Source organism: Methanobacterium sp. SMA-27, assembly GCF_000744455.1.
GTDB lineage: Archaea > Methanobacteriota > Methanobacteria > Methanobacteriales > Methanobacteriaceae > Methanobacterium_B.
Map to the genome: position 1 here is coordinate 518,790 of NZ_JQLY01000001.1, position 922,746 is coordinate 1,441,535.

General features: G+C 31.5%; 1000 protein-coding genes, 6 tRNA genes, 14 pseudogenes and 1 riboswitch (2 of these 1021 running past the window's edge). Of the genes and pseudogenes, 545 read left to right on the plus strand and 475 right to left on the minus strand.

What is annotated here, in order from left to right; genetic code table 11:
• A protein-coding gene (locus DL91_RS02640) for a hypothetical protein (protein WP_048190137.1) crosses the window boundary here: on the plus strand, positions 1–199 show its 3' portion. Its footprint begins 14 nt before the window's first position; 199 of the gene's 213 nt are visible here — the last part of the coding sequence; its start codon lies off the left edge, out of view; the stop codon is at positions 197–199.
• A 337-nt stretch (positions 200–536) separates the two neighbouring features.
• Here DL91_RS02640 and DL91_RS02645 read toward each other — a convergent pair whose 3' ends face one another.
• Positions 537–869 carry a hypothetical protein gene (locus DL91_RS02645; protein WP_156095896.1) on the minus strand — a complete coding sequence of 111 codons (333 nt, stop codon included), beginning with the start codon at positions 867–869 and terminating at the stop codon, positions 537–539.
• Between the two features lie 726 nt (positions 870–1,595).
• Between DL91_RS02645 and DL91_RS14325 the strand changes: the two genes are divergently transcribed.
• A complete protein-coding gene (locus DL91_RS14325; RefSeq protein ID WP_255343914.1) occupies positions 1,596–1,724 on the plus strand; it encodes a hypothetical protein in 129 nt (42 codons plus the stop codon).
• 179 nt (positions 1,725–1,903) lie between these two features.
• On the opposite strand, the gene DL91_RS02650 is transcribed toward DL91_RS14325, so the two are convergent.
• Positions 1,904–2,110 carry a hypothetical protein gene (locus DL91_RS02650; protein ID WP_048190139.1) on the minus strand — a complete coding sequence of 69 codons (207 nt, stop codon included), beginning with the start codon at positions 2,108–2,110 and terminating at the stop codon, positions 1,904–1,906.
• A gap of 801 nt (positions 2,111–2,911) precedes the next feature.
• Here DL91_RS02650 and DL91_RS02655 point away from each other — a divergent pair.
• The 3 genes from DL91_RS02655 to DL91_RS02665 all read left to right on the plus strand — a co-directional run bounded on the left by DL91_RS02655 (position 2,912) and on the right by DL91_RS02665 (position 4,348).
• On the plus strand, positions 2,912–3,388 hold the full coding sequence (locus DL91_RS02655) for a GerW family sporulation protein (protein ID WP_197050581.1): 477 nt from the start codon (positions 2,912–2,914) through the stop codon (positions 3,386–3,388).
• Between the two features lie 39 nt (positions 3,389–3,427).
• Positions 3,428–4,012: a DUF2953 domain-containing protein gene (locus DL91_RS02660; protein WP_048190141.1), complete on the plus strand. Its 585-nt coding sequence runs from the start codon at positions 3,428–3,430 to the stop codon at positions 4,010–4,012.
• An 84-nt stretch (positions 4,013–4,096) separates the two neighbouring features.
• On the plus strand, positions 4,097–4,348 hold the full coding sequence (locus tag DL91_RS02665) for a hypothetical protein (protein ID WP_048190142.1): 252 nt from the start codon (positions 4,097–4,099) through the stop codon (positions 4,346–4,348).
• Positions 4,349–4,655: 307 nt separating this feature from the next.
• Here DL91_RS02665 and DL91_RS02670 read toward each other — a convergent pair whose 3' ends face one another.
• Together DL91_RS02670 and DL91_RS02675 are read right to left on the minus strand one after the other, a co-directional pair.
• Positions 4,656–5,147 (minus strand): rubrerythrin family protein, encoded by a 492-nt coding sequence (locus tag DL91_RS02670; protein ID WP_048190143.1) that lies wholly within the window; start codon positions 5,145–5,147, stop codon positions 4,656–4,658.
• A 249-nt stretch (positions 5,148–5,396) separates the two neighbouring features.
• Positions 5,397–5,603: a histone family protein gene (locus DL91_RS02675; protein ID WP_013645503.1), complete on the minus strand. Its 207-nt coding sequence runs from the start codon at positions 5,601–5,603 to the stop codon at positions 5,397–5,399.
• Positions 5,604–5,756: 153 nt separating this feature from the next.
• On the opposite strand from DL91_RS02675, the gene cofH (DL91_RS02680) reads away from it, so the two are divergent.
• From cofH (DL91_RS02680) to DL91_RS02690, 3 genes are read left to right on the plus strand one after another with little or no spacing between them, the layout of a single operon-like run.
• Entirely contained in the window at positions 5,757–6,872 is a 1,116-nt protein-coding gene (gene cofH / locus DL91_RS02680; protein ID WP_048190144.1) for a 5-amino-6-(D-ribitylamino)uracil--L-tyrosine 4-hydroxyphenyl transferase CofH, read from the plus strand.
• Positions 6,873–6,886: 14 nt separating this feature from the next.
• Positions 6,887–7,369: a MarR family winged helix-turn-helix transcriptional regulator gene (locus tag DL91_RS02685; RefSeq protein WP_048190145.1), complete on the plus strand. Its 483-nt coding sequence runs from the start codon at positions 6,887–6,889 to the stop codon at positions 7,367–7,369.
• Between the two features lie 35 nt (positions 7,370–7,404).
• Entirely contained in the window at positions 7,405–7,950 is a 546-nt protein-coding gene (locus tag DL91_RS02690; RefSeq protein WP_048190146.1) for a GNAT family N-acetyltransferase, read from the plus strand.
• Between the two features lie 36 nt (positions 7,951–7,986).
• Here DL91_RS02690 and DL91_RS02695 read toward each other — a convergent pair whose 3' ends face one another.
• The 4 genes from DL91_RS02695 to DL91_RS02710 all read right to left on the minus strand — a co-directional run bounded on the left by DL91_RS02695 (position 7,987) and on the right by DL91_RS02710 (position 11,938).
• Positions 7,987–8,337, minus strand: coding sequence for a cyclophilin-like fold protein (locus tag DL91_RS02695; RefSeq protein ID WP_048190147.1), 351 nt, complete (start codon positions 8,335–8,337; stop codon positions 7,987–7,989).
• A gap of 41 nt (positions 8,338–8,378) precedes the next feature.
• Positions 8,379–9,053, minus strand: coding sequence for a deoxyribose-phosphate aldolase (deoC, locus tag DL91_RS02700; protein ID WP_197050583.1), 675 nt, complete (start codon positions 9,051–9,053; stop codon positions 8,379–8,381).
• 40 nt (positions 9,054–9,093) lie between these two features.
• The gene (locus tag DL91_RS02705) at positions 9,094–10,725 is read right to left on the minus strand and encodes a tRNA uridine(34) 5-carboxymethylaminomethyl modification radical SAM/GNAT enzyme Elp3 (RefSeq protein ID WP_048190148.1); all 1,632 of its coding nucleotides are present in this window, start codon (positions 10,723–10,725) and stop codon (positions 9,094–9,096) included.
• A 157-nt stretch (positions 10,726–10,882) separates the two neighbouring features.
• Entirely contained in the window at positions 10,883–11,938 is a 1,056-nt protein-coding gene (locus DL91_RS02710) for a CBS domain-containing protein (RefSeq protein ID WP_048190149.1), read from the minus strand.
• Between the two features lie 144 nt (positions 11,939–12,082).
• On the opposite strand from DL91_RS02710, the gene DL91_RS02715 reads away from it, so the two are divergent.
• The 3 genes from DL91_RS02715 (at position 12,083) to DL91_RS02725 (ending at position 13,546) form a co-directional block, all read left to right on the plus strand.
• A complete protein-coding gene (locus tag DL91_RS02715; RefSeq protein ID WP_048190150.1) occupies positions 12,083–12,322 on the plus strand; it encodes a PRC-barrel domain-containing protein in 240 nt (79 codons plus the stop codon).
• Between the two features lie 43 nt (positions 12,323–12,365).
• Complete coding sequence (locus DL91_RS02720; protein WP_048190151.1) at positions 12,366–12,698, plus strand: DUF2098 domain-containing protein; 333 nt, start codon at positions 12,366–12,368, stop codon at positions 12,696–12,698.
• Between the two features lie 359 nt (positions 12,699–13,057).
• The gene (locus tag DL91_RS02725; protein WP_048190152.1) at positions 13,058–13,546 is read left to right on the plus strand and encodes a hypothetical protein; all 489 of its coding nucleotides are present in this window, start codon (positions 13,058–13,060) and stop codon (positions 13,544–13,546) included.
• Positions 13,547–13,767: 221 nt separating this feature from the next.
• Here DL91_RS02725 and DL91_RS02730 read toward each other — a convergent pair whose 3' ends face one another.
• Positions 13,768–14,079, minus strand: coding sequence for a hypothetical protein (locus DL91_RS02730; protein WP_048190153.1), 312 nt, complete (start codon positions 14,077–14,079; stop codon positions 13,768–13,770).
• Positions 14,080–14,607: 528 nt separating this feature from the next.
• Positions 14,608–15,138 (minus strand): hypothetical protein, encoded by a 531-nt coding sequence (locus DL91_RS02735; protein WP_048190154.1) that lies wholly within the window; start codon positions 15,136–15,138, stop codon positions 14,608–14,610.
• A gap of 454 nt (positions 15,139–15,592) precedes the next feature.
• Here DL91_RS02735 and DL91_RS14080 point away from each other — a divergent pair, with 454 nt between their 5' ends.
• The 5 genes and pseudogenes from DL91_RS14080 to DL91_RS14470 form a co-directional block, all read left to right on the plus strand.
• Positions 15,593–15,928, plus strand: coding sequence for a hypothetical protein (locus tag DL91_RS14080; protein ID WP_231551359.1), 336 nt, complete (start codon positions 15,593–15,595; stop codon positions 15,926–15,928).
• Positions 15,877–16,389 carry an EFR1 family ferrodoxin gene (locus tag DL91_RS14085; protein WP_231551360.1) on the plus strand — a complete coding sequence of 171 codons (513 nt, stop codon included), beginning with the start codon at positions 15,877–15,879 and terminating at the stop codon, positions 16,387–16,389. The genes DL91_RS14080 and DL91_RS14085 overlap by 52 nt, the downstream gene beginning before the upstream one ends.
• A gap of 278 nt (positions 16,390–16,667) precedes the next feature.
• On the plus strand, positions 16,668–17,027 hold the full coding sequence (locus DL91_RS02745; protein WP_048190155.1) for a DUF488 domain-containing protein: 360 nt from the start codon (positions 16,668–16,670) through the stop codon (positions 17,025–17,027).
• Positions 17,028–17,083: 56 nt separating this feature from the next.
• Positions 17,084–17,389, plus strand: coding sequence for a DUF488 family protein (locus tag DL91_RS02750; protein WP_048190156.1), 306 nt, complete (start codon positions 17,084–17,086; stop codon positions 17,387–17,389).
• A 211-nt stretch (positions 17,390–17,600) separates the two neighbouring features.
• Positions 17,601–17,735, plus strand: a pseudogene (locus tag DL91_RS14470) (Ig-like domain-containing protein); the annotation flags it as partial.
• Between the two features lie 59 nt (positions 17,736–17,794).
• Here DL91_RS14470 and DL91_RS02755 read toward each other — a convergent pair.
• A complete protein-coding gene (locus tag DL91_RS02755; protein WP_048190157.1) occupies positions 17,795–18,121 on the minus strand; it encodes a hypothetical protein in 327 nt (108 codons plus the stop codon).
• A 151-nt stretch (positions 18,122–18,272) separates the two neighbouring features.
• Here DL91_RS02755 and DL91_RS02760 point away from each other — a divergent pair, with 151 nt between their 5' ends.
• Positions 18,273–18,512 carry an MTH865 family protein gene (locus DL91_RS02760; protein WP_048190158.1) on the plus strand — a complete coding sequence of 80 codons (240 nt, stop codon included), beginning with the start codon at positions 18,273–18,275 and terminating at the stop codon, positions 18,510–18,512.
• 40 nt (positions 18,513–18,552) lie between these two features.
• On the opposite strand, the gene DL91_RS02765 is transcribed toward DL91_RS02760, so the two are convergent.
• Positions 18,553–18,900 carry a hypothetical protein gene (locus DL91_RS02765; RefSeq protein ID WP_048190159.1) on the minus strand — a complete coding sequence of 116 codons (348 nt, stop codon included), beginning with the start codon at positions 18,898–18,900 and terminating at the stop codon, positions 18,553–18,555.
• A gap of 1,079 nt (positions 18,901–19,979) precedes the next feature.
• Here DL91_RS02765 and DL91_RS14475 point away from each other — a divergent pair.
• Complete coding sequence (locus tag DL91_RS14475) at positions 19,980–20,195, plus strand: peptidoglycan-binding protein (protein ID WP_369792063.1); 216 nt, start codon at positions 19,980–19,982, stop codon at positions 20,193–20,195.
• 128 nt (positions 20,196–20,323) lie between these two features.
• Positions 20,324–20,458 (plus strand): hypothetical protein, encoded by a 135-nt coding sequence (locus tag DL91_RS14330; protein ID WP_255343915.1) that lies wholly within the window; start codon positions 20,324–20,326, stop codon positions 20,456–20,458.
• Here the strand turns inward: DL91_RS14330 and DL91_RS02775 are convergent.
• The 13 genes from DL91_RS02775 to DL91_RS02825 all read right to left on the minus strand — a co-directional run bounded on the left by DL91_RS02775 (position 20,450) and on the right by DL91_RS02825 (position 30,339).
• The gene (locus DL91_RS02775; RefSeq protein WP_156095898.1) at positions 20,450–20,806 is read right to left on the minus strand and encodes a hypothetical protein; all 357 of its coding nucleotides are present in this window, start codon (positions 20,804–20,806) and stop codon (positions 20,450–20,452) included. The genes DL91_RS14330 and DL91_RS02775 overlap by 9 nt on opposite strands.
• A gap of 137 nt (positions 20,807–20,943) precedes the next feature.
• The gene (locus tag DL91_RS13300) at positions 20,944–21,114 is read right to left on the minus strand and encodes a hypothetical protein (RefSeq protein WP_156095900.1); all 171 of its coding nucleotides are present in this window, start codon (positions 21,112–21,114) and stop codon (positions 20,944–20,946) included.
• 71 nt (positions 21,115–21,185) lie between these two features.
• Positions 21,186–21,542, minus strand: coding sequence for a hypothetical protein (locus tag DL91_RS02780; RefSeq protein ID WP_048190162.1), 357 nt, complete (start codon positions 21,540–21,542; stop codon positions 21,186–21,188).
• 335 nt (positions 21,543–21,877) lie between these two features.
• Positions 21,878–22,054 carry a hypothetical protein gene (locus DL91_RS13305; RefSeq protein ID WP_156095902.1) on the minus strand — a complete coding sequence of 59 codons (177 nt, stop codon included), beginning with the start codon at positions 22,052–22,054 and terminating at the stop codon, positions 21,878–21,880.
• Between the two features lie 107 nt (positions 22,055–22,161).
• A complete protein-coding gene (locus DL91_RS02785; RefSeq protein ID WP_048190163.1) occupies positions 22,162–22,689 on the minus strand; it encodes a DUF2115 domain-containing protein in 528 nt (175 codons plus the stop codon).
• A 35-nt stretch (positions 22,690–22,724) separates the two neighbouring features.
• Entirely contained in the window at positions 22,725–23,288 is a 564-nt protein-coding gene (locus tag DL91_RS02790; RefSeq protein ID WP_048192335.1) for a DUF2115 domain-containing protein, read from the minus strand.
• Positions 23,289–23,321: 33 nt separating this feature from the next.
• Positions 23,322–25,403, minus strand: coding sequence for a DEAD/DEAH box helicase (locus DL91_RS02795; RefSeq protein WP_197050659.1), 2,082 nt, complete (start codon positions 25,401–25,403; stop codon positions 23,322–23,324).
• Between the two features lie 47 nt (positions 25,404–25,450).
• Positions 25,451–25,918 carry a cyclic pyranopterin monophosphate synthase MoaC gene (gene moaC, locus DL91_RS02800; protein ID WP_048190165.1) on the minus strand — a complete coding sequence of 156 codons (468 nt, stop codon included), beginning with the start codon at positions 25,916–25,918 and terminating at the stop codon, positions 25,451–25,453.
• Between the two features lie 226 nt (positions 25,919–26,144).
• Entirely contained in the window at positions 26,145–27,239 is a 1,095-nt protein-coding gene (gene cbiD, locus DL91_RS02805; RefSeq protein WP_048190166.1) for a cobalt-precorrin-5B (C(1))-methyltransferase CbiD, read from the minus strand.
• 16 nt (positions 27,240–27,255) lie between these two features.
• Entirely contained in the window at positions 27,256–27,525 is a 270-nt protein-coding gene (locus tag DL91_RS02810; protein WP_048190167.1) for an MJ0307 family thioredoxin, read from the minus strand.
• Positions 27,526–27,574: 49 nt separating this feature from the next.
• Positions 27,575–28,516 carry a signal peptide peptidase SppA gene (gene sppA, locus DL91_RS02815; RefSeq protein ID WP_048190168.1) on the minus strand — a complete coding sequence of 314 codons (942 nt, stop codon included), beginning with the start codon at positions 28,514–28,516 and terminating at the stop codon, positions 27,575–27,577.
• A 551-nt stretch (positions 28,517–29,067) separates the two neighbouring features.
• Complete coding sequence (locus tag DL91_RS02820) at positions 29,068–29,403, minus strand: hypothetical protein (protein ID WP_048190169.1); 336 nt, start codon at positions 29,401–29,403, stop codon at positions 29,068–29,070.
• A gap of 123 nt (positions 29,404–29,526) precedes the next feature.
• Positions 29,527–30,339, minus strand: coding sequence for a tetratricopeptide repeat protein (locus DL91_RS02825; RefSeq protein WP_156095904.1), 813 nt, complete (start codon positions 30,337–30,339; stop codon positions 29,527–29,529).
• Positions 30,340–30,657: 318 nt separating this feature from the next.
• Between DL91_RS02825 and DL91_RS02830 the strand changes: the two genes are divergently transcribed.
• The 10 genes from DL91_RS02830 (at position 30,658) to thsA (DL91_RS02875) (ending at position 39,249) form a co-directional block, all read left to right on the plus strand.
• A complete protein-coding gene (locus DL91_RS02830; protein WP_048190171.1) occupies positions 30,658–31,563 on the plus strand; it encodes a shikimate kinase in 906 nt (301 codons plus the stop codon).
• On the plus strand, positions 31,556–31,849 hold the full coding sequence (locus tag DL91_RS02835; protein WP_048190172.1) for a chorismate mutase: 294 nt from the start codon (positions 31,556–31,558) through the stop codon (positions 31,847–31,849). Before DL91_RS02830 ends, DL91_RS02835 begins: the two co-directional genes overlap by 8 nt.
• A 4-nt stretch (positions 31,850–31,853) precedes the next feature.
• Positions 31,854–32,042: a 30S ribosomal protein S17e gene (locus DL91_RS02840; protein WP_048190173.1), complete on the plus strand. Its 189-nt coding sequence runs from the start codon at positions 31,854–31,856 to the stop codon at positions 32,040–32,042.
• 100 nt (positions 32,043–32,142) lie between these two features.
• On the plus strand, positions 32,143–33,363 hold the full coding sequence (locus tag DL91_RS02845) for an aspartate kinase (protein ID WP_048190174.1): 1,221 nt from the start codon (positions 32,143–32,145) through the stop codon (positions 33,361–33,363).
• Complete coding sequence (dapA, locus tag DL91_RS02850) at positions 33,360–34,250, plus strand: 4-hydroxy-tetrahydrodipicolinate synthase (protein WP_048190175.1); 891 nt, start codon at positions 33,360–33,362, stop codon at positions 34,248–34,250. The genes DL91_RS02845 and dapA overlap by 4 nt, the downstream gene beginning before the upstream one ends.
• 138 nt (positions 34,251–34,388) lie before the next feature.
• Positions 34,389–35,210, plus strand: coding sequence for a 4-hydroxy-tetrahydrodipicolinate reductase (gene dapB, locus DL91_RS02855; protein ID WP_048190176.1), 822 nt, complete (start codon positions 34,389–34,391; stop codon positions 35,208–35,210).
• A 39-nt stretch (positions 35,211–35,249) separates the two neighbouring features.
• Positions 35,250–36,296, plus strand: a complete 1,047-nt coding sequence (asd, locus tag DL91_RS02860; protein WP_048190177.1) for an aspartate-semialdehyde dehydrogenase — start codon at positions 35,250–35,252, stop codon at positions 36,294–36,296.
• Between the two features lie 45 nt (positions 36,297–36,341).
• The gene (locus DL91_RS02865) at positions 36,342–36,899 is read left to right on the plus strand and encodes a phosphatase PAP2 family protein (RefSeq protein ID WP_048190178.1); all 558 of its coding nucleotides are present in this window, start codon (positions 36,342–36,344) and stop codon (positions 36,897–36,899) included.
• 14 nt (positions 36,900–36,913) lie between these two features.
• Complete coding sequence (locus DL91_RS02870) at positions 36,914–37,426, plus strand: hypothetical protein (protein ID WP_048190179.1); 513 nt, start codon at positions 36,914–36,916, stop codon at positions 37,424–37,426.
• A gap of 188 nt (positions 37,427–37,614) precedes the next feature.
• Positions 37,615–39,249 carry a thermosome subunit alpha gene (thsA, locus tag DL91_RS02875; protein ID WP_048190180.1) on the plus strand — a complete coding sequence of 545 codons (1,635 nt, stop codon included), beginning with the start codon at positions 37,615–37,617 and terminating at the stop codon, positions 39,247–39,249.
• A 55-nt stretch (positions 39,250–39,304) separates the two neighbouring features.
• Here the strand turns inward: thsA (DL91_RS02875) and DL91_RS02880 are convergent, their stop codons facing one another.
• The 6 genes from DL91_RS02880 to DL91_RS02905 form a co-directional block, all read right to left on the minus strand.
• A complete protein-coding gene (locus DL91_RS02880) occupies positions 39,305–40,348 on the minus strand; it encodes a radical SAM protein (RefSeq protein WP_081882574.1) in 1,044 nt (347 codons plus the stop codon).
• 237 nt (positions 40,349–40,585) lie between these two features.
• The gene (gene mmp10 / locus DL91_RS02885; protein ID WP_048190181.1) at positions 40,586–41,836 is read right to left on the minus strand and encodes a methyl coenzyme M reductase-arginine methyltransferase Mmp10; all 1,251 of its coding nucleotides are present in this window, start codon (positions 41,834–41,836) and stop codon (positions 40,586–40,588) included.
• Positions 41,837–41,898: 62 nt separating this feature from the next.
• On the minus strand, positions 41,899–42,312 hold the full coding sequence (locus DL91_RS02890) for a hypothetical protein (protein ID WP_048190182.1): 414 nt from the start codon (positions 42,310–42,312) through the stop codon (positions 41,899–41,901).
• Positions 42,313–42,325: 13 nt separating this feature from the next.
• Complete coding sequence (locus tag DL91_RS12625; protein WP_052374038.1) at positions 42,326–43,654, minus strand: serine/threonine-protein kinase; 1,329 nt, start codon at positions 43,652–43,654, stop codon at positions 42,326–42,328.
• Positions 43,655–43,689: 35 nt separating this feature from the next.
• On the minus strand, positions 43,690–44,592 hold the full coding sequence (locus tag DL91_RS02900; protein WP_048190183.1) for a DUF4350 domain-containing protein: 903 nt from the start codon (positions 44,590–44,592) through the stop codon (positions 43,690–43,692).
• 107 nt (positions 44,593–44,699) lie between these two features.
• Complete coding sequence (locus DL91_RS02905) at positions 44,700–44,948, minus strand: hypothetical protein (protein ID WP_048190184.1); 249 nt, start codon at positions 44,946–44,948, stop codon at positions 44,700–44,702.
• 195 nt (positions 44,949–45,143) lie between these two features.
• On the opposite strand from DL91_RS02905, the gene DL91_RS02910 reads away from it, so the two are divergent.
• From DL91_RS02910 to DL91_RS12635, 6 genes are all read left to right on the plus strand, one after another.
• Entirely contained in the window at positions 45,144–45,887 is a 744-nt protein-coding gene (locus DL91_RS02910; protein ID WP_048190185.1) for an immune inhibitor A domain-containing protein, read from the plus strand.
• A 25-nt stretch (positions 45,888–45,912) separates the two neighbouring features.
• Positions 45,913–46,875 (plus strand): immune inhibitor A domain-containing protein, encoded by a 963-nt coding sequence (locus DL91_RS12630; protein ID WP_369792064.1) that lies wholly within the window; start codon positions 45,913–45,915, stop codon positions 46,873–46,875.
• Positions 46,876–47,106: 231 nt separating this feature from the next.
• The gene (gene acs, locus DL91_RS02920) at positions 47,107–49,008 is read left to right on the plus strand and encodes an acetate--CoA ligase (protein WP_048190186.1); all 1,902 of its coding nucleotides are present in this window, start codon (positions 47,107–47,109) and stop codon (positions 49,006–49,008) included.
• A gap of 43 nt (positions 49,009–49,051) precedes the next feature.
• The gene (locus tag DL91_RS02925; RefSeq protein ID WP_048190187.1) at positions 49,052–49,633 is read left to right on the plus strand and encodes an acetate uptake transporter; all 582 of its coding nucleotides are present in this window, start codon (positions 49,052–49,054) and stop codon (positions 49,631–49,633) included.
• A 390-nt stretch (positions 49,634–50,023) separates the two neighbouring features.
• Positions 50,024–51,469: a histidine kinase dimerization/phosphoacceptor domain -containing protein gene (locus DL91_RS02930; protein WP_048190188.1), complete on the plus strand. Its 1,446-nt coding sequence runs from the start codon at positions 50,024–50,026 to the stop codon at positions 51,467–51,469.
• On the plus strand, positions 51,462–53,081 hold the full coding sequence (locus DL91_RS12635) for a histidine kinase dimerization/phosphoacceptor domain -containing protein (protein ID WP_052374040.1): 1,620 nt from the start codon (positions 51,462–51,464) through the stop codon (positions 53,079–53,081). The genes DL91_RS02930 and DL91_RS12635 overlap by 8 nt, the downstream gene beginning before the upstream one ends.
• A gap of 85 nt (positions 53,082–53,166) precedes the next feature.
• On the opposite strand, the gene DL91_RS02940 is transcribed toward DL91_RS12635, so the two are convergent.
• Both DL91_RS02940 and DL91_RS02945 read right to left on the minus strand, forming a co-directional pair.
• Positions 53,167–54,366 (minus strand): GMC family oxidoreductase N-terminal domain-containing protein, encoded by a 1,200-nt coding sequence (locus tag DL91_RS02940; RefSeq protein ID WP_048190189.1) that lies wholly within the window; start codon positions 54,364–54,366, stop codon positions 53,167–53,169.
• A 30-nt stretch (positions 54,367–54,396) separates the two neighbouring features.
• Complete coding sequence (locus DL91_RS02945) at positions 54,397–54,831, minus strand: hypothetical protein (RefSeq protein ID WP_048190190.1); 435 nt, start codon at positions 54,829–54,831, stop codon at positions 54,397–54,399.
• Between the two features lie 402 nt (positions 54,832–55,233).
• Here DL91_RS02945 and DL91_RS14095 point away from each other — a divergent pair, with 402 nt between their 5' ends.
• From DL91_RS14095 to DL91_RS02955, 3 genes are all read left to right on the plus strand, one after another.
• A complete protein-coding gene (locus DL91_RS14095) occupies positions 55,234–55,455 on the plus strand; it encodes a metal-dependent transcriptional regulator (protein ID WP_231551362.1) in 222 nt (73 codons plus the stop codon).
• Between the two features lie 8 nt (positions 55,456–55,463).
• Complete coding sequence (locus tag DL91_RS14100) at positions 55,464–55,679, plus strand: iron dependent repressor, metal binding and dimerization domain protein (protein WP_231551363.1); 216 nt, start codon at positions 55,464–55,466, stop codon at positions 55,677–55,679.
• Positions 55,680–55,873: 194 nt separating this feature from the next.
• Positions 55,874–56,587, plus strand: coding sequence for a HEAT repeat domain-containing protein (locus tag DL91_RS02955; protein WP_048190191.1), 714 nt, complete (start codon positions 55,874–55,876; stop codon positions 56,585–56,587).
• Positions 56,588–56,655: 68 nt separating this feature from the next.
• On the opposite strand, the gene DL91_RS02960 is transcribed toward DL91_RS02955, so the two are convergent.
• Positions 56,656–57,696, minus strand: coding sequence for a B12-binding domain-containing protein (locus tag DL91_RS02960; RefSeq protein WP_048190192.1), 1,041 nt, complete (start codon positions 57,694–57,696; stop codon positions 56,656–56,658).
• A gap of 282 nt (positions 57,697–57,978) precedes the next feature.
• Here DL91_RS02960 and nucS point away from each other — a divergent pair, with 282 nt between their 5' ends.
• The 4 genes and pseudogenes from nucS to DL91_RS02980 all read left to right on the plus strand — a co-directional run bounded on the left by nucS (position 57,979) and on the right by DL91_RS02980 (position 61,914).
• Positions 57,979–58,752: an endonuclease NucS gene (gene nucS / locus DL91_RS02965; protein WP_048190193.1), complete on the plus strand. Its 774-nt coding sequence runs from the start codon at positions 57,979–57,981 to the stop codon at positions 58,750–58,752.
• A gap of 89 nt (positions 58,753–58,841) precedes the next feature.
• A pseudogene (locus tag DL91_RS14105) lies at positions 58,842–59,777 on the plus strand (ABC transporter substrate-binding protein).
• Between the two features lie 387 nt (positions 59,778–60,164).
• Positions 60,165–61,295: an ATP-binding protein gene (locus tag DL91_RS02975; protein ID WP_081882575.1), complete on the plus strand. Its 1,131-nt coding sequence runs from the start codon at positions 60,165–60,167 to the stop codon at positions 61,293–61,295.
• A gap of 355 nt (positions 61,296–61,650) precedes the next feature.
• Entirely contained in the window at positions 61,651–61,914 is a 264-nt protein-coding gene (locus tag DL91_RS02980; protein WP_048190194.1) for a hypothetical protein, read from the plus strand.
• Positions 61,915–62,093: 179 nt separating this feature from the next.
• On the opposite strand, the gene DL91_RS02985 is transcribed toward DL91_RS02980, so the two are convergent.
• Positions 62,094–62,315, minus strand: coding sequence for a hypothetical protein (locus DL91_RS02985; protein WP_048190195.1), 222 nt, complete (start codon positions 62,313–62,315; stop codon positions 62,094–62,096).
• Between the two features lie 570 nt (positions 62,316–62,885).
• On the opposite strand from DL91_RS02985, the gene DL91_RS02990 reads away from it, so the two are divergent.
• From DL91_RS02990 to DL91_RS03020, 6 genes are all read left to right on the plus strand, one after another.
• Entirely contained in the window at positions 62,886–63,125 is a 240-nt protein-coding gene (locus DL91_RS02990) for a PRC-barrel domain-containing protein (RefSeq protein WP_048190196.1), read from the plus strand.
• A 189-nt stretch (positions 63,126–63,314) separates the two neighbouring features.
• A complete protein-coding gene (locus tag DL91_RS12650) occupies positions 63,315–63,968 on the plus strand; it encodes an Hsp20/alpha crystallin family protein (protein ID WP_052374049.1) in 654 nt (217 codons plus the stop codon).
• Positions 63,969–64,039: 71 nt separating this feature from the next.
• On the plus strand, positions 64,040–64,564 hold the full coding sequence (locus DL91_RS13775; protein WP_052374050.1) for a DUF5518 domain-containing protein: 525 nt from the start codon (positions 64,040–64,042) through the stop codon (positions 64,562–64,564).
• A 288-nt stretch (positions 64,565–64,852) separates the two neighbouring features.
• Positions 64,853–66,301, plus strand: a complete 1,449-nt coding sequence (locus tag DL91_RS03010; protein WP_231551364.1) for a B12-binding domain-containing radical SAM protein — start codon at positions 64,853–64,855, stop codon at positions 66,299–66,301.
• 58 nt (positions 66,302–66,359) lie between these two features.
• Positions 66,360–66,509 carry a hypothetical protein gene (locus tag DL91_RS03015; RefSeq protein ID WP_048190197.1) on the plus strand — a complete coding sequence of 50 codons (150 nt, stop codon included), beginning with the start codon at positions 66,360–66,362 and terminating at the stop codon, positions 66,507–66,509.
• A 48-nt stretch (positions 66,510–66,557) separates the two neighbouring features.
• Positions 66,558–66,890 (plus strand): DUF5518 domain-containing protein, encoded by a 333-nt coding sequence (locus tag DL91_RS03020; RefSeq protein WP_048190198.1) that lies wholly within the window; start codon positions 66,558–66,560, stop codon positions 66,888–66,890.
• Positions 66,891–67,035: 145 nt separating this feature from the next.
• On the opposite strand, the gene DL91_RS03025 is transcribed toward DL91_RS03020, so the two are convergent.
• On the minus strand, positions 67,036–67,635 hold the full coding sequence (locus tag DL91_RS03025) for a hypothetical protein (protein ID WP_052374051.1): 600 nt from the start codon (positions 67,633–67,635) through the stop codon (positions 67,036–67,038).
• Positions 67,636–67,814: 179 nt separating this feature from the next.
• On the opposite strand from DL91_RS03025, the gene DL91_RS03030 reads away from it, so the two are divergent.
• Both DL91_RS03030 and DL91_RS03035 read left to right on the plus strand, forming a co-directional pair.
• Positions 67,815–68,165: a Rieske 2Fe-2S domain-containing protein gene (locus DL91_RS03030; RefSeq protein ID WP_048190199.1), complete on the plus strand. Its 351-nt coding sequence runs from the start codon at positions 67,815–67,817 to the stop codon at positions 68,163–68,165.
• Positions 68,166–68,272: 107 nt separating this feature from the next.
• Positions 68,273–68,773: a TIGR00288 family NYN domain-containing protein gene (locus DL91_RS03035; protein ID WP_048190200.1), complete on the plus strand. Its 501-nt coding sequence runs from the start codon at positions 68,273–68,275 to the stop codon at positions 68,771–68,773.
• A gap of 176 nt (positions 68,774–68,949) precedes the next feature.
• Here DL91_RS03035 and DL91_RS03040 read toward each other — a convergent pair whose 3' ends face one another.
• Entirely contained in the window at positions 68,950–69,459 is a 510-nt protein-coding gene (locus tag DL91_RS03040) for an MFS transporter (RefSeq protein ID WP_048190201.1), read from the minus strand.
• 273 nt (positions 69,460–69,732) lie between these two features.
• Here DL91_RS03040 and DL91_RS03045 point away from each other — a divergent pair, with 273 nt between their 5' ends.
• Positions 69,733–70,518, plus strand: a complete 786-nt coding sequence (locus tag DL91_RS03045; protein WP_048190202.1) for a metallophosphoesterase — start codon at positions 69,733–69,735, stop codon at positions 70,516–70,518.
• 24 nt (positions 70,519–70,542) lie between these two features.
• Here DL91_RS03045 and DL91_RS12655 read toward each other — a convergent pair whose 3' ends face one another.
• The 3 genes from DL91_RS12655 to DL91_RS03060 all read right to left on the minus strand — a co-directional run bounded on the left by DL91_RS12655 (position 70,543) and on the right by DL91_RS03060 (position 73,674).
• Entirely contained in the window at positions 70,543–71,085 is a 543-nt protein-coding gene (locus DL91_RS12655) for an FHA domain-containing protein (RefSeq protein WP_197050586.1), read from the minus strand.
• A 573-nt stretch (positions 71,086–71,658) separates the two neighbouring features.
• Positions 71,659–72,804 carry a VWA domain-containing protein gene (locus DL91_RS03055; protein WP_048190203.1) on the minus strand — a complete coding sequence of 382 codons (1,146 nt, stop codon included), beginning with the start codon at positions 72,802–72,804 and terminating at the stop codon, positions 71,659–71,661.
• 21 nt (positions 72,805–72,825) lie between these two features.
• Complete coding sequence (locus DL91_RS03060; RefSeq protein WP_048190204.1) at positions 72,826–73,674, minus strand: MoxR family ATPase; 849 nt, start codon at positions 73,672–73,674, stop codon at positions 72,826–72,828.
• A gap of 133 nt (positions 73,675–73,807) precedes the next feature.
• Here DL91_RS03060 and DL91_RS03065 point away from each other — a divergent pair, with 133 nt between their 5' ends.
• Positions 73,808–74,746 (plus strand): hypothetical protein, encoded by a 939-nt coding sequence (locus DL91_RS03065; RefSeq protein ID WP_052374058.1) that lies wholly within the window; start codon positions 73,808–73,810, stop codon positions 74,744–74,746.
• Between the two features lie 38 nt (positions 74,747–74,784).
• On the opposite strand, the gene DL91_RS03070 is transcribed toward DL91_RS03065, so the two are convergent.
• Together DL91_RS03070 and DL91_RS03075 are read right to left on the minus strand one after the other, a co-directional pair.
• Complete coding sequence (locus DL91_RS03070; protein WP_048190205.1) at positions 74,785–75,189, minus strand: TIR domain-containing protein; 405 nt, start codon at positions 75,187–75,189, stop codon at positions 74,785–74,787.
• A 40-nt stretch (positions 75,190–75,229) separates the two neighbouring features.
• Positions 75,230–75,496, minus strand: coding sequence for a ferredoxin (locus tag DL91_RS03075; RefSeq protein ID WP_048190206.1), 267 nt, complete (start codon positions 75,494–75,496; stop codon positions 75,230–75,232).
• Positions 75,497–75,666: 170 nt separating this feature from the next.
• On the opposite strand from DL91_RS03075, the gene DL91_RS03080 reads away from it, so the two are divergent.
• Entirely contained in the window at positions 75,667–75,951 is a 285-nt protein-coding gene (locus DL91_RS03080) for an antibiotic biosynthesis monooxygenase (protein WP_048190207.1), read from the plus strand.
• 55 nt (positions 75,952–76,006) lie between these two features.
• On the opposite strand, the gene DL91_RS03085 is transcribed toward DL91_RS03080, so the two are convergent.
• Together DL91_RS03085 and DL91_RS03090 are read right to left on the minus strand one after the other, a co-directional pair.
• A complete protein-coding gene (locus tag DL91_RS03085; protein ID WP_048190208.1) occupies positions 76,007–76,246 on the minus strand; it encodes a hypothetical protein in 240 nt (79 codons plus the stop codon).
• Between the two features lie 237 nt (positions 76,247–76,483).
• A complete protein-coding gene (locus DL91_RS03090; protein WP_048190209.1) occupies positions 76,484–78,568 on the minus strand; it encodes an acetate--CoA ligase family protein in 2,085 nt (694 codons plus the stop codon).
• 529 nt (positions 78,569–79,097) lie between these two features.
• On the opposite strand from DL91_RS03090, the gene DL91_RS03095 reads away from it, so the two are divergent.
• Positions 79,098–79,940 carry a carbon-nitrogen hydrolase family protein gene (locus DL91_RS03095; protein WP_048190210.1) on the plus strand — a complete coding sequence of 281 codons (843 nt, stop codon included), beginning with the start codon at positions 79,098–79,100 and terminating at the stop codon, positions 79,938–79,940.
• Positions 79,941–80,173: 233 nt separating this feature from the next.
• On the opposite strand, the gene DL91_RS03100 is transcribed toward DL91_RS03095, so the two are convergent.
• The 6 genes from DL91_RS03100 to DL91_RS12660 form a co-directional block, all read right to left on the minus strand.
• On the minus strand, positions 80,174–80,389 hold the full coding sequence (locus DL91_RS03100; RefSeq protein ID WP_048190211.1) for a hypothetical protein: 216 nt from the start codon (positions 80,387–80,389) through the stop codon (positions 80,174–80,176).
• 61 nt (positions 80,390–80,450) lie between these two features.
• Entirely contained in the window at positions 80,451–81,029 is a 579-nt protein-coding gene (locus DL91_RS03105; protein ID WP_048190212.1) for a HEAT repeat domain-containing protein, read from the minus strand.
• Positions 81,030–81,298: 269 nt separating this feature from the next.
• Complete coding sequence (locus DL91_RS03110; protein ID WP_231551365.1) at positions 81,299–81,751, minus strand: 4Fe-4S ferredoxin; 453 nt, start codon at positions 81,749–81,751, stop codon at positions 81,299–81,301.
• Between the two features lie 120 nt (positions 81,752–81,871).
• Complete coding sequence (locus tag DL91_RS03115) at positions 81,872–83,056, minus strand: ABC transporter permease (protein WP_048190213.1); 1,185 nt, start codon at positions 83,054–83,056, stop codon at positions 81,872–81,874.
• A gap of 5 nt (positions 83,057–83,061) precedes the next feature.
• Positions 83,062–84,072, minus strand: a complete 1,011-nt coding sequence (locus DL91_RS03120) for an ABC transporter ATP-binding protein (protein WP_048190214.1) — start codon at positions 84,070–84,072, stop codon at positions 83,062–83,064.
• 12 nt (positions 84,073–84,084) lie between these two features.
• On the minus strand, positions 84,085–84,636 hold the full coding sequence (locus DL91_RS12660; protein ID WP_052374065.1) for a PadR family transcriptional regulator: 552 nt from the start codon (positions 84,634–84,636) through the stop codon (positions 84,085–84,087).
• Positions 84,637–85,147: 511 nt separating this feature from the next.
• Between DL91_RS12660 and DL91_RS03130 the strand changes: the two genes are divergently transcribed.
• Both DL91_RS03130 and DL91_RS03135 read left to right on the plus strand, forming a co-directional pair.
• On the plus strand, positions 85,148–85,885 hold the full coding sequence (locus DL91_RS03130; RefSeq protein ID WP_048190215.1) for a metallophosphoesterase: 738 nt from the start codon (positions 85,148–85,150) through the stop codon (positions 85,883–85,885).
• Positions 85,886–85,948: 63 nt separating this feature from the next.
• On the plus strand, positions 85,949–88,534 hold the full coding sequence (locus DL91_RS03135) for an ATP-dependent helicase (protein ID WP_048190216.1): 2,586 nt from the start codon (positions 85,949–85,951) through the stop codon (positions 88,532–88,534).
• A gap of 184 nt (positions 88,535–88,718) precedes the next feature.
• Here the strand turns inward: DL91_RS03135 and DL91_RS03140 are convergent, their stop codons facing one another.
• Positions 88,719–88,949 carry a hypothetical protein gene (locus DL91_RS03140; protein WP_048190217.1) on the minus strand — a complete coding sequence of 77 codons (231 nt, stop codon included), beginning with the start codon at positions 88,947–88,949 and terminating at the stop codon, positions 88,719–88,721.
• Positions 88,950–89,276: 327 nt separating this feature from the next.
• On the opposite strand from DL91_RS03140, the gene DL91_RS03145 reads away from it, so the two are divergent.
• From DL91_RS03145 to DL91_RS03155, 3 genes are all read left to right on the plus strand, one after another.
• Positions 89,277–91,970: a PAS domain S-box protein gene (locus tag DL91_RS03145; protein ID WP_052374066.1), complete on the plus strand. Its 2,694-nt coding sequence runs from the start codon at positions 89,277–89,279 to the stop codon at positions 91,968–91,970.
• A gap of 187 nt (positions 91,971–92,157) precedes the next feature.
• Positions 92,158–92,343: a hypothetical protein gene (locus tag DL91_RS03150; protein ID WP_048190218.1), complete on the plus strand. Its 186-nt coding sequence runs from the start codon at positions 92,158–92,160 to the stop codon at positions 92,341–92,343.
• A gap of 4 nt (positions 92,344–92,347) precedes the next feature.
• On the plus strand, positions 92,348–92,665 hold the full coding sequence (locus DL91_RS03155) for a hypothetical protein (RefSeq protein ID WP_048190219.1): 318 nt from the start codon (positions 92,348–92,350) through the stop codon (positions 92,663–92,665).
• A gap of 98 nt (positions 92,666–92,763) precedes the next feature.
• Here DL91_RS03155 and DL91_RS03160 read toward each other — a convergent pair whose 3' ends face one another.
• On the minus strand, positions 92,764–92,949 hold the full coding sequence (locus tag DL91_RS03160) for a hypothetical protein (protein ID WP_048190220.1): 186 nt from the start codon (positions 92,947–92,949) through the stop codon (positions 92,764–92,766).
• Between the two features lie 314 nt (positions 92,950–93,263).
• Here DL91_RS03160 and DL91_RS14110 point away from each other — a divergent pair, with 314 nt between their 5' ends.
• The 8 genes and pseudogenes from DL91_RS14110 to DL91_RS03190 all read left to right on the plus strand — a co-directional run bounded on the left by DL91_RS14110 (position 93,264) and on the right by DL91_RS03190 (position 99,695).
• The gene (locus tag DL91_RS14110; protein WP_052374067.1) at positions 93,264–94,046 is read left to right on the plus strand and encodes a hypothetical protein; all 783 of its coding nucleotides are present in this window, start codon (positions 93,264–93,266) and stop codon (positions 94,044–94,046) included.
• Between the two features lie 125 nt (positions 94,047–94,171).
• Positions 94,172–94,348: a hypothetical protein gene (locus DL91_RS13315; protein ID WP_156095908.1), complete on the plus strand. Its 177-nt coding sequence runs from the start codon at positions 94,172–94,174 to the stop codon at positions 94,346–94,348.
• 538 nt (positions 94,349–94,886) lie between these two features.
• Positions 94,887–95,405 carry a PAS domain S-box protein gene (locus tag DL91_RS03170; RefSeq protein ID WP_048190221.1) on the plus strand — a complete coding sequence of 173 codons (519 nt, stop codon included), beginning with the start codon at positions 94,887–94,889 and terminating at the stop codon, positions 95,403–95,405.
• The gene (locus tag DL91_RS03175; protein ID WP_081882579.1) at positions 95,312–95,638 is read left to right on the plus strand and encodes a PAS domain S-box protein; all 327 of its coding nucleotides are present in this window, start codon (positions 95,312–95,314) and stop codon (positions 95,636–95,638) included. The genes DL91_RS03170 and DL91_RS03175 overlap by 94 nt, the downstream gene beginning before the upstream one ends.
• A gap of 11 nt (positions 95,639–95,649) precedes the next feature.
• Positions 95,650–96,003, plus strand: a pseudogene (locus DL91_RS14335) (PAS domain S-box protein); the annotation flags it as partial.
• 168 nt (positions 96,004–96,171) lie between these two features.
• Positions 96,172–97,137, plus strand: coding sequence for a sensor histidine kinase (locus tag DL91_RS12670; protein WP_255343955.1), 966 nt, complete (start codon positions 96,172–96,174; stop codon positions 97,135–97,137).
• Between the two features lie 499 nt (positions 97,138–97,636).
• A complete protein-coding gene (locus DL91_RS03185; protein ID WP_255343956.1) occupies positions 97,637–98,701 on the plus strand; it encodes an NAD(P)/FAD-dependent oxidoreductase in 1,065 nt (354 codons plus the stop codon).
• Between the two features lie 76 nt (positions 98,702–98,777).
• Complete coding sequence (locus DL91_RS03190) at positions 98,778–99,695, plus strand: prenyltransferase (protein WP_048190223.1); 918 nt, start codon at positions 98,778–98,780, stop codon at positions 99,693–99,695.
• A 78-nt stretch (positions 99,696–99,773) separates the two neighbouring features.
• On the opposite strand, the gene DL91_RS13320 is transcribed toward DL91_RS03190, so the two are convergent.
• The 4 genes and pseudogenes from DL91_RS13320 to DL91_RS14480 form a co-directional block, all read right to left on the minus strand.
• Positions 99,774–99,929 carry a hypothetical protein gene (locus DL91_RS13320; protein ID WP_156095910.1) on the minus strand — a complete coding sequence of 52 codons (156 nt, stop codon included), beginning with the start codon at positions 99,927–99,929 and terminating at the stop codon, positions 99,774–99,776.
• A 71-nt stretch (positions 99,930–100,000) separates the two neighbouring features.
• Positions 100,001–100,159, minus strand: coding sequence for a hypothetical protein (locus DL91_RS13325; protein ID WP_156095912.1), 159 nt, complete (start codon positions 100,157–100,159; stop codon positions 100,001–100,003).
• Between the two features lie 53 nt (positions 100,160–100,212).
• Positions 100,213–100,434, minus strand: a complete 222-nt coding sequence (locus tag DL91_RS03195) for a hypothetical protein (RefSeq protein ID WP_048190224.1) — start codon at positions 100,432–100,434, stop codon at positions 100,213–100,215.
• 2 nt (positions 100,435–100,436) lie between these two features.
• Positions 100,437–100,610, minus strand: a pseudogene (locus DL91_RS14480) (DUF2769 domain-containing protein); the annotation flags it as partial.
• A gap of 864 nt (positions 100,611–101,474) precedes the next feature.
• Between DL91_RS14480 and DL91_RS03200 the strand changes: the two are divergent.
• The 6 genes from DL91_RS03200 (at position 101,475) to DL91_RS03215 (ending at position 104,613) form a co-directional block, all read left to right on the plus strand.
• The gene (locus tag DL91_RS03200) at positions 101,475–101,714 is read left to right on the plus strand and encodes a PRC-barrel domain-containing protein (protein ID WP_048190225.1); all 240 of its coding nucleotides are present in this window, start codon (positions 101,475–101,477) and stop codon (positions 101,712–101,714) included.
• 76 nt (positions 101,715–101,790) lie between these two features.
• A complete protein-coding gene (locus DL91_RS13780) occupies positions 101,791–102,327 on the plus strand; it encodes a DUF5518 domain-containing protein (RefSeq protein ID WP_048190226.1) in 537 nt (178 codons plus the stop codon).
• Between the two features lie 56 nt (positions 102,328–102,383).
• A complete protein-coding gene (locus tag DL91_RS14485) occupies positions 102,384–102,473 on the plus strand; it encodes an archaellin/type IV pilin N-terminal domain-containing protein (protein WP_156095914.1) in 90 nt (29 codons plus the stop codon).
• 140 nt (positions 102,474–102,613) lie between these two features.
• Positions 102,614–104,056 (plus strand): B12-binding domain-containing radical SAM protein, encoded by a 1,443-nt coding sequence (locus DL91_RS03210; protein WP_231551367.1) that lies wholly within the window; start codon positions 102,614–102,616, stop codon positions 104,054–104,056.
• Positions 104,057–104,104: 48 nt separating this feature from the next.
• Positions 104,105–104,215, plus strand: coding sequence for an LEA domain-containing protein (locus DL91_RS13335; protein ID WP_156095916.1), 111 nt, complete (start codon positions 104,105–104,107; stop codon positions 104,213–104,215).
• Positions 104,216–104,268: 53 nt separating this feature from the next.
• Entirely contained in the window at positions 104,269–104,613 is a 345-nt protein-coding gene (locus tag DL91_RS03215) for a DUF5518 domain-containing protein (RefSeq protein WP_048190227.1), read from the plus strand.
• Positions 104,614–104,755: 142 nt separating this feature from the next.
• Here the strand turns inward: DL91_RS03215 and DL91_RS03220 are convergent, their stop codons facing one another.
• Together DL91_RS03220 and DL91_RS03225 are read right to left on the minus strand one after the other, a co-directional pair.
• Positions 104,756–105,355, minus strand: coding sequence for a hypothetical protein (locus tag DL91_RS03220; RefSeq protein WP_197050587.1), 600 nt, complete (start codon positions 105,353–105,355; stop codon positions 104,756–104,758).
• Between the two features lie 193 nt (positions 105,356–105,548).
• Positions 105,549–105,770: a PRC-barrel domain-containing protein gene (locus DL91_RS03225; protein WP_231551368.1), complete on the minus strand. Its 222-nt coding sequence runs from the start codon at positions 105,768–105,770 to the stop codon at positions 105,549–105,551.
• A 248-nt stretch (positions 105,771–106,018) separates the two neighbouring features.
• Between DL91_RS03225 and DL91_RS14340 the strand changes: the two genes are divergently transcribed.
• From DL91_RS14340 to DL91_RS13070, 4 genes are all read left to right on the plus strand, one after another.
• Positions 106,019–106,153 carry a hypothetical protein gene (locus DL91_RS14340; RefSeq protein ID WP_255343916.1) on the plus strand — a complete coding sequence of 45 codons (135 nt, stop codon included), beginning with the start codon at positions 106,019–106,021 and terminating at the stop codon, positions 106,151–106,153.
• 331 nt (positions 106,154–106,484) lie between these two features.
• Entirely contained in the window at positions 106,485–106,886 is a 402-nt protein-coding gene (locus tag DL91_RS03230) for an ATP-binding protein (RefSeq protein WP_231551369.1), read from the plus strand.
• Positions 106,887–107,242: 356 nt separating this feature from the next.
• Entirely contained in the window at positions 107,243–107,506 is a 264-nt protein-coding gene (locus DL91_RS03235) for a hypothetical protein (RefSeq protein WP_048190194.1), read from the plus strand.
• Between the two features lie 1,038 nt (positions 107,507–108,544).
• Positions 108,545–109,294: a PAS domain S-box protein gene (locus DL91_RS13070; protein ID WP_081882582.1), complete on the plus strand. Its 750-nt coding sequence runs from the start codon at positions 108,545–108,547 to the stop codon at positions 109,292–109,294.
• Between the two features lie 126 nt (positions 109,295–109,420).
• Here the strand turns inward: DL91_RS13070 and DL91_RS03245 are convergent, their stop codons facing one another.
• On the minus strand, positions 109,421–110,140 hold the full coding sequence (locus DL91_RS03245; protein ID WP_052374071.1) for a hypothetical protein: 720 nt from the start codon (positions 110,138–110,140) through the stop codon (positions 109,421–109,423).
• A 273-nt stretch (positions 110,141–110,413) separates the two neighbouring features.
• Between DL91_RS03245 and DL91_RS03250 the strand changes: the two genes are divergently transcribed.
• A tRNA-Glu gene (locus DL91_RS03250) sits at positions 110,414–110,488 on the plus strand.
• 84 nt (positions 110,489–110,572) lie between these two features.
• Here DL91_RS03250 and DL91_RS03255 read toward each other — a convergent pair.
• Positions 110,573–111,250, minus strand: a complete 678-nt coding sequence (locus DL91_RS03255; RefSeq protein ID WP_048190229.1) for a cyclase family protein — start codon at positions 111,248–111,250, stop codon at positions 110,573–110,575.
• A gap of 523 nt (positions 111,251–111,773) precedes the next feature.
• On the opposite strand from DL91_RS03255, the gene DL91_RS03260 reads away from it, so the two are divergent.
• Genes DL91_RS03260 through DL91_RS03270 form a run of 3 tightly spaced genes read left to right on the plus strand, consistent with a single transcriptional unit; the run spans position 111,774 to position 113,663 of the window.
• A complete protein-coding gene (locus tag DL91_RS03260) occupies positions 111,774–111,995 on the plus strand; it encodes a sulfurtransferase TusA family protein (protein ID WP_048190230.1) in 222 nt (73 codons plus the stop codon).
• A gap of 23 nt (positions 111,996–112,018) precedes the next feature.
• Positions 112,019–112,453 carry a DsrE/DsrF/DrsH-like family protein gene (locus DL91_RS03265; protein WP_048190231.1) on the plus strand — a complete coding sequence of 145 codons (435 nt, stop codon included), beginning with the start codon at positions 112,019–112,021 and terminating at the stop codon, positions 112,451–112,453.
• A gap of 43 nt (positions 112,454–112,496) precedes the next feature.
• A complete protein-coding gene (locus DL91_RS03270; RefSeq protein ID WP_048190232.1) occupies positions 112,497–113,663 on the plus strand; it encodes a cysteine desulfurase family protein in 1,167 nt (388 codons plus the stop codon).
• Between the two features lie 85 nt (positions 113,664–113,748).
• Here DL91_RS03270 and DL91_RS12680 read toward each other — a convergent pair whose 3' ends face one another.
• Entirely contained in the window at positions 113,749–115,791 is a 2,043-nt protein-coding gene (locus tag DL91_RS12680; protein ID WP_052374073.1) for a histidine kinase N-terminal 7TM domain-containing protein, read from the minus strand.
• Between the two features lie 95 nt (positions 115,792–115,886).
• On the opposite strand from DL91_RS12680, the gene DL91_RS03280 reads away from it, so the two are divergent.
• Both DL91_RS03280 and DL91_RS03285 read left to right on the plus strand, forming a co-directional pair.
• The gene (locus DL91_RS03280) at positions 115,887–116,600 is read left to right on the plus strand and encodes a class I SAM-dependent methyltransferase (RefSeq protein WP_231551370.1); all 714 of its coding nucleotides are present in this window, start codon (positions 115,887–115,889) and stop codon (positions 116,598–116,600) included.
• A 134-nt stretch (positions 116,601–116,734) separates the two neighbouring features.
• Positions 116,735–118,441 carry an ABC-ATPase domain-containing protein gene (locus DL91_RS03285; protein WP_048190233.1) on the plus strand — a complete coding sequence of 569 codons (1,707 nt, stop codon included), beginning with the start codon at positions 116,735–116,737 and terminating at the stop codon, positions 118,439–118,441.
• A gap of 80 nt (positions 118,442–118,521) precedes the next feature.
• On the opposite strand, the gene DL91_RS03290 is transcribed toward DL91_RS03285, so the two are convergent.
• A complete protein-coding gene (locus tag DL91_RS03290) occupies positions 118,522–118,920 on the minus strand; it encodes a hypothetical protein (protein ID WP_048190234.1) in 399 nt (132 codons plus the stop codon).
• A 254-nt stretch (positions 118,921–119,174) separates the two neighbouring features.
• Between DL91_RS03290 and DL91_RS03295 the strand changes: the two genes are divergently transcribed.
• A complete protein-coding gene (locus DL91_RS03295; protein ID WP_048190235.1) occupies positions 119,175–119,702 on the plus strand; it encodes an RQC domain-containing protein in 528 nt (175 codons plus the stop codon).
• A 58-nt stretch (positions 119,703–119,760) separates the two neighbouring features.
• Here DL91_RS03295 and DL91_RS03300 read toward each other — a convergent pair whose 3' ends face one another.
• From DL91_RS03300 to DL91_RS13340, 3 genes are all read right to left on the minus strand, one after another.
• The gene (locus DL91_RS03300; protein WP_048190236.1) at positions 119,761–120,957 is read right to left on the minus strand and encodes a low temperature requirement protein A; all 1,197 of its coding nucleotides are present in this window, start codon (positions 120,955–120,957) and stop codon (positions 119,761–119,763) included.
• Positions 120,958–121,222: 265 nt separating this feature from the next.
• Entirely contained in the window at positions 121,223–121,510 is a 288-nt protein-coding gene (locus DL91_RS03305) for a winged helix-turn-helix domain-containing protein (protein ID WP_048190237.1), read from the minus strand.
• Between the two features lie 463 nt (positions 121,511–121,973).
• Positions 121,974–122,138, minus strand: a complete 165-nt coding sequence (locus DL91_RS13340; protein ID WP_156095918.1) for a hypothetical protein — start codon at positions 122,136–122,138, stop codon at positions 121,974–121,976.
• Between the two features lie 245 nt (positions 122,139–122,383).
• Between DL91_RS13340 and DL91_RS03310 the strand changes: the two genes are divergently transcribed.
• Together DL91_RS03310 and DL91_RS03315 are read left to right on the plus strand one after the other, a co-directional pair.
• Positions 122,384–123,049: a nitroreductase gene (locus tag DL91_RS03310; RefSeq protein WP_048190238.1), complete on the plus strand. Its 666-nt coding sequence runs from the start codon at positions 122,384–122,386 to the stop codon at positions 123,047–123,049.
• Between the two features lie 71 nt (positions 123,050–123,120).
• Positions 123,121–123,633, plus strand: coding sequence for a nitroreductase family protein (locus DL91_RS03315; RefSeq protein ID WP_048190239.1), 513 nt, complete (start codon positions 123,121–123,123; stop codon positions 123,631–123,633).
• A 608-nt stretch (positions 123,634–124,241) separates the two neighbouring features.
• Here DL91_RS03315 and DL91_RS12685 read toward each other — a convergent pair.
• The 3 genes from DL91_RS12685 to DL91_RS03330 form a co-directional block, all read right to left on the minus strand.
• Complete coding sequence (locus tag DL91_RS12685; RefSeq protein ID WP_052374074.1) at positions 124,242–125,111, minus strand: Ig-like domain-containing protein; 870 nt, start codon at positions 125,109–125,111, stop codon at positions 124,242–124,244.
• 167 nt (positions 125,112–125,278) lie between these two features.
• Positions 125,279–126,874, minus strand: coding sequence for a bifunctional aspartate transaminase/aspartate 4-decarboxylase (locus DL91_RS03325; RefSeq protein ID WP_048190240.1), 1,596 nt, complete (start codon positions 126,872–126,874; stop codon positions 125,279–125,281).
• A gap of 32 nt (positions 126,875–126,906) precedes the next feature.
• Positions 126,907–129,003, minus strand: a complete 2,097-nt coding sequence (locus DL91_RS03330; protein WP_048190241.1) for a tetratricopeptide repeat protein — start codon at positions 129,001–129,003, stop codon at positions 126,907–126,909.
• 325 nt (positions 129,004–129,328) lie between these two features.
• Here DL91_RS03330 and DL91_RS03335 point away from each other — a divergent pair, with 325 nt between their 5' ends.
• Complete coding sequence (locus DL91_RS03335; RefSeq protein ID WP_048190242.1) at positions 129,329–129,640, plus strand: hypothetical protein; 312 nt, start codon at positions 129,329–129,331, stop codon at positions 129,638–129,640.
• A gap of 27 nt (positions 129,641–129,667) precedes the next feature.
• Here the strand turns inward: DL91_RS03335 and DL91_RS03340 are convergent, their stop codons facing one another.
• On the minus strand, positions 129,668–130,000 hold the full coding sequence (locus tag DL91_RS03340) for a hypothetical protein (protein ID WP_048190243.1): 333 nt from the start codon (positions 129,998–130,000) through the stop codon (positions 129,668–129,670).
• 264 nt (positions 130,001–130,264) lie between these two features.
• On the opposite strand from DL91_RS03340, the gene DL91_RS03345 reads away from it, so the two are divergent.
• Positions 130,265–131,302, plus strand: coding sequence for a serine protease (locus DL91_RS03345; RefSeq protein ID WP_048190244.1), 1,038 nt, complete (start codon positions 130,265–130,267; stop codon positions 131,300–131,302).
• Between the two features lie 59 nt (positions 131,303–131,361).
• On the plus strand, positions 131,362–131,703 hold the full coding sequence (locus DL91_RS03350) for a hypothetical protein (protein ID WP_048190245.1): 342 nt from the start codon (positions 131,362–131,364) through the stop codon (positions 131,701–131,703).
• 54 nt (positions 131,704–131,757) lie between these two features.
• On the opposite strand, the gene DL91_RS03355 is transcribed toward DL91_RS03350, so the two are convergent.
• On the minus strand, positions 131,758–132,483 hold the full coding sequence (locus tag DL91_RS03355) for a SagB/ThcOx family dehydrogenase (protein ID WP_048190246.1): 726 nt from the start codon (positions 132,481–132,483) through the stop codon (positions 131,758–131,760).
• A gap of 85 nt (positions 132,484–132,568) precedes the next feature.
• Here DL91_RS03355 and DL91_RS03360 point away from each other — a divergent pair, with 85 nt between their 5' ends.
• Complete coding sequence (locus DL91_RS03360) at positions 132,569–132,886, plus strand: hypothetical protein (RefSeq protein WP_052374077.1); 318 nt, start codon at positions 132,569–132,571, stop codon at positions 132,884–132,886.
• A 124-nt stretch (positions 132,887–133,010) separates the two neighbouring features.
• Here the strand turns inward: DL91_RS03360 and DL91_RS14115 are convergent, their stop codons facing one another.
• On the minus strand, positions 133,011–133,205 hold the full coding sequence (locus tag DL91_RS14115) for a hypothetical protein (RefSeq protein ID WP_231551371.1): 195 nt from the start codon (positions 133,203–133,205) through the stop codon (positions 133,011–133,013).
• Positions 133,206–133,387: 182 nt separating this feature from the next.
• Here DL91_RS14115 and DL91_RS03365 point away from each other — a divergent pair, with 182 nt between their 5' ends.
• Positions 133,388–133,744, plus strand: a complete 357-nt coding sequence (locus DL91_RS03365) for a VOC family protein (RefSeq protein WP_048190247.1) — start codon at positions 133,388–133,390, stop codon at positions 133,742–133,744.
• A gap of 121 nt (positions 133,745–133,865) precedes the next feature.
• Here the strand turns inward: DL91_RS03365 and DL91_RS03370 are convergent, their stop codons facing one another.
• A complete protein-coding gene (locus tag DL91_RS03370; RefSeq protein ID WP_048190248.1) occupies positions 133,866–134,801 on the minus strand; it encodes a class E sortase in 936 nt (311 codons plus the stop codon).
• A gap of 475 nt (positions 134,802–135,276) precedes the next feature.
• Between DL91_RS03370 and DL91_RS03375 the strand changes: the two genes are divergently transcribed.
• Positions 135,277–136,872, plus strand: coding sequence for a glycosyltransferase family 2 protein (locus tag DL91_RS03375; RefSeq protein ID WP_048190249.1), 1,596 nt, complete (start codon positions 135,277–135,279; stop codon positions 136,870–136,872).
• Between the two features lie 82 nt (positions 136,873–136,954).
• On the opposite strand, the gene DL91_RS03380 is transcribed toward DL91_RS03375, so the two are convergent.
• Together DL91_RS03380 and DL91_RS03385 are read right to left on the minus strand one after the other, a co-directional pair.
• A complete protein-coding gene (locus tag DL91_RS03380; RefSeq protein ID WP_048190250.1) occupies positions 136,955–137,647 on the minus strand; it encodes an ABC transporter ATP-binding protein in 693 nt (230 codons plus the stop codon).
• Complete coding sequence (locus tag DL91_RS03385) at positions 137,640–138,800, minus strand: ABC transporter permease (RefSeq protein ID WP_048190251.1); 1,161 nt, start codon at positions 138,798–138,800, stop codon at positions 137,640–137,642. The genes DL91_RS03380 and DL91_RS03385 overlap by 8 nt, the downstream gene beginning before the upstream one ends.
• A gap of 508 nt (positions 138,801–139,308) precedes the next feature.
• Here DL91_RS03385 and DL91_RS12690 point away from each other — a divergent pair.
• Entirely contained in the window at positions 139,309–141,432 is a 2,124-nt protein-coding gene (locus DL91_RS12690; protein WP_052374079.1) for a sensor histidine kinase, read from the plus strand.
• 1 nt (position 141,433) lies between these two features.
• On the opposite strand, the gene DL91_RS12695 is transcribed toward DL91_RS12690, so the two are convergent.
• The gene (locus DL91_RS12695; RefSeq protein WP_052374081.1) at positions 141,434–142,210 is read right to left on the minus strand and encodes an Hsp20/alpha crystallin family protein; all 777 of its coding nucleotides are present in this window, start codon (positions 142,208–142,210) and stop codon (positions 141,434–141,436) included.
• A 321-nt stretch (positions 142,211–142,531) separates the two neighbouring features.
• Between DL91_RS12695 and DL91_RS03400 the strand changes: the two genes are divergently transcribed.
• From DL91_RS03400 to DL91_RS03410, 3 genes are all read left to right on the plus strand, one after another.
• Entirely contained in the window at positions 142,532–143,083 is a 552-nt protein-coding gene (locus tag DL91_RS03400) for a LemA family protein (RefSeq protein WP_048190252.1), read from the plus strand.
• A gap of 10 nt (positions 143,084–143,093) precedes the next feature.
• A complete protein-coding gene (locus tag DL91_RS03405; protein WP_048190253.1) occupies positions 143,094–144,905 on the plus strand; it encodes a DUF2207 domain-containing protein in 1,812 nt (603 codons plus the stop codon).
• Positions 144,906–145,164: 259 nt separating this feature from the next.
• On the plus strand, positions 145,165–145,812 hold the full coding sequence (locus tag DL91_RS03410; RefSeq protein ID WP_048190254.1) for a hypothetical protein: 648 nt from the start codon (positions 145,165–145,167) through the stop codon (positions 145,810–145,812).
• 75 nt (positions 145,813–145,887) lie between these two features.
• On the opposite strand, the gene DL91_RS03415 is transcribed toward DL91_RS03410, so the two are convergent.
• Genes DL91_RS03415 through DL91_RS03425 form a run of 3 tightly spaced genes read right to left on the minus strand, consistent with a single transcriptional unit; the run spans position 145,888 to position 147,016 of the window.
• Positions 145,888–146,109 (minus strand): hypothetical protein, encoded by a 222-nt coding sequence (locus tag DL91_RS03415; protein ID WP_048190255.1) that lies wholly within the window; start codon positions 146,107–146,109, stop codon positions 145,888–145,890.
• 32 nt (positions 146,110–146,141) lie between these two features.
• On the minus strand, positions 146,142–146,831 hold the full coding sequence (locus DL91_RS12700; protein ID WP_156095922.1) for a succinylglutamate desuccinylase/aspartoacylase family protein: 690 nt from the start codon (positions 146,829–146,831) through the stop codon (positions 146,142–146,144).
• Positions 146,831–147,016, minus strand: a complete 186-nt coding sequence (locus DL91_RS03425; RefSeq protein ID WP_048190256.1) for a hypothetical protein — start codon at positions 147,014–147,016, stop codon at positions 146,831–146,833. Before DL91_RS03425 ends, DL91_RS12700 begins: the two co-directional genes overlap by 1 nt.
• Positions 147,017–147,798: 782 nt before the next feature.
• Here DL91_RS03425 and tfe (DL91_RS03430) point away from each other — a divergent pair.
• Entirely contained in the window at positions 147,799–148,293 is a 495-nt protein-coding gene (gene tfe / locus DL91_RS03430) for a transcription factor E (protein WP_048190257.1), read from the plus strand.
• 115 nt (positions 148,294–148,408) lie between these two features.
• Positions 148,409–148,747 (plus strand): hypothetical protein, encoded by a 339-nt coding sequence (locus tag DL91_RS03435; protein WP_197050589.1) that lies wholly within the window; start codon positions 148,409–148,411, stop codon positions 148,745–148,747.
• 169 nt (positions 148,748–148,916) lie between these two features.
• On the opposite strand, the gene DL91_RS03440 is transcribed toward DL91_RS03435, so the two are convergent.
• On the minus strand, positions 148,917–150,443 hold the full coding sequence (locus tag DL91_RS03440) for a CARDB domain-containing protein (protein ID WP_052374084.1): 1,527 nt from the start codon (positions 150,441–150,443) through the stop codon (positions 148,917–148,919).
• A gap of 383 nt (positions 150,444–150,826) precedes the next feature.
• Between DL91_RS03440 and DL91_RS13350 the strand changes: the two genes are divergently transcribed.
• Entirely contained in the window at positions 150,827–150,994 is a 168-nt protein-coding gene (locus DL91_RS13350) for a hypothetical protein (protein ID WP_156095924.1), read from the plus strand.
• A gap of 1 nt (position 150,995) precedes the next feature.
• Here DL91_RS13350 and DL91_RS12705 read toward each other — a convergent pair whose 3' ends face one another.
• The 3 genes from DL91_RS12705 to DL91_RS03450 form a co-directional block, all read right to left on the minus strand.
• The gene (locus DL91_RS12705) at positions 150,996–152,342 is read right to left on the minus strand and encodes a BPL-N domain-containing protein (protein WP_052374085.1); all 1,347 of its coding nucleotides are present in this window, start codon (positions 152,340–152,342) and stop codon (positions 150,996–150,998) included.
• 287 nt (positions 152,343–152,629) lie between these two features.
• Positions 152,630–152,776, minus strand: coding sequence for a hypothetical protein (locus tag DL91_RS14120; protein WP_231551373.1), 147 nt, complete (start codon positions 152,774–152,776; stop codon positions 152,630–152,632).
• Between the two features lie 26 nt (positions 152,777–152,802).
• Complete coding sequence (locus DL91_RS03450) at positions 152,803–154,533, minus strand: YhgE/Pip domain-containing protein (RefSeq protein ID WP_231551374.1); 1,731 nt, start codon at positions 154,531–154,533, stop codon at positions 152,803–152,805.
• 310 nt (positions 154,534–154,843) lie between these two features.
• Here DL91_RS03450 and DL91_RS03455 point away from each other — a divergent pair, with 310 nt between their 5' ends.
• Positions 154,844–155,257, plus strand: a complete 414-nt coding sequence (locus DL91_RS03455) for a hypothetical protein (RefSeq protein WP_048190259.1) — start codon at positions 154,844–154,846, stop codon at positions 155,255–155,257.
• Between the two features lie 243 nt (positions 155,258–155,500).
• On the opposite strand, the gene DL91_RS03460 is transcribed toward DL91_RS03455, so the two are convergent.
• Positions 155,501–155,758, minus strand: coding sequence for a hypothetical protein (locus DL91_RS03460; protein WP_048190260.1), 258 nt, complete (start codon positions 155,756–155,758; stop codon positions 155,501–155,503).
• A gap of 361 nt (positions 155,759–156,119) precedes the next feature.
• On the opposite strand from DL91_RS03460, the gene DL91_RS03465 reads away from it, so the two are divergent.
• Positions 156,120–156,341, plus strand: a complete 222-nt coding sequence (locus tag DL91_RS03465; protein ID WP_048190261.1) for a TRAM domain-containing protein — start codon at positions 156,120–156,122, stop codon at positions 156,339–156,341.
• A gap of 656 nt (positions 156,342–156,997) precedes the next feature.
• On the opposite strand, the gene DL91_RS03470 is transcribed toward DL91_RS03465, so the two are convergent.
• Positions 156,998–157,207 carry a TetR family transcriptional regulator gene (locus DL91_RS03470; protein WP_052374087.1) on the minus strand — a complete coding sequence of 70 codons (210 nt, stop codon included), beginning with the start codon at positions 157,205–157,207 and terminating at the stop codon, positions 156,998–157,000.
• 168 nt (positions 157,208–157,375) lie between these two features.
• Complete coding sequence (gene nudC, locus DL91_RS03475; protein WP_048190262.1) at positions 157,376–158,212, minus strand: NAD(+) diphosphatase; 837 nt, start codon at positions 158,210–158,212, stop codon at positions 157,376–157,378.
• Positions 158,213–158,494: 282 nt separating this feature from the next.
• Here nudC and DL91_RS03480 point away from each other — a divergent pair, with 282 nt between their 5' ends.
• The gene (locus DL91_RS03480; protein ID WP_048190263.1) at positions 158,495–158,923 is read left to right on the plus strand and encodes a PepSY domain-containing protein; all 429 of its coding nucleotides are present in this window, start codon (positions 158,495–158,497) and stop codon (positions 158,921–158,923) included.
• 310 nt (positions 158,924–159,233) lie between these two features.
• Here DL91_RS03480 and DL91_RS03485 read toward each other — a convergent pair whose 3' ends face one another.
• Complete coding sequence (locus tag DL91_RS03485) at positions 159,234–160,844, minus strand: right-handed parallel beta-helix repeat-containing protein (protein WP_081882584.1); 1,611 nt, start codon at positions 160,842–160,844, stop codon at positions 159,234–159,236.
• 53 nt (positions 160,845–160,897) lie between these two features.
• Complete coding sequence (locus DL91_RS03490; RefSeq protein ID WP_052374090.1) at positions 160,898–161,482, minus strand: C39 family peptidase; 585 nt, start codon at positions 161,480–161,482, stop codon at positions 160,898–160,900.
• Positions 161,483–161,922: 440 nt separating this feature from the next.
• On the opposite strand from DL91_RS03490, the gene DL91_RS03495 reads away from it, so the two are divergent.
• Together DL91_RS03495 and DL91_RS03500 are read left to right on the plus strand one after the other, a co-directional pair.
• Positions 161,923–162,699 (plus strand): hypothetical protein, encoded by a 777-nt coding sequence (locus tag DL91_RS03495; protein WP_048190265.1) that lies wholly within the window; start codon positions 161,923–161,925, stop codon positions 162,697–162,699.
• A 75-nt stretch (positions 162,700–162,774) separates the two neighbouring features.
• Positions 162,775–163,422: a hypothetical protein gene (locus DL91_RS03500; RefSeq protein ID WP_048190266.1), complete on the plus strand. Its 648-nt coding sequence runs from the start codon at positions 162,775–162,777 to the stop codon at positions 163,420–163,422.
• A 3-nt stretch (positions 163,423–163,425) separates the two neighbouring features.
• Here the strand turns inward: DL91_RS03500 and DL91_RS13355 are convergent, their stop codons facing one another.
• A complete protein-coding gene (locus tag DL91_RS13355) occupies positions 163,426–163,599 on the minus strand; it encodes a hypothetical protein (protein WP_156095926.1) in 174 nt (57 codons plus the stop codon).
• A 474-nt stretch (positions 163,600–164,073) separates the two neighbouring features.
• Here DL91_RS13355 and DL91_RS03505 point away from each other — a divergent pair, with 474 nt between their 5' ends.
• Both DL91_RS03505 and DL91_RS03510 read left to right on the plus strand, forming a co-directional pair.
• The gene (locus DL91_RS03505; RefSeq protein ID WP_048190267.1) at positions 164,074–164,589 is read left to right on the plus strand and encodes a DUF308 domain-containing protein; all 516 of its coding nucleotides are present in this window, start codon (positions 164,074–164,076) and stop codon (positions 164,587–164,589) included.
• Positions 164,590–165,100: 511 nt separating this feature from the next.
• Positions 165,101–165,547, plus strand: a complete 447-nt coding sequence (locus DL91_RS03510) for a universal stress protein (RefSeq protein WP_048190268.1) — start codon at positions 165,101–165,103, stop codon at positions 165,545–165,547.
• Positions 165,548–166,272: 725 nt separating this feature from the next.
• Here DL91_RS03510 and DL91_RS13365 read toward each other — a convergent pair.
• The gene (locus DL91_RS13365) at positions 166,273–166,428 is read right to left on the minus strand and encodes a hypothetical protein (protein ID WP_156095928.1); all 156 of its coding nucleotides are present in this window, start codon (positions 166,426–166,428) and stop codon (positions 166,273–166,275) included.
• Between the two features lie 166 nt (positions 166,429–166,594).
• Here DL91_RS13365 and DL91_RS03515 point away from each other — a divergent pair, with 166 nt between their 5' ends.
• The gene (locus DL91_RS03515; protein WP_048190269.1) at positions 166,595–167,023 is read left to right on the plus strand and encodes a pyridoxamine 5'-phosphate oxidase family protein; all 429 of its coding nucleotides are present in this window, start codon (positions 166,595–166,597) and stop codon (positions 167,021–167,023) included.
• A 478-nt stretch (positions 167,024–167,501) separates the two neighbouring features.
• On the opposite strand, the gene DL91_RS03525 is transcribed toward DL91_RS03515, so the two are convergent.
• The gene (locus tag DL91_RS03525; protein WP_048190271.1) at positions 167,502–168,311 is read right to left on the minus strand and encodes an alpha/beta fold hydrolase; all 810 of its coding nucleotides are present in this window, start codon (positions 168,309–168,311) and stop codon (positions 167,502–167,504) included.
• A gap of 219 nt (positions 168,312–168,530) precedes the next feature.
• Here DL91_RS03525 and DL91_RS03530 point away from each other — a divergent pair, with 219 nt between their 5' ends.
• Complete coding sequence (locus tag DL91_RS03530; RefSeq protein WP_048190272.1) at positions 168,531–169,313, plus strand: alpha/beta fold hydrolase; 783 nt, start codon at positions 168,531–168,533, stop codon at positions 169,311–169,313.
• 168 nt (positions 169,314–169,481) lie between these two features.
• On the opposite strand, the gene DL91_RS12710 is transcribed toward DL91_RS03530, so the two are convergent.
• From DL91_RS12710 to DL91_RS03545, 3 genes are all read right to left on the minus strand, one after another.
• Positions 169,482–170,822, minus strand: a complete 1,341-nt coding sequence (locus DL91_RS12710; RefSeq protein ID WP_052374092.1) for a pseudomurein-binding repeat-containing protein — start codon at positions 170,820–170,822, stop codon at positions 169,482–169,484.
• A 1,050-nt stretch (positions 170,823–171,872) separates the two neighbouring features.
• On the minus strand, positions 171,873–172,193 hold the full coding sequence (locus DL91_RS14130) for a hypothetical protein (RefSeq protein ID WP_231551375.1): 321 nt from the start codon (positions 172,191–172,193) through the stop codon (positions 171,873–171,875).
• 241 nt (positions 172,194–172,434) lie between these two features.
• Positions 172,435–173,352: a hypothetical protein gene (locus tag DL91_RS03545; protein ID WP_048190273.1), complete on the minus strand. Its 918-nt coding sequence runs from the start codon at positions 173,350–173,352 to the stop codon at positions 172,435–172,437.
• 730 nt (positions 173,353–174,082) lie between these two features.
• Here DL91_RS03545 and DL91_RS03555 point away from each other — a divergent pair.
• Complete coding sequence (locus DL91_RS03555) at positions 174,083–174,940, plus strand: bile acid:sodium symporter family protein (RefSeq protein ID WP_048190275.1); 858 nt, start codon at positions 174,083–174,085, stop codon at positions 174,938–174,940.
• Positions 174,941–175,039: 99 nt separating this feature from the next.
• Here the strand turns inward: DL91_RS03555 and DL91_RS13370 are convergent, their stop codons facing one another.
• From DL91_RS13370 to DL91_RS03565, 5 genes are all read right to left on the minus strand, one after another.
• Positions 175,040–175,180 carry a hypothetical protein gene (locus DL91_RS13370; RefSeq protein ID WP_156095930.1) on the minus strand — a complete coding sequence of 47 codons (141 nt, stop codon included), beginning with the start codon at positions 175,178–175,180 and terminating at the stop codon, positions 175,040–175,042.
• 4 nt (positions 175,181–175,184) lie between these two features.
• Positions 175,185–175,346: a ribbon-helix-helix protein, CopG family gene (locus tag DL91_RS14490; protein ID WP_156095932.1), complete on the minus strand. Its 162-nt coding sequence runs from the start codon at positions 175,344–175,346 to the stop codon at positions 175,185–175,187.
• Between the two features lie 255 nt (positions 175,347–175,601).
• The gene (locus tag DL91_RS13380) at positions 175,602–175,742 is read right to left on the minus strand and encodes a hypothetical protein (RefSeq protein ID WP_156095934.1); all 141 of its coding nucleotides are present in this window, start codon (positions 175,740–175,742) and stop codon (positions 175,602–175,604) included.
• Between the two features lie 845 nt (positions 175,743–176,587).
• Positions 176,588–176,968, minus strand: coding sequence for a DUF5518 domain-containing protein (locus tag DL91_RS03560; RefSeq protein WP_048190276.1), 381 nt, complete (start codon positions 176,966–176,968; stop codon positions 176,588–176,590).
• A 52-nt stretch (positions 176,969–177,020) separates the two neighbouring features.
• A complete protein-coding gene (locus DL91_RS03565) occupies positions 177,021–177,650 on the minus strand; it encodes a hypothetical protein (RefSeq protein ID WP_048190277.1) in 630 nt (209 codons plus the stop codon).
• Between the two features lie 749 nt (positions 177,651–178,399).
• Between DL91_RS03565 and albA the strand changes: the two genes are divergently transcribed.
• Positions 178,400–178,678, plus strand: coding sequence for a DNA-binding protein Alba (albA, locus tag DL91_RS03570; RefSeq protein WP_048190278.1), 279 nt, complete (start codon positions 178,400–178,402; stop codon positions 178,676–178,678).
• A 370-nt stretch (positions 178,679–179,048) separates the two neighbouring features.
• Here albA and DL91_RS13790 read toward each other — a convergent pair whose 3' ends face one another.
• The 3 genes from DL91_RS13790 to DL91_RS03585 form a co-directional block, all read right to left on the minus strand.
• Positions 179,049–179,549: a CPBP family intramembrane glutamic endopeptidase gene (locus tag DL91_RS13790; protein WP_052374094.1), complete on the minus strand. Its 501-nt coding sequence runs from the start codon at positions 179,547–179,549 to the stop codon at positions 179,049–179,051.
• A 412-nt stretch (positions 179,550–179,961) separates the two neighbouring features.
• Positions 179,962–180,044, minus strand: a tRNA-Leu gene (locus DL91_RS03580).
• Between the two features lie 43 nt (positions 180,045–180,087).
• Positions 180,088–180,297 (minus strand): histone family protein, encoded by a 210-nt coding sequence (locus DL91_RS03585; protein WP_048190279.1) that lies wholly within the window; start codon positions 180,295–180,297, stop codon positions 180,088–180,090.
• 150 nt (positions 180,298–180,447) lie between these two features.
• Between DL91_RS03585 and DL91_RS03590 the strand changes: the two genes are divergently transcribed.
• Positions 180,448–180,684, plus strand: a complete 237-nt coding sequence (locus DL91_RS03590; protein WP_048190280.1) for a hypothetical protein — start codon at positions 180,448–180,450, stop codon at positions 180,682–180,684.
• A 98-nt stretch (positions 180,685–180,782) separates the two neighbouring features.
• Positions 180,783–180,989, plus strand: a complete 207-nt coding sequence (locus tag DL91_RS03595) for a hypothetical protein (protein ID WP_048190281.1) — start codon at positions 180,783–180,785, stop codon at positions 180,987–180,989.
• 123 nt (positions 180,990–181,112) lie between these two features.
• Here the strand turns inward: DL91_RS03595 and DL91_RS03600 are convergent, their stop codons facing one another.
• The 5 genes from DL91_RS03600 to DL91_RS03620 all read right to left on the minus strand — a co-directional run bounded on the left by DL91_RS03600 (position 181,113) and on the right by DL91_RS03620 (position 183,686).
• Positions 181,113–181,445, minus strand: a complete 333-nt coding sequence (locus DL91_RS03600) for a hypothetical protein (protein ID WP_048190282.1) — start codon at positions 181,443–181,445, stop codon at positions 181,113–181,115.
• A gap of 61 nt (positions 181,446–181,506) precedes the next feature.
• Positions 181,507–182,016: a transcription factor gene (locus tag DL91_RS03605; protein WP_048190283.1), complete on the minus strand. Its 510-nt coding sequence runs from the start codon at positions 182,014–182,016 to the stop codon at positions 181,507–181,509.
• Between the two features lie 38 nt (positions 182,017–182,054).
• Positions 182,055–182,252, minus strand: coding sequence for an ATPase domain-containing protein (locus DL91_RS03610; RefSeq protein WP_048190284.1), 198 nt, complete (start codon positions 182,250–182,252; stop codon positions 182,055–182,057).
• Positions 182,253–182,551: 299 nt separating this feature from the next.
• Positions 182,552–183,268: a tyrosine-type recombinase/integrase gene (locus tag DL91_RS03615; protein ID WP_081882588.1), complete on the minus strand. Its 717-nt coding sequence runs from the start codon at positions 183,266–183,268 to the stop codon at positions 182,552–182,554.
• Entirely contained in the window at positions 183,240–183,686 is a 447-nt protein-coding gene (locus tag DL91_RS03620; protein ID WP_048190286.1) for a phage integrase N-terminal SAM-like domain-containing protein, read from the minus strand. Before DL91_RS03620 ends, DL91_RS03615 begins: the two co-directional genes overlap by 29 nt.
• Positions 183,687–183,934: 248 nt before the next feature.
• On the opposite strand from DL91_RS03620, the gene DL91_RS03625 reads away from it, so the two are divergent.
• Positions 183,935–184,267, plus strand: coding sequence for a zinc ribbon domain-containing protein (locus DL91_RS03625; RefSeq protein ID WP_048190287.1), 333 nt, complete (start codon positions 183,935–183,937; stop codon positions 184,265–184,267).
• Between the two features lie 91 nt (positions 184,268–184,358).
• Here DL91_RS03625 and DL91_RS03630 read toward each other — a convergent pair whose 3' ends face one another.
• From DL91_RS03630 to DL91_RS03640, 3 genes are read right to left on the minus strand one after another with little or no spacing between them, the layout of a single operon-like run.
• Complete coding sequence (locus DL91_RS03630; RefSeq protein ID WP_156095936.1) at positions 184,359–185,087, minus strand: restriction endonuclease; 729 nt, start codon at positions 185,085–185,087, stop codon at positions 184,359–184,361.
• Positions 185,068–186,504 carry a B12-binding domain-containing radical SAM protein gene (locus DL91_RS03635; protein WP_048190289.1) on the minus strand — a complete coding sequence of 479 codons (1,437 nt, stop codon included), beginning with the start codon at positions 186,502–186,504 and terminating at the stop codon, positions 185,068–185,070. Before DL91_RS03635 ends, DL91_RS03630 begins: the two co-directional genes overlap by 20 nt.
• Positions 186,505–186,524: 20 nt before the next feature.
• On the minus strand, positions 186,525–186,893 hold the full coding sequence (locus DL91_RS03640; protein WP_052374098.1) for a helix-turn-helix transcriptional regulator: 369 nt from the start codon (positions 186,891–186,893) through the stop codon (positions 186,525–186,527).
• A gap of 285 nt (positions 186,894–187,178) precedes the next feature.
• Between DL91_RS03640 and DL91_RS03645 the strand changes: the two genes are divergently transcribed.
• Positions 187,179–187,751: an arsenate reductase ArsC gene (locus tag DL91_RS03645; protein ID WP_231551376.1), complete on the plus strand. Its 573-nt coding sequence runs from the start codon at positions 187,179–187,181 to the stop codon at positions 187,749–187,751.
• A 49-nt stretch (positions 187,752–187,800) separates the two neighbouring features.
• The gene (locus DL91_RS03650; protein ID WP_048190290.1) at positions 187,801–188,460 is read left to right on the plus strand and encodes a DUF166 domain-containing protein; all 660 of its coding nucleotides are present in this window, start codon (positions 187,801–187,803) and stop codon (positions 188,458–188,460) included.
• Positions 188,461–188,580: 120 nt separating this feature from the next.
• Here the strand turns inward: DL91_RS03650 and DL91_RS13390 are convergent, their stop codons facing one another.
• From DL91_RS13390 to DL91_RS03660, 4 genes are all read right to left on the minus strand, one after another.
• Positions 188,581–188,736 carry a hypothetical protein gene (locus DL91_RS13390; RefSeq protein WP_156095938.1) on the minus strand — a complete coding sequence of 52 codons (156 nt, stop codon included), beginning with the start codon at positions 188,734–188,736 and terminating at the stop codon, positions 188,581–188,583.
• A 148-nt stretch (positions 188,737–188,884) separates the two neighbouring features.
• Positions 188,885–189,820: a transcription initiation factor IIB gene (locus tag DL91_RS03655; RefSeq protein WP_048192411.1), complete on the minus strand. Its 936-nt coding sequence runs from the start codon at positions 189,818–189,820 to the stop codon at positions 188,885–188,887.
• 194 nt (positions 189,821–190,014) lie between these two features.
• The gene (locus tag DL91_RS13795; protein WP_197050591.1) at positions 190,015–190,164 is read right to left on the minus strand and encodes a hypothetical protein; all 150 of its coding nucleotides are present in this window, start codon (positions 190,162–190,164) and stop codon (positions 190,015–190,017) included.
• A 104-nt stretch (positions 190,165–190,268) separates the two neighbouring features.
• Positions 190,269–190,436 carry a ribbon-helix-helix protein, CopG family gene (locus DL91_RS03660; RefSeq protein ID WP_048190291.1) on the minus strand — a complete coding sequence of 56 codons (168 nt, stop codon included), beginning with the start codon at positions 190,434–190,436 and terminating at the stop codon, positions 190,269–190,271.
• Positions 190,437–191,220: 784 nt separating this feature from the next.
• Here DL91_RS03660 and DL91_RS03670 point away from each other — a divergent pair.
• The 9 genes from DL91_RS03670 to DL91_RS13395 all read left to right on the plus strand — a co-directional run bounded on the left by DL91_RS03670 (position 191,221) and on the right by DL91_RS13395 (position 196,490).
• Positions 191,221–191,451, plus strand: coding sequence for a TRAM domain-containing protein (locus DL91_RS03670; protein ID WP_048192414.1), 231 nt, complete (start codon positions 191,221–191,223; stop codon positions 191,449–191,451).
• 80 nt (positions 191,452–191,531) lie between these two features.
• Complete coding sequence (locus tag DL91_RS03675) at positions 191,532–191,750, plus strand: TRAM domain-containing protein (protein WP_048190293.1); 219 nt, start codon at positions 191,532–191,534, stop codon at positions 191,748–191,750.
• 699 nt (positions 191,751–192,449) lie between these two features.
• Entirely contained in the window at positions 192,450–192,983 is a 534-nt protein-coding gene (locus DL91_RS03680; protein WP_231551377.1) for a hypothetical protein, read from the plus strand.
• Positions 192,984–193,217: 234 nt separating this feature from the next.
• Positions 193,218–193,802, plus strand: coding sequence for a PH domain-containing protein (locus tag DL91_RS03685; RefSeq protein ID WP_048190295.1), 585 nt, complete (start codon positions 193,218–193,220; stop codon positions 193,800–193,802).
• A gap of 24 nt (positions 193,803–193,826) precedes the next feature.
• Complete coding sequence (locus DL91_RS03690; RefSeq protein WP_048190296.1) at positions 193,827–194,252, plus strand: zinc ribbon domain-containing protein; 426 nt, start codon at positions 193,827–193,829, stop codon at positions 194,250–194,252.
• 231 nt (positions 194,253–194,483) lie between these two features.
• A complete protein-coding gene (locus DL91_RS03695; protein WP_048190297.1) occupies positions 194,484–194,867 on the plus strand; it encodes a hypothetical protein in 384 nt (127 codons plus the stop codon).
• Between the two features lie 167 nt (positions 194,868–195,034).
• The gene (locus DL91_RS03700) at positions 195,035–195,739 is read left to right on the plus strand and encodes a DUF169 domain-containing protein (protein WP_048190298.1); all 705 of its coding nucleotides are present in this window, start codon (positions 195,035–195,037) and stop codon (positions 195,737–195,739) included.
• A gap of 85 nt (positions 195,740–195,824) precedes the next feature.
• Positions 195,825–196,097, plus strand: a complete 273-nt coding sequence (locus tag DL91_RS03705) for a hypothetical protein (protein ID WP_048190299.1) — start codon at positions 195,825–195,827, stop codon at positions 196,095–196,097.
• Positions 196,098–196,325: 228 nt separating this feature from the next.
• On the plus strand, positions 196,326–196,490 hold the full coding sequence (locus DL91_RS13395; RefSeq protein WP_156095940.1) for a hypothetical protein: 165 nt from the start codon (positions 196,326–196,328) through the stop codon (positions 196,488–196,490).
• Between the two features lie 238 nt (positions 196,491–196,728).
• On the opposite strand, the gene DL91_RS03710 is transcribed toward DL91_RS13395, so the two are convergent.
• The 8 genes from DL91_RS03710 to DL91_RS12725 all read right to left on the minus strand — a co-directional run bounded on the left by DL91_RS03710 (position 196,729) and on the right by DL91_RS12725 (position 203,337).
• The gene (locus DL91_RS03710) at positions 196,729–198,489 is read right to left on the minus strand and encodes an MFS transporter (protein ID WP_255343917.1); all 1,761 of its coding nucleotides are present in this window, start codon (positions 198,487–198,489) and stop codon (positions 196,729–196,731) included.
• 110 nt (positions 198,490–198,599) lie between these two features.
• Positions 198,600–199,061: a universal stress protein gene (locus DL91_RS03715; protein WP_048190300.1), complete on the minus strand. Its 462-nt coding sequence runs from the start codon at positions 199,059–199,061 to the stop codon at positions 198,600–198,602.
• A 508-nt stretch (positions 199,062–199,569) separates the two neighbouring features.
• Entirely contained in the window at positions 199,570–200,268 is a 699-nt protein-coding gene (locus DL91_RS03720; RefSeq protein WP_048190301.1) for a DUF4013 domain-containing protein, read from the minus strand.
• Between the two features lie 225 nt (positions 200,269–200,493).
• Positions 200,494–200,859, minus strand: a complete 366-nt coding sequence (locus DL91_RS13400; RefSeq protein ID WP_156095942.1) for a class I SAM-dependent methyltransferase — start codon at positions 200,857–200,859, stop codon at positions 200,494–200,496.
• A gap of 13 nt (positions 200,860–200,872) precedes the next feature.
• Positions 200,873–201,244 carry a hypothetical protein gene (locus tag DL91_RS13405; RefSeq protein WP_156095944.1) on the minus strand — a complete coding sequence of 124 codons (372 nt, stop codon included), beginning with the start codon at positions 201,242–201,244 and terminating at the stop codon, positions 200,873–200,875.
• Positions 201,245–201,324: 80 nt separating this feature from the next.
• Positions 201,325–201,549, minus strand: coding sequence for a hypothetical protein (locus DL91_RS12720; RefSeq protein WP_052374100.1), 225 nt, complete (start codon positions 201,547–201,549; stop codon positions 201,325–201,327).
• A complete protein-coding gene (locus DL91_RS03730; protein ID WP_052374102.1) occupies positions 201,512–202,690 on the minus strand; it encodes a flavodoxin family protein in 1,179 nt (392 codons plus the stop codon). Before DL91_RS03730 ends, DL91_RS12720 begins: the two co-directional genes overlap by 38 nt.
• On the minus strand, positions 202,687–203,337 hold the full coding sequence (locus DL91_RS12725; protein ID WP_081882590.1) for a TetR/AcrR family transcriptional regulator: 651 nt from the start codon (positions 203,335–203,337) through the stop codon (positions 202,687–202,689). The genes DL91_RS03730 and DL91_RS12725 overlap by 4 nt, the downstream gene beginning before the upstream one ends.
• Positions 203,338–203,748: 411 nt before the next feature.
• On the opposite strand from DL91_RS12725, the gene DL91_RS03740 reads away from it, so the two are divergent.
• Together DL91_RS03740 and DL91_RS03745 are read left to right on the plus strand one after the other, a co-directional pair.
• Entirely contained in the window at positions 203,749–204,162 is a 414-nt protein-coding gene (locus DL91_RS03740; protein WP_048190302.1) for a hypothetical protein, read from the plus strand.
• Between the two features lie 198 nt (positions 204,163–204,360).
• Positions 204,361–204,579, plus strand: coding sequence for a hypothetical protein (locus DL91_RS03745; protein ID WP_231551378.1), 219 nt, complete (start codon positions 204,361–204,363; stop codon positions 204,577–204,579).
• A gap of 203 nt (positions 204,580–204,782) precedes the next feature.
• Here DL91_RS03745 and DL91_RS03750 read toward each other — a convergent pair whose 3' ends face one another.
• From DL91_RS03750 to DL91_RS03775, 6 genes are all read right to left on the minus strand, one after another.
• On the minus strand, positions 204,783–205,148 hold the full coding sequence (locus DL91_RS03750) for a response regulator (protein WP_048190304.1): 366 nt from the start codon (positions 205,146–205,148) through the stop codon (positions 204,783–204,785).
• Between the two features lie 538 nt (positions 205,149–205,686).
• Positions 205,687–205,998, minus strand: a complete 312-nt coding sequence (locus DL91_RS03755) for a hypothetical protein (protein WP_048190305.1) — start codon at positions 205,996–205,998, stop codon at positions 205,687–205,689.
• 186 nt (positions 205,999–206,184) lie between these two features.
• Positions 206,185–206,424, minus strand: a complete 240-nt coding sequence (locus DL91_RS03760; protein WP_048190306.1) for a hypothetical protein — start codon at positions 206,422–206,424, stop codon at positions 206,185–206,187.
• Positions 206,425–206,629: 205 nt separating this feature from the next.
• On the minus strand, positions 206,630–207,163 hold the full coding sequence (locus DL91_RS03765) for a hypothetical protein (protein WP_048190307.1): 534 nt from the start codon (positions 207,161–207,163) through the stop codon (positions 206,630–206,632).
• A 732-nt stretch (positions 207,164–207,895) separates the two neighbouring features.
• Complete coding sequence (locus DL91_RS03770) at positions 207,896–208,336, minus strand: Hsp20/alpha crystallin family protein (protein ID WP_048190308.1); 441 nt, start codon at positions 208,334–208,336, stop codon at positions 207,896–207,898.
• A gap of 119 nt (positions 208,337–208,455) precedes the next feature.
• Complete coding sequence (locus tag DL91_RS03775; protein WP_048190309.1) at positions 208,456–210,129, minus strand: AarF/ABC1/UbiB kinase family protein; 1,674 nt, start codon at positions 210,127–210,129, stop codon at positions 208,456–208,458.
• Positions 210,130–210,207: 78 nt separating this feature from the next.
• Here DL91_RS03775 and DL91_RS03780 point away from each other — a divergent pair, with 78 nt between their 5' ends.
• Positions 210,208–210,921 carry a trans-aconitate 2-methyltransferase gene (locus tag DL91_RS03780; protein ID WP_048190310.1) on the plus strand — a complete coding sequence of 238 codons (714 nt, stop codon included), beginning with the start codon at positions 210,208–210,210 and terminating at the stop codon, positions 210,919–210,921.
• 134 nt (positions 210,922–211,055) lie between these two features.
• On the opposite strand, the gene DL91_RS03785 is transcribed toward DL91_RS03780, so the two are convergent.
• Positions 211,056–211,418 (minus strand): VOC family protein, encoded by a 363-nt coding sequence (locus DL91_RS03785; protein ID WP_048190311.1) that lies wholly within the window; start codon positions 211,416–211,418, stop codon positions 211,056–211,058.
• A gap of 416 nt (positions 211,419–211,834) precedes the next feature.
• Here DL91_RS03785 and DL91_RS03790 point away from each other — a divergent pair, with 416 nt between their 5' ends.
• Together DL91_RS03790 and DL91_RS03795 are read left to right on the plus strand one after the other, a co-directional pair.
• Positions 211,835–213,253, plus strand: a complete 1,419-nt coding sequence (locus DL91_RS03790; protein ID WP_048190312.1) for an MFS transporter — start codon at positions 211,835–211,837, stop codon at positions 213,251–213,253.
• A gap of 56 nt (positions 213,254–213,309) precedes the next feature.
• Positions 213,310–214,125, plus strand: coding sequence for an ion channel (locus DL91_RS03795; RefSeq protein ID WP_048190313.1), 816 nt, complete (start codon positions 213,310–213,312; stop codon positions 214,123–214,125).
• 20 nt (positions 214,126–214,145) lie between these two features.
• Here the strand turns inward: DL91_RS03795 and DL91_RS03800 are convergent, their stop codons facing one another.
• The 4 genes from DL91_RS03800 to DL91_RS03815 all read right to left on the minus strand — a co-directional run bounded on the left by DL91_RS03800 (position 214,146) and on the right by DL91_RS03815 (position 219,192).
• Positions 214,146–214,541: a DUF5518 domain-containing protein gene (locus DL91_RS03800; protein ID WP_048190314.1), complete on the minus strand. Its 396-nt coding sequence runs from the start codon at positions 214,539–214,541 to the stop codon at positions 214,146–214,148.
• 149 nt (positions 214,542–214,690) lie between these two features.
• Entirely contained in the window at positions 214,691–217,612 is a 2,922-nt protein-coding gene (locus DL91_RS12730; RefSeq protein ID WP_052374109.1) for a PAS domain S-box protein, read from the minus strand.
• 110 nt (positions 217,613–217,722) lie between these two features.
• Complete coding sequence (locus DL91_RS03810) at positions 217,723–218,373, minus strand: hypothetical protein (RefSeq protein WP_048190315.1); 651 nt, start codon at positions 218,371–218,373, stop codon at positions 217,723–217,725.
• A 189-nt stretch (positions 218,374–218,562) separates the two neighbouring features.
• Positions 218,563–219,192 (minus strand): DUF4013 domain-containing protein, encoded by a 630-nt coding sequence (locus DL91_RS03815; protein WP_048190316.1) that lies wholly within the window; start codon positions 219,190–219,192, stop codon positions 218,563–218,565.
• A 422-nt stretch (positions 219,193–219,614) separates the two neighbouring features.
• Between DL91_RS03815 and DL91_RS13410 the strand changes: the two genes are divergently transcribed.
• From DL91_RS13410 to DL91_RS03835, 6 genes are all read left to right on the plus strand, one after another.
• Positions 219,615–219,791 carry a hypothetical protein gene (locus DL91_RS13410; RefSeq protein WP_156095950.1) on the plus strand — a complete coding sequence of 59 codons (177 nt, stop codon included), beginning with the start codon at positions 219,615–219,617 and terminating at the stop codon, positions 219,789–219,791.
• A gap of 479 nt (positions 219,792–220,270) precedes the next feature.
• Complete coding sequence (locus tag DL91_RS03820) at positions 220,271–220,753, plus strand: isoprenylcysteine carboxylmethyltransferase family protein (RefSeq protein WP_052374110.1); 483 nt, start codon at positions 220,271–220,273, stop codon at positions 220,751–220,753.
• A gap of 248 nt (positions 220,754–221,001) precedes the next feature.
• Positions 221,002–221,160, plus strand: coding sequence for a DUF1622 domain-containing protein (locus DL91_RS14495; protein WP_369792065.1), 159 nt, complete (start codon positions 221,002–221,004; stop codon positions 221,158–221,160).
• Positions 221,161–221,369: 209 nt separating this feature from the next.
• Positions 221,370–221,726, plus strand: coding sequence for an STAS/SEC14 domain-containing protein (locus tag DL91_RS03825; protein WP_048190317.1), 357 nt, complete (start codon positions 221,370–221,372; stop codon positions 221,724–221,726).
• Positions 221,727–222,424: 698 nt separating this feature from the next.
• Positions 222,425–224,182, plus strand: a complete 1,758-nt coding sequence (locus DL91_RS03830) for a histidine kinase dimerization/phosphoacceptor domain -containing protein (protein ID WP_048190318.1) — start codon at positions 222,425–222,427, stop codon at positions 224,180–224,182.
• 218 nt (positions 224,183–224,400) lie between these two features.
• A complete protein-coding gene (locus DL91_RS03835) occupies positions 224,401–225,072 on the plus strand; it encodes a hemerythrin domain-containing protein (RefSeq protein WP_048190319.1) in 672 nt (223 codons plus the stop codon).
• Positions 225,073–225,328: 256 nt separating this feature from the next.
• On the opposite strand, the gene DL91_RS03840 is transcribed toward DL91_RS03835, so the two are convergent.
• Complete coding sequence (locus tag DL91_RS03840) at positions 225,329–225,940, minus strand: TetR/AcrR family transcriptional regulator (protein ID WP_052374113.1); 612 nt, start codon at positions 225,938–225,940, stop codon at positions 225,329–225,331.
• A 151-nt stretch (positions 225,941–226,091) separates the two neighbouring features.
• On the opposite strand from DL91_RS03840, the gene DL91_RS13800 reads away from it, so the two are divergent.
• The 11 genes from DL91_RS13800 to DL91_RS03895 all read left to right on the plus strand — a co-directional run bounded on the left by DL91_RS13800 (position 226,092) and on the right by DL91_RS03895 (position 240,299).
• Positions 226,092–226,610, plus strand: coding sequence for a DUF5518 domain-containing protein (locus DL91_RS13800; RefSeq protein ID WP_052374116.1), 519 nt, complete (start codon positions 226,092–226,094; stop codon positions 226,608–226,610).
• Positions 226,611–226,898: 288 nt separating this feature from the next.
• A complete protein-coding gene (locus DL91_RS03850) occupies positions 226,899–228,347 on the plus strand; it encodes a B12-binding domain-containing radical SAM protein (RefSeq protein ID WP_231551380.1) in 1,449 nt (482 codons plus the stop codon).
• Positions 228,348–228,405: 58 nt separating this feature from the next.
• Positions 228,406–228,570, plus strand: a complete 165-nt coding sequence (locus DL91_RS03855) for a hypothetical protein (protein ID WP_048190320.1) — start codon at positions 228,406–228,408, stop codon at positions 228,568–228,570.
• A gap of 84 nt (positions 228,571–228,654) precedes the next feature.
• The gene (locus DL91_RS03860) at positions 228,655–228,987 is read left to right on the plus strand and encodes a DUF5518 domain-containing protein (RefSeq protein ID WP_048190321.1); all 333 of its coding nucleotides are present in this window, start codon (positions 228,655–228,657) and stop codon (positions 228,985–228,987) included.
• 776 nt (positions 228,988–229,763) lie between these two features.
• Complete coding sequence (locus DL91_RS12740; RefSeq protein ID WP_052374118.1) at positions 229,764–232,688, plus strand: PAS domain S-box protein; 2,925 nt, start codon at positions 229,764–229,766, stop codon at positions 232,686–232,688.
• Between the two features lie 13 nt (positions 232,689–232,701).
• The gene (locus DL91_RS12745; protein WP_052374120.1) at positions 232,702–234,339 is read left to right on the plus strand and encodes a sensor histidine kinase; all 1,638 of its coding nucleotides are present in this window, start codon (positions 232,702–232,704) and stop codon (positions 234,337–234,339) included.
• 289 nt (positions 234,340–234,628) lie between these two features.
• A complete protein-coding gene (locus DL91_RS03875) occupies positions 234,629–235,783 on the plus strand; it encodes a PAS domain S-box protein (protein ID WP_048190322.1) in 1,155 nt (384 codons plus the stop codon).
• A gap of 264 nt (positions 235,784–236,047) precedes the next feature.
• Positions 236,048–236,911, plus strand: a complete 864-nt coding sequence (locus tag DL91_RS03880) for an alpha/beta fold hydrolase (RefSeq protein WP_048190323.1) — start codon at positions 236,048–236,050, stop codon at positions 236,909–236,911.
• A 227-nt stretch (positions 236,912–237,138) separates the two neighbouring features.
• Positions 237,139–239,154 carry a PAS domain S-box protein gene (locus tag DL91_RS12750; RefSeq protein ID WP_052374123.1) on the plus strand — a complete coding sequence of 672 codons (2,016 nt, stop codon included), beginning with the start codon at positions 237,139–237,141 and terminating at the stop codon, positions 239,152–239,154.
• Positions 239,155–239,336: 182 nt separating this feature from the next.
• Positions 239,337–239,804, plus strand: a complete 468-nt coding sequence (locus tag DL91_RS03890) for a hypothetical protein (protein WP_048190324.1) — start codon at positions 239,337–239,339, stop codon at positions 239,802–239,804.
• A gap of 96 nt (positions 239,805–239,900) precedes the next feature.
• Positions 239,901–240,299 carry a hypothetical protein gene (locus tag DL91_RS03895; protein ID WP_231551381.1) on the plus strand — a complete coding sequence of 133 codons (399 nt, stop codon included), beginning with the start codon at positions 239,901–239,903 and terminating at the stop codon, positions 240,297–240,299.
• Positions 240,300–240,359: 60 nt separating this feature from the next.
• On the opposite strand, the gene DL91_RS03900 is transcribed toward DL91_RS03895, so the two are convergent.
• Complete coding sequence (locus tag DL91_RS03900) at positions 240,360–240,800, minus strand: SRPBCC domain-containing protein (RefSeq protein ID WP_048190325.1); 441 nt, start codon at positions 240,798–240,800, stop codon at positions 240,360–240,362.
• A gap of 214 nt (positions 240,801–241,014) precedes the next feature.
• Between DL91_RS03900 and DL91_RS03905 the strand changes: the two genes are divergently transcribed.
• The 3 genes from DL91_RS03905 to DL91_RS03915 all read left to right on the plus strand — a co-directional run bounded on the left by DL91_RS03905 (position 241,015) and on the right by DL91_RS03915 (position 244,066).
• Entirely contained in the window at positions 241,015–242,004 is a 990-nt protein-coding gene (locus DL91_RS03905) for a transglutaminase family protein (protein WP_048190326.1), read from the plus strand.
• 129 nt (positions 242,005–242,133) lie between these two features.
• Positions 242,134–242,373 carry a PRC-barrel domain-containing protein gene (locus DL91_RS03910; protein WP_048190327.1) on the plus strand — a complete coding sequence of 80 codons (240 nt, stop codon included), beginning with the start codon at positions 242,134–242,136 and terminating at the stop codon, positions 242,371–242,373.
• 664 nt (positions 242,374–243,037) lie between these two features.
• On the plus strand, positions 243,038–244,066 hold the full coding sequence (locus tag DL91_RS03915; protein WP_048190328.1) for a hypothetical protein: 1,029 nt from the start codon (positions 243,038–243,040) through the stop codon (positions 244,064–244,066).
• A 142-nt stretch (positions 244,067–244,208) separates the two neighbouring features.
• On the opposite strand, the gene DL91_RS03920 is transcribed toward DL91_RS03915, so the two are convergent.
• Entirely contained in the window at positions 244,209–244,565 is a 357-nt protein-coding gene (locus tag DL91_RS03920) for a hypothetical protein (protein ID WP_048190329.1), read from the minus strand.
• A gap of 525 nt (positions 244,566–245,090) precedes the next feature.
• On the opposite strand from DL91_RS03920, the gene DL91_RS03925 reads away from it, so the two are divergent.
• The 3 genes from DL91_RS03925 (at position 245,091) to DL91_RS03935 (ending at position 246,931) form a co-directional block, all read left to right on the plus strand.
• Positions 245,091–245,642 carry a nitroreductase family protein gene (locus tag DL91_RS03925; protein WP_048190330.1) on the plus strand — a complete coding sequence of 184 codons (552 nt, stop codon included), beginning with the start codon at positions 245,091–245,093 and terminating at the stop codon, positions 245,640–245,642.
• 80 nt (positions 245,643–245,722) lie between these two features.
• On the plus strand, positions 245,723–246,208 hold the full coding sequence (locus tag DL91_RS03930) for a GbsR/MarR family transcriptional regulator (protein ID WP_048190331.1): 486 nt from the start codon (positions 245,723–245,725) through the stop codon (positions 246,206–246,208).
• Between the two features lie 42 nt (positions 246,209–246,250).
• Positions 246,251–246,931, plus strand: a complete 681-nt coding sequence (locus DL91_RS03935; RefSeq protein WP_048190332.1) for an MBL fold metallo-hydrolase — start codon at positions 246,251–246,253, stop codon at positions 246,929–246,931.
• A gap of 4 nt (positions 246,932–246,935) precedes the next feature.
• Here DL91_RS03935 and DL91_RS03940 read toward each other — a convergent pair whose 3' ends face one another.
• From DL91_RS03940 to rd (DL91_RS13085), 3 genes are all read right to left on the minus strand, one after another.
• Entirely contained in the window at positions 246,936–247,751 is an 816-nt protein-coding gene (locus tag DL91_RS03940) for an Fpg/Nei family DNA glycosylase (RefSeq protein ID WP_048190333.1), read from the minus strand.
• Between the two features lie 231 nt (positions 247,752–247,982).
• Positions 247,983–248,681, minus strand: coding sequence for a flavodoxin family protein (locus DL91_RS03945; RefSeq protein WP_052374125.1), 699 nt, complete (start codon positions 248,679–248,681; stop codon positions 247,983–247,985).
• A 576-nt stretch (positions 248,682–249,257) separates the two neighbouring features.
• Positions 249,258–249,419, minus strand: coding sequence for a rubredoxin (gene rd / locus DL91_RS13085; protein ID WP_081882594.1), 162 nt, complete (start codon positions 249,417–249,419; stop codon positions 249,258–249,260).
• Between the two features lie 155 nt (positions 249,420–249,574).
• Between rd (DL91_RS13085) and DL91_RS03950 the strand changes: the two genes are divergently transcribed.
• Positions 249,575–249,820: a hypothetical protein gene (locus DL91_RS03950; RefSeq protein WP_048190334.1), complete on the plus strand. Its 246-nt coding sequence runs from the start codon at positions 249,575–249,577 to the stop codon at positions 249,818–249,820.
• A gap of 127 nt (positions 249,821–249,947) precedes the next feature.
• On the opposite strand, the gene DL91_RS03955 is transcribed toward DL91_RS03950, so the two are convergent.
• Positions 249,948–250,799, minus strand: coding sequence for a prenyltransferase (locus DL91_RS03955; RefSeq protein ID WP_081882595.1), 852 nt, complete (start codon positions 250,797–250,799; stop codon positions 249,948–249,950).
• A 187-nt stretch (positions 250,800–250,986) separates the two neighbouring features.
• Positions 250,987–252,744, minus strand: coding sequence for a DNA-directed DNA polymerase (locus DL91_RS03960; protein WP_048190336.1), 1,758 nt, complete (start codon positions 252,742–252,744; stop codon positions 250,987–250,989).
• Between the two features lie 132 nt (positions 252,745–252,876).
• Here DL91_RS03960 and DL91_RS03965 point away from each other — a divergent pair, with 132 nt between their 5' ends.
• From DL91_RS03965 to DL91_RS03975, 3 genes are all read left to right on the plus strand, one after another.
• Positions 252,877–253,254 (plus strand): hypothetical protein, encoded by a 378-nt coding sequence (locus tag DL91_RS03965; RefSeq protein ID WP_048190337.1) that lies wholly within the window; start codon positions 252,877–252,879, stop codon positions 253,252–253,254.
• A gap of 29 nt (positions 253,255–253,283) precedes the next feature.
• Positions 253,284–253,799 (plus strand): hypothetical protein, encoded by a 516-nt coding sequence (locus DL91_RS03970; RefSeq protein WP_052374127.1) that lies wholly within the window; start codon positions 253,284–253,286, stop codon positions 253,797–253,799.
• A 109-nt stretch (positions 253,800–253,908) separates the two neighbouring features.
• Positions 253,909–254,718: a HEAT repeat domain-containing protein gene (locus tag DL91_RS03975; protein WP_156095952.1), complete on the plus strand. Its 810-nt coding sequence runs from the start codon at positions 253,909–253,911 to the stop codon at positions 254,716–254,718.
• 20 nt (positions 254,719–254,738) lie between these two features.
• Here DL91_RS03975 and DL91_RS03980 read toward each other — a convergent pair whose 3' ends face one another.
• Entirely contained in the window at positions 254,739–255,089 is a 351-nt protein-coding gene (locus tag DL91_RS03980; RefSeq protein ID WP_048190338.1) for a VOC family protein, read from the minus strand.
• A gap of 163 nt (positions 255,090–255,252) precedes the next feature.
• Here DL91_RS03980 and DL91_RS03985 point away from each other — a divergent pair, with 163 nt between their 5' ends.
• From DL91_RS03985 to DL91_RS03995, 3 genes are all read left to right on the plus strand, one after another.
• On the plus strand, positions 255,253–255,549 hold the full coding sequence (locus DL91_RS03985; protein WP_048190339.1) for a hypothetical protein: 297 nt from the start codon (positions 255,253–255,255) through the stop codon (positions 255,547–255,549).
• Positions 255,550–255,661: 112 nt separating this feature from the next.
• Complete coding sequence (locus tag DL91_RS03990; protein ID WP_048190340.1) at positions 255,662–256,168, plus strand: GNAT family N-acetyltransferase; 507 nt, start codon at positions 255,662–255,664, stop codon at positions 256,166–256,168.
• A gap of 179 nt (positions 256,169–256,347) precedes the next feature.
• Positions 256,348–258,030 (plus strand): SulP family inorganic anion transporter, encoded by a 1,683-nt coding sequence (locus DL91_RS03995; protein WP_048190341.1) that lies wholly within the window; start codon positions 256,348–256,350, stop codon positions 258,028–258,030.
• Positions 258,031–258,052: 22 nt separating this feature from the next.
• Here the strand turns inward: DL91_RS03995 and DL91_RS13415 are convergent, their stop codons facing one another.
• From DL91_RS13415 to DL91_RS04005, 4 genes are all read right to left on the minus strand, one after another.
• Complete coding sequence (locus DL91_RS13415; protein WP_156095954.1) at positions 258,053–258,223, minus strand: hypothetical protein; 171 nt, start codon at positions 258,221–258,223, stop codon at positions 258,053–258,055.
• A gap of 172 nt (positions 258,224–258,395) precedes the next feature.
• The gene (locus tag DL91_RS04000) at positions 258,396–258,989 is read right to left on the minus strand and encodes a hypothetical protein (protein WP_048190342.1); all 594 of its coding nucleotides are present in this window, start codon (positions 258,987–258,989) and stop codon (positions 258,396–258,398) included.
• A 445-nt stretch (positions 258,990–259,434) separates the two neighbouring features.
• Positions 259,435–259,611 carry a hypothetical protein gene (locus tag DL91_RS13420; protein ID WP_156095956.1) on the minus strand — a complete coding sequence of 59 codons (177 nt, stop codon included), beginning with the start codon at positions 259,609–259,611 and terminating at the stop codon, positions 259,435–259,437.
• Positions 259,612–259,850: 239 nt separating this feature from the next.
• A complete protein-coding gene (locus tag DL91_RS04005; RefSeq protein WP_048190343.1) occupies positions 259,851–260,423 on the minus strand; it encodes a TetR/AcrR family transcriptional regulator in 573 nt (190 codons plus the stop codon).
• Between the two features lie 118 nt (positions 260,424–260,541).
• Here DL91_RS04005 and DL91_RS04010 point away from each other — a divergent pair, with 118 nt between their 5' ends.
• The 4 genes from DL91_RS04010 (at position 260,542) to DL91_RS04020 (ending at position 263,607) form a co-directional block, all read left to right on the plus strand.
• Positions 260,542–261,003, plus strand: coding sequence for a hypothetical protein (locus DL91_RS04010; protein WP_048190344.1), 462 nt, complete (start codon positions 260,542–260,544; stop codon positions 261,001–261,003).
• Positions 261,004–261,274: 271 nt separating this feature from the next.
• Entirely contained in the window at positions 261,275–261,394 is a 120-nt protein-coding gene (locus DL91_RS14135) for a rubredoxin (RefSeq protein ID WP_231551486.1), read from the plus strand.
• 31 nt (positions 261,395–261,425) lie between these two features.
• Positions 261,426–262,988 carry a thiamine pyrophosphate-binding protein gene (locus DL91_RS13095; protein ID WP_156095958.1) on the plus strand — a complete coding sequence of 521 codons (1,563 nt, stop codon included), beginning with the start codon at positions 261,426–261,428 and terminating at the stop codon, positions 262,986–262,988.
• Positions 262,989–263,028: 40 nt separating this feature from the next.
• The gene (locus tag DL91_RS04020; protein WP_081882597.1) at positions 263,029–263,607 is read left to right on the plus strand and encodes a GAF domain-containing protein; all 579 of its coding nucleotides are present in this window, start codon (positions 263,029–263,031) and stop codon (positions 263,605–263,607) included.
• A gap of 322 nt (positions 263,608–263,929) precedes the next feature.
• Here DL91_RS04020 and tnpB read toward each other — a convergent pair whose 3' ends face one another.
• The 4 genes from tnpB to DL91_RS04040 form a co-directional block, all read right to left on the minus strand.
• Positions 263,930–265,069 carry an IS200/IS605 family element RNA-guided endonuclease TnpB gene (tnpB, locus tag DL91_RS04025; protein WP_048190345.1) on the minus strand — a complete coding sequence of 380 codons (1,140 nt, stop codon included), beginning with the start codon at positions 265,067–265,069 and terminating at the stop codon, positions 263,930–263,932.
• A gap of 478 nt (positions 265,070–265,547) precedes the next feature.
• Entirely contained in the window at positions 265,548–266,033 is a 486-nt protein-coding gene (locus tag DL91_RS12755) for a plastocyanin/azurin family copper-binding protein (protein WP_052374129.1), read from the minus strand.
• Positions 266,034–266,255: 222 nt separating this feature from the next.
• Positions 266,256–267,179: a prenyltransferase gene (locus DL91_RS04035; RefSeq protein WP_048190346.1), complete on the minus strand. Its 924-nt coding sequence runs from the start codon at positions 267,177–267,179 to the stop codon at positions 266,256–266,258.
• 25 nt (positions 267,180–267,204) lie between these two features.
• Positions 267,205–268,158: a prenyltransferase gene (locus tag DL91_RS04040; RefSeq protein WP_156095960.1), complete on the minus strand. Its 954-nt coding sequence runs from the start codon at positions 268,156–268,158 to the stop codon at positions 267,205–267,207.
• 657 nt (positions 268,159–268,815) lie between these two features.
• Between DL91_RS04040 and DL91_RS04045 the strand changes: the two genes are divergently transcribed.
• On the plus strand, positions 268,816–269,232 hold the full coding sequence (locus tag DL91_RS04045; protein WP_052374132.1) for a hypothetical protein: 417 nt from the start codon (positions 268,816–268,818) through the stop codon (positions 269,230–269,232).
• Positions 269,229–269,432 carry a helix-turn-helix transcriptional regulator gene (locus tag DL91_RS04050; protein ID WP_048190347.1) on the plus strand — a complete coding sequence of 68 codons (204 nt, stop codon included), beginning with the start codon at positions 269,229–269,231 and terminating at the stop codon, positions 269,430–269,432. The genes DL91_RS04045 and DL91_RS04050 overlap by 4 nt, the downstream gene beginning before the upstream one ends.
• Positions 269,433–269,454: 22 nt before the next feature.
• Here the strand turns inward: DL91_RS04050 and DL91_RS14500 are convergent.
• From DL91_RS14500 to DL91_RS04070, 5 genes and pseudogenes are all read right to left on the minus strand, one after another.
• Positions 269,455–269,673, minus strand: a pseudogene (locus tag DL91_RS14500) (PIG-L family deacetylase); the annotation flags it as partial.
• Positions 269,674–269,872: 199 nt separating this feature from the next.
• Positions 269,873–271,045 carry an NAD(P)/FAD-dependent oxidoreductase gene (locus DL91_RS04055; RefSeq protein WP_231551382.1) on the minus strand — a complete coding sequence of 391 codons (1,173 nt, stop codon included), beginning with the start codon at positions 271,043–271,045 and terminating at the stop codon, positions 269,873–269,875.
• A gap of 547 nt (positions 271,046–271,592) precedes the next feature.
• Positions 271,593–271,979 carry a cupredoxin family copper-binding protein gene (locus DL91_RS04060; RefSeq protein WP_081882599.1) on the minus strand — a complete coding sequence of 129 codons (387 nt, stop codon included), beginning with the start codon at positions 271,977–271,979 and terminating at the stop codon, positions 271,593–271,595.
• Positions 271,980–272,004: 25 nt separating this feature from the next.
• Positions 272,005–272,358, minus strand: coding sequence for a Rieske 2Fe-2S domain-containing protein (locus tag DL91_RS04065; RefSeq protein ID WP_048190349.1), 354 nt, complete (start codon positions 272,356–272,358; stop codon positions 272,005–272,007).
• 594 nt (positions 272,359–272,952) lie between these two features.
• Complete coding sequence (locus tag DL91_RS04070) at positions 272,953–273,384, minus strand: hypothetical protein (protein ID WP_048190350.1); 432 nt, start codon at positions 273,382–273,384, stop codon at positions 272,953–272,955.
• A 606-nt stretch (positions 273,385–273,990) separates the two neighbouring features.
• On the opposite strand from DL91_RS04070, the gene DL91_RS04075 reads away from it, so the two are divergent.
• The 3 genes from DL91_RS04075 to DL91_RS04085 all read left to right on the plus strand — a co-directional run bounded on the left by DL91_RS04075 (position 273,991) and on the right by DL91_RS04085 (position 275,110).
• Positions 273,991–274,287 (plus strand): hypothetical protein, encoded by a 297-nt coding sequence (locus tag DL91_RS04075; RefSeq protein ID WP_048190351.1) that lies wholly within the window; start codon positions 273,991–273,993, stop codon positions 274,285–274,287.
• Positions 274,288–274,340: 53 nt separating this feature from the next.
• Positions 274,341–274,625 carry an antibiotic biosynthesis monooxygenase gene (locus tag DL91_RS04080; RefSeq protein ID WP_048190352.1) on the plus strand — a complete coding sequence of 95 codons (285 nt, stop codon included), beginning with the start codon at positions 274,341–274,343 and terminating at the stop codon, positions 274,623–274,625.
• 179 nt (positions 274,626–274,804) lie between these two features.
• Positions 274,805–275,110, plus strand: a complete 306-nt coding sequence (locus DL91_RS04085) for a cupin domain-containing protein (RefSeq protein WP_048190353.1) — start codon at positions 274,805–274,807, stop codon at positions 275,108–275,110.
• Positions 275,111–275,170: 60 nt separating this feature from the next.
• On the opposite strand, the gene DL91_RS04090 is transcribed toward DL91_RS04085, so the two are convergent.
• The 4 genes from DL91_RS04090 to DL91_RS13430 form a co-directional block, all read right to left on the minus strand.
• The gene (locus DL91_RS04090; RefSeq protein WP_052374134.1) at positions 275,171–275,536 is read right to left on the minus strand and encodes an isoprenylcysteine carboxylmethyltransferase family protein; all 366 of its coding nucleotides are present in this window, start codon (positions 275,534–275,536) and stop codon (positions 275,171–275,173) included.
• Positions 275,537–275,995: 459 nt separating this feature from the next.
• On the minus strand, positions 275,996–276,508 hold the full coding sequence (gene tfe / locus DL91_RS04095; RefSeq protein WP_048190354.1) for a transcription factor E: 513 nt from the start codon (positions 276,506–276,508) through the stop codon (positions 275,996–275,998).
• Between the two features lie 40 nt (positions 276,509–276,548).
• Positions 276,549–276,836: a hypothetical protein gene (locus tag DL91_RS04100; protein WP_048190355.1), complete on the minus strand. Its 288-nt coding sequence runs from the start codon at positions 276,834–276,836 to the stop codon at positions 276,549–276,551.
• 88 nt (positions 276,837–276,924) lie between these two features.
• Entirely contained in the window at positions 276,925–277,095 is a 171-nt protein-coding gene (locus DL91_RS13430; RefSeq protein WP_156095962.1) for a hypothetical protein, read from the minus strand.
• Positions 277,096–277,532: 437 nt separating this feature from the next.
• Between DL91_RS13430 and DL91_RS04105 the strand changes: the two genes are divergently transcribed.
• Both DL91_RS04105 and DL91_RS04110 read left to right on the plus strand, forming a co-directional pair.
• A complete protein-coding gene (locus tag DL91_RS04105) occupies positions 277,533–277,826 on the plus strand; it encodes a DUF2769 domain-containing protein (RefSeq protein WP_048190356.1) in 294 nt (97 codons plus the stop codon).
• A 558-nt stretch (positions 277,827–278,384) separates the two neighbouring features.
• Positions 278,385–278,606, plus strand: a complete 222-nt coding sequence (locus DL91_RS04110; RefSeq protein WP_048190357.1) for a hypothetical protein — start codon at positions 278,385–278,387, stop codon at positions 278,604–278,606.
• A gap of 154 nt (positions 278,607–278,760) precedes the next feature.
• On the opposite strand, the gene DL91_RS04115 is transcribed toward DL91_RS04110, so the two are convergent.
• Positions 278,761–278,985, minus strand: coding sequence for a tetratricopeptide repeat protein (locus tag DL91_RS04115; RefSeq protein ID WP_048190358.1), 225 nt, complete (start codon positions 278,983–278,985; stop codon positions 278,761–278,763).
• A 227-nt stretch (positions 278,986–279,212) separates the two neighbouring features.
• Between DL91_RS04115 and DL91_RS04120 the strand changes: the two genes are divergently transcribed.
• The 6 genes from DL91_RS04120 to DL91_RS04145 all read left to right on the plus strand — a co-directional run bounded on the left by DL91_RS04120 (position 279,213) and on the right by DL91_RS04145 (position 283,117).
• A complete protein-coding gene (locus tag DL91_RS04120; RefSeq protein ID WP_048190359.1) occupies positions 279,213–280,373 on the plus strand; it encodes an ABC transporter permease in 1,161 nt (386 codons plus the stop codon).
• Positions 280,366–281,049 (plus strand): ABC transporter ATP-binding protein, encoded by a 684-nt coding sequence (locus DL91_RS04125; protein WP_048190360.1) that lies wholly within the window; start codon positions 280,366–280,368, stop codon positions 281,047–281,049. The genes DL91_RS04120 and DL91_RS04125 overlap by 8 nt, the downstream gene beginning before the upstream one ends.
• Before the next feature lie 151 nt (positions 281,050–281,200).
• Positions 281,201–281,464, plus strand: coding sequence for a winged helix-turn-helix domain-containing protein (locus DL91_RS04130; RefSeq protein WP_048190361.1), 264 nt, complete (start codon positions 281,201–281,203; stop codon positions 281,462–281,464).
• A 62-nt stretch (positions 281,465–281,526) separates the two neighbouring features.
• Positions 281,527–281,862, plus strand: a complete 336-nt coding sequence (locus tag DL91_RS04135; RefSeq protein ID WP_048190362.1) for a hypothetical protein — start codon at positions 281,527–281,529, stop codon at positions 281,860–281,862.
• A gap of 420 nt (positions 281,863–282,282) precedes the next feature.
• On the plus strand, positions 282,283–282,552 hold the full coding sequence (locus DL91_RS04140; protein WP_048190363.1) for a hypothetical protein: 270 nt from the start codon (positions 282,283–282,285) through the stop codon (positions 282,550–282,552).
• A 482-nt stretch (positions 282,553–283,034) separates the two neighbouring features.
• Positions 283,035–283,117, plus strand: a tRNA-Leu gene (locus tag DL91_RS04145).
• A 661-nt stretch (positions 283,118–283,778) separates the two neighbouring features.
• Here DL91_RS04145 and DL91_RS12760 read toward each other — a convergent pair.
• The 3 genes from DL91_RS12760 to DL91_RS04160 form a co-directional block, all read right to left on the minus strand.
• A complete protein-coding gene (locus DL91_RS12760; protein WP_052374136.1) occupies positions 283,779–284,873 on the minus strand; it encodes a right-handed parallel beta-helix repeat-containing protein in 1,095 nt (364 codons plus the stop codon).
• Positions 284,874–285,002: 129 nt separating this feature from the next.
• The gene (locus DL91_RS04155; protein WP_048190364.1) at positions 285,003–286,163 is read right to left on the minus strand and encodes a hypothetical protein; all 1,161 of its coding nucleotides are present in this window, start codon (positions 286,161–286,163) and stop codon (positions 285,003–285,005) included.
• A 6-nt stretch (positions 286,164–286,169) separates the two neighbouring features.
• A complete protein-coding gene (locus DL91_RS04160; protein WP_048190365.1) occupies positions 286,170–287,603 on the minus strand; it encodes a hypothetical protein in 1,434 nt (477 codons plus the stop codon).
• 646 nt (positions 287,604–288,249) lie between these two features.
• Here DL91_RS04160 and DL91_RS04165 point away from each other — a divergent pair.
• Positions 288,250–288,543, plus strand: a complete 294-nt coding sequence (locus tag DL91_RS04165) for a DUF2769 domain-containing protein (RefSeq protein WP_048190366.1) — start codon at positions 288,250–288,252, stop codon at positions 288,541–288,543.
• Positions 288,544–288,627: 84 nt separating this feature from the next.
• Here the strand turns inward: DL91_RS04165 and DL91_RS04170 are convergent, their stop codons facing one another.
• Together DL91_RS04170 and DL91_RS04175 are read right to left on the minus strand one after the other, a co-directional pair.
• On the minus strand, positions 288,628–289,020 hold the full coding sequence (locus DL91_RS04170; protein WP_081882600.1) for a cupredoxin family copper-binding protein: 393 nt from the start codon (positions 289,018–289,020) through the stop codon (positions 288,628–288,630).
• 178 nt (positions 289,021–289,198) lie between these two features.
• Positions 289,199–289,417: a hypothetical protein gene (locus tag DL91_RS04175; RefSeq protein WP_048190367.1), complete on the minus strand. Its 219-nt coding sequence runs from the start codon at positions 289,415–289,417 to the stop codon at positions 289,199–289,201.
• A gap of 241 nt (positions 289,418–289,658) precedes the next feature.
• Between DL91_RS04175 and DL91_RS04180 the strand changes: the two genes are divergently transcribed.
• The gene (locus DL91_RS04180; RefSeq protein ID WP_048190368.1) at positions 289,659–289,883 is read left to right on the plus strand and encodes a hypothetical protein; all 225 of its coding nucleotides are present in this window, start codon (positions 289,659–289,661) and stop codon (positions 289,881–289,883) included.
• A 284-nt stretch (positions 289,884–290,167) separates the two neighbouring features.
• Here DL91_RS04180 and DL91_RS13435 read toward each other — a convergent pair whose 3' ends face one another.
• From DL91_RS13435 to DL91_RS12765, 4 genes are all read right to left on the minus strand, one after another.
• A complete protein-coding gene (locus DL91_RS13435; protein WP_156095964.1) occupies positions 290,168–290,311 on the minus strand; it encodes a hypothetical protein in 144 nt (47 codons plus the stop codon).
• 170 nt (positions 290,312–290,481) lie between these two features.
• Positions 290,482–290,841 carry a VOC family protein gene (locus DL91_RS04185; RefSeq protein ID WP_048190369.1) on the minus strand — a complete coding sequence of 120 codons (360 nt, stop codon included), beginning with the start codon at positions 290,839–290,841 and terminating at the stop codon, positions 290,482–290,484.
• Between the two features lie 135 nt (positions 290,842–290,976).
• A complete protein-coding gene (locus tag DL91_RS04190) occupies positions 290,977–291,165 on the minus strand; it encodes a hypothetical protein (RefSeq protein WP_048190370.1) in 189 nt (62 codons plus the stop codon).
• A 349-nt stretch (positions 291,166–291,514) separates the two neighbouring features.
• Positions 291,515–293,587, minus strand: a complete 2,073-nt coding sequence (locus tag DL91_RS12765; protein ID WP_052374138.1) for a PAS domain S-box protein — start codon at positions 293,585–293,587, stop codon at positions 291,515–291,517.
• Between the two features lie 507 nt (positions 293,588–294,094).
• On the opposite strand from DL91_RS12765, the gene DL91_RS04200 reads away from it, so the two are divergent.
• From DL91_RS04200 to DL91_RS04210, 3 genes are all read left to right on the plus strand, one after another.
• Entirely contained in the window at positions 294,095–294,724 is a 630-nt protein-coding gene (locus DL91_RS04200; RefSeq protein WP_048190371.1) for a TetR/AcrR family transcriptional regulator, read from the plus strand.
• A gap of 271 nt (positions 294,725–294,995) precedes the next feature.
• Positions 294,996–296,141, plus strand: a complete 1,146-nt coding sequence (locus DL91_RS04205; RefSeq protein WP_048190372.1) for an FtsX-like permease family protein — start codon at positions 294,996–294,998, stop codon at positions 296,139–296,141.
• Positions 296,142–296,174: 33 nt separating this feature from the next.
• The gene (locus DL91_RS04210; RefSeq protein WP_048190373.1) at positions 296,175–296,903 is read left to right on the plus strand and encodes an ABC transporter ATP-binding protein; all 729 of its coding nucleotides are present in this window, start codon (positions 296,175–296,177) and stop codon (positions 296,901–296,903) included.
• 122 nt (positions 296,904–297,025) lie between these two features.
• Here the strand turns inward: DL91_RS04210 and DL91_RS04215 are convergent, their stop codons facing one another.
• From DL91_RS04215 to DL91_RS04225, 3 genes are all read right to left on the minus strand, one after another.
• Entirely contained in the window at positions 297,026–297,601 is a 576-nt protein-coding gene (locus tag DL91_RS04215) for a polymer-forming cytoskeletal protein (protein WP_255343918.1), read from the minus strand.
• Between the two features lie 121 nt (positions 297,602–297,722).
• Positions 297,723–298,409: a YhbD family protein gene (locus DL91_RS04220; RefSeq protein WP_231551384.1), complete on the minus strand. Its 687-nt coding sequence runs from the start codon at positions 298,407–298,409 to the stop codon at positions 297,723–297,725.
• Between the two features lie 155 nt (positions 298,410–298,564).
• A complete protein-coding gene (locus DL91_RS04225; protein ID WP_048190374.1) occupies positions 298,565–299,230 on the minus strand; it encodes a zinc dependent phospholipase C family protein in 666 nt (221 codons plus the stop codon).
• A 625-nt stretch (positions 299,231–299,855) separates the two neighbouring features.
• Between DL91_RS04225 and DL91_RS14345 the strand changes: the two genes are divergently transcribed.
• The 6 genes from DL91_RS14345 (at position 299,856) to DL91_RS04245 (ending at position 304,347) form a co-directional block, all read left to right on the plus strand.
• Positions 299,856–299,990, plus strand: a complete 135-nt coding sequence (locus DL91_RS14345) for a hypothetical protein (RefSeq protein ID WP_255343919.1) — start codon at positions 299,856–299,858, stop codon at positions 299,988–299,990.
• 285 nt (positions 299,991–300,275) lie between these two features.
• Entirely contained in the window at positions 300,276–300,434 is a 159-nt protein-coding gene (locus DL91_RS13440) for a hypothetical protein (RefSeq protein WP_156095966.1), read from the plus strand.
• 287 nt (positions 300,435–300,721) lie between these two features.
• Positions 300,722–301,282 (plus strand): TetR/AcrR family transcriptional regulator, encoded by a 561-nt coding sequence (locus tag DL91_RS04230; RefSeq protein WP_048190375.1) that lies wholly within the window; start codon positions 300,722–300,724, stop codon positions 301,280–301,282.
• A 62-nt stretch (positions 301,283–301,344) separates the two neighbouring features.
• Positions 301,345–302,562 carry an aldo/keto reductase gene (locus tag DL91_RS04235; RefSeq protein ID WP_048190376.1) on the plus strand — a complete coding sequence of 406 codons (1,218 nt, stop codon included), beginning with the start codon at positions 301,345–301,347 and terminating at the stop codon, positions 302,560–302,562.
• Between the two features lie 768 nt (positions 302,563–303,330).
• Entirely contained in the window at positions 303,331–303,939 is a 609-nt protein-coding gene (locus DL91_RS04240) for a TMEM175 family protein (protein ID WP_048190377.1), read from the plus strand.
• Between the two features lie 165 nt (positions 303,940–304,104).
• The gene (locus tag DL91_RS04245; protein WP_048190378.1) at positions 304,105–304,347 is read left to right on the plus strand and encodes a hypothetical protein; all 243 of its coding nucleotides are present in this window, start codon (positions 304,105–304,107) and stop codon (positions 304,345–304,347) included.
• Between the two features lie 141 nt (positions 304,348–304,488).
• Here DL91_RS04245 and DL91_RS04250 read toward each other — a convergent pair whose 3' ends face one another.
• The 5 genes from DL91_RS04250 to DL91_RS04265 form a co-directional block, all read right to left on the minus strand.
• The gene (locus DL91_RS04250) at positions 304,489–305,577 is read right to left on the minus strand and encodes a trypsin-like peptidase domain-containing protein (protein WP_048190379.1); all 1,089 of its coding nucleotides are present in this window, start codon (positions 305,575–305,577) and stop codon (positions 304,489–304,491) included.
• 528 nt (positions 305,578–306,105) lie between these two features.
• Positions 306,106–306,351, minus strand: coding sequence for a hypothetical protein (locus DL91_RS04255; RefSeq protein ID WP_048190380.1), 246 nt, complete (start codon positions 306,349–306,351; stop codon positions 306,106–306,108).
• A gap of 188 nt (positions 306,352–306,539) precedes the next feature.
• A complete protein-coding gene (locus DL91_RS04260; RefSeq protein ID WP_048190381.1) occupies positions 306,540–307,022 on the minus strand; it encodes a DUF6790 family protein in 483 nt (160 codons plus the stop codon).
• A gap of 156 nt (positions 307,023–307,178) precedes the next feature.
• Positions 307,179–307,337 (minus strand): hypothetical protein, encoded by a 159-nt coding sequence (locus tag DL91_RS13445; RefSeq protein WP_156095968.1) that lies wholly within the window; start codon positions 307,335–307,337, stop codon positions 307,179–307,181.
• Positions 307,338–307,657: 320 nt separating this feature from the next.
• Positions 307,658–308,794 carry an aldo/keto reductase gene (locus DL91_RS04265; protein ID WP_048190382.1) on the minus strand — a complete coding sequence of 379 codons (1,137 nt, stop codon included), beginning with the start codon at positions 308,792–308,794 and terminating at the stop codon, positions 307,658–307,660.
• A 193-nt stretch (positions 308,795–308,987) separates the two neighbouring features.
• Between DL91_RS04265 and DL91_RS04270 the strand changes: the two genes are divergently transcribed.
• The 5 genes from DL91_RS04270 to DL91_RS04290 all read left to right on the plus strand — a co-directional run bounded on the left by DL91_RS04270 (position 308,988) and on the right by DL91_RS04290 (position 312,245).
• On the plus strand, positions 308,988–309,239 hold the full coding sequence (locus DL91_RS04270; RefSeq protein ID WP_048190383.1) for a hypothetical protein: 252 nt from the start codon (positions 308,988–308,990) through the stop codon (positions 309,237–309,239).
• A gap of 119 nt (positions 309,240–309,358) precedes the next feature.
• Entirely contained in the window at positions 309,359–309,733 is a 375-nt protein-coding gene (locus DL91_RS04275) for a DUF5518 domain-containing protein (protein ID WP_231551385.1), read from the plus strand.
• A gap of 276 nt (positions 309,734–310,009) precedes the next feature.
• Complete coding sequence (locus DL91_RS04280) at positions 310,010–310,495, plus strand: SRPBCC family protein (protein ID WP_048190384.1); 486 nt, start codon at positions 310,010–310,012, stop codon at positions 310,493–310,495.
• Positions 310,496–310,535: 40 nt separating this feature from the next.
• On the plus strand, positions 310,536–311,414 hold the full coding sequence (locus DL91_RS04285) for a VOC family protein (protein ID WP_048190385.1): 879 nt from the start codon (positions 310,536–310,538) through the stop codon (positions 311,412–311,414).
• 72 nt (positions 311,415–311,486) lie between these two features.
• Entirely contained in the window at positions 311,487–312,245 is a 759-nt protein-coding gene (locus DL91_RS04290) for a nuclear transport factor 2 family protein (RefSeq protein ID WP_048190386.1), read from the plus strand.
• A gap of 131 nt (positions 312,246–312,376) precedes the next feature.
• Here the strand turns inward: DL91_RS04290 and DL91_RS04295 are convergent, their stop codons facing one another.
• Positions 312,377–312,976 (minus strand): transglutaminase-like domain-containing protein, encoded by a 600-nt coding sequence (locus DL91_RS04295; RefSeq protein ID WP_197050592.1) that lies wholly within the window; start codon positions 312,974–312,976, stop codon positions 312,377–312,379.
• Positions 312,977–313,156: 180 nt separating this feature from the next.
• Positions 313,157–313,431: pseudogene (locus DL91_RS04300) on the minus strand (MFS transporter); the annotation flags it as partial.
• Positions 313,432–313,634: 203 nt separating this feature from the next.
• Here DL91_RS04300 and DL91_RS12770 point away from each other — a divergent pair.
• The 3 genes and pseudogenes from DL91_RS12770 (at position 313,635) to DL91_RS14140 (ending at position 314,398) form a co-directional block, all read left to right on the plus strand.
• The gene (locus DL91_RS12770) at positions 313,635–314,009 is read left to right on the plus strand and encodes a hypothetical protein (protein ID WP_052374141.1); all 375 of its coding nucleotides are present in this window, start codon (positions 313,635–313,637) and stop codon (positions 314,007–314,009) included.
• Positions 314,010–314,092: 83 nt separating this feature from the next.
• Positions 314,093–314,170 (plus strand): annotated as a pseudogene (locus DL91_RS14505) (4Fe-4S binding protein); the annotation flags it as partial.
• Between the two features lie 27 nt (positions 314,171–314,197).
• Positions 314,198–314,398, plus strand: a complete 201-nt coding sequence (locus DL91_RS14140; RefSeq protein WP_052374143.1) for a hypothetical protein — start codon at positions 314,198–314,200, stop codon at positions 314,396–314,398.
• Between the two features lie 62 nt (positions 314,399–314,460).
• Here the strand turns inward: DL91_RS14140 and DL91_RS04310 are convergent, their stop codons facing one another.
• A complete protein-coding gene (locus DL91_RS04310) occupies positions 314,461–314,667 on the minus strand; it encodes a tautomerase family protein (protein ID WP_048190389.1) in 207 nt (68 codons plus the stop codon).
• A gap of 201 nt (positions 314,668–314,868) precedes the next feature.
• On the opposite strand from DL91_RS04310, the gene DL91_RS04315 reads away from it, so the two are divergent.
• Together DL91_RS04315 and DL91_RS04320 are read left to right on the plus strand one after the other, a co-directional pair.
• Positions 314,869–315,273 (plus strand): DUF3795 domain-containing protein, encoded by a 405-nt coding sequence (locus DL91_RS04315; protein ID WP_231551386.1) that lies wholly within the window; start codon positions 314,869–314,871, stop codon positions 315,271–315,273.
• Between the two features lie 491 nt (positions 315,274–315,764).
• On the plus strand, positions 315,765–317,096 hold the full coding sequence (locus DL91_RS04320) for a transglutaminase domain-containing protein (RefSeq protein ID WP_052374145.1): 1,332 nt from the start codon (positions 315,765–315,767) through the stop codon (positions 317,094–317,096).
• Between the two features lie 327 nt (positions 317,097–317,423).
• Here DL91_RS04320 and DL91_RS04325 read toward each other — a convergent pair whose 3' ends face one another.
• Complete coding sequence (locus DL91_RS04325; protein ID WP_048190391.1) at positions 317,424–317,972, minus strand: flavodoxin family protein; 549 nt, start codon at positions 317,970–317,972, stop codon at positions 317,424–317,426.
• A gap of 230 nt (positions 317,973–318,202) precedes the next feature.
• Here DL91_RS04325 and DL91_RS04330 point away from each other — a divergent pair, with 230 nt between their 5' ends.
• The gene (locus tag DL91_RS04330; protein ID WP_048190392.1) at positions 318,203–318,631 is read left to right on the plus strand and encodes a MarR family winged helix-turn-helix transcriptional regulator; all 429 of its coding nucleotides are present in this window, start codon (positions 318,203–318,205) and stop codon (positions 318,629–318,631) included.
• A gap of 21 nt (positions 318,632–318,652) precedes the next feature.
• Positions 318,653–320,278, plus strand: coding sequence for a helicase C-terminal domain-containing protein (locus DL91_RS04335; protein WP_048190393.1), 1,626 nt, complete (start codon positions 318,653–318,655; stop codon positions 320,276–320,278).
• Between the two features lie 86 nt (positions 320,279–320,364).
• On the opposite strand, the gene DL91_RS04340 is transcribed toward DL91_RS04335, so the two are convergent.
• The 3 genes from DL91_RS04340 to DL91_RS04350 form a co-directional block, all read right to left on the minus strand.
• Positions 320,365–321,753, minus strand: a complete 1,389-nt coding sequence (locus DL91_RS04340; RefSeq protein ID WP_048190394.1) for an MFS transporter — start codon at positions 321,751–321,753, stop codon at positions 320,365–320,367.
• A 52-nt stretch (positions 321,754–321,805) separates the two neighbouring features.
• On the minus strand, positions 321,806–322,264 hold the full coding sequence (locus tag DL91_RS04345) for a MarR family winged helix-turn-helix transcriptional regulator (RefSeq protein WP_048190395.1): 459 nt from the start codon (positions 322,262–322,264) through the stop codon (positions 321,806–321,808).
• 232 nt (positions 322,265–322,496) lie between these two features.
• Complete coding sequence (locus DL91_RS04350) at positions 322,497–323,564, minus strand: Fic family protein (RefSeq protein ID WP_048190396.1); 1,068 nt, start codon at positions 323,562–323,564, stop codon at positions 322,497–322,499.
• Between the two features lie 386 nt (positions 323,565–323,950).
• On the opposite strand from DL91_RS04350, the gene DL91_RS13455 reads away from it, so the two are divergent.
• The 3 genes from DL91_RS13455 to DL91_RS04360 all read left to right on the plus strand — a co-directional run bounded on the left by DL91_RS13455 (position 323,951) and on the right by DL91_RS04360 (position 325,823).
• Positions 323,951–324,100, plus strand: a complete 150-nt coding sequence (locus DL91_RS13455; protein ID WP_156095970.1) for a hypothetical protein — start codon at positions 323,951–323,953, stop codon at positions 324,098–324,100.
• Positions 324,101–324,160: 60 nt separating this feature from the next.
• Entirely contained in the window at positions 324,161–324,808 is a 648-nt protein-coding gene (locus DL91_RS04355) for a DUF998 domain-containing protein (RefSeq protein ID WP_048190397.1), read from the plus strand.
• A gap of 229 nt (positions 324,809–325,037) precedes the next feature.
• Positions 325,038–325,823, plus strand: coding sequence for a hypothetical protein (locus DL91_RS04360; protein ID WP_048190398.1), 786 nt, complete (start codon positions 325,038–325,040; stop codon positions 325,821–325,823).
• 176 nt (positions 325,824–325,999) lie between these two features.
• On the opposite strand, the gene DL91_RS12780 is transcribed toward DL91_RS04360, so the two are convergent.
• Entirely contained in the window at positions 326,000–327,520 is a 1,521-nt protein-coding gene (locus DL91_RS12780; protein ID WP_369792066.1) for an ATP-binding protein, read from the minus strand.
• Positions 327,521–327,608: 88 nt separating this feature from the next.
• Between DL91_RS12780 and DL91_RS04370 the strand changes: the two genes are divergently transcribed.
• Positions 327,609–327,857 carry a hypothetical protein gene (locus tag DL91_RS04370; RefSeq protein ID WP_048190399.1) on the plus strand — a complete coding sequence of 83 codons (249 nt, stop codon included), beginning with the start codon at positions 327,609–327,611 and terminating at the stop codon, positions 327,855–327,857.
• Positions 327,858–328,026: 169 nt separating this feature from the next.
• Here the strand turns inward: DL91_RS04370 and DL91_RS04375 are convergent, their stop codons facing one another.
• The 3 genes from DL91_RS04375 to DL91_RS04390 form a co-directional block, all read right to left on the minus strand.
• Complete coding sequence (locus DL91_RS04375; protein ID WP_048190400.1) at positions 328,027–328,620, minus strand: hypothetical protein; 594 nt, start codon at positions 328,618–328,620, stop codon at positions 328,027–328,029.
• A gap of 84 nt (positions 328,621–328,704) precedes the next feature.
• A complete protein-coding gene (locus DL91_RS04380) occupies positions 328,705–330,084 on the minus strand; it encodes a hypothetical protein (protein WP_048190401.1) in 1,380 nt (459 codons plus the stop codon).
• A gap of 561 nt (positions 330,085–330,645) precedes the next feature.
• Entirely contained in the window at positions 330,646–332,121 is a 1,476-nt protein-coding gene (locus DL91_RS04390) for a pyridoxal-dependent decarboxylase (RefSeq protein ID WP_048190403.1), read from the minus strand.
• A 901-nt stretch (positions 332,122–333,022) separates the two neighbouring features.
• Here DL91_RS04390 and DL91_RS13460 point away from each other — a divergent pair.
• The 3 genes from DL91_RS13460 (at position 333,023) to DL91_RS04395 (ending at position 334,027) form a co-directional block, all read left to right on the plus strand.
• Complete coding sequence (locus DL91_RS13460; protein ID WP_156095972.1) at positions 333,023–333,199, plus strand: hypothetical protein; 177 nt, start codon at positions 333,023–333,025, stop codon at positions 333,197–333,199.
• Entirely contained in the window at positions 333,196–333,366 is a 171-nt protein-coding gene (locus DL91_RS13465) for a hypothetical protein (RefSeq protein WP_156095974.1), read from the plus strand. The genes DL91_RS13460 and DL91_RS13465 overlap by 4 nt, the downstream gene beginning before the upstream one ends.
• A gap of 433 nt (positions 333,367–333,799) precedes the next feature.
• Positions 333,800–334,027 carry a hypothetical protein gene (locus DL91_RS04395; protein WP_048190404.1) on the plus strand — a complete coding sequence of 76 codons (228 nt, stop codon included), beginning with the start codon at positions 333,800–333,802 and terminating at the stop codon, positions 334,025–334,027.
• Positions 334,028–334,065: 38 nt separating this feature from the next.
• On the opposite strand, the gene gshAB is transcribed toward DL91_RS04395, so the two are convergent.
• From gshAB to DL91_RS04415, 4 genes are all read right to left on the minus strand, one after another.
• Positions 334,066–335,061: a bifunctional glutamate--cysteine ligase GshA/glutathione synthetase GshB gene (gshAB, locus tag DL91_RS04400; RefSeq protein ID WP_048190405.1), complete on the minus strand. Its 996-nt coding sequence runs from the start codon at positions 335,059–335,061 to the stop codon at positions 334,066–334,068.
• A 12-nt stretch (positions 335,062–335,073) separates the two neighbouring features.
• Complete coding sequence (locus DL91_RS04405) at positions 335,074–336,531, minus strand: glutamate--cysteine ligase (protein ID WP_048190406.1); 1,458 nt, start codon at positions 336,529–336,531, stop codon at positions 335,074–335,076.
• Positions 336,532–336,724: 193 nt separating this feature from the next.
• Positions 336,725–337,384: a hypothetical protein gene (locus DL91_RS04410; RefSeq protein ID WP_048190407.1), complete on the minus strand. Its 660-nt coding sequence runs from the start codon at positions 337,382–337,384 to the stop codon at positions 336,725–336,727.
• Positions 337,385–337,752: 368 nt separating this feature from the next.
• Positions 337,753–338,547, minus strand: a complete 795-nt coding sequence (locus DL91_RS04415) for a slipin family protein (protein WP_048190408.1) — start codon at positions 338,545–338,547, stop codon at positions 337,753–337,755.
• Between the two features lie 376 nt (positions 338,548–338,923).
• Between DL91_RS04415 and DL91_RS14145 the strand changes: the two genes are divergently transcribed.
• Positions 338,924–339,100, plus strand: coding sequence for a hypothetical protein (locus DL91_RS14145; protein WP_231551387.1), 177 nt, complete (start codon positions 338,924–338,926; stop codon positions 339,098–339,100).
• Between the two features lie 545 nt (positions 339,101–339,645).
• On the opposite strand, the gene DL91_RS04420 is transcribed toward DL91_RS14145, so the two are convergent.
• The gene (locus DL91_RS04420) at positions 339,646–341,373 is read right to left on the minus strand and encodes a PAS domain S-box protein (protein ID WP_048190409.1); all 1,728 of its coding nucleotides are present in this window, start codon (positions 341,371–341,373) and stop codon (positions 339,646–339,648) included.
• A 525-nt stretch (positions 341,374–341,898) separates the two neighbouring features.
• Here DL91_RS04420 and DL91_RS04425 point away from each other — a divergent pair.
• The 5 genes from DL91_RS04425 to DL91_RS04445 all read left to right on the plus strand — a co-directional run bounded on the left by DL91_RS04425 (position 341,899) and on the right by DL91_RS04445 (position 345,905).
• A complete protein-coding gene (locus DL91_RS04425; protein ID WP_048190410.1) occupies positions 341,899–342,471 on the plus strand; it encodes a histidine kinase in 573 nt (190 codons plus the stop codon).
• 460 nt (positions 342,472–342,931) lie between these two features.
• Positions 342,932–343,237, plus strand: coding sequence for a hypothetical protein (locus tag DL91_RS04430; RefSeq protein ID WP_048190411.1), 306 nt, complete (start codon positions 342,932–342,934; stop codon positions 343,235–343,237).
• Positions 343,238–343,282: 45 nt separating this feature from the next.
• A complete protein-coding gene (locus tag DL91_RS04435; RefSeq protein ID WP_048190412.1) occupies positions 343,283–343,516 on the plus strand; it encodes a hypothetical protein in 234 nt (77 codons plus the stop codon).
• A 291-nt stretch (positions 343,517–343,807) separates the two neighbouring features.
• The gene (locus DL91_RS12785; protein ID WP_052374150.1) at positions 343,808–345,622 is read left to right on the plus strand and encodes a PAS domain S-box protein; all 1,815 of its coding nucleotides are present in this window, start codon (positions 343,808–343,810) and stop codon (positions 345,620–345,622) included.
• Positions 345,623–345,644: 22 nt separating this feature from the next.
• A complete protein-coding gene (locus DL91_RS04445; RefSeq protein WP_048190413.1) occupies positions 345,645–345,905 on the plus strand; it encodes a hypothetical protein in 261 nt (86 codons plus the stop codon).
• Positions 345,906–346,099: 194 nt separating this feature from the next.
• Here the strand turns inward: DL91_RS04445 and DL91_RS04450 are convergent, their stop codons facing one another.
• The 4 genes from DL91_RS04450 to DL91_RS04465 form a co-directional block, all read right to left on the minus strand.
• Positions 346,100–346,483, minus strand: coding sequence for a hypothetical protein (locus tag DL91_RS04450; protein WP_048190414.1), 384 nt, complete (start codon positions 346,481–346,483; stop codon positions 346,100–346,102).
• A 94-nt stretch (positions 346,484–346,577) separates the two neighbouring features.
• Positions 346,578–346,763, minus strand: a complete 186-nt coding sequence (locus tag DL91_RS04455; protein WP_048190415.1) for a hypothetical protein — start codon at positions 346,761–346,763, stop codon at positions 346,578–346,580.
• A 69-nt stretch (positions 346,764–346,832) separates the two neighbouring features.
• Positions 346,833–347,126, minus strand: a complete 294-nt coding sequence (locus DL91_RS04460) for a zinc-ribbon domain-containing protein (protein WP_048190416.1) — start codon at positions 347,124–347,126, stop codon at positions 346,833–346,835.
• A gap of 539 nt (positions 347,127–347,665) precedes the next feature.
• A complete protein-coding gene (locus tag DL91_RS04465) occupies positions 347,666–348,265 on the minus strand; it encodes an acetate uptake transporter (protein ID WP_048190417.1) in 600 nt (199 codons plus the stop codon).
• A gap of 629 nt (positions 348,266–348,894) precedes the next feature.
• Here DL91_RS04465 and DL91_RS14150 point away from each other — a divergent pair.
• The 7 genes from DL91_RS14150 (at position 348,895) to DL91_RS14510 (ending at position 351,108) form a co-directional block, all read left to right on the plus strand.
• Complete coding sequence (locus DL91_RS14150) at positions 348,895–349,050, plus strand: hypothetical protein (RefSeq protein ID WP_231551388.1); 156 nt, start codon at positions 348,895–348,897, stop codon at positions 349,048–349,050.
• A gap of 36 nt (positions 349,051–349,086) precedes the next feature.
• Complete coding sequence (locus DL91_RS14350; protein WP_255343920.1) at positions 349,087–349,263, plus strand: hypothetical protein; 177 nt, start codon at positions 349,087–349,089, stop codon at positions 349,261–349,263.
• Positions 349,264–349,292: 29 nt separating this feature from the next.
• Positions 349,293–349,850 carry an ABC transporter substrate-binding protein gene (locus tag DL91_RS04470; RefSeq protein WP_255343921.1) on the plus strand — a complete coding sequence of 186 codons (558 nt, stop codon included), beginning with the start codon at positions 349,293–349,295 and terminating at the stop codon, positions 349,848–349,850.
• Positions 349,851–350,063: a hypothetical protein gene (locus tag DL91_RS04475; RefSeq protein ID WP_048190418.1), complete on the plus strand. Its 213-nt coding sequence runs from the start codon at positions 349,851–349,853 to the stop codon at positions 350,061–350,063.
• Between the two features lie 146 nt (positions 350,064–350,209).
• Positions 350,210–350,386: a hypothetical protein gene (locus DL91_RS13475; protein ID WP_156095978.1), complete on the plus strand. Its 177-nt coding sequence runs from the start codon at positions 350,210–350,212 to the stop codon at positions 350,384–350,386.
• 426 nt (positions 350,387–350,812) lie between these two features.
• Complete coding sequence (locus DL91_RS04480) at positions 350,813–351,034, plus strand: hypothetical protein (RefSeq protein WP_048190419.1); 222 nt, start codon at positions 350,813–350,815, stop codon at positions 351,032–351,034.
• The gene (locus tag DL91_RS14510) at positions 350,998–351,108 is read left to right on the plus strand and encodes a DUF3892 domain-containing protein (RefSeq protein ID WP_156095980.1); all 111 of its coding nucleotides are present in this window, start codon (positions 350,998–351,000) and stop codon (positions 351,106–351,108) included. Before DL91_RS04480 ends, DL91_RS14510 begins: the two co-directional genes overlap by 37 nt.
• A 302-nt stretch (positions 351,109–351,410) precedes the next feature.
• On the opposite strand, the gene DL91_RS04485 is transcribed toward DL91_RS14510, so the two are convergent.
• Positions 351,411–351,797 (minus strand): hypothetical protein, encoded by a 387-nt coding sequence (locus DL91_RS04485; protein WP_048190420.1) that lies wholly within the window; start codon positions 351,795–351,797, stop codon positions 351,411–351,413.
• Between the two features lie 277 nt (positions 351,798–352,074).
• Between DL91_RS04485 and DL91_RS04490 the strand changes: the two genes are divergently transcribed.
• Positions 352,075–352,314 (plus strand): hypothetical protein, encoded by a 240-nt coding sequence (locus DL91_RS04490; protein WP_048190421.1) that lies wholly within the window; start codon positions 352,075–352,077, stop codon positions 352,312–352,314.
• A gap of 209 nt (positions 352,315–352,523) precedes the next feature.
• Here the strand turns inward: DL91_RS04490 and DL91_RS04495 are convergent, their stop codons facing one another.
• Positions 352,524–352,937, minus strand: a complete 414-nt coding sequence (locus tag DL91_RS04495; RefSeq protein WP_048190422.1) for a hypothetical protein — start codon at positions 352,935–352,937, stop codon at positions 352,524–352,526.
• Positions 352,938–352,978: 41 nt separating this feature from the next.
• Positions 352,979–353,650, minus strand: coding sequence for a hypothetical protein (locus DL91_RS04500; protein WP_048190423.1), 672 nt, complete (start codon positions 353,648–353,650; stop codon positions 352,979–352,981).
• A 534-nt stretch (positions 353,651–354,184) separates the two neighbouring features.
• On the opposite strand from DL91_RS04500, the gene DL91_RS12790 reads away from it, so the two are divergent.
• Both DL91_RS12790 and DL91_RS12795 read left to right on the plus strand, forming a co-directional pair.
• Positions 354,185–354,883: a pseudomurein-binding repeat-containing protein gene (locus tag DL91_RS12790; protein ID WP_052374152.1), complete on the plus strand. Its 699-nt coding sequence runs from the start codon at positions 354,185–354,187 to the stop codon at positions 354,881–354,883.
• A gap of 134 nt (positions 354,884–355,017) precedes the next feature.
• Complete coding sequence (locus DL91_RS12795) at positions 355,018–355,227, plus strand: hypothetical protein (protein WP_052374153.1); 210 nt, start codon at positions 355,018–355,020, stop codon at positions 355,225–355,227.
• A 1-nt stretch (position 355,228) separates the two neighbouring features.
• Here DL91_RS12795 and DL91_RS13485 read toward each other — a convergent pair whose 3' ends face one another.
• Positions 355,229–355,390, minus strand: coding sequence for a hypothetical protein (locus tag DL91_RS13485; RefSeq protein ID WP_197050593.1), 162 nt, complete (start codon positions 355,388–355,390; stop codon positions 355,229–355,231).
• On the opposite strand from DL91_RS13485, the gene DL91_RS13805 reads away from it, so the two are divergent.
• Together DL91_RS13805 and DL91_RS04510 are read left to right on the plus strand one after the other, a co-directional pair.
• Positions 355,374–355,925, plus strand: a complete 552-nt coding sequence (locus DL91_RS13805; RefSeq protein WP_255343959.1) for an Ig-like domain-containing protein — start codon at positions 355,374–355,376, stop codon at positions 355,923–355,925. The genes DL91_RS13485 and DL91_RS13805 overlap by 17 nt on opposite strands.
• 106 nt (positions 355,926–356,031) lie before the next feature.
• Complete coding sequence (locus DL91_RS04510) at positions 356,032–356,622, plus strand: DUF2284 domain-containing protein (RefSeq protein ID WP_048190424.1); 591 nt, start codon at positions 356,032–356,034, stop codon at positions 356,620–356,622.
• A gap of 167 nt (positions 356,623–356,789) precedes the next feature.
• On the opposite strand, the gene DL91_RS04515 is transcribed toward DL91_RS04510, so the two are convergent.
• The 8 genes from DL91_RS04515 to DL91_RS04550 form a co-directional block, all read right to left on the minus strand.
• Complete coding sequence (locus DL91_RS04515; RefSeq protein WP_156095986.1) at positions 356,790–357,578, minus strand: HEAT repeat domain-containing protein; 789 nt, start codon at positions 357,576–357,578, stop codon at positions 356,790–356,792.
• Between the two features lie 144 nt (positions 357,579–357,722).
• Positions 357,723–358,580, minus strand: coding sequence for an EFR1 family ferrodoxin (locus DL91_RS04520; RefSeq protein ID WP_048190425.1), 858 nt, complete (start codon positions 358,578–358,580; stop codon positions 357,723–357,725).
• Between the two features lie 69 nt (positions 358,581–358,649).
• Positions 358,650–359,177 carry a flavodoxin family protein gene (locus DL91_RS04525; protein WP_048190426.1) on the minus strand — a complete coding sequence of 176 codons (528 nt, stop codon included), beginning with the start codon at positions 359,175–359,177 and terminating at the stop codon, positions 358,650–358,652.
• A 10-nt stretch (positions 359,178–359,187) separates the two neighbouring features.
• Positions 359,188–360,120 carry an NAD(P)-dependent alcohol dehydrogenase gene (locus tag DL91_RS04530; protein ID WP_048190427.1) on the minus strand — a complete coding sequence of 311 codons (933 nt, stop codon included), beginning with the start codon at positions 360,118–360,120 and terminating at the stop codon, positions 359,188–359,190.
• Between the two features lie 35 nt (positions 360,121–360,155).
• Positions 360,156–360,854, minus strand: a complete 699-nt coding sequence (locus DL91_RS04535) for a DUF4386 domain-containing protein (protein WP_048190428.1) — start codon at positions 360,852–360,854, stop codon at positions 360,156–360,158.
• Positions 360,855–360,909: 55 nt separating this feature from the next.
• Positions 360,910–361,794 carry a hypothetical protein gene (locus DL91_RS04540; RefSeq protein WP_048190429.1) on the minus strand — a complete coding sequence of 295 codons (885 nt, stop codon included), beginning with the start codon at positions 361,792–361,794 and terminating at the stop codon, positions 360,910–360,912.
• A 284-nt stretch (positions 361,795–362,078) separates the two neighbouring features.
• Entirely contained in the window at positions 362,079–362,411 is a 333-nt protein-coding gene (locus DL91_RS04545; protein WP_052374158.1) for a hypothetical protein, read from the minus strand.
• A gap of 39 nt (positions 362,412–362,450) precedes the next feature.
• A complete protein-coding gene (locus DL91_RS04550; protein ID WP_048190430.1) occupies positions 362,451–362,735 on the minus strand; it encodes a winged helix-turn-helix domain-containing protein in 285 nt (94 codons plus the stop codon).
• A 728-nt stretch (positions 362,736–363,463) separates the two neighbouring features.
• Between DL91_RS04550 and DL91_RS13495 the strand changes: the two genes are divergently transcribed.
• Entirely contained in the window at positions 363,464–363,637 is a 174-nt protein-coding gene (locus DL91_RS13495; protein ID WP_156095988.1) for a hypothetical protein, read from the plus strand.
• Between the two features lie 112 nt (positions 363,638–363,749).
• Positions 363,750–364,565: a hypothetical protein gene (locus DL91_RS04555; RefSeq protein WP_048190431.1), complete on the plus strand. Its 816-nt coding sequence runs from the start codon at positions 363,750–363,752 to the stop codon at positions 364,563–364,565.
• Between the two features lie 102 nt (positions 364,566–364,667).
• Here the strand turns inward: DL91_RS04555 and DL91_RS04560 are convergent, their stop codons facing one another.
• On the minus strand, positions 364,668–364,877 hold the full coding sequence (locus tag DL91_RS04560) for a hypothetical protein (RefSeq protein WP_048190432.1): 210 nt from the start codon (positions 364,875–364,877) through the stop codon (positions 364,668–364,670).
• Positions 364,878–365,030: 153 nt separating this feature from the next.
• On the opposite strand from DL91_RS04560, the gene DL91_RS04565 reads away from it, so the two are divergent.
• The 4 genes from DL91_RS04565 (at position 365,031) to DL91_RS04580 (ending at position 369,020) form a co-directional block, all read left to right on the plus strand.
• Positions 365,031–366,419, plus strand: a complete 1,389-nt coding sequence (locus DL91_RS04565; protein WP_048190433.1) for a sensor histidine kinase — start codon at positions 365,031–365,033, stop codon at positions 366,417–366,419.
• A gap of 467 nt (positions 366,420–366,886) precedes the next feature.
• Positions 366,887–367,117 carry a hypothetical protein gene (locus DL91_RS04570; RefSeq protein ID WP_048190434.1) on the plus strand — a complete coding sequence of 77 codons (231 nt, stop codon included), beginning with the start codon at positions 366,887–366,889 and terminating at the stop codon, positions 367,115–367,117.
• Positions 367,118–367,128: 11 nt separating this feature from the next.
• Positions 367,129–368,298 carry a PAS domain S-box protein gene (locus DL91_RS04575; RefSeq protein ID WP_048190435.1) on the plus strand — a complete coding sequence of 390 codons (1,170 nt, stop codon included), beginning with the start codon at positions 367,129–367,131 and terminating at the stop codon, positions 368,296–368,298.
• Positions 368,298–369,020: an ATP-binding protein gene (locus DL91_RS04580; protein WP_052374161.1), complete on the plus strand. Its 723-nt coding sequence runs from the start codon at positions 368,298–368,300 to the stop codon at positions 369,018–369,020. The genes DL91_RS04575 and DL91_RS04580 overlap by 1 nt, the downstream gene beginning before the upstream one ends.
• 224 nt (positions 369,021–369,244) lie before the next feature.
• Here DL91_RS04580 and DL91_RS04585 read toward each other — a convergent pair whose 3' ends face one another.
• Positions 369,245–369,628, minus strand: coding sequence for an iron chaperone (locus tag DL91_RS04585; RefSeq protein WP_048190436.1), 384 nt, complete (start codon positions 369,626–369,628; stop codon positions 369,245–369,247).
• Between the two features lie 578 nt (positions 369,629–370,206).
• On the opposite strand from DL91_RS04585, the gene DL91_RS04590 reads away from it, so the two are divergent.
• A complete protein-coding gene (locus tag DL91_RS04590; RefSeq protein ID WP_048190437.1) occupies positions 370,207–370,842 on the plus strand; it encodes a flavodoxin family protein in 636 nt (211 codons plus the stop codon).
• Between the two features lie 601 nt (positions 370,843–371,443).
• Here DL91_RS04590 and DL91_RS13815 read toward each other — a convergent pair.
• The gene (locus DL91_RS13815) at positions 371,444–371,869 is read right to left on the minus strand and encodes a class I SAM-dependent methyltransferase (protein WP_197050595.1); all 426 of its coding nucleotides are present in this window, start codon (positions 371,867–371,869) and stop codon (positions 371,444–371,446) included.
• A 202-nt stretch (positions 371,870–372,071) separates the two neighbouring features.
• Between DL91_RS13815 and DL91_RS04600 the strand changes: the two genes are divergently transcribed.
• Positions 372,072–374,810 carry a cation-transporting P-type ATPase gene (locus tag DL91_RS04600; protein ID WP_048190438.1) on the plus strand — a complete coding sequence of 913 codons (2,739 nt, stop codon included), beginning with the start codon at positions 372,072–372,074 and terminating at the stop codon, positions 374,808–374,810.
• A gap of 92 nt (positions 374,811–374,902) precedes the next feature.
• The gene (locus DL91_RS13820) at positions 374,903–375,049 is read left to right on the plus strand and encodes a hypothetical protein (protein WP_197050596.1); all 147 of its coding nucleotides are present in this window, start codon (positions 374,903–374,905) and stop codon (positions 375,047–375,049) included.
• Positions 375,050–375,126: 77 nt separating this feature from the next.
• Here DL91_RS13820 and katG read toward each other — a convergent pair whose 3' ends face one another.
• Positions 375,127–377,301 (minus strand): catalase/peroxidase HPI, encoded by a 2,175-nt coding sequence (gene katG, locus DL91_RS04605; RefSeq protein WP_048190439.1) that lies wholly within the window; start codon positions 377,299–377,301, stop codon positions 375,127–375,129.
• 663 nt (positions 377,302–377,964) lie between these two features.
• Between katG and DL91_RS04610 the strand changes: the two genes are divergently transcribed.
• Both DL91_RS04610 and DL91_RS14355 read left to right on the plus strand, forming a co-directional pair.
• Positions 377,965–378,408, plus strand: coding sequence for a hypothetical protein (locus tag DL91_RS04610; protein WP_048190440.1), 444 nt, complete (start codon positions 377,965–377,967; stop codon positions 378,406–378,408).
• A gap of 265 nt (positions 378,409–378,673) precedes the next feature.
• Positions 378,674–378,808 carry a hypothetical protein gene (locus tag DL91_RS14355; protein WP_255343922.1) on the plus strand — a complete coding sequence of 45 codons (135 nt, stop codon included), beginning with the start codon at positions 378,674–378,676 and terminating at the stop codon, positions 378,806–378,808.
• A 205-nt stretch (positions 378,809–379,013) separates the two neighbouring features.
• On the opposite strand, the pseudogene DL91_RS04620 reads toward DL91_RS14355, so the two are convergent.
• Both DL91_RS04620 and DL91_RS04625 read right to left on the minus strand, forming a co-directional pair.
• Positions 379,014–380,237 (minus strand): annotated as a pseudogene (locus DL91_RS04620) (MFS transporter); the annotation flags it as partial.
• 343 nt (positions 380,238–380,580) lie between these two features.
• Positions 380,581–380,850: a hypothetical protein gene (locus DL91_RS04625; RefSeq protein WP_048190442.1), complete on the minus strand. Its 270-nt coding sequence runs from the start codon at positions 380,848–380,850 to the stop codon at positions 380,581–380,583.
• 704 nt (positions 380,851–381,554) lie between these two features.
• On the opposite strand from DL91_RS04625, the gene DL91_RS13510 reads away from it, so the two are divergent.
• The 6 genes from DL91_RS13510 to DL91_RS04655 all read left to right on the plus strand — a co-directional run bounded on the left by DL91_RS13510 (position 381,555) and on the right by DL91_RS04655 (position 385,732).
• Positions 381,555–381,875, plus strand: coding sequence for a hypothetical protein (locus DL91_RS13510; protein ID WP_156095994.1), 321 nt, complete (start codon positions 381,555–381,557; stop codon positions 381,873–381,875).
• A gap of 53 nt (positions 381,876–381,928) precedes the next feature.
• The gene (locus DL91_RS04635; RefSeq protein ID WP_048190444.1) at positions 381,929–382,540 is read left to right on the plus strand and encodes a V4R domain-containing protein; all 612 of its coding nucleotides are present in this window, start codon (positions 381,929–381,931) and stop codon (positions 382,538–382,540) included.
• A 154-nt stretch (positions 382,541–382,694) separates the two neighbouring features.
• On the plus strand, positions 382,695–383,072 hold the full coding sequence (locus tag DL91_RS04640; protein ID WP_048190445.1) for a roadblock/LC7 domain-containing protein: 378 nt from the start codon (positions 382,695–382,697) through the stop codon (positions 383,070–383,072).
• A gap of 5 nt (positions 383,073–383,077) precedes the next feature.
• Entirely contained in the window at positions 383,078–384,253 is a 1,176-nt protein-coding gene (locus tag DL91_RS04645) for an ATPase domain-containing protein (protein ID WP_048190446.1), read from the plus strand.
• Between the two features lie 2 nt (positions 384,254–384,255).
• Complete coding sequence (locus tag DL91_RS04650; RefSeq protein ID WP_048190447.1) at positions 384,256–384,957, plus strand: RAD55 family ATPase; 702 nt, start codon at positions 384,256–384,258, stop codon at positions 384,955–384,957.
• Positions 384,958–385,012: 55 nt separating this feature from the next.
• Positions 385,013–385,732, plus strand: a complete 720-nt coding sequence (locus DL91_RS04655; protein ID WP_048190448.1) for an RAD55 family ATPase — start codon at positions 385,013–385,015, stop codon at positions 385,730–385,732.
• Positions 385,733–385,763: 31 nt separating this feature from the next.
• On the opposite strand, the gene DL91_RS04660 is transcribed toward DL91_RS04655, so the two are convergent.
• On the minus strand, positions 385,764–386,324 hold the full coding sequence (locus tag DL91_RS04660) for a PAS domain S-box protein (protein WP_048190449.1): 561 nt from the start codon (positions 386,322–386,324) through the stop codon (positions 385,764–385,766).
• A 202-nt stretch (positions 386,325–386,526) separates the two neighbouring features.
• On the opposite strand from DL91_RS04660, the gene DL91_RS13515 reads away from it, so the two are divergent.
• Entirely contained in the window at positions 386,527–386,703 is a 177-nt protein-coding gene (locus tag DL91_RS13515) for a hypothetical protein (protein ID WP_156095996.1), read from the plus strand.
• A 470-nt stretch (positions 386,704–387,173) separates the two neighbouring features.
• Here the strand turns inward: DL91_RS13515 and DL91_RS04670 are convergent, their stop codons facing one another.
• Positions 387,174–387,536 carry a hypothetical protein gene (locus DL91_RS04670; protein WP_048190451.1) on the minus strand — a complete coding sequence of 121 codons (363 nt, stop codon included), beginning with the start codon at positions 387,534–387,536 and terminating at the stop codon, positions 387,174–387,176.
• On the minus strand, positions 387,533–390,913 hold the full coding sequence (locus DL91_RS04675) for a DUF11 domain-containing protein (protein WP_156095998.1): 3,381 nt from the start codon (positions 390,911–390,913) through the stop codon (positions 387,533–387,535). Before DL91_RS04675 ends, DL91_RS04670 begins: the two co-directional genes overlap by 4 nt.
• 55 nt (positions 390,914–390,968) lie before the next feature.
• Here DL91_RS04675 and DL91_RS14360 point away from each other — a divergent pair, with 55 nt between their 5' ends.
• Positions 390,969–391,103, plus strand: a complete 135-nt coding sequence (locus tag DL91_RS14360; RefSeq protein ID WP_255343923.1) for a hypothetical protein — start codon at positions 390,969–390,971, stop codon at positions 391,101–391,103.
• A gap of 52 nt (positions 391,104–391,155) precedes the next feature.
• On the opposite strand, the gene DL91_RS04680 is transcribed toward DL91_RS14360, so the two are convergent.
• Complete coding sequence (locus tag DL91_RS04680) at positions 391,156–392,388, minus strand: right-handed parallel beta-helix repeat-containing protein (protein WP_048190453.1); 1,233 nt, start codon at positions 392,386–392,388, stop codon at positions 391,156–391,158.
• 188 nt (positions 392,389–392,576) lie between these two features.
• Here DL91_RS04680 and DL91_RS04685 point away from each other — a divergent pair, with 188 nt between their 5' ends.
• A complete protein-coding gene (locus tag DL91_RS04685) occupies positions 392,577–392,840 on the plus strand; it encodes a class I SAM-dependent methyltransferase (protein WP_052374164.1) in 264 nt (87 codons plus the stop codon).
• Here the strand turns inward: DL91_RS04685 and DL91_RS14515 are convergent.
• Complete coding sequence (locus tag DL91_RS14515) at positions 392,801–392,902, minus strand: TetR/AcrR family transcriptional regulator (RefSeq protein WP_081882681.1); 102 nt, start codon at positions 392,900–392,902, stop codon at positions 392,801–392,803. The two genes, DL91_RS04685 and DL91_RS14515, sit on opposite strands and share 40 nt — an antisense overlap.
• A 312-nt stretch (positions 392,903–393,214) precedes the next feature.
• On the opposite strand from DL91_RS14515, the gene DL91_RS04690 reads away from it, so the two are divergent.
• Together DL91_RS04690 and DL91_RS04695 are read left to right on the plus strand one after the other, a co-directional pair.
• Complete coding sequence (locus DL91_RS04690; RefSeq protein WP_048190454.1) at positions 393,215–393,529, plus strand: hypothetical protein; 315 nt, start codon at positions 393,215–393,217, stop codon at positions 393,527–393,529.
• A gap of 332 nt (positions 393,530–393,861) precedes the next feature.
• The gene (locus tag DL91_RS04695) at positions 393,862–394,947 is read left to right on the plus strand and encodes a DUF362 domain-containing protein (protein ID WP_048190455.1); all 1,086 of its coding nucleotides are present in this window, start codon (positions 393,862–393,864) and stop codon (positions 394,945–394,947) included.
• A gap of 82 nt (positions 394,948–395,029) precedes the next feature.
• On the opposite strand, the gene DL91_RS04700 is transcribed toward DL91_RS04695, so the two are convergent.
• Both DL91_RS04700 and DL91_RS04705 read right to left on the minus strand, forming a co-directional pair.
• Complete coding sequence (locus DL91_RS04700) at positions 395,030–395,395, minus strand: DUF5518 domain-containing protein (RefSeq protein ID WP_048190456.1); 366 nt, start codon at positions 395,393–395,395, stop codon at positions 395,030–395,032.
• Between the two features lie 280 nt (positions 395,396–395,675).
• Complete coding sequence (locus DL91_RS04705; protein ID WP_048190457.1) at positions 395,676–396,800, minus strand: hypothetical protein; 1,125 nt, start codon at positions 396,798–396,800, stop codon at positions 395,676–395,678.
• Between the two features lie 769 nt (positions 396,801–397,569).
• On the opposite strand from DL91_RS04705, the gene DL91_RS04710 reads away from it, so the two are divergent.
• Both DL91_RS04710 and DL91_RS04715 read left to right on the plus strand, forming a co-directional pair.
• Positions 397,570–397,812, plus strand: coding sequence for a hypothetical protein (locus DL91_RS04710; protein WP_048190458.1), 243 nt, complete (start codon positions 397,570–397,572; stop codon positions 397,810–397,812).
• Positions 397,813–398,335: 523 nt separating this feature from the next.
• Entirely contained in the window at positions 398,336–398,554 is a 219-nt protein-coding gene (locus DL91_RS04715) for a hypothetical protein (RefSeq protein ID WP_048190459.1), read from the plus strand.
• Between the two features lie 248 nt (positions 398,555–398,802).
• On the opposite strand, the gene DL91_RS04720 is transcribed toward DL91_RS04715, so the two are convergent.
• Positions 398,803–399,483, minus strand: coding sequence for an endonuclease/exonuclease/phosphatase family protein (locus DL91_RS04720; protein WP_048190460.1), 681 nt, complete (start codon positions 399,481–399,483; stop codon positions 398,803–398,805).
• 266 nt (positions 399,484–399,749) lie between these two features.
• On the opposite strand from DL91_RS04720, the gene DL91_RS04725 reads away from it, so the two are divergent.
• The 4 genes from DL91_RS04725 to DL91_RS04735 all read left to right on the plus strand — a co-directional run bounded on the left by DL91_RS04725 (position 399,750) and on the right by DL91_RS04735 (position 402,198).
• On the plus strand, positions 399,750–400,286 hold the full coding sequence (locus tag DL91_RS04725) for a hypothetical protein (RefSeq protein ID WP_048190461.1): 537 nt from the start codon (positions 399,750–399,752) through the stop codon (positions 400,284–400,286).
• 208 nt (positions 400,287–400,494) lie between these two features.
• The gene (locus DL91_RS04730; RefSeq protein WP_048190462.1) at positions 400,495–401,031 is read left to right on the plus strand and encodes a PepSY domain-containing protein; all 537 of its coding nucleotides are present in this window, start codon (positions 400,495–400,497) and stop codon (positions 401,029–401,031) included.
• A gap of 366 nt (positions 401,032–401,397) precedes the next feature.
• Positions 401,398–401,541, plus strand: a complete 144-nt coding sequence (locus DL91_RS13115; RefSeq protein WP_081882605.1) for a 30S ribosomal protein S14 — start codon at positions 401,398–401,400, stop codon at positions 401,539–401,541.
• A 126-nt stretch (positions 401,542–401,667) separates the two neighbouring features.
• Entirely contained in the window at positions 401,668–402,198 is a 531-nt protein-coding gene (locus DL91_RS04735; RefSeq protein ID WP_048190463.1) for a transcription factor, read from the plus strand.
• A 14-nt stretch (positions 402,199–402,212) separates the two neighbouring features.
• Here the strand turns inward: DL91_RS04735 and DL91_RS04740 are convergent, their stop codons facing one another.
• From DL91_RS04740 to DL91_RS04760, 7 genes are all read right to left on the minus strand, one after another.
• Positions 402,213–402,425 carry a hypothetical protein gene (locus DL91_RS04740; RefSeq protein WP_048190464.1) on the minus strand — a complete coding sequence of 71 codons (213 nt, stop codon included), beginning with the start codon at positions 402,423–402,425 and terminating at the stop codon, positions 402,213–402,215.
• Between the two features lie 567 nt (positions 402,426–402,992).
• Positions 402,993–403,271 carry an antibiotic biosynthesis monooxygenase gene (locus tag DL91_RS04745; protein WP_052374170.1) on the minus strand — a complete coding sequence of 93 codons (279 nt, stop codon included), beginning with the start codon at positions 403,269–403,271 and terminating at the stop codon, positions 402,993–402,995.
• 23 nt (positions 403,272–403,294) lie between these two features.
• Positions 403,295–403,579: a hypothetical protein gene (locus DL91_RS04750; RefSeq protein ID WP_048190465.1), complete on the minus strand. Its 285-nt coding sequence runs from the start codon at positions 403,577–403,579 to the stop codon at positions 403,295–403,297.
• 135 nt (positions 403,580–403,714) lie between these two features.
• The gene (locus DL91_RS14365) at positions 403,715–403,843 is read right to left on the minus strand and encodes a hypothetical protein (RefSeq protein ID WP_255343924.1); all 129 of its coding nucleotides are present in this window, start codon (positions 403,841–403,843) and stop codon (positions 403,715–403,717) included.
• Positions 403,844–404,852: 1,009 nt separating this feature from the next.
• The gene (locus tag DL91_RS13525) at positions 404,853–405,005 is read right to left on the minus strand and encodes a hypothetical protein (RefSeq protein ID WP_156096005.1); all 153 of its coding nucleotides are present in this window, start codon (positions 405,003–405,005) and stop codon (positions 404,853–404,855) included.
• Between the two features lie 212 nt (positions 405,006–405,217).
• Positions 405,218–407,680, minus strand: coding sequence for an AAA family ATPase (locus DL91_RS04755; RefSeq protein ID WP_048190466.1), 2,463 nt, complete (start codon positions 407,678–407,680; stop codon positions 405,218–405,220).
• 13 nt (positions 407,681–407,693) lie between these two features.
• Positions 407,694–407,882: a hypothetical protein gene (locus tag DL91_RS04760; RefSeq protein WP_048190467.1), complete on the minus strand. Its 189-nt coding sequence runs from the start codon at positions 407,880–407,882 to the stop codon at positions 407,694–407,696.
• A gap of 625 nt (positions 407,883–408,507) precedes the next feature.
• Here DL91_RS04760 and DL91_RS04765 point away from each other — a divergent pair.
• Positions 408,508–408,906 carry a CcdC protein domain-containing protein gene (locus DL91_RS04765; protein WP_231551390.1) on the plus strand — a complete coding sequence of 133 codons (399 nt, stop codon included), beginning with the start codon at positions 408,508–408,510 and terminating at the stop codon, positions 408,904–408,906.
• A 355-nt stretch (positions 408,907–409,261) separates the two neighbouring features.
• Here the strand turns inward: DL91_RS04765 and DL91_RS04770 are convergent, their stop codons facing one another.
• From DL91_RS04770 to DL91_RS04785, 4 genes are all read right to left on the minus strand, one after another.
• The gene (locus DL91_RS04770) at positions 409,262–409,513 is read right to left on the minus strand and encodes a hypothetical protein (protein WP_156096007.1); all 252 of its coding nucleotides are present in this window, start codon (positions 409,511–409,513) and stop codon (positions 409,262–409,264) included.
• A gap of 20 nt (positions 409,514–409,533) precedes the next feature.
• Positions 409,534–410,757, minus strand: a complete 1,224-nt coding sequence (locus DL91_RS04775) for an ATP-binding protein (RefSeq protein ID WP_048190470.1) — start codon at positions 410,755–410,757, stop codon at positions 409,534–409,536.
• Positions 410,758–411,217: 460 nt separating this feature from the next.
• Complete coding sequence (locus DL91_RS04780) at positions 411,218–412,885, minus strand: SulP family inorganic anion transporter (RefSeq protein WP_048190471.1); 1,668 nt, start codon at positions 412,883–412,885, stop codon at positions 411,218–411,220.
• Positions 412,886–413,105: 220 nt separating this feature from the next.
• Positions 413,106–413,687, minus strand: coding sequence for a hypothetical protein (locus tag DL91_RS04785; RefSeq protein WP_231551391.1), 582 nt, complete (start codon positions 413,685–413,687; stop codon positions 413,106–413,108).
• Between the two features lie 1,350 nt (positions 413,688–415,037).
• Here DL91_RS04785 and DL91_RS04790 point away from each other — a divergent pair.
• The 3 genes from DL91_RS04790 to ppk1 all read left to right on the plus strand — a co-directional run bounded on the left by DL91_RS04790 (position 415,038) and on the right by ppk1 (position 419,733).
• Positions 415,038–416,324: a HEAT repeat domain-containing protein gene (locus DL91_RS04790; RefSeq protein ID WP_048190472.1), complete on the plus strand. Its 1,287-nt coding sequence runs from the start codon at positions 415,038–415,040 to the stop codon at positions 416,322–416,324.
• A 369-nt stretch (positions 416,325–416,693) separates the two neighbouring features.
• Positions 416,694–417,605, plus strand: coding sequence for a phosphatase (locus tag DL91_RS04795; protein ID WP_048190473.1), 912 nt, complete (start codon positions 416,694–416,696; stop codon positions 417,603–417,605).
• A 7-nt stretch (positions 417,606–417,612) separates the two neighbouring features.
• Complete coding sequence (ppk1, locus tag DL91_RS04800) at positions 417,613–419,733, plus strand: polyphosphate kinase 1 (RefSeq protein WP_048190474.1); 2,121 nt, start codon at positions 417,613–417,615, stop codon at positions 419,731–419,733.
• A gap of 548 nt (positions 419,734–420,281) precedes the next feature.
• On the opposite strand, the gene DL91_RS04805 is transcribed toward ppk1, so the two are convergent.
• From DL91_RS04805 to DL91_RS13530, 5 genes are all read right to left on the minus strand, one after another.
• Positions 420,282–420,674 carry a hypothetical protein gene (locus DL91_RS04805; protein WP_048190475.1) on the minus strand — a complete coding sequence of 131 codons (393 nt, stop codon included), beginning with the start codon at positions 420,672–420,674 and terminating at the stop codon, positions 420,282–420,284.
• A 15-nt stretch (positions 420,675–420,689) separates the two neighbouring features.
• Positions 420,690–421,304 (minus strand): hypothetical protein, encoded by a 615-nt coding sequence (locus DL91_RS04810; RefSeq protein WP_231551392.1) that lies wholly within the window; start codon positions 421,302–421,304, stop codon positions 420,690–420,692.
• A gap of 646 nt (positions 421,305–421,950) precedes the next feature.
• On the minus strand, positions 421,951–422,214 hold the full coding sequence (locus DL91_RS04815; RefSeq protein ID WP_048190476.1) for a hypothetical protein: 264 nt from the start codon (positions 422,212–422,214) through the stop codon (positions 421,951–421,953).
• Between the two features lie 430 nt (positions 422,215–422,644).
• A complete protein-coding gene (locus DL91_RS04820; protein WP_048190477.1) occupies positions 422,645–422,992 on the minus strand; it encodes a hypothetical protein in 348 nt (115 codons plus the stop codon).
• 264 nt (positions 422,993–423,256) lie between these two features.
• The gene (locus DL91_RS13530; RefSeq protein ID WP_156096011.1) at positions 423,257–423,394 is read right to left on the minus strand and encodes a hypothetical protein; all 138 of its coding nucleotides are present in this window, start codon (positions 423,392–423,394) and stop codon (positions 423,257–423,259) included.
• A gap of 393 nt (positions 423,395–423,787) precedes the next feature.
• Here DL91_RS13530 and DL91_RS04825 point away from each other — a divergent pair, with 393 nt between their 5' ends.
• From DL91_RS04825 to DL91_RS04835, 4 genes are all read left to right on the plus strand, one after another.
• Positions 423,788–424,132 carry a hypothetical protein gene (locus DL91_RS04825; protein WP_052374180.1) on the plus strand — a complete coding sequence of 115 codons (345 nt, stop codon included), beginning with the start codon at positions 423,788–423,790 and terminating at the stop codon, positions 424,130–424,132.
• 150 nt (positions 424,133–424,282) lie between these two features.
• On the plus strand, positions 424,283–424,483 hold the full coding sequence (locus tag DL91_RS13825; RefSeq protein WP_048190479.1) for an MEDS domain-containing protein: 201 nt from the start codon (positions 424,283–424,285) through the stop codon (positions 424,481–424,483).
• Between the two features lie 20 nt (positions 424,484–424,503).
• Entirely contained in the window at positions 424,504–424,581 is a 78-nt protein-coding gene (locus DL91_RS14520) for a hypothetical protein (protein ID WP_369792067.1), read from the plus strand.
• 254 nt (positions 424,582–424,835) lie between these two features.
• Positions 424,836–425,156 carry a carboxymuconolactone decarboxylase family protein gene (locus DL91_RS04835; RefSeq protein WP_048190480.1) on the plus strand — a complete coding sequence of 107 codons (321 nt, stop codon included), beginning with the start codon at positions 424,836–424,838 and terminating at the stop codon, positions 425,154–425,156.
• Positions 425,157–425,708: 552 nt separating this feature from the next.
• Here the strand turns inward: DL91_RS04835 and DL91_RS04840 are convergent.
• Together DL91_RS04840 and DL91_RS04845 are read right to left on the minus strand one after the other, a co-directional pair.
• Positions 425,709–426,017 carry a hypothetical protein gene (locus tag DL91_RS04840; RefSeq protein WP_048190481.1) on the minus strand — a complete coding sequence of 103 codons (309 nt, stop codon included), beginning with the start codon at positions 426,015–426,017 and terminating at the stop codon, positions 425,709–425,711.
• Between the two features lie 83 nt (positions 426,018–426,100).
• A complete protein-coding gene (locus DL91_RS04845; protein WP_048190482.1) occupies positions 426,101–426,745 on the minus strand; it encodes a hypothetical protein in 645 nt (214 codons plus the stop codon).
• Positions 426,746–427,827: 1,082 nt separating this feature from the next.
• On the opposite strand from DL91_RS04845, the gene DL91_RS13835 reads away from it, so the two are divergent.
• Positions 427,828–428,001, plus strand: coding sequence for a hypothetical protein (locus tag DL91_RS13835; RefSeq protein ID WP_197050599.1), 174 nt, complete (start codon positions 427,828–427,830; stop codon positions 427,999–428,001).
• A gap of 40 nt (positions 428,002–428,041) precedes the next feature.
• Positions 428,042–428,311: a 4Fe-4S dicluster domain-containing protein gene (locus DL91_RS13840; protein ID WP_369792048.1), complete on the plus strand. Its 270-nt coding sequence runs from the start codon at positions 428,042–428,044 to the stop codon at positions 428,309–428,311.
• A gap of 176 nt (positions 428,312–428,487) precedes the next feature.
• Here DL91_RS13840 and DL91_RS04855 read toward each other — a convergent pair whose 3' ends face one another.
• Positions 428,488–430,011, minus strand: coding sequence for a hypothetical protein (locus tag DL91_RS04855; protein WP_052374184.1), 1,524 nt, complete (start codon positions 430,009–430,011; stop codon positions 428,488–428,490).
• Positions 430,012–430,321: 310 nt separating this feature from the next.
• Here DL91_RS04855 and DL91_RS13535 point away from each other — a divergent pair, with 310 nt between their 5' ends.
• The 6 genes from DL91_RS13535 to DL91_RS04880 all read left to right on the plus strand — a co-directional run bounded on the left by DL91_RS13535 (position 430,322) and on the right by DL91_RS04880 (position 438,417).
• On the plus strand, positions 430,322–430,483 hold the full coding sequence (locus DL91_RS13535) for a hypothetical protein (protein ID WP_156096013.1): 162 nt from the start codon (positions 430,322–430,324) through the stop codon (positions 430,481–430,483).
• Between the two features lie 115 nt (positions 430,484–430,598).
• Positions 430,599–431,033, plus strand: coding sequence for a GtrA family protein (locus tag DL91_RS04860; RefSeq protein ID WP_052374186.1), 435 nt, complete (start codon positions 430,599–430,601; stop codon positions 431,031–431,033).
• A 26-nt stretch (positions 431,034–431,059) separates the two neighbouring features.
• Positions 431,060–432,688 (plus strand): NAD(P)/FAD-dependent oxidoreductase, encoded by a 1,629-nt coding sequence (locus tag DL91_RS04865; protein ID WP_048190483.1) that lies wholly within the window; start codon positions 431,060–431,062, stop codon positions 432,686–432,688.
• A gap of 1,541 nt (positions 432,689–434,229) precedes the next feature.
• On the plus strand, positions 434,230–435,045 hold the full coding sequence (locus DL91_RS04870; protein WP_156096015.1) for a C39 family peptidase: 816 nt from the start codon (positions 434,230–434,232) through the stop codon (positions 435,043–435,045).
• Positions 435,046–435,740: 695 nt separating this feature from the next.
• Positions 435,741–436,886 carry an alcohol dehydrogenase-like regulatory protein ErcA gene (gene ercA / locus DL91_RS04875; protein ID WP_048190485.1) on the plus strand — a complete coding sequence of 382 codons (1,146 nt, stop codon included), beginning with the start codon at positions 435,741–435,743 and terminating at the stop codon, positions 436,884–436,886.
• The gene (locus tag DL91_RS04880) at positions 436,876–438,417 is read left to right on the plus strand and encodes a sensor histidine kinase (protein ID WP_048190486.1); all 1,542 of its coding nucleotides are present in this window, start codon (positions 436,876–436,878) and stop codon (positions 438,415–438,417) included. The genes ercA and DL91_RS04880 overlap by 11 nt, the downstream gene beginning before the upstream one ends.
• A gap of 160 nt (positions 438,418–438,577) precedes the next feature.
• On the opposite strand, the gene DL91_RS04885 is transcribed toward DL91_RS04880, so the two are convergent.
• The gene (locus DL91_RS04885; RefSeq protein WP_048190487.1) at positions 438,578–438,859 is read right to left on the minus strand and encodes a hypothetical protein; all 282 of its coding nucleotides are present in this window, start codon (positions 438,857–438,859) and stop codon (positions 438,578–438,580) included.
• 186 nt (positions 438,860–439,045) lie between these two features.
• Here DL91_RS04885 and DL91_RS13125 point away from each other — a divergent pair, with 186 nt between their 5' ends.
• The 4 genes from DL91_RS13125 (at position 439,046) to DL91_RS04905 (ending at position 442,143) form a co-directional block, all read left to right on the plus strand.
• Positions 439,046–439,543 (plus strand): DUF4389 domain-containing protein, encoded by a 498-nt coding sequence (locus DL91_RS13125; RefSeq protein WP_081882608.1) that lies wholly within the window; start codon positions 439,046–439,048, stop codon positions 439,541–439,543.
• Positions 439,544–439,634: 91 nt separating this feature from the next.
• A complete protein-coding gene (locus tag DL91_RS04895) occupies positions 439,635–439,871 on the plus strand; it encodes a hypothetical protein (protein WP_156096017.1) in 237 nt (78 codons plus the stop codon).
• A gap of 217 nt (positions 439,872–440,088) precedes the next feature.
• The gene (locus DL91_RS04900) at positions 440,089–441,174 is read left to right on the plus strand and encodes a DUF362 domain-containing protein (protein WP_048190489.1); all 1,086 of its coding nucleotides are present in this window, start codon (positions 440,089–440,091) and stop codon (positions 441,172–441,174) included.
• Positions 441,175–441,570: 396 nt separating this feature from the next.
• On the plus strand, positions 441,571–442,143 hold the full coding sequence (locus DL91_RS04905) for a hypothetical protein (protein WP_048190490.1): 573 nt from the start codon (positions 441,571–441,573) through the stop codon (positions 442,141–442,143).
• 413 nt (positions 442,144–442,556) lie between these two features.
• On the opposite strand, the gene DL91_RS04910 is transcribed toward DL91_RS04905, so the two are convergent.
• Positions 442,557–443,027: a helix-turn-helix domain-containing protein gene (locus tag DL91_RS04910; protein WP_052374188.1), complete on the minus strand. Its 471-nt coding sequence runs from the start codon at positions 443,025–443,027 to the stop codon at positions 442,557–442,559.
• A 330-nt stretch (positions 443,028–443,357) separates the two neighbouring features.
• Here DL91_RS04910 and DL91_RS04915 point away from each other — a divergent pair, with 330 nt between their 5' ends.
• Positions 443,358–443,597 carry a hypothetical protein gene (locus tag DL91_RS04915; RefSeq protein WP_048190491.1) on the plus strand — a complete coding sequence of 80 codons (240 nt, stop codon included), beginning with the start codon at positions 443,358–443,360 and terminating at the stop codon, positions 443,595–443,597.
• 419 nt (positions 443,598–444,016) lie between these two features.
• Here DL91_RS04915 and DL91_RS12805 read toward each other — a convergent pair whose 3' ends face one another.
• The 3 genes from DL91_RS12805 to DL91_RS12815 all read right to left on the minus strand — a co-directional run bounded on the left by DL91_RS12805 (position 444,017) and on the right by DL91_RS12815 (position 446,771).
• Positions 444,017–445,624 (minus strand): ATP-binding protein, encoded by a 1,608-nt coding sequence (locus DL91_RS12805; RefSeq protein ID WP_052374191.1) that lies wholly within the window; start codon positions 445,622–445,624, stop codon positions 444,017–444,019.
• A gap of 200 nt (positions 445,625–445,824) precedes the next feature.
• The gene (locus tag DL91_RS12810) at positions 445,825–446,412 is read right to left on the minus strand and encodes a hypothetical protein (protein WP_052374193.1); all 588 of its coding nucleotides are present in this window, start codon (positions 446,410–446,412) and stop codon (positions 445,825–445,827) included.
• A gap of 14 nt (positions 446,413–446,426) precedes the next feature.
• On the minus strand, positions 446,427–446,771 hold the full coding sequence (locus tag DL91_RS12815; RefSeq protein WP_052374196.1) for an ATP-binding protein: 345 nt from the start codon (positions 446,769–446,771) through the stop codon (positions 446,427–446,429).
• A 378-nt stretch (positions 446,772–447,149) separates the two neighbouring features.
• Between DL91_RS12815 and DL91_RS12820 the strand changes: the two genes are divergently transcribed.
• The 12 genes from DL91_RS12820 (at position 447,150) to DL91_RS04980 (ending at position 461,803) form a co-directional block, all read left to right on the plus strand.
• Positions 447,150–449,336, plus strand: coding sequence for a HEAT repeat domain-containing protein (locus DL91_RS12820; protein ID WP_052374198.1), 2,187 nt, complete (start codon positions 447,150–447,152; stop codon positions 449,334–449,336).
• A gap of 134 nt (positions 449,337–449,470) precedes the next feature.
• A complete protein-coding gene (locus DL91_RS12825; RefSeq protein ID WP_052374199.1) occupies positions 449,471–450,331 on the plus strand; it encodes a nuclease-related domain-containing protein in 861 nt (286 codons plus the stop codon).
• Between the two features lie 278 nt (positions 450,332–450,609).
• The gene (locus DL91_RS04940) at positions 450,610–450,792 is read left to right on the plus strand and encodes a ribbon-helix-helix domain-containing protein (protein ID WP_048190492.1); all 183 of its coding nucleotides are present in this window, start codon (positions 450,610–450,612) and stop codon (positions 450,790–450,792) included.
• A 191-nt stretch (positions 450,793–450,983) separates the two neighbouring features.
• Positions 450,984–451,643 carry a hypothetical protein gene (locus DL91_RS04945; protein ID WP_048190493.1) on the plus strand — a complete coding sequence of 220 codons (660 nt, stop codon included), beginning with the start codon at positions 450,984–450,986 and terminating at the stop codon, positions 451,641–451,643.
• Positions 451,644–451,952: 309 nt separating this feature from the next.
• The gene (locus DL91_RS04950) at positions 451,953–452,735 is read left to right on the plus strand and encodes a hypothetical protein (RefSeq protein ID WP_048190494.1); all 783 of its coding nucleotides are present in this window, start codon (positions 451,953–451,955) and stop codon (positions 452,733–452,735) included.
• A 196-nt stretch (positions 452,736–452,931) separates the two neighbouring features.
• Positions 452,932–453,006, plus strand: a complete 75-nt coding sequence (locus DL91_RS14525; protein WP_081882682.1) for an SHOCT domain-containing protein — start codon at positions 452,932–452,934, stop codon at positions 453,004–453,006.
• A gap of 157 nt (positions 453,007–453,163) precedes the next feature.
• Positions 453,164–454,228 (plus strand): endonuclease NucS domain-containing protein, encoded by a 1,065-nt coding sequence (locus DL91_RS12830; RefSeq protein WP_197050601.1) that lies wholly within the window; start codon positions 453,164–453,166, stop codon positions 454,226–454,228.
• Positions 454,229–454,461: 233 nt separating this feature from the next.
• On the plus strand, positions 454,462–456,237 hold the full coding sequence (locus DL91_RS04960) for an ATP-dependent endonuclease (protein WP_048190495.1): 1,776 nt from the start codon (positions 454,462–454,464) through the stop codon (positions 456,235–456,237).
• Between the two features lie 23 nt (positions 456,238–456,260).
• A complete protein-coding gene (locus tag DL91_RS04965; RefSeq protein WP_048190496.1) occupies positions 456,261–458,042 on the plus strand; it encodes an ATP-dependent helicase in 1,782 nt (593 codons plus the stop codon).
• Between the two features lie 388 nt (positions 458,043–458,430).
• On the plus strand, positions 458,431–459,306 hold the full coding sequence (locus tag DL91_RS04970) for a hypothetical protein (protein WP_048190497.1): 876 nt from the start codon (positions 458,431–458,433) through the stop codon (positions 459,304–459,306).
• Positions 459,307–459,494: 188 nt separating this feature from the next.
• On the plus strand, positions 459,495–460,043 hold the full coding sequence (locus tag DL91_RS04975) for an EVE domain-containing protein (RefSeq protein WP_048190498.1): 549 nt from the start codon (positions 459,495–459,497) through the stop codon (positions 460,041–460,043).
• A gap of 488 nt (positions 460,044–460,531) precedes the next feature.
• On the plus strand, positions 460,532–461,803 hold the full coding sequence (locus DL91_RS04980; protein ID WP_052374202.1) for a hypothetical protein: 1,272 nt from the start codon (positions 460,532–460,534) through the stop codon (positions 461,801–461,803).
• A gap of 182 nt (positions 461,804–461,985) precedes the next feature.
• On the opposite strand, the gene DL91_RS04985 is transcribed toward DL91_RS04980, so the two are convergent.
• Positions 461,986–462,558 carry a hypothetical protein gene (locus tag DL91_RS04985; RefSeq protein ID WP_048190499.1) on the minus strand — a complete coding sequence of 191 codons (573 nt, stop codon included), beginning with the start codon at positions 462,556–462,558 and terminating at the stop codon, positions 461,986–461,988.
• A 105-nt stretch (positions 462,559–462,663) separates the two neighbouring features.
• On the opposite strand from DL91_RS04985, the gene DL91_RS04990 reads away from it, so the two are divergent.
• Positions 462,664–463,545, plus strand: coding sequence for a hypothetical protein (locus tag DL91_RS04990; RefSeq protein ID WP_048190500.1), 882 nt, complete (start codon positions 462,664–462,666; stop codon positions 463,543–463,545).
• Between the two features lie 279 nt (positions 463,546–463,824).
• Here DL91_RS04990 and DL91_RS04995 read toward each other — a convergent pair whose 3' ends face one another.
• Entirely contained in the window at positions 463,825–464,163 is a 339-nt protein-coding gene (locus DL91_RS04995; protein WP_048190501.1) for a hypothetical protein, read from the minus strand.
• 64 nt (positions 464,164–464,227) lie between these two features.
• On the minus strand, positions 464,228–464,731 hold the full coding sequence (locus DL91_RS05000; RefSeq protein ID WP_081882609.1) for a thermonuclease family protein: 504 nt from the start codon (positions 464,729–464,731) through the stop codon (positions 464,228–464,230).
• Positions 464,732–464,969: 238 nt separating this feature from the next.
• Here DL91_RS05000 and DL91_RS05005 point away from each other — a divergent pair, with 238 nt between their 5' ends.
• Positions 464,970–465,368, plus strand: coding sequence for a PepSY domain-containing protein (locus DL91_RS05005; protein WP_048190502.1), 399 nt, complete (start codon positions 464,970–464,972; stop codon positions 465,366–465,368).
• 137 nt (positions 465,369–465,505) lie between these two features.
• Here DL91_RS05005 and DL91_RS05010 read toward each other — a convergent pair whose 3' ends face one another.
• From DL91_RS05010 to DL91_RS14155, 6 genes are all read right to left on the minus strand, one after another.
• Positions 465,506–465,910, minus strand: a complete 405-nt coding sequence (locus DL91_RS05010) for a PepSY domain-containing protein (protein WP_048190503.1) — start codon at positions 465,908–465,910, stop codon at positions 465,506–465,508.
• A gap of 56 nt (positions 465,911–465,966) precedes the next feature.
• Complete coding sequence (locus tag DL91_RS05015) at positions 465,967–466,506, minus strand: hypothetical protein (protein ID WP_048190504.1); 540 nt, start codon at positions 466,504–466,506, stop codon at positions 465,967–465,969.
• Between the two features lie 515 nt (positions 466,507–467,021).
• Positions 467,022–468,470: a hypothetical protein gene (locus tag DL91_RS05020; protein WP_048190505.1), complete on the minus strand. Its 1,449-nt coding sequence runs from the start codon at positions 468,468–468,470 to the stop codon at positions 467,022–467,024.
• 203 nt (positions 468,471–468,673) lie between these two features.
• A complete protein-coding gene (locus tag DL91_RS05025; protein WP_048190506.1) occupies positions 468,674–469,174 on the minus strand; it encodes a hypothetical protein in 501 nt (166 codons plus the stop codon).
• A 174-nt stretch (positions 469,175–469,348) separates the two neighbouring features.
• The gene (locus DL91_RS05030; RefSeq protein ID WP_048190507.1) at positions 469,349–469,966 is read right to left on the minus strand and encodes a hypothetical protein; all 618 of its coding nucleotides are present in this window, start codon (positions 469,964–469,966) and stop codon (positions 469,349–469,351) included.
• A gap of 217 nt (positions 469,967–470,183) precedes the next feature.
• Entirely contained in the window at positions 470,184–470,330 is a 147-nt protein-coding gene (locus tag DL91_RS14155; RefSeq protein WP_231551394.1) for a hypothetical protein, read from the minus strand.
• Between DL91_RS14155 and DL91_RS05035 the strand changes: the two genes are divergently transcribed.
• The 3 genes from DL91_RS05035 to DL91_RS05040 all read left to right on the plus strand — a co-directional run bounded on the left by DL91_RS05035 (position 470,312) and on the right by DL91_RS05040 (position 472,828).
• Positions 470,312–470,782 (plus strand): metal-dependent hydrolase, encoded by a 471-nt coding sequence (locus tag DL91_RS05035; protein WP_304412460.1) that lies wholly within the window; start codon positions 470,312–470,314, stop codon positions 470,780–470,782. The two genes, DL91_RS14155 and DL91_RS05035, sit on opposite strands and share 19 nt — an antisense overlap.
• Before the next feature lie 16 nt (positions 470,783–470,798).
• Entirely contained in the window at positions 470,799–470,963 is a 165-nt protein-coding gene (locus DL91_RS13540; RefSeq protein ID WP_156096022.1) for a hypothetical protein, read from the plus strand.
• Between the two features lie 164 nt (positions 470,964–471,127).
• Positions 471,128–472,828, plus strand: a complete 1,701-nt coding sequence (locus DL91_RS05040) for an ATP-dependent endonuclease (protein ID WP_048190509.1) — start codon at positions 471,128–471,130, stop codon at positions 472,826–472,828.
• Between the two features lie 50 nt (positions 472,829–472,878).
• Here DL91_RS05040 and DL91_RS13545 read toward each other — a convergent pair whose 3' ends face one another.
• Entirely contained in the window at positions 472,879–473,046 is a 168-nt protein-coding gene (locus DL91_RS13545) for a hypothetical protein (protein ID WP_156096023.1), read from the minus strand.
• Between the two features lie 147 nt (positions 473,047–473,193).
• Between DL91_RS13545 and DL91_RS05045 the strand changes: the two genes are divergently transcribed.
• The gene (locus DL91_RS05045; protein ID WP_048190510.1) at positions 473,194–474,498 is read left to right on the plus strand and encodes a hypothetical protein; all 1,305 of its coding nucleotides are present in this window, start codon (positions 473,194–473,196) and stop codon (positions 474,496–474,498) included.
• A 334-nt stretch (positions 474,499–474,832) separates the two neighbouring features.
• On the opposite strand, the gene DL91_RS05050 is transcribed toward DL91_RS05045, so the two are convergent.
• Both DL91_RS05050 and DL91_RS05055 read right to left on the minus strand, forming a co-directional pair.
• Complete coding sequence (locus tag DL91_RS05050) at positions 474,833–475,351, minus strand: hypothetical protein (RefSeq protein ID WP_048190511.1); 519 nt, start codon at positions 475,349–475,351, stop codon at positions 474,833–474,835.
• Between the two features lie 67 nt (positions 475,352–475,418).
• Complete coding sequence (locus DL91_RS05055; RefSeq protein WP_048190512.1) at positions 475,419–476,195, minus strand: hypothetical protein; 777 nt, start codon at positions 476,193–476,195, stop codon at positions 475,419–475,421.
• 384 nt (positions 476,196–476,579) lie between these two features.
• On the opposite strand from DL91_RS05055, the gene DL91_RS05060 reads away from it, so the two are divergent.
• The 3 genes from DL91_RS05060 to DL91_RS12835 are packed head-to-tail and all read left to right on the plus strand — an operon-like array spanning position 476,580 to position 482,108.
• Positions 476,580–479,282: a type I restriction endonuclease subunit R gene (locus DL91_RS05060; protein WP_048190513.1), complete on the plus strand. Its 2,703-nt coding sequence runs from the start codon at positions 476,580–476,582 to the stop codon at positions 479,280–479,282.
• Between the two features lie 38 nt (positions 479,283–479,320).
• Entirely contained in the window at positions 479,321–480,871 is a 1,551-nt protein-coding gene (locus tag DL91_RS05065) for a type I restriction-modification system subunit M (protein ID WP_048190514.1), read from the plus strand.
• Between the two features lies 1 nt (position 480,872).
• Complete coding sequence (locus tag DL91_RS12835) at positions 480,873–482,108, plus strand: restriction endonuclease subunit S (protein WP_052374206.1); 1,236 nt, start codon at positions 480,873–480,875, stop codon at positions 482,106–482,108.
• A gap of 227 nt (positions 482,109–482,335) precedes the next feature.
• On the opposite strand, the gene DL91_RS05075 is transcribed toward DL91_RS12835, so the two are convergent.
• Both DL91_RS05075 and DL91_RS05080 read right to left on the minus strand, forming a co-directional pair.
• On the minus strand, positions 482,336–482,578 hold the full coding sequence (locus tag DL91_RS05075; RefSeq protein ID WP_048190515.1) for a tyrosine-type recombinase/integrase: 243 nt from the start codon (positions 482,576–482,578) through the stop codon (positions 482,336–482,338).
• The gene (locus DL91_RS05080; protein WP_048190516.1) at positions 482,575–483,300 is read right to left on the minus strand and encodes a hypothetical protein; all 726 of its coding nucleotides are present in this window, start codon (positions 483,298–483,300) and stop codon (positions 482,575–482,577) included. The genes DL91_RS05075 and DL91_RS05080 overlap by 4 nt, the downstream gene beginning before the upstream one ends.
• Positions 483,301–483,740: 440 nt before the next feature.
• On the opposite strand from DL91_RS05080, the gene DL91_RS05085 reads away from it, so the two are divergent.
• The 4 genes from DL91_RS05085 to DL91_RS05100 all read left to right on the plus strand — a co-directional run bounded on the left by DL91_RS05085 (position 483,741) and on the right by DL91_RS05100 (position 487,316).
• The gene (locus DL91_RS05085; protein ID WP_231551395.1) at positions 483,741–484,262 is read left to right on the plus strand and encodes a hypothetical protein; all 522 of its coding nucleotides are present in this window, start codon (positions 483,741–483,743) and stop codon (positions 484,260–484,262) included.
• A complete protein-coding gene (locus DL91_RS05090) occupies positions 484,259–484,897 on the plus strand; it encodes a metal-dependent hydrolase (protein WP_048190518.1) in 639 nt (212 codons plus the stop codon). Before DL91_RS05085 ends, DL91_RS05090 begins: the two co-directional genes overlap by 4 nt.
• Before the next feature lie 837 nt (positions 484,898–485,734).
• Positions 485,735–486,325 (plus strand): zinc dependent phospholipase C family protein, encoded by a 591-nt coding sequence (locus DL91_RS05095; protein ID WP_048190519.1) that lies wholly within the window; start codon positions 485,735–485,737, stop codon positions 486,323–486,325.
• A 580-nt stretch (positions 486,326–486,905) separates the two neighbouring features.
• The gene (locus tag DL91_RS05100) at positions 486,906–487,316 is read left to right on the plus strand and encodes a hypothetical protein (protein WP_048190520.1); all 411 of its coding nucleotides are present in this window, start codon (positions 486,906–486,908) and stop codon (positions 487,314–487,316) included.
• Between the two features lie 40 nt (positions 487,317–487,356).
• Here the strand turns inward: DL91_RS05100 and DL91_RS05105 are convergent, their stop codons facing one another.
• Together DL91_RS05105 and DL91_RS05110 are read right to left on the minus strand one after the other, a co-directional pair.
• Positions 487,357–488,175 carry a hypothetical protein gene (locus DL91_RS05105; protein ID WP_048190521.1) on the minus strand — a complete coding sequence of 273 codons (819 nt, stop codon included), beginning with the start codon at positions 488,173–488,175 and terminating at the stop codon, positions 487,357–487,359.
• Positions 488,176–488,537: 362 nt separating this feature from the next.
• Positions 488,538–488,906: an iron chaperone gene (locus DL91_RS05110; RefSeq protein WP_048190522.1), complete on the minus strand. Its 369-nt coding sequence runs from the start codon at positions 488,904–488,906 to the stop codon at positions 488,538–488,540.
• 503 nt (positions 488,907–489,409) lie between these two features.
• On the opposite strand from DL91_RS05110, the gene DL91_RS05115 reads away from it, so the two are divergent.
• The 14 genes from DL91_RS05115 to DL91_RS05185 all read left to right on the plus strand — a co-directional run bounded on the left by DL91_RS05115 (position 489,410) and on the right by DL91_RS05185 (position 504,479).
• Positions 489,410–489,700, plus strand: coding sequence for a helix-turn-helix transcriptional regulator (locus DL91_RS05115; RefSeq protein WP_048190523.1), 291 nt, complete (start codon positions 489,410–489,412; stop codon positions 489,698–489,700).
• An 85-nt stretch (positions 489,701–489,785) separates the two neighbouring features.
• The gene (locus tag DL91_RS05120; RefSeq protein ID WP_156096026.1) at positions 489,786–490,064 is read left to right on the plus strand and encodes a hypothetical protein; all 279 of its coding nucleotides are present in this window, start codon (positions 489,786–489,788) and stop codon (positions 490,062–490,064) included.
• Between the two features lie 40 nt (positions 490,065–490,104).
• On the plus strand, positions 490,105–492,009 hold the full coding sequence (gene lonB / locus DL91_RS05125; protein WP_048190525.1) for an ATP-dependent protease LonB: 1,905 nt from the start codon (positions 490,105–490,107) through the stop codon (positions 492,007–492,009).
• Positions 492,010–492,262: 253 nt separating this feature from the next.
• A complete protein-coding gene (locus tag DL91_RS05130; protein WP_048190526.1) occupies positions 492,263–492,682 on the plus strand; it encodes a hypothetical protein in 420 nt (139 codons plus the stop codon).
• A 93-nt stretch (positions 492,683–492,775) separates the two neighbouring features.
• The gene (locus tag DL91_RS05135) at positions 492,776–493,279 is read left to right on the plus strand and encodes a hypothetical protein (RefSeq protein ID WP_048192509.1); all 504 of its coding nucleotides are present in this window, start codon (positions 492,776–492,778) and stop codon (positions 493,277–493,279) included.
• Between the two features lie 234 nt (positions 493,280–493,513).
• A complete protein-coding gene (arsM, locus tag DL91_RS13845; RefSeq protein ID WP_081882613.1) occupies positions 493,514–495,187 on the plus strand; it encodes an arsenite methyltransferase in 1,674 nt (557 codons plus the stop codon).
• A gap of 69 nt (positions 495,188–495,256) precedes the next feature.
• On the plus strand, positions 495,257–495,646 hold the full coding sequence (locus DL91_RS05150) for a putative zinc-binding protein (RefSeq protein ID WP_048190527.1): 390 nt from the start codon (positions 495,257–495,259) through the stop codon (positions 495,644–495,646).
• A gap of 175 nt (positions 495,647–495,821) precedes the next feature.
• Entirely contained in the window at positions 495,822–496,007 is a 186-nt protein-coding gene (locus DL91_RS05155) for a hypothetical protein (RefSeq protein WP_048190528.1), read from the plus strand.
• Positions 496,008–496,187: 180 nt separating this feature from the next.
• Positions 496,188–496,553: a helix-turn-helix transcriptional regulator gene (locus tag DL91_RS05160; protein ID WP_048190529.1), complete on the plus strand. Its 366-nt coding sequence runs from the start codon at positions 496,188–496,190 to the stop codon at positions 496,551–496,553.
• Between the two features lie 14 nt (positions 496,554–496,567).
• The gene (arsB, locus tag DL91_RS05165) at positions 496,568–497,659 is read left to right on the plus strand and encodes an ACR3 family arsenite efflux transporter (RefSeq protein ID WP_048190530.1); all 1,092 of its coding nucleotides are present in this window, start codon (positions 496,568–496,570) and stop codon (positions 497,657–497,659) included.
• Positions 497,660–498,089: 430 nt separating this feature from the next.
• Positions 498,090–499,793 carry a potassium-transporting ATPase subunit KdpA gene (gene kdpA, locus DL91_RS05170; RefSeq protein WP_048190531.1) on the plus strand — a complete coding sequence of 568 codons (1,704 nt, stop codon included), beginning with the start codon at positions 498,090–498,092 and terminating at the stop codon, positions 499,791–499,793.
• A gap of 12 nt (positions 499,794–499,805) precedes the next feature.
• Positions 499,806–501,854 carry a potassium-transporting ATPase subunit KdpB gene (gene kdpB / locus DL91_RS05175; RefSeq protein ID WP_048190532.1) on the plus strand — a complete coding sequence of 683 codons (2,049 nt, stop codon included), beginning with the start codon at positions 499,806–499,808 and terminating at the stop codon, positions 501,852–501,854.
• Positions 501,855–502,427, plus strand: coding sequence for a potassium-transporting ATPase subunit KdpC (gene kdpC / locus DL91_RS05180; protein ID WP_052374208.1), 573 nt, complete (start codon positions 501,855–501,857; stop codon positions 502,425–502,427).
• Positions 502,428–502,505: 78 nt separating this feature from the next.
• Complete coding sequence (locus DL91_RS05185; protein WP_048190533.1) at positions 502,506–504,479, plus strand: DUF4118 domain-containing protein; 1,974 nt, start codon at positions 502,506–502,508, stop codon at positions 504,477–504,479.
• A 45-nt stretch (positions 504,480–504,524) separates the two neighbouring features.
• On the opposite strand, the gene DL91_RS05190 is transcribed toward DL91_RS05185, so the two are convergent.
• Complete coding sequence (locus tag DL91_RS05190; RefSeq protein ID WP_048190534.1) at positions 504,525–504,914, minus strand: DUF488 domain-containing protein; 390 nt, start codon at positions 504,912–504,914, stop codon at positions 504,525–504,527.
• Between the two features lie 422 nt (positions 504,915–505,336).
• Between DL91_RS05190 and DL91_RS13560 the strand changes: the two genes are divergently transcribed.
• Positions 505,337–505,489, plus strand: coding sequence for a hypothetical protein (locus DL91_RS13560; RefSeq protein ID WP_156096027.1), 153 nt, complete (start codon positions 505,337–505,339; stop codon positions 505,487–505,489).
• A 79-nt stretch (positions 505,490–505,568) separates the two neighbouring features.
• On the opposite strand, the gene DL91_RS05195 is transcribed toward DL91_RS13560, so the two are convergent.
• The 5 genes from DL91_RS05195 to DL91_RS05215 form a co-directional block, all read right to left on the minus strand.
• The gene (locus DL91_RS05195) at positions 505,569–506,771 is read right to left on the minus strand and encodes a sodium:proton antiporter (RefSeq protein WP_048190535.1); all 1,203 of its coding nucleotides are present in this window, start codon (positions 506,769–506,771) and stop codon (positions 505,569–505,571) included.
• An 83-nt stretch (positions 506,772–506,854) separates the two neighbouring features.
• A complete protein-coding gene (locus tag DL91_RS05200) occupies positions 506,855–507,106 on the minus strand; it encodes a hypothetical protein (protein ID WP_048190536.1) in 252 nt (83 codons plus the stop codon).
• 190 nt (positions 507,107–507,296) lie between these two features.
• Positions 507,297–507,557, minus strand: coding sequence for a hypothetical protein (locus DL91_RS05205; protein ID WP_048190537.1), 261 nt, complete (start codon positions 507,555–507,557; stop codon positions 507,297–507,299).
• 263 nt (positions 507,558–507,820) lie between these two features.
• A complete protein-coding gene (cysK, locus tag DL91_RS05210; RefSeq protein WP_048190538.1) occupies positions 507,821–508,807 on the minus strand; it encodes a cysteine synthase A in 987 nt (328 codons plus the stop codon).
• A 328-nt stretch (positions 508,808–509,135) separates the two neighbouring features.
• Positions 509,136–509,678 carry an isoprenylcysteine carboxylmethyltransferase family protein gene (locus DL91_RS05215; RefSeq protein WP_052374210.1) on the minus strand — a complete coding sequence of 181 codons (543 nt, stop codon included), beginning with the start codon at positions 509,676–509,678 and terminating at the stop codon, positions 509,136–509,138.
• Between the two features lie 211 nt (positions 509,679–509,889).
• On the opposite strand from DL91_RS05215, the gene DL91_RS05220 reads away from it, so the two are divergent.
• Both DL91_RS05220 and DL91_RS05225 read left to right on the plus strand, forming a co-directional pair.
• Complete coding sequence (locus DL91_RS05220; protein ID WP_048190539.1) at positions 509,890–512,331, plus strand: heavy metal translocating P-type ATPase; 2,442 nt, start codon at positions 509,890–509,892, stop codon at positions 512,329–512,331.
• A 540-nt stretch (positions 512,332–512,871) separates the two neighbouring features.
• A complete protein-coding gene (locus DL91_RS05225; protein ID WP_048190540.1) occupies positions 512,872–513,444 on the plus strand; it encodes a PadR family transcriptional regulator in 573 nt (190 codons plus the stop codon).
• A gap of 78 nt (positions 513,445–513,522) precedes the next feature.
• Here the strand turns inward: DL91_RS05225 and DL91_RS05230 are convergent, their stop codons facing one another.
• The 4 genes from DL91_RS05230 to DL91_RS05240 form a co-directional block, all read right to left on the minus strand.
• A complete protein-coding gene (locus DL91_RS05230) occupies positions 513,523–514,353 on the minus strand; it encodes a methanogenesis marker 8 protein (protein WP_048190541.1) in 831 nt (276 codons plus the stop codon).
• A gap of 345 nt (positions 514,354–514,698) precedes the next feature.
• On the minus strand, positions 514,699–514,857 hold the full coding sequence (locus DL91_RS13850) for a hypothetical protein (protein ID WP_197050602.1): 159 nt from the start codon (positions 514,855–514,857) through the stop codon (positions 514,699–514,701).
• A gap of 345 nt (positions 514,858–515,202) precedes the next feature.
• Positions 515,203–515,805, minus strand: coding sequence for a prenyltransferase (locus tag DL91_RS05235; protein ID WP_231551396.1), 603 nt, complete (start codon positions 515,803–515,805; stop codon positions 515,203–515,205).
• 239 nt (positions 515,806–516,044) lie between these two features.
• Entirely contained in the window at positions 516,045–517,217 is a 1,173-nt protein-coding gene (locus DL91_RS05240; RefSeq protein WP_048190542.1) for an NAD(P)/FAD-dependent oxidoreductase, read from the minus strand.
• 369 nt (positions 517,218–517,586) lie between these two features.
• On the opposite strand from DL91_RS05240, the gene DL91_RS05245 reads away from it, so the two are divergent.
• Positions 517,587–518,228 (plus strand): flavodoxin family protein, encoded by a 642-nt coding sequence (locus DL91_RS05245; protein WP_048190543.1) that lies wholly within the window; start codon positions 517,587–517,589, stop codon positions 518,226–518,228.
• A gap of 155 nt (positions 518,229–518,383) precedes the next feature.
• A complete protein-coding gene (locus tag DL91_RS05250; protein WP_197050603.1) occupies positions 518,384–518,959 on the plus strand; it encodes an HXXEE domain-containing protein in 576 nt (191 codons plus the stop codon).
• Between the two features lie 157 nt (positions 518,960–519,116).
• Here the strand turns inward: DL91_RS05250 and DL91_RS05255 are convergent, their stop codons facing one another.
• A complete protein-coding gene (locus DL91_RS05255) occupies positions 519,117–520,067 on the minus strand; it encodes a 4Fe-4S binding protein (RefSeq protein ID WP_052374215.1) in 951 nt (316 codons plus the stop codon).
• A 520-nt stretch (positions 520,068–520,587) separates the two neighbouring features.
• Between DL91_RS05255 and DL91_RS05260 the strand changes: the two genes are divergently transcribed.
• The gene (locus DL91_RS05260) at positions 520,588–521,028 is read left to right on the plus strand and encodes a hypothetical protein (RefSeq protein ID WP_048190544.1); all 441 of its coding nucleotides are present in this window, start codon (positions 520,588–520,590) and stop codon (positions 521,026–521,028) included.
• A gap of 75 nt (positions 521,029–521,103) precedes the next feature.
• Here the strand turns inward: DL91_RS05260 and DL91_RS05265 are convergent, their stop codons facing one another.
• Positions 521,104–521,676, minus strand: coding sequence for a flavin reductase family protein (locus DL91_RS05265; protein ID WP_048190545.1), 573 nt, complete (start codon positions 521,674–521,676; stop codon positions 521,104–521,106).
• 373 nt (positions 521,677–522,049) lie between these two features.
• On the opposite strand from DL91_RS05265, the gene DL91_RS14370 reads away from it, so the two are divergent.
• The 4 genes from DL91_RS14370 to DL91_RS14530 all read left to right on the plus strand — a co-directional run bounded on the left by DL91_RS14370 (position 522,050) and on the right by DL91_RS14530 (position 523,593).
• Complete coding sequence (locus DL91_RS14370) at positions 522,050–522,184, plus strand: hypothetical protein (protein WP_255343925.1); 135 nt, start codon at positions 522,050–522,052, stop codon at positions 522,182–522,184.
• A gap of 350 nt (positions 522,185–522,534) precedes the next feature.
• Positions 522,535–522,687 carry a hypothetical protein gene (locus tag DL91_RS14160; protein WP_231551397.1) on the plus strand — a complete coding sequence of 51 codons (153 nt, stop codon included), beginning with the start codon at positions 522,535–522,537 and terminating at the stop codon, positions 522,685–522,687.
• Positions 522,688–523,289: 602 nt separating this feature from the next.
• Positions 523,290–523,481 carry a hypothetical protein gene (locus DL91_RS13855; protein ID WP_197050677.1) on the plus strand — a complete coding sequence of 64 codons (192 nt, stop codon included), beginning with the start codon at positions 523,290–523,292 and terminating at the stop codon, positions 523,479–523,481.
• A complete protein-coding gene (locus DL91_RS14530; RefSeq protein ID WP_081882614.1) occupies positions 523,423–523,593 on the plus strand; it encodes a PAS domain S-box protein in 171 nt (56 codons plus the stop codon). The genes DL91_RS13855 and DL91_RS14530 overlap by 59 nt, the downstream gene beginning before the upstream one ends.
• 181 nt (positions 523,594–523,774) lie before the next feature.
• Here DL91_RS14530 and DL91_RS05280 read toward each other — a convergent pair whose 3' ends face one another.
• The 5 genes from DL91_RS05280 to DL91_RS05290 form a co-directional block, all read right to left on the minus strand.
• Positions 523,775–524,053 carry a PRC-barrel domain-containing protein gene (locus DL91_RS05280; RefSeq protein WP_048190547.1) on the minus strand — a complete coding sequence of 93 codons (279 nt, stop codon included), beginning with the start codon at positions 524,051–524,053 and terminating at the stop codon, positions 523,775–523,777.
• 189 nt (positions 524,054–524,242) lie between these two features.
• Entirely contained in the window at positions 524,243–524,488 is a 246-nt protein-coding gene (locus DL91_RS14165) for a hypothetical protein (RefSeq protein WP_231551398.1), read from the minus strand.
• A gap of 11 nt (positions 524,489–524,499) precedes the next feature.
• The gene (locus DL91_RS14170; protein WP_231551399.1) at positions 524,500–524,715 is read right to left on the minus strand and encodes a hypothetical protein; all 216 of its coding nucleotides are present in this window, start codon (positions 524,713–524,715) and stop codon (positions 524,500–524,502) included.
• A gap of 147 nt (positions 524,716–524,862) precedes the next feature.
• Positions 524,863–524,994, minus strand: a complete 132-nt coding sequence (locus DL91_RS14175; RefSeq protein WP_231551400.1) for a hypothetical protein — start codon at positions 524,992–524,994, stop codon at positions 524,863–524,865.
• A gap of 185 nt (positions 524,995–525,179) precedes the next feature.
• A complete protein-coding gene (locus DL91_RS05290) occupies positions 525,180–525,515 on the minus strand; it encodes a hypothetical protein (RefSeq protein WP_048190548.1) in 336 nt (111 codons plus the stop codon).
• Positions 525,516–526,292: 777 nt separating this feature from the next.
• On the opposite strand from DL91_RS05290, the gene DL91_RS05295 reads away from it, so the two are divergent.
• A complete protein-coding gene (locus DL91_RS05295; protein ID WP_231551401.1) occupies positions 526,293–527,432 on the plus strand; it encodes an MFS transporter in 1,140 nt (379 codons plus the stop codon).
• A gap of 179 nt (positions 527,433–527,611) precedes the next feature.
• On the opposite strand, the gene DL91_RS05300 is transcribed toward DL91_RS05295, so the two are convergent.
• Entirely contained in the window at positions 527,612–528,550 is a 939-nt protein-coding gene (locus DL91_RS05300) for a metal-dependent hydrolase (protein WP_048190550.1), read from the minus strand.
• 485 nt (positions 528,551–529,035) lie between these two features.
• Here DL91_RS05300 and DL91_RS05305 point away from each other — a divergent pair, with 485 nt between their 5' ends.
• Both DL91_RS05305 and DL91_RS05310 read left to right on the plus strand, forming a co-directional pair.
• The gene (locus DL91_RS05305) at positions 529,036–529,383 is read left to right on the plus strand and encodes a rhodanese-like domain-containing protein (RefSeq protein ID WP_048190551.1); all 348 of its coding nucleotides are present in this window, start codon (positions 529,036–529,038) and stop codon (positions 529,381–529,383) included.
• An 18-nt stretch (positions 529,384–529,401) separates the two neighbouring features.
• Complete coding sequence (locus tag DL91_RS05310) at positions 529,402–530,265, plus strand: pirin family protein (protein WP_048190552.1); 864 nt, start codon at positions 529,402–529,404, stop codon at positions 530,263–530,265.
• An 81-nt stretch (positions 530,266–530,346) separates the two neighbouring features.
• Here the strand turns inward: DL91_RS05310 and DL91_RS12840 are convergent, their stop codons facing one another.
• Positions 530,347–530,850 carry an isoprenylcysteine carboxylmethyltransferase family protein gene (locus tag DL91_RS12840; RefSeq protein WP_052374217.1) on the minus strand — a complete coding sequence of 168 codons (504 nt, stop codon included), beginning with the start codon at positions 530,848–530,850 and terminating at the stop codon, positions 530,347–530,349.
• 215 nt (positions 530,851–531,065) lie between these two features.
• Between DL91_RS12840 and DL91_RS05320 the strand changes: the two genes are divergently transcribed.
• Positions 531,066–531,614, plus strand: a complete 549-nt coding sequence (locus DL91_RS05320) for a manganese efflux pump MntP family protein (protein ID WP_048190553.1) — start codon at positions 531,066–531,068, stop codon at positions 531,612–531,614.
• Positions 531,615–531,793: 179 nt separating this feature from the next.
• Positions 531,794–532,000: a hypothetical protein gene (locus tag DL91_RS05325; protein WP_048190554.1), complete on the plus strand. Its 207-nt coding sequence runs from the start codon at positions 531,794–531,796 to the stop codon at positions 531,998–532,000.
• A gap of 369 nt (positions 532,001–532,369) precedes the next feature.
• Here the strand turns inward: DL91_RS05325 and DL91_RS05330 are convergent, their stop codons facing one another.
• The 5 genes from DL91_RS05330 to DL91_RS05350 form a co-directional block, all read right to left on the minus strand.
• Positions 532,370–533,605: a PQQ-binding-like beta-propeller repeat protein gene (locus DL91_RS05330; RefSeq protein ID WP_048190555.1), complete on the minus strand. Its 1,236-nt coding sequence runs from the start codon at positions 533,603–533,605 to the stop codon at positions 532,370–532,372.
• A 40-nt stretch (positions 533,606–533,645) separates the two neighbouring features.
• Complete coding sequence (locus DL91_RS05335) at positions 533,646–534,815, minus strand: ABC transporter permease (RefSeq protein ID WP_048190556.1); 1,170 nt, start codon at positions 534,813–534,815, stop codon at positions 533,646–533,648.
• The gene (locus tag DL91_RS05340) at positions 534,808–535,827 is read right to left on the minus strand and encodes an ATP-binding cassette domain-containing protein (protein WP_231551402.1); all 1,020 of its coding nucleotides are present in this window, start codon (positions 535,825–535,827) and stop codon (positions 534,808–534,810) included. The genes DL91_RS05335 and DL91_RS05340 overlap by 8 nt, the downstream gene beginning before the upstream one ends.
• A gap of 84 nt (positions 535,828–535,911) precedes the next feature.
• Entirely contained in the window at positions 535,912–536,373 is a 462-nt protein-coding gene (locus DL91_RS05345) for a PadR family transcriptional regulator (RefSeq protein WP_052374222.1), read from the minus strand.
• Positions 536,374–536,955: 582 nt separating this feature from the next.
• A complete protein-coding gene (locus DL91_RS05350; RefSeq protein WP_081882615.1) occupies positions 536,956–538,230 on the minus strand; it encodes a chloride channel protein in 1,275 nt (424 codons plus the stop codon).
• Between the two features lie 309 nt (positions 538,231–538,539).
• Between DL91_RS05350 and DL91_RS05355 the strand changes: the two genes are divergently transcribed.
• Together DL91_RS05355 and DL91_RS05360 are read left to right on the plus strand one after the other, a co-directional pair.
• On the plus strand, positions 538,540–538,866 hold the full coding sequence (locus tag DL91_RS05355; RefSeq protein WP_048190558.1) for a YbjQ family protein: 327 nt from the start codon (positions 538,540–538,542) through the stop codon (positions 538,864–538,866).
• 44 nt (positions 538,867–538,910) lie between these two features.
• Entirely contained in the window at positions 538,911–539,735 is an 825-nt protein-coding gene (locus DL91_RS05360; RefSeq protein WP_231551489.1) for a YbjQ family protein, read from the plus strand.
• 121 nt (positions 539,736–539,856) lie between these two features.
• Here the strand turns inward: DL91_RS05360 and DL91_RS05365 are convergent, their stop codons facing one another.
• Complete coding sequence (locus tag DL91_RS05365; RefSeq protein ID WP_048190560.1) at positions 539,857–540,102, minus strand: hypothetical protein; 246 nt, start codon at positions 540,100–540,102, stop codon at positions 539,857–539,859.
• A 418-nt stretch (positions 540,103–540,520) separates the two neighbouring features.
• Between DL91_RS05365 and DL91_RS12845 the strand changes: the two genes are divergently transcribed.
• Genes DL91_RS12845 through DL91_RS05375 form a run of 3 tightly spaced genes read left to right on the plus strand, consistent with a single transcriptional unit; the run spans position 540,521 to position 543,470 of the window.
• Positions 540,521–541,363: a chemotaxis protein CheB gene (locus tag DL91_RS12845; protein ID WP_052374224.1), complete on the plus strand. Its 843-nt coding sequence runs from the start codon at positions 540,521–540,523 to the stop codon at positions 541,361–541,363.
• A complete protein-coding gene (locus DL91_RS05370) occupies positions 541,294–543,198 on the plus strand; it encodes a CheR family methyltransferase (protein ID WP_081882617.1) in 1,905 nt (634 codons plus the stop codon). Before DL91_RS12845 ends, DL91_RS05370 begins: the two co-directional genes overlap by 70 nt.
• 41 nt (positions 543,199–543,239) lie before the next feature.
• The gene (locus tag DL91_RS05375; protein ID WP_048190561.1) at positions 543,240–543,470 is read left to right on the plus strand and encodes a hypothetical protein; all 231 of its coding nucleotides are present in this window, start codon (positions 543,240–543,242) and stop codon (positions 543,468–543,470) included.
• Positions 543,471–543,562: 92 nt separating this feature from the next.
• Here DL91_RS05375 and DL91_RS05380 read toward each other — a convergent pair whose 3' ends face one another.
• From DL91_RS05380 to DL91_RS05400, 6 genes are all read right to left on the minus strand, one after another.
• Complete coding sequence (locus tag DL91_RS05380) at positions 543,563–544,525, minus strand: alpha/beta hydrolase (protein WP_048190562.1); 963 nt, start codon at positions 544,523–544,525, stop codon at positions 543,563–543,565.
• A gap of 446 nt (positions 544,526–544,971) precedes the next feature.
• Positions 544,972–545,463 carry a tetratricopeptide repeat protein gene (locus DL91_RS05385; RefSeq protein ID WP_048190563.1) on the minus strand — a complete coding sequence of 164 codons (492 nt, stop codon included), beginning with the start codon at positions 545,461–545,463 and terminating at the stop codon, positions 544,972–544,974.
• Positions 545,464–545,521: 58 nt separating this feature from the next.
• Positions 545,522–545,914 carry an FxLYD domain-containing protein gene (locus tag DL91_RS05390; protein ID WP_048190564.1) on the minus strand — a complete coding sequence of 131 codons (393 nt, stop codon included), beginning with the start codon at positions 545,912–545,914 and terminating at the stop codon, positions 545,522–545,524.
• A gap of 286 nt (positions 545,915–546,200) precedes the next feature.
• Positions 546,201–546,374 carry a hypothetical protein gene (locus DL91_RS13565; RefSeq protein WP_156096029.1) on the minus strand — a complete coding sequence of 58 codons (174 nt, stop codon included), beginning with the start codon at positions 546,372–546,374 and terminating at the stop codon, positions 546,201–546,203.
• Entirely contained in the window at positions 546,371–547,048 is a 678-nt protein-coding gene (locus DL91_RS05395; protein WP_048190565.1) for a metallophosphoesterase, read from the minus strand. Before DL91_RS05395 ends, DL91_RS13565 begins: the two co-directional genes overlap by 4 nt.
• A gap of 45 nt (positions 547,049–547,093) precedes the next feature.
• Positions 547,094–547,663, minus strand: a complete 570-nt coding sequence (locus DL91_RS05400; protein WP_052374227.1) for an undecaprenyl-diphosphatase — start codon at positions 547,661–547,663, stop codon at positions 547,094–547,096.
• Positions 547,664–548,031: 368 nt separating this feature from the next.
• Here DL91_RS05400 and DL91_RS05405 point away from each other — a divergent pair, with 368 nt between their 5' ends.
• Positions 548,032–549,114, plus strand: coding sequence for a hypothetical protein (locus tag DL91_RS05405; protein ID WP_048190566.1), 1,083 nt, complete (start codon positions 548,032–548,034; stop codon positions 549,112–549,114).
• Positions 549,115–549,268: 154 nt separating this feature from the next.
• Here the strand turns inward: DL91_RS05405 and DL91_RS05410 are convergent, their stop codons facing one another.
• The 4 genes from DL91_RS05410 to DL91_RS05425 all read right to left on the minus strand — a co-directional run bounded on the left by DL91_RS05410 (position 549,269) and on the right by DL91_RS05425 (position 552,493).
• The gene (locus DL91_RS05410) at positions 549,269–550,045 is read right to left on the minus strand and encodes a SagB/ThcOx family dehydrogenase (protein ID WP_048190567.1); all 777 of its coding nucleotides are present in this window, start codon (positions 550,043–550,045) and stop codon (positions 549,269–549,271) included.
• Positions 550,046–550,325: 280 nt separating this feature from the next.
• Positions 550,326–550,835, minus strand: coding sequence for a DUF308 domain-containing protein (locus tag DL91_RS05415; protein ID WP_048190568.1), 510 nt, complete (start codon positions 550,833–550,835; stop codon positions 550,326–550,328).
• Between the two features lie 136 nt (positions 550,836–550,971).
• The gene (locus tag DL91_RS05420; RefSeq protein ID WP_048190569.1) at positions 550,972–551,919 is read right to left on the minus strand and encodes a flavodoxin domain-containing protein; all 948 of its coding nucleotides are present in this window, start codon (positions 551,917–551,919) and stop codon (positions 550,972–550,974) included.
• 196 nt (positions 551,920–552,115) lie between these two features.
• A complete protein-coding gene (locus DL91_RS05425; RefSeq protein WP_081882683.1) occupies positions 552,116–552,493 on the minus strand; it encodes a HEAT repeat domain-containing protein in 378 nt (125 codons plus the stop codon).
• 223 nt (positions 552,494–552,716) lie between these two features.
• Between DL91_RS05425 and DL91_RS05430 the strand changes: the two genes are divergently transcribed.
• From DL91_RS05430 to DL91_RS05440, 3 genes are read left to right on the plus strand one after another with little or no spacing between them, the layout of a single operon-like run.
• Complete coding sequence (locus DL91_RS05430; RefSeq protein ID WP_048190571.1) at positions 552,717–554,216, plus strand: DUF2193 domain-containing protein; 1,500 nt, start codon at positions 552,717–552,719, stop codon at positions 554,214–554,216.
• A 59-nt stretch (positions 554,217–554,275) separates the two neighbouring features.
• Positions 554,276–554,488, plus strand: coding sequence for a DUF2180 family protein (locus DL91_RS05435; protein ID WP_048190572.1), 213 nt, complete (start codon positions 554,276–554,278; stop codon positions 554,486–554,488).
• Complete coding sequence (locus tag DL91_RS05440) at positions 554,488–555,246, plus strand: MIP/aquaporin family protein (protein ID WP_048190573.1); 759 nt, start codon at positions 554,488–554,490, stop codon at positions 555,244–555,246. The genes DL91_RS05435 and DL91_RS05440 overlap by 1 nt, the downstream gene beginning before the upstream one ends.
• 44 nt (positions 555,247–555,290) lie before the next feature.
• Here the strand turns inward: DL91_RS05440 and DL91_RS14180 are convergent, their stop codons facing one another.
• The 3 genes from DL91_RS14180 to DL91_RS12850 form a co-directional block, all read right to left on the minus strand.
• Positions 555,291–556,220 (minus strand): histidine kinase dimerization/phosphoacceptor domain -containing protein, encoded by a 930-nt coding sequence (locus DL91_RS14180; RefSeq protein ID WP_231551403.1) that lies wholly within the window; start codon positions 556,218–556,220, stop codon positions 555,291–555,293.
• A gap of 4 nt (positions 556,221–556,224) precedes the next feature.
• A complete protein-coding gene (locus DL91_RS14185) occupies positions 556,225–557,700 on the minus strand; it encodes a PAS domain S-box protein (protein WP_048190574.1) in 1,476 nt (491 codons plus the stop codon).
• 306 nt (positions 557,701–558,006) lie between these two features.
• Entirely contained in the window at positions 558,007–558,534 is a 528-nt protein-coding gene (locus DL91_RS12850; protein ID WP_052374229.1) for a PsbP-related protein, read from the minus strand.
• 141 nt (positions 558,535–558,675) lie between these two features.
• Here DL91_RS12850 and DL91_RS05460 point away from each other — a divergent pair, with 141 nt between their 5' ends.
• Complete coding sequence (locus DL91_RS05460; protein WP_048190575.1) at positions 558,676–559,632, plus strand: ribonuclease H-like domain-containing protein; 957 nt, start codon at positions 558,676–558,678, stop codon at positions 559,630–559,632.
• 46 nt (positions 559,633–559,678) lie between these two features.
• On the opposite strand, the gene polX is transcribed toward DL91_RS05460, so the two are convergent.
• Positions 559,679–561,379 (minus strand): DNA polymerase/3'-5' exonuclease PolX, encoded by a 1,701-nt coding sequence (gene polX, locus DL91_RS05465; protein ID WP_231551404.1) that lies wholly within the window; start codon positions 561,377–561,379, stop codon positions 559,679–559,681.
• A gap of 309 nt (positions 561,380–561,688) precedes the next feature.
• Here polX and msrA point away from each other — a divergent pair, with 309 nt between their 5' ends.
• Positions 561,689–562,174 carry a peptide-methionine (S)-S-oxide reductase MsrA gene (msrA, locus tag DL91_RS05470; protein ID WP_048190577.1) on the plus strand — a complete coding sequence of 162 codons (486 nt, stop codon included), beginning with the start codon at positions 561,689–561,691 and terminating at the stop codon, positions 562,172–562,174.
• Positions 562,175–562,245: 71 nt separating this feature from the next.
• Here the strand turns inward: msrA and DL91_RS05475 are convergent, their stop codons facing one another.
• Positions 562,246–562,944, minus strand: a complete 699-nt coding sequence (locus DL91_RS05475; RefSeq protein WP_048190578.1) for a hypothetical protein — start codon at positions 562,942–562,944, stop codon at positions 562,246–562,248.
• Positions 562,945–563,118: 174 nt separating this feature from the next.
• Here DL91_RS05475 and DL91_RS05480 point away from each other — a divergent pair, with 174 nt between their 5' ends.
• The gene (locus tag DL91_RS05480; RefSeq protein WP_048190579.1) at positions 563,119–563,529 is read left to right on the plus strand and encodes a PaaI family thioesterase; all 411 of its coding nucleotides are present in this window, start codon (positions 563,119–563,121) and stop codon (positions 563,527–563,529) included.
• Between the two features lie 164 nt (positions 563,530–563,693).
• Positions 563,694–564,101, plus strand: a complete 408-nt coding sequence (locus DL91_RS05485) for a ferritin-like domain-containing protein (protein ID WP_048190580.1) — start codon at positions 563,694–563,696, stop codon at positions 564,099–564,101.
• A 121-nt stretch (positions 564,102–564,222) separates the two neighbouring features.
• Here the strand turns inward: DL91_RS05485 and DL91_RS05490 are convergent, their stop codons facing one another.
• Positions 564,223–564,705: an HIT family protein gene (locus DL91_RS05490; protein ID WP_231551405.1), complete on the minus strand. Its 483-nt coding sequence runs from the start codon at positions 564,703–564,705 to the stop codon at positions 564,223–564,225.
• A 138-nt stretch (positions 564,706–564,843) separates the two neighbouring features.
• Here DL91_RS05490 and DL91_RS05495 point away from each other — a divergent pair, with 138 nt between their 5' ends.
• From DL91_RS05495 to DL91_RS05505, 4 genes are all read left to right on the plus strand, one after another.
• Positions 564,844–565,194 carry a hypothetical protein gene (locus DL91_RS05495; RefSeq protein WP_048190582.1) on the plus strand — a complete coding sequence of 117 codons (351 nt, stop codon included), beginning with the start codon at positions 564,844–564,846 and terminating at the stop codon, positions 565,192–565,194.
• A gap of 71 nt (positions 565,195–565,265) precedes the next feature.
• Entirely contained in the window at positions 565,266–565,523 is a 258-nt protein-coding gene (locus DL91_RS14190) for a hypothetical protein (RefSeq protein WP_231551406.1), read from the plus strand.
• A complete protein-coding gene (locus DL91_RS14195; RefSeq protein ID WP_231551407.1) occupies positions 565,514–565,930 on the plus strand; it encodes a hypothetical protein in 417 nt (138 codons plus the stop codon). The genes DL91_RS14190 and DL91_RS14195 overlap by 10 nt, the downstream gene beginning before the upstream one ends.
• A 1,033-nt stretch (positions 565,931–566,963) precedes the next feature.
• Positions 566,964–567,323 (plus strand): hypothetical protein, encoded by a 360-nt coding sequence (locus DL91_RS05505; protein WP_048190583.1) that lies wholly within the window; start codon positions 566,964–566,966, stop codon positions 567,321–567,323.
• Positions 567,324–567,541: 218 nt separating this feature from the next.
• Here the strand turns inward: DL91_RS05505 and DL91_RS05510 are convergent, their stop codons facing one another.
• The 4 genes from DL91_RS05510 to DL91_RS05525 form a co-directional block, all read right to left on the minus strand.
• Complete coding sequence (locus DL91_RS05510; RefSeq protein ID WP_048190584.1) at positions 567,542–567,967, minus strand: hypothetical protein; 426 nt, start codon at positions 567,965–567,967, stop codon at positions 567,542–567,544.
• A gap of 418 nt (positions 567,968–568,385) precedes the next feature.
• Positions 568,386–568,877: a hypothetical protein gene (locus DL91_RS05515; RefSeq protein ID WP_048190585.1), complete on the minus strand. Its 492-nt coding sequence runs from the start codon at positions 568,875–568,877 to the stop codon at positions 568,386–568,388.
• A 211-nt stretch (positions 568,878–569,088) separates the two neighbouring features.
• A tRNA-Lys gene (locus tag DL91_RS05520) sits at positions 569,089–569,162 on the minus strand.
• Positions 569,163–569,369: 207 nt separating this feature from the next.
• Positions 569,370–569,978 (minus strand): 5-formyltetrahydrofolate cyclo-ligase, encoded by a 609-nt coding sequence (locus DL91_RS05525; RefSeq protein ID WP_048190586.1) that lies wholly within the window; start codon positions 569,976–569,978, stop codon positions 569,370–569,372.
• 331 nt (positions 569,979–570,309) lie between these two features.
• On the opposite strand from DL91_RS05525, the gene DL91_RS05530 reads away from it, so the two are divergent.
• The 3 genes from DL91_RS05530 to DL91_RS12855 all read left to right on the plus strand — a co-directional run bounded on the left by DL91_RS05530 (position 570,310) and on the right by DL91_RS12855 (position 573,617).
• Positions 570,310–571,359 (plus strand): hydroxymethylglutaryl-CoA synthase, encoded by a 1,050-nt coding sequence (locus DL91_RS05530; protein ID WP_048190587.1) that lies wholly within the window; start codon positions 570,310–570,312, stop codon positions 571,357–571,359.
• A gap of 113 nt (positions 571,360–571,472) precedes the next feature.
• Positions 571,473–572,624 carry a thiolase domain-containing protein gene (locus DL91_RS05535; RefSeq protein ID WP_048190588.1) on the plus strand — a complete coding sequence of 384 codons (1,152 nt, stop codon included), beginning with the start codon at positions 571,473–571,475 and terminating at the stop codon, positions 572,622–572,624.
• A 375-nt stretch (positions 572,625–572,999) separates the two neighbouring features.
• Positions 573,000–573,617, plus strand: a complete 618-nt coding sequence (locus tag DL91_RS12855) for a TetR/AcrR family transcriptional regulator (protein WP_052374234.1) — start codon at positions 573,000–573,002, stop codon at positions 573,615–573,617.
• On the opposite strand, the gene DL91_RS05545 is transcribed toward DL91_RS12855, so the two are convergent.
• From DL91_RS05545 to DL91_RS05560, 4 genes and pseudogenes are all read right to left on the minus strand, one after another.
• Positions 573,614–573,961, minus strand: coding sequence for a rhodanese-like domain-containing protein (locus DL91_RS05545; RefSeq protein ID WP_048190589.1), 348 nt, complete (start codon positions 573,959–573,961; stop codon positions 573,614–573,616). The two genes, DL91_RS12855 and DL91_RS05545, sit on opposite strands and share 4 nt — an antisense overlap.
• A gap of 294 nt (positions 573,962–574,255) precedes the next feature.
• Complete coding sequence (gene thsA / locus DL91_RS05550; protein ID WP_048190590.1) at positions 574,256–575,887, minus strand: thermosome subunit alpha; 1,632 nt, start codon at positions 575,885–575,887, stop codon at positions 574,256–574,258.
• A gap of 244 nt (positions 575,888–576,131) precedes the next feature.
• Positions 576,132–577,517 carry a cyclic 2,3-diphosphoglycerate synthase gene (locus DL91_RS05555; RefSeq protein ID WP_048190591.1) on the minus strand — a complete coding sequence of 462 codons (1,386 nt, stop codon included), beginning with the start codon at positions 577,515–577,517 and terminating at the stop codon, positions 576,132–576,134.
• A 231-nt stretch (positions 577,518–577,748) separates the two neighbouring features.
• Positions 577,749–578,077, minus strand: a pseudogene (locus tag DL91_RS05560) (UPF0058 family protein).
• A gap of 313 nt (positions 578,078–578,390) precedes the next feature.
• Here DL91_RS05560 and hisD point away from each other — a divergent pair.
• The 4 genes from hisD (at position 578,391) to DL91_RS05580 (ending at position 583,194) form a co-directional block, all read left to right on the plus strand.
• Positions 578,391–579,686: a histidinol dehydrogenase gene (hisD, locus tag DL91_RS05565; RefSeq protein WP_048190592.1), complete on the plus strand. Its 1,296-nt coding sequence runs from the start codon at positions 578,391–578,393 to the stop codon at positions 579,684–579,686.
• A gap of 133 nt (positions 579,687–579,819) precedes the next feature.
• Positions 579,820–580,170: a cupredoxin domain-containing protein gene (locus tag DL91_RS05570; RefSeq protein ID WP_052374236.1), complete on the plus strand. Its 351-nt coding sequence runs from the start codon at positions 579,820–579,822 to the stop codon at positions 580,168–580,170.
• A gap of 311 nt (positions 580,171–580,481) precedes the next feature.
• Complete coding sequence (gene aspS, locus DL91_RS05575) at positions 580,482–581,801, plus strand: aspartate--tRNA(Asn) ligase (protein ID WP_048190593.1); 1,320 nt, start codon at positions 580,482–580,484, stop codon at positions 581,799–581,801.
• A 142-nt stretch (positions 581,802–581,943) separates the two neighbouring features.
• Complete coding sequence (locus DL91_RS05580) at positions 581,944–583,194, plus strand: NAD(P)/FAD-dependent oxidoreductase (protein WP_048190594.1); 1,251 nt, start codon at positions 581,944–581,946, stop codon at positions 583,192–583,194.
• Positions 583,195–583,428: 234 nt separating this feature from the next.
• Here DL91_RS05580 and DL91_RS05585 read toward each other — a convergent pair whose 3' ends face one another.
• The 4 genes from DL91_RS05585 to DL91_RS05600 all read right to left on the minus strand — a co-directional run bounded on the left by DL91_RS05585 (position 583,429) and on the right by DL91_RS05600 (position 587,523).
• The gene (locus tag DL91_RS05585; protein WP_369792049.1) at positions 583,429–583,851 is read right to left on the minus strand and encodes a universal stress protein; all 423 of its coding nucleotides are present in this window, start codon (positions 583,849–583,851) and stop codon (positions 583,429–583,431) included.
• A 144-nt stretch (positions 583,852–583,995) separates the two neighbouring features.
• The gene (locus DL91_RS05590) at positions 583,996–585,345 is read right to left on the minus strand and encodes a DASS family sodium-coupled anion symporter (protein ID WP_048190596.1); all 1,350 of its coding nucleotides are present in this window, start codon (positions 585,343–585,345) and stop codon (positions 583,996–583,998) included.
• Between the two features lie 411 nt (positions 585,346–585,756).
• Positions 585,757–586,590 (minus strand): hypothetical protein, encoded by an 834-nt coding sequence (locus tag DL91_RS05595; RefSeq protein ID WP_231551408.1) that lies wholly within the window; start codon positions 586,588–586,590, stop codon positions 585,757–585,759.
• A gap of 315 nt (positions 586,591–586,905) precedes the next feature.
• Positions 586,906–587,523: a hypothetical protein gene (locus DL91_RS05600; protein ID WP_048190598.1), complete on the minus strand. Its 618-nt coding sequence runs from the start codon at positions 587,521–587,523 to the stop codon at positions 586,906–586,908.
• Positions 587,524–587,735: 212 nt separating this feature from the next.
• On the opposite strand from DL91_RS05600, the gene DL91_RS05605 reads away from it, so the two are divergent.
• From DL91_RS05605 to cofH (DL91_RS05640), 8 genes are all read left to right on the plus strand, one after another.
• Complete coding sequence (locus tag DL91_RS05605; protein ID WP_048190599.1) at positions 587,736–588,275, plus strand: SAM-dependent methyltransferase; 540 nt, start codon at positions 587,736–587,738, stop codon at positions 588,273–588,275.
• A 12-nt stretch (positions 588,276–588,287) separates the two neighbouring features.
• On the plus strand, positions 588,288–589,088 hold the full coding sequence (locus DL91_RS05610) for a 2-amino-3,7-dideoxy-D-threo-hept-6-ulosonate synthase (protein WP_048190600.1): 801 nt from the start codon (positions 588,288–588,290) through the stop codon (positions 589,086–589,088).
• Between the two features lie 58 nt (positions 589,089–589,146).
• Positions 589,147–590,271 (plus strand): 3-dehydroquinate synthase II, encoded by a 1,125-nt coding sequence (locus DL91_RS05615; protein WP_048190601.1) that lies wholly within the window; start codon positions 589,147–589,149, stop codon positions 590,269–590,271.
• Positions 590,272–590,286: 15 nt separating this feature from the next.
• Positions 590,287–591,228 carry a hypothetical protein gene (locus tag DL91_RS05620; protein WP_048190602.1) on the plus strand — a complete coding sequence of 314 codons (942 nt, stop codon included), beginning with the start codon at positions 590,287–590,289 and terminating at the stop codon, positions 591,226–591,228.
• 4 nt (positions 591,229–591,232) lie between these two features.
• Positions 591,233–591,781, plus strand: a complete 549-nt coding sequence (gene thpR / locus DL91_RS05625; RefSeq protein ID WP_048190603.1) for an RNA 2',3'-cyclic phosphodiesterase — start codon at positions 591,233–591,235, stop codon at positions 591,779–591,781.
• Between the two features lie 115 nt (positions 591,782–591,896).
• The gene (gene cca, locus DL91_RS05630) at positions 591,897–593,282 is read left to right on the plus strand and encodes a CCA tRNA nucleotidyltransferase (RefSeq protein ID WP_081882618.1); all 1,386 of its coding nucleotides are present in this window, start codon (positions 591,897–591,899) and stop codon (positions 593,280–593,282) included.
• A gap of 284 nt (positions 593,283–593,566) precedes the next feature.
• Complete coding sequence (locus DL91_RS05635) at positions 593,567–594,559, plus strand: pseudomurein-binding repeat-containing protein (protein WP_156096030.1); 993 nt, start codon at positions 593,567–593,569, stop codon at positions 594,557–594,559.
• Between the two features lie 296 nt (positions 594,560–594,855).
• Positions 594,856–595,899, plus strand: coding sequence for a 5-amino-6-(D-ribitylamino)uracil--L-tyrosine 4-hydroxyphenyl transferase CofH (cofH, locus tag DL91_RS05640; RefSeq protein ID WP_081882619.1), 1,044 nt, complete (start codon positions 594,856–594,858; stop codon positions 595,897–595,899).
• Between the two features lie 5 nt (positions 595,900–595,904).
• On the opposite strand, the gene DL91_RS05645 is transcribed toward cofH (DL91_RS05640), so the two are convergent.
• The 4 genes from DL91_RS05645 to DL91_RS05660 all read right to left on the minus strand — a co-directional run bounded on the left by DL91_RS05645 (position 595,905) and on the right by DL91_RS05660 (position 599,720).
• The gene (locus tag DL91_RS05645; RefSeq protein WP_048190606.1) at positions 595,905–596,255 is read right to left on the minus strand and encodes a PepSY domain-containing protein; all 351 of its coding nucleotides are present in this window, start codon (positions 596,253–596,255) and stop codon (positions 595,905–595,907) included.
• A gap of 73 nt (positions 596,256–596,328) precedes the next feature.
• Positions 596,329–597,306 (minus strand): DNA primase catalytic subunit PriS, encoded by a 978-nt coding sequence (gene priS / locus DL91_RS05650; RefSeq protein WP_048190607.1) that lies wholly within the window; start codon positions 597,304–597,306, stop codon positions 596,329–596,331.
• Between the two features lie 83 nt (positions 597,307–597,389).
• Positions 597,390–598,751 (minus strand): DNA primase, encoded by a 1,362-nt coding sequence (locus DL91_RS05655; RefSeq protein ID WP_231551409.1) that lies wholly within the window; start codon positions 598,749–598,751, stop codon positions 597,390–597,392.
• Positions 598,752–598,886: 135 nt separating this feature from the next.
• On the minus strand, positions 598,887–599,720 hold the full coding sequence (locus DL91_RS05660; RefSeq protein ID WP_048190609.1) for a DUF4013 domain-containing protein: 834 nt from the start codon (positions 599,718–599,720) through the stop codon (positions 598,887–598,889).
• Between the two features lie 221 nt (positions 599,721–599,941).
• Between DL91_RS05660 and DL91_RS05665 the strand changes: the two genes are divergently transcribed.
• The 5 genes from DL91_RS05665 (at position 599,942) to DL91_RS05685 (ending at position 604,798) form a co-directional block, all read left to right on the plus strand.
• Positions 599,942–600,136, plus strand: a complete 195-nt coding sequence (locus tag DL91_RS05665; protein WP_048190610.1) for a hypothetical protein — start codon at positions 599,942–599,944, stop codon at positions 600,134–600,136.
• Positions 600,137–600,260: 124 nt separating this feature from the next.
• A complete protein-coding gene (locus DL91_RS05670; protein WP_048190611.1) occupies positions 600,261–600,443 on the plus strand; it encodes a hypothetical protein in 183 nt (60 codons plus the stop codon).
• Positions 600,444–600,778: 335 nt separating this feature from the next.
• The gene (gene metG, locus DL91_RS05675) at positions 600,779–602,755 is read left to right on the plus strand and encodes a methionine--tRNA ligase (protein ID WP_048190612.1); all 1,977 of its coding nucleotides are present in this window, start codon (positions 600,779–600,781) and stop codon (positions 602,753–602,755) included.
• Entirely contained in the window at positions 602,752–604,323 is a 1,572-nt protein-coding gene (locus DL91_RS05680; RefSeq protein ID WP_048190613.1) for a DUF530 domain-containing protein, read from the plus strand. Before metG ends, DL91_RS05680 begins: the two co-directional genes overlap by 4 nt.
• Positions 604,324–604,339: 16 nt before the next feature.
• On the plus strand, positions 604,340–604,798 hold the full coding sequence (locus DL91_RS05685) for a helix-turn-helix domain-containing protein (protein ID WP_048190614.1): 459 nt from the start codon (positions 604,340–604,342) through the stop codon (positions 604,796–604,798).
• Between the two features lie 37 nt (positions 604,799–604,835).
• On the opposite strand, the gene DL91_RS05690 is transcribed toward DL91_RS05685, so the two are convergent.
• The 7 genes from DL91_RS05690 to DL91_RS12860 all read right to left on the minus strand — a co-directional run bounded on the left by DL91_RS05690 (position 604,836) and on the right by DL91_RS12860 (position 610,508).
• The gene (locus DL91_RS05690) at positions 604,836–605,771 is read right to left on the minus strand and encodes a tetratricopeptide repeat protein (RefSeq protein ID WP_048190615.1); all 936 of its coding nucleotides are present in this window, start codon (positions 605,769–605,771) and stop codon (positions 604,836–604,838) included.
• Positions 605,772–605,877: 106 nt separating this feature from the next.
• Positions 605,878–606,606: an RAD55 family ATPase gene (locus tag DL91_RS05695; protein ID WP_048190616.1), complete on the minus strand. Its 729-nt coding sequence runs from the start codon at positions 606,604–606,606 to the stop codon at positions 605,878–605,880.
• Positions 606,607–606,657: 51 nt separating this feature from the next.
• Entirely contained in the window at positions 606,658–607,359 is a 702-nt protein-coding gene (locus DL91_RS05700) for an RAD55 family ATPase (RefSeq protein WP_048190617.1), read from the minus strand.
• Positions 607,360–607,361: 2 nt separating this feature from the next.
• Complete coding sequence (locus DL91_RS05705) at positions 607,362–608,537, minus strand: ATPase domain-containing protein (RefSeq protein WP_048190618.1); 1,176 nt, start codon at positions 608,535–608,537, stop codon at positions 607,362–607,364.
• A 3-nt stretch (positions 608,538–608,540) separates the two neighbouring features.
• Complete coding sequence (locus tag DL91_RS05710; RefSeq protein ID WP_048190619.1) at positions 608,541–608,918, minus strand: roadblock/LC7 domain-containing protein; 378 nt, start codon at positions 608,916–608,918, stop codon at positions 608,541–608,543.
• Positions 608,919–609,515: 597 nt separating this feature from the next.
• Complete coding sequence (locus DL91_RS05715) at positions 609,516–609,968, minus strand: hypothetical protein (protein ID WP_231551410.1); 453 nt, start codon at positions 609,966–609,968, stop codon at positions 609,516–609,518.
• 93 nt (positions 609,969–610,061) lie between these two features.
• Complete coding sequence (locus DL91_RS12860; RefSeq protein ID WP_052374237.1) at positions 610,062–610,508, minus strand: hypothetical protein; 447 nt, start codon at positions 610,506–610,508, stop codon at positions 610,062–610,064.
• A 79-nt stretch (positions 610,509–610,587) separates the two neighbouring features.
• Here DL91_RS12860 and DL91_RS05725 point away from each other — a divergent pair, with 79 nt between their 5' ends.
• The 8 genes from DL91_RS05725 (at position 610,588) to DL91_RS05760 (ending at position 618,663) form a co-directional block, all read left to right on the plus strand.
• Positions 610,588–611,127, plus strand: a complete 540-nt coding sequence (locus DL91_RS05725; protein WP_048190621.1) for a THUMP domain-containing protein — start codon at positions 610,588–610,590, stop codon at positions 611,125–611,127.
• Between the two features lie 452 nt (positions 611,128–611,579).
• On the plus strand, positions 611,580–612,065 hold the full coding sequence (locus DL91_RS05730) for a methyl-coenzyme M reductase family protein (RefSeq protein ID WP_048190622.1): 486 nt from the start codon (positions 611,580–611,582) through the stop codon (positions 612,063–612,065).
• A gap of 40 nt (positions 612,066–612,105) precedes the next feature.
• Positions 612,106–612,315, plus strand: a complete 210-nt coding sequence (locus DL91_RS05735; protein ID WP_048190623.1) for a hypothetical protein — start codon at positions 612,106–612,108, stop codon at positions 612,313–612,315.
• Between the two features lie 109 nt (positions 612,316–612,424).
• Positions 612,425–612,754 carry a DUF131 domain-containing protein gene (locus DL91_RS05740; RefSeq protein ID WP_231551411.1) on the plus strand — a complete coding sequence of 110 codons (330 nt, stop codon included), beginning with the start codon at positions 612,425–612,427 and terminating at the stop codon, positions 612,752–612,754.
• A 79-nt stretch (positions 612,755–612,833) separates the two neighbouring features.
• The gene (locus DL91_RS05745; RefSeq protein WP_048190624.1) at positions 612,834–613,961 is read left to right on the plus strand and encodes a glycosyltransferase family 2 protein; all 1,128 of its coding nucleotides are present in this window, start codon (positions 612,834–612,836) and stop codon (positions 613,959–613,961) included.
• A gap of 19 nt (positions 613,962–613,980) precedes the next feature.
• Positions 613,981–615,114: a glycosyltransferase family 4 protein gene (locus DL91_RS05750; RefSeq protein ID WP_048190625.1), complete on the plus strand. Its 1,134-nt coding sequence runs from the start codon at positions 613,981–613,983 to the stop codon at positions 615,112–615,114.
• A gap of 49 nt (positions 615,115–615,163) precedes the next feature.
• The gene (locus tag DL91_RS05755) at positions 615,164–616,279 is read left to right on the plus strand and encodes a glycosyltransferase family 4 protein (protein ID WP_048190626.1); all 1,116 of its coding nucleotides are present in this window, start codon (positions 615,164–615,166) and stop codon (positions 616,277–616,279) included.
• Positions 616,280–616,494: 215 nt separating this feature from the next.
• Positions 616,495–618,663, plus strand: coding sequence for a DUF2206 domain-containing protein (locus DL91_RS05760; protein WP_048190627.1), 2,169 nt, complete (start codon positions 616,495–616,497; stop codon positions 618,661–618,663).
• A gap of 142 nt (positions 618,664–618,805) precedes the next feature.
• Here the strand turns inward: DL91_RS05760 and DL91_RS05765 are convergent, their stop codons facing one another.
• The 6 genes from DL91_RS05765 to DL91_RS12865 all read right to left on the minus strand — a co-directional run bounded on the left by DL91_RS05765 (position 618,806) and on the right by DL91_RS12865 (position 625,870).
• Positions 618,806–619,771: a glycosyltransferase gene (locus DL91_RS05765; RefSeq protein ID WP_048190628.1), complete on the minus strand. Its 966-nt coding sequence runs from the start codon at positions 619,769–619,771 to the stop codon at positions 618,806–618,808.
• Between the two features lie 129 nt (positions 619,772–619,900).
• Positions 619,901–620,896, minus strand: coding sequence for a glycosyltransferase family 2 protein (locus DL91_RS05770; RefSeq protein WP_048190629.1), 996 nt, complete (start codon positions 620,894–620,896; stop codon positions 619,901–619,903).
• 18 nt (positions 620,897–620,914) lie between these two features.
• The gene (locus DL91_RS05775; protein ID WP_048190630.1) at positions 620,915–622,144 is read right to left on the minus strand and encodes a GDP-mannose 4,6-dehydratase; all 1,230 of its coding nucleotides are present in this window, start codon (positions 622,142–622,144) and stop codon (positions 620,915–620,917) included.
• A gap of 115 nt (positions 622,145–622,259) precedes the next feature.
• Positions 622,260–623,507, minus strand: coding sequence for a glycosyltransferase family 4 protein (locus tag DL91_RS05780; protein WP_048190631.1), 1,248 nt, complete (start codon positions 623,505–623,507; stop codon positions 622,260–622,262).
• Between the two features lie 168 nt (positions 623,508–623,675).
• A complete protein-coding gene (locus tag DL91_RS05785; protein ID WP_048190632.1) occupies positions 623,676–624,713 on the minus strand; it encodes a glycosyltransferase family 2 protein in 1,038 nt (345 codons plus the stop codon).
• A gap of 17 nt (positions 624,714–624,730) precedes the next feature.
• Entirely contained in the window at positions 624,731–625,870 is a 1,140-nt protein-coding gene (locus DL91_RS12865; protein ID WP_052374239.1) for a glycosyltransferase family 4 protein, read from the minus strand.
• A gap of 460 nt (positions 625,871–626,330) precedes the next feature.
• Here DL91_RS12865 and DL91_RS05795 point away from each other — a divergent pair, with 460 nt between their 5' ends.
• Positions 626,331–627,452 (plus strand): glycosyltransferase family 4 protein, encoded by a 1,122-nt coding sequence (locus tag DL91_RS05795; protein WP_052374240.1) that lies wholly within the window; start codon positions 626,331–626,333, stop codon positions 627,450–627,452.
• A gap of 49 nt (positions 627,453–627,501) precedes the next feature.
• Here DL91_RS05795 and DL91_RS05800 read toward each other — a convergent pair whose 3' ends face one another.
• The 3 genes from DL91_RS05800 to DL91_RS05810 form a co-directional block, all read right to left on the minus strand.
• The gene (locus tag DL91_RS05800) at positions 627,502–628,926 is read right to left on the minus strand and encodes a flippase (RefSeq protein WP_048190633.1); all 1,425 of its coding nucleotides are present in this window, start codon (positions 628,924–628,926) and stop codon (positions 627,502–627,504) included.
• Between the two features lie 50 nt (positions 628,927–628,976).
• Entirely contained in the window at positions 628,977–629,900 is a 924-nt protein-coding gene (locus DL91_RS05805; protein ID WP_048190634.1) for an SDR family oxidoreductase, read from the minus strand.
• 70 nt (positions 629,901–629,970) lie between these two features.
• Positions 629,971–630,396: a DUF1616 domain-containing protein gene (locus DL91_RS05810; RefSeq protein ID WP_048190635.1), complete on the minus strand. Its 426-nt coding sequence runs from the start codon at positions 630,394–630,396 to the stop codon at positions 629,971–629,973.
• 449 nt (positions 630,397–630,845) lie between these two features.
• Between DL91_RS05810 and DL91_RS05815 the strand changes: the two genes are divergently transcribed.
• A complete protein-coding gene (locus DL91_RS05815) occupies positions 630,846–633,056 on the plus strand; it encodes a DUF2206 domain-containing protein (RefSeq protein ID WP_231551412.1) in 2,211 nt (736 codons plus the stop codon).
• Between the two features lie 152 nt (positions 633,057–633,208).
• Positions 633,209–637,420 carry a PAS domain S-box protein gene (locus tag DL91_RS05820; protein ID WP_048190637.1) on the plus strand — a complete coding sequence of 1,404 codons (4,212 nt, stop codon included), beginning with the start codon at positions 633,209–633,211 and terminating at the stop codon, positions 637,418–637,420.
• A 97-nt stretch (positions 637,421–637,517) separates the two neighbouring features.
• Here the strand turns inward: DL91_RS05820 and DL91_RS05825 are convergent, their stop codons facing one another.
• On the minus strand, positions 637,518–638,363 hold the full coding sequence (locus DL91_RS05825) for a carotenoid biosynthesis protein (RefSeq protein ID WP_052374241.1): 846 nt from the start codon (positions 638,361–638,363) through the stop codon (positions 637,518–637,520).
• Positions 638,364–638,892: 529 nt separating this feature from the next.
• Here DL91_RS05825 and DL91_RS12870 point away from each other — a divergent pair.
• The 32 genes and pseudogenes from DL91_RS12870 (at position 638,893) to cysK (DL91_RS05985) (ending at position 663,581) form a co-directional block, all read left to right on the plus strand.
• On the plus strand, positions 638,893–640,083 hold the full coding sequence (locus DL91_RS12870) for a transglutaminase domain-containing protein (protein WP_052374243.1): 1,191 nt from the start codon (positions 638,893–638,895) through the stop codon (positions 640,081–640,083).
• A gap of 327 nt (positions 640,084–640,410) precedes the next feature.
• Entirely contained in the window at positions 640,411–640,713 is a 303-nt protein-coding gene (locus DL91_RS05835; protein ID WP_048190638.1) for an energy-converting hydrogenase A subunit A EhaA, read from the plus strand.
• Positions 640,710–641,213: a hypothetical protein gene (locus DL91_RS05840; RefSeq protein WP_048190639.1), complete on the plus strand. Its 504-nt coding sequence runs from the start codon at positions 640,710–640,712 to the stop codon at positions 641,211–641,213. Before DL91_RS05835 ends, DL91_RS05840 begins: the two co-directional genes overlap by 4 nt.
• Positions 641,214–641,294: 81 nt before the next feature.
• Complete coding sequence (locus tag DL91_RS05845; protein WP_048192544.1) at positions 641,295–641,546, plus strand: DUF2109 family protein; 252 nt, start codon at positions 641,295–641,297, stop codon at positions 641,544–641,546.
• Positions 641,547–641,600: 54 nt separating this feature from the next.
• Positions 641,601–641,891, plus strand: a complete 291-nt coding sequence (locus tag DL91_RS05850; protein WP_048190640.1) for a DUF2108 domain-containing protein — start codon at positions 641,601–641,603, stop codon at positions 641,889–641,891.
• The gene (locus DL91_RS05855) at positions 641,884–642,144 is read left to right on the plus strand and encodes an EhaE family protein (protein WP_048190641.1); all 261 of its coding nucleotides are present in this window, start codon (positions 641,884–641,886) and stop codon (positions 642,142–642,144) included. The genes DL91_RS05850 and DL91_RS05855 overlap by 8 nt, the downstream gene beginning before the upstream one ends.
• Complete coding sequence (locus tag DL91_RS05860) at positions 642,141–642,620, plus strand: EhaF family protein (RefSeq protein WP_048190642.1); 480 nt, start codon at positions 642,141–642,143, stop codon at positions 642,618–642,620. The genes DL91_RS05855 and DL91_RS05860 overlap by 4 nt, the downstream gene beginning before the upstream one ends.
• Entirely contained in the window at positions 642,621–643,295 is a 675-nt protein-coding gene (locus DL91_RS05865; protein WP_048190643.1) for an EhaG family protein, read from the plus strand.
• A gap of 6 nt (positions 643,296–643,301) precedes the next feature.
• Positions 643,302–643,982, plus strand: a complete 681-nt coding sequence (locus tag DL91_RS05870) for a membrane protein (protein WP_048190644.1) — start codon at positions 643,302–643,304, stop codon at positions 643,980–643,982.
• A gap of 11 nt (positions 643,983–643,993) precedes the next feature.
• Positions 643,994–644,209, plus strand: a complete 216-nt coding sequence (locus tag DL91_RS05875; RefSeq protein WP_048190645.1) for a hypothetical protein — start codon at positions 643,994–643,996, stop codon at positions 644,207–644,209.
• A gap of 115 nt (positions 644,210–644,324) precedes the next feature.
• The gene (locus tag DL91_RS05880; protein WP_048190646.1) at positions 644,325–645,185 is read left to right on the plus strand and encodes a respiratory chain complex I subunit 1 family protein; all 861 of its coding nucleotides are present in this window, start codon (positions 644,325–644,327) and stop codon (positions 645,183–645,185) included.
• Between the two features lie 54 nt (positions 645,186–645,239).
• Positions 645,240–645,500, plus strand: coding sequence for a hypothetical protein (locus DL91_RS05885; RefSeq protein ID WP_048190647.1), 261 nt, complete (start codon positions 645,240–645,242; stop codon positions 645,498–645,500).
• 13 nt (positions 645,501–645,513) lie between these two features.
• Complete coding sequence (locus tag DL91_RS05890; protein ID WP_048190648.1) at positions 645,514–645,837, plus strand: DUF2104 domain-containing protein; 324 nt, start codon at positions 645,514–645,516, stop codon at positions 645,835–645,837.
• Positions 645,834–646,244 (plus strand): DUF1959 family protein, encoded by a 411-nt coding sequence (locus DL91_RS05895; protein WP_052374250.1) that lies wholly within the window; start codon positions 645,834–645,836, stop codon positions 646,242–646,244. The genes DL91_RS05890 and DL91_RS05895 overlap by 4 nt, the downstream gene beginning before the upstream one ends.
• Before the next feature lie 18 nt (positions 646,245–646,262).
• Positions 646,263–646,712, plus strand: a complete 450-nt coding sequence (locus DL91_RS05900; protein ID WP_048190649.1) for an NADH-quinone oxidoreductase subunit B family protein — start codon at positions 646,263–646,265, stop codon at positions 646,710–646,712.
• Positions 646,709–647,851: a nickel-dependent hydrogenase large subunit gene (locus DL91_RS05905; protein ID WP_048190650.1), complete on the plus strand. Its 1,143-nt coding sequence runs from the start codon at positions 646,709–646,711 to the stop codon at positions 647,849–647,851. Before DL91_RS05900 ends, DL91_RS05905 begins: the two co-directional genes overlap by 4 nt.
• Positions 647,852–647,857: 6 nt before the next feature.
• Complete coding sequence (locus DL91_RS05910; protein ID WP_048190651.1) at positions 647,858–648,889, plus strand: 4Fe-4S binding protein; 1,032 nt, start codon at positions 647,858–647,860, stop codon at positions 648,887–648,889.
• 4 nt (positions 648,890–648,893) lie between these two features.
• Positions 648,894–650,258 carry a 4Fe-4S binding protein gene (locus DL91_RS05915; protein WP_048190652.1) on the plus strand — a complete coding sequence of 455 codons (1,365 nt, stop codon included), beginning with the start codon at positions 648,894–648,896 and terminating at the stop codon, positions 650,256–650,258.
• Between the two features lie 41 nt (positions 650,259–650,299).
• A complete protein-coding gene (locus DL91_RS05920; RefSeq protein WP_048190653.1) occupies positions 650,300–651,325 on the plus strand; it encodes a hypothetical protein in 1,026 nt (341 codons plus the stop codon).
• Between the two features lie 160 nt (positions 651,326–651,485).
• The gene (locus DL91_RS05925) at positions 651,486–652,391 is read left to right on the plus strand and encodes a formylmethanofuran--tetrahydromethanopterin N-formyltransferase (protein ID WP_048190654.1); all 906 of its coding nucleotides are present in this window, start codon (positions 651,486–651,488) and stop codon (positions 652,389–652,391) included.
• The gene (locus DL91_RS05930) at positions 652,388–653,368 is read left to right on the plus strand and encodes a carbohydrate kinase family protein (protein WP_048190655.1); all 981 of its coding nucleotides are present in this window, start codon (positions 652,388–652,390) and stop codon (positions 653,366–653,368) included. The genes DL91_RS05925 and DL91_RS05930 overlap by 4 nt, the downstream gene beginning before the upstream one ends.
• 220 nt (positions 653,369–653,588) lie before the next feature.
• Positions 653,589–654,347 (plus strand): 4Fe-4S binding protein, encoded by a 759-nt coding sequence (locus DL91_RS05935; protein WP_048192547.1) that lies wholly within the window; start codon positions 653,589–653,591, stop codon positions 654,345–654,347.
• Positions 654,344–654,979: an HPP family protein gene (locus tag DL91_RS05940; RefSeq protein WP_048190656.1), complete on the plus strand. Its 636-nt coding sequence runs from the start codon at positions 654,344–654,346 to the stop codon at positions 654,977–654,979. The genes DL91_RS05935 and DL91_RS05940 overlap by 4 nt, the downstream gene beginning before the upstream one ends.
• A 228-nt stretch (positions 654,980–655,207) precedes the next feature.
• Positions 655,208–656,340, plus strand: a pseudogene (locus DL91_RS05945) (trans-sulfuration enzyme family protein).
• 146 nt (positions 656,341–656,486) lie between these two features.
• Positions 656,487–656,681 (plus strand): MoaD/ThiS family protein, encoded by a 195-nt coding sequence (locus tag DL91_RS05950; RefSeq protein WP_048190657.1) that lies wholly within the window; start codon positions 656,487–656,489, stop codon positions 656,679–656,681.
• A gap of 100 nt (positions 656,682–656,781) precedes the next feature.
• The gene (gene thiI / locus DL91_RS05955; protein ID WP_048190658.1) at positions 656,782–657,942 is read left to right on the plus strand and encodes a tRNA uracil 4-sulfurtransferase ThiI; all 1,161 of its coding nucleotides are present in this window, start codon (positions 656,782–656,784) and stop codon (positions 657,940–657,942) included.
• An 82-nt stretch (positions 657,943–658,024) separates the two neighbouring features.
• Positions 658,025–658,849 (plus strand): sulfide-dependent adenosine diphosphate thiazole synthase, encoded by an 825-nt coding sequence (locus DL91_RS05960; RefSeq protein WP_048190659.1) that lies wholly within the window; start codon positions 658,025–658,027, stop codon positions 658,847–658,849.
• 140 nt (positions 658,850–658,989) lie between these two features.
• Complete coding sequence (locus DL91_RS05965; RefSeq protein ID WP_048190660.1) at positions 658,990–659,448, plus strand: MOSC domain-containing protein; 459 nt, start codon at positions 658,990–658,992, stop codon at positions 659,446–659,448.
• A gap of 309 nt (positions 659,449–659,757) precedes the next feature.
• A complete protein-coding gene (gene pdxS, locus DL91_RS05970) occupies positions 659,758–660,639 on the plus strand; it encodes a pyridoxal 5'-phosphate synthase lyase subunit PdxS (RefSeq protein WP_048190661.1) in 882 nt (293 codons plus the stop codon).
• 93 nt (positions 660,640–660,732) lie between these two features.
• Positions 660,733–661,941 (plus strand): MalY/PatB family protein, encoded by a 1,209-nt coding sequence (locus tag DL91_RS05975; protein WP_048190662.1) that lies wholly within the window; start codon positions 660,733–660,735, stop codon positions 661,939–661,941.
• A 54-nt stretch (positions 661,942–661,995) separates the two neighbouring features.
• The gene (locus tag DL91_RS05980) at positions 661,996–662,346 is read left to right on the plus strand and encodes a NifB/NifX family molybdenum-iron cluster-binding protein (RefSeq protein ID WP_048190663.1); all 351 of its coding nucleotides are present in this window, start codon (positions 661,996–661,998) and stop codon (positions 662,344–662,346) included.
• Positions 662,347–662,594: 248 nt separating this feature from the next.
• The gene (cysK, locus tag DL91_RS05985; RefSeq protein ID WP_048190664.1) at positions 662,595–663,581 is read left to right on the plus strand and encodes a cysteine synthase A; all 987 of its coding nucleotides are present in this window, start codon (positions 662,595–662,597) and stop codon (positions 663,579–663,581) included.
• A gap of 178 nt (positions 663,582–663,759) precedes the next feature.
• On the opposite strand, the gene DL91_RS05990 is transcribed toward cysK (DL91_RS05985), so the two are convergent.
• The 11 genes from DL91_RS05990 to DL91_RS06040 form a co-directional block, all read right to left on the minus strand.
• Positions 663,760–664,548 carry a trans-aconitate 2-methyltransferase gene (locus DL91_RS05990; protein ID WP_048190665.1) on the minus strand — a complete coding sequence of 263 codons (789 nt, stop codon included), beginning with the start codon at positions 664,546–664,548 and terminating at the stop codon, positions 663,760–663,762.
• A gap of 930 nt (positions 664,549–665,478) precedes the next feature.
• Entirely contained in the window at positions 665,479–666,270 is a 792-nt protein-coding gene (locus tag DL91_RS05995; protein WP_338038041.1) for an ABC transporter permease, read from the minus strand.
• The gene (locus tag DL91_RS06000; protein WP_048190667.1) at positions 666,228–667,217 is read right to left on the minus strand and encodes an ATP-binding cassette domain-containing protein; all 990 of its coding nucleotides are present in this window, start codon (positions 667,215–667,217) and stop codon (positions 666,228–666,230) included. The genes DL91_RS05995 and DL91_RS06000 overlap by 43 nt, the downstream gene beginning before the upstream one ends.
• Before the next feature lie 156 nt (positions 667,218–667,373).
• Positions 667,374–668,030 carry an MBL fold metallo-hydrolase gene (locus tag DL91_RS06005; RefSeq protein ID WP_197050607.1) on the minus strand — a complete coding sequence of 219 codons (657 nt, stop codon included), beginning with the start codon at positions 668,028–668,030 and terminating at the stop codon, positions 667,374–667,376.
• 283 nt (positions 668,031–668,313) lie between these two features.
• Positions 668,314–669,207: a PAS domain S-box protein gene (locus tag DL91_RS06010; RefSeq protein ID WP_048190668.1), complete on the minus strand. Its 894-nt coding sequence runs from the start codon at positions 669,205–669,207 to the stop codon at positions 668,314–668,316.
• 4 nt (positions 669,208–669,211) lie between these two features.
• Positions 669,212–669,655 carry a response regulator gene (locus DL91_RS06015; RefSeq protein WP_048190669.1) on the minus strand — a complete coding sequence of 148 codons (444 nt, stop codon included), beginning with the start codon at positions 669,653–669,655 and terminating at the stop codon, positions 669,212–669,214.
• 40 nt (positions 669,656–669,695) lie between these two features.
• The gene (locus tag DL91_RS06020; protein WP_048190670.1) at positions 669,696–670,166 is read right to left on the minus strand and encodes an ATP-binding protein; all 471 of its coding nucleotides are present in this window, start codon (positions 670,164–670,166) and stop codon (positions 669,696–669,698) included.
• On the minus strand, positions 670,159–670,347 hold the full coding sequence (locus DL91_RS06025) for a PAS domain-containing protein (RefSeq protein ID WP_048190671.1): 189 nt from the start codon (positions 670,345–670,347) through the stop codon (positions 670,159–670,161). Before DL91_RS06025 ends, DL91_RS06020 begins: the two co-directional genes overlap by 8 nt.
• A gap of 53 nt (positions 670,348–670,400) precedes the next feature.
• Complete coding sequence (locus DL91_RS06030) at positions 670,401–670,763, minus strand: PAS domain-containing protein (RefSeq protein ID WP_048190672.1); 363 nt, start codon at positions 670,761–670,763, stop codon at positions 670,401–670,403.
• Between the two features lie 168 nt (positions 670,764–670,931).
• Positions 670,932–671,447: a type 1 glutamine amidotransferase domain-containing protein gene (locus DL91_RS06035; protein WP_048190673.1), complete on the minus strand. Its 516-nt coding sequence runs from the start codon at positions 671,445–671,447 to the stop codon at positions 670,932–670,934.
• Positions 671,448–671,487: 40 nt separating this feature from the next.
• Positions 671,488–671,805, minus strand: coding sequence for a hypothetical protein (locus DL91_RS06040; RefSeq protein WP_048190674.1), 318 nt, complete (start codon positions 671,803–671,805; stop codon positions 671,488–671,490).
• Positions 671,806–672,265: 460 nt separating this feature from the next.
• Here DL91_RS06040 and DL91_RS06045 point away from each other — a divergent pair, with 460 nt between their 5' ends.
• From DL91_RS06045 to DL91_RS06055, 6 genes are all read left to right on the plus strand, one after another.
• Positions 672,266–672,502, plus strand: coding sequence for a hypothetical protein (locus tag DL91_RS06045; protein ID WP_048190675.1), 237 nt, complete (start codon positions 672,266–672,268; stop codon positions 672,500–672,502).
• Between the two features lie 124 nt (positions 672,503–672,626).
• Positions 672,627–672,764, plus strand: coding sequence for a hypothetical protein (locus DL91_RS13875; RefSeq protein ID WP_197050609.1), 138 nt, complete (start codon positions 672,627–672,629; stop codon positions 672,762–672,764).
• 340 nt (positions 672,765–673,104) lie between these two features.
• Positions 673,105–673,485, plus strand: a complete 381-nt coding sequence (locus DL91_RS06050; protein ID WP_048190676.1) for a hypothetical protein — start codon at positions 673,105–673,107, stop codon at positions 673,483–673,485.
• A gap of 441 nt (positions 673,486–673,926) precedes the next feature.
• Entirely contained in the window at positions 673,927–674,061 is a 135-nt protein-coding gene (locus DL91_RS14375; protein ID WP_255343927.1) for a hypothetical protein, read from the plus strand.
• Positions 674,062–674,146: 85 nt separating this feature from the next.
• On the plus strand, positions 674,147–674,317 hold the full coding sequence (locus DL91_RS13580) for a hypothetical protein (RefSeq protein ID WP_156096031.1): 171 nt from the start codon (positions 674,147–674,149) through the stop codon (positions 674,315–674,317).
• 151 nt (positions 674,318–674,468) lie between these two features.
• Positions 674,469–675,047 (plus strand): hypothetical protein, encoded by a 579-nt coding sequence (locus DL91_RS06055; RefSeq protein ID WP_048190677.1) that lies wholly within the window; start codon positions 674,469–674,471, stop codon positions 675,045–675,047.
• A 26-nt stretch (positions 675,048–675,073) separates the two neighbouring features.
• On the opposite strand, the gene DL91_RS06060 is transcribed toward DL91_RS06055, so the two are convergent.
• Together DL91_RS06060 and DL91_RS06065 are read right to left on the minus strand one after the other, a co-directional pair.
• Positions 675,074–675,865, minus strand: a complete 792-nt coding sequence (locus DL91_RS06060) for a hypothetical protein (RefSeq protein WP_048190678.1) — start codon at positions 675,863–675,865, stop codon at positions 675,074–675,076.
• Positions 675,865–676,161: a hypothetical protein gene (locus tag DL91_RS06065; protein ID WP_048190679.1), complete on the minus strand. Its 297-nt coding sequence runs from the start codon at positions 676,159–676,161 to the stop codon at positions 675,865–675,867. The genes DL91_RS06060 and DL91_RS06065 overlap by 1 nt, the downstream gene beginning before the upstream one ends.
• A gap of 221 nt (positions 676,162–676,382) precedes the next feature.
• On the opposite strand from DL91_RS06065, the gene DL91_RS06070 reads away from it, so the two are divergent.
• From DL91_RS06070 to DL91_RS06090, 5 genes are all read left to right on the plus strand, one after another.
• Positions 676,383–678,827, plus strand: coding sequence for an Eco57I restriction-modification methylase domain-containing protein (locus DL91_RS06070; RefSeq protein WP_081882621.1), 2,445 nt, complete (start codon positions 676,383–676,385; stop codon positions 678,825–678,827).
• Positions 678,803–679,468 (plus strand): TaqI-like C-terminal specificity domain-containing protein, encoded by a 666-nt coding sequence (locus DL91_RS06075; protein WP_255343962.1) that lies wholly within the window; start codon positions 678,803–678,805, stop codon positions 679,466–679,468. The genes DL91_RS06070 and DL91_RS06075 overlap by 25 nt, the downstream gene beginning before the upstream one ends.
• On the plus strand, positions 679,461–680,384 hold the full coding sequence (locus DL91_RS06080) for a toll/interleukin-1 receptor domain-containing protein (RefSeq protein ID WP_048190682.1): 924 nt from the start codon (positions 679,461–679,463) through the stop codon (positions 680,382–680,384). Before DL91_RS06075 ends, DL91_RS06080 begins: the two co-directional genes overlap by 8 nt.
• 137 nt (positions 680,385–680,521) lie before the next feature.
• Positions 680,522–680,734, plus strand: coding sequence for a histone family protein (locus DL91_RS06085; RefSeq protein WP_048190683.1), 213 nt, complete (start codon positions 680,522–680,524; stop codon positions 680,732–680,734).
• Positions 680,735–680,868: 134 nt separating this feature from the next.
• Positions 680,869–681,111 (plus strand): DUF2769 domain-containing protein, encoded by a 243-nt coding sequence (locus tag DL91_RS06090; RefSeq protein WP_048190684.1) that lies wholly within the window; start codon positions 680,869–680,871, stop codon positions 681,109–681,111.
• Between the two features lie 69 nt (positions 681,112–681,180).
• Here DL91_RS06090 and DL91_RS12875 read toward each other — a convergent pair whose 3' ends face one another.
• The 5 genes and pseudogenes from DL91_RS12875 to nifU form a co-directional block, all read right to left on the minus strand.
• Entirely contained in the window at positions 681,181–681,813 is a 633-nt protein-coding gene (locus tag DL91_RS12875) for a peptidoglycan-binding protein (RefSeq protein ID WP_052374252.1), read from the minus strand.
• Between the two features lie 968 nt (positions 681,814–682,781).
• Positions 682,782–683,615 carry a hypothetical protein gene (locus DL91_RS06100; protein ID WP_156096032.1) on the minus strand — a complete coding sequence of 278 codons (834 nt, stop codon included), beginning with the start codon at positions 683,613–683,615 and terminating at the stop codon, positions 682,782–682,784.
• Positions 683,616–684,170: 555 nt separating this feature from the next.
• Positions 684,171–684,575, minus strand: a pseudogene (locus tag DL91_RS14535) (tyrosine-type recombinase/integrase); the annotation flags it as partial.
• Between the two features lie 8 nt (positions 684,576–684,583).
• Positions 684,584–685,120, minus strand: coding sequence for a hypothetical protein (locus DL91_RS06105; RefSeq protein WP_048190686.1), 537 nt, complete (start codon positions 685,118–685,120; stop codon positions 684,584–684,586).
• A gap of 78 nt (positions 685,121–685,198) precedes the next feature.
• A complete protein-coding gene (gene nifU, locus DL91_RS06110; RefSeq protein ID WP_048190687.1) occupies positions 685,199–685,582 on the minus strand; it encodes a Fe-S cluster assembly scaffold protein NifU in 384 nt (127 codons plus the stop codon).
• Positions 685,583–686,062: 480 nt separating this feature from the next.
• On the opposite strand from nifU, the gene DL91_RS06115 reads away from it, so the two are divergent.
• The 4 genes from DL91_RS06115 (at position 686,063) to DL91_RS06130 (ending at position 689,271) form a co-directional block, all read left to right on the plus strand.
• Positions 686,063–686,248, plus strand: coding sequence for a PRC-barrel domain-containing protein (locus DL91_RS06115; RefSeq protein ID WP_052374253.1), 186 nt, complete (start codon positions 686,063–686,065; stop codon positions 686,246–686,248).
• 256 nt (positions 686,249–686,504) lie between these two features.
• Positions 686,505–687,239 carry an Hsp20/alpha crystallin family protein gene (locus DL91_RS12880; protein WP_052374254.1) on the plus strand — a complete coding sequence of 245 codons (735 nt, stop codon included), beginning with the start codon at positions 686,505–686,507 and terminating at the stop codon, positions 687,237–687,239.
• Between the two features lie 284 nt (positions 687,240–687,523).
• Positions 687,524–687,589, plus strand: a riboswitch (Fluoride riboswitch).
• 22 nt (positions 687,590–687,611) lie between these two features.
• On the plus strand, positions 687,612–688,754 hold the full coding sequence (locus DL91_RS06125; RefSeq protein ID WP_048190688.1) for a cation:proton antiporter: 1,143 nt from the start codon (positions 687,612–687,614) through the stop codon (positions 688,752–688,754).
• A 256-nt stretch (positions 688,755–689,010) separates the two neighbouring features.
• Positions 689,011–689,271 carry a hypothetical protein gene (locus DL91_RS06130; RefSeq protein ID WP_048190689.1) on the plus strand — a complete coding sequence of 87 codons (261 nt, stop codon included), beginning with the start codon at positions 689,011–689,013 and terminating at the stop codon, positions 689,269–689,271.
• 79 nt (positions 689,272–689,350) lie between these two features.
• On the opposite strand, the gene DL91_RS06135 is transcribed toward DL91_RS06130, so the two are convergent.
• From DL91_RS06135 to DL91_RS06150, 4 genes are all read right to left on the minus strand, one after another.
• A complete protein-coding gene (locus DL91_RS06135; protein WP_048190690.1) occupies positions 689,351–689,851 on the minus strand; it encodes a hypothetical protein in 501 nt (166 codons plus the stop codon).
• 592 nt (positions 689,852–690,443) lie between these two features.
• Positions 690,444–691,604, minus strand: a complete 1,161-nt coding sequence (gene nifS, locus DL91_RS06140; RefSeq protein ID WP_048192553.1) for a cysteine desulfurase NifS — start codon at positions 691,602–691,604, stop codon at positions 690,444–690,446.
• Between the two features lie 332 nt (positions 691,605–691,936).
• A complete protein-coding gene (locus tag DL91_RS06145; protein ID WP_048190691.1) occupies positions 691,937–693,406 on the minus strand; it encodes a homoserine O-acetyltransferase in 1,470 nt (489 codons plus the stop codon).
• A gap of 148 nt (positions 693,407–693,554) precedes the next feature.
• Entirely contained in the window at positions 693,555–694,925 is a 1,371-nt protein-coding gene (locus DL91_RS06150; protein ID WP_048190692.1) for an O-acetylhomoserine aminocarboxypropyltransferase/cysteine synthase family protein, read from the minus strand.
• 384 nt (positions 694,926–695,309) lie between these two features.
• Between DL91_RS06150 and DL91_RS06155 the strand changes: the two genes are divergently transcribed.
• The 7 genes from DL91_RS06155 to DL91_RS06185 all read left to right on the plus strand — a co-directional run bounded on the left by DL91_RS06155 (position 695,310) and on the right by DL91_RS06185 (position 704,209).
• Entirely contained in the window at positions 695,310–695,705 is a 396-nt protein-coding gene (locus DL91_RS06155) for a pyridoxamine 5'-phosphate oxidase family protein (protein WP_048190693.1), read from the plus strand.
• Positions 695,706–695,944: 239 nt separating this feature from the next.
• Positions 695,945–696,015, plus strand: a tRNA-Cys gene (locus DL91_RS06160).
• A 158-nt stretch (positions 696,016–696,173) separates the two neighbouring features.
• A complete protein-coding gene (gene cysS, locus DL91_RS06165; protein ID WP_048190694.1) occupies positions 696,174–697,577 on the plus strand; it encodes a cysteine--tRNA ligase in 1,404 nt (467 codons plus the stop codon).
• A 157-nt stretch (positions 697,578–697,734) separates the two neighbouring features.
• Positions 697,735–699,090 (plus strand): FAD-dependent oxidoreductase, encoded by a 1,356-nt coding sequence (locus DL91_RS06170; RefSeq protein WP_048190695.1) that lies wholly within the window; start codon positions 697,735–697,737, stop codon positions 699,088–699,090.
• Positions 699,091–699,213: 123 nt separating this feature from the next.
• Positions 699,214–700,230, plus strand: a complete 1,017-nt coding sequence (locus DL91_RS06175; protein ID WP_048190696.1) for a ThiF family adenylyltransferase — start codon at positions 699,214–699,216, stop codon at positions 700,228–700,230.
• Between the two features lie 333 nt (positions 700,231–700,563).
• Positions 700,564–701,751: a helix-turn-helix domain-containing protein gene (locus DL91_RS06180; protein ID WP_048190697.1), complete on the plus strand. Its 1,188-nt coding sequence runs from the start codon at positions 700,564–700,566 to the stop codon at positions 701,749–701,751.
• A gap of 526 nt (positions 701,752–702,277) precedes the next feature.
• Complete coding sequence (locus DL91_RS06185; protein ID WP_048190698.1) at positions 702,278–704,209, plus strand: UvrD-helicase domain-containing protein; 1,932 nt, start codon at positions 702,278–702,280, stop codon at positions 704,207–704,209.
• A 378-nt stretch (positions 704,210–704,587) separates the two neighbouring features.
• Here DL91_RS06185 and DL91_RS06190 read toward each other — a convergent pair whose 3' ends face one another.
• The 5 genes from DL91_RS06190 to DL91_RS06210 form a co-directional block, all read right to left on the minus strand.
• On the minus strand, positions 704,588–705,835 hold the full coding sequence (locus tag DL91_RS06190) for a hypothetical protein (protein ID WP_156096033.1): 1,248 nt from the start codon (positions 705,833–705,835) through the stop codon (positions 704,588–704,590).
• A 111-nt stretch (positions 705,836–705,946) separates the two neighbouring features.
• The gene (locus DL91_RS06195; protein WP_048190700.1) at positions 705,947–709,003 is read right to left on the minus strand and encodes a type I restriction endonuclease subunit R; all 3,057 of its coding nucleotides are present in this window, start codon (positions 709,001–709,003) and stop codon (positions 705,947–705,949) included.
• Entirely contained in the window at positions 709,000–710,679 is a 1,680-nt protein-coding gene (locus DL91_RS06200; protein ID WP_048190701.1) for a DUF262 domain-containing protein, read from the minus strand. The genes DL91_RS06195 and DL91_RS06200 overlap by 4 nt, the downstream gene beginning before the upstream one ends.
• Positions 710,680–710,681: 2 nt before the next feature.
• Positions 710,682–711,992: a restriction endonuclease subunit S gene (locus DL91_RS06205; protein ID WP_048190702.1), complete on the minus strand. Its 1,311-nt coding sequence runs from the start codon at positions 711,990–711,992 to the stop codon at positions 710,682–710,684.
• Entirely contained in the window at positions 711,982–713,505 is a 1,524-nt protein-coding gene (locus DL91_RS06210; RefSeq protein ID WP_048190703.1) for a class I SAM-dependent DNA methyltransferase, read from the minus strand. Before DL91_RS06210 ends, DL91_RS06205 begins: the two co-directional genes overlap by 11 nt.
• A gap of 369 nt (positions 713,506–713,874) precedes the next feature.
• On the opposite strand from DL91_RS06210, the gene DL91_RS06215 reads away from it, so the two are divergent.
• From DL91_RS06215 to DL91_RS06240, 6 genes are all read left to right on the plus strand, one after another.
• Complete coding sequence (locus DL91_RS06215; protein WP_048190704.1) at positions 713,875–714,609, plus strand: hypothetical protein; 735 nt, start codon at positions 713,875–713,877, stop codon at positions 714,607–714,609.
• Positions 714,610–715,275: 666 nt separating this feature from the next.
• A complete protein-coding gene (locus DL91_RS06220; RefSeq protein WP_048190705.1) occupies positions 715,276–715,473 on the plus strand; it encodes a hypothetical protein in 198 nt (65 codons plus the stop codon).
• Positions 715,474–715,488: 15 nt separating this feature from the next.
• On the plus strand, positions 715,489–718,779 hold the full coding sequence (locus tag DL91_RS06225) for a hypothetical protein (RefSeq protein WP_048190706.1): 3,291 nt from the start codon (positions 715,489–715,491) through the stop codon (positions 718,777–718,779).
• A gap of 88 nt (positions 718,780–718,867) precedes the next feature.
• Entirely contained in the window at positions 718,868–719,302 is a 435-nt protein-coding gene (locus DL91_RS06230; RefSeq protein ID WP_048190707.1) for a hypothetical protein, read from the plus strand.
• Positions 719,303–719,437: 135 nt separating this feature from the next.
• Positions 719,438–719,719 (plus strand): hypothetical protein, encoded by a 282-nt coding sequence (locus tag DL91_RS06235; RefSeq protein ID WP_048190708.1) that lies wholly within the window; start codon positions 719,438–719,440, stop codon positions 719,717–719,719.
• Between the two features lie 2 nt (positions 719,720–719,721).
• Complete coding sequence (locus DL91_RS06240; protein ID WP_048190709.1) at positions 719,722–720,318, plus strand: hypothetical protein; 597 nt, start codon at positions 719,722–719,724, stop codon at positions 720,316–720,318.
• A 277-nt stretch (positions 720,319–720,595) separates the two neighbouring features.
• Here the strand turns inward: DL91_RS06240 and DL91_RS06245 are convergent, their stop codons facing one another.
• Positions 720,596–721,813, minus strand: coding sequence for a site-specific integrase (locus DL91_RS06245; protein WP_048190710.1), 1,218 nt, complete (start codon positions 721,811–721,813; stop codon positions 720,596–720,598).
• 54 nt (positions 721,814–721,867) lie between these two features.
• On the opposite strand from DL91_RS06245, the gene hdrC reads away from it, so the two are divergent.
• The 5 genes from hdrC to DL91_RS06270 all read left to right on the plus strand — a co-directional run bounded on the left by hdrC (position 721,868) and on the right by DL91_RS06270 (position 728,337).
• On the plus strand, positions 721,868–722,458 hold the full coding sequence (gene hdrC, locus DL91_RS06250) for a ferredoxin:CoB-CoM heterodisulfide reductase subunit HdrC (RefSeq protein ID WP_048190711.1): 591 nt from the start codon (positions 721,868–721,870) through the stop codon (positions 722,456–722,458).
• Positions 722,455–723,465, plus strand: a complete 1,011-nt coding sequence (gene hdrB / locus DL91_RS06255; protein WP_048190712.1) for a ferredoxin:CoB-CoM heterodisulfide reductase subunit HdrB — start codon at positions 722,455–722,457, stop codon at positions 723,463–723,465. The genes hdrC and hdrB overlap by 4 nt, the downstream gene beginning before the upstream one ends.
• A gap of 33 nt (positions 723,466–723,498) precedes the next feature.
• Positions 723,499–725,829 carry a ferredoxin:CoB-CoM heterodisulfide reductase subunit HdrA gene (gene hdrA, locus DL91_RS06260; protein WP_048190713.1) on the plus strand — a complete coding sequence of 777 codons (2,331 nt, stop codon included), beginning with the start codon at positions 723,499–723,501 and terminating at the stop codon, positions 725,827–725,829.
• Positions 725,830–726,510: 681 nt separating this feature from the next.
• Positions 726,511–727,500 (plus strand): ATP phosphoribosyltransferase, encoded by a 990-nt coding sequence (locus DL91_RS06265; RefSeq protein ID WP_048190714.1) that lies wholly within the window; start codon positions 726,511–726,513, stop codon positions 727,498–727,500.
• A gap of 69 nt (positions 727,501–727,569) precedes the next feature.
• A complete protein-coding gene (locus DL91_RS06270) occupies positions 727,570–728,337 on the plus strand; it encodes a hypothetical protein (protein WP_048190715.1) in 768 nt (255 codons plus the stop codon).
• Positions 728,338–728,698: 361 nt separating this feature from the next.
• Here the strand turns inward: DL91_RS06270 and DL91_RS06275 are convergent, their stop codons facing one another.
• Both DL91_RS06275 and DL91_RS06280 read right to left on the minus strand, forming a co-directional pair.
• Complete coding sequence (locus DL91_RS06275; protein WP_048190716.1) at positions 728,699–729,517, minus strand: hypothetical protein; 819 nt, start codon at positions 729,515–729,517, stop codon at positions 728,699–728,701.
• A 519-nt stretch (positions 729,518–730,036) separates the two neighbouring features.
• Positions 730,037–730,399 carry a hypothetical protein gene (locus tag DL91_RS06280; RefSeq protein WP_048190717.1) on the minus strand — a complete coding sequence of 121 codons (363 nt, stop codon included), beginning with the start codon at positions 730,397–730,399 and terminating at the stop codon, positions 730,037–730,039.
• Positions 730,400–730,888: 489 nt separating this feature from the next.
• Between DL91_RS06280 and DL91_RS06285 the strand changes: the two genes are divergently transcribed.
• The 3 genes from DL91_RS06285 to DL91_RS06295 all read left to right on the plus strand — a co-directional run bounded on the left by DL91_RS06285 (position 730,889) and on the right by DL91_RS06295 (position 732,418).
• Positions 730,889–731,563, plus strand: a complete 675-nt coding sequence (locus DL91_RS06285; RefSeq protein WP_048190718.1) for a stage II sporulation protein M — start codon at positions 730,889–730,891, stop codon at positions 731,561–731,563.
• 78 nt (positions 731,564–731,641) lie between these two features.
• A complete protein-coding gene (locus tag DL91_RS06290) occupies positions 731,642–731,902 on the plus strand; it encodes a hypothetical protein (protein WP_048190719.1) in 261 nt (86 codons plus the stop codon).
• Between the two features lie 225 nt (positions 731,903–732,127).
• Entirely contained in the window at positions 732,128–732,418 is a 291-nt protein-coding gene (locus tag DL91_RS06295; RefSeq protein WP_048190720.1) for a putative quinol monooxygenase, read from the plus strand.
• 64 nt (positions 732,419–732,482) lie between these two features.
• On the opposite strand, the gene DL91_RS06300 is transcribed toward DL91_RS06295, so the two are convergent.
• The 3 genes from DL91_RS06300 to DL91_RS06310 form a co-directional block, all read right to left on the minus strand.
• Positions 732,483–733,082, minus strand: coding sequence for an NAD(P)H-dependent oxidoreductase (locus DL91_RS06300; protein ID WP_048190721.1), 600 nt, complete (start codon positions 733,080–733,082; stop codon positions 732,483–732,485).
• Between the two features lie 267 nt (positions 733,083–733,349).
• Positions 733,350–733,892, minus strand: a complete 543-nt coding sequence (locus tag DL91_RS06305) for a THUMP domain-containing protein (protein ID WP_048190722.1) — start codon at positions 733,890–733,892, stop codon at positions 733,350–733,352.
• A gap of 157 nt (positions 733,893–734,049) precedes the next feature.
• Positions 734,050–734,949, minus strand: a complete 900-nt coding sequence (locus tag DL91_RS06310; RefSeq protein ID WP_048190723.1) for an ABC transporter substrate-binding protein — start codon at positions 734,947–734,949, stop codon at positions 734,050–734,052.
• 232 nt (positions 734,950–735,181) lie between these two features.
• Here DL91_RS06310 and DL91_RS14380 point away from each other — a divergent pair, with 232 nt between their 5' ends.
• From DL91_RS14380 to DL91_RS06320, 3 genes are all read left to right on the plus strand, one after another.
• Positions 735,182–735,307 carry a hypothetical protein gene (locus DL91_RS14380; protein WP_255343928.1) on the plus strand — a complete coding sequence of 42 codons (126 nt, stop codon included), beginning with the start codon at positions 735,182–735,184 and terminating at the stop codon, positions 735,305–735,307.
• 182 nt (positions 735,308–735,489) lie between these two features.
• A complete protein-coding gene (locus DL91_RS12885; protein ID WP_052374256.1) occupies positions 735,490–736,476 on the plus strand; it encodes a transglutaminase family protein in 987 nt (328 codons plus the stop codon).
• Between the two features lie 14 nt (positions 736,477–736,490).
• Positions 736,491–736,874: a PepSY domain-containing protein gene (locus tag DL91_RS06320; protein WP_048190724.1), complete on the plus strand. Its 384-nt coding sequence runs from the start codon at positions 736,491–736,493 to the stop codon at positions 736,872–736,874.
• 141 nt (positions 736,875–737,015) lie between these two features.
• On the opposite strand, the gene DL91_RS06325 is transcribed toward DL91_RS06320, so the two are convergent.
• From DL91_RS06325 to DL91_RS06335, 4 genes are all read right to left on the minus strand, one after another.
• Positions 737,016–737,513 (minus strand): hypothetical protein, encoded by a 498-nt coding sequence (locus DL91_RS06325; RefSeq protein ID WP_048190725.1) that lies wholly within the window; start codon positions 737,511–737,513, stop codon positions 737,016–737,018.
• A 204-nt stretch (positions 737,514–737,717) separates the two neighbouring features.
• On the minus strand, positions 737,718–738,497 hold the full coding sequence (locus tag DL91_RS06330) for a hypothetical protein (RefSeq protein WP_231551413.1): 780 nt from the start codon (positions 738,495–738,497) through the stop codon (positions 737,718–737,720).
• Positions 738,498–738,771: 274 nt separating this feature from the next.
• Positions 738,772–738,915 (minus strand): YHS domain-containing protein, encoded by a 144-nt coding sequence (locus DL91_RS13155; RefSeq protein WP_081882625.1) that lies wholly within the window; start codon positions 738,913–738,915, stop codon positions 738,772–738,774.
• A gap of 240 nt (positions 738,916–739,155) precedes the next feature.
• The gene (locus DL91_RS06335) at positions 739,156–739,431 is read right to left on the minus strand and encodes a MoaD/ThiS family protein (protein ID WP_231551414.1); all 276 of its coding nucleotides are present in this window, start codon (positions 739,429–739,431) and stop codon (positions 739,156–739,158) included.
• 229 nt (positions 739,432–739,660) lie between these two features.
• On the opposite strand from DL91_RS06335, the gene cysK (DL91_RS06340) reads away from it, so the two are divergent.
• The 17 genes from cysK (DL91_RS06340) to DL91_RS06420 all read left to right on the plus strand — a co-directional run bounded on the left by cysK (DL91_RS06340) (position 739,661) and on the right by DL91_RS06420 (position 755,926).
• Positions 739,661–740,650, plus strand: a complete 990-nt coding sequence (gene cysK / locus DL91_RS06340; RefSeq protein ID WP_048190727.1) for a cysteine synthase A — start codon at positions 739,661–739,663, stop codon at positions 740,648–740,650.
• A 104-nt stretch (positions 740,651–740,754) separates the two neighbouring features.
• Positions 740,755–741,468, plus strand: coding sequence for a serine O-acetyltransferase (gene cysE / locus DL91_RS06345; RefSeq protein WP_048190728.1), 714 nt, complete (start codon positions 740,755–740,757; stop codon positions 741,466–741,468).
• Between the two features lie 213 nt (positions 741,469–741,681).
• A complete protein-coding gene (locus tag DL91_RS06350; protein WP_048190729.1) occupies positions 741,682–742,074 on the plus strand; it encodes a transcriptional regulator in 393 nt (130 codons plus the stop codon).
• Positions 742,075–742,344: 270 nt separating this feature from the next.
• Positions 742,345–743,892: an asparagine synthase (glutamine-hydrolyzing) gene (asnB, locus tag DL91_RS06355; protein ID WP_048190730.1), complete on the plus strand. Its 1,548-nt coding sequence runs from the start codon at positions 742,345–742,347 to the stop codon at positions 743,890–743,892.
• Between the two features lie 103 nt (positions 743,893–743,995).
• The gene (gene gatC / locus DL91_RS06360) at positions 743,996–744,211 is read left to right on the plus strand and encodes an Asp-tRNA(Asn) amidotransferase subunit GatC (RefSeq protein ID WP_048190731.1); all 216 of its coding nucleotides are present in this window, start codon (positions 743,996–743,998) and stop codon (positions 744,209–744,211) included.
• Positions 744,171–744,701 (plus strand): amino acid-binding protein, encoded by a 531-nt coding sequence (locus DL91_RS06365; RefSeq protein WP_231551415.1) that lies wholly within the window; start codon positions 744,171–744,173, stop codon positions 744,699–744,701. Before gatC ends, DL91_RS06365 begins: the two co-directional genes overlap by 41 nt.
• An 89-nt stretch (positions 744,702–744,790) precedes the next feature.
• Positions 744,791–745,804: a homoserine dehydrogenase gene (locus DL91_RS06370; protein WP_048190733.1), complete on the plus strand. Its 1,014-nt coding sequence runs from the start codon at positions 744,791–744,793 to the stop codon at positions 745,802–745,804.
• 77 nt (positions 745,805–745,881) lie between these two features.
• Complete coding sequence (locus DL91_RS06375) at positions 745,882–747,087, plus strand: cofactor-independent phosphoglycerate mutase (protein WP_048190734.1); 1,206 nt, start codon at positions 745,882–745,884, stop codon at positions 747,085–747,087.
• A gap of 212 nt (positions 747,088–747,299) precedes the next feature.
• Positions 747,300–748,682 (plus strand): Mur ligase family protein, encoded by a 1,383-nt coding sequence (locus DL91_RS06380; RefSeq protein ID WP_231551416.1) that lies wholly within the window; start codon positions 747,300–747,302, stop codon positions 748,680–748,682.
• A 13-nt stretch (positions 748,683–748,695) separates the two neighbouring features.
• Positions 748,696–749,427 carry a type 1 glutamine amidotransferase gene (locus DL91_RS06385; RefSeq protein ID WP_048190735.1) on the plus strand — a complete coding sequence of 244 codons (732 nt, stop codon included), beginning with the start codon at positions 748,696–748,698 and terminating at the stop codon, positions 749,425–749,427.
• 229 nt (positions 749,428–749,656) lie between these two features.
• A complete protein-coding gene (pyrG, locus tag DL91_RS06390; protein ID WP_304412455.1) occupies positions 749,657–751,237 on the plus strand; it encodes a glutamine hydrolyzing CTP synthase in 1,581 nt (526 codons plus the stop codon).
• Between the two features lie 195 nt (positions 751,238–751,432).
• The gene (locus tag DL91_RS06395) at positions 751,433–752,608 is read left to right on the plus strand and encodes an A24 family peptidase C-terminal domain-containing protein (RefSeq protein ID WP_048190737.1); all 1,176 of its coding nucleotides are present in this window, start codon (positions 751,433–751,435) and stop codon (positions 752,606–752,608) included.
• 98 nt (positions 752,609–752,706) lie between these two features.
• Positions 752,707–753,135 carry a hypothetical protein gene (locus DL91_RS06400; protein WP_048190738.1) on the plus strand — a complete coding sequence of 143 codons (429 nt, stop codon included), beginning with the start codon at positions 752,707–752,709 and terminating at the stop codon, positions 753,133–753,135.
• Between the two features lie 73 nt (positions 753,136–753,208).
• Positions 753,209–754,129 (plus strand): DUF2101 family protein, encoded by a 921-nt coding sequence (locus DL91_RS06405; protein WP_048190739.1) that lies wholly within the window; start codon positions 753,209–753,211, stop codon positions 754,127–754,129.
• A 120-nt stretch (positions 754,130–754,249) separates the two neighbouring features.
• Positions 754,250–755,002: a 4-phosphopantoate--beta-alanine ligase gene (locus DL91_RS06410; protein ID WP_048192561.1), complete on the plus strand. Its 753-nt coding sequence runs from the start codon at positions 754,250–754,252 to the stop codon at positions 755,000–755,002.
• Positions 754,999–755,607 carry an AAA family ATPase gene (locus tag DL91_RS06415; RefSeq protein WP_048190740.1) on the plus strand — a complete coding sequence of 203 codons (609 nt, stop codon included), beginning with the start codon at positions 754,999–755,001 and terminating at the stop codon, positions 755,605–755,607. The genes DL91_RS06410 and DL91_RS06415 overlap by 4 nt, the downstream gene beginning before the upstream one ends.
• On the plus strand, positions 755,552–755,926 hold the full coding sequence (locus DL91_RS06420) for an RNA-binding domain-containing protein (RefSeq protein ID WP_048190741.1): 375 nt from the start codon (positions 755,552–755,554) through the stop codon (positions 755,924–755,926). Before DL91_RS06415 ends, DL91_RS06420 begins: the two co-directional genes overlap by 56 nt.
• Before the next feature lie 58 nt (positions 755,927–755,984).
• On the opposite strand, the gene DL91_RS06425 is transcribed toward DL91_RS06420, so the two are convergent.
• The 7 genes from DL91_RS06425 to DL91_RS06455 all read right to left on the minus strand — a co-directional run bounded on the left by DL91_RS06425 (position 755,985) and on the right by DL91_RS06455 (position 762,717).
• Positions 755,985–756,665 carry a TIGR00289 family protein gene (locus DL91_RS06425; protein ID WP_048190742.1) on the minus strand — a complete coding sequence of 227 codons (681 nt, stop codon included), beginning with the start codon at positions 756,663–756,665 and terminating at the stop codon, positions 755,985–755,987.
• 103 nt (positions 756,666–756,768) lie between these two features.
• On the minus strand, positions 756,769–757,572 hold the full coding sequence (locus DL91_RS06430; RefSeq protein WP_048190743.1) for a hypothetical protein: 804 nt from the start codon (positions 757,570–757,572) through the stop codon (positions 756,769–756,771).
• Between the two features lie 105 nt (positions 757,573–757,677).
• A complete protein-coding gene (locus DL91_RS06435; RefSeq protein WP_048190744.1) occupies positions 757,678–758,085 on the minus strand; it encodes a hypothetical protein in 408 nt (135 codons plus the stop codon).
• A 46-nt stretch (positions 758,086–758,131) separates the two neighbouring features.
• Entirely contained in the window at positions 758,132–758,566 is a 435-nt protein-coding gene (locus DL91_RS06440) for a hypothetical protein (RefSeq protein WP_048190745.1), read from the minus strand.
• 7 nt (positions 758,567–758,573) lie between these two features.
• On the minus strand, positions 758,574–759,689 hold the full coding sequence (locus tag DL91_RS06445) for a hypothetical protein (RefSeq protein ID WP_048190746.1): 1,116 nt from the start codon (positions 759,687–759,689) through the stop codon (positions 758,574–758,576).
• A 12-nt stretch (positions 759,690–759,701) separates the two neighbouring features.
• Positions 759,702–761,798, minus strand: coding sequence for a hypothetical protein (locus DL91_RS06450; protein WP_048190747.1), 2,097 nt, complete (start codon positions 761,796–761,798; stop codon positions 759,702–759,704).
• A 13-nt stretch (positions 761,799–761,811) separates the two neighbouring features.
• The gene (locus DL91_RS06455) at positions 761,812–762,717 is read right to left on the minus strand and encodes a hypothetical protein (protein WP_156096036.1); all 906 of its coding nucleotides are present in this window, start codon (positions 762,715–762,717) and stop codon (positions 761,812–761,814) included.
• A 306-nt stretch (positions 762,718–763,023) separates the two neighbouring features.
• On the opposite strand from DL91_RS06455, the gene DL91_RS12890 reads away from it, so the two are divergent.
• The 3 genes from DL91_RS12890 to DL91_RS06470 all read left to right on the plus strand — a co-directional run bounded on the left by DL91_RS12890 (position 763,024) and on the right by DL91_RS06470 (position 764,823).
• On the plus strand, positions 763,024–763,455 hold the full coding sequence (locus tag DL91_RS12890) for a class III signal peptide-containing protein (RefSeq protein WP_081882626.1): 432 nt from the start codon (positions 763,024–763,026) through the stop codon (positions 763,453–763,455).
• Positions 763,456–763,496: 41 nt separating this feature from the next.
• Positions 763,497–763,730 (plus strand): hypothetical protein, encoded by a 234-nt coding sequence (locus DL91_RS06465; protein ID WP_048190749.1) that lies wholly within the window; start codon positions 763,497–763,499, stop codon positions 763,728–763,730.
• Positions 763,731–763,797: 67 nt separating this feature from the next.
• Positions 763,798–764,823 (plus strand): M42 family metallopeptidase, encoded by a 1,026-nt coding sequence (locus DL91_RS06470; RefSeq protein ID WP_048190750.1) that lies wholly within the window; start codon positions 763,798–763,800, stop codon positions 764,821–764,823.
• Positions 764,824–764,980: 157 nt separating this feature from the next.
• Here DL91_RS06470 and DL91_RS06475 read toward each other — a convergent pair whose 3' ends face one another.
• Together DL91_RS06475 and DL91_RS06480 are read right to left on the minus strand one after the other, a co-directional pair.
• Positions 764,981–765,670, minus strand: a complete 690-nt coding sequence (locus DL91_RS06475; RefSeq protein ID WP_048190751.1) for an ATPase domain-containing protein — start codon at positions 765,668–765,670, stop codon at positions 764,981–764,983.
• Positions 765,671–765,761: 91 nt separating this feature from the next.
• The gene (locus DL91_RS06480; protein WP_048190752.1) at positions 765,762–767,027 is read right to left on the minus strand and encodes a methanogen output domain 1-containing protein; all 1,266 of its coding nucleotides are present in this window, start codon (positions 767,025–767,027) and stop codon (positions 765,762–765,764) included.
• Between the two features lie 244 nt (positions 767,028–767,271).
• Between DL91_RS06480 and DL91_RS06485 the strand changes: the two genes are divergently transcribed.
• The 4 genes from DL91_RS06485 to DL91_RS06495 all read left to right on the plus strand — a co-directional run bounded on the left by DL91_RS06485 (position 767,272) and on the right by DL91_RS06495 (position 770,231).
• A complete protein-coding gene (locus tag DL91_RS06485; RefSeq protein WP_048190753.1) occupies positions 767,272–767,688 on the plus strand; it encodes a phage integrase N-terminal SAM-like domain-containing protein in 417 nt (138 codons plus the stop codon).
• A gap of 8 nt (positions 767,689–767,696) precedes the next feature.
• Positions 767,697–768,398 (plus strand): tyrosine-type recombinase/integrase, encoded by a 702-nt coding sequence (locus DL91_RS06490; protein ID WP_048190754.1) that lies wholly within the window; start codon positions 767,697–767,699, stop codon positions 768,396–768,398.
• A gap of 643 nt (positions 768,399–769,041) precedes the next feature.
• Positions 769,042–769,197, plus strand: coding sequence for a peptidoglycan-binding protein (locus DL91_RS13585; protein ID WP_156096037.1), 156 nt, complete (start codon positions 769,042–769,044; stop codon positions 769,195–769,197).
• A 725-nt stretch (positions 769,198–769,922) separates the two neighbouring features.
• Positions 769,923–770,231: a hypothetical protein gene (locus tag DL91_RS06495; protein WP_048190755.1), complete on the plus strand. Its 309-nt coding sequence runs from the start codon at positions 769,923–769,925 to the stop codon at positions 770,229–770,231.
• A gap of 640 nt (positions 770,232–770,871) precedes the next feature.
• Here DL91_RS06495 and DL91_RS06500 read toward each other — a convergent pair.
• The 3 genes and pseudogenes from DL91_RS06500 to DL91_RS14210 all read right to left on the minus strand — a co-directional run bounded on the left by DL91_RS06500 (position 770,872) and on the right by DL91_RS14210 (position 772,825).
• Positions 770,872–771,261, minus strand: a complete 390-nt coding sequence (locus tag DL91_RS06500; RefSeq protein ID WP_052374260.1) for a response regulator — start codon at positions 771,259–771,261, stop codon at positions 770,872–770,874.
• Between the two features lie 165 nt (positions 771,262–771,426).
• The gene (locus DL91_RS14200; protein ID WP_231551417.1) at positions 771,427–772,119 is read right to left on the minus strand and encodes an amino acid permease; all 693 of its coding nucleotides are present in this window, start codon (positions 772,117–772,119) and stop codon (positions 771,427–771,429) included.
• Positions 772,076–772,825, minus strand: a pseudogene (locus DL91_RS14210) (amino acid permease). Before DL91_RS14210 ends, DL91_RS14200 begins: the two are co-directional and overlap by 44 nt.
• 503 nt (positions 772,826–773,328) lie before the next feature.
• Between DL91_RS14210 and DL91_RS06510 the strand changes: the two are divergent.
• On the plus strand, positions 773,329–773,547 hold the full coding sequence (locus tag DL91_RS06510) for a hypothetical protein (RefSeq protein ID WP_048190756.1): 219 nt from the start codon (positions 773,329–773,331) through the stop codon (positions 773,545–773,547).
• Between the two features lie 182 nt (positions 773,548–773,729).
• Here DL91_RS06510 and DL91_RS06515 read toward each other — a convergent pair whose 3' ends face one another.
• From DL91_RS06515 to DL91_RS06540, 6 genes are all read right to left on the minus strand, one after another.
• Positions 773,730–774,215 (minus strand): transcription factor, encoded by a 486-nt coding sequence (locus DL91_RS06515; RefSeq protein WP_048190757.1) that lies wholly within the window; start codon positions 774,213–774,215, stop codon positions 773,730–773,732.
• Positions 774,216–774,376: 161 nt separating this feature from the next.
• Positions 774,377–774,883 carry a hypothetical protein gene (locus tag DL91_RS06520; RefSeq protein ID WP_231551420.1) on the minus strand — a complete coding sequence of 169 codons (507 nt, stop codon included), beginning with the start codon at positions 774,881–774,883 and terminating at the stop codon, positions 774,377–774,379.
• Between the two features lie 34 nt (positions 774,884–774,917).
• Positions 774,918–776,471, minus strand: coding sequence for a phenylalanine--tRNA ligase subunit alpha (locus DL91_RS06525; protein ID WP_048190759.1), 1,554 nt, complete (start codon positions 776,469–776,471; stop codon positions 774,918–774,920).
• 55 nt (positions 776,472–776,526) lie between these two features.
• Positions 776,527–777,438 carry a triphosphoribosyl-dephospho-CoA synthase gene (locus DL91_RS06530; protein ID WP_048190760.1) on the minus strand — a complete coding sequence of 304 codons (912 nt, stop codon included), beginning with the start codon at positions 777,436–777,438 and terminating at the stop codon, positions 776,527–776,529.
• Between the two features lie 64 nt (positions 777,439–777,502).
• Entirely contained in the window at positions 777,503–778,474 is a 972-nt protein-coding gene (gene hemB, locus DL91_RS06535; protein WP_048190761.1) for a porphobilinogen synthase, read from the minus strand.
• A gap of 161 nt (positions 778,475–778,635) precedes the next feature.
• The gene (locus tag DL91_RS06540; protein WP_048190762.1) at positions 778,636–779,331 is read right to left on the minus strand and encodes an endonuclease III domain-containing protein; all 696 of its coding nucleotides are present in this window, start codon (positions 779,329–779,331) and stop codon (positions 778,636–778,638) included.
• A gap of 114 nt (positions 779,332–779,445) precedes the next feature.
• Between DL91_RS06540 and aroC the strand changes: the two genes are divergently transcribed.
• Both aroC and DL91_RS13880 read left to right on the plus strand, forming a co-directional pair.
• Complete coding sequence (gene aroC / locus DL91_RS06545; protein WP_048190763.1) at positions 779,446–780,549, plus strand: chorismate synthase; 1,104 nt, start codon at positions 779,446–779,448, stop codon at positions 780,547–780,549.
• 11 nt (positions 780,550–780,560) lie between these two features.
• Positions 780,561–780,716, plus strand: a complete 156-nt coding sequence (locus tag DL91_RS13880) for a hypothetical protein (protein ID WP_197050613.1) — start codon at positions 780,561–780,563, stop codon at positions 780,714–780,716.
• 453 nt (positions 780,717–781,169) lie between these two features.
• On the opposite strand, the gene DL91_RS06550 is transcribed toward DL91_RS13880, so the two are convergent.
• Genes DL91_RS06550 through DL91_RS06560 form a run of 3 tightly spaced genes read right to left on the minus strand, consistent with a single transcriptional unit; the run spans position 781,170 to position 782,599 of the window.
• Positions 781,170–781,937: a CPBP family intramembrane glutamic endopeptidase gene (locus DL91_RS06550; protein WP_048190764.1), complete on the minus strand. Its 768-nt coding sequence runs from the start codon at positions 781,935–781,937 to the stop codon at positions 781,170–781,172.
• Positions 781,938–781,982: 45 nt separating this feature from the next.
• Positions 781,983–782,177: a helix-turn-helix transcriptional regulator gene (locus tag DL91_RS06555; protein ID WP_048190765.1), complete on the minus strand. Its 195-nt coding sequence runs from the start codon at positions 782,175–782,177 to the stop codon at positions 781,983–781,985.
• Between the two features lie 11 nt (positions 782,178–782,188).
• Positions 782,189–782,599 carry a DUF2178 domain-containing protein gene (locus tag DL91_RS06560; protein ID WP_048190766.1) on the minus strand — a complete coding sequence of 137 codons (411 nt, stop codon included), beginning with the start codon at positions 782,597–782,599 and terminating at the stop codon, positions 782,189–782,191.
• Positions 782,600–783,907: 1,308 nt separating this feature from the next.
• On the opposite strand from DL91_RS06560, the gene DL91_RS06565 reads away from it, so the two are divergent.
• From DL91_RS06565 to DL91_RS06575, 4 genes are all read left to right on the plus strand, one after another.
• Complete coding sequence (locus DL91_RS06565) at positions 783,908–785,194, plus strand: Ig-like domain-containing protein (protein ID WP_048190767.1); 1,287 nt, start codon at positions 783,908–783,910, stop codon at positions 785,192–785,194.
• Positions 785,195–785,895: 701 nt separating this feature from the next.
• The gene (locus DL91_RS13595; protein WP_156096039.1) at positions 785,896–786,066 is read left to right on the plus strand and encodes a hypothetical protein; all 171 of its coding nucleotides are present in this window, start codon (positions 785,896–785,898) and stop codon (positions 786,064–786,066) included.
• Complete coding sequence (locus DL91_RS13600) at positions 786,063–786,215, plus strand: hypothetical protein (protein WP_156096040.1); 153 nt, start codon at positions 786,063–786,065, stop codon at positions 786,213–786,215. Before DL91_RS13595 ends, DL91_RS13600 begins: the two co-directional genes overlap by 4 nt.
• 49 nt (positions 786,216–786,264) lie before the next feature.
• Entirely contained in the window at positions 786,265–786,462 is a 198-nt protein-coding gene (locus tag DL91_RS06575) for a hypothetical protein (protein ID WP_048190768.1), read from the plus strand.
• A gap of 281 nt (positions 786,463–786,743) precedes the next feature.
• Here DL91_RS06575 and DL91_RS06580 read toward each other — a convergent pair whose 3' ends face one another.
• The 3 genes from DL91_RS06580 to DL91_RS06585 form a co-directional block, all read right to left on the minus strand.
• On the minus strand, positions 786,744–788,264 hold the full coding sequence (locus tag DL91_RS06580) for an LA2681 family HEPN domain-containing protein (RefSeq protein WP_048190769.1): 1,521 nt from the start codon (positions 788,262–788,264) through the stop codon (positions 786,744–786,746).
• Between the two features lie 14 nt (positions 788,265–788,278).
• Complete coding sequence (locus DL91_RS13885; RefSeq protein ID WP_255343963.1) at positions 788,279–788,431, minus strand: hypothetical protein; 153 nt, start codon at positions 788,429–788,431, stop codon at positions 788,279–788,281.
• A 205-nt stretch (positions 788,432–788,636) separates the two neighbouring features.
• Positions 788,637–790,052, minus strand: a complete 1,416-nt coding sequence (locus tag DL91_RS06585; RefSeq protein ID WP_156096041.1) for a zinc ribbon domain-containing protein — start codon at positions 790,050–790,052, stop codon at positions 788,637–788,639.
• Positions 790,053–790,798: 746 nt separating this feature from the next.
• Here DL91_RS06585 and DL91_RS06590 point away from each other — a divergent pair.
• Both DL91_RS06590 and DL91_RS06595 read left to right on the plus strand, forming a co-directional pair.
• A complete protein-coding gene (locus DL91_RS06590) occupies positions 790,799–791,050 on the plus strand; it encodes a hypothetical protein (protein ID WP_048190771.1) in 252 nt (83 codons plus the stop codon).
• Complete coding sequence (locus DL91_RS06595; RefSeq protein ID WP_048190772.1) at positions 791,031–793,247, plus strand: hypothetical protein; 2,217 nt, start codon at positions 791,031–791,033, stop codon at positions 793,245–793,247. Before DL91_RS06590 ends, DL91_RS06595 begins: the two co-directional genes overlap by 20 nt.
• Before the next feature lie 624 nt (positions 793,248–793,871).
• Here the strand turns inward: DL91_RS06595 and DL91_RS06600 are convergent.
• The 4 genes from DL91_RS06600 to DL91_RS06615 all read right to left on the minus strand — a co-directional run bounded on the left by DL91_RS06600 (position 793,872) and on the right by DL91_RS06615 (position 797,051).
• The gene (locus DL91_RS06600; protein WP_048190773.1) at positions 793,872–794,978 is read right to left on the minus strand and encodes a tyrosine-type recombinase/integrase; all 1,107 of its coding nucleotides are present in this window, start codon (positions 794,976–794,978) and stop codon (positions 793,872–793,874) included.
• Between the two features lie 30 nt (positions 794,979–795,008).
• Positions 795,009–795,082, minus strand: a tRNA-Thr gene (locus DL91_RS06605).
• Positions 795,083–795,201: 119 nt separating this feature from the next.
• Entirely contained in the window at positions 795,202–795,975 is a 774-nt protein-coding gene (locus DL91_RS06610; RefSeq protein ID WP_369792050.1) for an MBL fold metallo-hydrolase, read from the minus strand.
• Between the two features lie 125 nt (positions 795,976–796,100).
• On the minus strand, positions 796,101–797,051 hold the full coding sequence (locus DL91_RS06615; RefSeq protein ID WP_048190775.1) for a DUF2121 family protein: 951 nt from the start codon (positions 797,049–797,051) through the stop codon (positions 796,101–796,103).
• 172 nt (positions 797,052–797,223) lie between these two features.
• Between DL91_RS06615 and DL91_RS06620 the strand changes: the two genes are divergently transcribed.
• Positions 797,224–798,657: an MFS transporter gene (locus tag DL91_RS06620; protein ID WP_231551422.1), complete on the plus strand. Its 1,434-nt coding sequence runs from the start codon at positions 797,224–797,226 to the stop codon at positions 798,655–798,657.
• A 48-nt stretch (positions 798,658–798,705) separates the two neighbouring features.
• On the opposite strand, the gene DL91_RS06625 is transcribed toward DL91_RS06620, so the two are convergent.
• From DL91_RS06625 to uvrB, 7 genes are all read right to left on the minus strand, one after another.
• Positions 798,706–799,623 (minus strand): DUF362 domain-containing protein, encoded by a 918-nt coding sequence (locus DL91_RS06625; protein ID WP_048190776.1) that lies wholly within the window; start codon positions 799,621–799,623, stop codon positions 798,706–798,708.
• Between the two features lie 97 nt (positions 799,624–799,720).
• Entirely contained in the window at positions 799,721–800,575 is an 855-nt protein-coding gene (locus DL91_RS06630; protein WP_048190777.1) for a methanogen output domain 1-containing protein, read from the minus strand.
• Positions 800,575–801,978 carry a sensor histidine kinase gene (locus DL91_RS06635; RefSeq protein ID WP_048190778.1) on the minus strand — a complete coding sequence of 468 codons (1,404 nt, stop codon included), beginning with the start codon at positions 801,976–801,978 and terminating at the stop codon, positions 800,575–800,577. Before DL91_RS06635 ends, DL91_RS06630 begins: the two co-directional genes overlap by 1 nt.
• Positions 801,965–802,426 (minus strand): response regulator, encoded by a 462-nt coding sequence (locus tag DL91_RS06640; RefSeq protein ID WP_048190779.1) that lies wholly within the window; start codon positions 802,424–802,426, stop codon positions 801,965–801,967. The genes DL91_RS06635 and DL91_RS06640 overlap by 14 nt, the downstream gene beginning before the upstream one ends.
• Positions 802,427–802,455: 29 nt before the next feature.
• Positions 802,456–803,340, minus strand: a complete 885-nt coding sequence (locus DL91_RS06645; protein WP_231551423.1) for an ATP-binding protein — start codon at positions 803,338–803,340, stop codon at positions 802,456–802,458.
• 318 nt (positions 803,341–803,658) lie between these two features.
• Complete coding sequence (gene uvrA, locus DL91_RS06650) at positions 803,659–806,580, minus strand: excinuclease ABC subunit UvrA (RefSeq protein ID WP_048190780.1); 2,922 nt, start codon at positions 806,578–806,580, stop codon at positions 803,659–803,661.
• Positions 806,580–808,532: an excinuclease ABC subunit UvrB gene (gene uvrB, locus DL91_RS06655; protein WP_048190781.1), complete on the minus strand. Its 1,953-nt coding sequence runs from the start codon at positions 808,530–808,532 to the stop codon at positions 806,580–806,582. Before uvrB ends, uvrA begins: the two co-directional genes overlap by 1 nt.
• A 267-nt stretch (positions 808,533–808,799) precedes the next feature.
• Here uvrB and DL91_RS14385 point away from each other — a divergent pair, with 267 nt between their 5' ends.
• The 3 genes from DL91_RS14385 (at position 808,800) to uvrC (ending at position 811,470) form a co-directional block, all read left to right on the plus strand.
• Complete coding sequence (locus tag DL91_RS14385; RefSeq protein ID WP_197050615.1) at positions 808,800–809,132, plus strand: DUF169 domain-containing protein; 333 nt, start codon at positions 808,800–808,802, stop codon at positions 809,130–809,132.
• Complete coding sequence (locus DL91_RS06660) at positions 809,042–809,587, plus strand: DUF169 domain-containing protein (RefSeq protein ID WP_197050616.1); 546 nt, start codon at positions 809,042–809,044, stop codon at positions 809,585–809,587. The genes DL91_RS14385 and DL91_RS06660 overlap by 91 nt, the downstream gene beginning before the upstream one ends.
• Before the next feature lie 110 nt (positions 809,588–809,697).
• Entirely contained in the window at positions 809,698–811,470 is a 1,773-nt protein-coding gene (uvrC, locus tag DL91_RS06665; protein ID WP_048190782.1) for an excinuclease ABC subunit UvrC, read from the plus strand.
• Between the two features lie 903 nt (positions 811,471–812,373).
• Here the strand turns inward: uvrC and DL91_RS06670 are convergent.
• Together DL91_RS06670 and DL91_RS06675 are read right to left on the minus strand one after the other, a co-directional pair.
• Entirely contained in the window at positions 812,374–812,586 is a 213-nt protein-coding gene (locus DL91_RS06670) for a hypothetical protein (protein ID WP_048190783.1), read from the minus strand.
• Between the two features lie 297 nt (positions 812,587–812,883).
• Entirely contained in the window at positions 812,884–813,996 is a 1,113-nt protein-coding gene (locus DL91_RS06675; RefSeq protein WP_048190784.1) for a glycosyltransferase family 1 protein, read from the minus strand.
• 432 nt (positions 813,997–814,428) lie between these two features.
• Here DL91_RS06675 and DL91_RS06680 point away from each other — a divergent pair, with 432 nt between their 5' ends.
• Entirely contained in the window at positions 814,429–814,683 is a 255-nt protein-coding gene (locus DL91_RS06680) for a hypothetical protein (RefSeq protein ID WP_081882630.1), read from the plus strand.
• Between the two features lie 163 nt (positions 814,684–814,846).
• Here DL91_RS06680 and DL91_RS14215 read toward each other — a convergent pair whose 3' ends face one another.
• Entirely contained in the window at positions 814,847–815,029 is a 183-nt protein-coding gene (locus DL91_RS14215) for a hypothetical protein (protein WP_048190785.1), read from the minus strand.
• Positions 815,030–815,063: 34 nt separating this feature from the next.
• Here DL91_RS14215 and DL91_RS13160 point away from each other — a divergent pair, with 34 nt between their 5' ends.
• Positions 815,064–815,519 (plus strand): DUF4013 domain-containing protein, encoded by a 456-nt coding sequence (locus DL91_RS13160; protein WP_369792069.1) that lies wholly within the window; start codon positions 815,064–815,066, stop codon positions 815,517–815,519.
• A 54-nt stretch (positions 815,520–815,573) separates the two neighbouring features.
• A complete protein-coding gene (locus DL91_RS06695) occupies positions 815,574–815,909 on the plus strand; it encodes a hypothetical protein (RefSeq protein ID WP_048190786.1) in 336 nt (111 codons plus the stop codon).
• Here DL91_RS06695 and DL91_RS06700 read toward each other — a convergent pair.
• From DL91_RS06700 to DL91_RS06730, 7 genes are all read right to left on the minus strand, one after another.
• Positions 815,906–816,133: a hypothetical protein gene (locus tag DL91_RS06700; RefSeq protein WP_048190787.1), complete on the minus strand. Its 228-nt coding sequence runs from the start codon at positions 816,131–816,133 to the stop codon at positions 815,906–815,908. The genes DL91_RS06695 and DL91_RS06700 overlap by 4 nt on opposite strands.
• A 166-nt stretch (positions 816,134–816,299) precedes the next feature.
• Positions 816,300–816,509, minus strand: a complete 210-nt coding sequence (locus DL91_RS06705; RefSeq protein WP_048190788.1) for a histone family protein — start codon at positions 816,507–816,509, stop codon at positions 816,300–816,302.
• 256 nt (positions 816,510–816,765) lie between these two features.
• On the minus strand, positions 816,766–817,497 hold the full coding sequence (locus DL91_RS06710; RefSeq protein ID WP_048190789.1) for an ABC transporter permease subunit: 732 nt from the start codon (positions 817,495–817,497) through the stop codon (positions 816,766–816,768).
• A gap of 1 nt (position 817,498) precedes the next feature.
• Complete coding sequence (locus DL91_RS06715) at positions 817,499–818,416, minus strand: ABC transporter ATP-binding protein (RefSeq protein WP_048190790.1); 918 nt, start codon at positions 818,414–818,416, stop codon at positions 817,499–817,501.
• A gap of 161 nt (positions 818,417–818,577) precedes the next feature.
• Positions 818,578–820,146, minus strand: a complete 1,569-nt coding sequence (locus DL91_RS06720; RefSeq protein WP_048190791.1) for a lipocalin-like domain-containing protein — start codon at positions 820,144–820,146, stop codon at positions 818,578–818,580.
• 438 nt (positions 820,147–820,584) lie between these two features.
• Positions 820,585–820,800 (minus strand): hypothetical protein, encoded by a 216-nt coding sequence (locus tag DL91_RS06725; RefSeq protein ID WP_048190792.1) that lies wholly within the window; start codon positions 820,798–820,800, stop codon positions 820,585–820,587.
• Positions 820,801–821,386: 586 nt separating this feature from the next.
• Positions 821,387–821,674, minus strand: coding sequence for a ferritin family protein (locus tag DL91_RS06730; protein WP_048190793.1), 288 nt, complete (start codon positions 821,672–821,674; stop codon positions 821,387–821,389).
• Positions 821,675–821,809: 135 nt separating this feature from the next.
• Here DL91_RS06730 and DL91_RS06735 point away from each other — a divergent pair, with 135 nt between their 5' ends.
• A complete protein-coding gene (locus DL91_RS06735; protein ID WP_048192571.1) occupies positions 821,810–822,151 on the plus strand; it encodes a rhodanese-like domain-containing protein in 342 nt (113 codons plus the stop codon).
• A gap of 73 nt (positions 822,152–822,224) precedes the next feature.
• On the opposite strand, the gene DL91_RS06740 is transcribed toward DL91_RS06735, so the two are convergent.
• From DL91_RS06740 to DL91_RS06760, 5 genes and pseudogenes are all read right to left on the minus strand, one after another.
• Positions 822,225–823,595 (minus strand): MFS transporter, encoded by a 1,371-nt coding sequence (locus DL91_RS06740; protein WP_048190794.1) that lies wholly within the window; start codon positions 823,593–823,595, stop codon positions 822,225–822,227.
• Between the two features lie 100 nt (positions 823,596–823,695).
• On the minus strand, positions 823,696–824,085 hold the full coding sequence (locus DL91_RS06745) for a hypothetical protein (RefSeq protein ID WP_048190795.1): 390 nt from the start codon (positions 824,083–824,085) through the stop codon (positions 823,696–823,698).
• Positions 824,086–824,117: 32 nt separating this feature from the next.
• Positions 824,118–824,618: a hypothetical protein gene (locus DL91_RS06750; RefSeq protein ID WP_048190796.1), complete on the minus strand. Its 501-nt coding sequence runs from the start codon at positions 824,616–824,618 to the stop codon at positions 824,118–824,120.
• Positions 824,619–824,638: 20 nt separating this feature from the next.
• Positions 824,639–825,668 (minus strand): annotated as a pseudogene (locus tag DL91_RS06755) (M42 family metallopeptidase).
• A gap of 251 nt (positions 825,669–825,919) precedes the next feature.
• Complete coding sequence (locus DL91_RS06760) at positions 825,920–827,296, minus strand: hypothetical protein (RefSeq protein ID WP_052374268.1); 1,377 nt, start codon at positions 827,294–827,296, stop codon at positions 825,920–825,922.
• Positions 827,297–827,462: 166 nt separating this feature from the next.
• Here DL91_RS06760 and DL91_RS06765 point away from each other — a divergent pair, with 166 nt between their 5' ends.
• Both DL91_RS06765 and arcC read left to right on the plus strand, forming a co-directional pair.
• The gene (locus DL91_RS06765; RefSeq protein WP_048190797.1) at positions 827,463–828,764 is read left to right on the plus strand and encodes an arginine deiminase family protein; all 1,302 of its coding nucleotides are present in this window, start codon (positions 827,463–827,465) and stop codon (positions 828,762–828,764) included.
• Positions 828,765–828,837: 73 nt separating this feature from the next.
• Positions 828,838–829,779 (plus strand): carbamate kinase, encoded by a 942-nt coding sequence (gene arcC / locus DL91_RS06770; protein WP_048192574.1) that lies wholly within the window; start codon positions 828,838–828,840, stop codon positions 829,777–829,779.
• Between the two features lie 86 nt (positions 829,780–829,865).
• On the opposite strand, the gene DL91_RS06775 is transcribed toward arcC, so the two are convergent.
• Positions 829,866–830,105, minus strand: a complete 240-nt coding sequence (locus DL91_RS06775) for a hypothetical protein (protein ID WP_048190798.1) — start codon at positions 830,103–830,105, stop codon at positions 829,866–829,868.
• A gap of 46 nt (positions 830,106–830,151) precedes the next feature.
• A complete protein-coding gene (locus DL91_RS06780; protein ID WP_048190799.1) occupies positions 830,152–830,451 on the minus strand; it encodes a DUF2769 domain-containing protein in 300 nt (99 codons plus the stop codon).
• Positions 830,452–830,931: 480 nt separating this feature from the next.
• Here DL91_RS06780 and DL91_RS12895 point away from each other — a divergent pair, with 480 nt between their 5' ends.
• The 3 genes from DL91_RS12895 to DL91_RS06795 all read left to right on the plus strand — a co-directional run bounded on the left by DL91_RS12895 (position 830,932) and on the right by DL91_RS06795 (position 834,089).
• Positions 830,932–832,731: an ATP-binding protein gene (locus DL91_RS12895; RefSeq protein WP_052374269.1), complete on the plus strand. Its 1,800-nt coding sequence runs from the start codon at positions 830,932–830,934 to the stop codon at positions 832,729–832,731.
• A 342-nt stretch (positions 832,732–833,073) separates the two neighbouring features.
• On the plus strand, positions 833,074–833,463 hold the full coding sequence (locus tag DL91_RS06790; protein WP_048190800.1) for an SRPBCC domain-containing protein: 390 nt from the start codon (positions 833,074–833,076) through the stop codon (positions 833,461–833,463).
• 215 nt (positions 833,464–833,678) lie between these two features.
• Complete coding sequence (locus DL91_RS06795; protein ID WP_052374270.1) at positions 833,679–834,089, plus strand: response regulator; 411 nt, start codon at positions 833,679–833,681, stop codon at positions 834,087–834,089.
• A gap of 62 nt (positions 834,090–834,151) precedes the next feature.
• Here DL91_RS06795 and DL91_RS06800 read toward each other — a convergent pair whose 3' ends face one another.
• Positions 834,152–834,421 carry a hypothetical protein gene (locus DL91_RS06800; protein WP_197050617.1) on the minus strand — a complete coding sequence of 90 codons (270 nt, stop codon included), beginning with the start codon at positions 834,419–834,421 and terminating at the stop codon, positions 834,152–834,154.
• Positions 834,422–834,772: 351 nt separating this feature from the next.
• Between DL91_RS06800 and DL91_RS06805 the strand changes: the two genes are divergently transcribed.
• On the plus strand, positions 834,773–835,399 hold the full coding sequence (locus tag DL91_RS06805) for an exopolysaccharide biosynthesis protein (RefSeq protein ID WP_052374271.1): 627 nt from the start codon (positions 834,773–834,775) through the stop codon (positions 835,397–835,399).
• Between the two features lie 470 nt (positions 835,400–835,869).
• On the opposite strand, the gene DL91_RS06810 is transcribed toward DL91_RS06805, so the two are convergent.
• On the minus strand, positions 835,870–836,394 hold the full coding sequence (locus DL91_RS06810) for an Hsp20/alpha crystallin family protein (protein ID WP_052374272.1): 525 nt from the start codon (positions 836,392–836,394) through the stop codon (positions 835,870–835,872).
• Positions 836,395–836,606: 212 nt separating this feature from the next.
• On the opposite strand from DL91_RS06810, the gene DL91_RS06815 reads away from it, so the two are divergent.
• Both DL91_RS06815 and DL91_RS06820 read left to right on the plus strand, forming a co-directional pair.
• Positions 836,607–836,972 (plus strand): metalloregulator ArsR/SmtB family transcription factor, encoded by a 366-nt coding sequence (locus DL91_RS06815; RefSeq protein ID WP_048190801.1) that lies wholly within the window; start codon positions 836,607–836,609, stop codon positions 836,970–836,972.
• Between the two features lie 5 nt (positions 836,973–836,977).
• A complete protein-coding gene (locus DL91_RS06820; protein ID WP_048190802.1) occupies positions 836,978–837,892 on the plus strand; it encodes a cation diffusion facilitator family transporter in 915 nt (304 codons plus the stop codon).
• 296 nt (positions 837,893–838,188) lie between these two features.
• On the opposite strand, the gene DL91_RS13605 is transcribed toward DL91_RS06820, so the two are convergent.
• The 4 genes from DL91_RS13605 to DL91_RS06840 all read right to left on the minus strand — a co-directional run bounded on the left by DL91_RS13605 (position 838,189) and on the right by DL91_RS06840 (position 839,225).
• A complete protein-coding gene (locus DL91_RS13605) occupies positions 838,189–838,356 on the minus strand; it encodes a hypothetical protein (RefSeq protein ID WP_156096042.1) in 168 nt (55 codons plus the stop codon).
• A gap of 128 nt (positions 838,357–838,484) precedes the next feature.
• Positions 838,485–838,739 carry a hypothetical protein gene (locus tag DL91_RS06830; RefSeq protein WP_048190804.1) on the minus strand — a complete coding sequence of 85 codons (255 nt, stop codon included), beginning with the start codon at positions 838,737–838,739 and terminating at the stop codon, positions 838,485–838,487.
• Positions 838,740–838,741: 2 nt separating this feature from the next.
• Complete coding sequence (locus DL91_RS06835; RefSeq protein WP_048190805.1) at positions 838,742–838,921, minus strand: hypothetical protein; 180 nt, start codon at positions 838,919–838,921, stop codon at positions 838,742–838,744.
• 31 nt (positions 838,922–838,952) lie between these two features.
• Positions 838,953–839,225: a hypothetical protein gene (locus DL91_RS06840; RefSeq protein ID WP_048190806.1), complete on the minus strand. Its 273-nt coding sequence runs from the start codon at positions 839,223–839,225 to the stop codon at positions 838,953–838,955.
• A 581-nt stretch (positions 839,226–839,806) separates the two neighbouring features.
• Between DL91_RS06840 and DL91_RS06845 the strand changes: the two genes are divergently transcribed.
• Positions 839,807–840,118 carry a DUF4326 domain-containing protein gene (locus tag DL91_RS06845; RefSeq protein WP_048190807.1) on the plus strand — a complete coding sequence of 104 codons (312 nt, stop codon included), beginning with the start codon at positions 839,807–839,809 and terminating at the stop codon, positions 840,116–840,118.
• 145 nt (positions 840,119–840,263) lie between these two features.
• Here DL91_RS06845 and DL91_RS06850 read toward each other — a convergent pair whose 3' ends face one another.
• Positions 840,264–840,671, minus strand: coding sequence for a hypothetical protein (locus tag DL91_RS06850; RefSeq protein WP_048190808.1), 408 nt, complete (start codon positions 840,669–840,671; stop codon positions 840,264–840,266).
• 255 nt (positions 840,672–840,926) lie between these two features.
• Between DL91_RS06850 and DL91_RS06855 the strand changes: the two genes are divergently transcribed.
• Positions 840,927–841,583, plus strand: coding sequence for a TrkA family potassium uptake protein (locus DL91_RS06855; protein WP_048190809.1), 657 nt, complete (start codon positions 840,927–840,929; stop codon positions 841,581–841,583).
• Between the two features lie 21 nt (positions 841,584–841,604).
• Positions 841,605–843,086, plus strand: a complete 1,482-nt coding sequence (locus DL91_RS06860) for a TrkH family potassium uptake protein (protein ID WP_048190810.1) — start codon at positions 841,605–841,607, stop codon at positions 843,084–843,086.
• Between the two features lie 90 nt (positions 843,087–843,176).
• On the opposite strand, the gene DL91_RS06865 is transcribed toward DL91_RS06860, so the two are convergent.
• From DL91_RS06865 to cbiM, 5 genes are all read right to left on the minus strand, one after another.
• The gene (locus DL91_RS06865; RefSeq protein WP_048190811.1) at positions 843,177–843,623 is read right to left on the minus strand and encodes a universal stress protein; all 447 of its coding nucleotides are present in this window, start codon (positions 843,621–843,623) and stop codon (positions 843,177–843,179) included.
• 169 nt (positions 843,624–843,792) lie between these two features.
• On the minus strand, positions 843,793–846,261 hold the full coding sequence (locus tag DL91_RS06870; RefSeq protein ID WP_048190812.1) for a plasma-membrane proton-efflux P-type ATPase: 2,469 nt from the start codon (positions 846,259–846,261) through the stop codon (positions 843,793–843,795).
• A 184-nt stretch (positions 846,262–846,445) separates the two neighbouring features.
• Positions 846,446–847,243: a cobalt ECF transporter T component CbiQ gene (cbiQ, locus tag DL91_RS06875; RefSeq protein ID WP_048190813.1), complete on the minus strand. Its 798-nt coding sequence runs from the start codon at positions 847,241–847,243 to the stop codon at positions 846,446–846,448.
• A gap of 62 nt (positions 847,244–847,305) precedes the next feature.
• Positions 847,306–847,611 carry a PDGLE domain-containing protein gene (locus tag DL91_RS06880; RefSeq protein ID WP_048190814.1) on the minus strand — a complete coding sequence of 102 codons (306 nt, stop codon included), beginning with the start codon at positions 847,609–847,611 and terminating at the stop codon, positions 847,306–847,308.
• Complete coding sequence (gene cbiM, locus DL91_RS06885; RefSeq protein WP_048190815.1) at positions 847,608–848,279, minus strand: cobalt transporter CbiM; 672 nt, start codon at positions 848,277–848,279, stop codon at positions 847,608–847,610. Before cbiM ends, DL91_RS06880 begins: the two co-directional genes overlap by 4 nt.
• A 362-nt stretch (positions 848,280–848,641) precedes the next feature.
• Between cbiM and DL91_RS06890 the strand changes: the two genes are divergently transcribed.
• The 3 genes from DL91_RS06890 to DL91_RS06900 are packed head-to-tail and all read left to right on the plus strand — an operon-like array spanning position 848,642 to position 851,744.
• Positions 848,642–849,382 (plus strand): metal-dependent transcriptional regulator, encoded by a 741-nt coding sequence (locus DL91_RS06890; RefSeq protein WP_048190816.1) that lies wholly within the window; start codon positions 848,642–848,644, stop codon positions 849,380–849,382.
• Between the two features lie 14 nt (positions 849,383–849,396).
• On the plus strand, positions 849,397–851,409 hold the full coding sequence (gene feoB / locus DL91_RS06895) for a ferrous iron transport protein B (RefSeq protein WP_081882632.1): 2,013 nt from the start codon (positions 849,397–849,399) through the stop codon (positions 851,407–851,409).
• A gap of 47 nt (positions 851,410–851,456) precedes the next feature.
• Positions 851,457–851,744 (plus strand): hypothetical protein, encoded by a 288-nt coding sequence (locus DL91_RS06900; protein ID WP_048190817.1) that lies wholly within the window; start codon positions 851,457–851,459, stop codon positions 851,742–851,744.
• A 15-nt stretch (positions 851,745–851,759) separates the two neighbouring features.
• Here the strand turns inward: DL91_RS06900 and DL91_RS06905 are convergent, their stop codons facing one another.
• Positions 851,760–852,182, minus strand: a complete 423-nt coding sequence (locus DL91_RS06905; protein WP_197050619.1) for an Hsp20/alpha crystallin family protein — start codon at positions 852,180–852,182, stop codon at positions 851,760–851,762.
• A 213-nt stretch (positions 852,183–852,395) separates the two neighbouring features.
• Between DL91_RS06905 and dmpI the strand changes: the two genes are divergently transcribed.
• The 3 genes from dmpI (at position 852,396) to DL91_RS06920 (ending at position 855,810) form a co-directional block, all read left to right on the plus strand.
• On the plus strand, positions 852,396–852,578 hold the full coding sequence (dmpI, locus tag DL91_RS06910) for a 4-oxalocrotonate tautomerase DmpI (protein ID WP_048190819.1): 183 nt from the start codon (positions 852,396–852,398) through the stop codon (positions 852,576–852,578).
• 275 nt (positions 852,579–852,853) lie between these two features.
• Positions 852,854–853,618, plus strand: a complete 765-nt coding sequence (locus tag DL91_RS06915) for a V4R domain-containing protein (RefSeq protein WP_048190820.1) — start codon at positions 852,854–852,856, stop codon at positions 853,616–853,618.
• An 86-nt stretch (positions 853,619–853,704) separates the two neighbouring features.
• Entirely contained in the window at positions 853,705–855,810 is a 2,106-nt protein-coding gene (locus DL91_RS06920) for a thioredoxin domain-containing protein (protein WP_048190821.1), read from the plus strand.
• A gap of 60 nt (positions 855,811–855,870) precedes the next feature.
• Here DL91_RS06920 and DL91_RS06925 read toward each other — a convergent pair whose 3' ends face one another.
• Positions 855,871–856,254, minus strand: a complete 384-nt coding sequence (locus tag DL91_RS06925) for a CopG family ribbon-helix-helix protein (RefSeq protein ID WP_048190822.1) — start codon at positions 856,252–856,254, stop codon at positions 855,871–855,873.
• A 101-nt stretch (positions 856,255–856,355) separates the two neighbouring features.
• Here DL91_RS06925 and DL91_RS06930 point away from each other — a divergent pair, with 101 nt between their 5' ends.
• The 3 genes from DL91_RS06930 (at position 856,356) to DL91_RS06940 (ending at position 858,880) form a co-directional block, all read left to right on the plus strand.
• Positions 856,356–857,228, plus strand: coding sequence for a metal ABC transporter solute-binding protein, Zn/Mn family (locus DL91_RS06930; RefSeq protein ID WP_048190823.1), 873 nt, complete (start codon positions 856,356–856,358; stop codon positions 857,226–857,228).
• Positions 857,229–857,271: 43 nt separating this feature from the next.
• Positions 857,272–858,018, plus strand: a complete 747-nt coding sequence (locus tag DL91_RS06935; RefSeq protein WP_048190824.1) for a metal ABC transporter ATP-binding protein — start codon at positions 857,272–857,274, stop codon at positions 858,016–858,018.
• 70 nt (positions 858,019–858,088) lie between these two features.
• Entirely contained in the window at positions 858,089–858,880 is a 792-nt protein-coding gene (locus tag DL91_RS06940) for a metal ABC transporter permease (protein ID WP_048190825.1), read from the plus strand.
• Positions 858,881–858,937: 57 nt separating this feature from the next.
• Here DL91_RS06940 and rpiA read toward each other — a convergent pair whose 3' ends face one another.
• From rpiA to DL91_RS06960, 4 genes are all read right to left on the minus strand, one after another.
• Entirely contained in the window at positions 858,938–859,606 is a 669-nt protein-coding gene (gene rpiA, locus DL91_RS06945) for a ribose-5-phosphate isomerase RpiA (protein ID WP_048190826.1), read from the minus strand.
• Positions 859,607–859,624: 18 nt separating this feature from the next.
• The gene (locus tag DL91_RS06950; protein WP_048190827.1) at positions 859,625–860,056 is read right to left on the minus strand and encodes a UPF0179 family protein; all 432 of its coding nucleotides are present in this window, start codon (positions 860,054–860,056) and stop codon (positions 859,625–859,627) included.
• A 267-nt stretch (positions 860,057–860,323) separates the two neighbouring features.
• Positions 860,324–860,503, minus strand: coding sequence for a hypothetical protein (locus tag DL91_RS06955; RefSeq protein WP_048190828.1), 180 nt, complete (start codon positions 860,501–860,503; stop codon positions 860,324–860,326).
• A gap of 158 nt (positions 860,504–860,661) precedes the next feature.
• A complete protein-coding gene (locus DL91_RS06960; RefSeq protein ID WP_048190829.1) occupies positions 860,662–861,705 on the minus strand; it encodes an NAD(P)-dependent glycerol-1-phosphate dehydrogenase in 1,044 nt (347 codons plus the stop codon).
• A gap of 438 nt (positions 861,706–862,143) precedes the next feature.
• On the opposite strand from DL91_RS06960, the gene proS reads away from it, so the two are divergent.
• The 5 genes from proS (at position 862,144) to DL91_RS06985 (ending at position 866,714) form a co-directional block, all read left to right on the plus strand.
• A complete protein-coding gene (gene proS, locus DL91_RS06965) occupies positions 862,144–863,556 on the plus strand; it encodes a proline--tRNA ligase (RefSeq protein ID WP_048190830.1) in 1,413 nt (470 codons plus the stop codon).
• A gap of 12 nt (positions 863,557–863,568) precedes the next feature.
• The gene (locus tag DL91_RS06970; RefSeq protein WP_048190831.1) at positions 863,569–864,252 is read left to right on the plus strand and encodes a hypothetical protein; all 684 of its coding nucleotides are present in this window, start codon (positions 863,569–863,571) and stop codon (positions 864,250–864,252) included.
• 84 nt (positions 864,253–864,336) lie between these two features.
• The gene (gene cofC, locus DL91_RS06975) at positions 864,337–865,017 is read left to right on the plus strand and encodes a 2-phospho-L-lactate guanylyltransferase (RefSeq protein ID WP_048190832.1); all 681 of its coding nucleotides are present in this window, start codon (positions 864,337–864,339) and stop codon (positions 865,015–865,017) included.
• Positions 865,014–865,766: a bifunctional hydroxymethylpyrimidine kinase/phosphomethylpyrimidine kinase gene (thiD, locus tag DL91_RS06980; protein WP_048190833.1), complete on the plus strand. Its 753-nt coding sequence runs from the start codon at positions 865,014–865,016 to the stop codon at positions 865,764–865,766. Before cofC ends, thiD begins: the two co-directional genes overlap by 4 nt.
• A gap of 54 nt (positions 865,767–865,820) precedes the next feature.
• On the plus strand, positions 865,821–866,714 hold the full coding sequence (locus DL91_RS06985; protein WP_048190834.1) for a zinc ribbon domain-containing protein: 894 nt from the start codon (positions 865,821–865,823) through the stop codon (positions 866,712–866,714).
• 83 nt (positions 866,715–866,797) lie between these two features.
• On the opposite strand, the gene DL91_RS06990 is transcribed toward DL91_RS06985, so the two are convergent.
• On the minus strand, positions 866,798–867,229 hold the full coding sequence (locus tag DL91_RS06990) for an ACT domain-containing protein (protein WP_048190835.1): 432 nt from the start codon (positions 867,227–867,229) through the stop codon (positions 866,798–866,800).
• Between the two features lie 75 nt (positions 867,230–867,304).
• Complete coding sequence (locus tag DL91_RS06995) at positions 867,305–868,603, minus strand: phenylacetate--CoA ligase family protein (protein ID WP_048190836.1); 1,299 nt, start codon at positions 868,601–868,603, stop codon at positions 867,305–867,307.
• Between the two features lie 318 nt (positions 868,604–868,921).
• Here DL91_RS06995 and DL91_RS07000 point away from each other — a divergent pair, with 318 nt between their 5' ends.
• Positions 868,922–869,089, plus strand: a complete 168-nt coding sequence (locus DL91_RS07000; RefSeq protein WP_048190837.1) for a rubredoxin — start codon at positions 868,922–868,924, stop codon at positions 869,087–869,089.
• An 88-nt stretch (positions 869,090–869,177) separates the two neighbouring features.
• Here DL91_RS07000 and DL91_RS07005 read toward each other — a convergent pair whose 3' ends face one another.
• The 11 genes from DL91_RS07005 to DL91_RS07050 all read right to left on the minus strand — a co-directional run bounded on the left by DL91_RS07005 (position 869,178) and on the right by DL91_RS07050 (position 875,591).
• A complete protein-coding gene (locus tag DL91_RS07005; RefSeq protein WP_048190838.1) occupies positions 869,178–869,795 on the minus strand; it encodes a superoxide dismutase in 618 nt (205 codons plus the stop codon).
• 55 nt (positions 869,796–869,850) lie between these two features.
• Positions 869,851–870,537, minus strand: coding sequence for a peroxiredoxin (locus DL91_RS07010; protein ID WP_048190839.1), 687 nt, complete (start codon positions 870,535–870,537; stop codon positions 869,851–869,853).
• 215 nt (positions 870,538–870,752) lie between these two features.
• Positions 870,753–871,271: a ferritin gene (locus tag DL91_RS07015; protein WP_369792070.1), complete on the minus strand. Its 519-nt coding sequence runs from the start codon at positions 871,269–871,271 to the stop codon at positions 870,753–870,755.
• Between the two features lie 53 nt (positions 871,272–871,324).
• Positions 871,325–871,486 carry a rubredoxin gene (gene rd, locus DL91_RS07020; protein ID WP_048190841.1) on the minus strand — a complete coding sequence of 54 codons (162 nt, stop codon included), beginning with the start codon at positions 871,484–871,486 and terminating at the stop codon, positions 871,325–871,327.
• Between the two features lie 74 nt (positions 871,487–871,560).
• Positions 871,561–871,719: a rubredoxin gene (locus DL91_RS07025; RefSeq protein WP_048190842.1), complete on the minus strand. Its 159-nt coding sequence runs from the start codon at positions 871,717–871,719 to the stop codon at positions 871,561–871,563.
• Positions 871,720–871,871: 152 nt separating this feature from the next.
• A complete protein-coding gene (locus tag DL91_RS07030) occupies positions 871,872–872,309 on the minus strand; it encodes a pyrimidine dimer DNA glycosylase/endonuclease V (RefSeq protein WP_048190843.1) in 438 nt (145 codons plus the stop codon).
• Positions 872,310–872,416: 107 nt separating this feature from the next.
• Complete coding sequence (locus tag DL91_RS07035; protein ID WP_048190844.1) at positions 872,417–872,722, minus strand: hypothetical protein; 306 nt, start codon at positions 872,720–872,722, stop codon at positions 872,417–872,419.
• Between the two features lie 80 nt (positions 872,723–872,802).
• Entirely contained in the window at positions 872,803–873,204 is a 402-nt protein-coding gene (locus tag DL91_RS07040) for a universal stress protein (protein WP_048190845.1), read from the minus strand.
• A 105-nt stretch (positions 873,205–873,309) separates the two neighbouring features.
• Positions 873,310–873,483 (minus strand): hypothetical protein, encoded by a 174-nt coding sequence (locus DL91_RS14220; protein WP_231551426.1) that lies wholly within the window; start codon positions 873,481–873,483, stop codon positions 873,310–873,312.
• On the minus strand, positions 873,471–873,857 hold the full coding sequence (locus tag DL91_RS07045; protein WP_231551427.1) for a flavin reductase family protein: 387 nt from the start codon (positions 873,855–873,857) through the stop codon (positions 873,471–873,473). The genes DL91_RS14220 and DL91_RS07045 overlap by 13 nt, the downstream gene beginning before the upstream one ends.
• Positions 873,858–875,591: an ATP-binding cassette domain-containing protein gene (locus tag DL91_RS07050; protein ID WP_048190846.1), complete on the minus strand. Its 1,734-nt coding sequence runs from the start codon at positions 875,589–875,591 to the stop codon at positions 873,858–873,860.
• A gap of 255 nt (positions 875,592–875,846) precedes the next feature.
• Here DL91_RS07050 and DL91_RS07055 point away from each other — a divergent pair, with 255 nt between their 5' ends.
• Together DL91_RS07055 and DL91_RS07060 are read left to right on the plus strand one after the other, a co-directional pair.
• Positions 875,847–876,056 (plus strand): hypothetical protein, encoded by a 210-nt coding sequence (locus DL91_RS07055; protein WP_048190847.1) that lies wholly within the window; start codon positions 875,847–875,849, stop codon positions 876,054–876,056.
• Positions 876,057–876,115: 59 nt separating this feature from the next.
• Positions 876,116–876,484, plus strand: a complete 369-nt coding sequence (locus DL91_RS07060) for a hypothetical protein (RefSeq protein ID WP_048190848.1) — start codon at positions 876,116–876,118, stop codon at positions 876,482–876,484.
• A gap of 108 nt (positions 876,485–876,592) precedes the next feature.
• Here the strand turns inward: DL91_RS07060 and hcp are convergent, their stop codons facing one another.
• Positions 876,593–877,897 carry a hydroxylamine reductase gene (hcp, locus tag DL91_RS07065; protein WP_048190849.1) on the minus strand — a complete coding sequence of 435 codons (1,305 nt, stop codon included), beginning with the start codon at positions 877,895–877,897 and terminating at the stop codon, positions 876,593–876,595.
• A gap of 166 nt (positions 877,898–878,063) precedes the next feature.
• Here hcp and DL91_RS07070 point away from each other — a divergent pair, with 166 nt between their 5' ends.
• The 8 genes from DL91_RS07070 to DL91_RS07105 all read left to right on the plus strand — a co-directional run bounded on the left by DL91_RS07070 (position 878,064) and on the right by DL91_RS07105 (position 883,613).
• Positions 878,064–878,831 carry a V4R domain-containing protein gene (locus DL91_RS07070; RefSeq protein ID WP_048190850.1) on the plus strand — a complete coding sequence of 256 codons (768 nt, stop codon included), beginning with the start codon at positions 878,064–878,066 and terminating at the stop codon, positions 878,829–878,831.
• 162 nt (positions 878,832–878,993) lie between these two features.
• On the plus strand, positions 878,994–879,515 hold the full coding sequence (locus DL91_RS07075) for a nicotinamide-nucleotide adenylyltransferase (protein WP_048190851.1): 522 nt from the start codon (positions 878,994–878,996) through the stop codon (positions 879,513–879,515).
• Between the two features lie 65 nt (positions 879,516–879,580).
• On the plus strand, positions 879,581–880,018 hold the full coding sequence (locus DL91_RS07080) for a molybdenum cofactor biosynthesis protein MoaE (RefSeq protein WP_048190852.1): 438 nt from the start codon (positions 879,581–879,583) through the stop codon (positions 880,016–880,018).
• Positions 880,019–881,176 (plus strand): HD domain-containing protein, encoded by a 1,158-nt coding sequence (locus DL91_RS07085; protein WP_048190853.1) that lies wholly within the window; start codon positions 880,019–880,021, stop codon positions 881,174–881,176.
• Between the two features lie 82 nt (positions 881,177–881,258).
• Positions 881,259–881,816, plus strand: a complete 558-nt coding sequence (locus tag DL91_RS07090; RefSeq protein ID WP_048190854.1) for a UbiX family flavin prenyltransferase — start codon at positions 881,259–881,261, stop codon at positions 881,814–881,816.
• Positions 881,817–882,380 (plus strand): precorrin-6Y C5,15-methyltransferase (decarboxylating) subunit CbiT, encoded by a 564-nt coding sequence (cbiT, locus tag DL91_RS07095; protein WP_048190855.1) that lies wholly within the window; start codon positions 881,817–881,819, stop codon positions 882,378–882,380.
• A gap of 91 nt (positions 882,381–882,471) precedes the next feature.
• Positions 882,472–883,245, plus strand: coding sequence for a hypothetical protein (locus tag DL91_RS07100; protein WP_048190856.1), 774 nt, complete (start codon positions 882,472–882,474; stop codon positions 883,243–883,245).
• Positions 883,246–883,376: 131 nt separating this feature from the next.
• The gene (locus DL91_RS07105) at positions 883,377–883,613 is read left to right on the plus strand and encodes a pseudomurein-binding protein (protein WP_048190857.1); all 237 of its coding nucleotides are present in this window, start codon (positions 883,377–883,379) and stop codon (positions 883,611–883,613) included.
• 149 nt (positions 883,614–883,762) lie between these two features.
• Here DL91_RS07105 and DL91_RS07110 read toward each other — a convergent pair whose 3' ends face one another.
• The 6 genes from DL91_RS07110 to DL91_RS14390 all read right to left on the minus strand — a co-directional run bounded on the left by DL91_RS07110 (position 883,763) and on the right by DL91_RS14390 (position 888,911).
• A complete protein-coding gene (locus DL91_RS07110; RefSeq protein WP_048190858.1) occupies positions 883,763–884,413 on the minus strand; it encodes a thymidylate synthase in 651 nt (216 codons plus the stop codon).
• An 87-nt stretch (positions 884,414–884,500) separates the two neighbouring features.
• Positions 884,501–885,106, minus strand: a complete 606-nt coding sequence (locus DL91_RS07115; RefSeq protein WP_048190859.1) for a molybdenum cofactor guanylyltransferase — start codon at positions 885,104–885,106, stop codon at positions 884,501–884,503.
• A gap of 89 nt (positions 885,107–885,195) precedes the next feature.
• Positions 885,196–886,683 carry an IMP dehydrogenase gene (gene guaB, locus DL91_RS07120; protein ID WP_048190860.1) on the minus strand — a complete coding sequence of 496 codons (1,488 nt, stop codon included), beginning with the start codon at positions 886,681–886,683 and terminating at the stop codon, positions 885,196–885,198.
• A 144-nt stretch (positions 886,684–886,827) separates the two neighbouring features.
• Positions 886,828–887,541, minus strand: coding sequence for a (5-formylfuran-3-yl)methyl phosphate synthase (locus tag DL91_RS07125; RefSeq protein WP_048190861.1), 714 nt, complete (start codon positions 887,539–887,541; stop codon positions 886,828–886,830).
• Between the two features lie 218 nt (positions 887,542–887,759).
• Positions 887,760–888,758, minus strand: a complete 999-nt coding sequence (locus tag DL91_RS07130; protein ID WP_048190862.1) for a hypothetical protein — start codon at positions 888,756–888,758, stop codon at positions 887,760–887,762.
• A gap of 30 nt (positions 888,759–888,788) precedes the next feature.
• Complete coding sequence (locus DL91_RS14390) at positions 888,789–888,911, minus strand: hypothetical protein (RefSeq protein WP_255343932.1); 123 nt, start codon at positions 888,909–888,911, stop codon at positions 888,789–888,791.
• 291 nt (positions 888,912–889,202) lie between these two features.
• Here DL91_RS14390 and DL91_RS07135 point away from each other — a divergent pair, with 291 nt between their 5' ends.
• Both DL91_RS07135 and DL91_RS07140 read left to right on the plus strand, forming a co-directional pair.
• Positions 889,203–890,624 carry a M48 family metallopeptidase gene (locus DL91_RS07135; protein WP_048190863.1) on the plus strand — a complete coding sequence of 474 codons (1,422 nt, stop codon included), beginning with the start codon at positions 889,203–889,205 and terminating at the stop codon, positions 890,622–890,624.
• A gap of 112 nt (positions 890,625–890,736) precedes the next feature.
• Complete coding sequence (locus DL91_RS07140) at positions 890,737–891,447, plus strand: hypothetical protein (RefSeq protein ID WP_052374273.1); 711 nt, start codon at positions 890,737–890,739, stop codon at positions 891,445–891,447.
• Positions 891,448–891,526: 79 nt separating this feature from the next.
• Here the strand turns inward: DL91_RS07140 and DL91_RS13610 are convergent, their stop codons facing one another.
• The 4 genes from DL91_RS13610 to DL91_RS07155 form a co-directional block, all read right to left on the minus strand.
• On the minus strand, positions 891,527–891,682 hold the full coding sequence (locus DL91_RS13610; RefSeq protein ID WP_156096044.1) for a hypothetical protein: 156 nt from the start codon (positions 891,680–891,682) through the stop codon (positions 891,527–891,529).
• Positions 891,683–892,202: 520 nt separating this feature from the next.
• Positions 892,203–893,405, minus strand: a complete 1,203-nt coding sequence (locus tag DL91_RS07145) for an LUD domain-containing protein (RefSeq protein ID WP_048190864.1) — start codon at positions 893,403–893,405, stop codon at positions 892,203–892,205.
• The gene (locus tag DL91_RS07150) at positions 893,392–894,120 is read right to left on the minus strand and encodes a (Fe-S)-binding protein (RefSeq protein ID WP_048190865.1); all 729 of its coding nucleotides are present in this window, start codon (positions 894,118–894,120) and stop codon (positions 893,392–893,394) included. The genes DL91_RS07145 and DL91_RS07150 overlap by 14 nt, the downstream gene beginning before the upstream one ends.
• A 143-nt stretch (positions 894,121–894,263) precedes the next feature.
• On the minus strand, positions 894,264–895,265 hold the full coding sequence (locus tag DL91_RS07155; protein ID WP_048190866.1) for a glycosyltransferase: 1,002 nt from the start codon (positions 895,263–895,265) through the stop codon (positions 894,264–894,266).
• Between the two features lie 176 nt (positions 895,266–895,441).
• Here DL91_RS07155 and DL91_RS07160 point away from each other — a divergent pair, with 176 nt between their 5' ends.
• Complete coding sequence (locus tag DL91_RS07160) at positions 895,442–896,407, plus strand: class I SAM-dependent methyltransferase (protein ID WP_048190867.1); 966 nt, start codon at positions 895,442–895,444, stop codon at positions 896,405–896,407.
• Between the two features lie 53 nt (positions 896,408–896,460).
• Here the strand turns inward: DL91_RS07160 and DL91_RS07165 are convergent, their stop codons facing one another.
• Positions 896,461–897,897, minus strand: coding sequence for a flippase (locus tag DL91_RS07165; RefSeq protein ID WP_048190868.1), 1,437 nt, complete (start codon positions 897,895–897,897; stop codon positions 896,461–896,463).
• Between the two features lie 378 nt (positions 897,898–898,275).
• Between DL91_RS07165 and DL91_RS07170 the strand changes: the two genes are divergently transcribed.
• Positions 898,276–899,310, plus strand: a complete 1,035-nt coding sequence (locus tag DL91_RS07170; protein WP_048190869.1) for a glycosyltransferase family 2 protein — start codon at positions 898,276–898,278, stop codon at positions 899,308–899,310.
• A gap of 102 nt (positions 899,311–899,412) precedes the next feature.
• Here the strand turns inward: DL91_RS07170 and DL91_RS12900 are convergent, their stop codons facing one another.
• The 6 genes from DL91_RS12900 to DL91_RS07200 form a co-directional block, all read right to left on the minus strand.
• Positions 899,413–900,183, minus strand: coding sequence for a class I SAM-dependent methyltransferase (locus tag DL91_RS12900; RefSeq protein WP_052374275.1), 771 nt, complete (start codon positions 900,181–900,183; stop codon positions 899,413–899,415).
• On the minus strand, positions 900,184–901,347 hold the full coding sequence (locus DL91_RS07180) for a glycosyltransferase family 1 protein (protein ID WP_048190870.1): 1,164 nt from the start codon (positions 901,345–901,347) through the stop codon (positions 900,184–900,186).
• An 80-nt stretch (positions 901,348–901,427) separates the two neighbouring features.
• Positions 901,428–902,618, minus strand: coding sequence for a glycosyltransferase family 4 protein (locus DL91_RS07185; RefSeq protein WP_048190871.1), 1,191 nt, complete (start codon positions 902,616–902,618; stop codon positions 901,428–901,430).
• An 81-nt stretch (positions 902,619–902,699) separates the two neighbouring features.
• Positions 902,700–903,089, minus strand: a complete 390-nt coding sequence (locus tag DL91_RS07190; RefSeq protein ID WP_048190872.1) for a DUF2304 domain-containing protein — start codon at positions 903,087–903,089, stop codon at positions 902,700–902,702.
• A 104-nt stretch (positions 903,090–903,193) separates the two neighbouring features.
• Complete coding sequence (locus DL91_RS07195; protein ID WP_048190873.1) at positions 903,194–903,868, minus strand: glycosyltransferase family 2 protein; 675 nt, start codon at positions 903,866–903,868, stop codon at positions 903,194–903,196.
• Positions 903,869–904,008: 140 nt separating this feature from the next.
• Positions 904,009–904,590, minus strand: coding sequence for a flavodoxin family protein (locus tag DL91_RS07200; protein ID WP_048190874.1), 582 nt, complete (start codon positions 904,588–904,590; stop codon positions 904,009–904,011).
• Between the two features lie 203 nt (positions 904,591–904,793).
• Here DL91_RS07200 and DL91_RS07205 point away from each other — a divergent pair, with 203 nt between their 5' ends.
• From DL91_RS07205 to DL91_RS07285, 18 genes and pseudogenes are all read left to right on the plus strand, one after another.
• Entirely contained in the window at positions 904,794–906,095 is a 1,302-nt protein-coding gene (locus DL91_RS07205; protein ID WP_052374277.1) for an MnmC family methyltransferase, read from the plus strand.
• A gap of 367 nt (positions 906,096–906,462) precedes the next feature.
• A complete protein-coding gene (tgtA, locus tag DL91_RS07210; protein ID WP_048192590.1) occupies positions 906,463–908,469 on the plus strand; it encodes a tRNA guanosine(15) transglycosylase TgtA in 2,007 nt (668 codons plus the stop codon).
• Positions 908,469–908,822 carry a nascent polypeptide-associated complex protein gene (locus DL91_RS07215; protein WP_048190876.1) on the plus strand — a complete coding sequence of 118 codons (354 nt, stop codon included), beginning with the start codon at positions 908,469–908,471 and terminating at the stop codon, positions 908,820–908,822. Before tgtA ends, DL91_RS07215 begins: the two co-directional genes overlap by 1 nt.
• The gene (locus tag DL91_RS07220) at positions 908,823–909,575 is read left to right on the plus strand and encodes a metallophosphoesterase (protein WP_048190877.1); all 753 of its coding nucleotides are present in this window, start codon (positions 908,823–908,825) and stop codon (positions 909,573–909,575) included.
• Positions 909,576–910,604, plus strand: coding sequence for a Zc3h12a-like ribonuclease (locus DL91_RS07225; RefSeq protein ID WP_048190878.1), 1,029 nt, complete (start codon positions 909,576–909,578; stop codon positions 910,602–910,604).
• The gene (locus DL91_RS07230) at positions 910,605–911,813 is read left to right on the plus strand and encodes a hypothetical protein (RefSeq protein WP_048190879.1); all 1,209 of its coding nucleotides are present in this window, start codon (positions 910,605–910,607) and stop codon (positions 911,811–911,813) included.
• A 53-nt stretch (positions 911,814–911,866) separates the two neighbouring features.
• On the plus strand, positions 911,867–912,178 hold the full coding sequence (locus DL91_RS07235) for a hypothetical protein (protein WP_048190880.1): 312 nt from the start codon (positions 911,867–911,869) through the stop codon (positions 912,176–912,178).
• Between the two features lie 116 nt (positions 912,179–912,294).
• Positions 912,295–913,491, plus strand: a complete 1,197-nt coding sequence (argJ, locus tag DL91_RS07240) for a bifunctional ornithine acetyltransferase/N-acetylglutamate synthase (RefSeq protein WP_048190881.1) — start codon at positions 912,295–912,297, stop codon at positions 913,489–913,491.
• A 137-nt stretch (positions 913,492–913,628) separates the two neighbouring features.
• The gene (argB, locus tag DL91_RS07245; protein ID WP_048190882.1) at positions 913,629–914,510 is read left to right on the plus strand and encodes an acetylglutamate kinase; all 882 of its coding nucleotides are present in this window, start codon (positions 913,629–913,631) and stop codon (positions 914,508–914,510) included.
• Between the two features lie 289 nt (positions 914,511–914,799).
• Positions 914,800–915,519, plus strand: coding sequence for a DUF4012 domain-containing protein (locus DL91_RS07250; protein WP_048190883.1), 720 nt, complete (start codon positions 914,800–914,802; stop codon positions 915,517–915,519).
• A 621-nt stretch (positions 915,520–916,140) separates the two neighbouring features.
• Positions 916,141–917,151, plus strand: a complete 1,011-nt coding sequence (gene argC, locus DL91_RS07255; protein WP_048190884.1) for an N-acetyl-gamma-glutamyl-phosphate reductase — start codon at positions 916,141–916,143, stop codon at positions 917,149–917,151.
• Positions 917,152–917,361: 210 nt separating this feature from the next.
• A complete protein-coding gene (locus DL91_RS07260; protein WP_048190885.1) occupies positions 917,362–917,856 on the plus strand; it encodes a flavodoxin in 495 nt (164 codons plus the stop codon).
• A gap of 31 nt (positions 917,857–917,887) precedes the next feature.
• Complete coding sequence (locus DL91_RS07265; protein ID WP_048190886.1) at positions 917,888–918,733, plus strand: protein translocase subunit SecF; 846 nt, start codon at positions 917,888–917,890, stop codon at positions 918,731–918,733.
• Positions 918,730–920,031, plus strand: coding sequence for a preprotein translocase subunit SecD (locus DL91_RS07270; RefSeq protein WP_048190887.1), 1,302 nt, complete (start codon positions 918,730–918,732; stop codon positions 920,029–920,031). The genes DL91_RS07265 and DL91_RS07270 overlap by 4 nt, the downstream gene beginning before the upstream one ends.
• Positions 920,032–920,228: 197 nt before the next feature.
• Positions 920,229–920,324 carry a helix-turn-helix domain-containing protein gene (locus tag DL91_RS14540; protein ID WP_197050620.1) on the plus strand — a complete coding sequence of 32 codons (96 nt, stop codon included), beginning with the start codon at positions 920,229–920,231 and terminating at the stop codon, positions 920,322–920,324.
• A gap of 27 nt (positions 920,325–920,351) precedes the next feature.
• Positions 920,352–921,395 (plus strand): annotated as a pseudogene (locus tag DL91_RS07275) (RNA-guided endonuclease TnpB family protein); the annotation flags it as partial.
• Between the two features lie 129 nt (positions 921,396–921,524).
• A complete protein-coding gene (gene pyrI, locus DL91_RS07280; RefSeq protein ID WP_048190888.1) occupies positions 921,525–921,992 on the plus strand; it encodes an aspartate carbamoyltransferase regulatory subunit in 468 nt (155 codons plus the stop codon).
• A gap of 56 nt (positions 921,993–922,048) precedes the next feature.
• Positions 922,049–922,447 carry a secondary thiamine-phosphate synthase enzyme YjbQ gene (locus DL91_RS07285; RefSeq protein ID WP_048190889.1) on the plus strand — a complete coding sequence of 133 codons (399 nt, stop codon included), beginning with the start codon at positions 922,049–922,051 and terminating at the stop codon, positions 922,445–922,447.
• A gap of 47 nt (positions 922,448–922,494) precedes the next feature.
• Here the strand turns inward: DL91_RS07285 and pheT are convergent, their stop codons facing one another.
• Positions 922,495–922,746 carry the 3' portion of a phenylalanine--tRNA ligase subunit beta gene (pheT, locus tag DL91_RS07290; RefSeq protein WP_048190890.1) on the minus strand. It continues 1,434 nt past the right edge of the window, so the window shows 252 of its 1,686 coding nt (coding positions 1,435–1,686); its start codon lies off the right edge, out of view; the stop codon is at positions 922,495–922,497.

Below are 922,746 nucleotides of genomic sequence, written 5' to 3' on the forward strand. Positions count from 1 at the left end.
GATTTTAATGACATTTGTAGATAGATCGGAATTACTATTAAAAAGAAGTGGGGAATTTGAAGATAGTCAAATTACTGGTCTTGAAATAAATGAAAAAAACAATCTTATCAAAGTATCAGTAGCTAATAAAACAATTGTAAGTTACCCTATGGCAAATATAATTAGTTATACTTATTCTCAAGAAGATGAAATAAAATAATTTATACTTTTTTTTAATTTTAAAATACCTTTCCATTATTCGAATAAAGGTACTATTATTTTGTGTATTGAAAATAAGGAATTAAATATTCAAAATTAAATTTTAAACCATTTTTTACATTTAGGACAATAGTACTCGGTAACTAGAATAGTTTATTTACTTTGCTTTGGTTCTGAATTTTCATCTTTGGAACTTAGAGGACGAATAAATCGGTTCATTTGTCCTTTAAATCCGCAACGGGACATTTGATATTTTCAGCCATTTTGCTTCAAAATTAAGTAATTGGAACTATGATTTAATAGTTACTATTTTATTATTATATTTAAAAAAAAGTAAATTAACATCCTGAAGCTTTTGACAATGACTTATCAAATATTAAACATTGTGCTTCATAAAAATTTTCAAATGTTCCCAGATGGTCCATAAATATCTTTATGGCACTCTCAAAGTCTTTAGGCATAAGGTGTTCTGGAGTTAAAATAGTGACTTCAATTATCATTTGTTCATAATATTCATCATATTGAAGTCTAAGTCTGATAGAATAATCATTATGCATATAACAGTTAAGATTTTCCAATCTACCTTCTAAAAATGAGTATTTTTCCTTGATAACTTCGTTATCTTTAAATTTCAGCAATATCTTGGTACAACCGGGCTTAATTTCATTCATTTTAACATCTAAGAATTTTAACAATTTATCGCCTCTGTTGTAGTATTATGATTTTGATAATGGATATATTTTATTGAAAAAAGCAGGGAGTTTGTGACTTGTATCACTAAAAACCAGTCGTAGATTGCAAGTGTAAACAAAAAATATCTATCTATTTAATTATTATATAGATTTCATGGTTTCATTTACCCCAAAAACTAAAAATAACAATCCAATACCCATTATTGAATAATATACCTGATTATGAGTGGTATAGACAAGTATTACTCCAATTAAAATTAATAGGAGCCCTATGAAATAATATCTTATATAATTTTTAGTTAATTTCATATAAAAAAATCCAATTTAATTATTCAAAAAATGTTAGATCAATAGATCCTTTGAATGGGATTAGTTTTATTCTTCTCTTATTTTCATAATTAATTTCAATTATTCTTTTTAAGAGAATCTATTTCTATGTTTTACCTCTTCTTTTCAACCTCAAAATATATTAGATCATTCACACCAGGCATTGTAAATTTTTTTCATGTATATCATTTTGATATAACCAATTCATATCTTAAATCTTCATCACAAATATTTTTTATGGAAAATTAACCATAATTATTTGGACTTCATAAAAACTAACTATTTTTTTAAGAAGTTATATTACGTTAGAAAGAGAATATAGTTATATAATAATGGTAATTCATTTTTTAGAGGATATAATTTGGGAGTCAAAGGTAAATGTCAAGGGAAACTGAAGACCATCTTAGGAATGAAATAGTTGAAATGAAAAAAGAAATATTAAAATGTAAAAAAGCCTTTATAAAAAGTGAAGAACGTTTTAAAACTGTTGGAAATTCGTCATCATAAAACATTAATGTTTCTATTATGTCTTTATCATTATCTCTTATCGGTTTAGCTTTAATTCCGGGTTGTTCAGCTATTTATCCTTTATAATGTAACATCTATTTTTTCCTAAATAATGTTATATTTAATCCATTATTGCAATCCAATTATATTATTTAAAAAAAATAAAATATTATAAAATTTTATTTTTTCTTTTTGCTCTTTAGTTTTTGCCCACCTGAATCCTGAGGGTTAACTTTAGCCTCACCATATTCTTTTTTATAAAGTTCTGGATCTTCTTTTTTAAGGAGATCAGGTGGTGCCCTTTCCTTCATGTCTTCTTCTGCTGAAGACCACATGTCCTCGCCCATTTCTTCCTTACTCATTTTCTTCTTTTTCTTTTCATCCATTTTAGATCAACTCCTTTTCACCAAATAAATAACTAAAAAAATTCCAATTTTTTGTAAAGTAAAATTTTTGCAAAAAATAACAAATATATTACAAATTCAGCTTAACTATATATATTACAATATATTACATTCTAAAACTATATAATTTTCGGTAGGAAAGTTATAACAAAAAATTAAAAAACTTGCTATCATTTTTGAAAAAGAGATTTGGGTTAATCCTCAACTTTTACCCAGGTTTAACATTTAGAACAATAATATTCAATATTTAATACAAGTTTAGAATTAATACGTTTATATTGGCGATAATTATTCATAGAACCATTAAAGCCACACTTTGGACATTTAATGTGTTCCGTCAAGATAATCACTAATCATACCTACTTTAAAATTAGTATTTAAATATTGTTATTTCAAATAAAGATTAATCAAAATTAGTTTATGCTATGAAGATCTCATTCAAAATAGAGAAAAAGTGATAAGTCCATCTGTGAATGAAGCTATTCATATATAACCTTTTCCACTATGGTATTGAAAATCTGTATATAATCATCTTATTTTGATAATATTTAATAAAAAATGAGGGTTATATGAAAAAACCATTTAAATTCGTAAATTTATTAAAAATACTTTATAATCTATTTTAATATATCTTTTAAAGATAAAATAATTGTATATTGCGCTAAAAACCCTTTTAAATAATGATAAAAATGATTTAAGTTCTTTATAAATTATTTGTAATAAATTATATATGCTTTCGCATACATAAATATGATTGTAGAAAATCCTAAAGGGGGAATTAATTTGAATATTGGAGATCCGATTAAAACTACAGTAGAAGAAATTCGTAAAGTTTTGAATATTGAGAATGTGATTGGTGAGACTATAGAAACAGATGAATTTTTATTGATTCCTGTTACAAGAATGGGTATGGGATTTGGAGCAGGAATGGGTGAAGGTAAAGGTTCTAAAGATATGGGATCAGGAACAGGGGCTGGAGCTGGTGGTGCTGCAGGTATAGAACCTATAGCAATGGTAGTTGTACATAAAGGAGTAAAAGGCCCAGAGGGTGTAAAAGTAATGTCTTTAAAGAATCCAGATCATTTATCAAGGGCCATAAGTGAAATTGGTAATGCTGCCGTTGAGATTATGGGGCAGGGAAGTAAAATGATGAAGGAAAAGGGTCATAAAAAGAAAGAAGTAAAATATGAAGGTAAGAATAAAGAGGCTAAATTCAAAGATACAAAGGATGAAGTCAGTTTAGATGTGAAAGACAAATAATAACACTCTTTTAAATAATAAAATTTTGGGAGACCCTAGTTGATCAACATTCTAATCATCATAGTACTACTTATAATACTTTTTTTTGTAAGTATTATGATGATCCCTTTTCATATTTCCCTAATATTGAGTAACAGTGGTTTAGAATTTAAGGGATATTTTAAAGTAACATGGATGAGGATCAGGTTATTTAAACGGGATATACCCTCCAAAGAAGAGGAAGAAGAGAAAAAGGAAGAAAAGAAAAAAGAAAAATCTAAATGGACTATTGAAAGGGTCCAAAAGGTTTTCAATCTTTTTTTGGAAGCTTTTCCACATTTTCAAAAGGTTTTCTATGCTGTTATCAATTCGTTTACTCTGGAAAAATTGATTATTCATATTAAAATGGGAATGGATAGTCCGGTGGATACTGCTCAAATTGCTGGTATATTCTGGTCAATATCTTCATGGGTGAATCTATATCCAAATGTTTCATTGTATATTCAACCAGAATTTATGAAAACCACATTAGAGGGAGATATAGAACTTGAATTGAAATTAAAGCTTTTATGGATAGTTATTGAATCATTAAAAGCAATTACTAAAAGGCCTGTGAGAAACTTTATAAATGAAATCAGAGCATGATAATTTAATTTTTAAAATATTTTAGTTATCCAATAAAAAAAGTATTCAATATCTACTATATTACATATATTTTAGGGCAATACAATGAATTTTAAAAATAAGAATGTCAAAGAAATTGGAAAGGAGTTTAAAATAGGAGAAAGAACATTTTATCCTGTGGTAGAAATTTCAACCATAGAAATGGATAGTTCTTTTTCAGAACAGATTTCTCCAATTGCTTTATTGGTTATTGAACCCTCAATAAAATATATTTTACCATTGACAGAAGAAAAAGTTAATTCAGAAGAGATTATTGACCTTTATCAAAATAGAATCTTAAGTGGAAATAAATTTTAACAAATTTTTTGCATTTGTATTAAAATTAACATTATTCTTGTAAGTGTTAGCATTTTTAATAGTAGACACATTTTGTATATCTTATTAATTAAAAATTTATATTATTTAGATATATGTTTACATCTACATAGGGCTCATGGTAGCAATTTTAGTTGAAAAACTATTGTTGTTTAAAGAGATGCACAGGAAGAATAAGTAAATGTTTACTTGATTTGTAGTATTAGTATTAGATGGCATCATGACCAGCATAAATTGAGTGAAATTGAAACACTCCATGTGATTAAAAAAAAATAGAAATAAAATATTTTTAGTCAATTTTCATAAATTCTGAATTGGATGCTCCACATATTGGACATTTTTCAGGGGCATTGTCTTCAACTGTATTTCCGCAAAGGGCACAGACATAATAATCTACTTCAGGAGTGTCATCAAGATTTTCAAGGGCCTTTTGATATAACACGGCATGTATTTGTTCTACTTTGTTAGCAACTTCAAATGTCCATCTAGCTGCGTCATCTTTCTCTGCTTTTGCTTCAGCAATAAAATTAGGATACATTTCAGTGAATTCTTCGGTCTCGCCTGCTATGGCTTCAAGGAGATTTTCTTTTGTTTCGTTTATTCCACCTGCTATTTCAAGATGGTTATGTGCATGTACTGTTTCTGCTTCAGCAGCTGCCCTAAACAATTTTGCAACTTGTTTAAATCCTTCTTTGTCTGCTTTTTTAGCAAATGCTAAATATTTTCTGTTTGCCTGTGATTCACCTGCAAATGCTTCCATTAAATTTTCTTTTGAACTCATATTGTTACCCTCACAAATTTATCAACATAAAATCTTATAAATCTATTATAACTCCATTACTAAAATTTGTTTTGTAACAGAATATCGGTTATAATTTCTAAAAATATTTTATAAGTGTTGTTTAAAGATTAATTTCCCTTAAAAATAGATATAATTCAATATTATGTGGTTTAATTTTAATAATTAATTTCATACTAGTACATTAAGATTTGGTAATTAAAAATAAAAACAAATAAAAAAGGAAGAAAATTAGGCTGTTTTAACAGCCATGTCTATATCATCTGCTTTGACAGTTTTTCTTCCAGCGTGTTTTGCAAGCTCTACGGCTTTTTTAGCTATTTCTTCACCTTTTTCTTCGAGTGATTTGGCTAAAGCCTCTTTTGCATCATCACTTATTCTTTGAGCACCAGCGTTTTTTATGATCCTTCCAACTGGAGCAATTGGTAATTCGGCCATAATTTCACCTCCTATTTAACCTAGGGATAATTAATATTTAAATTTATCGGTTTTACTCGGATTTTTAGCCATGACTTATACAATAATCAATCATTCGATGAGATCATTATGTAACCAAAACTTATAAGGTTACTAAGTAAAATATCAAATTCCATGTTTGAGCTGTTAAAAATTGACACCCATATAGAAGAGATACTAGAAAAATCTTTAGAAACCCCGATATCTAATGAAGATGCACTTATACTCATGAATACCACTGGAAGAGAATTTCAAGCTCTTTTAATTGCTGCAGATGCACGACGCGAAGAGATTGTAGGTGATAAAATTACTTACATCCAGAACTGGAACATTAATTTCACCAATATATGTACAGGAACCTGTGGTTTCTGTGCATTTAAAAGGGAAGAAAAAAACAGTGAATCATATTTTTTAAGTACCGATGAAATTGTTAAAAGAGCTGAAACCGCTTGGAATAATGGTGCAATTGAAGTATGTATACAAGGTGGACTTCACCCCAAAGTTGATGCATACTACTATGAAGAACTTTTACAAAAATTGAGATCAAAACTTCCTGACATATACATACATGCATTTTCTCCAATGGAAATTTTATATGGGGCAGAAAAATCAGATATATCCATTTCAGAAGAATTAAAAATGTTAAAGAAAGCAGGGTTAGATTCAATCCCCGGAAATGCAGCTGAGATATTAAACGATGATATCAGGAAAATTCTGTGTCCAAGTAAGATGAACACTGCCAAATGGATTGAAATTGTTGAAACAGCGCATAAAACTGGGATACCAACAACTTGTACCATGATGTATGGACATATTGAAGAAATAAAACATAGAGTTGAACATATAGACATCCTAAGAAGTATACAGAAGAGAACTGGTGGATTCACAGAATTTGTGCCATTAACATTTATGCATAAAAATACACAAATTTACAAAGATGGAAAAGCTGCACCAGGATCAACCGGAATTGAGGATCTAAAGGTATATGCAGTTTCAAGATTAATGTTTGGAAATATTCTGCCCAATATTCAAGTTTCATGGGTTAAACTAGGGTTTAAATTTGCACAAGTTTGTTTAGGTGCCGGTGCAAATGATCTAGGAGGTACATTAGGTGAGGAAAGTATATCCAAATCTGCCGGGGCCCAGCATGGGGTGAGAACAAATCCTGCCAATTTTCAAAGGGTAATCCGGAATATGGGAAGAATACCTGCAGAAAGGGATACTTTGTACAAAAATATTCATGTTGTATAATTTCAGTGGTTAAAATGGAAAACACACAGATCAATCATGAAGTTACATTTAAAATTATGATTCTTATTTTGCGAATTACAAAAAAATTCAATGAATTAGAAAAAATGTCCATTGATATTGGTTCAGATGAGAAACTTTATCCTTCTGAATTGCATGTTATAGATTCTGTTGCAAATAACTATGGTAATAGTGTAACAGAAATGAGTAAAAAATTTGGTATTACCAAAGGAGCAGTTTCACAAGTTGTAAACAAACTTTTTGATAAAGGATTTCTTAAAAAAGATAAAAAACACGGTAATGCTAAGGAAATTGTTCTGTCACTCACTGAAAAAGGTGAGAAAGCATTTTACATTATGGATGAAGTACATAAACAAATGGAAGAGGGATTTTTCGGTTATATGGAGGGTATTGAAGAAGAAAAATTAGAATCATTCATTGAAATTATGGGTAAGATTGAAGAATTCATCGATACTTTTTTAAAACATGAATTATTATAACATAGTTTAGCTACTAAACTTTATGAGGTTATACTATGTCTGTTAAATCTATTGTTATAGAACATTTTACACATGGACCAATATCTGAACATTTTAAGAAACATGGAACAATTTTTTTAGATAAAAGTTCAACAAATACTGGTTCAACGTATTATGGAACTGCTGAAATAAAGAAATTCACACTAGGGGATATCGAGGAATGTGTTGAATTATACAAAGATGTATTCTCTTCAGATCCCTGGAATGATGATTGGATATCCATTGATCAAGTAAGAACTTATTTTATTGAACTAATTGAAAATCCTGTCTTTGAGGGTTTTGTTGCCTATGAAAAATCCAGATTGGTTGGAGCATGTTTTGGTCATAAACGTTCATGGTGGACTGGAAATGATTTTTTTATAGACGAATTATTTGTTGCGAACGAAATGCAAGGAAACGGAATTGGAACTAAATTACTTGATTATATTGAATGCAACCGAGCAACCGATGATTGCAATCGTTTAATCCTGTTGACCAATATAGATTTACCTGCAAAAGAGTTTTATCTAAAAAAGGATTTAAGACCAATAATAATAGGATAATAATGGACAAAAAAATTGTATAAAGTATTTAAATAATTAAAATTTTCTTATAACAATTTTATCATCATTTTCAACATCAAAAAAGAGTTCAAGATTATCTGTTATCTTTCCTATGTTATTTACATCTGATGCAGGTTGTGATCCACCATAAAATATACAAAACGCAGATCCTGGAGGCCAATAGGATAGATCTCCCTTTTCAGTTGTTGAACTAGGATTTTCATAGTCCAATTTTAATGGAACATCGAAATATATTTCATGGAGCCATAGATTAGCTTCCCCTTCAAGAGGGAGGTTTTCATAGATCATTCTTGCAGTATATGGGTTTCTGTTATCAAGAATAGCTTTAACTTTTCCTTTTCCAATCACTTCTATTTCTATTTCCATTGTATTCCTCCCATATAATTTCTGTAATAATAATTTAGAAATTATTTATGTATATTCTTTTCCAGTTCTTTCATTATTGCTGGTCCAGTGGAAGTCCCAATTTTTGATGCTCCTGCATTAATCATATCAAGTACAGTATTAAGGTTTCTAATCCCTCCTGATGCTTTAACGCCCATATCCTGCCCTACTGTTTCTCTTATAAGTGATATATCTTGGATATTTGCTCCAGGATATCCAATCCCTGTAGATGTTTTAATATAATCTGCTCCAGCTTCTTTTGAAATGTTACAAGCCCTTATTTTTTCACTATTTGTTAATAATGCTGTTTCTAATATAACTTTCACAACCATCCCATCTGCTGATTCGACAACACCTTCGATATCTCTTTTAACAAGTGAATCTGCACATGATTTCAATGCCCCAATATTCATGACCATGTCCAGTTCTACTGCGCCATCTTCTACGGCTACAAGGGCTTCGAATGCTTTTATTTCAGATTTATTTGCTCCAAATGGAAATCCAATTACGGAACAGACATTTACATCAGTTGATTCCAGAATTTCATGGGCTAATGCCACATTTGTTGGTGTAACACATGCAGATGAGAAATTGTATTCCATAGCATCATTACAAAGGTTATTTATATCTTTTACACTTGCATCTGGTTTTATATTTGTATGGTCTATCATTGAAGCCAATTTTTCAGGGGATATCAAATAGATCAACTCCTTAATTTTGGTTTATAAGAGAATTATATTACTTAATTATTTTGGACATGTAAGGGCCTTCCCTTTCGTAACCAAATTTTCTGTAATAGTTACGGGCCCCAACACCACTTATTATGAGCATTTTATTCTTATCATAATTTTCTGAAGCTATTTTTTCAGCTTCAAATAGTAATTCTTCTCCATATCCCATATGTTGCCATAGTTCATTTTTTTTCTGACCTAATTCAGCCATTTGACCGTAAACATGAAGTTCTCTAATAATGGCCGTTTTCGAGGTTACTTCCATTCTATGGGCTTTAAGAGAAGGTATTCTCAACCTTAGAAATCCAATTAATATGTCATTTTTAGGATCTTCCTTGGATAAGAAAATTTCAAGACCCTCACCAGCATTATATTCCTCTTTCATAAGTTTTATTTTTCCAAAGTCGGGATTAATACCTAGAATATCTTGATGACCCACTTCCCTGCATCTTATGCACTGACATTTTACATTTTCTAGGGCTAGTTTTTGGTAAACAAGTTCACCAAGATTAGATTTTTTAACACCCGCCTCAATTAATTGTGAAGGTATGTCGCGCTGAATCCTCATAGTTCTAACCCATTTTGGAAGCATTTTTTTAACATTAACAATTAGATCAACAGCTTCCTCAGTTGTGTATGGTGTGTAATCACCTTTCTGCCATAATTCATGGATTTTAGATCCTTGGGTAACGAGACACGGATATATTTTTAACATATCCGGTTTGAAGTTCTCATCTTTGAATATCCTACGAAATATCCTCAGGTCTCTTTCAGGGTCTGAGTATAATCCGGGCATTAAGTGCATTGCAACTTTAATTCCAGAATCTCTTAATATTCTAGAAGATTCAATAACATCATTAATCCTATGTCCTCGTTCGATACGTTTGTAAATAAAGTTATAGATGGTTTGGACACCAAGTTCTACCCTTGTAACTCCCATCTGGAGCATTCGATCAACATCTTCAATTTTAGCATAATCTGGACGGGTTTCAAATGTCATACCCACACATCTTACAGGAGACTGTTCATTGGTGATTTGTGCTTCTTCCAAGTATTTGAATTTTGAGGGGATCTTTAAATCTCCATTCTTACGAATTTCAATATGTCTATCTAGATTTTCAATTCCAAAATCGTTCATTGCTTCAATACAACGTGTTACAAACCATTCCTGGTAGCATAGGAAATAGGAGGGGAATGTTCCACCCATGATTATGAGTTCGATCTTATCCAGTGGATGTCCAATACTTTCAAGTTGTGACAGTCTATTGTAAGTCTGTTTGTAGGGGTCGAAATCATACATACGAGCTCTAAGTGCGGCAGGTTCTTCTCCAGTATAACTTGGAGGGGCAATATCACTTTCAGGACAGTATGTACATCTTCCATGGGGACATTTATGTGGTTTACACATTACTGCAACTACTGCAACTCCCGAAATTGTTCTAGTTGGCTTTTTACGAATAATAGGAGATATTGCCGTTCTTTCAGCAGGGGTAGCATTTTCAAGTATTAAAGAGTTGCTCATAAATTCCATTAGTTTAAAATCTCGACAAGCCTTCAACTTAAGCTTTTCTAGGTCTTTTTTAGTTTTAACTCTCCCCTCCATTATTTCGTTGATTATGAACCTACAAGCATCTTTCATATAAAAATCTCCTTATTTAGTATGGTTTAAATTAGATTATAATAATGGTAAGTATTTAATTAACTATTTTTCTATTCATCTATTATCAATAAATTTTTTATTTAGTTAAAGAAATTTGGATTCAGATTATTATTTAAAAATAAATTTAGATTAAGTATTAATCTAATTTAGGTTCTTTCTTATCGAGTATTTTTGTTATATCAGTTTTTGATATTATTCCTACAAGCTCGCCATTTTCAATTACAGGCAAACGTCCAATATTATTTCTATTTAGTTTTCCAATTGTTTCAACAAGATTTTCATTTGGATCAGATATTATCAGTTCGGTGCTCATTATTTCTTTGATCAGCATGTCCCGATTATTTTCTGGTATCTTTGATACATCATGAAATGTTATAATTCCAATTAACTTTCCATCCTCTGTTATTGGATATCCCATATGTTTTTCACGGAACATTATTTTCAAAGTTTCTTGTACAGAATTATCTGGATTTAATGTATGGACATCTGATGTCATTATGTCTTTTACCTTTTCATCTCCCAAAAGTGTAGAAACCACAACCGATCTATACTCTCCTTCAGCACCTAGATAAACAAATATAGCTACCAGTATTAATAGAAAATTAAAAAAAACTCCAATAACCGCCATTATTATGGCAAATTGTTTACCAATAGTTGCAGCAAGTTTTGTTGCTTTTATGAAATCCATTCTTTCAGCTAAAAATGTTCTTAAAATCCTTCCACCATCCATTGGAAATGCAGGAAGAAGATTAAACAAACCTAGAAGTAAGTTGACAACTGTGAAATAGTACAATGCTCCTGAAAGTATAGTTGAAAGAAAGGTTCCAAATATTATGAGGATAGCAAATGTAATTACAGCAATAATTAAATTAGAAACAGGACCTGCCAGGGCAATTCTCAATTCTTTTGCAGGTTCTTTAGGTATTTCTTCCATTTCAGAGATACCACCAATTGGAAGCAAAACTATCCTTTGAATTTTAATACCATAACGTTTTGCAATATAAGAATGGCTCAACTCATGTATTACTACTGTAGCAAAAATTAAAGTTATTAATACAGCGGTTAAAATATTTACAGAAGGAATTAGATTAAAAAGAGCTATAATGTAAATTAACAACATGAGGACTAGGAATGATATGTGAAGTTCCACGGGTATTCCAAATATACTAAATATCTTAAATGAGTACTTCATTTTTCACGATCCAAAACTTTAAGACTGATATTATTATTTGTAAAGTTAAACTATTAATATTAGGAACATCATCAATTAACTTTTTAAGAATTTCCTTAAAAAATTAAATAAAACAAAAAATAGATAATAAATAAAGGTGTTTTAATGAAGGTTAGTGAATTTCTAGAAACAAAGGTTTTAGATAAAAACGCTGTAGAAATAGGTAAAGTTTCTGATATGATTGTGGATCCTCTAGCGGGTCAAATAAATATTATAATCATATCGGCTGGTGAATTTGGCATAAGAAAAAAAGATATTGAGATTAAACCCAATGAAATAGCTGTACTTGGCGATTATCTTCTCCTAAATATTGAGAAATCAAATATAGATGTTGATAAATTGTAAATAATTAAGATCATAATTTTTTAACAAAATATGAGGTGATCTTTTGCAAGTAAAAGATGTAAGGGGAAAACCTATTTTAAAAGGTTTTCAAGTAAGATATGCTGGTACTGGAAGTGCAGGGGAGGCAGTTGATTTTAAATCTGATGATAATGGAACATGGGTATTAGTGAATACAACTGATTTATGGTATAATAGCGAATCACTTGAAGTTATGGGCGAATCAGAACACGAAAAACTAAATAAACAATCCAATTATCAAATAAAAGAAAAACAAGATGTTGATGAGAAAGAAGACATCAAAGGAAAAATCAAAAGATCTAAAGGTAAATTTGAAGATGTTGACATGAGCAACGAATTATGTGATGGCGGAGGTTAATTAACATTACAATCTATTAATTTGTTGATTTAGTATTCTATGTTCTTTTAGGAGACAAAAAATAAGCCCAAATTTTTACTTAGGATTATCTCTAAATGTGGAAAGAAAAAAGATATAACGAACCAAACAAAACCAATTTAATTTAATGTTTTTTGCAAAAATACACCCTTATGTCAATTTAATAGGGGATTTTTATTATCTTAACTTTTTGAATAAATCTCGGGGTACATTGTATCTCTGATGGTAGTTTATAATGAATTTAAATAATTTAAATTTTAAGTCCTGATGAAATGGAAGAGTTAATCCAGTAGGTTGATCAAGTTAAAATAAACTGAACCTAATACTTTGTAGTGATTAAAATGGATGAAGAAACTAAAAAAAGATTTCCAAAAGAATTTAGTATATTAAAAACTAAAAATTCTTTAATAAAAGAACCTGTATATCTGGATGATAGTTGTGCTCCATTAGGAATAGGATTGCCAGATATATACAAAAAAATGGAAAAAGAGAAATATTCATTTCCAAAAATTAAAGATATACAAATGCGAATTGATATTTTAAAAACACAAGAAAATGTTGACCCAGATATCATTGAACTTTTAGAGGAAATGAAAAAAGCTTCAGAGGTTCAAATGAGAGCAGATTTAGATCCTATGGAAGAGATTAAAGGATTTAAAAGTGTTCATGATATGGTAAGAGATGAACAGAATGCAGTGGCAAAAGGAATTCAACAAACTCTTTCTAACGAATCTATGCAAATAATAAATAAACAAATCGAATTAGATCCAAGAATATTTAGATCAAAATATCCTGAATTATTTGATTATATGAGGGCACTTGAAGATTAATATTTAATTTTTTATAAATTTTAATCTTATTAGGCTAATAATTATATTAATAAAATACGTATATTTCATTGAAATATTGTAAATCTATATGTGCATTGGATTTTAATATCAAATTTACTAGAAAAAGGAAAAATACAAAGTCTTATTCTAACAGTAGGATCGAAACATTCTAACCAAATTCCCATTCATCTCAATTATCATATTTTGTTTCTAATAAGTTCTTATTCATTTATTTTATTTGGTTTGGAGCTCAAATTTAATGAATCTAGAGTATCTATATGTTTTAATTCCCCTCCACATTGACAACTCTCGAAATTAGAAGCAGATTCCCCCGGTTGGAGTTCATAATATCCGTTACAAGTTTTACAAAATAAATATCCTCTATTTTCACTTGGGACTTCTTTTTTTTGCTTAAATTTCCTTTTGATTTCTTCACTTGATGGAGTCCTATCTCCTGCTAAATTCTTTTTTATTTGTTTTTTTCCTTCCCTTTTATCGGATAATTTCTTCTTTATCTCATCATTCGAAACCATCAAATCACCCCAATGTTATTGTTCAACAATCCCAAATATAGTTTAATTCTATTATTGATTATTATTCAAATTATTGCTTGCAATTGAAATTTATTAACATAACACATTGTTTAAATTTTTAAAGTCATTAACTTTTTTTTGTTAACATAGGATTAATTTTATTATCTTAATTTTCTTTTCGCACAATAAAACGATAAATATACCATAGGATTAAAAAAAACCAATAATTATTGTTGTTATTCATATGATTATATTGATAAAAAGAGAATTTCATAATAAAGCATAACTATGTAAAGAGGAGGTTATTGGGATACTAAAATAAAAAAGCAATTAATTCAGAATTCATAATAAAAACTAAAAACATATGTTCTGTATATTCGTTATCAAGAGTCTTATATTCCTTTTAAAATAAACATATTAAAATTATTTAAATAATAAAACTTATGGAAATACTCTATAAAATCCCTAAGGAGTCAAAAACAGAATAAAAATAGGAAAAATAAATCTCTAGTAATAATTAGATAATGGTTAAATTAACCTTAAACCATAATTTTTATATACCATCATCTTAAGGTTCATCATTTTACGCTCTAAATCATGTTTTTTTGCCCTTTCTTGGGTGTATAACTCAACATAACGAGCATGTTCTTTATCTGCTTTTTGATGTTCCTTTTTCATTGTTGAATGTAATATCATCAAACTTTTTTTAACTAGTTCATCTCTTTCAGTTTGCAATTCATCCTTTTCGCTGGTTTTTTCAGAGATACTAATTTCTAGTTCGGATATTGAGACTAAAAGTTGTTTGAGATCTTTATTTTCCTTTTCGATTATACCTTCAACACCATTATTGGAACCTTTAAGTTTATCTTTGAGTTCCTGGAGTTTATCCTCGGCTTCAGATACTTTAAGCTGAGAATTAATTCTTTCTGATTCTAGAGTATTCAATTCATTTTCATAATTGATAATTTTTTCGTCAAAATTGTTTATTTCTTTAATTTTGCCCGAAGCCTCTAAAAAATCGTTTATATCGCTTATATTATCCTCTCCAATATATATCATTTAAAAAAATGGACTATGTCCATTTAGAAATAGAAATTTAAAATTGAGACTTTTATTATTATTTCCTATGAATAATTTCTCTAAAATTTTAACTTCAAGTTCCTATTGTTCTTACTATGGTATATACTTTGGTAAAAAAAATTATATAATTGATTTAAAGAACGGATAGCAACTTATAACGATGAAAACATGTTTTTACATTCAAATAATTAATTTATATACTAATTTTGGGCTTAGGCTATTTATATTATCTTATATTTAAATATTACTTATTAAATAATTATATACAAAAAGATTATAAAACTTTACAATATTAATGTTGTAACCAATTTTTAGGCAGAATCTTAAAAAAAACCGAATTTATGTTTTAATTGTTTGTGAATGCTATAGAAAAATAAATAAATTAGTTGAAGAGAATTCAAATATTAATTAGAAGAGGTATGAGTTGTAAACCATGAATAATAACATAGATTTCTATTACTTTTCTGGAACTGGTAACACAATGTTAGTTGCCCGTAAAATGACTGATACATTTATCAAAAATGGATGCCATGTTAATTTGAAAAGAATGGAATTATCAAATGGTACAGAAATAGATATTGAAAATACAATTGGATTGGGATTTCCAGTGGCAATACTATCCACCTACACTCTAGTATGGGAATTTATAAAAAGTTTACCCAATGTACAAGGAACTGAAATATTCATGGTCGATACATTGGGGGCTATTCCGGAGGGTTGGTTGGTCCTCTTCGGAATATCTTGGAAAAGAAAGGATACAAACCTATAGGGGCTTGTGAAATCATAATGCCTATTAACATCTTTTATATACAAGATAAAAAAACAAATGATCTTAAGATTAGAAAAGGACTTGAAAAAGCAGAAAAATATGCAGAAGCATTAATTGAAGGAACAACAAATTGGGGTAGAGTTCCATTTTTTTCAGATATTATGTATTTAATTTCAATTGGAGGATTTAAACTTTCGGCAATTGATATGCACCAAAAATACTTTAAATTTAAAACAGACAAGTCCAAATGCAATAATTGTGGGATATGCATCAATATCTGTCCTTTAAATAATATTGTCTTAGATAAATACCCTGTAACACAGAATAAATGTGAATACTGTATGCGATGTGTTTCAATGTGTCCACGACATGCAATAAAATCAATACTAACATATAAAGGAAATACTTACAGTGCCGTTAAAGTGAATGACTTTGTCAAAAATAAGACTGATAGTATTTGATAAGAATAAAGAGTTAAAACAGGAAAAAAGGATTTAATATAGATAAAAATTTAATATACAATTTAATTTACTCAACTTATGAAAAAAATCTAATCAAAATAAGGTACGATCAAATTCAAATTAAATAATCAAATGTTGGATCAGACAATATTCCAATGATGTAACATAAATGTGGATAAATAGGAATAAATTCTCTATATAACTACTAATTCTCTAATATTATGGATAATACACCAATAAAATAATAAACTATAACAAAGATATTAATATTGGTTAATATGTTTAAAATCAAAAGAGCTTACCAAGATCCAGAAGATGAAGATGGATATAGAATTTTAGTTGATAGGTTATGGCCTCGGGGAGTTTCAAAAGAAAAGGCCAAATTTGATTTATGGATGAAAGAGATTGCGCCTAGCAATGAACTAAGAAAATGGTTTGGACATGAACCTGAAAAATGGGGAGAATTCAAAAATAAATATATTGATGAGCTTGCAGAAAAGAAGGAATTAATTAACCAACTGTGCGATATGGAAAAAATTAACAAGATAGTGACTATGATTTACTCTGCAAAGGATGAAAAGCATAATAATGCAGTTGTTCTTTTAGAATTGCTAGAAAAATCATCAAAAACAAGTTAACAACTGCTGAAGGGTGCAAGAATAATAATAGAAACTAAAATTTCTTTGGTTATAATATGATTAAAATAAAAAAGGCAAGTCAGATTCTTGATAAAGAAGAAGGTGCCAAAATCCTTGAAGATAAAATATATCCATCACAGAATAAGATGGAACAATTAATATTAGATACTTGGCTGGATGATATTGGCAGTAAAACTAGGGAATTGTCTTTTAATGATAATGATAAATGGATTGAATTCAAAGATAAATATGGGGATGAATTTGAGGATAAATTAGAACTCATGGATAGTATAATGGTCAAAAAAAAGGAAAAACTCAAAGTAACATGGATTGCTGTGTTTAAGAAAACTTTTGCTGAATAATATCTATTCAATTTTAAAAATAATGGAAAAACTACTCCTTTTTATTAAAAAAAATTAATACAAAAATTAATGAACTATTTTTATTAGATATCCACAATTATATTAAATTCTTTGAAAACATCAAAGCAAGTACTTATTTCAAGAAAATAACTATCAAAAACACTACCACACATAAAATATTAAAAATAAGCAATAAAATAATAAAGGAAACACAATCTATATCAAAACCACTAAAAGAACAGCAAACACATGGTACACAGTAACTATACCAAAAGCAGCAATTAAAGACAACGCAAGCAACAACCTAAAAGCAACATACACCTTCAAATTCAAAACAGGAACATAAATACTATTTTTTCCTTTCTTTTTTATTTTATATATTCACTACATGACATTTGAATAAATTTAAATCCTGTATTCATAAAATGTTTCATTATAATATTCTTCGAATGAGGACTTGAATTTAGAAACTAGTTTGGGTATATCGTCTTTTTTGTTGAAATATTTAGTTATTTCAATTATTGCATAGTTTTTATCTTTTTCATAGTAGACATGTATTAAAGCATCTCCACCATAATGTTCTTGTAATTCTTCTCTTATCCTGTTACAAGAGTTTTCAGGAAGTTCATCATCATAAAAGCCTAATGTTTCTGTTGTATTCATATCAGTATCTTTTAATGGTTTGATTGTTATCCAAGGTTCTGGATGTATCAATCCTTTATAGTGTAACATGACTGACCTACCTCTAAATAATATTTATATGTATTGTGGCTTATTTAATTTTTCATAAAAAATCATTAATTACAGTCAATTATATCATCTTTGATAAACAAATAATTATGTAAGGGATTTGTTTTTTAAATTTAGGAGGGATTATAATAAAATGAGCGTTAAAGAAGATATACGAACGCAGATAATTAGGGAACTTAAGCATGCCAAGTTTCCAATAGACACACCTGAAAAACTTTTAGGATCCTTTCCAGATGGTGGGCAAACCACATGTAGATCTGGCGATGTTGTATTAACCGTACAAGATGCTAGTAAAATTATTAAACCAAATGACTTCCCATTTAAATCATCCCAAGAAGTAGCAAAGGTAATAGTAGATAGAGTAGGTTTATAAAACCACTTATACCTACTTTTTTATAACTTAAAAGTTTGGATTAATCAGTGATATATTTTGTTCTTTTAAATATTTCAGTTTGTGATTCATAGTAGTTTCTAAATAGGTTTATTTTATTCATGATTATCTCTACGGATTTATCTAGTTCTTTTGGCATGATTTTAACTGGGATTATAATAGTGATTTCGATTGTTAATGTTTCAATATGATTATTATATTTTATTTCAAGTTTCGTGGAGTAATCGTTATTTGTATATAATTTGAATTTGTCTAATTGTTCTTTTAGATAGGTGTATAATTCTTTGTTTACAGTGTTATCTTCGAATTTAAGAAAAATATGGGTAGATGTTTGGTTCTCATTTGTTTTAATATCGACAATTTGTATCATTACATAATCTCCCTAGTTATATATTGAACTTAGAAATGGATATATTTATCGAAAATAAGAAAAATCAGAGTTTTAATTAAAAAAATAGTACTGTTCGTTTGATATAAAACAAAAATATTATTTTTTAAGTAAGATATTTGGAACATTAAAAATAGAAAGGGATATGTAAACAATATCATAACGAATTATTGATTATTTAATGGGGGTCTATAGAACGGAAAATTCGAAGATCTTAATGTAGAAGATGAAATTATAGTAGCAACATATACATCTTGGTACTTTATATTATTGAGTAAATTCTTCGCATAAATAATTGGAGGCATATTCTACCTCTAAATCTAGTACGATTTAACAGTCTAAGTAGAGAAATAATGAATTAAACCCTTTTTTTTGTTATGAGGAGCAGGGAGGTATTTTCCACATATTTGGGGGACCAATTCGTGGAGGAATTGGTAAAAAATTAGAGAAGAAAACACCATCCCATACTCCTATTTATTAAATAGGGTGAATGTTCTATTTGATAATTTGGTTTATTATATAATTATCATGCGGGCAGGGATAAATTTTAGAAAACTAAAAAATAAGTGTTGAAAGGCGCTTATTCCCTGCCCATATTATATTATGGGTACTGTCCTATTTGATAATTTGGTTTATTTTATTTTATAATTATGAGGCGGGCAGGGATGTGATTTTTATCAAATTTCATAGACACAAAAAAATTAAAGAGATAGAGTTTTTTTGAGCAAAAAACTGAGGTATACAACCCCTACCCTATTTATTATATTGGGTGAATGTTGTACTTGAAATTTTGTTTTATTTTGAAGTGGACAATGTTTGGGTTTTCCATTTCCTTTTTTCTGTGATACGATTTGGTGAATAATATCTAGTAGAGAAAATCGGAAGAAGATCCCCATATCCAATTTACTTTTTTGAATTTGAAGTGATTAATAACTTTTTATTTTTAGTTAGTGTAAACAATGGAGGTATAAATTATGGCAATAACAGAAAAAACAGTCTTAAAATAGGAAGTACAGAAACCAAGGACATAAAAAATATTACAAAAGAAAATAGGAATAAAAATAGATGGATTTTACTGTCCAGTAACAAGAGACACAGTAAAAGCAAAACAAAAAGCTTTAGGATTATATGTTGATGGAATTGCAGGTCTAATAACATTAAGGGCATTGGGATTAATAGCTGGAAGTTCTTTACCTAAACCCGCATGTATGACATCACCAAGATGGTTAGAAGATAACGACCTAAAACAGAACACCATAATACTATTGTGCATGTAACTCAGCCAACAATCATTATATGAACTCTTTGGTATCCGTGTACCTGAAAGTGAATTAGCAGGACATGGGAGAAAAATAGGAATACAACTTGCAATGATGGCCTATATGCCATAAAGGAGGTGTTTACAATGTGCACCCCTCAATCAATAGTAACATGCAGTAAATGTGGTGAAATCTACAATACAGAAGTATTTGAGTTCTGTCCAAATGTAGTTCAACTGAAGACGTTAAACCTTCTCATGAATTGTGAATGTTCAGGATAATATGTAAGAAGGGTTTAAATCTGATCCTTTTCTATTTTTATTATTTAAAAATTGAATGCTTCGTTCATAATATTTCTGAAATCCTTCTATTAAACCCTTACATAATTGTGTAAATTCATCTTGGTCTTGAGGTTTAAGACGATCTGGAATTGATATTATAAGATCAATAGACAATTGTTCATCAGATTCATCATATAGTGAATCATATGTCATGGTACATCCACGATCAAAATGTAAATTATAATTACCCAAACGATCCTCAATAAAGGCACAGTGTGCTTTGTTAACTTTATTATCCTCAAATTTCAGCAATATATCAGTTGCAAAAGGTTTTGTTCGATCTAACATTTCAAATTTGATAAATTCTAAAATATATATCACCAATTTATAATTAACATTCATTATAGATAAATCTAATGAAAATAGTATATTATAGTGACATATATCACAAAAACCAGTCATATGGTTCAAATTAAATTCCAAAATTAAATTTTAAACCACTTTTTACATTCAGGACAATAGTACTCAGTAACAATGATAGTAAGATACTTATTACCCTTTGATTCTGAATCTTTGTCTTTTGAATGTACTGGATGGATGTAACGGTTTTTTTGACCTTCAAATCCACAACGGGGACATTTGATATTTTCAGCCATTTTACTTCAAAATTAAGTAATTGGAACTATGATTTAATAGTTACTATTTATATTATATTAAAAAAAATTAATTAACATCTTAAAGCCTTTGAGCATGACTTATCAAATATTGAGCATTGTGCTTCATAAAAATTTTCAATCGTTCCCAGATGGTCCATGAATATCTTCATGGCACTCTCAATGTCTTTAGGCATAAGGTGTTCTGGAGTCAAGATGGTAACTTCGATTGTCAATTGCTCATAATGTTCATTATAATCCATTCCAAGTTTAATGGAATACTCATTATTCATATAACATTCTAGATTTTCCAATCGATCTTTTAAAAATAAGTATTTTTCAGGGCTAACTTCACTATCTTTAAATTTAAGCAATATCCTAGTACAACCAGGCTTAATTTCATTCATTTTAATATCAAGAAATTTTAACAAAATTAAAGCCCCTGTTATATTATTATGAATTTGATAATAGATATATCTTATTAAAAAACAGGGAGTTTGTGATGTTTATCACTAAAAACCAGTCATAGAGTGCAAGTGTAACAAAAAAATATCAATCAGTTTAATTATTATATAGATTTCATGGTTTCGTTCATCCCAAAAACTAAAAATAATAATCCAATCCCCATTATTGAATAATATACCTGATTATGAGTGGTATAGACAAGTATTGCTCCAATTAAAATTAATATGATCCCTATGAAATAATATCTTAAAGAATTTGTAGTATATTTTGTGCGTTTCATAAAAGGCTGTTAAATTTATTTTTAATAACGTTTACGTTCTTTTCCATGCTTAGTGAGGAAAACATTCAGCAAAGGAGGATCTCCATCTAAACACATTTCAAATTCCAATAGTGTTCCATCTGTGAATAATATTTTAGCATTATCATTTTCAAAATCACATTCTTGAATTGTGTTACCTTCAACTTTTGTTAACTTCATGATTATAATAATTATTTTTTGTAATTGTTAAATTATAGGTTTCAGTAAAAATTGAATATCCTAATTTAAATTATAAAAAAATTTGATATTAACTTTCAAAAAGTGTGTCAGTGAAGTAATTGTTGTTCAGATACACAGAATCTGCATAGTGCATTTGGATTTTTTAATTGACGTTTTTTTACTGGGCAGAAATATATTCCATTCTCACTATGTAATACAAATCCTCCAGGAAATCGTGTTCCAATGGGATGTATAGGTTCTTCACGCACAAATGTTGTATAGGTAGCTATTATCCTAGCTATTCTAACAAAACATCTTTCATTATTTCCTTCAGCATCAATATTCTGTTGATTTAATACTTTTAAAAATTCTTGAAGCTTTTCTACATCAACATATCCACAATAATCATTTTTATCCTCTTTTAATTCCTTTATCCTCAAGAAAAAAGCCTTGGAAAATCTTTCAATATAATCTTCTCTGTAAGACTTTGGCATGTACTTTGCATCTTCCCTAAGAAATGCTGCTGCAAGCATTATATCTTTCATATGAATATTTTTTGCTTCAGCTTTTACTATATCCCTGAGCTGGTTTCTTGATAATTTTTCTAGATCAAGTATCTCAAATTTTTCTAGCATTTTAAAGCTCCAAATACAAAATTGATATAAAAAAATCAATTTTCAGATTGAGTTATGTCCTCAAATAGTTCAGGGTCTTGTTCTGCAATGCAGAAACCACATACAGCATTGGGATTTGTTTTTTGTTTTTCTTTGACAGGGCACAAATATTTCTCTCCATCAAATTTGACTTTAAAACCGCCTGGAAACTCTGTTCCCACAACATGTATAGGTTCATCCAATACAAAACTGGTGTAAATAGATATAATTTGGTATATTATTGGGAAATAGGGATCTTTAGGATAAATTTCCATCATTATTTTTTCTTGTTCTTCAAGTAGTGTGAATGACTCTTTGAGTTCATCCATATCCACTGTATCTGAATAAATATTTTTATCTTCTTTAATTTCCTTTATTCTTAAAATAAAACTTTTTATGTAAGCATCATAGAATTTTTTCCTGTAACCTGGTTGAACATATTTACCTTCTTCAATAAGATAGTTACAAGCTTTCATAATATGTGTTATATGAATTTTAACTGCCTCAGATTTCAGTAATCTTAGTAGTTCCCGTCTGGTTATGTCAATATTATCTTCTAGCTTATCTCTGTTCAAGATCATTTTTATCATATTCTTTAATATTTATTAATTACATTAATCGCCAAAATATTTATTTAATATGGCTTCTGCTGTCTTAGGGCCAATTCCATCTATTTTCAAAAGTTCATCGCGGGTTATGTATCTCAAATCTTCTCCAAAAACTTTTACAAGAGATCTGGCCCGTTTTCTTCCTAATCTTTTTATACTCACAACTAATGGAACAATATCAGGTTTTACACCATAATAAAGACGCGCAGATAACATGTCGAGTAGGTCTAATCCTGAATAGAAGTTCATAATATTACATATGTTTTTGTAAAATTTTACAAGCAGTGATGCCTCGTATGCAGACCTTCGTGTTGCAGCGGCATAGACATTAAATGCATTTTCAATTTCATATTCATTCCTTTCATCCATCCATTCCATTAATGTTGCAGCTGTTGCCTCATTATTACCTATATCTACAACAAAAACTCCTGCTTTGTTTAATTTATCCCTAACAGGTTCTTTACTTTTCCGACCTTTGAAACTTATTCGTGGCATATCTGGTGTTTTAGTTAATTCGTAGATCAGCTGGTTTGGATCAATTTCATTGGATCTACTTGCAAACTCTCTTAGTCTAACAGCAGTTTCTACAGCATAGTTACTCTTTGCAATGAGCATTCCAAATTCAGTGGTTTTAAGCCCATCTGGTGTTGGTTTGATAATACCATTTTTTATAAGGAATTCAAGTGCATTATTCACCTCATACTCCATTGAATCTGCACAATATGAATTTAAATATTCATTGTTAGCCATTTGCCAACCATAAAATGTTTCAGAAAAAAATTCAAGTATATCTGCTGGTTTTTTTGCAAGGGTGGATGCAATTTGTGTTATTATCTGTTTGTATACTGCATCTTTATTTTCTATGAGTTTAGAATTGGTTGATTCTATTTCTCCATAAATATAATGATCTTTAAGGTTGTAAGCTTCATCGATACTCTTTGCAATAAGGTAGGAATATCCTTCTGTATCATATCCAGGTCTGCCAGCACGACCAGACATCTGCTCGTAATCAAATACAGGTATTGGCTGAGGTCCTTGACTGGTCCATCGGGTGTAATCTCTAATTACAACATTTTTTGATGGAAGATTAACACCATACATGAGGCTTGGGGTTGATGTAATCATTAAAAGGTTCCCTGCCCTAAATTCATCTTCGATTATCTCTTTTTGTTTGTCGAATAGACCTGCATGATGGAATGCAACTCCATTTTCAATGCATTCAGCAAGTTTTAGACATACAGCTGTTGGTAGAGACCCACGTTTTTTTGGAACATCAAGTATTTTCTGGCTTACCTCATGGAATCTAGTTTTTTGTTCACTGGTAATTTTCCTTTTGATCTTTCCTGATGTGTAATTTGCAAGTGATTCTGTAAACCTTCTTGTCGATACAAAAACAAGAGCTTGTGATGATTCTTTTATAGAAGTGTTGAGAATTTTCACAATAACATCATTTTTGTTCTTTATTTCCATTTCTTCAGTTGCCAGCACATCTTTATAAAGTGGGACTGGACGATAATCATGTTGAACAACATGAGCATCTAACCATGAAGAAATTTCATTCATATTTTTTAGAGTTGCTGAAAGTGCTATGATCCTCATACTAGGATTCAATATTCTGGAACGCGTTATTGCACATTCCATGGTTGGACCCCTTGAGTATTCCCCAATCATATGGAACTCATCAACAATTAGTAGATCAATGTCTCTGAGGGTATTCCATGAAAACCTGGTGATTGCATCAAAGGATTCAAATACCATAACTGCTAGATCAGAGGATGAAGGATGCTTTCCAACTTTTATCCCAAATTTCTCAAACTTTTTAAATTCCTTAACCTTTTCATTCTGTATAGAAATGAGTGGAACCGCATAAACAGCTTTACCTCCATTTAAAATAGCATTTAATGCTGCCATAACTCCAAGAACTGTTTTTCCACTGGCTGTTGGTATTGCAATTATGTAATTGTTTTTGTCTTCCAAAAATCCTGAATCTATAACTGCTTTCTGGGCAGGATTAAATTCTTTAATATTTGGATAACTTTCCTTTACAATTTCCTTAATCTCAGAATCTTTAGAATCCATAAAAATCAGTTTACCTCTTTAATCTATACACAATAATCTTTTATTATTTAAAATAATTATTCTTTCCTCTTCTCAGAAACAACAATATCAGATATTCTTGTTGATGGATATTGTCCATTTTCGTCTTTTTCAACACTTTTTACCATATCCCACACAGTTAAAAGAGCCACACTAACTCCGGTTAGTGCTTCCATTTCAACACCTGTTTTTCCATTGCATCGAACTGTAACATTTGTTTCAATAAAATCATCTCCAAACTCAAAATCAACATCCACTCCTGTTATTGTGAGAGAATGACACAGAGGGATTAGATGATGGGTTGATTTGACAGCACTTATTGCTGCTATCTGGGCAGTTGTGAGAACATTTCCCTTCTTAATTTCTTCTCGTTTAATCAAATCAATTGTAAATTTTTGTAAATGTATTTTACCTTGTGCAGTTGCAGTTCTTTTTACAACGGCCTTATTACCAACCTCTACCATCTTTACTCCTGTATTTGAGAGGTGTGTGAATTCTTTAGCCATAATACTCTTCTCCAGGTTATGTTAATTTAAATTGGAATTTTCTATATTATTTCTGAACATTATGTAAATATGGTATTTAAGTTAATTAATATTCTTAAGTTTTCTAAAATATCTAAAAATTTTGATCTAGATATATATAAATAAAGTGAAAAGATGAAATTATTCTTAGCAATTTTAAAATAAGATTTTCTTTGTAACGTTTGAATCACTTTGAATATTTTAATAATTATGATCTTGTTGCATGGTTGTTGTTTAGAACATCACCATTCATGTTAACTATCATGCAGTCAAATTCCATTTTAAATCTTTCAGAACAAATATGTTTAATGCTTTCGGCAATGCTGTTAAATACAGGTATAACCAAGTTCTGTTTTTCTAGGAGACTTATCATTTCTTCTGTTGTGTTGGATTCATAAATTTTCTTAATAAATTCTTTATTTGCACCTGAAAGAGCAGAATGAACCGATATTACTTCCCTTCTCCCATCAGCTATGGAATGTTTAGTATTAAAAATACTTGCAGAGATTTTTATGAGCTTTCCAGCATGACCTAATAATGTTATTCTATTTACTCCCTCTTTTGATGCTTCTTCAAGCATGTATCCAACAAAGTTTCCCATTTGGATTATCTGATCGCTATTAACATCTAATATTCTTTTAGCAATTTTCTCACCAATATTTCCAGGTACAAAAACAAGATCTTTATACCCTTCAGCCACAGCAACATCAATTTGACATCTGTAGGATGTTTTATAACTTTTCAAGTTCATTGAACGAGCAAAACCAGTTGTGCCAAGTATGGAAATACCATCCACAATACCCAGTCGGGGATTAAGAGTTTTTTTTGCGAGTTCTATTCCTCCAGGCACTGTAATAATTACTTCTGCACCTTTACCTTCTGGTAAATTCTTTAGAAGGTTTGATATTATCATTTCCCGGGGAGTAGGATTTATTGCAGGTTCTCCAACTGGAATTTGTAAACCTGGCTTTGTAACTGTTCCAACCCCATTTCCACCTTTAATGATTACACCAGAAGTATCAGTTATAATTAGATCAGCAAAAATTTCAATGTTCTTTGTAACATCGGGATCATTATATGGAAATTTAATTACAGAAGCTCTTCCAGAATAAGTATTTAATCTTTCAGAATGTTCAACAAGAACATTCAGATCTCCAAGGGGTGTTTTTATTTCAACTTGAGTTATGCTTCCCTTTATAGAGAGAAGGGCTGCAAGTGCAGCTGCAGTAGCTGCACTCCCTGTGGTTATCCCATATTCAGACTCTTTTAAGTGAAATCTGCCTGAAACTGCCCCTTTAGCCATTTTTATTAAACATCTTTTAAGCTTTTTTTCCTGCCATCTCTTCTTTGATAGCTTCTAAAAGTTCTTCTTTACCGGGAGCACCAACAAATCTAACAACACCGTTTAGTGCAACAGCAGGAACAGCCATTAGGCCGTATTCTCTGGCTTTTTCTTGATCAACCATTATGTCTATTTTTTCAACTTCTATATCATTCGGCATGTCTTTTTTAACATCTTCCACCAGTTGAACAGCCATAGGGCAGTATGGACAAGATGGGGATGTAAACACTTCAATTTTAACTACCATATTTTTCACCTCGGAATATTAAAATCTAGCTTTTCTGTTACTTAATTATTCAATAAATTGAAGGCATATTAACATTGTTTTCGGTACCGTTCTTTAAATTGTTTCCAATACCCAATCCAATTGAATATGCAATTTTTGATGACAAACTATTGAGCAGGTCTAAAAGCCCGGATGTTGTTGATATTGTAACGGTATTATAACTTCCTTTTATACCGCCGAGTTTTGCAGCTATATCTAGTGCATGAGTTTTTCCACCAGTGTCATCTACCAGTTTTAAATCTTTAGCTTGTGTTCCTGTATATATTTTACCCTCTGCAATACTGCTTGTATAATTTTTGTCTAGATGTCTATTATCTGAAACAATTGTAATAAAATGATCATAATCTTGATCAACCATTCCTTGAAGCATATTCTTTTCATTGGTGGTTAAATTTCTATAGTCCGCACCCATATCTTTGTACTGGCCTGCTTTAATGGAATATTTGTTTATACCATTCATCTGGTAATATTTGGACAGATCTGTTAGTTCCATTATTACACCTATACTACCCACCATGGATGATGGACTTGCAACTATCTTATCTGCCGAAGAAGCTGCTAGATACGCTCCAGAAGCCCCAACGTCACTAATCCATACAACTACTGGTTTTTTACTATCTTTAATAATTTCCATTATTTCTTCACTAGCAACAGGAGATCCTCCGGGACTATTAACATCTAGAAGTATTGAACTAACACTGCTATCTGCTTCGGCCTTTGAAATTGCATCTTGCACTGTTTCTGGAGTGATAACACTTCCTCCATTAATAACGGATGATCCATATCCAATCTCTCCTTGTAAAGGTATAATTGCAACTGTATCCCCATTTGGACTCATATTTATCGTACTGTTAGAACTTCCAATTAAAGCTGAAATTCCTAATATTAAGATTATTATAAAAAATAATCCTCCAAAAACTATAGATAAAACGATTTTGCTGTCTCTTTTCATCAATATCACTCAATTAATGAATAAATTTTAAAGGTGTATTATAAATTTAAATATTTTATTCATAAATTATATTTCACCAAATTTGTTATAATATTGAACTAAGAATTTTTATTTGATATACCATCAATATTCTGTTAATAAAACCATATATATCTAATCTCTTTGAAAAAATCTTAATACATCTTATAGAATGCCCTCACATGTCACAAAAATCATACATTCAAGTTTATTAAGCCATTTAAGTTGGAATTTGTATTGTTTAATCATAACTTCAAAATTGGTATAATATTATAATTTTTATAATCAACTTATTTATTCCATCATTAAATAAGGTTATTTACTAAACCTAAGTAAAAAACTACATGATTAAATAATTTATTTAATTTTATATCCTGAAAATATTTATTAGATATTAATTTTAAATAAACATCAACCTAATAATGCCGTTTTACATTAATTTTTTAATATCTTTGAAATATGAAATCCTTTAATATCATATTTGAAATCTACTTCAAATATGTAAATATTTTGTCAAATAACTTAGGAATAGTTTAAAGATAATAGATTATGTAAATGGATAATATTAGATAGATTATTATACCAATTCCTAAAGCTGCAAATAATCCGAGTCTGGGAAGTAAATAAACTAAGCAAAATAGGAATAAGATCCATACTGGTGTTAAAATCAGAAGCCCTTTAACATAATTTAATACAGGTAAACTTCCTGTTTGGCTATAGATGGTTATAATACTCATGGCGGTAACAATTGGAAACATTGCAATGAATGCAGCTAGTATTCCCTTATCACGAGTCCCGTAATAAGTGACAAGTGTTAGTATAGAACCTCCTATTATAAAATAGATTATGAATTTTAAACCTTTTCCCATGGTAGTTCATATCTCCTTATTATGGCATATGTAATCATATATGGAGTTATAAGGTTATTATAAGTTCAATATTCGTTTACAAATTTAAAATAGATTAATATGTATTTTATTTTTAATTATGGATTATTTTTGACTGTTTTTGTTTCGATTACAAATATAATTCTTTGTATCATTTTTATTTTCTTTCCAGGATTTAAATGGGTTTTCTTCTAGACCGTATTCCAAAATCTTCTCATCCAATGCAACTGCTTCATCACGACATCTTAAAGCTTCTTCATTTCTGTTCAAGATTTTAAGGATAAATAATTTACAATATATTGCATTGATATTTTCTGGATCTAATTTCAATAGCCTGTTAAATATTTCCAATGATTTGTAATATTCTTCAATTTCTGCCAGTGCAAATCCTTTACTGTAAAGAATCTTTGTATTTTCAGGATATGATTTTAATATTTTGCTAAATATTTTAATTGCTTTATTATATTCTTCCAATTCTAATAATGCAAGTCCTTTACTGTATAGTACTTTAGGATTTTCAGAGTCCAATTTAAGGGATTTATTGTATAAATCCAATGCTTTTTTATATTTTTCTAATTTTAAAATTGATCCTATCATCAGTAAAATTAAAAGCAAAGTTCCTATAACCAATGTATTTATTGAAAGTGTACTTAACCCATTTACAATGTAATTGGAGTGTATAACCATGTTATGGGGAAATAACGGAGAAAAATACAGAATTGACATTCCTAACACAACTACAGTTACTATTATTATATAGGTAGTTTTGTTGTAATATTCCTTTAAAAAGAATGTTGTATCTAATATGGCCATAAAACCATAAATACCTAAATAAAAACTTAGATATGTTTTATAAGTTAAAAATGCCAATGAAATAAGAATTATTCCCAATATCATTGTTGGTATTGATTTTTTCATTTTTTTTATCCTTAATTCCTTTGATTTATGGAATATCAAGGATTATTTATCACTTTATTTTATCTAATCAATGATATGAGTATTAATTATTTAAATATTTAAACTTTTACATGTAAAATTTAATCAATAATACAAGTGAAATAAATTGAACAATTCACAATTTTATAAATACTTAAAAATCTATAATTACCATAGTTATCAAAACTTAATAAAAATAATAAGCATTCCACTATTTATTTCTTAAATTAAGATTTTAGTGTATTTGTCAACATTATTTTTGGTTAAAATTATAAATAATTCTTAAGATACGGTGAAATAATGAAAACCATTGTAAAATCTCCGGGTTCTGCCACAATCATAAATGCAATAGCAACAGGATATGGTTCTGCATTTGGTATAAAACGTTATGTTACTGCTGAAGTTCAATTAAAAGGACCAGATTCATCAATAATTTGCAGTGCTGATAGGGACGTTGACATGTCTCTAATGGAGATCTGTGTGAAAATGGTGATTAACAAATTTAAAGAAAATTATAGTGATATTGAAGTTGATACAGGATTTTCAGTAAAAACAAGTTCAACACTTCCTGTTTCATCTGGCCTTTCAAGCAGCAGTGCAACATCAAATTCTATTGTAATGGCAACAGCAAAGGCTTTAATGAAGGAATATGATATAAAATCCGATAAAATTGCTTTTAATGATCTTGAACTCTTGAATATTGGGGTTGATGCATCTTTAGAAGCAGGAGTTACCATTACAGGTGCATTTGATGATGCAAGCGCATCATTTTATGGGGGTCTGACTGTTACAAATAACAACACTAGAGAGATCCTAAAGATGCATGATATGGAGCAACAAAATATATTAGTGTATATGCCTAATAGAATTTCACCCACTGCACAATCAGATGTGAGGCGTATGAAACTCATTGCCCCACAAGTTAAACTGGCTTTTAATGAGGCTCTGCATGGAAATATATGCAATGCAATGACTTTAAATGGAATATTGTACTGTGCTTCGTTGGCATTTGACCCAAATATAGCCCTTGATGCTTTGGACGCTGGAGCAACTGCAGCCGGACTTTCAGGAACTGGGCCTGCATTTGTTGCAATGGCATCAAATGAAAATGTTGATAAGGTTAAGGAAGCATGGAGTTCCCTACCAGGACAGATCTTTTGTACAGAAGTTGATAATGAAGGTACCAGGGTGATTGACAGTGGATAGGGAAGAAGCTTTAAGATTACTTCAAACATCAAGAAATAAGATAGATGAAATGGATGAATTGTTAATTGATCTCATAGAGAAAAGAACATTACTTGCCCGTGATATTCTTAATGCCAAGTTAGTACTTGACATAGAAATTGAAGATAAAAAACGGGAAGAATATATCCATACTAAAATTAAAGAAATAGCAAGAGAAAAGAATATTGATGAGGTCAGTCTTACCCGTATAATAAAAATATTAACTGATATGAGTAAAGAAGAACAAAAGAAAATTTTAAGGAGGTAAAATTATGGGAAATATTAGAACATCATTTGTTAAAAGAACATCCAAAGAATTAATTGAAACTTACGAGGGTAAATTCACAACAGATTTTGATGAGAACAAAAAATTAGTTGAAGAATTCACTACAGTCAGCACCAAACATTTAAGAAATAAAATAGCTGGATATGTAACAAGATTAGTAAGGAATCAATCTTAAGCAAAGTCTTAAGCAACCTTAAACAAGAATTTCTTATTTTTTTTCCAAAAATTCTTAATTCTCACAATAATTAGGGTTGAATTTAAAGGTGTGTATTTTAATGGAAATAATAGTGGCCAAATTCGGTGGAACTTCTATAGGTAATGGAGATAGAATAAAAAAAGCTGCAGAATCTGTTGTTAAAGAATATATGAAGGGAAAAAAGGTAGTTGTTGTTGTATCAGCAATAAACAAAACAACAGATGAGATTCTTAAGACAGTTGACGATGCAATTGGAGAATCCATTACAGAGAAACAACTTGCAGACATAGTTTCAATGGGTGAAATTACAAGTGTGAGAGTATTCTCATCAACAATAGAGTCTCTTGGTGTTAAATCCGAATACTTGGATCCTTATATGGATAACTGGCCTATTATTACCGATAGCAATTATTTAAATGCTAATATTAACTTTGAAATAACAGAAGCTAAAACAAAGGAACTTATAAAGATACTAGATCAGGGTATAATTCCTGTTCTGTGCGGTTTCCTTGGTAAAGATGAGGATGGTACATTAACCACCCTAGGACGCGGTGGAAGTGATATTACTGCCTTTTTACTTGGACATTGTCTCAAGGCAGAAGAGGTTGTTATTGTAACAGATGTTGGCGGTGTAATGTCAACGGATCCAAACAAACTCCAGTCTGCAAAAAAACTGGATAAAATATCAGTTGAAGAGATGAGAGACCTTGCAACACATGGTGCAAAGGTTTTACATCCCCATGCTTTAAGATACAAGGATCCGCTCATAAACGCCAAGATTATAGGATTTGAACACGGCGATCTATCTGCAATTGGAACCGAAATCATAGGGCCAGCAGGTAACCACATGTTGAAAACCACAGCACTAAATGTGGAACCTATATCTGTTATAGCAGTAGTTGGAGAAGAGATACTAACCAAAATTGGAGTACTTTCAGCACTCACCGATGCACTCGCAGAGAACAAAATTAATATCTATGGTATATCAACGGGTCAAAACTCTGTAACCCTATTCATTGACAAATCATTAGTTGACAAAGCACATGAAATACTACACGATGTAGTGGTACAATGCAATGATCTAAGTTCATTATCGGTTGGAACAGACATAGCAATGATAACAGTAGCGAGTCAGGACTTTATAGATACTCCTGGAATAATTACAAGGATAACTGAACCTTTACGTAAAAATAAGATAAATATCGTTGAAATCTCTTCAAGTCAAACTTCTGTAGTAATTTTTGTAGAATGGAATGATGGTAAAAGAGCTTATGAACTTGTAAGGAGCGTCTTAGAATGAATTTGAAAGGTACAACAGTTGCCATGATAACCCCATTTACTAAAGAAGATGGGGTTGATGAGGCAGGAATGCGTGAAAACATAAACTATCTAATTGATAGAGGAGTTGATGGATTATTGGCCGCAGGTACAACCGGTGAATCTGCCACAATAACCCACGACGAACAAAGAAAAATGATCGACATCCTAATTGACGAGGTTAATGGAAAGGTAAATACCATTGCCGGTGCTGGAAGTAACTCATCAAAGGAAGCCCTAGGACTTGTTCAGTACGCTGAAAATGCAGGTGCAGATGCTGCCCTGGTAATAACACCATACTACAACAAACCTCAGCAACATGGACTTTATGAACATTATAAAATGCTCGAAGAATCAACAAATATCCCTATAATAGTTTATAATGTACCTTCAAGAACAGGCACAGACATAGATGTTGAAACCATTATAAATGTTGCCAAACTAGATAAAATCGTAGCCATAAAAGAGGCAAACCCTAATCTGGACAAGGTTTCAGCAATAATAAAAGGGATTCAAGATCAAAACATAGAAAACTTCATGGTTCTATCTGGAAACGACGACCTCACACTACCAATGATCTCACAAGGTGCAATGGGTGTTATTAGCGTTGTTGCAAATGTTGATCCATTAAGAATGAGTCAAATGGTTAACGCAGCGCTCAAAGGAGACTTTGAAAAAGCTGGAAAACTCCATTATGAACTTTATGACTTAATGAAGGTTCTTTTCATAGAATCAAATCCTGTACCTGCAAAAGAATCCTTAAATATGATGGGACGGCCCTCAGGACATGTTAGAATGCCACTCGCTCCAATGATGGACGAAAGTATTTCAAAGTTAAAACAGGTCTTAAAGGACCTAGATTTAGTTTAAGGATTTAAATCTAACTAAACTCAACTTTTTTAGATTTATCCCTCTTAAACTCATAAAACTAATTTTTAAGCTTATAAAATGGGATTCCAATTGGAATATCAATTTTTTTATTGTTTCAATCATTAGGAGATGAATAAAATGATAAATGTGGCTGTGACAGGTGCATGCGGAAGAATGGGTTCAAAGATAATAAAAACGATACTTGAACAGGAAGACATGGATGTTGTGGCAGCAATAGAAGTTCCCAACACTCCTCTAGAAGGTAAAGATGTTGGAGAAGTAATTGGAATAGGAGAAATAGGTGTTGAAGTTAACGGGGCAGAAAAACTTCAAGGCGTCCTTAAAAGTAAAAAACCAGATGTATTGGTTGACTTTACCATAGCCAATGCTGCAGTGGATACCATAAAAACTTCTTCTGAATGTGGTGTGAACCTTGTAGTAGGAACAACGGGATTTTCAGACGAACAAATGTCCGAAATATTAGACTCAATTAAAAAATCCCAAGTAAGCGCAGTTATAGCTCCTAACATGGCTGTAGGAGTAAATGTATTTTTCAAGGTCTTAAAAGATCTTGCAAATATTCTAGGAGACTACGATGTGGAAATTATTGAAGCCCATCATAGACACAAGAAGGATGCACCATCCGGCACAGCAGTTAAAGCTGCGGAGATCATTGCAACAGAACTCAACCGCAATATGGATGAAGTAGGTGTTTATGGGCGAAAAGGTATTGTTGGTGAAAGAACAGCTGAAGAAATAGGAGTTCACGCTGTAAGAGGGGGCGATATTGTTGGGGATCATATGGTTCTCTTTGCAGGTGAGGGTGAACGTCTTGAAATAATTCACAGAGCCAACAGCAGACAAGCATTTGTAAATGGCGTAATAAAAGGAATTAGATATGTTATAAATACCGATAAAGGTAACATATCCGATATGGGCGATGTTTTGGGATTGAAATAAATTATTGAAAGGTTAATAATATAATTAAAGGTGGTTAAAATGGTAAATGTAGGAATACTAGGAGCAACTGGAATGGTTGGGCAACGATTCATTGAATTGTTGGCAAATCATCCTGATTTTGAGGTAACTGCACTAACAGCTTCCACAAGATCTGCTGGAAAAAGATACGAAGATGCAGTAACATGGAATCTTGAAAGTAAAATACCAGAATCAATAAAAGATATTACAGTGGTTGAAACAGACCCCCAGCAAGTAAAAGATGTTGAAATAGTATTTTCAGCCTTACCCTCAGAAAATGCAGCAGTGGCTGAACCTAAATTTGCAAAGGCAGGCATGAAAGTTGCATCCAATGCAAGTGCAATGCGAATGGAACCAGATGTGCCATTAGTAGTTCCAGAAGTAAACCCTGAACATTTGGATCTCATAGAAATTCAGCAAAAAAAAAGAAGATGGGATGGATTTATAGTCACAAATCCAAATTGCTCTACCATTGCCCTGGTAATGACATTAAAACCACTTTATGACCAGTTCAATATAAAAAGAGTATATGTATCCACCATGCAAGCAGTCTCAGGAGCAGGTTACAATGGAGTACCATCCATGGCCATAGTTGATAATCTTGTACCATTCATAGGTGAAGAAGAAGAGAAAATGGAAACAGAAACACTCCATCTCTTAGGAGACTTTGATGGGGAATCAGTTACAGATGCGAACTTTGGTGTAAGTACATCTTGTCATAGAGTTGCAGTTCTTGATGGGCATACAGAAGCGGTTTTCATAGAAATGCAAGACGACTTTGAAGTTGTTGATGTAAGACAATCATTTTCAGACTTCAAGGGTCTGCCACAAAAATTAAATCTTCATTCCGCTCCAAAGAATCCTGTAGTTATTCGGGAAGAAGAAAACAGGCCACAGCCACGTATGGATAGAATGGAAGGTAATGGGATGGCTGTATCTGTAGGAAGGATTCGTAAAGACGATGTTTTTGACAAAGGTTTAAAGTACATATTAGTGGGTCATAACACCATTAGAGGCGCTGCGGGAGCGTCTATTCTTAACGCGGAATTGATAAATGAGATAATGTAAACTAATTACTTTTTTTATTTTTAAGAAGTTGAAGGATAAGACAAAATGTTGGATTTAATTGGTGCGGCTAGCAATGTTGATTTGATTATATTTTACTTTATCAATTCAAATCTCCAGAATTCATATTTCAATTTTATAATGCCATTAATTACAAATGCAGGACTTTATTTATTCTGGTTGGGCGTATGTGCAATACTTGCAATCTTTGGTGGAGATAAAGGTAGAAATGTGGCATTAATTCTTTTAATAGCTATTGTTATGGGTTATATTCTTTCAGAAGCTTTAAAATATATTTTCATGAGACCAAGACCATATCAGGTTTTAACAGGTGTGCACCAATTAGCAGCCCTTAATAGTCCTTCATTTCCATCAGGCCATGCAACACAAGTATTCATAGCATGTGTAATCCTTGGCAGAAAGTATGGGTACATTTTATTGTTTCTTTTACTTGCAATTGTAGTATCATTTTCAAGAGTATATCTTGGTGTTCACTATCCTAGCGATGTTATTGCTGGTGCGTTACTTGGTATTGGAATTAGCATAATAGTCCTCCATTTTGAAGATGATATCTTAAAGCTTAAAAACAGGTTAGTACATAGATAATTGTAGTGATAAGAATGCCGTTGTTAAAGGACACAGAGAGGGAACAATTGAGGCAACTTGTAAAAGCATGCCTATTAGAGATCAGCAAGTTGAAGATAGAACTTAAAAAATGCCAGAAGGAATCTTCCAAATCAACAGATACTGAGAGCATTCATATAAAAGCAGTTAAAGATGAACTGCAGAATAAGATAAGGGGAAGAGACGAAGAAATAGCCAGATTAAAAACAATTATTAATGGTAAAGAAGAAGAAATTATTGAGTTAGAAAAGATTAAAGTTTATTTTGATGCTATTATATCCCGGCCTAAAAAGGATCTTACTTCATTTCAATCCCAGATCTATGAGTTATTACCTTACAAAGAAGATTCATCAGAAAATCTCTATTTACAACTGAAAACAATGGGTTTCAGTGAACTTTCAAATGAGAATTTTGAACACGCTCTAAGAAATCTTGAAAGAAAGGGATATTTCCAATCAAGAAATAATGGTAAAATAAACTTATGGAAGAAATTGGATAGAAATGATTAGTTCTAATTAACTAGGATTTAATAAAAAAATTAGTTAAACACCTGATTTAATTCATTAATATTATTTATTTTGTACTTACCAAATAATTTAGAGGAAATCATTGAAAACAGTTTAATAAAACACGATCAAAAACTATTTATAGAACCTCTAACCCACTAATGAATTACATATAAAAAAGAGGTGATACTGTGGCACAATTAGGCGGCCAAGGCCAACAAGTTTTAATTTTACCTGAAGGTACCAACAGGTTTTTAGGAAGAGATGCTCAAAGAATGAACATAATGGCAGGTAAAGTACTTGCAGAAACAGTTAGAACAACCCTAGGTCCTAAGGGAATGGATAAGATGCTTGTTGATTCATTAGGAGATATTGTTGTGACTAATGATGGTGTAACCATACTCAAAGAGATGGATATTGAACACCCAGCAGCAAAAATGTTAGTAGAAGTTGCAAAAACCCAGGAAGATGAAGTAGGGGATGGAACAACCACAGCAGTTATTATTGCAGGCGAATTACTGAAAAAAGCAGAAGGACTGCTCGACCAGGATATACACCCAACAATCATTGCAATGGGATACAGACAAGCAGCTGAAAAAGCACAGGAAATCCTCAACGTCATATCAATAGATGCAGACGACAGGGACACTCTTTTGAAAGTTGCAATGACAGCAATGACAGGCAAAGGAACAGAAAAAGCCAGAGAACCTTTAGCAGAGCTTATTGTAGCTGCTGTGAAACAGGTTGAAGAAAATGGTGAAATTGATATTGACCATATCAAAATAGAGAAAAAAGACGGCGCAATTGTCGACGAATCAACTCTAGTTCAGGGTGTAATCATAGATAAAGAAAGAGTACATCCCGGAATGCCTAAAAAAGTAGAAGACGCTAAAATAGCTCTTTTAAACAGTGCTATTGAAGTGAAAGAAACAGAAGTTGATGCTGAAATAAGAATCACAGACCCAGCTCAGATGCAGGCCTTTATCGAACAAGAAGAGCAGATGATAAAGGACATGATCACCAAGATAGAAGACGCAGGTGCAAACGTTCTCTTCTGTCAGAAAGGTATAGATGATCTTGCACAGCACTACCTAGCTAAAGCTGGTATAATGGCTGTCCGTAGAGTTAAAAAATCCGATATGGAAAAACTCTCAAGAGCAACTGGAGCAAAAGTAGTTTCAAATATTGAAGACATGAGCTTTGATGATCTTGGAGATGCAGGATCTGTTGCAGAGAAAAGAATATCTGGCGAAGAAATGATCTTTGTTGAAGGATGTAAAGATCCTAAATCTGTAACCTTACTTGTAAGAGGTTCAACAGACCATGTTGTCGATGAAATCGAAAGAGCAGTTGACGATGCAATAGGAGTAGTTGCAGCAACAATTGAAGACGGTAAAGTAGTAGCTGGTGGTGGAGCAGCAGAAATATCAATAGCCAGAGGCTTAAAAGAGTACGCAGACACCATAAGTGGAAGGGAACAATTAGCAGTAGCTGCATTTGCAGAAGCACTAGAAGTTGTACCAAAAACACTTGCTGAAAACGCAGGACTCGACAGCATAGACTCACTTGTTGACCTAAGAGCAGCACACGAAAAATCCCTTTACATGGGGCTCGATGTATTCAAAGGCGAAGTACGCGACATGTACAAAGCTGGAGTAATTGAACCACACAGGGTAAAAAAACAAGCTATCCAGTCAGCAGCTGAAGCAGCTGAAATGATCCTTAGGATTGATGATGTAATAGCATCAACTACACCAAGGGAACCTGATATGGGTGGAATGGAAGGAATGGGCGGAATGCCTGGCGGAATGCCCCCAATGATGTAAATTAAATTTACATCTTTTTATTTTATTTTTTTTTTATTTAAAAATTAAAATTTGTTTAAGAATTTATTAAATTTATTAAATTAGTAAAAGCATTTAATTCAAAATCAACTGCTCTTTCTTTTATAATTGTATTTTCTTCATTTATTGGAGTTAAGGCATTAGGTCCTCGAATAATTCTTTTTAATCTACCATCCTTACTTAATAATTTTCCTGCTTCATCATCACGCATTAATGCATTACCAGGAATTATAATTTTATTTTTCAAATCATCTAAGTTAACTGTAGAAAAATCCTCAGGCCTTATTAAATCTCCTAATTCCTTATCAACGCTAATTATATTGACCAAACCATTTTTATCGATATTACTAAAAATTTTTTGAAGATATTTTTTTGATAATTTACTAGTTATTATGGTTGCTTTTGAAGTTATTTCAGGCAAAAATTTAAGATATGAACTGTAATTACTATTGGAGAGAATATATGGAATATCATTTTCAGGATAAAATGTAGGTATTCCTATTACAGTAAAATTAAATTCTTTATGAAGAGCTTGGACAATTTCTTGAAATTCTTCAAACGAATGTGGAATTATATCATCAATAACAGGTCTATTATTAAATATATTACCCTGATTTTGGAAATTACCAAATCTAAGTAAATGAAATGTTTTTACACCCCATTCTTCCAGAGTGTTTCCAGTATTATATAGATCTTCAAGATCAGTAACACCTGGAATAACCACAGATGATGCATTAACATCAATATTTTGTGAAAATATCTCAAAAGCCTTTAAAGACATCTCTGGAGATTTATCACCCATCCATTTTCTTCGAAGTTCAGGATTACTAGAGAAAATAGAAACATTCATCTCATCTACTCCCAAATTTAAGATATTTTCTATCATCTTGAAGTTCTTTATACCTTTGCCACTGGTGTAGTTTAGAATTATAGGAAGACCATATTCTTTTAATTTTCCAATAAGTTCTTCAAGATAGGGATAAAATGTTATATCGCCAACACTAAATAGGTTAATTTTAAGATCATAGTAATTTAGTTTTCCGAATAAATTATTCCATAACAATTCTTTATTAAAATCCATAATAACATTTTGAGGATGTTTAAAATCACTTATAACATCTTTTAATTAATTGCAGTAATTACAACCTTTTTGATTTGGAGGACAATATCTACATGTTAACTCTTCTAATTTCCTGAATAACAGAATTTACAGAAGCCGCCACAATCTTTTCCCGGAGTTCCCCCAACGTATGCTTTTATTTCCATAAAAAAAATCCCATTTATATAAACTTTTTATTATACTCAACATTTTTTTAATTTAAGAATTAATTGTATCAATTAAAGCATTAAATGAGTTTAATTCAAATTTAATTAATTCCTCTTTATCAGTAAGATGTACGCCCTCATAATAAGGATAAGTAAGTACATAGGGACCCCTTATAATTGATCTATTTTTACCATCTTTAGTTAAAATTTTTTTAGAATAATTATTATGTACAAAAGCTCCTCCAGGGATAATAACTTTGCTTTTCAATTTATTGAGATTTATAGAATTTAAATCTTCATGAGTGATTAAATCAGCGATTTCTTTATCCACACCAATTATATTAACAAAATTAGCTTTGTCAATTATTCCAAATATTTTCTTTAAAAACGGTTCTGTTAATTTACTTGTTATGATGGTGGCTTCCGATTCAATTCTCTTTAAATCTTTAAGATAATGTAGATTATCTTTTTTTGAAATTGTAAAAGGGCTATCATTTTCAGGGTCATAGAAAGGATATCCTATCACATTAAAAGAAAATTCATTATTTATTTTTTTAACTATATCCTTGAATTCCTCATAGGAATGAGGGTTTATACCCTCTATTACGGGATTATTGTTTAATATCAACCCTTGATTTTTAAAATTAGCGAATCTTCTCAAAGCTAAAGATTTTACACCCCATTTTTCCAGATCAATACATGTTTCAAAAATCTCATCCATATCATTAATTCCAGGAATTATTACAGCTGAAGCATGAAGATCAATATTTTCACAAAACATTTTTAATCCCTTAATTGACGCATCAGGATTTTGATCATTCATCCATCTTTTTCTTATCTCAAGATTGGTAGAAAATACTGAAAAGCCCACTTCATCTACTCCCAGAGAAATTAATTTCTTTGGCAAATATTCATCTTTAATAGGTTTACCACTGGTATAACCTAAATTTAATATTAATGAAGATTGCTTTAAAATTGAAATAAGCTCATACAAATAGGGATAACTAAATATATCTGCTCCCCCACCAACAATAATCCTAAAATTATATTTATCAAATGAGTCCGTAATATTTTCATAAAATTTTATTCTTATATCTTCTAAGACTTGAGAAAGAGGTTTAAATTTTGTGGATACTCTATCAATAAAATTTTGGCAATAATTACAGCCAATTTGGTTTGGAGGACATTTCATACATCCTATTGGTTCTAAATTATTAAAATTAACATTTTTATAAAAACAGAATTCACAATAACCACCACAATCAATACCTGTTCTTCCGCCAACATCGGTAAATATTTCCATAAAAATCACATATTTTCCTAAAAAAGCTCTTTTTTTTATTATTTCAGTATTTAAATAGCCATTTATGGATTATTGCCATAATACATTTTCAAAAAGTCTTTGGGTTTTTGAATTTCACTTAAAAACTGTTCTTTATTAATATCTCTATTTGCAAATTTTTTATGAGCATCATCATATTGGGCTATCATTCTCATTTCATCATTATAACTTTGAACAAAAGGTGCAGAGTCACTCTTATTAATATTTTTAGCTACCGTCTGAGATTCTAAACGTCTTTGAGCATTTAATTTCATTTTTTCAGTATCTTTATCAATTTGGGGAATCAATTTATCAGCAGGAACTCCACTATCAACTTGATTTATTAATTGTTGATCAAAATCAGAATTATTATAAATAATAAAAATTAGAGCGATAATAAAGACAATTAGTCCACCGCTAATTCCAAGAATTAGTCCCATATTTCGCCTTATTTCCAATTAATAGTTCCTCCTAGTGGTTTTCAAAACGTATTGTTTCATCTGGGGATCTAAATTTTTCTAATTCTTTAATCAATTCACTCATAGTAGAGTATCTATGATCCTTATTCTTAGCTAAACATTTCATAACAATATCATTTACTGGTTTGGCATTTGAATTTATTTCTGCAGGACTCACTGGCTGAGTTGTTAATATGGAACTGTAAATCTGTGAAAGATTTCCTTCAAATGGTAATCTGCCTGTTAAAAGTTCATAAAATACATTACCCAATTGATATATATCAGTTCTTTCATCTGCTTTACCATATTCCATTGATATTTGTTCTGGAGCACAATATGAAGGTGTAGCCCCTGATAGTGTAACTGATTCCTCAATTTTCAGCTTGCTTAAACCCCAATCAGAAATTTTGTAAACTCCATTTTTTATGAGTATATTAGATAATTTAACATCTCCATGAATGATATTTTTATTATGAGAATATTCTAAAGCCTTAGCAATATCATAAATTATTGAAACAGCTTCATCTAGAGTTCTCATTCCCTTTTCAAGTACCCCCTCACAAAACTCAGTTTCAATGTATGGGATTGGAAGAATCTTATATCCCTTAAGTTTCACAATGTGGGGATGATCTAAATGGCTCCAATTGGAAACTTCAGTAATAAAACTCCTCTCAGCTCTTTTATCAAAACTTTTTGGTATCTTAATGGCCACTTCATTACCTTTCATATTGATAGCTTTAAAAACTATTCCAAATCCACCTTCTCCAATATAAGAAGCATCAGTATAAAATGGCTGCAATTCAAAAGGTAATGCGTTGGAAGATACTTTTTTTAGACGATTAAATTCTTTACCTTCAATAATTAGATCTTGACCATAACCTCTACGGATCCATAAATTAGTTGCAAGAGGAATTAGAAGAATTAGACCGGCTAAAGTAAATATTTGCATTGTGGGAAAGCCAAATATATCTTCTAAAATTACTGTTGCACCGATAAATAGAAGAGCTATGGCCATATTAAAGTATGAATAAGTTGCTAATAATCTCTGCCTGGTAATGAGATTGAATAATATTACTATCATAAAGAAAAGGAAAAATGTTCCAGTTATTAATAATGTGTATCCTAAGTTGGGATCATATATTGTATATTGACTAAAGTCATAGAGATAAAAATTAATAGGTATAAATATTGCTGCTGCTAAAATTGCGAAAAATCCATTTATTCCTATTAAACCTTTATATTTCCAATTTTTAATAGTTTTTATGGGTTTTATTTTCCTATTTTTTTCTCTTCTAGACGTATAGAGTAATCCTGAAAATACAAGTGCACTGAATATAAGCATTGCTATGATTTCAGTTCCTATAAGATTAAAAGATATTATCCTGAAGGCTTATATGTAGTGGGGTTAGGATTGTTAGCTAACCAGTTTACTGAGTTTAATCCTAATTTCCATTCATCTGATCGATATATTACTGCATTAATGTATGTATAAGCTGCTGCCATAAAAACAACTTTTCCGTTTCCATATTGCATCTGGGAAACTACTGGAAATGGGCCACTTGTTTCATCTGTATCTTTTTGATAATTACTAGTAGTTGTTCCATCGGCTGCAGGATGACCCTTGTCAGCCCAAGTATAAGAATCTGTATATGCTACAACAGTAGAAGACCCAGGGTCTTTTAGGTAAGTTCCCATCATATAAATAAAATTTGTAACATTGTTAGTGATTGGACTGGGTCTTATATCTTTTATTTCTATCATGGGAGAGAAAAAAACGTAATCTTTATCATTAACTAATATTTCGTTATTGGCATATGATACTCCAAAACTTCTAGCTATTTTATTATATGAATAGTTTTGATCTCCATCAGTATTTCCCCAAGTGCTACCAATTATAAATAATCCACCACCGTTGTTAACAAAGTCTTTTATTGCGTTAATTTCATCATCGGTGTAATTACGAGTTTGATCCATAATTACTAGAACGCCGTAATCTTTAAGTAATTCGGGTGTAATGGGTTTATCTTTATATACTGTAGTGCTATAACCATAATTCTGTAATAAGTTAGCAAATCCCGATGATCCGTAAGTACCTATGCTATGAATGTTATTGAATTTTCCCCAATTAGAGCTAGATTCATCAAATAGAATTTTATTGTTATTAGGTTGTGCTGAGGCAATATGTAAAGATGAGAAAAATAATATTGGAATTACTAAAAAAAGAATAAGTAATATTTTATATTTTTTGGCCGCAAAATTAAATTTTAGATTACGACTCATTCTTTATTCACCTTCATGCCCCCAAAAAGTCATAACTTAGATTATTAAGTTAATAAAATGCGAAATCTAATATGTTTCCTCTTAATAAAAATTTTTTAATTATAAAATTACCACCATGGTCCCCATCCTGCAGGTTGAGCACCCTCTTCAATTTGCTTTTTAATTTCTGGAGGCATTTGGGTAAGCATTATTTCCTTAATTTCTTCCCTTGCTGAGTTATAACCATCCTGAAAACCGGATTTATACCCTTCTGAATACATTTCTAAGCATTCAGGATTTTTCATTTGTTTTTTACACTCTGCTTTACCGTCTTTTACTCCATCATCATATGTTTTTATAGTACTCTTTTCTACCATAATATCCCCTCCCTTGAAATCTCCCTATTTTTATGATCTATAATGTATTAACTTATTATTGATAAATTTTTTGGTATGATTCTTAAGATGAGATTTTTAAAGATATTCTTTTGGAGAAATTTAAAAAAAGACTTAAATATTAACCAGATATAATATTTTAACAGATAGAAATATTATCCAAGGGGGGTTTAATGATTGATATTAAAAAGCTTGGAAAAAAATTGCAAGGAAAGACACCTTCATCCATCCATTTATGAAAAAATGGAATTAACAGAAGCTCTACTTGAACAAAACACAGATAAAAAAGATCTAGAATCTAAAGGAGGATTAGATTTTGAAACTTACGAAGCCCTACAACGTAGAGGTGAAGTACATCTACAAAATTTAATGGGATATAAACAAGAAATTAAATCATTTTATGGATCTTTAAAAAATGCCCCTAAATCTGTTGGACCATGCCAGAGAATAGACCCTGTAATTGGCACTAAAAATGCAATTGTACTTTTAGCTGAATTTAAAGATGTAAAACATTCAAACGAAGCAAATGCATTTAATGATCTATTTTTTAATAAAGATAATAAGCAAAGTTTAAGAAATTATTATTTAGAAGCTTCCTGGAATCAACTAGATATAAATGGTGATGTAAATGAGAAATGGTACACTTTAAATGATAATAGGGCCGATTATTTGGATGATCCGACCAATTTTCATTATCCTAAAGCCCAAAAATTAGTTATAGAAACAATTGAGATGGCAAAAGATAGTGGGAATATTGATTTTAGTACCTATGCTAAAAATGGTAAGATTGAAATTCTTGTTATAGTTTATTCAGGTATAGGACAGGATACAAAACTTAATATAAACTACATTCGACCACATCATTATCATTTACTTGAACCATTGGAAGTTCAAGAAGGAATCTTTGTAGATAATTCCTGAACTTCCAATTTATGATGTTGGATGTATTTGTCATGAAATAGGACATATTTTGGGACTTCCAGATCTATATTTGGACAATTATGGGCCAATAGTTGGAAGCTGGTGTTTAATGGGTGTAGGTTGCTGGAATAATGAAGGCAGGACACCTGCACATCCCAGTGCATGGTGTAAATTACATTTAGGTTGGACTGAACCTAAATTATTAGATAATATACCTCAATTTCAAAATATACCTGCTGTTATTGATGATAAAACCATCTATAAAGTAAATGTGGAAGGTTCTGATGGAAATGAATATTTTCTTTTGGAAAACCGTCAGCAGAAAGGATTTGATGAATATTTACCAAGCAATGGATTGTTAATCTGGCATGTTGATGAAACAGCGTGTATAAAACAGAATCCAAATTTTGACCCAAAACATTTTTTCATGACCCTTAAACAGTCTAACGGAAAGAATGATTTAGCAGAGAATAGAAAAGAGATTATTAAAAGAGCAAAAATAGGTGATAAACCACCTAAAGGTGCAGGTGGTGATGATGGTGATCCTTTCCCTGGAATAACCATTAATAGAACATTTAATGATTGTTCGAAACCTAATAGTCGAACTTATAAAGGTAATAAATCTTTTGTGGAAGTTGTTTCTATAAGTGACTCTGATGAATTAATGAAAGCTCAAATTGGAACCATTTTAAAATCTAATAGCCTAGAAATGCAATATAAGCCAGAAATTTTTTCTGAAACGACTGATAATGAATTAAAACAGCAAATAATAAATTCATATTTCATTAATTTTCTGTTATCTAAACCAAAGGAAAAAAATTCTTATGATAATGGAGTAGTAGATGGCGGAAAAAAATGTTTAGAGGAATTAATAGAAAAGGAATATCTAGATTTCTATCAACATGGACATTGTCGAGGATACAATCAGGGTTATGAAGAAGCCAGAAAATTTTATAAAAAGTTTATCCAAGAGTTTGTCCAAGAATAAGTTAAAACAAGTCATAAAGATTAGGTTAATATTAATTTAAGATTTATTTATTAACTACCTAATTATTACTCGATATTATTCTTATTAACTTTTTTTAATTATCACATATTTATCATGATTAATCAATATTTATAATGATTAATAATAGATAAATATATATACCAAATTCAACTTAATATGTATTATAAGACTAAGCGTAAAAAAGAGGATAAAAAAAGTGGTGGGAAAGAAATGAAACGCGATACAACCGTTTTACTAGATGAAAAAAGGATTTTCAAGCCGAATGTTGAAACGGTGGAAAGAGCCCATGTTAAAAATTGGGAAACTGAAATTGAGAAGGGAAAGAACTTTGAGAAATACTGGGAAGAGAAGGCAGAAGATCTTGACTGGTTCGAAAGATGGGACCAAGTACTTGACGAAAGTAACAAACCATTCTTCAAATGGTTTGTAAACGGAAAGATAAACCTGGCCTACAACGCAGTTGATCGGTGGATCGATACCGAAAAAAGAAACCAAGTAGCAATCCTCTATGTAAATGAAAGAGGGGATGAGAAAAAATTAACCTACTACGAACTCTACCGTGAGGTCAACAAAATGGCCAACGGTCTAAAAAACCTAGGAGTAAAAAAAGGAGATACCGTCTCAATGTATCTTCCAATGTGTCCCGAGCTACTTATTTCAATGCTAGCATGTAACAAAATTGGTGCAGTTCACAGTGTTGTATACTCCGGATTAAGTGTAGGAGCATTTGTTGAAAGGATGAACGATGCAAAGGTCAAGATCCTAATTACTGCCGATGGAACATACAGAAGAGGAAAGATAATCGATCTGAAAAAAATATCAGACGAAGCAATGCTCCAATGTCCCACCATAGAAACTGTTATAGTTGTAAAACACACAGGAAGTAAAATAGACATTTCTGACTTGAGTGGAAGGGAAATATTCTATGAACGACTAATTGAAGGGGAACCAGCAGAATGTGAATGTGAACCTATGGACTCAGAAGATCCACTTTTTATATTATACACCTCTGGAAGTACTGGAAAACCCAAGGGAGTTCTCCACACAACAGGTGGGTATATGGTGGGTGTGTCAACAACACTCAAAAACATTTTTGATATCCATGAAAATGATATGTGGTGGTGTACAGGGGACATAGGATGGATCACAGGTCATAGTTATGTTATATATGGACCTCTACTTTTAGGAACTACCACAGTAGTCTACGAGGGAGCACCTGACTATCCCGACCCCGGTGCATGGTGGAACATAGTTGAAAAATATGGTGTAACCAAGTTTTATACAGCACCAACAGCAATCAGACATCTAATGAGATTCGGTAACAAATACCCCAACCTATACAATCTTTCCTCACTTAAAATACTTGGAACAGTTGGGGAACCCATAAATCCAGAGGCATGGATGTGGTACTATAAAAATGTTGGAAAGGAAAAAGCCCCAATAATGGATACATGGTGGCAAACAGAAACTGGAATGCACCTAATATCTCCTTTACCTTCGGCTTACCTGAAACCAGGATCAGCAACCAAAGCGGTACCTGGTGTAGATGCTGACGTAGTGGATGAAAATGGTAACCCTGTACCTCTGGGAAAGGGAGGATATCTGGTAATTAAAAAACCATGGCCCGCAATGTTCAGAACACTTTACGAAGACGAAGAAAGATACAAAGATGTTTACTGGAATCAGATACCCGGATATTACAAAGCAGGAGATTTGGCCAGAAAAGACGAAGATGGTTACTTTTGGATACAAGGCAGATCTGATGATGTTTTAAAAATAGCAGGGCACAGGGTAGGTACATCTGAAGTTGAATCGGCATTTGTTAGCCATCCTGCAGTTGTAGAGGCGGCTGTAATTGGAAAACACGACCCAATTAAAGGCCAAGTTATTAAGGCATTTGTAATACTCAGAGAAGGATATAAACTCAAAACCAAACTCATTGAAGAACTCAACAAGCATGTAAGATACGAATTAGGGCCTGTAGCAGTTATAGGAGATATTGAACAGGTTGAATCTCTTCCAAAAACTAGAAGCGGAAAAATTATGAGAAGAATACTTAGGGCAAGAGAAAGGGGTGAAGATGTAGGAGATACATCAACGCTCGAAGAATAAAAGATAGGAGAAAAATTATTAAAACCATAAAGGGAGTATAAAAATGGTAGAAGAAACTGAAAATGAAGTTGTATTAAAAGATTTAACAGCAAATCCTGCACCTTTAGGACTTTTGGGATTTGGATTAACAACTGTGCTGTTAAATATACATAATGCAGGTTTTTATCCTATGAATAGTATGATACTTGCTATGGGCTTGGCATATGGTGGAATTGCCCAGATACTTGCATGTTGGATGGAATATAAAAAGGGCAATACATTTGGAATGGTTGCATTTGGATCATACGGATTGTTCTGGTGGAGCTTTGTATTTCTGCTCATACTTCCAAAGATGGGTCTTGCAACAGCACCAGATCCAGTTTCTCTAGCAGCATATCTATTCATGTGGGGAATATTCACATTTGTTATGTTCTTTGCAACATTGAAACACAACAGAGGTTTACAGGTAGTATTCATGAGTCTGGCAATTTTATTCTTCCTCTTAACTGCAGGAGAATTAACTGGCAACTCAACTATAACACAAATAGCAGGATATGAGGGAATATTCACAGGATTATCTGCTGTGTATGTTGGTCTTGCATTTGTAATAAATGAAACCTACAAAAGAGATGTTCTGCTTGTATAATAACCATTAAAAATTATTTAAATAGTTATCGCCTCCTTACTAGCTATTTAAGTAATAGTTATCCAATGAAATTTTGGATATAATAACTAAACTTTAGTATTATATCTTACTGAGGATAGCTTCAACTCTTTTTTTACATAAAAACCAAATGGAACATATAAATACTATATTTATTTTAAATAATAGATAGAATAATGTTATTAATATTAAATTAATGAGTTATATTGATAATTAAACAATTAAATGAATTAATCAAATATAAAAATATCTGCTTTAAACAATCTTTACATAAACGGAAATATAAATTAAATTTCTATAAATTAGTAGTATATTGTCCATTTTATTGATAAACGCTATCAAATAGTTTAAGAAACTGAATGAAGGTTTAACATGGTAGAAGACCTCAAAATATTAATACTTGAAGATGTTCCTTTCGATGCTGAGCTCATAAATAGAGAATTGGAAAGAAGTGGAATGAAATTTTCTTCTAGAAGGGTAGAAGAAGAAAAAGAATATTTAAATGAATTAAATGAGTTTAAACCCGATATAATTCTAGCAGATCATTCACTTCCTCATTTTGATGGTATTTCTGCTCTGCGTATAGCGAAAAATAAATGTCCAGACGTACCTTTTATTTTTGTTAGCGGTAAGATGGGAGAAGACTTTGCCATAGAAGCCTTAAAATGCGGTGCAACAGATTATGTTCTTAAAGGCAGCCTATCCAAGATAGTACATGCAGTAAATCGTGCACTAGAGGAAGTTAAAGAACATTCAAAACGTAAAATGGCTGAAGAGGCATTAAGAAATAGTCTAAGACAGCTGAAGGAAGCACAGAAAATTGGACATATTGGTAGTTGGGAATGGGATTTAAAAGCCCGTGAATTGAATTGTTCCGATGAATTTTATAATATAATGAGTTTAGAACCAACAGAATTTGGAAAAAGTTACAAAGCAATGATGGACATAATACATCCCGAAGATAGACAAAGTGTTAAAAAAAGTATAATGGGTGCCGTAAATGAACAGAAGCCCTTTTCAAATGACTACAGATTAATAAGGCCGGATGGAACTGTTAGGATACTTTCATCTAAAGGTGAAGTAATTACAGATCCAAATGGAAAACCTCTAAGAATAGTAGGAACTGAACAAGATATAACCGAACATAAGATTGCAGAGGAAAAAATTAAATCATCATTAAAAGAAAAGGAAATGCTGTTACAAGAGATACACCACAGGGTAAAAAACAATTTACAAGTAATTTCAAGTCTTCTACGTCTCCAGTCAAGATTCATTAAAGATCAAAACTCAATTGACATTTTCAAAGAAACTCAAAACAGAGTTAGAAGCATAGCAATCCTACATGAAAAACTCTACCAGTCAGACAACCTTGCAAAAATTAAAATTGATGAATATGTGAAGATCCTAGCAGAAGACTTGATGTACTTTTATGAACTAGAAGAAAGCAACATAAACATGATTCTAGATATTGATGATGTATCACTTAATATTGAAACAGCAATTCCCTGTGGACTTTTGATAAATGAGATGGTAGCTAACTCATTAAAATATGCATTCCCAAATCAAAAAAATGGAGAAATAAAAATTGAACTCCATTCAAATAATGAAGATCAATTTAACTTAACAGTCGGCGATAATGGAGTGGGTATTCCTAAAGAAATTGATCCAGAAAAAGCTGAAACATTTGGAATGCAACTCATTAAATATCTTACCAAACAATTAAAGGGTACAATAGAACTGGACAACAACAATGGAACAAAATATCAGCTTAAATTCAACGAATTGAAATATAAAGATAGGGTAAATTCAAATGGTTAATGAAAAAATATTAGTTGTTGAAGATGAAGAACTCATAGGCCAAGACATAAAAATACTCCTGGAAGATCTGGGATACGAAGTTGTTGACCTTGTACCTTCAGGTGAAGAAGCCATTTCTCTTGCAAGAGAAGCACATGCAGATCTAGTTCTAATGGATATTATGTTAGAAGGCGACATAGATGGAATAGAAGCTGCTCATCATATCAATAACGATCTTGGCATACCAATTATTTACCTGACAGCATATAGAAATGAAGAAATTCTTGAACGAGCAAAATTAACCGAACCATATGCTTACATAGTCAAACCATTCGAAGAAAGGGAACTTCGTACAAATGTTGAGATAGTACTCAACAGACACAAAGCAGAAAAAGAGAGAATAAAATTAACAGAAGTAACAGCTAAAAATGAATTCCTGAAAAAATCATTAAAGGAACAAGAAACACTACTTAGAGAGATACATCACAGAGTCAACAACAACATGCAGATTATATCAAGCCTCTTGTCTCTTCAATCAACACAGGTAAAGGATAAAAGAGATTTAGATCTTTTTATAGACAGTCAAAATCGAGTTAAATCAATGTCAAAGATACATGAACGATTATATCAGTCAAATGATCTTTCAAGCGTCCAATTTGCAGAATATGGGATGAGTCTTTTAAACGATCTTTTCAGTTCCCATAGGGCCCCGCCAGGTATCAGACTAAAGGCAGACATAGAAAATATTTCATTCAACATGGAAACAGCAATTCCATGTGGATTGATCATCAATGAACTAGTTTCAAATGCTCTAAAATATGCATTTCCCAATGGTCAAGGCGAAATTTATGTAAGTTTAATGCATAACAATGACAACAAATATTTATTAACTATCAAAGATAATGGTATTGGATTACCAACAGATATAGACTTCAAAAACACCCAATCACTTGGATTCAGACTAATAAACAATCTAACAAATCAGCTCGATGGAAAAATTGATTTGGATGTTAAAAATGGCACTAAATTCAGTGTATTATTCGAAGAATTGAAATATGAAACAAGGGCAGGAATTAAAGAAACAATTGTGACTGCATATCAATCAAGAGAACTCAGAAGACACGCCAAAGAACTGTTCAGTAATAATATTGATAATTGGGGAGATATGCCCAAAGATTTAAGAGAATTGATACAGGATCTTCAGGTACAACAGATTGAAAATGATATGCAGAAGGAAGAATTAAAACGATTAAGAAAAGAGATCATTGATACTAAGAAAAAGTATTTGGACCTTTACAATTCCGCCCCGATAGGATACTTCACAATACTAAAAAATGGATTAATACTCGATGTAAATAATACTGGAGCATCAATTTTAGGCATTTCAAAAATGGGATTAATTAAAACTTCCTTCATCAGTTTCCTTAAACCAGATTCAAGGATAAAATTTAATCAAAATAATAAAACTGCAATTGAAAACAGACAAAAAATGGGATACGAACTCGAAATTGTAAGGGCCGAAGGAGATTCATTCAAATCTTATATTGAAACCAACCCAGTATATGATAAAGAAGAGAAATTTAAAGAGTTTAAAGTATCAATAATAGATGTGAAACGTTTCATAAATGATTAAACAAAAAAAATATTTCAATATTAATTTTAATAACTCTATTTAAAAGATATATTCCATAAAAAAGAAAATTTATTTAATTTTTCCCTTAAAATTCGTTTCCAAGATATTTACCAAGTCTCCTTGCTAGAGCAACAATTGTAAGAACAGGAGGTGCTCCTGGAGCCTTTGGGAAAACGCTGGCATCTGCAACAAATAGATTGGACAATTCAGTTTCAAGATTTTTATCAATTACTTGCCCAATTGCAGCAGTTCCTCCGGGATGGGCTCCTCTAGCAGGGGTAGATGTTAAAGTGGTAGGATCAACGCCTGCCTCTGTTAATATGGCTCCTGCGACAGCAGATCCTTTGGCAAGAAGACTTACATCATTGGATGTACTATACTTTTTAACACTATTCTCAAGAACATTTCCACTTGGTTCATCAGCTATTTTAATCATTAATCCTATTATATCTCCTTCACTGACGTTGAACTTCATGAGTTTATTATTGAGTATGCCGGAGTAGTGTGGAGATAAAATAACGTCATCTAATGTAATTAGAGCATTCATTGTTACTTCGGTGTTAAAATTTATTTTCCCTAGTATCCCACCTACAGTTACAAATGTGTCAACAAAAAGATTGTTACCAGCATCTATGCCTGATCTGTTTAATATTCTAGAAGTTTCAATACCACCTGCAGACAACACAACACAATCAGCTAAAAATTCTTTGTCTTTACTTTTTACGCCCTTTAATTCACCATTTTTAATGATAATTTCCGTGATAGCTGTGTTATCAATAACTTTTGCACCAAAATCTACTGCTTCATCCACATATTTTCTGCTTGTCCATTTAGAATCCCTTGGACATCCAAAAGCACATTTACCACAGGGTTTGCAAGTTTCATGATTAATAAATTTGGGCATTTTTTGTGTTTTAAAACCAAGTGATTCTGCCTTATCCATTATAAGTTTTGTGCCAGGTCCAAAATGTGAATCTGGAAGTGTTGATATACCCATTTCAATTTCAATTTCTTTGAAGTGATCTTCTAGATCAATACCAATATTTTTTAACTGTTCTTGACATGTTCGAACAGCATTTCCTGCAGTTACCAGTGTTGTTCCACCGATGCAACTAGTTTTTAATAGCTCAACACCAACTTCAGCATTTTCATAGTGTTTAAAAGCATCTTTAATTTTGGTATACGGTCCCTTTTCTATTATGGTAACATTTTTTCCTTTTTTTGCTAGTTCCCTAGCAACTGTTGCGCCACCTGCGCCCGATCCAACGATAATAAATTTTTTCATAAAATCATCAACAACAAATTTAGATTAAAATTAAGCTCTTTTCAGTGTTCTACGAGGTTGGCTTGGCTTAAATTCCTGTTTTTTCTCTTTTTTTTCCATGAAGAATCTAACTGCTAAAAATCCTCCCAATAAACCAAATCCTCCATATATTATTAGCGAAACAATTAAACCGAGTATAAGATTTAATATGCCGCTGAATGCAACTAAAATACCGAGTGAAAGTGGATTTGGAAGAACATATGGTAATGTTGGTGGGGTTATAAATCCGAAAAAGAAAAAGAATATGCAGAAAATGCCCGTTGCAATACCTCCAACCTTATAATTTGTATCTTCAGGTCGAGTAAGATAAGTAGCAATAAATCCCATAATTATTAGAGAGATAACCCCTCCAATACCAACTAAAGGTAGGATAATACCTAATATGAAGCTAATAATTATTGCAGTTTCAATATTGAAATTTGGCATTTGATACTCCCAAAATAAATATAGTAATACTTATTAAAGTGTGAACATTATGACATAAAATTATTTCTACGGATAGTTATCATTTTTGATTACAGTTAAATGTTACTAAAATATTTTTATTGAATTTAACTCTATTGATTATTAAACTTCTTAATCGTTAATATTTTTTAAAAATTACATTATTATTATTTTTAGAGTTCATTATTTGCCAAATACAAATAAAACAGATTTATGTAGGTTTTAATAATTAAAATGGTAAATGGAATTTGAATTTTTGGATTGTATAACAGGTTCGTCTAAGTTGGTTAATATAATTTTATAGAGGAATATAATAAAAAAATAAATGTTATATAATTATTGAAATTAAATTGTTTATATCCAAATCTTTGAAGAGATGATATTATGGAAAATTCCTTAAAACTAACCGAAAGTGTTGAAGATTACCTTGAGGTTATGTATAATCTTGAAAAAGAAAAAGGAAATATAAAAATCAAAGATATTGCACATAAAATGAATGTTAAACCTCCCAGTGTGGTTGAGGCTTTAAAAAAGTTAGCTGAACGTGATATTATATCTTATGAACCATATAATGACATCCATTTGAAAAAAAAGGCGTTGAAATAGCTGAAGATATGATATACAAACATAAAATTCTTAAAAATTTTTTGCATATCATTGGTGTAGATATGGCAACAGCAGATGAAGATGCTTCCATGGAACATGTTCTAGACGTTTCAACAATAAAAAAATTAAAAAAGTTCGCAGAATTTACTGAAATTTGGCCAAATACAGATGAATTCTTATATTCATTTAAATATCATGGGAAAAATGGGAAACTACCACCATAAAAACCATTTAACATATCTCTCAAAATTTTTATAGATCACATCCAATTATCAATCTAAAGAAATCCAAGAATTTTTATTGGTTTAAAACCAAAATATACTTAATAAAACAATAGAAACTACGTAAATAATTTTGTGAAACTATTTTATAAAAATTAATTTATAAAAAAATATATTAAAGGTTTAAAGGTGTAAGCATGGGTTTTTTGGACGGTATTAGGAATAAAGATCTTGAAAAACTTGAAAAGGATCGAAATATAAACGTTATTCTTAAGATTCTTAAAAATGGAGATGAAAACACTAGATGTGATGCTGCAAGAGCTCTTGGGAGACTTAAGGATAAAAAAGCAGTTACTGGCCTATTAGAATCTTTGAAAGATGAAAGTGGGGATGTAAGATGGAATTCTGCTAGTGCGCTTGGCAGGATTAGGGATAAAAGAGCAGTAAAACCTTTAATAAATACACTTAAACATGATAAATGGTATGTAAAGGTTCATGCAGCTGATTCACTGGGTATGTTAGGTGATATTAGTGCTGTTGAACCCCTAATTGGAGAATTAAATTCTGAAAAAGTTAGAAACCACGCGGCATTAGCTTTAGGAAAGTTGGGTGATGACAGAGCCGTGAAATATCTAATAAATGCTCTTAAAGTAGATGATTTCACTTATAGAACAGCTGCAGAGGAAGCATTGGGTATTATAGGAGATGTTAGTGCAGTAGAACCATTGATCAAACTTTTGAATGATAATGATGTGAGTGTAAAAAGACATGCTGCAGGAGCACTTGGAAAAATCGGAGATGAAAAAGCTATAAAACCACTTTTGGATGCTCAGAAAAATGAAAAATGGTATGTTAGGCTTCAAATAGAAGAAGCTGTTAAGGATATTCAATCAAAAGAATCAGAAAAATAAAATGTTTATCTTATGAAATCGCACTGACTTTTTTTGTATATATTATTTACCAAAATTTATATTTTATTTTAAAATTCATTATAATTTTCCATTACGAGTTTTTCACCCATTTCAACTGCAGTTTCAGCATCTTCTGCCTGTCCATCAGCACCAACTTTTTTCCAAAGATCCATATCTATTCTAAAAGGATATCCTCCAACAATTATCTTGGGATCACTACATTCACTACATCCACGAACAGATCTTATAAGATCAATTACCTCACCAATATGCGAACCAATGGTAGCAGATATCAAGACCAGATCGGCCTTTTTACTTATTATGGTCTGTATAATACTATCTTTTGGAGTGTTAGCTCCTAAATAAAATGTATTCCAACCATCCATTTCAAAGAAATCTGCAACCATCCTCACACCTATTTCATGAAGTTCTCTACTCACACTCATGGCAACAAGAACTTTGCCTGTTTTTTCGTTCATTGATATATAGGGATAAAGTTGAGACATTATTAGCTGAGTAGCTGCTGTAAAGTAATGTTCTTGACCTACTGTAATCTTATTCTCCTGCCATAACCTACCAATTTCATAGAGTGAACTTTGAAAAACATGAAGATAAATATCTTTAACACTTATTCCATTATCAACAGCTTCTGTAATCATTTTTCCTGCGGAATGGCGATCACCATCAAGTAGTAATTTTAAATACTGTTCAAGAAGTTTTACAAGTGGTTTATCTGCATTCACAAAGGATGCGTAATTTGAGGGTATGGCTAAATTATCAATACTTTCCTCAATATACTTAACTGCAACACTGCTCTTTTTGGGAGGTAAATTTTTAATAATCACATCTTCCATAATTTCCAATCTCTCTTTTAGACGTTCTTCCGGAAAGCCTAAATTAACAAGGAAGATTCTTTCCCAGGATATGTAATCTGCAAATAAATCAGGACTTGAAGCATCAATTGCCTCAAAAAGATATGATAGACTATATTCAGTATCTTCAATGTACTTTTTAAATTCAGATTCTCCATAATAATTGTTGAATTCACCCTGAGATTTAAATTGTTTAGTTACAATTTCTTTAGCAAGTAAATACGCATCTTTATTCATCAATTAAACCCCTTTAATCAGTTAAATACCTAGGTTCATAATATTATGATATTGTATTGGAGGATATAAGTTTACCTTTGCATTTTTTATTTCCTAAAACTATATGGTTTTTGAAAATATTAAATATTCTTTAATATTATTTTAATTTAATTCCAAATTATTATTTTAAGAGTAAGTATACTTTTTTAAATTATAATGTCAAGAACAAATTTAGTCTTCTAAAATTTAATGAATACAATGTATGGGTGAAATATTTGTTATAGTTCGTTTAAACAGATATTTATGAAATTTTTATCTGAAAAGAATCCAGATCAACAACGCACATTTGAGATAATAAATGAAGGATTATCCAAGAAAGCAGTGATTGTGTTAATGGTATGCTGTAGAGTTATTTATGAAGGAAGAGCGAGGAGCAAGCTAGCTTCTGGCGACAGAATGATTATTATAAAATCAGATGGTTCGTTCATGATCCATCAAGATAGAAACCTTGAACCAGTTAACTGGCAGCCACCAAAATCACAGTGCAAAGCTAGTTTAAAAAAAGGAATTATGTATATTGAAGGAAAGCGACGAAACCCTCCTGAAAGGCTTGAAGTTGAAATACACAACACGTATATTGCATCCTACTTTAATGGAGAAGATTCTAAGGACCTAGAGTTAACGGGTTACGAAGAAAATATGAGAGAACTGGTATTTGAAAACCCGGAAATAATAGAAGAAGGTTTCAGACCATCAAATAGAGAATATTCAACACCTAATGGATTTATTGATGTTTTGGGTAAGGACAAAAACGGAAATTTGATGGTTATTGAATTGAAAAGTAGACGTGCAGGTATTAATGCTGTTAAACAACTCAAAAAGTATTTGGACTGTTTTTCTGATCATAAAGAATTTGTTAGAGGTATTCTAGTAGCTCCAAGCATCACTGGGGATGCCGAAGAACTTCTTGAGGAATATAAACTGGAATATAAATCTTTGGAACCGCCAAGGGAATTTGGAAATGATAAAAATTTAACATTAGATTTTTTCAATCATGCTGATTTAAAAAACTATTGAGTTTAGTATGTTATAATTATTTATCAATGTTGAATTAAGAATTTTTTAAGGGGAACAAATGAAAAAAAAAATTGTTAGCTGCTGTGGGAATGGTTATTTTAGTAATATTATTGGTATTTGGAACATACAATTATTATACAGTTACACAGGATACTATTGTTGTGGGATACCTACCAAGTAACCATGACTCTGCTTTATTTGTTGCGGACGCTTTGGGAATGTATAAAAAGGAGGGTCTTAAGGTTCTATTGGTTCCTTTCAGGACAGGCTCTGAGATAACCACTGCAGCCAATCAAAACATGATTGATGTTGGATACTGTGGAATCACTCCTGTAACTAGTGCAATAGATCAAAATTCAACTGTAAAAATTGTTGCAGCTATAAATCAGGAAGGTAGTGGAATTGTTGTTTCTGAAAATAGTAATATAACCAATGTTAGCCAATTTGTTGATAAAAAATTTTTAATACCCCAGGAGGGAGGAATGCAGGATGTTCTTTTTAGATATCTACTTATGAACAATAATATAAGTTAATCAAGCATTAACATAACAGAACTTGAAACTCCTCTTATGCAGAATGCACTGGCTGCTGGAAAGGTTGATGGATACATTGCTTGGGAACCATACGTATCTCAAGCCGATTTCATAGGAAATGAAGATGTTTTCATGTATTCTAAGGATATTTGGCCAAATCATCCATGTTGTGTTGTTATTACAACAAATAAATTTATGAAACAAAAGCCAGATCAACTTAGAAAATTCCTTAAGATACATGTAGAAGCAACTGATTATGTTAACACCCATAGAAATGAAACAGCAGCAATTTTATCAAAAAAATTAGGTACAAACATCAATGTAGAACAGGAAGCATTAAAACATGTTGAATTTATAGCAATACCTACACCTGAATTTGATGCTAACATACTTAAATTAATTGATGTTCAAAAAAAGTTGGGTTATATAAAGAGTAATGATACAAATATGTTACATTCAGCTATAGATTATTCATATTTACCATCAACATAGTATTATTACAATTAATAAAAATTAATTGTTTAAATTAATCTTCGAAATTGTAAAAAAATATATATTAAGTTAGTGTGCAGGCAACACACCTTTATGATCTGGTTAGTATCCACTTATCGATCATATATTTAATTTTTATTTGATTCCAACACCTTTTTATAGATTACTCGCTTAATTTAAATCTTTAATGTTTTCAAAATTCGATTCAAAGGAATCATAAAACGAATTTAATCGAACAAAGGCAAACATTGAGTCTTTGTAGTTTCCTTTATTACTATAGGGGAAATGGAATAGCGGATAAATAAAAATTTTTGTCTGTGAATAGGGATCATACACACACTACTTTAAGTATTATGTCAGTCAAGATACTTCAAAGGTGAATTTTTTATGCAAGTAAATATTGCTCAAGATTATCAAAAAGATTCTAAAAAAATAAAGAAAACACTCTTAGGATCTGAAAAAGGGTGGGAGCTTACAGTTGACGCGATCCCGGATTTAATTGCCATACTCGATACTGATCACCAAGTGGTTAAGGTTAACAAGGCGATGGCAAGAAAATTAAACACATTACCTGACGCTTGCATTGGTACAAAATGTTACCAAGTAGTGCACCAAACAGAAACCCCACCAAAAAACTGTCCGCATGCAAAACTCTTAAAAGACGGGTTAGAACATACCTCAGAGGTGGATGAGAAAAATCTTGGAGGATACTTTGTTGTAACGGCATCACCAATCAAAGACGTCGATGGTAACATACTTGGAAGCATTCACATAGCCCATGATATAACAACACAAAAAAAAATTGAAGAAACAGTTAAAAAACGTACAGATGAGCTTGCAAAATCTAACGCTGACCTTGAACATTTCGCTTATGTAGCATCTCATGACTTGCGTGAACCATTAAGGATGATCAGCAGCTTTTTACAGTTACTAGAACGAAGATATAAAGACCAGCTTGATGAAGATGCTAATGAATTCATTGGATTTGCTGTTGAAGGAGCAAAACTATTAGACGATATGATAAATGATCTATTGGAATACGCCCATGTAACCCACAAAGAAATAGATTTAAACCCAGTTACACTCGAAAACGTTTTGGAACAGTCATTACAAAATTTAGTAGTTCAAACAGAAGAGAATAATGCAGTGATAACGTATGATCCATTACCTACCGTTAATGGGGATGAAAAATTATTAGTTCAGCTGTACCAAAACCTCATAGGAAACGCCATCAAATACCGCAGTCAAAAAACCCCCAAAATCCACATATCTGCCAAAAAAGAGAAAGATCAACACGTTATCTCAGTAAAGGATAATGGAATAGGAATCGATCCAAAACAAACAGAACGAATCTTTACAATATTCCAACGCCTCCATAGCAATGATGAATATACAGGAACAGGAATAGGACTTGCAATAGCACAAAACATTATTTATCAACACCACGGAAAAATCTGGGTCGAATCAGAACCAGGGAAAGGCTCAACATTCTATTTTACAATACCAATCAATGAATAACCTTTGAATTATTTCTAGTTTTTAAAATTATATTTAATTTTGTTCTCATAAGCTCTATCTCAATAGGGATATACTTCTGATTTTCATACATTTATTTCAACAATACAGGAGTTGATGTTATATGAGAGTAAGTGAAGGAGTACCTAAAGGAAGAATTGTAGAAATGTATAACCCTGAAATGTTTAAGGAACATGAATAAGTCACTGTATTTACAAGGGCCGAATTCAGTAGATTTTATAATTCAATGCAGCAGCAAATAGACTATAAACAATATAGACTGATAGATTATAGAATACAATTTGTTAATTTTACATAAAAATATTTAGTAAGAAAATAAAGTATTAATGGTGATAAAATGAGTGAAGAAACAATTAAAAAAATAAAAGATCCGACCATGCTCTTAATATGGGAAATAAATGGAAGAATAGCAGTTGCTAATAGATCAATTAGAAATGGTAGATCGATTGGTAAAAACAATATTAAAATGTTTGATATTGATAAAAAATCTTTAATGGAAATTGAAGAAGAACTCAAAGACGTCTCTAATCAATCATTAAGAATCTGGGCAACGAATCTGCGTGAAAAATTAGAAATCCTTTTAGGAGAAAATGAGGATTAATTCTATAAATGAAAAAGATTAGAACCCAAAAAATTAAGTTAGGATCACACTGAAAATCGCATGGAACGATTTAAATCCAGCCAATTAAATACTAATTTTTTTTTTAATAAGAAAATCTCATTCATATATAAAAAAAAATTCAAGATTCATAAATAAAAAGAAAAAAATAAATATTTAACTTATGTAGCACTAGCAGTTGTGTAAGCATCGTACATACCGTAAAGCCAAACAATGATGTAGAGTATATACGCAATGATTCCCAATAAAAAGATTGTTGCTAAGGCTCCTAATATCACTGCTACGATGAAGATTATTATTCCCTTCATTATATTTCCAGCGTACACCGTACCAATACCCGGTAAAAAGAAAGATATAATCAGGGCCAATATAGGGTTTGCCATTTTTTTTCCACCTCCGATACTTTATATATTACAATTGGTGTATCTAATTAATATTTTTTTACTTTAATCCTAAAACTGAAACTACTAAATGATGATTTTTACAATAATGGCCGAATATTAAATAATTATAAATTAGGTCACCAATTACTCTGTAAAATTACTTGAAACTAATTTAAACAACCGTTTAATACTTCTTTTAAATTAACTATTGAAAACATTTTCATTTGGGGCTTTTTAATTGATAATATCGAAACAAAGCAATAATTTGCTGAAAATATAGAAATCTATAATAATAACGATTGACATATAATGTTATACAGTGAAATACATTTCAATTAAATGAAATTGAATTTAGATTTGTTTTAGTTATTAGATTGTGATTAATGTACCAACCGTAGAGGTGAAAATATGAATGGAGGCAGACCCAGTCTGTTATATATTATAGTAGTTATAATTGTGTTAATTATCCTTTTAAGATTATTAGGAATATTCTAAACTGATAAATACTGACTTAAATCAATTATAGAGAAAATTGGATTACAAATAAAAAAATTGGGGGAATGGAAAAGTATGAAAATATCTGATGAATTGATTGGTAAGGATGTTATTGACGAATCTGGAGACCAAATTGGTATAGTAAACGATGTGGAATGGGATTTTGAAGAGAACAGAGTAATATCTATTCATTTGAAGGAAGCAGGAATATCCGCAAAAATTGGCCTAGGCGATAAAAAAATAGTACCCTATGAAAAAATTGAAGCAATAGGTGACAGTGTTCTAATTAAAGGCAAAATATTCAAGAACGAATAAAGGGGCATTTTAATTTAAGTCCTTTTTAACCCCTTATTTTTTCGAACTAAATTTAAGTCGAATTACAAACGAGTTGAAAATATTTGACAAATTATTGGTATTCAAAGTTTTAATTAAGGAATATTCAGATGAAATAAAAAATTTTGGTATTAAATTTTAATAATATTATCATATAAATTGGTGATATAAATGGGAACTAAAAAAGAAATGAGCAGCAAGATGGAAGATGTTAAAAAAGGCGCTTCAGAGAAAAAAGAAGATATTAGCAATCAAATAAATGAAATTAAGGAAGGCGCTTCAGAGAAAAAAGAAGATATTGAAGAAAATGTTGATAAAGTGAAAAAAGAAGTTGAAGAAAAAAAAGAAAAGCTCGAAAAAGATAGTAAAAAAGAAGGAATGACCCCTGCAGAAAAAATATTAAATGACCTTGTAAAAAAATTCCAACAAGGAACAGGGCAAATTAACGAAGCCATAACAGATTATACAACTGAACCTGAAACTTCAAAAAAACCAAAGATGGCGTTAAAACCATTAGTTGATGTTCTGGAAACCAACGATACTATAACATTAATAGCAGATATTTCAGGTGTCAAAAAAGATGATATAGACATTGGAATATCAAAAAACAGTGTAGAAATCACAACCATGTACAAAGAAGAACCCGAACTTGAAGATGCAAAGTTCACCCAGAAAGAAAGAAGCTATGGTAAAACACATCGTACAATACCACTATCTACAGAAATAAAAGTTAAAGAAGCTAAAGCTAAATACAAAGCTTGTACACTGACCATTACGCTACCTAAAAAAGTAAAAGATATAATTAAAGTAAAGATCGAAGATTAAAAAACTATACGATGTTTGAAATCTACTTTAATTTTTTTTTTATAAATAATAAAATTTTGGAGGAGTTTAAGATGGTAAGTGTTGGAGCTATAGTTGAAGGTTTTATTTTGGCAATTATAATTACTGTTGTTTTATCTATTTTGGGTGTTGGATCAGTTATTGGATTGCCAGTTGCAATATTTGGTTTTCTAATCGCAGGTATAATTGTTGGATACATATCATATGGTGATATTATTGATGGTGTGATTAATGGAGCACTTATGGGAGTTGCAGGTGCAATAATCTTATGGATACTAAGCTTATTCAAAGGTCAGATAGCTGCATTCTCTTCACAATTATCAACCTTTGTCCCATTAAACTCAGCACCAGAATTAATTCTTGTAATAGTCGCAGGCGCAATAGGTGGTTTAATCGGCTCTCTAATATTATTATTAAACCGCAGAAACCGCAGAAACTATGGCGGCCGAAGGGACGGAGATCGAAGAGATGATGATCGAAGGGATGACAGAGATCGTAGAGATGATAGGGATAGAAGGGATGACAGAGATCGTAGAGATGATAGGGATAGAAGGGATGATAGGGATAGAAGAGACTAAGATAATAACTAACGTGTGAAAATAAGTTAAAAAAATGAAAATTTAGAGGAGTGATATAATGGATAATAAAGGACAGACTAGTTGGATATGCCTCATTGTATTCATAATAGTAGTAATAATCTTATTAAAGATATTAGGGTTGTACTAAGATTTTTAAGGATTTTTTAGGGATAACGAGAGTTATCCCCTGTGTTTATGCCATAAACATAGAGAAAATTTCAGATATGATAAAAAAAGTTTTATAAATTTCAGATAGGCTCTTGATTGATAACTAAAAAAAGGTATAAAATGAATAAAAAAATTGATATACTGCTTATAAATCCATATGATGAGAATGCATTGAAGAATGCTCTTGGTTTCATTACCCCTCCTACAAATCTTATGTACTTGGCATCATCACTTGAGAAAGAATCTTACTCAGTCAAAATTGTAGATGATGATCTTCTTCAGATGGGCTACGAAAAGGTTTCTGAACTGGCAGAAAAGCTCAATCCACAAATAGTAGGTGTTACAGCAACCACATCTACTATAAAAAGCGCCTTGAAATACGTGGAACTAGTCAAAAACATTCTACCCAATTCATTAACTGTAATAGGTGGACCCCACACTACTTTCATGCCATATGAAACCTTAAAAAATTCAGAAAACCTAGATGTAGTAGTTATAGGTGAGGGAGAAGAAACAATGGTAGATTTAGCCAACCATTCCACCGAAACTATCCAAGATCTTGACGACATTAAGGGAATTGTTTACAGGGATTTAAAGAATGGAAATTTTAAAACTACACAAAAACGGCCTTTGATAAAGGATCTTGACGCATTACCGTTCCCTGCAAGACATCTTGTACCTTTTGATTCATATGGTGCTTCTAAAGAACAGACTGGTGGAATAATAACCAGCAGAGGTTGTGTGTACAACTGTAACTACTGCTCATCATCATTAATCATGGGTAAAAAGTTCCGCTCACGCAGTCCAGACAATGTAGTGGACGAAATTGAAGAATTAATAAACCAATATCAAATAAGAGATATAGGATTCATGGACGACACATTCATGCTCAATAAAAGAAGAGCTAACGATATAGCAAATGAAATCAAAGCCAGAGATCTAGATTTAAGCTTCGTTGCATCATCCCGAGTTGACAGTGTAGACCAGAATTTACTTCAAAATATGAAAAGTGCAGGATTAAAAACAATCTACTACGGTGTAGAATCAGGGTCACAACGTATATTAGACCTTATGAAAAAGGGTATAACATTAAAACAAGCTGAAGACGCTGTTAAAAGTGCTAAAAATGTGGATCTAGAAGTTTTAACCTCTTTCATTCTAGGATATCCTGGAGAAACCGAAGAAGATATGAATAAGACCATAGATTTCTCAACAAAACTTGACTCAGACTACTCACAATATTCTATACTTACACCATTCCCTGGAACACCTATCTACAATGAACTCAAAGAAAAAAATTTAATAGACAATGATGACTGGGATGAATACACAGTACTCAAACCAGTTTTGAAATATGATGAAATGGGTTTAAACAAGAAGATGGTGGAAAGAAAACTGGCCATGGCATATTTAAAATTTTATGCAAGACCACGATATCTCATGAACCATCGTCACATGTTCAAGGTTATGTTCAAAACAGTTATGCGAAGTTTTATACTCCCAAAACTCATGGGAGGCACCGGTAAAGGTTGGTATCAAAACCTAGACAACAACACATCATCAAAATAGAAAATATAAATATAATATTAGGAATTAGGAATGTAAAACATATTATGGAGGAATTTTTATGAGTGAAAAAACAGGTGAAATTAAAGGAAAAGCAAAGGAAATGAAAGGAGAAATAAAAGGAAAAGCTAAAGAAATGGAAGGAGAAATAAAAGGGAAGACTAAAGAAGCCGAAGGAAAAATAAAAGGAAAAATTTCAAGTAAAAAATAGATTAAGATATTGGATTAAGAGTATATATCAATTTGGAGGTTTCGTAAGATGGTATATGTAAGATGGAATACTGTATTAATTGGTGTTGTAATTGCAATAGTTCTTGGTTTTATACTAGGGTTAGTATCACCATCGGGAGCAATCATCGGATTCTTAATAGCCACTATATATGTTGGTTACATGATAGGAGGGGACTACGTAAATGGTGCTATCCATGGGGCGCTTGTTGGTATAATTGCAGCGATAGTATTATTTATACTGGCTTTAATTGGATTTGGAGTTGGAGCAGGATTAACTGACATCATAATTCTTGCAATTATCGGTGCAATAGGTGGAGTAATAGGCGTTTTAATTGGAGGAAGGGGTAGGGGTAGATTCTAAACTTGAATTTAATCTTTAATACTTTTTTTATAGAATGAAAATGACACTTTTTATAGATATCGAACATTATTATTCAGTTTTGTAAAATAGTAAACTAGAAAGAAATAGAAATTTAAAAAAAAGATTTTAAGAATAGTAATTATGTTTACATTCGTTGCCAGAAGTGTTTTTTCTTCATTTCGAATTTTTCAGGGAATTGCATGATTATTCCGTGGGAAAATCCATCGGCCATCATTCTTGCTTGCTTTTCTATTTCATCGTAGGTAGATATGTCTTTTGTATAGTCTTTGGTTATTCTGGCCATTGTTTCTTCTTTGGTTAGTCTTAGATGGTCGTATAACATATTTTTCATTTCTTTTTCTTCCCAGTTGGGGTTTAGCATGTTTAAAGTGGCTGCAATTTCATCTGCATTTTTGTACCATCTTTTTTCAGAATCATCCTCTTTTGTATTATCCTCTGCGACTGCTGCTTGCACAAGCTCTGCAGCTGTTGTAAGGTGTTCGGTCATTAATTCATCGAATTTAGTTGCAGCTTGTTCACCATAAAACATTCTACACACTTCTGCCATGTCTTTGGTGTTTCTTAATAACCGATTTTCAGTGGCAATAGTCTCTGTTGCGTCTTTGATGTCCACTAAACTTATGATAGTTAGTCTGGTCCAGGCAACATGTTCTTCCCAGAGTCCCATCCATTTTTTATCGAAATCTCCTTCATGCATCGTATCCATATTTTCTTCCATTGCCATCTTGTATCACCTTATAACATTATGTTTACCATAAATGATAAACCCTTTGACATAATATAATAAACTAGGATAATATCTACAAAATTTAAGCTAAACTTAGACCTATATATCCCTATTTGTAATTTAAATAGAATTAGAGTTAATTTCAGGAAAATTTGAAGTAATAAGAGGTAGAAAAAATGAGTTTTTACGAAATTTTCAAAAAGGATGAGTTAAATGATGGTGAAATGAAAATGAAAGAAATAAACGATCACGAATATATGATTGCCCGAGTAGGAGATAACTACTACGCATCTGATAATCGTTGTCCACATATGGGAGGAAATTTATCCAATGGCAAATTAGATGGAAACGTTGTTACATGTCCAAGACATCACAGTCAATTCGACATCACAAATGGACACGTAATACGATGGACAGACTGGTCCGGAATCAAATTATCATTAGGCAAAGTATTGAAGTCCCCAAGAAATCTAAAAACATATGATCTAATGTTAGATGGTGATACAATCATGATTGATTTAGTATAAAATTAAACTCTCAAAAAACATATCAAAATCAATTATTATTACACAACTAAAATGCTAATATACAATCAAAAGCTAAAATTATTTTTTTTAGCCCATTTGGAGATAAAATGCATCGTTTAGACAAATTAACATCAGTTAAAAATTATATTCCCCTTATAAGGGAAAATTCCCCCGGGAAAAATATCGGCTTACTTGTAGATGGTCCAAATATGCTTCGGAAGGAATTTGGCTACAATTTAGATACAGTAAAAGATTTACTAGCAGAACATGGAAATGTAAAGATAGGTAAAGTTTTCCTTAACCAGTACGCTTCAGACAAGCTTATAGAAGCTGTCGTAAACCAAGGATTCTCACCCATGATAGTTGCCGGAGAGACGGATGTCCAGATGGCTATAGATGCATATGAACTTATTCACAACCCTAACATTGACATAATTGCGCTAATGACCCGTGATGTTGACTTTTTCCCATTGATAAACATTGCCAAAGAACACGGTAAAAAAACTATTATTATTGGAGCAGAACCAGGGTTCAGTGTAGCTTTGAAGAATTCAGCAGATATTTCGATTACAATGAAGAAATACCAACCACCTAAGAATACAACTTAAATACAAATTTTAGACTTTGAAACTTTTGATTTTCAATTAGATTTTATAAATAAAATACTTACAAAAAGGTATGGGCCTCAAATCAACAGCACCTACGACTAACTGACATAGTCAATATTAAACTATATGAATAGATGCATGTATCTATGAGTAAACGCTAAGATTTATAAGTAAAATCATATGTCATATGTTTGGTCTATATCAACTAAACATAATAACACTCTAAAAGACATTTTCATCCTTTCAAACTCAACCAATTTTAACATATCCCTATCAAAAAAATAGTAGTATGAAATAAAGAGACCTCCATTTGAAGGAATAGTATCTAAGAACAAATTAACATAGAAAAAAATTAATACAATAAGAGAATAAAATATAATGTGAGTATTATAATTGGGGAATAAAAATGATCCAACGGTAAATAAGAATAATCCTCCTAAAAAAATCTTCTTATATCCCACATAATCTCCTATTTTTCCAAATATCAAGAGAAAACTTGTCAAAACCAGAAGATGTGCCACAACAACCCAAGAAACAAGCGAAGTGCTAACGTCAAGATATTGGGAAATTGTTGGAAGTGCTATAGTAACAATACCTGCACTAAAAGACCATATAAAGACCCCAAAAGACATTATGAATGCTACCAAATTTCTATTGGTCTTTTTAATAGGTATATACTTGTACATAAGATTCTTCCATTATAAATAATGAGATAATGTATTTTAGGGGTCAAACTAGCTAATTATAATAGTAGGTTTAGATTAATATATATCCTTTTTCAATTCATTATGTTATTATGAACATCAATATTTTATTGTAGTTAAATTTGATAGATAAAGATGGTTTAATGGTTGTAAATTAATTTTTTTTCTTAAAATCAATATTCTTTTTCAATAATTTTGTTTCGATCATTGTTTATTATTCATAGGTTATATACTAAAAAATTGATAATTAATACTATGAATATTTACAATGGAAAACTTGTTGAACTTCCAAATGAGGGCAAGGCCATTGTTGTAACTGATCTTCATGGAAATTTAAAAGACTACAAGAAATATTTAGATATATGGGAGAAATATGAGGAGGAAAATATTCATTTTATCCTTACAGGTGATTTTATACATGCTATGGGGAGAAAGAATGATAGATCTATAGATATTTTAGAATCTATCAAACAAAAATGTGAAATTAATGAAAATTTCCATCCACTATTAGGTAACCATGAATGGTCAACCATATCTAGAACATCAGTGTACAAAAGAGGAGTAAACCAGTCTCTTAATTTTGAAGCCCTATTAAAGGAACGATTTGACAAAGGATGGAAGAATAAACTAGAAGAATATAAAAAATTCTTCAAAAAACTTCCAATAGCGGTTAAAACTGATAATAAAGTTTTCATAAGTCATGGTGGGCCACCAAAAGATATTAATAATCTGAATGAAATAATCAACATTGCAGATGAGGGATATATTTCAAATGATAAACTCTACCAGATTCTATGGAACAGGGAAGGTGATTACACTGAAAATGATCTTCAGTCTTTCCTTAGAGCAGTTGGTTGCAACGCAATGATAGTAGGACACACCCCTGTAAATGGTACCAAATTAATTGGTTCCAAACAGCTCATTGTTTCATCAAGTTATACAAAAGGTAAAAAAGCTTATGTGCTATTGGATCTTGAAAAAAAGATAAATAATGCCGAAGATATTCAGGATATGGTAAAAAAACTCAATTGGTTTAGTTAATTTTATTCAATTCCCTTATTTTAATCAATTGTTTTTTTCAGTGTATTTAATTTTAAGAGTCTTTCCAATAAGTAATTCATCATCAGTATTTAATAGTAATTTTTTGTTAGCAACCTCTTGACCATTCAACTGAGTGCCATTTTTTGTCTTTAGATCTTCAATATAAAATCCATCTGGTTCTTTAGTGATTCTAAAATGATCTTTACCTATAAAAAGAAGTTTGTCTGTTGACACAACACCTACAAAATCTTCTCTTCCAATTGTTTTTTCTGCACCATTAACAATGATATTGTTGTTATTGGGTAGAATAAGTTTTGCAAATGACACGTTATTGTGTGGATTGTGGGTGACAGTTGTTTTTAAAATCTTTGATTGTGGTGAATATTTCTTATACAATTGATCTATAATTAATCCTGCAATAGCTGCCATTATAATTGCCAAAATAAGGTCAACAGACATTTTCTGAATTCCTTGAAAAATATTATTAAAACTGAAAAATATTAAAGTCGCAATTATTATAATTGCAGTTATTGAAAGTATAATGGCCATAATTTTATTTATAATCATTTTAAACATTTCTCTCCGATACTTTGTTTAGAAATATAATGTTTTTTCTAATTTTAATATCTAAAAATATTTATCTGGGTTGTTTATAATAGGTTTTACTATTATGTAAATCATAGAAAGTTTTATATCCTAAAAATGTTTACCATTATATTTTATAGAGATTATTAATACGGATTTAAGAGAGAATAAATTGTTTTATGCCTTAATAATTCATTATTCATATTAAAACATTTTATGGAAATTCTGGGCATAAAAAAGAGAAAAATTGATTTAATTTAATATATTTATTCATTAATTTTTTAATTTAAATCATTATATGATAAAGTATTGATATTATTGTGAATTGAGGTATCTATCAATATCTTAAAAACTTGTTTGATGAGAACACTTGATATTATTGGGCACATAATAATTTAAATAGATAGAAAAGTTGTTTTCGTCCGTAATATATATGCATCTGTTAATATTTGACAAGCAGATTTCAATAGAAATTATCGTTAATTTAAAAAAATAGATTTTTTAATTGAAATAATTTTAATCCGTTGTTTATCAAAAACAATTATTAATGCACCATTATATTGTTGAGATAAGTTCTGCAAGTTGTTCGAGGTTTCTTACTTCGAAGAATTCCGCACCAGAGTCTTCATAATATGAAACACAGCTATCAACAACATTCCATTTGTTTAGCGGCTCAGGATTTAGAATAATCACTTTTTTGGATTTATCTACTATATACTCCATACTATCAGAACTTAATGGTCTTTTACCGGATTTAGGGCCTGCCCAGTCACGACAGTCACTTAAAATCAAAACATAAGATTTATTGTTAAGATCAGCCTGTTCTTTGAAACTTTCAAAAGCACTGTGCATGTTTGAAGTTCCATGTATCATCTGATTTTTTTGACGAATATCCCTGACCCTAATAAAAGCATCTAAAAGATTTGGTTCTTCAAGGGCAGATGTTGTTTCTACTGTTTTATTATCAAATTCGAAAGTTTTTGCCTTTTTAAATGAATTTTGTGCTGCATAAACCATTAAGAAAAACCAGTTACTTATCCAATCACAGGATCCACTAACATCGTTAAGAAAGAAGTGTCTGTTTTTTTTCATTCTAGGTTTTGTTTTAATAATCTCAATCAAAGTGTTACCATATTTAAGATTCTTTCTAAGTGTTTTTCTTATATCTGGACGCATATTTTTGGATTGTTTACGTCTTCTAACCCTTTTATTTGCAATTTTATTCCCGAGCTTCTGGCAGAGATCCAATAGTTCGGGTTCAAATGTTGTTAAATGGTTAATATCTTTTCTAAGGAGTTCAGATTCATCCATATTTCTGTTTAAATCATCAAGTGGAGGTCTGTAACTTGTAATATCAGATTCAGATACATGTATTTTGGTTTTAGAAGGGTCTAAAATTTTGAAAGAATAGTTGTAACCCTTTAAAAGATTTTTATTATTAGATGTTTTTGATTTAGAAGAACCATCTGATCCATCAGATTCATCACTTTCATTTCCATCACCAAATACCGATCTAAAAACTTTATCAAATTTAGCACGCTGCTGATTATTTTTTATGTACACCGAAGCTAGAGCATCATTCAAAATTTCTTCATTGTCTTTGAACATTTGCATTGTTTCATGAGCTGTTTGGGTGCTTCTTAAACTGGCAGGTATATTATTTTCCCGTAGAAGCCTTGAAAACTTAACTATCTTTTCCATATTAATTCACTCGGCTATCCTTCACTTAGAAAATTTTTTCAAAACCTTTTTTTTATCTGATTCGTTTTTTAAAACCACTGAAACTGTTTTTTTGAAAGTTTCATCGTCCAGTTTTTCAGAATTAAATTCCAGTAGTGTTTTAACCCAATCAACAGTAGCTCTAATTGATGGTTTTTTAAGGAGATTCATTTCCCTTAAATTATTGATCATAGTAACTACACTTTCAACTAGTTCATTGGAAGCTGCAGGTACATTTGCACTTACGATCTCCACTTCTCTATCAAAAGAAGGATAATCAATGTAAAGGAATAAACAACGATCTTTAGTTTCATCTAAAAGGGATCTCTGGGAATTTGATGTCATTATAACCATCAAATCATTTTGAATGTCAAATGTTCCAAGGTCGTTAACTGTGATCTGTCCCTCTCCCAAAGCTTGGAGTAAAAAACTTTCAACTTCCTCATCAGCCTTATCTATTTCGTCTATTAAAATTACTGATGGATTTTTATTCATAAATCCCTGTAAAAGCGGTCTTTTAATAAAAAACTCTTCGTTGAATATGTCTTGATCAATTTCTTTTATCCGTGACATTTCCAGGTGAAGTAGTTGTTTTTGATAATTCCACTCACCGACTATCTGTTCGAATGTTATACCCTCATAGCATTGTACTCTGAAAAAATCCATTCCAAATGACCTGCTAACAGCTTTTGAAAGTTCTGTTTTACCTACACCCGGAGGACCTTCTACAAGAACAGGTTTTTTTAATTTAAAAGCTAGATAAATCGTAGTAACCGTACTATTATCAGGTATATAATGGTTTTTAATTAAGTTATTTTTAAGTGATTCCATAGTAATTTCACTATCTTTCATAAGTATCTGTATTGTCCAAACGAAATTTATAAATTTTCCCAAATATGAGGAATTATATCTATATGAACATTTTAATTATAATTATAAAAAAATATTTTAAATGAGTAAATACAATTAATAGATAGTGGATTAAATGCCATATTTGATATGTGACAGATGTAATGGCTATTATGAGCTCCAGGAAGGAGAATCAAAGGAAGATTTTCAAGAGTGTCAATGTGGTGGAAATTTAACATTTTTCAATGAACTTGGAGATAATGCTAAGAAACAATCAACAATGGCATTATCCAATGATATTATCAATGATAATGAAGTAGATTTAAGACATTCTTCTGAAAACGCATTGAAAGATAAAAATCCGATTAGAGGATATAAATTCACATTTTTAGTATTATTCATTTTCATGATTTCGTTAGTTGCAGCAGCATCATTCAGCAGTTTTATTGCTACAGACAACAACAGCATTTCCAATCAATCCACACTTGGACACGATACAAAGGGTTATGTAACCAAATACATTTATCAATCTTCTGAATCAAACAAAACTTCAAATAAAATAGCTATTGTTACAGGAATACATCCCAGGGAACATCTTTCAAAGACTGTTTGGACCGATCTATTGAAGAATTATAATGTGCCACCAGGTATTGAAATTGTTCAATATGATATCAACGTTGTTGCTGAGCCTGATGATTTTACATTTGGAAGAAATAATGGTGAAACCCTTGCAGCCACATATATACTCCCCGACATAACTAAATCAAATTATAAAATGGTAATAGTATGTCATGACCATGAGCCAGGATATGGGCAAGGATTTTATTTTGCAACCCCTGAAATGGATGCTAACTCTGTACAATTTGCTGAATCATTGAAACAGAAAATTCCAGATTTTAACTACTACAAAAATAATAATAACTCTGAGAAAGGTACTTCTAATATCCATTTCACAGATCCACTTGTAAAAAAGGGATATAGGGCAATTGTTTATGAAATGCCCGGATTATCAGGTTATAATGAAGCTTATAATAAAACTTTAGAACTTCTAGATATGTCAATACAGAATATGTGATTTGAGTTAAAACATTCAGGTATTTACTTAGGATAATTTTAATCATCATATCCTTCTTCATCTAAACTTTCATGTATTGAATCAACAATACATCCAGCATTCCAACCAATAACTTCTGATGCTTTTTTTTCAATGTTTCCTGGAACTGTTTCTAAACCATATGGTCTTATCATAACAATGGGTTTGCCAAGTTCCACAGCAACGTCTATTTCACGTTGAATCAAATCTTTATCCGCTGAATATAGGCCAGATAATATTACAACAACATCAACAGATTTCATCTGTTCTTTTAAATCTTCTTTATCTGTTTTATCTGCAATACTATGATTGATGTATTGAAAATCATTAACAGATTCCAGTTTACCAATTAATTTATCATATTCATAAGTTGATTCTTCTAGTTGACTTAAAAATAAATTATAAGTTATTGATTCATTTTCCATTATTTTTACTTCCCTATTTTTTCAATAATTACTATATATTTTATAGGAGTTCCACATCATCTTCGTATACATGGATGATCATAACTGGACAGCTTTCTGCTGCATCAACACTACAGTTTTCTTCTTCCATTTCAAGTTCATCATTATTTTCTACCCTTTCTGAACCAATGATATGTGCTATGCCACCTTCATCTAATTCAAAAAGTTCTGGACATAAATCCTCACATGAACCACATGATGTACACTTGTCCCTTTTAACAACCACCTTAAATTTTAAATGTTGTTTCTCATCCACATTTTTTGTCATATGGTTATTATATTGATTTTTCTATATAGATTTTTCAGAAATAACAAAATGAAATTTTTTTTATAAAGTCTATTTATTTCCTATATATTTCTATAAAAATTAAAATGACACCTAGAACAGAAATATAAAATAGATATTTTAGAATCCAATGAAATAGGAGTTGATAGAATATGACATTTGTTTTGGTGATACACAGAGTAGAGGATTATACTAAATGGAAACCAGTATATGATGAAGATGGTGCTACACGAAAAGCCAAAGGTTCTAAAGGTGCTTCTGTTCTTAGAAATACAAAAGATCCCAATCATTTAGTAGTAATAACCGAATGGGAAAATTTGGAAAAAGCCAAAGATTTTACTGAATCTGATGATTTGAAAAATACAATGTTAAAAGCAGGTGTAGTTGGTAAACCCGCTGTTTTTTATTTAGAAGAGATTGAAAAAACACCATACTAATTACAAATATTTATTCATTTCTTTAAAATATTTTTTATCCAAATGGTAGTTAGCATTATTCAGATGTTCTATTGTCTAATGAATCATTCACTGTTTTTATAGACTGGAATACTGCCTTATTTTTAATTGCTTCAACAATAAATTCAATTTCATTATTATTTGCTTGTGTCCATTCCATTCCATTATTTTCATATAGTGTTCTAAAATATTTTTTTAAAAGAGCCTTGGACAGTAAATAATTTTTAGTTACTCCCTTTTCTGCAGCTTCAAGTAGTTTACTTTTTTCTTCATCCATAAACAGACCTCCTAACATTTAAAGAAAAAAAATGAAGATTTTTGATCATCCTAAGATAAATATTATTTACTTATAATAGATTACTTTGTGGATTCAATCAAATGAAATTATCTTTAATTATACTGTAGACTTTTTTTACATACATTATTTATCTCAATTTATCTTATTTAACCCAATAAATACATATTTTCCATTTAGGATATATCGAAAATTTTAAAAAAAAATTATTAAAGGAGTTTAATCTTCCTTCAGTATTAACCTCATATCGACGGCTAATGCTCCTTTTCCTTCCTCAAAAACCATCAATGGATTGATTTCAAATTCATTGATCTCAGGGAAGTCTGTTACCAGCTGTGAAATCCTCAATATTATATCTGAAATAGAATCGATATCGCTTGCTTTATCTCCTCTTGTTCCTTCAAGCAGTTTATGGGTTTTAATTCCAGTTATCATATTATTTGCTTCAATTTCACTTACAGGTGCTATTGCAAATTTAACGTCCTTTACTATTTCAACGTAAATACCACCAAGTCCAAACATCAGCATAGGTCCAAAAGTAGGATCTTGGATCATACCTATGATTACTTCTTTACCTCCAGACAACATTTGTTGTAATTGCACACCTTCAAGTTGTGCTTCTGGTTCCTTTTTAGGTATGTTTTCCATCATGTCTTCGTAGGCTGTTCTGATTTCTTCTGCATTATTCAAATAAAGTTTTATTCCACCAACATCAGATTTATGGGAAATTTGTGGAGAAACTATTTTCATAACCAAAGGATATCCAATTTCTTCAGCAGCTTTCACAGTTTCCTCAACTGTTGTGGTAATAGCAGTACCTACGGTTGGAATTCCATATGCCTTTAGTATATCAAATGATTCAAGACCAAATGTGTTAACACCCTTTTTCTTTGCATGATTGATTATATTCCTAACTGCATCTTTATCAACATCAAATTTAAGATGTTTTGGATATTCCTGATTTTTTATAATGGAATAATCATACAATCTTTTCATGCTTTTAACAGCTCTTTTAGGATACAAATAATTTGGAACCCTTTTTTCTGCAAGAAGTCTTTCAGCACCTTCAAAACGTGTTCCACCAAAGAAACTACATAAAACGGGTTTTTCAGATTTTGTTGCCAGTTCAATTGCTACATTAGCTGTTCCTTCAGGATCTGTTACTGACTGGGGTGTTACCAGATAAATTACTCCATCAACGTTTGGATCTTTTAAAACAATTTCAAGTGCAAATCTAAACCTATCTGGACTTGCATCACCCAACACATCCACAGGATTTTTAACATTAGCTGTAGAAGGTAATCCTGCTTTTAACTTTTCTTGGGTATCACATGTAAGCTTTGAAAGTTCAAGACCGGCCTTAATCGCAGCGTCTGTTGTCATAATTGCAGGACCGCCAGCATTTGTTATTATAGCTATTCTATTCCCCTTTGGAAGTGGTGATAATGCAAAAGCACTACTATAATCCATCATTTCATCAAGAGAAGTTACACGTATAATTCCACTTTGTGAGAATGCTGCATCGTATGCTGAATCAGAACCTGCAATTGTGCCTGTATGGGAAGAAACAGCTTCAGATCCCTTGGCTGTTGTTCCAGATTTTATAAGTAGGATTGGTTTTTTCTGGGATGCTTTTCTACTTGCTTTTATAAATCCTTGACCATCCACAATGCCTTCAAGATATCCAGTTATAACTTCAGTATTTTCATTTTCCATAAAATCTTCGATACAATCATTTTCATTGATACCGGCTTTATTTCCGAGGCTAATGATCCGAGAAAAACCTATATTCTTTTTATCAGCATAGTCAAGTATTGCTGCCATTATAGCTCCTGACTGACTCATAAAAGCTATTTTGCCTTTATGTGCAATATCAGATGCAAATGATGCGTTCATATCATTGTATGTATCCATTATTCCCAAACAATTTGGACCAACAAGTTTAATATCATAATTTTCGCATATTTCAACCAGTTTTTTCTCAAGTTTGAAACCTTCCTTATCAACTTCTTTAAATCCTGCTGAGATAACAACAATATTTTTGATTCCGGTTTCTCCACATTCTTCAACGGTTAATGGAACTAAAGATGCAGGTATAACTATTACTGCAAGATCTACGCGACCATATTCCTTTATTGAACTAAAAGCAGGAATCCCTAATACTTTGCCGACTTTAGGGTTGATTGGGATAATTTTTCCCTTATAATTATTTAAAAGAGATGTCATTAAATCGTATCCGATTTTACCTTTCGTCTCAGATGCACCTATTACTGCAACTGATTTAGCATTAAACATATCAAGCATGTCTTATCACCTATATCACTGATTACTTTGTTATAAATTCTATATTTGGATTTCTTTTGAGCATCATTTGAAAAGAAAATTTCAAAATAAACATTTTAACATCACTATTAAGAATATTTAAGTATTTTTATTTTGTATTTACGATAATTAGTTGAAAATTTATTAATTAATCAAAAATACTTATTTATATGCAGTTATTTATAAAATCAAGTTTAAAACATTCCAATCCAGAAAATGTTATTTTAAATTGTTTTATATAATGTGTTTATATTAACATATTTTTTTGAATGTTTATTCTATAAATCAAGACTATAATATCCTTTCATTTAATTTCTGCTTTATTTGTTTGTGCAATAATATTGAAATTAGAATAAATGCTATCCATGGGGCAAGTGTTGAATTATTTATAATTTTGTTAATTATACAAACTTGTAAATCTCTAAAAAATTATATTGATTAAATGATTATTTAAGCATTAATTTATTGTTTTCGAGGTTAAGGATTTTAATAAAAAAAAATGGAAATAAATATGAAAAATAATTTTAGGATTGCTGTATGTCAGATGAATGTTGCGGATGATAAACAGCTTAATCTGGATAAGGCAACTAAAATGATCTGTGAAGCTTCTAAAAATGGGGCAGAAATGGTTGTATTACCCGAAATGTTTAACTGTCCCTATGATACCAACAAATTTCTAGCCTATGCTGAATCTATGGATAATAGTATATCATTGAAATCAGTTTCTAATGCTGCAGCAGATAATGGTGTTTATTTAGTGGCGGGATCTATACCCGAATTACTCGATGGAAAACTGTACAACTCGAGTTTCATCTTTGACAAGAAGGGTAAAGTTATTAATAAACACCGGAAAATGCATCTCTTTGATATAAACGTTCCAAATGAGATAACATTTAAAGAATCTGAAGTAATAACAGCCGGAAATAATATAACCGTTTTAGAAACGGATTTAGCCAAAATTGGAGTGGCAATATGTTACGATATGAGGTTTCCAGAACTTTTCAGATTGATGACTTTAAAAGGAGCAGAATTAGTAGTTGTACCGGGAGCATTTAACAAGACAACAGGACCAGCCCACTGGGAAACTACAATACGTGCTAGGGCAATAGACAACCAGACATATATGGCTGTTGCGTCACCATCCCAAAATATTGACATGGCATATATAGCATACGGTCATTCAATGGTGGTGGATCCCTGGGGGAATATCATTGCACAAGCAGATGAAGATGAAGAGATAATTTACGCAACCATAGATAAAGATTATATCTACAAAGTACGTAAAGAACTGCCACTTTTAAAAAATAGACGTACTGACATTTATGATTTAATTGAAATTATTAAAAATAAATAAAAAAAATAAATCTTTGTATAACTACAATTTTCCTGATTACATTAAATAAGTGATTCTAGAGAATTTTTTCCGCTTAATTCGTGATATGTACGAGTATACATTATTGTCATATTATTTTGTATTGAGTTTTAATTACTAATTTAGTTAATTTTAAGACACTTTTAGATGTCTCTAATTTGATATGAATGACACATATCGATCAAATTTCAATAAATATTATTCATGATATAATATCAGAAGTTCATTAAATTTGATTGAAGTTCTTGCTTCTTTTGATTATCATTAAGCCAGATTTTTACCTCTTTCCATACCTCGTTACATTTATCTGTACTTTTTTTACCTATAGCATTCCTAATGGCCAAATCTACTTCTTTGCGTTCTTCTTTAGTTTCAGGTTCAATATTTAGGTCTGAAAGAAAATCTTTCATTTGCCTGATGTAACAACTCATTTAAACATCTCCGGGACAATTAATAAAAAATGAGATAGGAAATTATGAAGGTGGATAGTTTTTATCCTATTTTCTTAAGTGCCTTGGTAGCAACTTTTTTAAATTCTTTATCTCCTTTTGCAGCTCTTCGGGCTTTTTTAACAGGGTCTATTGCTTTTTCATCACCTATGTCTCCCAATGCTTTGGCAACTGAACATCTGACACCCCAATCATCATCTTGCAGTGCATCTATAAGGGGTTCTACAGCTTTCTTACTGCCCATTTCACCTAAAGACTTTGCAGATGTTTTCCTGACACTCCAGTCTTCATCCTTCAATGCCACTATCAAGTGTTCAACTACATTATCATCACCCATATTTTTTAGGGCAAATGTGGCATACCTTTTTGTATTGCCTTCCTCACCTTTTAATGCTTTTACAAGGGGTTCAACCGCAGGTTTTCCTATTTCTGCCAGTGATTTTGATGCTTGAAATCTTACATCAGGATTTTCATCGTTAAGAGCCAGGATTAAAGGTTCAACAGCAGATTTCTGGCCGGAGGTTCCTAGTTCTAATGCTGCATCTGTTCTTACCTCGGGATCTGAGTCTAATAATTTTTCAATTAAAGTTTCAATTTCAGCTGATTGTTTAGTTTCATCCATTTATAACACCATAATCACAATTTATTAAATTTAACTCCAAGTTAATATTCAAATGAAGTCTATTTCATATTTTAATTTTTCAATATCTTGAATGTTTACTTTGTTAGTATAATTTCACACTAAATAACTATAAAAATATATCTTAAAATAAATTTAAGAAATATTTATCATTTTATAATAGCGGAAATAATAAATTGACTATGAATATTTGAATATCCTTAAAAAAAAGATTATATGAGCGTATAAAAAGTAAGTAGTTTGGTGTTATTTTATTTTAATTGGTGCATCAGTAAGTACTGTTCCCAATTAACTGCTGAACCTACTTCTGGTGTTGTGAGCAAACCGTTTTTTTCAATCTGTCCAAGATTGGCCTGATTTGCTGCAATTAAATTCAAAGATATAAATGTGTTGTCTTTTGTTTTTTCTGATTTAGGAAAAGGAAATGCATTATAGCCTTCAGCTTCTAATAAATTACTTATATGTTCTGTAATCTTGTTTAATTTCCGATCTGTAAAGTTATAAACTTTTTTATTATCACTCATCAATCCATCTTTGGTTAAAGGTAGAGTAATCCCTATTGAGATGGCTTTTGGATATTCATCAAACAGCGCACTATATTGTTCTATAATTGAATTTTGTACGTGAGATAAATTAGCAATGCCAAAGAGATAGTCTTCACATTCCTTTTCAATAATCATCCTTGCTTTATCTTCAAATTCCATATATTTACTTCCTCATTTCATTTTTTTTATTTTACAAACATTTTATTTAAGAAAATGATAACTAGTGGAATTAAATCCACTATTTATCTAAAATATTTTATTTTTTCAATAAAACACTATTTACCTAGTCATTGACTTTCTGAAGAGCGGTACTGCAATTGCCATTGTAACAATACCAAATGCCACAAGTATTAAGATCTGGTAGAATACATCCCCAATACCTGCATTTAATAGCATTATTTTACGCATTGCATCAGCAGCATATGTCAATGGTATGAACTGTGAGATTGTCTGCATGAACCATGGCATCTGTTGGATCGGGTAGAAAACACCTCCCAAAAACATCATTGGGAACATTAAAAGGTTCACAAGCATGGTGCTTGATGCTTGATCTTCAGACATTGAAACTGCTACAATTCCAATTCCCACAAAACTGAATATTCCCAGTATTAGCATGACAAATGCTAGCATAATACTTCCCTGGATTGTAACTCCAAAGAATAGCATGGCCAGCACTAATATCAGAATACACTGAGCAAATCCTCTGACACATAATGCTGTTGTTTTGCCTAGAATAATGGAAACCTGATTTATTGGTGCAGACAACATTCCATCAAAAGTTCCCATTTCCTTCTCTTTTGAGATGGCCTCTGGAATTCCAGTCATAACCGTCATCATAACGATCATGATCATCAGTCCGGGTGCCAGGAAGTTGAAATAATTTGTTTGACCTGGTATTGTGGTTTTAACATTTGGTGTGTATGGGAACACAACTGCCTGCGCATTTACAGTTTGGTTTGTTGATTTGCCCATTTCCATAACGTTATTTTCTGCTTGCATACCATTCAATCCAGTTATTGTACTTGTTGCAACACTTTGGATCTGTGTAGCAACCTGTGGATTGCTGTTATCCACATATACAATTACATTGGCAGATTGTCCATGTGTCATATTATATGAAAACCCGGACGGTATAATGAATGTCCCATAGAGCTTTCCTCTGTTGATCTGTGTTTTGGCGTCGTCAAGAGTAGAAAAATTTTCAAAGCTCATATAACTGGCGTTTTTATTCAGAGTATTAAGCTGTGTTGTAAATGCTGTTGCACTTGGTCCTTGATCAAGGTTGACAATCCCAACTGGCATGTTTTGTTGTGTGTTACCACTTGGGAAAATGAAACCAAACATAACAAGGAAAGCTATGGGCATTATAACTAAAGCTGCGAGTGACATGCGATTTCTTTTAAGCGCAAGAAGGTCCTTGGCCATTATATGATAGCTATCTTTTAATATTTTTATTATATCCATAATACTCATCTCACCCTAGCCTTTGGTGCATGTCCATGCTGTACAGGGGCTGGTTTTTCAGTAGCCTGGTCACGCATTTCCTTACCTGTTACAGTCAGGAAAACATCTTCAAGTGTTGATTCGTTACTGTTAACAATTGAAAAGATATCGCCGCCTTCTAATCTGATCTTGTCAATAATCTGATTAAGAGCATCTTTACCCTTAGCACTGATTTTAATATGGTGATCATCCTGCTGTGCAATAGCAGTTACAATTTTCAATGTTTTCAACTGTTCAATCAGTTTAGATGATAAATTCATTATCTTCATTGTGAATATGGTTGTTTCACTGTTTACCAACATATTTTTCAAGTTCTCAGGAGTGTCTAAAGCTGCTATTTTACCATGGTCAATAATTGCAACACGATCACTCAGCGCTTCTGCCTCTGTCATAGCATGTGTTGTGAGTATCACTGTTACTCCGTTGTTGTTGATGTTTCTGATAATTTCCCGAATGGAAAAAGTTGTCTGAGGGTCAAGTCCGAGTGTTGGTTCATCCATGAAAAGTATTTTAGGCTCGGGTAAGAGTGCTCTGATTACATTTATACGCTGTTTCATACCTGTTGAAAACTTGTTGATCTGTGTGTTTTTCCATTCCTGCATATCAACAAGTTCGAGTAATTCATCAATACGTAATTCAATTTTTTCTTTCGGCATATCGTAAAGTTTTCCGAAGAATCTAAGGTTTTCAGCCGCAGTAAGTGTGTCGTACATTATCATCTTCTCTGCAACTAGTCCAATTTCCTTACGGACTTTCGCTGAATCTTCAACAAGATCATAACCTGAAACAAGTGCAGACCCTGATGTTGGTTGAGCAAGGGTACAAAGCATCCTTATTGTAGTGCTTTTACCTGCACCATTTGGGCCTAAAAAACCGAAGATCTCACCCTCTTCAACATGAAGGGATAAAGTATCCACAGCTGTGAAATCACCAAACTTTTTAGTGAGATTATTTAATTTAATAGCTTGTTCAGTCATATATTCCTCCAATTAATCGTCATTTAATGATTCTTTTAAATTTTTGAGTCTTACACTTAAATCATTCAACATTTCTTCGTATGAACTTAATTTATCCTTTTTTATATCCTCTAAATAAGATATGTAACTGTCAATTTCTGCTATTGCATGTTCAACTGCATATGCACTACGATCCATTTGTTTTCCATGAAGTTGATAGTGTCCAAATACTTTACGGGCAATTTCCTGTCCTTTGCCTGTTAATTCATATTTGCCATCTTCCTTCTTTAAGATCAAATTTTCATCAACCATCTTTTTAAGCATAGGATAGATTGAGCCGGGTGAAGGACGTTGAGTTTGGTGTTTCATTTTATGCAGTATGCGTCGATCGATCTCATAATTTTCTTTCATATGACGCATTTTGATAGCATTATGGTGCTCTTCAATGGAGTCCATTATTTCAACCCCATTTTTGGACCCTTCATCTAGAACATGAATTATCCAGATTCTTAAACCACCAAGTCTTTGCATTTCTTCTATTCTTTCATGAAATTTTTCATGAAGATTTTTAAATGAGTCCCACAATTGTATCCATTCCTCCTTATCGATTTATCGAAATAATATCTGTTAGTAGATATTGAATAAGGGACAATAACTCCCCTATATTAAATATTAAAGATTTAATCATAAATCAATATCAAATATCCGATATCGATTATTCGATATTATAACGATTCTTATATAAATACTTTTTGGAAATCTTTGAATTAATAAGTAATAAAAAAATATAAGGACTTATTTGTGCACACTTAATATCAGGTACAGAACTCTTAAATTGAAATAATAACCATATTTAACTAATAATTGATTGAATATCAGTTTTTATACATGATTTTCATATTTTTGATCAGCTTTATATATACGGCGATACTCTTTAGTAACATTAGAAATATTCAAATTAATACACTGTATTTTCATTGATTGCTACTTATTTTCATATACAAAAAAAATATTGAAATAGAAAATCAAGAAAATTTATAATTCAATTAATTATCTTAAACGAATTTGTTACTTAGTTTAATATTTAGACGATAAAATGGAAGAAAAATTAATTTATAACGCTGAAATTGCTGATCTCGGGCTTTTCATAGATAATACTTTGATCATATCTGACCTTCATATTGGATATGAACAATCCCTTAACCGGGAGGGTATTATGGTTCCAAGATTTCAGTATAAAATGATCCTAAAACGGTTACATGAAATACTCAAAAGGTACAACGTGACAAGGGTTATTGTAAACGGAGATCTTAAACATGAATTTGGAAGAATAACCCGGCAAGAATGGATGGAAGCCAAAAACTTCATAGAATTTCTACAGGAGAATTTTGACGAAGTCATTCTTATAAAAGGTAATCATGATAACTTCACCAAGTTCATTGCTGAAAAATCAGATCTAGCAGTATACGAAACATATTCACTCGGTAATTACATTATAATGCATGGGGACAAGATTACTGATGATATAATGACCAAAGATAATTCAACAATAATAATAGGACATGAACACCCATGTATAGGTATTAGAAACGGTGAAAGACTCGAGAAAATTAAATGTTTCCTTAAGGGAACTTACAAAGAGAAAAATCTCATTGTAATGCCTTCATTCAATTTCGTAACAGAAGGATCAGACATACTGCATGAAAAACCGTTATCCCCCTTTCTAAAGAATAGATCAAAAGAAGAATTTGAAGTATATGGTGTAGAAAACTTTGAAGTGTTATATTTTGGAAAAATTAAGGATATTCTGGCGGTTAAAGATAAATTTTACTAAAAATAATAATCAAATCAGAAATTATATAAAAAAATTTACTTACATTTTAATTTAGGGAAATATATGATAGAAAAACAGGAAAAAGCCTATAAAGACGGAGAAATATATAAGATACTCCATCCGTGGGTTAAAAAATGGTTTAAAGAAAAATTTGAAACATTTTCTGAAGCACAACATTACGCTATAATGGATATTCATATTGGTGAAAATGTACTGGTTTCCTCTCCAACTGGTTCTGGAAAAACTTTAACAGCATTTCTATCAATAATCAGCGAATTAACACATCTGGCAGAACGAGATGAACTCGAAGATAGGGTTTACTGTCTTTACATATCCCCATTAAAGGCTCTTGACAATGATATTGAAAAGAACCTGGAAGAACCATTGACCGAGATAGAGGCAATAGCAGGAAAAAAATTGGGAATCAGAAAAGCTGTCAGAACAGGAGATACAAGCCAGTATCAACGTTCTAAAATGCTTAAAACTCCTCCACACATTCTCATAACCACACCAGAAACACTTTCAATACTTTTATGCGCACCTAAATTCCGTGACAAACTCAAGGATATTAAATACTTAATTGTTGATGAAATTCATTCACTTGCTGACAACAAACGTGGTGTTCACATGAGTCTCACACTTGAACGCTTGCAGAGCCTTACAGGGGGATTCACAAGGATAGGTCTGAGTGCTACAGTACATCCTCTGGGAAAGATAGCCAGTTTCCTTGTGGGATATGAAAATGGTCTTGTTAGAAATTGTAAAGTAGTTGATGTCAATTATATAAAACAGCTCGACATGAAAGTATTATGCCCGGTTGAGGATATTGTGATGTCTGATCCTGAAGATGTGAATACAGCACTCTACAACCTCTTGCACGATCTTGTAAATGAACATAAAACCACACTTATCTTCACCAATACACGGAGCGGAACAGAGAGTGTTGTTTTTAACCTTAAAAAGAAATTTCCAGATTTTTACAGCCATGAAAACATAATGGCACACCATTCATCCCTATCAAAGGAGCTTAGATTAGAAGCGGAGAATAAATTAAAGGATGGAGAATTAAAGGTTGTTGTATCATCAACATCACTGGAACTTGGTATAGACATAGGGTACATTGATCTGGTAGTTCTTGTAAGTTCACCTAAATCTGTTTCAAGAGCTCTTCAACGTATTGGTAGAAGCGGTCATAAACTTCATGATAAGTCCAAGGGAAGGATTATTGTTGTTGAGAGAGATGATCTTGTTGAATGTTCACTCATTCTAAAAAATGCTATTGAAGGTAAAATTGATGAGATACATATACCTCAAAATTGTCTCGATGTTTTATCCCAGCAGATATATGGAATGGCTATTGAAGGAAAATGGGACATAGATAATGCATACAATGTTATTAGGGGAAGCTACAACTACAGAAACCTTACCCAAAACGATTTTATAAGTGTTTTAAGTTATCTGGCCGGTGATTATACCAGTTTAGAGGACAGATATGTTTATGCAAAGATATGGGTTGACTACAAGGAGAAACAGTTTGGGAAACGTGGAAAACTTGCAAGGATGTTGTATTCAACTAATATAGGCACAATCCCTGACAGATCTGCAGCCAGAGTCAAGTGCAATGGAGAAGTTATCGGCCGTATAGAAGAGGACTTCATGGAAAAACTCAGGAAAGGTGATACATTTGTGCTTGGGGGAAAAATATACAGATTCAACTATGCTAGGGGAATGACAGTTAATGTAACTCCTTCATCAGGGCCACCAACAATTCCTTCATGGTTCTCGGAGCAGCTGCCACTTTCATTTGACTTGGCAATGTCTATCCAGAACTTCAGGGCCATAATGGATGTGAAGTTTAAAAGCAAGAAGGATAAGGATGAAATAATCAAGTTTATCCATGAATTTCTCTACGTAGATTACAATGCCGCTAATTCAATTTATAGCTATTTCAGGGAACAATACATGTTTGCACAGATACCAAGTGCCAGAAATTTACTCATAGAATTTTACAAGGGATATGGGGGAAGAAAATTTGTTATTTTCCATGCATTATTTGGTAGAAGAGTAAACGATGCACTTTCGAGGGCTGTAGCATATTTAATAGCAGAAAAATATAAACGCGATGTAATGATATCTGTTTCAGATAATGGTTTTTATCTGAGCTCTGATGGTAAGGTAGGTGGATTAGATGTATTTAATGAACTCCAACCTGAAAATATTGAGGAAATTTTAATAAAAGCAATTGATAAGACAGAAACATTAGCTGCAAGATTCCGTCACTGTGCTGGAAGATCTCTTATGATACTTAGAAAGTATAAAGGAAATGAAAAGAGTGTTTCAAGACAACAGATAAAGGGTAAAATACTTCTTAAGTTTGTTAAAGATCTTGACGATAACTTTTCAATACTTAAAGAAGCTAGGCGTGAAGTAATTGAGGATTATATGGATGTGAAAAATGCAAAAAAAGTACTTAAGATGATCCAAGATGGCCGGATGAACATAACCAAAATTGATACTAAAATACCCTCACCATTTGCATTTAACCTGGTTGCACAGAGCTATCTGGATGTGTTAAAATATGAAGAACGTATAGAATTCATAAGAAGGATGCATCAGGCCATAATAAAAGAAATAGGGGAAGATATATAGGAATAATATTTAACATATTTAAGGTAATTCATATATTTTCGATTAAAAAGATTATTCTATCATAGTTTTAGGTAAACCCTCTTCCCTACAGTTGTCCAATATTTTTTTAAGCTTAGCCCTGTTTGATGGTGTTAAAAGCTTTAACATGCTTTTAATTTTAAGAATTGCAGATGCAGATGGTTTTCTAACCTAGTAGATGTGTCATTGCATAAGCTTCCAAGGGGTGTAGTGATTGAGAATTTTCAATAAATTTATTATAACGATTTTTATAACTTGGAGTAAATGAATCTGGATTTTTAAGCAAATCTTCAAGACGGTACTTCATTCTATTTGCAAACATTTTAGGACTGGTTTTTTCGCTTAGAATACATTTAAGTACATCTTCAGGAATTTTATCAGCATCAAATTTACTCATCCACAGAACCAGTGCAATATTGCCTTTGGTTGTATCATCTAGTTCATTTAATCGATCATTATCAATTATTCTTCACTCCAGATTATTTTTATGCCCCAAATTAATTTATTATAATAGAAATTTCCATTAAAAAAACGGATATCATTTTAAAATTAGATTTATCCCCATATAATATTAATTTTTTTTTATTTAAAATATTTACAAAGTACAATAAATTATTATTTTAAATGAATTTTTGCATTAAAAATTTAGTTGTATAAGATTTTCTATTTGGCTTGAATAGCAAATAATAAGTCTATTCTTATTACATATCGATATGGTAAAAACATGTATAATCTTGAAACCCTATTAATAACAGACGATGTTATAGAGGCCAGTAAAATTACAAGATGGCTTGATTCATGGGATTATAATGTAAAAACAACAAGATTTTCAAATAACCAATTTTTCAGTGATGATTTATTAAATAATGACTTAATTTTAGTTGATATAACTATTGAGGATGAAAATATTGGAAGGGAAGTCCTTGAAATTATTAAACAAAATATTAAAGTTCCTGTTATTTATTTTACCTCCCCTACAGATGAAAAATTATTGAATTTACCCAAAAGTTTGTCATGTATTAGAAAACCGGTTAATTCAAAAGAACTGAAATTAACAATGGAAATGGAGTTATACAAAAGCAAAATGGAAAGGGCACTTCATCAAAGCGAGAAGAAATACAAGCTCCTAGTCGAAAATGCAGATGATCCTATAGCAATTATAAGTAAAGATGGTGAATTTGTTTTAGTTAACCCTAGTGCAGCACGATACTTTGGGGGAATTCCTGAAGATTTGAAAGGTAAAAATATGTGGGATATTTTCCCAAAACAATATGCTGATTCCCAGATGAAATCAATAGAAAATGTAATTGAGTCGGGTAAGGGTATTTTAACTAATGAAAAAACCAAAATAAATAACAGGGATAAATGGTTTAGTTCAAAAATACAGCCAATAAAAGATCCTGATGGTTCAATATCGAGTATTCAAATTATTGCACATGATATTACCCTTCAAAAGAAAATTGAAAAAGATCTTATTGACAGGGAAAACTTTTTTTCTGGAACACTAAATGATATGCAAACATTTGTAGCTGTTTTAAAACCAACAGGAGAAGTTATTTTTGTAAATAATACTCCATTGGAAATTATAGGAAAAAAATTTAGTGATGTTGAGGGGCTATTGTTTTATGAAACACCTTGGTGGGATTATTCTGAAGAAGTTAAATCATCAATAAAACAAGACATTGAACTTTGTGCTATGGGAAAGACAATTGGACATGAAATCCAAGTGAACTCCTTAAACAGGATGATCTGGATAGATTACAGCATGCACCCTATTTATGATTCAAATGGGAAAGTTAAATATTTGGTTCCAGAAGGAAGGGATATAAGTAATATTAAAAAAGCTAAAAAAGCTCTTAGTGCAGAAAAAAACAGATTTATGAGTCTTACCGAAAATGCACCATTTGGTATGGTGTTAATAGATGAAAATGGTGTTTACAAATATATAAATCCTAAATTCATAGACTTGTTTGGCTATGATCTAAATGAAATTCCTAATGGTAAAGAATGGTTTAAGCGAGCATTTCCTGATGTTGAAAAGAGGAGAGATGCAATTTTAACATGGAAAAATGATTTTAAAGGCGCTGAACCCGGAGAAAAACGGCCAAGGACCTATGAAGTTTATTGTAAAAATGGAGAAAAGAAAATAGTGGACTTTGTACCAGTTTTGCTTGAAAACAATGAATATTTAATGACTGTTGACGATATAACCGAAAGACAAATTGCAGAAAATGCACTCCAACAGAGCGAAGAAAGATTCAGAACCGTTGCTAGTTCTGCAGTTGATGCCATAATAATTACAGATCTAGAAGGTAGAATAGTATTTTGCAACGACAGTCTTCAGAGAATATTCGGTTACCATGAACATGATATTTTAGGAGAATCTGTGGACATGCTTATTCCCGGTCGTTACAAAGAAGAGTTCGTAAGAAGACAGGAAAAATTCAAGTTAACAGGTAAACATATGCTATCTGGAAAATTATTCGAGTCTTACGGTCACAGAAAGGATGGAAGTGAATTTCCAATTGAGATATCTATAACAGCATGGGATGTTGATGGTGAAAGGTTTACAACATCCATAATCAGGGATATAACAGAGCGCAAACTAGTTGAATATGAACTTAAAAGCAGTGAAGAAAAGTTCAGACAGATGACAGAAAATATTGAAGAGGTTTTCTGGATAATAGATCCAAAAATGAGTCAATTACTCTATATAAGCCCGGCTTATCAGAAGGTTTGGGGATGTAGCAGGGAAAGTCTTTTCGATAATCCAAGATCATGGATCGAATCAATACATCCTGAGGATAGAAAAGAGGTAATAGATACCATATTCAGAACATCACATGATATAAAAACAGAGAAAAAAAATGGGATAGAATATAGGATAAGACGGCCAGATGGCAGTATTCGGTGGATATGGGGAAAGGCTTTTACACTCAGAAAAGAGGACCCTAAAATTCAACGTATTGCAGGTGTTGCAGTTGATATAACACAACGAAAAAAGGCAGAAGAGAAGTATAGAAACCTTTTTGATAACATTAGTGTTGGTGTTTACAGATGTACAGTAGGGCCCCATAGTAAGTTTGTAGATGCAAATCCCGCACTTCTTGACATGTTCGGATATAAAAAAACAGAGATCCTTGCAATCAAAGCTTCATATCTTTTCCAGGACAGTGAAGACAAAATTAAATTCGATTATAAAATAATGAAATTTGGACATGTTAAAAATGAAGAACTTAGATTTAAGAAGCACGATGGCACACCATTCACAGCATCGGTATCTGCTTTTGTTATTAAAGATGATTTTGGAAATATAAAGTATTATGATGGAGTTATCCAAGACATAACCAAAATCAAAGAAATGGAGAAAACAATTAAGATTACAGATCCAATTGCACTTTTCAACAAATCCGAATAAAAAAAAACATATGTTCGGTTTAAATATATTTAAAATGTTTTTTAAGACTAATTTTCAACTAATTCCTTTAAATTTTTGATAATATTATATTTTTCCTTTTCAAATTAAAAATTTTACATTAACATTATAAACAAAGGATTTCATATTGAGAATTGTAATTAAATTAAGAATTAAAAAGAGGTATTCTATGGGCTGCGTTACTATCTGTATATCAGACGAACTTGAAATTGCATTTAGACGACTTGTAAGATTAAAATATGGGGAAAAACAGGGTAAAATATCTCGAGGTGCCACGGAAGCAATATTTGACTGGTGTCAAAGAGAGAGAATTAAACTTCTGGACGAAGACCAGTTATTTGAGGATGAAAGGTGATAATATGGTAAATGATAACTATAAAGATCCATCCGACCAAGGGCTTGATCTCGAGGGCATATCCAAAGAAGTGGATAAATTTCTTGAAGAGAAGGAAAAATACATAAAAGAATCAATAATTGGAACCAGAACAATTGAAGAACTAGAAGATTTTACTCTAGATGTTGGTATTAAAAAAACCTATTTGTGTACAAAAAATAGTAAAAAAGCCTATCCTGTACTTGCCAAGGTGGTTGAACTCTTTATACAGGTTTACGGGGCAACTGTTACAATGTACCCTAAAGGTGAGAGGGTTATTCTTAACGATAACCTTTTGACATAATTTCATGAATATTTCTATTTGTTAGATTGATAGTTTTTAGACAGAGGTTTCATCTTAACGATAACATTTTTTTTTGAATGGAAAAAAACCTGTCTATCCTATATTCTTGGTTCTGGCATGAGATAATATTCATTTCTCATTTTAATCAGTTGCTTCATCATTTTAGAATTGAGTTCCAACATTTCATTGTAAAGTTCATCATATTTCTGGCTTGAAGGATCATCTTTAATTAACATAATCTCATTGAATTTAATGTCAAATTCTTTTTTAAGTTCAATTAACATTTTTTTACCCCATTTATATAATTTAAAAACTTCTATTGTATTAGATAGTTATGTTATATAATTGGAACGAGGTTTTTAAACTTTTGAAAGTATCGATATGAAAATAATGGTAATTCCTTCAAGTTTCGTATTTGAAAACCAATTTTAAGAGTTTAAAATCTTAATAAAAGCTTTTTTATTGTCTATTTTCTTAAAATAAATCCAAAACGTTTATATATTAAATCTCTTATAAATGTACTATATGACATAAAATTTTAGATAGGAGGCATTAAATCGTGAATGGCGGTAACATAATCAAAAGTCTGGGGGTGTTGGTGACTCTGTTGATTTTTATCTCTGCATCATATGCCGCGGATCCAACAGATTTATCCACCACAAACACTCCAGCACAGGGAACAATTGATCAGACAGATTCCGGATTAAATGACGGTACTGGAGTAGATGACGGTACTGGAGTAGATGACGGTACTGGAGTAGATGACGGTACTGGAGTAGATGACGGTACTGGAGTAGATGACGGTACTGGAGTAGATGACGGTACTGGAGTAGATGACGGTACTGGAGTAGATGACGGTACTGGAGTAGATGACGGTACTGGAGTAGATGACGGTACTGGAGTAGATGACGGTACTGGAGTAGATGACGGTACTGGAGTAGATGACGGTACTGGAGTAGATGACGGTACTGGAGTAGATGACGGTACTGGAGTAGATGACGGTACTGGAGTAGATGACGGAAACAATATAGTTGACCCTATAAACGATGGCACCGACCCTCTGTATTATACAATGAGTATTGAAACAACAGGAAATCTTGACGCAGCAAACGATGATGGAGTTACAGATTCTGGGTCTAGTGTTGATGATAGCTCTGATGTAAATGATGGTGTTTACACTTTAACATCTGGAGATAGTAAACAATACAAAACTAACTTACAGAAGGAAACAGGAATAAGTTCCGCACAAAACAACTCAACAGACCCACAACAAGTAACAGATACAATACCTATGCAAAAAACTGGATCACCTATTCTACCCGGATTAGTAGGTATACTATGTATAATGGGCGGTTTAGTAGCAAACAAAATAAGACCATAAAAATTTCTTATTTTTTATTTTTTTCTCATTTTTACACTTGCACTTAATAACAAGTTTTTTGGTGATATTATCACTTAATTTTAATAAAAAGTATATATATTAATGGATTTTTAAAACAAATAATCATGAAGTTAAAAAAAGTTGAAGGTAAAACAATTCAAGAATGCGATTATGAAAATGATAATGCTAAAATATTATTCACAGATGGAACACTATTGGAATTTGAAATGTGTTTAGATGGAGATCCTCCTTTGCTGAATGTTTTCCTTACTAAGCCTGGAAAAGAACGTAAACGGTATTAAAATAAATTAACAGCTTTTTAATGAAACATACAAAGTATACTAAATTTCTTTAAGATATTATTTCATCGGTATTATATCAATTTTAATTGGAGCAATACTTGTCTATACAAATCATAATCAGGTTTATTATTCAATAATGGGGATTGGATTATTATTTTTAGTTTTTGGGATAAATGAAACGATGAAATCTGTATAATTATTATATGGGTTGATATTTTTTGTTTACACTTGCAATCTATAACTGGTTTTAAAGGTGAGAAGGTATTTCTTAAGGATAACCTTTATTTTTATTTTACATAAATTCATTTAATAATATTTTTTAATATTATTAAAAAAGTTGCAACTTTAATACAAAATCTGAAAAATTAGATATTTAGATTCATTTTTAAATATATAGATATGCAGGCAACACACTATTATGATCTGGTCAGTATCCACTATTTTTATCATTTTTTTTATTTAACAATTTATATTAATGTTCACTAACAAAGTTATTAATATAAATAATTGGTTTTTATTTTTTTTAGGTGTGGATTGGATGGATGAAGAAATTCAATTGTTGGCTAATGTTGTGGAATCTTCAGATGATGCGATTATTAGTAAATCTCTTGATGGTATTATAACTTCTTGGAACAAAGGGGCAGAACACATATATGGATATTCAGCTGAGGAAATTATAGGAAAAAATATATCTATATTGGCGCCGCCTCAACTTAAAGATGAAGTAAATCAATTAATTAATAAAATTAAAGATGGAAAAAAAGTTTATCATTATGATACTTTCAGAATTACTAAAGACTCTAAAAAAGTAAATGTTTCAATTAGTTTATCTCCAATTTTTGATAACTCTAAAAATCTGATTGGAATCTCAACAATCGCAAGAGATATCACCAAGCAAAAGAAATCAGAGTTAGCTTTAAAAGAAAGTGAAGAGAAATATCGGTCTATTTCTTTGAAAATAGTATGGACGCTGTTTTACTTACAAAACCTAATGGTACTATTTTGGATGTTAATCCTGCAAGTGAAAAATTATTTGGATACTCCAAAAAGGAAATGATTGAATTGGGTAGACAAGGAATTATTGATTCTGATGATCCTAGATTACCCGGATTGATAGAAGAAATAGAACATAAAGGGAAAACAAAAGGTGAACTCATCTTTGTAAAAAAAGATGGGTCAAAATTCCCTGCTGAAATATCATCAAACATATTCCGAGAAAAGGATGGAATTGAAAAAACAATTATGGTGATAAGTGATATTTCAGATCGTTTAAAAGCCGAAGAAACCTAAAAGAAAGTGAACTAAAGTACAAAGAGATATTCAACAATGCAAATGACATGATAAGCCTAAATCTAATAAAAGATAACGGTCTTCCCGGAAAATTCATCGATATAAATCAGATTGGCATAGAAAGGTTAGGTTACTCTCATAATGAATTTTTGACCATGACTCCTGCAGATATAGTATCCCCTGAAAAACAATCTGAACTCCCAAAAAATGCATTAAAACTCTCTGAAAAAGGGCATGCTGAATTTGAGATAATTCACCAAACCAAAGATGGGAAAAAAATACCTGTTGAAATTAGTAATCATCTTTTTGAAATTAAAGGAAATAAAGTTGCACTTGCAATCTCTCGAGATATTACCGAACGTAAGAAAACCGGACAATTACTTGAAAATGCTTATATATCTGTTAAAAAACAAGCGGCAGAAGTGGTGGCTGCTAATATTGTTCTTAAAGCGGAAATTAAAGAACGTAAAAGAATGGAGCAAATTATTCGTGATAATGTTTTAAGAATGAATCTTGCTTTAGAATCGGCTGATATGGGTGCTTTAGATTTGGATATATTGAACGATACTTCAATCAGAACATTGGATCATGATATAATATTTGGTTATAATTCGCTTTTACCAGAATGGGGTTTAAAAATATTTTTTGAGCATGTTTTACCTGATGATCTTGAATATGTCCATGGAAGATTTGAAAAATCTTATGAAACTAACAAATTATATTTCCAATGCAGAATCATCAGAGCTGATAAAGAAATAAGGTGGATTGAAGCATATGGAAATGTTTATAAGGATGATGAAGGCGTACCCATCCGAATTTTAGGAGTTATTAGTGATATTACAGAACGTAAAGAAACTGAGACCCAATTGTTAGCAACTGTAAAAGAAAAAGAGCTTTTATTAAGGGAAATACATCATCGGGTTAAAAATAATATGCAAATTATTTCCAGCCTATTAAATCTCCAATCTTCCCAAGTTTTTGATAAAAGAGATACTGACCTTTTCACTGTAGTTCAGGACAGGGTTAAATCAATGGGCCTTATTCACGGAAATTTATATCAATCTAAAGATTTATCAAGTATCAATTTTAACGATTATTCAAATACTTTAATATCTGAACTTATAGCAACATACGCAGTCAATTCTAACATCAATTTGGTAACCAATATTGTGGATATTTCACTCAATATAGAAACAGCCATACCCTTAGGTCTGATCATAAATGAACTAGTTACCAACAGTCTTAAACACGCCTTTCCAGATTCTAAAGGTGAAATATCAATAACTGTACATGTTAAAGGTGAAGAACTTGAACTAATATTCAAGGATAATGGTGTGGGATTACCCGAAGACTTTAATATTGAAAACCCGAAAAAACTGGGATTAATACTAGTAAACAACCTAGTAGAACAAATTGAAGGCACAATCAAACTAGAACAGAGGCACGGAACAGAATTTAAAATCAAATTTAAAGAATTAAAATACAAAGAAAGGGTATAGAAATTATGATATCCTTAAAATTCGTTTTTATGTCCTAAGAAGTGGAATTAACCCAATCCCTATCCTAAACCCCGCATTTTTTATATCAATTTTAATATTTTAGTATTACTATTTATTTGAAAATTCAAAAATTTAGTTATTTCAATTAGAATCCATGGTTAGTATGCAGGCAACACACCTTATAAATCTGGTCAGTATCCACTTATTCATTTTTTTTATTTCTAAGAATTTTACTATTTTTTAATAATAATTCTTGCATAGTATTCCAATTGAATATTCAATGATTCAAAACAAAGTATCAGTGTTAAAAAGGATATTCCCTCTAAACTTATTTTGCATAATAATAAAAGATATTAAGAATATTTGTTTACAATAACTGTTGGAGATAGAAATGAAGTATGATGTAGTTGTAGTAGGTGGTCGAGTAGCTGGATCTACTTCGTCTCTTTTTGCATCTAAAGGTGGTTTAGATGTATTAATGATTGAAAAAAGACAATAAATTGGAACTCCAGTCCAATGCGGTGAAGCTACAACGACTGATACATTTAAAACCCTTGAAATGAAACCTTCCGAGAAATACTTGTGCACAGAATTAAAGGGTGCAGATATTTACGCCCCAAATGATACTCACTTCCGAGTTAGTGGAGAAAATGTATACAAATTCAAAGAAGGTTATGTATTAGAAAGGAAAATTTTCGATAAAGAGCTTGCAATAGAATCAGCTAAAGCTGGAACAGACATAATGGTTAAAACTACGGTTAAAGATCTTATAAAAAGGGATGGGCAAGTTTGTGGAGTTGTTGCAAAGCATCTAGGAAAAACATTCGAAATAAAAGCAGATATTGTGATAGCGGCCGATGGTCTTGAATCCACTACAGCAAGAATTGCAGGACTTAAAAATGTTAATAAAGTTGGAGATATAGGATCTTGTGCCCAGTATGAGATGGTTGGTATTGATACAGATCCAAACTATATGCAATTACATTTCGGCAAGCATATTGCTCCGGGAGGATTTTTATGGATATTTCCTAAGGGCAATGGAGTTGCAAATGTGGGTTTAGGTGTCAGGAACACAAAGGAAACAGCATATCATTACCTAAATACATTCATAAAAAAATTGAAAGCAACACCTGTTGAACTTAATATTGGAGGAGTACCAATTTCAGGACCTATAGACAAAACCTTTTCATCCGGAATTATGGTAGTTGGAGATGCAGCAGGACAAACAGACCCAATAACAGGGGCAGGTATAGAAAATACGGTTACATGTGCTAGAATTGCTGGAGAAGTTGCTGTAGACTCTATTGAAAATGGAGATACATCAAGTAGTTTTCTTAAAAGATATGAAGATCTGTGGAGGTTAGCCATAGGTAATAATATTGAAAATTCGCTGAGATATAGGAAAATTTTTGATAAACTCACAGATAATGATTTTAATATTCTAGCAGAATTTTTAAAAAATAATGATCCAAACTCAATTTCAAAACTATCAATACTTAAATTTCTAAAGAACAATCCACATCTTATAACACTTTTATTAGGCATTTTTATCCAAAAAACATGACAAAATATTTAATCATAAAAAACTAATATAATAACATTAGACTAGTATTTGACTTAATAATATTCTTCTGATTAGAATGAAATTTGACACTCTCACAAAAATAGTTAGATTAGGGCGCTTCCAATTTATTATTGGAGGATTCTTATATTTCTGTGCTGGAGCATTGCTTGCTCTACTATTAAATGCTGAATTTAGTCTGACAAAATTTGTACTAGGTTATACAGCATTATTGGCTGCACATTTATCAGTTTCCTATAGTAATGATTACTTCGATGTTGAGGCTGATAAATTTCAGAAACCAACCCGATTTTCTGGTGGTAGTGGTGTCCTCATTACCAATCCCGAACTTCGAAAATTTTCTAAAAACTTCGCATTGGCCCTTATAGGAGTATCTATAATACTAGCCACTATCACCACACTAATATTCCACTTACCAATTATCTTCTTCCTCTTGATACTATCTGGAAATATCCTTGGATGGTACTACTCTGCTCCTCCAATTAAATTATCTTATAGAGGATTAAGCGAATTTGCAACGGTTTTAACAGGTTTTATAATACCCGGGATAGGTTATGTAATTTTGATGGGAAGAATAGACCTACCTTTCCTTATTTTTACCATACCCTTGATGTTATACGAGTTATTATTTATTATAAATGTGGAAATACCAGATATGGAAGCAGACAGTATAGGTGGCAAAAAAACTATAGTGGTTGCTTATGGACGTAGAATAGGATTTATTGTGGGAGTAATAGCCGCAGTAATGGCTACTTTATCCTATATTTTCATTTCTCAAACTAATCTATACCCATCAGATATCAATTGGTTAGTGATTGCCATATTCTCCTTAATTCCTTTAAGTATTGGAATAATAATAGCCACAAAAAAAATGATTAACAGGACAAATGCCATTAAATGGGTGAATTATAATCTTATATCATTTTCTATTTTCATAATCTTGATTAACAGCTATTTAATTTATATCTTAAAGTAAAAATAATTATAAATTTAAAAATAAAATAATTGGATCAGAAATTTAATCTCATCCAAATAAACCATTTTATATTCTATATCAGTATTTTATTCCAGATCCAGTTGATGTAGATTGGTTGTTGCTAGATTGGGCTGGTGCACTCGTCGAAACTACTATCGTACCCGTCATTGAAGGGTGTATTGCACAATGGTAAGGGAAAGATCCTGTCTGGTTGAAAGTGTAGTTGTAACTCATTCCATTAGTTAAATTACCACTATTAAATACTCCTGAGTCACTAACAACATCAGGGGTGACTGTGTCTTTGTTTATCCATGTGACTGTGTACCAACTTGAACATTTAGTGTTGATGGGTTAAAAGCCATATTTTGTATAGTAACAGTAGTTCCGCTGGATGAAGTACATCCTGATATTGCTACAACCCCTAAAACAACTAAAATCCCCAAAACTAAAAAATTTCTATTCAATTTATATCACCTCTATCTTTTTATTAAAAATAATTTTTGCATGTTTTTTGTATTTAGTACTGGAAATAGATGGATAATGCGAGAGTTCCATGTGTTATTCCGAGTAATATTGATATTCCTGCCATTGTGGGATGTATTTTAAATGGGATGTTTTTTCCTCTATAAATCAATAGACCAAGTGTTGCAGTGGTCATGAATGATAAAAAGGTGATTACCCCCAGATAAAGGATTAATGGCTTTCCAAGAATTTGGAAATATGCTATACTGCTTAACATGATTATTTTTCTGCTCCTTTTTCACAATAGAAAAGACTAATTAATTCATATTTTATCCATATGGGACAAGTAGGACAATTACATCCAGTTTTTTTAAAATCACATTCACTCAATCCTCTAGAACAAAATAAATGTTCATTATTTTCTTCCATACATGTATTGTAGATAGGACATTCGGGACATTGACATTTTTCACTGTTTTCGTGGTATTAGGTACTCTCATATTATCAAACATCAATAAAAATCACCAGGAATTAGATGCTATTTAGCTGCTCCATTTTCGCAATAGGAGTAATATTCTTAAAGATACCTTTCTCTCACTTTTTTCATTAACATTTTTATGATTAGTTTATCTTAGGTCTACAAAATAAATAAACTTTATGAGTTTAACATTAAAATTCTAGATACAAAATTATAGTGTCCCGATTCATGAATAGAGGCATTATTTCATGAATTGATTTTTTGTCCTGAAATTTGTTATAAACAAAAATTCAGTTTAGTATGCAATAAACTTTCATGATTTGGTCAGTATCCATAATCAAGATCAAGTCAATAATTTTCATAATATTTCTAAGTAACTATTGAGTAAGTAACCAACTCCCTATAAAATCACTTGAAAATATTTTAAACAACCGTTTAATACTTCTTTTAAATTAACTATTGAAAACAATTTCACTTGGGACTTTTTAAATGATAACAACATAGCAATAATTTGCTGAAAATATAGAAATCTATAATAATAACGATTGAAATAGAATATTATACAGTGAAATACATTTAAATTAAATTAAATTAAATTAAATTAAATTAAATTAAATTTAGATTTGTTTTAGTTATTAGATTGTGATTAATGTACCAACCGTAGAGGTGAAAATATGAATGGAGGCAGACCCAGTCTGTTATATATTATAGTAGTTATAATTGTGTTAATTATCCTTTTAAGATTATTAGGAATATTCTAAACTGATAATACGGACTTAAATCAATTATAGAGAAATAATTGGATTATCTAGATAAGTGAATTTGGAGAGTGGAAAAGTATGAAAATATCTGATGAATTGATTGGTAAGGATGTTATTGACGAATCTGGAGACCAGATAGGTATCGTAAATGATGTTGAGTGGGATTTTGAAGCGAACAGAGTAATATCTATTCATTTGAAGGAAGCAGGAATATCCGCAAAAATAGGTCTAGGCGATAAAAAAATAGTACCCTATGAAAAAATTGAAGAAATAGGAGATAGTGTTCTAATTAAAGGCAAAATTTTCAAGACCGAATAATCCATATAATTTCAGTTCTGAAAATTTAATATATTATTTTTTTTTTTTATTAATAAAAAATTTTGAAGGGGATAGAATGGTAAGTGTTGGAGCTATAGTTGAAGGTTTTATTTTGGCAATTATAATTACTGTTGTTTTGTCAATTTTGGGTGTTGGATCAGTTATTGGATTGCCAGTTGCAATATTTGGTTTTCTAATCGCAGGTATAATTGTTGGATACATATCTTATGGTGATATTATTGATGGTGTGATTAATGGGGCACTTATGGGTGTTGCTGGTGCAATAATCTTATGGATACTAAGCTTATTTAAAGGTCAGATAGCTGCATTCTCTTCACAGTTATCAACCTTTGTCCCATTAAACTCAGCACCAGAATTAATTCTTGTAATAGTCGCAGGCGCAATAGGCGGTTTAATCGGCGCTCTAATATTATTATTAAACCGCAGAAATCGCAGAAACTATGGCGGCCGAAGGGACGGAGATCGAAGAGATGATAGAAGGGATGATGATAGAAGGGATGATAGGGATAGAAGGGATGATAGGGATAGAAGGGATGATAGGGATAGAAGGGATGATAGGGATAGAAGGGATGATAGGGATAGAAGAGACTAAAATAGTAACTAATGTGTGAAATAAGTTAAAAAGATGAAATTTAGAGGAGTGATATAATGGATAATAAAGGACAGAGTAGTTGGATAGGTCTCATTGTATTCATAATAGTAATAGTGATCTTATTAAAGATATTAGGGTTGTATTAAGATTTTTAAGGATATTTTAGGGATAACGAGAGTTATCCCTTGTTTTTATGCCATAAACATAGAGAAAATTTCAGATATGATGAAAAAAAGTTTAATAAATTTCAGATAAGCTCTTGATTGATAACTAAAAAAGGTATAAAATGAATAAAAAAATTGATATACTGCTTATAAATCCTTACGATGAGAATGCATTAAAAAATGCACTTGGTTTCATAACCCCGCCCACAAATCTTATGTACCTGGCATCATCACTTGAGAAAGAATCTTACTCAGTCAAAATTGTAGATGATGATCTACTTCAAATGGGCTACGAAAAGGTTTCTGAACTGGCAGAAAAACTCAATCCACAAATAGTAGGTGTTACCGCTACCACATCTACTATAAAAAGCGCGTTGAAATACGTGGAACTAGTCAAAAACATTCTACCCAATTCATTAACTGTAATTGGTGGACCCCATACGACTTTCATGCCATCTGAAACCTTAAAAAGTTCAAAAAATCTGGACGTAGTAGTTATAGGTGAGGGAGAAGAAACAATGGTGGATTTGGCCAACCATTCCACAGAAACTATCCAAGATCTTGATGAGGTTAAAGGAATTGTTTACAGGGATTTAAAGAATGGAAATTTAAAAACAACACAAAAACGTCCTTTGATAGAGGATCTTGACACATTACCTTTCCCTGCAAGACATCTTGTACCCTTTGATTCATATGGTGCCTCTAAAGAACAAACTGGCGGAATAATAACCAGCAGAGGTTGTGTGTACAACTGTAACTACTGCTCATCATCACTAATCATGGGCAAAAAGTTCCGCTCCCGCAGTCCAGACAATGTAGTGGATGAAATAGAGGAATTAATAGACCAATACCATATAAAGGATATAGGATTCATGGATGACACATTCATGCTTAATAAGAGAAGAGCAAATGATATTGCCGATGAAATCAAAGCCAGAGATTTAGATTTAAGTTTCGTTGCATCATCTAGGGTTGACAGTGTAGACCAGAATTTACTTCAAAATATGAAAAGTGCAGGATTAAAAACAATCTACTACGGTGTAGAATCAGGGTCACAACGTATATTAGACGTTATGAAAAAAGGCATAACATTAAAACAAGCAGAAGATGCAGTTAAAAGTGCAAAAAATGTGGGTCTAGATGTTTTAACTTCATTTATATTAGGATATCCTGGAGAAACCGAAGAAGATATGAATAAAACCATAGATTTCTCTACAAAACTAGATTCAGACTACTCACAATATTCTATACTTACACCATTCCCGGGAACACCTATCTACAATGAACTCAAGGAAAAAGATTTAATAGACAATGATGACTGGGATGAATACACTGTACTTAAACCAGTTTTGAAGTACGATGAAATGGGTTTAAATAAGAAGATGGTTGAAAGAAAACTGGCTATAGCATATTTGAAATATTATGCAAGACCCAGTTATCTCATGAACCATCGTCACATGTTCAAGGTTATGTTTAAAACAGTTATGCGAAGTTTTATACTTCCAAAACTAATGGGCGGTACTGGTAAAGGTTGGTACCAAAACCTAGACAATTCATCAAAGTAGACAATATGAATATTATGACATTTAAAAAAACAATTTGGAGGGATTTTTATGAGTGAAAAAACAGGTGAAATTAAAGGAAAAGCTAAAGAAATGAAAGGAGAATTAAAAGGTAAAGCTAAAGAAGCCGAAGGAAAAATAAAAGGTAAAATTTCCAGGTAAAAAATAGATTAGATTAAAATTAGAGTATATATCAATTTGGAGGTTAGGTTAATATGGTATATGTAAGATGGAATACTGTAATAATTGGTTTAGTAATTGCAATAATACTTGGGTTTGTCCTTGGATTAATAACACCTTCGGGCGCATTCATAGGATTCTTGATCGCAACTATATATGTTGGTTACATGGTTGGCGGAGACTACATCAATGGAGCTATTCATGGAGCGCTCGTTGGTGTCGTTGCAGCAATAATACTAGGTATACTTGCTTTAATTGGATTTGGAGTTGCAGCAGGGGTAGCTGTACTAATCACGACCATAATCATTGCTGGAATTATCGGTGCCATAGGTGGAGTAATAGGAGTTTTAATTGGAGGTAGGGGTAGGGGCAGATTTTAAACCTGAATTTAATCTTTAATACTTTTTTTATGGATTAAAATGACACTTTTATAGATATCGAACATTATTATTCAGTTTTGTAAAATAGTAAACTAGAAAGAAATAAAAATTTAAAAAAAAGATTTTAAGAATGTAATTATGTTTACGTTCGTTGCCAGAAATGTTCTTTCTTCATATGGAATTTGTCAGGGAATTGCATGATTATTCCATGGGAAAATCCATCGGCCATCATTCTTGCTTGCTTTTCTATTTCATCATAAGTAGATATGTCTGATGTATAATCTTTGGTTATTCTGGCCACTGCTTCTGCTTTGGTTAGTCTTAAATGGTCGTATAACATATTTTTCATTTCTTTTTCTTCCCAGTAGGGGTTTAGCATGTTTAAAGTGGCTGCAATTTCATCTGCATTTTTGTACCATCTTTTTTCAGCATCATCGGCTTGTGTATTATCCTCTGCGACTGCTGCTTGCACCAGCTCTGCAGCTGTTGTAAGGTGTTCGGTCATTAATTCATCGAATTTAGTTGCAGCTTCTTTACCATAAAACATTCTACACACTTCGGCCATGTCTTTGGTGTTTCTTAACAACCGATTTTCAGTTGCGATAGTCTCTGTTGGGTCTTTGATGTCCACTAAACTTATTATAGTTAGTCTGGTCCAGGCAACATGTTCTTCCCAGAGTCCCATCCATTTTTTATCTAAATCTCTTTCATGCATCGTATCCATATTTTCTTCCATTGCCATCTTATATCACCAGTTTATCTAAATAATATATTAATCAAAATTTAATACCATATCCTAATTCCATCTAATATTCCTTAATTAACACTTTGAATACCAAATAATTTGTCAAATATTTTTTCAACTCGTTGTAATTCGACTTAAATTTAGTACAAAAAAATAAGGTGTTAAAAGGACTTAAATAAAATATGCCCCTTTATTCGTTCTTGAAAATTCTGCCTTTAATTAGAACAGTGTCACCGATGGCTTCAATCTTTTCATAAGGTACTATCTTTTTATCGCCTAGACCTATTTTTGCGGATATTCCTGCTTCCTTCAAATGAATAGATATTACTCTGTTCGCTTCAAAATCCCACTCAACATCATTTACGATACCTATCTGGTCTCCAGATTCGTCAATAACATCCTTACCAATCAATTCATCAGATATTTTCAATTTTTTACACTCTCCAAAACAATATTTAAAATCTCAATTTCATCTAAATTGGGTCTAATTCACCGTATTATATTATGTAAATCTATATACTTAAAAATTTCTATTAATTTTATTCTCATATGCACTCTAATCTAAACAGGTTCTGTTAACTTACTGTGTATGCGGTTTTGTCTTCCAAAATTTTATATGAAATAATAATAAATTATTATTAATAATAATGGAGGGATATAATGAGCCATGTAAAATATAAATTCGAAATAGAAAATGTGAATGATATTATTCTATTAGATATGAAAGAGCAAGTTGAAAAAGCATTTAAGAAAATATTCTCAGATATCGTTGGAAAATTAACGAAATGGATATAGAGGAATTAAAAATCTATAAAGAAACACTAAACTCATTAACTATAAGAAACAGCCCAAATTATATCTCAATTAAATACTTAATAAATAAAATAAATTATATTCTTAACATTCTTGAAGAAGAATAACCTAATTTTTTTTAAATTATGGGCATTTATCTCTTATAAAATCAAGTAATTCCTTAATGGTCTTTGGATTTGTATCAAATTGATACTTAATTTCACCAAAACTAATTTCATCATCTGTGGAACTTACTGAATAAACATCTTTAATAATTTGGGGAGAATTTAGTCCCATAAATTTTGAAAAAATTTTAGAAGAGACATTAATAAACTTGAAAGTCTCTATAGCTGAAAATAATGCGGTTATCACTCATGATCCTTTACCAACTATTTATGGTGACGAGAATTTAATGGTTGAGCTGTTCCAAAACCTTATATATAACGCCATTAAATATCGCAGTCATGAGACTCCCCAAATCCATATATCCTCCAAAAAAGAACAAAATCAATACATTTTCTCAGTAAAGGATAACGGAATTGGAATAGACCCAAAACACCTAGAACGCATCTTTACAATCTTCCAACGTCTGCACGGAAATGATGAGTATGAAGGAACAGGAATAGGACTATCCATAGCTCAAAAAATCATAGAAAGACACAATGGACGAATATGGGTAGAATCCCAACTCGGAAAAGGAACAACATTCTACTTTACAATACCGATCAATGAATAACTTTTGAATTATTTCTAGTTTTTAAAATTATATTTAATTTTGTTCTCATAAGCTCTATCTCAATAGGGATATACTCTGGTTTTCATAGTTTACTTCCAATAGAATGAAGGATTAATGAGTATATGAGAGTAAGTGAAGGAGTACCTAAAGGAAGAATTGTAGAAATGTATAACCCTGAAATGTTTAAGGAACATGAATAAGTCACTGTATTTACAAGGGCCGAATTCAGTAGATTTTATAATTCAATGCAGCAGCAAATAGACTATAAACAATATAGACTGATAGATTATAGAATACAATTTGTTAATTTTACATAAAAATATTTAGTAAGAAAATAAAGTATTAATGGTGATAAAATGAGTGAAGAAACAATTAAAAAAATAAAAGATCCGACCATGCTCTTAATATGGGAAATAAATGGAAGAATAGCAGTTGCTAATAGATCAATTAGAAATGGTAGATCGATTGGTAAAAACAATATTAAAATGTTTGATATTGATAAAAAATCTTTAATGGAAATTGAAGAAGAACTCAAAGACGTCTCTAATCAATCATTAAGAATCTGGGCAACGAATCTGCGTGAAAAATTAGAAATCCTTTTAGGAGAAAATGAGGATTAATTCTATAAATGAAAAAAATTAGGACCTAAAAAATTAAGTTAGGATCCTAAAAAATTATTTTTGTATTCTGATTTTACAAAGAAATTTTTTGTTCATTTGAAAGAACAATAGCTTATAAAGGGTTGTTCAGTAGAAAGAACAACAATTATTTATTTACTATAAAAATATTTTAGTATGAAAAATTAATATATCAATTGTTATATTAATTGAATTTAATAAATGATTCAATATATAAAAAAAAAGGATAGGAGTCAATAATAATTGAAAGAATCGAAAAAATGTCCTAATTGTGGTTTGAAGGCCTAATGGGATGCTGGGGAGCAATGGGATGCACTGAAATGAACTGTAAGTGTCCTAATTGTAAATTTACATTTGGTAACCTAAAAGAAAAGTAAATAAATGATTTCTAAAAATAATCTAGAATTTTTTTCCTTAAATTTAATAATTTTTTCAAGTTTTTGATTAGTTTAATAAATATTACACTTAAAGTATACATCTTAAATTAACTGCACCTATCTTAAATGACATAGTAACTCTATAACTATATGAATGAGTGAAGCTATAAATGATTAAACGCATAACTTTATATATAAAGTCATTTATGTAGAGTAAGATCTAACTGATACAAATGCATTGAGAAAGTAAGTATGCAGGCAAGATACTATTTTAAAGTCAATAGTTTATATAATATCTTTCGTAATAATAGCTTAAGTCACCAACTAATCTTTTAAATTACTTGAAAATCTTTTTAACAACATTAAATACTTATTTTATTATAAAAATCACAAATTTAACTCTATAGGCATGTTAATGATTCACTAACAAAAATGAATGTTTGTAAAAAATATTCTCCTGTTATCCAAATCAAGTAATTAATGTCCTAAAAAATTTTTCCAAAAATATTTTGTTATATACAACTACAATACGAAGGGGTTTTAAATAAAAACAAGGATTTTGTAACTTTTTTCACATCAACTGATTTACAATCCCAAAAAAACAAATAGGGTTATTAACATATAATATTATTGGTTATTCATAATGGTAGATGTTAAAATACTATTAGTAGATGAAAGCATAGAAGCCTTGGATATTAAGCGAACATTGGAATCTTTTGGTTATGAAGTTCCATATGTCGCATCCAGTAGCGAAGAAGCTGTAGAGAAAACTTTAGAGATAATGCCAGATCTTATTTTGATGGACATAATTCTCAAAGGAGAATTAGATGGTATTGAAACTGTTTCTAAGATTAAAGACTTAAATATTCCTGTTATTTATTTAACTGCTCATTCTGAAGAGTCCACAATTGAAAGAGCCAAACTCACAGAACCCTATGGATATATAATAAAATCCTACGACCGTACAGAACTTAAATATACAATAGAACTCGCAATCTACAAAAACCAGATGGAAAAAGAATTAAAAGAAAGTGAAAAAAAGTTTTATCTGCTTTTTGAAAATAGTCCACTCCCATATCAATCTTTAGATGAAAATGGATTTTTATTAGATATTAACCCTGCTTGGCTTGGTATGTTAGGATACTCCAAAGATGAAGTTATTGGCAAAAACTTTGCCGATTTCTTAGCACCAGGATATACAGAACATTTTAAAAAGAATTTCCCACATTTTAAGAATGCTGGAGAAATACATGAAGTCGAATTTGAAATGAAACGTAAAGATGGTTCAAATATCCTTGTTTCATACGAAGGTAAAATTGGATACGATGAATTGGGAAATTTCAAACAAACACACTGCATTTTCCACAACATCACCCAAGCAAATAAAAAATGAAAATCAATATTTTTTATAAAAACAACTATTTTGTTTAAATGTAATATTATTTTCACTAAAAGTATCTATTTACAACTCTTCATATAATTATCGTATAATAACTGATAAAAATCCATATGATTTAAACTATTTTACTATCCTGAGCATTTCATTGCCACCCTTTCTAAACTCATAATCAACCTTCACAATTTCCACATCAACATCAGTGAGGTCATTAATTATCTTTTTAACAAATTCAGATTTTTTGCCCCTATTTTTTACAAGAGGATAAATCCTAAGTTCGTTGGAAGACACTCTAAGCATTTCTTTTATGGCATTTAAATGAAAATTATAATCCAATCTATGATCATAGATAAAAAGTAAATGTGAGCACAGAACAATTGAGAAACTATTATTCTTAAATGGAAGACTCTTTAAATCCGCACCAATATACCTTTGCCCTTTATATTTCCTGTAATCATCAATAAATTCTCTACAAGCTTTATTTCTTTGTTTTTTCAGATCTTCAATATTACTAAAAAAACCCCAAACAAAATGATCAACTGATTTCAAACCCTCAATAAGCAGTTCCAAATGTTCTTTACATTTAGCTGAAAGAGCTTCTGGAGTTTCATTATAGATTATATCAACAGCTTTAATATCAAATCCTTTTTTTGACATCATGGCTGTAAATGAACTGGCACCAGCAGCACAGTCAAGTATTTTTTCATCTGCAATATTTTCTGGATCAAGATTGAACATCTTAATATACTCTGTCCATGTTCTTCCAATGAATATTGGACCCTCCACATTTCGGAAATGGGCTTTGTTAGCATTATTTATTGGGGAAATATCTTTATTGTTCATATTTATTAACCTTTAAACTTTAAAAAACAGAACGAAGTCCAATCAATGAAAAATATTTTCAGGAAATTCTTTTTTCAGATTTTATATGATACATTTAGAAGTTAAATATTTCTAAAAAAAAATACAATTTCCAAATTCATAGACTTTACTTCATTTTGTATATTGATAAATAAATTTTGTATACAAATTTGAAAAAAGAAATGGTGTTAACTTAAACAAGAATTATATTAGCAAGATTTATAAGTATGAAATTAGATCATTTAATATTCACTTGCTCCGGTAGTGTAGTCCGGCCAATCATTTCGCCCTCTCGAGGCGAAGACTCGGGTTCGAATCCCGGCCGGAGCATCAAAACTTTTTCTATTTTAACTTTTAATAATCCATTAAAATTTTTTAAAACCATAAAAATTTTAATTCTAAACTATTGATACACTATTCTAAATCTGCAATAACGGTACATGGTGCACTATCAATTCCTTTCACCTGCCATGGCACAATAACAACTCTTATGAGATGGTCCTCCACCTCTAGCAATTCAAAGTTCATATCTTCAATGAGTAAAAGAGGATCCCCATAATTTTCATCTTCAATAAAAGCATTAACATGGGCCTCTTTAAGCATTTCGGCATCACCATATCTAGTTATGGAGATTATATCAATACCAATACATTTTATATTTTTATAGGTTTTCCTGATCCATCGAACTAATTCAGGAGTTATACAAGGATAATCAGTTAAATATAGGTTAAGATCATCATCCCTATTCCTACCAAAACCAGTCTTGATCAACAAACAATCATATCCACTAAGATCAATTTCAGAAAGATCATCAATGGTGATAAATTCCCCTGGACCCTTTTCACAATCTAACAGAAAAGGATCTTGGAATGTAAGTTCCATTATATCATAATCAGATATGGATTTACCAGAGGATATGAAATGTCTTGGAGCATCCACATGAGTTCCACAGTGATTACCCACTTGAATAATGTATGTGTTGTAATCTTCACCCCAGGTTATCTGATTGTTGGGTTTTATAACCGGTTTGGTTGTTCCAACGTAGTAAGCTGAATTGTTATCAATATAGTATGAAAGTAGTACAGTTTTCATATAGATCCTCCAATTATTTCTTTCTAAAATAAGCTTAATAAGTTTTTTTATAGTAAAATTTATCTAAAACCTTTTTTTAAAGTAATTATCAGAATAAACAATAGGTTCTTGCTTTAATGATCCTTTTTCATGTTAAATGACTCTGTTATAAGCTTTTAAAAAAGATGCCGAACTTGTAACTATTAATAATATCCATAAAAATTCTGGACTATTATAATATTAGAAAATAACCAGCTTTAGGATGTCCAACACTATTAAAATGAAAAAACATGTTTCATTTAGTAATAGCTGTTCATTTAATCCTGTTTTAGGTTTAGAGAAAACTATATAAAGTTTATATAACAATTGTTATATAGGGTGGAGGGGGAGTAAAGCAAATTACAGGACAAATTTCAGGTTTAGAAATAGAAATTAATTATATAATGACGCAGAAACTACTACAAAAAATTTTATCATTCCTGAACAACATATGATATATTAATAATTAATAATTTTTTTAAAATATTAATAAGAGGTGGATTCAATGGCAGAAGTGAAAGTTGATGTTAAAGGGGAAACATGTCCAGTACCACTAGTTGAAATGAGAAAGGCAGTAAGAAAGGCATCACCCGGAGAAATTATTGAAGTAACGGGTACCCATCCCGCATCCAAAAAAGAAATACCCATGGCAGTTGAAGCTCTGGGATTAGAATTGGTTGATATCCAAGAAAAGGATGGAATATGGACCATCAAAATTCGCAAATAAAAAAAATTGAGGAGTAAAAAAAAATGGTTGAAGAAAATAAACCAGATAAGGCAACCATTATTGTGCACAGCGGAGACATGGATAAAATATACAGCGCACTCATAGTTGCCAATGGAGCCCTATCAATGGGAATGGAAGCATCACTATATTTCACGTTTTGGGGACTGCAACGACTTCAAAAAGGCGGACTTGAAAAGGGACCTCTATCAAAAATGCACTTCCTAGGACTTGGAAAATCCATGATAAAAAGCAGGATGAAAAAAGCCAATGTAGTCTCCCTTGAACATCTATTTAAGGATTTCAAGGAATTAGGTGGTAAAGTAATAGCATGCGAGATGACCATGGAGATCATGGGAGTGAGCAAGGAAGACCTGGATCAAAATTTGATAGATGAATACGGTGCAGTGGGAACCTATATCAACGAAGCAAGAGATTCAAAAATAACCCTCTTCATTTAATTTATAGTACTAGAATTTCTTTAAATAAGGAGGAATAATCAATATGTCAAATAAGTATATCTATCTTGACAATGCATCGGTTACAAGAATGGATGAAAGAGTATTGGAAGTAATGAACCCTTATTTTTTCGAATCCTACGCAATACCAACATCAGAAACAGGATATTCAATGGGTATCGAAGCAAGAGAAGCCCTTGAAAAAAGCAGAGGAAGAATAGCCACAGCACTGGGTGCTAATGAAAACGAACTCATATTCACATCTGGCAGTTCAGAATCAAGTAACACTGCTGTTAAGGGTGTTGCAATGGCATTGATAAACAAGAAAGGTAAACATATCATAGTATCGGCCATAGAAGATTTTCCAGTATTAAACAGTGCGAAAGCCCTGGAAAAATATGGATTTGACGTAACCTACCTCGAAGTTGACAAATATGGAATAGTTGATCCTCAAGTTTTAAAAAATTCCATTAGAGACGATACAATACTGGTATCTATTCAACATGCAAACCAGGAAATTGGAAGCGTACAGGACATAAAAGCAATAGGTGAAATCTGCAGAGAAAAAGGAGTAATATTCCACACAGACGCCACTCACACATTCACCAAGGTACCTTTAGATGTGAGTGTACTGCCGGTTGATCTTGTAACAATCTCAGCACATACAATACATGGACCCAACGGAATTGGGGCACTCTATATCAAAAAAGGAACACCCATGATGAAATGGCTTGACGGTGGATTTCAGGAGTTCAACAAACGAGGCGGTCTTGAAAATATTCCGGGTGCAATTGGCTTTGCAAAAGCAGTTGAACTCGTAACCAATGAGGAAAATACGAAGATACAGGACATGCGTGACCATCTGATTGAAAGAGTACTGTCAGAAATACCTCAAACAATACTGAATGGTCATCCATTACTTAGAACACCTCAAAATGCCAATATAACATTTCAATATGTGGAAGGAGAATCAGTAACACTACACCTAGACATGCGCGGTTTCGCTGTAAGCACAGGCTCTGCATGTTTCAGCAGATCCCTACAGGCAAGCCATGTAATACTGGGAATAGGGGGAGACCCTGAAAGAGCACATGGATCGCTCAGAGTAACATTGGGACGTTTCAACAAAATGGAAGATGTAGATGCAATTACCGATGCGTTAATAGAAGTTGTAACCAATTTAAGAAAGATGAGCCCGCTAGGTAAAACCTAAAAAAGTTTTTTTACTATTTTTTTTAATCTAAATTATCTATTTTTTTTATTAAAAACAAAATATGCATTAAAAAAATGCATTAATCTTAATCTCCATCATCTTCATCATTAATCTCTTTAAAAGTCAATTTAAAAGTGGTACCATTGTTACTATGAACCTCAAGAAGGGCTTCAAGTTGTATTGAAAGACTAGCTACAAGTTTGAGCCCTAAAGAAGATGCTTCAAATGGATCAATATTACTTGGAATTCCAATACCATCATCAAAAACTGTTAAAATATATTCTCCACTATCAAACTCGAGCTTCACATTAATATTACCATTTTCATCAGGAAATGCGTGTTTAATAGAATTTGAAACCATTTCATTAACAATTAAACCCATTGGGAGGGCAGTATCAATATTTAAATAAATTTCATCTGCATCCACTTCTGTTTTAATATTACTTGAAACACGTGAATATGAAGTTATAATATCACGAACAAGACTATCTAGGTATTCATACATATTGAGCTTACTCATGTTGTGTCTATGGTAAAGCTTTTCATGGATCATAGCCATGGATTTAACACGGCCTCTGCTTTCTTTAAGAACTTCAGAAGCCTCTTCATTCTCAGTATTTTTAGCTTGAAGAGATAAAAGACTTGAAATAATCTGCATGTTATTTTTAACCCTATGATGAATTTCCTGTAAAAGCACGTCCTTTTCATTTAAAGATGCAACGAGTTTATCTTCAACATTTTTTAACTCAGAAATGTCAATAATTATCCCCCTGAAACCTTCAGGAACACCATTGTGGGTTATAGGGTTAGAATAGAGTATTATGGGAAATTTAGTCATGTCTGTACGCAGGGCAGTATATTCATCTCCAGTAACCTGCCCTTCAAGAACATTTTGAATTCTTGCCTTTGATAACGGTCTATCTTCCTCAATTAACAGTTCTAAAATATTTAAACCATTATCCAGATCCGCCTGGGAATAACCAAACATTATAAAGGCATACTTATTCATAAATGTAAGATTACCATTTAAATCTGTTTCAAAAACTGTTTGGGGAAGAAGATCTGCCAGATCTCTGTACTTCTTCTCAGACTTTTTTATATGTTCCTCAGCATTTTTACGACTAGTTATATCTTCAAAAATATATATCCAACCTGTAAAAAGCCCCCCATTATAAACAGGGGCAAATTGAATTTCAATCCATTTAACATCAGATTTTTCAATTTTTAAATTAATATTACCCTCAGCTTTCCCCTTTGGTGAGATTTCATTCCATATTTCAAGTTTTTGACCTGCACTTTGACCAACACATGTATTATCCAATTTAAGAAGTTTCTCTGCCTGGGGATTAATATCCATAATCCTCTCCTGTGTATCTAACACCAAAACCCCATTTTTCATACTGTCAAAGAGGCTTTTATATGCTGGAGGCATAATATCCAGGAGTTTATAACCAACAATACTCCATAATATAAGAATTCCTGAGGCTGTGAGAGCCAGAGGTGTGGGATCAAAGAAGAATGGGATAAGACCTGCAGAATAAAAAGAATTGCTTAATAACGGTATTAATGCTGCTAGAAAAACCATCATTGCCTGACGTTGGTAGATGCGAGATGTTCTAAATAAATTCTGTCCAATTAAGACCAATCCTGCCAGTAAGAGTATATATGAATAAATAGCTGAGGTTATAGCTGCTGGTCCATGAGCGTATAATACCATTAAACCTTCAGATGTCATCACAGGAATGATAAGAGGCCATACAAGTCCGTGCAATTCATTTGTAAATGTCAAGTAGATAGTTGCAACAGGAATTAAAAAAAGAAATATAACTCTGGGTCTTTTTATAACCTCTTGATTCTGAGTGTAATCTAATGTAAAAAGAAACCAAAACGGTGCTGCAGCACTGATCCCAATATAACTGAGTTTAGCCCATAAAATTTTTGAAGCCAAATCTGCAGAAGCAAGCTCCATAGCACTGGTTAACGACCATTCAGCTACAAATAAAAATAATAATGAAAGATACAATGCACCGCTAACTCCCCGTCTTTTCCAAGCCCTCCAAGATAAAAGGAGACTTATTAATGAACTGATAATTAAAATTCCAGAGTAAGCAGTGTACTGTATTTCCATTTTGTATCCTCAAATGTTTTTTAAACCATCTGTTTCTGATTATAAATAGTTTTATTCCTCAACAATATATTCACATACTTTCAAAAGAATTTTACATGTTAAAACCAAAAAATATGATCATGGAAAATGAAAAAACCTGGAAACAGTTCAAGGGAAAGGAAACACCATCTTCCGTTGAGATCAACGAACTCTTCTTTAACAATATTCCTAAAGGTTCTGAAATACTGGATTTTGGTTGTGCATGGGGCAGAATAGCATTCCACCTTCAAAAAAGAGGTTACAATGTAACAGGCTTCGATCTAAACCAAAATGCAGTTGAAACAGCATTAAAAGAAGCAGAGAAAACCAACAAGAAAAATATTTTCCAGGTGCAATTCCATACAGCAAATGCAATGGAATTACCATACCCTGACAAGTCCTTTGATGCATGTATTTTACAGGCATTCCTTACAACCATAATCAAACCAGAACACAGAACCCTGATATTAAAAGAGGCAAACAGAGTACTAAAAGATGAAGGAATTATATATCTGGCAGATTTTGGCCAAAACTGGGAAAATCCCTACTACAGCCAGAGATATGAACGTGATTTTGTGAAAACTGGTGAAATGGGAACCTTTATCGTGACCAAAAAAGGAAAACCCCAGGGCAAAGAACTTTTCAAAGCACACCACTATACAAAGGAAGAATTAATGGTATTATTTGAGCAGGTTAAAAAATTCAAGGTAGAAATAGTACATGAAACAGTCTTCACAACATTTCAAGGTAACCAAACCAAAGGATACATCATAATTGCAAAGAAAATATAAAAAAAAATAATGAATAAAATTAGTTCAGTTAAAATAATCAATTCAAATATAACTTAAAAGATTTCCACCTACAACAATCTAAATTAAACATTTCCACTTAACTACAATTTATAAATAAATTTATAGGAAATAATATGAAAGATAAAAAAGAACTTCAAAAAATACTCAAAAGAATAGATGGAAAGGGTTACAAGGCATATAATGATATTAAAGGCATTTATAATTTTGATTTTTTTATTTTACATATAGACCATGTTCAGAGGGACCCCTTTGCAGGTCCATCACTTTTAAGAGTTGAGGTGCAGGGCGCATCATTTCCAAGAGAATTAATTGACAACCATGAAAAAAGGGATGCAGTATCCGACTTTATTGCAAGAGCATTAAATGGATCAATAAAAAAACATACAGCAGGAAGAAGTGGAAGTGGAAAAAGTGGGATTATAACAATAGACAGTGGAGATCAGGAGATATTAGAAAGGAGCTGTGTTAATATTCGGCCAGGTAATTTGGAGGTTAGATTTTCTTTAGGCCTTCCGGCACGGGGAAGAAGGATAATAGGTAGAGAAGCTTCCAGAATATTGATGGATGTACTTCCAGTAATTGTTAATGATTCATGTTTCTATAAAAATATAGATTCAGATCATCTAACAGAAGAAGTGGAACTTTTTGAAGATGCAAATTTTATACGGAACCAGCTAAAAAGCAGAGGTCTGGTTGCATTTGTAAGGGATGGTTCAATACTTCCAAGGGGAAGCGGTGTAACAGACAAACCATTGAAAAATGCAGTTCAATTTAAAACACCAAAATCCATGGAAGTTATGTTTGAAACACCTAACCATGGATCTGTAAAGGGTATGGGTATCCCTAAGGGCGTTAACTTGATAGTTGGTGGAGGCTATCATGGTAAATCAACACTGCTACAGGCAATAGAGAGGGGTGTTTACAATCACATATATGGAGATGGAAGAGAATGGGTTGTAACAGATCCAACAGCTGTCAAGATCAGAGCAGAAGATGGCAGAAGAATAGAGAATGTTGACATAAGTTCATTTATACACAACCCACCTTTAAATAAAAACACCGAAGAATTCTCAACAGAAAATGCATCGGGTTCAACATCCCAGGCAGCAAATATTGTAGAGGCAGTTGAAGCAGGGACACATCTAATACTATTCGACGAAGACACATCAGCAACCAACTTCATGATACGCGATGAAAGAATGCAGAGACTGGTTTCAAATGAGAAAGAACCAATAACACCATTTATAGACCGGGTCCGAGAACTGTACGAAGACCATAACATATCCACCATCATGGTAATGGGAGGATCAGGGGACTACTTTGAAGTCGCAGACACAGTTATAATGATGGACAACTACATACCAGAAGACGTTACAAAGGATGCAAAGAAGATAAAAGAAGAGCTTCCAATAAACAGAATGCAAGAAGTAGAATTCAAATTTCGATTCAAGGAAAGATACCCACTTCCTGAAAGCATTAAAACATATAAAGGTCGGAAAATAAAACTCGATATACGTGGAAAATCAACCATACTACTGGGCCTGGAAACCATAGACCTTTCACAGGTTGAACAGTTAATCGACACCAGCCAGACGCGTGCAATAGCCTATGCAATAGCCTATGCTGCCCAAAACCATATGGATGGTAAAACCAACATGAAAGAAATAGTTAAGATGGTAGAACACGATATTGAAACAAAAGGACTTGACATACTGGCACCAAAGGGTCGAAAGAATCCTAATAATATTGTAAAACCAAGAATATTTGAACTTACAGCTGCACTCAACAGACTCAGAAGTTTAAAAACTAGAAAATATTAAAACAATGATCCATCATAAAACTTCATATCTCATTGAACCTTCATATTACAAATCAGCTTCACATCATTTATTTAGAAGATTTACTCCACTTCTAACTCATAAATAATGCCATTTTTTTTAAAAAGTTCCTTTAAACAATTATAATTATCCTCTTTAAGGGCATATACTTCCTTCTTCTCATTACATGTAAAGCTGAATCTTTTTATAGGATGTCCAAATTTAATATCCTTTATTTCTGCTATAAAGTACTTTTTAACTTTACCCGTTCTTCTAGTTCTGTAAAAATTTTTCCTGTATTCAATCAGCAACTCACTGGTTAACTCCATATCATAAAATTCATCTTCAAAAAAGAGTAAAGTTTCACTAAGATCCTTATCACATACAATACAACTATCTGCTTCTTCCGGGTTTCCAACACCACACTCTGGACATATCCTGTTAAAAGATATTCTGTCGTTGTATTCTTGGTTCACAGTCATTTTTTACCATCACAAATTCGATCTTACATAGTATGTATCATTAATCTGTTTTCTATATGAAAGTAGATATAAATTATTATTTTTAGTTAGAGATATGAAACTTAATCTTGTCAATCGATAATTTTTGGTGATGATCATCACATAAAACTTCTTAATTATTTTTTAGACTGTGAATAGAAATCAAAATTAAAATTAATTTCAGAAAGATTTACGATCAAACACGGGATTATAATTAAAATTACAACGGTGTACAAATGCCATATATGATATGCAAAAAATGCGATGTTTACTATGAAATAGCCGATGAGAATGCAGAGAAAGATTTAAAAACATGTCAATGCGGCTCTAAAATGAAGTATTACGAAAAACTTGAGGATTTTCTTAATTCAAAAGAACGCAAAACCAATGGAAACTCTATTCCAGTAATTGAAAGACTGGTAATAGATTATGAATCGGCAATCTCAAGGATAATACTCCAATGTATGTTGGAAATTCCAATTGAACTGGGAATAAAACGTTTCATGCTAATTTTAAATGGAAAAGAATCTCCATTCATTACAAAATACAAGCTGTACAAACTTAAAACCTATGGAATGCTTTTTAACTATACAGAAGAACAATTAAGAATTATTATTGATTCTATTATTGAAAAAGGGTTTCTAAAAACAGAATATAAATCCGAATATGAGGGTTCTTATCTTGAATTAACAGATAAAGGTAAATTCTTCTTAAATGTTGGAGATAACATTGAAATGGGTTTTTTGGAAAAAGTAATTAAATAATTTTATTAAATATTTTTTTTAAACAGTTTCAAGACTATAAAAATTCAAACAATTTGTTTTACAAATTGCAGATCTCATCGGGAATTTCTCTAAGTGAAATCAGATCTTTTGCAATGCACAGAACAGTTAAAATCACCAGCACCAGGAATCCTGGTAAAATTGTACCTAAAAAGCCGGTTAATAAAACCAAAATTATTATTAGATAATATGGAATTCTAAATACCAGAAGTAAACGGCTTTTACAGTCATCCCATCTAAATGAGGAAATGAATATAAGGCTCAGTGATAAAAGTGCAACAGCTAGTGATATGCACATAATCCATGTATCAGTGCTTGAAAGTTCACTTCCATACGGTAGCATTAAAACATGTTTTATACCTGCCGCAGCTCCAACAATTCCAAGAAGTAATGGAAAATGGGAGTATATCCAAAGCTGATATTTGGCAATTTGATCTCCACGATCTTGTACTCTGGCTTCAGCCCCTCCTGCCTCTTCAAAGTACCCCCACCATATGCTGAATGATATTAAAAGACCCATTAACCCTATAAGTGCGGTGTAAAGATTGAATCCTACATTGCTAATAGCCACAACAACACTCACAATTGCCTCTCCAATAATAATTATGGTGAAAAGACCAAATCTTTCAGGTAGATGAGTTGGATGTGTTGGAAAATTTATATGAAGATCCCCAGCTCTAAAAGGTGTAAGGAAATCAACAAACAACGCAACTCCCCAGAGCACAAAACGATAAGGAGCAGGTATAAATGCAGATATCAACCATATAGTTGCTGCAATACCAAAACCAATACTGTAACGGCGGGTTAATGGACGTGCATCCGGTAGATTTCTTCCAACCCTAATATACTGAGCAACTAAAATAAATCTCAACACAGCATAAGAAATAGCAAAACCCTCACCTGTGGTTGTCAAAGCATTTCTAACGTTAACCGCCAAAGAAGCAACAACAACCATCTGCAACATTGTCAAGGCCCTATTTAATATGTCGTCGGTTCCAAAACGGTCCAAATAAAATGTATGACCCGACCAACCCCACCAGATAGCAAAAAATAGGGGAATCGATTCTAAAAAAGTAATGGGTGTGTAATTAGCACTTAAATTTAATGCAATCTGTGAAATGGCAGCAACAAAAATCAGATCGTACAGTAGTTCCAGCCAGTCAGAATGTTTTTCTAAACTCTGATCATCATTGGATCGTAAAGTTGGTAGTACAACAAAATCTTTTCTAAGCTTCATGTGCCCCCACAATCATCATAAAATATGAATATAATCTACTATAACATTTTTTTATGATTCAATAAATAAATACACTATACTATTAGACTTTAAAAAATTTATAATTACCGCTACCCGCCAACTAAACTCCACCACTAATTAGAAGTCAAAGTAAAGTTTTAAACCAAAATTTTCAATTACCCTTCTTATCTTAAAAAAAATATGTAAAACTATTAAATACAAAAAATTATTTCCACATTTTAATGAATTTTATTTAGTCATTAAATTAACTATTAACCTTCAATTTTTCTTTGATCTCTTCAAATAATTCAATATGGTCCTTCATATCTTCTGTAAGAAAATAAACAGCACCATACTTATTATCAACATGTGTTGCAATGATATTATGTTCTTCCAAAAGTTTTAAATGATGCCTAACGGTTTTATAATTTAATTCAAGAATTTCTGATAAGTTATAAGCATTATATGATTCCGTTTTGAGTAAATCCATAATCCTCACTCTGTTAAACTCGCCTTTACTTCCTTTGAATAACCACCACAACAAGCTTTCCATTTGCATCCCTTATGATATTACTAAAGAAAAGTATTAATATTAAAACCTTTACTTTTAAACTTTAAAATTAATTTAAGTTGAACAAGTATTTAAAATTTAACATTAATAATCATTTTTTTTCAGAACTGCAGATGATAAATCAAGATTAACTAAACAAAATTGTAAAACTCATTACTTAGTAGGTGTTAATAAAAAAAATAATAAGCACCAAAAAAAGATATCTAAAAAAATTCTTCCAATAAAAATCAAATAATATATTTCATTTTAAATAAAAAAATATTCAAAAATCACAAAAAATCATAAAAATATATAATAATTAAAAATAGCTATCGCTAAAACCTCCCCAAAAATAGTATAATTGTTCCTTATTATATGTTTTATGCATAAATTAGGAAATAATTAAAAATTAATTAAAATTATCAAAAAAGCCTAAAAAATTTTTAAATCTATAATATTCAATTGTTTATACTATGCTGATATACAGAGTACCCAAACCAACAACAAAACATAATACAGCAGTTATATATGTGGATGTTCTGGAACCTTCCATCAATTTGGTTGAACTGTAAAGTAATAGAGGTACGAGTAAAAGTAGAATAATAGCACCTGCAAGATAGAATATACGCATTTGAATAAAACCTCCACACCATTTTATCATCAATAATACTCTTCTGATTAAATCAGATATTTCCAATTAAATTTAAATTCATTTCTATTTAAGATTAACCCCACTGAAATAAATGGATATCCTAAGTTAAGCAAAATTATTTGGTAACAGCGGTTAATACTATAATAAGAAGATCATTTTTTGAAGATTTTTCATATATAAAGAATGGAATGAATTGTTAAAAAATAATCTGGAGGTGGATATCAATGGATGTTGTTAAAGCATTAAATTCCCGTTTTACTTGCAGAGCATTTAAACAGGATCCAGTAACAAAAGAGACAATTCTTAAAATAATGGAAGAAGCAACACATTCCCCTTCATGGGCAAATACACAACCATGGGAAATATTTGTAGCGGGTGGCGATGCATTAGAAAGGATTCGAAGAAATTTTATGGAGTCCTATGCAAATGATGAACCCAAAACTCCAGAAATACCCTGGGTTGAAAACTGGCCAAGTACCATGGAAGAACGGATAAAAGAACTTGGAATAGGCCGATTTAAACATTTGGGAATTTCAAAGGACGATAAGATAGCTAAAAATGCGAATTGGAGATTAAATTTCAAATTTTTCGATGCACCCTCAGTTGTATATCTATGCATGCATGAGAGCCTAACTGAATGGTCAATTTTCGATCTTGGTTCATTATCACAGAGCATAATGCTGGCTGCACTGGAACATGGAGTAGACTCTGCACCAGCAGTAAATCTTGTTGCATATCCCAATTTCATAAGAAAAGAACTTGAAATTCCAGAAGAATTCATGATAGTCTTTGGAATTGCACTGGGATATAAAGATGAAAAAAGCCCTCAAAACACATATAAAAGCTCAAGACGCCCAATAGAAGAAGTAGTCAGAACAAAAGGATTTTAAAGTAATTTTTTTAAAAAATTATATTCTAAAAATATTGTTTTAATCTAAAAAACAATGGGGGAAATTATATCATGGATGTAAATAAAGCCATAGAAGTTAGAAGAAGCATTAGAAAGTACAAACAAGTTGATATTGAAGAAGATAAGTTGGATAAAATTTTGGAATCAGCTAGAATTGCGCCATCAGCAGCCAACCGTCAACAATGGAAATTTGTGGTTGTAAAAGATTCAGATATAAGAAAAAAACTTGTAGATGCATGTCATAGCCAGGTATTTGTTGGAGAAGCCCCGGTAGTAATAGCTGCATGTTCAACAGAATCTGATCAGAAAATGCCCTGTGGACAATATGCATATACAGTTGATCTTTCAATTGCACTATCATTTATGATACTACAGGCAACAGAACTTGAACTTGGAACCTGCTGGTTAGGTGCCTTCAACGAAGACAACGTGAAAAATATACTGAACATACCCGATAACATCAGAGTTGTTGGAATGATAACCATAGGATATTCAGATGAGAAACCCGACCCAAGACCACGAAAAACAATGGGCGAAATAGTATCAAACAATGGATGGATGTAAAAAATAAGAACTAAATAAAAAGATTAATTAATACTGAGGATGAAGCAATCAATGGGATGGTCCTAGTGAAATAACTCTTATTTCCTCACTAATTCATGCCTCCATCAAAAATCTCATCAAATTATTTCCATATATTTTTAATCATAAATATCACACAAAAATCCAATATTACAAAATTAAATTTCAACAAATTGAAAATTTCTATATAATATTAAAATATTTTAAAAGGGCAAACATTTGATTACATGATTTATTAATCCTATTTTTATTTAAGGTCCCGTGAAGTGCAAGTACTTCACATGTAACTGCAGGCACACCATTTAAATTACAAACATCTTCCAGTGCACCAGGATATTTTACTCCTGCTTTATCATCGGCAATTAATTTAGACCCTGATTTTTTGGCAATGTATCCAGCAATGTTATCTTAATGATGGAGAATACCCTCTGTGTGAGGGTGGGGATGAATCTAACCACTATATATAAATAATAGTTTAACAATAATTAATAGTATCGTATGCGATAACCAAGCATACTACACTTAATCTAATCAGTACCGTAGGAACTACGGAAATTAAAGCTTCTCTGAAAAAAACCACATTAGTGGATTTAATGAAGGAAGAAGCTCCTTCCGAAAGGGAGGGGTAGTTCACAACTCTTTAAAATGGGTATCCTGGTACAAAGAGCACTATCCCTGCCTGGAACACCTCCTGGCATTGATGAATGGAAATCTCCCAAAGCATCAACATGCAATCTCTTTGCAAGTTTCATTATAATGTTGGTGGGATTTCCTGTTTTATTTGCCAGCCTATTGGGATTGGTATGATTCCAGTATCTATGAGTATGTGATGTACAGTAGGGAATTGCAAATGGAATAATATAAATTGTTCCTTTGATGGTTTTACCATTAAGATAATTTATCAACTTCATTGCTGCTGCAGGGGCAGGTAATTCATTTCCATACACACCAGCAACAATTAATATTTTAGGCCCCTTACCGTTCCCAAAGGTAACCATGGGAGTTCCAGTTTTTGCCTTAGAAATTATCTGATCGCTAAGAACTGTCTTGGGAATATATTTGTATAGTAAAGAATTTTTTTTGATGTCCCCACCTGTTGCCCCGTTAATAATATCTATCTTCACAACAGTTGTAAAGCTCGAGCAATAATATGCAACACCCTTACCTGAAATATCCTGAATACTGTTGTAATGTAAAATAAGAGTATATTTTGTTCCATTTTTTAATTTTTTAGACGGTGTAATAATTAAGGTATTATCGTGGATAGTTTTCCTAAAAGGAGTTAATACACCATTTACAAGCAGTTCTATCCATTTATTCCCGAATTTCACATGTTTATTAAATTTAATATGGATAACTTTATTAGTTTTCACATTCAAGGAATTTCTTTTGGGATCTGAACTTTTAACAACAGGAGAGTTCAGATATGAATTTGAAATTGTTATGGGATGAATTAACATTTTTCTGAGTAATTAAATTTGAATTATTATCAGCAGCAGAAACCATGCCACATGTTAGCAATCCAAAAATACAGGGTAATAACAGAATTAATAAACGTTGATCCATTTTTCCAACTCACCTACATGTTCACTATTATTAAAATTTTGTTTACCATTTAGAAATTGCCTTATTTTTTATTCAAAGTCATACTGTAGTCTTCAAAGGCGGTTTCTAATGTTTCCAACATTTTATTACCAATTTCTTCATATGCTTCATATCTTAAATTAGCCAATGAAACTCTCACAGACCAGCTGGGAGCATCAAATCCTGCTCCTGGAAGGATAACTATAGATTCTTTATCTGCCAGTGCAAATACAAATGAAAGTGCATTATACGATTTTTCCATCCATTCTGCAAACAACATGCCATACCTATCGGTTGCAAGTTTAAGAAGATCTATTACTGCATAGTAATTGGTTGCAGTAGTATCATAATCTAAAGGCAGACCCAGAGACTTATAGAGCACATGTATACGCTTGTTAAGAGCATTTTTAGTACCTTCAATATAATTGATATCATCCTCAATTATAAAGAACAATGAAAATAGGGTCATTTGAGTTTGCTGAGGTAGTGATAAACCTGCAGTATGTTTAAGAGCTACAGATCTGCTGTCAGCAACCATACGGTCTATGAATTTAATTTTAGAGGGATCAAGACTTATGCTTTCATACCTTTTTATTAACTGATTTTTTATTTTTTCAGGAAGTGAACTCAACATCTTATCTATTGCATTGTCTTCATAAAGTGCCACCACACCCAACCTCCATCCTGTACATCCCATATGCTTACTGAATGAATAAACACAGATGGTATTTGATGGTATTTCCGACATAATGGAACTAAAATCTTCAACAAAGGTTGCATAGACATCATCAGATATGATGATAAGATTGGGGTTATCATTTTTTACTATGTTTGCAATTCTTTGGATGGTTTCATCTCTGATTGCTCTTGCCTGGGGATTTCCCGGATTAACAACAAAAAATGCTTTAATAGATGGATCTTTGAGTTTATCTATTTCACTATCAGGATACTGCCAATCATCATCCGGATCTGCTTTAATCTCAACTTCAACCAGATCATAGTCGTTTAAATGTGGTATTTCAAGGTAAGGGGTGAATATGGGAGATCCAATTGCTATTTTATCCCCTTTTTTAATCAGCTTATTTTCAATTAGCGAGTTAAAAACATATATGATTCCACCTGTACCTCCTTCAGTTGCAAAGAGATCGTATTTGCAAGATTTTAATTGGTTTTTACATAGAAATTCAATTAAAAATGAGTGTACAACCTTTTCAGCATGGGGTAACATTCTGTCTGGTTCCGGATAGAAATCTCCAATACAACCGATCACGAGTTCATACACCCAGCTATCCGGATCGAAACCCATTTTGTTGATTCCATAATCAACAGAACTCTTAAGAAATTTTATACCCGGTGCATCAGGATTTTTCTTAGCATAATCCTGAAATCTCTCTGATATTCCTTCCTTTTCAGCATGAAAACCAGTATGTACATATTTACAGTTGCATTTAGTTTCTTCCATCGCAAAATTACCAAGAGTAAAAAATGCCTGTCTAGGGGTGGTGGCAATCCAATTAGGATTACCTCTACCCGCATTTAGAAGTGTGCGATCACGGAAATTTCCTGCAATATTGGTCAGTGCAAATTGAACCTCAAAAGGACTCAGTTCCATATAGCTCTTTAACTCTTTATAATCCATAGTTTTCTCCTGATTCAACTTTGAATATTTATTTATGAATTACCTGATTCTTTATCCTGATTAATATACTCCAGAGTGATTTTTTTAAAGTGGAGTGCATCAGGATTGTCTGGATCTTTAAATAATACCTCATCAAAACAGTCGAGTGCTTCTTTATACTGTTTAATTAGCCCCAAGGTAACGCCCTTTTCAAGAAGTCCCAGAACAAAATTTGGATCGATATCCAATGCATTGTCAAAAGATTCTAATGCATTTTGATAGTTATCAATTTCTTTATAATTCAAACCAATCTGTAGCCATGCCCATGGATTCTCTGGTTCGGCTTCAACTATGGTTTTAAAAACATTAATGGAAGATTCAAAATCCCCCATATGTTTCAATGCAATACCCTTGTAGTTCATTGCATCCATATTATCGCTATTAATATTTAAAGCCTGTTCAAAACATTCCAATGCCTTATCGGCCTCTTCAAGGAAACCTAATGACTGGCCTTTTTTTATGAGTGCCTCTTCACTGTCAGGGTTTAAATTTAAGGCACTATCAAAATTTTTAAGTGCTTCCTTGTATCTTCCAAGTTCCAGCAACAGGTTACCCATTAAATTGAAAGCTTCAAAGTTATCTGGATCCATAATTGTAACCATTTCAAAGCTTTTTATTGCTTCTTCAGTTTTACCTAAAAACATCAAGGATCTGCCTTTGAAGTACCAAGCCCCAATATTTTTGGGGTCAATGTTCAGTGCATTATCAAAAGATTCGAGTGCATCTTCCTGTTTATTTTGATATTCCATCGATATTCCCCTTAAAAACCATGCTTCATCATTTTCAGGGTCAATTTCAAGTAAATAATCCAAGGTTCCAACAGATTCCTCGAACTTTTCAATTGTTTGAAGTGTTCTTACTTTCAAAAAAAGGGCAGGTAAAAGCATTGGTTTTATTTTCAAGGCCTTATCACAACAATCTATTGCATTTTCAAATTTTTCAAGACGTATGAGTATGGTTGCCTTGTTCATCAATGCATTATGATCATTAGGATTCAAATCCAAAGCCTTATCAAGACATTCCATTGCTTTATCATTCATACCTATAGTTAAAAATGTTGCACCTTTATTGGTCCACGCCTCAGAATAATCAGGTTTTATTTCAAGGGCTTTATCATAACACTCTATCTCTTCATGGTGCTCACCCATTTCATACAAAGAAAGCGCCTTACCATTCCATGCCTCAGCATAATTTTCATTGATTTCAATCGCTTTTTCATAGGATTCAATCGATGCAGGGAAAATTTTCAGATCATATAGCACAACACCCCTACGATACCATGCTTCGGTAATGAGTGGATTGATCTCAAGAGATCTATCGTAACATTCCAGGGCATCTGCAAATTCACCCATAGCAGAAAGTGTTTTTGCCTTTAAAAACCATGCTCTATCATCATTCGGGTCAAGATCAATTGCATGGTCAAAACATATTACTGAATCATCATAGCACTTCATTATACCATATGTAACTCCTTTAGAATTCCATGCTTCAATAAACATAGGATCTATTTCCAATGCACGTTCAAAAGATTTTAATGCTTCATCTGTTCTTCCTATGCCTCCAAGCGCATTACCTCTTTTGAAGTACACATCAGGATCATCCTTTTCAACTTCAAGAATTTCTTCCAGGCAAACAAGAGCCTCAGCATATCTTTCAAGGTTTAAAAGACAGTTAGATTTTTCTTTTAACACCGATACCTTGTTCTCAGTTCTATCTAGTATACTATCAAATATTGAAATTGCTTCCTCAAACTCTCCAATGGATGACAATAAAAATGCTTTGTTATTAAGCAGTACTTCATCTTCTGGATTGATTTCCAGTGCTTTATTAAAACAGTCTAACGATTCTTCATACCTCTCACACAGTAACAACGCCATACACATGTTGTCAAGAGCCCATACAAAATCAGATTTTATTTTTAAAGCTTCATCAAAACTTTTAACAGCATCTTCAGCTTTTCCAAGTCCCATTAAAGCCATTCCTTTACGAGTCCATAATTCAGGATCATCGGGATCTTGTTTCAAAAGCTTTTCACAGGATTCAACAATATTAACAAATTCCTCTTCATTAACATCACCATATTCTTCCACAAACAATCCCTCCTGTTTTATATTATATATCATGGATAGTTGATTTAATTATCCATTTAACAACAACTTAAATTTAAACCCGGATTATTACAAATCCCAATGATTATTGGTTGGAATTAATAAATTATTTTAAAACAGTTTATTTGTCCTAAAAATAGAATCAATACCTTGTGGTATAATTTTATTAATGGATCAATCAACAGAATCTTGATGTTTAATGTCCCTTAAATTATGAGAAACCTATATTGACTAGGAATAACAAATAAAAATCTAAGAATTATAAAAATTTAAACCAAATTAATGATTGAATATGAGGAGATGTAGTATGACCGATAACAATGAATTATCAGCTATAGAATCAAAGGCAGGTGAGATACTGAAGGGCCATAATGGTGTTTATCTTGATAAAAGATTATACACAGTCTTAAAAAAAGGTTTTCCTGGCTTAACACGTAAGGATTTTAATAAAGTATTGGATTCACTATTAACCAGCGGATATTCAATGGAACGTGGACTTATAAGGCCTTTAACTGCAAACGAAGTGGAAAAACAGCAGAAAGAAGAGCATGAAAGCGGTAAAAAAGCAGGAAAAGGTGCTTCTGAACGTCCAAGACTTTCTACCAAACGTGGAATTTAATAAAGGATAAGTGAATTGGGAGATAATTTATCTTTTAATTCCATAAATATCCTCAAAAACCTTTTCATATAGATCTAAAAATTCAATTAATTTGTTAAATACATACTTAACAATATCAACAGGGCTTTTAGACGATTCTGGAAGGGGTACTGATACATAAACATCAATTTCAGCTTCTTTTTTTTCATTACTGTAAACCATTTCAAAATGTCTTGTTGGTGTCAAACGTCCTAATTTCCAGCTAACCAGACGACTTATCATTTCTTCACAGTCATCTTTGGACATTTCAGCATCAACAAATCTTAGTTCTCCATTTAGCGAAGATTCATATTTTTTTATTTCTATTTTTTCAACTATCATGGACTTTTCCCCATCATATAGAATTTTCACATTTTAAATTTGTACTACAAGTGTTATATTTTTTTAGATTTTTCCAAGTCCAAAACTTACGAGTAAGACATTGATTGCAGGCCAAAAAACCATCTATTTAATAAAACCCAGTATTGAAAAAAATAATTAATTCTTTTTATTTTATAGAAATGTTTTTCTAAAATCTGCTCCAATATATACACTAACGTTTATAAAAATGATTCAATTTTTAATAACACAATTATAGGTTTTGAAATGAGAAAAAAAATATCTCTGCTAATAATAGCCGTATTCGTGGTAATTATTGGGGTTGTTGGCCAAAACATTATTGGAAACTACTACTCCCAATCAACAAGTTTAAATTCTCAAACTGCAGCTTCTGTTGTTTACATTGAAAATGGAGTAACAGGTGTAGTTACAATTAATGATCCAGTTCTAAACAGATCAACAGATATTACTGTGATCTATGCACCATTGGATTCAGGATCTGGATTTATTGTCAACAATCAGGGCTATATTATCACAGCTTTCCATGTAGTTGGAGACCCTGAAACTTTAAAGAATCAGATGGTAATTAGATTAATGAACAGCGCCGATATAAAGAAATACATTGAAAGAGCAGCTGTAGCAGGTTATGTGTCTAAATACAACCCTCAATTGGGTTCAGAGCTTATGAACACTAATTCAACTGGAAGTCCTCCCATAATCCAAGCACAGCCAGATATTAACACCACAACAGATATGCTCGATCAAAATAACCTCATAACAGTTGGATCATCACAACAGCAGATCAGAGTAAAATTACCAGGCACAACCAGTACAAATGCAGTAAATGCCAATTTAGTTGATGTTGGAAATTCGGGTGCAGATGATGATGTGGCACTCATAAAGATCGATCCATTCTTAAAAACCCTCACACCTTTGGCAGTAAACTCAAAAACACCTACTATTGGTGAAAATATTCAGATATATGGATATCCGGTATTAAATGGGGGAATGTACTCTGATACCAATCAAACAACAATAAAACCATCCTCAACCACAGGAGTATTAACAGCAGAAGTACCAAACAACGGTAGCATCTACTATCAAACAAATGCTTTAGCATCTCACGGATACAGTGGAGGTCCAGTAGTTGACTCACAAAATAGTGTACTTGGAATATTAATTTATAGTATTGAATCAATGCAACAAGTCAATCAAACAGCAACACCAACATCAAGTTTATTCCTATCATCACAGTATATAATACAGATATGCAATAAAAACAATGTTTCAATACAGACTGTTTAATAAAATATAAAAATCTGGAATAAAAACAGTTTAGATACAGAAAAAGGTAGGATCTAGATATGGAAGATGTAAATATTACAGAAGAAGATGTTATGGAAATAATGGATCAATTTACCAAAGTTCCAAACCTCATACTAAAGAGAATGGTATCCAGAAATGTAAATGTCATTAAAAAATTTGAAAACCAAATACTCGACCACAAAAGCAAGTTACTTGACAATGAACTATTAAAAATAAGAAAAGTCATAGAGATGCAAGTACCCGAGCTTCAGGAGATACTGTTAAATGTATATAAAAATACCAATAAAAAACAGTTGAAAACTTTGGCAGATCCCAAAGCACAGCCCTTTATTGAAACGAATTTAAACTATCTTGATATGATATATTTCAATGAAACATAGTATAGTTTAAATTTAAGACCTTCTAAACAGCATTAATTTTTTTTTACAAGTATTTTATGTGGGATGACCAATAGGGAAAATATATATTGGATTTTCATTTTCAGGAAGCTTGAAACTCTGTATTAACTGTTCTTCATTCATTGAACCTAATGACACAGTAACCAAACCTAAAGCCTCAGACTGGAGATAAATATTTTCACCTGCATGGCCTGCCTCAAGATCAACAAATCTGGTGCTTAACTCTTTATCAGTATATTTATTGATCATTTTACGATAATTTCCAGTGATCAAAATGTCAACTGGAGCCTGTTCAACCCATGGCTGATTATTGGCAATTCCTGAAAGTTCTCCCCGCAGATCACCATTCATAATTTTTTCAAGGGAGTTGTTGACTGGAACATAATGATAAACACCCTCCTGAAGTCCAGAAACCCCATTAGTCCCTACAAAAACATAAATTTCCAGCGGATAAACCTGACCTGCAGAAGGTGTTGCTCTTAAACCCTTTTCAGAATCAGTAATTCCCTGGGCAGACCATAAAATTTGTGATAAATTATCCAAAGTAATTGAATCGTTTGAAAATTGCCTAATAGAACGTCTGTTTTCAATGGCCTGTTCAACAGAGACATTACCATTTAACACCGGTGAAGGAAGAGTTGTAACACTTATAACATTTCTAGTTGTATAAACAGTTCTTTTTTCAGAAAAATATAACACACCCACTACAGCAACAAATAAAATGCTAAGAATAACCAGAACAGCTATTTTCTTTTTTTCCATAAACATTCCCACTAGTAATCTTTGATAAATCTTATTTAATTTTTCCTACAAAATTTTATATTTTCACTAAATCATAATATGAATAATGTCAAACGATATTGTTTTAATCGGGACCATCCTGATAATTGCATACATTTCTAGCTATGCCCTTTACAGATATGGAATAATGGATAAAAAAGTTCATAATAGAATTTGGAACATTATATTTTTACTGATTTTTCTAATTGCAATGGGTGTGGGCTATTTACTAACTGCACTTACAGATTTAGGTATTACCGCTATACCAGACATTAATCTTATTTCCTGGCATAGCGAATTTGGAATATTCTTCTTTTTCATATTATTCTTTCATCTACAAATTAACTGGATTTCATTAAAGAAATTAATATTACAAACAGGTTAAGTAAATAATAACTATCGATAAGCATGATATCTCAATACAACCTACTTCCAATTACCATATTCCTAATAATCCTCTATCTTTTGAGCTATTTTTTATATACAGATAAAACTATCACCGCCAAAATCTACAAACTGCTTTGGATCATTGTTCTTATTACCAGTTCTTTGATCGTTGGAATAATTGGAATTACCATGTTAATTTTAATAAATTTTAACATACTGCCTATAGACAATACACTAATATTATTGCATGTTGAAGCAGGTATTATAACAGCTGTAACAGGAATTTTCCACTTACATATCCACTGGAAATCCTTCAAAAAAATCTTCTAAAAAAAAAGAAATCCCAAAATGGTTATTATATTGGTGCCTAAGTGTACTGGAGAACTCTGTTTAGATAAAAAAAAGAGATATAAATAATTGGATATAATTTTTCATTATACTCGGGTAAGTATAAAAATATTCAAGATTAGTATAAAGAATAGGTAAGGAGGAGATAGCTATGAAAGTTAAATACGCTACAATTGCAGTTGCTAATATGGAAGAATCCATTAAATTCTACACCGAAGTCATGGGGTTTGAAATAGACAATCAAATAACACCTTATCCCGGTATGAAAATTATTTTCTTAAAGGATGAAGGAGATGCAATGATAGAACTCGTAGAAAATGCAGATGAACCAGATAAAAAAGGAATATTCTTAGTTGGAATGGAAGTTGAAGACATGGACACAACAGTTAAACAACTCATATCCAACGGCGCAAAATTCACAAGAGGACCAATGGAAGTGGGTGATGGTGCCAAACTTGCCTTTTTAACGGATCCAAACGGTGTTGAAATCGAACTCATCCAGCACTAGAAATTGGGCCCTAATAATTAAATTTTTAAGAAATGTATTTTCAAATCAAAAAATAATTCAATTATCTTAATTATCTCAATTAACTCCACTAAGCCCAATTTACAAAAAGTATTTTTATAAATTATATAGGTTCAACAGCTATTAATTTACAATGGGTCATATAAGCCGCCGACATATATCCTGGAGGATAACATGTTACCAGTGTCAATTCAAAGGTTCCTGCAGAGAAAGTAACAGGATTGGTTTTGTAATCTCCTTTTATATCTCCATTGCTAGTTACTTGGTAAACATATCTTTTCTGGGTAAGATAATCGGTTATTATTACCTGATCACCATTGTTAAGAAGGTTTATATTGGCAAATGGTGCTGAGAAGTGGGTATGGTGGCCTAGAAGTCCAACTGTACCGTTTTGGTTGGGATAAAAACTATCAGAATAATGGTAAACAGATCCCAGGGCATTAACTGTATCTCGACGAATATCCCAGTTTACACCCTGACTAGGTATTGAAACTTTCCCCCATACTTCGGTGTTCGGAACAGTTGTATTGGTAACAGTGAAATTTTTGGTTAAAGCCTCAATTTCAGGACTTTTTTCATCCAATTTCAAGTTGCTGGTAGTGTAGATAATGCTATAGAGTGCATCATTTTTACCAATCCACATCTCTGTCCTTTGAACAGTGGTTCCATTCATATCCATTTGATAAACATTTTCATGAACAGCAGTACCATTAAAATCCAATGTTTTATGTGAAATAAATTTCATACCTGTTTGATCGGATATATTCGTAGAAAAATTCTCTGGTGGGTTATAACCTGCCGCTAATAGCTGCCTATTTATTGTTACATTTAAATCTGACTGTGGATCTGTGAATGCCATAATTTCAGAAGGCGATGTTTGATTTAAATTTAGCCATGTTTCAGGATAATCAAATGATATTTCATCCTTCTGGAAGTGACTGGTTTTAATTTCCTTTCCTGAGAATACCACAGCAGTAAAAGCCACACCAATAAGAATAACACATAAACCAACCATTAAATATTTAAATTTAATTTCCATCTAACACATTTCCTCCAATCATATTATCAAACTAATTCATCACCAAGTTACATTAAGAAACAGTGATAAATTTTCCCGAAATTTTATTAATAAAATTTAAAATTCGAATAAACTTAATAAACGTACATTGTATTCTTCATGTCATTCTCATCTTATAAACTTTTCTTTTACAATATAAGGGAAAAATAATATTATTAATATCTGTTCTCCATGGTGTAAATCACAACAAAATAAATATTTCAGGTGCTAAATGTTGGTTGAGTAAAAAATCTGTGAATTTATTGATAATAGAATTATATTTGATAATATTTCTAAGAATTGAAGTAGTAAAATTAATTAATAAAAAAAATATTGTGATTAAAAGGATTGTTCTATAATATCAAAATTATATTTAAAAATTAATAATCTTTAAAATACAGAAAATAATTTATTTTACAAAAATAAGATATAATAACAAAAATAAGATATAATATATATGAAATCACTATTTTCTGATTATAAATTTCCAAATAAATTCAAATTTAAAAATAATTTAAATTCATTAATTACCTTTTTTTCCATTATTTTGTTCACAACCATATTTGTATTAATTACATCCAATTTTTCTCCAATAATTAACAACAACAATTTAAATCCATTAGAAAAGGGAATTTCAATTATTCTATTATTATCATTCATCTACAGTGGACTGCACTGTGTAGGTTATCTAGATCATCTAATAAAATCATTGACGTTGTATAATAATAATTTAATATTTAAATTGAAACTCAAAACAAATACAAAATCTCCTCCTGTATCCATTATAATTCCAACCCTTAATGAAGATCCTGAAATGGTCAGAAAAACTATTTTAAAGGCTAAAAATGTTAACTATGATAATTCTAAGGTTACATTAATAGATAGTTCCACAGACAGAGATATTCAAAATAAAACAGCTACAATGTGTAATGAATTGGATATTAACTATATTTATCGTGATACTCTTCGAGGGTACAAAGCAGGTTCCATAAATGATGCAATAGAAGAACTTAAGGATGATTATCAATATATTTTAATTCTAGATTCAGACCACAGGTTAAAAAGTTCAATACTCCATGATTTGATCCCAATCATGGAAAACGATCCAGATTTAACCTTTATTCAGACACCACAATATTTTCACAAACAACCAAATGATCATCTGTCAATAGCCTACTCATTTCAACAGCATATTTTTTATAAACATATCTGCAGGGGACTATGTGTGAATGGCTCTTCTTATATATGTGGAACCAATGTTCTGATTAAATTAGAACATTTAAATGAAATTGGGGGTATGGATGAAAGTTGTATAACAGAAGACATTGCCACATCCTTTATTTTTCATAGTAATGGATATAAATCCCTTTATATTGATAAGGTATATGCTGAGGGGCTGGCTCCACCTTCTTTATCAGCCTACTATGGACAGCAAATGAGATGGTCCTATGGAACATTTCAGAACACTAAAAAGGTCTTAAATAAATTTATCAAAGAACCTAAAAGCCTGAAGTCTTTGCAATGGTGGGAATATCTTATATTAAACGGGAGCTGGTACTTTATTGGGGTGGGAATATTTATCTGGCTACTTTACCCTATTACTGTGCTTTTATTTAACATGAAACCCTTAGTTTTAGGTTATTTAAACGTTCCATTCTATTTGTTCCTCATCATGATAATGAGTCAAACCTTTACCAGTTTCAGGGAAAGAAGATACCCTCTTAAAGAATTAATACTGGCACAGGGATTATTTTTCAGCCTTTTCCCAGTTTATACCAAGGCATTTGTTTATGGCCTGCTAAATAAAAAGTTAGAATTTAAAGTAACACCGAAAAAAGAGGTTTACAAAATTCAATTAAAAGAAATTCTACCACAACTAACAGTAATATTCCTTTTAATTATAGCAATCATAGTTGGTACCTACAAGGTGATTAATGGAGAAAACACCAGCACATACCCATCAATCATATTCTGGGCAAGTTACAGTCTCATCATGTTAACAATATTCATGCTATATTTTTATAGAGAAGATAAAAACAAGTACAATGATTAAATTAACAGATAAATACACTAAACTAAAGAGCAACCCTTTTTAAGCAAACTAAAAAAAAAATAAGAAATGATAAAGTTTTATATTAATCTATGGGTGTAGGGTTATCTGATTGAACTTTACCATCAAGAACAGTTACGAGCCTTTGGGCCATGTTACCAACGTATGGTTCGTGTGTAACCATTACAAGAGTGACATTTTCTTTTAAATGAAGATCCTTTAGAAGGTTGAGTATAACTGCTCCTGTTTTTGAATCTAAAGCGCCTGTAGGTTCATCTGCTAGTATTATTGAGGGGTGATTAACCAATGCCCTGGCAATTGCCACTCTCTGCCTTTCTCCTCCAGAAAGTTTGGTTGGTTTTTGATCAATTTTATCTTCAAGATCTACAGATTTTAACAGATCAAAAGCCCTGTCATGCATCTCTTTAGAAGATGCTTTGGTTTCAAACATGGGTATCTGAACATTCTCAATCACACTGAGGTTAGGTATTAAATTATGCATCTGGAAAACGAATCCAATCTCATTTGATCTGAATTTATTCAGTTTCTTGGTTTTCATTAGATCTATTCCAGCAACCTCAATTGAACCTTCATCTGCAGTGTCAAGAGCTCCAATCATGTTAAGAAGAGTTGATTTTCCCGATCCTGAAGGTCCCATTATGGATACAAACTCCCCCTTCTTAACTTCCAGGTCCATTCCATTCAATGCTTTGATCTTTCCATTATCATAACTCTTTTTTAGACCATTTATTTTGATGATAAGGTTATTATTATTCATAGCGCAGTGCCTCCGTTGGTGATAGTCTACTTGCCCTGTAAGCAGGATACAATCCTCCAATAACCCCTACAAGGAAGGCAACTACAAATGCCCTCAAGAATATATCGGGTGCAAAGGAAGGATTAATAATTCCACCCACAGATGGACTCACTGTTAAAAGGAGTTCCACTCCTACAACAGCTATCACAGTACCTACAACAAAAGCTATGAGTGTGAGCACAACAGATTCACCAAGAATCATTCCAAGAATTCTTCTGTCGGTCCATCCCACAGCTTTAAGAACCCCTATTTCTCTGGTTCTTTCATAGACAGACATTATCATGGTATTTATAACACCAACTGCACCAATAAATATTGCCAAGAGCGAAATTGCCCAGCTAGCTGTATCAATAAAACTAAGTCCCTGATTGATTCGACTGGCAGTTGCTTCGGCAGTGGTTGTTGTGAGTTCATTTGGATAAGCATCTTCAATAGACTTACTTACAGTGGTGACATTTGCATTGTCTGTTACCTTAACCAGGATGTTACTAACCTTTCCTTCATTACTAGTTAGATTCTGTAATGTTGAAAGCGGCATCATGATACCTGCATCTGTAATGAAATTTCCTGTTTCGTAAGTTCCAGTTATTGTAAAATCTTTACCATACAGATTTATGGTATCTCCAACAGTTTGATTAAGACTTTCTGCTACGGTCTTTCCTAATATAACCTGATCAGCACTGTCATTTGAGAAAACAGTACCATTCACACTGTCAACACCGATAAGACTTAACTTACCAGTATCAATACCCGTTACTGAAATACCACCTGGACCGAAACTCTCTGAAGAACTATTCGAAAGTTGACCACTTGTTGAAGTATTACTGGCCCTTAAAATTCCGGTGGTATCTTTAACACCGCTTATATTTAACAGATCTGAGACAAATGTATCGTTAAGTGTACCGCCCTGTCCAAAACCATTTGAACCAGCCTGTACAACTGTTATTTCTGCCGCACCCGCCTTAAGAGTACTCTGCGTGGAGTTTTTAAGGCCTCCTGTAACCATTCCCAGGGCCACGATGACCATTATACCAATTGCTATTCCAACAATAGCAAGGGAACTTCTAGTTTTGTTTCTGAATGGATTTTTCACCACCAGCGATAAAAATGACATATAACTTCCTCTTTCTAAACCTTTTATAATAACTATGCACAATTCATGCCAAAATCTTACAAAAATCCGGGATAAATCAAGCCATATATCTATTAAATCCTAATTTGCCTCTTTAACATATTAATAACTGTAAATTTAATGAATTAGATATTTAGGACTTGATTTAATATTATGTGGTAATTATAATTTATTTTTATTCATCAAAACAAAAAAAACATTTGTAAAATTGATTTCTTTAAATGTATTTAACAAGCCAAATAAACAGAGAGAGGAGTTAAATTTTATTCTAAGTGATGAAATTCACAAATTAGTTTGTAAATTATAATATGTTGTGATTTACAAGTTTCTATCAATTCTATTAGGAATATATACAAAATCTTGGACAGTATGAACAAATTAATAATAATTAACATATATCGTGATTAAATTGGTACAGTGTTATGGATTATTGGAAAAATTCGAATTAAAAGGTAAAATAGTTATATGAAATAATTTAGAATGGTATTAAATGAAAATAGAAGATGAGATTCCGGACCCCCAATTAAAAATGACTTTAAAATTATCCTTTCGTAATGCTTTGGTCATTGGAATATCTTTTTTAGTTATCTTATTCTTGGTATTGAAATTACTTACAAAACAACCCGAAATCAGTGCTATTTTTAGTTATAGCATGATGATAATACTTTATGTGGGTGTTGCCGTAAGTTTGTACCTGGCAAGTAAAGCATCGCAGATTTATGGAAAAAGAACCGAGACTGCATGGGCAATTTTATCATTGGCAGTGGTAACATCAATTATAGCGAGTATTATTGGGGGAATTTTAGTTGTTTACTTCAATCAAAGTCCTTCAAATTCGCTTGCCGATATATTTTATCTGTTATTTTTTCCTTTATTCTTTATTGGAATCATAATTTTTCCTTCTTCAAGCTCAACTACAAGACAGAGATTCAAAAGGTTCTTTGACATACTCATAATCATGTTCTCGGTGAGCCTGGTATTATGGATATTTCTAATTACACCTGCCCTTAACAACTTCCATGGAAACTTCAATTCACTAATAATTAAATTAACCTATGTTCTTGGAGGGTTTTTACTTCTGCTCTCGCTGATAGACTTGATTTTCAACAGAATTAAAGCGGATAGATATGCTCCATTTTTGATATTGGCCCTCGGAATTTTAGTTTTGATAATTACAGAATCAGTCTATGTATATCAGATAGTACATGGAACATATGTTGAGGGAAGTTCAGGGGACCTTGGATGGATCATAGGATATTTAATAGTGGGACTGGCAGGTATATCACAGTATAACCATCAAAAATTGAATCTGGACAATTTTATAGATAAATATTTATCCTGGCATAAAAATTATAGCATAACTCCATATTTAGCACTAGCAGGAGTTACAGCCGCTTATATATCATTAATATGTGCATATAATACTTTTAATTCCAATTTAATATTTTTAGAATTTGGTGTGGGCATACTAATCTTTCTAGTTGTGTCACGTCAAATAATATCGGTTAGCGAGAACAAAAAACTTTACTGGAAGGCGCAGGAAGAAATAGCACTGAGAAAAGAGATTTCAAAATCTCTTAAAGACTCTGAATCTGCATATAGAACAATATTCGAAAATACAGGAACTGCTACAGCTATAATAGATGAAAATAACATAATAACATTGGCAAACAGCGAGTTTGAAAAACTTTCAAGCTACTCTAAACAGGAAATTGAAGGAATAAAACCCTGGACAGATTTTGTTGTTAAAGAAGACCTGGATAAAATGGTGGAGAAAAACAATTTAAGAGTTTCAGAAAATGAGTCCAATTCAAGGAATTATGAATTCAGGTTAAAAGATAGATTAGGTAATATAAAGAACATATATGTTGTAGCAGTGATAATACCAGGTTCAAATGATAGTTTACTTTCCCTATTAGATGTTACAGAAAGTAAAAATGCAGAAGCCGAGATAAAAAAATCCCTTGAAGAAAAAGAAATTCTTTTAAAAGAGATACATCATCGTGTGAAAAATAATTTAACTGTGATTTCCAGTCTTCTCAATCTACAATCACGATATATAAAAGATAAAGAAGATCTAATGATGTTTAAAGAAAGTCAAAGTCGTGCTAAGTCCATGGCACTCATACATCAAAGACTATACGATTCATCAGATCTTAAAAGAATTGATTTTGGTGACTATATTAAAACCCTTGCAAATGATATGTTCCATACCTATGTTCCAAATTCCAACATGGTGAAATTAAATATAAATGTTGAAGATGTAATGCTGGATGTAAATACCGCCATTCCATTGGGACTTATATTAAACGAACTACTATCCAACAGCATGAAATATGCATTTCCAACAGAGCTTTCAAATAACTTTACAAATGGAAATATCGATGTAAATTTGTATAAGAGTGAAAAAGGTTATACATTAAGTGTTGAGGATGATGGAATAGGTTTTCCAGAGGATATAGATATTGAAAATACAGATTCACTGGGTTTGCAACTAATACACAGCCTTACAAATCAGATTGATGGAACAATCCATCTGGCCAGAACCAATGGAACTTCTTTTAAAATAGAATTCAGTGAACCAGAATTTCAAAAAGAAAAAAAAAGAAATTAAATTAGTCAATTTTAACTTTTATCTTTTCCTCTTGAACCTTAGGAAGTTCAACAGTTAATACAGCATCTTCGAATTTTGCAGAAGCCTTTTTAACTTCGATTTTTTCTGGCAGAGGAATGATTCTACTGGTATCGCCATAGCTCCTTTCCTTTTTAATGAACTCAAGAGTTTCATCCTCTTCATCGAATTTAGCTTGGATCTCAACAGAATCTTCTGTTATGTTAACATTGATATTTTCCTTTTTTATGCGTGGTAAATCCACTTTGATTATATAAGAATTTTCTGTTTCAAGAACATCGGTAAGAGGTTTTTGTGAAGTATAATCCGATATGGTCTTTCCAAATTCTTCCTGTTTATCCTTAAGAGTACTTATAAATTCATTTATCTTACGTTCTGCCTGTTTTCGGGTTTTTTCAGCATTTTCTCGGAATTCTGCAGTTTTATCTGATGTATCTGCCTTTATTTCGGCGGTTTTTTCGCTGGCATTTTCTTTAATTTCGGATGTTTTCATAAGAGCACTTTCCTTTGCATCTGCTGTTTTCTCTAAAGCGCCTTTTTTAACTTCAAGGGCTTTATCTTGGAGATCTGATTTTTTTTCCAAGGCAATTTTTTTAACTTCAGATGATTTATTCAATACATTGTCCTTCATTTCATCTGTTTTCACTTTAGCTTCTGCCTGCTTTTTTGAAGTTTTTTCTTTCAGTTCTTCTGCTTTATTTTTTGCTTCCAATGTTTTTTTCTTTATTTCATCCCTAACTAGATCATTTTTCTCTGCCATCCAAGTCACCTCTTAATATTCTCCCCGATATAAATTGATCCTAGATATGAATTAAGTTTTCGATTTTGTACCCCATTCCAAAAACTCATTTCCATTTACAATCCAAAATTATATATAAATAGGAATAAAAAAAATTTTAAAAGAATATAAAAACCTTAAGATCAATTATTAATTTTTATAAGCCTAATAAACCAATTATTTTCCATTAATTCATAATTTATACCCGTTCTCACAAACTTTTTTTAAGATATAATGATTCCAATACCTAAGTAATAAATACTAGATAATAATATTATAAAGGATTTAGACGGAGGAAATTAAATGATAATAGAAATTATAATATTAATTATAGTTCTAATACTGGTTATTTACATTATCTACCAGTATAACGGCCTGGTACAGCTTAGAAACAGGGTAAAAAATGCATGGTCACAGATAGATGTTCAGCTTAAAAGAAGAGCAGATCTTATTCCAAACCTCGTTGAAACTGTAAAAGGCTATGCAAAACATGAAAAAACTGTCTTTGAAAATGTTACCAAGGCCCGATCAAGCCTTATGAATGCTACAACTGTTAAAGAAAATGCAGAAGCTAACAACATGCTAACAGATTCATTGAAATCTTTATTTGCTGTTGCTGAAAATTATCCTGAACTCAAGGCAAGTAAAAATTTCAGACAGCTTCAAGCCCAGTTATCAGAAACAGAGGATAAAATTGCATATTCCCGGCAATTTTACAATGATACCGTGCTTATGTTCAACAACAAGGTTCAAATGTTTCCAAGCAATATACTGGCCTCACTATTCCACTTCACCGAGGCAGAATATTTCGAAATTGCCGAATCAGATCGTGCAGTTCCAGAAGTTAAATTCTAGGTGGTAAAAGATGGATAAAAAGGTTTATTTAACTTTAATCATCTTTTTTTCTCTATCGGTAATGGCTGGTGCAGGAGTATCCTTTGCAGCGGATCGAAGTTATACAATCCCTATTTTAAATGAAGATCTATTTGTACAGAGCGATGGAACACTACATGTGGTTGAAACAATCCATTACTCCTTTAGTGGGACCTACAATGGAATATACCGGGATATACCTGTAACATCACCGCAACAGTTAACCAACATAAAAGTATCGGCAGATGGAGCATATACCAGCTATAAATTAATTGATCAGGGAACAACTAAACGTATCCAGGTATATCTCTATTCTGATGCAGCAAAAACCACGCCTATCACAAATAGGAATGTGAATGTTACAGTTGAATACGATTTTCTACATGGAATAAAATCTTACAACGATATAGCCGAACTACAGTACCAGCTGGTTGGTACCAGCTGGGCTGTTGACATTGGACAGGTTGTAGCCAATATACATTTGAACTCCAGTACAGGAGTGCAGTACTGGCTTAATCCGCCCTACTTTGCAGCAGGTTCTTCATGGGATAACAACACATTACATGTAACAAGTACCAATGTTCCATCTGGACAGTACTTTGAAGTAAGAATGGTCATACCCAAAAATCAATTTGCAGCCAATCCAGTTAACGCCAATATAATAAACCAGAACGGTTTAAACGAAATATTGAAGATTCAAAATGATTACCAGAATTCACTGAACTTCAAAACAGCTATGTACGAGATTCTTGCAGTGTTAATGTTTTTAGCACTTTTCATACCGTTTTTCATATATCTGCGGTTTGGAAGAGAACCTAAAATAGATTACAGGGCAGAATATGAGAGGGACATTCCAACAGATGATCCTCCTGCAATTGTAAATGCCATATGTGGTCCTGGATTTTCCAAAAAAGTGGGTGTACCAGATATGGATGGTTTCAAAGCAACCATAATGGATCTAATCAACAGAAAATACTTCATCCTCCAAAACCATCCATCTGATAAGGATGGATACGGAGCGGATGGTTCAATGTTTTTGAAGGTTAACCCTGAACAGGATTCCTCAAAACTTAAAAGATTTGAACTGAATGTTATGAATTTCCTTACACAGTTTGAGGAAGATGGTGTAATTTCAATGGATGCTATCTCTGATGACTTATCCAACCGTGAATCAGCAAAATCTTTCCGAGAAACCTATATGGGCTGGGTTGATAACATCAAAAACCAGTTTTTAAATGACAGCGAACTCAACAACTTCTTCAACAAGAAAGGTGATACATACATTAAAATCTTTGGAGGACTAGGTTTAGCAGTCTCTATAATAGTCTTCATCTTTGCATTGATGGATTCACTACCTGCAGCAGATATTGCACTTGTAATGTCAATTGTCCTGGGTGTGGTGGCAATTATTTCACTAATCCTACCAGAAAAGATAGCAGGACAGTGGACAACCTACGGCGAAGAATACGATGCTAAGTGGAATAACTTCAAGAAGTACATCCAAGATTTCAGTTTGATAAAGGAATATCCTCCTGAATCAATTGTTATCTGGAACAAATATCTTGTATATGCAACAGCATTAGGTGCTGCCGATGCAGTTAGAAAGGCCATGGAATTATATGTTCCAAAAGATGAATTACAGGGCAGTGATATCTACATGTTCCACTACTATGGAGGATACTTGCTTTTATCCAATGCATTTGACACAGGAATATCAACAGCAAATGCAGGATCAGGCGGAGATTTTGAAGGAGTTGGAGATGTGGGCGGAGGATTCGGTGGAGGTGGAGGAGGAGCATTCTAATATCAAATTGGAATACTCTAATTAGAACATCACCACCTTCCTTTTTATTTATATTAATTTTTTTTTACCCAACTTCCATAAATTTTCTGAAGAAGTTATCTCATTTTTTTTTAGAAACTAAATTTTCAAAGATTTTTTATTTTTATATAGCTTAAAATTGATAATAATAAAATAAATTATGTTTAAATTATTATTCAATAATTATAGGTTGATCTTAAAATCATTAATTTCAGTTTAACCAATTAATCGAGGTTTGAGCATGGAAGATCCAGATATAAAATTATATGATGATCTCATAGACTTTGTACTCTACAGATTTCAAGTTGATAACAGAAATTATAGGATATTTTTATTATCTGACCCTGAATTTGAGGTCTTTAATTATGAATTCGATATTGTTAGAAGCTTCTATTACATGATAACCCAACAGAATGAATCTGGTAATAACAGCTACAAAAAATATTTAAAAATGATAACCAAAGAGTATGGCGAATTCTTTTATCAAAGTGAAGATGATTCCTATATTTCTGCAGCTTTAATCCATGTCAATAAAGTGTATAATACCATTACACCAGTTTATGGTGCCATTGAAATTTTAAATGAAAATAACGGCACAGAGAAGGATGTAACATTTCTACACACCATGTTAACTGAAAATTCTGGATATGATTATTTGATATTATTGAGAAAAACAAGACATATAGACGTGCTAAATGAAGATTTGGAAATTAATAATATATATTTAGATGTGATACACGAGGCATTACATATGGTTGAACATGAAAAAAACCCTGTATGGTGGAAATTTTGGATTAAAGAACATAAAGACTCACAGGAAATAGAAGAAATTTCAAACGAACTTTACAATGAATGGGCAACAGGAATTTTATCGCATAAAATCTATTAAATATAATAAGAATTTAATTGATTAAAAAATGGATTTATGGAAATCTAAAGTATCTGCATGTGGCCATAATCATTTTTAAACTGTTTCAGATGCAATTGACATGTAAGTATTATCCCTTTCAACTTCCAGTGTAATGGTGTTAATACCCAAATTGTAAGCTTCTGTTCTCAACATACCTGTTCCAAGCGGTTGTACTTTTTTTGTACAACCAGAAACATTTGCTATATAAGAAGTCAATTTATCTTCCTTTGATCCTGTGGTTGATGGGTTTAAATATAAATAACCTTCCGGAGTCACCCCTCCGCCTGAATGAATATCTAAAATGTATTTTATTCCCTTATTTTTTGCGAATTGAGCAATTTCCAGGCAGGAGAACCTTTTACATTTGCAATTCTATTTGGATCAATGCCCTTGTAAAATCTGGTATTAAGTTCAGTATCTAATGGAATTGCAAATGGTAAAACATAAAGTGTTCCATGGATATTTTCGTCCTTAATATATTCTAAATACTTCATAATTCCAATATTTGCTGCTGTTTCATTACCATGAATACCAGCTGAGATAAGAAGTATGGGACCATGGCCATTTCCAAATTTCAACATTACAGATCCCTTTTTCTCCAGACTAAAAATTGTTTTTGCAAAATCTGTCTTGGATATATTAGAATCGATCTGAGAGTTCCGGGTAACATCTCCACCAATTTTACTGTTAAATATGATATATTCCGGTCCAATAATTTTGATCTTCTTTTTAGTGTATCTATAATTATTTCCAATATTATACTTTGAAACAATTTTTTTAGTACTTACAACCGTTAATAAATAATAATTACCCACATTTATTTTGGGACTGATGTAAAAAGAAGTTAATTGATGTTTAGAAGCACCAGCAGCCAAATTTGATGAGTGATTGCTCCCTAGATAAGTAATTGCGTGGCTGTGAATATTTTTAAGGTAATAATTAAACCAGATACTGTGATAGGAGATATTTCCCCTATTTTTTATAGTGTTAGACACCACTATCTTACACCTTTAATACCCTTCAAAGGAACAGATAAATGGTTAACAATTAAATTTTTATTGGGAACATGTGAAACCACTTTATGAATAGAACTTATTCCAGGGGTTGCAGCTGAACTAGAACTTTGAATGATTAATGGAACTACAATTAAAATCATTAAGATGATTAATAGATTTTTTTTCAAAATTTTACCCCGATATAAATGATTCCATTTTTAGAATATTTATTTTTAATTTTAAAAGTTTAACTTATACTTTTTAAATGTATATATTTTAGGTTGATTCAGGGTACTTATAATATTAATTCAAACACTTCTCAATCATCCAATTTAAAAATTTCTAAAGAGTTGTAAAATTTGGAATTTATGGAAGGTTATAGAATTAAAAATAGAAGAAATGGAATTTATGAATGAAAAATTGTTAAATATAGACGGAATAATAAATGATTTACACACACAAAAATAATTACTTGAATATTCTAGTTTCTGGCAGTTAAAATCGTAATTCATACCATGATTTTTATGTTTTTTAAACCGAAACATATAGACTAACTAAAATTCAAATATATTTATTAGATAGTTTGAAATTTATATAAATTTAAATAGATTTTTATAGTAAATTACAAAAATAAACCGCAAAGTATATATGCTATAAAAACATATATAAAACAGTACAGAAAAGAAGACTGTTCCTTTTTTAGTTTTCAAATTTTAGAAATTCAAATAGATAAATAATAAATTTGTTTATTTTACATTGGTAGAATTGGGTATAATAAATTTGCATTGAAGAATAATTCAGATGAAAGAAATTTAATTTAAAAAAGTTTATTAAGAAATAAGTATTCCACATTCAATTATTATTCGTAAAATTCTCAAAAACTTGATTGGAGGATATAACGGCAATTGAATGTATATGCAGTATTTTTTAACTGTCAAATAAAAATATTGAATGTAAAAGGGGGATAATTATGTTAAGCGATCCAATAGTCCAGGAAATATTAATGGATATAACCAACGATGAAAAAAGCAGTGTTTCTATAATTGAATGTATACAGAAGGGTAAAACATTCGACGAAGAAATTGCAGAAGAAACTGAAATAAGATTGAACATCGTAAGGAAAGTACTCTATAAACTTTACGATGCAGGCATAGCCTCCTATAAAAGAAGCAGAGATCCTGAAACTAACTGGTACATATACAGTTGGAAATTTGACCAGGATAAAATTTCTGAAATAATAAGCAAGAAATATGAAAAGTTTTCTGAAGAAATTGAAAAATCTCTTGAATTCGAAGAAGAAAACATGTTCTTTGCATGTAATTTAAATGGCCACAGATACAAATTTGACGAAGCATCAGAAAACAACTTTTCATGTCCAAAATGTGGTGAATCTCTGGAATTTCAGGATAATAAAACCATAATTGCAGAATTGAAACAGATTATGAAGAAAAATAACCAAGCATAATCAATTATTTTTTTAAATTTATTTTTGTTAAATAATTTATTTAAATATTCTAGGGAATAAGCTCATATTAACCCTGAATACAGAATTCAAAGTATAAGGAGTGATTTATATCTTATTGAAAAACGAATTAAAGGGTTTAAATAATGAACTTATTTTGAGGGCTCGTGCAGGTAAATGTGGAGAAATTAACATTCATGAGATGTTAAAGGCAATAAGTGTACTGGATAAAACCGCAGAAGGTCAAACATATCTATTAGATCATCGATGCGATGAAAAATTTGGTGAGTTAATGGGAATGCTCAACGAGATAACTGTGGATATGCGAAATGGGAAAATGAATATTGAGGATCTCACAACCAAGTACATGGACAAAATACTACCAGTAGAAGTTGATGAAATACCACCAACAGATCTGGACAATCAAACAGACATGGACAAAATATCATCTACATAATACTATTATCTTTTTTTAAATAAAAATTCATAAACAACTAAGAATTAAATTTATATTAAATTCCATTCTATTACTCATTTAAAGTAATATTCCTTTTTTACATAGTTATATGGGCCATTATGTCTCTTCCAAATCGTATTTATATGGATTTGGTGTAAAAATCATAATTTCATACGCTTTTAATTGTACTAAACTTGTAATTGTTGTTTCCATTGGATTCTGATACAGTTTTATGGGCATCTGCATATGCTGAAATATAATAATTCTTAGCAACAATAGAACTAGATAATTTTATTGTGGAATTCAAAGTTTTACTTTTACCTCCACCTAGCCCATTGAAGTAATGCTGGCCTATATATTTATTCTGGGCATTTCCCTTCTTTTTAAGGTAATAATGCACCCAGAAGCTACTTGTGCTGATTGTTCCAATATTTTTAATGGTGTTGGTTACATATAATTTGTTTCCACTGTAACCATTAATTTTGGCACTAATTCCAGTTACAACCAGATCCCTGTATGCACTGTGAATGGTTATCCTGGTTGAACCTAACTTGTAATTGTTATTTTTATTTGTTTCAGGATTGGTTTTATAAGGGTCTGCATAGACTAAAATATTATAATTAGCTGTAGCTATGCTTGTTGGTAATGTAAGTGTTGTATTTAAATGTTTAGTTGACAGTGAACCAATACTTGTTATGAAAGACTGTCCAATGTAGATATTTTTGCTTGTTGAATTCTTTTTAAGGTAAAAATTCACGTAAAAACTGCTGGATGTAGCATTAACCAAATTTTTAATAGTGCTCAAAACATTAATTTTATGCCCTTTAATACCATTCTTTGGATTAATAACCTCTGATACAGTTAAATCAGATTGATAAGGGTTTTTTGATCTGTCGCTGTTGTACCATAACTCTGCCGCATTAGCATTGTATTTGGTTGTTTGTTGAAGTGTTGGGAAAGTACCAAGCCAGTTACCAACAAATGCAGAATATCCTCCGGAATTTCTCCAAACCTTTGTACTATTGTATGATGTTGATTTAACAATCTTTTCATATTCGTTTTTACTATTGTATTCTGCAAAATTTTTGGTTCCCTCACTAATAAAACTCTTGACAAGATCCAAACCTTCTCCAGTCCAAGCACTTGTATAATAATTAGCTCCAGAACCTCTAAACATATTTGCAAAATTGTATATTGTGCTGGTTGGATTTGAAACTTGGTAATTGTCCACCCATCCCGTTGAAAAACAGGATTCTAGCAGGATTACAGGAATACTATTTTTTACTGGGGCTGTAAACAGTTTTCCATCCCATCCTTCACGCATTCTATTTCCAATACCCCATATAAAATTATTAGAACCAACCAATGCAAAGGGAGGAGTTGCAGATCCTCCTTTCAAATTGTAATTACCCGACTGATATCCACCATGACCTGCATATATTATTGCATCTGCTCCGTACATACCCTTTAATATATTCTTGGTGGTAGCATTTCCTTTATAAAGTTCTAAAACAGAATATCCTTTTGATTTAAGTAGAGTGGCAATACTTTTTGCTTCGGTGTATGTTGATGGTATATCATTGGTAGAATCCCCTATAATTAATATATGGGCCTCTGAATAGGGTAAAATGCTGCAAATAAATGTCAATGATACTGCAGTTACTAATAAAATCTTAAAAATCCTTTTTATATCCAAACCAGCACACCTTTATATTTTTTAGGGATAAATATCTGCTATATGAGAATTTAATTCCCAATATTTTTTTAACTCATTTAATAATATATATGGAATATCCTTCACCAGAATATATAATTATTCATGTTAAAAGTGCAGATCCTCACCCATCCAAATCAAATATAATAAGATCAAGAAAAAAACAAGAATATATTTTTAATCAACTTTTTTCTGAATCTTCATACAACTCATACTTTTTTGAATTCAAATTTTTATCTTCTTAAAAATGATGTAAAATCCCGACAGTACATAAAATTGATAATATAATAAGGGACACTTTCATAATCATAAGCAATGCTGCATGATTAGCTAATGCAAGATTAATAGGGACTAAAAACTTAGAAGTGGCTAAGAAGACTATTCCCATTCAAAACACCTGGTCTATAGCTTTTTTATCGCTTAAAATAGCACTAGCAACTCCAAAATGCTTTTTATCAGCAGAACTAATTAAAGATTTGGACAATGATGTAAGATTTTCCCTTATTGAACTTTATTTTGGGCTTAAAAAATAATTTAATAATTTATTTTCAGCCCATATGCTCCTATTATGGCTTTGAACTTATTTATCAATATTTTTTTGGTACCAAATGTAACATAAGCTGGTAGTCTATGGTTTGTAATGTAGAATTTCTGAACTCGGGAAATACCATCCTTCATCTGTGCCATGGTCAAAGAAGAAACCCTAAAACTGGTTGAATAGTGTGAAATCGCTTTACCTGATAGGTCTGTCACACTTCCAGAAGCCAATGTAATAATATATTTAACTCCTTTGCTGAGTAATTTATGTCTTAAAGTGAGCACATTACTGATGATGCTTTTGGTTGTTGCTATGGAATTTCCAGAACTGTTTTTAAGTGTTATCAATTTGTTTCCAAATTTTACAGGTTTGCTGAAGGTGATCTTTAAAACTTTGTTGGGTGAAACATCCACAGCACCACTACTTGGATTGGACATTGTAACTGCAAGACCATTTACCACAGGTACCTTTGCTGTCCAGGCAACAAGACGTGCCAATATACTTGGATGTTGTGGGTCTAATTCTGGATGAGGTCCACTTAAGATCGATCTTCCATGGTAGTAATAATCACCTACAATGGCTCCATAATTTTTATACCCAATTTGATTGTCTGCATACACAGCAAATGTAACAGCTTTACCACCTTTAACATACATTGCAGGACCATTGTAATGGGCCATGGTAACTGTCCCGCCAGATCCAAATAAATTAATTCCAGCATTTAATATTTTTACCTTTAAAATACCTTCATGATAAGGATGTTTACAATAAACATGAGGGGCAACACCCCAAGCCCTATACATCCCATCAACATTTCTAGAACCAGAATATGCACCTGCACAAATTCCAAGGTAGCCATGACCATTTTTAACGAAATTTCGTATGGCACTACTGCTCACAGCGTTTATATAATTTTTACCACTTGTACCCCCGGGCATTACAAGTACATTGTAATGGGATAGAATTGAATAATTTATTGTTTTTGTTGTTGAATATGAGAAACAATAACCCTTCAATAGATGTTTAGTGTTTGCAGTGTGAAGACCAGTTTTTACCCCAGAGACACAGCTACTAATTGCACCCCTTCCATTGTATATAACTACTTTAATAACCTTCCTTGAAGAAGATACAGTTTTAGAAACTGGTTTCGAACTTGTACTTTTTAAACTTGTCTGACTAACAATTTTTGCATTTGATCCTTCAAAATGGCTTAAACTTATATTTTCCGTGCTTCCAGTCCCAACATTAGTTGCTGAGACACCATATGTGCCTAAACTTAATGTTATTCCAAGAATTAATAAAGCTAAAACTAAATACTTCTTGATAGTAAAACGCCCCCCCAATGATGTCCAATTAAATAGATTTCAATTGGTTTTAATTGTTGAATAATTAAAATAAATAAAAATAATCTTAAAACTGTTGTAATGTTTATATTTAGTTATCAGAGGTTTATTAAAGTTTTGATATAATTTAAATTTAAAAATAATTAAATAAAAATAATAGGTTTCATAATATAATTTTATCAAATTCAATACAACTCGCAAGATCAGAAAATTAAGAATTTATGGAAAATATTTTGGGATTTAAATGATATGGGGTTTGATCGTACCCAACTATGGTATCAATCCACTTAAAATAATCCACTCTTTTTCAATCTGGTTTCAATTATCTGTGCACCTTTATCCATCTTCTCCTTGATGAGCATGGTTAAAACAAATGCTATTATAGGGAATACAGTTAAAATCGCCATATCATACCAATAGCTGGTCCAAATCACACCTGCAATTACCTCACGCAGTGCTCCTATACATATGACAATGGTAAATATGGATGTATTGTCTGGAAAAATGGTGGCAAAATTTCTACAGGGAAAGTTCCACCGGTAGCAGTGATCTGCAAAACCAGGATAATAATGGCCAAGGCCTTACCAGCATTCCCAAATGTGGATGTCATTGAATACACAATTATCATTGCACACACACCAATGTACACAGTGGTCAATGTGAACAACAATGCAGAGGTAACCTGGATATGCAGTAACAATGCACCAATTGAAACCAGCAGCGCCTGTAAAATACTTATAATTAAAAACAATCCCATTCTTCCAATATAAACACTTGCTGTGTTGTATATTTTGCGCGTTTTAATTCTCATGGTGATCATGGCAACAGCAATAATACAACCGATCCATAGCGATATTGAAATATAAAATGGAGCCAGTGCAGATCCATAATTAGCAATAGGATAAATGTGTTGCTTTTCAAGTGTTACAGGAGTTTTAAAGTAATTTTGAACATCACCCTGGTCCATATAAGAGAATGCAATTAATTTATCCAGATCATCAACACTTATTGAGTTGAGTTTAGCAGCTGCAACAGGAATTTCAGATTTAATTAGAGGCCATTTAGAATTGGCTAAACTCAATTTAGAGGACGCCTCATTAATTTTCTGGTTAATATTATCCTTATTACTTACAAGTGAATTAACACCATCGTCCAGTTGATCAATTAATGTTTTTAATTCATTTAACTTACCTGTTGGATTAGTACCGTCCTTTATATCGGCTTCTATCTCCTTCAAGACAGTCAGTACCTTATTTGCCATTCCAATATCATTTTCAACTTCTGCTATAATAGGTTTTAACTGTTCATCACCAGTTGCATCGTATAAACTGGTTAAAATAGCATCAATATATTTTAAAGAAACAATTGAAGTGTTAACCTTTAACTCCATATCCTGAACCTTTGTCAGGGCACCTTTTGGATCGGATTCTATTTGATTATACAGTGAATCATAGGAGTTTCTAACTTCATTGGAATATTTCTGTATTTCTGGCAGGGCTGCACTGACTTTAGGCCAGATATCATTTAAAGTATCCATATCAGAATTAGCTTCTCCAAGTGTTGCATCTATTGCCCCTATTTTTCCATTCAGTTCGTTAACAAACGCACTTGTTTTTAAAAATTGTGCTTCATTTTCCTTGACTATCTGCCCCACATCACCTAGTTTGCCAAAAATTATACCGTCAACAGTTTTAACAACTTCATCATTAACCTGTGACTGTACAGCATCTACACCGGCATTTGTAATCCTTGGTGCAATTGGATTGGTTTTATCGTTTACAATATAAACTATTTTAGCCTGTTGGGGTGTTGATGTTTCAATGGAAAGCAGATCCTCGCTGAAATTATTTGGAATTATGAGTGCAGCATAATAATCTCCATTTTTAACACCATTCATTGCATTATCCCTATCAACAAACTTCCAGCTGAAATTTGTATTATTCTTCAACTCATCAACAAGCATATTTCCCACATTATAACTTGTCCCATTGGTAGAGTAACCCAGATCCTCGTTAACAACAGCAATTTCAATATTTGAAGTTCGAGCATACGGATCCCATGTGGCCTGGATATTTAGTAATGCATACAACGATGGAATAAAAATAATAACAATCAAAACAAACATAACAACAGGATTCTTAATAACCGCCTTAACATTATTTCTAAATATTTCTCTTACTCCCTTTATCATTAAAACCATCCTTCTCCTTAAAGGCTTAAATTTGTGTATAATAAATAATGAATTACAATAAAGCTTGAAATAATAAAGTTTAACAACTTCATATAAAAATGTTACTCTTTTAGTTACAATCTGTAATTAATCTTTACTGGATAAGAAAAATAGATAAAATAATTTCCATCTAGATCCATATAGTATAACATGGAAATAACATGAAAAATAAATATGGAAAATATACATTGAAAATAAATTAACTAAAATTTTCAAATAATGTTCATTGGACTTTATCATAACATTTCTAAAAAAATAGGGTGAATATTTAATGTCGGTTTTAACCAGAAAACAATTTTTAAAGCGAAGTAAAACTTGTATTAATGAAACAGGTAATCAGGCCCTGTTAATCAGCGAATTAATTAACCTTGAAAAAGAGGAAAAAATTGATAATCAGGAAGCTTACAAAAAAATAAAGGGGATTATGAAAGGTGTTGAAACTGCATTTTTCAGATACGAAGTTTTAAGTCCTCCAGATAATTGTGTATCCCTACATTTAAAGATCCTTCACAGTTTAATAACTTTACAAGAATCTATAGCTGCCAACTATGATTTTGTTGTATTCTCGGACGATCATGAGAAAGAAAAGGCTGAGAAACTGGAAGAGTCAAGAACTCTGCTGGATAAATTCAGGTTGGAGTTTAGACCAATAACAACCGAAGTAGACAGTTTATTAATAAAATAATGGATTTTAAGAAATAGAGAATTATTAGGCTAGGGGATTTATTAAAAAATAATTAAAATAAATATATTATTCTTTAGCACAGTTTATTTTTAACCTGAAAGTTAGTTCTATTTTAAATAATTAGAACTCCTCTTAACTCCGATTATAATAATATTGATCTTTTTGATGATTAATATATTTTTTGTTATAAAAAATAAAATAATGTCCTATTTTTAAGATGTGATAACAATTGGATATGAAATGTTATATTGAACATTCGTGTGGATCATAAATTCTAATTAACTGATAGGAGGAAGTATCTTCTGTTACAAAAATTTCAAGGTCAAAAATCTTCTTACTGGATATATTTTCAGATTTCATAACTTTCTTTAAAATAGAATAACAACTTGGATTTATTAATATGGCGTTAGGAAATTGGGCTTTGCTATGGAATAACTTTCTTTTATCACTTATTGATTTTAATAACTGTTCACCAGTTAGATTTTCATTTTTTATATCCATATAATCACCCTCCAACATCATTTTTTTAATCTATCTAATATTATGGTTTGCTTTTCACTTTAACTTTTCTAAAAAATACCAATCATAAAAGTATATAAAAATTTACAATCTTTAATTAAAAAACTGAAAATATTAGTATTGATATAATATTTTTGGGAAAAACTGAATTTTGTAGGGAAAATAAATTCCTTATTCTAAAAAATTGATCAGTTTACAGCTTTTTAGCCTTATCCAAATAATTTTTTCAAATTTCAAAATAAATTATTAAATAAAAGAATGAAAACTTCCAATTACTTTATAAGGTGTTAAAATCAATAGTGAATAAGCCTATTTTATAGGCTAAAAATTGGAAGTGATAAATTTGTTTGGAAATAGTTACGGTAATGATAAAAGAAATGATGCTCCTATTCAAGAAGGCGGAGAATACGATGTTAAAATTGAGGATACTGGCAGAGACGGAGACGGAATTGCTCGTATAGAAGGTTTTGTGGTTTTTGTTTCAGGCGCTAAAGTTGGCGACGAAGTAAAAATTAAGATTAATTCAACAAGAAGAAATTTTGCATTCGCTGAAATAGTCGAATAATCTCAATTTTGAATTGTTAAAGCAAAGTTTTCTTGAAAATTGTTAATCTTATAAGTTTACAAAGTTTATAATTTTATTAATTTTCTCGAATTTCTATTTGTTAATATCTAAAATTTTAGGATGTGAAATTTATTTCATATTCTAAAAACATTGATATCAATATTTTTTTTAATATAATTTTTATACTCTTTATTTTCAGCTTATTAGATAAATAACTTTTAAAATTCTGATAAATTATTAAATTCAATTATTTACTCTTTAAAATCAATTTTATCTATCCATAACTATTTCCATAGAAATTTACTGCTCTAATTTTTTTATATATAAAAAAAAGATTAATCTAGTGATTTAATAATATTTTATACAACCTCTGCATGAGCAAAGTATAGAAGATTACAAACTTCCCTGTTTACATTTTTACCTGACAATAAAGCTTTTTAAAGTCAGCACTGCTTACATTATGAATATTTTTAAATCCTCTATTTGAAAGGAATTCTTCTAATTTTCCATCTTCAATTCCAAATTGAAGTGGTTCACCTTGATCTATAACAAAATTACTTCACTGGCAAAAAAATAGTAAGCCTTCCTAAACGCAGCTAACTTTTCAATCGCAGTATCTACATCTTTTAATTCTTCTTTAACCAATTTATGTAACATTAAAGCCCCTCTAAGCACGATGGCAAAAAATAGTTCTTCTTTATTCTCAAAGTATAAATAGAGTGTTGATCTGCCAGTTGTAATTCTTTAGCAATGTCATTCAATGAAACATTTTCAAATCCTTTTAAGAAGAAAAGTTGTTCTGCGGTGTTCAGGATGTCGGTTCTTCGACGTTCTTTTTCCAATTCTCTCCTTTTAGCAGCGGACATTTCATTCACCTTTCAATCTAAAACCGATTATTGAATCAGATTCATTTAACTCAAAATCATCTTAATATATTCTGTATGTGATTAAATATCAAATGGTAAGGAAACCAAAGAAACTGATAATTAAGAATTTTAGATGAACTATCTTAATCTATACTTGGATTATAATCTTCATTTCGAATAATTACCAATATACCAGTTAATTAAATCGCTTGCAATACTCATATTAGAATGAGTTCTTGGAACTTCGTCAATATCAAACCATTTTGCTTCTAAAATTTCGTTTCCATCCACTTTTATCTCTCCACTTTCGTATGTGGCTGTAAAACCGATCATAAGAGAGTTGGGAAATGGCCATGGTTGACTTCCAAAATATTTAATATCTTTAACTTTCAAACCCACTTCTTCCATAATTTCCCGTTGAACACCTTCTTCTAAGGTTTCACCTGCTTCTATAAATCCGGCAACTAGGCCGTACATATTTTTCAAACCATAGGAATGTTTGGCCATAAGAAGCTTTTCATCCTTTATAATTGCAGTTATCACTGCAGGAACAATACGTGTATGGCTTATAAAACCACATTCTGGACAAATTTTGGCCATTTCAGTGTCCATGATTTCAGTATGGGTACCACATTTACCACAGAAACTATGATTTTTATCCCAATTCACTATTTGAATTGCTCTTCCAGCTAAAAGAAACAAATCTTCCTCTAAAATTTCATATAAATGCCGTAAATCCATGAAAGCCATTGATTCTGGAGCATTTGTTTCTGGTGCAACTTCAGCGGAATAACATGCATGTCCTAGAAAGGTTCCCATATACAGTGTTCTAATAGGGAGAATATTCAAAACTTTAAGATCTTTTATAAAAGGAATTTTGCAGTTTTTTTCAAGATCAATAAGCAAGTTATCAGAGTTAAAAACAAACCAGAAAATATTGCTATCTTCATTAACTTCAGGTGCAAAAGAGGGTACATACCTCTTGTAAATACTTTCTCTGGACATATTAATAATTGATCTAAAATCTTTGATAAATAATTAACCCATCCATTTTCTATTCCATCAAATTGTATCTGGATTTCAAATTAATCATGGACATATTAGTTAAAAGTTGTTTTGGGATTTGTAAGACTGTTTACATTTACAAGTTTCAAATAAGAAATTATATTAATGATGTTGTATTAGTATGTAATTGAGTGTAATTAGATAATTTAGTAATTTAATATCGATGTTAAAAATATGAATTAGATGGTAATATTAGATTTGGATAATTTATGGGGCAAAACAATGTTTAAAAGAGCAACTGTGACTTTATTAATTTTGGTATCTATCTCTGTTTTTGTAATTGCTGCTTTTGCAATTTCAGGAAATAATAATTCTAATAATAATATAGCCTCTGATGTGGCGGCACCCTTATCTTCGATCTCTAACAACAGTCCTAGTACATTCCCGGAGTCTTCAAATAATGCTCCAGTTCATAACATGGTAACCAACGTTAAGGTTGAAATAATATCTCCTACGGCAGCCAAAATACTGGCAAAAAAATATATAGAAGAACCGGGAGCAATACCAGGCACTCCTAAACTAGTAAAACAGGATGGTAAAAAAGTTTACATAGTTCCTGTAATTGATAAAAAGAAAAATGTTGGAGAAATATATATTGATGCACACAATGGAAAGAATTTAGGTGGGGCTGGAGGAGCACCTTCAAATTAAATTATTAAATATTTTTCCCTTTTTTTCATCCCCCTCAAGATATTCTAAATTAATTAAATCAAATTTTGAAGTTATTTATTAATCTTATAAAGCTTTGGAGTTTGATTTATCAATATTTTAGCTTTAACGAGACTAAAAATATTTACAAGCTGTTCGAGATGTCAATAATGAATTATTAGGGTATATCTGCGTTGATCATTTATTTAAATTAATATTAGAAAATCTTAGGAATAAATCAAGATAATTTCGAAGATTTAGAAATTTCCATTTGTGAGGGCATTAAATGTAAATAGTATTTAAAAAACATCTATTAGTTTCTTGTTTTGAAATTAGATGTGTATAGTGATAATCCATGATTTAAACTGTCCTTAACACATCCGCTGTGTAAAATAATCGTGTATCTAGTTGTCTTGGATAGTAATATTCTGGGTATGATTGTCAGTATATTACCTTTTAATGATTTTGAAATGTTAACTGAATTTCCATTATCTGTTTTAAGTTCTATCCATCCGCTCCCAAATTTTAAGTATTTATTGAAAGTTATCTTAATAATAGGGTTTCTTATGATATTTACAGCATTTTTAGAGGGGGTTATTGATGTAACCTTGGGTAAGGCATTATTAAATACATATTCATACGCCCCAATATCATATCCATTACCCTGAGGTCTTTTAATACTTTTTATGTCGTAGTCAGAAGTTTTAATGGATGTTGCACTGTCAATTGCAATGCTGCCTTTTTTAAGGGAGAAATCGTTTGCAGAGGGATTTGAAAATATCTGGCTTGAAAATGCTCTTTTTGAATGCTTATCGAATCCTGCTGTCTGCCATGCTTTGAATGAGGGATAACTTGTATCATCATCTGGAGTGACAGGGTGTGAGTTTGTGGTGATTATATTGTAGTCTGATTGAAGTCCTTTGGTACTATCGGTACTGATACTTCCGTGTGATGGATTATTGTTAAGTAGGATATTATTGTAAATATAATTCTGGCTGCTACCATCCTTAAGGTTCAGGGCCCATCTTCCATTTGAAGCAACAACTACTGTGTTTTGGTAAACATTATTATAATTGGATTTTCCCCCACCATCTATACGATAGAGTGATATGCCACTTGCATGGTTGTTGTAGAGAAGATTATTTCTAATTGTGGAGTATTCCACTCCATCACAATTAATTCCAGAACCTCCGTTAACTCCATTATTGTATATAATGTTGTTTTCAACCAGTGCTCCTTTAATTATTCCATCTCCACCCATACTAATGTCTCCATTCATATGAAGGCCACAGTTAGCATTATCATGGATTTTATTATCACGGATTACTGGATAATCTCCGCTGTTACTTATGTAGATACCATGCTGAATTTTTGAACCGAAACAGTCATTATGTTCGATCAGGAGGTGATTGCTGAAATCGGTAAATATACCCCAATAACCGTTGTGGTATGATTTAACATGCTTTACTGAAACATAATCCGATCCACTTACCCTGATTCCTGCACGGTAAGCATTTTTCACCACCAGATTTTCAATTTGTATGTAATTTGCATTTTCAATAAAAATTCCATCCCTTCTAAAATTATCTGAACCATCAAGTGCTGAAGAATCGATTATAGTACCGTTTCCAGCACCAATAAATTTTATGGGCAGGGTTTTAGTTCCACTTGTGGTGATGTGGATATTCTGGCGGATTAAATAATTTCCGCTTGAGATATGTACTGTGTTTCCCGGTTTTACCTTTAATGCAGCATGGTTAATGGATTTCCATGGATGGGTTAAAGACCCTGCACTTTGGTCATTGCCATGATTTACATCCACATAAAAATTAGAGGTGCTGTTGCTTGCTGAAGCTGTACCAGTAAAAGTCAGCAGGAAAATCAATGAAACAAATAATAAAATTAACTTTTTTATTTTTAACACTCCTTTAAATGTAATAATTAGATAAGAATTTGATTATTATGCATAATTTTTTTTTAATTAATTTTTACTATCAATGGAAAAACAACAGGTGTTCCTCCTGTTATTACAATTCCTGAATGGTATGCAGTAATATTATTACCTGAAGATGGGTCCTGGTAGGTATAGTTCCATCTGTCAAGGAATTCTTGATTGGTTAGATAGCCTCTGCTTCCCAAAATTGCCGGGTCTTCCATGTAGACATTTTCGTTATCTATTCCAATTACAACCATGTAATGCCAGTATAATGGACTTACTGTACCATTTTGATTGCTGATATTAGTTGCATTCAATGCAGGTATATTTATTATAACTGGAATACCCTGATCCATATTCTGTTGCAGATCTTTGAGGGTCATATTGTCTTTTATTTCTGCATTGACCCCTAAACTTTGTGCAGTTTGTGCAATGTTGCGGGGTAATGTCCCGTTTTCTGGTGTGGTATTTGTTATATTTATCAGTTCATCCACCATTACATCTGTTCCATAGTAATCTAAAACAGCTTCTAGAGATGCAGGTCCCGAGGAATAATTATTAGGCTGTTTAACATTAGGAACATCCAACAATTTGGTGCTGTTCTGTGATAGATTGTTATTTTCCATGATCGAAACATTATTTGTAGAATTAGTAATATTTGAGCTATTGTTGTTTAAAACTGCAGAATAAACACTTAGAGGTACGAAAATTATAAGAATAATTAAAACCAAGATTTTGAATTTAAGATTCATATTAGAAAATAGGTATTGATGATATTAATTTTTTTAGGTTTTTAGAAAATTATCCTAACCAATAAACATATCAGAAAAAGAAATAACAAGAAATTATTACAAACTATTTGTATAATATTACCACATAAAGTCTTAGTAAAGATCAAATTGGAATATAATTATTTAGCAATTAAGAACATACATTAGAACCACATAAAAAATTATCAATAATACTTTTTTAAAATCAATAGCTTTTACTTAAATTGACAAAAGTTATTTATATTAACAGTCATATCAAGTTAAGAAGATATTATGTATGTTTTAGGTGTAAAAATATGAGATGGTCGGTTGTATTAGTAGCTGTTTTAGTAATAATTGTGGGTTATTCTTTTATTGTGGTAGCTATTGGTCCCGTAGAACCATTGGGAAGACTTTCATTTGTTAAACTAGAAAATCCCGATATGTTCCCTGGTCATCCTCATTCTTCTTTATTAGCCCAATATGCGAATAAAAAGAACTCTAAATGTGCACTGGTTCTACATTTCGCGGGTAGCTCAACATATAGTAGTTACCTAGAAGAAAATGATAGAAATAAGAAAAATGACAATGTGTACATAATAGAAGTAGCATTTATTGACACCCAGGGAGGAGGTTCAACAGGATTGGGCCAGATCAATATCTGGGATTCGATTAACGTTGCCCTATTCGGTGTACCCGATGGCAGATACAAGTATATGTCAGATGGTGTGGTATACAATACCTACGACGATATGATGAAACATGTTATAAGTTTGGCCAAACAACACGGCCAACAAGGCGCCATACCGATGGTTTATCATGGAACAGTGCGAACTGATAATCCTATATTAGCTCCTGGCTGTGGATTCCCACTCTACTTCCAAATATTAACCAAAACTTATGGAATAATTCCGGCTTACATATACACATTCACTGGAATGCTTTTCCCATACCTGGAAAGTCCTTACAGGAATTTTGAATTAATGCATTCATCTGAACTCCAGTATTACTACAATAATGGATTCATAAACATTGATTACAGTAAAAGTGGTGTGAATACAGCTAAATATTACGGTGGCAGTAGCACAGACTAAACATTAATATCATTAAATTTATAATATTAATTGAATTGGGTAAACGATTTGAATTAAAATGGGGAGGGGGAAATCGTGGAAAGGGGTAAATTACTCAAAATTATGGGTGTTTTTATAATTCTGTCTGTTTTCATATCTGCATCATATGCATCTGATCCAACAGATATCTCTGCTGGAGACGGTTCTGATCAGAATGATGTAAATATTGGAACTGATCTGAATGATCCAAGTTTGGATGATTCTGGTTGGGATGATTCTGGTTGGGATGATTCTGGTTGGGATGATTCTGGTTTGGATGATTCTGGTTTGGATGAAATATCACTGGATGACCCAATGAATAAAGATATTCTATTAACTTCATTTGCTACGGCATCTGATGATGGTACAGCTGCACCTGCTGCTGCAACAGGTAGTGATGTGGGTGATAATGGGGCAACTAATGATGGTACAGTTTCACCTGCTGCTGCAACAGTTAGTGATGTAGTTGATAATCAGACATCTGGAGAGGACGGTGTAGTATTAGATGGCTTAGAATTGCAGTTTGATCCTGATGAAGTAAGAGAAACTTATGGTACCGAACAGAATAAAACAGTTAAAAACGATCCAGAACAAGTAAAAGAGGATACAATACCAATGCAAAAAACAGGGATTCCTGTACTTCCTGCATTATTAGGTATACTCAGTTTAATGGGCGGTTTTATTGTAAGCAGGAACAAACAATAAAATTCATTTCTTTATTTCTTTATTTTTATCTGTACTGTTTTCTTTAGCTTTTTCTATTTTTTCAAAACAGCTTGAACAGTAACTTGTCTCATGACGCTTTCGTTGTGTTTGAGTTGGAGTAAATGAAGTATAACAACATTTACATATTCTCATTGCACTCCATTTATTAAATCGCATGAACTTCAACCCCAAAAAACAATTTCCAACACTTAAATGATTAAAATTACTTTCTATTTTCATTAATTTAATCAGGATTATTATGAAAACATAGTTTGTCTTAATTTAATTATTATCAACAGATTCTGTTAATCTTTTGGTGTAATCTTTTGGTGTAATAAAGAATTCAAATCCAATAAAAATAAAAATATAATTAATAAATAAATTATTATTTTTACTGAACCGTACCCTCGTCAAACATACAATTAATCTTCAAATCATTTATAATAACAAATTTAATTAACAAATGGTCATCTTATTATAATACAAAGATAATGGTTAAATTAGAAAACATAGCAGTGGTTTGTAACTCCATAATATTAAGTTAAACATTTACTATCAAGAATTTATTGTCAAATATAAATAGATATATCTTCATGTATTTCATGAAATCTCATTTGTTGGGGCTTTAAAAAACTATTGGGAGGAATAAATTTGGCAAAAGAAGGAAATGTACTTTTAGGTATTTTAGCCATAATTTTAGGTATTTTAGTTCTGATATTCCCTTTATTCAGTGTTTTCACTGTAAGTATACTAGCAGGTCTGAGTATACTATTCTTAGGTATTTGGCTTTTAATACAGAGCTTTGCAGTTTGGGAAAGTAATAAAGGAGTTAGTATTGCCTATTTAATACTTGGTATTCTTGGTATAATTGTTGGAATAGGTCTATTTGGTAATATAGTAGCGTTCAGCTTCCTGGTCAGCTTTTGGCTCTATCTTGCAGGATTTTTCCTTATATTCTCTGCAATAATGTCATTGTTTGCTAAAGAAGGAACTGCTGGTAAAGGTTCAGGTATTGTAGGAGTGATATTAGGTATACTTTACATAGTACTAGCTGCATACGCATGGAACCCATATTACCTTGCAATATTAATTGCAGTATGGTTAATTGTTGATGGAATAGCTTTGTTTTTTATAAATCCATCTGAAATAGTAAAAATGGAAAATTAATCTTCTTTTATTGATTAATAAAAGAATTAAAGCCCCAATTTTTTTCCATTATTTCAATTTTTTTATGGGTCATAAAAATTTCCAAAATTAAATTCAATAATTTTTAATGATAGAAAAATAAGAGCCAGCAGATAAGAAATATCTGCAACTTATAGTAAAAATACCGGACTAATTATCCTATCTTCTACAACCAATTACCCTATGAAAATAATATGGATAAGGACTGTCTTAAATTGTTTAGGGGATGCAATGAAATGAATAGTAGTGGTGTTAATAATTATAAACTTCCTTGGAAGAATCTTGATAATTGCAATATTTTTAAATTTTTTTACTTGGGCATTTTTGTTTGTTACACCTCCATCAACCTATCTCGAACTCAGTCAGTATTAAAATAATCTTCACAATTTCACCTATAATGGGCTTTGGAGCTATATTCGCATCATTAGCAAGGAACTGATAAAATTTTATCTGCAATAAAAAATAGATAGTAAGTATCAAGGAGGTAATAACTGTGTATAAAAAAATACTGTTACCAACCGATGGTTCTGAAAATTCTAAAAGAGCAGGAAAACATGCTATATGGATTGCTGATAAAAGCGGAGCCGATATAATAGTTTTAAATGTGGTTGAATTTTATTATCCTCAAATATCTGCCTTACCCAATTACAGGGAGGGTTTGTACGATGATATAATGATGGAGGGAGAAACTGCTGTTGAATCATTTAGAAAAGAATTAGAATTAAATCAGTGTAATGGTGTTTGTAAAACAGTTAAACTAACCACAAAAATTAAAGAGGGCAAAGCTCATTTGGAAATACTTGAATCAATAGATGAGGATGATGTAGATCTAGTTGTTATGGGTGCATCCGGCAGACATGGTCTGGATAGATTTATGCTGGGAAGTGTCACTGAACGGGTGATTAGAGAAGCTAAATGTCCTGTACTGGTTGTGCATTAATAGAATATTTGAAAAATATGTCTTAAACTCATTTTATTTAATGATTAAGAGGAATAATAAAAATTAGATTAAATCATTTATTTTTTATCATTTTCAAATATAAATATATCATCAATCTTTCCCCCTAGAATCATGGCTATGTCATGTGTTAATTTTTAGGGAAGGATTGTACTTACTTTCTCCAAGAAAACAATTGTTTCCATTCTAACTCCAACTTTTTCAGCTAGTATAATTTTCATCAATATAACAACATAGTGACCTATTTGGATATATGCTTGATTAAAGCACCTATAAACACTCATGGAAATAGAATAGGACAGTATTAATAATTTGTTCCCAAATTCTTCTCTTAATTATTTAATGCTCTTTAATCTACTTTTAAAGATTGCCAAAATAAATATGTATTATTATCATTATCTATGAGTTCAATTTCAGGTTTTTGACGTTCTAAATACTGAACCTGTTTTAGATTAAATAACGAGATTAAAAAATATAAGTTGAACAATCAATGATTATTATCACGAAAAACTAGTCATATATTGCAAGTGTAAAATTAGATTTATTCATTTTGTTTATTATTAAACAAATTTGCTACAAGGATGAGTAGATTTTCAATTTATTGTAGTGAGTTGAGATTATAATATCATATTTATTTTTAATATGTCCCATCTCGTTAAGATTAAAATAATAAATAAGAAAAAAAATAAAATAAGTTCAATTTAATATTATTTTTTAATAAGCCACATATATAGACCGTATACTATTAAGATAATTACCACGATCCAAAATAGCCAAAAGAATAATCCTGGTACTGCAAGGGCTAAAATTGCCAGAACCACACCCAAAACGAATGTAATTGCTCCCATTGTGCTTTCATTCATATTATCACCTAAATATATAATATGTACTGCAAATTATTTAAAATTTGCTCAAATTGTAATAATCCCTAAAAATCTTTAAAAATTTCAAAGAGTAATGATGAAAATATTCATCAAAGCGAATTAACATAATAGTAAATGGAACTTTTAAATTAAAGGGAGTGATACATTGAATTTTGAAGACTGCATAAAATTTGCTAACGACACACCTGTATGTTATCTTGCAACTGTAGACGGAGACCAACCTAGAGTAAGGGCACTGGGATTTTGGTTTGCTGATAAAAATGGATTTCACTTTCAAATAGGTGATGTAAAGGATATGTATGGACAACTCAAGACAAACCCCAAAGTTGAAGCATGTTTCTGGCAGCCAGACGAACAAACAGGAACAATGATGAGGGTTGCAGGTGAAATAGAATTTGTAGATGATATTGAACTTAAAAAGAAGGTACTGGAAGACAGACCATTTCTTAAAGAGTTTGGAATGACATTTGACCATCCGGGATTGATAATTTTCAGAATTGCAAAGGGTGAAGCCTATTTCTGGACAATGAAAACCAATTTTGAGCCTAAAAAGATGATTAAATTCGGTGATTAAACTATAATTTAAGACGGGCATAAGAGCGGATAATCCATTTTATAATGGCGTTATCCCCATATTTTTTTTATTAAATTTTTATAATATTACTATCTGGTCCTATAGTATGGGGTAATTTTAAATGGATCAGAATGATGAAATTTTATTCGAAAATTGGTTTTAAAAAGAAATCTAAGCGAAAAATCTCAACTCTTATATCGTAAAGCAATTAAGTTTTATATTCAATTAACCGGTTTGAGTTTAAATGAACTTAAAAACGAAGCAAAAAAAGAAGAACAAGAAAATATTTGGGTAGATGATAGAAAAATCCAGATACTTTACTTAGATTTAAGAAATATTAGAAGAAACAAATAGGGCACCTAACACCCAAAACTCTTATTTTAACGCAGTTAGATCATTTTACCGTTCCCCATGGATACAAATTTATGAGTTGAAACTGGTATTCATTTTAACTTCGGTGAAGACGAAAATTGAGAATTTACTTCTCAAGTTTTTCTAAAAACTTCTTCATCACTTTATTAAAGAATTCAGGATTGTCTTGATTTGAACAATGTCCTGCATCAGGTATGACAATGTATTTACTTTGTTTGTCTCGTTTTGACCATTCTTTCATAGCTTTCTTGATATTTCCTGTTTTATCATATACTCCATATATTAATAATAAAGGTGTCTGCACATGATAATCATGTTCATAGTGTAAACATTTGGATAAACCCGTCCAGATTTTTAAAAATTCTTCTTTGGGTAATTCGTTAAATTTTTCTTTTAAATACTGTTTTGTATCTTTTTTAATAGCAGATGCATTAATCATGGCTTTTTTTAGGTTTTCATATGGCCAGAGCTTGAATATGAGCGGAGATAATCTTACTGATCTAGATTCAATAAATGATAATTTTTCAGTGATGCGGGTTCCATCAATCACTATTATAGCTTTTACCCTTTCTGGATACATGAATGCAAACTCTTGAATCACATAGGTTCCCGCAGATTGTCCAATTAATATAGCTTTATCAACACCAATAACTTCTAAAATATTTAACATATCATCTGCAGCATCTTTCACACTGAAATGTCCAACCAGTGGTCTAGATTTACCATGTCCTCGCATATCCCAACGAATGATCTGATAATCCTCATTTAATACAAGCATTTGTTGATTGAATTGTTCATGATCAACAAGAGCTCCATGTGCCAAAAATATTAAAGGTTTTTCAGAGTTACCAGTGATCCAATACTTAAGTGTGCAACCAGGTCGCATAATAGAATATTCTTCTTCATTCAAAATCATAATAATCCTCTTAAGATATTTATTAAACAATATTACTGTCTAAACATTACTTATATATTCCTTTGAAATAAATTCAATTCATCAAATCAATGGTTAATATTTAGTTATATCAAAAAAAAAACATAAAATGATTAAATTGAGAATAAACCGTAAATTTAATGAATTTTAAACTGGTTAATGATCTTTGAATACTTATAGAATCTTTTAAGGAGTTTAACAATGGATTTATATTTCAAAGAGACAGGTAACTGTGACAATGAAACTATCATATTTCTTCATGGCGGAGGAATATCTGGCTGGATGTGGGATAAACAATTAGATGCTTTAAAAGATTATCATTGCTTAGTTCCTGACCTTCCTGAACATGGGCGAAGCATAGAAATGAAACCATTTACAATAAAAGGTTCAGCAAAAATGATTATTGATCTTATTAAAGAAAGATCATGTAACGGAAAAGCTCATGTTATTGGATTATCGCTGGGCGCTCAAATAACTGTCCAAATATTAACCAAGGCCCCTAAAACTGTGGATCATGCGCTAATCAGTGGGGCATTGGCTCGCGAATTTTACGGCCCTAAAACTTTAAAAATGCTGAATGTTTTGTTTAAAGCTTACATGCCATTCAAAGATATTGATCTTTTGATAAAATTGAATATGAAAAGTAATGGAGTACCTATGAAGTATTTTGATGAATTTAAAAAAGATACAAAAACACTTACTTTGAGTTCTTTAAGAAATGTTATTAAAGAAAATATGTTATTCAGAATACAAGACGTACTATGCAAAGCTAAAACCCCTGTGCTGATAACTGTTGGTAAAAAAGAACAGAAAATCGCTTATAAATCCGCCATAGATTTGAATAAATGTCTTCCAAATTCTAAAGCTTATGAAGTAACTAATTTAGGACACAATTGGCCTTTAGAATCACCAAAACTTTTTAATAATGTTTTAAGAGCATGGATAAATGACAAACCAATACCAAAAGCTTTATCAAAATTCTGATTTATATTATGGAAATAAATACAAAGACACAGGCGAAAGCCCAAAAGAAAGATACTGGAATTATATAGATAAAATGCTTTGAAAATTTTCTAAAAAAAAATAAATTATAAGAAGTTTATTCCAAGTTTTTAAACTTTAAAAACTTCTCAAACTTTCAATTTTTATCTTTTAAGATCCATACGTCCATTTTGTCATTGAAACATAGGTAGGCAATCTACCATTGTTGTAATAGAATGCCATAATCTTTGAATACATGTAGATTAGGTTTTCAAATCTAATATTTCCAAGTTTACTTGATACGAAGGCTGGAGCCCGACCATTGGTACCAATAAAGCTAGTTATTCTACTTGCAATGGATAAAAACTCAGATTTCTGTATAGTTCCGGTTTTAACTGTATCTGTAGCTGTACCTGGACTTACAACTGTCTTAATGGTCACTGCTGATGTTGATCCACTGTTAACTCTCTGAAGACTTGTAGTTAAGAAGTATAAAAATTGACCTCTCGTGAATAGTGTACTACCAACAGTTATGTAAACTGGTAATTTATGGTTGTTCTCAACATAGGCTTTAACATCTTTAGCTGCTTTATTTATCTGGCTTATTGTTACAGAGGTAGTTGAAGGCGTACTAACATTAGCTGCCCATACAATAAGTTGATCCAGTAAAGTATAATTTGTTGGACTTAATTCTGGGTGTGGTCCGCTTAAAACGGTTCTTCCATTTCCATATGTGTCTCCAACAATGGCCGCATAACTATTATATGCACCACCTGAGTAACTAGCAAATGTTGTATAACTAGTACCATACAGTGCAGGCCCATTGTAGTGAGCAAGGGTCAATGTACCGCTGGAACCTAAAAGCTGAGTGGCGCTACTGGTCAATAAAACCTTAAGACTTCCTTCATGGTTATATACCTTTGAACTAACATGAGGGGCAACTCCCCATCCATTGTAACTGACTCCACTTCCACCTACATATTTAGATCCTGCATATGCCCCTGCACAAATTCCTAAAAATCCATGACCACTGGAAATGAAATTTTTAATGGCAGAAGAGCTTATACTGTTACTGTTAATGTAAGTGTAGCCGCTTGTACCGCCGGGCATTACAAGTAAATCGTAATTAGCCAGTATGGACGAAGTGATTGAAGTTGATTTTCCATAGGTGAAATAGTATCCTGGGACAAGATTATTACTATTGGCTGATTTTAATGCGTTAACAACACCATTAACACAGCTAGTAATGGCACCATTTCCATTATATACTAGTACTCGAATGGTTTTGGCACTGGTTGTACTGACTGGGGAACCTGCTGCATATTTAGTAGTTTTTGAGGTAGTTGATGTTGTTGCTAATTTGGTAGTTGTTGCTACTTTATTAGTTGAAGTTGTTGCTAAGTTGGCAACACTTGAAGTCTGTGTAGTTTGAAGATTTTGTGTTGTGTTATTAGAACTATCTGTTGCGGATACAAGACCAAAATTTAAGGTCAATGCTATTCCCAATAACAACAGCACACTAAGAAATAATTTTCGATTAATGTTAACAGCTCCTAAACTTATAATAATGTATTTTCAATTTTATTATAGTGAATCACGTCACTAAAAAATTATCAATTTTTTATTATAAAAGCATTGTTATCTAAAATTGATGTTAATTTTTGTTGTAATTAAAGAAATTCGGTAAATAAAGTCTAATTGCAAATGAAAAAAGAGTATATAATAGTGGATAGCAGTTTTCGTTCTTTTATATACTCATGGGTATTAGACTTTCCAATGGCAAACTTTTTTGATAGCATACTGAAGGAAAAGTCAGATCATTAGTTTGAATGAATATTCAATATCGAAAATTTGATTGTCAAGAATTTAAACTCATAAAAACTTTATATATAATGTAATTCTATGAATTTGTATGGTTTTATTCAATTTTAGTATCATATCGAAATAATAAATTTTTTATATGAAAATAGTTTTAGGTCCAAAATTAAACAAATATATAAAGTATTTATAGAAACTAAATTAAAGAATAGACATAGGAGATCTTTAGTAGTATTATTTAAGATCATAAATCAAAACCATAAAAAGAAGCTATATTAACTTTATTCGGGTTAAAAAAGCGTTTTTTGTACTGTTACAAAGGTGTATCAGTGCTGAATTTTCTAAAAAATTAAAATTAACAAATAGGAGTTGAATTAAATGGCAAAGATATCAGGAACTAACAAGAGAACCAGACAAAAGAAGGGTTATAAAAAGGCGGGAAGTAAAAGGGGAAGAGGAGTTAAAAGATAAAACTTTGAGGATTAAACCCGTCCAAGGGTTTCCAATCCAAAAACTCTAAATTCCAATTATTCTTAATAAAATAAAAAAAATATTTAAAATATGGTTATAAAACAAAATTTATTATCTAATTAATTGACTAAATTCTATAAAATAACCAATTTTAATCACTTATTTTTCTAAAACTTATTTTTCAAAATTTTTCTAATATATATTTGAAGTGAATTTTTTATATTTTTATTTTGAATAGCCTTGACAATTTCATGTTGGCCAATCGAAGCAGCGCTATTTTATTGGTTCTTGAGAGAAATTCGCAGCTGGTTGTTGGTTCTTGGCGTAGACACGTGGTCCGTAAAGCATGTATCCTATGCCCACGAAGATCAGAATGAACTCACCAGCGGTAACTGCAGGCGGGGGAGAGACCGTGAAGAAGAACAGTGCCTGATCTGCAGGTGGTGTGATGAACATGAACACAGCATCGATTACTGCGAAGACTCCAGCGAGTCTAGGTCTTCGTAGCCATATCGAAACCAGCCCTGCAAGTGGAAGCAATAGCCCCACGGTTATGAAGAACCCTGCGAAAGCCAGGGTCCGTAGTTCAGGCATACGAGGTTCAACTCCTAATGGAGTCAAAAGAAAGCCTAAAATGAAACCAAAAGCAAGTAATGCCGCCAATACGCGCTCTGAACTTGTTAGAGATACGCGACTACGGTGTTGTTCAGGTCCATCTTCTTTGTTTGGTGGCCGGGATTTTGTTGATTGAGAGTTGTTATTTTTCATAAATTACCTCTTAATTTATTTTTCATTCAAAAGCAGATGTTAAAAATAAATAAAGGTTTATTAACCTTTATTTAAGTTCTAGTTGAATTCCACCTATTCTTGGGGCTAGGAAGTTGTAGAGTATGGTTATAATTGCAACCATAATAAATGTCCCTATGAACGCTCCTATTATATTACCAATTAAACCTCCAACAGCCATTGAAGCGGATCCAGCCATAATGCCATTTACAAGGCTAAATAATCCTTGAATAATTCCAAATATTGTTGCAACTACTGCAAGGGCCAGTGCAGCTGCTACTACTGGTATTGAAGTTATCTCATGTGCGTTTCCAGCTGGTGCAAACAATAATCTAACTCCTCCCACTCTAGGAATTAAGAAATTGTAAAATATTGCCCATAATGCATTACCAATGAATCCTGCTACAAATACAAATATTGGTAAGCCTATGATTAACAATAAAGCAAGAACTACTCCTCCAGTTCCTACTGCTGAACCTGTAGGGAGAGTTGCAGGGGTCATATTTGTTGCATTGGCTGTTATATTTGCTATGAGCGGAATTAATGTGCTTGTCAATGTTGTTAGGGGTACAATAAAAGCTGCAAGTAAAAGCCCTATTATAAATGCCCATACTGCCCCAACACCGGATGTTATTAATGCAAAGGATACAACCGGCAAGTTTTTAACTTCATCGCCTTCAAGACCTAACTTTATACCGCCGAGTCTAGGCACTAACATGTTGTAAATGAGTGCAGTTACAAATGATAGTGTAATATAAACAAGGAAGCTTCCAATCGGGAAAATAACGATCATTGAAAGACCAAAACTGGCAAATACTAATCCTGCATTTGGTATAACTGCTGCTAATGCTCCAAATGTAATCAACAGTATTATTGCATATATGAAGGCCAGAATGGCACTAACAGTAGATGTCATCAATGTAAAAGGCACAAGTTCAATAGATTTTATTTCTTTAAAGTCGACCATATTTTTTCACCTCTTTTATCAATTACCATAATTATACTTATTACACTATTATGGACCTTAATGCAGTTATAATTTTCATAATTTTTAAAAAAAATGTATTGTAATAATTAAAATAGAGAATAATATCGGACTGTTGAATTAAACCCAAGAACAAATTATCAAGGAAAAAAAATTGTTACAATAGATTAAGTATCATATGCCGCTAGGGGTATACATAATAAAAAACATAAAGTATAACGAAAAAGTAATACTAACTATTTAATCATTTATCTAAGAGCATAACAAAAGAAATTTAGTATAATTAACTAATGTCATAGTGAAGTGTGAGTAATTATTTCTATGGTATATAGTATGCCTCATTTTCAATGCAATGATCATAATTCTATAGGTCAATCAGAACGCTTGATTATATTGATGCTTTACTTTCAAATTATGGATGCTCCGCTCCAGTTCTTTAACTAATGTAGAATAGGTATGTATCAAAGATGCTGGGTACGAAAATAATGATTTTAATCAATATAAGTTGGAATGATCATGGGATGTTAATGATGCCACAACAAAAATGTCTAAGTCTGAAAAAAATACTTCTAATTCCAATTAATTTACAAAATAATATGAAAGATTTAATCTTTCTTTTTCCAACTCGATTTTACGGGGATGTCGTCATAGATAGGTTTACATAGCCTTTTCTGCATAATAATCAAATATTACAGTATTGGGAGATATTTAAATGGAAGTTATTCTTCAACAATTTGCTAATCTCAGCATTTTAATATATATTGTTACAACTATGCTATCTATGGGCCTTAATTTTTTCCCTAAACAATTTTTAGAACCATTAAAAGATAAGAGTCTCATATTAAAGTCTTTAGCTGCAAATTTCATATTATTGCCAATCATAACTTACATTATATTGCAAGTGATCCCATTAGAACAAGGTCTTGCTATTGGCTTAATTTTAATGGCTGCTGGTGCAGGATCACCCTTCATGCTAAAATTGGTTCAATTCATGAAAGCAGATATAGCATTTGCTGTAGGATTGATGTTAATATTATCCATAGTAACATTATTTTACATGCCATTGGTACTTTCTATTTTATTACCGGGTGTTTCAGTGAATCCCATGTCTATAGCAAGTTCGCTCTTGGTTTTGATATTTTTACCCTTGATTATTGGAACCTCTGTAAAGTCACGGTATGGTAATATAGCTAAAACCATTCAACCAACTTTTAACCAGATATCTAACATATTCATAGTTATAGTGGTAGTTCTTTATCTTGGCCTTAACTACAAGGACTTTTTGGCAGTATTTGGAACCGGTGCATTGATAGCTTCTATGATATTCATATTAGCTGCCTTTTTAATCGGATATTTACTAGGAGGTCCTTCCAAAAATACAAAATCGGTACTTGGTATGGGCACTGCCATAAAAAACTCATCTGCCGCATTTGTGGTAGCCGTAACAAACTTTAGCTCAGAATACGACGTCATGGCCATGATAATTGTAGTTTACATGCTAAGCATAATTATAATGATGATTATTTCAGGAGAAATGGGGAAAAGATCAAAAGTTTCAGAAATAGTATAGTATGCAGGAACCACACCTTATTAATTTGGTATATCCACATTACGAATATCCATAATTAAATATTAAAGGAGATTTTCATCCCACTTATCCTAAATCAAATCACCAACTATCATTTAATTGCTTACGGTCTCTGTTTTCAAGTATATCACAAAGATGTTCCACTGCCATTACCAATCTTTCTCCGAATGGTTTAGTTTTTCTTGCTTCTAATAATTCACGCTTGGTGGGATATTTATACATATATTTACGCTCCTTTTAATATTAAATCATGCTCAGATTCCTTTCCTATCCACATCAGAATCAGACGCCTAAGCATTTCACTACACGATATGTCTTTCTTTTCACAGAATGTTCTGAATTGCTCCTTCAAATTTTCATCGATTCTAAATGTCATTCTGTTCAGCATATACTCACTCCTGTTACAACTGTCATCATAACTACCTGTAACGCTTATGTCCTACCATTACGATTCTAGTGAACTGAGAACAGTTTATTGTTAATTAGGCATTTTAATGTGTTTAATTCCATTAAATAACTTCCAATATAATTATCAATTAAGAAAGGATCTGGAGAACTATTTCAGTAATACTATAAAAAAAATTTATATCATGTGCTACTTTCCTGCTTAGCTCTCTTAAGTAATTCCGGTTTCCTTTATTATTTACAGAAGTTTTTCAAGTTTCAGAAGTTCTTCAATGTCTTTCAGGTATGATGGAGGATTTTTAAGATCCTTTTTTTCATCATAAAGTGCATGTATTTTTGCAATGAATTTAGATATATATACCACCTCAAAGACTTTCATTTAACTGATTGTCCATCCTACTGAATTTTTTACTCGAAATTTAAAATTATACAGATGTAGTGTTAACTGTAGAATTACTACCAAGCATAAAACTAATAGAGAACATAGGATTCACACAGCTGGAATTAGTATCAGTCAATTGTACTGTAACGCAAACTTCCATCACGTAGGTATAAGGCCATTAATCACAGGTTTCGCTAAAATCAGAATTTTAATGACTTTGTTCCTGAAAATTATTTTCTATAAATAAAAAATGATTAAGTTCTATTACTAAACTTTTCTTGGAATCTGGAATATTATATTCAGATACGAAAATAAAAAAAATTATGGATTAAAAAGGGATACTTACCATATTATAAAGGTATGTGGCCTGTATACTAACTTTGAAAAAAATAAAATTAACTAGCTTTATGAGGGCAAAATACTGTGTGGTTTGTAATCTAAAATTTTTCTTTTCCCTGAGTTAGCAAATGATGTAGTTATATTGCAAAAAAACTTAAAATATCATGCTTAAATTTTTTTCTTTCATAATGCTTCCTTCTGGTTCAAAATTCTATTTCACAATACCATTAAAAATCAAAATTCTTCAAAAATAACTTCATCATAGTGCCATATGACGAAGTTATAATACTATTATTTCTTTGATATGGATATGTTATTATTAGTTGAATTCAACGGATGAAAGGGTCTTTTAGAGCGTTTTTTAAGGAGGACTATGAGAGGAGAACATTTATTGTATTTTGAATTTATTCCATGTAACAATTTGGATAATTAATAATTGAATAAAAATGATAAAACAATAAAATTTCCTTGGAAAAAAAATATGGAGTAAATTTAAGTTTAAGTTAACCCCAGGCTTTTACTAAAACCCCTATAATCCCACCGATTACTCCTATGATTACATAAACAATTATGCCTATTACTAATGCTAATAAACCGATTGCAGCCCCTGAAGCTCCAGATAAAGTTAATCCTAGAATTATACCGATTATACCAACTACTATTCCCATAAATATGCCTACAAGTGCTCCATGGATAGCCCCATTTTTGTAATCTCCACCTACAGTGTAACCAACATAAATAGTTGCGATTAAGAAACCTATGGCACCACCAAATAAACCTACTATCATTCCTGCAAATAATGTTATTAACATTTCAATTGTAGCACTAAGTAATACTCCTAATACCAGACCAATTAGTACAGTTTTCCATTTCACTTCTACCATCTTTTCACCTTCTTTCAAACGATTATTTTCATACTCCAATTCAGACTTTTGTTTAGTCCATTTTTTTCATTAACCCGATGGTTAGCATGATTATGTTGTCGATGTATTTTTCCATGTTTTTGTAAAGATGTGTTTTGTATTTTAATGCTTTTAAATTAGTAATTTGTTCATCTGGCACACCATAGAAATTGGGGATTGCATAATAAAATTTGATAAATGCCTCGATTTCATCTTCTATTTGGAGTAAATCAGAAAATATTTTTGGTTCAATCTGGTTTGCAAATAGAAATAAATCGACTATTCTTACTATCTCTTTTTGAAGTACCTCAATATTTTTAGCAAGCTGATACCATTCTTCTTGGTTCATATTATTAATATTTGAACTTATAACCGGTCTTAAAACGTTTTCTCCAATGTTAGTGATTTCTTCACATAATTCGGGTGAAACATCAGTAAATGTATCTGTTAAATCAAATGTTTCCATAAAATTTGAAGAATAAACATCCATATCAAAACCAAAACTTACACGAAATGTTATAATGGTGCCAATTAGGTATCTTTTAATTCTGTTGTGGATACTAATCTGAACATCTTTCCATTTTTTATTTTCATGTTCATTTAAAATCCAGTTAACATAGCTTAGTGTTATTATAATACCTATAGAAGTGACTCCCAAATTCAAAAATAAGCTTTTCCATGTAACATAAAAACTTTGCTTTATAATAAAAAAACTTACAATAAGAGTAATAATCGCCAAGATTCCTAATGGTAAAACAAGTCTTTTTAAGAGAAATTCTGAATCCTTTATAAAAAAACCTCCAAGAAATTACTTTTATATAATTTTTTTTTTACATTATGTTTCTTTTTGATCATTTTTATTACTATAATAAATGATTTTTTTTACAGATAAAACTTTCAGGTTTTATTAATTATTAAATTATATCACTTATAACCATATTTTCTCATAGAGATAATAAGTATCTATCATGGTCATCATAATTGTTTATATACTCACCATAATTACATTGATTTTAATTTCAGGAGAAAAGAGAAAGATTCCAATGGTACAGAAACAGTATAGTATACAGGCAACATACATTCCTAATCTGCTAAGTATCCACTCAGTTGATTTTTTAATTATTTTATACTATTCTAAGATTCATCAAATCGTTCGCATTATTAAACGCTTTTAAGCTTTTGAAATGGAAAGAAGGTACGAGAGCAGTTATACCATGTATAGTAAACCAGTGCAAAAATACGGGATAGAATTTCTGAAAGTTTTATTACATTATGATTAGTTAATTTATCCTTTTTATAATTTGATTCATCGATCGCAATAAGTTTTTTCTGGTTAGATAATTCAATAGATAATTGGATATAAAACTATAAAAATAATGTTATGTGTAATGGATTTCTTGGAGGTTTAAGTGAATGTCAGATGAAAATGTCGTATACATTGGAAATAAACCAGTAATGAACTATGTATTAGCTGTAGTAACTCAGATGAATACTGGAGTCCCCGAAGTAATGTTGAAAGCAAGAGGAAGAGCAATCAGCAGGGCAGTAGATGTTGCAGAGATTGTAAGGAACAGATTTATGACCGATTTAGAAATAGGTTCCATAGCTATCAGCACAGAAGAAATGACAAGCAGAGAAGGATCAAACAGCAATGTTTCATCCATTGAAATACAACTCTGCAAGACAGAATAGATAAAAAATCCATTCAATCCACTTTTCATTTTATAATAGAGAAACTTCGTTGAATAAAATTATTAATATTACTAATTAAGTATAATATAATAAAAACTTCCTGAAAAATCAATCGCATTTATGAGGGCATTCAATATTTAAACTATAAATTGGGGCTAAATATTGTTTGAGTACTTATTTGCTTTGTTGAATTGTTTAATAAACCATAGTACTAAAATTCCCCCCCCCCAGAATTAATCCAAAAATACCTTCTCCATTGATAATAGGGATATTGCCGATTATTATACCAGATTTATTGGTATAAATATCCCCTAACATTAGGACATTTAATACATTCCATGTTGAATGGAGAAATAGAACTGGGATTAAACTACCACGGGACAAGTATTAGGAATAAGAAAATGCAAATGTTATGAAGAAAACACCAACAGCTTGTAATGTGGCTATTAATTAAGGGTTGCCAATTCCTGTAGTCTTTGCAAGTAAATAAAACGACAGGGAAGTGGTATAACGCCCAGACTGCACCTAAAATTATGGTTCCCCTAGTTTTTCCACTGGCCTTGGTTAACTTTGGTAGTAGATAACCTATCCATCCATATTCTTCACCAAATGCAGGAATCAAGTTTACCAAAATTAGAATAATAGATGAAATTATTATGTAGGTCAAAGTTAAATTTCCAGTATTTAGATGACCAAAACCAATTATTAAGACAATTATTCCACATGTAGCTATAAATATTATAGGATATCCTACACTGAATACCATGGACTTTATATTTGGTTTTTTAACTACACAACCCAACATTGATTTGATAGATTTTCGATGAACAAAACGATTGAATATCAAGGCAACAATAGCTGGAAAGAACATTATCAATACAAACAGGCTTAAACCCAAATTTGGCTTTGAAAATATCAGAAAAGTAAATATCCAAGAAGATAGGAGGACAACTACGGTATAAATGATTAAGATTCGATTATCTCTAACATATTCAATATCCGAAAGTTTCCTCTCCCTGTTTTTTTAAATAATCCAATTTGTTGTTATTAATATCCTCATTAGCTATCCATATTATCCTCAATCATTTGAATCTCTACTGTTGCTTATAGATTAATCACTACATATGTGGGCTTATTTAAATAAATAAATTCATTTACTTATATATACATACATTTATTTATATGTTTACATAGTTACTATATTATTTACTCATAGGTGCTGTTAATTTAAGATGTATGTTAGTATCTGAATATTCTAATTTAATTCTATTTTAAGACTGGAGTGCAGGGGACGGGATTCGAACCCGCGAAGGCCTACACCAATAGGCCCTGAACCTATCCCCTTAGTCCACTCGGGTACCCCTGCTAGATATTTAAAAATCAAAAAAAATAAGAGAATATAATATAAATTATTCAAGTTCTTTAACAGCTAGTTCAATATCAGACGCGTTTACAGTTACTCTTCCAGCGTGTTTTGCAAGTAGAAGTGCTTGTTTGGAGATATCTTCCCCACACTGTTCTAAAACTTTTCCTAAAGCTTCTTTTGAACCTTCACTGATTCTTTGTCCACCTGCATTTTTTATTATTCTTCCTATTGGAGCTATTGGTATTTCACTCATATTTATCACCTAATTATAATTATTAACTCTATTTTATTTAAATTCATCGAATTAAGTGGCAGATCATGTTCTTAATCTATTAGATGGAATATTTTTTGATAGTAAAGTTTAGTTTAACTCAAAAACATATCTAAAAATATGGAAGATTTTATGATTGAAAAAATTAACGAAAAAGATGAAATACATGTTTGTGAATTCTGTAATAATAATGTCGATATACAAAAAAATTTCAGGATACACAACGGAAAATACTGTCATATTCATTGCTTTGCTGATAATATTGGATATGAAAACTGGATGAATCCTAAAAAGAAATACAAACAAAAAAACAAGTTAAATAATAAAGATAAAAAATCAAAAACAGACATGGATGGAAACTATTTTTAAAGGATTTAACAGTTTATTGTGGAAGTCCGATGAAGTTTTGGAGCTTAGATCACATTTACTAAAATATCTACTAAATTAAAATAAAGGGATTGTACATCATGAAATTCAGAAAACCCGCCGAAAACAAAAATACTACAAATGAACTCTTTAAAGAAGTAAACAAATGTAAACCAGAAGAATTGCATAACCTACTACACAAAATTGAAATAGAAATTGAAAAATCCGAAGTTAAAGATGAAGATCTTTTAAGCGCAAAAAGAATAATTACAAGTAGAATAGCCTCCATGAGAAGTAAAAATCTATAAATAATATTTTTTATTTTATTTTACTAAAACTTATCATTTAATTAAGTTTAAAAAAATTTCAAGGTGTTATTACATATCCCATCTCAGATAAATTCAGATATTATTAATCCATTCTTGATAGTTTTATATTCTCGTTTGGGTTATTGAACTAGCAGAGCCTTTTAGAATATGTTTATGGTCTAGAATACAGCCTTCCAGTATTTTGGGATATTCCTCTGGTTTGGAAATAATTATTTTAAATTGTTTTCCATCTCTGCATTTTCTCTTTAATTCTTCCTGAATTTTTTCATTTATAGGGTGTATAAATTCAAATTTAATAACTGGAGATGTGAATGATGAAGTATTAGGGTCATAATAACAATTTAATTTTATTAAGATCTCAGTAAAAAGGGAATTCATACCTATCATTTTAATTTCTGCTTCACCTTTCTCCTCAAAACTAATTTGTTTTCTCATATTCTTATTTTCCTATTAACAAATTCCTCATGTTTAGTAAAAACAAAAAAAATATTTGATATTATTCTCCCTTTGATAGTATTTGGTCACATGCTATTTTTTCTTTTAATAATTTCTCTATTACTATCGTATTGTCTTGGTATTCAAGTGTACTATTGCATTTTGGACATACAAAGTTGTATTCAGATGCTTTTTCAAATATGTATCGATGACCATAAGTATTACAGGAAAAGAACATGTTTTCTTCCTCATATTTGATAGATTTTTTAATTTCTTCTGAGATATTTCCATATTTTTTTGTTATAACTTGGGATACATTTTCTTGCTCAAATTTCCATATGTAAATATCATAGTTGGTTTCAGGATCTTTGGCTTTCCTGTAAGAAATTATACTAGCATCATTCAATTTATATAGAACTTTCCTTACCGTATTCAACGGTAGTTCAGTTTCTTCTACAATATCTAAATCAACCGTTTTACCCGCCAATAAACATTCAATAATTGTAGTACTGTTTTTTTCATCGCTAGTTACATCTACTAATAATTCCTGAACTATTGGATCGTTTAACATTATTTTTTTCCACCTATTTTATTAAAATAAAAAAATAATCAGAATAAATTCTTATCCCTGATTGTGTATGTGAAGTAGAATGTTGAACCTTTTCCTAGCATTGTTTTACCACAACCTGCTGACCCACAAATCAAAGTAGGCCTACCCTTAGGTAACCCGCCTTCAGTAATCTCATCTAAACCTTGTATTCCACTTGAACATTTTTCTAATGTTATTTTATTTAAATTAGAGCTCATTTTGTCACCTGAATTAATAATAAATTTAAAATATTTGATAAGATCCTATTTTTCATTATAAGATATTCAGTTAATAAATATTGTTATACAAATAAAGAATTTTCAAAAATAAAAAGATGATTGAAGTAGTTTTACTATAATAAAATAATGGAATTATTAACTATTTCGGTAAAGTTATGTTAAAAATAGCTTTAAAGTATATTTATTAATATGAAGATTCCCAATATCCTCCCCATGATAATCTATCCCTAAATGTAACAAAAGTTGGGATAAGTAAATAAAAAATTTAATTAGTTAGATTATTTAGCTATATCCCTTTGAAACTCTTCATTTTCCATCAAGTTCTCGTAAGTTTCTTTAAAATGAATTAATTCACTAACTTGCTTCTCAAGCTTTACCAACTCTTCACTAGTTATATCCTTAACTTTAACTCCATCCAAAGAAATAAAAGGATATGCTTGTTCATAACGTTTTAAATAGCTTTTTTCATCAGGTATTAAATATGCCCTCGACACTGCATCTGGAACGTGACCTACCAGATAATCTGCTAAAGTATTATCCACGGTACTATTACAAATTGTTGATATGAAATATTTTCTAAGTCCATGACTCCTGTGCTTTCTGAAACTGCCTTCTTCATGAGAGAACTTGTTTGTTTCTCCTAATTTTGTGAAAATTTTGATGATACCTCTTGTAGTTAATAAATCACCAAATCTATTTACAAACACCAATCCATCCATTCTAGGGTGGATTTTAGAATTTCTACTTTCCAATCTAGTTTTTAAATATGCAAAAATTCTTTGATGTGCTTCAGGAGGTAAAAAACTAAAATGCGCGTGGTTAGATTTATCTCGTTTTAAAAACAATGTTAGGATAGTACTTTTTATTTCCCTTTCGCTATTAAATAGCTCATCTAAATTCAGGATAGGCCTTTCAATCTTTTTTTCGATACAATCTGCAAGCTTACGCATAGATAAATTTCTAATTTCATTTTGCGCAAGCCCAGTGAGAGCCATAGTATAGATAATAGCCTGATCTCTCAGACTGGCCACGTCTGTTAATTAAAATTTCTTCTCTAGTAAGAATAGCACCTTGATTCTTTTCTAAAACAGTATTCCCTTTTTTCTTCTGTATATATGGAATTGTAATATCCATAGTTTCATAGAATGATTTAATAGCTGCAATCCTATTATTAATAGTTCCTGGAGAGTTTTCAATCTCTTCCATATGATTTATAAAACTAATTATATGTTTGTTTATTTTACAGTATCTTAACAGCTCCCCACTGCGTTCATCAGCTTCAGCTTCTTTTAATAATTTTTCAAGTGTGTAATCTGCACCGTTTCTATTTAAATAATTTATATATTTATTTATTGAGTCTGTATATCCATCACGAGTTGTTTTTGCAAGATTCCGTTTTGTATACCATTCCATTAAAAGGGTGTCGCTTGTTCCATAGTTTTACATTGATCACACTGCTTATTATATACCCCACGGGTAACTAATTATAAGTATAATGTGATTATTGGGGGTTACCATCCATATTTAGATGTGCACCTGCTTTACAAACAGCTTTATTTAATCTCATTTCATAAATATGGTGAAACAGGGGTTAAAATCTAATTTTTTTTAATCAAATGATTTATCAATATATAAATATAAATATTAAATTGGTGATTGCAATGGTTTACTGCCATAAATGTGGAACAAAAAATGAGGATGATGCAGAATACTGCTCCAAATGTGGATCTTCACTTAAGGACAGTGATGATGATTACAGGGATAGGCGACATCGTCGTCGAAGAGATGATGGATACCCTCCAAGAGGCGAATGTTTTGGACTGCCACACGGAGGTTTAATAGTAGGATTAATAGTAGGAATTCTTTTAATACTGTTCGGAATTTCATCTATCTATGGATTTGGTTTCTGGCAGTATATATGGCCTATAATAATAGTTATTATCGGAGTTTTATTTGTTGCCGGGGCAATATACAATTACTCACGCAGAAGATAGAATCCACCAATATAATTCATTTGAAAATTGTTTATGACCATATAATAACAAGTAAATTAAAATGTGTTTAGTGATCTAACTATTTGATGATCTATCTGTAGCTACAGTAAGATCTCTTATCACATTTTTCGCATATATCGCCATGTTTTTTTTCAGAATTGGATATCCTGGCCATAATCCAAATAAAAACCAGTAAAAGGAAATATATTTGTACAAAGATGCTGCCAGTTATTTCAGTAATGCCAATGAGCATCAGAAATGCACCCACAACCAGTATCAAGTTAAAAATAAATTTTCCTGTATTAGAATTGATATTTAACAGAAAACTCTGAAGCAAACATGTTAAAACAAATAGAAATCCTATGACAAATATTAGATATGGATTGAATACTGGAATTCCATGGAAATAATATATAATTATAACTATAACTGCAATCAATGCACCTGTAAAAAGGCCACTGCAACCAGCACAGTATTTTTTACCCATTAAAGTGTAGGTATGGTTCTTAAAATTATCACATTCTGGATGATGGCCCCTGAACTCTTTCTCATCAGATTCCTTGTCAACTGAATTGTCAACTTGAATATGTTTCTTAATCTTTAGCAGACCCATGCAATTAGTAGGTGATATAGCTGCAACCATTCCCATGATACAGATAATAATAAAAATCAAGAGTATCAATGGTTTCTGGAAATTGTACTTAATTCCTGTTGGTGGCAGATAAATTACCAAAACAGCAAGAATGATGAGACCTGCAATTCCTATAAATGAAAAATAAAGGTTTTCAAGGTTGAATTTATTAGGGTTGTAAATCAACAAGATCCCTCATATACTCTAAAAGCCCCTGACTGGCCATGTAACGATATGTCTTCCTTTTAAACATATTTTTAGAAAATATTCCTGTTATTCTCCTTTTCATACTGCCATAGAAATCCCTGTAACATTTAAACAATTCCTCTTGAACTTCGGAGATTGTTAAGTGTTCTGTGGGCATTACAGCGTGTATCATATCGTAGTTGGCCCAGTTATCCTCCTGGAGCCATCCTTTTCCCCTGGCTGTTTTATAGAGATCTGTACCTGGAAACGGTGTTAACACCATGAATATGGCCAGATCAGGATCAACGTAGTTAACATATTCTCTAAAATCCTGCATTGAGGAGTGAGAATCTTTTCTATCTCCCATTATCATGGTTGCCTGGGAAAATATTCCATTTTCCTTTAATAAATCCATTGAAAGCTTTGAATTTGAAGGTTTGATACCCTTTTGATATTTGTTCAGGGTGTTATCATCATGGCGTTCAAGTCCAGCCATTATCCAGTAGTTACCAGCCTTTCGAAGTTTGGGTAGAATCTTTGCATTTTTAATAATATCATCGCTTCTGGCCTGGAAAAACCATGTTAAATCATCGGTGATATCTTTTTTTATTAATTCATCACATATTTCACTTGTTTTCTTTCCCAGTCCCAGGTTATCATCGGTGAGCCATAGAAAACTGATATCGTATTCATTGTAGATATGTGCCATCTCATCTGCAATTCTTTCAGGGGATTTGCTTCTCCATTTACCACCCCAGTATGGCCACTGGGAACAGAAGGTACATTTGTGTATACATCCCCGGGAAGCTTCCACCATGGCGTAACCAGCATTTGGACCGGCCATCATCTTGAAATGATATTTATCAATATGATCTTCAACAAAGTGGTAGCCTGGAAATGGAAGATCATCCAGATTATCAACAAGAGGACGATCAGGATTGTGTATTACTTTACCGTTGTGTCTGAATGATATTCCCCGAACCTTCAGAGGTACTTTCTCATATTTAAGGGTTTGAACTAGATCGAGTAGTGTGAGTTCACCTTCACCCCTTATTATAAAATCTATTTCAGAATAATCTTCCAGACTTTCCTGGGCAAGGGCAGTGAAGTGCTGTCCACCAACAACAGTTTTAATATTGGGATCAATTTTTTTAACTGTATCAAGGGTTCTTAATATGGTGTAGGTGTTACAGGTTGCAAGGGCACTGGAAACAACTATATCTGGTTCAAAATTTTCTATACGTTTCGCAAATTTATTCCAACCAACTGATTCAGCCTGGCAGTCAAGAACTTCAATATCAATTTCTGGCATTCTCGATTCAAGAAATGAAGCTAACTGGAGAATACCCAGTGGTGGGGGAGTATATTCTCCCATTACAAACCATAAATCCTTAGGGGGCTCAACAAATAAAATTTTCATGGTTACACATCCGTTAAAATTTATTTAACAATTAATTTTTCATTAATAAAATTCAGGAGTAGTAATGCATTTTCATTTGAACCCAGTTTATAGTACTTATCCTTGGAACGGTTGTAGGATTCAACTATTTCATGTTTTTTAAGCAGACCCAGATTGTATGAGATCAGATTTTGTTTTTCATTCAACAGGTACACCAATTCACATACGCAGTAATCTTTTTTTAGTAAATGCATTATTATTTGCAATCTGGTGGGATTGCTTATTATTTTGAGTAATAATGCTATTTCTTGGATATTAGAATTTTTTAGAAAATCTGATTCCCTTTTAAGTTCACTTTCCCAGATCAATTTCATTTCAGTATCTGTTGGACAGCAACGATTTTTTTCCATAAAAAAACTTTTGTATATTTTATTATAAGTATTTTGGATTTATCTTTTGGTTACAAACTGAATTTTTAATAGGTCAATAATATTATTGAATTCGAATTTTTTCGAATTCAGTCTTCTCTACTTAAGTTATTCAAAAGTATAGAGTTAAGCATGAAATGATTTTATAAACAATAATTATTCAATAAACATCTTAAAACATAAAATAGTAAATCTCGATGGAAGTATAAGACAAAAATAAATTTGTATTAATAAATTTCAACTTTTAAGTAGATGGAGATGAGTATTTTGACAAGGGAAAGAATATTATTCATGTGTATACACAATTCTTCAAGATCTCAGATGGCAGAAGGATTTTTTAGAAATTTCTATGGGGAAGACTATGAAGTTTTCAGTGCAGGCAGTGATCCGGGAGAAATTAATCAAACAGCGGTTCAGGTTATGGATGAAATAGGAATAGATATTTCTAAACATACCACAAACAGTTTAAAAGACTATGAAGGCCAGGAATTTGATTATGTTGTCACTGTATGTGGAAATCCCTACAATGCATGTCCATTTTTTGTTGGAGGAAAAAAATACTTCAAAAAACCATTTGAAGATCCATCGATATTTGAGGGAAGTGAAACAGAAAAAATTGAATATTTTAGAGGGATAAGAGACGAAATAGGGGATTGGATACAAGACCTGTTTAACTATCAGATTAATGGAAAAGTTAATGGCGAAGGAAATATCTGTTGTGATCTGGATGATGAAGATATTTGTTGTGATTCGGATGATGATAACTGCTGTGAACCACAGAATAAAAGAACAGAGGATATTGGATGCTCTACAACGGATAATGTTTCAAAATTAAGGTAGAGATACAAATAAAAAATTTGATTTAAAAAAAATTTCTAAGGGTGATTAGTTGTTAAAAGTAGTGATAGTTACAGACGGCAAATATGGCGACAGGGCATTTGAAACAATTAATGAATTGTTTGATACAGCATTTATTGAACTTGAAAAACCAGAGGCAATATTCATAGATGAAATTGTAATTCCTGAAAGGGATTTGAAAATTATTGAAAGTGCTGATATTTTAATAGCATACACCAACCATCCAGATTTAACTTTAGAACTGGTTGATATGTTTCACAACCAGGTTGAATGGATAATTGTTGCATCGTGGAAGGGTGATGGATTCAAAAATCAGTTAATGTCCCATGGAAATGTTACATGTCCATATATAATGTGCGAACTTGAAGAAAATGGTAACCCTAAATTTGATGAGTTTGTATCAAAAATAGGGAAACCCAAAATAGTATTAGAATATGATGATGATATGATCAGTGACATAACAGTTTTAAGGTCTTCTCCATGTGGATCAACAGCATTTGTTGCAGGATACCTCAAGGAAAAATATATTGGACAAACACCGGATATTGAAGATTTTCCAAAAGAAGCCGGGCTTAAATTACAACACTATCCATGCAGAGCAGCTAAGGTAAGGCTTTTCTCAGATGAAGAATGTAAAAAACAACTGGCCTCAGGATTACATAAAGATGCCTTTGAAGATGCAATGAAATAATGTAAAATAATAATTATAAAATAATTAATAGTTGGAATACAAGAACAAAAAGGAATATTTTAATGGGGGAGTATTTCCCATCTAATTTCTACTCCAACATTTTTGTAAATTTTTTTAATGTTAATTCAAGTTATTTCCACAACCGCAGCCACAATCTTCATTCTTTTTAGGTTCTGGTTTTTTTTCAGTATTACAGCCACAATCCTCTTTTTCTTCGGTTTTTACGACTGGTTTTTTGATTTCTTCTATTTTACACCCACATTTTTCGTTGCTCATAGTATACATTCTCCTTTTAAGATTTATCTTCGAATTTTTAATGGTTATAAATATCAAATTATTGGATTTATTGTCCATTGAAATAAAAAAAATTGATTTTATATTAATTTTAGAAACATCAGTTCAAAATAATTTTAAAATGGGTTGATTATAATGTTAAACCCATTTCAATTTCTTCGCTGATTTCTTTGTACCTGTTACGGATGGTTACTTCTGTAACCCCAGCAACTTCAGCAACATCTCTCTGTGTTTTTCTTTCACCTAAAAGTACTGATGCTATGTAAAGTGCTGCTGCTGCAACTCCTGTAGGTCCTTTTCCAGATGTGAGTCCCTTATCCATTGCCATACCAATAATTTCAATGGCTTTAGACTGTACTTCACCTGAAAGGTTTAAATCACTTGCAAATCTTGGAACATAGTCAACTGGTGATGTTGGCGGTAATTTGATGTTCAATTCTCTTGTAAGGAACCTGTAAGTCCTTCCAACTTCTTTTTTACCTACCCTTGAAACTTCTGCTATTTCATCCAGTGTCCTTGGAACTCCGCATTTTCTGCATGCTGCGTATAACGATGCTGCTACAACTCCTTCAATACTTCTTCCACGGATTAACTTGTTTTCAACAGCATTTCTGTAAACTACTGATGCTGCTTCCCTAACACTTCTTGGAAGTCCCAGTCTTGAAGAATCCCTGTCCAGTTCGGATAGTGCAAATGCAAGGTTTCTTTCGGTTGCACCGGATATTCTGATCTTTCTCTGCCATTTTCTGAGCCTGTACCACTGTGCACGATTTCTGGCAGGTATGTCACGACCGTATATATCTTTATTTCTCCAGTCGATCATGGTTGAAAGTCCTTTATCGTGTATTGTATAGGTCATAGGAGCACCAACTCTGGTTCTCTTATCACGCTGTTCACTATCAAAGGCTCTCCACTCAGGACCCATATCCATTATACTGTCGTCTATAACAAGACCACATGCTCCACAAGCAACTTCACCACGACCCTGGTCGTTTATAATATTTTCAGACCCACATTCGGGGCATTTGGTTTCATTTGCTTCGATTTCTGAAACTTCCTGTTTCATCTGCTCTTTTCCAGAAACTTCTTGTTTCATCTCTTCTTTTACTGAAACTTCCTGTTTCATCTGTTCTTTTCCTGAAACTTCAGGTTCATGAGTTTTATCCATACCTTTCATCCCCTCATCTTAAACTGTGAATAAGATTTAAATTTAAAATATTCATATGTATTATCTTTATATTACTTTTTAGAATAATATTATTATATTGGTATCTCTAGGATACCTTCCTGATATTTGTGGTGTATCTGATTTTTACGTACCATAAAACCGCATTTACTGCATCTAAAGGAGTCTTTATGTTTAGTTGGTTTCATAACACCTCTATCTTCTATATGAATTAATTCGCTCATAATTTATCACTTTTTAAAAAAATCGACTAATAAAAATTTAGTTAAATATTCAAATATTAGTTGTTAAATCTGACATTTACCTAAAATAAAATCTGTTAATATGATCATTGTATTATATGTTCGTCCCAGTTATCATATTTTTCTAAATATTCTGCTATTGCAATCCGAATATGATGGCTGACTGGACTTCCGCCTTTACGTTTAGAAAAACTTTTTAGCTGATCTAATTGTGTTTCATCTAATCTTAAACCTACAGCTATCTTTTTAGACATAATAATCTACCTCAACTATAAAAATAGAAGTGTCAAAGAATTTGCAGTGAAAACCTTATATTTGCACTACCCCTAGAATAGTAGGTCTTAAAAGACTGTATTAAACTATTGGGAAAAGTTTAAATAATATATTTAACATCTTCAAACTATATATATGTATGACATAGTATATAAAGTGATCGTTTTTGTTATACAAAAGTTATACAAAACCGATTTGTATATATACCATAATATTTTCAACTATAAAAAGCTTTCTATAATTTAAAGAAATAAATTATAATTAACAACTTTATATACTATGAGTCACATATTATAATTACATATAAATACAGAGTTGGAAAAATTACTGGCTTTTACAATAAAACTAAATTGAAAATGAATGATTTGATGCAGGATTACTACTATTTTAGGATTACTCTTAAAAATACAGATTCTTTTTTTGAATTTTTAATTTCAAAAATGTTATTCCATCTAAAATTTTTCAGGTTAGGAAATTACAAAGCTGATCTTAATAAGAATAATATAAAAATGATTCAACTCTATAATAAATTTTACTTTGGTAAAAAAATTAGTTATTGAGAGGTGAAAAAATGATGGTAAAATTTGATTTACAACACTTCTGCTGTGGCCCGAAAGGTTGCGAAATAGAAATTGAATACGGAATTATGTCAGATGTTGAAGAATAATAGCATTAGGTATATAAATAAAAAGAATTAAATAAATTAATTGAATAAAATATTGAATCGGCCTTCGGGCTAAAAATTGGAAGTGAATTAATATGAGTATGTTTGGAAATTACGGAAATGATAACAGGAATGATAAAGGAAACAACGCACCTATTCAGGAAGGCGGAGAATACGAAGTTAAAATCGAAGATACTGGCAGAGACGGAGACGGAATTGCTCGTATAGAAGGTTTTGTTGTATTTGTTGCTGGTGCTAAAGTCGGTGACGAAGTAACTGTAAGAGTTAACTCTGTTAGAAGAAACTTTGGTTTTGCTGACATAGTAGAATAAAATTAAATTATTTAATAAAAATAATTTGAATAAAATATTTGAATTTTGGGCCCAAGGCCATATATTGGAAGTGTATAAATATGTTTGGAAATTACGGAAATGATAGAGGAAATGACGCACCTATTAAGGAAGGCGGAGAATACGATGTTAAAATTGAAGATACTGGCAGAGACGGAGACGGAATTGCACGTATCGAAGGTTTTGTTGTTTTTGTTGCAGGCGCTAAAGTCGGTGACGAAGTTACAATCAGAGTTAACTCTGTAAGAAGGAATTTTGGTTTTGCTGACATAGTAGAATAAACCCCAAAAATCTTTTTTTAAATTTATCAATTTTTGCATTGAAAATTAATTTAATTTAATTTTCACAAAACTTTTTTTTATTTTATTCTAAATTCATAATTATATTATCTCTGATCTACCTACATCTCTCTATTATCACTCTGCAAATGATCCAACTGGAAAAGATTCATTTCTCAATAGGAAAAGATCTATAATTCTTATCAGATTGATACAAAAAATTATTTTTTTTACTAATTAGAATAAATTTTACTGAGTGACTAAATTATTTTTATTTTTGATTAAACACTACACAGACATTTCCAATACAGAATATTGAGAATAATATCAAAGTTCATAATAATGCCCCAATTATTAATAAAAGAGTAAATATCCATATTTTAAGGATTAAAAGGATATTATAATCATAATAACTGTATCAATCCCGATTAATTGGATTATTTACTATTGGGGTGTTTTCTACCATTTTTATAGTTTTAATGGTGTGAATGGGCTTAGTCAATACGATTGAAACTGATGTTTTTTGTGTAAAGGGGTTTAAATAAGTTTAATTTATTGAAAATACTCAGTTATCGGGCTCTTCTTGAATAGGCTAATATCATACCATTAAAAAGAGCTTTAAATTAAAAACAACACGCATATTGGGTGTTTTTATCGATTTTAAACCATAACCTTTATAAGTGATCATGAAGGTACAAATTAGTGTCCAAGTTCCAGAAGTATATTTGGAATTTGGGAAACGGAGGCGAGATTAACATGCGAAAAAACCTTTTAGCAGTATTTTGTGTACTCACAATATTTGCTAGTACAGCACCAATATTTGCTGCAGATACAACAACAACTACACCTGTAGTTTTAACAACAGATCAGCTTGCAAAATTAACTGCTGCACAAACAAAATTAACTGCTCTAATAACTAAGATTGAAGGACTGAAAACAACATACACTGGTAAAAAGAACACCAAAGGACTATTAACATCATTGAACCAATTTGAAAAACAGGCAAAAAGACTAAACACAGCAATAACCAACTACAAAGCTAATCCAACAGCAAATGCTAACCAGAAAATAAAGGCATTCCAGTACAAAACCAAAACACTCGAATGGAAAGTAACAGTAACAGAGAAAATACTTAAAAAAGTAACAACACCGAAAAAACACCACCCAATCAAAAAACCAGTTAAACCAATTAAACCACTAAAACCAGTACACACAACAACAACTGTCAGTGCATAAATAAAAAAATATTGTTAAAATAAAATAGGGGAAATTAAATAACCCCATCACTTACTTTTTTTAGGATAATACAGATATTACAATACAAGATATTCAATTCAACATATACTATCAATCTAACATATTTTTTCAATCATTCACATTCATTCATCATTATCATATAATTCATGAAAAATTATTTTACCGATACAATTCAGTAAAATATTTAGTTATTCAAATGGAGATGTATTTAGTATGAGCAGAAACAATCAACCAAGACATCCTGGAGAAAGAATTTTATTCAAAACAAGACCAAGATTTATTTCAGCATTAGAATCTGCTTTATTTAGATTCATTGTACTGCTACTTTTACTTTTCTTCTTCACAACATTAATTGGATATGCTGCAGTTGTACAGGGAAAGATCACATATTTAACCACTATTCCATTTGTTGAATGGTTTACATATGGTCTGATTTTGATCATAGCACTAATATTTTTATCCATACTATGGAGTTTCCTAGCATGGAGATTCACATGCTACATACTCACCGATAAAAGGGTAATGATAAAAAGTGGTGTAATAAGTAAACAAAGTGTTTACATGCATTACAATAAAATACAAGATATAATTGTTTCACAAGGCATTGTCCAGAGGGCTTCAAACTCTGGTGACATACAAATTTACAGTGGCCATGACAGAACATCTCTATTACTTGAAAACACTCCAAAACCAAAGGAAATTGAAAATATGATCAACCAGAAAATTGAAGGCGATGGTGAGGAATACAACAGAGATTTCAAAGAGGGACAGAAATTCGATCGAAGATACGGAGTATAAAAATATAATTTACGGAGAAACTGAATGTTCTGTCCAGAATGTGGAACACAAAACCCATCAAATGCTAAATTTTGCAATGAATGTGGTATAAACCTAATAGAAACTCTAAAGGAACTATCAGAAATTCCTGAAGATAACAAAGATAACAATATAGAAAATCCAGAAATAGAAGATTCAACACAGAATTCAGATAATACAGAAAACATCAATGAAATTGAAACAGATAATCCAGAGGATCGCTGCATCATATGTAAAACCGGTGTAATGATACCAACCACCCACAAAGGATCGTTGGGTATTGGAACCAAAAGCATATTGGAATGTAACAACTGTGGTGCAGTATTTGAAAAAAAAGGTACAAAATATAAATTAACAAATATTTCAGATACCAGCCAACCAGTATGGATCAAATACAACCATCAAACCCTCACAGACCGAGAATGGATATGAATAGGAGATGATGGTGTATCAGACCAGGAACAACAAAAAATAAATGCAAAAAATAGGGCAATAGAATTACAGAAAATTAAGGCACAGGAACAGACAGATCTTAACCAGTTTTTAACGGGTCTACAAAATGGATCAATAAATATCATCAAAGACCCTTCACCAGTAATTTTAAAGAAAAATGAGCATTTATCTATGGTCATGAACAACATCTCACTACAGGAGCCACGGTCCGTGAGACAAACCAGGGCAGCCTACGGAGGACCAACCATAAGAGTTGCCAAAGGAGTTTCCTTTAGAATGGGTGGAGCATCTGCAAGAAGCGAATCACACGAGGAAATAAAGGTCATTGATCAAGGGTCCCTGATTCTAACCAATAAAAGAATGGTGTTTATTGGATCCAAAAGAACAACCAACATAGACCTTAAAAAAATCATGGCCATCACAGCCTACAGCGATGGAATTGAATCGCAAAGGGAAAATAAACAAAAGGCAGAATATTTTACAGGCACCAATAAAAACAATCTGACCTTCACAGTAAATGGCAGACAGAGAAATATGCCCATAAATGGAGTTATTCTAAAGGCATTAATAGAAGGTACCATTAGACAGCTTTAAAAATCAAATTTAAACTTACTTCAAATATCTTTTTTAATTTAAACTAATATTTTTTTTACATTTGATAATCGCTTCAAAAATAGGAAATCAATTTCTACAAAAATTTTATTGTTCATGGTCAACATAATAAGATAAGAAATTAATTATTTTTTCTATGAGGTGTAAATATGGATTTCAAAGAACAATCAAAACTTTTTAAACAAACTTTTGGATTGAAATATGAACCATTGGCAATATCATTTACCAATGATGAAGTAACAAGTGGTAAATATGAAAAAACATCCATCTGCAGAGCTTTAAAACTTGCAGCAAAGGGAGAAAGTTTTTTAATCGATGAAAATGTTTCAACATGTCCCGGTGGAAGCAAGTACTGTGGATTCACCGAGGTAACTTCCCATGACCAGAAAAGGAGACTGCAAAAATTCTTAACCAAGGGAGAGAAACTCACAGGATCCATAGTATCATTTGAGAGAATGCAGAAACTCACAACAGAACCGCCCACAGGACTTGCAGATAGGATTGTAATGACTCCATTAGATAAAGCTGAAATGAGGCCGGATATGATACTTTTCCAATGTAACCCTGAACAAGCATGTCGACTCATATCATTAGACACATACTGGGATGGAGTATCACCAAAACAACAATTGATCGGTGCATTATGCAATACAGCAATCTCATACACCATCATGACAGGAAATACCAATGTATCCATGGGAGATTGGACAGCAAGAAACCACCAAAAATTCGATACAGACATTACCTTTGTATCAATACCATACGAACGGATAAACAACTTAATAGAAGCCATACCTCTATGCTCAGCTGGAGAAGCAGCAGCAGTCATCCCAGAAGAATTCCAACCAGATTGAAACATAATAGTTTAAAAGGCAGTAACTAATACAAAACTAGAACAAACTTCTAAATCTCTAAAAAAACCATTGAATGTGAAACATAATGAATTCCAAAAAAAAGAATTTAAGGTCAACAACAGGAAGAGTTGTGGATTCAAACACAATTAAAACCATTGAAGCAATGGAATCATTCAAACCAGATGATGTAGTTGTGATTATCCATGCAGATGATTACAAGGAATCATTTGAAAAGATGATGCAGAGAATTAATGAAATGGATGAAACAGTGAACGAACACAGCACCTACCTCAATGAAAATATCAAACCTGCAAATAAAGGATTTTTAGGAAGATTTAGAAAACCCAAAGACAAATAGGGGTTGTAAAATAGCTTGTATTGAATTATTTTTTTTAAATTTTTTTGTCGGACTAATGTATAATAAAATGTTAATTTAAGTGATATAAATCCTCTTTTAAAAAAATATAAATATAAGATCTTCAAATTGAATACTACAAGATGCATATAAATATGTATCGATATATATACAATAAAATAAAAAATTAAGGTGTTTGAAATAATTTGAAAGTACAGGAGAGAATATATAATGAGAAAAATTAAAAAATGTCCAAAATGTGGATATAATGGACTAATGGGTTGTGTTAATTCAATGCTACCAAGTGGAGAAATATGCAACTGTCCTAAATGTGACAATCGGTTTGGAAAAGGAAAAAATAATATACCCAACTATAGCAACAATTTGACAATCTAGAACAGTACTACCATTACTTTTTATTTCTATTGTCAAAATAAGAATTTAATGGCCTCAGAAGAAGTAAGCCTAATCTTAAGACGTTTCAATTTTTCCCTACTAAAACTAAAAATGGAAAACTGCACAAAAAACTCTAAAAAATTCAATATACAATAATTACTTCTCGATAACTAAAAAAAAGAAATAAAAAAAAATTAATTTATTAACTAATTTTTCTATTTTTAATGCATCTATTATTTTACTTACCAACCTTTTTTGAATCCTTGAATTCTTCAACTTCTTCAGGATCTTCCATTCCATGAATATAGGTTCCTCCACGAAGCCATGATAACAAAGCTGCCACAGCACAGAAAGCCGCACCAATATAAAATGACAGTTTAAGTGCCGGCATAAATGCAGTTGCAAAGGTCGATGGGAACCACGTTGTTCCTGTAATAGTGGTCTTAGTTGCAGCTGGTATTGAAGCCACAACTGATGGTGGAAGATTTGCCAATATGCTTTCAACTGGGTTGTAACCAAGGAAAGCTGAAAACAGAGCACCTGTAGGTGGTATATTACTCAGGACTGGTGCAAGTTTAACAGCTCCAATTGAAACCAGAGAAGCTGTCATTGCCTCAGGGAACCGTTGGGTAATTCCAACTATGAGTATGGTGAAGAACATGGCCATACTGGCTGTAAAAGCGGTGTTCATAACAGTTGTCATCATTCCAGAGGCAACACCTCTATCTTGGGCAGGTACAGAGTTCATAATAGAAGCACTGTTGGGAGATCCAAACATACCATTACCAACACCCATCATAAAGAGTGCCAATCCAAAATACACATACTGGAAGTTGTAAGGAAGATCTGCAAGCACAAGGAATGAAAGGGTGGTTATAATCATTCCAATAGTTGCAATCCATCTTGGACCATATTTATCAGAGAGCCAACCTGAAATTGGGCCCATAATTATCACACCTGCAGTGAGTGGAAGCATGTAAATTCCAGCCCAGAAAGGTGTTGAAGCATAACTGTACCCATTTAATGGCAGCCAAATACCCTGCAATAGAAGTATAAGCATGAACATCATACCGCCTCTTCCTAGGGCATTTAAAAGTGCAGCTGCATTGGCATAGGTGAACATCTTGATCTTAAAGAGATCCAAACGGAACATTGGAGATGGAACACGTCTTTCAATGAAAGGAAATATAACCAGAAACACAAGACCTGCAACCATGGATGCAATTACCCATGGATTAGCCCAGCCCATGGGATCATTTCCATAGGGCATTAAACCGTAGGTAACTCCAACAAGCAGCAATGTAATTCCTAACACAAATACTGCATTACCCCAAATATCAAGTTTGGTTTTCGGAGCCTTAATAGATGTTTCTTTAAGCTTCCATGAGGACCAAACAGTACCAAGAATACCAAATGGCACACTCACAAGGAATACAAATCTCCAATCGAATATTGCAAGTATTCCTCCCAGGATCAGCCCTATAAATTGACCTGACATCAATGCAACCATGTTTATCCCAAGAGCTTTACCCCTTTCAGTGGAAGGAAATGCATCGGTGAGTATTGCCGAACTGTTGGCCATAAATAAAGCACTTCCAACAGCCTGCACAATCCTAAATATGATAATTTCCAGTGCACCAGCATCTCCAGTAGAAGGAGTAAGATAGAGAAGTATAGATCCTACAGTAAATATTAGAAAACCCAATTTAAATAGCTTAACTCGTCCATAAATATCTGACAACCTACCAAAACTAAGGAGTAGCGTAGCTGTAACCAGACCGTATCCCATCAATATCCAAAGAAGGTACTGAAAAGATGTTAAAGGATCGATATGAATTCCATTGAAAATAGCAGGAAGCGAAATGAGAACAATACTCATATTTATCATTCCCATCAACGATGCTATAATCACATTAGAAAGGGCTATCCATTTGTAATCTATTCCCCGCCCACCTTTACCAACTGAATCATTACTTGTACCATTATTATTTCCATTCAAAGTCTCACACCTACATATAAACTTATTTTAAACCAAAGAACAATATATAAGAATTAAATTTAATTAAAGATTATTAATTATAATTATAATAAACTATTAAGATCTTAAAGTCATGGAATCACTAAAACAGGTTTCTTAGTTTCCCTAACAACCCTTTCAGTTACACTTCCCAGAGTATATCTATCTAGACCATGTTTACCTGAAGCACCCATTACAACAAGATCAAAGTTTTCAGATTCTATCATATTGAGTATTGCATTGTAAGGTCTTCCCTCTTCAATAACAGCGGTTATTTTAATGGTTTTATAACCTTCCTCAGCTTCAAGTGCTTCTAATTTTTCTTTAAACTCATAGGCATATTTTTTTCCTTCTTCCTTCAAGGGTTCGTATAATGTTTCGTTTGAACCAGGTACTATTGATAAAGGTAAAACACCAATTCTTGGACTGTAAAGTTCATAAACATATAAAACTACAATTTCGGCGTTACTGGTATTTGCTAACCATAAAGCATGTTTACCTGCCTTTTCTGCATTTAATGAACCATCTGTGGGTAATAAAATTTTTTTGTACATATATCTTGCTCCACTAATATTATTTGTTTTTGAACATAAAAAATTTAATATATCAAGATGTTTGGAGGGGAATATCTAAATTGTAAAAATATATCCCAGTAGTTTTATTTTAAAACAACATGATCTAGGAAAGATTGCCACTACCGAAACTTAGTTAATTATTGTATAGATTAAACTGGAATTTCCTCTGTTAAAACGACCAAGACCAGTTTAGATCGCAATAATATCATACTTTTCAACAAATATGAAGGAACAACCAGCACCAAAACCCAATGACATCAGACTTGGTGGTGATGCAACACAATCAAAACGCTACTTAATATAAATTAAAATTATTAATTCTAAAAAAGATTAATATTTCAAATTTTAATAAGCAAAGAATACTCCTTACATTAATTCGGTATTTTTATCTTTTATAACTTTGGTATTTTAATAAGGCTAAGGGATCTAAAAAAGAAAAAGAATAATTAAATGGTTTAAAAAAAAATTGAAAAGGTTAAATTTTTGTTTATTCACATTCTTTAATTTCTAAAGGATAAATTAACCCTTTAAATCTACTTCCAAAGATACGGCTATAAGAACTTAATATAATGTTGATAGCAGTAAAAATTAGGTAATAAAAGATATTTCCTAACGATCCCGGATTAATGGTTGGCACTAACAGCGTTAACGTGAAAAGGCTGATTATGTTTACAATTAAAGAGTATACTAATATATATGCTAAGTATTTCTTCCATCCAATTTTATTTATTAATTGAAATATTTTTTTAAAATCAAATGCAGCCATAAAACGTTTTTCATAGACCATATTCGCTAATCCTATGATAAAAACAATACTAACCAAAAATCCAACTATCATAAGTAGGATCATATTTATTGGATTTGTTAATGTGAGAGTTGTTGAAAGAGCGGTTAGATCTAATCTGTTTAAGAGTAAAAAAGCAATAATTAGGGATGGAATTCCATAAATTAAATTGATCACATAATATTTTATACCGGGCACTATTAAATCACCAGCTTTATCATAATCTGGTAGGCCGCTCTTGCCTTTCATAGTATGATCTATAATTTTTAATAAATATCCATAGCCAATCAAAGCGGGAATAAGTAAAAATGATCCCAAAAATAGAAGTAATAATACTATAAATCTTTTTAAATCGGTAAATGGATAACTAAGTGAATCTATGAATACATCTTTAAAATTCATACTTCATAACCTCCTATTAACAACAAATAATTGTTCAGTATTTAAATATTTATACTTATGTCCTATTCCTATCTAAAAAGCAAAATTAGACATTTTAATCAAATAAGAAATTATATTTGTTCCATATAATTGGTTGTTACAATGGTTTAGAAGAACCAGAACCATAAAAAAGATCCTAATTGAGTATATAGTTATTTTTAAAAAAAAATTAATTCTGAGATATGATTATTTTTTACCATAGATAATTCCAATGGTACCTACCATAAATGGTAATTTCAAAGCTTTAGGAATGAATTTAGAATCTTTGGTACTTGAAAACTCAACACTTTCAACTCCCCAGTTTCTGATTGTCTCCAATAGATCCTCAATATCACCATATATTCTCTTCTCATGGAAAAGATCTTGAAATGCGAATGTGCCACCTTTTTTTACCACTCTTAAAGCTTCTTTAATAACATCTCTCTTATCCTTAGTGTCTTGTACTTCATGAAAAACAAGATTACTGACTGCAGCATCAAAATAATTATTTTCAAAGGGCAAATCAGATGCTGTGGCTTTTTGGAAAGTTATTCTGTCCTGGACACCCTCAATTTTAGCATTTTTTTCACATACTTTTTAGTGAATACTCCCACATTCCACCCCAATAATCAATACCTGTAACATGGGCTTTAGTATATTTCTTTACAGCTTTAATACTAAGCGGAGCATTTCCACATCCTATATCAATTAATTTACCGTTACCATCCCAGTTTAAACAATCTAAAACTAGTTCATATATCTTAGACTGTAAATTCCCCCCATTTGGAGAGAATTTATTCCTTGCATAAATTAAGTACACTGTACAAATAAAGAAGAAAATCGCCCCAATTATGGATAAAAGGAATAAAAATGAGGATAATAATAAAATAACCCTGATAAATCCTGTAATGTAAATATATTTTAAAGGCACCCAATTACCATAGTCTGGTTGTTCCATATTTAATATCTCCTTATCCCATTTCATAAAATAACATTAAATTTAATATTTCATTTAATTATTTTAGGAAAGCATTATTTTTATATATTTTCAAATGCCCGAATCATTTCTTGTTTAAGTTTCTTTTGATAGATATCCTTCCGTATACTGGGTATTTTGGATATTAGAATAAGTATCATGTTTTGGACTCTTATTTTCATATCTTTTTGGGGAAAATCATACAATCCATTTTCACTGTAGTACTTGTGATCAGCCTGGAATGGAAATCTAAGCCTTCCATAGATAGCATCCCTGAATATTTTCATTCGCACCCACACCAAGGAAAGTCGAAGGTTTAACATAATTGGAACTAGCAGACCTAATAACTTGCCTTGCAAGGTTTTGTAATGCCATGTCAATGTTATTTGAATCCTCAGATTCGTCTGTTACAAAGTCCACAAGATTGGCTTCCTGCCACTGGCTGTAACCATCCATAATCTCGCGCAGATTTGAATTTTGATTCAATGGTCCTGAAATAATGAATCCCAACTGTTTATCTTTAAAAATTGGGATATGAGTGTTGAAAAATCCCCTGTCAAAGAACTCTTTCCACTTACTTGATAAGTAACGATCTTCAATGGAACCAGCAAAGATAATAGCATCAAAATCCTTTAATTTATTGTAAAAGTCAATAAAATCATCTTTACCCTCATATACACATACATTGTTATAACCACACTGTAAACATCCTAGACAACTGCCTTTAATATCGATATCATTTAAATTGAAGTACGCGACATTATCTAATGAGTTTTTAAAGGTTTTAACCATTGAATTTAAATTAGAATCATCTTTAATTGAATCTGAAATCACAACAACCTTTTTGTTATAATTATCTATTTTTTCGGGTCTTAAACTGGGTTTGTATTGGAATTCTTTTTTAGATATTGGTAAATAATTTTTAGATGTAACCACGCCAGATTTGATATCTTCAAAGAAGTTTCTTGCAAAGGTTGTTAAATTTTTTCTTTCACTTTCTTTGAACAAGTCTTCCATATCTGCAGAGTAATATCCAAGATATTTCATATCAAGGTCATCACATATAGCATTCATGTAATTATGTGCTGTATGGTCATAGAAATGTATTGAAGTTGTTAATACATTAGTATACTTATTTTTAAAAGCATATTGTACTTGCTTTTCTGTTATCATTTCTATAAATCTTTTGTATTGGGCTGCAACTAAGAAAACGTAGAGTGGAAATGCCCATAAAATTCCATCGGCACTGTCTATTTCACTTATAATTTCTTTAAAATATGCTTCGTTCCTTTCAATTTTTTTTATTCTTTCAGATATGTTTATTATTTTCAATTCATGTTCTGTAAACGTTTCCTGTATATACTTAACATACTGCATTGTTACGCTAACATTCCCCTTAGGACTTCCATTTAATACAACTATTTTCATATATTATTCTCCTTTTCATTATTTTCTATTGAATTGCCCATTAATTTAAAGGAGTGGCGTAAAAATTCTTCTTTGTTTATTCCCCTGGACTTAATTACAAATTCAGTGTTCTCTGATAATTGCAGTATGGCGGTTGTTGATTCTATCAGGTATAAAGCGGTCATGAACGTATCAATATCTGCCCTTATTGTTCCATCTTTCTTTCCTGTCTCAATTGCATTGCACATTATTGTTAAATGTTTTGTGCTGTATTCAATCAGTTTTTCAAGGTTAATACTATCTTTAACAGGACTAAAATCGGCTTTTGCTTCCAGCAAAACCTTTGTGTAGTCTGGATATTCTCTGTAGAACTTACAGTATGCTAAACCTGTTGCATAAATTTTTTTTATGCCTGTATCTTGTGATTCAACATAATTATCCATCATATTTGCTAATATAATTGTACCACGAAGCACAACAGCATAATAAAGGTCATTTTTATTTTTAAAATATCTATACAAAGCAGGTTTGGTTAATTCGAGTTTATCTGCTATAGATTCCATTGTAGTTTTTTCATATCCATTTGAAAAGAACTCATTTTCAGCAGCATCAACTATTTCATTTGTCTTTCTTTCTCTGTCCCGTTTTCTTCTTGGTGAAATTGAAATTTAGACCCCCTCCTTAAATTTTATAATAGGTTACTCATGGTAATTTAAGTTACCCTTAGTAACATGTTACCATTGGTAACTTTTCACTTATAAAGGTTTCTGAAAAATACAAAAATATTATTCTAATGTTTAATGGCCTTGAAATAATCAGGGATGTCATGAAAATTAGTGATCTAATGATAAACAAATCCAAAGAAACTACTTTGGGAACAAATACGAAATTATTAAAAAAATTTCTTAGTGACAAACTTTATTAATCCCAAATTCATAATATAATCAGAAAGTAATAATAAATATACAAAATTTATTAATTAAATTGGTGGTGATAAGAAGAGTGGAAATGGAACAAATTCATTAAAGAAGCATGACTTGAATTTGGTAGACAAACAAAAACATGGGAGAAGTGATTAAATGAAAATAATAAACAATAAAATTTTTATTTTAGTATTCCTTGTTGGAATAATTCTGGCATTATCAATGGGTAATAACAACATCTTGCAAGCAGGATATAGCACAGTACCAACCGGAACTAATGGTATACCCACAGATCTAACAGTTAACAATATTCATGGATCAACTCATCATTATGCTTTTATTAAAGCATATCTCACAGATAACCATGGCAAACCACTGTCTAATAAAATTATAGCATTTAATATTGATGATGATTCGAATATATACATTACAGTAACAAGCACAAGTGGATATGCCTTATTATATTATTATATATATCAAAGTAGTGGAACATATCCAATTAATGCAAAGTTCCAGGAGGATCAAACTTATTCTGGAAGCACAAGCACCAGTATGTTAACAATAGAATAATTATCACTCCTAAAAATAACATGATAAAACAGTTCTATTAAGCTCAGATCAATTAAATACCGATTTAAATAATTTCAAGCATCTTTTTTAGCTCATACATACACTACATTATAAAATACAGTAGTAGTTGACATATAAGGTTGTTATGTGAGTAATTTGATAATTAAAAATTATATAATAAAATTTAATTTGAGTATATTGGGGATTATAGGAATTGTGGTTTTAGTTGTTTTTGCTTCGGGCTGTACTAGTAGTTCTAATAATACATCAACGTCTAATTCTTCATCTCAAAGTCAGCCTGTTAATTCTAATCAAGCTGGTAGTGGGTCTTCTTCTAAAAATAATATTGTTCAGGTGAATTATGCTGGATCATTTACTGGTAGTATTGCTGATAGTGGGGGCAGTAGATCTGTATAGGGTAAAGGTCCACAATCATTTCAGTTAAGTCAAAATCCTGGAAGTGTGGGGTTGAGTTTTCAAAAGTCTGATAATAGTACTGGTACTTTAACTATTAGTATTCTTGATATTAACGCCAAAATTTTAACAAGTAATAGTACTTCTGCACTTTTGGAGTTGTTAGTTTAGGTTACGCATTCTAAAATTTCCTACTTTTTATTTATTTAAGAAACTTTGGGAGTTTTAATTGCCTTTCTTATTGCAGAGTTTAATTCTATATCGTCATATGGTTTGATTAAATAATTAACTGGATTGGTTTCTTTTGCCCGTTCGAATAACTTTTGATCACTATAGGCTGTTAAATATATTATGGGAATATTTTGGAAGCTTTGTATTTGTTTAACTGTTTCTATTCCGTCTATATCTCCTTTTAGTATTATGTCCATTAGTATTAAGTCGGGATTTGTTTCTTTACATTTTTTTATGGCGTATTTTCCTTTGTTTACTATCCCAACTACTTTATAGCCCATCTGTTCTAATTGTTGTTTTAAATCTGTGGCTACTATGATTTCATCTTCAACTATTAAGATCTTTGAATTTTCCGTTTTAAAAGACCCCCATTAAATAATCAATACATTTGCGTTATGAAATTTTTACATATCTCTATCTATTTTTAATGTTCCAAATATCTTTACCTAAAAAATAATATTTTTGTTTTATATCAAACGAACAGTACTATTTTTTTAATTAAAACTCTGATTTTTCTTATTTTCGATAAATATATCCATTTCTAAAGTTCAATTTACAACAAGGGAGATTATGCAATGATAAAAATTGTCGATATTAAAACAAACGAGAACTAAACATCTACACATATTTTTCTTAAATTCGAAAATAACATTGTTAACAAAGATTTATCTCTATCTAAAAGAACAATTAGACAAATTCAAATTATACAAATAACGATTACTCCACTAAACTTGAAATAAAATATGAATTACTATTATAATCCCTTTAAAATCATGCCTAAAGAACTTGATAAATCCGTTGAAATAATAATGAATAAAATAAACCTATTCAGAAACTACTACGAAACACAAAAAAATGGAAAACCAGGATAAATTTTTTTTAATGATTTTCCACTTTAGGAGTTAAAAAAAACTTAATCTTTAAACCATTTTCTTCTGTTTTGAATGTATAATGCATTGTTAAAATTGATGATAATTTATACATTAAATGTTCTCGTTGTTTTAATTCGTTAGGGATTAACCCTTCTAAAGAGTATAAATCACTTAATAAAATTTTAATTGTTTTAATGTTATTTTCATTTAAAATTAGATTATCATCTTTTAACTCAGCGAAATTATCTTCAAGAAAACTATCAATTCTTTTAAAGGCTTGAGAAATGTCATCATGTAAACCATAAATACTTGATCTCATTATAAAAAACTCCATTTAAATTAAAAAAATACTTTTTCAACTATTTAATACAAATAAAAATAACTATTGTTATATAGCTATATAAATGGAATACTAAATCACACCCATAAATACATTCATGAAATTATTGTGAAAATGGCCCGGTAAAATGATTTTACTGCATTTAGATATATTCTAATTGTATGTTCAGATTTGTCTGTTTCTGTTAAGTGTTTTTTTAAATTTAGTGATATATAAAGAATATTTACGTTTGTTTAATTTTACTGCAGTTTCTTCTTCCTTGTCTGCTTCATCATATAATTCTTTGATTGTTTTTCCTAGAAATTCGGTGTATTGTTGCAGAGCTCGGCTGTAGATATCTCTTGTTGATGTGCTTAGGTTTCTTTTTTCAAACCAGTAATCGAGTATATCTTCATCTGTTTGCATAAATTATTTCAGCTCCCAAACCCACTATATTTTATAAAAATATTAGGTCTATTCTGAGAGAGCATTTGATAAGAACGACTGTAAAAAAAGGTACACTAGTATACATTACTAATTATTAGAATATATAAAAAATTCTAAATAAAAAATTTATATTATAACCTCAATTCTAGTCCTATTAAAATAAAAAGGGAATAAATGGTGGATATTAGAAATATCCTCCATTATTTATTAATCCTAGAGCAATCCTCCAGTAGTATTTTGCTGGTGTTAAATTCGTACTTACATAAGATGTTTCTGATGGATGTCCTGAATAGAATTTGACTTCTGGGCTTGTGTTAACAATTTTTAGTCTGTTTTTAGATACTTTGGTAATTGAATATATTCCGTTCCATGAATTGGTTTTTGTCATGTAATGAAGTTTAACAATAACCCTGCCCGAAGTTGATTGATATGTTTTCCAAGAATATGAGAATATACCACCGCGTTCTTTCCAATATACTTTATTGGCTCCAGAATTTATAAGACGATATTTAGCTGTTGTTGAAACAGATTTTTTGACTGTACTTTTAACATTGCTTACAGAGTGGGTTACGGGTGTAGAAGATAAAACATTAATATCAGTATTTTTAACTAATTTTTGAGTAGAAATTGAATTAACATTAGTTGCAGCAGATGCTGAACCAACTAATAAAATTATAAGTGAAATAAAAACTATTATTAAAACCATACCATTTTTCATGACTTCTCCCTCCTATACAAGTTAATACAAATTTTGATACAAGTGCACATTCACCCTATTACACTCTAATTCATCTCTGTTCAACCAAGTATATTAAGTTATGTATTACAACCAAGAAGTAATAAAAAAGAAAAATATCCTCCTATTAACCAAAATAACCATAAATATCCAAAATCTGGAAAAATAGGGGAGAATTATCAGTAATAAAAGAAATTTAACATAAGATGCCATATTTAGCAGTTAAAAAAATCTTAGTTCTCTTGGCAAATTCCTTGAAATTTTTTAACAATTCAGTTTTTTTTGAAATGTAATAATTATTTTGTTGCATGAGAAACACCTAAAATAGAATTTATTATTATCCTTGATTAATGTTATCCCCAGGCAAAAAACTAAATAAATAGGAGGTGATTTTACCTGGGGAAACAAAATCGGGGTTTTAATATTGGGGGTTGTTGTGGTTTTAAAAACACACAACACTATCTACATACTCAATTGTTACTTAAGTGGATTTTCCCAAATCACACCCAAATCATGCACAAATTGTTTAATATTCTCTTTAATTATAAAATAACAAGTTGATATTACCTTAATTTTTATGGGGATGAATAAAATTGTAAATAAATATAAAATTAGATATAAATGTTTATTTTTAATCAAAATAGCGAAGTAATGATCAAATTTAATAACACTGAATAAAGAAAATTGTTGTTATTAAAAAAGGAGGAATAATTTTTATTCAATATGGACTCTGTGTCTTTCTTCCTTTTCTAATTTAGATACCTCGACTTTTAGAACACCATTTTCAAATTTAGCAGATGATTCCTTTGGAATAACCTTTTTAGGTAATTTTATATTTCTCTTTACTACACCAGTCCTTTTATCTGTTAAGGTAACATAAGATCCCTGTATATTCTGTTCAGTGTCGAATTTTGCTTCAATTTTAAGATATTTTCCTGATAGATCCAGGGCAATATCTTCTTTCTTAATACCAGGCAGTGCAATATTTACTATAATTTCATCATATGTCTCTATAATATCCCTGCCAGGTACAAATGTATAGTCGACAATCTTGGTTTCAACTTCACTTCTCATACCTTCCAAGGTTGCAGCAGTATCATCCATCATCTTCTGAATAAAATCTTTCATTTCCAAAACATGATCTCTTTTTTTCATTTTATTACACCCCATATCATTCTATTTTTAAGATAATATTAATTATGTAACTACAAATTTATAATAATTTCCCATATTCAAAAAGAATGCAAACGAAGTAGAATGTGTAATTACTTTTATTATCTTCTTAAGATATTAACAACGAGAATCACAGCTAGTATGGTGGCGATTATAAAGATTATAGATCCAATTGTTGAAAAACCAAGAGCCGAGATGGGAATACCCCTTCCAGACTGGAGAACTAACGATGAACCAACAATCAAAGACGAAATAATCAGTGCTATTGATATCCTGTCAACCATTTTATCGAGTTTTATTGAAAATTTATCCAGGCTTTCAAGCCTCATTTCAATTCCAATTTCACCCTTTTTAGCCTTAAGAAGTGTTTGGCTAATTGTTCTAGGCAGATCTTTACTGATATGCTGCAATTCAAAAAGGTACTGTGTTTTATAATTTAAAATATTCAATGGATTCAAACGCTTTGCCAATAACTTTTTAATTAAAGGTTTTGCAACATCTACCAAGTTGAAATTAGGATCCAGACCGAGACCAATATCATCCAACTGGTTTAAAACCTTACCCAGCAATATAAAGTCCTTTGGAAGCTGGATCTTATATTTTTCTATTAGATCTGGAGCGGAAAATTCATTGATAAATCCACCTATATTCTGAATTTCAGCACCATAAAATTCGTCTAAAAGATCGATTAAATCATACTTCAAACTCTGAATGTCAACTGTATCATCAATAATTTCCATATAGAGCAGCTGATTAATTATCCCGTTAACATCGTTGTCAAAAATATAAACAAACAATTCCATAATGGTACTAATAAAATCCATATCTAAATGGCCCATAATTCCAAAATCAATGAAACACAGAACATTCCCATCTTTAACAAGTAAATTTCCTGGATGTGGGTCTCCATGGAAGAATCCATACTTAAAGATCTGTTTGAAATAACATTCAGCTCCTAATTTGGCAAGTGTTGGGCCATCGGCCTTAACATCCGATCCCTCAATTTCAGTGATCTTAACTCCTTTGATATACTCCATAGTAAGAACCTTAATGGTGGAGTAATCTTTGTAGTTTTTAGGAACACATATATGGCTGTTATTTTCAAAGAAGGAACCGAATTTTTCCATGTTACGGGCTTCAAGTTCAAAGTCTAACTCCTTGATAAGAGCCCTTTCAAATTCATCAATAACACCGCTGATATTGTAATATCTTAGATTGGAGATTCTTCTCTCGAGTAAACCTCCAAGATACCGCATTATTATCAGATCTTTTTTTACGTGGTCTATGATGTTGGGTCTTTGAACTTTAACTGCAACCTTGGTGCCGTCATGTAATATGGCCATATGTACCTGAGCAATGGATGCAGAAGCAATGGGAACCTCGTAGAATTTTTGAAATATTTCGTCTAGAGGTCTTTCTAATTCGTTTTCAATTTCCTTTTTAATGGATTTAAAAGAGTCTGGTGGCACTTTATCCTGTAATTTAGCAAGCTCATTGGCTATGTCAACACCAACAATATCAGGACGCATGCTTAATATCTGTCCAAATTTAATGAATGTTGTTCCCAATTCTTCAAAAACAAGAAGAATCCTTTCTGGAGCCGAAGCATCTAACTCTTCTACAAAATTTTTTCTGGAACGAAAAATCCGACCGAAGGTATTTTTAAGGCCAGTTTTTTTTACAATATCAATAAATTCATACTTGGCTAAAACAGCAAAAATTTCTTCAAGTCTTTCAAAATCAGGTCTTTTATTATCGAACCGCCTGAAGTTCATTATATTATATATTGGAGTTAAATCATATAAAATTTATTAAACTTTAAATAATCCCTTTTTACATTCGAAGATGACTTTATGAACAAACTTTACAAAGAACTTTCAAACGACTGGTACAGGCTGTTAACTCCGCTGGAGGAATACAGGGAAGAAGCAGAATTTTTCCATAAAATATTTGATAGAAATTTAAAACCAGAAACCATGCTGGAATTGGGATGTGGCAGTGGACACAATGCATTTTATCTAAAGAAATGGTATGATCTAACATTAGTAGATATGTCAGAAAATATGCTCAACTTAAGCAGGGAATTAAACCCGGAATGCAGTCATATTTTAGGTGATATGCGTACAATACAATTGGATAAGAAATATGATTCCATTTTTATACACGATGCAATCATGTACATGAACAATGAAATAGATCTCAAACTTGCATTGGAAACTGCATATGTACATCTAAATCATGGTGGAGCTGCATTAATCTGTCCTGACTTTATGAAAGAAACATTTAACAGTCTCACAGAACATGGTGGAAGTGATGGACCTGAAAAAGCAGTGAGATACCTGTTATGGCAGTGGGATCCTGATGAATCAGATACACAGTACACAGCAGACTATGTATACATACTCAGAGATGCAAACGGAAAAATAAAAACAGAACATGAAAGACATATATTAGGCCTGTTTGGGCGAGATAAGTGGGTAGAACTAATTAAAGATGCTGGATTTGAATCTAAAACTTTTAAAGACCAGTTTGGAAGGGAAATCTTCTACTGTAAAAAATCTGAATAAAAAAAAGAAATTGGAAAATGATTCTACATATTTGTGTCATTATTTCCCTTTGAATCGATATTCCAAGTTTATCAAAAAAAAGAGATATAGTCATAATTCAAAATTTTTTTCATAGCTTCAATTGATTGTTTTTTCTAATCTTTTTTCTCGGGTGCTATAATCAGAAAGACATTTCCCTCAGAATCTTTAAATGCAGCTGTGTCTCCAATACCCGGTACATTCATCTTATCTGTTAACATTTTACCGCCTGATGATTCAATATTCCCAACTGCTTCATCGTATGAATCCACACTTATGGCATTTCTGACTTTTGGATACATATCCCTTGGAAGGATTGCACCATTAATACCAGGCTCATCATCTTCACCAGTTGTTACAAGCCAGTAATCCAAATCACCCCATCTTTCTATTTTCCAGCCAAAAACATCTTCATAGAATTCAATAGCCCTTGCAGGATCATCTACAGGTATCTCAAAATGTACAACCTTTGACAACACAATACCCCCCCTATGGTTTTAGAAAATACTAATCCAAAAATTTTTATCAACCAGTCACTGGTTAATGCATTCATTACCATTATTCTTATAATCTGATTTTTAAAATTAAAATTTTTACCCATAAAACCAACCATATAATATTTAATATAATATTCCAAATTCATCTAAAAACTTCCATATATCAAATTTAAAGGGATTTACAAACTGGAATTATATAAAATTCCTGTGTAATATGATAAGAATTGAAATTTAATGTTTAGTTATTTGATAAATAATTCTAAAGATAGTTAATTCATAATAATAATTTATTTAAATATTTAATGCTAAATATAACTCTCAAAGAAGAGATTCCCACCAAATAAATGTCATACACAAATAAAAATTACACCAAGATATATGAATCGGAGGATAAGTAATTGTTTGAAAAATTTCGAAATAATCGAAGATTAACCATATTAATTATCTGTCTTGCCTCTTTCATGGGCTTTTTTGATATTTCAATAGTGAATGTCTCACTTCCAACCATGGCAACATATTTCAATGTTGATATCAGTCTTGTTACATGGGTTGTGCTGATCTATGTTCTGGCACTTGCCAGTTTTCTAATAGCCTTTGGAAGCCTGGCTGAAAGAGTGGGATTTAAGAAAATATTTTTAACAGGATTTTTAATATTCGTGATAGGATCATTTTTAAGCGGACTTTCAACCAATTTTAACGAACTAATATTCTTCAGGTTTATCCAGGCCACAGGTGCCGCCATGTTCAGTGCATTAACCGCAGCAATGGTTGCCAATTATCTTCCATCTAACAACCGAGGTCTTTACATGGGATATGTTGCAACATTCGCCTCGCTTGGATTTGCATTTGGACCGGTAATTGGTGGTTTCATAACGGAATATATTAATTTTCACTGGATATTCTTTATAAACGTACCTGTAGGGATAATTGGGATAATTCTGGGTATGGGAGTGCTTGAGGAATTGAAGAATCCAGATATAAAAGATCCATTCGATTATTTGGGTGTGATTTTATTATTCATTGCACAGGCAGCTCTAATATTTGCTCTTAACCGTGGACTTGCACTGGGCTGGACATCGGTATTGATCCTTGGAAGTATTGTAGCATCTGTGATATGCTGGATACTGTTCATATGGAGAGAATCTAAATATATAAGCCCCTTACTCAACCTCAACCTTCTTCGAAATCGGAATATAAGCCTACCCACAGCCAGTAATTTCTTTTTCAACATGCCCAATGCAGGAGTGCTTGTTTTATTCCCATTCTATTTAGAATTGGTTAAAGGATTCCAAGTAAGTCAGGTTGGTATAATCTTGGCAATATTACCCCTTGCAGTTCTTATAATAGGACCTATAGCTGGAAAATTATCTGACAGGATACAACCAAATAGAATATCTGCATTAGGTGCCCTAATAGGAGTTATATCCCTTTTATTACTATCAACACTGAATGTTTCAACAAGCCTTCCCTACATAGCAGTTACACTTTTCATACTGGGAGCATCTGTTGCACTTTACAACCCACCCAACATGAAATTCATAATGGGAGAAAGCCCCAAGGAAATGCGTGGGGTAACTTCTGGTATTGTAACAACAGCAAGAATGACAGCCAATGCATTTGGAGTGGCCATACTTCAAACTGCAGCTGTGGTTGGAATCTATCTCTATGCTGGGGGAGTAATCAACAAAATCAACATACCTCCTGACCAGATTGTAAACGGTTTCCATGTTGCATACCTTGTAGGGGCAGGGATTATAGTTATTTCATTAATATTGATACTTCTAGTTAAGAAAGACAATAAAATAGTTACAAAATAAGAGATAAAACATATAAATATGAAATTTATTGATTGGTTTCATAGGGTGAAATAAAAATGGATAGACACTATAAAATAATATTTGAAGCTATATTATCAATTTTAATACTGCTGGAACTTTTATTTCTGATCCTGATATCCATAGGATTTGTAGCAGGCATAACAAGTACTTCTGTATACACTTTTGGTATCTGGGATGTTGCAATTGGAATTTTAATCATCTTTGATCTGGTGTTTTTCAGGATAATCAAAGGGGATCAGGGAAAGGGAAACTTCCTTAGAAATAACTGGGCATTCATCATAGCAGGAATTCCATTGTATTTCATAAGCTTCAATTTGTTACAGTTATTTGACATTAACATAATCATTGGACTGATAGGGATAATAAGGATTTTTGCACTGATAAAAGTCCTTCAAACAACATCAAGGGGAGTTCGAAGATATCCCCAAAAAACAAAATTGGACTATGCAACAGTTATACTCTTTTTAATCTTGATACTGGGCTCCTACATATTTTACTTAGTTGAAAAAGGAGTGAACCCTACTGTCACAAGTTATGACTCTGCAATATGGTATTCAATTGTTTCCATGACCACCACAGGCTATGGGGACATAGTTCCAGTAACAGCAATAGGCCACATAATTGGGGTTATAGTAATATTAACTGGAATGTCATATGTGAGTCTTGTTACAGCCACACTTGCATATTCATTCATAGATCTCTTTAGAAAGGAAAGCAGAAAGGCCATTGAAAAAGTTGGAAAGAATACCGAGGGATTCAAAACAAGATTCGACAACTACGAAGAAAAACTCGACAAGATCCTGGAGAGAATGGATGAAATCGAGAAAAAAATTGATGAAAACAAAAAATAAATACTCACCCGAAATTTTGATCAACTCAATATTTCCCAAATAATTTTTCTTTCCTTAATTGCAAAACCTATAAGTCCACCAATTACTCCCATTACAAAATAAAATAGAAAACCTGCAAATATCGCGCTAATCAAGAGTTCTACATGTGATACATTGTAAATTTGAGTATTCAAAGTTGTGGTGTTTCCATTAATAGCCAAAATTCCAGTAGAATATACGAGTCCGGCTAAACCTACAGGAATTCCTCCATTAACAATGCCATCGGTATAATTCCCACCAACCAAATAACCTGCAATTAACCCGCCAGCTATTGGTCCAAAAAAACTAACACCATTCGGTAGGTATGTTCCAGTAAGCATTACAATGATTAATGTAACCACAAATACAATGCCCATTACCATCCAGTTTAAGTTCATTTCAACACCAGAATATTTTATTTAAAAAATAAAAATATATTAAGGTCCTTTGAATTTAAGTATAGTTTTACTATTAAGTTGTTTCAAGTGATGCTTATTTTGGAGTGCAAAACCTGTTAAGGTAAATATTGGTTCGAGATAAAAACGTACTAAAATCTTTTTTTATACACCAACTCTTTAAAAATAATTTTAAATTTTGTTCCTTTAATAGTATCAAGTGTGATTTCACCGTCTATTTGGTCAACCAGATTATTAACAAGCTGAAGACCTAGAGAATCTGTATTTTTAAAATCTAAGTCTTCAGGAAATCCTATTCCATTGTCAATGACTTTTAACTCGTATTTCTTGGAACATTTTTTAAGTGATACCTTTAATTTGCCAGTTTTTCCTTTTGGAAATGCATATTTTAGGCTGTTAGATACTAATTCACTTATTATAAGGCCGCATGGTACTCCAGTTTCAATATTTAGTCTAACATCGTCCACTTCTATTACTGGTTTAATATGATCTTCTTGTATGTTATATGAATAAAATAAATCTGTAACCAATCTTAAGATGTAATCATCAAACTTAATATTAATAAAATCATTGGATTGGTACAGTTTTTCATGTATCATTCCCATGGTTTTAACCCGGTTTTGGCTCTCCCTTAAAACATCCAAAGCAATTTCATCGTCTATATAATTAGTTTGTAAGTTAAGCAAACTTGAAATTATCTGCATGTTATTTTTTACACGGTGATGAATTTCTTTAAGTAGTATATCCTTTTCTTTGAGTGAAAATTTGATCTTATCTTCGGATAGTTTGCGCTCAGTGATATCAATGGAAATAACTAAGAAATGAGATGGTTTATCACCTTTAAAAATAGTAGTTAATACTGTCTCGAGTCTACGGATATTACCATTTTTATCAAATATTTTAGATTCATAATGCTCAGATATAGATTCTTGTTTTAGTAATTTTGAAAACATTTCACGATTAATTTCCATCTCTTCTTTAGGAAAAATAGTTACTTGTTCAAAGTTTTTCCCTACAATTTCATCCTTTGATATGCCAATAATATTGAGAGCTGCTGTATTAATATCTAAAATAATACCATCTAAACTTATGAGAATAGTATAATTAGGTTCTGATTCAAACAGAGTCCTGTATATCTCTTCACTCTCACGCAATGCATCTTCTATTTTTTTACGACCACTTATATCCTCAAATATTGTGACAAAGGTTCCTTTTCCTGGTGAAAATACTGATATGCTAAAATGTTTATCCATAGGTTCAAAGTAGGTTTCAAAATGGTTTGATTTACCAGTTTTCGCCATTTCAAAGTAAATTTCTAGATAAGGAGCTTTTCCCACACCATACACTTCAGATGCTTTTTTTCCCAAAACATCTTCTCTTTTAATTCTTAGAATTTCTTCATATGACTTATTAACATCAACTATTTCATAGTCAACAGGTGTATCATACTTATCATAAATAACTCTGTGAATTGCTACTCCTTCATTCATTGAAGAGTAAAGTGTTCTGTATCGTTTCTCACTTTGTATAAGGTTTTCTTCAACTTTTTTCCTTTCGCTGATGTCTCTGGAAATTGCCAGTGCAACTGTTTTACCTTTCATTTTGAATAGATGGTTGTTGACTTCCACATCTATTCTTTTTCCTTCCTTAGTTAAATGGGTAATTTCAAATTGAGCATCACCATATTTTTGAAATTTTGTAGCATTAATAATCATTTCTGAATGATTATCAGGAGCAACAATGTCTTTAGGGGTCATATTTAAAAATTCATCCCTACTGTATCCCAATCTTTCAATTCCAACTTGATTCACTTCAATAAACTTTCCAGGTAAAATATTTTCATTGAATTCATTTAATGTAATCATGTCGTTGGCATTTTCAAATACTTCTCTGAATTTATTTTCACTGTCCAATAATAGTTCTTCTGCTTTTTTACGCTTACTAATATCTCTTATTATTGCCCATTGACCAGTTAGTTGTCCTTTTTCATCTTGAATTAGATATGTTCTTAATTCAACTGGGAAGATGGTACCGTCTTTTCTACGATATTCCTTTTCATAAATATCTGAGAACCCTCTAATGAATACTTGATTCTTCAGAATTTCTGCCTCATAATCATGCCATTTTGTTGGTGTTATATCTTTATAGGTCATTTTAAGCAGTTTATCTGAATCATATCCTAGCATTTGCCTAAAAATTTCGTTGAATTCTATAATATTCCCTTCAATATCTACACTTGCAAATGCATCCATCATGCTTTCGTACAACTTACGATATTTAAATTCTGAAGATCTAATTCCATCTCCAACTTTTTTATGCTCGGTTATATCCCTAGTTACAGTTACAATAGATTCAACATTACCATTATGATTAAATTCTGGATATACGCGAGCTTCAGCATAAATCAGCCCATTAGGTCCGGGAATAGAAAAGTTGACATCAAAGGATTTTTTGGTATGTATGGCATTGAGAAGATTTTTATCAAAAAATTTTGCCTTATCCTGTGGAAATCCTGCTTCTAAATGTGTTTTTCCAATAAAATCTTCTGATTTGATACCTGTAAATTCTTCAATATTGGGGCTCACATATTGATAGCGGAGATTCAAGTCATAACGAACAAAAACATCTTCCACATTTTCAACTAGACTCCTGAACCTACCCTCACTCTCTTTTAATTCGTTTTCCACTTGATTTTTGTAAATTGTTAGTTCAATAGCACATTTTAGTTCAATTGGATCGTGCGGGTTATTTACATATCCATGAGGTTTTTTATTTTTTATATTTTGTGTTTTAGATTCTTCAAAAGGAGCATTTAAATAAATAATGGGTATATTCAATTTTTTAATCGTAGAAGCAAGTTTATTTGCAGTATTATCTCCATTCTGGACAGTGTCCAACAAAATAAGATTGGGTATAATGTTGAAGAATTCATCTATTACTTCTTCATGTGATTTAATGATAGAAACTTCGTAATCTAATGATTCCAGTATATGTTTAATATCCAATGCCTCAATTTTGTCATCTTCTATTAGGAGAATTTTAATATCTGCCATCATTATCAACCAGTTACATTGTATGTAATTGGTAGGATTAATTTTTTATTAATTTTCCTATATTCAATAATTAATATAGAAGATGATGGTAGATGAATCAATTGTATGATCTATTCTAAACCATTGAAGTTGGATAATCCATACCGGAATAGGATTACTCCATGAGTATATGGTTGTACAGCTTTGATTTCTGCTGATAATGTAGTTGCATTCTTGGGAGTTGCATTTTTATCAGATTGGTATGTTTCAAGTCCTGCAACAATTTTTCCTGGAAAAAGGATATTGTAGATGTTGTAGATTTGGTTGTAGATTATAATCCTGTTTGTTAGATTGGTTATTCCCTTTTGGTATTCACCTACATAGAGTTGGGGGACTATGTAGTCGCATAAAGGCGCGATTAGATAGTAGTATTGGGTTCCGTCCCATCCATCGGGTTTAACAGTAACTGAAAATGTTTCTCCATAGGTGTCCAATCTCATGGCTAGAATTTGTAAAAGATATTTGGGCATATTATATGTTTCCACATCTAATTGAACTCCTATATTCATCTGAGCGACTTTTGAGGCATAATTGAACCCTGGATATACCCAAGCGTTCGTCCTTATTCCCACAGCGTTAGATTTTTGTTGGGCTTCTGATAGTACTGGTGAGTAATTTTTATTTGTTACTAAAACGTATATATCTGTTATTCCTGCGCTTTTTAAGGCGTTGAAATCGATTTCTGATATGGGTGTTACATTGGGGTTAATATAATAACCCACGATATAATTTGAACTAGTTTGAGCAGTGGTTGAATTCGCTGTTGCAGCTACACATCCCGAATTTAAACCTAATATCGTAGTAATTATTAGAAGTAATAATATCCATTTATATTTAATTTAAACACCCCCCCATATAAGAAATCATTACAAAACTGATTTAATTATTCAACCGTGCCTGGTTCTTTTTGTTCATATATCCTGTATTTTCTCTTGATGCAATATCAATGCAATGGATCTTGCTTGGAATATTGTTAAGTAGCTATATCCCAATAAAAAGACAAGGAAACCCCAGACAAAGAATAAAAGAATTCCGCCTAATATACCAATGATAGATCCTGCAACTGTTATAATTATCATCAGTATAATCCACCAAAGCATGTATTTTCCCCATCCAATTGCTGTAATTCTATCCAGTATTTCAAGATATCTCAATGCTGCACTTATTTCACTGTTATAGTAAGCCATGTTAGCTATGCCCATATATGCAAATATGCTGATTATTATGACAGAAATAACAGCCATTATGAGAAATACCGAGCCTGGAAAGGCAAATGAAAGTGCATAGAAGATTAAAGGCACAATTGCGTAAATTATACCGACCATTAAAAGTTTTATACCGTCAATAAATAGTTCTCCTACACCTACAAAATATGGAAGTTCATCTAAACCAGCCAAAGTTGATTTTATAATTCTTAAATAATATCCCAGGCCAATAAAATTCACGATTGGAATTATCAAAATTATTCCTAGTATGATCATCTTCACCCAATTTTTAATGGGAAATTGCAGAGAATCACTTATGTTTCCAATTATATTCATTTTCTCACCTTAATGTTAATTATAATATAAAGTCTCTTAATATTTGAATATAATGAAGTTAGATTTAGGTTAGAGAAGCAATATCATCTGTTAAATTGAATCTTTAAGGCTATTAATTTTATATTTTGCATACAAATATCCCCATATACTATTTGTTTTGATACAAAATGATAATTATTTACTTCAAAGTGAGATATAAAAGTAATATAGGTTCATTATTCCCTTTTTAAAGGTGATGACTCATCTATTAAAAAATTCCTGTAACAATTTGATTAATAACTTAAATCTGATAGAGATAAAAATGATTAACTGGAAAGAATAGGATTTGGATTTATTGTTACGTTGTTTTTAGCATATCTGGGAAATTATATACCCTATTTAGACATACCACTAGCACCATTAGTAGGAGGACTCATAGCTGGTTGTGTGGTGGGGGAAATCATAAAAATGGAATTATTAATGGAGGACTTTCAGCAGGTATTGTAGGTTTTATATACACTCTGATGATTATAGTTTTTACTTCAGGAAGCACTATAACTGCTGCTGTTAATAATGCTCTGCTACCACAGCTCTCAATGGTAATTCTAGGATTGTTGTAGTAGCTATTATAATTGTAGGATCAATTGTAGCATTTGTTATATACTTTTATATTAGGTTCAATTGGTGGAATCATTGGAACGACCATCAATGAAAGAGTAACAGCAAAACCAACAAAAAAATAATAACGATATTTACATAAATAACTAGTATGCAGGCAAAATACTATTTACAAGTCAATAATTTATATAATATTCTGAGTAATCATATTATGTCACCAACTAATCTGTAAAATTACTGGAAAATCTTTTTAACAACAGTATACTTCCCAACAGAATTAGTTTATAATTATAAGAACTAGGGCAAAATATATCCTACATAATAACGACCAATGTATCCTATCAATAGAGTTATGCTGTAGTATTTAATTCATTCAATCAAACATCTGATAAGAAGGTACTAGTGGTATTTATCTCATTATAAAGATAAGAAAAAGCTTTACAGAATGGAATAGTATTCATTTTTTAGGAGGATTTAATTCATGAAGTTATTTCTAAAAGCATTATTTACTGTGATTTTCGCAATTACTGTTACAGTAGTAGTGTCATTACTTATTGTAATTATTTCTAATAATCATTTATTGGCTTTTAATTCAGTTTTATCCGGAGTTATGTTAACTTTAGGGGCTTTATTGATAATTTTAGGATTAGGATTAATAATTTATACCAATAAATCATTTTTGAAAATAGGCAAAGGCACATTGGTACCTTTGGACCTCCCAAAGAACCTTATAATTGCTGGTGTGTATAGATATGTTAGAAATCCAATGATTATCGGTGCTTTAACACTCATTTTTGGTGAAGCTTTGATATTTGCTTCTATTGGGTTATTCGTATTGTTTCTCATGATTTTTACTGTGAATCATATCTATTTTGTTTATTCAGAAGAACCAGGCTTAACAAAAAGGTTTGGCAAAGTTACATTGAGTATAAAAATAATGTTCCAAGATGGATACCTCGCTTAACCCCATGGGAAAAGGATAATAACACGGAATAGGACTTGCAATTGCCCGAAAATAGTCCATCAACAAGGCGGACAAATATGGGCCGAATCAAAACCAGGATAATAAACTTCTTAATATTTTTAAATCGGGGGTTGAGACCATTAATTGATATGAATTGATTATAACATGGGTTACAACAGTTTTTTCAGTAGTAGGTTCGATAATATATATGGTGGCATATTAGCAACAATCAAACGTTAGTATCAGAAATAAGAAGAAAACACTTTTATTATGCAGAAATTCGGTTTATATCAAAAATTACCCTGGGACTAGAATTTTTCATAGTAGGAGACCTTATAAAAACCATCACCGAACCAAAATTCTCTCAAATCACCACACTAGCCGTAATCGTCTGTATACGAAAGTAATCGGATACTTCATGGACAAAGAATAATAAGAACCCAAAAACAAATTCAAAAATAGGTTATTATTAATTCTTCGAAAATTGTAATTCATCAAAAATCTAGAATAGTACTATAGATGTGATTTATTTTGACCATGCTTTAAACCAGGATATGAACTAACTTAATGACAAATCCATGAATCTGTTGATCAAAGAATAAAAGGAGGAAAAAAAATGATTACAAAAATGAGTGAAAGTAAAGGAAATGTATTAGGCTTCAAACTAATAGGTGACGTTACTAAAGAAGATTACAAAATATTAGTGCTTGAAGTGCAAACACTAGTAGACAAAGAAGGATCAATTTCCATACTTTCCGATATGACACAATTCAAATGGGTAGATATAGATGCATGGGGGGCTGATTTTAACTTTAGCCGTACATACCGCAAGAAGATAAATAAAATGGCCATCATTGGGGATAAAACTTGGGAAAAGTGGCTAACAAATCTTGTAGAACTTTTTTTATCCATAGAAACCAAGTTTTTCGACCCGATTGATATAGAAGCTGCATGGAAATGGTTAAAAGAATAAAACCTCGCAAACAGACAACCCTAGAGATACTTCTACGAGAGACGGAGAATCAAAATAGAAGCATCATATATTTCCTTTAATTTTGATTCTTTATTTGTGCTTCTCAAATTAACAGCAGCTATGGGTAAATAACATAGTCAACATATAACTATATGAATAAATGAATCTGTCTATGAGTAAACACATAGATTAAAGATATTAGGTTGCCGCAAGTGGGAACTCAACTAAAAAATGGTGTATTTTTTAGACTTAAACGATCTATTTTAATACTCTAAACCACTTTTTGTATTACCCTATTCCGTAACATACTTTGATGAATGTATACTAAAAGTAACTATATTTAGAGTCATTTTTAACATAACTTTATTTATAAAATTATTACTAATTATTTTTTTATTAAAATTTGTCAGAATAAGAATAGAATGAGTATGCAGGCAACACACCTTTATGATTTGGTTAGTATCCACTTTCCATCATTTATTTTAAGAAATTTATTATTTTTGATAATTATTGACGACACAATTGATTATATAGGAATGTTAATGATTCCACAACAAAAATGTCTAGGTTAAGTTAAAGGTTACTTCCAAATACAAAATTAAAATAACTAGTGATTTATTACAGTAATCTTCGTTTTTTATCTTTTCTCAACATAGAAACAAATAGGGTTATTAACATATAATAGATTGGTTATTACAATGTCAGATATTAAAATTTTACTGGTAGAGGATGAAAGCGTTGAAGCTATGGAACTCAAACGTACATTAGAATTTTTAGGTTATGAAGTCCCATATATCGCTTCCGATTCTGAAGAAGCTGTAAATAAAGCTTTAGAAATTATGCCTGGACTTGTTTTGATGGATATAATTCTTAAAGGAGATAGTGATGGTATTGAAGCCGCTTCCAAGATTAAAAAGCTTAATATTCCCCTTATATATTTAACTGCCCATTCTGAAGAGCCTACAATTGAAAGAGTTAAACTTACAGAACCCTATGGATATATAATTAAACCTTACAATATTAATGAACTTAAATATACTATTGAACTCGCACTTTACAAAAATCAGATGGAAAAAGTTTTAAAAGAAAGTGAAAAAAACTATCGTGAGTTGGTTAATAACTCAATGGTTGCTATTTATAAGACCAATTTAAAGGGAGATATACTCTTTGCTAACTATGCTATGGTTGAACTGTTTGATTTTGAAAGTATTGAAGCATTAAAAACCAAAACAGCACTACAAATCTATAAAAATCCAAAAGACCGTAAAAAGCTCATTCAAAAACTACAAAAAACTGGCAGGTTCAGACATCAGAAAGTTGAAATGGTTTCAAAATGTGGTGAAACAATTACCATCCTTCTCAGCGCACATTTAGAAGATAACATCATATCTGGAATGATGATGGACATCACTGAACAAAACAAAGCTAAAAATGAACTTCTTGAAAGTGAAGATTTTTTGAAAAATATTGTAGAAAATATTCCAAACATGATTTTTATTAAAAGTGCTGACAAACTTAATTTTGAAATGGTTAACAAAGCCGGAGAAGAATTGATGGGACATTCCCGAGAAGAATTAATTGGCAAAACAGACTATGATTTTTTCCCAAAAAAGGAAGCGGATTTTTTCACACAAAAAGATAGAGAAGTTCTTCAAAACAAGAAATTAGTAGATATACTTGAAGAAACCATTGAAACCAAGGATTTAGGTCAAAGAATATTACACACCAAGAAAATTCCCATACTCGACAAAGAAGGAAATCCCCAATATCTCTTAGGTGTGTCTGAAGACGTCACCGAACTAAAACAAGGCGAAATAAAAATCAGAAAATCTTTAGATGAAAAAGAAACTCTTCTCCGAGAGATTCACCACAGGGTCAAAAACAATCTCCAGATAATCGCTAGTTTGCTCCATCTACAAGAATCTACCGTAAATGATGGGGAATTGGAGAATATTTTGAAAGAAAGTGAAAGTCGAGTCAAAAGCATGGCCATAGTTTACGACAAACTCTACCAATCACCCAATTTCACCGATATCAATTTCAAGAAATACATCGAAAAACTAGTATACGACATACTATACACTTACGGAATTAAAAAAGGAACCATCAAAGCACAAATGGATATTGAAGACATACTTCTTAACATTGACACAGCCATACCACTAGGACTCATAATTAACGAATTAATCACCAACAGCGTCAAATATGCCTTCCCCCAAAAAAAAGGGACCATAACCATACAACTCAAATCCTTACCCGAAAAAATGGAAATCACCATTGCAGATGATGGAATAGGAATACCAGAAGACATCAATCTAGAAAATCCAGAAACACTCGGCCTGCAACTAGTGAAAAATTTAGTTCGTCAAATTGATGGTGAAATAGAACTCGACAGAAACCACGGAACAGAATTTAAAATTAAGTTTAAAGAACTAGAATACAAAGAACGAATTTAAGGTGGTATTTTTGACTGAAGATGATTTTCCAAAGGATTCTAAGAAATCAGTTAATTTTAATGAAGATTACTCTAGACTTGTTAATCGACATCGTAAGTAAGTAATTATATAAATAAATGAACCATAATGAGTAAACGCATCGGTTTATAAATAATGGAATATATGTTAATCATGATCTATAACAACTGATACAAATTATTAACATAAGAGGTTTTTAAATGTCTAATGAGAATCAGCCCAACATAGGAGAGGACTATATCCGTTTTCACAAAGTTATGACTCGTGGTCTTGCAGTGTCCCTTCAGAATATTAATGAGTTTTTGCAGATAGGAGCATTAGAAAAATTAAATCGTGAAGGTTTCATTAAATATGTTCAGAGCTTTTCATCAGTCTTACATGGACATCATCAGGCTGAAGATGAGAAGATATTTCCTTACTTCAAAGACAAATTACCTGAAGTACCATATGAACGATTAATATCAGAACACGAAGTATTTAATGACGGATTACAGGAAATAAACACTGGAATTGATCATTTAACGTCAGAAAACGACGAATTGGACTCACTAAAACTATTAAAATCAGGTTTCGATAAGATAGATCAGATATGGCATCCCCATATACAGATTGAGAATAAACAATTATATGAAAGAATACGAAGTTTGAACATAGATTTGGAAGAGATGATCAGATTACAAAAAGAGGATAAAAAGTTCTTTCAAGAACACACTGGCCCCGCATACTTGGTGATGCCATTTGTATTATATAACTTATCTCCCGAAGATCGAGCAATATTAACTCAAGGATCTCCAGAGATTGTAGCAAAACAACTCTTATCCATTGATTGGAAAGATAAATGGACACCAATGCAACCATTTTTACTTAAATAATACATTGATGTGAATTCAACACTCTCTTTATGGATTGTTTGATTGAAAGCTTAATTGTTCTTTAAATCCTTGAAAAGGAAACAAAGCACCATATTAATCTAGTAAAATGGTGCACATTGTAATTATTGAGATTCGTAACTGAGAAAACGTTTCATAATTGAAACAATCTATAAACAAGCCCCCAGCTTGCGATACCATAATCAATCATAAAAAACATTAATGAAGTTATAGATATCGCTTAATGGTTATTTTCTACTTAATTTGTATATTTTATTCCATCAAAAAATGTCTCAAAAAATATTTTTCTTTCTTTGGTTTTTGTCGGAATAATGTATTCAACTGTAAATGTGACATGAGCTGAAAAAAACTTAGAAATGTATTTAGGAGGTAAATCTTTCAATATTTTATTTTTAATTCCATCTTCTATTAAATTTAACAATTTTTTTTCATGATCAGGGATTTTAAGTTTGGGATTTTTAATATTATATGGTGATGATTTGAATTGTTTCATGAATTTATATTTATCAGGATTATTCACTCCCCACTCTACTCTTTCGAGCCAGAACTTTTCTAAAGATTCATAACCCACTGAAGATTCTATTAGATCCGGAAAGCTTTCTAAACTTTCTTCTTGTATAGAGGTGCCTAATTCAATGATCAAATCTACCTTAGTTTCAAAATGTAAATAGAGAGTCCCTGTTGCAATGCCTGCTTCTTTAGAAATTAGAGAAGTTGAGGTATTATCTATACCTTTTTCGTTAAATAGCTTCAAAGCTGATTCAAGAATTTTCTTTTTTTTATTTTCACAAAACCAATCTGAAACTATTAAAATAAATTTTGTTGCATTAATTCTTGTAAAGAAGCTCATTTAGGTTATTTTCCAATTAGCTATTTTTATATTCAATTTAAGTAAGTGTAGAAATTTTTATATGATTATAGCAACATATAATGTAGTAGAATGCAATAGGGTGTAAGATTCAGTTAACACTATATATTTAATTATTGGAGGAATGTAAAAGATGGTAAGTGTTGGGGCGATAGTTGAAGGTTTTATTTTGGCAATTATAATTACTGTTGTTTTATCTATTTTGGGTGTTGGATCAGTTATTGGATTGCCAGTTGCAATATTTGGTTTTCTACTCGCAGGTATAATTGTTGGATACATATCATATGGTGATATTATTGATGGTGTGATTAATGGAGCACTTATGGGAGTTGCAGGTGCAATAATCTTATGGATACTAAGCTTATTCAAAGGTCAGATAGCTGCATTCTCTTCACAATTATCAACCTTTGTCCCATTAAACTCAGCACCAGAATTAATTCTTGTAATAGTCGCAGGCGCAATAGGCGGTTTAATCGGCTCTCTAATATTATTATTAAACCGCAGAAACCGCAGAAACTATGGCGGCCGAAGGGACGGAGATCGAAGAGATGATGATCGAAGGGATGACAGAGATCGAAGAGATGATAGAAGGGATGACAGAGATCGTAGAGATGATAGGGATAGAAGGGATGATAGGGATAGAAGAGACTAAGATAATAACTAACGTGTGAAAATAAGTTAAAAAAATGAAAATTTAGAGGAGTGATATAATGGATAATAAAGGACAGACTAGTTGGATAGGCCTCATTGTATTCATAATAGTAGTAATAATCTTATTAAAGATATTAGGATTGTACTAAGATTTTTAAGGATTTTTTAGGGATAACGAGAGTTATCCCCTGTGTTTATGCCATAAACATAGAGAAAATTTCAGATATGATAAAAAAAGTTTTATAAATTTCAGATAGGCTCTTGATTGATAACTAAAAAAAGGTATAAAATGAATAAAAAAATTGATATACTGCTTATAAATCCTTACGATGAAAATGCATTAAAAAATTCACTTGGTTTCATAACCCCACCCACAAATCTTATGTACCTGGCATCATCACTTGAGAAAGAATCTTACTCAGTCAAAATTGTAGATGATGATCTTCTCCAGATGGGCTACGAAAAGGTTTCTGAACTGGCAGAAAAGCTCAATCCACAAATAGTAGGTGTTACAGCAACCACATCTACTATAAAAAGCGCCTTGAAATACGTGGAACTAGTCAAAAACATTCTACCCAATTCATTAACTGTAATAGGTGGACCCCACACTACTTTCATGCCATATGAAACCTTAAAAAATTCAGAAAACCTAGATGTAGTAGTTATAGGTGAGGGAGAAGAAACAATGGTAGATTTAGCCAACCATTCCACCGAAACTATCCAAGATCTTGACGACATTAAGGGAATTGTTTACAGGGATTTAAAGAATGGAAATTTTAAAACTACACAAAAACGGCCTTTGATAAAGGATCTTGACGCATTACCGTTCCCTGCAAGACATCTTGTACCCTTTGATTCATATGGTGCTTCTAAAGAACAGACTGGTGGAATAATAACCAGCAGAGGTTGTGTGTACAACTGTAACTACTGCTCATCATCATTAATCATGGGTAAAAAGTTCCGCTCACGCAGTCCAGACAATGTAGTGGACGAAATTGAAGAATTAATAAACCAATACCAAATAAGAGATATAAGATTCATGGACGACACATTCATGCTCAACAAAAGAAGAGCTAACGATATAGCAAATGAAATCAAAGCCAGAGATCTAGATTTAAGCTTCGTTGCATCATCCCGAGTTGACAGTGTAGACCAAAATTTACTTCAAAATCTCAAAAGTGCAGGATTAAAAACAATCTACTACGGTGTAGAATCAGGGTCACAACGTATACTGGACCTTATGAAAAAGGGTATAACATTAAAACAAGCTGAAGATGCAGTTAAAAGTGCTAAAAATGTGGATCTAGAAGTTTTAACCTCTTTCATTCTAGGATATCCTGGAGAAACCGAAGAAGATATGAATAAGACCATAGATTTCTCAACAAAACTTGACTCAGACTACTCACAATATTCTATACTTACACCATTCCCTGGAACACCTATCTACAATGAACTTAAGGAAAAAGATTTAATAGACAATGATGACTGGGATGAATACACTGTACTTAAACCAGTTTTGAAGTATGATGAAATGGGTTTAAATAAGAAGATGGTGGAAAGAAAACTGGCCATGGCATATTTAAAATTTTATGCAAGACCACGATATCTCATGAACCATCGTCACATGTTCAAGGTTATGTTCAAAACAGTTATGCGAAGTTTTATACTCCCAAAACTCATGGGAGGCACCGGTAAAGGTTGGTATCAAAACTTAAACAACAACACATCATCAAAATAGAAAATATAAATATAATATTAGGAATTAGGAATGTAAAACATATTATGGAGGAATTTTTATGAGTGAAAAAACAGGTGAAATTAAAGGAAAAGCTAAAGAAATGAAAGGAGAAATAAAAGGAAAAGCTAAAGAAATGAAAGGAGAAATAAAAGGAAAAGCTAAAGAGATGGAAGGAGAAATAAAGGGAAAAGCTAAAGAAGCCGAAGGTAAAAATAAAAGATAAAATTAGGAGACGCAGTGAATATTTATTAAAAATTTTATTAATATATTATCTTCTTAATCATAATAAAAATAATGGAGGATGAAGATGGTTTATGTAAGATGGAATACTGTAATAATTGGTGTAGTAATTGCAATAATTCTTGGTTTTGTCCTTGGTTTGATATCAGCATCTGGTGCATTCATAGGATTCTTAATAGCTACTATATATGTTGGTTACATGATAGGCGGGGACTATGTAAATGGAGCTATACATGGGGCGCTTGTTGGTATCGTTGCAGCAATAGTATTATTTATACTTGCTTTAATTGGATTTGGTGTTGCAGCAGGTTTAAGTGACATAATCATTCTTGCAATTATAGGTGCAATAGGTGGAGTTATAGGAGTTTTAATAGGGGGTAGGGGTAGAAGTAGATTCTAAAACCCTGAATTTAATTCCTAATTTTTTTTAGGATGGAATGATACATTTTTTAGCTAAAAAATTATTATTATGAATATTTTTAAGATTAAATTTAATTTTATAGATGAATTTAAAGCATAAAATTTTAGTATTAACATATTAAAGAGTAAGAAAACTCCTAAACTATTCCAATGTTCTATTTTTGCAGGAATCTATAACTAACATCCAAATTCGTGCATCTAAAATTTCTTAAAATCAGTCCATTTTTTTCATAGGAGTAATATTCTTAAAGATACCTTTCTCTCACTTTTTTCATTAATATTTTTATGAATAGTTTATCTTAGGTCTACAAAATAAATAAACTTTATGAGTTTAACATTAAAATTCAAGATACAAAATTATAGTGTCCCGATTCATGAATAGAGGCATTATTTCATGAATTGATTTTTATTGTAATGAAATTGTAATAAACTAAAATTCAGTATTAGTATGCAGGCAACACATTACATTGAAGTCAATAGTCTTCATAATATCTTAAGTATTTACAGTTAGGTCACCAACTAATCTGTAAAATTACTGGAAAATCTTTTTAACAACAGTTGCATACTTATTTTATTTCAAAATGTCAAAAAGTTCACTCTACAGGCATGTAAATGATTCCATAATAAAGAAATGTCTAGTCTAAGAAAAAAAATACTTCCAAATACAAAATTAATATAACAAGTCAATTTTCATTTTATCAATTCACTATAATAACAAATAGGAGATTGTACATACAATATAATAGGTTATTTACAATGGCAGATGTTAAAATTCTATTAGTAGAAGATGAGAACATAGAAGCCATGGATATTAAACTAACATTGGAATCCTTTGGTTATGAAGTTCCATATATCGCATCCAGTAGCGAAGAAGCTGTAGAGAAAGCTTTAGCTATTATGCCTGATCTTATTTTGATGGACATAATTCTCAAAGGAGAAATAGATGGTATTGAAACTGTTTCTAAGATCAGAGATCTAAATATTCCTGTTATTTATTTAACTGCTCATTCTGAAGAGTCCACAATTGAAAGAGCCAAACTCACAGAACCCTATGGTTATATAATCAAACCATACGACCGAATAGAACTTAAATATGCCATAGAACTTGCTATTTATAAAAACAAATTGAAAAATAAATTAAAAGATAGTGAAACTAAGTATCGTACTCTTTTTAATCAAGCTTCTGACGGTATACTCCTAATGGAAGGAGATAAATTCATAGAATGCAATGATAGGGCTTTAGAGATTTATGGTACTAATAGGGAACAATTAATAGGAAAAACACCTTATTCAGTATTTTCACCCAAAGTACAGCCAAATAAGGAAATATCTGAAGATATGGCAATTGAATATATTAACAAGGCCCTTGATGGCCATCCACAACATTTCGAATGGAAACATCTTAAGTATAATGGCACACCTTTTTACACTGAAATATCTTTAAACAGACTAAAAATAAAAGGCCAATACTTGCTCCAAGCTATTGTAAGGGATATTACTGATCGAAAAAAGGTTGAAGAATTATTTCAGGAAGAAGATGATAAGTTTAGAAGCATATTGGATGCTATGCCTGATGGTGTTTGCATTTTTAATTCGGATTACGAAGTTGAATATATTAATCCTGTGATTAAAAAGGATTTTGGACATGTGGAAGGGAAAAAATGTTTTGAATATTTGCATGAAAGCAATGAAATTTGCCCCTGGTGCAAAAATAAGGAAGTCTTCCAAGGAAAATCAATTCAATGGGAATGGAACTCAATTAAAACCGGTAAAAGTTATGAACTTTTGGACAAACCACTTAAAAATCCAGATGGAACCATATCCAAACTAGAAATATTTCACGATATCACCAAACGTAAAATAGCGGATAAAGCACTAATTGAATCACAACAACGTTTATCTGAGATTATAGATTTCTTACCTGATGCAACATTAGCAATTGATGTGGAAGGGAAAGTTATTGCTTGGAATCGGGCCATGGAAGAAATGACAGGGTTTAAAGCAGAAAATATTATTGGAAAGGAAAATTATGAATATTCATTACCATTTTATAGAAAACGGAGACCTATATTAATTGACTTAGTATTAAAATTTGATAAGGAAATAGAGAATTATTATCGTTTTATTAAGAGAGAGGGGAATGCTCTTTTGGCCGAAACGGAAGTAAAATTAAATGATAAAAATTTTATTCTATGGATAAAAGCAGTACCATTATATGACCGTGACGGTAACATTAACGGGGCCATTGAGTCTATTCGTGATATTACCCAACATAAACTGGATGAATCTGCACTTAAAAGAAGTGAAGAGAGGTTTCGTGCAGTTGCAGAATCAGCCGTGGACGCCATTGTCACAACTGATGCAAATGGAAATATCATCTTCTTTAACAACAGTTTAACAAAAATCTTTGGATATACCAAAGAACAGCTGAAAGGAAAGCCCCTAACCCTCCTAATGCCAGAAAGATTCAAAAAAAATTATCTAAACGAACTCGAAAAGTTCAAAAAAAGTGGCCAACATAGACTTATGGGTAAAACAGTAACTACCACCGGATTAAAAAAAGACCAAAATGAATTTCCCTTTGAAATGTCACTTTCTGCCTGGAAGTCAGAGGGAAAAACCTATTTCACATCCATAATTCGTGACCTAACTGAACGTAAAAAAGCTGAAAATGCAGAATTACAATATCAATCACTTTTCGATAACATGTTAAATGGATTCGCTTATTGTAAGATGATTTTCAAAGAAGATCGGCCAATAGACTTTATATATCTTGACGTGAATCAAGCTTTCGAATCATTAACTGGACTAAAGGACGTTACTGGGAAAAAAGTAAGCGAAGTCATACCATTAATACAAGAATCAGATCCAGAATTGCTCGAAATCTATGGGAGAGTATCCCTCACAGGCCAGCCAGAGACCTTTGAAATCTATGTAGAATCCCTCAAAATGTGGTTCTCTATTTCAGTATATAGTCCACGCAAAGAATTTTTTGTAGCAGTATTCGACGTCATTACAGAGCGTAAAGAAGCGGAAGAAAAAATTAAATCATCTCTTAAAGAAAAGGAAGTTCTTCTCCAAGAGATACATCACCGTGTTAAAAATAACATGCAGATCATATCCAGTTTACTTAATCTGCAAACTAAATACGTGGATGCGGAAGAATCTGTGAATATCTTAAGGGAGAGTCAAAACCGAGTTAAATCTATGGCAATGATCCATGAAAAACTGTACCAGTCTGACGATTTAACCCATATACAATTTGTTGATTATATTCCAAGTCTAGTTTTGAACTTATTTTATTCATATAATGTTGAAATCACCCAAATTGAACCAATATTCGAAATAGAGGATATAAGTTTGAATATGGAAACTGCAGTACCTTGCGGTTTAATAATAAGTGAACTCGTATCTAATAGTTTAAAATATGCTTTTCCCAATGGAAGGAAAGGAGAAGTCCGTGTGTCACTTAAATCAGAAGACGATAAATATGAACTGATCATCAGTGATAGTGGCATAGGATTACCAGAGAAACTTGACTTTGACAATTTAGAATCCCTTGGTCTTAGTCTGGTAAATAGTTTAACAGAACAAATTGATGGTGAAATAACAATCAACATAAGCCACGGAACAGAATTTAAGATCACTTTTAAAGAGTTATCGTATAAAGATAGGATTTAAAGTGGTGGTAGTAATGGTCGGTGGTTCTGATTTGATTGAACGGTTTAGATATTTTCCTGAATTATCCAGTATTTTAATAGTGATAGCTGGGTTTCTGGTTCTTTTGGGTTGGGCTTTTGATATTTCAATCCTGAAAAGTCCAGGCACAGGGTTTTCCACTATAAAAACTAATACGGCGGTGGCCTTGATTTTCTTCGGGGTTTCGTTGTGGTTATTGCAAACCAATAGAACCAATGGAAGTATGCGAAGCATAGCTCAGATAAGTGCTATCATAGTAACATTGATAGGAATTTTAACCCTGATTGAATATTTATTTGCTATAAATTTGGGTATTGATCAAATACTGTTTAAAGAGCTTCCTGGTGCATTATACGCATCCAGTCCTAATAGGATGGCATTAGCTGTTGCTGTTGCTTTTATTCTTATAGGTCCTTCTTTGCTATTTTTGAGTAAAAATACACCAAAAACTGTTAACGGGTCTCAAATTATGGCACTTATTGTCGTTTTTGTTGTGGCTTTACCTTTAATTGGATTTCTTTATGGTGCTTCTCAATTATATTACATTCCTAATTTCACGGGAGTGGCCATTTATGCTGTGTTATTATTGTTATGGGCTAGTTTAAGCATTTTATTTGCACGGCCTGATCAAGGATTTGTTTCTAATCTAACTAGTAATCAACTTGGTTCATATTTCGCACAACGTATTCTTCCAATTCTAATAATTTTTACAATTATTATAGGGTTTATCACATATTTAGGTGGAAAAGTAGGATTATACGATAATTCATTTGGACTTTCAATACTTATTTTATCTACGTTATTAGTTTACACCATAATATTCTTGTGGTTTGCCATTAAATTGAATAAAACAGATTTTGAACGGGATAAGGCCGAAGAACATCTGAAAGAAAATTTGGATAATCTTGAGATAACAGTAAAAAAACGAACAAATGAGTTAACTAATGCTAATGTCCTACTAAATGAGGAAATTGAAGAACGTAAAACAATGGAAAAGGAGATAAAAACCTCTCTTGAAGAAAAAGAAATGCTCCTTAAGGAAATCCATCACAGGGTCAAAAATAATTTGATGATCATAAGCAGCCTATTGAATCTGCAGTCGAGTTATATAAAAGATAAAGAATCCCAGGATATTTTTAAGGAAAGTCAAAACCGTGCACGGTCCATGGCACTTATACATGAACGATTGTATCAATCAACTGATCTTAAAAGGATAAATTTTGGTGACTACATCACTTCACTAGCCAATGAACTTTTCCATACCTACATTGCTGATCCAAACTTAATAGAACTAAAAATTAATGTTGATGATATTTTTCTGGACATCAACACTGCAATACCACTAGGATTAATAGTGAATGAACTCATAACAAACAGTTTAAAATATGCCTTTTCAGATGGTATGGATGGAGAAATTGTTATAGATTTCAATTCATTAGATGAGCACTACGAATTCGCCGTAATAGATAATGGAATAGGATTTCCCGAAGATTTAGATTACAAAAACACAGATACGCTAGGTTTACAAATAGTAAACAGTTTAACCGACCAAATTGATGGTGAAATTAAGCTTGATAGAAATAATGGAACTGAATTTAAGATCACTTTCAAAGATTTAGACTATAATGGTTAAGATGGAATCAATAGGCACATCGGATGCGAATTTGTTGAGTTTTTATCCAAACATCAAATGTGGTATATTTTTTTGCTTAGAGTTTGATTTCAGGGTTTATTTTTTTCCAGAATTTGATGTTAAAACATTTAATTTAATTTCGGAGCAATTTAAAGGAATTATATGCATATACTTCAACTCTGTTCTTGTATATATTTTTTTAACAAGTTATATTACTTTATAAAAATATATTAATAGTAAAACTTGTAAATTAAACTGTTTTTGAGAGTATATGGGGGTTTATTCAAAAATGTCAAGGGAAACTGAAGAGCAATTCAGTGATGAAATAATTGAAATGAAAAAAGAAATAATGAAATGTAAGAAAACTAAAATTGCTCTTAAAAAAAGTGAAGAACGTTTTAGAACTTTTGCAGAGTCTGCAACTGATGGAATTGTTACAACAGATGACAATGGGAATATTTTGTTTTTTAATAAAATTTTAAAACAGATATTTGGTTACTCTACTGATGAGTTATCTGGCAAAAGCCTAACAATGTTAATGCCAGCTAAATTTAGGAAAGGGTATCTAAATGAATTGGAAAATTATAAATCAAGTGGAAAACACAGACTTCTTGGAAAAACAGTTCAAACAACAGGTTTAAGAAAAGATGGTAAAATATTCCCATTTGAAATGTCACTTTCAGCGTGGAAATCTAATAAAACAACATATTTCTCAGCGATAATCAGAGACATCACCGAAAGAAAACAGGCCGAAAGTGAAATCAAAAAATCCATTGTAGAAAAGGAAAATCTCCTAAGAGAAATCCATTACCGGGTTAAGAATAATATGCATATCATTTCCAGTTTACTTAACCTACAGATTCAACATGTACATGAAGAGGAATCCGAAAAGGTTTTAAAGGATACCCAGGGCAGATTGGATACCATGGCTATGGTTCACAAGAACCTATACGAATCATCCAGTTTCACTAAACTCAATTTCAAAGATTATGTGGAGAAACTTGTATTTGAAATATTATCTTCTCATCGAGTCAATTCTGGAACCATTGAAACAGAATTAGATATTGAAGATATAGAAATGAACATGGAAACTGCCATCCCCTGTGGTCTAATTATTAATGAACTGGTTACTAACAGTGTCAAACATGCGTTCCCTGAACTCAAAGGAACAATAAGAATAGAATTAAAATCATTCCAGGACGAATTAGAACTCATTGTAGCAGATAACGGGATAGGACTTCCAAAAAATATTCATCTAAAAATAACTGAAACAATTGGCCTGCAATTAGTATATAGTCTTGTTAATCAGTTAAATGGGAAATTAAAGCTGGATATGAGTAATGGAACAGAATTTAAAATCACATTTAATGAGTTAGAATATGAAAGAGACTTTAAGAGTAGTTCCAGTTATAATGGAAGAATGGTCACAAAAAACAAATATTAATAATAAATAAAAATTTTGAATTTTTTTTATATGAGGGTGAGTTAATTGATGGATAAGATGATTTTTGGAAATATTATGCAATAATATTGTCTTAAATTAACAGCAGCTCTGAGTATATGATATAGTAAGTAGGTACTTGCAAAGATAAAAATATTCTATAGGTCATTGTTTCATTATTTGCGAATAATATAAATTATTATTTTTTTCTTAATTATACAATTATGACCAAATTTATTTCTGTGAACTGGACAATATATTACAATTATGAGTTCAAAACAAAAATATACTAAAGGTTTTGTTACGTCTGAAGATGGTACTATCGTTGGTTACAGGCAAATGGGCAGTGGTCCTGGCATTGTTCTTCTTCACGGAGGTGTGAATGCATCTCAAAATCTTATGAAAATGGGCAAATTACTCTCTGATGAATTCACCGTCTATATTCCTGACAGACGGGGCCGTGGCATGAGCGGCCCATTTGGGAGTGATTACAGTATCGAAAAAGAAGATGAGGATTTAAATGTCCTGTTAAATAAAACAGGAGCGCATTATGTATTTGGAACTGCAGATGGAGCATTATTTGCATTGCATGCTGCAATTTCTTTACCTTCGATCCATAAGGTCATAGCGTATGAACCTCTTATCTTCGCAGGACAGCCCGGGCTTGATGAATTTAAAGTCACTATAAAACATTTAGACAAAAATATAGCCGATAATAATATTGCTAAAGCTACTGTAGAGATTACAAAAGATTCTGCTGCCCCCGTCAGGGCCATACCTGATCTTGTACTAGTACCTCTTGTTAAACTTATACTCTGGATCAACCAAAGAAATGTTAAGGGCGATGAAGTACCCTACCAGGATCTTATCCCTGTATTGGGTCCGGAGTTACATGTTGTTGAAAAAACCGAAGGAACCATTGATGAATACAAGGCTGTATCTGCAAAGGTTCTGCTACTTGAGGGAAGCAAAACCCAGTCTTTATTAAAAGACAGCATGACCAAACTTTATAATGTATTACCCTGTTCTAATCTCGTTGAACTTAAAGGCCTTAACCATGACTCAGCACAGGACTATGGCAAACCTGAACCAATTGCAAATGAGATCAAACGATTTTTAAAGGGAAAATAGTATTTATCATTTTGAAAAAATTTACTCAAATTATTTTTTTAATTAAGACTTAGTTCATTTTTATAATTTTTTAATTAAACAAGCAAAATATTTTTTAAAGTCAATAATTTTTACTTATTTTAGAATATTAGAAAAATTTTGGGAATTAAATAAATTTAATTAAAAGATAAGTCCATATAATATCTATCATATTTTAATTATGATAATTCAAATTTTGGTGTATTATAATGGTCAGAGATGATGATAACATAAAATTCGCCGATGAAAATCAGAATAAACCCACATCGGAACGAATACAAGAATTTGCTGAAGATTTAGAAATTTCAAGCAATGATACAAGAACTAATGAAGTTCTGCACCAGATTCAAAAACGTCCATGGTTGAATTTGACGTTGCGCTACTTTGGAGCAATTCTCGTGGTGATATTGGCATTCTGGCTATACTTGGCACTTACGGCATTGTTTGGTCCTGGACTACCAACGTACATCTTGTTTTATCCGGCAATTATAATAGTGGCTCTATTAGCTGGCTTAGGGCCTGGTTTACTTGCTACAATTGTTTCAGTAATGATAGCAGTAATCTGGATTCTACCACCGTTGGGACAATTTACATTCAAAACACCAATAGAAGAGATTGGAGTTGTACTTTTTACAAGTATTGGAATAATGATAAGTAGCGTGTCAGAACTTTATCGTAGAAACCGAAACAAAGCAGCTGCATATGACAAGGAAAAAGCCCTGCGTGAAACACAACGTGAGAAGGAATTTTTAGCCGATATACTCGAACATGCATCTCAACCTTTTGCTGTAGGTTACCCCGATGGAAGACTTGGATTACACAACCATGCCTTTGAGCAACTCACTGGCTACACAACAGAAGAACTTCATACCATTGACTGGTCAACTAACCTCACACCCATAGAGTGGAGGGAAATAGAAAAGCAAAAATTAAATGAACTCAATCGTACGGGCCAGCCAGTCATTTATGAAAAAGAATATATTCGAAAGGATGGTTCGCGAGTACCCATCGAGCTTTTGGTCAACATAGTCTTAGATCTGAATGAAAATCCTGAATATTATTATTCATTTATCACAGATATAACTGAGCGTAAACAGATTGAAACAGCTTTAAAAATGAGTGAACGAAGCCTTGCCGAAGCGCAACATATAGCTCATATTGGAAGTTGGGAGTGGAATCTCAAAACTGGTGATATAAACTGGTCTAATGAATTATATTCAATATATAGAGTAGATCCAAATACTTTCACTCCTACTCTAAGTTCATTTGCTGATTATATGCATCCAAATGATGAGAAATACGTAAACCAACATGTTGATCTATTATTATCTGAAGGTAAATCTCAAAACTTTGATTTTCGAATAGTTTTAGATGATGGTTCAATACGAGTTTTAAATACATTAGCTGAAGTTGCAGAATTTGATAAAAATGGAAAACCTGGTATAATAGTGGGAATTAATCAGGACATAACCGAGCGAAAAGAGATAGAATTAAAATTGAATGAGAACATAAAAAAATTGGCTCAATCTAATAAAGAGCTAGAACAGTTTGCCTATATAACATCCCATGACTTGAGGGAACCATTAAGGATGATAACAAGCTTTTTACAGTTGTTAGAAAGGAGATATCAGGATCAGTTAGATCAAGATGCAAATGAGTTTATTGGATTTGCTGTTGATGGAGCTAAACGTTTGGATGCCATGACAAACGATCTTCTACAATATTCAAAAATATCAAGTCAAAAAAAGGAAATCGTACCTGTAAATTTTGAACATGTATTAAAACATGCTTTAGAAAACTTGAAAGTACAAATAGAAGAAAGTAATGCCATTATAACCCATGATCCATTGCCTACAATCAATGGAGATGAGCAGTTAAAGGTTCAGCTGTTCCAAAACATTATAGGAAATGCCATTAAATACCGCAGTGAAAAACCTCCAAAAATTCATATCTCTGCAACCAAAGAAACAAACCAATATCTCTTTAGTATTAAAGATAATGGAATTGGAATGTCGTCTAAACACTTGGAAAAGATATTCACCATATTTCAACGACTTCATACCCAAGAGGATTATGAAGGAACTGGAATTGGACTTGCAATTGCTCAGAAAATTGTGCATCAACAAGGTGGACAAATCTGGGTTGAATCAGAACCAGGAAAAGGTTCAACATTCTATTTCACCATACCATTAAAGAATGAATTTAGGAATGTTAAGAATGATTAACTGGAAGCAATTGTTTTTGGATTTATTATTACGATAGTGCATATAAAATACATTCAAGAGAGTTAACATGGGATTGTAATCATAAAAAAGTTTCAAAAATTTAATGTAGGAAGTAATTCATATATATAGATTAGAAAAACTTTTGTAAAATAAAATAATAAATTTTTTAGAGGTAAACTATCATGGTAGCAATTCCGCAAATTCCACCAATCTCACAAAAAATGTTTTACATAATCATAGCAATCATAATTATAGTTGGATTGATATTCGCACTCCTACAGTTTAGACGTATCAGAAAAGCACAGAAAAATCTGGATTCATTGACAAAGGAGACAGCTCAAAGGAAAATAGATCTTGTAAGAAGAGATCTTAAATCACATGGAATAAAGAGTGATCTAGTGTTGCCACCGGAATTTCCAGGGTCAACAACAGAAAATAAATCCACTATATCTGATATGGGAGGATCCTATAGTTACGATATAAGGGAGAAGATAAGGGATTTTGAATCAACAACAGGATTCAAAAAAATCCAAAAATCACTCGGTGCAATAGAAAATAGGGAAATGCAATTCGAGAGGAAAGAAGATAAATTTGAAATGGATGAACAGGAATTTAAACGGAGAATAAGTAAATTTAATGGAGATAAATGATAAGGAGTTCATAATAAATCATTATTAAATTCATTATTAAATTCATTATTAAATTCCAGTAAATTTTGAATGAATTATAGTAGGGGTTGGTTTGTAATGGTTGAAAAATCTTCTGGTGCTGAAAAATCCATGGGTATAGGTGACAAAGTAGGTACAACAATTTCTGGTGCAACTGATAGTAGTATGATAAACAATGTCAGTGAAAAGGTATCTGGTGTAGGTGAAAAACTAAAAGGTACGGTTAAAGGTGTTCCAAAATCTACAGACACACTTTCAAATAAAATAGACCTGTTTTTAAACGATAAAAGTGACCAGTTAATAAAAGACTGGGAACTAGCAACCAAAGAAGATATTATAGACATTGAAAAGAGGTACTCAAAAATATCGCGCGATATGGGCGAACTCGACAGCAGATTCAATGAATATAGAGGATTCACCGGCAAAAAACTCAAAAAAATCGAGGACAGACTGGACAAACTGGAAAACAATGAATAAGAATAAACCCATAACCAATAAATCTAAAATTAACACTAAATAATGCGTATTTATTGAAAATTAATACATTTCTTTTTGTTCTGCTTCTCTCTTTAATTCTTTATTCATCGATTCAAAACCCGTTTTCGTGTCATTTAATAGTCCAGATATAAATGGTACCAACAATCCACTGAATGTTTCTTTTTGAACGAACAGAACATTCTCATTATCCAGTTTTTTAATACTTAGACTGTGTTCCCCATCTACCAATTTGGGGAGGTAAAATTTTCCAATCCATCTTATTTCTTTTTCAGGTTCATATTTCAATAGTTTAGGTTTAAATTTCATTGCATTTGAATTTGGAGGTTTAATATACACATAAATTTGAGAACCTACTTGAGTTTTACCTGTAATTTCCTTAATAAAAGGATTCCACCTGCTAAAATCATCAAAATCAGTAAGTATATTCCACACGGTAGTGGGAGATGCATTTATCTGAATTTCAGTATAGATTTCCTTCATAACTCTATATATCTATTTGATCACACAAAAAAATTTCCTAAAAAATAATAAATTAATATTCTATTTTTTTATATGATTGAGATATTGATCAATTAAATTTGTATCATTATTAAGACAAATTACCAGTTTTATATAGAAATATATAAATATTAAAACTTTTAGATTAGGGATAATACTAATGGTATACAATACTTTTTTTGGAGTAATACTATTTATGAAATTTCTAAAACCAAGCTTATCAATTATTTCCATAATTATGTTTTCAACAACCATGATAATAGGAGCATCTGCTTCTAATTTTGCTGATCATAAAACAGGTAATTCTGGGGCATTGTTAGACACCCATCCCATTTCATCTTCGTATATATTGGCATTCGGAAATATAATGAAGGAAGAACAGAATAAAAAAAATTTAAAATCCGATATGGATAAATATAACGATTTTATAGGCAATTTTTACAACGAAAATCTGATTGCTAAGGGAGTTAAAAAAACCAGAAACAAACTTGAACCCGGTGACATTGTACAAATAAAAAACAACAAAACCCCATTTTTACTGTACTTGGGGAAGGATGCAGATGGGAATATACACCTTGAAAATTCATACAATGAGTTAACATACACAAAAAAATTCTTTGATTCAGTATACGCGGGAAAAGCTATAGAATTAACCGAAAACTCCTCAAATATATCTTCAGTACAAGCAAAAACAGTTGAAAAATCTTTAAATATAAGTACACCTGTCCAGGAACAACAAAATCAATATAACTGGGACAACGCATACCAAGATCCGAGGATAATTGAACTTGCTGAATCAATAACAGAAGATAAAGAAACATCATGGGATAAATGCCAAGCAATTTTCTGTTATGTCCAAACAAATTACAAATGGCACGATCACGACAACACAGAGTGTTCTCTTAACGAGGTACTGAACAATAAGACTGGGAACTGTTGTGAACTATCCCGACTCGAAATAGCCATGGTAAAAAGCCTGGACATTGATGTTGAAACAAGGTACAAACATTCAAATGATTACTTTTATTATTCACATGTAACCCATGGCCACTTAGCAGCACAATTTAAGATAGATGATAACTGGGTAGATGCCGATGCAAGTACTGATGGTATCATTTTTGGACAGGAAAACCTCATATACAGAGAAGACTTAGTGGTAGCATACTATGATGAACTACCATTTTAAACATACCAAACAAGAATGTTTAATAAATCTCTAACTTCAAAATTTTATCAATTTTCTTTTTAAAAAATTTCATTTAGAACATCAATCATATAATAACATACATAAAAAAAATCCTAAAGGAAAAATACCATGAAAGTAAAAGAAGAAATTATTGGCAAAGAAGTTGTGGATATTTCAGGTAATGTAATTGGCCGTGTAAAAGATCTGGATGTAAATTTTGAAAACCAAACATTGGAATCCTTTGTTGTTGGTGACGCGGGAATCTTTGACAACCTTGGAAGTTCAAAGGGTGAAATAATAATTCCATACCATGAGATCAAAATAATAAGGGATAAAGTACTCCTTAACAACGAAATCCACAAACAATAATAACAATATCCAAGAAGATATAAACAGAAATTTTATTAGAGTATTCAATAAAACAGCCTTTAATCTTATTTTTTGCATTGAATATAAAAAAAGATTGAGAAATATGGCTTAAAACTCCTATCAACCTACCTTGGGGATTATTTTTCTTAATTAATTTCAATTAGTTCTATTTTTAAACCAAACTAATATATGAATTAAATAATTCATTATTTCTTAAATTAAATAGCCCATAAGTGGGTTGTATTTTTTTCATCATCATATCAGATCTAAATTTCCAAGTTCTTGGACATATTATAGATAGAATACTAAAATTTTTCAGGAATTTTTAGTGGATCACTATTTAAGTGGAAGTTAAATTGTATTTATTATTTATCAAAATAATATAAACTTGAATATGGATTTAGATTAAAATATAAATAGTATTATCAATATTATTATGATTAAAGGGAAATTTCAAAAAATCAATAAGTTACATTTAGTTGTACTTTAAAATTATATGAAATGTGATTAAAACAATATAATTAACATTCATATCTCATTTAAAGTGAATTAAACTCCAATGAATAGTAAATTTAAAAAAATATTCAAACATTTTTTTTGGAATTTCAAAATAAAAAATATATCTTTAAAATAAATTTTGGGGAATTTATTTGGAGCAAAGAAAATGAAAAGTAAAATATTAATTTTGTTGATTACATTGGGGGTTGCATTTATTTTTTGCGGGGCAGCATCAGCAGCAACAACCCAAACAAGTCATGTTAGCACGGTTAAAATAGTTAAATCAGCAGATGATATTGGCCAATTTAATCCAGCCATAGATGGGAGCAGGATAACCTGGGTACAGACAGATTCATCAGGGTTTTCTATTTATTATAAAAATCTTGCAACTGGATTTAAATCCAAAGTATGTTCTTCAAAACAAATCCTTGATAACCCTGATATTTCAGGTACTAGAGTTGTATGGGAACAGTATGATTCCTCCAACAGATCATCAATTTTCTATAAGAATTTAGCAACCGGAGCAGGAGGAAGAGTATTCCAATCGTCATTAAATCAGAGTGAAGTTAAAATCTCAGGTACTAGAATAGTCTGGATGCAGAACATAGCACCGGAATACAATGCTATTTATGAGAGAAATCTTGCAACAACTTTTATAGGTAAATTATATGCATCATCATATGATCAGGAATCCCCCAGTATTTCCGGAACCAAAGTTGTATGGGAACAGACACTTTCATCGGGTCAACCACTAATCTACATGAAAAACCTTTTAACTGGACATGTTGGTAAACTCGTAGCATCAACAAACCTACAGATGTTCCCTTCTATTTCAGGATCAAGGGTTGTGTGGATGCAGATAGATATGTCCGGTGTCAATACTCTTTACTACAAAAATTTAGCAACAGGATTCACATCAAAACTCGCAAGTTCTACAAATACATTATTTATAGCTGCAATAGATAGTACAAGAGTAGTTTGGATGGCTATAGGAAATATTGAACCATATACTTCATCATTATACTATAAAAATCTTGGTAGTGGAAAAAATAGTAAAATTGGTACACCAAATATATCTGTATTCCCAGATATTTCAGGTACAAATATTATATGGAATCAGATTGATTCATCTAACCATTATTCAATATACATGAAGGATCTAGTAACTGGTGTAACCAAGAAACTGAACCTGTAATTAAATAATATAGTCCACCTGGATGTTAAATAAAAATTGACCCATTCAGGAATTTTATATTTTTTTTAAAAACTAACAAGATAGATAAATAACTCAATCTATTAAATAGAATGTCATTATTAAATTAGAGTTTAATTCTTATTCATATGTTATTGGATTTACTTACACTGTTTGTTTTAACAGTCTTTGGAGAGGTATTGTTGATTTTAGCAGTATTTGTATGTGTTGAGGTTTTTGTTTTATTCTTATCAGACTTTGTAGTGTCCTGTACATTGGTGGGTGTTGAAGACGCAGGAGTGTAAGTCGTGTTATTTGTGGCTAAATTCATTGATATATCTGCGGGTTGTGCGCTTGGTAATAATGGAAGCAGTAAATATCCGCCAGTTGCTCCTAACATAATAATTAAAACTACTGTCAATCCCGCTAATTTAGTATTTACATTATTATTTAAATCCGATTTTCTGGATTTCCTTTGCTGTTCAGGCAATTTAGCAAGCATTTATAATTCACCTATCCCCCAATAATTAATACCAAATAATTCAATAATATTAATTTTTATTATTCCTGCAAATTAAACCACCTTAATGCATCCTAATACAATTTAGATCAGTATGATTAATAAATTTTGTTATCCAAATCAATATTTTCCTTTCAAAAATAGTAAAATAATTAAAAAAAATATTAATAATTTCTATACAATGTCCAGATTATACCATTTTTTTGGTTATATTATATATTATTCATATTTACACACAGGTCATAACTCATGAAATCAAAGGTAGGTCTAATAATTTTAAACCCTATTGTTTATGATTCAATTTACAACCAGTATTATCTGATTTATAGCATCATCTTTTGAAATTAAAACATTTTCTCAGGTTAGATATAGTTAGCAATACACTAGGAATAATCCCAATTATTTCCCACAGATCAAAAACTTTATAAATCATGAAACAATACTATTTTTAACTTTCAGAATATACAGAAAGTTCTGAAACTTAAAATAGTTTAGGTGGATAAAAAAATGAATCAAACAATAGAAACAATAAAAAATAGAAGAAGTGTGAGACAATACCTTCCAGACCAGATTAAAGACCAGGAACTTGAAGACATTCTTGAAGCAGCTATATACGCACCAACGGCTCATAATGACCAGCCATGGAAGTTTACCATAATACAAAACAGCGATCTTATAGATGAAATTAACGAAGGTGCCAAGGAAGCAATGAAAGAGATGGACATTGAATGGATATCCAAACTTGGGGCAATGGAAGGATTTAACATATTCCACGGGGCACCCACAGTGGTAATTATATCTGGAAGAAAAGATGCAATATCTCCAATGGTAGACTGTTCAGCTGCAATTGAGAATATGCTGCTTGCAGCAGAAAGCATGGATATTGGGTCCTGCTGGATTGGATTTGCCAAGTTCTACTTCCTAAACCCAGAATCCTATAAGAAATTTGATATACCCGATGACCATGAAGTCTACTACGGAGTTGCACTAGGCTACAAGGTACGGGAAAATTCAGAAGCACCAGAAAGAAACAGGAACGTGTTCAAGTACTTCAGATAATTATCAAATAATTATCAAAAAAATTTATTTCAACTAAAAATCGCACAAAAAATTGAAAATTGTTTCGGGATAATAAAAAAATGAAAAATGAAGATTCTCCAACACAAGAATTCAGAGAAATAGTCTACGAATCATGCAAAGCAATAGGATTAGATGATTTTCCATCTAGACTAATATCCGTTCTTCAAACTGAAAAAAAAGGTATATCATTTGGTGAACTTTCAGAAATTACAGGGTACAGTCTTTCCAATCTCAGCACAACCATAAAGGGTATGGAAGAAAGGCAGATGGTTAAAAAGTTCAAGAAACCCAGATCCAGGAAGGTCTTTGTTGTGATGGACAAGGACATAACATCCTTCTTTATTGAACTTCAGAAAAAACGATACAAGCAGAGTATAGAACCATCCCTTAAACAAATCCCAGAAATAATCAAAAAATACGAAGATAACGAAGAATTTCAAGAAGAACTGACCATAATAAAGGATTACTATAAACAAACCCTTTTCATGTCAGAAGAAACAAAAAAGTTCATAAGAGCTCTTGAAAACCGTGAAGCATTAAAATAAAATGATAATGCTAAAAAGCAAATTTAAGGAGTTTTAGATATAATGGAAGTTGCAGATGGAATTTACGAGTTCAGTGGAGTTTCAAACTTTTACATAGTTCTTGACAAGGAAGTATTCATTGTTGATACAGGAATGCCTGGAAATGCAGGTAAAATCATCAAGTACCTTGAAAAGGAACTTCATCATGAACCTAAAGATATTAAAACCATAGTGATAACACATCACCACTTTGACCATACAGGAAGCTTGGATAAACTTAAAAAGATAACAGGAGCCAAGGTTGCAATAAGTGGAGAGGATGCAGAATATTTGACAGATGAAAAATCTCAGGCAGGTTCTGCACTTATGGTCCCTCTAATAAAGCTGTTAAATTTTATCTACAGGATCAAACCTGTGAAACCAGACATAATACTTGAAGAAGGAGACCATGTAGGGGATTATCAGGTGATTCACACCCCGGGACATACACCTGGAAGTATATGTCTTTATAATCCTATAAACAAGGTGATCTTTACAGGGGATAATCTTCAATATGCCAATGGAAAAATTAAAGGACCAGGATCTAGATTAATACCAGAACCTGAACAATATAAAAAATCCATTGAAAAATTGGGTGAACTGGATATTGACTTGATTTTAACTGGACATGGAACGCCTGTCACATCAGACGCAAATAAAAAATTAGATGAGTACATAGATAAGCTTAAAAGTGAAATTGGGTAATTTTTCACAGCTGCTGACACTGTGGACAGATGTAAGAGGATGTACTGCCTGTTTTTATCTTTTCAATGATGGTACAGCAAACAGGGCAGGGTTCTCCTTCTTTATAAGCCACCAGGAAATCTTCAGTGGTGTATCCTCCTTTAATTCCATAAAAATCCATCTCATATGCCAGACCACCTTTATCAAGGGCATTTTTCAAATTTTCCCCCATTATTTTGTAAATATCATTTATTTCTCCCGGTTTTAAAGTATTTGCTAATCTTTGAGGGTGTATTTTAGCTTTAAAGAGGATATCCTGTATATATACGTTTCCAATGCCTCCAATTTTTTCCTGGTTTAAAATAAGGTTTTTTATCTGGGAACGTCCCTTAATTAATTTGGTGAAATATTCATTTGTGAAATTGGGATCTAGAGGAGAAAGTGCTATGTCCCTGGTGGGTTTGTGTTCGTTTAATTCTTGAGTTGGAACAAATTCTACGTGGCCAAACCACCAGAACCTGCATGTAAATCCTGATTGGTCATTAAATTGAAAGCGGTATTGATACTTCTCAGGCAAATATTCCCTGGTATTATAAAACAGAATATCAGCACCCATTCCAAGATTAAGCAAAAGATTAGAATTTCCAGATAATTCTAAAAATATCCATTTTCCCTTATTATATGCACCGGTAATTTTTTTAGATAGGATATTCTCTACAAAATCCTCTTTTTCCATGTTTAAACTTTTTTCTTGGGTTATTTCCACAAATTCAAATTTTTTATCTTTGAGTTCATTGGATATCTGTCTGATTAATATCATAATTTCGGGTAATTCTGCCATATAATCCCTCTATTTTCAATGATTAAATAATTTAATCTACCTTCTCAATGTATTAATTTTCCTGTTAGAATAATATATTTGCAAAGTTCAAATTAAGAATAAATCTCAAATACCAATAAAGGGATTAAAAAATAAAAATAAAGAATTTTAAGTCTGTTGCTTTCCAATGGTGCATGAATAGTAAATTACGTATAGGTCTGACGATTATATGGACTTTACATTTTCTTTTAGTTATTTTTCTACAAAATTGTCCCTCATTGTGTAGAACCCTATTTTAAGCATTATTTTACCCATTAGTTTTTTAAATATACTTATTTTTGTATCGTAATAGTAATTTTCTAATTTATTGTAAAAGTGGTAGTCTGCCTGTAAATATCCGTTCAAACGGCGTGACATTTCTTTAACTATTCTAAATCTCATGTAATCCATTAAACTTGGCTTTGGAAGCTCAGAAGATTCAAGTGACTTGTAGAAGATCTTTGCTGTTTTTTGGATCTTTTTAATATTTTTCATGTCTGAACTGGAGGTTTTGGGCCATGGTGGTGTTTCAATTCCAAGTTTATCTACAATATTCATTCCCCATCCACCTGCAACCAACCCAATATAATTAAGGGTTTCTTTAAGTCCTATTCCTCCGGTTGTTGAAATTGCAATGGCATTTTGTTTGAAAAACTCTGGTCTGTGGCATAGGTAGGCCAGACGATCAACAAGTATTTTCATTAGCCATGTAACCTGCATAACATATACTGGTGAGGCTAAAATCACACCATCTGCATCCATAATCCTATTTACAATTTCATCTCGATCATCATCTTTTAGGGGACAACGATCTTCACCCTTTGAAATACACACGAAACATCCTTTACATGGCTTTAGATTAACATCTTGAAGGAATAAATATTCAAATTCAACCTTTCCAAGAGCTTTCATCTCTTCTTCTAATTTTCTTGTTAATTTATAGGTGTTACCTTTTTTCTTGGACTTCCCATAATTGCTAAAATCTTCATTTAAATTTCCCCTTACCCCTAATTTTTAATATGTACTGTTTTGATTTCAATAAAATTACTATATCATAAAATATACTAACGATTGTTCGTTAATTGTAATCATGCAGCATAGTATATAAAACTAACGTTCGTTCGTATAAATTTAATGTTTTTATTAGGTAAAAATGAATGCGAATATGGTTATCTACAATAAATTAATTGAAAATATAAGCATTTATTATAATCTTGATTAGGAGTAATTTTGATGGATTTTATAAAAGTGATTATGGGAACATTGGTAATTTATTTAGGTTTGTTTTGGGTAATTTTAGATTATTATAATAATATAAACTACAAAAACCAGTTTCAAGAAAAAAAAGATTTATATAGATAACAATTTTATGTTAGGATTCATTTTTATCTTCTTTGGATAAATTTCTAATTGATGATCATAGGTCGAATTTTAGTAAATTCATCTAAAAGATCATGGAAGTTTGAGTAAAAATAAAAAAAGAGAATTTTATTTAATTTCTTCAAATAGGTCTTTATCAAGCCCACACAATGGACATACCCAGTCATCTGGTAAATCTTCAAAGGGTGTTCCTGGTGCTACTCCTTGATCTGGGTCTCCTACTTCAGGATTGTAGACATACTGACAACCTGAACATTGATATTTTTTCATTTAACATCTCCCCAATTTTTTTATTCCATAGTTATTTTTGTAAATTTTTTTTGGAAAAGTGTAGTCTTTCTATAAATTAATATATTGTCCAAGATTTTTTTTATGAAAAGTTAATTAACCTTTAGGGGAATAATATTATTTTGAGGGGATTTTAAATGGATGAAGAATATAAAGAAGTCTTGAAAGTTCTATATGATTCATATAAGGAAAATCCAAAATATCAGGTAGATAATAACGATTTAAAAGAAAAATTAGATATTAAACCCGATGAATTAGTTGTTATCACGAATTATTTAGAAGGAGAAAGATATCTAACAATTGAGCCATATCTAGATGGTTTTGAAGTAAATATCCTTCCTCGTGGAATAAAATTAGTAGAAAAATGGAATAAAAAAGAGTAGGATATGGGTGTTTATAAACCTGTCTTCTTCTACATATCAAATCTGCTACTTCTTTTGATGATTTGAATGGGAATCATTTAATTTAATGATTATAAAGGCATGATTGGATATATTGAAAGTAATTCAATTAAGCTAATACATAAACGAAGTAACAATTTACTAGGATTATAACTACGAAAACCGTTGCAACATTGAGTGTGGCTAGTTTTGTAGCTGGTATTTTAGCTATAGGTCTTTTAATTATTGCAACGATCCCTAAACTTAATGAAATAACTGAAATTAGGGCGAGTATTAGAAAATTAATGCTTTGAGGAAATAGATTAGTGAATGATAAAACTATAAATGAAGTTGTGGTTAGTATTGCTAGTATTCCAAGTAATTTAAAACTGAATTCACGTCCTTTAATTACTGTCCATGTAATTTTATTGCCTAATTTATCCCCTTCCAGATCAGGAATTTCAACTCCTACAGTAAACATTAGTTGTAAAAACACAAAGGGTATTGAGAAAATTAGGAATGGGAGATCAATTGTACCCATTACAACAAAATAACCCATTGCGGGCATTATAAAGCCGTTTATTGCATTTGCAAATTCTCCTAATCTGCGATATGATAATTTGATGGGAGGAGCGGAATAAAACCATACTAGAGCGTTTCCAACTAACACGAACAAGAAGAATGAAATTGGATATGAATAAATAACCGTGAAAAATGCTCCAATAATTATGGATATGATAATAAAAAATATTGCTAAATTTTTTGATATTCCTCTTAACTCTGGATTTTCAACTAAGATACCACTTCCACCTGTGAAGGTAGTAGGAGTGCCATAATGGTCGACTTCAAAATCAAAATAATCATTGGCATAATGGATAGCCATACTGGCCATAAACAGAATCAAATATCCCCAAATAAATTTAGATAAAACGAATTGTGCATTTAATAGAAGAGCAAATAGGGCTCCTATTAAAAAGTACATAAAAATACCAAAGGTGAACTGAGGTTTTCCTAATTCTATAATTTTTTTTAAAGTATCCTTATTGTAATTTATAGTAATTTCAAATACCCCAATCTAATTATATTGCCCTACAGTAAAATAAATTTAATCTTTAAACATGAATAAATGTAAGGAATAAATTTTAAGATTAATTTATCTAATTGTTACATTAGTTATCCTCATCTCTATCGAGTATAGCATAGAATCCATCAGTATCAGCATATACCGGTTTGAATCCATGTTTTTCAGCCCTTTTCATTGTTTTCTGAAGAAAATCTCTTCCCCATGCAGTTATGGCTTCCGAGCACTCAATGCTGTACCATCTAAATGTGCTGTGATTGTAAAGTCCATAAATAGTGCTGGCGAGTCTTTTAAATGCTTTTTGTTGATAATTTAACACCTGACGTTCTCTGTAATCTGTGGATTCTGCTATGAGAGATTTAATTTGCATTCTATTTTCTAACACTTCGCTGACAACCGATGGAATAAATCCTTGGGGAGATTTCCTGAATTTATACCCGAATTCTGGTGCTATGTGGCATTCTTCACTATCATATTCAACCAGTGTTTCGGGTGAAATATTTTTAGAAATTATTATGCTGGGATAGAGGCTTCTAAAGTCGAAGTAATAAATATTCGTGTGTAATCCCTTAACAGGTTCTTCAACATAGCCACCCACCACATCTCTTAAATAATTTCCAAATTTGTTAGGTGCTATGTCCCCGTATTCAAAGGCTTTCCTTATTAAATACCATTCTACCTGTTTTCCCGAGCCCATACGAGCCACATCAAATAAGGGCTGGCCAACAATTCGTGTTAATTCCATACTCAATGGCAGCATTTTCTCTCCGATTTCGGTGACTGCCATTACATCTCCCAGTGAATATCTAAAGAGTTTCTCTAATTTTTCACCACCATCGTTCCAACAGGTGTATACCTCGTGTCCGGGGATATCAATTTTATTCTTCCCAAAAAGTTCTTTATACACCCTTTTCAGCGAATGATGCTCCAGTGGCAAGTTACGGTGCATGTTGGAATAGAGATCGATATGAATTCTTCCCTTTATCTGTGTGGCATTTCTAAGGCCATTATTAGTGATTCTAAGGTATGACCCATCAACTCCTAATTTAAGGGGTACACCCAACTTCTCTGCCCTCTCCTTAATATAGGGAAAGTCAAAACGGTCTGAATTGTATCCGAGAATAATATCTGGGTCTTCTGATTGTATGGTGTCAACATATCTTTCAATTAACTCTTTCTCGCTGGGCAAGGTTTTTACAAAGTCCAGTGACGATTTTTTGGTGGAAAATATCTTCTGATAGCCCTGGTTACTTGAGAAGCTTACCATGATTATGGGATCTTCCTTTACCTGGGGCATGCCCTTGGGATTGCATGCTTCAATATTAAAACTAAGCATATTGAGTCCCTCTAAATCAGATTCTAGATTTTTAGGTTCGCCATGTATTTCAAATAAGCATTTTCCACCACGCGAGGAATGGGTGGAATTCAATACATTACCCTCCGCTTCTATGGTGTTCATGGGGAATAATCCGTTATCTATGAGATATCTGCGGTAAAATGGTATATCATACTCCCTGATATTTTCAACGGATTTCAATTTCAGTATTTTATCTTTTAACTTGTAGATATCCTGGGGATGATTAAGGGTTACCTTAAGGAAATCTTTCAATAGCCCATTATCTCTTTTTTGGAGTTTTTCTACTTTAAGAAGCTTCAATTCACTTAAATCATTTATACAGTTGTCCATATCATGCGGTTGAACATATATGTATGGTCTGAAACTTTTATCCAGGGCTATTATTGATCCTTCATTTTCTCCAATGAATCTGCCAAATAATCTTATCACTGCAACATGGTTCTTGGTGATGTAATCAATGTCTAAGAGTACGAATTGTCTAGTCTCCATATAAGATTTAATTTATTATGCGTGGGTTATATACTTTTTAAATCATTATTACTTCTCATATGCTCTCTACCTCAATTTCCATGACCTTTGGATGATATAGTAATTAACCCGGTAGGGGAGGTGAAAATAGATATGAGAATGAGTGAAGGGGAACCCCAAGGGAGAATTGCAGAACTATATAATCCTGAAATGTTCCAAGAACGTGAAGAAGTCATTTTATTTACCAGAGATGAATTCAATCGCACTTACACATCTATGAGGGAACAGATCGACTATATTAATAAACCTGATCTGCATCTGTGTAGAAGTGAAGAATGGAAGTTAATAGGATACTGGCCAAAAATTCTGGGTAGAGTACATATCCTGGATATGAACATGGATGCAATATTGAAAAAAGAACCATTACAATGCTATCTTGATGCATGCCTATACAATGCAGTTGGAAGTTTAGAGAAGAATGTTGCAGTATCTAAAAGGAAGGTACCAGCACAATCACAACTTCCAATTTAACTCTGCTAATTTTAATGGACTGATATAATATGCGTTACAGCTACGGCATCATGGACAGAAGAAAGATATTGTTGTACGAGCCACAAATATTTCTAAGTGGGGATGACATTCTAGTCTTCCCCACCAGAGACTTCCATAAATGGCAGGGTGATATAAAGGAATATATAGATGGTTTATACCAGATCAACTCCACAAATATGAAGAAAACCAAATCCTTCAACATAGCAGAGTTTAACCTGGCAGTGGGTGTGCTTAACAACATTACAGAAGAACTTGAACACCTTTTTGACCCGAATAGGGTAACTGATTATTCCTATCATTACATATCAACTTTGGATGAAAAGTACAAGAAACAGATAGGAAATAGTTACACCAGTGATATGCGGAGATGCGACATCAAAATACTTGTCAAACCCAAAATAACACCCAGACTGAAATACCATAACATGATGGAAATAGTAAACCAGGTAGCAATAGATTTTGCAGATGCCAGTGGCCAGAAATCTAAGAAAACTGTGACCCCTCAAAGTTTTAGAATGTTATAATAATTTCAATAAATATAAATTAATTAGAATAATTTCCAATTATATTAAGATATCGTTTGTAGATATGTGGTTTTAGCAGTGTTCTAAAAGAAAATAGGGTGTTAAACTAATGATAAATAGTTCTGAAGAGAAAAGAAATTTGGATCTAAAAAGAAGGGGACAGATTTCACCGGAAGATCTTAAAGCATATGCTGAATTTTCAACAGAACATTTAATCAAAATGTTAGATGATAGTAATCCTCAAAAAAGAACAATTGATGCGACTATTTTAGGAAATAAAAGGGACAGTAAGAGCATTAGAAATCTATGCGCTTCTTTGAAGAAAGAAAATGCACTCTATCCACGAATTGCCATGTCTGAAGCGTTAGGAAAAATGGGTGAAGCATCAGTTCCACCATTAATCAAATTATTGGGTCAAATTGGGAAGAATCAAGAAGTTGAATTACCAAAAAAATATTTTAACAAGAGAAGTTTCCCATTAGCACGTGATATGGCCGCAAGAACCATTATAAAAATTGGAAAACCAGCTACACCTTATCTAATCAAAGTAATGGAAGAACAAGATGATTTTATCATGCAACAGGCAATTGATGCTATAGGGGGAATAGCAGCTAAGACAGATGATAAAAGTGCATTGTCTGTTATGATTGATGGCCTTGAAATACATTCAGATAATAAAATTAGTTTATGGAAAATAATAAGAGCTTTAAGTGGATTTAAACATAATGAAGAAGCATTAACCCCATTGGTAAGTATATTAAAAAGTAATTATGATGCTGCAATTATATGGGAGTCAGCAAGAACCCTAGGTCAAATTAATATTAGTAGACCAGATGTTATAACTGCACTTCATGAATTAGAACAAACTGATAATCCTGAAATTAAAAAAGCATCGAAAAATGCCTTAATTAATTTATAACCGCTATGATTTGATGAGGATTAATGATGTTGAATTAGCACTATTGTGGCCCCATTTGGATCTTCTAAGAATGCAAGGGTTCCAATTGTTATTGGCATGGGTTCTTTGGTGATTTTGGCACCTTTGGATTTGAGTTCTTTTACCGTGGTGTTTATGTCTTCAACTTCCATTCCCACTGAAAATAGGCCAGTTTCATTTTCTGTATTTTTTATGAGTTCTATCATAGCATCTCCTTCCCCTTTCAATAGTGTGATTGTTAATCCGGGGTAAGGGTTGTGTTGGCTATCTATTTTAAGTCCCATAACATCTGTGTAAAATTTAGTTGACTCAGCCATATCCTCAACTATGATGGTAGCGTATTTAACTTTCATATTTGTCACCTGTATGAATAATTGTTGTAATTAATAATTTAATTTTTCCCATTTGGTAATTTTTTTTCATTATCAAAATTAGTTTATACCTTAAATCCTTATATCCAATAATAAGAAACTTTTCTATATTCAAAGCTGATTTGATAGAAAGAGGTGTTATATAATGGTTGAAGTGAAAATATTGGAGTTTGGGTATTCCTTGGAATCTAATATGGCCATAATGAAATTTTTTATCAAAGGATTGGATAAGAAAACCAAAGAGCAAATGTTAAGTATGCTTGAGAACATTCCTTTAGGCGAATTAAAACGTTTTGAAGTAACATCAGATACAGATAATGGTATAATACTTCTTGAAAGATTCAGTGAAGAAGAATATCCATTCCAACTTAACATTCCATCCGAAGATGAGGTTGTATCGGTGGAGAATATGGTTAAAAAATTCATGTCAAAGGGTGGGTAAATTAGTTTATAGACAGTATTATTTCTTTATTTTTCCCCATAAATTGAATTTATTTACTAGTATAATGCAATGTAAGTGTATAAACTATCAATAAAATCAAGAAGTATATTTTATGATTATTCGTATGGAAAAAACAGATTATCATTCTGCAATCAGGGAAGTGAATCTCAAGGCATTCCCTAGTGATGTTGAAGCAACTCTCGTTGAAAGAATCAGAAATTCTATGGATGTTATTTCAATAGTTGCAATTGTTGAGGGTAAAGTGGTTGGCCATATACTTTTCAGCCCCTTAACCATTGAAAATGATAAGGAATCATTTCCCGCACTTATACTTGCACCCATTGCTGTTCTACCTGAATATCAAAATCAGGGTATAGGATCTAAACTTGTTGAAAAAGGGATTGTTGAATGCAGAAATCAAGGACATTCAATTATAATACTAGTCGGGCATCCTGAATTCTATCCTCGTTTTGGATTTAAACCAGCAGAACAAAATGGCATCCAACACCCATTTGAAGTTCCTGAAGATGTCTTCATGGTATATGATCTAATACCAGATGCTCTTTGTAGAGTAAATGGTGTACTTAAATATTCTATGGCTTTTGATGATCTACTGTAGACCAAAATATACTTGCTGATATGTTACAAGTGTTGTTAAATTTTACTGGAAAACCTAATCTTATTAACTGAAATCAGTAATATTATTCTATTCTAACACCCCGAGATAGATTAATTTTAATTAAAATGATTCACAGATTAGAGTATTATTATATAATACGTTTATTGGAATAAAAAATTATGAAAGACTTTTCATCGTACCTCCCAATTACCAAATGGGCCAGATCTTACAATAGAGACTGGTTGCGGCCAGATATTATTGCAGGAATTACATTAGGTGCTTTTACAATCCCTGAGGTCATAGCCTTTGTTTCTCTGGCAAATTTACCACCTGAAGTGGGTCTTTATTCTGCACTGATTGCACTCCTGGTTTATGTTATATTTGGTTCTTCCCGTCAGTTATCTGTTGGACCAACTTCTACAATTTCCATACTTGTTGGTTCTACACTGGGTTCTTTACTGATTGTAAATGCAGCTCAGTATCTCATGATGGCTTCACTGATAGCTGTAGCAGCAGGTATACTAGCATTCATCTCATGGACTTTTAGATTAGGATTCATAGTTAAATTCATATCAAAAACTGTTTTAACTGGATTTTTAGCAGGTATAGCATTATTTATTGCTTCTGGACAGCTTCCAAAACTATTTGGAATTACTGGAACCACAGGAAACTTTTTTGAGCGAATGTACTACCTCTTTATGCATATAGGTCAAACAAACCTCTATACTCTTGCCATTGGTGTGGGTGGGATCATATTCCTATATGTGGCCACTAAAAGGTTTCCTAAACTGCCCAATACACTATTTCTGGTTTTAGGATCAATACTTCTTATTACTTTGACCAATCTGGCTTCTTTAGGTGTTCACTTAGTGGGATACATTCCCCCGGGACTTCCAGGTGTAATTATTCCTGATCCCAATCTAATTGATATTAATGTTCTTTTGACACTGGCTGCTACTGTCTTTTTGGTAAGCTACATTGAGGGTTATTTATTTGCAGAGGAATATGCAGCTAAACACAGATATAAAGTTGATGGAAACCAGGAATTACTTGCTTTAGGATTATCCAACATTGCTGTTGGTCTTTTCCAGGGATTACCCATCGGGGGAAGTTTATCCCGTACAGCAGTAAACGAAGAAAGTGGTGCGAAAACACAGTTAGCTGGAGGAGTATCTGCACTGGTTATTCTTTTAGTCTTACTTCTTTTCACAGGCCTTTTCTATAACTTACCCGAAGCCATACTGGCAGCAATTGTACTTTATGTTATAAAAGCTCTGGTGGATATTCCACATTTAAAAACCATATATAAATTTAGTAAGATAGAATTCACTATTGCCATTGCAACACTATTATCTGTACTATTTTTAGGAGCGCTACAGGGAATTGTAATTGGTGTGATACTGTCAATAATGGGATTACTCAGAAACATGTACAATCCCGATGTTGTAATATTAGGACGTATACCTGGTACTGATCAGTTTTTAGATGTTAAACGCCATCCTGAAAGTGAAATAATATCCCATACCCTTGTTGTAAGAGTTGATGGATCCCAGATATTCCTTAATACAGACAGTGTAAAAAATACCATTATAGATCTTGTGGATAACAAATTTAAAGATACAAAATTATTTGTATTGGATTTTGAAGCTTCAGCATTCATTGATTACTCTGGAATCCAGATGTTGGAGGAATTAAATGACGAACTTAAGCTTCGAGGAATTAAAATTAAAGCAGCAAACATGCACGGACATCTAAGAGACTCCATAAGAAAATCCAGGCTCGAACAGGAAATAGTGGATTCTACAATCTGTTTAAGTATTGAAGATTGTATTGAAAAATGGGACACAGAAAATAAGAAATAAGTTTTAGAAGGATGTCACAAAATTAAAGTTTAAACCATTTTTTACATTTTGGACAGTAATTCTCTGTAACAAGAATGGTTCTATATTTACTCTGTTTTGGTTCTGAATTTTCATCTTTGGAACTTAAAGGACGAATAAATCTATTCATTTGACCTTTAAATCCGCAACGGGGACATTTGATATTTTCAGCCATTTTGCTTCAAAATTAAGTTAATTGGAACTATGATTTAATAGTTACTATTTTATTATTTTATTAAAAAAAGTTAATTAACATCCTTTGAGCTTTTCATATGAATTACCAAATATATACATAGGCCCAATAAACAGAGCTTATATTTGGTTCCCATTTCCTGTTTGATGTTTTTTTATCCGCCTAATTGGTTTATTATTTTTTGTAGTTGGGTTTTTAAATCTTCCATTACCTTATTATATTGCTTCAGATTATTGGCACTACTTCTCAAATCTTCAGCATATGCTTTATCGTCTCCATTTTCAAAGTCATTGGCACTTTTTTGATCTATAGCTGCTGATTCGTTTGTTAAAGACGTTAGGTTATTAGTGATACTTGATAGATTACTTATTTCATTAGCAAGAGTTCCATTTCCTATTAGTTTATATGCTAAAACACTGCTAGTATAAAAATTATTATAATCGGTAAAATTTTGATTTAAAAATCCTATTGGTGGAGAATTAAGATGTCGCATTTGATTAGCCATTTCGGATCTTTGGCTCTGAGACATATACTTCAATGAAGGGTTATTCTCAATAATATCTGCAGAATTTTCTAGATCATTAATAGTAGAATTATTATTTACTGGAAGTTGAGGCATTCCATTTAAATCATTTTTAAAACTATCTAGTTCCATTGGCATTAGAACATTTGTTACTGCAACATAAAACAATCCATAAATACCAATTATAGCTACTAAAATAATCAATATTGAAATCTTTTTGTTCATACTTTCACACCATTTATATCTCACTTTGATTGAAGTTTTGTTGAATATTCCATGGAAATTTGATTAAAGAGAATATTCATCATTATAAAATCATCTATTACATTTTAATTAAATAAATGTTTTCAAACAAATGTTATTCAGTGTTGATATGGAGTTAACATGGACAGATACATCAAAATTAGCATATTTGAATAAATTAATTTAGGTAATCCTTGAACCTAAAAGATATGATTCCTCCTAAAAAGATATAATTTATAATATTCAATACTTTATACAAGTAGATAATAAGTGGGGTTATCATCATTTTAATCCCCATTTTGAGTAATATATCTGATTGTAATTATTATAGAGAAGTATTTTCCAATTAAAATTAATAGGAGCCCTATAAATAAATCTTAGGGAATTCTAACTATTTTGTGAGTTTCTTAAAAAGGCTTAAATTTGATTAATAAAGTTTACGTTCTTTTCCAGGCTTAGTGAGAAAAACATTAAGTAAAGGAGGATCTCCATCTAAGCACATTTCAAATTCTAATATTGTTCCATCTGTAAATACAATTTTAGATTTATCATTTCCAAAATCGCATTCTTGAATTATTTTACCTTCAATTTTTGTTAACTTCATGATTATAATAATTGTTTTTTGTAACTGTTAAATTTTAGGTTTCATGAATATAACCAAATTTATTTGGGTAACCATGTTGAAACCAATTATCACTAAAACATAGTTTAGCGAACTATGTAAAAATACAATAAAATTTGTAAAATTAGTCAAATAGGTAGTCAAATAATAGTCAAATGTATAGTCAAAATGTTCTGAATCCTAATTTCAAGAATGATTGGATTATTGGATAAAATAACAGTTTAGTGTTTTAATATGGCTTTTATTGATTTTATCCATTTTTCATGAACTTCTTCATTATCAAGTCCAATTAATAGCTGTGCTGCTACATCTGTGTATAAACCAGTTAAAATCTGAGCTAATAAATCAGCATCTAAATCATTTCTAACACTGCCATTTTCCTGGTGATCCTGTATAAATATCTTCAATGATTCCAATTTTGATTTATAGGATTTCTGATTGATTTTTTTTATCTTTTCGTTTTGCTGTGATATTAATGTTACTTCAAAGGATAACTGCAATCCTGGTGATTCAACCATCATAACATATAATTCTTCGAGTACATCTATGAAATCTCGTCCTTTATAGGTATTTTTCAGATCTAAAATATTTTGACTGGACAATATCCATATTTCGTTTAGTATGTCTTCTTTACTTTGGAAGTAAGTGTATAATGTTCCCTTGCTAACACCTACTTCCTTGGCGATCTCATTCATTGTGGCTCCATGAAATCCATTTTTAGAGAAAACTTTGATGGAAGCCTTTAAAATATTAGATCTAGCTATTTCCTTGTAATCTGGTACAACTCTTGTCATTGTATCATTTATTGAACGATAGTATATTTAAAAGTATCTACATTAAATTTATTAACCATTAATACATATTAATTGACTGCCGGTCAACAAAATTATTTTATTCAAAAGGAGGGATAAAATGGCAGATTATGCATTGTTTGGTCTTAAGATATTGTTAATATTCTTCGTTGTGTATTCGTTGATCAAATTTTACGTTTTCTTTTTTATAAAGTACGAAAGAAGGCGTAAATTGCTTGATTCATCTTACAATGGGGAAACTAGTGCAACCAAAGTACAGGATATATTTCTCCTAGTTATGGCGTTAATTTTATTAGGTCTCCTGTTTATATCTGGAGGAATGCAGTATATCAGCTTCATTACTGGACTATTTGTTGGAATGTTACTTATTCAACTGTATTTCCACAGTTTTTCAAAGCCATTGAAAACAGAAGAATCACCAGAACCACCAATATCACCTATAAAAATAATGTCTTATGCAATAGAAGCAAGTCCTGGAAGAGCATGGAAGGAATTGGTAATTCTTACAGTCATATTGGTTTGGGCTCTGTATATGCTGCTGACAGCAGGTTTTGGTTTATAATCTATAAATACGAATATTAAAATATTCTACCAAATCCAAGACAATTAAAGCAGGAAGAAAACTTATTTTCCCATTTATATTTTTTAAAGCTTTAATTTAATCTGAATCTATCAGACTAATATTGCTGAAATAACTTGTGAATCATTTTTATTTTTTTATTTTAGTAAATTTATTCTGTGCTTAAAGAAATAAATAACAATTAATTGCTATCTAAATTTTTAGGGGTATTATATGGCAGAGTATAGATGTACTGTTTGTAATTATATCTATGATGAGGATAAGGAAGAGGATAAATTCGATTTTACCTGATGATTGGAGATGTCCAGTTTGTAATTCACCAAAAAGCGTTTTTGTGGTATTAGACGAGGAAAAAGAAGAATTATTAAATTGAACATAATGTTTCTGAAATAATCATCGAACAAATGGCAGAATGGGGTGTAAGATTTGTATTTGGAATACCTGGAACTTCAGCTTTAGGATTGGTTGATGCAGTAAAGAATAATGAAAAAATAAAATATTTTCAGGTAAGACATGAACAAACTGCAGCATTTATGGCTTCAGCATATGGTAAACTCACGGGCCATATAGCAGCATGTCTAACAGTAGCAGGACCAGGGGCAACAAATCTAGCAACAGGGTTATATGATGCAAAATTAGATCACGCACCAGTACTTGCTTTAACAGGACAAGTAGAAAGACATAGGATTGGTACAGGTGCTACTCAAGAAATAGATCAGCACCCATTCTTTGAACCAATATGTGTATTTAACAAAACAGTTATGTCCAAAGAACAAGCAACAAGTCTCGTAACTCGTGGTATTAAACACGCATTAATGGAAAGGGGGGTTTCTCACCTGGGTATACCTAATGATATGCAGAAATTACCATACAATACAAAGATAAAAGATTTTGCAGGAAACCTTGCCAATCGTGCAGTTTCACAATCACCAAGACATCTAATCAATGCAGTAAAAGTCATTGATAAATCCAAAAGGCCGGTGATAATTGCAGGATTTGGTTGTATGGGTCAAGGTGATAATCTAATACACCTAGCAGAGAAAATAACCGCACCAATAATAACTACTTTCAGAGGGAAAGGTTTGGTAGATGAACATCACCATCTATACATGGGAAGTCATGGATCAATAGGATCCACCGCAGCTTCTGATCTTGTACAAAAATCCGATCTACTGATTGTTATAGGTGCATCATACTCTGATCAAAGCCAGATCCCAGAAAAACCAACAGTACAAGTAGATATTGATTCAATGATGATTGCCAAAAAATACCCGGTTAAAGTTGGATTGGTTGGAAATAGTACTGAAATAGTACCTGAATTATTAAATCTTGTTAAAAAACGTGAAGACAACAATTATTTAAAAGAAATGGAAAAATTGAAACAAGATTGGATCAATTTACTTGAAGAAGAAATAGACACAGAAAGTTCACCCATAAGGCCTCAGTTTATTATAAAAACCCTTAATGATCAGTTAGATGATGATGCCATCATCACTCTGGATGTAGGAGAAAATGCATGGTGGTTTGGTCGTAACTTCTGGATGACTAACAAACAAAAAATGTTATTGTCCGGGTACCTGGGTTCTATGGGTTTTGGTCTACCTGCTGCTATGGCTGCACAAATAACATATCCTGATCGACAAGTTGTATGTATCACTGGAGATGGTGGATTTACAATGGTTATGGGAGATTTTTTAACGGCAGTAAAATACGAACTCCCAATTAAAATATTTTTATTCAATAACAAACAATTAGGAATGATAATGCAAGAACAAAAGGTAGAAAACTATCCTAACTGGCAAACCGAACTTCAAAGCTGCGACTTTAAAAGTTATGCCGAAGCTTGTGGGGGAATAGGAATCAAAGTAGAAAATCCTAATGAATTGCCTGAAGCAGTTAAAAAAGCCCTTGCAACCAATAAACCAGTAATAGTAGATATCAACACAGATCCACAAAGATTTATTTAATATCAATGATAAAATAGAAATAATAATTAGGAGGACAGTTATGAGCAATCAAGAAAGTGGAAAACAAGAGAAAGCTGATTTTGGAATGGGTACAGGGATTAAAATAGATAATCAGGATATTATCTCCTTAAGAGAAAGGATCAATAATATGTTGCCTGGTTCTTCACTAAAAGAAATTTCAGATATTATTATGGATGAATCTAAACGATTGACAGGTAGTGAGAACTGTTACATTGCATATGTTGATCCTATAAACCAAGACAGTGTGGGAATTTCATTCTCGCATATGACTGATGGTTGCCAGATGTATGCAGATAAAGGTGAAGCACGTTTTAAGATTAGAAAAGATGGTACATATGGCGGTCTTCTCGGTTACTCTTTGGATACTGGTGAATCATTTTACATCAATAACCCAGAAGTTCATCCTGCAGCTCACGGTCTTCCAGATGGTCATGTACCTGTTTCTCAATTTTTATCAGTCCCTGTCATATATAATGATATTATAATTGGTCAGATTGTTCTGGGAAACCCTGAAAAAGATTACACATCGAGGTATGTTGACATAACAGATGCAGTGGCAGATATTTATTCATATGCTATTAAAAAATTAGTTTATTGAGAAATAGATTGAATTTGTGCAATTATTACAAGAAATTAATGGAAAATGTTATCAGAATTGTAATAGTTAAACTGATATAAAAAAATCCATAATAAATATAACAGTTAACTTAGTCATCACATTGTTAATAACACAAATAGGGATTTTAAATACTTTTTATCTCAATTGTTCCAATGATTATCAATTAAAAAAGTAATACAAGCCCTTTCCTTCAAAATAGAATAATCACATTAAAATATAACCTTACACGTATAACAAGAGTGAACTACCCCTTCTTTTGGAAGGGGTTTCTTCCTTCATTGAATCCACTTTTGTGGTTTTCTCAGAGAAGCTTAATTTCCGTAGTTCCTACGGTACTGATTAAATTCTGTTTATCCAAAGCAAAATCGCGAATATTAACTGCTGCATTGATATCACGGTCATGTCTCTTTTCACAGTTTGGACAAATCCATTCACGTTGATGTAATTTTATTCCATTGTTGTGGTATCCACAATTACTGCAAATTTTAGTGGATGGCTCAAACAGTCCTAATTGGAGTAAAGTTTTACCGTACCACTCACATTTATATTTCAGTTTTTTCATGAAACTAGACCATCCTACATCACTAATACTCTGTGCAAGGTAATGGTTTCGTATCATGCCTTTAATGTTCAGTTTCTCTATTGCTATTACTTGATTCTCGCATACAATAGATTTACTAAGTTTATGCTGAAAATCCTCACGAACATTACATATTCGTTCATGAATTTTTGATATTTTTAATTTTTGTTTATTCCAGTTATTACTGCCTCGTTCTTTACGTGAAAGTTTACGTTGTTCACATTTAAGTCGTTTTAGCTGTTGTTTTAATGGTCGTGGATTATCCACCTTAACACCATCACTAGTAGTTAAGAATTGAGTTAAACCCATATCCAACCCGATAGTAGTTCCTTTACTGAAACCCATCTTAACTGGAGGTTCTTCTCCGTCATCCACCAATATACTTATATAATATTTATCTGTATTTGTCATTGATACAGTTGCTGTCTTTAATTTGCCTTTAAAGGTGCGGTGTAGCTTTGTTTTAACCCATCCAATCTTAGGTAAACGTATCATGTTGTTATCGAAATCGACTTTATAATGTTGTGGAACGTTGAATGATTGTACCCTATTTTTCTTTGATTTGAATCCGGGGAAATCGTTTTGTTTACGGTAGAATCTTTTAAAGGCATCTTCAAGATTAAGAGTAGCTCCTTGTAATGATTGACTATACACTTCATTTAACCATGTATTTTCTTTTTTAAGGGTTACTAATTCATTGTTAAGAGCAAAACGACTAATTGCTTTATCATTTTCTTTATATGTTCGGATTTTCTGTTCTAATCCCCAATTATAGACGAATCGAATAGCACCAAAAAATTTAGTGAAGATATCCTTCTGCTCCCGTTTAGGGTACATCCGATATTTGTATGCTCTAAACATAATTATTATTTATTGTTAAATTATTATTAATATATTGTGGTTGGATTCATCCCCACCCTCAGGGATGGGGTATTCTCCAACCTTTCGATAAACATCTTCAAAAATTTTAAGTATGTGTCTGACTAAAAAAATAATATATAAAGCAGGGATTGTACTTAAGGTATTTTTCATAAATTTCTTTCTTATCAGAATTTCTTGAAGTCCAACAACTTTCTAAGAGATTAAAATATCCAGTCTATTGTTGATTATTATGAGGAATAAGCAGAAGTTAGGATTAGGAATTATATTTTGTATGTTAGGTGTGATTATTTTAATCAGTAGTTTTTTATATTCTATAGTTATCCCTGGAGGACTTATATCATTGGCTGTAGGGATACTCTTAATATCGGATTCAAAGAAAAATTAGTAAACATTCAAACTAATAATTAGCTAATTCTGAATTAGAATTTTAACCGTAATAAAAAAGGAAAATAAATTTTTAGTACCCTAGTCCACTTGTTCCAGATCCACCGGGATTACTTGGGGCTGGTGCAGGATTATTTGGTGCAGGATTATTTCCTGGACTAGATGGTATCGGTGAACTCGGTATTGGGGTTACTGTTGATGTACTACTGTTGTTAGTACTGTTTACCATAGATGATGAAGAAACAACAATAATTCCGACCATAGATGGATGAATTGCACAATGGTAAGCATAGTCACCTGCTTGATTAAATGTATAATTGAAACTCTCACCAGGGGCCAGAACACCGCTGTCAAATAAACCAGTATCACTGACAACCTCGTGTTCTATGTTATCTTTATTAATCCAAATAATTGTAGTACTGCCAGTAATATGTACTGTAGAAGGATTAAAAGCCATATTCTGTATAGTTACAGTACTAGATTGTGAAGTACACCCCGAAACTGCAACGATACCTATAGTTAATAAAATCCCTAAAAATATAAAATTTATATTTTTCATCTATTTTATCCCCCAAATTTTTAAGAATATTACAAATCCTATTTCACCATATATTATCTTAATACACCCTAATTAATAAATTTTCCATTAAATTGTATTTTTTTATATAGAAATAGGAAGTTAAAATATCATAAATCTATGAATTTTTCATTTAAGAAGGAAATATATATTTATGCCTGTTAAAGATCTCAATAATGCTCTTTCAATTAAATAATAATTGTATTACTGAATGAGTTTAATGAAATACAGATCTATTAGTAATGAAATAATGAAAAGAGCTGCTACATTAAGAATAGCTAATTTTGTTGCTGATTCCCTATTAACTGGTTTTTTTATTATTCCAATAATTCCCAACGATAGAGATATGAGTGAGATTAAAGCGAGTACACGGAAATCTATTATCGATGGAAATATGTTCGTAAAAGGAAAGATCAAAAATGAAACTGTTGCTAATAATCCGGATATTGCAATAATTTTGAATCCAAATTCACGACCCTTGAGAACAATCCAAGTAATTTTACCTCCTAATTTGTCACCTTCCATATCAGGAATTTGAAAGCTAACTATAAATATCAAATTTAAAAAAATAATGGGAATTGAAAATAAAAAGAAAGATAGATCTAATGTTCTTTGTAAAGCAAAGTAACCCGTTCCAAGGAATATAACAACTGCTATAATATTTGCAACTTCTCCTAACCTTCTATAAGATAATTTGATTGGAGGTGCAGTGTAAAACCATGCTAACAAGTTACCAAATAATAAGAATAAGAAAAATGTTATGGGATATTTAAATACAACAGTAAAAACCGCTGTAAGAATAATTGATAGGCTCATTATAATTATTGAAAACCATTTTGCAAACTCTTTTAATTCGGGGTTTTCAACTAGGATACCACTACCACCAGAAATTAATGTTGGTGGAGTATGTTGATCTACATTGGAATCAAAATAGTCATTACTATAATGTACAGATAGATGGGCTGTAAATAAAATAGCATATCCGAGTACAAACTTGCTTAAAACAAATTCGGCATTAAACAAAATAGCTAATAATGCTCCCATTGTAAATAAAAGGAAGTCTCCAAGTAAATATTGGAACCTTCCAAGTTTAATAATTTTAGATACTGTGATAAGATTATATTCCATTGTATTTCCAAATATGATGGAAGTATTATATTATTTTTATGAGGTAAATGAAGTACGCATTAATTAGTATAACAGCTGCAAATATTGATGCTAGGTTGTAAATACAGTATTTTGTGGCAGTGAATTTGTCTAATGGTTTTTTTATTAGTTCAATTATTCCTAAACTCAATGGAATTAATGATATAAGGGCAACTATACGGAAATCGATTATTGGGGGAAATAGATTTGTGAATGGTAGTATTAGAAATGAAATAGTTGCCAATAATCCTGATATTGCCATGATTTTAAATCCAAATTCACGACCTTTAGAAGCAATCCATGTCATTTTACCCCCTAATCTATCTCCTTCCATGTCAGGGATTTCTACGCTTAGTGTAAATAATAATTGTAAAAACAACATTGGAATGGCAAAAACAAAAAAGGGAAGGTTTAACGTTCCAATTAGGGCAAAGTAACCTAAACCTGGAAATAAAAGGCCGATTGCAGTATTTCCAAATTCACCTAAGCCGCGATAAGACAGTTTAAATGGTGGAGCAGCATAAAACCATGCTATAAGATTTGCAACAATAACAAAGAGGATAAATGTTATTGAGTAGGAAAATAGGTATGTAAAAAGTATGGAAATGCCAATGGCTAATCCAATTAGTGTGATGCCCATTATTTTAGATTTATTTCTCCATTCAGGATGTTCAACTAGTACTCCGCTACCACCAGAAATAGCTGTTGGAGTGCCAAAATGATCTGAAACAAAATCATAATAATCGTTATGATAGTGAACTGCCCATGTTGATAAGAATATAATAGCAAATCCTAGTATAAATTTGCTTAAAACAAATTCAGCATTAAAGAGAACCCCAAGTAGAGCACCAAGACTGAAATAAAAGAACAATCCTATAGCAAATTGCGGTTTTCCCAGTTTGATAAATTTCAATAAATTATTAACATTGTTATTAGGTTTAACAGTGATGGTTTCAGACAAAATAATCCCCCTAACCTTAAATTTCTTTTTAGATAATTAATATCCATAATACATGGTTTTACAGTATTGTATCTAGTTTTATTTTTGATTTTCACAATTTATTTACAAAATAGGATGATTTATAGTAGTAAATCATATGCAACTTATTTCACCCTATTACAATATTATACAACATAAGAAATATATTTTACTATAATTAATTAATTTATCCTATTCTGATATGATTATACATTTATATTATATTCAATCAGAAAGATACAAGTATCTATTTAAGTCTTAATTGTAGAATATATTTGTTATATTAATGATTATAGGTCTAAAAACTTAATAATTCATTCATTGAAGTTATTTTCTTTTGTATTTAGTGACCTAGTATATATTGATACATATTTGTTTTTTTGGCAATCTTTTGAAATTAGATTAAGATATTACATTATTTAGCGATAAATTTCAGAGACAAATTATAATAACGTCTTATTATAACTTTCATGAGATATAAGCGATTCTTTAATAGGTGTGTATTAGATAAACCGATATGCTGTGATATTGATAATTAATTACAACTAAAAGTTTAAATAGTATATGTTAGAATTATATAATATAATGATAGAATTTTATATCATTATGTTAGAATTATATATTTGAAGGTGGGAATTAATGAATAAAAATAAAATAATTGATAAAAGCAGTGACTCATACAAATTAAACAGAGGATTAATGTGGATAGGATCTGCAATATTATTGATAAGTGCAGTTTACATGATAATTTTGAAAACATTAAACGATTACATTACTATAGCAGTACTTTTAGGTGCATTAATTATTATATCTAGTTTCTTTTCTTACATTGGAATGTATAACCCCAAAGATGAACGACTATTGAAGATAGGAACCACATCCGCTACATGGTCTTGGTTTACCACTCTAGGATTTATTTGCTTCCTTCTGTTCAGTGGATTTTATTCTAATCGTCAGTTCCAATCTACTGAACTCTTTGGACTGGTGATTTTTGTCATGGTCAGCACCATGCTAGTTGCGAATACTTACTACAGCTTAAAGGGCGATGTGGAATGAAAACTCGGATGAAAGAATATCGAGCAAGATACAATCTTACTCAAGCCCAGTTAGCCGAAAAAGTGGGAGTAAGAAGGGAAACCATTGGTTTTTTAGAGAAAGGAAAGTACAATCCTTCCCTAAAATTAGCACATGATATAGCAATGGTTCTCGGGGAAAAAATCGAAGATATATTTATCTTTGAAAATGACGAAAAATAAGGGATTAAATAATCTAATTTCATCATTTAACCCATAAATCTAAATCTACACCATGAGTATAATCAAAAAATGTGATGTTATTAAGTGGAAGACCCAATATTTTAGTTGATTTAAGAGTCTCGTGATATCTTGTTATGCTCAGTTCTGAATTTCCACCGTTAGTAACAACGACCACATGTATGGGGATATTATTTTTATTACAGTATCTTATTATACCTGTGCTTGCAAGAGTTTCATCATCAGGATGAGGTGCTTACAATGAGGACTCTGTCAGAAGAGGTTATATTAGGGCCTTGAGGATAATTGGTGATACCATTATTATAATTGTACTCATAGACGCTTAATCCAATAATTAAAATAAAACTAAATGTCAACGTAAATAATATTTTCCTATTCATGTAATCACTTTTGTACAAAATATTAAAAAAAAAATGATATTTTCATGGTTTTCGGATAAAAATATCGATTAAAAGAGTTATAAGATGAGGATAATTCTTCAAGAATTTAAGTATTGAGAGTTTTGAAATTGATTCTGGATCTTTATTTTCTAAAAATGTTGCAAGTGCATTGAAATCATCATCTGTGAGTTTATCAACTATTTTCCTGTATTTAAGGGAGGTTTCAATATTTTTTCCAATAGCTAACTTCCAAAGGTCCTGATATTTTTTTAGATATGGGGACGATGTATCTTCCTCTTCAATTGATTCTACTGCTACTTCTGCTGCTATTTTAGCACATGTTACGCTGTTTTCTATACCTGCACCATTTACTGGATCAGCATGTCCTGCAGCATCTCCAACAACCATAAGTCCAGAAGAATAGGTTTGATCCATGGGTCCTGAAATTGGTACTCCTCCTATATTAAGTTCTACAGGAGTTGCATCCAATTTACTTATGAATTTTGTTAAGTAATGATATGCTGTTTCTTTTGAGTTTAATACACCCAAACCAACATTTGCAACCCCCTCACCTTTAGGAAACATCCATAAATATCCTCCAGGAGCAATTTTATCACCAAAATATAATTGCATATAATTTTGGGGAATATCAACGCCTACCATTTCATATTGGGCACAGGAACCTATATCATTCACAGTATTAACAGTTTTAAGGCCAGCTAATCGGGATATATTAGATTCAAGACCATCAGCTGCTATCACAATATCTGCTTTAATATCGAATGTCTTTCCAAGGTGCTTAGCAACGACTCCACAGACCTTTCCATCTTTTATTATAAGATCTTTGACTGTAGTCTTTATCATTATGTCTGTTCCAGCTTTGGCTGATTTTATTGCTAGCTCTTTATCGAAAATCTTTCTCTCTACTACATATCCTTCCATGAATCCGTGTATTTTGTTACCTTCCACTCGAACATGCTTACCATTGGGAGCATGGACATCTGAACCTTTTAGTTCTGCTCGTATATATTTTTTAGATGGCTTTATTCCAAGAGTTTTATAAGTAGCTTTAGTCGTAGCTTCACCGCATTGGACAGGGGTTCCAATTTCCTGTCTTTTTTCAATCATTAATACATCTAAACCACCTTTAGATGCAAAAAGAGACGAAGCAGATCCAGCTACTCGACCACCTACAACAACCACATTATACTTCATGATTCTTCTCATTGTTCACAAATAAATATCTTGAATATACATTTTGATTGTAGATATTAAATCATACTCATTGTTATATTGGCTTAAACTATTTTTAGTTAAGTTTTATTTGTATCTAATCATAATAATATTATGTAAATTGGGTTTAATTAGGGATAAATATTTGGGCAATAAATTCAAGTATTAAAGGTCAAAAGAAAGTGAAATGACAGAGAAGATGAACTAAATCATTTAAAGATTTTTTATCTTAATGTTGGAGAATACCCCATGTGTGAGGGTGGGGATGAATCCAACCACTACATATAAATAATAGTTTAACAATAATTAATAATATCGTATGCGATAACCAAGCATACTACACTTAATCTAATCAGTACCGTAGGAACTACGGAAATTAAAGCTTCTCTGAAAAAACCACATTAGTGGATTTAATGAAGGAAGAAGCTCCTTCCGAAAGGGAGGGTAGTTCACTAATCTAAATTAAAATAAAATGTAAGGTTTGGAAGATTTTGCAAACCAATATTTTCTTGAGTAATTATTTTTTTATTCAGTATTTTATACCAGATCCACCTGAGCTGTTTGAACTACCCGTACTAGTAGGTGCTGAAGTAGAAACAACAATAGTACCAGTCATAGATGGATGTATAGAACAATGGTAAGGGAAGCTTCCAGTTTGATTGAAAGTGTAGTTGTAGCTCTGTCCTGTAGCTAAATCTCCACTATCAAATACTCCTGTATCACTTACAACGTGATGAGTGGTTGAATCTTTATTAATCCACATAACAGTTGTGCCAACCTGAACATTCAACGTTGAAGGATTAAAAGCCATATTCTGGATGGTAACAGTACTACCAGATTGACTAGATGTACATCCAGAAACTGCGACAACACCCAATACTAGAAAAACACCAAAAACTAGAAAGTTTCTATACATATATTTTCCCCCCTTTTTAAACAAGTTATACGGTATAATCAATTTTGATCATATCGTCTTCGATCATGACTTCATATGTTTTAAGATTTCTTGGAGACTTCAATACTTTACCTAAAGATAATTTGATTCCAGTCCAGTCTGTCCATCGAATTACATGTCCATCTATAAGATCAAATTGACTGTGATGCCTTGGACAAGTAATGACTGTTCCATCCAATTTGCCCAGGGATAAGTTGCCTCCCATATGAGGACAACGATTATCAGATGCATAGTAATTGTCTCCTATTCGGGCTATCATGAATTCATGACCACCAATCTCTTTCATTTTCATTTCACCATCATTTAACTCATCCTTTTTGAAAACTTCAACAAAACTCACTTTTTCTACCCCCATATCTAGGCCCAAATTTCCTAAAATTAACTCTAAATATTATTTAAATACAATAAGCACAATATAACCGATGTTTTATTCACAATATCCTCCATAATAATTTTGTATTACTGTAGTTTATTATATTATATCAAAAAGACTTATAATTTATGGTGAACATGACTGTTATAGGATGAATTAAGATAGAATGGAAGAAAGTATAGATCTATGCATGAGTGAGATTTCGATAAAAAATAGATGGGACATGTGAAAAACATATTGCAGGGAATAGACTTGCAATTATAAGTATAGGTATATATTAAAGAGCAAATAGTAACAGATGCAACTATTAGGCCGGTTTTAAAGGGAATACAAAAGACATTTAAGAAATATGTAAAATATTTTTTGGAAAGATGCAGAAATCAAATTTTGATGAATTGATGAAGAACACATTAAAACAGCCGCAGAACTAGTTCAAGCAGCAATTGCGGGTGATAATGACAGAGCATAATATCAAAGAATATAAAAATACTATTAGTAGTGAATAAGTATTAAAACAAATCCATTTTTTTAAAAATAGAAAAAATAAATAAATGGGTTAAGTTATTCTGGTTTTAAGACTTCAAAGAACAATTTTTTAAATTCATCTAAGAGTTCTTTTGGGAAGGTTAATCCTACACATATAACAAGTACACCTGTACCTAGAACTTCATCTTCATTGTTTGGGTCTTCCATGAGTTCTTCATCAAAAACCAGTTTTACTTTTACTTTTTCTTGAAGGAAATCCCAGAGAGTGTCTTGTTTATGGTCTGCACCATTGATTTCAATGTTGTTTCGTAAGGCTAACTGTAAAAATTTCTTCCAATCCTCAAAGTCGCAGAATTCTATCCACACTGATCCACGGTAATCAATGCAGGAATTGCAGGTTTCAATTTCCCAGAGAAAAAAGTTTTTAACAATATCTTCCATTCCATTATCAACCATAATAATAAAGTCATCATCAATTTTTACTTCAACTTGTTCATGTTCTTCCATATTTTAATATCTGTTTTTTCAACTATCTACTATTTTCCCAGTTCAATATAAACTGAGACTTTTTAAAAGGAATTGATGTTGTTCCCGAATTCATGTTCTTTGCCAATTATTTATAACATAAATTCTCAATACAGAATAAGAAATAGTTTAAAACTTGTATATTCTCATTTTAATAGAATTTCTATATTACCTCTCTATTCGGATGAATTTATGAACAATATTTATAAAATAAAGGAAAAAATGAAGTAATTACATATAACATAATTTCCTTTGGTAGCTTTTGATCTAGAGCAGATATATGGAAAATTAATATATAAAAAAATTTATTACGCTATAAATATAAAATATAATGTAATTAGGTGAAATTAGGTGCAACACACAAAAAAAATAATTAGGGATAGAATGGAAAATAAACAATTGATATGGAGTGATGTTAATATTTTGGTGTTATCGCATCGTAATTGTGTAAATTCCTGCGTTTATAATATACGCTTGGAAAGTGGTAATACTACTGATAATTGGGGGCCTTGTTAGCTTTAATCAGCGGAGAATACACTCCAGTAAAATTCATTAAAATAAATTAACAAATGTAGGGGGGTGAGAATTATGCCAATTTTTGCAATTCAATTGATGCATTCTGTTGAATCCTGCCCATTATACAATGCAGATAATAAGAAAAAACTTAAGCAACTTTCCAGCAAAAAAGAAGAACTTAAAGTTAAATATCAAATCAATATATTAACTGAAGTTGTTAACAAACTAGAACATTTAATTACAATTGTACTTGAAGCACCAGGCTATAATGCAGTTGAATCATATCTAAATGATGTAGGTTATGCCTTCTATAATAAAATCGAAGTTCGAGAAGTAGAATTCGTGGATAAAGTGATAAAAACCCTCTAATTCTACATTATTTAAAACATTTTAAGAATTATGGTAAATAGGGGTGATGAGAAATGACTTATGTTTTGGTTATACATAAAGTTGAGGACTATGATAAGTGGAAGTCTTTATATGATGAGAATGGTGCTATGAGAAAAACCTACGGTTCGAAGGGTGCCTTTGTATTTCATAATTCTAATGATCCTAACCATATGGTTGTAATAACAGAGTGGGAAAATATGGAAAAGGCTAAAAACTTTGCTGAATCTGAAGATTTAAAAATTACAATGCAAAAAGCGGGCGTGATTGGCCAACCAGCAGTTTATTACCTGGAGGAGATTGAAAGAACACCGTACTAAAGAAATTTTGAGGTGAATTAGGGGGGGTAGCGATTTTTAATTGATAAGGTCAATGATTATGATGAATGGGAACCCAATTATGGAAGATATATCTCTACTAAAACCAACGGGGCCAAATTTGTTATATCCCAATAGATCTTGTAGATCATTGTTATTAAAATAAAAAGAGGTGAATTCTAATGTCAAATATTTTAGATGTTTTAGAAGTGCCAAAAAGTGGATACAGTTTGATTATGGAAAACAAAAAAGTTAGGGTTATGGATATGAAATTGAAACCTGGAGATAAATCACCTATGCATAACCATCCTAATGACCATGTAGTTTATGTTTTTAATAATGCAAAGTTTAAATTAAGTTTTCCTAATGGAAATAGTGATGAATTTGAACTCAAAGCAGGACAAGCTTTATGGATAGATGCTGGACCACACGAAACAGAAAACATTGGCAATACTAATGGTCATAACCTAGTAACAGAAATAAAATAACTCCATGAAATCCCTAAATTATGTTTAATTTTGGTACTGTATGATAACATAATAGATCTTTTATTCTTTTTCCCAAGGGGTTAAACGAGGTATCCATCTTGGCACATTTTTCTTGTATTCAATATACTCATTTCCAAACCTCTTTTCTAACCCGGGTTCTTCTGAATAAACAAAATAGATGTGATTAAAAATAACTACGAAAATAAAAAATCCAAATAATTCAATAGAAGAAAAGATCATTGACTCACCGAGAATAATCATTGAAAGTCCACTTATCATGGGGTTTCTAACATATCTGTAAAGATCACCAACTACCAACCTCTTTGGAGGATCCCACGGTGCCAGAGTGCCTTTACCTACCTTAAAAAATGATTTATTAGTATAAACTACAAATCCCAATCCTAAAAGAATTAAAAATATTCCCAAAAACTAAAATAACTCCTGAAATAACTGAATTAGGAGCCAATAAATGATTATTAAACTTAAGAATAAATATTGTAGGTACTATAACAGTAAAAATTAAAGGTAAGATTAATGAGAATAAAGATCTCGCAAATAATTTCATACATTTATCCATAAAATTTTCTAAAGTTTATAATTAATGAAATTTGACTTTATCTTCAATTCCATTATATGATATTGATCATTATTATTAGTATTCCCTAAATTATAATTGCAATAGCTATTATCCAATGTAAAGAAGAGTCTATACCATATTTATTCACTGAGAGCAGATTTTCGTTTAATTCTAATTCAATTCATTTTTCTCTTTTTGCCAGCTCTTTCTAAGTTTTTTTGTTCTGGTTTTAAGATCAATTCTAGATTCCGTTAATTAATTAACTCCCCATTTTTTCTATTTTAAGTTCCAGAGGAGGGATATACTAATTATTTTCCATTTGATTTTGCGAGGGATACTAAATCTGCTTTTTCTTTCAATAGTTCGCTTATTATGATGGAGTTGTCATAATGCTCTAGTGATTCTCCACATTTTGGGCATGAGAAGTTGTGTTCAGATGCTTTTTCAAATTTGTATCGGTGGCCATTAGATTTACAGGCGAAAAACATATTTGCTTCTTCGTATTCAATGGATTTTTCAATTTCTTCTGATAATCTTTCATATTTTTTGGCTATTACATCGAATACATTTTCCTTCTCAAATTTCCAACTGTAAATGAACCATTTAGTCTCAGGGTCCTGGCTTTTCTTATAAGTAGCAATGCCTGCTTCATTTAATTTATATAGAACTTTTCTAACGGTATTTAGCTTTATATCGGTTTCTTCTGCTATTTCTAAGTCAAATGTTTTACCATTTAATATACATTCAATAATCGAAATACTGCCTTTTTCATTATTGGTTATATCCATTAACATTTCCTGAACAACTGTATTGGTTAGCATGGTTCTTAGTCCTCTTCATCGATAAAAAAATATTAAAAATTTATAATGGTTCTAATGTTCTGATAAGTCTTTCTGCAGCATTTTTTATTTCGGGATCCTTTATTTTATCACTTCTTGCTATTTTAAGTGCCATTTCTAGTATTTTTGGAACATCTTCTGTTGAAATGTTTTCAACCATATTGGTATAGGTCTGTCCAGATTCATCTTCCATTTCAACCCTTTTCTCTACCATAGTATCTAACATTACTTTACATTCTTTCATTAAAGCCGGATCATCCTTCATTGCTTCACATTTAACCATAAGTTCATTGGTTTTTTTATCATCCATTTATAAACACTCCTATTTGTTAATGATATAATCTCTAAATGAAAATAATTATAAAATAAAATTACTTTAGTTCTTAATTATTTTTTTTTTACATAGTCATTTTTGCAGGTCCTGAAAGGAATGGTAATGATATTTTCCCATGTAGATATGCAGATGTGATTTCGTTTTGTTTTAAAAAGTAACCACAATGTTGGCATTTAACTCCTTTGTTTTGTTTTTTCATGAATCCACCATCTGTTTTATGGATTAAATTGCTCATTTTTATCACCATCTTTCTAAATCAGTTTGTAATTTTGATTTACGAGAAAATTAGTCTTATAAGTATTTTATAAAACTGGATGTGTACTATTTGGGATGTATTGAGGGATTTACTTTTTTAATCGAAAATTAAAATAAAGGGATATTTGTAAGTTTTTTATAATCGGAGGCGAGCAGGGATATATTGCTTTTTTTTCACAAAAAAAATAAAGCGGTATATTTTTGGTAAAAATAATAAATGTTAAGTGAGTTTTCCCTACTCTATTAAATATATTAGGTGTACGTACTATATACAATTTATCATTTTTAATAATAAACTTTTTATATTTATAAATTTTTTTAAATATTTTCTGAACAATCAAATATACTTTTTCTAAAAAATTGATATGATGTGAAGTTCAAAATATATTAAAGTGAGAAAAAAGGAGCTGATATGTTATGGATAAATTTGAACAATTAATGAATGATGTTGGTAAAATGTCACCAGGTGATCAAAACAAAGCCATAGAAGAATATAAAGCTTCATGTATCTGTCCCACTTGTCCAACATGGAATAAATGTGCTGATGATGCCAATGAAAAACTTTTCTGTGTAACAGGAAAAAGTGTTAGTTGTATCACAGAACCCAAAGGTTGTATGTGCCCTACATGTCCATTAGCCCAATCTCTTGATGTGGGAATGGAACGTAACACATATTGTTTAAAAGGCTCTGAAATGGAACAAAGAGGATAAAAAGAATCAATTAGTGGATTGCAATTTTTTACAACTAAAATATTTTAAAGGTTTAATTTGAGGAATTTCAAAATTATCGAAAATGGGCATAAGCTATTTGATACTACAGAATTAATTTTTTTTCAGAAATTAACTAAAAACAGATAATATATAGCAACAGCTGCCAAAACAATCAATACATTTACAATTAACCGTTTCAGAAGGTCATTGCTAAAATATTTAAAATCTAAAAAGACTATGATAACCACGAATAAAATTACATATAATATATTTACTATTAGATTTGCCATTTTAAATCACCAATTTTTTTATATCATTTATACAGACTACATGCTCTGATTATTGTAGATGATTACTTCATATAAATATGTTTAAGGCATATTTCCAATCCTTTCCTCTGGTGTCAAGTATCTAAACTCAGGGCTGCAGATCGGCTGAACAAAATAAAACTCAAATAAAGCATTACTATACAATAGTTCCTTTCTAAGGAGTGAAGAAAAAAACTATTAATTGGTTAAACCAATAGTAATATTGATAAAGTATCTGAGGTGAAAAAAAATGGCAAACCCTATATTAGCCCTGATTATATCTTTCTTTTTGCCGGGTATCGGTACGGTATACGCCGGAAATATAATGAAGGGAATAATAATTTTCATTGTAGCAGTGATATTAGGAGCATTGGCAACAGTCTTTTTATTGGGAATCGTTGCGTATATACTCTACGTCATTGTATGGCTTTACGGTATGTACGATGCTTACACAACTGCTAGTGCCACGTAAGTTAAATATTTCTTTTTTTATTTTTTTACTAAATTCGTATCAATTCAAGTTGTTTAAAAGAAATTAATTGTTAAATCTATCAGCCTACTTTAGCATTAATAACTATTTATACATAGTATTAATAAATAGGATTAATATTAAAGGGGGAATAAATTTATGGATTTAAATATTCTGTGGTTTGTACCTTTAGCTCCAACTTGCCAAGCTCTTTTAGAACAACACCTTTATTATGTAAAATTTCAATATTTTCAGGTTCCAATTTCAAAACCCGATCCAAACACTTTAAAGCATGTTCATACTCTAATCGTTCTATAAATTCATAACATTCATTAATCAATTTATCATTATTTCGATTTTTTAACTTGTCAAATACAGCCATACTTACCTCATAAATTATTTTAAAACATCAAACAAGTATTAATTTAATTTCTTTTAATTAATTGGTTATGATTTTTTTTATTAATATAATTCTTTAATAAATTTTTTTTTGAATATTTCTTAATCTACATCTTTGCTGAATTTGGGCGTGATTTGGGCGTAAATAATGAATGAAATACGCATGAATTGTGTATAATGCTTTATATAATGTTTAATAGAGGGAGTTTTATGTCATTTTTATCGCTGGTGGTTAAAAATCCATTCAGAAACAAGACTAGAAGTGCCCTTGCCATTACTGGTATTGCAATTGGAATAATTGTAATAGTGGCTTTAGGAATGGTTACGGGAGGCCTTAAGAACTCAACGCAGAGTACGCTTAAGGCAGGTTCAGCTGAAGTGACAGTCGTTCAAGCTGGATCAAACGGAATGGGATCAAGTGGTAGTTTAAACGAAAGTTATGTTACATCTCTACTTAACGTAAGTGGTGTTAAAAGTACAGCTGGAATTTTAAGGGCAACTAATACCTCAACTGAAAGTGTAAGCTCAAACACTAGTCAAGGAGGCGGTTTTGGTGGTGGTCTTACAATAACGGGTATAGACTCAAATATGTTAAGTCTGGAAGGTATTGATAGTGTTAATGGAACACTATTCACAAATACCAGTACTGATCAAGTTATAATAGGAAAAACTGAAGCTCAAAGTCTTAACAAAACAGTAGGAGATACAGTAAATCTGTTAGGGCAAAATTTCACAATAACTGGAATATTTGAAACAGGTAATTTCATGACGGATAATGGAATTTTGATGCCTCTTTCAACATTACAAAATCTCACAAATAATAATGGAAAAGTCAGCAATATACTTGTAAAAGTAACAGACAATGCAAATGTCACCTCAGTAAGCAATTCAATAACTTCTGCTTATCCTAATGAACTTTCTACAACAACTGCTGCCTCTTCAGCTGATAGAATAAACCAAGGATTAAGTTTCATAGACACGGCTAGCTGGGCAATATCACTTTTAGCCATTTTTATCGGCGCTGTTGGAGTTATTAACACAATGGTAATGACGGTTTATGAAAGAACAAGAGAAATAGGAGTATTAAAAGCAGTAGGATGGAAGGATAGTAGAATATTAGGGATGATACTTGGAGAATCAATTGTGCTCACACTCTTGGCATTTGTTATTGGATCAATAATAGCTGTCGTAGGGGTAGAAGTTCTATTAACTATAGTTCCATCTGTAGGAAGCGTGATTACACCCTCCTTTTCAATCGATATATTCCTCAGGGCATTTGGTGTTGCGGTAATTGTCGGTGTCATAGGTGGATTATATCCAGCTTACAGGGCAAGTAGATTATCCCCAACGGAGGCACTGCGCTATGAATAAAAACGAAAACATCATAGAAATAAGAGATCTGAAAAAAAGCTATGATAATGGAAAAATAAAGGCTCTAAATGGCATGAATTTGAATGTGAAAAAGGGAGAATTCATATCTATAATGGGTCCTTCTGGTTCAGGAAAATCCTCTTTACTTAACATGATAGGCGGATTAGACGTGGCAGATGAGGGAACCATAAACGTGGCTGGTATTGATATGATGAGTAGCAAAAACCTGAACAAATTTCGATCAAAAGAAATAGGGTTTGTCTTCCAAATGCACAACTTGATACCAAACTTAACTGTGGTTGAGAACGTGGAAATTCCAATGTATGAAACCAATACAAATTCTAAAGACATGCGAAAAAGAGCATTGGATATTTTAAAATCAGTTGGTCTAGAAGATAAAGTAGATCAAAAACCTACTAAACTATCTGGTGGACAAAGGCAAAGAGTTGCAATAGCTCGTGCTCTTATAAACCACCCATCAATTATTTTAGCCGATGAACCTACAGGATCTTTGGATTCTAAAACTGGAGAAGTTATCCTTGACTTGTTGAAAGATCTTCATAAAAAAGAGAACGTAACATTGGTCATGGTTACACATGAACCATACGTAGGAAACATGGCTGAAAGAATTATCACAGTATTGGATGGAAAATGTCTAACAGATAACAAAACATAAACAAAAATCTCTTTTTATTTTTTTTTGAATTTATTTAATTGAAATCAAAAAAAATATTGTAAGAAATTTGATGGGGGTGGCCACTGTAAAAGTTGAAAAATTCTATGTCTTAAATTGATATATTTTAAGAAGAAATTAATGGAGTAAAAATATGAATAAAGAGATTTGGTGGGTATTTGCTGGTACAGCAGGGGGACCTAATCGTGCCAGGATTGTTAAGATGTTAAATGAAAGACCTTGTAACGCCCATCAACTTGCTGAAAAACTTGATCTTGATTATAAGACTATACGTCACCATTTGAAAATATTAAAAAATAAAAATATGATTGTCGCTGGGAAAACCAAATATGGGACTTTATATTTCCTTTCAACTAAAATGGAAGAGAATTATAACATTTTAAATGAAATTTTTTGAATTTATGTTAAAAAATTAAAAAGTGAAAAAATAGAAAATTAATAATTTAATAGGATTAAAAAATGGTAACAGAAATAGGGCCTACAGTGATAATATTAATTTACTTAGCATTTGCAATGGGCCTTGCAAATGTTTGTTTATTATTAGGACTCCTTAATTCATATTGGAAAACATATAAAGAAATAAAATCACAATTCACCATAGGTCTATTGTATTTTGGATCTTTTCTCATTATTCAAAATATTTTAGTTACAATTGCATTGGTGGTTCCATTAATAGTACATCTAGTGCCGTTTGCAATATCCAATTCCGAATTTGGACCCCAAATTGTATTCATCTTAATCAATATGATCCAACTAGTTGCACTTAGTATCCTTTACAAAATAACCAAAAATTAGTACCTATGGTTCTTGAACTTTTACTCTTTGAATAAGTGTTAATCTTTGATTTTCATTGTTATTTTGGAATTTAAATTAGATACTAATTTACTCCTGATTGGAATAATAAAGAAATTATATTGGCTATAGGTATAAAGTAGATATATCCCCCATAAATACTTCTTATTTATAATAAGCAAGATAAACAATTGAAAATCATTTTTTAAATAAATAACAGTTAGATTATATTAACGTTAAAAAATGTAAGGCCAAAAAATAAAAGAAAGCCACATTAAAGAAAGATTAATTTCAATAAAGGATATAAAATTGTAATATTTCTTTAGAATGATTTGCATTTAATTTTTAGGTTATAATAATATATACCAGTTAATAGAAAATATTAATTAATAAATCCTACAAATATTCTATGGAGAGAGATATATGTCCAGAATGTCTTCAGTTTATTTAGAGATAGATGAATTTGAAATTACTGACGTTACTCGTCATTATTATGCAGATGGAAAAGCACATTTTAAGTTTAACAGAAATACTAGAAATACTAGAATATACATTCATCTAAAAAGTAAAGAAGATCAACGGATGAAGTTAATTTATAAAGATGAAAATGGTACTTTACAGGTTGACTCACATCTCGCTCTAACTTCAATAACTTGTAAAGATGGGGTTATAACAGTAAATATGGAAAGATAGCTTGTTTTCCAAATGATCTATGACTAAAATATGTATTCTTTAGATTTAAGGAAGTTCTTTAAGATGTATATCATTTTTTTTATTTTATTTGAATAAATTCATATAATTTTCATATCAACGGAAAATAATAGATAAATTTATTTCGTCATACGGTACTATAACGAAGTAGAGTATTTTCATCGAAAATTTAATGGCTCCATAGCCTATTGATGTAAAAATATAACTAAGTCAGATGAAAATATCTTTTTAATAGATTTAGAAATTAGAAAAAATATCTGATCTTTGAGATAAATAAAAAAAATCTACGAAACATACCAATTTGATATGCGGAGTATAGATGTACCAGTTAATTTATTATGCTTTCGGTGTTTTTTATATTTTCAATTAAAAATTAACATTTAAAAACTCATTATTTGAGTGTTATTCATCAATATTCTTAAAACAATAAAAGTTATATAATCTGCAAACAATCATGGTATATTGCAGGGGTACCCGAGCGGTCAAAGGGGGTGGACTCAAGATCCTCTGGCGCAGGCCTACAAGGGTTCGAATCCCTTCCCCTGCACTTATTTTAAGTTTTTTTATATTATTCTCCAATATCTATTAGTCTTTTATAAAATAAATTATCTTATGTTTTTTTAATAACCTTATATGATAATTACGGTGTATTGTTAAGAATTAACTCTTTCACAATTCAATAGGCATTAAGTGGCATTTTTAATTATTAATTAACATTTTAGCCCAATATTTACTTCCAGTGCACAACCATAATAATTGTTTCTTTCAAACTTTTCCCTTCATTTAATGTTTAAATTCATAAACATAAAGTTTAAATACTTAAATGTTTACATTTAACTTTAAATTATCATAAGAAATTGTCTAAAAACCCTAAAAATTATGTTCAATAATTTAATAGAAAATTTAGAGGAAAAGTATGATGAAAAATACCTATTACTACCATTATTTGGTGTATTAATCTGTTTTTACATTAATTTGTAAAATAAATGATAATAGCCTAGATTTTGATTTGAAAATAGATGACCCAATAAAATTTTTAGTAACTGAATTAAAATTTTTAAATAGGAATTTTAATAAAAAATACTTCAGAGCAACTGGAACCCTTAAAAAAGGAATGAATTAAGTGCAATCAAAAAATGAATACATAAATAACATTTAAAATTAGAATCCTTGTAAAAAAAAGAAAAAAAGAAAGTTCACAGTATATCTTAGGCTGGTATGAAAGGGTTACCTCCCACATTGTTTGGTCTATTATCTCCCATTAGACCTACAGTTATATCATCTAAATAAGCCCTACCTCCATTATATATTCCTCCACCATCGCGTGCCATGTTATTGATGATTGTTGACCCATATACAGTTAATAAGTTCGTATTATAGATCCCAGCGCCTATGGGGGCAGTATTATTTCTAATTGTTGAATCTTCAACAGTTAATTCACCATTATTACAAATTCCTCCACCATCATATTGGTCTGCGTGGTTATTGTTGATTGTTGAGTTTTCTATGGTGCAATGTTCATAATTACAAATTCCTCCACCATTATATTTTGCAATGTTGTTTGTGATTGTTACTCCTCTTATGGTTACTGTGCCATGAACATTACCAATTCCCCCACCATTTAATTCTGTTGAGGTGTTGTTGGTGATTGTTGAGTTTTCTATGGTTAACGTGCAATGTTCATAATTACAAATTCCTCCACCATTATATTTTGCAGTGTTGTTTGTGATTGTTACTCCTCTTATGGTTACTGTGCCATCATTATAGATTCCGCCACCAAGACGTGATGAACTGTTGGTGATTGTTGAGTTTTCTAGAGTTAATATGCCATCATTATATATTCCCCCACCATTAACTTCCAACCTATCATCCCACAGGCCCTTCTCGTTTTTTAAGGTTAAATTGACAATTGTAACCCTAACCCCTGAGATGTATATACAACTATTCCCTGTTTGTCCGTCGATTAGGGTGTTGTTTTGATTATCCCCAATTAATGTGATGTTTTTATTGATTCGAAGATTAGTATTGTATATTCCAGGCCCTAATCTTATAGTATCACCGGAATTTGCAATTTCAAGAGCGACTTCGATGTTTCTTTTTGGTGTTTCTGGTGTGAGTCCATCATTTCTATCTGTACCATTTTTAGCAACATATATTGTTCTGGTATTATCTGTATCATTGTTGTTTTCACCAATATTCACATTATCATGTTGTGCTATGTTTATGGCATAGATTCCAGGAAAGCTTCCCAAAATCATTAAAACCATCAAGAATATGTGTAGTTTAAAATATTTTCTCATCATTAAAAACACCTCCTACCTCAATAAATTATTTTTATTTATACATTCTCTCTTTTTTTACTCCTTTTTAAATAAGTACAGAGTTTTAAATAATAACAAAGTGGGGGATAGAATCATATTTTTTTCTTTTTTTTATCCCCATTTCTCTAAATGTGCTCTTTCGTTGTCATATTCGGTTTTTAAATTGTACGAGTAATAACTTAAGGCTCCGCCGGTCGCCACTATGGCTATTCCTACTCCTATTAATAGTGATGGTGTTAAGTATTTTTTCAATCCTGGCTCGTTTTCAACTTTTTGTTTAAAAGACCCATATCTAAGCACAGGTATGTTCGCTTCTCCGTTTTTCCCAACTTCTTCTCCACCTTCTTCTACATCTTTTCCTTCATATTCCGAAATTGTTATTTTCTTTATTTTTGTTTTACAAGCTCCACGAATTTGAATCAAGCCATTAACTATCAGACTAACACCAGAACCTATTGCCACACCGCATGCACTTATACCTGCAACATACCAATTACTATGCGTGATAAGATCGTTTCTTTGTATTCCATATATTGAAGTTAGTATATCCTCTCTATCAGGCTCTGGAGGGACAATAATTATATTTAAATTCCCATCGGCTGAATGATAATTCTTAAATACATCAGCACTATATTTTATATCTTTTTGTGAAGTTTTTATAGATATTTCATTGTAATTGATGTTTATAAGCTCTGCATACACCAAATAACCACAATCTTTTATGGGCACAATCACTGTACTCTTATCCAAAGTGGGATTATTTCCATCCACTCCATTCACCGCATCTGATAGAGCTGTGTAGTTGGTGGTTGTGTTGTTTACTAAAATGTCTTCCTTTTTTAATTCCGTTTTTATGTCTTTCATGCTGGTTGTAGCTTCACTAGCTGTAGCACTCACATGAGTAGCACCTACATTAGTAGCGCTCAGAGGCGTGTTTTGAGTGTTTGTGGGGTTTGTGTTATATTTATATTCACTGAGTTCTTTGTTTATGTAGTCCATATATGCTTGTAGTTGATATAAGACGCTTTCTCCTTTGATTTGTATTCTGTCTTGGTGTGTTTCTACGTATGTTTCTTGTTCAAGTGTTAATTCAGTGTCTTCTTGTCCACCCATTACATCCAAAGATAGTTCTACACCTTTAATCCATACATCCCAATCAGATATATCTCCATTAGTGTTTGTTTCTCCGTTTTGTATGGCTGTTGCAGGTGTTATGCTGCATACAAGGATGATTATGAGGGATAGTAGGATTCCTTGTTTTGATTTATTCATAAGATATCAAGCCTCCTTGGGTATTGGAAATACAGGTATGGGATCTATATGAATATTTACAGTCATATGACCTAGTGTCCCATCTTTGCCTCTAAATTCGAATTCAAAACTGTCTTCACCGGTATATCCTTCGTATGGTCCGTATAGGAATTGTAAACCTGGTCCGGGTAATAAGTCACTGTGTTCTGGATTTTTCACCAACATAAATGGAAGTTCTTTCCAATCACTAAGTGGCGGGTGTTTTACAACAAATATTCCATCAAAAGTAGTAATATTCATAATATATGGTATTCTTGGCTCTATTTGAGTGTAAGTATTTAGATCACATTTATTAGCATTAGCTGAATCATATAATTGATCAGACTTATCATCCAAACTATGAACTGTCTTATCTATCGTTGGGATTATAATTGTGTCTATTAAAGTAGAATAACCTATAATAACCGTTCCAAAAGCTATCATTCCTGCACCAAACGGAGCGAATGGAGTTATCAGTAAACCAAATCCAATTGCTATTATGGTTCCTCCAATGGGATAAAGATAATTAGATGTTTTACTTAGTTTACCACTAACCTTTTCTAATCTTTGGTCTTTGTTTTGTAGTTCTTGGGCCGTCTCTTTGGTTTTGTCTATGTCTTCTTGTTGTACTTCCACTGTATTTTGAAGTGTGGCTCCTGTATCTACTTCATTTCTAGTGTATACTTGTATACATTTATTTATACTTGGTACTTCAATTAATTTATCACCAGAACCTTTTAAGACAAGCATTGGCACATCAATAGGTATGTTACCTAAAAGTCCTTCGGTATTATTCTTTATATCTTGGACAACAAGGTATCGAGGATATTTTCCTTGGCTTAAATACTGGACAATATCACCCTTTTTTAATTCACTAGCATCAACATCCTTTACTGTAAAATTAGTGCCCAAGCGTTTAGTTAATTCCTGAGCCATGATGCTAGCATCTTCCTCACACTCTGGATTGCCTACATTATTAATATAAGAATCACCATCAACCTCAAAACTTGATCCTAGGCTCTCTACTTGATCATTTAACTTATTTGTTAGATTCTCTAAGTTTTGAGCTTTAGTTTTGATGTCTTTAGCTATTGGTTCTATTTCTTTTGCTTTATTAAGAAGCTTGAAAATCCTCCATTTAGGAATATTGTTAAATTCATCAATTTTTACAGTCAATTTATCTGAATCATTATTTATTTCTTCATTTAATCGATCTATTTGGTATTGATAAAATTCTGTCTCGTTGATATTTGCAACAGTATTGTTGTTTCCTGTCCATTCATTTAGGAAGTCGGTTAACCAGAGAGTACTATTGTTTCCATTTGCCTCTCCCATTTGTGTTGCGCATGCAGGGGTTATACTCACAATCAAGATGATTACTAAAAATATTACTAATTTTCCTTTTTTATTATTTAAAATCATTATAAAAGAACTCCTTATAACTAAAATTATATTAGTTAATGTATAACTTTAATTTAAAATGTAAAAGTTTTAATATAAAAAGTTACCTAAATAGAATTGAAAAAGTAATAATTAAATTGTATATAAATTTTTACTACTTGATTGAATATAATCTAAAAATAAAGTTAAAATGATGGAATAAAGCAAATAATTCAGATAAAAAAGTTAAAGCTGCAATTAAACAGTTAAAAAAGTTAAAGCTGCAATAATCACAGTTGGAATGCAAACTACAGGAGCACCTATAGCATCATTGGCCTTAGCCGTTCTCAGTATATTAGGAGGATAAGTAGGAGCTGGGAAAAACCAATAAAGTTTATTTAATTCATTTTCCCCATTTTTTTATTTTTCTTTAAACCAATCATAGAAATCTAGGAAATAATGATGTAGAATTTTTTTTTAAATCTTCTGCAGGTCATGGCGCACCTCATGAGCAATATTAAATTATCCACAAATTATTGTATTTTCTTCAGATTCCTTTTCAATCGATTTAAGAAAAATATTTATTATAAATTTGCATATTTTATGAAAAATAATATTGTTATTGGAAAATTAATTAAAATTTAGAGATCATAATATAAGATGATAAGAAAAAAGGGGTTGATAATGTATGGATAAATTTGAGCAATTAATTCACGATGTAATGGAACTATCAGAAAGTGATAGAAATAAAAAAATAGAGGAATATAAAGGCTCATGTATATGTCCAACATGTCCAACATGGAATAAATGTGCAGAAGATGCTAATGAAAAGCTATTCTGTGTAACTGGGAAAAGTGGAGATTGTATCAAAGAATTAAAGGGCTGTATGTGTCCTACATGTCCATTGGCCATATCTCTTGATGTGGGAAAAACATACAATTCTTACTGTTTAAATGGCAGTGAAATGGAACAAAGAGGATAAAAAAAAACTTTAAAATCGATTTATAAAAAATTATTATTTAGGTTTGCAAGATTAGCAAACCTAAAAAATTTCTATTTTTTTTATTTAATAACCAATTCCAGATCCACCAGATGTACTATTTGAACTACCAGTACTTGATGGTGCATTTGTCGAAACAACTATGGTACCGGTCATGGATGGATGGATCGCACAATGATATGGGAAACTTCCAGTCTGATTGAAAGTATAGTTATAACTCATTCCATTAGTTAAATTACCACTGTTAAACAAGCCAGTATCACTCACTACATCGTGTGTTACTGAATCTTTATTAATCCAAGTAACTGTAGTTCCAACTTTAACATTCAATGTTGATGGATTAAAAGCCATATTTTGTATTGTTACTGTATTACCTGAGGTTTGATTTGATGTACACCCCGAAACTGCAACAATACCTAAAACCAAGAAAACCCCAACAAATATTAAATTTCTATCCATCTTAAAAATCTCCCCCTAAATTTTATAACGAAATATACAACTTCTTTCAGTATATATTATCTTATTACACCTAATTAATAAATTTAATTAAAATTTATTTCTATTAATTTCTTTAATTTCTTTAATTTGTCAGATGTAAATAATAAAAAAAAATAAGAATTAAAAAAAATATTTAGTATTAAAAATATGCAAGTATTCCTAATGTTCCATGTATTAAAGCTAAACTAATTGCTATTCCTGCCATTGTTGGATGCCATTTGAATTTAATATTACGTAAACCTTCATGAATTGATATTCCAATTGAAGCTGTAATTATAAATGCAATTAAAGTTACAATTCCAAGGTATAGAATGAATGGTTTACCTAAGATTGGATAATATGTAATGTAGTTTAACATTGTTATTGATCTCGTTTTTTTAATATAATAATTTATGGAAAATTAACAAAATGTTATTTCTTTTGATACCATGTTTTTCTTTTAAATTCTAATTGAACTTCAATTACTAATACTTCAATTACTAATTAATTATTGGGTTTTAAAGTATTGTCAAAAAAATTTAAAATAGCATATAATTTTAAACATGTTTGATAAATATTGTCAATAAATAAGCTCGTAACTAAAATAGGAGTGATTAAAATTGGAAGAAAATGAAATGAAAATCTTGAAGATAGTAAATAAATCAAATAATGGTGTAATATCCGAGGAAGACTTAGCAGATAAATTAAAGATTAAGTGTCCAATTTTAAGATCTTATATTAAAGATCTAAGACATAAAAGACATATTAAATATAGTGGATCAACGGATAAGGGCCACATTATAGAACTCACTCGTGAAGGAAAACAATTATTAGAAAAAATTTAGTTGATGAATAAAATTTGTACATTGCTGAGAGTCGAAGAAGTTTGATTTTTTGGTTAATTAATTAATAATAATTTTTTTTTTAATTGACACTTTGACTTATATGTCATGAAATTGGGCACATTAACTATTTTGTATAATGTTGTTATTGAGTTAAGTTAATAAAATTTAAGTAGATGTACGCTTTTATTCTTCACATTTAATAATTTATTTTCAGTCTTATACTATTTAAGAAGGGATCGTTTTTTATAAAAAAATTTTCTAAGGATTTTATTTTATTTTATTGTTCATGTTGGTAAATATATATTATCTCTCAAATATTCTGATGTTATTTCACTTTGTTTCAAATAATATCCACATATACTGCATTTGATGCCATCACCGTGTTTTTTCATTTTACCATTATCTTTTTTGTGTTTAATTTCGCTCATTGCAGGTCCACTCGGTAATTTTTTAAAAATAAATAAATTAAACTATATTCGGAATTTTAAAAAAAAATTAGATTTAAGTCAAATATTGGATCTGAAATCTTAAAATCCAATTGTATACATTATTTTACTTTTCTTACAAATAATAAAAAAATTAATCAGAGTTTAGTAATTTAATCCATTTTAGGTTCCATTATTGCAAATATGTTGCCTTCTGTATCCTGAAATGACCCTATTATGCCCATCATAGGAATCTCCATTTTTTCAGTCAACATTTTCCCGCCTTCCTTCTCAATTTTCTTTGCAAAATCGTCGTAGGAATCCACACCAATTGTATCTCTGACCATGTTTCCCATTTCTTTAGTCATTATAGCACCATTAATGCCAGGTTCTTTGTCTTCTCCGGTTGTAATTAACCAGTAATCAAACGGACCATCCCATTTTTCTATTTTCCATCCGAAAACGTCTTTATAAAATTTAGCAGCCCTACCAGGGTCATCAGCAGGTATTTCAAACCATATCACTTTAGACATATTATTTCATCTCCTTTTTGCTAAAACAATAAAAAGATATCTAAATTCAATTTACAAATTACAAAAAAACAAATTCATACAAAAGGGAAAATATTGATAGCTCTAAATCAAGCTATTATATTCACCATTTACAAATTACATTTTAGATTTTAACATATCACGAGATTTTTTTAGATATTTGAGTTTGAGCTCTAACATTTCGATTTTTTCATCCATTTTCATGGCTGCCATCATCATCATATCTTCCTTACTCATCATTTCCATCATTTTCTCACTCATCATACTCATTCCACCCATCATATGTTCTTTGTGTTGTCCCCACATAATATCTACCTCTTTTTTTTAATTCACGAAATTCGGATGATTTTTTTCAAGCCTAATTAAATCAACTTATTTCATCCTATTACACTATTATACACCATGATGAATATATGTTGTGATCAGATGAATAAATTAATTAATTACAAAAATTTCATGAAATCTGTAATAAAATTTAGATAAATGTGTATTGATTTAATATCCAAGATCAAATCTAAGATATATATATAGACGGTCTCCAAAGCTTTGGAAAAAAAAGAAGAACAATTACATAAAATGGTCAATAATTCAAATCATAAATTTTCTTAAAATTTAAAAAAATATAATAAAAAATGTTTCTGATGATTTTATAGGTTTATTCGGGTAGTGTGAAGTAGAATACTGTACCTTTACCTGGTTTTGATTCGGCCCAGATCTTTCCTCCATGTTGTAGAACTATTTTCTGGGCAATTGCAAGCCCAATTCCAGTTCCTTCATACTCATCCCGGGTGTGAAGCCGTTGGAATATAACAAATATCCTTTCGAGATCTTTTTTGGAGATCCCAATACCATTATCCGTTACAGAAAAAAGAAATTTACCTTCCTTCTTCTGAGCTGATATATGGATCTTTGGATTTTCAACATCTCTATACTTTATTGAATTACCTATCAGGTTTTGGAATAATTCGACCAGCTGATTTTTATTACCAGTAATTACAGGCAACCCTTCGTATGTGATAACAGCATTATTTTTATCTATTGAAGATTTTAAATTTAGTAAAGTCTTTTCTAATACTTCTTCACAATCCACTTCATAATACTTTATTTCTTTACGGCCAACCCTTGCATAATCTAATAAATCAATTATCATGGAATCCAGATGTTTAGCACCATCCACTGCATAGTTTATATATGATTTTGCTTCTTCATTAAGTTGGTCTGCATATTTATCTTCTAATAATTCAAGGAAACTTTTTATCATACGTAAAGGTTCCCTTAGGTCGTGTGAGGCAACAGAAGCGTACTGTTCCAGTTCAGCATTTGATCTTTTTAATTTTTCATTGAGTTTTTTTAGCTTTTCTTCATTAATTTTATGTTCTGTAATATCCACAACAGAAGCAATTAACTGTTTAGTACCAGGTATGAGTTCTACGGTAATATGAGCATATCCAATGCTTTTGTTTTTCCTAAAAAACTTGAATTCATAAGTATTGGGGGCATTATCATGTGCATTGTATCGGAGGTTACGATAAACCCAAATTTTTTTTGCATCTTCCCCTACCACCAAATTTGTCCAGCTTTTACCTTCTACTTCCTCTCGGGAATAGCCACTTATATTTTCAAACTCAGAATTTATAAGCGAAATAGTAGTGTCTTCATCAACAATCACCGTTCCAGCTCCAGTATTTTCAAATATAGTTCTGTACTTGTCCTCTGATTCTTTAAGAAGCTTTTCTGTATGTTTTCTACTTGTGATATCCTGAACAAAGCCTTCAAAGTAGATTGGGTTATTTTCCTTATCCCGAACAACTCTTATGCTCAGATCTGCAATCCATTTCTCCCCATTTTTTCGAATGAACTCAGTTTCAAATTTGAGAATCCCATCGCTGGCGCTGATTCTTTTAATGATATTCGTGCGATGTTCTTGGTCTCTGTAAATATGTTCATTAATCTTATCATTGGATTTTATCATGTCTTCTGGGGATTCATAGCCAAACATCTGTGCCATGGTGCTGTTGACATTTTGAAACTTTCCTTCGGGTGTGGATTGGAATATACCTATTCCTGCATTTTTAAAAATATTTCGATAGTTCTCTCGTGACAGTTTCAATTTCCTGTCTATTTCTTTCCTTTTTTCTATCTCAATTTGAAGCTGTTTATTTATTTTTCTAAGCTCATCAGTTCGCTTTTCAACCAAATCTTCAAGGTTTTCACGATATTGTTTAAGCTCTTTTTCATCCATTTTTTTAGATGTTATATCCCTAATGGATTCAATTGCACCTACAATCGTACCTTTTTTGTTGTACAATGTGGTGGCTTTACCCCATAAATAGATAGGCTTTCCATTAAGTGATGGAATGTAAATTTCGGCTGTAATAGACTTTCTTTCCCTAGAGATTGAGTAGAATTCACTTTCTAATTTCTTGCTAGATGATAATGCAAGATCGATTAAAAGTTTTCTTCTTTTACCGTAGAAAGGTATTGAATATTCATAACGGCCCTTTCCAAGTATCTTCTCTGCTTTAATATTTGTCATGTCTTCCATGGCATGGTTCCATGCAATTACATGTCCCGAAGAATCTATTACAAAAGTAGCATCGGGTAAAAAGTTAATGATATCATATAAACGCTCTTTAGAATCAATAAATTCTTCAGCAATGATTTTAGGATGAATTTTTCCTTCAAGTTTGGTAGGGGATGTAACCTGCTCCCCATCTTCATGGATCATGTTATCCCAAATATGAACATTTTATATAATAAATAAAATTTATTATTTATATAATATACTATAATTTTGTGTTAGTTTGTAACCTATGCTTATAGTTTATTGTTTATTAACGATCATTAACATTGTTAATTTAAAAATCAGTGAAAAATATACCAATATTTGTTTTAAAAAATATTTTTATTACAAAATTATGTGATGTCCTTTAATTAACAGTTTCATGGGTATAATTTATTAATTTCAGATAAAATAGTTATACATCTTTTAATAATTTTATGATATTATTTGGATATAATTATTTATTCTATTGTTTCTTGATTTATGAATTTTTATTGGTATAGTAAAAAGATTTATATAGTAAAATGACACATGTTCTATTACCGTGACAGTATGTTCATTTATAAAATCATATGTAATTATTTAAAACATTGTGTATAATAATTTGGCAATGTGTTGGGGTCAAAATACAATTTTATCCTTGAAAAGATAATTTGTATGGAGTGATAATTAGTGACTAAAGCGATTAGAAAGGAAAGAGAACGTGAAATACGCAGTAATGATATTATAGCTACCGCTGAAAAATTATTTTTCACGGAAGGTTACGATAACGTTGCAATGAGCGACATAGCCCGTGAAACAGAAATGGCAAGGGGCACATTGTACAAGTATTTCAAAAACAAGGATGATATCTACGCTGCCATTGCAATAAGAGCATCAAAAATCATCAGTGAAATGTTTAAACACATCGATCAAAAGAACCAGACAGGAATAGAAAAAATAAAGACTATCTGTATAACATACTACGAATTCTACAAAAAACACAGGGGATACTACGAAGCCTACTATCATTCAGGAATGTTTGAAAATAAAGAGTCTCCAAATCTCGAAAATCTTAGAAAAATAAGGATAAATAGCTTTCAAGTAGTCATAGATGCATTAAACGAAGGGATCAAAGATGGATCCATTCGAAAAGAAGTAGATCCAGCTCCAACAGCATTGATTATGCTCTGCATGTCCAATACTGTAAATAATCTAGTTCCAGTCACCAAAATGTACATGGAAAATTATGAGATGACACAGGATGTGCTCTTTGAAAACACTTTAGATCTGGTAATGCGTTCCATTGAACGCATAAAATAAAAGTTCAGACAATAGGTGGATTGTAAAATGGGGGAAATTATATTTTAGATTAGCGATAGTTAACTAAGACAGAATTGAAAGTTTTTAAATTATGATTTAATATTTGGGGATCAATTAAATTGAAGAAATAAAAATTATTATTTTTATATTTCTAATTTTATATTCAATAAAACCCTTTTACGCTGCTCATTCGGCATCAAGAATTTTTAGTCATATTAGTTTGGGGAATTAATAAATATATAATAATTATTAATAATCGGGGGAAAATTTAATGTTAGATATAGCTTTTAAAGATTTTAAAGCCAAAAAAAGTCGTGCTGCAATGTGTATAATAGGGGTTATGGCCTGTGTTTTATTAATTGGCGTTGTAAACATTGTAATGTACGAAATGCAGTCGGGTCTAAAGGGAGATCTGGGTACTGTTAAAGATAATTTGTATTTTGAGCAGAATGGGACCAGCTTTCCACCTGCAGGAAGTATCATCGATGAAAGCATTGGTAACGAAGTGCTCGATCGTAGCGAAGTAGATACACAGAAAAGCACAAAAGCACTGTTTGCACCGTTACAGGGGAGCACAACAGGCAGTGATGAAAGTCCTGCAATGGTTGTAGGTCTGACACCAGGAAAAGAACAGGCATTTATTGGAAACAATACAGTCAATGGATCAAGTTCACTGGTAGGTGCTAGTGAAAATGCAGTAATTATAGGATCAGAAATTGCCAAAAAATACAATGTAACAGTTGGTGGAACATTCAAAGTCAGTGATGACGAATTTAAAGTGGTTGGAATCATCAACAAGGTTGGAACTGGATGGCCGTTAACAATAGACAATTCCATTGTCACATCATTATCATATGCTCAGACAGTATCTGACAGGCCTAATCTTATATCAACGGTTATAATATCGCCTAACAGCCAGTATACAGCAGACACTGTTGAAACCAATTTACAGGATGCATATCCTAAATATGATATATACTCTCAAAAGGATACACAGAAAACCATCGACAAAAATTTAAAGGGAGTATTAACCTTTATGAACATGATAGTTGTCATGATCTTTGCTGTTTCAATGGTTCTCATAATGAACGTTATGATGATGTCTGTAAAAGAGAAAACCAAAGACATAGGTACAATGCGAGCAATTGGAACCAAGAAAAGGTCAATTATGCTATTGATAATATATGAATCATTAATTCTAAGTACCATAGGTGGATTAATAGGTATACTGCTTATATCTCCAATTTATAATGTTCTTGGAATATTTATGGGTGCCACTAGCTTCAATTTCACCATACCATCAGCGGTTGTAATTCAAGTTGTGTTGATTGTACTGGTTATTGGAACATTCTCAGGATTACTACCCGCTTACCTGGCCAACAGAATCAGTCCAATAGAAGCTTTAAGACATGAATAAAAAAAATTTAGGGATTTTAAAAAGGTGTTATAAATGGAAAATTTGGTTAATGGTAATGAACTTTGGAAAACCTATGATCTAGGCGGTATACAGGTTAATGCTCTAAGAGGTTTGAATATAACGGTAGAAAAGGGTGAATTTGTATCTATAATGGGTCCTTCAGGATCTGGTAAATCAACACTTATGAATATGATAGGATGTCTTGACACACCATCACAGGGAGAACTCTTAATAGATGGAAAGAAAACATCATCCATGTCAGAATCTGAACTCACCAAGTTAAGAGCTGAGAAAATTGGTTTTATCTTCCAGACATTCAATCTGCTCCCTGCATTGAGTGTACGTGATAATGTAGAGTTTCCAACAAGAAACTTGAGTGGTGATAAAAAGCTTGGTAAATCTTCAAGGAAAAAAAGAGTGGAGGAATGTCTGGAAAATGTTGGTTTAGGCCATAGAATGGATTACTTACCTGCAAAACTTTCTGGAGGAGAAAGACAGAGGGTGGCAATTGCACGTGCACTTGTAAATAAACCAAAATTTATATTAGCAGACGAACCAACAGGAAACCTTGATTCAGAAGCAACAGAAAATATAATGAACCTACTGCACGATGTAAACATGGAAGGAACTACAGTTATCATGGTAACACACGATGCAGAAACAACAGACAAAACAAGGATCCTTAAAATAAGAGACGGTGTAATAGAAAGGAGTAAAATAAATGAAAAGGTTTTTACTGTTCCAACAGCAAATCTAATTTAAATGGATTTGATAGGGACACATCTAATAAAACCATTCTTAAATGAATAAGGAAAAATACTTATTTATTTATTTATTTTATATTTTTTTGAATCAATTCAAAATTCATTATTAATTATGTATTTTTATACATTACTACAGTCACCAACTGTGGCTTCTTTATCCTGTTTGAAATCATTTTTATATTCAACAAGTGCAATTTCACAGCCAGGGCCTAATGTGATATAATTTCCTCGAACAACCTTTGCATGAGTATTTTCAAGATAGATATCGTCACCTTCAATAATGTCTGCAACGAGTTCGCTATGACCACTTGGAGTGAACATATTTTTAAGACCCAAGAAGCTCAATCTTCCATCTCTTTTAACTGTAATTTTAGAACCACCAATTTCATTAACTTTACACTGCCAGTGTAAGTTTATTTTTAAAACATCTGCATTTAACAGCCCATCAATTGTAAATCCACCTTCTAAAGTTAGAACTTCTGCATTACAATCACCATCTATATTAATATTACCAGTGATAACAGCTTCGTCTGCAAAAATTTCACCACCAACATCAATCTCACCTTGAACTTTAACTTTGTTTGCTTCCAAATTACCGTTGATTGTTGTCTGGCCTTTTATACTCGCAGTATTCGCTGTTTTTACATTGCCGTCAATATTACCTTCTCCATATATCTTAAGATTCAAACAATCCACATCACCATCTATTCTCCCTTATCCCATGATAATAACGGTGTTAAATTTACCACCTGATGAGCTACCCTGGCCATTAATCCTCAACTCTGCACGTTTATCGTTATCCATACAAATATCCTCCTTAAGCTAATTTAATCTTTAATTCTTCGATTAAATCTGACATATTAAACTTTTCAATTATTTTAATGCTGTTTTCAAAAAATACTTTGCTTGGTTTTGAAATCAAACAGCAGGTAGATATCCCGAATTTACGTAGGAACATAAATTCACAATTTTTCCCCTTGTATTTAGGATAATCTTCTTCTAACAGATTTAATATGATTTGTCCTTCTTCAAAATTGATTTTTCCCGATTGGAACATGTTATCTAAAACATGGAGGTAGAGAATTTTTTCAAAGGCATAACCTTTTGTTTCTCCCTTTTCACTAGTGTAGAAATCTATTGTATTTTTTGAAACAATGTTCTGCTGAATCAACTGGTTCTTTGGCATTGAGATCTCCATCAAGTTTGGAGAAAGCATGTTGGCAAGTTTATCCAGTGAAATATCTCCCTTCATATTCTTGATTTTATCAATTCTATCAAGTATTCTTTCCTTTGGAAAAAAGGTTTCCTGTCCTGTAAATGTGGATTTCCTAATGAACCAATCCTCAGGTATCAGATTTTTTCTCTTCCACCGATATAATTGGCCATAGGATATTTTGGTTAATTCTAACAGTTCTTTCTTTGATATTAAATCGGATTCCATAACAAAAATCATTCCTCCATTTTTTGGATCCTTAAAATTTACTAATCCTATTTTTTTAATCATATTTTGAAATAAATTCACGTAACATAACACTGTTCTACTGTTTATTTTTTTAGTATATAAATCTTTGTCAAATTATATTCAATAACCAAATTTGCTAAATTTAAGTAGATTAACTTATAAAATGAATATTAAACCAATAAATAAAAAAAATTAATTTAAAACAAGTTTTTTAACAGTTTAATAATGTTATCAATAAAAGACTCCTTAGAAGTATTGCTGCTGGTGCTGTTTATACTATCTTTTATTGCAGATAATGATGCTGATGCACCTTTATTTAAATCATTCTGTATTATTGAATCATCATGGGATTGAAGCCAGCTATTCCAGCTAACGGCTGCTTGATTTTTACCGTCCTGCATTATAGTATTTAAATCCCCATTAACAGCGGTTGCAATAGGGTTAAATTTTTTAGCATGGTTCTCATACTTACTATGGTCTGCATAGTTTTCTCCACTTACTGCATGGGGTGCTGAGAAAGTATCTGATATGTAGTGACTTGCAACACCATAATCATAACTCGCATTACTATAATCTCCCTTATCATAGGCAGCTTTACCCTGGTCAAGCCACATTTTTGCTTTGTCATAACTTTTAGGATAGCTATGGTATGTGAAGTCATGAAACTTTTCATCAGGATCATTAGAACCATCACGCATTGCATTTAAATCCAATTTCTGCTGAACATCAACCGGTAAACCATAATAAACTACATCAACAATATCTGAATGTGTTTTTGAGGTCCATGCATCACTAACAGGCATTAAAATTAGTGATAATATACTCATAACCAAAATAAGATTCATAATTTGTTTTAGTTTCATTTTATTCCCATTTAATAAATTATAATTCGATATAATAATTTCTTTCCTACAAAGTATAAAAAAGAATCTATTAAACTACCAATTATTTGTTTAAATAAATGAATATGGATTGTTAGAATAAATAAGGGTTATAAAACCTATAATTTTCCTAAAGCTTTAGATATGATAAATTATACAGTATTTCAATTGTAAACCATGATCATAACTTAAAAACTTATTTTAAACCAAGAATTAATTTAACAATAACAAATAGAGCAGTTGAAAGGCAAGTACACGGGATATGTGTTAATCGGACAGTTGAAAACATTCAACTTTAAAATACCCAAATAAATTAATGGCTTATATTGTACAATTCCTAATAATCAAATATTTATGCTCAATTCAAATAAATTTTGAACCATCAAATATCTACGGGGCTCATATCTCACATCATGAACATTGGTATCGATTATTTTTTTATTTCTACTTATAAACTTGACACATTTTATGATATGGTTCTAGTTATAAGTTGAGTCTTGATTTACAATAAAATGGATGACCAATAGAAAAGTTTAAGCTATGTTTAAGAAATAAAATATATTATCTCATATAACTAGTCTAATATCAATTTAGTGAGAATATAAAAATGTGCGAAACGAAAATAGAGTTTAAATGTTTGTACTGTGGAACGTTATACGATCCTAAAGAAGAGCTGGATTGTCCAGAGTGTGATGGTAAGGATAAAATTGTAGATAACATAAGTTCTCCATTACATCAATAAAATCAAAATTAATTCTGGATTCAAAGCTAAGATAGAATATTTAAGCGATCTTTAATTTTAAACATCTAACTTTTTATCAATTTATCCAAAAATACATTATTTTACATTAAAATACTTTTTAAAAAAAAACAGTTTTTTATTTAAATAAATATTTGAATAGTTAACTATAAATATCCTGATTTTTAACATCTATCTTAATTAAAAAATTTTTTGAACAATTGATATTAATTATATATTATATTATTAATTATTCAAGACAACAATCGTAACCTTGAGAAAGATAAAATGTGGAAAACCAAGATAGAGTTTAAATGTATACACTGTGGCGCATTATACAACCCTAATGAAGAGCTGGATTGTCCAAAATGCAATGATAAAGATAAAATTGTAGACAAGATTAATTCTTCGTTTACAACAAAAAACAAGAATTTAAGCGGTTCTTGAATCAAGATTATGAATGTTGCAGTGATTTTTTATTAAATCAACATATAAATTTTCAAATATAAATTTTAAACATTTTTTTGAATAAACTTGCTGAAAAAATATAAAAAATAATAAATAAATATTAATATATAAAACCATTATTTTTTTTTAAATATTTTAAAATTTTTACTATTTTTGAACGAATATCCTAACTTGATCTTGGATGATCACAAGTATTAAATATGTAAATTGACTAATCAGTCTATAGTTATGTTTAGGGGTACAATAAAAATTATCAACGTGATACCATGAACGATAAAAAGCAGAGCATATTAGATGTATCACTTAAGTTGTTTGTTGAACGCGGGTTCCATGGAACATCAACAGCAGAAATTGCAAAAACAGCTGGAGTGGCCACAGGAACATTATTCCATTACTTCAAAACCAAGGAAGATTTGATTAACACCCTATACCTAAACATCAAGGGTTGTTTGTTGAACGATGTTAAGGGAAACTACAATGATAAAGAATCATTTAAAGAAAATATAAAAAAATTATGGCTAAAATTCATCAACTTCGGCATCAATAACCCTTATAAATTCCAATTTATCCTAATTTTCCACAGTTCACCATATATTACTTCACTTACCAAAGAACAAGCTGAAACCAGATTTGTGGAAGTACTGGAAATCTACAAGAAGGGTATAGAAAAGAATGAAATCAAAATGGTGTACAATGAAATGGTAATGGATTATTTCTGGGGCAATATCTTTGGAACTGTAAGCCATTTCACCAAGTATCCAGAAAACTTGAATGAAAAAAATATCAATTTAGCATTTGAACTTTTCTGGGATGGAATATCTAAATAAATAATTTAAATTTTGTTAAGGGTAAAATGATTAATAGATATATTGTGGGGGGCTAAAATACAATGTTATACAGAAAAATAGAAAAAAATGGGGATGAACTATCGGTTTTAGGGTATGGTGCAATGAGATTGCCATCTAAAAACGGAAGAACAGACGAAGAAAGATCCATTAAACAGATAAGATACGCTATAGACCATGGTGTAAATTACATAGACACAGCAATAGCCTACATGAACGAACCACTGGTTGGAAGAGCACTTCAAGATGGCTACAGAGAGAAAGTTAAAATAGCAACCAAACTTCCACCTTGGAATGTGAAAAATAAGGAAGACATAGAAAATGTTTTCAAAGTCCAGCTTGAAAATTTCAACATCGAATACATAGATTACTATATGCTACACGGCCTCCACGCAACAAACTGGAAAAAGATGATTGAACTGGATGTATTAACATTCTTAGATAAAATCAAAAAAGCTGGAAAAATCAAAAATGCAGGTTTTTCATTTCACGGAGATAAAGACACTTTCAAAGAGATTGTAGATTCATACGACTGGGATTTTTGTATGATCCAATATAATTATCTTGACGAAGAAAACCAGGCAGGAACAGAAGGTTTAAAATATGCTGCAGAAAGAGGATTGGGAATAATAGTTATGGAACCTTTTAGAGGAGGTAACCTCACACGGGCAATACCTCCCGAAGTTCAAGAAATATGGGACAAATCAGAAGTAAAGAGAACACCTGCAGAATGGGCCTTAAGATGGGTTTTAAACCATCCTGAAGTAACATGTGTTCTTTCAGGAATGAATGAAGAGGAACACATCGAAGAAAATCTCAAAATTGCGGATGAAGCACTACCAAATTCACTTTCAGAAGAAGAATTGGACATAATAGGACAGGTCAGGGATAAATATAGGGAACTTATGAAAATAGGATGTACTGGATGCCGCTACTGCATGCCATGTCCATCTGGAGTTGATATTGCCAAATGTTTCGAGATGTACGATTCCTCAAAAATATTTCCTAGTAATAAAATAGAAACACAGATCATGTATGCACTGAGTTTAGGAGTAATCCATGGTAAACCCGCTTACGCCTCTAATTGTACCAAGTGTGGGAAGTGTGAAAGACATTGTCCTCAGGAATTACCAATCATGGATCTTTTAGACGATGTATCAGGTGATATGGAAGGTGTTATAACCAAAATATTCCCGCCAATATTCAAGACATACCTACGTTTTGATAAATACCGGACTGACAGAAGAGCAAGGAACATGTAAAGAATAGGAAGAATATTACTAACTAAATTACAGTTTTTGGGATTATAACCCATTTTTTACCACCATCATAAATTTAATCTCTCAATTTATGCATAATTATGGCCTAATTTATGAAGAATATATATCCTCTTCATCAAATAATAATACACATCAAATGATATTTAAAATATTATTTGTGGAATTTGAATTGTGGAACAAATAATATATATGATGGTCTGTTTTCAGTTCTCCCCAATTTTTGATTTGGAGTGATAAAATGGCAATAACAATTAATATTCCCTTTGAATTGGAGGTAAAATTTAGGAGAATGGCCCCTAGACAAATTCGGAGATAAAAAGGGTAGATTATCAAAGGGTGCAATAGAAGCCTTGGAAGAATGATGCAATATTGATACTTAAAGATTCTAAACATTTATTAAACAAATTTTATTATTTTATTTTTAAATTTACATATTCCCCATAAATTTTTGGTGTAGGAGAAGTATCATAATTTTTTTTATTTATTTTATTTTATACCGCTGTGAGTTAATTCAATTTCCAATGGATTATTGTTATTCATTTTTTAGGAATGTTTGTTATGGTTGTGTGTTGGCCTAATTTATACTCTTGTTTGGATTTTTGTTATCATAATCATTTTTTCATTTCTAAAAATCCTCTATCTCTAAGCAAAACCTTTATAAATAAAATGCATTGAATTAAATAAATAGAATAAACTTATTAGTTACTGATATGATTGTTATGTTTTGAATTTTATTGTGGGGTGGTTAAAATGGTTGAATCTGAAATTTCTGGTACAATGGACACTAAACGTCTTGAAACTCTTGTTGATGGTATATTTGCCATTGCTATGACTTTGCTGGTTTTGGGGTTAGCTGCTCCTCAAATCTCTGGCCCTTTAACTAATGCAGCTGTGACAAATGCTATTCTTAATATTATACCAAATCTTATATCGCTTATAATTAGTTTCATACTTCTTGCTGTTTTCTGGAAAATACATCATCGTATTTTTAAACAGATAGATAGGATGGATGGCACATTGTTGTGGATAAATGTTATCTGGCTGCTGTTTATTGTATTGGTTCCATTTTCATCAACATTAACAGGTGATTACGGCCAATTTCCAGTAACACATGTCGTGTTTAATTTAAACATGCTGGGTATAGCAGTACTTCTCTTCTTAAACTGGGAATATGCAACTAGACACAATTTTATACTTGATACAGTAGACAAAGCACAGATTACCTTCACAAAAAGGATTAATATCGCATTTATCGGTCTGGTGTTTCTGGCAATATTGCTCTCCTATTACATTCCATCATATGCGGAAGTAGTTTATTTAATTATCTTCCCATTAGAACAGGTGTTGCAGCGGTTGTAACGAATAATAAAAAATTTATTTATTTTTTTTCTTAAATTATTTCTTGCACTACCCAATTTTTATTCATAAAAGCAGTTTTTAAACTGTAAAATCTATCATTAATTTCATTAATGAAAACCAACATAATAAAGTTAGATTATAATTTGTTACAATGGGGATTCAAACATGGAATTTAAATTTCTTAAATCTGACAACAAAAGGATAGAAAAAAAGTTAGAACAATTAAACAAGGAATATCTGGAAATTGAACATCAAAAAGAACTAGATAAAATTGAGGAAAGATGTAAAGAAATAAAAAAACAATCGGATAATAATTTAAAAGCAGAAATATGGGCTGATATTTACCAAGATGTTCTTACACTTGAGAAAAAATCGGATGAATATAAAAAATCTGAAAAGAAGAAATAAAATAGATGAATAATACCTAAAAATAAAGATTAATTAAAAAATAAATACATAATCTATTAACCCCTAATTATTATTTACCCCTTATTATATTCTAATTATAAACTGTTTGTAGATAATTTACGCTCAAATGGCTAAATTGATTTAAACAACATTTACTGAAACATTATTCTTTTTACAGATCTGTACAATGTAATCTGAAGACATGAAAAGACTGGATGTTATTTTGATTTGCTGTTTGAATAAGTCACTTGATTCCACACCAAAAATTGTAATCCCCAATACCTTATCCTGTGAATCCATAACAGGACCTCCACTTTCACCCTTAGTTGTTTCGGCAGTGGTACCATAATATATTGAGCTATTTGCGACAGTCTGTGATGTTAATGATATTGTAAACCAGTTGACAAGATTTTCAAATATGGATTGAATATTGAAATTGTTGTTGGAGTTTGTGCCATTTTTAGCTGTTTCGGTGGTTAAAAATCCATTAGAAATTGATGGTTTCAGCTCCTGCTGATTAAAACTTGAATTTGTGCTGTTCGAACCAGGATACCCATACATATGGACTTTTTCTAGAATCGTAGGCTTTTTTGAACTTATATTAAGTGTGGGTAAATTATTAAGATTTGTGTTGAGCTTTAAAAGTGCAACATCTTCACCTATATTAAGATTTCCCACATCCACAAGTGTTGCAGTAAAGTTCTGGTCAATATTTGGTACTTTGACTTTTATAACCTGTTTTGTAGAACTAACAGATAGAAGACCTCTCTGAATTAATGCATTGGTTGTGCTGTTTGGATCGGCAGAGGAAGTTCCAAGTTCAGATACTAACTCCGGATTGTACTGGTCAATATAACCTTTAACAGCTGCCATTTCGGTATAACGTTCTATGTCGCTGCTACTCAATATTTTAAGCTGCTCTTTATCGAGTGCTTCAAGATCACCTACCACGTGGAGTGCTGTTATAATATAACCATTGTTGGTTACAATAAAACCCGTACCTGTATCCAGGGGATAGTATATCACAGTGATTGATGTAGTTCTGTTAAGGAATGGATCATTGATTGTAACCACACCTGAAACACCATTTTCAATATAAACAACGGATCCAGCTGGTTGGGAATTATAATTAGACTGGGAATTACCTCCAGTAAAGTATTGAACAGTAAAAACAACTGCAATTATAATCAAAACAGTTAATATTAAGAGTGATAATTTTTTAAACTTCATTATTTCATTCCCTAGGATTTTTATTTGGATATCTTAAACAGATTTATAATATATTTGTTTTGAATATATCAAATTATTTTTATATGTATATACATTTTTCATTAACTAAAAGAAAATGTTAAAGCTAAATAATGTAAAATAAATAAAAACAAAAAAATAGAATTAATATTTATTTTAATTTTACACATGTAATTATCTTGATCTTAATTAGATATCCTATAATATGAAAAACAGAGATTAAATGAATTTATCACAACAAAATACCTATTTTAAGTTTAAAGACTTAAATCGGTCATATTATTCTATTTTTATATTATTTAGGGAACTCCCCGAGCCCTAAGTTCTGCCCCACCAGCAGAACAAATCATACTATGTTGTCATTATTTATTAATTCTTCTAGTTAATTGTCAAACAAAGGTATTGATATACATCAGAAAATTTTTATTAAAAGGGATGGAAATAAATTGAATCAATATATCAATATAATATAATTTGTAAAAAAATAATTAACTAATTTAATTTAGTGATTTATTCCTCATCTTTTAGAAGGGCAGCACACCTTCGAACCTGGTGGAATGGAATAACATCAACAGTAACATATTTTGTTTCAATATACTCACGGTAAATAAAAATTGCAGAAGAAACTTCAATTTTTACAATTTCTTGGTCATTCTTTACAGCACCTACAATCTCTTTTAAAACAGATTGTCCATATAACTCATATGAATCTTCAAAATCTAGTTCAAGGCTTTGTATTTCTTTTTCAATTGCCATACAATTCCACCTCTATTTATTTTTAAGTAATACAACATTATAACTCTGTTACTAATTAAATTTTTCTTTAAAAAAAGAATATCAATTTAAATTTCAGTTTTAAAATCTATCATCTTATAATGAAATCAAATAACCAAAATTTGTATGGTAATGTGTTCATCCAGATTCATTGGGTTTTACATTCTTATCTAAGTTAAAGGGTAGTAAATAGAATTTAGCATGAAGAACAAAAGTATTACAATAAATACAATGGTCATAATTGGACGCGACATATTTTTAATGCTGCGGTTGCCTTCTTTAATAGCACTGTACGCATGGTTTGTTCCAGAGAGGGCCAGGAATATTATTAAAACCGACATAATGGCTAGCTGAGCAAAGTAACCCCATCCTAACAGATATACAAGTATAGCTGTAATTGCAAGTGCAAGGTTATTTGCTCCAGATTGTCGTTGATAACCCTTTCCACCGGTGTATCCTGATTGCTCAGATGCACTTTCACCAAAGAATATACTTTCAATACCTGTTAAACCTGCAATAAAGATTACAGCAAATGCTGTTATTATACTGAACTGCTGTATCGGGTTGTTTCCCCAATAAATAGCCAGAAATATTCCAATGGCAATACCTGCCAATCTGCTTATCTCCAAAATATTGTTTATTTTAGTGTTCATTTTAAATCTCCAACAAAAGTCTAAATAAAGTAATTTTAACTATAAACATATTATCTTCAAGGATATTAATATGTCAGGCTATTTGAGTGTATTTGATTATAATAAATTGATATTAAAAATAAATAAACCAAGGAATTTAAAAAAAATATAAAATTATTACCAGCCTGTAAATGGACACCACCATTTACCATAAGATGGACAGTCGGTTCTGTCACATAAAGCTGAATTAGCTGAGTTTGTTGCACAATTTGCGTTCATTTTACAGTCTATTGGTCTACTTTTAACTTCTATGTTCATTCCAAATCCATTATCCATAATATCCACCTCAATTGAAATTTCTTCTAACCATTATATGATATATACTAAACTTTAAATATAAAAACTTTTAGCTTTTAATGTAAAAATTAGGAAGAAAATGAACAAATATCCATTATTAATACATTATGAGGATATTATGTTAAAATAGTAAAATATTGAAACATTAAACAAAGTTGAAATTCTCAAGGATTATTCTAAAATTAAATAAATAGATTCATATTAAAAATAAAGAATTTTCTCTAATTATTCACAAAAATATCTCAATATATTAATAAAAAAAAAGGAATGAAGAAAAATAATAAGATACTTCCTGATTATTAGTTCTCAAAGGTTTCAACAGTTTCTTTAAGATATTTCCTTATGTTAATATTTTGTGTGCATTTATCCTCACACTCACCGCATTCATCACAGAACGATGCACTCATCTTTTTGGCCTTGAGAAATGTATAATTTCCTTTAGGTTTTTTCATGTTATCGTAAATATAAATATCATTTAATAGATTCAGGTTTAATGGGATATCAACCCCTTTCTTACAAGGCATACAGTAATTACAGCCTGTGCATCCAACATGAATCTTTTCTGTGTAAATCTCTCTTACTTCATCGTACAGATTCAACTCATCATCTGTAAGACTGTGGATATGGCCTTGCTCTGCTGTTTTGAGGTTTTCTATGACCTGTTCCATGGCGGTCATACCGCTTAAAACCACATCAACTTCTTGCTGGTTCCAGAGGAAACGAAAAGCCCATTCTGCAAGACTTCTTTTAACTTCTGCCTTGTCCCATATTGCCTGCACTTCAAATGGAATATTTGTTGTTAAACATCCCCCTCTAAGGGGTTCCATTATAACTGTTCCCAGACCTTTAGATGCTGAATATTCAATTCCTGCTTTGCCTGCCTGGAATTTCTGGTCCATGTAGTTATCCTGGATCTGAGAAAAGCTCCAGTCATAAGAATCAACAACTTCCTTGAAGAAATCAAATTCATCATGGAAAGAAAAGCCAGCATATCCAATTTTTTCATCTTCAATTGCAGAGTCAAGAAAATCAAAAACATCCATATCTGTTAATGTACCCCAAAAATCCCTGTGAAGACCATGGAGAAGATAGAAATCTATTCTATCGGTTTGAAGTTTTTCAAGCTGTTTATCCAGAAAATAATTTAGGTCTTCCTTTTTCTGGACTAACCAGCTTGGAAGTTTAGTTGACAGATACACTTCATCTCTGTACCCATCTTTTAGAGCATTTCCAACGAATATTTCACTCATACCGCCATGGTATGGGAAGGCTGTGTCAATGTAGTTTACACCTTCATCTATTGCATGGTGTATCATCTCGGTTGCAAGGGGTATGTTTATCTTTTCAGGTTTTTCATCTACTGTTGGAAGTCGCATACATCCAAATCCGAGTATTGAAACTTTTTTACCTGTTTTTCCAAGGGTTCTGTATAACAAAATAATAATCCTCCTAAATAAAATATATTACATACATTCAAATTTGAGTTATAAATCTGAATATTAAAGAATTCTATATGATCCTCATTTTAATTATAATCTAAGGTAATATGTTATAATCCTGTTACATTAAGACTCAATAGTTGGTAGATATGGTCAGTTTCAGCTTTCACAAATAATATTCGATGTGAACATGCCGGTTATAGGCATTGTATACTATGCTATAGGGACATATGCAACCCAAAATGACCTCGTTATTGATAAAATGGTAAAATATTCCGAAAGTATCAATCAATCTAATCTTTTATTCATTGTATTGGTTTTGATTGCCATTACTGTTCCATTTATAAGTCCATCTGCAAGTATTTTTATATTTTCTGATGCTTCCTATCGTGTCTACAGTTTAATGATAACTAGGAAAAGGGCTTCAAAGAAAACAAAGTAAAACAGAAATTAATTGTAAACTATAAATTAGTTCAAGATATTAAAAAGGATTAGGTTTAGTTATATAAATTCTAAATTCAAAATATAAAGATTGATAAAAACTATTTGAGATGATTAAAAATGGATTGGAAAATTATAGGAATAGGTGCTCTAATTAATGCTGCTTTAACTATTATCTTATCATGGATATTCTTACCCTTATTTTTTTTAGGCCCAATTGCTGGAGGATTCATAGCATCTTATCTCAGTAAAGGATATGAAGATTATGATGAAATGGATACAAAAGACGGGGCAGTTTTAGGAGCAATTTCTGGAATAATTGGTGGTTTAATAATAGGTTTACTATTGGTTCTAGGTGCGAGTGATATATGCCATCACAGGATTAATATCTACCAAAATAGGATTAATATTAACTGGATATATTATAATTCAATTATCAGTAATTATGAGCTTTATTTTAGGATTATTAGGAGGAGTATTAGGGGTTATTCTTAAAAAATAATTTTAGGGCTTGAATTAATTACAAAATATTCAGGAATTTCCTCAATTTTTAAAAAGTATGGGTTTTTGTATTACATTGTATAGAGTTTTTTAATTATTTTTTCAAGTTATTATCTACTATTTTTTTATTTTTTTCAATAATTATTTCTAATACAAATTATTATTAATTTCAAAAACCTATAGTATACTGTATTAGTCTGCAATAGGGTATTTGGATGGAATTGAATGCAAATAATAAATATGATAATTTAACTTAAGGGGAGAATATAAATGGCAAAAGTTGATATTACAGCAGAACCGGGGAAACTTGAGATATTAATAATTCGTGAGTTTGATGCTCCACGAGAACTTGTTTTTAAAGCATTTACAGATCCACAGTTATATGTACAGTGGATTGGTCCACGTGGCATGAAAACAGACCTTGGAAGGTTTGAACAGAGAGATGGTGGATCATGGAGATACATTCAAACAGATGAACAAGGGAATAAATTCGCATTTCACGGGGTAAATCATGAAATCAAAGCTCCTGAGAGAATTATAAGTACATTTGAATATGAGGGATTGCCAGAAAGCGGTCATGTTATATTACAAACAGCTAGATTTGAAGAATTACCAGGCGACAGAACAAAACTAATATCTCAATCTGTATTCCAGTCTGTAGAGGATCGAGATGGTATGCTAGCTTCGGGCATGGAAATGGGGGTAAATGAATCGTATGAACGGCTCGATGAAGTTTTAAAAAATTTGAAGAAATAGACCTTACAGAATTATGAATAAATTTTATTTGAGGTAAAATATGCAAAAAATTATTCCATTCCTATGGTTTGATGGTAATGCAATCGAAGCAATGAATTTTTATACATCCATTTTTCAAAATTCAAAGATTATGAATATAATGTATTATGGTGAAGCAGGCCCAGAACCCGAAGAAAAAGTAATGTCTGCTACATTTAAACTTGCTAGACAACAATTTACTGCATTAAATGGTGGACCAGAATTTACTTTCACACCTGCCATATCATTTTTTGTTAACTGTGAAACAATCGAAGAAATAGATGCTTTATGGGATAATCTCTTGGATGATGGAACAGTATTAATTGAACTGGGCAAATATCCTATCAGCGAAAAATTTGGATGGATTCAAGATAAATTAGGTGTTTCATGGCAGCTGAACCTAACAAAGATAGAGCAGAAGATCTGTCCGTTTCTAATGTTTGTTGGGCAACAAAAATGGAAAGCAGAGGAAGCAATAGAGTTTTATATGTCAATATTTGACAATAGCGAAATCATAGAAATGTTACACTATGGTCCAGGGGAAGAAGAACCAGCAGGCACTGTTAAACGTGCCAGATTTTCACTCAATGGCCAGGAGTTTATGGCAATAGACAGCAACAGAGAACATGAATTTGATTTCACACCTGCAATATCTTTCTTTGTTAACTGTAAAACACAGGAAGAAATAGATATATTATGGGAAAAACTATCTGATAAGGGAGAAAAACAAAGAATGGGCTGGCTCACTGATAAATATGGAATATCCTGGCAGGTTATCCCATCTATACTTGATGAAATGTTAAAGGATAAGGATCCTGATAAATCTAAAAGAGTTATGGAAGCAATGATGAAAATGGATAAAATGGATATCAAAAAATTCAAGCAAGCATATGAAGGATAGTAAACGTATAGAAAAGCACATCTAATTTGATTAAAAAAAAAATGTATTTATTTTTATTTTGGAGGATGAATAATGGCTTCAATATCCAATAAAGAAAGGGCAATAGCATTTATAATAAGTTTTGAAACAGGGAATAGACAGATCATTGAAAATTGGGTTTCTGAAGATTATACACCCCATTATCCTGATGTTAGAGATGGTAAAGATGCACTTTTAGATTATTTTGATACTCTACAAAAAATTGATATCATCATTGATATTAGAAGAGCAATTGAAGATGGTGATTATGTTGCTGTACACAGTGAATACTCAGGGCCATTGGTAGTATTTGATGTATTCAGATTTGAAGATGGGAAAATAGTTGAACATTGGGCAACTGGACAGGAAAGTGTACAAAAAACAGTCAATGGTCACAGTATGATAGATGGACCAACAGAAATACACGATCTGGATAAAACTAGTGAAAATAAAACATTGATTAAAGAATGGGAAAATGTGCTTATTAATAGGGATTATGGTAAGATTAAGAATTTCTTTGATGATGATAATTATGTACAGCATAATCCATTGTTTAAAGATGGGCTTTCAGGACTCCGTAAAGGCCATATAGAACTGGGTAAACAGGGCATGGATATGGAACTAAATAAAAATCATATGATTATAGGTGAAGGAAACTTTGTATTATCTGTAAATGAAGGAAACTGGAGAGGAGAACATGTTTCATTTTTTGACCTTTTCAGAATAGAAAATGGGAAATTTGCAGATTATTGGGATGTAATCGAGACTATCCTACCTCCAGAAGAATGGAAAAATCAAAATGGTAAATTTTAATCCTTAAAATCATTTAAATAAGTAATTTGGTATTAATCGTGGGCATTAAGAATTATTAAATAAATATATTTATTAAAAAAAGACTTTGAGAGGGGGTTTTACGAAAATGGTAAAAAAAAATGCCACTTTAATTACAGTTTCAAGTCATAACTTTCAGATATTGAACCTTTATTTTTCCATGTAGGGTGTCCAAATGTGCTACTTTTAGAGGAGGTATCACAAATTATTTGGGATCCGTTTTCCAGAGTTACTACGGGCCATACATGTCCATATATATTTTCCCCTGCAAATTGAACAGCGCCTGAGTAATTAAATTCTATTGCATTATGGGGTATTCCAGCTGCCCTGCAAAGTGCAATAAATAACCTTGCCTGATCACAACAATTTCCCCGGCTTAACTTAGCTGTTTCCACTGCGTAATGTTTAGAATTAAAATACATGGGTTTTTCATACACTACATTGTTGTGCATCCATATAAAAACAGCTTTACAAATCTCAAGCCGGGTAGGATTTTTAAGGTTTTGGATGAATTTAAGGTTTTGGACGATTTTAATTTTTTTGGTGCCTTTAATATTTTTTGTGATGTTTTGAGCCAGTTCCTGAATAAATGGATGTTTATATTCATAGTAACCATCCACTTTAACTCCATTATCTATATTTTCATCCATGACACCAAAAACAACATTTGTACCACTTGTACTGATAATGAATATTCCACATATAAAAATCACAAAATAACTCCTTTTTAAAGTTAACCATTTGCTAATCCTCATAATTCATCCCCTTTCAGAAAAAAACAATTTATTAAAGTTCTTTACAAATTATTATAACTTTAATTTAAAAGTTTAACTATATAACCTTTTCGGTCACGATGATTTTAAGTTAGGAAAAAAGCAATTAAAACTACATGCAGTAGCTGGTGTCATCAGAGCCGCTCCAATACCCTCAAGGATTGACAAACCAACGATTAAAATTGCTGCATTAATACTCAATGCAGCTATGGCTGTCCCTATACCATTAATAATGGCACCAATAAGGAAAGACTTTTTCTGCCCATTACATCCTGCATTTTACCTCCTAGAAGCATTAATGAAGCCATTGTCAGGGCGTATACCGTAATAATTATCTGTACAACCGATACAGTTGTGTGAAGATCAATAATAAGATTGGTAATTGCAACGTTCATAAAGGTTGAATCGAGTGCAATTATGAAGGATGATAAAGAAACAAGTATAAGGGCGGTCCAGCCTATTTTAGTAACATCAAGATTATTTTCCAATGAGTATTCTTCCTTTCATTAGAGATATGTTGAGGTTATTATTATTTAAAAGAATAGTAAAATGGAGTTTAAATTGTTTAAAAAATATATTCTCTAAGTGGAGTAAAATAATGAAATATAAGATTAAAAATTATGCCAAAGAAGTAGGGGTTGACGATATAGGTTTTGCATCAATAAATAATTATAAAAGCCCAAATACATCTCCTATTAAAGATATTTATCCCAAAGCAAAAACCATTATAGTTTTAGCCTTTCAACAGCTCGATAATTTTGAAAGTAATAATGAACAGATTGCATCTGTTGGAAATAAGATAACAACAGAATTTGCAAATTCAAGTACCTATAAAATAGCTCGTTTTATAAAACAAAAATTCAAAGCCACAGTAATAAGCATACCTGTTCTAACACCTGTAAACAGGGATATTAAAACAGGCTTACCATATGCAGATGTTTCATTAAGACATCAGCTGTTGCTGCAGGATTAGGAAGCTTTGGCGGTCATAATCTGGTAATTCACCCCGTATTCGGAAGCAAAGTAATATTTACAGCAATTATCACAGATCTGGATATACAACCCGACACACCTGTTGAAGAGAATATATGTACAGACTGTGAAGTATGTGTAAATCAATGTCCAGTTAATGCACTGGCCAAAGAAGGAAAAACAGATGTTATGACATGTATGGTAAACAGTCAGCCCCATGGATTTGTTGGAAATTTAGTTTTCTGGACAAAATTTGCTGAAAGAACACCCGATGAACAAAAAAATATGCTTAAAGATAAGAAATTCAAGAAAATATACGATGCAATGACATTAAGCACGCAATATGTATGTTTCAACTGCATTAAAAAATGTCCTGCAGGTGATTATTAAATATTACTTAGAAATAAAAGGTTTTTAATTTAAAAGGAATAATATTAAATTGGTTTTTTGATTCATTCCTTTGGACCTATATCCTTAAATTTTATTGAACATGATTCTCCACCAACACCCCAGTGAGATTTTGGTACTTCATATATTAGGATTTCAACAGCTTCTGCAGGAACATCAACCTCAGTAAACACTTTAGTTATATTTTTAATTAGATAGTCTACCTTATCTTGTTCAAAACCTTTCCACACATTTATTTGTACCATAGGCATTTTACCACATCCTAAGTTTTATTAAATAAACAATATTACTATGTTTAAATGGAAATAAATAATTTCCTTATGAATGAATTATAATCAACACTATAATTTCTGAAGTAATATACTAAGATAAAGTTAATTTTTATGGTTTTATAAAAAAAAATAAGTAAAAAATAGGTACATCTATAATTAAAGATGGGGGAACGTGAAAATTTGGATAAGGAATTTCAAAATAAATCTCTCATAGCGCCATGTGGAATAAATTGTGCTGTTTGTATGCGTTATTTAAGAGAGAAGAATAAATGTCCGGGTTGCAGGGCTGATGATACAAATAAATTAATTACTTGTATAAGATGTATAATTAAAAATTGTGAATTTTTTAAAGATGAAAATGCAGATTTCTGTTTTGAATGTAATGATTTTCCATGCGATAAAATGGAACATATTGACAAGAGATACAGAAACAGGTACAACACGAGCTTGATAGAAAATCTTGAAGATATTAAGAATTTCGGAATAAAAAAATTTTTAAAAAATGAAAATGCAAAGTGGACTTGTTTGGGGTGTGGTGGCACAATTTCTGTTCATAAAGGATATTGTAGTAATTGTGGGCTTTGATCAGATAATTAAGTAGAAGAGAATATATCACATAGAATTAGCTTAAAAATTAAATGAATACAAGTTAAATTTACCCAAAATATATTCTTTTTTTAATATTGGAATTAATAAATAAATCTTTTTTTGACTTATTTTTACCAATCCCTTAAATGTTCCATCAGTTCTTTGGGAAACCTGTCTATTATTAGATTAAATTTTTGCCATGTCTAAAATAGTCTCAAAAACAGATATGAAAGGGCATCAAATTCAACCCAAATTTTGAATTTAATGGGCATATCTAACTCAAATTTTTCAGATGCCTTTATTACATTTAATTTAAAAAAATATATAAATAAATTATAATGGCTTTTTACATTAAAAAACGGACAATTTAACCTTCTTTTATCAGACTTTTTATCAATAAATTTATATGTTCTAAACAACAATTTAATTAATTGTCAGAACCTAACGGTGTTCATCTGACATTGCTGAAAACATAGGGAGGCAGTATAATGAAGCGACATTTGTTGCTTGCAATGTTACTGTTATTTAGCATAACATTGCTGAGTACGGATTATATATATGCCACCACACCAAACCAGCAAAACTCAGATATAATCGCGAATACCAATATTGTCGGTGAAATTACAGCGGACGTCCAGCAAGACGTCAAAAGTACAGCGAATATTCAACAAACAACTGTTGGAACTCTTAATGATGTTCAAGCAGTTAGTAATACGGTAACAAGCCAAAAAGCGACCAAAAATGCAGTAAAAACAGTCAGTAGCAGTGTAACTTCTTATAAAAGCAGTAAAAATTCAGTTAAAATTCAGAGCGCATCAGAGGCAGCAGGAGATGTAAATAATAATAAAGCTGCGGGGACTCAAACTACTGTCAAAAGTACGACAGTAACGTATACTTTGAGTAATATTAAAGATGCAGCTTCAAGGGTAAAAATCTTTGTTGAATCTAAAAAGAAATTACCAAAATATGTGCAGATGGGTACAAGACAGATAACAATGCCACAGTTCTTGCAGTTGTTAACAGCAGGATTAACCCAGGTAAATAGGGGATCAACAGGATCAATAACGCTGAAAAGTGTAGAAACCTCGTTGAAACCAACACAAAACCTGAAAAGTGGAACCATTAAAAAATCAGAGTATCTTGTAATAGCAGGGAGGATAAATTCATTCATTAATTCGAATGGAAGGATTCCGAACTTTGCATCAAGTTCTCTAGGGAAAATTCAGTACGAATCGCTTGTGTACATGTATTCAAGAATAATGAATTACCAAAGCGTTAATAAAGACCTGCCAAATTATGCAACCATGCAACCATGGCAAAAATCTGCAGATACACCGGATACACCAGTCACACCAATACCAGCAGAACTACAAAAATATCTGCTACCAACTAACAATTGCCAGTCAACAGATTCAAGTATAATAGCACTTGCATCGTCAATTACACAGGGATCAAGTTCGGCAAAGGACCGAGCAACCAAACTGTTCAATTGGGTAAGGGATAATATTGGTTATACCTTTTACTACGACACCAACTATGGTGCAGTGGGAACCCTAAATTCAAGAACAGCTAACTGTGTTGACACATCACACCTACTTGTGGCACTTTCAAGGGCCTCAGGAATACCAGCAAGATATGTGCATGGGGTGTGCAAGTTCAGTAGTGGAACATGGTACGGACATGTATGGGCTCAGCTCTACGTGGATGGAACATGGTACAATGCAGATGCAATAAGCTACAGAAACTCTCTTGGAGTTATAAATAATTGGAATACAGCCTCGTATACTTTAAAGGGCATCTATGCAGCATTGCCTTTTTAAATTATTTTTTTTCTTTTTTTTAAGGAATTATCAACATATATGAAAAATTGCCCTGAAAGTCTCTTAAAATAGAGAATGGAATAGCATCTAAAAACAGATCTATGCAATTGTATAGCATGCCTGAAATGTGAACTGTCATGTCCATAAAGGATGTTTAAATTTGATAAGTTCTTGGATTAAAACAATAGAATATTAAAATGATACAAGTATTCTTTTTTTTCATAAAAGTATATAGTTGCATCCACATATCCAATTAAATTGTACAGCTATTCTTTGAAAAACTAGGAAAAAAGAGGAATAAAGAATAAAAAAAAATATTTTTAAGTTTTATTTAACCAGATCTTTACCTATTTCTCTGGCTTTTTTGAGAATATCATCCTTATTTTTAACATCTCCAGGGCTTTGATCTCCTGCTGAGATAAGTACACCCTTAACAGTGTAACCTAAAAGGTCGAACACTTGTTTTGTGGAATTTATATATGCCTCAAAACTATCTATATCAGGGTTACCCTGTGAAAAAACCAGTGCAGATGATGTTTTACAGAATTTTTCCTCAAAACCCATTGGTGCATATAATCTGTCTGTGAATAGTTTTGCCTGAGCTGACATCTGCCACATATAAATTGGTGATCCAAGTACAAATGCATCGCTTTCCATTATTTCTTTATAAATTGACTGCATATCATCATCGGTTGCACATTCACCTTCGTTACTTTTACAGTGCATACATGCCTGACATGGTTTGATATTGAGTTTATTCAGATTGAAAATTTCTGTTTCAGCTCCACTTTCCGAAGCTCCTTTTAATATTTCTTTAACCATAATTTCGGTGTTTCCACCCTCTCTTGGGCTACCTACAAATCCTACTACTTTCATGTTATACCTCCAAAAATATTATCCACAACATAGTTGTATGTACAAACATATATAATATTTTTTTCATAATAGTATCTAGAAATATAAAAATGTTGGTATATACTTCAATAGATGTTACAACTGTTCAATAAAATTTTTAAAAATTTTAATATCAATAACAAACATAAACACTTTAAACCTAAAAGAATATTTTTAGGATATTTACAACCTTTAAAATTAGGAAGAAAAACATGAGCAAAGGATCTTTATGTGATTGTCTATATTTAACAAGCAACAGATTATCGAGAGTATTAACCAAAATGGCCGAAGAGGAGTTCAAATCAACAGGACTTTTCCCATCACAAGCCCTGGCATTAATGATTATCAATAAAAAACCGGGAATATCCCAAAATGATCTAAGTAAGGAACTGGATATAAAACCATCAACAACATCACGTTTTATAGACAAACTAGAACATAAAAACCTTGTTAAAAGGAAAATCGTGGGAAAATCATCCTTCCTTTATCCAACTGACAATGGAATAGCACTAATGGAAAAAATAGATGCCTCATGGCAAAATCTATTTAAACGGTATTCGGAAGTTTTAGGATTAGAAGAAGCAATAAAATTGACAAACTCTGTTCACAATGCAGTAAACAAACTTGAAAAAGAGTTATAAATATTATGGGGCAATTACAGGATGCGGAATATAGCAAAAGAAGTACATAGAAGTGATTTTCGTGAGAACCAGATACATTTCTTTGACTATTTCATTGAACACAAAAATCAAAATATTATTGCAGATGCACCCACAGGTATTGGTAAAAGTTTAATTGCAATGCAAATTGCAATCAATCTAGAATTACCTGGAACAGTATTCATTGTTACACCTACAAAAGATCTGATGAAACAATATGAAAGAGATTTTGGAAAGTTAGAAGATGTAATGTTACTTGCAGGTAAAAGTGAGTATAAATGTCTGGCCAATACAGATCATACAGCAGAATTATGTACACACAGTCTAAAATCACCATGTAAACATCATTACAGTTTAACCAACGATCCTTGCGAATACAGTAAAAAAATCAGCACATTTATGGATTATAAAGTAGTTGTAACCAACTACCATATGATGCTTGCATTAATTAACATACGTCCTGCATTACCATGGGGTTGTCCACTAATAATCTGGGATGAATCACATAAATTCCAGGATATAATCAGAGAAATGACCGGTATTGAATATAACCATACACGTGCATGTAGAATAATCGATGAAAAGTTGTCAAAAACAATATTTAATTATTTTAAGGATGTTCAAACACCTATAGAGGAAATAAAAACAGAATTAGAATCATATAAAGATAAATACAACACCAAAGATGATATAAATAAAAGAAGATGGATCGAACGACTTGAAACACAGATTCATTACCGTATCCAGTATGAATATCTGCCTGCTGAAGAATATGATAAATTTATCTCCAAAGATGAATTAGAAAGATGTGTAAGGGTAATTCCAGTTGACTACACTAGTCTTAGCAGATCAACATTCATGGAAGCAGCACCACAACATCTGATGATGAGTGGAACAATTCATTACCCTCACCACAGTGAAAGCAGGAGATTAGAATTAATTGGAAAAATTACTGGAATGAAAATGGATTATATATATGAAACACCCAAAAAATATCGTTTTGATGACAGTAAAATAGTTAAAAAAGCCCCAATAAAACTTAGCAGAATTAATTATACTAACAGTCGCAATTACAATGATTTTAAACGTATTTATAAGCCATTATTAAATTTTTTAGTCAAAGAAGATCGTAACATTATGATACATTTTAATGCAAAATGGCAGTGCGATAATATGGTACGTGCATTAAAAGATTCGGGTTATGAGAATCATATATATAATTTTCATGAGGGTAAAAATAATACAGAAACAAAACAGCACATTAAAAAGAGATTTGTATCAACCGGGGGATGTATTATTGGAAGCAGTTTACACGAAGGAATCGATTTCCCTGGAAAGGAATTGGAAGTTGTTGTTATTGGAAGATCTCCATATGTACCAAAAAGTGAAGAGGATAAATATTATCCTGGTACCAAGAGTAGAATACCTAATAAAATACGTAAAACATGGAATGGTCTAGAACAACGTGGTGTACATGGTATTGAACAAGAAGAATATAGACTTAAAACATTACAACAAATAGGAAGACTGCAAAGAACATCTCATGATACCGGTACAGTTATTCTATGCAATCAATGGACAATACACAAGGATATTTTAAATGGCTTTGAAGCGTGTTCTAACATATAATTCTAAAATATTTCTTAAAATAAATAAAATAAATAAAAAAAAATTTGAAATTATTCATTAGACTTTCTTTTTTACATTTCTCTGTTTTATCTTCTGGCAAATGATGCAAATATACCAATAAAACATAGAATAGTGCAGATTAAAAATACAGTATTTATACTGGTTAAAAGTGCAGGATAATTACTTGGTTCAATCATAACATTACCAATAAACACTGAAAATACCAGTAAAGCTATTCCCATACTCAACATTTGTCCTATCAAACGCATTGTACCAACTGTGGCTGATGCAATACCATAAAACTTTTTTTCAACAGATCCCATGATTGCATTTGTATTTGGTGATGAAAACATACCCAGTCCAAATCCAAGAACTAATAAAACTGTTATAATAAACTCAAAGCTTGTGTTTGCTGTTAGGAATGTTAAACTTAAGAGGCTGATGGCTGTAATTGTCATTCCAATTGTTGCAATTAACCCTGGTGAAAATTTATCCGACAATCTACCTGCTACCGGTGATGTAATTGCCATGACAATCGGCTGTGCAACAAGGATAATTCCTGCCATCTGAGGATCCAGACCCTTAATGTACTGCAGGTAAAGACTTAAAAGGAAAACCACAGCAAAGGTTGCACTGTAATTTATTAGCGCAGCTAAACTTGAAAATCCAAAGGTTACATTTTTAAAGAGTCTTACCTCAAATACAGGATTTTTAACCCTTAATTCAAATAGAGCAAATGTAATTATACCAATAACACCTAAAATTACGAGTATTATTCCAAGTTCACCTGGAAGTATTGAAAATCCATAAATCAGAATTACAAGGGCTATACTGTAGATAATAGACCCTTTTATATCAAATTTCTCACCTATACATTCTGCCCATTCACCTTTCAACTTGAAAACAGTGAGTGCAAGTACCAGTAATCCCAGCGGTATTACGGCAATGAAAATGCTTCTCCATCCAAAGTATTGTGTTAATATTCCACCCAATACAGGGCCTAATGAAAGCCCAATATAAACACTTGCTATATTTATTCCTATGGCTTTTCCCCTTTCTCTAGGCGGATAGGCAGATGTAATAATGGCAAGACCCGTCACAAATATCATTGCAGACCCTACTCCCTGTAAAACCCGGAACATAATGAGTGAAAGTATGGATGGTGCAATGGCACATAACAATGAAGATATAGTGAAAATTATTACACCATAGGTGAAGATTTTTTTCATCCCATATATATCAGCAATCCTACCAAATGGAACAGCAAAAACAGCTGCAGCTAACAGATAAACTGTTGGTATCCAGCTTAATAAAATAACATCTGCTGCAAACTGTGAACCAATTGCTGGGATGGCTATGTTTACTGCTGAGGCCATGAAAGGTGTGAAAAATGAGGCTAATGTAGCCACAATCAATGCTATTGTTCTGTTACTAATACTATTTTCTGGTTTACAAGATTTTTCGATACTCAACATTTATTCCCCATAACATTTATCAAAAATATAAATTCTCATAAAAAATTTAATTCTAATTATCCAAATTTTCCCTGATTAATTCATTATTTAACTGTTTTAATCCATTTAACAGGTTTTCTAATGAGGGTTCATCCATTTTTTCGAGAGCCTTATATATAAAAATGTTTCCTGCTTCATTTTTTATCTTGTTGATAATATTTTGACCTTTATCTGTGAGCATAACTCGAACAACTCTTAGATCATTATCATCTCTTCTCTTTTTTACGAGACCTTTTTTTTCAAGTCTTTTAATCCTTTCAGACAGTGTATGTGGGGCATTACCCATATCAAATGCAACTTCTCCGATTGTGGGAGGTTGAACATCGGCAGAAATATTTAATTCTGAGTGATGGTCAAGTTCAATTAAGAGATGAAATTGTTCAAATGTAAAACCATACTTCTGTGCTGTTTCGCGATGTTTCAATCTTATTTGTTTATTAATGGCTTCCCAGTATTTCCAAATTTCAATCATATTTTTCAGTTTAATCAAGTCCATTGAAAATATATATCGTATTACGATATGTTTTGATTGTAGATATAATTTTAGGTGATTCAAAAGAAGTTATTAAGAACTTATTCTCAAGGATTTACGGTTTATTATTTGAATATAAAAACATTTAACCAATTTAATTCAAGACAAAAGAAAATAAATGATTAAAATAAATTAAATAGAAATTTAAAAGATTTAAAACTGGGATATAATGTTAAACTTTTTTTTGACTAATGTTTTGACTACATTGTTTATGGAATGGGTTTTTTAGGACGTAATACGTTGAACGACTACTGCCTTTTTTATCGATTATGGCCTTATCCATTAAATATCTTAAATCTTTGTAAGCTCCTTGACGGGAAATATTTAAAAGGGTTTGAACCTCTGAATTAGTGATATCTCCCTTTAAATGTATATGTTCCAGTATTTTTCTGTGTTTATTTGACAGTTTAATCTTTCTTTTTCCAGATTTTGCAGGTAAGAATAGTATTATATGATCCTTAATTTCAGTGATTGAGATCTTGAATCCTTCTAAAAAATAATCTAACCATTCATTTAAATTTTGAGTCTTTACATCAACTGAATTTAGGGCATTGTAGTAGGATTGTCTATCATTATCATAGTATTCATCGAGTGTAAAAAATTTATCCATATCAAATTTTCTAAGATAAAGAAAAAGGGCAGCCAAAGCTCGAGCTGTTCTTCCATTGCCATCTACAAAAGGATGTATCCTCACAAGTTCATAATGTATGATTCCCGCAGCAACAACGTGATTTAATTCTATTGTCTGGTTCATCCATTCAATAAAGTTCTCCATCTCTTTTGGAACCAAATTCACATGTGGTGGTGTAAAAACTATTTCTCCATTTTTATTAACAACATGAACTGGTATGGTTCGGTATTGGCCTTCGAGATAAGTGTAATCTAATGTGTAATGAGTTATATCCTGATGAAGTTTTAATATGGTTTTTTCTGTGATTTTTCCATTTTCTGTATAATTATCTAAGTTTTCAAGCACATTTAAATAATTTAAAACTTCTTGTTTGGCTTTTTTTTGGGCATCTATTTTCATGCCTTTGACAAGTTTATCCACTTGGGTAAATGTTAGAGGATTCCCTTCAATTGCTGTTGAGTGATGTGCAGATTTTAATAATGCATCTCTTTTAAGAGAAACTTCCATTTCCACAACTAAGGGTGCATTTCCTATAAAATCTTTTATGGATTGGATTTCAATCAAATTATTTACCATTTCATTGGTGTAACTAAAATTTGGTTTAAACATTTTTCATTATCCTCACACACTATATACAATTATTATCATTGAATGTCATAAAATATATATTTGACTATTTTTTGACTACTATAAGTAATGTTATTCTAAGGATTCATTTTTTCTAAATTCATTTTATTAAGATTTCGGGCTATGTTTATTTTATATCCGGATGGGTAATGTGTATTAAATGAATCAAAGCAAACACACTAAAAAAATTAAAGCCATAAAAAATATTTAATAATATATGTTAAAATTTGATGAATTTTCATTCCTTTTTTTATATTATAGATCATTTCTAACTCAGATTTTAATAATTTAAATACGATGTATCTAAAAATAGAAAAGATAATGTGATATCCCGATAATATTTTGAAGTAATAAACAGGTGAATAGTCATGGTAAAGGAAATAGTTGCTAAATTAAATGATGAAAAAAATATTATAAAAATAGAAAATACCTGTACTGGTACATTTTTACTATTAAACAAAGAAGAAGCACTTAAATTAAAAACTGATCTAAATAATATTTTAGAATTAATGGAATAAATGGAAATTATTTTAATAGATTGGGTTAACTTTATATTTTTTTAATACTATGGTGGTTAAATGTCTAATAACAATGATATTATTGAGCAACAACCAAAAAAACTAGAATTTTATGCTTTGTGCGGTATAATTGCACCATTATTATTCTGCTTTATGGTAATAATTGAGAGTCTTTTAAGACCAGGATATAGTCAGTTCTACAATTATGTCAGTGATCTGGGAGTAGGTCCATTAGCAATACTTCAAAATATTAATTTCATAATCTTTGGATTTTTAACAATAGGTTTGGGTTTAGGTCTTCGAATTGGACTACCTACACAGCAAGGAAAAACTCTGAAACTGGGTGTATGGTTTGTTTTAATCTTTGCCTTTGGGGTATTGTTTGCAGGAATATTTCCTGAGAATTATCTTTCACAAGTTCCACATAACATTGTAAGTGCCACTGCATTTGTAGCTATTATTGTAGCCCAACTACTAATATGGCAGGGATTAAAAAGGGAGAATAATTCAATTTGGGGAAATTATCCAAAATATTCATTGGTAAGTGGTTTATTATCACTTATTTTAGTAATTTGGCTTAAAGTCGCAATGAACTATGGTATTTATCCTGGACTTTCCCAGAGGGCATTTTTATTGGTACCATGGATCTGGATTGGAATAACTGGAATAAAGCTATATTCATTATCCAAGAACAAACTATCAAAATGAAATGACAGATAACCTAAATATAGTTCTATATTTGAATTGACTTATGATGGAATGTTTTATATAGTTTTTAAGACATTTTTATTAGATCAATGAATAGTATATAAATAATATCGAAACAAAAAAATCAACTAATAATCTTAAAATGGAGGAATAGTCTCTGCTATTATCAAAAAAAACTCGAATTTATGTTGAAGACCAGATAGTTCCATCTCCTGCTCGACGTGTTAGGATGGTAATGGATCTCTTAACCAATGAAAACTTCATTAGATTTCCCATGAATAGGGGTTTAATTGAAGATATTGAAATTTTTGGAGTGAACAGAGACTGGTTTATTCCATTTTTAGAAGAAGAAAACGATATAATTGTTAATCTAGGTGATCTGAATCAATGGATCGGATTGGAAGATGAGAGCGGCCTCAAACACGTGAAACTTGAGATCAAATTTGTAATCGTGAACCCTAAATTTGAGCTCATTCGATTTAATCGAGGTTACAGTGCCCTGGTAGATATAATCGAAGCCGAAGAGATGGAACTGCACGTCACACTTCCCCTGGGAACTAAAATGGCCAATAACAAAACATCTGGTGAAATAACTCTTTCAAAGGAAGATGATAAAAATAAATCCGTTTCCATACTTGCTTGCAGCGTTCTGAATATAGATCGCAAACGCAGATACGACTTTCTGGTGAATACCAACCATCTGAAAACCATTCTAAATCTTGAAAACCCCGACCAGTTAGTTAATTTGAATTATAAAGTAACTAATGAAAGAGAATATTATGTTATAACTGTAATTGGGCTGGGCTTATTCATTTTTGCCATTTTTCGCTTTATAGTTCTCATATTGGGGGACGCTGAAGAATTTGATATTCGATATTTGGCTGCTGTCGTAGCTTTTATAAGCCTTTACATAACCATACTCCGGGAAAAATATGAAATACCCTTCAGAAAAGTACTCATTAACACCACAGTTTTTATAGGTATTGAACTGATTATTGAACTCATATCGACTTGAACTTTCATTCAAATTATATTTATAAAAGAGAATGTATAGGTACATTTATGAGTAGATCTTATGCGAAATAGTTGGAGCGGTTATAATACCTCGTATATGGCGTGTTGGGTCTGTTGTAAATCGTAAAGATGTTCTAATGAACAAAACGAAATATACAAACGAAAACATGGAAATATTTAGTTTTCAGCTTGGATTCGTATAGTAAAATAAAATGTTGAACCTTTCCCAAGTACGGATTCAACCCAGATTTGTCCACCTTGTTGATGTACTATTTTATGGGCAATTGCAAGTCCAATACCAGTTCCTTCATACTCCTCATGAGTGTGAAGTCGTTGGAATATAGTGAATATTTTTTCCAAGTGTTCATGAGACATTCCAATTCCATTATCTTCAATACTAAATAGATATTGATTTTTTTCTTTGGTTGCAGATATATGAATTTTTGGATTTTCTTGGCTTCTATATTTAATAGCATTTCCGATTATATTCTGAAATAACTGGATCTTTAACTGTTCATCCCCTATGATAGTGGGTAATGGATCGTGAGTGATAATCGCATTATTTTCTTCTATTTGAACTTTTAAGTTTGTTAAAGCATGTTCCAATACATGTTCGAAATTTACTGGGATGAGTTCTCTTTTTTTGTTAGATATTTTAGAATATTGTAAGAGATCGTTTGTCATTGCATCTAATCTTTTAGCTCCATCCGCTGCAAATCCTATAAATTCATTTGCATCTTGATCTAACTGATCTTTATAGCGTCTTTCTAATAGTTGTAAGAAGCTGGTTATCATTCTTAATGGTTCTCGAAGATCATGAGAGGTTATATAAGCAAATTGTTCCAATTCTTTATTAGACTCAGTCAGTGCTTCAGTACGTTTTTTAACTTCTTCTTCAAGAGTATCCTGATATTCTCTTAATTCTTTTTCTAGTTTTTTAAATTTTGTAATGTCTTTGAAAAGAATAGCAACTTGCCTACTTTCAGGACTTCCAATCTTAAATGCATAAACATCATACCATCTATTTAACTCCTTTGCAGGGTTTACAAAACGCATCGGCTTGCCAGTTAAAGCTATTTTGCCATAAATTTCAAACCAATGCTCCTCATGATCAGGAGCAAGATCCCGCATCAATTTACCACCTGCATCTTCTAGTCCAGTTTGCTTTGTAAAGGCAGGATTAATCTCTAAAAATTGATAATCAATAGGATTATTATCAGAATCGAAAATAACTTCGATAGTGCAGAAACCTTCATCAATAGAATTAAATAAAGTCAGATAATGTTCTTCACTTTCTCTTAGAGATTTAATAGCATCTTCAAGGTCAGCTGTACGGGCTATTACTAATCTCTCCAAATTTTTTCTATACATATCTAGTTCTGCTTCAATTGTCTTTCGATCTGTGATATCACGAACTACTGCCACTGCACCTGTTATTTTATTGTTATTGTCATTAATTGGGGCAGAAGTAACATTTCGATAACGTTTTTTACCAGTACTAGGAAAAACAACAATTTCTTCAAAATCTAAGAGTATTTCACCATTTAATGCACGAATCAAAGGTGAATCTTCCCTGGAACGAGCAGATCCATCAGCATTGTACACTTCCACACTTGAAATTAAATTATCTAAAGATTTGAGATTTTCTTGTTCAGTTTCCTTTTCAAATTTCCGTGCTGCAGCATTGGCCAATATTATATTTCCATGCTAAATATAAAATTGGAATATATAAAACATATAATTATTAATAATAGAATCTAATTTAAAAATTGGAGATGTTTTTATTATGGGTACAGAGAAAGATATTGAGTTTAAAAGATATGAAGAATGTGTTAATGAATATAAAGAGTTATTGGAAGATCTTACGTCGATAAAAGAAGGTAAAGATCGACCTGTTTCTGAGTTTGAAAGGCGTTGTAATGATTTAATTGAAAAATTTAAAACCATTGAATATTTAGGTATTCTAGAAGAACAGGCCCGAGCAATGGCAATTAATGATCTTTCAAAATTTATATCTGAAGCTAAGAATATCTAAAATAAAGATTTAGATTTTTGAAAATATTTTGAGAGTTAATTCTCAACAATTTTTTGGGATTAATATTTTCATCTATGTATTCACCTATCTTTTATTGAAGGCTCCAGTTTTTAAATTCATCCATTTTCATAGTTATATTTATTTAGTCAGCGCTTAAATGGATATGTATTTAGAAAATTATGTATTGGTTGTTTGCATGACATTGTATTGATTTTATCATTTTTTTCATGTCTTCGGTTTGGTTGGTTGTTATCATTCCAGTTGCAACAAATGTTAGATTTGATTTTTCACAGTACCATGATGCATAGAATTTTGCGAGTGATAAATTAGGCATATCATAATTTTCAAGCTGTGATATCTCATTGGCCATTTCTTTCACATTTATATCCATACTATGAACCTCAAAAAGAACAATATGTCCATTTACTGTTATATTTTCTTTTGTTTTGTTTATATAATTTGGATCTTCGTCAAATGGATGAAATAATTCTTTTAAATCTGCATTGCTTGTGTTTTTAACTACTCCAACCCAGAAAGTTCCATTACCGCTATATTCAAATATTCTTTCGTTATTGTTTGTGTGATTTTCAGTATTGTTAAATCCTGAGGGAATATAACTTGGACCATTAAAACTTGTGAATTTAAAAGTTTCACCAGAAAATGAAATTAATAGCATTCCTGCCACAAAAACAATTAACAGTACTAATAAAAACTTTTTTATCGTCCCTAATCTAGATCTACTATTTTTTTTGTCACCAACCAAAACAATCACCGCCTGTATTAAATGATACTAATATTTTATAAGTTTTCAAATATGGATTTTAAAAAATAAAAAATTGCCAATATTTTAAACTATGCTTTTAAATAATGGCGTTTTATTCAAGTTGAGGCTTTGATTGTCCATTTTTATTCCGATTTTTTGATCGGTCATATTTGTTTGATTAGTGCTATTTATCCATGTGTTCATATCAATGTTGTCTTGTTTTAGATCACGGAGGATAGCATTATAGCGTAACCATCCAATTACATTTTTAATTCCTATTACTAATCCTGCTGTAATCAAACCAAGGCCACATATTAATAGGATTATACCTACAATTCCTAAAACTACGTTAACCCAATTACATGAAGCAACATTAACAGCCAAATCACTAGCAGCCAATGGTATCAGTATAACACCTGTGGTGGCAATTGTTTCAATAGTAAAACCCTTACTTAACAAATTTTGGGTTCCTTCAATCACACTGTTCATTGACCCATGCATTTCTTGATCAAAAGAATCTGTTGTCATAAGTGAATATTGTTGGCCTTGATAACTTACTGTTTCTCCTGTTCGTGCGGCTTGAGGTGCAGCTGCAGCTTTTGAATAGATTATTGCTATCAGTACTGCTAAAATTAATAGTACTACTCCTACACCTGTAAGTACAGATCCAATTATAGTGTTTGTTTTGGCTTCCTTTTTGAGTTTTTGCACATTTTCAGTATCTTTTTGTATATTGTCCTTTTGCAGTTCATTTATTTTGTTGATGATGAATTTAGAATCTATTAAATCACCATTGGAAAGTACGACACCAGTGTATGATTTTTTAAATTCATCCATCTCCATGGTTATTTCTTTCTCATCATTGGTGATAAGAGTTAATTTATTTTCATCCATACTTTTAACGTACAGATATCTTAGATGCCCGTTATTATCAATTATTTGAACTATCTTTCCTGTCAGTGTATTTGATACTGATTGTTCTGTTGATAGTGCAAGTGTAATGTTGAGTGCTGCAAGTTGTGTTATAATGTTATTGGCATCGTTGAAACATTCTTTAGGAATAGTTGTTTCATTACTAGTTTTATTATCGGTATCATTGCTAGTTATATTTCCAGGTATTGTGGCTATTTCTGTTTTTTTAGCATTTTTAAAAGCTAACAAATTTTTAGTTTGTTGCTGTTGGTTGTTGTTCCATTTAGAATCATAAGTACTTGCATCTGATTGGTTAGTCTTTTGTTTATCATCTTTTGAATCTTTTTCAGCATTTTTAGCTTTAGATATTAAATGAAATCCCTTAACCGTAAATTTGATCTTACCAAAAAAACCCATTTTTTTATGACTTTCATCATTATAATCTTTAGCATCATCCGCAACCTGCTCCATCTGAACAGCAAAGGAAGGAATGATGTTAACCACTACGACGATGAAAAACAAAACGCAAATCCATCTCATATTGTCATCCATTAAGTACCTCCTAACATGTGTATATATACTAAGACTTTTAACTGTTAAATATATTACTATTTTTAAATAAAAGTATTAAATCTAAAAAATTTAATTAAAAGAACAATAAGGAAGTAAAAATTAGAAATGGGACTTAGACTATTTTTAATTAAAAAAAAATCTCCACATATAAATTAAATTAAATTAAAACATTCATATAGAATCTTTTTAATTATAATCAATGTGGGTATCATAGAATTTTAGTTATCCAAAAAACAAATTGATTAAAATTTTGAATCAGACTTATGGAAGTTTATTTCAATTATATTTTACCAGTATACAAAAACAAGAACAGCTTAAACCGGTTTCTGACCATTTTCAGGTTTTTTTTAACTGGGCTGTATTTCTAGTATTTAACTTTGAAAAATATTTGAGAGTTAATTCTCAACAATTTTTTGGGATTTACTACTTTTCTCAAGAATTTTGCAGGGGTTCAAATAACCCGCAAAATCAATAACTTATACATTTTATAGCATAAATTAAGATGATATTTGTGTAAATATCATTATAATTGAATATATTTTAGTAAAGTAATGTAGGATTTTCTTTTCCATCTATGTACTTTATCTTCTCTTCTGTTGATTGCTCCAGTTTTTTAATTGAGTCCATTATATCATTAAAAAGCATTTCAACCATATCTTTACTGAAACTCTCTTTTACAACCATTCTTAAAACGGCAATGTCTTCAGCATTTGCTGGAAGTGTATAGGCCGGTACTATCCATCCTTTTTGTCTGAGTTTTTCAGATAGATGGAAGACACTGAATTCACAGTTTTGAAGTTGCGCGGTTACTATTGGAAATATGATGCTCTTGTTAATAACTTCAAACTTCTTTGTTCCATTTAATTTGCTTGCAAGATAATGTGCATTTTCCTGCATATTTTCCATTATCTGCTTATAACCTTTCATTCCAAGTCTTATTAAGTTGTAGTACTGTGCTATAATTGTACTGCTTCCTTTTGAGAAATTTAAGGAGTAGTTGGGCATTATTCCACCAAGATAATTTATATTGAATATAAGTTCTTCTGGCAGGTCAGTTCTGTCTTTAAATATTAACCATCCAACACCAGGGTATACTAACCCATATTTATGTCCAGATACATTGATGGATCGTACCTGTTCCAGTCTGAAATCCCATTTAATATCAGGGTACAGGAATGGTAGAATAAAACCTCCACTTGCACCATCAACATGAATTGGGATATCCCATCCTTTAGTTTCCTTAATTTCTAATAAAGCTGTGTTAATTTCTTCGATAGGATCCATTTGTCCTGTAAATGTTGTTCCAACCACCGCACCCACAGCTATGGTATTTTCATCTACCTGGGCTATAATGTCCTCGGCAGATACCGTGTATATATCCTCATTCAAACCACTTATACAGCTGAATGAAGACATTACCTTGGTAATTTCAGTTTCTGTTGTTTTACAGACATTCTTTTTTAGAGGTATGAGTTTGAGTTCAACATCGAAGTACAGAGCAAATTTTTCCCATACAGTATGTACATCAGCACCCATCACAATGTTGGGTTTGTCGGTTGGTTTGCCTTCGGCTTCTCTACGTTTTTTCCATGTCCATTTATGGGCCAGAAGTCCCAGCATAATAGATTCAGACGAACCTATAGTTCCGCTTCCAATTGAATTAGCTTCTTTTGGTGCGTTAAACAGTCTTGCAAGCATATTAACAACCCTGTTCTGGATTACTTCGGTTTGTGGATATTCATCGTTGTCAACGTAGTTTTTGCCAATGCTTTCCATTATAAGTTTATCTGCTTCGGGTTCCATCCAGGTTGTTACAAAGCTTGCTAAGTTTAAAGATGGATTACCATCTAAATTCAGTTCATCATGTATTATCTGATAGGCTGCCCTTGCAGGCATACCTTCTTCTGGCATTTCATATTTGGGAACGGGTTTAGTAAAGTAACGACTACCATAGGTGGTTGTGTGTTCCCTTTCTATTTTACTCATGTGATCCAAATTTTTCTTATCTGATAACAATTCTAAATCCCCCTAAATTTTATATAAAAAAATTCACTACCAATGAAAAAGAATTCATTTGTTTATTTTAAATCAACTTAAAAACTATGAAATAATTCAAAAATAAATAATTGACATTTTTTTTATGGTTGTTTTATGAAATACTTACTTGATATTAATGAAATGAATAAAAAAATATTGAATAAAATATGAATCAATTCCTTTTTGAAATCTATTTCTAAGTTATTCTTTTGGTCTTTAATAGCTATATATCTTGTTCTTTCTAATGGTTCCACAGATATATAATTAACTGAAATCATTGGAAATAGAACTATTGGTCAGTATTTTTTGATTTAATATGATATTATATCTCCAACTGGAATTCTAGCATAAAATTTAAAGAAAGCATAAAAAAGGTTCCAGTATCATAAAGTGTATATAGACCCTCAACCTAATATAAAGATAGAGCAGGGAAAGGTTTCATTTCAAGTTTACAATTTTATCAAAAAGGTATATCGCTTTATTTTTTTGTGAAAAGAAATCTCCCTGCTCGCCTCCGATTTATAAACAAAAAATTAAAGTAATTATTATTTCCCAAAGTATTAGATTTTAAAATTTATTATAGTTTTAGTGCTCTATACAATTATTTTTATTAAAATTTAAATAATTTTTATTATATAACATAATAACGATTCAAAATAGAATTATAAAAAAAATTGAATATATGTGTTTATCCAACCCAACAACTTAATAAAGATTATATTGAATAAAATTGAGGGAACATAGTCTATTTTAATGTTTAAAATGTCAGATGTAGATATAAATTATTTCTTATTAAAAAAAAATGGTTGGATAAGAATAACAGTTGATAATTTTTTTATGAATGAAAAATTCTTATAAAGATAATATAGGTGGGTAAATTATGAATGAAAACTTAAAAACTGCTTGTTGTTATAATTGTAGATACTTAGATGAAAATGATCATATTAAGAAAATCAGTTTACCCAAGTACATGTGCAGTCTACAAAAAAGTTACAAATATAAATATTCTCGTTGTGACAACCATCAAGAGAAGTTACCAGGAATGGTGATTAAATGAGTAATTTAGTCCATAAAACTGATGGTGGATTTATGGAAAAAAAGGATAACGGAGTTAAATGCCAAAAGTGTGGCTATTTTTTAAAAACAAGCGAAATTACAGCGGCATATCTCTATGGAAAAATTCTTTTACCTTTCAATTCAGGTCAATGTAAAATGAATATGTAAATATATTCAAGTTTAAACGAGGCTATGAAATGAAGTGCACTCGAAGGTTAGTATATTGTAACGATCAATTCCATGTGATACTACCAGATAAGTGGGTGAAAGCTGTAAATATACATAAAGGCGATCATGTAACATTAGAAATTGATGATAACGATTTTCATAAGCTTATAATAAAAAAAAAGTGATAATTGTTTTCAATATTTTTATAACTTTAACATATCTAAAAATAAGAATTAGGGATAATCTTATTACTGATTTTTTTGGAAATTTATTTGATTTAAATAGTGGAAAACTTGTTATGGAAATTTTAAAAACATTATTACACATTCTAATTACATGTTGAAGGAATCAAGCTTAAGATAAATTAATAATAAGATTAGAACCATAATATAATTAAAAATTCATTAAAATACCATAAAAAACGGTGATTTATTTGAACAATTTTGAAGATACCAATGAATTTAGGCCATCAATTAATACATTAAATAGAGTTTTAAATGGAACTTTGGATAATAGAAATGATTATATTGTTGCGTATGATGGAAATTTACCTAGATTAGCAAATTATTTAATTCAACATAATATCCCCTTTGAGTTTGTTACAAAAGGTAGGGAAATAAAAATACCAATTGGAATGGTACATATTGAAAAAACTGAATAAAATAATTTTAACTTTGGGAAATCAAAAAAAAAATTAACTTAAAATCCTAATAAATCAAGTAACTTCCTTTCAACATATCTGTTCTGGCCTTTATATGGAAAATCATGTGCATATAATATGGGATTGAAATTTAGTTCGATTATGCTATGGTTGTTTTTATCGGGTTTTGCTTTTACATCCTTGATGATTATATCTGCACCACAGATTTTTGCACCAACTGCCTTAGCAGAGTTTACAGCAATGATCTTATACTCATCTAATATCTCATCTGTAAAATCAATGCTGTCACCACCAGTGCTGATATTGGAATTTTCTCTAAGATATACAATTTCACCATTATTTGGAACATAATACATGTCCTTATCTTGAGTGGCCAGATAATTCTCTTCAATTAATCCGATAATGATTTTTTCTAGCGGAGTCACATGTCCCTTACCCCTTTGTGGGCTTTTATTTTTTTCATGAACCAGTTCTTCTATATTTTGTACTCCATTTCCAACAACATTTGCTGGGTCCCGGTTCAGTATTGCAACAACTTCCTCTCCAATTACTAAGAACCTATACTCTTTACCCTCTATGAATTCTTCAATCATAACCGAGTTATCATATTTTAATGCATGGACAATTGCATTATTGTAGTCTTCCTTGGATTTCAGGTCTTTCAATATTAATACACCCTCACCAAAATTAGTTGATTTAGGTTTTATCACAATATCCTTACCAACAAAGTCAGGATATTTTTCCATTGCATCGTCAACATGCTTAAAAGTTACACTCATGGGCACATTAATGCCATGTTCCTTAAGAACCATTTTTGTTACTTCTTTGTTTTCCATGATTAATGGGGCTATATATGTGTCAGCAGAAGTTTTGGTTGCCTGTTTCACATATTCAACTTTATTCCCTTTTTTTAAACGGATAAAATTATCATCCATGTCAAGTACATCGATCTCTATACCCCTTTTCAATGCTTCCTTGATAATAAGTTGAGTTGAAAGTTCAAGCCCTACATAGCTTTCTTTTAAAATAATCATGTCCTCCTGATACTATTGTATATTTAAATTATTTATAGCACATCTAGTTCCGAATTCTAGAAAGTCTTCCTTATTATTCTCCATTTCCCTGTGAATCCTTTCAGAAGGTAGAAAAGATATATCAAAAAGCTTTTTATGTTCATTTTCAACACTATTTCGATATTTAACATCTCCTGTAGCATTGGACATTAAATCTGCTATCATTTTGAGCTTTACAAATATTTCCTCTCCCCATTGTTTCAATGCAATTGCTCTTCCATTATATTTTTGGAGTACTAAATTCTCTTTCCTTCCGAACAATGTTATTAAATGGTGATTTAAATTTATTCTATCATATTCATCTTCGGTGATGGGGTTGCTTTGTTCAAACAAACAGAAAAGCATAAACACTTGAATGAAATACATCTGTTCAAGGCTTAAACCCAACTTTTCAAATGGATTCAAATCAAGAATCCTCACTTCTACATATTGAACTCCTCTTTTTTCCAGAGCATCCAGTTGGGTTTCGTCTTTACCTATATTTTGCTTAAGTCTAATTGCGGAGTAAAATTCGCTTTCATTTTGCAAAATATTCCCATTCAATTGTATTTGAGAATTATTCTTATATATTCCAAGCTTAGAATAGTCGTCATTCCGAGTTGTCATGAGTTTACGGAGCTTTTTTGAATATTCGTCCAGACTATTAAAATATATATTTTGATTGTGTTTAAGGATATTTGAATAACCAAATCTGCTTACACGTAGGGATGTTGCGTATTGATTGAAATTTTTAATACTTTCCACACAGCTAGAACAGGATTTCTGAATGATTTTAATTTCTTTGTATATTACAGAATAATATGTAGGATGGCAGAATGGTGATGCTCCAAAAAGGTAAATCAACATCCAACGGTAACGTAGAAAGTTTCTTGTAAGGGCAAAATGTATTTCATTAATAAATGAACGTTTATCATTTTCATTTCCAAAGAGATCATATAAATAATCAACCATTTCTTCGTCAAATGAAAAATTATAGTGAATGCCTGATATCATCTGCATTTTCTTACCATATCTCAGTGCCAGTCCCTTTCGATATATTTCTTTATATATTCCCTCCTCTGAATCTGGAAAGCTTGCAATGGGAATGTTATTTTCATCTGGAAGTTTGGGCGGCATACTAAGGGGCCAGAGTAGTTCATCTCCGATACCATTTTCAACCTCGGTACATATGGTATTTAATTCTTCATATGCTTCTTCAATTGTCTTAAAGGTTGGTGTTATCATCTCGATATGACTTTCAGAAAAATCAGTTGTGATACGTTGATTTTCTAATTTATCTCCAAAAACTGGCGGGTGAGGAGTTAATGCAAGATCACCTGAGGATATGATCCTTTGTGACTCTCTTTCAAAGCCGAAATTTCCTTCTGCCAACAGTTTTCCTTTTCCATCTTTTAAAAAAGACGTTAATATTTCTGAAAAGTCCCAGTTCATAAAAATCATCTTGTTTTTAACAAATAAATATTTTCAATTCATGCCATCCAAAGCAATTGAATAATCTTAAACATTCAATGCCATATCTTCAATTAAATGACCCATTTTTTTATGAATTTAAAAATAGGGCATTCATGATTAAAAAAAATCTTAATGATAAATTTATTATAAATGTTCTTAATATTTTCCTGATTTATGTAGTATTCCATATCTCTTCGGCTTCATCTTTCCCTTCAGCTTCTTTTTTTTGTTTTTCAATGTCTTTAACTTCATTAATCAATCCAGCTAATTCTTTATCCATTTCTAGGTAAATTTTTAAAGAAGTTTTCATTTCAGGGGTACATTCAATACTTCCTTTATACTTGAATTCTTCATCTTCAGACATTTTCCACTCAGAATACTTTCCTGTCTTAATATAACCATATTTTAATAATAAATCCCCTAAGTATCCAAGTATGTGTCTTAAAGATTCTATTATTCTTTTATTAGAATCTGATACATTATAATGGGTGGAAAATGCAGGATATACTTTACATTCTTTTTTTAAATCGTTTATAGGGCATTTATGGCTCCAGAACTTATCAGTGCCTAGATGCATTTCAACAATTTCGGGAATCAGTTTAATTAATTCTCTACATTCATATTTTAAGTCCCGTATACCATCTTTACCATATTTCTTAGTAATATCTGGATGTGATACAACATATTCCTTGATTGTATCCTTATAAAATTTAGTAACATAAATTTCAGTCTCATTTAAGAAAGTAATTAAAACAGGTGCCATTTTCTGACGAGTCTTATCTATTTTAATCGTCAGATCTTCAATTTTTCCATCATATACAGATTTATCCATTTATTATTGTCCCCTTAAATGAATTGAATTAAATTTTAATCTAAATTTTATTTTTAGTAATTTTTGTTTTATTTAAAGTAAAATAAATATTTTTTTCATTCGAGCTATAACCTATCACTTAATAATATTAGTTTGTAATCTTTTTTATGCTTATTTTTGATAACTAATGAGAAAATTTAGGGATCTTCCCTTGTAATTTATTATAATTCTATAACATTTAGAAATGGAGTTACAATATATTTTTAGGATTTATATTTTAGGAATTATGAGATTAAAAAAAAGTAGGGATATTTGAGTTAAAAATAAAATATTATAATTTTAACTCATTGGTAATTTAATACATCCTTTAGAAACTAAATCTGGTTTTCCTATTTTTTTTCTTTAGGTTTTGTTGCTTCCATATTTTCTGTTTTTAGGAAGTTTGAAATATCTGTTATGCTGTTCATTAATGGTGCTGGGAATATTATTGTTGAATTTTTCTCTACAGCTATCTGGTTGAGTACCTGCATAATTCTGAGCTGTAATGCAATTGGATGTTCAGATATGATGTCTGCTGCATCTCCTAATTTAGCAGCTGATAGGAATTCACCCTCAGCAGCAATAATTTTAGCTCTCTTCTCCCTTTCAGCCTCTGCTTGTAATCCTATCACACGTTTCATGTTCTCTGGAAGTGTAATGTCTTTTATTTCAACGGTGGTGACATTGATTCCCCATGGTTCGCTGTGTTCATCTATGATCTCCTTGATTTTGGCGTTTATTTTAGGTGTTACAGAGAGTATCTCATCCAAGTTGAACTGTCCAACCACACTTCTAACTGTTGTTTGTGATATCTGGTTCACAGCGCGGGTATAATTTTCAACTTCAACAACTGCTTTGTATGGATCAATAATTTTAAAATAGGCTACAGCAGCCACATCTATAGATACATTGTCTTCTGTTATGATTTTCTGGGATTGTATAGGCATGGTAATTATCTGAAGTGAGGGTTTAACCATACGATCCACCAGAGGAATTAGTAGTCTCAACCCGGGTTCTTTAATACCAATTACCTTTCCAAGACGGAAAACAACACCCCTCTCATATTGATTAACTATCCTAATAGATAATCCTAGAATAATCAAAATAACAATGACAACAATGAATAAAGTTACTAAATCAACCATTTTTATTACCCTCCTAATTTTTTGAAATATTCTCTAATGTGTTGTTAATTCATACCTAATATTTCTGACAACTTAACTCATCTTTTATCATTTATGTTCACCAATAATTATAACCTTTTTGAATATAATGATAGATTCCAGTTGATAATATTTTAAAACAAATTTTATGATTATAAAATCTTTGATATTATTTGTGAATTAAAAATGAGTCTTTATTGAGAGTATACGAGACAGATAATTAAGGATGGTTCCGAATGAAATGGGTCATAATAAAGGTCCTTTAAATCAAAATCGACACGGGTTGAATAAAAATAATTATTATATGAATTGAATAAATTATGATAAAGTTTGTTTAATATTTGGAGGCCGATAACTAATGAAATTGTCGAAAAAAATGTTATTAGGGTTAGTTGTTGTTTGTTTTGTTGTTGTAGTATCTGGATGTACTTCAAGTAATAACACGAGCGGTACAAACACTTCCAATTTAAATACGACTAGTACAAACACTTCGAGTTCAAACGCGTCAAGTTCTAATGATGTTATTGTTGTGTAAAATATCCCGGTAGTTGGGCTGTTGATGTAAGTGGGACATTCGGATTTCGTTCACTATCAGGTACTGGAGATCAAACAACAAGTATAGGTGATGTATCTGGAGCTTTAACTGCAGCTGCCCGTAAAATAGAGGGCGGTAATGGTGTTCTAACAGTTTCAATAACTAAAGGTGGAAAAACACTCGCTTCACAAAGTACCTCTGCTCCATTTGGAGGGGCTACAGCAGTCGCAACAGGGATCTAATATTCATTCTCCCTTTTTTTTATTTGCATGAATCTATTAATCGAAATTATACTGATGAATATTTTTTTAATAAAATTTGAATAGTTATTTTAGAAATATTCATATATATCGCAGTTAGATTTTGTTATTTTAATGAAAAAAAAGTTATTTTTGTTAAAAATTTTTTCAATTGATCATAAGATTAATTTGGTTTCTTAATCCATAATATAGAATTTTGCAGGGTATACTTGATCAATACAGTTTAAATAGGATTTGCAGTTAATTGCGAACGGAATTAAGTGAATTGTTGTGATTTACCAAGGATTATTGTAATTTGATAATCTCATTATTGGTTTTAAATGGTATGGACAAATTGAATGTTGAGCCTTTTCCAGGTTCGGATTCTGCCCAAATTTTTCCTCTATGTTGCTGTATTATTCTAAGTGAAATTGCCAAACCAATACCTGTTCCATCATATTCCTCACGTGTATGTAGACGTTGAAAGATGGTAAATATTCTTTCTAAGTGATCTTTATCTATTCCAATCCCATTATCTTTAATAGAAAATACATACTCCTTATCTTTTTTAACTGCAGATATATGGACTTTAGGGATTTTGTTGTTGTATTTAATAGCATTGCTTATGAGATTTTGAAAGAGCTGTACCATTTGATATTCACTTGCATAGATTATTGGCAGCGAATCATATGTTACAATGGCATTTTTATCTTGTATTTGTGTTTTTAAATTGGTTAAAACTGTTTCTACAATTTTTTCACTGTAAATATATTTGAATTCTCTTACTTTACTTCCGACTCGAGAGTACTCTAATAAATCATTGATCATTATATCAAGACGTTTAGCTCCTTCCACCGCAAAGTTTATGAAGTCATTGGCATCTTTATCAAGATCATCTGCATATCTTCTCTGTAAAAGCTGAAGAAAACTAGTAATCATACGTAAAGGTTCTTTCAAGTCGTGAGATGATACATAAGCAAATTGTTCCAGTTCTTTATTTGAAATTTCTAATTTACTTATCAGGTTTCCCAATTTAATTTCAGCCTTTTCATGATCGTCTATCTCAATATTTAACATTTGATTAATACGGGCATTACGTTTTTCTAGTATTTTCTCTGCTTTTTTTTGAGCAGTAATATCGTGAATAACAGAACAAAGTACATTTTTACCTTTATAAGGGATTAAACCGCTATGAATATCTACATCACTGATGGTTCCATTGGATAAAAGATGTTTAAATATAAAATGGTTTTCTTGTTGGGCCATTGCCTTTTGCATTTTATCCTCTATTAAATCCAGATCCAAAATATTAATATCCGATATTTTCATTTTAAGTAATTGTTCATAGTCATATCCATAAAAATTACAAGCTGCAGGGTTTGCTTCTATTATATTTAAATTAACTGGATCTATTAAGATCATGATTGTATGATTGTTGTAAAAGATCTCACGATATCGTTCTTCACTCTCTTTTAAAGCCATTTCAGTACTTTTAAGATCGCTAATATCTGTTACGGCTGATCTGAATTCTTTGAAATTTCCATTCCCATGTGGAACATACATGGTTTCAAGATGGGCGTAAAATATATTATTATCCTTTTTAATGAGTTTGATGTCGATTGTATCATTAGTTCTCGTTTCCAGAACTTTCTGTAGGTGATGATAAAACTTGTTTTGATTATCTGGAGCAATATATTGAATAAATGCAGTTTTATTGAGGTTAAGCCTTTCAACACCTAATAATGATGCTCCTTTAAGATTAACCTCTAAAATAATCCCTTCTTTATCTAATGTAAAATATCCATCGGGTGCAAAGTTATACAGATCAAAATATTTGCGCTGAGAATCTTCCAATTTTATCTGGGCTTGTCTTAATTCTTCGTTTTGCATCTCCAATTCGACTTGGTGAACATGTAATTCATGAAATAATTCATCAGTATCTTTATACTGATTTATTTTATGATCATATTGTTTTTTAACTGTTTCTTCTGCTTTTTTACGCAGTTTTTCGAGTTTTATCTTGTCATCATCCATTTATTCTTCCCCATTACCTAAAATAAGAATAAATATCTTATTTAGATATGTACAAATTAGTATATTACTTTTTCTAATTTAAATTGAATAAATAATTCAAATCTCTAAAAAATTAGTTCCAATATAATTTGATGGTTAATAAAAGAGAACATTTTCACATATTGAATTATATACACATTATTCTACCATATTGTACAAATAATTTTTTAAAAATATTTAAAGATCAGTATTCAGGCTAATATACTAATCTTAGTGCCCCTACATTCTATTTTAATAATTACAATTAAAAAATACGGTTTTTTATTAACAATCTATGTATTTTACTTTTTATTAATATAGAAATTATTAATAATAATTATCAACATAAGATTAATTGGTATAGTCTAATCATTGATGGAATCATAAATGTATAAAAGGGATTATAATAAGATGGTCCGGCAGGATTTAAACCTAAATTTATCTTTAACTTTAAAGAATTAAAACTATTTTTTTAGCTTTTAAATGATACTAGGGAGTAGGATATCCATGAGCGGAACAGATGAATGGAAGTTAGTTGAAAAAATATTGGGTAATGCATTAAATAAAGAGGATACTGAAAAATTGGTAAATGCATTAAAAAACTCTGTAAAGCACGATTTTGAACAGATTTTAAAAGAATTTGTACAAAAGATAAATGAACCAGTTGAAATCCTGCTAATAGGAAACGATCCAAAAATTATGCAGGAATTAATAGCAACATTTGGAAGATCAAAACTCACTACCAGCATCCGCTTTACAGGGAGTGTTGAAGAAGCCAGTAACATGATATTCCAACAAGGAGTTTACAGTGATTTTCCTATAGCAAATATTATAATATTTGATTTTGCAACACTACGTGGTGAGAGTGGATTGGAAAATTTAGAAAATATCATGGAAAAAAAGAGTATCATAAAAAATGTACCTGTGATTATTTTAACCGATGATTATGAAAAAGTGAAACATCTAGAGAAATATCATCCAGACCTATTCTTAACCAAACCCAATAATTTCAAGGAATACCAAAACATTGTTGAAACAATAAAAGAATTCTGGCTCACTTATACCTACAACAAAGAATAGAATCTCATAAGATGTTTTATTAATGTGAATACTAGCCTATTTGTATCTAAAACAGTTACTGTACTAAGTAATGGTGGAGGTGTTGGAAATAAATACCGCAAACACTGTTAATGCAGAAACGAAAACCTATACAAAAAACAGGTGTACCAATAACTATCTAGTTTATTGAAATATATGAATTAGACATATGGAGGAAAACCAATCAAATCCTTTTTTATTAGAACAACTACAAGAATTAAACAATATTGTTCCATCTAAATCATTCAAATAAATATGTTTGGATTTAAATCCATTCAAAAGCATGTAAACTACAGTCAAAAGTATATTCTTTTATTAATTATTTTATCAATTTTCCGTACTGTTATATTGGTTATGTGATATACTTAATAAGTAGTACTAAACTCTTATGAAAATATATTCAAAAACCAATTAAAAATAATAAATTGGGGGATGATAATAAATGACAGACTTTTATATTATGGTTAATGAATCAGAGAAAGAATTTATTGACCCTATGAGAGTTGGTGACTACTCAAGAGATCGTGAACTAGATTTTATAGAAAGTTCAACCATTTTCTGGTATCTCATGGGTGCCCATGAAAATAAAGAACCCGATAACAAAGATACAGTATATCACGGTAGATGGAATGGTAAAAAAATTCGATTAATAGGTAAAAAACACGACAAAGACCAGTATAACACCATAATAAATAACAATGAATATACAGACATCACAATTGAAGCACATAACGAAGTTGAGATCTGAGGGTTAATACAGAGTTTATACGTAAGTTAAATGGGGAAAACTAAAATGGATGAAAACAAAAAGAAGAAAATCTTAAAAATGTTATCTAATGCAAAGAAGGAAAATCCAGAAAATCCTGTAGTATCGTCTAAAGATTTGGAAGAAAGTTTAAATATTGAGTATAATGAGTTAGATTCATATATCCGAGACCTGAAATGGAGAGGATACATAGAATACGATGGTCCTGAGACCTATGATGGTCAGGATATTAAAATTACTCCTAAAGGGGAAAAATATTAAAAAGATTTTTTTTAATATTTTTTTAAATTTCATACTACTAGGATTTAAAAAAATAGAATTTTATAATGGAATGTAAATACTAATCCATATGGTATTTGCTCTTATTTTGTAATAAAAACTAATCATCATAAATAATATTATTTGTTTTAGAATTATCTGTTTTTTTAGATTTAGATATGGGTTTAATAATAGTACAATTCCCATTAAATCTTCTTTATTCTGAAAAACATAAGTTTTACATATCTGTTTAGCACAATTAATAATATATATTTTAAATTATGGGTAAAATCAATGTCTGTTAATTCTGGATCAGATCGAGTATATAAATCTATTTTTGAAAGTAGTTTGGAAGCTATTTTATTAACAACCCTTGATGGTACTATTTTGGCTGCTAATCCCAAAGTCCAACAGATTTTAGGATATTCCAATGAAGAATTACTCAAACTTAGTATATATGCTATTGTTGATACCGGTGAAACAAAATTAAACTTTATCTTCGAAAAATCTGGAATTGCAGATAAATCAAGCCGTGAAATAACAATTATACAAAAGAACGGTGAAAAATTTAATGCTTTAATATCTTCCAATAATTTCAGAGATGAAGAGGGTAATGAACTGGTCAGTGTGGTCATTAAAGAAATAAAAGAAATAAAAAAACTGGAATTAGCCTTAGAAGATAGTGAAAAACAGTTTCATAAATTATTTGAAAATATGATAGATGGCTATGCCTATTGTAAAATGCTTTTTGATGAAAAAGGACGTCCAATTGACTGGATATATTTGGAAGTAAACAGAGCATTCGAACAATTGACTGGACTTAAAAATGTTAAGGATAGAAGAGTCACAGAGGTAATTCCACAACTTAAAAAATTAAAACCAGACTTATTTGAAATATATAGAAGAGTAATATTGACCGGTATTACAGAGTCATTCGAATTATATATCAATCCATTAAAAATTTGGTTGCATATATCAGTGTACAAATCTGGTGGTGATCAATTTGTAACGGTATTTAAAAATATTACCCATCGTAAAGAGGCTGAAAAAGAATTAATAGAATCTAAAAACCGTTTATTTGATATTATTGATTTTTTACCCGATCCAACATTTGCCATTAACAGTAGGGGAGAAGTTATAGCTTGGAATCGTGCCATTGAGGCTATAACTGGATTTAGGGCCGAAGATATGTTGGGAAAAGGAAATTATGAATATGCTCTGCCAATTTATGGAATTAGAAGACCAATATTAATTGATCTTGTAACCGATCCCAATAAAGTCATTGAAAAGCAATATAGTAAAATTAAAAGATGGGAAGATGGTATTTATGGTCAGACAAACGCACCATTAAAGGGGATTAATCGTATCCTATGGGGAAAAGCAGTACCTCTTTATAATGACAAAGGCATTATTACTGGTGCTATAGAGGTAATTCGTGATATAACTGAAAGTAAAAAAGCAGAAAAAGAAGTTATAGACTCTCTGCATGAGAAAGAATTACTTATTAAGGAGATCCATCATCGTGTTAAGAATAATATGCAAATAGTTTCAAGCTTACTTAACCTGCAAACAAATTATGTAGATGAAAAGGAAACTGTGGATGTCTTAAAGGAAAGCCAGAATAGGGTAAGATCTATGGCCATGATACACGAAGAACTGTATCGATCTGGAGATTTAACTCATATTAATTTTGTTAATTATGTTCAAAATTTGATCCAAAAATTGTTATATGCGTATAATATCGATGCTACCATAATTAAACCGATACTAAAAATAGAAAATATAAATTTAAATATGGAAACTGCTGTTCCTTGCGGGCTTATAATAAGTGAACTTGTATCTAACAGCTTAAAATATGCTTTTCCTAATGGAATGGCAGGAGAAATCTATATTTCACTCAAATCAAAAGAAGACAAATTTGAACTTGTAATACGTGATAATGGTATAGGACTACCTGAAAATTTTGACTTTAATAAACTAGATTCATTGGGTCTGCTACTTGTAAAGAATTTAACAGACCAGATTGATGGTGATCTTACAATCAACGTTACAACTGGAACAGAATTTATTATAAATTTTGAAGAATTAGAATATAAAACACGTATATAAAAACTATTTTGGAGTTAATAAAATGGTAATAAAGCTAAAAAGTTTTAGAATATTTAATGGTAAAGATGTAATATATGCAGTTGATAAGGCTGATAAAGAATTCCATGACTCATATAGTGGATTTTTTTCAAAGGATGACCCTAATGAAACTATAATAGATTCCTTGTTATTACACAGAGGAAATGATCAATTATTAGAAATAATTTATAAGAGTGGAAATAACAGGTTTTTAAATCTTAGACTAATACAAAGCTACAGCTATCAAGAGTTATCAAATAAATAAAAAATTTAATATCAAAATTGTTCAAATATTTTGATTTTGAATATAAGTTTTTTAATTAAATTGTATTAGATTGTATTTTTTTAAAAATAATAAATGAAAATAAAGATTTAGGGTTTTAAAAGTTCAATAAATTCTTTTTTAATAAAAAAAAAATACTCTTTAAATTATAAAAGTTAATTAATTTTATCCCAACTCTAATAATTCCGGGTTTTTTCTTCTGAATATTTTTGAATGATGGAAATAGCAATATCTACAACATTTTCACCATTTTCAATTCTATTATTGAATATTGGGAATTGTTTGAGATATCTCCGTAACCTATCAGTATTTTCACTTTTGGGTAAATCTTCTAAATTTGATTTGCTTTCACTATTTTTAATTTCAGGTTCACAAATCATTTGGCCGTTACTATTCTTTTGAATAACGAACTCAACATCCTCTGGTTTAACATTGTTACGTTTTACTGCCATTAGGAAACTGTTTAAACCATTTTTTCTCATTTCATACCATTCTGATGGGTTTACCCATTGTTTAATAAATGATTCTAATTTATTTATCTGTTCATTTGGAATTTTCATATTAACTCCTTTTATAAAATTATAATAACTTTCAATGATGTTTTTTTATATTAAATATTTCTTAAAAATCTCATTTCAATCATTTTTGTGCCCCTCAAAAGATTATGTGTTCTTCTATTTCATAATACGTTTTAATAGGGTCATTTGGATTTTCTATACTGTCATCCAATTTATTTTTTCTTTTTCCTGCTTCGATTTTAGTTGAATGTATTTCTAGTATATGTGGACATTCATTTGAATGTAAATTTGAATATGCCATAATTATATAACATAATTTCAATTAAAATCCCTCTTTTTTACAGTTAAAAACAAAAATATATAAAAAAAATGTTTTATCGTGAAATTAATATTATTTTGAGGGTTTATCACAAGAAAAATCTTTACATTTTTGATCTAAACTGATATAGATTTTATGTAATTTGCATTTTCCTGAACATTCATAGCCCCAATCATTTGAATGTTCACAATTTCCACAGCATTCTCCAGGACCTAAATTAATCTCTTTTTCAATTTTTATTGTTCTTATTTCATCGTCATAAAGAGGATCAGGGTTCTCAATAGTATTACCTGTTAGAATGCCGCACTCTGGACAGAATTTCTGATTTATTTCAATTTCGTTCCCACAGTTTTTACAATTAGACATCTTATCAAATCTCACTTTTTTTATTATTCCTTCCTTTAATCTAAGGATTTTGGGTTAACTCATAGATTTTTACCCATATTTTTAAAAGAAATACGTCAATAACTTATTCATCTTTTGATAAAATTAAGGGGGACAATTATAGATCCTTAAAGAATCTTTTTGTTGTTGCAATTGAATAATATTAAAAATTGTTTAATTCTAAAAATTTACAAAAATATTTCAGAATTTATCTTGAATCATTTTATTTCAAATCAGATTTGGTTATGGGAAAAAAATCTATATTTATTATATAGTTTTTAAAGTATTTAATATTCACCATATTTTTTTTAATTTAATTTTAAGAATTTGGATAAAAGTAAAGATTTCAATTAGATATTTAGTAATTGTTCTAACCTCTAAAAATTTACATTTTAAATCAAAGTAGTTTAGGAATTATTAGTTAAAAAATAAAGAGGGCAATTAAATAAAAAATTTTTGAGTTAAATTCCAATAAAAAAAAAGGAAAAAAAAATTAAACGTTTTTGACTTTTGACCAGTAATTAAACCGGTAAAACTTTTCTATCGTATAAATCGTTTAACACTTCTGCAAGACCTATATATACACCACTTGCACCGCATATTATTCCTTCATAACCAGCAATTAATGTTATTGCCGGATTTCCGGTTAATGTAGATGCAGTTAATAGGAAGAAGAGTATTGCGAGAGTCAGGAAAAAGAATTGTAAAGCCCTGCTTATTTTAAGAGTTCCTACAAATATTCCCACTGTAAATATTCCCCATATTAAATAGAATATTGCATATGCATTAACATCTGGAGCTATTCCCCAACCTAGTTTTGTAAATATTAATATAAGAACATCTGAAATCCAAAATATTCCGTATAATCCAAATGCGACAGTTCCAAAGGTGTTACCATTTTTATATTCCATAGCACTGACTATTAATAGAGTTATACCTCCATAAACTAATCCCAAAGTTAATATCATACTGTTTAGTGCATAAAATCCTGCAAGATAGAAACCAAGAAAAACAATTGTTAATCCTACGGCTATAAATCCCAAAGGTGCAGGGTTTGCAGGAGTATGTTTTGATAACGTTCTTCCATCTATTGTTATCGTTGCAAATTCATCTTCTACCATTTTTTTCCCTCCATATTTTAACACATCAACTCTAATGATCGCTAATATATCCAAAAATGATTAATTAAGATTTAAGGGCTTAATACGGAATATTAATTAATATTAAGTTCATAAATCCCATATTATTTATAATATCATTATTAATAATTACAATTATTCACATTAATATAATGCTAATATTACAACCAAATAGGAAGATTTAAATATAAATAAATAATTTAACACGTATTCCAAATTAGAAAACTAAATATAACCCTATTCAATCTTTATAACTGTAATTGCAGTTAATAATGCTCCTAATTGTGGATAAAAAGAAATACAGCATATTTTCATTGATCATTTAGCAATCAAATATAATATCATTAGAGTAGTTATATTTGGTATTGCAATATTCACCATGAAACAATTAAAATCCAATGACTGGAAATTGGGTAGAACGGTAAATGTATAAATTATGTAATCATAGGAGATTTATAACCTAAATATTTTCACTTTAAATCAAACTCAACTACATACAGAATATTTAGAGAAAATTTAAACTTTGTATAAAAAACAGCTGTTTTGGACAGAATATATTTCAATTTGGAAATATAAGAAATAAATCCATTTAACATGGATGGAGAATTTTAATGAAGAGAAATCAAACAATTTTAATCATTATTGGTGTTATAATTGTTTTATTTGTTTTAATCAATTCTAGTTATTCAAATAACAACTCTAATGATATTAGAGTTGCTTATATTCCTTGTGACCATGAATCAGCCCTTTTTGTTGCTGAAGCATAGAATATATATAAAAATGAAGTATTAAATGTTACAACTATGACCATATCCACAGGTTCAAGCATTGTTTCAGCAGTGGCAAGTGGAGATATAGACATAGGATATATAGGAATAGCTCCAGCATTGCAGGGAATAAGTGAGGGGGTGCCAATAAAAATTGTTGGTGCAGTTAATCTTGATGGCAGCGGAATAGTTGTGGATCCAAAGAAAATATAACCAATACCACAGATTTAAAGGGGAAAAAGGTGGCCACACCCGGAGTAAGTTCCATACAACAAGTTCTTCTACTTTATCAACTTCAGAAATATAATTTAACCACTAGTGAGGTTGATATTTCTTCGGTGGACATTTATATGCTACCCAGTACATTGGCTTCCAAAAAAGTGGATGCATATATACCATATGAACCATATGTCTCCCTTGCCCCTTACAGAGACATTGGAAATGTGATGATGTACTCTGATGAGATAATGCCGGGGCATCCATGTTGTGTTATAGTTGCACGTCAGGATTTTATTGATCAGCATCCGCAGGAACTCCAAAAATTCCTGGATATACATAAAAACACCACAGAATTTGTTAACAACAATCAAAATGTGACAGCTCAGCTAATTTCAACAGAATTAACAACCAATCCTCAATTGGAAATGATGTCACTTCCTCATGTGAAATTTGTATCCCAAGTAAACAAAGCATTCCAAGATAAAGTGATTAACTTCATGAATATTGAGCTCCAAATGGGATATCTGAAAAAAAACATGACCGTTGATCAAATTTTTGATACCCAATTTTTAGGTGATTAAATGAGAAAAACACTAATTTCTTTAATAGTACCAGTAATTATTGTTATATTCTGGGCATTGCTAACAACTTACACGGGAATAATACCATCATATTTAATTCCAAGCCCTCATGATGTTTTTGCAGCATTTGAAGAGCTTTTAGTTAACGGCTCTCTTGTTTCTGATACACTCGATACACTTACCCCTGTTTCTGTGTTAGCATCATCAGAATAATGTTAAACTATTTATTATTTTTTTTAGTTCATAGTTTTCTGGTAATGATTTTAGATTTAGTTTTATCAAAATAGATTATTACTTTTCATACGCTCTAGGATTAGCGTAACATATTATAAAGACACCATTTAGTATTAGGTGATAAAATGGAATCTTTCAATGGGTATAATAAAAATAGTCAAAAAGAATCAACCAGCTATTCACTTCAAGCTATAAAGTTTATGGATCCGGGCATTAAATCCTTAGACTGTGAAACTGATGGATTATTGGATTTTGAAGTACAGATAACTTTAGATTCATTCCAAAAAACCAAAAGACAATAATTATTTAGTAAATAGGACACTAAAATTAAAAGTAGTATCAGATCAGGGTTATAATATTTTTCTTCCAATTATAACCCAATTTTATTTTTATACCATGTAAAATTGAGTTTAACAATTATTAATGGGAAAATATTTTGAATTTTGATTTAAAAAAGTATTTAACTTGTCTGTATTATTAGTTTTGTTATATCACACCATTGGTTGCTTATTATATAATTTAGATATTATTTTATGATAGAAATAACTGAATCAATCTACTAAAAAACTTAATATTTAATTCCAGAAATTATAATTGAAAAAATTTTGTTATTATATTAACCAGATGAACGATAATTCATATTTTAGTATAATAATTGAATTATTTCGAAGAAACATATCTGTATATCAAGACAAATATAAATATAATTCTGAGTAGGAGGGATATAATTGGTAGATAAAGTTCACTATTGGATTTCAGAAGTTTGTTACAAGGATAACCATATCGAATCTGTCAGAATATATAAAGATAGCGAAGTTGTATATGGGTTAGAAAAAACATGGACTGTAACAGCAGTTATCGATACTATAAATAAAGGTTATAACATTGGTACTATGATTAAAAAAGAGGGTAGATGGTGTGCAGGGGCCATAATAGAAGTAGTAACATAGACGGAACAGAGTATATCTGGACCGACAGGGATTCATCAGCGGAAGATAATCTAGAAAATCTTCCAAGATTCTAAAAAGGAAATATATTCCCAATTCTTTTTAAAATTTAGAAATATTCTATATATCAAAAATTCTGTTATTATGTCATTAGCTTTGCCACAAATATAATGGATTTCTATGTGATATAATGAGAATAAATACAGTTAAAATGCATTAAAATTCAAATTCTTAACTAAATAAATATTACTTCTAAAATACTAAAATCCAGAATAAAACAATAGAAAAAAAGTATTATATTAATTAAATCGAATTTTACAGAGGGGGTAATTATATCCCAAAAAGTAAGAATGGTTTAGCTGTATATAAACCGGCTAATTCACTTCTTAAACGGAATATAAACCCCGGAACTGAATTGAGAATAAGTTTCTTTATCAAATTTAGGGTAATCTAAATCTGCATCGTTGAAAATTCCCACATAAGCTATATAAAAATATTTTTTAGAAATTAAAAATATTGCCGAATAATCATTTAAAATGTCTTCAAAATTTTCTTCATTACATTTTATTTCAAGATCATCCATTTCCTTAGTTATTTTATCTTTTATTTCAAGCATCCTGAAATAAATTTCATCCTCGTTTTTATCAATTACTTCATTAAACTTTTCAATAAATTCTTCGCTACGATCACCACTCAATCCTTCAATATTATCAAAATTATTAAAAACAAAATTTTTTATATAATCTGATACAACATACTTTTCCATAAAATACCACCAATATCAGATTTGTTTTTAAACACATTTAAGTTAATCTAACAACATAAAATCTAGAAATTGTTCATAATCTTTCTAATTACACTTTAATTTCAAAAAAACGATGGAATTAATCTAATTTTATCCTAAAATAATTTTGAAAACATTTAAATTAAATCCATAGGTAATATAGGATATATAAAAATAAAATTTCATTATTTTCAAATAGAATTATTCATACTACCAGGATAAATTTTACTTAAATGCATAACAAGGGGGAATATGATTTATGGACTTAAAGGAAGATAATGAATATGAATTAGAACTAAAAAAAGCAAAAAAAGAATATTTAATAGCCGCTGATTTTTTAAAAGGATATTTCAGGTTCATTTATGAAAATGCAGGCAAGAAATGGACTGAAAAAGATGATGCTGAAATTGAAAAAGTGATGTGTGCTATAAAAAATTTAGCATATTGGGAATCTGTAAAAGCAACACGTATCATGACAAAAAGACAAAAACCAGAATAGAAAAAAAAATTAATTCTAACTAATCAATTGGATTTGTATTATATTAACAAAATAAAGAGAAGAAAACAAAAATCTCTCCTCAAAAAAAGGATAATTGAATTAGAAATAAGTTAAAAAATATTTGGAAAGAAATTATTTACAATATTCAAAGAATATTTAGTTCATTTATAAAATTTCTCCCGAACTAAAACAGGTCCAATTATTCTATCCTAATCTATTCCGGTGAGATTTAAGATGGTGAGTGTTAATTCATTGTTCTCTGTTTTACCATTACCATATACTATGGAAACTGTTATTATATGATTTTCCTGGGAGACATCTGGATTTATAATCCTATTATCCTCGCTTGTAAGTGCTAATTCATAAACCGAATCATCCGGGGTGAAACTTGTAAAATCCCTAATAATTTTTCCTGTGGACTGGTCAATAATTTTATACTTGCCTGCAATGGTTTTTAACAGATCATCAGAAAGAGGGTTGTTGTTCTGGTCTAAGAAATTTATTGATAATATTCTACTCGACCTTTCTGTAATGGTTTTCTTTTTAGAAACCAGATTTAAATCTAAATTTACCTCTGTGAATGAATAATCCATCTTTGGAAATCCTAAACCAAATGGTATCATTGGAGATCCATTTAGACAGTAATTTGGACCGTTAATGCCTATTACTGTCGAAATCTCGTTGTAAATGTCTGAAAGTTTTCTTGGTTTGAGATTACAGCAGTATCATAGGTTAATAATTCTATAACCATTCTCTTTTGAGTTTCTTCAATAAGAGTTTTAATAGCCTTAGAAAGGGGTATGCCATTGGTGTGGCTAATATTGATTTTTGGGATTATAAAATCAAGTTCTTCAGCAGTTGTTTGAAGTGTTTGGGCTTTCCAGTTTAGTGAAGCAGAAACTTCCACAGAGGGATTCAGTTTATGTATGGTTCCTGACATATCCTTTGCAAATTCTGCCAGTATTGTTGATTTCTGATCATCGGTATAACCATCCCATGCATGCCAATGGAAGTCATCGAAGGAAATACCCATAATAACGGGAAAGTCTTGGAGTAACTGTAAAAGTGCCTGTTTTAACGTGTTTCTGTGTTGATTGTTAGTTGGATCCACTAGGGATGATTGATCCGAAGCTTTGAATCCATTTATGTTAATTATCAATTTTAGATTGGTATGTTCTAAATCGCTTATCAGTTTGTTCAAATTTTTTTTACACACTGTATAATCCTTCAACAAGAAACTGTCTTTATAAAACACAGTTGTTAATCCTCTATTTTCCAGCTCAACAAAATCTGGGTTAGGATTGCCCTCGATAAGATATAAACCTCTGATATCCATAATTTTTAAACCTCTTGATCTTTTGTTTAATACAAGTTAAAATCTGATTCATCACTTACTATATTCTATACTTCAAATGACATAAATTTTTCAGAAAAATTATTTTTTAAAGAATAATTAATCAATTAAATACAGATGAGATACGGCATTTAATTAATTCATATACAACAACAGCAACGATATTATTTCAATTCCATTCAAATCTACTATTAACCTATTAAAATGTGATTTAAACTGATAAAAAATGATATAATAAATTTTAATGAATAGGTTTTGATTATAATTTGAACTTTATAATTATTTAGTAAAAAAAAATGGAATTTATGTTCAATATTAAATTAATTTGGATTTAGAATGGAATACTAAATAAATTATTGTTATTCCATAAATCAACATGTAATAATAAAAAGAAGTTGGTTCACCCCGATTATTCTACCATCCCTTCTCAAAACAAAGAATATATATGCTTAAGATCAAGATTGTATAAGTAATATATATTAATATAATATTTTAACAAAATTGATAGTGATTGAAGTGAAGAAATCATTTATTATTTCGATATTATTTTTAATCTTTTTGCTAAGCGTAAGCAATGTATCTGCAGCAGATCCTATAACATTTACTTCTGATCAAGTGATCAATGCAACAGGCTTCATACTATCCTATGTGGACACAAATCAAACACTTCCAGTAGATGTAAATATATCTGGATGTATGGTGAGCATGTCACAATTATTAGAACTGTTAACATCAGTTGTATTAAATATAAACAATACTTCATCCGATACAATTGCTCTTGAAAATTATGATAATCCCCCCAATCCTTCAGAAAACATCACAAATAGTATTATAAATTCAACAGAATATCTGGAAATTGCAAATCGAGTAAAGTCTTTTATGGATTCTAATAAACGTGCACCTAATTATGCTACTCAAACAAGTACTGGAAACACAATCCGTTTTGAATCATTAGTTTACATGTATTCACAAATCTTGAACTCTTACAACCAAACCAGTGTTCTACCAGATAATGTAAATGTCACATCTTGGTACTATGTTACAAATAAAATAAACATCACTAATCTAATTGGTAATACAAGTTATGGATATGTTGAAAAAGAAATATATGGAAATCAAAGCTCGAATCAGACAATAGTTCTCATAGTTGGAGTACACCCTCAAGAAAATGGTATACACACTGCCATTGCCAATGCCTTAGAAACCAGACATTAGATCTCACAAAGAGGTATATTATTTATAAAGTACATGTAACTCAAGATGCTGATGATTACAATAAAGGACGGTTAAATGGACAATTACTAGCACAAGAGTTCGTAGTACCCGATGTTCCTAAAGAAAAACCAATTTTGGCACTGGATATTCATGAAAATCAATACCAGAATAGTGGTTATGCTTATTCCAGATTTTTATATCCAATTTCAAATACAAATGTTACAACTACCTATGCAAATGAAATAATCAGTCAAATGCCATTTTTAGTTATATACACTCCTCCAAACCATACTAGTCCAGAATATGTTACTGTTCCAATTGCAAATATGGAATACCAACAATAATCTATGAAACATTCATAAATGACGAACAAAACAAAAAAGCTTCCGATGCAACTGCATTTATAAATGCATTAAACACTGCAATCGGGACCACCCCTATAGTAGACCCTATTGTTGATCCTGTAGGCCCTATTGAAGATATAATAAACATCACAGCAGAGGCCAATTATAAAACTGGACTATACAACACTGATAAAAGAATTATTCTTTCAATGAATATAAATGGATCTATTTATTACACTACAAACAGCACCACCCCTACTAATAATAGCAAAAAATATACAGGTCCATTTATAATATCATCCACATCTACATTGAAGTTTATTACAATTAAAAATAGTAAAAAATCCCCTGTTTATACAGAAAGGTATAACATTGATAAAATATCTCCAAAAGTAACTATAACTAATCCTAAAAATGGTGCAAAAGGATTTTCAAAAACAGCAACAATATCAATAAAATTCAGTGAAAATATTAAAACAAGTAGTAAATGGTCTAATATTTATATTAAAAACTTAAATACAGCAAAAAAAGTTGGAATCAGCAAATCAATAAAAAATAACATACTCAATATCAAAATGACTAAAAAAAGATTTGGATATAATACATACCAAGTTTATATTCCTGCTGGAGCAGTAAAGGACAATGCAGGAAATAATATTGCTACTACAACCAGTTTTAAGTTTAAAACCTGCAAATAACTCAATTTATATTGATATTAGATGAAATGAAATATATTTAAGACAATATCAAACTTTTATTATAAGCTTGAAGGAAGAAAATATTTAATTTTTAATGGTGTGTTTTATGGTGAAATCATTCAATATTTTAGAAGCAGAAATAAAAAATATGGCACTTAAAGATGGAGCAAGCATAGTTTTACCCATTAATCCCGAAGAAGTTGTGGTTGAGAATTGGGTTAGATTAAAATGTCAGTTTGGATGTCCTAATTACGCTAAAAAATTATCATGCCCACCTTACAGTCCAAAACCAGAAGATACCAAAAAAGTGCTTAATGAGTATTCTAAAGCATTTTTAATTGGATACAAGGGATCAACCCTATTTAACAGATATGATACTGAAAATATGGATGATTTATTTCCTAAAGTTTTAAAAGATATACGCAGATCCTTGTTTGAGATAGAAAAACATGCATTTTTATCAGGATATTACAAGTCATTTGTATATGGGTTTTGTGGCCCTTGTACAAGTTGTGATAAATGTGTAGTTGAAGATGGTATTTTATCTTGTAAATATGCTACTGAATCCAGACCTTCAATGGAGGCATCGGGCATTGATGTCTTTAAAACAGTTAAAAATGCAGGATTAGAATTAGAGGTTCAAACCAGTAAAAATCTCAATGAGTTACGCATGTTTACTCTATTATTAATAGAATAAATTTCACCCCGAAATCATTGCACAAGAAATAAAACAATTCCTTAAAGAGGAATAAAATCCGAATTGGGGACAAATACAAGATTATTTCAAGGATTAAATTTATCCTCTATTAGCTTTAATTTTTATGCTAACCTTTATTATATCACTTATATAACCTCTTGATATTGTTATCTGAGAAGTTTGTCAAGAGCTTTGGCAGCTGTTATTTGAACATCATTGACTTTATCGTTTAATACTTTTTGGAGTGGTTCTATTGCACGAGCATCCCCAATATTACCAAGAGCATTGGCAGCAGACATTCTCACCCACGGATTTTCATCTTTTAATGTGCTTATGAGAGGTATAACTGCATTTACATCTCCTATTTCGCCAAGTGTTTCTGCAGCATGCCCTTTCATTTGCCATTCTTTATCTTTTAATGCATTAATGAGAAGTTCCACTGCAGGTTCTCCTATTTTAACAAGAGAAATAATAGAATTACTTCTAACACCATTATTTTCATCATTTAATATGTTTATGAGAGGTTTGATTGCACGTACATCTCCTATTTCGCCAAGTGTTTCTGCAGCCTGCCATCTTACACGCCACTCATCATCTTTTAATGCATTAATGAGCGGTTCAACTGCAGATTGACCCATTTCGCTAAGAGCCTTGGCACCATTCTTTCGCACATTCCAATCTTCATCTTTTAGTGAATCTATGAGCTTTTCAACCGAAAGTTCTCCAATTTCTCCCTTATATTCGCTTTTACTTGGTAAATCTGAATTTTCTTCGTTTAAATTGGGATGTTCCATTATACTTGAATCAGTAATTTTACCAATAGCAAAAGCAGCGTCCCTTCGAACTGACTCATCATTTGTGTATTTAAGCAAATTCATGAGTCCTTTAATGTCTTTATCCTTTTCCATTTTTTTAATATCTGGTTTACCCATCCCTAACAACTTTTTTATATCCATTAAAATTTTACCCCTTTATAATTATCAATATTTTTAATTAGAATAGATGGTTACGGTTCATACATAAATTAATATTTTACTAAGTTAATTTATTTTTTAAAAGTATAATATTGTTTTAAAAACTATTTAGGATGATTTGAAATATTATTTATTCTGCTGCATGTCTGAAATCATTACATCAGGGTGATGATAACTTTTAGGAAATTCACCATATCCATGGATAGCATTTTGCGGGCACCATTTTATGCATGCTAAGCATGTTTCACAATGATGTTGCCATACTGGTTTACCCTCAACTAATTTAATATTATGTACGGGGCAAATCTTGGCACAGGTAGTGCAGTTTTTACAGTTCTCGTCTGTATGATAACTGTTGTCCATTAGGTGTATTATTTCCTCTGCTGGGAGATTAGGATTTTTTTTAAATCCTGCTGTATTGGACATTGATTTTAAGAATATGGGTTTAAAAATAGCAGTTTTCATAATTCGTTCTAAAATGTTAACCACTGGTTTGATTAGAATACTATCAGTGTCAAATTTGTATTCTTGCTTGGCCAGAACACATTCACAAATTGTGGCAAGTTTCTCCTTTTTCCAGTCTTGATATAATTTCTCTTTGTTTTCAAAAGGCTTGGTGAAGGCGTTTTGGGGCATATGAACTCCAAATCCTGATGAAAGCCGACCGCCGCGTGAATTGATCATTTTATCCAACAGTTTTAATGTTGTGCCAAATCCGCCGCCATATGTACAGACTGCAAAGATATAAGGTTTATTAATGTTTTCGAGTTTCATAACAAATCTCTGGACAATAAGTGGGATATTAATAATTCCTGTGTAATAAACCGGGAATATAATCCCGATCACATCTGCATTGGTTGTTATATGGTCGTGATTCATAACTGTAGGGATGGGTATCAGTTTACCATTGGTTTTTTCAGAGATTTCCCTTGCTACTGCAAATGAATTACCAGTTCCAGAAAAATAATAAATTTCAATATTCATGATAAATTCCTTTTGGATTATTTTTGAACCTGATTGTTTGTGATATAACAAGAACTTTTACTAGAACTATTATTTTCTACCTTGATTACCATTTGGGTTGTTTTCTATCACTTTCAATGCAAAGTCTTCTGCATTTTTAAGGTCTTTATCATTGGGTCTGCCCTTATTCATTCCCCCAAAAAGCTTAAGAAAACTATTGGTGTTAAAACCTTTACATTGAAATTCATCAACAATTAGGTAGCCTTTAGATTCTAATTTTTTCCTGAGAGTCGCGTGATCGTTAGAAGCTTTAGATTTTCCTGTAATTCCTGCTGTAGAGAAAATGAATGCTTTTTTGTTAGTAACTTGGGGTAGTGAATCTGCTAGGTTAAGCAGAGACTCCTCGTGTTTGGCACTATATATTCCTGAGCCAAATCCTATGAAATCATATTCTTGAAGTTCTTCAGGTTTAATTTCCTTTGGCGTTTTTATTTCTGCATCAAGAACTTTAGCGATTACTTTAGCTACCTTCTCGGTGTTATGATGATGATATGAATACAATAATAAGAGAGATTTCATTGGTAACGATTCTTTGAGCCCATTTACATTATTTTCCATTTTTTCACCTCTATTGTTCAAAGATAATGACTACATTTCCCTTTTTATGTCCTTTATCGACATATCTGTGGGCCTCGACAATTTGATCTATGGAATAAGATCTATCAATAACTGCTCTTATCTTCCCTGCCTCAATAATCTCTTTAAGGTCCTTGAGAAGGGAGATTACATTTTTTGTTTTTATTTTATCTGAAGAAATATGTATGTTGAGATAGATTCCTGTTTTCTTCAGAGATTTTTTGGCCTGTTTAGGTGGAATCTTAGCTACAGCGTCAAATATAACATCATATTTTTCACTTTTTTGGGTAAAATCGTCTTCCGTATAATCAATTACCTTATCTGCTCCTAATGATTTTACCATTTCCAAATTAGTGGTACTACAAACTCCTGTAACTTCTGCTCCCAGTGACTTGGCAAGCTGTACTGCAAATGTCCCCACACTACCTGAAGCACCATAAATAAGAACTTTCTGTCCACTCTGGATATTTGCCGTTCTAATAATACCCAAGGTTGTAATTCCTCCTGAAGGGATAACGGCAGCTTCCTCAAATGTCATGTTGGCCGGTTTTATTGCCAGTGTTCCGTCTTCAGGCATACATTTGTATTCGGCATATCCTCCAAAACCTGCCCAAACTGTTGATGCAAAAACTTCGTCTCCTTCCTTAAACAGCCTCACATCTTTGCCTAAAACTTCAATTTTCCCAGATAACTCCATCCCCAGTATAGCTTTTTTAGGTTTTCTAATCCCTAAAAATATCCTTGCAAGAAGCACTTGCCAGCGACGACCAGGGATATTTAAACTACGCATTCTCGTATCCCCCCTATGCACTGTTGTCGCATAAACTTTTATCAGTACTTCATTATCCTTGGGAACAGGTTTTTCCACTTTTCTAAGTTGAAGAACTTCTGGTGGGCCGTATTTTGTACATATAACTGCTTTCATGATTTTCACACTATTCAAATGTACCTTTTTTCTAGTTAATTATTTTGTAAATCTGGAGCAATTGCAGATTTATTAAATCCTTTAACTATAAGCCATACTGCAAATACCATTTCCTGCACAGCTATGGGAATGGCTAATACTGCAAATGGGGAAGTTAATCCCATTCCAAGACCAAAAATACCAAGTGATCCATATAATAATACTAATGCAGCTCCAATTAATCCCCAGACTGATAACCATCGAGGAATTAGTTTGGATTGATACAATACATAATTGAGAGTCATACTTCCTAAACCAAAGAAGATTAAAGTTCCAATCAACACAGACCAATTTTGTAATGCCAGCAGTAATGTCCCTAAAGATTGGTAATATGAAGCATCAACTGCACCTGCCACATATTTCTGGCTTACTGTTAACATTATGAGAAGACCTATAGTACCAACAATATAGAAAACGTTCTCAAATAGTCTTAAACTAACATAACCCATAGCTAAACTTTCAATGTGCCTTCTAAGTACTGGATACAACATAAATGAAGTAGCAAAAGCAGAAGTTGCAGCTATTAAGAAAAATATCACTGCTATTATCATTTGGTTTCCATGCGCAGAAACGCTAATAAGATAATTGGGAGCGTCTAAAATCGAGCCTAAAAAAACCGAGCCTAATATAGATGCAACCGTCGCAACTATAAATAATACTCCCACAATTATTGCGGTCTTTCTGTAAGTATTCATTTTTTCACCTTTTTTATTTAACTTTTTAAAAAAATAGATAAATCTAGAAATAAAATTATTCTAGATTTAATTTAATTGAGCCAATCTTAGGTGCCAGGTAGTTGTATAGAAGAGCGATTAATGCGGTTTCTATGAAGTACAATACAAAATTAGATATGAATTCTGTATAGTTTCCGGATATAATACCAGATATAACTCCTAATATGGTATATACAAGTGCAACTGCAAGGGCGGTTGGCAGTACAGGTATGTGTTTAAGTTCGTGCAGGGTTCCGCTAATTGCTGCGAATTCTAATTTGATTTTAGCTACTCGGGTGACTATGTAGTTATAGAATATTGCAAATAAAGCGTTCCAAATAAATCCGAATACAAATACCATTATAGGCAGTCCGATTACTAAAGCTACTATAACAATAGCTCCTATTGCCCCAAATTGTGCTCCTGTTGGTAAGGTTGATCCAGTAGCAGCAGTTATATTAGCAGTTATATTAGCTGCTTCAGGCAGTGTACTAATTAATGAAAATAATGGTGAAATCACCGCTGCCAATACTAACCCTGCGATAAAGGCCCATATAGCACCTATAGCTGCCAGTATCAGAGCAAAGGGGACAACAGGAATTTTATTTACATCATTACCTTCTAATTCTAATTTTACACCACCTAACCTTGGTACTAGTGCATTGTAAAGAATTACAGTGAAAAAACTTGCCGCAATTGTAGTGAAAAATGCAACTACAGGTAAAATAATTATTAGCGGTATTCCCAATCCTGTTACAAGATTAAACTGCCCAAATTGAGAAGCAACCCCTGTAGCTTGTACTATCCCAAGGGCTATTAGCACCACTACTGCTGCAATTAACCCTAAAATTCCATATATTGACGCTGACATCTTAGTAAAAGGTGTCAGTTTAACTGACTTTATTTCTTTGACATCGACCATTTTTTTAACCTCCAATTTTAATTCAACTCAAAGGATTGATTTTTTGCTATTTAGATTTGAGCATTCCTTTGATTCTTTTTTAATCATTTTCTTGATTACTTAATTGTAGTTTAACCCCTTAAAAGTAGTTTTTCCAAAATTTACTCAGCTTTTCCCCTCTTTTCCCTCCAAATTCAATCCAAATTAGTAGATCAATCAGAGTAATTTTAAAAGTAAAAACAAAATTTAAACCCTTTATTAGTAAATTAATTGGTAAAATGATTATAAAAAAAGAATATTACAGATTATTCCCTTGTTATCATTAAAAGCAGAGCTAAAGCTGTGAATTCAAGTCCTAAAAATACCAAAGGTAGAACAGCATTAATAGGGATTTCTGGAACGTTAAATACGAAATATATTGAGAATAATATGTTTTGAACTAGGAATAGCAAAGAGACTAAAACTAGTGTTGTTGTGAATTTAGATCTCACCTTCAAGTATCTTTCCAAGTAAACATAGAGCATTCCAACTAAAAGGCAAATATTGGCAATACTGGTTATTAAAGGTGAATATTTAACCAATATCAACAAAGTAGACATTATACTCTGTAGTCCCAATAAATTAGATTCCAACACCATTTTTACACCTTCTATCCTCTGAATAAATTATAATAATTCTTATTCTTCCGTAAATTCTTCCCACATCGAAAGGAAGACGTTGTAATTTTTTTCCATTTCATCAGAGAGGAAATATAATGCACCATACTTCTCTCCAGTTGATTTAACTAAGTTATTTTCTTTCAAAACACCTATATGGTGTCTGATAGTTTTATAGTCTAATGAAAGCTTTTCTGCGAGTTTATTAGCATTATATGGTCTTTTATTAAGTTCAAGTATTATTCTGCCGCGATTTTCTCCACCCTTACTCCCAGCAATTAACCACCATAAAAATACTTTCTTCATAAGAGGGTAACTCCTAACGATAACTTTCCTTCATATTTTGAGACCAAATTTGAGGCCTTATTTTTTTCCCATTATGTATGTTTTTGATGTTAAACTCTTAAACTTTTCTTATTATCAAATGATTTATCTTTCTCATGAATCTATCAGGCTAGCCCACCACCTTTATAATCTTGTTTTAATTTAAAATTGTTTCTAATATTTCTCATGGGATCTATCTCAATTGGGATATGTTCTGATATCCATATAGATTTGTTTATTGATAGAAGTGAAGATTGGAAGTTAATAGGATATTGGCCTAAAATTCTACAAAAGTATATTGTTAAAGGGTGTATTAAGAGGTATTAGCAATATTAAGTTTATGAACGTAACCACAAAATGTTTTAGTGTATTACTATTCTATACTTATCCTATTCTATTCCATTTGTATGTACTTAGGTTATGGTGACTTATTTTAGTAAAATTCAGTATAATTTTGGTTTTTTTATGGATATTAGCGCTGATTTTTGTTAGTTTTTAAATCAAATGTGAAAAACGTCACATTTTAAAATTTAATATGTTATAGTTGTGAAAAGAGTATATCTATTAGAATAATATTCCATCTTTATTTATATTTCTCCATTTAAATATTCTTAGACTATTTCTCCATTTAAATATTCTTAGATTAGTCGAATATTATTTCTAAACTAATATTCTTAGAAAGATAAGAAATAAATGGAGTGAAATATAAAATGGAAAATTTGAAAAAAATATTAACTTTTGTATTGGGGATGGCAATGGTTTTAGGCGTTGCACCAGCATTTGCAGCACAAGATGGAACAAACACTGCAACAGTAACTCTTGGTGACGTAGTATCTATAGTGGTTACAGGGGCTGCTGATTTTACTGATATATCAGCTAAATAGTAATATAGAAAGTCTTATCATGTTATCAAAGAATTATTTAAAAATTGCATGGATCATAGGTTTAATTCTAATCTTATTAACAGCAACAGCCTAGGCAAGCAGTGGACTTTCTGTGAGTCCCGGAAAAATAGATATTAAAATGCAATCTCCTCAAGTGTTTACGGGAGAAATTTCAGTTTCTAATATTGGTGACTCCCCTCTGAATGTTAAGGTGAACAAAAAAAGGATGATGAAAAACGCTACTACAACCTTGTATGCTGATGATGGAATAGCAACATGGATAAATGTAGATCCAGCAGAATTCACCTTGGCACCCAATGAAAAAAAGAATATAAAGTACACCATAACTGTTCCCACAAATGTCAATTATTATGATGCCATGGGTGCACTCCAAATAGTAGGAACACCTACAAATTCAGCTAATAATCAGACTGGCAGTATTACAACACAAGTAAAACAGGCTACTGCAGTTGTGGTACCCATAACACTTGGTTTTCCGGGGCAGATAATAGAATCACTATCTCTGATTAGTAACAATGTCCCATCGGTACTCATATCTCTCATGCCATCTAATTTAGCATATAACGTTAAAAACAATGGAACTGTACAGGCCAAGATGACTAATAATGTGACTGTAACAGGTTTGTTCGAAAATCAAAAAATACAAACCAATGGAACAGTCTTCCCCGGAGACAGTTACACATTAAAAACACAATGGACTCCCGGATTTTTTGATATGGGCCTATACAATGTTGAAAGTAACATTAAATACGGCAGAGATCAACAAACCCAAAATCTACAAACCAAAAACACAATCTTAGTTTCCCCCGTGTGGATCATCATACTTATACTCTTAATAGTCACAATATGGATTATACGCAAAAAGGATATAAAATCTCCTCTCCGAATTAAAATAGAGAAAAAATAATTTTAGTTCTAACTGAAAATATTCCAAATGATCTTATTTAATATTAAGGATCATTTAAAACAAGAGTTACTTCTTCCACTTTTTTTTAAAGAATAATATCTCTTAGATTAGGCTATGTGTGTCTGTTTCGTATGTAAAATATTTCATTGTGTCGAATGGTATTACAATCTGGTCAAATTTAGAGGTATCTTGTGTAATTTCAATTATTCTATCTGTAGTATTTACGTTAATTGCTTTTATACCATCTTTTCCTGTTTCATAAACTTTTTTACAATTTAATGTAGAAACTTTCAATTTAAGAGCCCATGTCATTAATAATCACCAGTAATAATTTATCAGAAATACTAAATAAATTTTTATAAAAAAATCAGAGAAATTATGCATTATATTTAATACATTATAAGGGTTAAAAGTGAGAAAAAAACTAATAGGAATAATAATATAAAATAATTTTGGTTATACAATATGGCAAATAAACAAATTTTACTAGTAGAAGATGAAAGTATAGAAGCCATGGATATTAAGCGTACATTAGAATTTTTTGGTTTTGAGGTCCCATATATCGCTTCCAGTGGTGAAGATGCTGTAGAGAAAGCTTTAGAAATAATGCCAGATCTTATTTTGATGGATGTGGTTCTTAAAGGGCATAGTGATGGTATTGATGTTGTTTCTAAGATTAAAGACTTGAATATACCTGTTATTTATTTAACTGCTCATTCTGAAGAGAGTATAATTGAAAGAGCCAAATTCACAGAACCCTATGGATATATGATTAAACCATACGATCGTAATGAACTCAAACATACTATAGAACTCGCATTATACAAAAATAAAATAGAAAAGGAATTAAAAGAAAGTGAATATAATCTTCGTTTAATACTTGATTCAACGGCAGAAGGAATTTTTGGAATAGACCTTGAGGGTATTTGCACATTTTGCAACGTTTCTGCAGTTAATCTTTTAGGGTATGATAATCCTGATGAATTAATTGGTAATAACATACATGACCTGATTCATCGCCCCCATCAACAAGGAACTCCTTATATGAGCTTTAAAACTGGGAAACGTGTATATATGGAGGATGAAAAGTTTATTAGAACTGATGGAACAAGTTTCAGTGCGGAGTACTGGAGTTATCCCCAAATTAAAGACAAGAAAATTATTGGAGCAGTAATTACATTCACAGACATCACCGAAAGAAAAAATGCGGAAATAGAAATCAAAAACTCTTTGAATGAAAAAGAAGTTCTTCTAAGGGAAATTAATCATCGAGTCAAAAATAATCTTCAAATAATCGCGAGTTTACTCCACCTACAAGCAGATAGTATAGACGACAAAAGAATAGCGGATATTTTAAAGGAAAGCGAGACTCGAGTGAAGAGCATGGCGATAGTACACGAAAAACTATACCAATCACCTAATTTCAATGACATCAATTTCAAACAATACCTTGAAAAACTTGTATACGATATATTATACACTTATGGAATAAAAATAGGGCCTATCAAAGTCCAAATGGATATTGAAGATATTAATCTCAACATTGACACAGCCATACCACTAGGACTCATCATAAACGAATTAATCACCAACACTATTAAATACGCCTTCCCACAAAACGAAGGAACCATAACCATACAACTTAAATCCCTAACAGAACACATGGAAATCACCATAGCCGATGATGGAATAGGACTACCAAAATACATCAAACTTGAAAATCCAGAAACACTCGGCCTTAAACTAGTACAAAATCTTGTAAAACAATTAGACGGAGATCTAAAACTGAATCTCGATAACGGATCCGAATTTAAAATCACATTCAAAGAATTAAAATATAAAAAAAGGTCATAATGGAATTACTATGCAAATGCCATATACCTAAATTATCAGCAGCTCTGTGTAAATGACATAGTAAGTAAATATATAAATAAATGAAGTCATAAATGAGTAAACGCATAGGTTTATAAGTAATGTAATATAGGGGATGTAGGACCTATAGTAACCATAGCAGATACTTAGAATCCTTAATTTAAATTATTACATCCTGAGTCATAATATTATGCGACTTTCCATGCTTTCAAAATTTTTGTCATGTTATGTCTTGTGATTAGTACCCTGCCCAACATAACTCCTGCGAATACGCTTAGAACTAAATCTGTTTGCAGATAATGTATTTCAGTTACTAAGAATAAACATAGGTGAGGAAATAAAGTTTGTATAAATTATACAATTCCAAAAATAACATATCTATTTATATTCTAATACGAAATCACAATTATAATTAAAATTCAGTATTTTTTTTAGTTGAGGTATAACTGATGGACTCTGGGAATATAAATGATAATAAATTGCGTGAAAAGGCTGAAGAAATTCTTCAAAACCGATTTAACAAGATAGACAATCAGTCTGCTGATATTGATGAGGTAATTCATGATTTACGTGTTCATCAGATAGAATTGGAGATCCAGAATGAGGAGCTCAGAGAAGCTCAAATAAAGTTGGAAGATTCAAGCGTAAATATTTGGATTTATACAACTTTGCACCTGTAGGATATTTTTCATTGGATATAAATGGAATTATTTTAGAATCAAATCTTACAGGAGCATCACTTTTAGGTATAGGCCAAGCTAACCTTCAAAAAACCGCGTTTATTCAGTATATTAGTCCAGATTTTAGAAATTTGTTTCATGATATCATTAAGAAGGCTAAGAGCACTGGAACAAAACAGACCATTGAATTAAAACTCCTAAAACCAGATAATTATTCATTTTATGTATTTTTAGAAATTATAATATCTCATGATAAAATTGGGAACTTTCAAAAGATTAGAATAACTGCAACAGATATCAGCGAACTTAAAAATGCAGAAGCAGCCTTGAATGAGAGTGAAGTTTATCGTGAGATTTTTGACAACGACCACACTGTGATGATATTAATTGATCCTAATGATGGGAATATCATAGATGCAAATCCAGCAGCAATTAAATTTTATGGATACAATCATCAGGAATTAGTTAAAATGAAAATTTCCGATATTAATGTTTCTGATGTAGATTTTGTAAATGAAGAAATGCAGAAAGCAGCATCACGGATAGAAAATCACTTTATATTTAAACATCGTTTATCCAATGGAAATATCCGCGATGTAGATGTTTATAGTGGTTTAATACATCAAAAAGGTAAAAATGTTCTTTATTCTCTTATTCATGACATAACTGCTCAGAAAAAAAATGAGCTTAAAATCAATCGACATGCTAAAGTGTTAGAGGCTATTAATCAAGTTTTCCAAGAATCTCTAATTTCTGAAACCGAGAAGGATGTTATTATTAAATGTCTTGAGGTAGCCGAGAAACTAACTGGAAGTGAATTTGGGTTTTTCGGTGAAGTAAATGAAAATGGGCAATTAGATGATAGGGTATTAAGTCCTCCTGCATGGAATGTATGTGAAACAGTTAATACTAATAAGTTATTAAAGAATATGGAAATTCGTAGTTATTGGGGAAGGACTATTATTGAAGAAAAATCTCAAATAGTTAATGATCCTAAATCTGACCTTGATTATTTAGGCTTGCCAGAAGGCCATCCTCCAATAACATCATTTTTAGGTGTTCCACTTAAAGAAGGTGGAAAAACAATTGGAATGATAGGATTAGCCAATAAAAAAGTAGGTTATAACGAAGAGGATAAAGTAGATGTAGAAACGATATCAGTAGCCTTGTTGAAGCTTTAATGCGTAAAAGAGCTGAAATACAATTAAAAGGAAATATAAAAAACTTAGCACAGTCTAACAAAGAACTTGAACAATTTGCATATGTTACATCCCATGATTTACGTGAACCTTTACGAATGATATCAAGTTTTTTACAGTTATTAGAGCGCAGATATGCAGATAAATTGGATGAAGATGCCAATGATTTTATTGGGTTTGCGGTTGATGGAGCTAAACGCCTTGATGATATGATAAATGATTTACTTATTTATTCCCAAGTAAATAGCAAAAGAAGAGAACTTAGCTCTGTTAAACTTGAAGAAATATTAGAAGAAACATTAATTAATTTAAAGGTTGCAATAGACGAAAATAATGTAGTTATAACACATGATCATTTACCTATTATATATGGGAATGACCAGTCCATGATTCAGCTATTCCAGAATCTAATTGGAAATGCAATAAAATATCGAAGCGAAGAAACTCCAAAGATCGACATATCAGTTAAAAAAGAAGATAAACACTATCTTTTCTCTATAAAAGATAATGGAATCGGTATAGAACCAAAACACTTGGAAAGGATTTTTACAATATTCCAGCGTCTACACTCAGATCGTGAATATGAAGGAACAGGAATAGGACTTGCAATTGCACAAAAGATAGTAATTCAACACGGTGGAAAGATATGGGCTGAATCAGAACCTGGAAAGGGTTCAATATTCTATTTCACTATACCCACCTAATAAATCATAATTTACAAGAAAATAATTTAATTTTTAAAAATATAATTAAAATGAGAGTGTTTATGAATGAATGTAATAATTCTATTTCAATATCCAATCTATTTGAACTTGAATCATTTCTATATCTTATAAATTTTATTCTCATAAGCACTTATTTCATTAGGTTATTCTGTTTACTATTATTATTTCACAATTTATCATATGCCCCCATAATGAATAGACCATCAGCTCACAGCTTTCTTCACAAGAGCGGCGATGATTGCTACTTCATGGTCAGTTAACTCCATTAATGCATATGAAGTTGGCCATAAGTTGCCTTCGTCGAGGTTTGCCTTGTCACTGAAGCCTAACGTTGAGTACCTTGTTTTGAACTTCTGTGAGTTTTGGAAGAAACAGATGACATTTCCGTCCTTGGCATATGCAGGCATCCCGTACCAGAGTCGTGGCGTGAGGTCTGGCGCATTTGTTTTGACTATTTCATGGATCCTCTCCCCCATGGCGCGATCTTGTTCTGACATCTCGGCTAACTTCTCGAATACTGCTGTTTCCCCGTCCACTTTGTCCGCTCTCGGTCTGGTCTTTCGTTTATTTTGAATTGTATTTTTCATAAAATTACCTCTAATAAATTTTTATGATATTATATATACTTAGAAACACAATAATTTTTATCATTTCTTCAAGATTTTTGTCTTATGAAAAAGTTTAAAATTTTTAAATTTTCTTTATAAACAAACATTTTATTTAAAGTCGTTTATTGTGATATGATCATCAATTTGAATCTATATTCTGAATTTAAATTAAAAGAATCTAATTCTAATGAGCAAATTATTGGAATTATAAACGGAACGGTTATTGCAGCCATATTTACTATCTACATTGGATAGAAATGGAATTTATTTAAATGAAGTAAAACATTATATTGTAATGAAATCTGAGTTGAATCAGAACTAGGAAAAGGTCCAACTTCTATTTTACAAATAGCTGAAACTCTATAATGCAAGGCGAAATACTATATTAAAGTTAATAGTTTTCTTATATTCAGGTTAAACCGTTTGGAAGAAAACATAGTGGATACTGAATGAACTGAAGATTTACATTATTATATGAAGCAAAACAAATATTGAAATTGCTGGATAGACTTTATAGAATTACAAAATATTTATTTAAATAAAATGAGGTAATGAGAATGAAAGTATTATTAGTAAATGGAAGCCCACATAAAAAAGGCTGCACATATACTGCCCTTATAGAGGTAGCAAAAACCTTAGCTGAAGAAAACATCGACACAGAAATTTTTTGGATAGGGACAAAACCACTTGCAGGATGTATTGCGTGCATGAAATGCGCTGAAATAGAACGCTGTTCCTTTGATGATAGTGTCAACGATTTTCTTGACATTGCAAATGATGCTGATGGATTTATTTTCGGTTCTCCCGTGCATTATGCTGCCGCAAGTGGGGCTATAACCTCTTTTATGGATCGTGTTTTCTATTCTGATTTAGTGGGAGGCAGACAGTCATTTTATCTGAAACCAGCGGCAGCAGTTATTTCTGCAAGGAGAGCGGGAACTACAGCTACTTTTGACCAGCTTAATAAGTATTTCACCATCTCACAGATGCCCATTATTTCTTCCCGCTATTGGAACATGGTTCATGGATCAAAACCAGAAGATGTGAAAAAAGATTTGGAAGGATTGCAGACCATGCGCGTGCTTGCAAGGAATATGGCATGGTTTCTGAAGTGCAAAGAAGCTGGAACAAAGGCCGGGATACAACTCCCCGAGAAGGAAGAAATCATCTTCACCAATTTTATTAGGGAATGATCATATCTCTTATAATTATGAATTGTAAAATGTAACTAGAAATTTACAGACATCGTCATGAAAAGCAATCAAGAAATTTAATTATCTAAGATATAATGACAATTTTGCTAAGATAATGAGTTTAACGAATATTAATTGTCCAAACCAGTATACAGGCAACACAGCTTTATTATCTGGTTAGTATACTATTTTTGATTACGATTAATTATTTTATCATAAATATATTCTTTGCTTAAAGTAATTAAATTTTAAATTCATTTTAATTGTCTATAAGAATTACAAATTATTCTAAGATTAATCAGATTCAATTCATAGAAGGATATTACCAGAGTTTCTCACTTTATACAATAAAATCCTGCTTGCATGTAAGACATCCAAAACATTTCAACAACTTTAAAACCAATTTTTTCCAATAATAAACGGTGTTCATCAACTTTAATAGGAAAGTATTCAACATCAAATCTCTTTAAATATTTATTGACGGTTTCTGTATCCTTACCCCTTGAAATCTGAAAGTTTTTCACATAATGTTTTACAAATTCAACTCCTTCCTTGGTTGCCGGGCGAATATTTTCAAATGTAATGTAAACACCATTATCATTTAAAAGATTGTAACAATTTTTGTGGCCTTGAATCTATCATCTCGGGACATGTAATGGTGGGCCTGAATTGCTGTGATTACATCTGGTTTTAAATCATCATCAAGAGAAATTTTACTTGTTACTATGGGTTGAAGAAATTTTATTTTTTCCTGTTGTTGTTTTGAAAGTTTTGATCTGGCTAAATTTAACATTTCAACAGATGGATCTGCCAGTATGAAATTAGTATTATTAAAATGTTTAATTGCCTTTTTAACAAGTGTTCCTGTACCGCAACCCGTATCCAACCAAATTTTCGGCTCTTTTAATATTGTTTTTATTATATTTATTGTTTCATCATGAAATGATTCATAATAAGGAATTGTGTCGTTTATTTGTAGATCGTAATCTTCTGAACTATGAGATGAACTATTGTCATTATCCTGCATTCAATACCTCTTAAATTATTTATATAATTTATTTAATTCCATAACATCTTTACAAAAATCAAAAGTTGATTCTGCATGTTTTGAATTAAAAACTTCAGGATGTACATGTAACGGTTAATTTTATAATCTAATATTTATTTCAGAAACTCTATAAAATTTGTTAACAACATCATTTTATTTAAGTTATACAAGTTTTAAAAAAATGAAATTTAAAACATTACCTCCGGAAGATATTTACAGTGAATTAAACACTTCAAAAAGTGGTTTAAATCCTGAAGAAGTCGAAAAACGTTTAACAGAGTATGGGTTGAACCAGATCGAAGAAGTTAAGCAAAAGCCTTTAATTTTGAAATTTGTTGCTAATCTATATCAGCTACTAGCCTTACTCTTGTGGGGTGCCAGTGCCCTTGCATTTATTAGTGGAACACCCCAGTTAGGATTTGCAATTATTGCTGTGATAATAATTAATGCTATTTTTAGTTTTTGGCAAGAATTCGAGGCAGAAAAAGCTGTTGCTGCCCTAAAAAAAATTTTACCATCAACTGCAAAAGTGATAAGACAGGGCAAAGAGATGGAAGTATTAGCTTCACAATTGGTTCCCGGGGACATACTCATCCTTGAAGAAGGGGACAATATTTCAGCGGATGCCAGATTAGTTGAGGCGTATCAAATGAAAGTTGATAGCTCAACTCTAACCGGTGAATCTAAACCTGTTAGAAAAATTGCAGATCCAGAAGAAAATGATGATGAATCCATAGTTAACTCGTTTAATTTGGTTCTAGCAGGTACAAATGTTTCATCTGGATCCGGTAAAGCTGTTATATTTGCTACTGGTATAAATACTGAATTTAACAAGATTGCATCTTTAACTCAAGAGGTCAAGGAAGAACCAAGTCCTCTTCAAAATCAGCTAGCCCGTTTAACTCAAATAATTGCACTTATCGCGATTTTAATGGGTGTTGTACTTTTCTTTCTCAACATTTATGTTGTTAAACTTAGCCTTTCCATTGCCTTTTTATTTGCTATAGGTCTTACAGTGGCCAATGTTCCTGAAGGTCTTCTTCCAACAGTTACCCTGGCATTAGCGGCTTCTGTGAAGAAGATGGTTGGTAAAAATGCGTTGATAAAACGTCTTTCAAGTGTTGAAACTCTCGGCTCAACAAATATCATATGTACAGATAAAACAGGAACGCTCACCAAGAATCAGATGACCGTACGTAAGATATGGATACCCTACGATGTTATCGATGTTTCTGGAGCGGGTTATGATCCTGAAGGAGATTTTCTTCAAGATGGTGGCGAAGTATGTCACAAAGATGTATTAGAACTCAAACTTTTAATGAGATCAGCCACATTTGCAAACGATGCTAAATTAGTTTCTCCATCAAAACCTGGTGAAAGTTGGAAAATATATGGTGATCCAACGGAAGCATCATTACTTGTTGCTGCACGTAAAAATGGTTTTGACTGGGAGAGTGAATTGGAAAAAAATCCACGAATATTTGAACTTCCTTTTGATTCCAAACGAAAATCAATGAGTTCAATACATAATGTTGATGATAAAAAGGTAGCGTACATCAAAGGAGCCCCAAAAAAGATTATAAGACTCTGTAATGAAATTTCTGTTGAAGGAGCTCCAATAATCTTCAGTGAAGAAGTAAAAGAACAAGTAATAAATGAACATGACAAACTTGCTGCATCTGGACTTAGAATTCTTGGAATGGCCTATAAAAATCTTCCATCAGATTTTGATGATTATAATCCGGATTCTGTTGAAAAAGATATGATATTTCTTGGGATGATGGCAATGCAAGATCCTCCCCGTCCAGAAGTACTTCCTGCCGTTGCTGACTGCCACAAAGCAGGTATAAGAATAATAATGATTACCGGTGATTATGGCCTTACAGCCCGTTCAATAGCCCATGAAGTAGGAATTGTGGATAATAAAACTTGTAGGATAGTTAAGGGTAAAGAATTAACAACAATGAGTGATGATGAGTTGAAAGAACTTTTAAAATCTAATGAAGACATTATATTTGCACGTGCAGTACCAGAGCATAAGATGAGAATAGCATCTGTATTAGAGGACATGGATGAGATTGTTGCTATGACTGGTGATGGTGTAAATGATGCACCAGCATTAAGAAAGGCAGATATAGGTGTTGCAATGGGTATAACAGGGACAGATGTAGCAAAAGAAGCATCTGACATGATACTTACCGATGATAATTTTGCAACCATAGTCTCAGCAATTAAGGAAGGAAGAACAATATATGAGAATATCAGAAAGTTCATAACCTATATTTTCGCTCATGAAACTGCTGAAATTATCCCATTTATTCTTCTGGTAATCTTTAAAATACCACTGCCAATAACTGTAATGCAGATTCTTGCAATTGATCTGGGAACAGATACTTTACCTGCATTAGCACTAGGGATGGGTCCTTCAGAGTCTGATGTTATGGATAGACCACCTAGGCCAAGAAATGAAAGACTTCTAAACTTTGGAGTAATTTGGAGAGGTTACATATTTTTGGGGCTAATTGAAGCAGTACTGGTAATGTCCGGATATTTCTGGGTTTTGTTTTCTGGAGGATGGACTTTAGGACAGTCCCTACCATTCACTGATCCACTTTACTTAGAAGCAACTACCATGGTATTTGTTGGAATTGTTACATCTCAAATAGGAAACTTACTTGGATGTCAGACAACAAGAACCTCAACTTTTAAGGTGGGTGTTTTTAAAAACAAGTGGATAATTCGTGGAATAGTATTTGAAGTCGCTGTAATGCTTTCAATAGTGTACATCCCATATCTCCAGGGCATATTCGGAACAACGACACTTGGAATTTATCAATGGTTGTATGTTATAAGTTTCATACCTATAATGTTCTTTGCAGAGGAATTAAGGAAGTATATAGTGAGAAGAATTAATAAATAATTTTTAATTTAATTTGAACCAACTTTTATCTTTATTTTGAAATAGTTTTTTTTAAATCATTTTATTTATCTGTTAAAATATAAAATAATTATATGGTAGATGAAGAATTAAAAAAGAAGAAAGAACTTGAAAAGGAAATGGAAAGAAAGATTAATCGTATGATAATCTTGGGTGTTGTTATTCTTCTTCTAGTTGTAATTCTTGTCGGTATTCTGATTCGTACACGGCCCTTTCTCTAAAATAATCATTTCACCCTATTTTTTAGCGCGAAACACCATTGACACTAAAAGACCAAAACAATATCATGCCCTTATTTTCATGATAAGTCCAGGTCGAACCGGTCCAGGTTCATGACCTTGTTCCATGCAGTTATAAAGTCTTGCAGGAACTTCTCTGAGGAATCCTCACATGCGTAGAACTCCGATAACGCCCGAAGCTGAGAGTTTGAACCGAAGATGAGGTCGACACGAGTACCAGTCCACTTGAGTTCACCTGTTACCCGGTCATGCCCCTCGAACAAATTATCGTCTTCCGCGGATGCATTCCATACTGTTCTCATTTCAAGCAAATTCACAAAGAAATCATTGGTAAGCGTTTCGGGATGTTTAGTAAAGACACCATGCTGAGATTGTTCAAAGTTAATATTCAGGACACGTAAGCCACCAATGAGAACCGTCATCTCAGGAACAGTCAATGTCAACAATTGTGCTTTGTCCACCAGCAATTCTTCAGGCCTAACTGTGTTTCGATTCTTCTGATAGTTACGGAATCCGTCTGTTTCTGATTCAAGTACAGCAAATGATTTCACATCGGTCTGTTCCTGCAAAGCATCCATACGTCCAGGTGAGAATGGTACAGTTACATCATGACCAGCATTTTTCCCTGCATTCTCAACACCAACACAACCAGCTAAAACTATTAGATCAGCCAGCGAAACCTTTTTGTCTCCCAACTGGGCTTTGTTAAATTCCCTCTGTATGCTTTCGAGCATCTCGAGCACTTTGGATAGCTGGGCTGGTTGGTTGACTTCCCAATCCTTCTGCGGTGCAAGACGAATGCGGGCCCCATTGGCACCACCACGCTTGTCCGAACCGCGGAAGGTAGACGCCGAGGCCCAAGCAGTTGAAACCAACTCTGATACTGACAGACCAGAATCCAATATCCTGTCCTTAAGGGTGGTGATGTCTTTTTCATCAATCAGTTCGTGATTAACTGAGGGGATGGGGTCTTGCCAGATGAGCTCATCATCCGGTACTTCTGGTCCGAGATAACGTGTCCGCGGACCCATATCACGGTGGGTCAGTTTGAACCATGCACGGGCAAATGCGTCATCAAGTTGATCTGGGTTCTCATAGAAACGCCTTGAGATCTTTTCGTAGATAGGGTCGAACCGTAAAGAGAGGTCCGTGGTCAGCATGCCGGGCGCGCGACGCTTTGACTGGTCGTGTGGATCTGGCACTGTATCAGAGCCTTCGTCCCCCTTCGGTGTCCACTGGTATGCACCGGCTGGGCTCTTTGTCAGCTCCCATTCGTAGTTGAATAATATCCTGAAATAGTTGTTGTCCCACTTTGTTGGTGTATTGGTCCAGATGAGTTCAGGACCGGCGGTAATTGTGTCGTTGCCTTTACCTTTGCCGAAGCTGCTCTTCCAGCCCAAGCCTTGCTCCTCAATGCCTGCAGCTTCAGGCTCCGGACCCACATGTGAAGTGTCACCTGCGCCGTGAGTCTTACCAAAAGCATGGCCACCTGCAATTAGAGCAACTGTTTCCTCATCGTTCATTGCCATACGACTGAAACTCTCTCGGATATCTTGTGCCGCAGCGATTGGATCAGGTTTGCCGTTAGGGCCTTCAGGATTTACATAAATCAACCCCATCTGAACCGCGGCGAGGGGATTTTCGAGTTCACGATCACCGGTGTAGCGCTTGTCTCCAAGCCATTCGCTTTCGGAACCCCAGTATATGTCTTTTTCTGGTTCCCAGATGTCCTCACGCCCACCACCGAAACCGAAGGTTTTTAAACCCATTGATTCCAAGGCGACATTGCCTGCGAGAATCATCAGGTCGGCCCAGGAAATTTTCCGGCCGTATTTTTGCTTGATCGGCCAGAGTAGTCGGCGTGCTTTGTCGAGATTGGCATTGTCAGGCCAGCTGCTGAGAGGTGCAAGGCGTTGGCTGCCGTGACCTGCGCCTCCGCGGCCATCACCGATTCGATATGTGCCTGCGCTGTGCCATGCCATACGAATTAATAGAGGTCCATAGTGGCCGAAGTCTGCTGGCCACCAATCCTGTGACTTCGTCATCAGTTCAAGGAGGTCCTTTTTCAGGGTCTCGAAGTCAAGGCTCTTGAATTCTTTAGCGTAGTTGAAACCCTCACCCATAGGATTGGACTTCGAGGAATGCTGACGCAGGATATCGAGATTCAACTGGTTCGGCCACCAGTCAAGATTCGTCATGCCGCTTCTAACAGTTTGTTTACTATTTTCATCCATAATTACCCCTCTCTTTTTTCCATTTTTAATTAATCTATTTAATTTTACAAAACCTTCTCATAAATCTCTAATTGTGCTATTCGTTCGGTTCTTGATAGGGATTCATATTATAATTTCAGTTATTTGCATAGACTCGTAGTCCATAAAGTTTTCTTTTATATTTATATAGGCTTAGAGAATAATAAATTTACCGTTTTAAAGAGTTTGGCATCTAGAAAAGGTTTTAAATTGGTCTGACTCTAAACTTAACTGAATATATAATTTAATAGCTTATATTCCTCTTATCCCGTTCAATAACATTCTAACTGACATTTTCAACCTATATTTAATTGAAACAAATTTAATTAGCATTTCAAAATTCCTTAGTATTATATACAAAGAATAGTTTGGTATATTATATGTACAAAGAATTAAAAGGGGCTACACTGCTTTGGCATCAATAATTTGCAGCAAAAAAAATAATAAGAAAAAATGAAATAAAAAAATAAATAGAAACATATAAATATTTAAACTTTTACATTATAAAGTACAAATGTAATGAAGGAGTTTGAATCGTGACAAAAGAATAAATCTTGATTATATCTTTCTGTTTATTAGTACAACCTCCAATAAACGCTATTAAATCGCTTGAATTTTAATATAAAACGTGAGATGTGAATTAGTATGAACAAAATAATGAAACTCGCACCAATATTATTGTTTTTAATAGTGATATTTGCTATAACACCAGCATCAGCAACTATTCATGAGAGTACCAACATAAAGGGTTTAAAAGATGTAACAATCCATCAAGGAGAAAATTTTACAGAAAATCTACAGGTAGTTTTTGATGGTATTTTAGGGGAACGTGGCATACGTTGTATGCCACAATATTCCGTTCATATAAGTATTTATCATCAAAATGGTGTTGAAGCATACTACAAATTTATACAAAAACCCCGAGCTTGGGGGAATAAATTAAATATCTATTCTGATCTCTTATCCGAAGGAACGTATCTTATGACAGTAACATTTGACGGAGATAATAGTCCATATAGATTTAAGGTTTATGATCCTTGCAATGAATCACCAACACTCACAGTTTTACCAAAGGAAAGCAAGACATAGGAATCAAAAAAAAAACTATTAAAATATAGTCTGCAGATATTCTTTTTTAATCATTAAATATTGAGTGAAAATTAAATTAAAAATAAATTGATAAGTGAAAAAGATATGAAAAAGATATAAAAGTTGTTCCAATAATATTGATTTTGGCGATACTGTTGTTATAACCCCAGTATCAGCATCATTTCCTCATTATAAGACTACCCATATACACGGCATGAAAAATGTAACAGCACATAAAGGGGAAAAATTCACCCTGAGCTTAAAGGTGGTATTTAAAGGTCTTGGAGAACGTGGTATAAGTATTGTCGATAGGGATGCCTTTTATTTGGATATTTATGATAAATTTCCTTTTCCAATACACTATCCCATATATATCCAAGTGCCATTGGAACAGATGTAACAATTGATACTTCCGACTTTAAACCAGGAACATATAGAATAACAGCATCTTTCGGAGGAGAAAAGTGGTTATTTAAGGGTATTCGACCCATCCTTTAAAAAACTTATCTCACAGTTTTACCATAAAAAAAGCAATTCAATAAAACGCTTTTCCCATCGTATAATAAACTCATATAGTAGCCCGGTAAAAATTAATTTTTATTTTTTTAATCTTTAAATATTGATGTGAAAATTCCAATTGCACTTAAAACAGCAATTGCAACCAAGGAAAATCTAAGGCTTATAATTAGTTCTGGATAATTAGATGGTATAATTTGTGCATTTCCTATAATAGTAGAAATAATTATCATTACTATGCCCATTGCGAATATCTGTCCAGTGGATCTCATATTACTTAAAGTAGCGCTTGCAACTCCAAAATACTTTTTATCAACCGAACTCATGACCATCTTAGTATTTGAAGAATAGAATAAACCTATACCTGTTCCAAAAATTATAAGAGAGATTGCTCCTAGATATGAAGCATTTCCAAAATTAATTAATGTCATAAGGGCTACACCCATGGTTGTTATCAACATCCCGATAGTTGATACATTTCCAGGATCGATTTTATCTGCTAATCTTCCTGCAAAAGGAGATACAATAACCATCATAATTGATTGAATGGATACAATTAGACCAGCAGTAAGAGGGCCATAACCTTTTAAATACTGTAAATAGAGGGATAGAATAAAACCTACCGATACAAATGCACCGTAATTTATGAAGGCAGTGATGTTTCCAAAGGTGAAACTTTTACTTTTAAATAAATCTAAATTAATCAAAGGAAAAGTAACTCTTTTTTCCACTAAATAAAACAATGAAAGTCCAATTATTCCCCCAACTACAAGAAACAGACTGTACTTGTTGGTAAAATCTGAAAAACCATAAATTATGGTTATAAAAGATATACCTAACAGAAATGATCCTAAAATATCTAATTTTTCCCCATCTGCATCTATCCATTCATGTTTAAACCTTGTGATGGAATAGGCTGCTATTATTCCAATAACAGTATCTAAATAAAATAAGGATCTCCATCCCAAAATTTCAGTAATAGCCCCTCCAAGTATTGGTCCAATTATTAATCCTACAAATACACCCATTGATGTTAGTCCAAATGCCCTGCCTCTTTCATTTTCGGGAAAGGCTGATGATATCATGGCATTTAAATTGGCGAATATCATTGCGTTTCCTATAGCTTGAAAAATCCTGATAAAAAGGAACATTTCTCCAGAAGTAGAGAAAGCGGATATAAATGAGCTTGCAGTGAAAATGATTAATCCATATTGAAAGATTCGTTTTCGCCCATAGATATCCCCAATCCTACCAAATGGAATGTATAGTATGGCATTAACAAGCAGATAAATTGTTGATATCCATGTTAAAAATACAGCAGATAAATCAAATTCAGTGGCTAAAGAGGTAGTGCCAAATTAATGGATGAACGAACAAACGGTGTAAGAAACGATACTAAAATTCCCACTATTAACAAATCTTTTTTAAGGTCTTTGTAATCCATAGATTTAACCCGCTAACAAAAAAATTTTAACTGAAATTGATTAATTATTAGGTGATTTTTATTATATGTTTTTTTCCAATTTGTTATTGGGGATGTTGTATTTCATCTTTATTCGTACATCATTGGTTTTTGTTTTAATAAATAGCGTCTAATTAGCCAGTGGATACTTCAACTAGTGGGGGATAAATACAGTTACTCTATTTTAAGTTATTCTATTTTAATTTCCATGTTCTATAAATGAACAATGTACCAATTACAAAGTTTATTATTGCAACTAGAATTAGTTCAGGTCCTTGAGCTGAACTTACAGTAATTCCTAGAGGTCCTGTTAAATTAAATAGTTCTACTATTCCTATAATCCATAACAATATTCCAACTATATATATTGCTATAAAACTTTTTGTTAAATATATTGCAATTGCAAATAGAATAAAAATTACTCCAATTTCAGGAAGAGAAAATAAAAGACTTAAATTCCCCATATTGCCACAATAATACTGGTTCTTTTTATCCATTTTTGACGTTCATCAACTGGTTTTACTGTTCGGTTATTATTTTTAACATCATCTTCCAAAAATATTCCTCCTAAGTTTTTATTAATAATATATAGATCAATATTAATAAACTTTAAACTTTAAGAAACAGTTATTAAGAGATTTAATATTATTTTCTTCAATTGGGGAATTTGGGACTTATTTTGAATGTAAATCCCTTATTGAAAAAATTCAAGTTTATAACCTGTTTGAAATTATAAATAAAAACAATAAATATGCTATTAACAATATATATAACAATATATCAGGGGGGATAGAATTGTGACCATTGAAATATTTATCATATTCCTAGTAGTTCATTTGTTGGCTCTTATTATAGGAATTTTGTTACTTTATTATTCATTGTTGCTATTGCGACGATTGAAAAGTGAAGATTTTGCTCTTTCAATGATCTTAAAATGAAAAAAAAATAATTAAAATCCTATTTGTACTGGTAATAGGTTCCCTATTATTCTTTATTGGACAGATATATTCTAGTTATGTCAATTATTTCGCGCTCAGTGACCTAACTATGGCTGTCACCCCCTCATTATCAATAAAATATGTTTTGGTGAATTTGGTTAGAATTATATATTCAATTGTGCTACTGTATTTTGTTTATGGACTACAAAATATACTAAAAGGGGAGAACAATGATTAAATATTTTATATTTTTTACTTTATTGCTGTTTGCTTTGATGTTTATTTTCCCATTACTGCTCTATTTAAATGTTTTAAAATATAAAAGGGCAGCATTAGGGCTTTTAGTATCCCAAAAAGACCAGAGTATTAGAACATTCAAGTTCTTTGCATTTGCTATGATTTTATATGTTGTCAGTGTGTTCATTTTGATTTTAGTCGATATATCCCCACTGGTATTTTTAAGTATTATTTTCGTCATTGTCAGTACTATCCTGGCCATAATCTTAATTTATGTTTACTACAAACTTTACAAAATTACAAAAATTAGATAAAAATAAATAGGAAGAATATTTTAAATAAAAAGATAGAATTCTGGAGTATAACCATGAAGGAAATGGAATTTGAGAAAGCAATTGATTTTTATCGTTTACTAGCAAAAGAAGAGATGAAGAATGAAAAAATCGTTAATGGAACAATTATTGGTCCAAGATCTAAAGTTAAAATGAAAAATTTGGATATGAATGACATACTCCATCCTTCAAGACAGTTTCTAGGTAAAGATGCCGGTGAAAATTTAGATAGTGTGTATGTGAGCACTTTTAGGATAGGGCATTTTAATCTGCCTGAGCAACTGGCTTCTAGGGGTCAGGGAACAACATTTGTTGGTGGAATGGAATTTGGATCCAATTTGGTTAAGCAGAATATAATTAAAAGTTTAGAAGACCTTAGATTATTATTAGCTGATTACAAGATGGGTATTGTTGATGTATTTAATGAAAAACAGGAAGATGGTGAAAAAACTATGGATATAAGGGTTTATGAGTGTATTGAATGTGTTGATTTACCCAATATAGGCAAACCCTTATGTTATTTCGAAGCAGGTATTATTACAGGTGTTCTTAAAGAGATTACAAAAAAAGATGTGATAGCTGAAGAGAAACGATGTTGGACTAGTGGGTTTTCTTTCTGTCAATTTGATGTAAAAATTAAGGACTAAAATTAAACATAATTCCGATTAGATAATGTAATATATCTATTTATATAGCTAATAGATTTATTCAAAACAATTTGTCTAATTAACTATCCAAAACAGTCAGATTTAAAATAATTCCAAAAATTTATCTTGGAAAAAAATTTATGAGGTAATAAATATGGGCAAAACTAAAAAGGATAGGTTGGATGATGTGCTTACAGGTCTCATGCAAGTAGGCCAGATTAAAGCTTGTGGTATTGTATCTAAGGAAGGTCTCTTAATTAATTCAAGGACACCTCCTGATGTTGATGCCAGAATATTTTCTGCACTTTGTTCAACAATAATGGGTGCTGGAGAGGCAGCATCAGGACAGCTTGGAACAGGAATAGTTAGTCAAATTTCTGTTACAACTGAAAAAGGAACTATTGTACTCATTCCTGCAGGTTCAAAGGCTATATTAACAGTTTTAACTGATCCTGAAGCTCAACTTGGACTTATATTCATTGAGATTGAAACACGTGCTGCGCAGGTAGATGAAATCCTACGGGAGATGTAAGAGTTATGAAAAAAACTCACATTCCAAAACTTGACGACTTCCTAGGTGGTGGAATTCCCAGTGGATCATCCATACTATTTTGTGCTGTTCCTGGAGTCGAATGTGAAGCCTTTGGATATCAAATCCTCAACGGGATAATAGAAGATGGAAATAAAGGTTTTATATTTACCAATGTGGCTGAACCACACAACATAATATATGAATTCAGCAGATATGGATGGAACCTTGAACAGTATATTGAAGAGGAAAAGGCTTTCTTTGTTGATGGAAGTTCACAATTTTTAGGAGTACCGCCCATGGGTAAATATTCTATTGATGAATTATCCCATATAGAAGGAGTTGTCCTTAAAGCGATAGAAGATGTTCCCTATGGTGTTGGAGTTATAAATAATTTATCAACACTCATTGATTATCTTGATGAGGATAAAGTATTAGAGGTCATGGGCATATGGAATGAATGCGCAAGGCAAAAGGATGTTATTTTAGTCTATATTTTCACCAAATGGGACTACAATCCAAAATTCATAGATTCAATAAAGAATAGTGTGGATTGTGTGGTTAGTTTAAAAAGTATAGAAGAAAGGGTTATAATAGGTCAGGGATTCATGGTTACAACTGCATCATGGACACAGCCTCAACATAATTTGGTTCTATTTTTCGTTTTACAGCCTGGTGGCGTAAAAATATATATTCCCAAAATTCTTGTCACAGGCCCATACAACGCGGGAAAATCGAGTTTTGTTAAAGCAGTATCAAAAGAATCTGTATCTGTTGATAGAATGGCTTTAGAAAAGTTTCCAACTACCATTGCCATGGATATTGGCCATATTGATCACAAAGGTTTCATTGCAGATGTATTCGGCACTCCCGGTCAGGAACGTTTTGATTTAATGTTGGATGTCCTGGCCAAGGAATCTGTTGGTGCATTTATTTTAGTTGACTCTACTGCACCACAAACATTTGCAAGGGCTAAGGAAATGATAAATAAAACCCAGGCCGAAGCCATTCCCAAGGTAATTGTAGCCAACAAACAGGACTTGCCAGATGCCATGGAACCTGAAAAAATAAGAGAAGCAATGAAGCTTGATAGAAGCATTCCAATAATCCCCACTGCAGTAAAAATGAATAAAGGTGTGGAAGAATCATTAGACACTCTTTTAAATCTTTTATACGGAGATTAATAATGATACCTTGTATTGAATCTGGAATCCCGGGTTTTGACGAACTTACAAGTTCGGATACATTAACCGGCGGAATACCGGAGAATTCCTCAACTTTAGTATACGGGCCTCCAAAAACAGGTAAAACAATATTCTGCAACCAATTTGCATACAAAGGACTTTTTATACAAGAACCATGCCTATATATCACTACAGACCTTGGGATTAAACAGTTAGAAATTAATATGCTGGAATTTTTATTGCCCATCGAAAAATTCATTGATGATAATAGTCTTTATGTAATTGATACTATAACCGATGTGAGTAATGGATTGCCAATAGAATCTGAAACAATTATATTTTCACACAACAACAATCCAACAGATATTATGGTTAAGGTTGGTTCTGCAGTAAATTATGTCACCAAAGAAAATTTGAGATTCAGATCTGTATTAGATTCTTCTGTGAGTCTCCTTGGATATAACGATTACATGTTGATAGTACGTGTTTTAAAGGCTTATTTAATGAGAATTAATGAATTTGGTGGGACTCCAATAATTACTTACACAGAAGACGCAGTTGATAAGAGAGTGGAAACAATGCTCAAATCCTTGGTTGACAATATTATAAGGTTAGATGGGAAAAATTTAACTGTTGAAGCTATGAAAGGTATTGGAAAAAGAAGTTCACCCTACCAAATAACAAGCAAAGGTATTGAGTTATGAATAAAATTTTAGAATCAATTAAAACATAAATTTACTCTTAAAGAGGTTACAATCCATGATTGAAGTTATTGAATCTGGAATTCCAGGATTTGACGAAATCACAGTTTCAAAAAGTATATCTGGGGGAATTCCCAAAAATGGAACCACTTTAATATATGGTCCTCCAAAAACAGGTAAAACAATATTCTGCAACCAATTCACATACCATGGACTTTCAAAAGAAGAACCTTGTCTTTATATAACAGTTGATTATGGTATAAAACAACTTAAAAGTAATATGATGGACTTCCAGTGGTTAATACAGAACTATATCCAAAATCAATCATTGTATATAATAGATGGAATTTCAAAACTTTCTGGTGCAAAATTGGATGATACTAACAACTATAAAGTCTCATCAGCAAATAATCCTGCTGATATAATGGTTAAAGTTGGTATTGGAACAAGATCTGTATACAAAAAATCTAAACATTTCAGATCAGTACTAGATTCAATAAATACACTGATTGAATTCAACCCGGAACAGATGGTTTTACGAGTCTTAAAGGCATATTTAAGACGAATCAGCGAAGCAGGTGGTACGGGTATCATTTCTTACACAGAGGGTGTTGCGGATCCAGAAACAGAAAATCTGTTGAAATCACTTTTTGACCACACAATAAGGTTAGATGGTGAAAATTTATTGATAGAATACACTTTAGAAGATTATGAAGTTCATACCTTTGAATCATCCTACAAAATAACAGATAAAGGACTTGTAGTTGGTAAAATATAGTTGAATAAGATTGAATGAATAATAATATTTTTTAGGGTTTGTTCATTTCTTGTAATATTTCATTTGAGACTTTTAGGAACTTTTCTACAATATATCGATATTTTTCTTCACTTTTTTTAACTGCTTCTTCTGATTTTTTTCTTTCGCTTATGTCTCTGATTATTGCTGAGAAATATGTTGTCTCATTGGATTTCCAGGTAGAAAGTGACATTTCAAAGGGGAATGTTGTTTCATCTTTTTTTAAACCCGTTGTCTGGACAGTTTTACCAAGAAGTTTGTGTTTTCCGGTTGTTTTATACTCTTTTAATTGTTTTAGATAAGGTTTTTTAAATCTATCTGGCATTAATATTGTTAAATTTTTTCCTGTTAACTCGTTTGTGGAGAATCCAAACATATTTTTTAAAATTTTATTAAAAAACAAAATATTTCCTTCATCATCAGTTGTAACAATTCCATCATTAGCAGACTCTGCAAAGGTTCTAAAACGTTGTTCACTTTTTTTAAGAGCCCTTTGTGTGGTCTTGCAACGTTCTATTTCTTTTTTCATTTCAGCTATTTCGCCACGGAGTTGATCTTCAGTTTCCTTTGACATTGTTATATAACCCCAAACAATAAATTCTTTAAATAATTTTGAACTAGTTTATTATATGGTAATAGGTTAGTAATAAAATATTATAAATTACTATAATTAGGACTAATTCTTTACCAAATAAGTTATATTATACCATTATGTAATATTATTTGATATGGACCTATAAATATTAAAAACTACTACTACACTCAAAATATAGCAATTGACGATGCTGGCAACCAATACCAATATACATTCAGAACTAACAATAGACACAATACCACCTAAGGTATCTCTAACAACACCAACAAACCTTAAGACAGGAATTAGCAAAACGGGCACCATAATCCTTAAATTGACCGAAGACATCAAATCCTATTCATTTAATAAAATACCATAAATAGATGAAGAATTGAAAGATAATTTAGGAAATATATAATATTGTGTGATATGGAGGTTAAATTGTAAAAACTGGAATGACTATTCCACTTTTATCATCTTGTCTCTAGATTACATGAAACTACCTAAAGGATCTTCAACTAGGAGGTTCATTTAATGGTTTCAAAATTAGATTTTTTAATATCTATGTTCATATAATTTATTAAAATAGTAATTTTCAATCAAAGATAACATAAATATTAAAACACATTTATGATTGGGTAAGTATCCAGATTCAGCAATTATTTTTTTAAGCATTGTTATTTTTTTAATCCTCAATTGAAAAAGGTTTAAGTTGTATAAATCATAGGGAGCGTATAATGTTTCTTTAAACATAGTATCATATCTGCGATCAATCTGTTTACCTTGAATCATGCTTAAATGTTCATTAAAAAAAAATGGGGAAAAAAGATTTTTAAAAATATTCTGATCTTAGTTTTTCTTTTTTGGTAGTAATATTCCTCCTAATATCATGAGTCCTGCCAGGATTAATGCACCAATTGGTACTCCAGTTTTTTGCATGGGTACTGTTTTTCCACTATGGAGTTTGACTTTGTTATGAGCCTTTTTATGAGCCTTCACAGTTACTGCAGATACAATTACCTGTTGCCTAGAAGTTGTACTGCTAACGAGTTTAGAAGATATTAAAAATGTTCCTGCTCTTAGAGCTTTCACATTTAATTTTAGTATAGGATCCCCTACCTTTACATCTCCCAAATTCCAAGTCAATTTTCTTGTAGCTGCGTTATAAGATGGTTTAGCACAATCCTTTGAGAATACACTTACAAACTTCAAACCTTAGGTATTACAAAGGTCATAACCACGTTATTTGCTTCATCAGGTCCTTTATTACCCACCTTGTAGGTAATGGTAAATGTTTTTCCCACTCGAGTGTTGATAAGGGTTGGACTGACTTTAACGTATAGGCTGCACTTTTTGACATGTACACTTGAAGTTGCTGAAACAGGATTTTCCATTTGTTTATCTATAGCCTGTATTCTGTTTTTCAGTGTTTTTCCACCCTGCGTTTTTATCTTTGCTGTTACCATTGCTGTGAAATGAGCACCTCTTGCAAGGTTATCTATGTTCCATGTAATTGTTCTCTTTGCAGAATCCCATACTCCACCTCTTGTAGAACTAACAAAGGTCATTCCAGTAGGTAAGGTATCGGTTACAATTATGTTTGTAGCTGTGTCTGGGCCGTTATTTTTCACATCAATATTATAGATAACAGAGTTTCCTGTATTGTATTTTGTTTTGTTTGATGTTTTTTTGATGGATAATACTGCCTTGTTCACCTTTATATTTGCAGGCGTAGATATTATCGGTGTTTTTATTTCATTGTTATATGCAGATACTGTGTTTGTAATGGTGTGTCCTTGTGTACCTTTATTCACAGTTGCTGTGAATGATGGAAGGAAATGAAGACCACTAGTTAAACTTGCTAAGTTCCAGGTTACAGTTCGAGTTAAAGCATTGTAATGTCCACCTAGTGTAGAACTCACATAAGTAAGTCCTGATTTTAAGGTATCGGTTACAATTAGATTTTTAGCTGTATCTGGGCCGTTGTTTTTCACATCAATATTGTAGACAACTGAGTCTCCTGCATTGTAGTTTGTTTTATTTGATGTTTTTTTGATGGATAATTTTACATTGTATATGTATAGTGTTGCGGTTTGTGGTGTTATTGGTGTTGGGTTGTAGGTTGCTTGTGTTTCAGATGCAGTATTGGTTTTTGTTGTTCCACCATCATCAGTTATCATAACTCTGTTAAATGTTAGAGTTGCAGATTCACCGTTAGCCAGTGATGGAATAGTCCATATGTTACCGTCATAGGTGCCCATTGATAAACTACCTAATTTGAAACCTGAAGGTATTGCATCGGTCACTTGCACATTTTGAGCAGAGTTGGGTCCATGGTTGGTTAATGTTATGGTGAATATTCCTGTTTGTCCAATATTTACTGGGCCGTTGCTTGTTTTTGTCATGATTACATGTGCTGTTGGGCTTATGGTTAGGTTTGCTGTTTGTGGTGTTATTGGTGTTGGGTTGTAGGTTGTTTGTGTTTCAGAGGCGGTGTTGTGTATTATTCCAACATCACTTCCTGCCATATGTTTGCTTATGGTTAATGTTGCTGTTGCTCCATTTGCCAGTCTAGAAATGGTCCATATTCCAGTTTCACGGTTGTATGTTCCAATTGACGGTGTATAAGTAAAGCCTGTTATGTATGGATCGCTTACTAAGACGTTTGTTGCTTCGTTGGGTCCATTGTTGGTTAGTGTTATGGTAAATGTACCTCTTTGACCAACATGTACTGGGCCGTTACTGGTTTTTGTCATGATTACATGTGCAACGGGGTTTACGACTAAATTTGCGGTCTGTGGTGTTATTGGAGTTGGGTTGAATGTTGTTTGTGTTTCAGATGCTGTGTTGTGTATTGTTCCTACATCAGTTGGAGACATTACCTTGGTTATGGTTAATGTTGCTGTTGCTCCATGTGCCAGTCTTGAAATGGTCCAGATTCCTGTTGCAAAGTTGTATGATCCAGTTGATGGTCTATAAGTAAAGCCTGCTATGTATGGATCGGTTATCAAGACGTTTAATGCTTCGTTGGGTCCATGGTTGGTTAGTGTTATGGTGAATGTACCTGTCTGTCCAACGTGTACTGGGCCGTTGTTTGTTTTTGTCATGATTACATTTGCTGATGGGTTTACGGTTAGGCTTGCGGTTTGTGGTGTTATTGGTGTTGGGTTGTATGTTGTTTGTGTTTCAGATGCTGTGTTGTGGATGATTCCAATGTCATTTGTAGACATTACTTTATTTATGGTTAATGTTGCAGTTGCCCCATTTAACAGTCTTGAAATGGTCCATATTCCTGTTCTAGGGTTGTATGATCCAATTGACGGTGTATAAGTAAAGCCTGCTCTGAATGGATCAGTAACTAAGACATGTGTTGCGTCATTTGGTCCGTTGTTGGTTAGTGTTATTGTAAATGTACCTGTCTGACCAACATGTACTGGGCCGTTACTGGTTTTAGTCATGATTACATGAGCAACCGGGTTTACAGTTAGGCTCGCTGTTTGTGGTGTTATTGGTGTTGGGTTGTATGTTGTTTGTGTTTCAGATGCTGTGTTGTGTATTATTCCTTCCTCGCTTGGTGCCATAGTATGTTTGGTTATGGTTAATGTTGCTGTTGCTCCATTTGCCAGTCTAGAAATGGTCCAGATTCCTGTTGCAAAGTTGTACGATCCAGTTGATGGCAGATAAATAAAGCCTGTTATATATGGATCTCTTACTAAGACGTTTGTTGCATCGTTGGGTCCGTTGTTGGTTAGTGTTATGGTAAATGTACCTGTCTCTCCTACATGTACTGGGCCGTTGCTTGTTTTTGTCATGACTACATGTGCAACTGGGTTTACGGTTAAACTTGCGGTCTGTGGTGTTATTGGTGATGGGTTGTAGGTATCTTGTGTTTCATATGCTATGTTGTGTATTGTTCCTACATCAGTTGGAGACATTACCTTGCTTATGGTTAATGTTGCTGTTGCTCTATTTGCCAGTTTGTCTATGCACCATATTCCTGTAGCACGGTCGTATGATCCAATTGACGGTGTATAAGTAAAGCCTGCTCGGAACGGATCTCTTACCAAGACAAATGTTGCATCATTGGGTCCATTGTTTTTTAATGTTATGGTAAATGTACCTGTCTGTCCAACATGTACTGAGCCATTACTAGTTTTGGTCATGCTTATTTCTGCAGCAGTTCTGGTTTTTATAAGTGAAGTTTGTCTTGTTATTGGTTTTGGATTGTGCGTAAATTGTGATTCAGTTACATTGTCGTACCAATTGAATTTTAAATCTTCTTTGTTCATAATTCTGTATGCGGTTAATGTAACTGTTTCTCCATTTTTCAGTTGAAATACGGTCCATCTATGATGGAAAATATCGTAACATCCCTCTGATAGTTCATGTATAAAGTCTGGTAAAAGATTGTGTTCTTGAACTATTATTCTATATGCAATGTCAGGTCCGTAGTTGGTTAGTGTTACGATGAATTGTCCTATTCCGCCAACATGTGCGGGGGAGTTACTCTTAATGGACATTACAACTCTTGCTTGTGGTTTAATGTAAATTTCTGTAGTTACTTGTTGATGATCTACTGTTGCACTCACATTTTGTGCATTAGGGTCGTTTGCTGTAAAGACTATAGTTGAAACACCACCAACAGTGGTTCGTGTAAATGGTTCTGTAAGACGTCCATATGTACCATTGATCAGACTGAAAGTTACTGTAGTTCCATTTGGAACAGTTCCAGGTGCTAAGTTGATCTTGTTATCTTTTCGATTGTCTCTTGTGAAGTAAGCTGTTACAGTTGAATTATTTCCATTGTATATGGGACTATTACATTTTATCCTTAGATACAGGTAAGGATTCCATGAAACATGTTGTTTACCAGAACTCTCATATTGTTCAAATATATCCTTAGGATAATTGGATCAAGAATTTGGCGTACATAGTTTGGACTATTGGTTCCCCACCAGTTGTGAATAGCATTAACATAGACATGATTTACTACGTGTAATCCCCATTTTCCATTGTCCACTATACTGTTGTAATGGATATTGAGTTTATTACTGTTTGAGTTGTCTTTTGAAGATCTATCTATATGTATTCCATCCTCAGAATTGTTTCTAATGTTATTACTGGTAATTACCGGATTACCACCATTTATCCAAATACCATCACCATTACGAGTACCATGGCCGTTGTTGTGTATGTTGTTGTTTGATATAACAGCATTTCCACCCTTAATGTAGATGCCTCTCCAAAAATTACCATATATGTTGTTACCTGTGATGGTTGGGTTTCCGCTTTCAACAGTTATTCCTATACCGTCTTCATTAACATTATTGAAGATGCTACTGTTTCTAATGTTAACTATGCCTGAACCAGCAGTATATAAACCTGATCCTCCGAGGTTGTTATTTACAAGGCATCGATTCATGTAAAGGCTACCATTGTTGTAAATAACTCCACCATACTTTGCGGCTTGACTATTTACAAAGACACAATGGTTTAGAGTAAGAGTACCTCTATTATTTTCTAAAGCTGCACCATTGATAGGTTTAAACATGTTTTGGAATATTATGTTGTTAAAAGTTGCTTTAAATCCGGGATTTACTACAAATCCCCATCTAATTCCATGACCGTCAGTGATGGCCCTTCCTCCATAGAAAACGTCAAAATTCAAGTTTTTACTTAGAGTAATTTGAGTGTTACCATCCCCAGAGAATGTACATCCATTTTCCAGCATTATGGTATCACCAGATAATGCATTGTTTACTGCGTTTTGTATTGTTCCCCAATTATATCCTGCAGAATGTCCTCCCCTAGATACAGGAACTCCATTATTCCATATTTGAGGATCTTTTGAAGTATTTGATGATTTTGTTTTGTTAATTGATTGATTTTTGCTTTTTTTCGCCACATTTGTTATGTTCTGAGTATTCTGTGTAAATGTTGTATGATTTATACATGTTACAGAGTTATCTGATAAGTTATCAGCTGCAGAAACCGTTCCCATAGCAATCAGTGTAAATATGAGCATAAATACAATCAATTGAGCTTTTTTAATATGTTTTTGCAATTTTTCACCTCCTTTTATATGAATACAAAATTTAAAAAAACCATGGAAATTGGCAAAATAAAAATTTACCAACCACTAGGTTCTTTTATAATACTAATAGAAAGCTTTATATATATAAAATTTTACTTTATAAAGTAAAAATGAAATAATATAAGTTGATTTAGATATTCATAAAGGAGATATCATAGGTGATATTGGAACAGGAGGAGGATATTTTTACCTTTGAATTTTCAAAAGTAGTTGGAAAAAATGGTAAAGTTTATGCTGTTGATACCAATCAAAAATCACTGGATTTTATAAATCATAAATCTAAAAAAGAGGGAATAAATAACATAAAAACTGTGTTAGCAAAGGATAATGGTTTAATTTTACCAGAAAAGGTTGATTTATTCTTTTTGAGGAACGTATTTCATCATTTTCCAGAACCTGTCTTTTTATCTTCAAAGTGGTAATAAAATTTGCCTTTGCTAATACTTGCATTTTTGATGATTTTATTTAAAGAAGCATTTTGAATCTATATCTGATATCTGGCTGAAATTGAGCTAAATCTCGAATTTTGAATCGTAACTATAGTTGGGCCTGAAATATACGGGCAAATTATTTTTTATAAAATATATTTCGAGTGCTATAATAACAAAAAACCAAATTATTTTTATGAATTTCAGATAGACTTAAATATTTAAACTTTTAAATTATAAATGAGAGGTGAAAACAATGAATAAAATAATGAAATTCACACTTATATTATTGTTTTTAGTTTCGTTTGTATCAATTCCGCCAGCTTCAGCAACTAGTCATATAACCACACACATAGATGGATTCAATAGTGCATCAAGGAGATAGTTTTAATGAAATCCTACAAGTTTCTTATTATTGTTATCTAGGTAAGTGTTTTCTAGGTGAATTTGGTATATGTGGTCTTGATGATAATTCTGTTTATTTGAATATTTATGATGCAAATAAATTAGAAGTAGCCCATTATATTATAAAACATCCCCATGGTTATGGTGATTGTTTAACAATTAATACTTCCAACCTAAAACCAGGAAACTATCTAATGACTGTATATTTTACTGGAGAACATAAAAAATACAGAACATTTGAACCAAGCAAACAGACACTTGAATTAAATGTTTACTAGAACAAATTAGCGTAGTTAATGGCTTAGAAAACACTAAAAAAGCAGAAATTGTTTTAGTTTGTGTTGGTTGATTATAACACCATTTGACATAGGTATACTCTTCAGTCATTTCTATATATGCCTCCACTAATGACTTAGAAAGTAATTAAGTCACAACACAACTATGAAATAAAATTACTTATTAAATAGTTCGTTTTAAATCACAAAATCTAATATTAAAATTAATGACTTATTTCTAAGAGATTTAATGTAAGTTAAAAAAATAAGTATTAAGTTCAATAGATTAACATCTAATCATTTTCTGTATAGAGGATGGGGAGAGTTGTTTTATAATGGATGAAAGAACAGTTTTTGTAGAGGGTGTATTACCAAATTTTGAATCATTAGGTGCTTCAATTAAGAAAGTGTTATTAAAATCTACAAATAATTTGGAATGGCTCTCTAAGGGTGATCTTGTTCTTTTAAAACCTGCCCTGAATTCACCTAACCCTTACCCATCCACAACACATCCACTATCAGTAAAGGTTGTCAAGGAACTTCTAACAGAAAGGGGTGCAGAGGTAGTTGTTGGAGATCAATCAGGATTAAAGGATGTTCTCCACGATTCATCTGGTGTTATACATGGAAAAACTCAGGACAATTATATCAAATCAGGCATGGGTACAATAGAGGACAGATTCATAAGTTTTGAATCTGAAGGTTGGGAAGAAGGATTTATCCACCACCAATCAGAACATACCACATCATGGCCAAAGGGTTTTTATGTAACCAGATGGATTAAAGAAGCTGATCATATTATAAATTTGCCAAGATTAAGTACACACAGTCAGGCAGGTGTTACCCTGGGTTTTAAGAATATGGTAGGTATATTAAGGGATGATAGCAGGATGGATTTCCATGCAAACGGTCCATTTAATAATTTCATAAAAAATGAAACCCACGGAAGCAATCTTAAATCCATGGATGATGGATCTGATACTTTTATTGAAAAGATAGTGGAAATAAATGATGCCATAAAAGAAAAACTTCGTACAACACTTTTTGTTGCAACAAAGGCACAGACAACATTCGGACCAAACACCAATTCCCTTAAAATTGGAAAATTAGAAATAGGTAAGGCACATGTTGTTGAACTCAAACCAGGACTAGTATTTGCAAGTAACGATCCAGTTTCAACAGAATCATTCGCAATAGCAATATTAAAAGAATTAAGAAAGAACTTACCTTCTTTACTCCGACTTTCTTCCGGATTACTATTATTTTCCAACAGTAACGTTACTAAACTTAACGAGACACCCATCAAGGATATGATATTTATTCGCCATGCAATAGATATAGGACTAGGAGAAATGCCCACCCAACTACTTTATAACAATGTTCCAGAAAGTTTAAAGGAATGCTTGAAAAAATACATTTAAAAAAAAACACTAAATTTATGGTAGTATTATATAAATTAATAAAATTAGAATAAATCTTAAATCATGAATATTTTTTGTATTATTAACTTTTACTTTTTATTAAACCCCCTATTATTCCACCTATAACACCAATGATTCCTCCAATAATTATAGCTATGATTAGTACTGTAACTATTGCTACTAATCCTGATACAACTGCAACGTCAGCAAACAGGGTACTTAATCCAATTAAACTAAGTATAAGCACAATTACAGCTGCAACAGCACCAACTGCCGCTCCGTGGATAGCTCCATTCATGTAGTCTCCATTTACTGAGTAACCAACATATATTGTTGCAATTAAGTATCCTAATATGTCTCCCCATGATGTTAGAATTCCAAGGATTAAACCAAGTATTATTGCTATCACTAAACCATTTATTATATGCGTCCATTTTACTTCTACCATTATTTTCAACTCCTTAATATTTATTTCATTTAAATATTCTTTTTCTTTGGATTATATAGAATAATTAGTATAATGAGTATTTTTGTTTATCGAAGACTTAAAAAGATTCAAAATCGTAATTTAGTTGAACAGTGGGTTAAGAAATTTCTCTTTATAACGAAGTAAATCTACTTTGCCATAGTTCCCTTAACTAAAAAAATCAGCATAACACATAAAAAAATTTCTTTGAAATAATAAAGATTCAATTATTTGATGAATTAAGGGTTTTAATATGATATTTTTACCATGCGGAAGTTATTATTATGGCATTTATGATTATATAGATTGTAAATAGTGTGATAAATGAAATTATGTCTAGTTTTCTTGATAATTTTTTTTCACCTTTGACATCATAGATATATAGTGAAATAGTAGATTCAATAATTGTTATAAGAATCAGAAGCAGTCCTATGTCATTTACCATGTCTGCCAAGGTTAGGGTACCGGTTTTTGGTATTAAACCGGATGTTATGATGTTGTTTGCTATTGCTACAAATAAAGCACCTGCTCCAAGTCCAAAACGTGGCTCAGCTTGGGTTGGTTTGATAAATAATGCTACTAAAGCCGCTGCAACTGCTATGAACAATCCTATGAATATTCTGAAGTAAAATCCCAGATCTGGCCGGAATATATCTATACCAGCTCTTAGTTGTGAATATGATGTTCGTCCCTGTTCTAGGCGTGGGTCTCCGAAATTTGAATTGTATATGTGTGGTTTTTCTATAACTAAAATGTTACCAGTACTATATCCATGAACCTGTACTTTAGGGTTTATATCAGAAGTTCCATTTTCTTGGACATAGATTAGGTTTTGTCTTTCAGTTTTTTTATCCTCAATTTCTATGTTGAGAATGTGATTATCGACAGGAAACCTTGTGATGTCAAAAAATTTGGTAATTTTTGATGTGACATAGTAAATTTCGTAATGTATAGTTCCATTGGTATAATTATCTACCAATTCTTTGTTTTGTATGTCGCCATCGATAACCTGGAAGTTTTCACCAGGATTTACATCACTACCATTCCATTTGAACCATAAATAAAAATCAACATCCCATGTACTGTCTGATAAAGAGACGTCTTTGATACGATCCACATAAATTCCTGATAGAACTTTAGTAGGTGTACTATTTGAGGGGAGATTAAAGTCTTCTGCAATAAGCCCGGATTCTGTAAGATTAGGACTCATCCGCTCCATATGTTTTATTATGGATGATTGTTTATTTTCATATAGAGTTCCTGCTGTATAACTACCTACTAATAAGAAAATAAGTATAATCCCTATTATCCACCATTTAAGAAATCTATTTCCTTTAGACTTAATTTCATCATCCTTTGATCCTTCCTCATTATTTTTATCAGACAAAAATTACCACCATTTATTAAATGACCCAAAATACTTAAAAGGACAATATTTAATTATCTAATATAAATGTATATTACCATTTATTACTATATTTTTCTATTTGTTTATATAAATTAATAGAAGATCTAAATATTTCATATATTTTAATAAATATAGATTATTTAAATGATCTCAATACTGAGATATTTTATTATTGGTTTAGTTTGAAAAATGAAAGTGTATTTTATTAATTTTAGGAGTTATTATAATGGTTGCTATAAACTAAACCTACAACAAATGACTTTACTTATAAATAAAATATGTTTACCTATAGATACATGCATTTATTCATATAGTTAAATATTGAATGTGACACTTACACGTATGTGCTGATAATTTAAGCTTGTGTTGATAGGTAATTCTATTATAATCTTTTTTTATACTTTAATTCTTTGAATGTGATTCTGAATTCTGTCCCATTATCCACATTAAGTTTTAATTCACCGTCTAACTGTTTCAATGAAAATGTAATACTAGTTCACATTTTTATACTTCAATTTCATAATATAACCATGGTTTTTGAGTATGAGTATAATCATTTTCAATGTTACAATTTAAATAAAAAAAATAGGAAAAAATAGGAATTCTGATCTATATCCTAATCTAAATTAGGATTTGGTTGCCATATTTAACTCCTGATTTTTTATGGGGCTCTCAAATGTTAGAATAATATATTTCAGATTCAAGTATTATATTAAGTGTTGACTAAATTTTTAAGAGGAGTATTAATATGGATGATATCGAAGAATTGAAACTATTAGAAAAAATATTGTTGCTTATTAAGGATTATAATGAAACGTATAAACCTGAAATATATGATTCTAAAGTAGATTTAAAAGCTGTAAAACGAAGTTGGATTAAAAATGAAGATTATGGAACAATGGAACTAAGACATTGGGAGATAAGTTTAGAAGAAGTTCAAAATCAAATAAAAGAAATAGAAGGTCTCATCAACAGAAAATCTGTTGTTTAGAGATTTTTGTAACTTTTTGACAAAATTTAAGGTTATATGGACTTTAGAATTAATAAGGGAGCGGGGCGATCCCACTCCCAAGTGTTTGACTAGAACACAATCATAAACTTTGTTTTGATTGTATTTAACTCTTAGTGATACTAAATATTTATTTCGTGATACTTCTCTATTGTTAACCCAATGGTCGAAATATTTCAAATTTTAATTTCATGAGAATATTAGAGTATAGAAGATAACAACCTTGTACAAATAAATATAAGCTGTTATTTTTTTTGTTCTGCTTTAATTGATAGAACTTTGAGAATTAATTAGAATATATTAATAATAATCAAAGATTATATTATTTTAATCTTAATAATTGCTTTAGTGGGGGTAATATCGTTTTCTTCAGCATATATGTTGGCATCTCAACCTAAGAGTATTGTTTCTAATAATTCAAGTGTTAATTTAACTTCAAATAATACACAGATAAATAAAACAGTACAAAGCACAAAGGCTCCTGGAATTACACCGACACAAAGCTATGTCAATAGCAAAGAAATATGAAAAATCATATAGGGCAGAACCTACAGGTGTTGTAGATTATGTAAATGGTAAAGGGGATTATAAGGGTGCTGATGGAGATCCTTTCTATCATGTAGATTTAAAATGGATAGACCCAAAAAGAAGTGTAGCAGAATATGGTGAAGCAGGATATATTGAGATAGATGCCATTACTGGGCAAATATCTCCCAGAAATTAAAGAACAAATGAAATGAGTTTAATTTCTAATTATTTTTATTAGTATTCATGAAAGCAATATATGGTGAATGTTACCTAGGATTCTTAAGATAATGTGAATTAATTCATTCATGTATAAATGATATTTATTCTAAAATGTAAAAAAAAGAAAAAAAATGAATTTATTATTTTACAATTTTTTCTCCCGTATTTTTATTGTAAGGTAAATTTGAAAATATTTAAAAAAAAATTATATAGATTTCATTTTATTCAGATAACTACTAATGGTGAATGGTCTGATATTTTAGATTCCCTGATTTGAGAATCTGAATAAACCGATACATCTTCTAATGTTTCAGCAAGCTTTGATGAAACGAAAGCATAGTCCAATCTGAACCCAGTTCCAGAGTAGTGAAACCAAGTATATCCTTCACCATCTCCTCTTGCATTGTACTTCCACAAGTCAATGTATCCTAATTCTTCTAGTTTCATTAAATCCTTGGCATTGTATTCTGTTTTATTTGAAGAATCTGCTTTGGTGCAACTGTTGAAGTCGCCTGTTATCAACACTTTATTATCAACATGCTTTTCTGCATAATCTAATATTTTCTTCCAAAATAAATTCTTTTGAGATCCTGACTTGTCTGGTACATACACTCCAAGCACATAGAGATCCATCATAGGGATATATACTTCAACCCATCTATCCTCAACATTTTTAGTTATAAATTCCTCTTTACTCGCAATAAATGAACCTAACTCACCATTTTCATTGGATGGTTGAGTTTTATACCCTTTCTCAACTAATTTAGCTATAATTTCCTTGCCGTTATCATTTTTAATAAATTCTGTAAGTACAATCATATCAAAATCATTGTTCAACAAGTAATCCACTATTTTGTAGGTTCGTTTCTCCCCACCGAATCGAATATTGAAATTTAAAATTCTCATTCATCTCTCCCCTAATCCTGAAAACAAAGTTAAAAACAATTATTTAAGCATATAATTCGATTATTATTTAGTAGCAAATAATATTGATATGTTTCACATAAGTTAAAAGGGAGACCATTTATTTACAAGGAACTTTTCTATAAAATATTATTAAATAACATCTTGATATAGATCAAATAAGTAGAATTTTCGTATTTTGGGTGATTTAAATTTTTGTTACCAGAAATTTTGATAATTTAATTAAGTTTGTGCTGGACGAGTATGAGGTGAATGCTAGTTGGAGGGTTATTGTTTTTGATGATGAAGAATGGATGTTATTTCTTGATGGAAGAAACCATTTAAATTGTTATAAAAATGAATTTTTTGAATTTGCTGATGTAATAGAGGAGTATGATGAAGAAATAGATACTCATAATGCATATGCCCATGTTTGTTCGTGCCCTGTAAATAAAGAGTATATTAAATTGGTTACTGAAGCATTAGATCAAAAACGTTTGGAAACTTTTAATTCTGAAATTAAATTTATTCAAAGGCTTTACACATCTTATGATGTAGATCATCTAATCCTAATTAATGATGAAAGTTTTTCTATGCTTCTAAATGTGAAAAGACCCGAAATTTTAACTCATGAAACTTTTCATATAGTCGAAGACGAATTATTTGAACAATATCATAAATTTGAAGAAGTCCATGAAAATGCCATAAAACTTGCTGAACAATACATTACATCTTTACAGAAGAACAGAGAAAAAGAGAATTTAAAAAAATCTGCTCACATAGAAAAGGAAGAGGAAAATATGTAGATTAAGAATCATTACCAAATTCAGATAAAAATTAGGATGTTGTTATTATATTATGGTCATAGATGCAGTTTTTTTGTATATAATTAATATAATGTTATAGAAGTGTTAATCTTCTTGGAAATAAGAATAGTATATACTAATTTTATCTTTTATGATATAATTAAACGATAATTTTACCAATATAAACGGAAATCCGGATGGTGATAAAGTGGAAAAATTGAATGTAGTCCTAATTATTGTTGTAATAATTTTAGTAGGCATGTTAGGTACTGCATTTGGATATATGTTCTTAACAAATAATAAGAATGGGAATAATACTACATCAAACCTAACACTCGGAAATGAAACCAATATCACAAATCAAACAGGTAGTAAAATCCCTTATAGTCCAGACTACATAACATTCAGTAAGGCAAAATCAATAGCTAAAAGTCACGCTGATAAAGGAGTAGTAACAAGCGATCCGATATTAATAAAGGCTAAAAACGGAGATGCAATTTATTATAGTGACTATTCTTATAATGGGGTTATTATTGGAGGCATAATACTAAATGCTAAAACTGGTGCAATTCTAGGTATACAACAAAATATTCCAACTACAACAACAACTAATGACAATACAAACTACGATAACAATTATGACAATAGTAACTCAGGTTATTATGACAATAACTATGATAACAGCTATGATAACAGTAATGACTACCAGGAACCTAGTCAAGATAATTATAGTTCAAGCGGATAAAAAACCTTTTTTTCTCTTTTTATTCACAATAGTTCATATCAAAACACAGAATAACGATTTCTAAAATTTTCAATACAAATATTATCATGAAATTAAATACATTGGTATAATTTAATCAATATTAACCTGTACTGTTATATAGTTAATCTTTAGTTTCATTTATTATAAGGATTATTAGGTGAATTTATAGGAATGTTGGAGTAAACGAAGATTTTACTGGATGTATTGTTAAAAGCAGGTATTTATGCATGGAATATAGTATTCTGATACGTAGCTCTATATAATGATACCAAAAGTATCGGTGCATTATTTTTTATTTTAGTATTTATTTTAATTATTCGCTGTTTTAAAAAAATAGGTGACAAATTGCCAAGAAAATACGGAAAGGGTTCAAGAAAATGCAGCAGATGTAGTGATCATTCATCTTTAGTTCGAAGATACAATCTTATGTTATGCAGACAATGCTTCAGAGAAATTGCAGCTAGAATTGGATTTAAGAAATATAACTAGAAATTCATTTTATGAGCTTTCAAAAATGGAAAAAATTGATTTTAATATATTTTTTTAGTTGTAATTGATTTTTCAATTCTATTTAATTTATTATTTTAGATATTTAATTTTTATAAGGAGGTTTATATGTTAAAAGATTCACAAGTTCAAGAATTATTAATGGACATCACAGATGATGAAAAAAATTGTGTTACGATTATTAAATGTTTATTAAATGGTAAAACATCGGATGCAGCTATTGCTGAAGAAACTGAAATAAAGTTAAATACAATAAGAAAGATCCTTAATAAATTATACGACGCAGGTTTAACTTCATATAAAAGATCCAAGGATCTTGAAACCAACTTTGAAATTTATAATTGGAAATTTAACCAGAAAAAAGTAAATGATATAATTAGCGATAAACACGAAGATTTATTGAAAGAAATTGAAAGATCACTGAAATACGAAAAAGATAATATGTTCTTTGGATGCAAGCCCAATGGTCACAGATACATTTATGAAAATGCTTCAAAATGCAACTTCGTATGTCCACAATGTGGTAAATCACTTGAATATCAAGACAATACTTTAATAATAGGGGATTTATTAAATAAAAAGGCCAAATATGAATCTATGAGTAAATCAAAAATAGAAAACTTACCTTACATACATTAAATTAATTTCTAAAACTATATATTTTTGCTACGCATTGAAGCTAGTCTTGACGTTATAATGGTTTTTGCCATTAAAAGATCCCCATCCCCATCTTTATCTGTAGATTTTTCTAATTTAGCTTGAATCTGGTTGAGTAAAGATTCTAATTCATCAGGTTTACAGTTATTCACTTGCTTTAATATTTCTTCTGAAGTTTTTTCTTTTCCTTTAGATTTTCTGAAATTCATTAAGCGACGTCCTTAAGTTTGAATAGGAGGTGGTCGAAGCCCATTTTAAATTTTTTTTGGAACTTCGACAATTCATTTGATATTAATAAAAGTTTTAGAACAGATTTCGAAGTCCAATAAAACCTATTCCATATTATATATCTTGATATAACAAACATATAAATTTAATCATTTTAGAATAGAATTAAAGGACCATAACAAATCTATGATTTTTTTTAGCCCATATTTAACTAATAAGTTAAAATTAGAATAAAATATAATCAATTGGACTATCCTAAATTAAACAGCAGTCCTATTAAATAACGCTACATTGAGTAAAGCCATGTCTTTATAGAAAAGCATGTTGTGGGTCATGATCAGTAATTGATACAAAGCATTAAAAAAGTAAGTATAGATATCAAACATCATTATCGTAAATAATTTAAAAGAAGAGAACATAAAAATTAAAAAAAAAAGTTAATTTGTTTTTATTTTCTTTGTCAGAAATGTTATTTCTCATATGGAATTTATTAGGATATTTGATATTTAAAATTCACCTCTTTTTATTTTAATAACAACTATTAAGGTTTAAAATACCTTTTTTTCCTCTACGAAATAGATTTCAGGCTTACCAATAACTCCACCTGCTTGCATTCGGTCATGTAACTCGTCAGATTCCGCGAATTTTTTAGCATGTTCAAGATTTTCAAATTCAGTAGTAACAATGATCCTATTAGGATCATCAATATCTCTAAGAATACTAGCAGATATTGCCCCATTGGCCTTAAGTAGAGGTATATCTTCCATAATTGTAGGTTCCCATTTATCATAATCTTTGACTTTAGCAATTAAAACTGCAAGACCCATTGTAATCACCTCAAAATTTTTCTTCAGAACGGTGTTCTTTCAATCTCATCCAAGTAATAGACTGCTGGTTGACCAATCACGCCTGCTTTTTGCATTGCAAGTTTCAATTCTTCAGATTCAGCAAAACCTTTAGCCTTTTCCATATTTTCCCACATAGTTATTACAACCATATGTTTAGGATCATTAGAATTATTAAAGACAAATGCGCCCTTAGAACCGTATGCTTTTCGCATAGCACCAAACTCGTCATATAAAGACTTCCATTTATCATAATCCTCTACTTTATGCATAACCAAAACATAAGTCATTTCTAACACCCCTAGTTCCATTTTATTTTTTTTAAATTTATTTATATAAATTACTCAATCTGATTTAATAACAAATACTAAAAAATTTATATTATTGGTAAATAATGAGTTATAATCTAATGTTACGTCTCTAAATTATCCTCCTGTCATTAAGCTAACAAGACCACCTATTATAAGTAATATTGCTGCTATCCATGCGTATATATAGATAAACGCTGGAATTAATACTATGACGATTGCAATAACTATACCAAGCACCAACATCGCTCCACCACTCAATTGCACATTTTCCATTTCACATCATCTTCATAATTTTTTATTCTATTACACCTAATTTCACTAAAAGAAAAAAAATCAATATATTTTTTAGTATAAAAGATAATGATATGGAAAGTCCCCTGAACACTTAGAACGAATATTTACAATACTTAACTAAGTGAAGAGTATGAAGGAAGTGAAATAAGACTTGCAATTGCCCCTAAAATTTGTTCATAAATAAAAGAAACCCAATATTTGCTCATAAATTTAAAAAAAAATAAAAACCAAATTGGCATATAGTTTGTCATTTTTACTTGAAGAAAGGTATAAAAATTATTCCTCTTCATTTAGGCGAGAATAAGTATAACTAATCATATTTGCCATGGGATAACTTATAATATTTTCATTATCTACTGCAACTTTGATAAGATTATTTTTTCGTTTATTTCAATACCAATAACAATGTTATCATTAAATTTCCCACTTCTTTTCAATAATAATTCAGACTGATCCATATATGAAATTAAAACCCAATCTACAAACATTTCTTAACATACCCTGATACTTTTATGTAACTATCTTCTTAATTTATTTTTACACGTATCGGAATTCATCATTTACTAGGGATGTTCTTGGGATTATATTTTTTTATAACATTATTAATTTCATTCGATCCTATTTAAAAAAAATAATTCAATATATAATCTATAATTTAATTTTGTTTTATCATTCAACTTCCCAAATAAATATGTTTTCCTGCTGTTTTGCCCTTTTTAGCTAATTGTTGTTTTTCAAGTAGTCTTTTTTGTTTTTTCCTGTGATTATATACTTTGTTATGGATTAACATTTTTTTTCTCCCTTAATTTTTTTTATGTAACTACTAGAATAAATTTTTGACTCCTATTCCTATAAAAAATAAGCCTGAGTAAGGATTGTTGTTATTTAATTGTTCAAATTTATCATACTTTCCAACTATTTTTTTATCACATTTATTAATATGTTCTATATAATCACATTATATATCAAAACACTTGGATAAGATGATATAACAACGATCTCCATCCATTCCAAAGGTTTCAAGGTGGATATACCATCCATTGATCTTGTATTTATCCAGTTCATCATAAAATTTTTCTTTGTCTGTTGTTTCTAATATTTTCCATTGCATAAATTTTCCTCAATTTAATTTTTTATAGGATTTATTAATTTTTAATTGAAATCAACTTCAACAAAATTATTATTCGTTCATTAAATAAATTTCACTCTTCCATTCAAGGAGATTGGAATATATGTATTGAGCGCTGTCTGCTGGACCCTAATTAACTTTTTACATCATCATGAGGTCACTAGTTATTTTTTTAGTTTGACTTGACCAATTCTTCATATATTTTTATTATTTTTATCCATTAAATTCCATGTAATGTTTCCACAATTGCATTTAACTGCTTCTGCACGGGGGCCGTTGATAACCAAGTGTATAAAAGTACCGCATTTATCACATTGGAAAATTGAAAAAAGGTCTTGGAATGTTTCAACAACTGGTTTGAAGTCTTCGAGCGTGAAATCAGCCCCTTCATTAAAATGTACTGCAGGATTTACAACCCATCTTTCTGAATTTATTTTTTCGAATACTATCTTTGAAAACTCATCAATCTCTGTTAATCTATAAACTTCCTCACTATTTCCCCAAGAATTGGCGGCGGTTTTAGCATGTTTAAGTTGGCTTTTATATTCAGACATTGCTCCACTTAACAAATCACCCAACTCATACTGGCCATTAAATTTGAACCTCACAGGGGCTTGTAATGATGCGCAAACTTGGCTGAAATATTCTTCTGAACCTCTTCTGAGTTTGGCAGCAGCTGAAGGTATGTCATTTCTATCAAGATCATCTTCTATTACTTCCCATATATCTCCTAATATATTCATTGAGGGACCGTTTTCAATAGTCCAGTTGGAGAATTCAATCCTATTTTTGGATGTGATAACACCTTCTGATTGCAGTTGCCTGGCCCATGTCTGGTCATGGGTGGTAATAAAGAATTGTCTTCCCTTGAAGAAATTAGCTAGAAGATTGCAGATTTCTCGTCTGTGTGGTGCATCAACACTCATCATCACATCATCTAAGATTATGAGATCAATAAATCCTTGTGTGAGTCTTTCTGCAAGTGCAAGATACAAGCAGATACCCATACTATCCTGATGTCCTTCACTGTGAAGTGCATGTGGAGGATTTACTCCTCTACCATGAAAATCAACCTTAAAATCAACTCCTGCACCTTCTGAAACTAAAAGTGCATTAAACTCCATTTCATCAAATCCATGAAGTTGCCTGTAAAGTTCAACAAAACGATCTTTAATCTCAGCGAATAAATTATTTAAAATGGAATTTCTAGATTCTAAAAAAGTGTTTAAAAGAATTTCCCCTTTTTTATATGATTCAAATGATTTTAAACAATCATTTGTTGACTTTTCATAATTTTTGAGGTTCTCCTCGAGCTTAGTTAAATTATCCCAAGCAGTTTGTTCATCAGATGGCTCTGGAGAAATTTCAACAGTAGCAGAATAAATATTATCTAAAATAACCTCTATATTTACTGGTGCTAGAATAACCTCTATTAAATGACTATTAAATTGGGGATCAGGATAGTTATCATCCTCAAGAACTGATAAAAGTATTTCTAAATCATTAATCCAATTCTTCAATATGTTTATTTCTTCCTTTAATTCTAATATTTCAGCTGATTTTATTATTTCATTCAAACTTGCAAGTACATTATTAACTTCTAGGATTAAATCATTTGATAATTTAATCATTCTATCCAAATTTTCTGCTGCATATGTTAGAACTTCTATCTTATTTTTTAAATGATCTTTAAGATTATCGGTTTCCCATGGAGTATCACAAAGTGGACAGCTACCTTCAGGACCTAATAAATCCAATCCTAATCTTGTGAGTCTAAGATGATCTAATGCATCGCCCATATTTAGGTCAGAAGATATTTCAGCCTTTAAGTCACGCAATTCAAGGTCAATATTACGTATATTCTCTTTATTTTTAGTGGATTTTATGTTCTGAAATTTATCAATATCATTTTTTAATAAGCGAGTGTTTATTCCCATATCTGAGGGTAAACTTTGAGGTTCTAGATTTTCTTTTAATTTATCTGATTTAAGTTCTTCTATGGGTGTTCCGCCTAAAATTTTCCTTTTTAGATTTACAAAATCAAGTATTTTATCCTCATCAAAGTTGATTATTCCAACATTAGAATTAATAGCTGCAGATATGGTATTCTGGGAACTTTTAGATGCCTGATAATTACTTTTTAGAGTATTTTTGACTTTTAATAGTTTCGTACGTGTTTCTTCAACATCTGTAATCTTAAGAAGAGATTGTATCTGCTTACCACGTGTACCAGAGTCGGCATTGACGTAGTTAAGTATTTCGCGCCGGGTTAAAACATGCTGACCTCTACTAGCCAATTCTAAAACAGGGTTTATCACCTCTTTGACAGAATCATCACATATCAATTCATTAGGTCTATCAAGGTTTCGTTTAATTTCAATCGGTTCTTCAACACCATGAATCTTAACCAATGCTTTAACATCCGTATCTTGGGCAGAATAATCTATATGGTGGCCATGTTTTTTTAATGTAATACCCTTGGTTCCCTTACCGGTCATACGGGATATCTGTCCGGTTAGTAGAAAATCAAGTGCATCCACTACAGCACTTTTGCCGGATCCATTAGGACCGTAGATCAAGAAATTTTTACCTTCTGGCTTAATTGAAAGGTTTCTAATCCCTCTGAAATTATGAATCTCAAGCTCTAAAAGTTTCATAAAAAAACAACACCTAACCCGTTAAAAGTTCAATAATGTCGTTAGGATTTATTATCTCTTCTTTAACCATGGATTCTATCTTTTCAACCGTTTCCAAGTTAAAATCTGGATTATCCTTAAGTTTCTTTAAGGTTTCTGCCCAAATATCCTCTAAAACAGTTTTTGGAACCTTTAAACTTTCTTCTATAATATAAACCCCCATTATATTTAGAAATAAATAAAAAATAAATCCCAATTATACAAATTGTTATGATGCAACTTTCTAATAAATTTTATTATATTTTAAATATTCTAAAAATGCTATTTATTAACTTCACTTTTTGTTAGGGGGATGTGGAAATATTAAATCATTCAAATTTATTTTTTTTACATAATTTAATTAACTAGATTACCTCAAAGATGAATTGGTGTTGTTATAATCCTAAGAAAGCGACTAAAAAGAATCCTATGTATATTTTGTCTTTAAACTAATAAAAAAAAGGCATTTTTATGATATGTAAAAGTTTAGTAGATATCAGTAGGTTATTCTTTATAATCTTCTATTATTTAGATACTATAATTTTTCTACCAATTCTTTATTTTTTGCGCATTATTACTTTAAGCCAACATGGGGGTGCATGATCTATATAGATAAGCTCGATTTGAAATTTTATATAGTAATGAATTTTTAATAAATTTTTAACAAGGTATAAATACGATTATTTCAAATTAAATTCGAGTTGATAAGAATGGTAGTGGTTAGTCCCGATGTATTTTTAAATAGTGATGCTTTTCTATTTTTGATCCTTATTATCCTGTTGCTTCAATTGAGGGAGAGAAAAGTTTCTATGGCGCGGCTTTTGATAATGCCGATTATTATGACTATATTATCAATACCCTTCTTTAGTGTTACAGCAAGTTCGGGCTGGTTTGGATTTTCTCTTGTAATTCTTGGTCTTTTGGTTGGCTTGATATTGGGAGTGTTTTTGGGTTCATTGATGGAAGTAAAACTCCGGGAGGAAGATGGGAAAATTGTTATGAAAGGTTCGATTCTGGTTGTTTTATTATGGGGTATCATAATCCTCATCAAGATTCTGAGCAAGAATTACCTCAGTGAAAACCATATCTTAGGTCTGGACATTCTAACCTCGATTTTCCTTGCAATAACTCTTGGAACCATGATCAGCCGTCGTTTAATCATATATCAGAGATACCTTAAAAAGAATAAATTCAACTCCCAAACATAAATTCTAATGAAATGATTACCACTTTAAGTCCATTTCAGATATATTAATCATGAAAATATTTTATTACATTTTTTTTTATAATTCTTTATAATTTGAGAATTATGCAGGGCAACACATCTGCATGATTTGGTTAGTATCCCATTATATGATCATAATTTTAGATAATAAATTAATATAATTAGTACAATTTAAAAATAAAAGAAGGAAATAGAATTATTTAGAAATTCAGATGAGATTCAAAGATGTTAAAATGGTATTGTACGCAGTTTGAGTCGATTTACACCTGCTTCACTTACTAATCCTCTGTAATGTAAAAATAGGATTCCTCTAATAAATGACATTCTTTCTCATTCTCTTAAATCATGGTTATTATTTTTTCTATTCCTTTAAGTGTAATATTGGCTTCAAAGTCGGCACCGAAAAATTCTTTAAATTCTACATATCCTTCTCTTTTTAAATATTTAATATCCATCAATAATTCATTATATTCAATATCTACTAATAATTTTAAGTCATCGCTACTTATTGGATTTTCGGGTTCTTGTTTCTCAATTTCGTATAGAATTTTACATATACAATAATTGAAGTTTGATAGTTCCATAGACATCTGAAAATATCTTAATAGTTTCAATTAGGTATAGTGAAGGAGAATGTTGTTCCTTTCCCCAGTTCTGATTCAGCCCATATTTTTCCGTGGTGTTTTTGTAATATTCTTTGTGAAATTGCTAAACCTATGCCTGTTCCATCATATTCTTCCCTTGAATGTAAGCGTTGAAATATTGTGAATATCTTTTCTAAGTGTTTTTTGTCTATCCCAATTCCATTATCTTTTATTGCAAAAATATAGTCATCATCTACATTTTCTGCTGATATGTGTATCTTTGGGGTTTCTTTACTATGGTATTTGATAGCATTACCTATGATATTCTGGAATAATTGGATCATCATTTGTTCATTAGCATAGATTATAGGTAATGGATCGTGGTTTATGAGGGCATTATTTTCATCAATTAAGGGTTTTAAGTTTTGTTGGACTGTTTCTAATATTTTATCGCTCTGTAAATATTCAAATTTTCTTTCAGTGCTTCCGATACGTGAATATTCTAAAAGGTCATTGATCATGATGTTCATACGTTTTGCTCCTTCAACAGCAAAATCTATGAAATCATTAGCATCTTCGTCTAGATCAGCTGCATATCTCTTTTGTAGAAGCTGAAGAAAACTTGTGATCATACGTAGAGGTTCTTTCAAGTCGTGGGAGGATACATAAGCGAATTGTTCAAGTTCTCTGTTAGAATTTTTTAAATTCTCAACTAGTTTTTCTAATTTGATTTCACCCTTTTCATAATCATCAATTTCAACATTTAATATTTTATTAATTTTTTCATTACGAATACGTAAGGTAGTTTCAGCCTTTTTTTGTTTAGTTATGTCTGTAAGTCCTATTCTAAATTCTTTGAAATTTCCATTTTCATCTAAGACTTTTATTGTTTCTAGATGTGCGTAAAATGAGTTGCCATCATTTGTTAAGAGTTTAAGTTCGGCGGTTTCTTTATTTCCGGTTTCCTGAGCTTTATTAATATGATGATGGAATTTGTTTCGATTATCAGGATCAATAAATTGAATAAACGCTCTATTGAAAAGGTTGAGCCTTCCAACTTTTAAAAGTGATGCACCTGCAAGATTAACATCGGATATAATACTTCTTTTATCGAGAGTAAAATATCCCATAGGTGCATAATTGTAGAGATCAAAATATTTGTGTCGTGAATTTTCTAACTTTAACTGAGCTTCTCTGAGTTCTTCATTCTGGAGCTCTAATTCAATCTGATGAACATTTAACTCATAGATAAGTTCATCAAGATCCCATACTTATCATTTGGATTATTTTCCCTATTTTTAAATAATTCCTCAGCTTTTTCACAAAATTTACTATATTTTACTTTCTCAGAATCCATCAGCCAAACCTCAACTGAAATAAATAATATCCGAACTCGTTAATTACCATATACTAATAACTACTTAAAAATATATGTAAAAAAAGAAAAGCAATATTACATGATTAATCGCTTGCTCGTTAGTTTGTTGGATGTTGTTTGTTATCCTAACTAAATTTTTAGTTACAACAATCTCAGAACAAAAAAAATCGATTCATTCTTTATCCAGAATCTGAAGATTCAGATAAATAATTTATTAATCTATTTCTAGAGAGCTACTCTTCCTTTAAAAATTCTATTGAACAAATTATATTTTCCCTGTATAATGAATAATTGTGTACTTTGTCCCAATTAAATAGGCCCTAAATCACTTATTATTCAGTTTGCCAATTTTTTATACAATCTCCAACGTTTATGCAAACGTTAATTTCACCGATTTCTAGTTCTGTTTTCATGAAAGCATCCCTTGCGGGATTTGAGATGTTGGCTGCTTTGATGATGATTCCTCTACTTTTCAATTCTTTGATGAGTTCATCTAACATTTCAATACCAGATATATCAATAAATGATGTGGACTCCAAATCTAATACAAGGAGTTTAGTATCCCTATATTCATGATCTAATAGATTAACTATTTTGTTTTTAATATTATCTGCATGTAAGAATATTTGAGACCCATCTAACTTAATAATGAGCACTTCTGGAATTTGGATGCTTTTAGGGTGGCTTTTTATGTCTTTATAGTTATCTGTACATGGAACTTGGCCTAATATAGATATATGTGGTTTTTTTATATTGTTAATGAGCACCAAAATGGATAATATAATGCCGATTATTAATCCTTGTATAGTTCCAAAAATAAGAACGGATAATAAAGTTAAAATGGCAATGGCAAACTCTACGTGACTAAAATTATATATAAATCGGAAATGGGGAATATCAAAGAGTCCTCTTATTGCAAAAATTACTATGGCTGCCAGTATGGTCTCTGGTAGATTGAAAAATAAACTTGTAAAGAAAACTAAAACTACCAAAATGAATAATCCGGATATTCCTCCCGCAAGCGGAGTTTTAGCTCCGCTCTCATTGTTTACTGCGGTTCTAGAGACGCTCCCTCCAACGGGAAATCCATGGAACAGACCTACAGCAACATTAGATGCTCCTAAAGCTAACAATTCTCTATTGGCATCAATTTTGTACCGATTTTTTATAGCGTAGTTAGTAGCTACACCATAACCCTCACTGTAACTTAAAATAAAAACTGCCACTGCTAAAATTATAAGTGTATTGAAATCAATTAAACTTGTTTCTGGAAAAACAAGTGTAGGTAATCCTTGAGGTATTGTTCCCACCACCTTAATCCCTAAATTAGTCAGATTGGGGACTGTTAGGAGTATTATTGATCCTAATACTAATATTAGGGTGTTGGGTAGTTTTGGAAACATTTTCGTTGCAATAATTAAAAATAAGAGCCCTCCCACTCCAACGACCAATGTGGCAAGGTTGGTTTGATCAATATGCAATATCAAATATGAGATACGCTGGAAAAAATTACCAGAAGCTCCACTTATCCCAAATAGTATAGGTAACTGCCCTGATGCGATAAATAAAGCTAAACCTGCTACAAAACCAATCAAAACAGTTTTTGATATATATCTAATAATAAATCCCAAATGTAACATCCAGGAGATGATGGCAAAAACACCAACCATAACTGCTAATAAAGATGTAATAAGAGCATATTGTCCAGCATTTACTATCAAAAGTGACCCTAATGTGGAGCCGATCAATATGGAAAGAGCGGAGGTAGGTCCCATTGATAATTGACGCGAAGTTCCAAAAATAACATAAACTAATAAACCAATCATTGCTGAATACAAACCTGCTTCAGGAGGTAAACCAGCTAAAGATGCATATGCAATGGCTTCAGGAATGGTGAAAGCAACTACTGTAATACCAGCTAAAATATCAGGACGAAGCCAATTCTTATTATAAGATCTTGCCCATTCTACTACTGGAAAGATAGATAAAATATTAAACATGCGGTTTCTTATTTGTAATTAGAAACAATAAAATATTGGGTATAATGGTGGATACTTTAAAATTAAAAAAGATGAATCTAACTTAATGATATGAAAAATTAATATATCAAAGCACGAATTAAGTAGAATAGTTTTCTGGGTTCATTCTTATGTAAACAATTAAAAATAAATTAGATTAAGAAAAATAGAATCATAATATATTCATAATATTATCACTATTTTATTTCTTTATATTGTTATTTTTCCTGTAATACTTCATTATTTCAATTTCTTCGTCTAAAAGAGACTTTTTATTACCTTTTTCGTGTCTGATTAAAATCCATACTCCAAAAACCGCACCAATAACTGCTCCTACTATATCAAACATTAAATCAGTCATAGTATCTGTAAATGGATCTAATATTGAAGATCCTTGAGTTAAAGCACCTTGAGTAATATAGAAATTGGTAGCAGGACCAATAAAATGGTCATAACCGTATTCTATCACCTCAAGCACAGCACCCAGCCCGATTGTAACAAATACAATTATTATCCCTGCCATTAAGTAGCTTGCCTTAAATTTATCAAACCTATAACCAATGTACACTAGCAATACGCCCATAAATGAGGTAATTGCGGGAATCATGGTATGTTGGAACTTATCATAGTAACCAAATCTAGCATATAAACTTAGAGAATCAGCTACCACATATTCGAGGACAATTATTATAAGAAATAGAATTTCAAATTCAAGTGGAATAAATATATGTTGACGTGTTAAAATAGCCGGAAGCAAAATAAGACAAACTGCAACCAGGATCATAAAACCATAAACTGGAAAACCAAATATAATTTCATAAATTCCAAACAATATTAGGAATATCCTTAAGGTCCATGCAATAATGACACTTATTTTGTGATCTTTAAAAAGTAAATCATCAGTTTTAAACACCATAGTAACCAATAATAAGTAAGTAATATTAATATATATCATTTATGACCTTAGAGGAATATGAATCTCTTCTATAAGTCAATGTATCCTAATCTTCTGTTTCTGATTAAAACGGAAGGATTTAAGGTAAATATTAGATTTTCAGATTTGAATAAAAAATTCCAAAATAAATAGAACAATAATTTCTTTAAACTTCTCTATTGTTAGCTAAGTGGTTGTAATATTACAATTATATAGCTGTTACAATTCTACCCTTTTGATCTTCAAATTTCCAAACTACATCGATTTGATGGTTCGGTCATTTTTCTTATTAATATCTCGTCATGCTTTACATTTACATTAGTGACCAAACACATTTATAATTGGGATCAATAACATATCATTGGTTTATATGGTTTTTCCAACCACGTTTTCAATGTTAAGAACTTTACTTATTTCTTCAACAGTTGTTTTAATAGGATCTCCAATATCCAATCAAATTCCTCCTAATATGTATTAATTAACTCTTTAAACTTTGTTTACCAGTTTTAAATTTTAATTTCCAATCTGGATTTTGATATATATTTAGAAATTTTTATATTAATCTTTTCAAAGCTTCAAATAAAGAGTAAACAAATAACTTGTTTATTTATATTTCCATTCAATATTCTTATTTAGAAACACAATAACATTGTAGCGAAGTATTTCGACTATAGGGTAATATGAGGCCTATAATTTATTTCAACTCTAATAATATATTTAATATTATTAATAAATTGATACTTCATTATCTTAACTTAATGGTCGATTATAAAAATTATTCAATTATTTTAAAAAATTTATAATCTGAAATTTATCTCAAGATTATATGTATGCCCTGTAAAATCCTATTTCAAAGTCAATAAATTTTAAATTCTAAAAAAATAAAGGAATTAATTATCAGTTTTGAAGAGTTAGCTATATCTTCCTATAGTAACAATAGTTATATAATGAATGGGTAGTTAAATTTGGGATTATTACAAAATGAGCGTAAAAAGAAGAAATAAGAGAACTGATTGTGTAATAGCTATTCTTTCTAATTTACAATATTGATGATTCAATTTTAAAATAATTCATAAAAATTCTGATTAATTCTATATATATAATTTAGAAATTTGAATTATTATTAATAAATTTTTTTTGAAGTAAATAATATCCTAATTAATCAAACATTTACATTAGTAATTCAGGAGGTCCCTGGATATGGGTTATAAATTTAATAAATTAGATATAGAAAAATTAAGGGCAAAAAATGATATTAAAGGGCTAATTAAAACACTTAAACATGAAGATAGCAATATTCGAATGTTTGCAGCAATTTCTTTAGGGGAAATAGGTGATAAAAAAGCCATAGTTCCTTTAATCCAATCCTTAAAAGATGAAGAAGAATGTGTCCGAAATGAAGTCTTAAATTCTCTTGTTAAAATTGGAGACCCTGCCGTAGATAATCTTATAGTGGCGTTGAAAGATGAAAAACTTGAGGAAGGAGTAAAATTCGCTCTTATTAAAATTGGGGAACCCTCATCAAGGAATTTAATGTTTAAGTACAATAATCAAAATAGGGATACTAAGATTTATTATATTAATCTTATGGGTGAAATAGGAGATAAAAATTCAATTGAACATTTAATACACATTTTAAAAGATATAAAAAGCAATGAAAAATATGATCGTGAAATATTAATTTCAACTATTAAATCACTCGGTAAGATTGGAGATGAAAGAGCTAGAGATATAATACACGATTTATATTTTAGGTTTTGCCGTAGCCAAAGTGATAGATACTTAACAGAATTATTTATGGATGTTATTATTAATGTAGATAGAAATGGTTCTGATTTTTTAGTACAAGAATTATCAAGTAATGATTGTAAGGTAAGGGAGGAAGTTGCAGATGCCCTTATTAAGATGGAATATCAAATGGCAGTGGATCCTCTAATCCTGGCTTTAACAGACAATAACGGGGATATTTTCCGAAAGAGGGCATCAGAGATACTTTCTAGGATAGGTAAACCTGCAGTTATCCCTCTTATCCAAGCCTTAAGAGATGAAGATAGATATCTTAGATGTGGGGCAGCAGATTCTCTTGGTAAAATTGGAGATGAAAGGGCAGTAAACCCCCTTATTAATGCTTTAAAGGACAAAGATAGTTATATCAGATTAGAAGCAGCAAAGGCTCTAGACAAGATTGGTTGGAAGTCTAGAGGCGGACAAGAAAATGTATATTATTTAATTGCAAAAACAAAATGGATTGAAGTATCTAAAATAGGAAAACTTGCAGTGTTCCCTCTTATTCAGACTTTAAAATACGGAGAGTTGGATCTTCGATTTAACGCGGCTGAGACACTTGGTGAAATAGGAGATGAAAGGGCCTTAGAACCTTTAAAACAAACTTTAAAAGACGAAGATGAGGATGTTCGTAAAAAAGTATCGGAAGTTCTGGTTAATATGGGTTGGAATTCTAAAACTGATATGATATCCATTAGTTAAATGTAAAAAAAGATGAGGATTAGTTTAATCCTTCAGTTCTTAATAAAGTTCTTAAATGGATCTTCTTTATATCCTTCATAGTCAGATTCCTGTTATCAATCTAGAAAACAATAACAAAGGGGCATCTAAATATTAAACAGTAACTAGAGGTTTCCAATGGAATTCGGGATATAAAGTAGTAATAGTAAGTTTAAAAAAAATGAATCATTTGCTATTTTAATATTAATACAAAAATTTATTTTCAATTAATGCTATAAATTAATATATCTATGAAAGAGTTAGTGATAAGTCATGGTATTTGTACAGTAAATTAGAACAAACTTAGAATTTGTTTAATATTTCGAATCTTCTTAATATGAGGTTATATTGATGTTGTATGGAGTCGTAGATATAGGTTCAAACACTGTAAAATTAAATGTTTACAAGTCCCAGGATAATGATATAAGTATCGAATTTTCAGAAAAAGAAAATTTAGGTTTAATATTTTATATAAACAACGGAAAACTAACAGATAACGGCATTGAAGAGTTAGTAACTGTTCTTAAAAAAATGAAAAATGATCTAGACTATTTAAAAATAGATAATTACAGTTTCTTTTCTACAGCATCGTTGAGAAATATTGAAAACAGCGATGAAGTTATACAAATTATTAAGAATAGGGTAAATATAGAAATTGATCTATTATCTGGTGAGGAAGAGGGAGAATTAAGTTTTTTTGGATCTATACCCACCATCAAAGAGGATGATGGAATTTTAATTGATTTAGGAGGGGGTAGTGTAGAAATTGTACTTTTTAAGGATAGAAAAATATATGAAAAATACAGTATTCCTATTGGTTTTCTAAAAATGTTCAATGATTATGTTTCTGATATAATACCCAATAAAAAAGAGTGCAAACTGATTCAAGAAAGAACATACTCTGAATTGGATAAAATTGGTCTTAAAAATAATGAAAAAATTCCTTTTATGTGTGGTGTAGGGGGAAGTATTCGTGCTATTAAAAAATTACTGGTAAATTTAGATTTACAGAAGAAGAAAGACAATTTAGTAGATGTTAAATTGTTAAAACAGTTAAAAGAAGAACTTAAACTCGATGAATCAAATCATAATAACTATATCTATTACAAAATATTACATGTCAAACCATCTAGGGTCCATACTTTAGTTCCTGCTTTGTTGATAGTCGAATCAATTACTTCCTATTTTAGCTGTGAAGCAATACAGATCAGTAAATTTAGTGTTAGGGAAGGATATTTACTTAGAAAAATGTTAAAGGGGTAAACTAAACATGTCTAAAGAGGATTATAGTTTTACCCAAAACCGTGAATTGTCCTGGTTAAACTTTAATGAACGTGTTTTAGAAGAAGCAGAGGATGCTTCTGTTCCTTTATTAGAACGTTTGAAATTTGTATCTATTTTCTCAAGTAATTTAGATGAATTTTACATGGTTAGATGTGGAAGTTTATATGATCTATCCCTTATTGATGAGGATTATCGGGATAATAAAACCGGTTTGAATGCACAGGATCAACTTGCAGATGTCTTTGAAAGGACTAAATTATTATACAAACGTCGAGATGACGTATATAAATCTATAAATTCTAGTTTAAAAGAGGAAGGTATCTATGATCTCGATTTTGAAGATCTGACAAAGACTGAAAAAAAATTTATAAACAAATTTTTCTTTAACTATATTTTCCCAGTTTTATCCCCACAAGTTATTGATGTTCACCATCCATTTCCCCATTTATTAAACAAATCCCTGAATGTCATGTTGATGATAAGGGATAAAGATGTAATTTTGTATGGGCTTATCCCAATCCCATCAACTTTACCCAGTATAATCTATTTTCCAAAGGATGAAATGCGTTTTATATTATTAGAAAAAATAATATATGAATATGTTAATGAAATCTTTTCAAATTACGACATAGAATTTAAAACCATAGTTTCTGTTACGAGAAATGCTGATATAACCCTATCTGATTCCCAAATTGATGAAGATGAAGATTATAAGGGGTACATGAAAAAAATTTTAAAGAAAAGAACTCGATTAGCACCCATCAGATTAGAGTTCTATAAATATTCTAACTCTAAATTAAGCAATTTTCTATGTGAACAGTTAAATACCCAACAGAGTCAAGTACAAATCTCTGATACTCCTTTGGATATGGATTATGTATTTAAATTGTACAGTCATATAGAAAAGAAAAATGAACTGGTCTACCATAAACTATCATTTAATCCATACTATCCTAAAATACCAAAAACTGTAAGGGAAGGAAAGATTATACCACAGCTAAAAAAGAGGGATTTTTTATTATTCTATCCATATGATTCAATAGAACCATTTTTAAGATTATTAAAAGAGGCAGCTAACGATGAAAATGTTGTATCTGTTAAAATTACCCTCTACAGACTGGCGAGATCTTCTTCGATTATAAAATATCTACTGGAAGCAAGTGAAAATGGGAAAGAGGTAACAGTTTTAATTGAACTAAGAGCTAGATTTGATGAAGCAAATAATATTCACTATGCTGGTTTATTAGAAGAAGCAGGTTGTAGGATTTTGTACGGTTTTGAAGATTACAAGGTCCATTCAAAGGTTTGTTTGATTACACGGAAAGAGAAGAACAACATCAAATATATCACCCAACTGGGGACTGGTAACTACAATGAAAAAACCAGTAAATTATACACAGATTTTAGTTTTATTACACGAAACCATGCCATTGGAAGAGATGCCATGTTGTTCTTTAAAAATATGGCAATTTCTAATTTAAATGGTGAGTATGAAAAGTTGTTAGTTGCACCATTTGGATTTAAAAACAAAGTAATTGAAAAGATCAACAATGAAATTGAAAATGCAAAGAATAACCGTCCAGCCAGTATTTTCATGAAAATGAATTCCCTAACAGACAGGGAATTGATTGATATGTTATCTAAGGCATCTAATGCAGGTGTGAAAATTAAATTAATAATTAGATCCATCTGTTGTTTACTCCCAGGAATACCTGGTAAGACTGAAAATATTGAGATCATCAGCATAGTTGGCAGGTTTTTGGAACATTCAAGGATATACTGTTTTGGTACAGAAGAAGATGCCACAATATATTTATCTAGCGGAGATTTAATGAATAGAAATACTGAAAAACGTGTTGAACTTACTTTTCCTATTGAAAAACCTATCTTAAAGAAACAGTTAATGAATATAATAGATACTATGCTTAATGACAATGTCAAAGCTCGAAAAATTAATGATAAAGGAGAGTATGAGAGAGTTATTAGAAGTATAGATCTAATTGATTCACAAATTTATTTCATGAATAATGATTTCTCAGAATGTGGTAAAGAGGAAGTGGGGAATGAATCATTTTTCACTAAACTGAAACATTTATTGAAAAGATAAATTACAATCCATAAATTAGATCTTATAAGTTAACTTCGTATATTTCTCATAACAGAGTAATTCATAGAAAAAAGAATATAATTTTTATAAGTATTATTAATTAATTACTTCGTGATAATTCTCTATTGTTAGCCAAGTGGTTGGAATACTAAATTTATAGAATCTAAAAATAGTATGCAGGCATACACACATTTATGATCTGGTAAGTATCCACTTATCAATCTTTTATTTTAATGATTATTCCATAATCTTACTATTTTTAATATTAGCTGAAGGATCCAATTGTAGATTTACTATGAAATGAATAATGATGCCACAACAAAAATGTCTAAGTAAGAATATTCCAAACTAATGGATTAATTAGAACATATCTGATGACTGTAGCTATATCTACATTTCCATGATCAGGATCATAATCCTAAAGACAAATTAGGATGTTTGAATTTCTCTGTGCAATCTTAAAGATGTTGTAATCCGCTCTTAAAACTTACATTATTGGATAGGTATGCATTAAAATAAACTTATTACATCCAGTGCGGATATATGTTTTATCGTTTTTCTGATTCAAATAAACTTATTGAACTATCTAAACCGTCTTTACTTGATTCTATGATGTCTATTGCAGATTGTAGTTCATCAATTTTATATTTTTGATCAACAATTAAACGATGGATAATGAATCCTATAATAGATAAGATCGCCATGAAAATCAGAGTATAGAAAATTAAAACTAATACATATTGATAAAATGTTAAATTATCTAATGTAGTAGCTGATAAAATGAAAACTACTAAAAATGCGAAGATAAAACAGCTGGCTATGATCAATAATAATTTTTGGTCATCATTCCTATCCTTAAATGATGAATAAGCTGCTATAGACAAGGAAGATCCTGCTAAACTTAAAACTAGAAATTCTGGTATTAAAGCAATAATATCCATTTTTTAGCACCTTTTTTAATAACATTCTTGATTCAATACTTCTTCTTTCGTTAAAGGACGGGCATATTTCTGCATTTTACTAAAAGCCTGATTATATATTTTTATTAATTCTGGTTGTGCCTTTTTTATCCCTACAGATCCACGAATTTCGTTGTGTCTATCAGGTTTTTCAATGTACAAATGACTTTTATTAAAAATCATAAAATGTTTGGTAGGTCTTTTTGGCAAGACTAAATATTCAACACTCTTATATTTATCAAGAAGAGTGTAAATTTCCATCCTATCCTCACAAAATACTTTAGGACCGCCAATGATTGTTATTGATTCAAATTTATGATTTGCGGCGTGTTTAATTATCTCTTGTACACCTTCGCTGAATTCTCCCACAATTACTTTAAGTTCCAATTCATCAACAATTTTTCCTTTAATTTTAAGATTTTTCAATCCTTCAATCAGATTAAATCTCCACACTCTTCTTTTATATCTTTCTGAACTGTGAAAAAGAACTATTTCATTCCCATACAACTTATTATAATGGGGATTATGCCTATAAATTAATTTAAGTAAGATGATAATTATTAATGTCGATAAACTCATTAATATCAAAATTACTCTATAATCAAATTGCATCATTTATCCCCTCAAAAAATCATTTCTCTGGTCTCTTGTTGAAGCATATAATAATCCCTAGATTTTATTAGAGATAAAAATAATCCATTAAAAACAAACCCTCTGAACTAATATTATCTTTATTAGGGTTTATTAACTTTTCATTAAAATACAATTAAATTTAATTACAATATGGTTAAGCATTGCATTTATCTTCTCTATTTATTTCTAACCAGTAACGTTTTATCATATTTATGGGCTTTATAAACACATCCAGCTTACGTATTATCGAACACTACTGTGTGAATTTAGAGAGAAGTAGAAATGACATCATGTTCCAGAAAATATACTAAAAGTTGGATAAGATGACTATTATCATCATCACCAATCCATCTTAAATTAACAACAGCTATGATTAAATGATATAGTGACTATCTAGACTATACAAATACATGAATGCATAAGATTAAACACTCATTTATATATAAACTCATATTTGTGATGCTTGATCTACGATTACAGATACTTAGTTAACCATAATTACTTGATTGAAGTCTATAAATTTGGAAATAATTCTTGTAAAGCAATAGAACTTTCAATTACAAAATTTATTCCAAATTCAATCTTTTTTATTCACTTTTGCTTTTATACAATCGTATTATTATTTTTAATCGTCTGTAAAAAGTTTCCAACCGTTTTTAACTAATTCTTGGATATATTGGTCAAGATGGTCTACAACAGATCCATCTGCTTTCTTTAAATGTATTTTAACAAACCCTTTTGAGGGATAAGAAAAGGTTCTTCTTATTACTTCGTATTTTTTATCATCTAAGATTAACCAGTCTCCAGAAACAGGATAATCAAGTAATTCTATGGTTTTTGCCAAATATTTGTTTTCATCAAAGACTAATACTAATCCTACTTTTACCATTACAACCACCTCTGATTTAATTCAAACTCCCCTCTATAATCTTGTTTCATCTACTGTCAAACCATACAATTCATAAACTAATTTATCTGTAGCATCTAAAATTTTCTTAAAATCAATCCATTTTTTTCATTAGTCTGACTGGTAATGTGATTATGTTGTTGAGACATTAACTAATTTTATTGAGTATTCGTTCTGTTTCCAGTTATGGTAAGTTCGGTGTATAAGATAGGATGGGGAGTTTTTTTTGACAGATTATGTAATGGGGAAAAGTCTTCGCCGTATCACCACAAATCAAATACCGACATATAAGTCAATGAAGCTTATAAGAAACTTCCATGAACATCACGACATTCATCAAAAACTAAAAATGGAAAAAATAAAGAGTAAATCTACCCAAAAATAAATTTTTTTGCCAATTAAAAATTTATTGTTAAAAAAATGGACCTAATTTCAATTCTATAATTTTTTGGTTGAAAAACGTAGCAAAATCTTGTTTAGTTTCTTCTATTAATGTATCTACAATTTCATCGTTTAGATATGTAGGGTAGTCGAATTCAATTGTTATGGCAAAATAAGTTTTATCACCCTTTTCTATTGCTTTACTAAAATAAGTTTTTGCATTTGGATTTTCGATATTCCAAACTTTTAAATATTCCTCAAGCATTGCAAAATTCTCACCAAAGCTTTTCTCTATTGAAAAATATATAAACCACCTAGCTTCAAAAGGTACATCTTTAACTAATTCCGCATGTTCATATTTTAAAACAATATCTACCATTTTTACCACATCTTTGATCCTGTTTAATTAATTAAACTCCTGATCTCCTTAAAAAAGAAGACCCGGAACTTTTTAAAAAAGAATACGGAGACGCTAAAATTAACCCTCCGGGTTCAGGTGGGAAAAAACTGAAGAGCAAAAAGAAATAAAATTTTATAATATTTTATTTTTTTTAAATAATATAATTGGATTGCGATAATAAACTGAACCAACAAAAATTATTAAACATGAGGAAAAAAATTCTAAATTATTTTTGAAAATCATTTATTTCTTTTCTTTTAGGTTTCCAAATGTAAATTTACAATTTGGACATTTGCAGTTCATTCCTGTGGATCCAATTGCTCTCCAGCATTCCATTAGGCCTTCAAAACCGCAATTAGGACATTTTTTAGATTCTTTCAATTCTTATTGACTCCATTTTTTTTAAATCTATTATATATCAATTGAAATATTAATTTTTCATATTAATAAACTATATGGGGAGAGTTAATTGTCCTGATACCTTCTTTTTAGATACTGCATCGTTTTTATGAGAACTTCTAATAGTGTTCTACAAGGATGTATCGAGATAACATTGTGATGATGGTTCTTTTTTGTGTAATTAATCCATAATTATCCAAAAATTTTAACAAACAGAATAACTCATAATAATAATAGGGTAGGGATGGTATTTTCTTCTCTTTTTGCCAATATGGTTACATATTGGTCCCCCAATATGTGGAAAGTACCTCCCTGCTCGACTAAAAAATAATTATATTTCCCATGACTCCATCTATTTTAGGAGATGTTGAAATTTTGATTAGTGACGGTTTAAAATTCTTATTGTATTTTATAATTGGGGGTTTTATTCTAACACTTGTTACATACTTTGGAAGTAAGGATAAAGGTATATTGGCAGCTTTCATTGCATTGTTCCCTTTGGTAAGCCTCATGAGTATTTTAACCATCTACAGCGAAGCAGGTAGTTTACCTGTATTGGATTATGTTAAAGGGCTTTTGATATTAACACCAGTATGGATTATTTTTTTATTTTGTATAGTATATTTACTGCCTAAACAAGGATTATTTGTTGCTATAGTTATTGGATTGGCAATTTTTATCATTATATCTGTTTTATTGATAAATTATCTCAATTATTAGAAAATCGAATTAACTTAATTAAAATTGGGATTAATGATAATAAAAAAAATTATAAGATTGTAAATTAATAATTTATGATATAAAATTTTTAAAACTATTTTTTGGGGTAGAATTATTTTTGATGATGAGTTTAGAAAATCGGGTATAAATTTGATTGGAGATGTGCCTTGGGGGACGCATTTCTGTCAATTTTATCAAACAAAAGATGATTTAATTGATATACTTGTTCCATATTTTAAAGCAGGTTTGGAAAATAATGAATACTGTATGTGGGTAACCTCAAAACCATTGGAAGTTGATGAGGCAAAAGAAGCACTGAAGGATTCTGTAGAAAATGTTGAAGATATTTAGATAGTGGTCAAATTGAGATTATTTCCTATGAGGATTGGTATGTAAAAGGAGGAAGTTTTAATTCTGATCAAGTTCTAAATGGATGGGTTGATAAATAGTTGTACTTCGGCTTTCTTTTTAGATGTGTAATTTTTTATTTGAACTTTTAACTGTGTTATAGATGGATGCATCGAGGTAGCATTGTAATGGTTTTCTAAACTCATTTAAAAGATTAATGGAATATTAAAGAAATAATAAGATAACAAGCCGTTTATTATGACTCAATAACCTAATTAACATCTTAAGTTAAATTTATATGAACTTAAATCATAATAAATATGTAGATATTATCAACATTTTTGAGGTGTTAGTTATGAAAGATGAAGTGTTTTTTAGTAAAGGTATGAACCCTATCAAGGAAGATTATCCAGATCTTTACGATATAAGTGTCAGTTTAAATGATGTTTGTTACACAGGTAAATCATTAGATTATAAAACTCAGAAACTTGTAGCCATAGGAATCGCTGCAGCTGCATCCGACAATAGAGCAGTTAAAAAACAGATACAAAGTGGTATGAAGGAACTTGATATAACCAAAGATGAAGTGGTGGATGTTTTAAGAGTTGTTCTTCTATTAGCAGGAAAACCTGGATTTATGAAGGGTATTAATGCATTATACAATATAAAAGAGTAGAAATTTTTAAATATTCCTTTTTAATACCTGAATTTATGTTGCCAGTGTTATTTAATAAGAATTTTACATTCGTTCTAGATTTATCTCACATATGGAACTAGATCCTTTGTATTTTTTCCTTTTTTTTAATAAATTTTGATGGATTTAAATGTTAATTGTTAGCAGATTTTCCATGATATGTTTAAAATAAACTTAAAAATAATAATACTTTTTTACAATTTCATACTCAATTTTATAATATTACCATACGAGTTTGCGTATGAGTATAACCATTTTTCAGGTAAAATCAAAATAAAGAAAATATAAGGAGGCATCACCAATTATATACTCATATTATATTTTATGATCTTATTGTATTAATTTTTTTCTATGATAATTTGTTCTTAGGAGTTATTCCATCATAAATATGCATTCTATCCATTGATTGAGAGGTAAATAATTTGATTTTGGAGATAGTGATAGATAAAAGTGTCTTTAATCAATTTTAGAGCCTAATATAATGGGATTGATATAGACTAAAGATGCAAAATTAATTTAATACTATTTTTTCGATTAAATGATGCTCAGAAGGTAACCTACCAGTGCAGTTGCAGTGTTAGCTACTGCTGAGATTAGAATGGCTTTCGGATATTTTATTTTTAATAGAAACATCAGTGCTACACTTTCAGCGATAATCACAGATATTTCAATGAGATAAATATTGGAAAGTAGGTTGATGTAACTGTAGGTTGCTATTGGAAGTGTTAATGAATTTATAACCACAGAATAGAATAGGAGCAACCAAGGCCTGTCCCTTACCATGAGCCATATAATTATAAATTCAATTACAACCGTTAAGAACCATACAGTTAAATATCCCATTATTTATTACCCGTTTCTAATTTAAAGGAAGCTTCATCATATTCTGTTGTACATTTTGAATACTTTTTATAATTTAGTTTGTTCTATGGTTCTCCTCTTCTTCTGTATAGGAATATGCCTATGATGGCTATTGCAGACATTAATGGTAGCACCAGGTACCATAAGTAGAAGATCGTGGTTCCGTCTTTGGTTTTTGATGGAACTGGTGTGATGTTATCAGCTTCAAAAGTCTTTTCCTGGGTACTTCCATCTGTAAAGCTGAAGATAATCTTTGATTTTTTAATTTCAAGTGCAGTATCATTTACCGCTACTATCTCAAGAACAATTAGTGCCCCATCAAGCTGATTGTTAGTATAGACAGTTCCATAGCTACCTTCAAGTTCTAAATTTGAATGGATAACATTAGAATTATTGTTGAAATAATCTACAACTGCACTTTGATTGTTCTGGTTTAAAATGTCCGTGTTAAATACGGATCTTTTAACGGTGTATATAGAAGCTGTGCTTAGTTTATAAAAACTGAATTCACGGGTGTTTAAAATTTCATAAGGCGGAGATGGACTGCCATGAAGAAGAAAAACGTACATTGGGAAATTGTTGATATTGGATATCTGGTAGGATAGTTTGATCTCCTTTTTTCCAGGTTCAATAACATCTGCATATGCAGATGAAATATTAAAAGCTAAAATAAGCACTATTATTATTAAGAGAGATATTTTAGATTTCATATTTTAGTATCTGTTTTTACTTTTTATTTAAAATTTTTATCAAACTTAATACCATAAAAAAACTGAGAAAATTTTCTTTCTCAGATATAATTTAAAAATAAAAAAAAAGTAGATAATAACCAGATTATAGTAGTGTGTTGCCTGCATACTAACTTAATAGGTCCACAATAGAGTGGGTGATTCCTAAATTTCTTAATTTGATGGATTTAAATGTTGATTGTTAGCAGAATTTTGCAGGATATGTTTACAATAAACTTAAAAATAATATACTTTTTTACAATTTCATACCTCAATTTCAATATATATCCATGCACTTGTAGGTATGAGTATAACCATTTTTAAGGAATATACAGTCTAAAATAAAAAAAGTAGATTATGCTTTCTGTTTTGAATTTAAATTGTAGTTTTCGAGTAAGTTGTTTCATAGAATACAACACCTAACCCGTTAAAAGTTCAATAATGTTGTCAGGAATTATTATCCCTTCTTTAACCATGGATTCTATCTTTTCAACAGTTTCCAAGTTAAAATCTGGATTATCCTTAAGTATCTTTAAGGTTTCTGTCCAAACATCCTCTAAAACAGTTTTTGGAACCTTTAAACTTTCTTCTATAATATTAAACCCCCATTATATTTAGAAATAAATAAAAATAAATCCCATTTATTAAAAAGTGTTATGATGCAACTTTCTAATAAATTTTATTATTTTTTCTATGAGTACTGAAGTTTACTATTTTTCAGGGACTGGAAATTCATTACATGTGGCTAAAGAATTACAAAAACGAATTCCAGAAACAAATCTAATAGCAATAGTTGGTCTTTTAATAATACAGTTATAGAAACCAGTTAAGAAACAGTAGGTATTGTATTTCCCATTCATCTCGCTATGGCTCCAGCCCCTGTAATAGGAATTTCTTAAGAAACTTGATTTAAAATCAGCTGAATATATTTTTGCAATATCTACACGGGCTGGTAACCCTCATAGAGCATTTATTGACCTGGATAAAATATTAAAGAAAAAAGGAAAAAGTTTAGATTCATTTTTTACTATAAATATTGCAAGTAACGATCCAAAATTTGAAGATTGGACCAGGCAACAGAAGAAGAAATTGCAGATTGGGAATCTAAAGTTCAAAATAATCTAGATTCCATTAAAACCATAATAATAAACAAAGAAGAAAACAGGGAAAAGGACACTAATTTCACGGTTTCTATGCCTGTATTTTCACTTCTTATCTCCTGTTCTTCCTATTCTTAATAAAATATTTAATGTTGATTTTTATTCAGATTCAAATTGTGTGGGTTGTGGGACCTGTGAACAGGTTTGTTTGTCGGGAAAGATAAAAATGATTAATGGAAAACCAAATTGGCAGAAAGATGTCCAATGTTTTTCCTGTCATGCATGTCTCAATTACTGCCCGGAACAGGCAGTTCAAATCAAATCCACACGTTTATTAAAATCATATACTGACAAAAACGAAAGGTATCCACATCCTTATGCAACAGATGATGATCTTGCTGGACAAAAAATGAGAAATTTGAAAGAGAGTGAAATAATTGGGGAATAAAATTGCTTCAAAAGATGAAAGGGTTCGAATTTGAACCATGTTGTTCGTCAGATTGGATTTTACTCCTCTGTCCTGACAGCAATAATCGCGGCAGTATTTTTTATAGCAGGTATCTTGACGTATGCTAGAATTTGATAGAATTATAAATAATTTAAAAAATATAAATTAAATCTATATTATCTTCCGTTTATTGCATAAACTTTTAAACCAGCTATTGTCCCATTAGTTACTTCCTTATATTTGGATAAAAGATTAATATTAGCTGTTGAATTATCCCAAAGAAGATAATAATCTATTTTATACTTTATGAAGTTATTTTCTAATTCGCTATCGCTGCTAATTTTCCAATTAATCAAATTTGTACCATAATACGGGCTATTTAGAAAGTATGCTACACCTTCTGATGTGTAATATTGACTATTTTCCCCATTTGATGCTAGATTACCATGTATGTTATACTGATTACTCAAAATATTACTCAGATTATAAATATACATTCCCTCATTAATCTCTTGAGTTATAGAGGTTACTGGTAACAAAATGAAAGAGGATATAAATAATATTATTAAAACTATTTTTCCAATATCTGTGAGTGATGTTTTCTTAAATAATTTATTAATCAAATAACCTCCCATCAAAATCAGCAAAATGTTTACAAGAATTAGATACCTAAATTCTACAAAAACAAGAATGTATCCTCCAATAAATAGCAATATCGTTGTTAAAGGATATAAATAATCAGTATCCGAGATGAGTTTCCGCGGTGGTTGAATACAAACAACAATATACGCTATAAGAATCAATATTGCAAAGATAGAAAAAGTTTGGATAATTCCTATAGTTTTGATGATATTGTTGCCTATTATCGTTAGTTGAAATATAAAATTTTTTACTGAGTGGAAAGGACTCCATTTTATGAGTTTATCATAGGATGGATCTTCCCAAGTGGTAATGGCTTTATCATTAGTTGGTTTCATAAATCCATTCCACATAGGAATCCCTTGAGAATCTGGCCCTACTAATTCGTAGTTATATTGTCCAGCAGTTCCTGTTGTTATCTTTCCATATTTGTCACTTATAATAGCACTCCAAGCTCCAGCTATGATAAAAAAAACTACAATCCCAATAGCAAAGTTTTTTAATATTTTTCTCCTTTTTACTCTTGAAATATCATTTACATAGTGAAACATATTAAATAATACAAAATGAACAATAAAAAAGGGTAAAGCATATTCTTTAGTCAAATAAGCCATTGCACCTAAAATTCCACACACAAACCCGTTAAATAATTTATCAGAGTAATTTGGGTCAAATATAAAATATAAGTAGTAAACTAAGAAACATAATAATAACAAATCCATAGGAAAAAAAGATGGTATTAATGAAAAATACAACACAACAAAAATCATTAAAAATAAGATTGATAACCTAATTTTCTCATCCATCTCAAATCGATAAGATAAAAATCTTATCCCAATTAAAGTAAAAAAACCTATAATCAAAGATAAAATTTTTGTTGAATATAAAGCAAAAGATTGTGATGATTTAAATAAGAGAAATGGTACTAACAACCATGAAAAAAGTGGGCCCCAATAACCATTAATTGCATTATGCAAATCTCCTTCAGCATATAACTGACCTATTGAGATTACACTAATTAAGTCTTGACCTGATATCGAATACTGGTAATATTTAAGCAAATAAACCCCTAATATCCAAAAAATGACTAGGAACATTAAAAAAATAATATTATGTTTTTTGGAACTATTCTTCAAAATAGCCATGTAACTTTGCATAAATTAACTTATCTATTAATTCATAAAAAGCCTTGTATTAATTCAAAATACATGTGATAAACAATTATATTTGGGGTGAGACTCTAAATAACCAACATGATGTTAGTGGTAATATTGCATCAAAATGGAAACTTGTTTGATGGGTATTATGATGAAACATTAGCACTTTCATATTTTTTAGGTTACAAGTTAATATGGATTCTCAAAACCTAACATGACCGATAATGATCTTAATGCAGAATTTAAGAAATATGGAATAGATTATTATTTTGTTTGGGGAAATTCGAGCAATGGGGCATTATTAGCTAGATTTCCACAAGTGAACAATGGTAATATAACAAATTTAAGGATTTATAAAGTAAAAGGTGGATTATAAAATATTAATTTAATTCTCTTAATTATTATATAATTAATTTTTTTAATAATTAAATCAAAATATAATTAATTATAACCCGATAATTCATTAAAAAAGCTATTTAATAAGGTGGAAAATGAAGCTTGCAATTAAAAATATAAGTAAAAAGTTATTGAAAGATGAAACTAACAAAACTCATATCCAAATGTTTAGATACCTCTTTGTGGGAGGAGCTGCTTTCATAGTCGATTTTTTATCTTTATTTATATTAACTGATTTTTTTGGCATTTATTATCTGATTTCTGCAGGAATAGCATTCATTTTAGGATTAATAGTTAACTACTTCCTTAGTATAAGCTGGGTTTTTAACAAAAGGAAATTAAAAAAGAGACACATTGAATTTGGAATTTTTGCACTTATTGGGATAGTAGGACTCGGATTAAACGAAATATTTATTTGGTTTTTTACACAGGATCTTCAAATATATTATTTAATATCCAAAATATTTGCTGCAGTTATAATATTATTCTGGAACTTTTTTGCAAGAAAATTCGTTTTATTCAGAGATTAAAAGTATTTTTTTAATGAGGAAGATTAATGCTTAATAAACAAGAAAATCAAAAAACAGCGATTATTATAGGTGCAGGTCCAGCAGGACTGACAGCAGCCTATGAACTACTCGATAAGACAGATATAAAACCAATTATTTACGAAAAAAGTAATGATATTGGAGGTATATCAAAGACTATTAATTACAAAGGTAACAGGATCGATATTGGAGGTCATAGATTTTTTTCTAAATCAGAAAGAGTTATGGATTGGTGGATGAATATTTTACCACTTCAAGGTGCTCCTGCAAAGGATGATCTTGCAGTTGGAAGGGAAATACCAATATCAAATGAATCTATTAAACATGATATAGGGTCTGTTAAAACAAAAACGTTCCCTGCACCAGATCCTGAGAAGATTGATGAAGTGATGCTTAATCGTAGCAGGTTGTCACGGATTTTTTTTCTTAGAAAATTCTTTAACTATCCTATATCCTTAAATTACAATACATTCGCTAATTTAGGAATTAAAAGAACTGTTAAAATAGGTTTAAGTTATATTAAAACATCATTTAGTCAAATAAAACCTGAAAAATCCCTTGAAGACTTTTTTATAAATAGATTCGGTGTTGAATTGTATCGTACATTTTTTAAGGATTATACAGAAAAGGTTTGGGGTGTTTCATGTAACCAAATTACAGCAGAATGGGGATCTCAACGGATAAAAGGCCTTTCTATAACAAATACAATATTGCATGCTTTCAAAAAGCGATTCACACGTGATAGTTCTATATCTCAGAAGAATGTTGAGACAAGTTTAATAGGTCAATTCATGTATCCAAAACATGGTCCTGGCCAGTTGTGGGAGGAAGTTGCAAAGCTCATTATAGAAAATGGTGGAGAAATACATCATGGAAATAAGGTTGTAGGAATAGAAAGCAAAGAAAATGAGTTAGATGCGATTAAAGTTTTGGATGAGTTTACAGGTGAATTTAAGAGGATTGAGGGGGATTACTTCTTATCAACTATGCCAGTTAAAGATTTAATAAATTCTTTTGAAAAAAAGTTACCTTATGATGTTTCCGAAGTTGCACAAGGTTTAATGTACCGTGATTTCATAACAGTAGGCCTCCTTCTAAATGAATTGAAAATCAAAAATGAAACCAAAATGATTACGGTTAACGATTTAGTTCCTGACAACTGGATATATATTCAAGAAAGGGATGTGAAGATAGGTAGACTTCAAATATTCAATAATTGGAGCCCATATCTTGTAAAAGATGACTCTAAAGTATGGATAGGTCTTGAATATTTCTGCAACGAAGGGGACGAAATGTGGAACATGTCTAATGAAAATTTCACAGATTTTGCTATCAAAGAATTAGAAAAAATTGACATCATAAATGCAGACGAGGTAATTGATAGTGTAGTCATAAAAGTCCAAAAGACTTATCCTGCATACTTTGGAACCTATAAAAAGTTCGATATCATTAAAAATTTCACGAACCAGTTTGAAAACCTTTTTCTAATAGGAAGAAATGGAATGCACCGTTACAACAATATGGACCATTCCATGCTCACAGCAATGACCGCAGTAGAAAACATAAAAAATGATATAAAATCAAAAGAAAATATCTGGAACATAAATGCAGAAGAAGAATATCATGAAGAAAAATGAAAAATAGTGTAATCTTATCACAATAATCAAAAATGCAATCAAATACTACGCAGGCAACAACCTAACAGCTGCATGCACATTCAAATTCAAAACAGGTTCCTAAAATACTTTTTTTTCTCTTTCTTGATTGCTAGCTTGCCGGATGAAATTTTCAAATAGCAAATGAAATTTCTGTATAAATTAGCACCTCTGAAAATAGCGTAACCTATGATTAAATGATGTATATACTATAGATTATACCAAATTAATTAACGTAAATATAATAAAACAGTATACCTTTAAATAAAACCTATAGAACAAAGACTTAGTCTATAGCAACAATAATAGATATTAAGTTAACCCACTATTTTATAATTAATTTCTTAATTAAGCGAGTGATAGATTAAGTGAACGTTTTCTCCATTGCAATTTTTAATTATTATAAAGATGCAATAGTTTAAATATGCAAAAAAAAATATCATCTGTGCTTCCTTTCCAAATTAATAGCGAACAAAAAAGCGAAGTATTAAGAGATTAAAACAAAAGAAGGGAGATAATGACATATTATATCCATAATTTTGAAAGGATTTCAATTATAAAAAAGAAAAATAGTTTAATTCTTAAATACTAGTCTATGAATAGCCAAAAAATATAAACTATTGACTTTGAAATAGTATTTTGCCTGCATACTAATCTGATACACTTTAAATTTGGTAATTTGTTCTAAAAAATATTAAAAAGACTGTATTACTTTTTTGTTAATTATATTTTTCATTATGTATACCCCCCCCATCTGCATATGATACTTAGCATATCCAATTCATTTTTTGTATTAATCAGTGGTTTTTTATTTTCATTGTTAATTAAATTATTATTTATTTTATCGTATTCGTAACAAAAATTTTTCTAAAAAATTGGGGACTAAAAAAGATTAGATAACTTCGTAAATGATGCTATGACGAAAAAAATTTTTAGTGGAATTTTTCAATAAAATTGTAACCACTTTCTATCAGAGCTAAAAAAGAGTAATTATACGATTATGTTTTGTCAGCTGAGTAAACAGCAATGTCTAATTTTCTCGCTAAAAAATTTTCAATTGCCACACCAAATGCTTTGAAATGTTCAGTTTGCATATGCGTTTCTAATACTTCTAGATTTGCCAAAACTGTATTTTCATGTTTAAATGGAAAAATAATGTACTATTATACGGATGTTTAATGATCCAAGTTGGGGATCCTATCAATAAATTGAGCAAAGTGACATTTTTTGTTAATTAATGTTTTAAATGACCTGATTTATTTGAAATAGGAGCAAAGGGGGGTTATTGATTACAAATACATTAGGCAGATTTTAATCGTGTTTTAAGGTCATAAAAACCTTTAATAACGTTTTTATCCGATTTTCATGATCGAATTGTTTAAATGTGATTGTAATCAATTTATAAACGGAATTAGTTATAACTTCGAAAATTGCTTATTATTTGATTTTTGGACATCGGGGGCGGTATAATCAGTAGGAAATTATTTTTATCGGTGTTATTATTATTTGGATTAGCACTGATTATGAATTTTAGTAGTGTAGCTGCTATTAATAGTAGCACTTCAAATTCGACAATCAATCTAAACAAAACAAACAGCACTTCAACAACTTTAATGACCACTACAAATACTGTAACAACAACCCAGACGATAAAAACAGTAGCGGCTGTAAATAAATATGGTTTAACACTTACTCAGATAAAAGATGGACAATATAGGGCTCAAAAATTCTATTGTACATACAATAGATTACCAAACTATGTAAGTTATGGAACTACAAAAATACCGATAACTACATTTAAACAAATTTTAGCGGCATATGGCTTAAAATTGATTTACAATACTTGGGTCACTGATACAAAGGTTGTATACGATCATCAGGACACATCATACACATGCGGCCCATCGTCACTTAAGATGGATTTTTCAAATTATGGTATGAACCTAAATGAGATGGGGCTAGCTTCTTATGCAGGATCCAATTCTAACATAGGCACTACACATGTTGGACTGATCAATGCTGTTAGTAAAGTAAATTTAAAATATGGGACCCATTTCAGAGCATGGGATCAATCCTTCTCTTCAGTAGGATGGACTGGACTTTACAGTTACATATCCCACAACAATCCAGTAATACTACACATAAGATCATTTTTAAATCCAAACTCGGGACATTATGTGCTTTTAACCGGAATAAACCTTTATTTAAAACAAGTAAAGATAGCAGATCCATCATATGGATATAGGACTCTTTCATTCAGTTCACTGCTAACAAAAATGAACTGGGTAGTTTCAACAGGAAGAACAACTAAACCTTTGATATTCCTCACTAATACTTAAAAAATTAAAAAACAGGGATTATTAAACGATATATAATCGATTTAAGAGGATTTAGACCTCTTAATTTTATTTTTTTTTATCTATATATACGAAATATTCTTCTATTATTAATATTAGAATTTGAATTAATTGGAATAATTATATAAGGCTTAATAATTCATGGAGGCATGATAAAAAGCTGTGATAGTAAATGATATTCCATAATAGGTTGAATGATGAGGGCCTACCTCTGTAAAAATTACTTAATTGGGGTTGTTATATTCTCCATTAAACTTTAAGAATATATATAATTATTCTGAAAGTATGCAGGCAAAATACTATTTCAAAGTCAATAGTTTATAATTTTTGGTTATTAATAGGCCAGTATTTAAAATTAAACTATTATTCCTCTTTTACAGTTGAAATTCCTTGAAAATGAGGAGTACAATATATCATATTCGGCAATCTTTTACTCTAAACTCTCAATACTATTACATTGGTATTAATCCAAAACTTTTCTATTGTAGTCCCTCCAATTATTCAAAATAATCCTAATAATGATATTTTTATATGATCATGACCTTATGAAATATTATGGACTATAATCATTTGATAATTATTTCAATGGGATTTATATTTTATTTGGAATAATTTTTGTAATTAAGTTCAAGAATCTATATTTAATTTTATATTTGATTCATTTGGGGTGGATGTGATTGGATAATGAATTTGAACTGAGAAAGTTTGTTGCACCTGAATTTGTATTTGGTTCTGGTGCTAGATTTTTGTTGGGAAGATATCTCAAGAATTTCGAAGCAAACAAAGTTCTTTTAGTAACAGATCCAGGTATAGTTTCTTCAGGGTGGCTTGATGAGATTATTGGGGCTTTAAAATCTGGGGATTATGAATATGAATTATATTCCAATATTAAATCAAATCCCCGAACAGAAGAGGTTATGGAAGGGGCCCGAGTTTACGAGAGTAAAAGATGCGATGTGATAGTGGCTCTTGGTGGTGGTAGTCCAATGGACTGTGCAAAGGGTATAGGAATTGTAACTTCAAATAAAAAACATATAAATGAATTTGAAGGTGTAGATAAGGTTAGTATACCATCACCTCCTTTAATATGTATACCAACCACTGCAGGTAGTTCTGCAGATGTATCCCAATTTGCAATAATATCCGACAGAGTGAGAAAAGTTAAAATTGCAATTATCAGTAAGAAACTTGTTCCAGATGTTGCATTAATTGATCCGGTTACTACTACAACCTTAAATCGGTACATGACTGTTTGTACGGCATTTGACATATTAAGCCATGCTATGGAGGCTTATGTTTCTAATGCAAGTTCACCTATTACAGATATCCATTCTATTGAAGCAATAAACCTTTTTTCATCTAATATAATACCTTGCATCAATGATCTTGATAATATACAATTCCGGGGTAATTTAATGCTTGCAAGTCTTCATGCTGGTTTGGCATTTTCAAATGCTAGTCTTGGCCTGGTTCATGCAATGGCCCATAGCCTAGGTGGTCTTAAAGATCTGCCTCATGGAGAGTGTAATGCCATTCTTTTAGAACATGTTGTGGATTTCAACTTCTCTTCTGAACCAGAAAGATACATTAAAATTGCTAAAACCCTTGGATTTAATGATTTAAATGATAAATACGGTCTTATAAAGGGTATAGTAAATCTTAAAATTGAAACTGGAGTGAATCGTACGCTTAAAGAGATCGATGTTGATGAGGAGGATATTCCAGAACTTGCAAAAAGGGCAATGCAAGATCCATGTATATTAACCAATCCACTTATACCTAAAATAAGTGATGTGGAGGAAATATTTAAAAATGCCTTATGAAACTGATGATTGGGATTCATTACGTGATAAGATTATAGGTCTTGGTGAATCTTCCATACAAAAGAGTTATTATCCTGAGTTACAGAAGAGATTGGGTGAACTTGAAAGATTTCGTGCTTTGCTGGATCAGAGTAATGATCCAATTTTTCTTCTAGAAATTTCCTCAGGACGTTTTACTGATGTTACTAAATCTGCATCTGAGCAATTAGGATACCCCCATGAAAAAATGCTTGAGATGACCTTGAAAGACCTGGTGAATAATGATGAAATGATGAGAATTCAACTAATTTTAAATGAAATGGTTGAAAACAAGGAATCAACTGGTAAAAAAACCTTTTCGTCGGTTTTCAATACTGTTGAAAGTCAAAAAATTCCTGTTGAGATAAGTGCAAGTGTTGTTAATTTCAGCGATGTACTTTATATTGTTATGGTAGTAAGAGACATTACCGAACGTGAAAAGGCAGAAAAGGCTTTTGAAGAATCAGAACAGCGTTTAACGGATATTATAGATTTTTTACCCGATGCAACTTTTGCAATCGATCAAGATGGAAAAGTTATAGCTTGGAACAGAGCCATTGAAGAGATGACCGGTACCAAAAAAGAAGACATCATTGGTAAGGGAGATTATGCCTATTCTGTACCATGGTATAATGAACATCGCCCTGTTCTAATTGATCTTATAGGAAATAATGATTCAGAGTATATTTCAAAGTATAAATACGTCAAAAAAGATGGCAAAACAATTTATGCAGAAGTCTTTGTACCTTCAGTATACAATGGTCTAGGCGCTTATCTATGGGTAACAGCATCACCACTTTTAGACAGTAATGGGCAACAATATGGTGCTATTGAGTCTGTAAGAGATATATCTGACCGTAAAAAAGCAGAAGACAAAATAAAAAAATCTTTAGATGAAAAAGAAACTCTTCTTCGAGAGATCCATCATAGGGTCAAAAATAATATGCAGATTATTTCTAGTTTATTGAACTTGCAAATACAATATGAGAACTTAGATGAGAGAGTAGGAGTTTTAAAGGAGAGCCAAGGCCGGGTGAAAAGCATGGCAATAATCCATGAAAAACTTTATCAGTCTTCAAGTCTTAACTACATCAATTTCAAAGAATACATTGAGAAACTTATTTTGGATATATTCTATTCTTATGGAATCACATCAGGCGCCATTGAATCTGTATTAGATATTGAAGATATTCATTTAAACGTCGACACTGCCATACCACTAGGACTCATCATCAACGAATTAGTAACTAATAGTGTCAAATACGCATTTCCCAAATGTAAAGGAAAAATAACCTTAAAACTCGTCTCAAACAAAGACTTAATAGAACTCACTATCACTGATAATGGAATAGGAATACCAGAAGACCTCAATATAGAAAATTCAAAAACTCTTGGCCTGCAACTAGTACAAAATCTTGTTAACCAATTAGAAGGAAAATTAGAATTGGATGTGAATCATGGAACAGAATTCAAAATCATATTTAAAGAATTAAAATACAAAGAAAGAATTTAAAATATATTTTTTTTTAAACCCTCATTTAAAAGTCATTATATTTCATGATATAATTCAGTTATTACTATCCTAATTAGATTAGATTTAATTAACATTTCCATTGAAGTTTAGAGCATTCAAAAGGTTATCATATGATTTATTCAATATAGGATTTTGTTAATCATTCTTCGTTTGAATATTCCTGATAGTGGTAACTATGAATGAGTCTAAGATTTAAAAACCTGTTCTTTCCGCTTTTATAAATTATTTCTAATAATTGATCAGTCCCTTTGTGTAATATCAAATTGTCTATTATGGTTTCATTAGGGTCATCATCTGAAAAAAATCCACTATATGAGTCATGGAATTCTTTATCCTCCTGCCCAACGACAAATATTATATCCCTACTATTCCTCAAGTCTATCTCGCCAAATCTTCTAAAACTTTTTAGCCTTATCCCCATTTAACACCCTCCATAGTTACTTTAGTCTAACAAGTCTATATATTTCATAACATATTCAGTTATTGTAATCCTAATCAGATTGGATTTACTAACATTGCCATGTTGTGTTGGATAGATTTTTAAGATCATCGACCATATTTTATTATCGAAAATAAAACAAATAATAAGTTACTGGAGGTTTTTATCATGGTGATTGCAAAGTGTGAGAAATGTGGAGAAGAGTATCAACTAAAATCTAATGAGAAACCTTCTGACTTTCAGTGTGAATGTGGGGGAGGATTATCCTCAAAAGAGGTACTAGTTGAACCTGTAAAACCCACAAAACCTAAAAAAACGTCTGAAAGTTGGAAAGAACAGAATAATGGTGTTAAAACTGGTGAATTTGAATTAAATGAACTCTTTGAATATGAGGAAAAAGCCAGTCGAATAGAATTATTTGTTAGGATATTTTATGCTATTCCTGTTGGCATAATACTCTTTTTATATGGTATTATAGTGGGTATACTTTTAGCTCTACAATGGATAATAATATTACTCCTCGGACAACGAAATGAAGGTTTAAATGATTTCATTAGAGGATATTTAGAATATTATGTCCATTTAATAAGCTATTTTGCTTATATGACTGATAAAAGACCAGGTGTGACTCCAAAAAAGGTTAAAATATACGAAGTTATTGAATAGAATGTTTAAATGTCTTGTAAAGAATGTGGAACTGAATTTGAAGGTGGAAATTTTTGTCATAAAACTATATGAACTTTTAGGTGGGTTAAATATGGGTTTAATAGAACGATATAATGAATACGCTAAAACCAAAAGCAAATACAGATTAATATTAATGATAGAAGAGTCAAGGTTACCCAATATCCACAATATTGATAAATTGTTGGACTATTTACCATACTTTAAAGATACAAAAAATCATTACTCTGAACTAATTAACAAACCACCCCAAATACCATTTTACAGTTACTCAGATATGGTAATGAAATTTTACAAATCTCTTTATTAAAGCAAATACTCCACCTAAAAGACCAAATATTCCACTTAATATTCCTAAAACCAATTCAACTGTTCTAGAAGTTTTTTTTAATTCTACAGTTTTACTAGATTCTCCCCTAATGACTTATTTCTAAGAGATTTAATGTAAGTTAAAAAAATAAGTACTAAGTTCAACAGATTAACATCTAATCATTTTCTGTATAGAGGATGGGGAGAGTTGTTTTAAAATGGATGAAAGAACAGTTTTTGTAGAGGGTGTATTACCCAATTCTGAATCATTAGGTGCTTCAATTAAAAAAGTGTTATTAAAATCTACAAATAATTTAGAATGGCTCTCCAAGGGTGATCTTGTTCTTTTAAAACCTGCCTTGAATTCACCTAACCCTTACCCATCCACAACACATCCACTATCAGTAAAGGTTGTCAAGGAAGTTCTAACAGAAAGGGGTGCAGAGGTAGTTGTTGGAGATCAATCAGGATTAAAGGATGTTCTCCATGATTCATCTGGTGTTATACATGGAAAAACTCAGGATAATTATGTCAAATCAGGCATGGGTACAATAGAGGACAGATTCATAAGTTTTGAATCTGAAGGTTGGGAAGAAGGATTTATCCACCACCAATCAGAACATACCACATCATGGCCCAAGGGTTTTTACATAACCAGATGGATTAAAGAAGCTGATCATATTATAAATTTGCCAAGATTAAGTACACACAGTCAGGCAGGTGTTACCCTGGGTTTTAAGAATATGGTAGGCATATTAAGGGATGATAGCAGGATGGATTTCCATGCAAACGGTCCATTTAATAATTTCATAAAAAATGAAACCCACGGAAGCAATCTTAAATCCATGGATGATGGATCTGATACTTTTATTGAAAAGATAGTGGAAATAAATGATGCCATAAAAGAAAAACTTCGTACAACACTTTTTGTTGCAACAAAGGCACAGACAACATTCGGACCAAACACCAATTCCCTTAAAATTGGAAAATTAGAAATAGGAAAAGCACATGTTGTTAAACTCAAACCAGGACTAGTATTCGCAAGTAACGACCCAGTTTCAACAGAATCATTCGCAATAGCAATATTAAAGGACTTAAGAAAGAATTTACCTTCTTTACCCCGAATTTCTTCGGCATTACTATTATTTTCCAACAGTAACGTTACTAAACTTGACGAGACACCCATCAAGGATATGATATTTATTCGCCACGCAATTGATATTGGTCTTGGAGAAATGCCTACCCAACTAGTTTATAACAATGTTCCAGAAAGTTTAAAGGAACGCTTAAAAGAATACATTTAAAAAAAAAAGTTATAGATTAAGAATAATTATTCTTTATATAACCGGGATTATTAGATATGTCACTGTTACAATTGTCTCTTTTATTCCATGAAAAAACATGCTCTGCATTTTGTGAATTTGGGTAAATCTTATTTCCTTGAATGGTTTCATCAATAACCTTGAAAAGATACCTTGCCTCTTAAAAAAAATTGAAGAAGAAAACTAATAGTGTTTCTACTCAATAACGAAAGTAAAAAATATCTGAACTATCTAAAACGTCAAGTAAAACTATGATAAATTAAAATCAGAAATAATAAGAAGATTAGAGGATTTTAGAGAATTTATGTATCTATTTTATGTAAACTATATATAGTATGGCGACTATATTGTATTATAGGAATATATGGGAGGTTATAGATGAAATGGATTGATAATAATGACATATATCCAATTTTGAAGGAGTTGGATTTGAATAGGAAATTCCGGTATTTCTGGTTGAAATATGTTACAAACGTTAATTTGAAACGTCATTGTGCACCTGGTTTAACTGGGCCATATGATAAACGGATATCTATTTATCAGAGTCGACAGGATCAGTCACATTGGGAGGATATAACATTAGATCAAGGTGAATCTGATTTTTATTATATCTGCGGAGTAGCTACACCATATAAGTGGGATGAGAATTTTCATTGTGTATTACGATGTGTACCTGGTGAAACATTACTATTAAATGAACAAAGTGTTACAGGTACAATTGAGAATGCAGTTCGTGTACCTATACATGAAATGGATCGTATAAACAGTACTAATCCACATAAAGATGATCCAAAATATTATACTTGTAGAAATTATCAGTTCGCAGTGGAATTTGACAATTTAACATTAAAATATGGAAGTAAACGTAAAAGATTCGTACAACGTAAACTAGAACAAATTGAACGTAAAAATCCTACTAAGGCCACGGAAACTCAAATAACATTATTATAAAAATTAACCTTTTTTTGTAGAGCTAGTGATGATTAACAAGGTAAAATTGTATAAAATTGTACATTTTTCTTACAATTATTTACTTTTAGGGTGTATTTGAGTGGGGTTTTCCAAGTTATTTGTATGCCATCTCCTTGTTGATTATGTGATTTAACATACTTATTAAGGTTATAATATAATATAGGTGGTTATTAATTGTTTAATTATATATTGTATCTTGTATTATTGTTTGTTGTTAATTTAATGTTGTTAATTTCTTGTTATTCAGAATATTATTCCAACGCTAGAAGGGGTTTTATAATATATTATTATATTTTTATATTAAGTTATTACTTATCATTTTTTAGGGATAACCCCTTATAAATGAGAGGAGGAATGGGTTATTCCTTCCATATATTATCTAAGAATAATTATTATTGTTTACTTTGACTTGTAACTGAGTCCAATACTTTTTTGATGATAGCCAACTCTTCCTTAGATATAATTACAGGATTTTCATCTAATTCATCAATATCTAGATCAAAATCTTCATGTATCTTCTTACCCCATTTATCAGGATGTTTACGTGACAACATCCATGCAGCAGCTCTCCAGTTTTCTTCACTATGTTTGGTTATGAGGGCCACGTTCCTTGCTTCACTCCAAGCCATAGCCTGTTCTACAGCTTCATGAAATTTCCTGTATTTATTTTTGGGATGTTTAGATTCTTTCCCCTTATTATTCCAATCATAAAATGTGGATTTGTTAATACCCACAGTTCCACAAATTGTTTCTATAAAATTTCCCGCTTTAAGTAATAATACTATTTCAGCTTGTAATTCAGGTGTTAATTTAGATGGCCTACCTTGCTTCTTTTTAATTTTACTTTTTTTATTCTTTGTCATAGTACTCGAAAACCTCCGCCAAAATTATTTTTACTAACAAATTTTTTTTATCCTTACCCTTACTGTAACGCAAATAAAAAAATATTTTTATCACTGAAAATCGATTATTTCATTAAAATATTGGATTATCATCAGTTTTTTAGTTATAAAAGCTTTTTAAATTATTATTTTTTAAAAATAAACAATATTAGACCTTAAAGTATATAATAGGGGAGTTACATATTATAAATTACACCATGGTCTTTGTATTTGTCTGCTTTAAGGTTAGTAAGGTATAAAAATAAGAATAAAAAAAAATATCAGAGTGAAAAAATTTGAAGGTGAGAATGTATGTGTGAATCATACTTAGAAGAATTTGAAGAAGCTTTAAAAATGAAAATGTTATTAGATGCTACATATTTACTTAAATCCACAAATGATCTTTTAAATTTTAATATAAATTATCATCATCTATCCTATGTAGATAGTGAACAAATTAAGACAACAACATATGAACATTTCCAACATATTGCAAATGAATATGATTTCCAATTCCAAATAGGATTCCTAGAAATGAATATGGTAGTATAAAATGGTATTACGACGTATAATAGAATATTCCCAATTAACGGTGTAATAAAACCATTTAAAAAGAAAAAACTAGTAAAAGAAACCCCATCAACACTGCTCTTCGACATGAAGTACTAAGAAGAGATGGTTACAGATGTCATGAATGCGGAGCATCAAATAAAGGAAACAAGTTTTAGAGGGACAAAATAAAATATGGATATAAAAAGAGGAATACTGTATAAATGGAATATATAAATCAAATTTATAATATTTTTAGAAGAAAGGGATATTATATTATTAATCTAAAATTCAACTAATGATTAATATGTATTTTAAAAAGAGTATTAATAGTTTTTATAATATACTTCCAGGACCATAGTCAATCCTTCATAAAAACACTGAAAAAGTAATCATAAAAAAATAATAATTAATTCAAAGGGTTATTCATTGATAGGGATCGTAAAATAGAATGTTGAACCTTTTCCTGGTTCTGATTCTACCCATATTTCACCTGCGTGTTGATGTACGATTTTTTGAGTTATTGCTAGTCCTATTCCTGTTCCTTCATACTCCTCTTTAGTATGTAATCGTTGGAATATGGTAAATATTTTTTTTAAGTGTTTAGGAGACATTCCTATTCCATTATCTTTTACAGTAAAGAGGTATTGATTTGATTCTTTAATAGCGGAGATGCTTATTTTAGGTATTTCTTCTCTGCGATATTTGATGGAGTTACTTATGAGGTTTTGAAATAGAAGAATCATTAACTGTTCGTCTGCAAAGAGTGTAGGCAATGCATCGTAGGTTATTTCTGCACTACTATCATCTATAGCTGATTTCAAATTTAAAATGGTATATTCTAATACTTTATTAACATCTACTTTGCTGAATTCTCTTTTGGTGTTAGCTACACGGGAATACTCTAGAAGGTCATTAATCATATAATCCAAACGTTTAGCCCCATTTACAGCAAATCCAATGAATTCATTAGCATCTTCATCTAATTGATCATAATATCTCCGCTCGAGTAACTGTAGAAAACTTGTGATCATACGTAGTGGTTCTCGAAGGTCGTGAGATGCAACATAGGCAAACTGTTGTAAATCTTTATTAGATTGTTCAAGTTCTTTAGTACGATCTTTAACGTTTTCTTCAAGAGATACTTGGTATTCAATTTCCAATAATCTACGATCATCATCGATTTTTTTAATAGAGATAATTGTTATCCAAACTATTATAGTGAGGAATATGATAATAAAAAAAAGAAATAAAATATCAGCAAGTTGTTCATTATAAAGACCAATATTTACACCATACCGGGATATCAACCCAAATATTATTGGTAAAATAATAATTAACGGCAATAAACGTCTTGCTAATACACCACTAATGTCATTACTATTGATTATTGACATGATCCCTGTGTCAGGACGTGCTAATAATATTGCCCCAAAAAGAAGAATAAAAATAATTGTAGCATAGATTGATATTGCTGTAAATTGTGGAATGTGATAAAATAGTGAAGCATTATAGATATACGCTAGGAATCCTATAAGTGAAATAAACCCTCCAATAATTGCAAAAATTTGAGTGGGTCTGTAAACACGGGGAGTTTTCACATCCCATAACAAAATACATATTCCGGCTAAAATAAAGTTTATAACAGTAGTTAAAGCCATTCTATTAGGTGAAGACGTATTTAAAGCTCCAACAGCTTCTTTGAAAAGTATCTGATCAATGCCAATGTTTAAATTAAAAATATATTCCATAAGAGTAAGAAATCCAATAATTAACACAATAAAAGCCAATATTTGTGCTATCCCTTGATTGTGGAATTTAATTTTTTTAGTCTGGACAAACCAAAGGGAAACCCCAATTAATAGAAAAGCTAAGCCAGCATTGGATTTAATAGCAGAAAATCCAGACCCGGGATGTAACAATAAAGGAATATTAAACATCCATCCAATAAGAATTAAAAGACCTAAAAAAGCGATTAAAATTGATAAAAATTCAGAAACTACTTTTATTAAATCCGATCTGCTATTCATAGTTCTACCTAAAATAATTTTTAATTAAGATATCATAAAATGTCATGAAATCAGTTCATTTTGTATATAGTTTGCTAATTTAAATATTTATTTAATTAGAAAACATTGGTGAGATAACAAATAACCTTTTGAATCATTCAAATTCATCCAAACTTCATAGTAACACCTTAATCAATCAACCAAACAAAATTAATTTAAGACTAAATAGCACAAAGTGGGCAGCTTCCATCAGAACCTAATAAATCAAGACCTAATCTGGTTAGTTTAAGCTGTCCGATAGCATTTTCCATATTATGGTCAGAAGATATTTTAGTCATTAATTCATGTAATTTGAGGTCAATGTTAACAATATTTTCCCTATTTTTATCTGATTTTAAATCCTCTAGTTTATCCAAATCATTTTTTAGTAATTGAGTGTTTATTCCCATATCGGATGATAAAGATTGAGGTTCTATTCCTGTTTTCAATGTGTCTGAGGTAAGATCTAGTATTATATTTCCACCTAAAATTTTCCTGTTAGAATTGACAAAATCTAATATTTTTTCTTCATCATAATTAGTTATTCCAATATTGGAATTGATAGCTGCAGATATGGTATTTAAAGAACTTTTAGCAGATAAATAATTATTTTTCAGGATATTTCTGACTTTTCCCAGTTTTAAACGTGTTTCTTCAACATCTGTAATCTTTAAAAGAGTTTGTATTTGTTTACCACGTGTACTGGCATCAGCATTGACGTAATTAAGTATTTCACGACGAGTTAAAACATGCTGGCCACGACTTGCCAATTCTAGAACTGTTTTTATGATTCCTTTATGGAATCATCACATATCAATTCATTCGGATTATCAAGTGTTCTTTTAATTTCAACTGGTTCTTCAATTCCATGTATCTGGACTTTTGCTCTTATATCTGCATCTTTGGCAGAATAATCAATATGTGGGCCGTGTTTTTTTAAAATAATACCTTTCGTTCCTTTACCAGTCATACGGGATATAGAACCAGTTAGAAGAAAATCTAATGCATCAACAACTGCACTTTTACCTGAGCCATTAGGGCCGTGAATCAGGAAATTATTTCCTTTTGGTTCAATTTTAAGGCTCCGAATTCCCCTGAAATTATTAATTTCAAGCTCAAACAGTTTCATAAAAAGCACCTACTCAGTTAATAGTTCAATAATTTCTTCAGGGATTATTATCCCGTTCTTAACTATGGATTCAATTTTTACTACTGTTTCCATGTTAAAATCAGGATTATCATTAAGTTTGTTCAAGGTTTCGGCCCAAACATCCTCTAAAACAGTTTTTGGAACACTAACACTTTCTCCTATAATAAAACCCCCATTTATATTTAGAAATACATTAAATGAAACCTATTATACTCTAATTAAGATTTAGCTTTCTAATAAATTTAATTATTATTGAGAGATTGATTCAGATTTCATTAGAAAAGTATTGATGTGATGTGTTGTTTAAATATAATTGTTCTGGGAGTGCCAGATTAATGTGTGTGGGGGTTTGTTTTTGTGGGTTATTTGATCTGTAATAAATGTGAGGGATATTATGAGCTTCAACCTGGAGAGTCTGTTGAAGATTTTATTCTCAAATGTAATTGTGGTGGAGAATTAAAGGTTCATAACAGCTTTGATGAGTATTATAATTCTAATACGGTTGATAATTTAGATTTACAGGATATATTACTTAATGATCCAGAAGGAGCTAAACGAGCTCATGTAGCATATCTTCTGGGCGAAACTAAAGACCCGAAATATGTCGATGTATTATGTGAGGCAACTAATGATAAAGACGGTAATGTAAGACGCTTATCTGCTTCTGCATTGGGCAAAATAGGCAATATTAAAGCTGAAGATGCACTTATAAAACTCCTAAAAGATCTGAAACCCCAAGTAAGACAATATACGGTCAAGGCTTTAAGAAAAATTAAATCTGAGAAAGCAGTAGAACATCTAAGAAATATGAAGAATGATAAAAATCGTTATGTTGTCCAAGAGGTTGAATTAGTATTATCTAATTTTGTAAATGATACTAATTTACTTAATCAAAAAAATAGAGATAGATTAATAAGAAGTAATTTGAAGCGAAATATAGCTAAAGAAGTATATAACAGTGATTTCCGTGAAAACCAAAATCATTTCTTTAAATTTTTTAATGAACACGAAAATCAAAATATTATCGCAGACGCACCTACTGGAAGTGGGAAAAGTTTAATCGCAATCCAAATAGCTATTAATTTAGAACGGCCAGGTACTGTATTCATAGTTACACCTACAAAAGATTTAATGAAACAATATGAAAGAGATTTTGGGCATTTAGAAGATGTAATGTTACTCGCAGGTAAAAATGAATATACTTGTAAGGATTATACTGGTTTTTCAGCTGAACAATGTACCCACACTAAAGAAACTCCATGTAAACATCATTACAGTTCAACCAAAGATTCGTGTGAGTATAGTAAAAAAATTAGCACGTTTATGGATTACAAAATTGTTGTAACTAACTATCATATGATGCTTGCATTAATTAAAATACGACACGCTCTAGAATGGGGTAGTTCATTAATTATTTGGGATGAATCACATAAATTCCAAGATATTATAAGAGAAATGACAGGTGTTGAATATAATCATACCCGAGCATGTCGAATAATTGATGAAGATCTATCTAACATAATATATTATTTTTTTAAGAACGTTCAAACACCATTAGAACAAATAAAAACTGAATTAATACCATATATAGAAAAATATAACACAAAAGAAGATGTTAACAAAAGAAGATGGATTGAACGTCTAGAAACACAAATGGAATACCGTAATCAATACGATTATTTACCTGCTGAACCATATGAAAAAATTAATTACAAAGACGAACGAGAAAGATGTATACGGGTAATGCCAGTTGATTATACAAGTTTAAGCAGATCAACATTCATGGAAGCTGCACCACAACACCTGATGATGAGTGGAACAATTCACTACCCTAAATATTCTGAAACCAAAAGATTGGAATTAATAAGAAAAATCACTGGAATGAAAATGGATTATATATATGAAACACCTGAAAAATACCGTTTTGATGATAGTAATATAGTTAAAAAAGCTCCAGAAATCCTAAGTAGGATTAATTACAGTAATAGTCGCGTTTATAATGATTTTAAACACACCTACGGATCTTTAATTAGTTTTTTAGTTAAAGAAACCAGGAATATAATGATACACTTTAATGCAAAATGGCAATGTGAAAACATGGTGCGTGCACTAAAAGAATCTGGCTATAAAAGACCAGTATATAATTTCCATGAAGGCCAAAATAACACTAAGACAAAACAAATAATAAAAAAAAGATTTGTAAAAACTGGTGGGTGTATTATAGGAAGCAGTTTACATGAAGGTATTGATTTCCCTGGAGAAGAATTAGAAGTAGTAATTATAGGAAGATCTGCATACGTTCCTACAGAAGAAGAGGATAAATATTATCCCGGCACAAAACGCAGAATCCCTAACAAAATCCGTAAAACCTGGGAAGGTCTGGAAAAACGGGGGGTATATCGTATTGAACAAGAAGAATATCGACTCAAAACATTACAACAAATTGGTAGGCTACAAAGAACCTCTACTGATACTGGTATAATCATTCTATGTAATCAATGGTCAATTCACAAAGATATTTTGAAGGATTTTGAATTGTGTTGAATGAAATCAAATTATTTTTTAATTTAATATTGAAGTAGTATTAATGCTTTTAGGATAACAAAAATTGAATATATAAAGAAATTATAATGACTTATTAAAGTAGATTTTTTTTGTTTGGGGGGAGTTGTTTTTAAATGGGCTATTTGATCTGTGATAAATGTGAGGGAAATTATGAGCTTCAACCTGGAGAATCTCCGGATGATTTTGATCTCACATGTAATTGTGGTGGAAAATTAAAGGTTCATAACAGCTTTGATGATTATTATGATGAAAATACTATACCCCACAGAGAGAGCATAGTTGGAGCTAAAGGCTATGCTCAAAAAATGCGCTCTGAATACGATAGCATGATCATTTTGGGGGCAATTTTAAGTTTAATTGGTATAGTTGGATTAATAATAAGCCCTTTGTCAATTATTATATTATTTATAGGTGCTGGACTGGCTGTTAGTGGTTATAATAAAGGTAAAACATGGAATAAAGGAATAAAAGGAGAAAACATAGTTTCAGAATATTTAAAACAATTACCGGATGATTATTTTATTTTTAATGATGTTAAGTTTCCTGGAAGCTATGGAAATCTTGATCATATTGTAATAGGCACTAATGGAATTTTTGTAATAGAAACTAAAAATATCAAAGGTTTTTACATAGTCAAAGGCAATCAATGGTTTTATAATAAAAGAAAAGCACTCAGTCAACCTGGAAAACAAGTAATAAGTAATGTTGTATCTTTAAAAAAATTTTTAATTGACAAAGACATTAATATGGATAAAGTTTGGGTTAATGGTATTGTTACACTTCTGAATAATAATTTTAAGATAGAACAAAAGCCAAAGTACTATAATATTTTATTCCCCTCTACTATACCTGAATTTATTCTGAATTATAATAAAAAGAGTGCTAAAATGGATATTACTATTCTTAAAGAAGTAGCTTATTTAATTGGGCCTCATTCTAAAGAATTATCATATATTGAATCTTCAACGAGATGATACCAAGTATATCTATCAGTGTCCTCATTTGGATTATACTTCCATAGGTCAATATCCTAATTCTTTCTAATTTGATTAAATAATTAGATTTGTATTCTGTTTTCAAGGGTTCCAGATTCTATGATAGAATCTGAATTAAATATACCCTAAGTAAATATACAAATAAATATACTACTTCTTTAAATTCCTATATTACGAAGTTTAAAAAATATTTAAAAAACTTTAATAAATATCCATAAACTTTTATAACAATCTAAATATACTATATAAGTGAAACCATGCCAGAAACAAAAATTAGAGGCAGACCCAAAGCAAAAGCGAAAATGGAACAAATAACTATAAAGCTACCTCCAGGGATGATAGATGAGTTAAGGGATTTATCAGGAAAGAGCTACAATCCCATGAGTTACCATATTCGCCAGGCAATAGTAGAATATTTAGAAAAAAATAATAAAAAATAACATTTAGGTTTTGGCTGTGATAGTAAACAATATTATCTTAAAGTTTAACTGAAATATTAATGGGGCTTTATTTTGGATTAAAAATGTAGCAATTCAGGTAATAAATTAAATGTTTGATAAATTTTAAAAAAGTAAGAGATAATGAGTCTTAAATTAAGTTTATAGTCTTTTATTAGATTACAGGTGATTAAATGGGTTATTTAATTTGCGGTAAATGCAAGAGTTACTATAAACTACAATCGGGTGAGTCTGCAAACGATTTTGTTGATTACTGTGATTGTGGCGGTAAATTAAGATATGTTGAAAATTTGGATATTGTTGATCCAAATTGGAAACAAGTCCCAATCAGGAAAAAAAGTACAAAAAGAGAAATTCTAAGAAACAAAATACAATCAGTGCTTTCTGTCCGAAATGTGAATCTAAAAACCCGCTTGGTTCAATTTTGGAATAACTGCGGAAAACGAACCCAAAATGCCCAAAATTGGAATAAAAATTATAAAACTCCTTATGAGATGGAAACAGGCTTTATAAATTCTATAAAAAATGAGCTTAATTTCGATAATATTCGATGGACTTTAATAATACCTGTAGCAATGGCAATAACTATAATATTAACCATTACACAAGGTATTCTAACTCTATTAATTTTCATAATGTTAGCAGCTGTTGGTTACCTATTCAAAGACCAAATAATTGGAACTAAAAATGCTATAGTTACTGGTGCTATTTCTTTCTTTTTAGGAAGTCTCCTTACAGGCACATTTCTCTATTTAATACCATTAACCATATTAGGAGCTATTAATGGAGCTGTTTGCGGATGGATAGGGGGATACATAAAAACAAAAATATGATTAATCTCGTTAAATCCCCATAAACCCTTTTTTTGACTTAATTAGAACATAATCCTGGTATTGTTGATATAAAGGTCATGAATTGATATCTTTAATAAATAAAAATCTGGATACTACCTTTTAGAATTAATAATAGCTTGAAAAACATAAATAGAAGATATAATATTGGAATGATTATTGTATAAATTAAAGAGAATTTCGATTAACTTTGTTTTTTTTTATTTTTTTATTGTGAATTTTTATGCCCGAATATATTTATTATGTGAAATATAAAAAATTATTATCTTACTTAAATTTGGGGAATTGTTAATGAACGAAAAAAGTGTTGTTGGGGATTTAATCAATTTTAGGGGTTTGGTGTATAGTCCCATGAATGAAAATGGGGTTATTTTTCTTTTTGGTAAAGTAATGGATGAACTGAATATGTATGTAGAAGAAATTAAACCCGGTTTTCCAGATTGTATTGGAAGGCGTTTTAATGGTAAAGGTTGGGAAAGAATTCGGATTGAATTTGAATATGTTAGTAGTAACTTTAAATTACATAAACACGATCCCAAAAAATGTGATATGATAATATGTTGGGAACATGATTGGGATGATTGTAAATTAGAAGTGATAGAACTCAAAGATTTTATTAAAAATCTTAAGGATATAACAATTAAAAGACCAGCTGAAGACTTAGAGGATGAAAAAGAGTTGGAGATAGTAACTGATGAATTTGATGTTAACGAATTACATAAATTTAAAGAAAGTAATTATGATGTTGTAAAAATATTAAAAAAACTAGATTATAACTTGAAGGGTATAAATGAAAAAATATGGTCAAAAATCGGGAAAAGTGGCATATCGTATTATTCACCTGAAAGAGTCTTCATTTCTGCTTTCCCGCAACCTGATAAAATTTTATTATATATCTTTGTAGGTAATGGAAATATTGTTGGAATTGATAAAACCAGGTTAAAAACAATGGCTAAATATGGAGTAGCGGAAATTAAAGATGAATCAGAGATAGATAAGTTATCGAACGCCTTTAAAATTTCTCATAAAAATATTATGAAAGCCATAAAGAACAACGAGCCATTAAACGCTTAATAATTATTCAAACTTGATTTTAGGTTTATCAGAAGACTAGGCAATGAAATAAGTTATCCACAAGTTGCTTCTAAGTTGAGACTTCACCTCTGTTTATAGATGAAATTAAAAGCACTATAGAAAAGAAAATGAGAGAATATAGAAATCAAAAAAACTTCAAAATAACAATAACTCATTAAATGACTTAGAAAAATTAATGGAACTCAAAAATAAAGGTATTATTAATGATGAAGAGTTTGAAGCTAAGAAAAAGCAGATTTTAGGGTTATAAAAATTGATTTTAACTTTCATTTGGAATAGTATATCTTTTATATTTATTATCACCTAAACTTTTCAAAATACCATAAATTTATTTAAATAATTCAATTATTTATTAACGCATGAAGTAACAAATATTTTATTAATTGGAGGTGTTTGAGGTGATTATGTTGATTAATAAAGATTTAGAAGTTGAAGAGATAATTGATGAGTCTGAATTTTCTAAATTTGGGATTGAGGAACGAAAACATATGGAAGAATGGATTACAAAATATCCTCAAATCTTAGGTGAAGAGTTACTAACTATCACTACTGAATATGACAAGTTTGATAAAACCAGTAACAGATTAGACATATTAGCAGTAGATAAAAAAGGAAAAATAGTAGTTATTGAATTAAAGAGGGATGTTGCTGATAGATTTGTTGATTTACAAGCTATCCATTATGCATCTTATTGTTCTAACTTGAATTTAGAACAAGTAGTGGATATGATGGCTGAATATAAAGATGAGTCTAAGGAGGATATGGAATCTGAACTAAAAGAATTTATTTCTAATGAAGATTTTGAAGATTTTGACAATCAACCGAGAATTATGTTAGTCGCAAATGATTTCCGAGAAGAAACTTTAGCAGCAGTATTATGGTTAAGAGGCAATGATATCGACCTAACTTGTATAAAACTTGAACCATACAAGATTGAAAATAAAATAGCAATTAAGCCAGAAATTATCATGCCATTACCTGAAGCTAAAGACTTCATAATACAAGTAGAACAAAAAAGTAAATCCTTCACAAAAAAATATCAAAGAAGGATATCATTAGAAGAATTTTTAAAATCTTTAGATCAACAAAATAAAGAATTTTTTGAAGATTTAATAGAATTTGTTAATGAGAATGACTTAAAAATTAATATGGGTACCGTAGGATTTTCAGTGAATGTTAAATTAAATGGAGAACCAGTAAGTATATTTGAATGTTATCCTCCACAGAACAAAAAAAGAAATGGTATAATAATCACTTATACTAGTATATTAAACAAAGTTAAAGACGCTGAATCTGTAATAGAACTATACAAAGGATTAAATAGCTTTGCTAAAAATACTGGAAAAGGTTTCATATGGAATATAAATACAAATGAAGACAGGGAACATTTACAAGAATTCAAAGAAGTTATCCTAAATATTATAAAAAAAATTGAGATGAATGGACTATCAGACAATAAGTTACTCATTTGAATATTAATCATAATGAAATAACAATTTTTGTTTGAATACATTCTAAAATTATAAATTAAACAGTTTTATCCATCAATTTATAATTTTCAATTTTTTTAGGACTCGAATCCCTTACGATAAATTGAATATAGTTGGAATAAGAAGGGGCGGTCATATTCAATTTTATTAAGAAAATAAAAAGTAATTTATCAATAATTTATTTAAGCTTAGATAATAAAGTAATAACGGTTTTTATGTATCTGGAAAAATTAATAATTAAGAATTTTCGTGCAATAGAAAGATTAGAACTTGATTTTGATAAAGGACTAAATATTCTTATCGGAGAAAATAACTCCGGAAAAACTGCTGTTATTGATGCTTTAAGATTATGCTTAGGAGATTTTAAGCAACCAAGAGATATTTATTGTTCTCAATCGGATTTTAGAATTGATAAATCTAAAATAGATAAAAAAATACAGAATATTGAGTTTGATTTAATTTTTAAATGTGAAAATGAAATTGAAACAGCTTGGTTTAATAGTCTACATGTTTTAGATGCTAATGGAAATCATAGCCTCCAATTACATTTTAAATTTGAACTCCTTGATTTCAAATCTGATAAAAGAGTAAAGAGAAGTGTATGGGGTGGTAAATACGAAGGAGGAAAAGTTCCTTTTGAAGTACGATCGGCTTTGCGTAATATTTATTTAGGTGCTTTGAGAGATGCGAATAATAAATTAAGACCTACACAGTCTAATATTTTAGGAAATCTTTACTCAAATATCATCATAAATGAAGATAAAGAAGAAAATCAAAAAGAGAAAGAAAAATTACTTCAATTAATCACAGATACTTTAGATGAAGAGGAATGGAGTAGGTTTATTAAAAAAGGTAATGAAAGTATTTTGGAACATTTAAATTACTTATCTTATTTGACACCCGATAAAAAACAAGATGTTAAAATAAGTTTTGCACCTCTTGAATTTGGTAAATTTGTCCAAAAATTAATTATGCAATTACCTGTATATTCCGATGAATCAATTGATGAAAATCACAAACAGCAATTCTTTGAAATATGGCAAAATGGTTTGGGTTTAAATAATTTGATTTATACAGCCACTGTTTTAGGTGATATTAAACAAAAAAATAAGGTTTATAGAGAAGAATATAATTTATTGCTTATTGAAGAACCAGAAGCACATCTTCACCCACAACTTCAAAACACTTTTTTTAATTATTTAAAAGAGCTCGATGAAAATGAATTTCAAATAATCGTTACTTCACACTCACCTACTATTGCTGCTAAAACAGATCTCAATTTATTAACTATTTTACAAAATGATCACAATAATATCTCTTCTACCCAAATTAAAGACCTAAAACTTGAAGATAAAAGTTTAAAATATCTTCAAAAATTTTTAGATGTCACAAAATCACAATTATTTTTTGCAAATGGGGTAATTTTAGTGGAAGGGATTTCAGAAGCCATTCTTATTCCTATTTTCAGTAAAATACTGGCAAAAAAGATATCAGAAAAATATGATATCGAAAGAAATGGTATTGAAGTAGTAAATATTAATGGGGTTGCTTTTGAACATTTTGCAAAGTTATTCAACTCTCAAGATGGAAATAGGTTAAAATGTAGGTGTGCTTTAGTAACGGATGATGATAAGGGTAAGGCCCATGCTGAAGCAAGAATTGAAAAAATAATGGCTTTAGAAAGTGATAATTTGAAACCTTTACTTGGTGAAATAACTTTCGAATATGACCTATTTAAATCTAACAAAGATAGTAAAAAAGTTATTTTAGACGTATTCCATGAAATTCATAGAAATCTTCATTCACAACTGATTCAGATTGAGGATCTTAATGAACAAGCTAAGTTTTTTGCTGAAAAATTAGAAAGTAACGACACCAAATCAGAGTTTGCTTATTTATTAGCAATTGAATTAGAGAAAGGTAAAAATTTACAAAATTTTAAGGTTCCAGATTATATTAAAAAATCGATTCAATTTGTAATTGATGACTAATAATCTTTATTAAAGTGTTTTATATGATTAAACTAACAGAAACGCAAAAAGAGATATGCAAAGCAAAAGATAAATATATTATAGTTAGAGCTTGTCCCGGAAGCGGGAAAACATTTACAGTTGCTGCTAAAATGGCACAATTATTAAAAGATTGGCCATATTCATATCAAGGGGTAGCTGTGATATCATTTACAAATGCTGCATGGGAAGAAATTGAAAAAGAATTAAAAAAATCATTTTATACTAATATCCCAATCAAATATCCTCATTTTTTAGGAACTATTGATAGTTTCATCAATCAATTTATATTTTTTCCATATGGTCATTTAGTCATAAATTGTAAATCTAGACCCGTATTAGCAGGAGAACCTGCATATCCTTGGAAAACTAAGAAAAATGATGGATTCCATAATCAATTTTTTGATAAAATAAGTTATGACATCAACGGAAATCTTTCAAAGATTAAAAAAATTCATGTTAGCCTAGCAATACAAAGCCAATATAATTATGTAAAAAACATGAAAAATAGGCTCTGGAGAAGTGGATTATTTAATCAATCTGATGCTAACTATTTTGCAATGAAAATAATTGATAATTATCCTTCAATTGCTAAATTAATAGCATTAAGATTCCCTTTTATAATAATTGATGAAGCTCAAGATACCTCTGAGATTCAAATGAAAATAATTGATGCTATAACAAATTCTCAATTGGAAAATATAATGTTAGTTGGAGATCCTGATCAAGCCATATTCGAATGGAATTCTGCGAATCCAGACCTATTTAATGAAAAATGTAATCAAGATGGATGGAATTGCATTACTATGAATGAAAGTTTAAGGAGTTCACAAAAAATTTGCAATTTCACTCACTTCTTGACAAAGCTAAAAGAACCTTCCACTTCAATAAATAACGATAAAAATATAGTAAATTTTAAATTTAATCCTGAAATATGGGAGTATAACCCTAATAATAATGATTTTGATGATGAATTAATAAATCCATTTTTGAAAATCTGTGAAGAAAACGAAATCACACTAACTTCATCGAATATTGCAATTTTAGCCAGAAGTAACAATTTGATTGATGAAATAATATTATCACGACAGGATAATATAGAAATTAGTAATTTACCAAGTAATACTCTTGATAGTGTATGGATACAAGAAAATTTTACTAAAGAATTAGCCAAATCAAAATATTTATATGATAAATCAGAATTTCAGAAATCGTTTCAATTACTAGAAAAAACCTATATTAGTTTACTAAGCAACACTCCAGTCTACTCTGATTATAAATTGTCTGAAATAATTAGAAAAATAGGATATTTTGATTTTAAAAATGAAATATTTAATCTTATTAAGTTAATGCCCAAAACTGATGTTTCAATTGGTAAATGGATTGAGAGATTTAATGAAAATTTACATAAGGATGGTAGATTTCTTAATTATATAGATTTAGAAATCAAAAAAGGATATCATGATATGGCTTTTGATGATCTATTCAGTTATAACATAATTGATAATGAGATTCCTTATAATCTAAGCACAATTCATAAAGTAAAAGGCGAAACCTTTGAAGCTGTATTATTAATCCTTAAAAAAGGTAGTGCAGGCCCAATGTATCGTACCCTATTAACTAATAATAAAAAAACTGAGGATCATGAAGAGTTAAAGAATGTTTATGTTGGGATCACAAGACCAAGAAAAATTTTGGTTTTAGCAGTACCATCTGAAGATATAGATATTTGGAAGCAATATTTTTCTAAAACAGCTCAAACATCCTTAGATAATCTTTTTAAATAATATTTGAAGTTTTTTTTAGACTCGAATCCCTCAAAAAAATCTGAATAAAGTTGAAATAAGAAGGGGTGATCCCTCTGATTCATTATTGAATTCTTATAGAATAATTCCCTATAGTTTGAATTAAATTAATAATACTCATTAGTATTCTTAAGCAGTTCAAGTTGCTATTAGTATCTTAATCGTACCTTCAAGTATTTTAATAGACGAACATAATTAATAGAAAATCGGATACAAGGTTATTCAAGTTAGAGTTATATCATATTAACTGCTTTAAAGTTAGGCCAATAATTCTTTTTAACTAAGATTTGTAGACCTACTAAAGATTGAAATTAATTTGGAAACAATATTAGAAAAAAATTATTTAAAATGATCTTAAATGAGGTTTTCTATGAACAAAGATAATTCTCGAGCTATAATTCGAAATGCAGTTGAAATAACCAGACCAACATGGACAGGATTTGATGAACGATGGGATAACTCCGAAAAGGTTTTTATCAGCAGAGCATATGACCAAATGGGCTTTGATGACTGGATTTTTGTTTATTTTTTAGAAAAACATAACATCTATTCAATTGAAAAAATTGGGAGAATATTGGACAATTTAGAATTTGAGAGAAAATACAATAGAAAATTGGCAGGATCATTAGAAGCTCCATTATATGAAGAAATGGAAAAAGGAACTTATGGATCAGAAGGAAAAAGTTTCTATAAGTCTGTGAAAGAGTTCAATGGACGTAAAGGAGCTGCATATTACAAGTTGTTATGGTATATGCTTGTAACATGTAATTATCTCAAAGAAAATTATAATGCTAGTTTCTCAAACTATATCAAAACACAATATGCCAACTATAAAGGTTTAGATTATATATCTGATAATAAATTTCTAGAAATCTCCTCTCAGGAGTGGGAAGACTTCAAACAGGAACATAAACCTTGGACCGAACTTTACGGTGTTGGAATCAACGTTTTTGATTATATTGTAGGAGACATTATAGAACTTAAATTCGTAACCGAATCTTATAAACTTGACGCTGCCAACGAAAGATTCTTAAAAATTACTGGAATAATTCCAAAAAATGAAATGAACCATGAAAATGTAAAAAAATATTTATTAAGCTTTGATTTACCTTACACACTAAGAGAAATAAATAAAGGACTCTACACCTACGCATCAGAACTAGGAAAGGACAAATATGGATACTGCCGAACTCCACAAAAATGTAAAGACTGCTCGGTAAACGATATTTGTGAAAAAAATTTCTAATTGATAATAATCTTAATTAAAGAGTATATATTCCTTTTTTTACTTTTTAATTAATTATTTTATCTAAATTAACTATTAATCTAATAATTATTTTTCTAGTCATTAATATATATTAGTATCTTTAGATATTTTTAGTAGAAAAAGATATCTTTATATAGTATAGATACCAATGTATAGTTGGTGATGATATGAAAACCCAAATAAACCTAAAACTTAATGAAAAAACAATAAAGAAATTAGATAAAAAAGTTGAAGAAGAAGGAAGAACCCGTACAAACATAATTGAAAATATATTAAAAACCTATTTAGGAAAAAATTATTGGTTATGGGTTAATAGTGGGCAAATGGACATTGGAGACGATGAAATAGAAGGAAGCGAAGGATATTGGGACGGATGTCATAAAGATAGTGAAAAAGGAGATAAAGTCTTAATTTATCGTACAAAACCATATAAACATATAAAGTATCTTGCAGAAATTACAGAAGATGCCAAACAAAGTAGCATTACCACCAATAAAGGCATAAAAGAGGGACATAACTGTAGTTTTGTAATCCTAAAATCATTTGAAAATCCACTAGAAATCAGCGAAATGAGAAACTATGAAAGTTTAAAAGAATGGCTACCCCTTAAAGTTAGTTTCATCAGAATGGTTTTTGAAATTCAAGAAAAATATTGGAATACTTTAAGAGACATCATAATAACCAAAAACCCTAATTCAAAGGATCACTTCCGATAAACAACATTTTTTTTTTCTACACACAAATTTTAAAATACTAATAATATCTGTGGTTAAGGCATAAGATAAAAAAAATAATTGAAACTAAATATATCTAATAATTATTAGTTTATTTTTAATTTAGAAATAAAAAAGGACTCTGTTTTAGAAAATAATGATAAATAGGCAGATATTATTTATAATTATAATTATTTATTTATCATTATTATCCATATAAAATTCTTTTTATTTGGTTAACTGTGCAAAACTGATTTAATAATCAGTTTTCTTAATATTTATGTCGAAATTTTCATATTTTTCAGTATATGATATCCGTATATCTCCCATAGGGCTTTATCATGTAGAATTAAGGCCTATAAAAATTTTAGTGAGTTCTAAAGGCTTTAAATAAAATATTTTATTAAGGTGATTTATTTTTATAGCTAACTTCTCAAAATTTTTATATTATTGAAGATTTAAGTTTAATACAAGGATTATTAGGTGTTAACATGCAACAAAATGATTCCAAAAAAACTAGAATTAGTGACAATCCTTCTCATGTAAAAATAAGAAAGCAAATAGAAGATGCAAAGAATTTAATTAATTTTCTTGATAATTTGGGAATAGACACTACAATACTTTCAAAAGAGTATTTAAAATTGGAAGAATTATCTAAAATAGTAATTTATGACATTCATGATAGATTTAATGATCATTTTAGTGAGAAGGGTTGGATTGCATATGAATCTATGAATCAAACCAAGATCATAAAAGCTGTTGAATTTGCTGATGCTAATAAATTTGAAGAAGCTGAAAGACTTTTAATTGAATATTATGATGAAAATATTTTAAAACTTTTTATTTCAAGATTGAGTTTTATCGATGTATTTAAACCACGTGTGGTGCTCATTGAAAAAGCATTTGAAGATCATTTGGAAGAACGTTACCATGCTACAATACCTGTAATTTTAGCTATGATAGATGGAGTAGTCTCTGATTTAAAACCAGGAGATCAAAGAGGGTTTTTTGCTGAAGGGGCTGATGTTGAAGCTTGGGATGCTATCGCGGCGCATGAAAGTGGTCTTAACGCATTACAAAAAGTTATGTCTAAAGTTCGTAAAAAAACACAGACAGAAAAAATTACTTTACCTCTGCGTAATGGTATTATTCATGGACGTGATTTAGGTTATGCAAATAAAACGGTTGCAGTGAAAGTTTGGCATACACTATTCGCTTTAGCTGATGGCATTAGATCCATGAAAGATGAAGAACAAAGAAAATCCACTTCCAATGACACAAGTGAAGAGATGCCAGAAAAAACTTTTTACGAAAACATGGCCAAAATAGAATCTTTTAAACCTAGAAAATTGGATATTGATTATATAAAATCTTTGGATTATGATGAAGAAACCCCTGAAAAAGTATTAGTAGAATTTCTGGATTATTGGTCGAAGGATAAACCCAATTTCTATGAAATGACCAAAAAAATAGATTTAGAAGAAAGAAATTTAAAGCAAATGGTAGGAATTTTAAGAAAAAAAGTCTTTGAGAATAAAAGACTTACTGGATACGAAATTTTAGCTATAAAAGACGAAACAATTGGAGTAACTAATATTGAAGTAAATCTTAATTTTAAAGATGAAAATGGAGAAATATCACCAAATACCACCTTTAAACTATGGTATATTGATTCTAAAGGGAAATTAAATATTAGAGGTACAAAAGGTTGTTCTTGGAAAATTTTAACTGGTTATGGAATAGAAAATGTATTTAATGAATAAATTATTTGTGATTTCTTCTCTAATATGGATATAAAGATTCAATAGTTAGTTAGCTTTCATTAATAACTCTCTTGCTTTTCTAAGTAACGTAATCCAGAAAGATCTATAAATGAGTTTATTTGAACAGGTATACGAATAAATTTGACTAAATTAAAAGGTAACAAATTAAATCTTATAATGAACTACTTGGGTAAATAAAGACCATATAAACTTACTATAATCTGAATTAAAGGCAGTATTGTCCAATTAGCATTTACTCTTAGCCAACCTACAGCATCGTTAATTTTAGATGTATTGATATTATCTTTCTTTAACATTTCTTCAATCATTAATATTCTTTTCTCAACTTCATCTGAGTTGTCATGAATCTCAATGTCTTCGTAAATACTATTAAAAGTTGCTTTTATATCAATACTTTCATCAATTTTGATATCTACATTATTAGAATCTATCACTATGCCTTTACTATTAATTATATTTTGTACATTTATTAGAGGAAATTCTTTATTAAATTCTTCTTTATTCTCAATTAAGTTAATACCACGGTTAGTAATTAACGAAAGAAAAGTTTGGGGTAGCCAGTCTACTTTTACATAACCTTCGCCTTCTAACCATCTAATATTAGATTTAATTTGTTTATAATCTATATCCAATTTTTCTTTTATATGACCTCTATTTACTTTTCTTCCAGGATCATCTTGTTCAAATTCATATAATACTTCTAGAATTTCCCTTCTAATTTCATTATTATCCATTGTTTTGCCCTCCAAATTATTATTATGATAATAAAATTATTATATTTAATTCAAACAATAATATAATATTATACTTAAAAACATTAAATATTTGAATGGGATAAAATGCATGAAAATAAAGTAAAAGAAATTATTTTTACTTATCCTAATATTGGAATATTTCATACATCTGAGAATCGAGATAGCTTGAAAACTCGTTTAATGAGTCTTGAGGATATAAATTCTAAATATAAAACAAGAGACTTTAATTTAATAGAAATGCCCGCTAATTTTCTTAAAAATGATTCAATGGTTAATCCAAAAACTGTTAGTGATTATTATTCCATAGAACAATTAGATGATAATGAATTAAAATATATGTTACATACAGAACCTGTTGAAAACAATAAAAAGCAACTCAAATGGTATGATCCAAGGTGGATGAACCAATTTTTGAAGCATATCTTTAGCATAATAGATTTTTTAGGGATAGAACCCTACGCAATCGAACTTCATCCTGGAACATTTCTAGAAGGCCAAAATAATATTAAAGTATTTTCAGAAGGAATAAATACATTATATACTACATTTTTTGAAAAATACCATAAAAAAGTAATAATTTTTGTAGAAAATAGGATTAGGCAGTTTATAGCCAGTGGAGAAGATTTAAATGAATTTTGGGAATTTTTTTCTACTAAATATCCTCAATTAGCAGATAAAGTTGGAATAGTACTTGATATTCAACAATTATACACAAATTCCAAATTTTTTGGGGAGAGTTTCACTGATGAATTCGATAAAATCCCAAACAACAGCCTATACGGAGTTCATATACACCATAATCATGGAACTCCATCAATAGAAGACGATATCCCTTGGAAATATGTTGCAGATAACTTAGATTCAAAAATTAAATCAGATAGACCTTTTCATGTTTTACCTGAAGTTCATAACCCTACACAAGTAGAAGAAACTTACAACTTTTGTAAAAATATCCTTAATCTTTGAAGAAACAATAAAATAGTTATTTTATGAGTGGCTTTTGATTTTGTAAGATCTTGAAGTAATTGAAACCAAAGGTAAAGGTCTAGTACTCATTATGTTTTAGTAACCTGATGATTAACCTGATGATTATATCATTAAGAAATATTTTTCTTAATCCTATTGGAAGAACAGCTCGCTTGATTTAAAAGTATTAGTATAAGGTAATGTTTACATTATATACTTCATTGATCGTGTTAGGTTCATGATTATTGTATGCGCATTTTTATGATTCCATTAATATTTTTATGTTGTTTCCTCTTCCCATTGCTTTCGGAGTTCGGGACTATTTAAACAAGCATCACAGTAATAAGATTGTTCGCCATTTCGAGGTACTTTGAAAGTCTTTCCACATCTGCGGCAAACTTTGTTAATGTATTTACTTTCTGCGTTTGCTGTTGTAACATTCTGTTTAGGCACCCCAACAGTAGAATTAGTACTATTATTTTGAGATATCAGAGTAGTATTAATGTTATTACTATCACCATTGGAAAAGAAATTTGTCAAAATAAAACCTACTGTAACTCCTAATGCACCTACTAAGACGATACAAGCTACTATTAATATTTTTGTTGTATTATCCACAAAGAATACCCCCTAAACATTACATTATGCTATTTTCTGATGAATTAAAATATAAAGTTCATTATTAGCTGTTTGCCCATGAATAAGGATTAAATTCTGAAGGAGGAATATACATAACTTCTGCGTAGCCTTTTTTTAGTAATTCTGCATTCACATTAGTATCTCCTGCATAAACGACTGCGAGAATTCTTCCATATTTATCATAATGTTTAGCATCGTCAATGTCTAAACCTACTGTTTTTCCAAGACATAAACTTGATACAAAATCTTTTGCCTCTTGATATCCTGGCTGGCCTCTTTCAGGAGTATTTACTCCGACAAATCGTATCCTACCAACACCATCTACATCGATTGTATCTCCATCAACTACATATGGACAATATCCACTGGCTTCATAATTTTTAGTAGTTGTAAGACTGTTATTTAGATTTGATAGAGTATTAGAGGAGTTATTATAATTTGAAATTGAACTTGTATTATAAGAATTATTATTTTGGCTTGTACAACCAGCAATTGCTACAATAAATGCTATTAATACCAAAATAAAAATTATTCTCGTTATTTTCAAAGATCTATCTCCATATTATTATTTTGATCTACTTATTAAAAAAGATAATGAAACGTGTATAACCAATTCTCATTTAAATTGGTAGAAACTAATGTTTCTAATCTTTTTCTTAAATTATTTTGCTTAGATTAAGAATTTTTCGGCCCTTAGCTATATTCTGTTTAATTTTAGGCATAAAAATGTAAAAATAGAAAGTTTTATTGTAGATTATAACAAACATTTGTTTTGGGGGATAGTGTTGGATAAGTTAACTAAGATATTGATTGTTGTGGTTATTATTTTAGTCGCAGGACTGAGTTTAACTGTTGGTTTATTGTTCGGTAACAATTTAAACAAACCTTTAATGATAAATAATATAACAAATTCAACCAATACTTCTACACAAAGTAATCAAACAAATTCTACTAATCAAACCAAGATAAGTAATACTAAAAATAAGTATATAGGTGAAAGTCAAGCGATAAGGATAGCTAAGGCAGCATGGCCTGTACCCAAAGCCACATATTATATAGACACTTATCCTACATCCAAGTCACCTTACTACTGGGTTACAGTTCAGGATAATCCTAATATCGGTCCTGGCGGGTTTGTTAAGATTAATGCAATCACTGGTGAGGTACTAGAGGCGGGTACATAATATTATTTAATTATCCTAACCTAAAACTGTCTACTATCTGTTTATAAGTATTCACACCTTAGTTATCCAATATAGGGAGGTTAGAGTGTTTAGAAAGATGTTGATGTATAATAGGGGAAGTTTAGATTGTTTTAATTTTAATTTTTTACCTTTCCAGTTACGGCATCTATAAATACATATTCTCGTTTAGGTTCTCCGTTAGGGTTTTTATTTTTTAAATCCACTTTCCAGTATGGATTGCCCGGTAATCCTCTTGCTGGAGCATCAATATAATTAATAATACCTGAAGCGGTAAAATTAAATTTTGCTGCGTATTTGTTTGCTATGGTTGTAGCTTGAGACTCACTTATAGTATTTTTTTGGTTTGATTGTATATTTTCAGTAGTATTATTAACTGTATTCTGTTTAAGTGTCGTATTATTTGTTGTAGTTAATACTTGTGGTGTATTGGATTGCATTTCAATAAACAAACCTATAATTAAACCTAATCCTACCAATAAAGTCACACATACAATTAAAAGTATTTTGGTATTTTTTTCCATTTCAAACCACATTTTAATTTATAATTATATATCATGAATTCCAAAAAATTTTATTGTTAACTGTCTGTAAAGTTCCAATATTTATGCATATGTTGTTTAATATTGGGGTTAGTTGCTTCAAAGGTTGTAAAATCATTAGTTATTTTAGTCATCTCACCAGTCACTATATCTTCTTGTTTTTTGATATTTGCTGTTTCAACAAGGTTATTTTGTTGTATGAATTGTATCCTCTGTTTCCATAACTCTAATTCAGTTATATAATAGTTAGTTGAGTTAAGATTCATAGCGATAGCATCCTTGTAAGGACCATCTGCATATTGATATGCTGTTTCCTCATAAGACTTGGCTTGATTTGATTTATTTATCATATCATCAATATTATTATACATCTGATCGTAATTGATTGGTGTTGTATTAGCAATTTTGTTGGTTTGATCATATTCTGTACCAACGCCTAACATTACTACATGGAAATTCAGCATATTAACATCCATTTGTTGCGTTTTATAATTTTGATAAACAAAAGTACCTGCTACAATGATTAAAACAGCTAAAATTACAATAATTATAATTAAAATGTTGTTTTTCCTTTCCAAAAACATCCCAAATCTTATTATATATTTTATATAAATAAATATGATCATTTAATTTTAGTGAAAAATATCACATATTGCTAAGAAAAGAAAATAACATGAAAAAAAAATTGATGAACTGCGCACAAAAATTGATGAATTCATAATAAATGCAGAGACCTTAGTAAATTCATGGAGCAGAAATACAAATTTTTCGACCCTCCGGGGGAAACCTATTACAACGAGCGTTAAATCGGTATATAACGAATTTATTACATTACGAACTCTATCGAGAAGCTTAACCAAAAAATAGAGAAATCCCCCAACACCAAATATTATAGGAATCCTACCAGCTCACCATTGTTCGCAGGATGCCGTCCATTTACTTTTGTTGGGTCCCGGATTTCTGATCAATTTTTTGGAGCCGGTTCACGAACGCTATCGATGAATTCGCTATATACCCAACGATTTAACGAAGTTGAATAGCTTGAATTGTTGAAAATTATTAAGTAAGTTATAATATTTTATAATATTAAGATTTATTCTGGATTATGTACTAAATTTTCACTAAGAATACGTTTAGCTAAATCTAAACATTTTTTAGATTCTTCCTTAGAACAATCTTGACCTTCATGAACAATTTTATCTCTTTTCCTTTTGAGTTCCATAAAAGTTTTATATTGTTCATTCTTTATTATTCCTAAAAGATTCAGCGTTTCAATTATGTAGTATGCTGACCAGCGACCTGGATTCTTTAAATCATTTTCTCTATTTTTGTCTTGTTTATTATCCTCTTTAATTTTATCAATTATTTTTTCTTTCCAAAGATTTGATAAATAACGTTCAAGTATTAACCAGCTAATAATAAATGATTGAGAATATAAATAGTTTGTAAAATGTGTATAACTTTCTAAATAAAAAATTGAGAAATCTTTAAAAATTTTATCGTTTTTAATTTTTTCTGCGATATTGAATAATTCATATATTTTATTTTCGGATACTTTTATTCTGTTAAATTCTATATTTATTGGAATATTCCATTGTGCATTAATTAAATTTGTTCGCATTGAGTTTATAGGCATAGATTGACTTCCGATCCTTCTATCTTCAGGATCTATCTCTACTGTACCCAGTTCAGATTCATTTATTATAGATACTGGAATATCAAAAAGAAGTGCAATTGCCATTATTTCATTTAATTTTTTAATAGCTTTTTTTTTATTAGATTCTCCAATAGCAATAAAGCCATCACTTTTGATTATTAAGATTTTGTTCTTATAATTGATATCTTGAATCGTTTTTGTAAATTGCACTAGTGGTTTTTTATTTAATATATCTTTCAATGAAGGTATAGGGAATTGATCACCAATCCAAATTGGTGGATAAAAAAATGTTCCAAATCCATCTATTAAATTTTTTTCTATTTTCGCTTCAGGCGGTTTATGGGAGTTTTGTTTAGGTTTTAACTTGATTTGGGTTATAATATTAAATACTTCATTTTTTGGCTCAATTTCTTGAATTTTGCCTAAATGGACCCAACCAAATGCATCTAAATTTATTCTGCATTTCATTAAGCTTGAATTCGTTCTTTTTCTATCTGAATGTAATGTTTGAACATAATTTTTAAACATTTCAATTCCATTAATAAGAATAATCTTAATTTCATCTGAATATTTTCTATCTTTTATAAAAGGTATAGATTCATCTTTATGCAATAGTTTATTCCATTTTTTCTTTTTTAAATATTCATTGAGAAAATCAATATAATCTCTAGAATCTAAGAGTTCTACTTTAATATCTAAATCATTTTCATCTTTAAAGTGTGTAAAAAAATGGAATTGGAGATCAATATCCAATTCATCATTTTTAATCCATACTGATTCAACTTGAAGAGGTTTATTCAAATCTTCAAGATTAGTTATTAGTTCCTTTTCTTCATCAGATAATTTATCATATTCTTCTCTGAATGTTAAAATAAAGTTTTTCATCCAAGTACTCAATTTATCTTTAGAATTCATAATTATCAAAATTAGTTTGTTTTATTCCATATAAATAATATTTATCCTGAAGTTGAAATGGACTTAAATGGCCATGAATTGTTTTTTATGTTAGTAAAATTTGATGTAAAAATTGTGAGATGGTTTATTTGTAAAAGGTAAAATTTAAGACAAAAATTTTAATATTATATATTTTAAAATTTTTCACTCGGAAACCATTTCAAATCTTTAATTGTTGCTTTCTTATCAGTTTCAAAATTTATAAATACACCATATTTATATCCTAATTCATTTCTGAAAGCTTTGATCTTATCTTTATCTGACTGTCCAGTATCATTATTAGAAGATTTTTTTACTTCTATTACTAATAAATTAGATCTAGTTCTCCTTTGATGGACAATAATATCTGGAAAAACATTTTTTATCTTTTCTTTGTCTTTATTAATTTCTTCTTCATAGATTACTTCCCAATCCTTCAATTGTTTAGGTAATTCATGACCTTTACGATTGTACTCACAGTCCACATTCCATTCTACAAATTCGGATTGTAAATATTCAGCTAATTTATGAGTAATAGATCGTTCATGAGCATCAGAATACAAAAGAAAATCATCATATTTTAATAATAATCTAATTGACTTTTCAACTTTGTTTTTTATTTCAGACGGTTTAACCGGTTTAAATTCATAACCCATAAAATATCTCCTCTTCAAAATATTAACATCTCATTTTCAAGTAATTATGATAATTATAGATTTAATCCCAAATTAATCTTTAGAACCGAGTTAGGCGTTCTTTTTTCTTCCATTTGCATATCCTTCTATCATTTTGGTTGCATTTACTTTATACTGTTGATGTAGTTTAGATGATCATTCATATTTCCATATATTATTTATCTTATTTTGACATTTTTTACAAAATTCCGGAGGAATGCAATTAGATTGCATAACACAATTAGGATGGTGATTATTTATCCCAATCATGTGTCCAAATTCATGTTTCGTGGCTATACCGATATGTTTCCTTTTTATTACAATTAGTCCTTGATTGGATGATGATATCCCGTATATTGCAACTTCATGATTGGATTGTTTAAAACTATATGATTGATTAACTACAATTACTACACCATAAGGCAAAAATTTAGTTTCTTTCCTTCTTCTGTTTAGGGCTTTTTCCAAATATTCAAAATCAATTTCATCTGTGTAAGAACATAGTTTCACTAGTTGTTCAAGATCATCTTTTTTATCGATATTTCCCTTTTTTACTGATAACGGTAATGAGAATCCATTTATTACTTCGGTTATAATCTCGATAACTTTTTCTATTTCGTTATTAGATACTCCTGATAAACCATACACGTGGATTTTACCAGTTTCTTCCCATCCCCAAGGTTCCGGTCCATCTAAACTCCAATAAGATTTAATAATATCATCTCCATTATTAAGTCCAAGACAATCAGATCTAATAAGTGTAATTCTATTCAATATTATATTTATTTTGCCTTTTTGAAAGATATCCAGTTATTCTAAATTTAATTAAACGCTTTATTCATAATGTAATTTCCGATAAACTATTAATAGAATATAATAATTTGTGTTTTTTTATTCTTGTTTAATTGATGTAATGTTCCTTCGTCGCAAGCTCATCAGTCACAAACACAAACATGTGGTTTATAATGTTGATTAACTTATGAGAATTATTTCATATCATTTTCATACCTAATAAACCTAAACAATCTATATCTTGGCCTTTTCGTTGCAGGTTGGATATCACTATTTCCTGACATCCGGGATAGAATATTAGGGAAACATAGAGGTTACGGCCATTCGATATTCTGGTTGATCCCATTTATATTAATTTCATTCTTTAATATAACAATAGGAGCTGGGCTTGTTATGGGGATCATATCACACGCTGTTTTAGATATACTTACAACCCATGGATCTCCCTTATTGTACCCATTGTCTAAAACAAATTTTGTCGTCTTAAACGAGAAAAAAAGAATCAAAACGGGTACAAAACAAGACAAAGCAGTTTTTATAACTCTCATGTTCCTATTAATTCCCATTTTTGTTTTTTCAACAAGTTACTCACACATTGATAATGGTATACTTGGTCTAAACTTCCTACCGGATGTTTCAAACGGATCAGATGGAAATATACATGGATCAAGCCATTCTATTAAAAACAGTCCAAATTTAAATATTCAACTTCCACGACCTGTAAAAAATGTAACTGAGGATATAACTATAAAGAATGTTGATGATAATGAAACAAGCATTATAGTAACTAATACTTGAGATGGAGGTTTGAAAAATGAGTAAGTATGCGAATGAATGTTTGATCTACTGTGATGCATACGGCAGCTATGTTATACCATCCGAATGTGAAAAATGCTTGTTAAAAAAGGATTGTATTAAAATTAAACTAAGTATTATTAAAAGTGAAAGTTTGAATATATTAAATACTTTTAAATTATAATTTCTATCGAATGGTGTTATTCTATAACTCTAATTAGACATCAAAATCCTAGATAAAAACTTTTATAAAAAAGTAATACATTAAACCTTTTCTATTCCGTTCTAATAGCAAATATTATTCTATAGTATTTTTTAGTATATAATAACGATTATCTGGTAGTGGGGATGATTAGAACGAAAATAGAAAAAATAAAGATTAGTGGAATAAAATCACATAAGAATACTACAGTAAATATTGAAGATTATAACATTCTGGTTGGAGAAAACAATTCTGGAAAAAGTAATATTATTTTTGCAATAAGATGGTTTTTTGGTCACGAGAATCTTAAAATATCAGAAGATGATATTTCAAAGGGTTATTCTGGTGATCCATCGGTAATAATCAATTTTGTTTTTGATGATGATGAAACTATACCTGCGCAATTTATAAATGAATTTGCTGATGAAACAGGTAAAAAATTTATTGTAGAAGCTTATTGTCCATTTGAAAATTTAAAAGTAAGTTCTCAAAGAGCTAAATATAGATTGAGGAAAGCTTATAAAAAAGAAAAAGATATTGGGAGAATTTCCTTTAATTTAGATATAATTTTCGTTCCTTCTATCAGAAAATTATCTGATGAATTCAAATTCACCAGTAAATCTACAATAAAAAAATTGGTATCTAAATATGTCGTTGAAACAATTAAAGATGACGATAAGTATTTAGATATTGAAAAAAGCATAAATAAAATGTCTGATTCGTTAGGTAAAGAAAATAATAGTCCATTTAATACATTAAATGAATCACTTAAGAGATACATGTTGGATTATGGAAATACGGACATTGCTTTTAATTTAAAGCCTCAAAAAGTCGAAGATTTTGTTGAAAGATCATTTGAAGCCCGTATAAATAACTCTGACTTGCCCCTTGATTCTCAAGGGATGGGGTTTCAAAGGTCTTTAATTTTCTCTCTTTTATGTAATATTGCCGATATTAGTATCGAAGATTCTAATCTTTCTTTGTACTTAATTGAAGAACCGGAACTTTTCTTACATCCTAATCATCAGGATTATTTTAAACGTAAATTAATAGATTTATCAGCAATGAAAAATAATCAAATGATTTTAACTTCACATTCTCCATATTTCTTGAACAATATTAAGAAAGAAAAGTACTCACAAATAAAAAGAGTTTCTATTGATAATAATATTTCTAAATTAAAGGAAATTAGAGGAGATGAACTTTATGATATATGTCAAAGAAATGGTTTAATGATGGCAGAAGCTAAAAATGCTTTAAGAAATACTAAATGGCCTGCAGATGTTCTTCAAAGAAAGGCTGACGAAATAACTCTAGAGGATGAGTTGAGATATTTATTATGGATAGATCCTGATAGAGCCAATGCATTTCTCAGTAAAAAGGTTATTTTGGTTGAAGGACCAACTGAAAAGGCAATATTTTCATTTATTTTTCAACATGATTATGGATTATATAGTGGGGAGAAAAAAACCTCTGAAATATCAGTTATAGATACTGTAGGTAAATATCATTTTTTCAAATTTTCAAATCTATTATATAAAATGGGTATTCCAACTTGGATTATGTATGATACAGACATTGATGACGATGGAAATAATATAAACCAAAATAATAAATCAATTTCGCATAAAATGCTCAATGATTATGTTGAAGATTTAAAGAATGAAGGAATAATAATAGATTGTTTGAAGAATCATCCTGATATTGAACAAGCTTTGGGATTTGAAAAAGGTTATATTCCTGATATTTCTATTTATCAAAATTTAGTTGATAATTACAAATTTTGTAGAAACTCTGATAAATATAATGAAATCACAGATTTTGTTTATAACATAATCAATTTCTAGGTATTATATGTGATTAAAAAGGAATTATGTGGTGTTTAAATAATTATATTTTATTTTTTAGCAGAGTTTCCTCTCCAAAGTTCCAAACCACACTTAATATATAGTATACCAAGTAGTATGGTTAGGATCCCTAATATCGGATCATTTAAAATTTTATAATAACCTGTTGAAAAATAAATAATTCCGATACTGATATAGAGAATTGGTTGAAATGACATTTTATACCTCCTAATTTTTTCCCAATCTTTATCTTATAATTATCATTTTCTTCCTCGATTTTCAAGAATTATGAATTTTAATGAATAATCTAAGGAGATAAATTTTTATATCATGGAAAAAATGAATATACATATTGGTAATTTTAATTGCTAATAGAAAAAAATAGAGAAGGTGTTAAGATCAAAGGTGCAAAAGGTTATGAAATAGGGAACATAATTAAAAAAAACCTTAAAAATAATGTCAAATCAGGGAAAGAATTGTATGAATCAGTTATCAAAGAGTTAGGAATAAATGTTCCCATACATCTCAGAAAATCATATGATCGTAACTTAATAATGCTTTTAGAAAAAGAAAAAATAAAAATTATAGGTTATGATCCTTCTAAAGATAAAAGAAAAGTTAAACAAGCCTTTAATTCAGATCCATTAATTTTTGATTCATCTGAGAGATTAACTCGACCAGAAATTCAGAAATTACTAAATGTGATGGAAAGTGATGATGAAGCATATCAAAGAATTAGAGAACGATTCAAAGATCGAATGAAAAATTTAAATACATTTTATACAAATCGATGGTCTTTTCTAAATGAGTGGACTTTTGTAGTTCAACCAGATGATTTTGAATTTATATTTTCAGATTTTGGATTTTATGATGATATAAATGATATGATATCTAATTTATCTGTAAAAGAAAAAGAAGCATATATTGAATATTATTATGGGGATAGTGACAAAGCTGATATTGATTTGTACGATGAAGTATATTCTAAAATCCATAATATCATTGATGATGTTTTTGGTAAAATATCACAAAGAGAAGAAGAAGAAAACGAAATGGAATTAGAAAAAGAAGAAGGAAAGCTTGAAGAAAGTTTTGATATTAACTCTTTTTTGGATGGGGAATTTTTAGGGGAGGAATATTCCAAAGAATATCATAATAAATATGACTTAGAAAAACTTATAGAAGAAATGTCTACAATCCTTATTTTATTAGACAAATATAAAGATACAAAGAATGTCAAAGTCTGGTTATATCCCATTTATCCATTTCAGTTTTATGATGTTTGGAATGATTTTGTTCACGATCACAACTTAGAATTATATAAAGATGTTTATATTGAAACTTTATTAGATTCGACTTATACTTTAAAAGTAGACAGCTATGGCTATTGGGAAATTAAATGGGCTTTGAAAGAAGGAGGATATGAAAACTATGCTGAAAATCTAAAAACTCCAAATAAAGCTTTTGAGCATACCATAGATATAATTTCGACGTATTCTGATAAAGAGAGAAAAATTCTAATGGGAATTTTAGCTAAAGGCTTAAGTGATGAACCCGATTCGTTACAAGTCTTTGCAGAATTTTATCTAAAAATTAATGCAGTAAATTATCCAAAAAGATTGAATAAGGTCTTAGGGATCGTATCTGATGATGGAAAACAAATCAAATGATATAATATTAAATCCTATTAAATCAGTATGATATTTAGTAAATTTTCATGATTTATTTTGTCATAGCACGATATGACGAAGTAAATATTTAGTAATAATTATTTAAAATCTAATCTTAGGCATTATTTTGGTGTTTAGACAGTTAATGTTAAGAATAAAAAATTTGTTTTTAAATTTATAATATGAACATATCTTCAAATTTTTATTAGAATTATTGAATTTTGTATTTTTGTTAAAATCCAACTATTATGGAAATAATAACTCAGAGATAGGGTATTAGTATATTTCTTTATATTAATGATTTAAATTTATCAATGAATTAAAATTTAATAGATCAAAAGCTTACTTCGGATAATTTTAGTACTTCAAAACAAATCATATCTCTTTTCAATTCAGGTTTGAATCTAGTAATATCTGTATCATTAGTTATTATATGTGCAGAATTATCATTAGAATAACATAATAATGCCATGTCTACAAAAGAGGGGACAGCACTTCCTTTTTTCTTTATATGTTCCGTCATTTTTTCAGTGCCAATTAAAGATTCATAAAATTTTTTCACATTTTCAATATCAGTATTGTCGGGATCATATTCTTCAATATTAAACCACGGCTTATCTTTTAATTTATTAATTTTGGACTGAATATTAAGTTGGATAGAATACCTTGCAGCATCATTTATATGTTTTACACCCAATTTTCTCTTGGCTTCTGAAGTATTACAGTATTCATCAACAATTTGAGCGACAGATTTTCTTCTTATTTCAATCATAATAAGATTTAAAGTATATATATCAATATTATTATCTAGAAAATACCTAGTCAAAATATGTATTTTATCTGTTAATTCCATATATTTAAGATTTACTCGTCCGTTTCTACCTTTTAAGGTCAAATTAAAACAGTAATATATTATGCAATTAGCATCGTATAGGGCTTGTGAACAATGGGGTAAGTGGATCGTCATCTTCGTCATCTAAAAATAATTCTAAATCTACTGAGTCATCATCAAGTCGTGGAAATATATTGAGTTCTTTGCTACATATTTCTTGGATATAATTAAACTTTTCATTTGCTTCTTCAAGATTTAAATGTTCTAAAATATTAGGTTCATCAATCGTTAATTCGTTTAATTTTAATACAAAATTATTGTATGATGAAATATAACTTAATAACATATCTTTTTTAATAGGATCAGTTAAATTTTCATTTTTTAGTACCAAAGAACAATAATCTAATGAACCTCTAATAAACATAGAATTACTAGTGGATTCTAAACTTTTAAAAATTGATAATAAATCTTTGATATCTAATAAAATTTGTTTTTTCAATTTATTATTCTCCACATCTTCTTTGATATGTTGATCGTAAACATAATTTTTTAGTTTAGTAAATGAATATATATGAAATTTATTCAATATTTCATCAAAATTATTAATATTGGTTTTGGGAAGTGCAGATATTATTTTTTCTATTATTAATCTGCCTTTAGGAGTGATTTCAAATATCCATACTCCATAATCATCATTCAATTCAATATAACCTTCATCTTTTAGTCTAAATGCGTCTGTTTTAATGCCTAATGAATATGGGCCGTAATCATCTTTAGAAAACTCATATTCTATTGGAATTTCTCCTTCGATCTTAGCTAGATAAATATATTTTTGAAGGTAAAAATGTCCTCTTATACTATTCATTTTGTATAATGAATACAGAATAGGCCAACATCTAGGGATTTTATTCATATTATATAGTATATTACTATCTTATAAATAATTTAGTAACAAACAACTTTTTTTATAAAATATTACCTTTAGTAAAATCAAATTCCTTAGATTGGATAGGTATATACTAATCACTTTATTTTATCTTCTTCGTGATAAAAAATGAAAACAATTACTGATGACTCTTCATTTTGAGTTAACAAAAACAAATGAATTCTAATTATAATACCTAAACCTATTTAAGTAATAAATAATCATTTAAACTCCTTAAGAGTAATAATAATCAATTAGTTCATGAACTAAAATTATACACAATATTATACATTCTTATCATTTTTGTTAACTGGGGGCGGGGTTGTGGTCACACAGAGTGAGGCAGCATTGGAAAAATGTCTTTTAGACAAGCTTGTGGATGATGGATATGAAAGGGTTAATATCACTAATAAAGAAGGTTTGGAAGGGAATTTAAAATCTCAGCTCGAAATCTTTAACAAAGTAGAATTGACTGATGATGAATTTAACAAAATACTACTCTATTTAGAGAGTGGAACTATTTTTGATAAGGCAAAGAAGCTAAGGGATAAGTATGCTGTCAAAAGAGAAGATGAAACTATTTATTTACAGTTTTTTAATAGTAAAGATTGGTGCAAGAATATATTTCAGGTAACAAACCAAATTACTATGACGGAAGTATATGAAAACCGTTATGATGTTACATTACTTATTAATGGATTTCCTTTGGTTCAGATTGAATTAAAGAAAAGAGGTGTGGAGCTTAAAGTAGCTTTTAATCAGATACAGCGTTATAGGCACCATTCTTATCGAGGATTGTTTCAATATGTTCAGATATTTATTATCAGTAATGGTGTAAACACTAAATATTTTGCTAATAATAAAGAATTAAGTTTTAAATACACCTTTTCCTGGAAGGACAAGGCTAATAAGAACATTTCGAGCTTGGATGATTTTGCTGATACATTCATTGAAAAGTGTCATCTATCTAAAATGATATCTAAATATATTGTTTTAAATGAAACGAGCAAGGCTCTTATGGTTTTAAGATCCTATCAGTATTATGCTGTTGAAGCTATTCTAGATAAGGCCTTGAACACCCTTCAGCATGGTTATGTGTGGCATACTACTGGTAGTGGTAAAACTTTAACATCCTTCAAGGTCAGCCAAATACTATCAGAAGAGGATAGTATTGATAAAATTATGTTAGTAGTTGATAGGAAAGATCTTGACTACCAAACATTTAAAGAATTTAACAGCTTTTGCAATGACTCGGTTGATAGTACAGATAAGACTGTAACTCTAGTAAAGCAACTTTTAGGGCCAAATAAACTGATAATTACCACAATACAAAAATTGTATCGTGCTGTTGCAAGACATAAAAGAATTGAACAGGTGAAAAACAAGAAAATAGTGTTGATGTTTGATGAGTGTCACAGAAGTCAGTTTGGAAAAATGCACGATGTAATTACAACCTTTTTTAGTAATTTACAGTACTTTGGATTTACAGGAACACCTATCTTTTCAGTTAATTCAATAGATGGTATGACCACAAAAAGCCTTTTTAAAGACAGACTCCATACATACGTAATTCAAGATGCTATTAAAGATGGGAATGTTCTTGGATTTTCAGTGGAATATCAAGGTAAACATAAAAACAAGGCAAAACTGGATATCGAAGTTGAAGATATTGATCGAAAAGAACTCATGGAATCAGAAAAAAGATTAGAAAAAATAGTAGATTATATTATTCTAAATCATGACCGTAAAACGTATAATCGTGAGTTCAATGCTATTTTTGCTGTTAATTCCATTGATGTTCTCACAAAGTACTATGAACTGTTTAAAAGAAAAGATCATGACCTAAAAATCGCTACAATTTTTTCTTATGATATGAATGAGGAAATTAAGGGAGATGAACATTCTCGAGATAAATTAGAAAGATATATAGCTGATTATAATATAATGTTTGGAACAAATTATTCAACTGATACATTTCAGGAGTACTATATTGATATATCTAAAAAGGTTAAAGAGAAAAAAATTGACATTTTACTTGTTGTAAACATGTTTTTAACAGGATTTGACAGTAAATTCTTAAATACTTTATATGTTGATAAGAATCTCCAGTATCAGGGTCTTCTACAGGCATTTTCACGTACTAATCGTATTTTAAATGAGAAAAAATCATTTGGGAATATAATCTGTTTTAGAAATCTTAAAAAATCCACAGATGAATCAATTAGGTTATATTCAGATGAAAACGCTCTGGAAGATGTTCTAGTTAAAACTTATGACCAGTATGCCCATGAATTTAATCAAGTTTTAGTAGATCTAAGTAATATTACTCCCGAGGTTCAGGATGTAAATAGTTTACCGTCTGAAATTGAGGAATCCAAGTTTGTTAAGGTATTTAGGGAATTATTAAGGTTATTTACTAAGATGAGTGTTTTTACTGAGTTCAGTTTTGATGATCTTAATATCTCTGAGCAGAAGTTTAATGATTTTCAGAGTAAATATCTGGATTTATATGAAAAAGTAAAAGGAAGCAATGGTCCTGAAAAGGTTTCAGTATTGGATGATGTAGATTTTGAACTAGAACTCATAAGAAGAGACAATATAAATGTTGCTTATATTCTATCTCTTCTTAAAGAACTTGATAAAGATAGTCCATCATTTGATAATGATAAAAAATTCATAATAGACACCATGGAACGCACACATGAACTAAGAAGTAAAATAGATCTGATAGATAAGTTCATAGAACATAACGTTCCAGAAATAGGGGATAAAGATAAGATTGAAGGTCATTTTGAAAACTTCATAGACATAGAAAAAAATAATGCAATTAGAGAATTAATTAATGAAGAAGATTTGGATGATAATATTACAAAGGGTATTATAGCTGAATATGAATTTTCAGGTAAAATTAGGAATGATTTACTAAAAAAATCATTTATACAAAAATATGGATTAAAAGAGAAACGTTCTAAGTTGATGAAGATAAAAGATATTATTGTAAGCCTGGTTGATAAATTCAGCTGGTAACTAAAATCATCTATTAATTATTGGGAGTGAATTTTTTCATGTCAGAATATCAAAGAAAAATGGAAACAAAGCTGTGGGCCATAGCCGATGAATTAAGAGGTAATATGGATGCAAACGAGTTTAAAAATTACATGCTAGGTTTCATATTCTACAAATATCTCTCTGAAAAGATAGAGATCTATCTAAACAATGAACTCAAAGAAGATGGAGTTGAATTTAAAGAAGCTTACAAAAATAAAGAATTACATGAAATTGTAGAGGTGGAGGCCATAGAAAATCTAGGATACTTCCTCGAACCCAAATGTCTCTTTGAAAATCTAATTAAAAAGGCAAAAAAAGGAGAATTCATACTAGATAACCTACAAAAAGCACTAAAACAGATAGAAAATTCTACTATGGGTCATGAAAGTGAAGAAGACTTTATGAATTTATTTGAAGATGTAGATTTAGAGTCATCAAAACTTGGAAAAAGTGAAGATGATAAAAATAAAATTATATCCAAGGTTTTACTCCATTTAAATGAGATTGATTTTAAATTGGGTGACACTGAACATGATATTTTAGGTGATGCATATGAATACTTAATTTCTCAGTTTGCATCATCAGCTGGAAAGAAAGCCGGTGAATTTTACACACCTCAACAGGTTTCTAAAATACTAGCCAAAATTGTAACCATGGGTAAAAATAATCTTAAAAACGTATATGACCCTACATGTGGCTCAGGATCCTTACTTTTACGTGTGTCTAAGGAAGCTAAAATAGGAGACTTTTATGGTCAAGAATTGAATCAATCCACATATAACCTTGCCAGGATGAACATGATTCTCCATGATGTTAAATTTAATGATTTTAACCTTGAACAGGGAGATTCAATAGAAAATCCCATGCATTTTGGCATGAAGTTCGAAGCCATTGTTGCCAATCCCCCATTTTCAGCTAACTGGTCATCGGATCAGACCTTTATGGATGATGAAAGATTTAGTGCATATGGAAAGCTCGCACCCAAATCAAAGGCAGACTTTGCTTTTGTACAACATATGATCTTCCACCTTGATGAAAACGGTACTATGGCCATTGTACTCCCTCATGGAGTATTATTTAGAGGAGCAGCAGAAGGCGTAATCCGTAAATATTTAGTTGAAGATAAAAATTACCTAGATGCCGTTATAGGACTTCCAGCAAATGTATTTTATGGAACATCCATTCCCACAGTGATACTAGTTTTCAAAAAATGCAGAGAAGAAGATACTGATGTTTTATTTATCGATGCATCAAATTATTTTGAGAAAATAAAAAATCAAAATAGGCTTAGAGATGAAGATATAGAGCGGATAGTAAATGTGTATAAGAAAAGGGGAGAAATTGATAAGTTTTCACATTTAGCTACGCTTGATGAAATAAGAGAGAACGATTATAATTTAAATATTCCACGATATGTGGATACTTTTGAAGAAGAAGAAACTGTAGATTTAAAAACTGTAGTTAGTGAACTTGAAAGCATTGAACAAGAGATTCATACGATCGATGCAGAGATAAAGGAATATTGTGATGAGTTAGGAATAGAAGCTCCAATTTTGAGGAGACTTTAAGATGAGTGAAACAATACCTAAACTTCGTTTTCCTGAATTTCATGGAAGTTGGGAGGAGTATGAGTTAGGTAATATTGCTATTTTCACGAGAGGTCCTTTCGGAGGGTCTTTAAAAAAATCTATCTTTGTAGATTCGGGTTATAAAGTATATGAACAAAAAAATGCAATTCAAAATTCTATAAAAGTTGGTAAATATTTCATTACACCGGAAAAATATAATCAAATGATCAGATTCAGTGTTGAAGAAGGTGATTTATTAGTAAGTTGTTCAGGTACGATAGGTAAAATTTTAGTTATTCCTGTAAAGTATCCTAAAGGCATTATTAATCAAGCATTGTTAAAAATAACAGTACGTCCAGAAGTGAATAACTTATATTTAAAAGAATTGTTACAAAACAGCACAATAACTAAACATATATTTGGTGGACGTGGTGCAGCAATAAAAAATGTTGTAAGTGTTAAAGAATTGAAAAAAATACGAATTTTCATGCCATCAAAGCAAGAACAAGATAAAATACTCATATTTTTGTCAAAATTAGATGGAAAAATAGAAAAATTAGAGAAAAAACAAGAACTGTGGAAAAACTTTAAAAACGGAATAATACAACAGCTATTCAGTCAAAAATTAAGATTTAAAGATGAAAATAAGAATGCTTATCCTAATTGGGAAGAGAAAAAATTAGGAGATTTAGCTATTTTCACGAGAGGTCCTTTCGGAGGGTCTTTAAAAAAATCTATCTTTGTAGATTCGGGTTATAAAGTATATGAACAAAAAAATGCAATTCAAAATTCTTTAGAATTAGGTAATTATTACATTACTGAAGAAAAATATAAAGAAATGATTAGATTTAGTGTTGGTAAAGGTGATTTATTAATAAGTTGTTCCGGAACTATAGGTAAAATTATAATTATTCCTGATAAGTATCCTAAAGGTATAATCAATCAAGCATTATTGAAAGTAACAGTACATCCGGGAGTTAATAATTTATATTTAAAAGAATTGCTTCAAAGCAGTGAAATGACTCAGCACATATTTGGTGGACGTGGAGCAGCTATTAAAAATGTTGTAAGTGTTAAAGAATTAAAGGAAATACACATTAAATTTCCTTCATACCCAGAACAAGAAAAAATAGTAAATTTTTTATCAGCTATTAACATTAAAATAAAACAGCTAAATAAAGAATTGAAAAATAACAAAAAATTCAAAAAGGGAATAATGCAACAAATGTTTTGTTAATATTAGGTTATAGTTTAATAAACTATAATACTAAATATTTTTATTAAAACTCTTATGTACTAATCAGATTCGTTATTTAACTTTTCTAGAACTGTTGGATTGTTTAAAATTTCATCAATCAGCTTCTTGGCTTTGTTCAAATCCTTTATTTGTTTTTCCATCTCTTCTAATTTTTCATCGGTAACTACTCGAACTTCTATTTCTTCAAAGAAATACAAATGAGGTATTTACTTAAAATATCTTTCTCTGAGTTTCTCCAAAGGTGTTGTGAAGTATGCCCTGGTTAGTGGATCCTTTCTATGTCCCATTATCTGACGGATATAGTGGTGTGGCATCCCATTTTCTTCAAGAGTGTTAGAAAAATATTTACGGAACACATGACTATGAATGAAGATTTGCCGGTTATTGTTAGACCATCCACATTTCTTATTGAGTCTCCTTAAAAATCTTTGAAAAACATCTTCCCTCATCTTATTACCAGTACTTCCTCTAAAAGAAAATCATTAGAATCTTCTGGAGGGTTTTGCTCCAAATACATAAAGAGATATTTAGTGGCTTCAGGGGTGTTAAACGTATAATGTAGGGTACCAGTTTTTTGACGCCTTACATACCACTCTTGAATATTCTTCTCATCCCAAGAATTATTTAACAACTCAATATTCAACATTTTTTTGAATTCACTGGAGGGAATTTTTAATGATTTTAAAAAATCAGAAAATTTTAAATTCAATACATCTCCTATTGCTATTCCCGAAGTGTACATAAAAATTATTAGAGTTGCGTACCTTTGGGATGAGTTGTTACTGAGAGCAAGTTGGATATCTTCTTTTCTTGGGATTTCTGAAGCTGTGAGATCAGGATTATTGTTACTGTAAATCCTGTTGGGAATTTGTATTTCGTAATGGTTGTAAAATCCCCTTATAGTTGAGATATTGTCTACAATTTTTCTAGGGCTAAAGTTATTCTGGATAAGATATTCTTGATAGTTTAGGAGTTGGCCTTTAATTCTACGTTTTCTTAACCTTATCCCATTATCTTCGTCCTCTTCAGCTTGTTCAATGAGCTGTGTAGGGTTAAGGCCGGTTATTTGGCAGTAAATTTGTAACTTTCTGGTGTAACTCCGTACGGTTTCGGGTCTAAGGTTACGATTTAAAATAAATTCTCTATATATGGGGTCCTGTTTTATGTCCATTTTATCAGCATTGGGTTTAGTTATAAGTATGTAAATTTCTTAATGCATAAAAAATTTACTATTTATATTACTTATTACATAAACCCAAGGCAAAAAAGCCTCGGGTGGGAATTGAATCCATTATAAGATTAGAAACCAAACTTGAGAAATAAATTATCTGCTTGATTGATAATTGATTTATACCAATGTTTTATATTATTGTATTTTGAGAGTTTTCTCGTACGATATGAATCTTTGGATAATTATTGGATATTTATTTGTGATTGAGGATTAAAAATAATTATATTTATCTAGCCTATTTAAAAATTAATTATTACTAAAATTTATATATTGTAATAATCATATTATATTGCATGAAGTTAATACAAATTAACGGTTTGATAAAAAAACATAAAAACATAATTTTCTATAATAAAGATGTAAATCAGTGTTATGAAAAATTGAAGGAAGATTATTTTTGTGTTTATTTCAACGAGCCTGTTCCAGTTCGGGTACAATTAATAAAATTACTTAAATTAATTAATCCAGATTACAGTTTTAATTCATCTCATATAACCGTTGCAGAACTTAAAGAAGCAATAGTTAAAGAGTTGGATCATGAAAATTTAATAATTATTTTCAATCATTTTGAAAAATTGAGTAAAAGGTATGTTGGTATCTATCAATATCTAAATAGCTTTCAAAATATTCAATTCATCTGCAGTTTTATAAATAAAATTAATAGAAATACATATCCTTTTTATGAAACATTTAAAATTCTAAATAAAGAGGAATATAAGAATGATACAGCTAAAGATGAGATCAACATCACATATTCTTTATACATTATTATAAGTATAATTTGTTTTTTTGTTTATATAAAAAGTGCAAATTCAGTTTACATGGCGGCAATACTACTTGGTGGAGCCTGGTTTGCATTAATAATATTCAGAACCATGATGTATGCAGGAGGTCGTGTATGAGGGAATACACACATATGGCGGGAGCGATATTATTCTTTTTAATATTTGCATATTTATTAAATTTAAATAATATAATTTTAGGAATAATTTTTGCAGGATGGATATCAGTTTTTCCAGATGTAATTGATAAATTAATTGGTAAACATAAGGGGATAGGTCATTCAATATTCTGGGTATTTATCTTTGTATTGGTGGCATATTATAACTTTTTCATAGGTGTTGCCTTATTAACAGGTTTTTTATCACATCTCTTCTTTGACATCTTCACGACCAATGGTTGTCCTATTTTATATCCTATCATTAGAACCAATTTTGTTGCATTAAAAAGATTAAACAGAGTTAGAACAACTACTAATCAAGAGAAGGGAGTGTTTATATTTATAATATTTTTAATAGTTCCTTTATTTTTATTGACTTCAGGAATTTCATCGAACATTAACCTCCATAATTTAGAGGTTAATAGTGGAGATTCGAATGCAAATTCGGGTTATCACCAAGGAAATACATCAGGATTTAAAAATACAGTTTATATTAATTTAGATCTTAATTCTAAGGGTAATAAGAACATAAGTGTAGAAAAAATCAACGATAACGTTACAGACGTGATTGTAAAGGATATTGAACCCGGAGGATGAGAATATGAAAGAGTTTAGTCGTATTCATGTAATGCATATGATATGGAGATTATGAGCATGAATGTAAAATTGTTGCATGAAAAAAATACAATTTTTTATATTCCGATAATTTTATTAATTATATGATAAACTGTAATATCACATATACCCTTATTTAGATTATGAATAATCCATTGAAAATATTCTTGAATATTTTGAAATGTTGATAAATAATTGATTTGTATATTATATTAAATTCTTATTAGTATTACATTATATTTGTTGATTTTTACCTGATCCTAAAATAACACCTGAAAAGTATTTATTAATCAAATGATGTTGTGATAAGTGTTTTCTGAAATTGATATAATTTTCAATTTACTTCGTTATAGCCTTATATAACGAAGTTGAATTAAAATACTTTATTTTTGAATATCAAAAAAATAATTAAAGATCATTTGTTAAAGATACAATTATTCAAAAATCGTAGAGATATGCCTATTTAGTATGGTTGGTATGGATATGCTAGTTCATTTGTAGAGATTTAGCCTTTTTTTAATAATTGTCCATTTGCAAGGGATTTTTTTTTACTTCTTTATATTTTTAAATGAATTTAATTTCGAAATATTTATTTCATATACTCATATATTCATTTGTAATAGAAAAGTTGAAATACATAATGTAGAAAAAATAAGAACATAATTTAGGAGAAATAAAAATGAGCACTGGAAAATTGCAGATATACTTGAAGGTCTGCAAAACTAACACCTTTTTTCATCTTAAATTTTTTAAGTCATTTTTATCTAATAAATCAATTTAAATAGTTAACAAATATATTTATATAAAATGTATGATATCATGAAAAAAGCACTGCTAATGGTTTTATTTTTTGTTGTAGTTTTAACTGTACAGCTTTCACCTGCTGCTGCATGGGCTGTACCGACTCATTATGAAATAGTAGTGACAACTTACCATGCATTACCAGCGGATGTTCAATCTAAATTAAGTTTAGATGTGATGATGGATGGTGCCGATGATCCTGATCTGAAGTTCTTTGACTACAAATATCAAAGATATCCTGCAAATCAACCCAAAGTTGATTACTGGTTGGACAGAGGTAAGATAGACTATCAAAACGGTGATTATCAAGATGCAAGTTATAGTTTTGGTGTTGCCACACACTACATTGCTGATGGTTGCTGTGCACCCCACTGTGTAGATAATTCTTCACATTACTATCATAGTATTTACGAACTAAATGCATTATTACTCACACCTCAAATAGATAATTCAATTGGAGACATTCATTTAATCATGCAAAACGATTGTTCAGATGGAAAAAATAGTTGGCAATGTTGGATGAATAATAAAAACGATGGTTACATACAAAATGATCTTAATCGGGCTGTAAGTGCATGTTACACTGCAATAAATGAAAGCGTAAGTTAATTTAAAATTATTTTAACAATGAGAGTTAACTTTAGAAGATAAAGTAGTTATCTCGAAAAAGAGTTTAATCTTTATAATTCGACAAAAAATTGAACATAAAATAGGTGGAATCCAAAAGAAAAAAAATATAATTCTCGTTAAACATAATAATAATACAGAAAAATTATTATAGATTATCAAAAATTTTAGAAATGTGCAAAAATGGTCCACGACATGTACACCAATTGATCTATAAATAATGGTTTATGAGATTTGTCTTTTTTGTTAAATTTTTTTTATTTAAAATCGTTAAATGTTTAATAAATATTATTTTATTATTAATAAATTTATAATATAGATAGATTTTTTTTAAATAATCCTCTTGTCTAAAAATTTGAACTTCCAATATTCTTTCATAAAGTTATTCAAGATGAAAAAATTACAAAAAAAATGATTAGATGTTTAGAAATATAAAATATTGAAAATTTTGAAAAATACCTTGCAAACAAAGTTGTGATTAAATTCACAGATTTATTATATTAAAATTATTTAATAAAATTTAATAAAGAGTATTCTAATAATTTAATTTGGAGGCGGATTAATGGATAATACAGTGAAGATATTTTTTGTAGCTGTAGTTTTATTGTATACAATACTGGGAGTTGGAGCAATTGGACTCTTACAAGATCATTTTATAACAGATAATGTTGCTACAATAAATCAAGCTAATTCTTCTACAAATAACACTTTTAATAATCAAGAGCAGATTAATCCTCAAAAAGAGTATATTAGTTCTGATAAAGCTATAAATGTCGTTCATAAAAAAGTGCCATATTATGAGTATACGAATTATTCTACTAAATTAGTCCAAAATGGTCAGCACCCATATTATTTAGTTAATGCCTATGACCTTAATCCTAATAGTATTAATTATAATCATGGTATCGGTGGTGCAAAAGTTGATGCCCAAAGCGGGAAATTGTTAGATAATGGAACAATAACCCAAATCTAGATTTATAATTTAAATTCATCAAAAATTGTTAATTAAGGAATTATTCATAACTAGGTAAATTCTTGGTTATATTAGCGGTTATGTTGTTTGTCTGATTTTGAAATTGACCTGTGGATATATCTGTATAATCAAAGTTTAATTCCCCACCATTGTATAATTGTTCTAGAGTTTTATAATTGGATAACTCAAAATTTGTATAAGGATTATGGAGATAGGGGAAAATCAGCCCATAAATTGTGTATACATAGGCGGGGATTATTCCATACGTTTTTGTTAATATTTCAAAATATAAAGGTAATCCACATCCTGGATTTAGATTTGGATTATCACCCCTTACACTTCCGTGCCACACCATTGGGATGGAACCGTTCTGTCCATGTTCCTGGGCAAGTGTATAAACATGAGTCATTAAATCATCATAGGAATTATAAACTACCCCATCAGACAGATATTTGTATCTGCCTGCAGGAATCCCATGCAAAGCCAAATTTAAAGAATCTGATTTGTTAATCTCACTTAAATTTACAGAGCCCAGGCCTTGAGTGTCAATATAAGACGCTTCAATAATATACACGCTTTTGTTAGTACCATTATCACTTATGTTTTGCCCATAGCTACGATAGTTACTACTTCCTGCAAAATGTACAACCAAAGCACATTGGGATCCTCTTTCTTCGGCATATTCTGCTAAAAGTTGAGAATGTGGATGTCCAGGATACATATCTGGGTTTTCAATTTTGACAAACGAAAGCCTTCCTAATGGTTTTATAGGACCATTTGAAACCTCTATATAAGAATAAAGTATAATAATTGATATAACAGCAAATATTGCAACAACAATTATTATACCTTTTCTCATTTTTCAACCCACAACTCCTTAAATTATTTAATAAGATATAATTATTGATAATTAAATAATAAACACAAAAACAGATTCTCTTATTCTGTATAATGATTTGTCCACAGCTATATTATGTTATTATTTCTATTTAGAATTTTGTTTATATTAATAGATTAAATGTGAAATCTAAAAAAAATGAAAAATTAAAAATTAATCAAAATTTTCAAGATAATTGTACATCATGGTAAACTAACTTTATTTTACAATACAATGTTATGTAAAAATTTTAGTAAATTATATGAAAATTGTAATCCAAAAATCTTGAAAATGTTTCCTGAATAAACTAGTTAAAAATATTTGAATCCAAATATTTTAATATTTCAATTTTTTTGGGAATTCTCATTGGCTCGAAACAAGGCAATTTTCTTAATTAAATCTAGTGGTATAGGTTTATTGTGGGGAAACTGAACTGTTCCTTTCCCACTTTGTTTATAAATACTTAATTCATATTTAAATTTTTCAAACACTGTTTTACTTGCAGGATAAAATCCAATATGGTTTTTGAAAGCACCAAAATAAAGTAGGTTACCATGAAACCAAAATGAAGGCATATTATAACTAATTCTATCTTTTGCTTCGGGGACAACACTTTTAATTGCCTTTTGAATTTCATCCAGTCTTTGTTGTATTTCTGGAGGGTATTCTATCTTATAATCTTTAAAAGTGTTAAATTCTTTCCTATTTGTCACCTATTTCTGATCTCCTATTCAAAAAATTCCAAATTATATATAATATTCTTTTATTTTGTATTCCAAATTTTTTAGTAAAACTAAAAGCTACACTTTATAAATTTATTTAATGTATTTATAAAATACAATTAAAAATACAAAAACAATACCAATATTGACTAATAGACGTTGCCAAAATAAACCCCTTAAAAATAGGGAATCTATGCTAAATACTATTATAAACATCACTAGGATATAACTTAGATATTTAATTGTTTGTTGAACCATTATAAAATCACATCTTTTGTATAATTATTAAATATTATATTATCTTTATTGAATATTAATTTGATGTGACCCACTTCTGACTTTGATAAGATTTTTTTAATTGCGAATATTATTAATAATTCTAAATATATCAAGGATTGACTCACTAAAACAAAACATTTATATATAATTTCCACAACACTATATTATCACTTTGATATTTATCGAATTATAGAATTTTAATCGTGGAGTAGTCAATGGAAACAAAAGAAATGGCCAAAATATTTAAAGCTCTATCAAACCCTAATAGATTAGAATTATATTTACAAATAGTTAAAAAGCATGAAACAAGTTATAAAACAAACTGTGAATGTTTAATAAGTGAAATTGCTGAATCATTTAATATAGGAGCCCCTACAATTTCTCATCATCTTAAAGAATTAACCAACGCTGAATTAATTTTTACTGAAAGAAAAGGTAAATATTTAGTTGCTAGAGTTAATGAAGAAATAGTTAACGAAGTAAATGAACTTTTAAAGCTACAATAAAAATCTTAATTATTCATAATATTTATAATTCAAAAATTTGTAAAAAAAGTAAACCACAATGAAAAAAAGTAAGCAGGTAAAAAAAATGGAAACTGCAGTAATTAACAAGCCAATATATCAGGGAAACACTAAAGAAATGGCTGGAATAGTGGCTAATTCTCTGAAAGCAGAATTGTTGGATTTAAAAGATTTTAATCCCTATGAAATGAAGGGATATGATATTATAGGATTAGATTCGCAATTATATTGGTTTAAACCTCATAAGTTGTTAAGTAAGTTTATTGAAGAGTTAGATAAGGTTGGAAACAAAAAAGTTTTTATATTATCAACAAGTTCATACCGGAAACACTTATTAGATGCTTAAATAAATTTTAGCCATTAGAATATTTGGAGATTTCAAAATTATGACAAATTTAAACAGTTCATTTAAAGAAAAACTTGATTTCAAGAGTTATAAATCTTCTGGAGATATAGAAGTTCCTGAGAGGATTATAGATCAGATCATAGGTCAAGAAGAGGCAGTAGAAACAGTAATAAAAGCTGCAAAACAAAGGCGAAATGTTCTTTTAATTGGAGAACCAGGAATAGGTAAATCAATGTTAGCAAAGGGAATGGCAGAATTATTACCACCCGAAGAACTTCAGGATATACTCGTTTATCCTAACATGGAAGATAACAATAATCCCCTTATTGGTGCTATGCCTGCAGGTGAGGGTAATAAAGTTGTAATGACTTACAGGGTTAAGGCAAAGTCACAAGGAGAAAGGAAGAATATTTTGATGATGGCCATAATTGGTGCCATTATAGTAATTGGGTTTTTATTACAACAGTACCTGGCAGCTATTATAGCAGCAGGAATAGTTCTACTTGTAATAATGCAGATGAAACCCAAAAATAGTGTCATGGTTCCAAAACTTTTGGTGAACAACGATAGCAAAAACATTGCACCATTTGTTGACGCAACAGGTGCTCATGCAGGTGCACTCTTGGGTGATGTAAGACACGACCCTTATCAGTCAGGTGGACTCGGAACCCCCGCCCATGAACGTGTAGAAGCAGGAATGATACATAAATCCAACAAGGGAGTACTGTATGTTGATGAAATAGGTACCATGCAGATGAAAACCCAGCAAGAGTTATTAACAGCTATGCAGGAAAAAAAATACTCCATAACCGGACAAAGCGAATCAAGCAGTGGAGCAATGGTACGTTCAGACGAAGTTCCATGTGATTTTGTTCTTGTTGCATCTGGAAATCTTCAGGTGCTTAAAGGAATGCATATAGCACTACGTTCAAGGATAAGAGGTTACGGTTACGAAGTTTTCATGAAAGATTCAATGGAAGACAACTTGGAAAATAGGAACAAATTAGTTCAGTTCATAGCCCAGGAAGTTAAAAAAGATGGTAGAATACCACATTTCAGCATAGAAGCGGTTGAAGAAATAATTCATGAAGCACAGAGAAGGTCCGGTAAAAAAGATGAATTAACTCTTAAATTGAGAGATCTTGGTGGTCTTGTAAGGGCTGCAGGTGATATCGCTACAGGTGAAGGTGCTGACAGTGTAACACTGGCACATGTTATATCTGCTAAAAAACTTGCAAGAACACTGGAACAACAGATAGCAGACAGATACATAGATCAAAGAAAAACTTACAGTGTCTTCAAATCTGAGGGCAGCAAAGTTGGAATAGTGAATGGTCTAGCTATTATTGGGGACAGAAGTGGAATATTACTACCAATAGCTGCAGAAGCAGCTCCTGCTCAAAGTAAAGATGAAGGAAAGATAATTGCCACAGGTAAACTTGGGGAGATTGCTAAAGAAGCAGTTCAAAACGTCAGTGCTTTGATTAAAAAGAACACTGGTACCGATATTTCAAATCACGATATTCACATACAATTCTTACAATCCTACGAAGGGATTGAAGGTGACAGTGCAAGTGTATCTATTGCAACTGCAGTTATATCTGCCCTTGAAAACGTTCCAGTTGATCAGACAGTGGCATTAACTGGATCATTGAGTGTTAGAGGTGATGTTATGCCTGTTGGTGGTGTTACTGGAAAAATTGAAGCAGCAGCTGAGGCAGGTATGAAAAAGGTTATTATTCCTGAATCAAACATGGATGATGTTCTTATTGAGGAACGTTACAAAGATAAGATCCAAATTATTCCAGTTCGAAACATGAGTGATGTCCTGGAAAATGCCCTTTTAGGAAGTGGCAAAGAAGGATTAGTCACAAAGATGAAAAAAATCACAGACAAAGTCCCAAAAGACATTATTCCAAAACCAGCTAAACCAACGATTCATTAATGACTCAAAATCTTATATTAATACAAGATTTTTATATTTTTTTTGAAGTATTTCCATTGTTATTTTCAATTATTTTTAAATATCTAAAATTATTCTTTTAATATTGATTTCTAACTATATTTTATAAATACGTTCCAATTTCATATTCTATAAAAAATAATAACTACATGATATGACAAATTATAGAATACAAATATATTCTGTGTTAATCAGCTAATAAAAAACTGTGAAAAATCATATTAGGTGTTTTTATATGGAGAGAAATAGAAAAAGAGAACAAAAATCAGAGTATTTAACTGCAATAATTTTTAACCTGATTTTTCTGTATATAGTTAATAATTTATTAAATTGGCATATTTATTTTGTTTTAGATACTTTTAATGAGGTCCTATGGATTATAAATCTGTCAGTAATAGCTGCAATTATAGGAAATTTCTTGCTCTTGTTATATAGTCCTGAAAGGTTTAGACACGTAATGAAAATAATTTTAAACATTTTTGCATTTATAGCCGTTTATTTTGTCTATATAGTATTCCCATTTAATTTTTACAATTCTTTCTATAATTGGGCCTTTAGTATTTTGTTGATTCTGGCCATGATAGGTATTTTTATTGCAATTATCGTAGAAATTTACCTTTTGGTAACAGGAAAACCAAAATTAACAGGAAATTAAACCGAAAGATTAAGTAAGATATTAAATTTGCAGGATATCTTAAAATAATCTTTAATTAAGTGTTTAATGGATAAAATAATGGGGGTAAAAGATATGCAAAAAATGGGTGTTGCATTGATTTTGATTGTTCTTGGTCTAATTGTAATAGTTATCTCACTCTTTAAGTTAGTTCCTGTTTCACTTATTTCTATATTCTTACTCACTATGTTGGGTATTGGTCTCATATTGGACGGAATATATGAAATTAGTGAAATTGACGGTGCTAGTTTAGGGATCCCTCTTTTAATCTTAGGTATAATCTCACTTATTTTAGGAATTGGGTTCATATTCAATTTCCCACTAATGACAGAGTTAGTTGGTTTAATAATTTGGATAATTGGTCTTTTCCTAATAATCACAGGTATTATAAGAATTCTATCAAAAAACGGAGACAAACGCTGCGGATTTAAAGATATAATAATAGGTTTATTAATCCTATTAGTAGGAATATTCTTAGTAACATACCTATGGCTTATAGGAGCATTAGTCGGCCTATGGATATTAACCACAGGAATGAGGATACACCACAGCCCTAATTTTCTCAAAGACTGGGAATAAAAATTATTTAATAGATACATGAAGATATTAAAGTAAGATGTCTCAATAATTGGATAAAATTTTTTGAAAAAATTTATAAACTCAAAAACAAGATAATTTACAAAATTAAATTATTATTAATTATTCTGGATTAAAGTGTCACATCTTATTTTTGGATAGATTTAAATAGGATTACTACAAACTATCTATATATTCACATATTTGGATGTATGGATAATTTACGATGTGATTCAAATGGAAGAAAAAAAAGTGAAGGAATATGTAAAGGAACGTTATTCAAAAATAGCAACCAATGAAGAAAGTTCTAAAAATTGTTCTTGCTGTGGAGGAGAAGAAAACTCAATCATTAAACAGGCACAAGCAGCAGGTTACACCATAGAACAGATCAAAAGCATACCCTCAGATGCAGTATTTGGATTGGGATGTGGAAACCCAACAGCCCTGGCTGAAATTAATTCTGGAGAAACGGTATTGGACCTTGGATCTGGCGGAGGAATAGATGTTTTTCTAGCAGCCAATAAAGTAGGTGATATGGGGAAAGTCATTGGTGTGGACATGACATCAAAAATGGTAGAAACTGCAATTAAAAATGCAAGAAAAGGTGGCTATGAAAATGTTGAATTCAAAGAGGGTGAAATAGAAAACTTACCTATTGAAGACAACTCCCTAAACTTGATAATAAGCAATTGTGTCATAAACCTCACACCCGACAAATTAAAAGCTTACAGAGAAGCATACAGAGTTTTAAAACCAGATGGTCGGATTTTAGTTTCAGATATTGTCACAGATGGAGAAATACCAACAGAGATACGCAAGAACTTCCAAGCATGGGCCGGGTGCATCGCAGGGGCCCTTGAAAAACAAGAATACATTGATACTATTAAAAAAGCAGGATTTAAGGATGTAGAAATCGTAAGCGAGCATATCTTCACAGAACCTAATATGGATGAACGGCTAATTGGAAAAATAATAAGTGTTCAAATAAAAGCTTACAGAAGGTTGAATAAGGAAACCGAAAAATGTGGGTGTGGAGAAACTTCAGAAACTGTTAATGACTCATGTAATGATAAACTTGAAGAATCTAAAGAAGATAGATGTTGTGAATCAAAATCAGTTGATGAACCAAAAGAAGATAGTGGATGCGGATGCGGATTAGATAATGATTATCCTGATGAATCAGTAGTAAACAACACAGATAAGCCAAAAATTGTCGCTGATGCTGATTTTATTAAAGAACTTGAAAATTATGCTCATTCAATTGGTATTAAAGATGTAGGATATGCACAGATTACTCCTGAACTATTAATCAAAGATAAATTTATCCAATATCCTAATGCTATTGTATTAACTATGGAAATGGGTAAAGAAATTATCGAAGCAAGTCCAGGACCAGAAGCACAAAAACTTAACGATTCAGCCTATGAAAAATTGGGCACTATGAGTTATAAAATATCTGACTATCTTAGAGAGCATGGTTATGCAACCGAAGTTGCTCACCCTTATGGTGGTATTGTAAAGTTTTCTCAACTTGGCCGAAAAGCGGGTTTAGGATGGATAGGACAAAGTGGTCTTCTTATTACTCCTGAACTAGGTCCAAGGCAGAAAATTTCAGCCATATTTGTAAGCATGGCCAACTTACCACTAAAAGATGGTAACGAACATTCTTGGATAACTGATTACTGTGAAAAATGTGGGAAATGCATCAAAGCATGTCCAGAAAAAGCACTAATAGAAAAAGAAGTTTGTTGTGGAGAAAAAGAAGTTGAATTTATACAAAAACTTTGTATAGGTTGTAGTGAAGGCTGCACTTACTGTATTGAAGGATGTCCATTTGATCAAAAAGAATACACTCACATTAAAGAAAGATTTGATAAGATGAATGCTAAATTGAAATCAAAGATGAAGTAATCAATTCTTTCAAATAAAGTGAATTTAAAAAAATAGGAATAAATATGATTCTCATGGAGTTGATTGTAAATGAAAGGAAAAAATAAGATCGCTATTGCTGCTTGTAGCGGAATGAGTCCATATGGATTAGTTTCGCGTGTTGCATCATCAGATACGGTTGCTGAAACAGATAATACTATCTCAATTTGCATGGGTGCTACTTCTGCTGATAGGGATGGATTTCGAAATTTAATTAAAAAGTATCCCATTATTGCTTTGAGTGGTTGTGATGGTAACTGCACTCAAAAAATTCTGGAACAAAAAGGTGTTAAACCAGTTAAAAATATCATTGTTATGGATGAACTCAATAAAAAAGATTTAAAGCCCACTGATGTATCCAGATTAGATGATAATGGAGAAATTTGTGTTGAATATATGAAAAATAAAATTAAGAAGGAATTAAAAGAGTTTGAAATATAAACTCAACCTTTTAATGATAGCACAAATTGTAATTATTGATAGTAAAATATCTTTCTGGGTGAAAGAAAGGTAGAATGAATCCTGGAGCAGTTTATGTTTTCTGTATCCAATAAAGATTAAAAACAACTAAAATTAATTGGAATATATTTTTATCTTGTTATAAAAGGATGATTAAATGGCTAAAAAAGGAAATATTAAAATAATCATGAAAAGCACACACAGTAGAGGTTCAATTTCCTGTAAAAATGGGATTATAGGACAAAATCAAGGTTATCTCAATGATGCTATTTGTGAAATTTGTGATAAGGTTTTTAAAACCGATAAAAAGATATATATCTGTCCTGATTGTCAAAAAAAGTAAGAATGATCTTAATTTTATATTTGAATTGTAATTAGGTGGATAAAATACCTGAATATAAATATGATAATGTTTGCAAGAGGATAACCCCTTTTTATTGTATTTAATATTGTTTATTTAATTGAATTATAACATGATATTAAATCCATATATTTAAATATATTTTAATTGAAATAATTTATTATGAAAAAAACATGTGAAATTAATGATGAAGGTAAACCTAGTTGTGCCCAGATAGAGAATCTGGAAAAGATACTGTCTGAAATGCCTAGCGAAGAGGAAATGCAAAAAAATGCAGATATAATCAAAGCCCTTGCCGATCCAACCAGGCTAAAAATTGTTTATCTTCTATCTAAAAGTAAAGAGTTATGCGTCTGTGAAATAATGGCTGCACTGGACAAACCTCAACCAACAGTATCCCACCATCTGAACCTCTTAAAAAATGCAGGTCTATTAAAATGGCGAAAAGAAGGAGTATGGACACATTATAGGCTATCAAAGATGAAAATTTTAGACAGCATCGATGAACTTTTAATAACTAGTCAATAAATTATGGTGATATTTTGAAGGATGATATTATTGGTCAGATTACCAACCAGATTTGTGATACTCCCAAACTTGGATTTTTAGACAGATTTTTAACTCTTTGGATTTTCCTGGCCATGGCATTGGGAGTTTCAATTGGTTACTTCATTCCAGGAGTTGAATCTTTTATTAATAGATTTTCTGTAGGTACAACCAGCATTCCTATAGCTATTGGTTTAATTTTAATGATGTATCCTCCTCTGGCCAAGGTCAGATATGATAAACTGGGAGAAGTTTTTAGGGATACTAAAATATTAGGTTTATCATTATTCCAGAATTGGATATTAGGACCTATATTGATGTTTATTCTCGCAGTGGTTTTTCTTAGAGCTTATCCTGAGTATATGGTTGGTTTAATATTAATAGGTCTTGCACGTTGTATTGCAATGGTAATTGTATGGAACCAACTCGCAAAAGGAAATAGTGAATATGCTGCAGGTTTAGTGGCATTTAACAGTGTTTTTCAAGTATTTTTTTACAGTATTTATGCATGGATATTCATTACAGTATTACCTCCATTATTAGGGATACAGGGCAGTGTTGTAAATATTAGTATACTACAAATTGCTGAAAGTGTTTTCATATATCTTGGAATTCCATTTATTGCAGGTATAGTTACCAGATATTTCCTTGTAAAACATAAAGGTATTGAATGGTACAATGAAAAATTTATACCTAAAATAAGCCCTTTAACGCTCATAGCTCTTTTATTTACTATTATAGTAATGTTCAGCTTAAAAGGAAATGTTATAGTTCAAATACCATTTGATGTGGTTATTATAGCCATTCCACTTTTATTGTACTTTATAATAATGTTTTTTACAACGTTCTTAATGGGATACAAATTGGGTGCAGATTACTCTAAAACTTCTGCACTTTCATTTACTGCCGCTAGTAATAACTTTGAATTAGCTATTGCGGTTTCTGTTGCTGTTTTTGGAATTGGGTCTGCTGTAGCATTTGCAACTGTAATTGGGCCATTAATCGAAGTTCCCGTACTTATTAGTTTGGTTAATGTTGCTTTATGGTTTCAGAAACGTTATTATAAAGAATCTTATCCAAATTCATAAAATTTCTAGGATATAACCAGTCGGAAGATTTGTTTCCTTCACAAAATTTATATATTAGTTAAATTATATCTCGAAGGGTTAAGTGGATATTAAAAACTGTCGGAAGTTTTTTTATAATTTTCCGCCCATAGATTAATATCTTGGAGGTTAGATGGGGGACATGCTTTATAGAATAAATTATCTGTGAAAGATTAGGGGAATACTTAAAATATGAAGTTTCCATATTTGAAGTCTATAGTTCGATCATCATGTGAACCAATTTAAAAAAAACCGGCTTCCCAGGAAAGTACTTGATACAAAAATTTGAATTTTTATAATGTTGAAGGTATTTTAATAAAATATAATTGAGGTGGATTAATATGATGATGAACGATGAAATTGACGAAGAATCAGATTTAGATCAATATAACTACAATTTAGAGGGATTAATATGATAATAGAAGAAGTACTTCTCATTATGTTATTCCTGTTAATCTTGACTATCGCAGCCATACCCATTGGTAAATACATTTCAAAGGTCTTGACTGGTAAAAAAACCTTCATGACGCCCTTGATAAGGCCGTTAGAGAAATTAATCTATCGTTTATGTTCCATTGATGAAAATCAGGAAATGACATGGAAAAGATATGCTTATGTATTGCTTATATTCAACATAATTGGGATAACGTTTATTTTTGTTTTACAATTAATACAAAACTTTTTACCGCTGAATCCTGCACAAATGCCAGGTGTAAGATGGGACACAGCATTAAATACTGCAATTTCTTTTTCAACAAATACCAACTGGCAATCATATGCCGGTGAAACAACTATGAGCTATCTGACACAGATGCTAGGAATGACAGTCCAGAACTTCCTTTCTGCTTCAGTTGGTATTGCAGCACTCCTGGCTTTAATTAGGGGGTTTACACGTCAAAACTCAGCTACAATTGGTAATTTCTGGGTTGATATAACAAGAACGACTTTATATATTCTTTTACCATTAGCAGTTGTTTTTGCCATTGTTTTAGCATCACAGGGTGTTGTTCAGACTGTTGGTCCATATGTTACAGCCCATACACTGGAAGGGGTTAATCAAACCATTGCATTAGGTCCTGTTGCTTCACAGGAAGCAATTAAGATGCTAGGTTCAAATGGGGGAGGATTTTTCAATGCAAATTCAGCCCATCCATTTGAAAATCCAAATGGTATAACCAACATATTGGAAACATTCGCAATTTTATTAATACCAATATCCATAGTTTTTGCTTTTGGATATATTATAAGAAATTTCAAGCAAGGACTGGCCATATTCGCAGCCATGATGATACTCCTTGTAGGTGGAATGGGTGTTGCATACTATGCTGAAAGCCCATCAAATCCAATAATTCAGAAACTCGGTGTTTCTGGTGGGAATATGGAAGGTAAGGAACTGACATTTGGTGTTGCTGAATCAGTTCTTTGGGGAGTTGCAACAACAGATGTTTCAAATGGTGGAGTAAACTCCATGCATGACAGCACCATGCCCCTAACGGGACTAGTTTACATGTTTAATTTAGGTATAGGAGAAGTTATATTCGGAGGATTAGGTGTTGGACTAATTGGAATGATTTTCTATATCATTTTAACCATGTTCATAGCAGGACTTATGATAGGCAGAACACCTGAATTCCTTGGTAAGAAATTAGGACCTTATGAAATGGTAATGGCAACATTAGCACTTATAGTACCTGCAGGATTGATTCTTGTATTTGCAAGTATTGCCATATCTTTACCACAAGGACTTGTGGGTCTGAATAATCCATCAGCACATGGACTCTCGGAAATACTCTATGCTTATGCATCTGCATTTGCAAATAATGGATCAGCATTTGCAGGCTTAAGTGCAAACACAGTATTCTACAATCTAACATTAGGACTTGCAATGTTTATAGGTAGGTTTGTTGTTATAATACCTGCCTTAGCAATTGCCGGATCTTTAGCAGCAAAAGGAAGAGTAGCAACAGACGCATCAACCTTTCCAAGCACCAACGCACTCTTCGTTCTCATGCTTGTGAGTGTAGTAGTAATCGTGGGAGCTTTAACATTCTTCCCAGTGTTCGCACTTGGACCAATACTCGAACATTTATTCCTACAAGGAGGACTAACTTTTTAGGGGGGTTAAATCATGACAAACGAACAATCAACCAGCATTTTTGAACCAAAATCAGTTATCGAAGCACTAAAAGGTTCAGTTAAAAGACTTAATCCAATAGTCCTCCTAAGAAACCCAGTAATGCTAATAGTGGAAATAGGAGCAATTATTACCACATTAATAGCATTAATTAACCTGGTCTATGGTGGAAACTTTTTATTCAACATCCAAATCAGTATATGGCTATGGTTTACAGTCATATTCTCCAACTTTGCTGAATCACTAGCTGAAGCAAGAGGAAAAGCACGGGCACAATCACTAAAAAACACTAGAACCGAAGCATTCGCAAACAAAATTATAAACGAAAATGAAACAGAAAAAGTACCAGCACTCTCCCTAAGAAAGGAAGATATAGTAATTGTCAAAGATGGGGAAATCATACCCAGCGATGGTGACATAATAAATGGGACGGGTCTAGTTGATGAATCCGCAATTACAGGCGAATCAGCTCCAGTAATAAGAGAATCTGGAGGAGATATAAGTGGTGTCACAGGAGGTACCAAACTTCTTTCAGGCCAGATTAAGATTAGAATCACAGTAGATCCTGGAGAAACATTCCTTGACAGCATGATTAATATGGTTGAAAGTGCTAAAAGAGAAAAAACACCCAATGAAAAAGCTTTAGAGATCCTTCTAATAGGATTAACTGCACTCTTCATAGTGGTAGTCATCACATTAATGGCATTCTCTAACTATATGGGTGTTGCCATAAGCATACCTATCTTAATAGCTCTTCTGGTCTGTCTTATGCCAACAACCATCGGTGCACTCTTACCTGCTATTGGTATTGCCGGTATGGACAGATTATTACAGCACAATGTAATCGCATTAAGTGGAAGAGCTGTTGAAGCAGCAGGAGATGTAAGCGCAGTTTTACTAGATAAAACAGGGACAATAACACTTGGAAGCAGAAAAGCAACAGAATTCATTCCTGTTGACGGTATACAGAAAAAAGATCTGATCGAAGCTTCATTATTATCCTCCCTTGCTGATGAAACACCCGAAGGAAGAAGTATAGTAATTTTAGCTAAAAAAGAATTAGGAGTGAGGGGTAGAGATATAAGAGCTCCTGAAAATTCAGATTTTGTACCATTCACACCAGAAACTCGTATGAGTGGAATAGACTACGGAACTAATAAGGTACGTAAAGGAGCAGCAGATTCCGTACAGGACTTTGCTAAAAACCATGAATGTAACATACCAGCTGATGTCAGTGAAATAGTTGAGGAAGTGTCTAGAAATGGAGATACACCATTAGTTGTAGCAGATTGCAGTGGGGTATTCGGTGTTATTAGGTTGAAAGATGTTGTCAAGACAGGCATTAAAAATCGTTTATTACAGCTTAGACAAATGGGAATTAAATCTGTTATGATAACAGGTGACAATCCCTTAACTGCAGCATCTATAGCTGCCGAGGCAGGGGTGGATGATTTTATAGCGGAAGCCCGGCCTGAAACTAAACTGGAACTGATACGTAAATATCAGAGTGGAGAAACTCAACGTTTAGTAGCCATGATAGGTGATGGAACCAATGATGCTCCGGCACTAGCTCAGGCTGATGTTGCAGTTGCAATGAGTGCTGGTACAGCAGCAGCAAGAGAAGCAGCTAACATGGTTGATCTAGATTCATCACCAGCAAAACTACTGGATATAGTAGAAATAGGCAAAGAAATATTAATTACAAGAGGTGCATTAACCACCTTCAGTATAGCTACCGACGTAGCCAAATATTTCGCAATAATTCCAGCAATATTTGCAGTAACTTACCCACAACTCAACATCTTAAACATAATGCATCTATCAACACCAATGAGTGCGGTTTTAGCAGCGGTTATTTTCAATGCGATTATAATACCGCTGCTAATTCCATTAGCACTTCGAGGAGTTAAATACCGTCCATCTTCATCAGTTACAAAACTACTGGGAATGAACATATTAATATACGGTATAGGCGGCCTAGCCCTACCATTTATTGGTATAAAACTGATAGACATGCTAATATCGGCACTGGGGGTGGCATAAATGGGTGAAATGATTAAAGAGCTTAAAAGGGCCCTTATAATTTTCGGAACATTGGCCTTGGTTCTGGGGATAATATATCCCCTTGTAATAACAGGCATATCACAAGTAGCTTTTTCTTATCAAGCCAATGGTGAAATTATAAATTTAAATGGAACTGTTGTAGGCTCTGAACTTATAGGTCAAAGCTTTGAAGGTCCACAGTATTTTCAGGGCAGACCATCAGCAATAGACTATAATGCAAGCACTTCAGGAGGTTCTAATTATGGGCCAACCAACCAAAAATTGATTGACAGAGTAAACGAAACAATAAATGAGATCAAGACAAATGATAGCCTTTCAGCCAATGCTACAATTCCTTCAGATATGGTAATGGCATCAGGAAGCGGGCTCGATAGATATATCAGCGTTGAAAACGCCTTAATCCAGGTTCCAAGAATTGCTAAAACAAGAAACATAAGCGAATCTACAATCAAAGATTTGATACAAAAAACAGAGGAAACACAGTTTCCATGGATTGGACAACCAGTTGTAAATGTCTTGAAACTAAATATGGCACTTGATGGAATCCATTAAATTGGATTCTTTTAATTTTTTTTAGGGTACATATTAATGATTTAATTATTTATATTTTCAGAAATTGAAAGGTGAAGAATGACCGAAGAATATAAAAGACCTGATCCTGATGAGCTTCTAAAGAGAATAAAAGAAGAAGAAAAGGTTAAAGAACGTAAAAAAGGTTATTTAAAGATATTTTTGGGATACGTTGCAGGGGTTGGTAAAACATACCGAATGCTCTCTGAAGCACGTTTCATGAAAGAGAATGGGCAAGATGTGGTTGTTGGTCTTGTTGAAACACATGGAAGGATTGAAACTGAAGAACTTCTGAAAGGGTTGAAGATTTTACCCCGAAAAAAGATAGAATACGGTGGTATTTCACTTAAGGAACTTGATGTTAGTGGAATATTGGAAAGAAATCCTAAATTTGTGATGGTAGATGAACTAGCCCACACCAATGTACCAGGTTCAATGCATACCAAAAGATATCATGACGTTGAAGAAATACTGGATGCCGGTATAAACGTTTACACAACCTTAAATGTACAGCATATAGAAAGTTTGAAGGATATTATTTTTCAGATAACCAGGGTTGAAGTAAGGGAAACTGTTCCAGATAGGGTAGTTGATATTGCAGATAAAATAGAAATTGTAGATCTACCAACAGAAGAACTACTTCAAAGATTAGAAGAAGGAAAAGTTTACATACCCGAAAAAGTGCAACAAGCAGTCTTAAAATTCTTTAAAGAAAGAAATTTAGTGGCACTTAGAGAGTTAGGGCTTAGATATGCTACAAGATGGGTTGATTATAATATGAAACAGCGTCTTGAGAAAGATGGCGTTTCAGGACCTTGGGATGCCAGTACCACAATTATGGTCTGTATAAATTCCAGAACTTCATCAGAAAACATGATACGCCTGGCTCATAGATATGCCGACAATTTTAATTCAGAATGGCTCGGAGTATATGTAGAGCCTTCTTATAAATTTAAAATGGGATATGAGGAAAGTTTACAGCTTGAAAAAAATCTTCAACTAGCTGAAGAACTTGGGGGCAAAGTTTTTAGATTGACTGGTATTAACATAGCCGAAGAAATTGTTTCATTTGCTAAATCAAAAAACATCAGCTTAATTATTATAGGCCATTCAGAAAGGTCTCGTATCGAAGCATGGGTACGTGGATCGGTTGTTAATGAAATTATTAGGAAAGGTAGTCCAATTCAGGTTCTTGTCATTGGGGGAGAAGGCCGTGAGAATGGATATCATGTCCAAAAAATAGATAGACGAGATTATTTGGACTTTAAAAGTTATTTGAAACCTTTTACTGTAAGTTTTTTAAGCATAATTATCACAACTGTTATATGCTTTTTTTTAAGTCCATTTTTAGAAGCGATTAATATTCCAATGATATTTATAATTCCTATAGTTGTCAGCGGTTTGATTGCTGGACGAAAGGGAGGTATCCTAGCATCTTTGATGGCAGTAGCATTCTTTGACTTTTTCTTTATCCCACCATATTTAACTTTTAGTGTTGCGGATTTACGTTTCATACCCACTTTTGCTGTGCTATTTATAGTGGGTGTTATAATCAGTTTCCTTGGAGATACCGTAAAAAAACAGGTCGAAAATACAAGGCAGCGAGAGGAGTTTATAGCGTCATTATATGATTTTAGTAGAGATTTGTTGGTTTCTCAGAATTTAGACGATTTTTTAAATAGAATTACCAATTATATATGGGAATTATTCAGTTATGATGTTGTAATGATCATTCCTGATGATAATAATAATCTAAAAGTGGCATCACGTAAAGGGGATAACATTAAGTTTGATGATGACGATCTGGGGGTGGCTAATTGGGTTTTTGAGCATGATAAATCTGCTGGATATGGTACAAGTACATTAGCATCTTCGAAATGGTATTACCTACCATTAAATGCTCATGATTTAAAATTAGGTGTTTTAGGAGTTGCACCATATGAATCAGATATTACAAATGAACAGAAACATCTTCTTGAAGCATACACTAGTATTGTTTCAGTAGCATTGGCAAATTATTTAAAAATAATTTAATCATATTTGTTCAGAAATTTATACAATTGGGTCATAACAATTTTTTCAGCATCCATGAGTTCTTGAAATTCCTGTTCTAATCTGTTTTGGTGGTTCATTAAGTAATTTCAATAATATAAGAGCGCTGTTATGCTTTTTATCTTCGTTTGAATGTACTAGTGTGACTGTTTTGTTAAATTTTGTTAGAATTTTTAATTCCTTGATGACTTTCTTATTATTATGTAATTCTTTTAAATATTTTTCTTGAAATTCATTCCATTTAGATGGATTGTTTTTAAACCAACTGTTAAGTTCCTTGCTAGGTGCTATATCTTTAATCCATAGATTTATTCCCATTTTTTCTTTGGATATTCTATTGGGCCACTCATTGTCAATTAATATTCTAAAACCATCACGGTTTTCTGCAGTTTCATAGATTGTTTTGATTTTTAACATTGTTTTTGATATTATGTTTTTATTAGAATTAGAATTTTTTTATTTTTTTAATTTACCAGTTTACTTAATTTTTGTTTTTAGAATGATATGTCAAATTACATGTTCAGATTAAAATCTTCTAAAGTTCATTATTAAAAATGATAAATTGTATATAGGATGTACAACAATTACAATAATAGAGCAGGGAAATCTCGCTTTATATTAGTTTTATAAAAATGTGTATCGATTATTTTTTGAAGAAAAAGTATATATCCCTGCTCGCCTCCGATTTATAAATAAAAAATTTTACAGAGAGAATTATAAGAACTATAGGCCATATATCTCTCATTTTCATTATAATTTCATTTCTAATTTGTACAAAATATCGGATGGTCTATGTTGTTACTTATATATTACTTAAACAGAAATAGATGGTGAATAAATTGATAGAATCAAGAATGGATATTAAATCAAGGATAAAAAACTTGGAAATGATCTACAAAAAGCATCAATTACTTACTGACTCTGATCTTTCTATAGTTGAAAAACGACTGGAAGAATTAAAAGTTGAATTAAGATGCAGTAGATATAGATGAATTACATAATAAGACTTTTTTTTATTCAAATTGATGTATATAAAAATTGATCGGATAAAAATGAATTAGGTTTAATTGTTTAATTTTTAGATTTATTCCTTTTAATGTATAATTTGGATAATGGTAAAGCAGTTAAACCGTGCGCAACCACACTGAAAAATACAGTAACAAATACTGCTAAAATAAATGTATCTTGCCCGGGGAAATTGCCCAATCTTTCTAAAGCAATAAGGGCTAGAACTATTGAGGCCAGTCCTCGTGGACCAAACCAACCCATAAATAAAACAGAATCCCAACTTACGTGAGTACCTATCAGAGATATGGCCACAGGTAACATGCGTATAACAGTCAAACTCAAAATTGCATAGATAATAATCTGCCAACTAATAAACGGAATCAAACCTGCAAGTATAATCCCTAATAGGAAGAAAACTGTAAGATTTAAAAATTGACCTTCAGCTTCAGCAAAATCCATCATAACTTTCCCTGCATCCCTTGTAATATATCCCGTTGCTAAACCACCAACAAATGCAGCAATAAAACCACTACCTCCAATCTCATCGGCTATAATAAATGAAAGAACGGCTAAAACAAGAAATGCAATTCTCTGATACTCTGGAGTGATCCATCCTTTGTCTCGGGATTTGATGACGATTGCAGACCCGATCAATCCTACCGATATACCCACCAGCGCACCTAAACCTATCTGTTCGAGTGCTGTCTGAATGAAATATCCTGTTGGAGAAAATGATTCTTCTGCTAAACCTATTGCAATAAATACTAGCAAAAAGGGCACAGATAATCCATCGTTTAATCCGCTTTCAACTTCTAGTGTTTCACGAATTCTACTGGGTATAGCTTTATTATTTACTACAATCTGTCCTAAAGCAGCATCAGTAGGTGCTAAAACAACACCTATTATTGCTGCTTCCCAAAAAGTAAGATTGGTGAATATTAAAATAGCCGAAGTAATTCCAAGAACTATGGTTAAAATGAGTCCAATACTCAGTAATCTCGTAGTTAAACTGTTTAATTTAATATCACCCAAATTAACACGTGATGCATCTGTGAAAAGTACCAGTACCAGAGCTATTTCTGCTATCAATAATACTATTGTAGATACTGGAGGTTTTGTAACGTCAATATAACCTGTAACAAGCCAACCAACCAAGATTCCTGCAAAAATGAATATCATCTGAGCGCTGATTGGGAGTTTATCAATTTTACTGGAGATTACAGCAACAATAAAAACCAGTATTAGAAAGAATAATAGTTCAATCATAATTCTCCAGTTAAACTATTATCTTTCTTGGATAAAAATATTTCTTTATTTTAATCAGCAAAGAGTTGGTAACTCCAACTATATTATTTTTTAAGTGCTTCTATTAGTAGGGCAAATATTATAACCAAATATCCTAACGATCTGAATGTAATTATTAATATATTAGTACTTGTACTGCCCAAGAGTATTGCCAGTTGTGAAAAAGCAAAAAGTGCGAATGCAAGGGCGATATATAAAGCTAAAAGATATTTTTTAATTTTGAAAACCCAAAGCCCTAATATAACAATTATTAAAGAGAAAATTAAGTTCATTGTAGTTGTAACGTCAAATACCATTAAATTACCTCCTATTTAATATTTATAATATTATACTTCGAGGTTTATTATCTTAACAAACCATTACAAGAAAAGAAAATTTTCTTATGAAACTGGAAAAAAGATTGGACTAAATATTATTCTAAGTATATTCCAGAATAATAATAAATAATATGAATAAATTGAGGTTTAAAAAAAGAATAATATAGGTTTATTTAATATCATCTATAATGGAGTTATAATATTCTTTTAAAATCTTTGGGCATTCAGGACATTCTTCCATTGAACGATTCAATGATAAATCAATTTCCCTATTTTTCCTTTGAATTTCAACATTTGTTACATATTCGTGTTCTAAAAATTTCTCTTTAATTAGATCCAACTTATCAGAAGGTATAGTCACATCAGAAATTAATATAGTAGACTTGTCTTGTCCAGTATGTCCAACAATATGTCCAATAAATTCTACCATTTTTTATCACCATTATTATATATTGTCATCTAAATTTAAATAATTTTTCTTTGAACTTAAATAGAATATCATAAGGGCCAAATTAGCTTATAAACACATTAAAATTGAATTTAAAACAATAAAAAAAAAATAGTGTTAAAATTTACTCTATCCTTATTCACCCTTTGGGTTGATTTAATGTGAAGTAATCCCAGAATGTTTATAGTGTAGTTTAATATTATTATAATCAATATTCTGGGAAAATTATTTGGTTCTAATTATTTTTAGATATTGGAATCTAATAATTCTGCTGTTTTGAATATTTCTTCAAAAACCCAGTTCATACTAAGGTACCTCTCTCCTGTGTCGGGTAGGATTACAACTATGAGTTTTCCTTTGTTTTCTTCTTTTTTGGCAAGTTGAAGTCCTGCATAGGTTGCTGCGCCTGAGGATATTCCTGCAAGTATTCCTTCTTCTCTTGCAAGTGCTAAAAGAGTTTTTGCTGCATTGTCATCTGAAACCTGTATAATTTCATCTATAACTTTTGTATCAAGCACATCAGGCACAAACCCCGGTCCTATACCCTGTATTTTATGAGGTCCAGGTTTTCCTCCAGACAGCACAGGGGATGTAGCAGGTTCAACAGCTACAGCTTTAACTGCAGGTTTAAGTTCTTTAAGCGCATGACCCACACCTGTTATTGTACCGCCTGTTCCAACTCCTGAAACTAATATGTCTACCTTTCCTTCTGTATCTCTCCATATTTCCTGTGCAGTAGTTTCCCCATGTATCTTAGGATTGGCCTGATTTTTAAATTGTTGTGGCATCACAGCATTTGGCATTTCAGTTACAAGATCGTCTGCTCTTGCAATGGCTCCTTTCATTCCATCAGCACCTGGTGTTAATACAATCTCTGCTCCGAGCAGAGTCAGTAGTTTTCTACGTTCAATTGACATTGTATCGGGCATGGTCAGGATAAGTCTGTATCCTCTTTGTGCTGCAACAAATGCAAGGCCAATTCCTGTGTTTCCACTTGTAGGTTCGATGAGTATACTATCTTTAGTAATTACTCCGGCTTCTTCGCCTGCTTCTATCATTGCAACTCCAATTCTGTCCTTAACACTTGATAGGGGGTTGAATGATTCAAGTTTAACCACAACATCAGCTTTTGAGTCTTTTGTTATTTTATTTAACCTTACTAGGGGAGTGTTCCCAATTGTTTCTGTAATGTTGTTTGAAATGCCCCTTTTTAATTCGGGTATTTTAACCATTTTTCCACTTCCTATAAAAAAAATTAAAAATGTTTTAACTATACTTATATTGTTTATTGTTACTTAATAAAATTTCGTTTTAAACCATAAAAACCATTAATACGAGTTTATTACTATTAAAATCTAGTTTAACTTTTTCATCCTGAAATTAATAGAATATTAAAATAGTTAAAACAATATAAACAACTATTGGGTATTAAATATTTTTCAGACAGATCAAAAAAAGATAATTAGGTTAGAATTTTTTATTCCAATAAGTACTATGACTAATACTACTATTGACTATACTAATTTTTGAATCCATTGGGATGCCATAAATTCCTTTTGGCTATTTTTTATATGATTTTGGATAGGGGATAAATAATGGTACTTTTCTCTTGTATGAGAGGTATTTTTTCCCGAATTTTTGGGATAATTGATTTTCTTCTGATTTTGCTGTGAAATAGAATAAAAACAGGAATAAAACAGAACTAATTAAAATGAATGTGAATGGTAAAACCAAGAACCATCCCAAGATCAAAATGGTAGCTCCAAAATACATAGGATTACGTGTGTATCCATAAATTCCTGTAGTAACCAATTCATCTTCGTTTTCATATCCCGATGCAGAATATGTTAATTTCAAATCTTTAATACCTTTATATATGGTCCATACTGCTGATATTATTAAAATTATCCCGATTACTATTCCATAAGGATAAATAAATGACAAATACCATGGTAGGTGAAGTAACAATGTAATTCCTATAGGGATCAATATAAATAAAACTAAAAATGTTAACACAAGTTTAATAAACGGTATAAATGATCGGCTTTTACGTTTTTCAACCTTCTCCTTTGCATCTTCTTTATCGCTTCTTATAACAATCATATTTAAGCACCGTTATTGAATTAACTCTTTAACTATTATTCATAATCCTTTATTAATCTATTTTTCTGTAAACCTAAATACAAATTCAAATCGAGTTGAACACAAATAATCTTTCATATAAAATTATTAGTACCTCACATAATATTAGATAAAAATTATTAGTACAAGAAAAACAAATAACATGTTACGTTAACAATTATGGGGAAAATAAATGGCAGAAAAATCCAAAAAAAAGGCAGAGATCAAAGTTTCTGGAATGAGTTGTGCATCGTGTGCATTAAATGTTGAAAAATCATTGAAAGGTCTTGAGGGAGTAGATGAAGCTAATGTTAACATTGGTACAGAAAAGGCAACTGTTGAATATGATCCTGAAAAATTGAAACTTGCTAAATTGGAAAATGCAGTAGAAGAAGCAGGATATGGAGTAGTGAATGAAAAGGTTGTACTTAAAATTGGTGGAATGACATGTGTTATGTGTGTAAAGGCCATAGAAGATGTGTTAGGTAAACTTGATGGAATTAGCAATGTAACTGTTAATCTCACATCTGAAAAAGCATATGTTACATATAATCCTATAATGGTTTCCATAACAGATATGAAAAATGCAATTGAGGATCTGGGCTATCAATATCTGGGAATTGAAGGTAAAGAGTCCGAAAATCTTGAAGAAGAATTAAGGGAGAAAGATCTTAAAACTAAAAGAAAACGTATGATGGTTGCGTTTGGTTTTGGAATTCCACTGGGAATTTTAACCTTTGTTACATGGCCACTCCCAATTTCCTTCTCACTATTCAGTTTATTGGTATCAATAATACCCTTTATCTATGTAAGTTATCCAATATTCTCTGCTGGTTTCCGTTCATTAAAGAACAGACATTTGGATATGGATGTTATGTATTCTATGGGTGTGGGAGTTGCCTATGGTGCAAGTGTTTTAGGCACATTTAGTATTGTGTTAAATCCACAATTCTTATTTTATGATACTGCACTTTTATTAGCAGGATTCCTGACATTAGGAAGATATTTAGAAACCAGAGCAAAGGGCAGAACTTCAACAGCAATAAAAAAACTTATTGGATTACAGGCAAAAACTGCTACTATTCTCCGAAATAATGAGGAAATTGAAATTCCAATTGAAGATGTTCAAATGAATGATCTTGTAGTTGTTAAGCCTGGTGAAAAGATCCCCGCCGATGGTGAAGTGGTAAGTGGTGAAAGTTACGTTGATGAATCTGCCATTACCGGAGAACCAATTCCTGTCTTAAAAGAAGCGGGGAAATCTGTTGTAGGGGGAACAATAAATCAAAATGGAATAATAAGATTTAAAGCCATTAAAATAGGAAAGGATACTGTACTTTCTCAAATTATAAAACTGGTAGAAGATGCCCAGGGTTCAAAACCGGATGTTCAGAGAATAGCAGATACAGCTGTAAGTTATTTTATACCAACAGTACTGACAATAGCAGTTGCAGCCTTTCTATTCTGGTACTTTGTTTCTGGAACAACCCTTATATTTGCACTCACAGTTCTGATTTCTATTCTGGTTGTTGCATGCCCATGTGCACTGGGACTGGCATCACCAACAGCGGTTACCGTTGGTATTGGTAGAGGGGCTGATTTTGGAATTTTGGTTAAAAATGGTGAAGCACTGGAAATATCAGAAAAACTTACCACCATACTATTTGACAAAACAGGAACGCTCACCAAGGGTAAACCCGAAGTTACAGATGTATTTACCATGGGATTTGATAATAAAGAATTATTAAAATTCGCTGCCAGTGTTGAAAGAAATTCCCAACATCCGCTTGGAGAAGCATTGGTCAGGAAAGCAAAAGCAGAAAATTTAGAGTTGGTTGAAAGTCAGAATTTTGATACTGTTGGTGGAAAAGGAGTAGTAGCAACAGTTGAAGGTAAACGGGTACTTATAGGAAATAAAGCTATGTTAAAAGGTAATGGATTCATGATATCTGATGAATATGATGAAAAAATATCTGAATTTGGAATTGCCGGTAAAACTGCAGTTTTAATTGGGATTGATAACGAATTATCGGGTATAATTGCAATAGCAGATACTTTAAAGGAAAATGCCAGCGAAGCCATTGAAGGCCTTAGAAAAATGAACCTTAAAGTGGTTATGATAACGGGTGATAATGAAAAAACAGCCATGGCCATAGCAAAACAGGCTGGAATTCATGATGTAATTGCAGAGGTTTTACCCCAGGATAAATCTGATGAAGTTAAAAGACTTCAAGATGCAGGAGAGGTTGTTGCATTTGTAGGTGATGGTATTAACGATGCACCAGCACTAGCCCAGGCAGATGTTGGAATTGCAATAGGAAGCGGTACCGATGTGGCTATAGAAAGTGGTGAAATCGTTCTAATAAAAGATGACCTAAACGATGCTATTGCAAGTATACAATTGAGTAAAAAAGTTATGTCAAAGATAAAACAGAATTTATTCTGGGCATTTGCCTACAACGTTGTGCTAATACCGGTTGCAGCAGGAATATTATATCCCTTTTATGGTATCACATTCAGGCCAGAATTTGCAGGTTTAGCAATGGCATTAAGTTCAGTTTCTGTATTAACCCTTTCATTACTCTTAAAAGGATATGTTCCTCCTGCAAAACAAACAAAAACACCAGTGAATTGAATTAATGAAATATTTATTAATTGAAAATATACACGATTTGTTTGTGATTTATATTTCATATTTTTCGTGGGCTTAAATTCATTATACAAATATTTTTTTCCTAATCCACATCAAAAAAAATATAAATTAATGCTAATATATATAAGTACTAATATATATTAGTAAATTTAAGATGGGTTTTTATAGATAGAAAGGGCTATAAAACATTTTCCAGTAAAAATCTAATATTGAAAGATACCTTTAACTATCGAATGGAGCCTAATGGAAAAGATAATTAAACAATTTAGGATATTTGACAATACCATGCAAATAGGTATGAATGATCATCTACAGGATTGATAGATATCTCAAAGGATGCTAAGGGAATTTTAGGACTTGGGATATATTTTAAAAGTTATTCATGGATAACAGTTTAAATAAAAAAGATTTTTTATCCAAATATAATCTATATCGTATCAAAGGCATGTATTAATCATTAATTTAACTGAAGTATGCTTAAAATCTTTGAATATAAATTATTAATTAAACGAAAACTTATGGATGGTGATTGAAATAGTATCAAAACTTTCAAATCTTGTGCTCGGGCTCTTATGGAAAAAACCTTTGAACCCATATGAAATAACCAAATTAATGGAACGCCCGGAAATTCAGGATTGGTTCCCTATGAATGTTTCTTCTATATACACAACCATTAAAAATTTACATAAAAAAGGTTACATCACCGGTGAAATTCAATATGAAGGAAATAGAAAAACCATATACACTTTAACTAAAAAAGGTGAAAAAGCGCTTAATGATTCACTAGAATTAGGTTTGGAATCTTTCAATGTACAAGCAACTCATTTTGGAATATCATTATTTCATATTTGTATTTTGGATAAAGATGAGGTTATAAAATTACTTGAAAAAAGGATTATGGATTTGGAAGAAATTAAATTTAAAGCTACAGAAAGAGTATCTAAAACCAGTTTGAAACTTCCATTTAACTTTAAAATGATACAGAAATCCAACATAAAACGAATAAAAACAGAAATAAAAATCACTTCTGAACTCATAGAAGAAATAAATGCTGATGGCCAATGGAATTCTTCATTTATAGATTTTATGCAGTAATTTCTTTTGGAATAAAATATACTAAAAAACTACACAATATTTTCGTAGATTAAAATTAGATAATAATAAAAAATAGGATTAAATTAATGGTTTAGGTATTTTTGCATCCTTTTTTTCCTTTAAACCACCAATTTTATCTATCCTCATTTTTAAAAATCTTTTACCTGCCTCTGTTACACCATATATTGGTATGGAAGCTCCGGCCTTGAAACATTCTTTTTCTCCCCCAATTTCTCTTATATACTTGGATGCACATCCAGTTACAACATCTGCATTATCAAATATTGTTTTTGCATCTTCTTTTGAGGTTTGACTCACATGTGCTGCGAAAATATAAATTTTAATGCCTTTATTTTCAATTTCAATTTCCCTGAGTTTTTTTGCATCAGCTGCTGAAACAATTGTAACAGCGATTTTTTTGTACCCCATTTCTATGGCTTTTAATGTTCCTTTTATCTGGTCAATTAAAGCATTTTCAGGATCGAGAACATTTTCACTTCCAATCTCTTTAATTACATTAGATAAAGGAGAGGTACTCAAAAGTCCAGAAACTCTACCTCCTGTTCCCTGCACTATTTCGGGTTCGGTTAATATAACTGTTCCACATCCCTCACAAACACTTACAACGCTGTCAATTTCTCCTTCCACAATAAGAGTTGTCAGTATTTCTGAAACTCCAAAAGATAAAAAATCCTTCATTCGTATGGTTCTATCCTCTGTGCACATCCCAAAATCTTTTATACGAAACTCTATGTTTTCTTTGATATTTTCGGGTGTAAACTGTTTTATTCCCCTGTATTTGTCAAATATTGGGCAGTAATCAATTTTAGGTTCTCCTACCTCAACAACTTTTCCATCCTTTACTCTAACCCTAGTTTTTCCAAGGGCCTCAATAACATGTTCGTCCATTTTTATATTCACCTAGATATTTTTATAAATATAATAAAAATTTTTCATTAAAAAATTAAATTTCATTAATTTGTATACAATGAATACTATTGGTTTATTATAATTTATATTTCATTTATTGATATTTAAATAAATTAATTTAAATAGAAATCATATAAAAAAAAATCTTGATCACGTAATTATCTCGAATATTTAATATAATTAATTGTATAAATTAATTTTTTTTATAATATTTATAGATTATTGTCTCAAAATATGATTCTATAAATTAATTTTTAAGTCATGATTATAACTGGAAATTCAAAAAAAAATAGTAATTGAATATTTTAGTAATACCAATTGGAATTATTTTGCTATTAACGATATAATTCCGGTAATTAGCATTACTATTATTGCTACATATAATAACCAAAGTGCGAATGCTGGGAATAGTAATAAAATAATTAGGAAAATAATTGCAAGACCCACCAGTGACCCACCATTTGCTTGTTGTGTTTCCACCATTTTTTCACCTCCCCTATAATTGATTATCTCTAATCATTAATTTGTATTAACTAATATTTGTTTTTTTATGTTTTAGACCAATAAATTTGAGATTTTACTATTTTAATAAATAAATGAAGTAAACATTAGTAAGTATCCAAATAGCAAATAGTGATCCTACGTTAAGTGTAGCAAGTTTAGTGGCATTTTTTTTATCTAATGGTCTTTTCCAAAAGGAATATAACCCTAAACTCAATGGGATTAGTGAAATAAGAGCCAATATTCTGAAATCTATTATTTGAGGAAATAGATTTGTAAGTGGTATAATCAGGAAAGAAATTGTTGCCAATACAACCGATATTCCAATCAATTTAAAACAAATTCACGGCCTTTAGACACAATCCATGTAATTTTACCACCCAACTTATCTCCCTCTAAATCGGGTATTTCAACACCTATGGAAAACATGAACTGTAAAAATAGAAATGGAATTGAGAAAATTACAAAAGGAAGATCTATTGTGCCCATAGTTACAAAATATCCTGCACCAGGCATTATAAATCCATTTATCAGATTTCCAATTTCCCCAACTCCACGATAAGCTAATTTTATAGAGGGCGCAGAATAAAACCATACCAAAGCATTTCCAAACAACACAAACAAGAAGAATGAAATAGGATAAGAGAAGTAAATGGTAAAACCAGCTCCAATGAGTATGGATAAGACTATGAAAAAGTAGGCTAATTTTTTAGACAATTCTTTCAACTCTGGATTTTCAACTAAAATCATACTTCCACCAGAGAAGGGAGTTCTTGTACCATACTTGTCGACTTCATAATCAAAATAATCATTGGAGTAATGAGTGGCCATACTGGCCATAAAAAGGATGAGATAACCCCAAATAAATTTAGACAAAACAAATTGTGCATTTAATAAAAGAGCAAATAATGTACCAATTAGAAAGTACATTAAAATACCAAATGTAAATTGTGGCCTTCCCAATTTAATAATTTTGATAAGATTATCTTTATTATAATTTATTCTAATAGCTTAACCCCCTATATTCACTATCTAATTATATGAACAGTATAGAACAAATTAATATCGTTTTTAAATCTTGATATTATAAATCAGGATAACTACAAGATTTTTATATATTTACTTCTTAATAATTTATTTAGAGCTTAAACTTATATATGGGAGTTATTTTATTGTTTTAATATGAAAACATTGAATAGTAGTGTTATAAGATGAGGATAGTTCTTTAAAAATTTAAGTATCGAAAGTTTTGATATTGATTCCACATTTTTACCTTCTAAAAATTCTGCTAGCACATTGAAATCATCGTCTTTGAGGTTTTGAAAAATTTTCTGGTATCTTAACGAGGTTTCCAAGGTCTTTCCAATGGCTGATCTCCATTGATCTTCATATTTTTTAAGATATTTTGAAGATGTATCTTCATTTTCTATGGCTTCTACAGCTACTTCTCCTGCTATTCTACCACATTTCACAGTATTTTGTATTCCTGCCCCATTCATTGGATCAACTTGTCCTGCAGCATCTCCAACAACCATTAATCCCGATGAATAAGTTTTTTCCATTGGTCCTGCAAGCGGAACTCCTCCAATATTGAGTTCAACAGGTGTTGCATCGAATTTTTTGATAAACTTATTTAAATGGTAGATAGCTGTCTCCTTTGAATTTATTACTCCTAAACCAATATTTGCAACTCCATCACCCTTGGGGAATATCCATAAATATCCTCCAGGTGCTATTTTTGCTCCGTGATGTATTTGCAGATAATTAGGATCAATATCCATACCAACCATTTCATACTGTGCACATGATGCTATATCTTCTGTTTTATTAACAGTTTTAAGACCAGCCATCCTTGCTATATTTGATTCAAGACCATCTGCAGCTATTACAATATCTGCTTTTATTTCAACAGTTTTTCCAAGATGCTTTGCAACAACTCCACAAACATTACCATCTTTTCTTATAAGTTCTTTAACAGTAGTTTTCACCATTATATCTGTCCCAGCTTTAGCTGATTCTATTGCAAGCTGTTTGTCGAAGATTTTTCGCTCCAATACATATCCTTCCATAAACCCATACATATTATTACCCTTAACTCGGAAGTGCTTGCCACTGGGTGCATAGAAATCCACACCCTTTATATCTGTACATAAATATTTGGGGGATGGTTCGATTTCCAGAATATTAAATGTTTCATTAGTGGTTGCCTCGGCACACTGTACAGGAGTTCCTATTTCCTGTCTTTTTTCAATCATTAATACATCTAAACCTCCTTTAGATGCAAAAAGTGATGATGTTGAGCCACCTAACCTTCCACCTACAACTACTACATCGTACTTCATATATCAACTTCTCCAATATTTAATAAGAATAATATTTTTAAATAGTTAGTTCGTTATGGGCATGTTTTTCATAGGTCCCTTTGAATATAAAAGTCCTTAAAATATTTATTAAATAAGATTAATTTGTATCTGGATCATAATAAAATTATGTAAAAATGGGTGGATCATGGTATAATCTGAATATAATGCTTGCTAAAAATTAAGAGTTTGAATATTAAACTTGTTCCCATTACTAATAATTTGATTACTAGTAATATTGAAAAAGGATTAATCAGATAAATAATATTGCAAATTTATAAGATATGTATTGATTTAAATTTATGGAATAGCGAATAGAGCACAATTAAAAAAAGGTAAGGTGGTTAAAAAGTGAAGATATTATTAATCAATGGCAGCCCTAGAAAGACCTGGAATACTTCAACTCTATTAAAAAAGGCCTCTGAAGGAGCTTTGTCTCAAAATGCAGATACCGAAATAATAAACCTCTATGATCTTAACTTTAAAGGTTGTACCAGTTGTTTTTCCTGCAAACTAAAAGATGGTGATAGTTACGGAAAATGCGGATATAAAGATGAGTTATCACCAATACTGGATAAAGTTGAGAATATTGATGCAATGATCCTAGGATCACCCATCTACCTAGGTACAGTTACCGGTGAAATGAGATCATTTCTTGAACGCCTAATTTTCCCATATCTAATGTATGATGAATTTGGTTCCTCATTATTCCCAGGAAAGATACATGTAGGTTTTATATATACAATGGGTGCAGATGAAACCACTATGAAACTTTTGGGTATAGATTCTCATATAAATTTAAATAAGATGTTATTGAGCAGGATATTCGGATCTTCAGAATCATTGGTCAGTACAGATACATATCAATTTGATGATTACACAAAATATGTGTCATCAAGATTTAATGAAGCAGACAAAGCAAAAATACGCAAAGAAGTATTTCCACTGGACTGCAGGAAAGCCTTCAATATGGGAGTGAAATTTGCAAAATAAACGAATTAAAACCACAATAAAAGGTGTTGTTTAGATCTTAATATATTTGATCAAAATAAATTAGTATAATTAGAATTTCCCAAGCATTATAAGATTTAATGGACATATAATTAGAATAAAGATGATATATTCTGTTTTATTAGAGGGATTTGATGATGAAGTGGCCATATAAGAATTGGGCGAAACTTTGTATTGTTCTTTCCATTATTGTTGTAATTATAAGTTTATTATATGTTAAGACTAATAATATCATTTTGTTTTTAATATGGATTCAAATCCCAATTTATTTATTACATCAATTTGAAGAGCATTCATGGCCCGGTGGGTTTAAAAGATTTGTAAATACGGAAATTTTTAATGTTAAAAATGGAGAATATCCTTTAAATGATAAAACTATTTTCTGGATAAATGTACCGATTATCTGGATTTTAATGCCAATATTTGCTGCATTATCCTTTTATAACCTGTTTTTTGGTTTGTGGATTCCTATTTTCGCAGTTTTTAATAGTTTAACTCATGTAATTGGTGCAATTGTGAAACGTAAATATAATCCTGGACTTTTTGTAAGTGTGGTGTTAGGAATTCCCGTTGCTATCTACACATTATGGCTATTTTACACTTTAATGAACATACCATTGATGGTTACATTGTTATCCATACTTGTAGTACTTTTACTTCATTTAGCCATAATTATTCCTGCTGTAAGAACATCTAAAATCAACAAAGGTTGATTTTCTACTTAGACATATTAAAGAAGAGGTATATTGCTTAAATCCGGAACATGAATAGTTAACTTAACAAAAAACGTCTAATATAATTATTGAATTTTTATAAAATATAAAAATTAGAATTATTATATTTTTCCAGTAGAAAGAGATAGTTTCTGATTTAACAAACAGATAAATTAAATGTTTTATAGTTTAAAGATTTTTTATTTTTAATTTTTTCGTATTTATCTTTTACTTGCATATAGTCTTTTTTATTAAATGGACAATCTCTCAGGCATATGGTACAGATATCGTTACACCCTATGCAATGTTCTGGTATGAATTTAGATCTATTTAACCCATCAGTGGGTTCCACGATTGCATTTCCAGGACAGGATTTCAAACATTTACCACAGTAATTACAATAGTCTCCTATCCATGAATGGTCATGACCAGTGTTTACAGGTAAATTTTCTATACTGGTAAATATTGCAGATATTTTTTGTCTTGGCCCTAATTCTGGTGTTATTAAAAGATTGCTCTTTCCTCTCCAACCCAAACCTGCATTTTGAGCTAGTGTGGGATAAGTAACAAAACCCTGAGCTGGATGGCTGGCCTGTGCTGCAAAACCATTTTCACGCAGATAATCAACCATTTCGTTTGTTTTTCTACCAAAATCATCGTACAGTTCAAGATCTTTCAGTTGTTTTCCTGGAAAATCATTATCCACACCAAATTTATCTATTTCCTTGATAAATACAATAGCATTTTCATAAATAACAGCTCTATCTTTAAATATTAGTTCGGAATCGACTTTAGTATATCCTATATCGTTTATACCCATTGAACGTGCATGTTCTTCAAATTTATCCATAAATTCAATGGATGCTCTAGTATTTGGTATATCTGGATTATTTTTCAAGGATTTAACATTATCTTCAATATTCTTTCCTATGGATATCATAGTGGGAATAGATCTAATTGGTACCTTTTTTTGTACGGTAAACCTTTCAGGTGATGTTTTAATTGATTTAATTACATTATTTTTATTATTTACACTTATTTCTAATTTTCTCATCTTATTAAATCGATAATTACTGTATGAGGAAATTACTCCACTTAAAATACTCATTTTTTCCCTCCAAATTTTTAAAAAAAGAAAATAAAAGAATGACTACAACTTCATCCTTTAATTTTTGATTATTTATTCTGCGTCAATCATTTCTCCGTACTCAATTTCTATTTGGCAACCATTGGGGCCGCAGCAGAAATGTTGCAGATCAAATTTTGCTTCCATAAGTTTTCACCTCCATCAAACAATACTATTGGTTATCCGATAATAATATTTATATTTATCGATTGTCCAATATTGGTAAAGCGATATCGAGAATTATTAACCGGTTATCAAATCTTTCCTAATCTGAAAAAAGAGTAATTATAATTTATATATAAGATTGAAGAATAAAATGAAATGGGATAAATCGAAGAATAGAAATAATATACATTGAACTTAGAATTGAGTAAATTTATCTTCAATTAAAGTATTTGATGATTTATTCCATATCAAAAAGCATTAAATTAAATAATTAGATATAATTTTTTTAACATAATTATTATTATATATGAATCCAAATATTTTATTAGGATTTATTATGGGAACCAAGGATAAGAAAGATAATGTTGAAAATTTGAAGGAGAAAGCTAAATCGGATAGTTATAGTACCGATAATGAAGAGGATCAAGAAATTTCTTCTGGAATGAATAAAACATTTTCTCGCCGTAGAGGTGTAACAAGGATTATTTTAGGTTTTTTTGCTTTGATATTATGGATTTTTATAGGGGTTTCACCAACAATAATTTTTTCATCGAGTATACAGGAATTTATTGGAGTATTCTCTTTTTTCGTTAGAAATCCAATTTTATTCCTGTTGGTTGCATTATTAAACATCTTTTTAGGTGTGGTAGAATATATTTTCCTTGGGATTTTATGGTGGGCTGGATTTCATTTTATCTGGTCTGTCAGATGGTTTTATGGCTATTTCAAATATCGTAAAACTACTCTTCAGGATGTAATTAATGGTATGAAAAAATGAAACAACTTCTTATCTTTAATCTCTTCTGGAAGATATTTTCAAATACTTCTCCGGTTTTTAATATTTTAGCAAACTTTATTCATTTAATTCACTTCTTCCAATGGAAAATGCACTACCCAATCGTTTCCCAATACCATAGTAAGCTCTAAAGGAAGGATCGTATAGGAATGGTTTTATTAATTCTATATCTGGATTTCCATCAACTAAAAACTTCTCATCAACTTTTACATCGATTATTTCTCCTGTAAATTGTGTATGGAGTCCTAATTCAACTCTTTGAACTAATTTACATTCTAAAATAAGTGGAAATTCTTCAATATATGGTGCATCTACAAGTTTGCTTTTAACTGGAGTGAGTCCAGTTTTTTTAAATTTATCTTCATTCCTTCCAGATGTGAATCCAAAATAATCAGATTCTTTAATATAATTTTCAGAGGGGATATTCACTGTAAATGCTTCTTTACCTGTGATATTACCATGTGTATATGTTGCTTCTCTCAATGAAATTGAAACACAAGGTGGGATAGAGCAAGATATTCCCCCCCATGCTGCTGCCATAGCATTTGGATTTCCTTTTTTGTCATAAGTTCCAATAATAAATACTGGAGTCGGATATACAATTGTCTTTGCACCTATAGATTTTTTCATGGTTTCACCTAAAATTTAATATATTTAGAAATATGTTTGATTTTTATAAGCAATAATTTTTTTTACTTTTCTTAACTCATCCTCATCTTAAACCCATTATTATTGGTTATCCGATACTAATATTTATAATTATCGGTTACCCGATATTTATAATTACGATGTATTATAAAGAAATCCAGAAATAGGAATTTTAAGCGGTAAAAATATACTGATCAAAGTTTAAATATAATATACAGTATCTTTCAGGAATATTTTTTTAGAAATTTTACTAGTGTTAATGGGAAAATAATCCATTAATAATTAATGGTTGGGAATAATGAGTAAAGAAATGTATTTGGATTAATCTTCACTTTTGAATGGAGGTAGAACGAATATGACGCCTAAGGATAGATGGAAAGAAGTTGAAATAATATTAAATTCTGCAATACCTAAGGAAGAAGCAGTAAGAGTAGTAGATCTGATAAAAGAATCGGTAAAATATGAGATTAATGAAGCACTGAAGAAATAAGAAGCCATGTAAAATCAAAGCTTAAATCATTAATTTTTTTAAATTTTTATTGTGATATAAATTAAAATCTAAAAATTCATAACACCAATATTATTGCAATATTATATAATAAGTTGGTTTATTTGAAATATAAGTTTAGAATATTTCAACATATTTAAATATTAATACGATAATTGTTTATTCTATTCAGTACAGATAATATATTGGTGATAATGTATGTTATATGTAGCAGAGCACACACACCCAGCAGCAGAATGCCCTATGTTAACGGATGACGGCAAAAATATGATAAAAGAGCTATTTTCCAGGAACATATAAGAAGTACTGGTATTGAAATAGTTGGAGCATATATGAGCTGTCCTGTTGATGAAAGGAAGTATCATAAAGGATATTTCATTGTAGAAGCACAAAACCCAGAAACAGTAATAAACTTCTTTGGACCCATGAAATTATTAGAACTCAGAGAAGTAAAACCCTTCAGCGAAATAGCAAAGAACTTATAGATATAATCAATTATTCTTTTTTTAATTAATTTTAAACCATAATAGCTAAATATGGTAAATAATTGTCCATATCAGTAGCTATTAAACCATATAGAGTAAGGTTGTTGGGATGAAATAATAAAGATGCAGAATTAAATATTGGAATAAACCACAGAAATATAGAAAGAAGGATAATGGAAGGATTAACTGAGGACAAAGTCAAACACACTATCTATTTAAATATTTTACTAGTTAAATTTCATGTAATAGTATTTTCTTAACTTTTTATAATATTTATTTAATTTATAATAATATTCCATAAATTTGGAAGATAATATGGCGAACAAACTAATTATTGAAAATCAATCTTATAAGCTAATACAATATTAGTCCTATTAGCTTTTTGTGTCTTTTTAACATATTATTTCCATTTTGTTCTAGGTACAGGTACTATTTTTACACATATTTTTTATTTTCCCATAATTTTAGCAGCAATCTGGTCTGGAGAAGCAAAGGCTTAAATTGTTCCAATATTTTTGTCGATATTGTTAATTGCAAGCTATTTTTTAGCACCTAATTTGAATTATCCTTTATATGAAGATCTTTTTAGAATATTTATTTTTATGGCTATAGGGATTGTAGTTGCGATTTTAAGTGAAGAAATTCATCAAAAGGATATTAAATTAATTGAAAGTAAAGAAAAGTTTAGATCGGTAGCTGTATCAGCTGTGGATGGAATTATAACAATAGATACCGATGGTAAGATTGTTTTTTTACAATACCAGCTTAAAAAATATTTTTGGTTACAGCATTAATGAAATAAAAGGCAAACACGTTTCAATGTTAATGCCTGAAAGATTTAAACTAAAATTTATTGAGAAATTAGAGAGATTTAAACTACAGGAAGTCATGTGTAAAAAAAAATAATTGATAATATCAAAGAATTTGGGATATTTTCAAACATTTTTAATTTACTATTTAATTTATTTACTTCAATCTTTTCCTATGATTTATTTTCATGTAAGAAAGATAAATTTCAGTTAGACATTATATAGGAATTTAAAGATTGAATTTTAAATTATTTGTTATAATTGTTTTTTTTATGGGATTAAAGGTTATAATAATCTAATTCATCACTTTGTTCTGATTTTTCAGGTATTTCAATGGTTGGTTTTTTTAATAAAACTTTATCGCCTATGCTTTCAATATTATCATAGGATATTATTTTTCTATCTGCCATGCCTAAAGTTTCTCTAATTCCGCCCTCACCGATTTCAATATTAATGATTTCGTTATTATCATTGTCCCATTCAATATTCTTCACTTTGCCTAGGCTATTGCCTTTTTGATCAATAACTTCTTTGTTCATTATTTCATCGAATTTCATTTTTTGTCCTCCTTTGAAAGAATCTCAATACATACTAGACAATAATATATAAAATAGCTATTACTTTCTGTAACTTCTTATGCTATGATTATAAATTTGTTGGTCCTATTATTTATTTTTTTGAAGATTTTATTTTATTATTACCAATAAAGAATATCAGATTTTATCAGTAATATTTAACAATTGATTTTATGCAAATATCATTGCAAGTCCCAAGATAAGCATCATACCAACGAGTAATGGGGCATAGATCTTTTCAAAGGTTGCAGGGTCTATTTTTTTAAGAAGTACTGGTCCTAAAAATGCACGTATAGCTGACCCTCCCCCAAGAAGAATAATTAAGATCAGATCTGATCTGCCAAGCAGATAATAACCTCCTATACCTGCAACTGAGTTAAATATTAGTACAAATACCGATGTACCAACAACCAACATCGCAGGAAGGCCTATACTATAAAGTACTGCAAATAATGGGGGTGTGTGCCACTTATTCCGAAAACTCCAGCCATTATTCCTGATGCAACACCGAAACAGGAGGCTATAATTCTTTTAGTTCTTGTGAGTCTGTTGGAATTTATTTTATTTTCATCTTTATTATTATACTCATTATCCCCTATAATTTCATCTGTATCTTTACGTCTTTTCCTTACACTTAACAGCATAGGAATTAACATTATTAATGTAAAAATACGAGAATCTTCCTTAAAAGAATTGATGGAATCATGTTTGTAAATATGCTCCTAATAATGTGCTATTATTCCACCTATTACTAGTATCAGACCTGTGCGGATTTCTACATTACCCTGGCGTTAATGACTGAATGCTCCCATTAGAGTGGTGGGTAGTACAGATGCTAAAGATGTTGCAATGGCCACTTGTGTTGGAATACCAAATACAAGTGTTAAAATTGGTACAAATAATCCGCCCCCACCACCACCCAAAGTAGAAACTAATAGACCTATCGGGAATCCAAATAACGGTAAAAAGATTATGTTGTATCAATCATTTAATTTCCTTTGATTTAATTCTCTAATCCTCCGGTTGGGGTGTTTGTTGTATAATCCCATATAGCAATATATTACATGTTCAATATCGTATTTTTCAAGTTATATATTCAAAAAAAGAATTAAAAATAAGATATTTTTTCTATTTGCGTTTCATAGAATTTTTTGAATTTATTTATTAAGTCCCTTATAAAAGCGCTATCTTTCTTAAAATTTTCAGGCATAAGTGTATTTGGTATTGTAAGTTTGATTTCTAATAATATATTTCCAGAACATCTATCATAATGTATTTTAAAATTCAATAAATATTTAGGGGATATACAGGATTTAAAATCTGCTACTTTATCTTGTAGATATGTATATTGTTCCCTGCTAACAACATCATCTTCAAATAATAGTAATAAATCTGTTTTATCTTCTTGTATTTTTCGGATGCTTGTTGTTATTATCTGTATCATTTTTTCCCTTATATATTAATTAAACTGATATTAAAAATATTTAATGGAAAATATATCCATAAAGTGGGGTATATTTTTCATACAATAAAATAATATAATTACATTTTTATTATAAAAATATCTTATAATGGTTTATTAAGGGCTTTATGCTTTATGGTTATTACGAATAACCTCATTATAAGGTAAAAAGTAATAATACAAATCAAATAGAAAGTATTATATATTTAAAAGGAGAATGTAATTGGTGATGAGAACAAATCTGAATTTAGTATTACTTTTTTACTGAATTCGGAATATAATTATTAATTTGACTCAGCCATATACTCCTTCGCAAGAGAAGTAGGGATCAAAGCTAAAAATAGCGGATCCCTACATGTTAATTAAAATTATTATATAATAGATCCCAAAAAAAAACATTTTTCGCTCAAATGTATCATGATCTCCTTTATATCTGTTCTTATCCACAATAAGTTACTTTTTTTAGATTGCACCGTGCATTTTGGATATTAATTTACATTGGGTATAGGTTATACTTGGCTTTATTAACTAGACGAAGAAATCTCCAGAGTCTTCTAATTGATATTATATTTTTTTCTATTTTATTTATTCGCATTATGTTAGTGGCTGTTTTACCAATATCATAAATGAAAAAAAATAATCCTTTTAGACCATAATTTAATATTTAGATAGAATTTAATATTTAATAACAAACTGTTGGTTTCCGATAATATGTATAACAAGTTTAAAGGATATAAAGCCATTTTTAAGGGTGATGCGATGAAATTCATCATCCTTTTGGGGGTTGTGAGCCTTTTTGCAGACATGACCTATGAAGGATCACGAAGTATAACTGGTCCATATTTAGCTATTCTCGGAGCCAGTGCAGTTACAGTTGGATTTGTAGCAGGGTTTGGTAAATTATCTGGCTATGTTCTGAGGTTTTTTTCGGGAAAACTAGCAGATCGTACCCGTAGTTACTGGTCAATTACCATAGGTGGGTATCTGATAAATTTGATGGCTGTACCACTTTTAGCTTTAGCTGGAAGCTGGGAAGTAGCTGCAGTATTGATTATAATTGAAAGAATGGGGAAAGGTTTGAGGGTACCATCAAGGGATGTAATGTTATCACATGCCAGCAGCCAGGTTGGTCATGGATGGGGATTTGGATTGCATGAGGCTTTAGATCAAATTGGAGCCATATTAGGTCCTTTAATTGTGGCGGCAGTACTTTTTTATCATGGAAGTTACCAGATAGGATTTGCATTTCTTTTGCTACCTGCCCTGTTAGCCATTGTGATTTTGGTTATTTCCAGATTTCTTTATCCTCATCCTCATGATTTAGAAGTTGTGACCCCACCTTTAGATACAAAAGGATTGAAACGGGTTTATTGGCTTTATGTAATTGCTGCTGCTTTAATTGCAGCAGGATTTGCTGATTTTGCCCTGATAGCTTATCATTTCCAGAAGACCACTCTAATTTCAGCTGGTTTTATACCTATTTTTTATGCTGTGGCCATGGGTGTTGATGGAATTGCTGCTCTGGTGTTTGGAAGACTATTTGATAAGGTTGGTTTATCCATTATGATAGTGGTGGCTGTTTTATCTGCGCTTTTTGCTCCTATGGTATTTTTAGGAGGTTTTTATCTGGCTTTTCTGGGAATGATAATTTGGGGTATAAGTATGGGTGCACAGGAGTCTATTATGCGTTCTTCAGTTGCTATAATGTCTGAAGTTAAAAAACGTGGCTCTGCCTATGGTATTTTTAATACTGTTTTTGGTGTTTCATGGTTTATTGGTAGTTTAATTATGGGTATACTATACACTTTTTCCATAATCTATTTGGTTGTGTTTTCAATCATGATACAACTTATTTCCATTCCGTTCTTTATTGCAATGTTAAAAATAAGGACAAAATAAGAATATTATTGAATAGATTTATATTTATCTCCACAAAGGCATGAACAGAGTATTATATGATTACTAAAAAGAGGTTTAACTCATCACAATCCATATAAATTTTCAAAAAAACAAAATGAAAGAAGTAATTTTTTTTATAATGTATAAGTTTTCCAATTTAAACATTGGTGGGTATGTTTTTACGGTGTTTTAACAGTTAATTCACCTGCACCAAAACTATTCGTACCCATAATGTCAATGTAGGTTATATTCCATCCATCAGATACTTTCCCAGCATTAATAACAGTGTACATATGGTTCCATTTGAACTTAACTACATCAAGGAGGTTATTCGCATATTTTATGGCCTCCTGTGCAGATGCATATGTTCCATTGGTAATTGTAAGGTTTTGATAATCACTAACACCTGATATGGACTTTTGCAGGTTATTGTAGTTGTATACCCTATAACTGGAACCATTATTTGTTTCCATAACCGTCCATGTAAACATATCTGCGGTGGGATATGCTGTTATATATGTAAATCCATCTTCTAATGTCTGACTTTGAATGGTGTCCATTTTTTCGTACACTCTAATTCCTCCAAATAATATGAGCATAATTAGAAATGCAACCATGGCTATTTTTTTATATTTTTGGTTAATACGTATGTATAAGATAATGAGAACTACAAGGGCAATAATTGTTGTTATGAAATCTGTGTAATAATATATATTAGCTGAAAATCGTGTCAAAGAAAATGGATATAAGAGTGGAATGCCGCCTGTGGTCAGGAAATCAAGGAACAGATGTGTTAATACACCAAAATATGCTAAAAGTACATTACGCACATTAAAATCAACAGATATATCTCTTTTTATTATATGGCTGATTAATCCATTTAGGGATGGCCTGGATATTATATACAGAAATATTACTGCGGTTATAAATCCAAATACGAAGCTGTGTGTGATTCCTCTATGGGTGAAAATAAAAAGTTCAGATGATAAAAAACCAATTCCAATGAGTAAAACATCAAAGTCAATTGATATTCCTCCAAAAGCCCCGGCTAACCTGTTTTTAACCTTTAGAAATGTCAAAATAGCGAATGGAACTATGAAGTGTGTGAAAAGGTCCATATGATATCTTCCTATGTTATATCAGAATTATTATTTAAATTTTTAACGAAAATAAATGTCTGTACCTTCTATGTTTTTAATAAATATTTTTGTTTCTGTATATTTATCTTTTTAAGGTTTTTAATTGATTTAGACAGCTATACTTTTTAAATACAATTTATAATACCTATGCACAAATCATACACAAATCTCTAAAAAAGTTGATTGTATTATATAAATAATTCATAGGGTTTTAATATTGTTAACCCCCGAATATGCTATAAAATTAAATTTGATCAGCTGCTATTTTTGAATTATCATTAAAAAATTAAATTATTAAAAAAAAATTCATAAGAAATTTTAATATCCAGACTAACCAACATATAATATGTACAAACTATTTAACTTTCTTTAATTTTTTTAATTTATTTTACATATAAATATCTGGAATTGTGAATGGATAAACAAAAAGTATGGATTCAAATAGATTATGGGGGATATTTTAAATGAGTGAATTTAAACAGATTATGGGTACAATAACACCACAAGATGCATTTGATCTGATTAAAACTAATAAGAATAATTCTAATTTTGTTATTCTTGATATCAGACCTCATGATGAATTTGAGGAAGATCATATTGCTAGTGCAATGAATTTGGATTATGATGGACATGAATTCCAAAAAAAGGTTGAACAACTTGATAAAAATAAAGATTACGTCATATATTGCAGAAGTGGTGTCAGAGGCGGTTATTTCCTGGAAAAAATGAGAGATTCAGGATTCAAAAAAGCTTATAATATTTTAGGAGGATATCAAGGTTGGAAAATAAGCAGACTTCCACTGGTAAAATAATTAGGAGAATCTAAAAAAATGGTAAACAGGAAAGTTGTTGAAGTTATTGACCCCATTTATGTTATGGAAGGAGCTGGTGTACGTCTGAGACGTAGTATTGCAACTCAAAAATTAGATTATCTCGATCCATTTCTCCTATTTGACCATTTTGGATCCAATAATCCTGAGGATTACCTGGCAGGGTTTCCAATGCATCCACATAGAGGTATTGAAACTGTTACATACATATTAGATGGTTTGGTTGAACATAAAGATAGTATGGGTAACTCTGGCATAATTGGAAAGGATAACGTCCAGTGGATGACTTCGGGTAGTGGAATTATTCATGAAGAGATGCCAAAGCCTAAAAATGGTAATATGGAGGGATTTCAACTTTGGGTAAATTTACCTGCCAACCTTAAAATGACAACTCCAAGATACCAGCAAGTTAAATCATCACAAATACCCGAAATTCATGAAGAGAATGGTGTGTTGATAAAAATAATTGCGGGTGAAATAGATGGGGTTAAAGGGGCTGTAACCGAGATATATGCAGATCCAACATATCTTGATGTGACTATTCCACCGGGATCTACATTTAAACAACCAATTAAACATGACCACACAGCTTTTGCATATGTTTTTGAAGGTGAAGCAAATTTTGGAGACTTTGATGAAGAATCCATTGATGATGGTACATTTGTAAATGCAACCAAGCTGTTAATATATGGAGATGGAGATCATATTAAGGTTAAAACAGACAAAAGTTTTGTTAGATTCTTATTAATATCTGGAAAATCTCTTAACGAACCAATAGCAAGGTACGGACCATTTGTAATGAACACCACAAAAGAAATTGAACAAGCCCTAAGCGACCTTCAAAATGGTACTTTTGTTAAATGAAACTTATTTCTTAAATTTTAAAAAATATATTAAGTTTAGCTATATCTGGACTAATATCAGCCCATATCCCGCTAAGAATATTTATTTTCTCTTACTTCTGATGACCCTCAAGGGGTTGGGAATAATAAAGGATACTTCTGCCTTGTACTTGATATATTCTACTCCAAACTTTTCGTATAACTCTTTTTCTTCTGTTTTAGCCCGTGAATATAAAGCAAATAAGAATAAAAAAACCAGAATTAGAAGTACAGTCCATGGAAATACGATAAATAAACCAACTACAATTATTGCCTGTCCAAGATACATTGGATTCCGTGTATAAACGTAAATTCCAGTAGTAATCAGTTTATCAATATTTCCAGTATTATTATCCGAATATTTATATCCAAGATTCATGATTGCAATAGAATTTAATATTATTCCAAGTATTACAAAAATAACTCCCAGAATTGTTCCATAATAATTAATAAACGATAAATACCAAGGTAATCCAAAAAAGATTATACCAATAGGGATTACAATTATTAATATTATCAATACAAGCCCCATTAAGAGTATCATTATATTTTCTTGGTCATCGTCCATTTATTTCACCATTAATCAACTAATAATTAACTTAATTATTGTACTTCTTATTTTTTTAGCTTATCGAACTAATTCTTATGATTATGAGAGGTTTAAATTTTCTTTTTTGATTTATAATATTAATTTTTTTTTATTTATCTTTCTTAGTATCTATTCTAAAATAAAGTTAAAATTGATAAAAACTTTATATTATGATTTATCTATACACTTAATCCATGAATTTTATAATAATATTTTTTATAGCTGTTGGGCTTGCTATGGATGCATGTTTTGTTTCCATTACAAAGGGAATGGTGGACAAGACAAATATTAAACATGCACTAATAATTGCACTATTTTTCGGCGGATTTCAGGGATTCATGACAATTGGCGGTTGGATCATAGGAATTCCTCTACAACAAATTGTTTCAACACTTGCACCATGGATAGCATTTATTCTAATTTCAATCATAGGAATTAAAATGATCTATGAATCTTTTGCAGACAATGAAGATGATGATGACAATGGTAATTTTTCAATAAAAGAGATAACTATACTTGCAATTGCAACAAGTATCGATGCATTTGTTGTTGGAATTTCATTTGCACTATTGAATACTCCGATAATTGAACCTTCAATAATAATAGGAGTTGTTGCATTTATATTGTCTTTTATAGGAGTTTATATAGGGAAAAGGTTGGGACATTTATTTGGAAAAGAAATTGAAGTTATAGGTGGAGTAATATTAATATTAATAGGAATATATATTTTAATTGGTTTTTAAAGGTCGATATAAGAAAGTTGGATTTATCTTAATATTCTTATAATCTTTTTTAAACTCTATATTCTCATGATTTAAAAAAGGTTCAAGATTTATTTCAAGGAATTTATTTTATTCATAAAAAAGTTTAGATTTTAGAAAGTTCAATATATTAAATACGAAAAAAAATGGGGTGTTAATATATGCCAGATTTAGGGCCATTGGGAAGGGGTGGAGCTAGAAGAAGAACTAGAAAAAGAATGTCAGCGGTTAATGAAGGGCAACAATCGCAAGAACAACCTGAAAATGAGATTATACCCGATAATTCAGATAACTTAGAAAAATTAGCTAAGCTCTTGAAAGATAAGGGTGTAATTACCGAATCAGAATACAACTTGATATTTGGTTGATATTTTAATAATTAAAATGTAAATATTTGTGAATAAATCAATGAAATTATTGATTTATTTACTTTACTATTTTTGTTTATTAGAATGAAATAACGATTGAAATAATACATTGCATCAATTTATCTCCCTGTATATTATACTCCTCTCCAATATTACGTATGTTTTTTTCAATATGAATGAAATGTAATTAACATGTATGTATATACCATATCGATTACCAGCCGAATACCAAAAAAGTTATGGATTAATTAATAGTGTACCCATTTAAACCAACTACTTCGATATAAATTGGGTTTAAAAATAAATAAAGTTACGCTGAATTTAAAAAATTTATTTAAAAAAAAAATAAAAATTAGGGAGGATTAAGTATTATTCCTCTCCTTTTCTTCTTTTCCTTAATACTCTGAAAGCTACTAATGCACCAATTATCACTATGACTATGGCTGCTATGTAATAGACATATGGAGTTACTGGTCCAGATTTACGTGAAAAGTCCATTGAATACATGTTTCCGTTGGCATCACCAGCCAATATATCGTCACCGTATATTACAGGTGAACTCATTGGTGAATTGAAGAGGTAATAACCTGGCATGAAACTCCATACTTCTTTTCCACTGAATTTGTTCAATACATAGACTGTTCCACTTGTTGATGTAACTACTATGTTGTCTCCCATAAGTGCAGGGGCTGATTCAACATTTCCTGTGTTAACAGACCATTTCAATTTTCCGTCACGCATATCAAGAGCTGTTACATTTCCATTATCTGAACCTACAAATAGAGAGTTATCATTTGAATCGAGGAGTGCTGATGATTTTACAGAATCGTTTAAGTTATATGTCCATAAAACTGATCCATCTCCCGTGTTCATAGCATAAAAGTTTCCATTGTCGGTTCCCATGAATAATGTGGTATTATTAATTGCAGGAGATGATCTCACAGCACTACCAGTATCATATTCCCATGCTTTTGTACCATTGTTGATACCAACAGCATAAATTTTACCATCATCAGATCCAAAGTAAACAGTATCGTTGAAAACTGTTGGGGAAGATCTAATAGCGTTTGCTGTTTGGAATTCCCATTTCATTGTGCTGTCGTTGGTATTTAATGCGTATAACCTTTGATCATCTGATCCAAAGTATATGATTCCATTATCTATTGCAGGAGTTGTTTCAATGGAATTACCTGTTTTATATTTCCATACGTCATCTCCTGTTTTTTTATTTAAAGCATAGAGATAACTATCACCTGAACTGAAATACACATTATCGCCAACTACAACAGGGGCAGCTGTGATATTTCCTTCGGCTTTAAAATCCCAAACTTTTGTGCCGTCATCAAGGTTAAGTGCCGAGAATAAACCACTGGTTGAACCAAAGTATATTAATTTATCTGAAATAGCAGGCGAGGTTAGCTTACCTGCTGTTTGGAATATCCATGTGTCTGGATTGAAATCCGATGCTTCATCCAGGTAGCCTGTGTGGTTGGTGTTTAGCTGAAACATTGGCCAGTCTGTTGCAGAAGCTGGAGCAATTGCTATTGGACTTACAAAAAGACAAACCATCATAAATCCAATCAATATATTCTTTTTTCCAATCATTTTATCACCTAATTATAAAATTTAAATCAAAATTTCCTTTTTATATATCTCTGTTAAATTTGGTTACTCCTAAATAGAAGAATATTGCTGTGAATCCTAAGAGCACCACAATATCTAACCATATATCTCCTACGCCTGATCCTTTCAACATTACAGCTCTTAAAGCATCGTTTACATAAGTTAAAGGCAAGATATATGCAATTTTTTGGAATATCCAAGGCATTGTTTCGATAGGATAGAAGACACCAGATAGAAACATCATTGGCATTGTAATAGGCATCACACTCTGCATGAAATCTTCTTGTGATGAAACTCTGGCCGATACCATGATTCCAAATCCTATAAAACATAAAGCCCCTAGTATTAACAGAAGAATCGTCAACACAATACTTCCATTAATTATAATTCCAAATAGGACTATCGCCGCCACTATCAGCAGGATCCCTCTTCCAGTTTCCTGTACTAATTTGGATATAATTTTTCCACCAACAACTGTTGCGACACTAGTAGGTGTCATGAACAATCTTGCAAGTTCTCCTCTTTCCCTTTCACCAGCTATAATTTCCCCCATACCGAACACACATCCGAAAAGGATTGTCATACCTATAATCGCAGGTGCTAGGAAATTTAAATAGCTAATATTTCCATATAATTTATTTACCTGAAGATTTATGGTGTTTAATATGCTCTGGAATGGTGTTACTTGAGTTCCATTTACCTGGTTACTTGCAACTGATATTGATGAAGATTGAAGTTTTTGAACTGCTATCTGCTGATTTATCTGATTAAATAAACCTTGAGTAGCTGGAATAAGAGCACCTGCAGCAAGCTGGTCCGATGAATCTACATCGATAACAATACTCTTCTGCGATGTATCGTTCAAATTATCAAAATTTGTTGGTAGAATTATAGCTGCTTTAGCCTGTCCGTTTTGAACCATCTGTAAACCTTTATTTGGATCCGTGGTTATCTGCTTTACATCGTACAGTGTATTACCTTTAATAGCAGTAAGGGTTGCATCTGATATAGGACCTTGACTTTGATCTACCACAACTACAGGTATGTTGTTTATTGTTCCACCCATACCATAACCAAAGAGGGTTATCATAATTATGGGGAACAAAAATAATGACAATAGACGGGGTTTATGTCTCCATAGAACCATCAGGTCTTTTTTGATCATCCACATAATCTTTTTAGTTTCAACCATCTTCTGCACCTTCTTCTTTATTTTTTGTAGTTACGCTCATGAAAACATCTTCCAAGGAAGGATCTTTGGTGGATATTGATGTAATATTCCCTCCTTTAGCGATTATTTCTGAGATTATTTTATTCACAGACTCATCAGATGATTCTATGTCCATAACTATTCTTCCAGAATCGTGTTCATTTAATAATTCAACTTCCGGCATGTTTTTCAGATGATTTAACATGTTTTCATCTAAATTGTTTATCATAACGCTTAATTCTTTCAAATCCCTGTTTTGTCTTTCAATCTTTTCTTTTAATTGATCGTATGCTTCGCTATCTTCAACAGAACCTTCTTTCCTGAGCTCATCCATAATCTTTATGACATTAGAATTTTCAGAAGATTTAACTTCTTTTTGTTCATGGATCATGGTGTCTTTAAGACCTCTTGGTGTATCAAAAGCAGCAAGAACTCCACCGTTAATAATTCCTATTTCATCACACAGTAGTTCCACTTCGTACATATCGTGAGAACAAAGGATGATAGTACGGCCTTCTGAATTCAGCTCTTGCACTAAATCCCATAAAACCCTCTTGGTTGTGGGATCTAAACCAATTGTTGGTTCATCAAGGAATAATATATCTGGTTGATGGATTAAACTTGCAACAACTGATGCTTTCTGTTTCATACCTCCAGAAAGCTGTTTTACTAATTTATTTTGAGCATATTTAATATCAACAAGTTCCATTAGTTCTTCTGCTCTGCTTACTTTCAAGTCCTCTGGTAGTCCATAGAAGTCTGCACACAGATCAATATTTTCACGTACAGTTAAGTCTCCATATAAACTCACCAGTTGTGGAACCATTCCAATCTTTTCACGCACTTCATTGGGATTTTTTGATATATCGTAACCTGCTACATTTGCAGTTCCGGTTGTTGAATGTATTAAACATGTGAGCATTTTTATGGTTGTTGTTTTTCCAGCACCATTTGGGCCTAGAAAACCAAATATGCTCTTGTTATCTATTTTCATGTTTAGCGCATCAACTGCTGTAAAATCGTCATATCTTTTTGTTAGATCAAATGTTTCAATTGCATATTTCGTAATAACCCCCCCCTATTCATTTTTGGAAAACATGTCTCTCCAGAATTCCTCTAGAAGTGATGTTTTATGGCAACTGAAGACTTTTTTAATTCTTTTGAGAGTTTGAATACCTTCTTCAGTTATTTCATAATATTTTACTTTTCTTTTACCATGTGCTTCCCAAGTTCCAATGATCAAACCTGCATCTTCCAGATTGTGAAGTACAGGATATATTTTACTTGGTCCTCTTACAGTTTCTTCAGATGAAGGACTGATTTTATTGATTTGACTCATAAGTTCGTAACCATGTGTTCTTCCTTTACTTATTCGCCAGAGAATCATGGTTTTACCAAAGCCTTTCATACTTCTCAAGAGTTTTAAATCGTACTCTTTAAGGTATTTAAATATATCAGAGTCACAGTCAAATTCATGATCTTTGTCATTGAATTCATCTTGCTCCGATTCATCAGATGGAGGCTTATTATTTTCTTTCATAATTTCACACCAACTATACTTAATTAAGATATATCAAAATTTGATATATCCATAAATGGTATATGAGTATATATAAAGTTTTCGTTTACAAAAATTCCACCTTCCACATATTTTGTAATTATACATTCAAAAGATTCTTCTAATGGCCAATAAGGCGGTAAGATGGAAACTTTATTCTTTTTGATCAAAATATTTAATAGTGATGTTTAACAATAATTTATATTAGGATACAATAAGATGCATTAGGAACCATATTTTATAAAAAAAATTTTGATCAAAACAACTTGAAGATCATGGGGGGATAAAATGAAAATTTTTGTTGATAGGATCTATAAATCATCAGATTATGATGATGAAAGTAAATGGGTGAATTATGCCTTATTAACACATTTAACGCAATTTTTTTTAAATCAGGGAAAGTAGAACGTTCTCTATAAAAAATTAAAATTCAATTAAATAACTGTCTAAAGGTTATTGAGATATAATATTCAAAGATTTCCTTTTAAAAATATCTTTTTATGGATTTAACTTTTTATAATATCAATATTTTACAATAAAGTGAGTTTCTTTTTTTATTTTTTATCAGTTAATTTTCTGGTTGATCTGTTCTTTATCTTTTTCTTTATCTTCTCTCATTCCCAGTCCATGTGTTATGGAAAATGCAGTTAATGCCGCTAAAAAGATTGGAATTGCATCTGCAAATGGTACACCCACAACAATAATCCCTATTCCCGCAAGTGCAATGGGAATTGGCACAATTGCAGCAGGTACTGCAACTATCATACAACCCAATGCCAGAGCCAATGGCACCTGTGGAAAAATCAAATGAATTACAGCCCCAAAACACGAACCAACAAAAAGTAATGGAAATATTGGACCACCAATAAAACCAAAATTCAATGCTCCGCTTAAAGCTACAATTTTAGCCAAAGCAATAATAACAAGGAGTATAATCCCAATTTCTGCTGCCTGTTGAGTAACAACGGACATTTGAGTTGTACCTAATCCAATTGTTGTAGGTAGTGCAACAGCCAGCAAACCCAACAACAACCCTCCTAAAGTACCGCGTACTATTGGTTTACTATTTAATGGTTCAACTAGTCTGCTGATTATTTTGTTAACAATCACAAAGAACAGAGCAATGGGTACAGCTAATATTCCCAGCACAATTCCTGCACCCAATTGCCATACCTGTAAATTATATGCAGGTGGAGATAAAATACCCAAAAGATTTGACACCGCCATGCCATTTAGTGCATAAAATAGGGAAAATCCAATTGCAGCTGCAAGTCCAGCAATGAGCAATGTTCCATAATAAGCAATCGATTGGAAGTGAGTTGATTCTAGTAACATAATCAACACAGCAAATGGTGATGAAAAAAGTCCGGCATATGCACCTGAAACACCGCTTATAACATTACTTTTGGTAGTTTCAGGATCCATTCCACGAATCTTAGAAACCCAACTTCCCAAGGCCCCGGCCAACATACCAGTAGGCACTTCGGGTCCCAAACTGAAACCACTTATTAATGACAGTAGTGATACTAAAAGAGATGAAGGAACAGGTTTTGGATCCATATATCCCTTATCAACAGCTTTAAATACATCTATCTGTTTAGCCGAGGTGTAACGATGAATTAAACCAACCATGAGACCAACCAATGTCATTACAACTACCATCCACCATGGACCTGTAAATGGTGTCCAGTTATTTAAATTGGGCAAAAGAAGACTCTGCCCCAGATTCATAATAAAAATAAAGATATAAGCTCCTATTGCACTCAACAATCCTAAAAAGAGCCCCCAAATAATACGATTCCAATATTCCTTTGATCTAAAGTTTAAATCCTTGGACATCCTGATTAAACCCCCAGTGTTAAAAATCACCAATTCAGAGCACAAAAAAGTTAATGATATAGATAATATTTTAATATTATTCTGTTTTTCATGATAATAAATTTTTTTCTAGAAAAACCTTCATTTACTAAATTTTTATATATTCATGACAAATATCAAGAATTGATTCATTTTTTTCTAATGCTTTACAATCCAAAAAAAAAATAGAAGATATACAAGTTTGTACAAACATAAAATTGGATTATACCACTAAACTAAAATACAATAAATCATAAATTAATATAAATAATGTTCAAAAGGAGGACAGAAATGCTGATTTTAACCACACCAACTATTGAAGGGAAGGAAATAATTGAATACTATGGTTTAGTTACAGGGGACTCACTTTTAGGTGCAAATATGTATAAAGATGTATTCTCCGGAGTTAGAGATGTTGTTGGGGGCAGGACTTCAAAATATGAAGAAGAGCTTACAAATGCTAGAGACTTAGCAACCAAGAGCATGGAAGAAAAAGCCGAGAATAAAGGTGCTAATGCAATTATAGGAACTCGCGTGGCATATCATAATCTAGGTGGAACTATGGGAAATACCATAATGGTCACCATCTTTGGAACTGCAGTTTCATACAAAGAATAATTGAAAAGTAAGAATTAATTTTGAAGGTGACATATTTGGCAGCTGTGACAAAATCAATTATAGAAAAACGCTGGGCAATTACAGCCATAGTACTGGGAATATTAGTTGGATTCTTTTCAGCTTACTTATGTATCTACTTTCATCTGATTATATTCGGATTCAACATAATGTATATAGTGTCACCACTAGCTGCAGGTTTTGTTGAAACTGTAATAGCCCGGAGAAAGTATGGTAAAAGTACAGGGGCTATCAGTGCAATTTTAACATTTATATTAATCAATATTTATGGTTGGATTATTCTAGGAATAATTACGAACAATCCTGCTACACTCAGTTTAATTACCATAATTGCAATAATACTTACAATACAGGCTGCATTCCCTATATTAATGAATTATATTTTATTTGTTGTTGGGCTGGGTATTATCAAAAAATTGGTAGGATTCCTGGTTTTTTTACCATCTAAAATTAGGGGAATTAACATAGAAGAAGAAACAAAAGGAACAGTTGGACCTCCTGCAGATGAAATATTCCTTGATGAACTAGATATTCCTTTATTATCCATACCACCAGTTGAAGGTGGAAGGGTGAAAAAGAGTATTGGATTGGTAATTGGAGAGGCAGTTGCACAAGAAACTGAAACAGATGGTTTTGTTGAAAAGCTTTCAAAGATCAATGAACCACCCAATCTGGATGATTATAATCTGGGAGATGCCAGAAAAGTTGCAATATCTCGAATGTTTGAAAATGCCAAAGCTATAGGCGCAAATACAGTTGTAGATGTTTCATTGGACTACAATTCAATGGGTGGATTTCAGGGTAGTGCTTTAATTGTAACAGCAACTGGAACTGCAGTAATATATAAATAAATACCAAATCATAGTTATATTAAAATAAATTACTCTTTCTATTTTTTTTTACGGATGAATTCTTAAGAAATATAAAAAAAATTAATGTTTTAAATTCAATCTTGGAAATAAAATTTGTTTATTAACGATTATTTCTATTGATTAAATCTCTTAAATGGTTGAATTGTCTTTCAAAATCATTTAATCTATCACTCAATTCCAGGTTTTTCCTTCGTAAGTCTTCCATATCTCTTGACATCCTATAGATTAGTTCATCTACTTCAGAACCTCCAGATGATCTTCTAGAATTACTTCCAGTGGCCATTCCAGTAGCCTGCTTTTGAACTTGGTCCATTGCACTATCCATAATTTTTTTAGGGTCAAACATTTTTCACTCCACCAAACTTTTTATTAATTCATTGATAATGAATGTCATAGGATATAAATCTATTTTTTTTATTTTTAGATAAATAAAAATAGAATTAATTATTGATCAAACACTTATATATTTTTATAATTTGATGGGTTGCTTCATTATAACACGTAGATTATGATTTAATTAGTCAAAATCAGTATACTCTGTTTTATGGGCGGTTTTTCTGTAAATTTTTAATCTATTACCAATTTCAATACTAAATCTTTTCAACTAAGTCTAATTCTTTGTAGCGCATAAATAGTGGGAATATTTAATTCATAATTCCTAATATAATATTGAATATATTTATCATTGAAATATTTTATATTCAAAACATGGAATAGAACTATAATATTTACAATTTGATTTATTTATGCTGAGGTTGTTTAGAATGATAAACACAATCAAAAATTCGGGTAATGTTAATTCAAATTCATCTAAATTTTTATATGTTGGTATTGGAGCGTCTGCAGGTGGATTAGAAGCTCTAAGAAAATTTATTTCCAATATACCTGAAAATAATGGAATGGCATTTATAATTGTACAACATATGGACCCAACACATAAAAGTGGATTGGTCAATATTTTATCTAGATACACTTCTATGGAAGTTTTAGAGGTTGAAGACGGCCAACAAGTCCAGCCAGAGCATGTTTATATTATCCCTCCCAATAAGGATATGGGTATTTTAGATGGAAGGCTTCAGTTAATGGAACCACTTGAACCTCATGGCCTTAGATTGCCTATAAATTATTTTTTCACAAACCTAGCTCATGATCAAAAGGATAGAAGTGTAGGTATTATTCTTTCAGGTTTTTGGAGCGATGGGTCAGATGGTTTGAATGCTATTAAAGCTAATGGGGGGATCTGTATTGCCCAAGATCCATCAACAGCTGGATCCGATGCTATGCCAATGAATGCCATCAACACCGGACTTGTGGATATGGTACTTGCACCTGAAGAAATTCCAGATAAACTCCTCTCATACAAACGATCGTCTAGTAAGATCCTTAAGAAAATATTAAACCCTGAGGATGAAACTATCCAGGCACTCAGGAAGATATTCTTGTTAATTAGGAATAAAACAGGTCAGGATTTTTCACTGTATAAAAAAAGCACGATTAATAGACGTATAGCCCGGCGTATGAATATCAGATTGAAGAAATGCCTCAGTATACGAGATACCTCCAGGAAAACCCTGAAGAAATTGATCAGTTGTTCCAGGAATTTTTAATAGGTGTAACCAATTTCTTTAGAGATCCTGAGGCATTTGAATCGCTTAAACAGAGTGCTTTAAAGGACATGATAAAGGAGAAGAATAATACAGATATATTTAGGATATGGGTTCCAGGATGTTCAAGCGGTGAAGAAGTATATTCAATTGCAATAATCATACGGGAACTTTTGGAAGAAACAGGCAAAAATTTGGAGGTTCAAATTTTTGGCACAGATCTTGATCCTAATTCCATAAAAACTGCTCGATCCGGTACATATTCCAATATATCTGAAGATATAGGACCTGAAAGGCTTCATAAATACTTTTATAAAAAAGATAATTTATACACCATTAAAAATGATATTCGCGATATGGTTATATTTGCAAACCATAACGTTATAACAGATCCACCCTTCACCAAACTCGATCTAATCAGCTGCAGAAACTTGCTCATATATTTGGAATCTGAAGCACAAGAAAGGGTACTTTCAAACATGAACTATGCACTGAAAAAGGATGGAATTTTATTTATAGGTCCTTCTGAAAATATTGGGGATTTTTTAGAAGCATTTTCTGTTATAGACAACAAATGGAAAATATTTAAATGTGTTAAATCCAGTCGTGTATTATTTGACCACATTAAAACCCGTACAATTTCTTATCAACAGCCACATTCATATTGGAACAACCAATTTGCTTTAAAAGATCTAAAAGTAGGACAAACAGATTTAAATATTACTAAAATAGCTGAAAAAAACTTAATAGATATATATGCACCGCCATCAGCTTTAATCAATAAATTAGGAGATATTTTATTTATACATGGGCGTTTAGGTAAATATTTAGAACCATCTCCTGGAAGAGCCCATATGAACATACTTGAAATGGCAAGGGAAGGTATAAAATTAGGTTTAAGTACAGCAATTCAAAATGCAATATCAAATAATAAGGAAGTTGTCTTTGATAGTCTTCAAGTGGATTCTAAAGATAATAAAGACTATATCAAACTCATTGTAAAGCCTATAAATGATCAAGACTCTGTTAAGGGGTTGTTGATTGTTTCATTCGAAGAATCAGATTCACAAAATCTTGGCCAAGAGAGGATCAAGTTACATATTGATTCCAACAACAATGAACATATTAAATCCATTGAAAATGAACTTAAATTGACTAAAGAACGTTTGAAAGCCAATGTTGAAGAGATGACAACCTCAAATGAGGAGCTTAAATCTGCAAATGAAGAACTACAATCTTTAAATGAGGAATCTCAAAGCACTAATGAAGAACTTGAAACTTCTAAGGAAGAATTACAGTCAACTAATGAGGAGTTAAGCACAGTTAACAGCGAACTTCAGATTAAAATAGATGAACTATCAAGGATAAATGACGATATGATCAACCTGTTTAACAGCTCGGAAATTGCAATTATATTTGTTGACAATGATTTAAAAATCCGAAGTTTTACAAAAGAATCTAATAAACTAATTAAATTAATTGAATCTGATATTGGACGCCCTCTAAGTGATATTGCCATATCAATTGAATATCCCGATCTTATGGACGATATTATACAGGTAACTGAAAAATTGGTATTTAAAGAAAAAGAAGTTAAAACAAAGGATGATGAATGGTACAAGGTTCGAATTATGCCTTATAAAACTTCACAAAATGTTATTGATGGTGTTACTATCACTTTCATCAACATAACTAACCTTAAAACTACACAGGAAAAAATACAGTCTGCATTGGATTATGATGAGGGTATAATCAACACTGTACACGAACCATTGGTTGTTTTGGATGAAAAGTTAAGGATAATTTCTGCCAATCGTTCATTTTTATATGACATTTGATTTATTACAATCAGAAACAGAGGGGAAAATGTTAAATAAAGTTGGAGGAGGGTACATGGGATATTAAACAGCTTAAAAGCCTTTTAGAGGACGTTCTTCCCAAAAATAATGAAATAAATAACTATGAATTTGATTATGTTTTCCCTAAAATAGGTAATAAGAAACTGTTGTTGAATGCACGGAGAATCTATAGGGGAGATATAGGTACACAGTTAATTCTTCTTGCAATGGAAAATATGGATAATCTTATAGGAGATGTGAATAACCTTTAAATTTGTTTTAGTGGATTATATTTCTTTTTTTTATTTAGTTGTTATTTTAGTGAACTTTTAAAAAAAGAATTATGGTTATATTTAATGATTAGTTAACTTTTAAATACATCTTTTAGCATTCCATTGGCCTGTTTAATTGCAGCTCTTGTTGCAGGTGTTTCTGTGATAGGATTTAACAGAACAAAATCGTGTATTGTCCCCAAGTAACGTACAGCAGTAACCGTGACACCAGCTTCGTTGAGTTTATGTGCATAAGCAGTTCCTTCGTCACGTAAAACATCATACTCCCCATTAATAATCATTGCTGGTGGTAACTCTGATAGTTGTTCAAGTGAGGCTTTAAGTGGTGATGCTGTTGGTTCATTTCTTTTTTCATTATCCGGCAAATAATTGTCCCAGAACCATTTCATTGCTTCCTTGGTCAGCCAATGATTAGTTGATAATTCATTGTATGAATCTGTTTCAAAATTAGAGTCTGTCACTGGATAAAATAATAGCTGAAATAGGATATCCGGTCCGCCCCGTTCTTTAGCCATCATAGTCACAGCTGTTGCCATGTTACCTCCAACACTATCACCAACAACAACTATTCGTGATGTATCAAGATTGAACTTGCTGCCATTTTCTGCAATGTATTTAGTTGCTGCATAGGCTTCTTCTAGAGGTACAGGGTATTGGGCTTCGGGTGAAGGTGTGTAATTAACAAAAACTACCGCTGCATCAGATCCATTGGCTATTTCCCTAATTAATCTGTCGTGAGTTGTTTTATTTCCTAGTATCCATCCTCCTCCATGGAAATACATAACAACAGGTAGTTTATTATTATTTCCCTTTGGACGTACTATTCTAATGGATAACGGTCCATTAGGTCCTTCAGGAATATCCCAATCTTCAATATCTGCGGGAAGTTTGTTCACATCCATGTTTTGTACGTCTAATAAAACGTCACGTGCATCTTCAACAGATAATTCATAGATTGCTGGCCCACTTTGACTGTTAAGTTCCTCAAGAAAAGATTTAATTGAAGGTTCGATTCCATTACTTAAATTAGCCATATTCCTTTCTCCCCCTTAAATATAGTTATTGAGTTCATAATTTGCTTTTCCACTCAATATTATGTTGTTTTAAGATTATAAAATTATACAAATATTAATAATTTTAAGAAATCAGGAAAGAAAATTATTTTCTTGCATTGAATTCAGAACGAACATATGATATATTTAATAAAATAGAAAAAAAATAATTTAATGGTAATTTTAGAATTTTTAATATAAATTCTAGATTAACAATGTTTCTTTCCATTAAGAAACTTTTATTCCCTGTTTTTTTATATTTCAAGATTTTTGAGCTTTGAATCTCCATGAACTGGATTTAATAATTTAAATTTGGGAAATTTTTTAATTCATTACATTGCCAACATACATTGAAGTTATTTTTTTGAGGGGCATGTCCAAAATAGCCAATTAAATTTTTATAAGACTTATACCTATAGTTTATATTACTATTTTATCTTTTTTTCTTCATTTAAAACTTTTATAATGAGTTCACGTGCTTCTTTAAAAGTTTTATCCTGAAGTATTGCTTCTTCAAGTGTTTCATGTGCCTGTTCATATTCCTTTAGATTATAATGTGCTTGTCCCTTAAGGTAGAGTGCGTATTTGTAGAAATCATCCTTATTTTGATACCTTTCTAGGAAAGAGTCAAAAGTTTCTATGGAATCGGAATAGTTCTCTAAAATCAGTTGAACATATCCTTTATTATATAATGGCATGCTACTTACAGGATCTAAAAGAACAACCTTTTCAAAGCAATTTAATGCTTGAACATAGTCTTTTTTCTCCAGATGTGCTACCCCTTTATCATTCCAAGCAGGTAAATACCAGTCATCAAGTTTTAATGCTTTATCAAAAAATTCTAAAGCTTCATCTATTTCTCCTTGTCCTAAATAGGACATGGCCTGTTTGTAGAACATTTCCACGTCTTGTTCGCTCATATACTAACCTTACAATTTATTTAAAATATAATCTTAATATTTTTCATGTTATTCTATATCATTTAGATGCATCTTCTACTTGTGCTACATAAGTCTTAACCTGCACTTGTGGGTCATAAAGTGATATTGTAAAGTTGGCGGTTCCACCAGCAACAATAGGTGTTGTTGTTGTGAAACCATCCCCTGTATCAACTAATTTACCTGTGCTGTTGTAACCACTTGCATTTAAATTGATCACGCTGATGTTAAAGGGATTATTATTCTGCACTACCCCATTTATCACAAAAACTCCATTGATATTACTTCCATTGGAATTTATAATGGTTAAATTACTAACATATGACTGTGCGACTGGTCCCTGCGGTGCTGATTGAATTAAAACAACATAACCCGCAACAATAACAATCAACCCAATAATTGACAAAGTCAAATACTTGACATTATTATCCATTTTTCAAGCCTCTAAATTATATTACATCCACATAATGTAATTTAATTACCTATTTATTTAAGATAATCTTATGGTAAATTATCCTGAGACAAATAATAATTCTTATAGTTATTCTTTATTGCCTACAAATTATAAAATTTATGCTAATTTTTTTTCTTAATTTGAATAAATGGAGTTGCTTCTTTTTGATAGAAAATAATTCTGTTGAGTTTTTTTATTTAGATATTCAAATTTGAGTATATTACAATTTTGTTTGATTTATATAAATAAAATTAAGAGATTTGAATTAGTAGGGTACATATGTGTACGTAACATTTTGTTTGGCTATATTTACAACAATATAATGATGGTTGGGTGGATGACCATTTTCTGGAGGTGCACCTGCTCCGCCACTTATAATATAAGGTGTTTTACCCCATACTCCGGTATAATAATTGTGTACATGGGATGTAAATATCATGGTAACATTTTCAGCATCAAAAGTGTATTAAGATCGTTTGCACCGCCAGTTCCATTGATTTTCATTCCCGATTCTTCTCCACGGGGGCTGAATAAGGGTATGTGCATAAATACAAATCTATACTTATAGTTCTGACTTATATTTAGTTGATTTTTCAGCCATGTTAACTGGGTATCGTTCAGTTGTTGTCCATTGGCATTATCAACCACTATGAAGTAAGCGTTATTTTCTGTGAAATTGTAGTAAGTTGGTGAACCAAATATATTCATGAAGTATGATTCCGTGGGATCATTAATAATTTCATGATTTCCAATTACAAAGAGTATTGGTTTATTGAAATGTGCATTTTTACCGGGGTTTAAATATTCATTTTTGAAGTTTTGAAGTTCGCTTGGACTCGATTTTAGATCTCCACCATTGATATTGAAGGATATGTTGGGATAATTGGAATTTATATCAGTTATCATCTTGGAGAAATTTCCATTGTCATCACGTTCATCACCTGAAAATGTAAAACTAAAGTTATCCATTGAATGGCTAAAAAGTTCTATTTGTTTCTGATTCCAGTTTTGAGGCAGGTTATCCTCTTTTAAGAAACCATTATATAGATAAACTGTTGAAGCCAGTATTATTACGATTGCGACTATGATTAAATTGGACTTTAAATCTTTCATTTACATTTATACTCCAGAAATATTTGATAATATTGATAAATATTTTTATTTTATAAATAATTTTATGTAAATTCTTGTGATAGCAGTGTTTAATGGACTCAATCGATCTTTAAATTGATAAATCAATATCGATGAAAATATGGAAACAACAATAGCACCTAAAATATCAAAGGGGAAATGAACTCCACTGAATACTCTTGCTAATCCGCCTGTCAATCCTAGTATAAAGAGTCCAATACCAACCATTCTTGTTTCTTTAAAGTATATCAACATCAAAGCTATTGAAATCATAAATGTGGTGTGATCAGATGGGAATGAAGTTTCAGCGGGATATTGGAACAATTGTGTGCCCATTTGGATCATGAATGGTCTTGGATGGAAATAGATTAATCCAATTATTAAATTAATTGCTAGGCCAATTATGGAAGCATAAATTCCATATAATATTATGTTACGGCATTTATTTCCATTCTTGATCCATAGGTATGCCAGTACTAAAATAATCACAACAGGCATGTACTGGGCCATAAATACAGCAATAATATCTATTAATTGATTTACACCGGCATATTGATTTATAAGGTGGAATAGTGTAATATTAATTTGTTCAATCATTAAAAAATCTTCCAATCTTTAGTATGTCATTAAAATTTTGTTAAAATAATTACTTTAAAATATTTTATATAGAATATATGGGATGTAAAAAACATATCATTCTATTAGGTTTTATTTGATCATTTAAATTTATATTGAAAAACATCACATAAATTAGTTGATTTATTATTTATAAAAATCCAAATAGCCATTTTTTCTAGGCGTATAAGAATGTATTAATTTGAATTATATATAATAAAATTAGATATTTTTATATAAGTAAAGGTCATTATAATTATATTCCTTAAAATTTTTATTATAAAAAAATACAGTTAAAATAAGTAAATATTCATAAAAAAAAATATTTTTTTCTGGATACAGGTGGATAAATGGTTTTAATAGCAGATAATAATCTTCAATTTATACTAGAGTTTGCAATATTAATGCAAATTGCAATTCTATTACTATTTAATCTATTGAGAATGTCATTGAGTCGTGTATTATTCTTTTCTCTAATTTTGGGAATTGGAATAACCGCACTATTCGGATTTGATATGCTGGCATTATTCATACCATTTTTGGGTTTGCATGAATTTACACATACATATGGACCTATAGCTGTTATGGTTTTTATAACAGCCTGGGCAGCATTGTCTACTATGCACGAAGTGGGAATAGGGGTAATTCAGATTAAGAGACTTGTATTTCTGATGATGATCCTTGTAACCATTTTTGGTGGATTAGTACACAGGGACTTCCTTATTTTATGGGTTCTTGGAATTTTATTAGGATTTTTCCTTATTTCAAAGTCTTTCAGACAAAAATCATTTATTACACTTAAGAGAATTATTAGTGTTGTTTTAATTTCTGTAGTTGCATTTGTATCGCTTGAGGGATTATCCAGATTACTTTCAATGTCCGTTATAAGCCCTGTTTTAAGGATTGAAAGGATATTACAGAATGCCATACCAAGCCTTCAACTGGTAATCCATAACACAACATTATGGGGACATGTTCAGGGAAGTGCATTTTGGGGATCACTCGATGCAGGTAGTTCCAGTGGTTATATAGCCCTTCCTGTATCTTTAATTTTAACATTTGGACTTCCATATCAAATTTTCTTCGGAACACTGGTTACCAAGAAGGATGTTATAGATTACTTTGTACCTGGTATCTACGGTTTTGCTTTTGACTTTGGATATATTGTACTGGTGCTTTTACTGTTATGGTGTGTCTTTGTAATATGTTTAGGATTAAAAATATTGGTAGAATACAGAGAAAAAAGGGAAAGGGGTAATAAAACATATCTGGGAAGAGAAGCATTACTCATAGGTTCGCTAGCAGGATTTATATCCCAGGCCATTCTAGGTTTATTCATAATAAACCGTGCAATAAATGGAACAGCCTTGATAACTTTTATATTTTTAAGTGGAATGGTTGTGGCCCATATTATACTGGTAAAAGATCGTTAAGAAGTATTTTTTCCATATATCCCCATACTTATTTAAAAGAACATATAAAAGATATCTAAATTTGAATATGAAAGAATATTTCATATCCAAATCTTTTTTTTGTATTGTTTATATTAAAATTACTTTATTTTTCCATAATTTTATTTTATTTATGTTAGTTTTTTGTATTGTGTAACTTTCCAACTGGTGCAAAATATATTACAAACTCGTTATCCCCATCTATGCGTAGCAATTTATCTGCATACTCCTGATCGTAAGCTGCAATTGCACAGGTACCTGCGTTTATAGCTTCGCAAGCCAAATATAGATTTTGACCCATGTGTCCTGCATCCATTGCAATAACCTTATGGGATACAGGACCATATCTCCATTCCATACGTTCGGGTATGGCTGTCCAGATGAATGTAACTGCTGATAGACCTGCAAACTGCTGGCCAAAGGTTGCATTAATTATTTTCTGGTTTAAATCCTTTTCATGGAATTCAAAAACAAGTCTATGAGATAGTGGAAGATAACGGTAAATTCCATTTTTAAGACCTTCAACATTGAAAACTGCAAGATATGTTTCCATTGAATGTCTGCATCCTGCAGATGGAACTGTTCGATAGGCATTCACTCCTTCAACATAACGCACTCCCTGTGTTGCCCATAATAAAAAGGATAATTCTTCCAAGCTCAATAGATCACCAGCATAGTTTCTATGGCTTTTTCTATTTTTTATGGCCTTTGCAAGCGGTATTTTATACTTGCTCTCCCAGTTTTCATCAACTACAAGGTCAATTATATTAGCACCTTTATTAATGGGTTTTTCAATAGGAGGAGCCCTTTCTCCTGTGTTCTGTCCGGTTTTAGAAAAATCAACGGTCTTTCTAATGCTGTCCTTTAGAAAATTTCTGTTCTTTTTAATTTGATCTTCAAAATTATCATTCATTTTACACACCGATTAAACAAGTTATAGGTTTATTATGCTTTTTATGTTTTTTATAAGCAAAATAATCTTGGATTCTGTATGAATTATATATTAAAATATGAATTTTATGGGCTAGTAAAAGACTCAAAAAAGTAAAATGATACTTAAATAAAATTAAGTTTTTATGTGTTCATAAAATTGTTATTTCAAATTTAAATCTCTTTGAAATTGTTTTATACATCAATAAATCCTTAAAATGATTAAAAATAAAAAAAATAGGGGCTTAAAATTAATTATGGATTTATTTTTCTACAGCTGCGTCTGCAGATGCAAATAACATGAATATTCCTGTTAGTACCAGCCAGATACCTATTAATATGGCCAGATAGAATGGGTTTAATGCGTATAATCCTACTATTAGGTAGAGTATACCTAGTATTATTCCAAGAAGACCTCCCCATCTACCTGCATTTCCTTTACCTGAAAATAGGGTTAATATACCGGATATAATTAGGAAAAATCCTCCTAGGTAGATTATTAATCCTGCAAAAATACTGAATGCAACTATCTTACCAAATAATCCAATACCCACTATGACACCTATAAATCCAAGTATCAATGATAGTATACTAAGTCCTTTACTACTGCTCCATGCTTCAATACTCTGAGCAAGTAACCAAACACCTATGAATATTATTCCTATAGCAACAATATCGCTGACTAAAAAAACACTGATCAATGGAAATGCCATAACAATTAAACCTAAAAGTATAGCTAAAATACCGAACAATACATTTCTTCCCTCTGCCATTATCATTACCTCCATTTCATTTAAATAAAGCCCCATTATTATTATGTTATAGTTTAATTATTTATTTTTTTATATTCCTGATTTTAAGATAAGTATTTCAGTATATTTTCAATATTTTACCAATTGTATTCAAATATTAATCAAATTTGTAGATTTGTTTTGCATCTGCTCCTTGTGATTTAAATTTTGAATTTAAAAATTCAACCTTAATTAGCTTTATTTTAATCATATTCATTTTAACTGGTAGTTTTTTGATTGCATCAGCATTGAGTCCTTTCCATGTTAATATATCGGTGTATTCCTGACTTTCACTTCCAATTATAGCGGCTTCACCTGTTATTTGCATCCCTTTAAGATTGTTCATTGAAGTGTAGTCTTCATAAACAGCTACAGACACATTTTTATTGTATAGTAGGTTTGCAAATTTCTCTCCACCCTCACTCAATATATAGATATTTCCGTCTTTGTAGTTGTATTCGATTGGTGTCGATCTAACTGTGTTGTTATGGGCTGTTGTTAGTGTGCATGTGTTATGTGATGTTAGAAACTCCTCAACATCAGTTTTAAGTTTTCCTGATTTAACTGGAGCCATGAGCTTTTCTTTGATTGATTTAAGTTTAAGGGAATATTTTACTACCTCATCTTGGTTGTAGAAATCCATGTCTTCCATGGGTAGATTTACTCTGTCTAAGAATATTTTAAGCTGTTCATGATCATCTTGGTCTAGATCCTCTACAATTAACTTTCCCCCAATTGCTTTCAAGCTTAGAGCTCTTACACCGATTAAGTTTTGAAGTTCGGTGAGTCTTTCTAATCCTCCATTTTTGTCTAAACAGGTACAGAAAAGGGATAAAGGTTTATTTTTAAGCCATTCTCTGTTTTCTTCAGCAAATTTTTTTATTGATGGATCTATTTTTTCTGTGTAAATTGGTGTTCCAATTACAATAAAGTCAAAGTCAATATACTCCTGTTTAAACTCATCAACGGTGCTGTAAATTGCAGGTCCTGTAATAAGTGATATGATTCTAGCCACGTCTCTTGTAGTTCCATACTTACTGCTGTAAATCACTAGTGTTTTGATCATTTCATAATTCCCACTCTTAACTGTTTAAAATTATTAATGATTTTTTCCTAATTATATTCATTAAAATATTTTTAATTCTAATTTTAAACTAATTTCTAGACTAATTCCTTGATTTATTATTTTTCTAAATTATAATCTTATTTCTGATATATTCCACTTTAAATTGTTTCCAAAATTATAACATAGATAACATTTTTCATTCCAATGTTCTCGAATTTATTTCTTCGATTGCAAATTCAGCAATTTGTCGTACCATCAAACTTTCATCGTTAGCTGCCAGTTTAAGATTGTTAATTGCAGAATTATCACCAACTGATGATAATGCAAGTGCTGCACCATATCTTACACTGTCCTTTTCATCTTGTAGCATATTAATTAGAGGTTTCATTGCAGTTGAATCGTCAAGAATTCCAAGTGAAAGTGCTGCTGCTTCTCTAACATGCCAGTTTTCATCGTTCAAAATTTCTATCAGTGGTTCGACAGCGAGTTTATCTCCAATTTCCCCCAAAGCCTCTGCAGATTCTTCACGAACCATCCACTGGTCATTTTTTAAATTTCTAATAAAAAATTTCATTCTAGGATGCTCATCCACCACATTAATCACTCCTTTCTTATCAATATCTACAAATAACTATATATATTATATAAAAATTCCATGTTAGTATTTATTATTTTCATATTATTGTTTTTATTTTTTTTGGACACATCTTTGCATTGTTATTAAATGTATATGAACCCTATTGCAGTGTTAAAAAATTATATCTTCTATCATCTACATAATACATACTGGTGATAAAATGGCAGAACTATATGAAAAAATGGTAAGAGAAGCCCTTGCGGCACAAAGAGCTGATGTGGATACCATTAGTAGAAATAGGGGCGGGAAATTCAAAATAACAGATACTAAACCATATTTGGATGTTGTTAATGAAATGACAGTTGCAGATGGTCAGAGTAAATCGGTTATTGATCTACATGTAAATTCGGTTAAGACACACTACAATACATTGGTAAATCTTACAGATACGATTAGACCAGAAGATGATCCATTTGTTGAACATTACCAGACACCTGCAGTACTTGAAATTCTCTATGAAAATGATAAATCATTCAAAGACAGTGTTGATAAGTTTATAGAAGGAATTGGTAAGGCAGAGGCATTAATTGGTCGTGAAGTTGTTAGGCGTTATGGTGGATTTTATGGTCCTACATGTGTTGTTGACTTTGCACTCATACCTGGAAGTACAAGTAACATAGTTAACAGGATATTGAAGAATGTGGATATACCTGAGGTCCATAAACAGGCAATACTATCGGCAAAATCTTGGGGTATGAACACCTCCTATGGTATTGGTGAGGTATTTACAACAGAAGTTGAAGAGGGTAGGACATTAAGTGATGCAATTGAAATGGAAGTTGCAATGATCAAGTACATATATGAGAGTCCAATAGATGCACAGGCCAAGCTCATGGATTCTATGGGACATGAATCCTTTGATGTAAGGAAGTATATGGCAGAGTACAAGAAAAAAATGACTGAAACAGTAATGAATGCTGTTGAAGATGATGTTCACTATGGAAATATAGTTACAGTGCCTGCTTACTGTGTAGGGGATATATCTCACCATATTGCACAGTCAACATATAATATGTGTAAAGATGATGTTGTAATGGCAATAATAGAGGCAACAACCGGTGTTATGGCAGAAACACTTAACAAGGCACTTCCAAATTTCAAAAATGAATATGAACCTCTTTCACTAGCAACTGGAGCTTCTGCATGTGCAGTTGAATATATGCTGGAACTTGATGGTTTCAATGCACCAATGATTGTTGATCTGTTAACCAAGAGATTCCATAACTATGTTCAGCTTTATCCAACTAGGGGTGCTGCAGCAGAACTTCATAACTGTGACTTCATGGACATGATCTACAGGGGATGGAAGTACTTAGATAAGGAAAGGAGAATGAAAAACGGTTCAAGGGGAAAATTAGCACCTGAAGTTGCTGGTTACAAGGTTGATCTGGATCCTGTTCATAAAAATAATGTTATTATGAATCCTCAACGCTATGCATACCCTGCATGTGCAATATCTGTACGTTTCTCAGCTCTTATGCGTCTTGCAGATTATCCATGTCTATTAACAAGCGAACCAGTTACAGCTACCATGATGACCAATATCATAGCCCTCCATAAAGAAAATCCAGCTTCCCCTGCAAGAGTATGTAAAAACTGTGCATCTGCATGTCTTGTTGATTTCAGACACTGTGCATGCCAGTGGAAAGAAGCAGTATAGAGATCATATCCAAAATTTCTAAAATTACTAATGATTTTTAACGAGGATGGTGGTTTAAAATGAAATGTTATGTGGATGCAATGGAAGGTAAAGATAAAGACGCTGTTGCCATCTGTATTGTATGTGGAATGGGTGTGTGCCTGGATCATGCAATAAGAGAAGATGTAACTATATGGGAGGGTGGTTATCCATTTCCCTCTGAAAAAGTCAGTAAAAACATACCAAGAATACTGTGTCCTGCCTGTTATGCCGCTTTAAAAGGTGGTAAATAATGGCTAATTTAACCAAGAGGATGCTTGCTGAGTTTATTGGTACCTTTTTCCTGGTTTTTATGGGTGCAGGTGCCGCTGCAATCACTCTCATGATCACCAAGGGAACCGCTGCTCCAAATGCGTTTAACATAGGAATTGGTGCTCTTGGAGGATTAGCAGATTGGCTTGCTATTGGTCTTGCCTTTGGATTGGCAATTACAGCTGCTATATATGCTCTGGGAAATATTTCGGGATGTCATATTAACCCTGCAGTTACAATTGGTTTATGGTCTGTTAAAAAATTCCCAGGCCGTGATGTGATTCCCTATATTGTTTCACAGCTGGCTGGTGCATCTGTTGCCAGTATATTATTTGCTGTGATTGTTGGTATGGGTGCAGTTACAATTGGTGGTCTGGGTGCTACTGCTCCTTTTCCAGGAATTGGCTATGTGCAGGCTCTTGTGGCAGAAATAGTTGGTACATTCCTGTTAATGCTGGCCATAATGGGTGTTGCAGTTGATAGAAGAGCCCCTCCAGGATTTGCAGGTTTAATTATTGGTTTGACTGTTGCAGGTGTTATAACAACTGTTGGTAATATTTCGGGTGCATCCTTAAACCCTGCAAGGACATTTGGTCCATATCTTGGAGATTCGTTAATGGGTGGTCCCAATTTATGGCTGTTCCTCCCAATATATATAATTGGACCAATAGTAGGTGCTATTCTGGCAGCTTTAGCATATAATTATATGACAAGTGAAGAAGAAGCCAGCAGAGATTAGTCTGATTTAATCAATATATGATTAAATTCTTTTTTTTCTTTTTTTTAAAATCTTTTATTATACTCCAATTCTTTGAAAAGAATTTTAAATTCTGTTCCCTTTTCGGAATTGATAATTAATTCCCCTTCTATCTGTTCTGTTAAAACTTTTACAAGTAATAAACCAAGGGATTTTAAATTGTTTAAGTCTAGTCCTTCAGGTAATCCTATTCCATTGTCTTTGATCACGAGTTCGTATGTATCTTCAATAGATTTGAGGGATACTGAAATTTTTCCCTGCATTTTATTGGGGAATGCATATTTCAAGCTGTTTGATATGAGTTCACTGATTATTAAGCCACATGGAACAGCTGTTTCCATATTCAATGTGATATTTTCTATTTTGAAAGTTGATTTAACAAGGTTTTTGTCTACGTTGTAGGTATAAAAAAGGTTTGAGATAAGACTTTGAATATAATCCGCAAAGTTTATTTCTTCTAGATCATTTGATTGGTAAATTTTTTCGTGTATCATGGCCATTGATTTAACTCTGTTCTGGCTTTCCTGTAGAATATCAATTGCTTCAACATCGTTTACATACTTTGTTTGCAGATTTAGTAAACTTGATATGATCTGCATATTATTTTTCACTCGGTGATGTATTTCCCTTAAGAGATTTTCCTTTTCTTTAAGTGAGGATTTTATCTCTTTTTCTGCTTTTTTACTTTCTGTAATATCATTGGCAATAAGAAGTATGGATCTTTCATCATCATTTTTAAGTAATGTAAATCTGTTTTCTATCCAATGTTTGTTTCCATTGATTGTTACTTTTGAAATATATGGTGGTGGTGATTTTTCATTCAATGCTTCTTGAAATTTGATTCTTTGCTCTGAATAGTCTTCTGTTTGGTAAAAGTCCATTTCATTAAATGATTTGCCAACCAATTCGTCCTTAGGTAAACCGCTTAAATTTGCTGTGATATCGTTTATATCCAAAATTTTACCGTTTATATCCAGTAAAATTTGTATATATGGGATTTGCCTCAAATAGAGTTCTGTATTTCTCTTCACTATCAAATAGTGCTTCTTCAGCTTTCTTTCTTTCGCTGATATCCATTAACATTCCAGAAATAGTAATATCTTCAAGACTTGCACTAAGGAGTACTGTCAATGTTTTTCCATCTTTCGTAACCATGTCAACATCATGATAACTGATATGTTCTTTGTTGATTAGTAAATTAATCATCTTTTTCCTGTCTTCGGGATATTTATAGAGCTTTGTGCTTTTAATTGTTTTAATATCTTCTTTATTATCATAACCAAACATTTTTGCCATTGCATTGTTTGCAAACAATATATCCCCGTTTAGATCGGTTTTATATACTCCAACCATTGAATTATCAACCAATTCTCTGTACTTTTTTTCACTTTTAATAAGTAATTCTTCTGTTTTTTTATGGTTAAGATTTTCCTTCTTTACAGCTGTATACAGGTTTCTATTATCATTTAGGGTTATAACTTGTCTAATAATTACGAGTCCAATAATAAATCCAACAACTATTTCAATGATTTCAATATTTGAATGGGATAAATTTTCATTTGCCCATGTAAGCAGTGTGAATGCTATTACCACCCATATAAGTGGGAGATAGGTTACAAAATTGGATCTTTGAACCCATATTTTTATTTGAGTATATCTTTTTAGTTCCATTTTTTCTGGGCTGGCCTGTATGAATGCAGCTATACCTATCAAAACAAAACTTAATATCCATCCCGTATCAAGCAATCCTCCTGAAATATATGTTCCCTGTAATGTTTGCAGTGCAAAAATAGTGTCTGTGAATATTTGGACTAAAATTCCAATACTCAAAAATATTACAGGTGCATAAAGTTCGCTAAACTTGCTGTAAATCACTCTTAATAAAACAAAAAAGAGTAATAGATCTCCAATTATATAAATTATGGATACAATAGTTGATATTAAGGTTTCTTCACCGGATAGTGCGGGTATAATTAAAAAAGTCCAGAATATAAGGCTAATAGTAACTATAATTATTCCAATGTTGAGTGATATTTTAATTTTTTCGCTACGGTTGAATGAAAAATGTGACAGGTAATATAATCCCAATGCAAATAGAGGATAAAATAGTAGGTAGAAAATATCTGAAATGGAAGGAAATGGATTGGTATGATATCCAAGCTCTAGAATTGCCCAGGATATGTCGCCTAATGTATAAGATACAACAGATGCCATTATTAGCATCCAAGCTATTTTAAATCGGCCATGAGATCGTGTTGTTGCGTAGAATAGGATTATAATAACCATTAACTCAATTAAAGGAGTAGTTATATCACTGAAAAATTGACGCACTAATGGTTCAATACTTAGCAGTATTGAAATTAATGCAAAACTGATTACAATTACTAAACTGAGTATTATAAAATTTTTAATCGATATTAAAGGTTTATATTCCATATTAACTCCATATTTAAATATTGTGGGAATATTAAGAATTATGTAAATTTATTCATATAATATTGCAATTTTTAAGAACATTATAAAGTTGTTCTTATAAAAATATCTAAGTATTATACAATGAATGTTTTGAATTAACAGGTACAGTTAAAATTGTTTTAATAAAATCTTTTTAATTAAACCAATTGGAATTCATTTAAAATCGTGAAAAATAATCTTTATTCCAAAATTAAGTGATTTGTATGTGGATATATTTCGATAATTATTTTTAATTAAAAAAAAATAGAAAAAAAAGAATTTAAGGTCTTATTGTACTTTCAAACTATTTGTTATTGTGTCAAATAATCCTGCCTGTTTTTGGAAGTCTGAAGAAACTGTTACATACTGTATCAAGTATTGGAAATTATTTCTTTGGAAGTCAATGAATTTTAACTGGGCAGTTGTATTGTTTGAGCTAAGATTGACAGTTGTTACATTAGCTGTTACACCGGCTATGGTTACTGTGCTGTTAGTTCCATTCAGAGATGATAACTGAGTTTTTAGATCAGTTAAATCTTTAGTTGAATTGGCATTTTGTGCTAACTTTATCATGGTTACACCATTACCTTGTGTACCATTTGTCTGGTTGAATGATACATCTCCAAGTGCTATTACAGTTCCATTTTCGGTTGTGTTATCGGCAAGGATAAACCAACTTGATGGATAATTAAAGGATATTCCATTTGCATTATAGGTTTTTGTCGATGTTGTATTGTTTCCTGGTGTGCTGGTACAACCCGATGCGAGTACAACCAGTCCAACAAGAGCAATTACAATAAAAATATATTTTTTCATTATTTCTACCCCTCCAATTTAATATACCAATAACATTATAATATAATATCATCTTTAGACTATAAATATATTTTTCCAAGGGTAGAACTGAAAATACCTATCTTTAACATGTTGGAATATTCTGAAATGGAGTAATTGATAATGTCTTCTTATGGATCAACAGAAACAGAAATTTTAAGGTCAAAACTTATTGAAACCTATAAAGAAAAATCTATTGAAGATTATTTCAAAGGCGAAGAGTTTGAAACAAAACAAGGGTCATGTTATAAAATTAAAGAGAGCCGAAAATTGAAATTAAGCACAATAAGTAAACCAAAAGCCAAAAATAATATTTTAAACGATCTAAAACTTATAAAAGGTATTGGAGACTCGAAGGCAGAAATTCTAAGGTTAAAGGGTTATGAAACTATTGAAGATCTAAGAGAACATCCTCGCTATTCAAATGATGCATGTGAAATAGTTGAAATAGTAGAAGAGGGTGATTTTTCAAGAATAACAGATTATGTTTCCAATAGATACCCCAAATCCCATCCATCAGCCCTTTATTCCTCCTGTTTTTCACCTGATGAAAATTATCTTTTCCTTGATATAGAAACTCTCGGCCTTAAAAGTGTGCCTCTCATATTGATAGGGGTAGCAAGTGTTGAATCTAAAAATATAGTTGTTGACCAATACCTTTTAAGGGACTTGGAAGAGGAAGGAGCAGCATTAGAAGCATTTTTATCTCATGTAGATGAAGATACAGTATTTGTTAGTTTTAATGGACAGACATTTGATCTTCCATATATAAAAGAGAGAATGAGATATCATGGAATTAAACAAAACCTCCAAAGACATCATCTGGACCTTTTACATTTCTCGAGACGAACATGGAAAGATCAGCTACCAAATTGCAAATTGCAAACACTTGAAAAACATCTTTTTAATTTTGAACGTGAAGATGATGTACCCAGCAGTATGGTTCCATCATTTTACAAAACATACGATGAAACAGGTAACATAGGACCTTTAATTCCTATTGTAGAACACAACCGGGAAGATGTTGTAACACTGGCAAGAATATTGTCAAGATTACACACAGAACTAGATGAACAATAGGTATAATTCGATTTTGGAAATTGAAAATTTTATAAAAAAAGTTTTGTTATATATTAAAATGTTTAAAGAGTCTTTTTAAGGGTAATGTATTTATTATATCCTCTTTTTTCGCCCAACCCCTTCTTGCAGTTGCAATACCAAGATGAATATTTTTGAGTTGCGCAGGTGAATGAGCATCGGTATTTACAGCTAGTTTACATCCATGTTCAACTGCCATCTTAATATTCACATCATTGAGATCTAATCGATTCATATGACTGTTAACTTCTAATATGGTACCAGTATCTTTTGATGCATCAAAAATCCTTTCAAGATCTAGTTCATATGCTTTTCTCTCTTGTATTTTCCTGCCTGTTGGATGAGCTATGATGTTAACGTATTCATTCTCCATTGCAGATAAGATTCTACGAGTTAATTCTTTGCTATTCTGATTGAAACCAGAGTGTATACCTGCTAATACAATATCCATTCCATCCAATATTTTATCAGGAACATCTAACAAACCATAGGAATCAATGTTGGCTTCAACACCTTTAAGTATCATAATGTCATCAATTTCATCTTTTAAATTATCAATTTCTTTCATCTGTTTTAGCATGGTTTTTTCATCCATGCCATTGGCAATTCGGAGGCTGCCAGAATGATCTGTGATAGCTATATATTCATAACCCAGTTTCTGAGCTTCATTGGCCATATCCAGGATAGATCTTGATCCGTCGCTCCACTCTGAATGCATCTGGAGGTCTCCTACAATATCATTGTAACCCAAAATTTTTGGTAGTTTTCCTAAACTTGCAGCCTCTACCTCACCAGTATTTTCCCTTAATTCAGGTTCAATATATTCCATTCCAAAGGATTTGAAAACATCCTCTTCTGTATTACCTGCAACAAGTTTTTGACCCCTGAAAACTCCATATTCGCTGAGTTTCAGTCCTTTAGAAATGGCTATTCTTCTAAGAGCCACATTGGTTTCTTTCGAACCTGTAAAGTACATAAGTGCAGAACCAAATGATTCATCATCAAATACTCTTAAATCAACATCTATACCATTTTCTTTAAGACGTACAGTTGATTTTGAAGGACCACTTACAACAACATCACGTACCATATCCATACCTGTAAAATATGCCATAACCTCAAGTGGTTGGTTGGTTGTGACAAGAATATCAATATCCCCTACAGTTTCCTTTCTACGCCTTATAGATCCTGCTATTTCAACCCTTTCAACATAATCCAGTCTATCAAGTTCATTTTTCATTTTCACTGCAATGGGAAGTATATGTCCCAGAAGTTTTCTACCTGTGCTTTTTCTTGCATATTCAAGGTTTAAAAGTATCTTCCTTTCTGTAGTCTCGCCCATGCCCTTAAGCCTTCTGATTCTGTGCCTTTTTGCATTTTTCTCAAGGTCATCAAGGTTTTTAATACCAAGTTCATTGTATAGCTGTTTTATACTTTTAGGACCTAACCCCTCAACAGCTATTAATGCATCGTAGTCAACTGGAAATTCCTTTTTAAGATTTTCAAGATATTCAAGTGAACCACCTGTATCAACTATCTCTTCAATTTTCTTGGCAATTTTAGCACCAATCCCTGGCAGTTCCTGTAATCTTTCTTCTTTTCTTATGTCTTCAATATCCTCGGAAAGATTTTCAACTGTATGTGCTGCTTTTCTGTAGGCCAAAGTTCTAAAGTCAACAGCTTCTATTTCCATTAGATCTGCAACCTGATTCAATACCGATGCAACCATCTGGTTTTTCATGATATTATATAGTAATTAACAATTAATAATTCTTGTTAAATTCATTATCTATCAACAAAATTTAGAGTGAATACAGTCCAAAATCTTTTTTTCAATCAATAAAAACACTTGTTTAAAAGAATATTTTTACAAAATTTAATTACAAAGGAATGATAAATAATAAGATAATTTATCATTAGAATTGGGATGGAACCCTATTTCAAAGGTATTTTCATTGATATATAATAAAAGAGTTGTATCTGATAATTGTCTTAGATCATTGTTAAATATTGAATTAAAATTTTAGGGGTGATTTTAATGGTTGAAGAAAAGTATGAAAAGGCAAGTTTTGCTGCAGGCTGTTTCTGGGGTGTTGAAGCTACTTTTAGAGATCTTAAAGGTGTAGTATCTACTTCGGTAGGGTATATGGGTGGATCAACAGAAGATCCAACATATGGAGATGTTTGTTCAGGTTCAACTGGACATGCTGAAACAGTACAGATCATATACGACCCAACCAAGATATCATACGAGAAATTACTGGAAACTTTCTGGAATAAACACGATCCAACAACTAAAAACAGACAGGGCCCCGATGTTGGAAGTCAGTATCGTTCAATTATTTTCTACCATAATGAAGAACAAAAAAACCTTGCAATTGAATCCAAGAAAAAACTTGAAGAATCGGGTAAATACAACCAACCAATTGTAACAGAGATTATTCCTGCACCAAAATTCTACCCAGCAGAAGATTACCATCAGCAATATCTTGAAAAGCGTGGAAGAAAGTTCTGTGGAATATAATATTTATATTCCCATATTTTTAAATTAAAAATAAAATGGGATCAATAGTGTTCTATAAATATTGAAATCTGTTATTCAATATTTAATAGATTTTTTAAATTTTCAAAATTATTTGCAGTTACAAACCTTGGTGGTATACTGCGCTGGATAGATCCGGAAATTCCAAGCAGATCCTCCATTTCAGGGGATACTGCATGATAGTTTCTACCAATTTTGTTGAGCTTTCTTTTACTCAATAAAACAGCTTTATCCAGAAGTTTGCTGGTTTTATCATAACCCTTTACAATTACAAGTTTTTCAAAACCTTCAGATTTAATATGTGAGTTGTTTTTGTAAAGTTTTATACTTTGTATTTGTTCATTGGGGTTGAGTTTACTAAAGTCAATAACTTCCTCAACCTCAAAGTATCCTATTATATACAAAGCCTCTTCATAATCACTATTTTCAAATGGTGTTAAACCCACATAAAAAACCAAATAATCAGTTTTTTCAAGTTTCAAAAGATAATTTCTTTTACTTGTCTGATCCCCATACGTATATGTATCAAATTCTGGGTCAAAGTGTAACTTTCTCTTTTTAATCTTATCTGGAAGGTATTTCGAGAATGGTATACCATTATTTCCCAGTGTTGTCTCAAATGTCCTTTTTTCAATTGTTTTACTATTTTTCTCCGATAATGGTATATATTCGAAACTTCCGTTGGAAAAAATCGGTGCAAGTGCTCCATCTGTTCCTTTGTCAATTCCGACCCTTAAGAGCATTGCTTTCATTTTTTACCCGAGTTTTTTAGTAATTCATATCATATTTGAGTTACAGAAATAATTATAGTAATGTTTATGATTTTATCATAAAATATAGTGTTTAGCATGATCCTCTCTAATAAAAATAATCATAGATTTACGAATATTAACTGAAATTTCAAAAAAATTTTAGAATGTGTAATTTTGTTGGAAGTTGATAAGATTAAAAAATTTTTTAAAGGTGACAAACTTGCAGAATATCTTGGAATAGAACTTGTAGATGTTTTAGACGGGGGGGCTATTGCAAGGCTGGATATTAGAGATGAACATTTAAATGGTATAGGCACTGTTCATGGTGGGGCAATATTTACACTTGCAGATTTCACATTTGCTGTTGCAGCCAACTCCCATGGAAGAGTAACAGTAGCAATCAATGTTAGTATCTCATTTATGAAAGCAGCTACCACTGGAACATTGACAGCAATTGCAAAGGAAATATCATTAAATCCAAAGCTAGCAAGTTACACAGTGAATGTATGTGATGATGAGGGAGATATTGTGGCCATATTCCAGGGAATGGCCTACAGGAAAAGGGATAAAATCGTTATAGATTGATTTATTTATCTTTCAATTTTTAACTGGATTTATTGATATCTATTAAATTATTAACTCAATATCTTATGTTGAATTAGAAAAATATTAATTCATTTAAATCCATAATATAAAATAGAAATCTTTTCAGATAATATTTTTATATATTTTATCAAGGAGGAATAGTATTGGACACCGATGACATAATTAAATTATTGAACGAGGATTTTGTCAGGGAACTTGAAGCATCCATGATCTATGTATTCAATTCATTTATTATTGAAGAATGCGAGTCCAGTCGTGTTACAGAGGCAATATCAGTAGATGAGATGAGACACATGTGGTGGTTGGCAGATCTCATAACCAAAAGAGGTGGAAAACCTACAATGGAACACAAGAAACTTGATTTTGGTGGTGAAGACTTAAAAAGTATACTTAAATATCAAATACAACTAGAAACTAATGCAGTAGATAGATACAATCACCATATAGACATTATAGATGATGAAGAAGTTGTGGGTGTTCTGAAACATATATTAGATGAAGAAAAAAGGCACCGAAAAGAATATAAAATAAGATTGGATGAACTGGAATAATTTAAATATCAAATTTATTCCAAAAAATTGTATTCCACATTTTTTTTATAATTTTAACTAACTTTCTATTTTTTATTTAATAATTATCATACTCAAAACTATTTTTTAGATAAAAAAAATATTATGGATGGGAATGTATTGAGGTAGTAGGAATTTTGTTCTTGATATTATTGATTATCCTTTTTCGTACCCTATCTGGAAGGGATCTAAATGGTCTGGACTTCATTGTTCCAAAGTAGGGGTCTTCAAATAGGAGGCCCTCAAATTCAACTGCATGGTTGTATCTTGGTATATAGTGCCAGTGCACATGAGGGTCAGGTGGTTCTTCAAGGTACGAAGCATTCATAAGAGAACCCCAGTTTGACATTGTGACGTCAAAACACTGTTTAACAGCAAATTCTAATTTAAATACAAGTTCACCAAATTCGAGCCATTCATCACATTTAAGCCCTGAAAGATCTTCTTCATGCCTGTTTAAGGCCACTACACATGTACCTATATTACTCTGTTGTGGAGCAAGAAAAACAATCCAGTATTTGGTTTTGAAAATAAAATCTCCGAAGTTATATTTCTCAAGCTTTTTGCAGTACTCACATTCCAACAATAAACCCCCCATAATTATTCATATAAATCATTGAGATATAATTTCCTTTACCTTATTTTATATATATCTAGCAGTCATCTGTATTAAATATTAGATCAACCAACACATCTATATCACATCAAAAGAAGAGGGAAGAAAATGACATTTAAACAGGAAGAATTGGGAGAATTGGAAGAACAGCTTGTACTTCTTTACAGATTTGTATCACAAAACAACACACTTAAAAAATTTTATTACGAAGGTGTAGACATCAAACCTTCATTTAAGGATGAAACAGGAATATTGACCGGGCTCGTTAATAATGAAGAATCAGAGGAAATATTAAAGTCGTGTATAATGGAAATTGAAGATGCAAAGCAAGAAAAGTTAAATGAGTTCCATGAAGTACTTGATTCTTATGATATGGAAGTACTCTTCAAGAAATATGGAATGAGCGGTGTGGAAGACGTTGATAAACTTGATATCAAGAAGTTAGTTGGGTCTCTATAAATTATTTCAATAAATAATTACAAATATAATATAAAAGTTTATAGTCTTTTAAGAAAATGGAGTGATTAAAATTGAAATTTCAGCGAGGTAGTTTATTCAAACCCGAAAATAACCACTATAAATTTGCTGGAACTTTATTGATTGTAGCATGTATTCAATATCTTATAGCAGTTAACATTTCTGAATCCATGTTTCCAGGTAACTACAGCATTGCATTAAACAGTATGAGCGATCTAGGAGGTACAATACCACTTGTGGATCCATCTGCTCTAATTTTTAACATCAGTAATATTATATTGGGAATTTTAATAGTGCTGCAGTGTATTTAATACTTAAAAGTGGGGGATGCCGTTTATTCTCATCGTGTCTTCTTATTTTTGGCATAAGTATTGGTTTACTTGGTATATTCACTGAATACACCCCAGCGATCCATGTAACATTAGCAGCATTTGCATCTATCTTTGGAAGTTTAGCTCTCTTGTTCAGTTACAGACTTGGAATAAATATACAGATGACCGTTATATCAATTGTACTGGGATTAATAGCCCTTATAACCTTTATTTCACCTTTAATTTTTGGTATAGGTGATACTAATCAATTTGGACTGTATTTTGGTATTGGCGGATCTGAAAGGTTGATCATATATCCAATAATTTTATATCTAACTGCACTGGGCGGATACCTTTCAAGCCGTGGAAAAGATTGGGTTAAACTCAGATTCACCGAGGGTTACTAGTAAAATTATTTAGAAATTATAATAAATTTGAAGAAAAATTTCTATGTGTCTTATTATTTTCCGAACTATAACCTAAGCCATGACATACTTTTTAATAAATTAGTATTATATAATGAAATTACCCCGAAAATTGAAAATCTCATTAGCCTTGATTAAATCAATACAATATATTAATTGGGGTTATACTATACCTTAATAGTAACATCTGTTTAGGTCGGTTTTCAGTATAATATCATTGAACTCTTTTAATGGTTATTTGGTTCGTTTTGGTGCCTATTTAGTGCCTATACTATAAAGATTGTGTGCACTTAATATACAGTTTGTATGCGTTAAAACCTTCCTTTTTAGCTATTCCAATAAAAATTTATACCTCTGTTTACCTGGTTTTTGGCGCGGTTTTAGTTCATAATTGATCACAAAATAATCGAGAAAAAAAGATATTATAATCGAGTAAAAACAAAGTATAATAAAGTGAAAGTGAACTAGAAAAAAGTCATGTTATCGTTATGAAACTGTTAAACAATGTTAAGTTTTGATAAGGATAACAGTTTGATGTAATATAAGGGGAAAATGAGTGCTTTCTGGACGAAAAAGAGCTATATAATCATGAATTGTTCGATGAACATAAAGGTGGATTATTTTCGTGCGAGAAGAATTTAATAAGACATATAAGTTTAATGGACCATTTGGACTTTATCAATTTAAGGGATATGGGTTTGGATAGAGGGGAGAATGGAAATTACTTGGATATTGGCCTGAAATCGTGGAGTGTGTTTAAATAATAGGATTGAATATGAATACTATTTTCAGCGAAATCCAGTTCAGAGTTACTTGATAACATATCTATTAGTACTAAATTTATTAAAATAAAAATAAATATTTGCTGACCACTAGAAATTTAGTTAGTATTTATATTAGTAAATTATTCTAAATAGGATGTGATCGTGGTTAAATCTAAATGAAATTATCAATAAGATGAAGAAGATCTTGGTCAATCTTCAGAAATGTTATCTATCTATTAAATGTGATAATGATGAGACGTAAAATAGCAATCTTTATAATTCTATCAATTGCAATAACATTAACAATCACAGAAGCAAACTTTATAATACAATCTATAACCCCGACAGTAGAGTTAGGGCCTGAAATCATAGTCGCAGATTTAGGATATAACCCGGACGGATTAGAAGTTAGGGGTCAAGCAGCACATTACAATGGAGAACACGTAATAATCATAGATGATTCGGAGATTAATCGGCCAGATGTCGATGGTGTGATTCTCCATGAAATGGGACATATCTATAATCATGAATGGAGCGAAGCCCAATGTGATAAATTTGCAGCAGAAAATGGACATCCAATAAGTCAGGATGCCTATTCCGGAGCAATATAATATATATAACCATGATCTGTATGGTTTGAACACCAGGGAGATTAGAGAATTGAAATAATTATTTTTTATCAATTGGTCCTTTTGAATAATTATAAGGATTACTTATCCAAACATTAACATTTACTTCACGTTTCCCGATAATGCCTTATAAATTGTCTTTTTCAGATCGTTTGTAGTTTGTGCTTGAACAGCACTCCAAGTTTTTTTATTTTCCATATTCAAACCTCCTTCTCCCATCTTGAGTTAATTGAATAATTCTGAAATCCTGTATGTGGTAAATTTTTTAAAGTCTCACGTGTAGCTAATGGAATTGCATTATTAATAGATTGTATAATACTATTCACTGTATTGATAACTAATTGATTAATTTCTTCAGTTGTTGTACCTTCAGGTAATTCGGGAATATTAATTTGAGGGTAACTCATATTACTTAAATTAATATTTACTTGAGGAGGGATCTGTCTCAATTTTCTTGCAACCAAATCCTGTTTAAAAACATCACATCCATTTCTACTTTCCACACTTGCTAAGTTTAGACCATTCCAAATATGTTCTTCTGGATTATTTGAAATAAGATACTCTTCATGCCTAAGAGGATTTTCGAGCTCAAATAATTTTTTGTATTCCTCATATAAAGCCCACAATTCGGTACCAATTTCTCCAATATCTTCATTTTCAGCATCTTTAACTTGTTTAAGCCCTAGATATTCTTTTGCTTCAGTTCGGTTAATAGCATGTGAATGTGAATAAATTTCTGATGATATTTTTTTAACAATAGCTTTGTTTTCTACTTCAGTGAAAGGTTCCGATCTAGTATTTAATAATCTTTAAGCTACAAGTTTTGTTTGATCTAATAATCTACTAGTCTGCCCTAATGCTAAAGGGTGGACATTATTTCTATTTTCTTCCTATTTTTTAATAAAAACTTTATATATTCTTTTTTTGTTGATAATTTAATTTTCCACCGCAATGACATGCATCAAAATCTTCTAAAGATTCTCCATCTTCTAATATAACTCATATTTTCATTTTATTTTTTCGTTCATGATCTTTTTTTGTAATTCAACTTTTAGTTCTCTGATAAATTTCAAAAAATATTTTAAAAACTTCGAATGCTGTTGCCAATGCAAATGCTATCATCATAACAATCAATGCAAATATCACACCTAAAGATACAAGATTATGACTGAAACTAAGAGGGAATATTATATAGAAGGTATAGACTGCTATTAATCCTAATATATTCATAAAAACTTTCAATAGATGACGGAACCATGATGGATCGTAAAATAGAAATAGTATATTACCTATAATTGCAGATCCAATTGCTAGGTTAAATGCCCAGAGAACTTGACTGAATGTGGCTGATATGAATGAAAGATTCCAATTCATGATATTGTTAGCAATATAAAGTATGATTAAGTTTGCAATTATTGCAAAGATATATTCAGATTTAATAACTGCTTTTTCTTTCATCAAACCATTTTTAATGTTTTTAACGAAATCTTTAGAATCATTCTTATTTTTAACTTTATCATTTGAACTGTCACTCAAAGCAATCAACCCCCTAATATTATTTTCTCTTTATAAGTATTCTGTTGTTGATAAAGAGGTATTGTAAATAATTACATGTAAAATATACAAAATTATCTCAAATGATATATTAGAAATACATTTAAAAGTAGTATAAAATGTTGATTAAATTATTTATTTTTATTTTAATATATTTGGTTAAAATTAATAGAATATTTTAAAAAAAATAGAGCGGGCCCGACGGGAATTGAACCCGCGGCAACTCGGTTAAGAGCCGAGCGCTCTGCCAGACTGAGCTACGGGCCCCGAAAAAACCAATACCATAATAATGTTGTATATTTCCACATTACATGTGATTTCCACATTATAATAGTACAGGCTTTTTAATCATATTGAATCTTCTATTTAAATAGTTTTGTTTTTGATCCTATAGTAAATGCAATTGCGTAAAGGTCTTTTTCCCATTTATTTTAGAACTTCGATTAATTAGTTAAATTCATTATTGTGATTAATTTATGGATTAATTCTTATCACATTTTGGGGTGTTACAATCATGTTGATCTTTTGATCATGGGATTCACTAGGAACATCTTCAATTATCTGTATATCATGTACTGTGCTTACAACAGGTGTATTAAATTTTATAGAACCTATATCAAGTAGATGTGATATTTCCATGTCTCCATATCCGCCACCTTTGCCCAACCTACCACCAGATATGTCAACAGCAACCGAACCCTCAACCACCATATCAACAACTGGAAATGATTTTACTTCTGTTCCATATTTTAATGCTCCTTTAATGGTTGCTGCTTCTTTTTTATGTTCTTCAACATATTTTGGGTTAATTATAATGTAACCATTTAATAGTTTAGGTGATGCCATGATCAGAGTTTTACCATCAATAAGACAGTTTTCACGAACTTTTATCTGGGCTGTATCTGGACTGACGAATATTATAACTGATTTTTTCCATTCACATGTGTTTCTAAGCATTTCTGCAGCATGTTTTGATCCATTAAAGTCAGGTATTCTTCCATAAGAATCTGATCTTGAGATGCTTTGTTTTATCATCTCTTTCCAAATCATCTTTCTTACAGATTCCTTTGTATCTACAAACATTAGGCACACCAATAAATTATAAAATATTTAGAAGGAATAATGGTTTAAATTCCAGTCAATTATAATTAGATATGTATAATCCATTAATACTTTTAATTTAATACATTTTTAAAAGTATTAAGCATTTTTAAAACAATAGTATATATAACAAACTTTATAAAGTTGTAAAACAATTATTTTTATAACTGTATTTTTTTTTAAATGTAACTAAATAATTAAGTTAGGCATTTATATAGTATAATAATAGTTTATAATACGTTAATGAGAATAATAAGAAAACAAGTAATAAAAAAATAGTTTTCTTTAAGATTACACACGGTTGTGATATTAAATGGCAGGAATTGTAGGATATGGAGTTTATATACCTTCATACAGGATAAAAGTAGAGGAAATAGCAAAAGTTTGGGGTGACGACCCTAAGGCAATATCAAGAGGACTGGTTGTACAGGAAAAATCTGTTCCGGGTCCTGATGAGGATACAGCAACAATATCTGTTGAAGCTGCCCGAAATTCCCTTAAAAGAGCTATGATTGATCCTCAAAAAATAGGAGCAGTATATGTGGGTTCAGAATCACACCCATATGCAGTCAAACCAACTGCAACAATAGTTGCAGAAGCTGTACAAGCAGCACCAGAAATGACAGCAGCAGATCTTGAATTTGCATGCAAAGCTGGTACAGCAGGTATGCAGATATGTATGGGATTGGTAGATGCAGGACAAGTAGAATATGGTCTTGCAATAGGATCTGATACAGCACAGGGAGCACCAGGAGATGCACTTGAATACACTGCATCCGCAGGTGGAGCAGCATATGTTATCGGTAAAAAGAATACCCTAGCAGACTTTGAGGGAACATACAGTTTTACAACTGATACCCCAGATTTCTATAGAAGGGAAGGAAAACCGTACCCTAAACATGGAGGAAGGTTCACAGGAGAACCAGCATACTTCAAGCATGTACTTTCAGGTGCAAAAGGATTATTTGATAAAATAGGAACAGAAGCTTCAGACTATGACCATGTTATTTTCCACCAGCCCAATGGTAAATTTTATATAAGGGTCGCTAAAAAACTTGGATTCAACGAAGAACAGTACAAAACAGGTTTATTAACACCTGTAATAGGAAACACATACTCCGGAGCAACACCACTTGGACTTGCTGCAGTACTGGACATTGCTGAACCAGGAGACAGGATCATGGCAGTATCATATGGTTCAGGAGCAGGAAGCGATGCTTTCAGTATAACAGTAAACGACCGTATAGATGATGTTAGAAATAACGCACCACATGTAACTGATATGGTTAGTAAAAAGATCTATGTTGATTATGCAGTTTATGCCAAGTATAAGGGAAAAATTAGAATGGCTTGGATGCCATAAATTAACTTTTTTAAAAAGTTCGAAGATTTAAAAATTATGATAAATATTAAAATTATTGATTCATTGTTTAATAAACATATTATGAATCTTTTAGATATTATGGAGGAATTTAATTGAGAGATGTTGCAATTATAGGAGTCTCACAGACCAAGTTTGGAGAGCTCTGGGAAGTATCATTTAGGGATATGATAACAGAAGCCGGAATGAAGGCAATTAAAGATGCAAACATCGAGGGAGACGAACTTGATGCCATGTATGTTGGAAACATGTCAGCAGGTCTTTTCGTTGAACAGGAACATATAGCATCATTAATAGCAGACCATGCAGGTTTAACACCTATTCCCTGTGCAAGGATTGAAGCAGCCTGTGCATCAGGAGGTCTTGCTTTAAGAAACGGTATCATGGCTGTTGCATCAGGATACCATGATATAGTAATCTCCGCAGGTGTTGAAAAAATGACAGATGTTGTTGACCCAACACCCGCAATAGCAACTGCGTCAGACCAGGAATGGGAGGCACAACAGGGAGTTACATTTCCATCACTCTATGCAATGATGGCAAAACGTCACATGCATGAATATGGAACAACAAGGGAACAGCTTGCAATGGTATCTGTACTTAATCATAAACATGGAGCTAAAAACCCACTTGCACAGTATCCTATGGAAATAACTGTTGATCAAGTTTTAAATTCAAGTATTGTAGCAGAACCTCTTAGATTACTAGACTGTTCACCTGTTTCAGATGGGGCAGCAGGTGTAATTTTATGTCCTGCAGAAGATGCAAAAAAATACACAGATACACCAATTTATGTTAAAGCATCTGCCCAGGCATCAGGTACAATAGCATTACACGACAGGAAAGATATAACAACCATAGATTCAACTGTACATGCTGCTAGAAAGGCATATGATATGGCAGGTATGACACCTAAAGATATAGGTGGTGTGGAAGTGCACGACTGTTTCAGTATAAATGGACTTTTAGCAATAGAAGATCTCGGTTTTGTTGAAAAAGGTCAGGGAGGTCCGGCAATAGAAGATGGACTAACTGAACTCGATGGACAAATACCTGTTAACCCATCTGGAGGTCTCAAAGCAAGAGGACATCCATTAGGTGCTACCGGAATTGCTCAAGCAGCAGAAATGGTATGGCAGTTACGTGGAGATGCAGGAAAGAGACAGATTGAAGGTATTGAAGTGGGTATGACCCATAACATTGGTGGAACCGGTGGAACCGCAGCTGTTCACATACTTTCACGTTAAATATATTTGTAAAAAAATAAAAATCAATATTTAGGTCTTAAATGACCTAAATAAAATTAATTTTTTTTTAAATTATTTCATATAGTTCATTTTTATTATACTAATTATCAATAAGTAAAAAAAATTACTATTTATCACACTTCTACATTGGGTAACAACAACATTTGTACTCACAAATTACATTTTAAAGATAAAATGAATCTATTTCATAAAAATTAACTATTTATTTTTTCTAACATTCATATCGATTATTTCTAAATTAATATTTATAATTAAAATTATTAACTAATAGTCAGTTTTTTAACTAATAGTTAGAAAGTTATCCTAGTTAAGATTTAAATAACTATTCAGTCAACTTATTATTTGGTGAGTTTCATGCCAAAAGTAGTACCTGAATACAAGAAAATTGCAATAGAAAAGATTACAAATGCTGCATATGATGTTTTCACAAATAAAGGGTACCATAAAACAACAATGGATGATGTTGCTAATGAAGTCGGGGTTAGCAAAGCATCTCTGTACTCATATTTCAAGAGCAAGGAAGAAATTCTCCAAACTGTAACTAAAGAAAATTTAAATTTATCATTCACTGATTTTTTTGATAATAAGGATTCATTAAATCCATTAGAAGATCTTTACAATTATATAGTTGAATTTGAAGATACAATCCATCTAAATTTTGAAATGAATTCATTATCATCGCACAATAAAGAAATTTCTATTGTAAACAAAGATCTATACGAGAAAAAAATTAAAACATTAACTAATTTTATTAAAAGAAATCAAATTAAAGGAAATATCCAAACTAATATCAACGCCCTCACAATAGCCCACCTTTTAAATGCTGTATACATAGATCTATGTATGCAGTTGATTATAGGAATAGACAAAACCAAGATACGTGAATCTTGGAACAATTCTATATCGGTAATACTTGAAAAGGATACACAAGATAACCAGAAAACATTAAATAAATATTTTTCGAATTTTTAAATCAGGGGTAGGTTATTTTTTTTCCATTTCCTGATTCCCCCAGAAATATTTTTGAGATCTTCGAAACCTGATTTTTTCATTGTTTTAATTGCATTAGAGCTTCTACGGCCAGAATGGCAATAAACTAGATACTTTTTATTTTTGTCAAGTTTTTCAATTTCTAGTTTGAAGTATTTAGAATTGTAATTAATATTAAGAGAATTTTCAATATGTGTCTCACCATATTCTTCAGGAGTTCTAACATCAAGAATAACAAAACCATCTTTGTTGTTATTGGTTATAATTAATTCAAATGCTTCTTCTGGTTCAATATCATTTTTATTGTTTCTTCTAAGTGTAAACATAAATAAAACCTTTATATCAATAATTTAATAAAAATAAATAATAGTAATAATCGTTTAGATCAACTTGTATTCCGCCACATTACAATTTCATTTGTATTTTATAATTCATTATGAAATTTATATTGATATAACCAGGTAATCTTATTTTTTTTATATGATTAATATATCTAAATCTTAAATTAAAGGAGTATAAAAATTTGTTTAATAAAATTATGAATAAGATTTGAGATAATTTAAAAAAAAAGTTAAGTATTTAAAAAAAGGAAATGTATTTAACAGGAGTTTCCTGTTAATTTACATCATAGGAGGCATGCCGCCAGGCATTCCACCCATACCTTCCATTCCACCTTCTGGCATTGGTGTTCTTGTTGATGCTATCATATCATCGATACGTAGTATCATTTCAGCAGCTTCTGCAGCAGACTGTATTGCCTGTTTTTTTACCCTTTTAGGTTCAATAACACCGGCTTTTTTCATGTCTGTTACATCGCCTGTGAAGACATTTAGTCCCATGTATGGTGATTTTTCATGTGCAGCTCTTAAATCTACTAAAGCGTCGATACTGTCGAGTCCTGCATTTTCTGCTAGTGTTTTAGGTACAACTTCAAGTGCAGCTGCAAATGCTGCTATTGCTAATTGTTCCCTTCCACTTATGGTGTCTGCGTAGTCTTTTAATTCTTTGGCTATGGCTATTTCTGGAGCGCCTCCACCAGCTACTACTTTACCATCTTCTACGGTTGCTGCAACTACTCCTATTGCATCGTCAACTGCCCTTTCAACTTCCTCTGCAACGTGTTTGGTACTTCCTCTGAGTATGATTGAAACAGCTTTAGGGTCTACACAGTCTTCAACGAATAATAATATTTCATCGAAGATCTTCTTTTCGTATACCTGTCCTGCTATTCCAAGATCTTCAGGCTGTAGGTCTTCTAGGTTGGTTGCAACCCTTGCACCTGTTGCTTTTTCTAATCTTTCAATGTCAGATTTTCTAACCCTTTTAACTGCAAGTATTCCTTCTCTTGCGAGGTAATGTTGTGCGAGGTCGTCTATACCTTTCTGACAGAACAATACGTTTGCTCCGCTTGCAATAACTTTATCAACCATGTCCCTGATCATGTTTTCTTCTTGTTCGATGAAAGCAGCCATCTGAGATGGGTCTGTGAGTTTTATTTTAGCATCGGTTTCTAGACTTTTAACTTCTATTGGGTATTTTAAAAGTGCTATTTTAGCATTTTCTACCTTTTTAGGCATTGATGGGTCAAGCCTGCCTTTGTCTATTACAACACCGTTAACTATCTGTGATTCTTCAACTGTTGCGCCCTGGATCCTGTTGATGTTTATGTGGTCTTTGTCAACGTATCCATCTTCTTCAACCATTTGTACAGCTTTCACAATTAGTTCTGCTAATGGTTTTCTGGCTTTTTCTGTTCCTTTTCCAGTCATTGCTGTCATTGCAATGCTCAGAAGTGTATCACGGTCAGAAGCATCGATTGAAATTTTGTCAAGTATTTCCTGTGCCTTTATTGCTGCTTTCCTGTAACCCATGGATATTACTGTTGGATGGATTTCCATTTCAAGGAGATCTTCAGCTTTTTTCAGGAGTTCACCAGCAATTATAACTGCTGTTGTAGTTCCATCTCCAACTTCGTCTTCTTGGGTTTTTGCAACTTCTACTAACATTTTAGCTGCAGGATGTTCAATGTCCATTTCTTTAAGAATTGTTACACCATCGTTGGTTACAACAATATCTCCGAGACCATCAACAAGCATTTTGTCCATTCCTTTAGGACCTAATGTTGTTCTAATGGTTTCTGCAAGTGCTTTACCTGCCATTATGTTCATTCTTTGAGCGTCTCTTCCCAGAAGTCTTTCTGTACCTTCGGGTAGTATTATAATTTGTTGGCCTTGGCCACCTAACTGTGCCACAATATCATCTCCTTTAATTTCATTTTGTTATCTTGTTATGTATTTTATCAGTGGGTTAGAGGTTCTATAAATAGTTTGTGATCAATCATTCTTAAAAACAAGTTATTAAACCTGTCAGACATTAAATAACTATTAATCTCTCTTGTATTACTCTATAAAATACTTTCAAACATTTTTGATGTTTCTATTTTAATCATAATATAATATTATGAAATTGAATTTTTTGAATTAATTGAAATTAGAGCTATGAATTTTTACTATTAAATGATTCAATTGCACTGTCAACAACGTTAATAATTGCACTTTTTAGTTTTTCATTGTTTCCATCTGTTACAATTGGAATATTATCACAATATATAACTTCAAGACCTGCTTCAAGCGCATCTTTAGTAGCAACATCAACAGCTGCTGCTTTTAATTCTGTAAGCATAACATCTGCTTGTCCTATATGTTTTTTAATATCTTTCTGTAAGAGTGGTCTGTTAGAAAGATATGGGGTGGTTCCAACAACATTACATCCATAGAAATCTTGGAGATGTTCAATTAATACATCTTTAATTGAATCAGGTGCTGTTGTAGCAAAAAGAACATTCTTACCCTTTATATCACCAAGTGGTTTTGGTCTGAAAACTGTTGATATTACAGTTGCATCGGGGTTTATTTCTTTAATAAAGTTCTCAATCTGTTGAACCTTTTCATTGCTAGCCATTGGTTCTTCACACATGGTTAAAATAACTAGATCAGCCAACCCTATTCTAAAGGGTCCAAAGAATTTTTCAATGTTTATTATTGGCTGGTTAACACCAACTAGTACAATATGTTTATCTGTTTTTATTGGTGGTATGGCTGCTCCACTTCCCTCCATAATTACAAAGTCTGAATCTACAGTGTTGGCGAGTTCTGCTCCTTTCTTCATGTTGGTTATGAAAACATCCCCAACCATACCTCCACCACATCTTCTGCAGCCAATGGTAAGAATACGACTCATCAATGCATCTTCCCAGTGGTCTGAGGCAGCATGTACACCTTTATTGGACTGTTCCATAAGATACTCGGGTGTTATTTCAATTTTATCCCCATGTACAATTTCAGGTTCCTCTGGCCCTCCACGACCCATTGCAACTACACAAGGATTGTAATTATTTTTATGAATTAATCTTGCAGCGTATGCTGATACCGCAGTTTTTCCTATTCTTTTACCGGTTCCAAGAATTTTAAGGGAAGGTTTTTTTAATACTTCATGTTCTGTGATTGGATAAAATTTAAAGTCTGGTCCTTCATAGGGTATTCCAAGTGAAAGTACAACTGTTGCAATTTTAAACCTTTTAGAATAGTCCACAATTGGTTCATCCGATAGATCCATCACAACATCAACATTGTATTCCGTTACAATGTCGGCTATTTTTGTATATGGTATTTTATGATGATCTTCACCAAAGTAAACAGGTCTTCCAAGTTGTTTAGTAATTCCTTCCTCTGATGAGTCTCTTAACTTTTCAGTACCTCCAATAAATACTACAGCTACCACTTCTTCGTGTTCAAGACTATCAAGCATATCAAGGGCAGATTTTGTTACTGGAAAGTAGTGTTCGCCATCAACTAGGCATAGCATTCTTCTCAGGGTTTTCATTTTCAATAACACTCCGTTGAACGAATATTAATATTATTAAATCTAAAAAAATTTGTTTTTATAATAAATATATATTTTATTATATTTTTTAAAAATGCATCATAATTAGCAATGAAATTATTTTTGAAATAATACTAAAATTACATTATGCTATGTTTTGATAATAAAGTATGATCAAATGAAATGATAAATTCTAATATATGTACAGTTTTTTAAAGATAAAAAACTGTTTTACATAGTTATTTTTTGGTTCTGGTATCTTAATGCTCCATCATCTTGAAATTTAATTAGTTCCTTTTTGGATCGTTTTACCAGTTCAAAAAGCCCGTTGGAAATATTTGTTGAAGTTCCACCATTATTGTTAGCAATTACCTCGGAAATAGCGGTCGAAAGTACAAAAATAGCATATTTATGTTCGGCTTTTGTCCGGTGTATATGGTGAGGGCTTATATTGAGACAGATATATTCTTTACACTCGTCTTTCACTGTGTATTCGTCTTCCAGATTCTTTAAAACGTATACCAGAAACTGATGTATTGTATGAGCTCATCCTTGTACATTTTTACAGACACCTTCTTTTTAAGGATATTCAATGTTTCTGAGGGCATGTTTTATATATACTTTACTGAGTACCTTAAAAAAAGACATAAGGACTTAATGATGTAATTAACAAGTAAGTTACATGCCTACATATTGTACATAAAAATTGTGTATCATTACTGATAAAGGTTTTGAATATCAGTATCATTCAAATCATAAAAGTGGTTACTTATGAACCCCGCAGATATGAAATTCATACTAAATATTTATGGCTTATAAAATCAATTACTGGTAAAATATTTAACTTTAAAGGAACCAAATAGATTTGATAGGATGAAAATAATAAAATTGGAAGATCATAAAAACCAGGAACTATTCGAGCGCTCTAAGCTTGATGCAGAAGGAGCTATGGATACTGTAAAAAGTATATTGGCTGCAGTGAAGAAAAATGGAGATATTGCACTCAAACAGTACACTGAAAAATTTGATATGGCATTGTTAGATGTAATTAGGGTTGAAGATGATGCAATTGAAAAGAGTCTTTTAAATTTGGATGAAAAGTTAATAAATGCTCTTAAAAAAGCTGCAGATAATATATCCAAATTTCATAGGGCCCAGATACCCGATGAATGGTTTATTGAAGTTGATGAAGGTGTAACTGCTGGCCAGGTTATACGTCCCCTTGAAAGTGTTGGCTGTTACATACCTGGTGGTAGGGCAGTTTATCCTTCCACCATACTAATGACAGTTATCCCTGCTAAAATTGCAGGTGTAAAACGCATAATATGTTGCACACCACCACAACCAGATGGAAGTGTTATGGATGTTGTTCTTGCAGCTGCTAAGGTTGCAGGTGCAACAGAAATTTATAAAGTAGGAGGTGCCCAGGCTATAGCTGCTATGGCTTATGGTACAGAAAGTATTCCAAAGGTGGATAAGATAGTTGGGCCTGGAAACATTTTTGTTACAGCTGCAAAACAGCTGGTTTATGGAACAGTTGATATAGATTTTCCTGCTGGACCATCAGAAGTATTAATAATAGCTGATGAAACAGCAAATCCTGATTATATTGCAATGGATATGATGGCACAGGCAGAACATGACCCCAATGCTTCGTGTGTGCTTGTATCAACATCTGAAAATATATCAATGGAAGTTGACCGGAAAATAAAAGAACAAATTAATGATATGCAGCGTAAAGAGATAATATCCGAGTCCCTTGGAAGATTTGGTTTAATAGCAATTGCTGAATCAATGGATGATGCAATTGAATTTTCAAATAAATATGCTCCAGAACACCTGATCATAATGACAGTTGAACCTGAAGAAGTTTTAAAGAAAATCACAAATGCAGGTTCGATATTTTTAGGAAAATTAACCCCGGTAGCTGCAGGTGATTATGGATCAGGAACCAATCATGTTCTTCCAACATCAGAATGTGCAAGAATGTACTCCGGTCTTTCAGCTGAATCATTCCTTAAAAAACCTACAGTACAAAGATTAAATGAAAAGGGAGTTTTAAACCTAAATAATATGGTAACAACCTTAGCAGAATATGAAGGCCTGTATGCTCATGCTGAGTCATTTAAAAAACGTGTAAAGGATGTTGAGAATAAAAAAATAGAGTGAAATTATATTTACTTGAAATAATACTGTATTAATTAGTATATTAAATAAAATTCAAATTTTTCATAAATATCAATTTAATGTTAGAGAATAATATTAAATAGGATAAATCGAATAATCAGGGGAGAATTGTTAAATGAAGAGAAATCTTTCAGTTTGGATTGTTTTATCAATTTTGTTTGTTGTTGGGATATCAGGATGTACATTTAAACAACCCACAAACGATACAGTTGTTATACAAAATGAGGGTTTTAGCCCATCAGCTTTGATTGTTCCTGTTAATACTACAGTTACATGGATTAACAAAGATCCTGTTACACAAAATCTTGTAAGTGATACTGGGCTATTTGAAAGTGGCAATTTATCTAATGGACAGAGCTTCAATTATACTTTTAATCAAACTGGAAGTTATCATTATTATTCTAATTTATATCCAAACATGAAAGGATCTATAATTGTAACAACATCACCATTAACTGGTATTTAAGTTCCTGTTCAAATTCAAGCAGATAAATTAATTAATTGTAATATTAATAGGAATTATGCTATCTCTTGGAATTTGAAGTGTAATTTACTGAGAATAAGTTCAATTTCAGAATAGATTAAAAATTATTAATGATATTTTTTAATTAAATATGAAAAATTAAACTTTCCAAAGTATAATATATCCGAGTATCAAAAATAATGATATTAATTAAGTATATATTGAATTTTAATTTATAGTACATAAGCAATTCAAATTACAAGATTTTAGAAGCTTATTTTAGGCTTTTTTATAATTTTTAGAGGTGAATAATATTGACAGATTCATTAGAAAACTTTAGAAGAACCCATTACTCGAAAGAAGTTAAACCAGAAATGAAAGATCAAGAAGTAGTTCTTATGGGATGGATCCATGAGATGAGAGACCTTGGAGGAATTATCTTTGTACTTTTAAGAGACAGAGATGGTGTAACCCAGGTAACAGCCCCTTCAAAAAAGATATCTCCAGAATTATTTGAAGAATTAAAGAAACTTAAAAAGGAATCTGTAATAGCTGTCAAAGGACGTGTTCAGGAGTCAGGCAAGGCACCAGGTGGTGTTGAAATCATACCAGCAGAACTTAAACTTTTAAGCGAGTCAAAACTGCCATTACCTTTGGACACAACAGGTAATGTACACGCCGAGATAGATACAAGACTAGATTCCAGGTTCATAGATCTGAGAAAACATAATGTTAGTGCAATATTCAAGATCAAAAGTAGAATGCTTCATTCTGTAAGGAACTTCCTTGAAAGTGAAGATTATACAGAGGTAAACACACCTAAACTTGTTGCATCTGCAACAGAAGGTGGTACCGAACTCTTTCCAATTACCTATTTTGAAAGAGAAGCATTTTTGGGGCAGAGCCCACAACTCTACAAGCAGATGATGATGGCATCAGGTTTTGACAAGGTATATGAAATTGCACCAATATTCAGGGCAGAGGAACACGATACACTACGCCACTTAAACGAGGTAATATCCATTGATGTTGAAACAGCATTCACAGACCATTTGGATGCAATGGATATACTAGAAAAAATGGTTGTAAATGCAATTACAGAAGTTAAAAATAACTGTCAGGATGCACTTGAAACACTAGAATTTAACCTCCAAATACCTGAAACACCATTCCCAAGAATTGAATACGATGAAATGGTTGAAATGGTTAACACCGCAGGAGTACCAATGAAACATGGCGAAGACATGTCAAGGGCTGCAGAAAAGGCAATGGGAGATATAATGGATGGATATTATTTCATAACAGAATGGCCAACAGCAATAAAACCATTCTATGTGATGCCTAATCCTGAAAATCCAGTGAAAAGCTGTGCATTTGATTTGATGTACAAAGACCTTGAAATATCCTCAGGAGCAATGAGGGTTCACAACCATGATATGCTACTGAATAAACTTAAGGAAAAGGGATTAAATCCAGATTCATTCAGCAGATATCTTGCAGCGTTTGAATATGGAATGCCACCACATGCAGGTTGGGGAGTGGGAGCTGAAAGGTTCACCATGACAATGACAGGTCTTAAAAACATAAGAGAAACTGTTCTCTTCCCTAGGGATAGAAGAAGGTTAACACCATAATTTAATATTTAAGTTGATTGAAAAGGGATTTAAAGTTATTTCCCTTTTTAATTGTTAAATATGGAGTTTTAATGTAGAATTAGATGGAGTAGATATAGAATTTATTTTTTTATATTTTATTGAAGTAGGAAAACTGATTTTTATGAACAAAAATATGGAGTTACACGATCTTGCAGTGATTGGAGCAGGACCCGCTGGAATGATGGCGGCTATCACAGCCACATCCAATGGATTAAATACCATTCTTATAGAGAGAAACTCATCACCGGGAAGAAAATTACTTTTAACAGGTAATGGAAGGTGCAACTTAACCAACACTGCATCTTTAAAGGAATTTATAGAAAAATTCGGTAGAAGAGGATCATTTTTAAGAACTGCATTTTCTAAATTCTCAAACAAAGACCTAATGGAATTTTTTGAATCCCGAGGTTTGGAATTCAAAGTAGAAGAAGGCGGTAGAGTTTTCCCAGTTACAGACGATTCAAAATCTGTTTTAAAAATATTAGAAACATCAATGAAAAAACTAGGTGTTAAAACAGTTTACAATACCCGTCTAACTCAAATACAAAACATTGAAAAGAAGAATATTTTCATTATTAAACTGGACTATAACACAGTTATAAAGGCTAAAAAGGTTATCCTGGCTACAGGAGGAGCATCTTATTCAGATACTGGATCAAGTGGTGATGGTTTAAGGATTGCAGAAGGATCGCAACATGGTGTAACACCATTAAATCCAGGTATTGTTCCATTAAAAACTAAAGAATCTTGGGTAAAAAGCCTTCAAGGAATTAGACTTGACGAAGTTAAAATAACTATTAAACATCCCAAGATGGTTTTAGAGGGTGATAGTCTTCTTTTCACACATTTTGGTGTATCTGGTCCTTTAATACTTGACAACAGTTCTAAAATTATACCCTTACTGGAAGAAGGTAGTGTGGATATGATTCTTGATTTAAAACCATCTAGTACAACAGAAGAACTTCAAGAGATGATGGTGGGTGCATTTGAATCTCATGGAAAGGTTGATCTTAAAAACTATATGAAGTTGCTAGTAACCAACAGGATGATACCAATTATTTTGAGGCTTACTGATGTAGATGGCAAGAAGAAAATGAATCAGGTTAGTAAAAAGGAAAGGAATTCTATTATTAATTTAATCAAATCATTCCCAATTACTATAACAGGACACTTGCCACTTGATAAGGCTATTGTTACTTGTGGTGGTATTTCACGTAATTATATCAAACCCAACACAATGGAATCAAAAGTTGTAAGTGGATTATACTTTGCAGGAGAAATTATTCAAGGATGTGCACCAAGTGGGGGATATAACCTTCAACAAGCATTTTCAACAGGACATCTTGCCGGTTTACTTTCAAAATTGGATTAGATACAGTCTAGAATTTGGATATAACTCATTAAATAATGAGATTATCCATAATCACCCACCATTGCTATTAAATTCACTTTTAAAGATTTATGGTATTTATAATTTTTATTTTCTATATAACCAATTTTAGAATCATAATACTTCATACAGAACTTTCTATTTGCAACCAATATAGGAATTCATTATCATATCATTTATCATGTCACACCATTTATCGTTATTTATGTTAAGATATCACGTTAACTGGTAATTAAACTCTTTTATAACCCTACTTGTTGTTTTTCCTAATAATAATCTTTCTAAACCATGTTTACCTGACTTTCCCATAATAACTTGGTCGATCCCTTCTTCATCTATAGTTTTAAGTATGATATCTGCAGGTTTTCCTTCTTTGATGATGATTTTGAAGTTAACGTTTTGACATTTACCATTACATTGGTTTTCTTCTATTGTTTTTTCAAAGCGTTCTACAGCCCTTTTAACATCACTCCTTAATTCTTCATCAACACTCTCCCTAACATCGGGTTGTGGTATAGCATTTAAATAGTAGGTGTCAATTACGTTTAAAACAATTATATCTGCTCCAGTTAAGTCTGCATGTGATATTGCATATTCTCCTGCTCTTATTGCATTTTCAGAACCATCTGTAGCTAACAATATTTTATTCATGATTATTCCTCCTAATAACTACATTTTATATTTGTTGAATTTTAGTTGAGTTTCAAGAATTTAAAAAAAATAAATAAAAATTAATTCCTGAATCTTTATTACTCTAGAAATTAATTTTTTTACTTCTACTGTTTATCCTAGGAATGGCTTACCTATGGTGAGTAATACGGCTATAGTTATTATAATTCCAATTACAACCATTGGTATTCCTGCTTTGAGTATTTCCTTGATCTTCACATAACCCGTTCCATATGCCATTGCAACTGTTGGATCTGCCATTGGGAACATGAACGATAGGGAACATGAAATGGCAACAGGTACTGCGTAAATTCCAACTGGTTGTCCCTGGGCAGCAGCTAAAGTCACAGAAAGTGGCACTAAAATTGCAGCCAAAGCAATATTGGACATTACCTGGGTAAAGATCACAGCTATGACCATCAATAATAACATTATGGTCAGTGTTGAAAAATTTGTTCCCATCATACCTATGAGGTTGTGTATAATATATGTTGCTGCTCCTGTGTTTAGTAGTGCAGCTCCTAAAGATAATGCTCCCCCAAAGAAGATTATTAAGCCCCAATCCACACCCTCTTGTGCATCTTTCCAATCAATAACACCAGAAACAAAATACAGTGCTGCACCAATAAGAGCAACAGAGTAACTGTCTAAACCTGTTATACCTGTTGTTACCCATAATCCTATGGTAAAGAACAGTATAGCTGCAGTGATTTTCTCTTGTTTGGTAATGGATCCCATAACATTCATGGCATTGGTTAATGTTTCTTTTCCACCTACAATTCCATCTACTTCTGGTTTGAAAATCCAACCTAATAATTTCCAAGTAACTAATAATAAGATAATTGCCAGTGGGAATCCAAAAACCATCCAGTTTACAAAGGGCAGATGTGTATATGCGGCGGCCATTAAATTGGGTGCTGTACCTATTTCAGTACCAAAACCACCTGCTAATGAACCATATGAAGCCCCTAATACCATTGCTTTTGCAAAGTTACTGTTACCCTTCTCAGGTTCAGTTATTCCAAACAATGGTATTATCGTCTTTATAATGGGAAGCAGCATTGCAAATGCTACAACATTTTCGATCCAAGCAGATAGAAGACTTGTACTTAAAACAGCTGCAAAAATACTCATGTTGGGAGTGGTTCCTACCTTGGACAGCATCCAGTATGTGAAACGTTTTGCAAGTCCACTTTTACCTATTGCAACTGCTAAGATAAATCCTCCAATCATTAAGAAGATGATAGGATTTGCAAATCCGATAACTGCATTATTGAAACTGGTTACACCCAATAATGGTTGTAAAAATAACAGCATTATAGAAGTAACAGCAAGATGCTGTGCCTCACTTGCCCACATGATAATTGCAAAAATCAAAAGAGCAATGGCTGCATGACCAGGATAACCCAAACCCGGTAAAGGGACCAACATGACTAAAATAAATGCAATGATAGCCAAAGGCATCCCTAAAGTCTTAAAACTAACATCCGTTTTTATCCCCCTATACTTTAAAACAAGTAATATAAAGACTTAATATTATATAAGCATATTTCATAATGACTAATCATTAAAAAATAAATATATTAACTATTATTTTAGGAAACACTGCCCCTAGACATATTATATAAATATATTCGATAATGAATAATCATTAAAATTTGTCAAAAAAATAATTATTTATCAATAAAAAATTTTGAAAATAATAGTTTCTTTACCACCTAACCAATATTATCAATTGGTAATGTCCCTCACATTTGTACAGATCAATTTCCTTTAGGACCTTTGTAAGCTTTATAGTATTTTCATCTTTCATTGGAGCTAATGGTAACCTTACGTGACCTGCGGGTCTTCCCATCAAAAAATAAAAATTGGTAGTTATATTACTGCTATTGCCCAGTAAACAAATAACCACCATACTAAAACCAATATTGTAGTACTAATAAGTGGTATTTTCCCAAATTTCATTTTAGATATTTTAGAACTCACATACCAGCTTAAAATTATAGCAATTAGAAGTACTATGCTGTTAACAAGCCCTACAATATTTAATGGATCTTTGGACATGACATAAATCCATACTATAGTTGTTATTGCTATTCCAAGCCACATCATCGGTCTGAACCATTTAAGTGCTGTTCCAAATTTAACAATTGTTTCAGCTAGTTCCTCTGACTTTCTGGCCATGAATGTCATTACAAATAGTACCATTATAGTTCCAAGAGCTAAAATAATACCTAAAAACTCTAAGAACAGTGTTGTAACTGGTTTACCAAATATCTGTTCTTTAAGTAATGGTATGCTTATTAATGATTTGAGAGATTCATCTGCTGGAAATGATTCTATTGCTCCAGTAGCTAAACTATATTTTCCTGTATTGTTTTGATTGTACACTTTTATGTAGTATGTTCCTGCGCTGACATTTTGATCGAATGATGGTCCTTGTAGATAATAGTCACCACCAAACTCCTCGAACAATGGAGTCCAACTAGACTCGTTTCCACTTAACAGAGCTAAGGTTTTACCAGATGAATCAGTAATTTGAGCAGAGACAAAATCACTACTAATTCCCGGGCTTTGTGGAACTAGAATATTCGCAAATAGCTCAAAGGGTTTATCAGAGGATATCTTATAATAATCTGGTTGACCTTTCAAGTTACCATACCAAGCCTGTGAAATCTCTGGATTCTTCACCACAATAGGATTACTCATAGAACTGTTTACACCAACTTCTAAACGAGGTTGATGTGCACTTACAGCACAAATAGACAAAAATAAAACAAACAAAAGAATTACAGATTTTATTCCAATATTCTTAGGTTTTTTAGTGATCATATTTAATAATATAAATTTATATTTAGATAAATTTTATTACATAATACTAGAATTATATAAAAAAAGTAATATATGAAATTTAGAAGTTGGTGTCTTACTTATTTTGCAATTAATTTATTGCCATACCATTGATTGTCGCGTAGTCTTTTAGTCCATTTCCATATGATTTTAAGTATGAATTGAAATTGGGATCTATTGTCTGTGTTTAATCTTCACATATTCTTCCAATGCCCTTGAAACAAAGTAACACACAACAACTACAACCACAACTATTGTGAAATATAATATGGAATTCATTGGTTGTAATGAGGGAATATGAATACTTCCTAAGGTTATCATAGGTACAAATATTAGGTAAACTGTTACGAATGCACCGGTAATTGCTTTTCTTATCTCACCAGAGTCATATGGAGATGTTCCTGACATGTAATTTACAATAAGGAGTATTCCAAAGAAGGTTACAATTCCAATACCTATGAAAATCCATTCCAATGATATTCCAAGTACCATTGTTATTAAGGGCAGTATTATAAGATCGATGATTCCAATTGCAGTTATCATTTTTAGGGAATTTATCCACATTCTGGGTCTGGCATTTGAAACCTGTCTGGAAAGATTTTTATTTTCTCTATCTGTCTTTTTTTTATCTTTATCAAGCCAATCAACTTTTTTTTGAAGTTCTTCGTTTTCCTTTTCAAGTTTGATAATTTTGGCCCAGTCAAGATCTCTGATATCTGTAATTAACTCTTCTTTCTCTCTTTGAAGTTTTTCAAGCACGGTTTGTAGTTCCTTTTTATCAGAATCATCCATATTTAACACCTCTTAAAATTTTAGTGATAATAATTATATTAGTATAAATTCTTATTTAATTGTTAATTAATATTATGGGTTTTTTTACTTATTTAAATTTTATTTTTTATTTATTTTTCATTCCAACCAAGAATCAATACCCTCACATTTTTGTCAAGGGTTTTAAGTTTGATAATCCAAGTTTTAATATGGTCGAGGTTTAGGTTAAAAGCATGATAAAAGTAGTATACGATATCAAAGTTTATACGCAAGTTCTAAGAGATATTATACAGAAAGATGATGTAGTGGTTGAGCTTGGATGCCATGTAGGTAATTCAACAAGGATCATTGGTGATCTTTCCAAAGATGGACAAATAATAGCCCTTGATAATAGCCCTGAATCTGTTAATGAAATGAAATCAGTGACAGAAGAATATCCTAGTGTTCAATTTAGTAAGGCCGATGTAAGGCTTCATGAAACACTGGAAGAGGTGGCAAGAAAAATTGAAAAAATTGGTAGATGCGATGTATTATCTGTTGATCTAGGTGGAGGTTACCATCCTGACACAACATTTAAGGTATTTTTCATTTGGTCATCAACTTTAAAACCTCGTGATACTATAATAAGAAATAGAGGACTTTTAGATTTTATACATTCAGCTTCAACAGACGAGCTGTTAAAATCCGAATTTGGATGGCTTGAATCGTCTGGAAACGATGGAATACCACCAAGGTTGAAAGAGTTCAAACTTTGGTCTTCAAAAATAAGATAGGGAGGGTGTTTTATGATAGGCAAAAGGATCAGGATCGAAAGGATATTAAATAGAAAAACAGGTCGATGTGTCATAGTTCCAATGGACCATGGTGTATCAATTGGACCAGTTCCAGGAATCACAGATATGGCCACAGCTATAGACGAAGTTGCAAGTGGCGGTGCAAACGCAGTTATTGAACATAAAGGAATGGTAGGGAAAGGTCACAGAGGATACGGTAATGATATTGGATTAATAATACACCTCTCAGCAAGCACATCACTTGGACCAGACCCAGACCAGAAGGTGCTTGTAACCAGCGTTGAAAAGGCATTGAAAATGGGAGCAGATGCTGTATCGGTTCATGTGAATATTGGCTCTGAAAAGGAACCAGAAATGTTGGAGCAGCTAGGAACAATATCAGAAACATGTGATGATTGGGGAATGCCACTCATAGCAATGATGTACCCACGGGGTAAAAACATCAAAGATGAACACTCTGGAGAAGTTGTTAAACTTGCTGCAAGGGCAGGAGCAGAGTTAGGTGCAGATATCATCAAGACTAATTACACAGGCAATCCCTACACTTTCAAAGAAGTTGTAGATGGATGTCCAGTACCAGTTGTAATAGCAGGCGGTCCAATGGTAGAGACAGACAGACAACTCCTTGAAATGGTGAAAAACAGTGTTGATGTAGGGGGAGCTGGAGTAGCAATTGGTAGAAACATATTCCAGGCACCATCACCAAGAAAAACAACCAAGGCAATATCCGAAATTGTACACAACAATATGGAAGTTGACGAAGCCCTCAAGATCCTCAACGGAACAAGTTAAAATAAGTTTATTAAATATAATTAAATTCATAATATCGATTATCTGGATGGTACAACCAATGAAATTTGCATGGATTATGGCAGAAGGAAAAAATTGGGATACAAAAAAGCAGTATATTACAACAGCCCTTGAATCGGGAATTAATCATATTGTTGATTTCACAGATACAGAAAAGATAAAAAAACTTGGAAACCTTACACTTGTCTCGGATTTAGATAGTTCAGACATAATCCTTGTTGGAAGAAATGCGGAAGGTGATGGAACCCTAACAATTCCAATGGATCTGACTGAATCAAAGGATTTAGAAACAATATCCAGTTTAAAAAGAAAGGGTAAAACTGTAGCTGCATACGTTGAGATCTCGAGCAAAAAACACGAAGAATTAGCAGTAAAACTTGGAAAAGTTGCAGATTATTTGATCCTCCTTGGAAAAGATTGGACAGTGATACCACTTGAGAATATTATTGCAGATCTACAAGGGGACAATGTAAAGATAATAGCATCTGTTAAAAACTTTGATGAAGCTAAACTCGCACTTGAAACACTGGAATATGGTACAGATGGTGTACTGTTAAACCCAAATGAGATATCTCAGATAAAGAAGGTTGCAGAATTCCTTGAAAAGATAGATTCTGAAAACTATTCACTGGTACCCGCAACTATTACACGTGTTGAACCAGTTGGTTCCGGTGACAGAGTGTGTGTTGACACTTGTTCAATGATGAAGGTTGGAGAAGGTATGCTAATAGGATCCTATTCTAAAGGACTCTTTTTAGTTCACAGTGAATCATTGGAAAGTGAATATGTTGCATCAAGGCCTTTCAGGGTTAACGCAGGCCCAGTTCATGCATATATAATGACCCCGGGCAATAAAACTAGATATCTCTCTGAAATTGAAACAGGAGATGAAATTTTAACTGTTGATAGTGAAGGAAATACTAAAACAACAGTTGTAGGCCGTGTTAAAATCGAGAAACGTCCATTAATGCTTGTAGAAGCTGAATATGAAGGCTTTGCCATTAGAACTCTTCTTCAAAATGCAGAAACAATACGGCTTGTACAGGAAAATGGAAAACCAAAATCTGTTGCTGAATTGAAAATTGGTGACAAAGTTATGGTTTACCTTGATAAAAGTGCAAGACACTTTGGAATGGCAATTGAAGAAACTATTATAGAAAAATAACAGGTGTTAATCTATATGTCAGGATACCAAGTTGAAATAATCAGCCCCCAAGAAAAGGATGACATGTTCAACAAACTCGTGGCAGATGTGAGATACGAGAGAAAGGCCAATATACATGGTGCTTGTGTAAAACTTTTAACAGACAATCCCGACTTTAAAGAAGAATGGGAAGACAACTTCAAATTTATGAACGAAGATATAAGACCTCATGCAAAGGTGTTCTCTGTTGAAGATGGTAGTGATCTAAGAGTAATGTACGAACCAGTATCAAATACATGTATAATAAAGAACTGTGACTACTATGGCTGGATAAAAAGCATTGCACTTGCAGCGATATCTGATTTTTTCGAGGAATACCATTCTATACATAGAAGATATTCTGTTCATGGTTCTGCAGTTGACTATAATGGACATGCCATTGCAATTATAGGACCTCCTGGAACTGGTAAAACAACACTTACATATGGACTTTTACAAAACCCTGACTTCAACTATATTTCAGATGATTGGTTTTTTACAAGACTATTTAAAAATGGAAATGTTATCTATTCCTCAGAAAAGAATTCATATATACGTGATGATATAGCTAACGTCTGGAAATCTTTTTCTACAGAACTTAATAAAGTTAAACTTGATATACAAGGCAGAGGTATTGCCGATGTTAACACATTATTTGAGGGACGTTCAAGGGAGAGTTCAACTTTAAGAACAGTAGTACTTCTTGAAAGAGATAAAAATCATCCTCCCTTTTTAAAGCTTGATATTGATGAAGCCTTGGATTTTATGGTTGGTAAAGATTTCTGCAATCCACACCAGCTGATTAGAAATGATAGAAAGTTCAAGATCAGGAAAAATTTTTTTAGGGAAGTTTTCAGTAAACAGGATGTGTACCTATTAAACACAATTGAAACTCCCAATGAAAGTCTTAACAGAATAAAGGATCTTGCAACAAGGTGATAAAATGAGAGCATTCATGGCAGTTGAAGTAAATACAAAACTTGTGGATACAATAATGGAAGTCCAAAAGGTATTAGCCGAGGCAAATGCACAAATAAAATTTGTTGAACCTGAAAACCTGCATTTCACCTTCAAATTCCTGGGAGATATCACACCACAAAAGGCTGAATCAATATTAAACATGGTAGAAAGCAAGGCAGAAAATTATGAGCCATTCAATATAAAAATTAAAGGTATTGGTGCATTTCCAAACCTGGGATATATAAAGGTATTGTGGTTGGGTGTTGAAGAACCAGACACATTTTCCAAAATGCAAGAGGATTTTGACAAAGAATTTGTTAAAATGGGATTTAATAAAGAGAGAAGTTATATTCCTCACCTTACCATTGGTCGTGTAAAGGGAGTACAAAACAAAGAACTTCTTTCAAACCTTGTAAAGGAACTTGATGATATAGACATTGGAAGTATGAAAGTTGATAGAATAGTACTTAAAGAAAGCGATCTCACACCAGTTGGGCCAATATACACGGATTTAAAGGAGATATTCCTCTAGTTATCTGCCTATATTACACTAATTATATTTAAGAAATATTAATCATAACATATGAATTATATTAATCTAAATTTTTGTTTATGTAACATTATATTTTAATCAAAGGTGACACAGTTTGCAGAATATAAATTATAAAAATATTTTAAGAGAAATAAAACCTTCAAAACAAGAAAATGAGAAGGTAAAAAAACTTTCTAAACGTATTGTAGAAGTGATTAATGAAAGTGCAGCAAGTATGGATGTAAAAGCAGATGCAATGCTTGTTGGTTCTGTTGCCAAAGGTACATGGTTAACTGGTAATGCTGATATAGATATATTAATAAAATTCCCTCTTGACACAGACGAAAAATATCTAAAGAAATATGGACTTAAAATTGGCCATAAATCCATCAAAAAAATGGAAGGTAAATCAGAGGAACGTTACGCATCACATCCATATGTAACAGGTTACATTGAGGGTTATTATGTTGATTTTGTTCCATGTTACAATATTAAGAATTCAGAGGAACTTAAATCAGCAGTTGACAGGACTTTGCTACACACAGAATATATAAAATCCAAATTAACACTTGAACAGCAAGATGAAGTTGTTCTCCTTAAAAAATTCATGGAATCTGTTGGGACTTATGGATCTGAATTTAAAGTAGGTGGTTTTGCCGGATACCTCTGTGAAATGCTAATTTTAAATTATGGAAACTTCACAGAAACACTTAAAAATGCAGCTGAAAACTGGAACCATGGTTTCTCATTTGATCTTGAAGAATATGGAACATCCAACTTATTTAAGGATCCTATGGTTGCAGTTGACCCTGTTGACAAAAATAGAAATGTAGCTGCGGCACTGACACTCCAAAAAATGTCAGAGTTTATAGTTGCATCAGAAAACTTTATTGCAAACCCTTCTGAGGAATACTTTGCAAATAAAGATATCATAAATGATCCATTGAAAATCACTGACAAGTTCAATTTACGAGGGACAAAAACATTTTTAATAAGTTTTAAACCACCTAATATACCTGCAGATGCAATTTATCCACAGATCAAAAAAACTGAAAATAGTATTGTCAGGGTTGCTGAATCTGAAGGATTCTCAGTATTTGGAAGTGAATCCTGGACAGATGAACATGAAGTTGTAATGATATTACTTGAATTTGAGATATGGAACCTTCCAAGAATAAAAAAACATCTTGGTCCCCATATATGGATCAGGGAACATCAGGAAAGATTTTTAGAAAAGCACGGCCAAAATGCATGGTTAGAAGGGGATAGATGGGTTGTTGGTGTTGAAAGGGATTATGTAAATGCTGAAACACTTCTATCAGATCTTATGACAGGAAAAAAATCGGGGTATTTAAAGTTTGGAAAACATCTTAAAAAGAAGATCATGAACGAACATAAAATTATGGATTTAAAGGTATTTTTAGAATCAGATAATATTGAAGGAAATGTTCTAGAATTTTTATATCATTATTTAAACAACGAGGAACTCCTTTTTAGATAAAACTTAAGAAAAAAATAATTTCTTAGTTTATTATATATCAACCGAAAGATATCCAGAAAAAATTACTATTAATAACTCATTTGATTGATGAACCTCTAAATTTTTATCCTTTTAGTAAAATAAATAATAATTCAATACATATGATCCAAAAAAACAGATTACAGTCCTAATAAACTTTTTTTAACCTAATTTAACACTAATTCCAAATAGCAAAACTTATATATAAATTATGATGAATATTATGTGTCAGAGACCGTTGTTTATTTATTCCGGGGGTTAAAACAGTGGGTTATATTAATAAAAGAAAGTTTTTCACGATTTTATCGCTGTTATTATTGGTGCTTGTATTAAGTATGACTTCAATTAGTGCTGCGAGTCTAAATTCATCAAATACATCTGTTAAAGTATATTCAACAAGTGTAGCTATTCACACATCCTCATCAAATACAAAATCTGTAGCAGTAACAGCACCAACCATTAGTTTATCTTTAACTCAGATTAATGAAGGTTTATCAAGAGTGAAAACATTCTATAACTCTTATCACAGACTTCCAAATTATATTACTTTTGGAACATCCAAGTTAACTATGGCACAGTTTCAACAGAATATAACTTCAAAAGGACAACTAGTTGGAGATTTGTCATTGATTCAGATTAATGATGGCCTACCAAGAATTCAGACATTCTATAACGCTAATCATAGACTTCCAAACCATGTTACATATGGAACTACCAATATACCAATATCAAAATTTAAACAAATAATGGCCATAAATGGATCAATAATAAATTTAAATCGTTTATTAGCTTTTAAACCGATATATATCACGAGTGATAATATTAGAAATGTCAAAATAGACAACGAAAGGGTAACAAATATAATTAATGGGTTAAATGCATTAGGATTAAAAGCATATAATATGGGTTTAGGTCCAAATTATCATATCGAAGTTCTTCAATCAAGCCAAGTACCAAAAAATGCACTTATTATAGATATATATGGTGGTGCAGATGCGGGTGTTCTGTATGAAATGGGCACGGCATGGTATAAATCTATAAAAGGAACAAGATATGTTTTCTCAATTTTCTGGCCACCAGCTAAAGTTATTACAGGTTTAGACTTTTTAGAAAGGGCACATGATGATAATTACAGTCCACCATCATTCACTGGTCTAGCTCATCCTGACCAGTATCTACAACAAAATGGTTACAGATACATGTACTCTGATGTCATTAGCACAATTGTAAATTCTATTTTCTACGAAGCAACATATTAGAAAACTGAATTATATATAAAAATCTATAAATTAAGATTTTTTCTTTTTTATATAAAAATATATTTGGTTAAATAATTTAATCTACCCTAATTTCTTTTAAACAATAATAATAGTCCTTAAGATATCAAATCTTACATCAAAATTACAATAACCTTTATTAGATGAATATATTATAGTTTTTATATAATTATCGTTAACAGAATGAGTTTCTTTTAAGAAGAATAATTTTAAATGGAAATAATTTTAAGTAACAACAGAATAATGATAAACACATCTAAATTGTAGGGAGATTTATTATGGATGATATTTACGAAAATTCTCTTGAAGGGAATATAACAAAAAAAGATGCTTTAAAACTGATTGATTCAAATCCATTTGAATTATTCAATATTGCAGACAGGTTAAGACAGGAAATAGTTGGAGATAATGTCACATTTGTATCCAACAAGGCTATAGATATCACAGACCATTGCATGATCAAATGTGAATTCTGTTCATTTAGGGATCATCTTGGATACGAAATGACTATTGAAGAAATATTGGAAAGTGTTGAAGATTCACAAACAATAGGTGCAACAGAAATATGTCTCTTTGGGGGAATAATGCCCCATATGACAGTTGATTATTATACAGAGATAATCAAAGCCATAAAATCTAAATACAATATAAAATTGCATGCACTTTCACCTGTTGAGATATACCAAACAGCAAAAAATTCTGAAATGACCACATTTGAAGCTTTAGAAATTCTCAAAAAGGCAGGTATGGACACCATGACAGGTGCATCCGCAGAGATACTTGTTGATTCAGTGAGAAAGCAAATATGTCCAAATAAAGTATCAACTGCAGAATGGGTGAAAATAATTAAGGAAGCCCATAGTCTGGATATCCCTACAACTTCCACAATTATGTACGGTAGTGTTGAAACATGGGAGGATCGAATTGATCATTTAATGATACTTCGTGATATTCAACGTGAAACAAATGGATTCACAGAACTGGTGCCATTAACCTTTCTAGGGCTCAACAATAACCTTGGTCAAAAATCGATTGGTGCTAGTGGTATGGACGATCTGAAAATACATGCAATTTCCAGGGTAATATTTGGCTGGGACATGCCTAACATCCAAGTTTCATGGGTAAAGCTTGGTATCAGAACTTCCCAGATAGCACTCTGTTGTGGAGCCAACGATCTAGGAGGCACAATGATGGAAGATAAGATTTCAGTTGCAGCAGGTGCATCTCATGGTGAGTATCTGCCACGTGATGGAATGATAAAAATAATAGAAGCTATAGGGCGCCATCCTGTTGAAAGAAACACTGTTTATGAGTATATTTAATTAAATTATATCATTGCTCCTAAAAACTTGCCAGTTCTGGCATCAACCTTTGAAACAACAATGGGCTGACCATAATTTTTAAGTCCCGGGTCATTCTCGTATAATGTAACCAGGTAATATGGATTCTGTCCATTTTGTATTAGAGTAACACCATATCGTACTTCACCAAAGGCAGGTATATTTGAATTGGCTATGGAAATGGCTTCATTAGGGTTTATAATGTTAGAATTAGTGGATAGTTGGTTGGTAGTTATTAATGAGGGATATTTTACAAGTGTGTTATTAGAATTGAATGTGAATCCAATTACGGCAAAGATCGTAATCACAATTATAAGTAATTTGACTGTATTATCCAATAAAAATCACCATTACCAATTTTATAAAAATATTATGGATCAATTTATTATCCATGGAATAAATAGGATTATTCTACTTTCTCTCGTACACAAATTTGGGAACTGCATCATCGAATGGATCAAAGGTTTCTATATTTTTAACCTCGGTACACTTCATACTCACCATTGAATGCAGAGAAGAAGGAAGTCTTAAAATCCTTTTAAGGTCAATGGAAACTTTAGCATCTACCAAGCTCATATTAATAGATGCAATCCCTTTTATAACCTTTCTGTATCGTTGAGGGCCGATTTTATTCTTGAACATACCCCAATTATCGAGCTCAATAAGTTGCCTGTGTTTTAGGACGTCTTTAAGCAATTTTTTATTTACTTCATCTAGTTCAGAATTTTCAGTTAAATGTAGTATTGCATATTTAACACGTTTAGTGAAAACATTAGGATATCCAAAAGGAATCACAAAATGTTCATAGGATACCTTTTCAAAGTCTAAACTATACTCATTTTCAGGTACATCAGCACCAACAAGGTATTTGACAATCTGTGACCTTACATCACTGTTAACACTCATCACATCATTGTCTAAAACCCTGATATGATATCCCCTTCCAGAGTATACAACGTGTATATTTTTTAGACCTAAATCCGCTTTCAGTGTATCTATTATACCTAAAACTATTTCACGAGCTTCGTTTAAACAGATTTCACATACACCTTCGCATTCACAGGTTCTTACAGGTATATCTTTTGCATCCACATCAAAAACAAGCTCAGCTTTTGTCCATCTATCCCTTCTTCTAGGTTTATCATAGAATGCAACAGAACAATATGCAGCAAAAGGAGTTCTGACCTTTAAAAAACGTTTGAGTAAATCAGGAGTTCTGAAAACTTTATACCTATCGTTAGGTCCCCTTCCAACATGATCAAAACCGAACTCTCTTTCCTGTATTGAATGGATTATATATTCTGGGACCTGTTTAATATTCCATTCTTCCCTATAATATCTTTTCCTCTCTTCGGGACTTGCTGGAGTTAAATATTCGATTTTTACCATCTCTTATTTCCTTTTTTATTATTATTAAATTAAAGTTTGAAGAATTAAATCCTTATATATTTATCAACATTATAAATGGTCATTTAATCCTTTTTATCCTCTTCAGCAGCTGATTCAGCTTTTGATTCTTTTTTAACAACCCAAATTTTCCTGTTATAATAGGAAAGGGGGTTTCCAATTTTTTTACAGGTTTCATCGGGTTTGCATAAACTTGGCAGATGTATCTTAACCTTCTCACAACTCATGGGTGTGTACCATGTTGTTTCACCTTCATTTTTAAGTTCAGGGTTTTGGTGCATACCAAATCCAAGTTTTGCATTTAAATTAACCTTATCTTGAGGCTGGTCTTCAAACAGTGGTGGACTACATCTTTCTGCAGCTCCAAATATTAAAGGGAGTATTTCGTTTTGAATAATGGCAAGTGTTGGATCTACATCAGAAATCTGTTTTGTTATGTTTTCACTGAAAACAGCTGGATATAAACGTGCATATGATATGAATGGTGTTAAAAACATGATTATAGCATCATTTCTCCCTCCAGATTTCATACCTTCCATAACCTTTTTAACACAAGGAGGGAATGCTTTGGGGTTCAAAGCAGATGCCTTTACACTCCCACCATAACCGCCACTGCCTTGTCCGAATGTCTGTACAGATGCTAAGAGTACATCAGAAATTTTATCGGCTAATTCCAGAAGTATTGGGTTGGGTTCTATTTCTCTATTGGATCTTTCACCCACCTGCAGAATATAATTCTCTGTATTCTGCATCACCATCTTGATCATTACCAGTTCCTTGATCCTGTCTCCTATGAGTGCTTCATACATTTTTTCAGGTTTTCTGCCCTGAATTTTATGGCTGAATCTTTCAAGAAAATCATCCTTGTCAAGAATTATTTCCCCACTATCAAGAATGAGTTCATGCAACTTAAGTTTCTTTGAACTGATAAGATCTTCAAAAAAGGTCCATTTAATATGTGCAGAACTTAAAAGACTGTTTAATATGTTAGTTACAAGTACATTCCTTTCTATTTTTGAAAGTTTACCCAGACGATTTTCAATGAGTTTTCCCTGTGATTCAACCAGAACTCTACTTTCCCTAGAATTTGGACCATATTTTACTCCTATAGCCTGACATAATAGGAAAAATGCAATTACATCAAATTTATTAATATCTGGATTGAATAGAAAATCGTACTGTTTGTGATCAAAATTTCTATCATTCTTTTTCTTGGCATACCATTCAATTCGTTTTAGTGCAAGATCAAAGTAACTTCGTGGAATAAATGAATCATCAGATATTTCCTGTGATCTGCTTTCGGTAACAATGCTCATTAGATCATCATTTTCAGATAATACACCATCAAACTCTCCAAGCTCACGAACTATCATTTTTCCTTCATCAGAGAGCGGATTTATAAATGCTACAGAAACCATGATAATCATATGCACTTTAAATATAAAATAGGTTATGAGAGCAGTGGATAAATAATAATTTCAGATTCATATTTAAATGCTACTTCAAAGGAAATACAATAAATATTTGCAATATATTTGTAATTTCCAAGAAAGGTTGTCTATTTATTCCATCATGTAAAATAATGCTAATGTCCGTGCATAGAACATATAAAAATATGGAATTAAGGTTAGAGATAGTATAGTTGATATTAATATGAAATTCAGGAAACTACCTATGAATGCTATTATATTCGATACAAACATGAAGATCAAAAATATAATTCCAGTTACAATATACCATTTAATTAAATTAATCCATCCAATGTCTGAGATTTCTTCAATTATTTCGTTTATTCTAAATGCTGATCTTAATTCACCTTCATAGTATGCCATATGTGCAATTGCAACTAAAAAGATTGGAATAATCAAAAGCAAAATACATATAAAAATTATGGACAATTCCTGGAATAAATTTAATGCTATTACTATAATATTTTCTATCCCTGGCAAGGTTTCTGAAACCAAATACACAGCAGGATTTATTCCAGTACTTTCTAAACTCGTATAAGCCATTCCAAGGATAGATAAATCAAATCCTGTAAATAATAGCAGTATAAGAAGTATTATAATTAAAATTGGGACAACTAAATATACAATGGAAACTAAAAATATTTTAATTCCATCAATTAACATGTTAATCCATGCATTGAATCCAGGCAGTTTATTTTCTTCATTTAAAGATGTTTTTATGATTTTAAACATATACCCATTTACAAAAAGTCCAGTTATGAATCCAACACAAATTAATGGAAATATCACATAATTGTTTGTATAACCTAGTGAAATTGCATTTCCAATTATGCTACTTACCACTACTAATATTCCTAATATTAAAATATTCTTCCAGTCTGTGAAAGGATATTTTAATGAGTCTTTTATTATTCCAAATATATCCATAATTTGCCTCTTTTTTCATTAAATATTTTATAATTTAGTATATAGGAGTATTTAATATAAAATAGTGTTTTGATTTTTTTAGAAACATCACATTCCTATAATATTTTGTCAATTAATTATTTAATCAAAGTTAAGACATATATCAACCCAATTCATAGACTAAAGATGTTCATATTAAAAAGTGATAAAATTATTATATTCAATAAGAAGGGAATCAATATATGAATCAATTTGAACTATTCATTATTCTGGATAAAGCTAAAACTGTACCCCTAGAGAAAGCTGAAATACAAGAATTAAGTCAAACATCTGAAATACAGGAAATAATGAATCAACTAGGTCTAGTACCAGGACCTGTTGATATTGGTGAGACTGTAAAATCAATAATTGAAGATCTTAAGAAACATTATGAATAGGGAGTAATGTTGAAACGATAATAAAATCAATATAATTATCGGAAATTAACTTGAATAAAATAATAACCAAAAGTTAAAAAAATAACTATTAGTCAATATTCTAATCAGAGATGGAGAAAATAGAATGGCCATTTATTATGGAACTAGTATAGTAACTATAATTGAAAATTTAGAAGGCGACGATGTAAAGGTTCAACATGAAAATGTAATTGAAGAAGTCCCTATTATTGAACTGGAAGCTGACGGTGGAATTGAAGAGATACGAGATGCGATTAAAAGTTTACAATGGAAAAAAATCGATGAATAATTGATGAAATAATTATTAAAAAAAATAATTTGAAAAAGAATTACTCATAACTATTAGTAGTCCAGATTGTTCTTATTATTAAATTAATTCCATACTTTGCATAGAATTATTTAAAAAGGTTATAAATATTTTTTATGAGTAGAAAAATATCCATGTTCACAAACTCAAATATTTTATATAGGGAATATTATAAACCATTTATTGTATATATCACATCTATTATAGAGTCTAATTCATAGAGTTGATTTTTAATTTAAATTTTAACTTTAAAGTTAGATAACCATATATATCCAACTTTTAATTCATATAAGTCTTTAAAATAAGGAGGAATAAGATTGAGTAAGGTATTTATCACATCTGCACTTCCATATGCAAATGGTCCATGTCACTTAGGGCATCTGAGATCAACTTACATACCTGCAGATATATATGCAAGGTACAATAGGATGAAAGGAAGGGACGTACTCTTCGTATGTGCAACAGATGAGCATGGAACACCCATAGCAGTCAGAGCAGAGCAAGAAGGAAAGCAGCCTATAGAAGTTGCAGGTAGATACTATGAGATGATAAAAAAGGATCTTGATGCTTGTAGTATATCACTGGATAACTTCTCAAGAACTACAGATCCAAAACATTATGAAATATCACAGAACTTCTTTTTAAAACTCTATGAAAAGGGTTATATCTACGAAAAAATTATTAAACAACCTTACTGTAAAGAATGTGCGAGATTCCTCCCTGACAGATATGTGGAAGGTAAATGTCCAAATTGTGGTGGTGAAGCAAGGGGAGATCATTGCGAAACATGTGGAAGACATCTGGAACCAACACAGGTAATTGAACCAACATGTCTCATCTGTAAATCAACACCAGAGATCCGTGAATCCAAACAATATTTCTTTGAACTAAGTAAATTCCAGGATGAACTCAATGAATGGATCCAATCTAATGACCAGCTTCCACCAAACGTTAAAAATTATGCTCTTCAATGGTTGAAAGAAGGGCTAAAGGACTGGATACTCACAAGAGATATGGAATGGGGAATACCTGTGCCTCTTGAAGATGCTGAGGGTAAAATTATATATGTATGGGGAGAAGCATTCCTTGGATATATATCATCGGCTGCTCAATGGTCGGAAAAAACAGGTAAACCATGGGAAGATTACTGGAATGACAAAGCCGTCCATTTCATTGGTAAGGATATAATTTACCATCATAGTATATTCTGGCCGGCACTTTTAATGGCCTACGGATGTAAACTTCCATATACCATAATTGCAGGGGAATATCTGTCCCTTGAAGGTATGAAGATGTCAACAAGTAAAAACTGGGTAATATGGGCATCCGATTTTCTTAAGACATTCGATTCAGATACACTCAGATATTATTTAATTGCCAATGCACCGCTAACACGTGATACAGACTTCTCATGGGAAGACTTCCAGAGAAGGGTTAATGATGAACTGGCAGATGTGCTTGGAAACTTCCTTCACAGAACATTCACGTTTACTACACGCTTTTTTGATGGAAAAATACCAGAACCATCAGATTTTGATGAATATGATAAAGAATTTGAATCCAAGATAAAGGCCCTTCCAGAAATTGTTGGGAATTACATTGAAAAATTCAAATTCAGGGAAGGTTTAATAGAAATTACTAAACTTGCCAAATATGGAAACAAATATTTCAACGATAAAGAACCTTGGAAAACTGTCAAAACAGATAAAAAAACAGCTGGAAACTGTTTATATCTTTCAAATCAGCTTGCAAAGACCATGGCAGTTACACTTGTTCCTTACATGCCCGTTAAGACACTTGAAATATTCAAAACATTAAATATGAACAGTGATATTAACTGGGATAATGCCGCAGATCTTATCCCCTCCGGTCATGAAATAGGTGAAGCTAATCCCATCTTCTTAAAGGTCGAAGATGATGTTATTAAAAATGAAAAACAAGAACTTTACAAAAATTTAAAGGATGTTGAAACTATGAAGGATGAAATTTCTATTGATGATTTTGCAGCTATGGATCTAAGGGTTGGAAAGGTTATAGGTGCAGAAAATGTAAAAAAGTCAGATAATCTCTTAAAACTAATGGTAGATATTGGTCAAAAGCAGATACAAGTTGTTGCAGGAGTTGCCAAGAAATACTCACCAGAAGAAGTTTTGAACAGAACTGTTATTGTACTGGTCAATCTACCGCCTGCAAAACTTTTTGGAATAAAATCTGAAGGTATGCTACTTGCAACCGACAACAACATGAGTCTTTTAACTGTTGAAGATGCTGACATCGGTGAAAAAATAAAATGAATGAATCAGTTTTAATTGCCAATGCCGAAAGATTCCTTGACGGAATAAGACACAACTGGGTTAAAGCCGAAGAAATCAATGATTTTAAAAGTTTCATTGAGATATACCAATATCTTAAAAACAATCTTGAAGATCTCTTGGAATTAAGAGACACAATGGAGATTAAAGGATATAAAACACCTTACAGATCTCTTATGAAGTACGGGCGCACACCCAAGTCAGAGATGAAGGTAGAAGATATCTATGATGTAAACAAACACACCCAGTACTTTAGAATGAATGCAGCAGCTAAAAAAAATATTTTAGACAGGGTAAAATCTGCAATTGCCTCCCATAAAATAGCCATAGGTCACCTGGAAGAATATGCAAACTTGAGTTGTAATGCATGCAGTGGTAAATTCACAGGGCATGATCTCGCAAATTTCTTAGATGGAAACTGCAGCTGTGGTTCAAGTGAAATTCAGCTTGAAATAAATCACCAGGGAGTTCACAGACTGGAAATAATTAAATATCTCCCATTATCTGGAGAATACATGGTTAAAATGTCTGAATTATCCCCAATGGGAAGAGAAGCATTTAGAAAGATAGTGAGAATTCTAAAACATGAAAAGCGGGGAATTGTAAAAACACTATCATTGGTTGTCAAGGTTTTTGAAGATGGCAGATGGGTTAGAAAAAGAGTTAACATCGATGCCAAGGATCAAATGAATTATGAACGCGAAATACGTCGAGAATATGGTTCAAATGCCCGTATAGAATTTATGCAGTTTCATCGGAAAAAACCATCCATAATAAATGATAAACATGTGCAAACTGCACTATCAATTGGATATGTCAAACTAGCAGAAAAAAGAGCAAGAGATGTTTTCAAACTTATTCTTGATAATAACATTAAAAATAAGGATAAACTTCAAACATATGATGAAATACATGTAAATGCTAAAAAAATGGCAACTAAAATGGTAGAAGACATTGGGGATTTGGAACATATAAAAAATGAATTGGTACAGGAAAACCTTATAAAAAAAGGACTTGTGAATAAGAGGGGAACCTACGATAAAGAACTTGAACATGACCTAAAATCACGGAAAAACCTCGAAAAAAACCTTTTTGTTGAAGTACCACGTGTTATGATTTTATGGGACATATTGAAATGTTATCTTTCAACAAGCTATGATCGAAGGAGTAAATATTCTGGACCATTCCCTAATTTGCGCCCAAACCTTGACAGCAACCAGATCAGGGCATTTGAAGATTTTGACGAAGATGTTGTAGATATACTAAAAAAATTCATGCACGAAAACATAGAATTTATGCCGAACATTAAAAATTTACTCTCAAAGAAATTTGAAATGGAAAATAAAATGAAAGGACTACATGTTAAGACTAATTCTAATGCTGCAGGTGCTGTTCTTCTAAATACAACAGGTAAACTTCCAATTGAAGTTGCTGCTCATGTTTTCTGTGTTGATCCAGAAGTTGTTAGGGTAGAAAGGAATAAATTTGAGACCTTTGGAAAACCCCAGACTAAGAAAGCAAAGCAATTCCTTGAAATGATAAAGGGATAAAAGGGGTTGAATTTTTTTGGCCGAAGAAATACACATTAATGAACAACTATCTTCACGTAAGATCATGGAAGTCTTGGAAAGTAACCCTGATCTTGTAAAGATAACATGTCCTGTTAGTATTTACAACAGGATATCAAAGAAGTACATGAAAGCACTAAATGAACTTGGTGTTAAAGTTGAACCTGTTCATAGAAGGGGTAGACCCAAGAAATATGATTCCAACGATGCAACCAGAATCCAAAACATGCTGGATAATGGTGAAAGTCCCAAAGATATAGCAAAAAAGCTGAACCTCCCTGTTAAAACAGTATATTATCTTAAAAATTCTAGCCTAAAAAGAGGTAGAAAAATTAAATATACTCCAGAAAAGGCTAAAGAAGTAAAAAGATTATATGGTAAAGGAATTCCTGCCAAAAAAATATCAGAAAATCTTAAAATACCATTAAGAACTGTTTATTTATTAATTAAACGTTAATTTTTATTTTGAATTAAAATAATTCACATCCCTATTTTTAATCTTCGTATATAGCATTCATCAACCTAATGGCAATATCTTCCCCGAGAAGATCTTTGGAATCTCTAAATAATTTAATGGACTTTCTAAAGTTAGAATTCACCATATCCATATCGCCATTCATGTAGTAGGCAGTTCCAATTAAAAGCCTTGATGCTGCCTCTCCTGTTTCATCATCAATATCTTGGAAATATTCTAGTGATTTCTTAAAATAGTTAAGTGCAGCATTGGTTTTAGATTCTTTAAGTGAAACATTACCCATTATAAGCAGTAAAGTTGCCTTTCCACTGGTATCACCTATCTCACTGGACATTTCATATGCATTTTTAAGTTCTTTCATTGGATCTTCAGATTTTAAATATGAGCTATAGGAGTCTGCACCTTTCAACATTCCAATAACTTCTTTCACATTATCACTGATTTTATTGTAGTCTGATGAGGACATCTCATCACCCGGGACAGGTGAAGGTGTTTCAATACTAGGCTCTTGAATATTATATCTTGTTTCATTTATCCCTGCCGTTTTCAAGACTTCTAAATTTTTGATCTTATCTTTTACTTCTTCCTTACTATCCGAATTTATTTCAGAGTATAGTTGATATGCATCCCTGTAATTTTCCAAAGCTTTAGGAATTTTTTTATTGTATCGATTAATATCTCCCATAATATCTAGAACAAGGGCTTGTTTTCCAACATCTTCCAATTCATCATACATTTCAAGTGCTTTTTTAAGATGCTTCGTTGATTCCTTAATATTTTCATCTTCGAAGTAGATAGTTGCAATATTTATCAATATTTCGGCTTCAGCATCTTTGTATTCATTTAAAATTTCAATGTAATCCTCAATAGTATATTTAGGTTCTGTTTTTTCCTCTTTGGAATTTCCACCAGAAAACCTATCAAAAACACCTGTTATGAGAAGCATTTGTTTCATATTTTTTTCTCCAAGTATTTGTATCAAATTTTTTATATACAAACAATTTTAAATATTTATTGAGATTATTTACCGAATGTTATGCTGTTGTTTTTCATTTAATTCTTTAAGATGGGTTTTTTTTGTTAATTACTATGCCTTTGTCTGTGATTGTATAGGTTGATTCAAATTTATCGATTAAATTTTCTTCATTATGGGATTCAATTGAAATAGAATCTCCATCTAATCTTATTGTATTATCAAAAAGTGATAAAAGTTCTTTTTCAGTTTCTGGATCTGCTGCACTTTCTGTATAGACTATGAGTCCTGTTCCTCCGGCTTCACTGATACGTCTAAGGTAGGCCTTTAAAACCCTTATAACCATCTGATCAGGGTTGAATGCAAGCATTGTGTTAAGAGAGTCAAGTATAGATCTGAAGTTTTCAGATTTTTTGTAAACAAATCTTGATCCTATACCAACTTTAACCATAATATCTGCGGGGTTACCAACAGATGAAGATTTTATATTGTTGGTATTTTCAAACTTTACACCTGATAGCTGTGAAATACCATCAATAACATATAAAGTCTGATTTTGGATATAATTCTGGATATACCACTCAAAATCCATCATGTTTGATTTCATATGTTTTAACCCCTGATCTAATGTCAAATAAATACAAGCTTCTCCATTTAATAGCCCATGATACGCGAATTGGTTGCAAAATATTGATTTACCAGTTTTAGGAGGACCATATACTAAAGTTGTTGATCTCTCAGGAATTCCCCCAATACTACTTTTTGATACTGTTAGTTTATCAAATCCGGGAATACCTGATTCAATGGTTGGAATCATAAAACTCACTTTCCAATAATTTTAGATGGAATCTCAATAATACTAATAATTTCATAACACAATTCCTTTTTCAGTTATTTTGTAGGGTGAACTTCTCTTTCCAACTCCTTTCATAGCCTCAACAGTTAACTCATCGGCATCCAATCTTATTATATTGTCTACAATGGATTTGAGCATAGTTTCAACTATCCTGTCCGCTGAATCTTCGGTGTATGTGATTATGGAAGTTCCACCTGCTCCGTAGATCCTCATTAAATATGCTTTTAATACACGTATTATTAGTTTATTATCGTTATATGCTAGGAGTGTTGTTGAAGAATCTAGTACAGACCTGAATCTTGGATTATTTTTATAGACAAAATGTATACCAGAACCAACCTTGACCATGATATCGGTTGGATTGTTGATGTAAGAAGGTATAATTGATTTAGATCTTATTGGATTTTCATTTGAAATATCAGATATAGTATCGATAATGTAAAGGCTTTCATCATCAAGATATTTTTCAACAGGCAACTGGAAATCATTCATATTGATTTCTAATTGTTTAGCACCTTGATCTGTTGTAATATAAAGACAAGGTTCTCCATTTAAAAGTCCCTTGTATGTGAATTGATTGCTGAAAATTGTTTTCCCAGTCTTTGCAGGACCATAAATTAAAGTAGCGGTATTTTCCGGGATTCCTCCAATTCCATTGTCAGATTTGGTTAGCTCATCAAATCCAGGAATTCCAGATTCTATAAAGGGGATCATTTTTATTCACCATACAATATTTTTAAGAGTGTATCAAGCGCTTCTTCAACACCTGTGTTTTCAGTTACGACTGTGGGAATTATAGGAATGCTATTATCAAGTTTCATTCTTTCTCTAATTTGTTCAGGGTTTAGAGCACCGGGTAAATCTTGTTTATTTGCTACAATAATTTTAGGAATGGCTTCTGCTTGGGTTTTATTGATCATTTCCTTTGCCCTTGCAAATGTTTGAGGTGCACTGGAATCTATTAATATAAATGCTCCAACAGATTCTTTGGCTAGAATATCAAGCATAAGGTCAAAACGTTCCTGTCCTGGAGTTCCAAATATATCTGCTATGAATCCCTTGTGATCAACGTGTCCAATATCCATAGCAATTGTAGTTGGAAACTTTTCTAAAGCCATTTTATCAACAGAAACAGATTCTATTGATATAGATTTTACAAAACTTGATTTTCCAGAGTTGTATGGTCCGGTCACAAGTATCTTGGGAATATATATTTTCACACCACCGGGTTGTAGTACAAAAAAGAGTACCATGTTCTTCTGGGGTTCAGTCCAAGATGCACTAGTAACCATAAAGCCCTGGCCAATAATTACACGTTCTTCGATACTTGTTAAACTCACTGTACAGTCAACTGAACTGGTTAATGTATTGATCAATTCGGGTGAGTAATCCCATTTGGTAAAAATATACACTAAAATAACTTTTTTTTCCTTGGCACGTTTGTTCCACCTGCCTATTATATCAATGATTTTATCTTCATCTATATAATCAATTAACGTTGATAAATTATTTATAACTCCAACACCGTTGGGTATATCACCAATTGCTTTGAGTACCATTTCTTCTATCTGGGAAAATTCATCTATGGAATATTTGCCCATGGAAGGGACTCCCATGAGTTTTGAGCATCCATCAACAAAGAAAACTCTTTTTTCATCTAGGAATTTTTCAAGGTTCCATCCATACTTGCTGAATTCATATACTATATTCGATGGTTCAGTAACATTTGTACAAATAAAACCATTATATCCATCTTCAACTATCCCGTTTAAAATCTGGTAGCCAAATGCTTCACATTCAACCCCGGGTACTGCACAGAAAATAATAGATGATCCAACAGGGATTCCTCCACCAATAAATGAATCCAGTTTAGGGATGTGTGTTTTTTTCATGATTCACATCTCCTTAAGAATTTCATCAACTTGTGCAGCCCTGTTTTCCATTTCAAAAAATATCAGTCCAATCTGGGCCTCAGGATCTGTTAGAACTGTAAGGATAGCTTTAATACCTGCAGGGAGAAGAACAATAGTTCCCTTTTCAGTTTTAACTGATATTTGAGATACTGCCCCAGTTATCATTTGTCCTGATGCTGCTTCGGCAGCTCCCATTATTGTGGAGCAAAGTGCAGAAAATATTCTGGCATCAACGTCTGGTGGTGTTATTGAATTTATTAAAAGACCTTCCTTAGAAACAATTCCACAGGCCTTTATCTGCCCCACCTTTATTAAACCTGCAAGCACATCATCCAGTTTTTCTTTTTTAGTTTTGCTCATTTAATCCCCTATCAACTTATTAAAAAATTCCTTTAATTTTTTAAATACAACCATCCCAACAGCCCTTCTTTTTTAATTAAATTATAAAATTATCAATGAATGAGTCAAGATTTACCCGTATTAATGAAGAACTGTATTTTCTTAACATTTTAAGGATGGAATTGTATGTTATATGAGAATTATGGATAATGTTTGTAAATCTGGTGAAATAATGGATTGTATTTAGTAACTTTATTCAATATTTATCTTTTGTAAATGAAATAATTAAATGTTGTTATTTGCTCAAAAACCTAATAAAACATAATTAGCACACCAATCTTTAAAAAATAAAATACACTAATATAAAATATTATATGTAGAAAGGAGAAACTATTAAAATCAATTTTGTTATTTTATATCCCTCCCATTATTAATTGATATATTGGGGTGTCTTACATTTTTCGATTGGTTATTTATTTTAATTCGTTTACTGTTCCACATACTATAATGTCTGGAATTATGAATGACTGAGATACTTTGTATTAGTTTTTATAATTGGATTGATAATGGGTAACCTGAAAAGAATGTTAAACAATTTTTAAATATTATACATAGAATTTAAACCCAATTCACTTCTGCCGTGGTAATAAAGTATTTGTCTGAAAATGCAGGATTGTAATATAAATTGGTTAAATTTTCTGTTTTAAATGCTTCGCATATATCTTTACGCACATAATAATTTATTCTATCGCCTGCACAGTCTCTGTCACCAGGGTTTCTTAATGATGGGGCCGAAGCATATACATTAATTTTTATTTTATTTCTTTTGTATTTTGTATCAAATCCTTGTTTTTTGTAGTCTATTTTAACAATAACAATTTTTGTTCCACTTTTAAGTCGTGGATGTTCCTTCATATAAAATTCATATTTATCCTCGGGGTAAACTGCAAAGCTGTCCATTAAAGCACCTTCAAGAGCCCCATTTCGAGCAACTGTCATACACGTGTTTAATTCATTAATTTCGTATACATATGGGAAAAAAGATAATAAAACTATAATACTGACTGCCATTATTAGAATGTATTCAACAGATAACTGACCATTTTGTTCTTTTAATAAATGATTAAACCATTTATATATCATAATAAAATATGTGAATTTTTTTTAGATTTGTTTTATTATTATACAGTCGTAGTTAAACTCATTTTTAATATTTGAGATATTATAGGTTTTATTAGCTTCCATAAATACATTATAATCATAACGGGGGTTGTTGGATATCTTCACAGGGCTTATGAAAGCACTTCCCATTTTTCCGTTGAACCTTATAAAAACCCCCGATGAATTCACGTGCACTATGTATGGTTTATTAGCTATTGTTGGAGGCATTTTGTAGGTTATTGAGCATCCATTACCACCTGAGTACACCATTTCTATTCTCTCTGCAATATTTTCTGAAAGTACTTTAGCTTCTGCTATTTCTTGGACTCGATTGGCAGTGTCTACCCTTTCTTCTATTATGGCTATTATTCCAGGAATTGTAAATAATATTATCATAAATGCAACTATAAAATCAATACTTGCCCATCCATGTTCATTGTCAAGCATCATCTAAAACACCCTATCACATCTTAATAGATACTATTATTAACTTATGAGGATATAATATAATAGTATTCATGGAGGTGATATGATCAAGTCAACAGAAAATTTTGATATGGTTGTGATGTTTGACTATACAGATCGTGAAGATGGAAAAGAGGAATTACTAGGAATTGAAGAACTTGAACAAACATTAGAAAATGTTACACCAGTGTTATATATTAAAGAAACTGAATCTATTGATGTGGTTTTAGTCGAATTAGGAACCGATTCAGTTGAAGTTGCAAATAAAATTAATAACACACCCACAAAAATAATATCCCGAGTAGTACCAATTAACACTGTTGTTGGAACAAGCCAAAAATCTATTATTAATAAAATTAAGGAATTATCTGTCGATTTAACCAAACCGAATGATACCTTTCTGATCAAATGCTACGAAGAGAATAAAAATAATATAAATTGTCAAAAAATTAGAAAACATGTTATGAACGAGTTCATAAATATGGATTTAACATTTAGTGAGAAAAATCCTAAATGGGTAGTGTATATAGAGATTATTGGGGAAAATACTGGTTTGAGTATTTTAGAATCTTCAGATTTTAATGAAAATAATCCTATAAATTAACTTCAGAAATTAAATTAATACAATAATTACAATGTTAATTCAATTAAGTGAGTCTCAATAAATCTTGAGAAAAGATTTGAATTACTACAATAAGAATTATTAAATTAAAGAACAAATTAATCTAAAAATTCACATTGACTGTGATGAAATTATAGATTAATATAATAATTGCAATTGAGAACGTGAATAACTATTTAAATTACTTATTTACTTTTTTTGAATTTTATTTTAATTTTATTGTTATCTTAAAGTTTAAATATCCACATTATTTTTTCAATATACCAATTTTTAATCGTATAAATTACAATTTAGATTTCAAATTTATTCGTCAAATTTAATATTGTTGAACATACAATCATTGTTTAGTAACCTAAAAAATCAGATTATTAAGTTTGTTGGAAATTTGTTTACTAAAAAAATTTAATTTAAATTTTTAATTTAGGTGGATTGAAATGTATAAAATTCTTGTTTATAGTGGTGGAGTTTATAGATTTGATGAAGTTTTAGAGTGTGTAGAAGACATAGGAGGAATTGTACTAAAAAAGGATGAATTTAATATTAGTAGAGGATCCTATTTTATCTCACAGGAAGTACATGTATTCATTGTAACGCCTGATGAAGGTTTAGATGAACTTAAACAAATCGCTACCGATTTAAAAGGTGATATTGAAGAGATAAATATTGATGATGAAATAAGAATTTCAGTGGTGTCCATTTTACCAGTTTACAATCTTTTATGTAAGGCAAAAAATTGGGTAGATATCAATTATTTGGCGGACGCAATTGAATGTCCATGTATAAATGGGATTTGTAAGGAATTTAACGATATTTCTTGCCATGAAAATCTGGAAAAAACACTTGATGATATGTGTAGAATGGAAATTGCAGAAAAAAGAACCCTATCAAATGTTATTGAATATCGCATCAAAGAAGAATAATTAAAATATCATATCAAATATATTTTAGGAGAGAAAAATAATGAGTCAAGTTAAGCCTGAAATAAAACGTGTTTATGGTAGTATTGCTGTGGCATTTGCATGGTTGCTTTTTTTAGCATTTTGGTTATTTTATTATGCAAGCAATTATGGAATAATTCAAAATATTGGTGTGTTACTTGCTTCAATCGTGGTAGGGGGTATTATTATTGTTGTAATGTGGGTTCCATGGGCAATGAAACAGGAAAATTGATTTTTTAATTTAATAGTTATATGGATTTTAAAGTACTATAAGAAATGGATGTCATAGAAATACTGATTTACAAAAAAAGGGATTAATAAGATTACTCAAGTGAATAACTATGGTTAACTATAATTCCATTATTTTAATTGGTTTTGCAGTAATAATAATTGGTTTTCTCTTGGTATTCATTGGAACTGCTCTGCAATCGTCCTCAGGATCTTCAAAAACAGAGATTAATACAGGGGGAGTTATTTTGATAGGTCCCATTCCTATAATATTTGGAAATGATAAAGGGACTTATAATATTTGCAGTTATATTTGCTGTAATTCTCATGATAATATCATACTTCCTATTTTACAGAGGATCAATCTAAAAAGAACTCACCTAATAAAACTTATATACCTCCAGATAATATTAAGAACTGTTAAATCTCTTTTAAGATTTTAAATAAATAAGAATAATAATCATATTATAATAATGTTCACGGAGAATCCTAAAATATATAATTAGAAAGAAAAGTGATGCTATGAAAATTTCTATCGTTATACCGGCCCTCAATGAAGAGGGAATTGTTGGAAAAACTGTCCGAACTGTTCCAGTGGACAAACTAAATAAACATGGATTAGAAACTGAGATTATTGTTGTGGACAATGCATCCACGGACAATACTGCAAAGGAGGCAGAAGAAGCAGGTGCACATGTTGTATTAGGATCTAAAAGAGGATATGGAAATGCTTACCTTGCAGGTTTTAAAGAAGCAACAGGAGATATTATAGTTATGGGGGATGCTGATGGTACATACCCATTTCCTATGACCTATGAATTTATACAACCCATTTTAAAAGGAGAAGCAGATTTTGTAATGGGCTCTAGACTCAAGGGCGATATTAAGGAAGGTGCAATGCCCGCACTGCATAGATATGTTGGAAACCCATTTTTAACATGGGTTCTTAACAAACTTTTTGGTGCAGAAATATCAGATGCCCATTGTGGAATGAGAGCAATAAAAAAGGAAACCCTCAAAATTTTAGACCTTAAAAGTGGAGGTATGGAATTTGCATCTGAAATGGTTATTGAAGCTGCAAGAAAAAACATAAAAATTGCTGAAATTCCAATTACATATTATCCTCGCGAGGGAGAATCCAAGCTCAGTTCATTTGCAGATGGATGGAGACATTTAAGATTCATGATGCTTTACAGACCAACACCATTCCTGCTTGGACCGGGCCTTATTGCACTTTTAGTTGGTTTAATCTTAACTTTTACAGTTGCATTACAGGGTCAGTCAAGATTACATACTCTAATTTTAGGTAGTTTACTGCTTATAATAGGATATCAGATGCTTTTGGCTTGGATACACTTCGGTGCATTTGGAACAGTATATGGATTTTCCAAGAGCTCGGGGATCATAAAAAAGATCATGAGTTACCATTCCCTAGGAAGAGAACTCAGCGTCGGTCTGATATTACTTGCTGCAGGAGTTATTGGCGGTCTTTATGTACTTTACAGTTGGAGTGCAGTTGGATTTGGATCTCTATACCAGATCCAGTATGCTATGATGGCACTGATACTTTCAATCTTAGGAATTCAAACCATCTTCTCTGGAATGTTCCTGAGCCTGCTTTTACTTGCCAACGATTATAAATCTGATTAAAACATGAGGTTGTAACCGGATGAAAATAGCCTTTATTTACGATGCAGTGTATCCATGGGTTAAGGGCGGTGCAGAAAAAAGGGTTTATGAACTTGCTATAAAGCTAGCACAACGTGGAAATGAAGTACACTGGTATTCCATAGGATGGTGGTGGCCTGAAAATGGTAAAAAAGATATGGTCATGGATGGAATTCATCTCCACGGTGTTTCCAATCCTATTGATCTCTATTCAAACGATAGAAGATCAATTAAAGAAGCATTGCTTTTTGCTTTAAAACTCTTCACCCCAATTATGAAGGAAAAATTTGATGTTGTCGATTGCCAAGGATTTCCATTTTTTTCGTGTTTCACAGCTAAGATTCATTCAATGACAGGGAAGTCCAGACTCATAATCACATTACACGAGGTATGGGGAGATTACTGGTATGAATACCTTGGAAAACTGGGAATATTTGGAAAGCTCATTGAAAGAACCATGCTTGGCTTAACAGATAACCTGATAACAGTATCATATAAAACACAGAAGGATCTGAGGGAAATAAAAAAATCTGAAAGATCCATTGTAATTCCCAATGGAATTGATTTTAACCATATACAGTCAATCAAGCCTTCTGATGAAATTTCAGACATAATATTTGCAGGTAGACTAATTAAAGAAAAGAATGTGGATATTTTAATTAAATCCATTCAAATTGTTAAACAAAAGAGTCCCAATGTTCGATGCATGATTGTTGGAGATGGCCCAGAAAGATCCAAACTTGAAGAATTATCATTTAACCTTAAAATTCAGGAAAACATAGAATTTATGGGTTTCACTGAAAATTACGATGATTTAATCGGTTATATGAAATCATCCAGTGTTTTTGTTCTTCCATCAATAAGGGAAGGTTTTGGTATTGTTGTTATTGAAGCCAATGCATGTGGTTTACCAGTGGTAGTGGTTAATCATAAAATGAACGCGGCTGTTGACTTGGTTCAAGATGGTATTAATGGTTTTAGGGCAGATGCTTCACCCGAAGATATTGCAGATAAAATAATTAAATCCATTGAAAATAAAGAAAAAATGGAAAGTAAATGTATTGATAATTCAGAAGAATATGACTGGAACAAAATTGTTGATGCACTTGAAAAGGTTTATATGGAAATTTTATGATTCATTAACTCAAATTAAACAATTATTGTAGGATTATGTGAAGTGAAAAATGAAGATCATTCAAACACCGGTACGGTTCTATCCATTTACAGGTGGCGTAGAAAATTATGTTTATTATATGTCCAAGGAACTGGTTAGATTAGGCCATGATGTTAAGGTTATTTGTGCTAACGAACCTCCATCTAAGAAAGAAGATAAGGTGGATGGTATCGATATTAAAAGGTTATCCTACATAGCAAAAATTGCAAATACAAATATAACTCCAGGATTTCCCTTTGCACTTGATAGAGAAGATTATGATATAATGCACACACATATACCAACTCCATGGAGTGCTGACTGGAGCAGTATTATCTCAAAATTTAAAAAAAAGCCTCTTGTGGTTACTTATCATAATGATATAATAGGAAGTGGAATTGCAAATTATATTGCCAAGTTCTATAATTCCACAGCTCTCAAGTCATTATTAAATAATGCAGATAAAATCATTATAACACAACCCAATTACATCAAATATTCACTGTATTTGGATAAATATGAGGATAAAATTGAGGTTGTGCCCAATGGAGTGGATGTTGAAAAGTTCAAACCATTAAACATAAGCAAAACTAAAAACACACTTTTCTTCCTCAGCCTTTTAGATGAATTCCACAAATATAAAGGTCTTGATTTCCTATTAAAGGCAATAGTTATTGTAAAAAACTCCATACCTGATATAAACTTAGTTATTGGGGGTAAAGGTGCGTTACTGGATTATTATCGTAAAATGGTGGTAGATTTAGGATTAACAAAAAATGTTGAATTCCATGGCTTTATTCCAGAGGAGAAAATAGTTGAATATTACAACAGGTCCAGTATATTTGTACTCCCATCCATATCTTCGTTACAGGAAGGGTTTGGAATAGTTGTTCTTGAAGCTATGGCTTGTGAAACTCCCGTTATCAGTACTGAAATTGTTGGTGTGGCTGCTGATGTTAAAAAAAGTAATTCTGGGATAATAATTCCTCCAAAAGATGCCGATCAATTAGCCGAAGCCATTATTAAAATTTTAAACGACAAAAATCCAGAAATAATGGGAAGTAATGGTAGAAAACTTGTAAAAGAGAAATACACATGGTCTGGAATTGCAGTGAACACTGAAAAGATTTATAATAAATTAATTTAATATAACATCTAAAGCATTTGAATACAATTGCTTTTTTTTATTAAATAAAGAAACTTAAAAGAATAATAGGAATATAACACAGTAAAATAATTTGATTATTACAAAGCTATCAAAATAGAGAGCGATCTTAATATTAATTAACTAAAAACTGTTATAAAATAAAAATTTTAAATTTATTATAAAATGGAAATAGATTATTGTAGGAGAATTATTTAATGTTAAATCGTATTAAAAACTTACGTGCCAAAGAATGGTTTATACTAACCCTTTTAATGTTAATTATTACAGATCTGATTATAATATTGAATCTACCCCTTTTAAGGGATATCATACCCTTTTTATTCTTTACCATTGTTCCAGGATTTTTGATAATTACCATTTTAAAACTTAATAAGATAGAATTTTTAAAAAAAGCCATTCTATCCATTGGTTTAAGCGTATCTGTACTTCTTGGTGTTGGACTATTATTAAATAGCTTTTATCCATTGTTATCTAAACCATTGGCATTGATTCCTGTCCTTTTATCTTTGAATATAACAACCATAATTCTTACCTACTTTGCTTATCAAAGAAATGAGAATGATATTGATACATGTTCAATATTTAATTTCAACTTTAAAATGGGTGATAAACTGTTATCACCAATACTTTTTCCTGTTTTGTTCCCATTTATGGCAGTTCTTGGAACTTACCTAATGAACACTTCGGTGAACAACGTAATTATACTGTTAATGCTTTTTTTGATACCTCCATATTTGGTTGTGGTTGCTTATCTTAAAGATAGGATTCATCCTATTACTTATCCAATTGCCCTTTTTATGATAGGTATCGGACTGATTTTAATGCACTCATTAACATCGTTCAATATTTTAGGTCGTGATGTCCACCAGGAATTCTATGTTTTCCAACTAACCCTTTCAAATTTCCATTGGAATATTAATGACTTTTACAACCCGTACAATGCATGTTTGAGCATTTCAATATTACCTACAATTTATTATGTACTTACAAACATGAATCCAGATTATATATTCAAACTTTTATTTGCGTTACTGGGAAGTATTCTACCATTGATGGTGTTTACAGTTGCAAAGAAATATTTGGATATTAAATATGCCTTCTTTGCATCGCTCTTATTTGTGTTTCAGGTCTTTTTCATAAATATTGTTGGTGCTGTAAGACAGGAAGTAGCAATAATCTTCTTCTTTTTAGCAGTGATGGTGCTTTTCGATACTTTTGGAACAACCAAATTTGAAAGCTCATGGACAAAAAAAATATTATTCCTGATCTTGGTATTTTCCATGATAATATCTCACTACACAACATCCTATGTTGCATTTGTTATATTAGTCCCAATATTACTTTTACCATTTTTAAAGAATTTATATAATAAAAGGAAGTTTACAACAAAAAATTTTGATGTTTTAATCATTTATCTTGTATTTATAATTTTATGGTTTTTCCTTTATGCAAAGGTTCAGTTTTTAGCAGGAACCGAAGTGATTCAATCTACAGTAGCAGCAACAGTAGCAGCAACTGGTTCAGGTAATGGAACCTTAGACTTTGTAAATGGCAGAGAGGGAACTGTACTAAGTGTGTTAGGTATTGGAATAAAAAATATTCCAAACTTGATAGCTGTGATTGTAAATGATCTTATCTTTGCAACCATTGGAATTGGTTTAATCACAATGCTAGTAAAGTATCGAAGAGTTTTAAAGGGTAAAACAAAAAATTTATACCAAGAAATTAGATTATTGGACTCAAAACTTGTACTCGGAAGCTTCTTATCCTTTTCATTACTGGCCATGTTTCTATTACTGCCATCTGTATCGTTCTTCTACGGTTCGGACCGTTTATTCTTCCAGCTTTTAATCTTCACAGTTCCAATCTTCATTATCGGGGCCATTAAAATTGCTCAGATAATGAATAAAGTAATTAAAAAACCTGATTTTAAGGTGGCATTGATATTGATACTCATAATCTCACTGTTTATATGTAACACCCATCTTCAATATGAATTCACCGGAATTCCATTTTCACCAGAATATGATAAAATAGGGATACCACGAGGCGAACTATATATCTATAATGGTGAATTGGCAACTGCAGAATGGATTGAAAATTATCATTACGATGATATAAGAACATATTCTGATGCAGTTGGTTTTACCCGCCTATATATAACAGACCCTGAATTTAAATTTGTAGGCATAAACTTCAATAATAAAACAATTAATGGATACATCTATATGGGAAATGCAAATGTTAACGAAGGCAAACTCTATGATAGCATTGATACACAGGTAAAGGTCCAAAAATACAGTTACTTCTTCAACAATAAAAGCAGGATATATGATGCCAAATATGGCCAAATATGGCTTTAAGTATAAAACTAAACCATTAAAATTTTTTAGATTAATATCTCTATTAAACAATTTTATACAAAAAAAATCAATTTACATTTAGATTATATTGGTAATATAACTCAGAACAAGGGAATATGATAATCCATAAGATAAATATTTTTTATAATTGGTTCACAACTTCTTGAAATGCTTTTTTAAATTCTTTAGATTGGGTTTCTGCATTGTATTTGGAGCTTATTTTCTTACATTTAACAGAAATATTTGTCTTCCATTTTTCATCCCTGTTATTTATTTCAAGTATTTTATCTGCAATTGTTTTGGGATTATTATCTTTTAAAACAAGGTATTCCAATCCATTATCAATTAATATATCTGCTTCGCCTACATTCTCGGTTATGATAGGTATCATTCCAGATGACATTGTTTCAAAAACTGTTACAGGACAGGAATCAAAATCTGCAGGATGAACATAGAGTGAACAGTTCTTAAAATATTTATCCAGATTTTTTTGGAATCCCTCTTTATGTAACCATGGAAAATCTGCAGTTATACTGTCAATACATGATCCTACCAGGTATAAATTGAATTCATTACCTCTTTTATTCAATATTTCAACTGCATTAACTAATAGGTCAAATCTTTTGCAGCTTTCCTGATTTCCAATAAATAATAGGTTGTTAGAATTTAGATCACAGTTTATTTGGAAACTGTTATTGGAACCATATGGGTAAACAAAAGATATGGGTTTATCTGGATAGTTATTCAATGCTATTTTTTTATTCAAAGGGGATATTGCAATATATCCATCTACATAAGATAAAAGAAATTTAACTACCATTTTTTTCAATGGATTCATTTTTGGAAGGTCAAAGAGAAGTGTATCTGCGTTTAAAAGTATTATCTTGGTTTCATGATTCTTGATTTTTTTAAGAACTGCATGAGGTAGTCCCAGTCCACCTTCAACAAGTATAATATCATATATACTCCGGTCAAACACTGATTTAATTAGATTTTTTATTATCTCTGAATAGTTATCTCCATATCTGTACCAGTTCTCTGTTATGGTTTCTGCAAATACACCATGAACTTTGTGTGGTCCCTGATGTGTGAAAAGAATTTTTTTCATTTAATTATTTCCCCAGGTAATATTGAATTTAGTAAAACTGCTGATTCTTATAAATTGATTATGAGTAAATTATTCAGTGTTGATTAAATTTAGTTAGCTATGATTATTTAAAGGTGATACTGCTTTAGTTCAAGAATTTTTAATGTTCCTTGCAATCTTTTTAAGTAGCATTGAAGAATACCGATATAATAGCTGAACTGTGTAGATGGGGAGATGTAGTTTATAATTTTCTTCATGGGTTTTCATGAATTTTAGGTTGGTTTTAATTTCTCTTGTTATACCCATGAATTTTACCTTACTTTTAGAAACTCCTGCCTTGTGCCATACAACCGACTTTAAATTTGTTACCATTTTATATCCTTTTTTGTCCATTTCAATGCAGATATCTGCATCTTCACATCCAAAGAAAAATTCGGAATTTAAAAGCTTTCCTGGCAACATTTTGGTTTTTATCAGCATGATAGCTCCCGAAACCCATCCAACTTTCATTGTGGAATTACTATCAATTGGTGGGTTGTTATGTCCCAATTCTATATCATGGTATCCGGGATACCTTGAAAGATCTATAACTCCACCAACACTCCATATAACATTATTTTTTCCATTAAAATCATAGAAAAATGTCTTTGGTCCGATAACAGCAATTTTATCGTTACTTTCTCCAGTTTTTACCAGTTCGGTTAAGAAATGACTATCCACAACTGTGTCATTATTTAAAAGGAGTATATAGGTAGGATCAAGTGATTTCAAGGCATACCTTATTCCAATATTATTACCCTCGGCAAATCCATAGTTTTTATCATTTTTTATTAGTATCAATCTCTGGTTCGATGATACGGAGTTGTAGTCTAATTCCAGAGCTTTTCCAGTTTCAGTTTCTTTTTTATTAAACTCGAATATCTGAATTGGTTTGTTATCAGATTTATAACTGTAAAAATTGGATTTTGGTTTGATTTGGGCTTCACAGTAAGCTGTGATCCTTTCAATGGAATCATCGTCAGAATCATTGTCAACCAGGATAATATCATAGTTGGGATAATCAATCTGATAAAGGGATTCTAAACATTCAATAGTATCCTTCCATCCATTCCAATTTAACAGTACAACCGTTACTTGAGGATTCATGTTATACATTTTAAAAGATTAAAGTCTATTTTCCTTTTTTAGGAAGTAATTCAACTGATCCCTTATAATATCATTCAAACTATGCTCAATTGTTGCACCTATCCCTTGGATCTTCTCTGTATCTGCAAATAGAATTGGTACTTCTGCAGGTCTGAATCTATCTGGATTAAATTCAATTGGAATAATTCCTTTATCTGTATGTACCTTAATTCCCCTATCTTCAAGTGTGTACTCGAGTTTTCCATCAAGAATCATGGTGTCTACAACTGTTTTATCAAATTTAACTCCATATACTGCCGAATCATCTATCTCAGTCGGGTTTTCTATGGATTTATCGCCATTAAAGGTTTCAATTTTTCCTATATTCCATCCTGCTTCTTTTAAGCCTAATAATATATAGCTGAGTACCGAGTTGGTTCTCATTGATCCCTGATTGTAAACTTCTCCTGATTTTCCATTTTCTGCAAGGGTCATGTATCCGTTTACTATATCCTTAACATGGGACCAGTCCCTGAATGCATTTAAATTTCCAATTGTAATCTTGTCAATTTCTCCAAATTTCAGTTTCATAACCTGGTTGGTTACAACAGATGTTACAAACATCAGTCCCCTTCCAGCTCCTTCATGATTAAAAGCTCTTGAAACCACTGTATTCAAACCATATGAATGGTAGTAATTTTGCATTAAATGGTCACCGTAGACCTTGGACACAGCATAAGGTGACATCGGTCTTAGAGGATTGGTTTCCTTGATTGGAACTTCCGGAATATTTACAGGTTCGGGAAATATAGTTCCATACTCTTTTTTTGCCTGTTTATACTGATCTTCAGTTGAAATTACAAGCCCGTATTCTTCGCTTGAACCTGCAAAGACTACTTTTGCATCTGAATCTGTTTTTCTAGTTGCATCCAATAGATTAGCAGTTCCAATACAGTTTATCATCTGTGTTTCAGGTGAATTTTCAAATGATCTCGGAACAAAGGATTGTGCTGCTAAATGGAATATATATTCTGGTTCTGATATCTCCAGTGCATTTGTAAGTGATGTTATTTCTGTTAGATCTCCTTCAATTGTTTTGACACTGTTTTCGATTCCATGATCAATTAGGTTTTTGGCTTTGGTTCCATCTGCCCTTCTTCTGATCAATCCATAAACATTAGCTTTTTGATTTAATAATTCTTCTGCAAGGTAGGATCCTGCAAATCCACCCACACCTGTGATTAAAATATTTTTGTCTTTCCAGTTCATTCAATACCTCCATTCCCAAATGATTAGATTTTTTTTATCTTAAATAACTTTTTTTTTTATAAATTTAGTTGTATTTTAATTTTGATAAAATATTTTAAGTTTATATTATGTTTTCTCATTTTCTGTTGGATATATTTTTTGTATATTGTATATCCTTGTTAATAACACGGTTTAAATGCTCTAACAATCTTTCTCCTGCATGATCCAATGTCCAGAAATTTTGAATGGTTTCAACAGATTTTTTACCCATATTATACCGTTTATATTCCTTTGAAAGCATTTTTGTAACTGCTTCTGCAAATAATTCTTCGTCTCGGTCTATTAATAGTCCAGTCTTTTTATGGATAACTGTCTCCCTTACTCCTCCTTCTTTAACAGCAACTACCGGTGTTCCACAGGCCATTGATTCAAGTGGTACCAGACCAAAAGGTTCGAGGTATGGAGAATACACAACCATTTCTGCCTGGTTGTAGAGAACAACAAGTTCATCGTCGTTTATTAAACTTTTTATTTCCATATCAACACCCAATTCTTCGGCATGTTTTTCAAGATAAGTTTTCCATGGAGGGAAACTTGAATTGGAAACAACAACAAGTTTGGGACGTATCTCTTGATCTATAAGTGCAATAGATTCAACAAGGAAGCCGTGACCTTTTTCAGGTGTGAATGTTCCAACTGAGAGTATAAATTTTTCTACGGGTACATCTAATGGTTTAAACATTTCAGGATCAACTCCAAGATATGATACATGGGAGTTGATTCCATACATTCTCAAGATGCTTTCCCTTGAAAAGTATGAGTTTGAAAGTGTATAATCAGAGTAAAATGAATTGGTTTTATCTATGCTAAGACCTCTTTTAACTACAATTTTACTTCCTAAACCCTTTAAAGAACCCATTATATTATTTTTTTCCCGTGGGAATATCATCTCTGATACAGCATCATTTCTAAGTGGTTGCTGGCAGTAAAATACCATTGGTTTTTTTATGTATTTGAGTAAGAATGGTGCCATTGTGTACTGATCCTGTTCAGAAAAAACAACATCATATGGACCGTTATTTATTACATCTGCCATAATTTGTTCTGTTTTCTCTAGATCCCTAAGTGAGATCTGTTTTACAGCAGGAGGTATATATTTGAGTGTGGAGTAAATTGAGCCTCCCAGAGTTTTTGGAACTGGAAATACATGAACATGACCAACTAGATCCCTAAGGGGTAGAAATTCTTCGTTAGCTGTTGAAGGTACGAAAACGTCTACCTGATTTCCTGTTTTTGTTAAGTATTCCACATAACCATAAAGGGCTCTTTTTGCCCCACCAGATGGTAAATTATGAAAAACTGCGATTTTCAATGGTTCATGCATTATATAATACCTCAAATTTTTTTTTATTGAAATGAATTCAATTTTTTTATTGTTGAATGTTTTATTAAATTATATTTTAATGAATTTTTTAATTCTAGATAGCTTGATTTATAATTCTTTTATTTTATCTGTAATGATATTGAATTTTCGTTGGGTGTTTAAAATTTATTATGGTCCTCTTAAACCGTCTAAGGCACCTTTAATCAAACATTTAAATCTTTTAAAATCCCGTTGATTTACAAGGTAATCCAATGATTCGTACCATAAACGGTACCCAAAGAAGTAAATTAGGAAGTAGTAGTATTCATTTCTTTTGGCATGTTCCTTAATAACATATATTCTGTTTCGGTTAAGGTAGTAAATTTTGAAATCACTCGCACTTGATGCACCATATTTATGCCATATTTTAGACTTAAAGGAGTAAACTGATTTATATCCATGTTTTAATCCAGTTAAACACCAGTTAACATCTTCCCAGTACATGAAAAAATTTGAATCTAGGCATCCCACTGTGTTGATAACTTCCCTTTTACAGAGTAAACATGCCCCTCCAACATAGTCCATTTCAATATAAATATCATAATCTCCATTATCTTGGGTGTTTGAAGCTAATTCATTGACAATTCCATGTTTAAAATCAACATCCCCTCCACCAGCAGCTTGAAGTACTTCATCTTGGGTGTAGAAGTAGGTTTTTGCACCTACAAAACCATATTTTTCGTTACTTCCAGCTGTTAAAACCATTTCAAGCAGAAATTCAGGGTCAACAACAGTGTCATTATTGAGTAGCAGGATATAATCAGGGTTTAAACTATTTAATGCATAAGCAATTCCAATGTTGTTTCCCTTGGCAAAACCATAGTTATCCTGATTTTTTATTAGGTTTAAAATTTTATTTGAAGAATCCTTAATTAAATCTGAATATTTTTCGGAGGTTATGTTTTTTATATCTTCTTCTGTGAATTCTAATAATTTTATTGGTTTATTTTCAGTTTCATACATGAAAAATTTGGATTCAACTTTTAATTGACCATTACAGTAATCCCTTATATTTAGTATGGAATTATCTGTTGATGCATTGTCCACCAGTACTACGTTATAATTTGGATAATTTATTTTGTAGAGGGACTCAAGACATTCTATAGTGTCTTTCGAGCCATTCCAGTTTAAAATAATCACAGATACCCGTGGATAATCTTTTAACATTTTATTCCTTTTTCTATTTATTTATCCAATGAATCTTGGAAATTCTTTTCAAAAACATCAACTACTCTTTCCCATGTAAATTTCTGGGCTGTTAAAATCCCTTCTTCTTTTAATTTCTTAGCTAAATCAGGATTATTGTAAATCTTTATAATGGACTCAGCAATTGTTTCAGGTTCTTTAGCAGGTACCATTAATGCATTTTCCCCGTGCACAACAAAGTCTCTGACTCCTTTGCAATCTGTTGTTATAACAGGTGTACCACATGCCATTGCTTCAAGTGGTGGTAGTCCATAACCTTCCATGTGTGATGCAAAAACGAATAGATCGCTTGAACTGTACAGTTCTGCTAGTGTATCATCACTAGGACTTTCAAAGAAGGTATATTGAAATTTTAAGGTATGTTTTTTTATTAAGTCATGGAATGTGTCTTTACTGCACACTATAATTGGATTTATTTTAGGTATTTTTTCGGATACAATGTTCAAAGCATTTATTAAGTCGCTATCTCCTTTGTAATCAAATCCTCGGAAAATTCCCATTATTTTGTAGCCTTCAACATCTTCCAGTATGGTTGTGCGGGGGTAAAATACATTGTGTTCAATTCCAACACCTGCAACAACTGCATCTTTACTGTAATTTTCCATTATCCATTCTTTAAGCCATGTTGAAATTGTGATAATGTTTAAGGGCAGGTAAAGACTTTCTTTAAATAGCATATGATAGTAGTTGCCATGTTTTTCTGCAAGTTCATCAAAATCCATGAAAAAGTAGAATTGCTTTCCCTTATTGCTTCTGAACACTGCAAATGAAGTAAAAAACCATGTTGCAACATTTATATCACAATCTGGAATTGCCTCTGTTAATGGTTTTATAAGATCTGCTTCAAATCCCATCTTCATCTGGCCTAAAACTGGACTTATACTACTGTATCGTAATGATTCTCGCGATTTTAATTGTTTAAGCGGATTCAGTATTCTTATGAAGTTGGGTTTTTCAACGTAGTTAACTTTGGCAGTAAGTGGAAACCATGTATGATCACCTTCAAGTGAGGTTATAATAACTTCATGACCCCTTTGGGATAGTCCGTTTGCAACTTCAAATATGGCTCTGACACCACCTGTCACTGATGTTGAATAGAGTGTAAAATTTATTTTCATATAGATCTTACCTTTAAATCTTTTTTTATAATTATTTTTAAATATTCTTTTATTCGATTTAATTATAATATTAATCTTATTTTTAATCTATAAATCCTTTATACAAGTTTTAAATTTTCATAATATAAATTAAATACTATTTGTTTAGATTAGAATCCATCATATACTAAATTCTAATAAAACACCCTTTTGAACAATCAATATCTTTGAATTTCAGTTTATGGGATTTTACAATTAGAATTATCTGACTTAATGTAGATAAATAAAAATATTTATATATATTCTTGTTGCATCCAATGTATACTATCCTTTAATACATTGATAACAGATTTTCAATTATTCAAATTGAATTATTATAAAAAAATCTGTTTTAAATTATGTACCGTTATAATAATTCATTAATTAGTATATTTTAGGATTAACAATATAAATTCAATTTTAAAATTTTAGGATGATCAACATGGTAAAGAAAAAGTATGTATGCCTATTCCCTGGGTTATTGAATTATCATCTGATAAAGGATGTGGGATTACTCCCCTATACCATGGGCAAATTTTTTAACTACAACTCAAATATTCTCACCTACAATAATGATAATTACAGTTATCTGGATAATGAGCTAAATGGAAATGATTTAAATCTTATTTATCTTGAAAAAAAATTTAATACAGAAACTCGTGATGTAATATACTATTTATTAAAAAATTCTAGAAATATAGATGTATTCCAATCTTTTAATCTACACGATACACTTGGACTTTTTAGTTTCTTTTTTATCTACAAAATATTAAACAGAAAGGGTAAGGTCTATGTGAAATTGGATGCCGATGATTTAATAATATCATTGTTGGTTGAGAAAAAGGGTATTTACAGGTATATGCAAAATTTTATGATAAAACACCTGATTGATGTTATGAGTGTTGAATCTACTAGATCATATGAAAAACTAATAGAATCTAATACAATACCTTCTGATAAGCTCATCCAAATCCCAAATGGCATTTCTATTAAATCCAACATTGAAATTCAAGAAAAAAGGAATTATATACTAAATGTGGGACATTTAGGATCAAAAGCAAAGGCAACAGAAATTTTATTGGATGCATTTTCAAAGATTGATAATTTGGAGGATTGGAAATTAATACTTGTTGGAAGTATTGATGAATCATTTAATGGATATATAGATGATTATTTTAAAATAAATCCTCATCTAATTGATAAAGTAATATTTAAGGGTTATATATCTGATAGGGATGAAATTTACAAGTATTATTCTGAATCGAAAATTTTTTGTTTCCCTTCAAGATCTGAAAGTTTTGGAATAGCATTAATTGAATCTGCTTATTTTGGAAATTATTTACTTACAACAGATGTTGGCGGTGCAAAGGACGTATTAGATGTAACAAATTATGGTGAAATTATTAAAATGGATGATAGCAATTATCTTGCAGGAAGATTACAGGAATTAATTTCAAATCCGGAAAAATGCGAAAAAGATCCATATGAATTGATGACAAAGGTAAATGATAAATTTAATTGGGCCAAATTATGTGAAAAGATTGATAAAAGACTAAATCCCTAAAAATTTATTGAGTAATTACTTTTTTTTTAGATTAAATTTTTAATTATAATTAATCTCTGCCCAACATTTGTTTAAATAAATTGATATCTTCTTCTGAAAATGTTTTTAGGAAGAATAAAACTCCAAAATATATGATGGTAGCTACTACTATCACTATTATTAGATTTATATTTACCAAAGCAACGAATAGGCCCATAATTAAACTTGCAATCACTGGTTTTACCAATATTTTGTGGACGGGGATGTTATATCCATTCACATTCATTATATGGAACCAGAATATACAAGCTGACAGTTCTGTAATAACTGTTATGAAACTAGCTGCAACAAAACCATATTTTGGTAGAAGAAGTAAATTCAATATTATATTCAGTGCCATGACAATGAATGCTGATTTTACCATTTGACTTTGCTTGTTAATTGAGTTAATTGCTGTTCCCAGTATATAATTCACAAATATTATTGGTATTGACCATATTAGTATTTGAAGAGCTATTATTGATTGTGAAAACCCTGATTTGTAGATAAATAATATTAATGGGCTGGCAATTAGGGTCGTGCCCACTGCAATTGGCAGACCAATTATAATTAGATATTTAAACGATTTTTCATATGAAATCTTAAGTAAGTCTTTTGATGAAACATTAAATCTTGATAACATCGGAAACACAGACATTACATAGACAGATGGTAAAAACATTAACGCACTCATCAAACCATAGGCAGCATTGTAAACTCCTACAGCTTCATTTCCATTTATTATCTGGAGTAGAACTGTATCAATTCTAAATGCAATCAACAAAAAAACGCCTGATAATGTCAGGGGAATGGCTTCAATTATCAGAAACTTCCATAAAGTAATGTCTATTTCTATTTTAGGTAAAATGAACTTCCATGCACAGATGATTATGCCAAAAATTAAGGAAACTATACTTGCAATGAGGTAGATAAGGGCAAAATTGGTTATGGACATCTGATAGTAAATAATCAATAATATACCAGAAAACATTATTATACTGTTGATAATCTGTCCAATTGATTGATACTCCATTTTTTCATATGCCTGGAAAACCGAGTAGAAAATATTGGTAAAAGCACCCACAACAAAGGATATTGTTATGAAATATACTACCACGGCAATTTCAGGAGAATAATGTTCTATATATACTATTAAGAACATTAAAACCAAGGTAATGGTACTTAAAGCTATTTTAAGAACAATTGTATTCCCAATATATTTATTAGCTAATGATTTTTCTCTTGAAACTTCTCTGGTTGTCAGTGTACTCAGACCCAATTCTGTGAAAATTGATAGTAGAGCTCCTAAAGCAAGAGCAGTGGACAATATTCCAAAGCCTGCTGCTCCAAGGTAACGTGCAGTATATATTGTATAAAAAAAGGCCAATATATAACTTATAACCTGGGATAAAAGTAAAATTGATGTATTTTTTGCTATTTTACTTACTGCACTCATAAGATTCAATTCCTACTGTTAAAAAAGATAAAACTTTAAATTCTTAAAAATTAATTTTTAAATGAATTTACAGTGTCTGAAAGATAGTCAACAAAATCACCTTTTGGTACATATCCAATTGACCTGGCCTTAGATATATCTGCAAATGAATGTTTAATTTCTCCTGCACGTGCATCTTCATATTTGGGTTCAATATCTTTACCCATGGTGTTTTTAACTATTTCAAAGAGCTGGTTAATTGATGTACTTTTCCCTAGACCAATATTGAACACTCCAGTTTCCTTGGATTCTGCTGAAAGAATATTCGCTTTTACAACCTGTTTTACATGCACAAAATCTCTTGTCTGTTCTCCATCACCATATATAACTGGAGTTTCGTTTTTAAGAAGTTTATCAACGAAAATTGGAATAACTGGAGCATAATCTGATTCAGGATCTTGTCTTGGCCCGAATACATTGAAGTATCGAAGTGCAACTGTTGGAAGTCCATATATCTCAGAATATACATTACAATATAGTTCTCCAGTTGCCTTTGCTACAGCATAGGGTGATAATGGATTGATTGGAATTTTTTCACTTATTGGAAGTGATTCAGTTTCACCGTATACAGCAGAAGAGGATGAAAATACCAATTTTTTAACTCCACATTTCCTTGCAGCTTCAAGAACCTTCAAAGTTCCTGTTACATTAGTTTCATTACATCCAATGGGATCCACAACACTCTGTGTAACACTGGTCATTGCGGCCATATGAAAAACATAATCTGCTCCTTCAAAAATATTTTCAAGGTTCATCTTGGTAATATCACCAAGGTTTGTGTCAATTTTTGTAAAATCGAAGTCCTTAATATTCTTAATATCTCCTGATGACTGGTTATCTACTATAACAATGTTGTTGTTTTCATTTAGTCTATCAATCAAATGGGAACCAATAAATCCAAGACCGCCTGTAACAACTACCTTTTTATTTTTCATTTTGAATCTATGCCTCATAAAATTTTAAAGAAAATTTTAATTCCCGTTAAAATATGTTTCTTTCATCTATTCATATGACATTCACGTACAAGAAAACTGAACGATATACAGTGTCAGTATTAGGTAGTTTATAGAGTTTAAATTCTAACGTTTGATTATTTCCTGTTTGTGTAGGCTGGAATGAGAAATTTATCTGTTTAGTTTCATTGTTAGAGAGTGTAATATTTTGATTGGAAAGGGTTACACCATTTAATGTTTCAACCAGATTGTAGGTTGTTGTGGACTGTTCATGATTCACCAGTCCAATTGTTAAATTTCCAATTTCATTCACACTTAGATTGGTTGGATAGTTTCCTGCCTTATCTCCTGCTCCTAAAATATATAGCTCAGTAAATTTTTCACCTGGACTTGGATTTACAATTATATAAACAGTTGCTATGACAGCCGCAACAAGTAAAATTACTAAAATTGATGATACAGTTTTATCTAACTTCATTCTAAGCACCGTAAATATATGTTGGTAAATATATGTTTTAAGTAAATATTATTATTTTAATTGTAAAATTTGATTGCAAATTTCCATTATATTTCGTTTTCCAATGTCACATATAAAAATATTGTGAAATAAATTCTCCTATTAGATTATACTTTATTTAGCAGATATATTTATAAGATTAATTAATTATTATGTGTTATCAGTTAGGTTCTATTTTTATTAAGATTTACCCTACAAATTCCAAAAACAAAAAATTGATTAAAACGATTAAAATGTTACTCAACAATCCCCTTCAAATGAATGACTGGAAATTCAGCCAATTCATTAAATTAATATTGCTAATACAATTTTTACAATTAATTTTTGTTGGTTTAAATCTTAAAGGAATCAATATCCCTGTTATCGCACAATTGATAGGTTTTATTTATCTCACATTTATTCCAGGATATTTGATCCTTCGTATATTGAAAATTCATGAAATTGGTAACGTTAAATCTTTACTCTACTCTGTTGGATTGAGTATTGCAAGTGTTATGTTTATTGGATTTATAATAAATATGGTTCTACCACTCATTGGAATTTACAATCCATTATCCATCATCCCGTTAACAGTTTCCATCACATTATATGTGATTGTTCTATCCATTATAAGTTATATAATTGATAAAGACTTTAGTGCCTCAAATAAAATTGAAACCAGTGATTTTTTCACTCCTTCATTCCTATTCCTTACACTTATCCCCTTTGTAGCTATTTTTGGGTCATATTCCATTACTAACTATCATACAAATATAATTTCAATGTTCCTATTGGTTTTAATTGCTTTAACATTTATTCTGGTTGTTTTTGATAAAATACCCAAAAAATGGTATACGTTTACTGTTTGGATTGTATCAATTTCATTATTATATGTAAGTTCATTAATATCCCCATATGTATGGGGTTGGGATATACAGAACGAGTATTATCTTGCGAATCTTGTTATGAACTTTTCGTACTGGAATTCTGCCTTGCCCGATGCTTACAATTCAATGTTAAGTATTGTGATGTTGGCTCCAACCTACTCACTTTTAACTAACTTGAGACTGGATTATATTTTAAAAATTGTGTTTCCATTTCTGTTTTCTTTGGTACCTCTGGGTCTTTATAAAATATTTAAAACACAGACTGACAACTCTAAAATAGCATTTATTGCTGTTTTTTTATTTATTTCCTTTAACACATTTTATATAGAATTACTTGCACTTACAAGGGAAATGACAGCTGAATTATTCCTTGTTCTCTTGTTGCTTCTGATTTTAAACAGAAAATTAAAAACAAATCTAATGGTATTAATGGCAATTTTTAGCATGGGACTGGTTGTATCACATTATTCAACCACATATTTCTTTATAATAGCACTTATCGGTGTTTCTATATTATTGGCCATATTCAATCTGTCTAAATTCAATTTATCAAGGGATAATATTAACTTCAGTGGAAATAAGACACTATTATTTGTTTTACCTTCAATCACAGCTTTTATGATTCTGTTTGCATATTTATGGTACTCTAGTTTTTCCCAGGGATTGGCTGTAAAAGCGATTATTGATGTTTTAACTTATATTAAACAGGATTTCTTTGATATAATCAAGATATCTCTTCAAAATGCAGGAATTGTACCCACTACAGCCATATATGCATTGGTAATATTTTTAATTATTCTTCTTATTGTTGCTGTGATCTACATTCTTAAAATCATATTACAACGAATGGTTAAAACAAATGAACATGAATGGATAACCAATTTCCTTGATATGTTAAGGTCTAAACTTAACTACAAAGTTATTGCAGTTGTGGGTGTGGTTGTTTTAGTTGCTTTGACATTTGTTACTGGACCTCCTAAGACATGGATTGTAACTGTTTTGAGATATTTAAATTTTACAGTTGTATTTTTCACATTCATGGGTCTTGTTATGGTATTTCTCAATATGCATCGGAACAAATTCCAAAACACCTACTTAGCATTTTCAGTTGTAGGAGCTGCAATGTTAATAGCAGGCTTTACAATTCCTTCATTTGAGGGTGCATTTAATATTACAAGGATATATGAAATAGCATTTATAATATTATCTCCATTTTGCGTTATTGGTGGTACTAAGATTTTAGGATCAATATATCATGTAATTAAACATGGAAACATTGATGGTGAAACACCTCTAAAGATATTTTCTATTTTTATTTTGATATTTATGCTTTTTAACACTGGTTTTGTAAGTGAACTTGCTGGAGAATCAATTCCAATGTTTTTAACAGGAGTAAGTATTCAATCATCCGATTACTACCCTTTATTTGATAATCAAGAGGCTGACAGTGCACAATGGTTGACAGATAATAAGGTAAGTAACAGTATATATGCAGATGTCTATGGTAAATTCATTTTTTACAGGTTCACACCTAATATTAATGAAATTTCATCCAACAACGGTGTATCTGAATTTACAACCTATAATTCATCCAACACCTACATGTACCTAAGAACCTTGAATGTTAACAGTGGTTATCTTGTTGGATTCACCAGCAGAACGGATCGTAACAGGGTTTATAAAGATTTAAGCAGTGTAGCTAATTCTAAAAATAAAATCTTCGATGATGGTGATTCTAGAGTATATTATAAATAATTATTGGATATTTTAGAGATTATTTTGAATTAAATCTGAATCTGGTGAAATTTTTGTTAATATCTCTTTTAATAAATTCTATTTGTATAATAATACCTTATAATTCCATAAAAGAAACAAATAAATAATAATATAATATATATCCTAATTTAATGCAAGATAAGAAAATCCTATTAATTGTGGGGAATGATGATAAAGACACTGCAGACACCGAGCATAAATTGAAATCAATGAATTATGTTCCGCATGTTATTGGTGGTGTTGATGAAGCCCTTAGAACTGCATTAGATATTATGCCGAATATTATTTTAATCGATACATCTTGTAATATTGATGAAAAAAAATTAGATTTAATTAAAAACTTGAATATTCCTATTATTTTTCTATTAAATAAGATAAACGAATCATTAATTCTCCAAGAATCATATGAGGAACTTTTTGGAGTTCTTGATAAACCATTCAGTATATCAGATCTTGAAAATGCAATCAATGTTGGAGTTTACAAACATGAAATGGATAGCATGTTAAAGAAAATTGATGTTAGTTACGTAAATATGCTTGAAAATCTTCAGGATGCCTATTTCCAGGTTAACAGTGAAGGAAAAATCATATTAACAAGTCCCTCTTCAGCATCATTGTTTGGATACGATTCCCCTCGTGAAATGCAAGGTCATTTAGCCATATCTTTAATTAAAAATCAAGAAGATAAAGATTTAGTTCTGGAAAAATTTTACAAAAAAGATAAAATTACTAATTATAAATTTGAAGCATTAAGAAAGGATTTTAGTTCTTTTTGGGTGTCTCTAACCACATTCTATCAATATGATGATCATGGAAATATTAAAGCTATTGAGGCATTTGTTAGAGATATAACAGAACAGATGACAGCGGAATTTGAACAGAAAACCATTGTTGAATTCATGCAGATCATGAATAACAGTACAAATGTATTAGATTTAGTTGATTCAACAATAAATTTTATTAAACAGCAATCTGGCTTTGAAGCTGTGGCTGTAAGACTCAAAGAAGGGTGTGATTATCCTTATTATCAAACACAAGGTTTCAGTAATGAATTTGTAAAAATGGAAAACCTTCTATGCGACTACAATGAAAAAGGAAACCCCCATTGTGATGCTGTTGGCAACCCAATACTAGAATGTATGTGCGGAAATGTAATTTGTAGAAGATTTGATCCATTAAAACCATTTTTCACAGACAATGGAAGTTTCTGGACAAATAGTACCACTGACCTTCTTTCAAGTACAACTGAGGAAGATAGACAGGCCAGAACACGTAATCGATGTAATGGAGAGGGATATGAATCTGTGGCTTTAATACCTTTAATTTCTGGAGATGAAACCATTGGACTTCTCCAGTTAAATGATAATAGAAAAAATCTTTTCAGTTTAGAAATTATGATGGTTTGGGAGCGTTTGGCAGGTTATCTTGCTGTATCTTTAGCCAAGTTCCAGGCTGAAGAACTTAAGCAAAATCTTTTGGAAAATGAACAAAAACTAACAGAAGAACTTAGAATTTCAAATAAAGAACTTAAGGAACAAGAAATGGAGATGTCTATGCTTTACAACACTCTGAAAAAAAGTGAGAAGAGTGTTCGTGTGAAATTAAATACAATTCTATATCCCGAGGGTAATATTGAGGAACTTGATCTTGAAGATATATTGGATGTACAGGTAATCCAATCTCTCCTTGACGAGTATTATAAGATTTTCAAATTACCAATGGCCATCATAGATACAAATGGTAAAATACTCGCAGGGGTTGGATGGCAGGATATTTGTACCAATTTCCATAGAGTTAATCCTGAAACTAGCAAGTTCTGTGAAGAAAGTGATGTTCAACTTACTGTGGGAGTACCTGCTGGAGAATTCAAGCTTTACAAATGTAAAAACAATATGTGGGACCTTGCAACACCTATAATTGTAGGTGGTAAACATCTTGGTAATCTTTTTTCAGGTCAATTCTTCTTTGATGATGAAGAAATAGACTACGAAGTATTCCGAAAACAAGCCGAAAAATATGATTTTAACGAATCAGAATATATTTCTGCTCTTGAAAAAGTTCCAAAGGTCAATAGAAACTCTGTAAATGAAGGAATGAATTTTTTTGTAAAAATTGCAGATATGATCTCCCGTATGAGTTATAATAATATAATGTTAGCAAGATCTATAACTGAACGTGATAATTTATTAGAGAATGAACAGCAATTAACTGAGGAGCTTCGAACTTCCAATGAAGAATTACAATCCATAACATTAGAATTAAAAAATACTAATGCAGAGCTCTTCAACAAACAGGCCAAACTACACAGTTTAAATCAGGATTTGATTATTAACCAAGAAAAATTTTTCAAGGCATTTCATTCCAATCCCGCTGCAATGACACTGAGCAATGAACATGGAATATTAGTTGATATCAATGAAAGTTATTCTAAATTGACTGGATATAGTATGGAAGAACTGATTGGGCATACCTCTGCTGAGTTAGGAATAATGGACGGTGTGAAGCTTAATAAACATATAATAGAATCTCAAACATTAGGTTCTATAAACGATGTAGAACTGGATGTTCGTACTAAATCTGGTGAAAAACGTATCATCACCCATAGTAGGGAGATAATTGAACTTAACAATTCAATTAATTTCATAACTTTTAGTTATGATATAACAGAGCGTAAAAAAGTTGAAAATGCATTGCGCGATAGTGAGGAAAGGTTCCGTAATCTTGCAGAAAATATTCCAAACCTAGCATGGATGGCAGATGCTGAAGGGTATATATTCTGGTATAATAAGCAGTGGTATGACTTCACTGGTACAGATTTTGATGAAATGAAGGGATGGGGTTGGCAGAATGTGCATCACCCCGACTATTTAGAATCTGTGACAGAAGAATGGTCAGAAAGCCTTAAAAAAGGACTACCCTACGATAATGTATTTCCATTAAAAAATAAGCATGGAGAATATCGATGGTTCTTAACTCGTGTTACACCCATCAGGGATAAAAATGGTAAAATCCAACGCTGGTTTGGAACTAATACAGATATTACGGAACGTAAGGAAACTGAGGACGTACTTAAAGAAACCTTGAAAAAAATTAACCAGCTTAACAGGACACTTATAGCCCTCAGAGATAGTAGTTATGCAATGATGCATGCAAAGGATGAAGAAAGTTATTTGAATGAAGTATGCAGATTCATAATTGAAGACTGTGGTCATTCTATGGTATGGATTGGATTTATCAATGAAGAAACCAAGAGTGTACAACCACTAACATACGCAGGTTTTGAAGAAGATTATCTTGAAACACTGAACATTGTACTGGACGATAATGAACGTGGAAATGGTCCAACAGGTCTTGCTATAAAAACTGGTAAACCATACATCTGTGAAAATATCCATACAGAACCCGAATTCAAACCATGGCGTGAAGAAGCCAGTAAAAGGGGTTATGCATCTTCAATAGTTCTCCCACTCGTAAACAATAAAAATGTGTTTGGTGCATTAAATATTTATTCAAAGGAAACTGATCCTTTTTCAGAAGAAGAAAAGGATTTACTACAGGAATTGGCTAATGATATATCTTATGGTATAACTTTTCTTAGATTACGGAATGAACATTCCAAGGCAGAAAAGGCATTACGGGAAACTCTGATTGAGGTTGAGCGTTCAAATGCTGAACTAGAACAATTTGCTTATGTTACATCCCATGATTTAAGAGAACCGCTACGTATGATCACAAGCTTTTTACAGCTTTTAGAGAGGCGATACAGCGACCAGTTGGATGAAGATGCCAATGATTTTATAGGATATGCTGTGGATGGTGCCAAACGATTAGATGCAATGATAAACGATATTCTAATATATTCCAGGGTCTCTAAAAAGGAAAGAAATTTCACCAATGTGGACCTAAATAAGATTCTTGATCAAACCTATTTGAACTTGAAAACATCTATAGAAGAATCAAATGCAAAAATTACACATGATCCAATGCCCAACATCATTATAGATGGAAAATTAATGGTTCAACTTTTCCAAAACCTGATTGGCAACGCAATTAAATACCGCAGTCAAAAATCACCTATAATCCATATATCTGCTCAAAAAGAGAATATTCAATGGTTATTCAGTGTAAGAGATAATGGGATAGGAATTTCCAATGAACATTTACAAAAGATATTTACAATATTCCAGAGACTACACACCAAAGATGAATTCGAAGGAACAGGAATAGGACTATCAATTGTCCAGAAAATTATACATCAACACGGTGGAGAAATATGGGCAGAGTCTGAACCAGGAAATGGTTCAATATTCTATTTCACCATTCCTGTGACATCAGAAACCTAATATTATAGATATTTTATTATTAAACAGTAAATAAATACTATTTTTTTAATTGCATTAAATAAACTATCTAATTGGAATACTGTTTATTTGAAATTATCTACTCCAATTCAGAGTTGTTTAAAATATTTGTTAAAGCCAGTATTACCACAAATATCATTGTAAAGACAGTTATTAAAGCCATATCCAGAGTGATATCATTGTATTGATAAAAAATTGACAGTATTGTACCCAAAGCTGTTATACCATACACAACAGCCGCTTCACTCCAAAAAGGTTTATTATTAATTTTATATTCTTTTTCAGGTTTTATTATATCATATTTAGAAATATATACCGCAAATATCTGGAAGAAAATAAATACAACCATAAACCATCCAAAAAAGTTGGATATTGGAACACCAAAGTAAGCTCCTGGAGTCTGCCAGATCCAAATACCCTGTAATGTTGAGGATATAGGATCAATTGTTAAATCCCACATTACCATTATGAAGGATGCTATAAATGGAACTATAAATATCTGTTTACCTTCTAGTTTTTTGCTGTATTGACCAGTTAATACATGTGCCAGCATCCATGATAAGTAACCCATTGAAAAATATCCAAATATGATTATAAGCGGAACTGTTAACATACCTAAAGTGGGCGAATAATGATAAAAACCAAAAGGAAAACCTGTAAGTATGCTCAAATTTTCAAAAAAGAAACTTACTAATAGGGTGATAATAAAAAAGATTGCAACATTCTTTTGGTTGTATCTTTCAATTCCATTGAAAACAGCTATAATAAAAAGAAGAGCTGTCACAACAAAAGTGTCTATTGCAAGCAGATTTGGATTTTTATATGTGAAGATCAAAAGAACATTAAAAATAAAAAATACAGTGATCAAGGACCATCTAATCTTGTTAAATTTTTTCTTATCATTTTGAATAATCTCATTTTTCATTTACTCCACTCCATAAATGAAATTTTGTACAAATAAACTTGATAATAAATTTTTAGGAATTATTAAACTTAAATTTTACGATAATTTTATTAACAATTATATTCTTGATATAACCTTTTTAAATAGCATTTATCGATTAAATATCGATTAGATTTATAAAATAGTTAAAATATCAATTTTTTTTGTTGATAATCATTTTTTAATTGAATTTTTTCATAATTGTGAATTAACCAGATGATTTGTAAAAGAATGAGTACATCTAATTTGAGTGTGTATTGTTTTAAATCGTGTTATTTAGTAAAAATACCAACGGAGTAGGTTTATCCACAATACAATATATCAATAAGCTCTTTGTAAGTCTTAAATTAATAAAATAGCCGTATGACTGTCTTTTTTGGAAAATTAAACCAAAGCATTTATTAGTGATCCCAATTAATCCATTTGTAGGTTTGATAAGATCAAATAAATAATCTTGTTTGATTTTTTCAAACAGGGAGGCGGTATAATTAATAGAAAATTGTTATTGTCAGTGCTAATATTTTTCAGTCTAGCACTGGTTTTGAATGTTAGTGCAAGTAGTGCAGCATCGGTAAATCAAACAAATATGAGTACTAATGCAATATCATCAGATAATCTAAGTGATAACATTAGTTCATCTAATTACGCAGCCGATAAAGCTAAATCTACTTTTAATACTAGTGTCAAAATTGCAACAACAAATGCAACAAAAGAGCTAAAGATTAACAGCACAATGGCCGCAGGAGCACCTGTATTAGTCAATGGTTTAACACTGGCGCAGTTAAAAGATGGAGTTTCCAGAGTTCAATCATTCTTTAATAAGAATAAAAGACTACCAAAATATGTAAGTTTTGGAACCAGACAAATTTCCATCGCAACTTTCCAGAAAAACATTGCAACACAAGGTCTAAAAATAAATACAGTAATTGTGAATGGTTTAACAGTTGCTCAGATGAAAGAAGGAATTTCCAGAGTTCAAGCATTCTACAATAAGTATGGTAGATTGCCTAGTACCGTAAATTACGGAACCAGAAAAATTTCCATCTCAACTTTCCAGGAAAACATTGCAACACAAGGTCTAAAAATAAATACAGTAATTGTGAATGGTTTAACAGTTGCTCAGATGAAAGAAGGAATTTCCAGAGTTCAAGCATTCTACAATAAGTATGGTAGATTGCCTAGTACCGTAAATTACGGAACCAGAAAAATTTCCATCTCAACTTTCCAGGAAAACATTGCAACACAAGGTCTAAAAATAAATGTAACTGTAAAACCTAAACCAGTAATTGATACTAGTTCAGTAGCTGCACTTGCAAAATCGCTTACAGCTGGTTCAACATCCACTTATAGTAGTGCTGTGGCTTTATTTAATTGGGTTAGAAACAACATTAGTTATTCCTTTTATTACAACACCAAATATGGTGCATCAGGAACATTGAAATACAGAACAGGTAACTGTTGTGATTACTCAAATCTTCTGGTTGCACTTGCACGTAATGCAGGAATAACAGCAAGATATGTACATGGAACATGCCAGTTCTCAAGTGGAACATGGTACGGTCATGTATGGACTCAACTATATGTAAATGGCAAATGGTATAATGCTGATGCAATAAGTACCAGAAACTCATTTGGAGTTATTAACAACTGGAACACTGCAACATACAAATTAAACGGATATTACACCACACTGCCATTCTAATTAAATCCATTTTTTATTTTTTTTTATTTTGTAAATTACTCCATCTTATCCTAAGAGATATCTTCCCAATGGATAATATAAGAAATGAGTTTTAATTAATGAACTATTTTAAACATTTAATTTTATTGAGATTAAAAATTGTAAATATGATATTAATATAGTAGTTATCTATGTATTTTAGTTGATATTATGAAATATTTCTTAAAAAAGTTTTTATACATGTATAAACGATTAATAATTTGAATAAGGAGTAAAAATCATATACATTCTTTAATTAATAAATTTGAAATAGAAACATTTTTATATCCAGTAGGATGATGTTTTATCATGATTATTCATGCTAATGTATTGATCACCATAGTGAGTTATGTACTGGCAGTTGTGTCTGCCATGATTGTGGGACTGATACTGAGAATTCCAATTCTCCCTGAAAGACCTATTAGGCATTCATGGACTATCAGTTTAATATTCCCAACAACCATAATTGCACTTGGATTAACAGCCATTCTATTCAAACTTGGATATGAAGGTCTTCTAGTTGCAGTTGTAGTGGGTGTGGTCTCCGCAATCTTTGCTAAATACTTCTTAGAAAGGCTCTTGCCTAAACCTCAAATGGAGGAATCAAATTGAACGAGATCATTGCCATTATAATAGCTGCAGTACTATCCTGGTTAAATTTTGTTTTAATAGACACATGGATGGGACTTCCAGAAAAACCAGGTGTTAAAGGTGCAGATGTTATTGGAAGATCTGTTTTAAAACGGGGTGGAAACCTTGCAGGAGGATTTTTCCAGGGAAACATTGTATGTTCTCCAGATGCATCAGCAGGAACATTACTTTCATCAGCTGCTTGTTACACTATAGGAACTCCTGAAGGTGGTTTAATAGCAGCTTTACTTGTCTATATTGGAAATAGACTCTGCGCAGACCCAGGTTATGCTGGCACCACCGGGGCATTAACAATTACTGCAATAATATTTGCAACATCATACATAGGAATAGGACCTGCAGATTTCATAGTTGGAATGGTATTGGCAATAGTTATAATACAGGGACTCCACCATCCACTGGCATCAAAATTACTCGGAAAGATAGCCAAAAAAATGGGAAGGCATACAACTTTAACCTGAAGGGGATTATATCATGGTTATCAGAAATTTCTATAATAAACTTAATAATTGTAAAACAACAGGTCGATTATCATGTTGACAATGCTGATCCAGATACTAGGTATAATAGTTCTTTTAATGGCTCTGAGAACACTTTTTGCACAGGATAGATCTGCAAGAATGTTGTATTTAAATGCAATGAGCTTTGGAATATCAGGAATAATAGCACTTTATATTCAAACACCCTTTGGTGCTATAATTGCTATAACCTACTTTATTGCTTCGACAATTAGTTCAAATGCCATAGCGTATTCAATTGGAAGAGTAAAGAATGAAATAATATTGGATGAATAATATTCTGGACAAAATTTCATAAAAAAAATTAAAAGATTGTAAATGGTGTAAATAATGTATCCGTTTCTAGACCTCATAAACTTGACAACAGTATCTGCAGGAGTACTTTTAATAGGTGCTGCTGGTATAATAATGCTCAAAAAACCATTGGACAAGGTTATAATGTTCTCACTATTACAGGGCGGTTTTATTGGGATGATAGTATCCGCAAAGTACCTGGATGTTGCAATGGTAGCAGCCATATTCGATCCAATTTCCACTGTTATAATGTTAATTGCAATAACCAAACTTGATGAAATTAGAAAGAATAAAGAAAGATCCCAGGAGGACGGGTTCATTGCTTGATGTTTACATATGGTTTTACACAGGTTGTGTTCTTGTAATAATAGGAAGCATAGCAACTGTTATAGGTCCAGGGGTTAAAGATCCTCTGGTAAGGACTTTGAACACAGAAATTGCTGCAGTTGGTGTTTCACTCATATTTTTAACCTACAACCATACAATAGCACTTGTAACATTCATTGCAGCTACTGCCATAATAACACTAATACTATTAAGGGCTATTGTAAGATTAGAAGAAATGGGGGCCGAACTTTGAAGAGTATAGGAAGGATATGGAATGCCCTTGCGAATCCTGACAGGATTCCAAGATTTTACGCACTGATACTTGGCATTGTACTTATAGCAGGCTTCATAATACCCCTTGCATTGAATGATCATCAACTTTATCCCAGACCAGAACCACAGAATCAGATAAATGCTCAGGATCCTCTGGCACCATACGACCGTGGAGGAGTACCCTTCCAGGAAAGGGGAATAGTAATGGCACAGTACCCTCAATTTTTACCTGCAATAGGCTTGATAACAGCTTATTTATCTCCAATAGCAATTGGTGTTAAGAATACAACATTATACTATGGAACTTCTATTTATTCATCACCAGGCGGACTTATAGACGAGATCCTATACTACACAAGGGGATTCGATACAGTTCTGGAATCAAGCATACTTATGATGGCCTTTGTAATTGCTTCATGGGTTGCTATAAACTTCACAATGAGGAGGGAAGACTGAATGTTAGAATTGGTACCCTCTGTTGTTTCACCAATAGTAGTTGCCCTCTATGTACCAGCAATATTTGTTGGATTAATAGTGGCTTTAATAGGATTATTTGGCATATCAGTTGAGAAAAATGATCTGCAGGTTCTTATCCTTACAGATATAGTTGGAATTGCAATGTTAATAATTGTTGCAGCGGTTGGAACAGACCTTGCTGAATCTTTAATACTTCCAGGGCTGGTTGTTGAACTTGCCGAGATACTAGCTATTAGTGAAATATTAATGAGCAGGGAAATAAGAAAAACAGGTAAAGCTGTTGCCCTCATACCAACACCCCTAAACTTTGACATGGAAATACTTCAAACAGCACCAGTATTCATAGCAATAATATTAGTAATATATGGGGCATTCCTCTCAGGATTTACAGGTGGAGCAGTAGCAGGAGGAGGAATATTATTCTATGTAATTTCCCTGACAATGCGTGGAGTACCTTCAACACTTTGGGAAGGTATTGCAGGAGCATCTGGTATTGCATGGTGTTTATGGCTTGTTGGATTTTTAATACTATTTGTTTTCCCACAATACTGGTTATTAGGATTGATGCTCGCAGCATTTGGAATATTTATTAAGGTCGCATTCAAAGCTGGTTTAATAGGTATTATGAACAGAGAAGAATTTAGAAAGGAGTAAAATTATATGGATATATTAATATTAGGTTCACAAATACTTGGAATCATACCCCTTGGAGACATTGTATTCTACATGACCTCCTTTAACCTTTTCATGTTTGCAGCAGCTCTTGCTTTCACATTCATAATAGCAATCAGTAAAACAGAAACCCAAGTGGAAGCTGAATTTGGTACACTGGGAGATAGGGAATTAAAAGTTGCTAAGAATGAATTCAAAATTAGACGTTTTTTAGCAATAGTTTGTGGACTTGCAACAGCAGGTGCAATGATAACAGGGGATCTCTTTGATTTCACACTTTTTGTATGTTTAATTGGAATAGTAAATATTGGAATTGTGGGTGCAGTTAAACAGATAGATGTTCTTGATTCAGCATTCCAGTATGGTTTGATAGCAATGATAGCGTCAACACCACTTTTCGCTGGTGCAGCGCTTATATTAGCTGCAACAGGTACCATTAGCCTATTAGAAATTAACAGTCTTGCATTCACAACCCCAATGATGCTTTTAGGTTCTTTATTAATCTTCATTGGTGTAGCAGGGGAAACTGGTGTTGCACCATTCTTTGCAACTAAGGCTGAAATGTTCAGAACTCCAGGTTCACCATTCTTACTTATAATACATCTAAGCTCTCTTTTAGTAATAGTAAGGGCAATAGAAATACTTCTCATCATAAATAAACCATTTTAAGGTGAAAATAAATGGATAAACTCAAAATAACTAGCTGGATACTTCTAATATTATCATTAGGAAGTATTGCATACGCATTGATCTTTAATCCAGCAAACTGGATTGTATATGCAATTTCCCTCATTGGAATACCTGTGGCCATACTCTCCTTTGGACTCATTGTAATGGCAAAGGGTAGTAAAGAAGAAGAAGAGGACAAAAGAAGGGAACCATTCATTGGATACTAAAATAGGAAATAAATATGAAATTTAATATTACTAAAGGTTCGATAACAATGGATTCTAATATAATTAACACAACAATGCAATTGATAGAATATCAGATAAAATAATCGGTGATCGCATGAATTTAATGTCAAACATCCTACTAAACGTTCTTATTGCATTTCTGATAGGAAGTATCCTATTTGGACTTCAACGAAAGATAATGGCCAGAATTCAAGGAAGACCTGGACCTCCGGTTATTCAGCACCTTTTACACACATTAAAATTCTTTATAAAAGAATCAGCATTTCCAAGAACAGCTGCTATGCCATTTTACATAGCAATAACAGCTATGTTATGTGTTATATGGGTTGCAGCCGTAATAGTTGGCCCTGTTACAGGCGGATCACTTCTATTGATATTCGCAATCTATGCAATACACAAAATAGTTGAACACAATGCAGGATCATCATCTGGATCACCCTATGGTAAGCTCAGCTGTGTTAGGGCTGTTTACTCAGCAGCAGCAGAAGTTCCATTATTTGCAGTTTTAATAATCATATACCTGCAAGCTGGTACAATGGACATTAACAGTATTGTAAACTACCAGTCCATACATGGCCCATTAATATTAACAATACCTCTTGCAGCTTTAATGTTCTTTGTATTAATACTATCAAAATCCCCATACAGTCCCTTTGCAATAACCAAAGGGAAGGATATTATCTCAGGATACGAAACAGAACACTTTGGATTACTCCGAGGATATTTGATGATATCAGAATCTATTGCTTGGTACATGCTCTTATGGATATTCTTAACTGTTTTCCTTGGGCCTTTAAGTATACCAGCTTATCTGGTTGGAATGATTATAATAAGCGCTGCGGTTGCATTTATAAATGCTGTAACACCGCTTTTAAATCCTAATCACTCAGTGATGATGCAGGTAACCTTTGCATTTGTGGGAATAGTTGGTTCGGTTGCTCTGCTCATGATATAATTATAATTTATCAAGAATTTATAAATTTACCAAATATATAAAGAGGATTAAAAAATGGACAAACAAGAAAAAGATGTACTGTTCCTAATGGCCCTTGCAGTATCAGGAGCTGTACTTGCAAGTGGATTGGCAGCATTTCAACAATGGATTATTGTACTGCCCCTAACGATAGCAGTTTTCCTAATCATGATCCTGACACTTTTCCAGTACAAACATAAATTCGCACATCTTGCAGAATCAATTGAAAACTGGGCCATGATAATCGTTTTAATAGGCATAATAATATCCTTTATCTACCTTTACAAGCCTGTATAAAAATGGTGATCCAATGAACGAAACAATTTATTTAGTATACATAATTTCATTTGTATTGGGATCCATAGTGGGTCTTGTATTAAGCTATAGAAAATATACAGCACCATATGTCACCAAAAATATCGATGTTGTTGCACTTGTAACTGCAATTATAGGTTGGACACTGGCAATTAACAGTCAGCTTCTGACATTCATACCATATTATATATCCATAACAATAGGAGTATTCTTTATAGCTCTGGTCCTTGGAATGAGACCAGGATATGGTAGATATGAAACAGTAATTGGATTTATAGTTTCAGCCATTGTATGGACAATTGGGACGGTGTTGTTATGAGTGAATACAAACCAAATACAAAAATTGAAGACGAAGAACTTCTCATAACCATGAAAAAAAGGATTCTTGCCAGCTATAAATGGCACAAAGACGTTGTTGTTCCATTTGCAGCTGAACTGGAAATATCTCCCGAGGAACTGGAAGAAATTCTTATGAAGAGATTGGACATGTCAAGTCTTGAAGCAATAAATCCAAGGTTTGAATCATCCAAACTAAGATGTATCAAAGAAAAAATACATTCAGATCTAAGACTATGCTGGCTCTGCGATGTAATGAACATCCTCACAGAAGAGGAATCAGAGAATATTAAAACTAAAATAGCATATGAAGTTCTAAATGAGAATAAACCTTACGATAAAGCCATAGAAGAAGGCAGGAAAGATTTACTTGAAGATTTAATGAGATAATATTTAAGAGGTAAAGAAATGTTAGATGGTCTTAAAGACATTATAAGGAAGAGTTCCATACATGTCTGCCTTATAAATACAGGAGGTTGCAATGGTTGTGACATAGAAGTAGTAGCACTACTATCACCACGTTACGACCTTGAACAGTATGGTATTTACGTTCACAACAATCCAAGGGAGGCCGATGTCATCCTTGTAACAGGTGCAATGGCAGAACAATGGAAGGACAAACTCCAGAGAATATATGCAAAGGCACCTGAACCCAAAATAGTGGTTGCAATTGGTAACTGCCCACTTACAGGTGATGTTTTTAACCAGGAAGGATGCAGTATATACGCACCTGTATCTGACTTTATACCTGTGGCTGCGGAAATTTCAGGCTGCCCACCGCGCCCATCAGAAATATTAGCAGCCATTTTAGCTGTGGGGCCAGATGCACTTGCAGCAAGAGGGAGGGAAAAATTATGATACTTCCTATTGGGCCAATACATCCCGCTTTGAAGGAACCATTACGATTAAAACTTAAAACTAGGGGAGAAAAAGTTTTAAGTGCTGAAATAGATTATGGATACATTCACAGAGGTATAGAAAGAATTATGCAGGGTAAAACCTGGCAGAAGGGAATATTTCTATCTGAAAGGGTTTGTGGAATTTGCTCGTACATACATACACAAACATTTGCAGAGACATTTGAAAGAATAGCAGGCGAATCCGCACCTATAAGAGCACAGTACCTAAGGGTATTAACCAATGAACTCGACAGGATACAGAGTCATTTATTAGCAAACTCGACCTATTTCAAATCAATGGAACATGAAACACTTTTCATGTACATGCTGGCATTAAGAGAACCCGTTATGGATGCTATTGAACTTTTAACCGGTAATAGAGTTAATATGGGATGGAATGTTGTGGGTGGGGTTAAAATGGATGTTAAACAGATCCATCTTGATTCTATAATGGCGATAATGGTTAAACTTGAAAACGAATATGGAAGATACGTTGAAATGTTTGAACAGGGCCCACTCGTTGGTTTAAGGTCTCATGATGTCGGTAAGATGACTTACGAAGAAGCAGTTATGGCCAGAGCAGTAGGACCAATTGGAAGAGCTTCGGGAATCAAACACGATGTAAGGGAAGACCATCCAACCTACAGAGACCATATGGACTGGAAAGTCATATGGAGGAAAGAAGGAGATAACTTTGCACGTACAATGAACCGGTTCGATGAAATATGGGAATCCATAAGTCTGATTAAACAAGTAATTGAAAACCTACCAGCTGGTGAAGTACGTAAAAAAATTGATATACCCGCAGGTACAGGTGAATGGAGAAATGAAGCACCAAGGGGAGAAGTAACCTACTCCATTGAAACCAATGGAAATCTTATAAAAAACGTTTCAATAAGGACCCCTAGTATCATGAATATAGATGCATGTGCCAAGTATATGCTTAACGATGTTGCAACAGTTGCAGATGCTGTGGCTACATATGCAACTTCAGATCCTTGTATTGCATGTACAGAAAGGGTTATAATTTTAGATGAAAAAGGAAGGAACCTGGATTTCCATGGTGTCCACAACATAAATTCCAAGTTAAAAGGATGATATAATATGTCTTCGGTTATATGGTATCTATACGAATTTGCAAGAAAGTCATGGGCTCAGAATTTTGCAGCTGCTAAGAGCAACTCTGAAATAATGGACACACCATCAAGATTCAGAAATTTTCCTGAAGTCCATAAAGAATATTGCATAGCATGCGGAGCTTGTACAGCAGCATGTCCTGCCCCAATGGCAATAAAACTCGTGAGAGACGAGGATAATTCTAGTGAAGAGGGTATAACCTACCCTGTAATAAACAACAGAGGTTGTATTAGATGTGGGTTCTGCGCTGAAGTCTGTCCAACAGACCCTAAAACTCTTACATGCGGTGAAAACCATCTGATAAGGGAAAAATTTACGATTCTACCTGTTGACAAAAAGTTTGTTATAGACGATTATTTATGCATACGCTGTAAAAAATGTATGAAAACATGTAAGGTCGGTGATGCAATTGTTGAAGACGATAACAAAGTCCTTATTGACCAGTCAAAATGTATAGCCTGCGGTGAATGTATAAAAACATGCCCAGTAAAGGGTGCAATCAAGGGAATACACATATCCCATATAGAAGAGCAGAAAGAAATTATAAACCTGGTTGTGGATAGTTTAGAGGAATATATAGAAGCTGAACAGGATAATATCAAACATATAACTGGAGGAGAAGTATTTAAACTCGACATGCCAGTTCAGGATATAATGGAAAAGGCCCGGGAAATATTATCAGACGATGATTTAATTGAGGACATCATCGAAAATATAACAGACAGACTAAAACTTAGGGTTATAACTTGGGACAAGGATAAATGTACAGATTGCAGGTTATGTGTTAAAGAATGTCCATCCCATGCAATTAGTTACAGCGCTGAAGAAGGTGTTGTAAGGGACACAGATAAATGTTTGAGATGCAGTATATGCTACCAGACATGTCCATTCGGTGCCATTGGATATTATATTGCAAGGTTCTTATACAAACCATCTGCTGAAGGTGAAAGTATCATACATATAACAGTTAAATCATCAGACTTACCAGTAAGGAGTTGATAACATTCCAACAACAACTAATAACACTAAAAAATATTGTAAACCTCTCAGAGAAGTAGAGGTAGATTACAAGATTGATCACAGTAAATGTGAGACATGCGAAGATAAACCATGTATTCTTTCTTGTCCTGTGGCTGCCATCAATGAATCAGTAAACGGGGAAATTGAGATCGATGACAAATGTGTTGGATGCGTTTTGTGCAGGGAAGCCTGCCCATATGATGCAATAAAAATGGAAACAACTCTTTCTGAACCAATAAGGGAGAATGTACCCAATATCAACACCAAACTATGCAGACAATGTGGAGCTTGTGTAAAAGCATGTAAAACAGGTTCAATTCAGTTAATTTCATCAGGAACTGAAGAAGCTCACAGCGAAATAAATGAAGATACATGTGTGCGCTGCGGATACTGTGCCCGTGTTTGTCCAACAGAAGCAATTAAATACGGTGAAATACTCCCAAGATCTGTTGTGGGTGGAAAGGCAATTGTTGTTGATCAAAAAAACTGTATAGGATGTATGACTTGTACCCGAGTCTGCCCATCCAAAGGAGCCATAAACGTTGGAAATGTAAGTAAACTCCCTTTCATAAACCCATCCTACTGTGCAAGATGCGAGGAATGTATGAATGTATGCCCTTCAGCAGCCATCAGATATTCATCAAGAAAAAGGGCTTACCAGAATTTCAGTAAAATAAAAACCATGGAAATTGTATCGGAATTGCTTGAAAAAGAAGCAGGTAAACTTTCAAATGATGCTGTCAGGATAAATAGTATTCTAAATTCTATTGCAAGAGATGTTGCTCTTAAACATGAAGAAAAAAATTTCAACGAAGATGTAACTGGTTTAATAAAGGATGAAATTACATCAATGCTTAATTCTGAACTTGAAATTGAAGATATTCAGGAGATAATTGGAGCAACCACACCAAAACGTGACATTAATGTTATTGAAGAGGATTGTATTGGGTGTAGTGAATGTATAGCAGAATGTCCAGTTGATTGTATAGAACTTGAAATACCCTCACCAGTACATATAGACACTGACAGTTGTGTTTACTGTGGAAAATGTGTTGATAAGTGTAAATTTAATGCCATAACTCTAATCGAAGAACATTTCCAAGTTAAAGATGGTAAAATTTTCTATGTAAGGGGAGAATTACTAAAACCTAGAACTGGCGAAATAGTAACAGATGTTAATGCATGTATGGCATGTGGAGTATGCGTTAAAAAATGTCCAACACAGGCTCTGAAACTTGAAAAGGATGAAATAATTGTTGACAGTTCTAAATGTATTTTATGTGGGGAATGCGATATAATATGCCCAGTAAATGCAATTAAACTCAAAATCGACACCAATGGTATCTGAATATCTAATATTTTTTTTTTATTTTCAAGGAGGATTGTAAATTGGGGAAAAAATTTTTTGTTTCCGATTGTGAAGGTCCCATATCAATAAATGATAATGCATTTGAACTTTCAGGCCATTTTATTGAAAATGGAGAGAAATTTTTTGAAATCGTAAGCAGATATGATGATGTGCTTGCTGATGTTTTAAAAAGAACAGGATATAATGCCGGAAGTACTTTAAAGTTAATAGTGCCATTTTTAAAGGCTTATGGCGCAACAAACAAGAATATTATCGATTTTTCCATCGAAAATGTACATTTAATACCTGGTGCAGAGGAAACCCTTAAATTTGTAAACTCAATAATGCCCTCATTTATTGTGAGCACCAGTTATGACCATTATATATTGGCACTTTGTAATAAAACCGGATTTCCCTATGACAACACCTATTCAACCAAACTTGACATGGACTATAAAGATATTGAACCAAAGGAAATTGAACTAATCAGGGAATATAGGAAAGCAATTGTTGATAATCCTGAATTTGAACTCTTGGATAAGATTTTCTGGAAGAGAATACCCGAACTTAAAGTAGCTGCACTGATGGATATTGTTAAACCAACAGGTGGTGAAGGTAAAAAGGAAGCTGTTCAGGATATAATCAGCAGATACAAATTAAAAGCTAAGGATCTGTTCTATATAGGAGATAGCATAACAGATGTTCAACCACTTAGATTTGCCAATGATAACGGAGGAATATCAGTATCCTTCAATGGAAATGAATATGCCCTTAAAGAAGCTGAAATTGCTGTGATGGCTGAAAATACCACAATAACTTCTGTACTTGCCGATATATTCAACAGATATGGTACAGATAATGTATTTGAATTTGTTGTTAGTTATAATGAAGATCCTAAAAAAGCACTTGAATCTAGATTTGTAAATCAGTCCCTTGCAAATAAATTAATGGTATCCCAACTGCCACAAGTTAAGATAATAACATGTCATGATATTGAAAGTATAATTGACAAGAGCTCCAAATTCCGTAAGAAATTGAGGGGAGAATCCATTGGAGGATTGGGATAAAATATAAAAAAAAGTCATACATCTTTAAATAAGATTACATTAAAAGTTTAAATTTGTTAAGAAATATTATAGTAACATCGTAATTATTAAAGAATCGATATATATTTGATTTGGATTTAAAATAATTTATTTAAGGGTTAATATAATTGGTTAGGGTATCATGAAAAAAACCACCGAAAATATCCATTTTAAAGTTGAAGACACCTATTGTGAGGCATTTAAGGGTGTTTGCTGCAGGGTCATAGTAACAGCCGAAGACCATGAAACTGTTAGAAGGGCAGCCTATGATGCAACATCCACACCCGGAACAGTGATTGGTAGGGTTGAAGGCGGTATTGAATCCTGGCTGGGAATGAATCAAACACCAGATGGAAGAAACGGTGCAATACTCCAATTTTGGTATAACACCGATGACATTGAAAAATTTGAATTGGAGTTATCCTACAGAATCAGACAGGACATACTAGTTAAACCATTCACAAGTCTGTTCGATGCATCGATTGATCCAGTTGGAAAGATTGGTACAATGAAGAATGTTGGACACTGTGGAGATGGATATGAATGGGAAGAAACATTATACGGGAGAGAAATGATTGTTGTACCCATTGCAATACCTGACTTTAAAATTGAAAGGGAATTTGGATACATGAAGGGTATAATGGGTGCAAATTTCTGGTATATGTGCAGTGAAAAAGAGACTGTAACAGAAGCTGGAAAAGCTGCTTTAAATGCAATAGAAGAGGTTAAAGGTGTTGTTGCACCTTTTGATATATGTTCTGCAGCTAGCAAACCCGAGACTAACTATCCATGGATTGGTCCAACAACCAACCATCCATATTGTCCATCTCTTAAAAGTGTGTTAAATGAAGTTTCACAGGTTCCAGAAAATGTTAACTATATTCCTGAAATAGTTTTAAATGGATTAAACCAGAAAGTTCTAGAAGAAGGCATGAAAGTAGGTATTGAGGCTGTAATTGATTTTGATGATGTTTCACTTGTTTCAGCTGGAAATTATAATGGATTACTCGGGGAATACAAAATTGATCTAAGGAGTTTGTTTGAATGAAACTTGACGCAGTTGGATTTGGAGCGCTTAACATGGATAAACTCTTCCGAGTTAACAGAATTGCATATGAAGATGAAGAATCATATATAACAGGTTCTTCAGAGTCTTTTGGAGGTTCGGCAGCCAATACTGTTGTTGGTCTTTCAAGACTTGGAATGAAAACAGGTTTTATTGGGAAAGTTGGACCGGACAGAGAGGGAAGCCTACTTCATAACAACCTTAAAAATGAAAACATCGATACCAAGGGAGTTATTTTAACAGAAAATGGAAGAAGTGGAACAGTAAATGGTTATGTTGATGGTGAAGGTCAAAGAGCCCTCTACGTTGATCCCGGTGTTAATGATTGTATAGGAGAAAATGAAGTTGATAAAGACTACGTTGATTCAACTAAGGTTCTTCATATAACATCCTTTGTTGGGAACTTCAATGAAAAATCCATTGATACACAGAAAAATATTCTTAATGAAATATCATCCAAGGTATGTGTAAGTTTTGATCCTGGAAGACTCTACATTGAGAGGGGTGTTGAATTTTTGGATAAATTTTTTATGCACACAGATATCCTTCTAATCAATCAGGCAGAACTGAATCTTCTTACAACTGGAAAAATAGAATATTCTAGGATTTCAACTGGAATGACTGAAACCCAGTTAAATACCGATAAAATTCAAGCAGAATATGGAATAGAAATCGTTGCGGTTAAAATGGGAGATAATGGATCAATTGTAAGTTCAGAGGGAGAGTCTTATTTTACTGATGCCTTCGATGTTCCATGTCTTGATACAACAGGAGCTGGAGATGCCTTCAATGCAGGATTTCTTCATGGTTTTATCACTGGTGAAAGTTTAAAACAATCTGCAATTGAGGGTAACTATGTTGCTTCACGTTGTGTAACTGAACACGGTGCAACAGACGGCCTTCCAGACATTGCAAAGCTTGAAAATTTTATTAACAGAAACCAAATCCATTTTTCATAGAAATGAAAAAATTAGAATTAATAAATATGCATTTGCAAAACCATATGTAACATTTGAATAATAATAATTTTAATGTTGAATACTAACTTAAGATAATGATGGGATCAAATAATATTATCAAATTCAATTGAAATATTAAATTCCTTTAAACAAGGGAAAATATTTGGTAGGTTTATTTGTAATATGCTTTTTGGTTAAATTAAAAGATATAGGTGTGATTATGGATATAGTATTTAAAAAAAAGAAAGATGCACTGGTTAATGAAGTAGTTGCAAAGTCCTCAGATTTTGAACACAGTGTAGAAGATTTTAAAGCAGAAATTGAGAATTGTTCTCTTGGACAGAAATTTATAACCATCTCACCAGAATGTGTAAGGTGTAACCTATGTGTAGAAGAGTGTCCTGTAAATGCTATTGACAATGCAAAATTAACAAAACCTGCCAAAATACTTGAAAATTGTGTTAAATGTGAAATATGTGCACAGACATGTCCAGTTAATGCAGTTAAGGTGATTGAAAGTACGTCTGATCTAGATGAGGATGTAACTTACAAGCTCAACACAATGAAGGTACCGCATAGAACCCTTAGAATGGAGAAGATATGTGTAGATAAAGATAAATGTACTTCATGTGGTGATTGTGTTAAATTCTGCCCAACAGGTGCGATAAAGGTACCAGAGGGCGAAAAAGCTGTTGTTGATCTTGATGCATGTATCGGGTGTGGTGCATGTGCGAATGTATGTGGAGAAGATGCAGTTACAGTTATTAGAAGAATGGGAAATGTTTTCAAGACCAAGGACCTTGTGGTTGACGATGATGCATGTGTTGCCTGTGGTGTATGTGAAGAGAACTGTCCTGTTGATGCAATTAGATTAGAAGATGATAAGATTATTTTTTCAGAAGATAAATGTATATTATGCGAAGTTTGTTCTAAAAAATGCCCTGTAAGTGCATTAAAACTTGAGAGGTTGCCTAAATGAAAGTTAAAGAAATTATGGATAAGGAATTTATTGCTGTTAGCCCTGATATGGATATTGTTGAAGCATCCATTAAAATGGAATCACATAAAAAATTTACAACACCTGTTCTAGATGATGAGAAACATCTTATTGGATGGATCACATCGCTGGATGTTACTAGGGGTCTGAGAGACAATCATAAAAAAGTTAGAGAGATAATGCATTCCAAAGACGATATTGTACATGTAAATGAAAATGATGCTGCACGTTTGGCTGTACTTGCTGCTTCCAAGCACAAAGTAGTTAGTATACCTGTACTTGACCGTGAAGATAAGGTTGTTGGAGTTATAAGAACTTTTGATATTGTAGAAACACTTTCCAAATTATATGAAATCAAGGTATCCAAGATATTTGAGGCAATGGTTGATGAATTGAAGGGTGTTACATGGGATGAATTAATGGAAGCATCTGCAATTGTAACCAAGAGGGAAACTGGAAAACGTGTTACAGCCAAAGACTATGAACAAAGAATAAAAAATTCAACCTTTGGGGAAGCAATATGGGCTACAGGAGGACTTGAGAAGTTCTTTGTGGGTTTAATTGCCATTGGGGAACTTGTAATAGCAAGAAAAGTTGCAAAGGCCAGGAAATAATTATTTAATTTTTTTTTAATTTTCATTTTCTAATTCTAATATTTAGTTTAATATGGTTCAGTTAGTTTGGATAATCGTAATTTATTTATACAAGATCGCATAACGATTGTTATATAACAATTGTTAAAGGGATCAATTACAGGTAAATAATTGATAATTATTAATATTTTTTTCTTTAGCAAATTAGCAAAAAAAACTATCATTATAAAAAAAAGGAGGGGTTTGAAAATGAATTTTGATACACGATCTATACATGCCGGGAGAAAGCCAGACCCTATTACAGGGGCGATATCCACTTCCATATGTCAAACATCAACGTTTGCATTTGAAGACTATAACCAACCTGGAGACTACGACTACTCTAGAACGGGTAATCCGACTAGAAATGCTCTAGAAGAGGCCATTGCAAGCCTAGAAGGAGGAAACAAAGGATTTGCTTTTTAAGTGGAATGGCTGCAGTATCAACTGCTATACACCTATTAAGAGCTGGTGACCATGCAATTGTAGGTGATGATATTTATGGTGGTACACACAGACTTTTCAACGAAATAATGACCAAATATGGAATTGAATTCACATTCCTTAGAATGGATTCAAGGGAGAAAATTGAAGATGCAATCCAACCCAATACTAAAATGCTCTGGATTGAAACACCATCAAATCCACTTCTGAACATCACAGACCTTGAAATGATTGCAAATGTAGCACATGAAAACAAACTTTTAACAGTTGCAGATAACACATTTCCAAGCCCATACTTTCTAAGACCTATAGAGTATGGAATGGATCTTGTACTCCACTCAACTACTAAATACATCAATGGCCACAGCGATGTTATAGGAGGTGCAATAGTCACTACAACAGATGAACTTGCAGATGATGTGCATTTCTTATTAAATGGAATGGGAAGCAATGCTGCTCCATTTGACTCATGGCTTATACTCAGAGGTCTTAAAACTTTGCCACTCAGAATGAAAAAACATGCAGAGAATGCAATGATTATAGCTGAATTTTTAAGCGAACATCCCAAGGTATCAGAAGTTTTCTATCCTGGACTAACATCACATCCAGGTTATGAAATAGCTAAAAAACAGATGGATGGATATGGAGGGGTTGTATCATTTAAACTCAAGTCAGATGTTGCTAAATTTATAAGGGGACTGGATCTCTTTTGTCTAGCAGAATCTCTTGGAGGCGCTGATTCACTTGTTGAACACGCTGCAACCATGAGTCATGCTTCAATGAATGAATCTGCTCGTGTTAAAGCAGGTATTACAGACGATGTGATCCGACTTTCCATTGGTCTTGAGGATTATTCAGATTTAATAGAAGATCTTGCACACAGCCTTGATGCTTCATGATACATGGAGGGTTTTTTCAAACCCCCTACACATTTAAAGTTGTTTTAGGTCTTGTTTGAATCAAAAACTTTATATGTAACGATAGTTATATAACAATTGTTAATTAATGTTTTTAAAAAATATTAATATTATTGGTTGTGAAGTTCTTGGAAATAAAATATTCAGAAGGACACATTGAAAGTTTGGATATAAACCAAATATCCGTTGAGGAACTATTAAAAAATCTAGGCATCGATCCTTTAGAAGTTATTGTAAAAAGAAATGATTCAATAATTCTTGATCAAGAAATACTAGAAAATACTGATATTATACAAATTATAAGGGTTATTCACGGTAGTTAAAATAAAAGTTAGCCAATAAATAAAATAATTTTATAATTGTTGTTAAATTCAAAGATAGAATAAACAAATTTAAAACAACAATTAACAATGGAGTTTAAACATGGATAAAAATAGGCCAATAATAGTAAGATACGGCGAAATCGGAGTTAAAAGTCCTGTAGTCCGAAAGAGATTTGAAAAAAAATTAATATCAAACATTAAAAAGTTGATCGACTGTAAAATAACCATAAACCAGGGCAGAATATTTCTTTTTTCTGATGATCAAGCTAAAGCAATGGAATCTCTCAAAAAAATATTCGGAGTAGTATCCTTCAGTCCAACAATCTCTACAGAAACAAATCACGACCTAATCAAAAAAACTGTTCAAGATTATGTTAAAGATCTAATTGAAAAAGGTGAGTTTGACCCTCTAAAACCTTTTGCAGTTAAATGCAGAAGAGTTGGAACCCATGACTTTTCAAGCAGGGAAATGGCAGGATTCTGTGGTGCTGCAGTAATAGAAGTAACAAATGCACCTGTAGACCTTTCAAACCCAGAATTCAGACTGTTTATCGAAGTTAGAGATGATAAAACTTATATATTCCATGAAAAAATAAAGGGGCCAGGCGGACTACCAATAGGTACACAGGGAAGAATGATTGCATTGGTATCAGGCGGTATAGATTCCCCAGTTGCAACATATCTCATGATGAAAAGGGGATGTGACATAACCATAGTAAACTTCAACAACCACCCTTTAACTTCAGGATCCAATGAAAAAATAATCAAAATATACCAAAAACTTAAAGAATATTCATCAGGTTCCGAAATAAAGCTTTACCAAGTTAACTACGGTGATTTTCTTAAAAAATGTATGGAAGATGCACCACCTCGCATGACTTGTGTGCTATGTAAAAGTGGAATGTATCAGATTGCTGAAAAGATTGCAAAAACTGAGAAAGCATTAGCAATAATTGATGGAAGCAGTGTGGGACAGGTTGCATCACAAACACTACCCAACATACTTGCAACACGCTACTCAACATCCATGCCAGTACTCAGCCCACTTATAGGACTTGATAAGACAGAAATTTCAGAGATGGCAGAAAAAATAGGCACCTTTGAAATATCCATATTACCCGATGGAGGATGTGGTGCAGCTCCAAAACACCCTGAAACTAATGCTGTTCTTGAAAAAGTTCTAGAAGTCCAAGATAAAATCGAAATGGAAAAAGAACTGGAAAAAGTCTTATCAACACTCAACGATATCGCAGTGGAATAGTAATATTATTGAATTTTGAGTAATTTCAATACTTTTCAGCTTCATTTATTAAAAAAAATTTTTATGAGGAGGATATAAAAAAATGGCTATATTTTCAAAAGTATCAGAAAAAGATGTAACAAAGGCAATTGTATCAGAATTTGCAGATGAATTTCTTGAGTACGTGGAAAGTGATGTTATAATAGTTGGAGCAGGACCTAGTGGCCTGATAGCAGCTAAAAGACTGGCAGAAAAAGGTGTTAAAGTTCTTCTCGTAGAAAGTAACAACTATCTTGGAGGAGGATTCTGGATTGGCGGATACCTTATGAACAAATTAACGGTTCGTGAACCAGGTCAAAGAATACTTGATGAAATTGGAGTTCCCTATAAAAAGGTCCAGGAAGGACTTTATGTTGCAGATGGACCACATGCATGTTCAAAACTCATAGGTGCTGCAATGGATGCTGGTGCAAAGGTAATTAACATGACCAAATTTGATGATATTGTTATGCGAAAGGATAGAGTTGGTGGAGTAGTTATTAACTGGACACCAGTATCTGCACTTCCAAGAGCAATAACATGCGTTGACCCGGTTGCACTTGAATCTAAGATAGTTGTCGATGCAACAGGTCACGATGCGGTTGTTGTCAAATCACTTGAACAACGTGGTCTTGTTGAAATAGCAGGATTTGAAGGCATGTGGGTTGAAAAATCAGAAGATGCTGTGGTTGATAAAACCAGCGAAGTTTACCCTGGTGTATTTGTCACTGGAATGGCCGTTGCAACAACCTATGGAAGCACAAGAATGGGACCTACCTTTGGTGGTATGTTACTCTCAGGTGAAAAAGTTGCAGAACTAATCATAGTCCAGTTAAAAGTTGATGTTTCAGCTGAGTCTGAAACTGGAAAAATAAAGGGATCCAGGTAAATCAATTAAGAAATATATAATATTTTATGATAAATAGTCTAAAAAAATCTCTTACATTTAAATATCCAGTAACATCTTAGAATGATATATTTTTTGATATATGATATTTAGCAACCTTATTAATCTGCACGAGTGTAACAATGAATTCAGAGAATATTGAGCAAGAAGCCAGGGTAGTAGCTGTTTCTACCAGTCCACTTACAGGAACAAAAAAGACCAATGTAATGCAGGGGATGTTAATTGAAAACCATGGATTATTAGGTGATGCTCATGCTGAAAATGATTCTCACAGACAATTAAGTTTACTCGCAATTGAAAGTATACAAAAGATGCGAGATCTTGGTCTTGATGTTTATCCTGGTGATTTTGCAGAAAACATTACAACAGAGGGAATAATACTAAAAGAATTACAGATTGGAATCAAATTATCCATTGGAAAACAATCAGTGGTCCAGGTAACACAGATAGGAAAGGAATGTTACAGCCCATGTGAAATTGGAAGACACGTGGGAGAGTGTATAATGCCCACTGATGGAATCTTCTGCAAGGTTTTAGAAGGTGGGAAAATAAGGGTAGGAGATGGATTACAGATTATTTGATTAAATATGGATCTTTTTTTTCCATTTTTTTCGCTTAAATCTATTTTAATAACAAGGATCAATCTACTTTTAGAGGAATGATTCATTTTTTGAATTACTTTAGATTAGTGGTTTATTTTAATTGATCCATAACAAATAAACAACAGTATCAAAATGGAAGAAATATAACATAAAGAACTATAATAGAATAGTTGATTCAATTAAAATTAAAAAACAATACTCAATGAATTACATTTGTAATTTGGATGTAGTATTTTAGTGTTTAAAAAAAATTTAAGATATTTATCTTGATTATTTGGAGGAAATATAATGTTACATGGAACAGAAGTTTTAAAGAAGGGATTTGCCAAGATGACTAAGGGCGGAGTAATTATGGATGTTGTGAATGCTGAACAGGCTGTTATTGCCGAAGAAGCTGGAGCTGTTTCAGTAATGGCACTTGAAAAGGTGCCTGCTGATATACGTGCAGAAGGTGGAGTTGCAAGAATGGCTGATCCATCAAAGGTTCAGGAAATAATTGATGCTGTAAGTATTCCTGTAATGGCAAAGGCACGTATAGGTCATTTTGTTGAAGCACAAGTACTCGAGACACTTGGTGTAGATATGATAGATGAAAGTGAGGTTCTTACACCTGCAGATGAAAAATATCACATTAACAAGAAATTATTCACAATACCATTTGTATGTGGTGCACGTAACTTGGGCGAAGCTTTAAGGAGAATTGATGAAGGTGCAGCCATGATCCGTACCAAAGGTGAAGCAGGAACTGGAAATATTGTTGAAGCAGTAAGGCATAGCAGACAGATATCAAGTATCATAAGAGAACTTAAAGATAAAACCGAAGAAGAACTTTGGACAGTTGCTCGTGAAACAGAATCCACACTCAAACTTGTAAAAGAAACAGCCAAACTCGGAAGATTACCTGTAGTGAACTTTGCAGCAGGAGGAATTGCAACACCTGCAGATGCAGCATTAATGATGCAACTTGGATCAGACGGTGTCTTTGTTGGATCCGGAATATTCAAGTCAGAACAACCAATACTTGTTGCAAAGGCAATTGTAGAAGCTACAACCCACTTTGAAGATGCAGATATCATTACTAAGGTTTCAACAGATCTTGGTAAGGCAATGCCAGGACTTGAAATAAGTGACATACCAGAAAACATGAAATTACAAACAAGAGGATGGTAAGGAATATCTTACCTAATCTTACTTCAAATTTTTATTTATTTTAAATCATTTGCTCTATTTATATAGTATATTAAGTTTAATATGATGATATAAATGAAATACAATTTTAAAAAACTGTGCAACAGGAAAGACACTGATTGTCTGAAATGGGATATGATGGAGCCAATATTTGGACACGATGATCTCATCCCTTTATGGGTTGCTGACATGGATTTTCCAGTTGCCAAACCAGTAACAGACGCACTTAAAAAACGTGTAGAACATCCCTTTTATGGTTACACTCAAGCTGGATCAAGCGTGATAAATGCAGTTGTTGATCGTATGCAACGTAAATTCAACTGGAGGATTGATCCTGAATGGATAGTGTTTACCCCGGGTGTTGTTCCTGCACTACATGTTGCAATTCGTTCTATCACCCACCCTGGTGATGGAGTAATTTTACAGGAACCCACATATCATCCATTTTTTCCAGCTGTTACCAACAGCGGCTGTCAAACAGTAAATAATGGACTCAAACTAATAAACGGCAGATATGTAATGGACTATAATGGTCTTGAAGAAATATTTAAACCAAAAACAAGAGCTTTGTCTAATTCTGGACGTGTTAAAACAATTATTTTTTGTAATCCACACAATCCTGTTGGAAGATCCTGGGATAGGGAGGAAATAATCAGGATGGGAGAGATCGTTATAAAAAATGGCGGAGTAGTTATCTCAGATGAGATTCACTGTGAAATACTCTTTAAAGGACAGAAACACATACCATTTGCAACAATTTCCAAAGAGTTTGAACAGAATTGTATAGTTTGTATGTCCCCTAGTAAAACATTCAACCTGGCTGGTCTTGAAGTTTCTTCAATAATCATACCAAATAAAAAAATCAGAGATAACTTCACTAACACTCGTGCAGGTATTGTACCCAACCCCAATCTTTTTGGATATACTGCACTTGAAGCGGCATACAGATTTGGAGATGAATGGTTAGAGCAAGTTCTTGATTATTTGCAGGATAATCTGAACTTTTTAATGGATTACATTAAAGAAAACATTCCAATTATTAAAGTCATAAAAACGGAGGGTACATACCTTGTATGGCTTGATTGCAGAGGTCTTGGTATGGACAACATCACCCTTAGAACTTTTATGAGAGAAGAGGCTAGGGTGGGATTGGAGGATGGATTTATATTTGGAGAGTCAGGAAGTGGATTTATGAGAATGAACATTGCATGTCCAGTATCCATCCTTGAAGAAGCTTTAAAACAAATAGAAGATGCAGTTAATGAGTTTAATACTCAAATGTAAAAATCATTTTTTTTATAAAAAATGGATTTGATAAATTATTGGAGAAGATTTAATATGTTGTTTAAGGTTGCAAGTAACGATGGGAAAATTATTAATCAACATTTTGGACACGCAAAACAATTTCTTATATTTGATATAGATGATAACGGAAATTTTGAATTCGTAGAACTCAGGGAGAATGTTCCATCTTGTAGTGGAGGAAATCATTCATCTGGATCTATGGAATCTACAATTGAACTTATCAAAGACGTTGATATTGTGTTAGTAAGTCAAATTGGTCCTGGAGCATCACAATCATTGATATCAAATGGTATACAACCTTACATGATGCCAACGTATATTGATGAGGCATTGGAAAAATTAGGTTCTAAATTTGTGAATGAAAAAAAAAAAGTTAAAAAGTGAGAACCCATTATAAAATTAAAATAAACTAAATTATAAAGTACCGAATATTAACTGATTAAGATTTCAAATTAATTGGATTCTAAAATTTAAATTGATAAAATATTCAATTTATAATTTATATAAATTAACGATCGTTAAGTATTTATATTAAACCTTTTCTAATAAAAGTTATATAACGATCGTTATTAATCGTTTCAGTCACTCATCGATCAACACTCGTTATGTAAAATTTAAAAACAGGTGAAAAAATGGTAAAAATACCGGAATTAACAAGGGGAATAGCAAATAATGTGACCGAAACTATAGGAAACACACCTATAGTAAGGTTAAATAAATTAACAGAAGGATTAAACGCAGATGTAGTAGTTAAACTTGAATCCTTTAATCCTTTATCAAGCGTTAAAGACAGAATTGGTGTTGCATTGATCGAAGCAGGTGAAGAAGCCGGCATAATTAACAAGAACACCATATTAATCGAACCAACAAGTGGAAATACAGGTATAGCACTTGCATTTGTAGCAGCACAAAGGGGATATAAACTCATTTTAACTATGCCAGATACCATGTCAATCGAGAGAAGGAAACTTCTAACTTTACTAGGGGCAGAAATTGTTTTAACTCCTGGAGCAAATGGAATGGCGGGTGCAGTTGCCAAGGCTGAAGAATTAGCTAAAGAAATATCCGGTGCTGTATTGCCACAGCAGTTTAAAAATTTAGCTAATCCTAAGATTCATAGAGAAACAACAGCTCCCGAAATCTGGAGAGACACAAATGGAAAAATAGACATATTAGTATCTGGAACAGGAACAGGTGGAACAATAACAGGTGTGGGCCAGGCACTTAAAGAACTCAAACCAGAAGTTAAATTAGTTGCAGTTGAACCTGTAACATCACCTGTACTTTCACAAGGTAAATCTGGACCCCACAAAATACAGGGTATTGGACCTGGTTTTGTACCAGATGTACTTCAAATAGAACTTATCGATGAGATTGTAACAGTTTCAGATGAAGATTCTGCAAAAACACTTCTAGCACTCGCAAGGGAAGAAGGTATACTTGCAGGTATATCCTCTGGTGCCGCCACATATGCTGCATTACAATTGGCTAAAAAAGAAGAAAATGCAGGTAAGCTTATAGTTGTTGTTTTACCAGACACAGGAGAAAGATACTTGAGTATGGATTGGGTGTTTGAAGACATTTTCAAAACATCGGAAACATCAGATTTCACAGATTAATATTCAAAATATATTTTCTTTTTTTCAATTCCCAAATATATTAAAATCTATGTATAAATTATTTTAAATAATTGACTATTAATGTGGATTACAGTATTTTGTAACTCTATTGTAGATTTCCATATTCCTTAACAATAGTTCTTTATCAATTATGATCTTAAGTAAAAAATATCGAAGATTAACCTTTGAATGCTTCTACTTCCAACCTCACCATGTTCACTTTGACCATTCCTTCATTATCTAATGGATTTTGTTCAATGTATCTGGTTGCTAATTCATCGATAAAATCTTCTTGAAGATTTTCAGGGATTCTTTGTGTATAAGGAAGCCATACTGTTCGTATCCATGATTTTAATCCTTCAACACCCTTCTGAACCATAACCTTCGAAATTAGTTCGACCCTCACAGGTTTAAAATTTGCTTCATTAAGCCATTTAATATATTTTTTTGGTCCGTAAAATCCATATGGAAAGGTGAACCCTTGGAAGTAGTTGTTCCATTTCTCTTCCGTAATTATTTCATCTGCAAGGTATAAAATTTTCTGTGCATTGCCCTTACCACCCATTTGGATTAATATCCTACCATCAGGCTTAAGGCTCTTTTGTATTCGTTTTAAAATATCCCCATGGCCTTTGATCCAGTGAAGTGCTGCATTACTAAAGATAAGGTCAAATTCAGAGTTGTAATCTATTTCCTGAAAATCTTTCAGTTTGAAGTGTAAATTTGGATGTTCCTTTAAAGGAAAGGTCCTTGTTGCTAATTCAATCATATCAATTGAACTGTCAATTCCCACTATACATCCGTCTTTAAGATTTGTGGCTATTTCCGATGTTACTTTACCATCTCCACATCCTATATCAAGGACTCCTTCAGATCCTTGAAGATCCATTTTAGTTATAAGTTCTCTAGCCCATTTCTGTTGTGCACTCGAACTTTTTTGATATTCCTCTGCATCCCATTTAAACATTTAAAAATACACCTCAAAAAGTTTTATCCACTATCACCGGATAAGATTTGATCATTTCAAACTAAATTCTATTTTTTGATATATTTACCTTTTCATATTGGAAATTTTAATTAAGATTCTTATCATAATATTTTTGATACTTATTTTTTATTCATTCTGTTAGAAGTTGAATTCTATTTTTTAATTTTTCCTTTTTACAAAAATATCATAATATTAAAGAGGAATATCATAAATTGTATTTGTTTGGTATGATTTTGGCAATTGATCTTTGATATAATTATTAAAATTTTGATTTATAGCTCTATTTCAATCAGTTAGGGTATATGTAGCAGACTATAATCTTGATGTTTAAACAAAGTTAGTTTTGAGAATGATATTTACAATAAACAATAGATTTTTCTAAGATTTTCAAACCAATTGTCATGAGGATTATGATAATTTTTACATGGGTAATACTTATTTTATGAAGATCCACCAATAAATTCTCTTCAATACATGTTCGGCTTTAAAATTTTAATTAAATACTTAATTGATTCTTTTATTATATTTATAGAGTATATTAAGATGTATTGGTTGAAAATACGTATTATTGGAAGATTCAACCCAAATATTAGATATTTTTTATTTCGTTATATCAAGCTATGACGAAGTAGAATATAATTCATTAAAAAATACACAAAATCAAATAAAAATTTAAGAATTATTAACTTGACAGTCAATCATAAAATAATGAAAAATTAAATCTTCAATAAAAATCAAATAATTTTTTTTAAAAAAATAAAATACAAATTAAATTATTTAATTTTTTTAAATGAATTATAAAACATAATTCTCAAATTGTTGGAATTTCATTTCATGATTTTTTTTTATAAAATTATATTTTTAATTATAATTAACTACAATTACTTCCTAATTACATAAAGAAAAAATTTATTGACGTTTACTGAAAAGATATGTTCCAATAATAACAACAGCCACATCAAAAATACAAATAATCAATATATCATAGTACAATGGTATGAAACTGTGCCATCCACTTATCATTACAGTTCGCAATGCATCTACACCATAGGTGAGTGGATTTATATAGAATGCCCATTTTATCCATGTTGGCAGATTTGTTAATGGAAATAGTGCACCGCTTAAAAAGAACATTGGTAGGTTAACAAATGTTACTATAGTACCAAAGCTTTCCAAACTGTTCATAAGACTTGCAATGATCAGACCAATGCATGTTAAACCAATTGTGATTATTATCATTAATGGTATTGCTAGTCCTACTGCAATGAATGTTAAGGGTACTCCAATAATTGTTCCAAGCACTATAACTATAATTCCCTGGATAATAGCTGCTGTTGCTACTCCAAACATCTTCCCTGCAAAGATTGAAATCCTTCCAATGGGAGCAACTAGAATTTCCTTCATAAACCCGAATTGCCTATCCCATATCACAGATATACCCAGAAATATTGAGGTAAAAAGAAGTGTCTGTGCAATTATACCGGGTAGCAAGAATTGAGTGTAATTAAAACCTGCAGTTGAAAGTGTAGTTCCTAATCCTCCCCCAAAAATTACAAGCCAAAGTACAGGTGTAATTACAGAGCTAATTAAACGTGACCTGTCACGGATAAAACGTTTGAGTTCACGGCGCCATAATGCATTGATACCTCTTAACTCACTTATTTTATCCTCCCCCTCATCCTTGCAGCCATTCCAGTTAATTCTTTGCCTCCTCCACCCTCACGAATTTCCTTACCCGTGAAGAACATGAATGCAGCATCCAGATCAGGCTCTTTTATCGATATATTATAAATATAAATCCCAACAGAAACAGCTAATTCAACTATACGTGCCAGGGCCGTATGAGAATTTTCAACAGTTAAAATAAGTTCTTTTTCAGTTTCCATTATATTTGTAGCGAGTTTGCTTTCTGAAACATTTTCAGATAACAGTTTGTTATCACTGGACTCGATGATTATTGTTTCACCTTCAATTTTACTTTTAAGTTTTTGGGGTGTATCTAGGGCTACAATTTTGCTCCGGTCAATAATTGCTATCCTATCACAGAGTTTATCTGCTTCTTCCATGTAATGGGTTGTTAATATGATAGTGATGTTTTCACGCTTTTTAAGATCCCTGATATAATTCCAGATATGATCTCTACTTTGTGGATCCAAGCCCACTGTTGGTTCATCCAAAAAAAGTACTTTTGGATAATGTATTAGGCTTCTTGCTATTTCCAATCGTCGCCTCATACCACCAGAATAAGTATTAACTAGATTTGATGCACGATCCTCCAGTTCAACTAACTTCAATACTTCATCAATTCGCGAGTGCATAACATCCCTGGGCACATTGTATAGATCAGCATGCAATTCCATATTTTCCATACCTGTTAATTTATCATCTATACTTGGATCCTGAAAAACAATCCCAATAGAACGTCTAACATCAGAAGCCTGTTTCACAATATCATATCCTTCTACAGTGGCAGTACCTGATGTTGGATTTAAAATAGTACAAAGCATAGAGATGAATGTGCTTTTCCCGGCACCATTAGGACCTAATAGTCCAAATATTTCCCCTTGATTCACCTTTAGGTTTACATTATCCACAGCGGTTAATTTACCAAATTTTTTTGTTAAACCATTAGTCTCTATTGCTATCATAAAATCCTCTTATTCTATTTTGTTTAATCTTTTATAAAAAATGATATATAGAAATAAGTTTTTAAGCCTGTTTATTGGATAGTTCAGCTATTTTTTCGTTGGGATTAGATTTGAATAATCCACCATGATAGGTAATAATCTGTTCAATATCGAAATTTAATAATTTTTAAGTGAATCAGTTGCTTGTTTCATATCTGGAGTATGCAGAGGGTTAGGTCCCAACAATTCACCGTTATCAATATTTAACTGATCACCTGCAACCAATATCTTATTCTGATTCAGATACAAACATATATGGCCTGGTGTATGTCCGGGTGTATGGATTATTTTAATCCCTCCACAATATGGTAGTTCCAGTCCATCCGGGAGAGTTGCATCAACTTTAGCTTTGGGAGGATTTAAAAATAAATTCTTCATTGCTTTACGTCCCTCTTCAGGTATGGATTTATACTTTTCTTCAAGTTGAGCCCTGCGTTCTGGTGTTATTTTATCTAATTTTTCATCACCTTGAATATAGGACTTGTCATCTTCATGTGATAGAACAAGTATTTTATGGTCAGAATCATTTAAAATTTCTGGCAAACCTCCAATATGGTCAATATCCTGGTGTGTTATGATAATTTTATCAAGTCTTTTGTAATCTATATCTGCTTTGATAATTGCATCTTTAATATATTTGAATGCGCCCGGAAAACCAGTGTCGACCAGTATCACATTATTATCGTCCCACAGGAGTGTTGGATAAAAAATTCTTTCTTCATTACCCATCCGCATTGATATTTCCAGCATTTCTACACCATCAGCTATTCTCATAAATTTAAACCCCCAAATTTTATAATCTTCTTTTCTATTTATCTTTTATTAATAATTGAATAATAAATATCCTGATTTTATATTCCATTATTATCATAAAAATAAACTTGCTGATACGTGTAATAAATGGCATGATCTAATATGAATCTTTTAAATAACTCGAGATTTCAAAGAAAAATAAAAATAAATAATGTTTTTATGTATTAAATGATGTTGTTCAATGATTATATCCTTGGTTAAAAATATTTTTCATTGATTATCATTGGGATTAAACAGACCACAGTTATGTGAATTTGTCCTGGAAATCTTCAACATATTCTGTTTGTATTAATGGTTTCACAGCCTCTACCATATTCCCCATTATTAAGAAGAAATCTTTATCCTTTTCTACCATTGCATCCATTATAGATTTTTCCATACCTTTACGTGCAGTTATATCTGTCATTATTGAAATTGCCCCTATATATTCACCAGTAACTTTATGTAAAGGACTTGTTGATACTAGAACCCATAAAGGTGTACCCTCTTTATTTAAAAATTGTATTTCATAAGTTTGACCAATGTGCTTATCATTAACCTTCAAATGTTTTTTAAATACATTTCTACAACTTTTATTAATGAAATTAAATACATTTTGGTTCATTAGGTCATCCATTTTGTAACCTAACATATCTGCCATCTGACTATTTACATAATTTATTTTGTTTTGGGAGTCAATTAAAAAGAGTCCAGACTCTAACTTTTCAACCATTGATCTATACTTCTCTTCACTTTTTCTAAGATCAATTTCAATATGTTTACGTTCGATAGAGTATTTTATTGACCGTGAAAGTAGTTGTTTATCTATTTGTCCCTTAACAAGGTAATCTTGAGCACCTTCTGACACTATGTTTATGGCTAGATCTTCGTCCAATAGTCCAGTTAGAATTATTATGGGTACTTCAGGTGCGTGCATGTTCATTGTGTTAAAAGTACCAATACCCTGGCTATCTGGAAGGTTTAAATCTAAAAGCATGATATCAAAATCTTCATTTACATGTTCCAATCCATCTTTAATCCGTTTGAAATGATCTAGTACAAAATTATCGGCATAAACTTCTTTAAGCATTTCATTGATTATCAATGCATCTCCAGGATTATCCTCTATTAATAAAATATGTATCTTCTTGTCAGTCATGATTTCACCTAGTTGGAAGTTTTACAATGCTTAACCAGAAATTTTCTATGGACTTCACAACGTTGATGAATTGATCAAGGTCCACTGGTTTGGTGATGTAACAATTGGCATTCCTTTTGTACGTTTCAATGAGATCTTCTTCTGCATTGGATGTGGTGAGTATTACAACAGGAATGCATTTAAGTCTTTCATCATTTTTAATTTCCCTTAAAACCTCTCTTCCATCCTTTTTTGGAAGGTTTAAATCCAATAATATAAGATCTGGATTTGCTGCATCTTTGTATTGACCCAGTTTACGAAGGATATCCATTGCTACTTCTCCATCGTATGCAACCTGCATTGAATTGAATATTTTGGCGTCTTTAAATACTTCTTTAATCAAACGAACATCACCGGGATTGTCCTCAACAAGTAATATTTCAATTGGATTGCTCATAGTAGGATTCATTTAATATCAACTCCTTATTGTAAAATTGAATTTACTACCTTCATCCTCTTTGGAATCTAAACAGATTGTTCCACCATGTCTTTTCAACAATTCGTTTTGAAATTGAAAGCCCTATTCCAGTTCCATCATATTTTCCCGGTCCATGGAGACGTTGAAATATTTTAAAGATCCTTTCTCTGTATTCGGGCTTTATTCCTATACCATTGTCCTCAAATGAAAATAACCATTTAGAATCCAATTTTTCGGCTGTAATATGTATATGAGGGGTTTTTTTGCCTCTAAATTTAATTAAATTAGTAATAAGGTTCTGTAGTAACTGAACCATTTGTACCTCATCAGCTTTAACAACTGGAAGTTTATCACTAGTTATAACTGCATCATTTTCCCTTATTAAAATTTCTAAATTATGCTTGACCATACCTAATATGTGATTCATATCAACATCAGAAAATTCTATGACTCTATTATTTAAACGTGAATAAGTTAGTAAATCATTTATTAATTCATACATACGTGCTGCCTATTATCTCTGACATAGGTTTTCCAAATATCTTTGAAGCAGATGAATTGGCCATTAGATAATTGCCATCTAAGTTTTTAAGGTATATTGCATCTGTTATATTTTCAACAATTGAATTTAGTATATTGAAACTTCTTTCCAATTTTTTTTCTATACTTTTCTGATCTGTCATATCTCTGTTAATTGAGATATGTCCATTAATATTTCCATGATCATCTTTGATTGTTACAACCTTTGAGCTAATAAATGTGGAAAATTCCTCTTTGTTAATTGTACAACATTATCTTCATAGGATCCTTCATTAAGAAGTTCCTGCATTTTTTCTATACTTCCATTTTCTATATACTTGGTTTGAAGCTCCTTTTTTACATCTTTTCCCAGTACCTCATTAGCATTCCATCCGTAGATTTCCTCGGCTGCAGGATTCCAATAGTTTATAATAAAATTTTTATCTGTTATTATAACTGCATTTTTTAAAATAGATAGTAATTCAATATCATAAGGTAGATAAACTTGTTTCCTATTTGGATTTTGTTTAGAATCTTCCAAATTTCTTTTAACATCACTGGAACCCAGTTCATCTTTCATATACTTTCCCCATATGTATACTTATTATTTTAATTATATCAACATTAACATGTCTACTTTTGTATTTAAATACTAAAAAAGCCTTAAATTTATATTACAACTACCAATAAATCAATGAATTATTGGAACATTTTGAATACTCCAAATTAAAATTAGTATTGTTTTCATTCAAATTTCTTCTAACCGTTTTAAAGAAGCCTTCGTGAATGCAGGAATGTCTGGAGGTCCTCTACTTGATATTAAGTTGCCATCTTCAACAACTTCCTGATTAATATATTCTGCACCTGCATTTTTAATGTCTTGTACAATTGATTTCCATCCTGTTACCCTTCGCCCTTCAATAACTTGGGCTGTGATGAGTAGTTGGGGTGCGTGACAAATTGCAAATACTGGTTTTCCTGTATTGAAGAAATCTTTTATAAATTTTACAGCACTTTTATATCCACGTAGATGGTCTGGAGAACATCCACCAGGAATTAGGATTGCATCTAATTTGTTGATATCAACTTCTGAAATATTTTCATCAATCTTTACAAGTGTTCTTTTTCTTTTTCCTTTAACAAGTTGACCTGATCTGAGTCCAATATGTAAAAGAGAATGTCCAGCACCTCTAAATGCTTTTGTAGGTTCTGTATACTCTACATCTTCAAACATTTCATCGATTACAACACCTACTAAAGCCATATTTTCACTCCTTTGCAAAATGAAAAATAAAATTAATCACTTATTTTTTCTTTTTCTTTGCATCGTTAAGAGATTTTAATGTATTTAATGTTACTTCCTGTTCTAAATATCTCAATCTTTCAGCTAAAAAGTCTAAAACATGCTTCCGTTCTTCAAATGGTACATTCTTTTTTGAAAGCATATTAATTAGTTCAGTTGTACTTCTGACAGAGAATGAACCTGAGTTTTCATCCATCAGAATGATATCTCTTTTACCAAGTTCTTTGGCTGGTGAAACACATACTGCTCCTAAAATATTTCCTTTTCCATCCTTCACATCCATTGAACTTATATAGTTGTGTTTAGTTTCGTTTCTCATTTTGAATCACCTTATTACATCTAATATTTTTTATTATAATTATTCTTTTTTAATTCTAAATCATAAATAGTTATTGGTATTTTTGTCCGAAATCTAGATAAATGGGCTTGTATAAAAATAAAAAAGAATGTGTCCCTGAAGTTTTCTTAACTCCAGGAACATCATCATGTAAGTCTGTTACGGAGGCGGTAGACAGACATGATCTTACAAGAACATATTTTTTTATCCAAGATTTTCTTAGGAGGTTTTTTATAAATTTTTATGTTTCTGTACAATAACATTCTATTTCATAGTATTTATACTTAAGCCATAATTGCACCTTAATTCAGACTAATTCATCTTAATACTTTCTATATTAATGATGAATACTGGATTTTTATGACCAAATAGAAGATATTTATAGGATTGGAACAATAATTTTATTGTAAAATATGAAGTAGGTTGACATGGAGGTGTCCTAGTGATAATACAGTTACCTGTTTCAGTACGGGAAAAAGGAGAAATTTATGTTGCTGAATGTCCAGTTTTTCATTTATCCCGCGAGGGACAAACATTTAAAGAAGCTCTAAAAAATATAAAAAATGACCTAGAAACATTTCTAGATGACGAAAAGGTCCAAAAGGAATATCAGGAAGTCATTAAAGATTATAGTATTAGGGATATTGAAATTGTAGATGTTGTTGTTAATCCTAAATAATCTATTTAGTTATTAAAGATCAGATGTCTAGGAAATAATTCTATAATATGTGTGATTTAAAACCACATATTAACAAATTATAAATTCTACTGTAATAATATTATATATACAGAGGTGTCAAACCATGAATGATAAAGAGTTGGATGAATTTGTAGAAAACTTTAAAGGATTGCTCTGGGATGAACTGGATGATGCACTCGGTTCCATGAATAGAGAAGACTTAATTGCAGTTATTGTCAAGTTAAAGAAAAGATATGGATAATCATTTATTTTTTTCTTATTTTTTTATTTTTCATTTCATTAAATTAGCTAATTATTGAATTATTACTATAATAAATAAAAATAAAAAAACTTTAAAATAATCAATTTTGTAAAAATAAATGTAAAAAAAAGTTATTAACTGCTTTTACTTTGTTCTTTTTCAGCCTGTTTCATTTTACAACAAGATTAACTTTCAGCATGTTATTATTTAACATATTTTTGACTACACATTTGACTATTTTTAATTTAATTTATGAATTGTTCTCACACACTCTAACTCAAGAGGGTTATAATTCAAATATCATAAATTCAATTCCAAGAAAATAGGGAGTTGATGATATATGAGAATAAGCGAAGGAATACCCAATGGACGAATTGCAGAATTATCACATCCTGAAATGTTCCAGGAACATGAGGAAGTCATTGTATTTACAAGAAATGAATTTAACCGTTTTTACACTTCTATGATGGAACAGATAAACTATATTAATAAAATAGATCTTTACCTGGACAGAAGTGAAGACTGGAAATTATTAGGATATTGGCCCAAAATCCTACAAAGAGTACACCTGCTAGATATGAATATCGATTCTATATTAACAAAAGAAGCATCATTACAATGCTACCTCGATGCATCTCTATATAACACTGTTCAAAGTTCTAAAAAGAACGTTAGTGTAGCAAAAAAGAAAATACCAATACAACAAACACTTCCAATATGAATTTTCAAAATTAAATAAGAGAATAAAGATTTATTAAGGATTATTAGTAAAAAAAAGTTAAAAAATCCGTTACCAGGCGGATTTATACAACTTAATTATTTGCGAATGAGTACGTCTCAAGTACTTACTACATTAATAACCTTAAGTTCGTATTAATATAAACTTTTGGATTTTAATATTTGTAATTCTAATAAATATTATAAGTTTAAACATTAATTTATTGTATTAAATAAATTATTTGAGATAATAAACTTATTAGTATATGTTTTTTAAATTTTTAAGGTCAGATAAATGTTCAAATCTCTTAAAATGAATTATTAATGTTTTTAATAAAGTTTAAATGTGGTTTTAATCATACTGTAACTCTGTAGGACGGGGCGTATTCCAAATTTACCAGTTTGGAATAGTAACTTCTAGCTACATCATGTTTGAAGTTAGCGAATGGGAAACGTCTCAAGTCAAATTCAAGCTTACTTCAGGGAGGCGACGAACATGAATTCTCAAACCTTTGCGATGAGGAATGCATTCATTACATTATCCGAGATATGTATATGGATTGCTGACCATATCCCATAAAATACCTTTTTTTAAGGTATATGGGGGACTAATCCTCCCCCTCCTACGCTTAATAATTATTTTTGTTAAATTAGGGGATGATTTTATGGTTGAATATGTTCGTAAGGTTGGTGATGATTGTTGGCATTTCTGTACAAATTGCTCAAAATATCCACAGTTTAGTACTTACAGGAGAGTATCTAATCCAAGTTCAGATGATATATGTAGAGAATGTTTAAAGAATGAAAAGAATAACAATTGCAATAAAAAGTATTAATATGGTTAGGATAATATAATATATTTTGTAACTGTTATGGGTGGATTCATAAACTTTAGGGTTCCAGGGGGGTTCCCTAACAATACTATTTTTAAAATCTAAATAGGAAATAATAAATTCTAGTTTTAAATGACTAATTCTTGGGGATCTAATGGATAACAATGAAATGAAAAGAAAAATCTTGAAAATTATGTATAATCATGAACAAGAAAATCCTGGAAATTTAATCCATAGTGACAAAATAATAAAAGAATTAGGTAGTGTTGAACAGAATAAATTTAATTTTAATACAAATTATTTAAAAAATAAAGGATTTATAAGACTATTGGAAATTTCTGGTAATGGAGGGTTTTTAGGTAATATCACTCATTATGGGATAGATTTAATAGAAAATCCGCATGAGTTTAATACACAATTGCCTGTATTCAATATTACTAATGTTAATAATAGTAAAGGTGTTGTTGTAAGTTCAAATGATGTACAAATTGATATTAATGATAGTATTAATATAAAAAACAGTTTTAATGGACTATATGAACAAATTAATCCTTCAGATGTTAAAGCAAATGAGATTAAAGAGAAAATAAAAGTAATAGAAATGGAATTAAATAAAGATGAAATCAGCCCATCTAAAATTAGAAATTCTAATGAATGGTTAAAAATGTATGCAAATTGGAGCATTCCTATAATAACTCAGATAATAACCGCCGTATTTTTAGGAAAGATGTAATTAAAGTTTGATTAAAAAATTCCCTCCTAAATTAAGTTATGGGGATGGGTGAGTTTCAAGTTGTTTATTTTGGAGTCTCTCATCCATATTTTGGGTAATGATTCTATTGGCAAATATTTTAATAGATAATCATAGTAGGGCATAGCACAGAATTCTGTTACCCCATCCGGTTCATATAACCAATAAACTTCAACTACTTGGGGATTATAAAATTTATACCAAGGATCATCAAGATTTAGTGCTAACTCTTTATAATCATTCTGATCGGTATAAACAATAAGTGGATGAGGTTTAAAGTATTCATCGGGGAAAAAATTAAAATCTAAATCAGAAATTCTTTTAGCAAGATGCTCAAAATTAGGATAATTTACATCAATTTTTTCATAATTTATCTGAATATTATACAACTTTTGGAAGGATTCTTCTAAAGATTTTTTTAAATGATGAGATATTTCATATAAATTATAAAAATGATAAGCTAAATCTCTTTCAAATGAAAATGCGGTACCAAAGGGATGAATTTTAGAATCAGGTAATTTGGTTATATTTTTTTTATTTAAACCGACTACTTCAATATAATATCCTATACATTGTAGTTGATCCATTTTAATCGATATTCCCCTCAATCGAGCTTGTTCATGTTTAATTTTATTAACTATTTCTCCAAGACATGTACGATAATCTTTTGTATTATCCAAGAAATACTTAAATCCGGGATTTTTAAAATGTTCTAACCATCTATAAGTCGATCTTTCAAGTTTTTTCATCTGTTTTTGAGGAATATTTTTAATATCAGGATAAGTTGAAGTTACTTTCATTATATGATTACAGTCATCAAATGAGCGTGTAACGAATGAAGTAGTTCTTTTTGTTCCTCCACTAATTTAAGATGATTTTCGGTTGAAAATTCATTATAACTGTTATGTTTTTCATATAAATCTAAAACTTTCGAAAATGCTTTTCCAATCCGATTTAAAGATTCATTGTAAATTGCAAGAGGGTGACCCTTTCCATAATCATGATTATGTAAAACTTCATCAGGTAAATGATGTAATAAATTATAAACTTCAGGAGCTATATTGCCATCATATTCCATGCTTCGTTTTATTTTCATTTGAATCCCATAGATATCTCAAATATTTATTTCGATTAGAAGATAATTTAATCTTTTGACAATCGTAAATTAATGCCAACAGGATAACCATATGGTTGGCTGGCACCTTCTCCTAAAATTAAACTTTTGGAGTTTCAATCATAATGCATAGTTGAATTTATGATAATAAATAATTTTATTTGAAAACATTTAATTAAATTAGATTGTAATACATTGATCTGATGATGAATGATCTTTTTAATCAAACATTGATGAGGAAATATTCAAAAGATTTTAAATTAACACCCTCAAAGCATGATCTCATTTTAAATCATATTAAGAAGTTGGAAGAGAGTCAGTTTGAAGCTGAAACTAAGAATTATATCTATTTTTATGAAGTATGGTTGAAAGGCATTTTAGGTTATGACCTTGATGATAACGTCCTAGTTGATGAGAAAGAAGAACAAGGACAAGGTAAAAGCGAGTTTATATTAAAATCTGGTGATAAGAAGTTCATGGTGGTTGAACTCAAAGATCAGAAAACTGACCTGGACAAACCACAAAATCGGGTTAATGATAAGCGAACACCTGTTGACCAGGCTTTTGATTATGCCCAACATACAGGAGATATTGACGGGATACTTGTATCCAACTATAATGAATTCAGACTATATAATTGGCATAAGAAAGGCCAATACATATCATTTAAAGCAGATGAATTATTAGATAAAACACTATTCTCTTATTTCATGCTTTCATTCTCCAAGAAGAGCTACATCGACACGGGTTATATTAATAAATTAATGGATAAAACAGTTGTCATCGAAAGGGAACTGGAAAAAGAATTTTACAAATTATATAATGAAACACGATTAATGTTAATTAAAGAGTTTGAAGAATTCAATGATCTATCAAGACTTGAAGCTATCCATTATGCACAGATGATAATGAACAGATACATGTTCATCTGCTTTGCAGAAGATATTGACCTGCTTCCTGCTCAAGTTTCCACAGATACCATACTAACACCCATAATAAAAGGAAACCTAAGACATGGAAGTATCTGGCAACGATTAAACGAATTATTCTTAGATGTTAACGAAGGAAATGAATATAAAAAGATCTCCCAATACAATGGAGGCATCTTCAAAGAAGACTTAGATCACCTTAAGATCAGGGATATTGTGGAAGATCAAAAGTTCTTCAATGATGTTTATCAGAAATGGAAATTCGAAGAATATGAAAAAGACATAAACACTAACCTGGGACCATACGGTAAAAAAGTAAACCCAATCTACCGTAATATGCTTACAATATCTACTTTTGACTTCTCAACAGAACTAGACGTAAACATCCTCGGCCATATCTTCGAAAACAGTATTGGAGACATAGAAGAACTTAAAGAAAGTAGTAAAGGACGACGGAAGAAAGAAGGAATATTCTATACTCCAGAATACATTACAGACTACATCTGTAAAAATACCATAATACCTTATCTGAGCAAATCAGGCCAAGCAAACACAGTTTCCGAGTTACTGAATGAATATTTGGGATCTGCCATTGAGGAATTGGATAAAAAAATTAAAGATATTAAAATTGTAGATCCAGCTTGTGGAAGCGGTGCATTTCTAAACAAAGCTGCAGATATATTACTCGAAATACATCAAAATATAGACGAAGCACGCTACAAAGACAAAAAAGAGACACTTATACCATACTTTGACAACATAGGACAACGAAGAGAAATATTATTAAATAACATCTATGGAGTAGACCTAAACGAAGAATCAGTAGATATCACCAAATTATCACTTTTTTTAAAAGTCTGTAGAAAAGGCTTGATACTTCCTAACCTTGAAAAAAACATAAAATGCGGAAACTCCTTAATCAATGACCCAGAATACACAGACAAACCATTCAACTGGGAAACAGAATTCCCTGAAATATTTAATGAAGGAGGTTTTGATGTTGTGATAGGTAATCCTCCATGGGGTGCTGATTTTGATGAAAAAACAAAAGAATATATAAAAAATAATTATCGTGAAATTGAGTACCAAATCAATAGTTATGTTGTATTCTTGGAAAAAACATATTATCTATTGAAAGATGAAGGGATGTTGGGTCTTATAACTCCCCCCACATGGTTATATATGCATTATTTTAAAAATATTCGAAATTTCTTAATTTCAAAAAATACTTTCATTGAAGCAATTTATTTAAAATATCATGCTTTTGAAGACGTTACTTCGGAGAGTAGCATTATAGTTTATAAAAAAAGTATTCATTTAGATAAACATCAAATTTTAAATAAAATTGTGAGGAATGAAAACGAATTTTTAAATAAAAAACCTTCAAAAATTGAGCAAAATGTGTGGTTTGAAAATTTTGTTGATGGATTTTTATTTGGAGAACAAATTAAACTTTTTACAAAATTTTATAGAAATTCAGAGCGTTTAGATCTTTTTACAGATCTTACTACTGGAATAAAACCTTATCAGACTAACAAAGGTTCACCACCTCAAACCCGTGAAAATGTAAAAAATAAAATTTATTCTTCAAATGAACAGATAGATAACAACTATCAACCTTATATTGTCGGAGGGGATGTAACTAGGTACAATATTTATTATCCAAATAACCACTGGTTAAAATATGGCCTTGGATTGCTGAACCACGTCCTACACTAGATTTTTCAAAAACTAAAATTAATATCAGAAGAACAGGGGACAAAATATTCGCTTCAATAGACGAAAGAGGATATTTGAACTTGAATAGTGTGCATAATGTTATTATTAAAGATAATTTTTTTTATAGCCCAAAATATATTCTTTGCATTCTTAATTCCTCTTTGATAGATTACATTTATCGTAATTTAGTACCTGATGATGGTAGAGTTTTTTCAGAAGTTAAAATTATAAATCTTAAAAAACTTCCAATTCATAAAGCAACCCCTGAAGAACAAAATCCACTCATCCAAAATGTTGATAGGATATTGAAACTAAATAATAATCTTCAAAAAGAGACAAATTCCTTTAAGGATTGGTTTATACACACTTTCAATATTGAAAAACTTTCTCAGAAATTGGAGAAATATTATGAATTATCTATTGATAGTTTCTTAAATGAGGTTAAAAAGAAGAAAGTCAATGTTAAATCCAGGGAAAACTATCAAACACTCAAGGAAGAGTTTGAAAAAAGTGTTCGTGTCATTAATCCTTTGCTCCAACAAATAATGGAAACCGACAGCGAGATCGATCAGATGGTCTATGACTTGTATGGTTTGACACCAGAGGAAATTAAGATAATTGAGGAGAGTTTGGATGGATAATAAAGACATTCAAAGAAAGATACTAGAATTATTGTTTAAACTTCGTTTAGATAATAAAATGGATCTAGCTTTATCAAACTTTATTATAGAAAAATTAAGTTTAACTCTAACAGCATATGAATATAATATAGATTATTTAATAGAAAAAGAATTCATAGAACCTAAAATGTATACTGATGGTTTTATGACCCATACATATTATATTATTTCTGTAAAAGGTATTGATTTCATTGATAACAATATAAAACTAAATAAAAAAATGCTTAAAGTATTTATTAGTTATAATAATGTCGAAAAACATATTGGGGCCATAATAAAAGAAATGCTTGAGAGTTTTGGAATTGAATGTTTCATGGCCCATGATGATATTGGTGTATCTGAAGAGTGGAAACAGCGTATTTTTAAGGAATTGAATGATGCGGATATTTTTATACCAATATTAAGTGATAATTTTAGAGGTTCTGAATGGTGTTCTCAGGAAGCGGGTATAGCTTGTTTTAGGAATATCCTATTTATTCCTTTAAGTCTGGATAAGAAGAATAGAATACCTTATGGTTTTATGAGTCATCGCCAAGGAAAGTTGATAAGTAAATATAATATTCCTTTAGAATATTTAGTAAATCCAATTGTAGATAATTTCCCTAAAATAAATATTTTAGCTAATTTAATTGATGAATTATTCATGGTAAGAGGATTTCGTGAAGCTGAGAGACTAATGAGTAATTTAGAGCCGTATTTTAATAAATTAAGTATTGCTGAAGTAGATAGGGTAGTTGATATTTCTACTACTAACTATCAAATTTATGCAGCTGGTAGATGTAAAAGGGAATATTTACCTAAGTTTATAAATGTTAATAATGAAAAAATTGATGAAGAAAAGCTTAAAAAGTTATCTGAACTAATTGAATTAAAATAATATACTTACATGTTATGACTAGTTTTCAGTGATAATATTCACAAAATCTTAGTAAAAAGTATTTATTGTTATGAAAATCCATTAAAATTCAATGTATTTAAATAAAATGAGGCTGTTAACTATATATGGTGATAAATATGAGTGAACTACCAATAGCTACAATAGGAAGAATCATAAAACATGCAGATGCAAATATAAGAATCAGTGAGGATGCAAAAAAAGCTTTAGCAAAAGTTTTAGAACAATGTGGAGAAGATATCTCCAAACAAGCACTTCTACTTGCAAAACACGCAGGAAGAGTAACTGTTAAAGCATCAGATATTGAACTAGCAGTTAAAGCATTAGAATAATACTCTTTTACTTTTTACTATTTTTTTTATTTAATATTTGTGATAAGAGTATTCTCATCATTTATAAATCATAAATTATAACTGTAATAAGTTGCATAATAATGTTATTGGTTGTAAAAGGAGATGATTTTAAAATGGTTGAAGTACCAAAAAATGAAATGACTATGATAAAATGCATTTGCGCAAGCTGCCCATCCTATACAAAATGTATGGACAGTGGTAATTTAGGAGTATTCTGCTCAATAGGCGATGCAAAAAAATGTTTACAAGATTTAGAAGGTTGTAAATGTCAAGAAGATTGTTCAGTTTCTTCAGAATTTAATTTTTCAAGTCAATACCACTGCAACGAAGGATCTGCATCACAACAGCAAATGTAAACATTTAAATTATTTATTTTTTTGTAATTCTAATACTTGCCCGAAAAAAGAAATAAAAGAATATTTTATTTATAAATCCTCTGATGGTATCCATGCAGGATTCACAGTTTTAGCACCACTACACCAATGGGTTCCTAATTTATAGTTATTTTTTGCAGCGGCAGCACCATCGGCAGCTGTCCAATTCTCCCCAAACTCCCCACCTTTAATCTCAATATAGGCATGGTTTATTTCATCAACAGGACAAAATATTCCAATGAAACGAACAAGATAACCTTTCATCTCATGAGCCAGAGCATGGAGTAATTGAGCTAAATCTACACAATTCTTAGGGGTTTTAGGGTCGATTTCCTGTTGTAGACTTAACTGACCATTGAAATAATAACCATATCTATAATAGTTATAGATTTTATTATAGAAGCCCGTAAATGTGGTAAATACCCCAACAATAGCCATATGTTTCTTTTGTAATGGTCCTGCAGTGATTGTTGGTGCTTTTAAAAGACCTAATGCTCTTAATGTGACTGGTCCTGCAATTCCATCAACATATAATCCTAAGGCTTTTTGTTTTGCTTTTACTGTGTCTCGTGTTACTGGACCGTAAAATCCATCTGTTTTTATTCCTAATTTCTTTTGTAATGTTTTTATGTTCTCGGTTTCTATACTTCCCATTTTTAAGACTGTTTTATCTGTTATTGACATGTTTTTTCCTCCTTGTATAAACTAAGACAAAAATTTAAATAAAAAAAAATAAGCCCTAAATATAAGCACTAAAATACAATAAAACCCATATTTAAAAAGCGAATCTTCACGTAATATTAAAACCTCCCATTATTAGGAAATTAATAAATAAATCAGCCGTATAACTTCTAAATAAAAACACCTACTAAAAAGAGAATTGATAGGGGTTCATATGAACATCAAATAAATATAATAAATAGTTGTGGGGGAATGTACACTTCATTTTTTTTAACATATTGCATCCCCCAAAGTAATTGTTCAAAAATAAGAATTACATCCCCCTACCCCTTATTTAATTAAAAATAATAAACCAAATTATCAAATACAACATTCACCCAATATAATAAATAGGGCAGGGGTTGTCTACCTCAGTTTTTTGCTCAAAAAAACTCTATCTCTTAATATTTTTGTGTCCATGAAATTTGATAAAATCCCCTCCCTGCCCGCCTTCTAATTATAAAAAATTTGTAAATAAAATAAACCAAATTATCAAATAGAACAGTACCCATAATAATAATATGGGCAGGGAATAAGCGCCTTTCAACACTTATTTTTTAGTTTTTCTAAAATTTATCCCTGCCCGCCTCCTAATTATTTAATAAACCAAATTATCAAATATAACATTCACTCTACTTAATAAATAGGAGTATGGGATGGTGTTTTCTTCTCTAATTTTTTACCACAGTCCCATAACTATGGTTTCCCAAAATATGTGGAAAATACCTCCCTACTCCTTATAATAAAAAAAGGTTTAATTAATTACTTCTCTGAAACGTCTATTGAACCTTACAAGAGATTCTAAAACCATATTGCCTGAAGTGTTCATTGCTGAAATTTTAAATGAGTTCTTAAAAAAATCCTAAAATAAAAAGAATATACTTTACATAGATCTATGTTGAATGTTATCCCCCTCAAAAAAGAAATTTAAATTATTTTAATTTTGGCTTTTGCATTGATTGGTCTATCTTTGATGTATCAATTAAGACATTATCTGTGCTATTTTGACATAATACTCTTAGAATTAACTGTTTTGCTACTGTGCTTTTGTATGCTATACCTAACTGTTGTGGATTTGTATTGTTTGCGGCTGTAGCTTCTTGTAATGGTGATATTGAATTGTTTTGTGATATTGAATTGTCTTTAAGTGGATCATTTGCCGGGTCTATAATCTGTAATTTACTTAAAATTCCCGATATATCCTTAGTTAAACCTATTAAGAATTTAATTGTACGATTAGCAGGTGCATTTATAATATAATCACGATATACTGGGGAATTTTGTGTTAAACTAAATTTCAATTTCCCATTTTCTGTAATTATTGAACCTGCTTGTTGAGCTGATGCGTAATTTCCTATTATTCCATCATGATCAAATGATTCATTATTTACACCCGGAGTTAAATTTGGTATGGTTCCACCCATAACTAACGGAGTATCTTCAAATATACAATTATAATATCGAATACCAAATGAAGCAGAACCCACCCTAACACCATTTTTGATTTTACAATTAATAAATTGTATATCCCCGCAACTAATTGTTACTCCACTACTTGATAAATTCTGGAAAGCAGAATCATAAGCGTTAGAAGTAAATGAACAATTAAACACAATATCTGCGTTTATTGAGGCACATCTATGTAATGTAATCCATTGGGAGTATTTTGCATACTGCGCCGCTGAAGAATCTTGATATACTAAAGAATCCTCAATAATAGATGATAATCCTTGGAAGTATCCCGGCGATGATAAGTAAAAATTCACGTTTTTTATCTTGAAATTCAAATTCTAGTTCTTTAAGGTTATTTCCAGTATATTCTTGATCAATAGATTTATGTATAATAGTGTTGATACTTCTCAAATGCAGCAACTCCTAGCGGTTTTGTTGTCGGTTGGTAGGAGGAATGTTTCGCGACTGAACTCCTACCTTCCATTTTAATACAAACTTGCACAATAATAATCGTGCCCTAATAACATCGAACTGTTATATAGGTAGGTTTCCTTTTAAAGTATTAAATGTTTTGTATGATACATACAAAAATTGCAAGTTTACAAAATAAATCTATTCTTATATACCATATCATTAACTAAAGAGCATTTGAGAAATAAAAAAAATAGTAATCTTTATTTTTTGGACTTATATTCTTCCATCCATCCTTTATCTTTCATGAATTGTTTAACAGAACTCATATCAGAACGTAACTTTTCAAGTTCAACATATTCTGGACTTTTCAAGTTATGAACTTCAACATCATAAATACTTAAATCTTGTATTACTGTGATATATTCTTCTTTGAGTTTGGAAACATCTTGTTTGTAGTATGCACTTGTTGTACTGTCTATCCGGTGCCCTAAAAACCATTCTATAGTTAGTTGAGGTAAACTATTTCGATATAATGTTGTTGCAAAATATTTACGTCCAACAGCATGGCTTCTAAATAATGCCTGGCCATTTGGAGATCCAAATCCACATTTTCTATTTAATCGGTTGAAATAGTCATGGAATGCCCTTTGACTTATAGGTTGATCTTTATGATGTTCACTTCTGAATAATGGATCTGTAATTAGTTTTGGAGGGTATAATTTTAGATAATTAATAATTGCAGATAGGCTTTCAGGTGTACTGAATGTTGTAAATATAACACCTGTTTTTTTCCGGATAAGATTTTTCCAGGTAGGGATAATTAATTCATTATTATTTTTGATTTTATCTTGTATTTTGATTAGTAAGTCTAATCAAAGATATCACTAATAGGACTTTTAATATAATCCTTTAAGGAGTTTAATAAGTCCTTTATTTTAAGTCCAAGTATTTCACTTGAACCCAATCCTGATGAAGATAACAACAATATCAATGCAGTGTACTTGGGGTTACTAAATTTCAAAGCTTCTCTAATATTTTCCTTGCTTGGAATATCATTTATATCCTCTTTTTTATTAACACTTTTAAATCGAAGCCTTGGAACTTCAATATCAAAATTTAAATAAAAAGTTTTTATTCCAGTCATATACATTTGGATAGTTTGGGGTTTGTATCCTTTTTGTGTTAGATCTATTTTCCAATCTAACATATAAGTTGAGATTTTACGTAAACGCATACGGATACGTTCCTCTTCCTCATCCTCGGCTTCTGTGATAAACTGACTAGGAGTCAATTTTATAAAATTAGTATAATATCGGAGTACACGTTCATATTTAACCTGCGAACTTTTACTTAACTCTCGGTTATTTAAGAATCGTTGGACTAATGGATCTTCTAATATGTTCATGTATTTGCATGTTAGTTGATGAGATATGTATATTTATTGTTGTATTACTTATAAATAAAATGTTAATAAAAAATGTTACTAGTCTGCTGATTTCTCGGCTTCTTTCATTTTATAATCAGCTATTGCAGCACGGAGTGCATCTGCTGCGAGATTTGAACAGTGCATCTTAACAGGTGGAAGTCCTTCCAATTCATCAGCAACATCATTTCTTGAAATTTTAAGTGCTTCTTCAATTGTTTTTCCAACTGCCATTTCTGTTATCATACTGCTTGTTGCTATGGCTGCACCGCAACCAAAGGTTTTAAATTTAATATCTGTTATAATGTTGTCTTCAACCTTTATGTATATGGTCATCAGGTCCCCACAGGTGGGATTACCTTCTGTTCCAACACCACTAGCATCCTCTATTTCTCCAACATTTCTTGGATTTTGAAAATGATCCATTACCTTTTCGCTGTACATTACTAATCATCTCCCTCTAAAATAATATAAGTTAGATCTGTCATTTTAAATTATATTTTGAAATTCTTAACAATTTAATTTATTTAGTAAATGGTCTAATGTCAATATAATATAGGATTTTGAAGCTAATAGAACTTTCTATCTAATATATAACTATAGTTATATTTAAATGTTATAGGATTAATTAGATAATCATAATTCAATCAGTAATCTACTTTATATTTATCAAATGTATTAAAATCTAATGTTATATCTATAAAATGGTTCATCATCTAATTTAAGGCTTTATTATTTTTTCCATTAATTTAAAATCAAAAATGAATTTTACAAAAAATGTTTCCAATAATTTTTGAAATTTTATTTCATTATTTTAACAGAAGATATTTAAGAAATTAAAATCATAAAATAGGTTTGTATAAGTTGTATTAGGGTGTAATTGAATTATATTTAATTCTTAATCCAATTATTAGAGGTGAAAAAATGAAGATAGAAAGTGAATTAATTGGAAAAGATGTCATTGATTCATCTAGAGATCAAGTGAGTATTGTTAAAGATGCAGAATGGGATTTTAACTCCAAACGCGTTGAATCCATCGAGCTTAAAGAGGCAGGAATTTCATCTAAAATTGGATTAAGTGAAAAAAATAGTACCCATCAACATGGTTGATAAGATTGGTACACTTTACTCATAAAAAGTAAACTTTTCAACAAAAGATAATAACACATTCCAATTAACTCTTCCTTACATTTTTTTAAACAAACCGATGATCAGTCTAAGTTATTGTCTGAAACTGGCTTAAAAGGAGTGGAATTTTTATGAAAATTGCAGATCATATTTGACATCAACTTATTTGCCGGTTAAATAGAAAAATAAGCAATATTTAAGGCTTTGGAATAATTATGATTCAAGTGGAGGATTTAATATGGCAGAAAAATATGGATCAGATCCAGAATTAGAAAAGAAAATGAAATTGGAAAAGACAGATGAAGGAAAAGTTACTGATATAAAAGGAACTTCATCTAGAAAGAAAGAAGAAATGAAAGCTAAGATGAACGAAACCAAAGCAAAAATGGCAGAAAAGAAAGATGATATGAGCAGTAAGATCCATGAAGTGAAAAAAGGGGCAGCAGAAAAAAAAGAATATGTGAAATCCAGTCTTGAAGATGTTAAAAAAGAAGCTGAAGAGCAGAAAGAGAAACTTGAAAAAGAAAGTAAAGAAGAAGGCTTGACACCCGCTGAGAAAATCCTAAACGATATAGTTAACAGATTTAAGCAGGGGACAGGGCAGATTAATGATGCCATATCAGAATATACTGAAGACGAATCCAAAAACCTTGTAGAAAAACCCTTGGTCGATGTATTGGAAACTAATGATACAGTTACTATTATAGCAGATATTTCAGGTCTTAAAAAAGATGATATAGATCTTGGCATATCAAAAAACAGTGTTGAGATAACTGCAATGTTTAAAGATGAACCCGAGGATGAAGAAATAAAATTCACAAAAAAAGAGAGAAATTATGGAAAAACTCATCGAAAAATTATGCTATCATCTGAAATAAAAGTACATGAAGCCAAAGCAAACTACAAAAATTGTACATTAACCATAGTACTTCCAAAAACAGTGGAAGATATAACTAAAGTGAATATAGATTAAAATATTTGATACCATGAAGTCAAGAAAATATTCTGGTTTCATGGTAAATAATTTTTTAACCAAAGGGCATTAGTCATTCCTAAAGAACTAATGGGCTAGTTTATTGGTTAATGTATTTATTACTCTTTTATCATTTTTTTTTAATTATTACAAAATTTAGAATCACATAAATTAATTATAAACAGTATTTATTTAGATAAATCAAAACAATTATGAAATTATTTTATTCATAACAAAACTACTTTTTAAAAGTAAAGTATTTAAATTAAAAAAATAATATCAATCTTTGATAAGGTGATGGAGTTCACCATTAACCGCTTATTTTTTAAGCTAATGACTCCTACTTAATGATATTATTTGGTGGGAGATGACATGGCAGTAGATTTATTAACACAAGCTAATGTATTAGTATTGGTAATTATTATTTTGTTATCGAGTTTAATTTCCCTAAGATTAGGAATGGCCGTAGCAATAATAGAATTAATTTTAGGTGCTATTTTTGGAAATCTTGGATTTCTTCATGCAACTGATTGGATGACACTTATAGCCACTTTTGGTGGTATACTCTTGACATTCATGGCGGGTACTGAGATTGATACCCAAGTTATGAGGGAAAAATATAAGGAAAGCTTCTTAATAGGATTTTTCTCATTTCTAGCACCTTTTATAGGGGCGTCGCTTTTCACTTATTTTATTGCTGGTTGGAATTTGCAAGCAGCTTTAATTGCAGGAATTGCACTTTCAACAACTTCACTTGCAGTTGTGTATTCTGTTTTATTAGAAACTGATCTTCCAGATGCTAATTTAGCTAAGATACTTTTAGCAGCCACATTTGTTACAGATATGACTACTGTCATTGTATTGAGTATATTATTTATAAAACCAGACCTCTACACAATATTATTCATTATAATATCTATTGTAGTAATAATTTTAGCATCCAAATATTCTAAATACATATTTGGCCCTGATAAATTGAAAAATAAAGTGATAGAACCTGAAATAAAATATGTCTTCGTACTTTTGGTAATATTCATGTACTTTGCAGCCCTTGGAAATGGAGAGGCAGTTTTACCAGCATTTATTCTGGGACTTTTAATGTCTAAACAACTAGCAAAAAATAAAGAATTGATGATTAGGATGCGAACAGTTGCTTATGCAGTTATAACTCCTATATTCTTTATAGTTGGAGGATTAAAGATTTCTTTCACATTAATATTGGCATCTCTGGGTTTATTCATCATATTATTTGGTATAAAATTATTTACCAAATTCATAGGAGTATACTTCCTTGCAAATAAATACATACCCAATGGAAGCATGTATTTAACCCTTCTTATGAGTACAGGATTAACATTTGGAACCATAGCCAGCTTATTTGGTTATAATGCAGGGTACATAGATCAGGTGCAGTATTCAGTACTTATAGGTGTAATTGTTTCCAGTGCCATAATACCAACTTTTGTTGCACAAAAATGGTTCCTACCACGTCACAGCGAAGATATAATTGAATAAATTAAGTTTATTGAAATAATTTATGGTTATATTTTAACTATGAAAAGTTATTAAAGAATATAACACAGTTAGGGATAAATAATTAATAATGAAACATTTCAGCCAATAAAAAATAGGAAATACTTAAAAAAACAATACTTTAAATTTATTTTTCAATCAATCCCTATAATTTTTTAAAATTATAAAATCAATTGAACTTTAATTATAACAATCGACATAAATTTAATAAGTTCTAAATTCAAGGAGATGATATATTATGGTTAATTATGCCACTTCTGAAGGATTTACCTTTAATATGATTATGTTAAAATCTTTTTCCCTGTGTGCTAAATGTATTAACATTGAAGTTTGGGAAGATCCATCTTGTTCTGAAAAGTTAAATCGTCTTAGGGATAATAAAAAAAATCTTACAAAATTTAAATTCGTAGATGACTATGAAATAAAACAACAAGAAAGTATGATTAATGATTTATCGGCAATGATTTCCAAGCTAGAAAATTTGAATAAAAAAGTTTAAATCCATATTGACATGAAAACTGTTAATTGGCAATTGAACTCATTTTTTTCTTAACTCATGTTAATCTAAAAATTACCAATTATATGATTACAATCAAATAGGCTATAACAGGGAATATAATTAAGTAAGAGAATCCTGTTATGAAATGTGCTTTAAAACTGTTATCTGGATCATCGCCTCTGCCCCATTTTGACATGACAATATGAAAGTCTTCATCTGAATAAAATTTTTCATGTCTTTCTGTAGCGATAACAGAATGGAGAATACGTGCAAAACCCAAGATGGATAGGGCTGCAAATGCTGCAGCCATAATTGGAAATGGTCCTGGTTGATTTGGAATTACAAATGTATAAAGCACTAAAAACCATAAAATGGGCATCACATCAATTATTATAAACCCTGAAATAAATCTGCGTATTGACCGATTTCTTTTTGATTTATCATTAGAAAAGAACAAGTAAATATCAAACGTACGGTACTTTCTTATTAAATTAATAACTACTGTAAGGTAAACTCCAAAAAATAATATAAGAGCATTCTTACCGGATAATAAACTAACTGAATCAGGAACATAAACCATTCAAAACTACCTCTTTGATCCTATTTATCCCTTTTTAATGGATATTAAATATAATTATCAAATTAAAATATAATGAAAGAAAAATATTAACATTAATAAAATATTTCTAAGTAAAATAGAATATTTACTATTATTTGGTACTACAATCTTCATTTGTACTTATAAACTATTGTTGGGCTGTTAGATAAATAACTTTAGACTTGGATATTTAGAAGGTAAGAAAAATATAAATTGATAGATAAATCTGAATTTTGTGATTCAGTAGATATTAATCAAAGCTAAATAGGGACTTAACCCGATAACTACATGAATAAATGTAGGAAATTTGAGTAAACGTATAGTCTTTTAAATTATTTGTTTATGAACTGTTTGATCTATAATCAAGCCATAATCTAAGCCCATAATGATACTTTCACCCATTTACTATCTCAACATCAGAGATCAACTAGTAAATATCATTTACCAAATGATGAATATATCAATTAGAATTCAGGCAACTCACATTTATTAGGTTAGTATAACTTGATCAATTAGTCCAAAAAAAAGAAAGAAATAACAAAATGTCACCAGATAATAATTCCAAGGGTGACATTTATGTCCCACTTGCACACCATAGAGGTGACATTTTCCTTAACTTTGCAACAACTTCCTTTATAGCATCGATTGTATAATCAATATCCTCCTCTGTATTTTCATGTCCTAAGCTTATTCTTAAAGATCCGTGTGACTCTACTTCCTTGAGTCCTATTGCCATTAGAACATGTGATGGTTCCAATTTAGTTGAAGAACATGCTGATCCTGTTGATGAGGATATGCCCTTGGAGTCAAGTGAAAGAATTAATGATTCTCCCTCGATAGCAGTAAATCTAAAGTTTGCATTATTGGGGAGACGTTTAGTTCTATGACCGTTTAGATATGAATCTTCGACCTGTTCAAGTACACTGTCGATGAGTTTGTCCCTTAAACTTGTGAGTTTTTGTGCATCCCTTACAAGGTTTTCCTTTGCAATTGAACATGCTTTACCAAGACCAACAATTCCAGGAATATTCTCCGTACCCGGTCTGATACCTCTTTCATGTCCTCCACCGTGAATAATTGGTTCTAATCTAACTCCTTTTTTTATGTATAATGCCCCAACACCCTTTGGTCCATATAGTTTGTGTGATGATAATGAAAGCATATCCACGTTCATTTCCTTTACATCAACGGGTATTTTTCCAACAGTCTGAACTGCATCTGTATGGAAATATATGCCCTTTTCCCGAGCTATTGCACCGATCTCTGCTATTGGCTGGATAGTACCTATTTCATTGTTTGCATGCATAATAGTAATTAAAATGGTTTTATCAGTAATAGCTTCTTCCAGATCTGAAACCTTTACAATACCATCGTTGTAAACTGGAAGGTAAGTAACTTCAAATCCATTTTTTTCAAGGTATTTACATGTTTCATAAACTGCAGGATGTTCTATTGTGCTTGTAATGATATGATTTCCTTTATTTTTAAATTTATAAGCTGTTCCCTTTATTGCAATGTTATCTGATTCTGTACCGCCACTTGTGAAAATAATTTCCTTTGTTTCAGCACCTATTATGGATACTACTTGTTCCCTTGCTGCTTCCATTGCATTTTTGCCTTCTCTTCCAAGCGAATAGAGAGTAGATGCATTTCCAAAGGAATCTATGAAATAAGGTTTCATTGCTTCAAATACTTCAGGATCTACTGGGGATGTTGCTGAATGATCCAAATAAATCATGTCTATAACCTCTTGTATTTTTGTTAAAATAATCAATTTTATTTATAATACATTTTTTCGCCGTATTAATAATATTTTTTTTTATGGGCTTAAGATATTCATTAATTATTTTATAACTATAGTTATATTTAAATGTTATTTACAAAAACTATTCCGGAGTTTTTATAATGTATTATTAAGTTATTATTAGGTTAGATATATTTTTTTAGGCTATTAAAAGAATAAGAATACTATTTTATATACTAACATCAATATTCTAAAAAATAGTACTGTTTTTAGTAAAAATTTAACCGTACAGGTAACAAAGAAAAAATTAATATTAGATTACATTAATTTTCTGTCATTAATGTGCTTATATGGTCTGTGGTTACGATTCCAATGACCTTATCATTATCATCCACTACTGGAAGAGAGGATATACTATATTCCTTCATCTTTCTAGCTGCAAGCTCTATTGGATCTTCTGGACTTACTACTATTACTTCTTTGGTCATTATATCATCCAATTCACTAATTTTTAGTGCAACTGATTTAGATACGTCCCATGCTGTAACTATTCCAAGTAATTTATCTTCAGTTGATATTACCGGTATATGTGTGACTTTTTTTTGTAGCATTAACTCTGCAGCATTTTCAATGCTTGAATTCTCCTTTATCTTAGCAAATTCCCTAGTCATAACATCCTTCACAAGTGTGTCCGATAAAAATCCTGCTATCAAATAGTTTAACTGCCCTGCCTCTATAAGGAATGCATCATGGCCATAACTTGATTTTATTTCACAGTACCTCACATCAATATCATTTGCATTTAACCCCATTACAATATCTTTAGACTGTGACGGCGGATATAACCAGTCTGAATCAACTGATATTACTAAAAATTTGATTTTAAGGCCGTAGAATGTTTCTGCAAGAGATCCTTTACCTGCAAGATCAAAATAGTCTATCGCCTTTGAAATGTACAAATATGAGTTTGCATCGAATCTCTTTGTAAAAGAATTGCCCTGATAATGGAGGTAACTTTCAACTTCAAAGTCTGTTTCTAAGTCGAAGTCATAATCATCCTTATCCTGCAGTCTTCTTCCAAATTTCTGGTACATGGATTCGTTACTAAGGTAAGTTATGTGTCCTATCATTCTGGCTAAAGCTAGACCATCATCTGGAAATTCAGAGTCATAATAATAGCCATTATTCCAGTTGGGATCTGATATTATGGCTCTCCTACCAACCTCGTTAAAAGCTATTTGTTGTGGAGATGAATATGCTGTTGTTGTTATTGGAATGGCAGATCTAACCATTTCAGGATATGATATACACCATTGTAAAACCTGCATTCCACCCATAGAACCCCCTATTACAGCAAATAGCTGTTTAACTCCCATTGAGTTTACCAATTTTTTCTGGGCATTAACCATGTCTTTTATGGTTATTATGGGGAAGTCCAGCCCATATGGTTTTTTGGTATCAGGATTTATTGAAGCCGGGCCTGTTGATCCCATGCAACCTCCAATAACATTAGAACATATTATGAAATACTTGTCTGTGTCAAGGCATTTGCCTGGGCCAATGATTATATCCCACCAACCTGGTTTTTTATCCCCCTCATACCAACCTGCAACATGGGCATCTCCTGAAAGAGCATGGCAGACCAATATAGCATTGCTTTTTTCTTTATTAAGCTTACCATAGGTTTCATATGCTATTTGAGGGTTTTTTAGCTTTTCTCCACTTTCAAGGATCAAATCATCGGATAGTGAATGGTATTTGGTTTCTACAATCCCGATTGATTCGTTTTTCATATTTTTTCTCCTTATTAATTATATCCCATTATCTTTTTTAGGGTCAACAACTAAATCTTTTTTCATCCGAGTAAATTAATGATATTTGTGACATATTTCAACCGCACTAATTTTTTCTTGATTATTTCATATGCAATTTAGTTTTTGATTAAATGTTTGCAAGTGCTTGTTCAATATCTGCTATGATATCTTCCACATCTTCAATTCCTATTGAAAGTCTGACAAAGTCTTCTGTAACGCCTGTTGTTTCCTGTTCTTCTCTGGTTAACTGCTGGTGAGTTGTGCTTGATGGGTGTATAACAAGGCTCTTTGAGTCTCCAATGTTTGCAAGGTGTGAGAATAGTTTAACACTTTCAATGAACTTCTGTCCGGCTTCTAATCCTCCTTTAATACCGAATCCTATTAATCCACCATAGCCTCCTTTGAGGTATTTACTGGCAATTTCATGTTTAGGATCGTCTTCTAGTCCCGGATAGTTCACCCATGAAACTTTTGGATGATTTTTCAGGTACTTTGCAACTTTAAGTGCATTTTCAGCGTGTCTGTAAACTCTTATCTCAAGTGTTTCCAGTCCTTGTAGAAATTGGAATGCATTGAATGGGCTTAAGGCAGGTCCTAGATCTCTTAAAAGTACTACACGTGCTCTTATTGTGAATGCGATGTTACCTGCTTCAGGGAAGTCTCCGAATGTTTCCCAGTATTTGAGTCCATGATAACTTGGATCTGGTTCTGTGAATTCAGGGAATTTCCCATTGCCCCAGTTGAAATTACCAGAGTCCACTATGACACCACCAATGGATGTTCCATGTCCACCAATATATTTAGTTGCAGATAATACAGATATGTCTGCTCCGTGTTCTATTGGTCTTACAAGTCCTACTGTGGATGTATTATCTACAATTAAAGGTATTCCTGCATCATGTGCTATTTCAGCAAGTACTTCAAAGTCCGGTACATCAAGTTTTGGGTTTCCGAGTGATTCAACATATAGTGCTTTGGTTTTTTCATCTATTGCAGCTTTGAAATCTTCTGGTGTTTCTGAATCAACAAATTTTACAGTTCTTCCTAGACGTGGAAGTGAGTAGTTGAATAGTTCGTATGTTCCTCCATAAAGGTTGTCACCTGAGACTATATTATCTCCAAGTTCTGTTACATTCAGTATGGCCAGAAATATTGCACTCATTCCTGATGAAACTGCAAGTGCACTTGTTCCACCTTCAACTGCTGCGACCCTCTTTTCAAAGATATCTGTGGTAGGATTCATGATCCTTGTGTAAATGTTTCCAAATTCTTTAAGTCCAAAGAGATTTGCTGCATGTTCTGTGTCTTTGAATACATAGGATGATGTTAAGTATATAGGTACAGCTCTTGATCCTGTTGCTGAATCTGGTTCTTCCTGTCCAACATGCAGACCTATGGTACTTAATCCAGGACCATGCCATTCTTCTGATTTGTTTTTATCACTGTTTAATTTAGATTTAATATTTCCCAATACTGATTCTTTTTTTTCTTCTGTCATTTTTTTTTCCTCCATTTAATTAATATCCGGAAGATTTTATCCTAATTTTAATTCATATTTGTGTATTTTCATTAAACAATGGTAGTCTGGGTTTCTTCCATTCTGGTTGGACGTTATTTTAATCTTTAATTTTACTTATAATCCAAAACTACCACTTAACAAAAATATAACAATTGTTATTTTTTTATCTTATTTAAAGTTTCCTCTGTCTGGTGATACCATTTAGATCCAAATTAGTATATTATTAAAAGCAAAAACTGGAATTATGAATATTACTCATATAAATTTGAATTTCATTTATGTTAACCAACTTAATTTTCTTTTCAGACATTTTTTCCACAACATTTATATTATTAACAATTGTTATATATAATTGGTGATAATATGACTATGACTAAAGAAATGGTAGACGCTGTTGAAAAGGATCTAGTTTTTCTTGCAACTTCATCCAAGGAAGGAATTCCAAATGTTGTTCCAATAGGATTTGCAAGACCTATAGATGATGAAACTATTCTTATTGCAGATAACTACATGAATAAAACACGTAAAAATCTTGAAGAAAATCCAAATATTTCCCTAGTTACTAAAGATGCAACTAAATGTCCTTTCCAATTTAAAGGAAAAATAGAAATTTTTGAATCTGGAAAATATTTCGACATAGTGACAGAATGGGGCCAAAACGCCATGACTAAACTAACCCCAAAGGCTGCCATATTAATGAAAGTAGAAGAAATATATTCAATACAGCCAGGCCCTGATGCAGGTAAAAAGATAGGATAAAAGTCTATTAAATCTAATTTTTATTATAATTCTTTTTTTTATTGAAGTTCAGAAGTTAAATTATATATGATAATATTTTATAATACAAAGATGATATTGTAAATAGCAATGTTAATTAAATAACTTTAAAAAGAAATCCACGTATGGAAATTCTTTAAAAAATATACAAAAACTATTTATATAACAATTGTTAATCTAGTACTGCTGCTGAAATTAGTATATATTTAAGGCATTATTTTGCCGAGATGACCGAGCGGCTAGGTGCGTGGCTGCAAACCACGATACTTGGGTTCAATTCCCAATCTCGGCCTACATTTTTTAATTATACCCTAATTTAAATCAAATTAAATAATTTTCATAATCTAAAAAATTTCTTGTTAAAAATATAACATTTCTTAGAATTAAAAATAGTAAACTCCATAATTTATCAAAACTTTATTTGTAGAACTATATGGATTAGTGAAACATATGATAAAACTGTACAACACAATGACCCGCAGAAAGGAGATATTCAAGCCAATACAAGGAAACCGGGTAAAATTATTTGTATGTGGTCCAACAGTATACGATCACTCACACATAGGACATGCAAGAACCTATATATCTTTTGATGTGATTGCAAGGTATTTGAAGTACAGTGGATTTAATGTGTTTTACATTCAAAACATAACTGATCTAGACGATAAAATCTTAAAAAGAGCAGACGAATTGGGATCATCACCATTAGAACTCGCAAGGAGATATGAAGAAAAATATCTCTATGATATGAAGATATTGGGTGTTGAAAATGTTAACCTCTATGCAAGGGCAACAGAACATATCCCCGAGATAATAAAACAGATAGAAATTCTCATAGAGAAGGGTTATGCCTACGAAACAGATAAGGGTGTTTATTTTGATGAATCCAAGTTTGAAGACTTTGGTAAGTTATCAAACCGTAACCTTGAAGATCTGAATGTTCATAGAATAGGACCTGACAGTTCCAAAAGAAATCCTGGTGATTTTGCACTCTGGAAAAAGAGGGAAAATAAATCTGAAAGTCAGGAAATGATCTGGGATTCACCGTGGGGCACAGGAAGACCCGGCTGGCATATAGAAGATACAGCAATAACAGAAACATATTTTGGACCCCAATATGATATACATGGAGGTGGTCTTGACCTTATATTCCCCCATCATGAAGCGGAAATTGCACAGATGGAAGCAGCTTCGGGCAAAAAACCTATGGTACGCTACTGGATGCATACTGGATTTTTAAATGTCAAGGGTGAAAAAATGTCCAAATCCCTTGGTAACTTCATAACCATAAATGAACTCTTGCAAGAATACTCCCCAGAGGTTTTCAGATTCTTTGTTCTTTCAACACATTACAGGAGTCCAATTGACTTCAGTCAAGAAATACTTTATCAATCCCAAAAGGGACTTCAGAGGATCTACAAGTTCATCGAAACAATAAACGAAATTTTAGATGAAGATACCAAGATATCTATGGAAAACGATGAAGAATACATTGAAAAATTAGTTGAAGTCCGAAAAGAATTCTTCGATGCCATGGACAATGATTTTAACACTCCTTCAGCTTTTTCATCGGTTTTTGATCTTATAAGGGAAGTTAATAGGGATATTAATCAATCTAATATTTCAAAAAATTCATTAACCAAACTAAAAGCATTAATTATAGAATTTGGTGTTATATTAGGATTTGATTTTTCAGTCAAACAAAACAAAGAAGAGGGACTAGAAGACGACTTGGTTACACTTCTTAAAGATATAAGAGAAAAATTACGTGAAAAAAAGGAATGGGCGCTTTCTGATGAGATAAGAAGCAGATTAAAGGATATTGATATTGTTTTAGAAGATAAATCCAATTGATATCTTCTATTTATTGTTCAAATATTTTTTTTATGATATAATATTCTAATCCAATTAACTGATCAATAGATTTATTAATCATGTACTTAACAATTGTTATTTATTAATTCCCTATTTAATAAAATTAGATTTTAAAAAAAAATTAAAAGTGAAAACCATGATATACGACGTTATAATTGTGGGAACCGGAGCTGGGGGGGCAACGGTTGCACATGAACTTTCTAATAAAAAATTGAAGCTACTCGTACTTGAAAAAGGCTCTGATCATCCAGATGGAACTGCAGCCAGCCATATTAAAAATACTGCTTTAAACCTTAGTTTACCATATGGAGATCATGATGATGAAGAATATGAATTTTTGAAACATGCTCCCGAGCTCATGAATATCGAAGGTGTAGGCGGTACAACACCAGCATCACTTGCAAATGCATGTTATGCATGTACAAGTTGTTATAAAAACTCTGCTACAGCCCAATTTAAAGTACATGATATGGAACTCTTTGAAGAATTACTTGATGCAAGTAAGGATCTAAAGGTTGGATCTCTACCGGTTGAAAGAATGGGACAAGCAACCCGCAGAATTGTGGAACAAGGGGAAAAACTCGGATACTTCATGGAACCCATGCCCAAATTCATTGACTTAGAAAAATGTGACAGCTGCGGACTCTGTATTATGGGATGTACAAAAGGTGCCAAATGGGATGCATCTCATTTTATAAATCAGATAATTGAAAATAACAATAATACAGAAGTAATCACTAATTTTACAGTCTTAAAAGTTTTACACAATAATGGAAATGTTGATGGAGTGGAAGGAATAGATAACAACGGGAAAACAATTTCATATAAAGCCAAGAAAGTGATAGTGGCTGCTGGAGCTTTGAACACTCCCCAAATACTCATAGATTCGGGTATTGTAAAACATGTTGGTGAGGGCCTCTTCACAGATCTGTTCATTACAGTTGGAGGTTATCTCAAGGATATTAAACTCAACAAGGAAATTCCTATGGGAGTTAAATCAGAGTTTGGTCCTTACTTTTTATCGCCACATTTTTCAAACCAACTAATACCATTAATAGAAGAGAAGGGATATAATCCTCGTCCTGAAGATATTATAGGATTGATGGTTAAGATAGCAGACGAAGCCAATGGTAAGATTGGTGAAGATGGTAAAATTGAAAAAAAACTGACACAAGGAGACTTAGATCTTTTAACGGAAGGTTATAAAAAATCAGTTGAACTTTTAAAGGCCGTTGGAGTAGAAACATCCTCAATATCATCCACTCCTATAAGGGGAGCTCATCCGGGGGGAACAGCTGCAATTGGCAAAGTTGTTGATAAAAACCTTGAAACACAAGTAAAAGGACTGTATATTTCAGATGCAAGTGTAATACCTCAAGCGCCAGGAAGACCACCTATACTCACCATAGCTGCCCTTTCTAAAAGACTTTCAAATATTATTATGGGAGAATTCACACCGGAAACTATTAATTCAATCACAACTGAAAAGTGAATATAATTTTTTAATTTTTTATTTTAAAATAATAAAAATTTTAATAAAAAAATCAAAATATCATAAAAAAAAGTTATCATAACAGATTAATTTAAGAAATAAAAAAAATTAGGAAGATTTATTATGCAGAACAGATATGCACGACAAATAATATTGCAAAACATTGGAGAAGAGGGACAGGAAAAACTTCTTGCTAGTAGCGCTGCCATTGTAGGTTGTGGTGCGCTGGGTACTGTTGCTGCCAATAATTTGGCCCGTGCAGGTATTGGGAAAATTTATATCATTGACAGGGATTTTGTAGAGCTTAACAATCTGCAGAGACAAATGCTCTTTGATGAAAACGATATTGGGACACCTAAAGCAGTTGCAGCAGCAGAGAAGGTTAAAGCAATAAATTCTGGAATTGATGTATATCCAGTTATTAAAGATGTAAACTATACCAATGTTGAGGATCTGTTAAAAGGAGTGGACATTGTAATCGATGGAACAGACAATATACAGACCAGAATGCTGATAAATGATGTTTGTGTTAAACATAAAATTCCATGGATTTACACTGGTGCCATAGGAACATCTGGAATGAGCATGAACATAATACCCGAAAAAGCATGCCTCAGATGTCTCTACCCCGGTGTACCCAAGGCAGGATCACTCCCAACATGCGATACAATGGGAGTATTAAATACAGCAACGGTTATAATGGGTTCAATAGAAACAACCGAAGCAATTAAAATATTATTAGGATATTATGATGAAATAGAATCAACCCACAGTAACTTACTTGTATACGATATATGGAAACAATCTTTCGATAGTATAAAGGTTAAAAAGAATGAAAAATGTGAGTGCTGTGTAAATGAAAATTTCGAATTTTTAGAGTCTGATGAACAAGAAATAATAACATCACTATGCGGTAGAAACGCAATACAGATCACACCTGCAGATCCAAAGGAATTGGTACTTAAAAATATTGGAGAAAAACTTGAAAAACTCGGTACAGTTAAGTGCTCAGATTTTATAATGCTCTTCAAAAACCATGAAACAGAAATTTCATTATTCCGTGATGGAAGAGCTATTATTAAAGGAACCAACGATGAAATGGTTGCTAGAACCATATACGCGAGGTATATTGGAACATGAAACCAACATAAAATTTAGTATTCTTTTCCTAACTTATCGTAGTTTTTATAATACTATAAAATAATTTTGTAATATATAATAATTGTTTTAAAATATGACCTGTATAGAAATTTTTTACTATATGCATGCAACATACCTTTATAATTTTTGTATCCCCCCTTTTGGATGAATTTCTGCAGATATTCCTATTAAATTAGATGCACTATTTTGTATAGATACACTATTGAAAATGTTGGAACTCTATTCTATCCATTCAAGTGATGTGAATAAATTAGAAAAACATAATATTCACCATTTACAAAATTAAAACATCCAAGAATGGGGAAATAATATATGTTTTTCGAAAAACCTATCAAAGAAATTGAAGAATCTGATATAGAACGTTTAATGGAACTTGAAATTCCTGAAGATAAAAATTTAGAGTATAAAGGGGATTTTAACACAGACGACTTAGGCCATAAAAGAACATTATTGAAAACCGTCTCAGCATTTTCCAATACAAGTGGAGGTTTATTGATTTATGGAATAGATGAAGAAGAGGGTATTCCATCAGAATTGAAAGGTATAGAAGTTGATAATAAAGATCAATTGGGAAGATGGTTAGAAGAATATATCAGAGGTAATTCTGAACCTAAAATTTCTTCAATAGATGTTGAATTTATTGATAAAACAAATTCCGATAACAGTTTTATTTTAGTTAAAGTTCCAAGAAGTTGGAATTTGCCTCACAAGGTAACTATGGGTCCTAAAACAAAAAAATTCTTTATTCGGAGAGGGCGTTATTCTGAAGAAATGGATATTTCTGATTTAAGAACTGCCTTTAATTTCTCTGAAACATTAGCAGAACAAATAAAAAGATTCCGAGAAGAAAGAATCAGTAGCATATTATCAGATGAAACACCTATTCCTTTAAAGAAAGGTGCTAAAATTGTAATCCACATAATCCCCATTAATGCTTTTTATCCGGGACTGCAATATGACATTGAACAAATATATTCAGACAACCAATTTAGATTAAGAGCAATTGATGCATATAGCCCTAAATTACGCTATAACTTTGATGGATTATTAGGAAGTGAATTACCCGATAATGAAGGATTGGGTTCCACTTATGTTCAATTATATAGAAATGGAATCATTGAAGCGACCAATGGAGATTTTTTTAATGATGAGCATAAAATAATGTCAGATGGCTATTATGAAAAGATTGTTGTTAAATCAGTTACTGAATATTTAGAAATTTATAAACAAATTAATATAGAACTCCCAATTTTTGTTTTCTTAACTGTGGTGGGTGCAAAAGGTTATCAAATGGAATCAGATCGTGATTCTAACTTTGGACGACGTGAAAATCTAACCATAGATAGAAATGTATTAGCCAATCAAGAAATATTATTGAAAAGATACCCTAATAATGTTGGTAATGTATTGAAACCTGCTTTTGATGCCTTTAGGAATGCATGTGGATTTAAAGATTCAAAAAATTATGACGAGAATGATGAATGGAATCCTACAAACTAAAAATAGTTTGTTCAATTAACAGCAGTATGAGTAAATGACATAGTTAATATCAAACTATATGAATGCATGTATCTATGAGTAACGCAAAATTTTATAAGTAAAGTCACATGTAACATGTTTGGCGTATATCAACTAATCATAATAACATCTAAAGACACTTTCATCCTTTCACACTAAACCAATTTTAACATATCCCTATTAAAGAAATAGTAGTATGAAATAAAGAGAAATCCTTTTGAAGGAATAGCATCTAAGAACAAATTATCATAGAAAAAAATTAATACAATAATAGAATAAAATATAATGTGATTATTATAATCCTATTATCAAATTAAATATGATTCGGATGATAGTATAATAAGTGCTGCTGAATTATCAGAGGTATTGCGAGACAACTTAATTCTTATAAAAAAGGACAAAATTGAAGAAAACTATACAGGGATAATACCCATTCCTCAGATGATTATACAATATATAAAATAGTAAATCTTTTAAGTATAGTATTACAAATCCATTGATGGGAACTATGTGGAAAGATGGAATTCGAGGAAATGAAGCTTTAGATATTATTTCAACAAATGACGAAAAATTATGTGTCATTGCAGGTCCTGGAACTGGGAAAACATTTGCTCTTAAGAAAAGGATTGAAAAACTTTTAGAAGAAGGAAAAGATCCTTCTAGAATGCTAGTGGTCACATTTTCTAGAATTGCAGCCTTAGATATTAAAAAAGAACTTTTAGAATTAGGTTTAAAAGGATCTGAAAAAATCCATGCCCAAACTCTTCATTCATTTTGTTTTTCACTTCTTAATAAAGAAGGTGTCCTACAATCAATAGGACGAGATACTAGGATTTTGTTAGAATATGAAGAAAAATTTATGCTAAATGATCTCCTTCATTTAGGTTTAGGTTCAATAACTGAGCTTGAAGAAAGATTAAGTGCATTTGAAACAGCTTGGGCTAGATTACAAACGGAAGAACCAGGATGGCCAAATAATAAAAAGGATAGAATTTTTCAAAAAAATCTATTAGATTGGTTGAATTTTCATGATTGTATGATTATTGGCGAAATTATACCAGAAACATATAAATATATCCGGAATAATCCTTCTTCTTTTGTAAGTACAAATTATGATTATATCTTTATTGATGAATACCAGGATTTAAATAAAGCTGAACAAAAACTTTTAGAACTTTTAGCTCAAAATGGGGCTTCTGTAATGGTAATAGGAGATGATGATCAATCAATTTTCGAAAGTCTAAGACATGCACATCCTGAGGGTATATTAGAGTACAGTAAACAAATTTCCAATGGATATAAATCATTAAACACTTGTCAGAGATGTCCACAAAATGTAGTAGATATTGCAACCGAATTAATCAGCAATAATGACATTAGATATTTCACTAAAGATCTTGAAACAATTCCAGAAAAAGCTAATGGAAAAATAACATTAATTCAATGGAGAAGTTTAGATGAAGAAGTTAGAGGTATCGTTGAGTATATAAAAAAGACCATAGTTGAAGAAACAACAGATATAGGTAAAATACTTGTTTTATCTCCTAGTCGTGATGTAGGATTTATGATACGCGAAAAATTAAATGAAAACAATATCAAAGCCCTTTGTTTTTATACAGAACAAGAATTAAAGAAAGGAACTATCAAGAAATGGGAAAAAAGTGAACATAAACAAGCTTTTACTCTATTAACATTATTAGCCCATCCCAAAGATAAAGTAGCTTTAAGAAGTTGGCTAGGTTTTGGTAGTAATAATGTGAGAGCACCATCATACAAAATCCTACGTGATTACTGTTATGATGAAAGTGAAGATATTTTCAATGTTCTTGAAAAAATAATTAATGAAGAAATCAATATTCCTCGACTTACTCCTATAGTTAAAGAATATATCAAATTAAAAAAATCTATTAACGAATTAAAATCTCTAAAAGGGCAAGAACTAGTAGATAAATTATTCCCAGAGGATAAAGAATGGTCAAATCTTTTCAGATCGATTTTAAATGATGTGGATACAAATTCATCAGCTTTTGAAATATTTGAAGAATTACGAAAAGAAATAACTCAACCAGAAGTACCCATTAATGTTGATTATGTTCGTATAATGAGTTTACATAAATCTAAAGGTTTAACAGCAGATTTAGTAATTATTACTAGTTGTGTAGATTATTTAATTCCTTTCAGAAAAAGAGATTTGAGAGGAGATGATAGAAAAAGACAATTGGAAGAACAAAGAAGGTTATTCTACGTTGGAATAACCAGAACTACTAATATTCTAGTAATATCTTCCTTTTTACAATGGCCATCAGAATTGGCATATAAATACGTGCCTAATTTAATGCGGAGAGGCGGGGGTTTTGTAAGAACAAGAACTTCCCCGTTTATATTTGAATTAGGTTCTAAAGCTCCAAAAGTTATTAGTGGCGATACTTGGACATTTTAATATCTCCAATTGACTTTATAAAAATATATTCCAACTTAAAGTTAGGAATATGCTAGAAACATCAAATATTTTGAATCATATTAAATTAACAGAACCTATGAGTAAATGACACAGTAACTATATCCTATGTGAATAAATAAATGTATCTGTAAGGAAACGGTTAGCTTTTACATGCAAAGTCAAATATGAGATGCTTGATTTAGCAAATGATACTTATTGAACCTTAATTGGGTCTCTACTTTTTTGAGTTGATATATATTATATGGTATTGGTTCACAAATAGAATTAACAGTTTAATTATTAATCTACAACAACTGATACGGATTTAAAGCGTGTTTATAATTAAATTTTTTTCTTAAATTTCAAAAGAAGCTCAGTCTATTTTTTTTTCTTTAAACAATGATCACATTGTATAATTGATTTGCCATAAACGAATTTTTCTTTATCTGTTTTGTTGAGTCCTTTTAGTATATCGGTTTTTGGAATTGAATGAGACATTATAGAACATAAAGGATCAGCAGGCCTTTCAACTAATGATACATGGTCTGGATGTAATTCTAGAATAATGCTAAATGCTTCAACATGGTTGTATGCTTTTCCTAACTCATGATAACATTCTTTTTTCCCGCAGATGTTACATACATCAGTTAAATTTTGAGCTAAAACTTCATCATAAATTTCTCCATTTATATGTTGACATTCTAATGTATTCTCCCCGCAAATTGAACATATGGTCTTTGAAGATCCTCCTATGCTAAATCCCCATGTAGAATTAGATAGTTCGACAGGACAGGTTTGATTATAATGACCATCTATAAATTCTAGTGGACAACCAAATATGTTGCGAATTTTTAAACCTACATTATAAAGTTTATCTTGATATTTTTTTTCATCAGTAAATAAAAATGCTTCCCGAATTTTTACAAGGCTATTCCTAAGTAGATTTTCAGCTTCTTCCATATCATTATTTTTTATAGCATTTTTACTATCTGAAATTAATTTCCTTGCAATTATCATGGATTCTTGAGCTTTTTTTTCTCTAATATCTTCCTTAGATTCATTTTTAAGCCTTAAATCTGTTGAGTTATTATTATAGATATCTAATTTATTATCAAAATTGTTTAATTTATCGTTTATCATTTTTTGTACTTCAACTGCCTGTCCTTTGAATCTATATGTTTCTATAATATCTTTTTGAAAATTAAAATAACCATATTCCATTTCAATTAATTTTGATTCATTATCAGACTTTATCCAATTATTATAAATCCACGTGCTTAATATCCCTAATGCTATGGGAATAAGATATTTATCTGTAAAAATAAGTATGGGGAGAAAAATAGCCGTTTCAGCTGAACGAAGAATTATTTCACGTTTTTCTTTTCCATCATCGTATAAAGAAGCATTAACTCCCTGATCTTTAAGAATTAGGAGTATTTCTTTTGTTATAGGTGTGAATCGGTTTTCATTTTCTGATAACTGATGTAAAATTTTATTATTAGGAAGTAGAATTACTTTTGACCTTGTTTTTTTTATAGGTTCAGATATAAGAAGTTTTGATTCCATGTATTCACTAATTGGAACTTTTTTCGAGATATTTTCTGATTTATTATCAATCTTAGACATTTTATCTCCTAATTTAACTTTTATTCTATCTAAAATCATCATTTCATCTCAGTCAAACCATACAATTCAAAAACTAATTTATCTAATGTTAAATATCATCTATTGTGAATTCTAAGTTTTAGCCCATTCTTCGCAAACTTTGTTTGCTTGTTCTAGTACAGTTTTTACTGCTAATTTTTGTTTGTCTGGTGGATATCCATATTGTTTAAGAATTCTTTTTATTGATACCCTCATTTTAGCTTGTACACTTTCTCTTAAAGTCCAATCGATAGTAATATTACTTTTAATGGCTTTAACCAATTCCATAGCTATTTCCCTAAGGATATCATCCCCCAGAACTTGTACTGCACTATCATTAACTCCCAAAGCATCGTAAAATGCTAGTTCGTATTCTGTAAGCCCTAAATTTTCCCCTCTATCTTGTGCTTGTCTCATTTGTTTCGCAAGTTCAATGAGTTCTTCAATAACTGCGACAGCTTCAATATTTCGATTGTGGTACTTTTTGATTGTTTTTTCAAGCATATCAGAGAATGATCTTGCTTCAATTACATTTTTGCGAGATATGCTATTTATTTCATCATTAAGGAGTCGTTTAAGTAGTTCTGCTGCAGTGTTTTTGTGTTCCATGTCTTTAACTTCTAAGAGGAACTCGTCAGATAGGATGGATATGTCTGGTTTTTTTAGTCCGGCTAGTTGGAATAGGTCCAAGACTTCATCAGATACTAATGCAGTGGATAGAATCTGTTGTATAGCTAAGTCAACGTCTTCTACTTGGCTTCCTGGTGGTGATGTAACTTTGATTATATAGTTTTTCACAGCTTTAAAGAATGCTAAGTCATCCCTTATTCCCATAGCTTGTGGGTGTGGCACAGCCAAGGAAAAAGCTTTTGATAATTCATTAACATATTTCATGCAGCGTTTTTTACCATCTTCTTGACCCATTACAAAATCTGCTCCGTTTCGCATGAGCTTTAATTTCTCGCCAGTGTTTGCTTTTTGGAAACTTTGAAATTGGAAACCATGGAATAGAGCTGTGACTATTTCATATTTCTCCATCATTATTGCAACTGCTTGTTCTTGATCAAATGCAATGTCTCCACGTCCACCACCCTCGGTATATTGATTCAAGGCTTTTTTAAGTTCAGTTGCAATACCCAAATAATCTACAATAAGTCCACCTTGTTTCTCTTTGTACACTCGGTTAACCCGTGCTATGGTTTGCATAAGGCCATGTCCTTGCATTGGTTTATCAATATACATTGTATGTAAACTAGGCACATCAAAACCAGTGAGCCACATATCTCTTACTAAAACTAATTTAATGGGTGAGTGTGGGTCCCTGAATTCGTCACCTAATTGTTTTCTTCGTTGTTTGTTGCGTATATGTGGTTGCCAGTCTAATGGATCTGTGGCACTTCCAGTCATAACCACTTTTAAAAAGCCGTATTTATCGTCTTCATTGTGCCATTCTGGTCTGAGCTTGATTATCTCTTTGTATAATTCAATACATATACGGCGGCTCATACATACAATCATGCCTTTACCATCCATAGCATCAATTCTTTCCTCGAAATGTTTGACTAAATCGTATGCTACACGTTTAATACGTGTTTCACTTCCTACAACAGCTTCCATCCGTGCCCATTTACTTTTGAGCTTTTCTTGACTTTCTATCTCTTGACCTTCCGTAATAAAATCAAATTGAGGATCTATATGTAATACTTCTTCTTTCTTAAGGTCCAACTTAACCAGTCTATTTTCGTAATAGATTCGTACTGTAGCACCATCTTCTACAGCTTGTTCAATATCATAAATATCAATATAATTTCCAAAAACAGATACTGTGTTTTTATCTCCACGCTCTAAAGGTGTGCCTGTAAAGCCAATAAAAGAAGCATTAGGAAGCGCATCTCGCATATGTCTAGCGAATCCGTCGATAAAATCGTATTGAGAACGGTGTGCCTCATCAGCTATAACCACAATATTTCTACGTTCTGATAGAGTAGGATAATCTGTTCCTTTCTCTGGAAGAAACTTTTGAATAGTTGTGAAAACTATGCCTCCACTTGCTACTTGTAATAGCTCTTGAAGATGTTCTCTGTTTTCTGCTTGGACAGGTTCTTGTCTTAATATATTTTCAGAGCCTTTAAAAGTTCCAAATAGCTGATCATCTAAATCATTTCGATCTGTTAAGACAACTAAAGTTGGATTATCCATTTCGAGTACTAACTTTCCAGCATAGAATGCCATAATTAAGCTCTTACCAGATCCTTGAGTGTGCCAAACTACCCCACATCTTCGATCACCTTTAGGACTAGCAGCTTCAACAGTGGCTTCAACAGCTTTATTAACTGCATGATATTGATGATATGCAGCCAATTTCTTCTTTATTTTGTTTTCAGAATCATCATAAACAATAAAATGTCTTATAAGATCCATAAGCACTGTTTTATTAAACATGCCTCTAATAAGAACTTCCATCTCCACCATCGTTAATAAAGAATCCTTTTCACCTTCAATTGTTTTCCATGGCATGAATCGTTGATAATCACTAGTTAATGTACCTGCACGAGCTTCCATCCCATCACTAATCATTAAAATCTCATTAAAATGGAATAAAGAGGGTATTTGAGATTGATAAGTTTGTAGCTGCTGATATGCTTTATTTAATGTAGCTTTATCATCAACAGGATTTTTAAGCTCAATGACAACTAATGGTAAACCGTTAACAAAAAGAATTATATCAGGACGGCGGTTATTATTATTTTCAATTATAGTAAATTGGTTTATAGCCGAAAAAACGTTATTATCAGGATTTTCAAAATCAAAAAGCCAAACCTTATCATGAACTATCCTTCCATCATTTCTGTATTCAACTGTGATTCCATCTGTAATAAATTGATGAAATTGAAAATTATTAATAAGAAGATCAGGGCTATCAGACCTAATAACTTTTTTCACAGCTTCATCTTTTGCTGTGGGAGGAATGTCTGGGTTCAAACGATATATAGCATCTCTTAATATTTTTACGATTACAACATCACTATAAAGTTCCCTCTTAGGATTTGGACCATCAGGAGAAATATCCGGACCATGAAAGATATCAAAACCTAACTCTTCAAAAATCGTTAGAGCCAAGAGTTCTATTTCATCTTCAGATAAGGTCATTTTTCCACCCATTCATCAATACTTCGATTATCATTAATATTTTTCCAGATGTTTATTGCCATATCTGCTATAATATCGGATCTTTTAAGTATTTCCTCCTCATTCCAGTCATCTATGGTATTAAAATACTCATTAAGGTCAATTTTACTGGAGTTATATATCTCTTTTTTCTCCTTGAATGATTTTTGTCCTAATTCTTGATTGTAACCTGTTAATGTTAGGTTTCCTAATGTGTGAAGATATTTACGATGAATTTCTGCATAATTTGATCCTAACATATTTTTCCAAGAATCTGGAAGGTCTTCACTTTCACCGCCTGCTTGAGGCATTACGTGTTCGATCTGCAATTTACTTTTTAATTCTTTTTCTTTATGCTGGATAGAATATTCAAGAGTTTCCAACATCATAGAACATTTTTTTGTACCACTAGAATAAATAGGATAAAATTTTATGCCTTCTCGAAATTCTCTATCATCTGGGAAATCTTGATAGAGAATTTTCTTTAGCGACTCAATAAGGTTATCATGATCTAATTTAGAATAAAGCCTAATAAACAACTGATTAAGTTTATTCGTATGATAACCTGCACTTAATAATCTTCTAATAACAAATGATTCAATAATGTCTAATAACTCACAAAATTCTTCGCTAGTCACAGCCCCTTTATCATAATCCTTATAAATATTTAATAAGAAAGGATATTCGGTCCCTATTTCCCATCTATTGTGTCTCAAAAGTCTTCTTCGCAATTCAGTATTAGTTTCTTTCTCAGGTTCAATTATTTTTTTATAAAAACTAGAATATTCATGTAACTTTTTCAGCTCTTCTTCAGTATAAAGAGTATTTTGAGTTTCTAATTCACTTTTTAAATTAGCATATGTTCTTTTTATTTTAACAAATGTACCTTCTTTAAGTGTGTATCTCCAGAAGAAATATTCTAAATTTTTACCTAAAGAAATTTCCATTTGTCTCCAATATCTATTATACAAACTTATTTGAGTTTTTTCATCTCCTATCCTCATGAAAATGTAATTCCTGATGAGATCAGCTTGAGTTAAAGGTGTGCCTTTGGCATTAAGACTTTCAAAAATAATATAAGGGTTCTCATTTTTATCTACAGAAATGTCTACCAAAATCAATTTTTTAAGTATTAAGCCTCTTAATTTCTCTAGGTCCAAATCTTTTGATTTTGCTATTACTTGAGTGAAATAGTTAAATGTGTCTTGAAGTTTACCAGAATTTAATTTTCCATCTCCATCAATTATTGCCCTAAAATTATCCCTATCCCCTTCGCTGGGAATCAATTTATAATAATCATCACCTTCTTCCTCTTGATTGAAAAAGTAGCCAAATTCTATCTTACCTTTGAGAGCAGGATCTGCATTTCGAATACATGCAAGTAAAACCATTAAAGTAATTATTCTCTGTTGGCCATCAATAAGCCAAAGCCTTTCAATATCTACACTATCATTTGGACGTTCAACCCGGACAATAGGGCCTAAAAAATGAGTAGTATCAATATTACTCTCATAAACATTCTTATACAACTTCAAAATGTCTTCCCAAAGAATACTTACCTCTTCCCACTCCCAACTATACTCCCTCTGGAATATAGGGATAATCATCTGTAAATTAAAACTCAAAATCTTATGTAAAGGCACTGCATCAGCATTCAATTTTAAACCTCCTCAACATCTTTAACCCTTATCTTCCCTGAAATAAGTTTAGGAAGGATTAAATCACGAATTTTGATCAGATAATTATTTTCTAATTCTAATTTTTCAATTTGTTTTTCCATAGGTTTTATAAAATCATTAAACTGTTTATCAAGGTCTTGATTTGGGACTAAAATATCTAAATTATCTAAATCTTTACGAGTAATAGCATTAAAGACAGTGCCACTACCTATAGAATCTTCTTTTGTGAAAATATTTTTTAACTGGTATAATACAAATGATTGTAAATTATTTTTATGTCTAACAGCACTTAAACCCCTTCCTATTACCATTTTAGACTTAGCAATGTTTATTCTGCCGACCGGAGCTCTAACACTAAACAGAATATCCCCAGATTTAGCAATTTTATTTTCTTTTGTGCAAAATATTTTATCATTAGGAAATCTTATTCCAAAATTTGTAACACCTTGATGGAAAGGTAAACCTACACCATCTTCATTGTAAAATTTAGACTTTGGTGATTGACCCATTATGATATTACAAATATCATTTAGGTTTTTGACGTCCCATCCTAAAGGAATTAGACCTATTTCGGATTCAACCATATTTCCATTACTTGATTTGTAAGGCTGCCCATTCTCGTCGGGAAATTCAAAATAGACAAACCAGTGCCGGAATAATTCCTGGCCAATATTCTCTAAAGTCTGGTTAATTTGGTAATTAAGTTGGATTTTATCATCCAATTGTTGAAGATGTTTTACTATCTCATTTTGTTCTTGAATTGAAGGAATTGGTATTTTAATCTGTTTTAAAGAAGTTGTAGGCCTAGCTATGGCTGGAACTCCAGTTTGTGATGTATTCATTAATAGTAAATCTTGACCCAATTTAGAATTCAAGTAATAAAAAACATAAAAGGGATTAACTACCTTTTCATTGCAACTTAATTTCATTTGACTCTGTGAAACAACATATCGAGGATATTTTGAATATATAGGTATTATTCCAACCTGCCCAAGAGTTCCTCTATGAGTTAGAATTATGTCTTTTGGAAAGGCATTACTTGATTTTAATTCATTAGCTTTGTCTTCACTTAAATAAACAAAACCATCTTCTTTAAATTTATATTTACTTAAATTTACGCCTCTAATGACTGGAACACCGTATTCAATAAAATTATCCTTGGTGATATTTGATCCAAATGGACCCATAGCGATAGAACTACGTTTTTTTGATTTTATATCGTCAATACTTAAAAGTTCCCAGCTCTTAGGAATAAGACCTATCTCAGTTTCTTTAAAGCCTTCAGAGCTCATACCCTAACTCCTTGAGATTAGCCTTAATCGAATTTTCCAACTCTGCAGACTTATTAAACTGCTCAATTAAATCAGATGTCAGCCTATGCATCTTTTCCTCAAACTTTTCAAGGTCTTCTTCTTCTTCGGGAAAGCCCACATATCGTCCTGGTGTGAGTATGAAGTCATGTTTTTTTACTTCATCTAGCTGGACGGACTTGCAGAATCCACGAATGTCATTGTATTCTCCACCTTCACCTCTCCAACTATGATATATTTGTGCGATTACTTGCACATCTTCATCAGTAAGTTCTCGATGGGTGCGGTCTGCCATGTCACCCATTTTTCTGGCATCAATAAATAATATTTCATCTTTTCGACTACGGAAGTTACTGTTAGTTTTATCCCTGCTTAAAAACCATAAACATGCTGGTATTCCTGTGTTGTAGAATAATTGAGAGGGTAGGGCTACCATGCAATCCACAAGATCTGCTTTAACTATTTTTTCTCGAATTTTTCCTTCTTGCCCTCCAGCTGACATGGATCCGTTTGCTAATACAAAGCCTGCGATCCCTGTGGGTGATAAATGATAGATGAAGTGTTGTACCCATGCGAAGTTAGCGTTACGTTTAGGTGGTATTCCATAATTCCATCTAACATCGTCTTCTAATAATTCCGCTTTCCAGTCTTTATCATTAAATGGTGGATTGGCTAAGATATAGTCTGATTTCAGATCTCGGTGTTTGTCATCTGTAAAGCTATTACCCCATTTTATGTTTGAATCGATACCTCTAATAGCAAGATTAATTTTACAGAGTCTCCACGTAGTCTGGTTAGATTCTTGTCCGTAAATGGCTATATCTCCAAGTTTACCTTCATGTGCTTCTACGAATTTTTCACTTTGGACAAACATTCCACCTGATCCACAACAAGGGTCATATATACGACCGGAATATGGTTCAATCATTTCTACTAAGATTTTAACTATACTGCGGGGAGTGTAAAACTGCCCACCTTTTTTACCCTCAGCATTAGCAAACTGGCCTAGGAAATATTCATATACTCTACCTAAGATATCTTTGGATTTACTTTCTTTATCTCCGAGACCGATAGTTCCTATTAAATCTATTATACCACCTAAGCTTTTTTTGTCTAGGGCTTCTTTTGCATAGTCTTTTGGTAAAACACCTTTAAGGTTAGGGTTGTCTTTTTCGATAGCATCCATAGCATCATCAATAAGCTTACCAATGTTTGGTTGTTTGGCATGGTCCTGTAAGTAGTCCCATCTGGCTTCTGGAGGCACCCAAAAAACATTTAAGGCGAGATATTCATCTTTATCTTCAGGATCTGCATATTCGTCCTCTTTTAGACTTTCATGCATCTCTAGAAATGAGTCTGAAATATATTTCAAGAAAATAAGTCCGAGTACAATATGTTTGTATTCAGCAGCATCCATGTTGTTTCTGAGTTTGTCTGCAGATTGCCAAAGTTTTTGTTCAAAACCTAAATTAGCGCCATTGTTATTTTTTGCCATTGTCCCCCACCGAATGATAAATAGTCATAATGATTGTATTTTGATTACTTACAATATATTTTACTATTTCAATAGTATGGAATAATATTAAAAGTGAATATAATTTTAAATGAAATGGCAGGAGGCATATCTTATCAATGCACTGCTTAATCCCTATATTTATCTACGAATGAATGCTTGAATTTTAAAAGCATATAAACCTATGCTAAGTGCACTGTACTGTACGGTAGGTTTGACCTCGTTATATTATGCTATGGCGAATTATAATATCTTAAATGCAAAAAAGAGGTAATTACAAACTCTTATGTCGTGTTGTTCTTTGTAATACGATTTAAAAGTATAAATACTGTTTTAAACATAGTAGTATTGATGTTATGCAATACTAAAGACCTTGAAAGAATGATAATCCAAGAAGAAGGTTTGTATTATATTTTCAAATGTTTAAACTGTGGTGATGAATTTCCAATGCTGAAATGCAAAGCTAATGAAAAAGGCAAAGGTCGAGGGAAGTTTTGCAGTAAGAAATGTATGAATGAAATGAGATCAAAAATAGGTAATGTAAAAGTTCCTTGTGATTATTGTGGTAAAATACTGAAACGACATAAACATGTTTCTGGTGGACGTAATTTTTGTGATCAAGCATGTAAAGGGAATTATGATAAACAGAACCATTATGTTGATTGTATATGTGAATTTTGTGGCAATTCTTTTGAGGTTTCTGGACATGTGCTTAAATATGGAAGGGGTAGATTTTGTAGTAGAGAATGTAAAGACACTTGGAATCGTGGAGAAAACAGCCCTCACTGGAAAGGTGGCGTGTCGTTCGCACCTTACTGCCCAGAGTTCAATGCTGCATTCAGAGAACGTGTCCGTGATTATTGGGGTCGCAAATGTATTTTGTGTGGTATGGATGAAGCAGAGCATGAAATAAAGATGATAGTTCATCATGTGAACTATAATAAAGATACATTATGTAATGATGAACAACCGTTGTTTGTTACATTATGTAAACATTGTCATCCCAAAACCAATTTCCGCCGTAATTGGTGGGAGGAATACTTCTTTAACTGGATAATGCTTTATTTTAATGGTGTTTCTTATTAATTTTGGAAATTTAAAATATCTATGAATTCGTAGCGGATACTATTTCTAAAATAAAATATTTGTAATGTGATATCAAATTGTTATTGTTTTTAAGAAATTAAAAGATTATTTTTTGTCAGAACGTTCACGATTCATAGTATCTGTTACAGTAAAGGACAAATAATGAAATAAATTTACTTCTTTTATATTAGTTGTTATTAGTTACAGTAATGAATGAGGGAATGAAAGAAATTTACTTCTTTTATCTTAGTTGTTATTAGTTACAGTAATGAATGAGGGAATGAAAGAAATTTACTTTTTTAATCAGGATTAGTGTCCGTTACAGTATATAATGAAGACAATGAAATTAGTGGGCTATTTATCAGAATGTTTAGGATTATAGAAATATTATACTTCTGAAGGATTTGTTATCTGCATGTTTTGAACTTAAAAAACTCAAATAATCCGCAAATGTTGGAATAACCAAGGTAAACTACCTGCATGACAAAATTTTTTATATTTTGTCTTTTCGAAGTTTTTTGATCAAATAAGTACAATGATAAAATGATAACCAAACCAACAAATCAGCAAGATATAAACATAATTTTTTAATCAAAGAATCATTAATGTTCAAATTATTGTATAAACTATTATTTATAATTTAAATAGAATATGGAGTGATAAAGTATGAGATACATTGAAACCACAACGCTGAACTGCCAAGTATATGCATCACAGCGCCAAGAACTAAATAAAATTAAATCTGAAATAGAATCTGATTATAATATAAAAATACCATTATCTGAACTTGTTCGAAGAGCCTTGGAATTTGGAATACCTGTAATTGATAAGGATAGAACTTTTGCAATTGAACTAATTGGATAAGAGGGAGTTAAGATTATGAAACAAAAAAAAGAGGATGTTTATTTAAAGAAAGCCTCTATTAAAAAACATTACAATAACGAAGAGGTTCAAAATATCATCCGATCCTTCGTGGATTGTGAAGGTTCACATAAAGCCGCTAAATTTGATAATATTGGACTATATCAACATAAACAAGATCGGCGAAGATTATTGGACTTCCAGAACCCCAAAGATTTCAAGTTTATTATTCGTAAAGTTGATAGGGTTCTTTTATCTACTTTAAATCATTTTGATGTAAAAGTATTTGACGATTGGAAAGATAAGAGCGATTCAAGTCCAGGTAGCTTCCAGGAAACTGTTTATTTCAGTTTATCAGTTGACATAGACCTTTCTGGCGAAAATACAGTTCACGATGTGAAAGCCCTTGAATGCCTTCAAACTGCAGGAAAATTTATTTATCAAAAGTTATCTGCAATTACAGGTGATAATGTTCTTCCTTTATTTAGTGGCAATGGAATTTATTTACATATCCATCCGAAGCTTGTTAACCTACCTGAAGAGTATCGAGATATTGAAAGGGTAAATCTTTTTGATGTTTTAACTAAGGCTTTTAATCTGTATTTGCAGAATTTGGAATTTGAACTATATGAATCTCATCCGGAAGTTCATGGATTAGTGAAAATTGACGCAATTAATAATAAAAAAAGGTTTTTCAAGACCGTTTTATCTCTACATCGAAAGCTTCCGTATGTTGTTTATCCCATAGATCCTGTTAACTTCCAGATACCTATGAAATCTATCCCATTATCGGATAATGATCTAAAAGAAGCTGAACAGTTAGTTAATATTTTCGTGAATGCAGAGATAACTAGAGAAGATTTCTATCCATTAGGGCAAGCTTTGAAAGAATATGAAGAAGATATAAAACAGCGCAAGCGAGAATATGTTGAGCTAGATATCCAAATTCCAGAAAAGGCGATACCTATTGAAATAATCAAATCTGAAGTTGTAACTGCATCAATAATGCACCCAGATTCATGGGATAAAGGAAACACAAGAAGAGTCGCTTATATAGCTTCGTTGCTTAATCTATGTGGGTGGGATTCTGCAACTATTCATAACTACATCAATGGAATCGCAATAGATTGGCATGTAGGTGCGATGGATCATGTTATTGATTCATGGATCGGTTTGCATCCACCGAATATCAAAACAATTTATAATAAAGGCAGTAATTATCCTTCAATGAGTTTTGGCGATTGTAAAATGCACCTGCCAGATAAACCAGAATATCGAAGCCCTTTATCCCAGATTTGCAAAAAGGCAACCGAAGAAGGATATGAAGTTCCAGGACACGAAACAGTAGAAGCACCAGCTGAAACAAATAGTTTAATGACAACCAGCGAAGAAGTTCCAGATATTGAACCAGAACCAGATATTAAACTGGAATATCCAACAATGCATTTAAATAATTTTGATAACTTGGTAACAGCTTCAGATCTATTTGGTGATGAATATAAAGTCATCTTTAAGGCTTTATACTATCAATTAATGAGTTTCAGGATACGCAAATCAGATCTGCAAATGGGAAGAAATAAGGCAGATGGTAGAATTAACGCATTATATCCCTTAAAAGCAGGCCATGGAAAGGGCGAAATTAAAAGGATTATAAAAGCTTTCATTCAGCGTTCTAATATGGTATATGCTGAACCTACAAGCCTACATGCGGAACAACTTTGCGGTAAGACAGTTAAATCTAAAAATACAGATAATTATAGCTTTAGATATGGATATCTTGCCCGAGATTGGTTAGTGGTGGACGAAGCATTTAACTTGTTATCTTCAAATGAATTGCATTATTCTGAAGCAAGAAAATATATCCGAACAGCTCTGGATAGATTTCCAGGCAACACTATTCATAAAGAAACAACAGAAATAGGCGATGCTGCACCATTAGAATATGATCCAACTTGCCCTATCAGCATATTTTTGCAACCTAAAACGTTTGATAATGACATCCTTGTTTTAGAGGGTGATATCAGGCGTGTAATATGTGTTTATGTAAATATGACCGGGTTAGATAAAAGAGAATCATATAAAAGGAATATATTTGATGAATCCGATAATGAAGAAGCACTTGATGCGTTTTGCGATTATGTAAATGGAATTAAAACTTTCGATACATTCAGAGCTACCAAGGAAGCGAAAGAAGTATTTGCAGAACTATTTTTTGATCTATTAGATTACGGATTTAATTTCAACGATAAAATTCGAAACTTCATGGATATTATTGCATATACATTACAAACTCATTTATTAAAGTTTTGCGCTGTTCAAGCCCTTCAGCATAACCGGAATATGATTCAGCCTGCAGATGTTGAACTTGCTTATTTAGATCTGTTCGAAATAATGCACCATACTTATCAGTATGTTAATAAGAAGATTCCAGGCTTTTTAAACTATGGAGAAGGGTGGCAAGGCGCTGAAGCGAAGGATCAAGAAGTTCTGCAATGGTTAATCGATAATAATGCAATTGATGAAAGTTCAGCTGTTAATTCCAATGATTATAAAAAACAGATTATGAAGATTTTCAAAGTAAAAGATCGCAGGGCGAGAGATATTATCAAAAATCATCATGAAAAGGGTTGGATTGAAAGAAAAGCGAAATATCAAAAAGATAATAAAATTTGGATCGCATTCAAACCTGAATCACTTGGCACCGTTGGCAGTTGGCAAGGTAGTGGGTTGGCAACAGATAAAGATAAAGAATACTCAATAAAGTATTATTATATATTAAATAATTATTATACTTTATTAGATACTACAAAAGATAACCCCATTGCAAACTGCCAACTGGATCCAGAAAATGATATTTTATCAGAACCAGAACCTGCACAGACTTTCACATCTATGCATATTCATGATTCAACAAAGATTCAACATCTTGAAAATATCCAACCATTAACAATAAAATCGACGACAACAGCAGAAATAAACCAATCTGGAAGTTCAGGAACAGCAACAGAAAAAAATCCGGAACATATTCCAATGATTGAGTTTGATGATAAACCAATTAAAGTACCCGGCGAAACAAAAAACGATAGAATCTTGTGCAAGGCCTATAACGCATTATCTAATAAACCAAACGGAATTCACAGCATGGAATTCACAAAAGACATTGCTGAAGTAGCTGAAGTTGATGAATATGAGGATCTATTAGGAGTTCAGTTTCAACTGAATCATGAAGGATATATCAAATATGATGCACGGTCACGTCTAATAACTCCTACAGAGAAGTTATTAAATAAATTTAAAGGCAATAATTGATTTAATCATTAATTAATAACTTATAATAGTTTATTTTATGTATTAGTGATTTTTTTTTGAAATAATCTAATTTTAAGAGGTATTTAACATGATAGAGAATATAAAATCTGAATTTAAACGATACGATATATGCTGGTTGATTAATTTTTTAAAAACCGAATCATGTGGCGTTAATATTGGAATATGCATGAAAAAAAGGCGAATAGCATTCATAGAACCATCAAATGATTATTTGAAACCTATTATAGTCAAAGATGTTTATATTGACGAAGACAACACATGCGAAGAAAATAAGTTCTGCCTGAACACTCAGTGCCAACATAATAACAACACACCAGAACAGTTCATGAAAGCGAAAAATATTGATTATGCTGACTATCCTGAGGGATGGGACAATTTATTATTTAATATAGAGAAAATGAACCAAATAATTGAAGAATCACCAATAATACTGCAAGAAGACAACTTATATTTCGAATTACCAGTCATACAATGGCAAAAGGCAGAGAATTTATACAATTAATATGTCTAAAATGCCTGCCTATGTGTAGTCGGGATTAATAACCCCACTACCTAAATTTAAATATTATAAATAAGGCCATAACAAGCGATTTAATACAAACTAAGAGATTAAACAAGTTTTTAAGAGGTTTTTAATATGTCAATAAGCGAAGAAGAGATCCAAGAACATACCGATCCGTGGGATTTATCCTATGATGATCGTGATTTAATACTTTCAAAGCTGAATAATGCGATTGATAAAGTCCATGACAAGGCAATGAATGGTAGAGCATCGAAGAATGATAAATTCAGGGTTCAATGGTTTAAAACCCTAGCATATATGATTTCAATTTATAATCAAGTAAAGAAGGATGCAGATCTAGAAGATTTAGAAAAACAAGTCCAGCAATTGGCAAAACAAGTTAATAGGATGGAGTAATCATGAAAGCAGAATTTAAAAGATTAAAAGAAAATTTTATAGAAGTAGTATGGAATATTCCCATAGATGAACTAACAAAAATATATTATAAACAAAGTTATGACACTATTCGAACTTTAAGGATAGATAAAGATCATGAAGAATATAAGATAAAGGCAGACCTATTGATGAAGTTCATTAAAAAAATGACCTATCACCAGCGCAGGACGTGCATAGTAGAAGAAGTAAAAGCATATAATCAAGTTCTCGATGAATTGCAACTAAAGCATAGAACCGAAAATTTAACTTATATATGCTCAATGGTTTCCGATGCATGGTTTATCAATCGAGTTAATGATTTTTTGGACGCATACGATGAATCCGGTGATGATTTTTATTATAATGAAGCTAAGAATCTGATATGCCAGTTAAATACGGTGCATGATAAAATTAGCAACCCTGAAAAGATAAAGAGCATGGAAAGGTATGTTGAAAATTTAAAAACTAATGAAGATTTAACAGAAGAAGAAATTAAGAAATTAGATTATCTAAAGCTATATATAGAAAGTTATCATCTTAGTGCACGTATAAACTGCGAAGAAGAGGATGAAAATGATTGAATTTATTCTATATCTAATTTTTTTACTATTTATTTCCAGATTAATTAACTGAATTTTTATTTTATTTACATCGGAGGCAATATATATGAGTAGCATATCCACTAATAGTACCCAATACGTTTCTAATTATAAATGTAGTAATTGTAGTTCTTTGAATGTTCAATATAAAGCTAAAATGGATACCTCAATTATGAAAGAGGTATATCCCTATTTATGTACAACATGTTATAACAGAATGCCAAGGATTTATGGCACTGAATTTTATAAAAAAATATAATTATTCATTTTTAATGTAACGTATAGCTTCAATTTCTCTTTGCAATTTTTCTAACTGCCCATCCTTCTCTGTATTAATCCGTGCTTGATTTTTAAGCTGTTTTTCCATTTCAGTTCTTAATTTAATATTTTCATTGTTAAGATCTTCATATTGGTTTATTAATTTTATTTCGACTGCATTTGTTGTCAAATAATTTAAAACTTCTAGATACTCTTCTTTTACTGCCTGTGGATCAGCTTTAAAGTAAGCTGATGTTGTTTTATCCAGATTATGCCCCATGATCCATCTAATCATTAAATGTGGCATTTTATTCTTTTCCAAGGTGCTAGCAAAGATTTTTCTTAAGATGTGTGGCCTAATATAACGTGAATCGTTTTGATTACTGAAACCAGCTTTATTGTTTAATCTTTTGATAGTTAAACTCATTAGAGTAGGTGAAACTCCTTCTAGATGTCTATTTAAGAATATACTTGTTTCAGGTGTTAGTGTTAATTGAGCTTTTCTATTTCTCTCTTCATATCTTTTACATTTTCTGTTTAGGTCTTTTAAATAATTCATAATAGCATTGGTGGCTTCAGGACTGCTGAATGTGAAATACTTATGATCTGTTTTTATTCTAATTATGTGCCAAAGTGGTACAATATCATCCATTTGGTCTATCCTATTTATCAATTCATCGAGTGTTTTAGGGTATGGATCTAGACCATATGCATCAAAAAAATGTTCAAAGGTTAGAGAACATATTTCAGCTCTGCCCATGCCCGAACTAACTCCTAATAACATAATAGCTTTGAATGTAGGATTAGCATATTCTAGTAGGTTTTTTAGATCTTTCATAGATGGTAGGTCTTCGTACAATATTTCATTCCTATCACTCCGGGCATTAGTTCTAATCGTTTTTGGTAGAAGTATATCGTATTCAGCATAATAAGCTCTTATGCAACTAGTGGTAGTCTTTATGTAGCTATGTTTAAATTTTTGGTCTTCTAAATACTGCCTGAACTCTTGTAGGTATTTTCGTATCTTCCTACGTCTTAATCTCATTCCACTGTCCTCTTCCTCCTCAGCTTCTTCTATGAGTTCAGACAACGTCATACCAATGAGTTCAGTATATAAGTGAAGTGAGTGTATATATCGTACAATTGTACCATATTTCAGATTTCGTCTTTTACAAAAATCTACAAAATCTGGATCATTTTTAATATCTTCAGCTTTCATAATATAAAATGGTATAATAAGTCTTATAAAGTTATCATATTAGAAGTGTGTTACATGAAAACTATTAAACTTAACAAAAATTCATTAAAACTTGTAAAGGATGTTTTAAATGATATGAAAGCATCCCCAGATCTTGGTATTTACAAGTGTGTACAATGTGGTATGTGCACATCCGTCTGTCCAGGAGCCAGTCAAACAGAATACGACCCTAGAGATATGATAAGAAGGGTTCTTGAAAACGATGAAACAGTTATAGACAATGAAGATATATGGAACTGTTTTTCATGCTACACCTGTAACAGTGTATGCCCCTCTGGTAACAATGCAAGCGAAGTAAACCAGATACTAAGGCAAATGTCTATTGAAAGGGGAAAAGGTGCCGAAAAGATTACAGATTTCAGTGCTTATGGAGATAGTTTTATGGAACTGGGAGTTGGTTCCATACCAAGTAAATTTTTTGATGTCATGGTCAAAGATGTTGGAAAAGATTATATGGATCTGAAGGTGAATATTGAGGATATACGTGCTGATCTTGGTCTTGGAAACTATATATTACCCAAAGAATCCACAGATGAAATTGAAGCTATACTTGATAAATCCGGCTTTAAAAAAAGGCTTGAAAGAATAAAGAGATGTAAAAAATGAAATTTATACCTGATAAAGATATTTTACTCTTCAAAAGCTGTTTAGTGAATGTTGAATATCCTGGAGTTGAATCATCTACATGCTATATATTTGACAGGATCGATGTTGAATATTATGTGGATGAAAGACAATCATGTTGCACAGGGCTTGGACATTACTATGATCTATTTGATCAACTTTCAACAACTGCACTTGCTGCAAGAAACTTCCATATAGCAGCAGAAACTGGTCATAATAATATAGCAACCATGTGTGCAACATGTTATGCAATACTTAAAAAAACAGTTAAGATATTGAATCAGAATGAAGATGCAAGAAATCAAGTAAATAATATCCTTGATGAATCTGGACTTGAAGAAATGGAATACACACTGGACAGTATGGATCCGTCCAAAAACATATTCCATGTAGCTGAAATCCTATTCAATAAAAAAGATGAAATATCCAAGTTAGTAACTGTTGATCTTTCAGGATTCAAAATAGCAACCCATCATGCCTGCCACTACTGTAAGGTTCATTACAACGACACAATAGAAGGTGTTAGAGAACCTAATCTTATAGATGGCCTCGTAAAGGCTGTTGGAATAGATACCATTGGATGGTATGACCATAAAAGAGTTACTTGCGGTGCTGGGTTCCGTCAGAGGTTTACCAACAAGGAAATTTCATTGGCTGTAACAGCAGAAAAGCTAGAGGCATTGAAAGATAAAGATGTGGAAATATTGTTACATATGTGTCCCAATTGTCAGATGCAGTTTGACCGTTATCAACCACATATCGAAGATAAACTAAAAACAAAATTCAATATATTCCATTTGAACATTACACAGTTCATTGCACTGGCAATGGGAGCAGATCCTTACATGGTTCTAGGTATACAAACTCATACTGTACCTATAGAACCCCTTCTAAAACGTTTAAAACAGCAATTTGATCTGAAAGAAGATCAAGTTAATGAATCTAACGCTAAAAAATCACTTAAAATTGACAATAAATTTATGGAATAATATTTCACAATTCCCAAGGAGGAATTTAAAAAAATGAGCAAAGCTTCATTTAACGAAAATAAACCTGACCTTAAAATTGGTGTTTTTCTATGTAGATGTGGTGGAAACATCTCAGACACCATTGACATGGAAAAACTACGATCATCGGTAAATGCTGAGGTTGTTGAAGAATTTGAGAACTTATGTTCAATAAATGGACGTAAAATCATAAGAGACAACATTATACAGAAAAACCTTGATAGAGTAGTTGTTGCAGCTTGTTCTCCTATAACACATGAAAAAACTTTTCAGAACTATGTGAACCCACTTAACCCTTACCTCCTTGAAATGGCAAATATAAGGGAACAGTGTTCCTGGGTAAATCCAGATAATAACACAGCAACTGAAAAAGCAATTTCCCTTGTGAATGCAGCAATAGAAAAGGTAAAATATTCTCTACCACTAGACCCTATACTCCGTAAAACCCCTAAAACAGCTGCTGTGATAGGTGGTGGAATATCAGGTATTAGTGCATCGCTTTCACTTGCAAGACAAGGTATAAAAACATGCCTTATAGAAGAGGAACCAACTATTGGAGGTTCAATGGTTAAGGTGGGTAAATTATTTTCCCCAGAGAAATTAGCAGAGGAATGTGCTATGTGTCTCTTAAATCCACTAGTAAATGAGGCAGTACAGCACCAAAACATTAAAATAATGACCAACACCACATTAAAAGCTGCGGAACGAAGGGCTGGAAATTTCAACTTGTTAATTGAAAACAAAGCTAGGAAGGTTATTGAAGACAAGTGTATAAGCTGTGGAAGTTGTGCAGAAGTCTGTCCCGTTGAAGTTGAAGATTCATGGAACGAAGGAATGACTATTAGAAAGGCCATCTACAAACCATTTCCACAGGCTGTTCCTGATGTATATACAATAGACCCTGAAAACTGTAAAGAATGTGGAAAATGCCAAGATACCTGTAGAATGGATGCAATAGACCTTTCAATGGAAGGTGAAGTTATTCCGATGACAGTCGGCTCTGTTGTTATTGCAACAGGCCATAAAACTTTTGATATGAGCAAAAGGCCAGAATATTCCTATGGTAGGCACAAAGATATTGTGACTCAGATGGAACTGGCAAGGATCATGGGTGTTAACGGACCAACCAAGGGAAAACTTCTAAAACCATCAGATGGTCAAGTTCCTCAAAGGGTTGTTATGATACAGTGTGTTGGTTCAAGGGATGAAAAACCAGAGGGAAGAAAGTATTGTTCTAAAGTATGCTGTATGGTTGCAATAAAGCATGCAAATGTAATAAAACAACATTATCCAGATACTGATGTAATAATATGCTATACAGATATGAGAACTCCTGGAATGTATGAAAAATACTTTAAATATGCACAATCGAACGAAGTAAGACTTATAAGAGGTAGACCTGGAGAAATAGAAGAGAAAGACGGAATATTCATTGTCAGATTGGAGGATACCCTTTCTAGAGAGCCAATGGAGATAGAAACAGATCTAGTTGTTCTATCAACTGCAATGGAACCATCAGAAGGTACTATAGAAGTTTCCAATATACTTGATGTTGGTTTAACAGAAGAACTCTTTGTCAAGGAAAAACATTCAAAGATCAAACCCGTTGCAACCGAAGTGGAAGGTATATATGTCTGTGGAACTGCACAAGGTCCTAAAGATATTACAGACAGTATTGTTCAAGCAAATGCAGCAGCAGCAAAGGTTTCTGAACTTATAAATGGAGGAGTAGAGCTGGAACCATTTGTTGCAACTATCGAGAATTCAAAATGCAATCTATGTAAAAAATGTATCGATGTTTGTAAATACAAAGCAGCATTCATACAAGATGATGTTTTGAATGTTGATCCTGTGTCCTGTATAGGATGTGGTGCATGTCTATGGGAATGTGAAAATAATGCAATAGAAATAATGGGCCAGACCGATGAACAGATTCTTTCAATGATCACAGGTATATTAAAGGATAAAAAACCCGGTGAAACTCGCATAATCACATTTTTAGATTCAGTTGGTTATATATCAGCCGATAATATAGGAATAAATAAAATAAATGTTCCAAGCTCCATAAGAATTATTAAAATCCCTTCAATGAACCGGATAATGCCAAAACACATACTTCATGCATTCAATATGGGTGCTGATGGAATAATTATGGGAGAATATCCTTACAACCCAATGTACTCCAAAACCAAGGAAAGAATTAAGGGATTGAAACAGGAACTTTTAAAAAATAACATAGACCCTGATAGACTTGCCTTCTACAAAGTATACATACCCTACTTCAGGGGATTAGCAAACAGATTCAATGAATTCGATACCGAAATAAGATGTTTAGAGGAAAATTGAATCCAATTTATTAGCAGATATTTAACTCTTGGATTAATTTTTTTTTATTTTTTTTTAAAATATTGAGAATATTTAAATCAATATCATCAAACAGTAAAGGATATCCTTAATTTAAATACATTTACAGGTCATTGTGGTCCGTGTTTTATTTTTCAGAAATAGTGAAATAGAATGTTGAACCTTTTCCATGTTCTGATTTTACCCATATTTCTCCACCATGTTGGTAATTTAGTACCATTTTGGGTTAAACATTGGTAGATATTCCACCAGTAAATTTGATCCATCCTTTCTCATGAATTTAATTTCTCCGGTTGATCTATATGCAATGAAAAGTTCGGATAAAAAAGCATGTAACTGTTCATCATTACTATCTACGAGACCATTCCAGCTAAGTTCATATTTCCTTCTTTTTTATAGCCGAATAGTTCTTCTGCAGCAGAATTGGTGTAAAATATTTTATCAATATTTATTCTTATGAATTGTAATAAAAATAGCGTCCAAACTGTTTTTAAAAATAGATTCAAACAAATCTGAATTTAAATTTGGATTGAGATTAACCACGTATGTCTCCAAAAACGCTTATAATTTTATCTTTGAATTAAATAGATATAATATTAACTAATTATGAATTTTATTTTTTTGATCGAAACATTTATATAAAATTGTCCTTTGCTTATTAATATGAACAAAATAGTGCTAGGTCTTCCAAAGGGGAGTTTAAATAATGTTAACCGGGGTAATACTTATCAGTTATTAGTTGATGCAGGATACGAAGTGAGGGGATATGAACCGGGTAAAGAATCCAATGAGATTGGAATAATGAATGATCCTGAGATCAAAGGATTTTTAACAAGACCACAGAGTGCGCCTGTTGAATTAAACCGTCAAATCTTAGACATTGCAATAATAGGTGAAGATTGGGTGCGGGAAGAATCTGTTAACTACAAAGAAAAATTAATAAGAAAAATAGGTGACTTAGATTATGGTCAAACAAGGTTAATAGTCGGAGTTCCAAAAGAATCACCCTACAATTCGTTAACTGACTTCTTCAGGGCCAATAAAGATAGGAAAACTCCAATACTTTGTTTTACTGAATACCCTAATTTAACGCGACAGTTCTTCATGAACAACCAGGGATACAAAGAAGTCTTTGGAGATAGTATTCCATTTGTACAAGTAAGAGGATTAAGAGATGGGGACAATCAAATGGTCCAAGTCATAAATTCTGATGGTGCAACTGAGGTTTATATTGCAAAGGGTGCAGATCTTATTGTTGACAATACTCAAACTGGGAGTAGTTTAAGAAAAGCAGGACTAAAAGAACTTGAAACTATTATGGAATCAAGTGCAGGTCTGTATGCCGGACCAAGCTGTAAAGGAGCTAAGGAAGATAAAGCTCATATGATGTTTGAACAACTTTTCGGTGCAATAAATGCCAGAAAATATTTTGATGTCAAGTTCAATATTTCTAATCTGAAGGTATCTGATGTAAAGGATTTCCTACTATCAAATGCTTACTGTTCAGATGAACCAACAGTTGTGGAGGGAAGTACATTTTCCCAAGTTAATGTTTTAATACCCAAAAATAAGTTTCCTGCAATGTTAAAGGGAATTAAAAATTACGATGCTTCATCTATTGTGAGAGAAAATGTTAAACAGTACGTTAAATAGTCAAAGTTTGTAAATTAATCTCATATAAATGGATTTCTTAAATCTAAAAAATATGGAAGGTCTAAATCTATGAAACAATTTTTAATCACACCTGCAGCAGGTAAAAGGCTGATTGCAAAGGCTTTAGTAACTTATTCTCCCATTACAGATGCACTTAAAAATGGTACAGTTGTAATTGTAGCTGGAACAACCAATGGTTACGTTGCTGAGGAAATTCTTACAGCAATTAGTCAATCTGATGATTTTTCTAGGAAAAGGTTCTTTAGAGGGGTGGTACTGCCTCCTTCAAAACCTAGATCAGATTCCGGAAGATTGTACGATGACACCAAATTTTTTGGCGATGTTGTAATAAAAAAAGGGGTTTGGCAAAAGGGATTAACTATTTATGATGTAGTAGACCGGCTAAAAGAAGGTGATGTAATCCTAAAAGGTGCAAACAGCTTAGATTTAACCCGTAAGAAAGCTGCTATTTATATTGGCCATCCCGAAGCTGGAACAATTGGTGCTGCACTGCCAGTTGTTGTTGGACGGCGTGTTCGTCTGATTATTCCTGTGGGAGTAGAGAAACGTGTTTCAAGTGATCTGGATGATATTGCCAAAAAATTAAATATACCGGGTTTAACTGGACCCCGGCTTTTGCCTATAAGTGGAGAAGTTTTTACAGAATTTGAAGCCCTTAATATGCTTTGTAATGTAAAAACAGATCTAATTGCTGGCGGTGGTGTTTCAGGAGCCGAAGGTTCTGTTTGGCTGGGCATAACAGGTGATGATAATTCTTTAGAGATTGCTGAAAGAGTTATAAAATCAGTTTCTTTTGAGGAACCATTTAATATTTGAAAACTATGATTCTTTTTCTAAGGAAAATATCATAAAAAAATTAATGCTCAAACACCATGATTTAATTGGAATTTTCATATATGCGTGAAAGATTAGAAAAATAAAAAATGAATTAGATGGATAATGAGTATCCATGTAAATTGGATTTACATAGATATTTTTATGTAGTTATTTTACTGATTATTCCAGTCACAATGTTTTTCATATAGATGGAATACTGATTTGAGTTTGTAATCTGCGTCCAGAGAATATTTTTACCTGAAATAGCTGGTTCACTGCTCTCATTAAATTGAGATATTATATTGATTGTACCGGTTAAGAGATTTTTATAGTAAATATTAGATTTTCCATTGGATTCATATTACTGCCATGCAACGATATTACCCTTGATAGAAGGGAGGAACTGGGAATGTTTTGATTTTAACAATGCGCTAACTTTTCCAGTTTTAAGATCTTTGTAGTAGATATTCGAGTTTCCTGACTCTGTCTGAACCCATACAATGTGATTATTATCAATTGCAGGATTGAACTGGAATTCATCAGTATTTAATACTTTGTTACTTATTCCAGTTGCTAAATCTTTATAATATACTAAGGAATAGCCTTTTAAATCATACTGGGTCCAAACAATCATTTTACCATTGGTAACTGGTTCAAATTGTCCCTCATTGGACTTCTTAACAATACCAATAATCTCTGTTTTAAGGTTTTTATAATAAATAGACGTACCATTGAAAGTGTCCTGCTCCCAGACAATAATATTGCCTGAAATATCCGGGGAAGCCTGATTTAATTTTGAATTGGAAACCCTACCATATTTTCCAGTTACAATATTTTTGCAGTAAATACAAATTTGCCCTTTGGAATTTTCCTGTTGCCATACTATGTTTGATCCTGAAATTGAAGGTTTAGACTGATCTTGATTGGAAGACAGTAATTTATGGCTTAATCCCGTTACAAGGTCTTTATAGTAAATAGATGTATGTATTCTTGGATCTCCCTGGGTCCATACAACTATTTTACCATCAACAACGGGTTCAAACTGATCAGCGTTGGTTTCTGAATTGCTTAATTTAACCTTTGCAATGTGATTAGTATTTACTGTTGCAGCCGATGCTACACCGCAGGAAATAATTACAACAACAAAGACTGTTAATAACATTATAAGTTTTGTTCTCATTTTTTGTACATACTCCACCAATTATTTAAATTTTTGTATAATGGATAATGTAAAAGTTTTAATATATATATTTATCTTTAATTTTGTTCATTTAAGGTATAAAATTAGAATAATATTTAAATTATATTCAAAAAAATCATGGAAAATAGAAGGATAATATTAATTTTACTTCTTCAAATACTGTATCAATATTCCTAGTCAAAAAAATTAAATTGAAGTTGGGGAGGATATACCAATTTTTAGATTAAAAGTAGAGAGGAATAAATTTATCAATTTTATTTTTTTCATTTAAAATATTTATTAAAATATTACAGAATCTTATTGATTTTGAAATAAGTATAATATAATTCCAAATTTCAATTACTGATCCCTAAATATTTAGGTTCCTTATTCCAATTGATGATACACATTATTTCAGATATCTGTATTTAAATGATGAATTAATTCCATAATATATTTTAAGGGCCATTATAGTACAAGTGCACGTTCTGGAACTGATATTTTTCATGACTATCCTCTTTATATTGAGTTGGTGTCAGAAACATTGAAGTCACCATTAATTAGCCTCATAATCATGGTTGTAAAGTATCTGTGCTGTTTTTGTGAAAATGATAGATTGCATTTGGAACATAAATGCCATATTTCTCCAGGGTCGCTATTTAATTCATAACTATTCATTTTGGATCTACAATTAGGACATTCCATTGAATCTAAACCGGTATTCCGTTCTTTTATTCCAATTTCTCCTATTATTCCTTTTGTATTTTTAAACCATTCTAAAAATTCTTTTTTGGGAGTTATTACCAGTTCTAAACCATCAATTTTTTCGATAGGTTGCTTTCCAAGAATTTCTGGTTTAAGTTTTGCTTTTATGTCTTTCATTAAAAATCACCAAAGTAGGATCTAGTTGGTGTTGTTGGTGCTTGTAATGGTAGAGCATATGAGAATAAAGCAAACCAAAAAAAAATACTGTATAAAAAAAGTTGAATAAATGTCGATTAAATCTTTAATGTTTGAATTAATTAAGATTAGAATTGAAAACTAAATTTAAACATTTTTAAAATAAGTTAATTAAGAAAATAAAATAATGAATTGGAATCTGCAATTTTTTTATCTGTGTTTTATTTCAATTTTATTATTGAAACGATTTTTCAGATATTCTATCATTATTTTATGGTCTTCCAAAGTGGGACTAGGCCCATTATAATACCATGGATGCTTTTTTTGTTTGTTGTATACCGTTGAAATTTTATCATCTTCTGAGTTTATAACTCGAAGTTTGAATCTAAATATATTTTTGTATTACAAGTATATAGGTTTTGATATCGTCAACATAAAATAAATAACTTGAAAAATAAAGATTAATTTAATATGTCCAAAATAGCTTTTTTAAATAGATTTTATAATGGTGAATTCAATTATCTCTGTATAAATTTTTATAAACAAAATAAAAAGTTTTTACTCCTCTCTGCAGCCATATATTTTTTAGCATTATTTATTGGTCTGATTATAGGTTATTTCATACCTGGTTTGATTGAAAATTTCTTGAATAGTGTTGTTAAATCGGACAAACAGTTTGTTATGAAAAATGGGATAAGTACATTTTCAATATTCCTGCACAACCTTACTTATGGAGTATTTTTCCCCTATACTGCAGGTGTAACAGGAATAATTACAGCAGGAATATTGATACTCAACGGATTCCTATATGGGTCTTTTTTAGGATTTCTTTCGTCTAATATTGGAGGTATTTTAAGTCCGTTAGGAGTAAGTAATCCTGTTGCTTTTCTAATTTACACAATACCACATGGTATATTTGAAACATCTGGTATTATTGTAGCGGGAGCTGGAGGATTTAAACTTACAAATTTGGTTATTAATATAATAATATATAAAAAAACAAAAAATGAATTGTATAATGAATTTAAAGATTCTCTAATATTAGTTGTTATTGCAATAATTTTAATTTTAATTGCAGCAGTAATCGAAGCCAATATAACACTTCCATTAGGAAATTATATCACACATTTGTCTTTAGCAAAATAATGTCATAATATTCATAAAGTTGAAATTGTTATTGAAAATACAATTAAATGAAATTATTATACCCCGGAGTTGTAATAAATGGAACTAGAAGTTGGAAAATTGAATGGTTTTTTTATAGATGCAACACATAAATGGGGAACTATAAGTCCTTATGATGTCTTCACCAATGCAACAGAATCTGAATTTGAAGAGCTGTTAGAAAATTTTATATCAGAAAACGAATCTCAAGATGGTCCTAATTTTAGCATTCAAAAATTCTCTTATTATGTGGCAAAGAATGGATACTATATTAAAACCCATGGAAACTTTATATTACCTCCATATGCACCGTTAAAATAGATTATTGAATATTCAAAACATTTAATTACTAAAATATAGTTTTATTGTTTAAAATAAACCATATTTGAGACTTATTTATTTAATTCACATAAAATGAGATGAAAATTATAATAAAAGATTTCTCTAAATTTGTCACCTTATAAAAACAGTAACTAGAAAATATTAATTATTCAATATAAAAAAGATATTTGTTAAAATAGTTTAAAAGTCAATGGTGAAGATATAATGATTATTGTGACGGCTAAAATGAATTTAAAACCTGGAAAAAAAGATGAATTTATTTTAAAGGCACAAGATTTAATTTGTGCTACCAGATTGGAAGAAGGTTGTATAAGTTATGGTTTGTATGCAAGTACAGAAAATAAAGAAGAACTAGTAATGTTAGAACACTGGGAAGATATTAATTCATTAAACACCCATATGGAAACAGATCATTTCAAACAATTTGGAAAAATAATAAAACAGTTATTAACAGGAAAAATTGATGTTAAATCATATTCTGTTGAACAAACATAATTAAATAAAACATAAAGGTATTGATGCGATTTTAAAAAGTTTAATTTATTAAAATTGTTGCAACTTATAAATTTAAGGGAAATATTGAATTAGTGGTATCTTCTACATCTTTTAACCATTCATTTCTTTGTTTTAAAGTGCTTGTTACCATTACTCCATAATTTTTACGATGAACATTGTTAATACCGCATAATCCGAAAACACAGTTTTTCCATATTAGTTCAAGTGGATCTCCAAATACTTTATTTTCCCTTTCGGTTGTTGTGTTTGATGTGTTAAAAATTAATACATTAGCTGCCTTTAATAGGCCTATTGGTATTCCTTCCCCCTGATCACCTTCCACAAATTGGTAGGCTATACCTGCACGCATAACTCTGTCAACCCAACCCTTTAAAATTGCAGGCGGCATTCCCCACCAGTTAGGATGGACAATTATTATCCCATCAACACTTAAAATCTCCTTACAATATTTTTCAACCATGGAATCTGTTTCAGCATTTTTAGGAATTTCTTCAAAGGGAAGAGTCGGATTAAAATTTTCAACATATAAATCATGAAAGATTACATCATATCCATTACTTTTAAGAGTTTTAATAGCTGTATGGGTAATTGCATGATTAAAACTACATTCTTTAGGATGTGCTAGAATAACAAGAATTTTCATTTATTTACACCAATTGTAATTTATTCATGATACAAATTTAAATATTTATTCCATTAGTTATCTGATAAAAACTATTTATCCATAATCCTTCTATATTTGAGGCTTAATATTGATAATATAAGTTTTTACTTCACACCGCCTGTTAAAAACCATCTAATAGTAGTATAATTAATTTGATAATTTCTAGGGTTATTGTTGTAAATACTTTGAATGAACAATTATACTGATAATTCAGATTGTATAGAAAAAATTTAATTTAGTATATTCTTATATTTTTTTTAAGATCATTTCAGGGTCAAGTAAACTTATACCGGTGTTTTCACCAACAACTTCGATCTGGACAACCCAATCTGAATCCGCGCCATTAGCTTCTAAATTAAATTTTTCAACTAATTCTTCTGTGATTTTTTCAACCAATTCATCCGTGGAGTTAAAGTATTTTCTTCCTCTTAAATCACATATCACCTTAAAAGAATCTCCTTGAACTACCCGATTACTTGCTAAATTATTAACTTGTTCTAATATACTTTCTAAACGAGTTCTAACCACTTTTTCAATAATTACCACTTTAGATATTACAGTAGTGGAAGCGTTTGATAGTAATTTAACTGCATCTAAGGGTTCCATATCTAAATCAATTAAAATAACATTGGGAAAGTTAGATTCTTTAAAATTCAACACTCTTTCTTCATTCTGGAGTGTCATTTCAATTTCTTCTAGCCCCATTGCCTCTTCACCCTCACCTTGACCTTTCTGTCCTCTAAGGGTTATAAGTAGATTGAATGATTCTGTTGGCTTGATAAAACTCACCTCTTAATTACTATTATGTAGTTGAATGATAATAAAATTTTTGTAAATTTCTAATTTCATTATTTAAAACAAAAGAATATAATAAAAAAGCAGATAAATAATTTGATACTTAATTTATCTTAAATCAACTATTCTTGTTCAAATTTTATAGGTCCAATTAGTAGTGTGCATCTTCCTTGTGAGTCTTTTCAATAAATCTTAGGTTAAATATATCTCCAACTTTAAGATCATGATTCATGTATCCAAGCTCCTTCAAAACGGGTATGAATTCCATTGTAGATTTTATGTAATCATCAGGAACTTTTGCACAGTACCGTGGAGAAATATTATAAGTTTCAAGTACAAATTTCTTATTAACTATACCCATCTCATTGGCAGCAATCTCTGCTGCTGTACCTGGTAGGTTCCGTATAAGGTTAGATGCATCTTCATGTGCCTTTAAAAAACTTGTTATATACTCGGGTGAATTGAATATAAGGTCTTCCTGTACAACTATACCGTAGCTGGGATTATAGGGCCATATTTTATTTGGAGGTATTATTATTTTAGAATTGAACTGGTTTGATGCTACTGTTGCAAGGGATGGTGTGCCAACACCCGCCTCTATTTCTCCTTCTTGAATTGCATCTGGGATGAAGTCAGCCCACGAGTAATTTTTTATGGAAATATCTCTATTCTTTAAGAGATTGCGTATGATAACGTCATGAATAGAGCCTCTTGTAGGTGTTCCAATGGTTTTTCCATTATATTGGTTTAAAACAGATTCAATATCTCCAAGCTCACTGTATGAACTGTAAGGTTCTTTTGAAATCATAACTGTACCTTCAATATGTCCACCAGCAACACATTTAATTTTCATACCATGTTCAATACCAATCATAACTGGTGGAAGCCCTATATAACCCAGATCAATATCCTCACTTTCAAATGCTTTCATCATTTCAGGGCCTGTTGGGAATAATTTCCATGTTGTCTCGTCTGAACTCTCAAAGGAGAATTTTCCACTTTTAAGAATGAATGATGTGTGGTATATGGTTGAGAGATATCCTATTTTCATAAATTAAGAGCTCCATGTTTTATTATAATTTGTAAAATTTTCTAAACAATTATATAACAATTGTTATATTTAAAGTTGATCTATTAAATTATTACTCTAAATCCAATTTAGACGCATTATCACTCATTTTTATAAAAACCGTAATATACACATTTAATCACTATTACAGACATGAAATAGGTTAATTTAGCCCAATTAAATTCAAGATTAATGTTTTATAATATATGGGATGATGTCATCAATTGTTAAAACTATTGAATACGTCTTTTTTTTAGATAAATGGTTTGTGTTAACACCATTTCTTGAAAATAAGAATGGAGACGACTTATCAAGAGCAAGCTATATCGAAAACCTCTAATCTGGGCTTAAATTATTAAAAAGGTCCTCTGATGGTCTTTTTTTTGAAATTAAACCAAAGGGTTTATAAGGGATGTTCAAGTCATTAGAGATAAGTTTAGCAAAACGTCATAAATGAAACTTTTATGATGAATTGAACTCGGAGGCGATCGAATTAAGCGAAAAACAATATGCTCAATCTTTTTGCTATTGGCTTTTGCACTAATTTTAAATGTAAACGCGTCATCTGCTGCAACAGTTAATAATACAAGCAGCATTAATTCAAACGTGAAAACTGATATGTCATCAAGTATGACTCAGATTAGTACAGTTAGTGCATCTGCTAGCAAATCTAGCACAATTTTAAATTCAAAAGTTACAACAACTGCACAGGCAGTTAAAAAAACCGATACTACAAAACCTATAGTTAAAGTCATGGATCCAGCGAATAAAGCAGTGAAAGTGAAAGTCACTAAGACAATTAAAATCACATTCAATGAAAAAATAAAATTTGGAAGTAAATGGATAATACTCTATAATAGTCACGGTCAAAAAAAGGCATTTAAATCTTCCATAAGTGGTAATACACTCACAATAAACCCTATTAAAAATTTCGCAAATGGCTTGACTTATAATATAATTCTACACACAGGTAGTATAACTGACTTAAACGGTAACAAAGTATCTCTACATAGAATGAAATTTACAACTGTGGCAAAAAAACCATATCCTGCATCATATTCCCAATACTTAAAACCTACTAATAACTGTCAATCAAACAACTCGAAAATAAAATCACTGGCAGCATCGATTACCAAAGGTAAAACATCACAACTCAGTAAAGCATCAGCAATATTCAATTGGGTAAGAAATAATATAAGTTACTCATTTTACTACAACACACGTAAAGGTGCATTGGGAACATTAAGTTCAAGATCAGCTAACTGTGCAGATACAGCACATATAATGGTGGCTCTTGAAAGAGCAGCAGGTATACCAGCAAGATACAATCATGGAACATGCAGATTTTCTAGTGGAAACTACTATGGTCATGTATGGGCCCAAGTATACGTAAATGGTAAATGGCATTATGCCGATGGAACCAGCTCTAAAAACTCATTCGGAGTTGTCAAAAATTGGAATACTAAAAACTTTACATTACATGGTATCTATGCATCATTACCATTCTAGGAGGGGAAATTTAGATGAAAAAAATCATAGTGGTCTTGGTAATTGTAGTGGCAGTCCTTGGTTTAGGATTCGCAACTATAGGGGATACAGCTAAAAAAAATACAACAAACAATACAAAAAGTCCAGTAACACAGCAAATTGTAACGAACACTAACAATACAACAGACAACAGTACAAATACAAATACAAATACAAATATAACTTCTGCAGAAGCTCAGAAAATAGCCAGTAAATACATAGCAGTATCAGGTGCTATTGCAGGCACACCAACATTAACTAAACAAGATAACAAATTGGTATACATTGTACCAGTAATAGACAATGGAAAAAATGTGGGTGAAATTGATATAGACGCTCAAACAGGTGAAAACCTAGGAGGAGCAGGTGGAGCTCCATAAGAATCTGTTTTAAGTAAAATGAGAACTAAAAATTTTGTCCCATTTTATATTTTTTTTAAATTTTAAATATCTTCTATAACATGCAGATATTAAATCTATTTTATTGATTTTCATATTTTATGAAAAGATCATGAAAAGAAATTAGTTCTTCTTGTATTCATTAAAACTTTCAGGAAATCTATTCATTATAAAATCTGTTAAACCCCTATTTTCAAGGTCATGAATAACTAGTTCCATAAATTCAATTTGATCTTTAGAATCTTCAACAAATTGGTTCTGTGATTTAATTTGTTTTCTTGCATTGTCAAGCTGGTTTTTGGTTACGTGCAATCTGTGAACTAGCTGATTATGTTCTTTTTTTAATTCTTCAAATTTACCAAATTGAAGACTTATATCCTTAAATTCCAGTTCATTTAATCGTTTTTCAATGATAATTTTTTCATTAACAACGTCATGGATCCTTTCATTTGCATATTCAAGTTTTTTTTGGAGTTCTAACACTTCACTATGCTTTATTTTTAATTCTTTTTCCAGTTCTTCAGATAAATCATGAGTTTTGTCTGGATCATTTTTTTTAGACTCATTGATATCCTTCTTGGAAACTGGGCTTAATTTTTCAATTTGAGAATTTTCTTTCATTATTTGGACCTTCTCATATCAATTGATATATAATCTATTCTAAGTAACGAGTGTCTTATATAAACAGTTATTATCATTAAAATCAGAAATATAATTATTGGACCTTTCAAATGGAATATATGGTTAATGGAGGGTTATTATCCTTTTTTATTAATGTACAATCTAACTAAATAAAATAAAAAAAATTAATATATTACATGTTTCTTATCCATATTCATAGCTATTTTGGTTGTTTTTATAATATTCACTGGTATTAGTGTGGGATTCTTTAAAATCAAAGTTTAGTAAACCTTCATTATAATTATTTTGTAATTCGGTTGCATGACTTAATTCGAAGTTTGTATATGGATTATTCATGTATGGAAAAATCATTCCATAGACCATGTATACGTACGCTGGAATTAATCCATACTGTTTTGTTAGTATCTGGAAATATAATGGAAAGCCATCACCTTGGACCAGTTGAGGATTATCTGTTCTTGCATTGCCATGCCATATAATAGGAATCGGGCCAGTTTGATTATGTTGTTTTGCCAGGGTATTGACATGGTCCATCATCTCATCGTAGGTATCGTAAATTTTTCCATCGGACATATACTTATATCTACCATCAGGAACTCCGTATAATGCCACTTTAAGAGAATCTATAAAGTTAATTTGGTTTAAACCAGCCGAACCTATGCCCTGTGTGTCAATAAAGGCTACTTCTATTATATACACATTTCCTTCAGGATAGCTTCTGTAGTTAGAACCTCCAGCCATGTGTACTACTAAAGCTGTTGTGGAATTTCTTTCCTGTGCTAACTCGGCCAACATTTTTGAATGAGGATGTCCTGGATAAAAGTCTGGATTTAAAAGTTTAACAAATGCCAGCCTTCCTAAAGGTTCAATAGGGCCATTTGAAACTATTTCATATGAATAACCTACAGAAATAGCTATAATCGACAATATAACAACAAGAAATATGATTATCTTTTTTCCCATCAGTATATTTATATACTCAATAAAGATTATATTTATGTTTTCCATACAAACTATTCAATTGAACCTTTCCTAAAGGAATGATATATTATTAAAATAGTTTATTAACTCATATTATTTCCATTATAATAATAAAACTGCATTCTTGGACCTATATATGAAAATAAGTATAATTGATGGGTATTATATATTGAGTTCAATTTTTTTTATAATAAAAAATTTATAATTTAGAATTAACATCAAAATTTTAAATTTAAAAATAAAGAGGGATATCTCTTTATTCTGCATATTTTTCAGGATTTTCATCGAATTCTTTTTTACATCCTGGGGCGCAGAAGTAGTATTTTTTGCCTTTATATTCACTTACCCATTTAGCACTTTTTTCTTCCACATCCATCTTACATATAGGGTCTACTGCCATATTTTCTCCTCCTAAAAATATTTTAATTGTTTAAATTCTAAAACAATTAATTCTTTTTCTACTGTTTTGTTCATTTACGCAATATGTATGAGTTTAATTATAGTATATGCTTAAAAATAGATAAAATTTATTATTTTAATATGTTCTAAGAAGAGTTATCATGAAATTAGAGGTGAATTTAAAATTGATTGATTTACAATATATATTCCATTGAGGCTGATATTAAATAGCATGTATTAATTAACCGCCTGCAATGGTTTGGAACATTACAATTTGATCTCCATCATTTAAAGTAGTGTCTAGTCCATTAATATCTCTTATGTCTTCTCCATTGATCATGACTTTCAGATAATCTCTGAGGTTTCCATTTTCATCAAATAGGACTTCTTTGAAACTTTCATCATATTTCTTACATAAAAATTCTATGAGAGTATTTATATCTGGAACATCCTCAATTTTGATGTTCTTTTCTCCTGTAATATCAATAAAGCGTGTTAAAAATTTTATTTCTATCAATTGAATTCATCTCCTTCATCCATCAGTTTTTAACTCTTTTAAAGTCAAATTGGTAAGAATTTTTTTTGTAAAATCTTTGAAGGTTGTTTTTCTTACTCATTATATATAACTATTGTTAACTTCATAATAGAAATTATTGAATGTCAAAAGATTGATACTATAACAATGTTATATAACGATAGTTATATATATTTAAAAAAAATAAAATAAATGCAAAGAAGGTGAAAAAATGGTAAAGATTCCAGAATTAACAAGGGGAATTGCAAATAACATTACAGAAACCATAGGAAATACTCCTTTAGTAAGATTAAATAAATTGACAAACGAATCGAAAGCAGATGTAGTGGTGAAACTCGAATCTTTCAACCCACTCTCAAGTGTAAAGGATAGAATTGGTGTGGCAATGATAGAGGCAGGTGAAGAAGCAGGAGTGATCAAAAAGGACACAATTCTTATCGAACCCACAAGTGGTAACACCGGAATTGCCCTGGCTTTTGTTGCAGCACAAAGAGGATACAAACTCATCCTAACTATGCCAGATACCATGTCAATTGAGAGAAGGAAATTGCTTGCTTTGCTTGGAGCTGAAATTGTACTGACACCCGGTGCCAAAGGTATGAAAGGAGCTGTTTCTAAAGCAGAAGAATTAAATGCTGAAATTTCAGGTTCTGTAATGCCCCAACAGTTCAAGAATAAAGCCAACCCTAAGATACACAGGGAAACCACAGCTCCAGAAATTTGGAGAGACACCGAAGGAAAGGTGGATATATTAGTATCTGGTACAGGTACCGGTGGAACAATAACAGGTGTTGGACTGGCCCTTAAAGAACTCAAACCCAGTTTGAAAGCTGTGGCTGTTGAACCTGTAACATCTCCTGTACTTTCTGGAGGAAGTCCAGGTCCACATAAGATACAAGGTATTGGACCGGGTTTCATTCCAGATGTGCTTCAAACAGAAGTAATAGATGAAATTGTACAGGTTTCAGATGAAGATGCCGCAAAAACTCTTTTAAGACTCGCAAGAGAAGAAGGTATACTTGCTGGTATTTCATCTGGAGCTGCAACCTACGCTGCACTTCAATTAGCAAAAAAAGAAGAAAATACAGGAAAATTAATTGTAGTAATTTTACCAGATACTGGAGAAAGATATTTGAGTATGGATTGGATATTTGATGACATATTCAAAACAACAGATAAAACATCGGATTTTACAAGTTAAAAAGTACAAATAATATAATATAAATTGAATGCGAACAGTAAAAATAGTTATATAAATTAATTTCCTGTTCATAATTCAATTTATATGTTATCAATGGTGATTGAATGTTTGAAAGAATGAGAGAAGAAATACAGATGGTATTTGCAAGGGATCCTGCAGCTAGAAGTACGTTAGAGATTATTCTATGCTCACCTGGACTACATGCAATATGGTTACACAGACTTGCAAGCGGGTTTTGGACACGCAATCACATATTTTGGGGACGATTCATTTCAACTATTAACAGATTTTTAACTGGAGTTGAAATACATCCTGGAGCCAAAATTGGGAAAAGAGTTTTCATAGACCATGGCATGGGAGTGGTTGTTGGTGAAACAGCAGAGATAGGCGAAGATGTTCTAATATATCAGGGAGTAGTTTTAGGAGGTACCAGTCTTGAAAGATCCAAAAGACACCCCACAATTGGAAATGGTGTTGTAATAGGTTCGGGAGCTAAGATTATAGGCAATATTAAAATTGGTGATTGCTGCAAAATAGGTGCAGGATCAGTTGTTTTAAAACCAGCACCACCCGGTGCAACCATAGTTGGCATCCCTGGAAGGATTGTTCAAGAATCTAGAAAATGTGCAATAGACCTTGATCATGGCCAGTTACCAGATCCTGTTGCAGAAGTTATCAAACTCATACTGCAACGTCAAGATGAACTTGAAAAGGAAATTAAAGATCAGAAGATAAGCACAGATATTGCTAAGTTGAATCATTTCTTAACTAAAAAATCAGAAATAGAAGAAATTTTCACAGAAGGCGCAGGAATATAATATTTTCAACCCATTTAATTAAAACGCATAATAATGATAAAAAAATACTTTTTATTTTAAAGAAATGAAAAGATGATACATATGAAAAGTAGTTATATATCAATTGTTATATATTGAGATATTATAACATTATGAAATGATTTTAATCAAAGAATAATTAATTTCTTGTTTAATGTCATTTATTATAAATAAATTCAAAAAAGAGTGATTAAGATGAGACCCCCATGTGAAATAGTTGTATGGTATGTAATTCCAAGCATACGATCAGAGCTTGCTAAAGAGCTTCTAAATCTTGGAATGAAACAAAAAGAAATTTCAGAATTACTTGATATTACTCAGCCTGCAGTATCCCAGTATATAAGTGATAAAAGAGGCCACGGAATTAAATTTAACGATGAAATACATGAATTAATAAAACAATTTGCGGTTGATCTTAAAGAAGGGAGACTTAATCAAAGCAGTATAATATCAAGAATATGTGATTTATGTAGAAAGATTAAAACAGAAGATGTAGTATGTCAGCTGCACAAAGAAAAAGACAACATACCGGTTAACTGTGATGCTTGTATGGGTTCAAATGCAGACCATCATTCTGAACCCTTGTAAATCATTCTACTACATTTAATCCATATTATATCCTATTAAATTTGTAATTTGGGCTATTTTTTATATTTAAATAAATATCTAATAATTTGAAACATTCCATTCTAAACCTATTTAGATAAACCCATGTAAAATAAGGGATTTTACAATAAATAAATTTTTAAGAGATAAATTATCCACTTATTATTTATTTAAAGAAATAACCCAGAATAATAAAATGCCTTGAACCTAATACTAAGAATAAATAAATTTAAACTTTAAGGAAATAAAAAAATGTGCGGAATTGTCGGTATAAAAGCACTTGATCATAAACAGGATGTGGGAAGTGACCTGATAAACATGCTTAATACAATTAAACACAGAGGTCCTGATGGATCTGGAGTTTTTATAGGGGGGAAAACTGTACATGGCCCCTTGGAAAATTTAAAAACTCCAGAAGGTTCATTTGGATTGGGCCACAATCTGCTTTCCATTGTTGGAACAGAAGTTACACAGCCCATTGAAAAACATGGATTTATATTGGTTGCAAACGCAGAGATATATAATTTCAGACAGCTTAAGAGCTGTATAAAAGATAATTTTAAGACAAATTCTGACTGTGAAGTTATTATAAATGTTATTCAAGAATTTTATAATGGATCACTTATAGATGCTGTAAAAAAATCTCTTAACAAGTTAGATGGCGATTATGCATTTGCAATATACGATGGAAAAGACTGTGTGGTTGTAAGGGATCCATTGGGTGTAAAACCCTTGTATTATGGTGAAAATGATTTAAATGAATTTGCTTTTGCATCTGAGAGGAAGGCACTTTGGAAGATTGGAATAGAAAATGTACATACTCTAGCTCCCGATCATATACTTTTTAATGGTGTAATGTTGAAACTTGAAGATAGAGATAATTCTAACTGGAAATTGAATAATATATTCTCTTTTAATGATTTTAATGGCGGTAAAATAAATTCTAATATTGAAGATCAAAATTTTATTGAAATTCATAATCAAAACCATGATAAAATTCAAATCAAAAATCAGTTAAAAGAACTATTAGTCAATTCTGTTGAAAAAAGGATTAAAGGACTTTCCAGAGTGGGTATAGTCTTTTCTGGTGGTGTTGACAGTACAGTTATAGCTAGAATATCTCAAGATCTTGGAGTTGATACAACACTGTACACTGCAGGCCATGAGAACTCTAGCGATATGAAATTTGCTAAAAAAACTGCAGAAGATATGGGTTTACCCCTAAAAACAAAGATATTAGATGTTGAAGATATTAAATATTACACAGGTCTTGTATTAAATGCAATTGAAGAATATAACATCATGAAATTAGGAGTGGGAATGCCCGCTTACCTTGCATCTGAAATGGCCCATGATGATGGTGTCAAAGTAATGATGTCTGGTCAAGGTGCTGATGAAATCTTTGCTGGTTACCATCGATATACACAGTTTTATAGTGATAAAGGTGAAAAAACCCAAGAAGATCTTGAAGAAGATATTTTGAATCTTTATCATGTCAACCTGCAGAGGGACGATGCAGTTACAATGGCAAATAGTGTAGAGCTTAGAGTACCCTATCTAGACCTTGAACTTGTTAAAATGATAATGAAAGTGCCTATGAATTATAAACTTGATGGTAAAGTAGATGGGCTGCGTAAATGCATCCTCCGAGAGATTGCCGCGGATATTGGTGTTCCATATGAAATTGTTAGAAGACCAAAAAAAGCTGCACAGTATGGTTCGGGTATTCACAAGATCCTTGTGAAGAAGGTTTTAAAGGATGAAAACTATAAAAATATACTTGAAGTATTGAAAAATTAGATGGAAATGGTGTACAAACAATAAGTGTTAAAAACATTTATGAATAAATTAACCATTATCAAGCTTAACAATTATTAATATTATTTATGATAGGGTGTTGGATTTGAAAATAGAAAAAGAAGCAGAAACCATATTAAAAAAGTTTTCAGAAGCTCTCAAGGACATCCCTGATCTTGAGGAAACCCACTACATGGTGGATAATGTAAATCTTTCGCGTGAAGATATTGCAGAAGATAAAAATCCTGAAAAAATTCTGAGAAATGCTCATACAGATGAAAATGGCAATATCATTGCTGAAAAAGGAAAATGGGTCAGATAATATGAGATTAAACCTTGTTTTAGAACTTTTAGATGTTCCAGGACAGCTTTTAGATGCACTGGATCCAATTGGAAAATTGGGTGCAAATATAGTTGCTGTTATACACCAAAGAGATGTTAAAACAGAAAGAGGAACAGTACCAGTCCATATAACATTGGAAGGCGATGAAGAGACTCTTAAAAGGGTTTTAGATTCCATAGAAAAAATGGATATTCAGATAATGGAAGTTGATGGTGTTGTAAAAAAAGAGAAGATAACAACAATATTCATTGGCAATATAGTTGATCAAGATTTAAAAGAAACAGTCAAAGTACTCAACAACATCAACGGTGTTTCTGTGGCAGATCTAGATCTTAAAATGTCTGACAATCCAACTAAATCTGCATCAAGAATAGTTATAGAGGCAGATTATGGAATAAAAAAATCTTTAATGGAAAATATTAAAGAACTAGGCAGATCTAAAGGATTTTTAGTAATAAACGAAGTTTAAATAGTTAAAAATGTATTTTATGGTTAAATTTTTATTAGTTAATTTATCTAAATCCGATTTAACCTTCTTTTAATTTGGAGGAAGTTTTTATGAAATTATGTATCATTGGTTTCGGAGCAGTTGGAAAGGGAGTTTCAAGGGTAATCTCAATGAAAAAAGAGATTCTCAAGGAGAAATATGGTCTTGATATCAGCGTTGTGGCTGTAACAGACAGATCAGGAGCAGCAATAAATCCAGATGGACTGGACACAGATTTATTGATTGAAACCAAAGAAAAAACTGGTAAAATATCCGAATACCCTGAATACGGTGTTCCAGATGTAACAGGAATACATGTACTAAACCAAGTGGATTATGACTGTCTTATCGAAGTAACACCAACTAATATAGATGATGGTGAACCAGCAAAATCACATATACTAACTGCAATGAAGGATGGTAAAGATGTTGTAACATCAAACAAGGGACCACTTTCTTTATGTTTCAGTGAACTCATAGAAGCAGCCAATTCAAATAATTCAATATTTAAATATGAAGCCTCTGTAGGAGGTGCAATGCCCATTATAAATTTTGCCCATGAAACACTGGCAGGAAATGAAATATCTTCTGTACAGGGAATCTTGAATGGAACATGTAATTACATTCTTTCAAGAATGGCAAATGAAGGATCTCCATACGTCCAAACTCTTAATGAAGCTCAGGAGTTAGGTATAGCCGAGACAGATCCATATCAAGATGTGGAAGGTATAGATGCTGCATGTAAAATAGTGATACTAGCAAACTCTGTATTAAATATGAATGTGAGTTTAAAAGATGTTCAAATAGAAGGTATTTCACGAATTACACCCGAATCAATATCACTTGCTAAAAAAGAGGGTTTTCTAATCAAACTTATAGGTGAAGCATCTCACAATAATCTGGAAGTATCTCCAAGGCTTGTTAGAGAAGGATCACCTTTTGCAGTTGATGGTACATTGAATGTTGCCACCCTTAGAACAGACCTTGCAGACGATGTTACTGTAGCAGGTAAAGGAGCCGGATCCATTGAAACTGCCTCTGCAATTTTAAGCGATATCATAAGTATATGGAAATCCAGTTTATAAAATTTATATTTCAAATTATTTTCAATCTTTTCTCATAAATCGAAATAATACTATTCATAATTAAAGGACCTAAAAAAATGAAATATATTGTAGTTATAGGGGATGGTATGTCAGATCTCCCCATCAAGGAATTAAACGGTTTAACACCACTTCAAAGTTCTGAAACTCCAAACATGGATTTAATTGCATCAAAGGGAGTTAGTGGAATGCTTAAAACTGTTCCAGATGATCTTAATCCAGGATCCGATGTTGCGAACCTTTCAATTATGGGTTACAATCCAAAGAAGTATTATACAGGAAGAGGGCCACTGGAAGCACCAAGTGTTGGTGCGAAATTAGATGAAGGAGACGTCGCATTCAGATGCAATTTAATAACAGAAGATAACGGAATACTTGCAGATTTTAATGCAGGACATATCAGTACTGTTGAAGCATCAGAACTTATAGAAACCCTGAATCAAAAATTTTATCATTATGGAAAATTTTATTTAGGTACCAGCTACAGGCATCTTTTTGTATTAAAGGATGAAAAATCGGCTTCTCTTAACTCAACACCCCCACACGATGTTGTTGGAGAAAATATTGAAGTAAATCTTCTAAAACCTGCTCATGATAAAAATGCTGTTTTGCTCAATAAAATAATGGAAGAATCTAAGGATATACTCATAAAACATCCGGTTAATGAGAAACGTATTGCAGAGGGCAATTTACCTGCTAATATGATCTGGTTATGGGGACAGGGAGTTAAACCATCCATGCCCAGTTTTTCAGATAAATATGGGCTTAAAGGTGCCACAGTTACAGGTGTTGATCTTGTTAAGGGTCTTGGTATTTATATGGGTCTCAATAATATCCATGTTCCGGGCGCTACAGGATATTTAGATACGGATTATTGTGGAAAGGCTAAATATGCTCTTGAAGCATTGGAAACTCATGATCTAATTTTTATTCATGTGGAAGCACCCGATGAAGCGAGTCATTCAGGAGATCTTAAAGAAAAAATTATGGCAATAGAACGCATAGACAATAGAATTTTGGGCAAGATCCTTGATGAAGTTCCGGGATATGATGAATATTGTGTTGCTATTCTCCCTGATCATCCTACACCCATATCACTGAAAACCCATACAAATGACCCTGTACCATATTCAATGTGTTCAACATCAAATTCATGCGATGGCGTAACAAAATATGATGAATTTTCAGCAAGAAAAGGCGTTATGGGAATTAAACCTGGCTATGAATTCATTAAAAGCTTAATTAATTATTCAAATCATGAATAGTTTTTTTTAATTTTTTTTATATATTAACTCTAAAAACTATAAAATAATCTATATTAAAACCAATTATTATATGAAAACAATATCAATCCATTTATTTGTTTACAAGAAACTTTTATATGGAATGTTATCTAGACATTACTTTCAATTATTAACTTTAATAATAAGTTTCATTAAAAATTATAGGATCCTGGGGAGGGTAATTTATTTTAGATTTGACACCATCAATTTTATTTGGTAAAATTACAAAATTTGCATTGAATATTGTTGGTATGACTGGAACTGCACTTCCAGGTAAAGTTGCAATGATAATCAATCCTGATCTTCTACTTATTTTAAATTCAAGATGTAAAAGGAAAGTAATTATAACGGGTACCAATGGTAAAACAACAACCAACAATCTTATAAATCATATATTAAACTCTGAGTACGAAGACATTTTGTCAAATCTAATGGGTGCAAATATGCCCCAAGGTGTTGCAAGTGCATTTTTAAACAACACAAAAAAAGTATATGATTGGGGTATATTTGAGGTTGATGAAGGATCGTTTCCCGATGTTGTAAAATATATAGAACCCGACTACGTTGTTATAACCAATTTCTTCAGGGATCAACTCGATAGATTTGGTGAAATAGAGAACACGTCGAATATTGTTTATGAGGCAATTAAACCGTTAAATACAACTTTAATTTTAAATGCTGACGATCCAATGGTTTCTAATTTTAAAGATCTTGGAAAAAAGAATGTATATTACGGTGTTGAACAAACAAAATTCAGCTCAAAAACACAGCGGGTTGTTGAATCACGTTTCTGTCCAATCTGTTCAAATAATCTCGAATATGAATACTTCAACTATGGACAGTTAGGTAGATATAAATGCAATAGCTGTGACTTTAAAAATCCTAATTACAACTACAGGGTATCTGAAATTGAATACCATGATGATTCATACCATTTCAAGGTTGATAATTCCAAAGGTCAGACAAATGACGTTATCTTTAGATATGATGGTATTTACAATGCCTATAACTGCTGTGCTGCCATTGCATTTTCAATTGAAGCCGGTTTAGACATGGAGCAAGTAGTAGAAAGAATTGATAACTTTGATTACAAACTTGGTAGAATGGAAAACTTTGAGTTCCAAGATAAAATTGTTAAAATTGTACTGGTAAAAAATCCCATAGGACTTTCAGAAGTAATTAAAAGTATTTCCAACGACAAGAGAAAAAAATCTCTTTTATTCATTCTTAATGATAATCCTGCTGATGGAACAGATGTTTCATGGATATGGGATGCAAATGTTGAAGCTATTAATGATATTGATAATCTGACATCTATACACTGCTCAGGAATAAGGGCAAACGACATTGCTCTCAGAATCAAGTACTCTGAAAGCAGCAAAAATAATATGGAGATTAACGATAACATGGAAGAATCAATTGAAAATGTGCTCAGAGAAGACGTTGAAATTATTTACATACTTCCCACCTACACAGCAGTTTTCCTGACCCGTGACTATATTATGGGACATCTAAACCATACAAATGCCCGTATCCCAAGGATCAAAGAGTTGATCAAATCAAAGATAGGTACCTAAAGGAGGAGATATAATGGAATTAAATATATTTCATATGTATCCCGACCTTTTAAATCTATATGGGGATATAGGAAATGTAACATGCCTTAAAAAGAGGTGTGAATGGAGGGGAATAAAGATTAACATCGTTGATTTTTCACTTGGAAACGAGGCAGATATCAATTGTGCAGACATACTATTCATGGGCGGTGGCTCAGATAGGGGCCAGAACATTGTTTACTCTCACTTTTTAAAGTATAAAAATGATGTAAGCAATGCAATTGAGGATAGCTCTGTTTTTCTCGCAATATGCGGTGGATACCAGCTTTTAGGTGAAAGTTACATAGATGCCAATGGTATGAAAATTCCAGGGCTGGGAGTATTCGACTACACAACTGAAAGTGAAGAGAAAAGACTTATTGGAAATATTATAATTAAAAATAAACTTGGATTAAATCCCAAAACCATTGTAGGCTTTGAAAACCATGGTGGCAGAACATATCATGATTACAATGCACTTGGTTCTGTTGTTGTTGGTAACGGTAACAATGGTAAAGATGAACTAGAGGGAATGATATATAAAAACTGCTTAGGAACCTACCTTCACGGCCCTTTACTTCCAAAAAATCCCCATTTAGCTGATCACATCATATTAACAGCTTTAAAACGTAAATATGATATCAAAAGTCTTGATGTTATAAACGATGACTTGGAATATGCTGCTCATGAAAAGGTTTTTGAACTGTATACCAATGGGAAGGTTTAGGAATATTCTAGAAGTTTTTTTTTAATAATTTTCAATAATATTTATATTCATTTCATTTCAATATAGGATCATAATTAGAATTTAAATAATAAAGATATAAATTTATTTAGTTTGATATTAACCAGGAACAAATATTATTATAATTTAATATTATGGATATTATCAAACATTACAATATTATTAATGATTAAAAGTTTTTTGAGGAGTTGGTAATCTGTCAAAGTATATAGTGGTTACTGGTGGTGTTGTTAGTTCAATAGGAAAGGGAATTACAGCTGCTTCTATAGGTAGAATTTTACGGTCATATGGTGTCGATGTAACAGCCATCAAAATTGATCCATATTTAAACTGGGATTCAGGAACACTGAACCCATATCAGCATGGAGAGGTTTTTGTAACAGAAGATGGTATGGAAACAGACCTTGATCTAGGACATTATGAACGATTTCTGGACGTAAATCTATCCGGAGAATGCAACATTACAACGGGAAAGGTTTATTCATCTGTTATAAATAAGGAAAGGAAAGGAAATTACCTTGGAGCATGTGTCCAAATTATTCCCCATATCACAGATGAAATAAAAGCCATGGTTAGAAAAACGGCTGATAAAACCCAGGCAGAAGTTGTTCTTGTTGAAGTGGGCGGTACTGTTGGAGATATAGAAAGCCAACCATTTTTAGAGGCACTAAGACAACTCCGTAACGAAGAGGGCCATGACAATGTGATGTTTGTACACGTTACATACGTACCTTATCTCAGGGCTGCAGGGGAATTTAAAACTAAACCAACACAACACAGTACCAAAGAATTAAGGGGTACAGGTATCACTCCAGATATGATAATTTGTAGATCTGAACTACCTATAGACAACCATCTAAAGGAGAAGATTGCACATTTCTGTGATGTTGATAAAAATGCGGTTATAAATGCTCCAGATGTTCATTCAATCTATGAGATCCCATTAATACTAAACAGCGAAAATGTTGGAGAGTATATAATTGACAGGATAAAAATAGAGGCAAGAAAACCCGATTTATATGAATGGAGCAGGATTGTTGAATCCCTTAAAATTGATGAATCAAGGATTACTGTTGGAATTATAGGAAAATATGTTGAACTTGAAGATGCCTATATAAGTATAAGGGAATCATTGAAACATGCTGCAGCTGAATTGGGTGTTAAAGTAGATATAGAATGGATAAGAGCAGAAGACAGTGTTAACAGGGAAAAACTCGATCACTTTGATGCATTACTGATACCTGGGGGTTTTGGTGAAAGGGGTATCTCAGGAAAACTAGATGCTGTTAGGTATTCAATTGAAAAAGAGATACCTATATTTGGAATATGCCTTGGAATGCAATGTATGGTGGTAGAATTTGCCAGAATGCATGGCTTTGAAGGTGCAAACAGTACTGAATTTGATGAAAATGCCAAACATCCTGTTATTGACATAATGCTTGAGCAAAAAAAGATAAAAAATATGGGCGGTACAATGAGGCTGGGTTCCTATCCATGTAAAGTTGAAGGGGGAACAATTGCACATGATGCATATAAAGAAGATGTTGTTAGCGAACGTCACAGGCACAGATTTGAATTCAACAATGATTATCGTGATATACTAGTTGAAAAGGGTTTAACAATTTCCGGTACTTCTCCAGATAATTTTCTGGTTGAAATTGTAGAAATAAAGGATCATCCATGGTTTTTAGGTTGTCAGTTCCATCCTGAATTTAAGTCAAGACCTAACAAGGCACATCCAATTTTTAAATCATTTATGAAAGCTGCAATTGTTAAGAAGAGGAGTAATTAAAATCAGAATAATTCAATAATATCCAAAATTCAGGATATTAAGATATATAATCTTACTTTAGTTAAGATTAGATTTCATTAGTTTATCCATTCTTTCAATTAGAATGACTCAACAGATCTCTTATTGGATTGGATGATTAAATTAATAATTGTAAATAACTTATAATAATATTTAATAAATTTAGGGACGATTATCATGTTAGTTACCATACCATTTATTAGTATAATTATAGCTCTTGTTGCGTGTATCTACGCAAGTTACACAGATTTTAAAGATGGAATCATACAAAACAAACTCACATTCCCATTAATAGCCATTGGAATCATTTTAAATGGTATCTATGTTTTTACTACCACCAATATATTGATGTTTATTGAATGTGTGATAGTTACAGGAATAATATTTATTTTGGGATATGTTTTCTGGAAGATGGGTGCTTGGGCAGGAGGGGATGTTAAACTGTTTACTGGTCTTGCAGCTTTAATCCCATTTTATGCCATACCATTTTATCCAACTTTGGTAAGTTACCAGATATTGGGTTTGCAGTTTCCATTGGTTGGAACCTATCCTTTCCCATTCACACTCATAGTCAACAGTATACTTGCAATTCTACCGTTCCTTCTAATATATGTGATTTATATAGCTGTTAAAACTAAACCTTACTTAATTGGAGAACTATTATCTCCAATAAAGGAATATAAAAAGAATATTGTACTAACTATGGTTGTAATATCCGCTGTTACAATTACGTTCACTCTGACTAAACAGTTAGATATTCAGATTATTTTGGTATCATTAATTTTAATATCTTTACTTTCATTAATTATATCCAAAATCCCAAACACTATTAAAGCAGTTTTACTATCCCTTGTAACTGTTTATGCATTAATAACCAATTTATATGTCACATTAACTGGAATTGTAATTATTTTCATTTCCATAGTTCTAATTGAGATAATTAAAAAATTACTAACCTCTGTAAGTAAGGAAGCTCTTCAGGATGATTACAACATAGAAGATCTGAAAGAAGGAATGATATCAACCTACAATATCTATGAAAAGGATAATGAGATTGTTATTGGGGACAAAAGTTTTACAACCAGAATAAAAGAAGCAATAAATACTGGTGATCTTTCGCTTATTAATCCACCACGTGGTAAGGTGATTATAAGCTCAATGGCAGCAGGTCTTACACAAGAGGATATAAATCTCTTGAAAGAACTGAATATCAAAAATAAAATTTCAAATACTCTTAAGATTAAGAAAGGAGTACCATTTGCCCCATCAATATTAATAGGACTCATAATATCACTGTTCCTAGGAGATCTTGCATTTATTCTTGGAAAAATTTTAGCAGCAATAATATACTGAATAGAAAAAAATGGTTTATCATTATAAATATGTTGAAAAACATAATTTTTATATATAAATGTTTATATGCAATAGATCAATAATTATAATGTGAGAAAATGGATGTAAAAGGACAAGTATCAGCAGAATATTTACTTTTAGCATTGGTATTCCTAATTATAATTGGTTCAGTAACAGTGCCATTAGTTGGTAGTTCAATAAGTTCCAGTTTGGATATCTCATCTACTTCTGATGTAAGTGCTGCAATAAACAGTATCACAAATGCTGTTGGAGTAGTTTATGCCAATGGTCCTGGAGCTAAAAGAACAGTTAATGTATACTTCCCGATCCCAGGTACACTTAATTATGCATCTAACGCAATCCAGATGCAAGTCCCATTACAATCAGGTGGTAATAAACTTATAAGTTCAAATGTACCCATCGCTGTAACTATTACTGGTGGAACTGTTGGTAAAGGAAATTATAATGCTCAAGTTGCATGGGCATCTGGAACCAGTCCAATTACAGTAACATTGACAACAACTTAGATCATTTTAGTTAAAATATAAACATAAAATTAATCATCTTATAATAACGTTTTTACCTTTAAGGGGAATCCCAATGAGTTTATTTAACAAGATTGGCTATTATATTATCAAATTATTTTCTATAACTGGAATGCTAATTTTATCAATACCCAAAATACCTGGAAAACTTCGAAACATTAATTCCAACGACATAAAAGATAAAATAGACACAGATAATCTGAAAGATAATATATCACGTATTAGGGATGATATTGAACTGGATGAAAAAATATCGCGTATAACCAGTTATGAAAAACGATCTGAAATTTTTAAAAGATCCGAAAAGAAAGATTCTGATTCTGATACTATAATGATAGGAAATGTTTTCTCCTCTGAAGAGAAGGAAAGAACAATTCTTACACTTCAAGTTTTGTCGGCAATATTTGTTGTTATTTCCATTTTGAGCATATTTAATTTCATAAGCATTTACATTTATCTTCCTTTAAGTGTGGTCATAATTCTATATATTCTATATTTACTGTACTACAGAGTAAAGTTGATGTATCGTGCTGATTTCAATGCTTATCGTGACTTTTTTTTAATGTACGTTGCAGTTGGAATATTTCTAGTGCTTATTAATACCAACTCAAACTTAGTAATGGCATTTTCATTCCAGATGCTACCCTCACTTACAGTACTGATCTTTGCTGTTATAGCAGTTTTAGCTGTATTCCTTATATTCCGCCTTAGATATTATAGAAATTTCACATTTGGAACGGTTATAGAAGGTGGAAAGAATACGGCATATGTTAAGGTTGAATATGATATTAGATCAAATGTTAAACCCGATATTTACATAGTTGAAAACACTGTTGGTGCAGTGGAAGGAGATTATGTTAAGCTCCAGCTTGAAGAAAAATTTATGAGTATGAACGGTAACAAACCTGTCTCTATAATCGAAAGTGTAAATCTTTATAAAAATTTTTCAGATCCAAAAAAACCCTTGAATCACTAATCTCTAAATATATTTTTATTATTATTTTTTGTTTTAAAATAGAATTAATAATATACATTTTTATTGGGATTACTACTCTGAAAATGAATATATACCATGAAATCAAAACAATCTAAATGTATGATACACAAGGATCATCCGAGATATGAATCATTGAAATTAAGGGCCCTGGTTGTTGATGCCTATAAAAGGGGAATACTTGCTGACTCCGGAATGATAGCACATGGGCGAGGGGAAGCATTTGATTATCTCCTGGGTGAAAAAACATCCAGTAATGCTAAAAAAGCAGTGCATGCAGCGGCAGCAGCACTTATTCTTGCTGAAAATCCTGTTATAAGTGTTAATGGTAACACTACTGCTCTGGTACCTGGAGAGATTGTTAAGCTTGCAAAGGAAATACCCTCAAAAATTGAGATCAACCTATTTTACAGAACACCCGAAAGAATTTGTGCCATAGAGAAGGTTTTTAAGGATGCTAGTGCTGAAAATATTTTAGGCACTGATCACGAAGAAAAGGCATCCATTAATGGTCTTGAAGGCCCTAGATCAAGTTCTAGTAAGGAGGGAATTTACATTGCAGATGTTGTTCTTGTACCACTTGAGGATGGTGATAGGGCTGAAGCACTTGTGAAACTTGGAAAACTCCTAATTACTATCGACCTTAATCCACTTTCAAGGACTGCTAAAACTGCAAGTATAACAATTGTAGATAATATAGTGAGGGCAATACCTAATTTAATAGAAGCAGTTCAGGGACTCAAGGATGCTGATCCTTCAACCCTACATCAAATAGTAGAAAGCTTCAACAACAACGAAAATATACAGGAATCACTAGCAAAAATTTCAAAAAAGTACACCGGTGTAGAACAATGAAGGTTATTGGAGTAACAGGACTTCCAGGATCTGGAAAAGGTGTTGTTTCACGTGTGGCCAAAAAATTGGGTATACCCATTATTTGTATGGGTGATGTTATAAGGGATGAAGCCAAAAGAAGAGGCGAAAAAACTGGAGATGTGGCTGTTGAACTTCGTAAAGAATACGGAGAATTTGTAGTTGCTGAACGTTGTGTTGAAACTATAAATAAATATTTTAACCCCAAAGACAGTTACAAAAATAAAATCATGGCTAAATCCAAGATATTTATGATAGAGGGTATTAGAAGCCAGTATGAAGTTGAGATATTCAAAAAAAATTTTAAGAACTTCAAGGTTATAGCAGTTCATTCAACTCCCAAAACCAGATTTAAACGTTTGAAAAGAAGAAAACGTCCTGATGATTCAAAGGAAAAATCTGAATTTTTGCTTAGAGATAAAAGGGAACTCAGCTTTGGAATAGGTAATGTAATTGCAACAGCAGATTATATGATTATTAATGAAGGTCCAATAAAGAAAATTAAAGGTATAGTAAGGAGTATACTTGAAAATGAAATGCAAAATGACAGCAAAGGCAAGGGTAAATCCAACAGAAGATCTGGATAAGGTTATAACAGCCATTTCAAACATATTTAAATTTGATGAACTTGAAATTGGGGAGGGTTATGTTGTTGTTACAGGAGAAAATGATTCTCTTATACCACTAAGAGATTCTCTGAAAGAAAGGAAAATACGGGACACAACAGAGAGAATGTTTATAAATGGGGCTGAAACAGGTAAAATAACCTTTTCATTGAGTAAACAAGCAGCTTTTGTTTCAATTCCCAACATAGTTGATAGGAAAATGTCAGCGCTGGGCGAAATAGATGTAACCATTGAAACAGACAATGAAACAGCTTTCATTGAGTGGATGACTAAAAAATAAAATATAATTTTAATCCATTTAAATTTATTATTATATATTAAATGAATAATTAAGGGTTTTACTTATCAACAAGTATTGCCTTGGTAATTAAAAGGTGGCCGTTATCTCTGTCCCATACATTAGATGATTCAAGAATTTTTATCCTTTTTTTGAAAATTGGACAGTCTAGAACAAGTGTTTCAGCTTCTCCACCTTCAAATGCCATGTGCATACCATATTTTCTGTTTAAAACAATAATATCCTCTAAAAGTTCACTGTCAACATGTCTGCCAAGCCAAGACTCATCAAGACCTTCTGCTGATACACTTGTGAGTATAACTTCAAAACCTAATTCTATGATCTCTTCCATGTACTCCTTGGGATCTCTGTGCCAAAGAGGTGCATGTGATTCTAGTCCAATTTCATGGCATAAAATATCAATTCTTGATTTCTGATACTCTGATGCCAGTGCACCTGCAAATATTGCTTTAACACCTTTATTTTTCAATTCTATTAGAACCTTTTTTAAATCATCGAGTTCCTTTTCTTTCTCACCAAGGGTTTTAGCAACAATGAGTGGAATTTCCATTGATTCTGATGACAGTTCTGTTATATGTATACTTGCAACATGGAACATGTAAGACTCAGAGTTCTCAGAGATCATTGTAACAAGATATTTAACATGATACCCTTCTTCAATGGCTTTATAAACTGCCATTGTACTATCTTTACCTCCTGAGAAAAGTACAGCTGCATCCATAATTATTTACACTCCTTCTTTTATTTTAAGAAAAACTTTGGGTTAATTTGTAAATTATTTTAATAAATTAATTTAGGGGTTAATAAAAAGATAAAAAAGTTAATTATTTTTTTAGTTTTATAATTCTTTCACGAATACCATTGAAAACGTTTACAATACTGTCAATAAATAATCCTGCAAGTCCGGTTATCATTCCCAAGAAACCGCAGAATAATACTACATTTGATTTGTTTGGCAGTATATCCTTCAATGCCTGGACATTTTTTTCTGTAGGTCCATTTACATCTGTAATTATCACATCTCCCTGTGGAATTTGTGAAATTACTTTATCAAGCTTTGGTGCATCAACATTCAACGTTACTCGTACAATACTGTATCTTATAGTTCCACCACTTACATACAGCATCCATTTTTCCAGGTTATTTATTACCTCTTGGGGATCTGTATTATTTTTTACCTGAATTATCATGGTGTCGTTTGCTGGTATCTGAACTGAAGTTATATTTTCGTTAATTTCAGGTATTCTATTTAGAAAAGTACTTTTCCAGTCATCCGAAATATAGCTTGTTTTCAGGGTTATTCCATCACTCTGAACACTTTGTACACCATCAATTTTTTTGGTATTTTCAATGAAGTTGGTTACATTTAAATCTGTTGAAACATTTAATCCAATAACATCGGTTCCTGTTGTTGTAACCATGTACACTGACCTTGCCATATCAGGAATGTCGTCGAATACTGGAGCTATAAAAAAAGCACCACCTACCGCTCCTACAGTAAATCCTAAGGCAATTACAAATATAAGATTTTTTTTACCAATTAAAGGCGTTAAAAGAGCTGTTGAAAATATGAAGACTAATACCAATATAAATAGTCCTATCATTAATATAACTGCAAGTGGTTCCATGTTCTAATCTCTGATCTTATACCTAATAATAGTTGTCAATGTAGTAGTTGGTTGTTTATAAAAAAATTTCTGCTAATTTTAGACATAATTTTGTATTCTTATTTATCAAACTCTTAAGACTATTCTTCCTGTATAATCCACGTATACAGTTATGGAAGGATTGTTAGGTTTGGTTATTGGTACAACCCACACATTGTTATAGGGGGTTCCATTAACGCTAACACTATTTTGATAGGCAGGTGTACCTATTGTGTAATCGGGGTAGGCAGTTCTTGTAATATTTATAATGGACGCTGAATTATTTACATTTGTTGAACTATTGGAATTTGAATTATTAGATGCAGGCATAGAATATTGCACTGGAACAACAGGACTAGGACTTGTAGGGTTATTAGGTGTTATATTATCAGGAGTTCCAGAAAATGGTACAAAATATGCGTAGACAATTATTACAAGTACAACAACCCCAACACCAATTAGTGCTTTTTTTTCCCACCCGTCTTTTAAATCCATATTAACACTTGTAGATCTTCTATATATATTCCATTGGTAGTTGATTTTAACTTATTTGAATTGTTCCATTCACATTTTTAATATGGTAAAGATTTTTGTTGTTGAGTGTGAGTGTGCCATTGAACCTTTTGGGAATAAGATTTACATTTACATTATTTCCGGCTGTAGCAACACTAACAACCCCAAATCCTCCGGTGTTACTAATTGTGGCTGTCATGGTAAATGGGGCAGTAGGTGAGGATAATGTTTGGTTTAAAGTTCTAAGGTCAAGATCTATTGAATATCCATTTCCATTTATATAAACTGTGTTAACTGTTTCAGCAATTTTTTCACCCATGACCCTAGCTCCTCCAACATCTCCAGTAAGGGTTTTATCTTGATTACTAGAAATTACACTTAATAAACCACCTATAACTATGATTACAATAATGGTTATCAATATAAATTCTGCACTGGCCTGTCCTTTATCATCTGAAAACATATTTCACCTAATAGTCATAATTGTTTACTAGTCCTAGAATTCCTTTATAAGTGTCTGAAAGGTAAAAAGTGTTACCTGTTGGATTAGCTGTTGGATCTGTAACAGGTGTTACTACTCCGCTATGAGTTGTTGTTATTCTGGTTCCATTTATTCCTAAAAAGTATTCATGGTCTAAATATGATGGTGTGTAGCCAGGTATATTTTCGAAATTAGGGTTCCAAAGAATAAATGTACTCATTCTAGCACTGGTAGGACTGCCTGAAGTGTTATTTGTTCTGTTTTCCAGTCTGTCGAAGAATGAAAGTCCATGTGTATCAGGGAAGTAATAGGGCATTATTCCCATGCTGGAATTTGCACCAACTAATGTTTGATTTAAAAATTGTAGTTTACCGCTAGAAACCTTATCTGCAAAATGGTATGAATCTGCAGGATTACCTGCAATAATACTGGATGGTGGTGTATAATAAGGATATTTATAAATTACACTGCTGTTATGTCCATATGTATTTACCCATATGTAAGGATCCTCGAGTTTTTCAATTGAAACATAAACATTCATTGGTGGTGTACTAAAGTCAAATGATTGATTGTTAGTGTTTGAATTTTGTATAACTCTAACTGGTACAGATGTTAAAGTTATGTTAAATCCATATGGATCACTCTCAACAATATTCATATTTGCTGCCTGGAAGATAGTTGCAGAGTCTGTTCCATTGGGATCTATTGTTACACTATTAATGACAATAGTTCTTCCAGTTTGTTTTTCCAGTTCTCTGCAAGTATTGGTCATATTCTGATTAATAAGCTGGAGTGTACGGCTTTTAACAAAATTTCTGCTGTCTGTTGTTGGTGATGTACCAAAAAATGGATTATTGTTAAGATTATAACTATCTATAACTGTTCTAGTAGCCATAAATGCTGAATTTCTACCTGCATCTGCTGTATCCTCTTTTATTGCTTCCACTACATTAGATGCCACAGTTGCTGTTACATCACCACCTATAACAATTGCTGATAATGAGTTAACTTCATTTACTATACCGCTGAATGAAACAGCAAGTATGATAACGGGTATGAAAAGTAAAACCGCAAGTGGTGTAAAGGCGTATCCTTTATCGTCCATATTATCAATTTCCTATTGTGTCCATAATTCAAGTCTTACTGGAACAGCGTTTGGCACATCTCCAGAGTAGAGTGTAGTATTCCTTATTAAATTCTGATCAATATTTGTGTAACCTGCTTCATTTAATGTTTGTATTAAATTAGCTTTTGCATTAGATGCTGCATCTGAAGGATTGTTTGCAAATCCTGTTGCCCATACATTTTGAAGGAACTTAGGATATATAACACTAATCCTAGTACCTGAAAAAATCGATGGATCTCCAGTGGATCCATAAGGATGAGGACTGCTAGCACCATCACCGGATTCATAAGCAAGTGAAGGTGTTACTTTTATTGTCAGAGAGTAATTTCCAGGTTTTAACGATGAACCATTTCCTACTATTGAAGTTATAATATGAGTTGGTTGAGTTGCAGCTGCATCAAGGTCTCCAAGATTTATAGAATATGGAACAGGCGAAGTAGTAGGATATAATGTAGATGTGGCACCTGTACTGTTTCGAATAGTAACCTGAATATTTCTGGTAGCGGTACCAACTCCAACAAATAATAATGCACTTTGAGCATCGCTATCTATTCTGAAAGTGTTTGTTTGGGTTTCTGTAGTTACTGTACCGCTGCTTGTATTTTGGTGATTTGCAAATGGGAATGTATCCCATCTTATAGGGAATTTACTATATGTGATAGTTGAATAACAACTTTCGAGTCCTACTAAATCATAATCATTACCTGGAACATTGTCCCATGTTATTATCCTTACTTTATTGTTTCCTACCTTAAGATATGGTTGAATGTTAATAATTCCTGGAACGAAACCATACCCTCCATCGGTCCTTGATGTATTAATAAAAGAGGCAAAAACAGTGGTAATTGTTCCGGTTGAATCTTGAACTTGAACAATGGCACCATCCTCTGCTCCAAACGCATTAACAACTGTATACGCATCAAAAAGACGGTTACCTGGAGGGATGTTTATATCTTGAACTGAAGCAACTGCTGATCCAGTTGGGATTTTAGGATTGATATCAGTAGGCATATTTCTGAGTTCAAATGGAGTATTAGTTGGATAAGTAAAATCATCTTCTAATTGCGACCAAGTGATTGATCTTCCCGGGGTGGCGGATGTGGTCCCTGAATCCAAATTGTAAAGTATACCTGTGTTTCCCGGTCCTGGCCTTCCAACTCCAGCTATATCTGAAAATGGTATAGTGGTGTTCGCAATTCCTTTTGGAACATGGATAGTTGTGGAATAATTACCTAATATTGAAAACCATGGCATGTTCTGAGTGTTGGTTGCATTTATAAACTGTACATAAAAGTTGTTTTTTCCGCTGTTTAAAGTTGAAACATTCAGGTTCTTTTGGTAGTTGTAGATTGGGCCTTGACCAGAACTCGTGTAAATATAAAGAAAACTAGAGTTCAGTATGACGTTATGATTAATTTGGTTTATAATAGTATCAGCACTATATATTTTTGTCTGACCACTTCCTGCAGCACCCCCCAACAAAAATTTAGCACTGTTAACAGGACCCGGTATATTAAATGTTATATTTTTAGGGCTTTGAGGGTTAGAATTTGATCCGCCCCAATATTTATATGTGTTCAATCCACTGCTCCAAGGTCCAAAATTTTTAAGGTAATTATGGAAGTTCCAGAGAGTAGTTACAGCTGTACTGTTAATATCTTGGAATTCAACTTCATCTTGTTTATAATATGCTCGTCCCATCCATCCTTCCTGAGGTCCGGATATTACTTTAACCTTGGTTGCCACATCATTGGCGGATAAAACCCCATTATCATCTTGTACTGGTGCATTATCTGACATGGTTAATTTATAACCGACATTATCTGGAATAACCACATCAAGTGAAGATCTCAATGTTGTTTCAGCGCCTGTAGAGTTTCCATTTGAATATTCTACAGCGGCTTCACGCAATGCACCGCTTTGTTCCATTGTTTCTAGTGCACTGTCCGCAAGTGCTTCTAGATGCTGATGATTTTCTCCTTGATATATTGGAAGAAGACCATAGGTAACAATTGAACCTGTAAGTACTATCATGACCACCAAAGCCAGAATAGCATCTGTTGTGAATATAAATCCTTTTTCGTCCATTATATCACTTATTTTATTTTAACCATAGATAAAAATCAAATGTACAATTTTTAGGCACAACTGTGTTAGTATTAATATCTCCTGAACTTGTTCCCTTAGGAGTTTGAACTATGTAAATATCCATTGAACTTGGGAAAGGACCTGTACCATTCATTGATACTGTATTATTGGTAAATAATGTAGGATTTGAAGCATTTAACTTTAGAAAACCTGAATTAATTAGAGCGGGGTTATTGATGTTTGCTGATGTGAAATTAATTGCAAAATTGTTAACACTAACTGTTGCACCTGTAAATCCTGCATTGTTAGCAATCAAAATCCAGTAATCAAAGGTTTGATTTGAATTGAAACTAGTTGGGAATGATGGTATGTTAAAGGATCTTGTACCTCCAGTATATCTGATCTGTCCAATTAAGGATGAGACAACCTTAAATTTAGATGCTTGTACAATCCTTTCAACCTTAACAACATCTTTAGCATTTCCAAAAGATGAGTTTCCGAGGGTTTTGACTACTTGGCGGGTTCCAGTTTTATTTATGGTTGTAATGTTCAAGTAAAAATTGTAATTATTTCCAACTAAACCTTGAACCTGTCCTTCTGTTACAGATCCCAACTTCACAGGATCTAACAGTCCTTCATCGGGCGCCCCTTTAGAAGTATCATACTGTGCAAGTCCTACTATACTCGGGTTTCCGGTATTTTCCCAATTATTAGGATCACCAGAGGTTGCAACTAAAGTGTTTACTGCATCTCCAGCAGTTCGATCCATTGAACTCCTGAAAACTGTATCCTCAATTTGAAAGAGAATATTATCCATATCTGCAGCTACAAACCCAAGTAAAAGTGTAATTGGTATTAGAGCAAGTAGAAGATCAAGAGAAATTGCAAATCCTCTTGAATCATTTGATAAAACTCCCAAATTTATTCCCCCTCCCCAAATATTACCATGAATATACATAAATTATTTTATCACAACTATATACATATACCTTTGTATAAAATAATATAATTAAAGAAACTTCCTATTATAAAAAAGTTTAATCAACACTAAAAATTGAAAAATTAAAACTAATTAAGGATAATTTTAAAAATTTAAACCAATATAAAAAAAATAGCAAAAAATATACCAGATTAAAACTCATTCATTAATTAGGAATAATCTTTATTACTATAATCAGCCTATATTATTATAATCCTGTTATAATAGTTAGAAGAAAATAAGAGAATGGTTAAAATGGATCAACGAGCACAAATATCTGTGGAGTACATTCTGTTGGTGGCAATTGTACTTACAATAGTACTTGTATTTTCATTAATAATAACCAACGAAAACGAACAGAATAATGTTGCAACAGCTGCTCAATTAGGAGCTGCGAATGCTTCTGCAAACATTGTATTAACCAACAGTAGCCAATCGCCCATTAGAGTTACTTCTGTAAGTATGACAAATGGTACTACCAGAGGTTCGGATATAAATGTTGTAATACACTTTTCAAGGCCTGTTGGTGATCAAGGTGGTGCTATTTTTAGTAGCATCATTAAATCCTTTACTTCTTCAGGATTTACTAATATTTCAAGTAACAGCACAACCGTAATTGTTACAACAAGTACCACTTCGGGTGGCACAACTCATCGGTACTTTATAACATTGGCTTAAAATTAATAATTTTATAATATTGTATTATGGGGATGAATTTTATGAAGGAAAATATTGAAGTTAATAAACCTGAAGATATTAGAAGAAATAATCCTAAAAAAAGAAATATAAATGTTTGGGGTATTTACATCAGTTTGATTTTTATTATACTTGGGGCAGTATGGTATGGTGTGAATGTGGGTTTGATCCCATTAACATTTATTCAACAACAAGCTGGACCAATTATTATAATACTTATAGGTTTGTTGATACTCTTAAAATCATTGAAGAGATAAATTAAATTCACTATTATTTTATTTAACTTATATTATTTTAATTAATCAATTTAAAGGAAGTAAAACTATGAAGGATCTATTAAAAAAACTTGCAGATGCTCCTGGGGTCTCAGGATTTGAAGATGAAGTTAGAGATATAATGATCAACGAGCTAAAGGATAGTGTTGATAAAATTGATATTGATCAACTTGGTAACTTGATTGCAACTCGCAATGGTAAACCAGATGGCAAAAAGATAATGCTTGCAGCCCACATGGATGAAATAGGGTTAATGATCCGTTACATTGATAAAAATGGATTTATTAAATTTTCAAAAATTGGTGGAATAAATGATCAAATGCTTTTAAACCAGGAAGTAAGCATACACACTTCCAATGGTATCATTACAGGAGTTATTGGTTCAAAACCACCTCATAGAATGAAAGAAGCTGAAAGGAAAAAGGTAATTGATTACGAGAATATGTTCATTGATATTGGTGTTTCTGACAAGGAAGAAGCAGAGAATATAGTGAAACTGGGGGATCCTATAACAATCAAACAGGAGTTCACTAAACTTGGTAAACTATACAAAGGCAAAGCTCTTGATAACAGGATAGGATGTGCAGTTTTAGTCGAGGTTATGAAAAAAGCTGAGAGCGATGCAACCATATATGGTGTTGGAACTGTTCAAGAAGAAGTTGGACTAAAAGGTGCAAAGACCGCTGCATTTAAATTAAATCCAGATATGGCTCTGGCACTCGATGTTACAATAGCCGGAGATCATCCTGGAATAAAAGAAGAAGATGCTCCTGCAAAGACTGGTAAAGGTCCAGGAATAATACTAACAGATGCAAGTGGTAGGGGACTCATTACACATCCAAAAATTAAAGAACTTCTAATAAGTGTTGCAGATGAAGAGGAAATACCATACCAGCTAGAAGTAAGCGAAGGTGGAACAACAGATGCAACTGCAATCCATCTTACAAGAGAAGGTATACCAACAGGAGTTATATCTCCACCAACACGTTATATACATACCCCTGTGAGTGTAGTTGCAATGGAAGACGTTGAAAATGCAGTAAAACTAATTTTAGCAGTTTTAGAAAGAATTTAATTATTTATTTAATTTCTTTCTTCCACTATTATTTTAATTAATATTTTTTTATAAATTCTAATTTTAAGATAAAAGAGTGAAATGTATATAATTCAAAACACCCTGTACTATATTTATTTTATTAAAATAGGATTGTATTAATTCTTTTTAATAATTTTTATATCATGATAATTCCATTTGAATTTATTTCATAACTAATAAACTGTGTTGGTGTTTTGGTACTTCTCATCTTAACTATATCCATAACACGTTCTCGGCGGCCAGTATATGGATTTTCACGTTTCATTAATTTTAATGCACCATAAACAGAGAATAGAGCTATTTCATTAAACTCGCTTGATGTTGCACTGTCAAGTACTACAAGTGCTGTGATGTTCCGTTTTTTAAGTTCATAAATCAAGAGGTCAAAACGGTCTCTGAATTCATAGGGTGTTAATTTAGCTGTGTAACTACCTATGTTATCTATGATAACTGTTTGAGTATCTTCAGGAAGTTCATTAATAAATTTTGAGAAGTTACCCTTCATAGCACCTATATCAATGCTCATCTCAGCTTCTGTAACTTTTGCCCTTATACCTGCAAGTTCAGTAAAACTTAAGATATCATTATCTGTAAATGTTTTAAGATCCCAATTAAATGATTCTCCCTGTGTATAAAGGTCTGATGCATCTTCTTCAGTTGTTATGTAAACAGTTTTAAATCCTTGTTTACAGCTGCTCTTTGCAAACTGAAGAGCAAAAATTGTCTTACCCGAACCTGCATCCCCTGTCACAAGCATTGATCTCCCAATTGGAAAACCACCAGTTATATCGTCAATTCCATCTATCCCACTTTTTAACCTTTCCAAGAATAACCCTCCCTTAAACGTTAGATTATTAATAATCTTAATATCTATTAAATTTAATCAATTTTAAGTGTTATAATAATTTATAATTCTATTAACCCTTTTGATCCAATGAAAATTTAAATTCAAAGTCACATTTACTTCCTCCATCTGCCATGCATGTTGTTTGTTCAACACTGCCCCTAATAGAAGTCCATGTGAAACTTCTCATAACCATTGCACGGCATATCAGACAGAACATTGGACTTGATCCTGCTTCTGTTAGCCATGGACAGTTATTGAATTTGAAATAACTTTTATCCTTTTCAACAGTTTTCTCGGTGCTTATACCCAAGTTAAATAAAAAATCAGCCAGCCAATCAATGTAGCAGTTGAATAATATGTCATTGGTTACAGAATTTCCAATACATTTGATAAATTCTTCATCAAATTTGGGTTTCATATTCCTTTCAAAACTGTCTGCAAAACTCTTTGCAATATTATTCCTCACTTGTGGAGGTATGCTTGAGGCGAAAACAGGCAATGCACTTACAACAAAACTTGAAAGTTCTCCTCTTGCTTTTTCCTTCAAAAGTTCTTCCCTTTCTTTTTCTGCTTTTCTTCTTTCAGTAATATCTCTAAAAACAAGTGCTACACCTATTATATTTCCTGCTTTATCCCTTATGGGTGCAGTGCTGTCGTCAATTGGAACCTTTTTATTATCTTTGGTTAATAGAATTGTTGGTTCTTTAAGATCTATTATTTGATTGCTGTCAATTACTTTGCTAACGGGATTATCAATTGGTGCTCCACTTCCTTCTTTGGTGATATTGAAAACTTCGTTGAGATTTTTTCCCATTGCTTCGCCTTCTCCCCATCCTGTGATATCCATTGAAACAGGGTTCATGAACTTGATCTTACCATTTTCATCTGTTGCAATTACTGCATCACCAATACTTTCAAGGGTGGTTGAAAGCCATTTTTCACTTTCTTTAAGTTTACTTTCCATTTTATGTTTGTAAAGAGCTACCTCAACTGCACTGTGAAGTTCTCTATCTTCGAATGGTTTGATTATGTATCCAAATGGCTCTGTTACCTTGGCTCTTTTCAATGTTTTTTCGTCGGAATATGCTGTTAAATACACAACTGGAATATCTAAACTGTCTCGTATTTTTTGGGCAGCTTCTACTCCATCCATATCTCCTTTAAGTACAATATCCATAAGCACAAGATCTGGCAGAGTTTCTGCTGCTTTCTGAATGGCACCTTCTCCAGATGGGGTTATTCCTGTAACTGAATAACCAAGACCTTCGGCTCGGTGTTTAATATCCATTGCAACAATGCTTTCATCTTCAACAACGAGAATTTTTACATTCGACATGATATTACCTTTCTTTGATATATATACGACTTAGCCCTCTTATTATCAAATAAATAGGATATAATAAATTATTATATTTCTATAGATTCAATTGACGTTTAATTATTTAATTAACTTTTTATTGCTACAATCATTATTCTATGGAGTATACTTTGTCCAATTCAATATTTATTCTATTTACTTTAAATTACTACACAATATATTTTTCCCCATTAATATATTAATATTGGAACAAACATTGTTTATGGATATATATATAGACGATTTGTTTAAAATATTTATCCAAAATAGAGATGTGAAATCTGGAACAATTGAACTATATTCACAGATTATAAAAGATTATAGTAACTTCCTAAATAAAACACCATCTGAATGGATAACTGAAGCCGAAAGTGAAGAGGATGAACGTATCCGAATGAGAAATAGATCCATAAAAAAATATTTACTAGATTACAAGGATCACCTCTCAGAAAGAGATTTAAGTCCCAGGACAATCTCAACCAGACTAACAGTAGTAAGATTTTTTTATTCAGATTTTGACATAGAACTTCCAAGATCCAGAACTAAAAAAATTGTATATAAAGAGGGAATTGAAGATCTGCCTACAAGAGATGATCTCAAATTAGCATTATCTTATTCTAATATAAATATCAAAGTGTAATTCTATTAATGTTGTCTTCAGGTATGCGATCATCAGATATTCGTGCTCTAAAATACAGTGACTTTTTAACCTCCTTAAAGGATTATATCAAGATACCTAAAAAGAGATTTGTTAGTGTAGATGAAGTTATTGATTTATTAGAAGAAACCAGTGAAATTATAATTCCAACCTGGAGAATTACAGCCATAAAAACAAATACAAAATTTTTCACATTCAGTTCTCCTGAAAGTCTTGAAAAAATAATTGAATATCTAAAATCAGAACCACCAAAAACTCTCAATAGATTTCTTTTTAGAAGTGGAAGATACAAGGATAAACCTATAAGTTCTAGAGCATTTATGGGATATTTTGATTATTTAAATAAGAAATGTGGATTAGGAAAACCTTATAAACAAAATAAATTAAGGTCACATGCACTACGAAAATATTTTGGAACTACACTTGGAAGAGTGGGACTTCAACAGCTCACAATAGACCGTTTAATGACTCATAAGGTAGATGCAGTTACAGATGCTTATATCAAACCTGATATAACAAGTTTAAAAGAACAATATATGCAATGTATCGAAGAATTATCAATAGAAAATGTAAAAGTAAAGGTTCATGATATCGACAGTGAAGATAAAAAACGTTTAGATAGCCTGGAAAAGAAATATGAAGAATTATTAAAGCTTCACGAAGAAAAGGATGAATATAATAAGTTACCTTAACTACTTTTTTTTATTCTCAAATGCTCTCTAGTAAATAATATGGTATATTAAAACTCACAATTATTAATTTAAATTATTTTTAATGAGGAGTAGGGAGGTATTTTCCACATTTTTTGGGGGTCCAATTCGTGGGAGAATTGATAAAAAATTAGAGAAGAAAACACCATCCCATACTCCTATTTATTAGATAGAGTGAATGTTCTATTTGATAATTTGGTTTATTTTATTTACAAATTTTTTATAATTAGAAGGCGGGCAGGGAGGGGATTTTATCAAATTTCATGGACACAAAAATATTAAGAGATAGAGTTTTTTTGAGCAAAAAACTGAGGTAGACAACCCCTGCCCTATTTATTATATTGGGTGAATGTTGTACTTGAAATTTTGTTTATTATTTTAATTAAAATAAGGGATAGGAGGATGTAATTCTTATTTTTTAACAATTACTTTGGAGACGGTAATATGTTAAAAAAAATGAAGTGTACATTCCCCCACCGCTATTTATTATATCTATTTGATGTTCATATGAACCCCGAACAATTCTCTTTTTAAATATGGGTTTTATTGTATTTTAATGCTTATATTTAGGGCTTATTTTTTTTTATTTAAATTTTTGTCTTAGTTTATACAAGGAGGAAAAAACGTGTCAATAACAGATAAAACAGTCTTAAAAATGGGAAGTACAGAAACCGAGAACATAAAAACATTACAAAAGAAATTAGGAATAAAAACAGATGGATTTTACGGTCCAGTAACACGAGACACAGTAAAAGCAATCCGGATCCTAATAAGAGAATAATTAGAGAAAATGGAGTTATAATAATACCAACAAGTCCAATTAAACCAATAACTCCCCCAATGATAAAAAAGCTGTTATACCGAGAGCTCTTTTTTTCAGCAAACCCCTTACCAATATCTATACTTTCTCTTTTTGATTCATTATTCTTATTTGAATACTCATTAGACATATTATGAAACTTTAATTCCCCGCCACAATCACATGAGAGATCAAAATCATTAGGAGACTCTCCAGATTGAAGTTCATAATACCCCTCACATTTATCACAGATCAAATAATCTAATAGAATCCCCCCCCAAGAATACTCAATTAAAACTATAATTTATAATTTATTATTGTATCACTCAATACTTATTTTGCTCCTGGCTTCATGAAGTAATTTGACTCGACCATATGGATATAAATACTTCTCTATAAAAAATAATAATAAATAATTATTAAGGTAATATTTTTAGTTCGTTATAGGGTCCTATAACGAAGTCGATTATTTACTGACCACATAGCTATATATATTAACCTATAACGAAGTAGATTTTTTTTATCAATCAAATGGCTAAAATTGTTTAGTTGATGGAGTTAAATACATGAAATATATTAAATTATTATGCTATCTTTTGGGTAATCCAACTTTAATTTACATTTGGGAAGTAAAGATTATTTACAATAATTTAATAGAGATATGATCAAATAACTGGTAGAATATAATTCATGTAGGTGGAATCAATATGATTGATATTAAAGTAACAAAAACATTTAAAGGATTAACAGTTGAATTTAAAAAATTATCGAGTAAACCTTTGTTTCAAGAGCTAAACACAGGATTTCTTTTATTACAATTAGAAGACCCAATTTACAAAAAGAGTGATAAGAAAATACGTGATTTAATTCCTTTACATTACACTTTTTTAAATAATCATTATAATTTAAACCCACAACAGGTAGCAGAACTTGAAGATTGGTTTAATCAACCAGCGGAAGAATTATTAAAATATTTAGGTGATGACTATTTTGATTTTATAAATGAATCTGGATAAACATTTGATTCTTTTTTATTATTCTTTATTACTATGTTTTGTTCTTATCTTGATGGGACAATAATTTTGAGGCAATTTAGTAGAGCAACTATTTATTTTATAGCAATTTTCTAGTTTTTAATTTTAATTATTTATTGAGGTATTTTAAGTTTAATAAAAAGTTTGAAAAAAAATCAAATTTGTTACAATGTGATTAAAATTAAATAATTTAATTATGTACCTGGATTATTTATTTTAACCCTGTGTATTCTGCTTAATTGAACAAATAAGGTCTGTTTCAATGTTCAGTGATTTTAAATTATGAGAAACTATCATATTTGAACTGCATAGTATACATGTAATGATCCATATATTGGTATTAGTTGATTTTTAAAATAGAGATTTTTTTGTATTGTTCATGGAAGTTTAAAGTTCAATAATAATTAAAAAATTTGGAACTTTATTTTTAATAATTAATGAATCAAAAAAATTTATTGAATATCAATTATTTGTAATTCGAAAATAATTGGTAAATGATCGTTTATAATATTTTTAAATTCTATCTATTTTTTTGCAAAATCTAAACTAAAAATAATAATAATTTGAAAAACAGAAATACAGAAAAAATTATTTTGTAAATAGGATTAATGATATTAATAAATTATTTCTTACTATTCATAGCATTATCAATGGAAGTGGCCAGTAGCTTACTGTCAATTTCATCTTTAACAAGATAATCCTGAGCACCCCTACCAACTGTACTTACAGCGAATATATCCTCCTTAAGTCCAGTAAGAACTATTATAGGTATATCTGGGGCATTATATTTCATAATATTAAAAGTGCCCATTCCTTCACTATCGGGTAGGCCTAGATCCAATAGAATTAAGTCAAAATCATCCCTTACAATAATTTTTATTCCGTCATCGAGCCTGGTGGTATGTACAACTTCATAACGGTTATCATCAGCGTCTTTTAACATTTCTATTATAGATTTTGTATCACCAGGATTGTCCTCAATCAATAGAATTTTGATGATTTGTTTTTTCATTTTCTTCCCCGAAAAACTTCTTATTATTATTTATAGAGAATATAAGTAATATATTTTTCTGTAGAATTAGGAATATGTACAATAACAGAAAATAGATGAAGAATTCAATTCCTTAACAATTCCACTATAGATAATGGTACAAATTGTATTCCTACAATATTAACTTCATTTATTCCCACTTAGAAGACTATTTTTTCTACCATAAAAGTAATAAATAAACAAACCAATTATGAGCCACAAAATAAATCTAATATGAGTTATGGACGGTAGTTGTGTAACCAGGAAAAAACAGGAAACAATTGCTAAAATAGGAATTACTGGAACTAATGGAGTTTTAAATGGACGTTTTAATTCAGGTTTTTGTTTTCTAAGTATAATTATTGCTGCTGATACTATAATGAAGGCTGCTAGGGTACCAATATTCACCAATTCAGCTAATTCAGTAATTGGTAGAAATGCTGCTAGCACAGATGCAAAAATACCAACAATTATTGTTCCATTCGTAGGTGTTCTAAAATCTTTATGTAATCTTGAAAAAAATTCAGGAAGTAAACCATCCCTTGACATTGCGAAAAATACTCTACTTTGACCGAAAAAGCTTACCAGAAGAACAGAAGTTATTCCACACAAAGCCCCTATTGATATCACTATATCTGCCCAATGAATCCCTAACTGATTTAATGCAAATGCAACAGGAGCAGCAGTTTGTTTGAACACATAATATGGAAGAACACCATCTAAAACTCCTGAAACAGCAATATAGAGGATGGAACTTATAAGTAGAGATCCTAGAATTGCAATGGGAAAAGTTTTTTTAGGAATCTTTAACCTCTTCAGCAGCTGTTGTAATGGCGTCAAAACCTATATAAGCAAAGAATATGATTGCAGCACCTTTAAATACTCCGCTCCAACCATAGGGAAGGAAAGGATGATAATTAGCAGGATTTATATAATTAACACCAATGGAAATGAACAACAAGATTACAGATAGTTTAATTATTACAATAACTGTATTAACCTAGGAACTCTGTTTTACTCCTCGAATTAAAAGCCATGTTATACCGACTATAATTAACACTGCGGGAATATTTATTAGCCCGCCTTCAACTCCAGGTGGATTTATTAATTGTGCAGGTAGAATTAACCCCAATGATGTGAAAATATTTACTAGGTAACCCGACCAACCAACTGCAACAGTAGCCACAATCACCAGATATTCTAAAATAAGATCCCACCCAATAATCCAAGCCAGCAATTCTCCCAAGGTTACATAACTGTAGGTGTATGCACTGCCGGCTATAGGAATCATGGATGCAAATTCTGCATAGCAAAGTGCAGTGAATAAACAGGCAACACCAGCAATTAAAAAGGATATAATAATAGCTGGGCCAGCATAGAATGCAGATGCAATTCCTGTAAGTATGAATATTCCAGCACCAATAATTGCACCAATACCCATGAGTAGAAGTGCAGGAGTACCTAAAACACGTTTAAGTCCCTTTTTGTCTTCTGTGATTTCAAGAAGTTCATTTATTGATTTTTTCCGAAATATTTTTCGATCCATATAATAAATTTGGATGAATTACGATACAGGTAGATATTAAATAAAAAAACAGAATTAATACACCTATAACTTTTGTTCATCCAAACCCCCTATTCCTTTTTTAGTTTTTCTTTAAATAAAACTTCCTAAAAAGAATGTTAAAATCAAGTAGTTATAAATTTATTGTGATTAAATATCGATTTTAAAGTTTTGAACTTAAAATAAGGATATATTGGAAGTTTTCCTTTTAGTGGATTAATAGGAAATAATTCTTAATTAAATCTGCTCTATTTAAAATAATCACATAATTATGTATGAAAATGTAATAAAATGTAAATTAATCATTAATTATACCATATATTGGATATATTTAAATATTTATTAAAACAAATATTAATAAGATGGAGTTTGATTTTATGGACTATAATCAATTCCATTATCATGCCAATTGTTGAAGTCAGTACTTAGTACTTGCTTCAACTACCTCCATTATCCTAATTCTAAAAAATGGGAACGTGTCATTCATGAAATTACGAAAACCAAGTGAGAACAGAAGGATTAATAAAGAAATGTTGAATGAGATAAACGATAAACCAGAAGAATTAGAAGAATCTTTAGAACAATTTATATCTAATATTGAAGCAATAAAGGACATGATTATTCATGAAATTCAGAAAATCCTCGGAAAACAAACTACAAGAAAACCAAAAAAAATCAAAAGATCTCTTAAAAAAAGCAAGTAACTGTAAAACAGAGAATTAGAAAATCTACTTAAATTAATTGAAACTACAATAGTAAAATCCGATGATACTGATAATGATCTTTTAATAGCAAAACTATGGTTACAAGTAGATTGGCATCTATTCGGGATAAATAATTCAAATTCACTTTAAATCATTATTATTTATCATTTTCTTATGATTTATTAAATCACTGCAGCCTTTTCTTTTAATAGTTCTTCTATTACAGCTGAATTCTCTTGATATTCAAGTGAACATTTGCATTTTGGACATATGAAGTTGTCTTCAGATGCTTTTTCAAATACATAACGATGTCCATTATTACATACAAAAAACATATTTTCTTCTTCATACTTAACAGATTTTTCAATTTGTTCGGATAATTTATCATATTTTTTTGTTATGAGATCATAGACCTTATCTTCTTCAAATTTCCAGCTATAAATTTCCCATTTTGTCTTAGGATCTTTAGTCTTTGTGTAGGAAATAACACATGCATCGTTCATTTTATAGAGAACTTTCCTCACTAAAGTCAAGACTATTTCAGTTTCTTCTGAAATTTCTTCGGCAGAAGTTTTACCCTCTAACATGCATTCAATAATTGGAATGCTACATTTTTCATCGTCTGTTATATCCATTAAAATTTCAAGAACAATCGGATCATTTAACATTATTATCATACTCCCACAATATAAAAATCCATATAACCCAAACAAATGAAAATTATAGTTAATTTATTAAATTAGAATATAAACTTTGTTTTTAAATTATAATATTTAAATTAATATTTAGATATGAAATTGATAACAAAAATTTACAATAGATTTGGAGATCACTTTCCCTTTTTTAACAGCTTTTCTTCATATTTTTTTATCCATATAATTTCCTTAAGTATCAGATCACCATGTCCCTTGGGATTACAAATGATCTCTGAAATCCTTTCTTCGGTAATATGGTCAAGAAGGATTTCCCATTCACTTAAATCACTGTAAATATCTCTTTTAATATGGAAAACATCTATTTCAAATAATTCTAGAACTTGGTCAATATCTTCTCCAACATTCAATTTATGAATATATTCTGCTATTACAGGAGGTAAAATCTCAACAATTTTAATTTGGGTTATCAAATAAGCTTCGTATGGATTTTCATAGCTTATATGCTCAACATCTTTAAATCCATTCAAATCATCGGTGGAAGATTTATTGATCTGATTGTAATGTTTATTCAGTTCTTCCTCAAGATCTCCATGACTATTTTCAAGGGAAATCTTGTAGGTCAACATTTTTTCAATGATCTGCACTCTTTCATTGGACCCGTTGATATATAATTCCTCCAAATCATTTATCATTACATGGGGTGTATAATTCGTTTTAATTGAGTTTCACACCGTCTGTAACTGGTAGTTTTCTTAGCCATCCAATATCACTTTTGTAGAGCATTCTTATATCGGTTATTCCTAATTTCAACATTGCTAACCTTTCAATTCCAAGTCCAAATGCTAATACTGGTGTTTCAACTCCTAATGGTTCTAAAACTTCTGGTCTGAACATTCCAGATCCTCCAAGTTCTATCCAGCTTCCCTTTTCAGGTAAGTATATCTCACATTCTGTTGACAGATATGTGTACGGGAAGTATGCAGGCCTGAACCTCACTTTAAACCCTAATTTATGATAAAATTCTTCGATAATTCCAAGAAGATTTTTATAATTAATATCCTCAGCAGCAACAATTCCCTCGACTTGATGGAATTCTGGAAGATGTTTATATGTAATTGTTTCCCTTCTAAAAACTCTTCCAACAGAGAACATCTTAAGGGGAGGTTTGTATTCGGATAAAAACCTTGCAGACACACATGTGGTATGTGTTCTTAAAACAGATTGTTTTGCAACTTCACGATCCCATGTGTACTGCCATCCCTCGGATTCAGTTGTTCCCCCATTCTCATGGACATCTGAAACTCTTTTAACGAGTTGATCATCGGGTAATTTAGAATGTTTAGGATTTTTAATATAAAATGTATCCTGCATTTCACGTGCTGCATGATCTTGAGGCTGGAAAAGACAGTCAAAATTCCAGAAAGCTGATTCTAAAATATTGCCGCTTGACTCTGTAAAACCCATGTTAAGGAACACATCCCTAATCTCTTCAATAATTCTTGTTAATGGATGTATCTTACCTGGAAATGTTTCAGGATGCTCTGCATTAATGTCATAACTTCTGAACTTCAGAGACTTCCATGAACCCGTTTTCAATTGTGCATGGGTAAGTTGGGTTGCAGTATAAGTGAGATCAACACCTTGCTTCAATACTTTTTTACCTTCTTTAGTAACTTTTAAACGATATTTAACATCTTTTTTAACAGAGAGTATTCCTTTTCTCTGTTTTAAAAGGTTGTAACCATTTTTAATTATTTTTGAAGGTTCGAAAAGGAGAAGTTGTTGCATTTCAAGCAATGTTTTAAGGAGCTGTTCATCATTGAAATCCGTATCCAAGGCTTTTTTACCATCTTCTGTTATTTTAACAATTCCTTTATCGATCAAAGCCCATTTCTTTCGAATAATCCATCCAATTGCAATTTTAACTTCATTAGGTTCTAATCCACTTTCTTTACCAATGTCTGTCATTGGAATGGAATTTTTCTCGCCCAAAACTTTTAATATATTCCTCTCAGGTAATCCCTGCTTAGCATATGTTTGACCATCGTCTGTAAGGCTTAAAATATCTTTAACATCCTTTTGAACCTTTATCAAACCCCTTGATTCAAGAATTCCTGCAGCGCTCATAACAGATTTAATGTCCATTTTCTGAGATTCAACTATTTCTTCGGGTGTAGCTTCATAGCCTGCAGATTCTAAGCCCTTTAAAACCTTTTTTTCGTAAATGTGTAATTCATCAATAATTTTCAGGAGTTTATCATCGTTCATATTAATCATTTCCAATTGATCTATTTAGTAATCAAATAAATATAAAATTTCTATTCTAAAAATTATCATTATATTCATCAAGAAGAGCAACCATTACCGAGGATGCAGTCAGATCAGCTGTTGTACCAGGATTTAAACTTTTTTCAATTAGATCTTGGTCGAATTTATTTAACATATCCCGACCTTCATCTGATAAGATTCCGCCTTCAGATATTATCATATTTGCATCTTCAGAAACCTTTTGAGCTATTTCAGAACCATATTTCCTGGATATTAATGTGTCGGCATATATTGACAGTATTGTTAAAAATGTTTGTACTGTTGCATTGTTTATGCCATTGGTATCTTTAACTCCTTTGTATGTAGGATATCCAATTTCAAATGTAATGGGCATGGTTCTTGTAAGTTCAAATGCAAGCATGTCCCATTGGGAGGATAGATCAAGCACATCGTACATGTTTATATTTTTATCAATGAGTTCATTCTTGGCATCATTGCTTCCAACATCTAAATCTTCCCTTTCTCCCATACCACCGGCATCTGCTATGTTGATTGCATCATATAGATTTGCAGCATCATATGGAGTTGTGTTTCTTATGATGTTATCCACATTATTTTGGAGCTCATCAACATTGCTGCTCATTCCTGCGGCTGCTGACAAGGGTGTTAAAAGCATTATAATCCCAAGATTGGTGTTGTTGGCTATCCATTTATCTGTTTCAAGCACACCTTCCTTTATTAATTTACCTATCTCAATTTTATCCAAGGAATCTTTTTTATTATATTTAAATCCTCTTTTGGCAGCTTTTTTCATGGTGTCACCAATTACAACACCACTTATTAAAAAGTCTTCAAATACCATATCTGGAAAATCGCGTGTTCTGTGAACATTACCAGGTTTAGGATGTCCACTAACCTCTAATACAGATGCAATCTGTGCTGTTTTTGCAATGAAATCAGGATCCAATTCATTTAACTCCTTTTAAATCTATGTTCAGATTTTTTAATGAAATTTATAATAAACTTTTAGATTAAATGCTTCCTTCCAAAAATTCAGGTGCAAAATGAGTAATAATAAGATCAGCACCTGCCCTTTTGATTGATTGAAGAGATTCATAGATTGATTCTTTTGTAATATATCCCGCATTTATGCCGGCCATTAACATTGAATACTCTCCACTCACTTGATAAGCCGCTGTGGGCATGTTAAATTCATCTTTAACACCTTTAATAATGTCAAGATAAGGCATTGCAGGTTTTATCATTACAATATCAGCACCTTCGTCAATATCCATTTTTACTTCTCTTAGTGCTTCACTTGTGTTGGATGGATTCATCTGATAGGATTTTCTATCACCAAAACATGGGGCAGAACACACAGCATCCCTGAAAGGTGCATAAAATGATGATGAATATTTAGCAGAATAAGACATGATTATTGTATCGTAGTGGCCATTCAAATCCAAAGTCTTTCTTATAGCTCCAACTCTTCCATCCATCATATCTGAAGGTGCGACTATGTCTGCACCTGCCTCAGCATGGCTTAATGCTATTTTTGAAAGATAGTTAAGGGTTTCATCATTAATTATTTCGTCATCACGTATTATTCCACAGTGACCATGGGAAGTATATTGGCACATACACACATCTGTGATCACAACAAGATCCGTTTCTTTTTTAAGTCTTCTAACAGCTTGTTGAACTATTCCCTCCTTATTATATGCCATTGAACCCTTATCATCCTTTAATAGTGGCATTCCAAAGAGAAGTACAGAGGATAATCCTATTTCTTCGAGTTTAGAGGCTTTTTCTACTATATCATTTATAGAGTACCTGTACTGACCAGGCATTGTGTCAATATGTTCCTTCTGACCATCTTCAAGTCCTTCTTTCACAAACATAGGATAAACAAAATCCTCTGGATTCAGCTTGGTTTCTGTAAGTATAGTTCGAATGTTATGATTTTTCCTTAATCTTCTCATTCTTGTAACTGGAAATTCCATTTTATCACTTTTTTCTTTGTTAATGATTTCTTATATGATTATGAATCTAGAAGTATAAATAATAATGAAATTGAGAAAGATTGATTTTTAATATATATAATATCAACAATATTAGTTCATTAATAATTATAAATAAAAGAATATTTAAGATTGATTTCTAGTTACAGTAGATTATCCTGATTTCCATAGGGTTTTTTACTGTAATATCTTTTAGCATGTTCAATAATTAAGGCATGATATTCATTATAAATACTAATTTTAGGTTCTAAATTTGATTCAAAAACATATTTGATCTTATTGTAGTTGTCATTCTCTTTGATTATACCTTTATGTATGAAAATTCTTTTTGTGTAGGCATCAACAACAAATTCGGATTGTTTATAGGCATAGAGTAAGATTGAATCTGCTGTTTCATTCCCTACACCCTTTACTCTTAGCAGTTCATCTCTTGTTGGAATAGTACCCTCCAATGAAATATAAAAATTTGTAACAGCTTTTATATATTTTGCCTTCTGATTGAGAAATCCCGCACATCTTATGGCCTTTTTGAAGGTATCATCTCCCAATGATAGTAATTTTTCAGGATTTATTGCATTTAAATTGTTTAGATTTAACAATGCTTTTTCAGCGGATGTCCATGCTGTATTTTGTGTTAGGATTGTACCTAGAATGATTTCATATATTTCATCTCTTGTTTTGGGTAGATCATAATTTAGAGGATGATACCCTTTTGTTGCACCTGTTTTAGTTGTATTTGAACCTTCATAATTGATTAATGGCCACCATCCCTGTGGGCCGTATTGATAATATAGTTTGGAGAAGATCAATTTAATATCTTCCCCCACTTTTGTTGTCATAATAATAAATAGGATGGAAACTTATATAATATTAAGAAAGGGTCAATATAGAATCCAATAAATTTCTAATATGAAATATTGGAGTAGGATCTAAATTGTTAGGATGCAAAAATCATGTCAGGAAATAAGATAGGAAAAATGTTCAACGTCACAACCTTTGGTTCAAGCCATGGTAAAGCTCTAGGAGCTATTGTAGATGGTTGCCCTGCAGGTCTTGAGATTTCAGATAAGAATATTCAGATAGAACTCGATAAAAGAAGACCAGGCACCAGCAATATCACAACCTCAAGGGGAGAAAAGGATGAAGTAAATGTTTTATCAGGTTTATTTAATGGAAAAACAGATGGTACACCAATTACTGCTGTTGTGTACAACCGAGACATGGATTCATCAGCATATGAAAATCTTAAAAATAATCCTAGACCGGGGCATGGTGACTACACATGGAAAGCACGATACGGTGCATACGATTACAGGGGAGGGGGACGTGGAAGCGGAAGAACAACCATAGGGCATGTTATTGGAGGAGCAGTAGCAAAGAAACTTCTTGATACAATGAACATTAAGGTTTTATCTCATGTAATCCAAGTGGGAAATATTAAAGCCACTAAAATGGAATTAAATGAAATTGAAGCAAATGTAGGTCTAAATTCGGTTAGATGTGCTGACTTAGAAGCAGCACCCCGTATGGAAGCATTGATTCTTCACCTTAAAGAAACAGGCGAATCAGTTGGGGGTATTGTTGAAACTATAGTTTCAAATGCTCCAGCAGGGCTTGGTGAACCAGTTTTTAATAAACTTGATTCTGATATTGCACAAATCCTAATGGGAATAGGATCCGTTAAAGGTGTTGAAATAGGCATAGGCTTTAAAGCAGCAGAATTAAAAGGTTCACAAATGAATGATGGGTTTTGCATTGATGATGAGGCAATAAAAACAAGAACTAATAATGCAGGAGGTATCCTCGGAGGTATGTCTACAGGAATGCCAATTACAGTTCGTATGGCTGTTAAACCAACCCCATCTATCTCTCAAATTCAGAAAACAGTTGATCTAAAGACAATGAAAGATACAGAGATAAAGATAGATGGTAGACATGATCCATGTATCTGTCCGAGAATTACACCTGTTGCAGAGGCATCTGTATCCATAATCATTGCAGACCATCTTATTAGAGCAGGTTACATAAATCCATGTAAATTGAATCCAAAAAAATAGGAGATTTTAATATGGACTGGATAGTAGTTGCAAAATGTGATGAATGCACAGAAGAAAAAACCTATGAAGTATCTGGAAATACCACTCCCTACTCAATAGGGGATGTAATAGAACATTGTATGTGTGGTGGCCAGTTTATTGTAGATGAAATACTCGAAGTAGGTTAGGATCCAAGAAGAAGTATTATCTAATATTCTGATTCAATATTCTCGAGCAAATGCGATTTTAACCTGATCATCATAGTTCATATATTTTAACCGTACCTCGTTGAATAATAAGATTCAGAATTTTACTTTAATAATAGGTGTTATAAGAGCCTAAGGTATATATAAAGACCAAATTTTCCTAAAAGCTATTTTTTTTACATAAAAATGATGATGTTATGATTTTAATTATATGTCCAAAGTTAGTTCTTTTATTTTTATTAAATTCGTAATCATAGATATTTAAAACTGTGAAAGTACTTAAATATCTAAATGGAATATTTAATTCTTTAAACTCTTTATAATATTGAATTAAGTATAAAATTATGATTTTTCTATATGAATCGATTGCTTTACAAAGATTAAAAAAAATTATTTATTGAGAATTTCATATTGATGGTTTCATTATTATCCATATTATATTAACAGAGTTAATACAAATGGAAAAATAACATGTAATACTATATCTGCTGAGAAATGGCCTATCATTGCAGATTCTAATCCTTTCTTCCAGTAAAGCCATCCGAATATTATTCCACCAATTCCATTGAGTAAAATGGCTCTAACAACTATTAAAGGAGTAATTGAAGTTATAGTTCCAGTTATGGGCAGATGTCCTAGACCAAATATAACTGCTGAGATAATTATTGCTAACCAAATACCAGAATCAGTTGGTTTTCTATCTGCGGTTTTTTTAATTTTAAAAATTATCCAAACAATTAAAGTCATTAAGAATAATCTAAGCAATATTTCTTCTGCTATGCCTCCATAAAAAGAAGCTAAAAACCCTTTCCATAGTGGGACAGATATTTCTGCATTCTGAAAAATACTTGATACCGGTGTAAAAATGAAACTTACTAAAATAATTATTACACCTGCAAAAACTCCAAGACCGATGGAAATGCCTAATATTGATTTAAAATAAGATCTTATTTCTTTACCTTCCAACCAACCCTCCAATATAGGCAATTTAAATCCAACTCTTTTAGCCAGAATTAAACCAATGAATATGGCAATTGAGAATATAACCAATGTCTGAATTAATTGGGCAATTAAAACTAACGGTGTGAAAACTTCTGCTAAAGCTGGACTTAGAGCTAATGTGTATGGTAAAACCATTAAAGTTGTAATAACAGTTGTAATAAGGAGAATACCAAATAATTTCCAGTTGATATTAATTTTCATATAATTTACCCCTTTTTAGACTATAATAATTTAAATAATTTTATTTTATTCATCATCAAGGAATATATCCTCTATCCGTACTTTAAAAAATCTGGCTATTTTAAAGGCCAGACCTAACGAAGGATCATATTTATGCTTTTCAATAGCAATGATAGTTTGTCTAGTTACTTTAAGCTCCTGTGCTAAATCCTCTTGTGTTAGGTCATGCATTGCTCTATAAACTTTTAATTTATTTTTCATAATTTTCCCTATTAATATTTCCGTTTATAGTATGTACGTGATATAATGTTTAATATGAGGCCATATAATGCTGTTATTAATAAAACGTAACCTGTTAATAGGAATTCAGGATAAATATTTCTCAGGGAGACTAAAATAAATCCTACATATATTATCGTCCCAAGTAATGCTCCTAAAGTCATAGTCGAAGATTTTTCATTGATCAGTTGGGTTCTCTCATCTTCCATAATTTTATCTTTGTCCCTTTGAAACATCTCTCCAATATTATCTCTGTGGATGTAAACTATAGGTAATACTGCCATTGTAATTATTAGTGCCAGTATTACTAGTGTAACATTTGCCAATATTAATCCTGTAACCCATAAAACTGTTTGAATTGCCGATGTTGTGATTAGTATATTTCTTAAAGTTTTTTGATTCATTGAAACTTACCTCCATTGTATCATTACTTTTACATAATGTCATATATACTTTACCATATGTTAAGCTTTATTTACATAAATTAAAAACAATTCAAAATATTGATTAAACTTCAAAACCAAGAAAATAGAGATTTATCTGAAGCTGGATGGAAATCATCAGGTAAATCATCAGGTAAATCTACATTTTAAAAATAATATATTACTTCTTTTAGATTAATTAATACTAAATACTTAGTTGATCATATACAAAATAAAAGAAATCAGGTGATGTTTCCTCTCATTCTTTTACCTGTATTTCCTCTAAAAAAAGTCATTGGATTGATTAATTCGTCATAATATTTTAAGAATCTATTGATTTTAACTGTTATTATCTGTTGATTTTGTCAGTTCTAAAGGCATTAGTCGATTTGAGATTATAAATTGAAATTTCGATTGTTAATATTTTTAGAAATTCATCATATTGAATCTCAGAAGGTGCTTGAATAATCACAATCGATATAAGAGTCATAGTTCTTTAATCGTTTATTTAAAAAGGAATATTGTTCTTTGCTAACTCCATATCTTCAAAATTAAGAAATAAATCTTTAGCAAAAGTCTTGTATATTTCATATTTAATGAATTTTAACATGATTATACCTTAATCATAATTAATATCCATTATGAATATATTTACTGAAAAACACCCAGATTTTAGTGACATCATCACCAAAAAGCCAATCATAAGAAGCAAGTGTAAAATTAGTTATAATTAAGGGAACCCCCACCAAGAAACCCTAGATGTTCTGCCTCTCAATAATATAACAAAATTTATATATTAAAACTTTTCAATTATCAATGTAAAGTATTAATAAAAAAGGTGTTTTTTATGCTAAATAGAAAAATTAAGATTTTGAGTTTGTTTGTAATTTTTTTAATAGTTAGTTTAACGCCTGCAAGCGCAGCAATAATAGGTGAGGCAACAGGAAACAATAGAACTGCGTTTCCTATCCAAAATAACATCTAAATAATGAACTAAAACAAACATCACAAAACTATCAAAACCAAATAGAACTATTAACAGAAGAAATAAAAAATGATACGAATACTTTAAACTTAAAGATTGAAGAGCTTAACAATATTCCAAAATGGAGGATCATCAGGCTTATCAAAAAAGCATTAGAAATAAAAAAAATAGCTAAAAACCTCAAAGATAAAACTGATAAGTTAGAGACTACTGCAAAATATCTTGAAAATACAGAAAATCAATTAAATAACATTAAAGTTAATGAAAGCACGGTTAATAATGATGCCTTTTCAAATGCCCAGAATATGGCTAATAAACTTCAAAACAGAATGAATGTAGTCTTTGAGGTCGATGCTTATAATGGTACTTTAAACATCGGTGATATTGTTCAATATAAAGATAATAATAATTATTATAGATATGTTACAGTCAATTACACAATAAATGATACTGTTGTTTTACAGGGTGAAAATCATCAACTACTTTCTATACCTAAACAACAAGCAGATGATAGAATCTTATATATGTTAAAACCATATAGAGCAGTTGATAGTTACGATGTAGTAGATGCAGCATATGATGTACAATATGAAGATATAACACAACAAAAAGTAGATGCAAATAACAAACAAAATCAAGCCAGAAAATTAGGTACAGCATATATTTCTTTATTATCGGCAGCTGGAATTTGTGCGTTTATTGTTATCACATGTATTCTTATAATGGCCCTATTGTCAATACTTAGTTGTGTTTCATTAGGTACTCTCAATTTTGCAACAGGTATTATTTTAGCCATTTCCTTAACAGTTTTAGCTATAGGAGTTGGATGTGGAATAGCGGGAGGCATATTACTTCATTCATGTACTAATATGAAAAATGACGCCAATAAAATGGAAGCTGCTGCAGAAGCTGATCTAAATGATTTAAATAATTTCTTGAGACTATCGGTGCATGTTCCTATAGCTAATAATATGTCCTTGAATACAACAGGGAATAAGACATTAAATGGTGTTTTTAATGCCACCGATGCAGATGGCCTTTCATTTGATGCCATTGTGGTTTCAGGACCTGAACATGGTAATATAACTGTTAATGGAACCAAATTTGTATACACACCTTTTAATGATTATGTGGGTAATGACACCTTTAGATACTATGTAATAGATCAAATAGGCATGTTATCCAAATTTGCTACAGTAAATATCCAAGTTAAAGAAAAAAATGTTGTAGCTGAAAACATGTCCATTAACACCACATCAAATAAGCCTTGGGAAGGTGTTTTTAATGTTACCAATGCAGAAGGTGATATGTTAAATGCAATAGTAGTAACTGCCCCGGAACATGGTAATTTGACCATTCATGGAACTAAATTTGTATATACACCTGCAAATGGTTATTTAGGTAATGATACATTTAGTTACACTGTAAAAGACAACACAAGCTCATTGTACAATATTGCAATAGTAAATATCCAAGTTAAAGCCCTAAATATTCTAGGGAACACTTTTATATCAAGTAAATATAATGGAAATAACTTAAATATTTTAAGTGTTTTTATTCCATTGTTCAGCAGTACAACGAAGCAAATGTAAAAATCTTTAGGGTGAACAGGAAAATTCAGTTTATTTTGAATTTTCCTGTAGATTATTTTTTGGCAATAATTATGAAAAAAATTTTAGGAAAGCATTAGTTTAATTTTGATATTAAAACTTTTAAATTGAAATAATGAGGTTAATTTAATGAACAAAAATGAAATTCGCACCAATATTATTAGTTTTAGTATACTATAATAACTATCTTGGGTTGAAAATAATGACATAACTATTTTGTTAATAGTACTATTTTCAAGTTAAACACGTGGCAAAAAAGCCTCGGGTGGGAATTGAACCCACGACCACGAGATTACGAGTCACGCGCTCTACCAGACTGAGCCAATAAGCAAATGTCATAATATACCATCTCCATTTTGTGTTTAATAGTATATATGCATGTTTTGGTATATATAGGTATGTAATAGACACCTTATCTCTTATTCCATTGTTAATGAAGGATTAGAATGGATTTATTGGGAGCTATGGAATAATCAGGTGTGCAGGCAACACACTTTTATGATCAGTTAAGTATCCACTTATCGATCTTTTTATACATTTTTATTTTACTATAAAATATTCCAAATGTTATTATGCTATAACAAAATCTCCAGTACATAAAAATTACTTCCAAATATTCTAGAATGTGCCGATAAATACAAAAATTCATATACTGTGAGAGGAAATATACTTCCGGTGGTTAATTGCTTGAATTTGCTATATGTTCTCGATGTGGATATAGAACCACATTGGATGATATCATGAAAATATATGATTCAGGGGATAATTCAGAACTTATTTACACTGGAAAATGCAAGATATGTAAAAACACTGTTGAAAAACATTACCCATTAACAAAAGGAGATCCAACATGAGTCAACTCATACACAGCAAAGATAAGGGTCTCATGGAAAAACAGGATGATAGCATTAAATGTAACATATGTGGATATCATATAAAACAGAGTGAAATTACATCAGCATATTTAAGTGGTAGAATATCACTTACTCAGAGGATAGACTAATAAAAAAATCGCTTTATTATTATTGCAATCTTAAACTAGGAGAATAATCATGTTTATTGACAACTTAGATAAAATAATTGGATTGGTAGGTTTAATAATGGGAATTGAATTGATTGCCATAGCAATTTTTACACTTTCACTCGCATATTTCAGAAGTCCTGTTGTTGCAGGAGTAATTGGAAATATGTCCAGTCTGGGAATGACATTAGGAACGATTATTGTGTTTGTGAAGAGAGAAATGCATTAAGTTGTTTGATACGATAAAAAAATGTCACTTGTAAAAAAAATTATCAAACAAACTTAATATACATAAGTAGATAGTATAACAAAGACCATATAGGCCAAGAGAGCAGAATTTAAAAATAGAATAGTACTGTTCTATTATTCCATAGATAGATGAAAAAATTATAAGACATTAATGGAAGATCATAGAATAATCAATTCTACTATAATAATTCATAGACTTATTTCAGTGAGAAATAGAGTAAAATTTTTAATCAATTTAATCTGTACGATTGAAACATTGAATTATTGTTTAAGTTTGTTTCGCTCCATCTCATTGACAAAGTACATTAGATAAAAAATTGCATTCCTTACTATTCCTGCTAATTCCAATGTTCGTTTTAAAAAGGTTTCTGGTGTCATTTCTACATCAGATTCTTCAATACAAAACATTTTTATATTTACATATCGATGGGTTAGAGCATTTCTAGTTTTTCTAAGATTGTAATATGATCCATTTTCTTCAAAATCCCAATGAATGTCAAACAACGCATTTAGACCATCACTTTGAGTTTCAATTATTTTTTCATTAATTTCACGCTTTTTTGGGCTATAATTCCAAGTTGAATACCAGATTTTCATGAAATTTATCCTCGTATCTTCAATTTCTAGATTAAGATGATCATTAATAAAAAATGCAATTTTGTCAAGGATATCATAAAAATTTCTAAAAGAAAGTCTAAGTAACTGTAAATCCATATTATGAAGACTATAATCTAATGTTTCTATAAATCGTGCATCTTCATATACAAAATTCAAGTCTAAATCATTATATCCAGATAAAATGAGTAAAAATCTTGCAGAAATGTAATCTTCTTTAATATGATTTAAATGTGAGGACAAACGGAGATAAGGGTCATTATCTATTGAATAATCTTCATCAATCTTAATTCTCATTCGTTCAATATTTATAGTATCTCCAATAGACGCATCACATTTCTGGCAGAATGAACATACATTTAAATATAATTGATTTTCCATTGTTTGTTCTTTAAGATGTTGGCTTAAATCTGATTTTGCTTCGATTTTATATCCCGGGAAGTTAGGAGATTTTTTCGACAGTTTCTTATCATCAAAGTGTTTTTCAATACATTTTAACCATATTGTGAATGAATTTTTTGATTTTGAACTTACTCCTATCTCTAAAGCTTTAGATATAAAATAATGTGCATCGATTAGGAGAGTTTTATACTTTTTACCTAGTAAAAATGAATATTTACATAATGCTATTCCTTTATTGCCTAATGCCATAGCATAGTCTGGTTTTAGATCTAAAGCTTTTTCGTAGCATTCTAAAGCATCTATTGTTCTTCCTAAATGATCATAGCAGTTACCTAAATTAACAAACGTATCTGGTTTTTTAGAATTATATTCCAAAGATAGTCTAAAATTTATTTTCGCTTCATCTAATCCGGTGTGTTTAAATCTGTTATAATATGGTTTTTTATCCCATTTGAACAAAAAAAGGTCATAATATCCATTTGCGATATTATAATAAACACCTGATGGATCTTTCTGATTTTTTACAATGTTCTCTAAATCCGGTTTAATCAAATCAATACCTTCACGAGTAAGATTTTCTTTGTTTAAATTTCTTCCTACACTTATCAGAATACTGCCAACAACTTGAGAAACATGATAATGAGGTTCAAAATTCTTTTTTATCTCACGAGCAATTTTTAAAGCATTCTTATACTCACCGACATTAATTTTCTCAATAGCAAGAGACTGCATTTCTTCTATTTCAATTATTTCATCTTTCTCCATCATATACTCCTGTATTAAATTTTATCGAATTTTAGGCTACCATGATTCTCACTATCTATGCCATTATAATATCTACCACCAAAACTTTTTCTATCTTCTGATAATGTAACCCATCCAGTACCTTCATGTATGTGCATAGTATCAACAGCATGAGGCTTTGAAGATATATTTTATAATCAATTCTTTTAAGTCTTTAGAACAGCTAATGCATTTCTAACAGCCTCATGTGTTGATTGAGAAGTAATTATTGCCCCTTGTGTTGCTCATGTTTCTAATTTTGCTCCAGGTATTCCCATAATTTCATCCTCTTTATCAATTATATAAAGAAGTATGAAGTATCCACGTTTATATTCTTATTTAGTTTTAAATTATTTATCCTTTCTTCAATATATTGGCTTTCAGAGTTGCAAACTCATTTTCATCAATTAATCCGTCTTCCAACAATTTAGCGAGTTTGACTAATTTATCAACTGGATCTTCGGAGGTATTATTGCTTTGCATTGGTTGAGTCTCAATTTGACGAGCTTTAGTTTCTCTTGTCCGTTCACGTTCTTTACATGTATTTACAGCTTGTTTTAAAACTGTAAAGAAGTTTCTCATACCTTCTTTTTTAGCTCGCAGATTAACTGTATGATTACCTGCCATTCTGATTTGTACCGTTGTTAAAACCCACCCACGATCTTCATCGATTGATATTATATCCAAATATTTTAAAGTTATATTGCCTCGATCACGTCCAGTCCATATTCCCTTTTTTATGATTCTTAATTCATCTGAAGCAACTTCAACAACTGCAGTATCAAAATTTTCTTGATGATGACCAAATGTTCCAATTGTAGTTTCACGAATTTGTAAATTAAATTGTTTATTCATCATCACATTTCCGGGTCTTCTCATCACATTTCCTTGTTTTTTACTCATTACTTTTTTCAGATCGCCAGAATTATAGAGTATTTTATTTTTGCTTGATTTACTTTTAACAACATTAGTTGATCTATCCTCAATAACATAACTAGCTGACTTTAATACTTCAACGGCTTTTTTTGAAGTTTCTAAATTTGATAAAATTATACTTACTGGCTTAGAATTGTAGTTAAAACTAATTGTTATATGATTTATTCTCAATTTTTTAATCTTATTTTTATAATAACGAACAATCTCTTCTGAAATGTTATCTTTAACTTCAATATATTGTTCAGTTATCTCGATATCAGGTATAGTAGCAATTCCCTCGAATTTTCCATAAACAACTGATTTATTACGGTTATTAGAGGATTTATCTGTATATTTTTGGGTTTTTTTACTTTTCTTTTCGTTCGTTTGAGTCATCAAAGGTAATTCTTCCCCACATTCAAGACAATAAATGGAAGTGATATAGTTATAAGTTCCACATTTAGGACAAATTCTATCTGATGAAGTATTTTTGAAATTATTGACTAATTTTGGTTCTTTCATTTGTGAATATAGAGTATTCAATACTTCATTTTTTGAATTATCACGATTAAAGTCTAAACTCTTGTTTTTATTCTTAGCGCCCCTATATTTATCTTTTTGATTGGTTGACTGGGTTACTAAAGGTTCTGGCGGTTTAGAAATGGTTTCAATTTTATTTTCGTTTTTTACATTCAAAATACTTTCTTCAGATTGATATTCCATTTTATTTTCATCTATGATTTTTCCTTCTCGTGTAGCTTTAAGTCTTCTTTTTATATCTTCATTAGACCCTTTTTTAATAATCAAATCTTTTTTAGGTTCATCAGATTTTTTTATTCCCCTTTTTGAGTCCAATTTTTGCTTAATATCTCTATTTGAAACCATTTTATAACTCCAAATGAATAAGAAGTGCTTAAAACAATACCTATATAATTTACAACGGGCATTCAATTTTTTGAATTAACCTTTAATAGTTTTTATTATCAGAATGGAAGCTCAGGAATCATTTTCACAAATCAACATCAACTTCTGATCATGTATCAGTTCATAGATATAATAAAATTTGTGTTACCTCCTTAAACATACCTTACTATAATCACAGCAACAACCACGCATATTAAAGAACCATTTCTACATTCAATATAATTAAAGCATCTGTAATCTATTCTAAAGACATAAAAAAGTTTATATATATTGATGATTTGATATACACTAACTGATATAAGTTTGCAGGGTTTGATGCACTTTTTTTTGTGTATTGGAATAATGAAAGGATTTTATAAACTATTTAGCAAAGAGGGATGGTTTGATCAGCTTTATGCATGGGCGTGCACCGCATGGATATGATTAACGAATTCTGCACTTGTTAAATTTAACTATACATAATAATTCCAGCTTTAATGTTCCTCTATTCTTTGAGATTTTATAAAATTCACATAGTTTTATCCATTAAGATAGGGTTTAATATGGTAATTGGGTATAACAAAGCTAGTATATGCTGTTATACTTTCAATGTGTGTCTTTTAAATACTATGATAGCCTAACATATTGTATAAACTGTAAATACAAGTTCTCTATTTATATTGAATTGAGTGGTTATAATGGAAATTAAAGTTGGAAATAAGAAGTCAGGATCATATATAGATTACATTAAACACAATCCTTCGAATATGATCCAGATCCTTGCTAGAGGATCAAACACATCTAAAGCAATTTATATTGCTTCTATAATGAAGGAAAATGGATATTGCATAACAAATTTTGAAATTGAATCAACACATATTGGTTATAAAGAACCATTAGCTGTTTTAAACATCACAATGAATGCTAACAATGAAGATAAATCCAAATAAATTACCTCAAATAAAACAAATCAACCTGGGAGATACTTTAAAAGAGGTAAGGAAAAATCAAGATGATATTGTATTTGAACCAGGTATAACAATCCTTTCACAACAACCAGGAACTGGTAAATCCACCCTATTAAAAAAATATCTCCAAGCAACAGATGAAAAATGGGTATTGACAGTTCCTAATCACACCTTAATTGAAAGTGAATATGGGAAAATAAAAAAAATCAAGGGTGTTAACGCGTGGAAGGGATTTTCAAAAGCATGTCCGAAATATATAGGCAAAGATACACATGTTAGAAAGCTTAAGGATAGGTATGGGTTTAATGCAGGATTAATTTGTAGTAATGCATGTACTAAAGATGAACAGAAAAAATGTCCTTACAAAAAACAATTCAAAAACCCAAAAAATATCATTACAGTATCAGCATATCATAATACACAATATTTCTATGACAAAGAAAAATTCAGGTTTGATATAGCAATAATAGATGAAAGTCTCCAAGGACACAAACCATTAGAACTCAAAAAAGACGAAATTCGAAAATCCATTGATTTAATCTATGATTACATTGATAATCCTCAAATCAAAATGTATTTCATGGACATTATTGAAAAGAAGGAATTATTCTTATATGATATAAATTTAGAACATGGTAAAGCTATTATTGATTTGGTATCTACTGATCAACGAAAAGCCGTTCAAAAAGCACTTAATCAGAAAAAGGATTCTGATATTAAAACCATAAATAAACTCAAAATATATGATATCATCAAATGGCTCTATTATTATTCAATTTATCAAGAAGATAGAATCTATGGTGATCCTTACATATACAGAATATTTGATCTTGCACGACAAGGAGTCAAAGTTGTTTTTGCAGATGCAAGTTTCAATCTTTCATTATTCCAATCATTACTAGGAAGATATCAACACGAAGATAAGTTAATTCCACGTTCTAAATTATTAAAAACAAAAGATCTTAAACCAATAGAAAACCTAGAAATTAAGCTTTACAGTAGCCACATTAAAAATGATGACTTGACAATTTATAGAATGTGGGGGGAAAATTCTTTCTATAAAGAACATTTACGTAGAAATAAAGATGATCTCCAGTATTTTATTGATCAAACTAGACGAAAACACCCAAATATAGGGATTATTACATATAAAAAACATTTGGGTTTATTTAATAAAGAAGATGAATCAACATATTTTGGTAATTTAAGAGGATTAAATTCCTTTGAGAAAAAAGATGCTATGTTTATCATAGGATCATATCTCACAAACCACGAAGCAATTGTAAATGATTACAATGCATTATTCTTAACGAATCATGAAATAGGAATAGATACATGGAGACCAAGGTATATTGAAACGAATGTTAAAGATTCAGAGTTTCAAGGTGATTATTACCAAGAATGGAAAATAAATGGAGATCTATTCAATCTTACCATTCCTGGAGGGTTTGATGAAAAAAACCCTGAACCTGTACAAGAAGTTCCAAAAAAATATAAAAATCTCCAAGAAGATGAACATATTTTTATACCTGAATTAAAAGCCTATAATGAATCGTGTGTTAATGTTATTATTCTTAATGAGCTTAAATTGAAAGAAGCTCTGAAAAAAGGTTCAGTTGATATCGAAGTTTTATTCCCGATTAATCTTTATGATAAACATTTATTTGATAGTGAGATTTATCAAGCTATTCATCGGGCAAGACCTATTAATAATCCGGATATTCCGATTTATGTTTTTGGATATATCCCATTGGATATTAAAAATGAATTCAATACATTATACGTACGTTACGATAACACAAAGGTGTATTTCATGGAAGATTTCAAAGGTGTTTGCCCTTCAATATTAGTTGGATCAATACAACATTATTGTTACAAAAATCCAAAAGATGGCTCTTTGGATGTTGCAAAGGCATTTAGTCTCTATAAAGAGAATAGAAAAGATTACAATACTCCTTTTATAACCTACATTCGAAATGGTATAAAAACTACTGAAGTAAATCGGATCAACGATTTAATAAAAAAAGGAGTTCATACCATTGCAGGATTTGAGAAAGAATATAAAAAACTCAAAAAACAAGCACTTATAAAAGATAAAGACTTCATAAATTTTGTTAAATATTGTATTTACTACTCAGATGATGAAAAACAAACACGTATAATCCTTCCTTCATATTAGAAAAATCCTAGAAGCTGGATCATATGTGGAAGCATGGAATTAATAGAAAAGGAGGATTATTAAGAGATTGATTTTTTTTAAATTGGAAAAAACTTAGAACGCATCTTTTTAAGATTCACAACGAAATATGACTTGTTTTCCATTTTATTTAATGAGTTAACATAGAAATAATAGAAAAGAAGGAATCTTTTATAATCCTTAATAACGCTTGAATTTCGATGAAAAGGTGGTTTCCAGATAGATCAAATTTTTATTCACTATATAATAATATTATATTGGATTAAATTTAACTAGGCATCTTTTAACATCGCTGATATATCTCATTAGAAAAGATTTATATGAGCTTAAAACTTATAAATTCTATAATTTTAATAATGAATTTGATGTTTTCATGAGCCTAAACAATAATAAAATAAATGAGTATTACATATTCCCTCAGTAGTTTTTGATCATTTCTCTCATTTTATATGACTCCTACACTTTCTGACCTGTATTTCAAAACTTTTACTGCCCTACATTGCTATATATTGGAATAACAAAGATTCTGTTAAATAAAAAAAATCACAATGGAATATAATATTCTTAATGTAGTTATATGTGCAATTTGAGATACAACTTGAATTATTACATACCATTGATTAATCGATTGTTTATGCTACTTTTGACTAACGTTGAATTATTTACAGTTTCAACTTTATTGTGTCCTGTTTGATGATCAAAATTCAGATTGTTCATAAAATTTTGGTACTCTTCCCGCAATTTTTCACTGGGAGTGGAAAAGTAAGTTCGAGTAAGTGGATCCCTCCTGTGTCCCATTAATTGGCGTATGTAATGATGGGGCATTCCTGCTTCTTCCAATCTGTTAGCGAAGAATTTACGAAGTATATGGCTATGGAAAAAAATTTGTCTCCCAACATTGTTCCATCCACATTCTTTGTTAAGTTTCCTTAAAAAACGTTGGAAAACATCACTTCTCAACCCTTTATCCGTTTTACCTCTAAACAATGGGTCATCAATCTTTTGTGGAGGATGTTCTATCAAATAATGTATGATATTCCGAGTTGTTTCAGGAGTATTAAATGTTACATGAGATGTACCGCTCTTAATACGTTGAATATGCCACATTAGAACTTTATTTTTCGGATATAATTGATCCCATGCAATATAATCTAAAATTTCTGTTCTATAATTTTCAGGTGGAACATTTAAACCGTTTAAAAAATCAGAAAACTTGAGTTTCAATACATCACCCAAGCTAATACCACTACTAGCCATTAAAAGGATAATAGATTGATATTTAATATTGCAGAAACTCAATGCTTTTAGAATATCTTCTTTGGAAGGAATAGCTTCTTGTTGTAGATCGGGAACAGATGCATGATATGTGCGTTTAGGTAACTCAATTTCATAATATGCATAAAACCCTCGGGTAGTAGTTATGATATCTTCAATTTTTTGGGGACTGAAATCATTTGTTATAAGATGATCCTGTAAGTCAGTCAGATGTATTTTGATCCTTCGAAGTCTTTTTCTAATGCCCTGATCTTCATCTGTTTCCGCTTCTTCGATTAATTCTGTTGGTGTGAGACCAGTTACGATTGAATAGATAGTTAGTTTTCTTGAATAGCTTCTTATGGTCTCTGATTTCAGATTACGAAAATGCACATACTCTTTGAATAAAGAATCATTTACTATCTTATTATTCCGGGCTTTATTTGGTTTAAAAACCATCTAAATCACCCCAAACATTTAAAAAAGTAGAGCCTCGGGTGGGAATTGAACCCACGACCACGAGATTACGAGTCACGCGCTCTACCAGACTGAGCCACCGAGGCATTTTTTACTATATAACTGTAAATGAATTTAAGTCTATCTATCCCTCATAATTTACTGGGATAATCCATTAAAAATAGATAAAAAATATAATATAATTTATAAAATAATGAAAATATGGTTAAAATTCATCCAGTGTGGGTTGTTTTGTTTGGAAATCATCAAGATCAATACGCATACCATCACGTGCAGCTATTATCTTAACACCAGTATTTTTTTCAACCCTCTGAGCCTCCCTTTCAGGATACTCCATAATGAACTTCATTCCTAAATGTGTCATAATTGCGAGTTTAGGTTTAACTTCCTTTACAAGAACCTCAAAATCATCAACAGACATGTGGCCCCTAATTCTTTCACTTCCTGCCCTAATAACACTTGCAATTAGAACATCTGCACCCTCATGATGCTTGTGAAGTTCGGGAAAGTACTCTGTATCAGTTGTATAGGATATTGTGAAATTATCATACTCCAGTTTAAAACCCACAGCTTTAGGATCACCGTGTATAGTCTTTGTAGCTGTTATATCTAAATTATCAAACCGCTTATGGTCACAATCTTCCAATACAACCACTTCTGGTTTGCTTAGATGGTACTTGGATATGCATGGACCCCAAGTTTCATAACCATCAATAACACTTCGACTACCAATAACAGTACCTTTTTTCCGGGTCATACCGTTTGTCATGGCCTCCAGCATTACCTCTGCATCGGAATAATGGTCAGTATGAGAGTGTGATACCATGAGAATGTTTACTTTCATTGGATTTAATCCAAATTGGTAAGTTCTAACAAGTGCTCCAGGACCAGGATCAACATGGATATTTTTTCCATCTATATTTTCTATCCTAAATCCGCCGGTCATCCTTCTCTGGGTAATGGTCGCGAAATCGTCCACCACCACTTCCTAAAAATATTAGTTTCATATTTTAACCTCACAACTATACAAGATTCTTTTTATATTAAATGTTTACCATCCAATTTTGATACGATCATTTATTATAAGTTGTTCTCAAATTAATATTATTTAATATTCTCTTTATTATCTGGATCAGCCCTACAAAGAATAAAGTCACAATTTAATGGCTCTTTTGTTCTATTAATACATAGATTTTCATTCTCAATAACTGCTAAATCCCCTCTAGACACTTTTGATCCATCCTGTGCTGTCATTTCTATGAGTTCAGATGGTTTTGCAATTGTATTCCAATCGGTGTCTAAGGCTTCAATACTTTTATCAAGGATAATCCCAATTTCATTTCCCTTAACATATGCAACATTTCCAATAGCACCCTGAATAACAATCTTGGTAGCCATTTGAATATTTTGGGATGTTTGTATAAGGTTTTCCTTCAACTGGGTTCTGTACTCTTCAAGATCCTTAACATCCTGAAGTATGGTAACTCTCAAGAGCTCTTTTGCTTCTTTTGTATCAATTGAAGGATATTTCATCATAACGTCATATTCTGGGCTTACAGTAGGTGTTTCAATAGCAACTTCTTCCATTACACTTTCAAAAATCTTTCTAATTGTTACAAGATTCAACTTTGATTTCCAGTATCTTTTAATGGTCTTTTCAGCTAGTTCCTTGGTATATTTATTTCCAAAAACAATAATAGAACTTCCACCGCTTTTTACTGTCTTCAAGTCTGATCCTAATAATTCAATAATGTTGTAAGCACCAGTAGTGGCATAGATACGTTTACGTTTGGTTTCATATACAGTTTTAGACCTTACTTCGCCAACAACAACATCCCCAATTTCATGGATTTTATCTGCATCATCAGAAATTTTTATGTTAATTCCAAGTTCATCGGCTTTTTTTAACAGTTCTTCCTTTGTGTTGATGGATCCAGAATAGAGTTTTTCTTCAAGATTTTCCCTAGGTCCTTCCGGGCCAAAAAATCCGATTCTCCTCTTATCTCCGGCCATTACGCATCCTTTGCTTCCAATATAAGTTATTATAAGACTCATTTAAACCACGTTAATCAAGGTATATTTTATATTTAATCTTTAATTCTCTTCTTATAAATCAGTTATTTAACTGGTTTTACAAAAACCACTTAATAATACGGCTATGAATTAGAATGATATTACAATATATAACTTAAAGTTTGTTTTATCATTCTTATGAATGTTTAAGTGTATGAAACATTATAATATTTCTGATCACATGGATTCTGATAAAATTGAAGAAAAGAAAGTTAGAAATATAGCACTACTGGTAGTTGCACTAGGATCCTTCCTTATACCGTTTATGGGATCATCCCTAAACATTGTTCTTCCTATAATACAGAAGGATCTAGCAGTAAATATAATACTGCTAAGTTGGATACCAACAGTTTTTGTTTTGGCCAATGCGGCATTAATACTTCCATTTGGACGCTTAGGGGATATATTTGGCCGTAAAAGAATTTACACCTATGGTGTGATTATATATACGGCTGCATCTCTTTTAGCTGGTTTATCAAATTCGGGTATTATGCTAATCGTATTCAGTTTTATGCAGGGTTTTGGATGTGCTATGATATTTGCAACTGGTGTGGCACTTCTCAGCAGTGTTTACCCATCAAATCAACGAGGTGAAGCACTCGGATTATTTGTTACAGCTGTCTACATAGGATTATTTTTAGGTCCATTGTTAGGAGGTTTCCTGGCCCAAAATTTTGGTTGGAGAAGTATTTTCCTTTTTAACGTACCGTTTGGTATTTTTCTTTTTATTCTTATTAAAATGAGACTTCATGGAGAATGGAAGGGGTTGGGAGGTAAATTTGAAATTAGAGGATCTTTGATCTACAGCCTATCAATAGTTGCACTACTCTATGGATTTTCAACACTTAACAGCAGTTTTGGTAAATTATCACTTTTTACAGGTGTAATTGGTCTTGTAATATTTGTTTTAAACGAAAAAAAATCTATAAATCCAATACTACGGCTAGGTATATTAAGAAAAAAGGTATCATCATTATCTGCACTTGCTATTCTGTTGATGAACATTGCAAATTCGGCAATGTGGGTACTTTTAAGTCTTTATCTTCAGGATATAATGCATCTTGATCCTCAACAAACAGCTTTGATAATTTCAGTCGAACCATTGATGGTTGCATTATTATCCACCCCGGTTGGCAGACTCTCTGACAGGATTGAAAACAGAATATTTACTGTTATTGGAATGATAGTTACAACTATAGGATTGTTAATATTATCACAATTAACAACCAACAGCACTCTATTAATACCAATTATAGGTTTGATACTGGTAGGTATAGGCTTAGGTCTTTTCTCATCCCCAACAACCAATAGATTTATTGGAAGTGTTGAAGGAAGAGACTATGGAATGGCATCGGGTGTACTTTCAACCATGACATATGCTGGTCAAACAATGAGTCTTGGTATTATGCTTTATATTTTTGCTGTGTACCTAGGCAATGTTCAAATCACAGAATCAAACTTTCCAGCTTTTCTCTTTAGTTTAAAAACGGCATTTATAGTATTTGCAGTATTAAGCGGGTTTGGTATTATTGTTTCAATATTAATTGGTCCAAAAAAGATTAAAGATGATTTGCAGAGAATTGATTAGATTGATAATTTTTTATTGTTTCATAGTTTTTACAACTAGAATAGATTTTTATCCCTGTGTTTCTAGTATTTGATCCAGTTCTCCTGCAACAGCCTCACTTTCAGCATCAATTCCAACAATATTTATTTTATCAGCACTTGGTACACCTACACCTAGTTCAGCAGCCCTTTTGATCTGTTCCAAATCAAATATCTTACCCTTAGATATGTCATTTGTTGTGTCGTAATGTCTTAATACTGCAACTCCTACTGCATCAATTGCAATTCTATCATTTGACATCAAAAGAAGATTAGGTTCAACAACATGTCCCTGTTCAGGACCTTTATCCACAAATGCTTTGATTCCATCCATTAAAACTAGATCCATATTATAATGATTGTTTATTTCCGCAATCATTGATCTCTGGTAGGGTGATATATGGAGCTCACCCATATAATTGTAGACTCCTCCTGGAACTTTCTTTGCAACAATTCCAACAGAATTTTTAAGCGATAGAGTGAAAATTCCACCAAATCTATGGGATTTAAGGCAACAAGTTTGAACCACCTTATCAGCGTCTTTAAATATCTTTGATATATAAAAACCTTTCATCCAGTGATTTCCATTTTTTTCAACTTTTACCCAGTCATCAGCATCTTCTTCATCCAGAATCCTGACTTCAAAATCTTCATCTTCTGCTATATCCATTACACCCATTGTTTCAAGCACAATTCTAGTATCACCCATTCCACTTCTCTCTGCAAGAGTAATTTTTTCAGGTTCCCCTTTTTTAATGGATCTAACAAGCGTTCTTAGTGTATCTGGATGTGTTGATGCAGGAAATGGATCTGCACTGTTAAAATTAGCCTTCAATGCAATATTTTTGGATTTGAAATCTGTAATATCAAAATTCTCAATCAGTCTTTCTATACCTTCTTCCCTTTTATCGGTTTTCAACAAGAAAACTGTTCCAATATCATTTGACATTAAACCACCCTAATACTATAATATGTGTTTAGAGGTTAATTTAATCTTGCATTTTGGATAATGGTTAATGCCAAATTCATTTGAGCTTAAAACTTACTCATTCCAGATGTTTGAACTGAAATCTGCATGACGGTGATCCATCCACAATGGTTGACCTTCTTTCCATACCTCCAGAAAGACCTGTCCATTTATAGCTTCTATTCATCATTGCCTGACAATTCAAACAGAAAATAGGCTTCTTCAAAGCATCTTCATGCCATGGGCAATTCAAAAATTCTATATATGATCTGTTGCCCTTATGGTGTACAATTGTTTTAATACCAAAGTCTTTAAAAATATCAGAAAGCCATTCAATATAATCTGCAAAAAGCTGATCATTAGTTTCAATATCCTCAGGAGAGAGTTCTTCAACAAATCTAGGGTAAAGATCTTCGTCTAAACGTTCGGCAAATACCTTCAATAGCAACTCTCTCATTTCGATATCAGTACCGGTGCTACTAGTTGGCATTGCTGTTAAAATAAAGTCATAAAAATCTGCTAACACTCTTTTTTTGATAATTTCACTTTTTTTCTTGTCACATCCATGTTTATATATGGCCATTTGAATATTGGCATTAACTTCACTCTTTTTAAATGGTTTTAATATATAACCGTAAGGTTCGGTTATTCTTGCACGTTCCAAAACCTCATCATCAGAATAAGCTGTCAGATAAATGATTGGAGTGTCTTGTTGCTGGTGTATTTTTTGTGCAGCTTCAATACCATCCATATCACCTTTAAGAACAATATCCATAAGTATAAGATCCGGCTTAGTTTTTAAAGCAGTTTCCACAGCTGCTTCACCAGTTGCAACTATTCCTACAACAATGTAACCTAAATCCTCTAATTTATACTTAATTCCCATGGCAACAATACTTTCATCTTCAACAACCATAATTCTCTCGTTACCCATTATAGTCTCTCCTTGTATTCAAGTTCCTTAAAAATGATCTTAAATTCTTTATTTTCTCTGTTAAAGTCCAATTGGCCTTCAATTTGTTTAACCAGATTTTTTATTAATTCCAAACCCAATGTTTTACTCGAAGTAAAATCAACTTTATCAGAAAATGGAACTCCTGTATCACTTTCAATTAAGGAATATTCTTCATCAGCTATTTTATGGATTTCCACATTAATTTCTCCGGTTTCATTTCCTGTAAATCCATGTTTCAGGGAATTTGATACCAGTTCATTTATAATGAGTCCGCATGGAATAGCTGTTTCAATCCCCAGCGTAACATCCTCTATATCCAAATTCAATTTGATCCTAGATGAATCAACTCCGTATGAATCAAACAAATCTGATAACAGTCCCTTAACATATACCTCAAAATTAATAAGGGCAAGATCTTCTGATTGATATAGATTTTCATGTATAAGTGCAATGGACTGTATACGATTCTGACTTTCCCTGTAAAGATCATTTACATCAACTTTATTTGATTGGGATGATTGAAGTGAGAGTAGAGTTGAAACAATCTGCAGGTTATTTTTTACCCTATGATGTATTTCCCTTAAAAGAAGTTCTTTTTCTTTTAATGACTTGAAAATTTCATTTTCACCCTTTTTACGTTCAGTAATATCGTTACCAACGCCAAATACTATAGATTTATCTTTTAAATAAACTGGTGTGATCGTAATTTCAAGAATTTTAAATTTACCATTAATATCAAATTTAACTTCTAATATATCCTTTTTTTTCCATAAATCCTTATTTTCAATGTTTTTCAAGTCTTTCTCATATAATATAAAATCTGAAAGGTTTTTGGTTAATAGTTCATTTTTGGTTATTTCCAAAAACATTAATGCAGCTTCATTGGAATCAATGAAATTTCCCATCTCATCAAAAACAATTATAGGATTTCTATTCTTTTCAAACAGGGTTCTGTATTTTTTTTCACTTTCCAAAAGTGATAATTCGGCCTTTTTATGTTCAGCCTGTTCATTAAATTCATTCAATGCTCTTTGAACTGCATGGCTAAGTTTGGGCAGGTTACTTTTAAGCACATAGTCAGTTGCTCCTTTCTTTAGCATCTCAACAGCAAAATCTTCACCTATTTTACCACTTACAAATATGAAAGGTATGTCAGGAGATATCTCCTTTGCAATATTAAGTGCTGAAACTCCATCGAAATGTGGAAGTGAATGATCAGCAAGTATCAAATCTGGTTTGAATTCTTGAAGTTCTCTACGAAAATCATGCTCTTCATCAACACGTATGGATGTAAAATTAATTTTAGCTTTTATTAATTCGTGCTCAGTGAGTTCAGCATCAAGTTCAACATCTTCAACCAGCAGAATTTTAATCTGTTCCATGACTTACCTCTGATGGTGGTTTGTTTATCAAAATCCAGTAGAATCCCATGGTTGAAACAGCGTCTATAAACTCATCAAATTCAACTGGTTTGCTGACATAACTATTAACACCCAATTTGTAGCTTTCTACAATGTCCCGATCTTCCTTTGAAGATGTTAAAACAACTACTGGAATTCTTTTAGTTCTATCATCTGCTTTGATCTCGTGCAGTACTTCTAGTCCATCAACCTTAGGCATCCTTAGATCAAGGAGTATCAATTTTGGAAGGTCGTTCATATTTCTATCCGAATATTTACCCTTTGCAAATAAAAAATCTAGTGCTTCTGCCCCATCTTTAACCCAAACTAATTTATTTATGAGATTTTTCCTTTTTAAGGCCCTCATTGTAAGTTCAGCATCTGTTGGGTTGTCTTCAACCAGAAGAATTTCAATTTCATCTAAGCTCATAAAAATATCCTCCAATTAAGTACTAATTTTTACTTTAAATTTTTTGGAATTGAAAAGTATATTGTTGCTCCATTACCAACTTCACTTTCACCCCATACACGACCACCATGTCGGCTTATTATGCGTTGTACAATAGATAGTCCCACACCTGTACCTTCAAATTCTTCTTGGCTGTGTAATCGCTGGAAAAGACCGAAAAGCTTATCATAGTATTTCATGTCAAAACCAGCTCCATTGTCCTTGACATAGTATATATTATCTTCATTATCCAATTTAAAACCTATATTAATCTTCGCATTTTCTTTTTCTCTTGTAAACTTTATAGAGTTGCCAATAAGATTTGTTAAAACCTGTGTTATAAGTGCCCTGTCAGCCTGGGTTTTTGGTAGATCTTCCACAGTAAAATCAATATTTCTTCCTTGGGTGTCCTGATTGAATTCCCCGTATACATTTTTTGCAAGTGAAGAAATGTCTAGTTTTGAAATTGTCATTTCTTGACGTCCTGCTCTTGATAATAACAGTATGTCATCGATAAGCTGTCCCATTTTTTTGGTATTTTCCCTTATTATATTTAGAAGTCTAACTCCTTCATCATCCAATTTATCCTCATAATCTTCAATCATTATCCGTGAAAATCCATCAATTGCCCTTAAGGGCACACGAAGATCATGAGACACAGAATATGCAAATGCTTCCAATTCATTATTTGCATCTTCAAGTTTGATTGCTTCTTTTTTAAGCTCGTTGTTAAGGTTTTTTAATGTTCTTACCTTTTCAACTCTTTCTGTTAATAATGCAACCATTAAAACAACTAATAATAACAATAATAAGATAAAATAATCTCCAGCTTGTAGAACTCCATTGTAAAATGATTCTAAAAATGGTATGGCTAAAAGAACAGAACTTAAAATCAATTAGATCCCCCTATCTATATTTTTTAAATGGAAATAGTAAATAATATCGTTAAAAAAAAACGAATTCAGTGATAGGTAGTTAATATTCCTTAAATTGATTAGAAAAATGTGTAATGTTAGTGGAAAAGTAGTTATCAATTGGGAATTACAATCACTGTACATATGATTTTATTCTATAATTTACATAATATATAATTGCTTTTGTTTTAAATTACTGTAATTGAATGATTAAAGCGTAATTATTAGTTAGATAATTATTATATTGAATTAAACCATTTATGGAAAAATAAAATAATTTAAGAAGGTTTAAACCTTCTATTATTTGTCTTTTGTTGATGAATTAACTAATTCTTTCTCTGGAATCATTTGTCCCCGCATATGTGGTGTAACACCATCTAAAACATCCTTTAGATATTTTCCAGTATAACTGGTGCTCATTGAAATTTCCTCAGGTGTTCCTTCAGCAACAACAAAGCCGCCTTCGTCTCCTCCTTCGGGTCCGAGGTCGATTATATAATCTGCAGTTTTTATAACATCCAAATTGTGTTCAATTACAAGTACTGTGTTACCCGAATCTCTTAATCTTCCAAGTACATCTAATAACTTTTTAATATCTGCAAAGTGGAGTCCAGTTGTCGGTTCATCGAGTATGTAAAGGGTTTTACCAGTGCTTTGTCTGCTTAATTCCTTGGCTAGTTTAACACGTTGAGCTTCACCACCAGAAAGTGTTGTTGCAGGTTGTCCCAGTTTTATGTATCCTAAACCCACATCGTCAAGTGTTTTAAGTTTTTTACGTATCTTTGGAATATTTTCAAAGAACTCTAAGGATTCCTCAACAGTCATATCAAGAACTTCGGCAATATTTTTACCCTTATAACGCACATCTAATGTTTCCCGGTTGTATCTTTTACCCTGACAAACTTCACAGGGCACATATACATCTGCTAAAAAGTGCATTTCAATTTTAATAATACCGTCACCACTACAAGCTTCACATCGTCCACCTTTAACATTAAAACTAAACCTTCCGGGTTTGTAACCTCTATTTTTAGCAGCTAATGTCTGTGCAAAGAGTTCCCTTATATATGTGAATACACCTGTGTAGGTTGCAGAATTTGAACGTGGTGTACGACCGATTGCAGATTGGTCAATAATTATTGTCTTGTCCAAATGTTCAATACCTATGATATCATCGTGCTTACCTGCAAGCATATTTTTCCTGTTCAACTTTCCATTGACCCCCTTGTAAAGCACATCGTTAATGAGTGTGCTTTTACCAGACCCTGAAACTCCTGTTATACATGTAAATACTCCGAGTGGGAATGTTACATCTATATTCTTGAGATTATTTTGTCTTGCACCCTTTACTGTTAGGTAATTGCCATCTGGAGAATGTCTGTGTTCTGGTATGTGTATTGTTTCTGCCCTTGAAAGATACCTTCCTGTTATTGAATCTGTATTTTCCATTATTTCCTGGGGTGTTCCCTCGGCTATTACCTTTCCACCATGTTCTCCTGCTCCAGGTCCTATGTCAACAACATAATCAGCGCTCATTATTGTTTCTTCGTCGTGTTCAACAACTATGAGTGTATTTCCAATATCTCTAAGTCTTTTTAGTGTTTCTATAAGTCTTGCATTATCCCTTTGATGCAATCCAATACTTGGTTCGTCTAATATGTAGAGCACACCAACAAGACCAGAGCCTATCTGTGTTGCAAGACGTATTCTCTGTGCTTCTCCACCAGAAAGTGTTCCGGAAGATCTGTCGAGGGTGATATAATCAAGACCAACGTCTTCTAAAAACTTGAGACGCTCCTGTATTTCCTTTAAAATCTCTTTTGCAATGAAAAGTTCCATTTCAGACAGATCTAATTGGTCGAAAAAACTTTTTGAATTTTTTATGGGCATTTCAACTACTTCTGATATGGATTTACCACCAATTGTAACAGATCTGGCTTCGGGACGCAATCTGGTACCTTTACAGACAGGACATTTTCTGTCGCTCATAAACTTTCCAACGTAACTTCTCATGTAGTTTGATTGGGTTTCCATAAACAGACGTTCCATCCTTTTTACAACACCTTCAAAACGTCGGTTAACCTTATGTTGTCTGTTTTTTCTTCTGAAGATGAATTGTACCTTATCGGGTGTGCCGTAAAGTATGTATCTCTGATATTTTTCTGGTAGCTCTTCAAATGGTGTGTCCATGCTAAAGCCATAGTGATCAGAAACAGCCTGGAGCATCTGATAATAATAATTGTCCTTGTTACCTGATTTGCTCCATGGAAGTATGGCTCCATTGTTGAGTGAAAGATGTTTATCAGGTACAACAAAGTCTGTATCAATTTCTAATTTACTTCCAAGACCATTACATTCTGGACATGCACCATGTGGATTGTTGAATGAAAACATCCTGGGACTTATCTCTTCGAAGTTTATTCCACATTCTGTACATGCAAAATGTTCGCTGAATACTTTATCAGTTGATTTCCCATTTTCTTCCATGTAGGATACAACCACAATTCCTTCACCTAATTCTAGTGCTGTTTCAACAGAGTCTGCTAATCTTCGTTTAAAGTCCTCATCCGATCTAATAACCAGTCTATCCACAACTACCTCAACAGAGTGTTTTCTATTTTTATCAAGGTCAAAGTCTGTATCAAGATTAGATATTTCACCATCAACCCTTACACGTACAAAACCCTTCTTTTTGAGGTCTTCAAAAACCTTATGATGTTCTCCTTTCCGATCCTTAACAACAGGTGCAAGTACCTGTATTTTGGTATCTTCCTCTTCTGTGAGAATTGAATCAACTATCTGCCCTGCGGTTTGTTGTGAAATTTCTTTTCCACATTTGTAACAATGAGGAATACCCACACGTGCAAATAATAGCCTGAAATAATCATATATCTCTGTTACAGTACCAACAGTGGATCTGGGATTCATTCGTGTAGTTTTTTGATCAATGGATATTGCAGGTGAAAGTCCTTCAATATAATCAACTTCTGGTTTTTTCATCTGTCCTAAAAACTGTCTTGCATAAGCTGATAAAGATTCAACATATCTTCGCTGTCCTTCAGCATAGATAGTATCAAATGCTAAAGATGATTTACCAGAACCACTAAGTCCGGTAATAACAAGGAACTTGTCCCTTGGAAGAGTGAGCTCTATATTTTTAAGGTTGTGCTCACGTGCTCCCTTTATATTTATACTTCCTTTTTTAGTTGTTATGTTGTTCATCAGTTTGAGGCTCCTTCTAAAAATTGTATCTGATCCCTTATCTTGGCAGCTGTTTCAAAGTCAAGTTTGAGGGATGCTCTTTTCATTTCATCCTCTAAATCTTGTATTATTAGAATCAATTCATCCTTTGGAATATTTTTAACATTATCTTTGTACTTAACATCCTTTTTAGTTTTCTCTTTAACAGATCTTACGACTGATTTAGGTTTTATTCCATGTTTTTCATTGTATGCAAGTTGAACCTTCCTTCTTTGGGTTGTTATATCAACAGCATTTTTTATTGAATCAGTGATTTTATCGGCATAGATCAATACTTGGCCATCTATGTTACGTGATGCCCTTCCTATTGTCTGTATAAGTGATGTTTGGGATCTTAAAAATCCTTCCTTATCTGCATCGAGTATACCTACAAGGGATACTTCTGGAAGGTCAAGCCCCTCTCTTAAAAGGTTAACACCGACTAGACAGTCAAATGAACCTCTTCGGAGTTCGTCTATAATATCTATCCTTTCAAGTGTTGTTATATCTGAATGCAGGTACCTTACCTTGATACCAACCTTTGCATAGTAATCTGTTAGATCTTCTGCCATCTTTTTGGTGAGTGTTGTTACCAAAATTCTTTGTTTATCCTTAATCTTCCGCTTAATCTCTCCAAGTAGATGATCGACCTGCCCAACAACTGGTTTAATTATTATTTCAGGATCAACCAGACCTGTAGGTCTTATAATCTGTTCAACCATGTTCTGGCTCATTCCAAGTTCATACTTGGCAGGTGTTGCTGATACATATAACACCTGATTTTGTAACATTTCAAATTCAGAAAAATTTAATGGCCTGTTCTCTCGTGCCGATGGTAATCTAAATCCATAATCAACGAGATTATCTTTACGTGCTCTGTCTCCTGCATACATTCCACCAATCTGGGGTACAGTTACATGTGATTCATCGATAATTGTTAAAAAATTGTCTGGGAAATATTTAATTAATGTTTGTGGTGTGTCTCCCCATTTCCTACCAGACAGATGCATTGAATAGTTCTCAATACCTGTACAATATCCCATTTCCTGTAACATTTCAAGGTCAAATCTGGTTCTCTGTTCCAGTCTCTGAGCTTCAACTAGTTTGTTCTGTGAATTTAGTACCAGTAATCTTTCTTCAAGTTCTTCTTCAATATCCTTAACAGCTCGCTGGATCTTATCCTTGCTGGTTACAAAATGCTTGGCTGGAAAAACAACTATACGATCCATTTCCCTTCTAACACTGCCAAGAATTGGATCAATTGTTGATATTCTGTCAACTTCATCCCCAAATAACTCTATACGTATGGCTGTATTCCCATGGGCGGGATGTATTTCAATTACATCTCCTCTTACCCTGAACTTACCCCTTGTAAAATCTATGTCGTTTCTTTCATACTGCATCTGAACAAGGGTTCCTATGATCTTTTCCCTTCCATCAGAATCCCCCACCTCAACAGACAATATAAGTCCACCATAATCTTCGGGTGATCCTATACCATATATACATGACACACTACTCACAACAATAACATCATCCCTTGAAAGTAATGATTGCGTTGTTGAGTGCCTCATCATATCAATTTCATCGTTTATTGAAGCTTCTTTATCGATATAGGTATCTGAATGTGCTATATATGCCTCTGGCTGATAATAATCATAATAACTAACAAAGTATTCAACTGCATTATCAGGGAAGAATTCCTTAAATTCTTCGTATAACTGCGCAGCCAATGTTTTATTGTGTGAAATTACAAGGGTTGGTTTTTGAACCTCCTTAATAACATTAGCCATTGTAAAGGTTTTTCCCGAACCAGTCACACCTAGCAGTGTTTGATGTTTCAGACCATTTTTTATCCCATTTGAAATAGATTTGATTGCCTTTGGCTGGTCTCCCAAAGGTTTGTAAGATGATGATAGTTTAAATTCTGACATTTTAAATCCTCTCATAAAAATAAAAATAATATTCCCTATTGAACGAAGAAATTTCGGTTTAATTTAGAAATAGACTTTAAGAACATAACGTAAAATTTTAAATAATTTTCTCTGAAATTTTGATATTTATTTAAGTTTCATTAAATAATTTAAAGTAAAATCCCTTTTATATTATACTATTAATATAACCTCATGTTATATAAATCTTCAGAAATGAATAAAAAACATAATTTTATAATATAAAATTAATAAAATGGAGGAGTTAACTTGTCTAATAATTCCAAAAATACTCTTATTGAAATTGGTAATGCTTTAAAGAAAGCAGGACGTCTTGAAACTAGACCTTTAGCAGTTTATGGTTCAGAAACCATCCCGGAAGGTTCAGTGTCCATGTCATCAATTGATCAATGCACAGCGAAAACCATTCTAATGGCTGCTGTTGATGATAATATTCCAAAACTCTTCCTGGGCAAACAATCCCTTAAGGGTTGTTGTCTTGGAGGGATCACTTGGTTTGGATTTGGAAGAATTTCACCATTCATCAAATACTTTGTATCTACTGGAAAAAAGAATTCAGGAATGGTGATGCCGAATATTTAAAGGCCAGTCCAGAGATCATGGAAAAAGTACAGGAAGCAGTGGGTAAAATAACACCTCCCGGAAAATACCTAGTTATTAGTCCTCTAGAAGAAATAGAAGAAGATTTTGATGTTAAATCAGTTCTATGCTTTGGTAGCGGTGAACAGATCAGAAACTTATGCAGTCTCATACACTTCAGATTAGAAGATCCTTTCAAATCCATTATAGCTCCATTCGGACCTTCATGTGCCACATTTGTAACATATCCTGCAGGAATGTTCGAAAAAGCACCTAAAAACACAGCTTTCATTGGTCCTGTTGATCCAACGGGCAATTCATGGTTTCCAACCAATTATATGGCACTGGGAATACCAATAGATATGGCAAGGGATATGTGTAATGATCTAGACGATTCATTCGCAAATAAAAGGCCCGAAGTTGCATATCCGAATATTAGAAATGATATCAAGTCATAATGTATGAAAAATGAAATAGATTTTAAACCTACCAATTCTATCTAAATTATATTAATTTTAATGAGAATCAGATGAAACGCTATAGTATTTACAATGTGAGATGAAAAGTTTTGGCTATAAAAAGTAATGATCCAGACGATCTTCCACTAGTACCTGGAGTGTACCTTATGAAGGACTCTGCTGATCGGATTATATACATTGGGAAGGCAAAATCCCTTAAAAAGAGGGTTAAATCCTACTTTAGAAACGATCTAGATCCTAAAACCCGGGTCTTAATGAATCATTTTCATCATCTGGAGTATATGGTAACTGATACGGAAAAAGAGGCACTTATCTTAGAGTCTAATCTTATAAAAAAACATATGCCTCGTTATAATATAAGATTAAAGGACGATAAGCGATATCCATATATTAAAGTTACCAATGAAACATTTCCCAGAGTCCTTATTACACGAAGGGTTCTTGACGACGGATCTTATTATTATGGACCGTTTCCAGAAGCATTTGCACTTAGAAAACTGGTAAAATTTCTCAAAGGACTATTTAAAGTAAGGGATTGTAAAAAAATGGATGGTCCTTGCTTGAACTATCAGATTGAACTTTGTAACGCTCCCTGTGATAAAAGGATCACAGAGCAGGAATATAAAAAATTAGTTGATAATATCTCATTTTTCTTTGAAGGTAAATACGATGAAATCATGGATGCTTTGAAGTTAGAAATGCAAGAAGCAGCTCAAAAACATGAATATGAAAAGGCAGCAGTTTTAAGGGATCAATTAAATTCTGTGGAAGATGTTCTTGAAAAACAGAAGATGGAATTTACACGTAGCCTTGATCAAGATGTTATTGCATCGGCATCTGATAGTGAACTTGCATGTGTAGTTGTTTTCTCTGTGCGTGAGGGTAAGATAATTGGCAAAGATGATTTTTTAATGAGCGGAGCAGAAAACACCTCCGAAGAGAAAATAATATCAGCATTTCTTAAACAGTATTACACAGGCCCAAGACATGTTCCAGCTAAAATAATAATTCCAAAGATAGTTGAAGATGAACAACTCCTTGAAGAATTGCTATCTGAGAAGAGAGATGCACCTGTATCAATTGAAGTACCAATTGAAGGAGTTGGATACAGACTTGTTAGAATGGTTTCCAAGAACGCCTCGATAATATTAAACCATCAAAAAGAGGTTAAAGGAGCACTTGTTGACCTAAAAAAATATCTTGGAATACCTAGAATACCAAAAAGAATAGAAGCATTTGATATATCCAACATAGGCGGTAAAATGGCTGTTGGATCAATGGTTGTATTTGAGAATGGTGCCCCTAAAAAAAGTTCTTACAGAAAATATAAAATCCAAACAGAAGGTCCTGATGATTATGCAATGATGAGAGAAATGCTTGAAAGAAGATACTCCAAACTTTCAGATGACAAAGGCCCAACACCAGATCTGGTACTGGTTGATGGGGGAAAAGGCCAGTTAAACGTTGCAACAGATGTTTTCAGATCGTTTGATGTGCACGATGTACCGGTTATAGGTCTTGCAAAGGAATTTGAACATGTATTTATACCACAAACACCTAGTCCGTTAATTCTGCCACGTGATTCAGATGCTTTACTTTTACTTCAAAGAATACGTGATGAAGCACACAGATTCGCAATCAATTACCATAAAATATTAAGATCAAAGGAATTTGAAAGATCAATGTTAGATGATATACCTGGAGTGGGTCACAAACGGAAAATAAAACTATTAAAACATTTCAATGATATTAAAAACATTGAAAATGCGAGTGTGGATGATATTGCCTGTGTTAATGGTATAAGCCGAAATCTTGCACAGAAAATACATGACCATTTTGCTGTAGATAGCAACAAAGAATAAATAAAGTGTCTAAATTACAGCACAATACACTTCTTCAATTAATCCATATCCTATAGATTTGACTACTATTTGACTATCATAATGTTATTATACCCTCATTAAAAGGAAAGGAATATAGCATAACTGAATATGTATTAAAATTTTAGAGTACTATTAAAAGAGGATTAGTAATGTTTATGAATGGTTTACTTTTCGGGATATTTTTTGTTACTATGGGATTAATTAATTGTTATTTAGAATACAAACCTACACCATTTTATCATCAATATTTACTTCAAATCCCACGTGTTATACGATTGATTACAACAATAATTTTTTTGGTTATGATTATAGTTGGAATATTGGTCATATATCTAAGTATATAATGCAATTGAGTTATATAGTAAATCTAATCAATTAGGATAGCAATAACGGAATATTTAATGATAATAATAAGGATTTATTGTAATATAATGTAATTTGATTGTAAGGAGAAATCATATGAATAATGTGTTATTTGTTATAGTTGGAATAGCGTTCATAGGTATTGGGTTTGTAAATTTATATCAATTCCATCAAAATAAAGCTAAAAGAACAACATTCAACATGATATTTATGTTTTTATTCTTTGTATTCGGAATATTAGAGATTTTATTTGGATTTAATTTTATTTGAAGATTTGAAAGCCTATTTAATGCAATGAGTAATGTTAGTAAATCAAATTTAATTAGAATAAGCAATAACTGAATATATAATGAAATATAATGATTTATTAGAGTAGTACTAAACTTAACACATTATGAAAAAGGATGTTTTCTATAATAATGATACAGGATTAGGTCATGTAAACCTTAATACAAGTATGGCATACTAATGTGAATAATAGAGATTACTATATAGATTAAACAATATGAATCTAACTTTCTACTTTTCTAGATCGTGTAAAAACTTATTGAAATCCTCAAAGTGGAAGACTACTACCCGATCCCCATTCTGAAATTGCTTAAGTTCATTTTCCCATCCTTCAGCTGGTTTAACTGTTTGGCCTGTTAGAACCCCATTATAATTCCTAACATCTTGTAATCTCATAGAACCTTTTTCTTTAATTATCTTTCTACCTATTTTATCTTTTGGCATAAACTACCACCACCATAATAATTGTTTATTTAATCCATAGATACAAGTAGCGATCACATGGTTTATTTTGAATGTACCATTATTTACCACCTTAAACATATTACAATCTAAAACCATTTAACCCTGTAGTTAATATTCTACAGGGTCTTCCATCTTTTTAATGTACAAATAATGGTTCTAAAATTACCAAAAAGGAACCTTTTTTTTATGTTGGTAAAATTGTGTAATTTTTAGTTCTGTTTTTGGATCTACTTATGGTTCACATAAAAAGATCTAAAAGAAAAGAATCAAAAAGGTTCATAGAAATTCTCTATATATATTTAAAGTTTTATGTGCTGATTTATCCCAATTAAATATTTTAGCTCTTTTTAATCCTTTATTTATCATGTTATCTTTCAAGGTATCATTTGTCAGCACGTCATGCATTTTATCGGCCATTAATTCAATATCTTGTGGGTCTATCATTATCCCTGCATCACCAACAACTTCAGGCAATGATGTTGTGTTTGAGGTAATTACTGGTGTTCCGCAGGCCATTGCCTCCAATGGTGGAAGACCAAAACCTGCATAGGCACATGGATAAACCAGTATATCTGCAGCATTGTACCATTTGGGCATGTCTTCTTCTGGTATGTATCCAACAAAAATAACATCTTCTTGTAAATGGAAGTCCTTGATCAATTTTAAAATATTTTCACGTCCACGATACCCTTGAGATTCTCCTATTTTCACCATTTTAATGCCTGGAATTTTTTTCTTAAGTTGTGCAAAAGCTTTTATCAAAACAGGAACGTTTTGTCGCGAGGTTTCAGAACCCACATAAAGCACAACTTTCTGATCATTTGAAATATTAAGTTTACTTAAAATCTTTTTATCCCGATTCTCATAATAAATAGAATGATCAACAGCGGGATAAACAATTCTAATCCTTTCTTCGGGATAATCTAAATATTTCATAATTTCCTCCTTAGAAAACTTAGAGATTGTAATTATAATATCCGCAAGTCCTAGTCCTTTCATGTTTTCTTTCCATATGGAAGACCTTTCTTTGTCGTATACCCAAGGGATAATATCGTAACAGGTTACAATATTATTTTCAAGTTTAATAGAATTCAGGATATATGCAAATCCCTGTGAGGTTATATGTTTGATATTGCCCTCTTTAACTTCATTCTTGACTGTGTGGATATACCTGTATTTATCAATGGTTTTTAAAGTTTTTTTTCCTATATCTGTGATAAATTTTAGTGATTTATTTTCATATGAGTCTGATCTGAGTGGCATTAATGAATTATATTCAATAACGTTCAATTTAGCATTTAACCTTTTAACGATCTCCATCTGGTACTTAGATATAGATATCCAAAATTTTTTATCTGTTCTGGACCCGTTTATATAATCGATTTCCATTTTCACCATATTACAAACTATGTAACCATATTAATGTATATCAATAGGGTTAAACTTGAAAAAAAAAATGAAGATGAAACAAATTAAACCTAAAACTAACAGGAAAACAACTAGATCTTTTGGACAGCTCTCAAATTCAATGGGTAATATTAATAAATCCAATCTAATTAGACATCCAAAATAATATTAAACCAAGTTTCATATAGAATATTCAACCAATATAATAATAGGGAGGGGAATGTATATTACATGTTTCACCCAAAAAAATCTATCTCTTTATACATTTTTGTGCCGTGAAATTTGATAAAATCCCATCCCTACCCTCTTTAATATAAAAAAATTTAAAAAAAGAAATTAAATCCTGAAATATTCCAGGAACATGAAGAAGTCATTGTATTTACAAGAAATGAATTTAATCGATTTTACACTTCTATGATGGAACAAATAAACTATATTAATAAAATAGATCTATACCTGGACAGAAATGAAGACTGGAAACTAATAGGATACTGGCCCCAAATCCTACAAAGAATACACCCCCTAGAAAAAAATATAGATTCAATACTAACAAAAGAGCCGTTACAGTGTTATCTAGATGCAACTTTATATAATACTGTTCAAAGTACTCATAAGAATGTTGCAAGATCTAAAAGAAAAATACCAATACAACAAACACTTCCAATTTAATCTACTTATTTAAATTGAATATACAAATTTCTAATTATATAATCAAACATAAATGACATCAAAATGAGTGTTAAAATGAAGTAGAAAATTAAAGGATTATTGAAACAGAATGATAAAATAGATATTAAATAAAATAATTAAAGGAAGAAAATAATTATAGATATTAGCTTTGTTTTTTTCTCACAGGTTTCTCTATTACACAAACAACCATAGTACTCAAAGTATAACTTTTTCTTATGCCATCTTTATATTCCTTTGGTTCCTTTTTTGGCTCAAAGTTTCTAAATTGTGTAAAAATTTTTTCACCAATTAATTTATCACCAATATCTGTTAATTTATTATACAAAAAAAATCACCGTTTTGTATGGAATGTTGCTTCTATAGTACAAACAACAGGATTTTTTACAACCCCTTTATTACCCACTTTAATGAGTTTAGGATCAAATATTTCTTCCATTAGTGCCAACACAATTTTAAGCTTTTTAACTGCAGCGATTTTGGTTTTTATTGCATTGTTATACATACTCATAATTCTTCCTATAAATTATATGGCTATAGCTCATATGGCAAACAATAATGGTACAATAATGGCCGCGTTTAGATTTCATGAAATAATCGATAAAATAGGAACCATAGGATGGGGAAATCTAATACTATGGTACCTTGTTACTGGAACTATTTATATAATAATATCTCTTGTAGGGGCCATAATAACAGGTATTTTCTCAATAATAAACCCTATTGTAAGTATAATCTTAAATTCTTTAATTATATATCCATATCTCAACATATATCTCAATAGATCAATAGCATTATTTTACTTGTCAAAAAAATAATTTAGGATAAATAAAAACCATTTTATGATTTAATAAATACTAAAATGTGATAAAATGAAGTATGAAGACATTCCAATAGTAATAAATATTCTAATCGATAGGTTAGATGCATTAATCGATATTATGTTTGTATCAACTCAAGAGGTTATCGATCTTGGAAATGTAAATTATGAGTTAAATATTGTTTTAGATAAAATTGACATGATAACAGACAGCATGGAAGATTCAAATGAAAAATCCATGCTTGAATCTGCTAAATACAATGTTACTTATGCCACATTAGATATTATGGACAATGTGAACATTGTCGATAAAATCAATAGATTAAGACTTGCTAAAAATACTATGATGACTATTAAAACTAATTTATATAACGATGAACTGGATTAATCATCGTTTGTTTCAACATCAGTAATTACCCAAATATCTGCCTCTGTGTCGATATTGGCCCAGATGGTTTTATCAGATTCTTTAGCTAATAACTCATTAATATCTATTTCAAGGTCATCTGCTAATTTTACACTGTACATCTTACCTCTTTGTGATCTAACAATCAAATCATCTTCGAAACCAATTCCTACGATTTTTTGTTTTAATTCTGTTTTTTTCACCATTTTTTCACCATTTTAAAATAAAAATTATTTTTACATGATTTGCATATTAACATTAGTTCAATTCAAGTAAATAATTATTGAACAAGTTATTTAGATCAGCAGATTAAATCAAAACTTTGTTAGGTTTAACTGAGAACTAAAAAAAATAAAAAAAAGAATAAATATTTTATTGCATTTCTTTAACTGCTAGTTCAATATCCGATGCATTAACTGTTACTCTTCCTGCATGTTTTGCAAGTTTAACAGCTTGTCGTGAAATATTTTCACCATATTCCTCTAAATATTTATCTAAAGTAATTTCTGCACCTTCACTAACTCTAAGTCCGCCTGCATTTTTTATTATTCTTCCTATTGGAGCTATTGGTAGTTCACCCATATTATCACCTAATTATAATATAGACCCTATTTTATTTAAATTCACCGAATTAAGGTGTAATTATGTTATAAATCTTTTTCCAATAAGATATTTCCAAATCATTAATATCAAATATAGATCATTACGAAAAATGCATATATGATTAACAATATCAGGATTAAAAAATTTTTAGAATTATAAATAAAAAAGATAAATTTTTGTATAATTCTTTAAAATGATTTTTATGATCAGTTTAACTTTTTATGGATATTTAAAGTTATTTCCATTTTGTGAGTATTTTATCCCTGCTAAAAGTGGCTTTACTTAGGTAGAATAAAATTACATCAATAACAAGGAGGAATATGGTAATTATAACCAGATTGGTAATGTTTAATGAGATTGCATTTGTTACAAGCAGGATATAAACACCCATAAATGGTACAAATAGAATGAATCCAAGCTGGTTTGCAGTTCTCACATCGTTTACTCTCGAAGATATGATAACATTTAATTGAATGCTTAAAATAGATGAGAGAGGGACTGCTAAGAGTAAAATGAATGCCATACTTAAATTAGGGAAAAAAAGATAACCCAGAGTGTTATATGTGAATAAATCAGAAAGCACCATGAAAATTATGGATGTAGCATATATTACCCCTATTGAAGGTAAGAATGAAGCAATAGTTTTTCCAAATAAAAGTTCACTATCAGTTGTGGGTGTTGCTAAGAGAGGTTCTAAACTTTCCTCAATCTTCTCACCTAAAATACTGTAGGATGCTAGTGTTGTTGATTGTATATAAACTAAGATAATATAAAAGTATGAAAATGCATTCAGTAAGGTTATAATCTCTGTTGCTGCATCATCAAGACTTGTTAAGGACCTGACAACTAGAGGTAAACCTATTGAAAGAAGGAGTGGGAGAATTATTAATGTATATAGAATACGTTTTTTCTTACGAAATATGCTGAAGTCTTTGGTTGCTATAACCCATGATTTCCAAAGTTTCATCTTAATCTCCCCTCACAATTTTCAGATAGGCTTCTTCTAAGGATGGACTGAGTCGATTAACATATTGAACCTGTCCACCGGCATTTACTATAGCATCTACTATGATTGGATTTTCTTTTTCAGGATCTACCACGTCAATGGTTAATTTATTATTATCGTGTACCATATTTCCAATTGATAAATTATTTATTGCTTCCAATATTTTATTATTAACTTCCTTTAACTGAATTACAGTTTTATTACCCCAGATAGATCCTTCCAATTCTTCAGGAGAGCCTATTGCCATTAATTTAGTGTTAAATATTCCAATTTTATCACAGATTCTTTGAGCTTCATCGAGATTATGTGTATTTAAAAAAATGGTCTTTTTTTCCTTCTTCAAATCTAGTATGAAATCTCTTACAATTTTTGATGATTCGGGGTCTAAATTTGCTGTTGGTTCGTCTAAGAACAAAATTTCAGGGTCATGAATAAGTGCTCGTGCAACAGTTAGTTTTTGTTTCATTCCCTTAGAAAAGGTTCCAACCGTTACATCTCTTTTATCCCAAAGTCCTAACAATTTAAGAAAATGTTCAATATTTTCCTTCCGTTGAGTTTCAGAACATTCATAGAGTTTTCCATAAAAATCTAAGTTTTTATAAGCGGTTAAATCATCATAAAGACCAACATTTTCAGGAAGCAAACCAATGATCTTCCTGATTTTCAAGGAATCAGCTTCATCACTAACATCATAACCTGCTATTCTAGCTTCTCCACTTGTCTTTGATATGAGGCAACTAAGCATTCTCATTGTAGTGGTTTTTCCGGCACCGTTTGGCCCTAGAAAACCGAAAACCTCTCCTTCATTGATATGGAATGTGAGATTATCTACTGCTGTTAAATCGCCAAATTTCCTTGTAAGATTCTCTACATCGATCAAATTTCATCAACCCTTTCTGATGTTATAAATCTAAATTATTCGTATTTCCCTTTAACATGCTATGTAAAGCTTGTTTTATAACGCATCAACACAATTTGTAAGTAATTTTTTTAATTTGGACTTGTTTGAAGGCCATAAAATATATAAAGTGCTAATTAATTTTAAAAACGTTGAGGTTGGGGTATTTCCAATTTATCACGCATTTCTTCTGTTGCTGGAAGTCCTGCTAATTTAAGTCTGTTTAGTAATGGGTCAGCATAGCCTGTTGATTCTGCAAAACCTCTGCCAAGTGAATTTCCTTCATTGTCCTTTAAGTATACAGCACCTTCAGAATAATGCAATCCATTTCCAAAAAATCCTGATTGGCCTCCACTTACAATTGGAATCATAACAAAATTTTGAATATCTTCGGGAATATCCTCACCAAAGCTAAATTCCCATTTTTGAGGGTACCATGTGTTTGTTGGAGGATATAAATCTGGATCTTGTGATTTCACACTTCTAATCCATTCAGTTATTTTTATTTGCCCTTTAATCTTTTTAGAGTTGTTATTTTCATCTATATATTTTCCTGAAACTTCAGCTTCCATTATTTTTGGAGGATTAGGTCCTGTTTGATTAAGAAATTGTAGCATATCATGTGAATGTACAGATGCCATTGTCAACTCCCTATTACCTTTAAATTGAGCCATAAACCAGTCCCATCCACCTGTAGCCTTTTCATTCATATTATTAGCAGCTCTCAAAACTTTTACTCGAGGATTACCTGCAGGAATCATTCCATTACACCATTGATGATCGTACCAGAATTTACCACTTTTCAAGGCAATTTCTTCTTCATTGATTCTTAGCGTACTTTTATCTGGATCAACTCTAAGATTTGGTACAGAATAGTATAATGTTCCAACTCCACCACAGCATGGATCGCATCCATCTTTGCCCTGAAGTAAATATTCCTTAGTTTGTGTGAGTGTGATGTCCACCTCAATTTCTGATTGTGAATCTGGATCTAAATCCACACCCCACCCTTTAATTTGCATAGGAAAAGTACTGTCTTCACTTAAAGATCTTATTTTATTCTTTCCAAAGGTATACTCAAAGGGGTTGTTTTTGAAATCCACAAGTCCAGTTGTACCTGCAATTAATATGGGTTTGGAACGGTAATGTTCTCCGCCAGCTTCACTTACAGCTAGATGTAATTCAATAATCTGATTTTCAATGTCAGAAAGCCCAAAATGTTTAGCTATTTCTGGTGGTAGAAGTGCATATTGCCAGAACATGAATTGTACACCATATTCTTTTCCATTATCCCCCATACAACTTCCAACAATAAAATGCCATCCTAGTTGATAATCCCATTGTGGAGCATCATCTTGTAGAAGTTTAAAATCTGCCTTCCCAGGTATTGCTTTATAACCTTTAGAACTATCCATTCCAAGAAAAAAAGTCATAGCATATGCCTGATGTGGTGAAAGGGATGAAGAATTTTTAATTAAAGTCCCATAGACATCTTTGTAGTTTGGTGTGAAAGAATCAGGATTATTTATCTTTTCTTTTAAAAGATACTGCATTCTATCTCCAAAATTTTCATTACTATTTTTTTCAGATCCCAATCCTCTGAAAAGTTCATCAGAAATCTCTTCAGCATTAAATTCTCGCATCCATAATGCTTTAGCTATATTATCCTTAGTTTCTTCATCCAATTTATCCAATAAACATTGGGCGCCCATATTAATTCTCCATAATCATTATTATTTTTCCTTATTATTTTTAATGCGATTTTTTAAGTTCATATATTCGTATCTTTTTGTAAATATTTCTAGAATGTTACCTTGAAAAGCCATAATTCTTTGTATAATGAGTACTGGTATTTGGAGTTAAAAGTTTTGGTGCAATAACCTTGGAATGGATGAAATATACATTGACACATCACGATCCCAATCAACAGAGAGGTATACTAGAGCTTTAAACTTTGCAAATTACCTTGCAGAACAAAATAGGATAAGATAATTCATATAGATTTTTTTCTAATTAAAGGTAATCTAATAAATTTTTTTTAAAATCTGCGGCCCATCATCAACTATATTGTAATAACAGTTATTAAAATAATAATTTTATAGGTTAACTCCTAAAATATAATTTGTATAGAATGATTAATCAAATATTTATCAAATAAATATTTGATCATTACTCCTCATAGAAGCTAATCTACTAGTAGTCATTGTTTTAGCAAATAGGAGATCTCTATCTTCGTGTTTAGATTCCTCTATTTTTGTTTCAATTTGGTTTAACAGGTTTTCTAATTCTTCAGGTTTACATCTATTTACTTGGTTTAAGATTTCTTTCGAATTCAGTTCATTTTCAGTGGATTTTCTAAATATCATTAATGAACACTCCCCCAATATCCCAAATTTATTTTTAATTAATGTTCAAAAATTCATAGACCCTAATTAATATGCTCAATGGTTTAATAGAATAGGGTATAATCATGGATTTAGTAGAGCACTAACCCAATCACATTATATTATTTGTCAACTTAAATATATAAATTTATTTAAAGTAAGGGAGTTTTTTAACCGATTAATATTTTTTCTATATTATTGAGAAGGATAAATTTTAAAACTCATTTTTTTAGATGGCTTAAACCTATTATTCTATGAGTTTGTATTTTTTTTTAGTAGATTGTTTAGTAAATTTAAATTATAATTGATCTGTTTTTTCTAATAGATAGATTTTGTTAATGCCTTGTTTTATTCCATATGAACGTATATAATTCATTTTTCATAAAAATAGATGATAAATTCTTTATTTTTAAATGGTAATTGAATATTATTAACCATTCGTGATTTTACAAAATAGGAATTTTTATTTAAAAATAATATTAATTAAACCCAGTCAAACTTTTTTATCACCAGGAATACACTACCTTACTAATATTAAAATTTGAAAAATAAAAATGGAAAATTTAATTTATTTTTTACCTGTCAATTCTTCAACTTCTTTTTTTCCCTTTTCTAACTCGACTTCTTGTTCTTTATCCATTCTCAAGAGCATGGTTTGAAATTCGCCTACATGAGTTTTTTCTTCTTCAGCAATATCTTGTAGAACTGCCTTCATATCCGTATTATCTGTCATGTTTGCAAATTCTTCATAAAGATTTATTGCATCAAGTTCAGCTATTATGGATGCACGAAGTATTTCTTTGTCTATATCTTCTTGTTTTACTCTTCCTAAATCAATTGGTATTTTCGAAAGCATAAAATTACCTCAATAATATTATGTATTGCAGTTTAATTATAATCTTCGAAAGGTATAATTTTGACTATGAGAATATGCATGACCCATAATTTTAAGATTGTAAATACTCATAAATATATTAAATGGGGCCCTATAATGTCAGAAAATAAAAAATATCAAACATTTAAGACTATATCACCATCAGATGCGTTGAAATTAATTAAAGAACATAAAAATGATCAAAACCTTGTAATTTTGGATGTTAGAACTCCTTGGGAATTTTCTGATAATCATATCGAAGGTGCAGTTAATCTTGATTATACTGATCCAGATTTCAATGAACAGATCAAAAAGTTAGATAAAACTAAATATTATATTATTTACTGTAAATCCGGGATGAGAAGTGTTAAAGTATGTGAAATACTAAAAAAATTAGGATTTACACATGTTTACAATATTAAAGAGGGATTTAAAGGTTGGAAATCCAAGATTGATTAAATCTAAATTGTACCAATAAATTTTTTGTTTCTTCTTTGTTGAAATATACAAACATTAAATAAAGTACATTCAATTATCCTATCATGGTTTTAAGCTGCTGTTTTTTACTCTTAAGTCCCAATGCAAGTATTGTCATTAATATTGCAACAAATCCCATTGCAATATAAGCAAGTTGATAACCATTAACTGCTCCAGCATAAGATCCAATAACCGCCCCTATAAGCGCACCACCAATAAGTTGACCAAAACTGGTAATAATATTAATTAGAGCCTGGCCAGAAGCTCTTTCCTTTTGTGGACTTTCTATCAGCATAATATAACGTGGTGGAGAACCTATGGCTGTACTCATACCCACTCCAACAAGAATACCGGCTAATATGAACAGATAAAAAGATTTAGAAAAGAAGCCCATCATAAACAATCCAATGACTATGCAAAATGCCCCTATAACCATTATATTTCTTGAACCAAATTTATCAAGAAGCTTTCCAATTACTGGAGCTCCCAATGCCATGGTCAATACTATTGGCATCAGCATTAAACTTGCCTTGGTAGTACTGAATGACAGCGCAGCAATAACAAATGCAGGAACAAATACAGTGGAAGCTTGAACCAAGCCTGTTCCAATTGATATACTGCTTACAAGTTTAACTTCAAGGCTTTTGAAAAGATTAACTTGTATCAATGGATCTTTGGCTCTTTTCTCAATAAACCATAATATTGGAAGCAGTATTCCACTAAGAATAATGTACGGCCAGACATCTAACGATGATACACTTGCAATAAAATTATTGGTCTCTATTTGATTTAAACCATAAGCTAAAGCAATCACCATAAACCCTAATACTGTAAGTCCAGCCCAATCAAATCTTATTTTACCATTCTTTTGAGATTTAGGTAGTATGTAAAAGCTTCCAACTAAAACTATTCCTGCCAGTGGTAAATTAATAATGAATAGTAATTGCCAGCTATAATTAAGTAAAAGACCTCCCAATACTGGACCCAGTACACTGGAAAGACCCCAAACAGAACCCAATATTCCAAGTGCTCCACCACGTTTATCTGGAGGAAAAATATCCCCGATAAATGCATTTGCAACTGGAAATATTCCCCCTGCACCAATACCCTGAATAGCCCTTCCTAATAGTAGCATATCATATGAAAAAGATGTTATTGTGATTAATGAACCCAAAGCAAAAAGGAATATATCTAAAATATATATTGATTTACGTCCGTAGATATCTGATAGTTTAGCCATTAATGGCGTGCCTATCATGAAAAATAGGATGTATATTGTGAAGACCCACGATAAAACTCTTTCATTTATAAGGAAATATGTTTGAATTGATGGAAGTGCAGGCCCGACGATTCCTATATCTAGTGAGCCCATAAAAACACCTACAAACAGTAAAAACAATATTTGATTGTTTCCATTAAGATACATAGAAACAATTTCTATCTTTTTATGATTTAAAGGTTTGTCCCATTAAAAATTTGATCTAAATGAATTATATTATGGTTAAAATTAAATAAAATTAAAATTATTATCGATAATTTTCTATTTCCATAACATATCCCTCCTCGAATGTCAAGGTTAAATTGTATTGTGGTGCTGTTATATTACCAGTGTCTGTTAAACTTTCTGCATGCCAATCCTCATATTCTAGGAACCTTTTTCCTACAATTTTTTTAACATCAACAGCTGTAAATACATTTTCAAGTACATTATTATGCTTTACAAAGGTTATGTTATCAGCTTGTAATATTACCTCATTAATTTTATCTTTTTCATTTAAAGCCTTGAATTTTAATTTAAATTGTTTAACTCCCTTAATATCATTTGTTTCAAAGCTCAGTAAACTTTCTCCTTTTACCTTTTTTAAATTTGAAATAGTTTCATTGATATTTATGTTCAAATTATTTTTATCTTGCAATTTTGTTACATCCTGTTATAAATTCATGTGAACTATCCATACTCTGGAAAATGTTCAGTAGATTTATTATTTAAAAATTTTTCAAGTTCTAGTTCGAATCTGTTCTTTATAATATTGTAAATCAGATCATAGAATGGAGTGAAACTAGCTGGATCATTAGGATCTAGCGTGAATTCTTTTTTTTCTTTGATTAAGCGAAGTCCAAAGTTTCCATCCTCTTTTTTAAGTGCTAAATCAAATATGTAGGACATTGCAGGATTATCAATATTTCCTTCAACATAAAGGTTGACTCCCATTCCATAATGCCATGAAGTATCAATATCAATTAAAAGAGCATCGCGTGGATGTGCCTCTATAGATTTATTGTCCTTATCAGGAGGCCGGTAATATTGTATTTCATCATAGTCACATTCCAAATATTCTGCTAGTCCTTTACCTACCTGCACAGCAAAATTTAGACAATTCCACCTGTACTCCTTGAAATCATTTTCTGCATTTGTATATATCTTATTTAGTTCTTCAAATTTAGTCATTTAATCACCCCAAAAATCTTTTAAATACCATCTAAAACCGCTACTATGAGTTTAACTGTATTTTCAATATCTTCCATATTTACAACACTTACAGGAGTATGTATGTACCTTGAAGGAGGGGATATTACACCTGTTGGGATTCCTTGGCGTGTGAGATGTATGGCAGTTCCATCTGTTGTTCCTCCTTCACTTACTTCTAGTTGGAAGGGGATATTTTCTTTTTCAGCTACTGTTATCAGTAATTCTTTAATTTTTGGATGGGTTATTATACCATCACCACTTTGATCTGCCAAAACAATTGTTGGACCCTCTCCTAATTTTGATGGTGCTTCTTCATTTTTTATTCCCGGATGATCACCTGCTATAGTAACATCCAATGCAAATGCCATATCTGGATTAATTCTAAATGCTGATGTCTTTGCACCTTTTAATCCCACTTCTTCTTGTACTGTTCCTACACCATAAATCGTAAGCACTGCTATTAACCCGTTTTAAAACCTCAACAAGTACTGCACAACCTGCACGATTGTCTAATGCTTTTCCTTTAACCAATGAATTTCCTAAATCCTGGAAATTCTGTTTAATAATTATTGGATCTCCTATTTGAACCATTTTAAGAGCTTCTTCCTTGTTGGCGGCACCTATATCAATAAACATTTTATCGTATTCAACAACCTTATCTCTTTCACTTTTTTTCATTTTATGTGGGGGTTTAGATCCAATAACGCCATTTACATCCCCATCAGATGTCTGTATGTAAATATCTTGGTTTAAAAGCATTTGATCATTGATTCCCCCTATTTTCGAAAATTTAACAAATCCCTCCGAATCAATATATCTTACCATAAGCCCTATCTCATCCATATGAGCAGCAAGCATGATTTTTTTCCCGTTTGGATCCCCATTCTTAACTGCAATAAGATTTCCCATATCATCAATTTTAATCTCATCAACAACTCCATCAAGTTCATTGAAAATAATTTTCCTAATTTCCTCTTCAAAACCTGAAATTCCTGGAGCATTTGAAAGTTTCTCTAATAACTTTTTCATAGATATCACCCAATTTACATGTATTTTTTAATCAATCATCAGTTTTCTCACAATACGCCTTTATTCAACAAATAAACAATTATACCTAAAAATCCATGAAACAACATAAATATCCACGTAAATTTGAATAGAATACCGGACAAACCGGGATAATAACTTCAAATCTATTATTTTGGGTATAACCGAAGACAACAGAGAACATTTCATGACAAATTATTTAAATGAAAATGTTCTTTTACACTCAAAATTTATCATATCTCTTTAAGGATGTATTCACATCCACCCAGTGATTTTATCTTACTTTCCAATCTATCCCAAAAACCAAATGCATTAAGGTCGACTAAAGGAATATGCTCTCTAAATATTTCATTGTACATTCTTCCTTCTTCATGTGTTTTACCCTTGGATATATCATCACAATATATTTTTAAGATTTCATTGGGAATATATTCCACAGCAAGTTCCAATGCACGTCTTCCCACATTATTACAAATAGTTTTCTCTGGTAAATCTTTATTAAACCATTCATCAAATTTATAACGATTAATAATAAGCTCTAATGGAATGAATTGTGGGGTGTTATGCTTAAACAGAGAGTTGTAAGGATCGTCAGCATGTGAAAGGTAGAATTCGTGTGTTTTATCATAAACAAAATGTGGCGTTGCATGGCCACAACGCTCTTCCAATAGAACTGGAATGTTGATTGTTTTTAAAATGATTCTTATAAACCCTGTTGTACCCCAACATCCTGCAGTGAAGTGTTTAAATCCATTTTCTGGATGTGTGGTTCCAGAAATTATTCTTTCAACAGGAGGATAACCTTGGTATTGCCAGTGTTTCTCATAGTTTTCAGGAGTATTTCCATTATCAAAATGGTATAAATTATTACGGATCCATCCTAAAAAACGTCCTATTGTTCCCCATCTGGTTATTCCGATGAGATTTCCACTATCTAAAAAATCGTATATCCTAACTGGATCACCAATAGTTGCTGATCCATGGCTGAATAATGATTCATGCCATCTTAATATCGAATAAACATCCCGAGATTCTGAATATTCGAAAAATGTCCGACTGTCTAATAAAAATTCTAGCTGCTCAGAATTGTATCTTAAAATTGACCAGTGCACAAGTCTATCTATTTCAACCCTAATTGAGTGAGCAACATAATTAATATAATAAATCCAAGCATCATCAGGATTAAGATCTGTTGACAAGACAGTTCCATCGTCGGATATATTTAATGTACATTCAGGTGCATCTTTTAAATCTGGCAAAATATCAAGAAGAGCTTTCCAGAATGTATTGGAAAGCTCATGTTTTTTATCTTCAATCCAGACATTGTAGTTTTGTGCTTCATTTTGAGATTTATTTGAATCTTTCGAACGCCATATTATAGCATTGGCTATTTTACTATTTTCTTTCATCCATTTATCAAAAATTTGAAAAAGAAAGTCTTGATTTTCCTTGAAAAAGGTTTTTAAATCTTTTTGTGTAATAAATCCACCGTCTACTAAAAAATTTCCCAATTTTTTATCATAATCTTTTTTTAATGGTGAAAGTGATTGGTACTGGTTCTTTGAAATCAATTTATCTTCATAAAACTTGTTAATTAATTCTGGAATCATTACAAAAAAACCTCCAAAACCTATTATCAATTTCTAAATTCACATTTTTATTATATTAAACATCAACTATATAATTTATGCTGAATAAAGATGTATTAAGATGTTATAAATTATATAATTTGGATATTTTTTTATTTACATATCAAAAATCAAAGGAATAGTTTTGATGAAAGCTAAAATAAACGCCGAATGGGATCATCTAAGTAAAGTTGCAGTACATTCTCCTGGAATAGAAATGTACTTTGGACTTTTAGATCCATTTGCATCCCTATATGAAAGATCCTTCGGCATGAAAGATGCATTAAAAGAACACGAACTACTTACTTACACCTTAAAACATGAATTCAAGATTGATATAATCCCACTAAAGGAAACTATAATTGAACAAGCCGATAAATCAACCCCAATTCATAACAAACTTATTAGTTTAGCATTTAAAAATCTGCATTATACAGGAGACATTACTGAAGTTGATCGTGCTAAAGAAGAAGCAGAAAAAAATAAGAAAATATTAGATTCAAATTACTACTTCAACACAATACTTTTAAATCCTAATGTTGAATTGAAATCAAGTACAGGCACGCGGATGATACAACTACATGTAACTGAAAATGAACCTCTAACAAATCTTTATTTCATGAGGGACCAACAGGCAGTTACAGATAAAGGAATAGTAATTTCAAAAATGTCCAAACCCCAGCGAAGAAGAGAACCGCAGCTAACCAAATTTTTATGGAATTCTCTTGAAATGCCTATCACCTGTGAAATTAAGGATCCTGGCATATTTGAAGGTGGAGACTTTATTCCTATGAAAGAATTTTCCTTAATTGGTGTTGGAGATCGTACTAATATGTCTGGTGTTGAACAAATACTCCATGAGGGTTTAAATTACAACGAAGTTGGTGTGGTTCAACAACCCAAACATCCATTATTACCCTCTGTAAAGAATGATTTGATGATAAATATGCATTTAGACACCTATTTCAATGTTGCTTCCGATGGAGTTGTTGTTGGATGTGAACCACTATTAAAGAATGCCCCAGTTGAGATATATTATAGGGAAAATCAGGGAGAATATGTTAAATCAAAAGAGCAAACAAATCTTCATGATTATATTTTGGCCAAGGGTTTTGAAATCATTGACATTACAACCCTCGAGTATCTTGCTTATGCAGCTAACTTCCTATGTGTGAAAAATGGTACTATTGTTTCTGTTGAAGTTGATCGTGTTGTGAAAGATGTGATAAATAGTTTAAAGGATAAAGCAGCTGATAATCCTGAAATATATGGAAATCTTTTAATGCAGGTAAAAAAGGATTATAAATATCTATGTAATGAAGGTCAGTTCTTCCCTCATAAAAAAGAGATTTATCAACATGATATTGATGCTTACCCACTGAACTTGATAAATCTCACAGGAGGATATGGAGGGGCCCACTGCATGACATGTGCACTTAGAAGACACTAAAAAAATTAATAGCATTTGTATATTATTAATAAATTTCAAAAAATATATTTTAGATATAAAAATTGGTGTAATTATGACTGTAAACATATTGGTTTCATTGGGTGGAAATGCAATACTCAAACACACAGATATAGGTACTGCTGAAGAACAACTAAAAAACACGAAGCAAACTAGCAGCATTATCATCGAATTGTTAAGGGAAGGTTATCATGTTGCATTAACCCATGGTAACGGACCACAAGTAGGTGATATTCTGTTGTCATACGATCTTGCAAAGGAAATTTTACCTCCAATGCCATTAGATGTCTGTGTGGCCCAATCACAGGGAATGATAGGTTACATGTTGCAGATTTCATTAAAAAATTCTTTAAAAGACAAGGATATCGAAAAGTCTGTTGTTACTATTCTCACCCAAACTCTTGTTCATAAAGATGATCCACGTTTAAAAATTCCTTCAAAACCTATAGGCCCTTATTATGCTGCTAAAGAAGTATCTAAACTTCGTGAAAGGGGTTGGTCAATGGTTGATGATAGTGGAAAGGGATATCGTAGGATTGTGCCTTCACCACTGCCAATAGGATTTATAGAAGAATCTTCAATTAAATCATTATTTGAAAAAGGGGAATTGATAATTGCATCTGGTGGCGGTGGTATTCCTGTTATTAAAAATGAAAATGGCCATTTACAGGGATTAGAGGCAGTAGTAGATAAGGATCATACTTCATCCCTTCTAGGTTCTTTGATTGGTGCTGAGATACTTCTTATATTAACTGATGTTGATAAGGTTTCAATTAACTATGGAAAGCCATACCAACAAGATCTTGACCATATGACAGTTTCATTGGCAAAGAAATATCTTAAGGAAGGGCATTTCCCATCAGGAAATATGGGACCAAAAATAGAATCCATAATCAATTTTCTCGAAAATGGGGGTAAAAAAGCCATTATAACATCTATAGAAAATGTTTTTGATGCATTAAAGGGCAATGCCGGAACTATAATTACCCTAATCTAGTTTCAAATTCAATTTGTAAACTAGAATATTTTACCGCCCAATATTTTTGAGAATGTTCCAAAATTCTTTGATTTAATCTTTAAATCTTAACTTCGAGGATGTTTTTTCTTGGTTACTCCTGGTGTTCTAGGAGCTGCTTCTTTATTACTGTCGCTTGGTCCGCTTTTGTGTGCCAAGGGATCTATATCTTTGTCTTCGTTTTTATCGATTCTTTCTGAATGAAAGCTTACAGGTTCATCTATGAGTTCGGGATTACTGGAGTCATGGAATTTATTTTCCTTAGTAATTTTCTTCTTTTTAGGTACTTCACAATTCTCATCTACCATTTTATCACCTTTTTTTTTAATTTTATTTATAAACATAACTTCGAAGTTAGTCTTCTTTTCCTAATTTACAATAATAAAGTGTTGAAAGATTATTTTCACTGAAAACTGGACATTTATTGCACTGACATATCTCATCTGTGTTTATATCCGCACATGTTGATTTACCTATTGAACAGTAAATTGCAGCCATATTTGCAGGTTCAGGCATTAAAGAACCCTCTTTCATATTAGCTAACGTATCCAACATGTTTAATTTCCTTTCATTTGCACATATACTGTCTATTTGTACTGGACATGATTTACACAAGCACCTTTCAAGATTTCTCTTATTATATCCAACTTCCATAATACCACTCCATTAAATTCTTTCTAAAATTATTAATGACTTTTTAATTTCATTTTTATTATACTGAAATTATTATTCTCTGTATTTATGGAATTATATTAAAAATATTTACCACTTAAACCGTTTAATGTATTTATTCAAGTTTTAAAGACATTAAAGCATTATTTTATTCAAATTATTAGACTATCTTTCTTTTTGATAATAAATTTATAAATAATTTTCCAACTATAACATCCTATTACACTTTAATACATCGTAAGATATATATTTTTTGATTTTTATAATCCACATAAATTTTCAACCAATTCTTCTTCAAAAATCAAATTAATAAATCAAATTCTTAATGCTAATTTAGAAAGTAATATCAATAATAAGACAAATAATAATTATATGTAAGATAATGAAGTTTAAAATGGTAAAATCCAATCTAATTCTAAAAAATAAAGGAAAACTATAAAATATAATTTAATAAGTGATTTTATGCAAAAAAACACCAATACCGATGAGATTATCGATAAACTTTGCTCAATAGACGAACTGCTGTTAACCGAGAAAAATGATAATTTAAATAAAAATTCTGATCTCCATCTGAAAGTTTATAATTTAATGACTGAATTGGTAAATGAAAATAATAAATTGAACAATTCCTTAGATGAATTAATGGAATTAAAAAATAGATATTCTAATTTTTACCACCACTCGCCCATAGGATATCTCATATTAAATAAAAAGGGAAAGATCAAAGAAGTTAATAAAACAGGAGCCGCCATGTTAGGCTTTGATCCTGAAAATGTTATTAATGAAAATTTTATTCAATTTATAAAAGATGATTTCAAAATAAAATTTAATGAAGCTTCATTAAAATCTTTTGATACAAATGAAATTCAATACTGCAAAATTGAATTCATTGAAAAAAAACCAATATATGCAAATATTCAAATCAAACCATTATTTACTGCTAATGAGAATTTCAAGGAATTTGAAATAATTATAAATGATCTTACTGAAATTAAAAATTTTGAAATTGAATTAGAAACTAAGAATGAGAATTTAAATAAGAAGATGGAAGCACGTATACAAGAGCTTTTGAAAATCAACTTGAAATTGGAGAAAAAAATTGAAGACAACAAATTAACCGATAAAAAACTTCGTGCAATTAAGGAACGTGAACAGTGCCGTTCAGAAGAATTTGCAAGGGTTTTAGATGCTGTTCCTGCTGCTGTCTGGATCTCACACGATAATAAAGGTTATTTGATAACAGGAAATCAATTGTCTTATGATTATCTAAATATTCCTCCTGGTGCAAATGCATCTAAATCACTACCACCTGGAGATAGGCCTGAAACATTTAAAATAGTTAAAGATGGTATTGATTTGAAAGCAGAAGAAATGCCCATTCAAAAATCATCTGCAGGTCATGAAATAAGAAATTTTGAATTCGATATTGTTTATAACGACAATAAAATGAGGCATATGATGGGAAATGCAACACCATTGTACGATGAAAATCGTAACCCTAATGGGTCCGTTTCTGTTTTCATAGATATAACCCACCATAAAATTGCTGAAATGAAAATGGAAGCACTTGTCAAGGATTTAGAGCGATCAAACGGAGAATTAGAGCAGTTTGCATATATCACATCCCATGATTTAAAGGAACCACTGCGAATGGTTTCATCATTCACTCAGCTTCTTGAAAAACGATACAAAGGTAAGATTGACCAAGATGCTGATGAATTTATTGGATTTATAGTTGATGGTGCCCAACGTATGCAACGTTTGTTAGATGATCTTTTAGAATATGCCAGGCTCACAACTGCAGATAAAAAATATGAAAAGATTCAAATCGATGATGTTGTTGATGAGATTATTAACAATTTAAAAATTGCAATTGATGAAAGTGATGCAGATATAAAATATGATAAGCTACCAATGCTATTTATCAATCGAACAGAGATGGTACAATTATTCCAAAATTTAATTGGCAACTCAATAAAATTCCGAAGTAAAAAAACGCCAAAAATTCATATTTCAGTAGAGGATAAAGGAAATAAATATGTTTTTCCTGTTAAAGACAATGGAATAGGTATTGATCCAGAATATCAAAAGAAAATATTTAAGATGTTCCAGCGATTGCATACAATCGATGAATACGATGGAACAGGAATTGGATTGTCAATTATAAAAAAAATAGTTGAAAATCATAAAGGATTCATATGGGTTAAATCAGAAGTGGGTAAAGGATCAACATTTTTCTTTAGCATCCCAAAAAACGATTGATAAAAGATTTTATCTAAACCCAATTTCTAACTCCAATTCAAATCATAGAAAGTTAACAGGTTAAACTGGTTAAAATAAATTCATTCTTTTTGTAATCTTTCTCTGAGTTTTATAATACCATATATTATCCCCTATTATCCCTGCAATAATAAACCCTAAAAGAATTCCAATAAACAAAGCACCTATACCCGTAAAAAGAGTGTTAATTATACCCATAATTATTTATTTAAGCTTTCAAACTTATTTATTTTTTTATTTTATAAATTCCATTTTTTATATTGTTTTAACAAATTTTTTATTATTCCTTGATAATATATTATATAAAGGATTTGGGGGTATCTCATGAATAAGACAATTAGAAAATTATATAAAATTTCATCTCCACCAGATGATGTTTGGCAGGCTTTGGTTGATCCTGAAATGATAGATAAGTGGAGTGGTAGTTCAAATAAGATGGATTCTGAGGTTGGAACAAATTTTGAGCTTTGGAATGGTGATATTTTTGGAAAGAATTTAGAAGTTATTCCTGGAAAAAAACTGGTTCAAGAGTGGTATGGTGGTAACTGGCCCAAACCATCAAAAGTTTCATTTACAATTAAAAAAGATCAAAACGGAACAATTCTCGAACTTGAGCAAATTAACGTCCCGGATGAACAGTTTGAAGACATTGATATTGGATGGGATGAATATTATCTCGGTCCGATGAAAGAAATGCTTGAAAATAATTCTTAATATGTTTAATTCAATTTAATTCTATTTCAAATCTTTTTTAAGCTTAAAAGTTTTATTGGTCTTATTTTTGTATTTAATTCTATAATAATTTCTGTAGTACCAATAATGATAATAGTAATCTAGAAAAATAAATTTAACATAAAAACAATAATAAAATATGTAGACTTTAAGTTAGTAATTTTTGTTATATTTCCAAATTCAAGGAGTTTTTACATATGGACACTAAACCAATAAAAGTATTATTAATCGAAGATAATATTGGTGATTATCAAATAATACTCAGAATGCTCGATAAAAGTGAAAATACTAAAGTTGAACTAACTCATGTTCCAAGATTATCTACCGGATTAAAAGTTCTCCAAAATGATATATTTGACATTATACTTTTAGATCTAGGCTTACCTGATTGTCAGGGGTTAAAATCTTTTCAGGTTACATTAAAGAAACATCCGTCAATTCCAATTATTATACTGACTGGTTTGGCAAACGAAGAAACTGGAATTAATGCCATAAAATATGGTGCTCAGGATTATTTAGTAAAAGGAGAATTTAACGGCAAATTATTGGTAAGGGCTATTCAATATGCAATTGAACGTAAGAAAGTAGAAGGTTTATTTATTTATTAATTTACCTTGTTCAATCAAAAATTTGAAATAAAAAAAAGAATAAATAGAAAAAATTTAATTTTTTAGCTGTCTGTTATTGGAATCTTCCAGAGATATCCAACTTTTTTTCCTTTCTCTTGCTTATTTTTTCCTTTTTTCTTTTTAACGTGAGCTTCACTGCCTTCCCAGGAATCTATTGTTTTGTCAAGATAATGGGCTATTTCTTCATTGTATTTTTTGGTTCCAATTGTGTAATTTTCAGTTTCATTATGAATATAGCTGATTCCTTCGCCTTTTTCTTCCATAACTTTTGTTATTTCCATTAATTTTTTATAAAACTTTTCAGACATCATTTTACGCCTTCTCCTTCTCTTATTATCTTTTTCTTCATGTTAATAAAGACGTATTTATAACAAATACGGATATTTGAGCAAAATACTTTGAATGATAAATTACTATATATAAGTTTATATGGATTAATGCTTCGTTTTTTTAAAGTTGAAAAAGTAAATTTTTTGATGAACCACATGTTTAAATTTCAATTAAAAGTATCTATCAACAGAATGTTCAAGAGTTAAATAAAGAAATTTTAATAATTTATATTAAACACATTAAAATCATTAAATTTTGAATAATAATCTATATTACAATTTTAAAATAGTTACAAACTACAAGTTAACTATTTGGAGTAGGGGTTTAAAATAGTGGTTAAGATATCTGATTGTGAAAAGGGTTATTCTTACACGATCACCCAAATATCCGGAAGAATTCCTCTAGAAGGAATGACTTTAAGAGAATTTTTAGAATTAATAGGTAAACGTGGCAGATTAATAACCTGTATGGTACTTGCAGCACCATTTTTGATACCTATATCAATCCCTGGAACCGGGGTTGTTGTTGGATTTATTATTTTGATAATCAGTTTGAGTATAATGCTCAATAAATACTATTTAGTGCCGGATATATTATTAAATCGTGAAATGTCGTATACTAACCTTGTTAAAGTGCTGAATGCTTGTATCAGAATTTTATCTTTTCTTGGAAAATATATGAAACCACGATTAAAATTAATGACAAATAAAAAGTTTAGCAGTATATCAAACAATATTTTTCTAGTTATAAGTTCTGTTCTTTTTATTATCCCATTACCAATTCCGCTGACAGACACATTACCTGCATTGGGAATATTCTTTCTATCTACAGGGATACTTGAATGCGATGGTTATTTAATTCTCTCAGGATATTTTGTGGTTGTTATAACAGCAATCTACTTCACATTATTTACATTAATGGGGTTAAAAATTATTTTTGGATTAAATATTTTTAGATAACAACAATTTTTTCCAAAAATTTTTCTTACTTTATTAACATAAATAAATGGGACAGAAAATTTGTTTAATGAATTATTAATTGTAGAGAATTAATATTTTTTTTGAGGTGTTATTTTGGAACCAGAACCTGTTAAAGGAATTGTTAAAAGGGTGTAAAGTAGTATGTGAACCTGAGGTGCTAAAAGATTATGGTGAGGGAGTTAAAGTCATTAGTTGTTTCTGAAAAACGTTTTTCAACATTTATGAGTAGTTTACTGGAAATGGAAGATGATCTAGTTAAATAAAAGAATTGGATTTGAGTGGTACTCTTAAAAATATAGAGGACGTTAGGAAGAAAATCGAATTAAATTTAAAGGAATTATCCTTACAGTGAATATTTAGATTAAATTGATTAAGAATAGCTTTTTCAAATATTTTAATATTCTTTTAAATAGTCTAATCCATATTTTACATTCAATCTATTCTAAATTTTAATCAATTTTTAGCTTTAACCTTTTTTTCTCTAATTTAGGAATTTTTAGAGTTAATACTGAGTCTTTGAACGTACCTTCAGCTTTTTCAAAGTCTACTTTGGTTGGTAGTGTAAAAGATCTATCGATCTTACCATAGCTCCGTTCCCTTTGAATGTAATTAACATCTTTATCAGTTACATCATCTTCAAATTCAGCACATATATCCACTATATCTTCTCCAATTGCAATTTCTACATCTTCTTTTTTCAGCCGAGGAAGATCTGCAATGAAAATAATTGAATCATTAGTTTCTATTATATCAACCATTGTTTTATTATTAAAAATAGTATAATCAGATAAAACCCTGTTGAATTCTTCCTGTTTGTCTTTGATGTAAGTTATTATATCATTTAATGATGTGTCAGAGGTTTCATATTTTTTAGAATCTGCCTTTTTATGTAAATCCATAGAAATATTTTTATTTTCAATTTTTTCTGTGTTCATTTTACTTGATTTCAGTTTTACATTATCTTTTTCAACCATTAATTTCACCCTCAAATTTTTTAGTTATGGATAGTATCTAGGCATTGAACATTCCCCTTCTCTACATAACAATTTTAAATCCTATTACATCTTCATACACCATAATTAATAAATATTACGATCCAAATGAATAATTTTTTTAATTATAAATTTTTTTTCAAGTTATATTCAATCCAAAACATTTATCTATGTTCGTTTGAACATTAATTCATATGACTAGTCATGATTGTGAAATTGATCTAGCTGATGAAACTGCTGTAAGAGAAGTAAAATCAAAAATGTTAGATAACGAGATATTCTTAAAGATCTCCGAAGATTTTAAAATTTTCAGCGACCCCACAAGGGTTAAAATTCTCTATGCATTATCTCAAAGAGAGTTATGTGTTTGTGATCTAGCATCGCTACTAGAAATGACACACTCTGCTATATCACATCAACTGAGAATTATGCGAAATAGCAATCTAGTTAAATTCAAAAAAGTAGGTAAAAACGTTTATTATTCCCTCCGAGATGAGCATATCAATATTATGTTAAGAATGGGAATTGAACATGCTAGTGAATCAATAATTAAAGGGTGATCAATTTGGATAAAACAGATGAAAGACAAAAAATCGGTAGAAATGCTTCAGCTGTTGCAATTTCTGGAAATACATTTCTAACTATTTTCAACTTCATAATAGGTTTAATTTCTGGAAGTAGTGCCCTGGTTGCTGAATCAGCACATACTCTATCAGATGTTTTAACATCCATAATTGCTTTTATTGGTTTCAAAATTGGAATGAAACCCGCAGATGATGATCATCAATATGGGCATGGAAGAGCGGAACCATTGGTTGGACTTGTAATAGTTGTCTTTTTGGTTGTTGTTGCATACGAGATTTTGAGTGGTGTGTATATAAAACTTACATCCACCACTCCTTTAGCACCTCCAGAATTAATTGCAGCCTTAATGGCATTTATTGGTATATTCATAAACTTGGCTATGACAACTTATCTTATGAGGGCAGGGAAAAAAATTAACAGTCCTGCCATAATAGCTGATGGACAGCATCAAAAAGTGGATATATTTTCATGTATTGCAATTTTAGTTGGAGTAATAGGGGCTCAATTAGGTTTTCCAATATTAGACCCTCTTGTAGCTATTTTCATTTCCATAATTGTTATTAAAACAGCTTTTGAACTTGCAAGAGACAATGTAAATGTTATAATGGGAAAAGTACCATCCGATACTATTTTAGACGAAGTTAGATCTGCAGCAAAAAAAGTTGATAATGTTAAAGGAGTTCATAGTATAAAAATAAATCCAATGGGCCCATATTCCTCTGCAGAACTCCATATTGAAGTTGATGGAAATATAAAATTAAAAGATGCACATGAAATAGCACATAACGTAGAAAAACGGATAATTAATGATGTATCTGCAATAAAGATGGCCATAATCCATGTATGTCCATTCGAAGAAGAATGTGCCACATCAGGAAATGATAAAGTACTTTAATTTTTTAATATGCCTTAATTATTTTTTTTATAAAAATTTGAAATTATTTACTATTCTGCCTATGACCCAAATGTAATATGTGTTTAAAGGGTAGGATACCCTCATCTAATGTTTGGGATATTAAATTTCCATGGGGTTTATCATAATAAAACTCGGTAAGATTATTTAAAGCATAAATCGAACCATTAATGGCCATATTACGTATTTTATAATTATCCATCATTTAAAAGAGATTTTAAATGGCTTAAATGACCATTTTCTCTAAATGTCAAAGCATAAATATTTGATAATTGATTTTAAAATAGGTTTCTTCCGTTACATCTTAAATTTTTAAGTTTGGAATATGGTATTATTTCAGGTTCGTGAGGATTCAGAAAATAATCATCAACTTCTGACTCATTGATTCGCATTATATCATGACCCCTATCCAATTCAATTAACAATTTCAAAATACTATAAATCATATCCTCCCATGAATAAAGAAATTTAGAACCTTTAAAAATGGATGTAAATCTAGAATTAAATTTTTTTATTGAATATTTATTTAATGGTAAAATATTGGATTTATGAAAAACATTATCCTCTAAATTATTTATGAGATGATAAAAATTTTAAAGCTATAATCAAATATTTCATATTTATTTATATCACCAATTATAATGTCAAGTGATTCTTCTGCAGATGTTCTCAAAGAAGCATCATTGCAACATTTCATTTCCTTGAGTTCTTTAACTATGAATTTACGGATGCATTCATCTTGAATCACCAAATATAGCCTTCCTAGACTTGATGCAACTACTTCCTTATTTTCATGGGATATAAGGGTTGTAATTATCTCTAATCCCATTTTTAAATCGTAATTATCTGTGGTATCAAATAATTTGCGTATAAAATATTTAAATTCAAATCAAATGTTTCAGGTGATGAAATAGTAGGGTAATGTACAGGTTCAAATTTATTGGATAATAAAGTATCTCCTAAATTTTTCTCTTCATAATAATTAGTTTTGAAATTTATCCTTGCTGACATCTGCATCCCCCTATCCGTTTTTAATTTAATTTTAAAGATCATTTTTTTCAAGAATTAAAAGACTTTCTGCTAAAAAATCCAAAACTCTCTTTCTCTCATCGAAAGATACATCCTTTTTCATAAGCGAGTTTAACAACTCTGTAATACTTCTTACAGAAAAATTACCTTCACAAACATCCATAAGCAAGATATCTCTTTTACCGATATCTTTTGATGGTATTACACTTACAACAGCCCAAACCTCCCCAGCATCCCCTTTCAAATCTAATGTGAACGAATATTTAATTTCATTGTTATATTTCATTCTATTGCACCTTATTACATCTTTAATCACAATAATAAATATAACTTTCTATACATTGAAATGAATTAAAAATAAGAATTTGAATGATTAAAAAAATCATGAAAAAAAATTGAAAATTTTTCTATTTTAATTAATCCAAATTAAGCAATATTCATTTTAGTGTTTAATTGTGTAATCAAATGGAATATTTGGAATATACAAATCTAAAGATTAAAATATGACCTTAAACATAATATTAGATTTAACCAACTAATATTCACAAGCAATTAAAATGCAATGATGAATTGGTATTTTGATATTCTCTTAAAATAAAAATTTCATAAATTTTTAATAAGGAGTGTATATGACAGAAATATACAGAATGTATGCCATATTGTTATTAATATCAACAATTACGATATTATATCTGTCATTTTACAGTTGGGATAACTTTAAAAAGTATGACCTAACCGATTTTTCATTTAATTTTTCTGTTCAATCTCACCCTTTACTGGATTATTCATTAGATTGTTAAGGGTTAATTGAGTAAATCTCTAAAAAACAAGATTTAATCAAATTAAAAAAAATGATTGGAGGATAATATGACAATAAGAGTGAGAAATGAAAACACTTGGGAAAGCGAAGAAAATGAATTTGTTGAATACGTTGGAAAGGGTTCAGTTCTTGAAAATCCATATACAAGCGGCTGTAGAAGAAAATTAAAGGATCAATACAGAAAATATTTAATTGAACTATCAAGTGAGAGCCCTGAATGGCAGAGAATCGTTGAATTAAAAAAAATACATGAAGATGGAGAAGATTTGAATCTTTTATGCTCCTGCTACCCTGATCCTTGCCACTCTAACATTATCATCGATGCAATAACCGGAAAAATCAGTCCAAAAAAAGATTAAAATATAAAAAAAATTTAGATAGTTAAACTAATTAAATATTTATTTAGGATATTTTTATACGTTAAAGGATAATAGAATAAAATAATTAATTATCCAAAAATTCTATATAATCCAAGTTTAACACCCAACATATTTTTAATAACCATTAATGGGTTGCATTCAGTTCTGTTTTAATATCTGAATTTATGTCCTTAAATGAATTTATTCGTATTAATATGTCTTGTTTAGATATATTACCCGTGAATATATTCTTTTGTGCATTTGATATCTTATTCAAAGTATTAATGGCCAATTCACGATTTTTAATCACTGCATTTAATTGTTTGTTCTTCTCTTCAAGTGATATACTTCCCTTACTGTATTTATCTTCAATAATAGTTACCTGGGAATTGTATAATGAATTAATGTAGTTGTTCAATGCATTATTTTGAATTTCAATTGAATCAACTATTTTAAGTTCACTACTTGTTTTTTCAGTATTAATCAAGTTTCCATTACTGTAAAAAATCATGTCCTGTGTAAAGTACAATAAAAATGCAACGGTAACAACCATTACAGCAACACACACAAATAATATATTTTTACTATTTTTGAAATTCATTAGATTTTAGTTGAATTAAACAATAGTTAAATTTAATGATTTAATTGCAATTATCTAATCGAGTTTTAGGTAAATTTATATATTAAATTCAACGATCTTTATTGGGTTTAAAAATTTAGTAATACCATATTAAAATTTAAAGACATTACACAGTAATTTTAACTTTATACAATCATCCGGTTGTTTATGGTTTAAAGGGGGTATTTGATGTATGTGATTATCATGGGTGGTGGAAGAGTTGGACTGACACTTGCTTCAGCAATGATAAAAGCCAGTTTTGACGTTACTCTCATAGAAAAGGATCAAGAACTCTGCAACCAAGCAGCAAGTGAATTAGATGCCCTTGTTATATGTGGAAATGGTACAGATTTAAAATCTTTAGAAGAAGCTAATATATCTGAAGCAGATGCATTTGTTGCAGCAACTGGAAATGATGAAGCTAACTTACTTGCATGTATCCTGGTTAAAGATTACAATCCAAAAAAACTTATTGCTAGAATAAGTGATCCAACTCATGAAGAGGCTTTTAGAAAAGTTGGTATCGATGCAACTGTAAGTCCAGAACTCACAGCAGCAGCTTATCTTGAAAAACTGATTATAAGGCCAAAAATTGCAGATATGGTTATTCTTGGTAAAGGTAATGCAGAACTTTTAGATATTCCCGTTGAAAACAGTAAAGTTATGGGGAAAAAAATCGGAGAAATAAGTCCAACAAAAAATTATGTTATATGTGCCATTTATAAAGGTCCAGAATATGAAATCCGTATGCCAGAACCAGAGATTATACTAGAAGCAGGGGATAAAATTTCCATTCTTATAAAAACTAAACATATCAAAGATGTTGTAAAGAAGTTCCTAAAATAAAAGTAAGGAAGGTTTGATTAATTGAGATCTGTTCACAAATTAAAAAAAATAGAATTATATTCAATTATCCATTACACTGGTTATATTTGTATATTATTAGGGCTTGTAATGCTTGTACCTATAATTGTGGCCCTTATTTACGGAGAATATAAATATATAACTCCATTTATTTATTCATCTATCGTAAGTCTCGTAATAGGAGTATTACTTTTTAAAAGTTTTGATAACAAAAAGGAAATCTCGATAAAAAGTGCGATGATATTTGTGACTCTTATATGGCTTATTGGCAGTGCTATCGCAGCCCTTCCATACTATTTATCTGGAGATTTATCATATCTTAATGCTTATTTTGAAGCAATGTCAGGTTTTACAACTACTGGTTTCAGTATGTACAACCTTGATTATGCATCTTTCACTATGAATTTCTGGCGTGCATTCACACAGTGGCTTGGTGGAATCGGTATTATTGTTATGGCGTTAACTATTTTATCATCACCAGCTGTTAATATAATGAGGATGTACTCTGCAGAGGGTAGGGAAGAAAGGTTGGCCCCCAGCATTAGGCATACTTCACGTATAATATTGTATATTTATCTTTTATACACTGCAATTTCAATAATTCTCTTTAAACTCGCAGGCATGCCTGTCTTTGATTCTATTTTCTATGCTTTTACCGCCCTTTCTACAGGAGGATTTGCACTTGAAAATGCAAGCATAGCTGTTTACAATAATATGTGGATTGAAATAGTTGCAATAATAGTCATGATCATTGGAGCAACCAATTTCGCACTTCACTACACCGTGCTCAAGGGTAATTGGAGAGAATATTTTAAAGATATTGAATCCAAGGTTTCATGGGCATTATTAATTGGAGGAACATTGCTAGTTGCATTATTCCTCTACAATGGATCTGTATATGGACACGATATATTTACTTCGCTAAGATACTCTGCATTCCAGGTTGTAACAGCTTTAACAACCACGGGACTTCAAACAGCAAATCCCTCTGATATTCCAGTTCAGTGGGAAGGTCTGGGCATATTTATACTCACTCTGTTAATGATCATTGGTGCAGGTGCCTGTTCAACTGGTGGAGGTATCAAATGGTTAAGAATAGGTATACTTGTTAAAGGTATGTGGTGGGAGATTAAATCATTATTACTCCCCCAAAGTGCAGTTATATCACGTAAAATTCACCATGTGAGTGATATTAAAATTAATGAGAATTTATTAAGATTAACTGGATTGTTTGTGTTCAGTTACATTGTTGTTTATATCATAAGTGTGATAATTGTACTATTTTATTATCAGAACCTTCCACAAGTTCTTTTTGAAGTTGCATCTGGCCTGAGTAACGTTGGATTGGGATCAGCACTTCTTACATCTACATCCCCCGTGGTTGTGAAACTGGTTTTCATAATAGATATGTGGATAGGTAGACTTGAAATATGGCCCATACTTCTATTAATGGCAATTGCAGTTCAAAATACCATTAGAAAATAAAAAAAATATTGATAAAAAAAATAATTTCGGGATTTATATTCTCTTTTTTTTAGATGTATTACATAAAATTAAAAAATATAAAATTCTAATTTATGTTATTACATTAACTGGTATATTGGCATCCCTAACCACTCTGTCAGTGGTCCTTCCAAGTATAGCTCTCTCCAATCCATGTTTACCCGATTTTCCCATTACAACCTGATCAACACCTTCTTCATCAATGGTTTTAAGAATAGCATCTGCGGGTTTACCTTCCTTAATTAAGGTTTTAAAATTTATATTTTTACATACACCATTACACTGGCTTTCTTCAAGTTTCTTCTGGAATTTTTCAACAGCCTTTTGACCGTCTGCTCTTAATTCTATATCTAAACTTTTCCTGAGGTCTGGTTGTGGGAGTGCGTCAAGGTAGTTGGTGTCTATAACATTTAATACAATTATATCTGCACCACTAATATCTGCAAGTGATATAACATACTCACCTGCCCTTTCAGCATTTTTTGAACCATCTGTTGGTAACAATATTTTTTTGGTCATAAAAAAACTCCTCCTTGCATATGATCCATTTTTTCTGGTTTTTTAATTACTATTAAAATTAAATTTCATTACTATTACTGTGTTAAACAAATTATTTATTTATTTGTATCGAGTTTATCCAACAAACACATCCGGAATATATCTTAAATATAAAATAATGGAAGAATAATTATTTCCTTGTTAAAATATTCTTTAACAAACGGATGTTAAGGTTTTTAAATTCATTGTTTTCAAGTACCCTGGCAAAGTATATTTTTAACTGGTCTTCTATTAAAAATGCTACAAGTGAATATACCCATACAAGTAGTGCAAGTTGCCATCCAATCGGAGTCAGGAATACTCCAAATATAACCAGCAGGGTTGCAAATATGTCTGTTGATATTACGGACCAGAAGAAAATACCACTAGGTCTTGTTGACCAGAAATGTCCTGTATTACGTGTTACAAACATAGTTAAATGACCTGCAACAACAAGCTTCAAAAATATTAAAGACTGTAAAACCCCTGCATCTAAATTTAAAATTACCTTACCCACATAGAATAGTAATAAAGAAGATATTACTCCTAAAATACCGAGAAATGTTGCCATTCCCAATACTTGATACATATCCCATTTTTGAGGGCTGTTAATCTTTTCAGTTTTATCGTATGCAATGGTCATTACAGGAATATCGTCTAACAATGCTATGAAAACCAGCATAATAGCTGTTACAGGATAAAAATTGAAGATCAATATAACCATTGCAACAAAAATAAGTATTCTTATTGTTTCTGCAACCCTGTAAATTGAGTAACTCTTCATTCTATGGAAAATTTTATAACTTTCTTTAATTGCATTAATTATTACAGAAAGTCCCGGTTTTGTAAGTACTATGTCTGCTGCGGATTTAGCTGCGTCTGTTGCTTTGGATAGTGCAATCCCGGCATCTGCTTTTTTTAGTGCAGGTGCATCATTGACTCCGTCTCCAGTCATTCCAACAATTTTCCCTGCGCCCTGTAGAATTTCGACTATCTTGTATTTGTGTTCTGGGAATACTTCTGCAAAACCGCTTGCATCTTCAACTGTTTTTACAGCCTTCCATTTGGGTTGATCTAAAAAGGTTATAGGCAACTTTATATTGGTACTTAAATCTAATTCCTTGGCAATTTGTTTAGCTATGGCAATATGATCACCTGTTACCATTTTAAAATCAATTCCCATGGATTTTGCATCGGCAATTGTCTTTTTAGAACTTTTTTTAGGTGGATCGTAAAGTGCTATTAATCCCATGAATTCCCAAATACCCTCTTTATCTGTTCTTGCTACTCCCAAAGATCTGTAACCCTTATCAGCGAAATGATTTACATTTCTTTCAACTTTAGATTTTAGTATTTCATTATTTATTAATGTGAGAATAACTTGTGGAGCTCCCTTTGATACTTTAAATTTACATTCATCTTTATATTGTATTTCAGATTCTGTACTTTTGCGTATCGGGTCAAATGGGTTGAATTTTAGCATTTTATAGTTTTCAAACTTCTTAGAAAGGGTTTCTGTATTTTCCATCTCATCCAATATTGCTTTATCAAGTGGGTCCTGTTCCAATCTTAGAGATGCTAATCCTGCAAAAAAGATAACCTCTTCATCTGTAAAACCATTGCATGATTCTATTTGAGCTATGGAAATTTCATTTTTAGTTAAGGTTCCTGTTTTATCCGAAAAAAGTACATCCATACCAGCCATTTCTTCAATTGCTGAGAGTTTACTTACAATTGCCTTCTTTTTAGCCAGAGCCATTGCACCAACAGTAAGTGTTACAGAAAGTACAGCAGGTTGAGCAACTGGTATTGATGCTATAGTTAGTACTAGAGCAAATCCCAAAATATCAAAGAAATTTTCTTGACGAATCAAACCTGCAATGAATATAAGGGCTACCATTATAACATCCAGTAGGATCAGATAATCTCCAATTGTTATAACAGCCTTTTGTAGATGGCTTTTTGTACTTACTTTGGATACAAGTCCGGCAGCCCTTCCAAAAAATGTATTCATTCCAGTTGCAAATACAATACCACTCATTTGACCCTTTTGAATTATTGATCCAGAATAACAGATATCTCCTACTTTTTTATCAACTGGCAATGATTCTCCAGTAAGTGAGGATTCATCTACTGTTACATAATCTCCTTCTGTAAGTTTGATATCAGCCGGAACAATATCACCAAGATGGATCCTAGCAACATCTCCGGGTACAACATTTTTTGATGGGATTTTAGTCCATTTTCCATCCCTTAATAGCTTGGCATTATATGCGAGTTTTTCTTTTAAAAGTTCAATAGCGTTGTCTGCCCTATCTTCTTGCCAGAATCCTATAAGCCCATTTATTAAGAGTAACACTAAAATTACAGTAAATTCTGGCCAGTGCTGTATTAATAATGATAAAATAAGTGCAAATTCAATCATCCATGGGATTGGTCCCCAAAAATAACTAAATAACTTTTTTAAATGATTCTGTTCGCTTTCTTCAATCTCATTGGAACCATAGATTTTAAGCAGTTTTAAGGCCTCGTCAGATGAAAGTCCATTAGAACTGGTGGATAATTTTTCCATTAGCTCAGAAGTTGATATTTTTTTAACATCTTCCACACTGATTTCCATGATTCATCTTTTCTTTTTTAAAATTTTTATATCTATTTATTCCGTATTACAAGTTGTATGAAAACTAATTTTAATATATAGATACAATAAAATTAAAAAATTATAGAAAATAAGAAGAAAATATATAAAAAATCTGTGAGTATTATATAATTATTCAAAATTTATTATGAATTTATTTTTTTTATTATATAACCAAAGTATACTTCATTAATTCTAGGCATATTATAAATGATAAAGTAATTCCTATGAAGAAAAAGTCCCTTGAAGCTAATTTTTTATTATCGGTGTATATTTCTGAATTTTCTGAGTAACCCCTACTTAACATACTGAAATATACTGTTTCGCCCTTTTCATATGATCTAAGAAACATCATAGTTATTGTGTAGGCAAGCTGTTTCATTCTCCACATGTAGGAAGTTTTTTTGTTAAATATATCAAAGTTTCGGCTTTTTTGGGCGTGCATTATCCTGTGAAGTTCATCATAGAACATGAATAGATATCTTATGAACAAGCTGAATATCATTGCAAATTCCCTTGGCATTCCAAGTCTTCGGAAAGAATTTACAACTTCCTGCATAGGACTTAAAGAGGATAATATTACAATTGATGTTAAAGATACAACCAGCCTCGACATTAAGAGCACACCAAACATCAGCCCCTGATAGGTGATATGTATTCCAAGTGGTCCAGTGTAGATAACGGTACCGGCCATTATAAATGGTTGGAAAAGAGCTATAATTCCCCCAAAAGGTAAAATAAAAAGTACTCTTTTGAATGATTCTTTAAATGAAAGATGCGACACCAGAATCATTGCAATTAAGTAGATTTCCATTATTGCAAGAACTATTAAATCGGTTGTGTATACAGCATATACGATAATGGCTAGTAAAATTACTAATTTAACTCTGCCATCTAAAGCATGAAGCACACTGGATTTTATTGTGTGTTTTTCAAGTTCATTAACCGATCCTGCACCATTCATGTGAGTTTTCACCATTTATTTCTATTTTTTATTTATTTTGAAATATTTCTAAACCAGAATTTTTATTTAGAAATTTCTGGTGGTTTTCTCCTTTTAATTATAAACGCACCCAAGTAACCAAGACCAAGTACAATTAAAACACCTAATGCCAGTGCAGCTACACCAGAATAAGGACCATCACCAAGAAACGGGATCTTATAATCTGTAAGGGGTGCTTGATAAATTCCAGATTCACCATTGGTTGGAATTTGTTCTGTTGTTTTTTCAAGACCATCAGGATTAGTTGAAGCTATAAATGGGGCCATGATTGCGATAATAATACAGATGGTCACTCCAACAACAATAAGATTCCTATCATTTGGTTTCATGCGCTCACCTCACTAACATCGGATTTATTAATATTATCCCTCTTGATTCTGTTCCATGCAAGTAAATCTGGTCGGGTCTTTTCAATTGCAAGAATAATTATAACTGTAAGTATACCTTCTATAACTCCACTAAGTGATTGTATGATCAAAAAGAGTGAGGCTAATCCTAATGTTAATAATTTACCTGCAAACCAAAGTTCTATAACCACCATCACCGATGCCATGAATATTGAAAGCCAAGAAGCTATGAATATAGCAGGAGCTTTCCCTACAGGTCTTCTGAGGGCTTTAAATGAATAAAATCCAACAAATGGTACTACAATCCCCATATTAAGAATGTTTGCACCTAAAGCTGTTACTCCTCCATCTCCAATTAATAAAGCTTGTACAAGGAGTACCAATGTAAATATGATAACTGCTGCTTCGGGTGCACAGAATATGATTGCTACTAATGCCGCACCAACCATATGGACACTGGTTCCAAATGGAACTGGAATGTTCAATGACATAATTGCAAATATACCTGCGGCCAATACGGCCATTAATGGAACCATTTTTTCGTCAAGGTTTTTTCTTGCCCACCTAAGTGATATTATCAAAATAATGGCAGTTATTATTCCATATATGGCACATTGTAACAAAGGTATAAATCCGTCGGGTATATGCATTAAAATCCTCCTTTTATTTTTATTGAATGATGAAAGCTTATAAATGTATCACATGGTAATACTATGTCACGTTTTTAAGGGAAGAATGTAATACTCCTTTAATCGTGCTGTAACCTCTTTAAATCACATTTACATGTGTATATTTTATAATATAAATATATGGGTTGTTATTACTATAACATTATTTCAGTACTTAAATTTATTACATTTTTATTACTAACAACACATTTCAACGAAAATAATATGATTTTACACCAAAATTTAATATCCTGAATATTTGAAATAAATTTTTATTAGGTAAACCTAACATTTATATATGACATTATACAACTATGCACAAAGATAATTTTAGGTGAACCTAAATGTCAAATAATGAAAAACTTAGCGCAAATATCGAAGAATATTTAGAAGCTATCTATAAAATCAGCAATAACGAAAAATGTGTAAAAACAACACAAATATCAAAAGATTTGGGTATAACATCTGCAAGTGTTTCAGAAATGCTCAAAAAACTTGATAAAATGGGATATGTAAATTATTCACAATATAAAGGTGCTAAATTAACCGAAGAAGGACTCAAAAATGCAAAGAGAATAACAAGAAAGCATCGATTACTAGAAAGATTTCTTCACGACATTTTAAAGCTTAAAGACAGTTTTTTACACGATCAAGCCTGTGAAATGGAACATTCTCTATCTGATGAAGCTGAAAGAGCGTTATGTCAGGTATTAGAACATCCTGATAAATGTCCAGGAGACAGTGTAATTCCTGCATGCGATCTAAAGTTCACTACATGTGAAGAATGCATGAACCGAAAGGAAGAAGAGGTTAATGAAGTAGGAAAGCGTAATGAAAATTTGATTCCTATAATGGAGCTTAAAAATCACCAACAGGGAAAAGTATCATTTATTAGAGGAGATTACAAGGTGATCAGAAGGCTTTTAGACATGGGCATCACCATAGGAGCATTTATCAGTGTAATTAAAATTGCCCCATTAAGCTGTCCAGTAGAAGTTGCTATACGTGGCTCAAAACTCGCTATAGGTCGTGACATAGCATGCAATGTTTTCGTAGAATTAATTGAAGATAATAAATCGATATAAAGGGATAAATATCTATGAGTAATGCCACCACTAACAAATCTAAAAAACTCACAAAAACAACAGAAACAGAAAAATTTAACGGATCAGATGAAAAAGGTCAAGAAAAGGACATTACAATTGCACTTGCAGGTAATTCCAATGTAGGCAAGAGTGTATTATTCAATGAACTTACAGGATCCAATCAGATCATTGGAAATTGGCCTGGGAAAACAGTTGAAAGGGCAGAAGGAAAACTACTTTTTGAAGGCAAAGACATTACTGTGATTGATCTGCCCGGAATATACTCTTTTTCTACATACTCCATGGAAGAAATAGTTTCAAGAGAGTATATTGCCTTTGAACAACCTGATGTAGTAATCAACGTTGTAGATGCTTCAGTATTGGAACGTAACCTATTTTTTACAATTCAGCTAAAAGAAATGAAAGTACCCATGGTAGTATGTGTCAATCAAATTGATTTAGCCAAACAAAAGGGAATAGTTATTGATACAGAAAGACTTTCAGCTGCTTTAGGGGTTCCAGTGGTAGCAACAGTAGCCATAAGAGGGGAAGGTTTACACGAGTTAATGGAAGTAGCTACAGAGGTTGCCTTAAATAAATCCAAAAACAAAATAACCACATTAAAATACGGTGCCGAAGTTGAAGATAGAATTCAAAAAATTACCGAATTAATTGAATCAAAGAATCTCAATTTAGGATATCCCTCCAGATGGGTAGCAATTAAATTACTTGAAAATGATCCAGAAATCCGAAAATTAATTGAATCCAAATCCATGGAAATCGTTAACTTGGCTTATGATATGGCAAGAGAGATAGAGAATATCCATAATGAACCATCATTTGCTGTGATTGCTTCTGAAAGATATTTTATTGCCAATCAATTTGCACATGGAGCACAGTTACAAAGCGATATTAAAATTACATTCGCTGAAAGATTAGATAAATTAGTAACGCATAGAATATTTGGTTATGTTATTTCTGCACTTGTAGTGGGTGGATTATTACTATGGACATTTATTGTTGGAGATTTCTTCTCTAGTTTGCTCACACAAGCATTTGGGTTCTTTAAACCAGTAGATCCACAAATTAGTGGGCCGATAGTTGGAATTCTTTGGAATGGAGCATTTGGAGGTATTGTAGCCGGAGTTACACTTGTTCTTCCATTTGTGATTCCCTTTTATTTAATGTTGAGTCTGATTGAGAATTCAGGAATACTAACAAGAGTGGCCTTTATGATGGACAGTGCCATGCATAAAATAGGATTGCATGGTAAAGCACTAATACCCATGATCCTAGGTTATGGATGTAATGTACCTGCCATTGAAAGTACCAGAATCTTAGAAACTAGACGTGAACGATTACTTGCTGCATTTGCAATTACATTTGCACCGTGCGCAGCAAGAACCATTGTTATTTTAGGTTTAGTCGCCGTATTTGTGAGTGTTTGGTGGGCAATTGCCCTATATGTAATTGATATAGTAATAATGTTCCTATTGGGCAGAATTGCTTTGAAGATAGTGCCTGGAGAAACTAGTGGATTGATCATGGAAATGCATACATTTAAAGTTCCATCTATCTCAGTTGCCGCTAAACAAACATGGTCCCGAACTAAATCACTAATTTTTGTGGTATTCCCAGTTTATATTATAGGAAGTGCTTTGATTCAAGGTTTGTACGCATATGGATTCTTAACACCAGTAGCCAATTTCTTAGCACCTATCACAGTTGTTTGGTTGGGTCTTCCTGTAATAGCTGGTGTAGTTCTTATATTTGGTGCAGTTAGAAAAGAATTCACCCTACTTATGTTAGTTGCGTTATTTGGAACAAATCTTGCAGCGGTTTTAACACCAATACAATTCATAATATTAGCACTTGTAAGTATGTTGTTTATCCCTTGTTTAGCAACTCTAACAATTCTACTTCGTGAATTTGGTTGGAAAGCAACATCAAGTATTGCTTTAGCCAATATCGTAACTGCATTAATTGTTGGAGGAATAGCATATAGGATAATTGGTTTATTTATGTAAATCTATATTCTTTTTTTTTAGAGTATTGGTTCACCATTAAGTACATAATGCTTTCTGAAAGTCCAACAAGTAAAAGAGCAGCTGGCCAAGCCCTCATAAACATAAACTCCAGTGTGGGACAGCTTATTGGTGGGGCGCTTATAGGCGCTGTAATAGCATCACAATCAGGTATAACAATGGGATATCAATCATTATACCTCTTAATAGGTTGTGTTGCAATTGTAATGACCTTATTAACACTGGGACTTAAAAAACAAGAAGATCAACTTGTAACCATGAAAAGTAACTGTGAACAATATTTAGATTTGAAAAATATTAAGTATGAAAAAAAATAAAAAAAAATAGTGAATTTATTTAATATTCACAGTGTAACTCTCTTTTTTCTCTAATTTAGACACTTCTAAGGTTAAAAGACCATTTTCAAATTTAGCTTCAGACTCTTCTGGAACAACCTTTTTCGGGAAACGAACAGTCCTTCTAATCAATGTTGGACGTCTGTTATTGCCTTTAAGATCTCCTATATGCTCGTCTTCAAACTCGGCCTTAACCCTCAGCTTGGTGTCTGTAAGGTTAAGATCAATATTTTCCTTTTTTATTCCAGCAAGATCTACCCGAACAATTATTGAGTCATCTGTTTCAATAATATCCTTACCTGGAACAAATGTGTAGTCTACTATTGTTTTTTCTATGTCATTTTTGATGCTGTCTATGGTTTTTGCAGTGTCTTCCAGCATTTTATCTATTAATCCTTTACTATCCATTCCTTTTTTCATGTTTTCTCGCCTCATTTTTTGAGTCGAGATTATATTTACCTTAGGTTACTATAAAGGTTTCGTTTTTTATTTGTGCTATTAAAGTACACGAACCTAGAAATTCCACATACATTCATTAAATTGAGTCCGTCACGATAATATAATATTATCAATAAAAATTAAACAATATATGATATAAATCCATTCTTGACATAATTATTTGGAGGGTTAATAATGCCAGTAATAACAGTTGACGGGCCAAAAATGAGTAAAGAACAAAAAGCTAAACTTGTAAAATCATATGCTGAAACAGCAAGCGAAATAATGGGACTACCAGTACAAGCCATGGTGATATTAATAAGGGAAGTTGAAGGAGAGAATGTTGGAGTAGGAAATATGCTTCTTTGCGATAGATAAAAAAAAATCTTTTTTTTTAGGTTTATTAATTAAAAATTATAGAAATAGATTTAAGGAGCCTTAATGTCCGAAAAATTACTCAACCAATACAAAACCCTTCCAAAATCCATTATAAATATTTGGATTGAGCTGGACTGGTTGGGTATTCGATTTCTATGATTTTATTTTATTTACTTTCTAATTATTCCCCTAGGTCAAGAGAACTCCAAAAATTCTAATTTGGTGTATACAGAACTTTTTTATAATATAATCTAGAGAATATTAACTAGTTTAACATGACAACAACAAAAAAACATATATCAAAACTATCTCCACAGTACAAAATATTCTCATCGGATGATAAGGTGGAAGTTGTCAAAGGCCAAGTTAAGGTTACAATACTTGATTCACTTCGTAATAATAATATGAGCTTCAATGAAATTGTAGAGTTAACCGGAAAAGCCAAACCAACAGTTTCACAACATCTGAGTGAATTGGTTGATGAAGGATTAATAAGATCTAAAAAGGATCCAAATGATGCACGTAGAAAAATTTTTTGTATAAACGCAGAATTTTTAGGAGATGTATCAAAGGAAAAGAAAATTAGATTTGATATTGATAATTATTTCTCCAAACTTCCACAATTAAAAGATCCATTCGAAATCTATAGGCTGATTTTACGATCTCTAAGGGCAGAATTTTGGAATGAAGGCATAAACATAGACCCCATACTTCGTAATGCAGGCAAACGTGTGGGTGATGTATTTTATGAAGAATTAAAGGATAGTGATCTTAATCAACTCCTTAAAAATATTGCAGAATTTTGGGGAAATAAACAGTTGGGACGAGTGGATATACAGAAATTGGATCCATTAACAATTCGTATTTATGATTGTTTTGAATGTAAGGATCTCCCTATAATTGGTGAACCTGCATGTGCTTTTGATTCTGGAGTTTTAGATTCAATATTTTCTAAACATTTTAAAAAGGAAGTTTCAACCGTTGAAACGGAATGCTATGCAATGGGAAATGACTGCTGTTCATTTGTAATTGAAAATTAAAATTATTTTAATTGATTTCAAATAATTAATATTCAAAAGATCATTACTTAGAATTAATTTCTTAATGGAATTTAGGTGAATAAACCATGAACAATCCAAAAAGAAGTACTTCTAAAAATAGCTACAACCATCTGAAGAATGAAAAAAGTCCATATTTAATTCAACATGCCAAGAATCCTGTTGACTGGTATCCTTGGGGTGATGAGGCATTTGAAAAAGCCAAAAAAGAAGATAAGCCTGTTTTTTTATCCATTGGTTATTCAACATGCCACTGGTGTCATGTAATGGCTCATGAATCATTTGAAGATCATGAAGTTGCAGCTCTTATGAACCATGTTTTTGTTCCTGTTAAGGTCGACCGTGAAGAAAGACCCGATATTGATAGTGTATACATGACTGCATGCCAGATCATGACAGGTACTGGAGGATGGCCACTAACCATAATATTGACTCCAGATAAGAAACCATTCTTTGCTGGTACCTATTTCCCAAGGGAAAGTGGATTTGGAGCAGTAGGTTTGAAAGACCTGATATTAAATGTTCAGGATATATGGAACGATAATAGAGAAGAGGCATTAAATTCTGGTGATCAGATATTTAAAGCTCTCCAGGATGTTTCGAAAACTGTTAAAGGCCCAGAATTAGATGAAAATGTACTTGAAAAATGTTATGATGAGCTTTCAAAAGTATTTGACAATGAAAACGGAGGTTTTGGTGATTTTCAAAAGTTCCCAACCCCACATACCCTTATCTTTCTTTTAAGATACTGGAAACGTACTGCAAACAAACATGCTCTTTACATGCTAACAAAAACACTGGATTCAATTGCAAAAGGTGGCATATATGACCATTTGGGTTTTGGTTTCCATCGCTACTCGGTTGATAAGTTCTGGCTTGTACCCCACTTTGAAAAAATGCTTTATGATCAGGCATTAATTGCAATGGTGTACACAGAGGCTTTCCAGGCCACTGGAAAACCAAATTATAAAAAAATTGCAGAAGAAGTGCTAACCTATGTTCTAAGAGATATGAAATCATCTGAAGGTGGTTTCTATTCAGCTGAAGATGCTGATAGTGAAGGTGTTGAAGGTAAATTTTATCTTTGGACAATGGAAGAGATCCAAGATATTTTGGGTAAAGAAGATACAAAGTTTGTATCAACTGTTTTTGATGTTAAAGAAGATGGAAACTTCAGCGATGATTACTCACACGAATCCAACAACAAGAATATTTTGCATTTAAAATATAGCTTTGATGAATTAAACGATATTTTAGGAATGGAAACTGATAAAATCCAGGAAAAAATAGAAAACATTCGTTTAAAACTTTATAATGAACGAGAAAAGCGTATTCATCCCCATAAAGACGATAAAATACTCACAGACTGGAATGGACTCATGATTACTTCATTAGCAAAGGCTGGTCAAGTGTTTAAGAACAGTAAATATTTAGAGGCTGCCAAGGATGCTGCTGATTTTATAATTAAAAAAATGTGCACCAACAGCAGATTAATGCACAGATATCGAGAAGGTGATGCAGATATAACAGGAAACTTGGATGATTACTCCTTCTTGATATGGGGATTACTTGAGCTCTACTCCACTATTTTTGATACTAAATATTTAAAAACCTCAATAGAACTTAATAAAACATTACTAAATCATTTCTGGGATAATTCTAATGGTGGATTTTATTTCACATCAGATGATGCTAAACAAGTTCTTATCCGTGAAAAGAAAACATTTGACAGTGCCACACCATCTGGAAACTCTGTTGAATTGTTAAATCTAATACGAATTGCAAGGCTTACTGAAGACTATGAACTTGAATCAATGCCAATTAAAATGGAAACAACATTTTCAAAGAACATATTAAGGTCGCTTACAGGACACACCCAATTTATTAATGCTGTTGATTATAAAATTGGACCTTCCTATGAAGTTGTTATAGTTGGAAAACCCACAGACCCTGAAACAATACAAATGTTAAACTCTTTAAACAAACATTACCTGCCTAATATGGTTTTGATCCTTAAAGATCCGGATAATCCTGGTGAACTGGATGAAATCTCCGAATCCTTGAAGTTTAAAAATAGTATCGACGATAAAACAACTGCATATATATGCAGTTCGGGCAGCTGTAAAAAACCAACAACCGATGTTGTTGAGATGCTGAAATTATTGGAACAATAAAATAGTTATTAAGATTAATTAAAAAATATTTTTTTTAATTAATAGTTGATTAATTCAATATCAAACTACTGTGAGTTTTACATAGTCCATTTTACTGCTAGTTTGGAACATTTTAGCTAGTTGATACATTCTATGAACATCTCCGTCCAAAATAAATATCTCCAGGCACTTGTGTTCCTTAAGATGGCTATGTATCTGGGTGCTTATTATGTCCTCATAATCATGCTTTATTTCTGTGACCTTATCTTCAACATCCTGGTTATGTATTAAAGTGAGCACGGAATTGGTATCACCTACCATTTCAGCTTTTTCGCGATTATCTGCAATTAACATGCGCGCACTTGCCCTTATTAAATCTGATCTACCGGAAAAGCCCATTTCATCTTTTATGCAGTCGATATCTTCAAGAAGTTTTTTACTTAGAGAAACACTCACAATTACCATATTTATTATTATTTAATAATTTATATAAAAATGTTGCTAATTTTTATTAAGATAATTTATAAATATTATTAACATCATAAATATGGAATGGAGCATGGTAGATGAACAAAAATAGAATAATAATTGTTTTTATCATTTTAATTTTCACAGTAACAGGTTTGTACTATTTAGCCTCTCTACAAACTGAAACAACAAACAATGCTATTGGTGTAGTCGTAACTGTCGGTCCAGAAGTAGAATTTGTTAAAGCTGTTGGGGGAGACAAAGTAGATGTAACATTGATGGTACCTCCTGGTGCAGATCCGCACACCTACGAACCACTCCCTGATCAGTTGAATCATGTTGCAAATTCTAAAATGTACATTGAAGTTGGAACACCCATTGAATTTGAATTGAACTATATGGATAAAATGAAAGACATAAACCCCCATATGGTGGTTGTTAATTCATCAAAGGGAATTGATTTAATACCCAACACTGCAGAACATGAAAATAATAGCGACCCTCATGTTTGGGTTTCTCCAAAAAACGCTAAAGTGATGGTTGAAAACATATATCAAGGTCTTGTACAGTTAGATCCTAACAACACCGCATACTACACTAACAATAGAAACAACTATCTAAAACAACTAGATGAATTAAATATGAATATTACAAACTCACTTAAGGGGAAAGAAAACAGTCAAATAATTGTTTACCACCCTGCATGGGCATATTTCTGCAGAGACTATAATTTAACCCAAATACCTATCGAAACGGGTGGAAAAGAGCCAACATCACAGGAAATAGCTTCTGTAATTGATTTGGCTAAAAAGAATAATATCAAGGTAATATTTGTTGAACCACAGTACAGTTCAAAGAGTGCGGACGTAATTGCTGCTGAAATTAATGGAAAAGTAGTAAAAATTGATGATCTTGCTGAAAATTATATTGAAAATCTTAATAATGTAGCAAAAACATTTTCTAGTGTTTAAGAGATTTTATTTAATTAAATAAAAAATTTTAATGGTAAAAATCATGAACTCTAAGGCAATAGAATTGAAGAATGTAAATATTAAATTTAATGTAAATCCTGTACTTAAGGATATTAACCTTACAATAGAAAAAAATGATTTCATGGCCATTATAGGTCCTAATGGCGGTGGAAAAAGCACACTTCTAAAAATAATACTTGGGATACTCAAACCAGATTCAGGCGAAGTTCTAATATTTGGGAAGAAACCTGAAGATGCAAGACAATTAATGGGGTATCTACCCCAAAAAGTTTCATTTGACCATGATTTTCCAATAGATGTATATCACACTGTTCTATCTGGTAGGTACCGTGGATTATTTAAGGGACATACTAAAGATGATGAAATAGCTGTGATCAAAGCTTTAAAAGATATGAACATGTTTGACCTTAAAGATAGACAGATCAGCAGACTTTCTGGAGGACAGATGCAACGTGTTTTCATTGCACGTGCAATTGTAAGAGAACCAAAGATTCTGCTGATGGATGAACCAATGGCAAGCATTGACCCTGAAATGCAGAACTCATTTTACAGTTTATTATCAAGGCTTAAGAATAAAATGACTATTATACTGGTTAGTCACGATGTTGGAACAGTTTCAACTCAAGTGGATAAAATCGCATGTTTAAATAGTACATTATACTTCCATGGACCTGTTGAAGATGCTGCAGAAGGTCTCGAAGAGCTATATAAATGCCCAATAGAAATGATAACCCATGGATTTCCACATCGAGTACTTAAGGATCATTAATATTCCATCAAATATTAAAATACCATTAATATTTATCGTAATATAAAAAAAATTTTAGGATACTTTTAAAATGATGGATATACTACAGTATGAATTTATGCAAAGAGCATTTATTGCTGCACTACTTGTTAGTGTTGCATGTGGAATTGTTGGGACCTATGTTGTAATTAAGAGAATAGTATCTTTAAGCGGTGCAATTTCCCATGCAGCATTTGGCGGAATAGGTTTAGGCTACTTTTTAGGATTAAACCCCATCTTAGCAGCCATTCCTTTCAGTATAGTTTCAGCCATTGGAATCGGCGCAATTCATGAAAAGGTTAACATAAGTGAAGATACTGCTATTGGCATACTCTGGAGCGTGGGTATGGCCATAGGAATAATATTTATCAATTTAACTCCTGGTTACGCTCCAGATCTTTTCAGTTATCTTTTTGGAAGTATTCTCACAGTATCAAATTCCGATATACTCATAATGATCATACTGGACATTTTAATTATAGGAATTGTGTACCTGTTCCAAAGAGAGTTTTTATCAATAGCATTTGATGAGGAGTACTCAAAGGTTTTGGGAATACCCTCACAACTAATTTATATACTTCTTCTTAGTTTAGTTGCACTGAGTGTTGTTGTTCTTATTAAAGTTGTTGGTGTGATCCTTGTTATAGCATTATTAGCCATACCCGCAGCAATTACCAAACAGTACACAAGCGACCTGAAAAGACTTATGTTCATGTCAACTGTGGTGGGTATGGTCTTTACTTCCCTTGGCTTGTTATTGTCGTACATATTCAATCTTTCATCGGGTGCAACAATTGTCCTTGTATTGGCAGCGGGATTTTTAATTTCATATTACATTAAATGATTTGAATAAAAATGATTGTAAAAAAAATAAAAATAATGTGACCATAATTGTTCAAATTTACTTCTTTAATATTTCAATACCGGAATCCCTTCCAACAATAACTTGGTCAACAATTTGTGAAAATATACCATTTTCAACCACTCCAGGAATGGTGTTGAGTTCTGTTTCCAATTTCTTAGGATTTTTTATATCAAATTTAACATCATATATAAAATTCCCATTATCTGTTACAACAGGCCCATCCTTTCTTTCTGCCATTCTCAATGTTGGTAAGCCTTCCATAGCTATCAAATGATCTTTCACAGTTCTGGTTGCATGTGGTATTACCTCTACAGGTACAGGGAAACTTCCAAGTTCTGTTACTATTTTGGATCCATCAACAATTACAATAAATTGATTAGCAGATTCGTCAACTATCTTTTCAAGTGTATGAGCTGCTCCTCCACCCTTTATAAGATTCAGTTCAGGGTCAACCTCATCTGCACCATCAACAGCAATGTCCACGTTGTGTTCGTCCAGTGTGGTGATTGGGATTTTGGAGTTCATTGCAAGGTAGAATGATTGATAAGATGTTGGCACTCCCATGATGCTGATCTCCTCTGTTTCAATTCTGTTCCCTAATTTTTCAATAAAATAGTGGGTAGTTGAACCTGTTCCAAGCCCTACAACATCTCCATCTTTTATTAGGTTGGCCGCTTCATATCCAACATTTCTTTTAAGTTCCATAAGATTACCTCTATACAATCAATATTTTAAAAGTACCATGTTCAGATCTCTGCCCTTAGGACATTTTTCTCTTGGTTTTCCCATATTTCGTATGATTTTGCACTTATCCTCTCTGTATAAACCGTCTGGAAAGCACAAATCCCTAAGCGAACAATCTTCATCGCATTCAGGAGGGTTGAAAACTATTTTTGAACCTTCAAATGATTGTTTAGAATCTATGACTCCTCGAATATATGCCTTTTCAACTTCAACAACTCTTACTTTACCGCCCTCATGAATCATACAAGGTTGTTCACCATTTTTAACATTCTTAATAATGTACATTCTACCTTCTTCAAGGGTGTCTATACAGGTATTTTTAAATCTGCAGGATTCACATTCAGATGTGGCACCATAATGCATAAATTTAAGTCCTTTGTTTGCTAGGCAATTGCCTATTAGCGTTATCATTTATTATCACCTTTATAATATGGATTTTAAACCCATTTTTGAATTTGTTAATCAATAAATCAATGAAATTCAATGAAAATCTAAAATTTCATAAGAATTGTATATCATTCAGATTATATAAAATGAATATAAAGAAATTTAAGATAAAAAAAATATTATGTGTTATATAATAATAATTAAAATTTTAGTTATTTATTTGAGAATAACTTTATTTTCTTGACCAAAATAATAAAAAAAATTAGTTTGAATGAAAATGATGGTAATGGTTCACTCCTTCAATGCATAGTAGCAACGTTTAGGAGAGTAAATTGTTTCATCTTTTTTAAGTTCTTTCATTATTTTGTCAACCTCTTTTTTCTCTACTCCAGAGATCTGGCTGACTTTAGTTGCATTTAAAGGTTCTTCAGAGTCTTTGAAAGCTTTAATTACCTTTTCTTTATTTTCCATGATATCACCCTTGTTTTTGTTACCTATAAGTTAAGTAGACATTTTTATATTTAATTCCTTTTTTTGTTTTTTTTTTTGGGATATGTTAATCTCGGATATTATTTTTACAATTGGTTTCAAACTCGCATATAGGAATATTTTAATCTAGATGGTTAATTTCAGATTACACCAGTCTTTTCTGCCAGACTTTCTGCTGCTTCCTCAGTAAGTCCTCGATCTCCTAAAATAGTGTATCTCTCTTTACGAATAGTATGTGCAATTCTAAGAGCTTCGATAATATATTCTGGTTCAATGCCCATCTCCCTAGCAGTAGTAGGTGCTTTTATTAATTTGAGTGTATCTCTGATAAATTTCCAATCTCCCCCATGTAGATACATCATCATTATGGTACCTACACCACATTGTTCACCATGAAGGGCAGGTTTAGGTGCTACTATATCCAGTGCATGACTGAACTTGTGTTCTGATCCACTTGCTGGTCTGCTAGTGTTTGCAATACTGATAGCTATTCCGCTACTTATCAAAGCCTTTACAACCAGGCCTGCACTTTCTGTTAAACCCTCTTTTATAGCATCTGCAGATTTTATGGTCATTTTGGCCGTCATCATAGATAATGCAGCTGCAGAATCACTATAATCTTCATTTAGAAGCCTGTGTGCTAGTTTCCAGTCAAGTATTGCTGTGTAGTTTGATACAATATCACCACATCCTGCAGCGAGTAACCTGAAAGGTGCCTTGCTTATGATTTTGGTGTCTGCAATTACCCCTATAGGAGGTTCTGCCTTTAAAGATACAGTACCTACTTCATTTTTAATTGAAGCCCTTGGAGATGCTATTCCATCGTGTGAAGCAGCTGTAGGAACACTTATGAAATTATTTGCAGATCTTGTGGAAGCTAATTTTGCAACGTCAATAACCTTTCCACCACCAACACCCAGAACAAGGGAACAGCCATCAATTTTATTTTGAACCTCCAAAACAGATTCCTTTGAAGGACTATCTATGGTAATGTTGTGAACATCATAACCCTCACATTCAAGACTGTCAATTACAGCTTCTCCAGCTATTTTAAGTGTATTAGGACCTGTGACAACAAGTACCCTACCTTCAAGTCTCAAATTTTTGCATATGGTCCCAGTTTCTTCAATTACACCAGCACCTGTATGAATTTCCCTTGGCAGCTGAATCTTTCTAACATCCATATTATCGATTACTCCCTTACTCGTTTCTATCTAGTTCCAGCATTTATAAAATAATTTTGATAATCTATTATGTTAATCCATTAGATCTGTTATTGTATAGTGTAACATTAAATAAATGCAAATTATAAGTATTCATGTAAGATATTAATTTTTTAATATTAAAATCCTTGTAAAATGATAGACTCAATTATATTAAAAAAATTGTAATTTACATTAAAGATATTAAAAGCTTAAAAACATCAAAGTTACAGTAAATATATCATGTAAGAATAAATGTTATAGAATTTAGATTTTATTAAAAAAAATAAATCCGTATAGAAGTTGATAATTATTACATGGGTTTAAAAAAATTATTTAAACATGCTGAAAGGATTAATAAATGTTTAATTTAATGATATATACAGATTATTTGATTTATAAATATTAACTGGTGAATAAATGTCAGAATTCAGCGAATGGTTCCACAATATCCTTGAAGAAGCAGAGATAATCGATACTAGATACCCAGTAAAGGGAATGCATGTTTGGCTTCCCCAGGGATTTAAAATTAGAAAACACACTCTCAATATATTAAAAGAAATTTTAGACAAAGACCATGAGGAAGTACTCTTCCCACTTTTAATACCTGAAGATGAACTTGCAAAAGAAGCAATACATGTTAAGGGATTCGAAGAAGAAGTTTACTGGGTAACACATGGTGGATTAACAGAACTTAACGAAAAACTTGCATTAAGACCTACAAGTGAAACTGCAATGTATCCAATGTTTTCATTATGGGTTAGAAATCATTCTGATCTTCCAATGAAGTATTATCAGGTTGTTAACACTTTTAGATATGAAACCAAACACACAAGACCACTTATAAGAGTCAGAGAGATAACAACTTTTAAAGAAGCCCACACAGTCCATGCAACAGCAGAAGAAACTGAAAATCAGGTTCAAGATGCAGTAAAGATCTATAAACAATTCTTTGACAAACTTGGAATACCATACACAGTAAGTAAACGTCCAGAATGGGATAAATTCCCTGGAGCAGAATATACAGTTGCATTTGACACCATAATGCCCGATGGTAAAACACTTCAAATAGGTACTGTACATAATCTGGGACAGACCTTTGCTAAGACATTTGACATAACCTATGAAACAGCTACAGGAGAACATGAATATGTTTATCAGACATGTTATGGACTGTCAGATAGGATTATTGCATCAGTTATTGGGGTACACGGTGATAAAGCAGGACTTTCCCTACCTCCAGATATTGCTCCATATCAAGTAGTTATTGTTCCAATTATCTTTAAAAAAGGTGGAAAAGAAGTAATTGAATTCTGTAAGAATCTTGAGGAAAAATTGAAACTTGAAGCTAATTTAAGGGTTTACTTTGATGATAGGGATATAAGGGCCGGTAAAAAATATTATGAATGGGAAATGAGAGGAATACCTCTCAGAATAGAGGTAGGACCTAGGGATCTTCAAAACAAGAAAGTAGTAACCTTTAGAAGAGATACTCAAGAAAAGGAGATCATTGATTACGACCCATCTAAAATTTCCGAGACCATAAACGAAATTATGGATGATGTAAGTCTTAAAATGAAGGACAATTCATGGGAAAAATTGGAAAACAACATCAGGAGTGTTGACTCCATTGAGGAAGCAGAAGATATTATGTCCAAATATGGTGGTATTGTTACGTTTGACTGGTGTGGAGACAGGGAATGTGGTAAAGATATAGAAGAAAAGGTTAAGGTAGATATCCTTGGTGTTCAATTATCTGAAAAAGATAATTCAATGTGCATAAATTGTGATAAACCTTCCAAACACATTACATTACTGGCAAAAACATACTAGGGGGTTTATGAAATGAATATGAGACTGGTATTTTTAATATTTTTGATTGTTGTATTTGCTGCAGGATTTGGATTTATTAGCTATTCCCAGTCTACAGGAATATCTCTTAATGAGGCATATGGCACAGGAAATATTGTGATTACACAGAATACTAGTGCTGGGACTGTACCTCATCAAGTTAATATTGTTAATAATGGAAATGATCCTGTCAAGGTAGAGGTTGGGGATGTTTTAACTGCCCAATCTTCTCAGGATCTTGTTATTGCAGAGAATAAAACAATAAAGAAAAATACCACCGATACTATATCTGCTTACTGTCTTGACCCTTCACAAAGGGCCATACCTGGTATTAAACTCAAAGTAAATGGAACTTCCACAAATGCGGTTAAACAAGTAATAATGGGTTCAAATATTAATGACCTTAATAATGCAACAAATGCACAGGTACAGATATGGATACTCACATCCGGTGTTGACTTCAACATATACAGCGGAGAACCAGTTGCAGTGGTTGAAACACAGAAGATAAACTACACCAAACTAAGACAAATAGTTTCAGATGCAAAAACAGCTATATCAACAAGATTTAATGTAAATGTGGATAATATTGATAAGTTAAACCAAAATGGAACATCAAACTCAACGGGTATTGTTGGTGGATTTATAAACTGGATAAAATCAACAACAGGAATTTAATCTAGAATTATTTAAAAAATGCAATAAATTATACATCAAATCAAGTGAAATCAACAATATTTCCATGACTAACAGGTTGAAACCATGAAGAAGACAACTGCAATTATCCCTGTATCTAGATTCACACATGCAAAAACTAGACTTTCACCAACTTTAACAGCTTTAGAACGGGAAAATCTTTTAAAATCAATGCTAATGGACGTTATAGGGGTTTTAAAAGAAAGGATTGATAATGTAGTTGTGATAAGTTCGGATGAAGATGTTCTTAACTATGTAAAGGGTATGGGTGTTATTTCCCTGATTGAGAAGGGTGAAACTGATCTAAACGGTGCCCTTATGCAGGCAGTTGAATATTGTTCTGAATTTTCTGATCAGGTTTTAGTGGTACCTTCAGATGTTCCTCTAATGAAATCTGAACATGTTGATAATATAATTAAAATGGGCGAAAAATATGAACTTGTAATTGCGCCTGCTAAAGGTGGAGGGACCAATGCATTACTTTGCCCTGTAAAGGGTATGGAAATGAAATTTGGAAAGTGCAGTTTCTTTGAACATATAAAAAAAGCAGAAGCAAAAAACTGGCCCTATGCAATATATGATTCATTTTATATGTCCCTAGATGTTAACACAGCAGAAGATCTAGGTGAAATAATGCTCCATGGAATAGATACAGAAACCAGGAAATTTTTAAAATCGTCAGGGCTTGAAGTTAGAGCAAACCATGGGAAAGAACGGCTTCATATTAAAAGGGGTACAGAAAAATGATTGCAATGTCCATAGCTGGCTATGATCCATCGGGTGGAGCTGGTATATTAAATGACATTAAAACATTTCATGCACTTGGAGTTTATGGCACTGCAGTAATAACAGTTCTTACAGCACAAAACCCTAGAAGAGTAGTGGGGATAGAATCTGTTTCAACAGATTTTATTGAAAAACAGCTGGAAACTATTCTGGAAGATTATCCAGTTAAATATGCTAAAACTGGTATGCTCTACTCCAAAGAAATTATCAAACTGGTATCAGATAAGGTTGTTGAACACGATCTAAATTTAGTTGTTGATCCTGTGATGATTGCTGGATGTGGAGCGCTACTTTCAAGGGGAGATTTTGCAGATTCAATAAAAAAATATCTGCTTCCAAACACAATTCTTACAACACCAAATATTCAGGAAGCAGAAGAATTATCAGGAATAAATATTCACTCCATTGAAGATGCTGTTAAAGCTGCAGAGGAAATAGGTAAAATATGCGATGTTATCATTACTGGAGGACATCTCAATGGTTGTAATGTATTTTTCAATGGTTCAATTAAGGTTATTGAAGGAGAAATAATTGAGAGTAAAAATACACATGGAACAGGTTGTAGCTATTCTGCAGCAGTTACAGCCTCACTTGCAAAGGGTTGTGACATATTACAATCCATTGAAATTGCAGGTGAATTTGTTAAAAATAGTGTTATTAAAGGTGAATGGGGAACACTAAATCAGTTGTATAAATTCAAATCTTTATGAAGCAATATTATAATGGAATACCCATTGATAATTATATAGGTCTGAGGTGGTAGAGTGGTTACAAATGAAGAGATAAAACAAATGCTTGATGCTAAAAGAAAAGGAATTGACATAAAAAAAGATAAAATTAAATCTGAGAATTATAAAATTTGTCCTCACTGCAAAACCAAAAATCCAGAAAAAGCATTGTTCTGTGTACACTGTGGAAGAAAGCTGGATAAAAATTTAGATATTCAATGCCCATCATGCGGTATTAAAAATGCCAAAACAGCCAAATTCTGCGTAGGATGTGGGGAAACATTAAAAGAAGAGGAAAAAGAAATATCAGAAACCACAGTCATTAAAGATGACGAAATGAAAGAAAAATCTTCACCTATTGAAGATTCAAAATCATCAGCCAAAAATATTATCAATAAACCTGAATCAGATGAACTGGAAAAACCAATAAAAGCAGGTGTACCTTCTAGTGTTCCAGAACACAATATTATATCAAAAACAGGTTTGAAGAAAACATGTCCTTCTTGCAATGGTAAAAACCTGAAAAATGCCAAGTTCTGTGTTGTATGTGGAAAAAAATTTGATGAAGAAGAAACTGAATCCCCTGTAGTGGAAAATGAAACCGTTAAAGAGCTACCCTCTCTAACTGACAATGTAAATGACTCAGAACAGGAAATAAATGAAAAATCTTCGACCCAAACACCCTCTTCAGAGATTAAGGTTCCAGAAAATATAATCCGACTCAAAAACACTCGAAAAACCGAAGAAATTGATAATGAAAAAAATACCAATAATATTCCAGATGAAATTGAGTCTAAAAAATCAGAGCAAAATACAGATATAGTAGATCCAGTTGAAAGAATAAAAAAAGCCAAAGAACTGCTGGATATAGGTGCAATTACATCTGAAGAATTCGAGAACATCAAGAAAAAGTACATAGAACTCATATAATACTAAATCTTATATTTTTGGAAAATTAAAGATTATATTTGTATATAAAGGATATTTGGATAAAGAAGGGTAATTTAAGGGGTTTATATAGTGTAAACCTCTTTTGATGAAAGAACAGTAATACCTCCATTTTCCAATGCTTTTATACCATCGTCAATATTTTCTGTTCGGATTACCACAATTGCATTATCTCTTTTTTTCTCAACAAATGCATATAAATATTCAATATTAATATTTGACTTGTTTAATGCTTCAAGTATACTTTCAAGTCCACCTGGTTCATCTGATACCCCAACGGCTATGACATCGTTCACCTTAACAACAAAATTAGCCTCCTCAAGTATTTCCTTAGCCCTTTCAGGTTCAGGTACTATCATCCTCAAAATACCAAATTCAGAAGTATCAGCGATTGAAAGAGCCCTAATATTTATTTTAGCCATTGAAAGTATATTTAAAGCTTTCAATAATCGACCTTTTCGATTTTCAAGAAATATAGATATTTGTTTTAACTTCATACCATTTCCCTCTTTTTATATTTTAGATAAAATTACTTGAGCATCTTATTTCATATTCATTTATAACGGATATTTCTAGAAATTCCTTTTGTCAATAACTCTAACCGCTTTTCCTTCGCTTCTTGGGAGACTTTTTGGTTCAACGAGAGATATGTTAACGCGTAATCCTATTTCATTGTGGATCTTACTTTCAATATTCTTTTTTATCTCTTCAACATGTTTTACTTCATCTGAAAATAGTGCAGGTGATGTTTCAACCTGTACTTCAATCTCATCAAGATGATGTGGTCTTGTAACAATGATCTGGTACTGTGGTTCAAGTCCCTCAATTTTTAGAAGTGCCTTCTCAATCTGTGATGGGAAAACAATAACCCCTCTAATTTTGAGCATATCATCACTTCTACCGGTGATACGGTCCATTTTAACCTGTGTCCTACCACATTCACATATCCCCTTATTAAGAGCAGTTATATCCCTTGTACGGAATCTTATTACCGGCATTCCTTCCCTTGTCAAGGTTGTTAGAACTAGTTCACCAGTTTCACCAGTTGGTAATTGTTTCATTGTTTGTGAATCAATTATTTCAGGATAGAAATGATCTTCAAAAATATGTAGACCTGTTTTTACTGGACATTCCATTGCAACTCCAGGACCTATTATTTCTGTTAAACCGTAAATATTCTGAGCAGAAATATTCAACCTTTTTTCAAGTTTTTCCCTCATTTCTTCGGTCCACATCTCTGCACCAAAGCAACCTGCTTTGAGTTTGAGTTTTTCAGTATCTATACCCTCATTTTCAGCTACCTCTGCAAGATACAAACCATAGGATGGGGTGCATGTGAGCACTGTTGTATCGAAGTCTTGCATGATTTCAAGTTGTCTCATGGTGTTTCCAGCAGATATTGGTATAACAGTTGCCCCTATCTTGTGTCCACCATAGTGAACACCCATTCCTCCTGTAAAAAGCCCGTAACCATAACTATTCTGTATCCTATCATTTTTCCGAACCCCAGTCATTGTCAAGGCCCTTGCCATAACTTCTCCCCATAGATCAATATCGAATTCTGTGTAACCCGATACAGTTGGTTTTCCTGTTGTTCCCGATGTTGTATGGACCTCAATTATTTCATCTGTTGGAACAGCAAACATTCCAAATGGATATGCATCTCTTAGATCGGTTTTACTTGTGAAAGGAAGTTTTTCAATATCAGCAAGTGTCTCAATATCTTCAGGTTCAATTTTTAAATCATTAAAACGTTTATTATAATAAGGAACGTTTTCATAGGCCCGTTTTACAACTGCCTGTAATCTTTGAATCTGCAGTTCTTCAGTTTCATCTGCAGACATACATTCCGCCTCTTTATTCCAGATCATTATATCATCCCACCAATTTGATCATAAACAAATAAAATTAACTTCAAATTTAGTTTAATAATGGAACTAATTAAAGATTGTGATGTGGGACTCCTATCTAATTAATAACAATTTAATTTATAGAGTTAAAAATCATTTTAACCATGTTTTAGTTATATTTCTATTAAAACCAAGTTAAATCTCCAACATTTAACATTAATAGATTTATGAGAAAATTTTTTATGAATTAAACATCATATTATTGTAATAGAATTTGAATTCCTAATATATCTTAATTCCAAATTGATGTTGAATTTGTAGATTAAGGAGGATTTTGTTATGGATAAATATAGATGTGGAATATGTGGTTATATATACGATCCAGAAAGGGGCGAACCAAGAAACAAAACGGATCCCGGCACTGCATTTGAAGATCTGCCTGATATGTGGTTCTGTCCATCTTGCGGTACAGCAAAAAGAAGGTTTAGAATTACCAAAAGACCTTAATTGAAAAAAAACTTTTTTTTAATTAAATTTTAATTTTTTTTTGTAAGAATTTTGATTATTTAAAAAAAAATGAATTAAAAAATTTAAGTTATGGTTGTGGTGAATTCAACCATATATCTGTTTTTCTGTTTACTTCATCCCAGTTAACAAGATTCCAGAATGCTTCAATATAATCTGGTCGTTTGTTCTTGTAATCAAGGTAGTATGCATGTTCCCACATATCAAGGACAAACATAATTCTAAATCCTGGAATTATATTTACGTTGTGCTTCTCTACCTGCATTATGAATATTCTATTAGTTTTCCTGCATAGAGTAACTACAGCCCAGCCAGAACCTTCCACACCTGCAGCGGCCTGTGTGAATTCTTTTTTAAATCTTTCAAAAGTTCCGAAATCTTTTTTTATATATTCTGCAATGGTTCCTGTTGGTTCTCCTCCACATTTATTTGCAGGACCCATATTCTGCCAGAAGTAGTTATGAAGAATAAAACCGCCTACATGAAAGGTTAATTCCTTTGCAACAGCTTTAATGTCAAATTCTGCAGTTTTTCTTGAATCGAATTTTTTCAAGATTGCATTAGCACCATCTACATATGCTTGGTGATGTTTATCATGGTGCAATTTCAATTGTTCCTCTGATATGTATGGTTCAAGATCCTTGTATCCATATGGTAGGTCAGGTAATTCATAATATTTTGTTTCCATACTTTCTCCTCCTTATATTATATATTCAATAAAATTTATCCTGAAAACAAATTAATTACCATTTATAGTAATTTCTGTAACATAACCACCAATCCAAACATTTATATTTATCTGAACGTTTTTTACCCTCCTCAATATCGGGTATTGGTGGAATTATAAGTCCTTTACCTATTATTTCATTATTTGGCCAATTTGCAGGTATTGCTACCTGTTTTTTCTCTATCTGGTTGAATCCTTCGATCATTCTGAGGATTTCATCTATATTACGGCCAAGTTCCTGTGGATAATAAAGTATTGCCCTTATTATTCCAGTTGGATCAATTATAAAAACCGCCCTAACAGTATTGGATGCCTTTGCAGGATGGATCAACCCAAGAGTTTTTGCTATTTCACCAGTGTCTGCAATTACAGGGAACTCTATTTCAATGTCAAGGTTATCTTTTATCCATTCAATCCATTTAAGATGTGAAAATATTTGGTCAACACTCAAGCCAATGAGTTCACAGTTTAGATCCTTGAATTGTTGATATCTAGCTTGGAAAGCAAAAAATTCTGTTGTACAGACAGGTGTAAAATCGGCAGGATGGCTGAAAAGAATAAACCATTTTTCTTTAAATGCTTTGGGAAGTTTAATCATCCCTTTTGTGGTTTGAACTTTCATTTTAGGGAATTCATCACCTATTAATGGTATTCCACATCCTTCTTTTTTCATTTTCTTAACCATATAAACCTTTTCGCCCATTAATTACACCACCATTTTTTAATAAATGTAGTACACAGTATTATGTTCATATTTTTATTTAAAAATTTCGGAAAATGAAAATAGATGGTTAATTCTTTTAAAAACTTTTTTAAATAAGTTTACAATGGAAATAATAATAGTTTTATTTAGAGGTAATTATAAAAAAAAAATAATTTGTAATTTTGAACTAAAAAAAAATGAAAAAAATATGTAGATTAGACGTTGGTTGGTGTGGTTGGAGGATTAAAAACTCGTTGAGCTAATTCACTGTCTAACATTAAAAGTGCACTTAGTGATTCATTGGCCATTTTAACCTTTTTAAGAACACCACTTGATGATTCTTCTTCTTCAACTTGTTCTGAAACAAACCACTGTAAGAAGTTGTTTGTTGCATGGTCTCCAAGAGAAATTGCAAGATTAACAAGCTGGTTTATTAATTCCGTGACCTTTTGTTCATGGGCATAAACATGTTCAAATACATCAAGTGCAGATTTCCACTCTGTTGGAGGTGAATCTATCCTTGTGAGTGTTACCCTATCACCTCTCTGAATTATAAAATCATATATCTTCATTGCATGTACTAATTCTTCCTGTGCCTGTACTCTCATCCAATTTGCAAATCCACTCATATCTTCAGATTCAAAATAGCTTCCCATTGAAAGATAAAGATATGATGAGTACATCTCTGCATTTAATTGGCTGTTTAAAGCATTAATCATTTTTTCATCCATTATTTTTCCCTCCTTTTAGAGAACTTTTAAAAAAAAATGTAAGAAAAAAATTTAGATTAATCTGTTTCCTCAAACAACTCCTTACCCACTCCGCAAAGAGGGCATACCCAATCATCAGGCAGATCTTCAAAAGATGTTCCAGGGTCTATTCCTGCATCAGGGTCTCCTACTTCAGGATCATATATGTATCCACATGCTGTACAAAGAAATTTCTTCATATTACATCTCCTCGAATTTTTTTTATAAATTAATATTTTTTTACTTATTTCTAATATTAATATGCTTTACTAATCTATTTAGGAATGAACCTGTTTAATCCTGCACCACATTGAGGACAACGCCAGTTATTTTTTAGATCATCAAATGGTGTTCCTGGAGCCGTATCCTTTCTGGGCTCACCGGCCTCAGGGTCATATACATAACCACATACCTTGCATTTGTATTTCTTCATGTAATGGCACCTCTTTTATATGAAATGTACAAAAATCGATTTCAGTTATTAATATTTATTTGGTTGTATTAGAATAAGAATTTTTTTGTTTGAATATAAAATATTCAGATAAACATTAAAAAAGAAACATTTAGAAATTCATTAATTTCCGATTAATAATTTTTTACTACTTCCCAAGTTTCAATATCGCCAACAACAATATGAAAAATCGGGTTAATATCTGGTATGGTCAATTTTTCAATTTCACTGTATTTAATTGGGTCTCTTGTTTTTAGTTTAGATTTGAGATGTTTGAGTTCATAAATGATTTGTCCCTGTGTCACATTAATCCTTACTTCAGTGAATTCAAGGCCTATTTTGTTTCTGTTAAAATTATAAGATCTTCTCTCTGATTCTCTGTATACATTCAAGAGGTAGGTGTTAATAGCAGCCAGAGGATTTTCATGATTTTTAAATCTAATAAGCTGGGGATGGTTTTTATAACCCTTAGTTTCTTCTTGAAGAACAGCTCTTGCAAGAAGTCCTTCCCTCCAAAGTGCAACCAGTCCCTTTGAATCCAGATATTTAGGATGAATGCTCCATAACCTCATTAAACCACCATGAACATATTATAAAAAGACTCATCTGATGATATTATTATACATCTGAATAATTGAAATAAATTTATTTAAAAAAAATATAGGAAAATCAAAATTATTTATTCTTCAAACTGGGAGAAGCTATCTCTTACTTCATAAACCTCAACTGTTGGATCAACACCAAATTTTTCAAATAACTTCACTTCTGTAGATGTTTCATCGTTGTCCATCATATTTTTTAGGATATCTTCATTTACCCATACACTTTCAATTTTATATAAATCAGGCACAACCAAATCTTTCAATAGATATGAAGCTACTAATCCATCAGTTATTCCTTCTTCTTTTATTGCAGCGTAAGCATCTTCAAAATCCTGTGATACAGTTTCATCTATTTTTCCTTTGATCATTGTTATTATTTCCATATTTTACACTCCTAATTTTTAATTTTTATAAATACAATAAATTGATTTAAATATTTCTTCTAAGTAAATTGAATAAATTATTACTCTTTTTTAACCAGAAGTACTGGTTTATTTACACTTTTCAAGGCGCTTTCAGCCACACTTCCCAAAATTAGTTTTACAAGACCGGTTTTTCCATGTGTAGCAATAACAACAAGATCTGTCTCTGTTTTTTTAACTATTTTTGCCATATCATGGGTTGGACTGCCAACTATTAGAACATCTTGAATAGTTACTTTCTCTTTTTCAGCCTTTTCCTTAACCTTTTTCAGTATAGATTTTCCCTCGTCTTCAAGAACTTCAAAGGGGTAAATTAGTTTATCATCTATAATATGGACTGCCACAATTGTTGAATTGAATTTCTTTGCTATTTCAATTGCAATATCCTCTGATCTTGCAGCAAAATCTGAACCGTCCGTTGGAACCATTATCCTCTCAAACAAAATCCATCCCTCCTCGTTGATATTCATAAAATTATTAGAATAATATTTTTTATGTTCAATATTAATCTTATACCTGATCGTTAAACCATAAAAAATCTTTATTACTTAAACCTGCCTTAGATGGTCTCCAACAACAAAGTTAACTCCACCAAGATGAAGTATGGGTTTGATATTTTCAACGTCAAGAAGTCCTTCTTTAATGGCATTTGTGGATGCATCCGCATCAACAACTTCGCCTACAACTAGTTTATGATCTCCTGAATCCTTTATCCAATACATTTTACATTCCATTGCGCCACACATTCACCAATCTTAGGGGGAGATACTTTAGATGATTTGATCTGTGTTAAACCTGCCTTTTCTATCTCATTTATATCTTCTGGAAATTTTTCACCGGTTATCCATAGTTTGTCCAGAATATCTTCATTGGGTATGTTAACAACGAATTCTTTTGTTTCTTCTATATTTTTAAAAGTGTGATGTGTGGGCACAGATGCAAAGGCTAAAAGTGGTGGGTTAATGGAAACAGGCATTGTAAAAGAAAATGGTGCAGCATTAACATTTCCATTTTTGCTTTTGGTTGTGACTATTATTGTTGGTCGGGGTGCTAACAACCTATATGCATTTTCTGGACCTGTTTGCTGGAATTTCATTTAAATACCTGCAAGTTGTTTTCTTAGTTCTTCAAAACCTATGAGATAATCTGCATTACACATTTTAATAAATTCTTCACATAATTCGTGTGGTTCTCCATCAGCTAAAAGTTCTCCATCATCCATAAGAATTGCTCTGGTGGAAACCTCTTCAACGAAATCCACATGATGGCTTACCATAAGTATTGTTGTGTCAAATTCTTTGTTAATCCTTTTAAGAGAGTTTGAAACAATTCGTAATGTAATAGGATCAAGGTCTCCAAAGGGTTCATCAAGTATCAGAACTTCGGGTTTAGAAGTTAAGATCAATGCCAATGTAGCTCTGACCTTCTGGCCACCAGAAAGTTCATAGGAACGTCTTTCAAGTATTTCCATTGGTAGATCAAGTGCCTTGAAAACTGGTTCGGCATACTTTTGAATTTCTGTTTCAGGAAAACTTGGGAAAAGTTTTTCAAGGATATCATGTGTTAAACCCACCTTCTCAAGTTTGCTTTTTGCCTCGGATTCAGGCAGATCTGTTAACTGGTAAAGTAAATCAAGCACAACTTCACTTATCCCCAATTCATTTGCAACCTTTTTTGCATGTGCAATAACATTTTCACCTTTAACACCTAATCTTCCAGCTATCTGGTCTTTTATTGTTGCATGGTGTACAAGTGAAAATTCCTGATGCATGAATCCTATTTTACGCCTTACATTCATTCGTACAATACCGGGTTCCTGCATATCAACCCAATCATGGTTGAGTTTGAATTTAACATCCCCACCATCAGGAACATCTAATCCTGCCATTATCCTGAGTAAAACAGTTTTTCCAGCTCCACTTTGTCCAATTAAAGAAATTATTTCGCCTTTTTTAACATCAAAATTAATATTTTCCATTTCCAGGACATTTCCTCCCTTTAAGAGTACAAATTTTTTCTTGATATCTTTAACCTTAATTATGGATTCTCCTATTGTATCTGGATCCCTTGGAGTTTCTGGTTCTTCCATTTCCATTATAAATTTAGGAATTATGGTTTCAGGAGTTCCTTCTCCAATTACTTTACCCGTCTCCATAAAGATAAGACGATCCGAAAGGTAAAGATGTACTTCAGGAAGATGTGAAACAATAACAACAGTTACACCCAGCTCTTCATTTATAGTTTTTATAGCGTTTAGTATATCCTGTTTCGTTTTAGGACATGACATCGTGGCTGGTTCATCTAATAACAATACTTTAGGCTTCTTTGCAAGTTGTCTTGCCATTATAAGCCTTTGTTTCTCTCCACCACTTAGAACTGGTGCGAAGTGATCAATCTTGTGCTCAAGACCTACAATCCTGAGTATTTCCCTTGCTTCTTCTCCAAATTCGTCGTATGCGAAATCAAAATTGGTTAATCCTTCATCACCATATTTAACTCCGTTTAATTTTCTTACAACATTTTGTAAAGCAGTTTCAGCCCATAATCCAAATGATCTTTGGAGGTGTATTGCAGTTGCATCTTTGAGCTTTCTGGAGTAGTATGGAGTTGAATCGAATTTAACATGGAAATCATCCAAATCTATTTCACCAGAATCAAAAGACTCAACACCCCTTAAAATTCTTAGAAGTGTACTTTTCCCGGATCCACTAACACCGATAATTCCAAGTATTTCTCCTTTTTTAACGTCAATTGATATATTATCCAAAGCCTTAATCTCTGCACCATCTTCAATTTTATAAGTCTTAGAAACATTTTTAACACTAATCATTGACTATCACCGTTATAGTATACCCTTAAATGAGAATTATATTAATTTTTTTTGTTTTACTTTTTATAAGTGCACCTTTGTATTCAGATCAATAATAAGTTATCTATAAATCTAGTAAAATTTAAGTTCCAACTAATGTAAAGAACTTGAATAATGTACATATGTTGATTAATGGATAATTGAGAGTAATTTATTAAGATTATAGTTCGTTAAATAAACAAACATAAAATAAAATCGAATTTGCGAGTGGTTAACATGAAATTCCGTATCAGAAATTATTCAGTAAGTTCAATTACTGGACTTATGGCAGTTATTGTATTCACAGTTTTCACATTTACATCACTTGTACTCTATCCTACACCTTACAACCCATTGTATGCCTGGCTCAGCAATTTAGGTAATATTTATTTAAATCCTTCAGGTTCTATTTTTTTTAACTTAGGCTGTTTTTATCGGGAATTATAATGATTCCATTTTTTGCAGGTCTCTATGAATAGAAGCCAATTAAAAAATTGAGTAAAATATTGTTAATTCTTGGAATGTTACTTGGAATCTATGCATCTGTATCATTAATAATGGTGGGTATATTTCCAGAAACACATTTACAACAACATTTGCTAGCAGCAGCGGGTGTTTTTAGTTCACTCTTTATTATAATTATACTTCTAAGTGTCGCGCTCTTTAACCATCCAAAATTCATACGTTTAATTGCTTATTATGGGATTATACCCATTATAATTGACATCATATTCCAGTTTATATCAAAGGGAAATAATTTGTTGGCTAATTTTCAACAAACAAATCCAGTTCCAGGTTTCGAATGGGCTGCTGTTTTCGCGTCTATTGCCTGGGTTGGATTTTTAGCCATAAACATGCTGATAAAAAAAGTTTAGAAAACTAATGAAATTTAAAAAAAAATATATCCCTCAAGAATCATGAATACAAATTCAGTAATCCCAAATTAATTTATTTAAAAAAAAATAAAAAGGTTAATTCTTATTTTAACCTAACATCTTTTTTATATCTTCTTTAGGGTCGCCTATAGGTGTTAATCCATAATTTTCTACCAAGACATTTAAAATATCTTCGTTAACCCATCCTGGTATTATTGGTCCCAGGTACATGTTTTTGATATCTAATGCTAGGAGGCTCCAAAGTATTGCTGCTGCTTTCTGTTCCATCCAACTTAAAACAAAAGTCAATGGTAGGTCATTAATCTCCATTCCAAAGAGTTCTGATAAAGCAACAACCACATCTATTCCAACTATGGCATCGTTACACTGTCCTAGATCTATTAATCTAGGTACACCTTCAATATCCCCTAATTCCATGTCATTGAATCTGTACTTTCCACATGCCAATGTTAATACGATTGTGTCTTCGGGAAGGTTCTTAACAAATTCGGTATAGTATGTTGCCTGTGGTTTAGGTGAATCACATCCACCAACAACAAAGAAGTGTTTAATCTTACCTGCTTCTACAAGCTCTTTGATCTTGCCTGCAAGTGATAGTATGGTTGAAGCTCCAAATCCTGTTGTTAAGACTTTGTCACGTGGTTCATCTTCTAGATCTGGTAGTGATTTTGCTATTTCAATTACAGGTGAGAAGTCGTAATCTTCTATATGTTTAACTCCTGGTAACTGTGCAACTCCAACTGTGAACATTCTTTCTTTGTACTCATCTTTAGGTAGGAGAACACAGTTTGATGTTCCAACTATTGCTGCAGGATATTTTGAGAATGTTTTCTTCTGGTCAAACCAAGGACCGCCTATCTGTCCTACCAAATGTTTGTACTTTCTGAGTCCAGGATATCCATGTGCAGGTAAAAGTTCAGAATGGGTGTATACATTGATTCCAGTTCCCTCTGTTTGTTTCAATAGTTCTTCTAATGCTTTCATACTATGACCTGTGGCTATAATCCCTTTACCTTTTACAGAGCCCACTTTGACTTCTGTTGGTGTTGGTTCCCCATAAGTTTCTATATGGGCTTTTTTTAATAGCTGCATTGCCTTAATATTCATCATTCCAGATTCTGTTGCTAGTTTAACAAACTCTCCTGCATCAAAATTCACATTAGTTAAGGTCGAATAGAATCCCTTTTCAAGAAATGCATCCACTTCAGGGTCTGTGTATCCTAATTCTCTAGAATGATAAAGGTATGCTGATATTCCTTTCATTGAGAATAATAAGTTGTCTTGAAGTCTTGCAACCGTTGCTTCTTTCCCGCAAACCCCTTTAACAGTACATCCAGTTTCAAATGCTGTTTGAGAACACTGGTAACAGAACATATCCAATTTTTCTGGCATAAATTTCTCCTCCACAATTTTTTTCGCTGATAACGATTGTCAATGTTCGTTCATAGACGAATGTTCTTTTATATACGAACAAGAGTATATATAAGTTACGGTGTTCATAGTATTTGCAGTGATAAAACAGAATATAATGGAATATTGAATGTATTGAAGTGATTAAATGGTTAAAAAAGAACCTTTCAAAGAAATGTATATAGAGCTGTTCTCTACATCTGAGGGAATTTATGCAATTAACAGCCCAGTAAGAGTGAGAATATTATCTATGTTAAGGAAAGGGGAACTCAGTTTTGATCAGCTGGTTGAACTTTCTGGAAAGGCAAAATCAACTGTATCTGTTCATCTTAAAAGAATGGTAGACGAAGGGATTATTGGTTCAAAAACAAACCCATCAGATGCCCGTAAAAAGATATTTTTTATTAAATCAGAGTATCTGGGCAAATTATCGGGTAAAAAAGATGTTAAAGAAGATATTGGCAAGTATGTTTCTAGTTATATTGAAGGGGAAGGAGATCCGTACGAATTTTTCAGGCTTATATTCCATACAATACGTGTTTCTCTTATACGACAGGGAATAGACATAGACCCTATACTCTACGAAGCAGGTGTTAAAGTTGGAGAAACACTTTACGAAAAGGTTAAAAACCCGGATATAAACAAACTAGCAGAGAACATTGCAATGTTCTGGGAAAGCCATAATCTAGGGCATGTGGAAGTTTTGAAACTTGAACCCCTTACAATTAATGTTACAGATTGTTTTGAATGCAAAAGTCTACCACCAATAGGAAGACCTGCTTGTGCATTTGATTCAGGGATATTAAAAGCAGTTTTTTCCGCTCATTTCAATGATGAACAAGTTGTTAATGAAACAAAATGCTATGCACTTGGTGATAACAAATGTTCTTTCACCATTAAAAATAAAGAATGGTAGTTTTAAAATTTTATTGTGTCAGTATAATTTAGTGAATTGAATTAATAATTCTTTGAAATAATAAAAGATATTTATTTTGAGAGATATAACCATATTAAAGTCAATATAATCTGTAATAATAGTTCAGGTTATTAATTGAATATTGGAAAAATGGTGATAGTTATGAGGGGTTTATTAGTTGGTAGAATGCAACCAGTTCATGATGGACATCTAGAAGTAATAAAAAGGATACTTGATGATGTTAACGAAGTTATTATTGGAATAGGAAGTGCTCAATTAAGCCATACAATTAAAGATCCCTTCACTGCAGGTGAAAGGGTAATGATGCTTACCAAGGCCCTTACAGAAAATGGTATCCCTGCCTCAAAATATTATATCATACCGATACAGGATGTTGCATGCAATTCGATCTGGGTTGCACATGTTAAGATGCTTACACCCCCATTCACCACTGTTTACTCTGGAAACTCGCTTGTCCATAGGTTATTTGAAGAGGATGGACATCCTGTTAAAGTTCCACCATTATTCAACAGGAAAGTTTATTCTGGTACCGAAGTTAGAAGAAGGATGCTAGAAAGTGAAGATTGGCAATCTCTGGTTCCAAAATCAGTTGTTGATGTTATAAACGAAATAGAAGGTGTTGCAAGGTTACATGATCTATCTCGTAAAGAAGTGAATGAATGAATTTATATGAAAAATATTAATAATTTCTAAATTAATAATATCCATGTCATAGGTGATGTGAAAAAATGACGGTTAAAATTATAAAAAAAAGAGTAGAAACAATCCAAATCAATGATTTGATAGACAGTGTAAAAGAAAATCCTAGAATTATTGAATGTGGAGCCATATTTTCATTTGAAGGAATTGTAAGGGGAAAGGACATTGAAAAGAATACTATAAAAATGGATCTCACAACTCCAAATCTTGAGGAAACCCAAAATGAACTTCAAGAAATAGTTGAGCAGATCAAAGAAAAACATGGCGTTGTTGAAATAGCAGTTGTTCACTACATTGGACAATTCATACCCGGTGATCCTTTATTTCTTGCAGTTGTTGCCGGAGCACATCGGCAGGAAACAAAAGCTGCTTTAAATGATGTTATAGAACGTGTTAAATACGAACTTGATTTTAAAAAGGAAGAACATACAGAAGATGGTACCAATATAATAATGTCGGGTGGTTAAGTGAAATTTATAAGGGACAGCCTACATGGGAATCTGCAGCTAAATGAATTTGAAGTCAAATTAATTGATACACCACAAATTCAAAGGTTAAGGCGGATTAAACAGCTTGGTTTTACATATCTTGTTTATCCCGGTGCAAATCATACAAGATTCGAACATTCAATTGGTGCAATGTACTTAGCTTCCAAACTGACCCATAACTTGGATCTATCAAATGATCAAAAGGAAATGCTACGTGTATGTGCATTGCTACACGATGCAGGCCATGGACCATTTTCACATGTATCTGAATCAGTTCTGGAAAAATCACACGAAGAATTGACCTCAAAACTTATAATGGAATCACATCTATCGGATATCCTTGAAGAAAAATTTGATCCAAAAGAAATAATTAAATTAATAAGTGGTGAAGGTAGACTAGGACAAATAATATCTGGAGATCTCGATGTTGATAGAATGGACTACCTTTTAAGAGACTCATATTATACTGGCGTTGCATACGGAGTTATAGATGTCGAAAGGCTTATTTATAATATGAAACTTGAAGATAATTTAATACTTAAGTCCAAAGGTGTTCAAGCAGCCGAATCCATGCTGCTTGCACGATACTTTATGTATCCAAGTGTTTATCAACACCATACAACCAGAATAATAAATTCAATGTTTAGAAGATGTATCAACCACTTATTTACAGAAGGACACATAAACCCTGAAAATATTTACAAATACGATGATCTAGATATCATAATTAAAGCAAGATATCAAAAGGGATTTATAGGGGATATGATGCATAGACTGGATAATAGAAAACTTTTCAAGAGCGTATATTCCCTTAAACTTGATGAATTAGAAAATCCTAATGCAGTTTTTAAAATTAAACCCGATAAAATTAAATCATTTGAAATGGAAATATCAGAAGAGCTTAATATTCCTGAGGAGTACGTTATAGTGGATGTTCCTGATTATCCTTCCTTTGATGAAATGAAAACACAGGTATCCTCCAATGGAGACTTAATAAATTTAAGTGAAATATCAACCATAGTTAGTACATTAAGAGATGCAAGGTTCAATCATGCAGATCTCTGTGTTTATCTACCAGAAGAAAATTCAAATATAAAGGATTTCCAGTTTCAAGATTATATTGAAATTCCAAAATAATTTATTAACTTAATAGTAAATATTGAAAAACTACTGATTAATCAATTAATAGTCTATTAATCTGAATAAAAACGTGACAAAAATGATAGTTGTAGCAATTACAGGTGCAAGCGGTGTGGTTTATGGTAAGAGACTTCTTGAAGTTTTAAAAGATATTGGAAAAGATACTGCCGTAGTTGTATCTGATCCTGCAAAAATTATCCTTGAATACGAGCTTGGAATTAAGGAAGATGGAATAAAAAAACTTGCTACAGAATATTATTATCCCGATGACCTTACATCATCTATTAACAGTGGATCCTTCCAGTTCGATTCTATGGTGATTGTTCCATGTACAATGAAAACACTTTCTGCAATTGCAAATGGGTATGCTAATAATGCAGTAACAAGAGCTGCGGATGTTACCCTCAAAGAGCGTAGAAAACTTGTAATTGTACCAAGAGAAACACCGCTTAGATCTGTACATCTTGAGAACATGCTAAAGGTTAGTAATGAAGGTGGAATAATTCTACCTGCAATGCCAGGATTTTACCATACCCCTCAAAGTATCGAAGAATTAGTAGACTTTATTGCAGGCAAAATATTAGATGTTCTCGGTATAGAGAATAATTTATTCGAAAGATGGACTGGAGAAATTTAAATGATCAGGGACGAAGATTTTATCAAAAACATCAATGTGCCTGGTCCAACTAAAGAAGAAATAAGATGCATTGTTATGTGCAAATCAGAGGTGTCCTGTGATGATATTGTTGTGGATATTGGCTGCGGAACCGGAGGTCTTACAGTTGAATTTGCAAAAAGGGCAAAAATGGTCTATGCAATTGATCAGAACTCCCTAGCCATTGAAACAACTGTTGAAAATATTAAAAGACATGGAGTTGCAGGAAATGTGGTGGTTAAGGAAGGAGATGGTTTGTATCTACTGAAAAAACTAGAAAATTTCGACATTCTCATGATAGGTGGAAGTGGAGGTAAACTTCAACATATATTGGAGAAGGGATATAAAAAACTTAATGTTGGTGGAAGAATTCTTGTAACATCAATACTCCTTGAAACCTGTTTAGAAGCTGTTAAAACCATTGAAATGCTAGGTATGACTCCTGATGTTGTTAATGTTTCTATTTCAAAGGGTAAATTAACGGAAAGGGGAACCATGATGTTAGCAAATAACCCTGTGACCATTGTTTCTGCTCATAAAAGTTAAAAATTTAGAATTTCCAGATCAACTATATTTAATTGATTCTTATGAAAAATCTGTAATATTATATTTATAAAAAATTTTGGAAATGATAAAAATGAATATGTTGAAACATATTGATTGGAAAGTACGGATTGGAATACTTCTAGTTATACTTTCGGCAATACTATACTTTTTAAACTTCACACTTTTTCATGACGCAGAAAAGGTATGGTTCTACCTAAGTATAGATATGGCATTTGTGCCTCTTGAAGTTCTTCTGGTTGTTCTGGTTATAGAATCTGTAATCAGCCGACGTGAAAAAAGTATAATGCTTGAAAAACTCAACATGGTTATAGGCACATTTTTCAGCGAAGTAGGAACAGAACTTTTAACAGAAATATCTAAATTCGATTCAAAATCTCGAAAAACTAATAAAACATTAATTATTAATGAAAATTGGGTTGATGAAGATTTTATCAATGTTAAAAAGGATATAACAAACAGTAATTATTTCCTTGATATCGATGGAACTAACAATGATTCACTTCAATTTTTAATTGAAACAAAGGAATTTCTTAAGGGAAAACATAAATTTTTATTAGCATTACTTGAAAATCCTAACCTCCTTGAACATGAAACATTCACAGACCTATTAAGGGCTGTTTTCCACCTTACAGAGGAACTCGAAAAAAGGAAAGATATATCTAATCTGTCCAATGCAGATTATCAACATCTCAAATTGGATACAGAAAGAGCATATAACATTATGATATATGAGTGGGTGGAGTATATGGAATACTTGATGAAAAATTATCCCTACCTCTTTTCCCTTGCAATGAGAACAAACCCATTTGATCAAGAAGCAAGAGTTGAATTAAAGGATCCATGAATCATTAGGATCAATGACTAAAACTAAATAAAAAGGAAAATAAACAAAATAGTGCTAATAGTGTACTTTTATTCGCAAAATATTTAAGTGTTCAAAACTATACTATAAAAAAACTAAATGTGGTTGATTTAATGGAGAGGTTAACTCTCAAACAATACAGACAAATGGTTGCAAAAGTAATCGAGTTCAAAAAGTTGAACGGAGAAATGCCAGCCTATACAATTGTTGACGGATGTAAAATCACTAAAAGTGTATACGTCGACATGATAGAAACTGCAAATAAGTTTCTGCTTGAAATGGGCCGTAACCCTGAAATTGTGGAAATTGGAAAGACAACGGATATGAATTGTAACATAATGAAATTCTAATCCACCCAAAAAGAACATTATTCCCTATTCAGTATAAAACTCTATTTAACACTTCTATTTTTATTGCTGTAAAATTATGAGCTTATTTTCATCTTTGAAAACATTGATAATATAAAAAAATTTGTATAACCTCTTGTTTACGTATATTTTTAGATAAAAAGATTTTCAACATCATTATATTTTGTTTTGTATATATGGGCACTTATTGAATGTACTGTAATTGGTCCCAATTTAATATTTAAATAATCTGCAATATATTTAGATAGTCCTTTAACACCATAGAAATTTTGGATCCAACTCCCATAAATATCATGACTTCTCCAAACTGCAGTGGTATACAGTCGGTTTTTACGAATTTTAAAGTCAACCATTATCATACTGGGTATATCCTCCATATACTGATCAATTGAGGGATCAAATACTGTTATCGTTGCTCTACGACTTGTTTCACATTTTCTAAGTCTGTTTACAACGGATTCTACTTGATCTATTTTCACGCTATAGATATCACTACCCAATTTAAATCCAAAGTGTTCCCTTATCCTTTTACCATAATTAATACCATCAACATGATTTTCAGTTTCTAATAACTGTTTTTCTATTTTTTTATACCTTTCAGTGGAAGAAAAATATCCTTCAGGAGGTTCTGAAGTTATAGGATCTAGAATAGTTACAATCACATTTAAAAGTTCTTTGGTGTGTAGATTCCTTTCATCTTCCACATCTTCACCATATTCCATAATCTGTTTTAAAATAGATTTCCATGCATAATGAGCCAGATCAGTTTCTAATGTGTACATAATATAATCTCCGGTAATGTAGTTTATTTGTATAAATATGTTTGAGTTGTTACTACTTTTATTTGTATCAATATTAATTTTTTATGGTTAATCGAATTTTGTAATATCTTTCATTTTGTTTATATTTAAAAAACTTTTACCACTGATATCTAAAAATTGAACATCAATATATTTGACATTTGATTTAGATAATAAACTTTTAACATCTTTAACATCTTCATCTAGAAGTTTTTTGATGGTTGATTTCAGATCTTTTTTATAAATAGAATGTAATGGTTCTAATTTACCATCAGACCATGTTGGAACAAATGCATCAAAATTCGTATCTTCTGATAGTTCAAACATTTTAATTATGAATGATTCAGATATAAATGGGGAATCACATGGAATTACCATAGATTTATCTGAAACAGTATTCATTAGACCAGTTAAAATACCTTCAAGTGGTCCTTGATCCTTTACAATATCTGTACAGATTTTAAAAGTAGATCTATTATTTTTCAATTCTTTTAAAAGATTTCTGTAGACATCAACTTGATTTTCATCACGTAAAACAAGTACAATTTCATCTGCTATTTTTGCAATTGTTTCTAACACATGGATGATCATTGGTTTTCCATAAAGATTCATCGAACCTTTATCTTGACCCATTCTTGTGCTCATTCCCCCACACAATATTATAAATGACTTCATAACACTCATCATCGAGACAATATATATTAAAATTAAGTATAATGTGATTAGTGGGAGTTTTTAGACTAAAAAAATAAGAAGTCTTTTTCCTACATTAATCTTGTTGTTGGATAGTTAGGACTTTCATTGGTAATGGTTAGGTCATGTGGATGACTTTCTGTCATACCGCTTGATGTTATCCTAACAAACTTCGCCTTTTTCTGCATATCTTTAATATCTATTGCACCACAGTAGCCAAATGAAGCTTTAATTCCTCCTATTAACTGGAAAAGTATTTCATTTGCAGGACCTTTATAAGGCACTACTCCTTCTACTCCTTCAGGAACAAGTTTTGCATGTTTCATTGGGCCTTTAACTTCCTGGAAGTAACGGTCTGTTCCTGCACCAACACCACCTGTCATTGCTCCTAATGAACCCATTCCCCTGTATTGTTTGAATTTTCTACCATTCATTATAACAACATCACCTGGTGATTCATGAGTTCCTGCAAGTAAACTTCCGAGCATAACTGCATCTGCACCTACTGCAAGTGCTTTAGCAACATCTCCAGAGTATCTTATACCACCATCAGCAATTACCGGAATATCATATTCCTTTGCAACATCTGCTACACTAGATATGGCTGTTAACTGGGGAACTCCAACTCCTGCTATAATCCTGGTTGTACATATGGATCCTGGTCCAATACCCACTTTTAGACCATCAACTTCTGCTGCCAAAAGGTCTTCAGCTGCTTGACTTGTTGCTATGTTACCCATAATCAGGTCTGCATCAATATTGTCTTTCATTGTTTTGGCAAAGTTTATAATACTTGGTTTATGGGCATGTGCACAATCTATTGCAATTATATCTGCTCCTGCATCATCAAGAGCCATTGCACGTTCAAGATCAAATGGACCTGTGGCAGCTGCTACCAAAAATCTACCTTTACCATCACGTGAAGCATTTGGGAAATTTTTACGTTCCAGAATATCCCTCATTGTAAGTATACCAACTATTACTCCATCATCAACAACTGGAAGTCTTTCAACTTTGTTTTCGTAGGCAATATCAAGGGCCTCTTCTGGTGTTGTGGATTCTGAAACTGTAACCACATCTTCTGTCATTATATCCGAAACTTTACCTTGTGGATCAGAATTTATAATAGGTTTAACATCTCTTCTACTTATTATACCAACTACAATGCCTTCTTCTACAACAGGAAGTCCGCTTATCTCTTCCTCATCCATAATTTCTTGTGCTTCTTTTATTGAAGCTTCGGGACTTATAGTTATAACATCCCTTATTGTAAGGTCTCCAGATCTTTTTACTTTCTTAATCTCATTAATTTGCTCATTAATGGTCATGTTTCGGTGTATTATACCTAGACCTCCTTCCTGTGCCAGTGCTATTGCCATTTCAGCCTCTGTTACAGTGTCCATTGCTGAACTTATTATTGGAATGTTTATTCTATAATTTCTTGAAATTTGGGTCGTAGTTTTAACATCCTTCGGTTCAACAGACGATACAGATGGTAACATTAAAAAATCATCGAATGTATACCCCATTGGTGCATTATTTAGTTTTTCAGAGAACATATAAATACCTCCAACCCTCAAAAGGTTGTTCAAATAAGAATTAGGGTTTGATCAAAAGGATCTTTAAACCCAGAATTTTTTAGGATTCTTAATAATTCCTAAAAAAATCTTTTTTAAATTTCTTTAATATTGGATTTTAACACTTTAAAAGTTTTCTATCATATTTTTTAATTCGTGTACAGCAGTGCGGTGTATAGTTCCATTATTTCTATCTCCACCGGTACAAGCTGCTCCTCTAATACCAACAACATCACAACCAATTTCATATAGTAATTGGAGTTGATCTTTCTTAACAGAACCTGCAAGGGCTGATTTAATCCCGTAATCATGAATCATGTTGTTGAATTCCTGAAGTTTAACCTTATCCATAAAATCAAAAAGTGTTTTACCATCTTTCACAGCAGTGTCTACCATTGCTAGATCTGCTCCTGAATCTGCAGCCACTCGAGGTATTTCCATTGGATCTACAGCACCTACCCTGTGTGCATCGGCATATCCGGATGCAACAACAAGGGCATCTTTATCATATGCTTTCACAGATTTAACAACATTTTCCATTACTTCCAAAGCTTCATCATAATTTTGAGTTCCATAAAGCCCAACTTTTATATAATCTGCTCCAGAAACCACAGCCCCAGTTGCTGCTAAAGATACTGTACCGGGTTTGTAAGGTACATCACCTAAAGTTGCACTTACATGCATTCCCTCAGGAGTCATTTTCCTAATATCTTTGATTACCCATGGGAAGTTTGCACCCAGAGATCCCTCCTTGGGATTTTTGACATCTATTATATCGGCACCACCTTCTATAGCTTCGAGTGCCTCTTCAGTGTTAATTGGACTAATTAAGAGAAGCAAATTTTATACCTCCTACTTTTCAATAATAAACCCATTTTCATACTTAAATCTTATGAGTCCCATCAAAATTATTTGATTATTAAGATTATTAGCAGTTGGCATATAAAGATGTTCCCCCACCAAGATATCTAGAACTTCAGACCAACTTTAACAAAATGAAAATTATTCTTAAGAAAAAAATATTCTATTGATATTCATTTTGTAATCCGTAAAATCCTTTAGAAGATATTATTTACTATGAACTGTATTATATCAAATGGTTTAATATAATTAGAGGATAATAGGATGATATTAACGAGTAAAATTGATAATGCAGCTAATATTGAATATTCTGTAACTTTGTTATAGGGTATTTCGAAATTTCGACGTCTTGAATCAACATAGTAGTATGTGTAAGGGAAAAGAACAATTGTTTGAGGTATTAAAATATTAAAGAAATCAACAAGTGTAAAATTTAATGGTAAACTTCCGCCTAAAAACTGTTTTAAAAGGGGCAAAAAGAGTATTAATACAAAAACCAACATAAAAACAGCAAAAATTGGGAAAAATACTATGTATTTAAGTTTGTTTGAAACACTGTAGTGAAGGAAAAACTCAACATCAGGGTTCCTAATAATATTATAATTTTTTTCATAGTCGTCTTCATCTATTAATAGATGGTTGATTTGGTTTCCATTGTTCTTTTCAATGTACTGAATATTTAATAAAAGTTCTCCAACATCTCCATGAATATCAAAGTAAAGTTTTGGATTGTTATGGTTTTTATCCAGTTTCATACCCTTAGGGAGAGTTATGGAGTATTCATGCTGATTTGGACCATCAACACGTGATGTGGATGTGTATCCTGTTGGATTTTGGCCAAAGGTATAATCTTTCTTTTCAAATCCCGGTTTTGGATCCAGATACTCAATCTCAAGTTTTACATGTCTCAAATGATTTTCTGAATAATCAATAGATTTAGGATAACTCTTAAGATCCCCCAGGTTAACATTAAAAATTACATAATCGTGTTTATGGGGTTTATCAGGTACAGATGCCATAAAAAATAACCGTGTATTCAAATCTCTTCTTTTAATGTTAAGTTTCAAGAAATTTTTAAGATGTATCTGAATGAACTGTTGATCTGTATACAGATCCATTATTTCACGAACTAGTCTGCCCTTTGTGGGATTTATACTATCCTCGAAGTACCAACAATTCTGTTCTTTAATTAACATGATAACTTCAATATGATAAAAAAAAATATTCTACTTATTTTTGGATAATTTACGCTGTATACTCTTCACTTTATTGGCATTACCACCATAAACAGTTTTTACATACTTTATCTCTGCATTTAAAGGTTGTAAATGTCGACCATACCGCATCATGATATTTTTCTCGTTTAAATTTTTTTTTTATTATAACATTTTTATTGAATTGATTAAATATTGGAGTAAAAAAGTTTAACAATTTACTCGTACAGTAAATAATTATTGTACTCCTAAATATTTAATTCTTTAGCGAAAATTATAATTTTAGCACAAATTCGGGCTGAAGTAAGAAATTGATTCATACTAGAATTCTAAAATAACTTGGAAATGGCTAATAAAATTTAACAAAGAATATTAACTTACAATACCCTTAAAATAGAAATATTATAAAAATTAGCGTTGATAAAAATGACCGAAGTTATAAATTTCACAATTGACACTGCAGTAGCACCTGTACATATGGATGAAATCTTAGAATTTATATACAAATTCTACTTGATTCCAAAACCTGAAAATTTTGATAACATAAGAAGAACAAATGAGAAGTTTGGTTCAACACTTGAATTTACTGCTTTAATAGCTGATAAATCATGGAAGGTTAATGCTAAACTGATCTCAGGCGCACCAATTCAAGTGGAGCTGGAGCCGGATGAGGGTACTCCTCAGGAGTTTGTGACTTCCATCAAGGAAGATCTTATACTTGCCGTGCAAATTTATCATGAAACTGTACGCCAGTCCACACTATACTTTGCATGGGTTGAAGGAGAAGATATAATTCCAGAACAACCCCCAACAGCTAGTAAAAGGCTTTCTGATCGTCTTTTCGGCAGTAATTTACTATTTATTTATGTACTATTCTTCGGTGTTAATATCATCTTATTCCTTTTATTGGGTCTTGTTTTTGCAGTAGCTGCAATAATTGGCTTGCAGCTGGTAATTGTACTACTATCAGATAAAATTTATACAGCAAGAAACAACTGGAGAATCACACCATCAAACCCTAACGTCCACATAATAGAATATCAACTCCCTGTTGAGGAGTTTAAAGAGTTCCGAGAAAAATTTGGTAAAGAAGTTGTTGTTCAGATGAAAAAGGAAATATATGACAAAACACTTGCAGTGGGTAAAGAGCCAACATGCGAACTTGGAGAACAGGTATTCGAAAATTATGGCTTTCAATGCACCCCCGAAAGTAAACTGGTCAAAGTGATTGATGTATACAGTATAGTGAAGACTGCAGCAGAAAAATTTGAACTTCCTATACCAAAAATTGTTATCTCAAATACAATGGTTCCCAATGCAGCTGCAACAGGACCAAGTCCCAGCCGTGGCCTTGTCATGATAACAACAGGACTATTAGTTGAACTGGAAGAAGATGAGATACTTAGTGTGCTGGGGCATGAAATGGGACATTTAAAAGGAAGAGATCCCATAGTATTATTCTCCATTATATCTGGTGAATTTATTTTGAGATTCACAATATTTTTCCCGTTAGTGATAATAAATCCTATTATTTACATTATTGTTGTTATGGCCATTATTTTCTTTGTTGCCAAATTCTTTGAAACACGAGCAGACCTTGTTTCTGCAATTAAAATTGGACAACCCAAAGTACTTGCAGAATCCCTCAGAAAAATTGGTTTTAGCAGACTACAAATGGAACGATCATCGTCCAATATTCTACGCTGGCTTGCATGGGACCCCCACCCACCTCTATACTTTAGAATAGAGAGATTGGATAAAATGAAAACACCAGTAAAAGTTAAACATCCCTTAATACAATCTGCAAAGGATGTTTTTAGTGGTTTTAGACGTTCATTTGGTGGTTAAAACTCTATTTTAACATAAGATATGTTTATTAATTAATACACCAATAATATAGATGATAAGAAAGTTTAAAGGTTATAATAACGATTTTCACGTTTATTTGGAGAAATTAAAAATGATAATGGGAAATAAAAAGCTTTTACTTATAATTTCAATTTGCATTATATTCATTGCAACTTTAACAGTTTCATTCTGTTTATTGTCCCCTAATACCATTACATCTAACAATTCAGAAACAACATCGGTACTTCTTGGAAGTACAGATTATGGAAATGTTGTTAAAGAAGGACCTTTAGGAAATACCAGTTCGAATGTTACAATTGCTTATGTTGTTGGAGTACATCCATTAGAGTCCAATGCTCATCTTGCAGCTGTTGAAGCAATTAAGGCCCATAACAATTCCCTTAAATACCGTTACTATATTTATCATGTTAATGTTACAAAGGATGCAGATGATTATACTAATGGACGGTATAATGGTCAATTACTAGCCAGAGATATCATTGTTCCAGATGCTGTAAAGCAAAAATTTCAACTTGTTGTTGATGTACACAGAAATGCAGGTAGTTGGGCAGAAAATTTATTTATTTTCGCCCCTGTTAGTGGAAGCACATCTGAAGCCATTGGAAAAGAAATAAGCAGCAAGATTCCATGGTTAACTTATTATGTTCCGCCTAATCCAACCAGTCCAGAATATCTAACAATTCCTCTCATAAATTCGGGTGTTCCATCGGTAATATATGAAACCTACTCAAAAGAACCATATCAAACAACTAAAGATCGTGCTGATGAATTTATAAAAACTGTGGATAATTTAAATTTCTAAAAATATGTCAATTTACAGAATAAAGGATTAAATAATTTGGATTATCCTTGAAATTTTTTTAATCAAGTATATTTTTTTTTTATTTCAAAAATAATATAAAATACACTGCAACCAACACCACTACAATAATAACAAAAGCTGCGATAATTCCCTTTAAATTGGAACTTTCTCTCTTTTTTCGAGCGTAATGCTGTATTGTTTCTTCAACATCTTCATCAAGATCTTCATCTATCATACACTATATTTTGTTAAAACAAATTAATAAATCAAATTAATTTTTATTTAAATTTATTCACATATTATAAAACTCATAGTATACGATTAAAACTGAATTTCCTAGTCCATCTTATTTCAAAAATATCTAAAATAAATCTGTTAATAATCTTAATATTCACTATTTTTTTATTAAATTAAACATAATCATTGTGAACTACCCCTCCCTTTCGGAAGGAGCTTCTTCCTTCATTAAATCCACTAATGTGGTTTTTTTCAGAGAAGCTTTAATTTCCGTAGTTCCTACGGTACTGATTAGATTAAGTGTAGTATGCTTGGTTATCGCATACGATAATATTAATTATTGTTAAACTATTATTTATATGTAGTGGTTGGATTCATCCCCACACTCACACATGGGGTATTCTCCAACATTAAGATAAATTTTTTTAGCTTACCTTATTTGAATAAAATTATATTTAACATGATTGTAGGCTGTATTATAGAATAATGAAACTTAAATAAAAGAGATGATTAATTAATTAAAATGGTGAACCTTTCTTTTTTATTTTATCTTTGATTATTTCATGTTCCCCACAGACTAGATCAGAGTTAACTGATTTATTCCTCAATTTATTAATGAGTTGGTTTGTTTTTATTCCCATTGGGCATTCCACTGTGCAGAGACCGCATAGTGTGCATGTGAAAAGTCCGGAATCAAAACATGACTTATTACCTTCAATGATACTACTTAAAACAACTCCCCTTCCTCCAAGGTGCCTTTTATATCCAAATTCATATCCTACTGCGTTGTAAATGGGGCAGGTAACTATACAACTTCCACAACCAATGCACAAAAAACATTCTCCATCTTCTTCAATTGCTTTTCGTCTGCCATTGTCAAGAAGTATTATAACAACCCTTCTTGCACCGTACATATCTTTAAGGAGAATTTGTTCTATGTCCGCTGTTTTTGATGGGGATGAAATAACATTCATGTATGCTGGAACTGTTTTTCCCGATGCAAATATTGTTTCAAGTTTCACTACTGAAACTGCATCTTCTATTGTTTCTACAAGTTTGTCTATGCCCACAATTACGATATGTGTATCAAGCATTGACACCATGCTTATGTTTCCTTCATTATGTACAGTTAAAATTGAACCATCATCTGCTGCAACAGAATTTGCGCCTGTAATTCCAATGCTACAATTGGAAAGTTTTAAAAGCACGTCTTCCTTGATTATATTAAGAATAGTGCGTGGTTCGGGTTTTACTTCTATATTAAATTCGTTTGATATAATTTCAGCTATGGTTTCCATTCTTAAATGTGAAGCTGGGCCAATGGGGTGGGATGGTCGTGTATCAGGATCAAGCTGTACAATCCTGTCTCCCAAATCGGTTTCAACAACTTGAATTCCTTTATTTTCAAGGAACTCTGAAAGTCCTATCTCACCGGCTGTGTTTGATTTGGACTTTGCAACCATAGGATGATCCTTAACAATATTATATATTGCTTCGAGTGCATTTTCAGATCTTTCAGCGTATATAACCTCAACATCATTTTCTTCAAGTTTCTTAGTGGCCTTTTCAATGAGTTCTTCCATATTACCTATTGAATGTTCTCGTATGTCTTTAACACGTTTCTTTAGATTTAATGTGCGCTCATCATCCAATATTTTTGCCCTTCTTTCTTCGAGTATTCCAAAGGACCTGTTCATTGCGTTTATCTCAGACTTCTTCATGTTCAAGCCCCATTAAAATCAATTCTGTTATATCCAATACACTTGAAACAGATCCTTTATTCTCATTATCCAATGTATATTTAAGAGCATTTTCTAGGTTTAAAATACAAAAAGAACATGATGTGATAATTATTTCGGCATTTGTGGATTCTGCATCCTGAATTCTCTTCGATGCTACCTTCAATGCAGTTTCAGGGAAAGCTGATTTTACACCTGCACCTGCACCACAACACCTTGATCTCTCCCTATTTCTATCCATTTCAACTAGAACACTGGTTTCATTAATAATTTCCCTGGGCTCTTCATATATATCTGAATGTCTACCAAGATGGCATGGATCATGGTATGTAACTTTTTTTGGAGTTTTTTTAACTTTAATTTTACCATCTGATATTAGCTCTTTTAAAAGCACTGATGTATGTTTAACATTAAGTTCAACTCCAAACAACTCTTTATAATCATTTTTTAATGTATTATAACAACCGGCACAGGATACAAGTATTTCTTCACCTTCATTTTTATTTAATTGTTTAAGAGTTTTCTCCATTACTTCTAATGCTTCATCTTCAAACCCTGTTCTCATTAAAAATGATCCACAACATGGTTCATTTTCAAGTATGGTATAATCTAAACCAGCTGTTTTTAATATTGTTTCTGTGGCATCAGCGATGTTAGTAAGTTTTTCTCTAACAACGCATCCTCTAAAATACATCATATTTCTTTGCACCCATAAATCATCGAATTTTTTTTTTATTATGAAAATTTTATTACAATGTTATATATCTCGCTAGTTTAGTATTTTTTTATCCATCTAAAATCTGTTTATTTTAAAAAAAATCATGTTAATGAAATTAAAATTTAAGTCCTTTTTTTATGAATCAAATTCCATATAACACCCAATCCATATGAGATATGTAGTAACGGTAACAGTATAAAAGTCATCAATGAATAGATGGTTTTTGTTTTAAGGCTCACCTCAATGAAAACTGAAATTATAAAAAGGAAGTACAGTAACAATGGAATGAAAACAAAAGAACCTAACACATAATAGAATGGTAACATGAGTATTAGGTATAATATCAATGCAATTGTAATTGGAACATTTATTGTGATGATATTCCTGTGTTTTTTTACTGTATTTGTTATATTTACCCCATATTTGAACATGTTTCGTGCAAATTCCATAATTGAACTGGTTTCATGATGCCATACCATGGCCTCTGGAACATTGATAAAATTATACCCTGATTTTCTTAATCTAAAATTTAACTCATTATCATCAGACATAATGAGTTTTTCATCATATCTGAACTTTGATAAAATATCTTTCTTGTATATCGCATTGTAGTTGGCTATGCTTTTAGCATACTTAGTCTTTCTTATGGCAAAGGCAGGATTACCTCCTGATGCGATTTGGGAGGTTAATAATGTATTAATGACCAGTTCCTTTTTATTTTTGGTTTTTGCTACTAAACGAGGGCCACCAGCACCTGCAATCGTTTTATCTGTATCTTTTATTGCATGGTAAAGTGTTGAAATCCATTTTTTATCTACTATACAGTCAGCATCTGTAAATGCTATGTATTTAGAATTTTGATCAGAATTAACAATAACTAGATTTCTAGCAAAGCAATGACCATAAAAACCAAAATCTGCTTCATTTAAAATTTTATGTTGAATATCCGATCCTTCCAATGTTTTTCTGGCAATTTCTCGAGTGTTATCTGTACTGTTTCCATCCACTACAACTATTTCATAGGATCTTAACTCAAAATTTTGGTTTAAAATACTTTCAAGGGTATTTTCTATATTTTTTCCCTCGTTTCTTGCAATTATTCCAACTGTTATCATTACAGACATTTTTTATAACCAAATAAAATCTATTTTACTACAATTTAAGTGTTAATCATCAAATTCAGTGTATAATCTATATATTTGATTTAAATTCTAAATTTATAATTAAATACATATGTTTATTATCTATTAATTAATTTAATATAATTAATTCTTTTTAACTGGATTAAAGGGGTCAATTAATGATTTGTAAGATTTGTAACAATTCTATTGATAATAAAAAATTTCAAATTAAAGAAATGATGTTTGGAACTAAATATGAATTTGATTACATTGAATGTTCTAAATGTGGTTGTCTTCAAATAGCAGAAATACCACAGAACATTGCAGAATATTATCCTTCTGACTTCTATTCATTCAAAGATAATTTATTAGAAAATCCTATAAAAAGATATTTGAGGATGAAAAGAAATGAATATGCCTACTTTAAAAGAGGTTTAATTGGTAAGTTCATGTTCAATAGATATCCTCCTTATTTCTTTGATAAACTTGAAAAATTGGAAATAGATCTAGATTTCAAAATATTAGATGTTGGATGTGGTTCTGGTCGTTTACTATATTCATTTAAAGCTTTAGGATTCAAAAATCTAACAGGCATTGATCCATTTATAGATAAAACTGTAAATAACAATGAAATTTCCATATACAAAAAAACAATTCATGAACTTGAAGATTCGTATGATCTTATCATATTGAAAAATGTTCTTGAACATACATCTGATCAACTTGAAACACTAAGGAAAATTTCAAAGCTTTTAACAGAAAATGGAATTTCAATAATCACAATACCCCTTAAAAATGAATATATCTGGAGTAGATATGGGGTTAACTGGGTTCAAATTGATGCGCCCCGCCATTTTTTTATACATACACTAGAGAGTTTTAAAGTTCTATTGGAAGATACAGATCTTGAGATAAAAAATTTAATATTCGATTCTGATGCTTTTCAATTCTGGGGTAGTGAACAATACAAAATGGATATTCCATTGATGTCAGAAAATTCCTATTTAATTAATCCAAAAAAGAGCATTTTCACCAAGGATCAAATAAAAAATTTTAATGAAATAGCCAGAGTGTTAAACCAAAAAAAATCTGGTGATCAAATTTTCATTGTACTTGGAAATAAAAAAATAGTTAGTAATCCATAAGAAATATATTATTTTAAGGACTATAAACCGGATAATCTTAAATTCTAAACATTTTATTTCTGTATATTCCGGATTACCTCGATATCTTCCTTATCTATACCTTTTAAAATAAATAAAACAAACACATATAGAAATGCGGATATTAATATTAATATTAATAAATTAAGATCCTTGAATATCAAGATGAATAAACCCATTATTACTGAAGAAATAACTATTTTGATTGTTTCGTTTAATAATTTTTTTCTTTGAGTTATATATCCTGTTCTAAGGGCCATTATTAGAACCAATGCTAAAATAGTAAATTCTGTTATCAATGTATTGAAACTCGCAGCAATATAACTAAATTTTGGAATTAATATGAAATTAAGTGTGATATTTATAATCATCCCCATAAAAGTTATTTTAGTCAATAGTAACTGTTTATTTGTAGACTGGAACAATTGTACAAATGCAGCATTTCCAAATGTGAAAACTGTAGCCCATACAAGTATTTGAAGTGCAGGTGAGGATGCTAAGAATGCCTGTCCAAAGATCAAAATTATTATCTGATTGGATAAAAGAGTGATTGCTACTCCCAGTGGAACACCGATCAAGATCATATATTTAAAATATTTTTCTACAATTAATTTCAAAGAATCTTTTGATGAACCATACAACTTGGACATCACAGGGAAAATCGCAGCATTAATCACAGTTGGAATGAATAACAACAGTAAAACAATTCGATAAGCTGCATTATATAATCCTACAGCTTGATCTCCCTGCATAAAAAAGAGCATAACAGAATCTATCCAAATATAAATTGTTACAAATACTCCCATTAAACCAAACTGTGCAGCTGTCTTAATTGTAGGTTTCCAAAAATCCCAATCAATCTTTATTTTTGGTATGGGGAGTTCAAACCTTTTGGTTAATATAAAAAGATAATATATTAGAATTAATCCCCCTACCAAAGCATAAAGAATTGTGAAGGATATAATTCCATAATTATAGTTTATTAAAATGAAAATTCCAATTAACATCAATATATTATTTAAAACAGATGCTATTGACTGATATTCAAGTCTTTCGTATGCTTGAAATATCGAGGCGAAGAAGTTTGAAAAAGTCGTAAAAATTAAAAATATCATCATTAAATAGAGAATATAAGCTGTTTGTGTTGGATAACCTAATATTTTTACAATAACAATAACAAAGACCAGTAAAATTGAAATTTGCAATAGTTTTATTGTGAATATATTATTAAGATATTTATTGGTTAAGGACTTTTCCTTAGATAATTCCCTTGTCATGAGAATATTTAACCCGAAATCAGCAAATATTCCTATCACACTTGTTAAAGCCAATGCAAAAGCAAGTATTCCATAATTTTCAACTCCCAAATACCTTACTAGATATATTGTATAAATTAAACTGATTAGATAGCTTAAAATTTGGGATGTGAATAGGGAACCTATGTTTTTTACAAATCTTTGCATCGGATTCATTAAAGTTTCTTTGTGTTATCTTAAATTTAAAAACTTGTTTTAATCTGATCCAAATATGCAAATCAATGGGGTTGTATTAACTCAAAAAATTATTTTATATAAATAAAAATTGTAATTTTAATTTGTTTTAAATTAGAAAATATTAATAAATCGAGTTGAGTCAAATAATTCATATTTAGGAAGTGCTAATTGTGTATTTTAGCTGAATTAAAAATAATAAATCTAAATATGAAATTAAATTATACAATTATAAGTGATTCAGAAGATAAAAAATCAAATTTCTAACTTTAACAATTTTAAAAAAAAATTTAGAAAATAATTCATAAACAATTAAATATATTTCAATTCTATCAAGATTTTGTATTGGAAAGGGAAAATATGAATCAAAAAGTTTCTATAATAATTCTCAACTGGAATGGATGGAAAGATACGATAGAATGCCTTGAATCTCTCTATCAGATCAACTATCCAAATTATAATGTGATTTTAGTTGATAATGGCTCTCAAAACAAATCTATTGAAATGATAAAGAATTATGCCTCAGGAGAACTTTCTATTGAATCAGATTTTTTTGAATATAAAAAATTTAACAAACCTATTAAAATCTTGGAATTTTTTGGCAATGAATTGGAATCATTGCAGATAATTAATGAAAATTTTAATAATTCAGATTCAAATAATAAGCTAATATTAATTAAAAATGAAGTTAATTCAGGTTTTTCTGAAGGTAATAACCTTGGTATAAACTTTTCATTGCAATTTTTAAATACAGATTATATTCTGCTTCTAAACACTGATACAGTAGTTGATAAGAATTTCTTAAATGAACTTGTGAAATTTGCCGATACTAACCATAAAGTGGGCATTGTAGGACCTGGAGTTTATCATTACAACAAACCTGATAAAATTGATAATATAGGGTACAATGTCAATATTTGTAATGCTAGAACATCATCTCCACTTGATAATTTGGAGGAAATTCCATCTTCAACCATATCATTAGATTATGTTGTTGGTTGTGGATTACTAATTAAAAAGAGTGTAATTGATGATATAGGTCTGCTTGATAAAAAATATTTTCTATATTACGAGGATGTTGATTGGTGTTTAAGGGCTAAAAAGCAGGGTTATAAAGTTTTTTATGTGCCCAAAGCTAGGATATGGCATAAAGTTTCTTCACTTGAAAGGAAATCAATAAGCCTATACTATTACGGAAACAGGAATTCATTTTTATTAATTAAAAAAAACAGGGATTCAATTGGGATTTTAATCTGTTATTCCCAATTATTATTTAATAAATTCATTTTAGCACTATATCTAATATTAAAAGGCCAACGAAAAGAATCTTTAACAGTATTAAAAGCAATTAATGATGGACTTAGAGGAAATTATGGATATAAAAAATTGGATTAATTTTTGATATTTGTTAATAAATATTATATTAAATAATTTTTCCAGAAAATAGGGCTGATTTAAAGTTTTTTTATAAATAAATATTAAGAATAGTATATAATTTTATTTCCTTGCATATGCAAAATAATAAAACCCAAACAATTCACCTATAATTGTATTATCCCAAACCGTGATTAATGGTTTGATTTTTGATAAAAAGTTATATTCTAATCTTTTTAATGAAGGAACTTGATTCCCATAGGGTATTTGTGGCAAAAATACTCCTGCTCCAAAAACATTAATGGATTTCAAGTCTGCTGATTGGAGCATATTCTGAATGTCCCTTGAATTTAATTTTTTTTCATAAAATGTGTCTTTTCCATCCCTTTTCATTAATTTACCCAAGTTTCTAATAAAAGTGATGTGAGCACGGAATGTAGAAAATTTTTTTGGTACTATATCTGAATAGAATATTCCCTCTGGTTTTAATACTCTTGTCATCTCATTAATTACAATTTGAGGATCTTTGAAATGTTCTAAAAGACCTGTTGATAACACTATGTCAAAACTATTATCTTCAAATGGAAGTTTTTTAGCATCCCCCACAACAAATCTACCTTTATTATGGGTTAATTCATAATTTTTTCTAGCAACTTTTAAAGCACTTTCAGAATAGTCCAAGCAAGTTGTTTTATAACCCTTTGATGCCAAGAAACAGGATAACCTTGCAGAACCACATCCAACTTCCAATATATTTATATCAGATCCTGATGGTAATAATGGTATTAAATAGGAAAGTTTTATTTCATCCATTAGATAAAAAACATCCCTATAATTTAGGGTTTCTTCTGTTTTATCCCAAATATTTTCCCATACTTCTTTATCTTTATCCAATTAATCACCTGATATTGAGTTGTATACTTCCTGGGTTTCTCTGGCTGCATTGTCCCATGTGAATATTTTAGACCTTTTAAGTCCCTTTTCTGCTAATTTTTTGTTTAAATCATCCTGTGTTAGAACATTGTACATATTTAATGCCAGGCTTTCCTCATCATTTGGATCTACCATTATTCCTGCATCATCAACAACTTCCGGTAGGGAGCTGGTATTGGAAGTTATTACAGGTGTACCGCATGCCATGGCTTCAAGAGGAGGCAACCCAAAACCTGCATATAAACATGGATAAACAAGAAGGTCTGATGCATTGTACCACTTGGGTAGTTCTTCTTCCGATACATATCCAATGAATATAATATCATTTTGAAGACCCATCTCTATTATTGTTTTCAATAACTGTTTTCTAGCCCCATAACTTTGAGGATCTCCTATTTTTAACAGTTTAATACCGGGTAATTTCTTTTTAAGTTTTACTAGTGATCTTAACAGGAAGTTCAGATTCTGTCTTGGTGTTTCTGAACCAACATAGAGTATGAATTTCTGATCCTTTGGAATATTGTGTTGTATTAGAATATCTTTATTCCTTTTCTTATGGTAGAGATCATGGTCAACAGCAGCACTCACAATATGTATCCTCTCTTCAGGATAGTTCAAATATTTAACAATTTCATCTTTGGAAAATTCTGAAATTGTCATAATCCGATCTGCTTTTTTTAATCCTGACATATTACTTTTCCATAATCTTGAATGGTTCTTTTCAAAGGCCCATGGAATTAGGTCGTAACACGTTACAACAGATCTGTTCGTTTTAATTGAATTTAACAGATATGCGTTTTCCTGAGAGGTGATATGTTTAATATTCTGCTTTTTTATATTATTTTGGACCTTGATTTTGTATCTGTACCTGTCAATGTTTTTAAAAGTTGTTCTGCCTATTTCAATAAAGAAATTTTTTAGTTGTGAGTATTCCTGTGTTTCAGTATCTTGTTTATCTAAATTTGATTCTAATGGAGGACTATATCTTTTTTCAAGGTTATGCATAATAGATTCGTATTCAATGATATTCAATTCAACATCGAGCCTTTTATGTATCTCCATTTGATATTTAGACATACCAAATATCTTCTCAGTTTTTGGTCCATTAATATAGTCTATTTGCATAAAATTTCACCTTTAAATGTTGATACAATAAGAATTATTTATTACTTTACCATGTGTCAAAAGTATTGATGAATAGTTCTCTACCAATTTTGAAGTATACTCCTATACAGCTCTTCAGTTTCCTTTGCAATTTTATCCCAACTGTAATTATCTACCATTTCCATTCCTTTATTTCCAAAGTTTTTCCTTATATCTTCATTTTTTAGTAGATATGTCAAAGCATCTGCAAGGCTTTGAACATTGCATGGTTTTGTAAGTAAACCATTTTCTCCATGCTTTACAATGTCGGGTATACCTCCAAGATCAGAGGCAACAATTGGAATCCCTGCTGCCATGGCCTCTAAATTTACAATACCAAAGGATTCGGCCATTGTTGTTGATGGTAAACAGAATATATCAGCTGATTTATAATATAATGGCTTTTTTTCATCTTCAACAAATCCTGTGAAAACCACATTGTTTTCAACACCCAATTTTTTAGCCAGTTCACTGAGATAATCCAACATTTGGCCTCTGCCTGCAAAAATTAGTTTACTATTTGGAAATTCCTTTTTAACGGTTTTAAAAGCTTTTAATAATATATCAGGACCTTTATATTGGACTAAACTTCCGAAAAAGAGAATTATATTGTCCTCCAATGGTAGTCCTAAATTAATCCTGGATTCTTCCTTTGTGTAGGGGGTTGTTACCTCTGATATATTGATTCCATTGGGTATTACAACTATTTTATCCTTATATTTCCTTAAAAAGGGTGATTCATTGGCATATGCTTTAGTAGTGGCAATTATAACCTCTGCAGAGCCCAGTACTTTGTTAATAAATAATTTATTATAAACAGATACTCCTGTATTGCGCATGAAACTACCACCTGTTTCCTGCCCATCAAACTGATACGTTAATAGAAACGGTACCTTTTTTCGTTTGGCATACAGCAGTGCAGGAAGATCAGAATAGGGAATTGGTGAATGTGCATGTACAATATCTAAATCATACTTTAATGGTTTATAAATTAATTTAAAAGAAGCATTGGCACTTGCAATTTTGAAACTGGTTGCATTGCGATGTATTTTCATGTTTGGATAAATCTCTAATGAATCAATAGAATCAATTGATGTTGTAAAAACATCAACTGAATTACCCCTATTTGCCATATTAACGGCCAAATTATATGCTGCTATCTCTGTACCTCCATGAGCATACTTTTTAATATAATCTGGAGTATTAACCAAGTTAACATATGGAAAATGTCCAATGAAATATCCTATTTTCATGTTAAGAACCTATTATTATGAATAATATTGAAATTATATCTATTATAAATCATAACCAGATTTTGTAAATAAAAGAGATTATTATTTTATGTTGTTTTTTAAATCTGAATCATCTTCAATATCCTGCTTATCATCAGTTTTAATATTATTTCTTTGAATAGCTAACTCCCTCACAAGATCTGTTAATTCTTCTTCAATTGTTTCGATCTTATTGTACATTTTAAATATCAAATAGAAACTAAGGAGTAAACCAAGTATCAGTGCAAAATCCAGTCCTCTACCTATACCTGTATATAATGCAAAATAATTTGTTGTGTTAGGGTATATTGAAATGAAAATAATGATCAACCATATAATAATCCATACAAAAAGCATGCCTAAAGACATTTTTCCGTCTCTAAACCTTAAAATACTCAGTACTATGGCTAATATTCCAAGAAAAATTGCAATTATCTGGTATATTTCTATCATTTTTTTTTAAATCCCAGTGGATATTATTATATTATCCATTTTTTTTTATTTATTAATTCGTATTCCATTATCTAATGAATAAGTTAGTTTTATTAAATTTATTTTTATTTTAATATGTTTATTATAAGTTTTACAAGTATTTTTAGACCTTCACCAGTGTTTGTGCCCTTGGTCATTGAATACTCGGTGTATATGGTTTTTATTGGTATTTCTATTAATCTTAAATTATGACGTTTAACTTCGCCAATTATTTCAGATGAAACCCCATAATCTCTTGCATTTATTATTATTGTTTCAGCTGCTTTCCTGTTAAATGCTCTGAGTCCAGATTGTGAATCATTGACATTTATACCATAGAATATAAGAGTTATCAAATTCATTACCCTGTTTCCAAATTTTTTGGAAGAAGGCATCTCCTTAAAATCTCTTACGCCCACAGTAACATCAGCTGCATCATTAATTACAGGTTTTGAAACTTTTAATATATCATTTGGATCGTGTTGACCATCTGCATCAAAAGTTACAATTACATCGGCATCTTCCATTAGAGAAGCTTCTATTCCCGTTTTTAAAGCAGCACCTAAACCCCTGTTTAGGAGATGTTTGCAGATCAATCCTTTATTATATTTTTTAATGATATTGCTAGCTATATTGTAGGTATCATCTTTAGAACCATCATCAACCACAACAAATTCAAATCCCATCTCAATGAGATCTATAATGACCTTTGTTATGGTTTTTTCCTCATTGTAGGCCGGTACAACAACAAATATTTTCATTGAAACCTCCCATTTAATGAATAACTCTTTATCATTAATATTGTCTTTTATAAGTTAAATCTTTGAGTAATAACTTAATGAATCAAGAAGTTAAATGGCAATATAAATCATTGACAAAAGAAAAAATATTGTTGAAAATCTTACTCCAAACGTTTTGCAAGTTCAGTAACACGTTTTCCTAGATTTTTAGAGGTTTCAATTCCAATTTCATCATTCTTGGTGTCACCTTTGGGGCCACCAACACCTGTTCCCCCGTAATGAGCCATTGGTGCTCCATCTCCAACAACAATTGCATCATGGATTAAGAGAAAATCTTGAATAACTGAGATTGTACTTTCCTGTCCACCATTTCTTGAACCACCCACAGCTATGGATCCTCCAACTTTGTCTTTTAATTTAAAAGATCCCCTTAGTGGTCTTGATCTGTCGATAAACATCTTCAACTGTGATGTTACACTTCCAAAGTAAACTGGACTTCCGATGATCATTCCATTACATTCCATTAACTTTTCTGTTATTTCCCTCATATCATCGTATATTGCACATTCTCCAGTTGCCTTACATATATCACAAGCAACACAAGGTTCAATATTTAATGCTCCCAAATTTATAAGTTCAGTTTCTGCTCCTGCTTCTTCAGCGGTTTTTAAAGCTGTTTCAACGAGGAAAGATGTATTTCCATCTGTTCTTGGACTTCCTGAGATCCCTATAATCTTAACCATATAATATGCCTCCATAACAAATTCATAAATTTATAATAGGTTTTTTAAATTTACTATCCAATACTATTAATCCAATTGATAATTAAATATTATATAGAGACCTTTCTAAATTAGAAAGATTAATAAATAGTAAACAGGAAAATTTGATTCTTAATTCTCTTTTACTAAAAATTTTAATGAATAATAATAATTAAAGGATAAAAATGAAAAATAATAGTGTATACAAACCTCTTAAGGTCCAAAAAAAGGTTCTAGAAATAGTTGATGAATGTTTTAAGAAGGAAAATAATAGGGACATGGATGCAAGAAGTGTTGCATTCGATGATTTAAAGGAATTTTTAATTGAAACGGGTGATGGTTCATACACCATTAAATCTGAAGGTTCAGAAGGATCATCCAAGACAATGCATACACATCATGGTGGGCTTGATGAATCCCTTGAAAAATATGTTAAACCCTCCCATCTAACAGGAAAGAAAGATGTTCATGTACTAGACATATGCAGTGGACTGGGATATACAACAGCAGTTTGTCTGGATTATCTAAACAACGATACAAATCCTGAAATCTGTATCGATATGGTTGAAATATCACCATTAACCCTTGCAACTGGATTGATTATTCCAAGCCCTGTTAAATCACATGAAATTGTTAAAAAGGCAACTGAAGATAAATTATTTTCCACAGGATTTTTAAAATTCAGAACTATTAAAGAAAAAATTCCCGATAACATCAAATTAAATATTCACATTACAGATGCAAGGGAACTAGTTAAAAATTACGGTTTTACAGAAGAAACTTCACAAAATCCAGCTAAAGAAAGTGTGAATAGCAATGAATCAATTGATAAATCAAATACAAAATATGATGCAATATTTTTAGCACCATTTTCACCGGGTATTTCACCAGAACTATATTCCCTAGAATTTTTAAAAGGACTTAAATCCATGCTTAAAAATGATGGTATGTTCTTAACATATACTGCTGCATCAGCTGTGAGATATGCCATAATAAAAACTGGTTTATACGTTGGTGAGGGTCCAAGATTCGGTAGAAGTGGTGGAACACTTGCATCACCTTTACTTGTAAACATTGAAAAACCATTATCATCTAAAGATGAAAGAATGGTTGCATTATCAGACGCTGGAACTCCATTTAGAGATTTTACATTGAATGATTCGAGTATTGAAATATCCGAAAGAAGGCAAAATGAACGTAAAATTGCTAGAAAAGACTATAAATTTGCATCCACAGTCAAAAGTCCCGTTTATCTTTGTAATGACATAAAAATTGAGGATCGTTTAATGCGTCGAGTTCTTAAAGACATAAGAAGGCTTGGATTTGAAGATCTGGAATCTGAAAAATCTAAATATATTGTTTGCCCACAGTACAGAGAATGTATATGTGGTAGTAAATGTGAACCTTTAGAAAATTCCAGCGAACGTGTGATTGAAATGGAGAAAAGATTAAATAAAATAATGGAATATGGTAATATTCCGGAGTAAATCGATTATATCAAAAAAAAGTTCCTTAATAATTTTTTTTAAATGAATAAATATAGTATAAAAAATAGATGATCAACAGATACCACTAAAATCTAATTAGAAAATTTATAAATTATGTTAAGACATTAAAAATTTTTTACAAAAATAATCTTCATAGTTATTGACTGAAATTCACAGTAGTTAATTTGAAATAATGGATTAAAAAAATAGAATTTTACAATTAAACAGGAAAGAGATTTATTAGAATGATTCGCCTGTTATTTAACTGTTTAAATCTATTTATCATAATGTATTACCAATAAATTTTATAATTACATCCAAAAAAGGTGAAAGAATTTTGAACTTCGAAATAAAAAATAAAGATGCAATGGGAAGGATTGGAATACTCACAACACCCCATGGAAAGATTAGAACACCTGCACTCATGCCTGTTGTACATCCTGGAAAACAAACCATTGATGTAAAGGAATATGGAGCAGAAATTGTAATCACCAATGCATATATAATGTATAAAAATGAAGATCTTAGGGCCAAAGTGCTTGAAGAAGGTGTTCATGAACTCATAGACTTCCCAGGACCCATTGTAACTGATTCAGGATCATTCCAACTTTCAGAGTATGGTGATATCGATGTTAATAATCAGGAAATAATAGAGTTTCAAGCATTGATTGGAACAGATATTGGAACTTCACTTGATATACCAACACCACCATTTGTTAAAAGAGAAAGAGCGGAAAAAGAACTCGAAATTACAATTGAAAGGGCAATAGAAGCACTTGAAGTGCGAGGTGATCTAATGCTCAACTCTGTTGTTCAGGGTTCAACCTTTGCTGATCTGAGATCCAAGTGTGCTGAAACAATTGGAGCCATGGGATTTGATGTTTATCCCATAGGTGCTGTTGTTCCATTGATGGAATCTTACAGATATTCAGAACTTGTTGATGTTGTTATGGCTTCTGTTAAAAATCTTCCAGATTCAAAACCAAGACATCTAATGGGTGCTGGTCATCCAATGGTCTTTGCACTTGCTGTTAGTATGGGATGCGATCTATTCGATTCGGCAGCATACATACTGTATGCACAGGATGACAGGTTAATGATGCCAACAGGAACATTTAAACTTGCAAATCTTGTTGAAATGCCATGCTCATGTCCAGTATGTATCAATTACACTCCTGAAGATTTGAGGGGTATGAAAAAGAATGATCGAATGAAATTAATTGCAGAGCATAATTTGCACATAAGCTTTGCAGAGATACGTAAAATTAAACAGTCCATAGTTGATGGAACTTTGATGGAACTGGTTGAGCAGAGGTGCAGAGTCCACCCTTACCTGCTTGATGCTTTAAGAAACCTTAAAAATTACACATCTTTGATTGAGGAGTATGATCCTTCTAGTAAAAATTCTGCATTTTTCTATTCAGGTTCAGAATCCCTTGCAAGAGCGGAAATTCTAAGACATCTATCAAGGATCGATAGACTTCCCAAAAAAAAGAATCTTCTACTACTTCCAAGGAGCAGAAAACCCTACTCAAAACATATCCGAAATGATTTGGGCAAATTTTACACCAAACATATCCAAGGGGATACTATAGTGGATCCTGACGAGCTTTTCAATGATCTTCAAGTCGCAGTTGTTGATGTGCCATTTGCTGTGATACCGCTTGAAATCGACGAGGTTTATCCGCTTGCACAGAATGAAGCCCCTATAATAACCGATGAAGACTCCAAGAAGTTTATTAAAGAAGAACTTGAAAAGTATATGAATGGTTTTGATAATGTTGTTATAAGTTCAAAGATTCTAGATCGGTTTGATATGTACACTATTGAACTTGAACCGGGAAGGGATTTATCTGAAAACCCTGTTAGAGTATACAGTCTCGAAGAATATGAATTAGATTCATTTAAAATAGATCTGGATGACAGGGAAAAAATTAATTGTATTGCAGATTACCAGTTTGGAGCCGGATCTGGAAAAGCTCTATTCCCTGGTGAAGTTAAAATAGTTAAAAGTCGGAAAACAGGTAAAATAAGACATATATACGAAGAGGATGTTCTAATAGCAACTTTAAGAGCTACTGATAGTGTTTTTGTGCTTGACATGGATGGTGCAAGAAGGCTTCATTCCCATATTGATTATCCTGAAAAACGGGTTGTTGTGAATGCTGATGCCGACCCATTTGCAAGAGAAGGAAAAAGTATATTTGCTAAATTCGTTATAGATTGTGATATAAATATAAGATCTAATGATGAAGTTTTGATCGTTAATGAAAAGGATGAATTACTTGCCTTTGGTAAGTCAATTTTATGCGGTCATGAAATAATGGATTTCAACACAGGACAAGCTGTAAAGACAAGGAAAGGAGGAATTTAATGTTACCTGGCGCAGGAATGAACCCTAAACAATTAAAACAGATGCAAAGAGCAATGAAACAGATGGGAATGGATCAAAAGGACATAAAGGGAGTTACAGAGGTTGTCATTAAATTTAAAAATAAAGAAATCATTATAAACAGTCCTAAAGTAAACTTAATGGATTTTATGGGACAACAAACCTACCAGATAACTGGTAAGATAACCGAACAAAAGATAGAATCCGAATTAATTATCCCTGACGATGATATTGATCTTGTAAGTACACAAACAGGAGTATCAAAGGAAAAGGCTCTTGAAACTTTGAAAGAAACACAGGGAGATCTGGCGGAGGCCATATTGAGGTTAAGTTAAATGCCTTTTATTGCACAAATATCCGATTTACACGTTGGATCCTTCAACTTCAAGGAAGAGCTCCTTATAAATGCAATTGACGAGCTCAACAACATCCATCCAGATGTAACCATAATTACCGGAGACATAACAGAAAATGGATACTACCTTGAATTTCAGGAAGCAATTAGATACCTGGATCAAATAAAATCCCCAATAATGGTTGTGCCTGGAAACCATGATGCACGACATGTAGGGGATGAATGCTTTGAAGAAATAATAAAAAATAGATACGGAACATTAAAAGACAAAAAACATGGCTTAAAAGTAATTGGTCTTGATAGTAGCGAACCAGACCTTGACTATGGTAGAGTAGGTAGATCCCAGCAAAATTTTATGGAAAATGAACTGAAAAAAGCAGATGAAGAAAATCTTTACAAGATCATAGCTCTCCATCACCACATAATTCCAGTGCCAAAAACTGGTCGGGAAAGAAATGTATTAAGTGATGCTGGAGATATACTATTATCACTTATGAAAGGAAGAGCTGATTTAGTTCTTTCGGGACATAAACATATGCCACATGTTTGGATGATGGAAAATTCAGCCTTTATAACTGCCGGAACTGTGTCATCACTCAGGTTAAGAGGAAAAACACTTTCCTCATTTAACTCAATAAACATAGAAGATGAGTTCATTGAAATAATCTTGAACCGTGCAGATGGAACACATAAATGTCTTGCAAAATATGAAAACACTTGTTTAGGTGATTAATTGAAAGTTATTATAGATGCATCAAATGTAGCACACTTTGGAAAAGATAAGGAAGGGAAAAAACCGAGTTTAGAAAACCTTCTAAAGGCTGTGGAAGCCCTTGACAAATTAGGTTATGAACCATTTCCTATAGCGGATGCATCCCTGAGGCATGAGATAGACGAAAAAGATAAGTTCAATGATCTCCTTGATGAAGGTAATGTACATCAAGTTCCATCAGGAACAAATGCAGATCATTTCATACTCAAAATGGCAGATGAAGAGGATACAAAAATACTTTCAAATGATAATTTCAGGGAGTTCCACGATGAATTCCATGATATTAACAACAGAAGAATTCCATTCAACTTCATTGATGGTAATATATCTATTGGATCATCATCAAAGCCAAAAAAGGTAAAAAATATACTTCAAAAGATATGCACCCAAATGCTTAATGACTTCGAAAAAAAGGGTCTGGATTCTTATAAACTGAAAAAAAATAAGAAGTTAAGTGGAATTGCAGTTGCTAAAGAAGCTATTGATAGAATATCAAAAACCAATGAAGATGGTTTTGATTCTAAAATTGAAGGTATTTTCTTGAAAATTCCTCTCTTTGATAAAGTAATGGGAATGGTTGAAGATGCAGAAAAAACGAGTGACTTTATCATATTCGTACTTGTAAGTCCAAGAGACTATAAGGACGCTGTAAAAAACGCAGGAAATATTGCAGTAACAGTGGGTGACAGGTTAAAACTTGATCATGCCCCCCTGGTTGCTGTTCGAAATGATCTCTTCACTAAACCAGGATCATTTGAACTCAACATTATCTATTCTGATGAAATACTTGAAGAATCTCCCTACAATGTTAATATAACCATAAACGACCATGATTACTCCTTTGTAAAGAAAAATTCGAGAAATATTGCCAGTACAGTGGCAGCAAGGCTCGGAACATGGAAATTCCCTATAGTATCTGTTAAGCCCAGTATGCTAATGGAAAAACCAGGACACTTTGACATAACATTAGAGAAGAGAGGAGAAAAGTAAATGGTTATGGATTACATTTCACGAGCCATATTTGGTTTTTTAATTAAAAACAAAGTTTTAAGCATTGGAACCAAGTATTATCCAACGAACGATATGGAACGGGAATACGTTTCAATGATAAATTATACCCGTACAATGCTCCTTGAAATCGAAACGGCTCATATAACCACACAGAATATTTTTAATAATGTTCTAAGCGAAGTAGGGGTAGGAAATATCCCTGAAAACAGGAAATTTCTTGAAATAGAACCCGCAGAAAATAAGGTTAATGAATATGCTCTTTTGAGCAATATAATCATGGGTAGCGATAGATACCTCTATGTTGAAGTATTTAAAAGCGATAGAAAAATAATAGATGAATTTGTTGACCATATAAAGAAAGAAAATGGTCTTATTGTTGAAAAAAGCTCAACAGAAATAGTATCAAAATTATTATCAAAAAATGATGCAATAAGAGTAGGAATAGAATTAATATCCATTGGAATGGACAAAGAGATGGATGTAAGGGTTGCAGTTGGAATGACCGGTGCTGCTGCAATTGAAAGATCAATAAATTTAAATAAGCAAATTGGAGAAACATCCGGAGTCGGATTCACCAAATTAGGAGGAGAATTTGCAATAGTGTTCTCATCCAAAATGGGAGATCTTGAGGGTTCACCAGCTATTTACGATAACTATGTATTCATAGATGCAATTGATTCAACCAAATTCATTGATGAAAATGGAAGAGATAAACTCGTTGAAATAATGAATGAAGTGAAAGCATACATAGAAAAGGACTGTGAAGGTAAAATTGAAGGTTACAGAGAAGGCGGAGACGATTTAATAGCCAATTTACCAACAAAAAATGCTGCGCTTCGTGCAGGTATGGACAGTGCATGGCATGCTCTAAATAATGGGGTAAGATTAAGAGTTGGAATTGGTAAAAGCAGAAGAGAAGCAGGTGAAAGAGCTCAAATGGCCGACGGTATCAAAATATGGAATAATAATCCTGTAATGGTCTTTGATCTGGCTGATGGAATTTATTCATATTACATACCATCAGAATTCACAAGAACCATACTTGACTTTTTACTAGAAAAAAAGTCAAAAATTGTAATCATATTCATATTTGTGTTTATAGCAACACTAATTGGATGGAATGTTGGACAGCCATTATTCGGTATTGTAGCTATTGTACTTGCAATTATTTATGCTCTAACTGCTTAGAAACATAAAAATGATTGTAAATTTTATTAAAATTTTATATTTAAAGTGATTAGATGAAACAGGAAACTAAAGGAAAAATATTTGTTGGAATGATAATTTCGGTACTTGCATTTGGATTTGCAACTGGAACCGGAATTTTCATTGGTGCTAATCCACTGAACAGTATCGGTGTATTGAACCTAACAAATCAGGGGGAATTCCCAACTATATACACCACTCCAAATAATGTTGGCACAACAAACAAAGCCAACACAACACAGATTACACCAACAAAAACAACTACAACAGAAACACCAACAACACATCAAAACAGTTCAGAGACACCAACAAAACCTGTAACCAACAAAACTGGTAATACAACTTGATAAAATATTTTTTATCTCCTAAAAAAAGATAATTTATAAATTTCACAATTATATTCTATATTCAGACTTAATTTTTTTTAGGATTTATTTCTAGTTAAAAATTCATGGAGAATAATATGAAACCTATAGAAGGCGGGATTTGTGCAGTTGAAGGAGTACTTGCATCAGGTTCATGTGAAAATGAGTACGGTGTTGCAGTTATTGTTTGTGAAGACAGCAACGCTTCTGCAGTCTTTACTTCAAATAAAGTTGTTGCAGCTCCAGTTATAATAACAAAGGAAGCCATTGAAAATGGTAAATTATCGGCAATTGTTGCAAACAGCGGAAATGCCAACTGCTTTACAGGAGAAAAGGGCATGGATAATGGAAGATCCATGGCTTCTAAAGTTGCCAAAAAGTTAGATTTTAAAGTTAATGATGTTGCTGTTTCATCGACTGGAGTTATTGGAAGAGAACTTCAAATGAATATAATTAATTGTCTTATGGATAATGCATTAGAAGGACTTAAAAATTCGCCCAAAGCTTCAACTAATGCCGCTGAAGCAATAATGACTACAGATACCTTTTCAAAGGAATTTTCAGTTGAAACTGAACTTAAAAATGGTGAAAAAGTTAGAATTGGCGGTATATGTAAGGGATCAGGTATGATTGCACCTAATATGGGAACAATGCTTGCATTTATAACAACTGATATTGATGCTACATCACAGGAACTTGAAAAGGCATTAAAAAAAGCTGTTGATGCTACCTTTAACATGGTTGTAGTTGATGGTGATGAAAGTACTAATGATACGGTTGTGATAATGGCCAATGGAAGATCAAAGGCCAATATTGATGAGAACTTCCAAGAAGCACTTGAATATGTTTGTTCCCAACTAACAAGGATGCTTGCAAAGGATGGTGAAGGTGCAACCAAATTTATGGAAGTTGAAGTTAATGGAGCAGCCACAACTACCGATGCAAGAAATGCTGCAAAAGCCGTTGTATCATCTTCACTGGTAAAAACAGCCCTTTTTGGAGAGGATCCAAACTGGGGAAGAATTGTTGCAGCTGTAGGTTATTCTGGTGTTGAAATGGATGAAAAAATTATCAGTATATCACTAGCATCCAATCAAGATCATGTTAAAATTGTTGAACAAGGTGTAGTAAATGCATTTGAAGGAACCATAGAACTTGAAGATGCAGAAAATATTATGAAAGAAAAGGATATAAGAATAATAATCGATCTGGGACTTGGAAATAGCACAGCAACTGCATTTGGTTGTGATCTAAGCTACGATTATGTACGAATAAATGCTGAGTACACAACCTGAACTTTAATATAAAATACAAAAAAGTTATCGAAAATATACTTTCTATTTTTGGATTAAACATCTAATAATAAAAAACTTATTATTTAAAAATAGAATAACTAATAATAGAATCCTTTACAAGTATTTGAGGAGAGCAAATGGAAACTGTCAACATTTTAATTGAAGCTTTACCCTATATAAAGAAATTTCACAAGAAGAAAATTATGATAAAGTATGGTGGACATGCTATGATAGATTCTGAAGCAATGAGTTCCACTGCACGTGATACTGTTTTATTGAAGTATGTTGGTATGAAACCTATGGTTGTTCATGGAGGAGGTCCCGAAATCTCAAGGTCCATGAATAAACTGGGTAAAGAGCCTAAATTCATTGGAGGACTCAGGATAACCGATCAAGAAACAATGAATATTGTTAAAATGGTTCTTGTTGGAAAAATAAATACAGATATTGTATCCCAAGTTTGTTTACACGGTGGTAAAGGTGTTGGAATTTCAGGTAAAGACAACCATCTCATCAAAGCCAGGAAAAGAGCACCACAAATAATTGTTGATAACACAACAGGTGAAGAAAAAACAATTGATCTGGGGCTTGTAGGAGAAATAGAAAATGTTAACCCCGAGATAGTTGAAATGCTAACCAGCAACGAGTACATACCAATAATATCTCCAATAGGTGTTGACGACAGCTCAAATACTTTAAATCTGAATGCAGATACTGTTGCAGGAGATATTGCAGCAGAAGTAGACGCTGAAAAACTCATAATCCTCACAGATGTGCCGGGAATACTTGAAGATCCTAAGGATCCTGAAACTCTCATTAAAAAAGTGAATATAGACGAAATAAAAGAGTTAATTGAAAAAGGAATTGTAACCAATGGAATGATTCCTAAGGTTGAAACCTGTATTAATGCCATTGAAAACGGGGTTAAATCAACCCATATTATAGATGGAAGAGTCAAACACTCCGTACTTCTTGAAATATTCACAAAAAAAGGTATAGGAACAATGATCACACGTTAAATTTGTTTAATAAACTATATTAAATAATAATTTATTTTATATTTTAAATTTTTTTTTATAGAATATTCTAGTTTTTATTAAATTATTATAAACAAATTAGATATTTAACAAAAAACTTGAAATATACATACTTTAGTCATAATTAAACTAATTATTAAGATAATTTTGAACAATTCTTTACGAAAAATATATATACAAAAAATTCAAATTAAGTAGAATAGAAATCAATTTTAATAGAATTACAGGAAATAAATGTATTTTATATGTTTATTTAATTTAGGTGGAAATAATGAGAAGAATAGTAAAAATTTTATTAATAATTATATTGATATTACTAGCTGCAGTGGCTGCTTTTGTAATATATCAATATGAACAACCCGCATCTTCCAATATAATGAAGGGAGATCATAACATCTTGTTATTGACAGCTGATCCAACTGAGAAAAGACCAGGTATAGGGGCTGTTGATATGGCATTTGCAATCCATGTTACAGATGGAAGTGTAACCAATATGACACCTATATACCCTGGAGGTATGCAACACCCAACAGCAATGGAACCTGCTGCCGCAAATGCAGGTAATATTCATTTGCTTCTACACGATTCACTATGGGATGCAGACACACAGAAAGATTCTGTGTTAGCACAACAAATTGTAGAGTATAATACAGGAATAAAAACCGATGCAGTGGTAATTGTAACACCCGACGCTGTTCAAGCCATACTAAATTCTGTTGGACCAATAAACGTGCCTGGTTACACCGGTAATGGAACCAACACTGCTGTTGAGTTCATAAGGAATATGACAGAAGAGAAAAACAGTACCATGGATAGAGGCCCTGCAGTAGAACTCCTAATGAAACCTGTACTAAATGGAGTAAAAGATCCTACTAAAGCACCAGCATTGTTCCAGACAGTATTAGACCAGTACTCTAAAGGAAATATTGTTGTTATACCAAGCAGTTTAATGACACAATTTGCAATATCTAAAGGTTTAAAAATGTTATAAATAGATAATTAGGGTTTATTCCCTAATTATTAAATATTTTTTTTTTTAAAATTATAAATATGGTTTGGAAATAAGTTGGAATAATTAATAATAATGGATATAACTTATTTAAAAGTTTATTTTAATTAGAAAAGCTGTTTTAAGAGACATTATAATATGGTGAATGGTAAATACACTGGTGTAAATAACCGTACATACCAGTGTATATACAGATTTTCCACAAAATTATACTGCCTCCGTGTCCAAAGCTGTCAATTAGACTATATTTTGGACAATTAATTGATCAATACAATAATGTATATAAAATTTTTGATTTAATTTTCTTAAAACCTAATATTTAACAGAGGATTTTTCCATTTAAAACCAATCAAACCCATTACAATAGGTCCCATTTTAAATAATATTAAAAAATTTTTATTATTAAACAGTTAAAAACTATATCACTATTAACATCACATAAACTCTTAAATTTATAAATTATTAACCATATACCTAGATATACTTAATATTATAATATTTAAAGAAAATTTATACCATAATATGTCCTAAAAAAAGTTTTGAACTTTCATAAATAAGGTAATTTTTTAATAGAATGATGAACAAGAAGAGTATGGTGAGAAAATGATCAAAGTAGGCATAATAGGTGCAAGCGGTTACACAGGCGGAGAGCTTCTCAGATTTCTTAAAAATCATCCTGAAATAGATATTGTAGCTGCCACAAGCAGACAGTTTAAAGGAGAGTCCATACACAAAGTGCACCCACATCTAAGGGACTTGGAAATGAAATTTGAAGATATTAAATCTGATGAAATCGATGCAGATCTGGTTTTCACCGCAACACCACACGGAGCATCTATGAAAATAGTTCCTGAACTTGTTGAAAATGGTATGAAAGTTATAGACCTTAGCGGAGATTACAGGTTTGATAATATAGGAACATATGAAAAGTTGTATGGATATAAACACAGCCATCCCCTTAATGCAGTTTATGGTCTACCTGAAATTAATCGTGAACTTATAAAAAATGCAGATCTTGTTGCAAATCCAGGATGTTACCCTACAGGAGCCATACTGGCCTGTTTGCCAATTGTATCAGAAAATATTGTTGATACAATTGTTATAGATTCTAAATCTGGTGTGAGCGGTGCAGGTGTAAAGCCTAGTGAATCAACACATTACCCCAACTGCAGCGACAGCATTTCTCCCTACGCTGTAACAACACATCGACATGGTCCAGAAATAATGGAAAAACTTAATAAATTTGGAAAAGCAAGAGTGTCTTTCACACCACACCTTGTACCAGTAATCAGGGGCATAATGACAACGGTACACAGCTTCATAACAGAAGATGTGAGTCCAGAATATGTAAGGGAACTCTACAATGACTTCTACGCTGGAGAGCCGTTTGTAAGGGTTCTTGATAAGGGAGAAGTTCCAAGATTGAGTTCTGTACGTGGTTCCAATTTCTGCCATATAGGATGTTTTGATATTGATGATAATGGTAGGTTGGTTGTTGCATCTTCTATTGACAATCTTGTTAAGGGTGCATCAGGACAGGCAGTACACAACATGAATCTGATGTTTGGATTTAAAGAAACAGAATCAATTGACATGGTTGGCCTTCATCCATAAGTTATCGTAGTATCGCTGGATAATTTATAAGAAATGAAGATTAATTAAAATTTAATTCTTTTTAAAAATTTTTTTAATGGGTAATAGAATAGTAATTATTTATAAAAAAAATTAATTTATAAGATATTAAATAAATAATAATTTAGTATAAAATTTTAAATCAATTACTTTACATTAGAATATAAAAATCAATCTTAAATGAGGTGTCCCATGAAAACTGTAATTTTATATTACTCTCGCACCAGGAAAACTGCCCATGTTGCTAAAACTTTGGCAGATGAAATTCAGGCAGATATAACAGAAGTTATGGATCTTAAGGATAGAATGGGAGTAGTAAATTACCTTGGTTCATCTATTGATGCCCTAAGAGAAAATAAAACCATAATTAAACCTGATACATTTGATCTTAGTGAGTATGGTCTGGTCTATATTGGTACACCTACATGGGCAGCAAAACCTGCTCCTGCTATAATAACCATGATTGACAAGTGCAATTTAAAAGGTAAAGATATAATCCTGTTTTCTACCATGGGAAGTAGCGGAGGATCAAAAGCCATCGAAAGAATGAGGGAAAAGGTAGAAGCTAGAGGTGGAAGATTGGTAAATTCCTTCTCAATTAAAACCGGTGGAAAAGAAATTGAAGATATTAATAATGAGACCAAAAAGATCTCTGAAGAAATGGATCTTAAAATATATGGAATTTAAAATATTTGAATAAATTATTTCTGGTGATTCAATGTCAATGATAGACAAAATATTAGACTCTTATAAGCCTTTAATTATAATCCCTGTGATTATAACTCTTATTGCGCTTGCACTCTTTGCAACAAATGGGTTACAACAGGGAATAGATCTGAAAGGAGGATCTGTAGCAGTTTTACAGCTACAGCAACCTGTGACAACCGATCAGATGACCACATTAGTTCAAAATGCAACTGGGGTTCAAGGTGTAACTGTTACATCATCAAGTGCAAATCAGATGACAGTAGAAATTCCTGGTCAAGCAGCAGATGTGATAGCAGTTTCTAATGCCATAGCAGGAACTGCCACCATACAAAGCTTTGAATCGGTTGGACCTCTTTTAAGTTCAAAAGCCTTGTCTCAGGTTTATTTTGCACTTGCGTTTGCATTTCTGTTCATGTCCATAACAGTTTTTATTATATTCCGAAATCTGGTGCCTTCGCTTGCTGTAATTGCTGCGGCATTATGTGATATAATAATCGCAGTAGGTGGAATGTCACTATTTGGAATTCCGCTTTCAGTTGCAACTGTAGGTGCACTTTTAATGCTCATAGGATACAGTGTTGATACAGATATACTTCTGACAACTAGAGTACTAAAGAGAAGGGAAGGTACTATAAATGAAAGAGCATTAGATGCCATGAAAACTGGTTTCACAATGGCTGCAGCAGCCATAGGATCAATGGTGGCACTGTACCTTTCAGTGAGATTCTTAATGCCATACGCCCAGATACTTGAACAAATTGCAGCTGTACTCATAATTGGATTGATTGCAGATGTTCTTGCAACGTGGCTCATGAACCTTGGAATTCTTAGATGGTACATGGAGGGTCGCAGATGAACTTCAAAGAATTTATCAAAGATTGGAGAGTTATCCTTCTAATTGTTCTTATTGTTGGAAGTATTGGAGCAATATCCACCTATGGAATTTCACAGGGCCTTGATCTAAGGGGAGGATCTACAATTCAGATTCACCTTGCTGAACCTGTTGATGCATCCACCATGAGTACTGTTACAGCTGTACTTGATAAGCGTTTGAATGCATTCGGTGTAACGGATGTTACTGTACGTGCAAGTGGAAATCAGGACGTTATTGTTCAAATTGCAGGAGTAAAACCGGAAGATGTTGCAAATATCGTTGGAACTCCTGGTAAATTTGAAGCCAAAATAAATAATCAAACAGTACTGGTAGGGTCTGACATTACAACTGTTAAACCATATACAGTAACTGGAAATAATTGGGAAGTTCCATTTACTGTAAGCAGTGCAGGAGCAAATAAATTTGCACAAATTGCCCAAGGAAAAGCAGGAACACCTGTTGACATGTATCTGGACGGAAATTTGATTTCATCACCCGAAGTTGGAGCTGACCTTGCTAACGGTGTTCCATCCACAGATGTACAGGTAAGTGGAACAAATCAAACAAAAACTGCTGCTGAACAGGAAGCAAAATCACTTCAGGTTGTTCTACAATCAGGTGCACTTCCAGTGAGTGTTTCAATTGTTGGAGTCAATGCTGTATCTGCAGAACTTGGAAGCCAATTTAAAAATGGTGCACTTATTGCTGGAATTCTGGCACTCCTAGTTATTGCTGTGATTGTGTTTATCAGATATAGAACCCCTATACTGGTAATTCCAATTATTATCACCAGTTTAGCCGAGCTTGTACTCATTCTTGGTGTTGCTTCTGTGATACATTGGACAATTGATCTACCGGCAATAGCGGGTATTCTGGCAGCCATAGGAACTGGTGTGGATGACCAGATAATAATAACCGATGAAGTATTGAAGAAAGGTGTTGCTACTAAAAGAACAGCAACGGCACTTAAATTCAAAATTAACAATGCATTCTTCATTATATTTGCTTCAGCAGCTACTTTAATAGCAGCTATGTTACCTCTGGCATATGTTGGAATAACAAGGGGAGTCACTGGAATAGGTGTTCTATCCGGTTTTGCATTTACAACCATAATAGGTGTTTTGATAGGAATCTTCTTAACAAGACCTGTATATGCTAAATTCATAGAACTACTACTTGGAAAGGATAAAAAAGAAGAAAAAGAAACTGTTCGAGATGCAAGAACAAGTAAACCTTCCAAGAAAGGGAGAAAGAAAAAAGGTAAAAAGGGTAAAAAATAAAACCCGAATATTATTATCTAATTTCTTTTTTATTCTCTTATTTTAACCTTTTTTTAATTAAAATTCCATTATTAATTTCTTTTTTTAATTTTTCTTTCGAAATGTTTTTATCCTAATGTTGGAGAATACCCCATCTGTGAGGGTGGGGATGAATTCAACCACAACATGTTAATAATAATTTAATAATAAATAATATTATGTTAAGAGCATTTAAATATCGAATGTATCCGACTAAAAACCAAGAAGAAATGGTTAACAAACATTTTGGAGCATGTCGATACGTGTATAATTGAGGATTAGAATATAAAGTTCGAACATATTATGAAACGGGTAAATCAATATCCCGTTTCGCTCTTAACAAAGAAATAACATTACTCAAACAAAGTGAAGTATGGCTCAAAGAAATTAACAGTCAATCATTACAAGGAGCTACCCTTAACCTTGATAATGCATTCGCAAGGTTTTATAGAGAGAAAAAAGGATTCCCACATTTTAAATCAAAGAAAAATAGGGTACAATCATTCAATGTACCACAGAATTATAAAGTTGATTTCAATAACAATGAAATATACCTTCCTAAGATAGGATGGGTGAAAACAAAATTACATAGACAATTCAAAGGTAAAACGCAAACAGCAACAATCTCCATGACAAATACTGGTAAATATTATATCAGTATCCTAATTGATGATGAACAATCATTACCTGAAAAGGTAAAATTCAATCACAAAACCACCGTAGGATTAGATATGGGTTTAACCCACTTCTTAATTACAAGTAACGGTGTTAAGGTTAATAATCCACGACCACTTAAACAACAGCTGAAACGACTTAAACGTGAACAACGGAAGTTATCACGTAAAAAACGAGGCAGTAATAATCGTAATAAACAACGTTTAAAGATTAGTAAGATTCATGAACGAATTATGAATATTCGTGAAGATTTCCAGCATAAACTTAGTAAAACTATTGTATGTGAGAACCAAGCAATAGCAATAGAGAAACTGAATATTAAAGGCATGCTACGAAACCATAACCTCGCACAAAGCATAAGTGATGTTAGCTGGGCAAGGTTCATGGAAAAACTGAAATATAAAAGTGAATGGTATGGTAAAACATTAATCCAAATAGGACAGTTCGAACCATCAAGTAAAATATGCAGCAATTGCGGACACCATAACAGTAATCTAAAATTACATCATCGTATGTGGATTTGCCCTGATTGTGGGAGTATTCATGATCGTGATGTTAATGCAGTAGTTAATATACGTGATTTTGCACTGGATAAACAAAATCTCACCAGTACCGTAGGAACTACGGGATTTAAAGCTTCTTTGAGAAAACCACAAAAGTGGATTCAATGATAGAAGAAACCCCTTCCGAAAGGGAGGGGTAGTTCACACTATTTAGGTAAATCTTATATTGAATAAAATGAATATCATCTATTAATTATTTTGTAGTTCTAGAATCTAAAATTTAATAAAAGGGAAAAAATGAAAGCTCCTAGGGAACTGAAGGTTAAACCAATCAGAAACGGAACAGTTATAGATCATATAACTGCAAATAAAGCTTTAAATGTCCTTAAAATATTAGGATTACCCAGTAAAGAAGCTGCTGTTACAATTGCAATGAATGTAAAGTCTTCGGAGATGGGTACCAAGGATATTGTAAAGGTAGAAGGAAGAGAACTTGAATCGCGTGAAGTGGATAAAATTGCCTTAATTGCACCCAAAGCCACCATAAACATTGTCCGAGAATATGAAATTATTGAAAAGGGTAAGGTCACACTTTTAAATCATGTTAATGGAATTCTTATATGCCCCAACCCCAACTGCATAACCAACACAAATGAACCAGTTAAAAGCAAATTCAATATAATTGACACAGGACCTCTAATGCTAAGATGCTATTACTGTGAACGTATCATGAACAACCAAGATATAGAAGAACAATTTAAATAAATATTAAAAATTGCAAAAAATTTTTTCAAACTTAAAATTAAAAAAAGGTTGAATAAATGTTAAAGGATGTATTTGAATTAAAGACCCATAATAGAATGGAACTTATAAATATTACAACTGAAGTTAATTTTATTATAGAAAAAAGCAGTATTAAAACGGGTTTAGTAAACATCTACAGTAAACATTCAACTTCTGGAATTGTTGTCAATGAAGATGAACCAGGACTCTTGAAAGATTTCCAAAAAGCCCTTGAAACTTTAGTACCTTCAAATCAGAATTACAAACATGATATCATAGATAACAATGCAGATTCACATATAAGATCATTTCTAATTGGTAACAGTGAAACAATCCCTTTGAACAATGGAAAACTAGATCTTGGAACCTGGCAGAGTATATTTTTTGTTGAACTAGATGGGCCAAGAACAAGAAAGGTTACTGTCACCATCGTTTAAGTTTCTATTTATGATTTTAGATAAAAAAAAAAGTTTAGAAATATTAATTATTTACCTTTAAATTCAACTTCAAAGGCAATAACAGGATATTCAAGATCAAAGTTGGTTATAACTTCTGGGTCAATTTCACCGAAAAATCCCTCAACAGATCCTTTTTTCACATTAATATTCCCATCTACGTCTTCATATTCTCCTATAATAGCTGCACATCGCCCTTTTATAAATGATGGGTGATCTATTGATTCAATCTTCATTTTCAATCCAATATTTGATATAAAAGAATCGGTTATAGATTTTAT

Excerpts from the sequence above, each read along its gene's own strand:
- DL91_RS13370 (WP_156095930.1), bottom strand. The coding sequence starts at position 175,180 with ATGTATAAATATCCCACCAAGCGTGAATTATTAGAAGCAAGAAAAACT.
- DL91_RS13155 (WP_081882625.1), bottom strand. The coding sequence starts at position 738,915 with ATGGCAGTAGACCCTATATGTAAGATGGATGTGGAAGAAAAAAGTGCT.
- DL91_RS05935 (WP_048192547.1), top strand. The coding sequence starts at position 653,589 with ATGGATATAGTATTTAAAAAAAAGAAAGATGCACTGGTTAATGAAGTA.
- argC (WP_048190884.1), top strand. The coding sequence starts at position 916,141 with ATGATCAAAGTAGGCATAATAGGTGCAAGCGGTTACACAGGCGGAGAG.
- DL91_RS12720 (WP_052374100.1), bottom strand. The coding sequence starts at position 201,549 with ATGAAAATATTCAGGGATGCTATCTATGGAAGGCTTAGATTTCCATTC.
- DL91_RS03600 (WP_048190282.1), bottom strand. The coding sequence starts at position 181,445 with ATGAGAAAACAAATTAGTTTTGAGGAGAAAGGTGAAGCAGAAATTAAA.
- DL91_RS07230 (WP_048190879.1), top strand. The coding sequence starts at position 910,605 with ATGGTTATGGATTACATTTCACGAGCCATATTTGGTTTTTTAATTAAA.
- DL91_RS05605 (WP_048190599.1), top strand. The coding sequence starts at position 587,736 with ATGATAAAAGTAGTATACGATATCAAAGTTTATACGCAAGTTCTAAGA.
- DL91_RS04765 (WP_231551390.1), top strand. The coding sequence starts at position 408,508 with ATGGCGCGGCTTTTGATAATGCCGATTATTATGACTATATTATCAATA.
- DL91_RS06230 (WP_048190707.1), top strand. The coding sequence starts at position 718,868 with ATGATAGAGAATATAAAATCTGAATTTAAACGATACGATATATGCTGG.
- DL91_RS06410 (WP_048192561.1), top strand. The coding sequence starts at position 754,250 with ATGATACACAAGGATCATCCGAGATATGAATCATTGAAATTAAGGGCC.
- DL91_RS06320 (WP_048190724.1), top strand. The coding sequence starts at position 736,491 with ATGAAAAAAATCATAGTGGTCTTGGTAATTGTAGTGGCAGTCCTTGGT.
- DL91_RS02665 (WP_048190142.1), top strand. The coding sequence starts at position 4,097 with ATGAATTTTAAAAATAAGAATGTCAAAGAAATTGGAAAGGAGTTTAAA.
- DL91_RS05320 (WP_048190553.1), top strand. The coding sequence starts at position 531,066 with ATGAATTTTATAATAATATTTTTTATAGCTGTTGGGCTTGCTATGGAT.
- DL91_RS07045 (WP_231551427.1), bottom strand. The coding sequence starts at position 873,857 with ATGAAATTCCAGCAAACAGGTCCAGAAAATGCATATAGGTTGTTAGCA.
- DL91_RS14510 (WP_156095980.1), top strand. The coding sequence starts at position 350,998 with ATGGTGTGCAGGGGCCATAATAGAAGTAGTAACATAGACGGAACAGAG.
- DL91_RS05505 (WP_048190583.1), top strand. The coding sequence starts at position 566,964 with ATGAGACGTAAAATAGCAATCTTTATAATTCTATCAATTGCAATAACA.
- sppA (WP_048190168.1), bottom strand. The coding sequence starts at position 28,516 with ATGAAAAGAGACAGCAAAATCGTTTTATCTATAGTTTTTGGAGGATTA.
- DL91_RS06195 (WP_048190700.1), bottom strand. The coding sequence starts at position 709,003 with ATGACCTTATCTGAAGATGAAATAGAACTCTTGGCTCTAACGATTTTT.
- DL91_RS12805 (WP_052374191.1), bottom strand. The coding sequence starts at position 445,624 with ATGAATAGCAGATCGGATTTAATAAAAGTAGTTTCTGAATTTTTATCA.
- tfe (WP_048190354.1), bottom strand. The coding sequence starts at position 276,508 with ATGCTAACCAATACAGTTGTTCAGGAAATGTTAATGGATATAACCAAT.
- DL91_RS03365 (WP_048190247.1), top strand. The coding sequence starts at position 133,388 with ATGAAAGTTAAATACGCTACAATTGCAGTTGCTAATATGGAAGAATCC.
- DL91_RS13435 (WP_156095964.1), bottom strand. The coding sequence starts at position 290,311 with ATGAGCGAAATTAAACACAAAAAAGATAATGGTAAAATGAAAAAACAC.
- DL91_RS03010 (WP_231551364.1), top strand. The coding sequence starts at position 64,853 with ATGAATAAAAAAATTGATATACTGCTTATAAATCCATATGATGAGAAT.
- DL91_RS03195 (WP_048190224.1), bottom strand. The coding sequence starts at position 100,434 with ATGTTAAGCAGTATAGCATATTTCCAAATTCTTGGAAAGCCATTAATC.
- DL91_RS14135 (WP_231551486.1), top strand. The coding sequence starts at position 261,275 with ATGAGGATAAGGAAGAGGATAAATTCGATTTTACCTGATGATTGGAGA.
- DL91_RS04405 (WP_048190406.1), bottom strand. The coding sequence starts at position 336,531 with ATGAACTGGGACTTTTCAGAAATATTAACGTCTTTTTTAAAAGATGGA.
- DL91_RS12835 (WP_052374206.1), top strand. The coding sequence starts at position 480,873 with ATGAGTGAAACAATACCTAAACTTCGTTTTCCTGAATTTCATGGAAGT.
- DL91_RS13820 (WP_197050596.1), top strand. The coding sequence starts at position 374,903 with ATGGTAGATGAAGAATTAAAAAAGAAGAAAGAACTTGAAAAGGAAATG.
- DL91_RS04340 (WP_048190394.1), bottom strand. The coding sequence starts at position 321,753 with ATGTTGAGTATCGAAAAATCTTGTAAACCAGAAAATAGTATTAGTAAC.
- kdpC (WP_052374208.1), top strand. The coding sequence starts at position 501,855 with ATGGGTGAAATGATTAAAGAGCTTAAAAGGGCCCTTATAATTTTCGGA.
- DL91_RS12815 (WP_052374196.1), bottom strand. The coding sequence starts at position 446,771 with ATGAAACTGTTTGAGCTTGAAATTAATAATTTCAGGGGAATTCGGAGC.
- DL91_RS04840 (WP_048190481.1), bottom strand. The coding sequence starts at position 426,017 with ATGGGATATTTAACTGTATGGTTCTTAACGGTTGTAATTGAATTTATA.
- DL91_RS06050 (WP_048190676.1), top strand. The coding sequence starts at position 673,105 with ATGAGAATAAGCGAAGGAATACCCAATGGACGAATTGCAGAATTATCA.
- DL91_RS05875 (WP_048190645.1), top strand. The coding sequence starts at position 643,994 with ATGGATAAACTCAAAATAACTAGCTGGATACTTCTAATATTATCATTA.
- argJ (WP_048190881.1), top strand. The coding sequence starts at position 912,295 with ATGAAACCTATAGAAGGCGGGATTTGTGCAGTTGAAGGAGTACTTGCA.
- feoB (WP_081882632.1), top strand. The coding sequence starts at position 849,397 with ATGAGTAATGCCACCACTAACAAATCTAAAAAACTCACAAAAACAACA.
- DL91_RS04755 (WP_048190466.1), bottom strand. The coding sequence starts at position 407,680 with ATGAAACTTTTAGAGCTTGAGATTCATAATTTCAGAGGGATTAGAAAC.
- DL91_RS03930 (WP_048190331.1), top strand. The coding sequence starts at position 245,723 with ATGAAAAATGAAGATTCTCCAACACAAGAATTCAGAGAAATAGTCTAC.
- DL91_RS13305 (WP_156095902.1), bottom strand. The coding sequence starts at position 22,054 with ATGAAGTTAACAAAAGTTGAAGGTAACACAATTCAAGAATGTGATTTT.
- DL91_RS06135 (WP_048190690.1), bottom strand. The coding sequence starts at position 689,851 with ATGGTTTATGTTCCTGATTCAGTTAGTTTATTATCCGGTAAGAATGCT.
- DL91_RS14165 (WP_231551398.1), bottom strand. The coding sequence starts at position 524,488 with ATGTTGGTTGTTGGTACATCGGTATTTGTACTAATATTTAACTCAGTT.
- DL91_RS13535 (WP_156096013.1), top strand. The coding sequence starts at position 430,322 with ATGACCGATAATGATCTTAATGCAGAATTTAAGAAATATGGAATAGAT.
- DL91_RS04445 (WP_048190413.1), top strand. The coding sequence starts at position 345,645 with ATGGTAATAAAGCTAAAAAGTTTTAGAATATTTAATGGTAAAGATGTA.
- DL91_RS05370 (WP_081882617.1), top strand. The coding sequence starts at position 541,294 with ATGCCTCAGTATACGAGATACCTCCAGGAAAACCCTGAAGAAATTGAT.
- DL91_RS04085 (WP_048190353.1), top strand. The coding sequence starts at position 274,805 with ATGTCAAATATTTTAGATGTTTTAGAAGTGCCAAAAAGTGGATACAGT.
- DL91_RS03220 (WP_197050587.1), bottom strand. The coding sequence starts at position 105,355 with ATGGCAATGGAAGAAAATATGGATACGATGCATGAAAGAGATTTAGAT.
- DL91_RS06040 (WP_048190674.1), bottom strand. The coding sequence starts at position 671,805 with ATGAGAAACGAAACTAAACACAACTATATAAGTTCAATGGATGTGAAG.
- DL91_RS05775 (WP_048190630.1), bottom strand. The coding sequence starts at position 622,144 with ATGAACTGGAAAGACAAAAATATTTTAATCACAGGTGTGGGTGGATTT.
- DL91_RS06790 (WP_048190800.1), top strand. The coding sequence starts at position 833,074 with ATGAATAAGACAATTAGAAAATTATATAAAATTTCATCTCCACCAGAT.
- DL91_RS03685 (WP_048190295.1), top strand. The coding sequence starts at position 193,218 with ATGAGCAGAAACAATCAACCAAGACATCCTGGAGAAAGAATTTTATTC.
- DL91_RS07185 (WP_048190871.1), bottom strand. The coding sequence starts at position 902,618 with ATGAAAATAGGATATTTCATTGGACATTTTCCATATGTTAACTTGGTT.
- DL91_RS03155 (WP_048190219.1), top strand. The coding sequence starts at position 92,348 with ATGGTAAATGATAACTATAAAGATCCATCCGACCAAGGGCTTGATCTC.
- DL91_RS03400 (WP_048190252.1), top strand. The coding sequence starts at position 142,532 with ATGATAATAGAAATTATAATATTAATTATAGTTCTAATACTGGTTATT.
- tnpB (WP_048190345.1), bottom strand. The coding sequence starts at position 265,069 with ATGTTTAGAGCATACAAATATCGGATGTACCCTAAACGGGAGCAGAAG.
- DL91_RS07130 (WP_048190862.1), bottom strand. The coding sequence starts at position 888,758 with ATGTTAATTAAAGAACAGAATTGTTGGTACTTCGAGGATAGTATAAAT.
- DL91_RS07050 (WP_048190846.1), bottom strand. The coding sequence starts at position 875,591 with ATGATTAGTGTTAAAAATGTTTCTAAGACTTATAAAATTGAAGATGGT.
- cbiQ (WP_048190813.1), bottom strand. The coding sequence starts at position 847,243 with ATGAATGGTGCAGGATCGGTTAATGAACTTGAAAAACACACAATAAAA.
- DL91_RS03140 (WP_048190217.1), bottom strand. The coding sequence starts at position 88,949 with ATGAGTAAATTTGATGCTGATAAAATTCCTGAAGATGTACTTAAATGT.
- DL91_RS03215 (WP_048190227.1), top strand. The coding sequence starts at position 104,269 with ATGGTATATGTAAGATGGAATACTGTAATAATTGGTTTAGTAATTGCA.
- DL91_RS03075 (WP_048190206.1), bottom strand. The coding sequence starts at position 75,496 with ATGACAAAAAATGTGGATGAGAAACAACATTTAAAATTTAAGGTGGTT.
- DL91_RS03405 (WP_048190253.1), top strand. The coding sequence starts at position 143,094 with ATGGATAAAAAGGTTTATTTAACTTTAATCATCTTTTTTTCTCTATCG.
- DL91_RS06430 (WP_048190743.1), bottom strand. The coding sequence starts at position 757,572 with ATGGAACCACTTGCAGTTATATTAATGATAGGACTATTTATATTGGTA.
- rpiA (WP_048190826.1), bottom strand. The coding sequence starts at position 859,606 with ATGGAACTTAAAAGAAATGTTGGATATGAAGCGGCCAACCTAATAAAA.
- DL91_RS04475 (WP_048190418.1), top strand. The coding sequence starts at position 349,851 with ATGAGAAAAACACTAATTTCTTTAATAGTACCAGTAATTATTGTTATA.
- DL91_RS02900 (WP_048190183.1), bottom strand. The coding sequence starts at position 44,592 with ATGAGTCGTAATCTAAAATTTAATTTTGCGGCCAAAAAATATAAAATA.
- DL91_RS12880 (WP_052374254.1), top strand. The coding sequence starts at position 686,505 with ATGGCAGAAAAATATGGATCAGATCCAGAATTAGAAAAGAAAATGAAA.
- DL91_RS03025 (WP_052374051.1), bottom strand. The coding sequence starts at position 67,635 with ATGGCAATGGAAGAAAATATGGATACGATGCATGAAGGAGATTTCGAT.
- DL91_RS02820 (WP_048190169.1), bottom strand. The coding sequence starts at position 29,403 with ATGGGAAAAGGTTTAAAATTCATAATCTATTTTATAATAGGAGGTTCT.
- DL91_RS05570 (WP_052374236.1), top strand. The coding sequence starts at position 579,820 with ATGAAGAGAAATCTTTCAGTTTGGATTGTTTTATCAATTTTGTTTGTT.
- DL91_RS04530 (WP_048190427.1), bottom strand. The coding sequence starts at position 360,120 with ATGAAAGCAGTTATATGTACAAAATACGGCCCACCAGAAGTTCTTCAA.
- DL91_RS03925 (WP_048190330.1), top strand. The coding sequence starts at position 245,091 with ATGAATCAAACAATAGAAACAATAAAAAATAGAAGAAGTGTGAGACAA.
- DL91_RS02865 (WP_048190178.1), top strand. The coding sequence starts at position 36,342 with ATGTTGGATTTAATTGGTGCGGCTAGCAATGTTGATTTGATTATATTT.
- DL91_RS03625 (WP_048190287.1), top strand. The coding sequence starts at position 183,935 with ATGGTTTACTGCCATAAATGTGGAACAAAAAATGAGGATGATGCAGAA.
- DL91_RS13545 (WP_156096023.1), bottom strand. The coding sequence starts at position 473,046 with ATGTCATTTCAACCAATTCTCTATATCAGTATCGGAATTATTTATTTT.
- DL91_RS06635 (WP_048190778.1), bottom strand. The coding sequence starts at position 801,978 with ATGGAACAGATTAAAATTCTGCTGGTTGAAGATGTTGAACTTGATGCT.
- DL91_RS05150 (WP_048190527.1), top strand. The coding sequence starts at position 495,257 with ATGAAAGGAAAAAATAAGATCGCTATTGCTGCTTGTAGCGGAATGAGT.
- DL91_RS06265 (WP_048190714.1), top strand. The coding sequence starts at position 726,511 with ATGAACAAAATAGTGCTAGGTCTTCCAAAGGGGAGTTTAAATAATGTT.
- DL91_RS06240 (WP_048190709.1), top strand. The coding sequence starts at position 719,722 with ATGAAAGCAGAATTTAAAAGATTAAAAGAAAATTTTATAGAAGTAGTA.
- DL91_RS14390 (WP_255343932.1), bottom strand. The coding sequence starts at position 888,911 with ATGATGCGGTATGGTCGACATTTACAACCTTTAAATGCAGAGATAAAG.
- DL91_RS13790 (WP_052374094.1), bottom strand. The coding sequence starts at position 179,549 with ATGTTCTTTCCAGCTATTGTTGCCTTGATATTCAATCGTTTTGTTCAT.
- DL91_RS03945 (WP_052374125.1), bottom strand. The coding sequence starts at position 248,681 with ATGAAAGCTCTTGGAAAGGTTGAATTTGAATATTTATTCCTTCAAGAT.
- DL91_RS07165 (WP_048190868.1), bottom strand. The coding sequence starts at position 897,897 with ATGAATCCGATGCAAAGATTTGTAAAAAACATAGGTTCCCTATTCACA.
- DL91_RS12745 (WP_052374120.1), top strand. The coding sequence starts at position 232,702 with ATGGTCGGTGGTTCTGATTTGATTGAACGGTTTAGATATTTTCCTGAA.
- DL91_RS14365 (WP_255343924.1), bottom strand. The coding sequence starts at position 403,843 with ATGTTGGTGCTTGGTATAGTTATTGCAATCGTCATAGTATTAATTCCA.
- DL91_RS12890 (WP_081882626.1), top strand. The coding sequence starts at position 763,024 with ATGGTTAAAATGGATCAACGAGCACAAATATCTGTGGAGTACATTCTG.
- DL91_RS05100 (WP_048190520.1), top strand. The coding sequence starts at position 486,906 with ATGGATAATACAGTGAAGATATTTTTTGTAGCTGTAGTTTTATTGTAT.
- DL91_RS03890 (WP_048190324.1), top strand. The coding sequence starts at position 239,337 with ATGGTAGCAATTCCGCAAATTCCACCAATCTCACAAAAAATGTTTTAC.
- DL91_RS14095 (WP_231551362.1), top strand. The coding sequence starts at position 55,234 with ATGGAAAATTCCTTAAAACTAACCGAAAGTGTTGAAGATTACCTTGAG.
- DL91_RS12655 (WP_197050586.1), bottom strand. The coding sequence starts at position 71,085 with ATGATTATAAATAAAATTATGGCCATTATACTTTCAATAACTGCAATT.
- DL91_RS03990 (WP_048190340.1), top strand. The coding sequence starts at position 255,662 with ATGATTATTCGTATGGAAAAAACAGATTATCATTCTGCAATCAGGGAA.
- DL91_RS06540 (WP_048190762.1), bottom strand. The coding sequence starts at position 779,331 with ATGACAACAAAAGTGGGGGAAGATATTAAATTGATCTTCTCCAAACTA.
- DL91_RS04465 (WP_048190417.1), bottom strand. The coding sequence starts at position 348,265 with ATGGTAGAAGATGAATTTGCAACGATAACAATAGATGGAAGAACGTTA.
- DL91_RS12765 (WP_052374138.1), bottom strand. The coding sequence starts at position 293,587 with ATGATCCATGAAGATGGGGAGCAGGTTACATCCCCTACCAAACTTGAA.
- DL91_RS14490 (WP_156095932.1), bottom strand. The coding sequence starts at position 175,346 with ATGCTGAACAGAATGACATTTAGAATCGATGAAAATTTGAAGGAGCAA.
- DL91_RS13540 (WP_156096022.1), top strand. The coding sequence starts at position 470,799 with ATGAGTAAGTATGCGAATGAATGTTTGATCTACTGTGATGCATACGGC.
- DL91_RS06080 (WP_048190682.1), top strand. The coding sequence starts at position 679,461 with ATGGATAATAAAGACATTCAAAGAAAGATACTAGAATTATTGTTTAAA.
- DL91_RS13775 (WP_052374050.1), top strand. The coding sequence starts at position 64,040 with ATGGTAAGTGTTGGAGCTATAGTTGAAGGTTTTATTTTGGCAATTATA.
- DL91_RS06010 (WP_048190668.1), bottom strand. The coding sequence starts at position 669,207 with ATGACTGACAAGAAGATACATATTTTATTAATAGAGGATAATCCTGGA.
- DL91_RS05895 (WP_052374250.1), top strand. The coding sequence starts at position 645,834 with ATGAGTGAATACAAACCAAATACAAAAATTGAAGACGAAGAACTTCTC.
- DL91_RS12690 (WP_052374079.1), top strand. The coding sequence starts at position 139,309 with ATGAAAATAGAAGATGAGATTCCGGACCCCCAATTAAAAATGACTTTA.
- DL91_RS06145 (WP_048190691.1), bottom strand. The coding sequence starts at position 693,406 with ATGAAAAACGAATCAATCGGGATTGTAGAAACCAAATACCATTCACTA.
- DL91_RS05670 (WP_048190611.1), top strand. The coding sequence starts at position 600,261 with ATGGCCATTTATTATGGAACTAGTATAGTAACTATAATTGAAAATTTA.
- DL91_RS05405 (WP_048190566.1), top strand. The coding sequence starts at position 548,032 with ATGGTTTTAATAGCAGATAATAATCTTCAATTTATACTAGAGTTTGCA.
- DL91_RS07250 (WP_048190883.1), top strand. The coding sequence starts at position 914,800 with ATGAGAAGAATAGTAAAAATTTTATTAATAATTATATTGATATTACTA.
- DL91_RS06495 (WP_048190755.1), top strand. The coding sequence starts at position 769,923 with ATGATTGATATTAAAGTAACAAAAACATTTAAAGGATTAACAGTTGAA.
- DL91_RS05080 (WP_048190516.1), bottom strand. The coding sequence starts at position 483,300 with ATGGACATAAAACAGGACCCCATATATAGAGAATTTATTTTAAATCGT.
- DL91_RS04520 (WP_048190425.1), bottom strand. The coding sequence starts at position 358,580 with ATGAATATTGAAATTTATTATTTTTCTGGAACTGGTAATTCATTTGCA.
- DL91_RS04960 (WP_048190495.1), top strand. The coding sequence starts at position 454,462 with ATGTATCTGGAAAAATTAATAATTAAGAATTTTCGTGCAATAGAAAGA.
- DL91_RS06930 (WP_048190823.1), top strand. The coding sequence starts at position 856,356 with ATGAACAAAAATAGAATAATAATTGTTTTTATCATTTTAATTTTCACA.
- DL91_RS04500 (WP_048190423.1), bottom strand. The coding sequence starts at position 353,650 with ATGGATATCAGAGGTTTATATCTTATCGAGGGCAATCCTAACCCAGAT.
- DL91_RS05975 (WP_048190662.1), top strand. The coding sequence starts at position 660,733 with ATGAAATACAATTTTAAAAAACTGTGCAACAGGAAAGACACTGATTGT.
- DL91_RS04745 (WP_052374170.1), bottom strand. The coding sequence starts at position 403,271 with ATGGGTCTTGCAGTTTTAATTGCTAAAGTCAAAGATTATGATAAATGG.
- DL91_RS05425 (WP_081882683.1), bottom strand. The coding sequence starts at position 552,493 with ATGAAATTTTTTATTAGAAATTTAAAAAATGACCAGTGGATGGTTCGT.
- DL91_RS03310 (WP_048190238.1), top strand. The coding sequence starts at position 122,384 with ATGGATGTTGTTAAAGCATTAAATTCCCGTTTTACTTGCAGAGCATTT.
- DL91_RS06485 (WP_048190753.1), top strand. The coding sequence starts at position 767,272 with ATGGATATATATATAGACGATTTGTTTAAAATATTTATCCAAAATAGA.
- DL91_RS13795 (WP_197050591.1), bottom strand. The coding sequence starts at position 190,164 with ATGAGCGAATTAATTCATATAGAAGATAGAGGTGTTATGAAACCAACT.
- DL91_RS04860 (WP_052374186.1), top strand. The coding sequence starts at position 430,599 with ATGAAGCTTGCAATTAAAAATATAAGTAAAAAGTTATTGAAAGATGAA.
- DL91_RS05580 (WP_048190594.1), top strand. The coding sequence starts at position 581,944 with ATGAACAAAAATATGGAGTTACACGATCTTGCAGTGATTGGAGCAGGA.
- DL91_RS04660 (WP_048190449.1), bottom strand. The coding sequence starts at position 386,324 with ATGTCAAAGGAAACTGAAGATCAACTCCGTGGCGAAATAGCTGAAATG.
- DL91_RS06815 (WP_048190801.1), top strand. The coding sequence starts at position 836,607 with ATGACTAGTCATGATTGTGAAATTGATCTAGCTGATGAAACTGCTGTA.
- DL91_RS04845 (WP_048190482.1), bottom strand. The coding sequence starts at position 426,745 with ATGAAATCTAAAATATCTCTCTTAATAATAATAGTGCTTATTTTAGCT.
- tgtA (WP_048192590.1), top strand. The coding sequence starts at position 906,463 with ATGGGAAGGATTGGAATACTCACAACACCCCATGGAAAGATTAGAACA.
- DL91_RS07075 (WP_048190851.1), top strand. The coding sequence starts at position 878,994 with ATGAGGGGTTTATTAGTTGGTAGAATGCAACCAGTTCATGATGGACAT.
- DL91_RS02790 (WP_048192335.1), bottom strand. The coding sequence starts at position 23,288 with ATGATCTTGAACAGAGATAAGCTAGAAGATAATATTGACATAACCAGA.
- DL91_RS02840 (WP_048190173.1), top strand. The coding sequence starts at position 31,854 with ATGGGAAATATTAGAACATCATTTGTTAAAAGAACATCCAAAGAATTA.
- DL91_RS04345 (WP_048190395.1), bottom strand. The coding sequence starts at position 322,264 with ATGATTGAAATTTGGAAATACTGGGAAGCCATTAATAAACAAATAAGA.
- DL91_RS04055 (WP_231551382.1), bottom strand. The coding sequence starts at position 271,045 with ATGAAGTATAATGTGGTTGTTGTAGGTGGTCGAGTAGCTGGATCTGCT.
- DL91_RS13380 (WP_156095934.1), bottom strand. The coding sequence starts at position 175,742 with ATGAAAGTCTTTGAGGTGGTATATATATCTAAATTCATTGCAAAAATA.
- DL91_RS13800 (WP_052374116.1), top strand. The coding sequence starts at position 226,092 with ATGGTAAGTGTTGGGGCGATAGTTGAAGGTTTTATTTTGGCAATTATA.
- DL91_RS05660 (WP_048190609.1), bottom strand. The coding sequence starts at position 599,720 with ATGGATATATTTGGAATAATAAAAGACTCATTAAAATATCCTTTCACA.
- DL91_RS04335 (WP_048190393.1), top strand. The coding sequence starts at position 318,653 with ATGCGGAATATAGCAAAAGAAGTACATAGAAGTGATTTTCGTGAGAAC.
- DL91_RS04255 (WP_048190380.1), bottom strand. The coding sequence starts at position 306,351 with ATGGCAATTGAAAAAGAAATACAAAGCCTTGAACTAGATTTTGAAGAT.
- DL91_RS03260 (WP_048190230.1), top strand. The coding sequence starts at position 111,774 with ATGGCAGAAGTGAAAGTTGATGTTAAAGGGGAAACATGTCCAGTACCA.
- DL91_RS04880 (WP_048190486.1), top strand. The coding sequence starts at position 436,876 with ATGCCTTATGAAACTGATGATTGGGATTCATTACGTGATAAGATTATA.
- DL91_RS06330 (WP_231551413.1), bottom strand. The coding sequence starts at position 738,497 with ATGGGAAAAAAGATAATCATATTTCTTGTTGTTATATTGTCGATTATA.
- DL91_RS02880 (WP_081882574.1), bottom strand. The coding sequence starts at position 40,348 with ATGGATTTTAATAAAGAATTGTTATGGAATAATTTATTCGGAAAACTA.
- DL91_RS13300 (WP_156095900.1), bottom strand. The coding sequence starts at position 21,114 with ATGGCTGAAAATATCAAATGTCCCCGTTGTGGATTTGAAGGTCAAAAA.
- DL91_RS04250 (WP_048190379.1), bottom strand. The coding sequence starts at position 305,577 with ATGAAGTTTAAAAAATTATCACTCTTAATATTAACTGTTTTGATTATA.
- DL91_RS06435 (WP_048190744.1), bottom strand. The coding sequence starts at position 758,085 with ATGGATTTAAAAGACGGGTGGGAAAAAAAAGCACTAATTGGTGTTGGG.
- DL91_RS12750 (WP_052374123.1), top strand. The coding sequence starts at position 237,139 with ATGGTCAGAGATGATGATAACATAAAATTCGCCGATGAAAATCAGAAT.
- DL91_RS05240 (WP_048190542.1), bottom strand. The coding sequence starts at position 517,217 with ATGAAGTACGATGTAGTAGTTGTAGGTGGAAGGTTAGGTGGCTCAACA.
- DL91_RS05765 (WP_048190628.1), bottom strand. The coding sequence starts at position 619,771 with ATGAAAAAAATTCTTTTCACACATCAGGGACCACACAAAGTTCATGGT.
- DL91_RS05310 (WP_048190552.1), top strand. The coding sequence starts at position 529,402 with ATGGTAAACAGGAAAGTTGTTGAAGTTATTGACCCCATTTATGTTATG.
- DL91_RS03670 (WP_048192414.1), top strand. The coding sequence starts at position 191,221 with ATGTTTGGAAATTACGGAAATGATAACAGGAATGATAAAGGAAACAAC.
- DL91_RS03895 (WP_231551381.1), top strand. The coding sequence starts at position 239,901 with ATGGTTGAAAAATCTTCTGGTGCTGAAAAATCCATGGGTATAGGTGAC.
- DL91_RS13340 (WP_156095918.1), bottom strand. The coding sequence starts at position 122,138 with ATGCGTATATTCTATCTTGCAGGTGCTATTATTCTACTTTTACTCGTA.
- DL91_RS05250 (WP_197050603.1), top strand. The coding sequence starts at position 518,384 with ATGAAGTGGCCATATAAGAATTGGGCGAAACTTTGTATTGTTCTTTCC.
- DL91_RS04545 (WP_052374158.1), bottom strand. The coding sequence starts at position 362,411 with ATGGTGTTGGAATCTAATTTATTGGGACTACAGAGTATAATGTCTACT.
- hemB (WP_048190761.1), bottom strand. The coding sequence starts at position 778,474 with ATGGAATTTCCAGTTACAAGAATGAGAAGATTAAGGAAAAATCATAAC.
- DL91_RS06550 (WP_048190764.1), bottom strand. The coding sequence starts at position 781,937 with ATGAAAATTAATATCAACTGGAAATTATTTGGTATTCTCCTTATTACA.
- DL91_RS13445 (WP_156095968.1), bottom strand. The coding sequence starts at position 307,337 with ATGGATAATGGATTTGGAATGAACATAGAAGTTAAAAGTAGACCAATA.
- DL91_RS05380 (WP_048190562.1), bottom strand. The coding sequence starts at position 544,525 with ATGGCTAATTTAAGTAATGGAATCGAACCTTCAATTAAATCTTTTCTT.
- DL91_RS05960 (WP_048190659.1), top strand. The coding sequence starts at position 658,025 with ATGGCTATATTTTCAAAAGTATCAGAAAAAGATGTAACAAAGGCAATT.
- DL91_RS04525 (WP_048190426.1), bottom strand. The coding sequence starts at position 359,177 with ATGGAAAATAATGTAAATGGGCTCAAAGAATCGTTACCAATGAAATCT.
- DL91_RS07265 (WP_048190886.1), top strand. The coding sequence starts at position 917,888 with ATGTCAATGATAGACAAAATATTAGACTCTTATAAGCCTTTAATTATA.
- DL91_RS06450 (WP_048190747.1), bottom strand. The coding sequence starts at position 761,798 with ATGGACGAAAAAGGATTTATATTCACAACAGATGCTATTCTGGCTTTG.
- aroC (WP_048190763.1), top strand. The coding sequence starts at position 779,446 with ATGTCAGGAAATAAGATAGGAAAAATGTTCAACGTCACAACCTTTGGT.
- DL91_RS02810 (WP_048190167.1), bottom strand. The coding sequence starts at position 27,525 with ATGGTAGTTAAAATTGAAGTGTTTACATCCCCATCTTGTCCATACTGC.
- DL91_RS13850 (WP_197050602.1), bottom strand. The coding sequence starts at position 514,857 with ATGGTGGAAACACAACAAGCAAATGGTGGGTCACTGGTGGGTCTTGCA.
- DL91_RS05225 (WP_048190540.1), top strand. The coding sequence starts at position 512,872 with ATGGTGATTGAAATAGTATCAAAACTTTCAAATCTTGTGCTCGGGCTC.
- DL91_RS03210 (WP_231551367.1), top strand. The coding sequence starts at position 102,614 with ATGAATAAAAAAATTGATATACTGCTTATAAATCCTTACGATGAGAAT.
- DL91_RS05680 (WP_048190613.1), top strand. The coding sequence starts at position 602,752 with ATGAATGAATCAGTTTTAATTGCCAATGCCGAAAGATTCCTTGACGGA.
- DL91_RS04155 (WP_048190364.1), bottom strand. The coding sequence starts at position 286,163 with ATGAATAAATCAAAACAAGGAATCCTACTATCCCTCATAATCATCCTT.
- DL91_RS05870 (WP_048190644.1), top strand. The coding sequence starts at position 643,302 with ATGGATATATTAATATTAGGTTCACAAATACTTGGAATCATACCCCTT.
- DL91_RS07270 (WP_048190887.1), top strand. The coding sequence starts at position 918,730 with ATGAACTTCAAAGAATTTATCAAAGATTGGAGAGTTATCCTTCTAATT.
- DL91_RS03315 (WP_048190239.1), top strand. The coding sequence starts at position 123,121 with ATGGATGTAAATAAAGCCATAGAAGTTAGAAGAAGCATTAGAAAGTAC.
- DL91_RS06285 (WP_048190718.1), top strand. The coding sequence starts at position 730,889 with ATGTCCAAAATAGCTTTTTTAAATAGATTTTATAATGGTGAATTCAAT.
- DL91_RS03585 (WP_048190279.1), bottom strand. The coding sequence starts at position 180,297 with ATGAGTGAAATACCAATAGCTCCAATAGGAAGAATAATAAAAAATGCA.
- DL91_RS05260 (WP_048190544.1), top strand. The coding sequence starts at position 520,588 with ATGGGAACCAAGGATAAGAAAGATAATGTTGAAAATTTGAAGGAGAAA.
- cofC (WP_048190832.1), top strand. The coding sequence starts at position 864,337 with ATGAAGAAGACAACTGCAATTATCCCTGTATCTAGATTCACACATGCA.
- DL91_RS03190 (WP_048190223.1), top strand. The coding sequence starts at position 98,778 with ATGAAATTTGACACTCTCACAAAAATAGTTAGATTAGGGCGCTTCCAA.
- DL91_RS03280 (WP_231551370.1), top strand. The coding sequence starts at position 115,887 with ATGTTAAAACCAAAAAATATGATCATGGAAAATGAAAAAACCTGGAAA.
- DL91_RS06795 (WP_052374270.1), top strand. The coding sequence starts at position 833,679 with ATGGACACTAAACCAATAAAAGTATTATTAATCGAAGATAATATTGGT.
- DL91_RS04110 (WP_048190357.1), top strand. The coding sequence starts at position 278,385 with ATGGCAAACCCTATATTAGCCCTGATTATATCTTTCTTTTTGCCGGGT.
- DL91_RS04260 (WP_048190381.1), bottom strand. The coding sequence starts at position 307,022 with ATGAACACTAAAATAAACAATATTTTGGAGATAAGCAGATTGGCAGGT.
- DL91_RS14145 (WP_231551387.1), top strand. The coding sequence starts at position 338,924 with ATGAAATTGTCGAAAAAAATGTTATTAGGGTTAGTTGTTGTTTGTTTT.
- DL91_RS03525 (WP_048190271.1), bottom strand. The coding sequence starts at position 168,311 with ATGATTTTGAATGAAGAAGAATATTCTATTATGCGACCTGGTTGCACA.
- DL91_RS06090 (WP_048190684.1), top strand. The coding sequence starts at position 680,869 with ATGGTTGAAGTACCAAAAAATGAAATGACTATGATAAAATGCATTTGC.
- DL91_RS03110 (WP_231551365.1), bottom strand. The coding sequence starts at position 81,751 with ATGGAATTTGAAGATAAAGCAAGGATGATTATTGAAAAGGAATGTGAA.
- DL91_RS04550 (WP_048190430.1), bottom strand. The coding sequence starts at position 362,735 with ATGAAGAAAGTATTTTTATGGTGGTTAATTGCTGGGAGTAAGGGTGGA.
- DL91_RS13510 (WP_156095994.1), top strand. The coding sequence starts at position 381,555 with ATGATTAAATATTTTATATTTTTTACTTTATTGCTGTTTGCTTTGATG.
- DL91_RS14540 (WP_197050620.1), top strand. The coding sequence starts at position 920,229 with ATGTTAAGAGCATTTAAATATCGAATGTATCCGACTAAAAACCAAGAA.
- DL91_RS03245 (WP_052374071.1), bottom strand. The coding sequence starts at position 110,140 with ATGAACAATAAAGATATTTCCCCAATAAATAATGCTAACAAAGCCCAT.
- DL91_RS03065 (WP_052374058.1), top strand. The coding sequence starts at position 73,808 with ATGCCATATTTGATATGTGACAGATGTAATGGCTATTATGAGCTCCAG.
- DL91_RS06270 (WP_048190715.1), top strand. The coding sequence starts at position 727,570 with ATGAAACAATTTTTAATCACACCTGCAGCAGGTAAAAGGCTGATTGCA.
- DL91_RS06625 (WP_048190776.1), bottom strand. The coding sequence starts at position 799,623 with ATGTCAAATGATATTGGAACAGTTTTCTTGTTGAAAACCGATAAAAGG.
- DL91_RS07170 (WP_048190869.1), top strand. The coding sequence starts at position 898,276 with ATGAATCAAAAAGTTTCTATAATAATTCTCAACTGGAATGGATGGAAA.
- DL91_RS07195 (WP_048190873.1), bottom strand. The coding sequence starts at position 903,868 with ATGAAAATATTTGTTGTTGTACCGGCCTACAATGAGGAAAAAACCATA.
- DL91_RS06055 (WP_048190677.1), top strand. The coding sequence starts at position 674,469 with ATGGATAACAATGAAATGAAAAGAAAAATCTTGAAAATTATGTATAAT.
- DL91_RS05835 (WP_048190638.1), top strand. The coding sequence starts at position 640,411 with ATGATTATTCATGCTAATGTATTGATCACCATAGTGAGTTATGTACTG.
- DL91_RS03360 (WP_052374077.1), top strand. The coding sequence starts at position 132,569 with ATGTCAAACGATATTGTTTTAATCGGGACCATCCTGATAATTGCATAC.
- DL91_RS03455 (WP_048190259.1), top strand. The coding sequence starts at position 154,844 with ATGTCGGTTTTAACCAGAAAACAATTTTTAAAGCGAAGTAAAACTTGT.
- DL91_RS02730 (WP_048190153.1), bottom strand. The coding sequence starts at position 14,079 with ATGGTTTCGAATGATGAGATAAAGAAGAAATTATCCGATAAAAGGGAA.
- DL91_RS04510 (WP_048190424.1), top strand. The coding sequence starts at position 356,032 with ATGGTGAAATCATTCAATATTTTAGAAGCAGAAATAAAAAATATGGCA.
- DL91_RS03255 (WP_048190229.1), bottom strand. The coding sequence starts at position 111,250 with ATGAAAACTGTACTACTTTCATACTATATTGATAACAATTCAGCTTAC.
- DL91_RS07000 (WP_048190837.1), top strand. The coding sequence starts at position 868,922 with ATGGATAAATATAGATGTGGAATATGTGGTTATATATACGATCCAGAA.
- DL91_RS02905 (WP_048190184.1), bottom strand. The coding sequence starts at position 44,948 with ATGGTAGAAAAGAGTACTATAAAAACATATGATGATGGAGTAAAAGAC.
- DL91_RS06920 (WP_048190821.1), top strand. The coding sequence starts at position 853,705 with ATGAACAATCCAAAAAGAAGTACTTCTAAAAATAGCTACAACCATCTG.
- DL91_RS02930 (WP_048190188.1), top strand. The coding sequence starts at position 50,024 with ATGGTAGAAGACCTCAAAATATTAATACTTGAAGATGTTCCTTTCGAT.
- DL91_RS04105 (WP_048190356.1), top strand. The coding sequence starts at position 277,533 with ATGGATAAATTTGAACAATTAATGAATGATGTTGGTAAAATGTCACCA.
- DL91_RS05430 (WP_048190571.1), top strand. The coding sequence starts at position 552,717 with ATGGCAGAACTATATGAAAAAATGGTAAGAGAAGCCCTTGCGGCACAA.
- DL91_RS05770 (WP_048190629.1), bottom strand. The coding sequence starts at position 620,896 with ATGAATCCTCAAGTAACGGTTGTACTGTTAAATTGGAATGGATGGAAG.
- DL91_RS04485 (WP_048190420.1), bottom strand. The coding sequence starts at position 351,797 with ATGGAAAAGTATGTTGTATCAGATTATATAAAAAATTTTGTTTTTAAT.
- cysK (WP_048190538.1), bottom strand. The coding sequence starts at position 508,807 with ATGGTTAAAATACCCGAATTAAAAAGGGGCATTTCAAACAACATTACA.
- DL91_RS03560 (WP_048190276.1), bottom strand. The coding sequence starts at position 176,968 with ATGGTAGAAGTGAAATGGAAAACTGTACTAATTGGTCTGGTATTAGGA.
- DL91_RS13320 (WP_156095910.1), bottom strand. The coding sequence starts at position 99,929 with ATGAGTTACAACTACACTTTCAACCAGACAGGATCTTTCCCTTACCAT.
- DL91_RS06015 (WP_048190669.1), bottom strand. The coding sequence starts at position 669,655 with ATGAATCCTACTATGAGCAATCCAATTGAAATATTACTTGTTGAGGAC.
- DL91_RS06170 (WP_048190695.1), top strand. The coding sequence starts at position 697,735 with ATGATATACGACGTTATAATTGTGGGAACCGGAGCTGGGGGGGCAACG.
- DL91_RS03170 (WP_048190221.1), top strand. The coding sequence starts at position 94,887 with ATGGATGAAGAAATTCAATTGTTGGCTAATGTTGTGGAATCTTCAGAT.
- DL91_RS06970 (WP_048190831.1), top strand. The coding sequence starts at position 863,569 with ATGAATATGAGACTGGTATTTTTAATATTTTTGATTGTTGTATTTGCT.
- DL91_RS03655 (WP_048192411.1), bottom strand. The coding sequence starts at position 189,820 with ATGAAACAGGAAGTTTCAGAAATCGAAGCAAATGAAACCAAATGCCCC.
- DL91_RS07150 (WP_048190865.1), bottom strand. The coding sequence starts at position 894,120 with ATGATGTATTTTAGAGGATGCGTTGTTAGAGAAAAACTTACTAACATC.
- DL91_RS05900 (WP_048190649.1), top strand. The coding sequence starts at position 646,263 with ATGTTAGATGGTCTTAAAGACATTATAAGGAAGAGTTCCATACATGTC.
- DL91_RS05190 (WP_048190534.1), bottom strand. The coding sequence starts at position 504,914 with ATGTTAAAAATCAAAACAATCTATGAAACTGCAGAAAACCGTGATGGT.
- DL91_RS12685 (WP_052374074.1), bottom strand. The coding sequence starts at position 125,111 with ATGTTAATTCATCCCATAACAATTTCAAATTCATATCTGAACTCTCCT.
- DL91_RS03120 (WP_048190214.1), bottom strand. The coding sequence starts at position 84,072 with ATGACTGAACAAGCTATTAAATTAAATAATCTCACTAAAAAGTTTGGT.
- DL91_RS07180 (WP_048190870.1), bottom strand. The coding sequence starts at position 901,347 with ATGCAAATAGACTATATTAATGGACCAAAAACTGAGAAGATATTTGGT.
- DL91_RS07140 (WP_052374273.1), top strand. The coding sequence starts at position 890,737 with ATGATAATGGGAAATAAAAAGCTTTTACTTATAATTTCAATTTGCATT.
- DL91_RS03875 (WP_048190322.1), top strand. The coding sequence starts at position 234,629 with ATGTCAAGGGAAACTGAAGAGCAATTCAGTGATGAAATAATTGAAATG.
- DL91_RS07115 (WP_048190859.1), bottom strand. The coding sequence starts at position 885,106 with ATGAAGTCATTTATAATATTGTGTGGGGGAATGAGCACAAGAATGGGT.
- DL91_RS06210 (WP_048190703.1), bottom strand. The coding sequence starts at position 713,505 with ATGGCAAAAAATAACAATGGCGCTAATTTAGGTTTTGAACAAAAACTT.
- DL91_RS04120 (WP_048190359.1), top strand. The coding sequence starts at position 279,213 with ATGTCATTTTTATCGCTGGTGGTTAAAAATCCATTCAGAAACAAGACT.
- DL91_RS07110 (WP_048190858.1), bottom strand. The coding sequence starts at position 884,413 with ATGTACACATTAGAAACTGATCTGGCTCATTATGCATGGAAATCTATT.
- DL91_RS03305 (WP_048190237.1), bottom strand. The coding sequence starts at position 121,510 with ATGGAAAGCTTGTTGTGGTGGTTATTCAAAGGAAGTAAAGGCGAGTTT.
- DL91_RS07215 (WP_048190876.1), top strand. The coding sequence starts at position 908,469 with ATGTTACCTGGCGCAGGAATGAACCCTAAACAATTAAAACAGATGCAA.
- DL91_RS06440 (WP_048190745.1), bottom strand. The coding sequence starts at position 758,566 with ATGTTTTCAGATGATAAAGGACAGGCCAGTGCAGAATTTATATTGATA.
- DL91_RS06840 (WP_048190806.1), bottom strand. The coding sequence starts at position 839,225 with ATGAAATATAACAATGAAATTAAATATTCGTTCACATTAGATTTGAAA.
- DL91_RS04160 (WP_048190365.1), bottom strand. The coding sequence starts at position 287,603 with ATGATTTTAAATAATAAAAAAGGAAAATTAGTAATATTTTTAGTAATC.
- DL91_RS05440 (WP_048190573.1), top strand. The coding sequence starts at position 554,488 with ATGGCTAATTTAACCAAGAGGATGCTTGCTGAGTTTATTGGTACCTTT.
- DL91_RS05805 (WP_048190634.1), bottom strand. The coding sequence starts at position 629,900 with ATGAAAAATAAAAAGGTAGTTGTTACAGGCGGTCTTGGATTTATTGGT.
- DL91_RS03295 (WP_048190235.1), top strand. The coding sequence starts at position 119,175 with ATGCCATATATGATATGCAAAAAATGCGATGTTTACTATGAAATAGCC.
- gshAB (WP_048190405.1), bottom strand. The coding sequence starts at position 335,061 with ATGATTATTTTAAAAGAAAGCTATGTAGGGCTTGAACTTTCAACTCAA.
- DL91_RS04430 (WP_048190411.1), top strand. The coding sequence starts at position 342,932 with ATGACAGACTTTTATATTATGGTTAATGAATCAGAGAAAGAATTTATT.
- DL91_RS04785 (WP_231551391.1), bottom strand. The coding sequence starts at position 413,687 with ATGATCCTGGTTGCAGTTTGTCTTATTTTGCTTCCGGCTATTTTAACA.
- DL91_RS04760 (WP_048190467.1), bottom strand. The coding sequence starts at position 407,882 with ATGGGGGTTTATATTATAGAAGAAAGTTTAAAGGTTCCAAAAACTGTT.
- DL91_RS06155 (WP_048190693.1), top strand. The coding sequence starts at position 695,310 with ATGACTATGACTAAAGAAATGGTAGACGCTGTTGAAAAGGATCTAGTT.
- DL91_RS04080 (WP_048190352.1), top strand. The coding sequence starts at position 274,341 with ATGACTTATGTTTTGGTTATACATAAAGTTGAGGACTATGATAAGTGG.
- DL91_RS04895 (WP_156096017.1), top strand. The coding sequence starts at position 439,635 with ATGGGTTTAATAGAACGATATAATGAATACGCTAAAACCAAAAGCAAA.
- DL91_RS03730 (WP_052374102.1), bottom strand. The coding sequence starts at position 202,690 with ATGAAAATAGTTGTATTAAATGGAAGTCCTAAGGGGAATGTTAGCGTA.
- DL91_RS03620 (WP_048190286.1), bottom strand. The coding sequence starts at position 183,686 with ATGGAATGGTATACAAAACGGAATCTTGCAAAAACAACTCGTGATGGA.
- DL91_RS06370 (WP_048190733.1), top strand. The coding sequence starts at position 744,791 with ATGAAATTATGTATCATTGGTTTCGGAGCAGTTGGAAAGGGAGTTTCA.
- DL91_RS05120 (WP_156096026.1), top strand. The coding sequence starts at position 489,786 with ATGGAAACTGCAGTAATTAACAAGCCAATATATCAGGGAAACACTAAA.
- DL91_RS03160 (WP_048190220.1), bottom strand. The coding sequence starts at position 92,949 with ATGTTAATTGAACTTAAAAAAGAATTTGACATTAAATTCAATGAGATT.
- DL91_RS05200 (WP_048190536.1), bottom strand. The coding sequence starts at position 507,106 with ATGGTATTTGACGTTACAACTACAATGAACTTAATTTTCTCTTTAATA.
- DL91_RS05750 (WP_048190625.1), top strand. The coding sequence starts at position 613,981 with ATGAAAATAGCCTTTATTTACGATGCAGTGTATCCATGGGTTAAGGGC.
- DL91_RS03880 (WP_048190323.1), top strand. The coding sequence starts at position 236,048 with ATGAGTTCAAAACAAAAATATACTAAAGGTTTTGTTACGTCTGAAGAT.
- DL91_RS04795 (WP_048190473.1), top strand. The coding sequence starts at position 416,694 with ATGTTGTATGGAGTCGTAGATATAGGTTCAAACACTGTAAAATTAAAT.
- DL91_RS06215 (WP_048190704.1), top strand. The coding sequence starts at position 713,875 with ATGTTATGCAATACTAAAGACCTTGAAAGAATGATAATCCAAGAAGAA.
- DL91_RS02975 (WP_081882575.1), top strand. The coding sequence starts at position 60,165 with ATGCAAGTAAATATTGCTCAAGATTATCAAAAAGATTCTAAAAAAATA.
- DL91_RS12850 (WP_052374229.1), bottom strand. The coding sequence starts at position 558,534 with ATGAAAAAATATATTTTTATTGTAATTGCTCTTGTTGGACTGGTTGTA.
- DL91_RS04540 (WP_048190429.1), bottom strand. The coding sequence starts at position 361,794 with ATGGTCGATGTCAAAGAAATAAAGTCAGTTAAACTGACACCTTTTACT.
- DL91_RS05400 (WP_052374227.1), bottom strand. The coding sequence starts at position 547,663 with ATGATTGAACAAATTAATATTACACTATTCCACCTTATAAATCAATAT.
- DL91_RS05340 (WP_231551402.1), bottom strand. The coding sequence starts at position 535,827 with ATGAAAATAGATAACAAGAGCATATTTGGTTTTCTAGGCCCAAATGGT.
- DL91_RS04190 (WP_048190370.1), bottom strand. The coding sequence starts at position 291,165 with ATGTGGGGACAACACAAAGAACATATGATGGGTGGAATGAGTATGATG.
- kdpA (WP_048190531.1), top strand. The coding sequence starts at position 498,090 with ATGATAATAGAAGAAGTACTTCTCATTATGTTATTCCTGTTAATCTTG.
- DL91_RS04805 (WP_048190475.1), bottom strand. The coding sequence starts at position 420,674 with ATGGATATTATTGCTTTAATACCAGAATTTCTAGTTTTAAGTTTAGCA.
- DL91_RS06670 (WP_048190783.1), bottom strand. The coding sequence starts at position 812,586 with ATGCCAAAAGATAAAATAGGTAGAAAGATAATTAAAGAAAAAGGTTCT.
- DL91_RS02765 (WP_048190159.1), bottom strand. The coding sequence starts at position 18,900 with ATGATACAAATTGTCGATATTAAAACAAATGAGAACCAAACATCTACC.
- DL91_RS06720 (WP_048190791.1), bottom strand. The coding sequence starts at position 820,146 with ATGGGCGCCCAATGTTTATTGGATAAATTGGATGAAGAAACTAAGGAT.
- DL91_RS07005 (WP_048190838.1), bottom strand. The coding sequence starts at position 869,795 with ATGGAAACAAAATATTATGAATTACCTGACCTACCATATGGATACAAG.
- DL91_RS13565 (WP_156096029.1), bottom strand. The coding sequence starts at position 546,374 with ATGATATTTACATCCCATGTACACAATTATTATACCGGAGTATGGGGT.
- DL91_RS13610 (WP_156096044.1), bottom strand. The coding sequence starts at position 891,682 with ATGATAGATGAAGATCTTGATGAAGATGTTGAAGAAACAATACAGCAT.
- DL91_RS05235 (WP_231551396.1), bottom strand. The coding sequence starts at position 515,805 with ATGTACTTTCTAATTGGTACATTATTTGCTCTTTTATTAAATGCACAA.
- DL91_RS06730 (WP_048190793.1), bottom strand. The coding sequence starts at position 821,674 with ATGCTTTCGAAAATACCAATTGATTTAGGAAGAGTAAAACAAGAAGAT.
- DL91_RS04370 (WP_048190399.1), top strand. The coding sequence starts at position 327,609 with ATGGGTACAGAGAAAGATATTGAGTTTAAAAGATATGAAGAATGTGTT.
- msrA (WP_048190577.1), top strand. The coding sequence starts at position 561,689 with ATGGTTGAAGAAAAGTATGAAAAGGCAAGTTTTGCTGCAGGCTGTTTC.
- DL91_RS07070 (WP_048190850.1), top strand. The coding sequence starts at position 878,064 with ATGGTTAAAAAAGAACCTTTCAAAGAAATGTATATAGAGCTGTTCTCT.
- thpR (WP_048190603.1), top strand. The coding sequence starts at position 591,233 with ATGAGAGCATTCATGGCAGTTGAAGTAAATACAAAACTTGTGGATACA.
- DL91_RS03115 (WP_048190213.1), bottom strand. The coding sequence starts at position 83,056 with ATGGATATAATAAAAATATTAAAAGATAGCTATCATATAATGGCCAAG.
- DL91_RS13465 (WP_156095974.1), top strand. The coding sequence starts at position 333,196 with ATGAGTAATTTAGTCCATAAAACTGATGGTGGATTTATGGAAAAAAAG.
- DL91_RS06850 (WP_048190808.1), bottom strand. The coding sequence starts at position 840,671 with ATGGTTGTTACCGTTGCATTTTTATTGTACTTTACACAGGACATGATT.
- DL91_RS06760 (WP_052374268.1), bottom strand. The coding sequence starts at position 827,296 with ATGATTCCAGAATTAATTAACAAGTTTTATGAAGATAAATTGATTTCA.
- DL91_RS03290 (WP_048190234.1), bottom strand. The coding sequence starts at position 118,920 with ATGACTGTGAACCAAGAATACAACGACAGAATATCTTTTAACAGGATA.
- DL91_RS04645 (WP_048190446.1), top strand. The coding sequence starts at position 383,078 with ATGAAAAAAACTCACATTCCAAAACTTGACGACTTCCTAGGTGGTGGA.
- DL91_RS07205 (WP_052374277.1), top strand. The coding sequence starts at position 904,794 with ATGAAAAATAATAGTGTATACAAACCTCTTAAGGTCCAAAAAAAGGTT.
- DL91_RS03020 (WP_048190198.1), top strand. The coding sequence starts at position 66,558 with ATGGTATATGTAAGATGGAATACTGTATTAATTGGTGTTGTAATTGCA.
- DL91_RS06395 (WP_048190737.1), top strand. The coding sequence starts at position 751,433 with ATGTTAGTTACCATACCATTTATTAGTATAATTATAGCTCTTGTTGCG.
- DL91_RS02785 (WP_048190163.1), bottom strand. The coding sequence starts at position 22,689 with ATGCTAGAAAAATTTGAGATACTTGATCTAGAAAAATTATCAAGAAAC.
- DL91_RS05185 (WP_048190533.1), top strand. The coding sequence starts at position 502,506 with ATGACCGAAGAATATAAAAGACCTGATCCTGATGAGCTTCTAAAGAGA.
- DL91_RS04235 (WP_048190376.1), top strand. The coding sequence starts at position 301,345 with ATGTTATACAGAAAAATAGAAAAAAATGGGGATGAACTATCGGTTTTA.
- DL91_RS04285 (WP_048190385.1), top strand. The coding sequence starts at position 310,536 with ATGCAAAAAATTATTCCATTCCTATGGTTTGATGGTAATGCAATCGAA.
- DL91_RS04185 (WP_048190369.1), bottom strand. The coding sequence starts at position 290,841 with ATGTCTAAAGTGATATGGTTTGAAATACCTGCTGATGACCCTGGTAGG.
- DL91_RS05940 (WP_048190656.1), top strand. The coding sequence starts at position 654,344 with ATGAAAGTTAAAGAAATTATGGATAAGGAATTTATTGCTGTTAGCCCT.
- DL91_RS04945 (WP_048190493.1), top strand. The coding sequence starts at position 450,984 with ATGGGTTATTTAATTTGCGGTAAATGCAAGAGTTACTATAAACTACAA.
- DL91_RS04205 (WP_048190372.1), top strand. The coding sequence starts at position 294,996 with ATGTTAGATATAGCTTTTAAAGATTTTAAAGCCAAAAAAAGTCGTGCT.
- DL91_RS04270 (WP_048190383.1), top strand. The coding sequence starts at position 308,988 with ATGCCGGTTATAGGCATTGTATACTATGCTATAGGGACATATGCAACC.
- DL91_RS02675 (WP_013645503.1), bottom strand. The coding sequence starts at position 5,603 with ATGGCCGAATTACCAATTGCTCCAGTTGGAAGGATCATAAAAAACGCT.
- DL91_RS04165 (WP_048190366.1), top strand. The coding sequence starts at position 288,250 with ATGGATAAATTTGAGCAATTAATTCACGATGTAATGGAACTATCAGAA.
- nudC (WP_048190262.1), bottom strand. The coding sequence starts at position 158,212 with ATGTCCAGAGAAAGTATTTACAAGAGGTATGTACCCTCTTTTGCACCT.
- DL91_RS06420 (WP_048190741.1), top strand. The coding sequence starts at position 755,552 with ATGAAATGCAAAATGACAGCAAAGGCAAGGGTAAATCCAACAGAAGAT.
- DL91_RS04905 (WP_048190490.1), top strand. The coding sequence starts at position 441,571 with ATGAAATGGATTGATAATAATGACATATATCCAATTTTGAAGGAGTTG.
- DL91_RS04835 (WP_048190480.1), top strand. The coding sequence starts at position 424,836 with ATGAAAGATGAAGTGTTTTTTAGTAAAGGTATGAACCCTATCAAGGAA.
- DL91_RS03335 (WP_048190242.1), top strand. The coding sequence starts at position 129,329 with ATGACCGATAACAATGAATTATCAGCTATAGAATCAAAGGCAGGTGAG.
- DL91_RS13070 (WP_081882582.1), top strand. The coding sequence starts at position 108,545 with ATGGTAGATGTTAAAATACTATTAGTAGATGAAAGCATAGAAGCCTTG.
- DL91_RS03285 (WP_048190233.1), top strand. The coding sequence starts at position 116,735 with ATGAAAGATAAAAAAGAACTTCAAAAAATACTCAAAAGAATAGATGGA.
- DL91_RS06480 (WP_048190752.1), bottom strand. The coding sequence starts at position 767,027 with ATGTCGAATGTAAAAATTCTCGTTGTTGAAGATGAAAGCATTGTTGCA.
- DL91_RS03950 (WP_048190334.1), top strand. The coding sequence starts at position 249,575 with ATGGATGAAGAATATAAAGAAGTCTTGAAAGTTCTATATGATTCATAT.
- DL91_RS04000 (WP_048190342.1), bottom strand. The coding sequence starts at position 258,989 with ATGAACAAAAAGATTTCAATATTGATTATTTTAGTAGCTATAATTGGT.
- DL91_RS02825 (WP_156095904.1), bottom strand. The coding sequence starts at position 30,339 with ATGAAAAAATCAATACCAACAATGATATTGGGAATAATTCTTATTTCA.
- DL91_RS03105 (WP_048190212.1), bottom strand. The coding sequence starts at position 81,029 with ATGGATGAAACTAAACAATCAGCTGAAATTGAAACTTTAATTGAAAAA.
- DL91_RS13315 (WP_156095908.1), top strand. The coding sequence starts at position 94,172 with ATGAAGTTAAAAAAAGTTGAAGGTAAAACAATTCAAGAATGCGATTAT.
- DL91_RS06630 (WP_048190777.1), bottom strand. The coding sequence starts at position 800,575 with ATGGGTAACGAGAGAATTATGGTTGTTGAAGATGAAAGTATTGTTGCC.
- DL91_RS03675 (WP_048190293.1), top strand. The coding sequence starts at position 191,532 with ATGTTTGGAAATTACGGAAATGATAGAGGAAATGACGCACCTATTAAG.
- DL91_RS14150 (WP_231551388.1), top strand. The coding sequence starts at position 348,895 with ATGAAGAGAAATCAAACAATTTTAATCATTATTGGTGTTATAATTGTT.
- DL91_RS05965 (WP_048190660.1), top strand. The coding sequence starts at position 658,990 with ATGAATTCAGAGAATATTGAGCAAGAAGCCAGGGTAGTAGCTGTTTCT.
- DL91_RS05925 (WP_048190654.1), top strand. The coding sequence starts at position 651,486 with ATGAAAAAAACCACCGAAAATATCCATTTTAAAGTTGAAGACACCTAT.
- DL91_RS06365 (WP_231551415.1), top strand. The coding sequence starts at position 744,171 with ATGGCAATATCATTGCTGAAAAAGGAAAATGGGTCAGATAATATGAGA.
- DL91_RS03080 (WP_048190207.1), top strand. The coding sequence starts at position 75,667 with ATGACATTTGTTTTGGTGATACACAGAGTAGAGGATTATACTAAATGG.
- DL91_RS06060 (WP_048190678.1), bottom strand. The coding sequence starts at position 675,865 with ATGAAAGTAACTTCAACTTATCCTGATATTAAAAATATTCCTCAAAAA.
- DL91_RS05130 (WP_048190526.1), top strand. The coding sequence starts at position 492,263 with ATGGAGAGAAATAGAAAAAGAGAACAAAAATCAGAGTATTTAACTGCA.
- DL91_RS05880 (WP_048190646.1), top strand. The coding sequence starts at position 644,325 with ATGAATTTAATGTCAAACATCCTACTAAACGTTCTTATTGCATTTCTG.
- kdpB (WP_048190532.1), top strand. The coding sequence starts at position 499,806 with ATGACAAACGAACAATCAACCAGCATTTTTGAACCAAAATCAGTTATC.
- DL91_RS06280 (WP_048190717.1), bottom strand. The coding sequence starts at position 730,399 with ATGAAAGACATAAAAGCAAAACTTAAACCAGAAATTCTTGGAAAGCAA.
- DL91_RS02685 (WP_048190145.1), top strand. The coding sequence starts at position 6,887 with ATGGAAAACACACAGATCAATCATGAAGTTACATTTAAAATTATGATT.
- DL91_RS02990 (WP_048190196.1), top strand. The coding sequence starts at position 62,886 with ATGAAAATATCTGATGAATTGATTGGTAAGGATGTTATTGACGAATCT.
- DL91_RS03135 (WP_048190216.1), top strand. The coding sequence starts at position 85,949 with ATGATAGAAAAACAGGAAAAAGCCTATAAAGACGGAGAAATATATAAG.
- DL91_RS06575 (WP_048190768.1), top strand. The coding sequence starts at position 786,265 with ATGTTTATTGACAACTTAGATAAAATAATTGGATTGGTAGGTTTAATA.
- DL91_RS05740 (WP_231551411.1), top strand. The coding sequence starts at position 612,425 with ATGGTTAACTATAATTCCATTATTTTAATTGGTTTTGCAGTAATAATA.
- DL91_RS06940 (WP_048190825.1), top strand. The coding sequence starts at position 858,089 with ATGATGGATATACTACAGTATGAATTTATGCAAAGAGCATTTATTGCT.
- DL91_RS06220 (WP_048190705.1), top strand. The coding sequence starts at position 715,276 with ATGAGATACATTGAAACCACAACGCTGAACTGCCAAGTATATGCATCA.
- DL91_RS05620 (WP_048190602.1), top strand. The coding sequence starts at position 590,287 with ATGTCAGGATACCAAGTTGAAATAATCAGCCCCCAAGAAAAGGATGAC.
- DL91_RS03300 (WP_048190236.1), bottom strand. The coding sequence starts at position 120,957 with ATGAAGCTTAGAAAAGATTTTGTTGTACTACCAACTTTACGATCCAAT.
- DL91_RS12740 (WP_052374118.1), top strand. The coding sequence starts at position 229,764 with ATGGCAGATGTTAAAATTCTATTAGTAGAAGATGAGAACATAGAAGCC.
- ppk1 (WP_048190474.1), top strand. The coding sequence starts at position 417,613 with ATGTCTAAAGAGGATTATAGTTTTACCCAAAACCGTGAATTGTCCTGG.
- DL91_RS04140 (WP_048190363.1), top strand. The coding sequence starts at position 282,283 with ATGTCCAGAATGTCTTCAGTTTATTTAGAGATAGATGAATTTGAAATT.
- cbiM (WP_048190815.1), bottom strand. The coding sequence starts at position 848,279 with ATGCATATACCCGACGGATTTATACCTTTGTTACAATGTGCCATATAT.
- DL91_RS06780 (WP_048190799.1), bottom strand. The coding sequence starts at position 830,451 with ATGGAAGTTGGATATAATAAGAGAAATCTTGAAAGGTGCTTGTGTAAA.
- DL91_RS06725 (WP_048190792.1), bottom strand. The coding sequence starts at position 820,800 with ATGATATTTAGAAAATCCACTGAAAATGAACTGAATTCGAAAGAAATC.
- hdrC (WP_048190711.1), top strand. The coding sequence starts at position 721,868 with ATGAAAACTATTAAACTTAACAAAAATTCATTAAAACTTGTAAAGGAT.
- DL91_RS05460 (WP_048190575.1), top strand. The coding sequence starts at position 558,676 with ATGTCTTCTTATGGATCAACAGAAACAGAAATTTTAAGGTCAAAACTT.
- DL91_RS05735 (WP_048190623.1), top strand. The coding sequence starts at position 612,106 with ATGAGTCAAGTTAAGCCTGAAATAAAACGTGTTTATGGTAGTATTGCT.
- DL91_RS13415 (WP_156095954.1), bottom strand. The coding sequence starts at position 258,223 with ATGGCTGAAAATATCAAATGTCCCCGTTGCGGATTTAAAGGTCAAATG.
- DL91_RS06150 (WP_048190692.1), bottom strand. The coding sequence starts at position 694,925 with ATGACAGAAGAAAAAAAAGAATCAGTATTGGGAAATATTAAATCTAAA.
- DL91_RS07155 (WP_048190866.1), bottom strand. The coding sequence starts at position 895,265 with ATGTCTGTAATGATAACAGTTGGAATAATTGCAAGAAACGAGGGAAAA.
- DL91_RS03380 (WP_048190250.1), bottom strand. The coding sequence starts at position 137,647 with ATGAATAATAATAACCTTATCATCAAAATAAATGGTCTAAAAAAGAGT.
- uvrA (WP_048190780.1), bottom strand. The coding sequence starts at position 806,580 with ATGAACAACATAACAACTAAAAAAGGAAGTATAAATATAAAGGGAGCA.
- DL91_RS13815 (WP_197050595.1), bottom strand. The coding sequence starts at position 371,869 with ATGCAGGATAATGACAATAGTTCATCTCATAGTTCAGAAGATTACGAT.
- DL91_RS07055 (WP_048190847.1), top strand. The coding sequence starts at position 875,847 with ATGAAATTCCGTATCAGAAATTATTCAGTAAGTTCAATTACTGGACTT.
- DL91_RS03235 (WP_048190194.1), top strand. The coding sequence starts at position 107,243 with ATGAGTGAAGAAACAATTAAAAAAATAAAAGATCCGACCATGCTCTTA.
- DL91_RS04715 (WP_048190459.1), top strand. The coding sequence starts at position 398,336 with ATGTCAATAGCAAAGAAATATGAAAAATCATATAGGGCAGAACCTACA.
- DL91_RS07160 (WP_048190867.1), top strand. The coding sequence starts at position 895,442 with ATGATTTGTAAGATTTGTAACAATTCTATTGATAATAAAAAATTTCAA.
- DL91_RS03910 (WP_048190327.1), top strand. The coding sequence starts at position 242,134 with ATGAAAGTAAAAGAAGAAATTATTGGCAAAGAAGTTGTGGATATTTCA.
- DL91_RS12680 (WP_052374073.1), bottom strand. The coding sequence starts at position 115,791 with ATGGAAATACAGTACACTGCTTACTCTGGAATTTTAATTATCAGTTCA.
- DL91_RS03470 (WP_052374087.1), bottom strand. The coding sequence starts at position 157,207 with ATGTCCGCTGCTAAAAGGAGAGAATTGGAAAAAGAACGTCGAAGAACC.
- priS (WP_048190607.1), bottom strand. The coding sequence starts at position 597,306 with ATGGTAAAAATCGAATATTTAACTCCAGCAAGTCCCGAAGAGAGGAAA.
- cysS (WP_048190694.1), top strand. The coding sequence starts at position 696,174 with ATGATAAAACTGTACAACACAATGACCCGCAGAAAGGAGATATTCAAG.
- DL91_RS04020 (WP_081882597.1), top strand. The coding sequence starts at position 263,029 with ATGAGCAATCAAGAAAGTGGAAAACAAGAGAAAGCTGATTTTGGAATG.
- DL91_RS03355 (WP_048190246.1), bottom strand. The coding sequence starts at position 132,483 with ATGGAAAAAAAGAAAATAGCTGTTCTGGTTATTCTTAGCATTTTATTT.
- DL91_RS03975 (WP_156095952.1), top strand. The coding sequence starts at position 253,909 with ATGATAAATAGTTCTGAAGAGAAAAGAAATTTGGATCTAAAAAGAAGG.
- DL91_RS06810 (WP_052374272.1), bottom strand. The coding sequence starts at position 836,394 with ATGGTTGAAAAAGATAATGTAAAACTGAAATCAAGTAAAATGAACACA.
- DL91_RS05885 (WP_048190647.1), top strand. The coding sequence starts at position 645,240 with ATGGACAAACAAGAAAAAGATGTACTGTTCCTAATGGCCCTTGCAGTA.
- mmp10 (WP_048190181.1), bottom strand. The coding sequence starts at position 41,836 with ATGGAAATATTTACCGATGTTGGCGGAAGAACAGGTATTGATTGTGGT.
- DL91_RS03815 (WP_048190316.1), bottom strand. The coding sequence starts at position 219,192 with ATGAATATAATTGGAAACATAAGTGATTCTCTGCAATTTCCCATTAAA.
- rd (WP_048190841.1), bottom strand. The coding sequence starts at position 871,486 with ATGAAGAAATTTCTTTGTACAGCATGTGGATACATATATGATCCTGAA.
- DL91_RS06525 (WP_048190759.1), bottom strand. The coding sequence starts at position 776,471 with ATGAACGATGATAAACTCCTGAAAATTATTGATGAATTACACATTTAC.
- DL91_RS04735 (WP_048190463.1), top strand. The coding sequence starts at position 401,668 with ATGTTAAAAGATTCACAAGTTCAAGAATTATTAATGGACATCACAGAT.
- DL91_RS04720 (WP_048190460.1), bottom strand. The coding sequence starts at position 399,483 with ATGAGAATTTTAAATTTCAATATTCGATTCGGTGGGGAGAAACGAACC.
- DL91_RS04495 (WP_048190422.1), bottom strand. The coding sequence starts at position 352,937 with ATGATACCATTTGGTTTAGGATTTCCAAAGATGGATTATTCATTCACA.
- DL91_RS14330 (WP_255343915.1), top strand. The coding sequence starts at position 20,324 with ATGTGCACCCCTCAATCAATAGTAACATGCAGTAAATGTGGTGAAATC.
- DL91_RS07285 (WP_048190889.1), top strand. The coding sequence starts at position 922,049 with ATGTTAAAGGATGTATTTGAATTAAAGACCCATAATAGAATGGAACTT.
- DL91_RS06640 (WP_048190779.1), bottom strand. The coding sequence starts at position 802,426 with ATGAGCTTAGATGAAATTGAAATTCTTCTGGTTGAAGACAACCCAACA.
- DL91_RS05020 (WP_048190505.1), bottom strand. The coding sequence starts at position 468,470 with ATGAAAAACTTTATTTTAACATTCAGAGAAGAATATGATAAATTATCT.
- DL91_RS05010 (WP_048190503.1), bottom strand. The coding sequence starts at position 465,910 with ATGGAAAAAAATACCAAAATACTTTTAATTGTATGTGTGACTTTATTG.
- DL91_RS05345 (WP_052374222.1), bottom strand. The coding sequence starts at position 536,373 with ATGAAAGAAAATAATAAGCCTCCATCTGATGAATCGGAGCAAGATGAA.
- DL91_RS03595 (WP_048190281.1), top strand. The coding sequence starts at position 180,783 with ATGAAATTCAGAAAACCCGCCGAAAACAAAAATACTACAAATGAACTC.
- DL91_RS02960 (WP_048190192.1), bottom strand. The coding sequence starts at position 57,696 with ATGAATAAAGATGCGTATTTACTTGCTAAAGAAATTGTAACTAAACAA.
- DL91_RS05160 (WP_048190529.1), top strand. The coding sequence starts at position 496,188 with ATGAAAAAAACATGTGAAATTAATGATGAAGGTAAACCTAGTTGTGCC.
- DL91_RS05755 (WP_048190626.1), top strand. The coding sequence starts at position 615,164 with ATGAAGATCATTCAAACACCGGTACGGTTCTATCCATTTACAGGTGGC.
- DL91_RS04700 (WP_048190456.1), bottom strand. The coding sequence starts at position 395,395 with ATGGTAGAAGTAAAATGGACGCATATAATAAATGGTTTAGTGATAGCA.
- DL91_RS06020 (WP_048190670.1), bottom strand. The coding sequence starts at position 670,166 with ATGTATGAATTAATAAATGATTTACTAACTTATTCACGTTTAAATAAT.
- DL91_RS04570 (WP_048190434.1), top strand. The coding sequence starts at position 366,887 with ATGGACTCTGGGAATATAAATGATAATAAATTGCGTGAAAAGGCTGAA.
- DL91_RS03490 (WP_052374090.1), bottom strand. The coding sequence starts at position 161,482 with ATGGAAAATAACAATCTATCACAGAACAGCACCAAATTGTTGGATGTT.
- DL91_RS04230 (WP_048190375.1), top strand. The coding sequence starts at position 300,722 with ATGAACGATAAAAAGCAGAGCATATTAGATGTATCACTTAAGTTGTTT.
- DL91_RS03150 (WP_048190218.1), top strand. The coding sequence starts at position 92,158 with ATGGGCTGCGTTACTATCTGTATATCAGACGAACTTGAAATTGCATTT.
- DL91_RS06700 (WP_048190787.1), bottom strand. The coding sequence starts at position 816,133 with ATGGTGAAAAAAACAGAATTAAAACAAAAAATCGTAGGAATTGGTTTC.
- DL91_RS06105 (WP_048190686.1), bottom strand. The coding sequence starts at position 685,120 with ATGAACATATTAGAAGATCCATTAGTCCAACGATTCTTAAATAACCGA.
- DL91_RS03795 (WP_048190313.1), top strand. The coding sequence starts at position 213,310 with ATGGATAGACACTATAAAATAATATTTGAAGCTATATTATCAATTTTA.
- DL91_RS03800 (WP_048190314.1), bottom strand. The coding sequence starts at position 214,541 with ATGAACTTAAACTGGATGGTAATGGGCATTGTATTTGTGGTTACATTA.
- DL91_RS03835 (WP_048190319.1), top strand. The coding sequence starts at position 224,401 with ATGTCTAATGAGAATCAGCCCAACATAGGAGAGGACTATATCCGTTTT.
- DL91_RS06085 (WP_048190683.1), top strand. The coding sequence starts at position 680,522 with ATGAGTGAACTACCAATAGCTACAATAGGAAGAATCATAAAACATGCA.
- DL91_RS04870 (WP_156096015.1), top strand. The coding sequence starts at position 434,230 with ATGAATTTTAGTAGTGTAGCTGCTATTAATAGTAGCACTTCAAATTCG.
- DL91_RS07135 (WP_048190863.1), top strand. The coding sequence starts at position 889,203 with ATGACCGAAGTTATAAATTTCACAATTGACACTGCAGTAGCACCTGTA.
- DL91_RS03900 (WP_048190325.1), bottom strand. The coding sequence starts at position 240,800 with ATGAAGGAAATCTATACTGAAATTCAGATAAATGCATCTCCCACTACC.
- DL91_RS06465 (WP_048190749.1), top strand. The coding sequence starts at position 763,497 with ATGAAGGAAAATATTGAAGTTAATAAACCTGAAGATATTAGAAGAAAT.
- DL91_RS04535 (WP_048190428.1), bottom strand. The coding sequence starts at position 360,854 with ATGAATACTTACAGAAAGACCGCAATAATTGTGGGAGTATTATTTATA.
- DL91_RS02980 (WP_048190194.1), top strand. The coding sequence starts at position 61,651 with ATGAGTGAAGAAACAATTAAAAAAATAAAAGATCCGACCATGCTCTTA.
- DL91_RS04965 (WP_048190496.1), top strand. The coding sequence starts at position 456,261 with ATGATTAAACTAACAGAAACGCAAAAAGAGATATGCAAAGCAAAAGAT.
- DL91_RS03270 (WP_048190232.1), top strand. The coding sequence starts at position 112,497 with ATGTCAAATAAGTATATCTATCTTGACAATGCATCGGTTACAAGAATG.
- DL91_RS05395 (WP_048190565.1), bottom strand. The coding sequence starts at position 547,048 with ATGAAAGATTTAAAGTCCAATTTAATCATAGTCGCAATCGTAATAATA.
- DL91_RS13420 (WP_156095956.1), bottom strand. The coding sequence starts at position 259,611 with ATGAAGTTAACAAAAATTGAAGGTAAAATAATTCAAGAATGCGATTTT.
- DL91_RS05810 (WP_048190635.1), bottom strand. The coding sequence starts at position 630,396 with ATGAAGTTAGATAAAACTGTATCATCAATTTTAGTAATTTTACTTGTT.
- DL91_RS13335 (WP_156095916.1), top strand. The coding sequence starts at position 104,105 with ATGAGTGAAAAAACAGGTGAAATTAAAGGAAAAGCTAAAGAAATGAAA.
- DL91_RS05090 (WP_048190518.1), top strand. The coding sequence starts at position 484,259 with ATGAGGGAATACACACATATGGCGGGAGCGATATTATTCTTTTTAATA.
- DL91_RS02745 (WP_048190155.1), top strand. The coding sequence starts at position 16,668 with ATGTTTAAAATCAAAAGAGCTTACCAAGATCCAGAAGATGAAGATGGA.
- DL91_RS05905 (WP_048190650.1), top strand. The coding sequence starts at position 646,709 with ATGATACTTCCTATTGGGCCAATACATCCCGCTTTGAAGGAACCATTA.
- DL91_RS05930 (WP_048190655.1), top strand. The coding sequence starts at position 652,388 with ATGAAACTTGACGCAGTTGGATTTGGAGCGCTTAACATGGATAAACTC.
- DL91_RS13875 (WP_197050609.1), top strand. The coding sequence starts at position 672,627 with ATGAATGATAAAGAGTTGGATGAATTTGTAGAAAACTTTAAAGGATTG.
- guaB (WP_048190860.1), bottom strand. The coding sequence starts at position 886,683 with ATGTTCTCTGAAAAACTAAATAATGCACCAATGGGGTATACATTCGAT.
- DL91_RS03940 (WP_048190333.1), bottom strand. The coding sequence starts at position 247,751 with ATGGCAGAATTACCCGAAATTATGATATTAATCAGACAGATATCCAAT.
- DL91_RS04290 (WP_048190386.1), top strand. The coding sequence starts at position 311,487 with ATGGCTTCAATATCCAATAAAGAAAGGGCAATAGCATTTATAATAAGT.
- DL91_RS02985 (WP_048190195.1), bottom strand. The coding sequence starts at position 62,315 with ATGGCAAACCCTATATTGGCCCTGATTATATCTTTCTTTTTACCGGGT.
- DL91_RS02955 (WP_048190191.1), top strand. The coding sequence starts at position 55,874 with ATGGGTTTTTTGGACGGTATTAGGAATAAAGATCTTGAAAAACTTGAA.
- DL91_RS04640 (WP_048190445.1), top strand. The coding sequence starts at position 382,695 with ATGGGCAAAACTAAAAAGGATAGGTTGGATGATGTGCTTACAGGTCTC.
- DL91_RS13780 (WP_048190226.1), top strand. The coding sequence starts at position 101,791 with ATGGTAAGTGTTGGAGCTATAGTTGAAGGTTTTATTTTGGCAATTATA.
- DL91_RS06385 (WP_048190735.1), top strand. The coding sequence starts at position 748,696 with ATGGAATTAAATATATTTCATATGTATCCCGACCTTTTAAATCTATAT.
- DL91_RS04950 (WP_048190494.1), top strand. The coding sequence starts at position 451,953 with ATGAACGAAAAAAGTGTTGTTGGGGATTTAATCAATTTTAGGGGTTTG.
- DL91_RS14160 (WP_231551397.1), top strand. The coding sequence starts at position 522,535 with ATGAGCTGTCCTGTTGATGAAAGGAAGTATCATAAAGGATATTTCATT.
- DL91_RS04060 (WP_081882599.1), bottom strand. The coding sequence starts at position 271,979 with ATGTATAGAAACTTTCTAGTTTTTGGTGTTTTTCTAGTATTGGGTGTT.
- DL91_RS12855 (WP_052374234.1), top strand. The coding sequence starts at position 573,000 with ATGCCAAAAGTAGTACCTGAATACAAGAAAATTGCAATAGAAAAGATT.
- DL91_RS02925 (WP_048190187.1), top strand. The coding sequence starts at position 49,052 with ATGGTAGAAGAAACTGAAAATGAAGTTGTATTAAAAGATTTAACAGCA.
- cbiD (WP_048190166.1), bottom strand. The coding sequence starts at position 27,239 with ATGGCTAAAGGGGCAGTTTCAGGCAGATTTCACTTAAAAGAGTCTGAA.
- DL91_RS05545 (WP_048190589.1), bottom strand. The coding sequence starts at position 573,961 with ATGTTTACACTTAGAAGAAACAATAAAAATGATATTGAACCAGAAGAA.
- DL91_RS05265 (WP_048190545.1), bottom strand. The coding sequence starts at position 521,676 with ATGAAAAAATCTATAGGTGCAAAGACAATTGTATATCCGACTCCAGTA.
- DL91_RS04075 (WP_048190351.1), top strand. The coding sequence starts at position 273,991 with ATGCCAATTTTTGCAATTCAATTGATGCATTCTGTTGAATCCTGCCCA.
- DL91_RS06185 (WP_048190698.1), top strand. The coding sequence starts at position 702,278 with ATGTGGAAAGATGGAATTCGAGGAAATGAAGCTTTAGATATTATTTCA.
- DL91_RS04780 (WP_048190471.1), bottom strand. The coding sequence starts at position 412,885 with ATGTTTAATATTTTATCTATCTTTCCAGTAGTAGAATGGGCAAGATCT.
- DL91_RS02645 (WP_156095896.1), bottom strand. The coding sequence starts at position 869 with ATGAATGAAATTAAGCCCGGTTGTACCAAGATATTGCTGAAATTTAAA.
- DL91_RS14380 (WP_255343928.1), top strand. The coding sequence starts at position 735,182 with ATGTCATCAATTGTTAAAACTATTGAATACGTCTTTTTTTTAGATAAA.
- DL91_RS05980 (WP_048190663.1), top strand. The coding sequence starts at position 661,996 with ATGTTGTTTAAGGTTGCAAGTAACGATGGGAAAATTATTAATCAACAT.
- DL91_RS04210 (WP_048190373.1), top strand. The coding sequence starts at position 296,175 with ATGGAAAATTTGGTTAATGGTAATGAACTTTGGAAAACCTATGATCTA.
- DL91_RS13475 (WP_156095978.1), top strand. The coding sequence starts at position 350,210 with ATGGAATCTTTCAATGGGTATAATAAAAATAGTCAAAAAGAATCAACC.
- DL91_RS04310 (WP_048190389.1), bottom strand. The coding sequence starts at position 314,667 with ATGCCTATGGTACAAATAAATGTGTGGAAAGGTTTTGAACAAGATAAG.
- DL91_RS04985 (WP_048190499.1), bottom strand. The coding sequence starts at position 462,558 with ATGGATAATAATGAAATTAGAAGGGAAATTCTAGAAGTATTATATGAA.
- DL91_RS07010 (WP_048190839.1), bottom strand. The coding sequence starts at position 870,537 with ATGGGCGAAAAGGTTTATATGGTTAAGAAAATGAAAAAAGAAGGATGT.
- DL91_RS06935 (WP_048190824.1), top strand. The coding sequence starts at position 857,272 with ATGAACTCTAAGGCAATAGAATTGAAGAATGTAAATATTAAATTTAAT.
- DL91_RS05700 (WP_048190617.1), bottom strand. The coding sequence starts at position 607,359 with ATGATCCCCTTTATAGAATCTGGAATTCCTGGATTTGATGAGCTAACC.
- DL91_RS03555 (WP_048190275.1), top strand. The coding sequence starts at position 174,083 with ATGGAAGTTATTCTTCAACAATTTGCTAATCTCAGCATTTTAATATAT.
- DL91_RS06765 (WP_048190797.1), top strand. The coding sequence starts at position 827,463 with ATGAAAGCTAAAATAAACGCCGAATGGGATCATCTAAGTAAAGTTGCA.
- katG (WP_048190439.1), bottom strand. The coding sequence starts at position 377,301 with ATGGATGAAAATAGTAAACAAACTGTTAGAAGCGGCATGACGAATCTT.
- DL91_RS04330 (WP_048190392.1), top strand. The coding sequence starts at position 318,203 with ATGAGCAAAGGATCTTTATGTGATTGTCTATATTTAACAAGCAACAGA.
- DL91_RS05105 (WP_048190521.1), bottom strand. The coding sequence starts at position 488,175 with ATGAGAAAAGGTATAATAATTGTTGTTGCAATATTTGCTGTTATATCA.
- DL91_RS14530 (WP_081882614.1), top strand. The coding sequence starts at position 523,423 with ATGGTAAGATTGTTTTTTTACAATACCAGCTTAAAAAATATTTTTGGT.
- DL91_RS13095 (WP_156095958.1), top strand. The coding sequence starts at position 261,426 with ATGGCAGAATGGGGTGTAAGATTTGTATTTGGAATACCTGGAACTTCA.
- DL91_RS05330 (WP_048190555.1), bottom strand. The coding sequence starts at position 533,605 with ATGATTGGAAAAAAGAATATATTGATTGGATTTATGATGGTTTGTCTT.
- DL91_RS03085 (WP_048190208.1), bottom strand. The coding sequence starts at position 76,246 with ATGGATGAAGAAAAAAGTAAACTACTTGAAGCTGCAGAAAAGGGAGTA.
- DL91_RS05745 (WP_048190624.1), top strand. The coding sequence starts at position 612,834 with ATGAAAATTTCTATCGTTATACCGGCCCTCAATGAAGAGGGAATTGTT.
- DL91_RS04355 (WP_048190397.1), top strand. The coding sequence starts at position 324,161 with ATGTCTAATAACAATGATATTATTGAGCAACAACCAAAAAAACTAGAA.
- DL91_RS06425 (WP_048190742.1), bottom strand. The coding sequence starts at position 756,665 with ATGGATGCAGCTGTACTTTTCTCAGGAGGTAAAGATAGTACAATGGCA.
- DL91_RS05730 (WP_048190622.1), top strand. The coding sequence starts at position 611,580 with ATGTATAAAATTCTTGTTTATAGTGGTGGAGTTTATAGATTTGATGAA.
- DL91_RS05525 (WP_048190586.1), bottom strand. The coding sequence starts at position 569,978 with ATGTTTGTAGATACAAAGGAATCTGTAAGAAAGATGATTTGGAAAGAG.
- DL91_RS03060 (WP_048190204.1), bottom strand. The coding sequence starts at position 73,674 with ATGAAAGATAGTGAAATTACTATGGAATCACTTAAAAATAACTTAATT.
- DL91_RS06500 (WP_052374260.1), bottom strand. The coding sequence starts at position 771,261 with ATGAAAAAACAAATCATCAAAATTCTATTGATTGAGGACAATCCTGGT.
- DL91_RS03690 (WP_048190296.1), top strand. The coding sequence starts at position 193,827 with ATGTTCTGTCCAGAATGTGGAACACAAAACCCATCAAATGCTAAATTT.
- DL91_RS05415 (WP_048190568.1), bottom strand. The coding sequence starts at position 550,835 with ATGGCAGAGGGAAGAAATGTATTGTTCGGTATTTTAGCTATACTTTTA.
- DL91_RS06400 (WP_048190738.1), top strand. The coding sequence starts at position 752,707 with ATGGATGTAAAAGGACAAGTATCAGCAGAATATTTACTTTTAGCATTG.
- DL91_RS02670 (WP_048190143.1), bottom strand. The coding sequence starts at position 5,147 with ATGAGTTCAAAAGAAAATTTAATGGAAGCATTTGCAGGTGAATCACAG.
- DL91_RS04225 (WP_048190374.1), bottom strand. The coding sequence starts at position 299,230 with ATGAAACTAAAACAAATTATGAATCTTATTTTGGTTATGAGTATATTA.
- cofH (WP_048190144.1), top strand. The coding sequence starts at position 5,757 with ATGTTTGAGCTGTTAAAAATTGACACCCATATAGAAGAGATACTAGAA.
- DL91_RS05695 (WP_048190616.1), bottom strand. The coding sequence starts at position 606,606 with ATGATTCCAACCATTGAATCAGGTATTCCCGGATTTGATAAACTAACA.
- DL91_RS12840 (WP_052374217.1), bottom strand. The coding sequence starts at position 530,850 with ATGGACGATGACCAAGAAAATATAATGATACTCTTAATGGGGCTTGTA.
- DL91_RS03030 (WP_048190199.1), top strand. The coding sequence starts at position 67,815 with ATGAGTTTTTACGAAATTTTCAAAAAGGATGAGTTAAATGATGGTGAA.
- DL91_RS06695 (WP_048190786.1), top strand. The coding sequence starts at position 815,574 with ATGAAGTATGAAGACATTCCAATAGTAATAAATATTCTAATCGATAGG.
- DL91_RS06590 (WP_048190771.1), top strand. The coding sequence starts at position 790,799 with ATGGAAATTAAAGTTGGAAATAAGAAGTCAGGATCATATATAGATTAC.
- DL91_RS04770 (WP_156096007.1), bottom strand. The coding sequence starts at position 409,513 with ATGTCTATGGAACTATCAAACTTCAATTATTGTATATGTAAAATTCTA.
- DL91_RS06705 (WP_048190788.1), bottom strand. The coding sequence starts at position 816,509 with ATGGGTGAACTACCAATAGCTCCAATAGGAAGAATAATAAAAAATGCA.
- DL91_RS06890 (WP_048190816.1), top strand. The coding sequence starts at position 848,642 with ATGTCAAATAATGAAAAACTTAGCGCAAATATCGAAGAATATTTAGAA.
- DL91_RS06620 (WP_231551422.1), top strand. The coding sequence starts at position 797,224 with ATGAAACATTATAATATTTCTGATCACATGGATTCTGATAAAATTGAA.
- DL91_RS05095 (WP_048190519.1), top strand. The coding sequence starts at position 485,735 with ATGAAAAAAGCACTGCTAATGGTTTTATTTTTTGTTGTAGTTTTAACT.
- DL91_RS06675 (WP_048190784.1), bottom strand. The coding sequence starts at position 813,996 with ATGGAAATCGATTATATAAACGGGTCCAGAACAGATAAAAAATTTTGG.
- cysK (WP_048190727.1), top strand. The coding sequence starts at position 739,661 with ATGGTAAAGATTCCAGAATTAACAAGGGGAATTGCAAATAACATTACA.
- DL91_RS03820 (WP_052374110.1), top strand. The coding sequence starts at position 220,271 with ATGAAGTTATTTCTAAAAGCATTATTTACTGTGATTTTCGCAATTACT.
- DL91_RS05530 (WP_048190587.1), top strand. The coding sequence starts at position 570,310 with ATGGCAGGAATTGTAGGATATGGAGTTTATATACCTTCATACAGGATA.
- DL91_RS06235 (WP_048190708.1), top strand. The coding sequence starts at position 719,438 with ATGTCAATAAGCGAAGAAGAGATCCAAGAACATACCGATCCGTGGGAT.
- DL91_RS05305 (WP_048190551.1), top strand. The coding sequence starts at position 529,036 with ATGAGTGAATTTAAACAGATTATGGGTACAATAACACCACAAGATGCA.
- DL91_RS14185 (WP_048190574.1), bottom strand. The coding sequence starts at position 557,700 with ATGGAATATAAACCTTTAATATCGATTAAAAATTTTATAATACTCAGT.
- DL91_RS04460 (WP_048190416.1), bottom strand. The coding sequence starts at position 347,126 with ATGTCTAATTGTAAAAACTGTGGGAACGAAATTGAAATAAATCAGAAA.
- DL91_RS03145 (WP_052374066.1), top strand. The coding sequence starts at position 89,277 with ATGTATAATCTTGAAACCCTATTAATAACAGACGATGTTATAGAGGCC.
- DL91_RS06835 (WP_048190805.1), bottom strand. The coding sequence starts at position 838,921 with ATGTCAGCAAGGATAAATTTCAAAACTAATTATTATGAAGAGAAAAAT.
- nucS (WP_048190193.1), top strand. The coding sequence starts at position 57,979 with ATGAAATTTTTATCTGAAAAGAATCCAGATCAACAACGCACATTTGAG.
- DL91_RS02650 (WP_048190139.1), bottom strand. The coding sequence starts at position 2,110 with ATGGATGAAAAGAAAAAGAAGAAAATGAGTAAGGAAGAAATGGGCGAG.
- DL91_RS06065 (WP_048190679.1), bottom strand. The coding sequence starts at position 676,161 with ATGAAAATAAAACGAAGCATGGAATATGATGGCAATATAGCTCCTGAA.
- DL91_RS03350 (WP_048190245.1), top strand. The coding sequence starts at position 131,362 with ATGGAAGATGTAAATATTACAGAAGAAGATGTTATGGAAATAATGGAT.
- DL91_RS03265 (WP_048190231.1), top strand. The coding sequence starts at position 112,019 with ATGGTTGAAGAAAATAAACCAGATAAGGCAACCATTATTGTGCACAGC.
- DL91_RS06905 (WP_197050619.1), bottom strand. The coding sequence starts at position 852,182 with ATGAAAAAAGGAATGGATAGTAAAGGATTAATAGATAAAATGCTGGAA.
- DL91_RS06855 (WP_048190809.1), top strand. The coding sequence starts at position 840,927 with ATGTATGTGATTATCATGGGTGGTGGAAGAGTTGGACTGACACTTGCT.
- DL91_RS04325 (WP_048190391.1), bottom strand. The coding sequence starts at position 317,972 with ATGAAAGTAGTAGGATTTGTAGGTAGCCCAAGAGAGGGTGGAAACACC.
- hdrB (WP_048190712.1), top strand. The coding sequence starts at position 722,455 with ATGAAATTTATACCTGATAAAGATATTTTACTCTTCAAAAGCTGTTTA.
- DL91_RS12770 (WP_052374141.1), top strand. The coding sequence starts at position 313,635 with ATGAAATATAAGATTAAAAATTATGCCAAAGAAGTAGGGGTTGACGAT.
- DL91_RS03530 (WP_048190272.1), top strand. The coding sequence starts at position 168,531 with ATGGATTTATATTTCAAAGAGACAGGTAACTGTGACAATGAAACTATC.
- DL91_RS06510 (WP_048190756.1), top strand. The coding sequence starts at position 773,329 with ATGAAATTACGAAAACCAAGTGAGAACAGAAGGATTAATAAAGAAATG.
- DL91_RS05365 (WP_048190560.1), bottom strand. The coding sequence starts at position 540,102 with ATGTTTGACCCTAAAAAAATTATGGATAGTGCAATGGACCAAGTTCAA.
- DL91_RS06470 (WP_048190750.1), top strand. The coding sequence starts at position 763,798 with ATGAAGGATCTATTAAAAAAACTTGCAGATGCTCCTGGGGTCTCAGGA.
- DL91_RS05325 (WP_048190554.1), top strand. The coding sequence starts at position 531,794 with ATGCCAGATTTAGGGCCATTGGGAAGGGGTGGAGCTAGAAGAAGAACT.
- rd (WP_081882594.1), bottom strand. The coding sequence starts at position 249,419 with ATGAAAAAATATCAATGTTCAGGTTGTCAGTATGTCTACAATCCTGAA.
- DL91_RS06680 (WP_081882630.1), top strand. The coding sequence starts at position 814,429 with ATGATGGAACAAATAAACTATATTAATAAAATAGATCTATACCTGGAC.
- DL91_RS06555 (WP_048190765.1), bottom strand. The coding sequence starts at position 782,177 with ATGAAAAATAAATTAAAAGTTTATAGAGCAATGCATGACCTAACACAA.
- DL91_RS05230 (WP_048190541.1), bottom strand. The coding sequence starts at position 514,353 with ATGGACGAACATGTTATTGAGGCCCTTGGAAAAACTAGGGTTAGAGTA.
- DL91_RS04710 (WP_048190458.1), top strand. The coding sequence starts at position 397,570 with ATGGATGATATCGAAGAATTGAAACTATTAGAAAAAATATTGTTGCTT.
- DL91_RS03740 (WP_048190302.1), top strand. The coding sequence starts at position 203,749 with ATGAAAATAATAAACAATAAAATTTTTATTTTAGTATTCCTTGTTGGA.
- DL91_RS03965 (WP_048190337.1), top strand. The coding sequence starts at position 252,877 with ATGAGAATGAGTGAAGGGGAACCCCAAGGGAGAATTGCAGAACTATAT.
- DL91_RS03610 (WP_048190284.1), bottom strand. The coding sequence starts at position 182,252 with ATGAGCTCTAATTTAAATAAAATAACATTAGAAAAATGTTCAAGTGGA.
- DL91_RS14340 (WP_255343916.1), top strand. The coding sequence starts at position 106,019 with ATGAGCCATGTAAAATATAAATTCGAAATAGAAAATGTGAATGATATT.
- DL91_RS04450 (WP_048190414.1), bottom strand. The coding sequence starts at position 346,483 with ATGAAAATTCCAAATGAACAGATAAATAAATTAGAATCATTTATTAAA.
- DL91_RS06275 (WP_048190716.1), bottom strand. The coding sequence starts at position 729,517 with ATGAGAACAAAACTTATAATGTTATTAACAGTCTTTGTTGTTGTAATT.
- cysE (WP_048190728.1), top strand. The coding sequence starts at position 740,755 with ATGTTTGAAAGAATGAGAGAAGAAATACAGATGGTATTTGCAAGGGAT.
- DL91_RS04990 (WP_048190500.1), top strand. The coding sequence starts at position 462,664 with ATGCATGAAAATAAAGTAAAAGAAATTATTTTTACTTATCCTAATATT.
- DL91_RS06245 (WP_048190710.1), bottom strand. The coding sequence starts at position 721,813 with ATGAAAGCTGAAGATATTAAAAATGATCCAGATTTTGTAGATTTTTGT.
- DL91_RS06710 (WP_048190789.1), bottom strand. The coding sequence starts at position 817,497 with ATGAAACTTTGGAAATCATGGGTTATAGCAACCAAAGACTTCAGCATA.
- DL91_RS06750 (WP_048190796.1), bottom strand. The coding sequence starts at position 824,618 with ATGACTAAATTTGAAGAACTAAATAAGATATATACAAATGCAGAAAAT.
- hisD (WP_048190592.1), top strand. The coding sequence starts at position 578,391 with ATGAAAATAATAAAATTGGAAGATCATAAAAACCAGGAACTATTCGAG.
- DL91_RS06190 (WP_156096033.1), bottom strand. The coding sequence starts at position 705,835 with ATGTCTAAGATTGATAATAAATCAGAAAATATCTCGAAAAAAGTTCCA.
- DL91_RS06175 (WP_048190696.1), top strand. The coding sequence starts at position 699,214 with ATGCAGAACAGATATGCACGACAAATAATATTGCAAAACATTGGAGAA.
- DL91_RS03770 (WP_048190308.1), bottom strand. The coding sequence starts at position 208,336 with ATGAAAAAAAGAGATCATGTTTTGGAAATGAAAGATTTTATTCAGAAG.
- DL91_RS14325 (WP_255343914.1), top strand. The coding sequence starts at position 1,596 with ATGTCAAGGGAAACTGAAGACCATCTTAGGAATGAAATAGTTGAAATG.
- DL91_RS04245 (WP_048190378.1), top strand. The coding sequence starts at position 304,105 with ATGGAATTTAAATTTCTTAAATCTGACAACAAAAGGATAGAAAAAAAG.
- uvrB (WP_048190781.1), bottom strand. The coding sequence starts at position 808,532 with ATGTCAGAATTTAAACTATCATCATCTTACAAACCTTTGGGAGACCAG.
- DL91_RS14130 (WP_231551375.1), bottom strand. The coding sequence starts at position 172,193 with ATGCCTGAACTACGGACCCTGGCTTTCGCAGGGTTCTTCATAACCGTG.
- DL91_RS03635 (WP_048190289.1), bottom strand. The coding sequence starts at position 186,504 with ATGAAAATTTTATTTGTTGAGCCCCCTAAGGATTTATGGTTTGTAATG.
- DL91_RS04585 (WP_048190436.1), bottom strand. The coding sequence starts at position 369,628 with ATGAAAAATACAATTCAAAATAAACGAAAGACCAGACCGAGAGCGGAC.
- DL91_RS06560 (WP_048190766.1), bottom strand. The coding sequence starts at position 782,599 with ATGAATCAAAAAACTTTAAGAAATATACTAATCACAACATCGGCAATT.
- DL91_RS06325 (WP_048190725.1), bottom strand. The coding sequence starts at position 737,513 with ATGAAAGAAAATTCTCAAATTGAAAAATTAAGCCCAGTTTCCAAGAAG.
- DL91_RS04005 (WP_048190343.1), bottom strand. The coding sequence starts at position 260,423 with ATGACAAGAGTTGTACCAGATTACAAGGAAATAGCTAGATCTAATATT.
- DL91_RS13525 (WP_156096005.1), bottom strand. The coding sequence starts at position 405,005 with ATGCAATGGAAAATATTAGAAACAACAGACAAAGAAAAATTTTATGAT.
- DL91_RS05390 (WP_048190564.1), bottom strand. The coding sequence starts at position 545,914 with ATGGATAATAATGTCAAGTATTTGACTTTGTCAATTATTGGGTTGATT.
- pyrI (WP_048190888.1), top strand. The coding sequence starts at position 921,525 with ATGAAAGCTCCTAGGGAACTGAAGGTTAAACCAATCAGAAACGGAACA.
- DL91_RS02945 (WP_048190190.1), bottom strand. The coding sequence starts at position 54,831 with ATGCCAAATTTCAATATTGAAACTGCAATAATTATTAGCTTCATATTA.
- DL91_RS05280 (WP_048190547.1), bottom strand. The coding sequence starts at position 524,053 with ATGAAATTCGATGAAATAATGAACAAAGAAGTTATTGATCAAAAAGGC.
- DL91_RS05800 (WP_048190633.1), bottom strand. The coding sequence starts at position 628,926 with ATGAGTGCAGTAAGTAAAATAGCAAAAAATACATCAATTTTACTTTTA.
- DL91_RS07235 (WP_048190880.1), top strand. The coding sequence starts at position 911,867 with ATGAAACAGGAAACTAAAGGAAAAATATTTGTTGGAATGATAATTTCG.
- DL91_RS05115 (WP_048190523.1), top strand. The coding sequence starts at position 489,410 with ATGGAAACAAAAGAAATGGCCAAAATATTTAAAGCTCTATCAAACCCT.
- DL91_RS05065 (WP_048190514.1), top strand. The coding sequence starts at position 479,321 with ATGTCAGAATATCAAAGAAAAATGGAAACAAAGCTGTGGGCCATAGCC.
- DL91_RS05135 (WP_048192509.1), top strand. The coding sequence starts at position 492,776 with ATGCAAAAAATGGGTGTTGCATTGATTTTGATTGTTCTTGGTCTAATT.
- DL91_RS04695 (WP_048190455.1), top strand. The coding sequence starts at position 393,862 with ATGGATGAAAGAACAGTTTTTGTAGAGGGTGTATTACCAAATTTTGAA.
- DL91_RS04045 (WP_052374132.1), top strand. The coding sequence starts at position 268,816 with ATGAATAAAAATAAAATAATTGATAAAAGCAGTGACTCATACAAATTA.
- DL91_RS12785 (WP_052374150.1), top strand. The coding sequence starts at position 343,808 with ATGTCTGTTAATTCTGGATCAGATCGAGTATATAAATCTATTTTTGAA.
- DL91_RS13430 (WP_156095962.1), bottom strand. The coding sequence starts at position 277,095 with ATGAGCAATTTAATCCATAAAACAGATGGTGGATTCATGAAAAAACAA.
- dapA (WP_048190175.1), top strand. The coding sequence starts at position 33,360 with ATGAATTTGAAAGGTACAACAGTTGCCATGATAACCCCATTTACTAAA.
- DL91_RS05690 (WP_048190615.1), bottom strand. The coding sequence starts at position 605,771 with ATGAAACAAATGCTTCTCATAACAGGTGTTTTTGATAGGTTTTCTGGT.
- DL91_RS03995 (WP_048190341.1), top strand. The coding sequence starts at position 256,348 with ATGAAAGACTTTTCATCGTACCTCCCAATTACCAAATGGGCCAGATCT.
- hdrA (WP_048190713.1), top strand. The coding sequence starts at position 723,499 with ATGAGCAAAGCTTCATTTAACGAAAATAAACCTGACCTTAAAATTGGT.
- DL91_RS03960 (WP_048190336.1), bottom strand. The coding sequence starts at position 252,744 with ATGGAGACTAGACAATTCGTACTCTTAGACATTGATTACATCACCAAG.
- DL91_RS05705 (WP_048190618.1), bottom strand. The coding sequence starts at position 608,537 with ATGAAAAAAACACACATCCCTAAACTGGATTCATTTATTGGTGGAGGA.
- albA (WP_048190278.1), top strand. The coding sequence starts at position 178,400 with ATGTCAGATGAAAATGTCGTATACATTGGAAATAAACCAGTAATGAAC.
- DL91_RS14370 (WP_255343925.1), top strand. The coding sequence starts at position 522,050 with ATGACGCCTAAGGATAGATGGAAAGAAGTTGAAATAATATTAAATTCT.
- DL91_RS05385 (WP_048190563.1), bottom strand. The coding sequence starts at position 545,463 with ATGAGCGAACAAGACGTGGAAATGTTCTACAAACAGGCCATGTCCTAT.
- DL91_RS06600 (WP_048190773.1), bottom strand. The coding sequence starts at position 794,978 with ATGGTTTTTAAACCAAATAAAGCCCGGAATAATAAGATAGTAAATGAT.
- DL91_RS06405 (WP_048190739.1), top strand. The coding sequence starts at position 753,209 with ATGAGTTTATTTAACAAGATTGGCTATTATATTATCAAATTATTTTCT.
- DL91_RS04580 (WP_052374161.1), top strand. The coding sequence starts at position 368,298 with ATGCGTAAAAGAGCTGAAATACAATTAAAAGGAAATATAAAAAACTTA.
- dmpI (WP_048190819.1), top strand. The coding sequence starts at position 852,396 with ATGCCAGTAATAACAGTTGACGGGCCAAAAATGAGTAAAGAACAAAAA.
- DL91_RS03920 (WP_048190329.1), bottom strand. The coding sequence starts at position 244,565 with ATGCTTGCTAAATTGCCTGAACAGCAAAGGAAATCCAGAAAATCGGAT.
- DL91_RS05760 (WP_048190627.1), top strand. The coding sequence starts at position 616,495 with ATGTTAAATCGTATTAAAAACTTACGTGCCAAAGAATGGTTTATACTA.
- DL91_RS13495 (WP_156095988.1), top strand. The coding sequence starts at position 363,464 with ATGGAAAATTTGAAAAAAATATTAACTTTTGTATTGGGGATGGCAATG.
- DL91_RS05715 (WP_231551410.1), bottom strand. The coding sequence starts at position 609,968 with ATGGCAGTCAGTATTATAGTTTTATTATCTTTTTTCCCATATGTATAC.
- DL91_RS04650 (WP_048190447.1), top strand. The coding sequence starts at position 384,256 with ATGATACCTTGTATTGAATCTGGAATCCCGGGTTTTGACGAACTTACA.
- DL91_RS06225 (WP_048190706.1), top strand. The coding sequence starts at position 715,489 with ATGAAACAAAAAAAAGAGGATGTTTATTTAAAGAAAGCCTCTATTAAA.
- DL91_RS03100 (WP_048190211.1), bottom strand. The coding sequence starts at position 80,389 with ATGAGTTGTTACATCAGGCAAATGAAAGATTTTCTTTCAGACCTAAAT.
- DL91_RS05155 (WP_048190528.1), top strand. The coding sequence starts at position 495,822 with ATGGCTAAAAAAGGAAATATTAAAATAATCATGAAAAGCACACACAGT.
- DL91_RS03825 (WP_048190317.1), top strand. The coding sequence starts at position 221,370 with ATGATTACAAAAATGAGTGAAAGTAAAGGAAATGTATTAGGCTTCAAA.
- DL91_RS14220 (WP_231551426.1), bottom strand. The coding sequence starts at position 873,483 with ATGTATTGGATAAAGGATTCAGGAGATCATAAACTAGTTGTAGGCGAA.
- DL91_RS07200 (WP_048190874.1), bottom strand. The coding sequence starts at position 904,590 with ATGGTTAAGATTATAGGGATCTCAGGAAGTCCAAGAACAGATGGAAAT.
- tfe (WP_048190257.1), top strand. The coding sequence starts at position 147,799 with ATGTTAAGCGATCCAATAGTCCAGGAAATATTAATGGATATAACCAAC.
- DL91_RS05725 (WP_048190621.1), top strand. The coding sequence starts at position 610,588 with ATGATCAAGTCAACAGAAAATTTTGATATGGTTGTGATGTTTGACTAT.
- DL91_RS06995 (WP_048190836.1), bottom strand. The coding sequence starts at position 868,603 with ATGATCTGGAATAAAGAGGCGGAATGTATGTCTGCAGATGAAACTGAA.
- DL91_RS04220 (WP_231551384.1), bottom strand. The coding sequence starts at position 298,409 with ATGATTAAAAAAATAGGATTAGTAAATTTTAAGGATCCAAAAAATGGA.
- DL91_RS02710 (WP_048190149.1), bottom strand. The coding sequence starts at position 11,938 with ATGAAGTACTCATTTAAGATATTTAGTATATTTGGAATACCCGTGGAA.
- DL91_RS03860 (WP_048190321.1), top strand. The coding sequence starts at position 228,655 with ATGGTTTATGTAAGATGGAATACTGTAATAATTGGTGTAGTAATTGCA.
- moaC (WP_048190165.1), bottom strand. The coding sequence starts at position 25,918 with ATGGCTAAAGAATTCACACACCTCTCAAATACAGGAGTAAAGATGGTA.
- DL91_RS02845 (WP_048190174.1), top strand. The coding sequence starts at position 32,143 with ATGGAAATAATAGTGGCCAAATTCGGTGGAACTTCTATAGGTAATGGA.
- DL91_RS05600 (WP_048190598.1), bottom strand. The coding sequence starts at position 587,523 with ATGGATGATTCTGATAAAAAGGAACTACAAACCGTGCTTGAAAAACTT.
- DL91_RS06830 (WP_048190804.1), bottom strand. The coding sequence starts at position 838,739 with ATGGGATTAGAGATAATTACAACCCTTATATCCCATGAAAATAAGGAA.
- DL91_RS04625 (WP_048190442.1), bottom strand. The coding sequence starts at position 380,850 with ATGGGGAATTTAAGTCTTTTATTTTCTCTTCCTGAAATTGGAGTAATT.
- DL91_RS04010 (WP_048190344.1), top strand. The coding sequence starts at position 260,542 with ATGGCAGATTATGCATTGTTTGGTCTTAAGATATTGTTAATATTCTTC.
- DL91_RS03605 (WP_048190283.1), bottom strand. The coding sequence starts at position 182,016 with ATGTTAAACGATCCAATAGTTCAGGAATTATTAGTAGATGTAACTAGC.
- DL91_RS03340 (WP_048190243.1), bottom strand. The coding sequence starts at position 130,000 with ATGATAGTTGAAAAAATAGAAATAAAAAAATATGAATCTTCGCTAAAT.
- DL91_RS13365 (WP_156095928.1), bottom strand. The coding sequence starts at position 166,428 with ATGAATGAAAGCACAATGGGAGCAATTACATTCGTTTTGGGTGTGGTT.
- DL91_RS06035 (WP_048190673.1), bottom strand. The coding sequence starts at position 671,447 with ATGGCTTTAGTAGGTGTTGTAATCGATGAAATGTTTGAAGATGTAGAG.
- DL91_RS05435 (WP_048190572.1), top strand. The coding sequence starts at position 554,276 with ATGAAATGTTATGTGGATGCAATGGAAGGTAAAGATAAAGACGCTGTT.
- DL91_RS03345 (WP_048190244.1), top strand. The coding sequence starts at position 130,265 with ATGAGAAAAAAAATATCTCTGCTAATAATAGCCGTATTCGTGGTAATT.
- polX (WP_231551404.1), bottom strand. The coding sequence starts at position 561,379 with ATGGTTGCATCGGTATTGAATCAGGTTGCAGATCTAATGGAAATAGAA.
- DL91_RS05665 (WP_048190610.1), top strand. The coding sequence starts at position 599,942 with ATGAATCAATTTGAACTATTCATTATTCTGGATAAAGCTAAAACTGTA.
- DL91_RS04655 (WP_048190448.1), top strand. The coding sequence starts at position 385,013 with ATGATTGAAGTTATTGAATCTGGAATTCCAGGATTTGACGAAATCACA.
- DL91_RS14080 (WP_231551359.1), top strand. The coding sequence starts at position 15,593 with ATGAATAATAACATAGATTTCTATTACTTTTCTGGAACTGGTAACACA.
- DL91_RS04240 (WP_048190377.1), top strand. The coding sequence starts at position 303,331 with ATGGTTGAATCTGAAATTTCTGGTACAATGGACACTAAACGTCTTGAA.
- DL91_RS04810 (WP_231551392.1), bottom strand. The coding sequence starts at position 421,304 with ATGCAATTTGATTATAGAGTAATTTTGATATTAATGAGTTTATCGACA.
- lonB (WP_048190525.1), top strand. The coding sequence starts at position 490,105 with ATGACAAATTTAAACAGTTCATTTAAAGAAAAACTTGATTTCAAGAGT.
- DL91_RS03325 (WP_048190240.1), bottom strand. The coding sequence starts at position 126,874 with ATGGATTATAAAGAGTTAAAGAGCTATATGGAACTGAGTCCTTTTGAG.
- DL91_RS03070 (WP_048190205.1), bottom strand. The coding sequence starts at position 75,189 with ATGGAAAATGAATCAATAACTTATAATTTATTTTTAAGTCAACTAGAA.
- DL91_RS05865 (WP_048190643.1), top strand. The coding sequence starts at position 642,621 with ATGTTAGAATTGGTACCCTCTGTTGTTTCACCAATAGTAGTTGCCCTC.
- DL91_RS06960 (WP_048190829.1), bottom strand. The coding sequence starts at position 861,705 with ATGGATGTTAGAAAGATTCAGCTGCCAAGGGAAATTCATACAGGTGCT.
- DL91_RS03775 (WP_048190309.1), bottom strand. The coding sequence starts at position 210,129 with ATGAACTTCAGGCGGTTCGATAATAAAAGACCTGATTTTGAAAGACTT.
- DL91_RS04115 (WP_048190358.1), bottom strand. The coding sequence starts at position 278,985 with ATGGCTGTATTTGACAAGTTAAAAAATCGAAATAATGATAAATTGATT.
- DL91_RS06180 (WP_048190697.1), top strand. The coding sequence starts at position 700,564 with ATGTTTTTCGAAAAACCTATCAAAGAAATTGAAGAATCTGATATAGAA.
- DL91_RS05040 (WP_048190509.1), top strand. The coding sequence starts at position 471,128 with ATGATTAGAACGAAAATAGAAAAAATAAAGATTAGTGGAATAAAATCA.
- DL91_RS05495 (WP_048190582.1), top strand. The coding sequence starts at position 564,844 with ATGACATTTAAACAGGAAGAATTGGGAGAATTGGAAGAACAGCTTGTA.
- DL91_RS06205 (WP_048190702.1), bottom strand. The coding sequence starts at position 711,992 with ATGAGCTCTGAAGGCTTTAAAGAAACTGAGATAGGTCTTATTCCTAAG.
- DL91_RS12875 (WP_052374252.1), bottom strand. The coding sequence starts at position 681,813 with ATGTCAATAACAGATAAAACAGTCTTAAAAATGGGAAGTATAGAAACC.
- DL91_RS03780 (WP_048190310.1), top strand. The coding sequence starts at position 210,208 with ATGAACAAACTTTACAAAGAACTTTCAAACGACTGGTACAGGCTGTTA.
- DL91_RS05845 (WP_048192544.1), top strand. The coding sequence starts at position 641,295 with ATGCTGATCCAGATACTAGGTATAATAGTTCTTTTAATGGCTCTGAGA.
- DL91_RS06950 (WP_048190827.1), bottom strand. The coding sequence starts at position 860,056 with ATGATAACGCTAATAGGCAATTGCCTAGCAAACAAAGGACTTAAATTT.
- DL91_RS06125 (WP_048190688.1), top strand. The coding sequence starts at position 687,612 with ATGGCAGTAGATTTATTAACACAAGCTAATGTATTAGTATTGGTAATT.
- DL91_RS03765 (WP_048190307.1), bottom strand. The coding sequence starts at position 207,163 with ATGAAAAATGGTATGGTTTTAATAATAGTTTTTATTTCACTTATAATT.
- DL91_RS12650 (WP_052374049.1), top strand. The coding sequence starts at position 63,315 with ATGGGAACTAAAAAAGAAATGAGCAGCAAGATGGAAGATGTTAAAAAA.
- DL91_RS04865 (WP_048190483.1), top strand. The coding sequence starts at position 431,060 with ATGCTTAATAAACAAGAAAATCAAAAAACAGCGATTATTATAGGTGCA.
- DL91_RS04635 (WP_048190444.1), top strand. The coding sequence starts at position 381,929 with ATGAAGGAAATGGAATTTGAGAAAGCAATTGATTTTTATCGTTTACTA.
- DL91_RS02690 (WP_048190146.1), top strand. The coding sequence starts at position 7,405 with ATGTCTGTTAAATCTATTGTTATAGAACATTTTACACATGGACCAATA.
- arcC (WP_048192574.1), top strand. The coding sequence starts at position 828,838 with ATGACTGTAAACATATTGGTTTCATTGGGTGGAAATGCAATACTCAAA.
- DL91_RS02940 (WP_048190189.1), bottom strand. The coding sequence starts at position 54,366 with ATGAAAAAATTTATTATCGTTGGATCGGGCGCAGGTGGCGCAACAGTT.
- DL91_RS03640 (WP_052374098.1), bottom strand. The coding sequence starts at position 186,893 with ATGGAAAAAAATCGTTGCTGTCCAACAGATACTGAAATGAAATTGATC.
- DL91_RS04560 (WP_048190432.1), bottom strand. The coding sequence starts at position 364,877 with ATGACATGGGCTCTTAAATTGAAAGTTTCTACATTAAATTGTAAAAAA.
- DL91_RS03385 (WP_048190251.1), bottom strand. The coding sequence starts at position 138,800 with ATGTCATTTTTATCGCTGGTGGTGAAAAATCCATTCAGAAACAAAACT.
- DL91_RS13355 (WP_156095926.1), bottom strand. The coding sequence starts at position 163,599 with ATGCGATTTAATAAATGGAGTGCAATGAGAATATGTAAATGTTGTTAT.
- hcp (WP_048190849.1), bottom strand. The coding sequence starts at position 877,897 with ATGCCAGAAAAATTGGATATGTTCTGTTACCAGTGTTCTCAAACAGCA.
- DL91_RS05590 (WP_048190596.1), bottom strand. The coding sequence starts at position 585,345 with ATGCCTTTGGCTATCATTGCATTTATTTTAGTCATGTTGGTCCCTTTA.
- DL91_RS04565 (WP_048190433.1), top strand. The coding sequence starts at position 365,031 with ATGGCAAATAAACAAATTTTACTAGTAGAAGATGAAAGTATAGAAGCC.
- DL91_RS13405 (WP_156095944.1), bottom strand. The coding sequence starts at position 201,244 with ATGGAACAACCAGACTATGGTAATTGGGTGCCTTTAAAATATATTTAC.
- DL91_RS12825 (WP_052374199.1), top strand. The coding sequence starts at position 449,471 with ATGGGCTATTTGATCTGTGATAAATGTGAGGGAAATTATGAGCTTCAA.
- DL91_RS05350 (WP_081882615.1), bottom strand. The coding sequence starts at position 538,230 with ATGTCCAAGGATTTAAACTTTAGATCAAAGGAATATTGGAATCGTATT.
- DL91_RS03450 (WP_231551374.1), bottom strand. The coding sequence starts at position 154,533 with ATGATAAAGGGAGTAAGAGAAATATTTAGAAATAATGTTAAGGCGGTT.
- DL91_RS06990 (WP_048190835.1), bottom strand. The coding sequence starts at position 867,229 with ATGAAGTTAAAACAAATATCTATATTTCTTGAAAATCGAAAAGGTCGA.
- DL91_RS02870 (WP_048190179.1), top strand. The coding sequence starts at position 36,914 with ATGCCGTTGTTAAAGGACACAGAGAGGGAACAATTGAGGCAACTTGTA.
- DL91_RS13605 (WP_156096042.1), bottom strand. The coding sequence starts at position 838,356 with ATGATTTATAGTATTTTGAAATTGTTAATTGAATTGGATAGGGGTCAT.
- DL91_RS14155 (WP_231551394.1), bottom strand. The coding sequence starts at position 470,330 with ATGGGATCAACCAGAATATCGAATGGCCGTAACCTCTATGTTTCCCTA.
- DL91_RS04125 (WP_048190360.1), top strand. The coding sequence starts at position 280,366 with ATGAATAAAAACGAAAACATCATAGAAATAAGAGATCTGAAAAAAAGC.
- DL91_RS06925 (WP_048190822.1), bottom strand. The coding sequence starts at position 856,254 with ATGGTAATTGTGAGTGTTTCTCTAAGTAAAAAACTTCTTGAAGATATC.
- cofH (WP_081882619.1), top strand. The coding sequence starts at position 594,856 with ATGGATGATATTTACGAAAATTCTCTTGAAGGGAATATAACAAAAAAA.
- DL91_RS05850 (WP_048190640.1), top strand. The coding sequence starts at position 641,601 with ATGTATCCGTTTCTAGACCTCATAAACTTGACAACAGTATCTGCAGGA.
- DL91_RS06290 (WP_048190719.1), top strand. The coding sequence starts at position 731,642 with ATGGAACTAGAAGTTGGAAAATTGAATGGTTTTTTTATAGATGCAACA.
- DL91_RS04275 (WP_231551385.1), top strand. The coding sequence starts at position 309,359 with ATGGATTGGAAAATTATAGGAATAGGTGCTCTAATTAATGCTGCTTTA.
- DL91_RS02735 (WP_048190154.1), bottom strand. The coding sequence starts at position 15,138 with ATGATATATATTGGAGAGGATAATATAAGCGATATAAACGATTTTTTA.
- DL91_RS04380 (WP_048190401.1), bottom strand. The coding sequence starts at position 330,084 with ATGGATGACAATATGAGATGGATTTGCGTTTTGTTTTTCATCGTCGTA.
- acs (WP_048190186.1), top strand. The coding sequence starts at position 47,107 with ATGAAACGCGATACAACCGTTTTACTAGATGAAAAAAGGATTTTCAAG.
- DL91_RS05055 (WP_048190512.1), bottom strand. The coding sequence starts at position 476,195 with ATGAATAGTATAAGAGGACATTTTTACCTTCAAAAATATATTTATCTA.
- DL91_RS14345 (WP_255343919.1), top strand. The coding sequence starts at position 299,856 with ATGTGCGAAACGAAAATAGAGTTTAAATGTTTGTACTGTGGAACGTTA.
- DL91_RS07090 (WP_048190854.1), top strand. The coding sequence starts at position 881,259 with ATGATAGTTGTAGCAATTACAGGTGCAAGCGGTGTGGTTTATGGTAAG.
- DL91_RS05295 (WP_231551401.1), top strand. The coding sequence starts at position 526,293 with ATGAAATTCATCATCCTTTTGGGGGTTGTGAGCCTTTTTGCAGACATG.
- DL91_RS04420 (WP_048190409.1), bottom strand. The coding sequence starts at position 341,373 with ATGGATGATGACAAGATAAAACTCGAAAAACTGCGTAAAAAAGCAGAA.
- DL91_RS04280 (WP_048190384.1), top strand. The coding sequence starts at position 310,010 with ATGGCAAAAGTTGATATTACAGCAGAACCGGGGAAACTTGAGATATTA.
- DL91_RS12895 (WP_052374269.1), top strand. The coding sequence starts at position 830,932 with ATGCAAAAAAACACCAATACCGATGAGATTATCGATAAACTTTGCTCA.
- DL91_RS03615 (WP_081882588.1), bottom strand. The coding sequence starts at position 183,268 with ATGGCTCTCACTGGGCTTGCGCAAAATGAAATTAGAAATTTATCTATG.
- arsM (WP_081882613.1), top strand. The coding sequence starts at position 493,514 with ATGGAAGAAAAAAAAGTGAAGGAATATGTAAAGGAACGTTATTCAAAA.
- DL91_RS13390 (WP_156095938.1), bottom strand. The coding sequence starts at position 188,736 with ATGAGCAACGAAAAATGTGGGTGTAAAATAGAAGAAATCAAAAAACCA.
- DL91_RS03700 (WP_048190298.1), top strand. The coding sequence starts at position 195,035 with ATGGATTTCAAAGAACAATCAAAACTTTTTAAACAAACTTTTGGATTG.
- DL91_RS05420 (WP_048190569.1), bottom strand. The coding sequence starts at position 551,919 with ATGATCAAAACACTAGTGATTTACAGCAGTAAGTATGGAACTACAAGA.
- DL91_RS06565 (WP_048190767.1), top strand. The coding sequence starts at position 783,908 with ATGGCTAATAAACTTCAAAACAGAATGAATGTAGTCTTTGAGGTCGAT.
- DL91_RS04415 (WP_048190408.1), bottom strand. The coding sequence starts at position 338,547 with ATGGTTGATTTAGTAACTTTATTCATTGTTGTCATTGTTATTTTGATT.
- DL91_RS03660 (WP_048190291.1), bottom strand. The coding sequence starts at position 190,436 with ATGTCTAAAAAGATAGCTGTAGGTTTAAGATTAGATGAAACACAATTA.
- DL91_RS03495 (WP_048190265.1), top strand. The coding sequence starts at position 161,923 with ATGAGATGGTCGGTTGTATTAGTAGCTGTTTTAGTAATAATTGTGGGT.
- DL91_RS05795 (WP_052374240.1), top strand. The coding sequence starts at position 626,331 with ATGGTAAAGAAAAAGTATGTATGCCTATTCCCTGGGTTATTGAATTAT.
- DL91_RS03590 (WP_048190280.1), top strand. The coding sequence starts at position 180,448 with ATGATTGAAAAAATTAACGAAAAAGATGAAATACATGTTTGTGAATTC.
- DL91_RS14375 (WP_255343927.1), top strand. The coding sequence starts at position 673,927 with ATGGGAAACGTCTCAAGTCAAATTCAAGCTTACTTCAGGGAGGCGACG.
- DL91_RS06775 (WP_048190798.1), bottom strand. The coding sequence starts at position 830,105 with ATGGTAGATGAGAATTGTGAAGTACCTAAAAAGAAGAAAATTACTAAG.
- DL91_RS05910 (WP_048190651.1), top strand. The coding sequence starts at position 647,858 with ATGTCTTCGGTTATATGGTATCTATACGAATTTGCAAGAAAGTCATGG.
- DL91_RS03015 (WP_048190197.1), top strand. The coding sequence starts at position 66,360 with ATGAGTGAAAAAACAGGTGAAATTAAAGGAAAAGCAAAGGAAATGAAA.
- DL91_RS03955 (WP_081882595.1), bottom strand. The coding sequence starts at position 250,799 with ATGTACTTTTTAATAGGAGCCCTATTTGCTCTTCTATTAAATGCACAA.
- DL91_RS06915 (WP_048190820.1), top strand. The coding sequence starts at position 852,854 with ATGACAACAACAAAAAAACATATATCAAAACTATCTCCACAGTACAAA.
- DL91_RS04885 (WP_048190487.1), bottom strand. The coding sequence starts at position 438,859 with ATGGGGATAAGGCTAAAAAGTTTTAGAAGATTTGGCGAGATAGACTTG.
- DL91_RS06580 (WP_048190769.1), bottom strand. The coding sequence starts at position 788,264 with ATGGAGAAAGATGAAATAATTGAAATAGAAGAAATGCAGTCTCTTGCT.
- DL91_RS06295 (WP_048190720.1), top strand. The coding sequence starts at position 732,128 with ATGATTATTGTGACGGCTAAAATGAATTTAAAACCTGGAAAAAAAGAT.
- DL91_RS12730 (WP_052374109.1), bottom strand. The coding sequence starts at position 217,612 with ATGGCAGATATTAAAATTCTCCTAATAGAAGATGACAAAATTGAGGCA.
- DL91_RS03370 (WP_048190248.1), bottom strand. The coding sequence starts at position 134,801 with ATGGAAATTAAATTTAAATATTTAATGGTTGGTTTATGTGTTATTCTT.
- DL91_RS07220 (WP_048190877.1), top strand. The coding sequence starts at position 908,823 with ATGCCTTTTATTGCACAAATATCCGATTTACACGTTGGATCCTTCAAC.
- DL91_RS04900 (WP_048190489.1), top strand. The coding sequence starts at position 440,089 with ATGGATGAAAGAACAGTTTTTGTAGAGGGTGTATTACCCAATTCTGAA.
- DL91_RS05780 (WP_048190631.1), bottom strand. The coding sequence starts at position 623,507 with ATGCATGAACCATTGAAAATCGCAGTTTTTCATAATTTACCATCTGGT.
- DL91_RS04975 (WP_048190498.1), top strand. The coding sequence starts at position 459,495 with ATGAAAACCCAAATAAACCTAAAACTTAATGAAAAAACAATAAAGAAA.
- DL91_RS05255 (WP_052374215.1), bottom strand. The coding sequence starts at position 520,067 with ATGAGTATTTTAAGTGGAGTAATTTCCTCATACAGTAATTATCGATTT.
- proS (WP_048190830.1), top strand. The coding sequence starts at position 862,144 with ATGTCAGAATTCAGCGAATGGTTCCACAATATCCTTGAAGAAGCAGAG.
- DL91_RS07080 (WP_048190852.1), top strand. The coding sequence starts at position 879,581 with ATGACGGTTAAAATTATAAAAAAAAGAGTAGAAACAATCCAAATCAAT.
- DL91_RS03915 (WP_048190328.1), top strand. The coding sequence starts at position 243,038 with ATGAAAAGTAAAATATTAATTTTGTTGATTACATTGGGGGTTGCATTT.
- DL91_RS05220 (WP_048190539.1), top strand. The coding sequence starts at position 509,890 with ATGGCAGAAAAATCCAAAAAAAAGGCAGAGATCAAAGTTTCTGGAATG.
- DL91_RS06025 (WP_048190671.1), bottom strand. The coding sequence starts at position 670,347 with ATGACAGATCAGAAAAGTATAGAAAAAAAATTGGAAAGAAGTTTCAAT.
- DL91_RS06310 (WP_048190723.1), bottom strand. The coding sequence starts at position 734,949 with ATGAAAATAGGATATCTCTCAACCATATACCACACATCATTCATTCTT.
- DL91_RS14170 (WP_231551399.1), bottom strand. The coding sequence starts at position 524,715 with ATGCTGTTAAGTGTAAGGAAAAGACGTAAAGATACAGATGAAATTATA.
- DL91_RS07105 (WP_048190857.1), top strand. The coding sequence starts at position 883,377 with ATGGAGAGGTTAACTCTCAAACAATACAGACAAATGGTTGCAAAAGTA.
- DL91_RS05890 (WP_048190648.1), top strand. The coding sequence starts at position 645,514 with ATGAACGAAACAATTTATTTAGTATACATAATTTCATTTGTATTGGGA.
- DL91_RS06845 (WP_048190807.1), top strand. The coding sequence starts at position 839,807 with ATGACAATAAGAGTGAGAAATGAAAACACTTGGGAAAGCGAAGAAAAT.
- DL91_RS14485 (WP_156095914.1), top strand. The coding sequence starts at position 102,384 with ATGGATAATAAAGGACAGAGTAGTTGGATAGGTCTCATTGTATTCATA.
- DL91_RS03090 (WP_048190209.1), bottom strand. The coding sequence starts at position 78,568 with ATGCTTGATATGTTTAATGCTAAATCAGTTGCAGTAATAGGTGCATCT.
- dapB (WP_048190176.1), top strand. The coding sequence starts at position 34,389 with ATGATAAATGTGGCTGTGACAGGTGCATGCGGAAGAATGGGTTCAAAG.
- DL91_RS05335 (WP_048190556.1), bottom strand. The coding sequence starts at position 534,815 with ATGGTTGAAACTAAAAAGATTATGTGGATGATCAAAAAAGACCTGATG.
- thiD (WP_048190833.1), top strand. The coding sequence starts at position 865,014 with ATGATTGCAATGTCCATAGCTGGCTATGATCCATCGGGTGGAGCTGGT.
- DL91_RS06070 (WP_081882621.1), top strand. The coding sequence starts at position 676,383 with ATGATGAATGATCTTTTTAATCAAACATTGATGAGGAAATATTCAAAA.
- DL91_RS07035 (WP_048190844.1), bottom strand. The coding sequence starts at position 872,722 with ATGGAAATAATAACAATGATCAAAGGAAAAATAGATGAAACTGTATCA.
- DL91_RS06030 (WP_048190672.1), bottom strand. The coding sequence starts at position 670,763 with ATGAAAGATGAACTGGGTTCCAGTGATGTTAAAAGAAATTTGGAAGAT.
- nifU (WP_048190687.1), bottom strand. The coding sequence starts at position 685,582 with ATGTACAGCGAAAAGGTAATGGATCATTTTCAAAATCCAAGAAATGTT.
- DL91_RS04360 (WP_048190398.1), top strand. The coding sequence starts at position 325,038 with ATGGTAATGGATCTCTTAACCAATGAAAACTTCATTAGATTTCCCATG.
- DL91_RS05990 (WP_048190665.1), bottom strand. The coding sequence starts at position 664,548 with ATGTTTAAATGGGATGCAGAGGAATATCAAAAAAGTTCGAGTGCACAA.
- thiI (WP_048190658.1), top strand. The coding sequence starts at position 656,782 with ATGGATAAAAATAGGCCAATAATAGTAAGATACGGCGAAATCGGAGTT.
- asd (WP_048190177.1), top strand. The coding sequence starts at position 35,250 with ATGGTAAATGTAGGAATACTAGGAGCAACTGGAATGGTTGGGCAACGA.
- DL91_RS13455 (WP_156095970.1), top strand. The coding sequence starts at position 323,951 with ATGGTAAAGGAAATAGTTGCTAAATTAAATGATGAAAAAAATATTATA.
- DL91_RS04435 (WP_048190412.1), top strand. The coding sequence starts at position 343,283 with ATGGATGAAAACAAAAAGAAGAAAATCTTAAAAATGTTATCTAATGCA.
- DL91_RS04820 (WP_048190477.1), bottom strand. The coding sequence starts at position 422,992 with ATGGTAGATATTGTTTTAAAATATGAACATGCGGAATTAGTTAAAGAT.
- DL91_RS06115 (WP_052374253.1), top strand. The coding sequence starts at position 686,063 with ATGAAGATAGAAAGTGAATTAATTGGAAAAGATGTCATTGATTCATCT.
- DL91_RS05710 (WP_048190619.1), bottom strand. The coding sequence starts at position 608,918 with ATGAGCAAAACTAAAAAAGAAAAACTGGATGATGTGCTTGCAGGTTTA.
- DL91_RS03755 (WP_048190305.1), bottom strand. The coding sequence starts at position 205,998 with ATGAGATCAAGTATTTATGGTTTACATGATGACATTTCTCAAGCCTTT.
- DL91_RS04170 (WP_081882600.1), bottom strand. The coding sequence starts at position 289,020 with ATGGATAGAAATTTAATATTTGTTGGGGTTTTCTTGGTTTTAGGTATT.
- DL91_RS12625 (WP_052374038.1), bottom strand. The coding sequence starts at position 43,654 with ATGCTTATATTCAGTGCACTTGTATTTTCAGGATTACTCTATACGTCT.
- DL91_RS05825 (WP_052374241.1), bottom strand. The coding sequence starts at position 638,363 with ATGAAAAATGAGATTATTCAAAATGATAAGAAAAAATTTAACAAGATT.
- DL91_RS04610 (WP_048190440.1), top strand. The coding sequence starts at position 377,965 with ATGAACAAAATAATGAAACTCGCACCAATATTATTGTTTTTAATAGTG.
- DL91_RS03040 (WP_048190201.1), bottom strand. The coding sequence starts at position 69,459 with ATGTACAAGTATATACCTATTAAAAAGACCAATAGAAATTTGGTAGCA.
- DL91_RS04790 (WP_048190472.1), top strand. The coding sequence starts at position 415,038 with ATGGGTTATAAATTTAATAAATTAGATATAGAAAAATTAAGGGCAAAA.
- DL91_RS05075 (WP_048190515.1), bottom strand. The coding sequence starts at position 482,578 with ATGAGGGAAGATGTTTTTCAAAGATTTTTAAGGAGACTCAATAAGAAA.
- DL91_RS06615 (WP_048190775.1), bottom strand. The coding sequence starts at position 797,051 with ATGAGTCTTATAATAACTTATATTGGAAGCAAAGGATGCGTAATGGCC.
- DL91_RS05475 (WP_048190578.1), bottom strand. The coding sequence starts at position 562,944 with ATGAAAGCAATGCTCTTAAGGGTCGGAATTGACAAAGGAACAGATGGA.
- DL91_RS02715 (WP_048190150.1), top strand. The coding sequence starts at position 12,083 with ATGAAGGTTAGTGAATTTCTAGAAACAAAGGTTTTAGATAAAAACGCT.
- DL91_RS13600 (WP_156096040.1), top strand. The coding sequence starts at position 786,063 with ATGAGTCAACTCATACACAGCAAAGATAAGGGTCTCATGGAAAAACAG.
- DL91_RS04425 (WP_048190410.1), top strand. The coding sequence starts at position 341,899 with ATGAGCGGAACAGATGAATGGAAGTTAGTTGAAAAAATATTGGGTAAT.
- DL91_RS05215 (WP_052374210.1), bottom strand. The coding sequence starts at position 509,678 with ATGATTGTTATAAGAAGCGATAAAGAAGATGCAAAGGAGAAGGTTGAA.
- DL91_RS14140 (WP_052374143.1), top strand. The coding sequence starts at position 314,198 with ATGACATGTATGGTAAACAGTCAGCCCCATGGATTTGTTGGAAATTTA.
- DL91_RS06735 (WP_048192571.1), top strand. The coding sequence starts at position 821,810 with ATGTCAGAAAATAAAAAATATCAAACATTTAAGACTATATCACCATCA.
- DL91_RS03970 (WP_052374127.1), top strand. The coding sequence starts at position 253,284 with ATGCGTTACAGCTACGGCATCATGGACAGAAGAAAGATATTGTTGTAC.
- DL91_RS14100 (WP_231551363.1), top strand. The coding sequence starts at position 55,464 with ATGATATACAAACATAAAATTCTTAAAAATTTTTTGCATATCATTGGT.
- DL91_RS06865 (WP_048190811.1), bottom strand. The coding sequence starts at position 843,623 with ATGACCAAAAAAATATTGTTACCAACAGATGGTTCAAAAAATGCTGAA.
- DL91_RS02775 (WP_156095898.1), bottom strand. The coding sequence starts at position 20,806 with ATGTTAGATCGAACAAAACCTTTTGCAACTGATATATTGCTGAAATTT.
- DL91_RS12670 (WP_255343955.1), top strand. The coding sequence starts at position 96,172 with ATGGGTGCTTTAGATTTGGATATATTGAACGATACTTCAATCAGAACA.
- DL91_RS06445 (WP_048190746.1), bottom strand. The coding sequence starts at position 759,689 with ATGGACGATAAAGGATACGCCTTTACACCACTTGCGGTTTTACTTTTC.
- DL91_RS05610 (WP_048190600.1), top strand. The coding sequence starts at position 588,288 with ATGATAGGCAAAAGGATCAGGATCGAAAGGATATTAAATAGAAAAACA.
- DL91_RS05290 (WP_048190548.1), bottom strand. The coding sequence starts at position 525,515 with ATGATACAGATAATAACAACAAGCATCCGAAAAATACAAGAAGATAAA.
- DL91_RS02830 (WP_048190171.1), top strand. The coding sequence starts at position 30,658 with ATGAAAACCATTGTAAAATCTCCGGGTTCTGCCACAATCATAAATGCA.
- DL91_RS12635 (WP_052374040.1), top strand. The coding sequence starts at position 51,462 with ATGGTTAATGAAAAAATATTAGTTGTTGAAGATGAAGAACTCATAGGC.
- DL91_RS06350 (WP_048190729.1), top strand. The coding sequence starts at position 741,682 with ATGAGACCCCCATGTGAAATAGTTGTATGGTATGTAATTCCAAGCATA.
- DL91_RS06740 (WP_048190794.1), bottom strand. The coding sequence starts at position 823,595 with ATGTATCTTAATGGAAACAATCAAATATTGTTTTTACTGTTTGTAGGT.
- DL91_RS03855 (WP_048190320.1), top strand. The coding sequence starts at position 228,406 with ATGAGTGAAAAAACAGGTGAAATTAAAGGAAAAGCTAAAGAAATGAAA.
- DL91_RS03095 (WP_048190210.1), top strand. The coding sequence starts at position 79,098 with ATGAAAAATAATTTTAGGATTGCTGTATGTCAGATGAATGTTGCGGAT.
- DL91_RS04915 (WP_048190491.1), top strand. The coding sequence starts at position 443,358 with ATGTGTGAATCATACTTAGAAGAATTTGAAGAAGCTTTAAAAATGAAA.
- DL91_RS03130 (WP_048190215.1), top strand. The coding sequence starts at position 85,148 with ATGGAAGAAAAATTAATTTATAACGCTGAAATTGCTGATCTCGGGCTT.
- DL91_RS03055 (WP_048190203.1), bottom strand. The coding sequence starts at position 72,804 with ATGGAAAAGATAGTTAAGTTTTCAAGGCTTCTACGGGAAAATAATATA.
- DL91_RS06900 (WP_048190817.1), top strand. The coding sequence starts at position 851,457 with ATGCTTTCTGAAAGTCCAACAAGTAAAAGAGCAGCTGGCCAAGCCCTC.
- DL91_RS13460 (WP_156095972.1), top strand. The coding sequence starts at position 333,023 with ATGAATGAAAACTTAAAAACTGCTTGTTGTTATAATTGTAGATACTTA.
- DL91_RS06000 (WP_048190667.1), bottom strand. The coding sequence starts at position 667,217 with ATGATAGCAATAGAGACTAATGGTTTAACAAAAAAATTTGGTAAATTA.
- DL91_RS04590 (WP_048190437.1), top strand. The coding sequence starts at position 370,207 with ATGAAAGTATTATTAGTAAATGGAAGCCCACATAAAAAAGGCTGCACA.
- DL91_RS07025 (WP_048190842.1), bottom strand. The coding sequence starts at position 871,719 with ATGAAGAAATACAAATGCAAGGTATGTGGTTATGTATATGACCCTGAG.
- DL91_RS06415 (WP_048190740.1), top strand. The coding sequence starts at position 754,999 with ATGAAGGTTATTGGAGTAACAGGACTTCCAGGATCTGGAAAAGGTGTT.
- DL91_RS03035 (WP_048190200.1), top strand. The coding sequence starts at position 68,273 with ATGCATCGTTTAGACAAATTAACATCAGTTAAAAATTATATTCCCCTT.
- DL91_RS13440 (WP_156095966.1), top strand. The coding sequence starts at position 300,276 with ATGTGGAAAACCAAGATAGAGTTTAAATGTATACACTGTGGCGCATTA.
- DL91_RS14350 (WP_255343920.1), top strand. The coding sequence starts at position 349,087 with ATGACCATATCCACAGGTTCAAGCATTGTTTCAGCAGTGGCAAGTGGA.
- DL91_RS06800 (WP_197050617.1), bottom strand. The coding sequence starts at position 834,421 with ATGATGTCTGAAAAGTTTTATAAAAAATTAATGGAAATAACAAAAGTT.
- DL91_RS04320 (WP_052374145.1), top strand. The coding sequence starts at position 315,765 with ATGAAGCGACATTTGTTGCTTGCAATGTTACTGTTATTTAGCATAACA.
- DL91_RS04350 (WP_048190396.1), bottom strand. The coding sequence starts at position 323,564 with ATGTTTAAACCAAATTTTAGTTACACCAATGAAATGGTAAATAATTTG.
- DL91_RS07030 (WP_048190843.1), bottom strand. The coding sequence starts at position 872,309 with ATGAGGTTATGGAGCATTCATCCTAAATATCTGGATTCAAAGGGACTG.
- DL91_RS07190 (WP_048190872.1), bottom strand. The coding sequence starts at position 903,089 with ATGATAGAAATATACCAGATAATTGCAATTTTTCTTGGAATATTAGCC.
- argB (WP_048190882.1), top strand. The coding sequence starts at position 913,629 with ATGGAAACTGTCAACATTTTAATTGAAGCTTTACCCTATATAAAGAAA.
- DL91_RS13580 (WP_156096031.1), top strand. The coding sequence starts at position 674,147 with ATGGTTGAATATGTTCGTAAGGTTGGTGATGATTGTTGGCATTTCTGT.
- DL91_RS04035 (WP_048190346.1), bottom strand. The coding sequence starts at position 267,179 with ATGGAATATAATCTTATCACAGTATCTAAAATTATTAAACTTGGAAGG.
- DL91_RS03545 (WP_048190273.1), bottom strand. The coding sequence starts at position 173,352 with ATGGTCGACTTTAAAGAAATAAAATCTATTGAACTTGTGCCTTTTACA.
- DL91_RS04410 (WP_048190407.1), bottom strand. The coding sequence starts at position 337,384 with ATGGATAAATCTGTATATGATGGAAAAATTGAAGATCTGACGATTAAA.
- DL91_RS04910 (WP_052374188.1), bottom strand. The coding sequence starts at position 443,027 with ATGACAAAGAATAAAAAAAGTAAAATTAAAAAGAAGCAAGGTAGGCCA.
- DL91_RS07100 (WP_048190856.1), top strand. The coding sequence starts at position 882,472 with ATGAATATGTTGAAACATATTGATTGGAAAGTACGGATTGGAATACTT.
- DL91_RS04600 (WP_048190438.1), top strand. The coding sequence starts at position 372,072 with ATGAAATTTAAAACATTACCTCCGGAAGATATTTACAGTGAATTAAAC.
- DL91_RS03480 (WP_048190263.1), top strand. The coding sequence starts at position 158,495 with ATGTTTAAAAGAGCAACTGTGACTTTATTAATTTTGGTATCTATCTCT.
- cbiT (WP_048190855.1), top strand. The coding sequence starts at position 881,817 with ATGATCAGGGACGAAGATTTTATCAAAAACATCAATGTGCCTGGTCCA.
- pdxS (WP_048190661.1), top strand. The coding sequence starts at position 659,758 with ATGTTACATGGAACAGAAGTTTTAAAGAAGGGATTTGCCAAGATGACT.
- DL91_RS12695 (WP_052374081.1), bottom strand. The coding sequence starts at position 142,210 with ATGGCAGAGAAAAATGATCTAGTTAGGGATGAAATAAAGAAAAAAACA.
- DL91_RS04515 (WP_156095986.1), bottom strand. The coding sequence starts at position 357,578 with ATGGATATAAAAAAGTTGTTAGGGATGGGTAAACCAGATATTAAAAAA.
- DL91_RS05025 (WP_048190506.1), bottom strand. The coding sequence starts at position 469,174 with ATGGGTTATGAATTTAAACCGGTTAAACCGTCTGAAATAAAAAACAAA.
- DL91_RS03175 (WP_081882579.1), top strand. The coding sequence starts at position 95,312 with ATGGACGCTGTTTTACTTACAAAACCTAATGGTACTATTTTGGATGTT.
- DL91_RS06955 (WP_048190828.1), bottom strand. The coding sequence starts at position 860,503 with ATGGAAAATAAAGAAAAGGTAATTAAAGCTTTCAAAGACTCTGAAGAA.
- DL91_RS12860 (WP_052374237.1), bottom strand. The coding sequence starts at position 610,508 with ATGATGCTTGACAATGAACATGGATGGGCAAGTATTGATTTTATAGTT.
- DL91_RS12755 (WP_052374129.1), bottom strand. The coding sequence starts at position 266,033 with ATGAAAAATATAAATTTTATATTTTTAGGGATTTTATTAACTATAGGT.
- DL91_RS05555 (WP_048190591.1), bottom strand. The coding sequence starts at position 577,517 with ATGAAAACCCTGAGAAGAATGCTATGCCTAGTTGATGGCGAACACTAC.
- DL91_RS06515 (WP_048190757.1), bottom strand. The coding sequence starts at position 774,215 with ATGTTAAATGATCCGATTGTTCTTGAAATTTTAATGGATATAACAGAC.
- DL91_RS05050 (WP_048190511.1), bottom strand. The coding sequence starts at position 475,351 with ATGGAATTAACAGATAAAATACATATTTTGACTAGGTATTTTCTAGAT.
- DL91_RS05205 (WP_048190537.1), bottom strand. The coding sequence starts at position 507,557 with ATGGTAGAATTTATTGGACATATTGTTGGACATACTGGACAAGACAAG.
- cysK (WP_048190664.1), top strand. The coding sequence starts at position 662,595 with ATGGTAAAAATACCGGAATTAACAAGGGGAATAGCAAATAATGTGACC.
- DL91_RS13395 (WP_156095940.1), top strand. The coding sequence starts at position 196,326 with ATGAGAAAAATTAAAAAATGTCCAAAATGTGGATATAATGGACTAATG.
- DL91_RS05195 (WP_048190535.1), bottom strand. The coding sequence starts at position 506,771 with ATGATTGAACTATTATTCTTTCTAATACTGGTTTTTATTGTTGCTGTA.
- DL91_RS03850 (WP_231551380.1), top strand. The coding sequence starts at position 226,899 with ATGAATAAAAAAATTGATATACTGCTTATAAATCCTTACGATGAAAAT.
- DL91_RS05300 (WP_048190550.1), bottom strand. The coding sequence starts at position 528,550 with ATGGACCTTTTCACACACTTCATAGTTCCATTCGCTATTTTGACATTT.
- DL91_RS03045 (WP_048190202.1), top strand. The coding sequence starts at position 69,733 with ATGAATATTTACAATGGAAAACTTGTTGAACTTCCAAATGAGGGCAAG.
- DL91_RS13855 (WP_197050677.1), top strand. The coding sequence starts at position 523,290 with ATGGCTATAGGGATTGTAGTTGCGATTTTAAGTGAAGAAATTCATCAA.
- DL91_RS02760 (WP_048190158.1), top strand. The coding sequence starts at position 18,273 with ATGAGCGTTAAAGAAGATATACGAACGCAGATAATTAGGGAACTTAAG.
- DL91_RS04100 (WP_048190355.1), bottom strand. The coding sequence starts at position 276,836 with ATGGATGATAAAAAAACCAATGAACTTATGGTTAAATGTGAAGCAATG.
- DL91_RS05410 (WP_048190567.1), bottom strand. The coding sequence starts at position 550,045 with ATGAATGATAATTTTGAAGATCAAATTAAAAAGAACAGAAATTTTCTA.
- DL91_RS04050 (WP_048190347.1), top strand. The coding sequence starts at position 269,229 with ATGAAAACTCGGATGAAAGAATATCGAGCAAGATACAATCTTACTCAA.
- DL91_RS03715 (WP_048190300.1), bottom strand. The coding sequence starts at position 199,061 with ATGTACAAAAAAATTTTATTACCCACAGATGGTTCATTAAATGCAGAA.
- DL91_RS03705 (WP_048190299.1), top strand. The coding sequence starts at position 195,825 with ATGAATTCCAAAAAAAAGAATTTAAGGTCAACAACAGGAAGAGTTGTG.
- DL91_RS02755 (WP_048190157.1), bottom strand. The coding sequence starts at position 18,121 with ATGTTACACTATAAAGGATTGATACATCCAGAACCTTGGATAACAATC.
- DL91_RS13880 (WP_197050613.1), top strand. The coding sequence starts at position 780,561 with ATGGACTGGATAGTAGTTGCAAAATGTGATGAATGCACAGAAGAAAAA.
- DL91_RS04740 (WP_048190464.1), bottom strand. The coding sequence starts at position 402,425 with ATGAATTTCAGAAAATCTAAAGGAAAAGAAAAAACTTCAGAAGAAATA.
- DL91_RS06300 (WP_048190721.1), bottom strand. The coding sequence starts at position 733,082 with ATGAAAATTCTTGTTATTCTAGCACATCCTAAAGAATGTAGTTTTAAT.
- DL91_RS06880 (WP_048190814.1), bottom strand. The coding sequence starts at position 847,611 with ATGAAACCAAATGATAGGAATCTTATTGTTGTTGGAGTGACCATCTGT.
- DL91_RS03200 (WP_048190225.1), top strand. The coding sequence starts at position 101,475 with ATGAAAATATCTGATGAATTGATTGGTAAGGATGTTATTGACGAATCT.
- DL91_RS04970 (WP_048190497.1), top strand. The coding sequence starts at position 458,431 with ATGAACAAAGATAATTCTCGAGCTATAATTCGAAATGCAGTTGAAATA.
- asnB (WP_048190730.1), top strand. The coding sequence starts at position 742,345 with ATGTGCGGAATTGTCGGTATAAAAGCACTTGATCATAAACAGGATGTG.
- DL91_RS07145 (WP_048190864.1), bottom strand. The coding sequence starts at position 893,405 with ATGAAGAAGTCTGAGATAAACGCAATGAACAGGTCCTTTGGAATACTC.
- DL91_RS03410 (WP_048190254.1), top strand. The coding sequence starts at position 145,165 with ATGGAAGATCCAGATATAAAATTATATGATGATCTCATAGACTTTGTA.
- DL91_RS13125 (WP_081882608.1), top strand. The coding sequence starts at position 439,046 with ATGGTGATTGCAAAGTGTGAGAAATGTGGAGAAGAGTATCAACTAAAA.
- DL91_RS03985 (WP_048190339.1), top strand. The coding sequence starts at position 255,253 with ATGGTTGAAGTGAAAATATTGGAGTTTGGGTATTCCTTGGAATCTAAT.
- DL91_RS04750 (WP_048190465.1), bottom strand. The coding sequence starts at position 403,579 with ATGACTTATGTTTTGGTTATGCATAAAGTAGAGGATTATGATAAATGG.
- DL91_RS04130 (WP_048190361.1), top strand. The coding sequence starts at position 281,201 with ATGAATAAAGAGATTTGGTGGGTATTTGCTGGTACAGCAGGGGGACCT.
- DL91_RS03980 (WP_048190338.1), bottom strand. The coding sequence starts at position 255,089 with ATGAAAGTTAAATACGCTACCATCATAGTTGAGGATATGGCTGAGTCA.
- DL91_RS05615 (WP_048190601.1), top strand. The coding sequence starts at position 589,147 with ATGAAATTTGCATGGATTATGGCAGAAGGAAAAAATTGGGATACAAAA.
- DL91_RS03830 (WP_048190318.1), top strand. The coding sequence starts at position 222,425 with ATGTCAGATATTAAAATTTTACTGGTAGAGGATGAAAGCGTTGAAGCT.
- DL91_RS06375 (WP_048190734.1), top strand. The coding sequence starts at position 745,882 with ATGAAATATATTGTAGTTATAGGGGATGGTATGTCAGATCTCCCCATC.
- DL91_RS04175 (WP_048190367.1), bottom strand. The coding sequence starts at position 289,417 with ATGTTAAACTACATTACATATTATCCAATCTTAGGTAAACCATTCATT.
- DL91_RS07260 (WP_048190885.1), top strand. The coding sequence starts at position 917,362 with ATGAAAACTGTAATTTTATATTACTCTCGCACCAGGAAAACTGCCCAT.
- DL91_RS06595 (WP_048190772.1), top strand. The coding sequence starts at position 791,031 with ATGAAGATAAATCCAAATAAATTACCTCAAATAAAACAAATCAACCTG.
- DL91_RS05655 (WP_231551409.1), bottom strand. The coding sequence starts at position 598,751 with ATGATTATCATGGTTTCTGTAGCATTTATAAATCCGCTCTCTGATGAA.
- DL91_RS04815 (WP_048190476.1), bottom strand. The coding sequence starts at position 422,214 with ATGGTAAAAGTAGGATTAGTATTAGTCTTTGATGAAAACAAATATTTG.
- DL91_RS12760 (WP_052374136.1), bottom strand. The coding sequence starts at position 284,873 with ATGATGAGAAAATATTTTAAACTACACATATTCTTGATGGTTTTAATG.
- DL91_RS02750 (WP_048190156.1), top strand. The coding sequence starts at position 17,084 with ATGATTAAAATAAAAAAGGCAAGTCAGATTCTTGATAAAGAAGAAGGT.
- DL91_RS04940 (WP_048190492.1), top strand. The coding sequence starts at position 450,610 with ATGCCAGAAACAAAAATTAGAGGCAGACCCAAAGCAAAAGCGAAAATG.
- DL91_RS12845 (WP_052374224.1), top strand. The coding sequence starts at position 540,521 with ATGATAAACACAATCAAAAATTCGGGTAATGTTAATTCAAATTCATCT.
- DL91_RS04980 (WP_052374202.1), top strand. The coding sequence starts at position 460,532 with ATGCAACAAAATGATTCCAAAAAAACTAGAATTAGTGACAATCCTTCT.
- DL91_RS02695 (WP_048190147.1), bottom strand. The coding sequence starts at position 8,337 with ATGGAAATAGAAATAGAAGTGATTGGAAAAGGAAAAGTTAAAGCTATT.
- DL91_RS03760 (WP_048190306.1), bottom strand. The coding sequence starts at position 206,424 with ATGCAAACAGATGAAGATATACTCGATTACTGGTTTGAAAAAAGAAAC.
- DL91_RS03905 (WP_048190326.1), top strand. The coding sequence starts at position 241,015 with ATGAAATTTCTAAAACCAAGCTTATCAATTATTTCCATAATTATGTTT.
- DL91_RS06130 (WP_048190689.1), top strand. The coding sequence starts at position 689,011 with ATGGTTAATTATGCCACTTCTGAAGGATTTACCTTTAATATGATTATG.
- DL91_RS05820 (WP_048190637.1), top strand. The coding sequence starts at position 633,209 with ATGCAAGATAAGAAAATCCTATTAATTGTGGGGAATGATGATAAAGAC.
- DL91_RS06005 (WP_197050607.1), bottom strand. The coding sequence starts at position 668,030 with ATGAGAATAGCTGATGGTGTAGAAATGCTGGAAATATCAATGCGGATG.
- DL91_RS03935 (WP_048190332.1), top strand. The coding sequence starts at position 246,251 with ATGGAAGTTGCAGATGGAATTTACGAGTTCAGTGGAGTTTCAAACTTT.
- DL91_RS04135 (WP_048190362.1), top strand. The coding sequence starts at position 281,527 with ATGGTAACAGAAATAGGGCCTACAGTGATAATATTAATTTACTTAGCA.
- DL91_RS04070 (WP_048190350.1), bottom strand. The coding sequence starts at position 273,384 with ATGGAAGAACATGAACAAGTTGAAGTAAAAATTGATGATGACTTTATT.
- DL91_RS03460 (WP_048190260.1), bottom strand. The coding sequence starts at position 155,758 with ATGGATATAAAAAATGAAAATCTAACTGGTGAACAGTTATTAAAATCA.
- DL91_RS03720 (WP_048190301.1), bottom strand. The coding sequence starts at position 200,268 with ATGAATTTTAAAGATGTATTCATAGATTCACTTAGTTATCCATTTACC.
- DL91_RS12865 (WP_052374239.1), bottom strand. The coding sequence starts at position 625,870 with ATGAAAATAAATTTTACACTCTATTCAACATCAGTGACAGGTGGTGTC.
- DL91_RS02725 (WP_048190152.1), top strand. The coding sequence starts at position 13,058 with ATGGATGAAGAAACTAAAAAAAGATTTCCAAAAGAATTTAGTATATTA.
- DL91_RS06870 (WP_048190812.1), bottom strand. The coding sequence starts at position 846,261 with ATGGAAATCAGTGTGGAAGATGTTAAAAAAATATCAACTTCTGAGCTA.
- DL91_RS04490 (WP_048190421.1), top strand. The coding sequence starts at position 352,075 with ATGGACTTAAAGGAAGATAATGAATATGAATTAGAACTAAAAAAAGCA.
- DL91_RS05355 (WP_048190558.1), top strand. The coding sequence starts at position 538,540 with ATGCTGATTTTAACCACACCAACTATTGAAGGGAAGGAAATAATTGAA.
- DL91_RS05595 (WP_231551408.1), bottom strand. The coding sequence starts at position 586,590 with ATGAGTAATCCTATTGTGGTGAAGAATCCAGAGATTTCACAGGCTTGG.
- DL91_RS02705 (WP_048190148.1), bottom strand. The coding sequence starts at position 10,725 with ATGAAAGATGCTTGTAGGTTCATAATCAACGAAATAATGGAGGGGAGA.
- DL91_RS03375 (WP_048190249.1), top strand. The coding sequence starts at position 135,277 with ATGAAATCACTATTTTCTGATTATAAATTTCCAAATAAATTCAAATTT.
- DL91_RS06490 (WP_048190754.1), top strand. The coding sequence starts at position 767,697 with ATGTTGTCTTCAGGTATGCGATCATCAGATATTCGTGCTCTAAAATAC.
- DL91_RS05785 (WP_048190632.1), bottom strand. The coding sequence starts at position 624,713 with ATGTTAAAAGATTATCCACGGGTATCTGTGATTATTTTAAACTGGAAT.
- DL91_RS03840 (WP_052374113.1), bottom strand. The coding sequence starts at position 225,940 with ATGAGCTTCTTTACAAGAATTAATGCAACAAAATTTATTTTAATAGTT.